The 889241-nt window shown below is 60.9% G+C and carries 750 protein-coding genes, 9 tRNA genes, 7 rRNA genes, 22 pseudogenes and 1 riboswitch (1 of these 789 running past the window's edge); of the genes and pseudogenes, 377 read left to right on the top strand and 411 right to left on the bottom strand.

Going from position 1 to position 889241, the window contains the following annotated elements; all coding sequences use genetic code 11:
* The first annotated feature begins 19 nt into the window (after positions 1-19).
* From JFV30_RS32940 to JFV30_RS32755, 3 genes are all read left to right on the top strand, one after another.
* Positions 20-349: a hypothetical protein gene (locus JFV30_RS32940; protein WP_207201803.1), complete on the top strand. Its 330-nt coding sequence runs from the start codon at positions 20-22 to the stop codon at positions 347-349.
* Positions 350-440: 91 nt separating this feature from the next.
* Positions 441-1409, top strand: a complete 969-nt coding sequence (locus JFV30_RS32760; protein ID WP_201121450.1) for a DUF932 domain-containing protein — start codon at positions 441-443, stop codon at positions 1407-1409.
* Positions 1410-1476: 67 nt separating this feature from the next.
* Positions 1477-1668 (top strand): hypothetical protein, encoded by a 192-nt coding sequence (locus tag JFV30_RS32755; RefSeq protein ID WP_155584205.1) that lies wholly within the window; start codon positions 1477-1479, stop codon positions 1666-1668.
* A gap of 29 nt (positions 1669-1697) precedes the next feature.
* On the opposite strand, the gene JFV30_RS32750 is transcribed toward JFV30_RS32755, so the two are convergent.
* On the bottom strand, positions 1698-2006 hold the full coding sequence (locus JFV30_RS32750) for a helix-turn-helix domain-containing protein (RefSeq protein ID WP_201121451.1): 309 nt from the start codon (positions 2004-2006) through the stop codon (positions 1698-1700).
* 121 nt (positions 2007-2127) lie between these two features.
* On the opposite strand from JFV30_RS32750, the gene JFV30_RS32745 reads away from it, so the two are divergent.
* Both JFV30_RS32745 and JFV30_RS32740 read left to right on the top strand, forming a co-directional pair.
* Positions 2128-2745, top strand: coding sequence for a hypothetical protein (locus JFV30_RS32745; protein WP_201126118.1), 618 nt, complete (start codon positions 2128-2130; stop codon positions 2743-2745).
* A gap of 853 nt (positions 2746-3598) precedes the next feature.
* Entirely contained in the window at positions 3599-4237 is a 639-nt protein-coding gene (locus JFV30_RS32740) for an EAL domain-containing protein (protein WP_342215161.1), read from the top strand.
* A 9-nt stretch (positions 4238-4246) separates the two neighbouring features.
* On the opposite strand, the gene JFV30_RS32735 is transcribed toward JFV30_RS32740, so the two are convergent.
* From JFV30_RS32735 to JFV30_RS32680, 15 genes and pseudogenes are all read right to left on the bottom strand, one after another.
* On the bottom strand, positions 4247-4687 hold the full coding sequence (locus tag JFV30_RS32735; protein ID WP_446739843.1) for a response regulator: 441 nt from the start codon (positions 4685-4687) through the stop codon (positions 4247-4249).
* A gap of 14 nt (positions 4688-4701) precedes the next feature.
* The gene (locus JFV30_RS32730; RefSeq protein ID WP_201121454.1) at positions 4702-5823 is read right to left on the bottom strand and encodes a fimbrial protein; all 1122 of its coding nucleotides are present in this window, start codon (positions 5821-5823) and stop codon (positions 4702-4704) included.
* Positions 5820-6110: a FimD/PapC C-terminal domain-containing protein gene (locus JFV30_RS33365; protein WP_342215160.1), complete on the bottom strand. Its 291-nt coding sequence runs from the start codon at positions 6108-6110 to the stop codon at positions 5820-5822. The genes JFV30_RS32730 and JFV30_RS33365 overlap by 4 nt, the downstream gene beginning before the upstream one ends.
* 96 nt (positions 6111-6206) lie before the next feature.
* A pseudogene (locus JFV30_RS32725) lies at positions 6207-8278 on the bottom strand (fimbria/pilus outer membrane usher protein); the annotation flags it as partial.
* Positions 8279-8448: 170 nt separating this feature from the next.
* Positions 8449-9195 (bottom strand): fimbrial biogenesis chaperone, encoded by a 747-nt coding sequence (locus tag JFV30_RS32720; protein WP_201121455.1) that lies wholly within the window; start codon positions 9193-9195, stop codon positions 8449-8451.
* Positions 9196-9267: 72 nt separating this feature from the next.
* Entirely contained in the window at positions 9268-9816 is a 549-nt protein-coding gene (locus JFV30_RS32715) for a fimbrial protein (protein ID WP_201121456.1), read from the bottom strand.
* Between the two features lie 289 nt (positions 9817-10105).
* On the bottom strand, positions 10106-10705 hold the full coding sequence (locus tag JFV30_RS33360; protein ID WP_342215018.1) for a response regulator: 600 nt from the start codon (positions 10703-10705) through the stop codon (positions 10106-10108).
* A gap of 5 nt (positions 10706-10710) precedes the next feature.
* Positions 10711-12411, bottom strand: coding sequence for an ATP-binding protein (locus JFV30_RS32710; RefSeq protein ID WP_242486999.1), 1701 nt, complete (start codon positions 12409-12411; stop codon positions 10711-10713).
* Positions 12408-13823 carry an ATP-binding protein gene (locus JFV30_RS33355; protein ID WP_242487020.1) on the bottom strand — a complete coding sequence of 472 codons (1416 nt, stop codon included), beginning with the start codon at positions 13821-13823 and terminating at the stop codon, positions 12408-12410. Before JFV30_RS33355 ends, JFV30_RS32710 begins: the two co-directional genes overlap by 4 nt.
* Positions 13820-14797, bottom strand: coding sequence for a transporter substrate-binding domain-containing protein (locus JFV30_RS33350; RefSeq protein ID WP_242487019.1), 978 nt, complete (start codon positions 14795-14797; stop codon positions 13820-13822). Before JFV30_RS33350 ends, JFV30_RS33355 begins: the two co-directional genes overlap by 4 nt.
* The gene (locus tag JFV30_RS32700; RefSeq protein ID WP_201121458.1) at positions 14794-15459 is read right to left on the bottom strand and encodes a response regulator transcription factor; all 666 of its coding nucleotides are present in this window, start codon (positions 15457-15459) and stop codon (positions 14794-14796) included. Before JFV30_RS32700 ends, JFV30_RS33350 begins: the two co-directional genes overlap by 4 nt.
* A gap of 150 nt (positions 15460-15609) precedes the next feature.
* On the bottom strand, positions 15610-16275 hold the full coding sequence (locus JFV30_RS32695) for a response regulator transcription factor (RefSeq protein WP_201121459.1): 666 nt from the start codon (positions 16273-16275) through the stop codon (positions 15610-15612).
* A gap of 241 nt (positions 16276-16516) precedes the next feature.
* Positions 16517-17989: an EAL domain-containing protein gene (locus JFV30_RS32690; RefSeq protein ID WP_201121460.1), complete on the bottom strand. Its 1473-nt coding sequence runs from the start codon at positions 17987-17989 to the stop codon at positions 16517-16519.
* A 262-nt stretch (positions 17990-18251) separates the two neighbouring features.
* Positions 18252-18803, bottom strand: a complete 552-nt coding sequence (locus JFV30_RS32685; RefSeq protein ID WP_342215167.1) for an inovirus Gp2 family protein — start codon at positions 18801-18803, stop codon at positions 18252-18254.
* 547 nt (positions 18804-19350) lie between these two features.
* Positions 19351-19539, bottom strand: a complete 189-nt coding sequence (locus tag JFV30_RS32680) for a helix-turn-helix transcriptional regulator (protein ID WP_133836645.1) — start codon at positions 19537-19539, stop codon at positions 19351-19353.
* A 383-nt stretch (positions 19540-19922) separates the two neighbouring features.
* Here JFV30_RS32680 and JFV30_RS32675 point away from each other — a divergent pair, with 383 nt between their 5' ends.
* The 5 genes from JFV30_RS32675 to JFV30_RS32655 all read left to right on the top strand — a co-directional run bounded on the left by JFV30_RS32675 (position 19923) and on the right by JFV30_RS32655 (position 24333).
* Entirely contained in the window at positions 19923-20795 is an 873-nt protein-coding gene (locus tag JFV30_RS32675; protein WP_201126116.1) for a hypothetical protein, read from the top strand.
* Between the two features lie 516 nt (positions 20796-21311).
* The gene (locus JFV30_RS32670; protein ID WP_201126115.1) at positions 21312-21599 is read left to right on the top strand and encodes a DUF6124 family protein; all 288 of its coding nucleotides are present in this window, start codon (positions 21312-21314) and stop codon (positions 21597-21599) included.
* 110 nt (positions 21600-21709) lie between these two features.
* On the top strand, positions 21710-22219 hold the full coding sequence (locus tag JFV30_RS32665) for a hypothetical protein (protein WP_201126114.1): 510 nt from the start codon (positions 21710-21712) through the stop codon (positions 22217-22219).
* On the top strand, positions 22216-22764 hold the full coding sequence (locus tag JFV30_RS32660; RefSeq protein WP_201126113.1) for a nucleotidyltransferase family protein: 549 nt from the start codon (positions 22216-22218) through the stop codon (positions 22762-22764). The genes JFV30_RS32665 and JFV30_RS32660 overlap by 4 nt, the downstream gene beginning before the upstream one ends.
* Positions 22765-22875: 111 nt before the next feature.
* Positions 22876-24333 (top strand): ArnT family glycosyltransferase, encoded by a 1458-nt coding sequence (locus JFV30_RS32655; RefSeq protein WP_201126112.1) that lies wholly within the window; start codon positions 22876-22878, stop codon positions 24331-24333.
* Positions 24334-24339: 6 nt separating this feature from the next.
* Here the strand turns inward: JFV30_RS32655 and JFV30_RS32650 are convergent, their stop codons facing one another.
* Entirely contained in the window at positions 24340-25563 is a 1224-nt protein-coding gene (locus JFV30_RS32650; RefSeq protein ID WP_201126111.1) for an OprD family porin, read from the bottom strand.
* Positions 25564-25735: 172 nt separating this feature from the next.
* Here JFV30_RS32650 and JFV30_RS32645 point away from each other — a divergent pair, with 172 nt between their 5' ends.
* The 6 genes and pseudogenes from JFV30_RS32645 to JFV30_RS33795 all read left to right on the top strand — a co-directional run bounded on the left by JFV30_RS32645 (position 25736) and on the right by JFV30_RS33795 (position 37842).
* On the top strand, positions 25736-26632 hold the full coding sequence (locus JFV30_RS32645) for a LysR family transcriptional regulator (RefSeq protein WP_010174236.1): 897 nt from the start codon (positions 25736-25738) through the stop codon (positions 26630-26632).
* A gap of 108 nt (positions 26633-26740) precedes the next feature.
* The gene (locus tag JFV30_RS32640; RefSeq protein ID WP_010174235.1) at positions 26741-28180 is read left to right on the top strand and encodes a YfcC family protein; all 1440 of its coding nucleotides are present in this window, start codon (positions 26741-26743) and stop codon (positions 28178-28180) included.
* Between the two features lie 19 nt (positions 28181-28199).
* On the top strand, positions 28200-30023 hold the full coding sequence (locus JFV30_RS32635) for a CocE/NonD family hydrolase (protein WP_201126270.1): 1824 nt from the start codon (positions 28200-28202) through the stop codon (positions 30021-30023).
* Positions 30024-30346: 323 nt separating this feature from the next.
* Positions 30347-35728, top strand: a complete 5382-nt coding sequence (locus tag JFV30_RS32630; RefSeq protein WP_242487127.1) for a membrane-targeted effector domain-containing toxin — start codon at positions 30347-30349, stop codon at positions 35726-35728.
* Positions 35729-35922: 194 nt separating this feature from the next.
* Positions 35923-36984, top strand: a pseudogene (locus JFV30_RS33800) (methyl-accepting chemotaxis protein); the annotation flags it as partial.
* The gene (locus JFV30_RS33795; RefSeq protein WP_442962335.1) at positions 36979-37842 is read left to right on the top strand and encodes a methyl-accepting chemotaxis protein; all 864 of its coding nucleotides are present in this window, start codon (positions 36979-36981) and stop codon (positions 37840-37842) included. The pseudogene JFV30_RS33800 and the gene JFV30_RS33795, both read left to right, overlap by 6 nt.
* Before the next feature lie 651 nt (positions 37843-38493).
* Here the strand turns inward: JFV30_RS33795 and JFV30_RS32620 are convergent.
* Genes JFV30_RS32620 through JFV30_RS32605 form a run of 4 tightly spaced genes read right to left on the bottom strand, consistent with a single transcriptional unit; the run spans position 38494 to position 42636 of the window.
* Complete coding sequence (locus JFV30_RS32620) at positions 38494-38862, bottom strand: glyoxalase superfamily protein (protein WP_201126109.1); 369 nt, start codon at positions 38860-38862, stop codon at positions 38494-38496.
* 29 nt (positions 38863-38891) lie between these two features.
* Positions 38892-40355: an N-acyl-D-amino-acid deacylase family protein gene (locus JFV30_RS32615; RefSeq protein ID WP_201126108.1), complete on the bottom strand. Its 1464-nt coding sequence runs from the start codon at positions 40353-40355 to the stop codon at positions 38892-38894.
* Position 40356: 1 nt separating this feature from the next.
* Positions 40357-41217 (bottom strand): MurR/RpiR family transcriptional regulator, encoded by an 861-nt coding sequence (locus JFV30_RS32610; protein WP_201126107.1) that lies wholly within the window; start codon positions 41215-41217, stop codon positions 40357-40359.
* 15 nt (positions 41218-41232) lie between these two features.
* A complete protein-coding gene (locus tag JFV30_RS32605) occupies positions 41233-42636 on the bottom strand; it encodes a GntT/GntP/DsdX family permease (protein ID WP_029616051.1) in 1404 nt (467 codons plus the stop codon).
* A 193-nt stretch (positions 42637-42829) separates the two neighbouring features.
* On the opposite strand from JFV30_RS32605, the gene JFV30_RS32600 reads away from it, so the two are divergent.
* Positions 42830-43222, top strand: a complete 393-nt coding sequence (locus JFV30_RS32600; protein ID WP_201126106.1) for a lysozyme inhibitor LprI family protein — start codon at positions 42830-42832, stop codon at positions 43220-43222.
* A 2-nt stretch (positions 43223-43224) separates the two neighbouring features.
* On the opposite strand, the gene JFV30_RS32595 is transcribed toward JFV30_RS32600, so the two are convergent.
* From JFV30_RS32595 to JFV30_RS32575, 5 genes are all read right to left on the bottom strand, one after another.
* The gene (locus JFV30_RS32595) at positions 43225-44670 is read right to left on the bottom strand and encodes a SulP family inorganic anion transporter (RefSeq protein ID WP_201126105.1); all 1446 of its coding nucleotides are present in this window, start codon (positions 44668-44670) and stop codon (positions 43225-43227) included.
* Positions 44671-44878: 208 nt separating this feature from the next.
* Positions 44879-45772, bottom strand: a complete 894-nt coding sequence (locus JFV30_RS32590) for an NAD-dependent epimerase/dehydratase family protein (protein ID WP_201126104.1) — start codon at positions 45770-45772, stop codon at positions 44879-44881.
* A 104-nt stretch (positions 45773-45876) separates the two neighbouring features.
* Positions 45877-46773 (bottom strand): LysR family transcriptional regulator, encoded by an 897-nt coding sequence (locus tag JFV30_RS32585; protein ID WP_201126103.1) that lies wholly within the window; start codon positions 46771-46773, stop codon positions 45877-45879.
* A 41-nt stretch (positions 46774-46814) separates the two neighbouring features.
* Complete coding sequence (locus JFV30_RS32580; protein ID WP_201126102.1) at positions 46815-47405, bottom strand: NAD(P)H-dependent oxidoreductase; 591 nt, start codon at positions 47403-47405, stop codon at positions 46815-46817.
* Between the two features lie 116 nt (positions 47406-47521).
* The gene (locus JFV30_RS32575; RefSeq protein WP_201126101.1) at positions 47522-48286 is read right to left on the bottom strand and encodes a sulfite exporter TauE/SafE family protein; all 765 of its coding nucleotides are present in this window, start codon (positions 48284-48286) and stop codon (positions 47522-47524) included.
* Positions 48287-48465: 179 nt separating this feature from the next.
* Between JFV30_RS32575 and JFV30_RS32570 the strand changes: the two genes are divergently transcribed.
* On the top strand, positions 48466-49362 hold the full coding sequence (locus tag JFV30_RS32570) for a LysR substrate-binding domain-containing protein (RefSeq protein ID WP_201126100.1): 897 nt from the start codon (positions 48466-48468) through the stop codon (positions 49360-49362).
* Here JFV30_RS32570 and JFV30_RS32565 read toward each other — a convergent pair.
* Both JFV30_RS32565 and kynU read right to left on the bottom strand, forming a co-directional pair.
* The gene (locus JFV30_RS32565) at positions 49308-50714 is read right to left on the bottom strand and encodes an amino acid permease (RefSeq protein ID WP_201126099.1); all 1407 of its coding nucleotides are present in this window, start codon (positions 50712-50714) and stop codon (positions 49308-49310) included. The two genes, JFV30_RS32570 and JFV30_RS32565, sit on opposite strands and share 55 nt — an antisense overlap.
* Before the next feature lie 157 nt (positions 50715-50871).
* Positions 50872-52122, bottom strand: a complete 1251-nt coding sequence (gene kynU / locus JFV30_RS32560; RefSeq protein WP_201126098.1) for a kynureninase — start codon at positions 52120-52122, stop codon at positions 50872-50874.
* A gap of 142 nt (positions 52123-52264) precedes the next feature.
* Between kynU and JFV30_RS32555 the strand changes: the two genes are divergently transcribed.
* Positions 52265-52738: an Lrp/AsnC family transcriptional regulator gene (locus tag JFV30_RS32555; protein WP_177129985.1), complete on the top strand. Its 474-nt coding sequence runs from the start codon at positions 52265-52267 to the stop codon at positions 52736-52738.
* Between the two features lie 157 nt (positions 52739-52895).
* On the opposite strand, the gene catA is transcribed toward JFV30_RS32555, so the two are convergent.
* From catA to JFV30_RS32540, 3 genes are read right to left on the bottom strand one after another with little or no spacing between them, the layout of a single operon-like run.
* Positions 52896-53825 (bottom strand): catechol 1,2-dioxygenase, encoded by a 930-nt coding sequence (gene catA / locus JFV30_RS32550; protein WP_201126097.1) that lies wholly within the window; start codon positions 53823-53825, stop codon positions 52896-52898.
* A gap of 42 nt (positions 53826-53867) precedes the next feature.
* The gene (gene catC, locus JFV30_RS32545; RefSeq protein WP_201126096.1) at positions 53868-54158 is read right to left on the bottom strand and encodes a muconolactone Delta-isomerase; all 291 of its coding nucleotides are present in this window, start codon (positions 54156-54158) and stop codon (positions 53868-53870) included.
* Positions 54159-54174: 16 nt separating this feature from the next.
* A complete protein-coding gene (locus JFV30_RS32540) occupies positions 54175-55299 on the bottom strand; it encodes a muconate cycloisomerase family protein (protein ID WP_201126095.1) in 1125 nt (374 codons plus the stop codon).
* 114 nt (positions 55300-55413) lie between these two features.
* On the opposite strand from JFV30_RS32540, the gene JFV30_RS32535 reads away from it, so the two are divergent.
* The gene (locus tag JFV30_RS32535; RefSeq protein WP_201126094.1) at positions 55414-56289 is read left to right on the top strand and encodes a LysR family transcriptional regulator; all 876 of its coding nucleotides are present in this window, start codon (positions 55414-55416) and stop codon (positions 56287-56289) included.
* A gap of 144 nt (positions 56290-56433) precedes the next feature.
* On the opposite strand, the gene JFV30_RS32530 is transcribed toward JFV30_RS32535, so the two are convergent.
* Positions 56434-57432 (bottom strand): AraC family transcriptional regulator, encoded by a 999-nt coding sequence (locus JFV30_RS32530; protein ID WP_008436676.1) that lies wholly within the window; start codon positions 57430-57432, stop codon positions 56434-56436.
* A 312-nt stretch (positions 57433-57744) separates the two neighbouring features.
* Here JFV30_RS32530 and antA point away from each other — a divergent pair, with 312 nt between their 5' ends.
* The 4 genes from antA (at position 57745) to JFV30_RS32510 (ending at position 62215) form a co-directional block, all read left to right on the top strand.
* Entirely contained in the window at positions 57745-59136 is a 1392-nt protein-coding gene (gene antA / locus JFV30_RS32525; protein WP_010174190.1) for an anthranilate 1,2-dioxygenase large subunit, read from the top strand.
* Positions 59136-59627: an anthranilate 1,2-dioxygenase small subunit gene (antB, locus tag JFV30_RS32520; protein ID WP_201126093.1), complete on the top strand. Its 492-nt coding sequence runs from the start codon at positions 59136-59138 to the stop codon at positions 59625-59627. Before antA ends, antB begins: the two co-directional genes overlap by 1 nt.
* A 105-nt stretch (positions 59628-59732) precedes the next feature.
* Positions 59733-60740 (top strand): anthranilate 1,2-dioxygenase electron transfer component AntC, encoded by a 1008-nt coding sequence (antC, locus tag JFV30_RS32515; protein WP_201126092.1) that lies wholly within the window; start codon positions 59733-59735, stop codon positions 60738-60740.
* A gap of 71 nt (positions 60741-60811) precedes the next feature.
* A complete protein-coding gene (locus tag JFV30_RS32510) occupies positions 60812-62215 on the top strand; it encodes an amino acid permease (RefSeq protein WP_010174183.1) in 1404 nt (467 codons plus the stop codon).
* Between the two features lie 155 nt (positions 62216-62370).
* Here JFV30_RS32510 and kynA read toward each other — a convergent pair whose 3' ends face one another.
* The gene (kynA, locus tag JFV30_RS32505; protein WP_201126091.1) at positions 62371-63228 is read right to left on the bottom strand and encodes a tryptophan 2,3-dioxygenase; all 858 of its coding nucleotides are present in this window, start codon (positions 63226-63228) and stop codon (positions 62371-62373) included.
* The gene (kynB, locus tag JFV30_RS32500) at positions 63225-63875 is read right to left on the bottom strand and encodes an arylformamidase (RefSeq protein WP_201126090.1); all 651 of its coding nucleotides are present in this window, start codon (positions 63873-63875) and stop codon (positions 63225-63227) included. Before kynB ends, kynA begins: the two co-directional genes overlap by 4 nt.
* Before the next feature lie 389 nt (positions 63876-64264).
* Between kynB and JFV30_RS32495 the strand changes: the two genes are divergently transcribed.
* A complete protein-coding gene (locus JFV30_RS32495) occupies positions 64265-64609 on the top strand; it encodes a cupin domain-containing protein (protein WP_003212331.1) in 345 nt (114 codons plus the stop codon).
* Positions 64610-64653: 44 nt separating this feature from the next.
* On the opposite strand, the gene mmsB is transcribed toward JFV30_RS32495, so the two are convergent.
* Together mmsB and JFV30_RS32485 are read right to left on the bottom strand one after the other, a co-directional pair.
* Positions 64654-65541 carry a 3-hydroxyisobutyrate dehydrogenase gene (mmsB, locus tag JFV30_RS32490; protein WP_201126089.1) on the bottom strand — a complete coding sequence of 296 codons (888 nt, stop codon included), beginning with the start codon at positions 65539-65541 and terminating at the stop codon, positions 64654-64656.
* A 14-nt stretch (positions 65542-65555) separates the two neighbouring features.
* The gene (locus tag JFV30_RS32485) at positions 65556-67073 is read right to left on the bottom strand and encodes a CoA-acylating methylmalonate-semialdehyde dehydrogenase (RefSeq protein WP_010174165.1); all 1518 of its coding nucleotides are present in this window, start codon (positions 67071-67073) and stop codon (positions 65556-65558) included.
* A gap of 131 nt (positions 67074-67204) precedes the next feature.
* Between JFV30_RS32485 and JFV30_RS32480 the strand changes: the two genes are divergently transcribed.
* Entirely contained in the window at positions 67205-68152 is a 948-nt protein-coding gene (locus JFV30_RS32480; protein ID WP_010174163.1) for a LysR family transcriptional regulator, read from the top strand.
* Between the two features lie 155 nt (positions 68153-68307).
* On the opposite strand, the gene JFV30_RS32475 is transcribed toward JFV30_RS32480, so the two are convergent.
* From JFV30_RS32475 to JFV30_RS32415, 13 genes are all read right to left on the bottom strand, one after another.
* Positions 68308-68799, bottom strand: a complete 492-nt coding sequence (locus JFV30_RS32475) for an OmpA family protein (protein ID WP_010174161.1) — start codon at positions 68797-68799, stop codon at positions 68308-68310.
* Positions 68800-68803: 4 nt separating this feature from the next.
* On the bottom strand, positions 68804-70072 hold the full coding sequence (locus JFV30_RS32470) for a diguanylate cyclase domain-containing protein (protein ID WP_010174158.1): 1269 nt from the start codon (positions 70070-70072) through the stop codon (positions 68804-68806).
* Positions 70069-70638: a YfiR family protein gene (locus JFV30_RS32465; RefSeq protein WP_029616047.1), complete on the bottom strand. Its 570-nt coding sequence runs from the start codon at positions 70636-70638 to the stop codon at positions 70069-70071. Before JFV30_RS32465 ends, JFV30_RS32470 begins: the two co-directional genes overlap by 4 nt.
* Before the next feature lie 161 nt (positions 70639-70799).
* Entirely contained in the window at positions 70800-72851 is a 2052-nt protein-coding gene (recD, locus tag JFV30_RS32460; RefSeq protein WP_201126088.1) for an exodeoxyribonuclease V subunit alpha, read from the bottom strand.
* Positions 72848-76525 carry an exodeoxyribonuclease V subunit beta gene (gene recB / locus JFV30_RS32455; protein ID WP_201126087.1) on the bottom strand — a complete coding sequence of 1226 codons (3678 nt, stop codon included), beginning with the start codon at positions 76523-76525 and terminating at the stop codon, positions 72848-72850. Before recB ends, recD begins: the two co-directional genes overlap by 4 nt.
* Positions 76522-79971, bottom strand: a complete 3450-nt coding sequence (gene recC / locus JFV30_RS32450) for an exodeoxyribonuclease V subunit gamma (RefSeq protein ID WP_201126086.1) — start codon at positions 79969-79971, stop codon at positions 76522-76524. Before recC ends, recB begins: the two co-directional genes overlap by 4 nt.
* Before the next feature lie 159 nt (positions 79972-80130).
* Positions 80131-80246 (bottom strand): 5S ribosomal RNA (rrf, locus tag JFV30_RS32445).
* A 156-nt stretch (positions 80247-80402) separates the two neighbouring features.
* Positions 80403-83296 (bottom strand): 23S ribosomal RNA (locus JFV30_RS32440).
* 247 nt (positions 83297-83543) lie between these two features.
* Positions 83544-83619: transfer RNA gene (locus JFV30_RS32435), tRNA-Ala, on the bottom strand.
* Between the two features lie 30 nt (positions 83620-83649).
* Positions 83650-83726: transfer RNA gene (locus JFV30_RS32430), tRNA-Ile, on the bottom strand.
* Positions 83727-83809: 83 nt separating this feature from the next.
* A 16S ribosomal RNA gene (locus JFV30_RS32425) occupies positions 83810-85346 on the bottom strand.
* The 16S, 23S and 5S rRNA genes sit together here with 2 tRNA genes alongside, the layout of an rRNA operon.
* 625 nt (positions 85347-85971) lie before the next feature.
* Complete coding sequence (locus tag JFV30_RS32420; RefSeq protein ID WP_201126085.1) at positions 85972-87465, bottom strand: CoA-acylating methylmalonate-semialdehyde dehydrogenase; 1494 nt, start codon at positions 87463-87465, stop codon at positions 85972-85974.
* A 39-nt stretch (positions 87466-87504) separates the two neighbouring features.
* On the bottom strand, positions 87505-88854 hold the full coding sequence (locus JFV30_RS32415; protein ID WP_010174133.1) for an aspartate aminotransferase family protein: 1350 nt from the start codon (positions 88852-88854) through the stop codon (positions 87505-87507).
* Between the two features lie 126 nt (positions 88855-88980).
* Between JFV30_RS32415 and JFV30_RS32410 the strand changes: the two genes are divergently transcribed.
* The 4 genes from JFV30_RS32410 (at position 88981) to JFV30_RS32395 (ending at position 92724) form a co-directional block, all read left to right on the top strand.
* Positions 88981-89901, top strand: a complete 921-nt coding sequence (locus tag JFV30_RS32410) for a LysR family transcriptional regulator (RefSeq protein WP_201126084.1) — start codon at positions 88981-88983, stop codon at positions 89899-89901.
* Between the two features lie 87 nt (positions 89902-89988).
* Positions 89989-91383 carry a uracil-xanthine permease family protein gene (locus tag JFV30_RS32405; RefSeq protein WP_201126269.1) on the top strand — a complete coding sequence of 465 codons (1395 nt, stop codon included), beginning with the start codon at positions 89989-89991 and terminating at the stop codon, positions 91381-91383.
* Between the two features lie 87 nt (positions 91384-91470).
* A complete protein-coding gene (locus JFV30_RS32400; RefSeq protein WP_201126083.1) occupies positions 91471-92130 on the top strand; it encodes a TetR/AcrR family transcriptional regulator in 660 nt (219 codons plus the stop codon).
* Between the two features lie 12 nt (positions 92131-92142).
* Positions 92143-92724 (top strand): IMPACT family protein, encoded by a 582-nt coding sequence (locus JFV30_RS32395; protein ID WP_010174125.1) that lies wholly within the window; start codon positions 92143-92145, stop codon positions 92722-92724.
* A gap of 302 nt (positions 92725-93026) precedes the next feature.
* On the opposite strand, the gene JFV30_RS32390 is transcribed toward JFV30_RS32395, so the two are convergent.
* Entirely contained in the window at positions 93027-93419 is a 393-nt protein-coding gene (locus tag JFV30_RS32390) for a hypothetical protein (protein WP_201126082.1), read from the bottom strand.
* 83 nt (positions 93420-93502) lie between these two features.
* On the opposite strand from JFV30_RS32390, the gene JFV30_RS32385 reads away from it, so the two are divergent.
* The 3 genes from JFV30_RS32385 to JFV30_RS32375 all read left to right on the top strand — a co-directional run bounded on the left by JFV30_RS32385 (position 93503) and on the right by JFV30_RS32375 (position 96071).
* On the top strand, positions 93503-93853 hold the full coding sequence (locus JFV30_RS32385) for a MerR family transcriptional regulator (RefSeq protein WP_201126081.1): 351 nt from the start codon (positions 93503-93505) through the stop codon (positions 93851-93853).
* 26 nt (positions 93854-93879) lie between these two features.
* Positions 93880-94566, top strand: coding sequence for an SDR family oxidoreductase (locus JFV30_RS32380; RefSeq protein WP_201126080.1), 687 nt, complete (start codon positions 93880-93882; stop codon positions 94564-94566).
* Between the two features lie 146 nt (positions 94567-94712).
* Entirely contained in the window at positions 94713-96071 is a 1359-nt protein-coding gene (locus JFV30_RS32375; RefSeq protein ID WP_201126079.1) for an 8-oxoguanine deaminase, read from the top strand.
* A 132-nt stretch (positions 96072-96203) separates the two neighbouring features.
* Here JFV30_RS32375 and JFV30_RS32370 read toward each other — a convergent pair whose 3' ends face one another.
* Entirely contained in the window at positions 96204-97292 is a 1089-nt protein-coding gene (locus JFV30_RS32370; protein ID WP_010174114.1) for a calcium:proton antiporter, read from the bottom strand.
* A gap of 194 nt (positions 97293-97486) precedes the next feature.
* Here JFV30_RS32370 and JFV30_RS32365 point away from each other — a divergent pair, with 194 nt between their 5' ends.
* The gene (locus tag JFV30_RS32365) at positions 97487-98440 is read left to right on the top strand and encodes an adenosine deaminase (protein ID WP_201126078.1); all 954 of its coding nucleotides are present in this window, start codon (positions 97487-97489) and stop codon (positions 98438-98440) included.
* On the opposite strand, the gene JFV30_RS32360 is transcribed toward JFV30_RS32365, so the two are convergent.
* Together JFV30_RS32360 and JFV30_RS32355 are read right to left on the bottom strand one after the other, a co-directional pair.
* The gene (locus JFV30_RS32360) at positions 98437-99129 is read right to left on the bottom strand and encodes an ArsR/SmtB family transcription factor (RefSeq protein WP_201126077.1); all 693 of its coding nucleotides are present in this window, start codon (positions 99127-99129) and stop codon (positions 98437-98439) included. The genes JFV30_RS32365 and JFV30_RS32360 overlap by 4 nt on opposite strands.
* Before the next feature lie 138 nt (positions 99130-99267).
* Complete coding sequence (locus JFV30_RS32355; protein WP_010174108.1) at positions 99268-100197, bottom strand: LysR family transcriptional regulator; 930 nt, start codon at positions 100195-100197, stop codon at positions 99268-99270.
* A 115-nt stretch (positions 100198-100312) separates the two neighbouring features.
* On the opposite strand from JFV30_RS32355, the gene JFV30_RS32350 reads away from it, so the two are divergent.
* The 3 genes from JFV30_RS32350 (at position 100313) to JFV30_RS32340 (ending at position 101975) form a co-directional block, all read left to right on the top strand.
* Entirely contained in the window at positions 100313-100606 is a 294-nt protein-coding gene (locus JFV30_RS32350; protein WP_010174107.1) for a putative quinol monooxygenase, read from the top strand.
* Positions 100607-100634: 28 nt separating this feature from the next.
* Positions 100635-101648: a zinc-binding alcohol dehydrogenase family protein gene (locus JFV30_RS32345; RefSeq protein WP_169386446.1), complete on the top strand. Its 1014-nt coding sequence runs from the start codon at positions 100635-100637 to the stop codon at positions 101646-101648.
* A gap of 147 nt (positions 101649-101795) precedes the next feature.
* Entirely contained in the window at positions 101796-101975 is a 180-nt protein-coding gene (locus JFV30_RS32340; RefSeq protein ID WP_010174105.1) for a hypothetical protein, read from the top strand.
* Positions 101976-101980: 5 nt separating this feature from the next.
* Here the strand turns inward: JFV30_RS32340 and JFV30_RS32335 are convergent, their stop codons facing one another.
* Positions 101981-103174: a multidrug effflux MFS transporter gene (locus JFV30_RS32335; RefSeq protein WP_201126076.1), complete on the bottom strand. Its 1194-nt coding sequence runs from the start codon at positions 103172-103174 to the stop codon at positions 101981-101983.
* A gap of 86 nt (positions 103175-103260) precedes the next feature.
* The gene (locus JFV30_RS32330; RefSeq protein ID WP_063033291.1) at positions 103261-103461 is read right to left on the bottom strand and encodes a heavy-metal-associated domain-containing protein; all 201 of its coding nucleotides are present in this window, start codon (positions 103459-103461) and stop codon (positions 103261-103263) included.
* Positions 103462-103608: 147 nt separating this feature from the next.
* Here JFV30_RS32330 and JFV30_RS32325 point away from each other — a divergent pair, with 147 nt between their 5' ends.
* The 3 genes from JFV30_RS32325 (at position 103609) to cueR (ending at position 106665) form a co-directional block, all read left to right on the top strand.
* Positions 103609-103989, top strand: a complete 381-nt coding sequence (locus tag JFV30_RS32325; protein ID WP_003211148.1) for a hypothetical protein — start codon at positions 103609-103611, stop codon at positions 103987-103989.
* Positions 103990-104065: 76 nt separating this feature from the next.
* A complete protein-coding gene (locus tag JFV30_RS32320; protein ID WP_201126075.1) occupies positions 104066-106267 on the top strand; it encodes a heavy metal translocating P-type ATPase in 2202 nt (733 codons plus the stop codon).
* Entirely contained in the window at positions 106264-106665 is a 402-nt protein-coding gene (cueR, locus tag JFV30_RS32315; protein ID WP_076017943.1) for a Cu(I)-responsive transcriptional regulator, read from the top strand. Before JFV30_RS32320 ends, cueR begins: the two co-directional genes overlap by 4 nt.
* Before the next feature lie 142 nt (positions 106666-106807).
* Here the strand turns inward: cueR and JFV30_RS32310 are convergent, their stop codons facing one another.
* Entirely contained in the window at positions 106808-107707 is a 900-nt protein-coding gene (locus JFV30_RS32310) for a PA4780 family RIO1-like protein kinase (protein WP_201126074.1), read from the bottom strand.
* Between the two features lie 151 nt (positions 107708-107858).
* Positions 107859-109136, bottom strand: coding sequence for an acetyl-CoA C-acetyltransferase (locus tag JFV30_RS32305; protein ID WP_010174096.1), 1278 nt, complete (start codon positions 109134-109136; stop codon positions 107859-107861).
* 114 nt (positions 109137-109250) lie between these two features.
* Here JFV30_RS32305 and JFV30_RS32300 point away from each other — a divergent pair.
* From JFV30_RS32300 to JFV30_RS32285, 4 genes and pseudogenes are all read left to right on the top strand, one after another.
* Positions 109251-110602, top strand: a pseudogene (locus tag JFV30_RS32300) (3-oxoacyl-ACP reductase).
* A gap of 2 nt (positions 110603-110604) precedes the next feature.
* Positions 110605-111453 (top strand): MaoC family dehydratase, encoded by an 849-nt coding sequence (locus tag JFV30_RS32295; RefSeq protein ID WP_201126073.1) that lies wholly within the window; start codon positions 110605-110607, stop codon positions 111451-111453.
* Between the two features lie 292 nt (positions 111454-111745).
* Positions 111746-113395, top strand: a complete 1650-nt coding sequence (locus tag JFV30_RS32290; RefSeq protein WP_201126072.1) for a collagen-like triple helix repeat-containing protein — start codon at positions 111746-111748, stop codon at positions 113393-113395.
* A 175-nt stretch (positions 113396-113570) separates the two neighbouring features.
* On the top strand, positions 113571-115256 hold the full coding sequence (locus JFV30_RS32285; RefSeq protein WP_201126071.1) for a ShlB/FhaC/HecB family hemolysin secretion/activation protein: 1686 nt from the start codon (positions 113571-113573) through the stop codon (positions 115254-115256).
* 30 nt (positions 115257-115286) lie between these two features.
* Here JFV30_RS32285 and JFV30_RS32280 read toward each other — a convergent pair whose 3' ends face one another.
* Both JFV30_RS32280 and JFV30_RS32275 read right to left on the bottom strand, forming a co-directional pair.
* Complete coding sequence (locus JFV30_RS32280; RefSeq protein ID WP_010174083.1) at positions 115287-115694, bottom strand: response regulator; 408 nt, start codon at positions 115692-115694, stop codon at positions 115287-115289.
* 66 nt (positions 115695-115760) lie between these two features.
* Positions 115761-115952: a Flp family type IVb pilin gene (locus JFV30_RS32275; protein WP_201126070.1), complete on the bottom strand. Its 192-nt coding sequence runs from the start codon at positions 115950-115952 to the stop codon at positions 115761-115763.
* Positions 115953-116266: 314 nt separating this feature from the next.
* Here JFV30_RS32275 and cpaB point away from each other — a divergent pair, with 314 nt between their 5' ends.
* The 8 genes and pseudogenes from cpaB (at position 116267) to JFV30_RS32235 (ending at position 123716) form a co-directional block, all read left to right on the top strand.
* Entirely contained in the window at positions 116267-117205 is a 939-nt protein-coding gene (gene cpaB, locus JFV30_RS32270) for a Flp pilus assembly protein CpaB (RefSeq protein ID WP_201126069.1), read from the top strand.
* Between the two features lie 20 nt (positions 117206-117225).
* Positions 117226-118449 (top strand): type II and III secretion system protein family protein, encoded by a 1224-nt coding sequence (locus JFV30_RS32265; protein WP_201126068.1) that lies wholly within the window; start codon positions 117226-117228, stop codon positions 118447-118449.
* Positions 118446-119636 (top strand): pilus assembly protein, encoded by a 1191-nt coding sequence (locus JFV30_RS32260; protein WP_169386458.1) that lies wholly within the window; start codon positions 118446-118448, stop codon positions 119634-119636. The genes JFV30_RS32265 and JFV30_RS32260 overlap by 4 nt, the downstream gene beginning before the upstream one ends.
* A pseudogene (locus tag JFV30_RS32255) lies at positions 119633-120902 on the top strand (CpaF family protein). Before JFV30_RS32260 ends, JFV30_RS32255 begins: the two are co-directional and overlap by 4 nt.
* Positions 120903-120913: 11 nt before the next feature.
* A complete protein-coding gene (locus JFV30_RS32250; RefSeq protein ID WP_201126067.1) occupies positions 120914-121798 on the top strand; it encodes a type II secretion system F family protein in 885 nt (294 codons plus the stop codon).
* 1 nt (position 121799) lies between these two features.
* A complete protein-coding gene (locus JFV30_RS32245; RefSeq protein ID WP_201126066.1) occupies positions 121800-122684 on the top strand; it encodes a type II secretion system F family protein in 885 nt (294 codons plus the stop codon).
* An 11-nt stretch (positions 122685-122695) separates the two neighbouring features.
* Positions 122696-123418, top strand: coding sequence for a tetratricopeptide repeat protein (locus JFV30_RS32240; protein WP_201126065.1), 723 nt, complete (start codon positions 122696-122698; stop codon positions 123416-123418).
* 22 nt (positions 123419-123440) lie between these two features.
* On the top strand, positions 123441-123716 hold the full coding sequence (locus JFV30_RS32235; RefSeq protein ID WP_201126064.1) for a DUF3613 domain-containing protein: 276 nt from the start codon (positions 123441-123443) through the stop codon (positions 123714-123716).
* On the opposite strand, the gene JFV30_RS32230 is transcribed toward JFV30_RS32235, so the two are convergent.
* Both JFV30_RS32230 and JFV30_RS32225 read right to left on the bottom strand, forming a co-directional pair.
* Entirely contained in the window at positions 123713-124501 is a 789-nt protein-coding gene (locus JFV30_RS32230; RefSeq protein ID WP_201126063.1) for a response regulator, read from the bottom strand. The two genes, JFV30_RS32235 and JFV30_RS32230, sit on opposite strands and share 4 nt — an antisense overlap.
* Before the next feature lie 113 nt (positions 124502-124614).
* Positions 124615-125100, bottom strand: coding sequence for a prepilin peptidase (locus JFV30_RS32225; RefSeq protein WP_201126062.1), 486 nt, complete (start codon positions 125098-125100; stop codon positions 124615-124617).
* 71 nt (positions 125101-125171) lie between these two features.
* On the opposite strand from JFV30_RS32225, the gene JFV30_RS32220 reads away from it, so the two are divergent.
* Positions 125172-125612: a TadE/TadG family type IV pilus assembly protein gene (locus JFV30_RS32220; protein ID WP_029616044.1), complete on the top strand. Its 441-nt coding sequence runs from the start codon at positions 125172-125174 to the stop codon at positions 125610-125612.
* Positions 125609-128356 carry a PAS domain-containing sensor histidine kinase gene (locus JFV30_RS32215; protein ID WP_201126061.1) on the top strand — a complete coding sequence of 916 codons (2748 nt, stop codon included), beginning with the start codon at positions 125609-125611 and terminating at the stop codon, positions 128354-128356. The genes JFV30_RS32220 and JFV30_RS32215 overlap by 4 nt, the downstream gene beginning before the upstream one ends.
* Here JFV30_RS32215 and JFV30_RS32210 read toward each other — a convergent pair.
* From JFV30_RS32210 to JFV30_RS32190, 5 genes are all read right to left on the bottom strand, one after another.
* Positions 128353-130374: a pilus assembly protein TadG-related protein gene (locus JFV30_RS32210; RefSeq protein ID WP_242487126.1), complete on the bottom strand. Its 2022-nt coding sequence runs from the start codon at positions 130372-130374 to the stop codon at positions 128353-128355. The genes JFV30_RS32215 and JFV30_RS32210 overlap by 4 nt on opposite strands.
* 129 nt (positions 130375-130503) lie before the next feature.
* Entirely contained in the window at positions 130504-131061 is a 558-nt protein-coding gene (locus tag JFV30_RS32205; RefSeq protein WP_010174054.1) for a DUF4136 domain-containing protein, read from the bottom strand.
* A gap of 45 nt (positions 131062-131106) precedes the next feature.
* On the bottom strand, positions 131107-131712 hold the full coding sequence (locus JFV30_RS32200) for a DUF4136 domain-containing protein (protein WP_010174052.1): 606 nt from the start codon (positions 131710-131712) through the stop codon (positions 131107-131109).
* 24 nt (positions 131713-131736) lie between these two features.
* The gene (locus JFV30_RS32195; protein ID WP_010174050.1) at positions 131737-132486 is read right to left on the bottom strand and encodes a methyltransferase domain-containing protein; all 750 of its coding nucleotides are present in this window, start codon (positions 132484-132486) and stop codon (positions 131737-131739) included.
* Positions 132483-132788 carry a MazG-like family protein gene (locus JFV30_RS32190; RefSeq protein ID WP_010174048.1) on the bottom strand — a complete coding sequence of 102 codons (306 nt, stop codon included), beginning with the start codon at positions 132786-132788 and terminating at the stop codon, positions 132483-132485. Before JFV30_RS32190 ends, JFV30_RS32195 begins: the two co-directional genes overlap by 4 nt.
* A 162-nt stretch (positions 132789-132950) precedes the next feature.
* Here JFV30_RS32190 and JFV30_RS32185 point away from each other — a divergent pair, with 162 nt between their 5' ends.
* From JFV30_RS32185 to JFV30_RS32175, 3 genes are all read left to right on the top strand, one after another.
* The gene (locus JFV30_RS32185; RefSeq protein ID WP_169386467.1) at positions 132951-133241 is read left to right on the top strand and encodes a hypothetical protein; all 291 of its coding nucleotides are present in this window, start codon (positions 132951-132953) and stop codon (positions 133239-133241) included.
* 301 nt (positions 133242-133542) lie between these two features.
* Complete coding sequence (locus JFV30_RS32180; RefSeq protein ID WP_201126060.1) at positions 133543-133845, top strand: DUF6124 family protein; 303 nt, start codon at positions 133543-133545, stop codon at positions 133843-133845.
* A 155-nt stretch (positions 133846-134000) separates the two neighbouring features.
* A complete protein-coding gene (locus tag JFV30_RS32175) occupies positions 134001-135347 on the top strand; it encodes an MATE family efflux transporter (RefSeq protein WP_201126059.1) in 1347 nt (448 codons plus the stop codon).
* On the opposite strand, the gene JFV30_RS32170 is transcribed toward JFV30_RS32175, so the two are convergent.
* The 5 genes from JFV30_RS32170 to JFV30_RS32150 all read right to left on the bottom strand — a co-directional run bounded on the left by JFV30_RS32170 (position 135331) and on the right by JFV30_RS32150 (position 140573).
* The gene (locus JFV30_RS32170) at positions 135331-136194 is read right to left on the bottom strand and encodes an alpha/beta hydrolase (protein ID WP_201126058.1); all 864 of its coding nucleotides are present in this window, start codon (positions 136192-136194) and stop codon (positions 135331-135333) included. The genes JFV30_RS32175 and JFV30_RS32170 overlap by 17 nt on opposite strands.
* Before the next feature lie 101 nt (positions 136195-136295).
* Positions 136296-138209: an arginine decarboxylase gene (gene speA, locus JFV30_RS32165; RefSeq protein WP_201126057.1), complete on the bottom strand. Its 1914-nt coding sequence runs from the start codon at positions 138207-138209 to the stop codon at positions 136296-136298.
* A gap of 212 nt (positions 138210-138421) precedes the next feature.
* Entirely contained in the window at positions 138422-138793 is a 372-nt protein-coding gene (locus JFV30_RS32160; protein ID WP_010174042.1) for a translation initiation factor Sui1, read from the bottom strand.
* 173 nt (positions 138794-138966) lie between these two features.
* Complete coding sequence (locus tag JFV30_RS32155; RefSeq protein ID WP_010174041.1) at positions 138967-139503, bottom strand: NUDIX hydrolase; 537 nt, start codon at positions 139501-139503, stop codon at positions 138967-138969.
* 2 nt (positions 139504-139505) lie between these two features.
* A complete protein-coding gene (locus tag JFV30_RS32150) occupies positions 139506-140573 on the bottom strand; it encodes a DUF2333 family protein (protein ID WP_088424722.1) in 1068 nt (355 codons plus the stop codon).
* Between the two features lie 275 nt (positions 140574-140848).
* Here JFV30_RS32150 and JFV30_RS32145 point away from each other — a divergent pair, with 275 nt between their 5' ends.
* The 13 genes and pseudogenes from JFV30_RS32145 to JFV30_RS32085 all read left to right on the top strand — a co-directional run bounded on the left by JFV30_RS32145 (position 140849) and on the right by JFV30_RS32085 (position 157647).
* Entirely contained in the window at positions 140849-142519 is a 1671-nt protein-coding gene (locus JFV30_RS32145) for a response regulator (protein WP_010174038.1), read from the top strand.
* A 1519-nt stretch (positions 142520-144038) separates the two neighbouring features.
* A pseudogene (locus JFV30_RS33790) lies at positions 144039-144533 on the top strand (methyl-accepting chemotaxis protein); the annotation flags it as partial.
* Positions 144534-144772: 239 nt separating this feature from the next.
* Entirely contained in the window at positions 144773-145228 is a 456-nt protein-coding gene (gene aroQ, locus JFV30_RS32135) for a type II 3-dehydroquinate dehydratase (protein ID WP_003217307.1), read from the top strand.
* 25 nt (positions 145229-145253) lie between these two features.
* Complete coding sequence (gene accB / locus JFV30_RS32130) at positions 145254-145715, top strand: acetyl-CoA carboxylase biotin carboxyl carrier protein (RefSeq protein ID WP_003217309.1); 462 nt, start codon at positions 145254-145256, stop codon at positions 145713-145715.
* Positions 145716-145732: 17 nt separating this feature from the next.
* Positions 145733-147094 (top strand): acetyl-CoA carboxylase biotin carboxylase subunit, encoded by a 1362-nt coding sequence (gene accC, locus JFV30_RS32125; protein ID WP_010174033.1) that lies wholly within the window; start codon positions 145733-145735, stop codon positions 147092-147094.
* 275 nt (positions 147095-147369) lie between these two features.
* Entirely contained in the window at positions 147370-148248 is an 879-nt protein-coding gene (prmA, locus tag JFV30_RS32120) for a 50S ribosomal protein L11 methyltransferase (protein ID WP_010174030.1), read from the top strand.
* A gap of 30 nt (positions 148249-148278) precedes the next feature.
* Positions 148279-149520 (top strand): DUF3426 domain-containing protein, encoded by a 1242-nt coding sequence (locus JFV30_RS32115; protein WP_201126055.1) that lies wholly within the window; start codon positions 148279-148281, stop codon positions 149518-149520.
* A 185-nt stretch (positions 149521-149705) separates the two neighbouring features.
* The gene (gene dusB, locus JFV30_RS32110) at positions 149706-150719 is read left to right on the top strand and encodes a tRNA dihydrouridine synthase DusB (RefSeq protein ID WP_010174025.1); all 1014 of its coding nucleotides are present in this window, start codon (positions 149706-149708) and stop codon (positions 150717-150719) included.
* Positions 150716-151036 (top strand): DNA-binding transcriptional regulator Fis, encoded by a 321-nt coding sequence (gene fis / locus JFV30_RS32105; protein ID WP_003186237.1) that lies wholly within the window; start codon positions 150716-150718, stop codon positions 151034-151036. Before dusB ends, fis begins: the two co-directional genes overlap by 4 nt.
* Before the next feature lie 81 nt (positions 151037-151117).
* On the top strand, positions 151118-152725 hold the full coding sequence (gene purH, locus JFV30_RS32100) for a bifunctional phosphoribosylaminoimidazolecarboxamide formyltransferase/IMP cyclohydrolase (RefSeq protein ID WP_010174016.1): 1608 nt from the start codon (positions 151118-151120) through the stop codon (positions 152723-152725).
* A gap of 20 nt (positions 152726-152745) precedes the next feature.
* Complete coding sequence (gene purD, locus JFV30_RS32095) at positions 152746-154038, top strand: phosphoribosylamine--glycine ligase (protein ID WP_201126054.1); 1293 nt, start codon at positions 152746-152748, stop codon at positions 154036-154038.
* A gap of 102 nt (positions 154039-154140) precedes the next feature.
* Positions 154141-156915 (top strand): hybrid sensor histidine kinase/response regulator, encoded by a 2775-nt coding sequence (locus JFV30_RS32090; RefSeq protein ID WP_201126053.1) that lies wholly within the window; start codon positions 154141-154143, stop codon positions 156913-156915.
* A 135-nt stretch (positions 156916-157050) separates the two neighbouring features.
* Positions 157051-157647, top strand: a complete 597-nt coding sequence (locus JFV30_RS32085) for a MarC family protein (protein ID WP_003217330.1) — start codon at positions 157051-157053, stop codon at positions 157645-157647.
* 1 nt (position 157648) lies between these two features.
* On the opposite strand, the gene JFV30_RS32080 is transcribed toward JFV30_RS32085, so the two are convergent.
* From JFV30_RS32080 to cobG, 5 genes are all read right to left on the bottom strand, one after another.
* A complete protein-coding gene (locus JFV30_RS32080; protein ID WP_201126052.1) occupies positions 157649-158440 on the bottom strand; it encodes a hypothetical protein in 792 nt (263 codons plus the stop codon).
* 300 nt (positions 158441-158740) lie between these two features.
* Positions 158741-160381, bottom strand: a complete 1641-nt coding sequence (gene cobJ, locus JFV30_RS32075) for a precorrin-3B C(17)-methyltransferase (protein WP_201126051.1) — start codon at positions 160379-160381, stop codon at positions 158741-158743.
* Positions 160381-161112 (bottom strand): precorrin-2 C(20)-methyltransferase, encoded by a 732-nt coding sequence (locus JFV30_RS32070; protein ID WP_201126050.1) that lies wholly within the window; start codon positions 161110-161112, stop codon positions 160381-160383. The genes cobJ and JFV30_RS32070 overlap by 1 nt, the downstream gene beginning before the upstream one ends.
* Positions 161112-161738 carry a precorrin-8X methylmutase gene (locus tag JFV30_RS32065; RefSeq protein ID WP_169386478.1) on the bottom strand — a complete coding sequence of 209 codons (627 nt, stop codon included), beginning with the start codon at positions 161736-161738 and terminating at the stop codon, positions 161112-161114. The genes JFV30_RS32070 and JFV30_RS32065 overlap by 1 nt, the downstream gene beginning before the upstream one ends.
* The gene (gene cobG / locus JFV30_RS32060; protein ID WP_201126049.1) at positions 161731-163032 is read right to left on the bottom strand and encodes a precorrin-3B synthase; all 1302 of its coding nucleotides are present in this window, start codon (positions 163030-163032) and stop codon (positions 161731-161733) included. The genes JFV30_RS32065 and cobG overlap by 8 nt, the downstream gene beginning before the upstream one ends.
* Before the next feature lie 95 nt (positions 163033-163127).
* On the opposite strand from cobG, the gene cbiE reads away from it, so the two are divergent.
* The 13 genes and pseudogenes from cbiE (at position 163128) to JFV30_RS31995 (ending at position 175912) form a co-directional block, all read left to right on the top strand.
* Positions 163128-164333 carry a precorrin-6y C5,15-methyltransferase (decarboxylating) subunit CbiE gene (cbiE, locus tag JFV30_RS32055; RefSeq protein WP_201126048.1) on the top strand — a complete coding sequence of 402 codons (1206 nt, stop codon included), beginning with the start codon at positions 163128-163130 and terminating at the stop codon, positions 164331-164333.
* Positions 164330-165055 (top strand): cobalt-precorrin-6A reductase, encoded by a 726-nt coding sequence (locus JFV30_RS32050; protein ID WP_201126047.1) that lies wholly within the window; start codon positions 164330-164332, stop codon positions 165053-165055. Before cbiE ends, JFV30_RS32050 begins: the two co-directional genes overlap by 4 nt.
* A gap of 56 nt (positions 165056-165111) precedes the next feature.
* Positions 165112-165444: a type II toxin-antitoxin system RelE/ParE family toxin gene (locus JFV30_RS32045; RefSeq protein ID WP_201126046.1), complete on the top strand. Its 333-nt coding sequence runs from the start codon at positions 165112-165114 to the stop codon at positions 165442-165444.
* Positions 165445-165449: 5 nt separating this feature from the next.
* Positions 165450-165773 (top strand): helix-turn-helix domain-containing transcriptional regulator, encoded by a 324-nt coding sequence (locus JFV30_RS32040; protein ID WP_046485680.1) that lies wholly within the window; start codon positions 165450-165452, stop codon positions 165771-165773.
* Between the two features lie 102 nt (positions 165774-165875).
* On the top strand, positions 165876-166271 hold the full coding sequence (locus JFV30_RS32035; protein WP_010173990.1) for a DUF2946 domain-containing protein: 396 nt from the start codon (positions 165876-165878) through the stop codon (positions 166269-166271).
* Positions 166272-166317: 46 nt separating this feature from the next.
* The gene (locus tag JFV30_RS32030; RefSeq protein WP_010173988.1) at positions 166318-166800 is read left to right on the top strand and encodes a copper chaperone PCu(A)C; all 483 of its coding nucleotides are present in this window, start codon (positions 166318-166320) and stop codon (positions 166798-166800) included.
* Positions 166801-166864: 64 nt separating this feature from the next.
* The gene (locus JFV30_RS32025; RefSeq protein ID WP_201126045.1) at positions 166865-167236 is read left to right on the top strand and encodes a DUF2946 domain-containing protein; all 372 of its coding nucleotides are present in this window, start codon (positions 166865-166867) and stop codon (positions 167234-167236) included.
* A 78-nt stretch (positions 167237-167314) separates the two neighbouring features.
* Positions 167315-169401: pseudogene (locus JFV30_RS32020) on the top strand (TonB-dependent copper receptor).
* Between the two features lie 117 nt (positions 169402-169518).
* The gene (locus JFV30_RS32015; RefSeq protein ID WP_010173981.1) at positions 169519-170901 is read left to right on the top strand and encodes a PepSY-associated TM helix domain-containing protein; all 1383 of its coding nucleotides are present in this window, start codon (positions 169519-169521) and stop codon (positions 170899-170901) included.
* Positions 170902-171053: 152 nt separating this feature from the next.
* A complete protein-coding gene (locus JFV30_RS32010; RefSeq protein ID WP_201126044.1) occupies positions 171054-173162 on the top strand; it encodes a TonB-dependent receptor in 2109 nt (702 codons plus the stop codon).
* Positions 173163-173172: 10 nt separating this feature from the next.
* Positions 173173-173961, top strand: a complete 789-nt coding sequence (locus JFV30_RS32005; RefSeq protein WP_010173977.1) for an ABC transporter ATP-binding protein — start codon at positions 173173-173175, stop codon at positions 173959-173961.
* Positions 173958-174905, top strand: a complete 948-nt coding sequence (locus JFV30_RS32000; protein WP_201126043.1) for an ABC transporter substrate-binding protein — start codon at positions 173958-173960, stop codon at positions 174903-174905. The genes JFV30_RS32005 and JFV30_RS32000 overlap by 4 nt, the downstream gene beginning before the upstream one ends.
* Positions 174902-175912, top strand: a complete 1011-nt coding sequence (locus JFV30_RS31995; RefSeq protein WP_010173972.1) for a FecCD family ABC transporter permease — start codon at positions 174902-174904, stop codon at positions 175910-175912. Before JFV30_RS32000 ends, JFV30_RS31995 begins: the two co-directional genes overlap by 4 nt.
* A gap of 15 nt (positions 175913-175927) precedes the next feature.
* On the opposite strand, the gene JFV30_RS31990 is transcribed toward JFV30_RS31995, so the two are convergent.
* Positions 175928-180631 (bottom strand): DUF4329 domain-containing protein, encoded by a 4704-nt coding sequence (locus JFV30_RS31990; RefSeq protein WP_242487125.1) that lies wholly within the window; start codon positions 180629-180631, stop codon positions 175928-175930.
* 136 nt (positions 180632-180767) lie between these two features.
* Between JFV30_RS31990 and urtA the strand changes: the two genes are divergently transcribed.
* The 11 genes from urtA (at position 180768) to ureC (ending at position 190988) form a co-directional block, all read left to right on the top strand.
* Positions 180768-182033, top strand: coding sequence for an urea ABC transporter substrate-binding protein (gene urtA, locus JFV30_RS31985; protein WP_201126042.1), 1266 nt, complete (start codon positions 180768-180770; stop codon positions 182031-182033).
* Between the two features lie 141 nt (positions 182034-182174).
* On the top strand, positions 182175-183677 hold the full coding sequence (gene urtB / locus JFV30_RS31980; protein ID WP_010173967.1) for an urea ABC transporter permease subunit UrtB: 1503 nt from the start codon (positions 182175-182177) through the stop codon (positions 183675-183677).
* A complete protein-coding gene (gene urtC, locus JFV30_RS31975; protein WP_201126041.1) occupies positions 183677-184756 on the top strand; it encodes an urea ABC transporter permease subunit UrtC in 1080 nt (359 codons plus the stop codon). The genes urtB and urtC overlap by 1 nt, the downstream gene beginning before the upstream one ends.
* Positions 184753-185613, top strand: a complete 861-nt coding sequence (gene urtD, locus JFV30_RS31970) for an urea ABC transporter ATP-binding protein UrtD (RefSeq protein ID WP_446739870.1) — start codon at positions 184753-184755, stop codon at positions 185611-185613. Before urtC ends, urtD begins: the two co-directional genes overlap by 4 nt.
* Before the next feature lie 116 nt (positions 185614-185729).
* Positions 185730-186428, top strand: coding sequence for an urea ABC transporter ATP-binding subunit UrtE (gene urtE / locus JFV30_RS31965; RefSeq protein ID WP_010173963.1), 699 nt, complete (start codon positions 185730-185732; stop codon positions 186426-186428).
* Between the two features lie 30 nt (positions 186429-186458).
* Positions 186459-187298 carry an urease accessory protein UreD gene (locus JFV30_RS31960; protein WP_201126040.1) on the top strand — a complete coding sequence of 280 codons (840 nt, stop codon included), beginning with the start codon at positions 186459-186461 and terminating at the stop codon, positions 187296-187298.
* Between the two features lie 178 nt (positions 187299-187476).
* Positions 187477-187779 (top strand): urease subunit gamma, encoded by a 303-nt coding sequence (ureA, locus tag JFV30_RS31955; protein WP_003217383.1) that lies wholly within the window; start codon positions 187477-187479, stop codon positions 187777-187779.
* A gap of 8 nt (positions 187780-187787) precedes the next feature.
* Positions 187788-188309: a GNAT family N-acetyltransferase gene (locus tag JFV30_RS31950; protein ID WP_010173958.1), complete on the top strand. Its 522-nt coding sequence runs from the start codon at positions 187788-187790 to the stop codon at positions 188307-188309.
* A 5-nt stretch (positions 188310-188314) separates the two neighbouring features.
* The gene (locus JFV30_RS31945; RefSeq protein ID WP_010173956.1) at positions 188315-188845 is read left to right on the top strand and encodes a GNAT family N-acetyltransferase; all 531 of its coding nucleotides are present in this window, start codon (positions 188315-188317) and stop codon (positions 188843-188845) included.
* Positions 188842-189147, top strand: coding sequence for an urease subunit beta (locus tag JFV30_RS31940; protein WP_010173954.1), 306 nt, complete (start codon positions 188842-188844; stop codon positions 189145-189147). Before JFV30_RS31945 ends, JFV30_RS31940 begins: the two co-directional genes overlap by 4 nt.
* Positions 189148-189287: 140 nt before the next feature.
* Positions 189288-190988 carry an urease subunit alpha gene (ureC, locus tag JFV30_RS31935; RefSeq protein WP_201126039.1) on the top strand — a complete coding sequence of 567 codons (1701 nt, stop codon included), beginning with the start codon at positions 189288-189290 and terminating at the stop codon, positions 190986-190988.
* 44 nt (positions 190989-191032) lie between these two features.
* On the opposite strand, the gene JFV30_RS31930 is transcribed toward ureC, so the two are convergent.
* From JFV30_RS31930 to JFV30_RS31920, 3 genes are all read right to left on the bottom strand, one after another.
* Complete coding sequence (locus JFV30_RS31930) at positions 191033-196942, bottom strand: NEL-type E3 ubiquitin ligase domain-containing protein (RefSeq protein ID WP_201126038.1); 5910 nt, start codon at positions 196940-196942, stop codon at positions 191033-191035.
* A gap of 212 nt (positions 196943-197154) precedes the next feature.
* Complete coding sequence (locus tag JFV30_RS31925; RefSeq protein WP_010173951.1) at positions 197155-197460, bottom strand: chaperone modulator CbpM; 306 nt, start codon at positions 197458-197460, stop codon at positions 197155-197157.
* 2 nt (positions 197461-197462) lie between these two features.
* Positions 197463-198410 carry a DnaJ C-terminal domain-containing protein gene (locus JFV30_RS31920; protein ID WP_010173950.1) on the bottom strand — a complete coding sequence of 316 codons (948 nt, stop codon included), beginning with the start codon at positions 198408-198410 and terminating at the stop codon, positions 197463-197465.
* A 289-nt stretch (positions 198411-198699) separates the two neighbouring features.
* Between JFV30_RS31920 and JFV30_RS31915 the strand changes: the two genes are divergently transcribed.
* Entirely contained in the window at positions 198700-199968 is a 1269-nt protein-coding gene (locus JFV30_RS31915) for an Hsp70 family protein (protein WP_093202293.1), read from the top strand.
* Positions 199969-200166: 198 nt separating this feature from the next.
* Here the strand turns inward: JFV30_RS31915 and JFV30_RS31910 are convergent, their stop codons facing one another.
* The 3 genes from JFV30_RS31910 to JFV30_RS31900 all read right to left on the bottom strand — a co-directional run bounded on the left by JFV30_RS31910 (position 200167) and on the right by JFV30_RS31900 (position 202456).
* Positions 200167-201180 (bottom strand): AI-2E family transporter, encoded by a 1014-nt coding sequence (locus tag JFV30_RS31910; RefSeq protein ID WP_003217402.1) that lies wholly within the window; start codon positions 201178-201180, stop codon positions 200167-200169.
* Between the two features lie 103 nt (positions 201181-201283).
* Positions 201284-201598 carry a PsiF family protein gene (locus tag JFV30_RS31905; protein ID WP_010173948.1) on the bottom strand — a complete coding sequence of 105 codons (315 nt, stop codon included), beginning with the start codon at positions 201596-201598 and terminating at the stop codon, positions 201284-201286.
* Positions 201599-201661: 63 nt separating this feature from the next.
* Positions 201662-202456, bottom strand: coding sequence for an AraC family transcriptional regulator (locus JFV30_RS31900; protein WP_201126037.1), 795 nt, complete (start codon positions 202454-202456; stop codon positions 201662-201664).
* Positions 202457-202553: 97 nt separating this feature from the next.
* Between JFV30_RS31900 and JFV30_RS31895 the strand changes: the two genes are divergently transcribed.
* Positions 202554-203429 carry a DMT family transporter gene (locus JFV30_RS31895; RefSeq protein WP_010173945.1) on the top strand — a complete coding sequence of 292 codons (876 nt, stop codon included), beginning with the start codon at positions 202554-202556 and terminating at the stop codon, positions 203427-203429.
* Here JFV30_RS31895 and JFV30_RS31890 read toward each other — a convergent pair.
* The 3 genes and pseudogenes from JFV30_RS31890 to JFV30_RS31880 all read right to left on the bottom strand — a co-directional run bounded on the left by JFV30_RS31890 (position 203426) and on the right by JFV30_RS31880 (position 205334).
* Positions 203426-204316 (bottom strand): annotated as a pseudogene (locus tag JFV30_RS31890) (esterase/lipase family protein). The gene JFV30_RS31895 and the pseudogene JFV30_RS31890 sit on opposite strands and share 4 nt — an antisense overlap.
* 69 nt (positions 204317-204385) lie before the next feature.
* Positions 204386-204691, bottom strand: coding sequence for a DMT family transporter (locus JFV30_RS31885; protein WP_010173940.1), 306 nt, complete (start codon positions 204689-204691; stop codon positions 204386-204388).
* A 1-nt stretch (position 204692) separates the two neighbouring features.
* Positions 204693-205334 (bottom strand): FMN-dependent NADH-azoreductase, encoded by a 642-nt coding sequence (locus JFV30_RS31880; protein WP_201126036.1) that lies wholly within the window; start codon positions 205332-205334, stop codon positions 204693-204695.
* Positions 205335-205458: 124 nt separating this feature from the next.
* On the opposite strand from JFV30_RS31880, the gene JFV30_RS31875 reads away from it, so the two are divergent.
* Both JFV30_RS31875 and JFV30_RS31870 read left to right on the top strand, forming a co-directional pair.
* Positions 205459-206370, top strand: a complete 912-nt coding sequence (locus JFV30_RS31875) for a LysR substrate-binding domain-containing protein (protein WP_201126035.1) — start codon at positions 205459-205461, stop codon at positions 206368-206370.
* A 98-nt stretch (positions 206371-206468) separates the two neighbouring features.
* Positions 206469-206999 carry a ferritin-like domain-containing protein gene (locus JFV30_RS31870; RefSeq protein WP_010173935.1) on the top strand — a complete coding sequence of 177 codons (531 nt, stop codon included), beginning with the start codon at positions 206469-206471 and terminating at the stop codon, positions 206997-206999.
* A 45-nt stretch (positions 207000-207044) separates the two neighbouring features.
* Here the strand turns inward: JFV30_RS31870 and JFV30_RS31865 are convergent, their stop codons facing one another.
* Positions 207045-209114 carry an AsmA family protein gene (locus JFV30_RS31865; protein ID WP_201126034.1) on the bottom strand — a complete coding sequence of 690 codons (2070 nt, stop codon included), beginning with the start codon at positions 209112-209114 and terminating at the stop codon, positions 207045-207047.
* 368 nt (positions 209115-209482) lie between these two features.
* Here JFV30_RS31865 and JFV30_RS31860 point away from each other — a divergent pair, with 368 nt between their 5' ends.
* Both JFV30_RS31860 and JFV30_RS31855 read left to right on the top strand, forming a co-directional pair.
* A complete protein-coding gene (locus tag JFV30_RS31860) occupies positions 209483-209932 on the top strand; it encodes a hypothetical protein (RefSeq protein ID WP_201126033.1) in 450 nt (149 codons plus the stop codon).
* Positions 209933-210083: 151 nt separating this feature from the next.
* A complete protein-coding gene (locus tag JFV30_RS31855) occupies positions 210084-210716 on the top strand; it encodes a TetR family transcriptional regulator (protein WP_010173930.1) in 633 nt (210 codons plus the stop codon).
* 1 nt (position 210717) lies between these two features.
* On the opposite strand, the gene JFV30_RS31850 is transcribed toward JFV30_RS31855, so the two are convergent.
* The gene (locus JFV30_RS31850) at positions 210718-211206 is read right to left on the bottom strand and encodes a C40 family peptidase (RefSeq protein ID WP_201126032.1); all 489 of its coding nucleotides are present in this window, start codon (positions 211204-211206) and stop codon (positions 210718-210720) included.
* A gap of 337 nt (positions 211207-211543) precedes the next feature.
* Here JFV30_RS31850 and ureE point away from each other — a divergent pair, with 337 nt between their 5' ends.
* The 5 genes and pseudogenes from ureE (at position 211544) to JFV30_RS31825 (ending at position 215248) form a co-directional block, all read left to right on the top strand.
* Positions 211544-212044: an urease accessory protein UreE gene (ureE, locus tag JFV30_RS31845; RefSeq protein WP_010173926.1), complete on the top strand. Its 501-nt coding sequence runs from the start codon at positions 211544-211546 to the stop codon at positions 212042-212044.
* Positions 212041-212715 (top strand): urease accessory protein UreF, encoded by a 675-nt coding sequence (locus tag JFV30_RS31840; protein ID WP_201126031.1) that lies wholly within the window; start codon positions 212041-212043, stop codon positions 212713-212715. Before ureE ends, JFV30_RS31840 begins: the two co-directional genes overlap by 4 nt.
* Positions 212716-212724: 9 nt before the next feature.
* Positions 212725-213339: an urease accessory protein UreG gene (gene ureG, locus JFV30_RS31835; RefSeq protein ID WP_010173923.1), complete on the top strand. Its 615-nt coding sequence runs from the start codon at positions 212725-212727 to the stop codon at positions 213337-213339.
* Positions 213340-213363: 24 nt separating this feature from the next.
* Positions 213364-213935 (top strand): annotated as a pseudogene (locus JFV30_RS31830) (HupE/UreJ family protein).
* Between the two features lie 182 nt (positions 213936-214117).
* Entirely contained in the window at positions 214118-215248 is a 1131-nt protein-coding gene (locus JFV30_RS31825; RefSeq protein ID WP_201126030.1) for an AGE family epimerase/isomerase, read from the top strand.
* Here JFV30_RS31825 and JFV30_RS31820 read toward each other — a convergent pair.
* The 9 genes from JFV30_RS31820 to amaB all read right to left on the bottom strand — a co-directional run bounded on the left by JFV30_RS31820 (position 215220) and on the right by amaB (position 226172).
* The gene (locus JFV30_RS31820) at positions 215220-216125 is read right to left on the bottom strand and encodes a cation diffusion facilitator family transporter (protein ID WP_010173916.1); all 906 of its coding nucleotides are present in this window, start codon (positions 216123-216125) and stop codon (positions 215220-215222) included. The two genes, JFV30_RS31825 and JFV30_RS31820, sit on opposite strands and share 29 nt — an antisense overlap.
* Before the next feature lie 125 nt (positions 216126-216250).
* Positions 216251-217018, bottom strand: coding sequence for an SDR family oxidoreductase (locus JFV30_RS31815; protein WP_010173913.1), 768 nt, complete (start codon positions 217016-217018; stop codon positions 216251-216253).
* 733 nt (positions 217019-217751) lie between these two features.
* On the bottom strand, positions 217752-218468 hold the full coding sequence (locus JFV30_RS31810) for an ABC transporter ATP-binding protein (RefSeq protein ID WP_010173912.1): 717 nt from the start codon (positions 218466-218468) through the stop codon (positions 217752-217754).
* Positions 218465-219340: an ABC transporter ATP-binding protein gene (locus tag JFV30_RS31805; RefSeq protein ID WP_010173909.1), complete on the bottom strand. Its 876-nt coding sequence runs from the start codon at positions 219338-219340 to the stop codon at positions 218465-218467. The genes JFV30_RS31810 and JFV30_RS31805 overlap by 4 nt, the downstream gene beginning before the upstream one ends.
* Positions 219337-220614, bottom strand: coding sequence for a high-affinity branched-chain amino acid ABC transporter permease LivM (gene livM, locus JFV30_RS31800; RefSeq protein WP_010173907.1), 1278 nt, complete (start codon positions 220612-220614; stop codon positions 219337-219339). Before livM ends, JFV30_RS31805 begins: the two co-directional genes overlap by 4 nt.
* A gap of 2 nt (positions 220615-220616) precedes the next feature.
* On the bottom strand, positions 220617-221531 hold the full coding sequence (locus JFV30_RS31795) for an ABC transporter permease subunit (RefSeq protein ID WP_201126029.1): 915 nt from the start codon (positions 221529-221531) through the stop codon (positions 220617-220619).
* A 253-nt stretch (positions 221532-221784) separates the two neighbouring features.
* On the bottom strand, positions 221785-222921 hold the full coding sequence (locus JFV30_RS31790) for a branched-chain amino acid ABC transporter substrate-binding protein (RefSeq protein ID WP_201126028.1): 1137 nt from the start codon (positions 222919-222921) through the stop codon (positions 221785-221787).
* A gap of 376 nt (positions 222922-223297) precedes the next feature.
* Positions 223298-224581, bottom strand: coding sequence for an L-pipecolate oxidase (gene amaA, locus JFV30_RS31785; RefSeq protein WP_201126027.1), 1284 nt, complete (start codon positions 224579-224581; stop codon positions 223298-223300).
* A gap of 100 nt (positions 224582-224681) precedes the next feature.
* Complete coding sequence (amaB, locus tag JFV30_RS31780) at positions 224682-226172, bottom strand: L-piperidine-6-carboxylate dehydrogenase (protein ID WP_010173900.1); 1491 nt, start codon at positions 226170-226172, stop codon at positions 224682-224684.
* Positions 226173-226327: 155 nt separating this feature from the next.
* On the opposite strand from amaB, the gene JFV30_RS31775 reads away from it, so the two are divergent.
* The 3 genes from JFV30_RS31775 to nadE all read left to right on the top strand — a co-directional run bounded on the left by JFV30_RS31775 (position 226328) and on the right by nadE (position 229483).
* Positions 226328-227224 (top strand): LysR family transcriptional regulator, encoded by an 897-nt coding sequence (locus JFV30_RS31775; protein WP_201126026.1) that lies wholly within the window; start codon positions 226328-226330, stop codon positions 227222-227224.
* 213 nt (positions 227225-227437) lie between these two features.
* On the top strand, positions 227438-228652 hold the full coding sequence (pncB, locus tag JFV30_RS31770) for a nicotinate phosphoribosyltransferase (RefSeq protein WP_010173896.1): 1215 nt from the start codon (positions 227438-227440) through the stop codon (positions 228650-228652).
* Positions 228653-228655: 3 nt separating this feature from the next.
* Positions 228656-229483, top strand: coding sequence for an ammonia-dependent NAD(+) synthetase (gene nadE, locus JFV30_RS31765; RefSeq protein WP_201126025.1), 828 nt, complete (start codon positions 228656-228658; stop codon positions 229481-229483).
* A gap of 79 nt (positions 229484-229562) precedes the next feature.
* Here nadE and azu read toward each other — a convergent pair whose 3' ends face one another.
* The gene (azu, locus tag JFV30_RS31760; protein WP_010173890.1) at positions 229563-230009 is read right to left on the bottom strand and encodes an azurin; all 447 of its coding nucleotides are present in this window, start codon (positions 230007-230009) and stop codon (positions 229563-229565) included.
* A 337-nt stretch (positions 230010-230346) separates the two neighbouring features.
* Here azu and JFV30_RS31755 point away from each other — a divergent pair, with 337 nt between their 5' ends.
* Positions 230347-230934, top strand: coding sequence for an LOG family protein (locus JFV30_RS31755; RefSeq protein ID WP_010173888.1), 588 nt, complete (start codon positions 230347-230349; stop codon positions 230932-230934).
* Positions 230935-231002: 68 nt separating this feature from the next.
* Positions 231003-231191 (top strand): hypothetical protein, encoded by a 189-nt coding sequence (locus tag JFV30_RS31750; protein WP_010173886.1) that lies wholly within the window; start codon positions 231003-231005, stop codon positions 231189-231191.
* Between the two features lie 109 nt (positions 231192-231300).
* Here the strand turns inward: JFV30_RS31750 and JFV30_RS31745 are convergent, their stop codons facing one another.
* From JFV30_RS31745 to rnr, 13 genes are all read right to left on the bottom strand, one after another.
* Positions 231301-232191 (bottom strand): transglutaminase family protein, encoded by an 891-nt coding sequence (locus JFV30_RS31745; protein WP_201126024.1) that lies wholly within the window; start codon positions 232189-232191, stop codon positions 231301-231303.
* Complete coding sequence (locus JFV30_RS31740; RefSeq protein ID WP_010173882.1) at positions 232191-234677, bottom strand: circularly permuted type 2 ATP-grasp protein; 2487 nt, start codon at positions 234675-234677, stop codon at positions 232191-232193. The genes JFV30_RS31745 and JFV30_RS31740 overlap by 1 nt, the downstream gene beginning before the upstream one ends.
* Positions 234678-234830: 153 nt before the next feature.
* Positions 234831-238124, bottom strand: a complete 3294-nt coding sequence (locus JFV30_RS31735) for a transglutaminase family protein (protein ID WP_201126023.1) — start codon at positions 238122-238124, stop codon at positions 234831-234833.
* Between the two features lie 187 nt (positions 238125-238311).
* The gene (locus tag JFV30_RS31730) at positions 238312-238749 is read right to left on the bottom strand and encodes a hypothetical protein (protein WP_201126022.1); all 438 of its coding nucleotides are present in this window, start codon (positions 238747-238749) and stop codon (positions 238312-238314) included.
* Entirely contained in the window at positions 238749-239675 is a 927-nt protein-coding gene (locus tag JFV30_RS31725) for an NAD synthetase (protein WP_201126021.1), read from the bottom strand. The genes JFV30_RS31730 and JFV30_RS31725 overlap by 1 nt, the downstream gene beginning before the upstream one ends.
* A gap of 205 nt (positions 239676-239880) precedes the next feature.
* Complete coding sequence (locus tag JFV30_RS31720) at positions 239881-242184, bottom strand: YgiQ family radical SAM protein (protein WP_169386502.1); 2304 nt, start codon at positions 242182-242184, stop codon at positions 239881-239883.
* A gap of 99 nt (positions 242185-242283) precedes the next feature.
* Positions 242284-243678 carry a replicative DNA helicase gene (gene dnaB / locus JFV30_RS31715; RefSeq protein WP_003217484.1) on the bottom strand — a complete coding sequence of 465 codons (1395 nt, stop codon included), beginning with the start codon at positions 243676-243678 and terminating at the stop codon, positions 242284-242286.
* Between the two features lie 120 nt (positions 243679-243798).
* Positions 243799-244245 (bottom strand): 50S ribosomal protein L9, encoded by a 447-nt coding sequence (rplI, locus tag JFV30_RS31710; RefSeq protein ID WP_003171376.1) that lies wholly within the window; start codon positions 244243-244245, stop codon positions 243799-243801.
* 18 nt (positions 244246-244263) lie between these two features.
* Entirely contained in the window at positions 244264-245151 is an 888-nt protein-coding gene (locus JFV30_RS31705) for a hypothetical protein (RefSeq protein WP_010173874.1), read from the bottom strand.
* Between the two features lie 36 nt (positions 245152-245187).
* Positions 245188-245418, bottom strand: a complete 231-nt coding sequence (gene rpsR, locus JFV30_RS31700; RefSeq protein ID WP_002551829.1) for a 30S ribosomal protein S18 — start codon at positions 245416-245418, stop codon at positions 245188-245190.
* 28 nt (positions 245419-245446) lie between these two features.
* Complete coding sequence (rpsF, locus tag JFV30_RS31695; protein WP_003217491.1) at positions 245447-245869, bottom strand: 30S ribosomal protein S6; 423 nt, start codon at positions 245867-245869, stop codon at positions 245447-245449.
* 309 nt (positions 245870-246178) lie between these two features.
* Positions 246179-246934: a 23S rRNA (guanosine(2251)-2'-O)-methyltransferase RlmB gene (gene rlmB / locus JFV30_RS31690; RefSeq protein ID WP_003217493.1), complete on the bottom strand. Its 756-nt coding sequence runs from the start codon at positions 246932-246934 to the stop codon at positions 246179-246181.
* Complete coding sequence (gene rnr / locus JFV30_RS31685; RefSeq protein ID WP_201126020.1) at positions 246931-249564, bottom strand: ribonuclease R; 2634 nt, start codon at positions 249562-249564, stop codon at positions 246931-246933. The genes rlmB and rnr overlap by 4 nt, the downstream gene beginning before the upstream one ends.
* A gap of 224 nt (positions 249565-249788) precedes the next feature.
* Here rnr and JFV30_RS31680 point away from each other — a divergent pair.
* From JFV30_RS31680 to JFV30_RS31665, 4 genes are all read left to right on the top strand, one after another.
* Positions 249789-249875 (top strand) — tRNA-Leu (locus JFV30_RS31680).
* 173 nt (positions 249876-250048) lie between these two features.
* Positions 250049-250135: transfer RNA gene (locus tag JFV30_RS31675), tRNA-Leu, on the top strand.
* A 145-nt stretch (positions 250136-250280) separates the two neighbouring features.
* Complete coding sequence (locus JFV30_RS31670) at positions 250281-251306, top strand: extracellular solute-binding protein (protein WP_201126019.1); 1026 nt, start codon at positions 250281-250283, stop codon at positions 251304-251306.
* Positions 251306-252871, top strand: coding sequence for an ABC transporter permease (locus tag JFV30_RS31665; protein WP_201126018.1), 1566 nt, complete (start codon positions 251306-251308; stop codon positions 252869-252871). The genes JFV30_RS31670 and JFV30_RS31665 overlap by 1 nt, the downstream gene beginning before the upstream one ends.
* Positions 252872-252979: 108 nt before the next feature.
* On the opposite strand, the gene JFV30_RS31660 is transcribed toward JFV30_RS31665, so the two are convergent.
* The 12 genes from JFV30_RS31660 to JFV30_RS31605 all read right to left on the bottom strand — a co-directional run bounded on the left by JFV30_RS31660 (position 252980) and on the right by JFV30_RS31605 (position 267336).
* Positions 252980-254914, bottom strand: a complete 1935-nt coding sequence (locus tag JFV30_RS31660) for a methyl-accepting chemotaxis protein (RefSeq protein ID WP_201126017.1) — start codon at positions 254912-254914, stop codon at positions 252980-252982.
* A 139-nt stretch (positions 254915-255053) separates the two neighbouring features.
* Complete coding sequence (locus JFV30_RS31655) at positions 255054-256343, bottom strand: adenylosuccinate synthase (RefSeq protein ID WP_078469554.1); 1290 nt, start codon at positions 256341-256343, stop codon at positions 255054-255056.
* A gap of 54 nt (positions 256344-256397) precedes the next feature.
* Positions 256398-257585: an ATP phosphoribosyltransferase regulatory subunit gene (locus JFV30_RS31650; protein ID WP_201126016.1), complete on the bottom strand. Its 1188-nt coding sequence runs from the start codon at positions 257583-257585 to the stop codon at positions 256398-256400.
* A gap of 301 nt (positions 257586-257886) precedes the next feature.
* The gene (hflC, locus tag JFV30_RS31645) at positions 257887-258753 is read right to left on the bottom strand and encodes a protease modulator HflC (RefSeq protein ID WP_003217510.1); all 867 of its coding nucleotides are present in this window, start codon (positions 258751-258753) and stop codon (positions 257887-257889) included.
* Positions 258753-259928 carry an FtsH protease activity modulator HflK gene (gene hflK / locus JFV30_RS31640; RefSeq protein ID WP_201126015.1) on the bottom strand — a complete coding sequence of 392 codons (1176 nt, stop codon included), beginning with the start codon at positions 259926-259928 and terminating at the stop codon, positions 258753-258755. The genes hflC and hflK overlap by 1 nt, the downstream gene beginning before the upstream one ends.
* A 96-nt stretch (positions 259929-260024) precedes the next feature.
* Entirely contained in the window at positions 260025-261326 is a 1302-nt protein-coding gene (gene hflX, locus JFV30_RS31635; RefSeq protein WP_003217514.1) for a ribosome rescue GTPase HflX, read from the bottom strand.
* A 12-nt stretch (positions 261327-261338) separates the two neighbouring features.
* Positions 261339-261602, bottom strand: coding sequence for an RNA chaperone Hfq (gene hfq / locus JFV30_RS31630; RefSeq protein ID WP_003217515.1), 264 nt, complete (start codon positions 261600-261602; stop codon positions 261339-261341).
* Between the two features lie 94 nt (positions 261603-261696).
* Positions 261697-262668 carry a tRNA (adenosine(37)-N6)-dimethylallyltransferase MiaA gene (gene miaA / locus JFV30_RS31625; RefSeq protein WP_010173796.1) on the bottom strand — a complete coding sequence of 324 codons (972 nt, stop codon included), beginning with the start codon at positions 262666-262668 and terminating at the stop codon, positions 261697-261699.
* Entirely contained in the window at positions 262668-264566 is a 1899-nt protein-coding gene (mutL, locus tag JFV30_RS31620) for a DNA mismatch repair endonuclease MutL (RefSeq protein ID WP_201126265.1), read from the bottom strand. The genes miaA and mutL overlap by 1 nt, the downstream gene beginning before the upstream one ends.
* A gap of 14 nt (positions 264567-264580) precedes the next feature.
* Positions 264581-266014, bottom strand: a complete 1434-nt coding sequence (locus JFV30_RS31615; protein WP_201126014.1) for an N-acetylmuramoyl-L-alanine amidase — start codon at positions 266012-266014, stop codon at positions 264581-264583.
* 3 nt (positions 266015-266017) lie between these two features.
* Positions 266018-266488 carry a tRNA (adenosine(37)-N6)-threonylcarbamoyltransferase complex ATPase subunit type 1 TsaE gene (tsaE, locus tag JFV30_RS31610; protein WP_010173790.1) on the bottom strand — a complete coding sequence of 157 codons (471 nt, stop codon included), beginning with the start codon at positions 266486-266488 and terminating at the stop codon, positions 266018-266020.
* Positions 266476-267336: an NAD(P)H-hydrate dehydratase gene (locus tag JFV30_RS31605; RefSeq protein ID WP_201126013.1), complete on the bottom strand. Its 861-nt coding sequence runs from the start codon at positions 267334-267336 to the stop codon at positions 266476-266478. The genes tsaE and JFV30_RS31605 overlap by 13 nt, the downstream gene beginning before the upstream one ends.
* A 62-nt stretch (positions 267337-267398) precedes the next feature.
* Between JFV30_RS31605 and queG the strand changes: the two genes are divergently transcribed.
* Positions 267399-268481 (top strand): tRNA epoxyqueuosine(34) reductase QueG, encoded by a 1083-nt coding sequence (gene queG / locus JFV30_RS31600; protein ID WP_201126012.1) that lies wholly within the window; start codon positions 267399-267401, stop codon positions 268479-268481.
* Here the strand turns inward: queG and JFV30_RS31595 are convergent.
* Both JFV30_RS31595 and orn read right to left on the bottom strand, forming a co-directional pair.
* A complete protein-coding gene (locus tag JFV30_RS31595) occupies positions 268460-269077 on the bottom strand; it encodes a trimeric intracellular cation channel family protein (RefSeq protein WP_176159752.1) in 618 nt (205 codons plus the stop codon). The genes queG and JFV30_RS31595 overlap by 22 nt on opposite strands.
* A gap of 159 nt (positions 269078-269236) precedes the next feature.
* Positions 269237-269779 (bottom strand): oligoribonuclease, encoded by a 543-nt coding sequence (gene orn, locus JFV30_RS31590; protein WP_003217529.1) that lies wholly within the window; start codon positions 269777-269779, stop codon positions 269237-269239.
* 106 nt (positions 269780-269885) lie between these two features.
* Between orn and rsgA the strand changes: the two are divergent.
* A pseudogene (gene rsgA / locus JFV30_RS31585) lies at positions 269886-270919 on the top strand (small ribosomal subunit biogenesis GTPase RsgA).
* A 300-nt stretch (positions 270920-271219) separates the two neighbouring features.
* A complete protein-coding gene (locus tag JFV30_RS31580) occupies positions 271220-271615 on the top strand; it encodes a type II toxin-antitoxin system PemK/MazF family toxin (RefSeq protein WP_201126011.1) in 396 nt (131 codons plus the stop codon).
* A gap of 77 nt (positions 271616-271692) precedes the next feature.
* Here JFV30_RS31580 and motB read toward each other — a convergent pair whose 3' ends face one another.
* A complete protein-coding gene (motB, locus tag JFV30_RS31575) occupies positions 271693-272715 on the bottom strand; it encodes a flagellar motor protein MotB (protein WP_010173776.1) in 1023 nt (340 codons plus the stop codon).
* A 3-nt stretch (positions 272716-272718) separates the two neighbouring features.
* Positions 272719-273570, bottom strand: coding sequence for a flagellar motor stator protein MotA (gene motA / locus JFV30_RS31570; protein WP_003217532.1), 852 nt, complete (start codon positions 273568-273570; stop codon positions 272719-272721).
* Positions 273571-273736: 166 nt separating this feature from the next.
* Here motA and JFV30_RS31565 point away from each other — a divergent pair, with 166 nt between their 5' ends.
* From JFV30_RS31565 to asd, 3 genes are read left to right on the top strand one after another with little or no spacing between them, the layout of a single operon-like run.
* Complete coding sequence (locus JFV30_RS31565; RefSeq protein WP_010173774.1) at positions 273737-275272, top strand: HDOD domain-containing protein; 1536 nt, start codon at positions 273737-273739, stop codon at positions 275270-275272.
* Positions 275273-275330: 58 nt separating this feature from the next.
* Positions 275331-276146, top strand: coding sequence for a rhodanese-like domain-containing protein (locus tag JFV30_RS31560; RefSeq protein WP_201126010.1), 816 nt, complete (start codon positions 275331-275333; stop codon positions 276144-276146).
* A 16-nt stretch (positions 276147-276162) separates the two neighbouring features.
* Positions 276163-277023, top strand: a complete 861-nt coding sequence (gene asd, locus JFV30_RS31555; RefSeq protein ID WP_010173770.1) for an archaetidylserine decarboxylase — start codon at positions 276163-276165, stop codon at positions 277021-277023.
* A gap of 88 nt (positions 277024-277111) precedes the next feature.
* On the opposite strand, the gene serB is transcribed toward asd, so the two are convergent.
* On the bottom strand, positions 277112-278326 hold the full coding sequence (gene serB, locus JFV30_RS31550; RefSeq protein WP_003217536.1) for a phosphoserine phosphatase SerB: 1215 nt from the start codon (positions 278324-278326) through the stop codon (positions 277112-277114).
* Between the two features lie 134 nt (positions 278327-278460).
* Between serB and JFV30_RS31545 the strand changes: the two genes are divergently transcribed.
* Positions 278461-279996, top strand: a complete 1536-nt coding sequence (locus tag JFV30_RS31545; protein ID WP_010173767.1) for an AhpA/YtjB family protein — start codon at positions 278461-278463, stop codon at positions 279994-279996.
* Positions 279997-280095: 99 nt separating this feature from the next.
* On the opposite strand, the gene JFV30_RS31540 is transcribed toward JFV30_RS31545, so the two are convergent.
* The 9 genes from JFV30_RS31540 to JFV30_RS31500 form a co-directional block, all read right to left on the bottom strand.
* Complete coding sequence (locus JFV30_RS31540) at positions 280096-280803, bottom strand: PqiC family protein (protein WP_029616037.1); 708 nt, start codon at positions 280801-280803, stop codon at positions 280096-280098.
* Positions 280804-280980: 177 nt separating this feature from the next.
* Positions 280981-283245, bottom strand: a complete 2265-nt coding sequence (gene parC / locus JFV30_RS31535; RefSeq protein WP_169386512.1) for a DNA topoisomerase IV subunit A — start codon at positions 283243-283245, stop codon at positions 280981-280983.
* 10 nt (positions 283246-283255) lie between these two features.
* Positions 283256-283777: a retropepsin-like aspartic protease family protein gene (locus JFV30_RS31530; RefSeq protein WP_201126009.1), complete on the bottom strand. Its 522-nt coding sequence runs from the start codon at positions 283775-283777 to the stop codon at positions 283256-283258.
* A complete protein-coding gene (locus JFV30_RS31525) occupies positions 283774-284769 on the bottom strand; it encodes an esterase-like activity of phytase family protein (protein ID WP_201126008.1) in 996 nt (331 codons plus the stop codon). Before JFV30_RS31525 ends, JFV30_RS31530 begins: the two co-directional genes overlap by 4 nt.
* Complete coding sequence (gene parE / locus JFV30_RS31520) at positions 284769-286673, bottom strand: DNA topoisomerase IV subunit B (protein WP_003209518.1); 1905 nt, start codon at positions 286671-286673, stop codon at positions 284769-284771. The genes JFV30_RS31525 and parE overlap by 1 nt, the downstream gene beginning before the upstream one ends.
* 44 nt (positions 286674-286717) lie before the next feature.
* Complete coding sequence (locus tag JFV30_RS31515; protein WP_010173754.1) at positions 286718-287326, bottom strand: YqiA/YcfP family alpha/beta fold hydrolase; 609 nt, start codon at positions 287324-287326, stop codon at positions 286718-286720.
* A gap of 608 nt (positions 287327-287934) precedes the next feature.
* On the bottom strand, positions 287935-288750 hold the full coding sequence (gene cpdA, locus JFV30_RS31510; RefSeq protein WP_201126007.1) for a 3',5'-cyclic-AMP phosphodiesterase: 816 nt from the start codon (positions 288748-288750) through the stop codon (positions 287935-287937).
* Positions 288751-288849: 99 nt separating this feature from the next.
* Positions 288850-289299: a DUF1249 domain-containing protein gene (locus JFV30_RS31505; RefSeq protein ID WP_003209507.1), complete on the bottom strand. Its 450-nt coding sequence runs from the start codon at positions 289297-289299 to the stop codon at positions 288850-288852.
* Entirely contained in the window at positions 289290-289907 is a 618-nt protein-coding gene (locus JFV30_RS31500) for an NUDIX domain-containing protein (RefSeq protein ID WP_003209505.1), read from the bottom strand. The genes JFV30_RS31505 and JFV30_RS31500 overlap by 10 nt, the downstream gene beginning before the upstream one ends.
* A gap of 211 nt (positions 289908-290118) precedes the next feature.
* On the opposite strand from JFV30_RS31500, the gene JFV30_RS31495 reads away from it, so the two are divergent.
* Positions 290119-290865, top strand: coding sequence for an RsiV family protein (locus JFV30_RS31495; RefSeq protein WP_201126006.1), 747 nt, complete (start codon positions 290119-290121; stop codon positions 290863-290865).
* On the opposite strand, the gene cytX is transcribed toward JFV30_RS31495, so the two are convergent.
* Together cytX and thiC are read right to left on the bottom strand one after the other, a co-directional pair.
* Entirely contained in the window at positions 290834-292123 is a 1290-nt protein-coding gene (cytX, locus tag JFV30_RS31490) for a putative hydroxymethylpyrimidine transporter CytX (RefSeq protein ID WP_201126005.1), read from the bottom strand. The genes JFV30_RS31495 and cytX overlap by 32 nt on opposite strands.
* A 188-nt stretch (positions 292124-292311) precedes the next feature.
* Positions 292312-294201, bottom strand: a complete 1890-nt coding sequence (thiC, locus tag JFV30_RS31485) for a phosphomethylpyrimidine synthase ThiC (RefSeq protein WP_010169330.1) — start codon at positions 294199-294201, stop codon at positions 292312-292314.
* A gap of 146 nt (positions 294202-294347) precedes the next feature.
* A riboswitch (TPP riboswitch) is annotated at positions 294348-294453 on the bottom strand.
* A 195-nt stretch (positions 294454-294648) separates the two neighbouring features.
* On the opposite strand from thiC, the gene JFV30_RS31480 reads away from it, so the two are divergent.
* Positions 294649-296088: a TolC family outer membrane protein gene (locus JFV30_RS31480; protein WP_010169328.1), complete on the top strand. Its 1440-nt coding sequence runs from the start codon at positions 294649-294651 to the stop codon at positions 296086-296088.
* Between the two features lie 117 nt (positions 296089-296205).
* Here the strand turns inward: JFV30_RS31480 and waaA are convergent, their stop codons facing one another.
* A complete protein-coding gene (waaA, locus tag JFV30_RS31475) occupies positions 296206-297483 on the bottom strand; it encodes a lipid IV(A) 3-deoxy-D-manno-octulosonic acid transferase (protein ID WP_201126004.1) in 1278 nt (425 codons plus the stop codon).
* Positions 297484-297506: 23 nt separating this feature from the next.
* Positions 297507-298397 carry a LysR family transcriptional regulator gene (locus tag JFV30_RS31470; protein ID WP_010169325.1) on the bottom strand — a complete coding sequence of 297 codons (891 nt, stop codon included), beginning with the start codon at positions 298395-298397 and terminating at the stop codon, positions 297507-297509.
* 103 nt (positions 298398-298500) lie between these two features.
* On the opposite strand from JFV30_RS31470, the gene JFV30_RS31465 reads away from it, so the two are divergent.
* The 4 genes from JFV30_RS31465 to JFV30_RS31450 all read left to right on the top strand — a co-directional run bounded on the left by JFV30_RS31465 (position 298501) and on the right by JFV30_RS31450 (position 301897).
* On the top strand, positions 298501-298836 hold the full coding sequence (locus tag JFV30_RS31465; protein ID WP_169386520.1) for a DMT family transporter: 336 nt from the start codon (positions 298501-298503) through the stop codon (positions 298834-298836).
* A 69-nt stretch (positions 298837-298905) separates the two neighbouring features.
* Entirely contained in the window at positions 298906-300081 is a 1176-nt protein-coding gene (locus JFV30_RS31460) for an NAD(P)/FAD-dependent oxidoreductase (RefSeq protein ID WP_201126003.1), read from the top strand.
* The gene (locus tag JFV30_RS31455) at positions 300078-300890 is read left to right on the top strand and encodes an aldo/keto reductase (RefSeq protein ID WP_010169318.1); all 813 of its coding nucleotides are present in this window, start codon (positions 300078-300080) and stop codon (positions 300888-300890) included. The genes JFV30_RS31460 and JFV30_RS31455 overlap by 4 nt, the downstream gene beginning before the upstream one ends.
* Positions 300891-300931: 41 nt before the next feature.
* Positions 300932-301897 carry a hypothetical protein gene (locus JFV30_RS31450; protein WP_010169317.1) on the top strand — a complete coding sequence of 322 codons (966 nt, stop codon included), beginning with the start codon at positions 300932-300934 and terminating at the stop codon, positions 301895-301897.
* A 37-nt stretch (positions 301898-301934) separates the two neighbouring features.
* On the opposite strand, the gene hldE is transcribed toward JFV30_RS31450, so the two are convergent.
* Together hldE and msbA are read right to left on the bottom strand one after the other, a co-directional pair.
* Positions 301935-303356, bottom strand: a complete 1422-nt coding sequence (hldE, locus tag JFV30_RS31445; protein WP_169386522.1) for a bifunctional D-glycero-beta-D-manno-heptose-7-phosphate kinase/D-glycero-beta-D-manno-heptose 1-phosphate adenylyltransferase HldE — start codon at positions 303354-303356, stop codon at positions 301935-301937.
* A 156-nt stretch (positions 303357-303512) separates the two neighbouring features.
* Positions 303513-305318: a lipid A export permease/ATP-binding protein MsbA gene (msbA, locus tag JFV30_RS31440; protein WP_201126002.1), complete on the bottom strand. Its 1806-nt coding sequence runs from the start codon at positions 305316-305318 to the stop codon at positions 303513-303515.
* A 159-nt stretch (positions 305319-305477) separates the two neighbouring features.
* Here msbA and JFV30_RS31435 point away from each other — a divergent pair, with 159 nt between their 5' ends.
* Complete coding sequence (locus JFV30_RS31435; RefSeq protein ID WP_201126001.1) at positions 305478-307361, top strand: bifunctional O-antigen ligase/aminoglycoside phosphotransferase family protein; 1884 nt, start codon at positions 305478-305480, stop codon at positions 307359-307361.
* A 69-nt stretch (positions 307362-307430) separates the two neighbouring features.
* Here the strand turns inward: JFV30_RS31435 and JFV30_RS31430 are convergent, their stop codons facing one another.
* From JFV30_RS31430 to JFV30_RS31400, 7 genes are all read right to left on the bottom strand, one after another.
* On the bottom strand, positions 307431-308315 hold the full coding sequence (locus JFV30_RS31430; RefSeq protein WP_201126000.1) for a glycosyltransferase: 885 nt from the start codon (positions 308313-308315) through the stop codon (positions 307431-307433).
* Positions 308312-309460, bottom strand: coding sequence for a glycosyltransferase family 4 protein (locus JFV30_RS31425; protein WP_201125999.1), 1149 nt, complete (start codon positions 309458-309460; stop codon positions 308312-308314). The genes JFV30_RS31430 and JFV30_RS31425 overlap by 4 nt, the downstream gene beginning before the upstream one ends.
* 86 nt (positions 309461-309546) lie before the next feature.
* On the bottom strand, positions 309547-310953 hold the full coding sequence (locus JFV30_RS31420; RefSeq protein ID WP_201125998.1) for a PIG-L deacetylase family protein: 1407 nt from the start codon (positions 310951-310953) through the stop codon (positions 309547-309549).
* Positions 310950-311846: a GNAT family N-acetyltransferase gene (locus tag JFV30_RS31415; protein WP_010169297.1), complete on the bottom strand. Its 897-nt coding sequence runs from the start codon at positions 311844-311846 to the stop codon at positions 310950-310952. The genes JFV30_RS31420 and JFV30_RS31415 overlap by 4 nt, the downstream gene beginning before the upstream one ends.
* Complete coding sequence (locus JFV30_RS31410; RefSeq protein WP_201125997.1) at positions 311847-313604, bottom strand: carbamoyltransferase family protein; 1758 nt, start codon at positions 313602-313604, stop codon at positions 311847-311849. It abuts the gene before it with no gap.
* Between the two features lie 154 nt (positions 313605-313758).
* Positions 313759-314100, bottom strand: a complete 342-nt coding sequence (locus tag JFV30_RS31405) for a YceK/YidQ family lipoprotein (protein ID WP_446739869.1) — start codon at positions 314098-314100, stop codon at positions 313759-313761.
* 64 nt (positions 314101-314164) lie between these two features.
* Positions 314165-314497: a YceK/YidQ family lipoprotein gene (locus JFV30_RS31400; RefSeq protein ID WP_201125995.1), complete on the bottom strand. Its 333-nt coding sequence runs from the start codon at positions 314495-314497 to the stop codon at positions 314165-314167.
* 157 nt (positions 314498-314654) lie between these two features.
* On the opposite strand from JFV30_RS31400, the gene JFV30_RS31395 reads away from it, so the two are divergent.
* Positions 314655-316745, top strand: coding sequence for a TonB-dependent receptor family protein (locus tag JFV30_RS31395; protein WP_201125994.1), 2091 nt, complete (start codon positions 314655-314657; stop codon positions 316743-316745).
* 65 nt (positions 316746-316810) lie between these two features.
* On the opposite strand, the gene JFV30_RS31390 is transcribed toward JFV30_RS31395, so the two are convergent.
* The 8 genes from JFV30_RS31390 to glnE are packed head-to-tail and all read right to left on the bottom strand — an operon-like array spanning position 316811 to position 326754.
* Entirely contained in the window at positions 316811-318253 is a 1443-nt protein-coding gene (locus tag JFV30_RS31390) for a lipopolysaccharide kinase InaA family protein (protein WP_201125993.1), read from the bottom strand.
* Positions 318253-319005, bottom strand: coding sequence for a lipopolysaccharide kinase InaA family protein (locus tag JFV30_RS31385; RefSeq protein ID WP_010169287.1), 753 nt, complete (start codon positions 319003-319005; stop codon positions 318253-318255). Before JFV30_RS31385 ends, JFV30_RS31390 begins: the two co-directional genes overlap by 1 nt.
* Positions 319002-319736: a lipopolysaccharide kinase InaA family protein gene (locus JFV30_RS31380; protein ID WP_010169285.1), complete on the bottom strand. Its 735-nt coding sequence runs from the start codon at positions 319734-319736 to the stop codon at positions 319002-319004. The genes JFV30_RS31385 and JFV30_RS31380 overlap by 4 nt, the downstream gene beginning before the upstream one ends.
* A complete protein-coding gene (gene rfaP, locus JFV30_RS31375; protein ID WP_177129847.1) occupies positions 319736-320542 on the bottom strand; it encodes a lipopolysaccharide core heptose(I) kinase RfaP in 807 nt (268 codons plus the stop codon). The genes JFV30_RS31380 and rfaP overlap by 1 nt, the downstream gene beginning before the upstream one ends.
* Positions 320539-321663, bottom strand: coding sequence for a glycosyltransferase family 4 protein (locus JFV30_RS31370; protein WP_010169281.1), 1125 nt, complete (start codon positions 321661-321663; stop codon positions 320539-320541). Before JFV30_RS31370 ends, rfaP begins: the two co-directional genes overlap by 4 nt.
* A complete protein-coding gene (gene waaC, locus JFV30_RS31365) occupies positions 321663-322721 on the bottom strand; it encodes a lipopolysaccharide heptosyltransferase I (RefSeq protein WP_169386533.1) in 1059 nt (352 codons plus the stop codon). Before waaC ends, JFV30_RS31370 begins: the two co-directional genes overlap by 1 nt.
* A gap of 1 nt (position 322722) precedes the next feature.
* Positions 322723-323757, bottom strand: a complete 1035-nt coding sequence (gene waaF, locus JFV30_RS31360; RefSeq protein ID WP_010169279.1) for a lipopolysaccharide heptosyltransferase II — start codon at positions 323755-323757, stop codon at positions 322723-322725.
* Between the two features lie 57 nt (positions 323758-323814).
* The gene (gene glnE / locus JFV30_RS31355; RefSeq protein WP_201125992.1) at positions 323815-326754 is read right to left on the bottom strand and encodes a bifunctional [glutamate--ammonia ligase]-adenylyl-L-tyrosine phosphorylase/[glutamate--ammonia-ligase] adenylyltransferase; all 2940 of its coding nucleotides are present in this window, start codon (positions 326752-326754) and stop codon (positions 323815-323817) included.
* Positions 326755-327137: 383 nt separating this feature from the next.
* Here glnE and aceE point away from each other — a divergent pair, with 383 nt between their 5' ends.
* The 4 genes and pseudogenes from aceE to msrA all read left to right on the top strand — a co-directional run bounded on the left by aceE (position 327138) and on the right by msrA (position 335174).
* Entirely contained in the window at positions 327138-329783 is a 2646-nt protein-coding gene (aceE, locus tag JFV30_RS31350; protein ID WP_010169277.1) for a pyruvate dehydrogenase (acetyl-transferring), homodimeric type, read from the top strand.
* A gap of 11 nt (positions 329784-329794) precedes the next feature.
* Positions 329795-331447 carry a dihydrolipoyllysine-residue acetyltransferase gene (gene aceF / locus JFV30_RS31345; protein WP_201125991.1) on the top strand — a complete coding sequence of 551 codons (1653 nt, stop codon included), beginning with the start codon at positions 329795-329797 and terminating at the stop codon, positions 331445-331447.
* Between the two features lie 315 nt (positions 331448-331762).
* Positions 331763-334452 (top strand): annotated as a pseudogene (locus JFV30_RS31340) (putative bifunctional diguanylate cyclase/phosphodiesterase).
* 74 nt (positions 334453-334526) lie between these two features.
* Entirely contained in the window at positions 334527-335174 is a 648-nt protein-coding gene (gene msrA, locus JFV30_RS31335) for a peptide-methionine (S)-S-oxide reductase MsrA (RefSeq protein ID WP_010169273.1), read from the top strand.
* Between the two features lie 135 nt (positions 335175-335309).
* On the opposite strand, the gene JFV30_RS31330 is transcribed toward msrA, so the two are convergent.
* The gene (locus JFV30_RS31330; protein ID WP_076015494.1) at positions 335310-336146 is read right to left on the bottom strand and encodes a 23S rRNA (adenine(2030)-N(6))-methyltransferase RlmJ; all 837 of its coding nucleotides are present in this window, start codon (positions 336144-336146) and stop codon (positions 335310-335312) included.
* Positions 336147-336338: 192 nt separating this feature from the next.
* Here JFV30_RS31330 and JFV30_RS33345 point away from each other — a divergent pair.
* Positions 336339-336488, top strand: a pseudogene (locus tag JFV30_RS33345) (bifunctional O-acetylhomoserine aminocarboxypropyltransferase/cysteine synthase); the annotation flags it as partial.
* Between the two features lie 36 nt (positions 336489-336524).
* On the opposite strand, the gene JFV30_RS31325 reads toward JFV30_RS33345, so the two are convergent.
* Positions 336525-337238: a DUF4123 domain-containing protein gene (locus JFV30_RS31325; protein WP_201125990.1), complete on the bottom strand. Its 714-nt coding sequence runs from the start codon at positions 337236-337238 to the stop codon at positions 336525-336527.
* The gene (locus JFV30_RS31320; protein ID WP_201125989.1) at positions 337235-339256 is read right to left on the bottom strand and encodes a type VI secretion system Vgr family protein; all 2022 of its coding nucleotides are present in this window, start codon (positions 339254-339256) and stop codon (positions 337235-337237) included. Before JFV30_RS31320 ends, JFV30_RS31325 begins: the two co-directional genes overlap by 4 nt.
* A gap of 188 nt (positions 339257-339444) precedes the next feature.
* Here JFV30_RS31320 and JFV30_RS31315 point away from each other — a divergent pair, with 188 nt between their 5' ends.
* The gene (locus JFV30_RS31315) at positions 339445-339939 is read left to right on the top strand and encodes a DUF2165 family protein (protein WP_201125988.1); all 495 of its coding nucleotides are present in this window, start codon (positions 339445-339447) and stop codon (positions 339937-339939) included.
* A gap of 70 nt (positions 339940-340009) precedes the next feature.
* On the opposite strand, the gene putP is transcribed toward JFV30_RS31315, so the two are convergent.
* Both putP and JFV30_RS31305 read right to left on the bottom strand, forming a co-directional pair.
* A complete protein-coding gene (gene putP, locus JFV30_RS31310; protein ID WP_010169263.1) occupies positions 340010-341494 on the bottom strand; it encodes a sodium/proline symporter PutP in 1485 nt (494 codons plus the stop codon).
* A gap of 94 nt (positions 341495-341588) precedes the next feature.
* On the bottom strand, positions 341589-341924 hold the full coding sequence (locus JFV30_RS31305; protein WP_201125987.1) for a hypothetical protein: 336 nt from the start codon (positions 341922-341924) through the stop codon (positions 341589-341591).
* 29 nt (positions 341925-341953) lie between these two features.
* Between JFV30_RS31305 and putA the strand changes: the two genes are divergently transcribed.
* Both putA and JFV30_RS31295 read left to right on the top strand, forming a co-directional pair.
* Complete coding sequence (gene putA, locus JFV30_RS31300; protein ID WP_201125986.1) at positions 341954-345907, top strand: trifunctional transcriptional regulator/proline dehydrogenase/L-glutamate gamma-semialdehyde dehydrogenase; 3954 nt, start codon at positions 341954-341956, stop codon at positions 345905-345907.
* A gap of 252 nt (positions 345908-346159) precedes the next feature.
* Positions 346160-347962, top strand: coding sequence for an acyl-CoA dehydrogenase (locus JFV30_RS31295; protein ID WP_201125985.1), 1803 nt, complete (start codon positions 346160-346162; stop codon positions 347960-347962).
* On the opposite strand, the gene JFV30_RS31290 is transcribed toward JFV30_RS31295, so the two are convergent.
* Positions 347959-348252 carry a cell division protein ZapA gene (locus JFV30_RS31290; protein ID WP_003209415.1) on the bottom strand — a complete coding sequence of 98 codons (294 nt, stop codon included), beginning with the start codon at positions 348250-348252 and terminating at the stop codon, positions 347959-347961. The genes JFV30_RS31295 and JFV30_RS31290 overlap by 4 nt on opposite strands.
* Complete coding sequence (locus tag JFV30_RS31285; RefSeq protein WP_201125984.1) at positions 348249-348479, bottom strand: hypothetical protein; 231 nt, start codon at positions 348477-348479, stop codon at positions 348249-348251. The genes JFV30_RS31290 and JFV30_RS31285 overlap by 4 nt, the downstream gene beginning before the upstream one ends.
* A gap of 223 nt (positions 348480-348702) precedes the next feature.
* On the opposite strand from JFV30_RS31285, the pseudogene JFV30_RS33785 reads away from it, so the two are divergent.
* The 6 genes and pseudogenes from JFV30_RS33785 to trxC all read left to right on the top strand — a co-directional run.
* A pseudogene (locus tag JFV30_RS33785) lies at positions 348703-349476 on the top strand (MCP four helix bundle domain-containing protein); the annotation flags it as partial.
* A gap of 33 nt (positions 349477-349509) precedes the next feature.
* Positions 349510-350382: a methyl-accepting chemotaxis protein gene (locus JFV30_RS33780; protein WP_405046157.1), complete on the top strand. Its 873-nt coding sequence runs from the start codon at positions 349510-349512 to the stop codon at positions 350380-350382.
* Positions 350383-350614: 232 nt separating this feature from the next.
* The gene (locus JFV30_RS31275; RefSeq protein ID WP_008439183.1) at positions 350615-352357 is read left to right on the top strand and encodes a potassium/proton antiporter; all 1743 of its coding nucleotides are present in this window, start codon (positions 350615-350617) and stop codon (positions 352355-352357) included.
* 55 nt (positions 352358-352412) lie between these two features.
* Positions 352413-355762: pseudogene (mscK, locus tag JFV30_RS31270) on the top strand (mechanosensitive channel MscK).
* Positions 355763-355812: 50 nt separating this feature from the next.
* On the top strand, positions 355813-357276 hold the full coding sequence (selO, locus tag JFV30_RS31265) for a protein adenylyltransferase SelO (protein ID WP_201125983.1): 1464 nt from the start codon (positions 355813-355815) through the stop codon (positions 357274-357276).
* Positions 357277-357476: 200 nt separating this feature from the next.
* Positions 357477-357911: a thioredoxin TrxC gene (gene trxC, locus JFV30_RS31260; RefSeq protein ID WP_201125982.1), complete on the top strand. Its 435-nt coding sequence runs from the start codon at positions 357477-357479 to the stop codon at positions 357909-357911.
* On the opposite strand, the gene JFV30_RS31255 is transcribed toward trxC, so the two are convergent.
* On the bottom strand, positions 357899-358135 hold the full coding sequence (locus JFV30_RS31255) for a DUF6124 family protein (protein ID WP_201125981.1): 237 nt from the start codon (positions 358133-358135) through the stop codon (positions 357899-357901). The genes trxC and JFV30_RS31255 overlap by 13 nt on opposite strands.
* Before the next feature lie 303 nt (positions 358136-358438).
* Positions 358439-359209, bottom strand: coding sequence for a ParA family protein (locus JFV30_RS31250; protein WP_003209397.1), 771 nt, complete (start codon positions 359207-359209; stop codon positions 358439-358441).
* A 346-nt stretch (positions 359210-359555) separates the two neighbouring features.
* On the opposite strand from JFV30_RS31250, the gene JFV30_RS31245 reads away from it, so the two are divergent.
* The 19 genes from JFV30_RS31245 (at position 359556) to JFV30_RS31155 (ending at position 375716) form a co-directional block, all read left to right on the top strand.
* Positions 359556-360278 (top strand): beta-ketoacyl synthase chain length factor, encoded by a 723-nt coding sequence (locus JFV30_RS31245; protein ID WP_201125980.1) that lies wholly within the window; start codon positions 359556-359558, stop codon positions 360276-360278.
* Entirely contained in the window at positions 360254-361066 is an 813-nt protein-coding gene (locus tag JFV30_RS31240) for a lysophospholipid acyltransferase family protein (protein WP_201125979.1), read from the top strand. The genes JFV30_RS31245 and JFV30_RS31240 overlap by 25 nt, the downstream gene beginning before the upstream one ends.
* A complete protein-coding gene (locus JFV30_RS31235) occupies positions 361044-361313 on the top strand; it encodes a phosphopantetheine-binding protein (protein WP_008439197.1) in 270 nt (89 codons plus the stop codon). The genes JFV30_RS31240 and JFV30_RS31235 overlap by 23 nt, the downstream gene beginning before the upstream one ends.
* Before the next feature lie 9 nt (positions 361314-361322).
* Entirely contained in the window at positions 361323-361577 is a 255-nt protein-coding gene (locus JFV30_RS31230; protein ID WP_003209389.1) for an acyl carrier protein, read from the top strand.
* Positions 361574-362119, top strand: coding sequence for a COG4648 family protein (locus JFV30_RS31225; RefSeq protein WP_010169241.1), 546 nt, complete (start codon positions 361574-361576; stop codon positions 362117-362119). The genes JFV30_RS31230 and JFV30_RS31225 overlap by 4 nt, the downstream gene beginning before the upstream one ends.
* A complete protein-coding gene (locus JFV30_RS31220; RefSeq protein ID WP_201125978.1) occupies positions 362116-363786 on the top strand; it encodes an acyl-CoA synthetase family protein in 1671 nt (556 codons plus the stop codon). The genes JFV30_RS31225 and JFV30_RS31220 overlap by 4 nt, the downstream gene beginning before the upstream one ends.
* A 167-nt stretch (positions 363787-363953) precedes the next feature.
* Entirely contained in the window at positions 363954-364688 is a 735-nt protein-coding gene (locus tag JFV30_RS31215) for a glycosyltransferase family 2 protein (RefSeq protein WP_201125977.1), read from the top strand.
* Entirely contained in the window at positions 364685-365620 is a 936-nt protein-coding gene (locus JFV30_RS31210; protein WP_010169238.1) for an LpxL/LpxP family acyltransferase, read from the top strand. Before JFV30_RS31215 ends, JFV30_RS31210 begins: the two co-directional genes overlap by 4 nt.
* Complete coding sequence (locus JFV30_RS31205; protein WP_169386547.1) at positions 365604-367145, top strand: HAL/PAL/TAL family ammonia-lyase; 1542 nt, start codon at positions 365604-365606, stop codon at positions 367143-367145. Before JFV30_RS31210 ends, JFV30_RS31205 begins: the two co-directional genes overlap by 17 nt.
* Complete coding sequence (locus JFV30_RS31200; protein ID WP_201125976.1) at positions 367138-367563, top strand: acyl-CoA thioesterase; 426 nt, start codon at positions 367138-367140, stop codon at positions 367561-367563. Before JFV30_RS31205 ends, JFV30_RS31200 begins: the two co-directional genes overlap by 8 nt.
* Positions 367560-368150: a LolA family protein gene (locus JFV30_RS31195; protein ID WP_201125975.1), complete on the top strand. Its 591-nt coding sequence runs from the start codon at positions 367560-367562 to the stop codon at positions 368148-368150. The genes JFV30_RS31200 and JFV30_RS31195 overlap by 4 nt, the downstream gene beginning before the upstream one ends.
* The gene (locus JFV30_RS31190) at positions 368140-370458 is read left to right on the top strand and encodes an MMPL family transporter (protein ID WP_201125974.1); all 2319 of its coding nucleotides are present in this window, start codon (positions 368140-368142) and stop codon (positions 370456-370458) included. Before JFV30_RS31195 ends, JFV30_RS31190 begins: the two co-directional genes overlap by 11 nt.
* Positions 370455-371189 carry a class I SAM-dependent methyltransferase gene (locus tag JFV30_RS31185; RefSeq protein ID WP_201125973.1) on the top strand — a complete coding sequence of 245 codons (735 nt, stop codon included), beginning with the start codon at positions 370455-370457 and terminating at the stop codon, positions 371187-371189. The genes JFV30_RS31190 and JFV30_RS31185 overlap by 4 nt, the downstream gene beginning before the upstream one ends.
* Positions 371186-371668, top strand: coding sequence for a hypothetical protein (locus JFV30_RS31180; protein ID WP_201125972.1), 483 nt, complete (start codon positions 371186-371188; stop codon positions 371666-371668). Before JFV30_RS31185 ends, JFV30_RS31180 begins: the two co-directional genes overlap by 4 nt.
* Complete coding sequence (locus JFV30_RS31175; RefSeq protein ID WP_201125971.1) at positions 371665-372831, top strand: beta-ketoacyl-[acyl-carrier-protein] synthase family protein; 1167 nt, start codon at positions 371665-371667, stop codon at positions 372829-372831. The genes JFV30_RS31180 and JFV30_RS31175 overlap by 4 nt, the downstream gene beginning before the upstream one ends.
* On the top strand, positions 372828-373289 hold the full coding sequence (locus JFV30_RS31170; protein WP_201125970.1) for a hotdog family protein: 462 nt from the start codon (positions 372828-372830) through the stop codon (positions 373287-373289). The genes JFV30_RS31175 and JFV30_RS31170 overlap by 4 nt, the downstream gene beginning before the upstream one ends.
* The gene (fabG, locus tag JFV30_RS31165; protein WP_076015466.1) at positions 373286-374014 is read left to right on the top strand and encodes a 3-oxoacyl-ACP reductase FabG; all 729 of its coding nucleotides are present in this window, start codon (positions 373286-373288) and stop codon (positions 374012-374014) included. The genes JFV30_RS31170 and fabG overlap by 4 nt, the downstream gene beginning before the upstream one ends.
* Positions 374014-375240 carry a beta-ketoacyl-ACP synthase gene (locus JFV30_RS31160; RefSeq protein WP_010169219.1) on the top strand — a complete coding sequence of 409 codons (1227 nt, stop codon included), beginning with the start codon at positions 374014-374016 and terminating at the stop codon, positions 375238-375240. Before fabG ends, JFV30_RS31160 begins: the two co-directional genes overlap by 1 nt.
* 26 nt (positions 375241-375266) lie before the next feature.
* Complete coding sequence (locus JFV30_RS31155) at positions 375267-375716, top strand: hypothetical protein (protein ID WP_201125969.1); 450 nt, start codon at positions 375267-375269, stop codon at positions 375714-375716.
* Positions 375717-375819: 103 nt separating this feature from the next.
* On the opposite strand, the gene JFV30_RS31150 is transcribed toward JFV30_RS31155, so the two are convergent.
* Positions 375820-376719 (bottom strand): LysR family transcriptional regulator, encoded by a 900-nt coding sequence (locus JFV30_RS31150; RefSeq protein WP_201125968.1) that lies wholly within the window; start codon positions 376717-376719, stop codon positions 375820-375822.
* Positions 376720-376900: 181 nt separating this feature from the next.
* On the opposite strand from JFV30_RS31150, the gene JFV30_RS31145 reads away from it, so the two are divergent.
* Positions 376901-378118, top strand: coding sequence for an MFS transporter (locus tag JFV30_RS31145; protein WP_446739884.1), 1218 nt, complete (start codon positions 376901-376903; stop codon positions 378116-378118).
* Positions 378119-378146: 28 nt separating this feature from the next.
* Here JFV30_RS31145 and JFV30_RS31140 read toward each other — a convergent pair whose 3' ends face one another.
* The 12 genes from JFV30_RS31140 to pilM form a co-directional block, all read right to left on the bottom strand.
* Positions 378147-379418: a type II toxin-antitoxin system HipA family toxin gene (locus tag JFV30_RS31140; protein WP_201125966.1), complete on the bottom strand. Its 1272-nt coding sequence runs from the start codon at positions 379416-379418 to the stop codon at positions 378147-378149.
* Entirely contained in the window at positions 379411-379662 is a 252-nt protein-coding gene (locus tag JFV30_RS31135; protein WP_169386556.1) for a helix-turn-helix transcriptional regulator, read from the bottom strand. Before JFV30_RS31135 ends, JFV30_RS31140 begins: the two co-directional genes overlap by 8 nt.
* Before the next feature lie 151 nt (positions 379663-379813).
* Positions 379814-380881 carry a uroporphyrinogen decarboxylase gene (gene hemE / locus JFV30_RS31130; RefSeq protein ID WP_003209355.1) on the bottom strand — a complete coding sequence of 356 codons (1068 nt, stop codon included), beginning with the start codon at positions 380879-380881 and terminating at the stop codon, positions 379814-379816.
* Between the two features lie 239 nt (positions 380882-381120).
* Positions 381121-382539 carry an FAD-dependent oxidoreductase gene (locus JFV30_RS31125; RefSeq protein WP_003209353.1) on the bottom strand — a complete coding sequence of 473 codons (1419 nt, stop codon included), beginning with the start codon at positions 382537-382539 and terminating at the stop codon, positions 381121-381123.
* A gap of 32 nt (positions 382540-382571) precedes the next feature.
* Positions 382572-387017: a glutamate synthase large subunit gene (gltB, locus tag JFV30_RS31120; RefSeq protein ID WP_201125965.1), complete on the bottom strand. Its 4446-nt coding sequence runs from the start codon at positions 387015-387017 to the stop codon at positions 382572-382574.
* Positions 387018-387367: 350 nt separating this feature from the next.
* Positions 387368-388921 (bottom strand): SPOR domain-containing protein, encoded by a 1554-nt coding sequence (locus JFV30_RS31115; protein WP_201125964.1) that lies wholly within the window; start codon positions 388919-388921, stop codon positions 387368-387370.
* A gap of 10 nt (positions 388922-388931) precedes the next feature.
* Positions 388932-390032, bottom strand: a complete 1101-nt coding sequence (aroB, locus tag JFV30_RS31110; protein ID WP_169386558.1) for a 3-dehydroquinate synthase — start codon at positions 390030-390032, stop codon at positions 388932-388934.
* Positions 390033-390179: 147 nt separating this feature from the next.
* Positions 390180-390698 (bottom strand): shikimate kinase AroK, encoded by a 519-nt coding sequence (aroK, locus tag JFV30_RS31105; RefSeq protein ID WP_003209345.1) that lies wholly within the window; start codon positions 390696-390698, stop codon positions 390180-390182.
* A gap of 4 nt (positions 390699-390702) precedes the next feature.
* Entirely contained in the window at positions 390703-392040 is a 1338-nt protein-coding gene (locus JFV30_RS31100; protein ID WP_201126264.1) for a type IV pilus secretin PilQ, read from the bottom strand.
* Positions 392041-392109: 69 nt separating this feature from the next.
* Positions 392110-393126: a pilus assembly protein PilP gene (locus JFV30_RS31095; RefSeq protein WP_201125963.1), complete on the bottom strand. Its 1017-nt coding sequence runs from the start codon at positions 393124-393126 to the stop codon at positions 392110-392112.
* The gene (locus tag JFV30_RS31090) at positions 393123-393674 is read right to left on the bottom strand and encodes a PilN domain-containing protein (RefSeq protein WP_201125962.1); all 552 of its coding nucleotides are present in this window, start codon (positions 393672-393674) and stop codon (positions 393123-393125) included. Before JFV30_RS31090 ends, JFV30_RS31095 begins: the two co-directional genes overlap by 4 nt.
* Positions 393674-394327 carry a type IV pilus biogenesis protein PilM gene (gene pilM / locus JFV30_RS31085; RefSeq protein WP_201125961.1) on the bottom strand — a complete coding sequence of 218 codons (654 nt, stop codon included), beginning with the start codon at positions 394325-394327 and terminating at the stop codon, positions 393674-393676. The genes JFV30_RS31090 and pilM overlap by 1 nt, the downstream gene beginning before the upstream one ends.
* Before the next feature lie 220 nt (positions 394328-394547).
* On the opposite strand from pilM, the gene JFV30_RS31080 reads away from it, so the two are divergent.
* Positions 394548-397004, top strand: a complete 2457-nt coding sequence (locus JFV30_RS31080) for a penicillin-binding protein 1A (protein ID WP_446739883.1) — start codon at positions 394548-394550, stop codon at positions 397002-397004.
* Between the two features lie 71 nt (positions 397005-397075).
* Here JFV30_RS31080 and JFV30_RS31075 read toward each other — a convergent pair whose 3' ends face one another.
* The 3 genes from JFV30_RS31075 to rpmE form a co-directional block, all read right to left on the bottom strand.
* Entirely contained in the window at positions 397076-398344 is a 1269-nt protein-coding gene (locus JFV30_RS31075; protein WP_010169201.1) for a malic enzyme-like NAD(P)-binding protein, read from the bottom strand.
* A gap of 182 nt (positions 398345-398526) precedes the next feature.
* A complete protein-coding gene (locus JFV30_RS31070; protein WP_201126263.1) occupies positions 398527-399315 on the bottom strand; it encodes a thermonuclease family protein in 789 nt (262 codons plus the stop codon).
* Between the two features lie 41 nt (positions 399316-399356).
* The gene (gene rpmE, locus JFV30_RS31065) at positions 399357-399587 is read right to left on the bottom strand and encodes a 50S ribosomal protein L31 (RefSeq protein WP_003209330.1); all 231 of its coding nucleotides are present in this window, start codon (positions 399585-399587) and stop codon (positions 399357-399359) included.
* Between the two features lie 297 nt (positions 399588-399884).
* Between rpmE and JFV30_RS31060 the strand changes: the two genes are divergently transcribed.
* The 10 genes from JFV30_RS31060 (at position 399885) to JFV30_RS31015 (ending at position 412681) form a co-directional block, all read left to right on the top strand.
* Positions 399885-402104: a primosomal protein N' gene (locus JFV30_RS31060; protein WP_201125959.1), complete on the top strand. Its 2220-nt coding sequence runs from the start codon at positions 399885-399887 to the stop codon at positions 402102-402104.
* A 234-nt stretch (positions 402105-402338) separates the two neighbouring features.
* Positions 402339-404075: an arginine--tRNA ligase gene (gene argS / locus JFV30_RS31055; RefSeq protein ID WP_201125958.1), complete on the top strand. Its 1737-nt coding sequence runs from the start codon at positions 402339-402341 to the stop codon at positions 404073-404075.
* A 1-nt stretch (position 404076) separates the two neighbouring features.
* Complete coding sequence (locus JFV30_RS31050) at positions 404077-404781, top strand: SPOR domain-containing protein (RefSeq protein ID WP_010169192.1); 705 nt, start codon at positions 404077-404079, stop codon at positions 404779-404781.
* A gap of 153 nt (positions 404782-404934) precedes the next feature.
* A complete protein-coding gene (gene hslV / locus JFV30_RS31045; RefSeq protein WP_003209323.1) occupies positions 404935-405465 on the top strand; it encodes an ATP-dependent protease subunit HslV in 531 nt (176 codons plus the stop codon).
* A gap of 38 nt (positions 405466-405503) precedes the next feature.
* Positions 405504-406841, top strand: coding sequence for an ATP-dependent protease ATPase subunit HslU (gene hslU / locus JFV30_RS31040; protein WP_010169189.1), 1338 nt, complete (start codon positions 405504-405506; stop codon positions 406839-406841).
* 103 nt (positions 406842-406944) lie between these two features.
* Positions 406945-407322 (top strand): gamma-butyrobetaine hydroxylase-like domain-containing protein, encoded by a 378-nt coding sequence (locus JFV30_RS31035; RefSeq protein ID WP_003209319.1) that lies wholly within the window; start codon positions 406945-406947, stop codon positions 407320-407322.
* A 249-nt stretch (positions 407323-407571) separates the two neighbouring features.
* Entirely contained in the window at positions 407572-409251 is a 1680-nt protein-coding gene (gene phaC, locus JFV30_RS31030) for a class II poly(R)-hydroxyalkanoic acid synthase (protein ID WP_201125957.1), read from the top strand.
* A gap of 152 nt (positions 409252-409403) precedes the next feature.
* Complete coding sequence (phaZ, locus tag JFV30_RS31025) at positions 409404-410249, top strand: poly(3-hydroxyalkanoate) depolymerase (RefSeq protein ID WP_010169185.1); 846 nt, start codon at positions 409404-409406, stop codon at positions 410247-410249.
* A 101-nt stretch (positions 410250-410350) separates the two neighbouring features.
* Positions 410351-412033 (top strand): class II poly(R)-hydroxyalkanoic acid synthase, encoded by a 1683-nt coding sequence (phaC, locus tag JFV30_RS31020; RefSeq protein WP_201125956.1) that lies wholly within the window; start codon positions 410351-410353, stop codon positions 412031-412033.
* Between the two features lie 27 nt (positions 412034-412060).
* Entirely contained in the window at positions 412061-412681 is a 621-nt protein-coding gene (locus tag JFV30_RS31015) for a TetR/AcrR family transcriptional regulator (RefSeq protein ID WP_010169183.1), read from the top strand.
* Positions 412682-412911: 230 nt separating this feature from the next.
* On the opposite strand, the pseudogene JFV30_RS31010 reads toward JFV30_RS31015, so the two are convergent.
* From JFV30_RS31010 to JFV30_RS31000, 3 genes and pseudogenes are all read right to left on the bottom strand, one after another.
* Positions 412912-413799: pseudogene (locus tag JFV30_RS31010) on the bottom strand (phasin family protein); the annotation flags it as partial.
* 12 nt (positions 413800-413811) lie between these two features.
* Complete coding sequence (locus JFV30_RS31005) at positions 413812-414234, bottom strand: phasin family protein (RefSeq protein WP_010169181.1); 423 nt, start codon at positions 414232-414234, stop codon at positions 413812-413814.
* 104 nt (positions 414235-414338) lie between these two features.
* Positions 414339-414614 (bottom strand): polyhydroxyalkanoic acid system family protein, encoded by a 276-nt coding sequence (locus JFV30_RS31000; RefSeq protein ID WP_008439272.1) that lies wholly within the window; start codon positions 414612-414614, stop codon positions 414339-414341.
* A 143-nt stretch (positions 414615-414757) separates the two neighbouring features.
* On the opposite strand from JFV30_RS31000, the gene ubiE reads away from it, so the two are divergent.
* The 12 genes and pseudogenes from ubiE to JFV30_RS30945 all read left to right on the top strand — a co-directional run bounded on the left by ubiE (position 414758) and on the right by JFV30_RS30945 (position 424866).
* Positions 414758-415528, top strand: coding sequence for a bifunctional demethylmenaquinone methyltransferase/2-methoxy-6-polyprenyl-1,4-benzoquinol methylase UbiE (gene ubiE, locus JFV30_RS30995; protein ID WP_003209306.1), 771 nt, complete (start codon positions 414758-414760; stop codon positions 415526-415528).
* Positions 415528-416151: a ubiquinone biosynthesis accessory factor UbiJ gene (locus JFV30_RS30990; RefSeq protein WP_169386566.1), complete on the top strand. Its 624-nt coding sequence runs from the start codon at positions 415528-415530 to the stop codon at positions 416149-416151. The genes ubiE and JFV30_RS30990 overlap by 1 nt, the downstream gene beginning before the upstream one ends.
* The gene (gene ubiB / locus JFV30_RS30985; protein WP_010169175.1) at positions 416148-417752 is read left to right on the top strand and encodes a ubiquinone biosynthesis regulatory protein kinase UbiB; all 1605 of its coding nucleotides are present in this window, start codon (positions 416148-416150) and stop codon (positions 417750-417752) included. The genes JFV30_RS30990 and ubiB overlap by 4 nt, the downstream gene beginning before the upstream one ends.
* Before the next feature lie 41 nt (positions 417753-417793).
* The gene (hisI, locus tag JFV30_RS30980) at positions 417794-418186 is read left to right on the top strand and encodes a phosphoribosyl-AMP cyclohydrolase (protein WP_201125955.1); all 393 of its coding nucleotides are present in this window, start codon (positions 417794-417796) and stop codon (positions 418184-418186) included.
* 2 nt (positions 418187-418188) lie between these two features.
* A complete protein-coding gene (locus tag JFV30_RS30975) occupies positions 418189-418521 on the top strand; it encodes a phosphoribosyl-ATP diphosphatase (protein WP_003209299.1) in 333 nt (110 codons plus the stop codon).
* Between the two features lie 25 nt (positions 418522-418546).
* Positions 418547-418825 (top strand): twin-arginine translocase TatA/TatE family subunit, encoded by a 279-nt coding sequence (locus JFV30_RS30970; protein WP_003209298.1) that lies wholly within the window; start codon positions 418547-418549, stop codon positions 418823-418825.
* Positions 418826-418835: 10 nt separating this feature from the next.
* Positions 418836-419282 carry a Sec-independent protein translocase protein TatB gene (tatB, locus tag JFV30_RS30965; RefSeq protein WP_201125954.1) on the top strand — a complete coding sequence of 149 codons (447 nt, stop codon included), beginning with the start codon at positions 418836-418838 and terminating at the stop codon, positions 419280-419282.
* The gene (gene tatC, locus JFV30_RS30960; RefSeq protein WP_003209295.1) at positions 419279-420070 is read left to right on the top strand and encodes a twin-arginine translocase subunit TatC; all 792 of its coding nucleotides are present in this window, start codon (positions 419279-419281) and stop codon (positions 420068-420070) included. Before tatB ends, tatC begins: the two co-directional genes overlap by 4 nt.
* Entirely contained in the window at positions 420067-420774 is a 708-nt protein-coding gene (locus tag JFV30_RS30955; RefSeq protein ID WP_201125953.1) for a 16S rRNA (uracil(1498)-N(3))-methyltransferase, read from the top strand. Before tatC ends, JFV30_RS30955 begins: the two co-directional genes overlap by 4 nt.
* Positions 420775-420869: 95 nt before the next feature.
* A pseudogene (locus tag JFV30_RS33775) lies at positions 420870-421928 on the top strand (methyl-accepting chemotaxis protein); the annotation flags it as partial.
* The gene (locus tag JFV30_RS33770; RefSeq protein ID WP_371317246.1) at positions 421914-422786 is read left to right on the top strand and encodes a methyl-accepting chemotaxis protein; all 873 of its coding nucleotides are present in this window, start codon (positions 421914-421916) and stop codon (positions 422784-422786) included. The pseudogene JFV30_RS33775 and the gene JFV30_RS33770, both read left to right, overlap by 15 nt.
* A gap of 172 nt (positions 422787-422958) precedes the next feature.
* Positions 422959-424866: a methyl-accepting chemotaxis protein gene (locus JFV30_RS30945; protein WP_201125951.1), complete on the top strand. Its 1908-nt coding sequence runs from the start codon at positions 422959-422961 to the stop codon at positions 424864-424866.
* Between the two features lie 126 nt (positions 424867-424992).
* Here JFV30_RS30945 and JFV30_RS30940 read toward each other — a convergent pair whose 3' ends face one another.
* From JFV30_RS30940 to hutC, 22 genes and pseudogenes are all read right to left on the bottom strand, one after another.
* The gene (locus tag JFV30_RS30940) at positions 424993-425727 is read right to left on the bottom strand and encodes an amino acid ABC transporter ATP-binding protein (protein WP_088423043.1); all 735 of its coding nucleotides are present in this window, start codon (positions 425725-425727) and stop codon (positions 424993-424995) included.
* Positions 425720-426679 carry an amino acid ABC transporter permease gene (locus JFV30_RS30935; RefSeq protein WP_201125950.1) on the bottom strand — a complete coding sequence of 320 codons (960 nt, stop codon included), beginning with the start codon at positions 426677-426679 and terminating at the stop codon, positions 425720-425722. Before JFV30_RS30935 ends, JFV30_RS30940 begins: the two co-directional genes overlap by 8 nt.
* Positions 426680-426807: 128 nt before the next feature.
* The gene (locus JFV30_RS30930; protein WP_010169158.1) at positions 426808-427605 is read right to left on the bottom strand and encodes a transporter substrate-binding domain-containing protein; all 798 of its coding nucleotides are present in this window, start codon (positions 427603-427605) and stop codon (positions 426808-426810) included.
* Between the two features lie 222 nt (positions 427606-427827).
* Positions 427828-428628, bottom strand: coding sequence for a transporter substrate-binding domain-containing protein (locus JFV30_RS30925; RefSeq protein ID WP_201125949.1), 801 nt, complete (start codon positions 428626-428628; stop codon positions 427828-427830).
* 235 nt (positions 428629-428863) lie between these two features.
* Positions 428864-431436 (bottom strand): annotated as a pseudogene (mdoH, locus tag JFV30_RS30920) (glucans biosynthesis glucosyltransferase MdoH); the annotation flags it as partial.
* Entirely contained in the window at positions 431429-433180 is a 1752-nt protein-coding gene (locus JFV30_RS30915; protein WP_342215156.1) for a glucan biosynthesis protein G, read from the bottom strand. The gene JFV30_RS30915 and the pseudogene mdoH, both read right to left, overlap by 8 nt.
* Positions 433181-433447: 267 nt before the next feature.
* The gene (gene dtd, locus JFV30_RS30910) at positions 433448-433885 is read right to left on the bottom strand and encodes a D-aminoacyl-tRNA deacylase (protein WP_169386573.1); all 438 of its coding nucleotides are present in this window, start codon (positions 433883-433885) and stop codon (positions 433448-433450) included.
* On the bottom strand, positions 433882-434853 hold the full coding sequence (pip, locus tag JFV30_RS30905) for a prolyl aminopeptidase (RefSeq protein WP_088423039.1): 972 nt from the start codon (positions 434851-434853) through the stop codon (positions 433882-433884). The genes dtd and pip overlap by 4 nt, the downstream gene beginning before the upstream one ends.
* A gap of 103 nt (positions 434854-434956) precedes the next feature.
* A complete protein-coding gene (locus tag JFV30_RS30900; RefSeq protein ID WP_201125947.1) occupies positions 434957-435892 on the bottom strand; it encodes an alpha/beta hydrolase in 936 nt (311 codons plus the stop codon).
* Positions 435893-436065: 173 nt separating this feature from the next.
* Positions 436066-437013, bottom strand: coding sequence for a choline ABC transporter substrate-binding protein (locus JFV30_RS30895; protein ID WP_201125946.1), 948 nt, complete (start codon positions 437011-437013; stop codon positions 436066-436068).
* A gap of 249 nt (positions 437014-437262) precedes the next feature.
* A complete protein-coding gene (gene hutG, locus JFV30_RS30890) occupies positions 437263-438063 on the bottom strand; it encodes an N-formylglutamate deformylase (RefSeq protein ID WP_010169145.1) in 801 nt (266 codons plus the stop codon).
* Positions 438064-438074: 11 nt separating this feature from the next.
* Positions 438075-439280: an imidazolonepropionase gene (hutI, locus tag JFV30_RS30885; protein WP_201125945.1), complete on the bottom strand. Its 1206-nt coding sequence runs from the start codon at positions 439278-439280 to the stop codon at positions 438075-438077.
* Positions 439281-439296: 16 nt separating this feature from the next.
* Positions 439297-440703 carry an amino acid permease gene (locus tag JFV30_RS30880; protein WP_201125944.1) on the bottom strand — a complete coding sequence of 469 codons (1407 nt, stop codon included), beginning with the start codon at positions 440701-440703 and terminating at the stop codon, positions 439297-439299.
* 182 nt (positions 440704-440885) lie between these two features.
* Positions 440886-442424, bottom strand: a complete 1539-nt coding sequence (hutH, locus tag JFV30_RS30875) for a histidine ammonia-lyase (RefSeq protein ID WP_085984627.1) — start codon at positions 442422-442424, stop codon at positions 440886-440888.
* Between the two features lie 114 nt (positions 442425-442538).
* On the bottom strand, positions 442539-444062 hold the full coding sequence (locus JFV30_RS30870) for an HAL/PAL/TAL family ammonia-lyase (protein ID WP_201125943.1): 1524 nt from the start codon (positions 444060-444062) through the stop codon (positions 442539-442541).
* 136 nt (positions 444063-444198) lie between these two features.
* Positions 444199-445023, bottom strand: a complete 825-nt coding sequence (locus JFV30_RS30865) for a quaternary amine ABC transporter ATP-binding protein (protein ID WP_177041058.1) — start codon at positions 445021-445023, stop codon at positions 444199-444201.
* Positions 445020-445871 carry an ABC transporter permease gene (locus tag JFV30_RS30860; RefSeq protein ID WP_017478193.1) on the bottom strand — a complete coding sequence of 284 codons (852 nt, stop codon included), beginning with the start codon at positions 445869-445871 and terminating at the stop codon, positions 445020-445022. Before JFV30_RS30860 ends, JFV30_RS30865 begins: the two co-directional genes overlap by 4 nt.
* Before the next feature lie 71 nt (positions 445872-445942).
* Positions 445943-446908, bottom strand: a complete 966-nt coding sequence (locus JFV30_RS30855; protein WP_201125942.1) for an ABC transporter substrate-binding protein — start codon at positions 446906-446908, stop codon at positions 445943-445945.
* A 69-nt stretch (positions 446909-446977) separates the two neighbouring features.
* On the bottom strand, positions 446978-448435 hold the full coding sequence (locus tag JFV30_RS30850) for a purine-cytosine permease family protein (protein ID WP_201125941.1): 1458 nt from the start codon (positions 448433-448435) through the stop codon (positions 446978-446980).
* A gap of 43 nt (positions 448436-448478) precedes the next feature.
* Complete coding sequence (hutU, locus tag JFV30_RS30845; protein ID WP_201125940.1) at positions 448479-450149, bottom strand: urocanate hydratase; 1671 nt, start codon at positions 450147-450149, stop codon at positions 448479-448481.
* A 323-nt stretch (positions 450150-450472) separates the two neighbouring features.
* A complete protein-coding gene (locus tag JFV30_RS30840; RefSeq protein WP_201125939.1) occupies positions 450473-451033 on the bottom strand; it encodes a HutD/Ves family protein in 561 nt (186 codons plus the stop codon).
* A complete protein-coding gene (gene hutC / locus JFV30_RS30835; protein WP_256579770.1) occupies positions 451030-451740 on the bottom strand; it encodes a histidine utilization repressor in 711 nt (236 codons plus the stop codon). Before hutC ends, JFV30_RS30840 begins: the two co-directional genes overlap by 4 nt.
* A gap of 147 nt (positions 451741-451887) precedes the next feature.
* Here hutC and JFV30_RS30830 point away from each other — a divergent pair, with 147 nt between their 5' ends.
* Positions 451888-453252, top strand: coding sequence for a formimidoylglutamate deiminase (locus tag JFV30_RS30830; protein WP_201125937.1), 1365 nt, complete (start codon positions 451888-451890; stop codon positions 453250-453252).
* Positions 453253-453365: 113 nt separating this feature from the next.
* Here the strand turns inward: JFV30_RS30830 and JFV30_RS30825 are convergent, their stop codons facing one another.
* The 6 genes from JFV30_RS30825 to JFV30_RS30800 form a co-directional block, all read right to left on the bottom strand.
* A complete protein-coding gene (locus JFV30_RS30825) occupies positions 453366-453935 on the bottom strand; it encodes a lipocalin family protein (protein ID WP_003217984.1) in 570 nt (189 codons plus the stop codon).
* A 32-nt stretch (positions 453936-453967) separates the two neighbouring features.
* Positions 453968-454222, bottom strand: coding sequence for a hypothetical protein (locus tag JFV30_RS30820; RefSeq protein WP_010169120.1), 255 nt, complete (start codon positions 454220-454222; stop codon positions 453968-453970).
* Positions 454223-454485: 263 nt separating this feature from the next.
* Positions 454486-455496: a class 1 fructose-bisphosphatase gene (locus JFV30_RS30815; protein ID WP_010169114.1), complete on the bottom strand. Its 1011-nt coding sequence runs from the start codon at positions 455494-455496 to the stop codon at positions 454486-454488.
* Between the two features lie 107 nt (positions 455497-455603).
* On the bottom strand, positions 455604-456959 hold the full coding sequence (locus JFV30_RS30810) for a DUF3999 domain-containing protein (RefSeq protein ID WP_201125936.1): 1356 nt from the start codon (positions 456957-456959) through the stop codon (positions 455604-455606).
* On the bottom strand, positions 456959-460495 hold the full coding sequence (locus JFV30_RS30805; protein ID WP_201125935.1) for a DUF2339 domain-containing protein: 3537 nt from the start codon (positions 460493-460495) through the stop codon (positions 456959-456961). The genes JFV30_RS30810 and JFV30_RS30805 overlap by 1 nt, the downstream gene beginning before the upstream one ends.
* Before the next feature lie 131 nt (positions 460496-460626).
* A complete protein-coding gene (locus tag JFV30_RS30800) occupies positions 460627-463077 on the bottom strand; it encodes a glycogen/starch/alpha-glucan phosphorylase (RefSeq protein WP_201125934.1) in 2451 nt (816 codons plus the stop codon).
* Positions 463078-463312: 235 nt separating this feature from the next.
* Here JFV30_RS30800 and JFV30_RS30795 point away from each other — a divergent pair, with 235 nt between their 5' ends.
* Positions 463313-463747: a YkgJ family cysteine cluster protein gene (locus JFV30_RS30795; protein ID WP_017478181.1), complete on the top strand. Its 435-nt coding sequence runs from the start codon at positions 463313-463315 to the stop codon at positions 463745-463747.
* A 194-nt stretch (positions 463748-463941) separates the two neighbouring features.
* On the opposite strand, the gene typA is transcribed toward JFV30_RS30795, so the two are convergent.
* On the bottom strand, positions 463942-465762 hold the full coding sequence (gene typA, locus JFV30_RS30790) for a translational GTPase TypA (RefSeq protein WP_003217997.1): 1821 nt from the start codon (positions 465760-465762) through the stop codon (positions 463942-463944).
* A gap of 139 nt (positions 465763-465901) precedes the next feature.
* Positions 465902-467356 carry a tRNA uracil 4-sulfurtransferase ThiI gene (thiI, locus tag JFV30_RS30785; protein ID WP_201125933.1) on the bottom strand — a complete coding sequence of 485 codons (1455 nt, stop codon included), beginning with the start codon at positions 467354-467356 and terminating at the stop codon, positions 465902-465904.
* A 334-nt stretch (positions 467357-467690) separates the two neighbouring features.
* On the opposite strand from thiI, the gene glnA reads away from it, so the two are divergent.
* The 4 genes from glnA to ntrC all read left to right on the top strand — a co-directional run bounded on the left by glnA (position 467691) and on the right by ntrC (position 472603).
* Positions 467691-469097, top strand: a complete 1407-nt coding sequence (gene glnA, locus JFV30_RS30780; RefSeq protein ID WP_003217999.1) for a glutamate--ammonia ligase — start codon at positions 467691-467693, stop codon at positions 469095-469097.
* Between the two features lie 189 nt (positions 469098-469286).
* The gene (locus JFV30_RS30775; protein ID WP_201125932.1) at positions 469287-469823 is read left to right on the top strand and encodes a chorismate mutase; all 537 of its coding nucleotides are present in this window, start codon (positions 469287-469289) and stop codon (positions 469821-469823) included.
* 261 nt (positions 469824-470084) lie between these two features.
* Positions 470085-471170 (top strand): nitrogen regulation protein NR(II), encoded by a 1086-nt coding sequence (gene glnL / locus JFV30_RS30770; protein WP_003218001.1) that lies wholly within the window; start codon positions 470085-470087, stop codon positions 471168-471170.
* Positions 471167-472603, top strand: a complete 1437-nt coding sequence (gene ntrC, locus JFV30_RS30765; RefSeq protein ID WP_003218003.1) for a nitrogen regulation protein NR(I) — start codon at positions 471167-471169, stop codon at positions 472601-472603. The genes glnL and ntrC overlap by 4 nt, the downstream gene beginning before the upstream one ends.
* Before the next feature lie 480 nt (positions 472604-473083).
* On the opposite strand, the gene JFV30_RS30760 is transcribed toward ntrC, so the two are convergent.
* Positions 473084-473524: a hypothetical protein gene (locus tag JFV30_RS30760; protein ID WP_010169104.1), complete on the bottom strand. Its 441-nt coding sequence runs from the start codon at positions 473522-473524 to the stop codon at positions 473084-473086.
* Between JFV30_RS30760 and JFV30_RS30755 the strand changes: the two genes are divergently transcribed.
* A complete protein-coding gene (locus tag JFV30_RS30755; RefSeq protein WP_169386586.1) occupies positions 473523-473978 on the top strand; it encodes a tRNA (cytidine(34)-2'-O)-methyltransferase in 456 nt (151 codons plus the stop codon). The two genes, JFV30_RS30760 and JFV30_RS30755, sit on opposite strands and share 2 nt — an antisense overlap.
* Positions 473979-474135: 157 nt before the next feature.
* On the opposite strand, the gene secB is transcribed toward JFV30_RS30755, so the two are convergent.
* From secB to JFV30_RS30740, 3 genes are read right to left on the bottom strand one after another with little or no spacing between them, the layout of a single operon-like run.
* A complete protein-coding gene (gene secB, locus JFV30_RS30750) occupies positions 474136-474621 on the bottom strand; it encodes a protein-export chaperone SecB (protein ID WP_003218009.1) in 486 nt (161 codons plus the stop codon).
* A gap of 42 nt (positions 474622-474663) precedes the next feature.
* The gene (grxC, locus tag JFV30_RS30745) at positions 474664-474918 is read right to left on the bottom strand and encodes a glutaredoxin 3 (RefSeq protein WP_010169095.1); all 255 of its coding nucleotides are present in this window, start codon (positions 474916-474918) and stop codon (positions 474664-474666) included.
* 1 nt (position 474919) lies between these two features.
* Positions 474920-475333, bottom strand: coding sequence for a rhodanese-like domain-containing protein (locus tag JFV30_RS30740; protein WP_010169093.1), 414 nt, complete (start codon positions 475331-475333; stop codon positions 474920-474922).
* A gap of 151 nt (positions 475334-475484) precedes the next feature.
* Here JFV30_RS30740 and gpmI point away from each other — a divergent pair, with 151 nt between their 5' ends.
* The 5 genes from gpmI to JFV30_RS30715 all read left to right on the top strand — a co-directional run bounded on the left by gpmI (position 475485) and on the right by JFV30_RS30715 (position 482002).
* Positions 475485-477011: a 2,3-bisphosphoglycerate-independent phosphoglycerate mutase gene (gene gpmI, locus JFV30_RS30735; protein WP_010169091.1), complete on the top strand. Its 1527-nt coding sequence runs from the start codon at positions 475485-475487 to the stop codon at positions 477009-477011.
* Between the two features lie 137 nt (positions 477012-477148).
* The gene (locus tag JFV30_RS30730) at positions 477149-478444 is read left to right on the top strand and encodes a murein hydrolase activator EnvC family protein (protein WP_010169090.1); all 1296 of its coding nucleotides are present in this window, start codon (positions 477149-477151) and stop codon (positions 478442-478444) included.
* A gap of 31 nt (positions 478445-478475) precedes the next feature.
* Entirely contained in the window at positions 478476-479783 is a 1308-nt protein-coding gene (locus JFV30_RS30725) for a S41 family peptidase (RefSeq protein WP_201125931.1), read from the top strand.
* Position 479784: 1 nt separating this feature from the next.
* Positions 479785-480567, top strand: a complete 783-nt coding sequence (locus JFV30_RS30720) for a divergent polysaccharide deacetylase family protein (RefSeq protein WP_201125930.1) — start codon at positions 479785-479787, stop codon at positions 480565-480567.
* Between the two features lie 133 nt (positions 480568-480700).
* A complete protein-coding gene (locus JFV30_RS30715) occupies positions 480701-482002 on the top strand; it encodes a Vps62-related protein (protein ID WP_201125929.1) in 1302 nt (433 codons plus the stop codon).
* Here the strand turns inward: JFV30_RS30715 and JFV30_RS30710 are convergent.
* The 7 genes from JFV30_RS30710 to JFV30_RS30680 all read right to left on the bottom strand — a co-directional run bounded on the left by JFV30_RS30710 (position 481955) and on the right by JFV30_RS30680 (position 487742).
* Entirely contained in the window at positions 481955-482713 is a 759-nt protein-coding gene (locus JFV30_RS30710) for a substrate-binding periplasmic protein (protein WP_201125928.1), read from the bottom strand. The two genes, JFV30_RS30715 and JFV30_RS30710, sit on opposite strands and share 48 nt — an antisense overlap.
* Positions 482714-482779: 66 nt before the next feature.
* Positions 482780-483550, bottom strand: a complete 771-nt coding sequence (hisF, locus tag JFV30_RS30705; RefSeq protein WP_003218030.1) for an imidazole glycerol phosphate synthase subunit HisF — start codon at positions 483548-483550, stop codon at positions 482780-482782.
* A 9-nt stretch (positions 483551-483559) separates the two neighbouring features.
* On the bottom strand, positions 483560-484297 hold the full coding sequence (gene hisA / locus JFV30_RS30700; RefSeq protein WP_010169075.1) for a 1-(5-phosphoribosyl)-5-[(5-phosphoribosylamino)methylideneamino]imidazole-4-carboxamide isomerase: 738 nt from the start codon (positions 484295-484297) through the stop codon (positions 483560-483562).
* A gap of 39 nt (positions 484298-484336) precedes the next feature.
* Positions 484337-484594 carry a DUF2164 domain-containing protein gene (locus JFV30_RS30695; RefSeq protein ID WP_003218033.1) on the bottom strand — a complete coding sequence of 86 codons (258 nt, stop codon included), beginning with the start codon at positions 484592-484594 and terminating at the stop codon, positions 484337-484339.
* Positions 484594-485232 (bottom strand): imidazole glycerol phosphate synthase subunit HisH, encoded by a 639-nt coding sequence (gene hisH, locus JFV30_RS30690; RefSeq protein WP_003218034.1) that lies wholly within the window; start codon positions 485230-485232, stop codon positions 484594-484596. Before hisH ends, JFV30_RS30695 begins: the two co-directional genes overlap by 1 nt.
* Positions 485232-485825: an imidazoleglycerol-phosphate dehydratase HisB gene (hisB, locus tag JFV30_RS30685; RefSeq protein ID WP_003218037.1), complete on the bottom strand. Its 594-nt coding sequence runs from the start codon at positions 485823-485825 to the stop codon at positions 485232-485234. Before hisB ends, hisH begins: the two co-directional genes overlap by 1 nt.
* A 255-nt stretch (positions 485826-486080) precedes the next feature.
* Positions 486081-487742, bottom strand: a complete 1662-nt coding sequence (locus JFV30_RS30680; protein WP_010169062.1) for an OFA family MFS transporter — start codon at positions 487740-487742, stop codon at positions 486081-486083.
* A gap of 323 nt (positions 487743-488065) precedes the next feature.
* Between JFV30_RS30680 and JFV30_RS30675 the strand changes: the two genes are divergently transcribed.
* The 4 genes from JFV30_RS30675 (at position 488066) to JFV30_RS30660 (ending at position 491794) form a co-directional block, all read left to right on the top strand.
* On the top strand, positions 488066-490282 hold the full coding sequence (locus JFV30_RS30675; protein ID WP_201125927.1) for an AsmA family protein: 2217 nt from the start codon (positions 488066-488068) through the stop codon (positions 490280-490282).
* A complete protein-coding gene (gene mutY / locus JFV30_RS30670) occupies positions 490279-491346 on the top strand; it encodes an A/G-specific adenine glycosylase (protein ID WP_201125926.1) in 1068 nt (355 codons plus the stop codon). Before JFV30_RS30675 ends, mutY begins: the two co-directional genes overlap by 4 nt.
* On the top strand, positions 491343-491615 hold the full coding sequence (locus JFV30_RS30665) for an oxidative damage protection protein (protein ID WP_010169058.1): 273 nt from the start codon (positions 491343-491345) through the stop codon (positions 491613-491615). The genes mutY and JFV30_RS30665 overlap by 4 nt, the downstream gene beginning before the upstream one ends.
* A 103-nt stretch (positions 491616-491718) precedes the next feature.
* Positions 491719-491794, top strand: a tRNA-Phe gene (locus tag JFV30_RS30660).
* A 96-nt stretch (positions 491795-491890) separates the two neighbouring features.
* Here the strand turns inward: JFV30_RS30660 and JFV30_RS30655 are convergent.
* From JFV30_RS30655 to JFV30_RS30645, 3 genes are all read right to left on the bottom strand, one after another.
* Positions 491891-492160: a hypothetical protein gene (locus tag JFV30_RS30655; RefSeq protein ID WP_201125925.1), complete on the bottom strand. Its 270-nt coding sequence runs from the start codon at positions 492158-492160 to the stop codon at positions 491891-491893.
* 363 nt (positions 492161-492523) lie between these two features.
* Complete coding sequence (locus JFV30_RS30650) at positions 492524-494164, bottom strand: ArnT family glycosyltransferase (protein WP_201125924.1); 1641 nt, start codon at positions 494162-494164, stop codon at positions 492524-492526.
* A gap of 87 nt (positions 494165-494251) precedes the next feature.
* A complete protein-coding gene (locus JFV30_RS30645; RefSeq protein WP_201125923.1) occupies positions 494252-495217 on the bottom strand; it encodes an arsenic resistance protein in 966 nt (321 codons plus the stop codon).
* Between the two features lie 211 nt (positions 495218-495428).
* Here JFV30_RS30645 and JFV30_RS30640 point away from each other — a divergent pair, with 211 nt between their 5' ends.
* The 5 genes from JFV30_RS30640 (at position 495429) to JFV30_RS30620 (ending at position 499830) form a co-directional block, all read left to right on the top strand.
* Complete coding sequence (locus JFV30_RS30640; protein WP_010169054.1) at positions 495429-495806, top strand: hypothetical protein; 378 nt, start codon at positions 495429-495431, stop codon at positions 495804-495806.
* Positions 495803-497260: an ATPase domain-containing protein gene (locus tag JFV30_RS30635; protein WP_201125922.1), complete on the top strand. Its 1458-nt coding sequence runs from the start codon at positions 495803-495805 to the stop codon at positions 497258-497260. The genes JFV30_RS30640 and JFV30_RS30635 overlap by 4 nt, the downstream gene beginning before the upstream one ends.
* Positions 497261-497269: 9 nt before the next feature.
* The gene (locus JFV30_RS30630) at positions 497270-498289 is read left to right on the top strand and encodes a sensor histidine kinase (protein WP_201125921.1); all 1020 of its coding nucleotides are present in this window, start codon (positions 497270-497272) and stop codon (positions 498287-498289) included.
* A 133-nt stretch (positions 498290-498422) separates the two neighbouring features.
* A complete protein-coding gene (locus tag JFV30_RS30625; RefSeq protein WP_201125920.1) occupies positions 498423-499343 on the top strand; it encodes an alpha/beta fold hydrolase in 921 nt (306 codons plus the stop codon).
* Between the two features lie 73 nt (positions 499344-499416).
* Positions 499417-499830, top strand: a complete 414-nt coding sequence (locus JFV30_RS30620) for a hypothetical protein (protein WP_010169047.1) — start codon at positions 499417-499419, stop codon at positions 499828-499830.
* A gap of 48 nt (positions 499831-499878) precedes the next feature.
* On the opposite strand, the gene gabP is transcribed toward JFV30_RS30620, so the two are convergent.
* Positions 499879-501270 carry a GABA permease gene (gene gabP, locus JFV30_RS30615; protein WP_169386599.1) on the bottom strand — a complete coding sequence of 464 codons (1392 nt, stop codon included), beginning with the start codon at positions 501268-501270 and terminating at the stop codon, positions 499879-499881.
* Between the two features lie 554 nt (positions 501271-501824).
* On the opposite strand from gabP, the gene JFV30_RS30610 reads away from it, so the two are divergent.
* The 5 genes from JFV30_RS30610 to JFV30_RS30590 all read left to right on the top strand — a co-directional run bounded on the left by JFV30_RS30610 (position 501825) and on the right by JFV30_RS30590 (position 506053).
* The gene (locus JFV30_RS30610; protein ID WP_169386600.1) at positions 501825-502598 is read left to right on the top strand and encodes an ABC transporter ATP-binding protein; all 774 of its coding nucleotides are present in this window, start codon (positions 501825-501827) and stop codon (positions 502596-502598) included.
* A 13-nt stretch (positions 502599-502611) separates the two neighbouring features.
* Complete coding sequence (locus JFV30_RS30605) at positions 502612-503361, top strand: ABC transporter substrate-binding protein (RefSeq protein WP_010169040.1); 750 nt, start codon at positions 502612-502614, stop codon at positions 503359-503361.
* 73 nt (positions 503362-503434) lie between these two features.
* Entirely contained in the window at positions 503435-504130 is a 696-nt protein-coding gene (locus tag JFV30_RS30600) for an ABC transporter permease (protein WP_010169038.1), read from the top strand.
* A 38-nt stretch (positions 504131-504168) separates the two neighbouring features.
* Positions 504169-504858 (top strand): ABC transporter permease, encoded by a 690-nt coding sequence (locus JFV30_RS30595; RefSeq protein WP_029615812.1) that lies wholly within the window; start codon positions 504169-504171, stop codon positions 504856-504858.
* Positions 504839-506053, top strand: coding sequence for a methyltransferase (locus tag JFV30_RS30590; protein ID WP_201125919.1), 1215 nt, complete (start codon positions 504839-504841; stop codon positions 506051-506053). The genes JFV30_RS30595 and JFV30_RS30590 overlap by 20 nt, the downstream gene beginning before the upstream one ends.
* A gap of 242 nt (positions 506054-506295) precedes the next feature.
* Here JFV30_RS30590 and bcsQ (JFV30_RS30585) read toward each other — a convergent pair whose 3' ends face one another.
* The 10 genes from bcsQ (JFV30_RS30585) to bcsQ (JFV30_RS30540) form a co-directional block, all read right to left on the bottom strand.
* Positions 506296-507237 (bottom strand): cellulose biosynthesis protein BcsQ, encoded by a 942-nt coding sequence (gene bcsQ, locus JFV30_RS30585; RefSeq protein ID WP_201125918.1) that lies wholly within the window; start codon positions 507235-507237, stop codon positions 506296-506298.
* A 172-nt stretch (positions 507238-507409) separates the two neighbouring features.
* Entirely contained in the window at positions 507410-508537 is a 1128-nt protein-coding gene (locus JFV30_RS30580; protein WP_201125917.1) for an alginate O-acetyltransferase AlgX-related protein, read from the bottom strand.
* A gap of 12 nt (positions 508538-508549) precedes the next feature.
* Positions 508550-509965, bottom strand: coding sequence for an MBOAT family O-acyltransferase (locus JFV30_RS30575; protein WP_010169029.1), 1416 nt, complete (start codon positions 509963-509965; stop codon positions 508550-508552).
* Between the two features lie 17 nt (positions 509966-509982).
* Positions 509983-510648, bottom strand: a complete 666-nt coding sequence (locus tag JFV30_RS30570) for an alginate O-acetyltransferase AlgF (RefSeq protein ID WP_010169027.1) — start codon at positions 510646-510648, stop codon at positions 509983-509985.
* Positions 510648-511319, bottom strand: coding sequence for an SGNH/GDSL hydrolase family protein (locus JFV30_RS30565; RefSeq protein ID WP_010169025.1), 672 nt, complete (start codon positions 511317-511319; stop codon positions 510648-510650). The genes JFV30_RS30570 and JFV30_RS30565 overlap by 1 nt, the downstream gene beginning before the upstream one ends.
* A gap of 16 nt (positions 511320-511335) precedes the next feature.
* Complete coding sequence (locus tag JFV30_RS30560) at positions 511336-515187, bottom strand: cellulose biosynthesis protein BcsC (protein WP_201125916.1); 3852 nt, start codon at positions 515185-515187, stop codon at positions 511336-511338.
* A complete protein-coding gene (bcsZ, locus tag JFV30_RS30555; RefSeq protein ID WP_201125915.1) occupies positions 515169-516365 on the bottom strand; it encodes a cellulose synthase complex periplasmic endoglucanase BcsZ in 1197 nt (398 codons plus the stop codon). The genes JFV30_RS30560 and bcsZ overlap by 19 nt, the downstream gene beginning before the upstream one ends.
* Entirely contained in the window at positions 516362-518620 is a 2259-nt protein-coding gene (gene bcsB, locus JFV30_RS30550) for a cellulose biosynthesis cyclic di-GMP-binding regulatory protein BcsB (protein ID WP_201125914.1), read from the bottom strand. Before bcsB ends, bcsZ begins: the two co-directional genes overlap by 4 nt.
* A complete protein-coding gene (gene bcsA, locus JFV30_RS30545) occupies positions 518617-520836 on the bottom strand; it encodes a UDP-forming cellulose synthase catalytic subunit (RefSeq protein WP_201125913.1) in 2220 nt (739 codons plus the stop codon). The genes bcsB and bcsA overlap by 4 nt, the downstream gene beginning before the upstream one ends.
* A complete protein-coding gene (gene bcsQ / locus JFV30_RS30540) occupies positions 520833-521816 on the bottom strand; it encodes a cellulose biosynthesis protein BcsQ (protein ID WP_201126261.1) in 984 nt (327 codons plus the stop codon). The genes bcsA and bcsQ (JFV30_RS30540) overlap by 4 nt, the downstream gene beginning before the upstream one ends.
* Before the next feature lie 690 nt (positions 521817-522506).
* Here bcsQ (JFV30_RS30540) and JFV30_RS30535 point away from each other — a divergent pair.
* Positions 522507-522743 carry a DUF2790 domain-containing protein gene (locus JFV30_RS30535; RefSeq protein WP_201125912.1) on the top strand — a complete coding sequence of 79 codons (237 nt, stop codon included), beginning with the start codon at positions 522507-522509 and terminating at the stop codon, positions 522741-522743.
* 117 nt (positions 522744-522860) lie between these two features.
* Here the strand turns inward: JFV30_RS30535 and JFV30_RS30530 are convergent, their stop codons facing one another.
* Positions 522861-523271, bottom strand: coding sequence for a hypothetical protein (locus JFV30_RS30530; protein WP_169386610.1), 411 nt, complete (start codon positions 523269-523271; stop codon positions 522861-522863).
* A gap of 279 nt (positions 523272-523550) precedes the next feature.
* On the opposite strand from JFV30_RS30530, the gene JFV30_RS30525 reads away from it, so the two are divergent.
* A tRNA-Thr gene (locus JFV30_RS30525) sits at positions 523551-523626 on the top strand.
* 465 nt (positions 523627-524091) lie between these two features.
* On the opposite strand, the gene JFV30_RS30520 is transcribed toward JFV30_RS30525, so the two are convergent.
* Together JFV30_RS30520 and JFV30_RS30515 are read right to left on the bottom strand one after the other, a co-directional pair.
* Positions 524092-524310, bottom strand: coding sequence for a hypothetical protein (locus tag JFV30_RS30520; RefSeq protein ID WP_122757694.1), 219 nt, complete (start codon positions 524308-524310; stop codon positions 524092-524094).
* Positions 524297-524560, bottom strand: coding sequence for a hypothetical protein (locus tag JFV30_RS30515; protein WP_010169014.1), 264 nt, complete (start codon positions 524558-524560; stop codon positions 524297-524299). Before JFV30_RS30515 ends, JFV30_RS30520 begins: the two co-directional genes overlap by 14 nt.
* A 478-nt stretch (positions 524561-525038) precedes the next feature.
* Here JFV30_RS30515 and JFV30_RS30510 point away from each other — a divergent pair, with 478 nt between their 5' ends.
* From JFV30_RS30510 to JFV30_RS30500, 4 genes are all read left to right on the top strand, one after another.
* Positions 525039-525395 carry a hypothetical protein gene (locus JFV30_RS30510; protein WP_201125911.1) on the top strand — a complete coding sequence of 119 codons (357 nt, stop codon included), beginning with the start codon at positions 525039-525041 and terminating at the stop codon, positions 525393-525395.
* Between the two features lie 503 nt (positions 525396-525898).
* Positions 525899-526138, top strand: a complete 240-nt coding sequence (locus JFV30_RS30505; RefSeq protein ID WP_201125910.1) for a hypothetical protein — start codon at positions 525899-525901, stop codon at positions 526136-526138.
* A gap of 11 nt (positions 526139-526149) precedes the next feature.
* Entirely contained in the window at positions 526150-526446 is a 297-nt protein-coding gene (locus JFV30_RS33340; RefSeq protein ID WP_242487124.1) for a hypothetical protein, read from the top strand.
* 71 nt (positions 526447-526517) lie between these two features.
* Positions 526518-527444 (top strand): hypothetical protein, encoded by a 927-nt coding sequence (locus tag JFV30_RS30500; RefSeq protein ID WP_201125909.1) that lies wholly within the window; start codon positions 526518-526520, stop codon positions 527442-527444.
* A gap of 50 nt (positions 527445-527494) precedes the next feature.
* Here JFV30_RS30500 and JFV30_RS30495 read toward each other — a convergent pair whose 3' ends face one another.
* The 3 genes and pseudogenes from JFV30_RS30495 to JFV30_RS30485 form a co-directional block, all read right to left on the bottom strand.
* Complete coding sequence (locus tag JFV30_RS30495; protein WP_201125908.1) at positions 527495-528325, bottom strand: hypothetical protein; 831 nt, start codon at positions 528323-528325, stop codon at positions 527495-527497.
* A gap of 98 nt (positions 528326-528423) precedes the next feature.
* Positions 528424-529395 (bottom strand): phage baseplate assembly protein V, encoded by a 972-nt coding sequence (locus tag JFV30_RS30490; protein WP_201125907.1) that lies wholly within the window; start codon positions 529393-529395, stop codon positions 528424-528426.
* Positions 529368-529685 (bottom strand): annotated as a pseudogene (locus JFV30_RS30485) (hypothetical protein); the annotation flags it as partial. The pseudogene JFV30_RS30485 and the gene JFV30_RS30490, both read right to left, overlap by 28 nt.
* Before the next feature lie 669 nt (positions 529686-530354).
* Here JFV30_RS30485 and JFV30_RS30480 point away from each other — a divergent pair.
* Positions 530355-530636, top strand: coding sequence for a DUF3077 domain-containing protein (locus tag JFV30_RS30480; protein WP_201125906.1), 282 nt, complete (start codon positions 530355-530357; stop codon positions 530634-530636).
* 167 nt (positions 530637-530803) lie between these two features.
* On the opposite strand, the gene JFV30_RS30475 is transcribed toward JFV30_RS30480, so the two are convergent.
* The 3 genes from JFV30_RS30475 to JFV30_RS30465 are packed head-to-tail and all read right to left on the bottom strand — an operon-like array spanning position 530804 to position 532408.
* Positions 530804-531514: an SDR family NAD(P)-dependent oxidoreductase gene (locus tag JFV30_RS30475; protein ID WP_003218108.1), complete on the bottom strand. Its 711-nt coding sequence runs from the start codon at positions 531512-531514 to the stop codon at positions 530804-530806.
* Between the two features lie 31 nt (positions 531515-531545).
* A complete protein-coding gene (locus JFV30_RS30470; RefSeq protein WP_201125905.1) occupies positions 531546-532196 on the bottom strand; it encodes a DsbA family oxidoreductase in 651 nt (216 codons plus the stop codon).
* Positions 532193-532408, bottom strand: a complete 216-nt coding sequence (locus JFV30_RS30465) for a tautomerase family protein (protein WP_003218111.1) — start codon at positions 532406-532408, stop codon at positions 532193-532195. Before JFV30_RS30465 ends, JFV30_RS30470 begins: the two co-directional genes overlap by 4 nt.
* A 258-nt stretch (positions 532409-532666) precedes the next feature.
* On the opposite strand from JFV30_RS30465, the gene JFV30_RS30460 reads away from it, so the two are divergent.
* Positions 532667-533440: an alpha/beta fold hydrolase gene (locus JFV30_RS30460; RefSeq protein WP_177028481.1), complete on the top strand. Its 774-nt coding sequence runs from the start codon at positions 532667-532669 to the stop codon at positions 533438-533440.
* A 72-nt stretch (positions 533441-533512) separates the two neighbouring features.
* Here JFV30_RS30460 and JFV30_RS30455 read toward each other — a convergent pair whose 3' ends face one another.
* Positions 533513-534799, bottom strand: a complete 1287-nt coding sequence (locus tag JFV30_RS30455; RefSeq protein WP_010169002.1) for an OprD family porin — start codon at positions 534797-534799, stop codon at positions 533513-533515.
* A 270-nt stretch (positions 534800-535069) separates the two neighbouring features.
* Positions 535070-535780, bottom strand: a complete 711-nt coding sequence (locus JFV30_RS30450) for a DsbA family protein (RefSeq protein ID WP_201125904.1) — start codon at positions 535778-535780, stop codon at positions 535070-535072.
* Between the two features lie 227 nt (positions 535781-536007).
* On the opposite strand from JFV30_RS30450, the gene JFV30_RS30445 reads away from it, so the two are divergent.
* Positions 536008-538080, top strand: a complete 2073-nt coding sequence (locus JFV30_RS30445; RefSeq protein ID WP_201125903.1) for a TonB-dependent receptor — start codon at positions 536008-536010, stop codon at positions 538078-538080.
* A gap of 170 nt (positions 538081-538250) precedes the next feature.
* On the opposite strand, the gene JFV30_RS30440 is transcribed toward JFV30_RS30445, so the two are convergent.
* From JFV30_RS30440 to JFV30_RS30425, 4 genes are all read right to left on the bottom strand, one after another.
* A complete protein-coding gene (locus tag JFV30_RS30440; RefSeq protein WP_010168987.1) occupies positions 538251-538463 on the bottom strand; it encodes a hypothetical protein in 213 nt (70 codons plus the stop codon).
* Between the two features lie 242 nt (positions 538464-538705).
* Positions 538706-539812: an agmatine deiminase gene (gene aguA / locus JFV30_RS30435; RefSeq protein WP_169386619.1), complete on the bottom strand. Its 1107-nt coding sequence runs from the start codon at positions 539810-539812 to the stop codon at positions 538706-538708.
* 6 nt (positions 539813-539818) lie between these two features.
* On the bottom strand, positions 539819-540697 hold the full coding sequence (gene aguB / locus JFV30_RS30430) for an N-carbamoylputrescine amidase (protein ID WP_010168983.1): 879 nt from the start codon (positions 540695-540697) through the stop codon (positions 539819-539821).
* 125 nt (positions 540698-540822) lie between these two features.
* The gene (locus JFV30_RS30425; protein WP_201125902.1) at positions 540823-543732 is read right to left on the bottom strand and encodes an aminotransferase; all 2910 of its coding nucleotides are present in this window, start codon (positions 543730-543732) and stop codon (positions 540823-540825) included.
* 179 nt (positions 543733-543911) lie between these two features.
* Here JFV30_RS30425 and rfbB point away from each other — a divergent pair, with 179 nt between their 5' ends.
* The 7 genes from rfbB to JFV30_RS30390 are packed head-to-tail and all read left to right on the top strand — an operon-like array spanning position 543912 to position 550996.
* Positions 543912-544994, top strand: coding sequence for a dTDP-glucose 4,6-dehydratase (gene rfbB / locus JFV30_RS30420; protein WP_201125901.1), 1083 nt, complete (start codon positions 543912-543914; stop codon positions 544992-544994).
* The gene (rfbA, locus tag JFV30_RS30415; RefSeq protein WP_201125900.1) at positions 544991-545866 is read left to right on the top strand and encodes a glucose-1-phosphate thymidylyltransferase RfbA; all 876 of its coding nucleotides are present in this window, start codon (positions 544991-544993) and stop codon (positions 545864-545866) included. The genes rfbB and rfbA overlap by 4 nt, the downstream gene beginning before the upstream one ends.
* Entirely contained in the window at positions 545863-546408 is a 546-nt protein-coding gene (gene rfbC / locus JFV30_RS30410; protein WP_201125899.1) for a dTDP-4-dehydrorhamnose 3,5-epimerase, read from the top strand. The genes rfbA and rfbC overlap by 4 nt, the downstream gene beginning before the upstream one ends.
* Complete coding sequence (gene rfbD / locus JFV30_RS30405) at positions 546405-547286, top strand: dTDP-4-dehydrorhamnose reductase (protein WP_201125898.1); 882 nt, start codon at positions 546405-546407, stop codon at positions 547284-547286. The genes rfbC and rfbD overlap by 4 nt, the downstream gene beginning before the upstream one ends.
* Positions 547287-547322: 36 nt before the next feature.
* Positions 547323-549131 (top strand): sensor histidine kinase, encoded by a 1809-nt coding sequence (locus JFV30_RS30400; RefSeq protein WP_029615810.1) that lies wholly within the window; start codon positions 547323-547325, stop codon positions 549129-549131.
* Positions 549128-550513 (top strand): sigma-54-dependent transcriptional regulator, encoded by a 1386-nt coding sequence (locus JFV30_RS30395; protein ID WP_201125897.1) that lies wholly within the window; start codon positions 549128-549130, stop codon positions 550511-550513. The genes JFV30_RS30400 and JFV30_RS30395 overlap by 4 nt, the downstream gene beginning before the upstream one ends.
* Positions 550514-550540: 27 nt before the next feature.
* Complete coding sequence (locus JFV30_RS30390; RefSeq protein ID WP_177075932.1) at positions 550541-550996, top strand: YiiD C-terminal domain-containing protein; 456 nt, start codon at positions 550541-550543, stop codon at positions 550994-550996.
* Positions 550997-551123: 127 nt separating this feature from the next.
* Here JFV30_RS30390 and cysQ read toward each other — a convergent pair whose 3' ends face one another.
* Positions 551124-551960: a 3'(2'),5'-bisphosphate nucleotidase CysQ gene (gene cysQ, locus JFV30_RS30385; protein ID WP_201125896.1), complete on the bottom strand. Its 837-nt coding sequence runs from the start codon at positions 551958-551960 to the stop codon at positions 551124-551126.
* Positions 551957-552523 (bottom strand): ADP compounds hydrolase NudE, encoded by a 567-nt coding sequence (gene nudE / locus JFV30_RS30380; protein WP_201125895.1) that lies wholly within the window; start codon positions 552521-552523, stop codon positions 551957-551959. The genes cysQ and nudE overlap by 4 nt, the downstream gene beginning before the upstream one ends.
* An 87-nt stretch (positions 552524-552610) precedes the next feature.
* On the opposite strand from nudE, the gene yrfG reads away from it, so the two are divergent.
* Entirely contained in the window at positions 552611-553273 is a 663-nt protein-coding gene (gene yrfG, locus JFV30_RS30375; RefSeq protein WP_010168969.1) for a GMP/IMP nucleotidase, read from the top strand.
* 58 nt (positions 553274-553331) lie between these two features.
* Here yrfG and lysM read toward each other — a convergent pair whose 3' ends face one another.
* Positions 553332-553772 carry a peptidoglycan-binding protein LysM gene (lysM, locus tag JFV30_RS30370; RefSeq protein ID WP_010168967.1) on the bottom strand — a complete coding sequence of 147 codons (441 nt, stop codon included), beginning with the start codon at positions 553770-553772 and terminating at the stop codon, positions 553332-553334.
* Between the two features lie 159 nt (positions 553773-553931).
* On the opposite strand from lysM, the gene JFV30_RS30365 reads away from it, so the two are divergent.
* The 4 genes from JFV30_RS30365 (at position 553932) to JFV30_RS30350 (ending at position 558810) form a co-directional block, all read left to right on the top strand.
* On the top strand, positions 553932-554819 hold the full coding sequence (locus JFV30_RS30365; protein WP_201125894.1) for a LysR family transcriptional regulator: 888 nt from the start codon (positions 553932-553934) through the stop codon (positions 554817-554819).
* Between the two features lie 95 nt (positions 554820-554914).
* Complete coding sequence (gene fdhD / locus JFV30_RS30360) at positions 554915-555754, top strand: formate dehydrogenase accessory sulfurtransferase FdhD (RefSeq protein ID WP_201125893.1); 840 nt, start codon at positions 554915-554917, stop codon at positions 555752-555754.
* Positions 555751-558099 carry an FdhF/YdeP family oxidoreductase gene (locus tag JFV30_RS30355; RefSeq protein ID WP_010168960.1) on the top strand — a complete coding sequence of 783 codons (2349 nt, stop codon included), beginning with the start codon at positions 555751-555753 and terminating at the stop codon, positions 558097-558099. Before fdhD ends, JFV30_RS30355 begins: the two co-directional genes overlap by 4 nt.
* A gap of 231 nt (positions 558100-558330) precedes the next feature.
* Positions 558331-558810, top strand: a complete 480-nt coding sequence (locus tag JFV30_RS30350) for a glycine zipper domain-containing protein (RefSeq protein ID WP_010168957.1) — start codon at positions 558331-558333, stop codon at positions 558808-558810.
* A 132-nt stretch (positions 558811-558942) separates the two neighbouring features.
* Here JFV30_RS30350 and JFV30_RS30345 read toward each other — a convergent pair whose 3' ends face one another.
* Positions 558943-559374: an acyl-CoA thioesterase gene (locus tag JFV30_RS30345; protein WP_201125892.1), complete on the bottom strand. Its 432-nt coding sequence runs from the start codon at positions 559372-559374 to the stop codon at positions 558943-558945.
* 23 nt (positions 559375-559397) lie between these two features.
* Positions 559398-561335 carry a RecQ family ATP-dependent DNA helicase gene (locus JFV30_RS30340; RefSeq protein WP_201125891.1) on the bottom strand — a complete coding sequence of 646 codons (1938 nt, stop codon included), beginning with the start codon at positions 561333-561335 and terminating at the stop codon, positions 559398-559400.
* A 209-nt stretch (positions 561336-561544) separates the two neighbouring features.
* On the opposite strand from JFV30_RS30340, the gene JFV30_RS30335 reads away from it, so the two are divergent.
* From JFV30_RS30335 to JFV30_RS30315, 5 genes are all read left to right on the top strand, one after another.
* Positions 561545-561715 carry a YhfG family protein gene (locus tag JFV30_RS30335; protein WP_003213201.1) on the top strand — a complete coding sequence of 57 codons (171 nt, stop codon included), beginning with the start codon at positions 561545-561547 and terminating at the stop codon, positions 561713-561715.
* On the top strand, positions 561715-562308 hold the full coding sequence (locus tag JFV30_RS30330) for a putative adenosine monophosphate-protein transferase Fic (protein WP_010168949.1): 594 nt from the start codon (positions 561715-561717) through the stop codon (positions 562306-562308). Before JFV30_RS30335 ends, JFV30_RS30330 begins: the two co-directional genes overlap by 1 nt.
* Before the next feature lie 217 nt (positions 562309-562525).
* Positions 562526-563008, top strand: a complete 483-nt coding sequence (locus JFV30_RS30325; RefSeq protein WP_201125890.1) for a hypothetical protein — start codon at positions 562526-562528, stop codon at positions 563006-563008.
* 171 nt (positions 563009-563179) lie between these two features.
* Positions 563180-563500 (top strand): DUF1493 family protein, encoded by a 321-nt coding sequence (locus JFV30_RS30320; protein ID WP_201125889.1) that lies wholly within the window; start codon positions 563180-563182, stop codon positions 563498-563500.
* 110 nt (positions 563501-563610) lie between these two features.
* The gene (locus JFV30_RS30315; RefSeq protein WP_201126260.1) at positions 563611-564462 is read left to right on the top strand and encodes a DMT family transporter; all 852 of its coding nucleotides are present in this window, start codon (positions 563611-563613) and stop codon (positions 564460-564462) included.
* A gap of 57 nt (positions 564463-564519) precedes the next feature.
* Here JFV30_RS30315 and JFV30_RS30310 read toward each other — a convergent pair whose 3' ends face one another.
* Both JFV30_RS30310 and hslO read right to left on the bottom strand, forming a co-directional pair.
* On the bottom strand, positions 564520-566061 hold the full coding sequence (locus JFV30_RS30310; RefSeq protein WP_201125888.1) for a phosphoenolpyruvate carboxykinase: 1542 nt from the start codon (positions 566059-566061) through the stop codon (positions 564520-564522).
* Positions 566062-566240: 179 nt separating this feature from the next.
* Positions 566241-567143, bottom strand: a complete 903-nt coding sequence (gene hslO, locus JFV30_RS30305; RefSeq protein ID WP_010168945.1) for an Hsp33 family molecular chaperone HslO — start codon at positions 567141-567143, stop codon at positions 566241-566243.
* A 126-nt stretch (positions 567144-567269) separates the two neighbouring features.
* Between hslO and JFV30_RS30300 the strand changes: the two genes are divergently transcribed.
* Complete coding sequence (locus tag JFV30_RS30300; protein ID WP_201125887.1) at positions 567270-568070, top strand: phosphatase PAP2 family protein; 801 nt, start codon at positions 567270-567272, stop codon at positions 568068-568070.
* A 42-nt stretch (positions 568071-568112) separates the two neighbouring features.
* Here JFV30_RS30300 and JFV30_RS30295 read toward each other — a convergent pair whose 3' ends face one another.
* On the bottom strand, positions 568113-568520 hold the full coding sequence (locus tag JFV30_RS30295) for an RNA-binding S4 domain-containing protein (RefSeq protein WP_003213184.1): 408 nt from the start codon (positions 568518-568520) through the stop codon (positions 568113-568115).
* Between the two features lie 116 nt (positions 568521-568636).
* Here JFV30_RS30295 and rimA point away from each other — a divergent pair, with 116 nt between their 5' ends.
* Genes rimA through rimK form a run of 3 tightly spaced genes read left to right on the top strand, consistent with a single transcriptional unit; the run spans position 568637 to position 570817 of the window.
* Entirely contained in the window at positions 568637-569416 is a 780-nt protein-coding gene (rimA, locus tag JFV30_RS30290; RefSeq protein WP_010168940.1) for a S6 modification regulatory phosphodiesterase RimA, read from the top strand.
* Positions 569417-569432: 16 nt separating this feature from the next.
* Positions 569433-569915 (top strand): retropepsin-like aspartic endopeptidase RimB, encoded by a 483-nt coding sequence (gene rimB / locus JFV30_RS30285; RefSeq protein ID WP_010168938.1) that lies wholly within the window; start codon positions 569433-569435, stop codon positions 569913-569915.
* Complete coding sequence (rimK, locus tag JFV30_RS30280; protein WP_003187674.1) at positions 569912-570817, top strand: 30S ribosomal protein S6--L-glutamate ligase; 906 nt, start codon at positions 569912-569914, stop codon at positions 570815-570817. The genes rimB and rimK overlap by 4 nt, the downstream gene beginning before the upstream one ends.
* Before the next feature lie 128 nt (positions 570818-570945).
* Here rimK and JFV30_RS30275 read toward each other — a convergent pair whose 3' ends face one another.
* Together JFV30_RS30275 and ompR are read right to left on the bottom strand one after the other, a co-directional pair.
* Positions 570946-572259 (bottom strand): ATP-binding protein, encoded by a 1314-nt coding sequence (locus tag JFV30_RS30275; protein ID WP_003213176.1) that lies wholly within the window; start codon positions 572257-572259, stop codon positions 570946-570948.
* A gap of 116 nt (positions 572260-572375) precedes the next feature.
* Entirely contained in the window at positions 572376-573116 is a 741-nt protein-coding gene (gene ompR, locus JFV30_RS30270) for an osmolarity response regulator transcription factor OmpR (RefSeq protein WP_003213175.1), read from the bottom strand.
* Positions 573117-573473: 357 nt separating this feature from the next.
* Here ompR and JFV30_RS30265 point away from each other — a divergent pair, with 357 nt between their 5' ends.
* The 7 genes from JFV30_RS30265 to tauD all read left to right on the top strand — a co-directional run bounded on the left by JFV30_RS30265 (position 573474) and on the right by tauD (position 581651).
* Entirely contained in the window at positions 573474-575798 is a 2325-nt protein-coding gene (locus JFV30_RS30265; protein WP_010168933.1) for a Tex family protein, read from the top strand.
* A complete protein-coding gene (locus JFV30_RS30260) occupies positions 575798-576181 on the top strand; it encodes a PaaI family thioesterase (protein ID WP_008435797.1) in 384 nt (127 codons plus the stop codon). Before JFV30_RS30265 ends, JFV30_RS30260 begins: the two co-directional genes overlap by 1 nt.
* A 213-nt stretch (positions 576182-576394) precedes the next feature.
* A complete protein-coding gene (gene gshA, locus JFV30_RS30255) occupies positions 576395-577978 on the top strand; it encodes a glutamate--cysteine ligase (RefSeq protein WP_201125886.1) in 1584 nt (527 codons plus the stop codon).
* Between the two features lie 205 nt (positions 577979-578183).
* Entirely contained in the window at positions 578184-579161 is a 978-nt protein-coding gene (tauA, locus tag JFV30_RS30250) for a taurine ABC transporter substrate-binding protein (protein ID WP_003213167.1), read from the top strand.
* Positions 579162-579179: 18 nt separating this feature from the next.
* Entirely contained in the window at positions 579180-579959 is a 780-nt protein-coding gene (gene tauB, locus JFV30_RS30245) for a taurine ABC transporter ATP-binding subunit (protein WP_201125885.1), read from the top strand.
* On the top strand, positions 579956-580792 hold the full coding sequence (gene tauC / locus JFV30_RS30240) for a taurine ABC transporter permease TauC (RefSeq protein WP_201125884.1): 837 nt from the start codon (positions 579956-579958) through the stop codon (positions 580790-580792). Before tauB ends, tauC begins: the two co-directional genes overlap by 4 nt.
* Before the next feature lie 22 nt (positions 580793-580814).
* On the top strand, positions 580815-581651 hold the full coding sequence (gene tauD / locus JFV30_RS30235) for a taurine dioxygenase (RefSeq protein WP_201126259.1): 837 nt from the start codon (positions 580815-580817) through the stop codon (positions 581649-581651).
* 146 nt (positions 581652-581797) lie between these two features.
* Here tauD and mgrA read toward each other — a convergent pair whose 3' ends face one another.
* The 3 genes from mgrA to JFV30_RS30220 all read right to left on the bottom strand — a co-directional run bounded on the left by mgrA (position 581798) and on the right by JFV30_RS30220 (position 585325).
* Positions 581798-582835, bottom strand: a complete 1038-nt coding sequence (gene mgrA, locus JFV30_RS30230; RefSeq protein ID WP_003211877.1) for an L-glyceraldehyde 3-phosphate reductase — start codon at positions 582833-582835, stop codon at positions 581798-581800.
* 109 nt (positions 582836-582944) lie between these two features.
* The gene (locus tag JFV30_RS30225) at positions 582945-584273 is read right to left on the bottom strand and encodes an OprD family outer membrane porin (RefSeq protein ID WP_010168921.1); all 1329 of its coding nucleotides are present in this window, start codon (positions 584271-584273) and stop codon (positions 582945-582947) included.
* Positions 584274-584434: 161 nt separating this feature from the next.
* A complete protein-coding gene (locus JFV30_RS30220; RefSeq protein WP_201125883.1) occupies positions 584435-585325 on the bottom strand; it encodes a LysR substrate-binding domain-containing protein in 891 nt (296 codons plus the stop codon).
* Between the two features lie 118 nt (positions 585326-585443).
* On the opposite strand from JFV30_RS30220, the gene JFV30_RS30215 reads away from it, so the two are divergent.
* Positions 585444-586175 (top strand): SDR family oxidoreductase, encoded by a 732-nt coding sequence (locus JFV30_RS30215; RefSeq protein WP_201125882.1) that lies wholly within the window; start codon positions 585444-585446, stop codon positions 586173-586175.
* Between the two features lie 176 nt (positions 586176-586351).
* On the top strand, positions 586352-586600 hold the full coding sequence (locus JFV30_RS30210; protein WP_201125881.1) for a hypothetical protein: 249 nt from the start codon (positions 586352-586354) through the stop codon (positions 586598-586600).
* Between the two features lie 3 nt (positions 586601-586603).
* On the opposite strand, the gene betT is transcribed toward JFV30_RS30210, so the two are convergent.
* Together betT and epsC are read right to left on the bottom strand one after the other, a co-directional pair.
* On the bottom strand, positions 586604-588565 hold the full coding sequence (gene betT / locus JFV30_RS30205; protein ID WP_201126258.1) for a choline transporter BetT: 1962 nt from the start codon (positions 588563-588565) through the stop codon (positions 586604-586606).
* A gap of 426 nt (positions 588566-588991) precedes the next feature.
* Positions 588992-589918, bottom strand: a complete 927-nt coding sequence (epsC, locus tag JFV30_RS30200) for a serine O-acetyltransferase EpsC (RefSeq protein ID WP_201125880.1) — start codon at positions 589916-589918, stop codon at positions 588992-588994.
* A 166-nt stretch (positions 589919-590084) separates the two neighbouring features.
* On the opposite strand from epsC, the pseudogene JFV30_RS30195 reads away from it, so the two are divergent.
* From JFV30_RS30195 to JFV30_RS30140, 12 genes and pseudogenes are all read left to right on the top strand, one after another.
* Positions 590085-591076: pseudogene (locus tag JFV30_RS30195) on the top strand (D-cysteine desulfhydrase).
* A 160-nt stretch (positions 591077-591236) separates the two neighbouring features.
* Positions 591237-592031: a cystine ABC transporter substrate-binding protein gene (tcyJ, locus tag JFV30_RS30190; protein ID WP_010168911.1), complete on the top strand. Its 795-nt coding sequence runs from the start codon at positions 591237-591239 to the stop codon at positions 592029-592031.
* Positions 592031-592696 carry a cystine ABC transporter permease gene (gene tcyL, locus JFV30_RS30185; RefSeq protein ID WP_010168909.1) on the top strand — a complete coding sequence of 222 codons (666 nt, stop codon included), beginning with the start codon at positions 592031-592033 and terminating at the stop codon, positions 592694-592696. The genes tcyJ and tcyL overlap by 1 nt, the downstream gene beginning before the upstream one ends.
* 3 nt (positions 592697-592699) lie before the next feature.
* The gene (gene tcyN / locus JFV30_RS30180; protein WP_010168907.1) at positions 592700-593446 is read left to right on the top strand and encodes an L-cystine ABC transporter ATP-binding protein TcyN; all 747 of its coding nucleotides are present in this window, start codon (positions 592700-592702) and stop codon (positions 593444-593446) included.
* 337 nt (positions 593447-593783) lie between these two features.
* Complete coding sequence (locus tag JFV30_RS30175; RefSeq protein ID WP_201125879.1) at positions 593784-594569, top strand: hypothetical protein; 786 nt, start codon at positions 593784-593786, stop codon at positions 594567-594569.
* A gap of 183 nt (positions 594570-594752) precedes the next feature.
* Positions 594753-595994 (top strand): SfnB family sulfur acquisition oxidoreductase, encoded by a 1242-nt coding sequence (locus JFV30_RS30170; RefSeq protein WP_201125878.1) that lies wholly within the window; start codon positions 594753-594755, stop codon positions 595992-595994.
* Positions 595995-596019: 25 nt separating this feature from the next.
* Positions 596020-597213 (top strand): SfnB family sulfur acquisition oxidoreductase, encoded by a 1194-nt coding sequence (locus JFV30_RS30165; protein ID WP_003211848.1) that lies wholly within the window; start codon positions 596020-596022, stop codon positions 597211-597213.
* A complete protein-coding gene (locus tag JFV30_RS30160) occupies positions 597213-598565 on the top strand; it encodes an LLM class flavin-dependent oxidoreductase (RefSeq protein ID WP_201125877.1) in 1353 nt (450 codons plus the stop codon). Before JFV30_RS30165 ends, JFV30_RS30160 begins: the two co-directional genes overlap by 1 nt.
* Before the next feature lie 81 nt (positions 598566-598646).
* Positions 598647-599462 carry a MetQ/NlpA family ABC transporter substrate-binding protein gene (locus JFV30_RS30155; protein ID WP_010168897.1) on the top strand — a complete coding sequence of 272 codons (816 nt, stop codon included), beginning with the start codon at positions 598647-598649 and terminating at the stop codon, positions 599460-599462.
* Complete coding sequence (locus JFV30_RS30150) at positions 599459-600577, top strand: methionine ABC transporter ATP-binding protein (protein ID WP_201125876.1); 1119 nt, start codon at positions 599459-599461, stop codon at positions 600575-600577. Before JFV30_RS30155 ends, JFV30_RS30150 begins: the two co-directional genes overlap by 4 nt.
* Entirely contained in the window at positions 600567-601211 is a 645-nt protein-coding gene (locus JFV30_RS30145; RefSeq protein WP_003211840.1) for a methionine ABC transporter permease, read from the top strand. Before JFV30_RS30150 ends, JFV30_RS30145 begins: the two co-directional genes overlap by 11 nt.
* Positions 601212-601250: 39 nt before the next feature.
* Positions 601251-601877, top strand: coding sequence for a class I SAM-dependent methyltransferase (locus JFV30_RS30140; protein ID WP_201125875.1), 627 nt, complete (start codon positions 601251-601253; stop codon positions 601875-601877).
* A gap of 111 nt (positions 601878-601988) precedes the next feature.
* Here the strand turns inward: JFV30_RS30140 and JFV30_RS30135 are convergent, their stop codons facing one another.
* From JFV30_RS30135 to JFV30_RS30120, 4 genes are read right to left on the bottom strand one after another with little or no spacing between them, the layout of a single operon-like run.
* Positions 601989-604184, bottom strand: coding sequence for a glycoside hydrolase (locus JFV30_RS30135; RefSeq protein WP_201126257.1), 2196 nt, complete (start codon positions 604182-604184; stop codon positions 601989-601991).
* A gap of 2 nt (positions 604185-604186) precedes the next feature.
* The gene (locus tag JFV30_RS30130; protein ID WP_201125874.1) at positions 604187-607240 is read right to left on the bottom strand and encodes an efflux RND transporter permease subunit; all 3054 of its coding nucleotides are present in this window, start codon (positions 607238-607240) and stop codon (positions 604187-604189) included.
* Positions 607237-608307, bottom strand: coding sequence for an efflux RND transporter periplasmic adaptor subunit (locus tag JFV30_RS30125; RefSeq protein ID WP_201125873.1), 1071 nt, complete (start codon positions 608305-608307; stop codon positions 607237-607239). The genes JFV30_RS30130 and JFV30_RS30125 overlap by 4 nt, the downstream gene beginning before the upstream one ends.
* Entirely contained in the window at positions 608304-609407 is a 1104-nt protein-coding gene (locus JFV30_RS30120) for an efflux RND transporter periplasmic adaptor subunit (protein WP_201125872.1), read from the bottom strand. The genes JFV30_RS30125 and JFV30_RS30120 overlap by 4 nt, the downstream gene beginning before the upstream one ends.
* Positions 609408-609529: 122 nt before the next feature.
* Between JFV30_RS30120 and JFV30_RS30115 the strand changes: the two genes are divergently transcribed.
* Complete coding sequence (locus JFV30_RS30115) at positions 609530-610690, top strand: AAA family ATPase (protein ID WP_201125871.1); 1161 nt, start codon at positions 609530-609532, stop codon at positions 610688-610690.
* Positions 610691-610787: 97 nt separating this feature from the next.
* Here JFV30_RS30115 and JFV30_RS30110 read toward each other — a convergent pair whose 3' ends face one another.
* From JFV30_RS30110 to JFV30_RS30060, 11 genes are all read right to left on the bottom strand, one after another.
* Positions 610788-611663 (bottom strand): transporter substrate-binding domain-containing protein, encoded by an 876-nt coding sequence (locus tag JFV30_RS30110; RefSeq protein ID WP_201125870.1) that lies wholly within the window; start codon positions 611661-611663, stop codon positions 610788-610790.
* The gene (locus tag JFV30_RS30105) at positions 611660-612436 is read right to left on the bottom strand and encodes an amino acid ABC transporter ATP-binding protein (protein ID WP_010168881.1); all 777 of its coding nucleotides are present in this window, start codon (positions 612434-612436) and stop codon (positions 611660-611662) included. Before JFV30_RS30105 ends, JFV30_RS30110 begins: the two co-directional genes overlap by 4 nt.
* Complete coding sequence (locus JFV30_RS30100) at positions 612433-613092, bottom strand: amino acid ABC transporter permease (RefSeq protein ID WP_010168880.1); 660 nt, start codon at positions 613090-613092, stop codon at positions 612433-612435. The genes JFV30_RS30105 and JFV30_RS30100 overlap by 4 nt, the downstream gene beginning before the upstream one ends.
* Positions 613073-613738 carry an amino acid ABC transporter permease gene (locus JFV30_RS30095; protein WP_003211825.1) on the bottom strand — a complete coding sequence of 222 codons (666 nt, stop codon included), beginning with the start codon at positions 613736-613738 and terminating at the stop codon, positions 613073-613075. Before JFV30_RS30095 ends, JFV30_RS30100 begins: the two co-directional genes overlap by 20 nt.
* Before the next feature lie 647 nt (positions 613739-614385).
* A complete protein-coding gene (locus JFV30_RS30090; RefSeq protein WP_010168878.1) occupies positions 614386-615168 on the bottom strand; it encodes a MetQ/NlpA family ABC transporter substrate-binding protein in 783 nt (260 codons plus the stop codon).
* Between the two features lie 148 nt (positions 615169-615316).
* Positions 615317-616243: a sigma 54-interacting transcriptional regulator gene (locus JFV30_RS30085; protein ID WP_201125869.1), complete on the bottom strand. Its 927-nt coding sequence runs from the start codon at positions 616241-616243 to the stop codon at positions 615317-615319.
* Between the two features lie 48 nt (positions 616244-616291).
* Positions 616292-616873 (bottom strand): alpha/beta hydrolase, encoded by a 582-nt coding sequence (locus JFV30_RS30080; RefSeq protein ID WP_010168877.1) that lies wholly within the window; start codon positions 616871-616873, stop codon positions 616292-616294.
* A gap of 1038 nt (positions 616874-617911) precedes the next feature.
* Complete coding sequence (locus JFV30_RS30075) at positions 617912-618313, bottom strand: ExbD/TolR family protein (protein ID WP_003218118.1); 402 nt, start codon at positions 618311-618313, stop codon at positions 617912-617914.
* A 1-nt stretch (position 618314) separates the two neighbouring features.
* Entirely contained in the window at positions 618315-619043 is a 729-nt protein-coding gene (locus JFV30_RS30070) for a MotA/TolQ/ExbB proton channel family protein (protein WP_177120271.1), read from the bottom strand.
* A gap of 51 nt (positions 619044-619094) precedes the next feature.
* The gene (locus JFV30_RS30065) at positions 619095-619904 is read right to left on the bottom strand and encodes an energy transducer TonB (RefSeq protein ID WP_063033616.1); all 810 of its coding nucleotides are present in this window, start codon (positions 619902-619904) and stop codon (positions 619095-619097) included.
* A 240-nt stretch (positions 619905-620144) separates the two neighbouring features.
* A complete protein-coding gene (locus JFV30_RS30060) occupies positions 620145-620996 on the bottom strand; it encodes a LysR family transcriptional regulator (protein ID WP_169386655.1) in 852 nt (283 codons plus the stop codon).
* 105 nt (positions 620997-621101) lie between these two features.
* Here JFV30_RS30060 and JFV30_RS30055 point away from each other — a divergent pair, with 105 nt between their 5' ends.
* A complete protein-coding gene (locus tag JFV30_RS30055; protein WP_201125868.1) occupies positions 621102-621563 on the top strand; it encodes a nucleoside deaminase in 462 nt (153 codons plus the stop codon).
* Positions 621550-622733 (top strand): annotated as a pseudogene (locus JFV30_RS30050) (CynX/NimT family MFS transporter). Before JFV30_RS30055 ends, JFV30_RS30050 begins: the two are co-directional and overlap by 14 nt.
* Here the strand turns inward: JFV30_RS30050 and JFV30_RS30045 are convergent.
* On the bottom strand, positions 622730-625078 hold the full coding sequence (locus tag JFV30_RS30045) for a TonB-dependent receptor (RefSeq protein ID WP_201125867.1): 2349 nt from the start codon (positions 625076-625078) through the stop codon (positions 622730-622732). The pseudogene JFV30_RS30050 and the gene JFV30_RS30045 overlap by 4 nt on opposite strands.
* Positions 625079-625233: 155 nt before the next feature.
* Here JFV30_RS30045 and JFV30_RS30040 point away from each other — a divergent pair, with 155 nt between their 5' ends.
* On the top strand, positions 625234-626178 hold the full coding sequence (locus JFV30_RS30040; protein ID WP_010168858.1) for a LysR family transcriptional regulator: 945 nt from the start codon (positions 625234-625236) through the stop codon (positions 626176-626178).
* Between the two features lie 190 nt (positions 626179-626368).
* Complete coding sequence (locus tag JFV30_RS30035) at positions 626369-627982, top strand: alkaline phosphatase family protein (RefSeq protein ID WP_201125866.1); 1614 nt, start codon at positions 626369-626371, stop codon at positions 627980-627982.
* A 184-nt stretch (positions 627983-628166) separates the two neighbouring features.
* On the opposite strand, the gene JFV30_RS30030 is transcribed toward JFV30_RS30035, so the two are convergent.
* Entirely contained in the window at positions 628167-629072 is a 906-nt protein-coding gene (locus JFV30_RS30030) for a TauD/TfdA dioxygenase family protein (RefSeq protein ID WP_169386661.1), read from the bottom strand.
* Positions 629073-629255: 183 nt separating this feature from the next.
* Here JFV30_RS30030 and JFV30_RS30025 point away from each other — a divergent pair, with 183 nt between their 5' ends.
* Positions 629256-630176 (top strand): LysR family transcriptional regulator, encoded by a 921-nt coding sequence (locus JFV30_RS30025; protein WP_201125865.1) that lies wholly within the window; start codon positions 629256-629258, stop codon positions 630174-630176.
* A gap of 16 nt (positions 630177-630192) precedes the next feature.
* Here JFV30_RS30025 and JFV30_RS30020 read toward each other — a convergent pair whose 3' ends face one another.
* Complete coding sequence (locus tag JFV30_RS30020) at positions 630193-631194, bottom strand: ABC transporter substrate-binding protein (RefSeq protein ID WP_010168850.1); 1002 nt, start codon at positions 631192-631194, stop codon at positions 630193-630195.
* A gap of 286 nt (positions 631195-631480) precedes the next feature.
* Between JFV30_RS30020 and JFV30_RS30015 the strand changes: the two genes are divergently transcribed.
* The 3 genes and pseudogenes from JFV30_RS30015 (at position 631481) to JFV30_RS30005 (ending at position 635515) form a co-directional block, all read left to right on the top strand.
* On the top strand, positions 631481-633079 hold the full coding sequence (locus tag JFV30_RS30015) for an ABC transporter permease (protein WP_201125864.1): 1599 nt from the start codon (positions 631481-631483) through the stop codon (positions 633077-633079).
* Positions 633076-633890 (top strand): annotated as a pseudogene (locus JFV30_RS30010) (ABC transporter ATP-binding protein). The gene JFV30_RS30015 and the pseudogene JFV30_RS30010 overlap by 4 nt, the downstream one beginning before the upstream one ends.
* Positions 633891-633904: 14 nt before the next feature.
* On the top strand, positions 633905-635515 hold the full coding sequence (locus JFV30_RS30005; RefSeq protein WP_169386663.1) for an arylsulfatase: 1611 nt from the start codon (positions 633905-633907) through the stop codon (positions 635513-635515).
* Here JFV30_RS30005 and JFV30_RS30000 read toward each other — a convergent pair.
* The gene (locus JFV30_RS30000) at positions 635487-636566 is read right to left on the bottom strand and encodes a fatty acid desaturase (protein WP_201125863.1); all 1080 of its coding nucleotides are present in this window, start codon (positions 636564-636566) and stop codon (positions 635487-635489) included. The two genes, JFV30_RS30005 and JFV30_RS30000, sit on opposite strands and share 29 nt — an antisense overlap.
* Before the next feature lie 101 nt (positions 636567-636667).
* Here JFV30_RS30000 and JFV30_RS29995 point away from each other — a divergent pair, with 101 nt between their 5' ends.
* Positions 636668-637672 carry an AraC family transcriptional regulator gene (locus JFV30_RS29995; RefSeq protein WP_201125862.1) on the top strand — a complete coding sequence of 335 codons (1005 nt, stop codon included), beginning with the start codon at positions 636668-636670 and terminating at the stop codon, positions 637670-637672.
* A 147-nt stretch (positions 637673-637819) separates the two neighbouring features.
* Here the strand turns inward: JFV30_RS29995 and JFV30_RS29990 are convergent, their stop codons facing one another.
* Positions 637820-638185, bottom strand: a complete 366-nt coding sequence (locus JFV30_RS29990; RefSeq protein ID WP_003218132.1) for a response regulator — start codon at positions 638183-638185, stop codon at positions 637820-637822.
* 38 nt (positions 638186-638223) lie between these two features.
* Complete coding sequence (locus JFV30_RS29985; RefSeq protein ID WP_010168842.1) at positions 638224-638910, bottom strand: Crp/Fnr family transcriptional regulator; 687 nt, start codon at positions 638908-638910, stop codon at positions 638224-638226.
* Between the two features lie 83 nt (positions 638911-638993).
* Here JFV30_RS29985 and JFV30_RS29980 point away from each other — a divergent pair, with 83 nt between their 5' ends.
* Positions 638994-639518 carry an Mpo1 family 2-hydroxy fatty acid dioxygenase gene (locus tag JFV30_RS29980; RefSeq protein WP_010168840.1) on the top strand — a complete coding sequence of 175 codons (525 nt, stop codon included), beginning with the start codon at positions 638994-638996 and terminating at the stop codon, positions 639516-639518.
* A gap of 152 nt (positions 639519-639670) precedes the next feature.
* On the opposite strand, the gene JFV30_RS29975 is transcribed toward JFV30_RS29980, so the two are convergent.
* The 6 genes from JFV30_RS29975 to dibA all read right to left on the bottom strand — a co-directional run bounded on the left by JFV30_RS29975 (position 639671) and on the right by dibA (position 646009).
* Entirely contained in the window at positions 639671-640651 is a 981-nt protein-coding gene (locus JFV30_RS29975; RefSeq protein WP_010168838.1) for a sulfate/molybdate ABC transporter ATP-binding protein, read from the bottom strand.
* 3 nt (positions 640652-640654) lie between these two features.
* Positions 640655-641527 carry a sulfate ABC transporter permease subunit CysW gene (gene cysW / locus JFV30_RS29970; RefSeq protein WP_010168836.1) on the bottom strand — a complete coding sequence of 291 codons (873 nt, stop codon included), beginning with the start codon at positions 641525-641527 and terminating at the stop codon, positions 640655-640657.
* A 13-nt stretch (positions 641528-641540) separates the two neighbouring features.
* Positions 641541-642359 carry a sulfate ABC transporter permease subunit CysT gene (cysT, locus tag JFV30_RS29965; protein WP_010168834.1) on the bottom strand — a complete coding sequence of 273 codons (819 nt, stop codon included), beginning with the start codon at positions 642357-642359 and terminating at the stop codon, positions 641541-641543.
* A 164-nt stretch (positions 642360-642523) separates the two neighbouring features.
* The gene (locus tag JFV30_RS29960; RefSeq protein WP_010168832.1) at positions 642524-643534 is read right to left on the bottom strand and encodes a sulfate ABC transporter substrate-binding protein; all 1011 of its coding nucleotides are present in this window, start codon (positions 643532-643534) and stop codon (positions 642524-642526) included.
* Positions 643535-643610: 76 nt separating this feature from the next.
* The gene (gene oscA, locus JFV30_RS29955; RefSeq protein ID WP_003170956.1) at positions 643611-643793 is read right to left on the bottom strand and encodes a sulfur starvation response protein OscA; all 183 of its coding nucleotides are present in this window, start codon (positions 643791-643793) and stop codon (positions 643611-643613) included.
* Positions 643794-644098: 305 nt separating this feature from the next.
* Positions 644099-646009 carry a phosphodiesterase DibA gene (gene dibA, locus JFV30_RS29950; protein ID WP_201125861.1) on the bottom strand — a complete coding sequence of 637 codons (1911 nt, stop codon included), beginning with the start codon at positions 646007-646009 and terminating at the stop codon, positions 644099-644101.
* Between the two features lie 166 nt (positions 646010-646175).
* Between dibA and desA the strand changes: the two genes are divergently transcribed.
* Both desA and JFV30_RS29940 read left to right on the top strand, forming a co-directional pair.
* Positions 646176-647360: a delta-9 fatty acid desaturase DesA gene (gene desA / locus JFV30_RS29945; protein ID WP_010168824.1), complete on the top strand. Its 1185-nt coding sequence runs from the start codon at positions 646176-646178 to the stop codon at positions 647358-647360.
* Positions 647361-647716: 356 nt separating this feature from the next.
* Entirely contained in the window at positions 647717-648715 is a 999-nt protein-coding gene (locus tag JFV30_RS29940) for a GGDEF domain-containing protein (RefSeq protein ID WP_201125860.1), read from the top strand.
* A gap of 136 nt (positions 648716-648851) precedes the next feature.
* Here the strand turns inward: JFV30_RS29940 and JFV30_RS29935 are convergent, their stop codons facing one another.
* The 3 genes from JFV30_RS29935 to gabD all read right to left on the bottom strand — a co-directional run bounded on the left by JFV30_RS29935 (position 648852) and on the right by gabD (position 653100).
* Positions 648852-650060, bottom strand: a complete 1209-nt coding sequence (locus tag JFV30_RS29935) for an HDOD domain-containing protein (protein WP_201125859.1) — start codon at positions 650058-650060, stop codon at positions 648852-648854.
* Positions 650061-650197: 137 nt separating this feature from the next.
* Positions 650198-651475: a 4-aminobutyrate--2-oxoglutarate transaminase gene (gene gabT, locus JFV30_RS29930; protein ID WP_010168817.1), complete on the bottom strand. Its 1278-nt coding sequence runs from the start codon at positions 651473-651475 to the stop codon at positions 650198-650200.
* A gap of 182 nt (positions 651476-651657) precedes the next feature.
* Positions 651658-653100 (bottom strand): NADP-dependent succinate-semialdehyde dehydrogenase, encoded by a 1443-nt coding sequence (gene gabD / locus JFV30_RS29925; RefSeq protein WP_010168815.1) that lies wholly within the window; start codon positions 653098-653100, stop codon positions 651658-651660.
* 395 nt (positions 653101-653495) lie between these two features.
* On the opposite strand from gabD, the gene JFV30_RS29920 reads away from it, so the two are divergent.
* The 9 genes from JFV30_RS29920 (at position 653496) to JFV30_RS29880 (ending at position 661743) form a co-directional block, all read left to right on the top strand.
* Positions 653496-653572: transfer RNA gene (locus JFV30_RS29920), tRNA-Arg, on the top strand.
* Positions 653573-653739: 167 nt separating this feature from the next.
* Complete coding sequence (locus tag JFV30_RS29915) at positions 653740-654975, top strand: tyrosine-type recombinase/integrase (RefSeq protein ID WP_012721617.1); 1236 nt, start codon at positions 653740-653742, stop codon at positions 654973-654975.
* A 283-nt stretch (positions 654976-655258) separates the two neighbouring features.
* Positions 655259-656098 (top strand): hypothetical protein, encoded by an 840-nt coding sequence (locus JFV30_RS33335; RefSeq protein WP_242487123.1) that lies wholly within the window; start codon positions 655259-655261, stop codon positions 656096-656098.
* Positions 656099-656198: 100 nt separating this feature from the next.
* On the top strand, positions 656199-656519 hold the full coding sequence (locus JFV30_RS29905) for a helix-turn-helix transcriptional regulator (protein ID WP_201125858.1): 321 nt from the start codon (positions 656199-656201) through the stop codon (positions 656517-656519).
* Entirely contained in the window at positions 656516-656821 is a 306-nt protein-coding gene (locus JFV30_RS29900) for a hypothetical protein (RefSeq protein WP_201125857.1), read from the top strand. Before JFV30_RS29905 ends, JFV30_RS29900 begins: the two co-directional genes overlap by 4 nt.
* A 532-nt stretch (positions 656822-657353) precedes the next feature.
* Positions 657354-657638: a hypothetical protein gene (locus JFV30_RS29895; RefSeq protein WP_201125856.1), complete on the top strand. Its 285-nt coding sequence runs from the start codon at positions 657354-657356 to the stop codon at positions 657636-657638.
* Positions 657635-657907 carry a DUF3077 domain-containing protein gene (locus JFV30_RS29890; protein ID WP_017478646.1) on the top strand — a complete coding sequence of 91 codons (273 nt, stop codon included), beginning with the start codon at positions 657635-657637 and terminating at the stop codon, positions 657905-657907. The genes JFV30_RS29895 and JFV30_RS29890 overlap by 4 nt, the downstream gene beginning before the upstream one ends.
* Positions 657904-660792: a DUF927 domain-containing protein gene (locus JFV30_RS29885; RefSeq protein WP_201125855.1), complete on the top strand. Its 2889-nt coding sequence runs from the start codon at positions 657904-657906 to the stop codon at positions 660790-660792. Before JFV30_RS29890 ends, JFV30_RS29885 begins: the two co-directional genes overlap by 4 nt.
* Before the next feature lie 93 nt (positions 660793-660885).
* Complete coding sequence (locus tag JFV30_RS29880; protein WP_201125854.1) at positions 660886-661743, top strand: hypothetical protein; 858 nt, start codon at positions 660886-660888, stop codon at positions 661741-661743.
* 247 nt (positions 661744-661990) lie between these two features.
* On the opposite strand, the gene JFV30_RS29875 is transcribed toward JFV30_RS29880, so the two are convergent.
* The 4 genes from JFV30_RS29875 to JFV30_RS29860 all read right to left on the bottom strand — a co-directional run bounded on the left by JFV30_RS29875 (position 661991) and on the right by JFV30_RS29860 (position 666716).
* Entirely contained in the window at positions 661991-662749 is a 759-nt protein-coding gene (locus tag JFV30_RS29875; RefSeq protein WP_201125853.1) for a hypothetical protein, read from the bottom strand.
* The gene (locus JFV30_RS29870; RefSeq protein WP_201125852.1) at positions 662719-663933 is read right to left on the bottom strand and encodes an ATP-binding protein; all 1215 of its coding nucleotides are present in this window, start codon (positions 663931-663933) and stop codon (positions 662719-662721) included. The genes JFV30_RS29875 and JFV30_RS29870 overlap by 31 nt, the downstream gene beginning before the upstream one ends.
* Before the next feature lie 71 nt (positions 663934-664004).
* Positions 664005-665612 (bottom strand): hypothetical protein, encoded by a 1608-nt coding sequence (locus JFV30_RS29865; RefSeq protein WP_201125851.1) that lies wholly within the window; start codon positions 665610-665612, stop codon positions 664005-664007.
* A gap of 27 nt (positions 665613-665639) precedes the next feature.
* A complete protein-coding gene (locus JFV30_RS29860) occupies positions 665640-666716 on the bottom strand; it encodes a nucleoid-associated protein (RefSeq protein WP_201125850.1) in 1077 nt (358 codons plus the stop codon).
* Positions 666717-668370: 1654 nt separating this feature from the next.
* Between JFV30_RS29860 and JFV30_RS29855 the strand changes: the two genes are divergently transcribed.
* Both JFV30_RS29855 and JFV30_RS29850 read left to right on the top strand, forming a co-directional pair.
* A complete protein-coding gene (locus JFV30_RS29855) occupies positions 668371-669135 on the top strand; it encodes a hypothetical protein (RefSeq protein ID WP_201125849.1) in 765 nt (254 codons plus the stop codon).
* Positions 669136-669587: 452 nt separating this feature from the next.
* On the top strand, positions 669588-669809 hold the full coding sequence (locus JFV30_RS29850; protein ID WP_201125848.1) for a hypothetical protein: 222 nt from the start codon (positions 669588-669590) through the stop codon (positions 669807-669809).
* 235 nt (positions 669810-670044) lie between these two features.
* Here JFV30_RS29850 and JFV30_RS29845 read toward each other — a convergent pair whose 3' ends face one another.
* The 23 genes from JFV30_RS29845 to JFV30_RS29735 form a co-directional block, all read right to left on the bottom strand.
* Positions 670045-670644 carry a hypothetical protein gene (locus JFV30_RS29845; protein ID WP_201125847.1) on the bottom strand — a complete coding sequence of 200 codons (600 nt, stop codon included), beginning with the start codon at positions 670642-670644 and terminating at the stop codon, positions 670045-670047.
* On the bottom strand, positions 670641-671201 hold the full coding sequence (locus JFV30_RS29840) for an RNA polymerase sigma factor (RefSeq protein ID WP_088423997.1): 561 nt from the start codon (positions 671199-671201) through the stop codon (positions 670641-670643). Before JFV30_RS29840 ends, JFV30_RS29845 begins: the two co-directional genes overlap by 4 nt.
* A gap of 26 nt (positions 671202-671227) precedes the next feature.
* Positions 671228-672877: a vWA domain-containing protein gene (locus tag JFV30_RS29835; RefSeq protein WP_201125846.1), complete on the bottom strand. Its 1650-nt coding sequence runs from the start codon at positions 672875-672877 to the stop codon at positions 671228-671230.
* Positions 672878-672951: 74 nt separating this feature from the next.
* Positions 672952-673533, bottom strand: coding sequence for a hypothetical protein (locus tag JFV30_RS29830; RefSeq protein WP_201125845.1), 582 nt, complete (start codon positions 673531-673533; stop codon positions 672952-672954).
* A 102-nt stretch (positions 673534-673635) separates the two neighbouring features.
* Complete coding sequence (locus JFV30_RS29825) at positions 673636-674271, bottom strand: amidase (protein WP_201125844.1); 636 nt, start codon at positions 674269-674271, stop codon at positions 673636-673638.
* Between the two features lie 70 nt (positions 674272-674341).
* Positions 674342-674782, bottom strand: coding sequence for a hypothetical protein (locus JFV30_RS29820; RefSeq protein ID WP_242487122.1), 441 nt, complete (start codon positions 674780-674782; stop codon positions 674342-674344).
* Positions 674779-675360 (bottom strand): hypothetical protein, encoded by a 582-nt coding sequence (locus JFV30_RS29815; RefSeq protein WP_201126254.1) that lies wholly within the window; start codon positions 675358-675360, stop codon positions 674779-674781. The genes JFV30_RS29820 and JFV30_RS29815 overlap by 4 nt, the downstream gene beginning before the upstream one ends.
* A 2-nt stretch (positions 675361-675362) precedes the next feature.
* Complete coding sequence (locus JFV30_RS29810) at positions 675363-676229, bottom strand: hypothetical protein (protein ID WP_201125843.1); 867 nt, start codon at positions 676227-676229, stop codon at positions 675363-675365.
* 31 nt (positions 676230-676260) lie between these two features.
* Positions 676261-685011 carry a hemagglutinin repeat-containing protein gene (locus JFV30_RS29805; RefSeq protein ID WP_201125842.1) on the bottom strand — a complete coding sequence of 2917 codons (8751 nt, stop codon included), beginning with the start codon at positions 685009-685011 and terminating at the stop codon, positions 676261-676263.
* Positions 685012-685041: 30 nt separating this feature from the next.
* Entirely contained in the window at positions 685042-686730 is a 1689-nt protein-coding gene (locus JFV30_RS29800; RefSeq protein WP_342215149.1) for a ShlB/FhaC/HecB family hemolysin secretion/activation protein, read from the bottom strand.
* Positions 686731-687064: 334 nt separating this feature from the next.
* A complete protein-coding gene (gene pgaD / locus JFV30_RS29795) occupies positions 687065-687553 on the bottom strand; it encodes a poly-beta-1,6-N-acetyl-D-glucosamine biosynthesis protein PgaD (RefSeq protein WP_201125841.1) in 489 nt (162 codons plus the stop codon).
* Positions 687550-688896, bottom strand: coding sequence for a poly-beta-1,6-N-acetyl-D-glucosamine synthase (pgaC, locus tag JFV30_RS29790; RefSeq protein ID WP_010168780.1), 1347 nt, complete (start codon positions 688894-688896; stop codon positions 687550-687552). The genes pgaD and pgaC overlap by 4 nt, the downstream gene beginning before the upstream one ends.
* Before the next feature lie 3 nt (positions 688897-688899).
* A complete protein-coding gene (gene pgaB / locus JFV30_RS29785; protein WP_201125840.1) occupies positions 688900-690897 on the bottom strand; it encodes a poly-beta-1,6-N-acetyl-D-glucosamine N-deacetylase PgaB in 1998 nt (665 codons plus the stop codon).
* 12 nt (positions 690898-690909) lie between these two features.
* Positions 690910-693363 (bottom strand): poly-beta-1,6 N-acetyl-D-glucosamine export porin PgaA, encoded by a 2454-nt coding sequence (gene pgaA / locus JFV30_RS29780; RefSeq protein WP_201125839.1) that lies wholly within the window; start codon positions 693361-693363, stop codon positions 690910-690912.
* 181 nt (positions 693364-693544) lie between these two features.
* Complete coding sequence (locus JFV30_RS29775; RefSeq protein WP_201125838.1) at positions 693545-695041, bottom strand: YdgA family protein; 1497 nt, start codon at positions 695039-695041, stop codon at positions 693545-693547.
* A 122-nt stretch (positions 695042-695163) separates the two neighbouring features.
* Entirely contained in the window at positions 695164-695796 is a 633-nt protein-coding gene (locus JFV30_RS29770; RefSeq protein WP_201125837.1) for an NADH:ubiquinone oxidoreductase subunit N, read from the bottom strand.
* An 81-nt stretch (positions 695797-695877) separates the two neighbouring features.
* Positions 695878-697320: an efflux transporter outer membrane subunit gene (locus tag JFV30_RS29765; RefSeq protein ID WP_169386682.1), complete on the bottom strand. Its 1443-nt coding sequence runs from the start codon at positions 697318-697320 to the stop codon at positions 695878-695880.
* Positions 697317-698207, bottom strand: coding sequence for an efflux RND transporter periplasmic adaptor subunit (locus JFV30_RS29760; protein ID WP_010168764.1), 891 nt, complete (start codon positions 698205-698207; stop codon positions 697317-697319). Before JFV30_RS29760 ends, JFV30_RS29765 begins: the two co-directional genes overlap by 4 nt.
* Complete coding sequence (locus JFV30_RS29755; RefSeq protein ID WP_003218193.1) at positions 698204-698413, bottom strand: DUF1656 domain-containing protein; 210 nt, start codon at positions 698411-698413, stop codon at positions 698204-698206. Before JFV30_RS29755 ends, JFV30_RS29760 begins: the two co-directional genes overlap by 4 nt.
* Entirely contained in the window at positions 698410-700488 is a 2079-nt protein-coding gene (locus tag JFV30_RS29750; protein ID WP_201125836.1) for an FUSC family protein, read from the bottom strand. Before JFV30_RS29750 ends, JFV30_RS29755 begins: the two co-directional genes overlap by 4 nt.
* A complete protein-coding gene (locus tag JFV30_RS29745; protein ID WP_010168758.1) occupies positions 700485-700916 on the bottom strand; it encodes a MarR family winged helix-turn-helix transcriptional regulator in 432 nt (143 codons plus the stop codon). Before JFV30_RS29745 ends, JFV30_RS29750 begins: the two co-directional genes overlap by 4 nt.
* A 154-nt stretch (positions 700917-701070) precedes the next feature.
* Entirely contained in the window at positions 701071-701316 is a 246-nt protein-coding gene (locus JFV30_RS29740) for a DUF2789 domain-containing protein (protein WP_076015581.1), read from the bottom strand.
* Between the two features lie 75 nt (positions 701317-701391).
* Positions 701392-702999 carry a glycosyltransferase family 39 protein gene (locus JFV30_RS29735; protein ID WP_446739868.1) on the bottom strand — a complete coding sequence of 536 codons (1608 nt, stop codon included), beginning with the start codon at positions 702997-702999 and terminating at the stop codon, positions 701392-701394.
* Positions 703000-703208: 209 nt separating this feature from the next.
* Between JFV30_RS29735 and JFV30_RS29730 the strand changes: the two genes are divergently transcribed.
* Together JFV30_RS29730 and JFV30_RS29725 are read left to right on the top strand one after the other, a co-directional pair.
* The gene (locus tag JFV30_RS29730) at positions 703209-705371 is read left to right on the top strand and encodes an outer membrane assembly lipoprotein YfiO (protein WP_201125835.1); all 2163 of its coding nucleotides are present in this window, start codon (positions 703209-703211) and stop codon (positions 705369-705371) included.
* A gap of 3 nt (positions 705372-705374) precedes the next feature.
* The gene (locus JFV30_RS29725) at positions 705375-706079 is read left to right on the top strand and encodes a DUF3142 domain-containing protein (protein ID WP_201125834.1); all 705 of its coding nucleotides are present in this window, start codon (positions 705375-705377) and stop codon (positions 706077-706079) included.
* Positions 706080-706111: 32 nt separating this feature from the next.
* Here the strand turns inward: JFV30_RS29725 and JFV30_RS29720 are convergent, their stop codons facing one another.
* The 9 genes from JFV30_RS29720 to JFV30_RS29680 all read right to left on the bottom strand — a co-directional run bounded on the left by JFV30_RS29720 (position 706112) and on the right by JFV30_RS29680 (position 715802).
* Positions 706112-706687 (bottom strand): hypothetical protein, encoded by a 576-nt coding sequence (locus JFV30_RS29720; protein ID WP_201125833.1) that lies wholly within the window; start codon positions 706685-706687, stop codon positions 706112-706114.
* Positions 706688-706746: 59 nt separating this feature from the next.
* Positions 706747-708189 (bottom strand): efflux transporter outer membrane subunit, encoded by a 1443-nt coding sequence (locus JFV30_RS29715; RefSeq protein WP_201125832.1) that lies wholly within the window; start codon positions 708187-708189, stop codon positions 706747-706749.
* The gene (locus JFV30_RS29710; protein ID WP_201125831.1) at positions 708186-709244 is read right to left on the bottom strand and encodes an HlyD family secretion protein; all 1059 of its coding nucleotides are present in this window, start codon (positions 709242-709244) and stop codon (positions 708186-708188) included. The genes JFV30_RS29715 and JFV30_RS29710 overlap by 4 nt, the downstream gene beginning before the upstream one ends.
* 26 nt (positions 709245-709270) lie before the next feature.
* A complete protein-coding gene (locus JFV30_RS29705; protein ID WP_201125830.1) occupies positions 709271-710806 on the bottom strand; it encodes an MFS transporter in 1536 nt (511 codons plus the stop codon).
* 229 nt (positions 710807-711035) lie between these two features.
* A complete protein-coding gene (locus tag JFV30_RS29700; RefSeq protein ID WP_010168740.1) occupies positions 711036-711956 on the bottom strand; it encodes a LysR family transcriptional regulator in 921 nt (306 codons plus the stop codon).
* Positions 711957-712154: 198 nt separating this feature from the next.
* A complete protein-coding gene (locus JFV30_RS29695) occupies positions 712155-713003 on the bottom strand; it encodes an ABC transporter permease (RefSeq protein WP_003218225.1) in 849 nt (282 codons plus the stop codon).
* 12 nt (positions 713004-713015) lie between these two features.
* Positions 713016-713867, bottom strand: coding sequence for an ABC transporter ATP-binding protein (locus JFV30_RS29690; protein ID WP_201125829.1), 852 nt, complete (start codon positions 713865-713867; stop codon positions 713016-713018).
* Position 713868: 1 nt separating this feature from the next.
* On the bottom strand, positions 713869-714894 hold the full coding sequence (locus JFV30_RS29685; RefSeq protein WP_169386693.1) for an ABC transporter substrate-binding protein: 1026 nt from the start codon (positions 714892-714894) through the stop codon (positions 713869-713871).
* A 14-nt stretch (positions 714895-714908) separates the two neighbouring features.
* Positions 714909-715802, bottom strand: coding sequence for a TauD/TfdA dioxygenase family protein (locus JFV30_RS29680; RefSeq protein ID WP_169386694.1), 894 nt, complete (start codon positions 715800-715802; stop codon positions 714909-714911).
* Positions 715803-716100: 298 nt separating this feature from the next.
* Between JFV30_RS29680 and JFV30_RS29675 the strand changes: the two genes are divergently transcribed.
* From JFV30_RS29675 to JFV30_RS29655, 5 genes are all read left to right on the top strand, one after another.
* Positions 716101-716811 carry an FCD domain-containing protein gene (locus JFV30_RS29675; protein WP_201125828.1) on the top strand — a complete coding sequence of 237 codons (711 nt, stop codon included), beginning with the start codon at positions 716101-716103 and terminating at the stop codon, positions 716809-716811.
* A gap of 383 nt (positions 716812-717194) precedes the next feature.
* Positions 717195-717959 carry a DUF3050 domain-containing protein gene (locus JFV30_RS29670; protein WP_201125827.1) on the top strand — a complete coding sequence of 255 codons (765 nt, stop codon included), beginning with the start codon at positions 717195-717197 and terminating at the stop codon, positions 717957-717959.
* On the top strand, positions 717956-718903 hold the full coding sequence (locus JFV30_RS29665; protein ID WP_201125826.1) for a diiron oxygenase: 948 nt from the start codon (positions 717956-717958) through the stop codon (positions 718901-718903). The genes JFV30_RS29670 and JFV30_RS29665 overlap by 4 nt, the downstream gene beginning before the upstream one ends.
* The gene (locus JFV30_RS29660; RefSeq protein ID WP_201125825.1) at positions 718900-722280 is read left to right on the top strand and encodes an amino acid adenylation domain-containing protein; all 3381 of its coding nucleotides are present in this window, start codon (positions 718900-718902) and stop codon (positions 722278-722280) included. Before JFV30_RS29665 ends, JFV30_RS29660 begins: the two co-directional genes overlap by 4 nt.
* A 27-nt stretch (positions 722281-722307) precedes the next feature.
* A complete protein-coding gene (locus JFV30_RS29655; protein ID WP_201125824.1) occupies positions 722308-722757 on the top strand; it encodes an SRPBCC family protein in 450 nt (149 codons plus the stop codon).
* Positions 722758-722873: 116 nt separating this feature from the next.
* On the opposite strand, the gene JFV30_RS29650 is transcribed toward JFV30_RS29655, so the two are convergent.
* Entirely contained in the window at positions 722874-724754 is a 1881-nt protein-coding gene (locus JFV30_RS29650; protein ID WP_169386699.1) for a methyl-accepting chemotaxis protein, read from the bottom strand.
* A gap of 278 nt (positions 724755-725032) precedes the next feature.
* Between JFV30_RS29650 and JFV30_RS29645 the strand changes: the two genes are divergently transcribed.
* The 4 genes from JFV30_RS29645 (at position 725033) to JFV30_RS29630 (ending at position 730358) form a co-directional block, all read left to right on the top strand.
* The gene (locus JFV30_RS29645; protein ID WP_169386700.1) at positions 725033-725533 is read left to right on the top strand and encodes a sigma-70 family RNA polymerase sigma factor; all 501 of its coding nucleotides are present in this window, start codon (positions 725033-725035) and stop codon (positions 725531-725533) included.
* Positions 725530-726513 (top strand): FecR domain-containing protein, encoded by a 984-nt coding sequence (locus tag JFV30_RS29640; protein WP_274610285.1) that lies wholly within the window; start codon positions 725530-725532, stop codon positions 726511-726513. Before JFV30_RS29645 ends, JFV30_RS29640 begins: the two co-directional genes overlap by 4 nt.
* 105 nt (positions 726514-726618) lie before the next feature.
* Positions 726619-729111, top strand: a complete 2493-nt coding sequence (locus tag JFV30_RS29635) for a TonB-dependent siderophore receptor (RefSeq protein WP_201125822.1) — start codon at positions 726619-726621, stop codon at positions 729109-729111.
* Between the two features lie 71 nt (positions 729112-729182).
* On the top strand, positions 729183-730358 hold the full coding sequence (locus JFV30_RS29630; RefSeq protein WP_201125821.1) for a PepSY-associated TM helix domain-containing protein: 1176 nt from the start codon (positions 729183-729185) through the stop codon (positions 730356-730358).
* 78 nt (positions 730359-730436) lie between these two features.
* On the opposite strand, the gene rrf (JFV30_RS29625) is transcribed toward JFV30_RS29630, so the two are convergent.
* The 8 genes from rrf (JFV30_RS29625) to JFV30_RS29590 form a co-directional block, all read right to left on the bottom strand.
* Positions 730437-730552, bottom strand: a 5S ribosomal RNA gene (gene rrf, locus JFV30_RS29625).
* Between the two features lie 109 nt (positions 730553-730661).
* Positions 730662-730777 (bottom strand): 5S ribosomal RNA (gene rrf / locus JFV30_RS29620).
* A gap of 156 nt (positions 730778-730933) precedes the next feature.
* Positions 730934-733826: ribosomal RNA gene (locus JFV30_RS29615) — 23S ribosomal RNA — on the bottom strand.
* Positions 733827-734073: 247 nt separating this feature from the next.
* Positions 734074-734149: transfer RNA gene (locus JFV30_RS29610), tRNA-Ala, on the bottom strand.
* A 30-nt stretch (positions 734150-734179) separates the two neighbouring features.
* A tRNA-Ile gene (locus tag JFV30_RS29605) sits at positions 734180-734256 on the bottom strand.
* A gap of 83 nt (positions 734257-734339) precedes the next feature.
* Positions 734340-735876: ribosomal RNA gene (locus tag JFV30_RS29600) — 16S ribosomal RNA — on the bottom strand.
* 639 nt (positions 735877-736515) lie between these two features.
* Positions 736516-737736, bottom strand: coding sequence for a CaiB/BaiF CoA transferase family protein (locus JFV30_RS29595; protein WP_010168708.1), 1221 nt, complete (start codon positions 737734-737736; stop codon positions 736516-736518).
* A 13-nt stretch (positions 737737-737749) separates the two neighbouring features.
* Complete coding sequence (locus JFV30_RS29590) at positions 737750-738931, bottom strand: acyl-CoA dehydrogenase (RefSeq protein WP_010168706.1); 1182 nt, start codon at positions 738929-738931, stop codon at positions 737750-737752.
* A 157-nt stretch (positions 738932-739088) separates the two neighbouring features.
* On the opposite strand from JFV30_RS29590, the gene JFV30_RS29585 reads away from it, so the two are divergent.
* The 11 genes from JFV30_RS29585 to JFV30_RS29535 all read left to right on the top strand — a co-directional run bounded on the left by JFV30_RS29585 (position 739089) and on the right by JFV30_RS29535 (position 749189).
* Entirely contained in the window at positions 739089-739988 is a 900-nt protein-coding gene (locus tag JFV30_RS29585) for a LysR family transcriptional regulator (RefSeq protein WP_201125820.1), read from the top strand.
* Positions 739989-740434: 446 nt separating this feature from the next.
* Entirely contained in the window at positions 740435-741556 is a 1122-nt protein-coding gene (locus tag JFV30_RS29580) for a Re/Si-specific NAD(P)(+) transhydrogenase subunit alpha (RefSeq protein ID WP_010168702.1), read from the top strand.
* 15 nt (positions 741557-741571) lie between these two features.
* A complete protein-coding gene (locus JFV30_RS29575) occupies positions 741572-741892 on the top strand; it encodes an NAD(P) transhydrogenase subunit alpha (RefSeq protein ID WP_003220416.1) in 321 nt (106 codons plus the stop codon).
* A complete protein-coding gene (locus JFV30_RS29570) occupies positions 741892-743328 on the top strand; it encodes an NAD(P)(+) transhydrogenase (Re/Si-specific) subunit beta (RefSeq protein WP_010168698.1) in 1437 nt (478 codons plus the stop codon). The genes JFV30_RS29575 and JFV30_RS29570 overlap by 1 nt, the downstream gene beginning before the upstream one ends.
* Positions 743329-743508: 180 nt before the next feature.
* Entirely contained in the window at positions 743509-745002 is a 1494-nt protein-coding gene (locus JFV30_RS29565) for an acetyl-CoA hydrolase/transferase family protein (protein WP_177084578.1), read from the top strand.
* Positions 745003-745320: 318 nt separating this feature from the next.
* Entirely contained in the window at positions 745321-745536 is a 216-nt protein-coding gene (locus JFV30_RS29560) for a DUF1127 domain-containing protein (protein WP_010168694.1), read from the top strand.
* A gap of 263 nt (positions 745537-745799) precedes the next feature.
* Entirely contained in the window at positions 745800-745994 is a 195-nt protein-coding gene (locus JFV30_RS29555) for a DUF1127 domain-containing protein (RefSeq protein WP_201125819.1), read from the top strand.
* Between the two features lie 154 nt (positions 745995-746148).
* Entirely contained in the window at positions 746149-746469 is a 321-nt protein-coding gene (locus JFV30_RS29550) for a DUF2388 domain-containing protein (RefSeq protein ID WP_010168690.1), read from the top strand.
* Between the two features lie 106 nt (positions 746470-746575).
* Positions 746576-746884 carry a DUF2388 domain-containing protein gene (locus tag JFV30_RS29545; RefSeq protein WP_201125818.1) on the top strand — a complete coding sequence of 103 codons (309 nt, stop codon included), beginning with the start codon at positions 746576-746578 and terminating at the stop codon, positions 746882-746884.
* 26 nt (positions 746885-746910) lie between these two features.
* Positions 746911-747231: a DUF2388 domain-containing protein gene (locus JFV30_RS29540; protein WP_010168687.1), complete on the top strand. Its 321-nt coding sequence runs from the start codon at positions 746911-746913 to the stop codon at positions 747229-747231.
* Positions 747228-749189, top strand: a complete 1962-nt coding sequence (locus JFV30_RS29535) for a DUF7844 domain-containing protein (protein WP_201125817.1) — start codon at positions 747228-747230, stop codon at positions 749187-749189. Before JFV30_RS29540 ends, JFV30_RS29535 begins: the two co-directional genes overlap by 4 nt.
* Here JFV30_RS29535 and JFV30_RS29530 read toward each other — a convergent pair.
* Complete coding sequence (locus tag JFV30_RS29530) at positions 749186-749587, bottom strand: GFA family protein (protein ID WP_201125816.1); 402 nt, start codon at positions 749585-749587, stop codon at positions 749186-749188. The two genes, JFV30_RS29535 and JFV30_RS29530, sit on opposite strands and share 4 nt — an antisense overlap.
* Before the next feature lie 272 nt (positions 749588-749859).
* Here JFV30_RS29530 and JFV30_RS29525 point away from each other — a divergent pair, with 272 nt between their 5' ends.
* From JFV30_RS29525 to JFV30_RS29485, 9 genes are all read left to right on the top strand, one after another.
* Positions 749860-751167, top strand: a complete 1308-nt coding sequence (locus JFV30_RS29525; protein WP_010168681.1) for a CitMHS family transporter — start codon at positions 749860-749862, stop codon at positions 751165-751167.
* Positions 751168-751232: 65 nt separating this feature from the next.
* A complete protein-coding gene (locus JFV30_RS29520; protein WP_010168680.1) occupies positions 751233-752000 on the top strand; it encodes a TerC family protein in 768 nt (255 codons plus the stop codon).
* A gap of 211 nt (positions 752001-752211) precedes the next feature.
* Positions 752212-753870 (top strand): Na/Pi cotransporter family protein, encoded by a 1659-nt coding sequence (locus tag JFV30_RS29515; RefSeq protein WP_169386708.1) that lies wholly within the window; start codon positions 752212-752214, stop codon positions 753868-753870.
* 57 nt (positions 753871-753927) lie between these two features.
* A complete protein-coding gene (locus JFV30_RS29510) occupies positions 753928-755310 on the top strand; it encodes a M16 family metallopeptidase (RefSeq protein ID WP_201125815.1) in 1383 nt (460 codons plus the stop codon).
* 71 nt (positions 755311-755381) lie between these two features.
* Positions 755382-756425 carry a DUF5924 family protein gene (locus JFV30_RS29505; RefSeq protein WP_201125814.1) on the top strand — a complete coding sequence of 348 codons (1044 nt, stop codon included), beginning with the start codon at positions 755382-755384 and terminating at the stop codon, positions 756423-756425.
* A 55-nt stretch (positions 756426-756480) separates the two neighbouring features.
* The gene (locus tag JFV30_RS29500; RefSeq protein ID WP_010168671.1) at positions 756481-757629 is read left to right on the top strand and encodes an ABC transporter permease; all 1149 of its coding nucleotides are present in this window, start codon (positions 756481-756483) and stop codon (positions 757627-757629) included.
* The gene (locus JFV30_RS29495; protein WP_010168669.1) at positions 757626-758429 is read left to right on the top strand and encodes an ABC transporter ATP-binding protein; all 804 of its coding nucleotides are present in this window, start codon (positions 757626-757628) and stop codon (positions 758427-758429) included. The genes JFV30_RS29500 and JFV30_RS29495 overlap by 4 nt, the downstream gene beginning before the upstream one ends.
* Before the next feature lies 1 nt (position 758430).
* Positions 758431-759369, top strand: coding sequence for an MlaD family protein (locus tag JFV30_RS29490; RefSeq protein WP_201125813.1), 939 nt, complete (start codon positions 758431-758433; stop codon positions 759367-759369).
* The gene (locus JFV30_RS29485; protein WP_201125812.1) at positions 759366-760025 is read left to right on the top strand and encodes an ABC-type transport auxiliary lipoprotein family protein; all 660 of its coding nucleotides are present in this window, start codon (positions 759366-759368) and stop codon (positions 760023-760025) included. Before JFV30_RS29490 ends, JFV30_RS29485 begins: the two co-directional genes overlap by 4 nt.
* 86 nt (positions 760026-760111) lie before the next feature.
* On the opposite strand, the gene JFV30_RS29480 is transcribed toward JFV30_RS29485, so the two are convergent.
* The 5 genes from JFV30_RS29480 to JFV30_RS29460 all read right to left on the bottom strand — a co-directional run bounded on the left by JFV30_RS29480 (position 760112) and on the right by JFV30_RS29460 (position 764498).
* Positions 760112-761341 carry a nucleoside recognition domain-containing protein gene (locus JFV30_RS29480; protein WP_201125811.1) on the bottom strand — a complete coding sequence of 410 codons (1230 nt, stop codon included), beginning with the start codon at positions 761339-761341 and terminating at the stop codon, positions 760112-760114.
* 99 nt (positions 761342-761440) lie between these two features.
* Positions 761441-762772, bottom strand: a complete 1332-nt coding sequence (gene gltP, locus JFV30_RS29475; protein ID WP_010168665.1) for a glutamate/aspartate:proton symporter GltP — start codon at positions 762770-762772, stop codon at positions 761441-761443.
* 729 nt (positions 762773-763501) lie between these two features.
* Positions 763502-763969: an inhibitor of vertebrate lysozyme family protein gene (locus tag JFV30_RS29470; RefSeq protein ID WP_010168664.1), complete on the bottom strand. Its 468-nt coding sequence runs from the start codon at positions 763967-763969 to the stop codon at positions 763502-763504.
* Positions 763970-763971: 2 nt separating this feature from the next.
* The gene (locus tag JFV30_RS29465; RefSeq protein WP_003170804.1) at positions 763972-764136 is read right to left on the bottom strand and encodes a DUF1328 domain-containing protein; all 165 of its coding nucleotides are present in this window, start codon (positions 764134-764136) and stop codon (positions 763972-763974) included.
* A gap of 77 nt (positions 764137-764213) precedes the next feature.
* The gene (locus JFV30_RS29460) at positions 764214-764498 is read right to left on the bottom strand and encodes a hypothetical protein (protein ID WP_201125810.1); all 285 of its coding nucleotides are present in this window, start codon (positions 764496-764498) and stop codon (positions 764214-764216) included.
* Positions 764499-764889: 391 nt separating this feature from the next.
* On the opposite strand from JFV30_RS29460, the gene algB reads away from it, so the two are divergent.
* Together algB and JFV30_RS29450 are read left to right on the top strand one after the other, a co-directional pair.
* Positions 764890-766236 carry a sigma-54-dependent response regulator transcription factor AlgB gene (algB, locus tag JFV30_RS29455; protein WP_010168658.1) on the top strand — a complete coding sequence of 449 codons (1347 nt, stop codon included), beginning with the start codon at positions 764890-764892 and terminating at the stop codon, positions 766234-766236.
* A 10-nt stretch (positions 766237-766246) separates the two neighbouring features.
* A complete protein-coding gene (locus JFV30_RS29450) occupies positions 766247-768034 on the top strand; it encodes a KinB sensor domain-containing domain (RefSeq protein ID WP_010168657.1) in 1788 nt (595 codons plus the stop codon).
* Between the two features lie 52 nt (positions 768035-768086).
* Here JFV30_RS29450 and JFV30_RS29445 read toward each other — a convergent pair whose 3' ends face one another.
* The 6 genes from JFV30_RS29445 to JFV30_RS29420 form a co-directional block, all read right to left on the bottom strand.
* Positions 768087-768863 (bottom strand): N-acetylmuramoyl-L-alanine amidase, encoded by a 777-nt coding sequence (locus tag JFV30_RS29445; RefSeq protein WP_010168656.1) that lies wholly within the window; start codon positions 768861-768863, stop codon positions 768087-768089.
* A 98-nt stretch (positions 768864-768961) separates the two neighbouring features.
* Entirely contained in the window at positions 768962-771070 is a 2109-nt protein-coding gene (locus JFV30_RS29440) for a GGDEF domain-containing protein (RefSeq protein ID WP_201125809.1), read from the bottom strand.
* A complete protein-coding gene (locus tag JFV30_RS29435) occupies positions 771067-771945 on the bottom strand; it encodes an endonuclease/exonuclease/phosphatase family protein (RefSeq protein WP_010168652.1) in 879 nt (292 codons plus the stop codon). The genes JFV30_RS29440 and JFV30_RS29435 overlap by 4 nt, the downstream gene beginning before the upstream one ends.
* 10 nt (positions 771946-771955) lie before the next feature.
* The gene (locus tag JFV30_RS29430; protein WP_010168650.1) at positions 771956-772591 is read right to left on the bottom strand and encodes a thiol:disulfide interchange protein DsbA/DsbL; all 636 of its coding nucleotides are present in this window, start codon (positions 772589-772591) and stop codon (positions 771956-771958) included.
* 169 nt (positions 772592-772760) lie between these two features.
* Positions 772761-773366 (bottom strand): c-type cytochrome, encoded by a 606-nt coding sequence (locus JFV30_RS29425; RefSeq protein WP_010168648.1) that lies wholly within the window; start codon positions 773364-773366, stop codon positions 772761-772763.
* Positions 773367-773399: 33 nt separating this feature from the next.
* On the bottom strand, positions 773400-773702 hold the full coding sequence (locus tag JFV30_RS29420; RefSeq protein ID WP_010168645.1) for a c-type cytochrome: 303 nt from the start codon (positions 773700-773702) through the stop codon (positions 773400-773402).
* A 192-nt stretch (positions 773703-773894) separates the two neighbouring features.
* Here JFV30_RS29420 and yihA point away from each other — a divergent pair, with 192 nt between their 5' ends.
* Complete coding sequence (gene yihA, locus JFV30_RS29415) at positions 773895-774536, top strand: ribosome biogenesis GTP-binding protein YihA/YsxC (RefSeq protein WP_010168644.1); 642 nt, start codon at positions 773895-773897, stop codon at positions 774534-774536.
* A 266-nt stretch (positions 774537-774802) separates the two neighbouring features.
* Here yihA and polA read toward each other — a convergent pair whose 3' ends face one another.
* Positions 774803-777595, bottom strand: a complete 2793-nt coding sequence (gene polA, locus JFV30_RS29410; RefSeq protein ID WP_201125808.1) for a DNA polymerase I — start codon at positions 777593-777595, stop codon at positions 774803-774805.
* 74 nt (positions 777596-777669) lie between these two features.
* On the opposite strand from polA, the gene JFV30_RS29405 reads away from it, so the two are divergent.
* Both JFV30_RS29405 and JFV30_RS29400 read left to right on the top strand, forming a co-directional pair.
* Entirely contained in the window at positions 777670-777960 is a 291-nt protein-coding gene (locus JFV30_RS29405; protein ID WP_010168640.1) for a DUF2782 domain-containing protein, read from the top strand.
* Positions 777961-778016: 56 nt separating this feature from the next.
* Positions 778017-778970 carry a homoserine kinase gene (locus tag JFV30_RS29400; protein ID WP_201125807.1) on the top strand — a complete coding sequence of 318 codons (954 nt, stop codon included), beginning with the start codon at positions 778017-778019 and terminating at the stop codon, positions 778968-778970.
* A 118-nt stretch (positions 778971-779088) separates the two neighbouring features.
* On the opposite strand, the gene JFV30_RS29395 is transcribed toward JFV30_RS29400, so the two are convergent.
* A complete protein-coding gene (locus JFV30_RS29395) occupies positions 779089-780018 on the bottom strand; it encodes a zinc ABC transporter substrate-binding protein (protein ID WP_169386718.1) in 930 nt (309 codons plus the stop codon).
* Between the two features lie 58 nt (positions 780019-780076).
* On the opposite strand from JFV30_RS29395, the gene JFV30_RS29390 reads away from it, so the two are divergent.
* The 4 genes from JFV30_RS29390 to JFV30_RS29375 are packed head-to-tail and all read left to right on the top strand — an operon-like array spanning position 780077 to position 782882.
* Complete coding sequence (locus JFV30_RS29390; protein WP_003214819.1) at positions 780077-780559, top strand: Fur family transcriptional regulator; 483 nt, start codon at positions 780077-780079, stop codon at positions 780557-780559.
* A complete protein-coding gene (gene znuC, locus JFV30_RS29385; protein ID WP_010168633.1) occupies positions 780559-781344 on the top strand; it encodes a zinc ABC transporter ATP-binding protein ZnuC in 786 nt (261 codons plus the stop codon). Before JFV30_RS29390 ends, znuC begins: the two co-directional genes overlap by 1 nt.
* Positions 781337-782125, top strand: coding sequence for a zinc ABC transporter permease subunit ZnuB (gene znuB / locus JFV30_RS29380; protein WP_010168631.1), 789 nt, complete (start codon positions 781337-781339; stop codon positions 782123-782125). The genes znuC and znuB overlap by 8 nt, the downstream gene beginning before the upstream one ends.
* A 37-nt stretch (positions 782126-782162) precedes the next feature.
* Entirely contained in the window at positions 782163-782882 is a 720-nt protein-coding gene (locus tag JFV30_RS29375) for a PA5502 family lipoprotein (RefSeq protein WP_010168629.1), read from the top strand.
* 100 nt (positions 782883-782982) lie between these two features.
* Here the strand turns inward: JFV30_RS29375 and katE are convergent, their stop codons facing one another.
* On the bottom strand, positions 782983-785124 hold the full coding sequence (katE, locus tag JFV30_RS29370; protein ID WP_201125806.1) for a catalase HPII: 2142 nt from the start codon (positions 785122-785124) through the stop codon (positions 782983-782985).
* 268 nt (positions 785125-785392) lie between these two features.
* On the opposite strand from katE, the gene JFV30_RS29365 reads away from it, so the two are divergent.
* Genes JFV30_RS29365 through JFV30_RS29355 form a run of 3 tightly spaced genes read left to right on the top strand, consistent with a single transcriptional unit; the run spans position 785393 to position 787899 of the window.
* Positions 785393-786400 carry an ATP-binding cassette domain-containing protein gene (locus JFV30_RS29365; protein ID WP_201125805.1) on the top strand — a complete coding sequence of 336 codons (1008 nt, stop codon included), beginning with the start codon at positions 785393-785395 and terminating at the stop codon, positions 786398-786400.
* The gene (locus JFV30_RS29360; RefSeq protein WP_010168623.1) at positions 786400-787074 is read left to right on the top strand and encodes a methionine ABC transporter permease; all 675 of its coding nucleotides are present in this window, start codon (positions 786400-786402) and stop codon (positions 787072-787074) included. The genes JFV30_RS29365 and JFV30_RS29360 overlap by 1 nt, the downstream gene beginning before the upstream one ends.
* A 51-nt stretch (positions 787075-787125) precedes the next feature.
* On the top strand, positions 787126-787899 hold the full coding sequence (locus JFV30_RS29355; protein WP_177043559.1) for a MetQ/NlpA family ABC transporter substrate-binding protein: 774 nt from the start codon (positions 787126-787128) through the stop codon (positions 787897-787899).
* A gap of 139 nt (positions 787900-788038) precedes the next feature.
* Here JFV30_RS29355 and JFV30_RS29350 read toward each other — a convergent pair whose 3' ends face one another.
* The 6 genes from JFV30_RS29350 to JFV30_RS29325 form a co-directional block, all read right to left on the bottom strand.
* A complete protein-coding gene (locus tag JFV30_RS29350; protein ID WP_201125804.1) occupies positions 788039-788500 on the bottom strand; it encodes a BRO-N domain-containing protein in 462 nt (153 codons plus the stop codon).
* A gap of 502 nt (positions 788501-789002) precedes the next feature.
* Positions 789003-789638, bottom strand: coding sequence for an SCO family protein (locus JFV30_RS29345; RefSeq protein ID WP_201125803.1), 636 nt, complete (start codon positions 789636-789638; stop codon positions 789003-789005).
* Positions 789635-790534 carry a heme o synthase gene (gene cyoE, locus JFV30_RS29340; RefSeq protein ID WP_201125802.1) on the bottom strand — a complete coding sequence of 300 codons (900 nt, stop codon included), beginning with the start codon at positions 790532-790534 and terminating at the stop codon, positions 789635-789637. The genes JFV30_RS29345 and cyoE overlap by 4 nt, the downstream gene beginning before the upstream one ends.
* Positions 790522-791601, bottom strand: coding sequence for a COX15/CtaA family protein (locus tag JFV30_RS29335; protein ID WP_201125801.1), 1080 nt, complete (start codon positions 791599-791601; stop codon positions 790522-790524). The genes cyoE and JFV30_RS29335 overlap by 13 nt, the downstream gene beginning before the upstream one ends.
* 10 nt (positions 791602-791611) lie before the next feature.
* Positions 791612-792211, bottom strand: a complete 600-nt coding sequence (locus JFV30_RS29330; protein ID WP_201125800.1) for a hypothetical protein — start codon at positions 792209-792211, stop codon at positions 791612-791614.
* Positions 792177-792920 carry an SURF1 family protein gene (locus JFV30_RS29325; RefSeq protein ID WP_201125799.1) on the bottom strand — a complete coding sequence of 248 codons (744 nt, stop codon included), beginning with the start codon at positions 792918-792920 and terminating at the stop codon, positions 792177-792179. The genes JFV30_RS29330 and JFV30_RS29325 overlap by 35 nt, the downstream gene beginning before the upstream one ends.
* A gap of 84 nt (positions 792921-793004) precedes the next feature.
* On the opposite strand from JFV30_RS29325, the gene JFV30_RS29320 reads away from it, so the two are divergent.
* Complete coding sequence (locus tag JFV30_RS29320; RefSeq protein ID WP_010168612.1) at positions 793005-793208, top strand: twin transmembrane helix small protein; 204 nt, start codon at positions 793005-793007, stop codon at positions 793206-793208.
* Between the two features lie 6 nt (positions 793209-793214).
* Here the strand turns inward: JFV30_RS29320 and JFV30_RS29315 are convergent, their stop codons facing one another.
* From JFV30_RS29315 to coxB, 4 genes are all read right to left on the bottom strand, one after another.
* Positions 793215-794102, bottom strand: coding sequence for a cytochrome c oxidase subunit 3 (locus JFV30_RS29315; RefSeq protein ID WP_201125798.1), 888 nt, complete (start codon positions 794100-794102; stop codon positions 793215-793217).
* A 35-nt stretch (positions 794103-794137) separates the two neighbouring features.
* On the bottom strand, positions 794138-794689 hold the full coding sequence (locus JFV30_RS29310) for a cytochrome c oxidase assembly protein (RefSeq protein WP_008439615.1): 552 nt from the start codon (positions 794687-794689) through the stop codon (positions 794138-794140).
* A gap of 141 nt (positions 794690-794830) precedes the next feature.
* Positions 794831-796420 carry a cytochrome c oxidase subunit I gene (ctaD, locus tag JFV30_RS29305; RefSeq protein WP_063033712.1) on the bottom strand — a complete coding sequence of 530 codons (1590 nt, stop codon included), beginning with the start codon at positions 796418-796420 and terminating at the stop codon, positions 794831-794833.
* Between the two features lie 58 nt (positions 796421-796478).
* The gene (gene coxB / locus JFV30_RS29300; protein WP_010168606.1) at positions 796479-797606 is read right to left on the bottom strand and encodes a cytochrome c oxidase subunit II; all 1128 of its coding nucleotides are present in this window, start codon (positions 797604-797606) and stop codon (positions 796479-796481) included.
* Between the two features lie 368 nt (positions 797607-797974).
* Between coxB and JFV30_RS29295 the strand changes: the two genes are divergently transcribed.
* The gene (locus JFV30_RS29295) at positions 797975-798622 is read left to right on the top strand and encodes a hypothetical protein (protein ID WP_010168604.1); all 648 of its coding nucleotides are present in this window, start codon (positions 797975-797977) and stop codon (positions 798620-798622) included.
* 68 nt (positions 798623-798690) lie between these two features.
* Here the strand turns inward: JFV30_RS29295 and JFV30_RS29290 are convergent, their stop codons facing one another.
* The 6 genes from JFV30_RS29290 to JFV30_RS29265 all read right to left on the bottom strand — a co-directional run bounded on the left by JFV30_RS29290 (position 798691) and on the right by JFV30_RS29265 (position 806231).
* A complete protein-coding gene (locus tag JFV30_RS29290) occupies positions 798691-800238 on the bottom strand; it encodes a SulP family inorganic anion transporter (protein WP_201125797.1) in 1548 nt (515 codons plus the stop codon).
* Between the two features lie 85 nt (positions 800239-800323).
* Positions 800324-801055 (bottom strand): carbonic anhydrase, encoded by a 732-nt coding sequence (locus JFV30_RS29285; protein ID WP_003214859.1) that lies wholly within the window; start codon positions 801053-801055, stop codon positions 800324-800326.
* 197 nt (positions 801056-801252) lie between these two features.
* The gene (locus JFV30_RS29280) at positions 801253-802311 is read right to left on the bottom strand and encodes a PA0069 family radical SAM protein (RefSeq protein ID WP_169386729.1); all 1059 of its coding nucleotides are present in this window, start codon (positions 802309-802311) and stop codon (positions 801253-801255) included.
* A gap of 81 nt (positions 802312-802392) precedes the next feature.
* Entirely contained in the window at positions 802393-803691 is a 1299-nt protein-coding gene (locus JFV30_RS29275) for a cytochrome c (protein ID WP_010168598.1), read from the bottom strand.
* 12 nt (positions 803692-803703) lie between these two features.
* Positions 803704-805488, bottom strand: a complete 1785-nt coding sequence (locus tag JFV30_RS29270) for a GMC family oxidoreductase (RefSeq protein WP_201125796.1) — start codon at positions 805486-805488, stop codon at positions 803704-803706.
* Between the two features lie 2 nt (positions 805489-805490).
* Entirely contained in the window at positions 805491-806231 is a 741-nt protein-coding gene (locus JFV30_RS29265) for a gluconate 2-dehydrogenase subunit 3 family protein (protein WP_201125795.1), read from the bottom strand.
* 275 nt (positions 806232-806506) lie between these two features.
* Between JFV30_RS29265 and JFV30_RS29260 the strand changes: the two genes are divergently transcribed.
* Positions 806507-807193 carry a dual specificity protein phosphatase family protein gene (locus JFV30_RS29260; protein WP_201126251.1) on the top strand — a complete coding sequence of 229 codons (687 nt, stop codon included), beginning with the start codon at positions 806507-806509 and terminating at the stop codon, positions 807191-807193.
* 27 nt (positions 807194-807220) lie between these two features.
* Here the strand turns inward: JFV30_RS29260 and JFV30_RS29255 are convergent, their stop codons facing one another.
* Together JFV30_RS29255 and prlC are read right to left on the bottom strand one after the other, a co-directional pair.
* Positions 807221-807493 (bottom strand): YheV family putative zinc ribbon protein, encoded by a 273-nt coding sequence (locus tag JFV30_RS29255; protein WP_201125794.1) that lies wholly within the window; start codon positions 807491-807493, stop codon positions 807221-807223.
* Positions 807490-809589: an oligopeptidase A gene (prlC, locus tag JFV30_RS29250; protein WP_201125793.1), complete on the bottom strand. Its 2100-nt coding sequence runs from the start codon at positions 809587-809589 to the stop codon at positions 807490-807492. Before prlC ends, JFV30_RS29255 begins: the two co-directional genes overlap by 4 nt.
* Positions 809590-809643: 54 nt before the next feature.
* On the opposite strand from prlC, the pseudogene JFV30_RS29245 reads away from it, so the two are divergent.
* Together JFV30_RS29245 and JFV30_RS29240 are read left to right on the top strand one after the other, a co-directional pair.
* Positions 809644-810185 (top strand): annotated as a pseudogene (locus tag JFV30_RS29245) (gamma carbonic anhydrase family protein).
* 11 nt (positions 810186-810196) lie between these two features.
* Positions 810197-810847, top strand: a complete 651-nt coding sequence (locus tag JFV30_RS29240) for an HAD family hydrolase (protein ID WP_201125792.1) — start codon at positions 810197-810199, stop codon at positions 810845-810847.
* A 3-nt stretch (positions 810848-810850) separates the two neighbouring features.
* Here JFV30_RS29240 and JFV30_RS29235 read toward each other — a convergent pair whose 3' ends face one another.
* Complete coding sequence (locus JFV30_RS29235) at positions 810851-811897, bottom strand: aminopeptidase (protein ID WP_201125791.1); 1047 nt, start codon at positions 811895-811897, stop codon at positions 810851-810853.
* A gap of 142 nt (positions 811898-812039) precedes the next feature.
* Between JFV30_RS29235 and JFV30_RS29230 the strand changes: the two genes are divergently transcribed.
* Positions 812040-812462, top strand: a complete 423-nt coding sequence (locus tag JFV30_RS29230; RefSeq protein ID WP_010168582.1) for a PA0061/PA0062 family lipoprotein — start codon at positions 812040-812042, stop codon at positions 812460-812462.
* Here the strand turns inward: JFV30_RS29230 and JFV30_RS29225 are convergent, their stop codons facing one another.
* A complete protein-coding gene (locus JFV30_RS29225) occupies positions 812463-812702 on the bottom strand; it encodes a DUF1161 domain-containing protein (protein WP_010168581.1) in 240 nt (79 codons plus the stop codon).
* 113 nt (positions 812703-812815) lie between these two features.
* On the bottom strand, positions 812816-813247 hold the full coding sequence (locus tag JFV30_RS29220; RefSeq protein WP_010168580.1) for an OsmC family protein: 432 nt from the start codon (positions 813245-813247) through the stop codon (positions 812816-812818).
* A 217-nt stretch (positions 813248-813464) separates the two neighbouring features.
* Between JFV30_RS29220 and JFV30_RS29215 the strand changes: the two genes are divergently transcribed.
* On the top strand, positions 813465-814466 hold the full coding sequence (locus tag JFV30_RS29215; RefSeq protein ID WP_010168579.1) for an LLM class flavin-dependent oxidoreductase: 1002 nt from the start codon (positions 813465-813467) through the stop codon (positions 814464-814466).
* A 59-nt stretch (positions 814467-814525) separates the two neighbouring features.
* Here the strand turns inward: JFV30_RS29215 and JFV30_RS29210 are convergent, their stop codons facing one another.
* Together JFV30_RS29210 and JFV30_RS29205 are read right to left on the bottom strand one after the other, a co-directional pair.
* On the bottom strand, positions 814526-814753 hold the full coding sequence (locus tag JFV30_RS29210) for a DUF1161 domain-containing protein (RefSeq protein WP_003214893.1): 228 nt from the start codon (positions 814751-814753) through the stop codon (positions 814526-814528).
* 118 nt (positions 814754-814871) lie between these two features.
* Positions 814872-815087 carry a dodecin gene (locus tag JFV30_RS29205; protein WP_005783406.1) on the bottom strand — a complete coding sequence of 72 codons (216 nt, stop codon included), beginning with the start codon at positions 815085-815087 and terminating at the stop codon, positions 814872-814874.
* A 156-nt stretch (positions 815088-815243) separates the two neighbouring features.
* Between JFV30_RS29205 and JFV30_RS29200 the strand changes: the two genes are divergently transcribed.
* Positions 815244-815570, top strand: coding sequence for a DUF883 family protein (locus JFV30_RS29200; RefSeq protein ID WP_003170746.1), 327 nt, complete (start codon positions 815244-815246; stop codon positions 815568-815570).
* Here JFV30_RS29200 and JFV30_RS29195 read toward each other — a convergent pair.
* Positions 815567-816463, bottom strand: coding sequence for a LysR family transcriptional regulator (locus JFV30_RS29195; RefSeq protein ID WP_010168560.1), 897 nt, complete (start codon positions 816461-816463; stop codon positions 815567-815569). The two genes, JFV30_RS29200 and JFV30_RS29195, sit on opposite strands and share 4 nt — an antisense overlap.
* Before the next feature lie 109 nt (positions 816464-816572).
* Here JFV30_RS29195 and trpB point away from each other — a divergent pair, with 109 nt between their 5' ends.
* From trpB to JFV30_RS29180, 3 genes are all read left to right on the top strand, one after another.
* Positions 816573-817799, top strand: coding sequence for a tryptophan synthase subunit beta (trpB, locus tag JFV30_RS29190; RefSeq protein WP_010168558.1), 1227 nt, complete (start codon positions 816573-816575; stop codon positions 817797-817799).
* Entirely contained in the window at positions 817800-818609 is an 810-nt protein-coding gene (trpA, locus tag JFV30_RS29185; RefSeq protein ID WP_010168557.1) for a tryptophan synthase subunit alpha, read from the top strand.
* Between the two features lie 140 nt (positions 818610-818749).
* The gene (locus JFV30_RS29180; RefSeq protein WP_010168555.1) at positions 818750-819196 is read left to right on the top strand and encodes an anti-virulence regulator CigR family protein; all 447 of its coding nucleotides are present in this window, start codon (positions 818750-818752) and stop codon (positions 819194-819196) included.
* Positions 819197-819342: 146 nt separating this feature from the next.
* Here JFV30_RS29180 and JFV30_RS29175 read toward each other — a convergent pair whose 3' ends face one another.
* The 6 genes from JFV30_RS29175 to JFV30_RS29150 all read right to left on the bottom strand — a co-directional run bounded on the left by JFV30_RS29175 (position 819343) and on the right by JFV30_RS29150 (position 825015).
* Entirely contained in the window at positions 819343-820647 is a 1305-nt protein-coding gene (locus tag JFV30_RS29175) for an MFS transporter (protein ID WP_169386736.1), read from the bottom strand.
* A 172-nt stretch (positions 820648-820819) separates the two neighbouring features.
* Positions 820820-821968, bottom strand: coding sequence for a galactonate dehydratase (gene dgoD, locus JFV30_RS29170; RefSeq protein WP_003213645.1), 1149 nt, complete (start codon positions 821966-821968; stop codon positions 820820-820822).
* Positions 821969-822001: 33 nt separating this feature from the next.
* Positions 822002-822622: a 2-dehydro-3-deoxy-6-phosphogalactonate aldolase gene (locus JFV30_RS29165; protein ID WP_201125790.1), complete on the bottom strand. Its 621-nt coding sequence runs from the start codon at positions 822620-822622 to the stop codon at positions 822002-822004.
* 13 nt (positions 822623-822635) lie between these two features.
* Complete coding sequence (locus JFV30_RS29160) at positions 822636-823604, bottom strand: 2-dehydro-3-deoxygalactonokinase (protein WP_201125789.1); 969 nt, start codon at positions 823602-823604, stop codon at positions 822636-822638.
* A 102-nt stretch (positions 823605-823706) separates the two neighbouring features.
* Positions 823707-824033 carry a DOPA 4,5-dioxygenase family protein gene (locus tag JFV30_RS29155; RefSeq protein WP_010168549.1) on the bottom strand — a complete coding sequence of 109 codons (327 nt, stop codon included), beginning with the start codon at positions 824031-824033 and terminating at the stop codon, positions 823707-823709.
* Positions 824034-824064: 31 nt separating this feature from the next.
* Positions 824065-825015: a choline sulfate utilization transcriptional regulator gene (locus JFV30_RS29150; protein WP_201125788.1), complete on the bottom strand. Its 951-nt coding sequence runs from the start codon at positions 825013-825015 to the stop codon at positions 824065-824067.
* A 103-nt stretch (positions 825016-825118) separates the two neighbouring features.
* Between JFV30_RS29150 and betC the strand changes: the two genes are divergently transcribed.
* The 3 genes from betC to JFV30_RS29135 all read left to right on the top strand — a co-directional run bounded on the left by betC (position 825119) and on the right by JFV30_RS29135 (position 829314).
* Positions 825119-826633 (top strand): choline-sulfatase, encoded by a 1515-nt coding sequence (betC, locus tag JFV30_RS29145; protein WP_201125787.1) that lies wholly within the window; start codon positions 825119-825121, stop codon positions 826631-826633.
* A gap of 16 nt (positions 826634-826649) precedes the next feature.
* A complete protein-coding gene (gene choX, locus JFV30_RS29140; RefSeq protein WP_201125786.1) occupies positions 826650-827570 on the top strand; it encodes a choline ABC transporter substrate-binding protein in 921 nt (306 codons plus the stop codon).
* 175 nt (positions 827571-827745) lie between these two features.
* Complete coding sequence (locus JFV30_RS29135; protein ID WP_201125785.1) at positions 827746-829314, top strand: SulP family inorganic anion transporter; 1569 nt, start codon at positions 827746-827748, stop codon at positions 829312-829314.
* 113 nt (positions 829315-829427) lie between these two features.
* Here the strand turns inward: JFV30_RS29135 and aroE are convergent, their stop codons facing one another.
* Together aroE and hemF are read right to left on the bottom strand one after the other, a co-directional pair.
* On the bottom strand, positions 829428-830246 hold the full coding sequence (aroE, locus tag JFV30_RS29130; RefSeq protein ID WP_010168542.1) for a shikimate dehydrogenase: 819 nt from the start codon (positions 830244-830246) through the stop codon (positions 829428-829430).
* On the bottom strand, positions 830246-831175 hold the full coding sequence (hemF, locus tag JFV30_RS29125) for an oxygen-dependent coproporphyrinogen oxidase (protein WP_010168540.1): 930 nt from the start codon (positions 831173-831175) through the stop codon (positions 830246-830248). Before hemF ends, aroE begins: the two co-directional genes overlap by 1 nt.
* Before the next feature lie 316 nt (positions 831176-831491).
* Here hemF and JFV30_RS29120 point away from each other — a divergent pair, with 316 nt between their 5' ends.
* Positions 831492-832469: an NADPH:quinone reductase gene (locus tag JFV30_RS29120; protein ID WP_201125784.1), complete on the top strand. Its 978-nt coding sequence runs from the start codon at positions 831492-831494 to the stop codon at positions 832467-832469.
* Positions 832470-832609: 140 nt separating this feature from the next.
* Here JFV30_RS29120 and JFV30_RS29115 read toward each other — a convergent pair whose 3' ends face one another.
* From JFV30_RS29115 to JFV30_RS29105, 3 genes are all read right to left on the bottom strand, one after another.
* Complete coding sequence (locus JFV30_RS29115; protein ID WP_003213622.1) at positions 832610-833167, bottom strand: L-threonylcarbamoyladenylate synthase; 558 nt, start codon at positions 833165-833167, stop codon at positions 832610-832612.
* A gap of 54 nt (positions 833168-833221) precedes the next feature.
* The gene (gene dprA / locus JFV30_RS29110; RefSeq protein WP_201125783.1) at positions 833222-834316 is read right to left on the bottom strand and encodes a DNA-processing protein DprA; all 1095 of its coding nucleotides are present in this window, start codon (positions 834314-834316) and stop codon (positions 833222-833224) included.
* 63 nt (positions 834317-834379) lie between these two features.
* The gene (locus JFV30_RS29105) at positions 834380-835168 is read right to left on the bottom strand and encodes a peptidoglycan-binding protein (RefSeq protein ID WP_201125782.1); all 789 of its coding nucleotides are present in this window, start codon (positions 835166-835168) and stop codon (positions 834380-834382) included.
* Positions 835169-835318: 150 nt separating this feature from the next.
* Here JFV30_RS29105 and def point away from each other — a divergent pair, with 150 nt between their 5' ends.
* The 5 genes from def to JFV30_RS29080 are packed head-to-tail and all read left to right on the top strand — an operon-like array spanning position 835319 to position 839872.
* Entirely contained in the window at positions 835319-835825 is a 507-nt protein-coding gene (gene def, locus JFV30_RS29100) for a peptide deformylase (protein WP_010168531.1), read from the top strand.
* A 57-nt stretch (positions 835826-835882) separates the two neighbouring features.
* On the top strand, positions 835883-836842 hold the full coding sequence (gene fmt, locus JFV30_RS29095) for a methionyl-tRNA formyltransferase (protein ID WP_169386743.1): 960 nt from the start codon (positions 835883-835885) through the stop codon (positions 836840-836842).
* Complete coding sequence (gene rsmB, locus JFV30_RS29090; RefSeq protein WP_201125781.1) at positions 836839-838149, top strand: 16S rRNA (cytosine(967)-C(5))-methyltransferase RsmB; 1311 nt, start codon at positions 836839-836841, stop codon at positions 838147-838149. The genes fmt and rsmB overlap by 4 nt, the downstream gene beginning before the upstream one ends.
* Before the next feature lie 22 nt (positions 838150-838171).
* Positions 838172-839545, top strand: coding sequence for a Trk system potassium transporter TrkA (gene trkA / locus JFV30_RS29085; RefSeq protein WP_003213611.1), 1374 nt, complete (start codon positions 838172-838174; stop codon positions 839543-839545).
* Between the two features lie 18 nt (positions 839546-839563).
* On the top strand, positions 839564-839872 hold the full coding sequence (locus JFV30_RS29080; RefSeq protein ID WP_201125780.1) for a tetratricopeptide repeat protein: 309 nt from the start codon (positions 839564-839566) through the stop codon (positions 839870-839872).
* 80 nt (positions 839873-839952) lie between these two features.
* Here JFV30_RS29080 and JFV30_RS29075 read toward each other — a convergent pair whose 3' ends face one another.
* Both JFV30_RS29075 and JFV30_RS29070 read right to left on the bottom strand, forming a co-directional pair.
* Positions 839953-840840 (bottom strand): lysophospholipid acyltransferase, encoded by an 888-nt coding sequence (locus JFV30_RS29075; protein WP_201125779.1) that lies wholly within the window; start codon positions 840838-840840, stop codon positions 839953-839955.
* Between the two features lie 40 nt (positions 840841-840880).
* Entirely contained in the window at positions 840881-841438 is a 558-nt protein-coding gene (locus JFV30_RS29070) for a DNA-3-methyladenine glycosylase I (RefSeq protein WP_101265050.1), read from the bottom strand.
* Positions 841439-841519: 81 nt separating this feature from the next.
* Between JFV30_RS29070 and glyQ the strand changes: the two genes are divergently transcribed.
* The 4 genes from glyQ (at position 841520) to JFV30_RS29050 (ending at position 845918) form a co-directional block, all read left to right on the top strand.
* On the top strand, positions 841520-842473 hold the full coding sequence (gene glyQ, locus JFV30_RS29065; protein WP_003213601.1) for a glycine--tRNA ligase subunit alpha: 954 nt from the start codon (positions 841520-841522) through the stop codon (positions 842471-842473).
* A complete protein-coding gene (gene glyS / locus JFV30_RS29060) occupies positions 842470-844524 on the top strand; it encodes a glycine--tRNA ligase subunit beta (protein WP_201125778.1) in 2055 nt (684 codons plus the stop codon). Before glyQ ends, glyS begins: the two co-directional genes overlap by 4 nt.
* Complete coding sequence (gene gmhB / locus JFV30_RS29055; protein ID WP_177043878.1) at positions 844524-845063, top strand: D-glycero-beta-D-manno-heptose 1,7-bisphosphate 7-phosphatase; 540 nt, start codon at positions 844524-844526, stop codon at positions 845061-845063. Before glyS ends, gmhB begins: the two co-directional genes overlap by 1 nt.
* A gap of 84 nt (positions 845064-845147) precedes the next feature.
* On the top strand, positions 845148-845918 hold the full coding sequence (locus JFV30_RS29050) for a lysophospholipid acyltransferase family protein (RefSeq protein ID WP_003213596.1): 771 nt from the start codon (positions 845148-845150) through the stop codon (positions 845916-845918).
* A gap of 180 nt (positions 845919-846098) precedes the next feature.
* Here the strand turns inward: JFV30_RS29050 and JFV30_RS29045 are convergent, their stop codons facing one another.
* The 3 genes from JFV30_RS29045 to JFV30_RS29035 form a co-directional block, all read right to left on the bottom strand.
* The gene (locus tag JFV30_RS29045) at positions 846099-848390 is read right to left on the bottom strand and encodes a CHASE2 domain-containing protein (protein ID WP_201125777.1); all 2292 of its coding nucleotides are present in this window, start codon (positions 848388-848390) and stop codon (positions 846099-846101) included.
* Positions 848391-848408: 18 nt separating this feature from the next.
* Positions 848409-849395, bottom strand: coding sequence for a FecR family protein (locus tag JFV30_RS29040; protein WP_446739882.1), 987 nt, complete (start codon positions 849393-849395; stop codon positions 848409-848411).
* Positions 849396-849672: 277 nt separating this feature from the next.
* The gene (locus JFV30_RS29035; RefSeq protein ID WP_201125775.1) at positions 849673-849924 is read right to left on the bottom strand and encodes a hypothetical protein; all 252 of its coding nucleotides are present in this window, start codon (positions 849922-849924) and stop codon (positions 849673-849675) included.
* Between the two features lie 172 nt (positions 849925-850096).
* Here JFV30_RS29035 and JFV30_RS29030 point away from each other — a divergent pair, with 172 nt between their 5' ends.
* Positions 850097-850819, top strand: a complete 723-nt coding sequence (locus tag JFV30_RS29030; RefSeq protein ID WP_010168499.1) for a response regulator transcription factor — start codon at positions 850097-850099, stop codon at positions 850817-850819.
* 96 nt (positions 850820-850915) lie between these two features.
* Here JFV30_RS29030 and gyrB read toward each other — a convergent pair whose 3' ends face one another.
* The 4 genes from gyrB to dnaA are packed head-to-tail and all read right to left on the bottom strand — an operon-like array spanning position 850916 to position 857131.
* A complete protein-coding gene (gene gyrB / locus JFV30_RS29025) occupies positions 850916-853339 on the bottom strand; it encodes a DNA topoisomerase (ATP-hydrolyzing) subunit B (protein WP_201125774.1) in 2424 nt (807 codons plus the stop codon).
* A gap of 4 nt (positions 853340-853343) precedes the next feature.
* Entirely contained in the window at positions 853344-854447 is a 1104-nt protein-coding gene (recF, locus tag JFV30_RS29020) for a DNA replication/repair protein RecF (RefSeq protein ID WP_003213585.1), read from the bottom strand.
* A gap of 20 nt (positions 854448-854467) precedes the next feature.
* Positions 854468-855571, bottom strand: a complete 1104-nt coding sequence (gene dnaN, locus JFV30_RS29015; RefSeq protein ID WP_003213582.1) for a DNA polymerase III subunit beta — start codon at positions 855569-855571, stop codon at positions 854468-854470.
* Between the two features lie 39 nt (positions 855572-855610).
* Positions 855611-857131, bottom strand: coding sequence for a chromosomal replication initiator protein DnaA (gene dnaA, locus JFV30_RS29010; protein WP_201125773.1), 1521 nt, complete (start codon positions 857129-857131; stop codon positions 855611-855613).
* A 585-nt stretch (positions 857132-857716) separates the two neighbouring features.
* On the opposite strand from dnaA, the gene rpmH reads away from it, so the two are divergent.
* From rpmH to mnmE, 5 genes are all read left to right on the top strand, one after another.
* Positions 857717-857851 (top strand): 50S ribosomal protein L34, encoded by a 135-nt coding sequence (rpmH, locus tag JFV30_RS29005; RefSeq protein WP_003213577.1) that lies wholly within the window; start codon positions 857717-857719, stop codon positions 857849-857851.
* A gap of 16 nt (positions 857852-857867) precedes the next feature.
* A complete protein-coding gene (rnpA, locus tag JFV30_RS29000; RefSeq protein WP_010168490.1) occupies positions 857868-858272 on the top strand; it encodes a ribonuclease P protein component in 405 nt (134 codons plus the stop codon).
* A complete protein-coding gene (gene yidD / locus JFV30_RS28995; RefSeq protein WP_003213574.1) occupies positions 858265-858510 on the top strand; it encodes a membrane protein insertion efficiency factor YidD in 246 nt (81 codons plus the stop codon). The genes rnpA and yidD overlap by 8 nt, the downstream gene beginning before the upstream one ends.
* A gap of 2 nt (positions 858511-858512) precedes the next feature.
* Positions 858513-860195: a membrane protein insertase YidC gene (yidC, locus tag JFV30_RS28990; RefSeq protein ID WP_010168487.1), complete on the top strand. Its 1683-nt coding sequence runs from the start codon at positions 858513-858515 to the stop codon at positions 860193-860195.
* A gap of 80 nt (positions 860196-860275) precedes the next feature.
* Positions 860276-861646, top strand: coding sequence for a tRNA uridine-5-carboxymethylaminomethyl(34) synthesis GTPase MnmE (gene mnmE, locus JFV30_RS28985; protein ID WP_201125772.1), 1371 nt, complete (start codon positions 860276-860278; stop codon positions 861644-861646).
* Positions 861647-861669: 23 nt separating this feature from the next.
* Here mnmE and JFV30_RS28980 read toward each other — a convergent pair whose 3' ends face one another.
* The 3 genes from JFV30_RS28980 to JFV30_RS28970 all read right to left on the bottom strand — a co-directional run bounded on the left by JFV30_RS28980 (position 861670) and on the right by JFV30_RS28970 (position 865655).
* Positions 861670-864111: a TonB-dependent siderophore receptor gene (locus tag JFV30_RS28980; RefSeq protein WP_201125771.1), complete on the bottom strand. Its 2442-nt coding sequence runs from the start codon at positions 864109-864111 to the stop codon at positions 861670-861672.
* A 93-nt stretch (positions 864112-864204) separates the two neighbouring features.
* Positions 864205-865149 carry a FecR domain-containing protein gene (locus JFV30_RS28975; RefSeq protein ID WP_201125770.1) on the bottom strand — a complete coding sequence of 315 codons (945 nt, stop codon included), beginning with the start codon at positions 865147-865149 and terminating at the stop codon, positions 864205-864207.
* Positions 865149-865655, bottom strand: a complete 507-nt coding sequence (locus tag JFV30_RS28970; RefSeq protein ID WP_010168479.1) for a sigma-70 family RNA polymerase sigma factor — start codon at positions 865653-865655, stop codon at positions 865149-865151. Before JFV30_RS28970 ends, JFV30_RS28975 begins: the two co-directional genes overlap by 1 nt.
* A 586-nt stretch (positions 865656-866241) precedes the next feature.
* On the opposite strand from JFV30_RS28970, the gene mnmG reads away from it, so the two are divergent.
* From mnmG to JFV30_RS28885, 17 genes and pseudogenes are all read left to right on the top strand, one after another.
* Positions 866242-868134: a tRNA uridine-5-carboxymethylaminomethyl(34) synthesis enzyme MnmG gene (gene mnmG, locus JFV30_RS28965; protein WP_010168477.1), complete on the top strand. Its 1893-nt coding sequence runs from the start codon at positions 866242-866244 to the stop codon at positions 868132-868134.
* On the top strand, positions 868131-868775 hold the full coding sequence (gene rsmG, locus JFV30_RS28960; protein WP_201125769.1) for a 16S rRNA (guanine(527)-N(7))-methyltransferase RsmG: 645 nt from the start codon (positions 868131-868133) through the stop codon (positions 868773-868775). Before mnmG ends, rsmG begins: the two co-directional genes overlap by 4 nt.
* Positions 868776-868793: 18 nt before the next feature.
* Positions 868794-869591 (top strand): ParA family protein, encoded by a 798-nt coding sequence (locus JFV30_RS28955; protein WP_003213559.1) that lies wholly within the window; start codon positions 868794-868796, stop codon positions 869589-869591.
* Between the two features lie 9 nt (positions 869592-869600).
* Positions 869601-870473, top strand: coding sequence for a ParB/RepB/Spo0J family partition protein (locus tag JFV30_RS28950; protein ID WP_063033750.1), 873 nt, complete (start codon positions 869601-869603; stop codon positions 870471-870473).
* Between the two features lie 148 nt (positions 870474-870621).
* Positions 870622-871029: a F0F1 ATP synthase subunit I gene (locus JFV30_RS28945; RefSeq protein ID WP_010168472.1), complete on the top strand. Its 408-nt coding sequence runs from the start codon at positions 870622-870624 to the stop codon at positions 871027-871029.
* Between the two features lie 16 nt (positions 871030-871045).
* Entirely contained in the window at positions 871046-871915 is an 870-nt protein-coding gene (gene atpB, locus JFV30_RS28940) for a F0F1 ATP synthase subunit A (RefSeq protein ID WP_010168470.1), read from the top strand.
* 133 nt (positions 871916-872048) lie between these two features.
* Complete coding sequence (gene atpE, locus JFV30_RS28935) at positions 872049-872306, top strand: F0F1 ATP synthase subunit C (protein ID WP_002555987.1); 258 nt, start codon at positions 872049-872051, stop codon at positions 872304-872306.
* 56 nt (positions 872307-872362) lie between these two features.
* Entirely contained in the window at positions 872363-872833 is a 471-nt protein-coding gene (locus tag JFV30_RS28930; protein WP_008439543.1) for a F0F1 ATP synthase subunit B, read from the top strand.
* A 12-nt stretch (positions 872834-872845) separates the two neighbouring features.
* Complete coding sequence (locus tag JFV30_RS28925; RefSeq protein WP_003213551.1) at positions 872846-873382, top strand: F0F1 ATP synthase subunit delta; 537 nt, start codon at positions 872846-872848, stop codon at positions 873380-873382.
* 21 nt (positions 873383-873403) lie between these two features.
* The gene (gene atpA, locus JFV30_RS28920) at positions 873404-874948 is read left to right on the top strand and encodes a F0F1 ATP synthase subunit alpha (RefSeq protein ID WP_003213549.1); all 1545 of its coding nucleotides are present in this window, start codon (positions 873404-873406) and stop codon (positions 874946-874948) included.
* Positions 874949-874998: 50 nt separating this feature from the next.
* Complete coding sequence (gene atpG / locus JFV30_RS28915) at positions 874999-875859, top strand: F0F1 ATP synthase subunit gamma (RefSeq protein WP_003213547.1); 861 nt, start codon at positions 874999-875001, stop codon at positions 875857-875859.
* A gap of 27 nt (positions 875860-875886) precedes the next feature.
* Positions 875887-877266 (top strand): F0F1 ATP synthase subunit beta, encoded by a 1380-nt coding sequence (gene atpD, locus JFV30_RS28910; protein ID WP_003213545.1) that lies wholly within the window; start codon positions 875887-875889, stop codon positions 877264-877266.
* Positions 877267-877310: 44 nt separating this feature from the next.
* On the top strand, positions 877311-877736 hold the full coding sequence (locus JFV30_RS28905) for a F0F1 ATP synthase subunit epsilon (RefSeq protein ID WP_008439541.1): 426 nt from the start codon (positions 877311-877313) through the stop codon (positions 877734-877736).
* A 115-nt stretch (positions 877737-877851) separates the two neighbouring features.
* Entirely contained in the window at positions 877852-879219 is a 1368-nt protein-coding gene (gene glmU / locus JFV30_RS28900) for a bifunctional UDP-N-acetylglucosamine diphosphorylase/glucosamine-1-phosphate N-acetyltransferase GlmU (RefSeq protein WP_201125768.1), read from the top strand.
* Positions 879220-879357: 138 nt separating this feature from the next.
* The gene (locus JFV30_RS28895; RefSeq protein WP_177043617.1) at positions 879358-880125 is read left to right on the top strand and encodes a DeoR/GlpR family DNA-binding transcription regulator; all 768 of its coding nucleotides are present in this window, start codon (positions 879358-879360) and stop codon (positions 880123-880125) included.
* 10 nt (positions 880126-880135) lie between these two features.
* Positions 880136-881968 (top strand): glutamine--fructose-6-phosphate transaminase (isomerizing), encoded by a 1833-nt coding sequence (glmS, locus tag JFV30_RS28890; protein WP_201125767.1) that lies wholly within the window; start codon positions 880136-880138, stop codon positions 881966-881968.
* Between the two features lie 244 nt (positions 881969-882212).
* Positions 882213-882656: pseudogene (locus tag JFV30_RS28885) on the top strand (TnsA endonuclease N-terminal domain-containing protein); the annotation flags it as partial.
* A gap of 10 nt (positions 882657-882666) precedes the next feature.
* Here JFV30_RS28885 and JFV30_RS28880 read toward each other — a convergent pair.
* The 3 genes from JFV30_RS28880 to JFV30_RS28870 form a co-directional block, all read right to left on the bottom strand.
* A protein-coding gene (locus JFV30_RS28880; protein ID WP_201125766.1) for an IS3 family transposase occupies positions 882667-883829 on the bottom strand; the annotation gives its coding sequence in 2 pieces (ribosomal slippage) (positions 882667-883574 and positions 883574-883829; 1164 coding nt in all).
* Between the two features lie 65 nt (positions 883830-883894).
* Positions 883895-885511 carry an NERD domain-containing protein gene (locus tag JFV30_RS28875; protein WP_201125765.1) on the bottom strand — a complete coding sequence of 539 codons (1617 nt, stop codon included), beginning with the start codon at positions 885509-885511 and terminating at the stop codon, positions 883895-883897.
* An 11-nt stretch (positions 885512-885522) separates the two neighbouring features.
* Positions 885523-889241, bottom strand: partial view of a DEAD/DEAH box helicase gene (locus JFV30_RS28870; protein ID WP_201125764.1) — the 3' portion only. The gene runs 2551 nt beyond the window's last position; 3719 of the gene's 6270 nt are visible here — the last part of the coding sequence; the start codon falls outside the window, past its right edge — the gene reads right to left on this strand; the stop codon is at positions 885523-885525.

Below are 889241 nucleotides of genomic sequence, written 5' to 3'. Positions count from 1 at the left end.
CACCATGGAGCTTCGAACCATGTCATTGCAGTGCCCTCGCTGTCATTCCCTAAAAGTCGCTTCTTTCCATCACGCAATGAAAATTGGCGCTACCATTGGCACTCTAGGCGGCGCTGCTCGTGGCGCCAGCGCCGCACTTGCTGGCAGTCAGGCAGGGGCGCTCGTCGGAGCTATTACCGGCCCGCTGGGAGTTACCCTCGGAGCCGTTTCTGGCGCGATCCTCGGTGGGCTTGTTGGCGGCGCTGGCGGCTGTGCATTAGGCGCTCAACTCGGCGACAAGCTTGACCGACATGTACTCGCCCACAACCTCTGCCTGATCTGTGGGCATCGTTTCAACCTCCCTGCTTAAACCGTTTCCCACTTCTCTCTTTTAATACGTCCGGACGGGGCCACGCGATGCGTGGCCTTTATGCCGGCTCGCACCCTAAGGAATCGTAATCATGGCTCATCAAATCGAACAAATGGCTTACGTTGGTGCAACTCCGTGGCATGGCCTCGGCAGTCAGCTGACTCAAAAACAACCTATCGAGATCTGGCAGCGTGAAGCCGGTATGGACTGGCAGATCCAGGAAAGCCCCGTCCACTTCAAAGCCGACGCTATTGGCCATATGGGCAGTATTCACTCATTCCCAGAGCAAAAGGTACTGTACCGTTCCGACACCAAGGCTCCGCTGTCCGTGGTATCCAACCGCTACCAAATTGTCCAGCCGCGTGAGGTTATGGAGTTTTACCGTGACCTGACTGAAGTGTCCGGCTATGAGCTGGAAACGGCAGGTGTTCTGAAGGGAGGGCGTAAGTTCTGGGCATTAGCGCGAACTGGGCAAAACGCCACTTTGAAGGGCAACGATCAGGTTAATGGCTACTTGTTGCTGGCGACCTCGTGTGACGGCACCCTCGCGACCACAGCCACGCCGACCACCGTTCGCGTGGTTTGCAACAACACGTTGAGCATTGCCTTGAATTGTATCCCCCATGCAATCAAGGTCCCACATAACACGCGATTCAATCCGCAGACTGTGAAAAAGCAACTCGGTATTGCCGTCTCGCAATGGGACGAATTCATGTACCGGATGCGCGTGCTCTCCGAACGCAAAGTTCAGTGGCCTGAGGCGATGAGCTTTTTTATGGAGGTGCTATGTGAGACCTACGCCCAAGATCCCATTCCCGACGTACTACCCAACAAACGAGCGCTGGAGAAGGTGCAAAGCCTATACGAAGGCAAAGGGCGTGGATCAGGCATGGAGTCCACTCGCGGCACCGCATGGGGCCTGCTAAACGCAGTAACTGAGTATGTCGATCACGAGCGTCGTGCCAGGAGTTCAGAATACCGGATGGACTCAGCTTGGTTCGGGCAGGGAGCGCAAATCAAGCAACGCGCACTCGACTCGGCTCTTCGACTAGTTGCATAAAATTGTTTTCGACCAACATGCCTGAGCGATCACCGCTCAGGCATTTTTCCGCCTGAAGGAAAATACGATGAATTTCATACGCTTTGTCGGTCTGCTTTTCATGTTTTTCGGCATTCTGGCCAGCTGCCTGTTGGCAGTAGCGCTTGCTGTTCTCATGGCTCGCTCCTGGCCAATCCTGATTGCAGTGCTGCTGGCGGGTTTGCTATTCGAGTTGATCACGACAGAAGCCGGGGTCGAAGTATCTTTGAACCCATGCTGAAGGTAGACCAAAGGCGCATTGCTGAGTTGCTATTGAGATTCCAGCAGCAGGTCCAGGTGTTGCATAAGCTGCACGCGCTCGTCTGCACCCAGCTTACTAAACTTGATAAGCAGCTCAGCTTCGTCATCTTCGACCGCGTAAAAATACGCCGCAGGAACACTGAGCACCTCGCTCAGACGCTCGACCAAATCCGGTGCAGGAACACGCTTCCCCAACTCGTACCGGTTCATACGGGTGCTTGCAGACATCTCGTCTAAGCCGGCATCCAGTCCTAGTCGTTCTTGCGACAACCCCGCCCGAATACGCGCCTGCTTTATCCGCTTTGCCAGTACTGACATGCACACACCCAATTTCCAAAGGGGCATCGTGCATGCGCAGCTTTTTCCAAATACTACCGTTTTGGTAGTATTCGAATATCATACGAACTCAATCCAACCATCGACAAAACCGAGCACTCAGATGAAAGTCAAAATCTCGCTGATCAATGCAATGCTTTTTGCCGCTTTACAGGCAGGTGTGTCCCTGACAGCTACCGCAGACCCGAACGTACGTGTATGCGATACGACCCCCACTCCAATGCCTATCCTTGCGATCAAACACATCGACTGCTCTATCCCCAACTCTCCGTCTTCAGTAAATAGGGCCTACGTCGATCAGAACGGCAACAAAACTTTGCAGCGTGTTGATGGAAGGCGAATCGTCAACTGCGACAGCGCAGGGACCTGCGCGCACCGTGGTGAATTCATGGGCAATGCTCCTGAAGGGATCTACGGGATCACAACCGGATGGTATCTGGGCACAGATACGTCGGGGGCCGTTGTGGCTTACAAGGAAGGTACAGGTCCAGGCTACGGAGGAAAGCGTTACGAACGACAGGCAACGAAAAGCCCATCATCAAGCCCGATAGACGTAAGCAAACTTGAAGTTGTGTGCATGGCAACGGCGGTTTTCAACTGTTCGATCAATGGGCAAGACATCGAAGATGAGGATTTACCTAAATATCTTCCGTTGGTGGATAAAAAGGATGTAAAGACAACAAGGTGGAAACTGCGACTCAGTACCACTTTGCTACGATAAGAACATGATGCTCCTGGGTCTCAACAAAGACCTATTTTAAAACTTGCGAACTAGCACAAGCGAATGGAGACAAAATGGACATCAGTGTTTATTCAGCCAGCAAAATATCTAACGAGGAAATTTCCTCAATGATCGCAGAAAAAAGTCTTTCAAAATAAAAGAAATCGAGTCTGATTTTTTTGGTGACACTGTGGAGACCATAGAAAAGCTAATTGAGTCTACAAGGACTACACGTGCAGAGTATATACCGCTGGCCGCATAGCAGCCCTCGGAGTCGGAGCACTTACTATCGTTGGTGGAATAGCAGCCGGACTTACAATTGCAGCTCACAACATTGCAACCTACAACCCAGACTACGAAATAGCCAAATTTTATCCGACAACGCTAGCCGTCATCTACAAGAAATAGAAACCCCTACCCAGCATAAATCAACCTTACGCCTTCCTTAGCAAAGCTGAGGAAGGCGTAATGATCAAAAGTTTTATTTTTGGGTAGCAGCTGAATCATGACTCCACTCGTACTTTTCCTAATTCAATTTAAATAAACTGAGAAGTGTTTATTAGCCGACCACTATTTCGACAGCATCTCGCATAGCTCTCTCCCTCATAACTATTAAAGAAAAGAGGTACCAGCCGTATGCCGTGTAATTTAGGGCATCTGGGAGGAGTCGACCACACTGACCTTTAGCCACAACATCAGTCCCTAAAGCTTTTGCATTTCAGCATGCCCAATAGCGGCCCTTCAATTTCCGAATCGCTCCGAATTATCCAGGCTTAAAGGCTATGCGTCGATACGCCAAGACAGGCCGCGTCATCAGCGACAGAGAGTTTCTTTTCGTTCACTTGATTGACAAATTGTATTTCGAACTCTTCGAGACAACGCTGGTTGCTCGTGGCACCTCCTAATTGGCCTCAGTTTAAGGCAAAGAGGTGTCTACGAAACCCGGGGCGATTCATCTAGAGCAGGGCCAACTCATAGGCATGGCATTCAACCTGTCCCTTGGGCATTGATGAGCGAAACACTTGTCGAGCGCTTGGAGACTCGGTTGCGCCAGCACCCTCTGCCACTTTCATCACTAACCATCGAAATCACCGAGGACGGTCCTAGCGGTGCTTGCGCTAGCAGCGTTGAAAAGCTTAATCGCCTGCGCCTATTGGGCATACGCCTATCGATTGATGACTTCGGCACGGGCTGTTCGTCACTTTTACGACTATGCCAGGTACCGTTTAGTGAAATAAAACTGGCGAAAGAGTTCATCCAATTTATCGACGGCCCCGGCCACTGCCGTGCAGTCATTCGCAATACACTGGTTCTGGCCGGCAATTTGGGCATGCAACTGGTGGTGGAAGGTATCGAAACCGCAGCTCAGCAGGATCATTTGTATGAGATGGGGGTGCAGATTGGTCAGGGCTTTTTGTATGCTAAACCGATGGCGATCGATGTATTTGAAAGGTGGATACAAGAACCGATGACAGAAGCCTGTTTCCAATAACGGTTTTCATTAGGCACCGACTTCTCCGTTTCGCTCCTGCGCAACAGGACAGGTCTCGACCTTTGCCATCAGGTGGGTGAGGGTTTCGAAGTCCGGCAATGGCAAAGCGCTGATCAGCACCTTGTCTTGACGGCATACCAGAAGCGAGGGTACGCCCCGTTGCTGATCATCGTAAATCAATGCATAACGAATATGCGGGTTGTCCATGCAGAAAGAAAACAGATCAAATTTCACCCCCTTCACCAATGAGGCGTTGATAATCAACAGGTCCAGAGGCTCGCGGTCGTACTCCACCGCACTAAATACCTGCACCAGTTGATGCAAGGGCGCAATTCGGTAATAACCCAAATGGTTCAGGTCCCGTTCAATCCTCAACCGGTAAAAGTGTTGTTCATCTGCGATCAGAATTCGTAGCGCTTTATTCGGCCTTATTCGCATCCTCGCGATCACTCTCAAGTTTTCCATCACTGATAAATAATCGTAAACGTCGCCGACGCATTGGCCGGCCCCGGCGTGACCTTGGCCTGTGTTTGCAAATAGCGGGCACGCAGCCGGATTGAATAGCTGCCCTCAGTCGTTCGCAGGGTCAGGCCACTGTTTTGATTGGTAGACAAAGGCAAGCCGCTGCCGTTAGGCGTCCCGACCTGCACACCTACGCCGGTGGCGGCGGGTGAACTGCCGGCAGTCGTAGGGTCCAGGCTTAGCACACCAGTACCGGCGTTGATCGCCGTCCTTGCCGGGTCAACGCGGTATTGCAGGGTGTTGTTGACCAGGGTGCCACTGGTGCCCGTACCGGAGGGTGAATTACCGCTCTGGGAGCTCCAGCCTGGTCCTGTGGTGCTAAAGGTTCCTGTAAACGCCGGGCAATCATTCAATTGAATGGCAAAATCAACCCAGCCGCTGGCCGTGTTTATTCCGGTAAATGTCTTGGTCTGATGCGTGCCCATAGGGACTGTCACATCCGGCGTACTGCAGGTGCGCGAGACAATCTGGATACTGCCGGAGATGCCCATCTTGAACCCCAACATTCTGACATCGCCAAAATTGCCAAACAGGCTCACGGTCGGCAACGTGCTGCCCATTAACACTCCCGGTGAAATATCGCCTATCTTGATGAGGATCAATTCATAATTGGATGGACCATCAAAAGGAACCAGGCACCTCCAGCCCGCCGAACACGTGGTCCATGATGGGCTACTTTGCCTTGGTAGCGGGCCGCCCGTGCTGTTAAAGGCGACCCCGAGCCCCGGAATCCTGGTTCTGTAGACTTTGTTGGCGTAGGTTCCGCTGGACCAACTGGCCAGTGAATTGTTCTCAAGAGTCATCTCCATCCATTGTTGAAACGGGGCATACAGGCACTCTAGCTTCACTGCCTGGCCCGCCGCCATGCTGAACTTCTGTCGATACACCTCAGTGCCCACCGGCACATCGCGCCCAACGCTGATGGAGGATATCTGCAACGGCATGTCGCCCACCGCCGGCTGAATACCGTTCATGTAGGTACAGGTGACTGCCATGGCCGTGTTGGCAGCGGCCCACAGCGCCATGACGGCCAATCCCGATTTGATCAAAGCCCTGATGCTCATAACGGTACCTTTTGCGTAGTGTTGGGCCGCACGCTGTTCGCGACTTGTTTGCCTGCCGCACACACGGCGTCCAGCTGTTGCAACTGCTGCCCCTCACCTGGGCCCGGCGGAATGGCCAACGCGCACTGCTGATGGGCTTTGCTGCCCCAGTTGATCAGCAATTGACGGGTGTCCGGCTTGATCCGCGCATAGAGCTGGCCACCCTGCCCGACCATGCCCACCGTGGCGCCTTCGCCATCCGTTACGCCGGCGCCGAACGGCAAGCTGCTGCCATCGTCCAAGCGCACATTGAGCAGCACCGCACGGCCTTGGTTGGTGGTGTATTTAAGGTGCACCACGGCACCGGCACGTGGTGCGACTTGCTGGCTGGTTTCGCTGAATTCGACGTCCAGGGAGCTGCCGGCCGGGTCAATGGCCACTTCATTCAACTCATATGGGCGCAAGTACGGCACCACGGCATTGCCACTCCCGTCGAGCCTTAGGCCTGGGTAACCGGAAACTTTGGCGCCCTGCGCACCGGGCGCACTGATCACGGCCATGGTTTCGCCGCGATAAGGCGACAACGTCACACCTTCGGAGTGAGCCACCACCGTGCCGCTGGCGCCCAGGGACGTGCTGGTATACCCATCGCCATAGCCCAATGCGGCATTGAGCATGGCCCGGGCGCCGGTGTACTGCCCGTTGAACGCAGCGCTCTTGCTGCTACTGCCGCCATCGTGCCCGAAGGTAGCGCCGTAGCCATACTGGCGGTCTTCGCCGGCAGTACCACTGATACCGGCCTGCTCGCTGTAGTTGCCGCGGGTGTCACGGCCAACCTGGGCGGTCATCTGCGGGCCATAACCTGAGCCGCCGAATTCCAGGGGCATGCTCATGGTCAGCAGAAAACTGTTCTCCATGTCGCCCATGCCCACACGGCTGCGGTTGGCATTCACACTGAAACTCACGCGGTTGAATTGCTTGCTATAGCTGAACTGGTATTGCACGTCGCTGCCCGGCTGGTTCCAGTAGTTCTGGGCATAGCCGCTGATAGTCACTTGGCCCCAAGGCCCGAGCGTCTGGTCGGCGGTGATGGACAGGCGGCTACGCGGGCGCCCAAATAAGCGGGTATCCCAGCCATTTTTCTCGGCATCCAGCAGTTGCACTGCATTACTGAAATCCAGGTAGTCACCGGTAGAAAACCGATAAGCCGCCACCGAAAAGTTACTGCCGGTGCTGAGTACGTTCTTGCTGTAGGACACGCGCATGCTCTGCCCTTTGGCGGTACCGCCAGCCAGCTCGGTCTGAGCATGAGTCACGTCGACCGCCATGGCACCGATGGGCGTACCGAACGCCACGCCCGTGAGTAACGCCGTGTAGTGGTCGCTCGATTGCATACCACCAAACCCGGTGAACGTGTTGTTCAGGCCGTATTGCAAAGTACCTTGCAGCAGGCGTACCTGTTGGTCGACATAGTTGTTGCGGGTTTCACCGGCGGTAAGGCTGAAACGCGCGGTTCCTGGGCGCAGCAACTGGCTGACCGAGGCATAGGGCACGATAAAGTTCTGTTCCGTGCCGTCTGCCTCGGCAACGCTCACATTGAGGTCGCCGCCGTAGCCGGTGGAGTACAGGTCGTCGATCACAAAGGCACCGGGCGCTACAGTGGTTTCCAGCAATACGTTGCCGGCCTGGCGGATGGTGACCCGCGCGTTGGTGCGCGCAATGCCACGGATAACCGGGGCATAACCGCGCATGGAGTCGGGCAGCATGCGGTCGTCGCTGGCCAACTGCACGCCGCGAAAGGACAATGTGTCGAAGATCTCGCCGCTGGTGTTGGACTCCCCGCCGTGAACTGGCTTTTCAGCGCAGTGATATCGCGCTGTACGTAAGTGTCCAGGGCTTGGTATTTGTTGCCCTGGCGCGACTGCCAGCTCATCGACGCGTTGTGGCGCAGGCGCCAGTCACCCAGATTGAGGCCGGCGTTGAGGCCCATGAAAGCCGAGTCATAGTTACCGGAGCGGGTGCGGTTCCGATTAGCGTTAAAGTTGTAACTGAGCATGCCTGCCGTAACCCCGCGGTCCCACAGTTCAGGGCTGACATAGCCCCGGGAATTACGCTTCAAGGCCGCTTGGGGAATGCTGAGGTCGAGCGCCTGGTTCTCGGGCGAAAAGTTCGCGCTGGCGCCTTGGATCAAACTGCCCAATGCCACGCAGCCCTGACTACCGAGCGCCTGACTGGCCTCGGGTGGCAACTTGGACATTTCCACGCCCTGGCGCTCAAGCAACCCATGATCCATGCACACCACCGGCTTGCTGCCGTCGGGCTGGGCCTCAATGCGGATGTCCTGGCGGCTGTTCAACTGGCCATTGAGCAAAACGTCGGCGCGGTACTGTCCTGGCGTCACCGGGTTACCGGCCTGGTATTTACCGAGGTCAAGATTGCGTGAATCCTCAGGCAAAAACGCGTCGTTGAATTGCACCTCTTGCGCCAACGCGCCTTGCACCCCAATGCACCAGGAGTAACGGCCAATACCCTGAGTATCAAGGTCGTAAGCGGATTCAAGGCAAAGCGAGGCTGCGCCCTCAGGGCAAGCCTGGAGCTGGAAGAGGTTGGCATAATTGACTCGCGGGTAAAAACGTCAGGGATTGATCAGGGCTTGAGTGCTTTCCGAGTCGGGATCAGCGCGCCGTAATCATTGATGGCACTGAACTCCACTTGGGCATCGGCGGCAGGTCGAGTCTTGAGGGTTGGCAGCGGGAACTGCCGGGTTTCGCCCGGGGCAACCATCCCATCCTCACTGCGAGCGCGCGTAGCACCTTGCACCAGGTCCAATTCGACCATCGACACGTAGAACGCCGACGGGTTGAACGCTTGCAACGCCAGGCCCACGCCATCAGGGGTCGACACCACTTGCCATTGCACCTGTTCAATCGCTTCAGTGGCGGTTCCAGGCAACCCGGTGGGGCGGTAGAACAGCTTGATACGCGAGCGGAATGCCATTTGCAGGGTGTTGAGGTCTGCGCCGGCTTCGGGCTTTGGCGGAATCTCCAACACGTTGAGCCAGAATATTGATTCTTTGCCTGGGGCAAGTGCAGCGCCCGTGAACATTACCCGCAGGCTTTGGCCTTTGGCCGGGTCGATACGCGCCACCGGTGGCGAAAGCAGAAACGGCGCCTTGGAACTGGTGGGGGTGGAGGTCACACTGCCGGTGTCGATCCACGCCTGCATCAGCGCAGGTTGCGTGCCGTTGTTGTTGAGTTTTACGGTGACTTCCTTCTGGCCTGCCGGGTAGATCACCCGAGTGCCGGTGATCACCACACCTGCATTGGCCTGAAAACTTGCCAGCACCATGAGGCTTGCCAGCAGTAACTGTTTGAATGGAAGTTTGTAATACATGACGTTGTCCCATCGCTGCCAGAAAACACGCCCTTCACATACCAATCAGGGCGTGTGCTCATTGCGCGCGGCTTACTGATAGTTGATAGAGTACGTAACGTTACTGATAACAGTACCTGGCGTAGTTGCTGCCTGTGCGTAGTACTGAACGGAGTACGGCAGGTCTGCACTTAGGGTGGTCGAATTGATGCTGATACGGCTGGTAGAAGCAACTTGCCCGGTATCGCCGGCCTTGATCGGTTTGCCATTAGAGGCGTCAACTAGTTGCAGTTGAGCCTTGGTGGCAGTGCCGCTCAAGTTCTTCAAATTGCCGCTGGCCGGGTCAACTGAAGCGCCGGCTTCAAAGAACGCAGAAGCGGTTTTCAGTGCAGCAGAGCACTTGCTCAGTTGAATGCTGAAACCGGTCTGGCCTGCCACTTGGCCGAGCGAGGCAAGCGAAGCGGTGGAGATCGTCGGCAACGTAACAGTGCTGCCCGCGGAGCCGGCAGCACCATTGACCGCAACCTGGCAGGTTTCAGCTTTCAGTTCGCCGTTGAAATTGATGGTGCCGTCCGACGCCATGGCGGCGGAGGTGGCGGTGGCTGCGACCAGTACAGCGAGGGCGCGGGCTTTGTAATCCATGAGGTAACTCCGAAAGAGCAAGGGTCTAAGTAAGTATTGGAGTTTCCTTTTGCAGGATAACTCCCTGTGCTGTTGCGGGGTTAAGTTTAAGGCGCCGACTGAGCCATCCAAATAGGACTGCTCCGAAAAAAACAACTAGCCAGCGTAGATTTCCAACAATTAACTATTCGCGCCCCACGCCTAAAAAACCACAAGTATCGGTTATTGTTTTTATTGATCACGCCGACACTTCGTCAATAGGAGCACTCCTAAAAAACTTGTGCCACCAGAGAGCAATTTGCAGCAAAACTCAAGAACTTAGTCCCACCCACTGTTCAACCAAACAACTGAGATGGCCCGCAATAACCACAGTGGGCCAGCGCCCTTCAGCCTGTAGCTCAGGCTCGAGCATTTTGGCTGTGGCCGCGAGATCCGCCCAACCCACCGCTAACGCAACCGCATGCAGGCGCCGCACGGCCTGCAGCGCCAGGCTGCGATCACGCAGGGCCACCGCCTCAAGCAAACTACTCAGGTGCTTGCGCAACGTCTCAGGCCCTGGGGCATTGGGTGACTGATCGGGCTGCGCCAAGATGACTTCGCACCACAGCTCAATGGTTTGTTGCAATGGCGCCTGGTGAATAGGCTTGCTCAGTGCACCATCCATACCGGCATCAAAGCAACGTGCGAGATGTTCATTGCCAGCAAACTGCGAGACCCCGATGATCGGGCAATACGTCCGCTGCTGTTGGCGCTCAAGTTCACGAAACTCGCCGGCCAGGTTATATCCATCGGCCTCTGGCAGATCACAGTCCATCAACACCAGATCAACTTCGTGTGCGCTGAAGAGGCTCAAGCCTTGGGTAATATCAGCCGCTGACAACGGCTCACAACCCAAGTCATGCAGTTGCACCTCCACTACGTGTTGATCGACTTTCGTGCCCCCACTACCAAAACCCGCAACCCCACAGATTCGGGCGCTATCGCTAGCGCCGGCGAATCGAGCGGTTCAGCCCATTCGATGGGCAACATCACCCCGACTTGGGTCCCTTTGCCCAGCGTGCTACTGAGCGTGAGCTCGCCCTGCATCAACTTCACCAACCGCCGACAGACCACCAACCCGAGCCCAGTGCCGCCCTTGCGCTTGTAAGCGTCCTTGTCCCGGACATAGGGCCGAAACAATGAACCTTGCGCCTGTTCAGACAAGCCGATGCTGCTGTCAACTACCCGAATCATCAGTTGCCGATCCCCCTCAAGCACTTGAAGCTGAACCTCTACCCGACCGACGTCGGTGAACTTGATGGCATTGAAGATCAGGTTGCGCAAAATCTGGGCCACGCGCAGCTCATCGAGTAACAAAGGGGCGACAGGTCGCTCACTCGTCACTGTCAGTTCAAGACCTTTTTCCTCGGCATACGGACGCTGGCTGTCCACCACGCGCCGGGCCAGTACACCGAGGTCCACGGCTTCCACGTTGAGCTTTAATTGCCCGGCCTCCATCTTGGAGATATCCAGCACATCGTCCACTAACCGCAACAAGGCGTTAGCGCCATTGTTAGCGAGATACGCGAAGTGGCGTTGATGTTCATCGAGCGCGGTATGCTCCAACAATTCGACAGCGGCCAGTACCGCGTTCATGGGCGAGCGAATTTCATGGCTCATCACCGCCAGGAACATCGCCTTCTCTCGCTCGTTATGGGTGGCGCGTCGACGCTGCACGCGACTTTGCCAAACGAGTGTGACGAGTATCAGCACAACGCCCAGCAGCAACCACAACTCACTTTCGTAATGATCGGTGATGGCCTCGATGGTCGGTATATCCAAGTTCATGTCTGCGAACCAGGCATCGTAGATCGCCTTGCGCTCATCCCCGGTGATGGAGGCCAGCGCCTTGTCCAGAATCGACAACAGGATCACATCGTCATCGCGTACCGCCATGCTCACCCCGGTATGCTGCTGGGGCACCACTCCGGAAACCTGCAACACGCCGTGGTACTGGCGAGACAGGTACGGAATCAGTAACCATTCTGAAGCAATGGCTGCATCTGCCTTGCCGTCCTTGACCATTGCCATCATGTCTACTGCGTTCTGGGCCGAAATGATCGTGATACCAGGCACCTTTTCCTTCAAAAATGCCGAATAGCCTTCACGTCCCAACATCACCAGCCGCTTGCCGGCGAGTTGCTCAAGATCGGCAAAAGGTTCACCGTCAAAACGACTGACAAGGATGGTCGAACTGGTGTTGTAAGGCTGGGTATAGAGGATCCCGCGATCCTCAGCGGGGTCATCGGAGCGACGCCGAGTAGGCAAGATATCGACCTCACCGCTGATCAGCATGTCTTTGCGGGCACTGCGTGTAGTGGTCGGCACAGACGTGAAATGCAACCCCGTACGGCGTGTGATCAATCCCAGGTACTTGGCCGACAGCCCTCGCAGCTCGCCACCGCTGATGTACTCGAAGGGCAACAGATTTTCGAACACACCTACGCGCAAGACCGGGTTAGCCGCAACCCAGTCGAGTTCCTGTTGCGTCAAAGTCAGTGGCGGCGGGTTCGCCTGTGCACCCACCAGGCCAGCGCAGCCCACCAGGACCAGTACCAGTAAAAGACGCCACATCATAGTTGCATCCGATGTGCCCGGATTGCCGGCAGCGCATCGAGCTGCGTATCGCCGTCCAAATCATTCCATTGCTGGAGCAATGCTCGCAGGGCTTGCGTGTAAAACGGGTTATCCCACTCCGCCTGCGTGCGCAGCAGGTTCTCCACATGCTCCGTCGCCCGGCCCATTGCTGGCCACTCCATGATCAGCGCTGCACCGTGCAAGCGATGAGCCACGTGCAGGGCGGACGGGCGATCACACAGGGCTATCGCCTTGATCAGGTTCCCCAGGTCAGCGGCCACTTCCCGGTTGATCCCGGCCTGGTCGAGCACGGGAGCCATCAAACTCACCGCGGGATCTGCCAGTGTGACGTCGCACCAACGCTCAATGACCTCGCGCAATTGGCCCAGGCCAATGGGCTTGCTCAATGCGGCGTCCATCCCGGCTTCCAGACAACGCTGAAGGTGCTGCCCACCGGTCAAGGCAGAGATAGCGATGATCGGGCAACGCGTGCGGCCCAGTTGCTGCTCGAATGCGCGCAACCTACGGGCTAGGCCATAACCATCCTCGTCCGGTAGATCGCAGTCCACCAGGATCAAGTCGTACGCGGCTTGCGCAAACAGGGCGCGGGCTTGGGCAGCATCGGCGGCCACCACGGGCCGACCACCGTAGCTGCTGATTTGTGCACGCAACACCTCTTGATTTGCCAGGGTGTCCTCCACCACCAGGATCTGCAATCCGCTGGAGGCCGGCAGCGCTGACGTGGCTTCTACTTGTGGCAGTTCAACAGGTGACGGTGCGGCCGCTACGGGCAAGCAGATAGTGATTGTGGTGCCTGCACCCAGCTCGCTCCTGAGTGTCAACGTGCCGCTCATCAAGTTGACCAATTGCTGGCAAATCACCAATCCTAATCCGGTTCCCCCTGAACGTTTGTATGACTGGCTGTCTTGTGCATACGCCCGGAACAGCGACGCCTGCACTGCGGCTGAAATCCCGATCCCGGTGTCACGCACCTCAATCTGCAATTGCCCGGCGTGGTCGGTAAGCCCCACCACCCGCACGTCGATATCGATACCGCCTGCATCGGTGAACTTGATGGCATTGGAAAGCAGATTATGAAAAATCTGCGTCAGGCGGGTGCTGTCGAGCAGCACCAAGGGTAACTGCGCTTGGATGTGGGAATTCAGCACCAGATGTTTTTCTCTGGCGCGCAAGCGGTGTAGGCCGACGACGCCTTGCACCAACGCCGTCACATCGGTCGATTCAACTGTCAGCTGTATGGGCTTCACCGTCGACCTCGACGTCTCCAAAATGTCATCCAGTAAACGCACCAACGTGTTGGCGCCACTGTTCGCCAAATGAGCAAAATGACGTTGTTGCAGGTTGAGCTGGGTGTGCCCCAGCAGCTCCAACGCCGCCAGCACGGCATTCATGGGGAGCGTATTTCATGGTTCATGACCGCCAGGAATCTCGATTTTTCCTGCTCATTGCGTAGCGCGCGGCGCCGCAACCGATGACTGCGGTAGACCAGCGCGCACAGGCCGGCCAACGCCAGTGCACCAATCGTGAGGACATGCATGTAGTGGTTGGCGATACTCAACAGGGACGGAGCGTCTACATCCAGGTCGTGATACCAGTTCTCATAGATGGCATTGCGTTGATCCGCCGTAATGGACCCGAGAACTTTTTCAAGTATGGAACGCAGCATGACCTGGTCTGCGCGGACCGCCATGCTCACCTCCAGCACCTGGTGCCCAACCACACCCGACGTTTCCAGAACGCCCTGGAACTGTCGATACAGATAGGGCATCAGAAAGGTTTCTGAGGCGACCACCGCATCGGCCCTGCCCTCCTTGACCATGGTCAACATCTCCATGGCCGATGTGCTTCTGATGAGATGGGCCTTGGTCGCCTTTCCCCGGAATATCTCCTCGTAGTGCTCCACATCGGGAATCATCACGGTTTTGCCCTGCAGCTGTTCCAGGTCAAAAATCCCGGGACTGTCGACACGCGTGACAATAATGGGCGAGGTGGTGTGGTAGACCAACGCGACCAGCCCCTGAGTCGCGGGCTCGGACCTGAAGTGCAGGTAAGAGGACAGCAGATCCACCTGGCCTTCCAGTAGCATCTCTTCACGCGCGGCCAGGGTCTTGCCAGGTACATAAGTGAATTGAAGGCCCGTAGCGGCCGTCACAAACTGCAAGTACTGCATTGATCGACCGCGCAGTCCCCCGTCGCTCATGTACTCGAAGGGAATCAGGCTCTCCACCACCCCAACACGAAGTACCGGGTGTAGGGTTATCCAGTGCAATTGCTCTTCGCTCAGCTCAACAGAACCAGCCCAGATAAGCGGCGACCCCAGCATCAACAACACGAGAAGCCCAACACTCCACAACCTGGCTTTCATGACGTGCCGATGATCCTATTAAGCTTGAACAGTTCGTTGTTCGACGTCACGCCCAATTTGCGAAACGCTGAGGTTTTCTGGGTGCTGATGGTCTTGATACTGCGATTGAATTTCTCGGCAATTTCACTCACGGTCATACCCGCGAGATAACAGCGAATGACTTCCTGTTCTCGACTGGTCAGCTCCGCCTGGAATAACGCATCCTGCGCATTGCCCTGGCCTTCGCGGGTATCGCTGGTGACCGTTTCCGCCAAGCGGTAGGTCATGTCGGTGCTTAGGTACGCCGCACCCGCGGCGACCTTGCGAATGGCCTTGACCAGTTGGTCCATGTCTTCACCCTTGCCGACAAAACCACGGGCGCCGACCCGCATGGCCAGGCTAACTGTCGCCGGGTCGTGATGCGTGGACAAGACGAGGATATGACAGAGGGGAAACTTGACCCGCAAGGCCCGAATCAGTGATACCCCGTCCAGTTCGTCGGGATTCAGGGAGAAGTCCAGCAAGAGTAAATCCGCAGGAGACGTGGCGAGACCCGCGATAAGGTCACGGCTGCGTGCGTAAACGCCAACCACTTCAAAGTTCGCCTCACACGCCAGGGTGTTGGCGAGTCCATGCCGTACAACCGCGTGATCATCCAACAACGCAATGCGTACAGGTTTCATCGTGATCGACCCCACTCTGCGGACCGCACACAGTGCGATCGGAACACAGGAATAGCCTACCGATACAACGTTCAGCCCGTAGTTGAGTATATCCAGTGATCGGTAAATCACATCCCACTCGTGCTTTTTTCCGAGCAGTGCGTAGTTGAATCAAATACCCTCAATAATGTGCTTGATTCTGAATAACTCATTGTTCGATACCACACCCAATTTGCGAAATGCCGCGGCTTTTTGTGAGCTGATAGTCTTGATGCTACGACTAAATTTTTCGGCGATTTCCGTAATGGTCATGCCCGCCAGGTAACAACGGATCACGTCCTGCTCACGTGCTGAAAGGCTCACAAAACGCAAAGCTTCATCCCGGTTACTTTCTTCACCGTGACTATTCACGGCCGTGGCTTCCGCTACCCGATAAGCCATGTCGGGACTCAGGTAGACCTCGCCCGATGCCACCAACCGGACAGCGCTGATCAACTGATTGATGTCTTCACTCTTACCCAGAAAGCCGCGCGCGCCGACACGCAAGGCGAGAATCACAGTCGCAGCGTCGTGGTGGGTGGAAAATATCAGGAGGCGGCACTGCGGGTGCTTTACCCTCAATGCACGAATCAACAAGATGCCGTCTAACTCACTCGGCCCGAGCACAAAATCCAGCAACAATACCTCCGCCGGCGCCACCGCAAGCCCAGCCATGGCGTCACGGCTGCGGGCATAGACACCGACCACTTCAAAATCAGGTTCCTGCTGCAATCGATTGACCAACCCATGTCGTACGATTGCATGATCATCCAGCAAAGCAATTTTCAAGCGTTTCATAAATCAGAAGGCACTCTTTATAACGAGCAAAAGGATGAGATATACAGTGCCCTCATCTTTAGTAAGTTCTCGTCATCTCAGACGAACCTATAAAATCAATGACATCCGTGCTATTGACCAATCGCACATAACTACACAAGCGAACGAAAAGAGCGGCAAATAACCCAGAAAGCCAGAGGCCATAAAAGCTAATGTGATCGCGCCAGAATAAACATCAGAAAACTCTTAAAAGCGGTCAGTGCTATAGATTATTTTCCCGTTGAATAACGAAACTCAAGAAAGCATCAATTTCCATCGGGCGTGCCAACGCGTAACCCTGCCCTACCCGGCAACCCAATCGGTACAACAGCGGAATAGTCGACTCATCCTCGATCCCTTCTGCCACCAAATTCAAACTGAGCAGGCGTGCCCAGTTGACGATTCCGGCGATGACTTTACGTGACGACGAATGCAGCTCCACACCACGGACGAACGACCCATCAATTTTCATCTCATCAAACGACAGGTTCGCCAACAGGTTCAACGTAGCGGCACCCGTACCAAAATCATCCATCGACACTTGGAAGCCCTTGGCTCGAATAGCCGTCAACGAGGCCGATAAGTAGAGTTCGTCGGGCTCGGGTACATCCTCGGTGAGTTCAATTTTGAGCAGTCGACTCGGCAGGTCAGCCTGACGCATACGTGCCGCCAGCCGGTCAGAAAAGTTAGGCGTACAAATGGTCTTTGCCGACGCATTCACCGCAATGGGAATCTCGATATTTTCGCGTTTTAGCGCAAGCATGACCTTGATCGTCCACATCTCCACCAGGCTGAAAAGCAGCAAGTCCAGGCCCAACCTGTTGACCAATGGCATCAATACAGAAGGCGGTATTTCCCCAAAACGTGGGTGCTTCCAACGCACCAGCGCCTCAGCCCCCACAACGCGTCGGCTCCGCAACTCAAATTGCGGCTGGAACACAAAGCGCAGGCCCTCCCCCGTCGTCAGCGCATTGATCACCTCATCTTCGGCCAACGAATCGAACGTATTCATTCGCAACGTGGCGTCCGGTTGCGCACGCGTCAGTACCGCCGCTCGCAAGGCGTCGCCCAGGGCCAGGGTGGCACCTTCGCGCAGGATTTCCACCGAAATGCCTGCCGTCCGTGCCAATCGGGCATGGGACTCCAAAGCACTGACGGCAACCCCACCCATGTACTTGATCCAGAGCGGACTGGTCGGCGTTTTGTGGCACAGCGAGTGCCCCCCTTCAACGACACTGGAGGGTGCATCCAAGGCAGCCTCCCCGGTCCAGAAGATACTGGGGAACTGGGTCAGTGTGCCCACCTCATGCATCCCCCTGAGGAGGCTCGGCAACATCAGCCCGTCGCCACACTCAGGACGGAGCTCACAGACAATAACGTCGACTGGATATTCGCCCAACCAGGCCTCAACGCCACTCAAGGATTCGAGGTTGACGATTGGAGTCACCCCCATTCCACTCAAGGCAGAAGCCAGCCGGTGTGCACATACAGCATCGGACGCCAACGTGATGACACGTAATGCGCTGAACTCGCTGGGCACGGCGGCATTCAAGATCATGATAAAAATTTCCTGAGACTGTTTCAGGAAAAAGCTTATCAGCGCAAAAAAGAAGCAAATAGGACTGGGACTAAAAGTACACCCGCGCAGCTCAGGACAACTGATGCCCCACCCAAGCGGGTGTTGGGTTTCCCACATAAAAGCGTCGTTCTAACACGCTGTCAGAAATAGGTAGCTACCGGTAATCCGTAGAGTGTTGAACCGGGCTTTGATTTTCCTCCCTGCATCTCCTTTCTCATCAGCTGACCTACTCGCCTACATCAGCGACAGACAGTTTCATTTCCGGGCACTTAATTGACCGCTTGGCTTTTTTGAATCTTCGGGGCAGCGTAGGTTGCTCATGGCGCCTCCTGATTCGCCTCAGTTAAGGCATGGAGGTGTCTACGGAATGAGGGGCGATTCACCCTCTACTGCAACCGAACCCATGCTGACTGCTTCCGTAGACCTTGGTAGCCGATTTGCAGAGGTAGCTAGCCCTTCTGAAAAGCGAACCAAGCTCATCGTCACCAAATCCCCTCGCAGATTTTCCCCTGGCTACTCGGTAGGTCGCGTTATCTGGAATTTCTACCAGTCCTACAACTAGATCGGCGGGGATCCCCAGCGCGCTCGCCCACGCCTCGTTCAAGCGACTGAACATGTTGGTTCGGTCTGAGGCGATTTTGCCTACGGTGTAAAAGGCGTCTCGGTTTAGCAAAATCAGCAGATGGTAGTGCGGCCTTCCACGCCACCCTTGCTCTCGTGCCCACACATACCGAACTTTGCAGCTATGAGCGTGCTGGTACCGCCGTGAAGCCATTTCGCGGTTATGCTTCACCTTTGATTTGAATGAGGCAAAAAACCTACTAATGACCTCGTTGGAATCTATGTAATCGTCCAGTTCAATGTCACAGGGAAGCCGTAGGTCCACCCTGAATGCGAGCACCCTTGAGTATTGGTCAAAGGTCAAATCCATGGTTCGCTTTAAATCAGCCAGGTACTCGCGGATGAATGGGCCTTTCTCCACCATCACTGGCAGCCCTTCGAAGGTGTCGTCGTAGTGGAAGTGAAGATTTCGGTTATCGGGGTGACGAAGCATGATTACTACTCTTGGAGTGGAGGTCATAACCTCTGCACCCTGAGTAGTTTTTAACCCTGCCTCCTTCCTGCCCCAGATGCATTCGCCTTCAGGGTGTGCCCCTTCTGTACAGGTCTATAAAGCATATTACCCGCACCGAGAAAGTGACCTCCGAAAGGTGCGAAGGCACATCACTGAAATCCCAATGAGACGTTGATTTTTTGATAATCCCTGCACTCTGGAAAAAAGCATCTCCCATGCATGGGCCTCCTCACACTGTCGCGAATCACGCTATCAGCAATAGTGATCAACTCAACTTCGACGTAGTCCATGACTCACTGAAGCGACCGCAATGACCCGCACACCCTCCGGCATAAGCGCCATGGTCGGAGATGATCCGACCATGGCGCTTATGCCGGTTAGTCAACACCCTTCACGCAACAAATTATTCGGCCGTGTCGCGCTCTTCGATCCGAGCCAAAATCCACTCGTGTACCTCCTCCTCCACCCAACCAACACTGCGCTCTCCCAGTGAGACCGGCTTGGGGAAGGCTCCTTCGGCGATGTACTTATAGATGGTAGAGCGACCCAGACCGGTTGAGTCGATGACGTCTTTCAGGCGAATGATCCTCATGAACGGGGCTCCTCTGTTCGTTCAGAGGATTGGCAGAACGGGTAAAAAACTACGGCCCTCACTCTTCTATCTATCAGCAACGTCTATAGCACCGCACGAGCCGACTCAACGGCCCCAGTTCCACATGAACTAGGGCTTATCTAGGTCCAATCATAGCGTCCACCAGCCCCTCACCATCGCGGAACAAATGCTGCGCAGCACAATTAAGCATGAAAAAAACCTAAAAAAAGCCGTAGAGACCCAGTGAATACTGCAATCTAGGTTAAATAAAATTCATAGAATACTAATAGATTCACAATAGAACTCTTATAGAGCATCCATAGATTTCTTATAGATTTGACATAGAATGCTAATAGTAAAACCACCCATGAAAGGAACTCTCGATGGCACTGACGATTGATAGCAGAGAGGCGGATGAGCTGAGCCGATTGCTCAACGATCCACGTTATGACGCTCGTCACGACATCTGGCTATGGCTATGGCTGAATAAATACCACGATGCCCATTTCGACTCTGTCACGTGCAACGGTATTACGATGAGAGAAACCCTCGCCAGCTACCTGAGCGAAAGATCTGGCATCCTCGAGAGTGTTAACTCAGAAAAGGACCAATTTTTGGTGCCCGATAGCTGTTTGAGATGGATTGATGGTAATGAGCGACAGTCTCAATGGCTCCTGAGACAGATTGAGCCGGTCACCGACCAGGGACCCGCAGAAGGGTTTCCGCGAGGGCTGGTCCGCCTCACCGGGAAGAACCGTTTAATCGCCATGTTTGACCTCTGGAAGCTCGATGTCGCCGAGAAAGTCATCGCAATCGGCCATCTGCGCGCCGATTGGCTCGAGCATGAAGCGCGAGATCGCGATTTTGAGTGGTTCAAAGATAAGAAAGAAACCACTGAACGCTGCAAATGTGCTTGGGAGTGGCTGGAAAAGAATGATAAGTCCATATTCAAAGGACGGGCCGCTATCACCAGCTACGACGATTTGCTCATTTACTTCGATAAAGTAGGGCACGGCCCCCAGGAACGAAAATACATCGTTCAGAAGATCAAGAACCGATGGAGTCGCAAACAGTTCGACCAGCGTGCAGCGGACAAAAAGCAGTGCAACGTCATGCTCTCCAAAAAAGTCATCCATCTACTGGATGAGCTAAGCGAGAAGCACAGCTTGAAACGAGCTCAGGTGTTGGAGCGACTAGTCACGGCAGAAGCAGAATCTGGGGACTACCTGGCTGAAAACTTGAAATCTAGCCGTTAGACACACTTTTCCCTCCACACTGCTATAAACGGTATTCCAAAAGGTATTCCAGAGAAATTTTATAGATTTAAAAAATGATTAAAATCAATAACTTAAAATATCAGTTCAGATTACCCCGGCGCACCAAATACAAAGCACCACCAAAACCCGCCTTGTGCGGGTTTTGTTGTTTCTGGGCTCCTGGAAACACACCGCTGAATAGCCCTTCGGATTTTTCCCGCAACACATCGCGCCCTTGGTGAACTGGTGCTCATCAATCGACACGACTAGCCTTGAAACGTCGCTGCAAAATCAGCGACCGGGTTTAGCAGCTCGGTTAATATCAAGGCATGCAATGCCACCATCCGTTCAAGCGAAGCATCTAGCGTCCGCTTGTTCACGTTATGGCGGCTGTGCGTGGGGCACTTTCGAGTGCGCTGGGTTCCTTGATTCCTGGTCTGCTAACCCGCGTACAGTCGCCACCCTTTTCGTTTAGCAGCGATGTCTGGCGACTCCACCAATCAAGGAGTTGCAGTCATGAAAAAGCACAGCCCCAACCCTCCACACCCGAGCCAATCCGGCACGGATATCTTCTGTATCGCCCAAAACATCGACCCCGAAACCCTGCTGGTACAAGCCTGCGAAACCCTCGCCTCACTGAACGCGCTCACTACCGACCTGGCTTTCGAGCTTGATGGCGCCTTTCGCCATAAACTTCTGGCCACCCAGCAATTGAGCGTCCTGGGTGAGTTGCTGGTGACGCGCGCACTGGACATTCTTGTGCCAACGGCAGATTCAGAAGCTGCGGAGAGGGCCGTTTCCTGACAGGGAACATAGCGATCCGCTTGAGTACCCCAACAGTAAGAAAAAGGTGAGGGTCTATTTTCTTTTAAGATAAACCCCACCTTTGTTGAAACATAAGGATGTGTGCCGCAGTGAACAAGAATTCCTACGCCTACCTGATACCTGTCGTGCTGGGCGTACAGCTTCTGTTGGCCCTGCTCTTTATATGGCAGTTCAGCATTTCGCCCGCCATCCACTTCAAGCCGATCGCGGGGAAAGCCTGTTTATCCGTATCGCTCGTCCTGACCCTGGCTGCGACCGTGATTGTCTGGCGTGTAAGAAAACCTCAGCTGCGGCTCGAAAAAAAATGGACCCTGCTTAAGGCGTTTGCCGGGTTGTTCATCCTATGCACGCTGTTATCGGTGACGCTGTTTTCGTTGGCCATTTTATGTTCAGGCGGCACCCGCAGCAGCTATACGGCTCCCTACGAATATTCGTCGGGCGGAAGTAAAAGCTGCAGCGGAATCAAGGTCTTCGATGCTGAACTGGATAAGACGATTAAAATCTGCCGCCCCACGTGGATCGGTCATCGCGATGAAGTAAGAGTGGTGAAAGTCAGTAATGAACTCGGAATCGTTGTAAAAGAGGCCGTAATCCTTTGAGCGAGAAAGCCCTCCAGACACTGATCAGCAGCGATGTCCAACGCTGGCACCTACTCGCCGTCGTCCGCTCCCTCGCCCTCCCCGACTGCTGGATCGGCGCCGGCTTCGTACGCAACGCCGTGTGGGATCACCTGCACGGTCGCCCCCTGTCACCACTGACCGGCGATGTCGACGTATTGTGGTTCGACGCCACCTGCACCAACCCCGACGAAGACCGCCACCTCGAAGCCCTGTTACGCGCAACAGAACCCTCCATCGACTGGTCAGTCAAAAACCAGGCCCGCATGCACCTGCGCAACGGCGACGCGCCCTACTGCAACGCCAGCGACGCCATGCGCTTCTGGCCAGAGACGGCCACCGCCGTAGCCGTCAGAAGAACCGCAGAAGACCTGTGCGAAGTTTCAGCACCACTTGGCCTGGATGACCTGTTCAACCTCCAACTCAACCCCACACACCGCTTCACCCAAGAAAAACACGCCATTTACCAACAACGCATCGCCTCCAAACGCTGGCTAACCCGCTGGCCGCTGCTGAAACAACCCTGACCCTGCAAAAACCTCACATTCATTCACGAATTATTAAGAATCGCCCTCGTATACTCACCGATCGCCCGGACTGTTCCCCCGAACGGTCCCCTGCCCCGGTAGCCAGAATCCATGACGCGTTCCGCTCCTCTGCTGCTCCTGCTTGCTGCGCTGTTGTTTTTCTTTGCCCTTGGCAATCACGAGTTGCAAGGCTCGACCGAGGCCCGTGTGGCCGGGATTGCCATGGCCATGCATCTGGATAACGACTGGGTGGTGCCGCGATTGTTTCGTGAACCGTTCCTGGAGAAACCGCCGCTGAGCCTGTGGCTCGACGCCGGGGCGATTCGCCTGTTTGGCGGCACCACCTGGGCGGTGCGCCTGGCGTCGGCGTTTGCCGGGCTGTTCAGTGTGATGCTGCTGTACGGGATGCTGCGCAAGTTTGGCCGGCCCAAGACCCTGGCGTTTGTCGCGGCGTTGATGCTGGCGACCATGGCCAGTTACTGGAGCAACGTGCGCGGCGTGGGTGAAGACTCGCTGCTCACCCTCGGAGTCACCACGGCCCTGCTGGCGTTCTATCAGGCCAACCGCCCCGAGTCGGAGCGCGACAGTTCCAACCTGGGCACCTGGTTGCTGTTCAGCCTGGGCATGGTGATCGCTACGTTGAGCAAAGGTGTGCTGGGCCTGGCCATGCCGGGCATCGTGATCTTTGTTTATCTGGTCAGCACCAGCCTGATGGACAAACGATTCAAGCTGGGCGACTGGATCAAACCCGGGCTGTTCACGCTGCTGGCGCTGGTGCCGCTGATGATCTGGCTGGGTTTCCTGTACCAGCGCGACGGGCTGCAAGCGGTACGTGAAGTGCTGCTGACCAACAGCGTCGGGCGTTTCAGCGGCTCGTTTGTCGAAGCCGGTCACTACGAGCCGTTCTATTACTACATCGTCAAGTTGCCCGAAGCGTTTTTGCCGTGGAACATCCTGGTCTACCTGGGGCTGTGGCACTTCCGCAAAAGCCTGGTGCGTAACCGCTACCGGCTGTTTTTCTGCGTGTGGCTGGTGGCGCAATTCACCTTGCTGACGCTGGCCTCCAGCAAGCGCACGGTCTACCTGATGGCGTTGACACCCGCCGCTGCGGTGCTGGCCGCCGAGTATGGCGGCGTGCTGCTGGGCTGGCTGAAAAGTCGCGGACAGGTTTCCCACGTCGCCGAACATGTTTATGAACATCGCCGTGGCCTGGTGGGTGGCTTTTTCGTTGTGGTGATTGCCTGCTACCTGATCGCTGCTTTCTGGTACGCGCCGAAAGCCGATAAGCGCCAGTCGTTTGTGCCGGTGATCAGCCAGATCCAGGCGATGCAGGCGCAAGGCAAGGAAGTGGTGCTGTATCAAGCCAACGAGCGAATCGCCGGCGCCGGGGTGTTCTACATGCAGGCCTATTTGACGATTCTGCAGACGCCGGAGGAGCTCAAAAGCTACCTCGCGGCCAAGCCCGGTAACGTGGCCTTGGTAGACAATACTGACCGGCTGAATGTACCGGTGACGGTGGTCAAGGAGATGGCGATCAACCGTCAGCCGTACTATTTCGTCGAGCAGTGAGGCCGGTTACCACAGTGCCAGGTCGTACGTGAGGTAAACCCGGTAGTTGTCACGATCGCTCGCATAAGTCGAGCGATACGTGGCCTTGCGCAGCTCGATGCCCAGGCCTTTGAAGGTGCTGTCCTGGATCACGTAGCGCAGGTTGGTGTCCGACTCCCACTCACGGGCTTCGCGGCCCTTGAAATCACCGTTCTGGCCCTTGTAGTAACGGGTCATGAAGGTCAGGCCCGGCAGCACGGCGACCAAGTCGTAGTCATAACGCAGCATCCAGGTTTGCTCACCGGCCTGGATGAATTTGCCGACGCCGGCGTTGCTGAAGGAATACACGGTCGACACGCTGGCATAGGGCAAGGCGGTATCGCCGGTGACTTTCTGATAACCCACGCCCAACGCTTGCGGCCCCAGCCGGTAGGTGAACAGCCCGCTGAACATGTCGCTGTCGACCTTGCCGTTGCGTGCCTCGCCCGCTTCGTTGCTGATGAAGTAACGCAAATCGCTGGTCAGGCTGCCGGCACCCACTGGCTGCTTGTGCACCAGGCCGACGAATTGCTGGCGATAGAATTCGCGCATTTCGCCGTAGTACCAGGTGCCGCTCAGCTTGGGGGTGAAGGCGTAGGTGGCGCCGGCGAAATCAAAGTCGCTGCCCTTTTTGCCACTGTAGCCCTGGGGATAAATGTCCACGCTGTCGGTCGAGTTTCGCAGCTTGAACTTGTCCAGATGCCCGGCGTGCACGTACAGGTTACGGATGCCGCTGTACTCGACTTGAGTGCCCTGGAACGTTTGCGGCAACAGCCGGCCATCGTTGTACACCAGCACCGGAATTTTCGGCAGCAGCGTGCCGGTTTTCACCACGGCTTCACCGATGCGCATCTTCGCGGTGACGCCCAGGCTTGAGAATTCACTGGCCGCGCGGCCATCATCGTGCACCGGCAATAACCCGGTGCCGGCATGGGCGCGACTGGAGTCGAGCTTGATCCCCGACAACCCCAATGCATCCAGGCCGAAGCCCACTGTGCCCTCGGTATAGCCCGATTGCAGGTTGAGCAAAAAGCCCTGGGCCCACTCTTTGCGGTCTTCGCCGCCGTCACGGTAACCGTCGTTGAAATAGTAATTGCGCAAGGTCAGCTTGCCGTGGGAATCCTCCCAGAAACCCTGGGCCATCAACGCCGGTGACAGGCTCGCCAACAAGCCTGCAGACACCACTCCTCCCCTCGTGAAAAGCTCACGCATAACCGTCTCCCGAATGCCGTATTGTGGTTTTTTATGGGCAGTTGCTGCCTGCGACAGGCTGGACGGCGTGTCGCATTGCGGCGGACACTAACGGCTGATCGAACGCCCGGCAACGTTATGCGAGAAGCGCATCAGGCTATGCGCAAAGCCCTCAAACCACAGGAACATCACGGTGAATCTCAAGCAGCTCGAAGCCTTCAAGGCGATCATGTCCACCGGTTCGACCATCGGTGCGGCGACCCGCATGGGCCTGTCGCAATCGGCGGTCAGCCGGTTGTTGAGCCAGTTGGAAGAGGCCTTGGGTTTCGCGTTGTTCCTGCGCAAAAAGGGCCGCTTGATGGCGACCCCGGAGGCTGAAGAACTGCTCACCGAAGTGGCCGGACTGGTGGACGGCATGCAGCGTATCCAGCGCCTGGCGGATGAGATGCGCGTGGGCCGTTCGCGCAAGAGCCTGATCAAGGTCGGGGTGCCCACCAGCATGACGCAAGAGTTGCTGCCACGGATCGTCGCCGAGTTTCTCAAGGGCCGTGAAGACATCGTCGTCGAGTTGCTGACCGGTTCCTACGACATGATCGAACGGGCCGTGCTCGACCGCTCCGCCGACCTCGGTTTTGTGCGTTTGCCCACCGAGATTCCCGACTTCGAGATTGAACCGGTGCTGGAAACCGAAGGCGTGTGCGTGATGCCGGCGGACCATCCGTTGACCCGTCACGCCTGCATTGAGGTGCAACACCTGCGGGACGTGCCGCTGGTGATGCTGGGCCGGCAACGGGCGCTGCGGGCCGAGTTGAATCAGGTGTTTCGCGCGGCTAACCTGACGCCGCAGGTGCGGGTCGAAGTGCACTCGGTGGGCGCCGCGTGCAGCTTTGTCGCCGAGGGGCTCGGGGTGTCGATCGTCAATGGTTTGCTGGCCAGCCACTTCATGCATTTGCCGATTGTGGTCCGCCCGTTTCGACCGGCATTGCCCTATGCGTTCGGCCTGGCGTTTCGCGCGAATGAACCCAGGTCCAAGGTGGTGACGGCGTTTGCCGAGCACCTCAAGCACCGGCTGGCCGCACAAAACGCATAGCCCAACCCAGCCCGCGCATAACGTTGTCGCCGCTAAAACTTTGCCCTAGTGTCCGCTCCACAAGTGTCACCCGACACAACAATAACAGCGCACACCGGGGCAACCAGCATGACCGAACCGCAGATCGTCCGTACCCACTCGCCCACTGAAACGCCGGTGGAAAAACCCGCGCAGCGCAAGCAGATCAACCCGGCCATCATCCTGTTGAGCATCGTGCTGCTGGCCGTCGCCTTCACCTACGCGGTGAACTCGGGCAAGTTCCAACGCCAGAATGGCCTGGTGGTGCCGGGCTCCTATCAGGTGCTGGAAAAACACGATTCCTTCGGCCAACTGTTCTCCCTCGAACCGCGCAAGGCCGGCGATACCATCGCCCGGCCGGTGTCCCTGGTGGAGGGTTTCATGGCCATTCCACAAGGCATCGAAAAACGCGCCGCGCTGATTTTCATGGTGCTGTTCATCGGTGGCATGTTCGGCGTACTGAACAAGGCCGGGGTGATCGACGCCGGCCTTGAGCGCCTGCTGGGGCTGACCCGGGGCAATATCTACGTGCTGGTGCCCAGCCTGATGCTGGTGTTCTCCGCCGGCAGTACCTTCATGGGCCTGGCCAAGGAATTCATCCTGATCGTGCCGCTGATGGTGGCCATGGCCAACCGCCTGGGGCTGTCGAACCTGATCGGGCTGGCCATCGTGACCATCTCGGTGAAGATCGGCTACCTGGCCTCCATCTCCAACCCGGTGGCGTTGTCCGTGGCACAACCGATGGTGGGGCTGCCGATTTTCAGCGGCTTGAGCATGCGCGTCCTGGCCTACTGCACGTTCCTGCTGGTGGGCATCGCATTCGTGTTGTGGAGCATCCGCAAGCACGGCTTCGATGCCAGCGCGCAGATCACCTTCGAACGCAAGCCGCTGCCCCTGCGCCACCTGCTGAACCTGATCGTACTCGGCGCCGGCATTGGTTTCCTGGTGTACGCCTCCAACCGCTGGGAGTGGAAATACCACGAGCTGTCGGCGTTCTACCTGCTGCTGACCGTGGCCTTCACGGTGATCGCCGGGCTTGGCGCCAGCACCGCTGCCAGCGCTTTTGTCGATGGGATGAAAAAGGTGCTGATTGCCGGTGTGCTGATCGGCCTGGCAACCGCCGTGGAAATCATCCTCAGCACCGGCCAGGTGCTCGACACCATCGTCAACAGCCTGGCCAACCTGGTGGGCGATCACGGCCCGGTGGTCTCGGCCTACGGCATGTTCTTCGCGCAACTGGGGCTGGATGTGCTGATCCCGTCCACCTCGGGCCAGGCGGCCGTGACCATGCCGATCTTCGGGCCGTTGGGGCAACTCTCCGGTGTCAGTCCGCAAACCACGGTGTTCGCGTTTTTGATGGGCAACGGCCTGACCAACATGATCACCCCGACCTCCAGCGGCCTGCTGGTGCTGCTGGCCACCGCCAACGTCGGCTGGGGCCAGTGGGCGCGCTACATCCTGCCACTGTTTCTGATCTATGCCGTGCTGGCGATGGTGCTGTTGGCCATTGCCGTTGGGACCGGATATTGAACCCATGAGTGTTTTTTCCATGCAGACGCTGCACAACCAGATGATCGCCATGCGCGACGGCATCCACCTGGCCACCGACATCTACTTGCCGCCCGGTCCAGGCCCGTTTCCGGTGGTGATCGAACGTACGCCCTACGACAAAAGCAAACCGTCGCGCTCGGAAATACAGCTCGACGGCCAGCACATCTCCCGCGAGCAGATGGCCGCGCGGTTCACGGCCCAGGGCTTTGTCGCGATCTTCCAGGATTGCCGCGGGCGCTACGCCTCCGAAGGTGTGTTCATCAAATACACCGCCGAGGGCGAAGACGGGTTCGACACCCTGGCCTGGATCGTCGAGCAGCCCTGGTGCAACGGAAAGATCGGCGGCATGGGCCTGTCCTACGCCGCCCACACCCAACTGGCGATGGCCTGCCTGCATCCGCCCGGCCTGAGCAGCATGGTCCTGGACAGCGGCGGCTTCGCCAATGCCTACCAATGCGGGATCCGCCAGGGCGGCGCATTCGAGCTCAAGCAAGCCACCTGGGCCTGGCGCCAGGCCAAGGAAAGTCCGGCGGTGCTGGCAAACCCGGCGATCCTTGAGGCGCTGGAACAGGAAGATCTCCACCAGTGGTTCACCCGCATGCCGTGGCAGGCCGGGCAGTCGCCGCTGCGCCATGTGCCGGAATACGAAACCTATTTGCTGGAGCAGTGGGCACAGGGTGATTTCGGGCCGTACTGGCAGTCACCGGGAATCTACGCCGAGGGCCACTATCAGGATTTGCCGGATATCCCGGTGCTGTTCATGTCCAGCTGGTACGACGCCTACGTGAGTTCGACCCTGGCCAATTACTCGGCGTTTTGCGCGGGGACACAGGCGCGGCACCAACTGATCATGGGCCCGTGGCTGCACGGCGATCGCAACATCACTCACAGCGGCGAAGTTGAATTCGGCGCCTTGGGCGCCTTCGATGGCCAGGTCGCCAGGGACTGGCTGAGCTGTCGCCTGGACTGGTTCGAGCGTGCCCTCAAGGACGCCTCACTGCCGGCTCCGGCGCCCGTGAAGGTGTTTTTGATGGGCGGCGGCACCGGCGCGCGGGACGAACAGGGCCGCCTGCAACACGGTGGCCGCTGGCTCGAAAGCCGCCAATGGCCGCTGCACGGCAGCCAAGCGTTGACCCTCTATTTACAGGAAGACCGCCGGCTGACAGACACCTGCCCACGTAACGATGAGGGGCAACTGAGTTACCACGCCGACCCCGCCAACCCCGTGCCGACCCTCGGTGGCGCACTGACCTCGGGTAGCCCGGTGTTCGTCGGCGGCGCGTTCGACCAACGCGAGCGCGCTGATTTTTTCGGCACGCGGGGTGATAACCGCCCGCTGAACGAGCGCGAGGACATTCTGAGTTTTCAGACGCCGCCCCTTGCCGAAGACCTGGTCGTCGCCGGCCCGTTGCAGATCGAGCTGTGGATCGACAGCGACGCGCCGGATACCGACTTCACCGCAAAACTGGTAGACGTCTATCCCGACGGCTATGCCATGAACATCACCGACGGAATCCGCCGCGCCCGCTACCGCGACTCTTGGGAACAGCCGACACTGCTCACACCCGGTGAGCGGGTCAAGGTCGTGATCGAGCCCTTCGCCACCTGCAACCTGTTCAAGCGCGGCCATCGCCTGCGCCTGGACATTGCCAGCAGCAACTTCCCGCACTTTGACGTCAACCCCAACAGCGGCGAGGCTCAGGGCCAGGCGCAGCACCCGCGGGTGGCCCGCAACACCGTGCATATGAGCCGCGACCATGCCTCGCGCCTGATCCTCACCGTGCTGCCCGCCCAGGCTTTGCCGACGCCGGCAGCGGATTAACTAAGTACCCCCAGCCGGGTGCTCAAACCCCGCAACCTCGGGTTTTATCCAACACCCGAGGTTTACCCCGTGAGCACCCTACCCTCCGATTCCCCCAGCCAGTCACTCGACCAGCTACCGGCGACAAAGCCCTCTGCGCTGTTCCAGGCCATGGAGCAGCTCAACACCCAACTGACCGACGAAGCGCAGCGCCTGCTCCAGCAGGCCAAAGTGCCCTACACCCTGCCTGCCAAGTGGGTCCTCGATGGCGACCAAGGCCTGTTGAACCGCAACCGCATCAATCTCGCCGTGCGTAAAAACTCGAGGCACTGGAGACGGAACGTGTGCCCGACGGCCGAGTACTCAAGCGCTGGATACTCGATCAACATCAGGCCGCGCTGGAAGCCGAGGCCCACCTCAAGGTGGAGGACCAACTGCTATTGCCCAGCGACCGTGACCTGGTGCTGAACATTCCCGGCAGCCCACCCTTGCGTCCCGCGATGTATGCGCTGAGCTTCAGCCACCGCGAACGCACCATCGAGTTTGCCGGGGCGTTTGTCCTGACCGCCTTGCACACACCCGTCACCCTACTGACGGGAGACACCCACGTCGGCAGCGTGCTGCTGTTCACGCCGTCCCGTGGCCTGGAGGCCTTCGCCTCGCTCAACCTGCTGGACCGCGCCCTGCGCGAGCGCATGGACCATCCCGACTGGCGCCAGGAATTGCTGCAACACCTGCCCCGCCGCGACCAGCATCTGCGCGCAGCGGGCCTCTGGCCTTTGCAACTGAACGTCATCGACTCCATGCCCCTGGCCGAACACACCTACAACGCCCTGCAGGCCAAACAGCGCCTGGACATCGACTTTGCGCTGGGCTTGAACGGCAACCCGCCGCCACACAGCGTGGCCCAACTCACCGCCGAAATGGACCAGGCGATCTGCTGCACACTCTGGAACCTCGATACACGCCTGGAACTGCGTGCGCAGCAGCTGCTGGACAAGCTGCTGCACGCTGCCGCACCGGACTGGTTTCGCCGCGCCACCCACGCGCAACACCAGACCCTGGTGCGACATACGCAGGCCTACGAACAGGCGCGCGAGGACCTGGTGGCGCTGCTGGGGCCGGCGGCGTCCCCCGAGCACCTGGCGCGGGCGCAGTTGCTCGAACGCCTCGATCAGGAGCTGGACATTCAGGCGCTGGTGCCCGAGCAGTTGCTGATCAGCACCGAACGGCCGTTGATGTCCGGCAACTCCTATCAACAACAGCACACCCTGACGGCACTGGCAGTGCGTGGCCTGCATGTCGGCGATACGCTGCCAGGCTCAGCGTTCTTCAAGCACACCCGGCTGACCTACGCCGGCCAGCCGCTGCCGCCCGAGTTCAGCGCCGTCACCCCGCAGTACTTGGCCGAACTGCTCGACACCCTGCAACCACGCTTTGACTTTGCCGACGAGCAGGCCCGCGCCCTCGGTTCCACAGTGGTCAAGCGCGCGATGCAAGACATGGTCGACACTCGGCTACAGGCGCTGGCCTACAGTGCCCTGCTGCAAAACTATATCAGCCCCACGGATTACCAGCTGTTTGAAAGCCTCAAGGCAACCCCGTCCGCCACCCTGAAGGCCAGTTGCGTAGCGCTGCACGAAGCGCCGCTCAAGGACCTGTGGGTGATGCGTCACCTTGACGAACAGGGCGCCACCCAACGCTTGCTGTTGTGTACACCCCAGGCGCCGCGCGCCGAGCAGTTCCAGGCCTTTGGCAGCGAGCGGGAATTACAGGCGCACATTCTGGGCTGGAGCCAGGAGGTGCCGTCGCCCACCCGGCCGGTGACGATGAAGACGTACCTGCTTGAACAACTGGTCAGCCGCATCCGCCCCACCTACAACCTCATGCTATCGACCCTGGGCTTCAGGCCGGACACCCTGGAGCATCAGATGATCATCCTCAGCCCGGCCTCCAGCTATCAGGATTGTTTGCTGGAAATGAGCGAGAACCTGCTGGCCATGCAAGCGGATGAACACCTGCACCGCACCCCGGACTGGTTGAGCCGCGCGCCGAAAATTGATCGCCAGACACTCGCCGACCTCGATGAAGACGCCGCCGGCGCGGCCCAGGCCTATAGCGCCAGCCCTGGCAGCCCGGAGCAATTTCCGGACTTCGACAGCTACCTGTATGAAGCGGCGCACAAGGCGCTCAACACGTTGCTCGGCAACCCCACACCGGCAGTCGATCCCAATCAGGTACAAGTCATCACGCCCCGCGAGCATGTCTCCTACACCATCCTTTACCGCAACGGTTATGACTACAGCCTTGGCTTCCTCAACCCTGCCGCCGACACCATGGCGCAGTTCAAGGGCCCCCCAGGCGTAGACCTGAGCCGGCTGAACGCGGAGGCCGTGAGCAAATCCGTCAGAGGTACCTGGATCGGGTCGCGCTACATCATGCAGGTGGAAAAAACCCTGCTGGATCCCCTGGCGCCTCACTACCCGTGGCGCCGCAACCTGGCACTGGAATTGACGCAATTGCGCATGAAAAAGGCCGCCTGGGTCAGCTGCCTGCAAGGTCATCTTGCGCGCAGCGACCTGGCCTGGCTGAGCAGGAGCATCGACAGCCTGGGGGACAGCCGTCTTGCCACGCGCGCGCTGTACCCGGTGTATCCGCTGGAGCTGTGCGGGCAGGTCATCGACGGCTGCTACCGCTTCCATCACCTGGATGACGTGCCGTTGCTGTACACCCCGCAATCACCGGACGGCATCGATTTTCGCGCGCAAAAAGAATTCAACGAGCGCCTGAAAAACGTCGACGGCATGGCCAGCTACTACACCAGGCGCGTGGCAAGCCTTGAGCGCAGGGCATTCGAGTCAACCTTGCGCGACCTGCTGAACCGCCTGGAGCCCCAACGGCGCGGCGTTTACTCCAAACCGGTCTTCGACGTACCCCGCCCCTTCGAACCCCTGCGTGACCTGCGTTTCTACGTATACGACAAGCCGCTGCGGCACGTGCTCGACGACGTCAGGAGCACCACCACCAGCCGGCTCGAAATGATCATGGAGCTGGTTATCCTGATCGCCGAACTGACCATAGCCATCGCCACGATTCCGTTTCCGGTCCTGAGCCTGGCGCTGGGTACGCTGCTGGTTTTCAAGGACGCCATGCTGGCCCTGCATGCCTACAATCGCGGCGACACCCAAGCGGCCCTGAACCACTATCTGAGTGCGCTGCTCAACGCGGGCGGCGCGGTCCTGACCGACCTTAGGCCGGTGCTGTTGTCGGCCAGCAAGCTCGCCAACAAACCCTTGCGCCATATCGCCCGCCTGCCCCGGGAGCAACAGGCGATGGCACTGATCCAACAGTTGCCGCCCGAACCAACAGCGCTGCGCGGCATGCAGCCGGTGGCGTTTGGCGGCGATGCGTTGTGGGCCGCGCAAACGCCCGACAGCCTTGGGCGGTTCCTGCTGTTTCGGTATGACGCCGTCCAGGACCAACTGCGCTCCACCGGCAAACTGGTGAGCAAAAAGGCCGACGGGCAATGGCTGCGCGCCGGGGTCGCCGGCGGTGCGCCCAAGTATGAAAAACTCCGCACACCCTACGAGCTACCGGAAAAACTGGGGGAGAACGTCGCCGGCGTCCTGGCGTCCGAAGACCGCACGGCGATGTTCCTCCTGGCACAAAACCTGGACGACTCGATGAATACCCACATGATCTGGTCAATGCGGCGCGAGTTGCATCCCGCCCTCGAATCGCACCTGAACCAGGTACAGCTGTTGACCCGTGATGCCGATGATTTTTTTGCAAAACTGCCGCCCCTGGTCAAGCGGGTCGAGACCCTGGACCTGGCACAAGACATTCTCCCCGCCGACCTCCTGCGACGGCTGCTCGACGATGCGCAGAGCCTGGTGATTGGCGAAACGTACTTTTCCATCGCCAGCAAACAGCTGCTGATCGAACACATGCCGCTGCTCAAGGAGTTGCAAGTCAAGGCGATCTACATCGAACACCTGTGGCGCGACGTGCATCATCTGCAAACCCACTCGCGGTTTTCCAAAGGCATTTCCAAACAGGCCAAAAAACATCTCAAGTCCACCGACCGAGCCCACTTCATGGACCCTGAGAGTGAGCATGGCTATTGGAAGTTGGTGGAGGCCGCAATGCAGAACGGCATCGAGATCAGGTCGCTGAATGCCTCCAGCTGCTACGACCTGGAAAACGTCCTCGGCCTGATCGACTCGCGGCCCGCTGCGACGCGTCCCGTATCGTTGATGAATTACTACTCCCACACCGTGCTCAACGCCGATATCGAAAAGGCTCCCGGTGCGCGCTGGATCGCGCTGGTGGAACACAAACGCATGAGCACCTTCCGGGGCACGCCGGGTATGGCCGACCTGCAAAAAAGCATTGCGTTGCGGGTCGATGACGCCTTCGGTCAGCCCACGCGATTGGTCACCGACGTGGCCGGCGCCATTCCCGGAGACCCGTTGGCCAAGGGTGATCTGAAACTGTCGCTACGCACCTCCGTGCAAGCACTGGAACCGCCGTCGCCGCGCCCCGGGCCGGCGGCGGAGCACAGCCATTTCAATCGCTTTGACTTGCCCGAGGAACACCTCCCACTGTTTGCCCAAGAGATCACACTGCCACTGGGCAGCAAGGAAGCGATGTTCAATACCGCCTATCCCGAACTCGCCGCCGTACGTCGAAACGCACAGAGGACCTTCGAAACCACCCGCAAAAAACTGCGGGACGACGCACAGCAGTTCTTCAGCGAGCACACCCCGCCTGCCCGCGTCGCCCTGCCCGAGATCGCCGAAACCCTCGACGAAAAAGCCTTTATTGATCAGGTACTGGAGAGCGCCGACGGCCTGGTGGTGGGTGAGTCCCACGGTGCGACATCGAGCAAAGCGTTCCTGAGCAATCACATGGAGCACATGACGGGCCAACGCAACGTCAAGACGCTGTACCTGGAGCAACTCACCACCGAGCTGCATCAGGCCGACCTGGATATTGCCCACAGCACCGGGATCCTGACGAACGAGCTGAGGGCCTATCTGCACGCACTGGACACCGGCCACGGCGTGCCCGCCAGCAGCCCTCATAACTTCTCCAGCCTGGTGCAAGTGGCCATCAAGCACAAAGTACGCATCCGCGCCCTGGACTGCATCGCCAGTTTGCGGGTGGACGGGGTGCGCCCGACTCGAACCTCAATGTTCAACTACTTTGCGACGCAAGTGATCAAAGCCGATCAGTTGCGCGCCGGCCCGCACAAGTGGCTGGCGCTGGTGGGCGAGACACACCTTCACACCTACCACGGTGTGCCGGGGGTCGCTGACCTCAACAAAGGCATCAGCCTGCTGCTTGCGGATGTACCGCCTGGCTCAGGCAAAGGGTTTGCGCTGGAGCCCGCCAACGTCGCGACATTACCGCCCGAGCAGAAGTGGCCGCTGGTGCGCTATGACTTCAGGAAAACGGTCGAAGCCGGCGCAGCAGCCACCCCGCTGAGCGGCTTGCAACAGCGCCTGAGGCGCCCTGGCGATTACCTGATACAGGGCGCCACGGACGACGCGAAGGAGATCGTCCACATGGACCGCAACCGCGTATTGATCCACACCCCGCTACGCCGCGACGTCAAAGGGTATTACGTCAATCGCTGGCATTTCGACAACTTGCGCTTCGCCACCCAGGAACACCTGATGACCTTTATCGAAACCCACAAACAAATGCGAAAAATCGACTGACGCTCCTCGGGCGCCCCTTCCCTGGAGGGGGTGCCCTCGTGGAAAAAATGACCGTCCGTCAGCCACGATCAGTGAATCCTGCCTCCACGAAAAAACCGTTTCAGCTCTCGCCCGGGCTGCCGATACACCCGTACTAACCCATCGCTGGGCGCTCTTCCAGCACACACACGCAAATCTGTTCCTGGAGGAATTCGATGAATAGTTGGTTCGGCAATATCAGCGTCAATATGAAACTGGGCCTGGGCTTCGGCCTGGTGCTGGTGCTCACCGGAATCCTCGCGCTCACCGGCTGGACCAGCCTGGGCGGCCTGATCGACCGCAGCAACTGGATGAGCGACATCACCCAGCTCAACGCGTCGCTGACCAAATTGCGGATCGTGCGCCTGCAATACATGCTGGCCAACGGTGACGAAGCCGTAGCGCAAAACGTACAGACCAACCTCGACAGTTTTGCGGCCCAGCAACAGAAGCTGCTGGACAGCTTCAAGAGCCCGGACAACCTCAAGCTGCTCAACGAGCAAAAGGCGATCATCACCGCCTACCAGCAGTCCTTGAACAAAATGCGCGAGGCTTATCGCAACGGCAACGCCTCACGCCAAGTCATGGGTGACAAGGCCGACATCGCCAACGCGCAGATCAGCGCCCTGGACGCCAGCGTGCGCCAGATGTCCGACAGCGCCGAACGCTTCGCCCAGTTCGAGGCGGTGGCCACCGCCAAGGAACAGTTCCAGTTGGCCCGCTACGAAGTGCGCGGCTACACCGGCAACGTCAATGCCGAAACCGAAGCCCGCGCGGCGGCGCAGATCGAGAAAGCCATCGACGGTTTGAAAGGCCTGCATGCCGTATTCGGCGCCAGCCAACAGACCGCCCTCGGTTCACTGGAAACCGCCCTCGGCGCTTATCGCAGTGCGGTACAGAACTACAAGGCGGCCAACGCCAACATCGTCTCGGCCCGGGCAGAAATGACCACCCAGGGCGCCGATATCGTCACCATCAGCGACAAGCTGTACGACATCCAGCTGCAACGCCGTGACGCCGAGAGCGCCCAGGCCCGCAGCCTGCAACTGATCAGCACGTTGCTGGCGTTGCTGGTGGGCATCGTGGCCGCCGTGATCATCACCCGCCAGATCACCCGCCCATTGCGCGAGACCTTGGCCGTGGTGGAGCGTATCGCTTCCGGCGACCTGAGCCACAACCTGCAGGTTACCCGCCGTGATGAACTGGGCGTGCTGCAACAAGGCATCCAGCGGATGGGCGTGACCCTGCGCGAACTGATCACCGGCATCCGTGACGGCGTGACCCAGATCGCCAGCGCCGCCGAAGAGTTGTCGGCCGTGACCGAACAGACCAGCGCCGGGGTCAACAGCCAGAAGATCGAGACCGATCAAGTGGCCACCGCCATGCACGAAATGACGGCCACCGTGCAGGAAGTCGCACGCAACGCCGAACAAGCCTCCCAGGCCGCCTCGGCCGCCGACGGCGAAGCCCGCGCCGGTGACAAGGTGGTGGCCGAAGCCATCGCCCAGATCGAACGTCTGGCTGCCGAAGTGGCGCGCTCCACCGACGCCATGACGCACCTGCAACAAGAGAGCAACAAGATCGGCAGCGTGATGGACGTGATCAAGGCCGTGGCCGAGCAGACCAACCTGCTGGCACTCAACGCCGCCATCGAAGCCGCCCGCGCCGGTGAAGCCGGTCGCGGTTTTGCGGTGGTTGCCGATGAAGTCCGGGGCCTGGCCCAGCGCACCCAGAAATCCACCGAAGAAATCGAAGGCCTGGTGGCCGGTTTGCAGAACGGCACCCAGCAAGTGGCCGCCGTGATGAACAACAGCCGCAGCCTCACCGACAGCAGCGTCGAACTGACCCGCAAGGCCGGTGTATCACTGGAAAACATCACCCGTACGGTGTCGAACATCCAGTCGATGAACCAGCAGATTGCCGCCGCCGCCGAACAGCAGAGTGCCGTGGCCGAAGAGATCAGCCGCAGCATTGTGAACGTGCGGGACGTGTCGGAACAGACGGCAGCGGCCAGCGATGAGACGGCCAAGTCGAGTGTGGAACTGGCGCGCCTGGGCGGGCAATTGCAGCAGATGGTCAGCCATTTCCGGGTTTAAATCCCAGGCACAAAAAAGCCGCCCCGGTCGAAACCGGGGCGGCCCGCTTCTCAGGCCTTAGCGGTCATCGAAGCTGTCTCGCAGGAATTTCCACACGTGATAAACACGCAGGGAATTCACTACGAGGTCCCACGTACGTCGTGCAAACTTGGACATACTCGGCCCTCCTTGAGTTGGGCCTTACCTCCAGCACACTTACCGGAACACGTGAGCCTTCGGATGCAGGTCAATGCTTCCAGTGAGGCGGCCGGGCTTTGGGTCCTCCCGCATGAATCCGGCACGGATTACTAGCCCGTGGCGTTCGGTCCATAAATTCGCGCGCGTACCCAGCCCACCTACAAACGACATACACAGAACGGGGGCGATACTAACCAACATCCCGCTCAAAGGTGTGACCAGGGAGGCTCAATCCATCGGTAACGCGCCGGGAATTTATTGCCAATTTTTGCAGTCGTCTTTTGATAGTGCATATCTCAAAAAACTGAGAATGCCGAGCGTCGCCAAGCCTTGCGTGATGCCCAAACCGACAGTAGTATCCGGCTGGCAGGTCAATGCTTCCGGTGAAGCGCAACCCCAGCCACTAACTGGGTTTGCAAAAAAAACCGCCCTACCCGGGCGGTTTTTTATTGCCTGCGATGTGTGCACGCAGCCTCAGCCACTGACGTCCTCAACAAACACCAACCGGTTCCCCGACGGGTCGCTGATGCTCATTTCGCGACTGCCCCACGGCGTGTCTTCAATCCCGGGCTTGGCGTTGCGGTAGTTTTTGGCCAGCAACTGCTGCTGGTACGCCTCCAGGCCCTGGGCTTGAATCCGCACCGCCGCACCTGGCGTGCAATCGCCATGGTGCTCGGACAGGTGCAGCACGCATTCCCCCAGCGACACCTGCAGGTACAGCGGGAAATTGTCTTCGAACCGGTGCTGCCAATCGACCTTGAACCCCAGGAAGTCGACGTAGAACTCCAGCGTCCTGGCCTCGTCGAAACTGCGCAGAATGGGGGTGACTTTTCCTAAGTGCATGGTGATTGCTCCGTGTTTGAGAGCGGCCACTATAAAGCCGCGAACCCTTTACGCAAATCCCCGCTGCGCGCCAGGAATCGTCCGGGCCGCTGGCCGTTGGGCTGGCCGTCGCTGTAGCTCAACACGCCGTTGACCCACACCCCGTCAATCCCTTCCGCCGCGCGCTGGGGCGCCTTGAAGTCCGCCACATCCCGCACCCGCAACGGGTCGAACAACACCAGGTCCGCCCAGTGCCCTTCGCGAATTTCGCCGCGCTCGGCCAAGCCAAAGCGCGCCGCCGACAAGCCGGTCATCTTGTGCACCGCGGTGTGCAGCGGGAACAAACCAAGGTCCCGGCTGAAATGCCCCAGCACCCGTGGAAACGCGCCCCACAACCGTGGATGCGGGAACGGATCTTCCGGCAAACCATCCGAACCGATCATCGACAACGGATGCGCCAAAATACGCTGCACATCGGTCTCATCCATCCCGTAATACACCGCGCCGGCAGGTTGCAGGCGACGGGCCGCGTCCATCAGCGGCACTGCCCACTCGGCGGCAATGTCCTGCAGGTCCCGCCCGCCCATTTCCGGGTGCGGCGTCGACCAGGTGATGGTGATGCGAAACGCATCGGTGACTTGCTTGAGGTCCAGGGTCGAAGAGCTGGCCGCATAGGGATAGCAATCGCAGCCCACCGGATGAGTCTTCGCTGCGTGTTCCAGTGAAGCCAACAATTGCGGGCTACGCCCCCAGTTACCGGCACCCGCGCACTTGAGGTGGGAAATAATCACCGGTGCCCTGGCGTGACGACCAATCTGAAACGCCTCGTCCATGGCCTCCAGCACCGGCTCGAATTCGCTGCGCAAATGGGTGGTGTACACCGCGCCGAACGCCGTGAGCTCTTCACTCAGCTGCAGCACTTCATCGGTCTCGGCGTTGAACGCGCTGGCGTACGCAAGGCCGGTGGACAAACCCAGGGCACCGTCCGCAAGACTCTCCTGCAACTGCACGCGCATGGCGGCGATTTCGCCGGGCGTGGCGGTGCGGTGCAGGTCGTCCATATGGTTGCTGCGCAGCGCCGTGTGGCCGATCAGCGCCGCCACGTTCACCGCCGGGTGGGCGTTTTCCACCGCCGCTCGGTAATCGGCAAAACGCGGATAGGCGAAGGCCTCACGCTTGCCCAACAGGTTCATCGGGTCCGGCGGATCGGCCCGCAGGCTCACCGGCGAAGCGCTGATGCCGCAATTGCCGACGATCACCGTGGTCACGCCCTGGCTGAGCTTGGGCAGCATCTGCGGGTGACGAATCACCACGGTGTCATCGTGGGTGTGCACGTCGATAAACCCCGGCGCCAGCACGCGCCCGGTGGCGTCGATTTCATGCTCGGCGCTGTCCCGGGACAGGTCGCCGATTTTCTCGATACGCCCTTCGCGCAACGCCACATCGGCGACATAGCCGGGGGTGTTGCTGCCATCAATGATCAAAGCCTGGCGGATCAGCGTGTGGTATTTCATCTCAATCTCCAAGCGGCAGGCTGTCGGGGCCGCCGCGATAATCGTCCAGGGCCAGCTTGATCCGTCGCAGGCGTTCCTGGTTGTCGTCCGGCATGGCCAGGGCCAGCTCGGTGGCGAGCACGTCGATGGCCAACAGCATTCCGTAGCGCGCCGCCGTTGGCTTGTAGATAAAACTGGTTTCCGCCGGTTGCAGCGGCAGCAACACATCGGCCAGCTGCGCCAGCGGGGAGTCCGGCAGGGTGATGGCGATGATTTTTGCGCCGTAGTTACGCGCCAGCGCCACCACGCCCAATACCTCCGGGGTGATGCCGGTCAGCGAGCAGACGATCAGCGCATGCTCCGGGCCCAAGGTGGCGGCCGTCACGCGCATCATCACCGGGTCGTGGCAGGCGGCGATCGAGTAGCCCAGGCGCACCAGGCGCACTTGCAACTCGTCGCTGCACAGGCTCGACGGCCCGCCCATGCCGAACGCGTGGATCATCCGCGCATGGCCCAGCAGGCTCACGGCGTCGACAAAACTGCGCTGGTTGAAACCGGACAGGTGCCGGCGCAACGTCGCCTCGATATCGCTGAGAATCTGCCGGTGAAACGCCGACTGCTCCGGCAGGCCCGCCGGGTCAAGAAAACGGCTACCGACGCCGCTGGCCTGGGCCAGTTGCAGGCGCAGGTCACGCAGGTCGCGGCACCCGACGCTGCGGGCGAAACGCGACAAGGTCGCGGTGCTGACCTCGGCCCGCTGGGACAACGCCTCCAGGCTGGCGGACGCTGCAAAGCCGACATCATCCAGCATCAGCTTGGCGATACGCCCTTCGCCAGCGCTGAAGGAATCCTGGCGGGCGCGGATCTGGTAGAGGATGTCCATCGGTTCGGCTCCGGGTTACAAGATGCAGGACAGGCCATAAGTCAGACCGAAGGCGACCACCGAAATCAGGGTCTCCAGCACGGTCCAGGTCTTGAAGGTCTGGATCACCGTCATATTGAAGTATTCCTTGATCAGCCAGAAGCCGCCGTCGTTCACGTGGGAAAAGATGACCGACCCCGCACCGGTGGCCAGCACCAGCAATTCCGGATGGGGATAACCCAGGCCCATCGCCACCGGCGCAACCACGCCCGAGGCGGTGGTCATGGCCACCGTAGCCGAGCCGGTGGCGATGCGCATCAACGCGGCGAACAGCCAACCCATCACCAGCGGCGACAAGTTGAAGGCATGCGCCAGGCCAAGGATTTCATTGGTGACACCAGCGTCCACCAAAATCCGGTTCAAGCCGCCGCCCGCGCCCACCAGCAAGGTGATGCTGGCCGTCGGTGCCAGGCATTCGTTGGTGAACTTGAGGATCGATTCACGGTTGAAGCCCTGGGCCAGGCCCAGGGTCCAGAAGCTCACTAAAGTGGCCACCAGCAGCGCGATCACCGAGTTGCCGATAAACAACAGGAACTGGTTGAACGCGGTGCCCGGCGTGGAAATCAGGTTGGCCCAGCCGCCGATCATCATCAGCACCACCGGCAACAGGATGGTGCCCATGGTCAGGGCGAAACTCGGCAAACGGGTGCGCGGTTCGCGGTCGATGAACTGGCGTTCCAGCGGGTTTTCCGCCGGCAGGTGAATGTGCGGCACGATGAACCTGGCGTACAGGGGGCCGGCAATGATCGCCGTCGGGATACCCACCAGAATCGCATACAGCACGGTTTGCCCGACCGACGCGTTATAGGCCAGCACCGCCATCATGGCCGCCGGATGGGGCGGCACCAGCGCATGCACCACCGACAAGCCCGCCACCATCGGCAAACCGACCATCAGGATCGACACGCCCACTCGCCTTGCCACGGTAAAGGCGATCGGCACCAGCAACACAAAACCGACCTCGAAAAACAGCGGCAGCCCCACCAGGAAGGCAATGCACACCATTGCCCAGTGGGCATTACGCTCGCCGAAGCGGTTGATCAGCGTGCGCGCCACCTGCTCGGCGCCGCCGGATTCGGCCATCATCTTGCCGAGCATCGTCCCCAGCGCGACCACCAGCGCAATATGCCCCAGCGTCTTGCCGACGCCCGCCTCGTAGGAGCCCATGATCGTATCCGCCGGCATCCCGGCCAACAGGGCCAGGCCGATGGACACCAGGGTGATGACGATAAACGGGTTGAGCCGGTAACGCGCGATCAATACGATCAATGCAATGATGGCGATGGCGGCGTAGATCAACAGCCAATACCCCGGTGATGCGGCCATGCGGTACTCCTCGGAAAGGGTCACGTCGAATAGGTTGTGAAAGTCATAAATCATTACCGAGGTGGATTTTCAATTTTTATGAAAGTAATTTTCGCCCACGGATAAGCCCTGTCGCGCAGGGATATGCCCAGGGTCAGTGGATGAAAATTCGGGGGGCGTTCTTACATGAAGATTGCCGGGGCTGGAAACTCAACTGCGCAGGCCGAGTCTTAGACTGCACACCGACTCATGACCAGGAAAACCCAGAATGAATCGTCAACACCTGCTTGTTCCCTTCGCCGCCGGCGCACTGCTGCTGGCCCTGTGCGGCACGGCCTCGGCCGACGAGAACCCGGCGCTGAAAAAATGCATGGACGGCGCCAACACCACCGCCGACATGGTCGATTGCAACGCCAAGGAAACCAAGGTGCAGGACGCGCGCCTGAATACCGCCTACAAAACCGCGATGACGGCGATGGAAGGCAACCGCAAGCAGCAATTGCAGGATGTGCAACGCCAGTGGATCAAGTTTCGCGATGCCAATTGCGGCTTCATCGGCTCGGCCACCGGCGGCACCATCGACCAGGTCAACGGCTCCGGCTGCGTGCTGGACATGACCCAGACCCGCGCCCAGGAATTGGAAAACCTGGTCGGGCCGTGATACTAGTCGTGCTGTACCCGGGCGCGCTTGAGCAGTTTGCGGCAGCGTTCGGACAGGTGCAGCACCCGCAGATGCTTGCCGGCCTTGGTGTACCGCTCCCGCAGGGTCATCAAGGCGGCAATCGCTGAATAGTCGACAAAGCTCAAGTGACGGCAATCCAGCGTCACCTGGGCCGGGTCGTTGGCCGGATCGAACCGATTCAGGAACGGCGTGGTCGAGGCAAAGAACAGCGTGCCGTGCACCCGATAGAGTTTGCTGCCGTCCGGCTCCATATGCTCATCGGCATACAGCTCACGCGCTTGCTGCCAGGCGAAGTTCAGCGCCGCAATCACAATCCCGCAGAGCACCGCCGTCGCCAGGTCGGTGAACACGGTAATCACCGTCACCGCCATGATCACCAGCACGTCGTTGAGCGGCACCTTGTTGATCACCCGCAACGAAGCCCAGGCAAACGTCTGCTGGGACACCACGAACATCACGCCCACCAACGCCGCCAGCGGAATGCGCTCGATCAGCGGTGACAGAAACAGAATGAACAACAGGATCATCACCCCGGCAAATACCCCGGAGAAGCGCCCGCGTCCGCCGGAGCTGAGGTTGATCACGGTTTGCCCGATCATCGCGCAGCCGCCCATGCCGCCGAACAGGCCCGAGACCATATTCGCCGCGCCCAGGGCCACGCTTTCGCGGTCGGGGTAGCCACGGGTTTCGGTGATTTCGTCGGTGAGGTTGAGGGTCAGCAGGGTTTCCAGCAGGCCGACCATGGCCATCAGGATCGCGTAGGGCGCGATGATGTGCAGGGTTTCGAGGGTCCAGGGAATCTGCGGCAGCGCGAAGGTCGGCAGGCCGCCGGCGATGTGGGCCATGTCGCCCAGGGTGCGGGTCGGCAGGCCGAGCAGATACACCGCCAGGCCCACGCCGAGGATCGCCACCAGGGCCGGCGGCACGGCGCGGGTCAGGCGCGGCAGCAGGTAGACAATGGCCATGGTTGCCGCAACCAGCCCGGTCATCACGTACAGCGGCGTGCCGCTGAGCCAGGTGTCACCGCTCTTGAAGTGCTCCAACTGCGCCAGGGCAATGATGATCGCCAGGCCGTTAACGAACCCGAGCATTACCGAGTGCGGCACCATGCGCACCAGCTTGCCCAGGCGCAACAGGCCGAAGGCAACCATGATCAACCCGCCCAGCAGCACCGTGGCCAGCAGGTACTGCACACCGTGCTGCACCACCAGTGCAACGATCACCACCGCCATCGAGCCGGCGGCACCGGAGACCATGCCCGGCCGGCCGCCGAACAGCGCGGTGAGGGTGCAGATGATGAACGCGCCGTAAAGGCCCATCAGCGGGTTGAGGTGGGCGACCAGGGCGAAGGCGATGCATTCGGGCAGCAAGGCAAAAGACGTGGTGAGTCCGGCCAGGGTGTCGGCGCGCAGACGGGTGAGGTTCATTGAAGTACCGGGGAGTCGCGGGGGATAAGGCTGGGGATGGTACGGAATTGGGCGAGGTGGGGCTAGTGTTGGGTAAGACAATGGGACCGAGTCGCCCCTTTCGCGAGCAAGCCCGCTCCCACACTTAACCGAGTTCCAACTTTGGAATGCGATCAAATGTGGGAGCCGGGCTTGCCCGCGATGGGCTCAACTCGGTTTCAAGCGAACATCACACCATCTCGTTGCGAATCCACTCGACTACAGAGGTCCGCTTCGGCGCCCACCCGAGCAATTCCCGCGCATGCTTGCCACGCACCCGGCTGTTGGAGCCCAGGCCATAGTTGGCCATTTCATAGCCCCACTCGGCCTCGGCATCCGCCAATGGCCAATCCTGTGGCTTGCCCAGTTTCAGCGCTTCGGCAATCGCGGTGGTCATGTCGACAAACGCCGCTTCGCCACTCTCCACAAAGTAGAACGTACCCGGCACATTCTTTTCCAGCGCCAGCAGGTACAGCGCCACCACGTCTTCGATGTGCACGTTGGACCAGATGTTCTGGCCAGTGCCCACATGACGCACTACGCCGCTCTTGCGCGCCTGCTTGAGCAAGCGCGGCAATTGCACGCTGTCGCGCTTCACGCCCAGGCTGTGGCCGTAGATCAGGGTGTTGCAGATCACCGCCGAGTTCACGCCGTCTTGGGCGGCAGCCAGGATCAGATTGTCGATGGCCACGCGGGCGGCCTTGTCGACGGTCGGCTCGGGCAGGTTGTCTTCGACGTAGATGACGTCGCTCGACTTACCGCCGGACGCATCACCGACGATGCTCGAACCGCTGGTGTGCAGGAACGGCTTGTTGGAACCGCGCAAGGCGGCCAGCAAGGTTTCCACAGCACCGCGATGGTCGCTGCTGGCGGCGTTGATGACCGCGTCAGCCTTCTTCGCTTGCTCGGTCAGCAGCGCGCTGTCATCCAGCGTGCCGGTCACCGGCGTGATGCCCAATGCAGTCATTTCGGCAGCTTGCTCGGCGCTGCGCACCAACCCGGTGACTTTATGGCCGGCCTTGACCAGGCCCGTGGCGATGGAGCCGCCGATAAAACCGGCAGCGCCGGTAATGAATACGTTCATGGAGGTGTCTCCCTGCGTGAGTAATTGATGGCGTCAGTATTGCGGACCTATCCATGCGGAATAAGTCCGTATTGCCCAATTCAATCTTGCGCTGGGGTCACGAATCAGCTGGCGTAGCTGGCCAGTTTGCCCTGGATAAAGTCCAGGAAGCACTGGATGCGCAAGGCCAATTGCGAGTTGCGGTAGTACACGGCGTTGATCGGCTGGCGATAGCCGCTGTTGAACTCGGCCAGCACCGGTATCAGGCGCCCGGTCTTGATGTCCTGGGCGGTCATGAAGTCCGACAGACAGGTGATGCCCTGCCCTTCCAGCGCCAGCTGGCGCAAGGTTTCGCCGCTGGAGGCGGCGACGCCCGGCTGGATCTGCCAGCGATCCCCGTGCACATGGCGCAATGGCCAGTGGTTGAGGGTTTCGGTCTGGGTGAAGCCGAGCAAGGTGTGTTCGGCCAGTTCGGCAACGGTGCCGGGGGTGCCGTGCTGTTCCAGGTAAGCCGGGCTGGCGAGGATATGCAGCGGGCTGCAACCCAGTGAGCGGGCGTGCAGGGTCGAGTCGGCCAGGGCACCGATGCGAATCGCGATGTCGGTGCTCTGCTCCAGCAGGTCGATGATCAGGTCGTTGCTGTTCAGCTCCAGCTGGATATCCGGGTACAGGCCACGAAACTCGGCGATGTAAGGCACGATCGCGTGCAGCATGAACGGCGACGCCGCGTTGATCCGCAGGCGCCCCGACGGGGTTTGCTGGCGCGACGACAGGCGCTCTTCGAGGTCGTCCATCTGTTCGAGGATCACCTTGGCCCGCTCGAAGAAATACTTGCCCTCTTCGGTCAGGTCCATGCGCCGGGTGGTGCGGTTGATCAAGGTGGTGTCGAGCTTGGCTTCCAGGCGCGACAAGGTGCGGCTGACCGCCGAAGGCGTCTGCCCGACCTGTTCGGCTGCGGCGGAAATCGACCCGCATTCAATCACGCAGACGAAGATCTGTAGCTCATCGGATCGGGCTTTCAACGTGAATCCTCTTTATAGCGGCTGCACGGATACTAGCTGCATTACAGACTCAGGTTAAACACCTGCGCCAGATGCTGCTCATAACGTGCCACGTCGGCTTCGATGGCCGGGCGCTTCATCACGTCCACGCAGAGGAAGGTCGGCAGGCCGGTCATGCCGAGGAATTCGTTGGCCTTGTGGAACGGGAAATACACCGCGTCCACGCCCTTGGCTTCGAAGAAGTCGGTAGGGTCGTCGAAGGCTTGCTGCGGGGCGTTCCAGGTCAGGGACAACATGTATTGCTTGCCCTGGATCAGGCCGCCGCTGCCGTATTTCTGCGAAGAGTCGGAGCGGGTGCGGCCGTCGCTGGCGTACAGGCTGCCGTGGCCTTCGGTGAAGACTTCGTCGATGTACTTTTTGACGATCCACGGGGCGCCCATCCACCAGCCGGGCATCTGGTAAATGATCACGTCGGCCCAGAGGAACTTGGCGACTTCTTCGGCCACGTCGTAGCCGGCGTCGATGTGGGTTTCCTTGACGTCGACGCCGCCACGGTCCAGCACGGCCAGGGCGGCTTCATGCAGGGTGCTGTTGTAGCGACCGTCGGAATGAGCGAACTTCTTGCCGCCGTTGAGCAGGAGAACTTTCTTCATGGGGGTGCCTAAAGATTAAAAATGTCTGAAGGCAGGGTAAAGAGGTCGGGGCTTTGGAATAAGCGCCGGGCAGGCAAAATACATTTGACCGGAAAGCACGAATCAACAATAGATTCTTAACCACTGATCAGCAGATGCCCACCCAACGCGGCCATGCCGATAAAAAATACGCGCTTGAACAACACCGCGCTGATGCGCTGGCGCAGGGCCTGGCCCAGCCACATGCCGAGCAGCGCGGGTACCAGCGCCAATAGCGAGGCATTCAACTCGCCGCCGCCCAGGCTACCGCGCCAGAACAGTCCGGCCGCCAGCGCCAGGGTCGATACGGTGAACGAAAGCCCCAGCGCCTGCACCAGTTGGTCGCGGTTCAAGCCCAACGCTTGCAGATACGGTACCGCCGGGATCACAAACACCCCGGTGGCCGAGGTGATGACCCCGGTCAGCACCCCGCACAGCGGCCCCAGCCAGCGCTCGGTGGCCGGGCTCACGTTGAACGTCGGCAGCAACAGCCCGCTCAAGGCATACACCAGCAACGCCCCGCCCAACGCCCGCACCACCCAATGCCCGCCGTCCATGCCCAGCCACAACGAGCCCAGCCCGGTGCCGAGGAAAATCAGCAGGAGCATCGGCCACAGGCGTTTGATCAAGGCGCTCAGGTGGCCGCCGAAGGCCAGTTGCCAGAGGTTAGTGACGGTGGACGGAATGATCAGTAGCGCGGCAGCCTGCGCCGGCAACATAGCCAGGCCGAGCATGCCCATGGCGACGGTGGGCAGGCCCAGGCCGATCACGCCCTTGACCGTGCCGGCCAGCATAAACGTGCCGATCACCAGTAATGTCAGGGCCGGACCGAGGTTTTGGTAGAACGCGAGAAAAGTATTCATGGGTTGATTTTGCGGGCTTGGGTGTTGCTTGAAAATTCGCCATATACTGAGGCAGCCTCTTGTTTTGCATGAGGCTGATGGCCTCATCGCAGGCAAGCCAGCTCCCACAGTGATCGCATTCCAAAGTGGGAGCGGGCTTGCCCGCGATGAGGCCGGCACAGCCACCCTGGAAACTCGCCATGCACTTTGACCTGATCGACCTGCGCCTGTACCTGCACATCCTCGACACCGGCAATATCACCGCCGGCGCCGGCCGCAGCCATTTGTCCCTGGCTGCCGCCAGCGCGCGGATTCGGGCGATGGAAGCTTCACTGGGCATTGAGTTCCTGGAGCGTGGCCGCCGAGGCGTCACCCCGACACCGGCAGGCAAAGCCCTGGCCCGTCACGCCCGCCTGCTGTTGCAGCAAGCCGAGCACCTGCAGCAAGACCTCGCGGAATACGCCAACGGCGTCAAAGGCCAGGTGCGCCTGCTGTGCAACACCACCGCCCTGAGCGAATACCTGCCGGAACTGCTGGCGGATTTTCTGCACGAGCACCCCAACCTCGACATCGACCTGCAGGAACTGCCGAGCCTGCGCATCACCCAAGCCTTGCGCCAGGGCACAGCAGACCTCGGAATTATTTCCGATGCGGTGGACACCCACGGCCTGCAAACCCTGCCCTTTCGCGACGACCCTCTGGTGCTGATCATGCCGCTGGATCATCCCTTGGCCGAACGCACCGTGAGTTTCATCGACAGCTTGCAGCACGACTACGTGGGCCTGGCCGCCGGCAGCGCGCTGGCGGTGTACCTGGAAGAACAGGCGCTGCACGCCGGCTTTCGCTTGCAGACACGCATCCGCGCGGACGGCTTTGACGGGTTGATTCGCATGGTCGCCCGGGGGGCCGGGCTGGGGATCGTGCCCCAGGCGGCGCTGGAACGCTGGCCGTTGGAGCGGCGCTTCAAGGCCCAACCCCTGACCGAGGAGTGGGCCTGTCGCAAGCTGCTGTTATGTGCCCGCGAGTTCGAGCGATTGCCGGGTTACGCCAGGGCCTTGTTCGACGCCCTGGCCGCGCCCTTGCGGAAAAATACGTAGTACACCAGCGACAGAATCAGCAGGAACGGCACCCCGAACACCAGCGTCATCTTGAACGCGTCGGTGAAGAACGTGGTGATCATCACCGCCCCCATCAACACCAGGCCCAGCAGGGTGCTGTAGGGAAACAGCGCCAGCTGGAACGACAGCTTCGCCCCGCCATGGCGCTGGCGGTAGCGGCGGAAAAACAGGTGCGTAAGGAAGATCATGAACCAGGTGAAGATCGCGCCAAACATCGAGATCGCCATCATCAGGGTGAACGAGCTTTCCGGGTACACCACGTTCAGCAGCGTCGCCAGGGCGATGCCCGAACTGGACAGCAGCAAGGCGTTCAACGGGATGCTGCTCTTGCTCAAGGCGCCCATGGACTTGGGCGCAAAGCCGGCGCGGGACAGGCTGAACATCATGCGGGTGGTGATGTAGAGCTGGCTGTTCATCGCCGACAAGGCGGCGATCAGGATCACGAAGTTCATCACCCCAGTGGCGCCAGGAATGCCGATGGTCTGCATCACTGTGACGAACGGGCTCTGGGCATGCCCGGCCTGGTTCCACGGCACGATGGCCAACATCAGCGCCAGGGTCAGCAGGTAGAACACCACCAGCCGCACGATGGTCGCGCGGAAGGCTTTCTTCACCGCCTGCTCCGGATCGGCTGCTTCACCGGCGGCCACCGCGATCATTTCCACGCTCAGGTAGCTGAAGATCGAGACGATCACCGCGATCCACATGCCGCTCAACCCATTCGGGAAAAAGCCGCCGTGGGCGGTGTAATGCTGCACACCGTAATCCGGGTTGCCGGAGCCGAACACCACATACACCGCGAGGATGATGAAGCCGACGATGGCGCTGATCTTGATCGTGGAGAACCAGTACTCGAAGTTGCCGAAGGTCTTGACGCTGATAGCGTTGAGCACGATCAGCACGCTGGAAAACGACACGATCCACACCCACTCCGGCACGTTGGCGAACCAGTACTTCATGTACATCGCCACCGCCGTGACCTCGGCGCCCACCGCCAGCACAATCGCCGCCCAGTACGCATACCGCACCAGGAAGCCCGCCAGCGGGCTGACGTAAAACTCGGCATACGCGCCGAACGAGCCCGAGGTGGAATGCGCCACGGTCATCTCCGCCAGGCAGCCCATCAACAGCAAGGTGATCAGCGCACCAATGGCATAGCTGACCAGCACGCTGGGCCCGGCATAGCCGATGGCGTAGGCGCTGCCCATGAACAGCCCGGTGCCGATGGCGCCACCGATGGCGATCATGCTCATCTGGCCGGAAGTGAGCTGGCGCCTGAGGCCCAACTCGCGATTGGTAATTTCGGCAAAGCCTTGGTCTGGCGTGGTCACGTGGCGTGCCCCTTTATTATTGTGATTGCACTGTTTGTTGCTTGCCCCGAACCTTGTGGGAGCTGGCTTGCCTGCGATGCAGACACCTCGGTATGTCAGTTAAACCAAAGTGATGCCATCGCAGGCAAGCCAGCTCCCACAAGGGTTTTGTGTTGTATCAGGTAACGCTATGGCGCACTTTGAATTGCGGCTGGTCCCAGGTTTTCTGGTCGAGAATTTCGCCGAGGATTTCCACCGCATCCCACACCTCAACAAAGCTGGTGTACAACGGGGTAAACCCGAACCGCATGATGCGCGGCTCGCGATAATCACCAATCACGCCACGGGCGATCAAGGCCTGGATAACCGCATAGCCTTGCGGGTGTTCAAAGCTGACGTGGCTGCCGCGCCGGGCATGTTCACGCGGAGTGATCAGGGTCAATTCGTGGGCGGCGCAACGGGACTCTACCAACGCGATAAACAGGTCAGTCAACGCCAGGGATTTAGTGCGCAGGCTGGCCATGTCGGTCTGGGCAAAAATATCCAGGCCACACTCCACCATCGCCAGCGAGGTTATCGGCTGGGTGCCGCACAGGTAGCGCGCAATGCCCTGGCTCGGCGCATAACGCGATTCCATGGCGAACTGCCGGGTATGCCCGAACCAGCCCGACAGCGGCTGCGTGACCACATCCACCAGCGCCGGGTTGACCCACACAAACGCCTGGGAGCCGGGCCCGCCGTTGAGGTATTTGTAAGTGCAGCCAATCGCATAATCGGCTGCGGCCTGATGCAGGTCGATCGGCACCGCGCCCGCCGAATGCGCCAGGTCCCAGATCGCCAGCGCGCCACATTCATGGCTCAACGCGGTCTGGGCCTGCATGTCGTACATGTAGCCGGTCTTGTAGTTGACGTGGGTAAGCATCACCACGGCGGTGTCCTGGTCGATGGCCTGGGGCAGTTCGTCCGGGCTGTTGACCAGGCGCAGGGAGTAGCCCTGTTGCAGCAGTTCGGTCAGGCCTTCGGCGATGTACAGGTCGGTGGGGAAATTGCTCGCTTCGCTGACGATCACCTTGCGGCTTGGCGCCCGCTCGCGCTGCACGGTCAACGCGGCGCTGAGCACTTTGAACAGGTTGATGGAGGTGGTATCGGTGATCACCAGTTCACCGTCGCGGGCCCCGATCAGCGGCGCCAGGCGATTGCCCAGGCGCTGGGACAAATCGGCCCAGCCGGCGCTGTTCCAGCTACGAATCAGCCCGTTGCCCCACTCCTCGGCGATCACCGCGTGCGCCCGCTCCAGCGCTGCTACCGGGCGCGCGCCGAGGGAGTTGCCGTCGAGGTAGATCACCCCGGCTGGCAAGGCGAATTGGTTGCGCAGTGGCGCCAGCGGATCCTGGGCGTCGAGGGTCAGGCAATGGGTGCGGGTGGTCATGGTCAGTCCTGTTCTTGTAGTAACAATGAGCCAAATAATGAACGAAGCTTTAGAGAATTTTCGTGCAAAGTGGTGGGCAACAGGCTAATTAAGCTGTAGGAAATTCGAATTTAACCTCCAAACACGCGGATTTATTCTAACCATGATGCTCGACGCTACCGACCTGCGCCTTCTGCATTTCCTGCAACAGGATGGCCGTATCAGCAACCAGGAACTGGCGGAGAAAGTCGCCCTGTCGCCGTCGGCCTGCCTGCGGCGTTTGCGCCTGCTGGAGAGCGAGGGCATCATCAGTGGGTATCGGGCGGTGTTGAACGCGGAGCAACTGGGGATCGAGCTGGAGGCGATCGTCCACCTGTCATTGCGCCAGGATGTGGAGGATTGGCACGAGACGTTTATCAAGAAGGTGCAGGGTTGGCCGGAGGTGGCCAGTGCGTATGTGATTACCGGGGCGAGCAACTATGTGTTGCGGGTGCAGGCGCGCAACCTCAAGCACTTTTCGGACTTTATCGTGAACCACCTGAACCGCACGGCGGGGGTGATGGATATTCGCTCGGAGATCGTGTTGCAGAAGATCAAGGATCGGGATGATTTGCTGGATCTGGTTGTTCGCAAATAGGCCAAACGATGCAGATTCAAATGTGGGAGCGGGCTTGCTGTGGCGAGCGGGCTTGCCCCGCGTTGGGCTGCGAAGCAGCCCCTTCAATCTGTAGTGAACCCGACGGGGGACAAGCCCCCTCACCACAGCAAGCCCGCTCCCACATTTTTTACCGCGCTCAGTCTTCGAGCGCGCGAACTCGTTGCATACGTTTCTGTTCGACAGGCGCCGCCGCCGACTGCAACTCAAAATCAAAATCAATCTGTGCAAACTGCCCTTCCACGCCAAATTCCTTCGCCAGGTTCGCGTCCTCGCTGAAGCGAATTTCGGCGATCAACTCATCCCGCGTCGCATAGGCAAAATCATCATGCAGGTATGGATCGTCCGACAGGTTGATCTGCGTGGTCAGGTGCCGGTGGCCCGGTGCCGAGATGAAGAAGTGGATATGCGCCGGCCGCTGCCCGTGGCGCCCCAACTGGTCGAGCAATTGCTGAGTCGGACCGGTCGGCGGGCAGCCGTACCCGGACGGCACGATGCTGCGAAAACGATAGTTGCCCTGGGCATCGGTCTCGATCCGACGGCGCAGGTTGAACTCCGACTGCGTGCCGTCAAACCACGAATACGTGCCGCCCGTGTTGGCCTGCCACACATCGACAATCGCCCCCGCCAGCGGCTTGCCGTGGGTGTCGCGCACCTGGCCCTGCATGAACAGCGGCACACCCGGATCCAGCCCGTCATCCAGCCGCGCCTCGTATTTGGACAGCGGCGCGCCGGCCACATACAGCGGGCCTTCGATGGTGCGCGGGGTGCCGCCGGATTTGCCGGCTTCCTCGTCCGCCGCGTCCATCAGCATGTCCAGGTAATGCTCCAGGCCCAGGCCCGCCGCGAGCAACCCGGCCTCCTGGTTCTTGCCCAGTTCGTTGAGGTAGTTGACCGCCTTCCAGAACTCTTCCGGGGTCACTTCCAGGTCTTCGATGATGTTCACCGTGTCCCGCAGGATCCGGTAGATCAGCGCCTTGGCCCGTGGGTCGCCGCCGTCGTTAAGGTTGCCGCTGGCTTCTTCGAGAAACTGTTGGGCGTGAGCAGTCTGGGAAAGTCGGATGGACATGGTGCAATCCTCATCTTGTAATTATTAGGTGAAAAAACAGACTCAGCGATCATCCTCACGGATCGACGACGGATGCCGGCACAGGGCATTCACTTCGATGGCCATGTAAGGATAAAGCGGCAGTTGCATCAGCAGGTCATGCAGTTCCTGCACGCTGTCGACATCGAACACGCTGTAGTTGGCATACAGCCCGGCGATGCGCCACAGGTGGCGCCATTTGCCCTGATCTTGCAGCCGCTGCGAGAAGGCTTTTTCTTCAGCCTTGAGGGCAGCAGCGCGCTCGGGGTTCATGTCGACGGGCAGGTTCACGGTCATTTTTACGTGGAACAACATCGCAGGTGTCCTCTTGTTATTGGTCGCGACGGAAGAACGCCAGGCGCTCTTCATCGATGGCCAGGCCCAGGCCCGGAGCGGTGGAGACATGCAGGTGGAAATCGCGGTACACCAGCGGCTCGGTCAGGATGTCTTCGGTGAGCAGCAGTGGGCCGAACAGCTCGGTGTCCCACGCCAGTTTGTTCAAGGTGAGAAAGGCATGGGCCGAGGCCAGGGTGCCGATACCGCCTTCGAGCATGGTGCCGCCGTACAGGCCGATGCCCGCCGCCTCGGCAATCGCAGCGGTGCGCAACACCGCACGCGGGCCGCCGTTTTTGGCGATCTTCAGGGCGAACACCGAGGCCGCGCCTTCGCGGGCCAGGTTGAAGGCGTCTTCCACGCATTCAATCGACTCGTCGGCCATGATCGGCGCCGGGCTCGACAGGTTGAGCCGCACCATGCCGCCACGGTTGTTGCGCGAAATCGGTTGTTCGATCAGGTCGATACCGTTGTCGCCCAGCACCTTGCAGGCGCGCAGGGCCACGGCTTCGTCCCAGGCCTGGTTGACGTCGACCCGCACGCTGGCGCGGTCGCCCAGGGCTTTTTTGATCGCGATGACGTGCGCCAGGTCCTGGCTGACTTCAGCGGCGCCGATCTTCAATTTGAAGATGCGGTGGCGGCGCAGGTCGAGCATCTTCTCGGCTTCGGCGATGTCTTTTTCGGTGTTGCCGCTGGCCAGGGTCCAGGCCACCGGCAGGGCGTCCCGCACACGGCCGCCGAGCAATTCGCTGACCGGCAGATTCAGGCGCTTGCCGAGGGCATCAAGCAAGGCGCTTTCGATACCCGACTTGGCAAAGGTGTTGCCCCGAATGCTGCGCTCCAGGCGCAACATGGCAGCGTTGATATTGCTCGCGTCCTGGCCTAGCAGTAGCGGCGCGAAATGCCGGTCGATGTTGATTTTGATGCTGTCGGGGCTTTCATTGCCGTAGCTCAGGCCGCCGATGGTGGTGGATTCACCAATGCCTTCGATGCCGTCGGCGCAGCGCACGCGGATGATCACCAGGGTTTGGTTCTGCATCGTGTGCATCGCCAGCTTGTGCGGGCGGATGGTAGGAAGGTCGACGATGATGGTCTCGATCGACTCGATGGCACAAATCGGCATGGCAATACCCGTTGGGTTCTTTATAGATTTGGCCTGATTCTGTTCCGGATCTCTGCTGGCTTCCAATATAGAATGGGTCTCGAACAATACCCTTAAGGTATGAATGGAGTCTTTATGGAACTGCGCCATCTGCGTTACTTCCAGGTGCTGGGTGAAACCCTCAACTTCACCCGCGCCGCCGAGCGCCTGCACATTGCCCAGCCGCCGTTGAGTCGGCAGATCCAGCAACTGGAGGACGAACTGGGCGTGGTCCTGCTGGAGCGCGGGCGGCCGTTGCGCCTGACCGAGGCTGGGCGGTTTTTCTATGAGCACGCCAATGTGCTGCTCGAACAACTGGGCAAGGTGTGCGACAACACCCGGCGCATCGGCCTTGGCCAAAAGACCTGGCTGGGCATCGGTTTTGCGCCGTCGACGCTGTATGGCGTGCTGCCCGAACTGATTCGCCGGCTGCGCAGCCACGATGGCCTGGAGCTGGAGTTGGGGCTTTCCGAGATGACCACCCTGCAACAAGTCGAAGCCCTCAAGGCCGGGCGGATTGACGTGGGCTTCGGGCGGATTCGCATCGACGACCCGGCCATCGTGCAGCGGGTGTTGGTGGAGGACCGGCTGGTGGCGGTGCTGCCGGCCGGGCATCCCTTGCTGGGTGCTCCGGCCACCCTGGCGCAGTTGGCCGCAGAGCCCTTCGTGCTGTACCCCGGCAACCCGCGCCCCAGCTACGCCGACCATGTGATCGCGTTGTTCGACGCCCACGGCTTGAGCCTCAAGGTTGCGCAATGGACCAACGAATTGCAGACCGCCATCGGCCTGGTCGGTGCGGGCATGGGCGTGACGCTGGTGCCAGCCTCGGTGCAGGTGCTGCACCGCGCCGACATCGGCTACACGCCGGTGGTGGAAGCCACCGCGACGTCGCCGATCATTCTCAGCCGGCGGATCAATGACCAGTCGCCGGGGCTCAGTCATTGCCTGCAACTGGTCGAAGAGTTGATCTGAGATCTCACAACCACCACAAATCCCCTGTGGGAGCTGGCTTGCCTGCGATGGCGGTGATTCAGAAAAGAAAATGCAAGCTGATCCACCGCTATCGCAGGCAAGCCAGCTCCTACAGTTGATCTCCATCGTTTTTGAGTAATGTGTTCAGCCACGCATGCGCCGGGCATCGTTGCGCTGAAGGGTCTGGCTGGGAGACTCGTCGAACAGCTTGCGGTACTCGGCCGAGAATCGCCCCAGATGGGTAAAGCCCCAGCCCAGGGCGATCTCGGAGATGGTGCGGGTTGAGCCGTGTTCGAGGATTTGCTGGCGCACGGCACCCAGGCGGTATTTCTTCAGATAAGCCATAGGCGACAAAGCAAAGTATTTGCGGAAGGCATCGAACAGCTTGAACCGCGACACGCCTGCCGCCGCCTCCAAGTCCTCCAGGTGCACCGCTTCCCGGGCGTTGTCGTGGATGTACTGCCGGGCACGGATCAGATAGTGCGGCAGCTTCACCCCCAGTACGTCCCGCAGTTCTTCGGAATAGTTGTTCGGCTGGGCCAGGATCAGGCCCTTGATCAGCGAACTTTCCAGGTCCCGGGTAAACGCCACCTGGTCATACAGCTCGCTGCTGCGTTCCAGCTCGGCGATGAAATACCGCGCCATGCGCCACCACGACGCAGAGGCGCCGTCCACCGCGTCCATCGCCGACTCAAAGCGCAGCGGCGCTTCAATCGGCCGCTGCAGCAAGCCTTCCAGGGATTCGCTCATGGCCGCCCGGGTGATCACCACTTGCAGCTTGCGGCAGTCACCCGAGATCTCCAGTACTTGATGCTCGTTGGGCGAGATGATTACGCCCTGGTCGCGGTTGGAGCTGAGCCGCACGCCGTTTTTGCTCAGCTCCTGCTCGCCCACCAGAGGCAGGGTCAGGCTGTAGCTGCTGAAGTGCTCGGCGTCTTCGATATCGATGGTGACGTCGGTGCCGTACTCGATAATCCCCAGAGTCGTGGCGCGGGACTTGAACACATTGGCACTGTGGTGAAAACGGATGCGCTCCGGCGTCGCGGTTTGCAGCCGGTGCGGCCCGCAAATGCCGGACATCCAGCTGCAGGCGCCTTCAAGGTCGAAGCGCTCGATACGTATATCGCGTGTATTGCTACTCATCACGGGGCACCCACGGCAATTGTGGCCGGCGCGCTCTGACGGCGCGTCCTGGTAGAGCAACAGCAAGTTTTGCGCCACGCCAGCGGGATCGCCACTGGGTGGATAGCAACCGTCGACTAAGTGGATAACAAGCAGACTTTTCCGACAATCACCTCGCAAGACAGTAGCGCATTCCGCCACCACCCTGCACCGCCGTGGGTATTTCGTGCCCAACTAAGTGGCCCACCTTCCCCCATTAACCGGATAGCCCGCCGCCCCGCCGCAGCCTCTTAATGGCCTACCCGTTTAGCCATTATCCAAAAGGTGCCTCCCATGAGTGGTGCAAGAAGCGTCGAGCAGTGGAAAAGTTTTATCGAAGGCTGCCTGGACTTTCGTCCGGTGGATGAGGTGTTCCGCATCGCCCGGGACATGTTCACCGAGCCGGAACTGTTTGATCTGGAAATGGAGCTGATCTTCGAAAAGAACTGGATCTACGCCTGTCACGAAAGCGAATTGGCCAACAAGCATGACTTCGTGACGATGCGTGCCGGGCGCCAGCCGATGATCATCACCCGCGACGGCGAAGGCCAGCTCAACGCACTGATCAACGCCTGCCAGCATCGCGGCACCACCCTGACGCGGGTCGGCAAGGGCAACCAGTCCACCTTCACCTGCCCGTTCCACGCCTGGTGCTACAAGAGCGACGGCCGGCTGGTGAAGGTCAAGGCGCCGGGGGAATACCCGGAAGGCTTCGACAAGGCCACTCGCGGCCTGAAAAAGGCGCGGATCGAGAGCTACAAGGGCTTCGTGTTCATCAGCCTGGACGTGAACGGCACTAACCGCCTGGAAGACTTCCTGGGCGACGCCAAAGTGTTCTTCGACATGATGGTCGCCCAGTCGGCCACCGGTGAGCTGGAAGTACTGCCGGGCAAATCCGCCTACACCTACGACGGCAACTGGAAACTGCAAAACGAAAACGGCCTGGACGGTTATCACGTCAGCACCGTGCACTACAACTACGTGGCCACGGTGCAGCACCGCCAGCAGGTCAACACCGAGAACGGCACAGGTTCCGGCACGACCCTGGACTACAGCAAGCTCGGCGCCGGCGATGCCAACACCGACGACGGCTGGTTCGCCTTCAACAATGGCCACAGCCTGTTGTTCAGCGACATGCCCAACCCCACCGTGCGTTCGGGCTACGCCACCATCATGCCGCGCCTGGTCGAAGAACACGGCCAGCAAAAAGCCGAGTGGATGATGCACCGCCTGCGCAACCTGAACATCTACCCAAGCCTGTTCTTTCTCGACCAGATCAGCTCCCAGTTGCGGATCATCCGCCCTATCGCCTGGAACAAGACCGAGATCATCAGCCAGTGCCTGGGGGTGAAGGGCGAGTCTGACGCCGACCGTGAAAACCGCATTCGCCAGTTCGAGGATTTCTTCAACGTCTCGGGCATGGGCACGCCGGATGACCTGGTGGAGTTTCGCGAAGCCCAGCGCGGCTTCCAGGGCCGCCTGGAGCGCTGGAGCGATATCTCCCGGGGCAGCCATCGCTGGGAAACCGGGCCGACGCCCAACAGCGAAGCCATCGGCATCCAGCCGGCAATGACCGGCACCGAATTCACCCACGAAGGGTTGTACGTCAACCAGCATCGCAACTGGCAGAAGTTCCTGCTGGACGGGCTTGATGCCCAAGCCCTGAAACTGCGGGAGGTGGAATGATGAATGCGCAATTGCAGTACCGGATCGAGCAGTTTTTTTACCGTAAATCCGAGCTGTGCGACGCCCAGGATTGGGACGCCTACGTGCAGCTGTTCGACCCGCAGAGTGAACTCCACCTGCCGCAATGGGACTCGGAACATGTCTACACCCGCGACCCCAAGCGCGAGATGTCGCTGATCTACTACGCCAATCGTTCCGGGCTGGAGGATCGGGTGTTTCGCCTGCGCACGGGCAAGGCGGCGTCGGCCACGCCGATGCCGAGAACCCTGCATTTGATCAATAACGTGCGGATTGCCGAGCAGGCAGACGGGCTGCTGGAAGTGAAGCTGAACTGGCACACGCTGTTCTATCGGCTGGCGATGTCGGAGCAGTTCTACGGCAGCGCCACTTACAGCCTCAAGCCCGATGGCGACAGTTGGCTGATCACCCGCAAGCATGCGCTGCTGCTCAACGACACCATCAATTCGGTGCTGGATTTCTATCACCTGTGACAACGCGCTTTTGTGGCGAGCGCGATCCTGTGGTGAGGGGGCTTGTCCCCTCACCACAAAAGCTTGCTCGTCAGGCATAACAATCAAACTCGCGGAGCATGGCGAATGAATCACAAAGTGGCCTTCAGTTTTGCCGACGGCAAGACCCTGTTTTTCCCGGTGGGCGCCAATGAGATCCTGCTGGACGCGGCGTTGCGCAACGGCATCAAGATCCCGCTCGACTGCCGCGAAGGTGTGTGTGGCACTTGCCAGGGCCGGTGCGAGTCGGGCGAGTTCACTCAGGACTACGTGGACGAGGAAGCCCTCTCCAGCCTCGACCTGCAACAACGCAAAATGCTCAGTTGCCAGACCCGGGTCCAATCCGACGCGGCGTTTTATTTCGACTTCGATTCCAGCCTCTGCAACGCACCGGGGCCGGTGCAGATCCGCAGCACCGTGAGCCAGGTGCAGCAGGTCTCGGCCAGCACGGCAATCCTGCACCTGCAGCTTGAAGCTCCGTTGGACTTCCTGCCCGGCCAGTACGCCCGCCTGTCGATTCCCGGCACCGACAGTTGGCGCTCCTACTCCTTCGCCAACCGCCCGGGCAACCGGTTGCAGTTCCTGATCCGCCTGCTGCCCGATGGCGTCATGAGCAACTACATCCGCGAACGCTGCCAGGTCGGCGATGAGCTGCTGCTGGAAGCGCCACTCGGCGCTTTTTACCTGCGGCACGTCACCCAACCGCTGGTGCTGGTGGCTGGCGGCACCGGACTGTCGGCGCTGCTGGGCATGCTCGATGAGCTGGCCGCCAACGGTTGCCAGCAGCCGGTGCACCTGTATTACGGCGTACGCGGTGCGGCAGATTTATGTGAGGCCGCACGCATAAAAGCCTACGCCGAAAAAATCCCGGGGTTTCGCTACACCGAAGTCCTCAGCGACCCGCCCTCCGACTGGCCCGGCAAACGCGGCTACCTCACTGAGCATTTCGACCTGGCCGAATTGCGGGATCAATCGGCAGATATGTACGTGTGCGGGCCGCCGCCGATGGTCGAATCCATCAAACAATGGCTGCTGGATCAGGCACTTGATGACGTTCAGCTGTATTACGAAAAGTTTACCGAGAGTAATATCTGACCCCTCAGCGGTATGAGGGGCTGGTTCGGTGTGCGATCAACCCTGAAAAAAACAAGTAGAAGGGAATGTTAATGGCGGATGACATGGTTAACCCGGTGGGCCTCAAGCGTGGCCTGAAGAACCGGCATATTCAGCTGATTGCCTTGGGAGGGGCGATCGGGACCGGGCTGTTCCTCGGCTCGGCGGGCGTGCTCAAGTCGGCTGGCCCCTCGATGATCCTGGGCTATGCGGTAGCCGGTTTCATCGCATTCCTGATCATGCGCCAGCTGGGCGAGATGATCGTCGAGGAACCGGTGGCCGGCTCCTTCAGCCACTTCGCTCACAAATACTGGGGCGGTTACGCAGGCTTCCTTGCCGGCTGGAACTACTGGGTACTCTATGTGCTGGTGGGCATGGCCGAACTGACGGCGGTGGGCAAGTACATCCAGTTCTGGTGGCCGGAGATTCCGACCTGGGTCAGCGCGGTGGTGTTCTTTGTGCTGGTCAACCTGATCAACACCCTCAACGTGAAGTTCTTCGGTGAGACCGAGTTCTGGTTTGCGATCATCAAGGTGGTGGCGATTGTCGGCATGATCGTGCTCGGCTGCTACCTGCTGTTCAGCGGCACCGGCGGCCCGCAAGCCTCGGTGAGCAACCTGTGGAGCCACGGCGGGTTCTTCCCCAATGGCGGCATGGGGCTGTTGATGTCCATGGCGTTCATCATGTTCTCGTTCGGCGGCCTGGAGCTGGTGGGCATTACCGCCGCTGAAGCCAGCGAGCCACGCAAGGTGATCCCGAAGGCGATCAACCAGGTGGTGTACCGGATCCTGATTTTCTACGTCGGCGCCCTCACCGTGCTGCTGTCGCTGTACCCATGGGACCAACTGCTGCAAACCCTCGGCGCGTCGGGAGATGCCTACAGCGGCAGCCCGTTTGTGCAGATCTTTTCCTTGATCGGTAACGACACCGCCGCCCACATCCTCAACTTCGTGGTATTGACCGCGGCGCTGTCGGTGTACAACAGCGGCGTGTACTGCAACAGCCGCATGCTGTTCGGCCTGGCCGAGCAAGGCGATGCGCCCAAAGCGCTGATGAAGTTGAACAAGCAAGGCGTGCCCCTGCGTGCCCTGGGCATTTCGGCCCTGGTGACGCTGCTGTGCGTGGTGATCAACTACGTCGCGCCGCATGACGCGCTGGAGCTGTTGTTCGCGCTGGTGGTTGCTTCGCTGATGATCAACTGGGCGCTGATCAGCCTGACCCACATCAAGTTCCGCAAGGCCATGGGCGAGCAAGGCGTGGTGCCGTCGTTCAAGACCTTCTGGTTCCCGTTCAGCAACTACCTGTGCCTGGCGTTCATGCTGATGATCATCTGCGTGATGCTGGCGATTCCGGGTGTGCGGGCGTCGGTGTATGCGATTCCGGTTTGGGTCGGGATTATCTATGTGGCGTACCGGTTGCGGTTGAGCAAGGGTAAAGCCTTGGCCGCCGCACGCTAACCCTTGTAGGAGCCGGCTTGCCGGCGATGAGGACCGTAGCCTTGCGCTAGCCTCAAGGCCGCTATCGCCGGCAAGCCGGCTCCTACAGGTGGCGTATTTGAGCTGTAAAAAGCCCCGGCACTCGATGAGTACCGGGGCTTTTTGCTGGGCCTTGATTACAGCGTTGAACGCACTCGCCACAGCTCGGGGAACAGCACGGTGTCGAGCATCTTGCGCAGGTAACCCACGCCTTCGGTGCCGCCGGTGCCCGGCTGGAAGCCGATAATCCGCTCCACGGTAGTGACATGGCGGAAGCGCCACTGACGGAAGGAATCTTCCAGGTCGATAAACTTTTCGGCCAGTTGGTACAGGTCCCAATACCGGCTCGGGTCGCGATAAACCTCACGCCACGCTGCCTCCACGGAGTCATCGTGAACCGTCGGCGCCGCGGGGTCGCGTTCAGCGCGCTGCGGGTCGATCGCCAACCCGGCCTTGGCCATCAGGTTGACCGCCTCGTCGTACAGCGACGGCGTGGCAATCGCCACTTTCAACTCGTTCAATAACTCCGGGCGATGGGCGTGAGGCCGCAACAGCGCCGCGCTTTTGTTGCCGAGGATGAATTCGATTTCCCGGTACTGGAACGACTGGAAGCCTGACGACTGGCCCAGGTACGGACGAATCGACTTGTACTCCGACGGCGTCATGGTCGCCAGCACCGCCCAGGCGTGCACCAGCTGGTCAAAGATCCGCGACACCCGCGCCAGCATCTTGAACGCTGGCGGCAACTCACCCAGGCGCACGTGTTCGCGGGCGGCCTTGAGCTCGTGGAGCATCAGCTTCATCCACAGCTCCGAGGTCTGGTGCTGGATGATGAACAGCATCTCGTTGTGGTCCGGCGACAGCGGGTGCTGGGCGCTGAGCACTTTGCCCAGGTCCAGGTAGTCGCCATAGCTCATGGACTCGGAAAAATTCAGCTCGGCGTTATGCCATTCTTCCGGCGGCTGGTAATCGGGGGAGAAAGGACACTGGCTCATCGCGTGGGCTCCTTGAGCGGGCGGAGAATGGCTCGTACCGGGCTGGCATCGAGGTTGGCAAACCGCAGCGGCAGCGCGATCAACTCATAATCGCCCTCCGGCACGTCGTCGAGGACGATGCCTTCGAGAATCGCCATGCCATGCCGGGCGACGGCATTGTGGGAGTCCATGGTCTTGGACTGTTGCGGGTCGAGGGACGGCGTGTCGATACCGATCAGGCGCACACCGAGGCTGGCCAGCAGTTCGACGGTTTGCGGGGCGACGGCGGTGAAATTCGAATCCCAGGTTTCCAGCGGTGCCTGTTGATAAGTGCGCAACAGCACCCGCTCAGGCAGGTTTTCCAGGCGGCCTTCCAACTGATGCGGTTGCACCAGCGCGCCGCTGCCCAGGCAGTGCAGCACCCGGCACGGGCCCATGTACACCTCCAGGGACACTTCGCCGATCGGCGCACCGTCCGCGCTGTAGTGCAACGGCGCGTCCACATGGGCGCCGGTGTGGGGCGACAGGGTGATGCGCCCGACATTCACCGGGCACTCGGGGCCGAACTGCCAGACGCGCTCTTCCTGAAACGGCGTATCACCCGGCCAGGTCGGGGTCGCGGTGCTCAAGGGCGGGCTGATGTCCCACCACGTTTTTATTGGATTCATTTCAAGGCTCTCGGTCGTTACTGGGGTGAATGATACGAGGGCCAGCTGTAAATATTCTTGCGAATTCCAGCGCAAAGCGGGAAATCTTTCGCACTTACTGCGAGGAAATGGCTGATTGGCGCACAGATATTTCGTACTGACTCATTCCTTCAAACAACAAATATTCCCTGTGGGAGCCGGGCTTGCCCGCGATGAGGCCGGCACAGCTTCCCCTTCCATCGCCTGACACTCCGCCATCGCGGGCAAGCCCGGCTCCCACAGGGGTTAGCGGTGACTCACGGATGTGCAAATGACTGCGCTTCCTGGCATCCCGATGTCGAGTTCAGACCATTGGCGGGCGGCCCAAGGCGATAGGGTTCGGACTTCCCTTCCTCTGCCTCGGAATCATCATGTCCAAGCCAATCACCGTACTGCGCGACACCCACCCACTGCCGGTGCTGGACGCCTGCAAATGGGAAAAACTCGAAGGCGACCCGCACACCGTCAACCTCAACGCCTACACCAGCGAAGACGGCAGCAAGATCATGGGCACCTGGATCTGCACCCCGGGCAAATGGCGGGTGGAGTATGTGAAGTGGGAATACTGCCACTTCCAGGAAGGCTACTGCGTGATCACCCCGGATGGCCTGGAGCCGATCCATTTGCGGGCTGGGGATATCTTTGTGGTGGAGCCGGGGATGAAGGGGACGTGGGAAGTGGTCGAGACGGTGCGTAAGTATTTTGTGTTTGCCTGACAGCCGTTGTGGTGAGGGGGCTTGTCCCCCCCGCCACAAACGCCCTATTTGGGCTTGCGATAGCTGTTGATGATCGCCGAGAAGTCCTTGCCCCCTTCCCCACGCTGGCTCATCGATTGATACAACTGCTGCGCCACTGCACCGAGGATCACCGGTTGGTGCGCCTGGCGTGCGGCTTCAGTGGCCAGCCCCAGATCCTTGAGCATCAGTTCCGCACCAAACCCGCCGGTATAACCCCGGGACGACGGTGCCGTTTCGATAATCCCGGGCCACGGGTTGTAGGTGTCCGAACTCCAGCAGCGCCCGGTGGAGCTGTTGATAATCCCCGCCAACACGTGGGTGTCGATGCCCAGCGCATCACCCAGGGCCATGGCTTCGCTGACGCCGACCATGGTGATGCCCAGCAGCAGGTTGTTGCAGATCTTGGCGATTTGCCCGGTGCCGACTTCGCCGCAATGCACGATGTTGCGGCCCATCTGCGCCAGTACCGGTTGCAGGGTGGCGAACAGTTCCGGGGTGGCGCCGACCATGAAGGTCAGTGTCCCGGCCTGGGCGCCGCCGGTGCCGCCGGACACCGGGGCATCGGCCATCACCACGCCTTGTTTTGCTGCCGCCGCTGCTACATCGCGGGCGGTCTGCGGGTCGATGGTGCTGCAATCCACCGCCGGCACGCCTTTGCCGATGCCAGCCAGCACGCCGTCTTCACCCAGCCATACGCTGCGCACATGGGCTGCAGCCGGAAGCATGGTCACCACCAACTCGGCGCCTTCTGCTGCCGCGCGCGGCGAGGCGCTGATGGTGCCGCCCAGCTCGGCCAGTTCCTGGAGCACGGTCTGGTTCAGGTCAAACAGGTTCAGCGCATGGCCCGCCTTGATCAGGTTGCGCGCCATCGGCGCGCCCATGTTGCCCAGGCCAATAAATGCAATCTTCATGGTCGTCTCCTTGATCAGCGCAAGTTGATGGTGGTGTTGACGCCATCGTTGACGCTGTCGTCGTCGAACCAGCGGCTGGTGACGGTTTTGGTCTGGGTGTAGAACTGCACCACTTGCTTGCCGTACGGGCCCAGGTCGCCGAGTTTCGAGCCGCGCGAACCGGTGAAGCTGAAGAACGGCACCGGCACCGGGATCGGGATGTTGATACCGACCTGGCCCACATCGATTTCGCTCTGGAATTTACGCGCCGCCGCACCGCTCTGGGTGAACAGGCCGGTGCCGTTGCCGAACGGGTTGGCGTTGACCAGCGCGATGGCCTGATCGAGGGTATCGACTTCCAGCACCACCAGCACAGGGCCGAAGATTTCCTGGGTGTAGATCTGCATGTCGGTGGTCACACCGGAGAACAGGGTTGGGCCGACGAAGTTGCCGTCTTCAAAACCCGGCACCTTGATGCCACGGCCATCCAGTTCCAGCTTGGCGCCTTCTTTTACGCCGCTTTCGATCAGGTCGAGGATGCGTGCCTTGGCACGCTTGGAGATCACCGGCCCCACATCGGTGCCCGCTTCGCTGCCGGCGTTCACCTTGAGTTTTTGCGCCAGGGCCTTGAGGTCCGGCAGCCATTGCTTGGCCGCGCCCACCAGCACCACCACGGAAGTCGCCATGCAACGCTGGCCGGCCGCGCCGAAACCGGCACCTACCAGGGCGTTCAGGGTTTGTTCGCGGTTGGCGTCCGGCAGCACCACGGCGTGGTTCTTGGCGCCCATCATCGATTGCACGCGCTTGCCGTGTTTGCCGGCCAGGTCGTAGACGTGGGTACCGACAGCGGTCGAACCGACGAAGGACACGGCCTTGATGTCTTTGTGGGTGCACAGCGCATCCACCACATCCTTGCCGCCGTGAACCACGTTCAACACACCGGCTGGCACGCCGGCTTCCAGCGCCAGCTCAACCAGCAGCACGGTCGACAGCGGATCCTGCTCCGACGGCTTGAGTACGAAGGTGTTACCGCAGGCGATGGCCATCGGGAACATCCACAGCGGAATCATCGCCGGGAAGTTGAACGGGGTAATGCCGGCGCACACGCCGATCGGCTGGCGCAGGGTGTAGGTATCGACGCCGCCGGCGACGTTTTCAGCGAATTCGCCCATCTGCAAAGTGCCGATGGAGCACGCATGCTCGACCACTTCCAGGCCACGGAAAATGTCGCCTTCAGCGTCGGCAATCGTCTTGCCCTGCTCGGCGCTGAGCACTACGGCGATGCGCTTGGAGTGCTCGCGGATCAAGGCTTGCAGCTTGAGCATGATGCGCATGCGCGCACCGATCGGCGTCAGCTTCCAGGTCTGGAAGGCGCGATGGGCGGCGTCGATGGCCGCATTGACTTCTTCGGGGGTGGAAAACGGTACGCGGGCCAACACCTGCTGGGTGGCCGGGTTGACGATGTCTTGCCATTCGGTGGTCTTGGATTCGACCCACTCGCCGTTGATCAGCAGCTTGACCTGTTGCACGGAAATATCGGCAGATGCGTTCATGTGGTCTCCAATTCTTATAGGTATGCAGAGAACCAAGGCGTTGAATCGCCTTGATGATGAGGCGTTCGGACTGTTTTTGGAGTATAGATGTGCAAACTTCTAATAAGAACGCACATAAAAGCCGGTCCAATATGCAAAAAAACATCACGTCGCTAGGCTCCCTGAACTGGGATGACCTGAAGTTTTTCCTCGAAGTTGCCCGCACCCGCAAGGCCAGCGTCGCCGCCAAGCGCCTGGCGGTGGACTACACCACCGTGTCGCGGCGCATCAGTTCGCTTGAAGGATCGTTGGGCACCCTGCTGTTTGAAAAGTCCCGGACCAACGGCTTCGTTCTGACCACCGAAGGCCAGCGTTTGCTGGGTTACGCCGAGTCGATAGAAAGCACCCTGCACATGGCCTGCGAACAGGTCTCGGGCTCTGGAGTGGCGCTGTCCGGCCACGTGCGCATGGGCTGCACCGAAGGGTTCGGCAGCTTCTTCGTCACCCCGCAACTGAGCCACTTTGTCGACACCTACCCGGCGATCTCGGTAGACATCCTGCCCCTGCCCCACTTCATCAGCCTGTCCAAGCGCGAGGCGGATATCGTCATCGCCCTGGAGCGCCCGGAACACGGGCCGTACGTGTGCTGCAAACTGTGCGACTACAAGCTGCAGCTTTACGCGACCCAGGAGTATCTGGACCAGCACCCGCCTATTCGCCGGGCAGCGGACTTGGCCGAACATCCGTTTATCAGTTACGTGGACGACCTGGCGTTCAGCTCAGAGTTGCTGTACCTGGCCAACGTGGTGCCCGGCGCCAGCGCCAGCCTGCGCAGCACCAGCGTGATCGCGCAGTACGTGGCGGCGCAGCAAGGGCGATCGCTGGCGATTCTGCCGTGCTTTTTGGCGGCGCAGGACCCGCGATTGCTGCCGGTGCTGGGCAAGGAGATCAACATTACGCGGCAGTTCTGGATGTACTGCCGCGAGGACCTGAGGAAGTTGAAACGGATCACCCTGCTGTGGGATTACATCCGTGAGGTGACGGAGCAGAATCAGCCGTTGTTGATGGGGGAAACCCGCGACATGAGGTTTGCGGATTAAGCGATCAAACACACCCCAAATAAAATGTGGGAGCCGGGCTTGCCCGCGATAGCAGTGTGTCAGTCGCCGAATTTATCAACTGATCCACCGCCTTCGCGAGCAAGCCCGCTCCCACATTTTTGAACGCATTCCATAGAGCGAACGAGGGCGCCGGCTTAGTCGGCAATCACCACAATCGACACCCGACGATTCTCGGTGCGCCCCGCCGCTGTCGCGTTGGAGGCCACCGGCTCGCTGCTGCCCAGCCCGCGCAGTTGCACGTTTTCTTCTTTCATACCGATGCTGGTCAGCACCTTGGCCACGCTTTTTGCGCGGCGCAGGGACAGTTGCTGGTTGTAGGTTTCCTTGCCCGAGGCGTCGGTGTGACCGTCGACCCGCACGCGCTCAATGCCCACGCCCAACAGCGCCTTGCCGATGCGCTGGACGATCTCGGTGCTGGGCCCATTCAGGCTTTCGACGTCGCTGCCAAACAGCACCTTGCCCGACAGGCCGAAGGCCCAGCCCTCGTCTGTCAGTTCAAAACCCTGTTGTTTGAGCACGGCAATTTGCGCGGGCGTCAGGCCTTTGGGCGGCGGGGTCTGGCAGCCCGTCAGGGCAAGCAAGGCCACGAGCAAGGTGATAAACAAAACGCGTGCGGTCGAAAACAAGGGATCAACTCCTGTGTTGAATGTTGACGGCGAGGGACTCCGACTCCGCCGTTTGCTGGCCACCTTGGGAAAGCCGTTTGGCCTGGTACATCGCCGCGTCGGCGGCGTTGAGCAGGGTGCCCGGGGTGGCGCCATGATCAGGGTAGACGGCGATGCCGATACTGAGTGAGGTCAATACCTGGGTGTCGCCGGGCAGAGGAATCGGTGCATCCATGCTGGCGATGATTTTGTCGGCGATGCGCTGGGCGTCCTCCAGCTTGTGCAGGGGCGACAGCAGGATCGCAAATTCATCGCCCCCCAGGCGGGCCACCAGATCGTCTTCGCGCAACTGCGCACGCACGCGCGCCGCCACGGCCACTAATACCGCGTCGCCGGCGGCGTGCCCGAAGTTGTCGTTGATGTCTTTGAAGCGGTCGCTGTCGAGGAACAGCACCGCCACTTTCTCGTTGAGTTTGGCGGCGCTGCGCAGGGCCCGGATCAATCTTCCTTCGAAGAACGCGCGGTTGGGCAACCCGGTCAGGCTGTCGTGGCTGGCCTGGTGGGCGAGGGTTTCGTTTTCACTTTGCAGGTGGGTTTGCCAGGCTTCCATCTCATCGAGCAAGGCGTTGAAGTCGTTACCCAGGCTGTCGAGCTCGGCGATTTGCGCCGGTGGCACGCGCCGGTCAAACGCCCGCTCGCTGCGGGCGGCGTGGGCCACCGAGGCCAGGCTGTGCAATGGCCCGGTGATGCCGCGCAACAGCCGTCGCGCCAGGAACAACGCGACCCAGGCGCTGAGTGCGGTGCACACCAGGATCCCGGCCAGCCCGCTGAGCAGAAAACGCAGCAGGCTGCCGCCGTGGCCGGTCAGGTGCACGCTGCCGATGACCTGGCCCTGGTGCAAAATCGGCTGGCTGATGGGTTGTTCAAGCAGGGCGTGCGCCAGGTGCAGCTCAATCATGGACAGCATCCCGGTTTCCGGGCGCTCCCAATGCGCCAACTGCTTGCCTTCAATGTTGAAGACTTCTGCCTCGGCCACTTCTTCCTCCGAGGCAATCACGGCCAAGGCTTCAGTCGCCGCGGCACTGTCGTTGAACACCACGGCCGCTTCCACGGTGTAGTTGATGGAACGGGCGATCAGGTGCAGGTTGTGGTCGGCATACACCCGCAGCGCCAGCACGCCAAGCAGCGTCAGGGAGATACTGGCCATGCTGACCGCCATCAGTGCCAGGCTCAGGTGCCCGCGACCGATCACCGAACGCAAGGTTGGGCGCACCGGCGCTTTACCGAACCTCATGACCCTGACGCTCGACGGCGGGACAGCTGCAGTACGCTCGGATGAATGCGCACACCGCTGCGAGCAACAGAGTCGAGGTTGACCTCGAACGACACCTGCTCATCGGCCACCCGCAAACAGAACAGGCTGCCCACAGTGCATTGGTCGCCGCCTTCGCTGATGCTGAGCACCGGATGGCCGATCAGTGACGCGAACAGGCGGCTGCGCTCATCGCTGGTCAATTGGCCGATGTACACGGCGTCACAGGCATTGGCGATGTCCGGGTGGTCGGCCAGCAACCGTTGCACCACCACCGGACGGCCGGTGGCCTGAGTCGTGCCTTTGACCAGGTCATCGGTGTATTGGGTCGGCCCGACAATGCACAGGCGCAGTTGCGCGGGTTCTACCGGCCAACGGGCGTAACTGAGAATACCGAGGACGACCTGAGTGACGGACTTGGCCCGTTGATCAGCGATGCCGGCAGGCGGCTGGGCAAAAGCGAGAGGCGTGCATACCCACAGAAGCGCCAACAGCAGCATTCGTCTCCAGCTCAAACTTCGCTCTGTGGGCGAGACAGCCACGTTCATGCAGCGATTCTCTTTGATCTTCTCGGGATGATGCCGCAACGATAGCACAACGGCGGAAAACCCCCGAGGCGACACCTGGGAGGATTCCGACATTTTATTAAGAAAAATCACACATTTGGATCAGAAAACTTAGATAACCCATCGGTCAGCTTATTCAGCGATCAAGTGCCCAGTTCCAGCATCAGCCCACTCAAGCGCTTCACCTTGCGGCGCACCGCCTCTTCGAACACCCCGCCCCGGGGCTCGATCAGGCTGAACCAGTCCTTGGCGCGGGTGATGCCGGTGTAGATCAGCTCTTTGGTCAGCACCGGGTTCAAGGCATCCGGCAGGATCAGTGCAGTGTGGGTGAACTCCGAACCCTGGGACTTGTGTACCGTCATCGCGTACACGGTTTCCACATCGTTGAGCCGGCTGGGCAGCACAAAGCGCACACCGCCCTGGCCATCGTTGCGCGGGAATGCCACGCGCAGTACCTGCGGCCCGCCGTCGCTTTCCGGCAGTTTCAGGGCAATCCCGATATCGCCGTTCATCAGGCCCAGGCCGTAGTCGTTGCGGGTCATCAACACCGGGCGGCCTTCGTACCACTGCTGGTCGCTGTCGATCAGCCGGGCCCTGAGCAGCGCGGCGGTGATGCGCTGGTTCAAGCCCTCCACACCCCAAGGCCCCTTGCGTACGGCGCAGAGCAACTGGAACGCATCAAAGGCTTTCAGCAGCTTTTGCGCCCAGAGGGTCCAGGCTTCGTGGTCGCGGGGCGTGTCGAGGGACGGGCGCGCGGTCTGCAGCAGCTTCAGGTAATAGCGATAACCGTGGGCACCCTCGCCGTGCCCGTCCAGCACCAGGCGCTCCAGGGCATGGTCGTGCTCGCCCTTGAGGCTGACGCAAAACAGGTCGGCGTGGCTACGGGCGGCCAGCAGTTTGCGGGCCTGCTCGGCGTTTTGCTGGTTGACCCAGCGGGCCAGTTGGCCAATGCCGCTGCCTTCGCCAAACCGTCGCGAGTAACGCAGCATCACTACTTGTTGCGCCAAGGGGTGGCTACCGTCCAGGTCTTCCTGCAGCCCGCTGGAGCCTAGGTCTTCGCCGCTGACCTGTTGCAGCCACTGGCGGGTTTGCGGGCTGTAGAAACCAGCTTCGGCGTCGCGGCATAAATCACCCAGCACCGCACCGGCCTCAACCGAGGCCAACTGGTCCTTGTCACCCAGCAGCACCAAACGGGCATGGGGCGGCAAGGCGTCCAGCAGGTTGGCCATCATTTCCAGGTCGATCATTGAGGCTTCGTCCACTACCAGTACATCCAGGGGTAACGGATTGCCAATGTGATGCCGAAAGTGTCGGGTTCCGGGCCGGCTGCCGAGTAAACGGTGAACAGTGGTGACTTGGGTCGGGATCTTGTCCTTCACCGCATCAGGCACTTTCAGCGACAGCACTTGCTGGCTGATGGACTCGGTCAGGCGCGCGGCCGCCTTGCCGGTGGGCGCGGCCAGACGAATACGCAATGCGCTGCCCGCTTCCACCGCTGGCGCCTGCAACAGCGCGAGCAAGCGCACCACCGTCGTGGTCTTGCCGGTGCCCGGGCCGCCAGTGACGATGCTGAATGCACCGCGCGTCGCCAAGGCGCAGGCGAGTTTCTGCCAGTCGACAACACCGTCCGGCGGGGCCTGGTCGAACAGGCGATTCAGGCGTTCGGGCAGATCATCGGCGACGCTTTCGCGGGTGGCGAGTCGCAGACGCAGTGCGGTATCGATGCGCCGTTCGTAAGTCCAGTAACGGCGCAAGTACAGGCGTTTGCCCGACAGCACCAGTGGCCGGCTTTGCGCGTCTTCGCTGCCATCGACGGCCAGTGCCACCAGGCGGCTCGCGGCCAGGGCGTGGCACCAGTGGGCGCCGTCCAGGCCATCGAGCAACTGCGAGGGCAGCAGCATGGCGCCGGTGTGTGCATCGCCTTCGGGCGGCAGCGACAAGGCGAAATCCGGAGCCTTGAGGGTTTCGAACAGGTCAAGACACACATGGCCGTGACCGAGTTGGTGGCTGGTCAGGGCAGCGGCCAGCAACACCAAGGGATCGGCCTGCGGATCGAGTTCGTGGAGGAAGCCGACAAACGCCTTGTCCAGTGCCCGCAGCCAGCCACGCTGCACCCAGAGATCGAGCAATTGCACCAGGTCGGCGGCGCGGCTCAGAGGCGTAAGTTCCTCTAGCGGTAACGGCGACAGGCTCATAGCAGCACTCCTTGTTCCCAGGCGGGCTCGGCCTTGGGTGGTAGCGGTTTGCCCTGGAACAGCAGGTCCAGGCTTTCGATCAATTCCCGGGGTGGCCGGGTGAAATACGCGCCCTGGCTCGCGGAATGGGTGCCGCGCAGGAACAGGTACAACGCCCCGCCGACGTGGCGGTCGTAGTCGTAGTCCGGCAGCCGTGCCTTGAGCTGACGATGCAGGGCCAGCAGGTAAAGCACGTATTGCAGGTCGTAACGATGATCGAGGATCGACAGCTCCATGGCCTGTTGTGTGTAGGCCGAATCATCGGGGCCGAGCCAGTTGGATTTGTAGTCGGCCACGTAGTAGCGGCCCTCGTGTTCGAACGTCAGGTCGATAAAGCCTTTGAACAAGCCGTTGAGCAGCACCGGCTCGGCGGCCACCCGCGACACACCATTGTGCGTGTGCTGGCACACCTGTTTGTCGAGCGCGAGGACATCGACCTTGTGGCTGGCGAACCAGAACTCCATTTCGATCTGGTACTGCTGCAATTCGCTGAGGGCCATCTGCCCGTTGCCCAGGGGCAGCCGCGCCTGCAACAGGTGCCCAAGCCAACCGGACAGCGTGCCGATCCAGCCTTCCCAACCACGTCGGTTGCAGCGACGGGCGACCGAATCTTCGATGGCTTCGGGGGTGACGTTGAAGCCTTCACCGCCCGCCCACTCCAGCAGGCCATGGAGGAAGGTGCCGGGGTTCGGTCCGCGTGGGAAACGGTGAATATCACCACCGGAAGCCGGCACTTCACGCGGAGCATCCGGGTCGAGGCGTTCGTCGTCAAACAGCTTCTGCGCTTGTGGGCTTTCCGGCGCTTCGAGACTGGCCGCGCTCATGCTTTCGCCGATACGCAGGGCGCTGTAGGACGCGATCCACCAGTTTTCCGCCGCCTTGCGTTTGGGCATCAGGGGCGCAAGCAAGGTGGCTTCGTTGCGCGGCGGGTGGAATACCACCGCTTCGGCTTCGGGCATTTGTGCGTAATGCAGTGCCGGGCAACCTTCCTGCAAGTCGAGCAGCCAGCGCGCCAAGCCAGCGGACTCGCCCAGTGAAGCACCGCCGCCGAGCAAGTAGCCCAGGGCCGACAGATGCAACACCGAGCTGTTGTTATTGCCGCGCTTCAGGTCGGCGATGCCTAGCCAGCAAGCGTGTTTGGCGCGGGTCAGCGCCACGTAGAACAGGCGCAGGTCTTCGGCCAGGCGCTCGTCGTCGGCTTGGGCGATCAGCTCGGCGGTGGGCCTGAGGCTGACCTGGGATTTACCGTTTGCGTCGTGGTAATGCAACGGCAAGCGGCTGCCATCCACCGGTTTTGCCGAGCAGATAAACGGCAGGAAGACCAGGTCGTATTCCAGGCCCTTGGACTTGTGGATCGTCACCACCTTGACCAATTGCTCATCGCTTTCCAGCCGCAGTATCTGCTCTTCACCGGCCTGCCCGGAGAGCGCAAGATGTTCGGCCAGGTGGCGAATCAGCGCCTGTTCACCGTCCAGTTCCGCGGCCGCTTGTTGCAGCAATTCGCAGAGGTGCAGCAGGTTGGTCAGTACCCGTTCGCCATCGCTGCGGGTGATCAGGGTTTGCGGCAATTTGAAGTCGTGCAGCAGGCGCCGCAGCATCGGCAGCACGCCTTGAGTGCGCCAGATCGTGCGGTAGTCGCGGAACTGCATTACGCGCTTTTCCCACGCCAGTTCGTCCTGGTTCAGACGCTCCAGTTCCGGCAGCGACAGGTTCAAGGTGACGCAGGCCAGGGCGGCGCGCAGCGGGCGCTCGACGTCCGGCTCGGCGCAGGCCTTGAGCCAGGCCAGCAGGTCGTGGGCTTCCTGGGCGGCGAACACCGAGTCTTTATCCGACAAGTACACGCTGCGCACACCACGGGCCGCCAGCTCACCGCGCACGGCTTGGGCTTCCTTGCCGTCGCGCACGAGGATGGCGATGTCTGACGGCAGTACGCCTTTGAAGCTACCGTCTTTGCTCAGGAATCCGGCAGTCCCCTGCTGTCCGCCATTAAGCAATGCAACGATTTGACTGGCGCAGGAAGCGGCCAGCTGTTGGCGGTAGAGCACGCCGGATATGGGCTGGTCGGTGGGCAGGTGCCAGAGGTTCAGCGCTGGCAACGTCTGACCGTTGACCTGCAATTGTTCCTTGCGGCCCTGGGACAATACCGACTGGAACGGCACCGGATTTGTCCCGTCCGGTTCACGGAACAGGAATGCGCCACGGCCTTTTTCTGCGCGCTGGAACACATGGTTTACCGCCTCGACCATGGCGTGGCTCGAACGGAAGTTGGTGCCCAGGGTGTGATGGCGGCCGGTAGTGGATTGCCGTGCACGCAGGTAGGTATAGATGTCGGCGCCACGGAACGCGTAGATCGCCTGCTTCGGATCGCCGATCAGGAACAGGCCGCTGTCGAGGTGGTTTTCTTCGATGCGGTAGATGCTGTCGAAGATGCTGTATTGCACCGGGTCGGTGTCCTGGAATTCGTCGATCAAGGCGACCGGGAATTGCTCGCGGATCACGCTCGCCAGACGCTCGCCGCCGTCGGCCTGGAGCGCAGCGTTGAGGCGGATCAACATGTCGTCGAAACCCATTTCGGCGCGTCGGCGTTTTTCTTCTTCGAAGCGTTTTCCTACCCAGCCGGCGGCGTGTTGCAGTACGGCAGCATCGGGCGTGGGCAAGGCGTCGAGGCTGGCCTTGAGGCCAACCATCGCGTCGATACCGGGATGGTGCGGTGGCTCGCCTTTCCAGGCTTCGGCCATGCCGTCGGGGGTCAGACGGGTGAAGCCGGTGCCGATGTCCAGTTGTTCGAGGGACTCGTCAGCGGCCCAGGCGCTGATTTTTTCGAACCAGGGCTCGAAGTAACGGGCTTGCATCTTGCGACCATCGACGGCTTTAGCCGCGACCGCTTGCAGGCAAATAGTGCGCAACTCTTCTGCCCATTGCTGCCAGGGGGCCTTGAGCGCGACAAGAGCTTGGCGGCGTTCCTGCAGGCATTCGTTGATCAGCTCGGCGGGGTCACGAGTTTCATCCGTGGGCCGCTCACTGCCGAACAGCGCGCGTACCCGTGGCATCAGGGCTGCCGGGCCGCCCCAATTGTTGCGCACCCAATTCAACGCATCGTCATGCATCGGGTAACAGAACAGTCGCCAGTAGTCGCGCAGCACTTCGCCGAGCAGGTCGCTGTGGTCGGTTTCCAGGGTTTGGGTGAACAAACTGCCGCTGTCGAACGCGTGTTCGCGCAGCATGCGCTGGCACCAACTGTGGATAGTCGAAACGGCGGCCTCATCCATCCATTGGGCGGCGATGTCCAGGCGATTCGCGCAACCTGGCCATTGCTCGGGGCCGTATTGGTCGCGCAGTTCGGCGATCAGTGCGTCGGGCTCTTCGATTTCTTCGCGGAAAAAACGCGCGGCTTCTGCCAGGCGGATACGGATACGTTCACGCAGCTCTTTGGTGGCCGCGTCGGTGAACGTCACCACAAGGATTTGCGGCGGCAGCAACTCGCGGCCGAAGCCCGCTTCGTCCCCGCCGTGGCCGAGCACCAGGCGTAGGTAAAGCGCCGAGATAGTGAACGTCTTGCCCGTGCCAGCACTGGCTTCGATCAGTTGGCTGCCCTTGAGCGGGAATGCCAGGGCCAGGGGTTTTGTGCTGCTCATGCGCCGGCCTCCGCGCTGGTGAGTGATCGCCAGGAGGCGTTGACCAACGGTCGATACAGGGTTTCACACCAGCCTTCGAACTCTTCGCTGGCCATCAGCGCGGCGTAGTCGGGAAACTGGCGGGTGAGCGCGGGGCTTTCACGGCGCTCGCCGTCGGTGGTTTGGCCGTCGCCTTCGTAGGCTTTGCTGGCGGCAGCGTGGGCTTTGACCGGGTCGGTTTGAGAGAGCCAGGCGAACGCCGTTTTAACAGCAATTGGCAGTGGTTCACTCATGCCGGTTTTCCACGCGAGCAGCAGGTTACCGAGGAGTTCCTGGGCGGTGGCTTGCTCCAGCGGGCCCAATAGCAGGGTGTCGTCGCTGGCGACCAGGCCGGTGCTTAACGGCAGCCCGCAAGCACAGGCCACCAGGTGGTTCACCCACGGGCGAATCAGGCGGTGCCACTTGCGGGTCTTGATCGAGCCAATGCTGTTGGGGATGGCGGTGACACTTAGAAAGCCGCCGTCGCTACGTTGATGCAGGCCGCTGATCCAACCTTCCAACTGAATGCCGTGATGCTCAAAACTGATCGGCTCAGCACTGGCATAGGGCGTGGGCCAGAGCGCCAGGAGTTGCTGGTAACGCTGCAGCAGATCTGGCAACGGCTCGATGAGTTCTTTGCGCAGGCATTCGCCGAAACCGACCATTGGCAACAAGCCGCTGCCTTGCAGGCGCAGGGCTTGGGCGTTGAGGGCTTCGTCGGGATTGTCAGGCCGGGTCAGCGCGGCGGCGAGCAGGCTATCGCTCAGGCTATAGCGCTGCAGTGCGTCGAGGACGAAGGGTTCTTCATCTTCCAACGGGACTTCAGCGGCTTCGAAAAATACTTTCAGGCGCTGACTGAAGAAGTGTTTGACCGGGTTGCGCAGGAAGTCCTGCAACTGGCCGAGGCTCAGCGGTTCTTCCTGGGTGTAGGGTGCCAGGCTGCCGGTATCGGGGAAGCTGTCCGGGGTTGCGTGGAGCAACTGCCATTCGCGGGCGTAGCTGAACAGCTCGTCACCTTCATGAAAGTAGCGGGCGCTGAAGGGTTGGAGCGGGTGTTCCTGGGTGGTGGCTTCCAGGAGCGGCTCACCGTTTGTGGCGTGCCAGCCGCTGGCGATGTGGTCACGCAGTTGGCCGATCAGGACGGACGCCGGGCGATCACTGTTGTCGCGGATACTGCGGCCGACCCAACTGATGTAGAGCTGGTCGCGAGCCGAAAGCAGGGCTTCAAGCAACAGGTAGCGGTCGTCTTCGCGGCGTGAACGATCGCCTGGACGGTAGTCGCTGCCCATCAGGTCGAAGTCCAGCGGCGGTTGAGCGCGCGGGTAGTCGCCGTCATTCATGCCCAGCAGGCACACCAGCTTGAACGGGATCGCGCGCATGGGCATCAGGGTGCAAAAATTGACAGCCCCTGCAAGGAAGCGTTGGGATAACCGGCCCTGGTCGAGACCGGCCAGCCAGGCCTCGCGGACTACGGTGAGGGGTAACTCGTCGTGCAGGCCGACGGACTCGCAGGTCTCCAGCCAGGTTTCTCTCAGTTGCTCAAGCTGACCCAGCAGGTAGTCGTCATGTTCGTTGCTCGGGAGGAAGAACAGCTGCATGAGGTTTTGCAGGCGCTCGCCCCACTCACTCGGCGCGGCGGGTTGTGACAGAGCCTGGTGGGCGTCGTGCAGTGCGTCGAGCAGTGCAACCAGCGGGCCGATCAGTGCCGCGTCGAGGCCGCCGATTTCATCGTAGGGCTCAATGCCGTCGCAGGCAGCACCGGTGCCGACGGCGTAACCCAAGAGCATGCGGCGCAGGCCGAAACGCCAGCTGTTTTGCTCCAGCTCATTGGGCAAGCCAAGGCCGGCGCGCTGTTCGGCATTGAGGCCCCAGCGGATGCCGGCGCCTTCGATCCAGCGGTGCAGGGTCGGCAGGTCACGCTCCTTGATGGCGAAGCGTTCTCGCAGCGCCGGGACGTCGAGCAGGTCGAGGATTTCACTGACCGGGAAGCGGCTGTCGGGAAGCTTGAGCAGGTGCTCGACGGCAATCAGCAAGGGGTCACGGCCGCGCTGGCCTTGGTCTGTCAGCGTGAAGGGGATGAAGCGTAGGTCGCTTCTTTCAAGCTGGCCGAATACGGCGCGAATGTGCGGCGCGTAGCTATCGACGTCGGGGACCATGACGATGATGTCCCGCGGGCGCAGCGTAGGGTCGGCGCTGAAGCGCTGGAGCAGTTGGTCGTGGAGGATTTCCACTTCGCGTTGGGCGCTGTGGGCAATGTGGAAGCGGATGGAGGTGTCGCGCTTCAGGTCGACGCCTGGCCAGCGTTCGCGGGTTTCGTTGAGCGGGCGCAGTTCGAGGATGTCGTCCTGGAGTTGGTTGAGCAAGGTGGTGGGCTCGCTCTCACTGAACAGGTCGATGCGACCGTCGCGGAATGCCGAGCGGTAACTGTTGGGGTCGTCGTAGCTGTCCAGCAGGTTGATGTAGTCGCGACCTTGTTTGCCCCAGGCAGCGAGCAGGGGATGGGCGTGCTGGTGCAGGGTCTGCGGGTCGATAGTGACGGGCATTCCGGCTTTGCGGGCCTGGCGCTTGTATTCGTTTCGGAGCAGGTCTTTGTCGGCAACGATGTCGGACCAATGGTGGCGACATGGGTTGTGCACGCACAGCAGGACTTGGCTGAAACGGGCGAGGCCGGCGAGTGCTTCCAGGGCTTGGGCTGGCAAGGAAGAGATGCCAAAAACGATTACTCGGGAAGGCAGGCCAGCGGGTGCTTGTTCAAGGGTGTTGATGCGCTCGATAAAGCGCTGGTGAACACCCGCGCGACTCTGGGCCATGCCCTCCTCCCCGACATCCAGCAGCAGCGCCCGCCATAGTTCGGCTTGCCAGCAGTTGGCCGGGCTCAGGGGTTTGGATTCTCCTCGGCCATTGCGCAATTGATGGCGGCCCGCGGCCCAGTCTTCCAGCCAGTCAGCGCGGTAAACCTGGTATTGGTCGAACAGGTCAGCCAGACGTTCCGCCAGTTGGTAGCGTTTGCGCAGATCAGTGTCATCAGTCAGGAAACGCTGCAGGGGCTCGAAGTGCGGCTGGTCGATCAGCTCGGGAAGCAGGCGCATGAGGCGCCAGGTCAGTGGGGCTTTATCGAGCAGGGACTTGGGGGGAATCTCATCTTTGCCCAGGACCATGCGATAGAGCTGCCACATGAAGCTGCCAGGAAGTTGCACATCAATCGCCGCTGCGATGCCACAGCCGCCCATGTCGTCATCTTCAGGGTCTTCGGCCAGCGCCAGTTTGAGCCATTGGGCAATGCCATTGCTTTGTACCAGGGCGATTTCGTTTTCCAGGGGAGCCAGCGGATAACGGCGCATCCAACTGACGACCAGGCTGCGCAGTTCATCCAGGCGGTTGCCGTGAACCACCATGAATCCAGCACTGAGGGACGTCGCATCCGGCATAACGGCTTCCTTGGGAAAAGCAAAATCGAGGGATGGACTTTAGCATTGAAGGCAATCGTAGGCTGCAAGTGAGGAGCACCTGGGGCCGCTTGCCATGCTTTTCGACCGCCCAAAACAAAACCCCTGATCGCGTTAGCAATCAGGGGTTCTGGAATTTAATCTTGACGATGACCTACTCTCACATGGGGAAACCCCACACTACCATCGGCGATGCATCGTTTCACTGCTGAGTTCGGGATGGGATCAGGTGGTTCCAATGCTCTATGGTCGTCAAGAAATTCGGGTACTGAGTCGTGGCCAGCTGGCCTCGCTTCAGCAAATTGGGTATGTGATAGCTTTCGGTGTTTGCAAGAATCGAACTTTCGGTTCATTTCGTCTTCACACACCGCAATCTGGTGCCTTTTCAGGTCAGCAAATTGCTTGGGTGTTATATGGTCAAGCCTCACGGGCAATTAGTATTGGTTAGCTCAACGCCTCACAGCGCTTACACACCCAACCTATCAACGTCGTAGTCTTCGACGGCCCTTCAGGGAACTCAAGGTTCCAGTGAGATCTCATCTTGAGGCTAGTTTCCCGCTTAGATGCTTTCAGCGGTTATCTATTCCGAACATAGCTACCCGGCAATGCCACTGGCGTGACAACCGGAACACCAGAGGTTCGTCCACTCCGGTCCTCTCGTACTAGGAGCAGCCCCTCTCAAATCTCAAACGTCCACGGCAGATAGGGACCGAACTGTCTCACGACGTTCTAAACCCAGCTCGCGTACCACTTTAAATGGCGAACAGCCATACCCTTGGGACCGGCTTCAGCCCCAGGATGTGATGAGCCGACATCGAGGTGCCAAACACCGCCGTCGATATGAACTCTTGGGCGGTATCAGCCTGTTATCCCCGGAGTACCTTTTATCCGTTGAGCGATGGCCCTTCCATACAGAACCACCGGATCACTAAGACCTACTTTCGTACCTGCTCGACGTGTCTGTCTCGCAGTCAAGCGCGCTTTTGCCTTTATACTCTACGACCGATTTCCGACCGGTCTGAGCGCACCTTCGTACTCCTCCGTTACTCTTTAGGAGGAGACCGCCCCAGTCAAACTACCCACCATACACTGTCCTCGATCCGGATAACGGACCTGAGTTAGAACCTCAAAGTTGCCAGGGTGGTATTTCAAGGTTGGCTCCACGCGAACTGGCGTCCACGCTTCAAAGCCTCCCACCTATCCTACACAAGCAAATTCAAAGTCCAGTGCAAAGCTATAGTAAAGGTTCACGGGGTCTTTCCGTCTAGCCGCGGATACACTGCATCTTCACAGCGATTTCAATTTCACTGAGTCTCGGGTGGAGACAGCGCCGCCATCGTTACGCCATTCGTGCAGGTCGGAACTTACCCGACAAGGAATTTCGCTACCTTAGGACCGTTATAGTTACGGCCGCCGTTTACCGGGGCTTCGATCAAGAGCTTCGCGTTAGCTAACCCCATCAATTAACCTTCCGGCACCGGGCAGGCGTCACACCCTATACGTCCACTTTCGTGTTTGCAGAGTGCTGTGTTTTTAATAAACAGTCGCAGCGGCCTGGTATCTTCGACCGGCATGAGCTTACGGAGCAAGTCCTTCACCCTCACCGGCGCACCTTCTCCCGAAGTTACGGTGCCATTTTGCCTAGTTCCTTCACCCGAGTTCTCTCAAGCGCCTTGGTATTCTCTACCCAACCACCTGTGTCGGTTTGGGGTACGGTTCCTGGTTACCTGAAGCTTAGAAGCTTTTCTTGGAAGCATGGCATCAACCACTTCGCTAACTAAAAGTTAGCTCGTCATCAGCTCTCGGCCTTAGAATCCCGGATTTACCTAAGATTCCAGCCTACCACCTTAAACTTGGACAACCAACGCCAAGCTGGCCTAGCCTTCTCCGTCCCTCCATCGCAATAACCAGAAGTACAGGAATATTAACCTGTTTTCCATCGACTACGCTTTTCAGCCTCGCCTTAGGGACCGACTAACCCTGCGTCGATTAACGTTGCGCAGGAAACCTTGGTCTTTCGGCGTGGGTGTTTTTCACACCCATTATCGTTACTCATGTCAGCATTCGCACTTCTGATACCTCCAGCAAGCTTCTCAACTCACCTTCACAGGCTTACAGAACGCTCCTCTACCGCATCATCCGAAGATGATACCCGTAGCTTCGGTGTATGGTTTGAGCCCCGTTACATCTTCCGCGCAGGCCGACTCGACTAGTGAGCTATTACGCTTTCTTTAAAGGGTGGCTGCTTCTAAGCCAACCTCCTAGCTGTCTAAGCCTTCCCACATCGTTTCCCACTTAACCATAACTTTGGGACCTTAGCTGACGGTCTGGGTTGTTTCCCTTTTCACGACGGACGTTAGCACCCGCCGTGTGTCTCCCATGCTCGGCACTTGTAGGTATTCGGAGTTTGCATCGGTTTGGTAAGTCGGGATGACCCCCTAGCCGAAACAGTGCTCTACCCCCTACAGTGATACATGAGGCGCTACCTAAATAGCTTTCGAGGAGAACCAGCTATCTCCGAGCTTGATTAGCCTTTCACTCCGATCCACAGGTCATCCGCTAACTTTTCAACGGTAGTCGGTTCGGTCCTCCAGTTAGTGTTACCCAACCTTCAACCTGCCCATGGATAGATCGCCCGGTTTCGGGTCTATTCCCAGCGACTAGACGCCCTATTAAGACTCGCTTTCGCTACGCCTCCCCTATTCGGTTAAGCTCGCCACTGAAAATAAGTCGCTGACCCATTATACAAAAGGTACGCAGTCACAGAACAAAGTCTGCTCCCACTGCTTGTACGCATACGGTTTCAGGATCTATTTCACTCCCCTCTCCGGGGTTCTTTTCGCCTTTCCCTCACGGTACTAGTTCACTATCGGTCAGTCAGTAGTATTTAGCCTTGGAGGATGGTCCCCCCATATTCAGACAAAGTTTCTCGTGCTCCGTCCTACTCGATTTCATGACTAAGAGATTTTCGCGTACAGGGCTATCACCCACTATGGCCGCACTTTCCAGAGCGTTCCGCTAATCTCAAAGCCACTTAAGGGCTAGTCCCCGTTCGCTCGCCACTACTAAGGGAATCTCGGTTGATTTCTTTTCCTCAGGGTACTTAGATGTTTCAGTTCCCCTGGTTCGCTCCATACACCTATGTATTCAGTGTAAGGTAACCATCTTATGATGGTTGGGTTCCCCCATTCAGACATCTCCGGATCAAAGTCTGTTTGCCGACTCCCCGAAGCTTTTCGCAGGCTACCACGTCTTTCATCGCCTCTGACTGCCAAGGCATCCACCGTATGCGCTTCTTCACTTGACCATATAACCCCAAGCAATCTGGTTATACTGTGAAGACGACATTCGCCGAAAATTCGAATTTCTCAACTAAGAGAACTCACAAATTTTACCTTAGCCTGATCCGTTACCAGTGAAAGTAACGTTCAGTCTATCTTTCTATCACATACCCAAATTTTTAAAGAACGATCTAATCAAAGACTAGAAATCAACATTCACCATCACAATGATGGAATGCTCATTTCTAAGCTTTCAACTTTCAGAAGCAGTAGTGGTGGAGCCAAACGGGATCGAACCGTTGACCTCCTGCGTGCAAGGCAGGCGCTCTCCCAGCTGAGCTATGGCCCCGTATTTCTACAGGCGTTTCCCACACAAAATTGGTGGGTCTGGGCAGATTCGAACTGCCGACCTCACCCTTATCAGGGGTGCGCTCTAACCAACTGAGCTACAGACCCAATTTCGGGCTGCTTCTTTATCGTCTTCTTCAATGAATCAAGCAATTCGTGTGGGAACTTATGGAGCAGCTGATGTCGTCGATTAAGGAGGTGATCCAGCCGCAGGTTCCCCTACGGCTACCTTGTTACGACTTCACCCCAGTCATGAATCACACCGTGGTAACCGTCCTCCCGAAGGTTAGACTAGCTACTTCTGGTGCAACCCACTCCCATGGTGTGACGGGCGGTGTGTACAAGGCCCGGGAACGTATTCACCGCGACATTCTGATTCGCGATTACTAGCGATTCCGACTTCACGCAGTCGAGTTGCAGACTGCGATCCGGACTACGATCGGTTTTCTGGGATTAGCTCCACCTCGCGGCTTGGCAACCCTCTGTACCGACCATTGTAGCACGTGTGTAGCCCAGGCCGTAAGGGCCATGATGACTTGACGTCATCCCCACCTTCCTCCGGTTTGTCACCGGCAGTCTCCTTAGAGTGCCCACCATAACGTGCTGGTAACTAAGGACAAGGGTTGCGCTCGTTACGGGACTTAACCCAACATCTCACGACACGAGCTGACGACAGCCATGCAGCACCTGTCTCAATGTTCCCGAAGGCACCAATCTATCTCTAGAAAGTTCATTGGATGTCAAGGCCTGGTAAGGTTCTTCGCGTTGCTTCGAATTAAACCACATGCTCCACCGCTTGTGCGGGCCCCCGTCAATTCATTTGAGTTTTAACCTTGCGGCCGTACTCCCCAGGCGGTCAACTTAATGCGTTAGCTGCGCCACTAAGAGCTCAAGGCTCCCAACGGCTAGTTGACATCGTTTACGGCGTGGACTACCAGGGTATCTAATCCTGTTTGCTCCCCACGCTTTCGCACCTCAGTGTCAGTATCAGTCCAGGTGGTCGCCTTCGCCACTGGTGTTCCTTCCTATATCTACGCATTTCACCGCTACACAGGAAATTCCACCACCCTCTACCATACTCTAGCTCGTCAGTTTTGAATGCAGTTCCCAGGTTGAGCCCGGGGATTTCACATCCAACTTAACGAACCACCTACGCGCGCTTTACGCCCAGTAATTCCGATTAACGCTTGCACCCTCTGTATTACCGCGGCTGCTGGCACAGAGTTAGCCGGTGCTTATTCTGTCGGTAACGTCAAAACAGCAAAGTATTAATTTACTGCCCTTCCTCCCAACTTAAAGTGCTTTACAATCCGAAGACCTTCTTCACACACGCGGCATGGCTGGATCAGGCTTTCGCCCATTGTCCAATATTCCCCACTGCTGCCTCCCGTAGGAGTCTGGACCGTGTCTCAGTTCCAGTGTGACTGATCATCCTCTCAGACCAGTTACGGATCGTCGCCTTGGTGAGCCATTACCCCACCAACTAGCTAATCCGACCTAGGCTCATCTGATAGCGCAAGGCCCGAAGGTCCCCTGCTTTCTCCCGTAGGACGTATGCGGTATTAGCGTCCGTTTCCGGACGTTATCCCCCACTACCAGGCAGATTCCTAGGCATTACTCACCCGTCCGCCGCTCTCAAGAGAAGCAAGCTTCTCTCTACCGCTCGACTTGCATGTGTTAGGCCTGCCGCCAGCGTTCAATCTGAGCCATGATCAAACTCTTCAGTTCAAACATCTTTGGGTTTTTAAGAAACCCTAAACTTGGCTCAGCAATCGTTGGTTACATCTTTGATTTCTCGCGGAGTAACTTGTGATGCTGATAATCTTGTTGACTATCAGTCTGACTCCACAAGCACCCACACGAATTGCTTGATTCAGTTGTTAAAGAGCGGTTGGTTAAGATCTTTCGTCTCAACCGAGGCGCGCATTCTACAGCAGCCTCATTTGCTGTCAAGTGATTATTTTCAGAAGCTTTCAAAGTTTCCTTTGTAACTTCAACCACTTGCGCTTCCGATCTCTCGTTAGCGGGAGGCGAATTCTACAGCGTTACACGCTGCTGTCAACACCTCTTTTTCTCCGCTTTCGACCGAGAAGATCGAACCGTTAACAGAGCTAAACTACACCGCTCTATCAACTTCTTCCAGGCTTCGATATCTGAAGCAGCTCACTGTCGAAACCTACATAACTCTTTGTTTACCAAGGAGTTTTCCGTTTCGAGTGCGCCGGAAGTGGGGCGAATTATAGACTTCCAGAATCTGCCGTCAACACCTTTTTTCACAATACTGTCATATCGGTCAAAAAAGCCCGGAAAAGCAAAGGCCGGCCCCAAGGGGCCGGCCTTCTATTACGCGAACTTACAAGCTGGGAAAGGCAAACTGCGACGCTTCATGGCTGGCCCGCTGCGGCCAACGCTGGGTAATCGCCTTGCGACGGGTGTAGAAACGCACCCCATCCGGCCCATAAGCGTGCAAGTCGCCAAACAGCGAACGCTTCCAGCCACCAAAGCTGTGATACGCCACCGGCACCGGCAGCGGCACGTTGACACCCACCATGCCCACTTCAATCTCGTCACAGAACAACCGCGCCGCTTCACCGTCACGAGTGAAGATGCAAGTACCGTTGCCGTATTCGTGATCATTGATCAGTTGCATGGCGGCTTCCAGGCTGTTCACCCGCACCACACACAGCACCGGCCCAAAGATCTCTTCTTTATAGATGCGCATCTCCGGCGTCACACGATCGAACAAACTGCCGCCCAGGAAGAAACCTTCTTCGTGACCGGCAATACTCAGACCGCGACCGTCGACCACCAGCTCAGCGCCCGAAGCCACACCCTCTTCTATGTAGCCACTGACTTTATCCCGCGCCTGGCCAGTCACCAGCGGCCCCATGTCCAACCCGCAGGAAGTGCCCGCACCAATCTTCAGCGCCTTGACCTGCGGCACCAGCTTGGCGATCAACGCATCCGCCACCTGGTCGCCGACACACACGGCAACAGAGATCGCCATGCAACGCTCACCACACGAACCATACGCCGCGCCCATCAAGGCACTGACCGCGTTGTCCAAGTCCGCATCCGGCATCAGCACCGCATGGTTCTTCGCCCCGCCCAATGCCTGTACGCGCTTGCCGCGTTTGGTGGCTTCGGAATAGATGTACTCGGCAATCGGCGTCGAGCCCACGAAGCTCAACGCTTTGACTTCCGGCGCTTCGATCAGTGCATCCACGGCGCCTTTGTCGCCGTGCACCACACTCAACACGCCTTTAGGCAAGCCAGCTTCCTGCAACAATTGTGCAATCAGCAATGTCGAGCTTGGATCACGCTCCGACGGCTTGAGGATGAAGCAGTTGCCGCAGACGATCGCCAGCGGGTACATCCACAACGGCACCATGGCAGGGAAGTTGAACGGTGTGATGCCGGCCACCACACCCAGCGGTTGGAAATCAGACCAGGCGTCGATGTTCGGGCCGACGTTACGGCTGTACTCGCCCTTGAGGATTTCCGGTGCCGAGCACGCGTACTCCACATTCTCGATCCCGCGCTTCAACTCACCGGCCGCATCTTCCAGCGTCTTGCCGTGCTCTTCGCTGATCAGCTGGGAGATGCGCGCTTCGTTCTGTTCCAGCAATTGCTTGAAACGAAACATCACCTGGGCACGCTTGGCCGGCGGCGTGTTGCGCCACGCCGGGAACGCCGCCTTGGCCGAGTCGATGGCACTTTGAATGGTTTCACGGCTGGCCAACGGCACCTGGTGAATCACCTGGCCAGTCGACGGGTTGTACACGTCAGCCGTGCGACCGTTCTCGGTCACCAGTTGGCCGTTGATCAAATGCTGGATGAGGCTCATGCAGGGCTCCTGAAAAGTTGTTCTATATAGAAGGAGAAATCAGTCGATCTTGTTCAGCACTTCGCCGACCGCATCGAACAAGCGATCCAGGTCCTGCGGCTTGCTGTTGAAGGTTGGCCCGAATTGCAGGGTGTCGCCACCAAAGCGCACGTAGAAGCCGGCTTTCCACAAGGCCATGCCGGCCTCGAATGGACGCACGATCGCATCACCATCACGCGGCGCAATCTGGATCGCACCGGCCAGGCCATAGTTACGAATATCGATCACGTTCTTGCTGCCCTTCAGCCCGTGCAACGCATTCTCGAAATGCGGTGCGACTTCGGCCACGCTCTGCACGAGGTTTTCCTTCTGCAGCAGGTCGAGTGCCGCCAGGCCAGCCGCGCAGGCCACCGGGTGAGCCGAGTAGGTGTAACCGTGTGGGAATTCCACCGCGTACTCTGGCGTCGCCTGGTTCATGAATGTCTGATAAATCTCGGTGCTGGCAATCACCGCGCCCATCGGGATCGCGCCGTTGGTGACTTGCTTGGCGATGCACATCAGGTCCGGAGTCACGCCAAAGCTGTCGGCGCCAAACATCGAACCGGTACGACCGAAGCCGGTGATCACTTCGTCGAACACCAACAGGATGTTGTGTTGATCGCAGATCTCACGCAGACGCTTCAGGTAACCCTGCGGCGGCACCAACACGCCAGCGGAACCCGCCATCGGCTCAACAAACACCGCAGCGATGTTCGACGCATCGTGCAACTCGATCAGCTTGAGCAACTCATCCGCCAGGGCAATACCGCCCAGCTCCGGCATGCCACGGGAGAAGGCATTGCTCGCCAACAGGGTGTGAGGCAGATGGTCAACATCCATCAGGCCCTGGCCAAAAATCTTACGGTTGCCGTTAACGCCGCCCAGACTGGTACCGGCGATGTTCACACCGTGATAACCACGGGCACGGCCAATCATCTTGGTCTTGGTCGCCTGGCCCTTCAGGCGCCAATAGGCACGCACCATCTTCACCGCAGTGTCGGCGCACTCGGAGCCGGAGTCAGTGAAGAACACATGGTTCAGGTTGCCCGGGGTCAGGTCGGTAATCTTTTCTGCCAGCTGGAACGACAAAGGATGACCGTATTGGAAGCCCGGCGAGTAGTCCAATGTGCCCAGTTGCTTGGCCACCGCTTCCTGGATTTCCTTGCGGGTGTGCCCGGCGCCGCAGGTCCACAGACCCGACAGCGAGTCATACACCTTGCGCCCCTTGTCATCGGTCAACCAGCTGCCTTCGGCCGCCACGATCAGGCGCGGGTCACGATGGAAGTTACGGTTGGCGGTGTACGGCATCCAGTGGGCGTCCAGCTTCAATTGGCTGGCCAGGGTGGACGGAGCGTTTTCGGGCATGTTCATGAGCAAAACCTCGCAAGGCAAAAGGCAGCGTAGGGATTTGAAAAGCGTTGTTGCAGCTAAATTGCCACGGGGATAAAGTCGGTGAAATTCAACTCTTCTAACCTTCAGTCAGGCCTTCACTAAACTATGAGCAGCCGTCGACCCGACCCACTGGCCCAAGTCAGCGACTTCGATATCCGCTTGTTGCGCATCTTTCGCAGCGTGGTGGAGTGCGGTGGCTTCTCGGCGGCGGAAACCGTACTGGGGATTGGACGCTCGGCCATCAGCCAGCAGATGAGTGACTTGGAGCAGCGCCTTGGCCTACGCCTGTGCCAGCGTGGGCGTGCGGGTTTTTCCCTGACCGAGGAAGGACGCGAGGTGTATCAGTCAGCGCTTCAGTTACTCAGCGCACTGGAAAGTTTCCGCACCGAGGTCAACGGATTGCACCAGCATTTGCGCGGCGAACTGATCATCGGCCTGACCGACAACCTGGTCACCCTGCCCCACATGCGCATTACCCACGCCCTGGCGCAGTTGAAGGAGCGGGGGCCGGACGTGCAAATCCAGATCCGCATGATCGCCCCCAATGAAGTGGAACAAGGTGTGCTCGACGGCCGCCTGCATGTCGGCGTAGTCCCCCAGGCAAGCGCCTTGTCGGGCCTCGAATACCAGCCGCTGTACAGCGAACGCTCGCTACTTTACTGCGCGGTCGGCCACCCGCTGTTTTATGCCGACGACAAGCAACTGGAAGACGAGCGCATCAACAGCCAGGACGCCATCGCCCCGACCTTCCGCTTGCCGGCCGATATCCAGGCTCACTACCAGGCACTCAATTGCACCGCCAGCGCCTCGGACCGCGAAGGCATGGCCTTCCTGATCCTGACCGGCCGCTACATCGGCTACCTGCCCGATCACTACGCCAGCCTTTGGGTACAACAAGGCCGACTGCGCGCGCTGAAACCGGCCACGCGTTTTTACGATTTGAGCCTCGCTTCGGTCACGCGCAAGGGCCGTCGCCCTCATTTGGTGCTGGAAAGCTTCCTCGAAAGTTTGGCCGCGACGCGCTAGCACGGGCCTCACATAAAAACCTGAGCAACTGGACAGCTTTTTGCAAGGCATGGTGACCTAGAACCGTCAGCCATGAGTTACCACGCCATGCCGCCAGAATCCTCCAGCCCCAGCGACCTGATCTACGGCCTCAACGACCGCCCCAAACCACTGCCCGCCTTGCTTGCTGCATTGCAGCATGTGTTGGCTGCCTTTGTCGGCATCATCACCCCGCCGCTGATCATCGGCTCCACCCTGGGCCTGACCGCCCACCTACCCTACCTGATCAGCATGGCATTGATGGTTTCCGGTGTAGGCACCTTCATCCAGGCACGTAGGCCGTTCGGGATTGGCGCCGGGATGATCTGCCTGCAAGGCACCAGCTTCGCGTTTCTCGGCGCGGTGTTGTCGGCGGGGTTTCTGGTCAAGCAACGGGGCGGCAGCCCGGAAGACATCCTGGCGATGATTTTCGGCATTTGCTTCTTCGGCGCAGCGGTGCAGGTGGTGTTGAGCCGCTTTATCGGCCAACTGAGAAGAGTGATCACGCCACTGGTCACCGGCATCGTCATCACCCTGATTGGTATCAGCCTGATCAAGGTCGGCATCACTGACTTGGGCGGCGGCTTCAACGCGCCGGACTTCGGTGCCCCGACCAACCTGGCGCTCGGCCTGTTCGTGGTATTGACGATCATCCTGCTCAACCGCTCGAACACGCCGTGGGTTCGCCTCAGCGCGATCATCATCGGCCTGGCGTTAGGCAGCCTCGCCGCATGGCTCAGCGGCAAACTCGTCCCACAAGCCCTGCCTGACTTGCCATTGATCAGCCTGCCTACACCGTTCCACTTTGGTTTCAACTTCGACTGGAGCGCTTTCCTGCCGGTGGCGCTGATTTATCTGATCAGCACCATCGAAACCGTCGGCGACCTCACCGCCAACTGCATGATCGCCCGCCAGCCCATCAGCGGCCCTTCCTATATAAGCCGGCTCAAGGGTGGCGTGCTGGGGGATGGCATCAGTTGCATGATCGCCGCCACCTTCAGTGCCTTTCCCAATACGACGTTCGCCCAGAACAACGGTGTGATCCAACTGACCGGGGTCGCCAGCCGTTACGTCGGCCTGTACATCGGCGTGGTGCTGTTTTGTCTCGGAATGTTTCCGTTGATTGGCGCGGTGCTGCAACAAATTCCCAAGCCGGTGCTGGGCGGCGCGACCCTGGTGATGTTCGGCAGCGTGGCCGCCGCCGGCGTGCGCATCCTCGCGCAGGCACCGCTGGATCGACGCAGCATGCTGATCATCGCCACTTCGTTCGGCGTGGGCCTGGGGATCGCCGCCCAGCCAAACCTGCTGCACCTGATGCCCACCCTGGTGCAGAACCTGTTCGACTCGGCCATCACCAGCGGCGGCCTGACCGCCATTGTGTTGTGCCTGTTGCTGCCTGAACCCAAGGCCACCGCGGATGCCGCAAACCGGGCATTGGAAAGCGACACTCTGGAACCGCTTTGACGGTTTTATCGTATCGGGACTTGTCTGGGGCTTGAGGGTGGGTTATCTGTGCACACGTCGTCTTCATCGATCTGCACGGAAACCTCCATGAGCCTCGAAGTTCCTGCCCACAGCAACCACGCCGGAAAACCTGCAAGCCGCATTCGCCAAAAGAACGAACAAGCGATTTTGCAGGCCGCCGAAGACGAGTTCGCCCGTCATGGCTACAAAGGCACCAGCATGAACACCATCGCGGCGAGTGCCGGGTTGCCGAAAGCCAACTTGCACTACTACTTCACCAACAAGCTGGGGCTGTACATTGCCGTGCTCAGCAACATCCTCGAATTGTGGGACAGCACGTTCAACACGCTGACCGCCGAGGATGACCCGGCCGCCGCCCTGACCCGCTACATCCGCACCAAGATGGAATTCTCGCGGCGCCAGCCACAGGCCTCGCGCATCTTCGCGATGGAGATCATCAGCGGCGGTGAATGCCTGACCGAATATTTCAGCCAGGACTACCGCGCCTGGTTCAGCGGCCGTGCGGCGGTGTTCCAGGCCTGGATCGACGCCGGCAAGATGGACCCCGTCGACCCGGTACACCTGATCTTCCTGCTGTGGGGCAGCACCCAGCATTACGCCGACTTTGCCACGCAAATCTGCCGCGTGACCGGGCGCACCAAGCTGACCAAGCAAGACATGGAAGAGGCCGGCACCAACCTTATCCACATCATTCTCAAAGGCTGTGGCATCAAGCCCGCCCTCTAAACGAAGTTACCCATGCCTTTCACGCTTACCGGCTTTTGCGAATTTCGCGAAGAAATTCGCAAAAGCCGCTTCATTACCCTCGCCGCCCCCATCGCCAGCCCACAGGACGCCCAGGCCTTCATCGACCAGCACAGCGACCTGAACGCCACGCACAACTGCTGGGCCTGGAAACTCGGCGATCAATACCGCAGCAACGATGATGGCGAACCCGGCGGCACGGCCGGGCGACCGATCCTGGCCGCGATCGAAGCGCAGGATTGCGACCAGGTCGTGGTGTTGGTGATCCGCTGGTACGGTGGCATTCAACTGGGTACCGGCGGCCTGGCCCGCGCCTATGGCGGCGGCGCCAACAAATGCCTGCAGGCAGCCGAGCGCGTCGAACTGATCAAACGCGTGCCGCTGAGTTGTTCCTGTGGTTTTGCCGAACTGCCCTTGGTGAAGTTACGGGTGGCCGAGTTGGGCGGGCTGGTGACAGAAGAAATCTTCACCGCCAATGGCGTCGACCTGCAATTGGCTCTCGGCGAAGCACACATCGACACGCTGCAAACCCAACTCGCCGACCTGAGCCGCGGACGCATTCTGCTGCAGCGCTGAAACTGCCCACATCTACTGTGCACCTGCCTGTGGATAACCTGAGCACACCCGCCTGTAACCCTTCTGTCACAAGGGTTTCAGGCGGTTGTTCAGTTTTTGCTCAGCCGGCCACACTAAAGTATTAATCCGGCTCAAAAACAGTCAGTTAGCCGGGTTATGTCCTTTAGAACAAAGGGCCGCAGCGCTTATATCCACCGATCACGCTTGCGCACAATTCCTGTGGAGCAACCTGTGGATAACCCGTGCAAGAGTGACCCGGCGGCAGAGCCCGCAACGCCCCGGCACAACTGATCATTTTTTAATCAACTCGCTGCCCTACGCACCGGCATTAATTGCGCTATCGCCCACAGCACTTCAAACACCACGACGATCACCAACACCGTACTGGCACCGTGGGCGAGCGCGTAAATCTGCCAGGTAGCAAACAGCACGCGGCCAGCTGCGTCATAGCGACCAAAAATCGCCTGGGGATCGCGGATTCGCAGCACCGACCACACGCAGACAATCGAGCCCATCAGGTTGGCCATCAACCTATGCACAGGCGCGAACGGCGGCAGCTCGCCGGGCAGGTTCAGCGCCACCAGGGCGTTATGCAGCAGGTCAAACGTCCAGGGTGTGACCAGCGCGGCGGTGACGATCAAGTCATACCAGCCGCTGGCCCGGACCAGTCGACGGTATTGGTGTGCAGTCCACATAGCAGCAAGCTCCTTCAATTCAAGAAGCCAGCAGGCTAAAGCCTGGAGTATGCTCAAGGGTCAAGCCCACCAGAGCTCTCTACATGCGTATCGGCGAATTAGCCCAGGCCAGCCAGGTCAGCCGCGACACCCTGCGCTTCTACGAGCAGCGCGGGTTGATTGCCGCGCAACGCAGCGCCAACGGTTACCGCGACTACCCCGCCGACATGGTGCAGTTGGTGCTGTACATCAAGACCGCCCAGCGCCTGGGCTTCAGCCTCAGTGAAATTGGCAACAGTGTCGGCGCATTGTGGCAAGCTCCAGACCCCGACAGCGCCGTCACCCAACTGCTGCAAGACAAGCTCAACCTGATCGAAACCCGCATTACTGAACTCGAACAACTGCGCCAGGAGTTGCAACAACGACTCGGGCAACGTTGCCCACTGAACCCGTGAACCTCCACCGTCAAAGGAAGCCATTCATGTCTACGTCAAAAACCGCACTGATTATCGGCGCCTCCCGGGGCCTCGGCCTTGGCCTGGTCAAGCAACTGCTGGCGGACGGCTGGGAGGTGACCGCTACCGTACGCGACCCGCAAAAGGCCGATGCGTTGAAGGCCCTGGGCCCGGTGCAGATCGAAAAGCTCGACATGGATGATCAACAGGCCGTGATCGCCCTGAGCCAGCGTCTCAAGGAGAAAACCTTCGACCTATTGTTCGTCAACGCCGGGGTCAAAGGTCCCGCCAATCAGGAGCCGGGCCACGCCACACTGGCTGAAGTCGGCCAACTGTTTTTCACCAACGCCGTGGCGCCGATCAACCTGGCCCAGCGTTTTGTCGGGCAGATCCGCCCGGACACCGGCGTGCTGGCCTTCATGAGTTCGATTCTGGGCAGCGTCACCATCCCCGACGGCTCGGACCTGGCCCTGTACAAAGCCAGCAAGGCCGCCCTCAACTCCATGACCAACAGTTTTGTCACCCAGTTGGGCGACCAGAAACTGACCGTGCTGTCGTTGCACCCGGGCTGGGTGAAAACCGACATGGGCGGCGAAAACGCGCACATCGACGTACCTACCAGCGTCCGCGGCCTGGTCGACCAGGTGAATGCCTACACCGGCAAGGGCGGCCATCACTTTGTGGACTACAAGGGCGACACCATCGCCTGGTAAAAACACCAGGATCGTTATCGGCGGATTGCCGTCGATAACGATCCACACGTAAACTGCGCACCTCGCCCTCCCCGGCGACCCTGGATCAGCAGACAGGGCAACACTGAGCTGGCAAACCTGAACCCATCATTCAGAGGAGCCGGCCAATGCCTGCGACCCGTATCTGGTTAAAAAACCCCCTCGCGATTTTCACTGCCAATGGCCTCGATGCCCGTGGCGGCCTGGTGCTGCAAGACGGTGTGATCACCGAAGTGCTGGGCTGGGGCCGAGAACCCGCCGTGCCCTGTGGGCAAGTGTTCGATGCCCGTGAGCATGTGGTGCTTCCGGGGCTGATCAACACCCACCATCACTTCTACCAAACCCTGACCCGCGCCTGGGCGCCGGTGGTCAACCAGCCGCTGTTTCCCTGGTTGAAAACCCTGTACCCGGTGTGGGCCCGCCTCACCCCGGAAAAACTCGCGCTCGCCTCCAAAGTCGCCCTCGCTGAATTGCTGCTCTCGGGCTGCACCACCGCGGCAGACCACCACTACCTGTTCCCTGACGGCCTTGAACAGGCGATCGACGTGCAAGTCGACAGCGTGCGGGAACTGGGCATGCGCGCCATGCTCACCCGCGGCTCCATGAGCCTCGGCGAAGCCGATGGCGGGCTGCCACCGCAGCAAACGGTGCAACAGGGCGAAGTGATTCTGGAAGACAGCCGCCGCCTGATCCGCCAGTACCACGAGCGCGGCGATGGCGCGCAAATCCAGATTGCCCTGGCGCCCTGCTCCCCGTTTTCCGTCACCCCGGAAATCATGGAAGCCAGCGCCGAACTGGCGAATAACCTCGACGTGCGCCTGCACACGCACCTGGCGGAAACCCTCGACGAAGAAGACTTCTGCCTGCAGCGTTTCGGCCTGCGCACCGTGGATTACCTCGACAGCGTCGGCTGGCTCGGCCCACGCACGTGGCTGGCCCATGGCATTCACTTCAACCCCGAAGAAATCGCACGCCTTGGTGCCGCCGGAACCGGGATATGCCATTGCCCGAGCTCCAACATGCGCCTGGCTTCCGGCATATGCCCGACCCTCGACCTGCTCGCCGCCGGCGCACCGATTGGCCTGGGCGTGGACGGTTCGGCGTCCAACGATGCGTCGAACATGATCCTGGAAACGCGCCAGGCCCTGTACATCCAGCGCCTGCGTTACGGGGCCGAGAAGATCACCCCGGAACTGGTGCTGGGCTGGGCCACCAAAGGCTCGGCTCAGTTACTCGGCCGCAGCGACATCGGCGAACTGGCCGTCGGCAAACAAGCCGACCTGGCGCTGTTCAAACTCGATGAGCTGCGCTTCTCCGGCAGCCACGACCCGATCTCGGCGCTGCTGCTGTGCGGCGCCGACCGGGCGGACCGGGTGATGGTCGGCGGCAAATGGCGGGTGATCGACGGACAGGTCGAGGGCCTGGATCTGAAGGGCTTGATTGCCGATCACAGCCAGGCGGCGCGGGCGCTGATCAGCGGGATCTAAGCCAGGCACAGATCAAATGTGGGAGCCGGGCTTGCCCGCGATGCAGGCACCTCGGTCTTTCAGTTGCACCGAGGTGATGCTATCGCAGGCAAGCCAGCTCCCACATTTGATCAGCGGTGTACTCAGGAAAGGTTACAACCCCAGTAGCGACAACATGATAAACGTCGCAAACAACACAAAGTGGGTCATCCCTTCGATGGCGTTGGTTTCGCCATCGTTGAGGTTGATCGCGCTGACGATCAGCGTGATAAACACCATCACGGTCTGCACCGGCGTCATCGCCATTTGAAACGGCTGGCCGGTGTACAAGGCCATGGCTTCCATCACCGGCACCGTCAAAATCACCGTCGACAGCGACGCCCCCAGCGCGATGTTCACCACCGACTGCATGCGGTTGGCCAACGCTGCGCGCAATGCGGTCAAAATCTCCGGGGCGGCGGAAATCGCGGCCACGATGATCGCCGTAATCACCGGTGGAGCGCCCGTGCCCTCCAGGCCCAGGTCGAGGGTCTTGGACATCACCTCGGCCAACGCGCCAATCACAATCACGCCAAACACCAGGGTCCCGATGGAGAACGCCAGGTTGATCGGCGGCGACTCGTCTTCCGGCTGTTTCTTGCGGCGTTTTTCCGGGTAGCTGTAGCTGAAGAAATAACTGTGGGGCCCCACCTGCATCCGCAGGAACAGGGTGTAGAGCACCACCATCGCGCCGATGGTGAAGGCCGAGTAAATTTTCCAGTCGGCCTCGGGGATAAACTCCGGCACCACCATCGACACGCCCATGGCGGTAAGGATCATCACGCTGTAGGTCCGAGCCGAATCGTCGTTGTAGGACTGTTCGCCATGCTTGATCCCACCCATCAGCGCCGCCAGGCCAAGGATGCCATTGATGTCGAGCATCACCGCCGAATAGATGGTGTCGCGCACCAGGGTCGGAGACGGCTCGTTGCTCATCATGATCGCCAGAATCACCACCTCCACCAGCACGGCGGCGAGGGTCAGGATCATGGTGCCGTAGGGATCGCCGACCTTTTCCGCCAGTTGCTCGGCGTGGTGAGCCACGCGCATCGAGGCCACGACGATAAAGCCGATCAGCGCCACGCCGCCCAGCAGCGCCACCATCTGCCCGCTGTGCAGCATCCAGTGCTCCAGCGGGTAGGCGGCGATGGCGGCAATCAGCGCCAGCAACATGAATTTTTCTTGCTTGATTGATGTGAGCATTACAGGCCTTTTATACGCGGCGAATCCGTCATTGATGGGGTACAGACTGCACCGCGCCGCTAACGTTTCGTTACACCTTAGTTCACGCACCGCTTGCACGACGCCCGCGGATGCTCACCGCTTGGTCAGGTTTTACCGATTATTTCGGCGTGCGCCTGTAGAATGCCGCCATTGCACCTGATGAGAATTTATAAATGTACGATTGGCTCAACGCCCTGCCCAAGGCTGAATTGCACCTGCACCTGGAAGGCTCGCTGGAGCCTGAGCTGCTGTTCGCCCTGGCCGAACGCAACAAGATCGCGCTGCCGTGGGACGACGTCGAAACCCTGCGCAAGGCCTACGCCTTCAACAACCTGCAAGAGTTTCTCGACCTCTATTACAAGGGCGCCGATGTACTGCGCACCTCCCAGGACTTCTACGACCTGACCTGGGCCTACCTGCTGCGCTGCAAGGCCCAGAACGTGATCCACACCGAACCGTTCTTCGACCCGCAGACCCACACCGACCGTGGCGTGCCCTTCGAAGTAGTGCTCAATGGCATCGCCGCCGCATTGAAAGACGGCGAGCAGCAACTGGGCATCACCAGCGGTTTGATCCTCAGCTTCCTGCGCCACTTGAGCGAAGAGGAGGCCGAGAAAACCCTCGACCAGGCGCTGCCATTCCGTGACGCGTTCGTGGCCGTGGGCCTGGACAGTTCGGAAATGGGTCACCCTCCGAGCAAGTTCCAGCGTGTGTTCGACCGTGCCCGTCACGAAGGTTTCCTGACCGTCGCCCACGCCGGTGAAGAAGGGCCGCCGGAATACATCTGGGAAGCCATCGACCTGCTGAAGATCCAGCGTATCGACCATGGCGTACGCGCCATTGAAGACGAGCGCCTGATGCAGCGGATCATCGATGAGCAGATCCCGCTGACGGTGTGCCCGCTGTCCAACACCAAGCTGTGCGTGTTCGACGACATGTCCCAACACAACATTCTCGACATGCTTGAGCGTGGGGTGAAGGTCACGGTGAACTCGGATGACCCGGCGTACTTCGGCGGTTATGTCACCGAGAATTTCCATGCGTTGTACACCTCCCTGGGCATGACCCAGGACCAGGCCAAACGCCTGGCGCAAAACAGCCTGGATGCGCGGTTGGTCAAGCCTTAACGACCGACCGATGCGGCAAGCCGGGCAATTTCCAGTTGCCCGGCTTCACTGACCTGCAACGCCTGGGACTCATTGATCACACTGACCCAGCTCGACTGCATGCACAGTTGCAACAGCGCGGCCCCCAACGCACCGCCCAGGTGCGGCTGCCGTTCGCTCCAATCAAAACACTCACACACGATCGGCTGCACCAGCGCCTGGGTGAAAATCCCCAGCCCTGCCAGTTTGCGCGCCCCCAAGGGCGTTACGTCCGTGCGCTGCTCAGCACGCTCGATCCAGCCGGCCGCCATCATCCGTTGATACACACCCGCTGCCAGTTCGCCACCTAAATGGCCTTGGCAAAGCCTGGCCCGCCGTAACGCAGCAGGCGCGATCAGTGACCGGGTATGAGTCGGCGTATTGCGGGCGACGCTGGCCATGGTGGTACAGGCCAGTGCATCCACGGCGGCCCCCACATCGGCTGCTGCCACACGAAAGAAGCGTTTGCCGCTCCGGGCTTCGACGCGCAACAGGCCGCCGGCCGTCAATCGCGTCAAATGGGCATTGGCTGATGCCGGGGACAGCCCCGCAAGTAGAGCCAATTCATCGGAGGGTTTGGCCGAGCCGTCCATCAACGCCCACACCATCGCGGTACGTTTGGGGTCGGCCAATAATGTTGCGATCTGACTGATGCAAGGTGCCCGTTCCATGTGCTCATTCACTCCCTGTTAAAGCATTCGTCTGCTGCGGTTCGCGCAAAAGTATAAGCGTGAAAACGCCGGGTTCCGTGCCGTCTTACAGCACAACCAACGACAGAGGCTGAAGGAAACTTCCCGATATTCCCGGGTTTATGGTGTAGAAGCCGACCGCTCCGGCAACTGCGCAGTCAATGTCGCACAACGGGCAACGAGCATTTCCCGCAGAAGATTGATCGGCTTGCTCAGTTGCGCGCGATGGGCGCACAACAGGTTGAGGGGCGTACGCTCGCCCCGCAGCTCCGGCAGGATCAGGCGCAGGCGCCCGGCCAGCACATCGCTGCTCACATCCAGCCAGGACTTATAAGCAATACCGACCCCGGCCACCGCCCAGCGCCGCACCACATCGGCGTCATCACTGAAGCGGTCGCCGGTTACGGTCAGGCTGACGTCGCGTTTGCCATCGTTGAAACCCCAATGGTCGTGCACCCGGCTGCCGAGCATATACAGCAGGCAATTGTGCTGTGTCAGTTGCTCCAGATGCCGAGGCTCTCCGTGTCGCGCCAGGTAGCTGGGCGCGGCGCAGAGCACGCGGTAGTTGTCCGGGGCGATGGGCAGCGCGATCAGGCTGGAGTCTTCCGGCTCGCCATAGCGCAGGGCGATATCCACCGGCTGACGGAACAGGTCGGCAATCCGGTCGCCCAACAGCAGGCGCACGCTCAGCTCGGGGTACTCGCGCTGAAACTCATCCAGCCAGGGCAGCAGCTGGTTACGCCCGAAGTCCGACGGCGCCGACAGTTGCAGCACCCCGCTGACCTGGTCCTGGCCGCTGGCCAATAAACGCCGGCCTTCATCCAGGCTGCTCAAGGCCGCCCGGGCGTACTCCAGAAAGCCCTCGCCCTCAGCCGTCAGGCGCAGGCTGCGGGTAGAGCGCGCCAGCAACCGCGCGCCCAGTTGCTGCTCGATGCGCTTCAACGCCGCGCTGGCCACCGCCGCCGACATGTCCATGACCCGCGCTGCAGCCGAGAGGCTGCCCAGGTCTGCGGCGCGCACAAACAACTGCAAATCGTCGAAACGCAGCATCCCGGCCCCATTATCAAAAAAACATTGAAAGAGACTGCTCTTTTAGCGGGTTTTATCTTCGAGAGAAATAGCCAATCATCTGTCCATCCCGTTCATCACGTGTCAGGAGTCGAATATGTCCGCTGCCTTTAACGTCATCGCCACGCTGATCGCCAAACCCGGCCAACAGGCCACCCTGGAAACCCTGCTGCGCGAGCTGCTGGAACCGACGCGCGTCGAAGCCGGCTGCCAGCAGTACGACCTGCACCAGGATCTGCAACACCCCGAGACCTTCTACATGCTCGAACGCTGGAGCGACGACGCCGCGCTGGCCGACCACGACCAGAGCGCCCATATCCAGAATTTCCGCGCCAAGGCCGCCGACGTACTCGAGCATTTCGAACTCAAGCGCCTGAAGTTTCTTGCCTGATCAACCGACCCCTTTTTTGGAAACCCTCATGAAAGCCATCGCCTACTACGCCGCACTGCCCATCAACGATCCAAAATCCCTGCAAGACATCGAACTGCCAGAACCGGTCGCCGGCCCGCGTGACCTGCTGGTGGAAGTCAAAGCCATCTCGGTCAACCCGGTGGACACCAAGGTGCGCCAGAACGTCGCCCCGGAAAATGGCGCCGCCAAAGTCCTGGGCTGGGACGTGGCCGGTGTGGTCAAGGCCGTGGGCAGCGAAGTGAGCCTGTTCAAGGTCGGTGACAAGGTGTTCTACGCCGGCTCTCTGGTGCGCCCCGGCGGCAACAGCGAACTGCACACCGTAGACGAGCGCATTGTCGGCCATATGCCAAAAACCCTGGGTTTCGCCGATGCTGCAGCCCTGCCGCTGACCGCCATCACTGCCTGGGAATTACTCTTCGAGCGCCTGCAAGTGCGCGAAGGCAAGGCCGATGAAGGCCAGAGCCTGCTGATCGTCGGTGCGTCCGGTGGTGTGGGATCGATCCTGACTCAACTGGCGAAACAACTTACTGGCCTGAAAGTTATCGGCACCGCCTCCCGCCCGGAAACCCAAGCGTGGGCCAAGGACCTGGGCGCCGACCTGGTGATCGACCACAGCAAACCCTTGAGCGAAGAGCTGAAAAACGCCGGCCATCCGCAGGTGAACTACGTCGCCAGCCTGACCCAGACCGACCAGCACCTGGACCAACTGGTGGAAGCGCTGATTCCCCAGGGCAAACTGGCGCTGATTGATGACCCCAAGGCGCTGGACGTGAGCAAACTCAAGCGCAAGAGCCTGTCGCTGCATTGGGAGTTCATGTACACCCGCTCGATGTTCGAGACCGCCGACATGATCGAGCAACACAACCTGCTCAACCGCGTGGCCGAACTGATCGACGCCGGTACCCTGAAAACCACGGTGGGCGAGCACTTTGGCGTGATCAACGCGGCCAACCTGCGCCGCGCCCACGAACTGCTGGAAAGCGGCAAGGCCAAGGGCAAAATCGTGCTTGAAGGGTTCTAACCAAACGTTCTGTCAGTGTCGTCTGTTATTCACCTGAGTAATGGACGACACCGCTAGTCAGAGACTTGATCCTTGTCACATTTGTGGACGTATTCAGGTTTATATTGGCCGCCTTTGCCACGATTCTTTTACGCGAGGAAGTCAGCAATGAAGATCCTGATAAAAGCGTTAGCAAAATCCCACGGCAACAAATGGCAGGTTCGTCTCGACCAGAACGCCTTCACCTTCCGCAGTGAGGCCGAAGCCCGCGCGTTTGCCGACACCCTGCAAACCCGTATCCAGGCACCTCACCGATTCCCCGAAAGCCAGCAGCGTTCTGCTGGCTGACCTGCTCATTCCGCCGCTTGCAGTGCCCGTTGGCGCTGCAGGCGTCGGGTCAGCATCGCGAACGTCACGGCCAATACGCCACACAAGCTGATGACCATTGCCATCGGCATCGCCGTGCCGTCGTGCAACACCCCGACCAACGATGCCGCGCCGGCGGCCACACCAAACTGAATGCAACCGAGCAACGCCGATGCGCTGCCCGCCCGTGCACCCTGCCCGCTCATGGCGCAGGCCGAGGTGTTGGGCAAAATGCAGCCCAGGCTGGCGATGCAGATGAACAGCGGCACCAGCAGTGGCCACAAGGCGTCAGTGCGCAAAGCCGTAATGGCCAGCAACGACAGACCCGCCGCCAGGTACACCCACACGGTGCGCGACAACAGAAACGCCGGGCCGCGCGAGGCCAGCAGGCGCGCATTCACCTGTGCAACCAGGATAAAGCCGGCGGCGTTGGAGCCAAAGACCCAGCCATAGTGCTCGGCAGGCACGCCATAGAGTTTGATAAAGACGAAAGGCGAACCCGCGATGTAGGCAAACATGCCGGCAATCGAGATGCCACCGGTCAAGGCGTAGCCCAGGTACACCCGGTCCGACAGCAACCGGCCGTACTGGCGCAGGGCACCCGACAGGGGCTGACGCGGTTGATGGGCGGGAAAACTTTCCGGCAATCCGACTGCCACCGCGAGGGCCGCCATCACACTGAACGCCGTCAGCGCGATGAAGATCGACTGCCAGCCCCACACACCAACCATCACTCCACCCGCCAGCGGCGCAAGGATCGGCGCCAGCCCGGTGACCAGCATCAGTTGGGAAAACACCTTGGCCGAGCCCACCGCGTCGCATTTGTCACTGACCACCGCCCGGGAGATCACCATGCCCGCACAACCGCCCAGGGCCTGGACGAAGCGCGCGCCGATCAGCCATTCCAGCGAAGGTGCGTATGCACAGGCGAACGACGCCAGGGTAAACAGAGTGACGCCGCTGAGCAGCGGCCCACGCCGGCCAAAACGGTCCGCCAGCGGCCCATAGATCAACTGGCCGATCGCCAGGCCCGTGAAGTACACGGCCAAGGTCAGCTGAATATGTTTTTCGTCGGTGCCGAATGCCACGGCCATGGCCGGGAAACCCGGCAGGTAGAAGTCGATGGCCAACGGCGCGAACGCGCTCAAGGCCCCCAAAATCAGGATTATACGAAGGTTCATCAGGCACCCAGGTGAGTCGGCAGCCCAACAGTCTAGCCGGGCTCGGGTGCCTTGAACATTAAGTTAGCTCGCTAACTATCAGAAAGTCAGGCGAGTTTGACGCTGTAGCCTTCTTCGCTGATCAGGTTGATCACCTCCGCCGGGGACAGCAGGCTGCTTTCCACGCCGACTTCCTTTGCCGCGAGGTCGACCCGCACGCTGGCCGCCGGATCCTTATCCTGCACCGCCTGGGTGACCGAGCGAACGCAGTGGCCGCAGGTCATTCCTTCAACGCTGAATACTTGCATGACATGACTCCTTTGATGAGGTTGCCCGCAGTGTTGACCTTGCCACGATGGCAAGGTCAAGTTCTGAAAACATCGGCCGGGCTGGCATTCATTCGCGCCCTCGGCCAAGCTGCACCTATCCACGATGTGAACCTCGGAGAATTCGCCATGCGCTGGTCGTTTTTTGGCCTTGTCAGCCTGATGGGCTTGTTTGCCGCTGTGCCACCGGCCAGCGCGGATGAAGATTATGCGGTGCTGATCATTTCCCGGGAGCGCCTGGAAGTGCCGACCAACTGCGAGATTGGTTTGTATATTCAGGACCAGTTGGCCGGGCGGCTGTTCCAGGAGCAGGCCACGTCCTTCAACTTGCCGGCCGGGAATGTGTCACTGCGCCTGAAGTTACTGCCGGGGCAATCCCAGGGCTGCTTGCCGGGCATGCTCGCGCCGCCGGCGCAAAACATCACATTGAAGGCGGGCGACGTGCGCAAGTTGCGTATCGCGCAAGGGCCGGACGGCATGTATCTGAAGCCGGCGGCATTGGAATATTGAAACATTGATCTGAAGCCTTGACCTTCCCCACAGGTCAAGGTTGATCCTAGGGGCAATCTCTCCTGGAGTACTGCCCATGAACGGATCCACCACCTTCGACCTGCCCATCAGTGGCATGACCTGCGCCAGCTGCGCCGGGCGGGTTGAACGGGCACTGCGCAAAGTGCCCGGGGTGCAAAGCGTCAGCGTCAACCTGGCCAACGAACGCGCCCATATTGAAGTGCTCGGCCAAATGGACCCCGGCGTCCTGATCGCCGCCGTCGACAAGGCCGGCTACACCGCCACCCTGCCCCAAAGCGAAACCGCCACCCAAGCCAGCCAGGAACAACGGTTGAGCCATGAACGCTGGTCGCTGCTGCTGGCAATTTTGCTCGCTGCGCCGTTGGTGTTGCCGATGCTGGTGCAACCGTTCGGCCTGCACTGGATGTTGCCGGCCTGGGTCCAGTTCGCCCTGGCCACCCCGGTGCAATTCATCTTCGGTGCGCGCTTCTATATCGCGGCCTGGAAAGCCGTGCGCGCCGGGGCCGGCAACATGGACCTGCTGGTGGCCATCGGTACCAGCGCCGGTTACGGCCTGAGTATCTATGAGTGGCTCACGGCAACCGCGGGCACAATGCCGCATCTTTACTTCGAAGCCTCAGCGGTGGTGATCGCCCTGGTGCTGCTGGGCAAATACCTGGAAAGCCGCGCCAAACGCCAGACCGCCAGCGCCATCCGCGCCCTGGAAGCCTTGCGCCCGGAGCGGGCGATTCAAGTGATCGATGGCCGCGAGCACGACGTCGCCATCACCGCCCTCAAGCTCAATGACCTGGTGCTGGTCAAACCCGGCGAACGCTTCCCGGTGGATGGCGAAGTGGTCGACGGCCAAAGCCACGCCGACGAAGCACTGATCAGCGGTGAAAGCCTGCCAGTGCCAAAACAACCCGGAGACGCCGTGACAGGCGGCGCGATCAACGGCGAAGGCCGACTGCTGGTGCGCACCCTGGCCCTTGGCGCAGAAAGCGTGCTGGCGCGGATCATCCGCCTGGTGGAAGACGCCCAGGCGGCCAAGGCACCCATCCAGAAACTGGTGGATAAAGTCAGCCAGGTGTTCGTGCCGGTGGTGCTGGTGCTGGCCCTGGCCACGCTGATCGGCTGGTGGTTGTATGGCGCTCCGCTGGAGGTCGCGCTGATCAATGCCGTCACCGTGTTGGTGATCGCCTGCCCTTGCGCCCTCGGCCTGGCCACCCCCACCGCCATCATGGCCGGTACCGGCGTCGCCGCCCGCCACGGGATTCTGATCAAGGACGCCGAAGCCCTGGAGCGTGCCCACGAAGTCAGCGCCGTGGTGTTCGACAAGACCGGCACCCTGACCTCCGGCGCACCAAAAGTCGCGCACCTGGTTGCTGTCGATGGCAATGAAGCGGCACTGCTGCAACAGGCCGGCGCACTGCAGCGCGGCAGTGAACACCCGTTGGCCAAGGCGGTGCTGGATGCTTGCGCCGAACGTGGCTTGAATGTGGCCGATGTCAGCGCCAGCCAGTCCCTGACCGGGCGTGGCATTGCCGGCACCCTCGACGGACGGCAGCTGGCGTTGGGCAACCGTCGCCTGCTGGACGAAACCGGCTTGAGCACCGGCGGCCTCGCCGATTCGGCCAGCGCCTGGGAGGCCGAGGGCCGCACCCTGTCCTGGCTGATCGAGCAAGGCCCGCAGCCGCGCGTGCTGGGCCTGTTTGCCTTTGGCGACACCCTCAAACCGGGCGCCCTGCAAGCGATACAACAACTCAAGGCCCGGCAAATCAGCAGCCACCTGCTGACCGGCGATAACCGAGGCAGCGCCCGCGTGGTCGCCGAAGCCTTGGGCATCGACGACGTGCACGCCGAAGTGCTGCCCGCCGACAAGGCCGCCACCGTCGCCGAGCTGAAAAAGACCGGCGTGGTGGCGATGGTCGGCGACGGCATCAACGACGCGCCCGCCCTGGCCGCAGCCGATATCGGCATCGCCATGGGCGGTGGCACCGACGTGGCCATGCACGCGGCGGGCATTACCCTGATGCGCGGCGACCCACGGCTGGTGCCTGCCGCGCTGGAAATCAGCCGCAAGACCTACGCTAAAATTCGACAGAACCTGTTCTGGGCCTTTGTGTATAACTTGATCGGCATTCCGCTGGCCGCATTCGGCCTGCTTAACCCCGTCATGGCCGGCGCGGCCATGGCCCTGTCCAGCGTCAGCGTGGTGAGTAACGCGCTGCTGCTGAAAACCTGGAAACCCAAGGACCTGGAGGACGAGCGTCCATGAACATCGGCCAAGCAGCACGCCAAAGCGGCCTGAGCGCGAAGATGATTCGTTACTACGAGTCTATCGGTTTGTTGAAAGCGGCCCATCGCACCGACAGCGGCTACCGTATTTATGGCGCCGATGACCTGCACACCCTGGCGTTTATCAAGCGTTCGCGGGACCTGGGGTTTTCCCTGGAGGAAGTCGGCAAGCTGCTGACGCTGTGGCAGGACCGCGGGCGCGCGAGTGCCGACGTCAAGGCGCTGGCCCGCCAGCACATCGATGAGCTGAACCAGAAGATCCGCGAGTTGGGGCAACTGCGCGATACGTTGCAGGACCTGGTGGAACACTGCCAGGGTGACCACCGGCCGGATTGCCCGATCCTCAAGGAACTGGCGTCGGGCAGCTGTTGCGCCTGACGATTTAACTGACTGCACAAAAAACAAATGTGGGAGCGGGCTTGCTCGCGAAAGCGGTGGATCAGTCAACTGATGTATTGACTGACACTACGCATTCGCGAGCAAGCCCGCTCCCACATTTGGATATCCACCAGCCGTTGGATCATTGCATCCAGGGCGGCGGTGGAGGCTCCTCCGAGGCTTTGCTCGGTGGCGCATCGTCTGCCGCGCGAATCGCCTGGCGACGCTCTTCATCGAGCCGCGCCGCTTCGATCTCGCGAATAACCCCGCCCACGTCAACCAACTCTTCCGGCTCGTCGAACTCGCCAGTCAACACGCTGGCCGGGTGCAGGGTGCCGGCTTCGTACAGCGCCCACATCTCCTTGGCGTACTTGGTCTTCTTCAATTCCGGGGCAAAACGCCCGAAGTAGGAAGCCATGTTGCCCACATCCCGCTCCAGCATGCTGAATGCGTGGTTGTTGCCTGCTGCATCCACCGCCTGAGGCAGGTCGATGATCACAGGGCCGGTCGGCGTCAGCAGCACGTTGAACTCGGAAAGGTCACCGTGCACCAGGCCGGTACACAACATCAGCACGATCTGGGTAATCAGGAAGGCGTGGTACTCGCGGGCCTGGTCCGGGTCCAGCGTCACGTCATTCAAACGTGGCGCAGCGTCACCGTACTCATCGGCCACCAGTTCCATCAGCAGCACGCCTTCGAGGAAGTCGTACGGCTTGGGTACGCGCACGCCCGCACCGGCCAGACGAAACAGCGCCGCTACCTCGGCGTTCTGCCAGGCGTCTTCGGTTTCTTTCTTGCCGAACTTGGAGCCCTTGGCCATGGCCCGGGCCTGCCGGCTGTTGCGGACCTTGCGGCCTTCCTGGTATTCGGACGCCTGACGAAAACTTCGTTTATTCGCCTCCTTGTAGACCTTGGCGCAACGTAACTCGTTGCCGCAGCGCACCACGTAAACAGCTGCTTCTTTACCACTCATGAGTGGGCGCAGCACCTCGTCGACCAGACCGTCCTCGATCAGGGGTTCAATGCGTTTAGGAGTCTTCATCAGCTTTTATTGTGGGTCCTTTATTACCAAACACGCGTATGGCACTCGTTATACGGCAATCCTCTCGCCGCGGGGAGAGGGTACCGACCTTTGACCGCTTAAGAATGCATCCAATATGCCAGATTAACCGGCGGCCCGATCATAGCCGAGATCAGCGCTCAATAATCGCCGTGACGCCCTGGCCCCCGGCGGCGCAGATCGAGATCAGGCCCCGGCCCTTGCCGGCGGCGTCCAGCAGCTTGGCCAGGTTGGCGACGATGCGCCCGCCGGTGGCTGCAAACGGATGGCCGGCGGCCAATGAACTGCCCTTGACGTTCAACCGGCTGCGGTCGATGGAACCCAGCGGCGCGTCCAGCCCCAGGCGAGTCTTGCAGTATTCCGGGTCTTCCCAGGCCTTCAGCGTGCACAACACTTGGGCAGCGAACGCTTCGTGGATCTCGTAGTAATCGAAGTCCTGCAGCGTCAGGCCGTTCCTCGCCAGCAAACGTGGCACGGCATACACCGGCGCCATCAGCAGGCCTTCGGCGCCGTTGACGAAATCCACTGCCGCCGCTTCGCCATCACGCAGGTAAGCGAGGATCGGCAAACCCCGCTCCTGGGCCCAGGCTTCACTGCCCAGCAGCACCAACGAAGCACCGTCGGTCAGTGGCGTCGAATTGCCGGCGGTGAGAGTGCCCTTTTCGCTGCGCTCAAAGGCGGGTTTGAGGCTGGCGAGTTTTTCCAGGGTCAGGTCGGGGCGCAGGTTGTTGTCGCGGGTCAGGCCGAGAAAGGGTGTGAGCAGATCGTTTTGCCAGCCTTCGGCATAGGACGCCGCCATTTTCTGGTGGCTTTCCAGCGCCAACTGATCCTGCTCGGCGCGGGGAATCTGCCAGGTCTGCGCCATCAACTCGCAATGCTGGCCCATGGACAAACCGGTGCGCGGTTCGCCATTGCGCGGCAGTTCCGGCTTGAGGTGATGGGGACGAAGTTGTAACAGGACTTTTAATTTATCCGCCGTGGATTTGCTGCGATTGGCTTGCAGCAGGATCTTGCGCAGGCCCTCGTTCACCCCGATCGGCGCGTCGGACGTGGTGTCGACGCCACCGGCGATCCCGGACTCGATCTGCCCCAGCGCAATCTTGTTCGCCACCAGCAATGCCGCTTCGAGGCCGGTGCCGCAGGCCTGCTGAATATCGTAGGCCGGGGTCTGCGGCGACAGGCGCGAGCCCAGCACGCATTCGCGGGTCAGGTTGAAGTCCCGGGAATGCTTGAGCACCGCCCCGGCGGCCACCTCGCCAATGCGCAGGCCGTGCAGGTTGTAGCGTTCGATCAAGCCTTCCAGGGCGGCGGTCAACATCGCCTGGTTACTCGCCGTGGCATAAGGGCCGTTGGAGCGGGCGAAGGGGATGCGGTTACCGCCAATGATCGCTACCCGGCGCAATTGAGTCATGGAAAGCTCCCTGAAGGTTGTGGGGTGAGTCTTTGAGACTAGCCTAGGCTCAATCGAACGACTTTCACCTATTGATGGTCCACCGTTTGAACCCCAGCACTCGGAGAGCGTTCCATGTCTGACCGTTATATCGACTTCGCCAACTCCAGCCTCGGCCATCGCCTGGTTGCCGCCATTGGCCTGCCGTCGCCGGTACGCCTGGAACGCTGGCAGGCCGGGCGTCTGCGTCCGGTGGAGGGTGCGCTGCTGATCGGCGGCGGCCCGCTGGCGACAAAAATACTGCCGTTCGCCAACAAGCTGACCGACGCCATCTATAGCTACGGCAGCGAACCGTCGACGGCCACCCCTGGATTCCCGGCCACGGGCCCAAGCTCAAGGCTGTAGTGTTCGATGCCAGCCAACTGCAGCACACCGACCAACTCAAACAGCTGCGGGAATTCTTTCAGCCGCTGCTGAAAAATCTCGATCACAGCGCGCATCTGGTGATCCTGGGCCGCGCGCCGGAAAGCCTCAGCGACCCGTTTGCCGCCAGTGCCCAGCGCGCCCTGGAAGGTTTCAGCCGGTCGCTGGCCAAAGAGCTGCGCAGCGGCGGCGTCCTGCAATTGCTGTACGTGGGCGACGGGGCCGAAGACCAGTTGGAAGGTGCGTTGCGGTTTTTCCTCTCGCCCAAAAGTGCCTACATCTCCGGCCAGGTGATTCGCCTGAACGCCTGCGCGACCCAGGTCGAAGATTGGACCCGCCCTCTCGCCGGGCGCAAGGCATTGGTAACCGGCGCCGCCCGTGGCATCGGCGCCTCGATCGCCGAAACCCTGGCCCGTGACGGTGCCGAAGTGGTCCTGCTGGACGTGCCACAAGCCAAGGCTGACCTCGATGCCCTGGCCGCGCGCCTGGGTGCCCGCAGCATCGCCCTGGATATCTGCGCCGAAGACGCCGCCACGCAGTTGATCGAACACCTGCCGGACGGCATCGACATCGTGGTGCACAACGCCGGCATCACCCGCGATAAAACCCTGGCCAACATGACGCCGGAATACTGGGACGCGGTATTGGCGGTCAACCTCAACGCGCCGCAAGTGCTGACCAAGGCGCTGCTGGACAGCGGCACCTTGCACGACAACGGCCGCGTGGTGCTGCTGGCGTCCATCAGCGGCATTGCCGGCAATCGCGGGCAAACCAATTACGCCGCGAGCAAAGCCGGGCTGATCGGCCTGGCCCAGGCCTGGGCGCCGCTGCTGGGCGAGCGCGGGATCAGCATCAACGCAGTGGCCCCGGGTTTTATCGAAACCCAGATGACCGCGCATATTCCCTTCGCCTTGCGTGAGGCCGGGCGCCGTATGAGTTCCCTGGGCCAGGGCGGCTTGCCCCAGGACGTCGCCGAAGCCGTGGCCTGGCTCGGCCAGCCGGGCTCCGGCGCAGTCAGCGGGCAGGCAGTGCGGGTGTGTGGGCAAAGTCTATTGGGAGCGTAAGCATGGAGTGGCACACCTTAGGCAGTACCCCGTTCCTGCCGCCGCTGTATTGGCGCGCGGCGCTCAAGCGCAAGATCACCGGCACCACGTTGCCCGAACAAGGGTTGCGCTGCCGGGTCAGCGTGAACGCCAACGATGTGGCGGCTTATCGCAAGGTCTGCGGGTTTGCCGACAGCCCGGTGTTGCCGGCGACCTATCCGCACATCCTCGCCTTCGGCCTGCAGATGCAATTGCTCACCGGCAAGGCATTTCCGTTCCCGCTGTTGGGGTTGATCCACCTGAGCAACCGTATCCGCATCCTGCGCCCGTTGGGCGGTGTGAGTGACCTTACGGTGGGCGTCTACGCGCAGAACTTGCAGCCCCACGCCAAGGGGGCAACGTTCGATATCGTCACCACGGTCGAGGATTCACTGGGGCTGCTGTGGGAAGCCGAAAGCCGGATGCTCTGTCGCGGCGTGAAGCTTGACGGCGTTGCAGCGGATCACAGCCTGCAAGCTCCCGCCAGCGTCAGTGAGTTGACCCGCTGGAAAGCCCCCGCCGATATCGGCCGCCGCTACGCTCGGGTGTCCGGCGACTACAACCCGATTCACTTGAGTGCCCTCACCGCCAGGTTGTTCGGCTTCCCCCAGGCGATCGCCCACGGGCTGTGGAACAAGGCACGCACACTGGCCGCCCTGAGTGAGCATTTGCCGGCGGCCAATATCGAGATAGACGTCGAGTTTAAAAAACCGGTGCGCTTGCCCAGTGAAGTCATCTTGTTGGCAAGTGCCGCCGGCTCCAGCGGTGAGTTGCAACTAAAAGGCGCCGGGGACATTGAGCATATGGTGGGGCGCTGGCGGCCGATCGCGTGATTAATTGTATATATACACCCTAAGTTATAGCGGGCTATCGATAGCCCGCTAAGTTTATTAACACCCTGATTTTAAAGACCTAGCCACTTTTAACCCTTCCCCCTATATACCCTTGGTATTAGTCGCTAAGCGGCCCAATCCTGCGTGTATATAAATCGTTAATACCAAGTTGAGCGTTGCGAGAAAAAGTACCCGGGACTGTTATAGCCATAACGGACGAATGTATCGCTGTCCCTAGAAACAGCGAACTTCGATAACAACAAAGGCTGTACCAGGTGCAAGGATCTCAATCATGAAAACTCAAGTCGTGTTGTGGAAAGCAAGTACCGCGCTGGCCCTGATTCTGGCAGTAAGCCTCGGAGGCTGCAGCAGCGGTGGTGGCGGTCATCACAGTAGCGTCGCAGCTTCGTCTCCGGATGCTGGCGGCGGAACAGGTGGTGGAACTGGCGGTGGTACCGGCGGCGGCACAGATGGTGGTGGTACTGGCGGAGGCACGGGTGGCGGTACCGGTGGTGGCACTGGCGGCGGCACCGGTGGAGGTACAGGTGGTGGCACAGGTGGTGGTACCGGTGGAGGCACAGGCGGCGGCACAGGTGGTGGTACCGGTGGAGGCACAGGCGGCGGTACCGGTGGCGGCACCGGTTCGACCACGCCTCTGGTCACTGGCCAGGTAGTGGGCGCCGTCGGCGGTGTCGTCGGTAATGTCGGCACCGCAGTGGGTGACCTGGGTACAACCCTGACCACCATCCCGATTGTAGGCACGACCGCTGGCGGGCTGGTCACCGCGACGGGCACTGCCGTCAACAGCATCGGCAGCGGCCTGACCAACGGGCTGGGAACATTGGGCACCAATAGCAATGCCTTGGGCACCACCGTTGCCGGTGTGGCTGATGGCGTTGCCGACCTGGGCACCGGCGTGTCCAACACCGGCAAAACCCTGGGCACCACACTGGGCGGCATTCCTGTCGTCGGCGGTTTAACCGGCGGCGTGGGCGGTGCGGCAGGTGGCCTGGTCGATAAGGTCGGCCAAACCGTGACCATGCTCGGCGACACCTTGAGCACGGCCAGCACCACCGGGCCACTGGGCAACGTGACCAATACCGTCGGCAAGAGCGTGCTGGTCCCTGTCGTCTCCCTGCTGGAAAACACCACCGGCAACCTCGGGAATAAAACCGGCCTGGGCAACCCGGTCGGTGGCGTACTGGATAAAGTCGGCTCCACTGTCACCGGCCTTGGCGGCCAGGTGGCCAGTGCCGGCGGCGCAGGCAACCCTCTCGGGACCATCGTGGGCGGCGTGCTGACGGGCGTTGGCACCACCCTTGATAAGTCGAGCGGCTACGTCAATCCAGCCACCACAACCCCGCAATCGGGCCTGCCTGAACTCGTCGGCGGTCTGGTCGCCAACGTTGGCAACGGCTTGAATATCGGTAATACCAACGGCACTGTCAGTGCAGCAGGCATCACCGGCGGCGCTGTGGGTAACACTGTCGCGTCTCTCGGTACGCTGATTGGCGGCAACGGCGTGGCCAACACAGGCGCCACGGCTCCGGTCGCCGGCCTGGCAACGAATGTCGGCGCAGCCCTGAACCCAGTGACGTCGGGCGTTGCCGGCCTGACTCAAAACATCGGCACCAGCACCGGTATCGGCGCCCCTGTCAACGGTCTGGTCACTCAGGTCGGTGGCGCAGTCAGCGGCCTGGGTGCCAACCTGACAGCCGCCAATGCCAACCCGGTCACTAACGCCTTGGGCGGTACCCTGAATGCCGTAGGCGGCACTGTCGGCTCGGTGGGCGGCTTGGTCACCGGTGGCACCAGCGGTAGCGGTGGCGGCCTGCTCGGTGGTTTGAATGTGGGTGCCAGCGCTTCTGCCGGCGGCACTGCAAACGCAAACACAGGCGGTGGTCTGGGAGGCTTGCTCGGCGGGCTGACCGGTAAAAAATAGAATTGCACCTGGCCATTAGACGGCCTCCCCTCCAGCGCCTACGCTTGGTTGAGACGAGAGATTCCAATGAGTCTCTCGTCTTTTTTATTGGCCAGTGAAAGGCCCTCCCGAACCGAGCCCCAGAACCCGGCGGGAATCCGCGAAACGCTGCTGCAGTTTGACCATGGAGTGTCCTATGCGCGCCTTGACACCGTTGTTTCTGCTCACCCTCATTGCCTCCAGTGTCCACGCCGAGACCCTGCCCAGTTTTCTCAACAGCAACGACACCATTCGCAACCTGCCGGTGCCCAACCTCCCCGCCGACGCCTATCGCCCGGTCACACCCCAGACCCAGTTGCCCGAGCCGGCGGCGGCCCAGGGCCAGCCGTTGTTGATGGACACCAAAGTGACCATCCGCAAGCTGCAAATCGACGGGGGGACGATCTATCCGCTCCAGGACGTGGCGAAGGTTTTCGAGCCGCTGATTGGCCATGAAACCACCGTCGCACAATTGATCGAAGCCACCCGCGGCATCACCCGCCGCTACCAGCAGGACGGCTACCTGTTGTCCTACGCCTACTTGCCCGACCAGCGCTTCGAAAACGGTCTGGTGCACGTGATCCTGGTGGAGGGCTACATCAAGGACTACAACGTGCAGGGCGACATCGGTTCAGTCTCGGCCTACGTCGACAAGCTGGCTGCCAAGCTGCTGGCCGAACGCCCGCTGACCCGCAAGACCTTCGAACGCTACACCACGTTGATGGGCCGTATACCGGGGGTGACGCTGCAGGCGCAAGTACCGCCGCCGGGCACCACCGATGGCGGCACGCGCATGCAGATCCAGGCCTCGCGCAAACCCTTCACCAGCAGCATGAGCATGACGGACGACAGCCGTGGCGGCCTGCAAGCCCTGATCACCGGCACCAGCAATTCCCAGACCTCCATGGGCGAGCAGTTGAGCGTCAGCGGCCTGTTCCCGCCCGGCGAGGACAAGGAGCACTACTACCGCCTGGGCTACAGCCAGTTCGTGAATGCCGAGGGTACCCAACTGGTGGTCAACGCCGAGCGCTACCGCGCCGACCCGCGCAGCAATGTGCAACTGGACGGCGGGTTTGAACTCAAGCCCCACCAGGAGATTGACCGTTACTCCGTCGGCCTCAGCCATCCGCTGATCGCCTCCCCCACCGAGTCGTTGACCCTGGGCACGCGGTTGTATGCCGTGGACCAGACCACCCGTTATAAACTGGTGGGTTTCCCCCAACGTTTCGACCTGGAAACCAACCTGCGCGCCCTGGCGTTTGAAGGTGACTGGCGCAAGTCCGACACGCGCCAACTGCGCATCCTCAGCGCCGGCCTGTACCAGGGCATCGACGGCCTGGGCGCCAAGACCCGCAGTGACTTCGAGGGCATAAAGCCCGACATCGACTTCTTCCGCCTGCGCGTCTCGGGCGTACAAAGCGACAAGTTCTTCGACAACTGGCAAGGCGTGGCATCGGCGGCCTTTTACTGGAGCGACGACACCTTGCCCGACAGCGAACGCGCGACGTTCGGCGGGCAGAATTTCGGGCGCGGTTACCCGGATGACCAGGGCTCGGGTGACAAGGGTTGGGGCGTGGCGTATGAGGTCAACTACAGCTTCAACCGCAGCGGCGAGTGGGTAAAAATCCTGCAGCCTTACGTGGTACTGGACAAAGCCAAGACCTGGTTCAACGAGTTGCCGGTCAAGGGCAACAACATGTCATCGGCGGCCGTGGGCCTGCGCTTCGGCGATAACAAGTACTACAACATCGCATTGGAAGCCGCCAAGCCAATGTCAGACATTGCCCTGGACAGCTTCAATCGGCGGCCACGGTATACGCTGAGTTTCAGCTACCAACTCTGAACCCTGCTGCAGGAGCGAGCGTGCTCGCGCCTACATCAGTCTGATTTTGGGGATGGGGAAAAGGTTGTTGAGGGTGTCGATCAACCGCACCAGGTAGATCGGCTTGCGAAACAGGTCCAGCACCTGCAAGCGCAGCATGTCACTGACATCGTCCATCTCGGCATGGCCAGACATGACGATCACCGGCAGGTGCTGACGCGAGGTGTGTTCACGCAGGCGCTTGATCAAGGAGATACCGCTTTCCTCGGGCATGCGCAGGTCGGTGATCACCAGGGCAATATCGGGATGCAGGGTCAACTCCTGCAACGCGAAGGTCACCGAGGTGGCGGTAAAACAGACAAAGCCCTCATTCTCCAGCGACTCGGCCAGTTCAATGAGGGCGTCCTCTTCGTCATCCACCAAAAGGATTTGTTGCCGCGGAGACAAAGAGGAATTCATGGAGAAATGCCTGATGCGCAATAGATCATTCAGCGGAACCTGCACGTGTTTGCGCGAGTACCCGCGTCAAGTATGAATGGCGGCCTGTATCGAAGTGAAGACGTTTGTCACCGCAGTCTTGATGGGCGTAATAAAGGCAGCCAGCGCCACAGCAACCATCGCCGCAACCAGCGCGTACTCAATACCCGACGCTCCCTCTCTGGAGTAGAAAAAAATCTGGACTTTGATGAAACCCATGCGAATAAGATCAAGGAACATAATGACTTCTCCTTTGCGCCCATGGCGCTGGTACCGCGGCATCACAAAATGATTCCGGTGTGCCACTAGAGCATTGTCAACAAACCCCATACCAACAACTGTAAGAACTGATTAATCACAAAGTATTAGTCGGCCCGCTGGCGCCAAAAATCCAACTTTTCCAGAGAATCCGGAGATATTTTTTGCCCGGTAATGGCATTTTGTCCTAGCTGAACTACCTTCAAATAGCGAAATAGTTAGATGTTGGAAGCGATCCGAATACGCAGGTATTAGTAGGAAAGAGCAGTGGATGCAGCAGGAAAAGGAGAGCCTTCATGAACAGTCGCATTAGCTTGATCCTCGCCGGACTGCTATTGGTGGGTGCGCTGATTGCAGGCTACTGGGGCCTGGTACTCAGCCGCCCTACCCCTGTCGCACCGCCCGTGACCCCATCACCTGAAGTGGTGCAACCCGTCGCCGAAGACCAGACACGCCAACCCGTGGTGGTCCTGGCCCACGATGTTGCACCCTTTGTTGCCCTCACTGCCGCCGACCTGACCCTGGAAAGATTGCGCACGGTCCCCGCCGGCAGCCTGACCAGCCTCGACCAGGCCGTGGGCAAGGTCCCTTGGCGGCCGCTGTCGGCCGGTACCTGGCTGACCGAGGAGAGCTTCAACTCCGGCGGCACCCTGGCGCGGATGATCCGCCCCAACGAGCGCGCCCTGGCCGTCGCCGTGGATGAAGTGATCGGTGCCAGCGGGCAACTGGCCCCGGGGGACTATGTGGACGTCCTGCTCTTCCTGCGCCAGGAAGCCAGCAACCCGCAGCAGTCGGCACAAGTGGTGGTGCCCGCCTTGCGCCTGCTGGGCGTCGGCGACCAATTGGGGCTGACCAACGATGGCAAGCCCGGCTCTGTACCACCGACCACCCCGGACGAAAAACTCAAGGCACAGCAGAGTCGCGCCAGCGCACGAACGGTACTCCTCGCCGTGCCGGAGGAACTGCTGAGCCGGCTGATGCTCGCGGCCCAATCCGGCGTGCTGCGCCTGGCCGTACGCAGTGCCGACGAACAACTGCTGAGCCAATACTGGGCCGGTGAAACGGAGTCCGCGATCAACCTGGAAAACGCCAAGCGCGATCTCTACCAGTTCAACCAACTGTCCTTCAGCCAGGCTCCCGCCAACAGCTTCGGCCCGGCCACGGCCAATGGTGCTTCAAAACGCTCGGGGGTCGAGGTGATACGCGGCAACCAGGTGACTCAACAAACGCCCTGAAAGCGCTAAGGATGCCTTGAATGAGCAGTCGTTCCGGTTGGTTTTTTTCACGAGTATTCGGGGCTCTTTTCACCCTGAGCCTGCCCGTCGGGGCGGCACTGGCAGCGTCAGGCAACTGCGCTGGCCTGGGCCAGCTTCCGGCGGTGCTGCAGGTGGGCGAAGGCACTCAACAGGCCATTCAATCGCCGGTGCCGATTACGCGGCTGGCCATTGGCGATCCGAAAGTGGCCGATGTGCAGGTCAATGGCAACCAGGCATTCCTGCTCACCGGCATCGCCTCTGGCACCACCAGCCTGATGGTCTGGACGGCCTGTTCCAGCAGCCCGCGCCAGAGCATGGTGTTTGTTCAAGGCAAGGCCACCTCGGCCCTGACCAGCCTGGCCCTGTCGCCGTCCGATGACCCGACGCTGCCCAGCCAGGTGCAAACCGACATTCGCTTTGTGGAAGTGAGCCGCACCAAGCTCAAGGAGGCCAGTACCTCGATCTTTGGCCGGGGCGGCAACTTTCTGTTTGGCGCCCCCAACAACGTCGCCAACGCAGCGGCCACGGGATTTCGCGGGCTCCCGGTGAACAACGACACCTTCAACATCGGCTTTGGCGGCGGGCGTGTCTCGGCCATGATCAACGCCCTGGAAAGCAGCGGTTTTGCCTACACCCTCGCCCGCCCGAGCCTGGTGGCGCTCAGCGGGCAAAGTGCGACCTTCCTCGCCGGTGGCGAAGTACCGATCCCGGTGCCCAGCAGCGGCAGCAACACCATTTCCATCGAGTACAAGGAGTTCGGCATCCGCCTGACCCTGACCCCGACCGTAATCGACCATGGGCGAATTTCCCTGAAAGTCGCGCCTGAGGTCAGTGAGCTGGACTACAGCAACGCGGTCACCATCCAGGGTATCTCGGTGCCCGCGCTGACGATCCGTCGCACCGACACCAGCATCTCCCTGGCCGACGGTGAAAGCTTCGTGATCAGCGGCCTGATCAGCACCAACAACACCTCCAGCGTCAGCAAGTTTCCGGGCCTGGGCGACATCCCGATCCTGGGTGCGTTCTTTCGCGACTCCAGCGTCAGCCGTCAGGAAAAAGAGTTGCTGATGATTGTTACCCCGCACCTCGTTCAGCCGCTGGCCGCCAATGCTCAACTGCCCTCGTTGCCTGGGGAAAAACTGCGCAATTACGACCCTAACTGGTACCGCCTGTATTTCCTCGAAAACGGCAATTTCGACCGCCGCAGTGGACTGTCCGAATGAGCGAGAGCCTGAGCCAGACGTTTTTGGCAATTACCCGCAACACCACGGATCTGGAATGGCTCCAGGGTGCACTCGCGCCTCTGGGCCAAGTGGTCAGCGCCGGCGCCGGCAGCCTCGACGAACTGTTGGCGCTGGTGGACGTGACATTCGCTAACCTGGTGTTTATCGGCCTGGACCGTGAACACGTGACCACCCAGTGCGCCCTGATCGAAGGCGCGCTGGAAGCCAAGCCCATGCTTGCCATCGTGGCCTTGGGCGATGGCATGGACAACCAGCTGGTGTTGAATGCAATGCGCGCCGGCGCGCGGGATTTCGTGGCCTATGGCTCACGCTCCAGTGAAGTCGCCGGCCTGGTTCGCCGCCTGAGTAAACGCTTGCCGGCGGTTACCCCCAACGCCCATCTGGGCGGGCTGACCGTGCTCTACGGCACCCAGGGCAATGCCGACGGCGCGCTGATCGCCAGCCACCTGGCGCTGGTGGTGCAAAAAAGCGGGCAACAAACGTTGTTGCTCGACCTCGGCCTGCCGCTCGCGGACAGCCTGGCGCTGCTGGGGCTGGAAAGCTCATTTCATTTCGGCGATGCCCTGCGCCACTTGCGGCGCCTGGACTCAACGCTGATCAACAGCGCGTTCACCTCGGCCGAAGCCGGCCTGCGCATCCTCGCCTACCACAACAATGACGAGCCCCTGGAGCGTACCAGTGCGGCCGAGCTGTACATGTTGCTCAGCGCCCTGCGCCAGCACTTCCAGCACATTGTGGTGAACCTGACCGGGCAGCCCGACAGTGAAGCCCTGCGCACCTTTGTCAGCCATTGCGACAAGCTGCTGTGGTGCACCGACCAAAGCGTGCCGGACTGCCGCCGTAACCTGGCGGTGCTCAACCTGTGGCGCGAAAAAGGCATGAAACTGGAGCATGCCCGCCTGTTGGTAGACCGCTATCTGAAAGGCGCCGCCCCGGACTCGGAAGCGCTGGGCAAAAGCTTCGGGCTGGAAGTGATCGCCGTATTGCCCTGGAGCCCGGAGGTGCGCCTGAGTGCGAAAAACCAGGCCCAGACCCTGTTCTCCCTGGCGCCTCGGGAAGCCCTGACGCAAGCGTTGCGCGCCTTGGGCGAGCGCCTGGCAAAACGCTCCGAAGGCCTGGAAAAACCTTCCACCAACTGGCTTAACCGCCTGCTGAGGACCAAATGAGCGGCGAGAAGCTGTTTGGTGTTCCCCGCGCGGCAGCGTCGGCAACACCGATCACGACGGCCTGAAACTGGTGCTGCATCGCTACATCATCGATGCCATCGAAGAGTCGGGGAAAAACCTGCTGGAAGGCACCCGCCAGTCCCTGGCGCAATTTGTGATCGACAAGGTCGCCGAATACATCACGCGGATGCACCTGGCGATTTCCCGCTATGAGATGGAACGCCTGGCCGAAGAGATCGTCGATGAGCTGACCGGTTTTGGCCCGCTGGAAGTGCTGCTGCGCGATCCGACCGTCACCGAGATTCTGGTCAACGGCCCGCATCGGGTGTTCGTCGAGCGCGACGGCCTGCTGCAGCAGAGTGATTTGCGCTTCATTGACGACCACCATGTGGAGCGGGTCATGCAGCGCATCCTCGCGCCCCTGGGACGGCGGCTGGATGAGTCGTCGCCAATGGTCGATGCGCGCCTGCCCGATGGCAGCCGGGTCAATGCGATCATCCCGCCGATTGCCCTCGACGGGCCCTGCCTGTCGATTCGGAAGTTTCGCAAGGACATGCTCAAAAGCAGCGACCTGGTGGCCATGCAAACCATCGACCAGGCGATTTTCGAGTTCTTCCAGGACGCCGTCGGCAAACGCTGCAATATCCTGATCAGCGGCGGTACCGGCACCGGTAAAACCACACTGCTGAACATTCTCAGCCAACTGATCAACCCTCGCGAACGCCTGGTCACCATTGAAGACGTGGCCGAGTTGCAACTGGGCCATCCTCACGTCGTGCGCCTGGAAACCCGCCCGCCCAATGCCGAGGGGCATGGCGAGGTGAAAGCCAGTGACTTGATCCGCAACGCCCTGCGGATGCGGCCCGACCGGATCATCCTCGGCGAAATTCGGGGCGTGGAAGTCATCGATGTGTTGACCGCCATGAACACCGGCCACGACGGTTCGATGAGTACCGTGCACGCCAACAACGCCCAGGACGCCCTGCTGCGCCTGGAAACCCTGGTAGGCCTGACCGGCCGGGTCGTGGCGGAAAAACCCTGCGGCAAATGATCTGTGCGGCGCTGGATGTAGTGATCCAGCTGACGCGCCTGCCCGACGGCCGCCGCTGCGTCAGCGAGGTGGTGGAAGTGGTGGGCATACGCGAGGACGTGTACGTCACCAACACCCTGTTCCGCCACGACAAGCGCACCGGCTTCGGCTTCCTGCGGGAAGCCGTCAATCCTGCGGGCGACAAGTTGCGCCACGAAGGCCACCTGCCGGTGTAGGAGGCAACCCGATGATCGGTCCGATGCTGCTCGCCCTGCTTGCCCTGGTCCTTCTGGTGCTCGGCGTGGGCCTGATGCGCAACGGTTTGCGCAAGGCCCAGACCGACCGGGTGTTGGAACGCCTGGCCGAAGGGCAGCCTCAGTCCATGAAAGACAACGCGGTAGCCACCAGCCTGGAACGCAGCTTTATCCGTGCAGGCCTTGGCAGGCCGACCGAACGCCTGGGCCTGTGGCTGACCCTGTGGGCCGTTGGCGCCCTGCTGGGAGGGCTCCTGGGCCAGTGGATAGGCCTGTTCGTGATGGTGGTGGCACCGCCCTTGGCGTTACGCCTGTACATCGCCGTACGCTACCGGCGCCGGCTGCGCCGAATGATCGAGCAATTGCCGCAGTTGCTCGACCACGCCGTACGCAGCCTCAAATCCGGACGTACCCTGGCGGATGCGATCCTGAGCGGCATCGATGCCAGCGACGACCCGCTGAAAAAATCCATGGGCCGTATCAAGCGCAATGTGCAACTGGGTGTCAGCCTGCCCGACGCGGCTCAAGACTATGCCGAGTTTTATGAACAGGATGAACTGCGCCTGTTTGCCCTGGGCCTCAAGGTCAACCATCGCTACGGAGGCAATGCCAGTGAGCTGTTGGAAAACCTGATCAAGATGATTCGCGAGCGCGACCAGGGCGCACGGCAATTACGCGCCATGACAGGTGAAACCCGGGTGACCGCACTGGTACTCGCGGTGCTGCCGGTGAGTGTCGCGGGCTACTTCCTGATCGTTAACCCGGTGTACCTGATGGCCATGTGGGATGACCACAGTGGCCAACGCCTGATGCTCGGTGCATTCGCCTTGCAAATCACCGGCTGCGTGGCGCTGTGGCGCATGTTGCGGAGTATTTGAGATGGCGATACTGATCAGTGCCGTATTGTTTCTTGCCGCGCTATCGCTACTGCTGGCCAATATCCTGAGCAGTCGTCGTCAACAACGCCTGGTCACCCAACGGCTGCAAGGCGAGCCAGGCCGCAACGACAAGATGAGTGAGTGGTTGCACCAGTTGGGCAGTACTCGAATCGGCCAGCGCACCGTCAGCCTCGACAACGAAACCCAAACCCTGCTCAATCGCATGGGCTGGAGAAAGGCCAGCCAGCGTTCGATGTTCGCTGCCTGTCAAATCGGGTCGCCGATACTTCTGCTGGGCCTGACCGCGCTGGCACTGGAGCTGTTTTTTCCCGACATGGAGCATGGTTCTGTGATCGCCTTGCTGGGCCTGATCATCGGTTACCTGCTGCCCAAGCGAATCCTGGTTGCACTCGCCAAAAAGCGCCAGGAACGCATCGCCCGGGAAGTGTCGACCTTCATTCCCCTGGTGCGCATCCTGTTTGAGTCCGGCATGGCCGTAGAGCAGGCGCTTCGGGTCATGGCCTACGACGCACAGAAACTGTTGCCGGTGCTGACCGCCGAACTGCGCCTGGTGCTGGCGCGCGTCGATTCCGGGCTGGAGTTGGGTGAAGAGTTGAACAAGACCAGCCAGCTACTGGCCGTCGATGAACTCACCGACACCTGCCTGATCCTTCAGCAGCTTCTGCATCAGGGCGGTGGTGCGATGAAGTCGCTGCAATCGCTCAAGCAACTGCTGGATGACCGGCGCCTGACCCGCTTGCAGGAATACATTTCCAAGATGTCCGCGAAGATGTCCGTGGTGATGATGCTGTTCCTGTTTCCCGCATTACTGATCGTATTGGCCGGCCCTGGCTTTATCGCCATCGCCAAAGCCTTCACGCCTTGAGAGGACATGCAATGAAGACCGTGATGATCGCCTGCAGCCTGTTGTTACTCGGTGGTTGTGCCAGTAACGGACAGCTGCCATGGGCGGGTTTCAGCGCTCAGGGCAGTTGTGCCAAGCCCAATTCCAATCAGGAGTTGTCGTTGAACCTGGCCGACGACATGGCCAACGAGGGCAAGCTGCACGCCAGCCTGGCCAACCTGCAAAACCTGCCGGACAACCTGCCCCAGGTACGCCAGCGTCAGGCCAAGGTGTACCGCCTGCTGGGGCGCAGCGAAGCCGAACCGTTGTACCGCAGCCTGCTCGGCACCTGCCTGGCCGCCGAAGGCGAGCACGGCCTGGGCCAACTGGCCGCCGCCCGGGGTGACAACGGCCAAGCCATGGCGCACTTGCAGCGCGCGGCCAGGATGTCGCCCACCGACGAGAAAATCCGCAATGACCTGGGCGTCGTGTACCTCAATCAACGGCGCGTGGAAGACGCACGCTTCGAATTCCTCACGGCGATGGAGCTCAAGCAAAGTGATCAACTGGCGGCGATCAATCTGGTCACGCTGATGATCTATCAGGACAACTGGGAGCAAGCCGCACAAGTGGCCAGCCGCATGGGCCTGAGCCCCGAACAAGTGACACAGGCCCAAGCCCGGGCGCAGCAACTGAAAGCCCCCGTATCCATGGCGACCGCGCCAAAAGATCAGGTCGCCGCCGCCAGCAACGCGGCGCAGGCGCCGGTCAAATAGATCCAAGAAGGGAGTACCCACGATGAAACTCACACTGCTCGCCACGCTGTTGTTAGCCGGCCTGCCAATAACGGCTCTGGCGATTGAACCCGGGCCTTCTTCGCCACAACAAAAACAGACCGAGGGCTGGCTGCAGTTGCAGGTCAGCGGCGAACGGGCCTCCGCCAACGTGCAAAAGGCCACGCCCGCTGAGCGCGACCAGGCCACGCAGCGTTGGCTGGACAGTTACAAACACTCTATTCCCGAGTACTACGACCAGAAACAGGGTGGCGCCGCTCCCGGCGGCGGCAGCAACTAGTGGGCAGTGACGCGCTGGCGTGCTGCCGAGTTACTCGGCGATAACGCCAGCGCCAGCTGGGTGCGGTTGTGCATATGGGTCAGGCGCAGCACCTGGGACACGTAGAGTTTCACCGTGTTTTCGGTGATACCCAGCTCACAGGCGATTTGATAGTTGGTCTGGCCCTTGCCTACCAGCCTGGCGACATCCAGCTGGCGTGGAGACAGCTGATTGAAGATCGCCGGTATTTCAACGCGGTCAGCGTCGCTGACGTCGCCGTCGGCTTCTGTCGACAAGTTGGATTGCGGGCTGCTGCGCACCTTGTCGAGGTCATGATAAAGATCGTCGATGGACGCCGAGAGAAACTGCAGCTTCTGGTTCAGATGCCCCAGGTCGAGGTTTTTCTGCCGGTCTTGCAACGCCACGACTTGGCGCTGCAACCCTTCGAGCAGCTCGCCGAGGTTGATCGGCTTCTGGTAGTAATCGGCAATCCCGGCACGCAGGGCCTTGATCACGTCCTGCTTGTCTGCACGCCCCGTCAACATGATGGCCTCAAACACCCGCTGCTTGCCGGCCAGGCGTTGCAGGGCCTGGACCAGCTCGATCCCGTCCATCTCCGGCATATGCAGATCGCACAGCACCAGACCGATTTCGGCATCGTCGCGAAAGCGCTCGATGGCCTGCTGGCTGGAGTGGCAAGGGACGCAGCGGTAACCGCTGCTTTCAAGAAATTCGCAAAGCTCTTCCACGATCAGGGGCTGATCATCGACAACGAGCACTTTCACTTCAGAGGTAAGCTTGTTCACGCGCTACTCCATGCCTGGGCAAGCCAAAGACCGACCGATCCATTCCGACCACTTTCCTATACAACCTACCCATAAACGTAGACGTACTTTCCTACTATGTACATAGCGATAGCCTACGTGGCGACTAATGGGATCCAAAGCCAGGCCAGGCAAAAACCGACCAGTAAAAACGGCACGAACGGCTGCTTGGTCGGGCGTGCCGGATCAAGGTATTGCAAAGTATTCCTAAGCCCTTGATTCATCAGCGGCCACAGCCTGGGGGCCAGCAGCAGCCACGCCGCGCTGGCAAGGCCGGCACCGATAAACGTGCCCAGTACGTAGAAGGAGTTGGTCGCCAGCCCCAATGCCACGATCAATTTCACGTCACCGGCGCCAAGACGGCCCAGTGCGTAACCGGGCACAGTGAACAGCAGGGCCAGGACAAACGCCAAGCCGCCCTCGGCAGCGGGTGCGCCGAGCCAGGTGGTGCCAGTCCAAAGGAGGTAAACCAGCGCCAGCAGGCCCGCGCCGAGGGTCAAGCGGTTGGAGATCTCACGTCGACGGATATCTTGCACAGCGCACAGCGCCAGCCAAACAAGTAGGACGAGGCCTTGAATCACGTAAAAAAAATCCCTTTTTGCTGAATGATTCTATGCTGATATCAGGTAGTTGTAGTCAGGGTAGACGAGTCATGAAAAAAGGCCTCCCTAGAAAGCAAAAAGGTGCCGCCGCGCTGGAGTTCGCGATGGTCTTCATGATTTTTTTTGCCGTATTTTATGGCTTGGTCAGCTATAGCCTGCCGTTGCTGCTGATGCAGTCCTTTACCCAGGCCGCCGCCGAAGGCGTAAGGCGTAGCGTCGCGCTGGACCCGGCCACGGCAAACTACCCAACGGCCCTGCCCAACCAGGCCATCGCGGCAGCCCAGGCGCAACTGTCTTGGCTCCCTCCCCAGTTCAAATTCCTTCCCACGTACGTCACGGCAACCTACACCCCGGCGGGGCTGTTGACGGTGAACATCAACTACCCGACGTCCAGCCTCCAAAGTGTGTTGCCGTTCCTGGTGTTGCCGGGCTTTGGTACCGTCCCCGCGCTGCCTCCCACGCTTTCCGCCCAATCGAGCATGCAGTTTTGACCTCAGGGGACAAACTGTTCGGCCGCCTGCTCGGACGCAGCAATCACCTGGCCACCGACGCGCCGACAGCGATGCCAGGCACCGCCGCGTTGCTGTTCTACCTGGATGCTCAGGGCCGGGTGGTGGACGTCCGTGGCTCGCTGCGTCACCGGCTGGAACACCCCGCCGCACAACAGCCACAGCCAACACCGCTGCTCGACTACCTCACGCCGATGAGCAGCCTGGCGATCGAAGGCGCGCCCGGCGACTGGCAAGGACAAAGCCTGGACCTGGACTTCAAGGGGCTTGCCGGGCAAACCCTGCATACCCGCGGCTGGGTTCAGCCCGACGGCAAAGGTTGGCTGCTGCAACTGCTGGACATTGGCGACCTGATTGCCCAGCGCCAACTCACTCAGGTGCGCGAACACCAGCAGCGCGTGAGCGATCAGATCAGCGAGCAACTGCGGGTATGCAGCCTGACGCGCCTGCCCGAGGTACTGCACGACACACTCCAGAGCCTTTCCCAGCACTGGCGTATCCCCTGCGTCGCCATCGCCTTGCTGGATGAGCAGGGCCAGGAATGGCGCATCCAGGGCTGCTACACCGCCCACGACGCTCCGGCGCTCTGGAGCAACGGCCAGGCCTTGGGCTCCAGTCTCGACAGCCTGGGCGGTACGGCGCCGATGAGCCTGGAGGTGCACCGTGGCCACAGCGACCACCCGCGCCTGCAAGGCCTGTTTGGCAATGCCGATGGTTTTCTGGTGCCTTACCGGGACGGCAACGGCGTAGGCGCATGGCTGCTGTGCGGTTTCTATAGCCGCCAGGAACACACCAGCGACCGTGACTGGTTGCAACTGACCGCCGCCCTCGCCATGCCGTTGCTCAGCCGCCTGCGCGAACAGCGCCATCAGCAGCAGTTGGATCGCGTCGACGCGCTGCAGGGACTGCTCGGTACCGGCTGGTGGGAGCTGCCTCCCCACAGTGAGGACATTGAACTCGCCCCGCAGTTGCTGCACACCCTCAGCCAGGGTGAGACCACCACACGGCTGTCGCTGCCGATGTGGCTCAACCTGATTCACCCTGCCGACCGCGAAGAACTCGCCAGCCGCCTGCAAGACCTCAAGCACCTGGGCAAGCCACTCTCCACCAGCGTTCGCCTGCAACGCAGCGACCCGGCGCAAAACCCCATCTGGTACCGCGTGCAAGGGCAAGCGCTGGGGGCGGGCGAGCAGCGTCGGCTGGTGGGTTTCATGCTCGACATCAGCGACATCAAAAACCAGCAACAACAGGCCGCCGCCGCCCACGCCCGCCTGGATAACCTGATCGCCAGTTCCCCGGCCGTGATCTACGTGCAGCGCTACGTCGAGGGCACGCTGCAACCGGTGTTCTTCAGTGACAGCCTGCTGCCGCTGCTGGGCCGCAGCCTGGCCGACTTCACCCCGGCGGCGCTGAACGAATGGATTCACCCCGACGACCGCGACCTCTACTTCGACCGTACCCGCCAACTGCTGCGCGAAGGCCACGTGAGCTGCCGCTACCGGGTGCGCGATCAGCAGGGCGATTACCACTGGCTGCTGGATGAAGCCCGGCTGCTGCGCGACGACTTGGGGTTGCCCGTGGAGGCCGTGGGCCTGTGGCTGGATGTCACCGAGGCAACCCTGGCAGCGCAACGGGTCAAGGAGAGCGAGGAGCGCTACCGGATCCTGGTGGAAGACTCCCCCGCCATGATCTGCCGCTACCGCCCGGACCTGACCCTGACCTTCGGCAATACCCCCCTGGCCAATTACATGGAGTGCCTGCCCGAGCAACTGCCGGGCATGAACCTCAGCCAGTGGCTGTCCGAAGAACAGCGCGAGGCCTTTGTGCTGCGCATCCGGCAGTTGACCCCGGAGTTCCCCGTGAGCACCGCCGAAATCAGCCTGCAACTGCCGGGGCGTACACACGCCTGGTGGGTATGGTCGGACCGCGGCGTATTCGACGAAGAGGGCCAGTTGCAGGAAGTGCAGGCCGTGGGCCGGGACAACACCGAAGTGCGCCGCTCCCAGCAGCAACTGACCCAGAGCGCGAAAATGGCCACCCTCGGCGAAATGGCCACCGGCCTGGCCCACGAGATCAACCAGCCGCTGAACGTGATGCGCATGGCCATCGTCAACGTGCTCAAGCGCTTGAGCAACGGCGATGCGCAGATCGACTACTTGACGGAAAAACTCCAGCGCATCGACGCCCAGGTTCAGCGGGCGGCCCGGGTAGTGGACCATATGCGCGTGTTCGGCCGCCGCTCGGAAGTCGAACAGCAACCCTTCAACCCGGCGCAGGCGGTGGAAGGCACCCTGTCCTTGCTCAGTGAAGGCATGCGCGGCAAAGGCGTGGACCTGCGCGTGACGCAGGCGGACGTTGCGGTGCAGGTCAAAGGCTATGTCGACCAGTTGGAGCAGGTGCTGATCAACCTGATGGTCAACGCCCGTGATGCCCTGCTGAGCAAGCGCGAGCACGACCGCGATTTGCAACCGTGGATCTCGGTGCAGATCGAGCACGACAGCCGCCATGTACGCATCTGGGTGGAGGACAACGGCGGCGGGATCGACCCACGGCTGCTGGAGCGGATTTTCGAACCGTTCTTCACCACCAAGCCCATTGGCGTGGGCACCGGCCTGGGGTTGTCGGTGAGCTATGGCATTGTCGAAAACATGGGCGGCCGGTTGAGCGTCGCCAACAGTGAGCACGGGGCGAAGTTTTGTGTGGAGCTGCCGGTGGTCGAAGCCTAGTTCACCAGCGCCGCTTGCCCGTGAGGCCGGCAACTGAGGTTGGCCCCCACTTCCACCGCATTCAGGTTCACCCCAAGGTTCGACAGCAAGGTGTTCACCAATGGATCGAGGATCGGGCTGAGCACTCCACCGATAATCGTGCCCAGGGAACTGTTGAGCCCGTTGAGCAGCGTGCCTGTCGTCGCCAGTAATCCTCCCAGCAGATTGAACCCCGTCGGCTTGTAGACCTGGAACTGAATCCCCGTTAACGCGTTGCTGATCGCGCTGAGAAGACTGGTTGTCGATGACGCGTAATACTGCGGCGGCTGGTTGATTTCCGGTGGTTGGAGGTACGTGTAGGGAGGCATAGCACTCGTCGCAGCGCCCACCGAACTATTGATGCTGAGGCCAATACCACCACCGTAAAAAGGCTTGCGGGTCGCGGGGTCGCACGTCGTCGGGCCGAGCCCCAGCAAGGGTCTGAAACAGGTAATGGCCCCGATATCCACCACTGGTAAAGGCGGAATCGGATTGAGCGTGGTGTTGCTGTTAAACGCGTTGATCAGCTGCGGACTCTGGCCAACTTGTACGGTAACGATCGAGGCGTTGGTTTGAGTGGTCAGGGTCTTGGTCGCGTCGCTCACACACGTAAACCCGGTGACGTAGCTCTCCGCCGAGCCCAGCTGAAGCACCACATCTATTCTGGCCGCTGGCGGATTTGAGGAAGACGACAGCACCTGCAGGTTCGTCATCTGGCAATAGCCGCCCAGCAGGCACAGCACCGAATTGATGGTCCCTCCCAAGTTCAAGCTCAACAGGTTGTTCAACACGTCTGAAAGTGGCCCGACCAAGCCGTTCAAGGCGACGTCCACCACGGGCAAGTCCAGTACCGGCAAGCCCAGAGTCAGGCCGACGCTCATTTGAGCCGTTCTTACATATATTCGCGTCGCCGGGGTTTTATCTTTGGCATAGGTAGGGTCACCGATCGCTGACAACTGCGGTGGCTGAATCACCTTTACCTGCACCCCCGCATTCACCAGTCCCGGGATATTTACCGGGATAGTCGCCACCACCCCGTTCTTGGTATTGGCCAATTGCACAAAAGCTTCGGCCAGCTGGAACACATTCAAACTGGTATTCAGCCCCGCCGACACCGCCCCCGTTTGCAGCTGCAACAGGCTGCCCAGGGTGACATCAAGATTGCCGATTATCGCGTTGATACTGGTGAGGCCACTGACCGCCACGCTGGCCGTACTGCCTCCGGCATTGAGCACCGTAATCGCCGCATCGAGCAGTTGGCTGATCTTGAGGTTCTTGGTCAACAGTTGATCGTAGGCACCCGCCGTCACCCCCACGTTCAACGCCAACTGGTTAAGGTAGCTGAGCAGGTTGATATTGGTGTCTACCAAGCCTTGCCAGCCGGCGACGCTCAGGTTCAATGAGCCGCCCAACAGTTGGCCGAACAACAGGTTCAACGCGGCTGACTTGGTCGAGTCCACGGTGACCAGTGTTGATTTGATCGTCAGTTGTGCTTGAGGCGGCAGGATCTTCGGCGCCGCCACGGCGACGGCAGACAGTTGGGTGTTCAAGTTGTAGCCGCCACCATTGGCCATTGCCCAGAGGCCCCCGGCAACACTGGTCATTACCGGTCGCGAGGCTATCACCTGGATGGCATCGGTCTTGGTCGAGTCTGCGGAGAACACTCGCTGGTTGGTGGCCCCGGTTGCCAGTACTCCGCATTTCACTATCAGGGCGCTTCCCGGCGGGATGACATAACCGTTGCGCACTGCACTGGCACCGGCATAGGTGGGCGCAGTGTTGGTGGCGGGCAGGCAATCACCCTTGCGCTGCACCGCTTCCAGTGCCGCCATGTCGGCGATGGACTGCAATTTGCGCTTTTCCACGTACAGACGACTGCTGTCGATCACCAGCAACAGGAACACCAAGGCCGTGCCCAAGGTCACGGCCGCTATCAAGCCAATGGCACCACGCTGCCTTGCGTACCCGGCCAGGCGGCCGGAACGAGGTCGAAGAGACATCGAGCACTCCTTTGCCGGCACACTGCCGAGCGCTTACTCTCCTGTGTTGCTTGGGAGTGTAGACAACCGCAGCGGGGGCTGCCGGCCAGTCGCCATACCTCGGCGACTGGCGGGGTGCTGATTACAGAATCAGTGTGGCGGGTAGTTGGAAAGCACCTTGGTCACCGTCGCGCGAATAGCGGCGCTGCGGTCCTGTGGCTCGGGGGAACTGGCGAGCATTTGCTCATCGCTGCCACGCCACACCAGCTTGCCGTCCTTGCCGTCGAGCAAATCGATCTGGATGGTCGCGACCTTGTAGGTGATGTTGCGGGTTTCGTTGTACATCGGCGCGCCCCAGTAACCATTCCACGGCCCGCCCCAGGCGCCGCCGTAATTGGTGGTGACTTGTTGCTGGCGGTCCTCAACGATCAGGTAAGTCTGCACATTCAGGTCAGCCTTGGTGCCCGGCGCCGCAGGGCGCAAGCCACGCTGGTCAAGTTGTTCGCCCACGGCCTGGCGGATGCGCTGTTCGGTGAGGTCACTCTTGATCCGCGGGTCATCCGGACGGTATTGCAACGCAGGCTCTTTCCAGCTCCAGCTGCGGTACGCGCCAAAGTCCCGGCTGGCGTCAAAATCGTGGTTGACCTGGCTGCTCTGGCAACCGCTCAGCAACACAACAACAGCAAGTGCAGCGATACGACGAAGCATGGTTTTTCTCCAAAAGACGAACTGAGCCTGAAATGAGAATAGCTGCTAACTGGGAGGATAAGCGGTCATTGCTTTCTGCATCGCCTCACGCAACGCATCGGCGCGCTCGCCGAGGCTGCCCTGGCTTGCGGTTTCAGCGCTGGTGCTCCACACCGGCTGACGGGTGCGGGCATCGAACAGGCTGATGCGCGCCACGGCCACCGTCACCTCATAGGTGCGTACCACCGGCACCGTGTTGTACATGCCGTAACCGTTGCCGTAGCGGTTATAGCCGCCGTAACCGTAGCCATAATCGTCCTGGACCTGGCGCAGGCGTTTTTCCAGGCGCACATCGGCGCTCACCAACAGGTCGGGGGCGCGGTTGTCATGCAAGGGGCGCAGGCCTCGCTGGTCGAGGGCGCCGCTGACGGCCTCGGCAATCTGCGCCGAATCGGCCCAGGCCGAGCCCGCCGGCAGTTGATTGTTGAGCCAGGCCCAACTGCGGTAGGCGCCATAGTCGCGCACCGGCGCCGGGTAAGCGCTGGCGTCAAAGGTGTTGGCCGCCTGGGCAGGCGCCGGCGGCATCGGGGCAGATGCCGCCACATACGGGTTGGGGCTTTGGCAACCCGCCAGGCCCAGGCCCAGCAGGATCAGTCCAAGACAGCGCTTCATTTCGACCTCCGCAGACTGGGCCGCTTAAACCGGACGGCAGATCCAGTGCAAATAACGCCCAAGTCCGGCAAAGCTTGGGTGACGACGGTGTGCGAGCTCCATCTCCAACAAATCCTGCAACTCGGCGCGGGCCTGGAATTCCACCGGCATATAGTCGTGGAACACCCGCACGCCACTCTGGGTTTCGACCTGCCACAGGCCCTCTAGTTGCGTCGCCAACTCCCGTGGGTCGAGGGGTTGTTGCGGCGTGAGGCTCTGTTTTTCACCGGCCATGTCGTTCTTGCGCATTTTGCGGAAGTGGCCTTTGAGCAGGTTGCGGTAAATCAAGGCGTCCCGGTTGTAAAAGGCCAGAGACAGCCAGCCGCCGGGCGCGGTCAACTGGTGCAGCACCGGCAGGATTGCGTGGGGCTCGGCCAGCCATTCCAGTACGGCGTGGCACAGCACCAGGTCGTAGGGCTGGGTGAGTTGGCCGAGCAAGTCCTGCCAGGGCGCTTGAATGAAGGTCGCCGTCTGCCCGGCTTCAGCGAAACGCTGGCGGGCGCCTTCAAGCATCGGCTCGGCGGGTTCGGCCAGGGTCACGTCATGGCCGCGCTCGGCCAGCCACAACGACATATGGCCCAGGCCCGCGCCGATATCCAGCACCCGCAGCGGGCGGTCCGGCAGCGCCTCAATCAGGTCGGCTTGCAGCACGGCCAGGCGAATCGCGCCCTTGGCACCGCCGTAGATCTTCTCGGCGAAACGGGTGGCCAACTGGTCGAAATGACGGTCGCTCATTTGGCAAACCGCCGTTCGCTGTCGGCCAGTTTGGCGCGAACCACTTGATCCATGTCCAACCCCAACTCGCTGCACAACAGCAGCAGATACAGCACGATGTCACCGACTTCCTGGCCTGCGTGGGCGAGTTTGTCGGCGGGCAACTGGCGCGACTGGTCTTCGCTCAGCCACTGGAAAATCTCCACCAGCTCGGCCATTTCAACGCTGGCGGCCATCGCCAGGTTCTTGGGGCTGTGGAACTGCTTCCAGTCATTGGTATCGCGGATGCGGTGCAGGCGTTCGGTGAGGTGTTCGAGGTTCATGGGGGGCTCCTGAAGGTGTATAGCTTCGGGCGCAAGCCGCGCGAAGGCAAGTGAATCCCTGCGGCCCGTAAACCTCTATGCTAGAAGGGAACTAGCTTGGGCCAATAACGACCAAAGGCTCAGGTTCGGCAGCTACGCCCACCGTCTTATCAGGACACACACATGCAAACAGACTTTTTCGGATGGCTGGGCCTAAAAATCGGCCAGATCATCCACTTCATCGTCGAGTTGTTCAGCGGGCTGTTCAACACCCTGTCCCACGCGGGTGGCGACTTTGTCGACGGGCTGGCCAAATCCTTAGGGATGGACACCTCAATCATCAGCATCCTCATGCTGATTATCGGGTTGATGCTGCTGTACTCGGCGGTGCGCGCGTTTATGCGGGCCTCGATCATCATGGGGATTATCTGGTTGATGCTCGGGCTCTGGGTGCTCAGCTGGGTGGTGCATTAATAAAGGGCCAGCAGGGTAAATCCCTTTAACTTGAGGGACGTTTCCGAGACAATCTTTCGGCCTTGTGCCTGCTGGGATGGGTGGCTAGTCTTCGGCCCTTCACTGCATATCAGTGATCGGGTTTAGTCGCCCGAGTTCAGACAGGCGCATGTCTCCCATGAGGTTTTATGGTGGCTGTGCGCAGGGCACCTTCGGGTGCGCCGGAGTTTTCCTGTCTGACCGGTCGACTAACCTGCGTATAGCCGCCACCCTTCGTTTAGTCGCGACAGGGCCGGCTCCTTCTGCAGACAGGAGCTACACGATGAATAAGCTTGTCCCCGATCCACCCAGCGACCTCCTCAAAGACCGCGCCGCCTTCAACCGCGCCCTCGAACACTACCTGCCGTCCCAGGGCTTCCACACCATCAACGAAGACCTGAGCTTCGAAGACTCCCTGCTCTACACCGCCAGCCTGCTGAGCAGCGCCTCGGCCACTGCGCTCGATTGCGGCGAGCTGCTGGAAAGCCCGCAGCGAGCGAAGATCCTGGCGGTCTGGCACTTGCTGGAAATTGCCAAGACCACCGTCGACCGCTCCATCGAATGCCTGCATCCGCGTAAGACTTAAGCCTTCATTGCCTGGCCGTCAGCTATCGCAGGCAAGCCAGCTCCCACAGGGGAATGCATTCCAAGTGTGGGAGCCGGGCTTGCCCGCGATAGCGATCGCCCAGGCAACAGATATGCGTACAGCCAGTTACACTACCGCTCCCCAAAGGAGCCCGCATGACTTCCCTGCTGACCGACTGGCGCGACCGCCCCACCCATCGCCGCGTGTGGGCCCTCGCCGCGCCGATGATTTTGTCGAACATCTCCGTGCCGCTGGTGGCGCTGGTGGACAGCATGGTCATCGGCCACCTGCCCCACGCCCATCAACTCGGCGCCGTGGCCGTGGGGGCCAGCCTGTACACCTTCCTGGCCTGGGCCATGGGTTTCCTGCGCATGGGCTCCACCGGCTTTGCCGCCCAGGCCGCCGGGCGCGGTGATGGTGCGGCGCTGAGGCAGATTCTGTTGCAGGGGCTGCTGCTGGCGCTGGGCCTGGCGATGTTGCTCGGCAGCATCGGCATTCCGTTAAGCGGCCTGGTGCTGGACTGGATGCAGCCCTCACCCGAGCTGAACCAACTGACCCGGGAATTCTTCCACACCCGCCTCTTCGGCCTGCCTGCGGCCCTGGCCAGCTACGCGCTGGTCGGCTGGTTCCTCGGCACCCAGAACGCCCGCGCGCCGCTGGCGATTCTGCTCACCACCAACCTCGTCAATATCGCCCTCAACCTGTGGTTCGTCCTGGGTCTGGATTGGGGCGTGCTCGGCTCGGCTCGCGCCTCGGTGATCGCCGAATGGACCGGCGCCCTGCTCGGCCTGGCCCTCACCCAAAAAGCCCTGCGCGCCTACCCCGGCCATATCGCCTGGGCCGCCCTCAAGCTGTGGCAAAGCTGGCGCCCGCTGCTGGCGGTAAACCGCGATATCTTCATCCGCAGCCTGGCCCTGCAATCGGTGTTTTTCATGATCACGGTGCAAGGCGCCCGCTTGGGCGATGCGACGGTGGCGGCAAACGCGCTGCTGCTTAACGGATTACTGCTGACGGCTCACGCCCTGGACGGGCTGGCCCATGCCGTGGAAGCCTTGTGCGGCCACGCCATCGGTGCCCACGACCGCCAGGCCTTGCGCCGTTCGCTGGTGGTAGCCTGCGGTTGGTCGCTGCTGGCCAGCATCGGCTTCGCGATCCTGTTCGCCGTGTTCGGCCACCTGTTTATCGCCATGCAAACCGACATCCCGAGCGTGCGCGAAACCGCAGACATCTACCTGCCCTACCTCGCCGTGCTGCCATTGATTGCCGTGTGGAGCTACCTGCTGGACGGCCTGTTCATCGGCGCCACCCGCGCCCGGGAAATGCGTAACGGCATGCTGCTGACGGTGGTGATTGTGCTGCCATTCGCCTGGGCCTTGCAGGGCCTCGGTAACCACGGGCTGTGGATAACCTTCCTGCTGTTCATGGCCTTGCGCAGCCTCACGCTATGGGCAATTGCCTGGCGCCTGAACAAACAGGACCACTGGCTTACTGGCCCGGCGTGAACTTGATAAACGCGGTCACCCGGTCCAGCACCGGCGCCAGCCAGCGCAGCGGCCGGGCCATGGACGCTACCAATGTCGCGTGGCTGGTCTTGGTGAAGTAGAACGCCTCCACCGGCACACCCGCCGCCCGCAGCTTGTTCGCCAGGCCGCCGGTGTTGCGCTTGGGGTTGACCAGATTGTCGTCCACCGACGCAATCAACAGGCTTGGTGGTGCGCTTGCACTCACGTGGTTGATGGGCTGGGAATCGGGCGGTGAATCCGGATAGAAGAACACCGGGCGCACATCTCGGTTTTCAATCGGCAGGAAATCATACGGCCCGGCGAGGCCGATCCAGCCCTTGAAGATTGACGGCGACAATCCAACCCCGACCAACCATTGTGGATCCAGCGCCAGCATCGCAGCGTTATAGGCACCGGAGCTGTGGCCCATGACGTACAGCTTGCCGGGATCGGCGCCGTACTCGGCAATATGCTGGTGCGTCCAGGCAACCGCTTGGGCGCCGTCCTGCAAGAACAGTGGGTAACGCACTTGCGGGTAAAGCCGGTAATCGGCGATCACCACCACGATGCCACGCGAGGCCAGGGCTTCGCCGACGAAACCGTAGTCATCCCTGGAGCCGCTGTTCCAGCTGCCGCCATAGAAAAACACCACCACCGGCGCATTGGGCAAGGCAGTGACGGGACGGTAGATATCGAGTTTCTGGCGGGGGTCATCGCCGTAGGCGATGGAGGAGGTTTTGGTGAAGGTGCTGGAAGGTGTGAGTGCGTTGAGGACTTTGATGGGGGAGCAGGCTGCGAGCAGCGCGGCTATTGCCAGGGTGAACACTTGCAGAAGTTTGCTCGACATCGCCTAGCCCCTCTTTGCGTAAACCCTGGCCTTTGTGGTGAGCGGGCTTGCCCCGCGCGAGGCAAGCTCGCTCACCACAAAAAGCTGCGCCGTACCCCGTATCAGGAGGACAGGTAAGACGAGCGCGTCAGCCCCAGACGCAACGCATCCAGGAACTGGGTCCGCTCCGCCGCGGTGATCTTCGCGCTGGCGCACTTGTCACGGTAGTGAGTCATCAACTCCTCCGGCGACAAGTGCACGTAGCGCAGCATGTCTTCGATGGTGTCGTGGGTCTCGATCCCGGCGCTGTACACCGAACCGTCTTCACGCTGGTAGATGTTCACCGAGTCGGTGTCACCGAACAGGTTGTGCATGTCACCGAGGATTTCCTGGTAGGCGCCCACCAGGAAAATCCCCAGCAGGTAATCCTCACCTTCGTTCACCGCGTGCACTGGCAGGCTGGTCTCGATGCTTTGCTCGTCGACGTACTGCTTGATCTTGCCATCGGAGTCGCAGGTCAAATCCTGCAGCACCGCACGGCGCAGCGGTTCTTCGTCGAGGCGATGCAGCGGCAGAATCGGCAGCACCTGGCCGATGGCCCAAGTGTCCGGCAGGCTCTGGAACACCGAGAAGTTGCAGATGTATTTGTCGGCCAGCTTGTCGTTGAGTTCGTCCAGCACCTGGCGGTGCGAGCGCTGGCGGGCTTTCAGCGAGTTGTGCAGGCGGCGGCACACGGCGAAGTAGCACTGTTCGGCCAGGGCCTTTTCGGCGAGGGTCATTTTGCCGTCAGCGTACTGGGTGGCCACGTCGCTCATGTAGTGGGTGGCGCGCCAGTAGGTTTCGGTGACCATTTCAATGTCGGTCGGGCCCAGCAGGTCCACCAGCCATTGCACGGTTTCCGGCAGGCTTTCCTTGTTCTCGATCAGCGGCACGTCGTCGTTGTGCTTCTCGACGTCGGTGACTTGCACCACCAGCATCGCGTGGTGGGCGGTCAGGGAGCGGCCGCTCTCGGAGAAGATGTGCGGGTGCGGCAGGCTCTGCGCGTCGCAGAATTCCTTGAGCATGCCCACGACCACGCCAGCGTAGTCGTCCATGTCGTAGTTGATCGAGCTGGCGTTACGCGAGTGGGTACCGTCGTAGTCCACGCCCAGGCCGCCGCCCACGTCGATGTGGTCCACCGGCAGGCCGAGGTTGCGCAGTTCGCCGTAGTAACGAATGGCTTCCTTGAACCCGTGCTGGTAGTCGGCCAGGTTGGCGATCTGCGAGCCCATGTGGAAGTGCAGCAGGCGAATGCCCTGGTCCAGGCCCGCCGCGCGGAAACGCTCGACCACCGACAGCAGTTGCGCCGCCGACAGACCGAATTTGGATTTCTCGCCGCCGGTGTCTGCCCACTTGCTCGACGCCAAAGACGACAGGCGCACCCGCAGGCCCACCTGAGGCTTGACCTTGAGGTTGGCGGCTTCTTCGATTACCAGGCCGACTTCGGATTCTTTCTCGATCACGATGAAGACGTTGTGGCCCAGCTTCTGGCCCATCAGCGCGAGGCGGATGAACTCACGGTCTTTGTAACCGTTGCAGACGATGGTGCCGCCTTTCGGGGCCAGGGCCAGCACGGCCAGCAGCTCCGGCTTGGAGCCGGCTTCCAGGCCGATGGACACATCCTGGGTGGCGATGATGTTCTCGATCACCGCTTCCTGCTGGTTCACCTTGATCGGGTACAGCGCGGTGTATTTGCTCTGGTATTCCAGGCGCTCGATATTCGCGTCGAAGGCGCCGGTCAACTGGCGTACGCGGTCTTGCAGGATGTCGGGGAAGCGCACCAGCAACGGCAAGGACAGGCCGCTTTTGCGCAGCTCGTCTACTTGCTCGTACAGGTCGACGGGCGTGCTGTTCGGGCCGTTCGGACGGACTTCAACGCGACCGGCATCATTGATCGCGAAATACCCGGCCCCCCAATGGCGAATCCCGTAAACACTGCGGCTGTCCGCAACTGTCCATTGGCTGCCATCGTCTTTGCGTGTGCGTCGTACGGACATCGAAGTCCCCTATAAATGAAGTCGAAGTGCACCGGCCTGATCAGAGGATGGCGCAGTCTAAAGAATGAAAATGACGATTTGCCTGTGAGAGGGGTAGACCCCACTTGCAGGACAGAGTTTAGACACCGGTCAGGAACAGGCTCTGTGAAAACCATGGAGACGACAGTTCGCGTTCAGCGAGCAGGCCATCGGGGTGGTTTTCACAGAGGCTGCTAGCCGCCGGATTTCTTCGCCTTGTAACCCAGCTTGATCAGCTCGGCCAACAGCAACTCGACGTGGTCGCCCTGGATCTCGATCACGCCGTCTTTCAGGGCGCCACCGGTGCCGCAACGCTTTTTCAGCGTGGTGGCCAGCTCCTTCAGCGCATCTTCGGCCAGGGGCACGCCGGTGATGGTGGTCACCGTCTTGCCGCCACGGCCCTTGCTCTCGCGACGTACGCGGGCAATACCGTCGCCTTCGGGAATCAGGGTTGTTTTGCAGGTGCATGAATCCACGGGCTGGCGACAGTCCGGGCAATGTCGACCTGCGTCGGTGGAAAATACCAGGCCACCAAGGGCGGCGAAGGATGCGGCTTTTTTGGCCACCGGCAATCCTCTTGGGAGGACAAAGACTGATCGATGGGGTCACCGACCGCGAAGCCCCACTCAGGCAGGGGCAGCGCTACTGAACCGCGAGAGCGGTTCAGCCTGAAAAGTCGCGCAGTGTAACGGCAAAAAGGCCCCTTGCTAAGAGCCAAATGGCGCCAATTTATGCAACTTTAGCGACGCAGGGCCAAATATCGACGCAACCCTTCCTGTGCATCCGGGCAATAAGGCTTTTCTTCGGCCTCCTGCAACACCGTCGCCAGCGGCAGAAAGCGCGCTTCCATGACTTCTTCCGGCTGGATCCGCAGCGGCCCGTCCCACACAGCCGAGAACGACGTGCACCAGAGCCGGCTATCACCGTCTTCGAAGTAGAAGTGATCGTGAGCGGTCAGTTCGACGCCGCTGACCCCCAGCTCCTCCTCCAGCTCCCGGGCCGCCGACTCGGCGTAGGACTCGTGGGCCGCCACCATCCCGCCCGCCGCCGTGTCCCAGAACCCCGGGTACATGGCTTTGCTCAGGGTGCGCCGGTGCACACACAGCTCACCGGCCGAGTTGAACAGGAAGATAAAGGTGCAGCGCCCGATCAGCCCGCGCTGGCGCAAATCGGAACGCACCCGGGAGCCGAGCAGGTTGTCCTGCTCGTCGACCCAGGCAATCAGTTCGGCGTCGGAGGCGGCGCGGTGCGCCGCCTCCCGGGTGGAAGCGTCCATCATCAACCCTGGTTCAGGAGCTGACGCAAGTCGATCACTGCCGCGTTGGCCCGGGAAATATAGTTGGCCATGACCAGCGAGTGGTTGGCCAGGATGCCAAAACCACTGCCGTTGAGAATCATCGGGCTCCACACCGGTTCCTGCGAAGCTTCCAGCTCACGAATGATCTGGCGCACGCTGACGGTGGCGTTCTTCTTGGCCAGCACGTCGGCGAAGTCGACTTCAATGGCGCGCAGCAGATGGGACAAGGCCCAGGCCTGGCCGCGGGCTTCGTAGAACACGTTGTCGATCTGCATCCATGGGGTTTCCACCACTTCTTCGTCGACTTGCGGCACTTCACCCGGCGCCAGCGCTTCGGTTTTCAGCGCGGTGTTGAGCTTGACCCGGCCCACACTGGCCGACAGCCGTTGCGACAGCGAACCCAGACGGGTCGCCACATCACCCAGCCAGTTGTTCAGGTTGTCGGCACGCGCATAGAACAGCGCGCCGCGCTGATTCGGGTCAGACAAACGGGCTTCGTAGCGGCTCAGGGAATTGATGCCTTCCTGGTATTCCGACTCACTGGACGGCAACACCCAGCTCTTGTTGTCGAAGTTGAAGCGCGGCTCGGCCTTGGCCAGGTCCGCGTCTTCCGCCGACTGCGACTGCGAGCGGGCGAAGTCTTTGCGCAGGGCACGGGTCAGGTCACGCACCTGCACCAGCACGCCGTATTCCCAGCTGGGCATGTTGTCCATCCACAGGCCTGGCGGGAAGCGGTCGTTGGAAATGTAGCCACCCGGCTTGTTCAGCAAGGTGCCCACTACGGTCTTGAGGGTTTCGACGGTGGTGAAACCCACCACCATCTGCTTGCCTTCCTTCTCGGCGGCAATCTGCGCGTTCTGCTGCACCGGGAACAACGCAGGCTCTTCGCTCCAGTACCAGCCCAGGGCACCGGTGACCAACAGATACAACGCGACCAGCGAGAGCAGCGCACGGCTCATCAGCAGGTTACGAAAATAGCTGCGGGGGGCCGACTTGGTCTCGGGGGCCGGGCCCTTTGCACTGCCTGCGCGGTTTTTCCAGTCCAGCATGGCGATATCCTTTCAATCACTTGAGTTCAATAGCTACGACCACAAACCTACCCCATCGTGCCGAGCATCGGGCCGCTTTTAGTCGGGGGTGGCGCATATGCGCGGCTCGACTATAAAGGATGCACGCTTTTTACGCCCGCGCGACTGCAGGGTCGACAAATGAATATCCAGGACCTCGCAGTTAATTGACGTATGACACTCGTGCAAAGGAAAAGAGGTGCTAGCATAGAGCCATCAGTTCGACCTCAGCATGCAGCCTAACTAGTAGTCAGGATATGACCGAGCCAGAAGACCCCAGCCGTGAGCGCCTCAAGCACCATTTTGCCCAGCGGGTAATTCATCAGGCACGTCAAATTCTTGAGATCTGGCAGCGCCTGCAACGCAGCGAATGGTCGACCACTGACTTGTCCGAGCTCAGTGAGGCCAACCTGCGCCTGCTGCGTTTTGCCGAACGCTTCGAGCAGCCGGAACACGGCCAGCTGGCGCACCTGATCAGCGATTCACTCAAGGCCGTGGACGACAACCGCGGTCGCCTCAGCAGCCACCTGATCACCGAACTCAACCGTTTGATGCAGCGTTTGTCCCGCACCGGCCTGCGCCAGGGCGACCAGCTGGAACAAACCTTACTGCCGCCCATGCGCAAGCCGATCTACGTGATGCTGGCCGATCACGACCGCGCCGAGCGCCTGGCCAAGCAACTGGAATTCTTCGGTTTGAGTGCCCAGTCCCTCGACAGCGTGGCGGCATTTCGCGCCTCGATGGCCGAGCGCTTGCCCGCCGCTATCGTTATGGACGTGGATTTCTGCGGCGCCGGCCTCGGCCTCAAGCTTGCCGCCGAAGCCCAGGAAGGCCTTGAGCAAAAACTCCCGCTGCTGTTTTTCAGCCTGCACGAAACCGACACGCCCACCCGCCTGGCCGCCGTGCGCGCCGGTGGCCAGGAGTTCCTCACCGGAACCCTGGAAGCTTCGAGCCTGCTGGAAAAAATCGAAGTGCTGACCTGCGTTGCCCAGTACGAACCTTACAAAGTGCTGATCATCGACGACTCGCGGGCCCAGGCGATGCACACCGAGCGCCTGCTCAACAGCGCCGGCATCGTCACCCGCACCCTGATCGAACCGATCCAGGCCATGGCCGAGCTGGCGGACTTCCAGCCCGACCTGATCATCCTCGACATGTATATGCCAGCCTGTACCGGTACCGAACTGGCCAAGGTGATCCGCCACAATGACCGATACGTCAGCGTGCCGATCATCTACCTCTCGGCCGAAGACGACCTGGACAAGCAACTGGACGCCATGAGCGAAGGCGGCGACGACTTTCTCACCAAGCCGATCAAGCCCCGGCACCTGATCACCACCGTGCGCAACCGCGCGGCACGGGCGCGCAACCTCAAGGCGCGGATGGTGCGCGACAGCCTCACCGGGCTGTACAACCACACGCACATCCTGCAACTGCTGGAAGACTGCAGCTTCCGTGCACGCCGTGAAAACAAGCCGCTGAGCTTTGCGATGCTCGACATCGACCACTTCAAGCGGGTCAACGACAGCCACGGCCACCCCATGGGCGACCGGGTGATCAAGAGCCTCGCGCTGTTTCTCAAGCAGCGCCTGCGCAAGACCGACTATATAGGCCGTTACGGCGGCGAAGAATTTGCCATCGTGATGCCCGACACCGACCTCGACAGGGCTTGCCAGGTACTGGACGAAATTCGCGGGCGCTTCGCCGAGATTCACTATCCCGCCCAGCCTCAGGATTTGTGGTGCACGTTCAGTGCCGGCGTGGTGGAGCTCTGCGACGGCTCCGACAGCCTGATGATGGCCGCCCAGGCCGACGAGGCGTTGTACCGCGCCAAGGATGCAGGCCGTAACCGGGTGATGTCCGCACGCGCATCAAAGCAAAGTGCCACCTTTTCACCGGAATCCACCGAATCCGTCATAACTCTGTAATAGAAACGCAATAACTTCAGGCACTTACTTCTGCTGTCGGTTGAAACCACGCATGCGCCTGAAGCTGCTGACGAATCTGAACACCCTCCTTCTGGTCGCCGTTTGCCTGGCCCTGGGCGCAACGCTCTGGTGGTCGCAACGCGCCCTGGAACGGCCTTATCTGCTGATGGAGCGCTACCTCGGCCTGTCGCAGACCTTTCAGAACCAGGCCGCACGCAATATCGACGATTACCTCGCCAGCGGCGACGCCCTGCGCCTGAGCAGCGCCAGCCAGAGCCTGGAGAACCTGCTGCAGCACCTGGATGAGTTGCCGGCCGACCTGGCGCACAACCTGCGCCCCAGCCTGGTCGACCTGGATACCTTCAGCAAAACCGACCTGCTGGCCGCCGGCAAACTGGCCGGCGACCCGCAAGCCCTGCTGCTGCAAGCCGAACGCGAACTGGGTGCGAACCTGGAGCAACTGAATCAGTACGCCAGCGGTGTGAATTCGCCGGAGTCTGCGCGTTATTTGCCGCCTTTATTGGCCGCGTCCCAGCACCTGGCCAAATTGTCCCTGGCCCGGGACAAACTGGTGAGCAGCGGACGCAGCGAACTGGCCGACGATGTAGAGCGTGAAGTCAGCAACATCCGCAGCCAGGCTGACGCGCTGGGGCAATTGCCCTTGTTGGGCGTGACGGCCAGCAGCGAGTCCAATACCGACGATTTCTCGGCCATGATGGGCCTGGAAAATACCGAAAAAACCGTGGCCCAGGACACCGGTGTCGACCTCAAGCGCGAGCTCAACAGCCTGCTGACTCGCTACCCCGCCGAGCTGAAACGGACCCGCGAGCAAATCCAGCAACGCACCGAACTGGCCACCGCCACCCACCTGAAAATCAACGCCGTGCAGCAAGCCATCGCTGCGCTGGAGCCCGTGGTGCGGGCCCAGCACGCGCAGATCCAGGGCGAAGTGCGGCTGATGCAAGGCGTGATGATCGGCCTGATTTTGCTGATCGCACTGTTGATCGACACCTTGCAACGGCGCCTGGCGCGGGTGCTGACCAACCTGGCTCCGGCCTTGTCCACATGGGCCGAGGGCGACTTCAGCCAGCCCATTGCCTTGGGCAAGACCAACCGTGAGCTGCACGATATCGAAGAGTCCCTGAACCGCTTGCGCGCCTACCTGGTAGACCTGGTGGGCACCATCAGAGGCAACGCAGAGCAAGTGGCCGGCAGCAGCAGCGCGCTGGCGGAACTGAGCAGCGGCATGCATGACGGTGCCGAACGCCAGGCCGGTGATACGGCGCAGATTCGCGATTCCCTTGGCGAACTGGAAGCGACTATCCAGCAGGTAGCCGGCGATGCCAGCCAGGCCGCCGCCGCCAGCCGCAGTGCGGGCCAGGCCGTGGAACAGGGCCAGCGCGTGATCGGCTTGAGCCTGACCGGCCTGCACGCATTGGTCGGCGAAGTGCAGATCAATGCGCAGATGATCGAGAAACTTGCCGAAGAATCCGCAACCATCGGCGGCGTGCTCACGGTGATTCGCTCGATTGCCGACCAGACCAACCTGCTGGCACTGAACGCTGCCATCGAAGCCGCCCGGGCCGGTGAGGCCGGCCGCGGGTTCGCGGTGGTCGCCGACGAGGTACGTTCCCTGGCCCAGCGCACCGCCGGCGCCACCGCCGAAATCCAGCACCTGATCGCCGGCCTGCAAACCGCCGCCCGGCAATCGGTGGAAGGCATGCGCGCCCAGGTCGAACACGCCGAAGCCACCGCCGAACAAGCCCAGGCGGCCGACGGCGCGCTGGATGAAATCGTCGGGGCGATCCAGACCATTTCCGACACCGCCGTGCGGATTGCCGATGTGACGGCCCAACAAAGTGGCGCCGTGAGTGAAATCCGCGATAACAGTGAGCGAATTCACCAGTTGGGCGAGGACAACTTGCTGCGAATCGGCCAGGGGCGCAGCCAGGGCGAGCACTTGCTGGTGCTGGGCGGGCAACTCAACACCGCCGTGCAGGCATTTCGCGTCTAATGCACATCCTGTAGGAGCCGGCTTGCCCGCGATGAGTCCCGAACTCTCACCGCAGCACTCACAGACGCCATCGCCGGCAAGCCGGCTCCTACAAGTGACCGAATCTGACACCTCGGTCACATATTTTGCGCAATCCTCGCTAATCGTGCTGCCTACTGCATAGAACTGGACAGTCACAAAGCCTTTGCGGCATAGTCGCCGGGTTCTACCGTGCCCACATCAATAACAAGGAACAGCCGATGGCGACCTTACTGGTTCTTCACGGACCCAACCTGAACCTGCTCGGCACCCGCGAACCGGGCGTCTACGGGGCAGTGACCCTCGAACAGATCAACCTCGATCTGGAACGACGGGCACGTGATGCCGGCCACCATCTGCTCTACCTGCAAAGCAATGCCGAGTACGAACTGATTGATCGCATCCATGCCGCGCGCAGCGAAGGCGTGGACTTTATCCTGATCAATCCCGCCGCTTTTACGCACACAAGCGTTGCATTACGTGACGCGCTGCTGGCGGTGAGCATCCCATTCATCGAAGTGCATTTATCGAACGTGCACAAACGCGAACCTTTCCGCCATCACTCTTACTTCTCCGACGTTGCGGTAGGAGTGATCTGCGGCCTTGGCGCCAGCGGTTACCGACTGGCCCTGGAGGCCGCCCTGGAACAGCTTGAAGACACGGCCAAGCGCCCCTGACCGACCCTTTGGGAGTTGATGATTCATGGATATCCGTAAAGTTAAGAAACTGATCGAACTGCTGGAAGAATCCGGTATCGACGAGCTGGAGATCAAGGAAGGCGAGGAATCCGTACGGATCAGCCGTCACAGCAAGACCCCGGCCCAACAGTTCTACGCTCCACAGATGCAAGCGCCGGCCCCTGCCGCTGCGCCAGTGGCTGCTGCTCCGGTTGCGGCCGCTGCCGAAGCCCCTGCTGCACCTAAACTGAACGGTTTTGTGGTCAAGTCGCCAATGGTCGGTACCTTCTACCGCACCCCGGCGCCTACTTCGCCAGCCTTTGTTGAAGTCGGCGCCACCGTGAAAGTGGGCGACACCATCTGCATCGTTGAAGCGATGAAGATGATGAACCACATCACGGCTGAAAAAGCCGGCGTCATCGAATCCATCCTGGTAGAAAACGGTCAGCCGGTTGAGTACGACCAGCCGCTGTTCACCATCGTTTGAACCGCGGAGCGCCTTCGATGTTGAAACCTGCGAAGAAACTGCAAAAAGTCCTGATCGCCAACCGCGGCGAGATCGCGCTGCGTATCCTGCGCGCCTGTAAGGAAGAGGGCATCAAGACCGTCGCTGTTTACTCGACGGCCGATACCGAATTGATGCACGTGAAACTGGCGGACGAAAGCATCTGCATCGGCCCGCCACTGGCCACGAACTCGTACCTGAAAGTCTCGAACATCATCGCTGCAGCTGAAGTCACCGGCGCGGATGGTATTCACCCGGGCTACGGCTTCCTCGCGGAAAACGCCGATTTCGCCGAACAGGTTGAGAAATCCGGGTTTGCCTTCATCGGCCCGAAAGCCGAAACCATTCGCCTGATGGGCGACAAGGTCTCGGCCAAGGACGCCATGATCGCTGCCGGCGTACCTACCGTTCCAGGTTCCGACGGCCCGCTGCCTGAAGACGAGGCCACCGCCCTGCGCATTGGTCGCGAAGTCGGTTACCCGGTGATCATCAAGGCCGCCGGTGGCGGCGGTGGTCGCGGCATGCGCGTGGTACACAAGGAAGAAGACCTGATCGAAGCCGCCAAGCAGACTCGCTCCGAAGCGGGCGCCTGGTTCGGCAACCCGATGGTCTACCTGGAAAAGTACCTGACCAACCCACGTCACGTGGAAGTGCAGGTACTGTCCGACGGCCAGGGCCACGCCATCCACCTGGGCGACCGCGACTGCTCGCTGCAACGTCGTCACCAGAAGGTACTGGAAGAAGCTCCGGCACCGGGCCTGGACGAGACCGCTCGCCAGGAAGTACTGGCTCGCTGCGTCAAGGCGTGCATCGACATCAACTACCGTGGCGCGGGCACTTTCGAGTTCCTGTACGAGAACGGTCGCTTCTACTTCATCGAGATGAACACTCGTGTGCAGGTAGAGCACCCGGTTTCGGAAATGGTCACCGGTATCGACATCGTCAAGGAGATGCTGAGCATCGCCGCTGGCAACAAGCTGTCGTTTACCCAGGATGATGTGAAGATCCACGGCCACTCCCTGGAGTGCCGGATCAACGCCGAAGACCCGAAAACCTTTATCCCAAGCCCTGGCCTGGTCAAGCATTTCCACGCGCCCGGCGGCAACGGCGTACGTGTGGATTCGCACCTGTACAGCGGCTACAAGGTTCCATCCAACTACGACTCGCTGATCGGCAAGCTGATCACCTGGGGCGCCACCCGCGACGAGGCCATGGCCCGTATGCGTAACGCCCTGGACGAAATCGTGGTAGACGGCATCAAGACCAACATCCCGTTGCATCGGGATCTGGTTCGCGATGAAGGCTTCTGCGAAGGTGGTGTGAACATTCACTACCTGGAACACAAGCTGGCTAATCAGTAAGCGAAGTGATCCACCCAACAAAGCCGCCTTCGGGCGGCTTTGTTGTTTGTGGGATACAAAAAACACCTTAAAACCCTGTGGGAGCTGGCTTGCCTGCGATAGCGGTGGATCAGTGAGGTAATACTCCGCTGACACTGCGCTATCGCAGGCAAGCCAGCTCCCACATTTGGGCTGCGTGCAGTCAGTGGTGTCGTCTTCTGCCCGCCGCTCGCGTAAACTGGCGCGCTTTCGCAGCCCTACCCCGCTGCACACTCATTTTTTCAAAGGTGCCCGCCATGCCTTGGCTGCAAGTCCGTCTCGCCATCAGCCCAGAACAAGCCGAAACCTACGAAGACGCGTTCCTCGAAGTGGGCGCCGTGTCGGTGACCTTCATGGACGCCGAAGACCAGCCGATTTTCGAGCCCGAGCTCAACACCACCCCGCTGTGGTCCCACACCCATCTGCTGGCCCTGTTCGAAGACGGCACCGATGCCGCCAGCGTCCTGGCCCACATGGAACTGCTCACCGGTGGCCCGCTGCCGGAGCATCACAGCGAAATCATCGAAGACCAGGACTGGGAACGCAGCTGGATGGACAACTTCCAGCCGATGCGCTTTGGCCAGCGCCTGTGGATCGTGCCGAGCTGGCACGCCGCCCCCGAGCCTGATGCGGTGAACCTGCTGCTGGACCCGGGCCTGGCGTTCGGCACCGGCACTCACCCGACGACCGCCCTGTGCCTGGAATGGCTCGACGGCCAGGACCTGCAAGACTGCAACGTGCTGGACTTCGGCTGCGGCTCGGGGATCCTGGCAATCGCCGCCCTGCTCCTGGGCGCCAAGGAAGCCGTCGGTACCGACATCGACGTGCAAGCCCTGGAAGCCTCCCGCGATAACGCCGGGCGCAATAACATCGCCGAAGAAAAATTCCCGCTGTACCTGCCGGAGCAATTGCCCCAGGTGAAGGCTGACGTGCTGGTGGCCAATATCCTGGCCGGGCCACTGGTTTCCCTGGCGCCGCAGCTGTCGAGCCTGGTCAAGCCAGGCGGGCGCCTGGCGCTGTCGGGCATCCTCGCCGAACAGGGCGAAGACGTTGCCGCCGCCTACGCCCAGGATTTCGAGCTGGACCCGATCGCCAACCGCGACGGCTGGGTACGCATCAGCGGTCGTCGGCGCTAGAATGAGCGCCTGCATGAATCGGATGGCCGCATGACCGACAGTTTCGTCACCCAGTGCCCACATTGCCAAGCGCGCTTTCGCGTCAGCCATGCTCAATTGAGCGTGGCCCGTGGCGTGGTGCGCTGTGGCTCGTGCCTGCAAGTGTTCAATGCCGCGCGCCAACTGCTGGAGCAGCGCGCCAGCGCGCCCGCGTCCCAGGCACCGGCAGCAACTGAACCGCCACCCGAAGCACCGCGGGCCATCAGCCAGAAGCAATGGACCGCCGAAGAGCTGGACCTGGATAACCTGGACCTCGACGAAGAACTGGCCAAGCTGGAACGTCGCGAGATTCAACACACCCAACCCGTGGGTGCAGACCGTCGCCAACACGGTTCCGACCGTCGGCAAAAGGAAGATTCCCTCAGCGCCAGCCGCGATACGGCCAAAGCCGAGGAAGAGCAATGGGCCGCCAGCCTGTTCAGCGAGCCGCGGGACGATCGGGCGCAAGCCCCGCAACCGGACGATGAACCTCAACCGGCCAAGGCCACCCCCGGCAAACCCAAGCGCACCGAGCCTTCGATGTCGCTTGAAGCGGTCGAGCCGGACGACGAGCCGCCGCTGCACGCAGGCATCACCGATGAAGCACTCGACCCGCCGGTAACCGCCGAACCCGTCGAGCCGGAACCCGAACACCCCGAACGCCCGCAGCCCAAGCGCAAGCGCCCTCGCCCCGGGGCCAGCGCCCACGACGACATGCTGCAGGACCTGGAAGACGACCCACTGCACCTGTATTCCCAGAAGCGCTCCTCCGGCTGGGGCCGCCGCCTGTTCTGGGGCCTGTTGGTGCTATTGGCCGCCGCCGGCCTGGCGGGACAATACGTCGCCTACCAATTCGACGACCTGGCACGCCAGGACGCCTATCGCCCGTGGTTCCAGGAACTGTGCCCGAAACTGGGCTGCACCGTGCCATCACGGGTCGATATCGCCCACATCAAGAGCAGCAACCTGGTGGTGCGCAGCCACCCGGAGTTCGCCGGCGCCCTGGTGGTAGACGCGATCATCTATAACCGCGCGACATTTTCCCAACCGTTCCCGTTGCTGGAGCTACGCTTTGCCGACATGAACGGGAATATGATCGCCAGTCGTCGTTTCAAACCCGCCGAGTACCTCAGCGGTGAGCTGGCAGGCCAGACCGAGATGCCCTCCCAGACGCCGATCCACATTGCCCTGGACATTCTCGACCCGGGCAACAAAGCGGTGAATTACAGCCTGAGCTTCCACTCTCCCGAGTGATCCGGCTCATGGGCCGGGGTTTGACGGCAGATTATTGACTGCACCGCGTTTGACCAAACCGGTGGCGATAAGAAAATAACTGCTCAGATTTTATCCAATTCAGCCTTTATCCAGTCATCGAGAGCGGGTATCATGCCAACCCTTTTTCGAACTCTAATGATCCGGCCCCACAACAGGGAAGTCCTATGTCGGCGGTACGCATCGGCCCATACACATTGCACAACGGCTTGATCCTCGCCCCGATGGCAGGGGTCACCGACCAGCCCTTTCGTCAGCTTTGCAAGCGTTTGGGCGCAGGGCTTGTAGTCTCGGAAATGGTCACCAGCGACATGAGCTTGTGGAACACCCGCAAATCGCGGATGCGCATGATCCACGAAGGTGATCCCGAGCCCCGCTCGGTACAGATCGCCGGCGGTGATGCGCAAATGCTGGCGGATGCGGCCCGGGCCAACGTGGAGTTGGGGGCGCAGATTATTGATATCAACATGGGTTGCCCGGCCAAGAAGGTCTGCAACAAGGCCGCAGGCTCTGCCCTGTTGAAGGATGAGCAGTTGGTGAGCGAGATCCTGCATGCCGTTGTCGCTGCAGTGGATGTGCCGGTCACCCTGAAGATCCGCACCGGTTGGGACCGGGACAACAAGAATGGCCTGACGGTGGCGAAGATCGCCGAGCAGGCGGGCATTACAGCGCTGGCGGTGCATGGCCGCACCCGCGCCGACCTTTACACCGGTGAAGCCGAGTACGACACCATTGCCGCGATCAAGCAGGCGGTGTCGATTCCCGTCTTTGCCAATGGCGATATCGATTCAGCCGAGAAAGCCCGGCGCGTGTTGCACGCGACCGGTGCCGATGGCCTGTTGATTGGCCGGGCTGCCCAGGGGCGGCCGTGGATTTTTCGTGAGATCGAGCATTTTCTGCGTACCGGCGAAGTGTTGCCGGCACCGGAGTTGATCGAGGTGGAACGTATTCTGCTAGAGCATCTGGCCGCCCTGCACGCCTTCTATGGAGACGTGATGGGAGTACGCATTGCTCGCAAGCATGTGGGCTGGTATCTCGCAACCTTGCCGGGCGCCAGGGAGTTTCGCGCCCACTTCAATCGTTTGGATGATACGGAAGCACAGTGCGCCAACGTTCGTGAGTTCTTCTGCGAGCGTTACAAGAGCCTGGTGACAGGGGACGGAGAAGGGGTGGCCGCATGACGATGATGACCGAGACTTTAGTGAGTGGAACAACACCCGTGAGCGACAACGTCAATTTGAAACAGCACCTCAACACGCCGAGCGAAGAAGGCCAGACCCTTCGCGGGAGTGTCGAGAAGGCGCTGCACAATTATTTCGCCCACCTTGAGGGCGCTGCCGTCACGGACGTGTACAACCTGGTGCTCTCCGAAGTCGAGGCGCCGTTGCTCGAAAGCGTAATGAACTACGTCAAGGGCAACCAGACCAAGGCCAGTGAGCTGCTCGGTCTGAACCGTGGCACGCTGCGCAAGAAACTCAAGCAGTACGATTTGCTGTAAGCATTCAATCAAACCAGAAAGGCGCCCGCGTAAAAACGGTCGCCTTTTTTGCTGACTCCTTTGCTTTTGATGGAAATTGAAATGACCGACCAGACTACCCGCCTGCCGATCCGCCGTGCCTTGATCAGTGTCTCCGACAAGACCGGGATCCTCGAATTTGCCCGGGAGCTGGAAGCCCTGGGTGTGGAGATTCTCTCCACCGGCGGGACCTTCAAACTGCTGCAGGACAACGGCGTGGCCGCAGTGGAAGTGGCGGACTACACCGGTTTCGCAGAAATGATGGACGGTCGGGTCAAGACCCTGCACCCGAAAATCCACGGCGGGATCCTCGGTCGTCGCGGTATCGACGACGCCATCATGACCGAGCACGGCATCAAGCCGATCGACCTGGTGGCCGTTAACCTCTACCCGTTCGAAGCCACCATCAACAAGCCAGGCTGCGACCTGCCGACCGCCATCGAAAACATCGATATCGGCGGCCCGACCATGGTTCGCTCCGCAGCAAAAAACCACAAAGACGTGGCCATCGTGGTGAACGCCAGCGATTACGCCAACGTGCTGGAAAGCCTGAAAGCCGGCGGCCTGACCTACGCCCAGCGCTTCGACCTGATGCTCAAGGCCTTCGAACACACCGCTGCCTACGACGGCATGATCGCCAACTACATGGGCACCGTGAACCAGGCGGCTGAAACCCTCAGCACTGAAGGTCGCAGCCAGTTCCCGCGCACCTTCAACAGCCAGTTCATCAAGGCCCAGGAAATGCGCTACGGCGAGAACCCGCACCAGAGTGCGGCGTTCTACGTGGAAGCCAAGCCTGCCGAAGTCGGCATCGCCACTGCAACCCAACTGCAAGGCAAAGAGCTTTCCTACAACAACGTGGCCGACACCGACGCCGCGCTGGAATGTGTGAAGAGCTTCGTCAAGCCAGCCTGCGTGATCGTCAAGCACGCCAACCCGTGCGGCGTGGCCGTGAGCCCGGACGCTGAAGGCGGCATCCGCCAGGCGTACGAACTGGCCTACGCCACCGACACCGAGTCGGCCTTCGGCGGCATCATCGCCTTCAACCGTGAGCTGGACGCCGAGACCGCCAAGGCGATCGTTGAGCGTCAGTTCGTTGAAGTGATCATTGCCCCGTCCGTGAGCGACGAAGCCCGCGCCATCGTTGCTGCCAAGGCCAATGTGCGCCTGCTGGCCTGCGGCGAGTGGTCGGCCGAGCGTGCTGCTGCCTGGGACTACAAGCGCGTCAACGGCGGCTTGCTGGTACAGAGCCGCGACATCGGCATGATCGGCAGTGCCGACCTGAAAGTGGTGACCAAGCGCGCCCCGACCGAACAGGAAATCAACGACCTGATCTTCGCCTGGAAAGTCGCCAAGTACGTTAAATCCAACGCCATCGTCTACGCCAAGAACCGCCAGACCATCGGTGTCGGCGCCGGCCAGATGAGCCGTGTGAACTCGGCGCGTATCGCTGCGATCAAGGCCGAACATGCCGGCCTGCAAGTGCAGGGCTCGGTGATGGCGTCCGACGCTTTCTTCCCGTTCCGTGATGGCCTCGACAACGCCGCAAAAGCTGGCGTGACTGCAGTAATCCAGCCAGGCGGTTCGATGCGTGACGCAGAAGTGATTGCAGCGGCTGATGAAGCCGGCATCGCCATGGTGTTTACCGGCATGCGCCACTTCCGCCACTAACAGAATTCGAGGTTTTTGAAATGAATGTTTTGATCATTGGCAGCGGTGGCCGTGAACACGCCCTGGCCTGGAAAGTTGCCCAGGACCCGCGCGTCCAGAAAGTGTTCGTTGCACCCGGCAACGCCGGCACCGCCATTGAAGCCAAGTGCGAAAACGTCGCCATCGACGTGTTGGCCCTTGAGCAACTGGCAGACTTTGCCGAGAAAAACGTTTCCCTGACCATCGTCGGTCCGGAAGTGCCGCTGGTGGCCGGCGTTGTGGACCTGTTCCGCAGCCGCGGCCTGGACTGCTTCGGCCCTACCGCCGGCGCTGCCCAGCTCGAAGGCTCGAAAGCCTTCACCAAGGATTTCCTGGCGCGCCACAAGATCCCGACCGCCGACTACCAGAACTTCACCGAGATCGAGCCGGCCCTGGCTTATCTGCGTGAGGTCGGTGCACCGATCGTGATCAAGGCCGACGGCCTGGCCGCCGGTAAAGGCGTGATCGTCGCAATGACCCTGGCCGAAGCCGAAGACGCCGTACGCGACATGCTCGCCGGCAATGCTTTCGGTGAAGCCGGTTCGCGCGTCGTCATCGAAGAGTTCCTCGACGGCGAAGAAGCCAGCTTCATCGTGATGGTCGACGGCAAGAACGTGCTGCCGATGGCCACCAGCCAGGACCACAAACGCGTGGGCGACGGCGACAGCGGCCCGAACACCGGCGGCATGGGTGCCTACTCCCCGGCCCCAGTGGTCACCGCCGACGTGCACAAACGCGTGATGGACCTGGTGATCTGGCCCACCGTGCGCGGCATGGCGGACGAAGGCAACGTGTACACCGGCTTCCTGTACGCCGGCTTGATGATCGACAAGGCCGGCAACCCGAAAGTCATCGAGTTCAACTGCCGCTTCGGCGACCCGGAAACCCAACCGGTGATGCTGCGCCTGCAGTCGAGCCTGGTGTTGCTGGTGGAAGCTGCGCTGGCCCAGGCCCTGGACAAGGTCGAAGCCCAATGGGACCCGCGCCCAAGCGTCGGCATCGTGATGGCCGCCGGCGGCTACCCGGCCGACTACGCCAAGGGCGATGTGATTGAAGGTCTGGACGCGGCTGCTACGCTGGAAGGCAAGGTGTTCCACGCGGGCACCGCGCTCAAGGATGGCAAGGTGGTCACCGCCGGTGGTCGCGTATTGTGCGCAACCGCCATGGGCAGCAGCGTAGATGCCGCCCAGCAACAGGCTTACAAGCTGGCGGCAAAGATCGACTGGAAGGGCTGCTTCTACCGCACCGACATTGGCTACCGCGCCATTGCCCGTGAGCGTGGCGAAAGTCAGTAAACAGCTATCCGTTCGGTTAGGCAGGGGCCCTTGGCCCTTGCCCTACTCTTGTGGCCCCGCGCATAGTTATACCCATGCATCAACCTACGAAGGGATTTCGCCGTGCGCTGGCTCAGGATCGCCATAGGTTTCACTGTCAGTCTGCTGACCTTGCTCTGCTTGCTTCCGGCCCAGGCCGCCGCACAAGGCAGTGGCTGGGCGGTATTGCTTGATGAACAGGCCGATCTGCAACTGAGCGATATCCGCTCGCCCCGCTACATCAATCAATTCAGCCCCATCGAACTGGACCGGATTACCGCCGCGCAACCGGACGGTGCGTTGTGGGTGCGCTTCAGGCTGCAACCCGGCAAGCACGAGCAAGTGCTGCGGGTATTCGCCCCCGACCTGTCTCACCTGAACCTGTACGTGCTCGACGGCGATACCCTGGTGGAGCAGCAAGCCACCGGCACCCGCCAGCCCCAGGCCGAGCGCCCGCTGCCCAGCAGCGACTTCATGCTGCCGATGCCCCAAAGCCAGAAGCCGCTGGACGTGTACCTGCGCATGGTCTCGGAACACGAACTGCGCCCCTACATCACCCTGGAGCCCGCCGTACTGGCCGCGGCCAACCAGAACCAGACACTCATCTACGGGCTGCTGTTCGGCTGCCTGGTGATGCTGATCCTGCACAACCTGACCCGCTACGCATACCATCGCTCCCGCAGCAGCCTGTGGCTCGCCGCCTGCGAAGTGCTGTTGATGCTCAGCCTGGCGCTGTTGCTCAACGTGGTGGGGCCGTGGCTGCCGAACTGGCACGCGGTACAAACCCCCGGCGCCTACCTCGCCCTGCTGCTGACGGCACCGTGCGGGCTGATGTTCGCCTACCGTTTTTTTGCCCCCCTGGGCCCGCACCCGCTGAACAAGCTGTTGATGGCCGACATCCTGCTGATCGTCCTGGTCGGGCTGTTGCTGCTGTTCGTCAATACGCTGCCCCTGAACATCATCACCTACGCCCTGGTGGCGCTGGCCGGCCTGAGCATGCTGTTCGTCTCGGCCTATCACTGGCAAAAAGGTTATCGCCCGGCGCGGCTGTTCATGGTGGCGATGGTGATCTTCAACATCGGCACGCTGATCATCCTGCCCGCGTTGCTGGGCCTGACACTGGTGGCGCCCCAAGGCTTGATCGTCACCCTGCTCGGCTTTATCTGCCTCAGCGGCCTGTTGATGAGCCTGGCATTGGGCGAACGCCAGCGCGCAATCACCGAAGACAACTTCAGCCTCAGCCGCGACCTGGCGGCCAGCAATGCCGAAATCGCCGCCAAGGCCGAGTTCCTGGCGAAGATCAGCCACGAAATCCGCACCCCCATGAACGGTGTGCTGGGCATGACCGAACTGCTGCTGGGCACGCCGCTGTCGGTCAAGCAGCGGGACTATGTGCAAACCATTCATAGCGCCGGCAATGAACTGCTCACCCTGATCAACGAGATTCTCGACATCTCCAAGCTGGAGTCCGGGCAGATCGAACTGGACGACGTGCAATTCGACCTCAATGCGTTGATCGAAGACTGCCTGAGTATTTTCCGCGCCAAGGCCGAACAGCAGAACGTCGAGCTGATCAGCTTTATCCAGCCACAAGTGCCACGGGTGATCAGCGGTGACCCGACACGCCTGCGCCAGGCGCTGTTGAGCCTGCTGGAAAACGCCCTGCAAAAAACCGACGAAGGCGAAGTGCTGATCGTCGTGGCACTGGACGAGCGCAGCAGCAAACCGCGCCTGCGCATCGCCGTGCAAGACAGCGGCCTGCCGATGGAACCCGCCGAGCGCGACGCCCTGCTGCACAGCGAGTTGCACAGCAAGAACTTCCTGTCCGCCACCCGCTTGAGCGGCCATCTGGGCCTGGTCATCGCCCGCCAGTTGATCCTGTTGATGAACGGCGAGTTCGGCATCAAGAGTGGCAGCCAACAGGGCAGCACGCTGTGGCTGACCTTGCCGCTGGACCCGGAACGCCTGGAGCATCCGACCTCCGACCTCGACGGCCCGCTCAAGGGTGCACGCGTGCTGGTGGTGGACGACAACGACACCTGCCGCAAAGTGCTGGTGCAACAATGCACGGCCTGGGGCCTGAACGTGAGCGCCGTGCCGTCGGGCAAGGAAGCCTTGGCGCTGCTGCGCACCAAGGCGCACCTGCGGGACTATTTCGACGTGGTGCTGCTGGACCAGAACATGCCTGGCATGACCGGCATGCAACTGGCGGCGAAGATCAAGGAAGACCCGAGCCTGAACCACGACATCTTGCTGATCATGCTCACCGGCATCAGCAATGCGCCGAGCAAGATCATCGCGCGCAACTGCGGGATCAAACGCATCCTCGCCAAGCCCGTGGCCGGTTATACCCTCAAGACCACGCTCGCCGACGAACTGACCCAACGCAGCAAGGGCGCCGTGCAGCCTCGCCAGCCGGCGATCAGCGCCCCCGTTCCCGTGACGGTGCCGAGTGATTTCAAGATCCTGGTGGCGGAAGACAACAGCATCTCCACCAAGGTGATTCGCGGCATGCTCGGCAAGCTCAACCTGCAGCCCGACACCGCGAGCAACGGCGAAGAAGCCCTGCAGGCGATGAAGGCCCAGCGCTACGACCTGGTGTTGATGGACTGTGAAATGCCGATCCTCGATGGCTTCTCCGCCACCCAGCAACTGCGGGCATGGGAAGTCAGCAACCAGCGGATTCGTACGCCGATCGTGGCGCTGACAGCGCACATTCTTTCAGAGCATAAAGAGCGTGCACGCCAGGCCGGGATGGACGGGCACATGGCCAAGCCGGTGGAGTTGTCGCAGTTGCGTGAGCTGGTGGAGTATTGGGTTGCGCAGCGCCAACAGCGACCGGAACACGCACCTACCTGACCCAGGCATGACGCAGATCCAAATGTGGGAGCGGGCAAGCCCGCTCCCACATTGGATTGATGTCGCTTCACAGATAGCGCTCAGCCACAGGCCTGATAAACTCCCGCTCGCCCTCCTTCGCTGTGAGCTCCCACCATGCTCCATGTGCTATTCAGCGTTTACCTGAAGATGCTGGTGCTCTACAGCCCCTTCTTCGTGCTCTCCTGCTTTATCAGCCTGACTCGCGGTTACTCCAGCAAGGAGCGGCGGCGCCTGGCCTGGAAAGTGGCCCTCGCCACCCTGGTCTCGAGCGTGTTGCTCTACCTGTTCGGCCGGGTGATCTTCAGCGTATTCGGCATCACCGTCGACGCCTTCCGCATCGGCGCCGGCAGTGTGCTGTTTATCTCGGCCCTGGGCATGGCCCAAGGCAAGTCGGCGGTGCAGACCGACAACGTACAGCAGGACGTGACCATCGTGCCGCTGACCATCCCCCTGACCGTCGGCCCCGGCACCATCGGTGCGCTGCTGGTGATGGGCGTCAGCCAGCCGCATTGGGACGACAAGATCACTGCCATCCTCAGCATTGCCCTGGCCAGCCTGACGGTAGGCGTGGTGCTGTACCTGTCCAACCGAATCGAACGCATCCTCGGCGACCAGGGCTTGCAAATTGTCAGCCGGTTGATGGGGCTGTTTGTGTGCGCCCTGGCCGCGCAAATCATCTTTACCGGCGTACGCGGTTACCTGGTGCCGTAGATCAAATCCTGTATTTGGCGATAGCCAGCCGGACCTTGTCCCCTGCGCTGTCCCGCAGCAGTTGAAGCGTGGCTTCGTTGACCACCGAGCTGTTCAGCACCAGGCAGGTACGACCACTGAAGGCTTCAACGGAGCCACTGTCCCATTCCAGAAACGGCACGCCCACCTGCTTGCTGACACCGTGGGAACTGTAGGTCACCAACACCATCGAGACTTCCCCCGCCGTTTCCGAGCAGGACGCCAAGCCGAAATCACCACCGTCGTGGGTCGTGGTATTTCGTTTGAACAACTCGAATGAGGCCGGGAGCTGCTTCAAGGCCTCCACTGCATCACCCACCCGCTTGGACAGTGCGCTGATCAACGGCCCCGACAAGAACGTCGAAGCCACCGTGGCCGCCACCAGATTCAGCGCCGCCAACTGCACCGACAACCCTTTGCGGGTCGTGTACACCCGCTCAAAACTGCTCCTGACCGGGATCCAGCCCAGGCTGATCATCACCTTGATAAATTCGTCGTACCAGGCCTCCGTGCCCCGTGCGATGCGCAACACATCGCTGACGTAGCTGCTGGCCAGCAGATAACTCTTGCGGGTGTATTCCTTGTTGAGGTTCGTCATGCCGTCCACAAACGACATGACACTGTTGTTCACCACCGCCGCATTCAACCCATCATCGCCCTCGGGCCTCACCGGCGGGACCCACCCGGACGACAGGCCGGACGCACCCGGAAGCCGGTAAGCGGCAATCAGCTTCCTGCGTTTTGCACTGTTGATCCGTCTGTTATTTCGCTCCATAGCCATTCTCCATAACCCCCAACATGGGGCTTAACGCCAACACTAGTCGAGTTGCCGGGGATTTTGAGTTACTGGAAATGGACGACAAAACGCGCTGCAGCACGCGGGAAAAACCACCCCGGGCGGCGGCGCTGAGTAAACGTTGGGGATGAACCGGCGGCGTGGAAAGGCGTCGTGTTTTTCTTCAGCCGGTAGAGAAAGGTACGACTCGACCCGATGCAAAAAACACTCGGCAAGCAGACCTTTCTTCCATCACCTGAGAGCTTTTTCAAGGCGGCCCCATGGCGGGGCCACCGTTTTTCAGGAGGCCGGTTTCTCGCCGTACCAACGTGGCGTGTACACCCACTCGCCACCACCGGCCCGGGGGAATACACAGGTGGTGGACGAGCCGATCAGCACCATGGTGCGCATGTCCACTTGCTCCGGGGTCAGTTGCCCCAGGGTCGTGACGCGCAGGGTCTGGCCCGGGCGGCCAATATCGCGGCCCAACACCACTGGCGTCTCGGCCGTGCGGTGCTGAGCGACGATCTCCAGGGCGCGCCCCAACTGCCAGGGCCGCGCACGGGAAATCGGGTTGTAGAACGCCAACGCCAGGTCGGCCTGGGACGCCAGGTCCAGGCGCTTCTCGATGATCGCCCAGGGCTTGAGGTTGTCCGACAGCGACATCACGCAGAAGTCATGCCCCAACGGCGCACCCGCCTGGGCCGCCGTGGCGAGGGATGCCGACACGCCCGGCAGGATCTCCAGGTCGACCTGATGCCAGGCCGGGTCGCCGGATTCGTGCAGGGCTTCGATCACCGCTGCGGCCATGGCGAATACGCCCGGGTCACCCGAAGACACCACCACCACCGAACGCCCTTGCGCCGCCAGCTCAAAGGCGTGACGAGCGCGCTGCATTTCTTCGCGGTTATCGGTGCAATGCTGGATCTGGTCCGGGCGGAATGGCCCGGCCATGCGCACGTAGGTTTCGTAACCCAGCACATCGGTGCAGCGGGCCAGCTCGGCCTTCACGGCGGGCACCATCAGTTCGGCAGCGCCGGGGCCCAGGCCGATGACCGCCAAGCGACCACGGGGGCGACCGATCTGGGACAGGTCCAGAGGTGCCTCGGACAACGTGATCGCAATGTCCGCTGGCGTCTCCAAACCGGCGAAGCGCAATGGCACGCCCAACTCCAATGCCGCTTCATGCAACGACGAATCGGCCATCTCGGTTTCAGCTGCCAGCAAACACGCCAGGGACTGCACGGCGAGCCCTGCGTCCTGCAACGCCGCACGAATGCGGCCGGCCAATTGCGGCCCCGGCTGGCAGCTGACCAACACGTTCTTCGGGTAAATCAGCAGTTCATTAGCCGCAGGCGTGCGCTCGGCGCTGCCCACATGAATCGCCAGACGCGCTTGCTGATCCTGCGGCAAGTTGGCTTGGTCCAGCCACGGTGCCGCGCCTTCGATGCGCACCGATTCGCCCGCCAGCAAATCCGACACAAAGCGCTTGCCCAGTTCCAAGTCCCCCAACTGATAACCGCTGGGCGGATTAAGCAGGCAGGTGCCAAAACGCAGCTCGCCACTGGTGGTGATCGCAGCGGCAACGCCCAAGGCGGCGGCAATTTCCCGCGCCAGTACGTTCACGCCACCGAGGCCGCCGAGCAGCGGCACCACGGCGCTGCCGTCTTCGGCGACCGCCAGCACGGCAGGCTCCACGCCTTTCTCCAACAGCAGCGGCGCCAGCGTGCGGATCACTATCCCGGCGGCGCACAACGCAATGATCGGCGTGCCCTGTTGATACAACTGGCGCACGGCAGCGCCGAATTCGGTGTAGGGCTGGTCTGCGCCCTCGACCCGTCCGGCCAGGCCGTGGATCAACGCGTCGGGATACACCTGCTGGATAGCCCGGGCCGTGGCGAGGCTGCCCTGCCCCAGGATGACAATCGCGGGAGCCGTCATCAGCCTTGCCACCTTTCGCCGGGAACAATGATCAGCGAGAAGTACGGCGAGGACGTTGGATCGACCTGGTCCAGGGCGACGATTTTCTGATTGGCCATGGTCGCGCGCTCGACGTACAACGCCCGGCTCGCCAACCCCAAATCTTCCAATACCTGGCGCACCTTGGTGAAGTTGCGCCCCAGCTTCATGATCACCGCCGCATCGGCATCCGCCAGGCGACGCTTGAGTTCGTCATGGGGCAATACGCCGGAAAGCACCGACAGGCTCTGGTTGCGGTACACCAACGGCGCGCCCAGCACAGAGGCGCCACCGAGCATCGAGCACACGCCCGGGATCACCTGGGCTTCGTAACGCTCGGCCAGGCGGTCGTGCAAATACATGTAGGAACCGTAGAAGAACGGGTCGCCTTCGCAGATCACTGCCACGTCGCGCCCGGCATCCAGGTGCGCCGCCACGTCGACACTGGCGGTGTCGTAGAAATCGCTGATCACTTGCTCGTAGGACAACGGCGCCGGCAACACTTCCGTGGTCACCGGGTACACCAGCGGCATCAGGGTTTGCTGGGGCACCAGATGGTCTTCGATGATGCCGAAGGCGTTGCCCTTCTTGCCTTTGGCCACGAAGTACGCCACCACCGGCGATTCGCGCAGCAGGCGCAGGGCTTTCAGGGTAATCAGTTCCGGATCACCGGGGCCTACGCCCAGGCCAATCAAACGTCCGCGTGCCGGCATTATTCGACCTCCGTGGCCAAGGCGTTCACCGCGGCGGCGGCCATCGCACTGCCGCCCAGGCGGCCCTGCATGATCACGAATGGTACGCCACGGCTGTCTGCAGCCAGCATGGCCTTGGATTCGGCGGCGCCGACAAAACCCACCGGGAACCCGAGGATCAGCGCGGGTTTTGGCGCGCCGGCGTCGAGCATTTCCAGCAGGTAGAACAAGGCAGTCGGCGCATTGCCGATCACCACCACGCTGCCTTCCAGGTGCGGGCGCCACAGCTCCAGGGCGGCGGCGGAACGGGTGTTGCCCAGCTCGCGGGCCAACTCCGGCACGCTGTCATCGCGCAGGGTGCAGATCACTGGGTTGTTGGCCGGCAGGCGCGTACGGGTCACGCCTTCGGAGACCATCCGCGCATCACACAGGATCGGCGCGCCAGCGGCCAGGGCTTCGCGCCCGGCCTTGCCGGCACCTTCGGAAAATTGCAGGCCGTCGATGGCGTCGACCATGCCGCAGGCATGAATCACCCGCACGGCGAGTTTTTCCAGGTCGGCAGGAATGCGATCCAGCTTGGCTTCTGCGCGAATGATCGCGAAGGAGTTGCGATAGATCTCCTGACCGTCGCGGATGTAATCAATCATCGGTGTTGCTCCGTGGGTGGGCGCGCAACACGGCGCCCGCCGCTTCAATAGAAAGAGTGCGCGCGTGCAGGCGGCCGAAACCGGGCAGGCCTGCGTCGCGAAAATAGAGGTCGTAGTGGCCGGGGCTCACGGCCAGCAAGGTGACCGGCGCGGTGTGTGCGGCGGCGCAGGAACGGGGGCAGCCGGACACATGCACGCTGTGGCCTGGGGCAAGCGTCGCCAGTTGCAGGGCGTCGGCCTTGGTGTCGGACAGGCCTTTGGCGCAACCGCTGGAACCGGTGCAGGCAATCAGGCGCGCCAGGGGTTGGTCCACTGAACACAGAAAGCCAAGCTGTTCTAGGCGTTCGGTCACAGCCGCCGCATCCCGGATATTGGGCAGTAGCAGGCCTTGCCAGGGCGTGACGCGCAGGGTGGCGTCGCCATGGTCGACGGCCAGTTGCGCGGCGCCCCTGAGCATCGCCGAATCCAGGCGGCCCAAAGGGGCGACGGCGGCGACGTAGCGCCGATTTTTTTGGCGCTGTGGATAACTTCCCAGGTGCAGCGGCGCGGGGTTTTCGCGGCGTGAGAAGCCGTCGACAGGCTGCAACGCCAGGTTCATTTGCCCCAGAAAGTTATCCACAGACGTTTCGGCCAACAGGTGCCGCATGCGGGTGTGGTCGGGCCGGGCCAGCTCAAGGAACAATTCCAGCACCGCCACCACCAGTGCATGTCCCTGCGCCAAAGGCACCGCCGCCAGGGGCGCGTCCTGTGCAGGGCAGCCTGCCAGGCCGAACGCCAATAGCGTCTGGCCATTGGCGTTGAAGGCCGACAACCAGAGGTCGTGGTGGTGTTCGAGCATCGCCAGGGCCTCACCGCCGTCCAGCTGCACGGCAAACTTGGCCGACAACCCATGGAAACGCGGGTGGGTTTCCAGGGTGGCAAGGATCTCGTCTGCCAACGGCCGGGTATCGAACAGCATGTCGCGGTCGATGCCGGCGCTGGGGCTGAGCATCAGGTTGCGCACATCGTCCCCGGCGGCGCTCCTGGGGCCCAGGTCGGCGGCCAGCAGGGCGGCGATCAATGCGTCCGGTTCGGCGCCGATCCCGCGAACCTGCAGGTTGGCGCGGTTGGTCGCCTCGATCACCCCGCCGGCATAGGCCTGGGCCGCGTCGGCCACGGCAAACGCCTGCTCGGCGCGGATCGAACCGCCCGCCAGTTTGATCCGGCAAATCCCGCCATCCAACGCCTGGACAATACGCAGCAACCCCGGACAAGCCGAGGGGCGCAAGGTATTGGACAGTGGTGGTGGTTTCACAGGGCTACCGGTTCACGGGTAAAGGCGCGGTATTATGCCTGCTTTGTCCGGCGGCATGAAAAGCCTGCCCGTCGGATGTCGTTCAAGGAATTCATATGTCGCCCTGGCTGACGGTAGTAGGCATCGGTGAAGACGGCTTCAAGGGCCTGGGCAGAAACGCCCGGCATGCCCTGTTGCGCGCCTCGATAATTGTAGGCGGCCAACGTCAGTTGGACCTGTTGCCGGTGTGTATCCGTGGCGAGCGCGAGTTGTGGCCCAGCCCGTTTTCCCTGGAGCCGGTGCTGGCGCGCCGAGGTGAGGCGGTGTGCGTGCTGGCCAGCGGCGACCCCATGTTCTATGGCGTGGGCGCGAGCCTGGCTCGGCAGATTCCGGCCAACGAGCTACTGATTTTGCCGGCGCCCTCTTCTGTGTCCCTGGCGGCAGCGCGGTTGGGCTGGCCGTTGCAGGACGTAGTGACGCTGTCGGTGGTTGCCCGGCCATTGGCGGCGCTGAATGCTCACCTCGCTACCGGCGTGCGTTTGCTGGTGCTGAGCAATGACGGCCAGAGCCCGGCGGCTATCGCGGCGCAATTGGCCGAGCGCGGGTTTGGCGAAAGTCGCCTGAGCGTGTTTGAACACCTCGGCGGGCCGGATGAGCGGCGCATCGATAGCATCGCCCGGGATTGGCCTGACGAGCCGATTGCCGCGTTGAATCTGGTGGCCATCGACTGCGTGGCCGACGCCAATACACCGCGCCTGTCACGCCTGGCAGGGCTGCCGGACTCGGCCTTCAAGCACGACGGCCAACTGACCAAGCGCGACGTGCGCGCCATGACCCTCGCCCGCCTCGCGCCAATGCCCGGCGAACTGCTGTGGGACGTGGGCGCAGGCAGCGGCTCCATCGGGATCGAATGGATGCGTGCTCATCCCGGTTGCCGCGCGCTGGCCATCGAGGCCGACGAAGGCCGGCAAGTGCTGATCGAACACAACCGTGATGCCCTTGGCGTCCCCGGCCTGCAACTGATTCGCGGCACCGCGCCCCATGCACTCGCGGGCCTGGAAGCGCCGAACGCGATCTTCATCGGCGGCGGCGTGACCCGCGACGGCGTGCTCGACACCTGCTGGCACCACCTGCGCCCCGGCGGCCGGCTGGTGGCCAACGCCGTGACCCTGCAAAGCGAAATGACCCTGATGGCCTGGCGCGAACAACACGGCGGCGAGCTGACCCGCATTCATGTGGCCCAGGCCCAGCCGCTGGGGGATTTCGATACCTGGCGCCAGGCACTGCCGATCACCTTGCTGGAAGTGATCAAGCCGCTATGAAACGCATCCTGCTGTTGGGCGGCGTGACGGAAGCCCTGGCCATCGCCCGCACGTTGGGCCCAGAGCATATCTATAGCCTGGCGGGTGTGGGGCGGGTGCCTACCGATCTCACCTGTCAGGTGCGGGTTGGCGGGTACGGCGGTGCTGAAGGCCTGGCGCAGTTCATTCGCGATGAAGGCATCGAACTGGTGCTGGACGCGACCCATCCGTATGCCGCGCAGATCAGCGCCAATGCTGCCCGCGCCGCTGGTTTGTGCGGCGTAGCCTGCTGGGCCCTGCGCCGCCCGGCATGGCAGCCACAGGCCGGTGATGACTGGCGCGAGGTGAGTGACTGGGCCGAGCTGATCGAAGCCCTCAAGCCCTTCAAGCGACCGCTGTTCACGCTGGGCCGGGAGCCGCTGCAACACCTGCACGAAATCCCCGCTGAACAGTTCTGGACGCTGCGCGCACTGGACGTGTACCCCGGCAATCAACGCTGCGAAGTGATTGGCGCCCGTGGGCCGTTTTTGATCGAGGATGAGCGGGCGTTGTTTGAGCGGCGGCAGATTGATGTGCTGATCAGCAAGAACAGCGGCAGCACGGCTACCGAGCCGAAGCTGGAAGTGGCACGGGAGCGGGGGGTGCCGGTGTTGGTTTTGAGGCGGCCGGTGTTGGCGGCGGTGGACCGGGAACTCTTGTCGCTCAAGGAAACACTCATGGCGTTGGCAAATTTCATTCGATAAGTCAGGATCGCTCGCTTGCTTGATTAGTAACCTATTTGTTACCTTCAGGACGGCCAATGATTGAGATTGAAGAATATCGACGCGATAACCAAATCAGCCCGTTCGATGAGTGGTTTTCATCCTTGAATGTAGCGGCAGCAACCAAAGTTTCAACTGCGCTGGTGCGGCTTGAACGGGGTAACACCAGCAACATCAAATGGTTCGAGGGATTCGGCGAATACCGTATTAACTGGGGGCCAGGCCTTCGAATCTATCTGATACAAGAAGGCCACCGATTAATCATACTGTTCGGCGGTGGCGATAAATCGAGTCAAAAACGCGATATCAAAGTAGTGAAATCGCTGATCAATGAGCATCAGCGTGGCAAGAAATCGGAACAAAAGAGGTAGTCAGCATGGCGCTAACCCGCAGTTACAAACACACCATTGCCGAACGTGCTCAACGCGACCCTGAATTTGCCCAAGCACTCCTGGATGAGGCTGCTACGCTGTTTCTCAATGGCGAACCGGAAATCTCACGCGTAATTCTCCGTGACTTGGTCAATGCGACAGTGGGCTTTGAAGGGCTCGCGAAAGAGACAGCAAAACCTAGTAAAAGCCTGCATCGAATGCTGTCAGCCAGTGGTAACCCCAGTATGGATAACCTGGCTGCAATATTCGCAGTGATTCGGAAAGCGCTAGGTGTCGATATGCAGGTCCACGGCGTCCCTACGGCATAACGTGATCGCACTGCGACACCAAACCACACCGCCCCTTTTTACTTATCCCCCCCGATCAGGCTAAATACCCACCTGATCGTTTAACCCTACGGATTGTCCGCCATGGCCCGTCAACGCTTTGCAATTGCCTGGATAGCCTGCCTTGCAGTGCTGTTCAATGCGTTTGCCATGCCGCTGGCGAGTGCGATGCAGCAGGCGGACGACCCGGTCAAGCAATTGCTGTGGGGCAGTTTCTGCTCCTCCAATGCCACCAAGCTGACGGCCATTGCCCTGGGCAAGCTGGAAATTCCGGCACCGCAGCAGGACGATCACTCCACCATGCAGCATTGCTGGTGCTGCTCGGGCTCGGCGCCGTTGGTGGCGCTGCCGGGGCATTCGCCCACGCTGTATTTCGCACGATTCGACGCGGTGCAAGACCTGCCGCCGCCGTCATTGCAATCCCCTGCCCCGCGCCAGCAATGGCCGAGCCTTAACCCCCGTGCCTCTCCAACGGTCTGATTTCTTCGCAAGTGAACTGCGTTTAGAACCGTTCTGGAGAACTGCCATGCTTAAATCTTCCCTGCTTCTGGCTGCGTTGTTGCTGCCGGTGTGTGCTGCTGCCAATGCCGAAGACTTCAAGGTCGGCGAACTGGTGGTCAGCGAACCCTGGTCCCAGGAGCTGCCGCCCAACGCGCCGACCGTCGCGGCGTATTTCGTGATTCATAACCAGGGCGAGCATGCGGATCGCCTGCTCAGCGTCGACACGCCCGTGGCCGCCAAGGCCGAGCTGCATGAGCATGTGATGCAGGGCGATCTGATGAAGATGCAGCAGGTGGCCAGCGTCGCGGTGCCGGCCAAAGGTGACCTGACGTTCGCGCCCATGGCCTACCACGTGATGCTGCTGGACCTGAAGGACCGCAGCGTATTGCGCGACGGCCAGCATTTCCCGCTGACCCTGAACTTCGAGAAAGCAGGACCCGTGAAGGTGGAAGTGTCAGTGCAGAAGCAACCGCCCATGGCCAGTCACGAGCACATGCACGCCCAGTAGATAAACCTTCGTGGGCGCCCCACGCGCCAGGTTGTCCCCACACCGCCGTAAGCCAATGAGCCTTATGCGCGGCAGCTGGATCAGCCTGTTCGCCATGCTGATGATCTTTATCGGTCCGCTGATTTCCCAAGCGATGCCGATGGATCATCACGCCGGTATGTCGATGGCAATGTCCATGGACGCCCCGAGCTGCCATGGCGACGCCAAGCCTGCCACCGACCACCACAAGGCCCCCGACGAGCACCCTGTGCTTTGGGAAAAGTGCGGCTATTGCAGCCTGCTTTTCAGTTGCCCGGCGTTGCCTGGCAGCGTGTCGTTTGTCACCCTCGGCAGCCCGCCGCCCGCCAATGCCCTCACCCCCGCCCCACGCTTGGGCCATGCCCGGCAAACCGTGTTCCCCGGCGCCCGCAGCCGCGCCCCGCCCATCATCGCGTAAGCCCTTCACACCGTTACTTCACCCCGGCCGACTTTAGACAGACAGCCGCAGGCTGCTGGCCGTGTTGTTTACGAATGAATGATGGAATTTTTCATGTCCAGGTTTTCTGCTGACACCCGTTTGGGATGCACTCCCGTGTTCGCCGTTCTATGCGGCGCGCTGCTGGTTCCACAGGCCCATGCCGAGGAGCACGCCGACCACAATGAACTGAGCCCGACGGTGATCACTGCGATCGCCCCCAGCTCCCCCTGACCGTCGTCACCAACCCCAAGGACCCGCGCCAACCAGTGCCCGCCAGCGACGGCGGCGACTACCTCAAGACCATCCCCGGCTTCGCCCTGGTGCGCAACGGCGGCACCAATGGCGACCCGGTGCTGCGGGGCATGTTCGGCTCGCGCCTGAATATCCTTACCAACGGCAGCATGATGCTCGGCGCCTGCCCGGGGCGGATGGACGCGCCCACCTCCTACATCTCGCCGGAAACCTACGACAAGCTGACGGTGATCAAGGGCCCGCAAACCGTGCTCTGGGGCCCGGGCGCTTCGGCGGGCACGATCCTGTTCGAGCGCGAGCCCGAGCAGTTCGGTGAGCTGGGTACGCGGGTCAACGCGAGCATCCTGGCGGGCTCCAACGGGCGCTTCGATAAAGTCGTCGATGCGGCCGCAGGCGGGCCGTTGGGGTATGTGCGGGTAATCGGCAACCAGGCCCACGCCGATGACTACAAGGACGGCAACAACGACACCGTCGCCTCGCGCTACGACAAGTGGAACGGCGACGTGGCCGTGGGCTGGACCCCGGACGCCGACACCCTGCTGGAACTCACCGCTGGCCGTGGCGATGGCGAAGCCCGCTACGCCGGGCGTGGCATGGACGGTTCGCAGTTCTTGCGCGAAAGCCTCGGCCTGCGCTTCGAGAAATCCAACATCGGCGAGGTGCTGGACAAGGTCGAGGCGCAGATCTACTACAACTACGCCGACCACGTGATGGACAACTACACCCTGCGCGTCCCGTCGGGCACCGGGATGATGGCCGGGCCCATGGCGGCCAACGTCGACCGCCGCACCCTCGGCGCCCGCATCAAGGCCACCTGGCGCTGGGCCGATGTGCAGTTGATCAGCGGCCTGGATGCGCAAACCAACGAGCACCGCGAACGCAGCGCCATGGGCATCGACACCTACAAGGACCTGCCCCGCAGCAAGGACGCCAACTTCCACAACTACGGCGTGTTCGGCGAACTAACCTGGTACGCCGCCGACCGCGACCGCCTGATCACCGGCGCCCGCGTCGACCGCGCCTCGGCCAAGGATTTCCGGCAAACCATTGGCTCCGGGATGATGAGCAGCCCCAACCCCACTGCCGGCAACACCCGCGCCGATACGCTGCCATCGGGCTTTGTGCGCTATGAGCACGACCTGGCCGACAGCCCCACTACCCTGTACGCAGGGCTTGGGCACTCGGAGCGTTTCCCGGATTACTGGGAACTGTTTTCCCCCGACACCGGGGCAGCCGGAGCGGTGAATGCCTTCGACGGCGTGAAGCCCGAGAAAACCACCCAGCTGGATTTCGGCCTGCAATACAAGTCCGCCGACCTCGACGCCTGGGCCTCGGGCTACGTCGGCCAGGTGCGGGACTTCATCCTGTTCGACTACCAGCCGGGAATGATGGGCACCACCTCCCAGGCGCGCAATGTGGATGGGCGAATCATGGGCGGTGAGTTGGGTGCAGCGTACAAGCTGACCTCACACTGGAAAGCCGACGCCACCTTCGCCTACGCCTGGGGCAAGAACACCAGCGACGGCAAACCGCTGCCGCAAATCCCGCCACTGGATGCACGCTTCGGGCTCACCTACAGCCAGGACGACTGGAGCGCCGGGGCCTTGTGGCGGGTGGTCGCGGCGCAAAACCGCATCGACCAGAACAAGGGCAACGTGGTCGGCAAGGACTTCGACAAGAGCTCGGGGTTTGGCGTGTTCTCGCTGAACGCGGCGTATCGCATCAACAAAAACTTCAAGGTCAGCACGGGCGTCGACAACCTGTTCGGCAAGGCGTACGCCGAGCACTTGAACCTGGCCGGCAATGCCGGGTTCGGCTACCCGGCCAATGACCCGCAAGCCATCAAGGAACCGGGGCGCACGCTCTGGACCAAGGTGGACATGAGCTTCTAAAAGCATCGCAGGCAAGCCGGCTCCCACCGTTGAAATGCATTCCCCTGTGGGAGCGGGCTTGCCCGCGATGGCGGCCTCGATAACACAAAATTCCAAGCCTTTGCGGAGCACACCCTGATGAACCCACCAAAGATTTCCTTCTACAACCTGGCCTGGCGCTGGCATTTCTACGCCGGGCTGTTTGTCGCGCCGTTCATGGTGCTGCTGGCCCTGACCGGCATCATCTACCTGTTCAAACCCCAGCTCGACCCGCTGATGTACGGCCACCTGCTGACCGTGCAAAGCGCCGAGCACGCATTGAGTGCGGACGAGCAACTGCAACGCGCCCAGGCCGCCTACCCACAAGGCAAGATCAGCAAATACCTGCCGCCTGCCGACGCCACCAGCAGCGCGCAATTCGTGATGCGCAACGACGGGCATGAGGTGACCGTATTCGTCGACCCGTATCGCGGCACCGTACTCGGTGAGCAAGACGCGAAGAACAATCTGCAAGCCATAGCCCGCGCGCTGCATGGCGAATTGATGATCGGCACCGTCGGCGATCGCCTGGTGGAACTCGCCGCCGGCTGGGGCGTGATGCTGGTGATTTCGGGGCTGTATCTGTGGTGGCCGCGAGGCACGTCGGCGGCGGGCATTCTGTGGCCCCGGCTGGGCAGTCGCGGCCGTTTGTTCTGGCGCGATTTGCACGCGGTCGCGGGCTTCTGGGGCGCGGCCTTTCTGCTGGTGATGCTGCTCAGCGGCATGACCTGGACCGGCTTCTGGGGCAAGCAATACGCCGAGCTGTGGAATAAATTTCCGGCGGCGATGTGGAACAACGTTCCGCAGTCCGACCAACAGGCCCGCAGCCTCAACACGGCGAGCCAACAGACCGTGCCCTGGGCCATGGAAAACACGCCGATGCCGATGTCCGGCGACCACGCCGAGCACATGAACCACGCCGGCATGAGCCACGGCCCCGCCGCCCCGGGCATCCGCCTGCAACAGGTGGTAGACCTCGCTCAGTCGCGCAAGGTCGAGCCCGGCTACAGCATCACCTTCCCCACCACCGCCGAAGGCGTATTCACTGTCGCGGTGTTCGCCAACGACCCGCGCAACGACGCCACCCTGCATGTGGATCAATACACCGGCAAGGTCCTCGCCGATGTGCGCTGGGAGCAGTACAACGGTGTGGCCCGCGCCACCGAAATGGGCGTGATGCTGCATGAAGGCAAGATGTTCGGGCCGGTCAACCAGATCATCGTGCTGCTGATTTGCCTGATGATCCTGCTCAGCGCCGTCAGCGGTGTGGTGATCTGGTGGAAGCGTCGTCCACAGGGCGGGCTGGGCGTTCCGCCGTTGCGTCACGACCTGCCGAAATGGAAAACCGCGATGGTGATCATGCTCGGGCTGGCGATTGTCTTTCCGCTGGTGGGCGCCTCGTTGATCGTGGTCTGGGCGTTGGACCGGCTGGTGCTTTCACGCGTGTTTGGCCAACGTGAATCTGCCTCAGGTTCAGCATGAAGCAGGCGAGATGCCCTGCTTAGAGGCGTTATGTAGTCTTGCGCGGGCTTTCGCCCACGCCATGCGAAGTGTTATGTTGTAACACTTAGTGTATTTCCCGACTCGCCGCGCCCTGCGGCGAGTACCGCCTCGAAGAAGCGATTTATCGTCCGATGAACAAGTACCTTGCGTCCGGCCTGTGCCTGCTCGCCCTGCAAAACAGCGCCCAGGCCCTGACTCTTCCCGCCAGTGCCGTCTCCGCGCCGGCGGTCGATGACGAGCGCGTCGACCTGAACACCCCGACCACCGCAGGTTCGCGCCTGAACCTTACAGCCCTGCAAACCCCTGGCAGCGTTGAAAGCCAGACCGGCGAGCAAATCCGCGCACGGGGCGATGCCACGGTGCAGGACGCTATTTCCCGCGCCACCGGCATCAGCCGCACCGGCACCCCGGGCGACGGCGGCACCTCATTGGCGGCGCGCGGTTTTACCGGCCAGAGTTCAGTGCTGCAACTGTACGACGGCGCCCGCATGTTCGATGGCGCGGGCACGTCCACCTTCCCGGTCGACACCTGGTCCGTGGAGCGTGTGGACGTGCTGCGCGGCCCGGCCTCGGTGATGTACGGCCAGGGCGCCACTGGTGCGGTGATCAACACGATCCCGAAGAAGCCCTTCGAAGGCGAGATCGAAAACCATATCCGCCTGGGCTACGGTTCTTATGATCGCCAGCAACAAGCCCTCGACAGCGGCGGCTCGCTGACCGACACCCTGAGCTACCGCCTGAACATCAACCGCCTGCGCAGCAACGGTTTCATCGACCGTGGCGAGTCCGGCAGCGACTTCGTCAGCGGCGCCCTGCGCTGGCAGGCAGCCGACAACCTGAGCTTCACCCTGGCCACTGACTACGGCGACCAGACCCCGCAAAACGACTACGGCACGCCATTGATCAACGGCCAGTTGCACAAGGGCCTGCGGGACAAGAACTACAACGTCAGCAACGATATCCAGCACTACAACGACCAGTGGACGCGCCTGACCAGCGAGTGGCAGATCAACGATAACGTCACGGCCACCAACGAACTGTCGTACCTGAAAAACCAGCGCCGCTGGCAGAACGCCGAGAGCTACAACGCTGTCGACGGCGGGCTGGTGCGCCAGAGCTACCTGGGCATCAAGCACAATCAGGAACAGGTCGGCGACCGCCAGACCTTTACCTTCAAACACACCCTGTTCGGCCTCGACAGCCAGACGGTGACGGGCGTCGAGTACAACCGCATTCGCTTCCGCCTGGCCAGCAACTCGCCGTTCGATGACGTCACGAATGCCGGCCAGCCGGTGGACATCCTGCACCCGGTGCCGCTGCCGTTTGAAAGTGCCGACCCGTTCATTCCGCAGTCCGTGAGCACCACCAGGCAGTTGGCGGCCTTCGCCGAAAACCGCCTGCAACTGACCGACAAGCTGTCGCTGATCACCGGTGTGCGCCGCGATTACCTGCACATTGATCGTGAAGACCTGACACAGGACCACAACGACTCCAACAAAACCCTCACCGGCAACAACTGGAAAGCCGGCCTGGTCTACGCCATCACCCCGGACACCTCGGTGTACGGCCAGTACGCCACCAGCACCGACGGCGTCGGCAGCCTGATCACCCTGAGCCCGAGCCAGCAGAATTTCGGCCTGTCCACCGCCAAACAGACCGAGATCGGCCTCAAGCAAGCGTTCTGGGACTCGCGCGGCGAATGGACCCTGGCGGCCTACCACATCGTCAAAAAGAAACTGTTGGTCAGCATTCCCGGCACCGACTTGAAAGAACAAGTGGGCCAGCAATCCTCCAACGGCCTGGAAGCCAGCCTCGACCTGCAACTGCCAAACGCCTGGCAGTTGCAAGCCAACGCCGCCATCGTGCGGGCGCAGTACGACGACTTCTCCGAAGTGGTCAACGGCCAGGCCGTGTCCCGCGACGGCAACCGCCCCACCGACGTGCCGCGCCGCACCGCCAACCTGTGGCTGAGCAAAGCGGTGACCGACGACATCCGCGCGGGTGCCGGCGTGCGTTATGTCGACGCGCGTTTCGCCAACACCGCCAACACCAGCGAAGTGCCGAGCTACACCGTGGTGGACGCCACCGTGTCATGGAAAGCCATGCGCAACACGACATTGGGCCTGCAATTGAATAACCTGTTCGACCGCACCTACGCCGTCAGCCAATACAATGACGGCCAGCAATGGATTCTTGGCGAGCCCAGGTCGTTCTTTGTGACGGCGGACTACACCTTCTAATGAGAACGGCATGACCTCACTCAATCTCACCGACCTCGCCTGGACCCCACCAGGCCACGAGCACTGTCATCACCAGTTCCAACTGCGTGACGCCAGCCTGCACGTGAGCGCCGGTGAATTTGTCGGGCTGATCGGCCCCAACGGCAGCGGCAAGACCAGCCTGCTGCGTTGCGCCTATCGGTTCAGCAAACCGGCCGAGGGTGAGGTGCTGCTGGAACACCAGAACGTGTGGAAGCAATCCTCGAAGTGGTGCGCGCAACGTATCGCCGTGGTGCTCCAGGAGTTTCCCGACGCGTTCGGCCTGCGGGTGGATGAAGTGGTCGCCATGGGCCGCACACCTCACAAGGGCCTGTTCGACAGCGACACGGTTGAAGACCGCAACCTGATCCGCCAGGCCTTGGATAACGTCGGCCTGCTGGGCTTTGAAGACCACGCCTTCGCCACCCTCTCGGGCGGTGAAAAGCAGCGGGTGATCCTCGCCCGCGCCCTGGCCCAGCAACCGCAACTGCTGATCCTCGACGAACCGACCAACCACCTCGACCCGCGCTACCAGTTGCAATTGCTGCAACTGGTCAAGCGCCTGAACATCGGCACCCTCGCCAGCATCCACGACCTGAACCTGGCCGCCGCGTTCTGTGATCGCCTGTACGTGATAAACCACGGGCGCATCGTCGCCAGCGGTACGCCTCACGCAGTGCTGACCGCCGAACTGCTGCGCGAGGTGTTCGGCGTTGAAGCATTGATCGACACCCATCCCTTGTCCGGCTACCCCCGAATTACCTGGATAACCCAACCATGATCCTGCGCTCCCTGCTGTCTCTCGTTTTGCTGCTCGGCACTTCCCAGGCGTTCGCCGAAGCGACCCGTTACCCGCTGAAAATCCAGAGCTGCAACCGCGAAGTGAGCTTCGCCGAAGCGCCGAAACACGCGGTCAGCCACGACATCAACATGACCCAGATGATGCTCGCCCTGGGCCTCAAGTCGCACATGGCCGGCTACAGCGGCGTCACCGGCTGGAAGTCGGTAACCCCGGAAATGGCGCAGATCCTCGACGGCCTGCCGGAACTGGCGAGCAAATACCCGTCGGTGGAAACCCTGCTGAATGCCAACGTCGACTTCTTCTTCGCCGGCTGGGACTACGGCATGCGCGTCGGTGGCGACCTCACCCCGCAAACCCTGCAACCGCTGGGCATCAACGTCTATGAGCTGACCGAGTCCTGCGCCTTTGTGATGAAGCGCCCGGCCGCCACCCTGGAAGACACCTATAACGACCTGCGCAACCTGGGCAAGATCTTCGACGTGCAGGATCGCGCCAACGCGCTGATCGCGCAGATGCAGGCGCAGGTCGCCGACGTGCAGAAAACCCTGCCGGCCGAAAAGCCTCGGGTATTCCTCTACGACAGCGGTGAAGACCGCGCCATGACCTCCGGCCGCCTGGGCATGCCCCAGGCGCTGATCGACGCCGCCGGTGGGCGCAATATCCTCGACGACGTGGACGCCAGCTGGACCCGCGTCAACTGGGAAACCGTGGTGGAGCGCAACCCGCAGGTCATCGTGATCGTCGACTACAGCGAAATCACCGCGGACCAAAAAGAGCAGTTCCTGCTCAACAACCCGGCACTGCAATCGGTGGACGCCATCAAGAACCAACGCTTTATCGTGATTCCCTACGTGCAGGCCACGCCGGGCATCGACAACGTGCTGGCGGTTGAAACCCTGGCCAAGGGGTTCCACGGCGAATGATCACCCGTCGCTACGCCCTGCTGCTGAGTGCCCTTGGCGCGTTGTTGCTGATCTCGTGCGTGGTCTCGCTGGGGTTCGGCTCGGCGCGGGTGCCGGTGGACGTGGTGTGGCGAATTTTGCTGCACAAAGCCTTCGGCCTTGGCGAGGTGGACTGGAGCGCAGGGCAGGAACACATCGTGTGGCTGATCCGCGTGCCGCGCATGTTGCTCGGGGCCTTGGTGGGCGCAGGGCTGGCGTTGATTGGTGCGGTGTTGCAGGCCGTCACACGCAACCCGCTGGCGGACCCGCACCTGCTCGGCGTGACCTCCGGCGCCACCCTGGGCGCGGTGATTGTGGTGCTGCATGTGGGCGAAGTGATCGGTTTGCTCACCCTGCCTATCGCGGCGTTTATCGGTGCCTTGTTGAGCATGATCGTGGTGCTGGCGGTGGCCAGTCGCAACGGTCGGCTGGAGAGCGACCGGTTGCTGCTGTGCGGCGTGGCGGTGTCGTTCGTGATGATGGCGGTGGCCAACTTGCTGCTGTTCATGGGTGACCATCGTGCGGCGTCGGCGGTGATGTTCTGGATGCTCGGCGGCCTCGGCCTGGCGCGCTGGGAGTTGCTGGCAATTCCCTTCGCCACGGTGTTGCTGGGGCTGGTGTTGCTGCTGGGCATGGCGCGTCCGTTGAACGCGCTGATGGCCGGTGAACAGACTGCCGTTACCCTGGGCCTGAACGCGCGCAACGTGCGGCTCAAGGTGTTTTTGATCGCCTCGCTGATGACCGGTGTGCTGGTGTCCATCAGCGGCTCCATCGGCTTTGTCGGGCTGATGGTGCCGCACATTGCCCGGCGTCTTGTGGGCGCCGAGCATCGCCGATTACTGCCGGTGTGCGTACTGCTGGGCAGCGTGTTCCTGGTGTGGGTCGATGTGGCCGCCCGCACGATGATCGCCCCCGAAGACCTGCCCATCGGTGTGGCCACGGCGGCCATCGGCGGGCTGTTTTTTATCGGCTTGATGCGCAAGCGTTAAACACCGGCGCAGCCTTCAAAGCTCATCTCGATCCCGCCCAAACTCCATGTCATCGTCGCCCGAGCCTTGCAGCTCGTCGGCTTGCCACTCCTCACCCACCGCGCCACGGTGGGTCCAGAACGCGTCGGTGTCGAGCACGGAGAGGTTGCCGAACACCCTCAGGCGCCCGACCAACTCGCTGGGAGACGGCTGCAAGCTGGGGCTAAGCAGCGCAATCTCCTGGGTCGAAAAGCTCGGGACGTATTTGAGCAACGCGCCTCCCCGGCATGTCAGATAGCAACTTTCGCCCCCCGGCGAATTACGCTGCAGCACCGCTACATAGCGTCGCAAATCCTGAACGGCGACGAAATTGTCCAGCAGGCTCTGGTCGATTGCCGCTTTGCTTGATGTCGACGGAATGACTTTGTAGAACGCCTGCACTGCGGCGATCACGTACGGATGAAGCGAATGCGAGGGGGGCAGGTACAGCCCTCCGTGATCGGACCAGAACAACATGTCCAGGGTCGTGCGGTTCTCGTCGACTACATTCACGTCTTGCACCGGGTCGAGCGCGACATAGCCTGGTGTCAGGGGAGGCACCAGAACGGCGCCCAGATAGTCTTTCCCCGAGAAAGGTCCCACGCGATCCCGGGCAGACCGGGCGGCATCATCGGCATGGGTAAACAGCGGGCCGCAAAATGAATGGAGATGCGGATTGTCGCTGATGCTGTGTGGTTTCCTCTCGGAACGCCATTGCGCGGTGACCGGTTCCTGGCGACCCCAAATCCGGCTCGTCAACCGGATATACAGGTCGCCCTTGGTGGCCAGGTCGAGAACGTAGTCCTGCACGCGCATGGAACCTTCGAGCAGCCGCGTACTGACGCTGTGCGCCTCATTGACCAAACCATATACCGCATCCGTTGCCGTCAGCTGATAGCTGAGCAATGCACCGTCGGCGCAGAGCAGATACAGCGGGGGCACACGCCCGTTGGCCGAGCTCTTGACGAAGTTCAGTGCATTGGCGATCTCCTGCGGCCCGAAGAAGCTGTAGACCATGTCATCACCAGGTTCGCTGATCGCCTCGTTGTGGGCGCACAAGTACAAACCCTCGATCCGGTACCCCTGGGGCAACTGGCCGCCGACAAACACTTGTGCAAGCCGGGCGTAACTGTCCCTCACCAGTGGCAAAGTGGCCATGTACAACGGCTGCTTGATAGCCTTGAGTACGTAACCAAACGCCAGTTGGGCAGTCGGTTTGTACAGCAGTTGAACATGACGCACCGCATCGAAGGCACGGGTAAATATCGGGCTGCAGGGCGGGTCGGCCTGGGTTGCACGGATCAACAGGGGGGGCGTGGGGAAGATATTGGCTATGAATTCATCCCTGACCGGACGTGCAGGCCCCCACAACACACTGCCCTCAATCACGCGCAAACTGCCCGCCTTCGCGACCTGAGTCACAAAGTCCAACGGCCGCAGTGTGCCTTCACGAATCTGCTGTTCGATTTGGTTGTCTGCGCAGTCCCCCCGGACCAGGTTGCGCGCCGCCAGCTTGTTTTTGAGGGCCTCTTCAAGGACGGAATTCGACAGCTGGTAACTGAGGATAGAACCGTGAAAACCCAAGACATATTCACGCTTGATGTGCGCCTCGCGGTGCAACAGGGTCGACAACACCGCCGTGGGGATCATGCCGGTGTAGATGGCTTTTTCGGTGGCTGACAACAGGATCGGCACCTCCTGCTCCACCAGCGATGAGTATCGCGCGACGATCGTACTGCCCGTCGGATAAAGGCCCTTGGCAACGATTTGCCCAGGGTAAATCCAGTCGATGGTGAAGCCCCGTGGAGGCACCGCCAACGGCTCGGTCGCCGCAAACAGACCATTGCGCAACCTGAGGACCACCCCGCCATAGATACGACGACGGCCATCACCGACCAGCGCCGCGACATGGCGCACGGCGTCATCGGGGCTGGCAAACTCCGGGCTCAAACGCCGTCGCGTAATGTTCTCGTAGCCCGACCAGGTACCACTCACCGCACCCAATTTGTCCCAACATGGGCTGGTGCGCACCACATGAAGTTGCCCGCGTTGCGCCCAGGTTCTGACAAAGTCCAGTGCCTGTGTCTGACCGGACGCCAGCAATGCCTCGCTCTCTTCAAATTCGGCGTCCACCGGCCCACCAATGCCGATGGTAATAGGTGACGGTACGTACCGCAGCAGCGCGCCCTCAAGGTTGGAAAAGTACACCGGCAGGTTGCTGCCGTTGTTGTATTTGCGCCCCCTGCGCACCGAGTCGTAGAGCGCGACGTACAGCACATTCGGCCTCACGAAATAAGCCGTCAGCCAGTCGATTGCCGTGTTCAAGCCCGTTGGCTTCCATTGTTGCGAGCGAAACAGGCTGTGCAGCACAAAGCCATTGGGAAACCGGTAGTCACCGCCGCCGGTCGCGGCAAACAGACTATTGAGTTTGAACAGGGTGTTAACCCCATCAATACACACCACCTCAGTGGCAATGAACTGCTGCTTGTCCTGGTGTTTGAGCACAAACGCAAAACAGTCCTGTAACGCCAGGTTGCGCCCATGCACCCGCGCATGCAGATTTCGCGCAGCCAGATCGGCCGTGGTAAATACCGCCCCGTAAGTGGTGTAGTCGGGCGGGCCGAATCGGCGGGCGTAGTTGAAATGTGGCACCCAATTGCGCTGAACTTTCGCACGTGGCCCCCATAAAGGGTTGCCGTCGATCACTCTCAAATCGCCGCTTTCAGCCAGCCGGGCAACCCACTGGGCAGGCTTGAGCGCGTCGATGGCGAACGGCTCAATTCTGGAGGTGCTGCCGGGTGTATAGGACAACAACACGTCTTGCCCACCCGACAGATATGCCGTTTGCTGCGATGCGATGACCGAGCGTGCTTCCTCGGGGGAAAACACCTGCAGATTGATCAACGCCTCTTCTCGCGACCAGCGACGCTGCTCGACCCAGGCAGGGTCTACCATCGACAGCGCTGGATGGGAGCCGTAACGCCCGTGCAACTCATAGTTCGGCGGAGGAATCAGCGGGCCCTGGGCATCCACCGGGAAAAACAGTGTGCCGTCAAACGGATTGGTCGGGCTTTCCACTGGCCGGGTGGCGATAAAACGCCCGTCTTCACCCTTGAGAATATAACCGCCGTAGTAACGGTCCCGACGATTGCCGATCTGTTCATGGGCGTACACCGCCGCATCGGTGGCAGAGAGAAATGAGCCGTTCCAACTCATCGCGTGCAACGAGGTCAGCAACGCGGAGCTTGTATCCACCGGCCCCACATCGCGCCACAGCGCGCCTGGCTGCACCACTGACAACTCGGTGGCGGCAATTACTCGGCGCACATAGTCCCTCGGGCTCAGGGTACCGTCCGCCAGCGCCGCTTGGGCGCCATTGTCGTCGAGTACGCCGTCAGGACTCTGGTTGACCAGGTCACCCGCCGCACTGGCGTGTGGCACCTTGATCTTGAGCAGTGCGCCATCCGCGACCTGCGCGTAAAGCCCCAGCCCAAGGCCCGGCTCCTGATTGATCCGGGTCGCACGCGCCTGGTTGATGGCGGACATCATCTGCGCCGGGGTCACAAAGGTGGAATACAACCAGCCTTCCCTGGCGCTGACTTCGGTTTCCGAAGGGGAGGCACGAACGTAGATGGCCTCAATGGCATGGTTGGCGGGTAACGCCCACTCGTTGTCGGCCTTCTTCGGAAAAACCCCAGTGGGTGAGAACAACGGCTGGCTCCGTGCGCAGGGAAAGGTCGCGACGTAGCGCTCCTCACCTGCCTGCTTGAGGACAAAACCAAATGAGTTCACCGCCGATTCAACCTGTGCGGCCTTCACCGCGTCTTCAGCACGGGTGAATATCGAGGTGCAGAGCGGTGGCGTCAGCGCCTTGGAGATGAAGGGTTCGAACACCACCCAGTCCGCCGGCACCTTGCCTGCGTCGCCGCCCCACAAGGCGGTCGGCACGATCAGGCTGAGTTCGCCCAGCGTGGAGATTTTTTTCACCAGTTGATCGAATGAGCCGTATACCCCGACGGGATCATCCGGTCTTTTTCCGCCCCGGATCCACAGGGCGAAGCGGTGCTCTTGATACGAACCGCTGGGCGCGTAGCGAATCAGCGAGCCATCGGGGCCGGAGAGATACGCGGCCGGGAAGAACTCCCTATCATCAACGTCATGAGTAAAATCCGAGCCCGAGAAAAACCCCAGGAAAGCTTTCACCATCCGTGCATCAAATGAAGGATTCCGCGCCTGGATGAGGGCATGTTGCGCCGGGTGCGAATGGTAGCTGGCCACACAGGTGTAGCCCTTGGGCTGCTGGTAGTAACCTTCGGCGCTGAGCGCCAGGACCTTGAGCAAATTGAACTGCATGTCGTCGCCGGGCAGCGGTTCGGTGGCAAAGTACTTGCCCGTCGCATCCCGAAGGATCACACCGCCGTACTCGCGCTCCCGGCGCGTGCCGATTTGCAGGTGAGCCCAGTAAGCCGCGTCCTTTTCCTTTAAAAATGCCGGGCTCACTGGAGGCAGGCGTGTGGCGCTCCGGTTTGAAGCGGCCGCACGTTGTTGCCGCGATAGTCTGATAGCCATGAAAAACTCCTTGTCAGGCGGATGTGTCTTTTCAGTTGGCTGGCATTCTCGCCACACCCGCCTGTGCCCAAGCGGTAGGTAATTAGCGTGCAGCACCGTTAAGGTGCGCCGTCGTGCACGACCGCTGCCCAAGGCTTCGACTTGGTGCGCCGCCCCACAAAGTGGCGCCCAAAACCCTCATAAACAGGCGATCTCCCTCCTCGGCACAGCCTTTGCAAAAGCCTGTGCAACGCCCTCATAACAACATTGAGTTCCTGGAGATCGCACCATGAAGCGTCGCAGCTTGATCAAGGCTTTCACACTGTCGGCATCCATCGCCGCGATGGGCTTGACCTGGACCGTACAGGCCGCCGAGACCATCAAGGTCGGCATCCTGCACTCGCTGTCCGGGACCATGGCGATCTCCGAGACCTCGCTGAAAGACATGGCGCTGATGACCATCGACGAGATCAACGCCAAGGGTGGTGTGAACGGCAAGATGCTCGAACCGGTGGTGGTCGACCCGGCTTCCAACTGGCCGCTGTTCGCTGAAAAAGGCCGGCAGTTGCTGACCCAGGACAAGGTCGCCGTGGTGTTCGGTTGCTGGACCTCGGTGTCGCGCAAATCAGTACTGCCGGTGTTCGAAGAGCTCAACGGTTTGCTGTTCTACCCGGTGCAATACGAAGGCGAAGAGATGTCGCCCAACGTGTTCTATACCGGTGCGGCGCCGAACCAGCAGGCGATCCCGGCCGTGGAATACCTGATGAGCGAAGAAGGCGGCGGCGCCAAGCGTTTCTTCCTGCTGGGCACCGACTACGTGTACCCGCGCACCACCAACAAGATTTTGCGTTCGTTCCTGCACTCCAAAGGCGTAGCGGATAAAGACATCGAAGAGGTCTACACCCCGTTCGGCCACAGCGATTACCAGACCATCGTGGCCAACATCAAAAAATTCTCGGCCGGCGGCAAGACCGCGGTGATCTCCACCGTGAACGGCGACTCCAACGTACCGTTCTATAAAGAACTGGCCAACCAGGGCCTGAAAGCCACCGACGTGCCGGTCGTCGCCTTCTCCGTGGGCGAAGAAGAACTGCGCGGCATCGACACCAAGCCACTGGTGGGCAACCTCGCGGCCTGGAACTACTTCCAGTCGGTGGAGAACCCGGTGAACAAGAAATTCGTGGCCGACTGGAAAGCCTACGCCAAGGCCCACAACCTGCCGGGCGCGGACAAAGCCGTGACCAACGACCCGATGGAAGCCACCTACGTGGGCATCCATATGTGGGCGCAGGCGGTGGAGAAAGCCAAGTCCACCGACGTCGACAAAGTGCGTGAAGCCATGGCCGGGCAGACCTTTGCCGCGCCGTCGGGTTTCACCCTGACCATGGACAAGACCAACCACCACCTGCACAAGCCGGTGATGATCGGTGAGATCCAGTCCGACGGGCAGTTCTCGGTGGTGTGGCAGACCCAGGAGCCGATCCGTGCCCAGCCGTGGAGCCCGTATATCCCTGGCAATGACAAGAAGCCGGATTACGCCGTCAAGAGCAACTGAACCAAGGGGTGTCGGCACCTGAGAGCTGACACAAACCCTGTGGGAGCTGGCTTGCCTGCGATGCGGACACCTCGGTATGTCTGATGCACCGCTATCGCAGGCAAGCCAGCTCCCACATTTGTTCGAGCAAGGCCCAAGAATATGCCCACTGCCCTCCACCGCTTCATCCTCGCCGTCCTGCTATTGCTGCCTTTCGCCGCACACGCCAGCGACGCCGAAGACTTCCTTGCCGCCAACCCGATGCAACAAGCCAAGCTGCTCCAGGACTGGGCCGCCCAGCCCGACCCAGCACGCATCGAGCTGGTGGACGCCCTGCAACAAGGCCAGATCACCGTCAACGGTGAAGCCAAAACCGTACGCCTGAACAACCGCCTGCGCGGCCTGATCGACAACGTACAAGCGAGCCAGGCACTGCTCGCCGCCGACCCCAAGGTGCGCCTCGCCGCCGCGCAAACCCTGCAAAAAAGCGCTACACCTGCGCAGCTGAAATTCCTCGACCAGCAACTCGCCGGCGAAACCAACGACGACGTGCACGTGGCCCTGAGCCTCGCCCTGGCCAACCTGCAATTGGTGGACGCCGACCCGGCCGTGCGCCTCGCCGCTGTGCGCTTGCTCGGCGGTACCGGCGACCCGCTGGCCCGCACTCGCCTGGAGGCCTTGCTCGCCCCCGGTGTCGAAGCCGACGCCGCCGTGCACACCGCCGCCGAAACCAGCCTGGCCCAGGTCAAGCGCAAGCTGATGGTGGGCGAGATCCTCGGCCAGGCCTTCAGCGGCATGTCCCTGGGTTCGATCCTGCTGCTGGCGGCGCTCGGCCTGGCGATCACGTTCGGCCTGCTCGGGGTGATCAACATGGCCCACGGCGAAATGCTGATGCTCGGCGCCTACTCCACCTACGTGGTGCAGTTGCTGATGCAGCGCTACGTGCCCCAGGCCATCGAGTTCTATCCGCTGATCGCGCTGCCGGTGGCGTTTTTTGTCACCGCTGCCATCGGCATGGCCCTGGAGCGCACGGTGATTCGTCACCTCTACGGTCGCCCTCTGGAAACCCTGCTCGCCACCTGGGGCATCAGCCTGATGCTGATCCAGCTGGTGCGCCTGGTGTTCGGTGCGCAGAACGTTGAAGTGGCCAACCCGGAGTGGCTCTCCGGCGGGATTCAGGTGTTGCCCAACCTGGTGCTGCCGTACAACCGCATCGTGATCATCGCCTTCGCGCTGTTCGTGGTGGTGCTGACCTGGCTGCTGCTGAACAAGACACGCCTGGGCCTGAACGTACGGGCCGTGACCCAGAACCGCAACATGGCGGCCTGCTGCGGCGTGCCCACCGGGCGCGTGGACATGCTCGCCTTTGGCCTCGGCTCCGGCATCGCAGGCTTGGGCGGCGTAGCCCTGAGCCAGATCGGCAACGTCGGCCCGGACCTCGGCCAGAGCTACATCATCGACTCGTTCCTGGTGGTGGTGCTCGGCGGTGTCGGCCAGTTGGCCGGCAGCGTCATGGCGGCCTTTGGCTTGGGTATCGCCAACAAGATTCTCGAACCGCAGATCGGTGCCGTGCTCGGCAAGATCCTGATCCTCGCGCTGATCATTCTGTTTATCCAGAAACGCCCGCAGGGACTCTTCGCACTGAAAGGACGGGTGATCGACTGATGAACCAGCCATTGATGCTCACAGCCTCGCAAAAGGCCGGCCCCAAGGTGACCGTCGCGGTCGGTGCAGGGGTGCTGATCCTGCTGCTGGCGTTGCCATTGTTCTCGCTGCTGTCACCGGAAAATCCGCTGCACGTTTCCGCCTACACCCTGACGCTGGTGGGCAAGATCCTGTGTTACGCCATCGTCGCCCTGGCGCTGGATTTGGTGTGGGGTTATGCCGGGATGTTGTCCCTCGGCCACGGCCTGTTCTTTGCGCTGGGCGGTTACGCGATGGGCATGTACCTGATGCGCCAGGCCTCCGGTGATGAATTGCCGGCGTTCATGACGTTTTTGTCGTGGACCGAACTGCCGTGGTACTGGACCGGCACCAGCCACTTCCTCTGGGCCATGTGCCTGGTGGTGTTGGCGCCGGGATTGCTGGCGCTGGTGTTCGGTTTCTTCGCCTTTCGCTCGCGGATCAAGGGCGTGTATTTCTCGATCATGACCCAGGCCCTGACGTTTGCCGGGATGCTGTTGTTCTTTCGCAACGAGACCGGGTTTGGCGGCAATAACGGCTTTACCAATTTCCGCAGCATCCTCGGGTTTGGCATCACCGAACCGGGCACCCGGGCGGCGTTGTTTGTGGCCACCGTGGCGCTGTTGGTGGCGAGCCTGTACATCGGCTGGCGCCTGGCCCAGAGCAAGTTCGGCCGGGTGCTGACCGCGCTGCGGGATGCGGAAAACCGCCTGATGTTCTGCGGTTACGACCCACGCGGCTTCAAGCTGTTTGTGTGGGTGTTGAGCGCGGTGTTGTGCGGTTTGGCGGGGGCGTTGTATGTGCCGCAAGTGGGCATCATCAACCCCAGCGAGATGTCGCCAACCAACTCCATCGAAGCCGCTGTGTGGGTGGCCCTCGGTGGTCGCGGAACATTGATCGGCCCGTTGCTGGGCGCCGGTGTGGTCAACGGCATGAAGAGCTGGTTCACCGTGGCCTTTCCTGAGTACTGGCTGTTCTTCCTCGGGGCGCTGTTCATCATCGTCACCCTGTATTTGCCCAAGGGCGTGATCGGCCTGCTGAAGAAAAGGGGCGACCAATGAGAATCACAGCGACGGCCGAATTCATGCTCGAACCCATCCTCGAACCGAACAAAGACCAGGGCAGTGCCCGCGATGCCATCGGCCTCGGCCAGGCGGCAGGCAAAGGCCTGAACACCCGCCACGGCACGATCCTGACCCTGGAAGACATTAGCGTCAGCTTCGACGGCTTCAAAGCGTTGAACGACCTGAACCTGTACATCGGTGTCGGCGAATTGCGCTGCATCATCGGCCCCAACGGCGCGGGCAAGACCACGCTGATGGACGTGATCACCGGCAAGACCTGGCCCAGCCACGGCAAGGCCTGGTTCGGCGAAACCCTGGACCTGACCAGCATGAGCGAAGTGCAGATCGCCCAGGCCGGCATCGGGCGCAAGTTCCAGAAACCCACGGTGTTCGAAGCCTTGAGCGTGTTCGAGAACCTCGAGCTGGCGCAGAAGACCGACAAGTCCGTATGGGCCAGCCTGCGGGCGCGCCTGAGCGGTGAACAGAAAGACCGCATCAGCGAAGTCCTCGAGACCATCCGCCTGACGGCCTCAGTCAATCGCCCCGCCGGCTTGCTGTCCCACGGCCAGAAGCAGTTCCTGGAAATCGGCATGCTGCTGATGCAGGACCCGCAACTGTTGCTGCTGGACGAACCGGTGGCGGGCATGACCGACGCCGAAACCGAATTCACCGCCGAGCTGTTCAAGCGCCTGGCAGGCAAGCATTCGCTGATGGTGGTGGAGCACGACATGGGGTTTGTCGGTTCGATTGCCGACCACGTGACGGTGTTGCACCAGGGCAGCGTGCTGGCGGAAGGGTCGCTGGAACAGGTGCAGGAAAATGAGCGGGTGATCGAGGTTTACCTCGGTCGCTGATGCTTTATGTGGGAGCTGGCCTGCCTGCGATGGCATCGACACGGTGCAACTGATACACCGAGTCGCCTGTATCGCAGGCAAGCCAGCTCCCACAAGGAATTGAGGAGACTTTGAACATGCTGCAAGTCGACAAGCTGCACCAGTACTACGGCGGTAGCCACATCCTGCGCGGGCTTTCCTTTGAGGTGAAAGTCGGCGAAGTCACCTGCCTGCTGGGCCGCAACGGCGTGGGCAAGACTACCTTGCTCAAGTGCCTGATGGGTTTGCTGCCGGCCAAGGAAGGTGCGGTGAACTGGGAAGGCAAAGCCATTACCGGTTTCAAACCGCACCAGCGGGTACACGCCGGGATCGCCTATGTGCCTCAGGGCCGGGAGATTTTTGGCCGGCTGACGGTGGAAGAAAACCTGCTGATGGGCCTGTCCCGTTTCCCCGGCGCCGAGGCCAGGGAAGTGCCGGCGTTCATCTACGAGCTGTTCCCGGTGCTGCTGCAAATGAAGCAGCGCCGTGGCGGTGATTTGTCCGGCGGCCAACAACAGCAGCTGGCGATCGGCCGGGCCCTGGCCAGCCGCCCGCGCCTGTTGATCCTCGACGAACCCACCGAAGGCATCCAGCCGTCGGTGATCAAGGAGATCGGTGCGGTGATCAAAAAACTCGCCGCACGCGGTGACATGGCAATTCTGCTGGTGGAGCAGTTCTACGACTTTGCCGCTGAACTGGCCGACCAGTACCTGGTGATGTCCCGGGGCGAAATCGTCCAGCAGGGGCGTGGAGAAAATATGGAAAGCGAGGGTGTGCGCGGGCTCGTTACGATCTAATCTGTAGCGTCCTAACGATAAGCACTGACCATGACCCTACCAGCCCCCACCGCGCTGTTCACCCCCAGCTGGCATGCCGAGCTGGAACTCGGCTACGCGCGTTTCGGCGACACCACACGCCCGGTGATGCGCCGCCACCTCGGCCCGCTGCGGGTGCAAAAGCACCTGTACGCCGAAGGCCCCGAGGTGTGCCAGCACATCATCGTGCACCCGCCGGGCGGGATTGCCGGCGGTGATCGCCTCGATATCACGGCCCATGTCGCCGAAGGTGCCTGGGCGCAATTGACCAGCCCCGGCGCGGCCAAGTGGTACCGCGCCGGCGGCCCGGCCTACCAGAAGCTGGAGCTGACGGTTGAGGCCGGCGCCACCCTGGAATGGCTGCCGCAGGAGACCATCGTGTTCAGCGCCGCCCAGGCCGAACTCACCACCCGCATCGACCTGCAAGGCGATGCCCGGCTGTTTTACTGGGACGTGGTCGCCCTCGGACGCCCCGCCAGCGGCGAGCGTTTCGACCTCGGGCACTTCCAGTCGCACCTGGATATCCGCCGCGACGGCCAGTTGATTTGGCATGAGCGCCAGCGCATTGTGGGCGCCGACGGTTTGCTCGAATCGCCCATCGGGCTGGACGGGCAACCGGTGTTCGCGACCTTGCTGGTGACCGGTGAAATCGACAGTGAAGTACTCGAACATTGCCGCTCCCTGCCCCACGCGGTACGCGGCGACCTGACCCAACTGCCCGGCCTGCTGGTGGCCCGCTGCCTGGCCAGTGAAGCGCTGCTGGCCCGCGGCTGGCTGATCGCGCTGTGGCGCCTGCTGCGCCCGGCCGTGCTGGGCCGAGAAGCGGTATCACCGAGAATCTGGAGCACATGAAGATCAAACGTTGACCCTGTTCCCTGTGGGAGCCGGGCTTGCCCGCGATGGCATCACCTCGGTGCATCAGCCCTACCGAGTCGCCAGCATCGCAGGCAAGCCAGCTCCCACAGAAAGCAGCTTTCACATTGGATCTCCGGTGTTTTTTACGAATGTATTTCATAGTGGACCTTGAACGATGGACCTGACCCCACGGGAAAAAGACAAACTGCTGATCTTCACCGCCGGCCTGGTGGCCGAGCGGCGGTTGGCGCGCGGTGTGAAGCTCAACTACCCGGAAACCATCGCCTACATCTCTGCCGCGCTGATGGAAGGCGCCCGTGATGGCCGCACCGTCGCCGAGCTGATGCACTTCGGCACCACCCTGCTCACCCGCGAACAGGTGATGGAAGGCATTCCGGAAATGATCCCGGACATCCAGGTGGAAGCGACCTTTCCCGACGGCACCAAGCTGGTCACCGTCCACCAACCCATCGCCTGAGGCCTGCCATGTCCTTTTTGATACGTGATGCGGTGCACGCCGATTTGCCGGCCATTCGCGATATCTACAACGACGCCGTGCTGAACACCACGGCGATCTGGAACGAACAACCGGTGGACCTGGGTAACCGCCAGGCCTGGTTCAGCGCCCGTCAGTCGCAGTTCTACCCCATCCTGGTGTCCGTCGAAGACGAGCAGGTCACAGGCTATGCCTCGTTCGGCGACTGGCGGCCCTTTGAGGGCTTTCGCCACACCGTCGAACACTCGGTGTACGTGCGCAGCGACCAACGCGGCAAAGGCCTCGGCCCCCATCTGATGACCGCGCTGGTGGAGCGGGCGAAAGCCTGCAACAAACACGTGATGGTCGCCGCCATCGAGAGCGGCAACCAGGCCTCGATCCGCCTGCATGAGCGCCTGGGCTTTGTCACCACCGGGCAGATGCCCCAGGTCGGCACCAAGTTCGGTCGCTGGCTGGACCTGACCTTCATGCAACTGACACTCAACCCTGGCGCCGAACCGCCCAAGGAGTGACACCGATGAACGCCCAACTGCGTCGAGTCAATGCCGAGAGTTTTGCCCATTACCGCCAGGGTTTGGTTGAGCTATTGCTGGACGCCGTAAAGCACGGCGCTTCGGTAGGCTTCATGGCCGACTTCGACGAAACCCAGGCCCGCAGCTACCTCAGCGGCGTGCAGGCGAGTATCGAAGACGGCAGCCTGCTGCTGTGGGTGGTGGTGCGCGATGAAGTCGTGGTGGCCAGCGTGCAATTGGCGCTGTGCCTGAAAGCCAACGGCCTGAATCGTGCCGAAGTGCAAAAGCTGCTGGTGCACAGCGAGGCCCGGCGCCGAGGTCTCGGCCAACAACTGATGGCCGCCCTGGAGCTGAGCGCCCGCCAGTACAAACGCGGGCTGTTGTACCTGGACACCGAAGCCGGCTCCGGCGCCGAAGCCTTCTACCAGTCGCTGCGCTATACCAAGATCGGTGAACTGCCCAACTACTGCCAAAGCCCGGACGGGCGCTACACCCCGACCGCCATCTACTTCAAGACCCTGGGACAACCTGCATGATTCCTGGCGAATTTCAGATCCAGCCTGGCGACATCGAACTCAACGTGGGCCGGCGCACCGCCACCCTGAGCGTGGCCAACAGCGGCGACCGGCCGATTCAGGTCGGCTCCCATTACCATTTTTTCGAAACCAACGACGCGCTGACATTCGACCGCGCCGCCAGCCGTGGCATGCGCCTGAACATCCCGGCGGGCACGGCCGTGCGCTTTGAGCCGGGGCAGAGTCGCGACGTGGAACTGGTGGAATTGAGCGGCAAGCGCCGGGTGTTCGGGTTTGCCGGACGCATCATGGGCGACCTGTAGTTTTTCTGGTGTCTGCTCGGGCCTCATCGCAGGCAAGCCAGCTCCCACAGGGGAATGCGTTCCAAATGTGGGAGCGGGCTTGCCCGCGATAGAGAGCGAAGCGAACGATTTCAAACTTTCCTGAATCTCAAGGCATGCACATGAAGATTTCCAGACAAGCCTACGCCGACATGTACGGCCCCACCGTCGGTGACAAGGTCCGCCTGGCCGACACCGAGCTGTTCGTCGAAGTCGAACAGGACTTCACCGTCTACGGCGAAGAAGTGAAATTCGGCGGCGGCAAGGTGATCCGCGACGGCCAGGGCCAGAGCCAACTGCTCGCCCATGAGGTGGTCGACACCCTGATCACCAACGCGCTGATCATCGATCACTGGGGCATTGTGAAGGCCGACGTCGGCCTGAAAAACGGCCGAATCGCCGCCATCGGCAAAGCCGGCAACCCGGACATCCAGCCCGGCGTGACCATCTGCGTCGGCGCCAGCACCGAAGTGATTGCCGGTGAGGGCATGATCCTCACCGCCGGCGGCATCGACACCCACATCCACTTCATTTGCCCACAGCAAATCGAAGAGGCGCTGACCAGCGGCGTCACCACCATGATCGGCGGCGGCACGGGACCGGCCACCGGCACCAACGCCACCACCTGCACCTCCGGCCCGTGGCATCTGGCACGCATGCTCCAGGCCTCCGACTCGTTCCCGATGAACATCGGCTTCACCGGCAAGGGCAACGCCAGCCTGCCGGGGCCGCTGATCGAACAGGTCAAGGCCGGCGCCATTGGCCTCAAGCTGCACGAAGACTGGGGCACCACGCCGGCAAGCATCGACAACTGCCTGAGCGTCGCCGACGAGTACGACGTGCAGGTGGCGATCCACAGTGACACCCTCAACGAATCCGGCTTCGTCGAAACCACCCTCGCCGCGTTCAAGGGCCGCACCATCCACACCTACCACACCGAAGGTGCCGGTGGCGGTCATGCGCCGGACATCATCAAGGCCTGTGGTTTCCCCAACGTGCTGCCCAGCTCCACCAACCCGACCCGGCCGTTTACCCGCAACACCATCGACGAACACCTGGACATGTTGATGGTCTGCCATCACCTGGACCCGAGTATTGCCGAAGACGTGGCCTTCGCCGAAAGCCGCATCCGTCGCGAGACGATTGCCGCCGAAGACATCCTGCACGACCTCGGCGCGTTCTCGATGATCAGCTCCGACAGCCAGGCCATGGGCCGGGTCGGTGAAGTGATCACGCGCACCTGGCAGACCGCCGACAAGATGAAAAAGCAGCGCGGCCCGTTGCCGGGTGACGGCGAAGGCAACGACAACTTCCGCGCCAAACGCTACATCGCCAAGTACACCATCAACCCGGCGATCACCCACGGCATCAGCCATGAAGTGGGCTCCATCGAAGTGGGCAAGTGGGCCGACCTGGTGCTGTGGCGCCCGGCATTCTTTGGCATCAAGCCGACCCTGATCCTCAAGGGCGGCGCGATTGCCTCAAGCCTGATGGGCGACGCCAACGCCTCGATCCCGACGCCGCAGCCGGTGCATTACCGCCCGATGTTCGCCAGCTTCGGCAGTTCGCTGCACGCCACCAGCCTGACCTTTATCAGCCAGGCGGCCTTGGCGGCGGGCTTGCCCGAACAGTTGGGGTTGAAGAAGCAGATTGCGGTGGTCAAGGGTTGCCGGACAGTGCAGAAAACCGACCTGATCCACAACGATTACCTGCCCGACATCGAAGTCGACCCGCAGACCTACCAAGTGAAGGCCGACGGTGTGTTGCTATGGTGTGAACCGGCGGATGTGCTGCCGATGGCCCAGCGTTACTTCCTGTTCTAGGCAGCCGAAAAGGCCTGGGTCGTTGAACGCCCAGGCCTTGATCTTCAGAGCGGATGCTCAGCCAACAGTTGTCGACTTAACCTCTCGATCAATCCGGCCTCCTCAATCTGCAACTGCCCCTCCAGGTCATCGGATTGTTGCGTGTAGGCCTCCTGCGTCAACGCCCCGGACTCAAAGCGCTGATGCAGGCTGGCCTGGCGTTCCTCGAAGGGCGCGCGCTGCGCCTCGAATTGCGCGCGGTAGGTGTTGGTCACGTAGTCTTTCCAGAAGTCCCGAGCCAGCAGTGCGTGAAACTCCGCCGGCGAGTTGTTCATGGACACGATGCTGGTGTACACCTGATCCAGCGTTTGCTGGGAGACATCGGCCATCCGGGTAAACCGGACCTGGCTCGGCTGGGCCGGCAGCGCCAGACGGTCCTTGAGGCCGTAGCGGTAAGCCAGCCGGATCTCGACGTCTTCCAGGCGTTCGATGCGCGCGGCTTTTTCCAGGGACGTCAGTCCAGGCGTGTGGTGGATGGCCGCCGTGCGACGCTCAATGTCCGCCAAGGCGATTCGCTCCACATGATCGAGACGAAACAACCCACGGGCCAGCTTCAACAATGCCGCCGCTCGTTGCCCTTCGCCTGCCTGGGTCTCGGCCCGGTAGACCAGCGACATGATTTCCAGGTTACTGAATGACAACGCCGCACGGTCACAGCAAGCCGGCCTGCCCGCCCACTCGAACATCTGCTCGCGCAGGGCGGCGGATTTCGGGGTGTCTTCAGTGATGCTATCGATAACCGCCCAAACGCGCCGCTGCATATCCCCATGGGCAGCACCTGCCTCCTCAAGGTCATTGAGCACGCGAAAGAACCCTGCAGCGCCCTCTTGCGCAGCCAGGCCACTCCACTGCGACTGCCGCGTCGCCATATCCACTGCCGACAAGTCCCGCACCCAGCGCTGCAGCTCCGTGCGCGCCTGCGGGTTCAGGCTCCCGGCCCCTGCACGAACATGCGTGGGCGGTTCATCCTCAATCGGCTGGTATTCGAATGCATACCGGCTTCTTTCCCGCACCAGTACCGGTTGCTCGCGCTCCAGGCGCGCCCAGTAGTCGACCAACTGCTGCTGGGCAACGTCAGACAACGGGTTGCCCCCCAGGAAGGTCACGTTGTTCAAACGAGCCCTCTGCACCAGATGCTCGGCGGCCGGTGCGACCACCTCCTGCGCAATCGTGGTAATCCGGTTGCCGGTCAGGTCGATACGGTCCACCAACGGTTGGTCCGCCAACCCCACGGGCCAGGTTTCAAGCTGCGTGTTGTTCAAGAACAGCGAGCGAATGTCGCTGATTCGGGTGAAGTCCGGGCTGATGCCCAGCGGGTTGTCCGTCAGCACCAATGAGCGCAGCGTGGTGCGTTCAGACAGTATCCGGGCGGTTTCAGGCGTCAGGCGGATGCGATTGTATTGCAAGTGCAGGCGGGTCAAACCGTGCATGTCAGCGAGTGCCGGAGGCAATTCAGTCAGCTGGTTACGCGACAAATCCAGCCAACGCACGCGCTGATAACGCCGCAGGAAACCCTCCGGCGAGGCACTCAGGTTCATGCGTGACAGGTTCAGCGCGCCCACATGGCTGAAGTCTGCATCCAGGTCAGGCAGGCTGGGCAAGGTCAGCCCACTGAGGTTCAGCTCCAGGCCGATAGGGGTGCCGTCATTGGCCCGCATTTGCGGGGTCTCCCGTCGCCAGCAGCGCCGGATACGCTCCATTGCCTGGTAACGGTCGCCCCGGTTGGCCGTGGCTTGCGCCACGCGATTGACCCGCACATATCCCTGCGACTCACCTCCGCCGGAGAACGCCCAGGACGACAGTTGACTGTTCAACACCTCAAGCTCGCGCTCCAGCCCGGTCAGCTTCGCCTCGGCCTGATCCAGCGGCTGCAGGAGAGCCTGGATTTGATCATCGGTAAAGTCGGGGTACAGCGCGCGTGCCCTGGCGGCCAACGGATCAGCGATTGCGAATGCGCCATCCAGCCCGCCCACCAACAGTTCCGGCCGGGTTTGCGCGAGCCGCTCCCGATACGCCTTGAGGTGCTGAAAGTCGTCGTAGGACAGCCGATTGCCGCGTAACAGGGTCACCCGATTGGCCCTGGCCTGGGCCTCCAGATGCTCTGGCGCAGGGTTGTGGATGGCCGAGGGCACCTCACGCAACTGGTTGTCGCGCAGGTCCACCAGGCGCAACCCGGTTAGATCCCGCAACCCGACAGGCCATTGGTTGATATCGGTGGCCCGCAGGTTGAGCCGCTGCAAACCGGTCAGGGTGCTGAAGTCCGGCAAGCGGCCCAGCAGGTTGTTTTGCAGGTCCAGGGTTTGCAGGGTGTTCATGCGCTCCAGAATCGCTACCCCGCGCTCGTCCAGGCGGATCATGCAGCCACTCAGGTCCAGGTCAACCAGGTCTGGCATCTGCGCGACCGTCTCGGGTATACGGCTGACGGAGAGGGACTTGAGGCGCAGCCGCCTGAGCCGGGTAAAGTTCTTGAGGAAGGCATCGGCGCTGCCGTCAAAACTGCTACTGGTGATCACCAGTTCCTGAACGTGGTTAAAGCTGGCATTTAACGGCGGTAAATCCCTCACCCGCTCCAGGCTCAGCATGGAGCCGCTCTGGCGCTGCCAGCTACGGTTGATGGTCTGCGCGACGGCACGCCTTCGCGCAATGTTGATCTGGTCGGGCGTGCCGTCTGCCGTGAGTGGCTCTTTGGCCCACACGAACAGCGCCTGCTTCAGGCTCAGGTGCTCGGCCTCCAGTCGAGTCAGTTCGCTGCCGGCTGTGTCACCCAGGGACTGCAGAAACGTGTCGGCTTCAGCCTCAGTGAAATCGGGGTACAACTTAAGCACCCGGCCGCGACGGGTGCGAAAAATACTCGCCAGCTGCTGACGCAGCGGCATCCCCCCCAATAACCGTGAGCCCGGTTCCAGGCCGGGCCTGAGCACACGCTGGCCTTGCAGCACAGCCCTGAACTCGTCACGCGGTAACGGTGCCTGTTGCACCGCCTGCTTCAGCCCTTCGGCATTTTCCAGGGAGAACCCCAGCACCTGGCGTTCGCCTGTGGTCAGGGCGGCCAGCACCGCGGTGTACAGGCTCGACGTTCCCTCCTGGCCAAACCCGCAGGCTTCGTTGAACACCAACGCAGCGCGCAACGGTGACTGCGGCGCGCCGAGGGTGTCCACCAAGCGCCCCTGGGAGCCGCCCTCCCGCAGTTCGAAGCGCGCCTGCGCCGGCCAGCCGGGCAGCGTTTCAAGGCTGCGCAAGGCCAGCCGCTCACTGTCGACGCTGGCAGAGATATCCAGATGCAGTCCTTCATAAGCCCTGGCCAGTCGCAACTCCTGCTGACACCACTGCGCCAGTTCATCAATGCGCGGCGGCAGCGGCCCGGGACGCCCCAGCGCTTCCAGGTCCTGCTCGGTGGCGGCCTCCAGCAGTTGCTCCACCACCGCGTCCGGCAGATGCCGGTAACGGGACTGCACTCGTTTGACCATCGGGTCGGGGCTGGCGGGCCGTGCGTCGTAGAGGGATTCGAACAGCATCAGCCGGTTGTGACGGGCGTCGGCGGCGATGGCCTTGCGCAGTTCGATGGCACGCTGAGCAACGGTCAGGTCCGGCGCGCCCGGCACATTGCGAAGATCGATCCTTTCGCTCTTGAGCACGTTCAGCAGGGCAGGCAGCAACGTGCCGTTGACGCGGGTGTCTTCAGTGATCACTACGGTCAACCTGCGCGACGGGGCATCGGGTGTAACGGCATCCTCCCAGATCAACCGCCCCTGAGCGTCCACCACCCGGATGGCGGGCTTCGGCGGCAACAAGCCCTGGCTGCGCATCACCTTGAACTGCAGGCGCAGGTCGGCCCTGCCAAATTCCTGCGGGTCTGCGCTGCTGATCTGTCGCGCAAAAACCTCCAGGTCATGCTCGATGCGAAAACGCGCCAGGGTATCGTCCAGCAGGGCCGAAGGCCGGTCCTGCTCAACGTACACGCGGCGCAATGCGTCGTAATCGGTCCCGCTGGCCATGCGGACACGCTCAAGCTGTGCATCGCTAAGACCCTGGGCGCGAAACCCCAGGCGCCGCATCAGCGCCGGGCCATCCCAGGCCATGGGCTCCTCGCCGCCATGGGTCCAGAGGCCGGCACCGTTGTGCTCCAGCGGTACCGAATAGCCCTCGGGCCGGGTCGGATGGGGGATTCGGTGCCGCCCGCTCGCCGGATCCTCCTCGACCACATAGTGCCCGCCGTCCAGCGGCAAAATGTCCTGGCCGTCATGGCGATACAGGCCCAGTTCGTTGGGCGTTGATTCGGCGGGCAGGCTCACATTGCTGCGATAGGGGGCAAGGTCGGGCTTCCACAGGCGTCGCTCGCCGCCGGGCAACGTCACCGGCTTGAGCCCATCGATCACTGCGGGTGTCTGGACGGAGGGCAGCTTTGCCAGGCCCTTGCCGGCGCCCGCCATCAAAGCCATCAAGGCCAGGTTTTGTGCCACGTCGATCAGGTGCTGCCGGGCGGCTTCGCGGTCACCCTGGCTCCAGTCCATCACGCCTTCGAAGGTCTCGGCCAACAGTTGCTCGACCATCACCGCCAGCATGATTTCCCCCAGCACCGGCACGAACATCGACACCAGGCCAACCACCGCAAACCCGCCCTCCCACAGGTGGGCGATTTTCTGCGCGCGCACCCTGGCATCCACATCGGCGGTCGGCACCGCTTGATGGCGGGCGTCGGCAATAATCTTGTCGCGGTTGCTCTCGTAAAGGTCGGCCCATAGATCCACGTTGGGCGACCACAGGCCATACCGGGCGACGACCATGGGTTTGAGATCAGGCGCTTGGGCGGTTTCCCGCGCCGACGCTTTTTCCGGCGGCAGCTCTTGAGGTTTCAACAGTGCCGTGAGCAGCGGAGCGGCAAACTCGAACACCGACTGGAAGATAGGCGAGCGCACCACGGCGTTGAGGTTCGACTGCGAACTCGACACGGGCTGGGTAAAACGACTGAAGTAATACGGACGCCTGGCGCCATCGACAAACTGGCTGAAAAACCGCTGGTAGCGCGTCGGGTTCGGCCCGTCGGTGAAGGCGGCCTGATCTGCATCCGGCGCGAGCAATTGGCGGGTCAGTTCTGTTTTCAGGTCAGCAAACGTGTTGTAGCGCTTAAGCGGATGCTCGGGGTCATGGGGCACATAGACAATCGAGGCGTCGCCGTAGCGGTATTTTTCCACCGGCTCGAACACCACGCAGCCCTTGAGCTTGAGCCCCATCACGCTCAGGGCACAGAACCACACGGGCTTGCCACCAAGGGTGGGGTTACGCTCACCGGCGATCACGTCCAGCACCATGGTGTAGTCGGCGGGCTCGATGTCTTTCCTGACCAGGGCCAGGTAAGCCGCCGCCTTCAAGGCGTCCTTCTGGCTGGCGATGACCGCCTCCCGCAAGGTGGCTTCATCCTCGGGATGCAAAAAGCCCTTGAGGTAGGTTTGATAATGCGCGCCGATGTCCAGGCTGCGGCAAAGGGTGATGAACTGCGGGACGGTCAGCGAGGTGCTGACCGGCTTGGCGTCTTGAGTGATGAACCCCGACACCGGGTCAAAGGCGTCGGACTCAGCTTCATCGGCTTCAAAATTATGCAGCGCCCCGTGCAACAGCGAGACTTTCAACACGTTGAAGGCCCCGGCCTCAATGCCCAGCACACCCAATGTCAGGGTTTTATCGAGGTAGATAAACGTGTGCTCGACGTCCAGCTCAACCTTGAACTGGTCCTTGAGTGCCTGGGATAAAAGCGCCTTGGCAAACACCTCGACGCTCTGCAACCCGGCCAGACGTTCGTCCACCACCTGCTGTGATTGCAGGCTGGTCTGGGTGTACGCCTTCAAGGTCGTGCGTTGTTGAAGCGTCAGTGCCTGGAACCAGAGCAGGTGCTCGAAGTCGTTCAACTTGAGTTGCATGCGCCGTTGCGCTGACGCCTTGATGAGCCATTCGGGGAGGCTGTTGTTTATAAAGTCCCCATGGATACTGCTGCTTCCTGGCTGTGCTGAGACCTTGGCGGGGAGGTCGGCTGCTTGAGGGTCTGGCATACGCAAATACCTTGGAATCGGAGAGGGGCGATTACCTTAATCAGCCCGGTTCCAAGGTCGGATGTAAGTATGTAGAGCAGCCGTTATTCGACGACCAGACGCCCCAGACGCTGCTTGAGCATCTGGTTCTCGGCACGCAGTTGCTGCACTTCTTCCAGCAGGTCCAGCGCCAGGGCGACGCCTTCCCATTCCAGCTCCAGGTCTTTTTGCAGCGCCGACGCACGCTTGGCCAGGGCCAGTTCGTAATCGGTAAACCGCCAGGACTCAGGGCTTTGCCCCGCCGGTTCAAGAATGCCGTGCTCGACGATTTCGATCACGTAGGCCACCGACAGGTCGGTGGCCTCACAAAATTCTGCCATGTTCACTTGAACCACACGGGGACTGCTCATCGTTAGCTACTCCATGTTTCTCTCGGATCGAAAGCGGCCTTTTCAGCCAATGCCTGCCACAACGCCTTGACCTCGTCGTCGGTGTTTTTCGGCATGACCGCCTTGAGTTGCACAAACAGGTAACCGCGCTGCCCGGCCTTGTTCAACAGGCCGTGGCCCTTGGCGCGCATGCGCTGGCCGTTCTGGCTGCCGGCCGGCACCTTGAGGTTGATCTTGCCGGTGAGGGTCGGCACGGCTACCTCAGTACCCAGCGCCAGCTCCCACGGGGCCAGCGGCAGAGTGATGATCAGGTTCTCGCCTTCCACATCGAACTTGGGGTGTGGCGCAAACTTGATGATCAAGTACAGATCACCGTTGGCACCGCCGCCAATCCCCGGCGCGCCCTGGCCCTTGAGGCGGATGCGTTCACCGTCGGCCACACCGGCCGGGATCTTCACGTTCAGGCTCTTGGTGGTGTTGCTGACGTGCTGGCCGGCGGCGTTGTACTGCGGCACCTGGAAGGTGACCGGCTTGGACTCGTTGGACAGGGTCTCTTCGAGGAAGACCGGCAGTTCCATTTCCACATCTTGCCCTCGACGCCCGGCACTACGGCCCTGGGCACCACCAAAACCATTGCCGCGCGAACCGAAGATCGAGCTGAAGAAGTCCGAGAAGTCACCAGTGTCCTGGCCACCGCCGCCGTAGCCACCACGGCTCTGCCAGCCTGGCGGGCCCTGGAAAGGTTGGCCGTGCTGGCCGTATTTGCGCAAATCGTCGTATTCAGCGCGCTTGTCGGCGCTTTTCAGCGCTTCATAGGCTTCGGACGCGTCCTTGAACTTGGCTTCGGCGTCCTTTTCCTTGCTCACGTCCGGGTGATATTTGCGCGCCAGCTTGCGATAGGCGGCCTTGATCGTCTTGTCGTCGGCAGTCGGCTCGACGCCGAGAATCTTGTAATAGTCTTTGAAGTCCATCGGGAGTATCACCGTCCGTTATCGATATCGCACTGCCAGCGTCACAGCATGCGCCTGTTTGCGGCGTCTGGATTGACCGATCTCAATCTTGTGACCCGGGGGTGCGTCAGAAGTTTATCGGCGCTGCGGGCAGAAACTTGCAGCCACCAACCGTATGGGGAGGATTTGGGGGCAAAGGCCGGGCTTTCAAGGTAACAAGTGTGCTGTATTTAGCGGATAGTCGGGCCTACGCATCTGCACGCGGGTGGCATACACTGCGCGGCCGTTTTTCAACCGGAACCCGATTGACATGAAAAACCCATCCCCAGCCCGTGCCTGCGGTATCGACTTCGGCACGTCCAACTCCACCGTCGGCTGGATTCGTCCCGGCATGGAAACGCTTATCGCGCTGGAGGACGACAAGATCACGCTGCCGTCGGTGGTGTTCTTCAACTTCGAAGAGCGTCGCCCGGTGTACGGTCGCCTGGCCCTGCACGAATACCTGGAAAACTACGAAGGCCGGCTGATGCGCTCGCTCAAGAGCCTGCTGGGTTCCAAGCTGATCAAGCACGACACCAGCGTATTGGGCACGGCCATGCCGTTCACCGACCTGCTGGCGCTGTTTATCGGCCAGCTCAAGAGCCGCGCCGAGACCACCGCCGGGCGTGAGTTCGACGAAGTAGTACTGGGCCGCCCGGTGTTCTTCGTGGATGACGACCCGATGGCCGACCAGGAAGCCGAGAACACCCTGGTGGACGTGGCCCGCAAGATCGGCTTCAAGGACATCTCGTTCCAGTACGAACCGATCGCCGCAGCCTTCGACTATGAGTCCACCATTGAAAAAGAAGAGCTGGTGCTGATCGTCGACATCGGCGGTGGTACGTCCGACTTCTCCCTGGTGCGCCTGTCGCCCGAGCGTCGCCAGATCGACAACCGCCACGACGACATCCTCGCCACCGGCGGCGTGCACATCGGCGGTACCGACTTTGACAAGCAACTCTCGCTGGCCGGCATGATGCCGCTGTTCGGCTACGGCAGCCGCATGAAGAGCGGCGCCTACATGCCCACCAGCCACCACATGAACCTGGCGACCTGGCACACCATCAACTCGGTGTACTCGCAGAAATCCAAGCTGGCGCTGGGCAGCATGCGCTACGACATCGAGGACACCGGCGGCATCGACCGCCTGTTCAACCTGATCGAACAGCGTGCCGGGCACTGGCTGGCGATGGAAGTGGAAGAAACCAAGATCCAGCTGACGCAGCAGGACAGCCGCCATGTGCTGCTGGACCGGGTTGAGCCGGGGCTGAGCGTGGAGTTGAGCCGGGCGTTGTTCGAATCGGCCATTGATGGCTTGCTGGAGCGGGTGCGCAACAGCGTGACCCAGTTGCTCAACGACGCCTCGGTGGACGTGGCCCAGGTGGACACGGTGTTCTTTACCGGGGGTTCCAGCGGCATCCCGGCACTGCGCCACAGCATCTCGGCGATGCTGCCGAATGCGCAGCATGTGGAAGGGAATATCTTTGGCAGTATCGGCAGTGGTCTGGCGATTGAGGCCAGCAAGCGCTACGGCTACTGAGTGACAAACCCCACTCCTTTTGCTGAAGGAGCTTGTTGTGGCGAGGGGCTTGTCCCCGTTGGGCTGCGAAGCAGCCCCATCAAGGTAAACGCATTTTTTCAGATTAAACGCGTTGCTCTGGTTTGGGGCCGCTTCGCAGCCCAACGGGGACAAGCCCTCGCCACAACAGCCCTCCCGCCAAAGTGCCGGTGCTGGCTGTTAAACCATCCCCGCCAGCTTCAACTCGCTCTTCAAGTACGCATAATAAATCGGCCCCGCCACCACCCCCGGCAGGCCGAAGGCGGCTTCGAACACCAGCATCGCCAACAACAATTCCCACGATTTGGCACTGATCTGCCCACCGACGATGCGCGCGTTGAGGAAGTACTCGACCTTGTGGATGACGATCAGGTAACCCAACGCCGCCACCGCCACCCAGATCGACAGCGACAAGGCCACGATGGTGATCAGGGTGTTGGACATCAGGTTGCCGATCACCGGCAACAGGCCCAGCAGGAACGTCAGCACGATCAGGGTCTTGGTCAACGGCAGGTGGATCCCGCACAGCGGCAGCACCACGGCGAGGAAGATCGCGGTGAAGGCGGTGTTCAGTGCGGCGATCTTGATCTGGGCGAAGACGATGTTGCGAAAGGCCTGAACCAGCAGGTGCAGGCGATCAAACAGCGCGGCGGCCAGGGGTTTGCGCTTGGTGAGGTCTGGCACGCGTTGCAGGGCGATGATCGCACCCAGCACCATGCCGATCAGCAAGGTCACGAACATGTGCGCGGCGTCTTTGCCCACCAGCTGCAATTCGCTGAGGTGCTTGCTCAGCCATTCGCCGATGGCCACGCGGAACTCGGCGGCGCTGGCCGGCAGGTAGGCGTCGAGAAACGGCGGCAACTGGCCGCGCGCACGGTCAACCACGCCCATGAATTTATCGAGGGAAGCCCCCGGGTTTTCCGCTTCGTGCAACAGGAAGCTGATGGCCCCGGCAAAGATCAGGGTCAGGATGCTGACGATCAAAGTCCCCAGCAACGCCACCGCCAACCAGCGCGCACGCCGGCCTTCGATCAACCGCTGCAACTGTGGGGTGAGCATGTTGACCAGCTCATACACCAGCAATCCGGCCAGCAGGCTCGGCAGCAACTTCAACGGCAAAACCAGCAGCAGCCCGCCAAAAATAAGCACGCAACTGACCAACAACAACACGTGACGCTGAGAAAACGTTGGCATACAGCCTCAAAACGAACGGCGTTAAAGGATGCGCAGGAACGAGCATGCTCGCTCCTGCAGAGGGCTGTGTGCGAGTGTCGCAGCCTTCTATGGCACCCGGCTATTATTTCTTCAGGCAGGTGCTCATAAAGGTTTTACGCGCATCACCGGTCAGCGCCTGGGTTTTCGCCGTGGCGTTGCAGTCTTTCATCTTCTGCTGCTGTGGCGTGAGGGTCTTGGCGTCGTTGGCGGCCGGAGCGGCCTTGAGGCAAGTACTCATGAACGCCTTGCGCTCATCACCGGTTTTGCCACTGGTCTTGGCTTCGGCGTTGCACGTGGTCATTTTTTGTTGCTGAGCCGTCTGTGCGGCAGTCGCGGCAAAGCCTTGGGAACACAGCAGCAGGCCCATCATCAACAGCGGAATACGCAGCATCTTCATGGAGTTTTCTCCCTGTTACCGTGCCGAGGGGCACGGCCTCCCCAGCAGTGTAGTCAAACCCTGTTACACCTTCCTACTGCGTATATTCGTTCGGCGGTACTGCTCCGGGGTACAGCCGGCCTGGCGCTGAAACATCGCGATAAACGCCGAGGCGGTGCTGTAGCCCAGGTCAAACGCCACTTCCTGCACGCTGCGGGGGCTGTCCAGCGCCTCGATGGCCGCCAGGAATCGCAGGCGCTGGCGCCATTCGCCGAAGCTCATCCCCAGGTCACGTGCAAATTGCCGGGCCAGGGTGCGTTCGCTGACATGCACCTGCTCCGCCCATTGGGCCAGCGCGCGGTTATCGCCGGGATCGGCTTGCATGCCCTCGAGCACACTGAGCAACCCGGGGCGGCTGGCGTACGGCAGGAAACAATCATGCACCGGCGCCTGCCTGAGCTGGTCGACCAACACTTGGGCCAGCCGTACATCGGCTTCACTCTCGGGAATATTGACGTCACGGTCGGCGAAATCACTGAGGATCGCCTTGAGGATATCGCTGATGGCCAGGGTGCACGGCTGCGGCGGCAATTGCTCGCACAGCGCCGGCCCCAGGTACACCGAGCGGTAGACAATCGCCTGGGCGTTGTAGGAACTGTGTTGGGTGTTCGGGGGGATCCACACCGCGTATTGCGGCGGCGACATGAAGCGACTCCCGGCCACTTCAAAGCGCATCACGCCGCGGGCCGAGTAGTCCAGGGAACCCCAGGCATGCTGGTGCGCGCTGGCGTGGGTGTCAGCCTCGAACTCCGAATAACGGAAGTACACCGGGGACGGCAACTGGTCGAAATCGGGTAGGTTGATGTACTTCTTGAGCATGTTGTCTGGATACAAAGGTCGGATGGCTGGATCGAAGTATAGGCTTCGATCCAGACAAAGGATAATTGCCCCTCATAGACGCAACTGGTTCTTCTCGATGCAATACGCTTATCCGTTATTGGCCATTTTTATCTGGGCCGGCAATACCGTGGTCAACAAACTGGCGGTGGGGACGATTTTCCCCGCCGAGATCGGCTTTTATCGCTGGCTGTTGGCCGGTCTGCTGTTTACCCCGTTCATGCTCAAGCCCGTCATCGCCAATTGGCCGCTGATTCGCCCAAACCTGGGCAAGATTTTCATCCTTGGCGTACTGGGCATGGCGGTGTATCAGAGCCTGGCGTATTACGCCGCGAACCTGACCTCGGCCACCAACATGGGCATCATCCTCTCGTTGATGCCGCTGATGGCCCTCACCGCCGCAATCATCAGCCTCGGCCAGCGCCTGACCTTCGGTGCCCTCACCGGTGCCGTGCTGTCGTTCGCCGGTGTGGTGGTCGTCGTGTCGGCCGGCAGCCTCAGCGCCCTGCTGCAACACGGCCTGAACCTGGGTGACGCGATGATGCTGGTGGCCACCCTTGCCTATGCGGTCTACAGCACCCTGCTGAAAAAATGGCAGCTGCGGTTGCCGCCGCTGGTATTGCTGTATTTGCAGGTGCTGGTGGCGGTCGTGGTGCTGTTTCCGCTGTTCCTGTTCTCCGACAAGGCCGGCCTTGGCTGGTCGAACATCCCGCTGGTGCTGTATGCCTGCCTGTTGGCCTCGATGCTGGCGCCGTTGGCATGGATGCATTCGGTGAAGACCCTGGGCCCGAGCCGCACCACGCTGTTTTTCAACCTGCTGCCGCTGATCACGGCGCTGATTGCGGCGGTGGTGCTGAAGGAGCAGTTGGCGATGTATCACCTGGTGGGTGGACTGCTGACGCTGGGCGGGGTGATTTTGTCGGAGCGTTGGACAACCCCGGTCAGGCCAGGCTAAACCCCGGCCTCCTTCAGGCGCCGGGCATGCTCGACAAACAGCCGGATCGGCTCGGCGCCCTTGCCCACCAGTCCCAGGGACTGGTTGACGATGTCGAAGTGGTCCAGGGCGTAGTCATCGCCAATCACTGTGCCCAGGTGCGAGCTGCAACGGCCGACCATGCCGTCGCACTGGCCCTTCTCCCGCACAAAGGTTCTGGCGAACAACCGACAACTGCGATTCGTCCCGTCCAGCAGGTTGCGCCCACGGTCCGTCTTGCCCGGTTGCAAGGTGCCGGATCAGGAGTAATAGCGCACACCATTGACCTCCCCGGCGCCCTGCCCGCCCCAGGTGTCCGGGATGCCCTGGGGATACTGGCGATTGAACAAGGCCACGCCTTCGCTCGTCAGTGACTGGTGGGACGCATGAATGTCCGCCGCAAAACGCGGGCCGCGGTAGCCGGTTTCCAGCAGGCCCATCAGCACGCCGACCAGCCGCAGCAACACACTCAGGATACGCCCCCTGGCGCTGTGCGCCGGGTAATGGGTGTGGAAGTAATCCGCCAGTTCCGAGCCATGGTTGGGCCCGGCCACCGAGGTCACCGACGCCACCCAGTCCGGGCGTTTGGCCGCCGCATACCGCGCCGTCAGCGAGCCCTGGCTATGGCCGATCAGGTTGACCTTGTCGGCTCCGGTTTCCCGGCGAATCGTCTCGATCTGCGCCAGCAGCTGTTCGCCCCGCACCTCATTGGAATTGAGCGGAGCCACCTGTACCGCAAACACCTGCGCCCCGCCGGCACGCAGCGCCGGGACGATGCCGTACCAATACGGGTACAGCACCAGGCGCACAAACCCCAACATCCCCGGCACCAGCACCAGCGGATAACGTGTAGCCAATGACTGCGGCATGGAGCGAACGTCCTTGAAAGCGAGGCGATGGGCCCATCCTAGACCAGCCTCCGTGACCAAGCCATGACGCTACTTGAGGCCCACCACGCCAGCGACGATCAGCCCCACCGACACCAGCTTGATCAGCGTCAGGCTCTCCCCCAGCAACGCAAACCCGAGAAACACCGTGCCCAGCGAGCCGATGGCGGTCCAGATCGGGTAGGCGACGCTCACCGGCAACTCACGCATGGCCAGGGTCAGGAAGTAGATCCCGCCCACGGCCGCGATGACGGTGATCAGCGATGGCCACAGCCGGGTGAAACCGTCGGCGTATTTCATGCTCATGGCAAAGGTCACCTCGAACCCGGCCGCAATCAGCAGGAAGAGCCAGGACACGTCAGAAGCTCCCTGCCAGGTCCCGCAACTGACCTTCGACCGCATCGCAGGAGCGGCGGAAAACGCTGGGGTCGGACTCTTCACCTTCAGCGGCAATCACCGTGACGTCTTCGATGCCGATAAACCCCAGGGCCGTTCGCAGGTGCGGGTCGGCGTGATTCATCGCCTCGTTTTCACCGCCCGGGCCAAAGCCGCTGCCGCCGCGACTGGTGATGATCAATGCCTTTTTGCCCAACAGCAAAGGCTTGTACTGGGCGATGCCCTGGCTGTCCTGGGTGATATCCACCGTCAGCCCCATACGCACGATCTGGTCGATCCAGGCCTTGAGGCCGCTGGGAATCCCGAAGTTGTACATCGGCACGGAAATCACCAGCAGTTCATGCTCGACCAACTCGCTGACCAGCTCATTGCTCAGTTGCAGATCCGCGTGCATGGCCAGGGGCATGGACTGGGGTTCGGGGTGGAAGCTGGCGGCAATAAACGCTTCGCTGACATGGGGAATCGACGCACGGCCGACTTCGCGGCGGGTCAGGTGCGCGTCCGGGTTGGCGGTGTGCCAGGCGGCCAGAAACACCTCCGCCAGGCGCCGGGAATGGGAACGTTCGCCACGGGGACTGGAATGGATCGCAAGCATTTTTTTCATCTGTAAGCCTTCACGCGCTAGACTCGGGCAACCTGAATGGCTGCCTCTCTTGCGCACAAATCTAGAGCCGGGCCGCCGGCCTCACAAATGAGCAATAGTTGCTTTGGATGAAATAATTTCATCCATGGAGCCCCACATGTTTGCCTCGCTGCCCCTGACCGCCCTGCGTGCCTTTGAATCAGCCTCGCGCCTGCTGAGCTTCAAGGCTGCCGCCCAGGAGTTGTCGGTGACGCCCACGGCGGTGTCCCACCAGATTCGCTCCCTGGAAACCTGGCTCGGCGTGCCATTGTTCGAACGCCTGCCGCGCCAGGTCCGCCTGACGGAGTGTGGCGAGCGATTGTTCCACAGCCTGCATGGCGCACTGCTGGACGTAGCGCAAAGCATCGACACCCTGCGACCGCAGCGCAGCGCCGGCCATCTCACCTTGTCCACCACGCCCGCGTTCGCCGCCTTGTGGCTGGTGCCGCGACTGGGACGCTTCTATGCCGCCCACCCGAACATCAACCTGCGCCTGGACACCAACTGCGCCGTCGTGGACTTGCAGCAAGATGCCAGCGTCGATTTGGTAATCCGCTACAGCCTGGACGACTACGCGAACCTGCATGGCTTGTGTCTGTTCGACGAGTGTTTTGCGGTGTACGGCTCTCCCGAACAGGTCGCCCTGGCCAGCCAGCGCACCCCGACCTTGATCAGCGTGCGCTGGCACAACTCCAGGCTCTACGCCCTGGGCTGGCAGGCCTGGTGCGAAAAGGCAGGGGAACACTGGCTGCAATCCGCCTCGCCATTGCGCGAATACGATGAAGAACACTATGCCCTGCAAGCGGCGATTGCCGGCCAGGGCCTGGTGTTGGCGAGCAATATCCTGGTCTCGGAAACACTCGCCAGTGGGCTGCTGGTGCCCTACCGGCCAGAGATCCGCGTCGACGGCGCCGGCTACAGCGCCCTGTGCGTACCGGGCCGTGAACGGCACCCGCCGGTCCGGGCGTTTTTTGAGTGGCTACAGGAGGAAGCACGGCTGTCGGGGCACGCGTTGTAAAATCCGATAAAACTTTTTGCGTTGCCTGGGACTCACAACTTGGAGCGATCACGCCGGCAGAGTGTGGCGCAAAACCGGATTAGTACCAGGAGAATGAGATGACTGACTCACATTTGTCTGACGTAGCCACCTTACGTGAGCGCGCCCGCAAGAACGTCGAAAACGGTGCCGTAACCGAAGGCTATGACGCCGACCGCCAGGAAATCCTGCGCTTGCTCAACGAATCGCTGGCCACCGAGCTGGTGTGCGTGCTGCGCTACAAACGCCACTATTTCATGGCCAATGGCGTCAAGGCGCATGTCGCCGCCGAGGAATTCCTCGAACACGCCACCCAGGAAGCGGAACACGCCGACAAGCTGGCCGAGCGCATCGTGCAGCTGGGCGGCGAGCCGGAGTTCAACCCCGACCTGCTGTCGAAGAACTCCCACGCCCAGTACGTGGCCGGCAATACGCTGAAGGAAATGGTCTACGAAGACCTGGTCGCCGAGCGCATTGCGGTAGACAGCTATCGCGAGATCATTCAGTACATCGGCGATAAAGACCCGACCACCCGCCGGATCTTCGAAGACATCCTGGCCCAGGAAGAAGAACACGCCGACGACATGGCGGATATTCTGCAAGACCTGTAAGCAACCGCCGCACAAAAAAATGGGAGCCAAATGGCTCCCCTTTTTTTAGCCTTTCACCGTCTTCGGTGCCTTGCCTTCCCTCATCTGTTGCAGCAACGGCGCACACTGGTTCGGCTCATCGCCGCTCGGTGCTACCAGCGCCAGCAAGCCCGCCGCCGGCCCGGCAATAACCCCCAGCGCAACCATGCCCGCGCCACGCAACATCAACGGCACGGCTTTCACCCCGGCATTGGGCTTGATAAACGGCCCGTTGACGTACAACGGCGAGCGCAGGGAGAACAGGCGGAAGCCCTTGGACTCTGGCGTGATGGTCAGGTCCAACTGCTCGCTGGCCATGTTCGCCGTGCCATCGATGTAGATGATGGCGTTCTCGGTATCGAACACAAACAGGCGAGTCGTCGCCAGGCCGGACTTGATGCCAAAGTCCGCGGCCGCGCAGTTGATCTTCACTTCCTTGTCGCCAAACAGGCGGCCGACCACGTAGTTGCCGACGTTAAGCCCGGCGATTTCCATCAGGCCACGGCTGATGGCGCCGTCGTTGATCAACATCTTCAGATCGCCATTCGACGTTCCGAGCAACGCCGCTACAGAGTTGCCGCGCCCGGAAATGTCCGCGTCACCGTTGAGTTCACCAAAGCTGGTTTTCATCGGTTCGAAGGTTGGGAACAACTGCTTGAGCTTGAAGTTGCGCGCGGTGAGTTTGGCCTGGCCTTCCATCGGCGTGGTACGCCCGTTGAGGCGAATCTGCGCGTCTAGCTTGCCGCCCGCCACGCCGAAACGCAGGGGTTCGAGGCTCAACTGACCATCGTTCAGCACCAGGTGGGTGTAGAGGTCAGTGAACGGCAACTCGGCACTGTGGACGATGCGCTTGCCGGTGAATTCAACATCGGCATCCATGTCGCGCCAGCGCTCGGTGCGGAACTCTTCCACCGGCAGCACTTTGGTTGCCGGCTGCTTGCTTTCGCCGCCACGGGCTTTTTGCTTGGCGTTGGAATCGGCACCAATCAATGGCGCGAGGTCAGTCATCAGCAGTTGGTTGGAGACCAACGCGCCCGTGAGCTTGGGCCGTGGCTGGCTGGCGACGTAACCGAGGTTGCCGTGGATATCACTGTTGCCGATCTTGCCGTTGAAGTTTTCATACTGGAACGACGCGCCGCTGGCTTCGTGCAGCTTGGCGATCAGGTGGCCGTCGGTGGAATAGGCCGGCGAATCCGGCAGCGTCACGCCGGTGAGCGGATACAGGTTGCCCAGGCTGCTGCCCGAGAGTTTGAGGCGCAGGTCGAGGGCGCCGAGGTTCATTGGGTCGGTCAGGGTGCCGGCCAGCGCGATGCTGGTGTCGCCGATCCTGGCCTGGGCTTGCAGCGGGAACGGCTTGGCCGCGTCCTGCAATGCCAGCAGGCCACCGATCTTGCCAGTGCCATCGAGTTTCTGGCCGTGGTATTGGCCTTTGACCTTGAGCCCGAACGCGTAGTCCTGCGGCGCCGAGCCTTTTTCCAATGCTTTCTTGGCATCAGCATCGCCGACGATTTCGCCGAAGGGAATCGGCTTGCCGAGCAAATCGATCACCACGTCGAGTTGGGTCTTGAGGGTTTGATCGTCGAGGGTCACGTGGCCTTTGTCGAAGCCGATCGCGCCGATGTCCACCACCCAGCTGGACGGTTCGGCGTCGGGGTCCTTGGGGTCGAACTTGAAGGTCCAGTTGGCGCGGCCGTTGGCCAGGCGCTGCAACTGTGCACTCGGCTCGGTGAGGTCGATCCGCGGAATCACCACGCGCTGGGCCAGCAACGCCAGGGGCGAAATGCGCAGCTCCACGCGTTTGAGGGTGACCATCTGCGGGGCTTTCGACCAGTCGGGGTTGCCCAGGGTCAGGTCTTCGGCAATCACATGGGGCCACGGAACCCAGGCGCGCCAGCCGCCTTCATCGGGCTCGCGCTGCCACACCACCGCCAGGTTGCCGTTGATGGCAAAGGCGCGGTGCAGCTCTTCGGAGACCTTGGCATTGAGCGGCGGCTTGATCCGGTTCCAGTCAAAGAACACCAGGACCAACACCACGATGGCGATTAACAAAACGAAGCTGGCGCAGCTCCAGGCGAGAATTTTACGAGTGCGCGTCATTGCACAGGACTCCAGGTTACGACTGAGCGGGCGCCTTGCGGCGCACGTTTTGACTACAGCTTATATGGCTACGACTGACAAACGGCGCGGGGGTTTAACCCCATTGAAGAATTACCCGTAAAAACCGCGTTTCCTGACCAACTCGACAGTTTCTATCATCGACGGCGCACCGTTGTTACCCACGATCGTGTCGAAAATACCCATCACAGTGCAAAAGCGCGGGCTTGAGACCTGCGAGATAGAGCCCTCGCCGAGAACAATCAATTCTGTTGATTATTACCATTGTGTTTATGAACTTTTATATCGACTTATCAAGAGTAGCATTAGCCCTGTACCCAATTTATCGCCCTCCCAAGGAGCAACCCATCATGAAACGCCAATTACTCGCAAGCTTTGTACTTTCCGTCCTGGCCACCAGCGCATTTGCCCTGCCAGCTGCTGAACAGGCCACCCCACAAGTGAAAGCCGATGCCTCCCACGTTAGCCAAACCCTGGCTCGCAGCGGTGCCTCGGACAAGAACAACACCGATTACAACGGCAGCATCACTGAAAACGGTTCGGACAACGCCAACAAACGTGCCTACACCGAAGGCGTTGTAGAAAACGGCCGTAACCGCCTGGAACAGAAAGGCCTGGTTGAAGGTGGCGCTGATCGCCTGTTGGAACGCAACGCTGTTGCCGAAGGTGGCCGTGATCGCCTGGAACAGAAAGGTCTGGTTGAAGACGGTTCGAGCCGTGCCAACAAACGCGCCTATGCTGACGGCGTAGCGGAAGGCGGTGCTGACCGTCTGCAAGAACTGCATCAAGCACAGAGCTAAGCCCGTGCTGGCCCTGGAAAAAAGCCCGATCACCCGATCGGGCTTTGACTTTGTGTGAACCGCAACGCCCTTCTCCCTTTTGAAGTTCGACGCTGGCAAAGCTGATTTGCTAGAGTGCGTCGCTGTCCTTGTCCACAAAGCCCGCCTGCCAATGCTGCCCCGTGCCGAACAGAAGCAACAGACCCGACTCGCCCTGATGGACGCAGCCCGCCATCTGATGGAGTGTGGCCGTGGGTTCGGCAGCCTGAGCCTGCGTGAAGTGGCCAAGACCGCCGGCATCGTGCCCACCGGTTTCTACCGTCACTTTGCCGATATGGATCAACTGGGCCTGGTATTGGTCAGTGAAGTCGGCCAGACCTTTCGCGCGACGATCCGCCTGGTGCGCCACAATGAATTCGTGATGGGCGGCATCATCGATGCCTCGGTGCGGATTTTCCTCGATGTGGTCGCCGCCAACCGTTCGCAATTCCTGTTCCTGGCCCGTGAGCAATACGGTGGCAGCCTTGCCGTTCGCCAGGCCATCGGCGCCTTGCGCGAAGACATCGCCAGCGACCTCGCCGCCGACCTGACCTTGATGCCCAAGCTCCAGCACCTGGATGCCGACGGCTTGCACGTGATGGCCGATCTGATCGTCAAGAGTGTGTTCGCCACCCTGCCCGACATCATTGACCCGCCCGCCGAAGCGCTGCCGTCCCATCTCACGCCCCAGGCCAAGATCACCCAGCAACTGCGCTTCATCTTTATCGGCCTCAAGCATTGGCAAGGCCTGGGCAGCACCGAATAACTCAGCGCACGGCGTGAAACCGCTTGGCGGTGGTGTAGTTCCTGTTCCAGTAAACGTTGGCCAGCGAATCGATGCGCACACTTTTACCCGTACGTGGCGAGTGGATGAACTTGCCTTCGCCTATATAAAGGCCGACGTGGCTGACCTGGCCACGCCCATTACCCCTGAAAAACACCGCATCACCCGGTTGCAGTGCATCGCGCTTGACCGTGGCTGCCGTTGAGCGGTGCATCGCAGCGGTGGTGCGGGGCAGATGAATATTGGCTTCGGTCTTGAACAGGTACACCAGGAAACTGCTGCAATCGAAACCCTGAGCCACTGACGTCCCGCCCATCCTGTAAGGGGTGCCCAACAGAGAATGGGCGCGATCAATCACGCTGGTGATGGAAGGTGAAGCCTCCAGTGAGATCGGGCGCTGGAGGTTGGCCGAGGCGGATGAAATGGCCAACGACAGGCTGACAATCAATAAACAGAAAAATGACTTGTACATGGTGGAAACCGCTGTGGATTAAATACGGAGCGGAATCCTAATGAAGCAGCACGTAATCCAATGAACTCCGAATCCTTTAACTTCGTGGGAAAAATCCGAAACAATTCGATTTCCCTAAAGATGAAAGAAATTTCACGCGCCGCTTACTGCAATTCAACGCCGAACGCCCGAATCCAGTGCTATAAATCCCGCCACGCACCAAAATGAAACATTTTGGAATAATTTCCTGCGCCATCAGGTGGCACAAGCCGCCTGCCTACAGGGAATTCCCACTCCCCGCGTGGTTGGCAAGACCCTTGCTCTAGCTTGCTTATCGCTCATAGCTGGAAGCTTTCTGATGCTGGTGATCCACCGCCGAATCGCCCCCGAACCCGTCTGGGCCGCTGAGTTGCTGCTGAACTTCGAAGCCCGCAGCAAAAGCCGCCTGCGCTGTTTCAGTGCCGACGGAGAAGATGTCGGCCTGTTTCTGGAGCGCGGCCAACCGCCGCTGCACGACGGTGAATTCCTACAGGCCGAAGACGGACGTGTCGTACGTGTATGTGCCCGCCCTGAACACCTGCTGCACGTCACCTGCAGCAGTGCCTTCGAACTGACCCGCGCCGCCTATCACCTGGGCAACCGCCACGTGGCCCTGCAAGTGGGTGACGGCTGGCTGCGCCTGCTCGATGACTACGTGCTCAAGGCCATGCTCGAGCAGTTGGGTGCGACGACTGAAACCATCGAAGCGCCGTTCCAGCCGGAACACGGCGCCTATGGCGGCGGCCATCATCATTCCCGCCATGGCGACGAAGACTTCAACTACCCGCCCAAGCTGCACCAGTTCGGCGTACGTCTATGAACCCAGCCTGGGCGCTGTTGCGTCTGGCCAGTCCGCAGCTGCCGATTGGTGGCTACAGCTATTCCCAGGGCCTGGAAATGGCCGTGGAGCAAGCGCGTGTGACCGACCCGGCGAGTGCCGGGCGCTGGATCAGCGATCAACTGCTGTTCAATTTGTCGCGCTTCGAGGCGCCGCTGATGCTCGCCCACTGCAAGGCCGCAGCCGAAGAAGACTGGCCGCGCCTCGCGCAGTTGTGTGAAGAGCACCGCGCCAGCCGCGAAACCCGCGAGCTGTATCAGGAAAGCCGGCAGATGGGTTATTCCCTGGCGCAACTGCTCAACGGCTTGCCGGAGCTGGACGCCGCCGCTCGAGATTTTCTGGCGCAACGCGGCGAACCTCATCTCGCACTCGGCTGGGCGCTGGCCGCCCGCGCCTGGCAGATCAGCCCCGACGACGCCCTGGCCGCCTGGCTGTGGAGCTGGCTGGAAAACCAGTTGGCGGTGCTGATGAAAACCCTGCCCCTGGGCCAGCAAGCCGCCCAGCGCCTGACCAGTGAACTGCTGCCGCTGCTGCAACAGGCCCAGCAGGATGCCAGCCAACTCGACCCCAATCACTACGGCAGCGCCGCGTTCGGCCTGTCCCTGGCGTGCATGGCCCATGAGCGCCAGTACAGCCGCCTGTTCCGTTCCTAGGAGAAGCATATGAACACACAACCCCTGCGCGTCGGCATCGGCGGCCCGGTCGGCTCCGGCAAGACCGCCCTGACCCTGGCCCTGTGCCTGGCCCTGCGCGACCGCTACAACCTGGCGGTGGTCACCAACGACATTTATACCCGCGAAGACGCCGACTTCCTGGTGCGCAACCAGGCCCTGGCGCCCGAGCGCATCATCGGCGTGGAAACCGGCGGCTGCCCGCACACCGCAATTCGCGAAGACGCCTCGATCAACCTCGAGGCGGTAGACCAACTCAACCGGCGCTTTCCCGGCCTGGACCTGATCCTGGTGGAATCCGGCGGCGACAACCTGTCGGCCACCTTCAGCCCGGAACTGTCGGACCTGACCATCTACGTGATCGACGTGTCCGCCGGCGACAAACTGCCACGCAAGGGCGGCCCGGGAATCTGCAAATCCGACCTGCTGGTGATCAACAAGATCGACCTGGCACCGCTGGTGGGCGCGTCCCTGGAGCTGATGAACAGCGACACCCAGCGCATGCGCGCAGGCAAACCCTTTGTCTTCAGCAATCAGAAAACCGGCGTCGGCCTGGAAGAAATCGTCGCCTTCATCGAACGCCAGGGCTTGCTGACCGCAGCCTGACCACCCCCAACAAGGAGCTTGTCCATGCGCCTCAATACACTTCTCGCTGCCGCAGCGTTGCTGCTCACCCCGGCCCTCGCCTTCGCCCACCCCGGCCATGGCGACAACGGCCTGGTGGCCGGTATCAGCCACCCGCTGGGCGGCATTGACCACTTGCTGGCGATGGTCGCCGTGGGCCTGTGGGCCGCCCAGCAAAAGGCGCGGCGCGCTGGGCGCTGCCGTGCACCTTTGTCGGCACCATGTTGATCGGCGGAATGCTGGGTTTTGAAGGCCTGGCATTGCCGGCGCTGGAAAGCGGGATTGCCGCGTCGGTGCTGGCGCTGGGCCTGGCGGTGGCGCTGGCGGTGCGTCCGCCGTTGTTCGTGGCGGTCGCAGCGACGGCGTTGTTTGCGCTGTTCCATGGCGTCGCTCACGGTTTGGAGCTGCCGGACATGTCCAGCCCTTGGGCATATGCGGTCGGGTTCGTCGGTGCGACGGCGGTTCTGCATGCGGCGGGTTATGCCGTGGTGCGCTTCCTGCCGGCGGCCGCAGCGCCGCTGGTGCGGGTGGCCGGGGCGGCTTCGGCGGCGACTGGGGTTTGGTTGCTCGCTGCCTGATTGTCGGCGCGACTGAAGGCCTCTTCGCGAGCAAGCCCGCTCCCACATTTGACCGAGTTCCCTCTTTGGAATGCAGTCGAATGTGGGAGCGGGCTTGCTCGCGAAGGCGGCAGTAAAGACAACACCGATCCCAAGCCTGATACCATGTCGCGCAAACACCCCTGCCGTGACGACGCCAGCCGATGCCCATCGCTCCAAGCTCCGCCCTCAAGCCTCAATTGACCGCTGTGTTGACGCACTTCCACGACCTGATCGTGCCGCTCTGGCAAGGCCCGGGCTGGAATGCCGACCTGGCGCTGCCCTATGAAGCCCTGGACGCCGACCACCGGCCTTTGCCGCCGCAACGCTATCGCGCCATGGCCTGCGCACGGCAGTTGTACCTGTTCGCCAGCCTGATCGGCGAGCCCGGCGCAGCCTTTGCCGAGGAGCGCGCCGCCGCGCTGTTCCGGTCCCTGCAACGGCACTTCCACGACGCCGAACACGGCGGCTGGTTCTACAGCATCGACGCCCACGGCAAGCCGCTGGATAAACGCAAAGACCTCTACACCCACGCCTTCATCATCTTCGCCTGTGCCCACTATTGGGCCAAGGTGCGCGAGTCCTTGGTGGAGTCGGTACTCGATGCGGCCCTGGAAGTGGTAGCCGAACGCTTCGCCACCGGCGACGGCCTGTACGAAGCGGTGCTGGAGCGTAACTGGTCATCCCTCAAGTCCGGCCCGCTGCAAAACCCGCTGATGCACCTCGCCGAAGGCTTCCTCGCAACGCTGGCCGTGCGTGAAGACGCCGTGACGCAAGACGCATTGCTGGACCTGGCCAACGCCATGCAGAAGCGCTTCATCGACCGCCAGCACGGCGTGATGATGGAAAAACCCCTGGGCGCTGTGGATAACTGGTTTGAGCCGGGGCACCAGTTCGAATGGTTCTTCCTGCTGGAGTCTTCAGACTTGCTGCGCGGTACGCCGCTGCACGCCTCTCTGAACAAGGCGTTCACCTATGCCGAGCAGAAGGGTGTGGACAACGCGACGGGCGCGGTCAGCGGCATGCTGGCCCTGGACGGCAGCGTACGCGACGGCACCCAGCGTATCTGGGCCCAGGCCGAATACCTGCGGGCGCTGACCTTGCGGCCCAACAGTGAAGCCGTGCTGCAACGCCAATTGCTGGCGCTGCAACAGCGCTTCCTGCACGACAAAGGCTGGAATGAATGCCTGGATGCCAAGGGGCAAGTCAGCCGACGGGACATGCCGTCGACCACGCCCTACCACTTGGCCACGTGTTACCTGGGCCTTACGCAATCCATTTGCGGTCCCCGGTAAAGCTGATCGTCAGCCAGCGCGCCGCGTCAGGCTTGCCAAGCCCTGTGGATATCTCTTCGCGCAGCCCGTCCAGGGTGGCGACGTTATCCACCGGGTAATCCGCCGGCAACACCACATGAATCTCGATAAACCGCGCCCGCCCGTGCTTCTGCACGTAGGACACGTAGTCGTCGAAACCATGTTTGGCCTGGGCCGCGTCCATCACTTCGCGCACTGTGCCGTCCAGTTGGTCCGGCACAATCCCCAGCACGTCCCGTAGCGCCGGGCGCAGGATCTTGAAGGCCGGCGCCAGCATGCTCAACGCCAGCAGGATCAGGATCAACGGGTCGACATACACCGCCCACTGCCCATAGCCCTGGGACTTGAGCAACAGCGCCGCCAGGAAGCTCACCAGCAGCCCCACCGACAGCATCGCGTCCACCAGCCAGCTGATGTTGTCGAACTGGATCAGCGACGATTTGAGCGTGCGGTTGCGATAGCGCACATAGAAGAAATAGGCGAACTCGACCACGGTAAACACCGCCGCGTAGATGATCACCAGGCCCAGCTCGATATCGCGACCGCCATTGATAATGCCGAACACACCGTTGAGAAACGCGTAGATGGCGATCAACAGCAAAAAGCTGCCTTCGATCAGCAGCACCATGGGTTCCAGGTGCCAGTAGCCGAACTGGAAGCGTTCGTTGCTTTTCTTGGCGATCAGCTTGGCCGTGATCAGCATCAACACCTTGATGGCGGTGGCGATCAGCGAGAAAAAGCCGTCGAATAAAATCGATTGGGCGCCCGACACCACACCCGTGACAATCCCGGCGATCGCGACCGCGAACATCAGAATCGTCGATTGTTTGAGCAGCGACTGCTCACCTCGGTTACTCACATATCCTCCTGTCAAAACCTTAAAACCGCACAACGCGGCGGGGTTTTCAGGGGTGGAGTGTACCTTATGTCCTGTTTTGGCCGATTTGGCATCCTTGCCGGCGGGCCGGCAAGGGGATTTTCACCTCAGCCCTTGGCGCCACGCTCAATCGCAAACCCGGCCCAGGTCTGGCTCACCGGCATCAGCTCCAGGCGATTGATGTTCACGTGCGCCGGGGTGTTCAGCACCCAGAAGATCGTGTCCGCAATGTCCTGCGGCTGGATCGGCTCGGCACCGGCATAGGTCGCGTCATAACGCGCCTGGTCACCGGCAAAGCGCACCAGGGAGAACTCGCTTTCGCACAGGCCCGGCTCGATGTTGGTCACACGCACGCCGGTGCCTTGCAGGTCGCACCGCAGGTTCAGCGAGAACTGTTTGACGAAGGCCTTGGTGCCGCCATACACGTGGCTGCCCGGGTACGGGTAGCTGCCGGCGATGGAACCGAGGTTGATGATGCCGGCGCCACGGCCGTGGGCGATCAGGCGCGGCAACAGCAGGCTGGTGGTGGTCAGCAGGCCCTTGATGTTGGTATCGACCATGGTTTCCCAATCGTCGAGGCTGCACTTGGGTGCAGGGTCAGTGCCCACTGCCAGGCCGGCGTTGTTGATCAGCCCGCGCAGCGTGGCGAAGGACGGCGGCAGGTTGGCGATCGCCTCTTCCATGGCCTTGCGGTCACGTACGTCCACCACCAGGCCGTGCACTTCGGTCTGCTTGGAAAGCTCGGCGCACAGGGCGTTCAGACGCTCTGCGCGGCGGCCGGTGAGCACCAGTTTCCAACCGGCTTCGGCAAAACGCCGGGCACAGGCTTCGCCAAAACCTGAGGTCGCGCCAGTAATAAACAGCGTATTGGACATGGTGTTCTCCTTGCAGGGCTACGAGGTAAAAAATCAGCCAGCAGAATGCCCGGCTGCCGGGCTGGCGGCAACTGATACACGCTGTGGGGAGAGGTGAACGCCTCTCATGTTGTACGAAATTCAACCAATCACTTGAAACCCATACGGGCCGTGGCGTGCAGCCATGTGCGCGCACCTTATCCACAGCCCCGTCCACAGTCTTTGGGGGCAAGTGCAAAAGCTGAAAGCCGCGGTATACAAGGCTTTCAGCGCGATTCAAAAAGTTTTTTGCTTGACCTGAGCCAAGCCCTATGTAGCCCGGTTCAAAACAGTGCAACCAGGACGATGGCTCCAGGCCAGTCATTCCGGCCCCTGCGGCAGTCTTTCCAGAGTTTAGTCACAGACTTATCCACAGGATGGAATGACATATTCCGGTCATATACCTGTGTCTTTAAACAGGTTGACAAACCCTTCGGGTGGTCGCGAAAAAACCGCTGATCAAAAAACAATCACCACGCTGCAAGCCACGAAAACAAAGGCCTCCAGCCAGCTACTCCCACGTTACCCACAGCCGGTTCCACAGTGGTTGGGGACAAGTCAAAACTGTGACAAAACAGGGATTTGCGGCGGCTATATGTCGCGCTTTGACAGGTGCCTGGATTTGTTGTCCACAATTTCGGGAAAGCACTGTGGATAGCCAAAAACAAGTGTGGGAGCCGAAGCTCCCACACAGGTATTACCGCTGGATCAGCAATCAATGCCCGCCTAGATAAGCGTTACGCACCTCCTCATTCACCAGCAGCTCCTTGCCGGTGCCTGTGAGGCGAATCTCGCCGTTGACCATCACGTACGCCCGGTCCGACAAGCGCAACGCATGGTTGGCGTTCTGCTCCACCAGGAAGATGGTCATGCCGGTGGACGCCAGCTCCCGCAACGTGGCAAAGATCTGCTTCACCACAATCGGCGCCAGCCCCAGGCTCGGCTCGTCCAGCAGCAACAGCTTGGGCCGGCTCATCAGCGCACGGGCGATGGCGAGCATCTGCTGTTCACCACCGGACATGGTCATCGCCCGCTGGTTACGCCGCTCCTTGAGCCGCGGGAACAGCTCGAACATGCGCTGCATGTCCTCGGTGGCGAACTTGTCGCCAATCGGGATGGTGCCCATCAACAGGTTTTCCTCGACGGTCATGTCGGGGAACACCCGCCGGCCTTCCGGCGACTGCGCGATACCGTTGGAGGCGATGTAGTGGGACGACTTGTGGGTAATGTCCACGCCGCGGTAGATGATCTGCCCCGACTCGGCCCGTGGCTGGCCGAAGATCGACATCAGCAGCGTGGATTTACCCGCGCCGTTGGAGCCGATCAGGCTGACGGTTTCGCCTTCGTTGATGTGCAGCGAGACTTTCTTCAAGGCCTGGATCGGGCCGTAGAACACGTCCAGGTCTTTCAGTTCGAGGATTGGTTCACTCATACCAGCTCCTCTTCATCAGCGCCCAGGTAAGCCGCGATCACTTTAGGGTCATTACGGATCGCTTCCGGGCCGCCTTCCGCAATGACGTTGCCGTGGTCCAGCACCACGATGTGGTCGGAAATACTCATCACCATGCCCATGTCGTGTTCGATCAGCACCACCGTCAGGTCGTGTTCGTCCCGCAGCAGGCGAATCATCGCGCTGAGGGCTTCGGTTTCCTGGGGGTTGAGGCCGGCAGCCGGTTCGTCGAGGCAGATGATCTGCGGCCGGGTACACATGGCGCGGGCGATTTCCAGGCGGCGTTGTTGGCCGTAGGACAGCTCGCCGGCCAGGCGGTTGGCGCAGTCCACCAGGTCCACCACTTCCAGCCAGTAGAACGCATGGTCGAGGGCGTCGCTTTCAGCCTTGCGGTAGCCCTTGGTGTTGAGGATGCCCGCGAGCATGTTGCGGTTGACCCACATGTGCTGGGCCACCAGCAGGTTCTCCACCACCGACATTTCCTTGAACAGGCGAATGTTCTGGAAGGTACGCGCCAGGCCTGCACGGTTCACCAGGTGGGTGCCGCCGAACATCTTGTAGAACACCCGGCTGAAGAAGCTTTTCGGTGAGACAAAATCGGTGGCCTTGAAGCGCTCGCCGAGTAACTGAATCACGTTGGTCTGCTTGCCGCGCACATTGAGTTCGATCTTGCCGCCGGAGGCTTTGTAAAAACCGGTCAGGCAGTTGAACACCGTGGTCTTGCCGGCACCGTTGGGGCCGATCAGGGCGAAGATCGAGTTGCGCTCGACCTTGAGGCTCACATCGCTCAAGGCCTTGATGCCACCGAAGTGCATCATCAGGTGTTCAACGGAAAGGACGACTTCCTTGCTCATGGCGCCACTCCTTTACGTGGGACGACACCGGTACGGCTGATGCGAATCAGGCCTCGTGGTCGCCAGATCATCATTACCACCATCAACACGCCAAACAGCAGCACACGGTATTCAGAGAAGCTGCGCAGCAACTCGGGCGCCACGGTCAACACGAACGCGGCAATCACCACGCCGACGGTGGAGCCCATGCCACCCAATACGACAATGGCGAGGATCAGCGCCGACTCGAAGAAAGTGAACGACGACGGGTTGACGAAGCCCTGGTAGCTGGCGAAAAACACCCCGGCCAGACCGGCAGTGGAAGCGCCAATGGTGAACGCCGAGAGCTTCACCAGCACGTGGTTGAGGCCCATGGAACGGCAGGCGATTTCATCCTCGCGCAAGGCTTCCCAGGCGCGGCCCACCGGCATGCGGGTCAGGCGGTGCTTGATGTACAGCACCAGCAGCACCACCAGGAACAGCACGATGTAGATGAACAGGAATTTGAAGTTGGCGTTGTAGTCGATGCCGAAGAACTCGTGGAACGGCACCCCGCCATCCTTCGCCTTGCGCACAAACTCCAGGCCGAAAAACGTCGGCGACGGCACCGGCATGCCGTTCGGGCCACCGGTAAACGACAGCCAGTTGTTCAGCACCAGGCGGATGATTTCACCGAAGCCCAGGGTCACGATCGCCAGGTAATCGCCGTGCATTCGCAGCACCGGGAACCCGAGTATGCACCCCGCCAGCGCGGCACAGATGGCCGCCAACGGCAGCACCGACCAGAAGCCCAGACCGAGGTATTGATAACCCAGCGCCAGCCCATAGGCACCAATGGCGTAGAACGCCACGTAGCCCAGGTCGAGCAGCCCGGCCAGGCCTACCACGATGTTCAGGCCCAGGCCCAGCAACACGTAGATCAGCCCGAGGATCACCACCGTCAGCAGGTATTTGTTGGCGAAGAACGGGAAGACGATGGCAATCACGATCAACGCCGGAATGATCCAGCGCAGGCGCGATTTGTAGTCCGGCTTGAGCACGTGCACACCGGAACCGGTGCTCTCAAATCCCTGCAGAATCCGCAGGCCCTTGGGGGTTTGCAGGAACAGGCTCATGGCGAATCGGCCGACCATCACAATGGCCACCAGGATGCCGACACGCGCCGGTTCCAGGTTGAAGCTGTAGCCGTCGAGGACCACGCCGACGATCGGACCGAACACGATCAGCGAAATCAGCCCGGCGAGTACCGCATCGACGACACTTTTCTTGATATCGATAGAGTAGGCAGCAGACATAGTTATACCTTCGCCACGAGTGGGCGACCGAGCAGGCCCTGGGGACGGAAAATCAGAATCACCACCAGCAGGGAGAAACTGAACACGTCTTTGTAGTCAGAGTTGATCAACCCCGAGAACAGCGACTCGGAAATACCCAGGATGATCCCGCCGAGCATGGCCCCAGGCAGGGAACCGATGCCGCCGAGTACCGCTGCGGTAAATGCCTTGATGCCGATGATGAAGCCGGCATAGAAGTCGAACGTGCCGTAGTTCAGGGTGATCAGCACACCGGCCAACGCGGCCATGGCGGCACCAATCACGAATACGTAGGAGATGACCCGGTCGGTGTTGATGCCGAGGATCGACGCCATCTTGCGGTCTTGCTGGGTAGCGCGGCACATGCGGCCGAGCTTGGTGTTCTTGATGATGTAGGTCAGCAGGCCCATGCCGACGAACGCGGCCACCAGGATAAACACCTTGGTGTAGGTCAACTGCACGAACCCGGTGCCGATGTCGACTCTCCAGGCGCCGGCCAGCAGCGTCGGGATGCCTTGTTGCTTGGCGCCCTGGGCGATCTGCGCGTAGTTCTGCAGGATCAGCGAGATACCGATGGCGCTGATCAGCGGTGCCAGTCGGGTGGAGTTGCGCAGCGGTTTGTAGGCGACACGCTCAATGACCCAACCGTAAACGCCAGTGACGACGACGGTGAAGATCAGGGTGCCAAGAATGAGCAGCGGGAAGGATTCGATGCCGAAGTAAGCCAGCAGTGCCAGACTGATCGCCGCGAGGTAAGCGGAAATCATATAAACCTCGCCGTGGGCGAAGTTGATCATGCCAATGATGCCATAGACCATTGTGTAGCCGATGGCGATCAAGCCATAGACCGACCCGAGGGTCAGCCCATTGACCAGTTGCTGCAGGAATATACCATCCATAACGCAATCTCACGCAGTGAGAGCCTGCACACCTGTGGGTGTGCGGATCTTCTAGGAGGAAAAAACAGACACAAAAGGGGCTGGCAACCAAGTCCCCGTGTGGGAGCTGGCTTGTGTGGGAGCCGGGCTTGCCCGCGATGCAGACACCTCGCAATGTCAGTCAAACCGAGGTGACGCTATCGCAGGCAAGCCAGCTCCCACAAAAGCCCGGCTCCTACAGGGTCAAGTGGCGTCTAACCAATCGCGCTAACTATTACTTCTGCTTTTCCAGCTGGTGATACTTGCCGTCCTTGTCCCACTGGTAAACCACATAGTCGGAGACTTTCAGGTCGCCCTTGGCGTCCCAATTCTTCTCGCCCATGACGGTTTTGACCGGGTGGGCTTTGAGCCACTTGGCCGCGTCTTCGCCTTTGTTGGACTTGGCGCCATTGAAGCCGGCGGCCAGGGCCTGGATCGAAGCGTAGGCGTACAGGGTGTAGCCTTCAGGCTCGGTACCGGCCTTGCGGAACTGTTCCACGACGGCCTTGCTGTCTGGCAGCAGGCGCGGGTCGGCGCCGAAGGTCATGTACACGCCATCCACGTACTGCGCACCACCGGCGGTCGCAACCAGCTCATCGGTGACCACACCGTCATCGGACATGAACTTGACGTCTTTCAGGCCGGCTTCACGAATCTGGCGAACCAGTGGACCGGCTTCCGGGTGCAGGCCGCCGAAGTACACGACATCAGCACCGGTGGAGCGGATCTTGGTGACCAGGGCGCTGAAATCTTTCTCGCCACGGGTCAGGCCTTCTTCCAGCACCGGCTTCACGCCGCGCTTGGTCAACTGCTGTGCAGTGGCGTCCGCCAGGCCTTTGCCGTAGGTGTCCTTGTCGTTGATAACGGCAACTTTCTTGCCCTTGAGCACGTCGACGATGTAGTCGCCGGCCACGATGCCTTGCTGGTCGTCACGACCACACATACGGAACACCGCCGACAGGCCGCGCTCGGTGACCTGCGGGTTGGTAGAGCCCGGGGTGATCATGATGATGCCCGCTTCGTCGTAAACCTCGGACGCCGGGATAGTGTTGGACGAGCAGAAGTGCCCGACCACGCCGATCACTTTTTCCTGGTCTGCCAGACGGTTGGCCACGGCCACAGCCTGCTTGGGTTCGCAGGCGTCGTCGCCGGCCACCAGTTTGATCTGCTCGCCGTTGATGCCGCCGGCCTTGTTGATGACATCGGCTGCCGCCTGGGCACCTTTCATGTACTGCTCACCAAATGCCGCGTTGGCGCCGGTCATCGGCCCCGCTACGCCAATCTTCACATCAGCTTGAGCAAACGCAGAAACACCCAGCGCAGCAGCAACTGCGAGGGCTAGAAAACCTTTCTTGTAAAACGTCTGGGACATGAGTGGTGCTCCGAGGTTTTTGTTGAATTGGCACTGCAGCTTCACTTCAAAAACTTTCAGCGAAAGCCCAGAGCAAGCGGCGTGCCATTACGTTTTTATTATTCAAAAAGACACGGTGTCATTGTTATTGCAGGTTTTTGGGCGCCTTTTGATTGGACGTGCAACCGTCTATCTCAATCGGGTGCAACCATTGGATCCATAAAGTGCAACCTGATGGATCCAACACTGCAACCCGGCCATTAAAGGGCCACCCTTGAACCTGTAACAGCGTGCGTAACGGAAGTGCACATTTACAGTGCGTTACTGCTACGACTCGCACCAATACAGATTAGTAGCCGGCTAAGAAAATGCAGGCTTCTGAGCGGTATTTCGTTGATCAGATCACGATCCGCAGGCATTGGCCCGCGTGATACAGCGAGAAGCCCGCCTCATACAGACAGCTGCGCAGGCCCACGCCCGCCAAGGGCTGCATCGGTGCGAACGGGATCGGCAGCGCCTGTGGATCCTGGTGACACAGGTAATCGGCAAACGCCTTGCCCACCACACTGCCAGTAGTCACCCCACGCCCGTTGTAACCGGTGACCGCCACCAGCCCGGGCGCCGGCTCGAACAAACGCATCAAGTGGTCCGGGGTGAAAGCGATACAGCCGGTCCAGGTGCATTCCCACTGCACCGGTTTGAGGTACGGGAAGTAGTGCTGTTGCACCCGATCGGCCCAGGCCTTGAGGAACCACGCGGGTTTCTGGTTGCCATTGCCCAGGCTGCCGAGCAACAGGCGGCCTTCGGCGTCGCGGCGAACGCTGCTGAGTACCTGGCGGGTGTCCCAGGAGCCCTGCCCGCCGGGGAGGATTTGTTGCGCGGCGTCGTCGGTCAGCGGGGCCGACGCCACCTGGTAGTAATAACCGGGGAAAAAATTGCGGCGCAGCTCGGTCCATTCGCCCTCGGTGTAGGCGTTGGAGGCGATCACCACTTGTTCGGCCTGCACCGAGCCCTGGGCAGTTTGCACAGACCAGTGCTGGCCCTGGCGTTCCAGTTGAGTGACCGGGGAATGGTCGAACAACTGCCCGCCCAGCCCGACAGCGGCATTGGCCAAACCGCTGGTGTAGGCCATCGGGTTCAGGGTACCCGCACGCCGGTCCAGCAAGGCGGCGGCGATCTTTTTGGTACCGGTGGCTTGCTCGCATGCTGCACCGGTCAACAGCTCCACCGGGGCGCCGCGACGCTTCCACTGTTCTTCACGACTGCGCAAATCCGCCTCGCCACGGGCGTTGTGCGCCATGTGCAAGGTGCCCTCGCGGCGCAGTTGGCAGTCGATGCTGTATTTGTCGATCAGGCTGAACACCAGGGACGGTGCCGCGCCGAGCATGCGATTGAGCTGGCTGCCCACCGCCGTGCCAAAACCGGCCTCGATCTCGTCCGGCGGAATCCACATCCCGGCATTCACCAGGCCTACGTTGCGCCCCGAACCACCGTGGCCGGTGCGGTGGGCTTCGAGGACGGCGACGCTTTTACCTTGTTCCAGCAAGTGAATGGCTGCCGACAAACCGGTGATACCGGCACCGATCACGCAGACATCCACGTTGACCTCGCCCTTGAGCGCAGCACGATCCGGCCGGCCAGGGGTGAGCTGTTCCCACAAACATGCTTCGCGTAATGCCATTGCCAGACTCCGATGAGACCTAACAAACCACTATTTTGATGTGCGAACCCGATCAACTGTGGGAGCCAGCTCCCACATTGACCTCACTTCGAGCAGAGACTCAGTCGAAGGTGATGCCCTGGGCCAGCGGCAACTCCAGCGAGTAGTTCACGGTGTTGGTCTGGCGACGCATGTAGCCGCGCCATGCATCCGAACCCGACTCACGCCCGCCACCGGTCTCTTTCTCACCGCCAAACGCGCCACCAATCTCCGCGCCACTCGGGCCGATGTTGACGTTGGCAATCCCGCAGTCGCTGCCCACGGCCGACATGAACTGCTCGGCTTCACGCACGTCGGTGGTAAAGATGCACGACGACAGGCCTTGAGGCACGGCGTTGTTGAGGCGCAGCGCTTCAGCGAAATCGGTGTAGCCCACCACGTACAGAATCGGCGCGAAAGTCTCGGTGCACACCACGTCACTCTGCTCCGGCATTTCCACGATCGCCGGCGACACGTAGTAAGCGTTGGGGAATTTGTCCTCCAACTGACGCTTGCCGCCAAACACCCGGCCGCCTTCGCTCAAGGCCTGTTCCAGGGCGTCCTGCATGTTTTCGAAGCTGTGTTTGTCGATCAGCGGGCCGATCAGGTTGCCTTCCAGTGGATGGCCGATGCGCACCTTGGCATACGCGGCCTTGAGGCGGGTGACGATTTCCTCTTTCACCGACTCATGGGCGATCAACCGGCGCAGGCTGGTGCAGCGCTGCCCGGCAGTGCCGACGGCGCTGAACAGGATGGCGCGCACGGCCATGTCCAGGTCGGCGCTTGGGCCGAGGATCATGGCGTTGTTGCCGCCCAATTCGAGAATGCTGCGGGCAAAACGCGCGGCGACTTTCGGCGCCACTTCGCGGCCCATGCGGGTGCTGCCAGTGGCGCTGATCAGCGCCACACGCGGGTCATCCACCAGTGCGGCACCGGCGTCACGGCCACCGATGATCACTTGGCTCAGGTACTCGGGGGCGCCGTCGAATTTCTTCAGCACGCGCTCGAACAACGCTTGGCAGGCCAAGGCGGTGAGCGGGGTTTTTTCCGAGGGTTTCCAGATCACCGCGTTGCCGCACACCAGTGCCAGCGCGGTGTTCCACGCCCACACCGCCACCGGGAAGTTGAACGCACTGATCACGCCGACCACGCCCAGCGGGTGCCAGGTTTCACGCATGTGGTGGCCCGGGCGCTCGGAGGCGATGGTCAAGCCATACAGTTGGCGCGACAGGCCGACGGCGAAGTCGCAGATGTCGATCATTTCCTGCACTTCACCCAGGCCTTCCTGGGTGATCTTGCCGGCTTCCCACGACACCAGCTCACCGAGGTCGGCTTTGTACTCGCGCAACACGTCGCCGAACTGGCGCACCAGCTCACCACGGCGGGGTGCCGGCACCTTGCGCCAGGCGTCGAATGCATGCTCGGCGCGACTGACCTGCTGCTCCACCTCGGCGGCACCTTCCCAGTGCACACTGGCAATCCGGCTGCCATCGATGGGCGAATGCACGGGCTGTTTGCCCGACTGGTACAGCGCCGGGTTTACCCCGAGACGATCAAGCAATGCGGCAACCATGGGTCACTCCTTCAATCTACAAACAGAAATTTGCGCCGCCAGCTGTCGCGGCGATCCAGACCTTATTTGTAGCTGGCCCAAGACTTGCCAACAAACGACGATTAGGCGAGATATCATTCCGTTTATTCATGCTAAGAACAAAAAAGAGGCGTGCCGTGCTGAATAAAAGACATTTGCCCTCGATTACCGCCTTGCAGTGTTTCGAAGCGGTTACCCGCCACCTGAGTTTTACCCGCGCCGCCGAGGAGCTGAACCTCACCCAGAGCGCCGTCAGCAAACAGGTCGCGCAGCTGGAAGAACTGCTGCAGCACCTGCTGTTTCGCCGTGTACGCCGCCGCTTGCAGATGACCCCGGCAGGCGATTTGTACCTGGTGGAGGTGCGCAAGATCCTCACCCAGGTGGAGATGTCCACCCACTACCTGCGTTCCTACGGCGGCGAGACTGAAGTGCTGCGGGTGTCCACGCCCTACACCTTCGGCGCTCGCTGGCTGGTGCCGCGCCTCAAGGGCTGGCGGCTGCGCCATCCGCAGATTCACCTGGACCTGTGCAACGAACAGGAACCGGACGAGTTGCTGCAAGGCAAGGCCGACCTGGCCTTCTATTTCGGCCAGGGCTCACGGCCCGGCACCGAGAGCCTCAAGCTGTTCAGTGAAGAACTGGTGCCCGTGTGCTCGCCCGACAGCCTGCCCGCACAACCCTTTACCGACCCCACGCAGCTCAGTGAACTGGTGCTGCTGCAAAACGCCTCGCGCCCCCAAGGCTGGCACGACTGGTTCGCGGCCCAGGGCTTTCACACCGAGCACAGCTACCACGGGCCGCGCTTCGAGACCTTTTATATGTGCATCCGCGCCGCGCAAGTGGGCTGTGGTGTGGCGCTGCTGCCACGGTTCCTGGTGGAAGAAGAATTGGCCGAAGGCAAGCTGGTGATCCCCTGGCAGCACGCGATGCCGAGCCAGGATGCGTATTACCTGGCTTACCCGGAGCACTCGGCGGAAGTGCCCAAGGTGCGGGATTTTGTGAAGTGGATGATGGAGCAAGTCGAGTCAGTTTGATTTTTTTGGCCTGCAATACCGCTATCGCAGGCAAGCCAGCTCCCACCTTTTGGAATGCATTCACCTGTGGGAGCGGGCTTGCCTGCGATGGCGTCAGTGGCCCCACCGAAAAAACTGCTGGCAAAACAGCACAGGTCTATGCGCCACTAGCGCCATTCCTTAATTGTGCGTAAAGGTCGGCGCCCATCGCCGACCCGTCTGGAGATTCCCGTTATGAGCGAGAGTGTGTTTGCCGATCGCATCGTGCAGAACCTGCTCGACACCGACTTCTACAAGCTGACCATGATGCAGGCGGTGCTGCACAACTACCCGAACGTGGAAGTTGAATGGGAGTTTCGTTGCCGTAACAGTGAAGACCTGCGCCCGTACCTGGCGGAGATCCGCTACCAGATCGAGCGCCTGGCCGAGCTGAGCCTGAGCCCCGACCAACTGGGCTTCCTGGAACGCATCAGCTTCATGAAGCCGGATTTCCTGCGGTTCCTCGGGCTGTTTCGCTTCAACCTGCGCTACGTGCACACCGGCATCGAAAACGGCGAGTTGTTTATCCGCCTGCGCGGGCCGTGGCTGCATGTGATCCTGTTTGAAGTGCCGATGCTGGCGATCGTCAGCGAGGTGCGTAACCGTTATCGCTACCAGACCGTCATCCTCGAACAGGCCCGCGAGCAGCTGTATCGCAAGTTCGACTGGCTGACGGCCAACGCCAGCGTCGAAGAACTGTCCGAATTGCAGGTGGCGGATTTCGGCACGCGCCGGCGCTTCTCCTACCGTGTGCAGGAAGAAGTGGTGACGGTGCTCAAGCACGACTTCCCCGGGCGGTTTGTCGGCACCAGCAACGTGCACCTGGCCCGCGAGCTGGACATGAAGCCCCTGGGCACCATGGCCCACGAGTGGATCATGGCCCACCAGCAACTCGGCCCGCGCCTGATCGACAGCCAGATCGCCGCCCTCGACTGCTGGGTTCGCGAGTACCGTGGCCTGCTGGGCATCGCCTTGACCGATTGCATCACCACCGACGCGTTCCTCGGCGATTTCGACCTGTACTTCGCCAAGCTGTTCGACGGCCTGCGCCACGACTCCGGCGACCCGGTGCAGTGGGCCGAAAAGGCCATCGCCCACTATCACAAGCTGGGCATCGAGCCGATGAGCAAGACCCTGGTGTTCTCCGACAGCCTGTCGCTGCCCAAGGCATTGGAGATTTTCCGCGCGCTGCGGGGTCGGATCAATGTGAGCTTTGGCATCGGCACCAACCTGACCTGTGATATTCCAGGTGTGGAACCGATGAGCATCGTGCTTAAAATGACCGCCTGTAATGGCCAGCCCGTCGCGAAGATTTCCGATGAAGCGGGCAAGACCCACTGCACCGATCCGAATTTCGTCGCCTATTTGCGCCACGTTTTCAAAGTACCTGCCCTACCCAGCAAGGAGTGAATCATGCAAGCCGTACAGCGCGAGATTGCTGAACAGCTCAAGGTCCAACCGCCCTTTAAGGACCAGGCCGCCCTTGAGGCGGAGGTCGCCCGGCGCGTTACCTTTATCCAGGACTGCCTGCTCAATTCAGGCCTCAAGACGTTGGTGCTGGGCATCAGCGGCGGCGTCGACTCCCTGACCGCCGGCCTGCTGGCCCAACGCGCGATGGAAGAGTTGCGGGCCGCCAAGGGTGACGAGGCCTACCGCTTTATCGCGGTGCGCCTGCCCTACGAAACCCAGTTCGACGAACACGACGCCCAGGCGTCCGTGGACTTTATCGAGCCCGACGAGCGTCACACGGTGAACATCGGCCCGGCGGTGAAATCCCTGGCCAATGAAGTGGCCGCGTTTGAAGGCAAGGCCGCGGTCTCCCGGGACTTCGTGCTGGGCAATACCAAGGCGCGCATGCGCATGGTGGCGCAGTACACCATCGCCGGTGCGGCCGGCGGCCTGGTGATCGGTACCGACCACGCGGCGGAAGCCGTGATGGGCTTTTTCACCAAATTCGGCGATGGCGCCTGCGACCTGGCGCCGCTGAGCGGGCTGGTGAAAAACCAGGTGCGCGCGATTGCCCGACACTTTGGTGCCCCGGAATCGCTGGTGGAGAAAATCCCGACGGCCGACCTCGAAGACCTGTCCCCGGGCAAGCCGGATGAAGCGTCCCACGGCGTGACCTACGCCGAGATCGACGCGTTCCTGCACGGCGAGCCGGTGCGCGAGGAAGCGTTCCGGATCATCTGCGATACCTATCGCAAGACCGAGCACAAACGGGTGATGCCGTTTGCACCATAAGCCGACGCGCAGCTCATTGTGGCAAAAGCAGCTCAAAAAAAAGCGCCCCGAAGGGCGCTTTTTTTTGCCTGAAGAATGATTACTTCAGGGTCACAGTGCCTTTCATCATAGAGATGTGGCCTGGGAAGGAGCAGAAGAACGAGTAGTCAGTACCTGCCGCCAGCTTCGACACATCGAAGGTCACGGAGTCTTTCTCGCCGGCACCGATGATCTTGGTGTGGGCAATGATGCGGGCGTCGCCGTCTTTCAGGTAGTTCTTGTCGATACCGGCAGCCATGCCGTCGCTGGCGATGCCAGGCATGTCGGCGGTGGAACTCAGCACCCAGTTATGGCCCATGACGTTTTTCGGCAAGCTGCCGGAGTGGGTCAACTCTACGGTGAACGTCTTGCAGCTCTTGTCGATTTCGACGGCCTTGGTGTTGAAGGACATCTGGTCAGTGGAGTCGACAGTGACCTTGCACTCTGCAGCAAGCAACTGGCCGCTAGCCAGAGTCAGCAGGGAAACAGCAACGAGTTTGGCAAACATGTGAATCTCCAGGGCAGGGTTTAAAAAACGCATATTGCGACAAGGGTGCCTGAGTCAGGCAGGACTTCATATGATCTGTATCAACAGATTGTATACAACTTTAGGCTATCAGACTCATCGAAACAATCTACCGGCCAAACTCGCACCGCCGGCCTATGATCGGCTCATCTTCCTTCTGGAGTCCGAGCCATGCACCTCAATAGCCTGTTCCGCAGCCTGCTTGCCGCCTATGCCTGTGGCGCCAGCGGCACCTACGAAACACCTCAACGCGAGGTTTAATCCTTTGAGAGACGCAAGCCAGCCTTTACTCTTTAGCCACAACTGAGTGGAGTCAGGTATGTCCTTGAAGTCTGTTTGTGTATTTTGCGGTGCCAGCAGCGGCACCAACCCGGCCTACCGCGAAGCGGCCGTTGCCCTCGGGCGTGCGCTGGCCGAGCGCAAGCTCACCCTGGTGTATGGCGGCGGCGCCGTGGGCCTGATGGGTATCGTCGCGGATGCGGCCCTGGAAGCCGGTGGCGAGGTGATCGGGATTATTCCCGAAAGCCTGAAAGTCCTGGAAATCGGTCACAAAGGCCTGACCCGCCTGGAAGTGGTCGACGGCATGCACGCCCGCAAGGCGCGCATGGCCGAGCTGAGCGACGCGTTCATTGCGCTGCCGGGCGGCCTGGGCACCCTGGAAGAACTGTTCGAAGTCTGGACCTGGGGCCAGCTCGGCTACCACGGCAAACCGCTGGGTTTGCTCGAAGTGAACGGTTTTTACCGCAAGTTGACCGATTTTCTTGATCATATCGTCGGCGAAGGTTTCGTCCGCGCACCGCATCGTGCCATGCTGCAAATGAGCGAATCGCCGGCTGAGCTGCTTGACGCATTGGATGCCTGGCAACCGCTGGTCCTGCCCAAATGGGTGGATCAAAAACCCGATTAACCCTTGGGACGCGATTAAAGGCAGAATACGCGCCGCTCAACCTCACCTTCGACCCCAGAGGATCGCCCATGGCAAAACCTAATTACTCCTTCGCCAAACGTCAGAGAGACTTGGCCAAAGAGCAGAAGAAAGAGGAAAAGCTGCAGCGCAAGAAATTGGCAGCCGACGAAGAAGCCGGTGCACTGAACCCGGATGCTGAAGGTACAGTGGCTACAGACGAAACCGAAGCACCGAAAGATCAGGCGCCGGACGCCTGAGAACCACTGGATTTATGTAGGAGCCGGCTTGCCGGCGATCGGGCCGAATGATCACCAGAGATCTCAAGGTCGCCATCGCCGGCAAGCCGGCTCCTACAGTGGATCTGCACTATTCCAGCGGCATCACCGTCACCCGCACTTCCGGGTCATGGCTCCCTCCTCCCAGAATCACCCCCCGCAACGGCGAAACATCGGAAAAATCCCGGCCCCAGGCCAGGGTGATGTGTTCCAGCGCCGGCTGCACATTGTTGGTCGGATCAAAATCCACCCAACCCGACACCGGGCAAAACACCGACACCCACGCGTGGGACGCATCCGCGCCGATCAACCGTGGCTGGCCGGGCGGTGGCTGGGTCAGCAGGTAACCGCTGATATACCGCGCCGCCAGGCCCCGGGAGCGCAGGCACGCGAGCATCAGGTGGGCGAAGTCCTGGCACACGCCGCGCCGGCGCTCCAGCACTTCCACCAGCGGCGTGGCAACCTGGGTGGCTTCGGCATCGAAGGTGAACTCGCTGAAGATCTTTTGCATCAGCGCCTGCACACCCAACAGCAATGGGCGACCGGCCGGGAAACAGTCTTCAGAGAACTCGACGAAGCTTTTTTTCAAATGCACGTAGGGCGATTCAAACCGATAGCGACACGCCTCGATCACCTCGGCGGATAACGGCTGGCTGCTGTAGGTCATGCCGTTGCGGGTCTGGTCCCAGGCCGGCGACAGGCTGAAATCCAGCACCGGGCGCGCCAGCACTTCCACCGTCAGCCCGGCGTTCACCAGCAGCTCATCGTGGGGCCGCTCGAACGCCAGCCGGGTGATCGGGTTACCAAACACATCAAGCTCGTCCCGGCGCGAGGTCGGCTCGGGGCTGATCTCCAGTTGCTGCGAGCTGCAGCGCTGCCAGGCACACGGCCGCGGCCACAGGTGCGCCAGCTGCTGGGCCAGGGACACCGGGCTGTCGTAGTGGTAATGGGTATCGTGGAAAATCTGGTAGCGGGCACTCATCACACAGACACCGTTTGCTGGCTGACATCGTCCACATGGGCAAAATGGCGCAAGGCCAGGCGGTCGGAGACTTGCCCGCTTTCATCGGCCACCGCTTGCAGCAGGTCGGCCAGGCCGTCCAGCGCGGCACGCACGCTGGACTCGCCGAACAGCGGGTTCTCCAGGCAACCCAGGTCAAAGCGCGCCAGGCGCTCCACCAACGGCGCGAGCCCGGTTTCCCGGGGCACGCCAAAATCATCATTCAGCCGACGCAGGGTGCGGCTCACCAGTTTCAGCTGGAACAGCACCGCGTGGGGGTTTTGCTCATCCAGCAGCAACAGGTCCAGCACCGGGATCAATTGCGGCACCGCGAGGTAGCGCGAGCGATAGGTGATGCTGCTGTTGCCCAGTTCCAGCAACCACTCCAGCCCGGCCTGATCGAATACCGCCACGCCACGCAGGAAGGCCGCCAGGCTGCTGCTGAGGAACTGCAGGCGCTCGATGCGCCGGCCCATCATCAGGAAGCGCCAGCCTTCGTCGCGGGTCATGTCGTCGAGGGCAAAACCCGACAGCGCCGCCAGGGACATCACCAGGCGGTTGAGGAAGTCGAGCAGTTCGCCAAAGTCCGGCTCTTCGCTTTCCAGCTCCAGGGCTTCGCGTTGCAATTCCACCAGCGCTTGCCAGTTTTCACGGGACAGCTTGCCGCGCACCTGGGACGCCGCCCACTGCAAACGCTGCAGGTTGGCCCGCAGGCTCGACGGCCAGTCATCACCGAGCAAGGCCGCCTGAAGCCGCTCAGGCAATTCGCCCTCCTCCGGCAACAGTCGCAGGTTCTCGCCCAGCTCGACCGCCGCCTGCAACGCCAGGGGGTCGTCTCCATCGACATAGCGGGCGAGGACGATCCGCAGCCAGCGCGCACTGTCATCACAGCGCTCGCAATAGCGGCCAAACCAGAACAGGTTCTCCACCACCCGCGACGGCAGGTACGGGTCACGCCGCACCAGGTCGTGGGCGCCGATTGCCCGTTGGGCGCGCCACTGTTCGGTGCCGTGGGCACGCTCGCCGAGCACCCAGGTGTCCTTGCTTGCACCGCCGCGTTGCATCGACACCACTTCGGCATCGGCTTCGGCGGCCACGCGGGTCAGGCCGCCGGGCAGTACCCGGTAACCGTCGGCGCTGGCCACGGCGTAAACGCGCATGCCGATGGCACGGTGTTGCAGGTGATCGTCGACGGTGTGCCAGACCGGCGCTTGCGACAACTGCGCGAGTTCCTGGGCGACGTAGGCGTAGGGTCGCGCCTGCATGCGCTCGGCCAGGGCCTGTCGTTGCTCGTCGTTCAAATCGCGGCCAAACACCGGGGTGAAGCTTTGCGACGGAAAGGCCGGCTTGATCAGCAGCTCCGGGAGTTTTTCCAGGGCTTCGGCCAGCACCGGCGCCTCACCGCACCACCAGGTGGCGATGGACGGCAGGATCAGTTCTTCGCCAAACAGGAATTGATTGATCTTCGGCAAAAAGCCCAGCAAACCCGGGGACTCCAGCACGCCACTGCCCAAGGCGTTGGCCACCAGCACATTGCCCTGGCGTACGGCGTCCAGCAGGCCGGGCACGCCCAGGGCCGAGTCGGTGCGCAGCTCCAGCGGGTCGCAGAAGTCATCGTCCAGGCGGCGCATGATCGCGTGCACCCGGCGCAGCCCGCTGAGGGTTTTGAGGTACACCGTGGCGTCGCGCACGGTCAGGTCGCCGCCCTCCACCAGCGGGTAGCCGAGTTGGCGGGCGAGGTATAGGTGCTCAAAATAGCTTTCGTTGAAACGGCCCGGGGTCAGCAGCACGATCAGCGGCGGCTGGTCGTCGCTCGGCGCCTGGCGGGCCAGGGTTTCCTGCAAGGTGCGGAAGAAACCGGTGAGGTGCTGCACCTGCAAGTCGCGGTACAGGTCCGGGAATGCACGGGACACGATGGTGCGATTTTCCAGGGCATAACCGGCACCGGACGGAGCCTGGGTACGGTCGGCGGTCACCCACCAGCGGCCATCCGGCGTGCGCGCCAGGTCCACCGCGTACAGGTGCAGAAAGGCGCCGTCGGGCGGCTGGATGCCCTGGCACGGCCACAGGAAATTGTTATGGCCAAACACCAGCTCTGCCGGCAGCAAGCCTTCGGCAATCAAGCGCTGCGGGCCGTAGAGGTCGGCCAGTACCGCATTCAGCAGGCGCGCACGCTGGGCGATGCCGGCGGAAAGCTGCTTCCATTCATCGGCGGCCAGCACGTGGGGCAACAGGTCCAGCTCCCACGGGCGATCGGCGCCCTTGGGGTCGGCGTAGACGTTATAGGTCACGCCGTTTTCCTGGATCTGCCGGGTCAGCAAGGCCTGGCGCTGGGCCAGTTGCGCCGGGGTACTGCGTTGCAGGTGATCGAGCAGGCGCTGCCAATGGGCGCGCACCGCGCCGCTGTCGTCCAGCAGTTCGTGATAAGTGCCCGCGGTCAGCGGGTAACGGTCGAGCAAGTCGGGCATGGAACGCTCGGCAGGGGCAAGGGAAGTCAGTATGTAGGAGCCGGGCTTGCCCGCGATGCAGGCACCTCGGTGCATCTGGTGTACCGAGGTGATGCTATCGCAGGCAAGCCAGCTCCCACATTAGAGATTTGTCGCTTTCGGGATTATGTACATTCAATCCTCTGTTCTTTTTGCAAAGCGCCGCAAATCCAGGGTCATCGGCAATTCATCATTGATCACCACACTCGGCACCGGCAATTTCCCCGGGCTGTGCCCCAGGCGGAAAAACCGCGCCATCCGCCGGCTTTCAGCTTCGTTGGCATTCACCGGCAGGCTGTCATAATTACGCCCGCCCGGATGGGCGACATGGTACTGGCAACCACCCAGCGAGCGCTGCATCCACGTGTCCAAAAGATCAAATACCAGCGGCGCATGCACCGGGATGGTCGGCTGCAAACAGTTGGCCGGTTGCCAGGCGCGATAGCGCACACCGGCGACAAACTCGCCGACGCGTCCGGTGGGTTGCAGCGGCACCGGGATGCCGTTGCAGGTCAGCAGGTAACGCTGGGGCGGCAGGCCGCTCAACTTGACCTGCAAGCGCTCCAGGGACGAATCCACGTAACGCACCGTGCCGCCCACGGCGCCCTCTTCACCCAGCACATGCCAGGGCTCCAGGGCCTGGCGCAGTTCCAGTTCGATACCGCTGACGGCGTAGTCGCCGACCTTGGGAAAACGGAATTCCAGGTGCGCGGCAAACCATTCGGCCCGCAGCGGATAGCCGGCAGCGTTCAACTCGACGATCACGTCGGCAAAATCCTGCTCGATAAAGTGCGGCAGCAGGAAACGGTCGTGCAGCTCCGTGCCCCAGCGCGCCAGCTTCGCCGGCGCATAGGGTTCACGCCAGAAACGCGCCACCAGCGCCCGCAGCAGCAGTTGCTGGGTCAGGCTCATGCGCGCGTGGGGAGGCATCTCAAAGGCGCGCAATTCCAGCAGGCCGAGGCGCCCGGTGGCACCGTCGGGCGAGTAGAGCTTGTCGATGCAGAACTCGGCGCGGTGGGTGTTACCGGTGACGTCGATCAGCAGGTTGCGCAGCAGGCGGTCCACCAACCATGGCGGGCATTCCTCGCCCACGTCGGGCATCTGGGCGAAGGCGATTTCCAGTTCGTACAACGCATCGTTGCGCGCTTCGTCGACCCGTGGCGCCTGGGAAGTCGGGCCGATGAACAGGCCGGAAAACAGGTAGGACAGCGACGGGTGGTTATGCCAGTAGCTGATCAGGCTGCGCAGCAGATCGGGGCGCCGCAGGAACGGCGAGTCCTTGGGCGTAGCACCGCCAAGCACAAAGTGGTTACCGCCGCCGGTGCCGGTGTGGCGGCCGTCGATCATGAATTTTTCAGTGGTGAGGCGGGTTTGCCGGGCTTCTTCGTAGAGAAACTCAGTGCGCTCCACCAACTCGTCCCAGGTGGCGGACGGCTGCACGTTGACCTCGATCACACCCGGGTCCGGCGTCACCCGGAAGTTGCTCAGGCGCGGGTCGCTCGGCGGCTCGTAGCCTTCCAGCAGCACCGGGCAATGCAGTTCTTCGGCGGTGGCTTCGATGGCGGCCACCAGTTCCAGATAATCCTCGACCCGCTCCAGCGGCGGCATGAACAGGTACAACCGGCCTTCCCGCGCTTCGGCGCACAGGGCGGTGCGGGTCAGCCAGTCGGCAGACTCGTCGATCTTCGGGACCCGGTCTGGGCCGGTGGCCGCCTCGCCATGGCTTTGCAGTTGTGAGGTGGTCGGCAGCTCAGCCAAATCCTGGTTGGGATCGACGGGATGCACGAACGGATAATCCGCCGCCGTCACCCACGGCTGCGAGGCGAGTGGCAGGCGATAACCCAGGGGAGAATCACCCGGCACCAGGCGGCAGTGGTTGTCCCGCAGGTACCAGCGGCCGCTCTGCCAGCGGTCATTGGCCGCCGTGCGTGCCAGCGGCAGCACCTGGCCGATGACTTTATCCAGGCCCTGACTGAAGACCTTGCGCAGGCGGTCGCGCTCAAGTTTGTCGTCCAGGCGCGGATCTTCGGCGCTGACGTTTTGCGGCAAGGCGCCTTCGCGCCACAGGTAATAGAAATTGTCTTCGTAGGCCGGGAATACAAAATGCGTAGGCAGCTTCAGGCGTTCGGCGACGCTGGCCAGAAACCGCCCGGCCATCACGCCGTCGGCGCCGTAGCTTTCCTGCTCATCGGCGATCAGCGCGCTGTTGTGCCAGATCGGCACCCCGTCGCGGCGCCAGTAGCAGTTGAGGGACCAGCGCGGCAGTTGCTCGCCCGGGTACCACTTGCCCTGGCCGAAGTGCACCAGCCCCTTGGGCGCGTAGTGCTTGCGCATGCGCTGGAACAGCTCGGCGGACAATCGGCGTTTGTCCGGGCCCAGGGCGGCGGTGTTCCATTCGGCGCCGTCAGGGTCGTCGATGGAGACAAAAGTCGGTTCGCCGCCCATGGTCAGGCGTACGTCGTCCTTGAGCAGGTCGCCATCAATCTGCCGGCCCAGCGCCTGAATCGCCAGCCATTGCTCTTCGGTGTAGGGCTTGGTAACCCGTGGGGCTTCCCAAATCCGTTCTACGGACATCTCGTGGGTAAATTCGCACTCGCACGGCTCCACCAGACCACTGATGGGCGCCGCGGAAGACGGATCAGGACTGCAGGCCAACGGGATGTGGCCTTCACCGGCGAACAAGCCGGAGGTGGCATCGAGGCCGATCCAGCCGGCGCCGGGCAAATACACTTCGCACCAGGCGTGCAGGTCGGTGAAGTCCACTTCGGTGCCGGACGGGCCGTCGAGGGCTTTGACGTCGGCGGTCAGCTGGATCAGATAGCCGGACACAAACCGCGCCGCCAGCCCCAGGTTACGCAGCAGTTGCACCAGCAGCCACGCCGAGTCGCGGCACGAGCCGGAGGCATTTTCCAGGGTGAATTCCGGGGTTTGCACGCCCGGCTCCATGCGGATCAGGTAGCCAATATCCGCCGCCAGACGCTGATTGAGCCCTACGAGGAAATCCACGGCCGGCAATGGCGTACGGTCGATACCCGCCAGATACGCGGCAAATCTCGGGGTCAGCGGCAAGGTTTCCAGGTACGGCGCCAGCTCGCGCTGCTCATCGGCGGCATAGCTGAAGGGGATTTTTTCGGCGTAGGGCTCAAGGAAAAAATCGAACGGGTTGAACACCGCCATCTCGGCGACCAGGTCGACCTCGATGCGCAACTCGTCGGTCTTTTCCGGGAATACCAGACGCGCCAGGTAATTGCCCTGGGGGTCTTGCTGCCAATTGATGAAGTGCTGCTCCGGCAGCACTTTCAGCGCGTAGGACAAAATCCGCGTGCGGCTATGGGCCGCCGGACGCAGACGAACAATCTGTGGGCCGAGTTCGACCGCGCGGTCGTAGCGGTAATGCGTAACGTGGTGCAACGCGACATGAATCGACACGGCGGCCTCCTGCGAGCCAGGGCATGGAAACAAAGCGCGCAAGACTTATGCCAGAGCAGCGGTCATTGCGCTTTATCGTGAGACCCGGTGCAGTACAGCACCAAAACGGCGCGATGGCCGCCGTCGTGGTGCGAGGGTTGCACATATTTGTGGCGGGAGTGTGAGGATGGGTGGTGAATCTACCCAGTCAGGCCGCTTTAGCCGCTTCACGCAGCCGCCGCACTTCAGCCAGTTTCCTCACCATCGACCGATAGCCCTTGCTGTTGATCAGCAACAACCCGAGCAATGGCCAGAACAGGCATTCGCTGTAGATAAACCAGTGCGGACGGTATTGCAGCGTCGGCAATACCACCAGCAGGCACACCACAAAAAACACCACCATGCCCCACACAGCCCACGTGTGCCCGCGCACAACCAGAAAGTTGCTGTTGGTCACGAACAGCGCAGCGAACAACACCACGAACCAGGACACGGTTGCATTGGTGGCCATGGGGACGTCGGCAAAATAGGTGCTCGCCGCCAGGGAAATTGCGCCGGAACCGCCGAGGCAGCCGGCGAGAATCACACCGATGAACGACGGGAAATGTTCAAGCAAAAACGGCTTTAACGATGGGACGCCACTCATCACTCGGTTTCCTCGTACAAGCCAATCGCAAAAGTTTTGGCCTGCTTGTAGTTGTCTGAGCGCTTCAGCCCCCAAACGCCTAACCCGGCACTGAAAGCATCGCCGATCTGAACGATGGTGGCGTGCTTGAGCTGGGTCGGAGTGAAGCGCTTGGGCAACTCACCACTCAGTTGCAAGAGCTTGCGCATCTTGGTCGACATCTGCGGGTCGGCGATTTTCAGCAGTTCTTTGGTCAATTTTTCCCGTTCATGACCATTGAGACCTTTAAGCACCTGGCGCAGGCTTTTGCCGGTGGCTGCACGGGTCACATTGATCAGTTTTACAGTGGTCAGGGTCGATGCCCCCACGCCCACCAAAGCGGCGCCATCCATGATTTTTGTGGCGTACTGGTACCACTCTTCGTTATCCAGATAGTCATTCATGCCCGGGTTGACGATTTCATTGCGGGTACGAAACGCGCCTACCAGGCAGGATGCGGTACTGGCAGTGGCGCTGGCATAGCCGATGACGGTCATGACCGAACTCGCACCCGCAGTAAACGGCACGGCAATGGTGCCGCTCAATACAACCAACCAGCCAATGATCGCGCCACCGCAGGACAGGGTGGTGTTGATGGCTTCGCCAATCAGTCGCCCTTCTCGCGGGTTGTTTATGACCTGGTCGGCGAACTGGGCCGGGGCGATGTATCGCTGCGCCTCGCGCACAATGATCCGCTTAGGTTGGAGGCTGCAGATCGGCTTGAATTCGCGCAGGGTGATGACGTTGAAATCCGCGTCGATATACACCACGCCCGCGCCAACAATGCCAGGGTCGGCGTCAATGGCGGCAAATATCCGGGGCAGGTTGATTTCACTTTCGATGCGCTGGCGCGCCATGAACTGGGAGCGGTTGGAGTCCATGCCGATGCCAAGCAGGGGGCTGCTCATGGGGGTGTTCTTCCTTGAGATGATGCTGAGCTGACTGACCCCATCGCGGGCAAGCCCGGCTCCCACATTTGGAATGCATTCTCCTGTGGGAGCCGGGCTTGCCCGCGATGGCGATTTGATGGGCGCCACCTTAACAAACAGGCTACCCACCCGCTAGAAAGCAAAACGCCAGCACGAGGCTGGCGTTTTGCGATTCAGGCGGCGATCAACGCGGCACGACCGGCTTGCGGGCTGGCTTCTTGCCTTTGCCCTTGGCCGCGTCGGTGCGTTCCTTGGCGGCCTGCTTGTTGCGCGCCATGGCCGCGGCCTTGGCTTGCTCGCGCTTGTCCCACGGGTTGCTGCCGTCACTGCCACGCGGCGGCAAGCCGGTGTGCTGGGTGAGGATCTTGGTGGTGGTTTCCTTCGCCACCTTGTGGCTGCCAGCCGGCGTCGAGTTCTTGCGACGGGCGCTCTGGTAGCTGTCGGTGGACGGTTGGTGCAACGGAATCAGTTGCTCCTTGCCCGGCCCGATCAGGTCGGCCCGGCCCATGCGGGTCAAGGCTTCACGCAGCATCGGCCAGCCTTTCGGGTCGTGGTAGCGCAGGAAGGCCTTGTGCAGACGGCGCTGTTCTTCGCTCTTGACGATGGTCACCGCGTCGCTCTTGTAGGTGACCTTGCGCAGCGGGTTCTTGCCCGAGTGGTACATCGCCGTGGCGGTGGCCATTGGCGAGGGGTAGAACGCCTGCACCTGGTCGGCGCGGAAGCCGTTGCCCTTGAGCCACAGGGCCAGGTTCATCATGTCTTCATCAGTGGTGCCCGGGTGGGCGGCGATGAAGTAAGGAATCAGGTACTGCTCCTTGCCCGCTTCCTTGGTGTACTTCTCGAACATGCGCTTGAACTTGTCATAGCTGCCAATGCCCGGCTTCATCATCTGGTTGAGCGGACCTTCCTCGGTGTGTTCCGGGGCGATCTTCAGGTAGCCACCAACGTGGTGGGTCACCAGCTCTTTGACGTACTCCGGCGACTCGACCGCGAGGTCGTAGCGCAAGCCGGAAGCGATCAGAATCTTCTTTACGCCCGGCAATGCACGGGCGCTGCGGTACAGCTGAATCAGCGACGAGTGGTCGGTGTTCAGGTTCGGGCAGATACCCGGGAACACGCAGGATGGCTTGCGGCACGCAGATTCGATTTCCGGGCTCTTGCAGGCAATGCGGTACATGTTCGCGGTCGGGCCGCCGAGGTCGGAGATGACGCCGGTGAAGCCGGGCACCTTGTCGCGGATCTCTTCGATTTCGCGAATGATCGACTCTTCGGAACGGTTCTGGATGATCCGGCCTTCATGCTCGGTGATCGAGCAGAAGGTGCAGCCGCCAAAGCAGCCACGCATGATGTTCACCGAGAAACGGATCATGTCGTAGGCCGGGATCTTTTCCTTGCCGTACGCCGGGTGCGGAATACGGGCGTAAGGCATGCCGAACACGTAGTCCATTTCTTCGGTGGTCATGGGAATGGGCGGCGGGTTGAACCACACGTCCACTTCACCATGCTTCTGCACCAGGGCGCGGGCGTTGCCCGGGTTGGTTTCCAGGTGCAACACGCGGTTCGCGTGAGCGTACAAAACCGAGTCACCACGGACTTTTTCCACGGACGGCAGACGGATAACCGTCTTGTCGCGGGTCATGCGCGGGCTGGCCAGGATCTGTACGACCTTGGCTTCTTCCGGGTCTTCCACCGGGCCCTTTTCCTGCTCGATGGCGCAGGCCTGGGTGTCCTGGGTGTTCACGTACGGGTTGATGATCTTGTCGATCTTGCCCGGGCGGTCGATACGGGTGGAGTCCACTTCGTACCAGCCTTCAGGCGTGTCACGGCGAATGAACGCGGTGCCGCGCACGTCGGTGATGTCTTCAATCTTGTGGCCCCACGACAGGCGCTGGGCAACTTCGACGATGGCCCGCTCGGCGTTGCCGTACAGCAGGATGTCGGCGCAGGCGTCGATCAGGATCGAGTTGCGTACACGGTCCTGCCAGTAGTCGTAGTGGGCGATGCGGCGCAGGGAGGCCTCGATGCCGCCGAGTACGATCGGCACATGCTTGTAGGCTTCCTTGCAGCGCTGGCTGTAGACCAGGCTGGCGCGGTCCGGACGTTTGCCGGCCATGCCACCTGGGGTGTAGGCGTCATCGGAGCGGATTTTCTTGTCGGCGGTGTAGCGGTTGATCATCGAGTCCATGTTGCCGGCCGCGACGCCGAAGAACAGGTTCGGCTCGCCGAGCTTCATGAAGTCGTCTTTGGACTGCCAGTTGGGCTGGGCAATGATCCCGACGCGAAAGCCCTGGGACTCCAGCAGCCGGCCGATGATTGCCATGCCGAACGACGGATGGTCCACATACGCGTCACCGGTGACGATGATGATGTCGCATGAATCCCAGCCAAGCTGATCCATCTCCTCCCTGCTCATCGGCAGGAATGGCGCAGGACCGAAACATTCGGCCCAGTACTTGGGATAGTCAAATAACGGCTTGGCTGTTTGCATGACGGTGACCGGTGTTGAGATGAAAAATCGCGGGCGCGGAATATAGCACAAAATTTGACCAATTCCGACCTTTGCAGTCGGAATTGGTGGGACGACTATTTACTCGTCTTCGAAGTTATAGCTGCCCGGCGCCAGGTTTTCGAAGCGGGTGTATTTACCGATAAAGGCCAGGCGCGTGGTGCCGATCGGGCCGTTACGCTGCTTGCCGATAATGATTTCGGCGATGCCTTTATGCTCGGTTTCCGGGTGGTACACCTCGTCCCGGTAAACGAACATGATCACGTCAGCATCCTGCTCGATCGCTCCGGATTCCCGCAAGTCGGAGTTGATCGGGCGCTTGTTGGGACGTTGCTCCAGGGACCGGTTGAGCTGCGACAGGGCAACCACCGGGCAGTTGAATTCCTTGGCCAGGGCCTTCAACGAGCGGGAAATCTCGGAAATCTCGTTGGTCCGGCTGTCACCGCTGGAGCCCGGGATCTGCATCAGCTGCAGGTAGTCGATCATGATCAGGGCGATGTCGCCGTGCTCACGCACCAGGCGTCGGGTACGTGCGCGCATTTCCGACGGGCTGATGCCCGCGGTGTCATCGATGAACAGCTTGCGGTCGTTGAGCAGGTTGACCGCCGAGGTCAGGCGCGGCCAATCGTCGTCTTCCAGGCGACCGGCACGCACCTTGGTCTGGTCGATGCGGCCCAGGGACGACAACATACGCATGATCAGCGATTCACCTGGCATCTCCAGGGAATAAACCAGTACGGCCTTGTCGCTGCGCAACACGGCGTTTTCCACCAGGTTCATGGCGAAGGTGGTTTTACCCATGGACGGACGGCCAGCGACGATGATCAAGTCCGCGGGCTGCAAGCCGCTGGTCATGCCATCCAGGTCGGTGTAGCCGGTGGACAGGCCGGTGATGGCGTTGTCGGTGTTGAACAGGGTATCGATACGGTCGATCGCCTTGGTCAGCAGGTCGTTGACGCTGACCGGGCCGCCGGTTTTCGGCCGGGCTTCGGCGATCTGGAAGATCTGCCGTTCGGCCTCGTCGAGGATCTCTTCAGCGGTGCGGCCTTCGGGGTTGAAGGCGCTGTCGGCGATCTCGGTGGCGATGCCGATCAACTGGCGCAACGTGGCCCGCGCACGGACGATCTGCGCATAGGCCTTGATGTTGGCGACCGATGGCGTGTTCTTCGCCAGTTCACCCAGGTAACCCAGGCCGCCCACTTGGGACGTCTGGCCTTCCTTGTCCAGTTGCTCGGCCAGGGTCACCACGTCGATCGGTGAGTTCTGGTCAGCCAGCTTGGCAATGGCGCGGAAGATCAGGCGGTGGTCATGACGGTAGAAATCGCCGTCCGAGACTTGATCCAGCACGCGCTCCCAGGCGTTGTTGTCCAGCATCAAGCCACCGAGCACGGCCTGTTCGGCCTCGATGGAATGCGGCGGCACCTTCAGGGCAGCGGTTTGCAGATCATATTGCTCAGGAGCGGAGATATCGTTCATGGCCACTTGGAATAGTTGGAGAATCAGGGGCTACAGAAAAACAAAAGGCACGACCTGTAAACAGGATCGTGCCCGATGTTAACCGCCCGGCACGCGAGGTGCCAGTCAGTTAGGTACTGCTTAAGCAGCTACCACAACAACGCGTACGGTTGCTTCGACTTCAGCGTGCAGGTGCACGGCTACATCGAATTCGCCAACGTTGCGGATGGTGCCGTTCGGCAGACGAACTTCGCTCTTCTGCACTTCAACGCCGGAGGCGGTCAGTGCATCAGCGATGTCGTGGGTGCCGATCGAACCGAACAGCTTGCCTTCGTCACCGGCGGTGGCAGTGATAGTCACTTCCAGCTCAGCCAGTTGGGCAGCGCGAGTTTCGGCCGAAGCTTTTTTGTCTGCTGCTGCTTTTTCCAGCTCGGCACGACGCTCTTCAAACGCAGCCAGGTTGGCAGCGGTTGCAGCGGTGGCTTTGCCGTATGGCAGCAGGTAGTTACGACCGTAGCCGGCCTTAACGTTCACTTTGTCGCCCAGGTTGCCCAGGTTGGCGACTTTTTCCAGAAGGATCAGTTGCATGTGAAAATCCTCTAACTTTTAACCTTCACCGTTCGCGTTATCGGCGTCTTTCGGCGCCAGACGACCGCGAAAATCAATCAGGCCGTCGACAATGGCCAAGACCACGAGTAACGGATAGATCAGCTGCATGAACAGCAACAGCGTTACGTACAACCCCACCAGCCAGAATCTGCCCAGTCGCTTTTGCGCCACCAGCCCATGAATCAGGGACAGGCCGGCGAATACCAGCGGTACGCTGCACAACGGCACCAACAGCGCCAGGCCAAACGTCGGCCCGACCACCATGAACGCCAGCAGCAACATCGCGGGTCCTGCGGGGATTCTGATACTGCGAAACTCGCGACCAAAACCGCCCGGGTTATACAACAACGCCTGCCAGTAACGCCCAAGAATCAGGCTCAGCACGCTGACGATCTGCAACAAGGCCGCAATCAGGCCGGTAAGCATCGGTGCAATCACTGACGCGAGACGCGCTCGCTCCTCTACCGATAACTGCTGGTAGAGATCCCCGAGGGCCAGCGGCAGGATCTTTATGATCTCCTGCGCCAGCGCCTCGATTTGCGGGCGGAAAGCCGCGCCAAGCGCCAGTGAATACACCAACCCCAATGCCACGCTGACCAGCAGCGTACGGACCCAGGACTCACTTGCGCGTAAAACCAACGCAAGGGTCGATGAACCGAGCAGTACCAGAAGTACCCGTGGATCATCGAATTTCAACCACCAGACCAAGGCCGGCAGTATTCCCAGGGCAAGAACGCCAAGGGCGTCCTTCAAACCGCGCCGCAGGAGCACAAGGCAACCTGCAGCAGCACCCAACCAATACAACAACGGCAATGCTGCACATCCAGCCACTACCAGAGTGGCCTGCACACGACCGCGCATGATGAACTCAGCTAAGGCGCGCATGCATTCAATCCCTTACTACTTGTCGACTGCCCGGTCTCAGCGGCCGTGGCTGTCGGTGTAGGCCAGCAGGGCCAGGAAGCGGGCGCGCTTGATAGCGGTGGCCAGCTGACGCTGATAACGAGCTTTAGTACCGGTGATGCGGCTTGGAACAATTTTGCCGGTCTCGGATACGTAGGCTTTCAGAGTGTTGAGATCTTTGTAATCGATCTCCTTCACGTCTTCAGCGGTGAAGCGGCAGAATTTACGACGACGGAAGAAACGTGCCATTTGATAGGCTCCTTAAAAGGTCCGTGGATTACTCGTCAGCGTTATCGCTGTTGTCGCTGTCATCACTGTCAGCGCTTTCAGCGCCTTCGTGCTCAGGACGGTCGCGACGCTCACGGCGCTCACTGCGGTTTTCTTCAGCCTTGAGCATCTCGGATTGGCCGGTAACGGCTTCTTCGCGACGGATGACCAGGTTACGGATCACTGCATCGTTGTAGCGGAAGTTGTCTTCCAGCTCGGCCAGGGCCTTGCCAGTGCACTCAACGTTCAGCATCACGTAGTGAGCCTTGTGAACATTGTTGATTGCGTAGGCCAGTTGACGACGGCCCCAATCTTCCAGACGGTGGATTTTGCCGCCGTCTTCTTCGATCAGCTTGGTGTAACGCTCTACCATGCCGCCGACTTGCTCGCTTTGATCCGGGTGGACCAAAAAGATGATTTCGTAATGACGCATGAATGCTCCTTACGGGTTGTAGCCTGCCGCTCAAAAACGGTCAGACAAGGAGTGAATGACACTTATGGATCTTGCCGAAGGGAGGCACATGCGTGCCTGCCATGAAGGCAAGGGGCGCAATTGTAGAGAAGGGGGAGAAAGGGCGCAAGGTGATTGGTGATTATTTGAACAGTCACCCCACCCCACAAAAACAAATGTGGGAGCTGGCCTGCCTGCGATGACAATGGCACAGGCAACATCTCTGCTGACTGACACACCGCCATCGCGGGCAAGCCCGGCTCCCACAGGGTCCTGCGTCGTTCTTAAGCCTTATTTCTTGGCTTTGGCCTTGGCGCCACGCTGGCGCTGGGCTTCGAACAGGCAGACGCCCGTTGCGACTGAAACGTTGAGGCTGCTGACGCTACCGGCCATCGGCAGGTGCACCAGGTAGTCGCAATGTTCACGGGTCAGGCGACGCATGCCTTTGCCTTCGGCGCCCATGATCAGGATGGTCGGGCCGGTGAGGTCCTGGTCATAAATGCTGACCTCGGCCTCTCCCGCCGTACCCACGACCCACAAGCCGCGCTGCTGGAGTTTCTCCAGGGTACGCGCCAGGTTGGTCACCGCCACCAGCGGAATCACTTCTGCCGCACCGCAGGCGACTTTACGCACCACCGGCGTCAAGGTGGCCGACTTGTCTTTAGGCACGATCACCGCCAGTGCGCCGGCAGCATCGGCCGAACGCAGGCAGGCACCCAGGTTGTGCGGATCGGTCACGCCGTCGAGCACCAGCAGCAGCGGCGCGCCTTCGGTGCGATCGAGCAGCTCGTCGAGCATCGCCTCGCCCCAGACCTGGCTCGGACTTACGTCCGCGACCACGCCCTGGTGAACGCCTTCGACCCAGACGTCCATTTCACGACGCTCGGCCTGGCCGATAGCAACCTTGTTTTGATTGGCCAACTCGACCAGCGCTTGTACACGCGGCTCACTACGGCCTTCTGCCAACCACACCTGCTTGACGCGTTTCGGGTGGTGACGCAGCAACGCTTCTACGGCGTGAACGCCGTAGATTTTTTCCAGACTCATGACTTGGCCTTAGGTTTGCGCGACCCGCCGCTTTTCGCGGGGGCCGAACCCGCTTTTGGCGGGCCTTTACGGTGTTTACTCGGCTTGCTCGACGGCTTTTCCGCCTCGCGGGACTTTCCCCCAGACGCCGCTTTACCACCGCTTTTGGCTTCGTTGAGCAACTGCTGCTTCAACTCGCGGCTCTTGCGCAGCTCGGCGTTTTTCGCCGCGGCATCGCTAGGGCGGTAGGCTTCGGGGGCCTTGTCCTTGGCAGACGAGCGACGAGCAGGCTTGGCTGGCGCAGGCTCGGCGACCGCTGCTTTCGCAGGACCCCCTTTGCCTTTGGCGGCCGGCGTTGCAGTTTCGCTGCCACGTTTTTTACGGCCCGTCGGTTCGACAGGCTTGTCTGGCATGCCGAAGTCGATCTTGCGCTCGTCGAGGTCGACGCGCATGACCTGCACTTCCACGGTGTCACCCAAACGGAAGCTGCGACCGGTGCGCTCGCCCGCCAGGCGGTGATGCACAGGGTCGAAGTGGTAGTAGTCACCCGGCAAGGCGGTGACGTGCACCAGGCCCTCGACGTAGATATCGGTCAGCTCGACGAACAGGCCAAAACCGGTCACCGCGGTGATCACACCCGGGAACGACTCGCCCACGCGGTCTTTCATGAACTCGCACTTGAGCCAGTTCACCACGTCGCGGGTGGCTTCGTCAGCACGGCGCTCGCTCATGGAGCACTGCTCGCCCAGCTGTTCCAGGGCCGCTTCGTCGTACGGATAGATCCGTGCCTTCGGAATGGTCATGGCACCGGCGCGCTTGACGTGCGGGGTGTTCTGCTTGGAATGGATCACGCTGCGGATCGCCCGGTGCGTGAGCAAGTCCGGGTAACGGCGAATCGGCGAGGTGAAGTGGGTGTACGCCTCATAATTCAGGCCGAAGTGGCCCTGGTTATCAGCGCTGTACACCGCCTGGCTCAGGGAGCGCAGCATGACGGTCTGGATCACGTGGTAATCCGGACGGTCCTTGATGCTCGCGAGCAGAGCCTGGTAGTCCTTCGGCGTCGGGCCGTCCTTGCCTTTGTGCAGGGACAGGCCGAGCTCACCGAGGAACGCGCGCAACTTCTCCAGACGCTCCGGCGGCGGGCCGTCGTGCACCCGGTACAACGCAGGAATCTCGTGCTTCTTCAGGAATTCTGCGGTGGCCACGTTGGCGGCCAGCATGCATTCCTCGATCAGCTTGTGAGCATCGTTACGCGTGGTCGGAGTGATCGCGGCGATCTTGCGCTCGGAACCGAAGACAATCCGGGTCTCCTGGGTTTCGAAGTCGATCGCGCCACGCACGTGACGAGCGCCCAGCAACACCTTGTACAGCGCATAGAGCTGCTTGAGGTGCGGCACGACATGGCCGTACTCACCGCGCAAGGCTTTGGCTTCGCTGGTTTTCGGCTGTTCCAGGATGGTGCTGACCTTGTTGTAGGTCAGGCGGGCCTGGGAGTGGATCACCGCTTCGTAGAACTGGTAGTCGGTCATTTCGCCGGTTTTCGAGATGGTCATCTCGCACACCATGGCCAAACGGTCGACTTTCGGGTTCAGGGAGCACAAACCGTTCGACAGCTGCTCAGGCAGCATCGGGATCACGCGCTCGGGGAAGTACACCGAGTTGCCGCGCACCTGGGCTTCGTTGTCCAGGGCCGAACCGATCTTCACGTAGCTGGACACGTCGGCAATCGCGACGAACAACTTCCAGCCGCCGGAGAACAGGCGCAGTTTGCCGGGCTTGGCTTCGCAGTAGACCGCATCGTCGAAGTCGCGGGCATCTTCGCCGTCAATGGTGACGAACGGCAGATGGCGCAGGTCGATGCGTTTCTCTTTGTCTTTTTCTTCAACTTCAGGCTTGAGCTTGGAGGCTTCTTTCAGCACCGCCTCAGGCCAGACGTGGGGGATATCGTAGGTGCGCAGCGCAACATCGATTTCCATGCCCGGCGCCATGTAGTTGCCGACTACTTCAACGATATCGCCCTGTGGCTGGAAGCGCGCAGTTGGCCAGTGGGTGATTTTCACCTCGACGAACTGACCGACCTTGGCGGCGCCATTGCGGCCCGGGGTGATCAGCACTTCCTGCTGGACCTTCGGGTTATCCGGCACGACAAAGCCGATGCCGCCTTCTTCGAAGTAACGGCCAACGATGGACTCGTGAGCACGGGACACCACTTCGACGATCACGCCTTCGCGGCGACCGCGACGGTCGAGGCCGGAAACGCGCGCCAGGGCACGGTCGCCATCGAACACCAGGCGCATTTGCGCCGGGCTCATGAACAGGTCGTCGCTGCCATCATCCGGGATCAGGAAGCCGAAACCGTCACGGTGACCGGCGATGCGACCGAGGATCAGGTCGAGCTTGTCCACAGGCGCGTACGTGCCACGGCGGGTGTAGATCAACTGGGCATCGCGCTCCATGGCGCGCAGGCGGCGACGCAGGGCTTCGAGTTGGTCTTCGGTGGTCAGACCGAATTCTTCAACCAGCTGCTCGCGGCTAGCAGGCGAACCCCGATCGGCGAGGTGCGCCAGGATCAGTTCGCGGCTAGGAATAGGGTTTTCATATTTTTCCGCTTCACGAGCGGCCTCGGGATCGAGGGACTGCCAATCGGCCATTAGAGAGTTTTCACCTTGTCTATATGCGGGTTAGTTTGGCATACGCGTATTGAAACGGGAAATTTCAGGTGTCAACAAGCCCGTAAAAGCACTTTGTAGCCCTTGGAATGCACCTTGCGCGACCGCCCACGAAATATTCCAGACTTTTTTCATGGCAGGGCTTTACAGCAGAAAATAGCCTCCGTATAGTGCGCGCCATCGACGACGGCAACGTTGTTGATGCTGCCCAGGTGGTGAAATTGGTAGACACGCCAGCTTCAGGTGCTGGTGATCGCAAGGTCGTGGAAGTTCGAGTCTTCTCCTGGGCACCAATTTCAAACTCAAGGTTCTTCCTCGAGTCTCCAAAAACCCGCGAAAGCGGGTTTTTGCGTTTCAGGCCTTTGATTTTTAACGAGAATCTTGATTTATATTTTTGAATCAGGGGTTTACAGATCAAAAAGCCCTCCGTATAGTTCGCTCCATCAACAGCGCAAGCGTTGATAATGCCCAGGTGGTGAAATTGGTAGACACGCCAGCTTCAGGTGCTGGTGATCGCAAGGTCGTGGAAGTTCGAGTCTTCTCCTGGGCACCAAATTCAGATCAAACCCGCGAAAGCGGGTTTTTTCGTTTCCGAGGTTTGAAAACCTGCCCGCTGATTTCCCCCCTCGCCCGCACTTGAGAAGTTTTATCGTTTATCCTTGTAAGGATTTGTTGCACTCAAGTGAGGAAAACCCCGGATGATGATCCGCGATACCCGTCTCAAGACATCCCTTCTGCGTGGCCTGACCATCACTCTGCTCGGCCTGACCCTGCTCTCGCCCGCCGCCTATCCTGCCGACAACGTCGCCCTGACCCTGTACAACGGCCAACACAAGGAGGTCGGCGATGAACTTGCCAAGGCCTTCGAAGCCAAGACCGGCATCCACGTCAATGTGCGCAAAGGCAGCAGCAACCAGCTGGCCAGCCAGGTCGTCGAAGAAGGCGACCGCTCCCCTGCCGACGTGATCTATACCGAAGAATCGCCGCCGCTGAATAAACTCGGCGAGCAAGGCCTGCTCGCGACCATTGACGCCAGCACCCTCGATGTTTTGCCCAAGGAATATGTAGCCGCCAACGGCGCCTGGATGGGCGTGACCGCACGCACCCGCGTCGTGGCGTTCAACCCGAAACTGATCGCCGAAAAAGACCTGCCCAAGTCGGTACTGGATTTCGCCGGTCCTGAATGGCAAGGCAAGGTCGGTTTCGTACCGACCAGCGGCGCGTTCCAGGAACAGGCCGTAGCGATCATCAAGCTGCACGGTCGCGAAGCGGCTGAAGAATGGCTGACCGGCCTGCGGGCGTTCGGCAAGGTCTACAGCAACAACATGGTTGCGCTCAAAGCCGTGGAAAATGGCGAAGTAGCCACCGTACTGGTGAACAACTACTACTGGTTCGCCCTGAAGAAAGAAAAAACCAATCTGGATTCCCAACTGCACTACTTCACCAACGGTGATGCGGGCGGCCTGATCACCGTGTCTGCCGCAGCTGCACTGAAATCCAGCAAGCACCCAAAAGAAGCCCAGCAACTGTTGGCTTTCATGGCCAGCGAAGAAGGCCAACGGGTCATCACCAACACCTCTGCCGAATACCCGCTGCGCAAGGGCATGGAATCCAACCGTGGCCTCAAGCCTTTCAGCGAGCTGCAACCGCCGAAAGTCACCCCTGCCGACCTGGGCAACGCCGAAGAAGCCCTGGAAATGGAACGTGACGTTGGCTTGAACTGATGAACCCATCGCTCCCCACCCCCGCTTTGCGCGGGGGTTTTACGCCAAGACGCAAGCGCCCTTCGATCGGGTTGCTGCTGCCGGTCCTGCTGCTGGTGGGGCTGAGCCTGTTGCCGCTGGTGTATGTCGGCCTCAAGGCCTGGCAAGCGGGCTGGGCCGAGGCCGTGCACTTGCTGTGGCGGCCCTATGTGTTCGGGTTGCTGCGCAACACCTTGGCGTTGATGGTCGGCGTGACCGTGGCCTGCGGCGTGATCGGCCTGTCGCTGGCCTGGCTGCTGGAACGCAGCAACCTGCCGGGCCGGCGTATCTGGGGAGTGATTCTGTGCCTACCGTTTGCGGTGCCGGCGTTTGTCAGCAGCTTTACCTGGGTTTCGTTAAGCGCCAACTTTGAAGGGTTGGGCGGAGCGATCCTGGTGATGACCCTTTCTAAATACCCACTGGTGTTTCTGCCGGTGGCGGCAACTCTGCGCAATCTTGATCCATCCCTGGAAGAATCGGCCCGCACCCTTGGCCTGAATCGCTGGAGTGTGTTCTTTCGCATCACCTTGCCTTTACTGTGGCCATCACTGCTGGCCGGGGCACTGTTGATTGCCCTGCATATGCTGGTGGAGTTCGGCGCACTGTCGATCATCGGCTTGCAGACATTTACCACCGCGATCTATCAGCAATTCGAGCTGGAGTTCAGCAATGCCAATGCGGCGATGCTGTCGGCCGTTCTGCTGGTGATGTGCCTGACGCTGCTTTGGCTGGAACTGCGGGTGCGCGGCAAAGGCCGGCATGTGCGCACCGGGCAGGGCGCGGCACGACACGCCGAACAGGTTCGACTCGGTAAATGGGCGCCTCTGGGGCAGCTGTATTGCCTGCTCCTGGCGATTATTGGGAGCGGCATTCCACTGGGCATGCTCGGTTATTGGCTGGCCGTGGGCAGCTCAGCGGCGTTTCCGGTCGCCGAGATCAGCGAGGCACTGCTTTCCTCATTGGCACTCTCCCTAGGTGGCGCCGCGCTGTGCCTGTTGTTTGCAGTACCGGTGGGCCTGCTGGTGGTGCGCTACAAGGGCCAGCTCGCCCTGTGGGCCGAACGCCTGCCGTACTTGCTGCACGCCCTGCCCGGCCTGGTGATTGCGCTGACGCTGGTGTATTTCGCACTGCATTACGTGCCGGCGCTGTATCAGACGTCGGCGTTGTTGCTGATTGCTTATGCATTGCTGTTTTTGCCGCTGGCCCAGGCGCCGATCCGCACGGCGCTGAACAAGGCGGCACCGCAGCTGGAAGAGGCGGCGAGAACCCTGGGCGCGTCGTCGTTCAGTGCGTTTTGCCGGGTGACGTTGCCGATTATTTTCCCGGCACTGGGTGCGGCGTTTGCGCTGGTATTCCTGGATGCGATGAAGGAATTGACGGCGACGTTACTGCTTAGTCCTACCGGGCTGAACACCTTGGCGACTGCCGTGTGGGCGCACACCTCGAATGTGGAATTCGCGGCAGCGGCGCCCTATGCAGCATTGTTGATTTTGGTGTCGGGGCTGCCGGTGTATTTGCTTACGACGCGGATGTATCTGAGCCGCTGAAGCCGCCATCGCAGGCAAGCCAGCTCCCACACTTGACCGTATTCCAAAACCTGAATTCGATCGAGTGTGGGAGCTGGCTTGCCTGCGATGAGGCCGAAACAGGCGACATCAAGCCCGGAACTGCCCCAGGCTCGCCTTCAACTGCGCCGCCAGCCCATCCAACACCTTGCCACTGGCGGTAGTCTCCACCACGGCCTGAGCGGCCCGCTCTGCCTGGGCATGGATGATTTCCACCCGCCCACGCACCGCATGCGCGCCTTGCGCCTGATGCTCAGCCGCACGGGTCGCCAGGCCAATCGCCGCATGCACCTGCTCTACCGAGGCCTGCACCGACTGTTGCAGGCGCACGCTGTCGCGCAACACCAGCAAACCTTCGCTGGCCTGGCGCCCGGCCTTGCCGATGGTCTCCACCGCCTCACGGGCGCCTTGCTGCAACGCCACGATGTGGGCCTGGATATCACCGGTAGAACTCTGGGTTTTACTGGCCAGGGCACGTACCTCGTCCGCCACCACCGCAAAACCGCGACCGGTCTCACCAGCCCGGGCCGCTTCGATCGCCGCATTGAGCGCCAGCAGGTTGGTTTGCTCGGCAATCCCGTGGATCACCGTCAAGACCACCTCGATCTGCTCGCTCTGCTGAGCCAGCCGTTCGATCACCCTGGACCCAGCCTGCACCTGCCCCGCCAACGCCTCGATCAGGCTGCCGACTTCGGCAGAAGTACGTGAGTTCTCATCAGTCGCCTGGCGAATATCCACCACCTGCTGCAACGCCGCCTGCATCGCATGGCTTTCCGCCTGGGCCTCATCCGCCATTTGCGACAGCGCCCGCAGGCTCTCCGCAACTTCATCACGCTGCAAGCCGGCGGCCGCGTCGGCACCGGCATTGCGCAAGGTCATCGCACCGATTTCCACGCCGGTACGCTGGGCCACATCGCCCGCCTCACGCACGATCGGCTGCAACTTATCCACAAAGCGATTGACCGCCGAGGCCATGTCGCCGATTTCGTCCTGGCTGTTGATCTGCACGCGCTTGGTCAGGTCGCCCTCTCCCGCGGCCAGATCGTCCATCGCTGCAATCAACAACTTCAGGCGATTGACCACGCGACGCCCGAGCACCACGGCAATCAGCAGCAGCACGCCAAAGCCGACCACCGCCAGGCCCATGCCGATGCGCCAGCGCAACGTGCCCGCCGCTTCTTGCACGGTATGGGTGGTATTGGCGGTCATCTGGGTGGCAGTGGCTTGCGCCGACTGCAAGCGCGCGCCCATGGCCGAAGCGCTGTCAGCTGCGGCCCCCTTGAGGCTGTCGCCCACCAGTTGATCACTGCTGGCAATCAGCGCGGCAAAACGCTTATCCAGTGCGGCCAGGTCGACGTCCACCGAAGCAGTTGAAACCCCCATGATGACCTTGCCGATCTCCACGCCGTTGGGGCTGATGGACGCCTCAAGGTAGTAAACCGACGGATCGTTTTTCGCCGCATCCAGCACCTTGTCCAAAGCACGCTCGCCCTGCCCTTTCTCCAGCAGCGCCGCATTAATCGGGTTTTCCCGGTTCAGGTAGCGGGTGAGATGCTGGCCAGTGGCGTCGTCGTAGACCACGAACAACACATTGGGATTGCGCTGGGCACGCCGGGCGAATTCCGACAGGGTCGGCACGTCGCTGTCCCACATGGCGCGGGGCGCCACGGAAGCCAGCAGCTGCGCCATATCATTGGCGGAGTCCTTCAGGTCTTTTTCCAGGGTCGCACGCAGCTGCTTCTGCTCGTCCTGCAGACGCGTGGAAAGCCCTGCCGTCAGACGCTGGCGGGTGCTGGAGGACAGGCTATCCAGACTGGAGGTGACTTCCTTGCCAGCCTGGGCCAGTTCGCCGGAGAGTTTCTGACTGTCGACACCCAGGCGATTGCCTAAATCAGCTTCCAGCGCGGTGACCGTGCTCCGAGTCAGCGCGACCGCCACCAGCACTTGCACCAAAAGAGCGATACCTAGGGTAACGAACACCGGCCGCAACAGTCGGCTTTGTAACAATGAGAGAACGGCAGACATCGTGAATCCCTCCACCTGGGGTGCCATTAAATTGATAGCACCACGAAAGAGAGAAACACAGCAAGGGTCGTGCCGTATAGCAAACAGAAACGACAAAGGGCCCCCGAAGGGACCCTTTGTGTTTTACATCAACAGCTTATTAAGCGAACGGGTGACGCAGAACGATGGTCTCGTTGCGGTCCGGGCCCGTCGAAATAATGTCGATTGGCGCACCGATCAACTCTTCAACACGCTTGATGTAAGCGCGGGCGTTGGCCGGCAGCTCTTCCAGGGTCTTGGCGCCCACGGTCGACTCGGTCCAGCCCGGCACTTCTTCGTACACAGGCTGCAGGCCCACGTAGCTGTCAGCGTCGGTTGGGGCAACGTCCTTGCCTTGCGCATCTTTGTAGCCGATGCAGATGTTGATGGTTTCCAGGCCGTCGAGTACGTCCAGCTTGGTCAGGCAGATGCCCGAGATGCTGTTCACATCGATAGCGCGACGCAGGATAACGGCGTCAAACCAGCCACAACGACGGGCACGACCGGTAGTGGCGCCGAACTCGTGACCTTGTTTGGCCAGGTGCGCACCGACGTCGTCGAACAGCTCAGTCGGGAAGGGCCCCGAACCTACGCGCGTGGTGTAGGCCTTGGTGATGCCGAGGATGTAGTCCAGGAACATCGGGCCGACGCCCGAACCCGTCGCAACGCCGCCAGCGGTGGTGTTGGAACTGGTGACGTACGGGTAAGTGCCGTGGTCGATGTCCAGCAACGAACCCTGGGCGCCTTCGAACATGATGTCTTTGCCAGCGCGACGCAGGTCGTGCAGCTCGGCAGTCACGTCCAGCATCAGCGGCTTGAGCAGCTCAGCGTATTCCTTGCACTCGGCCAGGGTCTTTTCAAATTCGATGGCCGGCTCTTTGTAGTAACCCACCAGCATGAAGTTGTGGTAATCCACCAGTTCACGCAGCTTGTCTTCAAAGCGCGGCATGTTGAGCAGGTCGCCCACACGCAGGCCACGACGTGCAACCTTGTCTTCGTAGGCCGGGCCGATGCCACGACCGGTCGTACCGATCTTCAGCTCGCCACGGGCCTTTTCACGGGCCTGGTCCAGCGCAACGTGGAAGGACAGGATCAGCGGGCAGGAGGGGCTGATACGCAGGCGCTCACGCACAGGTACGCCTTTCTCTTCCAGCTTGGTGATCTCGCGCAGCAGGGCGTCAGGTGCAACCACCACGCCGTTGCCGATCAGGCACTGTACGCCTTCGCGCAACACACCCGACGGGATCAGGTGCAAGACGGTTTTTTCGCCATCGATGACCAGGGTGTGGCCAGCGTTGTGGCCACCTTGGTAGCGCACTACGGCGGCAGCATGTTCGGTCAGCAGATCAACGATCTTGCCTTTGCCCTCATCACCCCATTGGGTGCCCAGGACTACGACATTCTTACCCATAACACTTGTCCTCATTCGCGCAAACTTGGTGCCGGCAGTGGCCGGCAGGAAAACTCAAGAAGCCAGTGGCGATACTTGCCAAAGCCCGTTCTGCAGAATCAATTGCCGGTCGCAGTCCGCTTCACGGGCGGCGGCCAATGGCTGCCCAGGCAAGGCCTGGACCACACGTTGACCCTCACTGCGCAACTGGCAAACCTGCTGCCAGAGTGCTGCGTCCGTACTGTCGGGCATCCAGATACCGCCAGACGGCAGCTCGACCTCAGCACGCCCCAGGGTCACCAGGGTTTTCAAATCGGTGGAAAAACCGGTCGCCGGACGGGCACGACCGAAGTCGGCGCCGATATCGTCATAACGACCGCCCTGGGCGATGGCCTGGCCAACACCCGGGACAAACACCGCGAACACCACACCGGTGTGGTAGTGGTAGCCGCGCAACTCACCCAAATCAAAATACAGCGGCAACTGCGGGAAGCGCGCCGACAACTGCTCGGCAATCGCCAGCACGTCGTCCAGGGCTGACAAAACGTCAGCCGGCGCATTCGCCAGGCGATCACGGGCGGCGGTCAATACTTCACGGCCGCCACACAGGTCTACCAGCGCACGCAGCATGCCGGCCAGGTCGGCAGGCACGCCCGCCGTCAGGGCGATCACTTCATCGATGGCCTTGCGTTGCAGGGCATCGAACAACTGTTGTTCCACTTCACCCGACAAGCCGGCCGCACGGGCCAGGCCGCGGTAGATGCCGACATGCCCGAGGTCCATGTGCACATCCGGCACATCGGCCAGTTGCAGCATGGCCAGCATCAGGCTGATGACTTCCACGTCGCTGCTCGGGCTGGCATCGCCATACAACTCGGCGCCCAGCTGGATCGGGCTACGGGAAGACGACAAGGCACGCGGTTGAGCATGCAGCACGCTGCCGGCGTAGCACAGGCGGCTTGGCCCTTCGCGACGCAGGGTGTGCGCATCAATGCGCGCCACTTGCGGCGTGATGTCGGCACGAAAGCCCATTTGCCGGCCCGATTGCGGGTCGATGACCTTGAAGGTGCGCAGATCCAGGTCCTGGCCCGCGCCGGTCAGCAGGGATTCCAGGTACTCGATATGGGGGGTCACGACAAACTCGTAACCCCAGCTCTGGAACAGATCCAACACCTGGCGGCGCGCGATTTCAATGCGCGCAGCTTCTGGTGGCAGTACTTCTTCGATGCCATCTGGCAGCAGCCAGCGGTCTACCGTTGCCATTACGCCATTCCCCTATGATCCGGGCGGCCAGCCCTCGGGCGAGCCTTGAGTGAAGCAGAAAATACCCGGCCCCTGCATAAACCACGCGCAAGAGCGACGTGACGAACGACCAACAATCGGCCTCGTCGGGCACTTTCCTCGAAAAACCTGTGGCGTCTGCGGCGCAAAACCACAATCAAACATGCAGACGCAAAAAAGCCGGGAATTTCCCGGCTGCCGCATCATACACCCGTTTTCTGAAAGGATCACCCCGCCCGGCATTTTAGCCGCCCGACGGAGTGATTATCAGACTACATGGGGGTTACTTGGACTTTTCCAGGTAGCGGAAGAAATCGCTACTTGGGTCCAGCACCATGACGTCGGTTTTGTTCGCAAAGCTTTCACGGTAGGCACGCAGGCTACGGTAGAACGCGTAGAACTCCTGGTCCTGGCCGTACGCCTTGGCGTAGATCGAAGCGGCCTGAGCATCACCATCACCACGGGCCTCTTCAGACTCGCGATAGGCTTCAGCCAACAGTACGCGACGCTGACGGTCGGCATCCGCACGGATCCCTTCTGCCAGTTCGTTACCCTTGGCGCGGTGCTCACGAGCCTCGCGCTCACGCTCGGTGCTCATACGCTCGAACACGCTGCGGTTCACTTCCTTCGGAAGGTCGATGGCCTTGACCCGAACATCGATCACTTCGATGCCCAGCTCTTTTTCCGCCATCGCGTTCAACGAACGCGTGATGTCCGCCATCAGCGCGTCACGTTCACCGGATACCACCTCGTGCAGGGTGCGCTTACCAAACTGGTCACGCAGGCCCGATTCCAGACGGCGCGACAAACGCTCGTCAGCAATCTGCTTGAGGCCGGAAGTCGCGGTGTAGAAGCGCTCGGCATCCTTGACGCGCCACTTGGCGTAGGCGTCAACCATCACAGCTTTCTTTTCCAGGGTCAGGAAGCGTTGTGTCGGTGCATCCAGGGTCATCAGGCGGCCGTCGAACTTGCGCACCTGGTTGACGTAGGGGACTTTCACATGCAGGCCCGGCTGGACATCCGCCTGGACCACGCGACCGAATTGCAGCAACACCGCGCGCTCGGTCTGAGACACGATATAGAAGCAGTTCCAGGCAGCGATGACCACGACGACGCCCACAATCAGGGCGGTCAGCGATTTATTGCTCATCAACGACTCTCCCTGGTACGTGTTTGCTGTTGCAGCAAGTCAGCGGCCGCACGGGCACTGGCTTCATTGGCAGCAGCATTGGAACCGGTGGACGGTGCGCTGGTGCTGCTACGACCACCTTCGATCATCTTGTCCAGCGGCAGGTACAGCAGATTGTTCTGCCCGCCCTTGCTGCCGGTCACGAGAACCTTGCTGGTGTTGCTGAAGACTTCCTGCATGGTGTCCAGGTACAGACGCTCACGGGTGACTTCCGGTGCCTTGCGGTACTCGGCCACCAGCTTGGTGAAGCGATCCGCCTCACCCTTGGCGCGGGAAACCACTTCGTCACGGTAACCGTTGGCATCTTCAAGGATGCGCTGGGCCTGACCACGGGCTTCCGGCACGACGCCGTTGGCGTAGGTTTCAGCCTGGTTGCGCGAACGCTGCTCGTCTTCACGGGCGCGGATCACGTCATCGAAGGCTTCCTGCACTTCACGCGGTGCCGCTGCGCTCTGTACGTTGACCTGGGTCACGGTGATACCGGTGCGATAGGTGTCGAGGAACCGTTGCAGGCGCTCCTTGATTTCGCTGGCCATCAATTCACGACCTTCGGTCAGCACCTGGTCCATTGCGGTGGAACCCACCACGTGGCGCAGGGCGCTTTCGGTCGCATGTTGCAGGCTGATTTCCGGCTGATCGACGTTCAGCACGAAGTCCTGCAGGTTGCTGATCTTGTACTGCACGGTCAGCGGCACTTCGACGATGTTCTCGTCTTCGGTCAGCATCTGGCCCTGCTTGGTGTAGGCACGCTCACGCGTGACGTTTTCCATGTACTTTTTATCGATCGGCGGGAAGTAGATGTTCAGGCCCGGGCCAACGGTCTCGTAGTACTTGCCGAAGCGCAGCACCACGGCTTGCTCCTGCTCGTCCACCACATAGACCGCGCTGTACAGCCAAACAGCCGCCAGCACGACGAGGCCGATGCCGAGCAGGCCGTAACCACCGCCCTTGCTCGTACGACCGCCTTCGTCACCACCACGTTTTTTCCCACCACCGAACAACCCATTCAGGCTTTCCTGCAGCTTTCGGAAGGCCTCGTCGAGATCTGGTGGCCCCTTGCGGTCGCCATTATTGCGGCGTTTACCACCCCAAGGATCCTGATTATTCGAGTTGCCACCCGGCTCATTCCAAGCCATAGCGCTCTCCATCTGATAAAGCAAAGACGCACCCACGGCGCGCCGACCAATGCTACAGAATGCCTGTCACAGCGGCACAACCGCTTTCTCAGGCTTTTATTGCAAAGTGTGTTGTTCGATGAACTCCGTCGGCACAACGCCTTCACGGCTGACCAGCCGATTCAGCTCCGAGCGCGGCAATCGAACGGCCAGCAAGCTGACGCCTTCTTCGTCGTGTTCTTCTTTCTGTACCGCGCCCAGCTCGAAAAACTGTGCACGCAGTCGAGCAAAACGCTGAGGCAAGCGCAAGGTGCCGACAAACAAATCGCTGCCCAACAACTCGGCAATGGCCTGTTCAAGCAATTCCAGGCCACTGCCATCACGCGCCGACAGCCAGACCCGCTGGGGCTTGCCGTTCTCGTCGCGCTGGATTTGTGGCTCAACGCCTTCAAGCAAATCGAGTTTGTTATAGACCTCGAGGATCGGCAAGTCCTGGGCACCAATCTCGCCCAGCACCACCATGACCTGTTCAATCTGCAACATGCGATCCGGTTCGGCCGCATCGATCACGTGCAACAGCAGGTCGGAATTGCTCGACTCTTCGAGCGTAGACCGAAATGCCTCGACCAGCTTGTGGGGCAGGTGACGAATGAAACCCACGGTATCGGCCAGGACAATCGGCCCCAGGTCGTCCAGTTCCAGACGGCGCAAGGTCGGGTCGAGGGTCGCAAACAGTTGGTCGGCCGCGTACACGTCCGATTTCGTCACGTTGTTGAAGAGCGTGGATTTGCCGGCGTTGGTATAGCCCACCAGGGAAACGGTAGGGATATCCGCACGCATGCGGCCACGGCGCGATTGTTCGCGCTGGCTGCGCACCTTTTCCAGGCGGCCCTTGATCTGTCGCAGGCGCACCCGCAGCAGGCGCCGGTCGGTTTCCAGCTGGGTTTCACCCGGGCCACGCATGCCGATACCGCCACCCTGACGCTCAAGGTGAGTCCAGCCACGAACCAGCCGGGTGCTCATGTGGTCAAGCTGGGCCAGTTCTACCTGGAGCTTGCCTTCATGGGTGCGGGCGCGTTGGGCAAAAATATCGAGAATCAGACCCGTGCGGTCGATCACGCGACACTCGAAGACACGTTCGAGGTTACGTTCCTGACTGGGCGTGAGGATGTGATTGAAAATCACCAGATCGGCCTTCTCGGCATGAACCAGGTCGCGCAATTCCTCGACCTTGCCGCTGCCAATCAGGAATTTGGCGGTTGGCCGATGACGCGGCACGTTAAAAAACGCGACGGTCTCGGCGCCGGCCGAATTTGCCAACTCCTGAAACTCCTGCGGATCTTCGCGCGCCTCAGGGTCCTGTCCATCCAAGTGAACGAGGATTACTCGCTCACCACCACCGTGGCGCTCAAAGAACAAAGGAGACTCCTATCAGGCGTTACCCGGTGCAGGCTCGGCGTCACCCTGTTCTTCGGTTGCGCTAGGCAGACGAATTGGACGAACCGGCACTACGGTCGAGATAGCGTGCTTGTAAACCATTTGGCTTACGGTGTTTTTCAGCAGGATGACGAACTGGTCGAACGACTCGATCGTACCTTGCAGCTTGATACCGTTGACCAGATAGATGGAAACCCCAACTTTCTCTTTACGTAAAGTATTCAAGTAAGGGTCTTGTAGCGAATGCCCTTTTGACATGTGCCGCACTCCTTTAAGGATCAATAATAAAAAATCGGAAAATAGATAGCTTATGGCCGTCACACCCCCAAGGATAGACGGCAATTGCAAGGACTCAGCTCAATATGGAGACCGTTCCCAAGTATTTCAAGGCGCGTGACAGATTGTCGCAATCCAGACTGTCCAGCCAGTGCAAATCAGTCCAGCTGCGCAGCCATGTGAACTGGCGCTTCGCCAATTGGCGCGTGGCAATGATGCCGCGCTCCTGCATTTCGGCTGACGTCAGCTTGCCATCCAGATGATCCCAGACTTGGCGGTAGCCTACAGCACGTATCGAAGGCAGCCCGGGATGCAGGTCACCTCTTGAACGCAGTGCTACGACCTCGTCCACAAACCCCTGTTCCAACATAATTGTGAATCTTTGTGCAATTCGTTCATGCAGCACCTGGCGATCCGCCGGAGCGATGGCCAGATTCGCCACAGTATAGGGCAATTGTGACTGTCCCGAAGCGCCTGCTTCAGTACTTTGCGCAGTTTGTTTCAGCCTGTGTTCAGTCATGGTCTGGCCGCTGACCCGCCAGACTTCCAGGGCCCGTGTCAGGCGCTGGGGGTCATTGGGGTGAATCCGCGCGGCGGAAACTGGATCCACAACCGCCAGTTGGTCGTGCAAGGCTTGCCAGCCAAGGCGTGCAGCCTCTTCTTCAAGTTCGGCGCGCACTTGCGGGTCGGCGGGCGGCATGTCGGCCAGGCCTTCCTGCAACGCCTTGTAGTAGAGCATCGTGCCGCCCACCAGCAGCGGAATCTTGCCCCGCGCGGTGATATCGGCCATGGCCGCCAGGGCATCGGTGCGAAAATCCGCCGCCGAATAGCTCTCGCTGGGATCGATAATGTCGATCAACCGGTGCGGATACTGGGCCAACAGCTCTTTTGAAGGTTTGGCGGTGCCGATGTCCATGTCCCGGTAAACCAGTGCAGAGTCGACACTGATCAGCTCGCACGGCAATACCTTGGTCAGCTCGATGGCCAGGTCGGTCTTGCCGGCGGCCGTCGGGCCCATCAGGAAAATGGCGGGGGGCAAGGCACTCATCAACGGCCGCGCAAGAACAGTTTGTCCAGGTCGTCCAGGCCCATTTGGGTCCAGGTCGGTCGGCCATGGTTGCACTGGCCGCTGCGTTCGGTGTTTTCCATGTCCCGCAGCAGGCCATTCATTTCCGGCAGGGCCAGGCGGCGGTTGGCGCGGATGGCGCCGTGGCAGGCCATGGTGCCGAGCAGTTCGTTGATGTGCGCCTGGATGCGGTCGCTGGTGCCATATTCCATCAGGTCCGCCAGCACATCGGCCACCAGCCGGTTGGCCTCGGCCTGCTTGAGCAAGGCCGGAATCTGCCGGATAGCCAGGGTTTCCGGGCCCAGGCGCTGCAGCTCAAAGCCCAGCTTCTGGAACACGCTGAGGTGCTCTTCGGCGCAATCGGCCTCGCGCTGGCTGACCGCCAGGGACTCCGGCACCAGCAGCGGCTGGCCGCTCAAGCCTTCGCTGGCCATGGCGATTTTCAGGCGCTCGTACATGATCCGCTCGTGAGCGGCGTGCATGTCCACCAGCACCAGGCCATGGGCATTTTCAGCAAGGATGTAGATGCCCTTGAGCTGGGCCAATGCGTAACCCAACGGCGGCACATCGCCCTGGCCTTCCGGCAAGGCCGCAGCACCCGACTCGGCACCGGGCAGCGGCGCAAAAAACTCGCGATAGGCTGCCTGCGCCTCGGCCACCGGCACCGCCGATTGCGGGCGCGGTGTGTATTGGTACTGATAACCGGCGCCAGCTCCTGAGCCAGGTGCGGTATAGCTCGGCTGGGCTTGCGGCGATTGCAGCAGGTTGGCTGCCAGGCTCATTTCGCCCTGAGGCCCGAACTCACCGGCTTCCGGCCCCGTAGGCCGGACAATCGCCGTGACAATCGGCGCCGACAGTTGATCATCCGGGCGCACATCGCCCAGGGCGCGGTGCAGGGTGCCGTAGAGGAAGTCGTGAACCATGCGCCCATCACGGAAGCGCACTTCGTGCTTGGTCGGGTGCACGTTGACGTCGACCACCGATGGGTCCACTTCAAAAAACAGCACAAATGTCGGGTGCCGCCCGTTGAACAGCACGTCGCGATACGCCTGGCGCACCGCGTGGGCCACCAGCTTGTCGCGCACCGCCCGGCCATTCACAAAGAAATACTGCAAGTCAGCCTGGCTGCGGGAAAAGGTCGGCAACCCTACCCAACCCCACAGGCGCAAGCCATTGCGCTCAATCTCGATCGGCAGCGCCTGTTCCAGGAACCCGCCGCCGCAGATGGCCGAGACACGCCGTGCACGGGCCGCATCATCATGGGCCTCGTGCAGGCTGAGGATGTTCTTGCCGTTGTGACGCAGATGAAAAGCCACATCAAAGCGGGCCAGCGCCAGACGCTTGATGACTTCCTGCAGGTGATCGAATTCGGTTTTTTCGGCCTTGAGGAATTTACGCCGGGCCGGGGTGTTGAAGAACAGGTCGCGCACTTCCACCGAAGTGCCTACCGGGTGCGCAGCCGGCTGGACCCGGGGCGCCATGTCGCGGCCTTCGGTTTCCACCTGCCAGGCCTGGTCGGCGTCGCGGGTGCGAGACGTCAGGGTCAGACGGGCCACGGAGCTGATGGACGCCAGGGCCTCACCGCGAAACCCGAGGCTCATCACCCGCTCCAGGTCTTCCAGGTCGCGAATCTTGCTGGTGGCGTGACGGGCCAAGGCCAGCGGCAGGTCGTCGGAGGAGATCCCGCTGCCGTCGTCGCGTACCCGCAGCAGCTTGACGCCGCCCTGTTCCACGTCGACATCGATGCGCTTGGCGCCGGAGTCGATGCTGTTTTCCAGCAACTCCTTGATCACCGAAGCCGGCCGCTCGACCACCTCGCCCGCCGCAATCTGGTTCGCCAGGCGCGGGCTTAGCAGTTCAATGCGCGAGGTGTTGCTCAAGACTGTTTCGCTCATTATTGCGCCGCCAGTTCAGTGCCAGGGATGGTCAACACCTGGCCGACCTTCAGTTCATCGGTCTTCAGGTTGTTGGCACTGCGCAAGGTCGCCGCAGACACCTGGAAGCGCACCGCCAGCATCGCCAGGGTGTCGCCGGGCTGGACGCGATGGTCACGCGGGCCCTGGGCGATCTTGCCGGAGTCACGCAGCCAGGCGATATAAGTGCCCGGCGGCGGGTTCTGCTGGAAGAACTGGCGAACACCGGCGCTGATGGACCGCGCCAGCGCCTGTTGGTGGCTGGCGGAGGCCAGTTTCGAGGCTTCATTGGAGTTGGAGATAAACCCGGTTTCCACCAGGATCGACGGAATGTCCGGCGACTTGAGCACCATAAACCCGGCCTGCTCCACGCGCTGTTTGTGCAGCGAGGTGACACGGCCAATGTTGCTCAGGACTTTTTGCCCGACGTTCAGGCTGGAGGTCAGCGAGGCGGTCATCGACAAGTCGAGCAATACGCCAGCGAGCATCTTGTCCTTGTCATCAAGGGACACGTTGCCGGCCCCGCCGATCAAGTCGGAACGGTTTTCACTGTCCGCCAGCCAACGGGCGGTCTCGGACGTAGCACCGCGATCAGACAGGGCAAACACCGAGGCACCAAACGCAGCCGCCGAAGGCGCGGCGTCGGCGTGGATCGAGACGAACAGGTCGGCGCCCTTCTTGCGGGCGATTTCGGTACGGCCACGCAGCGGGATGAAGTAGTCACCGGTACGGGTCAGCTCGGCGCGATAGCCTTTCATGCCATTGATCTGGCGCTGCAGTTCGCGGGCGATGGCCAGTACCACGTCTTTTTCATGCTGGCCGCGCGAACCGGAGGCGCCCGGGTCTTCCCCGCCGTGACCGGCATCGATGACCACGATGATGTCGCGTTTGCCCGCCGGTGCAGGTGGCGGCGGCGGCAATTTGACCTGGGGTTGCGACTGGGTGACCGGCACCGCCGGTATCGTCGCGACGCTTGGGGTTGGCGCAGGCGGCGGCGCAGCATCGGCGGCGTTGTCGAACAGGTCGACCACCAGCCGGTTGCCATATTGCGCGTTAGGCGCCAGTACAAAACTTTTCGGGGTTACGGCCTTTTTCAGGTCGATGACCACTCGCAGGTCGGTCGGCGTACGTTGAGCCGAGCGCATCGCGGTAATCGGGGTATTGGCCATGGCGACTTTCAACGGCGCGGCGAGGGTCGCACCGTTGATATCAATCACCAGGCGATCGGGCGCCGTGAGGGTGAAGACGCTGTGCTGAACCGGGCCAGACAGGTCGAATACCAGTCGCGTGTTATCCGGTGCCCGCCACAGGCGAACACTTTTCACCTGTGAGGCCGCCAGTGCATTGAAAGTCATTGCCGCAAGCAACACCCCTACGACAGTAACCAACGCGCGAAAGCGCATACCTAACCCCATCAATTATTTGAATTCCAATGCCAAGGCGGCGCACCACGACTCGCCGCGCGCGCTCTGGGACAACAACTTCAGCTGACGTCCTTGCTTATGCGGGGTAATGGTAATGGTCAGGTCCGGCTTTGGCAAAAAGCCTGTGCCTTTATCTGGCCACTCGATCAGGCACAACGCGTCTTCATCGAAGTAATCGCGGATGCCCATGTATTCCAACTCTTCCGGGTCCACCAGCCGATACAGATCGAAATGGAAGGCCCGCACCGAGCCAATCTCGTAGGGCTCCACCAGGGTAAACGTAGGACTCTTCACAGCACCTTCATGCCCCAACCCGCGAATGATGCCCCGGGACAAGGTGGTTTTTCCGGCCCCCAAATCACCCTCCAGAAAGATCAGGCCCGAGCCTTGCGTCGCCTTGGCAATACGATTGCCAAGCGCAACCATGGCGTCTTCATCGGCCAGGAAAAGAATTACTTCAGACACGGTGATTGCTCCTCCAGCAACTGACGAATGGCGGGAATCAAGTCGCTGGCGGCCAGCCCGCGACCGAAGGTGCCCTGCCGGTCGCCGGCAGTGGCATGTAACCAGACGGCCAGGCAGGCGGCGTCGAATGTCGGCATGCCTTGGGCCAGTAAAGCACCGACCAGGCCAGCCAACACGTCACCCAGGCCGGCTGTCGCCATCGCCGGGTGGCCCTGGTCACAGCGGGCAACGCGACCGTCCGGGCTGGCGATCAAACTGCCGGCGCCCTTGAGGATCGCCACCGCGTTGAATTTCTGACTCAACGCGCGCGCCACGTTAAGGCGATCGGCCTGAACCTCGGCTGTCGAAATCCCCATCAAACGAGCCGCTTCGCCAGGATGCGGGGTGATCACGCAATTGTCGGGCAGGCTGACCTTGCCCGCGGCCAGCAGGTTCAAGGCATCGGCGTCCCAGACTTGCGGCTGCGTGGCATTGGCCGCCACCGACAACAGACTTTTGCCCCAGGAAGCCTCGCCCAGGCCCGGGCCGATGACGATCACGGAAATCTTTTCCAGCAGGCCCATCAATTGATTGGCCGAGTGCACGCCTACCGTCATCACCTCCGGCAACCGGGCCAGCGCCGCCGCTACGTGCTCGCTGCGGGTCGCGAGGGAAACCATGCCGGCACCGCTGCGCAGGGCGCTTTCGGCGCTGAGCAAGGCCGCGCCGCCAAAACCCCGGTCGCCACCGATCAGCAATACATGGCCGAACTGGCCTTTATGGGCGTCCGGGGAACGCGCAGCGAGTTGCGGCAATTGGCCGGGCAACAGGTGCTGAACGTCGGGTATTTCGTGTTTTGTCTGCGGCATGCGTCTTCAAGCTCCGATGTCTGGCAGAATTATACGCATCTAACCTGCGGTTTCTCTTGTTCATGCCTGCTATTACCTACGACCTGCCCGCCCTCGCCCAATCGATCAAAGACTGGGGCCGCGAGCTGGGCTTTCAACAAGTGGGCATCAGCGGCCTCGACCTCGCCGAGCATGAACAGCACCTGCAACGCTGGCTCGACGCCGGCTACCACGGCGAAATGGACTACATGGGCGCCCACGGCAGCAAGCGCTCACACCCGGAAGAGCTGGTGCCCGGCACCTTGCGCGTGGTGTCCCTGCGCATGGATTACCTGCCCGGCGACACCCAAATGGCCCTACTGCTGGCCAAACCCGAAAAAGCCTACATCTCCCGTTATGCCCTGGGCCGCGACTACCACAAGCTGATCCGCAAACGCGTGCAGCAACTGGCCGACCGGATTCAGGCACAGATCGGCCCGTTCGGCTTTCGTGCCTTTGTCGACAGCGCCCCGGTGCTGGAAAAAGCCATCGCCGAAAAAGCCGGGCTGGGCTGGATCGGCAAGAACACCCTGGTACTCAATCGCAAGGCGGGCAGCTACTTTTTCCTCAGCGAGTTGTTTGTCGACCTGCCGCTGCCGGTCGACCCACCCCACACCACCGAACACTGTGGCCGCTGCACCGCCTGCCTGGACATCTGTCCTACCAACGCTTTCGTCGGGCCTTACGTACTGGACGCCCGGCGCTGCATTTCCTACCTGACCATCGAACTGAAAAGCGCGATTCCGGAGGAGCTGCGTCCATTGATCGGTAACCGGGTATTCGGCTGCGATGACTGTCAGATCGTTTGCCCGTGGAATCGTTTCGCCCGGCCTACCACCGAAAGCGATTTCAAGCCCCGGCACAATCTGGATAACGCCGAGCTGGCCGAATTATTCATGTGGGACGAGGACAAGTTCCTCAGCAGCACCGAAGGCTCGCCGCTACGCCGCGCGGGCTATGAGCGCTGGCTGCGCAACCTGGCCGTGGGCCTGGGCAACGCGCCGTCGAGCATTCCGGTGTTGGAAGCGTTGAAGGCGCGCCGGGAGTATCCGTCGGAGCTGGTGCGCGAACACGTGGAGTGGGCGCTGAACCAGCACGCCGAGCGTCAGTGCACGTCGTCGTTGTAGACGAACTTGGGCATTTCCCAGTGAAAGCGGATCGCCAACAGGCGCAGTAGAAAGCCGCTGAACAGTGTGAGCAGGATGGATTGCTCGCTGGGCAGTTCAAGGTAGAGGCACAGCATGTAGAACCAGGCGGCGAGGAACGACACGCTGGCGTACAGCTCGCGGCGGAAGATCAGCGGGATGTCGTTGCAGAAGATGTCTCGCAGGATGCCGCCGAACACCCCGGTGATCACACCACTGACCGACGCCACCAGCATGCCATGCCCCATTTCCAGGGCGGTCATGCAGCCGATCAAGGTAAAGGCCACCAGGCCCACGGCGTCCAGCGCGAGGAACAGCGAGCGCAGATGGCGCATCAGTGGCGCGATGAAGATCGTCACCAGGGCCGCGATGGAGGTCAGCACCAGGTATTCCGGATGCTTGACCCAGGTCAGCGGGTAGTGGCCGAGCAACACGTCACGCACCGAACCGCCACCCAGCGCCGTCACGCAGGCGATCAGCACCACACCAAACCAATCCATCCCACGCCGCCCGGCGGACAAGGCGCCAGTCATGGCTTCGGCGGTGATGGCGATGAGGTAGAGCATCAACAGCATGATGGCGATCCTTGCAAAGTTGTGGCGAGGGGGCTTGTCCCCCGTTGGGGTGCGAAGCAGCCCCTTTTAAAGGCAACGGAGTTTTTCAGGTAGGCCGGGGTGCCAGATTTTAGGGCCGCTTCGCAGCCCAGCGGGGGACAAGCCCCCTCACCACGACTCAAGTCAGAACTTGATGAAATGCTTGCGGTAATGCTGCAGCTCGGCAATCGATTCGCGAATATCGTCCAGCGCCAGGTGGGTGCTGCCCTTGTGGAAGCTGTCTTTGACTTCCGGCGCCCAGCGTGCGGCCAGCTCTTTCAAGGTCGACACATCCAGGTTGCGGTAGTGGAAGTAGCTTTCCAGCGCCTTCATGTGGGTATAAAGAAAGCGGCGGTCCTGGCAAATGCTGTTGCCGCAGATCGGCGACTTGCCCTTGGGCACCCACTTTTCCAGGAAGGCGATGGTTTCAGCTTCAGCCTCGGCCATGCTCACGCGGCTGTCACGCACGCGCTGGGTCAGGCCCGAGTTGCCGTGGGTGCGGGTGTTCCACTCGTCCATGGTGGCCAGCACCGCGTCGCTGTGGTGAATGGCGATCACCGGACCTTCGGCCAAGGTGTTGAGGTTGCTGTCGGTGACAATGGTGGCCATCTCGATGATGACGTCGGTGTCAGGGTTCAGACCGGTCATTTCCAGATCGATCCAAATCAGGTTCTGTGGGTTTTGCATGTCGTGGTTCCTTGGCACCTTGGCGTAGCTGCGCAGTTTAGCAGGCAGGGCGTGCTAGACTCGCGACCGTTTTACCTAACCTTTGCATTATCGACACGGAACACCAATGGCCAAACGCCAGCTCAACCGTCGCCAAAACTGGCGCATCGAAAAGATTCAGGGTGAACGCGCTGCCCGCGCCGCCAAACGTGAATCCTCCGCCGTGGAAGCGCTTGAGGGCGGCGACCTGGGCCCCGAGCAAACCGGCCTGGTGATCGCGCACTTCGGTGTGCAGGTCGAGGTCGAGGCCACAGAAGGCGACTCCGCAGGCCAGGTGTTCCGTTGCCACTTGCGCGCCAACCTGCCTGCGCTGGTCACCGGCGACCGGGTGGTGTGGCGTGCCGGCAACCAGGGCATCGGCGTCATCGTCGCCCAGTTGCCGCGCACCACCGAACTGCGGCGGCCCGACAGCCGTGGCCAGCTCAAGCCGGTGGCGGCCAACGTCGACATGATCGTCATCGTCTTCGCGCCGCTGCCCGAGCCCCATGCCAACCTGATCGACCGCTACTGCTGGTAGCGGCCGAGCACGCCGGCATTCGCCCGCTGTTGCTGCTGAACAAGTTCGACCTGATCGACGAGCAGAACGCTCCGGCGCTCAACGCGCTGCTGGCGGTGTACCGCACCCTCGGCTATCCGGTGCTGGAAGTCTCGGCACATCACGGCAACGGCATGGAGCAGTTGCAGACCGAGCTCGACGGACGCATCAGCGTGTTCGTCGGCCAGTCGGGCGTGGGCAAGTCGTCCCTGGTCAACAGCCTGTTGCCGGAAGTCGAAACCCGTGTGGGGCCATTGTCGGAGCTGTCCGGCCAGGGCACCCACACCACCACCACCGCCCGGTTGTTCCACTTCCCGGGCGGCGGTGAACTGATCGACTCCCCCGGGATTCGTGAATTCGGCCTGGGCCACGTGAGCCGCGCCGATGTTGAAGCGGGCTTTATCGAGTTCAACGACTTGATCGGCACCTGCCGCTTCCGCGACTGCAAACATGACCGCGAGCCGGGTTGCGCCCTGCTCAAGGCCCTGGAAGACGGCCGCGTGCAGCAGCAGCGGATGAACAGCTATCGCTCGATCATCGCCAGCTTGCCCGAGACCAGTTACTAAGCAGCGAATCGGTGCCGTGCCATGCCTTGAAACACATAAGGCAGGGCACGGAACCCCCAACCCCATTGATTAAATCGGGTCAGCCATCAAGAATCCGCTGCAACTGGGCGGCCCATGATGCAAGCCAGCTTGAATTCGATTTTCCCTATGCTCATAATCGCTCCGTCACCAGCGCAAGCTGGCAGGAGTCTGGATCCTTTTCGGGGTTGATCCAGCGGCGCAGAAGGGGCGAAGCAAGCTCCACTGCGTGTCGAATGAAGCCGCCTTCGGGCGGCTTTGCTTTTTCCGGGGAATCGACGATTGCCTCTCTACTACCATCCCAAACAAGGCGATGTACTTCTATGCGACTTCACGCGGGGCTTTGTGGCACCTGAAATGTTGAAGATCCGCAAAGTCGTCGTCATATCACCTACTGCCACACACAATCGAAAACTGTGCACAGTGGTCCCGATCTCCTCCACTGCCCCTGACATTCAGCACGATTGGCACCATTTATTGCGGGCCAATCCACTGCACACCGATGGCTATAAAGCGCTATGGGTGAAATGCGACATGATCTACACCGTCAGTTTCGAGCGACTGGATAAATTGCACAGAAAGACCAGGACCACAGGGCGAGAGTATTTCGTGCCGCGCCTGGGCACAGAGGATATGCGGGGCGTGATTGATGGCGTGAAAGCCTATCTCCCCCTCTGATACATCAATCAAAAAAAATGCCCCGAGAGTTCGGGGCATTTTTTAATCGTCCAAGCAACGGCTTGAGTCTGCCTGACTTACGAGCCAGTCGCGGGCTGAGTCGGGTCCTTCACCCCGCCATCGTCAAACAAGTTCAGCTTCTGCCGTAGCTCGTGAGCCGGCAACGGCTCCTGCCCGGGCGGCAGTGCATTCGGGTCCGCCGGCACTTCACCCGGCGCGCCCTCACCCTGGGTCGGTACCGGTGGCGTTGCGGGCGGGTCACCTTCAATCGCACGCTGGGCCTTTTTGGTCAGCACGACGATATCGATGCGTCGGTTGATCGGGTTGAACGGATCCTTGGGATCAAACAGCTGCGAGGAAGCAAACCCCACCACCCGCGCCACTTGCGGGTCCGGGTAGCTGCCGGCGACCAGTGCACGACGCGCGGCATTGGCCCGGTTGGCCGAGAGTTCCCAGTTGCCGAAATCGCCCTGGCCCGCATACGGCTTGGCATCGGTGTGGCCGCTGATGCTGATCTTGTTCGGCACCGCCTTGATGGTGTCGGCCATGGCCAGCAGGATGTCTTCAAAGTATGGCTTCAACCGCGCACTGCCCGAGTCGAACATCGGCCGGTTGGCCGCGTCCGTGATCTGAATGCGCAGGCCATCCGGGGTGATCTCGAAGGAAATCTGGTCCTTGAACTTCAGCAGTTGCGGGTTTTCCTCAACCTTGGTTTGCAGTTCCTGCAGCAACAGCTCCAGGCGCTCCTGCTCGACCTGCTCAGCCATGGCCTCGACGGTATCGCGCTCGATCGGAATTTTTTCCTGGGGCGAGTCGGTCTTGATTTCCGGGTTGATGGTGCGCTCGGGCGCCAGCTGCGGCGAACCACCGAGGTCGATCACAAAAGGCGTACCGCTCTCGGAAAACCCGATGGGGTCCTTGAAGTAACCGGCAATGGCGATCTTCTGTTCCGGCGTGGCGGTGGACATCAGCCACAGCACCAGGAAGAACGCCATCATCGCCGTCGCAAAGTCGGCGAAGGCGATTTTCCAGGCGCCGCCATGGTGCCCCGCAGCGAAGCGCTTGACGCGCTTGATGATGATCGGCTGGTTGTTTTCCATGGCTTAGCGACCGCGAACCGCTTGTTCCAGCTCAGCGAAGCTTGGACGGTGCTTCGGATACAGAACCTTGCGCCCGAACTCCACCGCCAGCGACGGCGGCATACCGGAAGCCGAAGCCACCAGGCAGGCCTTGATGGCTTCGTACAAATTCACTTCTTCCTTGGCGTCGTGGGCCAGGGAGGTGGCCAGCGGACCAAAGAAACCGTAGGCCGCGAGAATACCGAAGAAGGTACCTACCAGTGCCGCACCTACGTGCATGCCGATCGCCTTCTGGTCGCCTTCACCGAGGGAAGCCATGGTGACCACGATCCCGAGAACCGCAGCCACAATACCGAAACCGGGCATACCGTCGGCGATGCCGGTCACCGCGTGAGAAGGGTGTTCCAGCTCTTCCTTGAGGCTGAACAGTTCCATGTCGAACAGGCCTTCCAGCTCATGGGGTGCCATGTTGCCGGACGACATGATGCGCAGGTAATCGCAGATGTAGGCGGTCATGCGTTCGTCTTTGAGCACCGCCGGGTACTTGGCGAAAATCGGGCTCGCCGCAGCGTCCTCGATATCACCTTCAATAGCCATCATGCCTTCGCGACGGCTCTTGTTGAGGATCTCGTAGATCAGCCCCAGCACTTCCAGATAGAAGGTGTGGGAGAAGCGCGAGCTGAACATGCCCAGCGACTTCTTGATCACGTGCATGGTCATGTAGCCGGGGTTGGCTTGCAGGAATGCGCCGAACGCTGCACCGCCGATAATCAGCACTTCGAAGGGCTGGATCAGCGCTGCAATCTTGCCGTGGGACAAGACGTATCCGCCGAGCACGCTCGCGATGACGACGATGATGCCGATAATTTTAGCCATAGGGGATGGGTACTTGCGCCGTCGGGTTCAGGGTCATATTCGCAAGAGTTGAAAACTCTTGTTCTACTTATCGGCAAATCTGCGCCAGACTATAGCCCGTTATGGCGAAAAACCAGTTCGGCCCGTCCCGGGCGTGTTGACCGCAAGTGATGATCGCGCCCCAATCATGGCAAATGAAACGACAGTCCCAACTCAAAAACCGACCACACTGGCCGCCTGGATAAAGCGTCTGGACGACGTGCTATTGCCCGTTCCACAGGCGAGCCACGACCGGGTCTGCAAGGCCATCAGCGACAACCGCAGTTCGTTGCGGGATATTGCAGAGTTGATGCAGAACAGCCCGGCGTTGGTGCTCAGCGTGATGCGCGAGGCCAACGACCAGGCCCACGGCAGCCTCGCAGAGCCCGCGGAAAACCTCGAAGTGGCGATCAATCGCCTCGGCCTCAAGCGTACCGAGGAATTACTGGCGCGCCTGCCTTCAGTGCCACTGAATGAAATCCCCGTGGCCCTGCGCCAATTGCAGATGATCAGCCAGCACGCGTCGCAACAGGCCAGCGGGCTGTTCGCCAGCCGCCTGGCGCGGCTGTGGCAGGACATTCACTGGGGCAGCCTGCTGTTCCTCTCGCCGCTGTGGCCGATGGCGATTGCCTATCCCAAGCTGCTGGAGGAATGGGAACTGCGGGTGATTCACAAGGGCGAATCAGCGCATACGGTCGAGCAGGAAGTGTTCGGCGTGCGCCTGCTGGACCTGTGCCTGGGATTGACCGAGGCCTGGCGCCTGCCGATCTGGGTATCCCAGGGTTATACCTTGCTGCTGACAGAGCAGCGTTTGCTGGTCAAGGCACTGCGCATTGCCCGTGAAGACGAGCCCTTGCGCCAACAGCAGTTGCTGGATGCCGACCCGAACCTGCGCCGCTGGTTGAACCAGCCGGCCAATACCGTGTTGCTGGCCAACGGCCTGGCACTGGCGGCGCAGGAGTCCTGGACCTGCCCCCACACCCAGCGCTGGCAGTACCTGACGGCGCTTTACCTGCAACAACCGCTGGCCGAGGTGCAACAACAGTCTCACCAACACGCGGCGATCAGCGCCCGCAATACCCTGATGCGTGACCTGTGGCACCCGGCGTTGTCGCTGATCTGGCCCTGGGACGTACAACGGGTGCATCACGGCTTGCTGCCGGCACCACCGCCCACCGCCGAAGCCCTGGCGATCTGGCGCAAGCGTTGCACCGAATTGCTGGTGGAGCCCAGCCGCTTTGCCAACGCCATGCACCTGACCACCTGCGCCAAGGAGGCCCTGGTGGCCTGCGGCATGCAGCGGGTGATGTTGCTGATGGCGGACAAAACCCTGAGCACCTTGCGCGTGCATCAAGTTGACGGCCTGCCCAAGGACGCCGACCACCTGAGCCTCGACGCCACGCAAAGTACGCTGCTGCAACGCCTACTGACCAAGTCTGCCCAGGTACGCCTCACGCCCGACAACCACGCCCAGTTCTCGGCATTGCTGCCACCGGAACTGCGCCGCCTGTTCAAGGGCGAACACCTGCTTCTGCGCTCCCTGAGCTGCAATGGCCGAGTGGTGATGCTGATGGTGGCGGATCAGGGCGGCGGGCCGTTCTCGGAAACCACCGTGCAGGCCTTCGGCAAAACCGCTCAATGCATCGAAAAAGCCCTGCACAGCTTTACCAACCGCAGCGCCTGATGCTTGCGCTACAATCGCCCTCCTTTAGCGCCCAACTTTTATGCCCAGGAGACCTCACATGCCTGACTTCTCTGGCTTGCCGCTGGTCATCGAGGCCAGTGACCTGCTCGGTCGCCTCGATGCCGAACATCTGATTCTGGTGGACCTCACCAGCGCCGCGCGTTACGCCGAGGGGCATATCCCCGGTGCACGTTTCGTCGACCCCAAGCGCACCCAACTGGGGCAGGCGCCGGCACCGGGCCTGCTACCGAACAAAGCCGATCTTGAAAAGCTGTTCGGCGAACTGGGCCACACCCCGGATGCCACCTACGTGGTGTACGACGACGAAGGCGGTGGCTGGGCCGGTCGATTCATCTGGATGCTTGATGTGATCGGCCACAAGAAATACCACTACCTCGACGGCGGCCAGCTGGCGTGGCTGGAAGAACAACACCCCGTGTCCACCGAGGTCCCGGCCAGCGCCGGCGGCCCGGTCAGCCTGACGCTGCATGAAGAACCCACCGCGACCCGCGAGTACCTGCAAAGCCGCCTCGGCGCTGCCGACCTGGGTATCTGGGACGCCCGCGGCCCGCTGGAATACTCCGGGGAGAAAGTCCTCGCGGCCAAGGGTGGACACATCCCCGGCGCGGTGAACTTCGAATGGACTGCCGGCATGGACAAGGCACGCCAACTGCGTATTCGCCGCGACATGCCGAAGATCCTCGAAGACCTGGGGCTGACCCGCGACAAAGAAATCATCACCCACTGCCAGACTCACCACCGTTCTGGCTTCACCTACCTGGTGGCCAAGGCGCTCGGTTATCCGCGAGTCAAAGGTTATGCCGGTTCCTGGGGCGAATGGGGCAACCACCCCGACACCCCCGTCGAGATTTAAGGTTTAAGGACAGTTAATGAAAAAGCAGTTGTTCATCCTCAGCCAGTACTTGCTGCCCCACCACCTGCTGTCGCGGTTGGCCGGCTGCATTGCCGAATGCCGCGTGCGCTGGTTCAAGAACGCCTTCACCACCTGGTTCGCCAAGCGTTATCAAGTGGACATGTCCCAGGCCCTGGTTGAAGACGTGACGGCTTACGAGCACTTCAACGCCTTCTTCACCCGCGCCCTGAAAGATGGGGCCCGGCCGCTGGACCAAACCCCGGGTGCAGTGTTGAGCCCGGCCGATGGCGCCGTCAGCCAGTTGGGCCCGATTGAGCACGGCCGGGTGTTCCAGGCCAAGGGTCACAGCTTCAGCGTACTGGAATTGCTCGGCGGTGATTCGGCGGTGGCTGCGCCGTTCATGGGCGGTGATTTCGCCACCATCTACCTGTCGCCAAAGGACTACCACCGGGTGCACATGCCACTGGCCGGTACCCTGCGGGAAATGGTCTACATCCCGGGCCGCATCTTCTCGGTAAACCAGACCACAGCCGAAAACGTGCCGGAGTTGTTTGCACGTAACGAACGTGTTGCCTGCATTTTCGATACTGAACGCGGCCCGATGGCCGTGGTACTGGTGGGCGCGATGATCGTGGCGTCGATCGAGACGGTCTGGGCTGGCCTGGTAACGCCGCCGAAGCGCGAGCTGAAAACCTTCCGCTACGACGAAGCCGCCCGTGGCCCGATCCACCTGGAAAAAGGTGCGGAACTGGGGCGCTTCAAGCTGGGTTCGACGGCGATCGTGCTGTTTGGGCCGGACCAGGTGAAATGGTCGGAAGAACTGCTGGCGGGCACGCCGGTGCAGATGGGCCAGGGCATGGGATTACCGAAAGCCTGACGACGACCTCTGTAGGAGCCGGCTTGCCGGCGATGCGATCTTGAGGACGCCATCGCCGGCAAGCCGGCTCCTACAAAGTGTGTGTGTACTAGAGCTGACCGTCGCGGTCGCGGAAGCCCAACAGGTACAACACCCCATCCAGCCCCAGGGTCGAAATCGCCTGCTTGGCCGATTGCTTGACCAGAGGCTTGGCGCGAAACGCCACACCCAACCCGGCAATCGCCAGCATCGGCAAGTCATTCGCCCCGTCGCCGACCGCAATGGTCTGCTCCAGACGCAACCCCTCCTTGTGTGCCAATTCCCGCAGCAAATCAGCTTTACGCTGCGCATCGACAATCGGCTCAACGGCGACGCCCGTCACCTTGCCGTCCACCACTTCCAGCTCATTGGCGAACACATAGTCGATACCCAGCTTGGCCTGCAATTGCTTGGCGAAGTAGGTGAAACCACCCGACAGAATCGCGGTTTTGTAGCCCAGGCGCTTGAGTTCGGCGAACAGGGTTTCGGCGCCTTCGGTCAGGCGCAGCGAGGCGCCGATGGAGTCCAGCACGCTCACATCCAGGCCTTTGAGCAAGGCCAGGCGCTCCTTGAAGCTCGCCCGGAAATCCAGCTCGCCCGCCATGGCCCGCTCGGTGATTTCCGAGACTTGCTCACCCACGCCGGCAGCCTTGGCCAATTCGTCGATGACTTCGGCCTCGATCAGCGTCGAGTCCATGTCGAACACCGCCAGGCGGCGATTACGGCGGAACAACGAATCTTCCTGGAAGGCGATATCGACGTTCAGCTCCTGGGCAACGCTCAGGAATTCGGCGCGCAACGCCTGGGGATCAGCTGGCTCGCCGCGCACGGAGAACTCGATGCAGCCCTTGCCCTTGTCCGCGGGGGTGTCCAGCGGCATACGACCCGACAGACGGTCAATATGGTCGATATTCAAACCGTACTGGGCGGTAATCGAACTGACACGCTGCAATTGTTCCGCCGTCACCTTGCGGGTCAACAGCGTCACGATGTGGCGTTTTTTGCCCTGGCCGGCGACCCAGCTCTGGTAATCCTCTTCGGACACCGGGGTGAAACGCACCTGCTGATCCAGCTTATACGCCGTAAACAGGATGTCCTTGAGCACGGACGAGGCTTGCTCGGTGCTTGGAATTTCCACCAGGATGCCGAACGACAGCGTGTCGTGAATCACCGCCTGGCCGATGTCGAGAATGTTCACACCACCCTGGGCCAGAACACCGGTAATGGCTGCGGTAAGGCCCGGACGGTCCTCACCGGTGATGTTAATCAGGACAATTTCGCGCAAAGCGCACCCCCGAGCTGGAAAAAAACCGCATTCTACCCACTTTCAGTGACCATCGGGCACAGCCAGCGCTTTGCCGGTCTTGGGCCTGTCGCTATACTGCGCGTCAACTTCACGGACTAAAGAGCCGAGCTTAAGTGAACCGGCCCACGCCAGTAAAAACCGATAACTTCTTCCTGCTGATCTTCCGGGCACTGCGCCACCGCCGTGTACCGATCGCATTACGCATCGCCAGCCATAACGTGATCCTGGTCGCTCTGGCCCTGGTCATCTACGCCTGCGTGATGGGTTTGCAGTTCAAACAGGCCATGCACGAGCAAGCCGACGCCCTGGGCGAGAGCCTGACCACCCAGACCGCCACCTCGGCGACTGAGTTGTTGGTGTCCAACGACATCCTCAGCCTCAACGTGCTGCTCAACAACCTGACCAAGAACCCGCTGGTGGCCCACGCCGCTATCTATAGCGTGGACAACCGGATCATGGCCGAAGCCGGGCAACGCCCGAAAAACGGCCTGCTGGGTGAAGCCGAAGGTCTGTACCAGAGCAATATCACGTTCCAGGACGTGAAAGCCGGCCAACTGCGCATCAGCCTGGACATGCAACAGTTCCAGCAGCCGATGACCATCAGCCTGCAAAGCATGGGCATCCTGAGTGCGATCCTGCTGGCGCTGTCGCTGGCCTTGAGCCTGCGCCTGGGTCGGCATATCTCCACGCCACTGATGCAACTGCGCATCTGGCTGCGGGATATCGACGAACACACCCCGGCCACCGACCGCCAGGATGAAATCGGCGACCTCGCCCGCCAGTTGCACACCAGCTTTGCTCCGGAGCCCGTGGTGCCCGAGGTTGAACCCGAGCCCGAGTTCGACGACACCGAGTACGAAGACGACGAACCCGAGTTTGAAGTGCGCAACCTGCGCGACCCGAGCTTCGATGAGTCTGCGCCGGTGGCAGGCCTCAAGCCGGCCACCCGGCAGGTGATCAAGGCAGAAGAAGACGAACTGGACGAAGAAGACCCGTTCGCCGACCTTCGCGACAACTCCGCGCCAACTGCTACCGCTGCGCCGCAGCCGGCTCCAGTGCGAAATACCCAGCCCCAGCACAGCGCTGTATTGGCTGTGCAGCTGGGCGCACAGGATCAGTTGCGCCGCTTGCCGCGCGCACGCCTGACCGAGTTGCTGGAACGTTATCGTGATTGCCTCGACCAGGCGGCCTCGCTGTATCAGAGCGAACTGCACACCCTGAACGATGGCAGCACGTTGATGCTGTTCCACAGCGAAGACAGCGGCGAAGACTACCTGACCAACGCCATCTGCTGCGGTGAGTTGCTGCGGGCCCTCGGCCATGCGCTGCAAATCGAAGTGGCTGACAGCGGCATCACGCTGCAACTGCAACTGGGCCTGACGGTGGGCGACGATCTGTATGGCATGAGCCAGATTGATCTGCTGCTGACCGAGATTGCCCAGGACGCCCTCGCCTTGTCGCAACACAGCCGCAACCTGCTGCTGGTGGAACGCAAGATCAGTGACGACGTGCTGATTCGCCAACGTGCGCGGATCCGCCCGATTGCCAGCCCTGAAGGTGCGTGCTGTGTAGAGCGGTTGATGGAGCCTTACCCGTCGATGCTGGAGCGCCAACTCGCGCGGATGCATGAGACGCGGGCAAAGAACTAAAGAACAACGCTCCCACATTTGATCTAGGCAACGACTCACATCCCGCACAAACAAAAGGCCCGCTCATCAGCGGGCCTTTTTTGTGGGGCTGTATTCAGGTCAGAACCTGAACACTTCCATGTCGGTACGAATCGGCACGGCCATCGGCATCTTCGGCTTCTCCGGTGCGGCCGGCTTGGCAGCGGCCGGAGCCTGTTTACGTGGAGCCTCAGCAACCGCCGGCTGATTGGCCAATGGCTTGAGCGCCACGGACAACTGCTGTGCCAGGTTCTGCAACAGCACGCCCTGGGCCTGAACCTGGGACGCCGTGGTACCGGAGTGTTGTTCCTGCAAATGCACGATGCGGTTATCCCGCACCTGGCCGCGACGGTCGATCAGGCGCCACTGGGCATCCAGGATCGCCGGCTGGGAAACACCGGAGTCCAGCCGCGTGATGGTCAGCAACACCTGCACGTCCGGGGTGAAACCCGTCGGTGCCGGCGCCAGTACCACACGCTGGCTGTCCAGATGGCCAGCCACCTGGCGCAACATCAACTGATTGATGTCGGACGACAGGCTACCGGCCCAGCGACCATCGGTGGAACCTTGCAGGCTGCCGTCGTTCTGACGTTGCAGCAGGGTTTCGCGTTGCAGGTAGTCGGCCACCACCACCGGGCCAAGCAATACGGCCATGCCGGCACTTTGTGCAGGCTGAGCCGGACTTCCACTGTCCAGCTGATACAGCGACACAGGTTGATGTGTGCTGCAACCCGCCAGGCCCAAAAGGCCAGCGAGCAACAAAAATAAAGGAAGGCGCGGAGCAGTCATCATCCCATCCAGGTGGCTGCCACAAGGCGAACCACAATGTAATACTCAAAAATAACCTGTACGCGCTCAGCCACGCCGGCGCTGGAAAGGCCATATCATCCGTGAATATGCGCCGTGACTCCAGCGCGAAAGCGTCGATCTACGGGTTAAATCGTAGATCGGGCGCTCTATATCGCGTTAAACGGGCGTTTCCACCAGTAATGCGTCCACTCGCTGGAAGCCGCGCGGCAGTTTGTTGCCGCGACGACCCCGCTCACCCTTGTAGTGCTCGAGGTCGTCAGGGCGCAGCGACAACGTGCGCTTGCCGGCCTGCAGCACCAGGGTCGAGCCTTCCGGGATCACTGCGATGTCGGTCACGTACTCTTCGCGACTGGCCACCCGCTCCCCGGGAATACCAATAATCTTGTTGCCCTTGCCTTTGCCCAACTGCGGCAAGTCACTGATCTTGAACACCAACAGACGACCTTCAGTGGTCACCGATGCAAGCCAATTGCCTTCACGGTCTTCCACCGTACGCGGCAGGATCACCTTGGCGTTGTTCGGCAGGCTCAGCAACGCCTTGCCCGCCTTGTTCTTGGCCTGCAGGTCTTCACCCTTGACCACGAACCCGTAGCCGGCATCGGAGGCGATGACGTACAGCGAATCATCGTCCGGCAGCAGCACGCATTCAAAATTCGCCCCCGGTGGCGGTGTCAGGCGCCCGGTCAACGGTTCGCCCTGCCCCCGTGCCGACGGCAAGGTGTGCGCCGGTACCGAATAGCTGCGACCGGTGGAGTCGATAAACACTGCAAACTGGTTGGAGCGCCCGGCCGCGGAGGTTTTAAAACCATCGCCGGCCTTGTACGACAAGCCAGTGGCGTCAATATCATGCCCTTTGGCTGAGCGAACCCAACCCTTTTCCGACAGAACGACGGTAATTTTCTCGTTGGGCAGCAGCTCGGTTTCGGTCAGGGCCTTGGCTTCGGCGCGCTCGACAATCGGCGAACGGCGGTCGTCGCCATAGGTTTCGGCGTCCTTGATCAGTTCGGTGCGTACCAGCTTCTTCAGCTTGGCCTCGCTGCCCAGCAGGGCCTGGAGCTTGGCTTGCTCTTTCAGCAGCGCGTCCTGTTCGTCGCGCAGCTTCATTTCTTCCAGTCGCGCCAACTGACGCAGACGGGTGTCGAGGATGTAGTCAGCCTGGATTTCGCTGAGCTCAAAGCGCGCGATAAGCTCGGCCTTCGGGTGCTCGGCGGTACGGATGATATGGATCACTTCATCCAGATTGAGGTAGGCAATCAGCAAACCGTCCAACAGGTGCAGGCGGCGCTCGACCTTGTCCAGGCGAAATTGCAGGCGGCGGCGCACGGTCTGCACCCGGAACTCCAGCCATTCCACCAGCAATGCGCGCAGGTTCTTCAACTGCGGCTTGCCGTCCAGGCCAATGATGTTGATGTTGACCCGATAGCTGGATTCCAGCTCGGTGCTGGCGAACAAGTGCTGCATCAGCACTTCATGGTCGACCCGGCTGTTGGTCGGGATGATCACGATGCGGCATGGGTTCTCGTGGTCAGACTCGTCACGCAGGTCGGCCACTTGCGGCAGCTTCGACGGCTTGGCCTGCATCAGCGCGGCAATCTGCTCCAGCACCTTGGCACCGGACACCTGGTGCGGCAGCGCGGTGACGATGATGTCGCCGTCTTCGATGTGGTACACGGCGCGCATGCGCACCGAGCCTTTACCGGTCTGGTAGATTTTCAGCAGGTCGGCACGAGGCGTGATGATTTCCGCCTCGGTCGGGTAATCCGGGCCCTGGATATGCTCGCACAACTGCTCGACCGTCGCCTTCGGCTCGTCCAGCAAACGTACGCACGCAGTGGCCACTTCCCGCAGGTTGTGAGGCGGTACGTCAGTGGCCATGCCCACGGCGATGCCGGTGGTGCCATTGAGCAGGATGTTCGGCAAACGTGCCGGCAACACCAGCGGTTCGTCGAGGGTGCCGTCGAAGTTCGGCCCCCAGTTAGCCGTGCCCTGGCCCAGCTCACTGAGCAGTACTTCCGAATACCGCGACAGGCGCGCTTCGGTGTAACGCATGGCGGCGAAGGACTTGGGATCATCCGGCGCACCCCAGTTACCCTGGCCGTCCACCAGCGTGTAGCGGTAGCTGAACGGCTGGGCCATCAGCACCATGGCTTCGTAGCACGCCGAGTCGCCATGGGGGTGGAACTTGCCGAGCACGTCACCGACGGTACGTGCCGACTTCTTGTGCTTGGAGTCAGCGTCCAGGCCCAACTCACTCATCGCATAGATAATGCGCCGCTGTACGGGTTTCAGGCCGTCGCCGATATGCGGCAAGGCACGGTCCATGATCACGTACATGGAGTAGTTGAGGTAGGCATTTTCGGTGAAGTCAGCCAGCGACCGGCGTTCAACGCCGTCTAAGCTGTCTGCAAGGATGTCACTCATGCGGGCCTCATCATTGTTTGGTCTGGCGCAGCAGCAAGGTGCCGCTGCGCTGGGTAAATTCAAGTTGTTTCAATGCACTCATGCCCAGCAATACCTGGTCATCGCCCAGCCCCGGTACCACCAGGGCACGCACGTCCTGCAGGACGATATCGCCCAGTTGCAGGCGGCCCAGTTCGGTCCGAAAACCCTGGGTTCGCCCGTTGGCAGTGCTCACGCCAACCGGCATGCCGCGCTTAAGCCCGAGGCGGTCAGCCAATTCGGCCGGAACCGCCACGTCGGTGGCCCCGGTGTCGAGCATGAACTCCACCGGCTGACCGTTGATCTGGCCAGTGGCTACAAAATGCCCTTGGCCGTTGCCCAGCAGTTTTACTTCGATATAACCCTCGTGTTGCTCCGAGGTCACCACGGCATTGGGGTTTTCCTGATGCTTTTCCCACTGCCCAAAAAACCGTGTCGCCAAAAACAATCCGGCGCCCCAGGCCACGAACATCAACACACGCCCGGCGCGCTTGCCGGGTGCCTGGCTGCTCATGGCTTGGCACTCCAGCCGCCCGCGGGGGCGGCGAAACGATAGACTATCGGCCGTTTTTCGCCATCGGCGCGGGCGCCGAAGTTATTGTCCAGGCCGATCCACGCGCCATCGGCCTCCATCACCAACGCTTCCGCCAGGCCGTAGGGCTGGTTGTATTGGCGTTGCGGCGCGAGCATTTCATCGGCGTAGGACCAGCATTGTTCGACCTTCGCCGTCACGGGGTCACGACGGCACAACTGAAACTGGCTGCTTTCGAGGGTAAACAGCTTGCCCTCGAACAGCGCGACGTCAGAGAAATTGCGCGAAACCGCCTTGGCCTTGGGCATATGGGCCGGCTGCATCTCGGTGCCCGCCTCGCTCAACAACACACAAGGACCGTCGCAATCCCAGAGGGTTTGCGGGCGCTTGATGGAAATCAACCCACGCCGCTCGCGCTCGGCGGCCAGCCAGATCTGATTGCCCTCGGGGTTCACCGCCAAACCTTCAAACAACGCATTGAAATGCAGCAGCAGGCCACTGGCCCGGGCTTCACGAACCATGCCCGGGGCGATCTTCAACCACTCGGGCTCACCCGTCACCGGCACCTGCAGCACCGCCGCGTGGGCTTCACTGACGATGTAGCGGTTGCCCGCCGCGTCGCAGCTGATGCCTTCAAAATCCAGGTCACCACCCCGAATCAACGAAGCCGCCTTGGTGCGCGAACGCAAACCAAAGGGCAGCCCGGACTCCGGTACCGGCGGCACATTGATCTTCACCGTTTCGGCCTGCCAGGTATCGGCACTGATATCGAGCCGATAGATCTGGTCGTCGTCGCGATCGGAAACCGTCCACAACTCTTTGCCACACAGGGCCAGGCCCGACAGGTTGCCGCCACGCATGCCGTCAACCGGGTGTTCAGAGATCAATTTGAGTTCAGCCGCAGGCGCCGCGACCACCGAGGTGGCCGCCAACCCGCTCAACAACAGAATCGCCAGGGCGAAACCGCTGCGCATCAGCCCAGAACCTCGGCCAGGTTGCCCTTGGACTCCAGCCAGTTCTTGCGGTCCGGCGCACGCTTCTTCGCCAGCAACATGTCCATCATTTCCGACGTGGCGGCGAAATCTTCCAGGGTCAACTGCACCAGGCGCCGGGTGTTCGGGTCCATGGTGGTTTCCCGCAGCTGCGGCGGATTCATCTCACCCAGGCCTTTGAATCGGGTGACCTGAGGCTTGCCGCGTTTCTTCTCGGCCACCAGGCGGTCGAGAATGCCATCGCGCTCGGCTTCGTCCAGGGCGTAGAAAATCTCTTTGCCGAGGTCGATACGGTACAGCGGCGGCATGGCGACGTAGACGTGACCGGCATCCACCAACGGGCGGAAGTGCTGGACGAACAGTGCGCAAAGCAAGGTCGCAATGTGCAAGCCGTCGGAGTCGGCGTCGGCGAGGATGCAGATCTTGCCGTAGCGCAGCTGGCTCATGTCGGCCGCGCCCGGGTCGACACCGATGGCCACGGCAATGTTGTGCACTTCCTGGCTCGCCAGCACTTCGCTGCCGTCGACTTCCCAGGTGTTGAGGATCTTGCCGCGCAGCGGCAGGATCGCTTGGAACTCCTTGTCCCGCGCTTGCTTGGCGGAACCGCCGGCGGAATCACCTTCCACCAGGAACAGCTCGGAACGCATCGGGTCTTGCCCGGCGCAGTCCGCCAGCTTGCCCGGCAGCGCCGGGCCCTGGGTGATGCGCTTGCGCTCGACTTTCTTGCTGGCCTTCAGGCGGCGGCCGGCGTTGTTGATTGCCAGCTCTGCCAGGGCCAGGCCCAATTCAGGGTGCTCGTTGAGCCACAGGCTGAAGGCATCCTTGACCACACCGGAGACAAACGCAGCGGCCTCACGGGACGACAGGCGTTCCTTGGTCTGGCCGGAGAATTGCGGCTCCTGCATCTTCATCGACAGGACGAAAGCAATGCGTTCCCAGACGTCTTCCGGCGCCAGCTTCACGCCGCGCGGCAGCAGGCTGCGGTATTCGCAGAACTCGCGCATGGCATCCAGCAAGCCCTGGCGCAAACCGTTGACGTGGGTACCGCCCTGGGCAGTCGGGATCAGGTTGACGTAGCTTTCCTGAACGCTGTCGCCGCCTTCCGGCAACCACAGCAAGGCCCAGTCCACGGCTTCTTTATTACCGGCCAGGCTGCCGCAGAACGGCTCGTTGGGCAGACGCTCGAATTCGCTGACGGAGTCTTCCAGGTAGGAGCGCAGGCCGTCTTCGTAGTGCCACTCGACCTTCTCGCCGGTGCCTTTGTCTTCAAAACTGACCAGCAGGCCCGGGCACAGCACAGCCTTGGCCTTGAGCACGTGCTTGAGGCGGCTGATGGAGAATTTGGGTGAATCGAAATATTTCGGGTCCGGCGCGAAATACACGCTGGTACCGGTGTTGCGCTTGCCGACGGTGCCGATCACTTCCAGGTCGGTGGCCTTGTAGCCATCGGCGAAGGTCATCTGGTACTCGTTGCCGTCACGCTTGACCTTGACCCGCACGTGGTTCGACAAGGCGTTGACCACGGAAATACCCACACCGTGCAAGCCACCGGAGAACTGGTAGTTCTTGTTGGAGAACTTGCCGCCGGCGTGCAGCTTGGTGAGGATCAGCTCGACGCCCGACACACCCTCTTCCGGGTGAATGTCCACCGGCATGCCGCGACCGTCGTCGGACACTTCCAGGGAATGGTCGGCGTGAAGGATGACTTGTACCGACTTGGCGTGCCCGGCCAAGGCTTCGTCGACGCTGTTGTCGATGACTTCCTGGGCAAGGTGGTTCGGCCGACTGGTGTCGGTGTACATGCCGGGGCGTTTGCGCACCGGGTCGAGGCCCGAGAGGACTTCGATGGCGTCGGCGTTATAAGAGCTAGCGCTGGGAGTGGCCATGGGGTCTCGTCGTGAGTCGTTCGATTAAAAAGTAACCTGCGGTTTCACAATGCTGCGAAATCGAAGGATTGGTACTGATCTGCGCCAATGCCGGCAAAACTCAACAGCGCCGGTAACTGTTGGGCGAACCCCTGGTAACCATGGTCGCCACCGGCCTGGATACGCAAGGCACAGGCTCGGTAATACTGCTGGGCGAGCCGATAATCCAGTGTTTCGTCACCGGTCTGCAACCACACCTGATAACGCTGGGCGTCCTGGGGCGCCGGCACTTCCAGCTCGGCCAGGGCCGCGACGTGGTCGTGGGTCAATTCCCAGGTCTCATCGGTGTAGAGGTTCTTCTGGGTGCCCAGGTAACCGTCGAACATCCGATGAGGGCTGACCGCCGGGTTGACCAGCAAGGCGTTGAGGCCATGGCGTTCGGCAAGATGGGTTGCATAGTAGCCGCCGAGTGAGCTGCCTACCAGCAGTGGCCTTCCGAGGTCACGGATCGCCGCCTCCAACTGGGGGATCGCCTGCCGGGGATGGTGATGCAGGGCCGGCACGCGCAGTTGGTCGGCCAGACCGAGGCTGTCCATCACGGTGATCAGTTGGCTGGCCTTGTTGGAGGCGGGCGCGCTGTTGAAACCGTGGATATACAAGATCGATGCGGACATTCCGGGTCCTCTGGGGGCGGCTTAAAGAGGGGCAGTTTACAGGGAACTGGGGGGCTAGGCTCTAGCCGGGTTTCTGTGTGTATATCCGTTGCTTCGGTAACGGCGGCTTAGGGTTCCGCTCTTACAGCGGGCCGCCTAAGATCAAGATCAAAAGCAGATCAACAGCACAGCGGCCTACAGGCCGGCTTGAGTGGTGTGAAGCAAAGGCAAGATCAAAATCTAAAGCGGGCACGGTCGAAATGTGGGAGCGGGCTTGCTCGCGAAGGCGGTGTGTCAGTCACCGAATGCATCAACTGAAAGATTGCATTCGCGAGCAAGCCCGCTCCCACATTTTTGACCGCGTTTGCCCTTGCTCTTGCTTCTACCACTCGAGCCGGCCGGTAGGCCGCTGTGCTCTGGCTTTTGATCTTAGGCGCCCCGTTAACCACGATGGCCGTGCCGGAGTGCGGGCATGCCGAGCCTAGGCGAGGCACCGAGTGGTGGGGCAAGAGCCCTTTTGGTTACTTTTGGCTGGGCCGGCATTCCGGGCTCCTTTCCAAAAGTGACCCGTTGTAAGAGCGGAACCCTAAGTCGCCGTTACCTAAATAACGGATATACCCCCAAAGCCGTCAGTACCCGCTACTACCGTAATCCACCTGAAACGCAAAGCCCTGCACCCGCTCCACGCCGGTTTCCAACCGTCCGTCGGCATGCAGGCGCAGCCAGCGATAACCGGGCGCCTCCTCGCTCACCTTGAAGTCCTCGCTGCCGGGGGCGAACTGGATGCAGGTGGACGGCGACGCCAGCAGTCGCACGCCGTTGCGTTCGCGGTCGATTTCCTGGTGCACATGGCCCCAGAGCACCGCGCGCACCTGCGGGAACCGATCCAGCACCGCAAACAACGCCTCGGGGTTGCGCAGGCCGATGGGCTCCATCCACGCGCAACCGATGGACACCGGATGATGGTGGAAACACACCAGATGATGACGAGTCGGCGCTTCGCTCAAGGATTGCGCCAGCAGTTGCAGCTGCTGGTCCTGCAAATAACCCGGCACCGAGCCCGGCACGGCCGAGTCCAGCAGGGTGATACGCCAGTTGCCCACATCCACCACCGGCTCCAGCAACGCGCTGTTGATCGCGGCTTGCAGCATCACCTGCGGTTCATCGTGGTTCCCCGGGATCCAGCGCGCCGGCGCCTGAATCTGCCGGGTCATGTCGCGAAAGGCCTGATAGGACTCCAGTGTGCCGTCCTGGGACAAATCCCCGGTAGCCAGCATCAGGTCAATCTGCGGCTGCTGCGCCAGCACCGTTTCGATGACCCGTTGCAGGCTGTCGCGGGTTTTCATACCCAGCAGCCCGCCGTCCGCCTCGGCAAACAGATGGCTGTCGGACAACTGCACCAGCAACGCCGAAGCGTCAGGATTCAAGGCGGATACGCTCGACAAGGCGTTCTCCCGGGGCGTGATCACAGGAATGGACATTTGAGGCGATTATGCTGGGGCAGGACACAAAGAGGAAACCCGTGAAGCGGACGCAGTTCACATCTATCGAACGACTTCGAACTCGTGGCCCAGGGCCAGGCAGTGGCTCAACCATTCGCCGAGGAACACATTGAGCTGTGCTTTCTCATCCGGCTGGTGCATGAACACGTTGGGGTAAGGGTAGATGCTGCGAAAGCGTCGCGCATGTTCGGCGCTGATCACTTCGGCCATGCGCGCGTCGTGGTACACCTGCACTTCCAGCTGCGGTACCGGCAGCCACGGCAGGCTGTGTTCCTGGCGCACCCGCAGGGTGGTGGTGTACGGGCAATTCACGATCACTTCCAGGGTCAGCACGCCGAGCATCTGGTCTCCGTGGGTCACGGCGATACGCCGCGCCTCGGGGGTGTGGCGCATGTCCGGCAGCAGCCGCATCAGCCGTGCATAGTTGGCCTCGCAGGCTGCTTGCAGCCCGATCAGGTCAACCCGATATCGCTCCCGTGCCTTTACTGCCATAACCCCCTCACTTCCGCGCGATTAAGCGCAAGCCATTGCAGGGCAATAATGCTCGCTGCGTTGGAAATTTTACCGTCACGTACCGCTTGCAGGGCGTCTTCAAAGGCCCAGACGGTGACGCGGATATCTTCGGCTTCCTCTTCCAGTCCATGGACGCCACCGGCCCCGGCGCTTTCGCAACGGCCCAGGAACAAGTGGACAAATTCGGTGCTGCCACCCGGCGACGGAAAGTACTTGGTGATCGGCCAGAGTGCGGAGAATGTAAGGCCAGCTTCCTCTTCGGCTTCGCGGTGTGCAACCTCCTCCGGTTGCTCATCCTTGTCGATCAGGCCGGCGACCATTTCGATCAGCCACGGGTTGTCGGTACGGCCCATGGCGCCTACGCGAAACTGCTCGATCAGCACCACTTCATCGCGCTGCGGGTCGTAGGGCAGCACGCACACGGCGTCATGACGAACAAAGACTTCGCGATTGAGCTCACGGCTCATGCCGCCATCAAACTTCTCGTGCCGCAGCTTCAGCCGATCCAGTTTGTAGAAGCCCTTGTAGGCATTGTCGCGCTGAACAATCTCAACCTTGCTCGGCGTCGATTTCGCTGTGTCCGTCATATCAACCCTCGTTTATTGCCTTGCGGTGTCGAGGCAGCCTCGACATCGCGCCATCCTAACGCGCTCGCGCCCCTTGATGCAGCCCCTTTCCGGTTGCCGGGATAGACGGCGGGCGTCAAACTCACTCTAATCAGCTTAGTGGCGAACTGACTGCCCTGTCGGGAGTCGAAGCTCCACATTTTCACCTTTCCTCGATTTATGAAGGACACACATGTCGCTTTTAAAAATCGCCTCCATGGCCTGTATCGCCCTGACCCTTGGCGCTTGCCAGAGCCTGTTCCAACCCAGCTACCTCAAGCCGCTGGACACCACCGCCGACGCCTCGGAGCAGATCAAACCCGGCTGCAGCAGCCCGGATTGCCCGCTGGTCAACATCGACACGGTGCACTTCCCGTCCGAGCCGCAACTGGACCAGATCGTCGAAAAACGCCTGCTGGAGATGGCCCGCACCTCGCCTGGCCAGGCCATGCCCGCCACCCTGAACGCCTACCGCGACAAATTCTTGCGTGAGTCGCCTGACCGCAACAGCATGTACTTGCAAGCCAAGGTACGTGAGCAGCATGACGGACTGGTGATCATTGAAGTCTCCAGCTACCTGGACACCGGCACCGCCCACGGCGAGCCGGGCCGCGGCTTTATCAACTATTCACGCCTGCTGCACAAAGAGCTGAGCCTGACCGACATGCTGCTGCCGGGCCAGGAAGAGGCGTTCTGGAAGACTGCGAAAGTCGCCCACAACAACTGGCTGATCAACTCGCAGATGGACCGCGACCCGGATTTCGTGAAGAACTGGCCGTTCCAGAAAACCCCGAATGTGGCGCTGACCAGCAATGGCGTGGTGCTCAAGTACAACGTGACCACCATCGCGCCGTACGCATTGGGGCTGATCGAAATGACCATCCCCTATGCGCGCCTGACCGGCGTGATCAAGCCTGAACTGGTGCCCGCGCGCCACTGAAGGCCCGGCCCAGAATGAAGTGCAACAGCCCTGCCAGCACCAGCGCCGGCAGGGTCGCACCGACGTCCGGGTACAGATTCGCCAGCACGTGATAGGTGCTGATGCCACCCAGCCAGGCCAGCAGTGCCGGCCAACGCAGGCTGGCAGCAACCCCATGGCCACGGCGGCGCAGGATGAAGTGATCCACCAGCACCACACCGAACAGCGGCGCGAACACCGAGCCGATCAGCAGCAGGAAGTTCTGGTACTGCGCCAACGGTGCAAAGCAGGCGATCAGCGTGCAGATGACGCCGATGGCCAACGCCAGGTGCTCGACCTTCAGGCGCAACAGAATCCCGCTGGACACGGCCGCCGAGTGAATGTCGGCGAAGGCGTTTTCTGATTCATCCAGCAGGATCAGCAGCAGCGGAATCCCCAGGCCGGCCCCGGCCAATGCCAGCAGCAAGGCGTTCACTTCACCGCTCGGCGCGAAGGCCAGGGTGTACGCCACGCCCAGGCTCATCAGCCAGAAGTTACCGATAAAGAAACCCAGCGCGGTGCCGCCGAACACGCTTTTGGCGCGCTTGCCGAAACGTGAGTAGTCGGCAATCAGTGGCAGCCAGGACAGCGGCATGGCAATGGCGATATCAAAACCCACCGCAAATGGCATCGAGCCGTCACCGGCCTGGGCCCAGAGTGCGGCCAGGTCGGCCTTGGCGAACAGGTTCCAGGTCAGCCACAGGCAGGCGGCGAGCAGCAGCCAGATGCCCCACTTGCGCAGGATCTGCCGCACAAAAGTCAACGGGCCGCTGACGGCGAGCAAGGTCGCGAGGGCGCCGAATACCAGGGTCCAGAACAACGGGCTGGCCAGCAGGCTGCCTTCGCTGAACGCGCGGGTACCCAACAGGCTGGCAGCATCGCGCATCACGATGATTTCGAACGAGCCCCAGCCGATCAACTGCAGCAGGTTCAACAGCGCCGGCAGGCTGGCGCCTTTGGTGCCGAGGCTGAGTTTGAGGGCGGCCATGGCGGACAGGCCGGTGTCGCTGCCGATCACGCCGACGGCGGCCAGCAGCAGGACGCCGACCAAAGTGCCGAGGAAAATCGCCAGTAAGGAGCCGGAGAGGCCCAGGCCCGGCGCCAACAGCGCGCCGGTTTGCAGGACCATCAGGCCGATGCCCAGGGAGAACCACAGGGAAAAGAGATCGCGGGCGCCGAAGACGCGTTTGTCCAAGGACACCGCGATGTCTGGGGAATAGGTGCTGGGTTGAATGCTCAAGGGTGTTATCTCAGAGGGACACTATTATGTGAAGTAGGAGGTACCCCTGTGGCGAGGAGCTTGCTCCCGCTGGGTGGCGAAGCCGCCCCAAAACCTGCAACTGATGAGTGTCAGTTAAAACACCCATCCAGGTTTTGGGAGCGCTACGCACTCCAGCGGGAGCAAGCTCCCTCGCCACAAGTTCGGGGTCAGACCTTTTTGTACAGCTGGCTGCCTTCCTGCTTGAACCGCTCCGCCTGCTCCGCCAGTCCCTTGGCCACGTCCACATCCACCGTTTCAATGCGCTGGTTGGCCGCGTACTCACGTACTTCCTGGGTGATTTTCATCGAGCAGAATTTCGGCCCGCACATCGAACAGAAATGCGCGACCTTGGCCGAGTCCTTCGGCAAGGTTTCATCGTGGTACGACCGCGCCGTGTCCGGGTCCAGGCCCAGGTTGAACTGGTCTTCCCAACGGAACTCAAAGCGCGCCTTGCTCAACGCGTTGTCACGAATCTGCGCGCCCGGATGCCCCTTGGCCAAGTCCGCCGCATGCGCCGCAATCTTGTAGGTGATGATCCCGGTCTTCACGTCATCCTTGTTCGGCAGGCCCAAGTGCTCTTTCGGCGTGACGTAGCAGAGCATCGCGCAACCGAACCAGCCGATCATCGCCGCACCGATACCGGAGGTGATGTGGTCGTAGCCCGGCGCGATATCGGTGGTCAGCGGGCCGAGGGTGTAAAACGGCGCCTCGTCGCAGCATTCCAGCTGCTTGTCCATGTTCTCCTTGATCAGCTGCATCGGCACGTGGCCCGGGCCTTCGATCATGGTCTGCACGTCGTGCTTCCAGGCGATCTTGGTCAGCTCGCCGAGGGTTTCCAGCTCGCCGAATTGCGCGGCATCGTTGGCGTCGGCAATCGAACCCGGGCGCAGGCCATCTCCCAGGGAGAAGCTGACGTCGTAGGCCTTCATGATTTCGCAGATTTCGTCGAAATGGGTGTAGGTGAAGTTCTCTTTGTGGTGCGCCAGGCACCACTTGGCCATGATCGAACCGCCACGGGACACGATGCCGGTGACGCGCTTGGCGGTCAGCGGTACGTAGCGCAGCAATACGCCGGCGTGGATGGTGAAGTAGTCGACGCCCTGCTCGGCCTGTTCGATCAGGGTGTCGCGGAACAGCTCCCAGGTCAGGTCTTCGGCGGCGCCGCCGACTTTTTCCAGGGCCTGGTAGATCGGCACGGTACCGATCGGCACCGGCGAGTTGCGGATGATCCACTCGCGGGTTTCGTGGATGTGCTTGCCGGTGGACAGGTCCATCACTGTGTCCGAACCCCAGCGAATGCCCCAGGTCAGTTTCGCCACTTCTTCTTCGATGGACGAACCCAGGGCGCTGTTGCCGATGTTGCCGTTGATCTTCACCAGGAAGTTACGGCCGATGATCATCGGTTCCAGTTCGGTGTGGTTGATGTTGGCCGGGATGATCGCGCGGCCACGGGCAATTTCTTCGCGGACAAATTCCGGGGTGATGATTTTCGGCACGCTGGCGCCGAAGCTGTGGCCGGCGTGCTGCTGGTCCAGCAGGCCGGCGGCACGGGCTTCTTCCAGCTTCATGTTTTCGCGGATGGCGACGTATTCCATCTCGGCGGTGATGATGCCTTTGCGGGCGTAGTGCATTTGGGTGACGTTGGCCCCGGCCTTGGCGCGGCGCGGGTTTTTCACGTGGGCGAAACGCAGCGCGGTCAGCTCGGCATCGCTCAGGCGCTGTTGACCGAAGTGCGAACTCAAGCCCGACAGGCGCTCGGTGTCGCCACGGGATTCGATCCACGGCGAGCGCACATCGCCCAGGCCTTTGCGCACGTCGATGATCACATTCGGGTCGGTGTACGGGCCGGAGGTGTCGTAGACCACCACGGGCGCGTTGATTTCGCCGCCGAAGTCGGTAGGGGTCACGTCGAGGCTGACTTCGCGCATCGGCACACGAATGTCCGGGCGGGTGCCTTGCACATAGATTTTCTGCGAGCGGGTAAACGGCTGCACGGAACCGGAGTCGACCTTGGCCGATTCACTTAAATGCACGGTGTTTTTTAGTTTTGTAGTCATCACGGGCTCTCCAACTATCCAGGCGGTGGATTTTTGTCGGAGCGAACCTGTGACGGATGGACGCACTGAAACCAGTGCTGTGCTTGGCGCACGGGCTGTTCGATTGTCGAACAACATCCCGGACGAAGCACAAGAGGACTCGCCGGGTGACGAGAAATCTTGTTCCCTACGCAGGCGTTAACCTGATCAGGTTCAACGGGATCCGGTATTTACCGATCTCAGCCTTCCAACAAGGCACCCCGACAAGAACGCGGCCAGTCTAGACCATGGAGCAGGCAAATTGCCAATGACGGTGCATTCATCGTGATGAATGGCGTAATTACAGGATTGTTGTGCCGTGATAGCGCCACTACACTCGGTGACTGCTTGAGGCCTTGACGCCAGGAATGGGCCGCCTTAGCCTTGGGCACCAAATTATCGCCGTAATATTATTCTAGGGATCGCCTCATGCTGCGCAAACTCTCACTGGCTCTTGCCGTGTCTTGTGCGACCAACGGAATGGTCTGGGCAGCTGAAGCGCCCCTGACGACCAAAACCGACCTGGTCAGCGTCTACCAGGAAGCGGTGGACAACAACGCCGACCTGGCCGCCGCCCGCGCCCAGTATGGCGCGCAGAAAGAAGTGGTGCCCCAGGCCCGCGCAGGCTTGCTGCCGAACCTGTCGGCCGGTGCCGATATCAACAATGTGCGCACCCAGCTGGATCAGCCCGCCGCCACGGTCAATCGCGACGCCCATTCCTGGCGCGCGACCTTGAGCCAGCCGCTGTTCCGCGCCGATCGCTGGTTCCAGTTGCAGGCCGCCGAAGCGGTCAACGAACAGGCCGCGCTGCAGCTCTCGGCCACCGAACAGAACCTGATCCTGCAAAGTGCCGAAAACTACTTCGCCGTGCTGCGGGCCCAGGACAACCTGGCCTCCACCAAGGCCGAAGAAGCCGCCTTCAAACGCCAACTGGACCAGTCCAACGAACGCTTTGACGTCGGCCTGTCGGACAAGACCGACGTGCTGCAATCCCAGGCCAGCTACGACACCGCACGCGCCAACCGGATCCTGGCCCAGCGCCAGGTGGACGACGCCTTCGAAGCGCTGATCACCCTGACCAACCGCCAATACAACTCGATCCAGGGCATCGTCCACACGCTGCCGGTGCTGCCACCGGCACCGAACGACGCCAAGGCCTGGGTCGAAACCGCCGGCCGCCAGAACCTGAATCTGCTGGCCAGCAACTACGCCGTCACTGCTGCCGAAGAAACCCTGAAGCAACGCAAGGCCGGCCACGCGCCGACCCTGGATGCCGTGGCACAGTACGAAAAAGGTGACAACGACGCTCTGGGTTTCAGCAACCCCAGCGCCTTTGGCCAGCCGTATCACGGTGACGTGTCGCAACGCACCGTAGGCTTGCAGTTGAGGATTCCGCTGTACAGCGGCGGCCTCACCAGCTCGCAAGTGCGCGAGTCCTATTCCCGCCTGGGCCAGACCGAGCAGCAACGCGAAGGCCTGCGCCGCCAGGTGGTGGAAAACACCCGCAATCTGCACCGCGCGGTCAACACCGACGTGGAGCAGGTACAGGCACGCCGCCAGTCGATCATCTCCAACCAGAGCGCGGTGGAAGCCACGGAAATCGGTTACCAGGTGGGCACGCGCAATATCGTCGATGTGCTGGACGCCCAGCGCCAGCTGTACACCTCGGTGCGCAACTACAACAACAGCCGCTACGACTACATCCTCGACAACCTGCGCTTGAAACAGGCCGCCGGGACCTTGAACCCGGGGGATTTGCAGGATCTGGCGCGGTACCTGAAGGCCGACTACAACCCCGACAAGGACTTCCTGCCACCGGACCTGGCCAAGGCCGCTGCGGCGCAGTTGAAGGCTAACCCCGGTTACTAAAGACAACACAAAACCATGTGGGAGCTGGCTTGCCTGCGATTGCATCACCTCGGTTTGACTGATGTACCGAGGCGTCTGTATCGCAGGCAAGCCAGCTCCCACATTTGATGTGTGTTGTCAGTGGTTGAGCAGTCTGCCCAACCCATCCAGCAAACGCTTCAACGCGCCCTGATTGGCGCGCATCACCGCCAGCCCCGCCTGGCCCATCTTCTGCGCGTCCTGCGGCAGCTCGAACAAGCGCTGCACCGCCACCGCCAAACCCTCGGCATCGTCCACTTCCTGCAACGCACCGGCGTCGCGCATCATTGCGCTGATCTCAAGGAAGTTGAACACATGAGGCCCGCAAATGACCGGCTTGGCCAAGGCCGCCGGCTCCAGCGGGTTATGCCCGCCGGTGGCCACCAGGCTGCCGCCGACAAACGCGCTGTCGGCCAACGCATACAAAAACAGCAGCTCGCCCATGGTGTCGCCCAGCAACACCGAGGTTTGCGCCGTTACTGCTTCGCCGCTGGACCGACGCACGGTGGCGAAACCCTGTTGCTGGCACAACTCGAACATCGGGTTGAAGCGCTCTTGGTGTCGGGGCACCAGAATCAGCAGGGCATTCGGATAGCTGGCGAGCAACTGCCGATGGGCGGCGAGCACGACTTCATCTTCGCCTTCGTGGGTGCTGGCGGCGATCCACACCGGGCGTTCGCTGGCGTGCCATTGCTCGCGCAAGGCGGCGGCGCTTACCAGCAGTTGCGGGTCGATGGTCAGGTCGAACTTGATCGATCCGGTGACCTCGACGGTTTCCGGCCGTGCACCCAGGCTGCGAAAACGCTCGGCTTCGGTTTCAGTCTGAACGGCAAACAGGCTCATTTCCGCCAGCATCGGTGCAGTCAGTTTGGCGAAACGTCCGTAGCCCTTGGCCGAACGGGCCGACAGCCGCGCATTGGCCAATGCCACGGGAATCCCGCGTTTGGCGCACTGGTGAATATGGTTGGGCCACAGTTCGGTTTCCATGATCACCGCCAGTTTCGGCTGCACACGATCAAGAAAACGCTTGGCCGCACAGGGCAAATCATACGGCAGGTAGCAGTGCTGGATCCGCGGCTCGCTGGCAAACAACGCCTGGATTCGCTCAGAACCGGTGGGCGTCATGCAGGTGACGGTGATCGGCAACTGTGGATAACGTTCCAGCAGACCGCGAATCATCGGCGCGGCGGCGATGCTTTCGCCCACCGACACCGCGTGCACCCAGATTCCGCCGGGCTGCATCGCCGGCAAGCCCCAGGAAAAGCGCTCACCCACGCGCTTGGCGTAGGCCGGCGCCTTGCGGGCCCGCAGCCACAGACGTAAAGCCACCAACGGCAGCGCCAGGTAAAACAGACAGCTGTAGAGAGTTCTATTCATGGCGGCGGAGTTTATCGGCTTTTTCAGTCGATCGCCTGCAAGCACTCGGCAAAACGTTCGGCGAGGAAACGCGCGGCCGGGCCAAGCGGCTCATCGCGACGCCACACCAATTCCACCACCAGTGCCGGCGGGGTCCATTCACTGTTCAGTTCGACCATCTGGTTCTGATAGGCCGGGTACTGCACCACATGCCGTGGCAGCCAGGCCCAACCCAACCCACGTGCCAGCCATTCGGCCAGCACGTAGAAGCTGTCAGCGCGCCACACTTGCGGGCTGGCGGCCTCGCTCCCGGGATACACGCTGGTCTGGGTCGCCATCAGCAACTGGCGAAACTGTGCCAGGCGCTGGCAATCCACAAACTTTTCCCTGGCCATGGGATGACTGATACCGCATACGGTCACCATCTCCACGCTGCCCAGCACCCGGCGCTCCAACGCTTCGGGGATTTGATCGTGGTAGAACAGCAGGCCCAGATCCGCCTTGCGCTCCACCAGTTTGCGCGCGACATCGCCCTGGGCGGCGCTGGACAACTGCACCTCCAGGCTGGGAAATTTCCCCGCCAGCGATTCGAGGCTGTCGAGCACCGGCTGATAGAGCATGGCCTCATCCTGGGCCAGGCGCAGGCGGGCTTCTTCCCCCCGCATCAACGACAAGGCACGGCCATTCAGGCGCTCACACTGGCGCAAGACTTCCCGCGCCTCTTCGAGCAACGCGGTGCCGGCCTCGGTCAAGCGGGGCTGGCGGCCGCTGCTGCGATCAAACAGGCACACGCCCAGGTCCGCCTCCAACAGGGCAATCCCATTGCTGACTGCCGACTGTGCCCGGCGCTGGTCCCGCGCCACCGCCGAAAATGAACGCTGCTCGGCGACGCTGACAAACAGGCGCATTTGCTCAAGACTCCACTGCACGCTCATGGCTCAACCCATCTTTTATTCGGATAGGTAATGACTTTACCGCATCTGGCAAATCTCTAAAATGCCAACCTTATCAAGCGACCCTGTACCGAGGATTTACCCCATGAACGCCGCCTACTATTACCTGGCCATTGCCATTTGCTCGGAAGTGATCGCCACCGTTTCCATGAAAGCGATCAAGGGTTTCAGCACGCCGATCCCGCTGTTGCTGGTGATCGTCGGTTACGGCGTGGCCTTCTGGATGCTCACGCTGGTGGTGCGCACCGTGCCGGTGGGCGTCGCGTATGCGGTGTGGGCCGGGATGGGCATCGTGATGGTCAGCATCGCCGCGCTGTTTATCTACGGGCAGAAACTGGATATCCCGGCGATGCTGGGGATGGCCCTGATTGTGCTCGGGGTGGTGGTGATTCAGTTGTTCTCGAAAACCGCCGGGCACTGATCACCGACAAATCGCCGCGCCTCTGTGCCTGTATACTGCGCCTCTTGTCTTGAACACTGAGGTCGCTGCATGCCATCCGTTATTTCCACCGACGTTCTGATTGTCGGCGCCGGGGTTGCCGGCCTCTGGCTCAATGCGCGCCTGCGTCGCCAGGGCTTTTCCACAGTGCTGGTGGAAAGCGCCACCCTCGGTGGCGGGCAGAGCGTGAAGTCCCAGGGGATCATCCACGGCGGTGCGAAATACGCACTGCACGGCGCCCTCACCGGCGCCTCGGAAGCCATCGCCGACATGCCCCGCCGCTGGCGCGAAGCCCTGGCGGGCAACGGCGAACTGGACCTTTCGGGCGTGCGCCTGCTGTCCGAGGCCCACTATCTGTGGTCGCCGGGCACTATCGCCGGCAACCTCACCAGTTTCTTCGCCAGCAAGGCCGTGCGTGGCCGCGTCGACCAGGTAAAGGGCGACGACCTGCCACCGGCCCTGCAAGACCGCCGCTTCAAGGGCAAGGTCTATCGCCTGGCCGAGTTGGTGATCGACGTCCCGAGCCTGATCGAACGCCTGGCGCAACTGGCCGGCGACGGCCTGCTGGCCGGTGAACAGATCGAACCGTTGCTGGAAGACGGCACACTGGTCGGCCTGAAGGTCGATGGCCGCGAGATCCGCGCCCAGCGTATCGTGCTCAGCGCCGGCGGTGGCACCGCTGAATTGCTCAGTGCCCTGGGCCTGAGCCAGCCCGCCATGCAACGCCGACCGCTGCACATGATCATCGCCAAGGGCCCCGGCCTGAAGCCGCTGTACGCCCACTGCCTGGGCGGCGGCACCAAACCGCGCATCACCGTGACCACGCACCCCGCCGCCGATGGCAACTGGGTGTGGTACCTGGGCGGCGATATTGCCGAGGCCGAAGGTGTGGCCCGTACCCCGGAGCAACAGATCGCCACCGCCCAAAAAGAACTGGCCCAACTGCTGCCCTGGATCGACATGAGCCAGACCCGGTGGGCCACCCTGCGCGTGGACCGTGCCGAGCCGTTGCAGTCGGGGCTGACCCGCCCGGACAACGCCTTCCTCGCCGAACAGGACCGCCTTCTGGTGGGCTGGCCGACCAAGCTGGCACTGGCACCGGACTTCGCCGACCGGGTGATCCATGCTCTGGAACGTGACGGCATCACGCCAGGCACCCCGGAAAAACTGCCCGAACTGCCAAAACCCACGATCGCCCAACCCGCCTGGGAGCAACTGCTGCCATGACCTTGCCGACCCTGCACGACCTTCACCGCCCGCTGGGCAGCACCGGCCTGCTGGTCTCGCCGCTGGGCCTGGGCACCGTCAAGCTGGGCCGCGACCAAGGGGTGAAGTACCCCAACGGTTTCCAGATTCCCGATGACGACGCCGCGCGGATGCTGCTGCGCCAGGCCCGTCAGCTGGGCATCAACCTGATCGACACTGCGCCCGCCTATGGCCGCAGCGAAGAACGCCTGGGCCCGCTGTTGCGCGGCCAGCGCCAGGACTGGGTGATTGTCAGCAAGGTGGGCGAAGAATTTGCCGAGGGCGTGTCCCATCACGATTTCAGCGCGGCCCATACCCGACTTTCTGTGGAGCGCAGCCTGAAACGACTTGAAACGGATTTTATCGACCTGGTGCTGGTGCACTCCGACGGCAACGACCTGCATATCCTCAACGATTGCGAGGTTTACCAGACCCTGGCGGACCTCAAGCGCGAGGGCAAGATTCGCGGTTTCGGCTTCTCCGGCAAAACCGTCGAGGGCGGCGTAAAGGCTCTGGAACAAGGCGATTGCGCCATGGTCACCTACAATCTGAACGAACAGGCCGAGAAAGCCGTCATTGATTATGCGGCCGCGCACGGCAAAGGCATCCTGGTGAAAAAAGCACTGGCCAGTGGCCACGTCTGCCTGGAATCCGGAGTGGATCCAATTCACGCCAGTTTCATGTTGTTGTTTGCGCAAACTGGCGTCGCCAGTGCTATTGTCGGGACCATTAATCCGCTGCACCTCGCCCACAACGTAGCGACCGCTGCCAAGGTCATTCGCCAACTCTGATGCCGCCGACGCGGCCGACCCCGACGCAAGAAGGAGCCGACATGGCGCGAACGCTCATTAGAAAAAACCCGAGTAACTTTAAAACACTGCCGCTGCATGTCGAAGCCACGCCCGAAGGCTTGAGTTACCAGAGCGTCGGCATGCCGCTCAACTTCGCCCAGACCCTGCAGCGGCGCAAGCCGGTGGAGGTGAAAGACACCGAGCGTTTCGTGCTGGAACTGGCCAACCTTGGTGTTTCGGTGCGCCTGACGCTGCATTGGCAGAACCGCGATTACTGGGTGCTGGTACGCCAGCGCCGACAAGACCGCGGCGATGTGGTGCTCAAGCTGATCTCCGGTTATGTGCCGGCCCACGAACTGAACCTGCCACTGCACACCGCCATTCAGGAAATTGCCGAGGAATGCCTGCTGGAAACCCCGGAAGGCTGGCTGGGCGGGCGCTTCAACGACACGTGGCTGCCGGCCCCCTACTCATCCGCCCTGCACTACCGCGAAGCATTGCCGTTTCGGCTCTCGCCGCTGTCCGGCGCCGCACGCCCGGTGCGCTGCGCCACCACGCAATTGATTGAGCGCCCACGAGCCTATGTGCACCTGCCGACGGCTTCGCTGCAACTGATCTATGACCTGCGCCTGGAAGTCCCCAAGGAGGCCAAGTCCCTGAGCCTGTTTCATGTGGACGAGCGCCTGGAAGGTGATCAGTTGGTCGCGCGCCTGGACCGCCAGCGTCCGGACTTGTACCTGATGCCGCTGAAAGACGGCCAGCCGTGTGCGGAGCTGTACACCTTGAAGAAGGATCAGCTGTATCCGGCGAGTACGCGAGGGTTGTATCTGGCAGAAAGCTTTGCCCAGCAGGAAGGCTGGATCGTGCGTGACGAGCGAATCCGCTGGAAGGACTGGCTGCGGCAACAGGGGCTGAGCGCGCCCGAGAAAGAGTCGAAATTGAAGCGGCTGACCGGTAGAGCCAAGCTGCTGTTGAAGAAAATCGTCCCGCGCAAGCGCAGCCGGTAACCTGCGGCAAGGGAGCAAGCTCCCCTGCCGCGTTCGGTCAGTTGCTGCGGATTTTTTCCACAATCGCCGTGGTCGAGCTGTTTTCCACCAGCCCCAGCACTTTGACCTTGCCGCCATAGGCACTGACGATATCAGCGCCGACTACCTGGTCGACCGAATAATCCCCACCCTTGACCAACACGTCCGGCTTGACTTGGGCCAGCAGGTTTTCCGGGGTCGCCTCGGCAAAGCTGATCACCCAGTCCACGGCCCCCAAACCCGCCAGCACCGCCATGCGACGGTCGACACTGTTGATCGGCCGCCCCGGCCCTTTCAACCGGCTGACCGATGCATCATCGTTGACCGCCACGATCAAACGATCACCTTGGGCCCGCGCCTGCTCCAGGTACGTCACGTGACCGGCGTGCAGAATGTCGAAGCAACCGTTGGTGAAGACAATGCTCTCGTTATGCGCCCGGGCATCGTCAATCGCCAGCAGCAATTGCTCGATACTCAACACGCCGCGCTCCGAGCCTTCGGAACGCTGGATGGCACGGCGCAGCTCAGGTGCGCTGATGGCCGCCGTACCCAGTTTGCCGACCACAATGCCCGCCGCGAGATTGGCCAGGGCCACTGCGTGAGGCAGCTCTTCACCCGCGGCAATGGAAGCCGCCAGGGTGGAGATCACCGTGTCACCGGCACCGGTCACGTCGAACACTTCACGAGCCCGCGCGGGCAAGTGCATGGCCGGGTGGTCAGGGCGCAACAGGGTCATGCCGTGTTCACCACGGGTCACCAGCAAGGCGCCCAGGTCGAGGTCGGCCATGAGCTTCGCGCCCTTGGTTACCAGCTCGTGCTCATCGACGCAGCCGCCGACGATGGTTTCAAATTCGCTGAGGTTCGGCGTGATCAGGCTGGCACCCCGATAAATCGAGAAGTCCTTGCCCTTGGGATCAGCCAGCACCGGAATGCCCCGGGCCTTGGCGGCCTGGATCAGCATCTGGTGATTTTTCAGGGCGCCTTTGCCGTAGTCGGACAACACCAGCACCTTGATGCCTTCGAGCAACTCGTCGACCTGGGCACTGAGGGCCAGGGCGTCGGTGGCGAAGGGTTCTTCAAAGTCGATACGCAGCAGTTGCTGGTGACGGCTCATCACCCGCAGCTTGACGATGGTCGGCTGATGGGGAATGCGCTGGAACAGCGCACGCACGCCAGCACCACGCAGGCTGTTGGCCAGGCTGTCGGCGGCTTCGTCGTCGCCGGTCACACCCACCAGGGAGGCCGGGGCGCCGAGGGCGGCAATATTGAGGGCAACGTTGGCAGCGCCACCTGGACGGTCTTCGATTTGCTCGACCTTGACTACCGGTACCGGTGCCTCAGGGGAAATCCGTGAGGTACCGCCATGCCAGTAACGGTCGAGCATGACATCGCCGACCACCAAGACAGGGGCTTGATCGAATCGCGGCATGGACAACTTCATGGAGCAACCCACATACAAAATGAACAGGGGCGCGATATTAACACAGGGTTGTCAAAGGCTTGTGCAATGTAGGAGCCGGCTTGCCGGCGATGCGTTCACTGCGGTTTTTCAGTGCAACCGCGGTAAGGCCATCGCCGGCAAGCCGGCTCCTACGGATCAGGTGATGTCGGCCGAGACCGGTGCGTCCAGGCCCATGGCGTGCAAGCGGGCGTAATAACCGTTTTGTGCCAGCAGTTCGCCGTGAGTACCACGCTCGACAATCCGGCCATCGTCCATCACCAGGATCAGGTCGGCTTTCTCGATAGTCGACAGGCGGTGGGCGATGACCAGCGTCGTACGGCCTTGCATGACCTTGTCCAGGGCCGCCTGGATATGGCGCTCCGACTCGGTGTCCAGCGCCGAAGTCGCCTCGTCGAGGATCAGCAATGGTGCGTTCTTGAGCAGGGCACGGGCAATTGCCAGGCGCTGGCGCTGGCCGCCGGACAGCAGCACACCGTTTTCGCCGACCTGGGTATCGAAGCCTTTGGGCAGTTGATCGATGAAGTCCTTGGCATAGGCATCGGCCGCCGCCGCCTCGACATCGGCCCGCGGTGCGCCGGCCAGGTCACCGTAGGCGATGTTATTCGTCACGGTGTCGCTGAACAGGGTCACATGCTGGGTCACCTGGGCGATATGCCGGCGCAGGTTGAGCAGGCGATAGTCTTCGATCTCGACGCCATCGAGCAGAATCTCGCCGCTCTCGTGGTGGTAGAAACGCGGGATCAGGCTGGCCAGGGTGGACTTGCCACTGCCCGAACGCCCTACCAAAGCAACCATCTGCCCGGGCTCTGCGGTGAACGTGATGTCCTTGAGCACATGGCGCTCGGTGCCTGGGTAGGTGAAGTTCAGGTTGCGCACTTCCAGGCGACCGCTGACCTTCTCGCGCTCGATGGTGCCGCGATCGATTTCCACGTCTTCGTCCAACTGCTCGAAAATGCTTTCGGCACCGGCCACGCCTTTCTGGATGGTCGAGCTGACTTCAGACAGCTGGCGAATCGGCTTGGGCAGCAGGCCGGCCAACGTGATGTAGGCCACCATGTCGCCCGCCGACGCATCACCGCGAAGGTACAGCACCAGGAACATCAACACCGCCATGGCGCTGTAGATCACCAGTTGCAGCGCCGGCGTGTAGATCGCGCCGGTGCGGGTCATGCGCAGTTGCTTGTTGGTGTTGCTCAGGCTGGCCTTGAGGAAGCGCTTCTGCTCATACACCTCACCGCCGAAGCTGCGCACCACGCGGTAGCCCTGGATGGTTTCCGAGGCGACGTGGGTCACGTCACCCATGGCGACCTGGATCTTCTTGCTCTGCTTGCGGAATTTCTTGCTCGCGGTGCTGACCATCACGGCAATCAACGGCAGGATGGCGATCATCACCAGGGTCAGCCGCCAGTTCATGAACAGCAGCGAGGCGAACAGGAAGATCACCGTCATGCCTTCGCGAATCACCACCTTGATGGCATCTGTCGCAGCACCGGTGACCATGGTCACGTTGAAGGTGATGCGGGAAATCAGGTGCCCGGAGTTGTGATTGTCGAAGTAGCGGTTCGGCAGGGTCAGCAGGTTGTTGAACAGTTGCACCCGCAGGTCGTGGACCAGGCCCAGGGAAACCTTGGCCAACAGGTAGTTGCCCAGGAACGAGCCGAGGCCCTGCCAGGCGGCGATCAGAATGATCAGCAGCGGCACGGCCTGCAGCAATTGCAGGTCACGCAGGAAAGGCACACTGGGGAACAGCACCGCTTCAGGGTTGGACAGGCCATCGACAAAGTACTTGAGGATGTACCCCAGCATCGGCTGGGTCGAAGCGAAAATCAGAAAGCCGACAATACTCAGCGCGAACAAGCCGGCATAGGGCTTAACGTAGCTGAGCAGGCGGAAGTATATTTTCAAGCTCGAAGGGCTTGCGCTCGGACTGGAGTCGGTCATATCACGCGGCGGTTTTGAAAAAGGAGGCTGACTTTAGCACAGCTTCTCTGTTGTACTTGCACCCGGCACAAGGGCGACCCCGTTGGACCCAGCGGGCGACATTATATAGCCACTACTTTAGTATGTTCGGCTTTCTTTATTCAGGAACGGCTTTTCCGTATGCACTCAAAACGCATCACCTATGGCTCAAATCGCGTATTCGACTTCCTGTGCCTATGGATTCTACCGATCGGCCTGTTGCTCCTCTTGAGCGCACTGTTCTTCGTCTCCAACCGAAATGTACTGCACAAGTTCTATTACGGCCTGTTCAGCGCCCCCACTTTGATCCTGCTGTGCCTGCGCCCCAGGGAGCTGAAAGAGGTTCTGCGCGAGCCGCTCGCCATCGCGTTCCTGTTGTTTTCAGCCTGGGCGCTGACAAGCCTGTTCTGGAGTCCGGAGCACCATCCGGACACCGACCTGTTCAAGCGACCGCTGCACACGTTCATGCTGTTCGCCGGATGTGGCTTGCTGCTGCACTACCGCAACGACCTGTTCAAGCCTATCTTCTTTAGCGCCGCAGTCATCGCCACGGTCGTCTGCGCGATCAACCTGGTGTTTTTTGTTTCTGGGTTCGAGCCCGGGATGCGCATGATCGGCGGCCGTGGAGCCCTCGACAATCCGCTGCTCAGCTCTCATATATTCGGCTTTTTCTGCGTGTACTGGCTGTATGTCTGTGTCGCCACCAAACGCTTGCACGCGCTGTGGCTGAGCATCCCGGCGCTGGCGATCATGACGGCGGCCGTCCTGGCTACCGGCTCCAGAACACCGTTGGTGGCACTGGTCATGGCCGTTTTCTGGATGAGTTTCCTCAGCCGAAATCGCCGCTCTGCACTGATGGTTGCCGGCCTGGTACTGGCGGCGGCGGCGCTATTGCTGTTTTACCCGCAACTGATTACCGAGCGCGGCAGCTCATCGCGCTTCGAAATATGGGAGATTGTCCTGGGACGTATCGCCGATCACCCATGGATCGGCCACAGCTACGACTCCGAACTTTATGTGCAACCCCCGAGCTACACCTACGAACCGCTTCGCGAACCCCACAGCTTCGCCTTGGGCGTGCTTTATTACGTCGGCATCATCGGCTTTATTCCGTGGGCCTTCATGCTCGGCTGGGGCCTGTACAAAAGCCTCAAGGCCCGCGCACAACCGCTGTTCATCCTGGCCTCGTCATTGCTGGCCTACGGCATCGGCGCCGGCCTGACCGAAGGCGGTGGCATCCTCTCGCGACCAAAAGAACACTGGTTCCTGTTGTGGATACCTCTGGCACTGATCGCCGGCCTGAGCATCGCCCAGCGTCGCCGCAGCCTGTTACGCATGCCTGTGCAAAGCCTCAAACCGCTGGCTTTTGAACAGCTGTGCAGCAACGCTCACGTCATCGAAGCCGACGGCCTCGGCCCCAAGGTCCTGCGCCTGGAAGACGGCAGCTTCCTGAAATTGTTCCGTGCCCGGAACTGGTACACCTCCGGCAGCTTCAATCCGTACTCCCAACGTTTTGCCAGCAACAGCGAGCAATTGCGTGAACGCGGCGTTCCCTCACCCTCGATCCTCGGGCTCTACGAATTGCAGGACCACAGCAGCGCCGTGCAGTACCAGCCGTTGCCCGGGCTGACCTTGCGCCAGGCCCTGCAAAGCCTGGACAGCAGCCTGCGGGAATCGCTGATTGAGCGTTTCGGCGGGTTCATGGCCCAGCTTCACGAGCGCGGGATCTACTTCCGCTCCCTGCACCTGGGCAACGTACTGTTGATGGATGACGGCGAGTTCGGCCTGATCGACGTGGCCGACATGCGCATCTACCCGTCAGCCCTGCGCAACGCCCTGCGCCAGCGCAACCTGCGGCACATGCAACGTTATCCACAAGACCGTAATTGGCTGTTCGAAACCCATTTCGAGCAATTGGCCAAGGGCTATGCCTCGGTGGCCTCGCCAAGTGCCACGGCGAAGATCCGTGAGCAGGTGCTGAAGCTCAATCGTCCGGTCGCGCAGGCAGCCAGCCCGGCCAAGTGAGGGTTTGAACCGCTGAGGTTCAAACTCCCTTGCGGCCATTGCGGTGTACGCAATGGCCTGGCACAGGCGTTATGAGCTGCGCTGCGGCGCCAGGTACAGCCGCACCAGCCCACGCAGGGTCTTGCGACCCCAGAACTTCAACGGAATCTGCTTGAGGATCTCCCGCGCCAGTGGGCGGTCACGGTCGGCCGTCTTGAGAAACATCGAGTTCAGGAAGTTGTAGCGAACCTGATCGTAGGCAGGATGATCGCTGAACAGCCCGTAGGTCTTGAGGATGTTCTGGATCATGTAGCGATGATTCTTGTAGGTGTTGGTCGCATGCTGGCGATAGCGCGCCATCACTACGTTCAACACGTCGATGGTGTAGCCGGCATGGGTGATCTTCAATTCAATCAGCAAGTCTTCCAGCGGAATCAGCGGATCGAAACCACCGACCTCTTCCAGCGCCTGCTGGCGAATCATAAGGGTCGGGGCCGGGGGAAAGGGCTTGCGATCCATGAACAGATCATCGAAATCCAGGCTGCGAAACGGCAGATCGCGGCGCTGCTTCTTCTCCGGGTACGGCTTGCCGTCACCGTCAATCAACTCGATATTGCCGGCACAGATGCCCACCTTCGGCTTGCCTTCCATGTAGGCAACCTGGGTGGCAATGCGCTCGGGCAGCATGATGTCATCGGAGCCGAATGGCGCGATCAGGCTGCCTTTGGCACGGGCGATGGCGCCATTCAGGGTATTGGTCAGGCCCTGGTTCTGCTGGACCTGAAAGTCAAACCCGTGCTCGGCCTGCAAGCGCTGGATGCGCTCCACGCTGTCATCCTTGGAGCCATCGTCCACCACCAGCAACTCAATGTTGGGGTAGGTCTGGCCGAGCACACTGAGGATGCTCTGCTCGATGTACGGGCCGTGGTTGTAAGACGCAATGATCACAGTGACCAGGGGTTGCTGCAGACTCATGCTCTACCTACTTCACGCAGACCGGTTTCGATCAGGTTCAAATACTTGCGCCGGAACTCGTCCAGGGTGTGGTTTTCTTCCAGGTAGCGGAACACTTGTTCGCCCTTGGCGCGCAGCTCTTCGTCGCTCAGCGCCAGGTACGTGTCCAGCGCCGCCGCCAGTTGCTCGACATTGCCCGGGTCATGGGACAGGCCGCCCGCCCCCTGCACCAACGGCAACATCGCCGGGCCGTTGGAGGCGATGACCGGCAGATGCCCGCTCATGCCTTCCAGCAACGCCAGGCCCAGGCCTTCGAACAGCGACGGCATGGTCCAGATATCAAAACCACGCACGTACTTCATGCCATCTTCACGGAAGCCCAGCAGGTGCGCACGGCCGGTCAGCCCCAGGCGCTCGATGTCGGCAAGCAGGTCTGCTTCGGCGCGGCCGGAGCCGATAATGCCCACCTGGGCCTCAGGGTATTTGTCCTTGAGGGTCGCGAAGGCTTGCAGCAAATGGGTATGGCCCTTGATTGGCACCAGTCGGCCCAGGGCGCCAATCATCCGTGCATCCAGCGGCAAGCCCAGAGCCTTGCGCGCTTCATCGCGAGGCAATTGCAAGGCTTCGGCCTGGGGAATGTCGATGGCGTTGGTGACATACGTGGTGTTTTCACGGGTGAACCCGCAGTTGAGGTCCACCAGGTAATCCTTGACCGCCTCTGATACGCCGACGAACCGCCACGCCGGGCTGACCCACTTCTGGGTCTGGCGGCGGCGGTAGCCACGGGCGTACTCGCCAAAACCGTGGGAGATACCGATGCACAGGGGGATCTTCAACCAACGGTTGAGGGAGAGCATCATGTTGACCGACTTGAAGCGGTTACAGATGACCACGTCGAATTTCTGCTCGCGGCAATACTTGTAGATCTGCCACATGGCGCCGAAACGAATGCCCTTGAGGGATTTTTCCGGCAGCTCGAAATAATGGGAGTGTTCAGCCACGCTCAGGGGCTGGCCGGGCAGCGGGCGGCCGCTGAGGAACCCGGATGTGACCTCGAAACGTTCAGCCGGCAAGGCCTTGACGATCTGCTCGCCGAGGTCGGCAAAGTCATGGGTCTTGACGTTATAGTCCGGCTGTAACTGCAAAACCTTGAAACGAGGCTTCATAACTCTCCATGCTGCAATCTGGCTGCGGGCACGCAGCCCGGTGAAAAAGGGGCGGCAGGCACTGCAAGCCTGCCTTCAATAAGGTCTCAATCCTGCTTCAACACCCAGAGCAACTCATGACGGCGCACCGCCTTGCGGAAGAATTCATTCTCTCCATAAGGCGATGGACTGCGGCCCGCCAGTAATTGCTGCAACCACCTGCGCACGCGACGCTTGAAGGGCGCCCGCGGCTGCAAGTCATGCATCATGCCCAGGGCCATGGCCTTGTCCTGCTGCTGGCTCAGCGTCAGCGGCAAGCTGCACGGCACCAGCTCAAGCGTGGCTTCAAAACGCGGCGGCAACGCCACGCCAGCGCCCGAGTCGCCCATGGGCCAGCGGTCGTTATCATGCAGGTGATTGGCGTAACCGAGCAATGTACCCGGTTGCCACTCCAGGCCTTGCAGGGCTTCGAGAATCGCGGCGTGCGCACAGATATGATCCGGGTGCGGGTCCAGCAGCGGCGTCGGCAACACGATCACCTGGGGGCGCGCCTTGAGCAGCAAGGCCCGCAGGTCGGCAATCAGGTTGTTCCAGGTCGGCGCGCCGTCTACATCCCCGGGCAAGGCCAGGGTATTGAACTGGCGAAACAGCCGCGTATCGTCCAAACCGGCTTCCCGGGAGGCCTGGGGCTGGTCCGGCGCAGCCTGCATGGCCGGCAATTGCATGCAGAAGTAACCCAACTGCACGCACTGCGCCTCGGGAACGCCCGCCCAGCGTGGCACGGTAACGCTGTCCCAGGCACGCAGGCGGCCTTTGAGCCGTGCGGCATCCGCCTTGGGCATGCCCATTTGTTGATAGTGATCGGCTTCGATTTCGCCCGCCGTGAGGGTGACGATCCAGCTCTCATCAGCCTGGCTGTAAAGGCTGAAGGCAGCCAGTTCGGCATCGTCGGCATGGGGCGCGATCACCATGACCCGCTGGCGACGGTAATCCGGCTGGCGGAACCGCCACAGCGTTGGCTGCCCCTTGATCCGGCAGAAGCGCCCGCGCAAACGCAGCTTGCCGGCGGCCAGTGCTTCGCCCGCGCCGGTCAGGTTGAGGTAACGCCGACCCGCGACGCCACGCTCGAAGACTTGCCGGTCCGGCGCATCAAGGCCCAGCAACTCTACGGCGGGGTCGAGAAAACGTCCGAGCCAGGCGCTTTTGAGCTCAACACCGACGATCAGGGTTTCATCGCCCACCAAGGGCGTGTCCAACACCAGCCGCCCCGCCTCAAGACGCAGCCCCGCGCACTCGCTCCCCTCGGGAAACGCGTACTCATAGTCGTCTTTAGGCGAATAGAACAGGTGATCGGCAAACCAGGCTTCATGGGCGCCCCACAGCACCACCGCCAGCACCGCCGGCAACCACCAGGCCACCAGCACACCGACCGCCACCAGCAGCAACAGGCCAACCAACAGCGCGATGCGCTTGTTGCGCCGATGCTGCTTGAGGAGTTGCTGCTTGCGGCTCATACGCTGAACACCGGCACCGGGTTGCACCAGCGCTCCTTGTATTCACGATCGGAACGCCCAAAGGAGAAACGCAGCGGCTTGTCGCTCGCCCGCGCCTGTTCCCAGGCACTTTGGGTGTTGAGGAAACTCAGCACGCTACCGGGGCTGAACGCCTTGGTTTCAGGGTCGACACCGCCGTTGACGTACTCGGCACTGACCCATGCCGGCGCCTGCACCTGATACACCAGTTGCACGGCAATCGCGGCGTCATTGAGAAACAGCACCGAGCCGAACAGAAATTCCTTGAGCAACTCCAGCACTTCGGCCAGACGCTCGGCACCCGCTGCCGGGAAACCCCAGCGTCGCTGGAACAGGTCGCAGTAAATCGCCGCCAGCTCACTGCTGGAAAACTCGCTGACCGCCCGCACCACGCCGCCCGCCTCTTCCAGCAAGCGCAATTCACGACGCTGGTTGTAGCGAAACTTTTTCGACAGTTCTTCCGGTGTGCGCGCCATGGCCAACTGCTCGGCCTGGGGCTTGAGGGTGCTCACGCGCCCTTCATTCAGCGCCGACAGATAACGCGCGCGATGGCGCAACGGCAGCTGCGCATCGGCGGCAATCGGCAGGATGATCTCGGCGTTACCCAGATCGAACAGGCCTTTTTTGCCTTTGCGCTTGAGCACGTCCTTGGACAGGGCCAGGTCGCGCCCCCAGGTGGCAATCGCGCCTTTCAGCTCGCCATCCTGCTCCCAGCCCAGGTAACGCACGGGAATCTGTGCCAGGTGCGCCAGCCGCTCGATAATCTGCGGATGAGTCGCCACGCTGCCGCCAAAACGCTGCCAGGCCTGGGCGTAAACCTCGGCCTCGACAGGCGTCCAGCCACGTTCACGCCAGCCCTGGAAGCGGTTCAGCATTTAAACCACAGCGTCATAAGGGTCTACGCCGTCCTTGACCACCAGGATGTCTTCCATGATCAGGTACTGCAGGTCGGAGCCAAAGAACATGTTCAGCGCGTCGGTCGGCGAGCAGATCATCGCTTCGCCACGACGGTTCAGCGAGGTGTTCAGCGACACGCCGTTGCCGGTCAGTACTTCCAGCTCTTTCATCATGTCGTAGTAGCGCGGGTTGTACTCGCGCTTGAGCACCTGGGCGCGGGAGGTGCCATCTTCATGGACCACTTCCGGCACGCGGGTTTTCCACTCTTCCGACACTTCAAAGGTGAAGGTCATGAACGGCGCCGGGTGATCGACCTTGATCATCTGTGGCGCGACAGTGTCGAGCATCGACGGGCAGAAAGGCCTCCAGCGCTCGCGGAACTTGATCTGGTGGTTGATCCGGTCAGCCACGCCGGTCGCGCTCGGGCAACCGATGATCGAACGCCCGCCCAAGGCGCGCGGGCCAAACTCCATGCGGCCCTGGAACCAGGCCACCGGGTTGCCGTCAACCATGATCCTGGCGATGCGCTTGGGCATGTTTTCGATCTTGCGCCAGACCGGCTTGCTCTCGTGCCTGGCGCACGCGGCGATCACGTCTTCGTTGCTGTAGGACGGGCCGAGATAGACGTGTTCCATCTTCTCTACCGGTACGCCACGGGCGTGGGACACGTAGGCTGCCGCACCGACCGCGGTGCCGGCATCGCCGGACGCCGGCTGCACGAACAGCTCCTTGACGTCGTCACGGGCAATGATCTTCTGGTTCAGCTTGACGTTCAACGCACAGCCGCCAGCGAACGCCAGCTTGCCGGTGTCTTTGAGGATGTCGCCCAGGTAATGGTCGATCATCTGCAACGCCAGCTTCTCGAACAGTGCCTGCATGCTGGCCGCGTAGTGGATGTACGGCTCGTCGGCAATGTCGCCTTCGCGCTTGGGACCCAGCCACTCGATCAGTTTCGGCGAGAAGTAGAACCCCTTGCCCTTCTCTTTGTAGCGGCGCAGGCCGATGACGTTGGCGTAGTCGGTGTTGATCACCAGCTCGCCGTTTTCAAAGGAGGCCAGGCGCGAGAAATCGTACTTGCTGGCATCGCCATACGGCGCCATGCCCATGACCTTGAACTCACCGTCGAGCATCTCGAAACCGAGGAACTCGGTGATCGCGCCGTACAGGCCGCCGAGGGAGTCCGGATCGTAGAATTCCTTGATCTTGTGGATCTTGCCGTTTTCGCCGTAGCCGAAGAAGGTCGTGGCGTACTCGCCCTTGCCATCGATCCCGAGGATCGCGGTCTTCTCCTGGAAGCCCGAGCAGTGATAGGCGCTGGAGGCATGGGCCAGGTGGTGTTCAACCGGTTCGATCTTGATTTTCTTCGGATCGAAGCCCAGTTGCTCCAGGCACCAGACGATCTTGTTGCGATAGCGCTTGTAGCGACGGTTGCCCATCAGGATCGCGTCGAGGGCGCGGTCCGGGGCGTACCAATAACGCTTGGCATAGTGCCAGCGGGCCTCGCCGAACAGGCTGATGGGGGCGAATGGAATCGCGACCACATCAACGTCGGAAGGCTTGATACCGGCCTGTTCCAGGCAGAACTTTGCCGATTCGTAGGGCATGCGGTTCTTTGCATGTTTGTCGCGTACGAAACGCTCTTCTTCGGCGGCCGCGATCAGCTTGCCGTCGATATACAAGGCTGCGGAAGGATCATGGCTAAGGGCGCCGGACAGGCCAAGAATCGTCAATGCCACAGGGGTCTAGCCTCTTTTAGTCTGCATGCAGGCGCGTCACGCCTGAAAAAAGTGTGCTCCCCGCCTGGGCGAGAAACAGCTAAAGGGCGGGATTATAGCGTAAACCCGTCCCGTGATGATCTAGGGATTGTGGCGACCGGTTGTCACTGCGGGCCTAGCGGAAAATCTCGATGCTGCCGTCCCTGTTCTGACGGTAGACCGTGTAGGGCAGCACGAGGGTGTCGAGCAAGCCGGAGGCCACAAGCTCCGCAGCGAAGATCGGCAAGGAGCCAGAGGCATCGCGCGTGTGCTCTTTGGTGGTGTCGGGTGCGCCGTTCAATGTGCAAAAACCGTAGATCACCCCACTGTAGATACGCGGCACGTTTTCACAATAACTGCGCGATTCCTTGAGGTTCTGGCTGGCGACGGCGTCTGGGCGAAACACCGTGTTAATGGTGCCGCAACCGGTGGTGGATACCAGTACAGCGGAGAGAAGGAATCGGGTTGCAGGACTCATGGACAACTCCATTTGGCATAAGTATGGGCATTCACCCCTGGCCCTACGACCCCACTGAATCCGTTTATGAACCCGGGCGCCAATAGATGCTGAGGTTGCCATCGGTACCTTGCTTGTAGACCGTATAGGGCAGGACCACTGTATCAACAATGCCCGAGACCGTTAAATCCAATAGTACAAACGGCATCATTACTCCCGTAAGGTCCGGCGCGGCATGCAGCAGACAGAAATCAAAGGCAACACCGCTGTAGACACGGGGAATGGACTGGCAATAGGTTTTTTGCTTCCTGAGCTCACGTGCCGCTGCCGCGTCTTCGCGCAACACCGTATTGGCTGTTCCACAGCCGCTCAACATAAGGAGTCCAACGCTTAGCGCCGCAGTCAGTTTCAATGTCATGGCCAGCCCTCTGAATGGTCAGCAACGCTAACATCGGCCCTGTTGGCGCCCCAGACCCCAGGCGCCGCCGCGTCATGTAGGTGTATTCCGAAATGGTAAAAGCTGGCTGAATCGTTAAACTCGCGCATTTTTGTGCGTCATGGATGCTGGTTTACTCATGAAAGTTGTTGCCCCCAAACGTTTCGCCCTGCTGCTTCCCGGTCTTCTTGGACTGTGCAACGGCGCCCAGGCCGACGAAGCGCCGCTGGTCCTCGACCCCAGCGTGGTCACCGGCTCGCGCAGCGCCAGCCCGTCGTTTGACCTGCCCTATTCAGTGGACAGCATCAGCCGTGAGCAGATCAGCGACGGCCAACTGGGCATCAATGCCTCGGAAGCCCTGTCCCGCGTGCCCGGCCTGGTGGTGCAAAATCGCCAGAACTATGCCCAGGACTTGCAGATTTCTTCCCGCGGCTTCGGTGCCCGCTCAGCGTTTGGCGTACGCGGCATCAAACTGATCGCTGACGGCATCCCCGCCAGCACCCCGGATGGCCAGGGCCAGGCCGCCACGTTCAACCTCGACACCGCCGAGCGCATCGAAGTCCTGCGCGGCCCGGCCGCTACGCTGTACGGCAGCAATGCAGGCGGTGTGATCCAGATGTTTTCCCGCAACGGCGAAGGCCCGCCGCGCATCGGCGCCGAAACGCTGGTGGGCAGTGACGGCCTGAGCAAGAACCACCTGACCGCCGAAGGCGCAGCAGACGGCGCAGGCTTCGTGCTCGATGCTTCGCGCATGGACACCGACGGCTACCGCGATCACAGCAGCGCCCGCCGCGACCAGACCTTCGCCAAGCTGAATTTCGAGCCGGATGAGGACAGCAAACTGGCGCTGATCTACAGCAGCCTCGAGCAGAACGGTACGCAGGATCCGCTGGGGCAGACGTGGGATGCCTACAAGGCTGACCCGCGCTCCGTCAGCAGCGCGGCCGAGCTGTACAACACCCGCAAAAGCATCGACCACCAGCAATTGGGGATGAACTACGAGCGGTACTTTGGCGATGCGACCCTGCAGGTGAATGCCTACACCGGACGCCGAAGCGTGATTCAGTATCTGTCGATCCCCAAAGGCACGCCCGCCAATGAGCGCGGCGGCGGCGTGGTGCAGTTCGACCGCAAGTTTTACGGCGGCTCCGTGCGCTGGATGCAGCCGATCGACAGCGTGCCCGGCGAGTTGATGATCATCACCGGCGTGGATTTCGACCAGAGCGAAGACAGTCGCCACGGCTATCAGAACTACAGCGGCAACACCCTGGGCGTAAAAGGCCAGCTACGCCGGGACGAAATCGATACGGCCCGCAGTCTCGATCCGTACATCCAGGCCAACTGGACCATCGACCGCTGGACCCTGCAAGCCGGGGTGCGCCACAGCACCATGGAACTGGACGTCGATGACCAGTTCCTGAGCAACGGCGACTCCAGCGGCAACAAGACTTACCAGAAGAACACCCCGTCCGTGAGCGTGATGTACGCCTTCACGCCTGAGTTGCACGGTTATGTCAGCGCCGGCAAGGGTTTCGAAACCCCCACCCAGGCGGAACTGGCGTATGCGCCGGGCAATATCGAAGGGTTCAACTTCGGCCTGAAGCCCTCCGAAAGCACTCAATATGAAGTGGGCCTGAAAGCACAGCTGAATGACACACGGGTCAACGCCGCCGTCTTCCAGATCACCACCGAGGATGAGCTGGTGGTGGACCAGTCCATCGGCGGCCGTACCAGCTACCAGAACGCCGGCCGCACCCTGCGCCGGGGCTTCGAGCTGGGCATCGAAAGCCAGCTCAGCGAGCAGTGGAGCACCAACATCGCCTACACCCGCCTGCAAGCCACCTACGACAGCGACTTCGTGGGCGGCGGCAAACCCGTGGACAAAGGCAACTACCTCCCCGGGGTGCCGCAAACCACGCTATTCGCCGAACTGAACTGGAAACCCCGGGACTGGGTCAGCACCGCCCTGGAAGGCATGTACCGCAGCAAGGTCTACGTCGAAGACACCAACCAGCAACACGCAGCGCCGGGCTACAGCGTATTCAACTGGCGCGCGCGCTTTGAGCAGAAGGTGGAACACTGGACGTTTCACCAAACCCTGCGCCTGGATAACCTGCTGGATCGCCAATACGTAGGGTCGGTGATTGTCGGGGACGGCAACGGCCGCTATTACGAAGCGGCGCCGGGCCGCTCGTGGTACGCAGGCGCAGGTGCCGAGTACACCTTTTAGCAACTGACAGCGGACTTGTGATGAGGGAGCTTGCTCCCGTTGGGCCGCGCAGCGGCCCTAAAACCCTAACCCACTTCTTTCGGCAACCGCTGATCAATCACCCGATACAACGCACTGCTCTCAGGCCAGTTGCGCATAAACCGCGCCCGATCCCTGGCATAGGCCGGAGCAAAGCTGCTCAAGGAGCCATGCTGGCACATCGAATCCAGATCGATCAGCGCCCAGCGATCCTCATGCCAGAACAGGTTATGCCCCTTGAAATCCCCATGGCTTATGCGTTCGCGGATCAGCTCTGCGAACAGGTAATCAAGGGCCACCAACTCAGCCTCCGGCGCCTCGCCACGTTCAACGTACGGCGCGAACCGCTCGATGATGTCCGGCCCGGGCAGGTACTCGGTCACCAGGTAAGCCCGGCTGCGCAGCCACAGGAAACGCTTTTCCAGCAACGCCAGCGGCTTGGGCGTGGCAATACCGAGGAACGCCAGGCGATTGCCCTCGCGCCAGGAATGCCAGGCCCGGCTCGGGCGCCAGAAGCGCTTGAGCCAATGGGCAAAACCCTTGATGTTGTAGCGTTTGATCACCAGCGGCCGACCGGCCACCTCGACCTTGGCGACACTGGCCGCACCGCCGGTTTTATACAGGTGGCCCTGGTCAAGCAGCGCATCGGCCTGCTCCAGCACCGGCAGCATCGCCGCCTCTTCCTCGCGCCGAATCGCGCGCAGGGCAAACGGCCCGCGCATCACGCTGAACAGCGTGCACTCACGACCCACTTTGCCCAGGAAGTCCTTCAAGCGCCAGGCACTGACTTTGCGCACCTGCTTCTGCAACGCTTCCAGCGGCAACGCGTGTTCGCCATTGCTGAGCAGGTAATACACCAGCAACTCTTCGGTAAACGGCTCGAGGTTTTTCGGCAATTGCGCGAAAAACACCCCGAGGTTTTCCAGCACCCGGCTGCGGGACAGCGGCTTGCCCGCCTCTTCGGCGCGGATCCCGGCACCGTCGATCAAATACAGTTTTCCACCCTGGCGCAGCAGGTTGTCCAGGTGCAGGTCTTCCTGCCACAGGCCCTTGGCGTGCATTTGTGCTATCGCACCCAACGCCTCGGCCAGCACCGCCTGTTGCTCGTCGGCCAATGGCGGCAAACTTTCAACGGCGTGCCAGGCATCAGCCAGGCTGTCGGCGCCTTCCAGAAACTCAAACAGCAGCCAACCGCCCTCGCCCTCCTGCAGGCCATCGGCCAACAACAGCGGCGTGGTCAGGCCTTGGTCGGCCAGCAGCCGCACACCCTTGAGTTCGCGCTGAAAATGCCGTGCCGCCTTGCTGCCCACCAGCAGCTTGGCCAGCACCGGGCGCCCGCGCCACACGGCTGCGCCGACATAGCGCTGACCCGGCAATACCCGCAGCAGGCTGAGCAGTTGCAACTGACCAGGGCCAGCGGCGTCCGCCAGCTCAATGCTCATGGGCAGACTGGGCGCGCGGCCGGCACTTTTCAGTTCGGACAAACGCATCAGCGGTTCTCCTTGTGACTGCGCCGGGCCGCCAGCCGTTGGTGCCACGTTGCGACCAACGCACTGTCCTCAGGCTGATCCAGATATGCCGCCAATAGCTGGCGAACCTGATCGTCGGACCACTGCGGCGCACGGCGCAACAGTGGCTCCAGGTCCTTGACCCGGTCACGCCAGCCGAACAACAACGGGCGGGTTTTCTCCAGGTCGATCAACTGCGCCGCATAACCGTCGCCGGCGGCCTGCAGGAAAATATGCTTGGGATAAAAACAGCCATGCACCTGGCCCACGCTGTGCAGCCGGCGCGCCAACTGACCGCAGGCCAACAGGATCGCGCGTTGTTGCGCGCCGCTCAATTCAGCCCATTGCTCCAGCAATGAGTCCAGGTCATTCCAGCCATCCAGCGCCCGGGTCAGCAACATCGCCCGATGCTCGCCCGCCACTTTGCGCTCACCGAAAAACGCCGCCTGCAACGCGGGAATACCCAGCTTTTGATAGCGGCTGATATTACGAAACTCACGGGCAAAGCTCGGCTCGCCAAACGGCCGGTGCAAGGTGCGCGTCAAGTAGTTGCTCTGGCGCTTGAGGTAATAACCCTGGCCTTCGAGTTCGAGGCGAAACACGCTGCTCCAACCGCCGCGGCTGGTATTGGGCTCGTCCACGGCATCCAGTTGCTTGGCCCACAGCGCGTCAAAAGTGCCGAGGCCGTTGCGCTCAAGCAATGCTCGGTCTTCGGCCGCCAGGAAATCGCTCATTCTCGCCCCTCGAAAAACTTCACCACGTGGCGAATTCGCTGTTTATCCGACGCACTCAAGTGCTTGCGCTGACGGTACTGCATGTAGAAGCGCAGGCGCTGGGTGGCCGACAAGTGATACTTGGCGACCTTGTCCAGGCAAGCCAGGTCCTTGGTGATGCGGTATTTGAGCCAGAACCCGCGCCAGAAATCGCCGTTGGGGCAATCGATCAAGTACAGGGTTTGCTGGTCGTCGACCAACAGGTTGCGCCACTTCAAATCGTTGTGGGTAAACCGGTTGTCGTGCATGGTCCGCGTGTATTCAGCGAGCTGGCGACTAATGTTATTGACCCACACCGGGTCAGACAGTCGCGGGTCTTTGCGCTCGGCCAATGCCGACAGGTCTTCGGTCTTCGGCAGTTCGCGGGTGATCATCGCGCCACGGTGATAAGCCAGGCCTTTACGCTCCAGGCCCCAGGCAATCACGTCGGCGGTAGGAATGCCCCACTTGGCGAAACGCTTGAGGTTCTGCCATTCGGACTTGACCCGCGGCTTGCCCAGGTAGCGGCGCAAACCCTTGCCCGCGCCGACGTAGCGCTTGACGTAATAGTTGACCCCGCCGCGCTCCACGCGAATCACTTCGGACAACGGATCGCGGGTCAGGCGCTCCCCTTGCAAGGCGAACACCGCCTCCAGGCTACCAAAGTCATCCGCCAGGGCGGCGTAAGCAGGTTCCAGGTTCCAACCCGCCATCAGAGCGCATCCCCGTATCGTTGCTTGCGTGCGTAAAGCTTGGCGGCCATGCGTTCCAGCGCCGCCAGCAGCGCGCTTTGCTCGCCCAGGATCTGGCGCAAAGGCTGCTGGAAGTACGCCTTGAGAAACCGCAATTTGTCGCGCCGGGTCAAACCAATCTCCAGGGCGGAGTAATAAAGCCCCGCCAGGTCCTTGTCACGCCAGCGCCGTGGAATCTTCGAACGCACCTGGGCACGGTGCAGGTCGATCACCGAGAGCTTGATGTTGTGCACGGTAACCGGTTGGTCGGTGTGCAACAGGAAGTGGCACAGGTAGCAATCACGATGGTTCACGCCACCCCGGTGCATCGTGCCCAGGGTGCGTGCAAGCTCAACGGTCAAGGCATGCCGAATCGCCGGCACGGGCGGCTGCTTGACCCAGTCCATGGTCAGGTCTTCAAGGCTGACGATAGGCGCCAGCTCTTCAGTGACGATGAACGAGTGCTGATCGGCCGGGTTGCTGCCCTTTTCACCAAAGGCCACGCCGGTCATGGTGGGCACGCCGAGTTCCTGCAGACGCTGGATCGCGTCCCACTCCTGGCCTGCACCCAAGACGGGCAACTTGGCCGTGATCAGGTTCTTGAGGATTTCACCCCAGCCAATTCCCCGGTGGATTTTCACAAAATAATGGCGGCCGTCCACTTCCGTACGCAGGGTACGGCGCGCGGCCAGCTCACGAAACACCTGGCCGTCCAGCTTCTCGACTTCAGCGAACGCATCGCGTCCGGCCCACAGGGTCTTGAACGGTTCGGCAAGAATCAACTTCATCGGTTTGGCTCCGCCAGAATCAGGTCCGCAGCGTACTGCGGCATGCTATAGAGGTCGGCCGTCTCAGCGAAGGCCAGACCATTGCGGCTCCAGGCCGCGCGCGCTTCTTGGTCGTCGAGCATATCCACCAGGTACTGATTGAGCTGGGCCTGCTCGAACGGCTCGTCCAACACCCGGCCACTTTGGGCCTCGTCGATGTAAAACGCGTAGCCGCACACCTTGCTCACCAGCACCGGAAGGCCGGCGACGACCGCTTCGATCAGCACATTGCCGGCCGCCTCGTTGTAGGCCGGGTGAATCAACAAGTCGGCCCCCAGCAGGAAACGCGGGATATCGCTGCGGCCCTGGAAGAACTGCACCTGATCGCCCAGGCCCAGCGCGGCACTCTGCAACTGGAATACTTTGGGGTCGTCCTGGCCGATTACAAATAGCCGGGTGCGCTTCTTCAAGTTCGATGGCAGTGCGGCAACGGCCTTCAAGCTGCGATCAACGCCCTTGGTCTTGAAGCCCGAGCCGATCTGCACCAGCAGCAAATCATCGTCCGCCAGGCCGAATTCGCGACGAAACTCGGCACGGATCTCGGCAGCGTTGGGCGGCGCGCGGCGGTCGCGGGCAATGCCCGGCGGCAGCAAATGAAAGCGCTCAGGCTCGGTGCCGTAATACCGGGTGAACAACGGCTGCTGTTGCCGGGAGATCGTCAGGATCTTGGTCTTGGTGCCCTTGTCGAACACCGCGCGCTCGTACTCGGCAAAGTGCCGGTAACGACCGAACCAGCGGTACATCGGGTTGCGCAGGTTTTGTGCCTTGTCTTCGAACACACCGTCGGCGGCAAAGTACACATCCAGCCCCGGCATCTTGTTGAAGCCCACCACACGGTCAACCGGGCGCTTGGCCAGGTCGGCCTGGATCCAGGCGTAGAGCTTTTCGTTGCGCCGATGATTGAACAGCGCCTTGACCGGCGCCACCAACACTTCAAAGCCCGGTGGAACATCGCCTTCCCAGATCAGCGTGTAGACGCGAATTTGATGGCCGCGCTGCTGGCACTCCAGGGCGATGCGCATGAAGTCGCGCTGCAGGCCACCAAAGGGGAAATATTTGTAGAGGACAAAAGCCAGTTGCATCAGTGTTCCTCAGCCAATAACAACGTGCTTAATCGCGTTGCGACACGCTCAGGGTTCAGGCGAGTGAAGCACAGTGGCCACTCGCGCTTGATATCAAACCGACGCTGGTCTTCGGCGGTCGGTTGATAGGTGCATTTCTTTTGCAGGCACGGCGCACACGGGAAGTCGCTCGCCAGGTGGATCTGCGCCTTGCCGTAGGCGCCGGTCAGGCCGGGATTGGTCGGACCGAACAGGGAAATCGTCGGCACATCCAGCGCGGCGGCGAGGTGGCCGAGGCCGGTGTCTACCGCGACACACGCCTTGGCACCCGCCAGCACACGGGCAACGCCCGCCAGGTTCAGCTTGGGCAGCACTTCGGCGTTTTTCAGGCCTTTGGCCAACCGTTCGGCACGGGCTTTTTCGACGGCATTGCCCCACGGCAATTTCACGTCCACGCCAAAACGGTCCATGCGCTCGGCCAGGTCGCGCCAGTAGGCTTCCGGCCAGTGCTTGGTGTCCCACGTGGTGCCGTGCAGCAGCAGTACAAACGGTTTTTTCGGCGGCAGGCCCAGCAGTTTTTCGACGCTGAGGCCGTAGTCGCCCAGGCCTTTTGGCAGGTCATAACCGAGGGCCACGGCAAACAGCTGGCGCAATCGCTCCACCGCATGCTGCCCACGGGCCACGGCCAATCGCCGGGAATAGAAATGCGCCGCCAACGGCTCACGCGCCGACTGCTTGTCGAAGCCGGCCACCGGGGCACGCACGTAGCGGGTCAGCCAGGCACTTTTCAGCAAGCCCTGAGCGTCGATCACCAAGTCGTATTTGGTCGACTGCACGCTCTTTTTGAAGCGCCGCCACTCGCCACTCTTGAAGGTCTGCCAGAGGTTCTTGCGCCAGCGGCGGATCGCCACCGGGATCACCTTGTCCACTGCCGGGTGCCAGGTGGGAATCTCGGCAAAGCCTTCTTCCACCACCCAGTCAAACCGGATGCCGGGGATCGCTCGCGCCGCGTCGGTCAACGCCGGCAAGGCATGAATTACGTCGCCCAGGGATGAGGTCTTGATTACCAGAACCCGCAACTTAACGAACCTCGACCACGGAGCCCTGCAACCGCTGCAAGGCGTCGCTGACGGGTTGCGGCAGCAACTGGCGCAGGCAGTTGTAGTGGCCGAAACGGCAGGTGCGGTCGAAACACGGGCTGCAATCCAGGCCCAGGCGCACCACTTCGACCTGGTCGGCCAACGGCGGGGTAAACCCTGGCGACGTCGAGCCGTACACCGCCACCAGCGGGCGATTCAGCGCCGCGGCCACGTGCATCAGGCCGGAGTCGTTGGACACCACCGAGTCAGCGCAGGACAGCAGGTCGATGGCCTCGGCCAGGGACGTGTCGCCACTGAGGTTGACCGCCTCTTCACGCAGGCCCGGGATCAGGCGCTGGCGAATATCCTCGCCCACCGAATGATCGTTTTTCGAGCCAAACAACCAAACTTGCCAGCCCTCGCGAATCTTCATCTCCGCGACTTTGGCGTAATGCTCCGACGGCCAGCGCTTGGACTCGCCAAACTCGGCACCAGGGCACAGCGCCAGCACCGGACGGTCCAGCTCCAGGCCGAACTTGGCCAGGGCGGCGTCGCGGGTAACCGGGTCGATTTGCAGGCTCGGGCGCGGATAAGGCGTCGGCAGTTCGGCACCCGGCGCGTAGGCCAGGGCCATGAAGCGCTCGATCATCAACGGGTAGCGGGCTTTATCGAGCTTGCGCACGTCGTTGAGCAGGCCATAGCGAAACTCGCCACGCCAGCCGGTGCGCTTGGGAATTCCGGCGAAGAACGGCACGAGTGCCGACTTCATCGAGTTGGGCAACAGGATCGCCTGATCGTACTGACCGGCCAGGGACTTGCCGATACGTCGACGGGTCGCCAGTTCCAGCGCGCCGTGGCCGAGCGGGAAGCTCAAGGCCTGACGCACTTCGGGCATGCGCTCAAGAATCGGCCGGCTCCACTCGGGGGCGAGCACGTCGATTTGGCAGTCGGGATGGCGCTGTTTGAGGCACTGGAACAGTGTCTGTGCCATCACCATGTCACCGACCCAACTGGGCCCAACGATCAGAATATTCATGTAGTTTCCACAAACGATACGGGGAGGCTCATGCCTCCCCGCCTTATTTATAGTGTTTCAGCTTAACCCCAGTTCATGCCAGATACGCTGCACCTGGCGCCGTTCGTCAGCGAACTGGTCCCCGGCCACCGTACCGGCCTCGTTCTGCAAGGCCTGGCGGTGTGCGGCGGAACGGTAGGCTTTATACACCTCGCGCAGCAAATGGGCATCGGCGGCGGGCATCAGCCCGACCTGCTCCAGCCCTTCCAGAATGCGGATATTGTCGGTGTAGCGCAGCAACGATGGATGTTGCGCAGACCACGCCAAAGCCGCGTATTGCACCATAAATTCAATATCGACGATACCTCCGGCGTCCTGCTTGAGGTCGAAGGCCACCGTGGGTTCGAAGGCATTCGCCGCCGTTCCCGCCGCCGTGGACTTGGTGCCGAGGTTGTCGCGCATCTTCGCGCGCATCTCGCTGACCTCCTGGCGCAGCTTGTCCAGATCCTGCGCGCGGCCCAACACCTGCGCCCGTACTTGCTCGAAAGCACGGCCGACATCCTGGCTGCCCACCAGCACCCGCGCACGCACCAGCGCCTGGTGTTCCCAGGTCCAGGCTTCGTTTTCCTGATAACGCGCAAACGCGCCCAGGGAACTCACCAGCAACCCGGACGCGCCCGAGGGCCGCAGGCGCATGTCCACTTCATACAGCTGCCCGGAGTTGGTCTGGGTGGTCAGCAGGTGAATGATCCGCTGGCCCAACCGGGTAAAGAACTGCGCGCCGTCGATTGGCTTGACGCCGTCGGTCTCGGCTTGCGGGTCGCCGTCGTGGATGAACACCAGGTCCAAGTCTGAACCATGCCCCAATTCGATGCCGCCGACTTTCCCATAACCGACAATGATGAAGCCGGGATCGCACAAGGTGCCGTCCACACGCTGTGGCGAACCATGGCGGGCAACCGTCTGGCGCCAGGCCAGGGCCAGCACTTGTTCGAGGATGGCTTCGGCGAGCCAGGTCAGGTAGTCGCTGACTTTCATCAGCGGCAGGCTGCCGGCGATTTCCGAGGCGGCCACCCGCAGGCGGTGAGCCAGTTTGAAGTGACGCAGGGCTTCCATCTGTTGCTCAAGGTCATCCTCGGGGATGCGTGTCAGGCGTTCGCGCAACTCCGCCGCCAGTTCTGGCGCCAATGGCGGCTTGAACAGGCGACCTTCGTTGAGCAATTCGTCCAGCAACAGTGGGAAGCGGGTGATCTGCTCGGCAATCCACGGGCTGGCGGCGCACAGGGTCAAAAGGCGGCGCAGGGCGTCGGGGTTTTCCGTCAGCAGTACCAGATACGCGGAACGTCGGGCGACGGCCTCCACCAGCGGCAATACGCGTTCAAGTACCAGGTCCGGGTTGGCGTGCTCGACGGCCTGGGCCAGCAGGCGCGGGATAAACGCATCCAGACGCTCGCGGCCCAGGCGCTGCATGGCGCGCAATTGCGGGCTGCTGCGCAGGCCAGCCAAGGTTTTCAAGGCTTTGGGCGCGTCGGTAAAGCCGCCTTCCTGCAACTGCCGGCAAGCGGCCTCTTCGTCCTGGGACTCTTCCCACAGCGGCAACCACTCACCGCCCACCACCAACTCGCTTTCTTCGCCCTCTTCTTCATCCGGGTCGGCGATCACCTGGCGGAAGTGCCAGTCCACCCGGCCACGCCAGTACATCAGGCGCTCATGGAACGCGGTCCAGTCCGGGAAGCCCATCATGAAGGCAATCCGCGCCTGGTCTTCGGTGCCGTCCGGGAGCATTTGGGTCTGGCGATCGGCAATCGCCTGGATCGCGTGCTCGGTGTAGCGCAGGAATTCGTAGCCATCGCGCAGCTCGGCGATCACCGCCGGCGGCAGGTAGCCCTGGCCCTCCAGCGTGCCCAGCACTTTTAGCAGCGGGCGCTGTTGCAGGCTCAGGTCGCGGCCACCGTGAATCAGCTGGAACGCCTGGGCGATAAATTCGACTTCACGGATGCCGCCCGAGCCCAGCTTGATGTTCTCGGCCATGCCCTTGCGCCGCACTTCCTGCTGGATCAGCTGCTTCATGGTGCGCAGCGCTTCGATGGCGGAGAAATCCAGGTAACGCCGGTAGACAAACGGTCGCAGCATGTCGAGCAATTGCGCGCCGGCCACCTGGTCACCGGCCACCACCCGCGCCTTGATCATCGCGTAGCGTTCCCAGTCGCGACCCTGGTCCTGGTAGTACTGCTCCAGCGCGTTGAAGCTGAGCACCAGCGCCCCGGCTGAACCGTAGGGCCGCAGGCGCATATCGACGCGAAATACAAAACCGTCGACGGTCATCGGGTCCAGGGCCTTGATCAGTTTTTGACCAAGACGGATGAAGAACTCCTGGTTATCCAGCGACCGCTTGACGCCCACGGTGTCGCCGCCTTCGGGGTAGGCGAAGATCAGGTCAATGTCGGACGACAGGTTCAACTCCACGGCGCCGAGCTTGCCCATGCCGAGGATGACCATGTGCTGCGGCTCACCGCTGCGACGGCCGGTGGGCGTGCCGAACAGGACGCAGTGACGCTGGTACAACCACTGGTAAGCCTGGTCGATGCTGGCGTCGGCCATGTCCGACAGGTCACGACAGGTTTGCACCAGGTCGGCCTGTCGGGTCAGGTCGCGCCAGATGATCCGCACTTGCTGGCGGGTGCGCTGACGGCGCAGCACGCGGCCCAGTTCGTCTTCTGTTTCAGCTTGTTGCACCGCAACCGCAATCTGGCCGCACAGCTCGCCGGGGGCAAAGCTGCGGTCCAGTTCGCCCCAGGCCACCAGTTCGAGCAACATCAAAGGGTCACGAACACTCTGTTCAATGACGAAATCACTGGCGGCGCACACACGGGCAAAGTCAGCCCAACGTTGCGGCGTCCACTCAGAAAGGCCATTATCGCCGTCCAATCCGGCCACGGCGTCACGAAATGACTGCTCGGCCCGCTTGGCAAATGGAAGCAGGATGGCCGGCAATTCGGCCTGCACTGGAAGGCTCATGGTCTATCCTTGATCGGCGCGTAAATGGCTTGTTGCTGTGAACGCAAGAACCACGCTCGGTGAAGGACTGTCGAACAAAGGTTATAAATAGCTGAAATTAAATTTATTTTGGCAGGCAACATCAAGATTTCACCTTTTCTTGTTCGCAAATGACCAACAATAACGATTATGCTCGCCAGCTAGACCGAGCAATCCGCTCAGTCTTGTGTAGTTTTACTACTCGTATATACATTCGAAAGGCTGAAATGGCCGACGATTTGTAGTAAAACTACAGGACGCCGAAGCAACCTTCGGCCATCCAAGAATTTATGTCGTCTGCCCACAAGGCCAGTCGCAAACTTCAGGCAACCGATTCTGGTAGCCTTTCCGCCCTGGAGCAAGCCATGCAAGACCTCGATCCCGTCGAAACCCAGGAATGGCTGGACGCCCTGGAATCGGTTCTCGACAAAGAAGGCGAAGACCGTGCTCACTACCTGATGACCCGTATGGGCGAACTCGCGACCCGCAGCGGCTCGCAACTGCCCTACGCCATCACCACGCCATACCGCAACACCATCCCAGTTACCCACGAAGCACGCATGCCTGGCGACCTGTTCATGGAACGCCGCATTCGCTCGCTGGTACGCTGGAACGCCATGGCGATGGTAATGCGCACGAACTTGAAAGATTCTGACCTGGGCGGTCACATCTCCAGCTTCGCTTCCAGCGCAACCCTGTATGACATCGGCTTCAACTACTTCTTCCAGGCCCCGACCGACGAGCACGGCGGCGACCTGATCTACTTCCAGGGCCACACTTCGCCAGGCGTCTACGCCCGCGCGTTCATGGAAGGCCGCATCACCGAAGAACAAATGAACAACTTCCGCCAGGAAGTCGACGGCCAGGGCCTCTCGTCCTATCCGCACCCTTGGCTGATGCCTGATTTCTGGCAGTTCCCGACAGTATCCATGGGCCTTGGCCCGATCCAGGCGATCTACCAGGCACGCTTCATGAAGTACCTGGAAGCCCGCGGCTTCATCCCTGAAGGCAAGCAGAAAGTCTGGTGCTTCCTGGGCGACGGCGAGTGTGACGAGCCGGAATCCCTGGGCGCCATCTCCCTGGCTGGCCGCGAGAAGCTGGACAACCTGATCTTCGTCATCAACTGCAACCTGCAGCGCCTCGACGGCCCGGTTCGCGGCAACGGCAAGATCATCCAGGAACTCGAAGGTGTGTTCCGTGGTGCTCAGTGGAACGTGACCAAAGTCATCTGGGGCCGTTTCTGGGACCCACTGCTGGCCAAAGACGTCGACGGCATCCTGCAACGTCGCATGGACGAAGTCATCGACGGCGAGTACCAGAACTACAAAGCCAAAGACGGCGCGTTCGTACGTGAACACTTCTTCAACACGCCTGAACTCAAGGCAATGGTTGCAGACCTGTCCGACGACGAGATCTGGAAACTCAACCGTGGCGGCCACGACCCGTACAAGGTCTACGCGGCGTACCACGAAGCGGTCAACCACAAAGAACAACCGACCGTCATCCTGGCCAAGACCATCAAGGGTTATGGCACCGGTGCCGGCGAAGCGAAAAACACTGCGCACAACACCAAGAAAGTCGACGTCGACAGCCTGAAGTTGTTCCGCGACCGCTTCGACATCCCGGTCAAGGACGAAGAGCTGGAGAACCTGCCGTTCTTCAAGCCAGAGCCAAACAGCGCCGAAGCCCGCTACCTCAGCGAGCGTCGCACTGCACTGGGCGGTTTCGTGCCGCAGCGCCGCGCCAAGTCTTTCGACATCCCTACACCGCCACTGGATACCCTCAAGGCTATCCTGGACGGCTCGGGCGACCGTGAAATCTCCACCACCATGGCCTTCGTGCGGATCCTCGCGCAGCTGGTCAAGGACAAGGAAATCGGTTCGCGTATCGTGCCGATCATCCCGGACGAAGCCCGTACCTTTGGTATGGAAGGCATGTTCCGTCAGCTGGGCATCTACTCCTCCGTCGGCCAGCTCTACGAGCCAGTCGATAAAGACCAGGTGATGTTCTACAAGGAAGACAAGAAGGGCCAGATCCTCGAAGAAGGTATCAACGAAGCGGGCGCCATGAGCTCCTTCATCGCTGCCGGTACTTCGTACTCCAGCCACAACCAGCCGATGCTGCCGTTCTACATCTTCTACTCGATGTTCGGTTTCCAGCGTATTGGCGACCTGGCTTGGGCAGCAGGCGACAGCCGTACCCGTGGCTTCCTGATCGGCGGTACTGCCGGCCGGACCACGCTGAACGGCGAAGGCCTGCAACACGAAGACGGCCACAGCCACATCCTGGCGGGCACCATCCCGAACTGCCGCACCTTTGATCCAACCTACGGCTATGAGCTGGCGGTGATCATCCAGGACGGCATGAAGAAGATGACCGAAGAGCAGCAGGACGTTTTCTACTACATCACCGTGATGAACGAGTCCTACCAGCAGCCAGCCATGCCGGCCGGTGTCGAGGAAGGCATCATCAAGGGCATGTACCTGCTCGAAGAAGACACCAAGGAAGCCGCTCACCACGTGCAACTGATGGGCTCCGGCACCATCCTGCGCGAAGTGCGTGAAGCTGCGAAGATCCTGCGTGAAGAGTTCAACGTCGGCGCTGACGTATGGAGCGTTACCAGCTTCAACGAACTGCGTCGCGACGGCCTGGCCGTAGAACGCAGCAACCGTCTGCACCCGGGCCAGAAGCCTGCGCGCACCTACGTTGAAGAGTGCCTGGCTGGCCGTAAAGGTCCGGTGATCGCCTCTACCGACTACATGAAACTGTTTGCTGAACAAATTCGTCAGTGGGTACCGTCCAAGGAATTCAAAGTCCTGGGCACCGACGGTTTCGGCCGTAGTGACAGCCGCAAGAAGCTGCGTCACTTCTTCGAAGTCGACCGTCATTTCGTGGTGTTGGCAGCCCTGGAAGCCTTGGCTGACCGTGGTGAAATCGAACCTAAGGTGGTAGCAGACGCTATCGTCAAGTTCGGGATCAACCCGGAAAAACGCAACCCACTGGACTGCTGAGGAGACTTTCTGTGAGCGAACTCATTCGCGTACCTGACATCGGCAGCGGTGAAGGTGAAGTAATTGAACTGTTTGTGAAGGTCGGCGACACCGTCGAAGCCGACCAGAGCATCCTGACCCTGGAATCGGACAAGGCGAGCATGGAAATCCCTGCTCCCAAGGCCGGCGTGGTCAAAAGCCTGAAAGTGAAGCTGGGCGACCGCCTGAAAGAAGGCGACGAACTGCTTGAGCTGGAAATCGAAGGCGCCGCTGATGCGGCCCCTGCGGCGGCCGCTCCTGCTGCTGCCCCGGCAGCCGCCGAGAAGCCTGCCGCTGCTGCCGAGGCCCCAGCGGCCCCGGCTGCTGCACCTGCTCCAGGTGCCGCCGCTACCGTCCAGGACATTCATGTTCCGGACATCGGTTCGTCGGGCAAGGCCAAGATCATCGAGCTGCTGGTTAAAGTCGGCGACACCGTCGAAGCCGACCAGTCGCTGATCACCCTGGAGTCCGACAAGGCCTCGATGGAAATCCCTTCGCCGGCTGCCGGTGTGGTGGAAAGCATTGCCGTGAAGCTGGAAGACGAAGTCGGTACTGGTGACTTCATCCTCAAGCTGAAAGTGGCGGGCGCTGCTGCGCCTGCTGCTGCCGCTCCAGCCGCCGCTGCCCCGGCCGCCAAGGCTGAAGCCGCACCGGCTGCCGCCGCCCCTGCGCCTGCTGCAAAAGCCGAGGCTGCTCCAGCCCCGGCGGCTGCACCTGCGCCAAGCGGTGCCAAGGTTCATGCCGGCCCTGCCGTGCGCCAACTGGCCCGTGAATTCGGCGTCGAGCTGAGCGCGGTCACTGCCAGCGGTCCTCACGGGCGCGTGCTGAAGGAAGACGTGCAGGTTTACGTCAAATCCATGATGCAGAAGGCCAAGGAAGCTCCGGCTGCCGGCGCTGCTACCGGTGGCTCGGGCATTCCGCCGATCCGCACCGTCGACTTCAGCCGCTTCGGCGAAATCGAAGAAGTGCCGATGACCCGCCTGATGCAAATCGGCGCGGCCGGCCTGCACGCCAGCTGGCTGAACATCCCGCACGTGACTCAGTTCGACCAGGCCGACATTACCGACCTGGAAGCTTTCCGCGTTGCGCAGAAAGCCGTCGCCGAGAAGGCTGGCGTGAAACTGACCGTGCTGCCACTGCTGCTCAAGGCTTGCGCGCACCTGCTCAAGGAACTGCCAGACTTCAACAGCTCGCTGGCGCCTAGCGGCAAGGCGATCATTCGCAAGAAGTACGTGCACATCGGCTTTGCCGTCGACACGCCGGATGGCCTGCTGGTACCGGTCATCAAGAACGTCGACCAGAAGAGCCTGTTGCAGCTTGCCGCTGAGGCTGCCGCACTGGCTGCCAAGGCCCGCGACAAGAAGCTCACCCCGGACGACATGCAAGGCGCTTGCTTCACCATCTCCAGCCTCGGGCACATTGGCGGTACTGGCTTCACGCCAATCGTCAACGCGCCGGAAGTGGCGATCCTCGGTGTTTCCAAGGCCACCATCCAGCCTGTATGGGACGGTAAAGCGTTCCAGCCGAAGCTGATGCTGCCACTGTCGCTGTCCTACGATCACCGTGTGATCAACGGCGCCGCTGCTGCACGCTTCACTCAGCGCCTGAGCCAGTTGCTGAACGACATCCGCACCATCCTGCTTTAAGCCTCAACAGGTCTTCTGCCCGCGCAGAAGACCTGGCTTCACCGATTTCCGAGCGCCACGCTCGTACCTCAACCCCGCCAACTGGCGGGGCTTTTTTTGCCTGCTTTTCGCACAAAAGCTGGACACGAAATTTGAGGTTGTACACCGCCCATCACCCCGGTTGCAGAAAACCGCTCGCTGGCCGATAACACACTTATAGCACTTAGCCTTCATCCTCTCTTGTCAGCCCGTGCTGCATGATGCAACCTTGCCGCAGGCAACAGTAAAGAGGGCGTGAGCCCGGCGCGATGCGCATTTTTCCAAGCGAGTTTCCCCATGAAAAGCCAACCCGATGTCGCCCGTACGGCGGCCGAGGTAGTGACGCAATTACCGGTGCCTTCGCGCCTCGGTATGCTGCGTTTCGAGCGGCTTAATGAGGCAAGCTGGGCCCTGCTGTACCTCGACCCCAATTGCGAACGCCAGTTCGGCCTGCCCGCGGTGGAACTGTGCGCCCTGATCGGCTCGCCGTACGCCAGCCTGATGGAGCCCCAGGCACGCTATCAGCTGCATGATGCGATTCAGGAACAGCTGACCGTCAGCCCGCATTACCTGGTGCGCTACACCTTGCACACCAATGACGGCCCCCTGAGCCTGCTGGAACTGGGCGAGGCCTACAAACAACACAACCGCCACCTGCTGCGCGGCTACCTGATGGTGGTCGACGGCCTGTTCAGCGATATCCCGGTGGCCCCGGCGGCAGATCTGGAAAGCCAGAACAGCCGCCTGCAGATCGCCCTGGAGCTCAACCAGCGCGCCCAGCAGGAACAACTGCAACACCTTGAGCGGGTGCGCGCCCAGCAGGAGCTGATCCTGCTGCTGGCCCGCCAGCGCTACAGCACCAACAATTCGCTGCAAGAAGCCGCCGAACTGATTACCCGCAGTGCCTGCGATATCTACCAGATTGACTGCGCCAGCATCTGGAACCTCGAAAACCAGCACCTGGTGCCGATTTCCGCCTACCACCGCGACGATCAGAAACACCACTTACCCGAGACTATCGACGCCAGCGGCTTCCCGGATTACCTGAAGCCCTGCAAACCAGCCGCGCCATCGACGCCACGAACGCGATGCGTGACCCGCGCACCCGGGAGATGGCCGAGAGCCTGCGCCCCCGGGACATCCACGCCATGCTCGATGCGAGCATTCGCGTCGATGGCAACGTGGTCGGCGTGTTGTGCCTGGAGCAAAGCGGCAGCACTCGCGCCTGGCAGTCCGATGAGATCGCGTTTGCCGGCGAGTTGGCCGACCAGTTCGCCCAGGTCATCAACAACCACAACCGCCGCACTGCCACCAGCGCCCTGCACTTGTTCCAGAGGGCCGTGGAGCAAAGCGCCAACGCATTCCTGCTAGTCAATTGCGACGGTGTGGTGGAGTACGTCAACCCCAGCTTTACCGCGATCACCCAGTACAGCACCGAAGAAGTCCACGGCCACCTGCTGTCGGAACTGCCGGCGCTGGAGAACCTGAGTGAGCTGTTGTTCGACGCACCTTCAAGCCTGGCCAAGAGCAACAGCTGGCAAGGTGAATTCAAGAGCCGGCGCAAAAACCTGGAACCCTACTGGGGCCAGCTCTCGATCTCCAAGGTCTATGGCGACAACCGTGAGCTGACGCATTACATCGGCATCTACGAAGACATCACCCAGACCAAGCTGGCCCAGCAACGCATCGAACGTCTGGCCTACACCGACAACCTGACCAACCTGGGCAACCGGCCTGCATTCATCCGCAACCTGGACGAACGTTTTGCCCGGGACAGCGACAGCCCCATCAGCCTGCTGCTGGTAGACATCGACAACTTCAAGCGGATCAACGACAGCCTTGGCCACCAGACCGGTGACAAGCTGCTGATCAGCCTGGCCCGGCGCCTGCGCAACAGCCTGAGCGCCAGCGGCAGCCTGGCGCGGTTTGCCAGTAACGAATTTGCCGTGTTGCTGGACGATACGGACCTTGAGAGTGGCCAGCAGGTCGCCAGCCAGTTGCTGGCCACCCTCGACAAGCCCATGTTCGTCGACAACCAGTTGATCAGCGTCACCGGCTCCGTGGGCCTGGCCTGCGCGCCCCTGCATGGCCGCGACCCGCAAACCCTGATGCGTAACGCAGGCCTGGCGCTGCACAAGGCCAAGGCCAACGGCAAACACCAGGTTCAGGTGTTTACCGAGGCACTGAACGCCGAAGCCAGCTACAAGCTGTTCGTGGAAAACAACCTGCGTCGCGCCCTGACCCAGAACGAGCTGGACGTGTTCTATCAGCCCAAGCTGTGCCTGCGCAGCGGCCGCCTGCTGGGCATGGAAGCGCTGTTGCGCTGGAACCACCCGGAAAAGGGCATGATCCGCCCTGATCAATTCATCAGCGTGGCTGAAGAGACCGGATTGATCATCCCCATCGGCAAATGGATCGCCCGCCAGGCCTGCCGCATGAGCCGGCAACTGACCTCCGCCGGCATGGGCAACTTGCAGGTGGCGATCAACCTGTCGCCCAAGCAGTTTTCCGACCCGGACCTGGTGGCCTCGATTGCCGCGATCCTCAAGGAAGAACAGTTGCCGGCCAACCTGCTGGAGCTGGAGCTGACCGAAGGCCTGTTGCTGGAAGCCACCGAAGACACGCGCCTGCAGCTGGACCAACTGAAGAGCTTTGGCTTGACCCTGGCCATGGATGACTTCGGCACCGGTTACTCGTCGCTGAGCTACCTGAAGAAATTCCCGATCGACATCATCAAGATTGATCGCAGCTTTATCCATGAAATCCCGGACAACCAGGACGACATGGAAATCACCTCGGCGGTGATCGCCATGGCCCACAACCTCAAGCTCAAGGTCGTGGCCGAAGGCATCGAGACCGCCGAACAGCTGGCGTTCCTGCGCCGCCACCGTTGCGACGTCGGCCAGGGCTACCTGTTCGACCGGCCAATCCCGGGGTCCGAGTTGTTGAAGATGCTTAAACGCTATCCTCGCGGGCCAATCGCCTGACAGCGCTGTAACACTCGGGCACACTGGCAGTCTGAATTCTTATCTGTAACTCAATCTGACTGAGAGGACTGATCATGGTCTTGCGCTCGGAAATTCTGGTGAACAAAAACGTGCTCCCCACTCAAGATCAAGCTTTGCCTGGCCGTGAAACCCCAATGTCCCTGCCCGAGACGCACTTCGTCAACGGCAACCCGCTGCTCGGCCCGTTTGTCGACAACGTAGAGTTTGCAATCTTCGGCCTGGGTTGCTTCTGGGGCGCAGAGCGGCGCTTCTGGCAGCGTGACGGCGTGGTCAGCACGGTGGTGGGTTATGCCGGCGGCTACACGCCGAACCCGACGTACGAAGAAGTCTGCTCGGGCCTGACCGGCCACAGCGAAGTGGTGTTGGTGGTGTTTGACCAGGACAAGATCAGCTACGAAGAGCTGCTGAAAATGTTCTGGGAACTGCACAACCCGACCCAGGGCATGCGCCAGGGCAATGACATCGGCAGCCAGTACCGCTCGGTGATCTATGCGGTCAAGCCGGAGCACCTGGAGGCAGCGAAGGCCAGTGCACAGGCGTATCAGAATGAACTGACCAAGGCGGGCCTGGGCACCATCACCACGGAAATCGAAGAAGCGCCGACCGTGTACTTCGCCGAGGCGTACCACCAGCAGTACCTGGCGAAAAATCCCCAGGGCTACTGCGGGATTGGCGGCACAGGCGTGACCTGCCCGATCTAAGAGCGACACCAATAAAAATGTGGGAGCGGGCTTGCTCGCGAATGCGGAGTGTCAGTCACTGAATGTGCTTCTGATACACCGCATTCGCGAGCAAGCCCGCTCCCACATTGGGTCATCACTGACCTTGAGAGTGGGTTACTCAGCTATGAGCCAATCCATCTGCCACCCACCCTGGGTTTGCCCAAGCTGCTTGGACAACCATGGCAGCAGCTCACGCAATTCTTCCTCCAGCCCCCACGGCGGATTGGCAATCGCCAAACCCGAGCCCGTCAGGGTGTTCGGCGTGTCCAGCGGATGCACCAGCAATTCCACTCGCAGCAACTTCGGCGCACCGGTGCCGGCCAGGTCCTGGTAGAAGCGACGCAGCATGCGCTGGTCTTTCACCGGGTACCAGATCGCGGCCACTGTCTGGCGCATCCGGCTCACGGCTTCTTTGAGGGACGCGGCGCAGCGCTGCATCTCGTCAAGCTTTTCGAACGGCGGGTCAATCAGCATCAGCGCGCGTTTTTCCGGCACCGGCAGCAGCGCCCGTGGCACGTGCCAGCCTTCGCCAAGGTGGACTTTCACCCGACGGTCGCCCTTCATGTTGTCCTTGAGCAGCAGGCCGTCTTCCGGGTGCTTCTCGTTGAGCAACACACGGTCCTGAGGCCGGGTCAGGCGCCGTGCCAGCTCCGGCGAGCCCGGGTAGTAGCGCAACTCGCCATCCGGGTTCATCTCGTGCAGCACACGCATGTAATCGGCGGTCAGCGGCGGCAGGTCGGCCTGGCCCCACAGGCGCGCGATGCCTTCCAGGTACTCACCGGTGCGGTTTGCCTGGTCACCCTGCAGGTCGTACAGACCAATGCCGGCGTGGGTGTCGAGATAGGCAAACGGCTGCTCCTTGCGCGACATCAGGGCGATGAGGCGGGTCAAGGTCAGGTGTTTGAAGACATCGGCGTGGTTGCCGGCGTGAAAGGCGTGACGATAATTCATGGTTGCTCCTGCGCAGGGGGCGAAGTTTACCTTTTACACGGGCAAAGGTGCAGGGCTGTGGTGAGCGGGCTTGCCCCGCGCTGGGCTGCGAAGCAGCCCCAATAATGGCAAACGGCGTTATTTCAGACAGAATGCAGTGGGCGACTTGGGGCCGCTACGCAGCCCAGCGCGGGGCAAGCCCGCTCACCACAGGGCCATGGCAACTCGCTGAGTGGCGTGATCGTCGACAGTGGCACCCTCCCCTGGACGCAATACCCGGAGAAATTCCACGGCCTCAACCAGCCCGAGCCGGCCTATCACGGCGTGGTCTACATCGAGAAATTCGGCCCTGTAGAGGCCATTGAAGACCTGATCGAGGACTTGCAGCAGTCCCTGGCTTCAACCCAACTCCGAGACCAGCCACGCGGCCAGCGCCTGATGGCTGACATCCGGCCGGCGTACAAAGCGAGCGACCTTGTGTTTCAAGGTCGCCAGCGCAAAAGCGCTGTGCAGGTCCGGGCGCTGCTCTTCCAGCCATTGCAGCAGGTTGCCCACCCGCGTGACGCTCGATTGCTCACTCAGGTACTGGAGAACCTGCGGCGGTACTTGCCACCACGGGCTGGGCTTTGCCGCTCCGGGCGTCGTGACCGCAACCTCATGCTGGCAACCATTGATCCAGTAGCGGCTGAATACAGGGAGCAACTCCCGCGCCCCAGGCCCGAGCGCCTGCAAAACACGCAGCGTGTAGGCACCATCCCAAAAGCGAAAAAACACCGCCTGCCCATCCGGCAACAGCACCTTGGTCAGGCTGCGCAAATGCTCGGCAACGGTTTGCAGAGAACAGGACGACACCGCCAGCCAACCCCAATCGGTACCTTCACATTCGGTAGCCCACTCCAGAAAAGCACTGTCAGCGGCAACCACCGCAACGTAGGGCATGACCTCTTCCCACGCCGCATACTCGCTACCCGCCCAGATCGGACTGAGCGCGCGCCCATCGGAACGACGCCACGCTTCAAGCGGCTTGCAGTCACTGGCATTGCCCAATACCGCAAACATCTGCTCACCCGCCTGCAACGGCGCAGACTCAAGCCACTGCCCAGGAGAAATCATGGTGCACCTCCAGCCAACGATGCACTGCGATGCAGAGGCGTATTGCACACGCCATTCCGGCAACGCTCGCACTCCTCACAAAAGGGCGCACCGCGTTTCAAGCTGAGCACTTGCACGGCACTCAGGGGTGCCGGAATTACCGCCAGCAGTTTTTCCTGTAGCCCTGGCATCAGCGGCGACCCCGCCGGTGCTGGCGCCCCGCCCAGTTGGATCGGAACGCTGCTGAAAATCCCGCCCGCCGACACGTTGATCCACTGCCCTCCGGCCTGCAGCGTCACGCTGGCGCCCGCGTCGATAACGACGCTTTGTCCCGCGCCAATGTTAATCGTCAGACCGGCACGCAGCTGCTGCGAGCCGGCGATCATCAGGTGATCGTCCTGCTTGAGTTCGGTCAGGCGGTTGCCGTGGGTCGTGCGCTGTTCTTCACCCTGAAGCTCGTGACGATCGAGGCCTTTGACGATCACGTTGCGCTGGTTATCGACCTGCACGTGCTGGTCGTGGAGTACGTGCTGGGTCCAGTTGCGTTGGGCGCGCAGGTAGATTTCCTCGGCGCCCTTGCGATCCTCGATGCGCAGCTCGTTGTAGCCACCGCCGCCGGGGCTGGTCTGGCTACGGAAGATGCTGCGGGTCTTGTCGGCCGGCAGGTCCAGCGGCACCGGCGTCGCCGCATTGGCCAGGCAGCCGACCACCAACGGCGTATCGGCGTCACCGTCAACGAAACCCACCAGCACTTCCATGCCCACTCGCGGGATCAACACCGCACCGTAATGCTCGTGGGCCCAGCCGCTGGCTACCCGCAACCAGCAACTGGAATGTTCGTTGTGCTCCCCGGCGCGATCCCAGGCCAGTTGCACCTTGACCCGGCCGTATTCGTCGCAATGGATTTCACTGCCTTCCGGCCCGGTGACCACAGCGTTCTGGTAGCCGGATATCGGTGTACGTGGCGGCGGTAGCGTGGGTCGAAACACAGTGTCCCAAGGTGTGGCGACGAAGGTGTTGCCATAGCCCTGGAGCCCCCCATCGCCCACAGACTCTTCGAGCACTTGCGGCTGCTTGCCGGTATGGGTGACATGCGTCACCAGCCACAGGTCATTCCATTCATCACGCGGATGCGCTGCCAGCTTGAAAAACTGACCACTGACCAACGCCGGTTGATCGCCACTGCCATGGGCCTGGCGATAATCGCGGCGGTGCCGCTCAAGGGTCCGTTGGGCCAAGTGTTTGCCATGGGGGCGGTCAGTAAAATGTCCGGGATAATCGTGATCTTCCAGGGAAGGAAGCTGCTCACCCAGCACTTCGCTTTCCAGCTGCAGACGCGGTTTGCGAAAGTCGTAATCGCGCAGGTTTACGCCTGTCGTACGTGTCTCCAGGCGCACCGAAAAACGCTTGATCACCGGCGTGTCGGCGACCATTCCGGAGCCCGGTGCATAGTCGGTTGGCTGCTCGCCCTGGGCGAACACCGCCTGGTCATCACCAAACACCAACAGGTGACCGTCGGGACTGTGCTGAAAATGGTAGTGAATCCCCTGCTCGGCACACAGCCGCTGGATAAACCCCAAATCGCTTTCACCGAACTGCACGCAGTACTCGCGCACGGGATACACACCGCCCAACCGGAACTCGAAAGCATCCCCGTGGATGCCCTGCCCCTCCAACACCTGCTTGATGATCTGCGGCACGCTCAGGTGCTGGAACATTCGCTGGTGACTGCTGTGTTGCAGGTATGCCAAGCGGGGCACCAGGCTGATCTGGTAACGCGTTAGCCGCCTGCCGGAATCACCTTGGGCAACGCGGTAGATTTGGCCGTGAACGCCATGCCCCTGGGCATCAAAGCCCAGGAAAGCCTGACGGTGCAGCAGGCTCTCAAGGTCAAGGTCCGGCTGCTCGCTGACCAGTTCAAGGTCAAAGCAATAAGGCTCGCTGATGGCTTCGCTGCCCGTGAACTCAAAAACCTTGAGATCACTGGGCATACCGTCGAGGGTCAGGGTAAAGGCACTTTGATTGGCAGGAGCGAACATCCGGTGTTTCTCTGCAAGTAGTGGGCGACCGATTCTGCACCAGCTTTTTGCCGAGCTGAGTGCGCTGCAGGCAAATCAGTAAATCCCTACATCGCAAGCGCTTTAATCTTCATGTATCCGGCGTCGAAGCCCTACCACCAGCGTGCTAGCGTATTCATCCCCCATCGCCCCATGACAATGGAAAAAACATGGCCACCCGTTACGCAAAAATCGTCCTGACCCTTGCCCTGGCAGCCTTCGCCACACTCGTCGCCTTCAGCAACATCACCGACTACGGCTCCAACTTTGCCTTCGTCAAACATGTGCTGAGCATGGACACCACCTTCCCCGGCAACGCCGCAATGTATCGCGCCATCACCACCCCATGGCTATGGCACGGTGCGTATTGGCTGATCATTGCGGGTGAAGCACTGACGGCCGTGTTGCTGGCACGAGGCGCGCTGGCGTTGTGGCGAGTTCGTCGTGCCACCGGCACCGAATTCAACCGCGCAAAGAAATGCGCAGTCGCGGGCCTGAGCCTCGGTTTTGTCGTGTGGTTTTTCGGCTTTATGGTGATCGGCGGCGAGTGGTTCCTGATGTGGCAATCCCATCAGTGGAACGGCCAGGAAGCGGCATTCAAGTTTTACATGGCGATCCTGGGCGTGTTGATTTTCCTGAATCAGCCGGACGCAGACCGCGACTGAATCACGCCCATAAAAAAACGGCCCGCAGGCGGGCCGTTTTCAGTTCAGCGGGCCTTCAGGCCCCCGCCGATTACTTGTTGAGGTTGTAATCCGCCTCGGCTGCATCAAAACGCTGAACCATGCCGGCAGTCGGCGCGCCCAGCTTGCTCACGAAGTAGATCGCCAGGCTCGCGAAGATGAAGCCCGGGATGATTTCGTACAGGCCCAGCAGGCTGAAGTGCTTCCACACGATCACGGTGATCGCACCTACCAGGATGCCGGCCAGCGCGCCATTGCGCGTCATGCCTTTCCACAGTACGGAGATCAGCACCACCGGACCGAACGCAGCGCCAAAGCCCGCCCAGGCGTAGCTCACCAGGCCCAGTACGCGGTTTTCCGGGTTGGCGGCCATGGCGATGGCGATCAGCGCCACCAGCAGCACCATGGCACGACCGACCCACACCAGTTCAACCTGGGAGGCGTTCTTACGCAGGAAGGTTTTGTAGAAGTCTTCGGTCAGGGCGCTCGAGCACACCAGCAACTGGCAGCTCAAAGTACTCATTACCGCGGCCAGAATGGCCGACAGCAACACACCGGCAATCCACGGATTGAACAGCAGCTTGGCCAGCTCGATGAACACACGCTCGTGGTTCTCGGTCACGGGACCGGCGACTTCCGGGTGCGCCGAGAAGTAGGCGATACCGAAGAAGCCCACGGCCACGGTGCCGCCCAGGCACAGGATCATCCAGGTCATGGAGATGCGGCGCGCATTGGCAATCGACTTCACCGAATCCGCCGCCATGAAGCGCGCAAGGATGTGCGGCTGGCCGAAGTAGCCCAGGCCCCAGCCCATCAGCGAAATGATGCCGATGAAGGTGGTGTTTTTCAGCATGTTGAAGTTGTCAGGGTTCTGCGCTTCGATCGCCAGGAATGTGGTGTCGACGCCGCCGGTGGCCAGCAGCACGATGATCGGCGTGAGCAGCAGGGCGAAGATCATCAGCGTGGCTTGCACGGTGTCGGTCCAGCTCACCGCCAGGAAACCACCGACGAAGGTGTAGGCAATAGTCGCGGCAGCACCGGCCCACAGCGCGGTCTCGTAGGACATGCCGAAGGTGCTTTCAAACAGGCGGGCACCGGCCACGATGCCGGAAGCGCAGTAAATGGTGAAGAACACCAGGATCACCACCGCAGAGATGATCCGCAGCAGGCCGCTTTTATCTTCGAAGCGGCTGGAGAAGTAATCCGGCAGGGTCAGGGCGTCGCCGTTGTGCTCGGTCTGCACCCGCAGGCGGCCGGCTACAAACAGCCAGTTCAGGTAGGCACCGACGATCAGGCCGATAGCGATCCAGCTTTCCGACAGGCCAGACATGTAGATCGCGCCGGGCAAGCCCATCAGCAACCAGCCGCTCATGTCCGAGGCGCCGGCCGAGAGCGCGGTGACCACGCTGCCGAGGCTGCGACCGCCCAGAATGTAGTCGGAAAGGTTGTTGGTGGAGCGATAGGCCATAAAGCCGATCAGCACCATGGCAGCGATATAGATCACAAATGTGATCAGGGTAGGATTACTTACGCTCATTGAGTTACGCCCTGGCATTGTTTTTATGTAGCGGCGGTCTGTCAGGACGGCCACCCACTCAGCAAGTGGATAGACGAAACCCGGCGCCGCGCATTTATGACTGACGTTTCCCCAGGAAAGCCATCAGCCGATGAACCTTCCGTAAGACGGTTGCACCTTGGGCGCGAATGCTATTCAACAAAGTAAATAAGGTGCAACCAGTTTCTGGAGAATAAGTTGCACCTTGATGTGTTTTCCGCAAAACGCCCTGTTTTTGCTCCTTTTCGGAGCAAGCGCAGCCAAAGTCAGAACCAATTGCACCAAGGCGCAGCCGATTCGGCTGCGGTGATAATTTTTCCCGATCAGCATCAAAAAAATCATGGATAAAAAGGGTTGCACCCGGTTGCACCTCTCTCGGCGCAAAGCTAATCTTGCCGCCAGCTGATGCCACGCGGTAGTGGCACCCATGAGGATAAAAAGATGGCTACGACCACCCTTGGGGTCAAACTTGACGACCCGACCCGCGAGCGCCTGAAGGCCGCCGCGACCTCCATTGATCGCACGCCGCACTGGCTGATCAAGCAGGCGATTTTCAATTACCTGGAGAAACTCGAGGGTGGTGCAACCCTGGCCGAGCTCAACGGCTTGGGCAGCAAGGACGCAGAAGAAGCCGGCGAGGTCCAGACCGACCACGCCCACCAGTGCTTCCTCGAGTTCGCCGAGAGCATCCTGCCGCAATCCGTACTGCGTGCTTCGATCACCGCCGCTTACCGCCGCCCGGAACCGGAAGTGGTGCCGATGCTGATCGAGCAGGCTCGCCTGCCGGCGGCTATGGCCGAGGCCACCAACAAGCTCGCGTCGTCGATCGCCGAAAAACTGCGCAATCAGAAAAGCGCCGGCGGCCGTGCAGGCATCGTCCAGGGCTTGCTGCAAGAATTCTCTCTTTCGTCCCAGGAAGGTGTAGCGCTGATGTGCCTCGCCGAAGCGCTGCTGCGCATCCCGGACAAAGGCACCCGCGACGCACTGATCCGCGACAAGATCAGCACCGGCAACTGGCACCCGCACTTGGGCAACAGCCCGTCGCTGTTCGTCAACGCCGCCACTTGGGGCCTGCTGCTGACCGGCAAACTGGTCGCCACCCATAATGAGGCCGGCCTGACGTCGTCCCTGAGCCGCATCATCGGCAAGAGCGGCGAGCCGATGATCCGCAAGGGCGTCGACATGGCCATGCGCCTGATGGGCGAGCAGTTCGTCACCGGCGAAACCATCGCCGAAGCCCTGGCCAATGCGAGCAAGTTCGAAGCCAAGGGCTTCCGCTATTCCTACGACATGCTCGGTGAAGCCGCACTCACCGAACACGACGCCCAGAAGTACCTGGCCTCGTACGAACAAGCCATCCACTCGATCGGCAAAGCGTCCCACGGCCGTGGGATATATGAAGGCCCGGGCATTTCCATCAAGCTTTCTGCCCTGCACCCGCGTTACAGCCGTGCGCAGTATGAGCGTGTGATGGACGAGTTGTACCCGCGCCTGCTGTCCCTGACGCTGCTGGCCAAGCAATACGACATCGGCTTGAACATCGACGCCGAAGAGGCCGACCGCCTGGAGCTGTCCCTCGACCTGCTGGAACGCCTGTGCTTCGAGCCGCAACTGACCGGCTGGAACGGCATCGGCTTCGTGATCCAGGCTTACCAGAAGCGTTGCCCGTATGTGATCGACTACGTGATCGACCTGGCGCGCCGCAGCCGCCATCGCCTGATGATCCGCCTGGTAAAAGGCGCGTACTGGGACAGCGAAATCAAGCGCGCCCAGGTCGAAGGCCTGGAAGGCTACCCGGTGTACACCCGCAAGGTGTACACCGACGTTTCCTACATTGCCTGCGCACGCAAACTGCTCTCGGTACCGGAAGTTATCTACCCGCAGTTCGCGACCCACAACGCCCACACGCTGTCGGCGATCTACCACATCGCCGGTCAGAACTATTACCCCGGCCAGTACGAGTTCCAGTGCCTGCACGGCATGGGCGAACCGCTGTACGAGCAGGTTGTAGGCAAGGTCTCCGAAGGCAAGCTGAACCGTCCGTGCCGCGTGTACGCACCGGTCGGCACCCACGAAACATTGCTGGCCTACCTGGTGCGTCGCCTGCTGGAAAACGGCGCCAACACCTCGTTCGTCAACCGCATCGCCGACCAATCCATCTCGATCCAGGAGCTGGTGGCCGATCCAGTGGCCAGCATCGAGCAGATGGCGACGCTGGAAGGCGGCTTCGGCCTGCCGCACCCGCGTATCCCGCTGCCCCGCGACCTGTATGGTGCCGAGCGCGCCAACTCGGCCGGCATCGACCTGGCCAACGAACATCGTTTGGCGTCGCTGTCCTGCGCCCTGCTGGCGACCGCGCATAACAACTGGAAAGCCGCACCGATGCTCGGTTGCGCCTCCAGCAATGAAGCCGCTACGCCGGTGCTGAACCCGTCCGACCTGCGTGACGTGGTCGGCCACGTACAGGAAGCCACCGTCGACGACGTCGACAACGCTATCCAGTGCGCCTTGAAAGCCGCGCCCATCTGGCAGGCCACCCCGCCCGCCGAACGCGCCGCGATCCTGGAACGTGCCGCCGACTTGATGGAAGGCGAGATCCAGCCGCTGATGGGCCTGTTGGCCCGCGAAGCTGGCAAGACCTTCGCCAACGCCATCGCCGAAGTGCGTGAAGCCGTGGACTTCCTGCGTTACTACGCAGTGCAGGCCCGTAACGATTTCACCAACGACGCCCACCGCCCACTGGGTCCGGTGGTGTGCATCAGCCCGTGGAACTTCCCGCTGGCAATCTTCAGTGGCCAGGTCGCCGCTGCACTGGCCGCCGGTAACCCGGTACTGGCCAAGCCTGCCGAGCAAACGCCGCTGGTAGCCGCACAAGCCGTGCGCCTGCTGCTGGAAGCCGGGATTCCGGAAGGCGTGCTGCAACTGCTGCCGGGCCAGGGCGAAACCGTCGGTGCGCGCCTGGTGGGCGATGATCGCGTCAAGGGCGTGATGTTCACCGGCTCCACCGAAGTGGCGCGCCTGCTGCAACGCAACGTCGCCGGCCGCCTGGACGCACAAGGTCGCCCGATTCCGCTGATCGCCGAGACCGGTGGCCAGAACGCGATGATCGTCGATTCCTCGGCGCTGACCGAACAAGTGGTCATCGACGTGGTGTCCTCGGCCTTCGACAGTGCCGGCCAGCGCTGCTCGGCCCTGCGCGTCCTGTGCTTGCAGGAAGATTCTGCTGATCGCGTGATCGAGATGCTGAAAGGGGCAATGGCTGAGTGCCGCCTCGGTAACCCGGAACGCCTGTCGGTGGATATCGGCCCGGTGATCGACGCCGAAGCCAAGGCTGGCATCGAGAAACACATCCAGGCCATGCGCGACAAAGGCCGCAACGTTTACCAGGTTGCCATTGCCGACAGCGAAGAGGTCAAGCGCGGCACCTTCGTGATGCCAACCCTGATCGAGCTGGAAAGCTTCGACGAACTGCAGCGGGAGATCTTCGGCCCGGTGCTGCACGTGGTGCGCTACAAGCGTAAAGAGATCGACCAGCTTATCGGCCAGATCAACGCTTCCGGCTACGGCCTGACCCTGGGCGTGCACACCCGTATCGACGAGACCATCGCCAAGGTGATCGACAACGTCCATGCCGGTAACGTCTACGTGAACCGCAACATCGTGGGTGCCGTGGTCGGCGTGCAGCCGTTCGGCGGCGAAGGTTTGTCGGGGACTGGCCCGAAAGCTGGCGGCCCGTTGTATCTGTACCGCCTGCTGTCGACCCGTCCTACGGATGCCATCGAGCAATCTTTCGTTCGCGGTGATGCACTGGCCGCACCGGATGTTCGCCTGCGGGACGCCATGAGCAAGCCGCTGACCGCCCTGCAAGCCTGGGCCGACAGCAACAAGCTCAGCGACTTGAGCGCCCTGTGCGTACAGTTCGCCGCGCAATCCCAAAGCGGTATCACCCGCCAACTGGCCGGCCCGACCGGCGAGCGCAACAGCTACGCCATCCTGCCCCGCGAGCACGTGTTGTGCCTGGCGGAAGTGGAAGGCGATCTGCTGACGCAACTGGCTGCCGTACTGGCAGTCGGCAGCTCGGCGGTATGGCCGGACACTGAATTGACCAAGGCCGTGTTCCCACGCTTGCCGAAGGATATTCAGGCGAAGATCACGCGAGTGGCTGACTGGACCAAGGATGAAACCGTGTTTGATGCCGTACTGCATCACGGCGATTCCGACCAACTGCGCGGGGTTTGCCAGCAAGTGGCCAAGCGTGGCGGGGCGATTGTCGGGGTTCATGGCTTGTCTTCGGGCGAAACCGGGATTGCCCTGGAGCGCCTGGTGATCGAACGCGCGCTGAGCGTCAACACCGCTGCGGCGGGTGGTAACGCCAGCCTGATGACGATCGGCTAACTGACGGAACGCGGTCAAAATGTGGGAGCGGGCTTATGTGGGAGCTGGCTTGCCTGCGATGGCATCACCTCGGTGTATCTGACACATCGAGGTGCCTGCATCGCGGGCAAGCCCGGCTCCCACAAAAGCTCCCATATTGACCGCGTCCCAGCTTCCTCCCTGTTTGGCCCCTCCATCACCCAGATCAATCTTGCTATCCAGCCTCTATTTGCGCACTTAGACTCAGGCCCATTCCCACACAGGTAAGCCGCCATGTCCGAGACGCTGCTCAGTTCCCGCAATCTGGCTTTCGAGCTGTACGAAGTCCTCGATGCCGAGGGCCTGACGCAGCGCGAGCGGTTTGCCGAACACAACCGCGAAACCTTCGACGCCGCCATCGGCACCGCCCGCAGCATTGCCGAGAAGTTCTTCGCCCCGCATAACCGCAAGGGCGACGAGAACGAGCCACGCTACGAGAACGGTCAGGCGATTCTGATTCCTGAAGTGAAACCGGCCGTGGATGCTTTCCTTGAAGCCGGCTTCCTTAACGCCGCCCGCAGTTTCGAAGCCGGTGGCATGCAGCTGCCAACCCTGCTCTCCCAAGCCTGTTTCGCGCACTTCCAGTCAGCCAACGCCGCGTCTACGTCCTACCCGTTCCTGACCATGGGCGCCGCCAACCTGATCGAAAGCTTCGGCACCGAAGAACAGAAACAACGCTTCCTGCAACCGATGATCGAAGGGCGGTTCTTCGGCACCATGGCCCTGACCGAGCCCCATGCAGGCTCCTCACTGTCGGATATTCGTACCCGCGCAGAGCCGGCGGCTGACGGCAGCTATCGCCTCAAGGGCAACAAGATCTTCATTTCCGGCGGCGATCACCCGCTGTCGGAGAACATCGTGCACATGGTGCTGGCCAAGCTGCCGGACGCACCCGCCGGGGTGAAGGGCATTTCGCTGTTTATCGTGCCCAAATTCCTGGTCAACGACGACGGCAGCCTGGGCAAACGCAACGATGTACTGCTGGCCGGGCTGTTTCACAAGATGGGCTGGCGCGGCACCACCTCGACCGCGCTGAATTTCGGCGATAACGGTGACTGCGTCGGCTATCTGGTGGGTAAGCCGCACCAGGGCCTGAGCTGCATGTTCCAGATGATGAACGAAGCGCGGATCGGCGTCGGCATGGGCGCGGTGATGCTCGGTTACGCGGGCTACCTGTATTCCCTGGAGTACGCCCGCGAACGTCCGCAAGGCCGCCTGCCCGACAGCAAGGACCCGAACACCGCGCCGGTGTCGATCATCCAGCACGCCGATATCAAGCGCATGCTGTTGACGCAAAAAGCCTACGTGGAAGGCGCCTTTGACCTCGGCCTGTACGCTGCTCGCCTGTTCGACGACACCACCACGCTGGAAACCGAAGCGGCGCGCAAACAGGCGCACGAACTGCTGGACCTGCTGACGCCGATCGTCAAATCCTGGCCGTCGGAGTTTTGCCTCAAGGCCAACGAACTGGCGATCCAGATCCTCGGCGGTCACGGCTACACCCGCGAGTACCCGGTGGAGCAGTACTACCGCGACAACCGCCTGAACCCGATCCATGAAGGCACCCACGGCATCCAATCGCTGGATCTATTGGGTCGCAAACTGGCGCAGAACGGCGGCGCGGGTTTGAAACAACTGATTCGCCTGATCGCCGAGACCGGCGCGCGGGCACAGGAATACCCGTCGCTGACCGCGTTGCGGGAACCGCTGGAACAGTTGGTGGCACGCCTGCAAAGCGTCACCCTCGGCCTGCTGACGGATCTCGCCCAGGGCAAGGTCAACAGCAGCCTGGCGAATTCGGCGCTGTACCTGAAAGTGTTTGGGCATACGGTGATTGGCTGGCGCTGGCTGGAGCAGGCGATTCGCGCCGAGGAAGGGCTGGCCAACGGCAACGCTGCCGATGTCGCCTTCTATAAGGGCAAGCTCCAGGCCGCCCGGTACTTCCTGACGTGGGAAATACCGGGCTGCCATCATGAACTGGCGATTCTCGAGGCACGCGATGACACGTGCCTGGGGATGCAGGATGAGTGGTTCTAAGGCGTTCCGATCGCCTTGGAAATCACCTCGACCGTGGCGCTGACTTGCTCTTGGTAACGGTCGAGTTCCTGCTGGTGATGCTTTTGCATTTCGATCTGCTCGGCGCACAGGTTCAGCGCCGCCAGCACCAATAGCTTGTCACCGATCAGCGTCGGGTACTTTTTCTTGGTGGTGGCCAGGGATGCCTTGAGCATCGTCACGGCGCTCATCAGGGTGTTGTCTTCCCCTTCCGGCGCCTTGATCGAGTAATCCTCACCGAGAATCGAAACGACCTTTATCCCTTCATTCATGCGCCGACAGGACCTGCGCTCACACGCTCAACCAACGCCTGGATACGGGCAGCGGTAGCGCCCTGCTTTTCTTCCTGTTCCATCAGGTTCAGCTGCAAGCTGTCGTTTTCATCCTTGGCGCGAGCCAGTTCGGCCTTGAGGGATTCGTTGGTGCCCAGTAGATCCTGGTTCTGCTGTACCAGGTCGCTGACCAGTTGTTCCAATTGGCTGAGGCATGCTTCTAACATTTTGATTTCTCGGGCTTTTTCAAAGGGCGGTGACGATAAAGAAAATTCACCTCGGATGCCAGGGTTATCCCTGGCGCGGGGCCTTGATTTCATGGGGCAGGCCACGCTTTCGAGCCTTAGTGACTGCATTTATGGCATCTGGTTCCTGAATCCCGTCGGGCCGCCCCACTCTGCGACAAAAGCGCGCACCCCCTCAAGACTTTAGTCGTATGACCGATAGGTCATGGACACCCCGCCCAAACCCCGCATGGATCGCGCTTCTCCCCAGGATCACAGCATGTCTCTTCGTAATATGAATATCGCGCCGCGGGCCTTCCTCGGCTTCGCGTTGATTGGTGCGCTGATGTTGTTTCTCGGCGTGTTCGCGCTGAACCAGATGAGCAAGATTCGCGCGGCGACGGAAGACATCACCCTGAGCAGCGTGCCAAGCATTCGCGCCCTGGACGAATTCACCCAGTTGACCCTGCGCCTGCGGGTACTGTCCTATCGCCTGCTGACCAACCGCGAGCCCGACGTCCAGCAAAAAACCCTTGAGTCGTTTGACGTGCGCAATCAGCAGATTCGTACGGCCCAGGCGGTCTACGAGAAGCTGATCGACAGCAGCGAGGAACGTGCAGCCTACGACGAATACGTGCGTCTGCTGGCCCAGTACCACCAGATCGAAGAGCGCATGAAGAGCCTGTCCCGGGCCAACCAGGTGGAAGAGCTGCGCACGCTGCTGAACACCGAGTTGCTGAACAACTCGGATCAGGTCAATGCCGTCTTGAACCGCCTGCTGGACATCAACAACAAGATGGCCCTCGCCACCAACCAGCAAGCTGCCGACCAGTACGACCTGGCGTTTGAGCTGGTGGTGATCCTGCTGATCCTGGCCACTGCGTTGACCATGCTGTTCGCCTGGCTGCTGACCCGCAGCATCACCCAGCCGATCGCCCAGGCCCTGGACGCCGCCGAGGAAATCGCCGAAGGCAACCTGACCCGCCCGATCAAGGTGGAAGGCAACGACGAAGCCGGCCGGCTGCTGTTGGCGATGGCCAAGATGCAGGACAAATTGAAGGACACCTTGCAGCGCATTTCCGGCTCGGCCACCCAACTGGCCTCCGCCGCGGAAGAGCTGAACGCCGTGACCGACGAAAGCGCCCGTGGCCTGACCCAGCAAAACAACGAAATCGAACAGGCCGCCACGGCGGTGAACGAGATGACCAGCGCGGTTGAAGAAGTGGCCCGCAATGCGGTCAGCACTTCCGAAGCCTCGAAGAACGCCACTTCGTCTGCAGGCGATGGCCGTGATCTGGTGCAGGAAACCGTCAGCGCCATCGAACGCATGAGCAGCGACGTGCAAGCCACTGCCACCCTGATCGGCAACCTGGCGGAAGAATCCCGGGACATCGGCAAGGTGCTGGACGTGATTCGCGGCCTGGCGGACCAGACCAACCTGCTGGCCTTGAACGCGGCGATTGAAGCGGCGCGCGCCGGTGAAGCCGGGCGTGGTTTTGCGGTGGTGGCGGATGAAGTGCGGGCCCTGGCCCATCGCACCCAGCAGTCCACCAGCGAAATCGAGCGGATGATCGGCAGCATTCAGGCCGGCACCGAGCATGCGGTGGATTCGATGCGCAACAGCACGGAGCGGGCGGAGTCGACGTTGAACATCGCCAAGGGCGCGGGGATGTCGCTGGATACGATCAATACCGCCATCGTTGAAATCAACGAGCGCAACCTGGTGATCGCCAGTGCCGCTGAAGAGCAGGCACAAGTGGCGCGGGAAGTGGATCGCAACCTGGTGAACATTCGTGATTTGTCGGTGCAATCGGCCACCGGCGCCAGCCAGACCAGTGCGGCGAGCAGCGAGCTGTCGCGGTTGGCGGTGGATCTGAACGGGATGGTGGGGCGGTTCAGGCTCTAACTGACACCGGCGATCCCTTGTGGGAGCTGGCTTGCCTGCGATAGCAATCTGACAGCCACGATCTCCAGTGACTGACACACCGCAATCGCAGGCAAGCCAGCTCCCACATTTGACCCGTGTACATCCCCAACACCTTTTTTGACAGCACAGCAATTCAACAGGTTAGAATCGCTGGCACGCAGACTGCATGGTCAGTTTGCGCCTCGTCTTTCCTGCTCATGGAGTACTGCCTTTGAATGCGACGACCATCAACAGCCTGTTCTTGATCGGCGCGTTGCTGGTAGGTGCGAGCATTCTGGTGAGTTCTCTTTCGTCCCGCCTGGGGATTCCGATCCTGGTGATCATCCTGGCCGTGGGCATGATCGCCGGCGTCGACGGCGGCGGCATCATCTTCGATAACTACCCCACCGCCTACCTCGTGGGCAACCTCGCACTGGCCGTGATCCTGCTCGATGGCGGCTTGCGAACGCGGGTGGCGAGTTTTCGCGTGGCGCTCTGGCCCGCGTTGTCCCTGGCGACGGTCGGCGTACTGATCACCACCGGCCTCACCGGCATGGCGGCCGCCTGGCTGTTCAACCTCAATATCATTCAAGGCCTGCTGATCGGCGCCATCGTCGGCTCCACGGACGCCGCCGCCGTGTTCTCGCTGCTGGGTGGCAAAGGCTTGAACGAACGGGTCACCGCCAGCCTGGAAATCGAATCCGGCAGTAACGATCCGATGGCCGTGTTCCTGACTGTCACCCTGATCGACATGCTCGCCAGCGGCCAGACCGGCCTGCACTGGAGCCTGCTGGGCCACCTGATCCGCGAGTTCGGCATCGGCGGCATCATCGGCCTGGGCGGCGGCTGGTTGATGCTGCAGATGGTCAACCGGATCAACCTGGCCAACGGCCTGTACCCGATCCTGGTGATTTCCGGCGGCCTGGTGGTGTTCGCCCTGACCAACGCCTTGCACGGCAGCGGCTTCCTCGCGGTGTACCTGTGCGGCCTGGTGATCGGCAACCGACCGGTGCGCAGCCGTCATGGCATTTTGCATATGCTCGACGGCATGGCCTGGCTGGCACAGATCGGGATGTTCCTGGTGCTGGGCCTGCTGGTCACGCCCCATGATCTGCTGCCCATCGCGCTGCCGGCCCTGGGCCTGGCGCTGTGGATGATCCTCTTCGCACGGCCGCTGTCGGTGATCGTCGGCCTGCTGCCGTTCAAAGCCTTCCATGGTCGAGAAAAAGCCTTTATCGCCTGGGTGGGCCTGCGCGGCGCGGTACCGATCATCCTGGCGGTGTTCCCGCTGATGGCCGGCCTGCCCCATGCACAGCTGTACTTCAACCTGGCGTTCTTTATCGTGCTGGTGTCGTTGCTGGTGCAGGGCACGAGCCTGCCGTGGGTCGCCAAATTGTTGAAAGTGACGGTACCGCCCGAGCCTGCGCCGATTTCCCGGGCGGCCCTGGAAGTGCACGTCACCAGCGAGTGGGAGCTGTTCGTCTACCGCCTGGGCGCCGAGAAATGGTGCATCGGCGCGGCCTTGCGCGAGCTGAAAATGCCCGAAGGAACGCGGATCGCCGCGCTGTTTCGTGGCCAGCAACTGCTCCATCCGTCGGGTAGTACCGTGCTCGAAGTCGACGATCTGCTCTGCGTAATCGGCCATGAACACAACCTGCCGGCCCTCGGCAAACTGTTCAGCCAGGCACCACAACGCGGCCTCGACCTGCGTTTCTTCGGCGACTTCGTGCTGGAAGGCGACGCTCAGCTGGGCGCGGTTTCGGCGCTGTACGGGCTCAAGCTCGAAGGCATCGACCCGGACATGCCGCTGAGCCGTTTCATCACCCAGAAAGTCGGCGGTGCGCCAGTGGTCGGCGACCAGGTGGAATGGAACAACACCATCTGGACCGTCGCGGTCATGGACGGGAACAAGATCGGCAAAGTCGGCGTCAGATTCCCCGAAGGAAGTCGCCCGGGCCCCGGACTCTTCCTCTAAACTGCGGGGCGACGGCGCCCGCCCCCCTATTTATCACCTTGCTCGACCGGTCTCTATGACAACCCTGCGCACTTTTCTCGCCACTGCCCTGCTGGGCCTGACTCTCTGCGTCGGCACCGTACACGCGGCTGACCCGCCCAGCATCGACTCCGTCCAGCAAACCCTGGACAAGCTGCCGGACCGCAAGCTGCCCGACGCCGACATGAAGGCGCTGCAATCCATCCTGCAGCAGACCCTCACCTTCCTCGGCAACCAGCAGGACTACCAGCAGCGCCTGACGGACCTCAAGCGCCAGCTGGAAGACGCGCCGCGCCAGACCGTCGACAACCAGCGCGAACTGACCCGGCTCAAGGCCACCAAGGTCATTCCGGTCGCCCAGCGCTACGCCACCTTGCCGGTGCCGCAACTTGAACAACTGCTGGTGCAACGCACTACCCAGCAAGGTGACCTGCAAAAAGAGCTGGCCGACGCCAACAGCCTGACCATTGCGGCCCAGACCCGCCCGGAACGCGCCCAGACCGAAATCAGCAGCAGCCAGACGCGTATCCAGCAGATCAACTCGACCCTCAAGGCCGGTAAAGACAACGGCAAGACCCTCAGCGGTGACCAGCGCAACCAGCTGAACGCCGAGTTGGCCGCCCTCAACGCGCTGATTCCTTTGCGCCGCCAGGAACTGGCCGGCAACAGCCAGCTGCAAGACCTGGGCAACAGCCAGCACGACCTGGTGCTGGAAAAACCGCCCGCCTGGAGCAGGAAATCCAGGACCTGCAAACCCTGATCAACCAGAAGCGCCTGGCCCAATCCCAGGAAACCGTAACCCAGCAATCCATCGAAGCCCAAAAGGCCGGTGGCAGCAGCCTGTTGGCCACGGAAAGCGCGGCCAACCTGAAACTGTCCGACTACCTGCTCAAAAGCACCGACCGGCTCAACGAACTGACCCAGAAAAACCTGCAAACCAAGCAGCAACTGGACAGCGTGACCCAAAGCGACTCGGCGCTGGACGAGCAAATCAACGTACTCAAGGGCAGCCTGTTGCTGTCCAAGATCCTCTACAAACAGAAGCAGGCCTTGCCGCGCCTGACCGTCGACCGCGACCTGGCGGACGACATCGCCAACATTCGCCTGTACCAGTTCGAGGTCAACCAACAGCGCGAACTGATCAGCACCCCGAGTACCTACGTCGACAGCCTGCTGGCCAACCAGCCGGCCGATCAGGTGACGCCACAACTGCGGCGCACCCTGCTGGAGCTGGCGATCACCCGCAGCGACCTGCTGGAACGCCTGAGCCGGGAACTGAGCGCGCTGCTCAACGAATCCATTACCCTGCAACTGAACCAGAAACAACTGCTGAGCACCGCCACCACGTTGCGGGCGACCCTCGACGAGCAGATGTTCTGGATTCCCAGCAACAAGCCGCTGGACACCGAATGGCTGGAAACCGTACCGGCGCACCTGAGCAAGCAGGTCACAACCCTGCCGTGGGCGTCCAGCGTCAGCGAACTGTATGACGGCCTGACCCAGCGCCCGCTGCTGTTCCTGCCCCTGCTGCTGTTGATTGGTGCACTGCTGTGGCGCCGCAACGCCCTGTATGCCCGGCTGAAAAAAATCCACCAGGACATCGGCCACTTCAAGCGCGACAGCCAGTGGCATACGCCGGTGGCGATTCTGGTGAATATCGCGCTGGCAATGCCGGTGGCGCTGGGCCTGGCGCTGTGCGGCTATGCGCTGCAGATCGACGCCCGCGGGCAAAACGCCAACCTCGGCGCGGCCCTGCTACAGATCGCCCAGGCATGGCTGGTGTTCTACACCGCCTACCGAATCCTTGCGCCCGGCGGTGTGGCGGAGCTGCATTTCCGCTGGGAAAAACCCCAGGTCGAATTCCTCCAGGGCTGGATACGCAAGCTCGGGCTGGTGGTGCTGGCGCTGGTGGCCGTGGTGGCTGTCGCCGAACACCAGCCAGAGGCCCTGGCAAACGACGTGCTGGGCATCGGTGTGGTACTGACCTGCTACGCCTTGATGGCGTGGCTGCTCGGGCGCCTGCTGCTCAATAGCCCGACCCACGAAAAAGCCTCGCTGTTTCGCAAAGCCGTCGGCCTGGTGTTTACCGCGCTGCCGGTCGCGCTGTTTATTGCCGTGTGTTTTGGCTATTACTACACCGCCCTCAAACTCAGCGACCGGTTGATCAACACCCTGTACCTGCTGATGTTCTGGCTGGTGATTGAAGCCACCTTCGTGCGCGGCCTCGGGGTTGCCGCACGACGCCTGGCCTATGCGCGGGCCCTGGCCAAACGCCAGGCCGCCAAGGAAGCGGGTGATGGCGAAGCGGTGATCGAAGAGCCGACCCTGGACATCGAACAGGTCAACGAACAGTCGATGCGACTGATTCGCCTGGCCTTGCTCGGCGGCTTTATCGCCGCACTGTATTGGGTGTGGTCTGACTTGATCTCGGTATTTTCCTACCTGGACAACGTCACCCTCTACGAATACACCAGCGGCACCGGCGCCAATATCAGCATGGTGCCCATCAGCATCGGCGACTTGCTCGGCGCCCTGATCATCGTCGGCATCACCTTCGCCCTGGCGCGCAACCTGCCCGGCCTGCTGGAGGTGTTGGTGCTGTCCAAGCTCGACCTGGCCCAGGGCAGCGCCTACGCCACCACCACGCTGCTGTCGTACGTGATTGCCGGCGTCGGTTTTGTCTCCACCCTGTCGACCCTCGGCGTGAGCTGGGACAAGTTGCAGTGGCTGGTGGCTGCGCTGTCGGTGGGGTTGGGCTTCGGGATGCAGGAGATCTTCGCCAACTTTATCTCCGGCATCATGATCCTGTTCGAGCGTCCGGTACGGATCGGCGACACCATCACCATCGGCAACCTGTCGGGCACGGTGAGCAAGATCCGCATCCGCGCCACCACCATCACCGACTTCGACCGCAAGGACATCATTGTCCCGAACAAAACGTTCATCACCGGGCAACTGATCAACTGGTCGCTGACCGACACCATCACCCGGGTCACCCTGAAACTGGGCGTGGACTACGGCTCGGACCTGGACCTGGTGAAGGAATTGCTGCTCAAGGCCGCCGCCGAAAACCCGCGAGTCCTGAAGGACCCGGCGCCCCACGTGTACTTCCTCAACTTCGGCGAAAGCACCCTCGACCACGAACTGCGCATGCATGTACGGGATCTTGGTGACCGCAACCCGGTGATCGATGAAGTCAACCGCTTCATCAACCGCGAGTTCAAGAACCACCACATCAACATCTCGTTCCGGCAGATGGAGGTTTACCTGAAAAACCTGCACGGCCAGGAATACAAGCTGGTGCCGGTAGAAGAAGAAAACCGGACCATCCTGCCGCCCGCCCAGGACCAGGACCTGCCCGAGCCGCCGCCCGCCAAACTCGACTAAACGCGCTATCCCCAGCAGAATGGTCGGACATTCTGCTCAGGAGATGGCCGTTGAAAGCCCTCGACGAACTGACCTTCGACAACCGCTTCGCCCGCCTGGGCGACGGTTTCTCAACCCACGTACTGCCCGAGCCCATCGACGAACCGCGTTTGGTGGTGGCGAGCGAGGCGGCCATGGCGTTGCTGGACCTCGACCCCGCCGTGGCCGAGACACCGGTATTCGCCGAGCTGTTCGGCGGGCACAAGCTGTGGGCCGAGGCCGAGCCGCGGGCGATGATCTATTCCGGGCATCAGTTTGGCTCGTACAACCCACAACTGGGTGATGGCCGCGGGTTGTTGCTGGGTGAGGTATATAACCAGGCGGGCGAGCATTGGGACCTGCACCTCAAGGGTGCCGGGCAAACCCCGTACTCGCGCATGGGCGATGGGCGCGCGGTGCTGCGCTCGTCGATTCGGGAATTTCTGGCGTCGGAAGCGTTGCATGCACTGGACATTCCCAGCAGTCGGGCACTGTGTGTGATCGGCTCTGACACTCCGGTGTGGCGCGAGAAACAGGAGCGCGCCGCCATGGTACTGCGCCTGGCCCACAGCCATGTGCGCTTTGGGCATTTCGAATATTTCTACTACACCAAGAAGCCCGAGTTGCAGAAGGCGTTGGCGGAGCACGTGTTGTCGTTGCACTTCCCGGAGTGCCTGGAACAGCCCGAGCCGTACCTGGCGATGTTCCGCGAAATCGTCGAACGCAATGCCGAGCTGATCGCCAAATGGCAGGCCTATGGGTTCTGCCACGGCGTGATGAACACCGACAACATGTCGATCCTTGGCATCACCTTCGACTTTGGACCGTTTGCGTTCCTCGATGATTTTGACGCGCAGTTCATCTGCAACCACTCGGATCATGAAGGGCGTTATTCCTTCAGTAATCAGGTGCCGATCGGGCAGTGGAATTTGAGCGCGCTGGCGCAGGCGTTGACGCCGTTCATCACTGTTGAAGCGCTGCGGGAAACCCTCGGGCTGTATCTGCCGTTGTTCCAGGCGCACTACCTGGACCTGATGCGCCGCCGCTTGGGCCTCACCACCGCCGAAGATGACGATCAAAAGCTGGTGGAACGCCTGCTGCAACTGATGCAGAACAGCGGCGTCGACTACACCCTGTTCTTCCGCCGACTGGGGGATGAATCAGCCGCGCTGGCTGTGGCGCGACTGCGCGACGACTTTGTCGACCTCAAGGGATTTGATGAGTGGGCGGATCTGTACAAGGCCCGCGTGGAGCGCGAAGCCAGCGGCACAGAAGAGCAGCGACGTGAGCGGATGCATGCGGTGAACCCGCTTTATATCCTGCGCAATTACCTGGCGCAGAACGCTATCCAGGCGGCGGAGCTTGGGGATTACAGCGAAGTGCGCCGGCTGCATGAAGTGCTGAGCAAGCCGTTTGAAGAGCAGCCGGGGATGGAGCAATACGCCCAGCGGCCGCCGGACTGGGGGAAGCATTTGGAGATTAGTTGTTCATCGTAGGAGTGAGCCAATGTGGCGAGGGAGCTTGCTCCCGTTGGACCGGGCTGGCGCTCCAGTGCGCAGCGCTCCCGATTTTTTGGGGCCGCTTCGCAGCCCAGCGGGAGCAAGCTCCCTCGCCACAATAGGTGCCTTAGCGCTCCTTGATAAACCTCGGAACAGGCTCCAAATAGAACCCATTGGCCACTTTCACGGAGCCCACCATGTCCGACTCTCTCGTCATCCCCTGCCCCCACTGCAACGGTCTTAACCGTATCCCCAATGAACGCCTGGGCGATGCGCCGAAGTGCGGGCGCTGCAAGCAGCCGGTGCTGTTGAGCAAATCCTTTGAGCTGAAACAGGGCGATTACGCCAGCCAGATCAAGGGCGACCTGCCGTTGCTGGTGGATGTGTGGGCCGAATGGTGCGGGCCGTGCAAATCGTTTGCGCCGGTGTTTGAGCAAGCCGCCGGGCAGTTAGCCGGGAAATGCCGGTTGGCCAAGCTCGATAGCGAGGCCAATCAGCAGTTATCCGCTCAGTTGGGCATTCGCTCGATTCCCAGCCTGATCCTGTTCAAGAATGGCCGGGAAGTGGCGCGTCAGAGCGGAGCGTTTCCGTTGCCGCAGTTGATGAGCTGGCTGCGCAGTCAGGGCATTTGAGGTAGCGGAACGCCCCGGTCCATCACTTGCCCCATCAGCAATACGCCCAATTCGCTCAGTTGGTGAATGGCCAACGCGACATCGCGCTGCTTGCCGGTGAGGTCGTCGGAAAGGTCGAGCAAGAGGGTGGTGACTGAGGAGAAGGTTTCGTAGGTGTTGAGGATCAGGGTTTCGGTGGTTTGGCCGGGCGTAACTGTGAAAAGGCTGGGGGTAGTTCTAAGCATAATCGACGCTCCTGGATTGAACGACGCCTCTCACAGGCTACTAAACCCGATCACCGAGAATTCAGCGACCGGGCAACCTTAGAGACGCCCATCCAGACGCACAAGCCGGCGGATTCCGGTGTAACTGTAGGCAACGGCGCAAGACGACGATTTCTCTGTAGGAACAGAGACCAATGTGGGAGCTGGCTTGCCTGCGATAGCATCACCTCGGTGTAACTGACAAACCGAGTTGACTGCATCGCGGGCAAGCCCGGCTCCCACACAAGCAGGCTCCCACATGGGTGATATGTATTGCCTGCTAAATCACGCGTTCTCCAGCAGGTTATGCAACTCCACAAACTGCTGCGTCAGCTTGTGCCGTGGGTCCAGGTGGATCAGCGGCATGTTGGCCTGGTGCGATTCACGCATGCGCACCGAGCTGGTCAGGTACACCGGCAGCACCGGCAACCCTTCGGCTATCAGTTCATCCAGCATCTGCTGCGGCAGGCTCGCCCGGGCCTGGAACTGGTTGACCACGATGCCTTCCACTTCCAGCCCTTCGTTGTGGTCTTCCTTCAATTCTTCAATTTCTGCCAGCAGGCCATACAACGCCTGGCGGGAGAAGCTGTCGCAATCGAACGGGATCAGTACGCGATCAGCGGCAATCAACGCTGAAACCGCATAAAAATTCAACGCCGGCGGCGTATCCAGGTAAATCCGGTCGTAGTCCTCGCTCAACTCATCCAGCAGCTTTCGCAGCTTGTTGATCTTGTGCTTGGCCTCAAGCTTGGGCTGCAAGTCCGCCAGTTCCGCCGTGGCGGTGATGACGTGCAGGTTGTCGAACGGGGTTTCGTAGATATCCACCTGGTTTTTCTTCGAAAACGGCCCGGAAGACAGGGTTTGCTTGAAGAAATCGGCGATGCCCATGGGGATGTCATCGCCGGTCAGCCCGGTGAGGTACTGGGTTGAGTTGGCCTGGGCATCGAGGTCCACCAACAGGGTTCGATAGCCTTCGCTGGCGCTGACCGCCGCCAGGTTGCAGGCAATGCTGGACTTGCCAACACCGCCTTTTTGGTTGAACACCACGCGCCGCATGGAAAAACCTCCGTGTATCAATGAATGACCGAGTGTAGAGGGCAAAAGCGCCGGTTAGCTACCTTGTTCATCCATGTACTACAGCATCACAGGCTCAATCCCGCACATCTCTAGTACATCGAAGCCATTAAAAAGGAAATGCCTGACAAGCCAGCGCCGAGCCGCTGATCGACAATCTGTAATTCTTTACAACCAATTTGTAATCAGTCGTGAACAATTCTTTACCAAAGTTTGCTAGAACCCCACGGCACCGGGATAATGCGCCCCACTCGGCCATTGCTCCCCGTCCCCGAATCCGGGGCCAAAGGCCGCACAAGGAAGCCCGCAGGGGCGGGATAACTTCTCAGTGATCAATTTCAACATTGCCCAATGGCGCGCCTGGGCCCCCGGGCTCGAAAGCGCGGACGACTGGCGCGCCTGGTGCCGGCAGCCGACGTTGCTTGCCAGCAGCGACGCGGCCCCCGATGTGTCGTTCCTGCCGGCCATGCAGCGCCGGCGCCTGAGCCGCCTGGCGCGCATGGCCTTCAGTGTGGGCTGGCCACTGGCCGAAGGCCCGCAACCGCTGCCCTTGGTGTTTGTTTCCCGTCACGGCGAAACCCCGCGCACCCTCGATATTCTCAGCGACCTGGCCAACGACGAGCCCCTGTCGCCGACCCAGTTCAGCCTGTCGGTGCATAACGCGGTGATTGGCCTGTGGTCGATCCTGCGCAATGAAACCAGCGAAATGACCGCCCTCGCCGCCGCCGGTGATGGCCTGGAGCACGGCATGCTCGAAGCCGCCGCCCTGCTCAATGAAGGCGCACCGGCTGTGTTGCTGATCATTACCGAGGAGCAGCCGCCAGAAACCTACGCCCGCTGGATCGACGACGTGCCCTTCCCCTATGCCCTCGGCCTGTTGCTGACGCCGGGCGACGAGTGGCAGCTGGAACTGAATACGGCCGCTGTCCAACCCACCACCAAAGCCCAGTGGCCCCACGCCCTGAACCTGCTGCGCACCCTGCTGAACGAACAGGGCGCCTGCCAACATGCCTGGAAGAACCGAGTATGGAACTGGCAACGCAAGCCCTGACCGAAAAGCCTCGGCAGGCCTATTACTGGCGCCTGTTCGCCACCGCTGCCGCCTTCGCCCTGTTTGGCATCGGCGGCCTGTGCCTGCGCGTGCTGGTGTTTCCGCTGCTCAGTTGCCTGCCGGGAGACGCCAAACGGCATCAGCGGCGCGCCCGCCACACCATCAGCTGCCTGTTCTGGCTGTTTATCCGCATGATGACGCGCCTGGGCATTCTGACCTACAGCGTCGAAGGCGCCGAAAAGCTCGGCCGTCCCGGCCAGATGATCATCGCCAACCACCCGTCGCTGGTGGACGTGGTGTTCCTGATCGCCCTGATGCGCCAGACCAACTGCGTGGTCAAGCAGAGCCTGTGGCAAAACCCGTTCACCCGCGGGCCGGTGCGCGACGCCGGCTACATCAGCAACGACGGCAGCGCCGACATGCTCGACGCTGCCGCCGACGCCCTGCGGGACGGCCAGACCCTGATCATTTTCCCCGAGGGCACCCGCACTTCGCCGGGCCAGGCACCGACCTTTCATCGCGGCGCTGCCGCCATTGCCTTGCGAGGTGCGAGCATCATTACTCCGGTGGTGATCAAGGTCAGCCCCACCACCCTGACCAAGGCAGAACCCTGGTATCGCATCCCCAATCGCCGTTTTCACTTCAGTTTGCGCGTGGGTGCCGATATAGAACCACAGGCGTTTGCCGCACAAGGGCCCGCGCCCCAGGCTTCACGCAAGCTTAACGATTACCTGCACCAGTATTTTATTAAGGAGCTCGCCGAAGATGAGCGACCAACACCGCCTTGAGCACGACATAAAAACGCTGATCATCGAGGCCCTGGGCCTGGAAGACATCAGCGAGAGCGACATCGGCAACGAGCAAACCCTGTTCGGCGAAGGCCTTGGCCTGGATTCAGTCGACGCCCTGGAATTGGGCCTGGCGATCCAGAAAAAGTACGGCATCAAGATCGATGCCGACGCCAAGGACACCCGCAATCACTTCACCAACGTGGCCAGCCTCGCGGCGTTCGTCACGGCCCGACAGGCAGCTTGAGACCGTACCATGCAAACTCGTGACGATATTTTCAACACCTTGCGCGACGCCCTGGTGGAACTGTTTGAACTGGAACCTGAACGCGTCACCCTCGACGCCAACCTGTACCAGGACCTGGAAATCGACAGCATTGACGCAGTGGACCTGATCGACCACATCAAGCGCCAGACCGGCAAGAAAATCGCCGCCGAAGAGTTCAAGGCCGTGCGCACCGTGAACGACGTGGTCGAGGCGGTCTACCGTCTGGTTCAACCGGCCGCATGAGCCGGCTGATCGGCCTTGGCCTGTTGCTGGCGGGGCTGCTGTACCCTTTTGCGGTGTATTACGGCACGGAGCATTTTGCCCCGTGGCAGTTTGGCCTGCTGTTGGGCAGCCTGTGGCTGTTGCGTGCCCTGACCGGCGCCAGGCGCCCGGGCAGCCGCTGGATGGCGGCGGCGATCATCGTCTTTTGCCTGCTACTCGCCTGGTTCGACAACCCGCAAATGCTGCGTTGGTACCCGAGCCTGGTCAGTGCGTTCATGCTGGCGCTGTTCGGCCTGAGCCTGAAATACGGGCCGCCGATGGTCGAACGCCTGGCACGCATGACCGAGCCGCAACTGCCCGAGAAAGCGGTGGTGTATACCCGCCAGGTCACCGTGGTGTGGAGTGCGTTTTTTCTGTGTAACGGCCTGCTCGCCGCCGCCCTCACCCTGTGGGCGCCGCTGAGCTGGTGGACGTTGTACAACGGCATGATCGCCTACGGGTTGATGGGGCTGTTGTTTGCCGTGGAATGGCTGGTACGACAAAGGGTTCGAGGCCGCGTATGAATTGGTTGAATCTTGAGCACTTGTTGCTTGAGCCTGTAGGTCAGCGTTGGGTCACCACCGAACCTGCCCTGGATCACCCACAGTTATGGGAGAAATCCCTGAGCCTGGCCGCCGGGTTGCAAGCCCGGGGCATCCAGCGCCTGGCGGTGCACCTGGAAGATGCCGGCTTGCTGGCGATCGCCCTGCTGGGTGCATGGCGGGCCGGGGTGAACGTGTTGTTGCCCGCCGACCTGCAACCTCAAACGCGCCAACGCTGGGACGACGCCGTCGACGCCTGGCTGACCGAGGCCAGCGAGCTGGAAGCGCTCTATCAAGCGCCATTGAGCGCCGCGGCCCTGGACCTGGACGCCTGCTGCCTGAGCCTGTGCACCTCCGGTTCCAGTGGCGAGCCCAAGCGCATCGACAAAACCCTGCGCCAGATGGCCAATGAGGTCCGGGCGCTGGAAACCCTGTGGGGCGCCGACCTCGGTGAGGCCTGCATCATCGGCAGCGTCGCCACCCAGCATATCTATGGTTTGCTGTTCCGGGTGCTGTGGCCGCTGTGTGCCGGGCGTACGTTTGTGCGTCAGCAACTGGCGTTCCCCGAAGATTTACAGCGCGCCAGCCGCGAACACCCGCAGTTCGCCTGGGTCGCCAGCCCGGCGCTGCTCAAACGCATGGGCGACAACCTCGACTGGCCGGCCCTCACACCGGTCAAGCGAGTGTTTTCCTCCGGCGGCGCGCTGCCTTTCGACGCCGCCCGCAGCCTGCATCAGCGCCTGCAACAGTGGCCCACAGAAATCCTCGGCAGCTCGGAAACCGGAGGCATCGCCTGGCGCCAGGGCGACCAACCCTGGCAGCCGTTTGCCGAGGTGCAACTGACCCAGGATGCCGACGGTGCCTTGCGCATTGCCTCGCCGTACCTGCCCGCGGGGCATATCGAGCACACCGCCGACGCCGCGAACATCCACGCCGACGGCCGCTTCGAATTGCTGGGCCGCCTGGACCGCATCGTCAAGCTGGAAGAGAAACGCATCTCCCTGCCGATGCTCGAACAAGCGCTGACGGACCATGCCTGGGTCGCCGAAACCCGCCTTGGCGTGGTGCAGGAGAACCGCGCGTCCCTCGGTGCCCTCGTGGTGCTCAGCGCTGAAGGCTTGCATGCCCTGCGCAATCAGGGTCGGCGCGCCGTCACCCAAACCCTGCGCCAGCACCTGAGCCAACACTGCGAAGCCCTGGCCCTGCCCCGCCGCTGGCGCCTGTTGCGCCAGTTGCCGTTGAACAGCCAAGGCAAGTTGCCCCAGGCTGACGTCGAAGCCCTGCTGCTGGCGCCCCGCCCGAAAGCGCCGGAAGTGCTGGAACAAACCGAAGTCAACGGTGAATGGACCCTGCAACTGGCGATCCCGCCGGACCTCGCCTACTTCAGCGGCCACTTCCCGCAAACCCCAGTGCTGCCGGGTGTGGTACAGGTGGATTGGGCCCTGAACCTGGGCCAGCAACTGCTCAACCTGCCGGGGCAATTCGCCGGGATGGAAGTGCTCAAGTTCCAGCAACTGGTGCGCCCGGACGACCGGATCGAACTGCACCTGCGGTTCGATCAGGAGCGCGGCAAGCTGTACTTCGCCTACCGCAATGAGACGGCGGCCTGCTCCAGTGGGCGTATCGTGCTGGAGAGGGTCAGTGATTAAGCTTTTGTGGCGAGGGAGCTTGCTCCCGCTGGAGTGCGCAGCACTCCCAACCCAGGCACTGCGGTTTATCTGGCAGGTCTCGGCCGCCTGTATTGGGGCCGCTTCGCAGCCCAGCGGGAGCAAGCTCCCTCGCCACACCAAGTGCTTGTGCCAATGGGGTACCTGTTATGCATAACCCCTGCGCCCTGATCCCGGTCTACAACCACGAGGCCGCCGTGCCCGCCGTGGCCCGCACCGTGCTGGACAGCGGCCTGCCGTGCCTGCTGGTAGACGACGGCAGCAGCGCCACCTGCGCCGCCGTGCTGGCGCAACTAGCAAGCCTCGACAACGTCTTCCTGCTGACCCTGCCCACCAACCAGGGCAAGGGCGCCGCCGTGATGGCCGGCTTTCGCGAAGCCGCGCGCCTGGGCTTCACCCATGCCCTGCAAGTGGACGCCGATGGCCAACACGACCTGCGGGAAGTCGGCACCTTCCTCGACGCCTCGCGCACCCACCCGAATGCGGTGATCTGCGGCTACCCGGAATACGACGACAGCGTGCCCAAGGGCCGCCTTTACGCGCGCTACCTGACCCACGTGTGGGTGTGGATCAACACATTGTCGCTGCAAATCCGCGACTCAATGTGCGGCTTTCGCGTGTATCCCTTGCCACCGGTATTGGCGCTGATGGACTCGGCCAACATCGGCAAACGCATGGATTTCGACTCCGACATTCTGGTGCGCCTGGCATGGCGCAACCAGCCGATGCGCTGGCTGCCGACCAAGGTGCACTACCCCGCCGACGGTCTGTCGCACTTTCGCCTGTTCCACGACAACGCCCTGATTTCCTCGATGCACACCCGGCTGTTCTTCGGCATGTTGGTACGCGCCCCGATGATCCTCTGGCACCGGTGGAAAGCATGACCCAGGACACTAAACACTGGGCCGACCGCGAAGAACGCGGCAGTTTCTGGCTGATGAAATTCACCGCCTTCGCCGCCAAAGTCCTCGGGCGCCGGCTGTTGAGCCCGCTGCTGTACGGCATCGTTTTCTACTTCTTCCTGTTCGGCCGCACCGCGCGCCAAAGCGCCTGGCAGTACCAGCAGCGGCTGGCCGACTGGAGCCAGCGCGACGACCTGCGCCCCACCCACAGACGGGTCTTCGGGCAGTTCATGGCCTTCGCCGATGCGTTGCTGGACAAGCTCGACGTGTGGAACGGCAAGCTGCGCCTGGACCAGATCGAAATCATCGACTCGGCCCAACTGCGCGGCCAACTGCGCAGCGAGCGCGGCCAGATGCTGGTGGGCGCCCACCTGGGCAATCTTGAAGTGTGCCGCGCCCTCGCCGAACTGGGCGAAAAGGTCACCATGAACGTGCTGGTGCACACCAAGCACGCCGAACGCTTCAACCGGATCCTGGGCGAAGCCGGGGCGACCCATTTGCGCCTGATCCAGGTCAGCGAACTCGACCCTGCGGTAATGATGATGCTCAGCCAGCGCTTGGACGACGGCGAGTGGCTGGCGATTGCCGGCGACCGCGTGCCGCTGCATGGCGGGCGCACGGTGCGGGTGGATTTCCTCGGCCATGACGCCGCCTTTCCCCAGGGCCCGTGGCTGCTGGCCGGCCTGCTGAAATGCCCGGTCAACCTGCTGATGTGCTTGAAGCATCAAGGCCGTTACCGCCTGATCATCGAGCCGTTCGCCCGCCTGATCGAATGGAAACGCAGCGACCGCCAGCAGGTGATCGCCCAATGGACCGCCCGCTACGCCGAGCGCCTGGGCCAGTTCTGCCTGGAAGCGCCCCAACAATGGTTCAACTTTTACCCTTTCTGGAAGACCGATGACGACGCATCTTGAGCCGGTAACCTTCGGCGAACTCCCCCTGCGCATCGAAGACGTGCTGGCCCTGGCCAACCGTCAGGCGCCGACTCAACTGCAAGCCGATGCCGCGTATCGCCAGCGTATCGCCAAGGGCGCGCAGTTCCTCGATTCGTTGCTGGACAAGGAAGGCGTGATCTACGGTGTGACCACCGGCTACGGCGACTCATGCGTGGTGGCGGTGCCGTTGCAGCACGTCGAAGCGCTGCCCCGCCACCTTTACACCTTCCACGGCTGCGGCCTGGGCAAGTTGCTGGACGCGCAAGCCACACGCGCCGTGCTGGCCGCGCGGTTGCAGTCGCTGTGCCACGGCGTGTCCGGGGTACGCGTGGAGTTGCTGGAACGCCTGCACGCGTTCCTCGAATTCGATGTGCTGCCGCTGATTCCGGAAGAAGGCTCGGTGGGCGCCAGCGGTGATTTGACGCCGCTGTCCTACGTGGCTGCGACCTTGTCCGGCGAGCGCGAGGTGATGTTCCGTGGCGAACGTCGCCAGGCCGCCGACGTGCACCGCGAGCTGGGCTGGGACCCGCTGGTGCTGCGCCCGAAAGAAGCCCTGGCCTTGATGAACGGCACCGCGGTGATGACCGGCCTCGCCTGCCTGGCTTTCGCCCGCGCCGACTACCTGCTGCAACTGGCCACGCGCATCACCGCGCTGAACGTAGTGGCGCTGCAAGGCAACCCGGAGCATTTCGACGAGCGCCTGTTTGCCGCCAAGCCGCACCCGGGGCAGATGCAAGTTGCCGCCTGGCTGCGTAAGGACCTGGCGATTGACGCACCCACCGCGCCGCTGCATCGCCTGCAAGATCGTTACTCGCTGCGCTGCGCGCCCCACGTGTTGGGCGTGCTGGCAGACAGCCTGAACTGGCTGCGCTCGTTCATCGAGATCGAACTCAACAGCGCCAACGACAACCCGATCATCGACGCCGAAGAAGAACGCGTGCTGCACGGCGGCCACTTCTACGGCGGCCATATCGCGTTTGCCATGGACAGCCTCAAGACCCTGGTGGCCAACGTCGCCGACCTGCTGGACCGCCAGCTCGCCCTGCTGGTGGACGTGCGTTACAACCACGGCCTGCCGAGCAATCTGTCGGGCGCGCCAGCCGAGCGGGCGATGATCAACCACGGCTTCAAGGCCGTGCAGATCGGCACCAGCGCCTGGACCGCCGAGGCGCTGAAAAACACGATGCCGGCCAGCGTGTTCTCGCGCTCCACCGAGTGCCACAACCAGGACAAGGTGAGCATGGGCACCATCGCCGCCCGCGACGCCATTCGCGTGCTGGAGCTGACCGAACAAGTCGCCGCCGCCACCTTGCTGGCCGCCAACCAGGGCGTTTGGCTGCGGGCCCAGGCTGAAGACGCCCGCCCGCTGCCGCCGGCGCTGGCCGCCATGCACGAAGAATTGGCCAAGGACTTCCCGCCGGTCATCGAAGACCGCGCCCTGGAAGGCGAACTGCGCCTGTGCCTGAAACGCATCGCCGAGCAACACTGGAGGCTGCATGCGTAGCCAGGGCGTGTTGCACTGCGACACTGAAATCCTCGTGCCGTTTTTCGACATCGACACCATGAACGTGGTGTGGCACGGGCACTACGTGAAGTACCTGGAAGTCGCCCGTTGCGCCTTGCTGGACAAGCTCGGCCACAACTACACCACGATGCTGGAGTCGGGCTACGCCTGGCCGGTGATCGATATGCAGCTGCGGTATGTGCGCGGCGCCACCTTCGGCCAGACCATCACTGTGCGTGCCAGCCTGGTGGAGTGGGAGAACCGCTTGAAGGTCAATTACCTGATCAGCGACAAGGCCACCGGCGAGCGTCTGACCCGCGCCAGCACCGTGCAAGTGGCGGTGGAGATTGCCAGCCGCGAGATGCAACTGGCGTCGCCGAAGATGTTTGTCGAAGCGGTCGAGAGGGCGTTGGCATGAAAGCGTTAATCGTTCTGGCGGGCTGGCTGCTGAGCCTCAGCGCCCATGCCTTCGACCTGCAACAGCTCAGCGACCAGTTGGCAAAGCCGTCGGTGATCCACGGCAACTTCATCCAGGAAAAACACCTGCGCGCCCTGCCGCAGCCACTGACCAGCAAGGGCACCTTCGTGCTGGCCAAGTATCACGGCCTGTTGTGGCTGCTGAAAACCCCGCTGCAACAGGACTACCGCATCAGCGCCAACGGCATCGCCCGGCGTGACGCCAATGGCTGGCAACTGCTGCCGAACAAGAGCGCCGGTGCCGAGCAGAACCGTTTGTTCCTCGCGGTGTTGCAGGGCGACAGTAGCGGCTTGCAACGTGACTTCGAGCTGCAACTGCAAGGCGACGCCCAGCAGTGGAAACTCACGCTGATCCCACGCTCGCTCCTGCTCAAGCAGGTGTTCACCCGGATCAATATCGACGGCGGCGAGCTGGTGCAAAAAATCGAGCTGCTGGAAACCCAAGGCGACAGCACCGTACTGCGCATGCAGGACAGCACCAGCAGCCAACCCTTGAGCGACGCGGAGCAACACGACTTTGCCGAGTGAACGCTGGTTGCCGCGCCTGTTCCTGATCCTGCTGGTGGCCGTGTTGGCCCTGGCGGGTTGGCAATGGCGCCATGGCGCGCCGCTGTCGGCGAACCTGATGGAGTTGGTGCCCGGCACCGCGCCGGACGCCTTGGAGCTGCGCGCCGAACAACGCATGCAGGAACCGCTGAACCGCGAAATGCTGGTGCTGGTGGGGCATGCCGACCGGCAAAAAGCCGTGGCCCTGGCCCAGCAATTGGGCGAGCGCTGGCAAGCCAGCGGCCTGTTTGAAAAGGTCCAGTGGAACCTGCAAGCCGACCTCCCGGCCCTGCGTCAGCAGTTGCTGCAAGGCCGGCTGGTAATGCTCTCGGCCAAAGACCGCGAGCAGTTGATCGACGAGCCCCAGGCGTTTATCCAGCAACGCGTTCAGGCGCTGTTCGACCCGTTCACCGGTTTCAGCCTGGTGCCAAGCCAGGACGACTGGCTGGGCCTCACCGGGCGCATCCAGAACAGCCAGCCGCAGCACGGTTCGGTGCAACTGGATATTGGCAGCGGCGCGTTGATCGCCGATGCCGACGGCAAAAGCTGGGTGCTGCTGCGGGCGCGCACCACCGGCAATGCCTTCGACATGAAACTGCCGCTGCAAGTGGCCGAATTACTCAAGGCCAGCCGCGAGCAGGCCGACCAGCAAGGCGCGCAATTGCTCGCGGCCAGCGGCCTGTTGTATGCGGCCACCGGTCAGCAGCAGGCGACACGGGAAATCACCTGGGTTGGCGGCGGCGCGACAGTCGGGATTCTGTTGCTGTTGCTGCTGGCTTTCCGGCGCTGGCGGGTGTTGCTGGCGTTTGTGCCGGTGCTGGCGGGCATGTTGTTTGGTGCGGTGGCGTGTGTGGCGCTGTTCGGGCATATGCATGTCATCACGCTGGTGCTGGGCTCAAGCCTGATCGGCGTGGCGGTGGATTACCCGCTGCATTACCTGTCCAAGAGCTGGAGCATGAGCCCGTGGCGCAGCTGGCCGGCGTTGCGCCTGACCTTGCCGGGCCTGAGCCTGAGCCTGGCCACCAGTTGCATCGGTTACCTGGCGCTGGCCTGGACACCGTTCCCGGCGCTGACGCAAATCGCGGTGTTCTCGGCAGCGGGCCTGGTGGGCGCTTACCTGTCGGCCGTGTGCCTGCTGCCGGCCCTGCTCAAGGGCGTCGACCTGCGCCCGGCCCAATGGCCGCTGCGCATTGCCGAGTTCCTGCTGAGCGTGCGCGAGTCGCTGCTCAAGCGCCTGCCCAGCCCGGTGTTGCTGGTACTGGTGCTGGTGTTTTGCGCCGGCGGCCTGTGGCACCTGAACAGCAAAAACGATATCCGCCAATGGATCGGTGCCCCGCCGCAGCTGCTGCAGGAAGCCCAGGCCGTTGCACGCATTACCGGGTTCCAACCCACCAGCCAGTTCTTCCTGGTGCGGGCAGACAATCAGCCGCAGCTGCTGGAACGTCAGGCCGCCCTGAGCCAGCGTCTGGATCAGTTGGTGAACATGGACAAGCTCCAGGGTTACCTGGCACTCAACCAGTTGGTCAGCGCGCCGGCCGAGCAACAGCAACTGCGTGACGCCCTGAACACGTTGCCGCAGTACTGGCAGCCATTGCTCGACCTTGGCGTGCCTGCCAGCGCGTTGCAAGTCGAGCTGGCCCAGTTGCAAGCCCTGCCCACCGAAGACATCGACGCCGCCTTGGTTGGCCCGTTGGCTGAGCCGTGGCGCACGCTGTGGCTGGGCAACGTCGACGGCGGCGTGGCGGCCATGGTGAGCCTGCAAGGCTTGAACAACCCGGCCCTGCTGCGGGTGCAGGCCCTGGATTTGCCTGGCGTGCAGTTGGTGGACCGCCTGGGCGACTTGAACCAGGTGTTTGCCGCCACGCAGATCAGCGCGGCCGAATTGAAGTTGATGTCGTGCGTGTTGATCGTGCTGTTGCTGATCCTGCCGTTCGGCTTCGGCGGTGCCCTGCGTATCGTCGCCCTGCCGCTGCTGGCGGCGCTGTGCAGCCTGGCCAGCCTCGGTTGGCTGGGGCAGCCACTGACGTTGTTCAGCCTGTTTGGCCTGCTGCTGGTGACCGCCATCAGCGTCGACTACGCGATCCTGATGCGTGAACAAATTGGCGGCGCCGCCGTGAGCCTGTTGGGCACACTGTTGGCCGCCGTGACTACTTGGCTATCGTTCGGCCTGCTGGCTATTTCCAGCACACCGGCGGTGAGTAATTTTGGGCTGTCGGTGAGCCTGGGGCTGGCGTTCAGCTTCATGCTGGCGCCGTGGGCCGCCCCGTCCGGGACAAGGAAGAAAAGATGAGCAGCCAGTATTTAAGTAAGAACTACGTTGAGGAAACCAAATTCGGCTTCTGGTTCCTGCGCAGCCACACCTGGCAGCACCATGTGCTGCGTGTGGCAATCAATGACCTGCGCAGCCTGTTCAGCGATCCGCTGCCGGTGGCGCCGGTGCTGCTGGACGCCGGCTGCGGCCAGGGCAAATCGTTCCAGTACCTGCAGCAGGTGTTCGCCCCCGAACGCCTGATCGGCCTGGACGCAGACCCGCTCAGTCTCGATCTGAGCCGCGCGGAAGCCGCGCGCCAGGGCTTGTCCATCGAGTTGATCGGCAGCGACTGCGCGACCCTCGATGTGCCCGACGCCAGTGTCGATGTGCTGTTCTGTCACCAGACTTTCCATCACCTGGTGGAACAACATCGCGCCCTGAAAGAGTTCTACCGGGTGCTCAAGCCGGGCGGCTATTTGCTGTTCGCCGAGTCCACCGAAGCCTACATCGACACCTGGGTGATTCGCTGGCTGTTCCGTCACCCGATGCATGTGCAAAAAAGCGCAGAAGAGTACCTTGAGATGCTCCGCGAGCAGGGCTTCGAGTTCGGCCCGCAGAACGTCTCATACCCCTACCTGTGGTGGAGCCGCGCCACCGATTTCGGCCTGCTTGAGCGCTGGGGCCTGCGCCAGCCGCCGCCGGCCGGCCAGCGCGAAGAAACCCTGGTCAACGTGGTCGCCCGCAAACCTTTAGCGAGCCCTGAAACATGATCCGAATGCTGTTGATCGGCTGCCTGTTGCTGCTGAGTGCGTGCGCCAGCCAGCCACCGCTGCCGTCGAAAAGCCCGGTGCTGAGCCTGCCGCTGCAACTGCACGTGCAGCGTGAACAGGACGGCCAGCGCCAGGACTGGTTGCTGGTGATGCAGCGCGAAGGCGGCGGGATCCGCTGGTCGATGATGGACCCGCTGGGCATTCCCCAGGCCCGTCAGAAGTTGATCAACGGCGCCTGGCAGGCTGACGGCTTGCTGCCGCCCAATCCACAGGCGCGGGAGCTGTTCGCCGCGCTGTTGTTCGCCCTGACCTCGGCGGATGAAGTCTCCGCGTTGTACCCCGGCACCCAGGAAATGGACCTGACGCGTACCCTGCCGTCCCACTGGAAGATCACCTATCACTCCTCCCTGGTGTTTCGCGTGGACGTGATCGGGCAACACCTGACCTACCGCGTCTCGCCCCTTGAGGCCGCCCGATGACCGCCTACCTCAATGCCCTTGGCATGATTTGCGCCCTGGGCCGTGACAAGCGCGAAGTCAGCCGCGGCCTGTTTGCCGGCGACTGCTCCGGCATGCGCGCCGAAAGCGGCTGGGTGCCGGAGCGTGTGTTGCCGGTGGCCGGCGTACACGGTGAGCTGGCGGCAATCCCGCCCGGGCTGGAGTCCCATCGCAGCCGCAACAACCAGCTGTTGCTGGAAGCGGCGTTGCAGATTGACGGCGAGATCCGCCATGCAATCCAGACGTTCGGTGCATCGCGTATCGGCATCGTGCTCGGCACCAGCACCTCGGGCATCGATGAGGCCAGCCGCGGTATCGCCCACTACCTGCGGGAGAAGCAGTTCCCCGGCGACTACGACTACCAGCAACAGGAGCTCGGCGCCCCGGCCAATTTCCTCGCCGAATGGCTGCAACTGAGAGGCCCGGCCTATGTGATTTCTACTGCCTGCACCTCCAGCGCCCGGGCGCTGATGAGTGCCCAGCGCCTGTTGGATCTGGGCGTGTGCGATGCGGTGATCTGCGGTGGCGTCGACACGCTGTGCAAGCTGACCCTCAATGGTTTCTCGTCGCTGGAAGCGGTGTCGGCACAGCGCTGCAACCCGTTCTCGGCGAACCGTAACGGGATCAATATCGGCGAAGCGGCGGTGCTGTTCCTGATGAGCAAGACCCCGGCGCCGGTCGCGCTGTTGGGCAGTGGCGCCAGTTGCGACGCCCACCATATTTCCGCCCCCGAACCCACCGGCAAGGGCGCGCTGCAGGCGATGCGCAAAGCCCTGGCCAGCGCAAAACTGGCGCCCGGGCAGATCGGCTACCTGAACCTGCACGGCACCGCCACGCAGCATAACGACGCCATGGAAGCCCTGGCGGTCGCGGCCCTGTTCCCGGACGGCGTGGCCTGTTCGTCGACCAAGCCCATGAGCGGCCACACCCTGGGCGCCGCCGGCGCGCTGGAAGCGGCATTCTGCTGGCTGAGCCTGGCGCAAGGGGTGGTGCCGCCGCATGTCTGGGATGGCCAGGCAGACCCCGAGTTGCCCGTACTGAAGTGGGCGTCGCCCGGCGACACCCTGGAAAAACGCTGCCTGATGAGCAACTCGTTTGCCTTCGGCGGCAACAACGTCAGCCTGATTATCGGAGACGCCCCATGATCAATTGGCCGCTCGCCGACCTGCTGCCCCACGCCGGTGACATGATCCTGATCGATCAGATCCTGAGCTTTGATGAAGAACAGATCCGCACCCGCCTGACGGTCAGGCCCGGCGGTCTTTTCAACCGTGCCGACGGCAGCCTGCCCGCGTGGGTCGGCGTTGAGTTGATGGCGCAAAGCGTCGCCGCCTACGCCGGTTGCCGTGCGCGCCAGAAAGGCGAGGCCGTGGAATTGGGTTTCCTGCTGGGCACGCGCAAATTCGAGTGCAACGTCGAGCACTTTCCCGCCGGCACCGAGCTGACCATCCACGGCCTGCGCTCCCTGGAAGACGACAACGGCATGGGTGTGTTCGAATGCCACCTCACCGGTGACGGTATCCGGGCGAGTGCACGCTTGAACGTATTTCGACCGCCCCAGGCGGCCAACTATTTAGATGAATCGAAGGACACCACGCCATGACTGAATCCGTATTGGTGACCGGCTCCAGCCGTGGCATCGGCCGCGCTATCGCTTTGCGCCTGGCCCAGGCCGGGCACGACATCGTGCTGCATTGCCGCAGCGGGCGTGCCGAGGCGGATGCAGTGCAGGTCGAAATCGAAGCCTTGGGACGCAAGGCCCGGGTGTTGCAATTCGACGTGGCGGACCGCGCCAGTTGCAAAGAGATCCTTGAAGCCGACGTGGAAGCCCATGGCGCGTATTACGGCGTGGTCCTCAACGCCGGGCTGACCCGCGATGGCGCGTTCCCGGCGCTCTCGGAAGACGACTGGGACGTGGTGATGCGCACCAACCTCGACGGGTTCTACAACGTGCTGCACCCGGTAATGATGCCGATGATTCGTCGTCGCGCGGCGGGCCGCATCGTGTGCATCACCTCGGTGTCCGGTCTCATCGGCAACCGTGGCCAGGTCAACTACAGTGCGTCCAAGGCCGGCTTGATCGGCGCCGCCAAGGCCCTGGCCATCGAGCTGGGCAAGCGCAAGATCACCGTCAACTGCGTGGCCCCCGGGCTGATCGACACGGCGATGCTGGATGAAAATGTGCCGGTGGAAGAGCTGATGAAAATGATCCCGGCCCAACGCATGGGCACTCCGGAAGAAGTGGCCGGGGCGGTGAATTTCCTGATGTCGGCGGAAGCCGGCTACATCACCCGCCAGGTACTGGCCGTGAATGGAGGCCTGTGCTGATGAAACGCGTGGTGGTCACCGGCATGGCCGGCATTACGTCCCTGGGCAGCGATTGGGCAACCATCGCCGCCAACTTCCGCGCCAACCGCAGTGGTATTCGGCGCATGGACGAGTGGGATCGCTTCACCGAGCTGAACACGCGATTGGCCGGGCCGATCGATGATTTCGTGGTGCCCGCCCACTGGACCCGCAAGCAACTGCGCAGCATGGGCCGGGTTTCCCGCCTGGCGGTATGGGCGGCGGAACAGGCGCTGAAAGACGCGGGTTTGCTGGGCGACGAGTCGATCAAGGACGGACGCATGGGCGTGGCCTGCGGCTCGTCCACCGGCAGCACCGACGAGATCAAGGCCTTCGGCAACATGCTGCTGAACTCGGTGGCCGAGGGCCTGAACGCCAACTCTTACGTGCGGATGATGCCCCACACCACGGCGGCGAATATCAGCATCTTCTTTGGCCTCACCGGCCGGCTGATCCCGACGTCCAGCGCGTGCACCAGTGGCAGCCAGGGCATCGGCTACGCCTATGAAGCCATCAAGTTTGGCCGCTTGCCACTGATGCTGGCGGGTGGCGCGGAAGAGCTGTGCCCCACTGAAGCCATGGTCTTCGATGCCTTGTACGCCACCAGCCTGAAAAACGATGCACCGCAAACCAGCCCGCGCCCCTACGACAGTGGGCGCGACGGCCTGGTGATTGGCGAAGGCGGCGGCATCCTGGTGCTCGAAGAGCTGGAACATGCATTGGCCCGTGGTGCGCATATCCACGCCGAAATCGTCGGCTTCGGCAGCAACGCCGACGGCCAGCACACCACGCGTCCGGAACAGGCCACCATGCGCCGTGCCATGGAACTGGCCCTGGAAGATGCCGGGCTGCAGCCCGACGCCATCGGCTACGTGAACGGCCATGGCACCGCCACCGACCAGGGCGACATCGCCGAAACCCTGGCCACCAGCAGCCTGTTCGGCAGCCGCATGCCCATCAGTTCGCAGAAGAGTTTCCTCGGGCATACCCTGGGCGCGTGCGGTGCGCTGGAGTCGTGGTTCAGCATCGAGATGATGAACCGCGACCAGTACGTGCACACCTTCAACCTCGACGACATCGACCCGCGCTGCGGCGAACTGGACTACCTGCAAGGTGAGTTCCGCGAGCTGCACAGCGACTACGTGATGAACAACAATTTTGCCTTTGGCGGCGTCAACACCTCGCTGATTTTCCGCCGCTGGGCGTAAGTTTTTTTACTGACTGGAGAAATGGAATGTCTTCCCTGCTACGCGCAACACTGGTCGCTTTGGCCCTGCTCACCACCGCTGGCTGCACCAACAAACCGGTGCTCAACACCCAGCACGACTTGCCGGCGAACCCGCAGATCAACGAAGAAAAAATGAAGCAGACCATCGTGGCTGCCCTGAACAAGCGCGAATGGGTGGTGCAGCGCCTGAGCCCGCAACTGGTCCAGGCCGAGATCAACGTGCGCAACCAGTTCCACGCTGAAATCGACATCCGCTACACCGCGACCAGCTACGCCATCACCTACCGCGACAGCCGCGACCTGGGCTACAAGGACGGCAAGATTCATCGCAACTACAACCGCTGGGTGAGCATGCTGGACAAGGACATCCTGGCGGCGCTGCGCACCAATGGGGTGAGTGACACCGGGTCGGCAGCGCAGTTGTTCCAGCAGACCGGGACTTCGAAGCAGAACTGATGTATTTGCGCCCATGTGGCAGGCGCTTGTCCTGTGGCGAGGGGGCTTGTCCCCCGTTGGGCTGCACAGCAGCCCTAATAACTGATTGAGGTTGCTTCGCAGCCTAACGGGGGACAAGCCCCCTCGCCACAAGTAACTCGACAAACGCTTTCGCCATCGGCGTCTGCTGGCCCTTGCGCTGCACCAGCCACACCGCCGTCACCGCTTCCTGGTCCAGCAAGGTGCGGTAAACCACGCCATCAATGCGGATCCGCTGATACGACGCCGGCAGCACCGAGACCCCCAACCCCGCCGCCACCAGACCAATGATCGTCATCGCCTCCCCGGCCTCCTGGGCGAAGTGCGGGCTGAACCCTGCATCACGCGCCAGGTTCAGCAACTGGGCATACAGGCCGCTGCCGTAAGTCCGCGGGAAAAACACAAACGGCTCTTCAGCCAATTGCGCCAGGTGCAAACCGCGCTCGCTGCCTTCCACCAACGGATGCCCAGCGTTCAGCACGGCCACCAAGGGTTCGCGCATCAGTTCCACGACGCTCAGGGAATCAGGCAACGGCAACGGCCGCATCAACCCCACCTGTATCGACTCATCCACCAGCGACTCGGCCACTTCCGTACTGCTCATCTCCTGCAGATTCAAATGCACCGCCGGGAATGCCTGGCGAAACGCGAAGATCGCCTGCGGGATGCTGGAGTTGAACGGCGCAGAAGACGTGAAGCCAATCTTCAGCTCACCCAGTTCTCCCAGCTGCGCCCGACGCGCCACGTCCGCGGCTTTATCCACCTGCGCCAGCACCAGACGCGCCTCTTGCAGGAACAACCGGCCCGCCTCGCTCAGCTCGACCCGACGATTGGTACGCTCAAACAACCGCGCACCAATCTCCTGCTCCAGCGCCTGGATCTGCTGGCTCAGGGGCGGCTGGGAGATCCCCAGCACCTGCGCGGCGCGGCCAAAATGCAGCTCTTCAGCCACGGCGATGAAGTAACGCAGGTGGCGCAATTCCATGAAAACCTCATTAGGTCGCAAAAGCTCTTAAACAGGTCGAACAATATATTGGAAAGAATCATTAGGGAGCTATATTCTTTTTTGCATTGCCAGCCCTGGCAGTCTTTCCTCCCCGAGGTCCCGCGTGAAATCTGCTGTCGCTCCGCTCGCTCAAGAAGTACCGCCCACCGCCCTCGATGACGTGGTGGCACAGCTCAACGAGCAGTTCATCGAAAAAGGCACCCCTATGTTCATGCGCACGGTGCTGGCGCTGTTTTCCGGCGGTTTCGCCACCTTCGCCCTGCTCTACTGCGTGCAGCCGATGATGCCGGCGCTGTCCCACGAATTTTCCATCAATGCCGCGCAAAGCAGCCTGATTCTCTCGGTCGCCACCGGCATGCTCGCCATTGGCCTGCTGATCACCGGGCCGATTTCCGACACCCTGGGACGAAAGCCGGTGATGGTTGCCGCGCTGTTCTGCGCCGCGCTGTGCACCATCGCCAGCGGCCTGATGCCGAGCTGGGAAGGCATCCTGCTGATGCGCGCACTGGTGGGCCTGTCCCTCAGCGGCCTGGCAGCGGTGGCCATGACCTACCTGAGCGAAGAAATTCACCCACAACACATCGGCCTGGCCATGGGCCTGTACATCGGCGGTAACGCCATTGGCGGGATGAGCGGGCGCTTGATCATCGGCGTGCTGATCGACTTCGTCAGCTGGCACACCGCGATGCTGATCATCGGCGCCCTGGCGCTGATCGCGGCCACGGTGTTCTGGAAAATCCTCCCCGAATCGCGCAACTTCCGCGCCAGCACCCTGCACCCGCGCAGCCTGATCGACGGCTTCACCATGCACTTCAAGGATGCCGGCCTGCCGTGGCTGTTCCTCGAAGCCTTCGTGCTGATGGGCGCCTTTGTGACGATGTTCAACTACATCGGCTACCGCTTGCTGGCTGCCCCGTACGATTTGAGCCAGGCGGTGGTAGGCCTGCTGTCTCTGGTGTACCTCTCGGGTATCTACAGCTCGGCGAAAATCGGCTCCCTGGCCGACCGCCTCGGCCGCCGTCGTGTGCTGTGGGGGACGATCGTGCTGATGCTGGGCGGCATCGCCCTGACCCTGTTCACCCCGCTGTGGCTGGTGGTTCCGGGCATGTTGATCTTCACCTTCGGCTTCTTCGGCGCCCACTCGGTGGCCAGCAGCTGGATCGGCCGCCGCGCACTGAAAGCCAAGGGGCAGGCATCGTCGCTGTACCTGTTCAGTTATTACGTCGGGTCGAGTATTGCGGGAACAGCGGGCGGATTTTTCTGGCACTACGGCGGGTGGAACGGGATTGGCGGGTTTATCGTCGCGCTGTTGATCGTCGCGCTGCTGGTGGCGTTGAAGCTGGCGAAGTTGCCGCCGTTGCAGGAAGCCAAGGCTTAGTTAAACCGTGCCCCATAAAAAAGCCGCGTCACTGCGGCTTTTTCACGACAGGCTTTCGCTTCATGCCCGGCGTTACTGAGTCATGAAGTGCCATGGCACGCCCTGCATCCCATTCCGCCTGCATTGCCGAAAACAGCTCCGCATCGATGCGTGCTTGATGCGTGGCCAACGCCTGCGACATCGCCTGCGCGACGCGCTCAATGATTAACGCCGGTTTGTCCACCACACAGTGCTTACGCCCGAATTCAATCAGTTGCTGACGATCAGGATAAGCCTTCACCTTGTTCATCTTGATTGCCAATGTCCGATCAACCAGTGAGCGGCCAGACTTAGGGTTGTAGTTCTCATACACCGTCGTTGTGGTGACATCGAACACCGGTGCCAGCTTCACCGTTTCACGGGCCTCTGGATGGGTGTAAGTCACCCCGAAATTTTTCAGGTGAGCATCACCATTACGCACCATGACCGACAGGCAGACGGAAGAGAAAAACCGTTCAAGCTCGCGCAACGGGTCCCCATGTCGACAGACCTCATTGATCACCGCCGCAAGGGTTTCGTAACTTTGGGAGTACTTGTAATTGTCATGCGGGTCTTTGTTGAGGCTCAGCAGAACGGCCATGTCTTCGAAGCCCAACCTGCCGCTCGGGGTCAGGTCAAAACGCTCCATGACAAATAGATCACCCCTTTCGGAAAGCCAGAAAGGAGGCGTCTCCAGACCTGCCATCCGGGCCGCCTCGAGGCAAAGGAACTCATTCTGTGCCAAGTGGGCATACTCGTCAGCACCGGACTTTACGATAAGGTCGGAGCTGAGCATGGTTTTGCGGCTGCCGGTCAGCTTGTCCAGATCCGGGACCAGCACCTTAGGCTGCACGCCCGAAATTCCTGACTCGAAATAGGTATCCACCAGAAACTCGAAAACACCTCGGGAGGTATCTGCCGAGAGAATTTCATGGAGTCCCACCTGTGCACGAACAGCCACTGATACCTCAGCGGGATTCTGGTAGGTGAGGCGCCCAATCTGATTGCCACCGATGACCGATAACAGGCGCATTTCATCCACCTGCATATGCTTGGCCATCCGCCGTTTGATCTGATCGGCCAGAAACCCTTCCGGCACGTTCATATCGAAAATCGGATGCAGCACGTTACTGACCGAGGGCGTCGGGTCATAGGGCATGACCAATGACACTTCCCGCGCGGCCTCGGCAGAGTCGTAAGAAAACGCGAACTGCGAACCTTTCGACAATTCGCCGGAATGCCCTTGCGGGGTCGTCACATTGAGCAACTTGACCCTACTCATCAAGCTCTACCAGGTCGGCAAGGGATTTGAGGTCGATGCGTTTATCCACCACTTCCAAAGCCATTCCCAATGCCGCGATAACCCGGAATACCGAATACATCGCTACATTTTCGCCCGCCTCAAGGCCAATGATGGTCTTGCGATTGCACTTGGCCTTGGTCGCAAGCTGTTCTTGGCTATAGTCCTTGGCGCGACGCAACTGGCGTATTCTTTCGCCTAGAGCGGTTGGATTCGCGATGAGCATAATGTTACCTATAACGGACATTTTTAACTGATACGTCGATTATGTCCTTCATTACGGACATTTCAACCACCATACGACTGCCGGTGCTCTCGCAAAAAATATCACCCACAAAAAAGCCCGGCACATGCCGGGCTTTTTCATTGCCGCATTATCACTCGTGATACTGCGCCGACAATTCATGCACCGCCCGCAGGAACGCGCCTGCGTGCTCCGGATCGACTTCCGGGGTGATGCCGTGGCCAAGGTTGAACACGTGACCGCTGCCTTTGCCGTAGCTGGCGAGGATACGCCCGACTTCAGCGCGGATGGCTTCCGGCTTGGCGTACAGCACGGTCGGGTCCATGTTGCCTTGCAGCGCCACTTTGTTGCCTACACGGCGACGGGCTTCGCCGAGGTCGCAGGTCCAGTCCAGGCCCAGCGCGTCGGCGCCGGCGTCGGCAATGCTTTCCAGCCACAGGCCACCGCCCTTGGTGAACATGATGACCGGCACTTTGCGGCCTTCGTGCTCACGGATCAGGCCGCTGACGATTTTGCGCATGTAGGCCAGGGAGAACTCCTGGTACGCCGCCGCCGACAGGTTACCGCCCCAGGTGTCGAAGATCTGCACCGCCTGGGCGCCGGCCATGATCTGGCCGTTGAGGTAGGAAGTGACCGACTGCGCCAGCTTGTCCAGCAGCAGGTGCATGGCTTGCGGGTTGTCGTAGAGCATGGCCTTGGTCTTGCGGAAGTCTTTCGACGAGCCGCCTTCGACCATGTAGGTGGCCAGCGTCCAAGGGCTGCCGGAGAAGCCGATCAGCGGCACGCGGCCGTTCAGCTCGCGGCGGATGGTGCTGACGGCGTCCATCACGTAGCCCAGGTCCTTGTGCGGATCAGGGATCGGCAGGGCTTCGATGTCGGCCAGGGTGCTGACGACTTTCTTGAAACGCGGGCCTTCGCCGGTTTCGAAGTACAGGCCTTGGCCCATGGCGTCGGGGATGGTCAGGATATCGGAGAAGAGGATGGCCGCATCCAGCTGTGGATAGCGGTCCAGCGGTTGCATCGTGACTTCGCAGGCGAACTCCGGGTTCATGCACAGGCTCATGAAGTCGCCGGCGTGGGCGCGACTGGCGCGGTATTCCGGCAGGTAGCGACCGGCCTGGCGCATCATCCACACAGGGGTGACGTCCACGGGTTGCTTGAGCAGGGCACGAAGGAAACGGTCGTTCTTGAGGGCAGTCATGTCGGCATCCGCAAAAAAAGTGCGGGCATTTTCTCAGAGCGCGACGCAAAAGGCACGGAGTGAGCCGTGCCTTTTGTCTATCGGGTCAATTTGTCGCAATGACTGGCATCACAAACCCCACTATGGAATGGGGTTTGTGTGGGAGCTGGCTTGCCTGCGATGGCGGTGGTGAATTCAACATCGTTATCGCAAGCAAGCCAGCTCTCACATTTTGATCCCATTTCAACTCGAGATCAGGATCAGACCTGCAGGTAATCCAGGATCCCTTCGGCGGCATTGCGCCCTTCGAAGATCGCGGTTACCACCAGGTCAGAACCGCGAACCATGTCGCCACCGGCGAAGATTTTCGGGTTGCTGGTCTGGTGTTTGTACTGGCCTTGTTCCGGGGCGACGACGCGGCCCTGGCTGTCGGTCTGGATCTCGAACTGCTCGAACCACGGCGCCGGGCTTGGGCGGAAACCGAAGGCGATGACCACGGCGTCAGCCGGGATGATCTCTTCGGAACCCGGGATCGGCTCAGGGCTGCGACGGCCACGGGCGTCCGGTTCGCCGAGACGGGTCTCGACCACTTTCACGCCTTCGACACGGTCCTCGCCGACAATGGCGATCGGCTGGCGGTTGTAGAGGAATTTCACGCCTTCTTCCTTGGCGTTCTTCACCTCTTTGCGCGAGCCCGGCATGTTGGCTTCGTCACGACGGTACGCACAGGTCACCGACTTGGCGCCCTGGCGAATCGACGTACGGTTGCAGTCCATCGCGGTGTCACCACCGCCCAACACCACGACCTTCTTGCCTTTCATGTCGACGAAATCTTCCGGCGACTTTTCAAAGCCCAGGTTGCGGTTGACGTTGGCGATCAGGAAATCCAGGGCGTCGTACACGCCCGGCAGGTCCTCACCGGCAAAGCCGCCCTTCATGTAGGTGTAGGTGCCCATGCCCATGAACACGGCATCGTATTCTTCGAGCAGTTGCTCCATGGTCACGTCTTTGCCGATTTCGGTATTGAGGCGGAACTCGATACCCATGCCGGTGAAGACTTCGCGACGATGGCTCAGTACGGTTTTTTCCAGCTTGAACTCGGGGATGCCGAAGGTCAGCAGGCCACCGATTTCCGGGTTCTTGTCGAACACCACCGGGGTCACGCCGCCACGCACCAGCACGTCAGCACAGCCCAAGCCCGCCGGGCCTGCGCCGATGATCGCCACGCGCTTGCCGGTCGGCTTGACCTTGGACATGTCCGGACGCCAGCCCATGGCGAACGCGGTGTCGGTGATGTACTTCTCCACCGAACCGATGGTCACCGCGCCGAAGCCGTCGTTGAGGGTGCACGCACCCTCGCACAGACGATCCTGCGGGCACACCCGGCCGCAGACTTCCGGCAGGGTGTTGGTCTGGTGCGACAGCTCGGCGGCGGCGAGGATGTTGCCCTCGGCCACCAATTTCAACCAGTTGGGAATGAAGTTGTGCACCGGGCACTTCCATTCGCAATACGGGTTACCGCACCCCAGGCAGCGGTGGGCCTGGTCGGCCGAGTGCTGGGGTTTGAAGGGCTCGTAGATTTCCACGAACTCTTTCTTGCGTTGACGCAACAGTTTCTTCTTCGGATCTTTGCGCCCGACATCGATGAACTGGAAGTCGTTATTCAGACGTTCAGCCATGTTAAAACCTCATCAAACTCTTCAGGCGCATATCACTGCGGGTTGGCACGGATGCTGGAAAGCAACGATTTCAGGTTGGCAGCCTTGGGCTTGACCAGCCAGAAACGGCGCAGGTAGTCATCGAGGTTTTCAGCGAGGTTACGACCCCATTCGCTGTTGGTTTCCTCGACATATTCGTCCAGCACATGCTGCAAGTGGTTGCGATAGGATTCCATCGCTTCGCCGCTGATCCGCTGGATCTCCACCAACTCGTGGTTCACCTTGTCGACGAAGGTGTTGTCCTGGTCGAGCACGTAGGCGAAACCGCCGGTCATGCCCGAACCGAAGTTGTAGCCGGTCTTGCCCAGCACCGCGACAAAGCCACCGGTCATGTACTCGCAGCAGTGATCGCCGGTGCCTTCAACCACGGTGTGGGCACCGGAGTTACGCACCGCGAAACGCTCACCCGCCGTACCGGCTGCAAACAGCTTGCCGCCGGTTGCGCCGTACAGGCAGGTGTTGCCGATGATCGCACTGTCTTGAGTCTTGTAGACGCTGCCCGCAGGCGGAACGATCACCAGCTTGCCGCCGGTCATGCCCTTGCCCACGTAGTCGTTGGCGTCGCCTTCGAGGTACATGTTCAGGCCACCGGCGTTCCATACGCCGAAGCTCTGGCCAGCGGTGCCCTTGAAGCGGAAGGTGATCGGCGCCTTGGCCATGCCCTGGTTGCCGTGCTTGCGTGCGATTTCGCCGGAGATGCGTGCGCCGATGGAACGGTCGCAGTTGCAGATATCCAGGGCGAATTCGCCGCCGCTCGCGTCGTTGATCGACGAACTGGCCATCTCGACCATCTTCTCGGCCAGCAGGCCCTTGTCGAACGGCGGGTTGCGGTCAACCTGGCAGAACTGTGGTTTGTCGGCCGGGATGTGATCGCTGCCCAACAGCGGCGTCAGGTCCAGGTGCTGTTGCTTGGCGGTCTGGCCTTCGAGGATGTCCAGCAGGTCGGTACGGCCGATCAGCTCTTCCAGGGAGCGCACGCCCAGCTTGGCCAGCCACTCACGGGTTTCTTCGGCGACGTAGGTGAAGAAGTTCACCACCATGTCGACGGTACCGATGTAGTGGTCCTTGCGCAGCTTCTCGTTCTGAGTGGCCACGCCGGTGGCGCAGTTGTTCAGGTGGCAGATGCGCAGGTATTTGCAGCCCAGGGCGATCATCGGTGCGGTGCCGAAGCCGAAGCTTTCGGCGCCGAGGATCGCAGCCTTGATCACGTCGAGGCCGGTTTTCAGGCCACCGTCGGTCTGCACCCGGACCTTGCCGCGCAGGTCGTTGCCGCGCAGGGTCTGGTGAGTTTCCGCCAGGCCCAGTTCCCACGGCGCGCCAGCGTACTTGATGGAGGTCAGCGGCGAAGCGCCGGTGCCGCCGTCGTAGCCCGAGATGGTGATCAGGTCGGCATAGGCCTTGGCCACACCGGCGGCGATGGTGCCCACGCCGGCTTCCGCGACCAGTTTCACCGAGACCAGCGCCTGCGGGTTGACTTGTTTCAGGTCGAAAATCAGCTGCGACAAATCCTCGATGGAGTAGATGTCGTGGTGCGGCGGCGGCGAAATCAGGGTCACGCCCGGCACTGCGTAACGCAGTTTGGCGATCAGGCCGTTGACCTTGCCGCCTGGCAGTTGTCCGCCTTCACCCGGCTTGGCGCCCTGGGCCACCTTGATCTGCAGCACTTCGGCGTTGACCAGGTATTCCGGGGTCACGCCGAAACGGCCCGTGGCAACCTGCTTGATTTTCGAGCTCTTGATGGTGCCGTAACGCGCCGGGTCTTCACCGCCTTCGCCGGAGTTGGAACGCGCACCCAGGCGGTTCATGGCTTCGGCCAGGGCTTCGTGAGCCTCAGGCGACAACGCGCCCAGGGAAATACCGGCGGAGTCGAAACGCTTGAGGATCGACTCCAGTGGTTCGATCTCGCTGATGGCCAGCGGCGTGTCCAGGGTTTTCACCTTGAACAGGTCGCGGATCATCGACACCGGGCGGTTATCCACCAGCGCGGTGTATTCCTTGAACTTGGCGTAGTCGCCCTGCTGTACGGCAGCTTGCAGGGTGTTGACCACGTCCGGGTTGTAGGCGTGGTATTCGCCACCGTGCACGAACTTCAGCAGGCCGCCTTGCTGGATCGGCTTGCGCGCGCTCCAGGCTTCGGCTGCCAGGGCTTTCTGTTCGGCTTCGATGTCGACGAAACGTGCGCCCTTGATGCGGCTCGGCACACCACGGAAGCTCATCTCGCAGACTTCTTCCGACAGGCCGATGGCTTCGAACAATTGAGCGCCGCGGTAGGACGTGACGGTGGAGATGCCCATCTTCGACAGGATCTTCAGCAGGCCCTTGGTGATGCCTTTACGGTAGTTCTTGAACACCTCGTAGAGGTCGCCCAGGACTTCACCGGTGCGGATCAGGTCGCCGAGTACTTCGTACGCCAGGAACGGGTACACCGCGGAGGCGCCGAAGCCGATCAACACCGCAAAGTGATGCGGGTCGCGGGCGGTGGCGGTTTCAACCAGGATGTTGGAGTCGCAACGCAGGCCTTTTTCGGTCAGGCGGTGGTGCACCGCGCCGGTAGCCAGGGATGCGTGGATCGGCAGCTTGCCCGGGGCAATGTGGCGGTCAGTCAGGACGATCTGGGTACGACCGGCGCGTACGGCTTCTTCAGCCTGATCGGCAACGTTGCGCACAGCGGCTTCCAGGCCGAGGCTCTCGTCGTAGTTCAGGTCGATGATCTGCCGGTCGAAGCCTGGACGATCCAGGGTCATCAACGAACGCCACTTGGCCGGGGAAATGACCGGCGAGCTGAGGATCACGCGGGAAGCGTGCTCAGGCGATTCCTGGAAGATGTTGCGCTCGGCACCGAGGCACACTTCCAGCGACATCACGATGGCTTCACGCAGCGGGTCGATCGGCGGGTTGGTCACCTGGGCGAACTGCTGGCGGAAATAGTCGTACGGCGTACGCACGCGCTGGGACAGCACGGCCATTGGCGTGTCATCGCCCATGGAGCCGACGGCCTCGTAGCCTTGCTCGCCCAATGGACGCAGCACCTGGTCACGTTCTTCGAAAGTGACCTGGTACATCTTCATGTACTGCTTGAGCTGGTCGACGTCGTAGAAAGCCGAACCGTGGTCGTTGTCTTCCATGGTCGCCTGGATGCGCAGGGCGTTCTTGCGCAGCCATTGCTTGTACGGGTGACGGGACTTCAGGCGATTGTCGATCGCATCGGTGTCGAGGATCTGACCGGTTTCGGTGTCCACGGCGAGGATCTGGCCCGGGCCGACGCGGCCCTTGGCGATCACGTCTTCCGGCTGGTAGTTCCACACGCCGATTTCCGACGCCAGGGTGATGAAGCCGTTGGTGGTGGTCACCCAACGCGCCGGGCGCAGGCCGTTACGGTCGAGCAGGCACACGGCGTAGCGACCGTCGGTCATTACCACGCCGGCCGGGCCGTCCCACGGTTCCATGTGCATCGAGTTGTACTCATAGAACGCCCGCAGGTCGGGGTCCATGGTCTCGACGTTCTGCCACGCAGGCGGAATGATCATGCGCACGCCACGGAACAGGTCGATGCCGCCGGTGACCATCAGCTCGAGCATGTTGTCCATGCTGGAGGAGTCGGAACCCACGCGGTTGACCAGCGGGCCGAGCTCTTCCAGGTCCATCAGGTCGTTGGCGAACTTGGTGCGACGGGCCACAGCCCAGTTGCGGTTGCCGGTGATGGTGTTGATCTCGCCATTGTGGGCGAGGAAGCGGAATGGCTGGGCCAGCGGCCATTTCGGCAGGGTGTTGGTGGAGAAGCGCTGGTGGAACACGCAGATTGCGGTTTGCAGGCGCTCATCGCTCAGGTCTGGATAGAAGGCGGTCAAATCCGCCGGCATCATCAGGCCTTTATAAATGATGGTCTTGTGGGAAAAGCTGCAGATGTAGTGGTCGGTGTCGGCAGCGTTGGCCACGGACGAGCGACGACGGGACGTGAACAGCTTGATCGCCATGTCCTGGTCGCTCAGGCCGTCGCCGGCGATGAACACTTGTTCGATCTGCGGCAGGCGCTCCAGGGCCAGGCGGCCGAGTACACTGGTGTCGATTGGCACTTTGCGCCAGCCGACGAGCTGCAGGCCGGCGGCCAGGATCTCGCGGTTCATGTTCTCGCGAGCGGCTTCGGCTTTTACCGGGTCCTGGTTGAAGAACACCATGCCCACGGCGTACTGCTTGGGCAAATCGGTGCCGAAATGCTCCTTGGCGACAGCGCGCAGGAACTGGTCGGGCTTTTGAATCAGCAAGCCGCAACCGTCACCGGTCTTGCCGTCGGCGTTGATCCCACCGCGGTGGGTCATGCAGGTCAGGGCCTCGATGGCCGTTTGCAAAAGGGTATGACTGGGCTCGCCCTGCATATGGGCTATCAGGCCGAAACCGCAGTTATCCTTGAATTCATCGGGTTGGTACAGACCTGCTTTCATAGACACTTTCTCACCAGGCTGCCTCTTATTTCGAGGCAAATTTCTTTTCAATTCAACCGGTTACCTTCCACGCCGAACGTACGCCGGCTTAGCGGGGGCAAAAGGGAGGTCATTGTACACACCGACACAGACGCTCACAAATTTAGCGACGAAATGTCGCAAATCTATGTCGCATTTATGAAAGGTTTAAAGCGATATGCTGTGCTAGTCAAAACTTTTTTAATTCTGACCGCTACGACTCAAAAGCTACTGTGACGCAGACACCACAAAGCGCGCGGCCTTCAGGGCTGCACGCTGTGTTGTTTTTTTTGAGGTGCCGAGAGGGCGGCCTGGGTAAGGCCGCCGGATCTTCAGCGAGTTGTTGCCAGTTCTTGTTGAACGCTGGCGACAGTGCGAGGCCAAGGTTTACCAGCCTGAACCTTCGCTGGCAAGGCCTTGATAGCGGATTCCGCTGCGGTACGGCTGGAGAAGTTGCCGTAAGTGATCACGTAGAGAGGCTTGCCGTTGAGTACTTTCTTGAAATAACGGTACTCGCCGCCCTGCTCTTTCACGAACGCCTGGGCGTTGGCTTCGGAGCTGGTGCCGAGGATCTGCACCACGAAGTTACCGGTAGGCTGGCTGCTGTACCAGCTGCTGCCGGTGGCGCCGGCCTTGGCCACGGTCACAGGTTTTTCAGCAGGCTTGGCGGCTGGAGCCGGTTTGGCCACCGGCGCCGGGGCTACAGGCTTGGCAACCGGCGCCGGCTTGGCGGTGGCAACCTGGGCCGGTGCAGGCGCAGGCTTGGCAGCCGGCTGACCCGCTGGCACGCCAGCCGGTGGTGCAGTGGTGGTGACGGTCGGTGGCGTGGCGCTGGAGCCTTCAACCGGCACGCCGTCATCCCCTTCGCTGATACCGCCCGCAGCCTCGGCCAGCGGGCCACGCATCACAGGCTGGCCAACCATTGGCAGGTTGGTGGGTTGGCCGGAGTTGGCAAATTCAACGTTCGGTGTTGGCTTGCCCAGTGGCAACTGCGCCTGTTCGGTTGGCGCGCCAGCGGTGGTCGGGGCCTTGTTGCGACCTGGAATCAACCAGGCGGCGGCGACAGCGACCACGACAACGGCAGAAATTGCCAATACGTGCTTCTTCGGCATAGTAAACCCCATCTTTGGACGCTTAACCGCTGAGCGGCTGGCAATCATGGCTTCGATCATTGCATCCCGGGCAACCTGGTTGATGGTGCCAGGCCAGCCGTCGGAGCTTTCGTGAATATCAGAGATCTGCGAAGCAGAGAAAAGTTCGATGCCCTTCCCTGCGCCTTCCAGCCGTTGGGCCAGGTATTCGCGGGTTTCTTCCTCTTCGTAAGGCTGCAGTTCGATGACGTGGAACAGCTCCTGCTCGCCGCTGATCTGCTCCAGCTCGGCAATCAGCGAAGACTCGCCAAACAGGAACACATGGGGGCGACCTTCAGGCGTACCGGCCGCCAGGGCCAGCAAGGCCTCCAGGGCGGATTCGTCGAGCTGCTCGGCGTCGTCCACCAGCAGGTAGACTTCCTGGCCCGTCAGGCCCAGTTGCACCACTTGCTTGAGGATTGCGTTCGGCTCGGCAGTGGACACGTCCAGGGCCTGGGCTACCTGACGCAACACACCTGCCGCATCACCGGCGCCACGGGCGGAAACCACCACGCTCTGCACCGATTGCTTGTTGGTGCTGGCAACCAGCGCCTGGCGCAGCAAGGTCTTGCCGCTGCCCAACGGGCCGGTGACCACCAGCAACAGCTGGCTGTAGCGCGCCAGGTGGTGCAATTGCCCCAGCACCGGCTTGCGTTGTGCAGGGAAAAATTTGAAACCAGGCACCCGCGGAGCAAAAGGGTCGTGGCTTAACTGGTAATGGCCGAGGAACGCCTCGTCGGCATGCAAACTAGTCATCGGGATCTTATTAACCTTTAAGCTGGGCCAGGGCGCGGTAATCCGCTCCCAGCGTGGCCTGTAAAATCTCTTTCGGATAATCGTCGGTCACTACCGCTTCGCCCATTCGGCGCAACAGCACCAGTCGCAGTCGACCGTCGATCACTTTCTTGTCTATTGCCATGTGTTCGAGAAAATCTGCCTCGGTCATCTCCTCGGGAGGAATGACCGGCAACCCGGCGCGCTGGAACAGGCGGATCCCGCGATCACGCTCCTGGGCGCTGATCCAGCCCAGGCGCTGCGACATCTCAAGTGCCATTACCGTGCCAGCCGCTACAGCCTCTCCATGCAACCACACACCATAGCCCATGTGGGTCTCGATCGCATGGCCGAAGGTGTGGCCGAGGTTCAAGGTAGCGCGTACGCCGGACTCACGCTCGTCAGCATTCACCACCAGTGCCTTGGCGGCGCAGGAGCGGGAAATCGCTTCGGTCAGTGCCACCTGGTCCAGGGCGCGCAGGGCGTCGACATGCTCTTCAAGCCAGGTCAGGAACGGCTCGTCGCAGATCAGCCCGTACTTGATGACTTCCGCCAGGCCTGCGGACAACTCGCGAGGCGGCAGGGTATTGAGGGTCGCGGTGTCGATCAGCACCACATTCGGCTGATAGAACGCGCCGACCATGTTCTTGCCCAGCGGGTGGTTGATGCCGGTCTTGCCACCCACCGACGAATCGACCTGGGACAGCAAGGTGGTCGGCACCTGGATAAAATCCACGCCGCGCTGATAGCAGGCGGCCGCAAAGCCGGCCATGTCGCCGATCACCCCACCGCCCAGCGCCACCACGGTGGTGCGCCGGTCATGACGGGCCGTCAGCAGGCCATCGAAGATCAGTTGCAGGGTTTCCCAGGTCTTGAAGGCCTCGCCGTCAGGCAACACCACCGAGATCACCGAGTACGCCGCCAGGCTGCGGCTCAGACGCTCAAGATACAGCGGCGCGACCGTTTCGTTGGAGATGATCGCCACTTGCCGCCCGGCAATATGCGGTGCGAGCAACTCGGGCAGGTCCAACAAACCTTCGCCAATGTGGATCGGGTAGCTGCGCTCGCCAAGATCGACCTTAAGTGTCTGCATGTGTCCCCGCGTTGAAGATGAAAGCAGGCGTATTGCCCTACATTAACGTTGTCGGCAACGTCGGGATCTGACGCCGCCTGATGGCTCTACGCCACAACTCGGACGGTCATGACGCGCCGCCGAGAATAGCGCATTTCGGCTCTGGCTTTAACGGGGTGGCAACTGCGCCAGGCGCTCAAGAATGTCGAGAACGACCATTCGTGGCGGCCGCTCATCGGTTTCCACCACCAGATCGGCGATTTCCCGATAAAGCGGGTCGCGCAGCGTCAGCAGGTCCCGCAGGGTTTTCGCCGGGTCGGCGGTGCGCAACAACGGGCGATTGCGATCGCGAGCGGTGCGGCCCACCTGCTGCTCGACAGAGGCATGCAGGTAAACCACGCGACCGCCGGCGTGCAGCGCCCGGCGATTCTCATCGCGCATCACCGCGCCGCCGCCGGTGGCCAATACCACGCCATCGCAGCCGCACAGCTCGGCAATCATCGCCTGCTCGCGGTCGCGAAAGCCCAGTTCGCCTTCCTTATCGAAGATCCACGGGATATTGGCGCCCGTGCGCAATTCAATTTCCTTGTCGGAATCTTTGAATGGCAGGCGCAGCTCTTTGGCCAGCAAACGGCCGATGGTGCTTTTTCCAGCCCCCATCGGTCCAACAAGAATCAAATTTCGCACAGAATCAACGACTCACAGCAATCGCCTGGTTATTCATAATACGCGGAGTCAGGAATACCAGCAGCTCGGATTTTTTCTCCGAAACCACATCCCGCCGGAAAAGGCGGCCAAGATACGGCACATCGCCCAAAAATGGCACTTTATCTACCACTTTGCTTTGAGTATTGGAGAAAACCCCGCCAATCACGATGGTCTCCCCATCCTTGACCAACACCTTGGCGTTGACCTCGTTTTTCTTGATCGGCGGCACGTCGTTGAGTTTGTTCAGGTAGTCGGGCTCATCCTTGGTGACCTTGACCTCCATGATCACCCAGCCATCCGGGGTGATTTGCGGGGTCACTTCCAGCGACAGCGAGGCCTCCTTGAATGACACCGAGGTGGCCCCGGTAGAACTGGACTCCTGATAGGGAATCTCGGTGCCCTTTAGGATTCGCGCGGTTTCCTTGTCGGAGGTGACCACCTTGGGCTGCGAGACAATTTCCCCGTTGCCGGTTTTTTCCATGGCAGTCAGTTCCAGGTCCAGCAGCAGGTTGTCGGTGATGAAGGCGACACCCAGGCCGGCGCTGCCGTTGACCGTACCCAGATCGACAAACGGTGAGCTGGGCGGACTTTCGGGCGGCTCGGCTCCGTCCGCCAGCGGGGTTCTGATCCCGCCAGCGCCCCAGTTCCCCCGGTTGGCCTGTCCGCCCCAGCGCACGCCGAGACTTTTGTCGTAATCCACATTGGCCTCGACAATCCGCGCCTCGATCATCACCTGCCGCACCGGTATATCCAGCTGCGCGACGATCCGGCGCAGCTCCTCCAGGCGCTCCTGGGTCTGGTAGGCGATGATGTTGTTGGTGCGGTCATCCACCGCCACCGAGCCGCGCTCATCGGTTGCACCTTCCAGGCCCACGGCCGACTGGAACAGCTTGGCCAGGTCCGCCGCCCTGGCATAGTTGACCTGCAACAACTCGCGGCGCAGCGGCGCCAACTCAGTCATTTGCTTGCGCGACTCCAGCACCAGCAACTCCCGAGCGGCCAACTCCTCCGCCGGCGCGACCAGCAGCACGTTGGCCGTCACACGCTTATCCAACCCCTTGGTTTGCAGCACCAGGTCCAGGGCCTGGTCCCATGGCACGTCCTTGAGCCGCAAGGTGATCGAACCCTGCACCTCATCGCTGGCCACCAGATTGAGGCCGGCAACATCGGCAATCTGCTGCAGCACCGCACGCAGTTCTATGTTCTGGAAATTGAGGGACAGCTTGTCGCCAGTAAATGCAACCCGTGCGGTGCTCAGGGGCACGTTGCCAGGTGGCGGCAGGTGAATCAGGTCGATTCGATTGGGCACAGCCAGGACCATCGGTGCCGTGAACGCTATCCATAGCGCCACACCGAAGGACGAAAAAGTCCTTTTCATTGTTTGTTTCCGTTATGAGTTTACGTTCAGGGCAAGGGTTTGCGAGCGTTCCAGCCAAGCGCCCTGGCCATCCGGGAAAAGCTCGGCCAGCTCGACATGGGAGTCATGAATCGCAGTGATGCGCCCGTGGTCCGGGCCCAGGTAATCGCCGATTGCCAGGCGATGGATAGACGCGGCTCCACGCAGCAGCGCGAAGGTTTGCGTCCCCAGGGACAAGGTGCCGACCATCTCGAACTGCTCCACGGCGAGGCTTTCGAGCACGCCTCGGGGCCTGGCGAGATCGGGGCCCGTCGCCGGTCGCCCAACGGGCCGCACACGCTGGCGAGAGGGCGACTGGAAAGGATCACGCAAGGACGCAAAATCGTAGGCAATTGGCGGCGGCGGACGGGATTCGGCCAAAGCCTGCGATGACTCGCGCAAGTCATCACCCGCCTGCTGGTGGTAGCGATAAGTCTTGGCCACCAGGCTGAGGCGCAACAACGAGGGATTTGCGTGGCTGAACGCCAAGTCATGCACCGTAACAATCCGAGGCAAACCGGCCACGCCGTTGATGAACGCCGCCAGATCAGGAAAAGCCCCGGTGACGCCAATCTGCATGGGCAGCTCGATGTAGAGGGGCCGAGGCTGCTCACCCAGAAGTTCGATGCTCTCCAGTACCAGGCCATTGGCGGCACCCAGGCGGCTGATATCTTCAAGCAGGCCGGGCACTTCGGTATCGGCTGGCAACTGCCGCAACAGGTTGGCGAAACGGCCTTGCATCGTTTCCAGTGCGCGGGCCTGAGATTCCAGACCCGCTGCCTGGCTGGTCTTCAGCGCTACCTGCTGCTCAAGTACCCCTTCCTGCACCTCTAGCTGGTGCAATTGCGCCCGTGACCCGCTCAAGTAGAAGGTGCTGCCCGCTATCCACAGCAGGCAAACAACCGCGCCACCCAGCAACGCCTTGGCAGGCAGGGGCCAGTTGGCGGCGTTTCGGTAGAGCTGGGCAATTTCAAGTTCCGTCAGCCTTGGCAGGCCTGACGCCCCTCTCATTGGCGCACCTCATCCGAATGACCATGGCGCACCGTCAGTTGAAAGCCGTTGTCATCGCCGCCCTGCGCACCCCGAACCCGTTGAAGCCTTGGCGCCTGCAAGTCATCCGCGGCCTCAAGGCCACGCATCAACTGAGCAATGTCCTGGTTCGACTCGGCAGTGCCGCTGATCGAAACAGAACCACCGTCCACGCTCACCTCTCGCAACTGCACGCCGTCCGGCACGGCACGGGCCAACTGGTCCAGCAACTGGGCACCCTTCGAACGGTCGTCCTGCAAACCCTGCACGACCTTCATCCGCTCCATCAACTGCTGGCGCTGTTCATGCAACTCGTCGATGGCCTTGATCCGGGAGTCGAGCCCGGTGACACCCTGGCTCAACTGGCTGTTGCGAGCCATTTGCCGGTCAATCGCGCGATCGATCACCTGGTCTGCCAGCCATACCGCAGCCAGGGCCACAGCCGCAGCCCCCAGCAAGAACACCAGGAAGTATTTGCGCCGCCGCTCATTCCGTTCTGCGCGCCACGGCAGCAGGTTGATTCGTGTCATCAGTCGAAACTCCTCAGGGCCAACCCACAGGCCACTCCCATTCCCTGGGCATCCACGGCCCATCGCGCGCCATCGACACGACGGCCCGGCGTGATGCTGCCCGAAGCCTGCCTGCCCGCGCGAGCCAATGCAAATGCTTCGACATCCACTATCCGCGTCGCCAGCCCGGCCAGGGCCAAAACCGCCTCACGGGCCTCCACCTGCTCCTTGAGGCAGGCAACCAGCAGCACCTCGATTCGCTGTGGATCATGGGCCGACGGGCCCTGCACCTGAAAGTCGATGGCCACATCTTCCAACGGATAAGGAATGTACTGGTCTGCTTCCACGTGGATTCGACGCGTCATTTCAGCCTCGGTGAGCCCCACCTCCATCTCGATCACCCGGGTAATCACCGAAGGCCCGGCCACGGCCACGGCGGCCTGCCTGAGTGATGTATGGGCCTGTGCCAGCGCCCGGGAAAGGGCCTGCGCGACGGCATCAAAATCGACCACGCTGCTGTCGACCACCGCATGGGCCGGCAACTGCTGCATGCCATAGGCCCGGACGCTGTAGCCGCCGCCTGAAACCTCCAGCTCCACCAACTTGACACCGGCGTCATTGATATCAACACCGAGGACGGCATCGGCTTTTCGCCTGAAAAATCCCTTTCGCATAAAACTCCCCAAAACTTTCCCTGTCTTACGGACTGATTGTTGCCAGGCTTCATGCATTCGGTCGGCTTGTACGAGCGGCGCGAATGACGCCCGAAGCCGAAAAATGCTTTAATGCCCAGCGTTTTTTCCCGCGTTTATCTGCTGGCCGGGTCGATCCACCGCTTGCCGTGCATGCCCCGACGCCTAACCCATTCTTTTCCTTGGAAATCCAAAAGCCTTGATTCGTCTGCTGAAGTTTTTCGGGTACTCCATTGTCGCGATCGTCTGCGGGCTGATGCTCGTGCTCAGCGGGGCCTATCTCTACCTTAGTCCGGGTTTGCCCTCCGTAGAGGCCCTGAGAAGTATCCAGTTGCAGATTCCTTTGCGGGTCTACAGCAGCGATGAAAAACTGATCGCGGAGTTCGGCGAAATGCGCCGCACCCCGATCCGTTTCGCCGACATTCCACCCAATTTCATCAACGCCCTGCTGTCGGCTGAAGACGATAACTTCGCCAATCACTATGGCGTCGACCCAAGCAGCCTGGTGCGGGCCGCCACGCAGTTGGTAAAAAGCGGACACATTCAGTCCGGTGGCAGCACCATCACCATGCAGGTGGCGAAGAACTTCTTCCTGACCAGCGAACGCAGCTTTTCCCGCAAGGCCACGGAAATCCTCCTGGCGTTGCAGATCGAACGTCAGCTGACCAAGGACGAGATCCTTGAGCTGTACGTCAACAAGATCTACCTCGGCAACCGTGCCTACGGCATCGAGGCGGCTTCCCAGGTTTACTACGGCAAGTCGATTCGTGACGCCAGCCTGGCGCAGATGGCGATGATTGCCGGCCTGCCAAAGGCGCCTTCACGCTTCAACCCGCTGGCCAACCCGGCGCGCAGTAAAGAGCGTCGCGACTGGATCCTGGGCCGCATGTACAAACTGGGCAAGATCGACCAGGCCGCGTACGAAAGTGCCGTGGCCGAGCCGTTGAACGCCAGCTACCACGTACCAACGCCGGAAGTGAATGCTCCGTATATCGCCGAAATGGCCCGTGCCGAGATGGTCGGCCGTTACGGCAGCGAGGCGTACACCGAAGGTTTCCGCGTGACCACGACGATTCCGAGCAACCTGCAGGAAATCGCCAACAAGTCGGTGCACGATGGCCTGGTCGCCTACGATCAGCGCCACGGCTACCGCGGCCCCGAATCGCGCCTGCCGGGCAAGACCCTGAGCGCCTGGACCGTCGAGCTGGGCAAACAGCGCCCGATCAGCGGCCTTGAGCCCGCCATCGTCACCCAGGTGAAGAAAGATGGCGTGCAGGTACTGACCCGCACCGGCGAAGAGCATGTGTCGTGGGACAGCATGAAATGGGCTCGCCCGTTCCTGAACACCAACAGCATGGGCGCGATGCCCAAGCAGCCGTCGGACGTGGCGCAGGTTGGTGACCTGATCCGCGTGCAGCGCCAGAAAGACGACAGCCTGAAATTCAGCCAGGTGCCGGTGGCACAGGGCGCACTGGTATCGCTTGACCCGCAGAACGGTGCAATCCGTGCCCTGGTCGGCGGCTTTGCCTTCGAGCAGAGCAACTACAACCGCGCCACCCAAGCCAAGCGCCAGCCGGGTTCGAGCTTCAAGCCGTTCATCTACAGCGCCGCCCTGGACAGCGGCTACACCGCCGCCAGCCTGGTCAACGATGCACCGATCGTGTTTGTCGACGAGTACCTGGACAAGGTCTGGCGCCCGAAGAACGACACCAACACCTTCCTTGGCCCGATCCGCATCCGCGAGGCGCTGTACAAGTCGCGTAACCTGGTGTCGATCCGCCTGCTGCAAGCGATGGGTGTAGGCAAGACCATCGACTACATCACCCGCTTCGGCTTCAACAAGTCGGACCTGCCGCCCAACCTGTCCCTGGCACTGGGTACGGCCACGCTGACGCCGATGGAAATCGCCACCGGCTGGAGCACCTTTGCCAACGGCGGCTACAAGATCACGCCGTACCTGATCGACAAGATCGAAAGCCGTAGCGGCGAAACCCTGTTCACCGCCAACCCGCCGCGGGTTCCGGGCGACGTGGTCAATGGCGTCGCAGCCACTGACGGCCAGGCAGCACCGACCAACGGCGGTATCACCATCGAGCCGACGCCAGGCGAAGCCCCGGCAGCCGGTGCACCCGCCGCGCCACAAGCGCCGGCCGTGGCTGAGCGTGTGGTGGATGGCCGTACCACATACATCCTCAACAGCATCCTGGAAGACGTGATCAAGAAGGGTACTGGCCGTCGCGCACTGGCCCTGGGCCGCGCTGACATCGCCGGTAAAACCGGTACCACCAACGACTCCAAGGATGCATGGTTCTCGGGCTACAACGCCGATTACGTGACCACCGTATGGACCGGTTACGACCAGCCGGAAAGCCTCGGGCGCCGCGAGTTCGGCGGTACTGTCGCACTGCCGATCTGGATGAGCTACATGGGTGCCGCGCTCAAGGATATGCCGCTGCATACCCAGCCTGAGCCGGAAGGCATTCTCAGCCTGCGGATCGACCCGGTCAGCGGTCGTGCGGCAGCACCGAGCACGCCAAATGCGTACTTCGAGCTGTTCAAGAGCGAAGACACGCCACCGTCGGTCAACGAACTGGGCAACGGTGTTGCACCGGGCAGCCCGCTGCCGGCGGATGAGGCGGCGCCGATCGACTTGTTCTGACGTAATCGCCAGCCACAAAAAAAGCCCCGACTCGCAAGAGCCGGGGCTTTTTGTTGGTGCGCTACAACGGCTTAGCCGTTGAACACATCATCCACGCTTTGCAGCGGGTAGTGCTTCGGATACGGCAGGGTGGCCACACCGGTCTCGATCGCGGCTTTGGCCACGGCATCGGAGATCAGGGTGATCAGGCGCTTATCCATTGGTTTCGGGATGATGTATTCACGACCGAATTCCAGCTTGATGCCGCCGTAGGCGTCGCACACTTCCTGAGGCACCGGCAGCTTGGCCAGTTCACGCAGGGCATTGGCGGCAGCCACTTTCATCTCTTCGTTGATGCGCTTGGCGCGAACGTCCAGGGCACCACGGAAGATGAACGGGAAGCCCAGTACGTTGTTGACCTGGTTCGGGTAGTCCGAACGGCCGGTGGCCATGATCACGTCGCTACGGGTGGCGTGGGCCAGTTCCGGGGAGATCTCCGGGTCCGGGTTGGAGCACGCGAACACGATCGGGTTGGCCGCCATGGACTTGAGGCCTTCGGCGCTCAGCAGGTTCGGGCCGGACAGGCCAACGAACACGTCTGCACCGTCGAGGGCGTCAGCCAGGGTACGCTTGGAGGACGGATGCGCGAACATCGCCTTGTACTGGTTCAGGTCGGTACGCTCGGACTGAACAACGCCCTTGCTGTCGACCATGTAGATGTTTTCCAGCTTGGCGCCCATGCTCACCAGCAACTTCATGCAGGAGATGGCTGCAGCGCCGGCGCCCAGGCACACGATCTTGGCTTCGCCGAGGGTTTTGCCAGCGATTTCCAGGGCGTTGATCATGCCGGCCGCAGTAACGATTGCGGTGCCGTGCTGGTCATCGTGGAAAACCGGAATGTCGCACTGTTCGATCAGGGCCTTTTCGATCTCGAAGCACTCAGGTGCCTTGATGTCTTCCAGGTTGATGCCACCGAACGTAATGGAGATACGTTTTACGGTGTCGATGAAAGCCTGTGGGCTCTCGGAGTCGACTTCGATGTCGAATACGTCAATGCCGGCGAAGCGCTTGAACAGCACGCCTTTACCTTCCATGACTGGCTTGGAAGCCAATGGGCCGAGGTTACCCAGGCCCAGGATCGCGGTGCCATCAGAGATCACTGCAACCAGGTTGCCTTTGCCGGTGTACTTGTAAGCCAGTTCAGGATCGCGGGCGATTTCACGTACGGGCTCGGCAACGCCAGGGCTGTAGGCCAGCGACAGGTCGCGGGCGGTGGCAGTGGCTTTGGTGAGCTCTACACTCAGCTTTCCTGGACGAGGATGGGCATGATATTCGAGAGCGGCAGTTTTCAAATCAGACATATCGGCATTCCGCTTTTACTGTTGGTCGACGGACCGCCGAGGATACGCGTGTCGCAAAGTCCCCACAAGACTGGGCAGTCACAGGTGTCAAGGGCCCTGCGCTACGACTTTTGGCCAAGAGCCACGGGATACAAGGGCTCAACTGTTCACAATCACACGAAAAAATGTCTACAATTTTTTTCTTACGGCATCCGCTGAAGCATGCCGGGATCGGTCAGTGGCAACAGCCAGCGCGCCTGGCCATTTTTCAGGCCGCCGTGTCGGGAACGGTCCAGCACCCAGCCTCGGGCTTCGATGGACTGGCCCTGCAAACCGTTTAACAGCGCGCTCTCGAACTGGTTCACAAGATTGGGTGCAATGCGTAATACCAGTGAGCCCTGCAACTCAATCCAGATTCCGCCGCGATTGCGCTCGATGTTGCTCACCTGGCCACTGACCACGGCAAAGCCCGAGCGCTGGATCTTCGCCGCATCGACCACCGGTGATTGGCGCCACACCCCTAAACGGGCCTGCCGGGCGCTGCGCTCGGCGGCCTGCTGGCAGGTAACCAGCTCCACATTCGGCGCGACCGCCACCAGGAAACCGAGGCCTTCGGCAAGCAACTGCGCCTCCAGATTCGCCCCGTTGGCGCCGTAGAGATGGGCCAGGGTGCGCCCGTACCGGTCCTTGCTCTCCCGGCCGGGCACCACGCCGACTCGCCCGTTGCTCGCATCCACCAGGCTTTGCAAACGCTCGCGAGCAGCCACGGCGAAAGGCTCGTCAGTGCGGCCCTTCTTGCCGGTTTCCGGGGCATTGACGCCGATCATGCGCACGCTGCGGCCGTCCTTGAGGCGCACGGTGTCGCCATCCACCACCCGTTGCACCTCGAACGTGGCCAAGGTCGAGGGCGCCGGGCAGAACACCTCGGCCTGGGCGGGCGCGAGCCAAATCGCAGACACAAAAAAGGCGCCCACCAGGGACGCCTTTTTCATCAGCGAGGACAAGCCATACAGGCCATCCAAGCGAACCAGCCTTACTCGGCTTTAGGAGCAGCTTTAGCGCCGAAAGCACCGAAGCGGGTCTTGAAGCGATCAACACGGCCGCCAACATCCAGAGTCTTCTGCTTGCCGGTGTAGAACGGGTGGCACTCGTTGCACACGTCGATTGGCAGAGCTTTGCCGAAAGTCGAACGGGTTTCGAACTTGTTACCGCAGCTGCAGGTAACGTCGATGGCAACATAGTTTGGATGGATATCGGCTTTCATGGTGTATTCCTCAGGCTAGCGTGCCGCCAATCAACACTATTGTTGAATACCGCACGTAATTAGGCCGCGGATTCTACCAGACCTTTTTAAACGCGCAAGAAGCACTACGGTCCCTTTCATCAGAAAAGCGCGGCATACACAAGGTCCTGTGGGAGCCGGGCTTGCTCGCGATGCAGGCGCCGCCGTGTCTCAGGCGCACCGTGTCGATACTGTCGCGGGCAAGCCCGGCTCCCACATCCACCGCTGGTCTGCTAGGCTCCCGCCCTTCTTCGCCGCCCGTCATATGAGAACCCCCGCGTGCCCGACGCCATTTTGCGCCTCGCCCTGCCCTCGCCCCTGCGCCGCCTGTTCGATTACCGGGCACCTGCCGGCGTATTGCGGTCGCAGTTGCAGCCCGGCATGCGCGTGCGGGTGCCGTTTGGCCGCCGGGAGATGATCGGCATCCTGGTAGAGGTCGCCGATCACAGCGAAGTGCCCGCCGAGAAGCTCAAGCCCGCCGTGGCCATCCTCGACACCACGCCCCCGCTGCCGCCCGCGCTGTTCAAGCTGTGCCTGTGGACCTCGCAGTATTACCAGCACAGCCTCGGCGACACCTTGAGCTGGGCGCTGCCGGTGCTGTTGCGCCAGGGCGAACTGGCCGAGGCGCGCCAGGAGCGTTTCTGGTCGATGGTGCCGGGCGCGCGCATGGACGACCCGCGCATCGCCCGCGCCCCGCGCCAGCGAGAAGCCCTGGCGACGCTGGCCCAGCACCCCCACGGCGTCGCCCATCAGCTATTAAGCAAGCTGATGCTGAGCAAGGACAGCCTGGATTTGCTGCTGGCCAAGGGTATGGTGCAAGTGGAGATCCGCAAGCACGCGCCCGGTGAGCGCCACGAACACTGGCTGGCCCAGCCGGAGCTGCCGCTCAACCCGGAACAACGCGCCGCCTGCGAGGCGATTCGCGCCGGTTTCGACAGCTTCCACGCGTTCCTGCTAGCCGGCGTGACCGGCAGCGGCAAGACCGAAGTGTATTTGCAGTTGATCCGCGAAACCCTCGAAGCCGGCAAACAGGCGCTGGTGCTGATCCCCGAGATCAACCTCGGCCCGCAAACCCTGGCGCGTTTCGAACAGCGCTTCAACGCGCGCATCGCCCTGGTGCACTCGGCGGTCAACGACCGCGAGCGCCTGGAATCCTGGCTCGCCGCCCGGGACGGCGAGGCCGACATTATTATCGGCACGCGTTCGGCGCTGTTCACCCCGATGAAAAATCCCGGGCTGATCATCATCGACGAAGAACACGACGGCTCCTATAAACAGCAGGAAGGCCTGCGCTACCACGCCCGCGACCTCGCGCTGGTGCGCGCCCGCCAGGAAAACATCCCGATTGTGCTGGGTTCGGCCACGCCCTCCCTGGAAAGCCTGCACAACGCCTACACCGGCCGCTACGGCCTGTTGCGCCTCAACGAGCGGGCCGGCGGTGCCAAGCAGCCACGCTTCCTGCGCCTGGATGTAAAAAGTCGCCCGCTGGACAGCGGCATTTCCGGGCCGATGCAACAAGCCATCGGGCAAACCCTCGCGGCGGGCCAGCAAGTGCTGGTGTTCCTCAACCGCCGGGGTTTTGCGCCGACGCTGCTGTGCCATGACTGTGGCTGGATGTCCGAGTGCAACCGCTGCGATGCGCGGATGACCGTGCACCAGCGCTCCGGCGAGCTGCGCTGCCATCACTGCGGCCATGTGGAGCGGGTGCCGCGTCACTGCCCGCAGTGCGGCAAAGTGGACTTGCGGCCGGTGGGCGCCGGCACCGAGCGGGCCGAGGAGCGCTTGGGCATTCTGTTCCCGGATTACCCGGTATTGCGGGTTGACCGTGACAGCACCTCGCGCAAGGACGCGATGAATCAGCTGTTCGCCACGATCCAGAAAGGCCAGCCGTGCATCCTGGTGGGCACCCAGATGCTTGCCAAGGGGCATCACTTCCCACGGGTGACCCTGGTGTCGATCCTGGATGCCGACGGCGGGTTGTTCTCCGGAGATTTTCGCGCCAGCGAGCGCATGGCCCAGCTGATCGTGCAGGTCGCAGGCCGGGCCGGGCGGGCCGAAGAGCCGGGCAAGGTGATCATCCAGACGCACCTGGCCGACCATCCATTGCTGATTCAACTGACAGAACAAGGCTACTTTGCCTTCGCCGAACAAGCCTTGAGCGAACGCCGCTCTGCCGGTTTGCCGCCGTTTGCGCACCTGGCGCTGCTGCGGGCCGAGGCGCACAAACCCGGGCAGGCCGAAGGTTTCCTCGATGAAGCGTGCAGCGAGGCTGAACGTTTACTGGGGGAACTGGGTCTGACCGGCATCGAGCTGCTGGGCCCCGTGCCCGCTCCGATGGAACGCCGCGCCGGCCGCTACCGCGCCCAGCTACTCTTGCAAGCCAGTGCCCGTGCCCCGCTGCATCGTTTATTAAGCAGCTGGTTACTTGCCCTGGAGCAAATGCCGAGCGGTCGCCAGGTGAGATGGTCGTTGGACGTAGACCCGGTAGATTTGTACTAACCCCCTGTGGCGAGGGAGCTTGCTCCCGCTGGGCTGCGTAGCAGCCCCAAAAAAGCCGGGAGCGCTACGCACTCCAGCGGGAGCAAGCTCCCTCGCCACAGCAAGCTCCCTCGCCACAGGTTAATCGTCCGTCAAGGTCCAGCGAAGGTTGGCAAGCCCGCCCGCGCCACGGATAATGCCCAGTTTTTCCACCTGCGCATCGCGCGCCACCGCTTGCGGTCGAAAGAGAACACGATGAAAGACACCATTCGCCAGCTGATCCAACAAGCCCTCACCCAACTCGTCAACGAAGGTGTGTTGCCTGAAGGCCTGACGCCGGCGATCCAGGTGGAAAATACCCGTGACAAGACCCACGGTGATTTCGCCAGCAACATTGCGATGATGCTGGCCAAGCCCGCCGGCCTGAAGCCACGCGACCTCGCGGAAAAAATCATCGCCGCGCTGCCGGCCGACCCGCAGGTCACCAAGGCGGAAATCGCCGGCCCTGGCTTTATCAACTTCTTCCAGAACACCCAGGCCCTGGCTTCGCGCCTGGACGGGGCCCTGGCCGACGCCAAAATCGGCGTGCGCAAGGCCGGCCCGGCACAGCGCGTAGCCATCGACCTGTCGGCACCGAACCTGGCCAAGGAAATGCACGTGGGCCACTTGCGCTCCACCATCATCGGCGACGGCGTGGCACGGGTCCTGGAGTTCCTCGGCGACGACGTGATCCGCCAGAACCACGTGGGCGACTGGGGCACCCAGTTCGGCATGTTGATGGCGTACCTGCAGGAAAACCCGATCACCAGCAACGAGCTGTCGGACCTGGAGAATTTCTACCGCGCCGCCAAGAAGCGTTTCGACGAATCCGAAGAGTTCGCCGACCGCGCCCGTGGCCTGGTGGTCAAGCTGCAAGCCGGCGATGCCGAATGCCTGGAGCTGTGGGGCCGCTTCCGCGAGATCTCGCTGTCCCACTGCCAGGAAATCTACGAGCTGCTCAACGTCAAACTGACCATGGCCGACGTGATGGGCGAAAGCGCCTACAACGACGACCTGATCAACGTGGTCAACGACCTCAAGGCCAAGGGCCTGCTGGTTGAGAGCAACGGCGCCCAGTGCGTGTTCCTCGAAGAATTCAAGACCGCCGACGGCGACCCGCTGCCGGTGATCATCGTCAAGGCCGACGGCGGCTATCTCTACGCCACCACCGACCTGGCCGCCGTGCGCTACCGCAGCGGCGTGCTGAAAGCCGACCGCGCCCTGTATTTCGTTGACCAGCGCCAGGCCCTGCACTTCCAGCAAGTGTTCGAAGTGGCGCGCCGCGCCGGTTTCGTGACCCACCCGATGCAGATGGAGCACATGGGCTTCGGCACCATGAACGGCGCCGATGGCCGCCCGTTCAAGACCCGTGACGGCGGCACCGTGAAGCTGATCGACCTGCTGACCGAAGCCCAGGACCGCGCCTACAACCTGGTGAAGGAAAAGAACCCGGAGCTGGCCGAAGCCGACCTGCGCAATATCGCCCGCGTGGTGGGGATTGGCGCGGTGAAATATGCCGACCTGTCCAAGCACCGCACCAGCGACTACAGCTTCAACTTCGAATTGATGCTCAACTTCGAAGGCAACACCGCGCCCTACCTGCTGTATGCCTACACCCGTGTGGCCGGCGTGTTCCGCAAGCTGGGCAAGGACTTCAGCGAAGTGGAAGGCCAGATCAACCTTGAAGCGCCGCACGAGCAGGAGCTGGCCGCCAAGCTGGCGCAATTCGGCGAAGTGCTGAACAGCGTCGGCGAAAAAGGCACGCCGCACATTCTTTGCACCTATTTGTACGAAGTCGCCGGTTTGTTCTCCAGCTTCTACGAGAACTGCCCGATCCTGACCGCAGACGACGAAGCCCAAAAGCAGAGCCGCCTGCGCCTCGCCGCACTGGCAGGACGGACCCTCAAGCAAGGCCTGGAGCTGTTGGGCCTGGAAACTCTGGAGCGTATGTAAGTTGGCTGCCAAGAAAAAACCTGCACCCAAGCGCGGCGCCAGCCGCTACCAGGCACCGGCGAAGAAACCTATCCCGGGCTGGATGTGGCTGGCGATTGGCCTGACGGTCGGCGCGTTTGTGGTATTCCTGATGAAACTGGACCCGGGCAAGGGCGATGACGTCAAACGGGTCAAGCAAGAGCAGCAGAAGGCCACGAAAATGGCCGAGGCGAACAAGACCGTCCCTAGCCCGACAGCGCCGGTGAAGCCGAAGTACGACTTCTACACGCTGCTGCCGGAATCGGAAGTGATCGTGCCGCCGGATGCCGTGCCGGAGAAAACCCTGCCGACGCCGCAGCCTGTGCCAACCACACCAGTGACGCCGGCGGAAGCGGCGAAAATCGACACTGCCCGGGCCCAGGCTGCGTTGGCCGGGATTACCCCGCCACCACCGCCGCCGGTTGCCACCACCAAGGCGGCGCCGGTGACCAAGTTCTTCCTGCAGGCGGGCTCGTTCCCGAAACAGGCAGATGCGGACCGTGTACGTGCGCAGATTATTCTGCTGGGGCAGGCGGTGACGGTTGAATCGGGCACCGTGAAGGATGCGACCTGGTATCGCGTGCTGGTGGGGCCGTTCAGCAACCGTGAACAGCTGACCGTGGCCCAGAAGCAACTGGCGGGCGCAGGGTTTAGCAACCTGTTGTTACAACAACGCCAAAGCCGCTGATTCCGGAAACAGCATCGGGTTAATGTGGGAGCGGGCTTGCTGTGGTGAGCGGGCTTGCCCCGCTCACCACACGTCCTACAGTTGAAATCCCCCCGCCACCCCCATATGAGTTCCATCAGGGCATTTTCGCCCCGCAGCGTGGAGACTCTCCCCTTGACCACCATCGTTTCAGTTCGCCGCCACGGCAAAGTCGTCATGGGCGGCGACGGCCAGGTTTCACTTGGCAATACCGTGATGAAAGGCAACGCGAAAAAAGTCCGTCGCCTGTACCACGGCCAGGTCCTCGCCGGTTTTGCCGGCGCCACCGCTGACGCCTTTACCCTGTTCGAGCGCTTTGAAGGCCAACTTGAGAAGCACCAGGGCCACCTGGTCCGTGCCGCCGTCGAACTCGCCAAAGAATGGCGCACCGACCGCTCCCTCAGCCGCCTGGAAGCCATGTTGGCCGTTGCCAACAAAGACGCCTCCCTGATCATCACCGGCAACGGCGACGTGGTTGAACCCGAAGAAGGCTTGATCGCCATGGGTTCCGGCGGTGGTTATGCCCAGGCCGCAGCCAGCGCACTGCTGAAGAAAACCGACCTGTCGGCCCGGGAAATCGTCGAGACTGCCCTGGGTATCGCTGGCGACATCTGTGTCTTCACCAACCACAACCTGACCATTGAGGAGCAGGACCTCGCCGAATAAGCCGCAGGCTTATTCCCGCTTGAGGACCGCCAATTACTATGTCCATGACTCCCCGCGAAATCGTCCATGAACTCAATCGCCATATCATCGGCCAGGACGATGCCAAGCGCGCCGTTGCCATCGCCCTGCGTAACCGCTGGCGCCGGATGCAACTGCCCGAAGAATTGCGCGTTGAAGTAACTCCCAAGAACATCCTGATGATCGGCCCGACCGGTGTCGGTAAAACCGAAATCGCCCGACGCCTGGCCAAGCTGGCCAACGCGCCGTTCATCAAGGTCGAAGCCACCAAGTTCACCGAAGTCGGCTATGTAGGCCGTGACGTCGAGTCGATCATTCGTGACCTGGCCGATGCCGCCCTGAAACTGCTGCGCGAACAGGAAATGACCAAGGTCAGCCATCGCGCCGAAGACGCTGCCGAAGAACGCATCCTCGACGCCCTGCTGCCACCGGCACGCATGGGCTTCAACGAAGACGCCGCGCCGAGCTCGGATTCCAACACCCGTCAGTTGTTCCGCAAGCGCCTGCGTGAAGGCCAGCTGGACGACAAGGAAATCGAGATCGAAGTCGCCGAAGTGTCCGGTGTCGATATCTCCGCACCGCCTGGCATGGAAGAAATGACCAGCCAGTTGCAGAACCTGTTCGCCAACATGGGCAAGGGCAAGAAGAAAAGCCGCAAGCTCAAGGTCAAGGACGCGCTGAAACTGGTGCGTGACGAAGAGGCTGGGCGCCTGGTCAATGAGGAAGAACTCAAGGCCAAGGCCCTGGAAGCGGTCGAGCAACACGGCATCGTGTTTATCGACGAGATCGACAAGGTCGCCAAGCGCGGTAACTCCGGCGGCGTCGATGTGTCCCGCGAGGGCGTACAGCGCGACCTGCTGCCGCTGATCGAAGGCTGCACGGTGAACACCAAGCTGGGCATGGTCAAGACCGACCACATCCTGTTTATCGCCTCCGGTGCGTTCCACCTGAGCAAGCCAAGCGACCTGGTGCCGGAGCTGCAAGGCCGTCTGCCGATTCGGGTTGAGCTGAAAGCACTGACGCCGGGCGATTTCGAACGCATCCTCAGCGAGCCGCATGCGTCGCTGACCGAGCAATACCGCGAGCTGCTGAAAACCGAAGGCCTGGGGATAGAGTTCCTGCCGGACGGTATCAAGCGTCTGGCGGAGATTGCCTGGCAGGTCAACGAGAAGACCGAAAACATCGGCGCCCGCCGCCTGCACACCCTGCTTGAGCGCCTGCTGGAGGAAGTGTCCTTCAGTGCCGGCGACATGGCGGGCGCGCAGAACGGCGAGGCGATCAAGATCGACGCCGACTACGTCAACAGCCACTTGGGCGAATTGGCGCAGAACGAAGATCTGTCTCGTTATATCCTGTAGGTCATGTGAACCCCCTGTAGGAGCCCGGCTTGCCGGTGATGGCGACCTTGAAATCGCCATCGCCGGCAAGCCGGGCTCCTACAGGATCTGCTCGGATCCCGTCATGACCAAACTACCTACCGCCATCAACCTGCACAAAGCCTCCAGGACCCTGGGCCTTACCTACGGTCCCGACGAGGTCTATCAGCTGCCCGCCGAATTCCTGCGGGTGCACTCCCCTTCCGCCGAGGTCCAGGGCCATGGCAAACCGATCCTGCAATTCGGCAAGCTCAATGTCGGTTTGACCAAGATCGAACCCGCCGGCCAATACGCACTGAAATTGACCTTCGACGACGGCCATGACAGCGGATTGTTCACCTGGGACTACCTCTATCAACTAGCCGTGCGTCAGGACGCGCTGTGGGCTGACTATCTTGCCGAGCTGAAAGCCGCCGGAAAAACCCGCGACCCGAGCCAGTCGGTCGTGCGGCTGATGCTCTAGCTCAGGCCTTTTGCTCATTAGTGGGCATTTTCTAATTCCATCTGCTTGAATGCCCCTCTGTCGTGGCCAACGATTGGCCCGCTTGCGAAAAAAATTAAACTCGGGTAACCAATGGAACTGGCAAGTTCCCTGCATTTGACGATGCGGTATTAACGGTCACCCGAGCAGTAGTACCAGGCTGTGCTGTGTGGCAAGTAGTGGTACACAGCGGTACCCGGTACTCGTCTGTCGGACAATGGAGCGTCGTAGATGAGTAACAAGAACAACGATGACTTGAAACGCCAGGCCTCGGAAAACACCCTGGGGCTGAACCCGATCATCGCGTTACGGAAAAAGGATTTACTGGCATCCGCTCGGATGGTGCTGACCCAGGCCATCAAACAACCGTTGCACAGCGTCAAGCACGTCGCGCATTTTGGCGTCGAATTGAAGAACGTGGTGTTCGGCAAATCACAGCTGACACCGGAGAGCGACGACCGTCGTTTCAACGACCCGGCGTGGACCCAGAACCCGCTCTACAAACGTTACCTGCAAACCTACCTGGCGTGGCGCAAGGAGCTGCACGACTGGATCGCCGACAGCAACCTGTCGGAACACGACATCAGCCGCGGCCACTTCGTCATCAACCTGATGACCGAAGCCATGGCGCCCACCAACAGCGCGGCCAACCCGGCGGCGGTCAAACGCTTCTTCGAGACCGGTGGCAAAAGCCTGCTGGATGGCCTGTCACACCTGGCCAAAGACATGGTGCACAACGGCGGCATGCCGAGCCAGGTCAACATGGGCGCCTTTGAAGTGGGCAAAAGCCTGGGCACCACCGAAGGCGCCGTGGTGTTTCGCAACGACGTGCTGGAGCTGATCCAGTACCGGCCGATCACCGAGCAGGTGCACGAACGCCCGTTGCTGGTGGTGCCGCCGCAGATCAACAAGTTCTATGTATTCGACCTGAGCCCGGACAAGAGCCTGGCGCGCTTCTGCCTGCGCAATAACCAGCAGACGTTTATCGTCAGCTGGCGCAACCCGACCAAGGCCCAGCGCGAGTGGGGCCTGTCGACTTATATCGAGGCGCTCAAAGAAGCGGTGGATGTGGTGACGGCGATCACCGGCAGTAAAGACATCAACATGCTCGGCGCCTGCTCCGGCGGCATCACCTGCACCGCGCTGCTGGGCCACTACGCGGCGCTGGGCGAGAAGAAGGTCAACGCCCTGACCCTGCTGGTAAGCGTGCTGGACACCACCCTGGACACCCAGGTGGCGCTGTTCGTCGACGAGCAGACCCTGGAGGCGGCCAAGCGCCACTCCTACCAGGCCGGCGTGCTGGAAGGCCGCGACATGGCCAAGGTGTTTGCCTGGATGCGCCCCAATGACCTGATCTGGAATTACTGGGTCAACAACTACCTGCTGGGCAACGAGCCGCCGGTGTTCGACATCCTGTTCTGGAACAACGACACCACCCGCCTGCCCGCCGCATTCCATGGCGACCTGATCGAGCTGTTCAAGAACAACCCGCTGGTGCGCGCCAATGCCCTGGAAGTGTGCGGCACGCCGATCGACCTGAAGCAGGTGACCGCCGATATCTACTCCCTGGCCGGTACCAACGACCACATCACGCCGTGGCAGTCCTGCTACAAGTCGGCGCAGCTGTTTGGTGGCAAGGTGGAGTTCGTGCTGTCCAGCAGCGGGCATATCCAGAGCATCCTGAATCCGCCGGGCAACCCCAAGTCGCGCTACCAGACCAGCGATACGATGCCGGGCAAAGCGCTGGACTGGCAGGAAAATGCCACCAAGCACACTGATTCATGGTGGCTGCACTGGCAGGCGTGGCAGGCGCAGCGGTCGGGCAAGCTGAAAAAAGCGCCGACCGCACTGGGCAATAAAGCGTACGCAGCAGCTGAAGCGGCGCCGGGCACTTACGTACACGAAAGGTAGGCTGGAACGGGATCTACTGTAGGAGCTGGCTTGCCTGCGATGGCATCAACTCGGTGTGCCAGATACACCGCGGTGTCTGCATCGCAGGCAAGCCAGCTCCCACACTGACCGTTTTCCGGCAGGGAAATAGCGCCATTTCACAGGGTACGAGCATGCCGCAACCGTTCATCTTCCGTACCATCGACCTGGATGGCCAAGCCATCCGCACGGCGGTACGCCCGGGCAAGCCTCACTTGACGCCGCTGCTGATTTTCAACGGCATCGGCGCCAACCTTGAGCTGGTGTTTCCGTTCGTCCAGGCCCTGGACCCGGACCTGGAAGTGATTGCCTTTGATGTACCGGGGGTCGGCGGTTCGTCGACGCCCAGCCGGCCTTATCGTTTCCCTGGCCTGGCCAAGCTCACCGCACGCATGCTCGATTACCTGGACTATGGCCAGGTCAACGCGGTGGGAGTTTCCTGGGGCGGGGCACTGGCGCAGCAGTTTGCGTATGACTACCCGGAGCGCTGCAAGAAGCTGATTCTCGCCGCCACCGCCGCCGGTGCCTTCATGGTGCCGGGCAAACCCAAAGTCTTGTGGTTGATGGCCAGCCCCCGGCGCTATATCCAGCCGTCCCATGTGGTGCGCATTGCGCCGATGATCTACGGCGGCTCCTTCCGCCGGGATTCGAAACTGGCCGCCGAACACGCCAGCAAAGTGCGTTCGGCGGGCAAGCTGGGTTACTACTGGCAACTGTTCGCCGGGCTTGGCTGGACCAGCATCCACTGGCTGCACAAGATCAAGCAGCCGACCCTGGTGCTGGCCGGCGATGACGACCCGCTGATCCCGCTGGTCAACATGCGCATGCTGGCCTGGCGCATTCCCAACGCCCAACTGCACATCATCGACGACGGTCATCTGTTCCTGATTACCCGGGCCGAGGCCGTGGCGCCGATCATCATGAAGTTTCTGCAGGAGGAACGCCTGCGGGCGGTGATTCACCCGCAACCCGCGCTTTAGACGGTGGCGGTCAGGACGACCGCACCGCGCAACTTGGCCAGAACCGACTATGGTTCTGAATTGGCGTGCTTGTTGATGGCTTGACGAAGGAGTGTTGGCGCATGCGAGAAAGACCCGTATCGAACCCGGTGCCCACACCCGCCGCGTTCATCAATATTGAAAGTGCGATCACCGGCCTGCGCGGCCGGGATCTGCTGTCGACCCTGCGCAGCGTCGCCGCACACGGCCTGCGCAACCCGGTGCACACCGCCCGTCACGCCCTTAAGCTGGGCGGGCAATTGGGCCGCGTGTTGCTGGGGGAAACGGTGCACGAGCCGAACCCGGCCGACAGCCGCTTCGCCGACCCGACCTGGCAGCTCAACCCGTTTTATCGGCGCAGCCTGCAAGCCTACTTGAGCTGGCAAAAACAAACCCGCCACTGGATCGACGACAGCAACCTCAGCCCCGACGACCGGGCACGGGCGCACTTTGCCTTTGCCCTGCTCAACGATGCGGTGTCGCCGTCCAACACGTTGCTCAATCCGCTGGCAATCAAGGAGCTCCTCAACTCCGGCGGCAACAGCGTGGTGCGTGGCGTCAGCAACCTGTTCGACGACCTGCTGCACAACAATGGCCTGCCGCGTCAGGTCACCAAGCAGGCCTTTGAAGTGGGCAAGACGGTAGCCACCACGCCCGGCTCGGTGGTGTTTCGCAATGAGCTGCTGGAGTTGATCCAGTACAAGCCCATGAGCGAAAAACAGTACGCCAAGCCGCTGCTGGTGGTGCCGCCGCAAATCAACAAGTACTACATTTTCGACCTGAGCCCGAACAACAGCTTCGTCCAGTTCGCCCTGAAAAATGGCCTGCAGGTGTTTATGGTCAGCTGGCGCAACCCGGACGTACGGCATCGGGAGTGGGGCCTCTCCACCTACGTCGCCGCCCTGGAAGAAGCGCTGAACGTGTGCCGCGCAATCACCGGCGCCCGCGAGGTCAACCTGATGGGCGCCTGCGCCGGAGGCCTGACCATCGCCGCGCTGCAAGGCCATCTACAGGCCAAGCGCCAGCTGCGCCGCGTCTCCAGCGCCAGCTACCTGGTGAGCCTGCTGGACAGCCAGATCGACAGCCCCGCCACCCTGTTCGCTGATGAGCAGACCCTGGAAGCCGCCAAGCGCCGCTCGTACCAACAAGGCGTACTCGACGGCCGGGACATGGCCAAAGTGTTCGCCTGGATGCGCCCCAATGACCTGATCTGGAATTACTGGATCAACAACTACCTGCTGGGCAAGGAACCGCCGGCGTTCGACATCCTGTACTGGAACAACGACAACACCCGCCTGCCCGCTGCGCTGCATGGCGACTTGCTGGACTTCTTCAAACACAACCCGCTGAGCCACCCCGGTGGCCTGGAAGTCTGCGGCACGCCTGTCGACTTGCAGAAGGTCACGGTGGACAGCTTCAGCGTGGGCGGGATCAACGACCACATCACGCCGTGGGATGCGGTGTACCGCTCCACCCAACTGCTGGGCGGCGACAAGCGCTTCATTCTGTCCAACAGCGGGCATATCCAGAGCATCCTCAACCCGCCGGGCAACCCCAAGGCCAACTACGTCGAAAACCTCAAGCTGAGCAGCGACCCGCGCGCCTGGTACTACGACGCCAATCACGTCGAAGGCAGCTGGTGGCCCAATTGGCTGGCGTGGGTCCAGCAACGCTCCGGGGTGCAGCGCGAAACCCTGACCGCCCTGGGCAACCAGAATTACCCACCGATGGAAGCGGCGCCGGGCACGTATGTGCGGGTCCGCTGAGCCCAACGACGATTTTAAGAAGACTGGATGAAGACCCGCGACCGTATCCTTGAATGTGCCTTGCAGTTGTTCAACCACAAGGGCGAGCCGAACGTGTCGACCATGGAGGTGGCCAATGAAATGGGGATCAGCCCGGGCAATCTCTATTACCACTTCCATGGCAAGGAGCCGCTGGTGCTCGGGCTGTTCGAGCGTTTCCAGGCCGAGTTGGCGCCGTTGCTCGACCCGCCTGAGGACGCTCAACTGGCGGCCGAGGATTACTGGCTGTTCCTGCACCTGATCGTGGAGCGCATGGCGCACTATCGGTTTCTGTTCCAGGACTTGTCGAACCTGGCGGGACGCTTGCCGAAACTGGCCAAGGGCATTCGCAACCTGCTGACGGCGCTCAAGCGCACGCTGGCCTCGTTGCTGGCCCGGCTGAAGACGGACGGGCAATTGGTCAGTGATACCCAGGCATTGGGGCAGTTGGTGGAACAGATCACCATGACCCTGCTGTTTTCCCTGGACTACCAACGGATTCTCGACCGTGAAGGTGAGGTGCGAGTGGTGGTGTACCAGATCATGATGCTGGTGGCGCCGCACTTGCTGATGCCGGCGAGGCAGGCAACGGAGCGTTTGGCGCTGCGTTACCTGGACGACGCGGACTAAATGGCTATGTGTCGCTCTGTAGACCCCATCAATAAAAAAGCCCGACCTTCGCAGGCCGGGCTTTTTTGTGTCCCGTAAAAATCAGGACTGACTGGTAGGCGTCGGGGTTGCCGGCGTTGCAGTCGGGGTTGCAGCAGCAGGCGTCGGTGGAGTGACCGAGTTGGTCGCCGGTGCCGGGGTTGCAGGCTTGGCCGCGACCGCTGGCTTTGGCGCTGCTGGTTTTTGGCTACGGCAGGCTTCTTCGCCGCGGCCGGTTTTGCAGCAGGCTTGGCCGCTACAGGTTTTGCAGCCGCAGGTTTGGCAGCGGGTTTGGCAGCAACCGGCTTGGCTGCAGGTTTCGCAGCAGCTGGCTTGGCAGCAGGCTTCGCTGCAGCAGGTTTAGCGGCTGCAGTTTTCGCCGCGGGCTTGGCGGCCGGTTTGGCTGCTGCTTTTGCTGCCGGCTTGGCTGCGGGTTTTGCCGCAGGTTTTGCAGCTGCTTTAGCGGCCACTGGTTTAGCGGCAGGCTTGGCGGCCGGTTTAGCCGCTGCGGTTTTAGCCGCTGGCTTGGCCGCCGGTTTTGCGGCAGCTTTGGCAGGCGCTTTGGCCGCTGGCTTGGCGGCCGGTTTGGCGGCGGCCTTGACCAGAGGTTTGGCGGCGGTTTTTGCAGCAGGCTTGGCAGCAGCCGTTTTCGCGGCTGGCTTGGCAGCCGGTTTGGCCGCTGCAGTTTTAGCCGCAACGGGCGCCGCTTTAACGCCGGTGAGTTTTTCGATTTGCCGGGTCAATGTATCGACCTTGCTGTGCAGCGCTTTCACTTCAGTACGGCTAGGCACGCCCAGTCGCGAAATGGCACTGTTCAGGCGCTTGTCAAAAGCCCCTTCCAGTTCGCCCCACTTGTCGCTGATACGTGATTTGGCAGAACCGGCGGAAGCCTTTGCCGCATCGACTTGTTTACCCACTGTGCTCTTGGTCAACTTCTCGGCCTTCTCGCCGTCTTTAACCAAAGTCTCGAAGTATTTGCCGCCGTCACTGCTCACCTTCGAGTACACGCCTAAACCAGCCAGCCAGATCTTGCGGGAGTATTTTTCAACTTCCCCGATCCACGAGCTGCCTTCTTTATCAGTAGTCTTTTTAACAGCCATCCCGTTGTCTCCTTAGTGTTTACGCGCGACACGTTCGAGCAATGCCGTCAGCTCATCGAGCTTAGCAGAGAGTGTCTCCACGTCATGTTTAGACGGAATGCCGATCCGATTCAAGGCACTTCCAACACGACTATCAAAAGCTCTTTCAACTTTATCCAGTTGCACTTCGACTCGACCTTTGACGCCGAAGACTTCGCTCTTGACTTGATCAATCTGACTGTTGGCCGCATCAAGTTGTTCAATCACAACTTTTTTGCCTTTACTTTCAATATGTTGACCGGTCTTAACGAGTTCCTTGAAGTACTCGGCGCCCTCGCTGCCGACCTTGGCATAAGCCCCCAAACCGGCCAGCCAGATCTTGCGGGCATAGGATTTAACGTCGATCAGGGCGTTAGTTCCGGTAGCAATTTTTTTCTTCAAAATAACTTTGGCCATGGTGCACCTCACGCATAAAGGGGGAGGAACTGCCCACAGAAGTTGAGGGCTTGGGCACAAAGTAGGCAGAAAAATTAGAATCGGCACCCTAAGAAGACCGGAAATCAGGCCAGGGCTTTATCCAGCGCCTTCTCGATTTCGGACTTGATGGTGCCACTCATGGCCGACATCAACAGTCCCAGTTCGACTTCGATGCGCAGGGAATCTTCAGCCACTTTCACGGTGCCTTTTACCCCCGAACGTTTGAGGTTCAGTGTGTCGCCGGCCCACGAAGACTCCAGGCCATATTGCTCCTTGAGTTTGCTCGCCAACTTGTCGGCTTTTTCGCGGGCAGCGTCTTTGCCCAGTGTGTGGGCACGTTCAACCTGTATGCGGGCCATTTGAATGACTCCTCGTTATAGGGACTTGTCGACCCGCCATGCGGCAAAAGGTCTCGGTGGCCACCTATCTTACCTTCAGCCTTGCCAAGACAAAGCATGCCTTGGGGATTAGAATGCCCCCATTCTCTTTTGGTGACAGCGATATGACTGATCAGCGCAAAGGCAGCGATGCCGAACCCACCACTCACTTCGGCTTCAAGAACGTCCCGGAAAGCCAGAAAGCCGAAAAAGTCGCCGAGGTGTTCCACTCGGTAGCCGCCAAGTACGACTTGATGAACGACGTGCTGTCCGGCGGCATGCACCGCCTGTGGAAGCGCTTCACCATCGAGTTGTCGGGCGTACGTACCGGCAACCGCGTGCTGGATATTGCCGGCGGCACGGGCGACCTGGCCGCCAAGTTCTCCAAGCTGGTGGGCCCGACCGGCCAGGTGGTATTGGCCGACATCAACGGTTCGATGCTCAAGGTCGGTCGCGATCGCCTGCTGGACAAAGGCGTGGCGGGCAACATCGAGTTCGTCCAGGCCGATGCTGAAAAGCTGCCGTTCCCGGACAACCATTTCGACTGCGTGACCATCGCCTTCGGCCTGCGTAACGTGACCCACAAGGAAGACGCGCTGCGCTCCATGTTGCGCGTACTCAAGCCTGGCGGTCGCCTGCTGGTGCTGGAGTTCTCCAAGCCGACCAATGCGCTGATGTCCAAGGTCTACGACACCTACTCGTTCGCCTTCATGCCGTTGATGGGCAAGCTGATCACCAATGACGCCGAAAGCTACCGTTACCTGGCTGAATCGATCCGCATGCACCCCAACCAGGAAACCCTGAAGTCGATGATGGTGGAAGCCGGTTTCGACCGCGTGACCTACCACAACATGACCTCGGGCATCGTCGCCCTGCACCGCGGCATCAAGCCCTGATGTTGTTCGCAGGCCTTCTCGCCAGCGTTGAACACGGCCTCAACCGTGTTTTGCGCCTGGACAGCACCGCCCTGGCGCGGCTGGCACACCTGAACGGCAAGATCATCGCCGTGGATTGCACCAGCCCGGCCTTGCAGCTGTTTATCCTGCCCAGCGATGAAGGCCTGTTGCTCGCGACCCACTGGGCCGCCGACGCCGACTGCACCCTGCGTGCTTCCGGCTCCAGCCTGCTGCGCCTGGCCCTGAGCCGGGACAAAACAGCGATCCTCCACGGCCCGGACGTTACGCTCACAGGCGACAGCACGGTGCTGATGGACCTGGCGGCGGTGCTGCAAGACCTGGAACTGGATTGGGAATATGAGCTGTCCCGTTGGCTCGGCCCGGTGGCCACCCAACTGATCAGCGGTCACCTGCGCAGCCGGACGCGCTGGTACCAGCAGGGCTTCGCCAGCCTGAACCAGAACCTCGCCGAATACCTGAGCGAAGAATCGCGCACCCTGGTCGGACAACGGGAAGCGGAAGCGCGCTTTCGTGAACTCGACCAGGCCAAACTCGACCTGGAACGACTTGAGGCGCGCTTCGAGCGCCTGAGCCGCTCCCTGAATTCAAGCGATAACGCATGAAGCTGCTCGCCGTCCGCCGTTTGTTTCGTATCCAGCGCGTCGTAATCCGCTACCGCCTCGATGACCTGCTGTTCGCCCTGCCGCTGCCGTGGTTTCTGCTGGCGGTGCGCTATGTGCTGCCGTGGCGCTGGTTCCCGCGCAAAACCCTCGACCTGAGCCGTGGCGCCCGCTTGCGCCTGGCATTGCAGGACCTGGGGCCGATCTTCATCAAGTTCGGGCAGATCCTCTCCACCCGCCGCGACCTGTTGCCCGAAGACATCGCCGACGAACTGATGCTGTTGCAGGACCGCGTCCCGCCGTTTGACTCGCAACTGGCGGTCACGCTGATTGAAGAGCAGCTCGGCAAGAAGATCAGTGAAGTCTTCAGCCGCTTCGACATTGCGCCACTGGCCTCGGCCTCGGTGGCCCAGGTGCATGCCGCGCAGCTCAAAAGCGGCGAAGAAGTGGTGGTGAAGGTCATCCGCCCGGGCCTCAAGCCGATCATCGGCCAGGACCTGGCGTGGCTGTTCATCCTCGCCCGCGCCGCCGAGCGTTTCTCGGCCGATGCGCGCCTGCTGCACCCGGTGGACGTGGTGCTGGACTACGAAAAAACCATCTACGACGAACTCGACCTGCTGCGCGAAGCGGCCAACGCCAGCCAGCTCAAGCGCAACTTCGAAGGCTCGCCGTTGCTGTATGTGCCGCAAGTCTATTGGGACTGGTGCCGCCCGAAAGTGCTGGTGATGGAGCGCATCTATGGCGTACAGGTCACCGACCTCGCGACCCTGGCCGACCAGCGCACCGACATGAAAATGCTCGCCGAGCGCGGTGTGGAAATCTTCTTCACCCAGGTGTTCCGCGACAGCTTCTTCCACGCCGACATGCACCCCGGCAATATCTTCGTCAGCACCGTGAACCCGTGGAGCCCGCAGTACATTGCGATCGACTGCGGCATCGTCGGCAGCCTGACCCCCGAAGACCAGGACTACCTGGCGCGCAACCTGTTCGCCTTCTTCAAGCGTGACTATCGCCGCGTGGCACAGTTGCACATCGATTCGGGCTGGGTGCCGGCAGAAACCAAACTCAACGAATTCGAAGCGGCGATCCGCACCGTGTGCGAACCGATCTTTGAAAAACCGTTAAAAGATATTTCCTTCGGTCAGGTACTGATGCGCCTGTTCCAGACGGCGCGGCGCTTCAATATGGAAGTGCAGCCACAATTAGTGCTGTTGCAAAAGACCCTGCTGAACATCGAAGGCCTGGGCCGCCAGCTCTACCCGGACCTCGACCTGTGGAACACCGCCCAGCCATTCCTTGAGCGCTGGATGCGTGAACGCGTCAGCCCGAAAACCCTGCTGGGCAACCTGCAAAGCCAGGTCGAGCAACTGCCGCACCTGGCCAATATGACCCGCGACCTGCTGGAGCGCATGTCCCAGCCCCACGCCAAGGACCCGGCGCCACCATGGCACAAGCGCAAGGACGACTGGTTCCTGCGCCTGCTGGGCGCCGCGCACCTGGTGGGCGGCACGATACTGGCCGCCGGCGGGCCGCTGAATGAACTGGGCCATTGGCCGGCCGGCATTATGGTCGCCGTGGGCGTGTATCTGATCGTGCGTCGATAGCCAATCCGGTTATACACTGTCGCAAATTGCCGGAGCCGAAAATGAAAGACTGGCTGGACGAGATCAAGTGGGACAGTGACGGCATGGTGCCGGCCATTGCCCAGGACTACAAGACCGGGCGCGTGCTGATGATGGCCTGGATGAACCGCGAGGCCCTGAGCCTGACCGCCGCCGAGAACCGCGCCATTTACTGGTCACGTTCCCGTGGCAAACTGTGGCGCAAGGGCGAAGAGTCCGGGCACGTGCAAACCCTGCATGAGATGCGCATCGACTGCGACGCCGATGTGGTCATCCTCAAGGTCGAACAGATCGGCGATATCGCCTGTCACACCGGCCGTCACAGCTGCTTCTACCGCGTGTTCGAAAACGGCGAGTGGAAGACCGTCGAGCCCGTGCTCAAAGACCCGCACGCCATTTACTCGGCAGGACACTGAACATGAGCGATACCCTCAACCGTGTGGCCCAGGTGCTGGAAGACCGCAAAGGCGCGGACGCCGACAGCTCCTATGTCGCCAGCCTGTACCACAAGGGTCTGAACAAGATTCTGGAAAAACTCGGCGAAGAATCCGTCGAGACGATCATTGCTGCCAAGGACGCGCAAATCAGCGGCGACTGCAGCGACGTGATCTACGAAACTGCCGACTTGTGGTTCCACAGTCTGGTCATGCTCGCCCAACTGGGGCAGCATCCACAGGCAGTGCTTGATGAACTGGACCGTCGCTTCGGCCTGTCCGGGCATGCCGAAAAGGCCTCGCGCCCGTCCGCCTGACCAACTATTACAGAGGAATTGCAGCATGGGCATTTTTGACTGGAAACACTGGATCGTCATTCTTGTGGTCGTTGTGCTGGTGTTCGGCACCAAGAAACTGAAAAACCTCGGCACCGACGTCGGTGAATCGATCAAGGGCTTTCGCAAGGCCATGAACGACGACGAGAAGCCTGCCGACCCTGCCGTCAACCCGGTGCCACCGGCGCAGCCTGTACACCCGCAGGCCACTCAGCCGATCACTGAACGTCGCACCTTCGACGTACAGGCCGAGCACGTCAAAGAGCAGAACCAAAAAGACTCGTGAGTACTGAATAATGTTTGGTATCAGCTTCTCTGAACTGCTGCTCGTCGGCCTCGTGGCCCTGCTGGTACTGGGGCCGGAACGCCTGCCCGGTGCCGCGCGCACGGCCGGCCTGTGGATCGGGCGCCTGAAACGCAGTTTCAACGCCATCAAACAGGAAGTTGAACGGGAAATAGGCGCCGACGAAATTCGCCGGCAACTGCACAACGAACACATTCTGTCGTTGGAGCAGGAGGCACGGAAGATTCTCTCGCCTGTGCAGGAAACGCCCAAGCCGGTTGAACCTGTGGCCGAGCACTCGATTGCACCGCCTGCCACGCCCGCGCCTGCACCGGTCGCTGAACCCGTGCACCCCGCCGAGCCTGCGCCCGCCGCGCCCGTGACCCCGACCGAACCCGCGCCGACGCCTGCCGTGTCGCCCGCTCCCCACGACCCTACATTGCCGCCGCGAGCCCCATGAGCGCTGATAAACCGGAAACCGACCAGCACATGCCACTGGTCTCGCACCTCACCGAGTTGCGCACCCGCCTGCTGCGTTGTGTCGCGGCGATCTTCATCATCTTTGCCGGGCTGTTTGCCTTCACCCAGCAGATCTACACCTTCGTCTCCACGCCGCTGCGCAACTACTTGCCGGCCGGCGCGACGATGATCGCCACCGACGTGTCGTCACCCTTCCTCACGCCGTTGAAACTGACGATGATGGTCTCGCTGTTCCTGGCGATCCCGGTGATCCTGCACCAGATCTGGGGCTTTATCGCGCCGGGCCTGTACAAGCATGAGAAACGCATCGCCGTGCCGCTGCTGGTGTCGAGCATCCTGCTGTTCTACACCGGCATGGCCTTCGCCTACTTCCTGGTGTTCCCGCTGATCTTCAAATTCTTCGCCGCTGCCACCCCGGCCGGCGTGGAGATGATGACCGACATCACCAGCTACCTCGACTTCGTGATGACGCTGTTCTTCGCCTTTGGCGTAGCGTTCGAAATCCCGGTGGCCGTGGTGCTGCTGGTGTGGATCGGCGTGGTCGACGTCAAATACCTGAAGAAGATCCGCCCGTACGTGATCATCGGCTGCTTCGTGGTCGGCATGATCCTGACCCCGCCGGACATCTTCTCGCAGACGTTGCTGGCCGTGCCGATGTGGATGCTGTTCGAAATTGGCATCCTGTTTGGCAGCCTGGTGAGCAAGCGTGGTGATCACCCGGATGACCAGCCCGCCGACGACGACCAGCCGCCAGCGACCCAGCCGTGAACCTGCTGCTGCTTGAGGAGGCCGACTTTGTCGCGGCCGACCGGGTGGTGCTGCGTGACCGGCGCCTGGTGCATATGCAGGAAGTCCACCGTGCCGCGGTAGGCGACAGCCTGCGGGTCGGGCGTCTTGGCGGCTTGATGGGCAACGCTCGGTTGCTGCGCCTGGAAGCTCGGGAAGCCGAGCTCGAAGTGACCTTCGACCAGCCTCCGCCGGCCAAACTGCCCCTGACCCTGCTGCTGGCCCTGCCCCGCCCGAAGATGCTGCGCCGGGTGCTGCAGACGGTGGCGTCCATGGGTGTGCCACGGGTGGTGCTGGTGAACAGCTATCGCGTGGAAAAGAGTTTCTGGCAGACGCCCTTCCTGGAGCCGGAAGCGATTCGCGAGCAGTTGATCCTCGGTCTGGAACAGGCCCGGGACACGGTGCTTCCCGAGATCGTGATCGAAAAGCGCTTCAAGCCGTTCGTCGAAGACCGCCTGCCTGCCCTGGCGCAAGGCACCCTCGGCCTGGTCGGCCACCCGGGTGACTACCCGCCCTGCCCTCGTGGCCTGGATGAGCCGGTCACGCTGGCCATCGGGCCGGAAGGCGGCTGGATTCCCTACGAGGTGGATCTGCTGGCCAAGGCCGGTTTGCAGCCGGTGCAACTCGGCGCGCGCATCCTGAGAGTCGAAACTGCCGTCACCGCGCTGCTCTCAAGACTCTTCTAAATCCCTCGCCACAAAAACACCCGTCCTACAGAAACATCCGAACCTGCCGATAGCTTCTGAATAAGTCCAAGCCTTGTTCCAGGGGAGTTCGCAGCATGTATCGTTGGTTAGCCGAGAAACTGGGGAATGTAAGCGTCAACCGCAAGCTGGGCATAGGCTTTGGCCTGGTATTGATACTGACCCTGCTGATCACCTTTACCGGCTGGACGGGCCTGAGTGGCGTGATCAGCCGCGGCGACAAGCTGGGCTATATTTCGAGCCTCAACGGGTTGTCCAAGGACTTGCGCCTGGCGCGCCTGGACTTCGAAATGCGGCGGGGCGAACAAGGTACGGGCGCCGTCAACGACCTGATCACACAACTGGACAGTGGCCTGAAAACCGCCGCAGAACTGATCGAGCAACCCGACGACAAGCTCGTCGTGGAACAACAACAGGACGCCCTGAACCAGTACAAGAAAGCCTTTGGCTCCATGGTGCAGGCCGGTCTCAAGCGTGAAGGCGCCCGCAGCAAACTCGGGGACACCGCCGACAACGCCGTGGCAAAAATCAACGAAGTGGAAAAATCCCTGCTGCAAGGCGACAGCGTCACCCTGTTCAACAGCGTGGTCGACTTGAGCAAGCTGATCCAGCAGGCGCGCTTCCAGGTGCGCGGCTACACCTACAGTGGCAAGGTCGAAGCCGAACAGCCGGCCCTGGACGCCATCGACAACGCCCTGAAAAAAATCACCGAGCTCAACGACACGTTGCCTGAGCAATACCGGGCCAACCTGCAAGAGGCCAGCGTTTCGCTGCAGGCCTACCGTGCCGCCGTGAGCCAGTACCGCGATTCCCAGGTGGCCAGCGCTGCCGCGACGAAAATCATGGCGGAGCAAGGCGATATCCTGCTCGACCGCAGCAACAAACTTACCACCTCGCAAACCGTGGTGCGTGACACCGACACCGCCCACGCCAAGAACCTGTTGCTGCTGGCCACGGCCCTGGCACTGGCCTTCGGCATCCTCGCCGCCTGGGCCATCACCCGGCAGATTGTCATCCCCCTGAACCAGACCCTCAAAGTCGCCGAGCGCGTGGCGTCCGGCGACCTGAGCCACAACCTGATCTCCCAGCGCCAGGACGAACTGGGCCAGTTGCAGCGGTCCATGCAGAGCATGACCGTAGGCCTGCGGGAGCTGATCGGCGGTATCAGCGACGGCGTCACCCAGATCGCCAGCGCTGCCGAGCAACTGTCGGCCGTCACCGAGCAGACCAGCGCCGGGGTCAACAGCCAGAAGGTCGAGACCGACCAGGTGGCCACCGCCATGAACGAAATGGCCGCCACCGTGCAGGAAGTCGCCCGTAATGCCGAAGAAGCCTCCGAGGCCGCCGTAGCCGCCGACCAGCAGGCCCGTGAAGGCGACAAGGTGGTGGGTGAGGCCATCGCCCAGATCGAGCGCCTGGCCAGCGAGGTAGGCAACTCCACCGAGGCCATGGGCCACCTCAAGCGCGAAAGCGACAAGATTGGCAGTGTGCTGGACGTGATCAAGTCCGTGGCCCAGCAAACCAACCTGCTGGCCCTCAACGCAGCGATTGAAGCGGCGCGTGCCGGTGAAGCCGGGCGCGGTTTTGCGGTGGTCGCCGACGAAGTACGCAGCCTGGCCCAGCGCACGCAAAAGTCCACCGAGGAAATCGAAGAGCTGATCGTCGGCCTGCAAAGCGGCACCCAGCAGGTGGCGACCATCATGGACAACAGCCGCAACCTCACCGACAGCAGCGTCGAGCTGACCCGCCGGGCCGGCAACGCCCTGGAGAACATCACCCGCACCGTTTCGACGATCCAGGCGATGAACCAGCAGATCGCCACCGCGGCCGAACAACAAAGTGCCGTGGCCGAAGAGATCAACCGCAGCGTGCTCAACGTGCGGGACGTTTCCGAACAAACCTCGGCGGCCAGCGAAGAGACCGCCGCTTCCAGCGCGGAACTGGCCCGGCTGGGGATTTACCTGCAAACCCTGGTGGGCCGCTTCAAGGTCTGACCCTGTCGCGGCGGCCATCAGGGCCGCCGCCATGACAACTTGTGAAATTTCCTACGCGCTTTTCAGGTCGTGAATGACACACCTGGCGCCGAATAAAAGTAGCGTTTCAATTCCCCTGGCCGTTATCAGCCGGACGCTTGAGACGCTCCTTTTGATTCGTTGGAGGTTCACCATGTTTCGTCCACTGACCCGTGCATTAGGCAACATCAGTGTCACCCTCAAACTCTTCCTGGGCTTCGGCCTGGTGCTGCTGCTCAGCCTGGCCATCGCCCTGACAGGCTGGCAGGCATTGAACGCCTCGCTGTTTCGCTCGCAGTCACTGACCGTGCTCTCGCAACTGGCGGTGGTAGGCGAAGAACTGCGGGCCGACCGCATCGTGTACCGCACCCTGAACGACCCGAACAGCCTGACCCGGATCGACCTGCACATAGAGAAAATCGACCGCTACCTGGCCGAGTTGGCGGCACGCCTGGTGCACCCGGCCAGCCTTCAACAAGTGCAAGACTCGAACCGCATAACCGCCAGCTTCAAAACCGCCCTGGGCGGGCTGGCCAACCTGATAGAGCAGCGCGAAAGCGCCCGTGAGCGGCTCAAGAAAAGCTCGGTCCAGGCCAGCGACACCCTCGCACAATTGGCCAGCGACCTGCCCAATCAGGACGATGAAAAGGCCCTGGACGCTGTAGAACAACTGCGCCAGGCCATGGAGAAAGCCGAGGACAGCGCCCAGACCGCCGCCTGGGCGGCCGCTTCACTGGAAGCCTACGGCCAGGCCGTCGCCGATGCATTGCACACCCTCGACAGCGCTCAGACCGCCGTGGCTACGCTGCCCGTGGACGGGACGGCCCTGAAAAGCGCCCTGCTCGACTACCGCAACCAGCTGACGCGCCTCAAGGACGCCCAGCTCACCACTGAAACCACCCAAAACCAACTGGAACAGTGGCTGGATCAGTTACTCAAGCAAAGCGACCAGTTGAGCCAATACCAGACCGAACAGCGTGATCGCGAAGCCGACCAGGCCCGCACCCTGCTGCTCAGTGTCACCGGCGCAGCGCTACTGCTGGGAGCCCTGGCGGCGTGGCTGATCGCCGGCCAAATCGTCACGCCGTTACGTCAGGCGCTGGTCGTCGCAAACCGGATTGCCGAGGGCGACTTGAGCCACGACATCCAGGCCACCCGCGAGGATGAAGTGGGGCAGTTGCAGCGCAGCATCGGGCAGATGACCGTCAACCTGCGGGGTTTGATCGGTGGCATCGGCGACAGCGCCCGGCAGATCGCCAGCGCCGCCGAGCAACTGTCTGCCGTCACCGAACAGACCCGCGCCGGGGTCGATGGCCAGAAACAGGAAACCGAACAGGTCGCCACCGCCATGAATGAAATGCTCGCCACCTCCCAGGAAGTCGCGCGCCATGCCGAGCAAGCCTCACTGGCCGCCACCGAGGCTGACCGGCAGGCGAGCCAGGGTGATCAGGTGGTGGCCGAGGCGATTGTTCACATCGAGCACCTGGCCCAGGAAATGACGCGTTCGAGCCAGGCCATGCAAGGGCTGCAGCAGGAAAGCCGGAAGATCGGCAGCGTGCTGGAGGTGATCAAATCCGTATCGGAACAAACCAATTTACTGGCCCTCAACGCAGCGATCGAGGCGGCCCGAGCCGGTGAGGCCGGCAGAGGTTTTGCCGTGGTCGCCGATGAAGTGCGCAGCCTGGCGCAACGCACCCAGCAATCGGCCGAGGAAATCGAGGAACTGATCAGTGGCTTGCACCGGGGCACGCAGCAGGTCGCAGACATCATGGACAACAGCCGCAGCCTCACCGACAACAGCGTGCAACTGACCCGCCGCGCGGGTGAGGCCTTGGCCGGCATCACTCGGACGGTGTCGGTTATCCAGGAGATGAACCCGCAGATTGCCGCCGCTGCCGAGGAACAAACGGCAGTAGCGGAGGAGATCAATCGCAGTGTGCTGAAGGTCAAGGATGTGTCGGAGCAAACCTCGGCCGCGAGTCAGGAAACTGCGGCGGCCAGCGTCGAACTGGCGCGCCTGGGCACGGATTTGCAGGTGTGGGTGGGCAAGTTCAAGGTCTGAAAAAACCCACGACCAACGCTAACCTGTGGCGAGGGAGCTTGCTCCCGTTGGAGTGCGTAGCGCTCCTATCTTTTTGGGGCCGCTACGCGGCCCAGCGGAGCAAGCTCCCTCGCCACAAGAAGCGTTTTATAGAACCTGGCGCAGAAAGGCTTGGGCCCGGGGATCCTTCGGCGCATCGAAGAATTGCGCCGGGGCGGCATCCTCCAGCAGTTTGCCGTGATCGAAGAACAGCACCCGATCGGCCACTTCCCGGGCGAAGCCCATCTCATGGGTGACGCAGACCATGGTCATGCCTTCCAGGGCCAGGGTCTTCATTACATCGAGCACTTCGCCGACCATTTCAGGGTCCAGTGCCGAGGTGGGCTCGTCAAAGAGCATCACTTTGGGCTCCATCGCCAGCGCGCGGGCAATCGCCACGCGTTGCTGCTGGCCGCCGGAAAGCCGCGACGGAAATTCGTTGGCTTTCTGGGCGATGCCGACTTTTTCCAGGAGCGCCAGGGCCTTGGCCTCGCGCTCCTTCTTGCCGCGCTTGCGCACGACTTTCTGCGCCAGGCAGAGGTTTTCCAGCACGGTCATGTGGGGGAACAGGTTGAAATGCTGGAACACCATGCCGACTTCACGGCGGTAGGCGTTCACGTCGGTTTTCGGGTCTGCCAGTTGCAGGCCGTCGATGCTCACCGAGCCGGAATCAAATTCTTCCAGGCCGTTGAGGCAACGCAGGAACGTCGACTTGCCGGAACCGGACGGGCCGATCACCACCAGCACTTCGCCCTTGGCCACCTGGGTGGTCACGTTATCCACCGCGCGGACTACGTGGCCCCGGGTGTCGAAGACTTTTACCAGATCGCGGACTTCAATCACTTTGCGCGAGCCTCCGCTCAAGCCGGCTGGCGATTTTCGACAGCGGCAGGTTGATCAGCAGGTACAGGCCTGCGACGCAGAACAGGATTTCGAACGGCGAAAACGAGGTAGTGATGACTTCACGGCCGCTTTTCAGCAGTTCGGTAATGGCGATCACCGACACCAGGGAAGTGTCCTTGACCAGGCTGATAAATTGCCCGGCCAGCGGCGGCAACACCCGCTTGAAGGCCTGCGGCAACACCACATGGCGCATCGACTGGCCAGCACTGAGCCCCAGGGAGCGGGCTGCTTCATTTTGCCCACGGGCAATCGACTGCACGCCGGCGCGAATGATTTCCGCCACATAGGCGCCGGTGAACAGCGACAGTGCCGCGATCCCGGCGAATTCCCGGGACAGGTTGAGCACGGTGCCGATAAAGAAATAGAAAATGAAGATCTGCACCAATAGCGGCGTCCCGCGTACCAGTTCGACGTAGATCGTCGAAAGATCGCGCAGGGTCGGGTTATTCGACAGACGACACAACCCGGTCGCCAGGCCGATCAACAACCCGAGCACCCCGGACACCACCGACAACCACAACGTGGTCCACAAGCCCCACAACAACGGGCCAGCGGCCCAATGCCGGGTGACGCCGACCACGTCGCCCTCGGCCACGTCATCGCCCTGAGCCACTTGCAGGCTGTTCCCGGCGACGGTCAGGTGCTGTTCGTTGCCCTCGCCATTACGCAGGGTGACTTCAGCCACATCGCCCTTGCGCACCAACTCGCTGACGGTGGAAATGTCCGACGCCCGCTGGGACTCTTCAGCCTGGTAGACGAAGTACTGCGGCACACGGTTCCAGCGCCATTCGTAGGACATCAGCGAGGTGGCGTAATACAACGCGCCGGCCAGGCCGACCAGCACCAGCACCGTCAGCAGGTGCCAGGGCCATTGGGCTTTTTTCTGTTTCATTTCAGGTTCCGGGATGTGTATCGCCTGGCAAGCCCTATTCGCGAGCAAGCCCGCTCCCACATTAGATCGCGGTCAAAATGTGGGAGCGGGCTTGCTCGCGAAGGGCTCGACTCGGTATTAAGCCAACCTTATTCCATGTCCTTGAGCCACTCGGAGCTCTTGAACCACTTGTCATGGATGCGATCGTAGGTGCCGTCGTTGCGGATCTGGTGCAGGAAGTTGTTGATGAAGTTGATGCTGTCGTAGTCGCCCTTCTTCAGGCCGAACGCCAGGGGCTCAAAGGTGAACGGCTGGTCGAGGAATACCAGCTTGCCGTTGCCGACCTTGTTCACCGCCACCACGTTGTAAGGCGCGTCATACACAAAGGCGTCGGCCTTGCCGTTGACCACGTCGAGCACGGCTTCCTGCTCGTTGTCGTAGCCGTGGTACTTGGCCTTGGAGATCAGCTTCTTGGCCACCATCTCGCCGGTGGTGCCGAGCTTGGAGGTCAGGCGGTACTTCTCGTCGTTCAGGTCTTTGTAGGACTTGATGGTGCCTTCCAGTTCCTTGCGGATCAGCAGGGTCTGGCCGACCACGATGAACGGTTCGCTGAAGTTCAGGCGCAGGTTGCGTTCCTGGGTCAGGGTCATGCCGCTGCCGATCATGTCGAACTTGTTGGTCAGCAGGGCCGGGATGATGCCGTCGTAGCCGGTGGAGATCGGCTCGAACTTGACGCCCATGGACTTGGCCATGGCCTTGAGGATGTCGACTTCAAAGCCGATGATTTCACCGCGCTTGTTGGTCATCTGGAACGGCATGTAGGTCGGGTCCATGCCGACTTTCAGCGTGCCGCGCTTGACCGCATCATCGATGGCGCCGGCGTGGGCCGCATTGACAGCCACCAGTGCGGTGACGCCTAGCAGCAGCATCGAAAGATACTTTTTCATCATCAAGTCCCCTGAACTCATTTTCTTGTGAGGTCGGCGCGCAAAAGGGCTGCACCATTTCGGGGTGCGATCCTAACTCACTCCCCGCCCGGTACAAAGGTTTCACCGGGATTTGTTGCCAAGGTATGACAGAAAAGCCCCACAACCGTGCAGAGAAGGTCACGGCTAGACACCTCGACCCACAGGCCCGCCAATTGCTTGATGTGTAAGCAGTTATGACTATCAGTCCATCTCCCCCATCCAGTCCGAGTCCTTGAACCACTTGTCATGCAGCCGATCGTAGGTGCCGTCCTGGGCCACTTGGTTGAGGAAATGATTGATCCAGTTGAGGCTGTCGTAATCGCCTTTTTTCAGCCCGAACGCCAGGGGCTCATAGGTAAAGGGTTGCTCCAGTGCCAACAACCCACTGTTCTGGGGTTTGGCGATTGCGATCAGGTTATACGGCGCATCGTGGATAAAAGCGTCGGCCTTGCCCTCCACCACCTGGCGCACGCCTTCTTCCGGCGTAGGAAAACTGCGCAGCCGGGCCACACCGAGAAACCTTTTCGCCGCAGCCTCGCCCGTGGTGCCCTCGGCAGCCACGATGCGGTAACCGGCTTCGTTCAAGTCTTCGATGCTGTGGACCTGGTTGGCCAACCGCGGATGCAGCAGCACGGTCTGGCCGACGATGATGAACGAGTCGCTGAAGTTGAGTGTCAGGTTGCGCTCCTGCGTGACCGTCATGCCGCTGCCGATCAGGTCGAACCGACTGGCCAGCAGGCCGGGGATCAGGTCGGTATAGGGCACCGAAACCAGCTCCAGCTTCACCCCCAGCGCCTTGCTCATCTCCCGCAACAGGTCAATTTCAAACCCGATGATGCGGCCCTTTTTGTCGGTCATCTCGAAGGGCACGTAGGTCGGATTGGTACCGACTTTCAGCACACCCCGCTGCACGGCTTCGTCTATGGCCCCGGCGTGTGCCAGGTAACCGCAGGAAAATGTGACGATGCCGAGCCACAGCATCGATAAATACCTTTTGATCATGAAACGCCCCTGTTCCGTTAAACACTCCCACACCCAGCCACGCACAAGTTCGCGTAAACCAGGGGCTTCGAGTCAGATTTCGGGGGCGATGCTAACCCACTCGCAGGCACGGCAATACGCCTCGGAGAAGGGTCTTTTGTTTCGAAATAACAAGGAGTTAGCGTAATGAAGCAGAAGGGAAAAACGACGTAGGACGGTTGCCGAACACGCCCCCGAGGCAATACCTCGGGGGCGTCGGAATCAGGCTGGCTGAGCCTGGGACGACAGTGGTTTCAATGGCAGCAACGGCGCATGCGGATCGGCCTTGACCGATTCCCGCCAGGCATTGAGCCACTCGGCGTGGCCGTCGCTCCAGACCTGCTCATGCAAGCGTGCCAGGGCGACAGGGTCGCTGAGCAAGGCCAGGCGTTCGCTGTTGTTGAGGCCGGCAGGGCCGACTTTCAACGCATGGCGAACACGCTCGACACGCAGCCATTCAATCGGCTCCGCCTGCCCGTGACGGGAAGTCGCCAAGGCGCAAGCGAGGGCGTTCTGCTGTGGATCGACCACCGACCGCACAAAACCGTCATTGAGCGCATGCCAACGGTTTTCGTGGGTGTACTTGTCGGTCGACAACAGCGCCTGGGGCGGGTTGTATTCCTCGGGGATCAAAAACAGGCTCTCGTCGCGGGACTTGAGGCCCAGCTTGACCCGGCTGGAAATCACCGACACCGGGATCGACAGCATCAGCGAACCGACGATTGGCACCAGCCACCACAGGAAGCTTGGGTTCAGCCACACCACCAGCAGTGCCCAGAAGAAACCGAGCAAGGTCTGCGGACCGTGGCGCTTGACCGCCTCGCTCCAGGGCGTGGAGTCATCGTCACGCTGTGGCGAGTTCCAGGTCGCGGCCCAGCCGAGGAACGCGGCCAGTACGAAACGGGTGTGGAAGATCATCCGCACCGGCGCCAGCAACATGGAGAACAGCATCTCCAGCAGCATCGACAAGGTCACCTTGAACTTGCCGCCGAACTCTTTCGCGCCCTTGGCCCAGATCAGGATGATGCTCAGCAGTTTAGGCAGGAACAGCAGCACGATGGTGGTGGAGAACAGCGCCACCGCCTTGTCCGGGTGCCATTGCGGCCACAGCGGGTACAACTGGCGTGGCGCCATGAAGTACTGCGGCTCCATCAGCGTGTTGACCGCCAGCAGGGCCGTCGACAGCACCAGGAAGAAGAACCACAACGGTGCCGACAGGTAAGACATCACGCCGGTCAGGAACACCGCACGGTGCACCGGGTGCATGCCCTTTACCAGGAACAGGCGGAAGTTCATCAGGTTGCCGTGGCACCAGCGACGGTCACGCTTGAGTTCGTCCAGCAGGTTCGGCGGCAGTTCTTCGTAGCTGCCCGGCAAGTCGTAGGCAATCCACACGCCCCAGCCGGCACGGCGCATCAGCGCTGCTTCAACGAAGTCGTGGGAGAGGATCGCACCGGCAAACGCGCCTTTACCCGGCAACGGCGCCAGGGCGCAGTGCTCGATGAACGGCTTCATGCGGATGATCGCGTTGTGGCCCCAGTAGTGGGATTCACCCAGCTGCCAGAAGTGCAGGCCGGCGGTAAACAGCGGGCCGTACACGCGGGTGGCGAACTGCTGCATGCGCGCATACAGGGTGTCCATGCCCGACGCACGCGGCGCGGTCTGGATAATCCCGGCATCCGGCGTGGCTTCCATCAGGCGTACCAGGCTGGTCAGGCATTCGCCGCTCATCACGCTGTCGGCGTCGAGGACCACCATGTACTTGTAGTCACCGCCCCAGCGACGGCAGAAGTCGTCGAGGTTGCCGCTCTTGCGTTTGACGCGACGGCGACGACGGCGATAGAAGATCTTGCCGAAGCCACCGGCTTCGCGGCACACGTCGAGCCAGGCTTGCTGCTCGGCGATGCAGATGTCGGCCTCGTTACTGTCGCTGAGGACGAAGAAGTCGAAACGGTCCAGGTCACCGGTGGCGGCAACCGATTCGAACGTTGCGCGCAGGCCGGCAAATACCCGGGGCACGTCTTCGTTGCAGATCGGCATTACCAGCGCGGTGCGGGCGTCTTTCGGAATCGGCTCGTCACCGGCACTTTTACCGGAGATACGGTATTTATCGTGACCGGTCAGCAGTTCCAGGAAGCCCATCAGCGCGGTCCAGAAACCGGCCGAGACCCAGCAGAACAGAATCCCGAACAGCACCAGGATGCTGGTTTGCAGGGCGTAAGGCAGTACCTGGGTAGCGGTTTGCAGCAGGGTCTGGTTGCGGATCTCGTCAAAGTCGACGAAGGACCAGCCCTGGTACGGCATGATGCCTTTCATGTACCAGCCGGCGACGATCGTCTGGCCGAGCATCAGCACCAGCAGGATATAGCGACGGATCGAACCGACGGTGCGCCAGCGCGCAGCCGGCAACACGCGTTCATCCTTCGGCGGTGCCGGAGGGTTGGTACGACCGGTCAGGCGACGCCAGCCACGCACCAGGATATTGGTGCGCCATGGCTCAGGCACGACCTTGGTCCGACGGATCGGCGGCGTGGCCTTGAGGCAAACCCGGCCGCTGGCGTCGAGCGCCAGCATTTCGGCGTCTTGCAGCTCTTCGGCGGTGTTGAGGGTCAGCCGGGCGCCCACCGACGCCTGGGCGTCGGCAGGTGCGTCGAACGTGGACGATGACAGGCGCTTGTGCAATTCACTGAAGGAATCGCAGCCCGCCAGTTCGGCGCGCTGCTCATCGGTCATCGGTAGATGCGCCAGGTACTCGGCAAGAGTCTCTGGCTGGACTTGAGAATTACTCATCGGCAGGCAACTGATAGCTCCAGGTTTCGGTCAGGACTTGCTCTGTCTTGGCCTGATCCTGGGTAGGGAGTGGTGTGGCTGGGGCCGCAGCTTCCGGCTGCTTGGCGTCCTTGTCCTTGGCGTCTTTCTTGGCCGCTTTCTCATGCTGTTTGGCCAGCACTTTGTCGGCTTTCAGCACTTGAGTCGAAACCTTCTCCGGCTCAGGCGTCACGATGTCCTGGACCAGGGCGGCACGCATTTCAGTCGGCTTGCCTGCGTCCTTGATCTTCATGCGCAGGGTCAGGCGCCAGCCTTGGGTGTGCGGGTTGTAGCGCACGCTGTTTTCAACGATTTCGGCGTTGTCGCCCACGCTGACCTGGCTGCGAACCGGTGCGTCAGCTGGCAGTTTCTTCAGGGACGGGCCCTCGAAGTCCACCAGGTAAGCCACGCTGCCGTCTGGCTGACGGATCAGGTTGGACTGCTTGACGTCGCCGGTGGAACGCAGGGTCTGCTTGACCCAGGCGCTTTCAGGCGAATGGAACTCGGCGTCTTTCAGTGTCCAGTGCAGACGGTAAGCAACGTCCAGCGGCTTGCCGGGCTCCGGCAGTTTTTCCGGGCTCCAGAAGGCAACGATGTTGTCGTTGGTCTCATCGGCGGTCGGAATCTCTACCAGGTCGACGGAGCCCTTGCCCCAGTCGCCATCAGGCTCGATCCAGGCGCTTGGGCGCTTGTCGTAGTTGTCGTCGAGGTCTTCGTAGTGGCTGAAGTTGCGACCGCGTTGCAGCAGGCCGAAACCACGCGGATTTTCCACGGTGAAGTTGCTGACCGACAGGTGTTTGGGGTTGTTCAGTGGGCGCCAGATCCACTCGCCGTTGCCGGCATGGATCGACAAACCGCTGGAATCGTGCAGCTCGCGACGGTAATTGAGGACCTTGGACGGCTGGTTGGCGCCGAACAGGAACATGCTGGTCAGCGGGGCGATGCCCAGCTTGGTGACCTTGTCACGCAGGTACATCTGGGATTTGACGTCGACGATGGTGTCGGTGCCAGGGCGCAGGATCAGGCGATAAGCGCCCGTCGCCCGTGGCGAATCCAGCAGGGCGTAGATCACCAGCTGTTTCTCGCCCGGCTTTGGACGCTCGATCCAGAACTCGGTGAAACGCGGGAATTCTTCGCCGGACGGCAACGCAGTATCGATCGCCATACCGCGGGCAGACAGGCCGTAGACCTGGTCTTTACCCACGACGCGGAAATAGCTCGCGCCGAGCATGGTCATGATTTCGTCTTGCTTGTCGCCCTTGTTGATCGGGTACAGCACACGGAAACCGGCATAACCCAGCTGTTCGGTGGCTTTAGGATCAAACTTGACGTCGCCGAAATCGAAACGAGCCGGGTCGTACTTGATTTCCTGGACGCTGTCGGCGGTGACTTCGTTGATTTTCACCGGTGTATCGAAGTGCATACCCTGGTGATAGAAGGACAGCTTGAACGGGGTGTTCTGATCGGCCCACTCGGCTTTTTCGTTGCGGAAACGAATTTTCTGGTAATCAGCGAATTTCATTTCGCGGAATTCGTTCGGCAAATTGCTGCGCGGAGCTTCGTATTTCTGCCCGGCCAGCTCTTTTGCCTTGGCCGACACATCATCCAGACTGAATGCCCACAGTTGACCCGCGCCGAACAGGCAAAACAGGGCAGAGCCCGTTACCAGTGCGTTTCGTAACCGTTTGGCAGACAATTTTGGTGCATTACAGGGACTAACAATCACGAGCAACCCTCGCCGAAAACAGATCAAAAAACCAACGGCCAGCTATCTATATGCCAGGTTGGCGAGCATTGTTCCGACTCCCATGGGGCTAAATGATTCCCCAATAGCTATCGGACAAGTCTCTACCTAAGTCAAAAATGGACCAATTAACGCTGATCCCCGTAGCGCGCGATTATCTAGTAGCCCGCGAGACAACGCATCAGGGTCAGCGAAGTATTTGTAGCGAAAACCCGGTTTTTTGGGCATCACAAGTCGTTTTCAGTACATTCACGTCTGTAACAGGAAGGTGACCGGCCCGTCATTGACCAAATGCACCTGCATATCCGCGCCAAAACGCCCTGCCGCTACCGTGCCATGCAATTGTTGCGCTTGTAACAGCAGGTAGTCGAAAAGTGCCTCGCCCAACGCCGGCGGTGCCGCCGTGGAGAAGCTGGGACGCAAGCCGCTCTTGGTATCTGCCGCCAGGGTGAACTGCGACACCAGCAGCAAACCGCCGCCAATGTCTTTCAAGGACAGGTTCATCTTGCCCTCGTCGTCGCTGAACACCCGATAGTTAAGCAGCTTATGCAGCAGCTTGTCGGCGCAGGCTGGGGTATCTGACGGCTCGACGGCCACCAGCACCAGCAAACCCTGGTCTATCGCACCGACCACCTGCCCTTCTACCTCGACCCGGGCGCCGCGCACCCGTTGCAAAAGCCCCTTCATGCTTCTTCAGGCGGCAAATCAAGCAGGCGCCGTGCCATTTCACTCGCCGCACGCACCAGCGCATCGGTGATTCCGGGCTCGGAAGCCGCATGGCCGGCCTCGCGAATGATCTGCAGCTCACTGTTGGGCCACGCCTGATGCAGCTCCCAGGCGTTGTCCAGCGGGCAGATCATATCGTAGCGGCCATGCACGATTACGCCAGGCAGATGGGCGATCTTGTGCATGTCGCGAATCAGCTGGTTGGGTTCAAGGAATGAATTGTTGGTGAAGTAGTGGCATTCGATACGGGCGATCGACAACGCGCGCTGAGGTTCGGAGAAGCGCTCGATCAATTGCGGGTTCGGGCACAGGCCCAGCATGCGGCCTTCCCACGTGGACCAGGCCTTGGCGGCGTGCATCTGGGCGATCTGGTCATTGCCGGTCAGGCGCTTGTGGTAGGCGCTGAGCAGGTCGTGGCGCTCCTCCGCAGGGATCGGCGCAAGGTAATCCTGCCAGTAATCCGGGAACAGGCGGCTGGCGCCGGCCTGGTAGAACCATTGGATATCCTGGGGACGGGCCAGGAAGATGCCCCGCACGATCAGGCCATGCACCCGTTCCGGGTGGGTTTGCGCGTAGGCCAGGGCCAGGGTCGAACCCCAGGAACCGCCGAACAGCACCCACTTTTCGATGCCCAGGTGCTCGCGAATCCGCTCAAGGTCGGCCACCAGGTCCCAGGTGGTGTTGTTTTCCAGGCTGGCCCGTGGGGTGGAGCGCCCGCAGCCGCGCTGATCAAAAGTAACAATTCGGTACAGATTCGGATCGAAATAGCAGCGGCTATTGGCGTCACACCCGGCGCCAGGGCCGCCGTGGATGAATACGACGGGCAAGCCTTCCGGGGAACCACTTTCGTCGACGTACAGTACGTGGGTTTCATCGACGGCCAGATCGTGCCGGGCGTAGGGTTTGATCTGCGGGTACAAAGTCTGCATTGCGCGCTCCGTAAGGGGTCGAGTTCATCCCTGGGGGGACGTCTATTATTTTGCCGTCTGGCATCATAAACCCGAATTGTGCAATGAGCATGTCCTGACGGACTTAGACCTGTGTCAGCAGAACTCCACGCAGGTAATCCAGCAGATAAGCGTACAGCCGGTCGACCTCCGGCACCTGGCCCCGGGCCCGCAGGCAGCCGTGAACCAGGCCTTTGCCGGGATACAGCAGGGCCGCCACGCCGGCGGCTTGCAGGCGCTCGGCGTAGAGCATGCCGTCGTCCCGCAGCGGGTCGAACTGGGCGACGGCGATCAAAGCCTGCGGCAACCCGCTGAAATCCGCAGCCAGCAGTGGCATGGCGTAGGGCGACGGTTTGCCCGGCCCCCGCAGGTAGAGCGCCAGGTAGCACTCGGTGTCGGCAGCGCTGAGCAGCGGCGCGTCGACGCAGTCGCGGCGGGACGGCAAGTCGGCGGGGCCGCCCAGGCCCGGGTAGATCAGGATTTGTGCCAGGGGCTGCGGTTGGTGGTCGTCCCGCAGGCCCAGGCACAAGGCGGCAGCGAGGTTACCGCCGGCGCTGTCACCGGCCACCACCAGACGTTGAAGGTTGATGTGGCAAGGCGCTTCACCCGCCTGGATCGCCCGCCAGACCGCACGGCAATCGTCGAAAGCCGCCGGAAACGGGTGTTCGGGTGCCAGCCGGTAATCGATGGCGATCACCAGCACCTGCAGAGCGTCGGCCAGCTCACAGCAGATAAAGTCGTGGGAATCCAGGCCACCCACCACCCAGCCGCCACCGTGCATATAAAGGATGCATGGCCAGCCGCCATCAGGTGTCGGCGTCACCGGTTGATAACTGCGTACGCCCACGCCGCCCAGGGAAACGTCCGACACCTGCAACCCTCCCGGCCGCGCCGGGGTGAACGCCTGGCACATGCGGTCATAGCTCCGGCGCAACCCAGCCAGCGAGGTGTCGTCGCTGGTGAAAGATTCGGTTTTGTCGACAAAGGCGCACATCGGCGCGGAAATCGGGTAGTGGGACATGAAGGTGATCGTCCTGATATGAAGACTCAAAGCACACCACAAGACAAATGTGGGAGCTGGCTTGCCTGCGATAGCGGTGTTTCAACCAACGCCATCGTCGACTGATACACCGCTATCGCGGGCAAGCCCGGCTCCCACATTGGCTCTCTGTTGTTTGATCTATCGTGTTCGCATCAAGGTTTGAGGCTGGCCTGCACCGCCGCCACGCCGTCCTTGCCATCCAGGGTTGTCACACCCGCCAGCCAGCGCTGCAAGTCCTCGGGATTGTCACGCAACCACTGTTTGGCCACCTCCTGCGGCGTCTTGCGGTCCATGATCGGCACCATCAACTGGCTTTCCTGGGCGGCGGTGTAGGTCAGGTTCTCCAGCAGCCGGGTCACGTTGGGGCAACGCTCGGTATAATCCGGCGCCGTCACCGTGGAGACTGTGGCCATGCCCTCGTTGGCACCGAACACATCTTCGCTGCCAGTCAGGTAAGCCATTTTCATGTTGATGTTCATCGGGTGCGGCGTCCAGCCGACAAACACCACGAACTCCTTGCGGTTCACCGCCCGCTGCACTGCGGCCAGCATGCCCGCTTCACCGGACGCCACCAGCTTGAAGCCGCCCAAGCCAAAGCGGTTGCTGTCGATCATTTTCTGGATGTCGGTATTGGCACCACTGCCCGGCTCGATGCCGTAGATCTTGCCGCCCAGCTTGTCCTTGAAGCGGGCAATGTCGGCAAAGGTTTTCAGGCCCGCATCGGCGACGTACTGCGGCACTGCCAGGGTAGCCTGGGCGTCGGACAGGCTTGGCTTGTCGAACACCTTGACTTGCTTGGCAGCGAGAAACGGCGCGATGTTGTTGTCCATTGCCGGCTTCCAGTAGCCCAGGAAGATATCCAGGCGTTTGTCGCGGATACCGGCAAAGATGATTTGCTGCACGGCGCTGGTTTGCTTGCTGTCATAGCCCAGGCCGTTGAGCAGCACATCGGCCATGCCACTGGTGGCGATCACGTCGGTCCAGCTGACCACGCCCATGCGTACGACCTTGCACGAGGCCGGGTCGGCGGCCATCGCGTTGGCGCTCAGAAGGGCGGCGCCGGTGAGAATCAACAGACAACGGTTGAACAGTCTTTTCATCGATGCGGTCTCACTCGGCAGTTTTTATTGTGGGGATGGCGTCTTACGCGCCGTGCCCAACACCTTACCCAGCGAGAACTCGATCAAAGCGACCTGTGGCGACTGTGAGTTGCACTCAGGCGACTTGAGAGGTGTGTGGCTGTTGAGGGCCTCATCGCAGGCAAGCCAGCTCCCACATTTGAATATGTTTGCCATTCAAAAGGTGGGAGCCGGGCTTGCCCGCGATGGCTATCTCAACTGCGCAACCGATCACCGATAGTGCTTTTGCCCCCAGGCCAGGAACCCTTCCAGCAATTCCTTCAACACCACCCGCGTCGGCTCGGCCAGGTCGGCGCGATAACGGAACGGCTCAAACTCTTCCATGTAGGTGCACTGCCCCAGCTCCAGCTGCACCGCGTGGATGTTCTCGGCCGGGTTGCCGTAGTGCCGGGTGATATGCCCGCCCTTGAAACGCCCGTTGAGCACATGACTGTACTGCGGATGCCCGGCGCAGATGGCTTCCAGCTGGCTGGCCAGTTGTGGGTCGCAGGCGGCGCCATTGAAGGTGCCGAGGTTGAAGTCCGGCAGCTTGCCTTCGAACAGGTGCGGGATCACCGAACGGATCGAGTGTGCATCAAACAGCAGTGCATAACCGAACTCGGCCTTGAGCCGGGCCAGCTCGTTTTGCAGGGTGCGGTGATACGGCGTCCACACCTGCTCCAGGTACGTGGCGCGTTCAGCCTTGGACGGTTCCAGGCCTTCGCGGAACAGCGGCACACCGTCGAACAACGTTGCCGGGTACAGGCCGGTGGTGGCGCCGACGTACAGCGGCTTGTCGTCTGATGGCCGGTTCAGGTCGATGACAAAGCGCGAATACTCGGCGGCCAGGGTGCTGGCGCCCAGCGCTTCGGCGAAGTCATACAGCGTGGGGATGTGCCAGTCGGTGTCCGGCAGGCTTTGCGCCTCGGGGATCAGCCCGGCTTGCACCGCCGGCGTCAGGCGCAGGCCCGCGTGGGGCATGCTGATCAGCAGCGGTACGCGGCCTTGTTTGAAATTCAGAACCTTATCCACAGCGCTACTCCTCAAACGGTGACATCGGCGCCATGGCGCACGACGCGTTTATCCAGCTCGCCGCCCAGCCAGTAGGCCAGGTCGGCAGGGCGATCGATCTGCCAGGCCACAAAGTCCGCGACCTTGCCCACTTCCAGCGAGCCGTGGCTGTCACCCAGGCCCAGGGCGGTGGCCGCGTGCTGCGTGGCGCCGGCCAGGGCTTCTTCCGGGGTCATGCGGAACAGGGTGCAGGCCATGTTCAGCATCAGGCGCACCGACAACGCCGGCGAGGTGCCCGGGTTGAGGTCGCTGGCAATGGCGATCTTCACGCCGTGCTTGCGCAGGGCGTCCATCGGCGGCAACTGGGTTTCCCGCAGGAAGTAGAATGCCCCCGGCAGCAACACCGCGACGGTGCCGGAAGCGGCCATGGCGATGGCGTCTTCTTCGGTCATGAATTCCAGATGGTCCGCCGACAGCGCCTGGTAACGCGCCGCCAGGCTGGAGCCATGCAGGGACGACAATTGTTCGGCATGCAGCTTTACCGGCAAACCGAGTTTTTGGGCGGCGATGAACACACGCTCCACCTGCTCCGGCGAAAACGCCAGGTATTCACAGAAGGCGTCGACCGCATCCACCAGGCCTTCCGCCGCCAGTGCCGGCAGCATCTCGGCGCAGATGTGGTCGATGTAGGCGTCGGCGCGGTCCACGTACTCCGGCGGCAACGCGTGGGCCGCCAGGCAGGTGCTGCGCACACTGACGGGCAGCTCGGCGCCGAGGCGGCGGATCACCCGCAGAATCTTGCGCTCGCTGGCCAGGTCCAGGCCGTAGCCGGACTTGATCTCGACGGTGGTCACGCCGTCGCGCAGCAAACTGCGCAGGCGCTTGTGGCCGCTGGCAAACAGCTCATCTTCGGACGCCGCGCGCGTGGCGCGCACGGTGCTGGCAATACCGCCACCAGCGGCTGCGATCTCGGCGTAGCTCACGCCTTGCAACCGCTGCTCGAACTCACCGCTGCGATTGCCACCGAACACCGTGTGGGTGTGGCAGTCGATAAGACCGGGCGTGACCCACGCCCCCTGCAAGTCATGGGTGGTCGCGTAGTCCGCCTTCGGCAGATCGACGCGCGGGCCGATCCACTCGATGAGCGTGCCCGAGGTAACGATGGCGGCATCCTCGATGATCGAGTAGTTGCCCTGGGCCATGGTTGCAACGTGGCAGTGTTGCCAAAGCGTTTTCATCAACGCCTCCGTTAGGTTATCGATGAGACAAAGCCGGGTCGTAGCGGACCTTGGCCGTTTGCCCGGCGGCGGGCTTGACCCACAGCAGATAGGCAACGATCAGCAGGACGATCCATACGGCGCCGACCATAAGGGCAGCCTGGGTGTCCGGGAAGTAACCCAGCACGCCGAAGATAAACAGCATGAACACGATGGCGGCCGCTGGCGCATAGGGCCAGAACGGCACCGGGAATTTCAGCTCGGCAATCTGCTCCCTGGTCATCGCGCGACGCATCGCGACCTGAGTCACCAGGATCATCAGCCACACCCACACCGTGGCGAAGGTCGCGATCGAGGCGATCACCAGGAACACGTTTTCCGGGATCAGGTAGTTGAGCACCACGCCGCCCAGCAACGCGGCGCCCATCACCACCACAGTCATCCATGGCACGCCCTGTTTCGACAGCTGGGCAAAGCCCTTGGGCGCCTGACCTTGCTGGGCCAGGCCGTACATCATGCGGCCGGCGCCGAAGATGTCGCTGTTGATGGCCGAGACGGCAGCGGAGATCACCACGATGTTGAGGATGGTCGCCGCCGAGCCTATCCCCAGGTTGCTGAAGATCTGCACGAACGGGCTGCCCTGGCTGCCGATCTGCGGCCACGGGTAGATCGCCATCAGCACAAACAACGTCAGCACGTAGAACAGCAGGATACGCAGCGGCACCGCGTTGATCGCCTTGGGGATCACGCGTTGTGGGTCCTTGGCTTCGCCCGCGGTGATGCCGATGATTTCGATGCCACCAAAGGCGAACATCACCACCGCGAAGGACGCAATCAGGCCGCCCACGCCGTTAGGCATGAAACCGCCGTGGGCCCACAGGTTGCTGAGGCCGGTGGCCGGTGCTTCGCCCGCCGAGTGAATGCCGAACAGCATGATGCCGAAGCCACCGAGGATCATCGCGACGATGGCACCGACCTTGAGCAGCGACAGCCAGAACTCCATTTCGCCAAAGACTTTGACGTTGCACAGGTTCAAGCCGCCGATCAGCAACACGATGCCCAGCACCCAGACCCAGCGCGCGACTTCGGGAAACCAGAAGCCCATGTAAATGCCAAAGGCGGTGACGTCGGCGAGGCAGACGATGATCATTTCAAAGGCGTAGGTCCAGCCGAGGATAAAGCCGGCCATCGGGCCCAGGTAGGTGCTGGCGTACTGGCCGAAGGAGCCGGACACCGGGTTGTGCACAGCCATTTCGCCCAGGGCGCGCATCACCATGAACACGGCGGCGCCGCCGATCAGGTAGGCCAGGAGTACGGCAGGACCGGCCATCTGGATCGCGGAGGCAGAGCCGTAAAAGAGCCCGGTGCCGATCGCGGAACCGAGCGCCATGAAGCGAATATGTCGGGCGGAGAGCCCGCGTTTCAAACCTTTTTCCGGGTGCATTTCTCGTCCTTAATTATTTTTATCCTGAGAAAATTCGAATCTGTAGAAGATCAAATGTGGGAGCTGTCGAGCCCCAGCGAGGCTGCGATAGCGGTGGGTCAGGCTACGAAAATGTTGTCTGTTCCGACGCCATCGCAGCCTCGCCGGGGCTCGACAGCTCCCACACTGGATCGGTGTCGCTCTTACAAGCTCGGCAACAACTTCGCCGGCACCAGCTCGTTCAGGCAACGCGTCGCCAACAGTTCACTGGCGGCATTGATGTCTGGCGCAAAGAACCGGTCCTTCTCATAAAACGCCACTTTGCTGCGCAGGATCCCCCGCGCCTTTTCCAGCGCAGGCGAGGTTTTCAAGCCGTTGCGCAGGTCCAGGCCCTGGCACGCGGCCAACCATTCCACCGCCAACACACCGCGGGTGTTCTCGGCCATTTCCCACAGGCGTTTGCCCGCAGCCGGCGCCATCGACACGTGGTCTTCCTGGTTCGCCGACGTTGGCAGGCTGTCGACGCTATGGGGATGGGCCAGTGCCTTGTTCTCGCTGGCCAGTGCCGCCGCCGTCACCTGGGCGATCATGAAGCCGGAGTTCACACCGCCATTGCCCACCAGGAAGGGCGGCAGTTGCGACATGTGCTTGTCCATCATCAGCGAGATGCGGCGTTCGCTCAGGGAGCCGATTTCCGCGATGGCCAGCGCCATGTTGTCCGCCGCCATGGCCACCGGTTCAGCGTGGAAGTTGCCGCCGGAAATCACGTCACCTTCTGCCGCAAACACCAGCGGGTTATCCGACACGGCGTTGGCTTCCACCACCAGCACTTCGGCCGCCTGGCGGAACTGGGTCAGGCAGGCGCCCATGACTTGTGGCTGGCAGCGCAGGGAGTACGGGTCCTGAACCTTGTCGCAGTTTTCGTGGGACTGGGACACTTCACTGCTTTCACCCAGCAGGGCGCGATACGCGGCGGCGGAGTCGATCTGGCCACGCTGGCCACGGGCCGCGTGGATACGCGCGTCGAACGGCGAGCGCGAACCCAGCACGGCTTCCACCGTCAGGGCGCCACACGCCAGGGCACCGGCGAACAGGTCTTCGCCTTCGAACAGGCCACGCAGCGCGTAAGCAGTGGAGACCTGAGTGCCGTTGAGCAGCGCCAGGCCTTCCTTGGCCGCCAGGGTCAGCGGCGTCAGGCCGGCGACTTTCAGCGCTTCGGTGGCTTCCAGCCATTCGCCCTTGTAGCGGGCCTTGCCTTCGCCCAGCAGCACCAGCGACATGTGGGCCAATGGCGCCAGGTCACCGGAGGCACCCACCGAACCTTTCAGCGGAATATGCGGGTAAACCTCGGCGTTGATCAGGGCGATCAGCGCGTCGATCACCTGCCGGCGAATCCCGGAAAAACCACGGCTCAGGCTGTTGACCTTGAGCACCATGACCAGCCGCACCAGCGCATCGCTGATGGGCTCACCGACGCCGGCGGCGTGGGACAGCACCAGGGAACGCTGGAGGTTTTCCAGGTCTTCGCTGGCGATGCGGGTCGAGGCCAGCAGGCCGAAACCGGTGTTGATGCCGTAGGCGGTGCGGTTCTCGGCGAGAATCTGCTCCACGCAGGCGACACTGGCTTCGATCTGGGCCGAGGCGCTGTCATCCAGACTGAGGGTTACCGGCTGCTGGTAGATGGCCCGCAGTTGGGCAAGGCTCAGTTGGCCTGGAATCAGGTTTAGCGCAGTCACATTCATGCTCCTTTTGAGAGTGTTGTTAACTACCAGTCGCTCCGGATGCTTCCGTTATCCGCCGCTGTGCTCTTTTAGAGGATCAGCCGGCTTGGCACGCTGGTTATTGTTGGAAAAAGGTCAGTGCAAATTCGGTAACGTGTGTTGCAGCAAGTCGGTGTCTTTGAGCAGCGCGGCAGTGGCCGCGATGTCCGGCGCCAGCCAGCGGTCCTGGTCGTAGGCCGGGACATGTTCGCGCAGCAACCGCCAGGCGGTGTTGGTGCCGGCACCGAAGCGCTGTTCCTGGAGGAACTCGAACGCCTGGGCCGCCAGCAGGTACTCGATGGCGAGGATCTGGGTGACGTTTTCCAGCACCGAATGCAGCTTCAACGCGGCGTTGGTGCCCATGCTCAGGTGATCTTCCTGCAGGCCGGAGGTGACAAAGTTGTCGAGCACCGCCGGCTGCGCCAACTGGCGGTTTTGCCCGCACAGCGAAGCGGCGACGTACTGCACGATCATCATCCCGGAGTTGACCCCGGGGTTGCTCACCAGGAACGCCGGCAGGCCACTGACGTGGGGGTTGATCAGGCGGTCCAGGCGGCGCTCGGCGATGGAGCCGATTTCAGCCATGGCGATGGCCAGCATATCTGCCGCCAGGGCCACGGACTGCCCGTGCGGGTTGGCCTGGGAGACCACGCGGTAGTTGTCTGGCGTACCGAGCACCAGCGGGTTATCGCTGGTGCCATTGAGTTCGGTTTCGATCTGCCGGGTGGCGTGCTCCAGTTGATCGCGAGCGGCACCGTGCACCTGGGGAATCGAACGGATGCTGAGGGCGTCCTGGGTACGAATGCCTTTGCTGCTGGCGATCACTTCACTGCCATCGAGCAGCGCGCGCAGGTTGATACCCACCTGCTGCATGCCCGGGTGCGGCTTGAGGGCGATGATCTCTTCGTCGAAAGCGTCGATCTGACCGCGCTGGCCTTCGAAGCTCATGGCGCCAATCACATCGGCCCACTGCAGCAAACGGTGCGCATCGGCCAGGGCCAGACAGCTGAGGCCGGTCATGCACGGCGTGCCGTTGACCAGGCACAGGCCATCCTTTGCACCCAGCACCACCGCCTGCAAACCTTCTTCGGCGAGGGCCTGGTGCGCCGGGACGATGCGGCCCCGGTAGCTCACATTGCCAACGCCGAGCAAGGCAATGCTGATGTGGGCCATGTGGGTCAAATAGCCCACCGAGCCTTGGGACGGTACTTGCGGTGTGATGCCGTGGTTCAGCAATGCCAGCAACGAGTGCACCACCTGCGGGTGCAGGCCGGATTTGCCGTGGCTGTAGTTGATGATGGCGCAGCAGATGATCGCGCGGGTCTGTTCATCGCTCAGCGCCGGGCCGACGCCGCAGGCGTGGCTGAGCAGGGTGTTGCGCGACAGCCGGCTGAGTTGCTCGCCCTTGAGCGATACGTTGCACAAGGCGCCCAGCCCGGTGTTGACGCCATAGGCGCGCTCACCGCTGGTGACGATGCGCTGGACGATCGCCTGGGCATTGTCGATTCGCGCCCAGGCCTGGCCCGAGAGTTCGAGGACGGCGCCGTGGCGAGCCACGGCGACCACGTCCTGCCAACGCATCGGGGCGTCGGCGATGATGATTTTTTCAGCCTGGGACATCTTTGTACCTTCTCCAATTCTTGTGCAGCTTCACCGGCCGCATCGCAGGCAAGCCAGCTCCTACAGGGGAATGCATTGCAAATGTGGGAGCTGGCTTGCCTGCGATAGCGCCAGCCGGCTCACCACACGATGCGGGTCAGACCACAGCAGCCCGCCGCTGAACAAACCGGTCCACATATTCATCCGCCGGCGAATGCAGGATTTCCCGGGGCGTGCCGACCTGGATCAGCTTGCCGTCCTTGAGAATCGCAATGCGGTTGCCGATGCGCACGGCCTCGTCGAGGTCGTGGGTGATGAAGACGATGGTCTTGTGCAGGGTCTTTTGCAGCTCCAGCAACTGGTCCTGCATCTCGGCGCGAATCAGCGGGTCGAGGGCGCTGAACGCTTCGTCCATCAGGATGATGTCGGTGTCGGCCGCCAGGGCGCGAGCCAGGCCCACCCGTTGGCGCATGCCGCCGGACAGCTGGTGCGGGTATTTGTTTTCGTAGCCTTTGAGGCCTACGGTTTCGATCCAGTGCAGCGCACGCTCGGTGCACACTTGCTTGGTTTCGCCGCGCACTTTCAGGCCGTAGGCAACGTTGTCCACCACGCTTTTGTGGGGCAGCAGGCCGAAGCTCTGGAACACCATGCTGATCTTGTGCCGGCGGAATTGGCGCAGGGCTTCCATGTCCAGTTGCAGGATGTCTTCGCCGTCCACCAGGATCGCGCCGCTGGTGGGGTCGATCAGGCGGTTGAAGTGGCGCACCAGGGTCGACTTGCCGGAACCCGACAGGCCCATGATCACGAAGATCTCGCCCGTGCCGATGCTCAGGGACAGGTCGTTCACACCCACCACGCAACCGGTGTCGGCCAGCACCTGGTCCTTGGTCTTGCCCTGGCCGATCAGCGCCAGTGCTTCCTTGGAACGGTTGCCGAAGATCTTGAATACGTTTTTGACTTCAATCTTGCTGACGGTAGTCATTTGCTCGCCTCATGCCGTGGACGACCATAGGCCTGGGTAATGCGGTCGATGACCACTGCGAGAATCACAATCGCCAGGCCGGCTTCAAGGCCACGCCCGACGTTAAGCGTCTGGATGCCGACGAGTACGTCTTCACCCAGGCCACGGGCACCGATCATCGAGGCGATCACCACCATCGACAGGGCCATCATGGTGGTCTGGTTGATCCCGGCCATGATGCTCGGCAGGGCCAGCGGCAGTTGCACACCAAACAGTTGCTGCCAGCGGTTGGCACCGAAGGCGTTGATCGCTTCCATGACTTCACCGTCCACCTGGCGAATGCCCAGGTCGGTCAGGCGAATCAGCGGCGGCGCGGCGTAGATCACCGTGGCGAAAATCGCCGGCACCTTGCCCAGGCCGAACAGCATCAACACCGGGATCAGGTACACGAAGCTGGGCATGGTTTGCATGATGTCCAGCAGCGGCATCAATACCGAGCGCAGGCGGTTGCTGCGGGCCGACAGAATCCCCAGGGGAATGCCGATCAGCACCGAGATCACCGTGGCCACCATCATCAGCGCGAGGGTTTGCATCAGCTTGTCCCACAGGCCAACGGCGCCCACCAGGAACAGCAAACCGACGATCACCGCCGTGGTGACCACCTTGCGCGTGGCGTGCCAGGCAATGCCGCCGACAATCGCCAGCATCAACCACCAGGGCGCTGCGCGCAGCACGCCTTCCAGGTTGACGATGGCCCACAACAAGGTGTCGGAGATGTGCCGGAACACATCACCGTAGTTGGTCACCAGCGAATCAACCCAACTGTTGACCCAATCGGCGATGGAAAACGTAAAACTCTCAGGAAACATAGTGTGCTCTCGATCCAGTGGATTGTGGCCGGGCGTCCGGTTGCCTGTGAGGGCAACCGGAAACGCTCAACCTACAAGGCCGCGTCGATTTTCTTGGCTGCGTCGTCGCTCACCCATGCGTGCCAGACTTCAGGATGTTCCTTGAGGAAAATTTTCGCCAGTTTTGGTGATTCAATTCGCTCTTTGGTCATGCGTGCCAGGTTCTGGTTCAGCAGGTCGATTGGCAGGTTGACCTTCTCCAATACGGCCACCAGTTCCGGGGCTTGTTCGTGGAACGCCTTGGACAGCCCGACCTTGATGGTCACGCTTTTATCCACACCGGGCTTCTCTTCGAGCTTCACCAGGTCGACCTGGCCCATCAACGGCGTTGGCGACCAGTAGTAGAACAGGATCGGCTCGCCGCGCTTGTAGCTCGACAACACCGCCGCATCCAGCGCGGGGCCGGTGCCTGGGCGGAAGTTGGTGTAGGTGCTTTCCAGGCCATAGCTTTTCAGCATTTCGCTGTTGTCCAGCTCACAGGTCCAGCCGGCCGGGCAGTTGTAGAAACGGCCCTTGGATGGCTCTTCCTGGTCCTTGAACACCGCAGCGTATTTGGCCAGGTCGGCGATGTTTTTCAGGTCCGGCGCCTTGGGTTCCAGCTTGCGCTTGGCATCGCCTTCGATCACGTAACGCGGCACGTACCAGCCTTCGATGGCACCCACGACTGGAGCCCCGACACCAACGACTTTGCCGGCCTTCTCGGCCTTGTTCCAGACTTCGCTGCGGCCAACCCACTCCTCGGCGAATACCTGGATGTCATTGCTGCTCAGGGCGTTTTCCATGGTGATGGAGTTGCCCGGCAGGCTGTCGGTTTTGCAGTCGTAGCCTTTTTCCAGAACGGTTTGCAGGATGTCGGTGAGCAACATGCCGCTTTCCCAGTTCAGGCCGGCGAATTTCACCGGTTTGCCGGATTCGCACCAACCCGCCGCCTGAGCGCCAGCAGAAGCCAGCAAGCCTGCAGAGAACAAAGTGGCCAGCAGGGTCTTATTCATTTTCATTGTTGTGACGCTCCCAATCTTGAAATGGATTACGGCAGTCAGTAGGCATCCTGCCCTGTCCACGTCCCATCAGGCCTGTGCAGCCAGCCCGTTTGTCGTTGGTGCAGCGCCCTGCTCTACCGGCAGGATCAGTCGTTCAGGTATTGCGCTGTGCCACTTTTTCGCGGCCCAGTAGTAAAGCGCAGCCGGCACCACCAGGCCGATGATCCAGGAGATATCGGTGTCGCCGAGGCTGGCAACCAGTGGTCCGGTGTAGAAGTGCGTCGAGATGAACGGCATCTGGATCAGCACGCCAAACACGTAGATGCTGATGCCCATCACGTTCCAGCGACCGTAGCGGCCGTCGGGGTTGGACAGTGCCGGGATGTCGTAGCGTTCTTTGGTGATGCAGTAGAAATCCACCAGGTTGATCGCACTCCAGGGCGTGAAAAACGCCAGCAGGAACAGGATGAACGCAGAGAAATCCTTGAGGAACGAGTCCTTGCCCAGCAACGCCAGCGCGGCGGCAATCGACACCATCACGAAGATGTACAACAGGCGCGTGCCACTGCCGATATGGCGGCTGCCACGGAAGCCACTGATGATCGTCGCGATCGACATGAAGCTGCCGTAGGCATTCAGGGTGGTGACGGTGACCTTGCCGAAGGCGATGCTGAAATACAGCAGCGCCGCGACGATCCCGGTGCCGCCCAGGCCGACGATGAATGACACTTCGTGATGAGCGAATTGCGAGCCGGCCAGGGCCGCCGCAAACACGCCGAACACCATCGACGCCTGCGCACCGATCACCGAGCCCAGGCCCACGGCCCAGAAGGTTTTCGACGCCTTGGTGCTGCGCGGCAAGTAACGCGAGTAATCCGCCACATACGGGCCAAACGCAATCTGCCAGGACGCCGACAGGGAAATCGCCAGCAGGAAACTGCTGAGGGAAAAATGCTTGTTGCCCAGCAACGCACCGATGTCGTTACCGGCCAGCAATTTGTAGAACAGGTAGACGAAAGCCACCACCCCCAGCACGCTGGCAACCCGGCCGATGCCGTGGATGACCCGGTAGCCGAAGATTGTGAAGACCATGATCAGCCCCGCGAACAGCACGATGCCCACCCAGTCTTCAACGTGGAGCAACTGCGCCACGGCCTGCCCCGCCAGCAACGAACCGCTGGCGGAAAAACCGATGTACATCAGGCACACCAGCACCAGCGGGATCACCGCGCCATACACGCCAAACTGCACGCGGCTGGAGATCATCTGCGGCAAGCCCAGTTGCGGGCCTTGCGCAGCATGCAGCGCCATGACGCCGCCGCCCAGCAGTTGACCGATCAACAGACCGACCAACGACCAGAACACATCACCGCCCAGCACCACGGCCAGGGCCCCGGTGACAATCGCGGTGATTTGCAGGTTGGCACCCAACCACAGGGTGAACTGACTCAATAGACGGCCGTGTCTTTCCGCTTCCGGGATGTAGTCGATCGAACGCCTTTCGATCAACGGGGTGGTGCTTGCACGAACGTCATTTACAGCCATTGTTGTTCAACCTCTGATGGATTGTTTTTTGGGTGATGCTGGCTTACTTGATCATCGGCAGGTTCAGGCCCTGCTCTTTGGCGCAGTCGATCGCGATCTGGTAGCCGGCATCGGCATGACGCATCACGCCGGTGGCCGGGTCGTTGTGCAGCACGCGAGCGATACGCTCGGCAGCTTCGTCGGTACCGTCGCAGACAATCACCATGCCCGAGTGCTGGGAGAAGCCCATGCCGACGCCGCCGCCGTGGTGCAACGAAACCCAGGTCGCGCCGCTGGCGGTGTTGAGCAAGGCGTTGAGCAGTGGCCAGTCGGACACGGCATCGGAACCGTCCTGCATCGATTCGGTTTCACGGTTGGGGCTGGCCACCGAGCCGGAGTCCAGGTGGTCGCGGCCGATCACGACCGGTGCCGACAGCTCGCCGCTGCGCACCATTTCGTTGAACGCCAGGCCCAGCTTGGCGCGCTGGCCCAGGCCAACCCAGCAGATACGCGCCGGCAGCCCCTGGAAGCTGATGCGCTCGCGGGCCATGTCCAGCCAGTTGTGCAGGTGGGCGTCGTCCGGGATCAGCTCTTTGACTTTGGCGTCGGTCTTGTAAATATCTTGCGGGTCGCCCGACAGTGCAGCCCAACGGAACGGGCCGATGCCACGGCAGAACAGCGGACGGATGTAGGCCGGTACGAAACCCGGGAAGTCGAAGGCGTTTTCCACGCCCTCTTCCTGGGCCATCTGGCGGATGTTGTTGCCGTAGTCGAAAGTCGGGATGCCTTGCTTCTGGAACTCAAGCATGGCTTTGACGTGCACGGCCATGGACTGTTTGGCGGCCTTGATCACGGCGGCCGGCTCAGTCTTGGCGCGGGCGCGGTATTCGTCCCAGGTCCAGCCGGCGGGCAGGTAACCGTTCAGCGGGTCGTGGGCGCTGGTCTGGTCGGTGACCATGTCCGGGCGCACGCCACGCTTGACCAGTTCCGGCAGGATTTCCGCCGCGTTGCCCAGCAGGGCGATGGAGATCGCGCGGCCTTCCTTGGTGTATTTGGCGATGCGCGCCAGGGCGTCGTCGAGGTCTGTGGCTTGCTCGTCGACATAACGGCTGTTCAAGCGGAAGTCGATGCTGACCTGCTGGCATTCGATGTTCAGCGAGCAGGCACCGGCCAGGGTCGCGGCCAGTGGCTGGGCGCCGCCCATGCCGCCGAGGCCGGCAGTCAGGACCCAACGGCCCTTGAGGTCATCGTTGTAATGCTGGCGACCGGCTTCGACGAAGGTTTCGTAGGTGCCCTGGACGATGCCCTGGCTGCCGATGTAGATCCAGCTGCCGGCGGTCATCTGGCCGTACATGGCCAGGCCCTTGGCATCCAGTTCGTTGAAGTGTTCCCAGCTCGCCCAGTGCGGCACCAGGTTGGAGTTGGCGATCAGCACGCGCGGGGCGTTGCTGTGGGTCTTGAACACGCCCACGGGTTTGCCGGATTGCACCAGCAGGGTTTCGTCGTCATTGAGGTGGGTCAGGCTTTCGACGATCTGGTCGTAGCATTCCCAGTTGCGCGCGGCGCGGCCAATGCCGCCGTACACCACCAGCTCTTTCGGGTTTTCGGCAACCTGTGGGTCGAGGTTGTTCATCAGCATGCGCAGCGGCGCTTCAGTCAGCCAGCTTTTGGCGGTCAGCGTGTTGCCGCGTGCGGCACGGATTTCAACGTCACGGTACTTGGTAGGCTTGGTCACAAAAAATTCCTCAACGATCAATGCGCGAACATGATTGGTGCGAAGAGGATGTCCATGGACTCTTACGCACACATCTTTACTTGTACATACAAGCATATGCAATCAAGCGGCCAACTTTGCGCGCAAGGTTTGAAGATTTTTCCGGGATGAGGGTGAAAGCCTTGGAAAATAAGGCTTCGCTGCTTGATGAATTTTCTTACAGAGGATTTTTACAACGCGGGAGACTTGTCACCGAGGCAGGGCTTTGCGCCATGCTGGGGCGTTCGGTAACAAGTTGGTGCGGGAAGAGGGAAACAACATGTGGGGGAAGAACCCCCACCTGTTCAAGCGGCTGCAGTCAGTTCGATGACACAGCAACGGCCGGTGACGCTGACGTCCAGCAGCCCGGTGTTACCGTCCACTTGCAGGCAGTCGTGACGGTTCAGCCGCTCACCGAGCACCTTCACCTCATCGGCCACACTGAATACCAGCACGGTGTGCGCGGCACTGAAGAAGCGCTGCGTACCGTCCATCCACTGCAACCGCGCCTGATAGCGCTGCGGTGAATAGATCAGGTTGAAATCGCGGATCGGGCCGCCGATCAATCGGCAGGACACCTGGCTGTCACCCTTGAACGGGAACGGCTGCAGCGGTAACAACCCGCGCTGTTCCTCGCCATCCACCGTCAGCACCATGCCTGAACCTTGCAGCACAGTGATGATGCGCTGGTACCCGGCGAAGGTAGAGAACCCGCCCGACTCGGCAATATCGGCAATCGACAGGCGCCAGCCAAAACCGTCCAGGCCCTCACCTGCATCACGGGTGATTTCTTCAGTGCTGCCGCCGCCGTTTTTCCATGGCATACGGACGTAATCGGTGGCGCGCCAGACTTTCATCGAACTCATTTACTGAAACGTCCTTCCAGGCTATGACGGGAACCGGGGTGGATCAAACGCGCGGCCGTTACCGGCTGGCGGCCCGACCAGGTGCGGCGGCGAATCAACAGGCACGGCTCGCTGGTTTCGATTTGCAGCAGCTTGCACTCATGGGCATCGGCGAGGATCGCTTCCACCACGTGCTCGCCTTCGGTCAGCGGCGCCACCTGATTGAGGTAGGCATAAGGGGTTTGCTGGGTGAAATCCTGCTGCAGGTATTCCGGCGCTACCAGGGCGTTGACGAAACGGTCTTCGATTTGCACCGGAATGTCGTTTTCGTAGTGCACGATCAGCGAGTGGAACACCCGTCCGCCTTCGCGCATTTCCAGGGCGACGGCGCGCTCGGAACCGGCCGCTTCCTCACCGAGGGTGATGACTTTGCACGTATGGCGATGACCGCGGGAGGCGATCTCATCGGCAATGTTGTGCACCTCAAACAGGGCCGACTGGCTCTTGGGCTCGGCGACAAATGTGCCCACGCCCTGCATGCGTACCAGCAGGCCTTCGGCCGTCAACTCGCGCAGGGCGCGGTTGATGGTCATGCGGCTGAAGCCCAGTTGGTTGACCAGCTCGCTTTCCGACGGCACGCGGTAGTGCGGCGGCCAGTTGCCGTTGAGAATCTGCTGGCTGATCATCTGTTTGACGCGGGCATACAAGGGCGCCGGACTTTCGTCCATGTGGGCAGCCAGTGAAGACTTGGCGGGCGGAGTCGGCACAGGAAATCCTTGCAGGTGAAAAAGAAGCATAGCTTGCCGGAGTTTACCGAGCAGGCAAACGTCTGTATATGTATATACAAATAAACACACGACCGGGGTGCCTTAATCATGTCCGCTTTCTTTGCCGAACGCGCGCTGCTGCCTAATGGATGGGCCAATGATGTACGTCTTGAAGTCAGCGCCGACGGCCTGCTGACCCAGGTGGAGCCCAACGCCAGTGCAGACGGTGCCGAACGGCTGAGAGGCCCGGTGTTGGCGGGCATGCCGAACCTGCATTCCCATGCGTTCCAGCGGGCAATGGCCGGACTGGCGGAAGTGGCCGGCAACCCGAATGACAGCTTCTGGACCTGGCGCGACTTGATGTATCGCATGGTGGGCAAGATCAGCCCCGACCAACTGCAGGTCATTGCGCGCCAGCTGTATATCGAGATGCTCAAGGCCGGCTACACCTCGGTGGCCGAATTTCACTACGTGCACCACGACGTCAGCGGCCAGCCCTATGCCGACCCTGCAGAGTTGTCGCGACAAATCAGCCAGGCGGCCGCCAGCAGCGGTATCGGCCTGACGTTGTTGCCGGTGCTGTACAGCCATTCCGGTTTCGGCGGCCAGGCACCCAATGAAGGCCAGCGGCGCTTTATCAACAGCACCGAGCACTACCTGAACCTGCAGGCACGCCTGCAACCGATTCTGGCCGCGCAACCGGCGCAGCAGCTGGGCCTGTGCTTCCACTCGCTGCGCGCCGTCACGCCTCAACAGATCAGCGAAGTGCTGGCCTCCAGCGACAAGGCCTGCCCGGTGCACATCCATATCGCCGAGCAGCAAAAGGAAGTCGACGACTGCCTGGCCTGGAGCGGCAAGCGTCCGCTGCAATGGCTGTATGACAATGTTGAAGTGGATCGGCGCTGGTGCCTGGTGCACGCCACCCATGCCAATCCGGAAGAAGTGACGTTGATGGCCAAGAGCCGGGCGATCGCCGGGCTGTGCCTGACCACTGAGGCCAACCTGGGCGACGGGATTTTCCCGGCGGTGGATTTCCTGGCCCAAGGCGGGCGCATGGGGATTGGTTCCGACAGCCACGTATCACTGAGCGTGGTGGAAGAACTGCGCTGGCTGGAATATGGGCAGCGCCTGCGGGACCAGCGGCGCAACCGGCTGTATCGCAGCGATCAGCCCATGGTCGGCCGTACGCTGTTCGATGCCGCGCTGGACGGCGGGGCCGAAGCGCTGGGGCAACCGATTGGGCGCCTGGAAGTGGGCAAGCGTGCCGATTGGCTGGTACTGGATGGCAACGATCCGTACCTGGCGACGGCGAACGAAGACGGGATTCTCAATCGCTGGCTGTTTGCCGGTGGTGATCGCCAGGTGCGGGACGTGCTGGTCAACGGGACGTGGGTGATTCGCGACGGGCATCACGCGGCTGAAGAAGACAGCAGCCGGGCGTTTACCCAGGTCTTGCGGGATTTGTTGGGCTAACAGACAACGCATAACAAAATGTGGGAGCTGGCTTGCCTGCGATAGCCGTTGTGAATCCAACACCGCTATCGCAGGCAAGCCAGCTCCCACATTGGAAGGGTAGCGCTCTTCAGTTACTGCGAAGTCTTTGCCATCTGCTTGTCCGACGTCCGCCAGATCAACCGGGTAGTGTCATACCCCTGTTGCCGCGCCCTGCTCAGCAGGTCTTCGCGGGTGTCGGCGCTGACGGTCGGCGTGCGGGACAACAACCACATGTAGCGCCGGCTCGGGCTGCCGACAATGGCGGTCTTGTAGTCATCGCTGACGTACAGCACCCAGTAATCGCCCTTGGCCACGCCCGGCAACAGCGAGGTGAACCAGTTATTGAATTCGACCCACAGTTTGTCAGTCTTGCCGGCGACCTGCGGCGTTGCTGTGCCCTTGGCTTCCTGCCACTTCCATTCAGGCGTCAGGCAGCGGTTGAACACCGACATGTTGCCATCGGGCAACAACGTGTAGCGGGCTTCGGACTGCGCACAATTGCGCTGGAAGTACATCGGCAGACGGGCCAACTCATACCAGGTGCCCTGGTAACGCTTGAGGTTCACGCTGCCAACCGTCTTGGGTTGCAGATCATCGCCAGAATGGCTGGCGCAGCCCGCCAAAAACAGGCTGGCGCAGAGGTATAAAACGAAACGCATCATGTTGTTTTTCTCCCGCAGGCTTTCGCCCCGGTTTACTTCAGGCCTTGCCCGGAAAAAATCAGTACTTTGTCACCGGCGTATTGCACGCTGATAAAGCTGTTTTTATCGCCCCAGGTGCAACTGGACATACCCAGCGCGCCAGAACAATCAGTCGGCTTACCCAGCAACGACTCAACCTCGGCCTTGGCCATGCCGGCCGACAGTTTTGCGTAATTTTCTTGAGTGACCTTGCTGCAAGCGGCCAGAAGCACGCAAAACGACAACAGGGCGAGACGGCGTAACGACATGGAAAAACTCCTGGAGAGACGAAGCAGCTTGGGGGTCTGCCAGAAGCTTAGAAGGGAAAAGAGGTGTCTGGTTCCCGACGAGCGAAAACAAAAAAAGCCCCTTGTGGTGAGCGGGCTTGCCCCGCGCTGGGCTGCGAAGCAGCCCCCGATAAAGGGCATTGCCTCGTGTCAGAAAAAACGAAGATTCGGGGTTTAGGGGTGCTACGCACCCCAACGCGGGACAAGCCCGCTTACCACACAGAGCAGATGCTTACCGCAGGGCTTTACGCCTTGTGGTAACCAGTCACACGCTCAACTTCTTCCTTCGAACCCAGGAACACCGCCACCCGCTGGTGCAGGCCTTCAGGCTGGATGTCGAGGATGCGCTGGTGGCCGTCGGTGGACGCACCGCCCGCCTGCTCAACCAGGAACGACATCGGGTTGGCTTCGTACATCAGGCGCAGTTTGCCCGGCTTGGACGGCTCGCGGCTGTCACGTGGGTACATGAACAGGCCACCACGGGTCAGGATGCGGTGCACGTCGGCAACCATCGCAGCCACCCAGCGCATGTTGAAGTTCTTCTTCAACGGGCCTTCTTCGCCTTCCATCAACTCGTTCACGTAGCGCTGTACCGGCGCTTCCCAGTGACGCTGGTTGGACATGTTGATGGCGAATTCCTGGGTGCTCGCCGGGATGGAGATGTCTTCGTGGGTCAGCACGAAGCTGCCCATTTCACGGTCCAGGGTGAAGCCCTTGACGCCGTCGCCCAGGGTCAGCACCAGCATGGTTTGCGGGCCGTAGATCGCATAACCGGCAGCGACCTGCTCGGTGCCTGGCTGCAGGAAGGCCTTTTCGTTCAGGGCTTCGTTCTGGCTCAGGTATTCGCTCGGGCAACGCAGTACCGAGAAGATGGTGCCGACCGGTGCGTTGATGTCGATGTTCGACGAACCGTCCAGCGGGTCGAATACCAGCAGGTACGCGCCTTTCGGGTACTTGCCCGGGATCTGGTAGGCATTGTCCATTTCTTCGGACGCCATGCCGGCCAGGTGGCCGCCCCATTCGTTGGCTTCGAGGAGGATTTCGTTGGAAATCACGTCGAGCTTCTTCTGCACTTCGCCTTGTACGTTTTCAGTGCCCATGCTGCCCAGGACACCGCCCAGCGCGCCTTTGGAGACGGCGTGGCTGATTTCCTTGCAAGCACGCGCCACCACTTCGATAAGGAAGCGCAGATCGGCAGGCGTGTTGTTGCTGCGGGTCTGCTCGATCAAATAGCGACTCAGGGTAACGCGGGACATGGAAGGCTCCGGAAATGGGGGGCTAAAAACCCGCGCAGTTTAACGCGAGTCGGGGCGTATTTCCTCATATGAGAGGATTTAAACCCAATAGAGTTCATGGACTTTATTTAACGTGCCACCGGCGGCTTGCGCAGCAAACTGTAGGCCATGGCGCCCAACGCCGCCACACCGAGCAACAGCACGGCCCAAAGACCGAGCTTTTTCCAGTTCGGCCCGGCATCAATAGGCGCCGCAACCGCGGGCGATGTCACCACCACCGCCCCCGCCGCCTTGGCCTGCCCAAGCCCTGCGAGGCGTTCGACGCTGTAATCCGGGATCAACGTCGACAGCGGCAAGTTCGCCCCCTTCACCGACGGGTTGCCCAAGGCCAGGGTGAACGGCGGCTCGCCCCGTGCCAGGAACACCAACTGCGTGGCGCGCACTGCAAAGCTCAAGGTCGGCGCCTCCACTCCCAGGCCACCGCCGCGCTCGTCCACGTCGAGCTTGAGTTGCGCAACGGCCTGGCCCGGCAGCTGCAATTCGTTCTGTAAAACGTCCTGGCCATTTTGCGTCAGCCGGTAGAGCAAACCGCTGCTCAAGGGCTGCCAGGCCTGATTGCTTTCCCGGCGACCCGACAAGGTGACTGGCGCGAGGCTGTTGGGTTGGCTCAAGTCGATGCGCAAACGTTCGACGTTCAGCGCATTGGGCAACTGCCAGCTGTATTCGCCGGCCTTGAGACGGGTACCCGACAGTGGCTGCGACCACACCAGCGGCAACGGCAAGCTATGGGCACTGACGCTCTCCAACTGCGCCGATGTCAGCGCCGGTGCGGCCTGGCCTTTCCACAGCAGGCGCAGATAACGCGCCGATTGCCCTGGCAAACTCACTTCATGCTGCTCGACGCGCTCATCGGCAAACGACAGCCGCGCCACCTGCCCTTCGCCCCACGAGCGCCAGTGCTGCAAGTCGTCGCTGGCTTCGATGCTGAAGCGCTGGAAGCCGTCGCGCTCGCTGGTCCAGTCGAGGATCAGCTGCTGCAACGGCGCCTTGATCCCGCTGGCATCGAGCAACCAGCCGCGCAGCACTTCTTCGCCCGCTTCCAGCTGGCTCGGCGGCTGCACCTGCACCAACGTGCCGGTGGAAGTGGATTGCACACGCACACTGGGCACGGCTTCAGCGGAATCGGCCGCAGCGTACAGCGGGAACCACTTCACGTTGGACAGGCTGCGGCTTTCGGTGCTTTGCGCCGACTGCCGCGCCAGCGCGTAGGCCTGGGGCTCGCCGGCGGCGTTGAACACCCGCACGTCACTCAGGTCGGCCTGGCGGGCGCTCAATTGCACCGCCAGCGGCAGCTCCAGGCGGTACCACGGGCCTTCGCCGCTGACTGTCAGCGGCACCCGCGTGGTGAAATCGGCCGGGGTTTCCTGGGCCAAGGCCGAACACGTTGTGCACAACCCCAACAGCACCACACTCAGCTTGCCCATCAAGAGGCCACTCCTTCAGATTCAACCACCGGTTCGGCACGCTTGGGTGGCAACGGGGCGAAATAGCCCACCACCAGCAACAGCCCGCCCACACCGATAAACGATACGATCCGCGCCAGCCCGCCACGGTTGCTCAGCTCGACGAAGAACAATTTGGCGACCACCACTGCAATCAACACCGCACCGATCAGCCACACCTCACGCCGATGGCGCAGATGCCCACCGATCATCAGGCTCAGGGCAATCAGGGTCCAGATAATCGACAGCCCGGCCTGCACCAGCATCGACTCCAGCAACGCATCCAGATGGAACGGCACGCCGCCCCAATGGTGAGCCGTACGCATCACCAGGGCGGTGAAGAAGGCGAACAACGACACACCGGCGACCGCCTGGGCGATCAGCTCGGCGCGTGGCCCGCGCTGGGGTGCGGCGCTGCGGGACCACAGGTACACCCCCAGCAGCGCGAACAGCAATCCAATATCCAGCGGGTTAAGCAGCGGCATATACGGCAGCGGCTCGGCGGTGCCGTCGCTGAAGATATTTGCCAGCCAGAACCAGCCCAGCATCAACACCGCCAGAGGCAACGCGGCATACAACCGGTACTCGCGCGGGTACGCCGACACCGGCCACGGCCAACTGCGCGGCACAGCGGCCAGTACCAGGTACAGGCTCGGCAGAATCGCCCACCCCAGCCAGCGCCAAGCGTTGTATTCCTCGGACAGCAGCAACAGGCCGTAGCGCAGCTCCAGCGCCAGCACGCCGATCAGCAGCCAGCAGCCGAGCACGTGCGCGGCGCTCAAAGCTTTCTCCGGGATGACCAAGGCCAGGCGCCGCAGTGACACGAAGTGCACCGCAAATACCGCCACCCACGCCAGCCACGCGAAATTCGCCGCCGGGTGATAACGCGAGCCCCACGAGCCCAGCAACACCACGCCCGCCGCCGGCATCAACAGCGTGCACAACAAGCCCAGCGACGCCCATTGCAGGCGCAGGGCCAACACCGCCCAGATCGCCACACTCACGGCCGCCACCGCCAGCAGCCAGGTGCCTTGCAGCATCGGTGGCGCAAAACGCAGCACTTCGCTGACCAAAGCCAAGGTCCACCAGGCCGCGCCCCACACCAGCAGCACGTCGGACAGCCGCTGCAAACTCAACGCCTCGAACACTGGCGCATGAGGCCGGCGCTGCAAACGCCAGGCACCGACCAGCGCCGCCAGCCCGAGCACCATCGGCGTCCAGAAACCGCTATGACCCAAAGGACGCAAGCCTTCGCGGGCCAGTGGCCCGAGCAAGTCCGGCACCGCGATCAGGAACGAAGCGCCACCGATGATTTGCAGCAACAACCCGAAGACAAAACTGACCCGCTGCTGCAGGTAGAGGCTCAGCCAGATAATCAACAAACCACTGGCCGCCCACACGCCACTGGCGGTCTCCCACGGCAGCACGAACAGCACCGCGAGGTTGATCAGCACCAACCCGGCCAACAGCACCACCGACAGGCCGCGCAACAACCGCACATCGCTACGCACCATGCTGTCCCGCGCCGCCAGCAGCATGCCGCCGATCAAGGCCAGGCCAATCAGCGATGCAGTGAGCAGCCCGCTCCAGCCGGCACTGAACACGGCGCCGGAATCAGCGCCCGCCTGAAGGCGCAACAGGAACAGCGCGCCACCGAGCAATTGCACGGCAAACGCAGTAAAGAGGAACGTGCGCGAGCCGATGCGCAGGCCGACCAGCAAGGTTGCAAGGCCGGCAATTGCCCAACTGATGGCCGTGCCTTGGGTCAACAGCAGCAACGGCGCCAGCAGGTACAGGAAGCCCAGGCCGACACAGGCCAATACCGGCAAACCACGCCGCTCCCACTGCGCCGACTGCTCGGCCGGAGCCTTGCGCAGTTGGTGGAAACTGAACAGCAACGCCACGCCCAGCAGCAGAGCGCCCAGCGGTGCGCCATCCAATAGACGGGTGTCGCCAACCCGCAACTCGCTGAGGAACGCGAGCGCCGAGCCGACCTGCAACAGCAAGCCAAACGCCCGCGCCAAAGGTCGCTGCTGGCGCAAGCCGAGCCAGAAAATCCCGGCGCCTTCCACGGCCCAGGCCGCCGCCGTCCAGCGTGCGTCGAGGCCCAGGGGAATCGCCAGGCTGGCGAAGATCACACCCAATGCCAGGCAGGTTTCCGCCAGCAGCAAGGCGCGCCCGCCACTCAGCAAACGGGCCAGGCCCATGTAAATAATGCCCAGGCCCAGCGCGCTGAACGCCGCGGCAAATTCCAGGTGCTGCACCAGCGCAAACTGCAACCCGAAGCCCACCAGCGGCGGACCGAACAGCATGCTGCCGTCGACGTAATCGCCCTTGGCCGCTGACCAGCGCAACAGTGCGCCACGGCTGTCATCGTCCGGCGCGTCGCTCATCTCCAACAGCTTGCGCCGGGCGAACAACAGGCCAATGCCGAGGTACATCAGGAAAAACAGAATCAGGAAAGGCTCGGTGCTCCACAGCAGTTCCGGCGTGTAGGAGCGCATGCCCCAGGCGAAGCCGATGCCGAAGGTGCCGACGAAACCGATCAGGTTGAGCAGGCGCCAGGCCTTGAACCAGGCGATGGCGAGGATGCCCGCGTTCAGCAGCGCGAAATAGCTGAACAGCGCCACATGGTTGCCGGCGCCGGTGGACGTGAGGATCGGTGCCGCAAAACCGCCGAGGGCAGCGGCGCAAGCCAGGCCGAGGGCGTCCTGGGTAATTGCCAGAATCGCCGAAAACACCGTGACCGCCACCAGCAACCCCAGTGCGGCGCCGGGATCGAGCAGCGGGTGCAGGCGCATGGCAGCGAACACAGTCAGGTAGAGCACGGCGATGCCGGTGCCTTGCAGCATCAACCCGTAATTGCTGTTGCGCAGCCGCAGCCACCACCCCAGGCCCAGCAAGGCCAGCGCACAACCGGCAACGCCCGCATAACGCAGCTCGATCGGCACTACCATGCCTTCAGTGGCATAGCGCAGCAGGAAGGCCAGGCCAAGGAACAGCAGCACCACGCCGACCCGCAGCACGGTGTTGCCGCCGAACAGCCAGTTGCGCGCGCCGCTGATGGCGCGCTCGATGAAGTTGGGGCCACGAGGTACCGCAGGCGCGGCAGGTTGCTCAGGAATGCGTTCGCTCGGCTCAGCCCGCCAGACGTCAGCCGGCAATGGCTGGCTGGGCTCGGCCGCTACCGTTGCGTACGCAGGTTCCAATTCGGCGGGTAATTCCCAGACGAGTTCGGGCGACGTCGTTACCGGCGGCGGCGCTTCGACAAGGATCGGTTCGGGGGTTTCAACGGCAGCCGGCCTTTCCAGCAAGGCCAGGCGTTGCTCGACGACTTCCAGGGCGTTGCGGGCAGACTCCAGCTGACGGCCTTGCTCCTCCGTACGCGAGGCCAGCATCGACAGGCGGATCGCCTGGCCAATGCCCAAGCCGAGCAGCGCACCAATGCCCGCATCACTGAACGACTCGTCGAGCGTCCAGCCGAGCACCAGGCCAATCAGCATGAAAATCCATTGCATGGTCGATATCCCTAAGCAAACCGAGACCTAGTATATCGACACGGGCCCCATGTGGCAGCGGGACTTGCTGTGGCGAGCGGGCTTGCCCTCTCACCACAGCAAGCCCGCTCCCACATTTTGTATTGCGGTGTCTAATCCAACGCTTTCCAGATCTCCGTCGCGTATTCGCGGATGGTCCGGTCCGACGAGAACCAGCCCATGCGCGCGGTGTTGAGCACCGCCGAGCGCCACCATTCCTTGGAATCGTGCCAGTGCGCCTCGACCCGCGCTTGGGCATCCCAGTAGGAATCGAAGTCGGCACAGACCAGGAAGCGGTCGTAGTCGATCAGCGAGTCCACCAACCCGGCATAACGGCCCGGATCATCCGGCGAGAACACCCCGCCGCGAATCGCTTGCAGCACATCGTTCAAGCGATGGGACGCGGCGATTTCCGGCCCGGCATTGAACTCACCGGCGTGTTTGCGCGCTTCTACCTGCTGGGCGCTGAGGCCGAAGATGAACATGTGGTCGGCACCCACGCGCTCGTGCATCTCGACGTTGGCACCGTCCATGGTGCCGATAGTCAGCGCGCCGTTAAGGCCGAATTTCATGTTGCTGGTGCCGGACGCTTCAAACCCGGCGGTGGAAATCTGCTCCGACAGGTCGGCCGCCGGAATGATGCTTTCCGCCAGGCTGACGTTGTAGTTGGGCAGGAACACCACCTTGAGCAACCCGCGCACCGTCGGGTCGTTGTTGACGGTACGGGCGATGTCGTTGGTCAGCTTGATGATCAGCTTGGCCTGGTGATAACTGGCCGCCGCCTTGCCGGCAAAAATCTTCACCCGAGGGACCCAGTCGGTGCCCGGCTCGGCACGGATCGCCTGGTACAGCGCGACGGTGTGCAGCAGGTTCAACAGCTGGCGCTTGTACTCGTGGATCCGCTTGACCTGCACATCAAACATCGCCGCCGGGTTGACCGAAATCCCCAGGCGCTCGTGAATGATGTCGGCCAGTGCCCGTTTACTGTGCAGGCGCTGTTCGGCGAAGGCCTTGCGGAAGGCTTGCTTCTCGGCAAACGGTTCCAGGTCCACCAGGCGCTGCTCCGGGTTATCCAGTACGTCCGGCCCCAGGGCTTCCACCAGCATCGCGGTGAGTTTGGGGTTGGCCTGGTACAGCCAGCGGCGGAAGGTAATGCCGTTGGTTTTGTTATTGATGCGGTCCGGGTAGAGCTTGTGCAGTTCGGAGAACACTGTGCTGCGCATCAGTTGGGTATGCAGGCCGGACACGCCGTTCACGCTGTGGGAACCGAGGAACGCCAGGTTGCCCATGCGCACGCGGCGGCCGTTGTCTTCCTCGATCAGCGACACGGCGCGCAGCACGTCGAAGTCGTGGATGCCCTTGGACCGCAGCGAGTCGATATGTTGAGCGTTGATCAGGTAGATGATCTGCATGTGCCGCGGCAGCATGCGTTCCATCAAGCCCACCGGCCAGGTCTCCAACGCCTCGGGCAGCAAGGTATGGTTGGTGTACGACAGGGTCTCGACGGTGACATCCCAGGCGGCATCCCACGGGATATCGTGCAGGTCCACCAACTGGCGCATCAACTCGGCCACCGCGATCGACGGGTGCGTGTCGTTGAGCTGGATGGCCGCGTGTTCGCCCAGGCTCAGGACCGAGCCGTGCATGTTTTTGTGGCGACGCAGCAGGTCCTGCAGCGAGGCGGAGACGAAAAAGTATTCCTGGCGCAGGCGCAGTTCCTGCCCTGCTTCGGTGCTGTCGGCCGGGTAAAGCACCCGGGAGATGCTTTCGGCACGGGCTACCTCGGCCACTGCGCCCAGGTGATCACCGGCGTTGAAGCGCTCCAGGTGCAGGTCTTCCACGGCCCGGGCACGCCACAGGCGCAGGGTGTTGACGCTGGCGCCGCGCCAGCCGACCACCGGGGTGTCGTAGGCTACCGCACGCACGGTTTCATTCGGCGACCAGACCTGGATCGACTTGCCGGACGCGTCCAGCAGGGTTTCCACGCCGCCGCCAAAGCCGATCGGGTAGATCACTTCGGCGCGCTCGAACTCCCACGGGTTGCCGAAATCCAGCCAGCGCTCGGTTTGCTCCTGCTGCCAGCCATCGACAATCGCCTGGCGGAACAGCCCGTGTTCATAACGAATGCCATAACCGTGGCCGGCAATGCCCAGGGTCGACATGCTTTCCATAAAGCATGCAGCCAGGCGGCCAAGGCCACCGTTGCCCAGGGCCGCGTCGGGCTCCAGCAGGCGAATGCGCTCCATGTCCACACCCAACTCGCTCATGGCCTCACGGGCCACGTCCAGCAGGCCGAGGTTGCTCAGGCTGTCGTAGAGCAGACGACCGATCAGGAATTCCAGCGAGAGGTAGTAAACCCGCTTCTGCCCCTTGCGATAGATGTGCCGCGTGTGGTCCATCCAGTGGTCGACCATATGGTCGCGGGCGGCCAGTGCAATGGCTTCGAACCAGTCGTGGTCGAAGGCGTGATCGGGGTCCTTGCCCACCGCATAGGTAAGTTTGGTCAAGACGGCATCGCGAAATGCGGCTACCTCTGCTTCTCGTACAAGCGGTTCCTGAGACATCGATGCGACCTCGGGCGAGATAGAAGGAGTTGCTAGAGCCTAGACGGTCTGACAGACCGTAGACGCTCTGGTTCGGCAGTTTTTTAACTCATTCACCTTTGCGGGAATTTGATGCAGGGGCCGTGCCCGTTTGTTGCCCGACACTGCCTTTGAGCTGAAACCCGGAAGATATTGTTCAAAAAAACACCAATTCCGGTATGATCCCGCGCCGGATAACACCCCTCTTGGAAACCTGATGAAGCCTCAACTGATCGCCGCCGCGGAACTCGACCGTCTCGAGACCTGGCAGAAATACTCAAGCCACATGTGTGGCGGCTGTGTGTCGAGCTGCTGCACCCTGCCGGTTGAGGTGAAGATCAAGGACCTGATCCGTATCGGCATCGTCGATGAGTTCGAGCGTGGCGACCCGCCGAAGAACATCGCCAAGCGCTTGCAGAAAGAAGGCATCGTCGAGCGCTTCAACGCCAAATCCGAGATCTTTACCCTGCAGCGCATGAGCAACAACGATTGCCTGTACCTGGATCGTAAGAGCCGCTTCTGCACTATTTATGACAAGCGCCCGGATACTTGCCGCAATCACCCGAAAATCGGACCGCGTCCTGGGTATTGCGCGTACAAGCCGAAGGAAGTGGTGCGCGAGACCAAGTTCAAGACCCTCGACAAGTTCTGATCCAGATTTTTGTGGGGCCTTGAGGGCCCTATCGCAGGCAAGCCAGCTCCCACAGTTGAATGTGTTCACATATCAAAATGTGGGAGCCGGGCTTGCCCGCGATGAGGCCGTCGCAGTCGCTACAGCTATTGCAGGCATAAAAAAACGCCCCCGGCCTTTCGACCGGGGGCGTTTTTCATTCAACCTGAGCTAACTCAGTTCTTGGCTTTCTTGGCAGCGCGGGTACGCTCGCCTTCGTCCAGGATCTTCTTACGCAGGCGGATCGACTTAGGCGTAACTTCGCACAGCTCGTCGTCCTGGATGAATTCCAGGGCCTGTTCCAGGGTGAAGCGAACAGGTGGAACCAGAGCGATGGTTTCGTCTTTGCCCGAAGCACGCATGTTGTCAAGCTTCTTGCCTTTGGTTGGGTTGACGCCCATGTCGTTGTCACGGCTGTTCAGACCAACGATCTGACCGTTGTAGATCTCTTGACCGTGTTCAACGAACAGCTTGCCACGCGCCTGGAGGGTTTCCAGGGAGTAGGTCAGCGCCTTGCCGGTTTCTACCGATACCAGAACACCGTTCTGACGACCGGACATGTCGCCGGACTTCATGGTGTCGTAGCGATCGAAGATCGAGGTCAGGATGCCAGCGCCGTTGGTCAGGGTCAGGAACTGGTTACGGAAACCGATCAGACCACGAGCAGGGATGTTGTATTCCAGACGCACACGGCCTTTGCCATCCGGCACCATGTTGGTCAGGTCGCCCTTACGCAGGCCCATCTCTTCCATGACCTTGCCCTGGGATTCTTCAGGGGTGTCGATGGTGACGTTTTCAAACGGTTCCTGCTTCACGCCGTCAACCTGACGGATGATCACTTCAGGACGACCAACGCCCATTTCGAAGCCTTCGCGACGCATGGTTTCGATCAGTACCGAGAGGTGCAGCTCACCACGGCCGGAAACCTTGAACTTGTCAGCCGAGTCGCCTTCTTCAACGCGCAGAGCAACGTTGTACAGCAGCTCTTTGTCCAGACGTTCCTTGATGTTACGGGAAGTCACGAACTTGCCTTCTTTACCGCAGAAAGGCGAGTCGTTTACCTGGAAGGTCATGGAAACGGTTGGCTCGTCAACGGTCAGAGGCTTCATCGCCTCGACGTTGTCCGGCTGGCACAGGGTGTCGGAGATGAACAGCGAGTCCATACCGCTCACGCACACGATGTCACCGGCAAACGCTTCTTCAACGTCGATACGGTGCAGACCGTGGTGACCCATCAGCTTCAGGATACGGCCGTTGCGTTTCTTGCCGTCGGCGCCGATGGCGACAACCGGAGTGTTCGGCTTGACGCTGCCACGAGCGATACGGCCAACACCGATAACACCCAGGAAGCTGTTGTAGTCCAGTGCCGAGATTTGCATCTGGAACGGGCCTTCACGGTCAACTTTCGGCGCAGGTACGTTGTCGACGATCGACTGGTACAGCGGGGTCATGTCTTCAGCCATGTCGGTGTGTTCCAGACCGGCAATGCCGTTCAGGGCCGAGGCGTAGACGACTTTGAAGTCCAGCTGTTCTTCGGTGGCACCCAGGTTGTCGAACAGGTCGAAGATCTGGTCCAGAACCCAGTCCGGACGCGCGCCTGGACGGTCAACCTTGTTGATGCACACGATCGGACGCAGGCCGGCTTCGAAAGCCTTCTTGGTCACGAAACGGGTTTGCGGCATAGGGCCGTCTTGGGCGTCAACCAGCAGCAGAACGGAGTCAACCATCGACATTACGCGTTCAACTTCGCCGCCGAAGTCGGCGTGGCCCGGGGTGTCCACGATGTTGATGTGGTAGCCGTTCCAGTTGATGGCGGTGTTTTTCGCCAGAATGGTAATACCGCGCTCTTTCTCCTGGTCGTTGGAGTCCATCACGCGCTCGTCGTTGAGCTCGTTGCGCTCCAGGGTGCCGGATTGACGCAAGAGTTTGTCTACCAGGGTGGTCTTACCATGGTCAACGTGGGCAATGATGGCGATGTTGCGTAGATTTTCGATCACTTGTGTATCTCGATCAGAGGATTCGGTGTGCTGACAGGTCGTGGCAGCGATTAACAGTAGAGTCAGGCCTTGCCGTTACAGCTTGACGGCAGAGTCGGGGGGCCGGTGACGCAGGCCACAGGCAAACAGCCCCGGGCTCTTAGCTCGGTCGATAAACGCGCACATTGGCATGCCCCTCACTGAGCAAATGGTGGGCATGCAGGCGACTCATCACGCCTTTGTCGCAATACAACAGGTACTGACGGCTGTCATCCAGTTCCTTGAAACGCGCATTCAATGCATAGAACGGCAGCGTTTGTACGTCGATGCCAGCAATGTCCAGCGGCTCGTCTTCAGCGGCATCCGGGTGACGGATGTCGATGATGATCTGACCGGCCAGAGCCTCGCTGACTTCTTCGATCTGCAAATCCTGGCCCAATTCGTCGATAACCCGATCGATCGGCACCAGCTTGGCGTTCTCCAGCGCACGCTCGAGAACCGCCATGTCGAACTGTTGTTCTTCGTACTCCACGCGGTTGCGCTTGGCGTGGGTCTTGGGGTTCACCGAGATGACCCCGCAATATTCCGGCATGTGCTTGGCGAAATCCGCCGTGCCGATCTGGGTCGCCAGGTCGATGATGTCTTGCTTGTGACTGGCGATCAGCGGGCGCAATACCAGCTTCTCGGTCACAGAGTCGATCAACGACAGGTTCGGCAGGGTCTGGCTGGACACCTGGGAAATCGCTTCACCGGTCACCAGTGCGTCGATTTCCAGCCGATCCGCGATTCGGGACGCAGCGCGCAACATCATACGCTTCAATACTACGCCCATATGACTGTTATCGACTTTCCCGAGAATTTCTCCCAGGACTTCCTCGAACGGTACGCTGACAAACAGCACCCGTTGCGAGCTGCCGTACTTCTTCCAGATGTAATGCGCGACTTCCATCACGCCCAATTCGTGTGCACGCCCGCCCAGGTTAAAGAAGCAGAAGTGGCTCATCAGCCCGCGGCGCATGATCTGGTAGGCCGCAACGGTGGAATCGAAACCGCCGGACATCAATACCAGGGTCTGTTCCAGGGCACCCAGCGGGTAGCCGCCGATGCTGTCGTGCTGGCTGTGGATCACAAACAACCGTTGGTCGCGAATTTCCATCCGCACTTCAATTTGCGGCTCTTTCAGGGAAATTCCGGCTGCGCCGCACTCGCGACGCAGCTTGCTGCCAACGTATTTCTCGACATCCATGGAGCTGAACGGGTGCTTGCCGGCACGTTTGCAACGCACCGAAAACACCTTGCCCGCCAGCACATCGCCGTAGTGCTGTTTGCACTTTTCGGTGATGTCGTCGAAGTCGCCCAGCGGGTACTCGTCGACCTGCAGGAAATGCGCGATGCCCGGCACGCAGCTCAGGCGCTCGGTCATGTCCTTCAAGGCCTTGGGGTCGGTCAGGCGGGTTTCCAGCTCGAGATTGTCCCACACACCGTTCACCACCACAGCCGGGTCCAGATCGCGGAGCACGGCACGGATGTTCTTGGCCAATTGACGGATGAAACGCATCCGTACCGGTCGGCTCTTGATGGTGATCTCGGGGAAGACTTTAACGATTAATTTCATGAAAACAGCGCGCGCAGGCCCAGCCGAAAAAGGGGGGCGCGGATTATAGCGGAAATCGCTCAAGGTTTAACCAGTTAATATGCAATCGACCTTTCGCGCACCAAAACGGGTCATTAATGAAAAATCACGCCACATTGCGGTGCGCAATTTATTCCGTTTCAGCGGATTGCACCTTTATAGGGGCGTTTTTGTGGCAAAAAACCCATGTCGGGGCACTGGCATGCAATTTGCTCTCTTGTGAGGCAGGTTGCCTTGGTCGAGTATTCGCGCCGGCATCACCCACATTCTAAGGGCTAACTCCACTACCCCAGCCCGAAGCCACCCGGAGGACACTATGTCGAAGTCGGTTCAACTCATCAAAGATCATGACGTCAAATGGATTGATCTGCGCTTCACGGACACAAAAGGCACTCAGCACCACGTGACCATGCCGGCTCGCGACGCGCTGGATGACGCCTTCTTCGAAGAAGGCAAAATGTTCGACGGCTCCTCCATTGCCGGCTGGAAAGGCATCGAAGCTTCCGACATGATCCTGATGCCGGACGACAGCACCGCCGTACTCGACCCGTTCACCGAAGACCCAACGCTGATCATCGTCTGCGACGTGATCGAGCCTTCGACCATGCAAGGCTACGACCGTGACCCACGTGCGATCGCCAAGCGTGCCGAGGAATACCTGAAGTCGACCGGTATCGGCGACACCGTATTCGTAGGTCCGGAACCAGAATTCTTCATCTTTGATTCGGTCAAGTTCAAGTCCGACATCTCCGGTTCCATGTTCAAAATCTTCTCCGAACAAGGTTCGTGGATGTCCGACCAGGACGTGGAAGGCGGCAACAAAGGCCACCGTCCAGGTATCAAAGGCGGCTACTTCCCGGTTCCTCCGTTCGACCACGACCACGAAATCCGTACCTCCATGTGCAACGCCATGGAAGAAATGGGCCTGGTCATCGAAGTTCACCACCACGAAGTGGCGACTGCCGGCCAGAACGAAATCGGTGTGAAGTTCAACACCCTGGTGGCCAAGGCTGACGAAGTTCAGACCCTGAAGTACTGCGTACACAACGTGGCTGATGCCTACGGCCGTACCGCTACCTTCATGCCTAAGCCTCTGTACGGCGATAACGGCTCGGGTATGCACGTTCACCTGTCCATCGCCAAAGAAGGCAAGAACACCTTCGCTGGCGAAGGTTATGCCGGCCTGTCCGACACTGCCCTGTACTTCATCGGCGGTATCATCAAGCACGGTAAGGCCCTGAACGGCTTCACCAACCCGTCGACCAACTCCTACAAGCGTCTGGTCCCAGGTTTCGAAGCTCCGGTAATGCTGGCCTACTCCGCTCGCAACCGTTCCGCTTCGATCCGTATTCCTTACGTGTCCAGCCCTCGCGCTCGCCGTATCGAAGCACGCTTCCCGGATCCGGCAGCCAACCCGTACCTGGCCTTCGCTGCCCTGGTAATGGCCGGCCTGGACGGTATCCAGAACAAGATCCACCCTGGCGACGCCGCCGACAAAAACTTGTACGACCTGCCGCCTGAAGAGGCCAAAGAGATCCCACAAGTGTGCGGCAGCCTGAAAGAAGCCCTGGAAGAGCTGGACAAGGGCCGTGCGTTCCTGACCAAAGGCGGCGTGTTCAGCGACGACTTTATCGATGCCTACATCGCCCTGAAAAGCGAAGAAGAAATCAAGGTCCGCACCTTCGTACACCCACTGGAATACGAGCTGTACTACAGCTGCTGATCCGGTAGCGCCGCTTAACGCGGCGTGATGAAAAAGGCCTCCTTCGGGAGGTCTTTTTTTTGCCCGCAAAACCCTGTGGGAGCGGGCTTGCCCGCGAAAAACTCAAGGACGCCGTATTTCTTCAATATTTACGGGTTATCGTTAACGACCATCGCGAGCAAGCTCGCTCCTACAGAAGAGGGATCTGCCTTGAAACTCAAACTTGGGTTCATCTTGCTGGCTATCAGCGCCAATGTATTGGCCGCACCACCCACCCTCGCCCCGCTACTCGACAGCATCGCCGAACGCCTGGCGATCGCCGACCAGGTGGCCCTGAGCAAATGGGACAGCCACAAGCCGGTTGAGGACCGTGCGCGGGAACAGGACGTGATCGCCAGCGTCGTCGCCCAGGCGCCGGGTTACAAACTGGCACCGGCGCAAGCCGAGCAGTTTTTCTCGGCCCAGATCGAGGCGAACAAACTGGTGCAATACGCCCACTTGTCCGACTGGCAACTGCAAGGCAAGGCGCCTGACGACCCGCGCCCTGATTTGGTCGGCCAGATCCGCCCTGAACTGGACCTGCTGCAAAAACGCCTGCTGCAACAGCTGGCGGACTTCACCCCCGAGCGCACCAACCCGCAGTGTCCGCAATGGCTGGCCCAGGCTAATCACGCGCCGGCACATGACCCGCTGCACCAACTGGCGATGATGCGCGCCACCGCCGAGCTGTGCCTCTACAAAGGCTGAACACCAGGAAAGCCTTTTGGCTTTCCTGAACAGACCTTTCAAAACCGCACTATATTGGTGCGATACGCTGCACCCTTCCCACTTACGCAACCCATTTTGGTTCGAAACTTCCCGCTGAAGCTGGCAGAACGCCACAGTTTCGCGCCTTAAGCCCCCATTTCAGGGCTTTAACGCTTCTTTTCGGAGCTTTGGTTTGGTTTTTGCATTTTCCTTGTATCAGCGTGTGCCTCAAGCCCGCGCCTTGCTCCAAAAGAGGTCCTAATGACCATCAGCGACGCACTGCACCGCCTGCTACTCGACAACCTGACCACCGCGACCATTCTGCTCAATGACGAACTGCGCCTTGAGTACATGAACCCGGCGGCGGAGATGCTGCTGGCCATCAGCGGACAGCGCAGCCATGGGCAATTCATCAGCGAACTGTTCACCGAGTCGGCTGAAGCCTTGAGTTCGTTGCGCCAGGCCGTGGAGCAGGCGCACCCGTTCACCAAACGCGAAGCGATGCTCACCGCCCTCACCGGCCAGACCCTGACCGTCGACTACGCGGTCACTCCGATCCTGAGCCACGGCGCCACCTTGCTGCTGCTGGAGGTGCATCCCCGGGATCGCCTGCTGCGCATCACCAAGGAAGAAGCGCAACTGTCCAAGCAGGAAACCAGCAAGATGCTGGTGCGCGGCCTGGCCCATGAGATCAAGAACCCGCTGGGCGGGATTCGCGGCGCCGCACAGTTGCTGGCCCGCGAGCTGCCGGATGAGAACCTCAAGGACTACACCAACGTCATCATTGAGGAAGCCGACCGCCTGCGTAACCTGGTAGACCGCATGCTCGGCTCCAACAAACTTCCGTCGCTGGCGATGACCAACGTGCATGAAGTGCTGGAGCGCGTTTGCCAGTTGGTAGAGGCCGAAAGCCAGGGCTGCATCACCTTGGTGCGCGACTACGACCCAAGCATTCCCGATGTATTGATCGACCGCGAGCAGATGATCCAGGCGGTGCTCAATATCGTGCGCAACGCCATGCAGGCCATCAGCAGCCAGAACGAACTGCGCCTGGGCCGCATCAGCCTGCGCACCCGCGCGTTGCGCCAGTTCACCATCGGCCACGTGCGCCATCGCCTGGTGACCAAGGTCGAGATCATCGACAACGGCCCGGGTATCCCGGCCGAACTGCAGGAAACCATCTTTTTCCCAATGGTCAGCGGCCGCCCGGACGGTACCGGGCTGGGCCTGGCCATTACCCAGAACATCATCAGCCAGCACCAGGGTTTGATCGAGTGTGAGAGCCATCCCGGCCACACCACCTTCTCGATCTTTCTGCCACTGGAACAAGGAGCCCCATCGACATGAGCCGTAGTGAAACTGTCTGGATCGTCGATGACGACCGTTCTATCCGCTGGGTCCTGGAGAAAGCCTTGCAACAGGAAGGCATGACCACCCAGAGCTTCGACAGCGCCGACGGGGTGATGAGCCGCCTGGCTCGCCAGCAGCCCGATGTGATCATCTCCGACATCCGCATGCCCGGCGCCAGTGGCCTGGACTTGCTGGCGCGGATACGCGAGCAGCACCCGCGCTTGCCGGTGATCATCATGACCGCGCACTCGGACCTGGACAGCGCTGTCGCGTCCTATCAGGGTGGCGCCTTTGAATACCTGCCGAAACCGTTCGACGTGGACGAAGCGGTGGCCCTGGTAAAACGCGCCAACCAGCACGCCCAGGAACAACAAAACCAGGAAGCCCCGCCGGCCCTGACCCGTACCCCGGAAATCATCGGCGAAGCCCCGGCGATGCAGGAAGTGTTTCGCGCCATCGGGCGCTTGAGCCACTCCAACATCACCGTGCTGATCAACGGCGAGTCGGGTACCGGTAAAGAGCTGGTGGCCCACGCCCTGCACCGTCACAGCCCACGGGCGGCGTCGCCGTTTATCGCGCTGAACATGGCGGCGATTCCGAAGGACTTGATGGAGTCGGAACTGTTCGGCCATGAAAAAGGCGCGTTCACCGGCGCGGCCAACCTGCGCCGGGGCCGTTTTGAACAGGCCGATGGCGGCACGCTGTTCCTCGATGAAATCGGCGACATGCCGGCCGACACCCAGACGCGCCTGCTGCGGGTACTGGCAGACGGCGAGTTTTATCGCGTAGGCGGGCATACGCCGGTCAAGGTCGACGTACGCATCATCGCGGCGACCCACCAGAACCTGGAAACCCTGGTGCATGCCGGGAAATTCCGTGAAGACTTGTTCCACCGCCTGAACGTGATCCGCATCCACATCCCACGGATGTCGGACCGCCGCGAAGACATCCCGACCCTCGCGCGTCACTTCCTCAGCCGCGCCGCCCAGGAGCTGGCCGTCGAGCCGAAGCTGCTGAAAAGCGAGACCGAGGAATACCTGAAGAACCTGCCATGGCCGGGCAACGTGCGTCAGTTGGAGAACACCTGCCGCTGGATCACGGTGATGGCTTCGGGGCGCGAAGTGCACATCAGCGACCTGCCGCCGGAGCTGCTGAGCCTGCCTCAGGATTCGGCGCCGGTGACCAACTGGGAGCAGGCCCTGCGCCAGTGGGCCGACCAGGCGTTGGCACGTGGCCAGTCGAACCTGCTGGACAGCGCTGTGCCGGCCTTCGAGCGGATCATGATCGAAACCGCCCTCAAGCATACCGCCGGTCGTCGTCGCGACGCCGCCGTGCTGCTGGGCTGGGGCCGCAACACTCTGACTCGCAAGATCAAGGAGCTGGGGATGAAGGTCGACGGCGGCGATGATGATGAGGGCGATGAGGGCTGAACGTGCACCGCTTCAATGCACCACGAACCGGCATCGCGCACGGATGCAACGCCTGAAACACATGCCTTGTTAAATAAATATTAAAAGCTGAAAACGCCAAAGCCCCGTATTCCGGGGCTTTGCGCTTTCTGAAGATTTTTTTTTGGCACAACTTCACAACTCTGGCACGCGCCCTGCAATAACCCTGTTACTACCCAGTTTCGGGGACCTTGGTACAGGCAGGCCGAGAATCCCCTCTTTACACCCGGGGTGCTTGATGCGGATCGCGTCGCGCCCCACACCCGTTTCGGGAACCTCGGTACAGGCAGGCCGGGGATTCCCTCTTTAACACCGAAGCCTTTGGCTTCACCCCGTTTTGGGAGCCCTGGTACAGGCAGGCCGGGAACTCCCTTCTTTACACCCGGGGCTTATGAGGCAATGCGCCCATAGCCCCAGCCCGTTTTGGGAACCTTGGTACAGGCAGGCCGGGGATTCCCTCTTTTATTCCTCCCGGAGATGGATCTCCAGCCGCCAGCGTCCCTCGACCTTCTCCCCCGACCACTCCCCGCGCAATGGCCGAGCCGCCACCAGGTTCAGCAGCAAGCCGCCATCGGTCTTGCGCACGCGCCAGTTCACATCCTTGTCATTGACCTTCAGTTGCCCGCCCTGAGCCTTGCCCAGCGCGTCGAACAGCAGCGCCACCGTGCCGTCGATATGTTCGCCGTGCAGCTTGGGTTCGCTGTTGAACCACACCACCAGGCCATCAGCGGCAGGCTCCACCTGCTGCAGCTCAACCGGGTCGGGCGTGGTCAGCCGGCCGATCATCAGGCCCACCATCAAGCCGACAATCGCCAACGAGCCTAAAACCCGTGGCAGAAGCTTCGGTCGCGGGTCGTCTTCAGGGGTAGAATGCAGCGCATCTTTGCCTTCGGAGCCGTGCATGTTTCACGTCATCCTTTTTCAACCAGAAATTCCGCCGAATACCGGCAACGTTATCAGGCTGTGCGCCAACAGTGGCTGCCACCTGCATTTGATCGAACCGTTGGGCTTCGACATGGACGACAAGCGCCTGCGCCGCGCCGGGCTCGACTACCACGAGTACGCCACCCTGCAGCGCCACGCCGACCTCGCCAGTTGCCTGGAAAGCCTGAACCACCCACGGTTGTTCGCGTTTACCACCAAGGGCTCGCGGCCGTTCCATGATGCCAGCTTTGCCGAAGGCGACGCCTTCCTGTTCGGCCCGGAAAGCCGGGGCCTGCCGGCAGAGGTGCTCGACGCCCTGCCCGACGGCCACCGCCTGCGCCTGCCGATGCGCGAAGGCTGCCGCAGCCTGAATCTGTCCAACACCGTGGCCGTCGCGGTTTACGAAGGTTGGCGGCAACTCGGTTTCAAGTAACGCATATAACAAATGTGGGAGCGGGCTTGTGTGGGAGCCGGGCTTGCCCGCGATACAAACACCTCGGTGTGTCAGTCACACCGCGGTGATGCTATCGCAGGCAAGCCAGCTCCCACACAAGCCCGCTCCCACATTTAGTCCTGCGTCGGGTTCGAAATTACTGAACCGTTGGCGAACCTTCCTGTTGCATGCGCTGCAGCTCTTGCGCATACAGGGCATCGAAGTTCACCGGAGCCAGCATCAGCGCCGGGAACGAGCCACGGGTGACCAGGCTATCCAGGGTCTCACGGGCATACGGGAACAGGATGTTCGGGCAGAACGCGCCCAGGGTGTGGCTCATGGACGCTTCGTCCAGGCCCTGGATCAGGAAGATGCCGGCCTGTTGCACTTCAGCGATGAAGGCCACTTCTTCGCCGTTCTTGACGGTCACCGACAAGGTCAGCACGACCTCGTGGAAGTCGCCTTCCAGGGCCTTTTGACGGGTGTTCAGGTCCAGTGCGACGCTCGGGGTCCATTCCTGACGGAAGATGGCCGGGCTTTTTGGCGCTTCGAACGACAAGTCGCGTACGTAAATACGCTGCAGGGAAAATTGTGGGCCTTGAGCCTCTTCTGCTGCCGCTTCGGTGTTCTGTTGGTCAGTCATCGCAGATCCTTCGTGATCTTGGGGTCTTTTAGGGGTTGTGAGTCAGACGTGAAGCAGCGCATCCAGTTTACCGGCGCGCTCGAGTGCGAACAGGTCATCGCATCCACCGACATGCTTGTCACCGATCCAGATCTGCGGCACGGACGTGCGTCCCGCTTTCTTGGTCATCTCGGCGCGCACCTGGGGCTTGCCATCAACCTTGATCTCTTCGAAGGCAATGCCCTTTTTCTCAAGCAGGGCCTTGGCCCGCATGCAATAAGGGCAATAATCGCTGGAATAAACGACAACCTGGCTCATATCACTTCACCAGCGGCAGGTTATCGCCACGCCAGCTGGAGATACCACCCGACAGTTTGGCCGCGTTGAAACCGGATTTCAGCATCTCGCGGGCGTGGGTGCCGGAGTGCTGGCCTTGGGCGTCGACCAGGATGATGGTCTTGGCCTTGTGCTTTTCCAGCTCGGCCAGGCGCGAAATCAGCTTGTCCTGGGGAATGTTCAGCGCGCCGACAATATGACCGGCGGCGAAATCCTTGGCGGGACGAATGTCCACCACTACAGCCTCATCCTTGTTGACCAGAGCGGTCAGCTCGGACGTGCTGAGGCTGCGGCCACCGCGGCTCATTTCGTGAGCGATCAGCAGCGCCAGCAGTACGACGAACGCACCAGCGAGCAAATAGTGGGTAGTGGCAAATGCAATCAGGTGATCAACCATCAAGGAGGTTCCAGGGCGTTAAAATGGCGGTAAGTATACACAGCCGTCATGGTCGGCCAACCCCCGTAAAGCGGTGACGTGGTCGGAACTTCGCTTTAAACTGCCACTCCCTTTTCAATTGCCTTCATTCATTACCGCCGCGAGAGGATCTATGACTACTACGCCTAAACCTTTGGTCCTGATAATTCTCGATGGCTTCGGACACAGTGAAAGCCACCATGACAACGCTGTGTACTCGGCCAGGAAGCCAGTACTGGACCGTCTGAGCGCTACCGTACCGAACGGCCTGATCTCCGGGTCGGGCATGGATGTTGGCCTGCCGGACGGCCAGATGGGCAACTCGGAAGTCGGGCACATGAACCTCGGTGCCGGACGAGTGGTCTATCAAGACTTCACCCGGGTGACCAAAGCGATCCGCGACGGCGAATTTTTCGAGAACCCGACCATCTGCGCGGCGGTGGACAAAGCGGTCAAGGCCGGCAAGGCCGTGCACTTCATGGGCCTGCTGTCGGACGGCGGCGTCCACAGTCACCAGGACCACCTGATCGCCATGGCCGAACTGGCCTTCAAGCGCGGTGCCGAGAAAATCTACCTGCACGCCTTCCTCGACGGTCGCGACACCCCGCCGAAAAGCGCCCAGTCCTCCATCGAACTGCTGGACGAAACCTTCAAGACCCTCGGCAAAGGCCGTATCGCCAGCCTGGTGGGCCGTTACTTCGCGATGGACCGTGACAACCGCTGGGACCGCGTGGCACAAGCCTACAACCTGATCGTCGACGGCCAGGCCGAATTCAACGCCGCCACCGCCCAGGAAGGCCTGGAAGCCGCTTACGCCCGTGGCGAGAGCGACGAATTCGTCAAGGCCACCACTATCGGTGAGCCGGTCAAGGTCGAAGACGGCGACGCCGTGGTGTTCATGAACTTCCGCGCCGACCGTGCCCGCGAGCTGAGCCATGTGTTTGTCGATGACGGCTTCAAGGACTTCGAGCGCGCCCGCCAGCCGAAAGTCGAATTCGTGATGCTGACCCAATACGCCGCCAACATCCCGGCCCCGTCGGCATTCGCCCCGGGCAGCCTGGAAAACGTGCTGGGCGATTACCTGGCGAAAAACGGCAAGACCCAACTGCGCATTGCCGAAACCGAGAAATACGCCCACGTGACCTTCTTCTTCTCCGGCGGTCGCGAAGAACCGTTCCCGGGTGAAGAACGCATCCTGATCCCGTCGCCAAAAGTCGCCACCTACGACCTGCAGCCGGAAATGAGTGCCCCGGAAGTCACGGACAAAATCGTCGACGCCATCGAGCACCAGCGTTATGACGTGATCGTGGTCAACTACGCCAACGGTGACATGGTGGGCCACAGCGGCAACCTGGAAGCGGCGGTGAAAGCCGTGGAATGCCTGGACCTGTGCGTCGGCCGCATCGTCGACGCCCTGGACAAGGTGGGCGGCGAAGCGCTGATCACCGCCGACCACGGCAACTGTGAGCAAATGTCCGACGAATCCACCGGCCAGGCCCACACCGCCCACACCACCGAGCCGGTGCCGTTCATCTACGTTGGCAAGCGCGACCTGAAAGTGCGTGACGGCGGTGTGCTGGCCGACGTGGCACCGACCATGCTGATGCTGATGGGGCTGGAGAAGCCGAAAGAGATGACTGGCACTTCGATATTGGTTTAATAGCAAAACCGCCCGATTAAATCGCCCGAAACGGCTTTTTATGACGAACGCCTCAAAGCAGTTGGCTTTGAGGCGTTTTTTTTGCAGCGCTTGGCGGGCATACTAGGCCGTCCCTTTCCCTGGTGTCGCCCGCCTCTATGCTTCGCGCCTTGATTACCCTCGCTCTTGTCTGCCTGCTCCAACCGGCGTTTGCCGATGAGCGCGCACAAACCCAACAACAGTTGGACGCTACGCGTCAGGACATTACCGAGCTGAAGAAACTGCTCGGAAAGCTCCAGGAAGAGAAATCCGGCGTGCAGAAAGACCTGCGCGGCACGGAAACCGAGATGGGCAAGCTCGAGAAGCAGGTCCAGGAGCTGCAAAAAGAACTAAAGAAGAGCGAGTCGGAACTGGAGCGACTCGACGGTGAGAAAAAAAAACTCCAGAGCGCCCGCGTTGAACAGCAACGCCTGATCGCAATCCAGGCCCGCGCCGCCTACCAGAATGGCCGCCAGGAATACCTCAAGCTGCTGCTCAACCAGCAGAACCCGGAAAAATTCGCCCGCACCCTCACCTACTACGACTACCTGAGCAAGGCCCGTATGGAGCAATTGAAAAGCTTCAACGAGACCCTGCGCCAGTTGGCCAATGTCGAAACAGAAATCGCCAACCAGCAGTCGCAGTTGCTCGACCAGAAAAGCAGCCTCGACAGCCAGCGCGACGAGCTGGACAAGGTTCGCAAGGAGCGCCAGCAAGCACTGGCCAAGCTGAATGACGACGTAAAGGCCCGCGATGCCAAGCTCAAGAATCGCGAGCAAGACCAGGCCGACCTGGCCAAAGTCCTGAAAACCATCGAGGAAACCCTGGCTCGCCAGGCTCGCGAGGCCGAAGAAGCGCGGCAAAAAGCGCTGATCGCCCAGCAGGAAGCCGAAAAAAAGCGCGAGCGTGAGGCCGCCGAGGCCCTGGCCACTGATGCCCCGGCCCCGCGCAAACCGGCGCGTGCAGCGCCTGGCCCGCTGGTTTCCAGCGCCGGCGAATCCTTCGGCGGACCTTTTGCTTCAGCCCGGGGCAAACTTCCATGGCCAGTTGATGGTCGATTACTGGCACGCTTTGGTGAAACCCGTGGCGATGACACCCGCGCCAAGTGGGACGGTGTGATGATCAGTGCCGGTGCCGGCACCCAGGTCCACGCCATCCACGGCGGCCGTGTGGTGTTCGCCGATTGGCTGCGTGGCGCAGGTTTGTTGGTGATTCTTGACCACGGTAATGGCTATTTGAGCCTTTACGGCCACAATCAAACTTTGCTTAAAGCGGCAGGTGATGTTGTAAAAGCCGGTGAATCCATCTCCACTGTCGGTAACAGTGGTGGCCAGGACACTCCGGCGCTGTACTTCGCTATTCGTCAGCAGGGCCGCCCGAGCGACCCAGCACAATGGTGCCGCACCCAAGGATAAGGGTCGCATCTACATTAGGAGTTCGTTCGACATGCTGCATTTGTCCCGCCTCACATCGCTGGCCCTGACGATCGCCCTGGTGATCGGCGCGCCTTTGGCATTCGCCGACCAGACCGCCCAGTCAGCTACGGCCGCGACCACCAAGGCCCCGCTGCCGCTGGACGAGTTGCGCACCTTTGCCGAGGTCATGGACCGGATCAAGGCTGCCTATGTCGAGCCGGTGGACGACAAGACCCTGCTGGAAAATGCCATCAAGGGCATGCTCAGCAACCTTGACCCGCACTCCGCCTACCTGGGCCCGGAAGATTTCGCCGAGCTGCAGGAAAGCACCAGCGGTGAATTCGGTGGCCTGGGCATTGAAGTCGGCGCCGAAGACGGCCAGATCAAAGTGGTCTCGCCAATTGATGACACGCCAGCGTCCAAGGCCGGGATCCAGGCAGGCGACCTGATCGTCAAGATCAACGGCCAGCCGACCCGCGGCCAGACCATGACCGAAGCCGTCGACAAGATGCGCGGCAAGATCGGCCAGAAAATCACCCTGACCCTGGTGCGCGACGGCGGCAACCCGTTTGACGTGACCCTGGCGCGCGCGACCATCACGGTCAAGAGCGTGAAAAGCCAGCTGCTGGAGTCGGGCTACGGTTACATCCGTATCACCCAGTTCCAGGTCAAGACCGGCGACGAAGTGGCCAAGGCCCTGGCCAAGCTGCGTAAAGACAACGGCAAGAAACTCAGCGGCATCGTGCTCGACCTGCGCAACAACCCGGGCGGGGTGTTGCAGGCGGCGGTGGAAGTGGTCGACCACTTCATCACCAAGGGCCTGATCGTCTACACCAAGGGCCGTATCGCCAACTCCGAACTGCGCTTCTCGGCCACCGGCAACGACCTCAGCGAAGGCGTGCCAATGGTTGTGCTGATCAACGGCGGCAGCGCCTCGGCTTCGGAAATCGTCGCCGGCGCCCTGCAAGACCAGAAACGCGGCGTGCTGATGGGCACCACCAGCTTCGGCAAAGGCTCGGTGCAAAACGTGCTGCCGCTGAACAACGAGCGCGCCTTGAAGATCACCACCGCGTTGTACTACACGCCGAATGGCCGCTCGATCCAGGCCCAGGGCATCGTGCCGGACATCGAAGTGCGCAAGGCCAAGATCACCAACGAGGCCGACAGCGAGTTCTACAAGGAAGCGGACCTGCAAGGTCACCTGGGCAACGGCAACGGCGGCGCCGACCAGCCTACCGGCAGCGGCTCGAAAGCCAAGCCGATGCCACAGGACGACGATTACCAGTTGGCCCAGGCACTGAGCCTGCTCAAGGGCCTGAGCATTACGCGCAGCCGTTGATATGCGTCGCGGCCTGATCATCGCTTTGCTGTGCTGTCTGGCGGGAGTTGCCCAAGGCAACCCCGCCAGTACCGCCCCCGCTGAACACAAAGCCTACCTGACCCTGATCATCGACGACCTCGGGCAAAACCTGCCCCGGGATCGTCGCGTGCTCGCCCTGCCCGGCCCTGTGACCACGGCGATCATGCCCGACACACCCCACGCCGCCGAATTCGCCCGCGAAGCCCACAAGGCCGGCAAGATCGTCATCCTGCACATGCCCATGGACCCGGCCACCGGCCCATTCGCGTGGCACCCTGACCTGCCCATCGAAGAGCTGGGCAAACGCCTGGACGCCGCCTTCAAGGCGGTGCCCTACACCGCCGGCATCAACAACCACATGGGCAGCCGCATGACAGCGCAGCCCGAGGCCATGGCCTGGTTGATGGGTGAATTGCAGCGGCGCCACAAGTTCTTCGTCGACAGCCGCACCAGCGCCAAGACCGTGGCGGCCGCCGAAGCGCAGAAGATCGGCCTGGCCAGCGTTTCGCGGGATGTGTTCCTCGATGACGAACGCACCGAAGCGGCCATCACCACCCAGCTGCAAACCGCGATCAAGCTGGCCCACAAACAGGGGTCGGCCGTGATGATCGGCCACCCTTATCCACAGACGCTGGCGGTGCTGGAACGCGAGCTGCCCAAGCTCAAGGCCCAGGGCATCGAGTGGATCGATATCAAGTTGATGATCAGCCTGCGCAGCAATCGCGCGATGGCTGGGCACGGCAAAGACGGTACGTATCGCTGACCCCGTGATGCGGGGCCACCGCTCTATATAGCTACCGCTTTGCGCCTCCCGTTTTATTCAATAGTTGCAGCGCAGCCAAACAGGCCATGCCGACGCAGACCTGCAACTTTTTATGAAATTGGGAAGATAAACCATGCAACCCATACGCTTTAAAGACCTGCTGATCAATTTCACCACAGAGTTCGATCTGCTCTGGAGCGCCAAAGACTCAGGCGCCGATAACGCCGCCACGTTTTGGCGCCCCAACACAACGGCCGACTCGCTGAACAGCTTTTCTTCACTGGGTGACGTCGTCGCCAGCGACTATCGCACGATCAATAACCGAAAATTCGTTGCCGTGGTCAGCGAGTCAGACCCCGTGAACGGGACTGCCCTTCGGGCGCCGGTGGGTTTTACTTTGATCTGGAAAAATTCCGGCAAGAAGACCCGCTCCGAGGTTTCCGTATGGAAACCGGTGCCCCCCGAAGGGTATGTAGCCATGGGAATGGTCTGCTGCATCGGTTACGACAAACCCACACTGAATGCGGTGCGCTGCGTCAGGGCGGATCTGGCGGTCGATGCCTATATCGGCAACCCGATATGGAACGACAAGGGCAGCGGCGCTCGCATGGACTTCAGCGCGTGGGACGTTCACACCCCCGACGCCGAGCCCGAGACAGCCTACATCGCCACCGGCACCTTTTACGGGACTGACGGATGGACCAGGCCGTCTTTCGGTGCCAGGCCCTACGCCCTGCGCATGGAACTGGCCAGCCAGGAAAGCGCTCTGCCTGCGCCACCCGCGCCGTTTGCTTCAGTGGAAACGGAGCCGTCTCCCGCGGTCTGCGAGCTGCCATGGTTCGCCGTAAAGGACAGCAACCTCACGCCGCTTGAACAACTGCATCACTCGCCACGCTATCGACTGGAAAGAACCGACCGGTATCTCTCTGTCGGCCTTGGGCAGAACACAACGCCCCAGGGCAAAACGTTCAACTGGACGGCACACAGGGGCGAGGCCGGTGACAACTCCATCGACTTTACAGCGGTGACGGGCATTCAGCTGGCGTATGAATGGTCATCGACGTCCCGCCCGGTGATGTTTTCTGCGCACTTGAGCAAACCCTTCACCCACACCACGCAATCGGCCAAGGGCTGGGGCACTTCGACGCCGCTGGAAGTCGCGGCCTATGTGCCGGCAAACCAGACCATCGCCGCCTACGTCATCCGCAGCGAATACACGTTGTATCGACAGGACGGCAGCCAGTTGGCGGGCACCGTCAGCTACACCAACGGCGACACTGTGTACTTCAGCGAATCATCTGCATCGATACCTGAGAGCAACGAACAGGCGCCCGTCCTGACCCTGCCCGTTGAGCCAGTGCCTGCGCTGCCTTCAGACGAACCGGCGTTAGAGATAACGCCCCATGATGTCATCGACAACGCCCTCTTCCCGTAACTGATCCAGTGCCTTCTGAAGCTTGGCCACCACTTCATCCGGCACATTTTTGTTCAGTGCCAGGTACAGCTCGGCGCTATTGAAACGCAGCACGGTCTTGAGCCCCGTCACCCCGACCTGGCGCGCCAGGTAACGGCCCGCCGGGTCACCGGTGGCCCACAGGTCGATCTGGCCCTCCAGCAGTTTTTGCGCGTTGTCCTGGTCGCGCAGCACGATCAACGGTTTGAGGCCTTGCTTTTCAAGGGTCTCGGCAATGGCATCGCCCTTGTAGGCGCCGATTTTGTAGCGACGGGCCTGCTCAAGGTCGGTCAACTGGATCTTGCTGTCAGCCTTGGCCAGCAGCACCCAATCATCCGGGCCGATGGGGCCGACCCATTTGAACAGTGCCTCACGGTCCGGCAGGCGCGCCATCACGAACACGCCGTAGCCGGGTTTTTCCAGGGCGAGTTTGTAGATCCGCTCCCAGGGGAAGCGCAGGGTCAGGTTGTAGGAGATGCCGGCACGCTGGAAGGTCTCGCGGACGATGTCCACGGCGATGCCTTCGATGTTCTCTTCCTTGGCGAAGTTCTTGCCGTTTTTCGCCATGTTGTACGGCGGGAAGTTCTCCGTCAGCAACACCAGGGAAGCACTGTCAGATGGTTCGTCGGCGTGGGCTGAGCCCGCCAAAATAATGGAGGTACTGGCGAGGGCGAGCAGCAGGTCTTTGAACATGAAAGTTACCGGAATCCATGGCAAGCCCAGAGAGTGCCGCGAGCCTGCCATGGTGTCCAGTGACGTTTAGCGTACGACGATACCGCGCGCCGCCATGTAGGCCTTGGCCTCGGGAACGGTGTATTCGCCGAAGTGGAAAATACTCGCCGCCAGCACCGCGCTGGCGTGGCCTTCGATCACGCCGTCGGCCAGGTGCTGCAGGTTGCCGACGCCACCGGAAGCGATTACCGGGATGCCCAGGGCATCGCTGATGGCGCGGGTCACGCCCAGGTCGAAGCCGTTTTTCATGCCGTCCTGGTCCATGCTGGTCAGCAGGATTTCACCGGCGCCCAGGGCTTCCATCTTCATCGCCCACTGCACCGCATCCAGCCCGGTTGGCTTGCGCCCGCCGTGGGTGAAGATCTCCCAGCGCGGGGTTTCGCCCGGACCGGAGACTTTCTTGGCGTCGATGGCCACCACGATGCATTGCGAGCCGAAGTGCTGCGCGGCTTCGCCGACAAACTCCGGGTTGAACACAGCGGCAGTGTTGATCGAGACCTTGTCTGCACCGGCGTTCAGCAGGTTGCGGATGTCCTGCACGGTGCGCACGCCGCCGCCTACGGTCAGCGGGATAAACACCTGGCTGGCCATGCGCTCGACGGTATGCAGCGTGGTGTCGCGACCGTCGACGCTGGCGGTGATGTCGAGAAAGGTAATCTCGTCAGCACCCTGTTCGTCGTAGCGACGGGCGATCTCAACCGGGTCGCCGGCGTCACGGATGTTCTCGAACTTGACGCCCTTGACCACGCGACCGTTGTCGACGTCCAGGCAAGGGATGATGCGTTTGGCCAGCGCCATGGTCAGTCCTCAGCCTTTGTAGGCGTCGCAGTAAGCCTGGGCTTCAGCAACGTCCAGGGTGCCTTCATAGATCGCGCGGCCGGTGATGGCGCCGATGATCCCTGGCGCCTTCGCGTCCAGCAGCGACTTGATGTCGCCCAGGTTGTGGATACCGCCGGAAGCGATCACCGGGATCTTCGTGGCGGCAGCCAACGCAGCGGTGAACGGTACGTTGCAGCCCTGCATCATGCCGTCTTTGGCGATGTCGGTATAAACGATGGCGGAGACGCCGTCGGCTTCAAACTGCTTGGCCAGGTCAATCACTTGAACGGTGCTGATCTCGGCCCAGCCATCGGTGGCGACGAAACCGTCTTTGGCGTCCAGGCCCACGATCACCTTGCCGGGGAACGCACGGCAGGCTTCGGCAACGAAGGCCGGGTCTTTGACCGCCTTGGTGCCGATGATCACGTAGCTCACGCCCGCTTTCACGTAGTGCTCGATGGTTTCCAGGGAACGGATGCCGCCGCCGATCTGGATCGGCAGGTTCGGGTAGCGCTTGGCGATCGCAGTGACGACTTCACCGTTGACCGGCTGGCCTTCGAACGCACCGTTCAGGTCCACCAGATGCAGGCGACGGCAACCGCCTTCTACCCACTTGGCAGCCATGCTCACCGGGTCATCGGAGAACACCGTGGAATCTTCCATGCGGCCCTGGCGCAGACGTACGCAGGCACCGTCCTTGAGATCGATAGCGGGAATAATCAGCATCTGGCAAACCTTATTCGATATTCAGCGTTGCTCGGGAAATCAGGGTTTCTCGAGCGCCCACAAGTCGCTTTCGATGCTTTCGAACCTTTCTTTAAGGTGCGTCTGCACATCGAAAATCGCCCTGTTGTAATAGTGCGGAGCAATTTCAGTGGTGAACAGTTCGAGGATTTCTGCAACCTCGAACGAGCCGAGCTTGAGCTCGAAGCGGTCTTCCATGAAACGCTTGATCTTGTCGGTGGCCTCACTCTCCTGCTGGGGAGTGAGGTTCAAGATCGGCGGCTTGACCTTCTTGGCCATTACCAGCGCCCGTCCCACGCGGCGAAGTTCTGCAGCAATTGCAGGCCATGGGTATGGCTTTTCTCCGGGTGGAACTGCACGGCAAAGCGCGAACCGTCGGCCAGGGCCGCGGCGAAGTCGACGCCATAGTGCCCGCCACCCACCACCTGGCGCGGGTTACCGGCGGCGATGTAGTAGCTGTGCACGAAGTAGAAACGCGCCAGGTCCGGCACTTCGTGCCACAGCGGGTGATCCACGGTCTGGCGCACTTCGTTCCAGCCCATGTGCGGCACCTTCAGGTGCTCGCCGTCTTCGTGCAGGTCCTTGCCGAAAAACTTCACCTGACCCGGGAACAGACCGATGCAGTCGACGCCGTCATTCTCTTCACTGCTGTCGAGCAAGGCTTGCATGCCCACGCAGATGCCGAGGAACGGCCGGTCCTGGCTGACTTCACGCACCAGGCTGTCGAAGCCCAGGCGGCGAATCTCGGCCATGCAGTCGCGAATCGCGCCAACACCCGGGAAAACCACCCGGTCGGCTTCGCGAATCACGTCGGCATCGCTGGTGATCAGCACCTTCCCGGCACCTACGTGTTCGAGGGCCTTGGCCACCGAGTGCAGGTTACCCATGCCGTAATCGATAACCGCGACCGTCTGCATTACAGAACGCCCTTGGTCGACGGCATTTGCCCGGCCATGCGGTCATCCAGCTCCACAGCCATGCGCAGGGCGCGACCGAAGGCTTTGAACACGGTCTCGATCTGGTGGTGGGTATTGGTGCCACGCAGGTTGTCGATGTGCAGGCTGACCAGGGCGTGGTTGACGAAGCCCTGGAAGAATTCCTGGAACAGGTCGACGTCAAAGCCGCCGACGGTGGCGCGGGTGTACGGCACGTGCATCTGCAGGCCCGGACGGCCGGAGAAGTCGATGACCACACGCGACAGTGCCTCATCCAGCGGGACGTAGGCGTGGCCGTAGCGACGGATGCCTTTCTTGTCGCCGATGGCTTTGGCAAATGCCTGGCCCAACGTGATACCGACGTCTTCCACCGTGTGGTGGTCGTCGATATGCAGGTCGCCCTTGCTGACGATATCCAGGTCGATCAGCCCGTGACGGGCGATCTGGTCCAGCATGTGCTCAAGAAAAGGTACACCGATATCAAATCGGGCCTTTCCGGTGCCATCCAGGTTAATCGAGGCTTTGATCTGGGTTTCCAGAGTGTCGCGCTCGACGGACGCCTTACGTTCGGCCATCACCAGCTCCGCAAAATCATTGGGCGAAAAAGGCAGCCATTATAGGGGCGCGGGCGCTAAACAGAAACATCGGAGGGGATAAGACTGATGGAGTGTCGAGGATAGACATGTCAGTACAAGTGTGGGAGCAGCTTTGTGTGGGAGCGGGCTTGCTCGCGAAAGCGGTGTGTCAGCCAAACATGGGCTGACTGATCCATCGCATTCGCGAGCAAGCCCGCTCCCACACAAGCCCGCTCCCACAAGGGTTACGCGGTGTTAGTGGAACAGTACTGCGGTTTTCTGCAGGGTGACCCACACGCCCCACGCCAGGGGAATACCCACCACCAGCCAGGCGGCCACCGCCAGCGGCACGCTGCCGGAGGAGGCTTTCCATTCCAGCACGGTGCTGGAATCGGCGCCCTTGTCGTGGCCCAGCGCCTGTTCGGCAGCCAGTTCCGCGTCGGTCATGAAGTACTTGTCTGCCACCGGCCGTACCAGCAGGTTGCAGATAAAGCCCAGCACCAGCAGGCCGGCGAGGATGTACAAGGTGATGTCGTAGGCGGCAGCGCGTTCAACGCCGATGCTCAACTGATACTCACGCAGGTAGTTCACCAGCACCGGACCCAACACGCCCGCCGCTGCCCATGCCGTCAGCAGACGACCGTGGATCGCACCCACCATTTGCGTACCGAACAGGTCCGCCAGGTAAGCCGGTACCGTCGCAAAACCACCGCCGTACATCGACAGGATGATGCAGAACGCGGCCACGAACAGCGCGACGTTGCCCAGGTGACCGAGGTTCGGGATCAGCGCGTACAGGGCAAACCCCAGGGCAAAGAACACGAAATAGGTGTTTTTACGGCCCAGGTAGTCGGAGAACGACGCCCAGAAGAACCGGCCACCGATGTTGAACAGGCTCAACAGACCGGTAAAGCCGGCGGCGATGGCCGCGATGGAAGCCAGTTGACCGGCATCCAGCTGGCCAAACGTCAGGCCGTTACCCAGCAACTTGCCGCCGAACACTTCCTGCAGCAGCGGCGAAGCCATGCCGAGGATGCCGATACCGGCCGACACGTTCAGGCACAGCACCAGCCACACCAGGCGAAATTGCGGGGTTTTCCAGGCCACGTTCACGTGCACGTGACGGTGGGTGATCATCGCGTTGCTGGCTTTCTTCGCCGGGGCAGTCCAGCCCTCGGGCTTCCAGCCGGTCGGCGGAACGCGGTAGGACAAGGCGCCGCCAATCATGAACACGAAGTAGATCACCGCCATGACCACGAAGCTCTGCCACACGCCAACGCTGGTCGGCGAGGCAAAGTGACCCATCAGCGCGGCTGCCAACGGGGCGCCAACCATCGCGCCGCCGCCGAAGCCCATGATCGCCATGCCGGTAGCCATGCCGCGCTTGTCCGGGAACCACTTGATCAGGGTCGACACCGGCGAGATGTAGCCCAGGCCCAGGCCGATACCGCCAATGACCCCGGAGCCGATCCACATCAGCCAGATCTGGTGGGTATAAATCCCCAATGCCGAGATCAGCAGGCCGCCACACCAGCACAAGGCCGACACGACGCCAGCCTTACGTGGCCCGGCATGTTCCAGCCAGCCGCCCCAGATCGCTGCCGAGCAGCCCAGGAAGATGAAGAACAGGGTGTAGATCCAGCCCAGCATGGAGATGGGCCAGTCGCATTGGGACGAGAAGACCTGGCTGATAAAGCTCATGTCCGGCGCGCAGGCGACCGGTGCGGTGATGCCCAGCGCCTTGGACAGTGGCAACCAGAACACCGAGAAGCCATAAGCCATGCCGATGCACAAGTGGATGGCCAGGGCGGCCGGTGGTACCAGCCAACGGTTGAACCCGGGCTTGGCGATAATGCGCTCCTTGGACAGGAACGCAGGCTGTGCGGCGGTATGGCCTGCCGCAGTGCTAGTGCTCATTGGTGTTTCCCCCAGTTATTAGTATGTGTCCGTCGGGCACTCTCTCCCTCGGCCTTACACGCAAGGCGTGGCCGTTTTGTTGAGTAAAGCTCCTTTTGACGCGACGTTTAGCCGCAGAAGGCGGACGAACAGGCGAAGATTAGCATCTGTGGATGACAGAAAAACCAAACTGATATCACCTTTTTCGGGATATCTGATTTGTCTGGCGCCAAAATTCCGTTTTCCGGCCTCTAGATACAATGTAACTATCCGCGAACTGACGTAAGCCTTCGGGCGTTATACTCTGCGGCTAAATTTTGAAATCGACATACAAGGACTCGCCCATGAAAGCGTTCGGCAAAATCCTGGGTCTGGTACTTCTCGGGCTGTTGCTGATCATTGTGGCTCTAGGCTTTGCCCTGACCCATCTCTTCGATCCCAACGACTACAAAGACGAGATTCGCCAGATTGCCCGCGACAAGGCCCACATCGAGCTGACGCTCAATGGCGACATCGGGTGGAGCCTGTTCCCCTGGCTCGGCCTTGAATTACACGAGGCCAGCGTTGCGACCCTGACCAACCCGACCCAACCGTTTGCCGATTTGCAGATGCTCGGCCTGTCGGTGCGTGTACTGCCGCTGCTGCGCCGTGAAGTGCAGATGAGCGATGTGCGTGTCGAAGGCCTGAACCTGCGCCTGAACAAAGATGTGCATGGCCATGGCAACTGGGAAGACATCGGCAAGAATGTGCCGGACCCGAGCACGCCCGCCAGCACGCCTGCCGTCGCTGAAGTTGCCACACCACCCAAGCCCGAAAAGCCGCCGCAGCCGATCCGCCTGGACATCGACAGCCTGACCATCAACAACGCCCGCGTCGAATACAACGACGAGCAGACCGGCAAGCAGTTCAGCGCCGAAAGCATCCAGTTGAGTGCCGGCGCCGTGCATGAAGGCGCAAGCATTCCGGTGAAACTCACCGCATTCTTCGGCACCAACCAGCCGCTGATGCGCGTCAAGACCGAGGTCAACGGCAACCTGCGCATTCAGCGCGCCCTCAAGCGCTATCAGTTCGAAGACATGAAAGTCACTGGTGAAGCCACCGGCGAGCCGCTGCAAGGCAAGACCGTGACCTTTTCGACCCAAGGCCAATTGCTGCTGGACCAGTCTGCCAACATTGCCGAATGGACCAACATGAAGCTGTCGCTGAACCAGCTGCGCGCCCTGGGCGAGCTGAAGGTCAACGACCTGGACAAGACCCCGCAACTCAGCGGCGCCCTGTCGATTGCCCAGTTTGACCTGGCCAAGTTCCTCGACAGCGTCGGCAACCCGCTGCCACCGATGGCCGCAGGCAGCCTGAGCAAGGTCGAACTGGTCAGCCGCCTCAAGGGCACGCCCACCAGCCTGGCGTTTGAAGACATCAACCTGAAACTCGACGAGAGCACCTTCACCGGTCGCGTGGCCGTGGATGATTTCGCCAAGCAGTCGCTGCGGGTACAGCTCAAGGCCGACACGTTCAATGCCGACAACTACCTGCCAGCCAAATCCGACGCTGCCAAAGGTGCAACGGCCGCACGCCAGGCTGAAGTGCAAAGCAGCGAAGCCGGCGCCATGGCGGCCGGTGGCACCACACCACTGCCGGACGCCCCGACCAAGGGCGCGTGGAGCACCGACAAACTGCTGCCGTTGACCCGCCTGCGCACCCTGGACGTGAATGCCGACCTGTCCTTCGGCCAACTGACCCTGAGCAAGCTGCCGATCCAGAACGCCGCGCTGAAAGCCTCCGGCCTCGATGGCCAGCTCAAGCTCGACACCTTGAGCGGCGGTCTCTACAACGGCACCTTCCAGGCCAACGGCAACCTTGACGTGCGCCAGGACATCCCGGTGCTGGCGCTGCAAACCCGCATCAAGCAAGTACCGATCGAACGCATCCTGCAAGCCCAGGGGCAGAACCCGCCGGTGAAGGGCCAGCTCACCCTCGACAGCAACCTCAATGGCCGTGGCAATAGCCAGAAGGCCCTGATCGACAGCCTCAACGGCACTGCCAGCTTCGCGATCAACAACGGTGTGCTGCTCAACGCCAACCTTGAGCAACAGCTGTGCACCGGCATCGCCCTGCTCAACCGCAAGACCCTCAGCGGCGAACAGCGCGGCAAGGACACGCCGTTCCAGGAGCTCAAGGGCAACCTGACCTTCCGTAACGGCGTGGCCAGCAATCCGGACCTGAAAGTGCGCATCCCGGGCCTGACCGTCAACGGCAACGGTGACATCGACCTGCGTGTGCTGGGCATGGACTACCGCGTCGGCATCATCGTCGAAGGCGACCAGCGCGAGGTGCCGGACCCGGCCTGCGAGGTGGGTTCCAACTTCCAGAACATCGAAGTCCCGCTGCGCTGCCGTGGCCCGCTGGAACTGGGCGCCAAGGCTTGCCGCCTGGACAAGGACGGCCTGAGCCAGGTCGCTATCAAGGCGGCAGGCAACAAACTCAGCGAGAAGCTTGAACAGAAGCTCGACAAGGTAAATCCACAGTTGAAAGATGCTCTGAAAGGCCTGTTCAAACGATGAGAAGCGAGCAATTTTCAACGGCGGTGCTCGACTGGTACGACCGCCACGGTCGCCATGACCTGCCCTGGCAACAGGGCATCACGCCTTACCGGGTGTGGGTCTCGGAGATCATGTTGCAGCAGACCCAGGTCAGCACCGTGCTGAACTACTTCGACCGTTTCATGGCCTCACTGCCAACGGTCGAAGCCCTGGCCGCCGCACCGGAAGACGAAGTGCTGCACCTGTGGACCGGGCTGGGTTACTACACCCGGGCGCGCAACCTGCAAAAGACCGCGAAGATCGTCGTGGCCGAATACGACGGGGAGTTTCCCCGTGACGTCGAAAAGCTCACCGAGTTGCCGGGCATCGGCCTGTCCACCGCCGGCGCGATTGCCAGCCTGAGCATGGGCCTGCGGGCGCCGATCCTGGATGGCAACGTCAAGCGCGTGCTGGCGCGCTTTACCGCACAAGAGGGTTACCCGGGCGAACCGAAGGTCGCCAAACAGCTGTGGGCCACTGCAGAGCGCTTCACGCCCCACGATCGGGTCAACGCCTACACCCAGGCGATGATGGACATGGGCGCCACCCTCTGCACCCGCAGCAAGCCCAGTTGCCTGCTGTGCCCGCTGGAAAAGGGCTGCGAAGCCCACATGCTCGGCCTGGAAACCCGCTACCCGATCCCCAAGCCGCGCAAGACCGTGCCCCAGAAGCGCACGCTGATGCCGCTGCTGGCCAATGGCGAAGGCGCGATCCTGCTTTACCGTCGCCCGTCCACGGGCCTGTGGGGCGGTTTGTGGAGTTTGCCGGAGCTGGATGACCTGAGCGACCTGGAACACCTGGCCAACCAGCACTCGCTGGCGTTGGGCGAACACCAGGAACTGCCCGGCCTGATTCACACCTTCAGCCACTTCCAACTGGCTATCGAACCCTGGCTGGTCCAGGTCCAGGAGTCTGCCCACCACGTGGCCGAGGCTGACTGGCTCTGGTATAACCTCGCCACCCCGCCGCGCCTGGGCCTTGCTGCCCCGGTAAAAAAACTGCTGAAGCGCGCGGCTGAAGTATTGAACGCAGGAGTTCCGTCATGACCCGCACCATCATCTGCCGCAAGTACCACGAAGAACTGCCCGCCCTGGAGCGCGCCCCGTTCCCTGGCGCCAAGGGCCAGGACATCTTCGACAACGTCTCCGCCAAAGCCTGGGCCGACTGGCAAAAACACCAGACCCTGCTGATCAACGAAAAACGCCTGAACATGATGAACGCCGAAGACCGCAAATACCTGCAGGGCGAGATGGACAAGTTCTTTTCCGGCGAAGATTACGCCAAGGCCGACGGCTACGTGCCACCTGCTGAATAATTGATCAAATCTGGGGGTTGGCCCGTAAGCGACGGTAATAATTAAATATTTTTTGAAAACTTGCTTGACGACCCCCTGAAAAACCCGTTTAATGCGCCCCGTTGCCCAGATAGCTCAGTCGGTAGAGCAGGGGATTGAAAATCCCCGTGTCGGCGGTTCGATTCCGTCTCTGGGCACCACTATTCAGTTTCAGGTGGTGCAAACGTCATCTGAAACACACAAAAAACCCGCCTGGTGCGGGTTTTTTGTTGTCTGGAATTTGTGGACCCTCAGCGTCAACCCCGCATCAACGTCAACACCGCCATCCGCTCCTGATCGGAAATGTGAAAACCACTCGCCTCCACCCGATCAATCCAGCCCTGAGCCGAAAGCGACTCGCCAAAGCGCACCAGGCGTCCGTAGCGCCTGAACACAGCCTCCAGCACGCTGATCATCGAGGGGTAGCTGCAACCTCCGTCAAAACAAATGCTCAGGCCTCCAAGCCAGGAACGGCCGATCATATGACCACTGCCAGCGCTCTCTGCCCCTGCGGACTCAAAATCCATTTTTACTGCTTCCATGTCACACCCGAAATCATCACTGCGAAAGTATCAAAGCCTAGCAGGCGCCCGCGTTTCGGCAGGCTGCAAAGCGCGTTATCAGACCCGCCGGTCATTTAAGCCGCGACCCTACAGCAAGACGAACCAAACTCTCGGCGATCAACATCGCCTTATGACTCCCTTGATCTGTCCTTAATTCCCCAGTGATCGCCACTCGACCTACTGCGGATCAGGGAAAAAGCCCTGACCCGCGCGCAAGGCGCACTCAACGCCGAGCCTCACGGGCTGCCCTGGCTGCTCCTGGGTAGTGAAGGCGATGCCGCATCCGGCGCACCTGAATGCAGCGCCACGATGAGTACGGCGACTGATTCACTTCACCAGGAACACCAGTAGCGGGTTGTCGTTCAACCGCCCGTTGAACACTGGCGCCATATGCTCCAGCGGCGTGCCATTGAGCAACGCGGTTTGCTTGCGCTCCACAATCACCCAGGCCGGACGCGGCAGCGAGTCCACCCGCAAGGGTTCGTTGCGCCCGATGAACAGCGGCTGCTCGTCGTGATCCAGGTTCATGATGTAGCGAATCGCCCAGGTGTCCCTGGCCAGGTCCACAAAGACCAGGGTCCCGGGATTATCGGCACGCAGCTTCTCCACCGCGCCAACGAAGTTCCGGGTGTCGAATTGCAGATCCTTCGCCGGCTCCACCACCTTCACCAGCACCAGCCATTGGGTCGCCAACGCAATCAGGCTGAGCACCACCAACCGCTGGCCGAGATTGCCCTGCAAACGCCGCCAGGCGATCACGGCGGCCAGTTGCAGCACGATCAGCACACCCACCAGCCCCGGCACTGAAACATCCGGCCAATAACCGTGCTTGTGCCACAGGTGTCGACAGACGAACACCACCACGACGCCCAGCACCGGCAAGGCCGCCACCAGCCACTCATAGCCACGCCGCACGCCAAGCAGCCAGCCATGCGCCTGGAGCAAGCCATAGGCGGCCACCGCGGCAAACATCGGGACCATGGGCACGATGTAATAGGCGCGCTTGAAGTGCGGAATGGACAAGCCCAGCAAAATCATCAGCCCGCAGGCGGCCAGGCGCAGCATCAACTGCACGTCGGCATCCTCGTCACGCACCGACCATTTGTGGCGCAGGGCGATCAACGTCGCCAGCGCCAGCGGCACCACCGGGAAATAGCGGTACAGGCTCAATTTGAAGTAGAAATAGAACGGCTCGCCGGTTTCGTCGAGGCGCCCGGCAAACTGCATCCGCAGTACATCATCGACGAAGCTGTCGCCACCGCTGATCCGCGCCAGCTTCAGCAGCACCCACCAACAGCCGGCCAGCAGGACCAGGCCGATCACGCCGTGGGCAATCACCTTTTTAAGCAGCGCAATGCGCTCTTCCCGCGTACGAGCCGTGCCGAGCGCCCAGTAGACACAGGCCACTCCACAGACCTCGATCAACCCCAGCGGCCCGCGAATGGCAAACGCCACCACGAACAACGGAAATATCGCGTATTGCCGCAGCCGCGATCCCAAGCGCTCGCCGGTATGCAACAGGTAGAAACACCCCAGGCACAGCAGCGAGATCATCTGGTCCAGGCACACCGAGCGCGACTTCTCCAGCAACTGCGCGGTCAATGCGGTGAGCAGCACCGTCAGCAGCGCCCACGCGCGGCCAGACGGCACCAGCAAGCGATAGATCAGCGCCATCACCCCGGCAGACGCCAGGGCGGTGGGCATCACGTTAGCCAGGTCGTTGGGCGCGCCGAACAGGCGGGCAAAGAGGTAGCTCAGGTAGGTCGCGGTGCCCGGGTAGTCCGGGTAAGGCTCGCCATAGGTGGTAGGAAAGAGGCTCGCCCCGTGGCGAAACATCTCTTGCATGAACACCGCCCAGCGGCCGTCAAAGCCTTGTGGCTGCTGGTCCCAGATGCCCAGGGTAAACAGCAGCAAGGCGATAAAAAAGATACCCAGCGATTCCATTCGAAAGCGGTTGTGTTGATCCATTATTCAGCCTGTCAGGTGGGGTAAACCGGCTCATGTTGCCGACCATCACCCTGAATGCCCCCTGAACGGAATCAAACATTCATCAGCCTAACGACGAGCGGGCCAGATCAGCAGCGGCATCAGCCGGATGTAGAGTAGCTCCCCCACCAGTTCCACCAGGGTTTGCGTGATCACGGCGGCGGCAGCGAGGCCTCGGATCTCATCAGGCAACGCCAGCGCCAGCGGCAACACCACCAGGGAGTTGCGCGTGGACGCGCTGAAGGTGACCGCCCGCGCGGTGGTCGATGGCAGCTTGAACAGCCACGACGCCAGTGCGCCCACCAGCGGCGCCAGCAACAGAAAGCCGATGTACACCGGGATCACCGGCGCCAGCAGGCCGATATCGCGGACCACGGCGGTGACTTGCGAGCCGATCACCACCATCAGCACCAGTGCCATGGCCGGCACGGGCAACCAGGCCCAGGCCTCGCTCCAGGCACTGATGACACTCGATCGCCGGGACAGGGAAGTCGTCAGCACCGCCAGAATCATGGGGGCAACGATCAGCAGCAGGAAGGCCTCGACAAACGGCCCCACCGAAACCACCACCTGCGACTGCGCCCCGAGGATCAACCCCAGGTACACCGGCAACAGCAGCAGTTGCAGCAGCAACAGAATCGGGGTCGCCGCCAGCATCAATCGCGAGTCGCCCTTGCCGATATGGGTGAACACCACCACGTAGTCGATGCACGGCGTCAACAGCACCAGCAACGCCCCCACCAGGATCGCCGGGTGTTCCACCAGACCACGGGTCAGCGCCCACACCAGCAGTGGAATCAGGAGGAAATTGGCCAGCAGCAACGCGGACATGAAGCGCTGGTTGCCCAAGCCCTCGCGCAGGTCCAGAAAGGGTATTTGCAGGAACATCGCGTACATCAGCACAGCGATGGCGGGCGTGACCCACCCACTCAGTTCCCGTGCCAGCGAGGGCGCCAACAGCCCGGCGACCGCCGCCACGATCACTGCACAGAAGTAGATCGGTATCTGATTGTGCTCAAGTGCATCGCGGCTCATTCACGCTCCCATCCTGGCTAAAAGGTCGCAAGCCTAGCATCGGCGGGCATCCCATCGAAGTGGATGGAGTGATATAGGGGCATATGGGCAAATGAATCTCTGTGCCCGTATACGAAGGTGTACCATCAAGGCTGCATTCCACCACAATCAGTCAGCCATGCCCCCGGTAAGCGAAGAGAGTAGCCAGATAGTCGCCTCTCTGGCGCAGCGGATGGACGGTAACCCCGGCCCGTCACGGGCAGCTGATGCAATTATTGCCACCCTGCAGGACATCGACAGCGCCCTCACCCCGATTATCGGCCAGCACGGCGTTGCCGCCCTGTACCGGCGCAGCCTGCTGTTGTGCGCCGCCAGCCATCCGCGTCTGGCCGGCAGCTTTGACAACCTGCCCGCCCGCGACATGACGGCCCTCAAAACCCTACTGCTTGAGCAAAGCGAAGCCGACAGCCTGTTTTTCGGCGAAACGCTGCTCAAGACACTTTATGAGTTGCTGACCACACTGATCGGGCCCTCGCTCACCGCACGCTTGCTGCGCGCCGTGTGGGAAAACTCTTTGAGCGGCAACCCTGCGCAGGATACTTCGCCATGAGCACCAAAGTGACAATCAACCGCCTGGCCACCGGCGTGCCAGGACTGGACGAAGTGCTTGGCGGAGGTTTGCCGGAGTTTTCGTTCAACCTGATCGCCGGTCCTCCGGGTTGCGGCAAGACCACCCTGGCCCATCAGATGATGTTCGCCCTGGCCACGCCTGAACGCCCGGCGCTGTTTTTCACCGTGCTGGGCGAGCCACCGCTGAAGATGCTGCGCTACCAGCAGCAGTTCGATTTTTTCGACAGCGAGGCCATCAACCATTCGATTCGCTATATCAACCTGGCCGACGACACCTTGGCCGGCGACCTTGACGAAGTGCTGCGGCGCATCGTCGTCGCCGTCGAAACCCATGCCCCCGCGCTGGTGTTTGTCGACTCGTTCCGCTCGGTGGTGCTGGCCAGCCAGACCCAGGACAACCCCAACAACAACCTGCCGCAGTTCGTCCAGCAACTGGGCATGTTGATGACCACGTGGCAGGCCACGACCTTCCTGATTGGCGAGTACTTCACCGAAACCGACACCAACCCGATTTTCACCGTGGCCGACGGCCTGATCTGGCTGCGCCAGAGCGTGCAACGCAATTCCATGGTACGCAAAATGGAAATCATGAAGATGCGCGGCCAGCCGACCTTGCCGGGGCTGCACACCTTCCGCATTGCGACATCGGGCATCAAGGTTTTCCCGCCGGCTGCCGCCAATATTCCCGCACCACTGGCGCTAGGCTCACAACGTTTGAAAATGGGCGTTCCGCGCCTGGATGAAATGCTCGGCGGCGGCCTGCCCCGGGGTTACTCGTTGCTGGTGGCCGGCCCTTCCGGCTCAGGTAAAAGCATCCTCGCGTCATCGTTCCTGGCCGAAGGTGCTCGCAACGGCGAAACCGGCGTGATCGCGGCGTTTGAACAGCGCCCTAACCACCTGCAGAACGCGGTGCTCGCACAACTGATTGAACGCGGCCAGGTGGGCCTGGTGGACAGCCGTGCGCCCGACCTGTCCATCGATGAAGTGGTGCATTTGCTGCTCAACGAAATCACCCGCCTGAAGGCCACCCGCGTGGTCATCGATTCGTTGTCGGGCTTCGAGCTGGCCCTGGCGCCGACCTTTCGCGATGATTTCCGTGAATCACTGTCGCGCATGGTCACCGCCCTGACCGGCGCCGGCGTCAGCGTGCTGATGACCTCCGAGCTGGAAGACCGCTACACCGACCTGCGCTTCAGCCCCTACGGCACCGCGTTCCTCACCGACGCGATCATCGTGCAGCGCTATATCGAAGTGCAAAGCCGCCTGTTGCGCATCATGGCCGTGGTCAAGGTACGCGCCAGCGCGCACTCCGATGAACTGCGCCAGTACCACATCGATGACGACGGCCTGCAAATCGGCGAACGCCTGCCCGACCAGGAAGGGCTGCTCGGCGGCCGCCCTACCCGACAGCACCCCGGTGCTGTCAATGTGTGAGCCACTCCCATGAGCAAGGCCGATGACAAGAACAAGGACGCCGTGGCCAGTGCCGCGCGCGAACTGTTCCTGCTCGGCCAGAAAACCGTCGAGGCCCGCGCCGTGCTCGCGGCCCTGCAACAAGAGCTGACCGACGCGAAAAACCGCTTGGGCGACACCCAGCAGATCGAGCATCTGGTGGAGGCCAATCAACAACTGGTGCTCGCCATTCTGCTCGCCCAATCCGATGCCGCCCCGCCCCGGCAGAGCGAGCAACAGCAGCTGTCCCAGGAAATGCGCGAGGCCAACGCCCAACTGGTGATTGCCGCCCTCAGCGCCCAGGAGCTGCAAGCCGCTGCCGAGCGCGCGCTGATTCAACAAAAGAACATCCTGGCGCTCGTGGCCCACGAACTGCGCAACCCGCTGACGCCCATCAGCATGATCGCCGGCCGCCTCGCCCGCGTCCCCAGCGCCGAACTGCCGCGCATGCAATCGCTGATCGAAGGCCAGGTGCAGCACATGTCGCGCCTGGTGGAAGACCTGCTGGACGTGTCCCGCGCCAGCACCGGCAAACTGCGGCTGGACTGCGAGGTGCTGGACATCGTGCCGATCATTGAGCGGGCCATCGAAGTCTGCACACCGTCGATGATCACCCAGAAGCTGCACTTCACGTCCCAAGTGCCGCAAGAACCATTAATGGTCAACGGCGACGCGATTCGCCTCACACAAATCCTCGGCAACATCCTGGGCAACGCCATCAAATACACGCCCGCCGGCGGCATTGTGCGACTCTCGGTGACACTGGAACGCAAAGTGCTGCTACTGAGCGTGATCGACACCGGCATCGGCATCTCGGCCCAGGCGTTGCCGTTTATCTTTGATCCGTTTGTCCAGGACGTGCACGCCGTCGGCTTCAACGGCGCCGGCCTGGGCATTGGCCTGACGGTGGTGCGCGAGCTGGTGGAAGCCCATGGCGGCACGGTGATCGCACTCAGCGACGGTGACGGGCTGGGCAGTGAGTTTGTGGTGACCCTGCCGTTGGTGCGATAGGCCGGCAAACGCCAAAACCCCGGGGAGAAATCCCTGGGGTTTTTTATTACGCGAAATTTGATAGCTTCGACGTCTTATAAAACTGCGCACGGGCCTTGATGCCCCATCGAAAGCGCAAGCACCGAGCCCGCTCATGAACCTGCCAACCCGACCACCCGCCGAAGCATTCCGCGAGCCCGCCGCCGACGGTTATCCCATTGGCGGTTTTACCTGGCGCCACATCAGGACTGACATCGAACGCCCCGTGGTGATCATCAACGCTGCGACCTCGGTGCGCTGCCGGCATTACTCGCGTTTTGCCGACTACCTGTTTGCCAATGGCTTCGACGTCATCACCTACGACTACCGTGGCATCGGCGAGTCCCGCAGTGGCCCGCTGAAGGGGTTCAAGGCCTCGTGGTCGGATTGGGGCGTGCTGGATTTCGAAGCGATGCTGCAGCGGGCTCAGCGGGAGTTTCCGGGGCAGCCGATTGATGTGGTCGGGCACAGTTTCGGTGGCTGCGCGGCGGGACTCGGAGCGTCCGGGGCGGCGATTCGGCGACTGGTCACCGTGGGCGCACAGTTTGCCTACTGGCGCGACTATGAGGCGAGCACGCGTTGGCGGATGTTTGCCAAATGGCACGTGGTGATGCCGTTGGTGACCGCTGTGTTTGGCTACTTTCCGGGCAAGCGTATGGGCTGGCTGGAGGATACCCCGACGGGCGTGGTGCGCGACTGGAGTACGCCGACGCCGGGTTATGAAAAACGACCGAGCGGCAGGGCCTTGGGTGAGTTGCCGTTTTCCCGGGTGAAGGCACAGGTATTGGCGATCAGCATTACTGATGATCCGTTTGGCACGGTGGCGGCGATCGAGCGCCTTTTGGGTTATTTCGAAAGCAGCGAACGCACGCATCTGCGAATCGCCCCTGAAGATATCGGCGAAAAGGAGGTCGGACACTTCGCGTTCTTTCGCAGCCAGTATCAGGATCGGTTGTGGCCGATTGCGTTGGCGTGGTTGCAGCGAGGGGAGTTGGACCAAGCCGCTCCGGGACACCAAGTGACGGGTCGCACTTAGAAACCCTTGGGATTTCCCCCGACCTGCGCTTCAATACGCCATCCCCAGATCCTGACACCAAGGACGTGAGCCCATGGCCTCGCCGAACAAGCAGCAAAAACGCGCCCACCGGGCAAAAGCCAAGGCCAAGCAGAACCGCACTCAACGCGCCGTCGCCACCAAGCCGGACGCCTTTGCCGGCGATGACAGCCGCATTGACCTTGAGTCAGTGGATTTGACCGAGCTGTTCCTGGAGATGCGCACTGCGGGCGAAACCAGCCAACAGGCGCTGTGTGCGGTGTTCCTCGCGCACCCGCTGCTGGCGGTCGTGCTGGAGCAGGAAGGCGAAGAGGAAGCGACTGACTTTATCCTTGCGGCGCTGATCGAGTATCGCCAGTGGGCCACGGATACCGAGGATGAAGCAGCGGCCCTGGCGTGGATTGAATCGCCAGAGTTCCAGGCTGATTACGTCGCAGCGTCACAGGCGCTGGTCAGCTCAGAGAGCTGATCAGAAAAATGGGAGCCCGAAGGCTCCCATTTTTTGCCGCGCGCTACATCAATTCAGCACCGCAGCCCCTACCTTCAGGCTCTTGCGCCGACGCGACACAATCAGCCCCGCCGCAATCACCAGCAAGCTCAGGATTCCGGTGGCGATGATCTCCACCTGGTGCGCTTCCTGGAACAGCATGATGGTCAGCACGCCGACGATGAACACAATCACCGCGTACGTCAGGCCCGGGAACAGCCACATCTTGAAGGCAATCTTCTCGCCCGCTTCCGTGCGCTTCTGGCGCATGCGCAGTTGCGACACGGCGATCACCAGGTACACCAATAACGCGATGGCGCCGGAGCTGGCCAGCAGGAATTCAAACACCGCCGCCGGGGCCACGTAGTTGGCGAATACCGCCAGGAACGCCGCGCCGGTAGACAGCAACACCGCCCAGTAAGGCGTGCCGCTCTTGTTGGTGATCTTGGACACCGCTGGCGCATCACCGCGACGGCCCAGGGAGAACATCATGCGCGAAGCGGTGTACAACGCCGAGTTCAGGCAACTGGTCACCGCCACCAACACCACCAGGTCAACGATCAGCTTGGCATTCGGGATGCCCATGCGTTCCAGCACGGTCTGGTAGGAACCGACCGCCGCCAGCGCTGGATCATTCCACGGCACCAGGGCCACCACGATAAAGATCGATACCAGATAGAACAAGCCGATCCGCCAGATCACCGAGTTGGTGGCCTTGGAAATTTGCTGCCCAGGGTTCTTCGATTCAGCGGCCGCGATCGTCACGATCTCGGTGCCCATGAACGAGAACATGGTGGTCAGGATTGCCGCCAACACCGCGCCCATACCGTTGGGCAGGAAGCCCTGGGTGTCGAACAGGTGCGACACGCCGCTGACCTGGCTGCCCGGCAGGAAGCCAAAAATCGCCAGGATGCCGAGGATCACAAACCCGATGATCGCCACCACCTTGATCAGCGCAAACCAGAACTCGAACTCGCCGTAGTTCTTCACGCTGAACAGGTTGGTCGCCGTCAGCAGCAAAGTGATGATCAGGGTGAAGGCCCAGATCGCCACGTTGGGGAACCAGGCGTGAAGGATGGTCGCGGCGGCGTTGGCCTCCAGCGGGATCACCAACACCCAGAACCACCAGTACAACCAGCCGATGGTGAAACCGGCCCAGTGCCCGATCGCACGGTCGGCATAAGTAGAGAACGAACCCGTGTCCGGAGACGCTACGGCCATTTCGGCCAGCATGCGCATCACCAACACCACCAGGGTACCGGCGGCGGCGTACGCCAGCAGTACGGCAGGCCCTGCCGCCGCAATCGCGTGGCCGGAGCCGACAAACAACCCGGCACCAATAACGCCGGCAATCGACAGCATGGTGACGTGACGCGGTTTGAGCCCCTGTTCGAGGTCATTGGAGCTTTGCGTACTACTCATTGACACACCTTTGCGAGGAATTGCGAATACGGTCCACCCGGTCTGGCGTCTCTCTCGTGAAAAGAAACCAACGGGGCGTTCTTTATTTTTTACGCAAGATTTGCGCCAAAATGTTACAGAGCCGTGATTGACGCGGGCTGTAGGGAAACTCAACGGCTCTCGTAAGTCACTGACACTAATGGCATTCCGCTATAGCGTTACTGTGCGACCCACTTGAAAGACGAACAGGCGCACCAAAAACACACACAAATTGTGCGTGACGCCCTATTAAAGGGCTGATATGGACCGTTCACCCGTTTAACCCTTCCAACACCCGGCCAAAGCTGGCACCATCGCGCCCTTTTTTACGCAAAACCTGCAGTAATCCTGGTTCAAACGGCTGTTCGGTTGTTGATGGCGCGACACACTGCTGTGCCGATGCGACACCCTGCCGCACACCGTCTGTTTACCGTCCGCAGGGCTGTTGGCTGTCATCCAAACGCTATGCTAGCTTGGCGCCTCGCCAGGAAGGCGGCCCAACAGCAGGAGCGCAATGAACACAATGAGGACCCCACATGGCTGAGGCCACGCCCGCGCTTGAAATCCGCAACTTGCATAAACGCTATGGTGAGCTGGAGGTGCTTAAAGGCATCTCGCTGACCGCCCGCGACGGCGATGTGATCTCGATCCTGGGTTCCTCCGGTTCCGGCAAGTCCACGTTCCTGCGCTGCATCAACCTGCTGGAAAACCCGCACCAGGGGCAAATCCTGGTGGCCGGTGAAGAGCTCAAGCTCAAGGCCGCGAAAAACGGTGAGCTGGTGGCCGCCGACGGCAAACAGATCAACCGCCTGCGCAGCGAGATCGGTTTTGTGTTTCAAAACTTTAACCTGTGGCCGCACATGAGCATCCTCGACAACATCATCGAGGCTCCGCGTCGGGTGCTGGGCCAAAGCAAAGCCGAAGCCATCGAAGTCGCCGAAGCCTTGCTGGCCAAGGTCGGCATCAGTGACAAGCGCCACGCCTACCCCGCCCAATTGTCCGGCGGCCAGCAGCAACGCGCGGCCATCGCCCGCACCCTCGCCATGCAGCCCAAGGTCATCCTGTTCGACGAGCCGACATCGGCCCTTGACCCGGAAATGGTTCAGGAAGTACTTAATGTGATCCGCGCACTGGCCGAAGAAGGCCGCACCATGCTGCTGGTCACCCATGAAATGGGCTTCGCCCGTCAGGTGTCCAGTGAAGTGGTTTTCCTGCACCAGGGCCTGGTCGAAGAGCAAGGATCGCCACAGCAGGTATTTGAAAACCCGCTTTCGGCGCGCTGCAAACAATTCATGTCCAGCAACCGCTAACGGAGCAACATGCATGCAGAACTATAAAAAATTCCTCCTGGCTGCCGCCGTTTCGATGGCATTCAGCGCCTCGGCGATGGCCGAGACCTTGACCATGGGGATCGAAGCGGCCTACCCGCCCTTCAACAATAAAGACGCCAGCGGCAACGTAGTGGGCTTTGACAAAGACATCGGCGACGCCCTGTGCGCCAAGATGAAAGTCGAGTGCAAGGTGTACGTCTCCGATTGGGACGGCATCATTCCGGCCCTGAACGCCAAGAAGTTCGACTTCCTGGTCTCCTCGCTGTCCATCACCGATGAACGCAAGCAGGCCGTCGACTTCACCGACCCGTACTATTCCAACAAGCTGCAGTTCATCGCGCCGAAAGCCACCAAGGACTTCAAGACCGACGCCGGTTACCTGAAGGGCAAGATCATCGGCGCACAACGCGCGACGCTGGCCGGTACCTACCTGGAAGACAAGCTGCCGGACACCACCGCCAAGCTCTATGACACCCAGGAAAACGCCTACCTCGACCTGACCTCCGGCCGACTGGACGGGATGCTGGCCGACAAGTACGTGCAGTACGAGTGGCTGAAAAGCAAAGACGGTTCCGCCTACGAATTCAAAGGCGACCCGGTGGTTGAGAGCGACAAGATCGGTATCGCCGTGCGTAAAGGCGATGCACTGCGCGAGCGCTTGAACACCGCACTGGCCGAAATCAAGGCCGACGGCACCTACAAGAAGATCAACGACAAGTACTTCCCTTTCAGCATCGAGTGATCCTGAATGGCCTGCCCGGCGCGCTCGCTTGAGTGCGCCGGTCCTGAGCTTTGCCTTGCGAAACGACTAAACCATGAATTTCGACCTCTACGGATTCGGCCCGGCGCTCGCCGCTGGCGCGCTGATGACCGTCAAGCTGGCGCTCACGGCCCTGTGCCTTGGGCTGGTGCTCGGCCTGGCCGGTGCCTTGGCCAAGACTTCCCCGTACAAGCCCCTGCAATGGCTTGGCGGCGCCTACTCCACCCTGGTTCGCGGCATCCCCGAACTGCTGTGGGTACTGCTGATTTACTTCGGCACGGTCAACCTGATGCGTTCCCTCGGGGAATTCTTCGGCAACCCCGACCTGTCCCTCAGCGCCTTCGCCGCCGGGGTTATCGCCCTGGGACTGTGCTTTGGTGCCTACGCCACGGAAGTCTTCCGCGGCGCGATCCTGGCAATCCCCAAGGGCCACCGTGAAGCCGGTGTCGCACTGGGCTTGTCGAAGTTCCGGATCTTCACCCGGTTGATCATGCCGCAGATGTGGCGCATCGCCCTGCCGGGCCTGGGCAACCTGTTCATGATTCTGATGAAGGACACCGCGCTGGTCTCGGTGATCGGCCTGGAAGAAATCATGCGCCACGCGCAAATCGGCGTGACCGTCACCAAGCAGCCCTTCACCTTCTTTATGGTCGCGGCCTTCATGTACCTGGGCCTCACCGTCCTGGCGATGACCGGCATGCACTTCCTGGAAAAACGTGCCGCGCGCGGCTTTGCGAGGAGCACGCAATGAGTGGCGACTACAGCTGGCTGGCGCATTTCGACCTCGGCCTGAACTGGGCCGTGATCATCAAGTGGCTGCCAAGACTGGCCCAGGGCGCGACCCTGACCCTGGAGCTGGTGGCCATCGCGGTGATCGCCGGCCTGCTGCTGGCAATCCCGCTGGGCATCGCACGTTCTTCGCGCCTGTGGTACGTGCGCACCCTGCCCTATTGCTACATTTTCTTCTTCCGGGGCACGCCACTGCTGGTGCAGTTGTTCCTGGTGTATTACGGCCTGGCGCAGTTCGACGCCGTGCGTGAAAGCGCCATGTGGCCCTACCTGCGGGACCCGTTCTGGTGCGCTACCGCCACCATGACCCTGCACACCGCCGCCTACATCGCCGAGATTTTGCGTGGCGCGATCCAGGCCATCCCGCCGGGCGAAATCGAAGCGGCGCGGGCGCTGGGCATGTCCAAACCCAAGGCGCTGTTCTACATCATCCTGCCGCGTGCCGCGCGCATCGGCCTGCCGGCCTACAGCAACGAAGTGATCCTGATGCTCAAGGCCAGCGCCCTGGCCAGCACCGTGACGTTGCTGGAACTGACCGGCATGGCCCGCACGATCATTGCCCGCACTTACCTGCCGGTGGAGATCTTCTTCGCCGCGGGCTTGTTCTACCTGCTGATGTCCTACGTGCTGGTGCGCTTCTTCAAGCTGCTGGAACGCTGGTTGCGGGTCGATGCCTGCCAGGGCCGCTGACGCCTCGTTGACGGGTGAGCAATTGCTCACCCGCTTCCAGGCGCTGGACGCGTTTCTCACCGAGCATCAAGGGCTGTGGCGACCACGGCCCTTTACCCATCTGCAATTGCCGTGGGAAACCCGGCACCCCGAGCTGGCCCACTGGCTGCGACAGCGCTCGCTGGCAGACGCGGAAAGCAGCCATAACCAACCTCACACCCTGCCGGCACCCGCGCCCTTTCCCGAGCTGGCCATGCAGTCGCTGAATCTCAGTGCTGTGGATAACTTACCGTCCAGTGCGCTACCAACCGCCCGTCACCGCCTGAATGTTGATGTGCCCGGCCGCAAATGGCAGCAGATCGAAGCCTTCGGCGCGGCCCTGCAATTTTCCAGGACACCCCGACACTGGCTCGACTGGTGCGCCGGCAAGGGCCACCTCGGCCGCCGCCTGCTGCAACCCGGGCAGCAACTGACGTGTCTGGAATACGACCCGGCCCTGATTGCCTCAGGGCAGTCGCTCAGCGAACACCATCAATTACCCGTCGCCCATCGCCTGCAAGACGTGATGGCCGACATGCAGATCAGCCCCGAGCAAACCCCGGTCGCCCTGCATGCCTGCGGCGACCTGCATGTGCGTCTGCTCCAGCTGGCCAGCGCCGCCGGCTGCCGGCAACTGGCCGTGGCACCGTGCTGCTATAACCGCATCCGCGCCGAGCAGTACCCGCCACTGTCGATGACCGCCCAGGCTTCATCCCTGCGTTTATCGGTGGAAGACCTCGGCCTGCCGCTGAGCGAAACCGTTACCGCTGGGGCGCGAGTGCGCCAGCAGCGCGACACCTCGATGGCCAGGCGCCTGGGCTTCGATGGTCTGCAACGGCAACTGCGCGGCAGTGACGAGTACCTGCCCACGCCATCGCTGCCCGCGAGTTGGCTGGCCAAGCCCTTCGCCGACTACTGCCGCGAACTGGCGGCGCTCAAGGGATTATCCACCGGTGAACAGGATTGGCTGGCGCTGGAGGCCCAAGGCTGGCGGCGCCTGGCCGAGGTGAGAAACCTGGAATTGCTGCGTGGCCTGTTTCGGCGCCCGCTGGAAATGTGGCTGGTGCTGGATCGCGCGTTGTTTCTCACGGAAAACGGCTACACGGTGCACGTCGGCAGCTTCTGCGAAACACCGCTGACCCCGCGCAACCTGATGCTGCTGGCCGAGCGCAATTAAGGGGCATTTTGTCGCAGCGTGCCCTGTGGATAACTCTGTTGATGGAATTCTTGCGGAGGCCGTAGCAGCAAGCTTTACAGGGCAAAATGCTGACTGGTCATTTTTTGTTCATAAAATAAAACGCACGCAAAACAGGCAGTTGCAGCCTGATGAGAACCGCTCCGCAAAATTGCGGTTTCATGACATGTCGAACCAACCGATTGTGCATAAGCATCTGGCGTTAGCGGCATAACCCGGACTTTTCAGCGGGCAATCAACAGGCGGCAAAGCTCGTTGATATCGTCACAGGCCATGCTCGTCGCTTCGTTATCCAGCGGGTCGCTGCCAAAAGCCAGGGCCTCGCTGATCGCCGGGTCCCGGTGCACCACCTCCAGCAGGTTGTCACCCAGGCGCTTCCTGAACACCTCGACCATGTCCAGGCTGAAGCCGGAAGTCTCGTCGAGCTGGTTGATCACGAAGTGGCAACGTAGCGCCGGCTGGCGATCAAGGTGCGGCACCAGCAACTGCTCCATCTGCTCCAGGGTGCCCAGGGAGGCGGCATCCGCCTGGGCGATGACCAGCACCACATCGGCCACGTTCAGCGCCTGGTGCAGGTAGACGTTATTGCCCGCCGGCGTGTCGATGATCACCGTGTCCTGCTCACTCAAATCCAGGGCCGACAGGTGCTGCGCCAGCCAATCCGGTTCCTGTTTCAGCCAGCGCTGGAGGTCTTCCTGCTGGCGGATATCGGTTTCACCAAAGGTGATCACCTGGCAACCGGCGAAGCCTGAATGAAGGATGTGGCTCCAGCGCTCGTTCTGCAGGCTGGTGCGCCCGATGCCGGGCAAGGCGTGGCTCAAGCCGAAGTGGTGATAGAGGGCATTTTGCGGGTCCAGGTCCAGCGCCACCACCGGCCGGCCCGCGCGCTGCAAACCACTGCTCAGCGCCGTGGCCAGGGTGCTGCGTCCGACCCCGCCATTGACGGACACCAGCGCCACCACGTTCGCACGGATGGTCGCGGCGTCGCGTGGCTGCTCGTTGGCACAAGGGGAATGTCGGGAGAACGACGCGCCGCTGCCCATGTTGAGGCTGGCGCTGTCATCGACGGGGATGTCTTCGAAGAATTGCAGCATCGAATCCATTCCCTGGACATCACTGGCAGTTGTCTTATCAAACAACTCAAAAAGATCATCGGTTCGGCTCATCGCCAACACTCCTCACGACGCATCGTAAAGACGTGAAAGGTCAGCTGTACTGATGCTTACCGCAGGTCTTTTTGTGGGCGCCTTTGTGTACGCATTCTGTGACAAAGGATCGAGAGTGTCATTATTTTGGTGTTTCTGAAGAAATCTTTAAGACGAGCGGTAAATGGTCAATTTACTGACTAATCTTTATCGGATCGTAAGGCGTCTGCAAATCACGCTCGGGGATCTCCCAGATCAGCAGCTTGGGCGGCGTCTGCTTGAACGCCGGGCTGTCGAAATACGCCTTGGCGGCGCCAGAGAATTCGCCACCGTCCTTGCTGAAATTACCCACCGGTGCATTCAAGGCTTGTTGCAGGAAACCCACGAAGTTTGAATTGCGCGAGAACGAGGTGCCGATCAGCGCCACGTTCGGCAGCCCGGCGTCGCCGAACAAATCGTCAGGGTTGCTGGACGCCGCCGGACCCTTCTCATGGGCCGTACTGGCCGCAACCTGCTCGCCCACTGGCTGCAACTTCGGCGGCAACCAGTCGAGACCGGCCAGCCGTACCAGGTCACCCGGACGCGGTGCGAGCGGCGCCTGGGTGATGTCGAAGGCTTGCTCCGGCGTGGCCTGGATACCGCGCTGCTGGATGCGCTGAGCCACGGCACGGGCACCGGCGTTCGAGCCGATTTCACTCCAGTGGGTGTCGGTGCGCAGGAATGCATCCGGGCCCAGGGGTTTCAGGGTGTCGGTCAGGTCCAGTGCTTCAACGCCCGCCGCTTGCAACAGCGTGGTCCATTGCTGGACCCGGCCCTCCAGCACGGCCGGGCGATACACGCCGCAGCGTTGTGCGGCCGCGATGCGGGTTTTGTCCGGCACCACCACCACTTGCAGATCAATGCCGCGTTGGCCGAGCTGTTTTTTCAGGTCGATCACCGCGTCCGCCTTGGTGCGCGCATTGTCTTCGGCGTGGCGGTTGAGCTTCAGTTCATCGCTGATAAACAGCCAGCCCGGGCAACCCTGGCGGACTCGCGGCCCGGTGTCACTGAACACCAGCCAGCTGGCGCCGCGCTCCAGGTTCGCCGCCTCGATGGCCATCGGCGCCTTGGACAGCTCCTTGGCAAACCGGTGAGTCACGTCGCCATGCAACAGCATGTCGCTGTCGACCTTGGGCGGCAGGAAACTCACCGGGCCCTTGACCATCAGCCAGACGCAAGACAACAACCCCGCCGCCAGGAAAGGCACCAGCACCCAGCCCGCCAGGGGGCTGGTGCGAATGGCCAATTCACTCGGTGGGGTCGGCGCGGTAGGGGCGGGCATCGTCAGGCTTCCTTAGAACTGAAAGTACAGAAACGGTACGGCATCGCGGCTGGCAATCAGCGCGAAGGACAACACAAACCCGGCCACCGGCCACAGGGACGCGGCCACCACAAACCAGGGCTGCGTACCAAAACGCTGCTCGCAGCGGGTCTGCCAGATCGGCGCGATGATGCACACCAGACCGAGCAACGCGGCCATGCCATGGGCCGGGCGCATGGCCACGGCCAACGCATCACCCAGTGCAATGCCGTGCATGCCGAATTGCCCGGCGTACATGGCCAGTGCCGAATGGAAGTCCGGCGCGCGGAATAGCGTCCAGGCCAGGCACACAAACAACAGCGTCAAGATGTGCGACAGCACCGGCGGAATGCTCGGCAGGCTCGAGCGCGACCACGCCCGGTCGATGCACAAGGCGATACCGTGGGCCGAACCCCACAATAGGTAGTTCCAGCTGTCACCGCCGTGCCACAACCCGGCAATCGCCATGGTCAGGAACAGGTTGCGGTAGGTGCGCCATACGCCATCGCGGTTACCGCCGAGGGCGATGTACAGGTAGTCCCGCAGCCAGCTGGACAACGACAAATGCCAACGCCGCCAGAAGTCCTGGATGCTGCTGGCCAGGTACGGCCGGTTGAAGTTTTCCGGGAAGTGAAAGCCCAGCATCAAGCCCAGGCCGATGGCCATGGCGCTGTAGCCGGCGAAGTCGAAAAACAGTTGCAGCGAGTACGCCAGGCAGCCGATCCAGGCATCCACCAGGCTCGGGTTTTCCAGGTGGAAGGCAATGTCCACCAGCGGCGACAAGGTGTCGGCCACCAGCACTTTCATGCCCATGCCGATCATGAAGCGCCGGGCGCCGAGGCTGAAATTCGGCCAGTTGAAATAGCGCTGGTTCAGCTCGCGCCGCACCCAGTCATAACGAATGATCGGACCGGCAATCGAGTGGCCGAACATCGAGATATAGGTCGCGTAATTAATGAAGCTGCGCTCCACCGGAACGGTATGCCGATGCACGTCCACCAGGTACGAGATCGCCTGCAACACGATAAACGACAACCCCGCCGGCAACGCCACGCGCTGCCACTCCAGCGGCATGGCGCCGTACCAGGTGATCACCTCACTCACGGTGCCCGCGACGATGTTGGCGTACTTGTACCAACACAGCACGGCGGTGTTGAACACGATCAACGCGATCAACAACCGCACCCGGCCTTTGCCGTCTTCACGGGAACGGTCCACCAGCAAGCCGCCGACCCACGCCACCACGGTCAACACCATGTGCAGGAACAGGAACAGCGGGCTCAGCCAGCCGTAGAACAGCCAGCTGCCGATCAACAGGATGACATTGCGCCAGCCCGGACGGGCCAGCGCATAAATCAACAGGAAGGCCGGCAGGAACAGCGTGAGGAATTCCAGTGAGGCAAAGACCATGGTGGTGTCGGGCCCGATCAGTTAGCGAGCGTGTCGGAGGTAAACAGCAACCTCGAACCGGCAGCCGATGGCAGGGCCAGCACGCTGTAGCGCTCGCCGGCCTTGAGGGTGAAGGTCAGCGGTTGGCCGACCGGTGCATTGGCGCACTTGAGCTGCACCGACAGTTCCACCGGGTTGATCATGCGGCGCGAAATCGAACCTTCGGCGACCTTCTTGAACAGCTCGGCTTTTTGCGCCACGGCTTCCAGGCTTGCGTCAGCGCAGGCAGCGTCGGCGTTGATAAAGGCCAGCGAGGCCTTCAAGGCGTTGAAGTCGTCCGGTTGTTCGTGGATCACCAACTGGCGCGTGCCGCCCTTGGCATCCGGTACGGCGACCACGGTGGCGAATTCGCCCGGTGCGACGGTCACGGCCAGCTCGGAATCCTTGCCGCCCTGGCTCAACACACCCTTGATCGGGGTCTTGCCGCCCGACACCGGCAGGTAGTCGGAAACGAGTTTGTCGCCGCCCAATACCAGGCTCGCCTTGGAACCCTGGGGCAGCAATTTCAGCTCGCCGTCGGTGCCGTTGGCCAGGCGCAGGAATGCCGAATCCTTCTCCGGGCCGGTGGGGTACAGCGGGATATCGGCGCTGTAGGCGCTGACGCTGGCGAGCAAGGTCACCAGGCCCAGGGTGGTCCGTTTCATTATTGCGCTCCCTTGGTCACAGCGGCCGGTGGCAACTTCGCCAGGGACTCGCCGATAGCCTTGGCCCACTTCTGGTAGCCGTCGATGGTGAAGTGCTGGCCGTCGGTGGTGATCCACTGGCCCGGCTTGGAGAAGGTCAGCGAGTCGACGTAGGTGCACGGCGCCACGTTGGTGGCGAGGAACTGCGACATCACCTTGGTACGCGCGTCATCCTTCTTGTACTGCGAACCGACCTTGCCCCACGCCGGCCCGACCCACACGCACTTGGTGCCGGTTTCGGTGATGGCTTTGGTCAGGGAGGTCACGCTTTTCCAGGCCCAGACTTTCGGGAACTGCGGCTCCGGGTACGAGGCCATGGTGTCGGCGATGATGATCACCACCAGGTCCGGCTTGTCCTTGGCGATCAGGTCTTTGATCGGCGTGGTGCTCATGCCGTTCTTGCCGAAAATCTCGGCCTTGCCGCCGGGCAGTCGCTCGGCGCCGCACTCGACTTTCTTCGGCACGATCCAGTCGGCCGCGCCGGCGCCGCATGCGCCGATGGAGTGAACCTTGGCGCCCTGGGCGGTCAGGTTGTCCTGCAGCGGGTTGAGCAGCGAATCAGGAAAGCTCATGTGACTTTCGCCCAATACCAGCAGGGTCAGGCCGGCAATAGCAGAAGCGGAAACAGGCATGGATGACTCCTATCAATCAATTCGAATAAGGGGAACGGTACGGACTGACCGGCAAGGGCATAGGCCCGCTCAGGTCTTCAAACAGGTAGCGCAGGTAGGCGTTGCCGACGTACTGGCGATAGTCCTGGGCGTTGTCGAGACCGACTTCGCCACCCAGGTAAAAGCGCGAGCTGAGGCGGTATTCGGCGGCGGCGTTGAAGCTGTAGCCGATGCCGGTTTTTGTATCTTGGGCATAGTTCGGATTGCCACGGGCACGTTGGAGCTGGTCATGCCCCGGGAAATAATCGACTGCATCTTGCTCGATACGCTGGAGGCCCACCGAACTTTTTATCTGGTAGCTGAAGCGATCAAAGCTCTGCGCCCAACGCACTGGTACACCCAGGGAGTAGAAGCCCTGTGGGCTGAAGTAGCCGCCCTGGCCATAGGTGTAGTAACCCTGGTTCTCCTTGAAGCGCATGTACGAACCGCTGAGACCAAGGGTCAGGGTGTCGGTCGGGGTATTGCGCAGGTACCAGTAGATGCCACTGCCCAGCTCCAGGCGGGTGTTGTCTTCGACGTTATTGCCCAGCATCTCGTGCAACGACGCGTAGCCATACACACCAAGTTTCTGGTTGTCGTAGCTCAGGTCGCCACGCCCGCCGTTGGCGGTCACGCCGCCCCATTTTTCGCCGGTGCGCTTGTCTTCGGAACCGGCAAAGGACGTCACGCTGTCGGTGACCGGACGCCGCGAAACGTTGACGCCGTAACGGAAGTTGGAGCCCTGGGAAAACGGCCGCGAGACGCTGGCGCCACCGATGATGGTGTCGTACAGGAAGCCCAGCGGGCTGACGCCGATATCGGCCTTGAGGCCTTCATCCGGGTTCTCCACGGCAACGGCGAAACCGACACCCGTGTCGCTCTGCGAGCCCGCCGGGTTGGTCGTGCCACCGCCAAACCGGGTGGCGGATTCGCTTTTCACACTGCCGGAACTCAAGTGCACCGGGGTCACACGTGCGGCAACGTTGAGGTCACCCACTGGAATCCGCACCTCGAACGGCGCCTCAACGTCAGTGATTTTGCTCAACCCGCTCTCACCGTTGTTGCTGCGAACGCTCAAACCCTGCACCACATAACCCGTGCGATCCCGCAGGATCGTATCCAGCGCACGACGTGCCGGGCTCAGGTTGGCGGTGTCGAGGGAGGCAATTTTCGACGGCGGCTCAAACGGCTCATTCCAGTTGTTCGACGCCGGACGCCCGGAGGCGGCCAAGGCGTTTTCCGGCACGACATTCGTCGGTGCATCAATCGGCGGCGGTACCGGACCGGCGACGGTCAGGTCAGTGACCTGGCGACGCTGGCCCGGCAAGCCGACGAAGGGGTTGTAAGGCACGCCCTGGGAACCGGCCTGGGCCAGTTGCGTCTGGCTCTTCTGACTGTTCTCAATCGCCAGCGCCTTGCGCAGCAGCGCAGCGGCTTCGTTGTTTTTGCCCAGGCCTTGATAGATGCGCGCCGCCGAGGTGAGGATCTCGGGGTTACCCGGCTCCAGGGACAGCGCCTTTTCACTGGCGCTTTCCGCCAGGCCACGGTCACGGCCTTGCAGCGCGATGTCCGCCAGGCCCAATTGCAGGCGGGCGTTGTTCGGGTTCTGCTGGATCAGCGGCGCATAAAGCTCCATGGCCTTTTTGCTGTTGCCACTGGCTGCGTACATCCGCGCCAATGCACCGACTGCCATCGCGTCGTTGGGACGCTGGGCCAGGGCTGGCGACAGCATGTCGTAGGCCGCGACCAGGTCGTTTTTCTCGCGCAAGGCATCGGCCTGTTTGACCCGGTACAGGTAGATCAAATCGTCGTAACGCTGGCGGCCGGTTTCACTCAATGGCTGGCCCTGCACTTCACGCAGGATGTCGCCGGCCTCGGTGTAGTGGTTGGCCTTGAGCAGCACGTTGGCGTACAGCAGCTTCTGGTCGATGGTCGGGTTCGGATTGTTATCCAGAACCTTCTGCATGATGTCCAGGCCCTGCTGTGTCGCGCCGACTTCCACATAAGCGGCAGCCAGAATCGCCAGGCGCTCGGGCTTCTGCCGGGTCATGGCTTCACTGCGGCCCAGCAGCGCGAGGGCTTCAGGGCGTTGACCACGGCGGGCGGTTTCGATGGCAATGTCGGTCTGCTTGTGCAGGGCGATATCGATGCCCAGCTCGTTCATGTCCGCAGTGCGTTGCCCGGCCGGGATGCGCGCCAGGGTCTCTTCGGCTTTCTTCCATTCGCCCAACTCGGCCGACAACAACGTGCTGGTGTACAGCGCGTCCGGCTGGTTCGGTTGCTTGGCCAGCAAGCCGTCGATCAAGGCACGGGCGTTGCGAATCTGGCCGTCGCGCAGGTAGATGCGGGCCAGGGCGAAGCGCGTCCACGGGTTTTCCGGGTCGGCATCGAGGGCTTGTTTGTAGGCGGCTTGCGCGGCTTTCAAATCGCCCCGTTGCTCGGCCAGCTTGCCGACCTGGGTGGCGCGCAACGCGGTGATTTTCACGCTCGGCGCAAACTTGGCGCGCTCGGCGGGCGAGACCGAATCGATCAGCTTCAAGGCTTCTTCCGGCTGCCCGGATTGGGACAGCACGTTGATCAAACCGCTCAGCGCATCCGGGTCGCCCGGATGACGGGCCAGCACTTTGCGGTAGCCGGCTTCAGCGGCGTCGAACTGATTGTCCTGAGCCTGGAAACCCGCCAGCGCCACAGCAGCGCCGGGCTGGCCAGGGTTCAGGCGTTCGGCCTGGGCCACCAGGTCACGGGCCTGGCTGGTACGACCGCCACGCTGAGCGTCACGGGCCTGGTTGAGCAGGTTCCAGTAGCGCACATCATTGAGCGCCGACTGCCACGCCGCGCCACCCGGTAAACGGGTGGCCTGCACCAGGTAGCTTTCGGCCTCGGTGAAGCGTTGCTGCTGTTGACGCAGCACGCCCATGCCGCCAAGGGCATCGACGTCGTTGGATTTTTCGCTGAGGCGCGCAGCCAGCAGCGGTTCGGCGGTTTTCAGATCGCCGTCATCGAGCGCCTTGAACGCCTTGGTCATCTGCGGATCACGCTGCCAACCGGCACCGCTCTTGCCCTGGGCGATGCCCTTGTTCATCAGCGCGCGGATCTCGGTGTCGTCCGGGTGCGCCGCAAGGAACTGCTGGAACAACGGCACCTGGTCGCTCTTCGGCGGGCCGAGCCAGATCAGCGCAAAGCGCCAGGTTTCATCGGCGTTGCCGCCCACGTCGTTATTCGGCGCCAGCTTGGCCAGGGCGCGAATGCCCTCGGCACGGGTGGCCGGGTTACGCGCCAGATGCTTGGCCAGAAACAGCGCCACAATCGGGTCATTCGGCCGCTCGCGGGACAAGCGCTGCAAGCCGGCGATGGCTTCATTCGTGCCCTTGGGGGTGAAACCCAGGGTGTTGTAATACTCGCGGGCGACCAGGCCCTGAGGCTGGCGCCCCTGGAAGATCTGGCGATACAACGCAACGGCTTGTTCGCGCTCTTCGTCAGGCTCGCCCAGTTCGCGCGCCTGCTCCAGCAACTTGGCGTTGGCCGGAATATTCAGGGTGATGTCCTGCTCCAGCAGCAGGGCCTGGCGCGGAACCGGGCTCAACGCCTGCAGGCGGGCCAGGTACTTTTGCGCTTCAGCCGGGCGCTGTTGCTGCACCGAAATCAGGCCGATGCCGTACAGCGCATCCGGTTGCTCGGGGCTCAGGCGCAGCAGTTTCTGCCAGGTTTCGAGCGCGCGCTCCGGGTTCTTTTTCGACTGCCAGTAATAGCCCTGCTCGATCAGCAGGCTTTGCGGGTCAGTGGTTTCGGCAAAGCTGGCGGTAGAAGCCAGGGCGGCCAGAATCGCAACGGCTAGCGTGTGACGGCGCATGCTGACTCCCAGGATAATTTCACCGTGCCGTCTTGTTCGAAACGGTACTTTTGATCAGCGAAGCCCTGGCCGAACAGGCTGAGCATGTAGTCGTAATAAATCGGCTGCGCACTGTCCGCCGCCGATGGGGCAAGGGCCTTGGCGAGGGCATCGTCGACCTTCTGTTTTTGCAGTTGCGCCAGGGCGGTTTCGCCCCGGGCCTGGAAGAAGGCCAGGGTGGAGGCCGAGAAACCTGTTGGCGTGTAGCCGTTGTTTTTCTCGACTTCACCGGTCAGCACGTGGACTTTCTCCGGCGGCAAACCGGTGACCGACGAAGCGGTCGCCCGGGAGATACCGCCCAACGCCTTGAGCATCGGCGCGGCCAGCGGGTCGCTCTTGGCGGTCATGCCGGCCCAGAGGTACGTGCGGATTGCGTCGTAGCTGCCCAGGTCATCGGAAAACGGATCGACGATAAACAGCCCGGTGTTCGCGCTGGTGGCGCGATAGCCGACCCAGTTGGCCGCCAGGCCGTGGGGGTTGCTCGGCAGGTCGGCGAGCATCTTCGCGTTGCTCTCGGCCACTTCGTTCCAGCCGGCGTTCGGGCGTTCTTTTGCAAAGCGGCGCAGTTGCGGCAACACCTGATAGCTCGGGTTGAAGCGCCACAGGCCACCGGGGTGCGCATAACCCACCGGCCCCGGCAACAGCATCTTGCCCAGGCCCGGCACGCGCACGATCAGGTTGCGTTCAACGTTGGCCAGCACCAGCTGGGCGTCGCTGCGGTACTGCGGTGCATTCCACACACGCGCCGCTTCGAGCAAGGCGTAAGCCATCCACAAGTCCGCATCGCTGGCGGAGTTGGTGTCGATCGCGCCCCACTTGCCGTCGTCGCGCTTGCCCCACAACCAGGCCGGCAGGTTCTGGCCGATGTCGGCGCCCGCCATGTTGGCCTTGGTCCAGGTCCAGAGCTTGTCGAAGGTCGCCCGGTCGTTGCCGACCAAGGCAAAGAACATCGCGTACGACTGCCCTTCCGAGCTGCTTTCCGTCGGCTTCATGGACGAGTTCAACACCCGACCATCGTCCTGGATGAAACGCTTGGCGTAGTTCTGCCACAGCGGCCAGTCACAGGTCTGCGCCTGGGCGGCACCGGCAAACATTGCCGTACCGATCACCGTCAAAATCGCGCTACGCAACGGGCTCATGCCAACCGCCGTTTAGCACGGGCACGCAGTGCCAGGTAGATCAGGCAGGTCAGTACCAACAAGCCAAGGAAGGTAATCGCCAACATCCAGCCCAGGTTCTGGGACAGCTGCCACTGCATGAATTTGAAGTAGTTCAGGTTGCCGACGTAGTACTGCTGGTCGGCGACCAGCGAACTGATCTGCGTGCCCTGCACCACCGCCAGGCTGCCCTGGATCGAGTCTTTGTAGTCGTCACCGCCAATCAGCGCCGAGGTCGCTTCAAGCAGGCCCTGAGGCTGGTTGCTGGCGATCAGCACCACACTGCGCCCGGCCTTGAGCGGCGATTGGAAACCGGCGAACCAGGTGCTGTTGCTCAGGCCGCTGAAGGTGATGCCGGCGTTGGCAGGATGCTGGTTGGCGGCGGCGTCCGGGCTGATCCAGCTGCGCACATAACGGGGCAGGTCAGACAGCAGGAAGTGATGCTGCGGGCCGTCACTGGTGGCCGGCAGGTACTGCAGCCATTGCTGCAACAGCGGCTGGTTGCCGCCGGTGGCGAGCACCAGCAGGTCTTTGTCGGCAACGCTTTGCACGTCCTTGGCCTGCACCACTTTGACAGCGGTGGCCGGGTAGCCGGTGGACTCGCCGAAGCGGCCCATCACGGTCAGGTAGGCGCTCAGCTCGTCGGTGCCGACGTTGTCCGGCATCACCACCGCCGACTCCGAAAGGTCAGCCAGGCGGGTGAACGGGAAGCCCGAGTCGTTGAACACGCCGAGGTTCGGCATGGCAATAAAGTGCTGGTAGCTGCTCAGGTCCAGGCTCGAGTCCGGGTCAATCGCGCCGCGCATGTTGTCGACGATGATGTCCCGGCATTCGCCTTCCTTGATGTAGTCGTACATGAAGCGCAGTTGCAGCTTGGACTTGGGCGAAGCCGAGCTGATCGGCAACAGGGTTGTCACTTCACGGGGCAGGGTTTCGTCTTTCTTCAACTGGTCCAGCAGGCTCTGGCCGCCGCCCAGGTGGGTCACCGACGGCAACGCGACAGACTTCATGAACTGGTCATTCAAGCCAATCAGCAAGGAGGAATTGGTGGACACCTGCTGTGGCGTGTAGCGGTATTTGACGTTGAGCGGCACGCCCTCTTCACGCCAGTTGAACAGGTCGGGCGGCAGGCGCAGGTCGACGCTGATCAGGCCCGGGTTGTAGCCGGAGACGTTGAGCTTTTTCAGCTCCACCAGCTCGCCAAGGCGTACCGGGCGATTACTGGGCAACCAGTTCGGCGCGTCGTACGGCGTGCGGGGGGCCAGGGTGTCGAGCTTGGTGATGACCACGCTGTTGCCGGTCAACACCGGGTTGCCCAGCACCACGGCGGTGGCGGCGCGCTTGAGTTCAGCGCCGTCACGGCCGGAGACGATCAGCAGCTTGCCATTCGGGTCGTTAGGGTTGGCGATCAGGGTCAGGGTCGGCCCTTTAGGCTCGGGAACCGCCACACCGTGTACGTCGACGGCCTGGGTGCTCTGCACCAGCACAATGGCGTTGCCCTTGGCCGGGATCTCCCCGAGGGTGGTCGGGAACGTCGCACCACGGTAGCTGGCCATGCCGCCAACCCACGACGACAGTGCACCGGCGGCTTCCAGCGCGGCGTTGTCTGGCGCGGTGGCAAACACGAACGGCAGGCTGACCTGGCGGGCATCACGTTTGTCGAAGAACGGCAGCGGCAGCACCGACAGGTCGTCTTTCAAAACGATCGGCTGCACCTGCACTTTCAGCTCACTGCTGTTGCTGATCTTGGCCCACAGGCTGCTGTGCAGCGGGTCTTCACAGGACATGGTGTAGTGGCCGATGAACTGCAGGCTCAAGCGGTTGAATTCGGTGATCAGGTGCGCCGGAATCTGCACCAGCTTTTCCTGCTGGACGCCCGCGCCTTCTTTAGGCAGCGGCAGGCTGGCGGCGACTTCGTCGTTGACCAGCACGTTGATCTGCGACAGGTCCGCGAGCAGCGCCGGCGAGTAGCTGTACTTGAGCAGCAGTTGCGCGCCCTTCACCACTTCATCGGCACGGATGTCGAAGTTGACGCTGTCGGACGCTTCCACGCCTTGCAGGTTCATGGTGTCGCGGCGGCCCAACTGCTTGAGGGTCAGGCTGTAGCCGTCATCAGTGCTCTGCACCGCAACGGCGGGTGCAGCGGCCTGCGCCTGCGAGCCCAGGCCCAGCAGCGAAGCGATCATCAGCGCGAGCACACCGCGCGACTGCGGGCGGGCAAATAGTGTGGAAGTCATGGCTTGTCCATCAGCGTATCGAGCGGTTGTGAGGGAGTGCGGCGCAAGGCCAGACGCAATTCGTGCAGCGTGGCGCGGCCCAGGGTAAACAGGCCGCCGATGCCGATGGCACCGACTTCACGCAGGGCAGACAACGGTGTATCGGGCTGGCCGGCGCCCCAACTGGCGGCCCAGGTGTCGGCGCGGGAAAACGTCAGGCGGACCAGTTCGCTTTGCTGGCGCAGGGACAGTGCATCGAATTGCGCGCCAATTTGCGCGCCCTTGCTGAACACCACCCGCGCCTGGAACAGGCTGTCCTGGCCATTGCGCGACAGCACCAACTGCACCGCTTCGCCCTGGGCAATCTGGTGCCCGTCGGCGAGGATCAAGCCGAAGCCGTTCTGCGAAAAATCCTGGGTGGTGCCCTTGAGCACACGGCCGTCGGCGCAGATCACGCTGACCGGCAATTTCGCGCTGACCCGCGGCTCGGAACGCACTTGCCGCGCCTCCGAAGCCACCGCCACTGCCGCACTGGTGATGATCAGGTTATAGAGGGTCCAGGTCAGGTTGATCGCCACGGTGACCGCGGTGGACTCATCGCCCCAGATCAATTGATAGAGCCCGAAGCACAGCCCGACCAGGTTCACCGCCAGCAGCACGAGGTACGGCCGGGCGAGTTTCCAGTCGAAGAACTGCTTGTCGATGATCCCGCCCTTGTCGGTGACGTTGAAGCCACCGGCCTTCGGGTTGACCAGCGCGACCAATACCGGCGGCAGGATGTACCAGGCCAGTACGGTCTCGTAGACCTCGTTCCAGAACGAGTGGCGGAAGCGCCCCTGGATCCGCGAGTTGGTCAGGCTCGAATGCACGAGGTGGGGCAACACGTAGGCGACGATCATCAGCGCCGAGGCGTGGAAAATCTGCGCGCCGAAAATCAGGTAGGCCAACGGCGCGGTCAGGAACACCAGCCGCGGCAAGCCATAGAAGAAGTGCAGCATGGCATTGGCATAGCAGATGCGCTGGCCCCACTTCAGGCCCTTGCCCAGCAGCGGGTTGTCGGTGCGGAAAATCTGCGCCATGCCCCGCGCCCAGCGAATGCGCTGGTTGATGTGGCGCGACAGGCTTTCAGTGGCCAGGCCCGCTGCTTGCGGGATTGCCAGGTAAGCGGTGTTGTAGCCCAGGCGGTTGAGCTTGAGCGCGGTGTGGGCGTCTTCGGTCACGGTCTCGACGGCCACGCCGCCGATTTCCAGCAACGGCTTACGGCGGATCACCGCACATGAGCCGCAGAAGAACGTCGCGTTCCACAGGTCGTTGCCGTCCTGCACCAGGCCGTAGAACAGCTCGCCCTCGTTGGGCACGGCGCGGAAGGTGTCGAGGTTCTTTTCAAACGGGTCGGGCGAAAAGAAGAAGTGCGGCGTTTGCAGCATCGCCAGCTTGGGGTCCTTGAGAAACCAGCCGAGGCTGACCTGCAAAAACGAACGGGTGGGCACATGGTCGGCGTCGAACAGCGCGATGTATTCGCCGTCGGTGACCTTCAACGCTTCATTGAGGTTGCCGGCCTTGGCGTGGAAGTTGTTGTCGCGACGGATGTAGTTCACGCCGATCTTGCGGCAGAACTCGCGGAAGTCGTCGCGACGGCCATCGTCGAGCACGTGGACGCGCAGCTTGTCCTTGGGCCAGTCCATCGCCTGGGCGGCGAAGATGGTCAGTTTGACGATGCTCAACGCCTCGTTATAGGTCGGGATGAACACGTCGACGGTGGGCCACTCCGACGGTTCGGTCTTGAGCCACACCGGCTCGCGGCGCAGCGGCCAGGCGGTTTGCACGTAGCCGAAGATCAGCACCACCAGCGCGTACAGCTCGGCGAGCACCAGGCCGTAGCCGAAGAGCATGTCGAGCCCGGTTTCAAACCCGAGGGTGGAAGTCAGCCGCCAGTACATGTAGCGCAGCGACGCCACCAGCGACAACACCACCAGCGCGAGGATCGCCATGCGCCCGGGAATCTTGCGCAGCACCAGCACCGCGAGGAAGCACACGGCGGCAAACAGGCATTGGCTGTAGAGGTCCAGCGGGGCGCTGACGATGCTCACCAACAGCAAGGTGCCGACCACGCAACTGATCACCACCAGCACTTTGCGCAGCGCGTCGGGCCAGCGGTTGAAGCGCGAAATCGCGGCGTCCAGGCGCTGTTCAGTGCGCCCCGGGGTGTGGGGCGTAGAGGACGTAGTGTCGGTCATGGAAGGTCCGAATCGATGCGTTCGAGCAGCGTGCGGCACAGGGCATGAATGTCCTGGCAGCCGAGACTGTTGACGGTAGGGTCGAGGGGATCGCGGCCGTAGGCCTGGGCTTCGCTGAACGCCGGGTCACGGTGGACCGTGCCGAGCAGTGCATCGCCCAGGCGAGCCTTGAACACTTCGGCCATGTCCAGGCTGAAGCGGTGGGCGCCGTCGAGTTGGTTGATCACGTAGTAACGCTGTGGCGGTTTTTCGCGCTCAAGGTACGGCGCCAGCACGCTGTCCATCTGGGCCAGGGTACTGAACGAAGAAACATCCGCCTGCACCGCCACCAACACCAGATCGGCCAAAGCCATGGCCTGATGCAGGTACACCGTGTTGCCGGCCGGCACGTCGATGACCAGCGTGTCCTGGCCGTTCAGGCGCAGGCCGGCCAGGTGCTTGGGCAGCCACCGGGCTTCCTCGCCCAGCCAGCGATTGAGGTTCTGCTGCTGCTCGTTGTTGGTCTCGCCGAACGCCACCAGCCGGCAACCGGCAAAGCCGCGCTCAGCCAGGCCTTCCCAGGACTCATTGTTCAAGCTCGCCGCGCCGATGCCAGGCACATTCAGGCCCAGGCACAAGTGATGACGCAGGGCGTTTTGCGGGTCCAGGTCCAGCGCCAGGGCCGGCCGACCCTGACGCTGCAAGCCGCTGGCGATAGCGGCGGTCAGCGTGCTGCGACCGACACCACCTTTGAGCGAGACCACCACAATCACCTTGGGTGAGGACTGCTCCGAGTACACCTCACCGGTCGGCCCTTCCACCACTTCGGGCGGCTGCAGGTGATCGGCTTCGCCCTGGGTCAGCTCTTCAAGCAAGCGCAGCAACGACGCCGACGGTGGCTCATCCAGCACAACCGGGGACGCTGCCTTGACGGCGATGGGCAAGGCGTCGAAACGCTCTACTACCACGTCGTCCTCAAGATAATCGTGGACGGCCTGCAACTCCCGGTAGCCATTTGGATTAGCGCCCAGCTTATTGAATAGTTTGGAAATATCATCTGCACGACTCACCCACGGCCCTCCCCGATTAATACGCTTTAAAGGCGATAAAAAGGTCAGCGCATAAGGCTGACCTTGGTATTTCTAGTTATGTGTTGGCAGGCGGCATTCTGTGATATCAGATTGATGGTGTCAGTATTTTGATGCTTTTGGATTAATTCTTTCCGACGAGTGGCGTTGTGTCGATTTTTTGACTTATTTTTGGGTTTTTTGTCATTGCCATTTAGATCAGGAGCTTGCAGTGCTTTACCTGCTTATTTTTGGCTACCTGGTCAGGAAAAATGGTTTGGCTGAAGAATCAAATTACAACTAAGTAATTGACCGTCAGCGCTCCGTCAAAGGAGTTAAACGATTCCGCTATTAATCTGACGCTTAATATTTCGAAACAGAATACGGAAAGACTCGCCGTATTCAAGGGAAAAGCGATGGCCGTTATGCCGAAAACATCTAAGTAAAAGCCCCGACCGACTAATCCCTCTAATGGCTGGGTTTATGTATCAAGTTGTATGCAATTCCCCCCTCAATACATACCGAGGCAAAACGCCGGGGTGCACGACACAGGCCGGATACCTCCCGGGCGCTCAATAGGCTCCAACGAAACAACCTACCTATTGAACCCCAGAGGACACCCCCATGAACCGCACCACCTTCATCGCCAGCAGCCTGTTTGCCTTGCTCAACATTGCCGCCTTTTCCGCCCATGCCCAGGCCAGCCCCAAGCTGGATATTCAGCAAGTGCTGTCGACCGTGGACGATGGTGGCGCGGCGTGCGGCGTGGTGAATGCGCGGATGACCTACCTGGATTCCCACGGGCAGAAGCGGGTGTTTGAGTACAAGAAATTTGCGGATTCGTGCAATGAAGGCAGCTGACACGGTGAACAGCAAAACCTGTGGTGAGGGAGCTTGCTCCCGCTGTTTTGGGCCTGCTGCGCAGCCCAGCGGGAGCAAGCTCCCTCGCCACAAAATCTCATCTGAAGCTAAATCGCGTTAACCACGAATACGGTGCTCGGTGAATTCATAATCTTCCTGGCAATCGCCAGTCGGGTCCGCCGCCACACTCACGTAATGCACCGTGTCGGTGTCGACCATCTTGTAGGTGTAGATATCCGGCGTACGCACGCCATCCGTTCGCAACTCATTCTTGCCGTTGGCCGCAGACCAGGTGCCGTTCTCGGTTTGAATCGGCTGGGTTTGCTGCGCATCGCGGAAAAACGTGATGGTGAAGCGGCCGTCGGGCTTGAGGTTGTTGTTCCAGGACAGGAACTGGCACTTGCCGCTTTCTGCACGCAGGCCTTTCCATTGGCCGACGAGGGCCGGGTCGTTGGTGGGCTTGTGGGCGGCGCAGCCACCGAGGGTAGCGGCCAGGGCGATGAGAGCCAGGGAGATATTCCGTTTCACGTGGTGCTTCCTTCTATAAGTACATTCGTCGCGCGAACGCGCTCAGGATTGATCCTGATAGATGCCGATGGTTCGTTTGGTTTTGTACGCGTGGGGGGTGGAAATGGATGGCATGCTGCCACTACTCGATAGCCTTTTCCAGTGATCCAGCGTATGGGATTTGCAGGGTTTGGGTAGTGGAAACGAGGTAGCGGAGAGAAAACCCGGGCGGTTGCAAAAATAGTCAGAATTCAGGGGTTTACAGAAGCTTGCCAATCGCTATAATCGTCGCCCTAACACGCCGGTATAGCTCAGTTGGTAGAGCAACTGACTTGTAATCAGTAGGTCCCGGGTTCGACTCCTGGTGCCGGCACCATTTAAAAACAAAGGCTTGCAGCGATGCAGGCCTTTGTTTTTTGTGCGAAACGTAACAAGACACGTAACAAGCCGCTTATCTAGGCGACCTCCGTGGGCGCTCAGCTCCAATTTGAGGGCTGCTTCTATGTCAACGACTCCCACCGACCCCCCTGAAATAGCTCGCCTGATGCAAACGCATGGCGACCTTTTCGATAAGCATTTCTCGCATAAGCTGGATGAACAGTCCGCCGTACTGAAAGCTCACCTCCTGATAGAGGAGTCATCCGTGACTTCAACTACCGCTCAGTTCAGAACCCAGAGCATCTGCGGGGAATACGGCTCACCTTTCAGCAAGTAGTCGGCATAGCTCGATCGCTCATGCTTATTAAAGGGTCAGGGAGCAACAGTCTCTGGGACATGACAAACCAGCTCAATAAGGCCGGTTCAGGGGGCCGGGGGACCCTCAGCCCCCTGGATCAAGGAATCAACGAACATTAAAAAACCACAGAACAAGACCCATGACAAAGCCTGCCCCTGCCATTTGCAGATAGAACGGCAGAAATGCTTTTAACAGCGCGACAATGTCATCTCCACCACTTAACCAATACCCGGCAATGTGAAAGAACGCACACATAAGCACAAGGGCCAACGCACAAGCACAAGGAAGATAAACAGCGACCCACCAGGGTTCATTTTTTCTCATTGCCGTCTCTTTTCTTCAAGTAGAAATCAGCGCCACCGTTGAACGCCCCTGACGATTCAGAATCGCCCAAATTACCGAATATGGAGGGAACGGGACTTTGCGGGGCGGGCTTGGTAATCGTCCACATCCCCGTCGGTACCCACTCATACTGCTTCGACACCGGGTTAAGCAGTTTATCCAAGGGGCCCTTGACCGCGTTACCAAAGGCGAACCCCACGGACGCGCCCGCTTTACTTAACAAAGCGCCCATAAACGGATCATCGCCACCCTCTAATTCTGGGCGTCACGGGGATAAGCAACGCATGGGTGTCACGTATCCTATACACGGGAATTTTTTTTCCGGTGCACCCATCAAAAGTGCGTAAGAAGTGTAAGTGAGATTTTTTATCTATCTCTATCCCTTACATTTCAATAGCTTAGAATGATTTCTAAACCGTAAGTAGACTGTCAGACCAGTGTCGGCGCCGAACAGTTCGTGACTGTAATTGAGGGATTCCACAACCTACTGTTTTTAAGGGGTTTTTTAAGTCTCTTTCCTGACTTACACTTTTTGACGACGTGACTGTAAGTGACGCCCCCCAATGAATCCGGGGCTTTTCAGGCGTTTCTCGACCCGCTGACGCCACTTACGTGTCAGGAGGGGGTGTACCTGGAAAAAGTTTTCAGCAGCCGTTCAGGCACGCCACACCAGACTGCTCTCGCCTCGTGACTTTAATCCGGGGAACACCATGACAAAGCCCAGCTCCGTCGCTCCCATTCCAAAAATTGAAGTCATCAAGAAAGGCGCCCTGTGGGAGGTCCATTGGGACTACCAGGAAGGACCGGCCAGCCTGATTCTGTTCAACCGCGCTGACTATCTGCGGGGTTATATAGATGGTGCGCTGGACATCCTTGGGATTGATCCCGATTGCGTGTGCTGCGCCAGCGGCGTGACCGGCACGGTAAAACGACTGACTCAACATCAGGCCGACACACTTTATGGCGCATTGAACCAGTTGCTGGTCCCGTTGGTAGAAGCGGAATTCGCCCGCCTGGGACGCCTCGCCGCCCTTCCTCATGTACGCGGCGCCGCTGCAAAAGTTTGAAACCCCTCTCCCCCACGTGATCGGCCTGCCAGGCCCAGCCGGCGGGCAACTCCCCGCATAACCTGAGACACGCCCTGTATCTGCATTGACTGCACTTTCGACCGGTTGCGATTCTGAAAACCGCCTGTTTCGAATGTTTTAAAATTTTCGACCCAATGAAACCGTGGCCTCCAGCCCTGCCCCGTTCGCGGTCGTCTGCCGCACCCTTGTGCAACCGCACTGCACTTATCTTCAAAACTTTGCAATCTGTGAAACTGCCAGTCGCCCGCAGAGCGCCCCAGCCCGCCTGGGCTGCCGGTTCGTTTGCACTACATCCGGGTTTGCACAAAAAAAGGACGTAAACCCCGTCGGCGGGAGGGGGATAAGTGCTTTTTCAGCCGATTTTTTCTTCACGCCAGAGTTTCACCCGACAGGCCGACCAGCACGTCGTCGGATCCCCTCCCCTGCGCGATAGGACGTCAATATACTGTTCATATATACAGTACATAGTGCAGGTATCGGTAATGAGCCCAAGTAACCTTGTTGAGGCGTGGACGATTCAGACCTGGATGTCATTCCTGCAGGACAAGCAAGCACTACTCAGGCATCCAGGTGCCCACCATAAGGTGCTGGTGGATGAGGCTCACGCGCTACACAGAGCAAATCTGATCGACCGAGATGGGCTAAGCGATCTTCTTGAGCAAGCGGATGGTGCTTTGGCTTATGCCGTGGAAGCGCTTCTGGATGAACCAGGCGAGGAATAGGCGGACTTCTTATGCATATGCTGATCACCCCCATGCGGAGCAAAGGCGTGGCTCTGAGCCCGCTAGAAAGAAGGCGCTACCCAGCGATTAGGGGAAACGTTCTTGTTAACGCACAACTATCGCCAGAGCTGGGACGTAGCTCAAACGTAGCGAGAGTGTCCAAAGGAATGCCGCTCGAACCAGACCCCCTCCCTTTACTGCAGGACGCGACACTGTCGGGAATGGCGCCGACCGGTTTTGTGTTGAGCGGTATTGAGTACATAGACGGATGTGCGTACGCACAGTCCTGGTGGTGCCGCTTGGCATAAAAATCACCGTGCACCCTGAATTTCTGTTTCAATTCTTGAGAATCAACTGACTAAAATTCTGAGTATCCAGCATGGACGTTGAAGCAAAGTATTATCTTGGATCTGTAACTCTCGACAAAAATAAAACGTTAGTTCTTGAGTGGAGCGAGTACGCACTTCTAATTAAAGCCCGGCGCATATTAAGCGACGCACTAAATATAGAAGAAAAGTACGATGTCGCACTATGCAATTACATGGAGTTCGAAAAAGAACAATTAACAATAACATTAGATAACTTAGTTAATAGCATTCACTATGACTACAATCGCACCTATGAGGTCCTATCAACTCTAAATCGCAGACTGGTGAATTTTTTATCAACTGGAAGAAAATACACCGAACTAGTAGCTGGCCTCGCGGCGAAGTGTTCCAGCAATAGCTCTGAGACAGAGGCTTCAATTGGCGCGCTGCTAAGTAAGCATTATGATGAATGCTTAGACTATCGAGCTATGGAAATTCTCAGAAACCATGTCAACCATAGTGGCTTAGCTGTACACACCGTTAGTGCACCTAGCAGCTGGACCATAGACGACAATAAAAAAGCAGATCAGCTAGTTTTCAATCTAGAAATTTATGCAGAAAAGAAAATTTTAGCGGAAAACCCGAAATTCAAAAAAGCTGTACTTAACGAACTTCCCGAAAAATTCGACCTAAAAAAAGGTGCACGATCATACATTGGCGCCATTAGTCACGTACATGAAGAAGTACGAAAAACCATACGCGAAAACGTAGACGGCGCAAGAAACACAATAGAAGAATATTTAAAAAAGCATAGTGACCTGAACGACGGAGCATCATTCCCTATTGGCGCTTTCATAGAAAGGCCCAATACTCCAGTCGAAACACCGACAATGATCATTTTGGACTGGGATAACGTGAGGGTTGGGCTATCCAAAAAGAATTTATCTATTTCCAATATGACTCGACGGCATATCAGCAGTGCTTTAGCGAAAAAATAAATCTCTTCTAAACTGAGCCAGCAATTGAGCTGGCTCAGTTACATCCCAGCTTAAATGCCTTGTGAATTTGCTTGATCGACGGCTTCGGATACAGTTTCCCACTGTCGCTCCATATGAGCCATCATCCGGACCTCATCTGTTTCAATTCCAAAGTCCCGCCGTATAGCAATCACCACTTTTGCTTGAAGTACTGCTAAAGGCTTCATATCTGCCATTAGCTCATGATTATATTTTGCACACAGCGAATAGAATTCATTAGTTGCCACGTGTCTCTTTCGGGAGGAATCAGCGGCCTGTTCACTCAAAAAGTCAAAGCTGTCCCTCAATCCAAGCATAACATTTTCATCTGGACAGCCACCCTCCCTAAGATTATTCATCGCACCAATTACTCGTTTGACGTCAATCATTGCCTGGTCGTACATACCTCCATGGAGATTCATTTCTGCTTTTAATGTTTGCATTGGCGAAAGCGCAATAATCACTTTATGTGTAAGCTTCCAATACTCCATACCGAGGCTGTCAACTGCTTCTTGTGTTCCTGGCGGGGCAACCAACGACAGCTTGGCCGCTGCAACATATAAACCCTCAAGTCCAGCAGCAACATTCTGATTGCTAGGGTCTTCGTGCGGAAGCTTTCCAAAATAACTACTGGCCTTAGTCATTTCTGCGACAGCCGACAGATAGATCTCTCGGCGAAGATTATTCATCCGGTCAATATTTTTTTCTTTCGCATCATGCGCAAGCTGTAGAGATAGCCGTTTGTTATTGCCAAAGTTAGCGACCAAGTTAGTAATCGATGTAAGCGTAGCACCCGCTACAGCACCAATAACCCCCCACACCGGTCCAGGAATAGATTCGAATATGCTGACTGTGCTGCTCATGATTGTCCCTAATTTTGACCATGTGTTTTGGATCCGCTTTCAACATCGTACGGTACGCGCCCCTCCACTTACCACCGACTCATCTCCTCGGAGTAGCGTCAGAGAGTGATCGACTTAGTTCGACTGGACAAAATCATCGCTTTACCCGAGTTCTCCGTAAACGCAGCAGCGTTACCAGGTGCCGGTGTAGGCCCATGAGTATGACTCGCCAGTTGAATGTTCATCTGCTGCACCAGGTCGAGCAAATCACACAGCACCTGCAGCACGTTCACTCCCTCGGATCCCAACCATGTCTTGGGCGCGCCCAGTCGCTGGCTGACCTCCGCAACGCTCTGGCGCAATCCCTGAATCCTTTCCTCCATGTCGCCACCCACCGTGGCGTTGTGCTTCTGCCCCACCACCAGGTTCAAGTCCCGCCCAGTCGCCTGATGCAAGTCATCCACCGCCGCCAGGCTTGCAGATCCGCCCGACAGCAGCTTGAGCGCGCCCAGGGCCTCAAGTGTCTTGATACCCCTAACCGACTCAGTTGAATGATCGTCCACAGTCCTGGTGTGGCTCTGGTACCGCTCGGTGCTGCCCATCGCCTCCACTTCCCGCTCGATCGCCTTGTCCAGGATCTTGCCGTCAGTCTGGCGCAGCCAGTTGCCGTCAGCGTCGACACGCTGCTGACAGGCTTCACTGTGCTGCCACACCTGGTCACCCTTCGGGACGCAGGGCATACTCAGGCCGTGGGGAAGAATGGTTTGAATATAGGGTTTGTTCGGCAGGCCGTAGGCAAAGCACACCACAACCTGGGTACCTTCCTCGGGGAACGCATAGATGCCCCTTTCCTCGCCACCGGTGGGCAGCGGCAACGGCACACCGGCCAGGATCGGCAGCTTGGCGTCTGGCTCGCCGTCGGGTCCCATGACCTCGATGTCGACCGCGTAGCGTGGCCGAAAGTCGTCACAGATCCCGACCCTGGCGGGCGCGTCGGCCACGGCGACAACCCGGGCAAAGCGTGGCGGGTGGTAACCACCGGTGAGTTCGGGGAGTTGTCGTCCTACGCTGCGGCGGTTTGCGTCGTCCATCGGATGGCCGTCTGGTTGTCGATGAGCGCCACACTGGTGATGCGCTCGCCGTGATTGATCGTTGCACCTGGTCGCAACCCGGGAAGGGCTGCAATCATCGCACTCTGGTTGCCCTGGTAGTCCTCGAACAGTTCCACCGGCAGCCGCAGCGGCGAGCGAACGTCAAAGAAGCTGTCGGCCCAACTGCCCACGAACACTTCCCCGCCATCCTGTTGCTGCCAGATGAAGTCGGGGATGTTGAAAACCCGGGCCAGGCTGTCCATCGCTTGATAGCCGGCAGCCAGGCTGTAGACGGCGCCTTGACGCTGGCATACGGCTATTCCGGGACGCGAAGGCTCAAAGCGGTGTTGCTGGCCGATCTTGACCAAGGTGGCGCGCAGGTGGACGTAGCTAACGTTCCAGATCGCCGGTTTTCCTAGTGTCTTCCTCTAAACCTTGAAAAGGTCCATTTCCCATCCCGAAAATTCACCTTCCGACTTTATGCCAAATTATGGGTGGCCAATAATTATGGCGTATCCATAAAACGGCATAACTGCATGAGCGCGATGGTTTTGCCTCCTGAACTTGCCGCATAAATGGCAAACCTGCTCTTCAAGCTCAGCATCCTGAGAAAACACGACAGACTCACATTCCCGTACCCAGAACCGAACGCTGCAGCAGCAACGAAACAACTATTTCCTCAGTTGCGCCCACCCCACCACCACGCTACCCTCCCCCTCGTCGCTGCCAATTCAGCGACCGGGCCTGATAACCCGGCAAGATGCAGGCGCAACAGCGCCCCACAACCACGATGTGCAGGCGTTTTTTACGCCCACCATTTCGTGCAATGGCGGCTGTGCGTGGGAGACCCTCGGGTCTGCCGGGTTCCTGTATCTCCGGTTTATCAGCCTGCGCACAGCTGCCACCCATTCGCCTGATAACGAACGTGGTAGCTCTCACTTGATACGGGAGTTTTACCGATGAGCGCTCCAAATCCGTCTGGCCTCACTACCCTCGGCGTTACCCCTTTTTCCTTTCATTCCGACCAGCCTTTGTTTCGCGTCAACAGCGGGGTTTCCCTGCCTGAAGCGCTGTCTCACGCCTCCAATTTGCTGCATGTCGCCAAGCTGCTGGCAGAGGACGCGGCGATGATTCGGGATACGGACCGCTACGCCTGGGCTTCGCACTATCTGCAAGAGATGAGCAAGGCAGTCATTGATGATGTGGTGAAGGTGTTGGAGTCGCCGGGCCATAATCTGTAGGTGTGTCAGGTTGTGGATGTGTTGGCTGGGCCATCGCCATCGCGGGCAAGCCCGGCTCCCACATTTGATCTTTGTTGTTTGTTTTAGAGTGCCTGGCTTGAAGCCGCCACCCAAAAAAACGCCCCGGGCCATCACGGCTCGGGGCGTTTTTCGTTCAGCCGTATCGCTTAGTGCCCAGCACTCTGCCCACCGTCCACGTGCAGAATTTCCCCGGTCACAAACCCAGCCGATTCCAGGTACACAATTGCCTGCGCAATATCCCGCGCTTCACCCATGTGCCCAACCGGATGCAGGCTGCCCAACGCCGCATGCGTCTCTTCGCCATGCATCGGGGTCTTGATAATCCCTGGGCTCACCGCGTTCACCCGAATCCCGCGCTTGGCGTATTCAATCGCCAGCGATTTGGTCGCTGAGTTCAGCCCGCCTTTGGTCAGCGACGCCAGCACCGACGGCACGCCGTCGATCGCGTGGTCCACCAGGCTGGTGGTGATGTTGACGATGTGCCCGGCGCCCTGTTTGAGCATTTCGGTAATCGCCAGTTGGGTGATGTAGAAGAACCCGTTCAGGTTCACGGCCAACACGTTCACGTAGTCTTCGTGGGTGTAGCTGGTGAACGGTTTGGCGACGAAGATCCCGGCGTTGTTGATCAGGCTGTCGATGCGGCCAAACCGCGCCACGCCTTCGCGGATGACGCGCTCGGCGGTGGCCGGGTCGGCGATGTCGCCGGCTACGGTAAGGATGTCTGGATCGGTCGACGGTTTGATCGACCGGGAGGTGGCAACCACACGGTAATCCAGCTCGCGGTAAGCCTTCACTGCAGCAGCGCCGAGGCCTTGGGATGCGCCGGTGATCACAACGACTTTTTTCGAATTGCTCATGATGAAACCTCTATATGAAAAATGGGATGGTTCAAGCAGCCGCGGCGGACATTTCCCGCAGCATCTGTTCGTAGTAACTGACTGATTGCGACCCGGAGACCAGCTGGCGGCCGTTGAGGACCATGGCCGGCACGGAGTTGATGCCGTGCTCGCGGTAGAACACTTCAAGCTCGCGCACTTCGTTGGCGTAGGCGGTAGAGCCCAGCACCTTGCGTGCGCCTTCAATGTCCAGCCCGGCCTCGGCGGCCAGACGCGCCAGGGTTTCGTGGTCGCTGACGTTCTGGCCATCGCTGAAATACCCACGCAACAGCGTCTTTTTCAGCTCGATCTGGCGCCCTTGCTGCAACGCCCAAAACAGCAACCGATGTGCGTCGAAGGTGTTGTAGAAGTGGCTGCGTTTTTCCAGGTCGAAGGTGAAGCCGATGGCCTCGCCGCGCTCCATCAGCATCCTTTTGCCGCTGGCGACTTCCTCGGCGCTGCGCCCGTATTTGCGCATCATGTGGGCGACGGCGTTTTCGCCTTCGGCCGGCATGTCGGGGTTGAGTTCGAAGGGTTTGAAGGTCAGCTCTACCTTCACTTCGCCCGCCAGGTTGTCGATGGCTTGCTCCAGGGCGGTGGCGCCCAGGGCGCACCACGGGCACACCACGTCGGAGATGAAGTCGACGGTGACGGGCGCGCTCATGACGGGTTTTCCGCGAGCTGTTTGCGGTACTGGGTGGTGGTGATGCCGGCATAACCCCAGTTATCGGTGTCGACTTCTTCGATGACGATGTGGGTCAGGTCGGGGCGTTTGTTGAGGACGCGCTCGAGGGTTTCGGTGATTTCGGCAATGACCTGGGCTTTCTGCTCCGAGGTAACGCCGTCGCGGGTTATACGTACGCTGACAAATGGCATGACAAGGCTCCAGTGACGTGCCCATCGGCATGATGGGCAGGCAGTGAGGCCAATTTATGAGGTTGCTTGAGGTGGATAAAGGTAGGGCGGAGTACTTCATTAGTGATGCTATGTAATCAATCGAGACGTCCGGTGCTGCGTTTTTTTACTGCTCCCTGGAATAACCGCCCTCCCCGCGCGTCTTGCCTACATGCTTAAGGCAGGCTGCAAACGCCTTGAGTGCTGGCCGATAACCCCTCACTTACGGACGTGCCCCACATGCTTAAATCCACATTCAAAACCCTGTTGCTGCCTACGCTGATGGCCGCCGCGATGCTCACCGGCCAGGCCTATGCCGCCACCCCGGCGCTGTCGGACACCACCGTGGTGCTGGTGCACGGCGCCTTTGCCGATGGCTCCAGCTGGAACAAGGTGATTCCGTTGTTGCAGGCCAAAGGCTTGAAGGTGGTGGCGGTGCAAAACCCGCTGACGTCCCTGGCCGATGATGTGGCCGCCGCCCAGCGGGTGATTGATGCCCAGAGTGGGCGAGTGGTTCTGGTGGGCCATTCGTGGGCCGGCAGTGTGATCACACAGGGCGGCACCAGCGACAAGGTCAAGGCACTGGTTTATGTGGCCGCGTTCGCGCCGTCCGAGGGCCAGAGTTCTGCCGAGTCCGAGAAAGGCTACCCAACCCCGCCGGGTATCGAGACCATCAGTGCCGACGCTTCCGGCTACCTGTATTTGCCCGCCGCGTCCGTGGCGAAAAACTTCGCCCAGGACTTGCCTGCCGACCAGGCCAACCTGATTGCCGTGACGCAGGGGCCGATTCTGGGCAAGGCGTTCGACGATAAAATCACGGTCGCCGCCTGGAAAACCAAACCCAACTATTACATCGTCGCCGCCAAGGACCGCATGATCGACCCGGGCCTGGAGCAGGCCTATGCGAAGAAAATCAATGCCACCACCACTGTGGTGCAAACCAGCCATGTGCCGATGCTGTCCCAGCCGCAAAAGGTCGCAGACGTGATCATCGCAGCCGCCAGCAAGCGCTGATCGCAGGCATAAAAAAACCCCGAACCAGTCGGGGTTTTTTATCGCCTGGAATCAGGCGCGACGCCGAATCAATTAGAAAACGTTGATCGGGTAGTCGGCGAACAGGCGGATTTCGTTACCGCCGACGTTGTAGTTGCTGGCGTTGTTGGAAACGCGCAACCACGACGCACGGGCACGCAGGCTCAGGTCTTTGGCCGGGCCGCTCTGTACCACGTATTTGAACTGGTTGAAGATTTCACGCTCGGTGCCACTGCCGCGGTTGGAACCGTCGTCAATGTTGGTGCCGCGCACGTAGGCGATGTTGTAGGTCAGGCCAGGCACGCCGAAGGCGCTGAAGTCCAGGCCGTAGCCTGCTTGCCAGGAGCGCTCGTCCTTGCCGTTGAAGTCAGACCAGTAGGAGTTGGCCAGCAGGATGGTGTTGCCACCGTCGCCGATGCCGCCTGCGTTGCGGTAGCCGCCGTACAGGTAACCGGTGTCACCGGTGCTGCGCTGGTGGGCCAGGGTGAAGCTGTGCGGGCCAACGGCCCATGTGGCGCCCAGGCTCCAGATTTTGTTGTCGCGAGCGTCGGCGTCACCTTGGTTTTCCAGGGCGAAGCTACGGTCGAGCTTGGTTTTGTAGCCGTTGAAGTCGAAGGTCAACGATTGTTTCTCTGGCAGGGCCAGCACGTAGTTGACGTTGACGTATTGCTTCTTCAGCACGTCCTGCATATTGGAAGCGTAGAGCGCTGCCGACAGGCTTTCGGTGAATTTGTAGCTACCGCCGATGTAGTCGATGCTTTTCAGCGCGCCACTGTCGGAACCCTCGGCGCTCTTGCGAGCTTCCTTGGTGAAGTGACCAGCGTCCAGTTGCAGGCCGGCGATTTCTTTGGAAACGATCGAAGTACCTTCGTAGGTTTCCGACAACAGACGGGAATTGTCGTACTGCAGGACCGGCACGGCTGGCATCTGCTGACCGTATTTGATTACGGTGTTGGAGATGCGTGCCTTGACGGCTGCGCCGCCCTTGGCCAGGTCATCGGCTGCTGCGCCGCTGTCGCCTTGCTTGAAGAAGTCGATACCGCCGGCGCCGCTGCGACCTTTACCACCATCCAGGCGAATGGCGTACTGGCCGATCACGTCCACACCCACACCGACGGTGCCTTGGGTGAAGCCGGATTCGAACTTGCCGATGAAGCCCTGGCCCCATTCGGCTTTGTCTTGCTTGCCGTTTTTGTAGTCGCGGCTGATGTACGCGTTGCGCGCCGCGATGTTCAGGTGGCTGTCTTCAACAAAACCCTTTGATTGGGATTGGTCGTCAGCCATTGCTTGCGTAGCGCTCAAAATCCCCAGAGCGATCAGCCCCATCCGTTGTTTCAACATTTTCTTATATTCCTTATTACTGGTTGAGTACGCGCTGTGACACCAGGCTCCGTGTTGCCTTTTCTGGTGTCGACTTTCCCAGATAAAAAAAGGCCCGCGGACGACGTGATATGCCGCGGGCCTTTTTTTATTGGGGAAGTCATGGCGGTTAGCCACAGGCGTTGGGGCGAATCCTATCCGCGCCCTTTACTGTGTGTCAATTTCGTGAATCTTCTGTATTTAGGCTAAAAAAGTCTAAGAAACATTAGATAGCCATCATCGTGCGAGGCTCTATCCAGCACTTCTCGGATCGTCACACCCTTGCAAGCCACACATTGGTGCACTCGATTGGGTGGTTTGAATCGAAATTGCGACTGTTTGTCTCAGCCAAACCGCGAAGGCTTCAGGCTTGCCCAACCAGGGGCTGATATCGAGCAACTGCAACTGGCCGTCCTGCTCCAGGGCCAACGTAGGAAAGCCCTGGCCGCCGATTTTTGCCAACCATTGGCGGCTGTCCTTGATGTGAGCGAGCGTTTCTGCACCCAGGGTTTCATCGAAAGCGGCCTCAAACGCCTGGGGATCCAAACCGATAGATTCGGCCAGACTCACCAGCACGTCGTTATCGGCGATTCGGCGACCTTCGACGTAGTGCGCCGTTTGCAAACGCGCCAGCAACTCCAGGCCGCGACCGGCGATTTTTTCGGCGGCAAGTACGGCGCTGATCGGCGGGGCCGAGTCGAACACCGCGCTATGGTCACGTAACAGGCCCTCGAAATACGCCTCGCCAAACGGTTGCCCGGTGTATTCGGCGATGCGCCGGTCGTGCGGCATTACGTAATCACGCAACTGCGGCGAGACGGATTGGCGATTGGCCCCGGTCATCATGCCGCCGCCATGCAACTGGATCGGCACTACAGCCTGGGCAGCGTTAAGCAGCGGCTCGGCGCCGTAACACCAGCCGCACAGCGGGTCGTAAATGTAGTGAAGCGTGGCTGCCGACATGACGGGCTCCGATGGACGTTGATGCCCGGCAGATTAGTCTTACCCACAATTGGGAAAAACCCCGGATCAGCTTTCAGACTGTTTCGGGAATCGGTCGAATACCCCTGAAAAACATACGCCGTAACAGTTTTCAGAAAGGTAGGTTTAGGAATAGATAACCTGCGCAAATAGTAAGCATTACCATTAGCGCACTTTTATCCTCCCAACCTTTTTGGATACACACCCCGATGCCTGCCCTGCGCCTGACGCCCATAACCCTTGGGCTTTCTGTACTGCTGTCTGCCGGTTTTGCCTGCGCGGCCACCGTTCTGCCGGAAACGTCCGTGAGCGCCGAAGCGGACGAAGACGACCCGCGCGTCAAGGAAACCAGCACCGCTACCCGCACGGCCACGCCCGTGCGCTATGTGCCCCAGGCCATCGACTCGGTGAAAACCGACAGCCTGCGTTCCTACGGCACCAATGACCTGGGCCAGGCCTTGAGCGGCGTGCCCAACGTCAGCAGCGGCGCCGACACGCGGTTCGACAGCCTGCGCATTCGCGGTTTCGACGCCAGCAACGACTTCTATCTGGACGGCATCCGCGACGACAGCCAATACGTGCGCGACCTGCACAACATCGAACGCATCGACGTGCTCAAAGGCCCGGCGGCCGTGTTGTACGGGCGCGGCGGCCAGGGCGGCATCGTCAACCGGGTAAGCAAGCTGCCCCAGGCCGGTCGCGCCTCCAGCATCGAGGCCCAGGGCGGCAGCAATGATTTGCGCAGCCTGTATGCCGACCTCAGCACCGACCCCACCGACAACATCAGCCTGCGCCTGAACATGGGCAACCAGGACAACAACAGCTTCCGTGACGGCGTCAGCGGCAATCGCCAACTGTTTGCGCCGTCCATGAGCTGGCAACTGACCCCTGACCTGAACTGGCTGGTGCAATACGAATACAGCCGCTACAACCGCACGCCGGACCGTGGCATTCCCGGGGTCAACGGGCGCCCGGCGGATGTCAGCCGCAGCACCACTTATGGTGACAAGCGCGATTACATCGACGACAAGTCCCAGTCCCTGCGCTCCCGGCTTGCCTATGAGTTGAACGACAGTTGGCAACTGCGCCATACGCTGGGCGTGTTCACCCTCGACAGCGACTTCGATAACACCTACGCCGTCAGCTACGACCCCAAAACCAACAAGGTCGGGCGCCAGCGCTGGCAGCAGGACTTGACCACACGCAACATCCTCAACAACGTCGAACTGGAAGGCGGCTTCAGCACTTTTGGCCTGGAGCATCGCTTGCTGACCGGAGTGGAGTTGGGCAACCAGCGCCGTGACCCGAAACTCTATCGAGCTCCGCTCGCCGCTGTGCCAAGCGTGGATGTGTACAACCCCAACCCGGGCTTGCGCCACTACGGTCGCCTGCCGGCATTCAGCAGCAGTCACACCGAAGTGCAAAGCCAGGGCGTGTATGTGCAGGACCAATTGCGCCTGAACGATCAATGGCAACTGCTCGCCGGTTTGCGCTATGACCGCTTTGATGTCGAGTCCACCAACCAACTGACCAACGCCTCGGAACAGGTCGTGAGCCACAGCACCAGCCCGCGCGTGGGCCTGGTCTGGACGCCGCTGGAACACCATTCGTTCTATGCCTCGTGGAGCAAGACCTTCTCCCCGACCGGCGGCGGCCTGATCGGCATCACGCCCAACGCGGCGGGCAACGCCAACGACCTGAGCCCGGAGCTGACCAAACAGAAGGAAATCGGGGTCAAGAGCGACTGGCTCGACGACCGCCTGAGCACCACGCTGGCGGTGTACGAACTGGAACTCTACAACCGCCGCACCCGTGACCCGCTGGACCCGACCATCACCTTGCTCAGCGGCGAGCAGCGCTCCCGTGGCGTGGAGTTGACCGCTGCCGGCAAGATCGTCGGCAACTGGTATGTACGCGGTGGCGTCGGCCTGCAGGACGCCACGGTGGTGAAGGACAACAATGGTTTTGAGGGCAAGCGCATCAGCGATGTGGCCAAGCGCAATGCGAGCCTGTTCGTCACCTGGAAACCGGAGATGGGCTGGTACGCGGAAACCGGGTTGACGCTGGTGGGTGATCGTTATGCGGATAACGCCAACACCGTGGTGTTACCGGGTTATGGCCGCTGGGATGCACTGGCCGGGTTCCGGCAGAAGGAATGGGATGTAAGGGCGGCGCTGAACAATATCAACGACAAGACGTACTACGCGTCAGCGACGAGTGCAGCGCAGATTCAGTTCGGCGACCCCCGCACTCTGGTAGTGACCGGAACCTACAGTTTCTAACAAGCTTCCGTGGCGAGGGAGCTTGCTCCCGCTGGGGTGCGAAGCGCCCCCAAAATAGGCGACTGTGTTTTTTCAGATAGAACTCGATGATCTGTTTTGGGGCTGCTGCGCACCCCAACGGGAGCAAGCTCCCTCGCCACAAGGTCCAGTGCAACATTGAAAAACAACCGTCAGTCTTTCATCAACTCACACAACGCCTGCACCTCATCCTCGCTGAACAGCCCCGCCGGGTACCGTTCGCTCATCACCCGGCGCGGGTCGGGCGTCCTGATCTGCCTCGAACCGTTTGCCTTCAACCAGAGCGCCAGCGCATGGATCGCGTCACCGTTCACCCGCAAAGGGTGGAACGTACGCGTGTACATCAGGTTGATATCGGCATTCATTTCAGCGCTCTCTCCGACGGCTTGAGCGGCTAACTTACTCAAGGTTTATGACAGAACCGCTTAGTCATACACCCTGCTCTGTGTCCCAACAGCGATACAAGAGCTATGCCAATGTGCCCGGTTTGTCGGCACATGGTCACAAAAAGCCCACGAACCTGACGGGCCGTGGGCTTGCTGTGAGCGCCCAAACTGCGGCGCGCCCGATTGCCGCTCAACCGGGCATCAGGCTGTTACAAGTGCACTCAGTTTTTGTGCGGTGCCGGCTGTTGCTGGGTCAGGCAGTGGATGTTGCCGCCCCCCAGTAACAGTTCGCGGCCAGGCACCATCACCACTTCGTGCTGCGGGAACAGGTTCTGCAGAATCTCCTTGGCGCGGCTGTCCAGCGGGTCGTCGAAGCTCGGCGCGATGATGCCACCGTTGACGATCAGAAAGTTGACGTAGGAACCGGCCAACCGCACGGTGGGGTTGCGCTCCTGGGTGCCGTCGACCGGATCCACGCCGGCGCATTCTTCCTCGGTGGCGTACAGCGGCCCCGGGATCGGCATTTTATGCACTGTGAACGAGCGGCCCTGGGCGTCGGTGCTGCTTTGCAGTACGTCCATGGCGGCATGGCAGCGTGCGTAGTTCGGGTCTTGCGGGTCATCGGTCCAGGCCAGCAGTACTTCACCCGGGCGCACGTAGCAGCAGAAGTTATCCACATGCCCGTCGGTTTCGTCGTTGAACAGGCCGTCCGGCAGCCAGATGATCTTATCCACAGCCAGATTGGCACTGAGCACCGCTTCGATTTCCTCGCGGCCGAGGTGCGGATTGCGATTGCGGTTGAGCAGGCATTCTTCGGTGGTGATCAGGGTGCCTTCGCCGTCGACGTGAATCGAGCCGCCTTCCAGCACAAACCCTTCGGTGCGATAACGCGGGCTGCGCTCGATCTCAAGGATCTTGCCGCCCACCTGGGAATCGCGATTCCACGGCGAATACAGGCCACCATCAAAGCCGCCCCAGGCGTTGAAGTCCCAGTTCACGCCACGCACTTCGCCGCTGTTGTTGATCACGAAGGTCGGCCCGGTGTCGCGCACCCAGGCGTCGTCGCTGGACATTTCCACCAGGCGGATATTCGGCACGTCGAGGCGCGCGCGGGCGTTCTCATACTGGCCGGCCGATACCGCCACGGTCACCGGTTCAAAACGTGCGATGGCCTTGGCCACCGCCACGTGAGCGGCCTGCGCCGGCTTACCGCCCAGGCGCCAGTTGTCCGGGCGCTCGGGCCAGATCATCCAGGTTTGGGTCTGTGGCGCCCATTCGGCAGGCATGTAGAAGCCGTCGGCGCGGGGGGTGCTGTGCAAAGTGGTCATGGCGATTCAGGACTCCAGGGAACCGTCGAGGGTTTTAAGCGCACCATACAGGTTCGGACGGCGGTCGCGGAACGAACCCCAGGCGCTGCGGATGTGTTCAAGTTCATCAAGGTCGAAGCGGTGCACCAGGATGCCCTCTTCGGTTTCGTTGAGCTCTTCTACTTTCTCGCCGTATTGGTTGGCGATGAAGGACGAGCCATAGAAGGTGATGTCGTAGCCGTCCTGCGCTTCGTTGCCGATGCGATTGCTGGCGACCAGCGGCATCAGGTTGGCACCGGCATGGCCTTGTTGCACTCGCTGCCAGTGGTCGCGGGACGAAATGCTCTTGTCGTGGGGCTCGCTGCCGATGGCGGTCGGGTAGAACAGGATTTGCGCGCCTTGCAGCGCCATGCTGCGGGCGGCTTCCGGGAACCACTGGTCCCAACAGATGCCCACGCCGATCTTCGCGTAGCGGGTATTCCATACCTTGAAGCCGGTATCACCGGGGTTGAAGTAATACTTTTCATGGTAGCCCGGGCCGTCCGGGATGTGGCTTTTCCGATAAATCCCGAGGTTGGAGCCGTCGGCGTCGATGATCGCGATGCTATTGAAACGCGCGCGGCCCGCCCGTTCGTAGAAGCTGATGGGCAGCACCACTTGCAGTTCCCGGGCTATGTTCTGGAAGTGCTTGATCGCAACGTTGTCTTCAACCGTGGTCGCCAGTTGCAGGTAGTCCGGGTTCGGCTTCTGGCAGAAGTACGGGGCCTCGAACAGCTCCTGGATCAGGATGATCTGCGCGCCCCTGGCAGCCGCCTCGCGCACCAGCCTTTCAGCGGTTTCAAGATTGGCTTCAAGATCCCAGGAACAGGCCATCTGGGTCGCGGCAACGGTAACGATACGGCTCATGAATCATCTCCTCGGCGGCGGGCAAGTGGGTGCCTTTATAACGGATAAAAATCGGCTTTTGAAGCTAATAGTTATCCGCCAATCGAAAAATGATCATATTTTACCGATAACAATCGAGTTTATTGTTACAGCCCTTCCTCCAACACCTTCGCCAGCATGTCGACGAAGAAATCCACGCTGCGCCGGGAAGTGACCATCGGCGGCTTGATCTTGAGGATGTTCAGATAGTCGCCGGTGGGTTGCATGAAGACTCCCAGTTCCCGCAGCCGATCGCACAGCCGCGCGGTCTCCTCAGTGGCCGGCTCCAGGGTCTGCCGGTCGCGGACCAGTTCCAGCCCCAGATAGAACCCGGAACCATGCACCGCGCCCACCAATGGATACTGTTCGACCAGCGCTTCCAACCGTGCCTTGAAGTGCCCGCCCACCACCTGGGCGTTTTCCCACAGCTTTTCTTCCTCCATCACGTCCAGCACCGCCATGCCGATGCGGCAACTCACGGGGCTGCCGCCGGACGACGAAAAGAAGTAACCCTCGGCCTCCAGCGCCTCGGCAATTTCCCGGCGGGTGATCACCGCGCCCAACGGCTGGCCGTTGCCCATGCCCTTGGCCATGGTGATGATGTCCGGCACTACGCCCTGCTCTTCAAAGCCCCAGAAGAAATGGCCCATGCGGCCGTAACCCACCTGCACTTCATCGGCGATGCACACGCCACCCCGCTCCCGAACCAGGGCGTACACCTGCTGCAAATAGCCCGGCGGTAAGGAAATCCCGCCGGCATTGCCGTACACCGGCTCACAAATGAAGCCCGCCAACTGGCGGTTCTGCGCGGCGATTTTCGCCAGGTTGTGTTCCACGCTGCGTACATAGTCGGGCGCACTGTCCTGCCCGCGGAACTCGCCACGATAGGTGTTCGGCGCGGTCACCGGGTGCACCCAGTCCGGGCGACTGCTCAGGGCCTGAGGGTTGTCGGCGATCGAGGTCGACACCGCATCCGCCGCCACCGACCAGCCGTGGTAGGCCTCCAGCACGCTGAGCATGTCGCGCCCGCCGCTGTAGGCCCAGGCCAGGCGGATTGCCAGGTCATTGGCTTCGGTGCCGCTGTTGACCAGGAACACCCGGTCCATGGAATCCGGCGCCAGCGCCAGCAGACGCTCGGAAAATTCGGCAATCGCCGCATAGTGAAAGCGCGAGTTGGTGTTGAGCAACGACCATTGCCGCGCTGCCACCTGGGCCATGCGCGGGTGACCGTGGCCGAGCACCGCGACGTTGTTGAGCATGTCGAGGTAGGAACGGCCCTGCATGTCGATCAGGTGATTGCGCCAGCCGCGCTCGATGCGCGGCGGGTCGACGTAATAGTGCTTCTGCGAACGGGCGAAACTGGCGTCGCGGCGGGCCAGCAGGTCCTCGGGGTCCAACTCCGGCTCGGCGTCGCAGGCCAGCCCCAGCAGGGTGGCCGGGGACGGGCACAACGCTTGCCAGGCCGGCGCCCGGGACGGCGTGCAGAACAACGGCGGCTCAAGCTCGGCGCGGCACAGTTGCACCGTCAGCGGGCCGACAACCTCGCCGAGCACTTGGCCCTTTACCACCGCCGCGCCGTGCTGCAACAAGGCGTTCACTCCCCACAACCGAACGCTCAACTGCGCACTGTGCAGGCACAGCAGGCCGTCGGCGGCGTAACGCAAGGTGCCGGCAAACGGTGCCTCCACCGTGGCGCCCAAGGGCATGTGCAGCTCTACGTGAAGCGGGAAGGTGTCCGGTTCGACGTCGCTGTCCGGCTGGGTGCGGGACAGCCGATATTGGCCATAACGACTCGCGGCCAGCCCATGCACCAGGGCCGCCTCCTCTAGAAGCCGTCGATCAATACCTTCCTGCTGCCAATTCCCCGCCTCGAAATGCGGGCTGAGCACGCCCAGGTCGATCAGCGCGAACTCACGTCCAACCAGCCCCGGCAGCAACGGCGCAAACCCTTCGCCGACAATCGGCGGCAACTGGGCACCGACACTCCTCAGGATCGCCGCCTCCATCAGCTCAAAGGGCACCGATGTCGCCACGTCGAAAATTTCCCACTCATGCTCGGCGTTCTTCAGCAGGTAGGCGTTATCCGGGTCCAGGCCCTGCTGCTGTTCACTGCTCAGCACCAACACCGCAGCCCGCGCGACGATCAGCGGCCACAGCGCCTGCAGCTCTTCGTGCTGCAACGGGGTAATCGCGTGGCATGCCTGGATCGCCGGCAGGATGGCGAACGGATCACCCTCGGCATGGTGCAGCAGTGCCGCACAGGTCACCGACAGGTCGGCAATGCGCCAGGTGCGCACCAGGTCGCCGAAATCGATCACACCCTGCACCTGCCAATGCCGCTGGGCGTCGCGCTGCCAGACCACGTTGTCATCGGTGATGTCCATGTGCACGGCCTGCCACGGCAGGTGATCGGCCAAAGGCCGCACACGGCGTTCCACCTGCTCGGCCACTTGCTCCAGCGCAGCCCGCTGGGGGAGGTTCTCGAGGGTCGAGAGCAGATGGTTGATCAGCTCAAGGGCATGACGCGGGTCCCATTGCAGGGTGCGTTCCAGGCCCGGATGCTCGAAACCGGCCAGCGCCAGGCTCATCCGCCCGCACAGTTCACCGAAACCTGCGATCACCTCGCGGCCCAGATGAGGCAGGTGAGTGAGCGGCTGGCCGTCGATGTAGTCCAGTAACCGCAGGTGCACGGTGTGCCCCGCGACGGTTTCGGTCAGCAGTTCTTCGCCGTTAAGGGACGTGATCACCTTGGGGACCCGCACGTCCGAATGTTCCTGCAAGTGCTTGAGGGCGGCGTGCTGGGCCTGCAACTCGACGGCGGCATAGTCGCCCCGGCAGATTTTCAGCACAAAGCGGCCTCGGTCACTGTCGATGCGGTAATTGAGGTCTTGCTGGCTGCCGAGGGACTGCAACGCCCCGCCGAGGCCGTAATGCTGCTCCAGTAGTTGCGCCGCAGGCTCCGGCCCTACTTGCGGGCATGGCAGACTGGCGCGATGAATCAACGTGGCGAGCAACATGTGACGACCCCTGGTGTTTTTATCAGGCGCTTATATCGCCATTGTTGACGGGGGTTACGCAACCCCTGCGAATGCAGTGTTTCGGCACGCAAATTGCCCTCGCCCCTTGCACCACCTCGCTCCACAACTCAAGCTATGCTCCATTTGCTTAATGTCCGACTAAGGAAAAGGCCTCCGACATGCGCATTCTTATTACCGGCGGCGCCGGATTTATCGGCTCCGCCCTGGTCCGGCACCTGATTCAAAACACCGGGCACGAAGTGCTCAACCTCGACAAACTGACGTACGCCGGCAACCTTGAGTCGCTGACCAGCATCGCGACCAATAGCCGCTATGAGTTCGTCCAGGCCGACATCATCGACCAGGCCACCGTCAGTGCCGTGCTGGCGCGCTTTGAGCCGCACGCGATCATGCACCTGGCGGCCGAGTCCCACGTGGACCGGTCCATCGACGGCCCGTCGGATTTTATCCAGACCAATATCGTCGGCACCTACAGCCTGCTGGAGGCCGCACGCGCCTATTGGCAGACGCTCGAAGAGCCGGCCAAAAGCGCCTTCCGCTTCCACCACATTTCCACCGATGAAGTGTACGGCGACCTGCACGGCGTCGATGACCTGTTCACCGAAACCACACCTTACGCGCCGAGCTCGCCGTACTCCGCCAGCAAGGCCGCGTCCGATCATCTGGTGCGCGCATGGCAGCGCACTTATGGCCTGCCGGTGCTGCTGACCAACTGCTCGAACAACTACGGGCCGTTCCACTTCCCAGAGAAGCTGATCCCGCTGGTGATCCTCAACGCACTGGCGGGTAAACCCCTGCCGGTGTATGGCGATGGCCTGCAAGTGCGCGACTGGCTGTTCGTCGAAGACCACGCCCGCGCGCTGTTCAAAGTGGTGACTGAAGGTGTGGTGGGCGAGACCTACAACATCGGCGGCCACAACGAGCAGAAGAATATCGACGTGGTGCGCAGCATCTGCGGCCTGCTGGAAGAGCTGGCGCCACAGCGCCCGGCGGGCGTCGAAAAATTCACCGACCTGATCACCTTCGTCAAGGATCGCCCGGGCCACGACCAGCGCTACGCGATCGATGCCAGCAAGATCGAGCGCGAACTGGGCTGGGTGCCCGAGGAAACCTTTGAAACCGGCCTGCGCAAAACCGTGCAGTGGTACCTCGATAACCTGGAATGGTGCCGCAGGGTGCAGGACGGCAGTTATCAGGGCGAACGACTGGGCAACACTGACATGAAGGATCTGATCGCATGATGAAGGGAATCGTATTGGCCGGTGGCTCCGGCACCCGTTTGCACCCCATTACCCTGGGCGTCTCCAAGCAATTGTTGCCGGTGTATGACAAACCGATGATCTACTACCCGATCTCGGTGTTGATGCTGGCCGGAATCAAGGAAATCCTGGTGATCTCCACGCCGGTGGATTTGCCGCAGTACCGCAATCTGCTGGGTGATGGCAGCCAGTTTGGCGTGCGCTTCACCTATGCCGAACAACCGTCGCCGGATGGTTTGGCACAAGCGTTTTTGATTGGTGAAGAGTTCATCGGTGATGATCCGGTGTGCCTGATCCTGGGCGACAACATCTTCCACGGCCAACACTTCGGCGACCAACTGCGTACGGCCGCTGAGCGCCCATCCGGTGCCACCGTCTTCGGCTACTGGGTCAAGGACCCGGAGCGTTTCGGCGTGATCGATTTCGACGCTCAAGGCCGAGCCTTGTCCATCGAAGAAAAACCGGCCAAGCCAAAATCCAGCTATGCGGTGACCGGCCTGTATTTCTACGACAACGACGTGATCAAGATCGCCAAGGCGGTCAAGCCATCACCACGTGGCGAACTGGAGATCACCGACGTCAACAACGCCTACCTCAAGCGTGGCGACCTGCATGTGGAACGTTTTGGCCGGGGTTTCGCCTGGCTCGACACCGGTACCCACGACAGCCTGCTGGAAGCCTCGACGTACGTGCAGACCATCGAGCACCGCCAGGGGTTGAAAGTGGCGTGCCTGGAAGAAATCGCCTACGAAAACGGCTGGATTGACCGCGACCATTTGCTGGAACGGGCCAAATACTTTGGCAAAACCGGCTATGGTCAATACTTGTTCACTCTCGCTGGGGAAACTAAATGAATGTAATCGCCACTGAGCTTCCCGGTGTCTTGATCATCGAACCGAAGGTTTTTGGCGATGAACGCGGTTTTTTTTATGAGAGTTTCAACGCCCGGGATTTCGCCCAGGCGACCGGCTTGCAACAAGATTTTGTGCAGGACAACCACTCGCGCTCGCAAAAAGGTGTGCTGCGTGGCCTGCACTATCAGGTACAGCACGCCCAGGGCAAACTGGTGCGTGTAACCGCCGGTGAAGTGCTGGACGTGGCGGTGGATATCCGCCACAGCTCACCGCACTTCGGCAAATGGGCGAGCGTGCGCTTGTCTGCCGAGAATCATCGCCAGTTGTGGATTCCACCGGGATTTGCCCATGGTTTTGTGGTGCTCAGCGACTACGCCGAATTCCTCTATAAAACCACCGACTACTACACACCCTCAGCCGAACGATGCATTCGCTGGGACGATTCAGAGCTCAACATCGACTGGCAACTGACCGGCACGCCAACCTTGTCCGCCAAGGACCAAAACGGTAAAAGCCTGAAAGAAGCCGACCTGTTCCCATGAGCGCCCCGTTGAAGATCCTCATCAGCGGCCAGCACGGCCAGGTCTCCCGGGAGCTGCAACAGCGCCTCCAGGGCCTGGGCGAGTTGATCGTGCTGGGCCGCGATCAGCTTGACCTGACGCATCCCGAGCAAATCCGCCAGCAAGTGCGCGCCCATAGCCCGGGCTTGATCATCAACGCCGCCGCCCACACCGCCGTCGATCAAGCCGAGAGCGAGCCGGACGTGGCCTTCGCCATCAACGCCACGGCCCCCGGCGTCTTCGCCGAGGAAGCCACGGCGCTGGGCATTCCGTTGATCCACTACTCCACCGACTACGTGTTCGACGGCAGCAAGGCCGCACCCTACAACGAGGACGATGCCACCCACCCGCTGGGCGTCTACGGTGCGAGCAAGCTGGCAGGCGAACAGGCGATCGCAGCCGTCGGCGGTGAGCACCTGATTCTGCGCACCAGTTGGGTCTACTCGACCCACGGCAAGAACTTCCTGCTGACCATGCAACGCCTGCTGCAGGAAAAACCGCAGATGCGCATCGTTGCCGACCAGATCGGTGCACCGACCTGGGCCGGCACCATCGCCAACAGTACACGCGCGCTGATCGAACACTGGCAAGCGGGCCAGGCCGGGGCTTGGGGCATCTACCACCTGACCGCCCAGGGCGAGACCTCCTGGTTCGGCTTTGCCCAGGCCATTGGTGAGCAATTGCGCATCGAAGGCAAGGCGTGCGCCGAACTGGAGGCGATCCCTTCCAGCGCCTATCCAACGCCCGCCAAGCGCCCGCTGAACTCGCGCCTGGATTGCAGCCGCCTGCAACAACAGTGGCACGTCTCGCAGCCGCAATGGCACGACGCATTGCGCGAGTGTCTTGCCGAGCAGGCGTAGGCATAATGCGCCTGTACCCACAGGCGCACGACTCCCATGACTCCACCCCTTCCGCGAAGACCCCGCTGGCGCAGCCTGGCCTTGCTGGCGCTTTGCCTGGCACCGCTGTTGTGGCCTCTGGAGCACTTGGCCGAGCGTTATTACCGCAGCGAACTGGCCGGGCAGAACCGCCAGACGCTGGACCTCTACGTCGCCAACCTGCTGGGCACCCTGCATCGCTACGAAGTGTTGCCGCAGATCCTCGGCGACCTGCCGGCCCTGCGCACCGCCATCGACGCACCTCACGTCAGCACCAACCTGGTCAACGCCAACCACCTGCTCAAGGACGTCGCCGCCCAGGCCGGGGTGGAAGTGATGTACCTGATGGACACCACCGGCAAGACCCTCGCCGCGTCCAATTGGGACAAACAGGACAGCTTCGTCGGGCGTAATTTTTCCTTCCGTCCCTACTTCAGCGAAGCCATGGCCGGGCGCCTGGGGCGATTCTTCGGGTTGGGCACCACCTCGGCCAAGCGCGGCTACTTCTTCGCAGCCGCCGTGCGCGATGGCGACACGATCATCGGCGTGCTGGTGGTCAAGGTCGACCTGGACCACACCGAAAGCCTGTGGGGCAATACACCCGAACAACTGCTGGTGACCGACCACAACGGCGTGGTGATCCTCACGTCGCGCCCGCAATGGCGATTCCGCGCCACTCGGCCGCTGACCGACGAAGAACGCCGCGCCATCATCGCCATCCAGCCTTACCCGACCCGCGACCCGCAGCCGCTGAACCTCAGCTCCACTGCCTGGGTGCGCCAGTCCACCGACATCGCCGAAACCGGCTGGAAGGTCGAAATTCTCGCCCCACGCACGTTAATCAGCCGCCCGGTGCGTACCGTGGTTGCGGTAGGGGGCGCCACCTTGCTGGTGCTGATGCTGTTGCTCGGCCTGATGATGCAGCGCCGTCGTCACTACCTGGAGCGCATTGCCTTCGAAGCCAAGGCCCGTCGCGAGCTGGAAATGCGCGTGATCGAACGGACCAGCGACCTCGAAGGCCTCAACCGACGCCTGAAACAGGAAGTGCTGGAGCGTGAACATGCCCAGCAGGAACTGGTGCGCGCCCAGGATGATTTGGTACAGGCCGGCAAGTTATCGGCGCTGGGCACCATGTCGGCGAGCATCAGCCACGAGCTTAACCAGCCGCTGGCCGCGATTCGCAGCTACGCGGAAAACGCCGGGATTTTGCTCGACCACGAGCGCACCGACGACGCCCGTGGCAACCTCAAGCTGATCAGCGAATTGACCGGACGCATGGCCTCGATCATCGCCCACTTGCGCGCCTTCGCCCGGCGCGACCGGCACGCGCCGGAGAGCGTGGCCCTGCAACCGGCGCTGGACGATGCGCTGGCGCTGCTGGCCAAACGGCGGCGGGCGATGGAAGTGGAGCTGATCCGCGACCTGCCCGAGGCAACCTTGTGGGTGGCCGCCGGGGAAACCCGCCTGCGCCAGGTGCTGGGCAACCTGTTGGCCAATGCCCTGGACGCCCTGACCGAAAAAGGCCCGCCGCGAAAACTCTGGTTGAGTGCCCAGACCACCGAACAGGGCGTCAACCTGTACATTCGCGACAACGGCCCGGGGTTCTGCATGGAAGCCCTCGGCCGCGCCAGCGAGCCCTTCTACACCACCAAGACCCGCACCCAGGGCCTGGGGCTGGGCCTGGCGATCTGCGACACCCTGATGCGCGCCTTTGGCGGTGAACTGTTGTTCGCCAATCACAAGGAAGGTGGCGCGCTGTTAACCTTGAAACTGCGCGCCGGAGCACCGGGTGTCAGTCTGCAACCGTCCGAGGACCGCAGTGTATGAGTATCGATAACCAGATTCAGGTGGTGTTGATCGACGATGATCCACACCTGCGTCAGGCCCTGTGCCAGACCCTGGACCTGGCCGGGCTGAAGGTCCTGACCCTCGGCGAAGCCCAGGGCCTGACGTCGCGCCTGTCCCGGGATTGGCCAGGGGTGGTGGTGAGCGACATTCGCATGCCCGGCATGGACGGCCTGGAACTGTTGAGGGAGCTTCATGCCCAGGACCCGGAGCTGCCGGTGCTGCTGATCACCGGCCACGGCGACGTGCCGCTGGCGGTGCAAGCCATGCGGACCGGCGCCTATGATTTCCTGGAAAAACCCTTCGCCAGCGACGCCCTGCTCGACAGCGTGCGCCGCGCCCTGGCCCTGCGCCGCCTGGTGCTGGACAACCGCAGCCTGCGCCTGGCCCTCAGTGACCGCCAGCAATTGAGCACGCGCCTGGTGGGGCACTCACCGCAGATGCTGCGCCTGCGCGAGCAGATCGGCGCGCTGGCGGCGACCAAGGCAGATGTGCTGATTCTCGGCGAGACCGGCGCTGGCAAAGAGGTGGTGGCGCGTGCGCTGCACGACCTGTCGAACCGCCGCAGCGGCCCGTTCGTGGCGATCAACGCCGGGGCGTTGGCCGAGTCGGTGGTGGAAAGCGAGTTGTTCGGGCATGAGCCGGGAGCCTTTACCGGCGCCCAGAAGCGGCGCATCGGCAAGTTCGAATTCGCCAACGGCGGCACGCTGTTTCTGGATGAAATCGAAAGCATGAGCCTGGATGTGCAGGTCAAACTGCTACGGCTGTTGCAGGAGCGCGTGGTGGAACGTCTGGGGGGCAATCAGTTGATCCCGCTGGATATCCGCATCATCGCCGCCACCAAGGAAGACCTGCGCCAGTCCGCCGACCAGGGGCGCTTCCGGGCCGACTTGTATTACCGCCTCAACGTCGCGCCGCTGCGCATTCCGCCACTGCGCGAGCGGGGCGAGGATGCGCTGATGCTGTTCCAGCACTTTGCCGACGAAGCCAGCACCCGCCACGGGCTACCCATGAAAGAGCTGCAACCGGGGCAACGCGCGCTGCTGTTGCGTCACAGCTGGCCGGGCAATGTGCGCGAGCTGCAAAACGCCGCAGAGCGTTTCGCCCTGGGCCTTGAGTTGGCGCTGGACAGCACCCCGGACAACCCTTCGGCCGGCGTCCTGACCAGCACGCCCGGCGGGTTGAGCGAACAGGTCGAGCAGTTTGAAAAAAGCCTGATCGCCGCCGAACTGGCACGCAGCCACAACTCCATGCGCAGCCTCGCCGAAGCCCTGGGCGTACCGCGCAAGACTCTGCACGACAAACTGCGCAAGCACGGGCTGAATTTCGCCGACAGCGGCAACAGTCACGCTGACGACGAATGACCCTTTTCCCCCTGCCACGAGGCCACCATGAGTCGCGATAGCCGTTACCTGGAATCGATCCTTCACCACGACATTCCCCTGACCCGGGAAATGGGCCTCAAGGTGCTCGACTGGCAGGACCGGCAACTGCAACTGCGCTTGCCGCTGGACGCCAACATCAACCACAAGAGCACCATGTTTGGCGGCAGCCTGTATTGCGGCGCCGTACTGGCGGGCTGGGGTTGGCTGCATTTGCAGTTGCGCGAGGAAGGAATCGAAGACGGGCACATCGTGATTCAGGAAGGGCAGATCAGTTATCCGCTGCCGGTGACCACGGATGCGACGGCGGTGTGCCAGGCACCTGATGAAAAGGTGTGGAAGCGGTTTTTGGCCACCTACAAGCGTTACGGCCGGGCGCGCTTGGCGTTGGAGACGTGGATCGTCAACGAGGGCAGTGAAGAGCGGGCCGTGGCCTTTACCGGGCAGTACGTCCTGCACCGCTAGAAGCCATTACCCATAACCACTGTGGGAGCTGGCTTGCCTGCGATAACGTACTGTCAGTCGATATTTTTGTTGGCTGGCCCACCGCTATCGCAGGCAAGCCAGCTCCCACAATTGATCGGTGTTTGGTTTAAGACTGGGCCAGGGTCAGCAACCGCTCACGCCACTCGGCCTTGGCTGGCAACGCCAGGAAAAACGGATTCAACAGCGACTCCCGCGCCGGGTAACTGAACGGCTGCCCATCCAGTTCAAGCACTTCACCGCCCGCCCCTTCCAGCACGCCTTGTGCCGCAGCGGTATCCCACTGCGAGGTCGGCGCCAGGCGCGGGTAGCAGTCGGCGCTGCCTTCGGCCAGCAGGCAAAACTTCAACGAACTGCCGATATTTGCCAGCTTCAATTCGCCCAATCCCACGCTCAAACCGGCCAGTAAACGCTCCTGCTCGGGGCTGCTGTGCCGACGGCTGGCAACCACGGTAAACGCCTCACCCGCTGCGGGCGTCTGGCGCACCTGAATCTGTTTGGGCGGCTCACTCACATCGGAGCGCCAGGCGCCCAGGCCGGCACCACCGAAGTAGCACCGACCACTGGTAGGCATCGATACCACGCCGAACACCACGCGGCCCTGTTCGATCAAGGCGATGTTGACGGTGAACTCCTCGCTGCCGGAGATGAACTCCTTGGTGCCATCCAGCGGGTCCACCAGCCACCAGCGCTGCCAGCCAGCGCGCACACTTTGGTCGATATCGGCGTCTTCTTCCGACAGCACCGGAATGCTCGGGTCCAGGGCCGTAAGCCCGGCGAGGATCAGATGGTGGGCGGCGAGGTCAGCGGCGGTGACCGGTGAATCATCGGTCTTGGTGGTCACGGCCACGTCGGCACGCCAATACGGCAGGATGACCTCGCCGGCCTGGCGGGCCAATTCAATCACGGGGGCAATAAACGGGTGACCCAGGAACAGTTCGCTCATGGCTGGAACGCTCCACGCTGGGTCAACAGGTCGCGTACCAGATACAGCGCCGCCAAGGCGCGGCCCTCGCTGAACTGCTCGTTCTGCGCCAACTGCGAAAGCTCCCGCAGGTTCACCCGGTCAACGCGCATCGGCTCCGGCTCATCGCCTTCCAGGCGCTCTTCGTACAGTTCGGTGGCCAGTACCACCTGGATTTTCTGGCTCATGTAGCCGGGGGACAGCGACAGTTCGGTGATGTGTTCCAACTGGCGGGCGCCAAAACCGGCTTCTTCCTTGAGCTCCCGGTCTGCCGCTGCCAACACGTCTTCACCCGGCTCGATCAGGCCCTTGGGCAATGACAGTTCGTACTCGTCGGTGCCGCCGCAATACTCTTCGATCAACAGCGCATGGTCCGAGTCGATCATCGCCACGATCATGACCGCGCCATAACCGGCTCCCCTGCCCACCAGGCGTTCGTAGGTCCGCTCCACGCCATTGGAAAAGCGCAATTGCAACTCCTCCACGCGGAACAAACGGCTACTGGCGACTATTTCGCGGGCGAGGACGGTGGGTTTCTGGCGCATAAGCGGCTCCTTGGCGTGATCGGGTTACTATACCGTGGCTTTTCCGATTGTCTGTGTCGGATATCTTTTCTTACATGAGTGTTCTTTATGCCTCCACTGCCCTGGCACGCCATCGACACCGTCCTGCTGGACATGGACGGCACCTTGCTCGACCTGCACTTCGACAACCACTTCTGGATGGAGCACCTGCCCCAGCGCTACGCCGAACTGCATGGCGTGAGCCGGGCCATGGCCGAAATGGAGTTGCAGCCGCTGTTTGAGCGTAACGCCGGACAGTTGCAATGGTATTGCCTGGATTTCTGGAGCGCCGAACTCAAGATCCCGGTACGTGAACTCAAGTTGGAAACCGCTCACCTGATCGCCTTGCGCCCGGACGCCGATACCTTCCTGGCGGCAATCAAACAGGCCGGCAAGCGGGTGATCCTGATCACCAATGCCCATCGGGATTCGCTGTCGTTAAAGTTGGAGCGCATCGAACTGGCGCCTTATTTCGAGCGGTTGATCAGTTCCCATGACTACGGTTTCGCCAAGGAAAACCCGCAGTTCTGGGACGCCCTGCACGCCGACATCGCCTTCGACCCGGCCCGTAGCCTGTTTATCGATGACACCTTGCCGATCCTGCGCAGTGCCCGGGATTTTGGCGTAGGGCATTTGCTGGCCGTGAAAGAACCGGACAGCCGGAAGGGGCCTAAGGACACGGCGGAGTTTGCAGCAGTTGGGGATTACCGGGAATTGATCGTAGGTTTGTAATAACGCTGAAGATCCAATGTGGGAGCGGGCTTGCTCGCTCCCACATTTGGTCCGCGTATTACTCAGGAATACGCAGCGTCTGCCCTGGGTAGATTTTGTCCGGATGGGACAGCAGCGGCTTGTTGGCCTCGAAGATTTTGTTGTACTGGTTGGCGTTGCCATACACCGCCAGCGAAATCGCACTCAGGGTGTCGCCCTTTTTCACCACTACAAAGCGGGCTGCAGCGACAACTGGACCGGACACGGTGATCTGGTCATCAACACTCGCAACGCCAGCGATGTTGCCCAGCGCCAACAGGATTTTCTCTTTCTCTTCCTGGCTGGCGACTTCACCAGTCACGGTCACCTTGTCACCGTCAACGGTGGTTTGCACATTGGGGTTACCCAACCCGACCTTGGCCACGTGATCTTTCAACTGCTCGCTCGCGTTGGCATTACCCGGCGTCAACAGATCAATCAACTTCTCGCCTGCTTCCTTAACAAAACTGAAAATACTCATGGTGCGCTCTCCTTGGGATATGAATTCCAGATGCCAAAGACTAGACCAGTCCTACAGAATTGGGTTCCTGCCTGACCAAAGACCGGATAACTCCTACCGCTCCTGACCACAGACCCAAACGCGCTAGAATCCCCACTTGGACAACGCACTGGAGCGAAGATGGACATCAAGCAGCTGAAATTCCTCATCGCCCTCGACGAAACCCGTCACTTCGGCCAGGCCGCTGCACGCTGCCATATCACCCAGCCGACCCTGTCGATGCGCCTGCGCAGCCTGGAAGAAGAGCTTGATCTTCCGCTGGTCAATCGTGGCCAGCGCTTCGAAGGCTTTACCGCTCCGGGTGAACGCGTGTTGGCCTGGGCACGCACGGTGCTGGCGGCGTACGACGGTCTGCAGGCCGAAGCGGCGGCCTGTCGCGGCAACCTGGTGGGTACGTTGCGCCTGGGTGTGGTGCCGTTGTCGAGCTTCGATCCGCTGGCATTGATGCAGAAACTGCATAAAGAGCACCCGAGCCTGCGCTTCGAGTTGTCAGCCCTGAGTTCCGAGCAAATCCTCGAACAACTGGCGAGCAACCGCCTGGACCTCGGCGTGTCGTACCTCGAACGCCTGGACGCCGAGCGTTTCGACTCCCTGGCCCTGGGCGAAACCCGCATGGGTCTGCTGTACGACCAACGGTTCTTCAGCTTCGGTGACAAGCCCCTGAGCTGGGAAGCGCTGATCGAACTGCCCTTGGGCATGCTCACCAGCGGCATGCACTTTCGCCAGTCCATCGACCACAATTTCCACAGCCGCGGCCTCAACCCGCAGCCGCTGTTGCAGACCGATGCCGTCCATCAATTGTTACAAGCCGTGCACGGCGGCCTGTGCTGCGCGGTGATGCCGCTGCACGGCGGCCTCGATGCGCTCACCGAGCACCTGCGCCTGCAACCCATTGAAGACGCTCACACTCTGGCCCGCCTGGGGCTGATCATGCGTCGCAGCGCACCGCGTTCTGCGTTGGCAGAAGCCTGTTTTGCGCTGTATCAGAAATCGCTGCCGGCGCCTTGATCGACGTCATCTATCGGTAGATCAGTACTGACGATTAGACGCGACCCTTTGTCGCGCCTAGTCTTACAGCTGAATACTCCCGGTGGTAATGCCCAATGAACGCCCAGCGCCCAGTTTGCGCGGCGCCCGCCCTCGAAACGCCCGCGCCCGCCGCCAGCCAGAGCTACCAGTTTTGTAATCTCGAACACACCGAATCGGCCAGCACCGCGCTCGCCGAAGAAGTGGCGTTGGCGATTGCCTACAACGACATCAGCCAGGCGGTGATGCTGGTGACGCCGACCGACCTTGAAGATTTTATTGTCGGCTTCAGCGTCGGTAGCGGCATTATCGAAGACGTTAGCGACATTTATGACCTGAAAATCAGCGGGTCGGGCTCGACCCAATACGCGCAGGTGCAGATCTCCAGCCGTGCCTTCTGGAACATGAAACAGCAGCGCCGGCAATTGGCGGGCACCAGCGGCTGTGGCCTGTGCGGCGTAGAAGCGGTGGAACAGGCGCTGCCCAACCTCAAGGTGCTGCCCGGCGCGCCCCTGCCGCCCGCCGAATGGCTGGAGGGCCTGCGCCAGCGCATCAGCGCGTTCCAGCCCTTGGGCCAATACAGCGGCGCGGTGCATGCGGCGGTGTTCATGAACAACCAGGGTGAATTGCTGCTGGGCCGCGAAGACATCGGCCGGCATAACGCCCTCGATAAACTGATCGGCGCGCTGATCCGCCAAAAGATTCCGACCGACGGCGGCCTGGCGATTGTCACCAGTCGCTGCAGCCTCGAACTGATCCAGAAAGTATTGCGCGCAGGCATCCAGACCCTGGTCAGCCTTTCGTCGCCCACCGGCCTGGCCCTGCAATGGGCCCGCCGGCACAACCTCAATCTCATCCACCTGCCGCAGAAAAGTGCGCCGCGGGTCTATAGCCCTGCGATGGAGAATCAAGCGTGAGCACTCATCATCAAGCCGACGACAAACCCACCCCGCGCTACAAGCCCTACAAAGGCCCGGCCGGTGGCTGGGGCGCACTGATCAGCGTGGCGCAAGCCTGGCTGACCAGTGACAACGCGCTGAAAAACATCCGCATGATGCTCAAGACCAACCAGAACGGCGGCTTCGACTGCCCGGGCTGCGCCTGGGGCGACTCGCCGGAAAGCGGCATGGTCAAGTTCTGCGAGAACGGCGCCAAGGCGGTCAACTGGGAAGCCACCAAGCGTCGGGTCGACGCGGCATTCTTCGCCAAGCACAGCGTCAGCGCGCTGCTGGAGCAGAGCGACTATTGGCTTGAGTATCAGGGCCGCCTGACCGAGCCAATGAGCTACGACGCCGAAACCGACCGTTACAAGCCCATCAGTTGGGAGTCGGCGTTCGACCTGATCGGCAAGCACCTCAATGCACTGCCAAATCCGGACATGGCCGAGTTCTATACCTCGGGCCGGGCCAGCAACGAGGCGGCTTATCTGTATCAACTGTTCGTGCGCTCCTACGGCACCAACAACTTCCCGGACTGCTCGAACATGTGCCACGAAGCCAGCGGCGTGGCCCTGGCGCAAAGCGTCGGCGTGGGCAAAGGCACCGTGACCTTCGATGACTTCGAACATGCGGACGCGATTTTTGTCTGGGGCCAGAACCCGGGCACCAACCACCCACGGATGCTCGAACCGCTGCGCGAAGCGGTAAAACGTGGCGCCCAGGTGGTGTGCATCAACCCGCTGAAAGAGCGTGGGCTGGAGCGCTTCCAGCACCCGCAACACCCGCTGGAAATGCTCACCAACGGCGACAAGCCGACCAACACCGCCTACTTCCGCCCGGCACTGGGTGGCGACATGGCCATTCTGCGCGGCATGGCGAAATTCCTGCTGCTGTGGGAACGCCAGGCCCAGGCCGAAGGCAAAGAGGCCGTGTTCGACCACGACTTCCTCAATGAACACACCGCCAACGTGCTGGATTACCTGGGCAAGATCGACGACACCTCCTGGGATGAAATCGTCGAACAGTCCGGCCTGACCCTGGTGGAGATCGAGCAAGCGGCGCGCATGTACGCCAAAGGCAAGAACGTGATCATGTGCTGGGCGATGGGCATCACCCAGCACCGCCACTCGGTGCCGACCATCCAGGAAATCGCCAACCTGATGCTGCTGCGCGGCAATATCGGACGCCCAGGCGCCGGCCTGTGCCCGGTGCGTGGCCACAGTAACGTGCAGGGCGACCGCACCATGGGCATCAACGAACGGCCACCGGTGGCGTTCCTTGATTCCCTGGAGCGTCGCTTCCAGTTCCAGGTACCGCGAGACAACGGTCATAACGTGGTGGAAGCAATCCACGCCATGCTCGAAGGCCGCTCCAAAGTGTTTATCGGCCTGGGCGGCAACTTCGCCCAAGCCACGCCGGACAGCCCGCGCACCTTTGAAGCGCTGCGCAATTGCGACCTGACCGTGCAGATCAGCACCAAGCTCAACCGCAGCCACCTGATGCACGGCAAAGACGCATTGATCCTGCCGTGCCTGGGCCGTACCGACATCGACATACAGGCCGAAGGCCCGCAAGCGGTGACCGTGGAAGACTCGTTCAGCATGGTCCACGCCTCCAATGGGCAACTGCAGCCGCTGTCGAAGCAGATGAAATCCGAGCCTGCGATTCTCGCTGGCATTGCCGCCGCAACCCTGGGCAGCAAGCCGGTGGACTGGAACTGGCTGGTGGCCGATTACGACCGCATTCGCGACCTGATCGCCGACACCATTCCGGGCTTCAAGGACTTCAACGAACGCCTGAAAAACCCGGGCGGTTTCTACCTGGGCAACTCCGCCGGCGCACGTCGCTGGAATACCCCGTCGGGCCGCGCCAACTTCCGCCCGAACATCCTGCCCAAGGATCTGGTGCACGAACGCACCCGCAACACCGGGCAACTGCCGGATCTGATCATGCAGTCGATGCGCTCCCACGATCAGTACAACACCACCATCTATGGCCTGGACGACCGCTATCGCGGGGTCAAGGGCCAACGGGATGTGTTGTTCGTCAATGAAGCCGACATCATCCGCCTGGGCTTCAAGCCGGGGCAGAAGGCCGACATCGTGTCGATCTGGGATGACGGCCGTGAGCGTCGGGTGAAGGGCTTTACCTTGCTGGCGTTTGATATTCCGGCCGGGCAAGCTGCGGCGTATTACCCGGAAGTGAACCCGCTGGTGCCGCTGGAAAGCACCGGGGATGGCAGCCATACCCCAACGTCGAAATTCGTGGCGATTCGCCTGGAAGCAGCGAGTGCGACCGGCTTGATCATGGCGAAATCGGCCTAAGCGACACCTCGCCACAGGCAGCACCCGAGTTTTTCACGGGCACAAAAAAGGCCGCTTTTGCATAAAAGCGGCCGTTCCGAAGTAACTAAAGACTCGCAAAAACGACTTAAGTTCCCGATAAAAAACAACAACTTATAGAATTGTATACAACCCATACCACTGGTCGGGTTTCGATTGTTTCCGCCTCGATACAACCTCAGGATCGCGCCGTCATCCTCTTGAGGTTCCTCTATGAAGTTCTCCTCGATTCTCTTGTTGTCCCTTGGCCTGGTCAGTGGCGCAGCCATGGCCGGTGGCACCACCGAAGCCGGTGTGGGCGGCGCATTGGGCGGGGTTTTAGGTTCGGTCGTAGGTCAGCAGTTGGGCGGTAACACCGGTTCGGCCATCGGTGCAGCCCTCGGCGGCGCCGGCGGCAGTGCGGTCGGCGCAGACAAGCGCAGCCGTGGCGAAGCGGCCATTGGCGGCGCATTGGGCGCGGCCGGCGGCAACGTGGTGGGCCGCAGTGTCGGCGGCAGCACCGGCAGCCTGATCGGCGCAGCAGCCGGCGGCGGCGCCGGTGGCGCGCTGGGCAACTACATGGGCAACAAGAGCGATGACGACGACCGTCGTTACCGCGGGCGCGACGACCGCCGCTATGATCGCGATGACCATCGCGGGCGCGGGCATGCTTATGGGCATCGCAAGAACAAGCATCACTATCGCCACCGCTAAGACTGGAAATACCTTCCGGATAACGCAGCAAAATAGTGTGGGAGCTGGCTAGCCTGCGATGCAGTCGCCTCGGTGTATCAGCCAAATCGCGGCGATGCTATCGCAGGCAAGCCAGCTCCCACATAAGCGGCGTTAAGCCACCAAGCGCTGCAAGGCACCTCGCAGCGCTTCTGGAATCGTTACCGGCTGGTTCGACGCCCGGTCCACGAACACATGCACAAACCTCCCCGCAGCACAGGCGTCCTCTTCGCCAGCCTTGAACACCGCCAGCTCATACTGCACCGAACTGTTGCCCAACTTGCCCACCCGCAGGCCGATCTCGATGCGGTCCGGAAAGGCAATCGACGCGAAGTAATCGCACGCCGAACTCACCACAAAACCCACCACCTCGCCGTCATGAATATCCAATCCGCCCTCCTCGATCAGGTAGGTATTTACCGCCGTGTCGAAGAAGCTGTAGTAGGTGACGTTATTCACATGGCCATACACATCGTTGTCGTGCCAGCGCGTGATGATCGGCTGGAAGTGACGGTAGTCGGCGCGCTGCGGCATTGAGTCAGACATGGGCAAATCTCGGGTCAGTGAATTTACAAGTCGTCCAAATGAGCTTCAGCCCATTCCCGCACTTCGGCATAGGGATATTCCTCAAGCGCAGCGAAGCCTGGAATGCTCTTCGCCTTGAGCTTGGTAAACAACGGCACGCTGATCCCGCCCAGGAACCGTGTCAAGCGCTCCGCGCCCGGCAAGTGGCCGTTGTACTCATGATGCCTGTGGATAAATTCACCGCACAGCGCCTGGAAGTTTTTATCCACAAGCGGCGGCAAGCTCGGCGGCGCTGGCAAGTGTGCAACGTTACCGTGGCACACCGAACAATGCCCGCATTGCCGGGGCGCGTTTTCATCGCCGAAATAGTGCGCCAGGCGGTAACCCAGGCACTCCTCTGTGGCGAACAGATCCAGCATGGCGTGAATCCGCGCCACCTCTGTCACCTCGTGCTGCTTGAAGCCTGTGTATAACTCCGTGCTCAGCGCGTGTGGATCGAAGTCGGTATTCAGCAGGCCGTAAACCTCGGTCATCTGCTTGCTTTCCATCTCGATCAGGCCCTGTTCCTGGAAGTAATCCAGGGCCTTCACCACCCGATTGCGCTCGGCCTGATGCTGCTGATAAAGCGCGTCGAAATCCACCGTCGCCCAGGTTTTTGCCCGTTTGCAGACCTGGATAATTGCCGCGACAAACTGCTGCCGCTCGCCGGAAAAACGTGCCAGCAGTGCTTCAGGCTCAATCAGGTACTTGAAGCGGTATTCGGCGTAAAACGCATAGCGCGGCGCGATCACGCCCTTGAGCTCAAGCTGCACCAGCAAGGTCTTCAGCGGCAGCTCGCGGATGTTGCTGTGGTCCGAAAGAGAGCGGAGTAGAAACTCCCACTGCCCTTCAGCACGGGCCGCCTGTATCTCCTCAAGGACGCGGCGAATGCCTTCCTGCTCCGGCGTGTCGCCGTACACAAAGTTTTCCAGGATATTGAGGCTGTCACGGTTAGCCAAGACCAGACAATCAGACGGCTGCCCATCACGTCCGGCACGACCGATTTCCTGGCTGTAATTCTCGATGGATTTGGGCAGGTCGAAGTGCACCACGTTGCGAATGTCGCTTTTGTCGATGCCCATGCCAAAGGCAATCGTGGCGACAATGCAATTGGACTGGCCGCCCATGAATCGCCGCTGAATGCCCTCACGCTTATCGTTGGGCAACCCTGCGTGGTAAGCCTCGGCCTGGATGCCGTTGCGATTCAGATGCTCGGCAATCTGTTCGGCGGTTTTCTGCAGGGTGACGTAGACGATACTCGGCTGATTGGCCCGCTCTTTCATCCAGGCCACCAGGCGTCGACGCTTGTCCTGGCCGGCGACGGGCTCTACCAGCAGGTTGAGGTTGGCGCGGTAAAAGCCCGTGGTGATCACATCGTCCGGCGCAATGGCGAACTTGGCCTGCATGTCGGCGATCACCTTGGGCGTGGCCGTGGCGGTCAACAGCAGCGCCTGGGGGATGCGGAACTGGCGTTGGTAGTCCGGCAGCTTCAGGTAATCCGGGCGAAAGTTGTGGCCCCATTCGGAAATACAGTGAGCCTCGTCCACCACCAGCAGCGAGATCGGCACGCTTTGCAGGAAATTGCGGAAGCGCTCGTTCTTCAAGCGCTCCACGGAAACCATCAGGATCTTCAGCTCGCCCGAACGCGCCCGGGCCATGACGTCATTGGCGTCATCCCGGCTCTGGGCCGAATCGATGCTGCCAGCAGAAATACCGTGGCGCTGCAAGAAACCCAACTGGTCCTGCATCAACGCCAGCAACGGCGACACCACCAGCGTCAGATGCGGCAGCAACACAGCGGAAAGTTGATAGCACAGGGACTTGCCGGAACCGGTGGGGAAAATCGCCGCCGCCGAACGGCCGGCCAGCACGGCGCTGATCGCCGCCTCCTGACCCAAACGAAACTGTGGATAACCAAAGACCTGTTGGAGGGTGTTGTGCATAAGCTGTCACTCCATTGACCGCTGAACGAGCCCAAAACATAGACCAGCGCATTCAGCGAATCGAGAAAGGTCGCAAGTTAAAAAGAGTCAGGATGATACACAGCCTGGGCAATGGAGTAGGCACCAGTAGGAAACGTTCCAACCTCGCGCAGGACGCATCTCGAAACCCATTGCGCTACAATCAAGCTTCGCACCGAGAGGACGCTGGCATGGCCGAACTGACGTTTGAGCAAAAACAGGATCACTACGACAAGATCCGCCGATCCAACTACCTGGCCAGCCTGCGCCTGGAAGGGTTCGACACCCAGCCCGCCGACGTCGACAAGCCCCTGCCGACCCGCGAAGCCGTCCTCGCCAAGTACCGCAATACCCCACGCTGATGCTCGACAAATACGGCGTGGGCCAGGACCCGTACTGCTACCCCGGTAGCAGCGTCCTGCGTAACCGCCTGGATTTGTTCGACGAAGAGCGCCTGCACCAGGCCGAGCGGGAACTGTCTGAAATTGCCGTAGGCAGCCTGCCACTGTTTCCCCCACCCTACGACCTTGAACGCCTGCAACACATCCACCGCACCCTGTTCGGAGACATCTACGACTGGGCCGGCGAACTGCGTACGGTCAACATCCAGAAAGGCGACACACTGTTCTGCACACCAGAGCGTATCCCGCCCGAAGCCGCAAAGATCATCCAGCACATGGCGCAGGCCAACTGGTTTGTCGGCGTTACCCAGGCCGAGTTGGTGACACAGATCGCCGAGGCTTATGGCGACCTCAACGTGATCCACCCGTTTCGCGAAGGGAACGGCCGGGCGCAGCGGATTCTGTTCGAGCAGATCATCGTGAATGCCGGGTTTTCAGTGAACTGGTGGCTGGTGAAGAACGCAGCGTGGATACCAGCGAACATTGATGCGGTGGCGTGTGATTACCGGGGGTTGGAGGCGATTTTCGAACGGTGCATCAGCACCCCGCGCTAACATCGATCGCTTCCTACGCTCCGCATGGGAACGATCAGTTGACCTGTCTCGCCCATGACGTCGCGACATTCCAGAAATGCAGGCAGCATCCGTAAGAAATCCCCTCACACCCCGCGCTACTCTTCCCAAAATGCTTTCGACCAATCTCTCGCATCTCGTAGACCCACCACCGCCTGACCGAAACTAGCCTCTCTCCAACTGGCTCGGCAGAACCCTCTTGAACCTCGAAAGGACTCAACACATCGGCCACTACGGCGTCACCTTCACGGTGGTCCGCTTCAGCGTAGTACCTGGTAATCGACACACCTTGGCCAACATATGCCTGTCAGACGCGGGAGACTTCGCGAATGACGTTCACTACCGACTGACGGAGCTCTACGAAAAGATGCTGGCCGGCGACCTGCCTTGCAAGATGACAATAGCGATTTCCAAGCCGCTGACACGACCGCACGCTGATTTGCTCAATGAGCGCGGTAGCATCATTGCCTTGTTGATCGGTGGGGCTCTCGCTGCCCCCATCCATCCTTTTTCCAGATCAGCAGCTCGCATGATTGGGACCGCAGTGGGCCTGATCACAAACAGTGTCGATCGAAGCTATCACGCTGGCGACGTGGTCATTGGAATGGATGCCCAGGTCGAAGGCGGGATTGGCCCTCAGCACTCACTGTCTGCCATGGTCATACCGTTCCAAGGAGGGTGACCCTATGATCGACTATCTCCAATGGGTCGTCCTTCCCATTGCCTTGTTCTTGATAGCCCTGGCACTGTTCATCACACGAAATAAATTCCGCCTGAAACGTAACCATCCACCTCACCCACTCCGACGTGCCCCCACCATGAACCTGGCCCCCACTTCCCCGAAGACACCGCCATGCAGCAACTCCTGCAACTGCTGCACGACGAAATCGGCTTGCCCAACCACAAAACCATCCGCCTCGAAACCTCAATCAACCTGGACCTGGGCTGCGACGGCACCGAGGCCAAGCAATTCATGGAGGCGCTGGAACAGGATTTCGCCGTCGACTTGAACGACTACGACGCTTATCGTTACTTCCAGCCTCCGGTCTTCGATGTGTTCCTGAAACGCCGAGCCAAAGGTCGTGGCGATAAAATCCCGCTGACCATCGGTATGCTCTACCTGGCTATCAAGACTCAGCGCTGGGACACCCAAACCCTGGAAAATCTCAGCTGAAGAGTGGGAGCCGGGCTTGCCCGCGATGTGGCCAGGACAGCCGACACACCTATAAGCCGATACACCGCAGCCCTAAAAAAAAATAACAAGGACCTTACATGGACGTACTAATGGGCCTGCTGGCCGCCCTGCTCTGGGGCGGCACGGACTTCCTCGTGGGCCTCAACGCCCGAGCCGTCGGCGTAAAACGCGCGGTGTACTTCGGCCAGGCCTTGGGCTTCCTGATCATGACCCTGCTGCTGCTCATATTCCCGACCTTCCTCGTCAAATCCCTCGCGGCGCCTTTGAGTGTGTGGCTCCTGGGCGCCGCAGCAGCCCTGCTGACCGTCTCCGGCGCCCTTGCGCTGTCCAAGGCTTTCTCGCTGGGCAAAGCGGCCATTGTCGCGCCGCTGGTGACGTCCTACGGCGTGGTGACTACTTTGCTGTCATGGGCCAGCGGCGAACATATCAGTCTGATCCAACTCGGCTGCATCGCCCTCTGCGTGATTGGCGTGATCCTGTCCAGCATTCACAAGGACAATGGCGTCCCTCACAACAGCTCCAGCCGCTCAATCGCCTACGCAATGCTCGCAGCGTTGCTCTACGGCACAAGCTTTTGGGTACAAGGCCGCTACACCCTGCCGACGCTTGGCCCGGTCACGATGCTTTGGCTGGGCTATCTGGTAGGCCTGTGCGTGCTGGTGTTGATGGTGCTCAAAATCAAAGACGGCCTGAAAATCCCGCCGCTTAAAAACTGCGCAACGCTGACCGGCGCGAGCCTGATGAACCTCGGCGGGTTCTCGGCATTCTCTTGGGGGACGATGGCGGGGTCGGTTTCCGTGGTGACGGTGATCAGTACCTTATCGGGCGGGATCGCGGCGATTCTGGGGTTTGTGTTTTTCAAGGAGCGACTGTCAGCGGTGCAAGTAACCGGGGTCGTGCTGGTGTTGGTCGGAGCCGTGGTTTTGCACCTCGTCGACTGATTCTTCGCCTACAAAAAAGCCGCCCACAAGGGGCGGCTTTTTCACAACGGCCGAATCTTACAGCTTCGGACCCGCAGCCTTGATCGCATCGCTCACTTCAAACTTCTTGAAGTTCTCGATGAACAGGCCCGCCAGCGCTTTCGCGGCTTCGTCGTAAGCAGCCTTGTCAGCCCAGGTGTTACGTGGGTTCAACAGGCCAGTCTCGACGCCCGGTACTGCCAACGGCACGTCCAGGTTGATGGTGTCCAGGTGCTCGGTCTCGGCACCGATCAACGCGCCGCTCTGGATCGCTGCAATCACGCCACGGGTGGTCGGGATGTTGAAGCGCTTGCCAACGCCGTAGCCGCCGCCGGTCCAGCCGGTGTTGACCAGGTAGACCTTGGAGCCGAAGCCGCGCACGCGCTTGATCAGCAGTTCTGCGTATTCACCGGCCGGACGCGGGAAGAATGGCGCGCCGAAGCAGGTGGAAAAGGTCGACTTGATGCCGCCGCCCGAGCCCATTTCGGTCGAGCCCACCAGTGCGGTGTAACCGGACAGGAAGTGGTAGGCCGCTTGTTCTTCGCTGAGGATCGACACGGGCGGCAGTACGCCGGTCAGGTCGCAGGTCAGGAAGATCACAGCGTTTGGCTCGCCACCGAGGTTTTTCTCGGAGCGCTTGGCCACGTGCTCCAGCGGGTAGGCGGCGCGGCTGTTCTGGGTCAGGCTGACGTTGGTGTAGTCGGCGTGCTTGGTATCGTCGATCACCACGTTTTCGAGCACGGTGCCGTGCTTGATGGCTTTCCAGATAACCGGCTCGTTCTTCTCGGACAGGTCGATGCACTTGGCATAGCAACCGCCTTCGATGTTGAACACCACGCCCTCGCCCCAACCGTGTTCGTCGTCACCGATCAGGTAACGGCTTTCGTCGGCGGACAGGGTGGTTTTACCGGTGCCCGACAGGCCGAAGAACAGGGTCACGTCGCCAGCTTCGCCGATGTTGGCGGCGCAGTGCATCGGCAGTACGTCGGAAGCCGGCAGCAGGAAGTTCTGCACCGAGAACATGGCTTTTTTCATTTCACCGGCGTAACGCATGCCGGCGATCAGGACTTTTTTCTGGGCGAAATTGAGGATCACGCAACCGTCGGAGTTGGTGCCGTCACGCTCTGGCACGCATTCGAAGTTGGCCACGTTGAGCACTTGCCACTCTTCACGACCGGCCGGGTTGTACTGGGCCGGGTTGATGAACAGGCAACGACCGAACAGGTTCTGCCAGGCAGTCTGGGTGGTCATTTTCACGGCCAGGTAGTGGTCTTCTGCAGCCCCTACGTGAACGTGGGAAACGAAATGCTCTTGCGCGTTGTTGAATGCCTCGACGCGAGCCCACAGGGCATCGAACTTGTCGGCCGGGAACTTGCGGTTGATCGGGCCCCAGGCAATGGCAGCCTGGGTGGAAGGCTCTTCAACGATGAAGCGGTCGACTGGCGAACGGCCGGTACGATGACCGGTTTCTACGACCAGCGCTCCAGTATCGGCAAGCACGCCTTCACCGCGCTGCAGGGCTTCTTTGACCAGATCGTCAACACTCAGGTCAGTGTATACGGCGTTATTGGCTTGCGTCATGAGGTTCCCCGTCGGCCTATGGCCGAGTGCTCCAAACGTTTTGTAGTAGAAAGTTGCGCACTACTACCGCGAAAAAAGTGGGCCGGATTATGCCAGAAAAGCCCAAAAAGAGTAGGGCCCTCCGGTCAGAACGGCGGAAATCCGGCGTTTGTCAGGTGATTTACCTGTGCTTAAACGTTTTAGTGGCGGGTGCCTGAAGGGGTGTCTACGCCTGCGCCGGCGAATAATTGAGCAATATCGGCGGCGTCGAACAGGTAGCGCTGGTTGCAGAACTGGCAGTCGATCTCGATGTTGCCACCGTGTTCTACCACCAGGTCCTGCGCATCTTCCAGGCCCAGGCTGACCAGGGCAGTGGCCGAGCGCTCGCGGGAGCAGCTGCAATGGAAGCGCAGGGATTGCACGTCGAACAGGCGCACGGCCTCTTCGTGGTAAAGGCGGTGCAGGATGGTTTCGTTGTCCAGGCCCAACAGCTCTTCGGCTTTCAAGGTGCCGGCCAGGGCGGTGATGTGTGCCCAGCTGTCGGCGCGGTCTTCTTCATCCTTGATGCGGTCGGCCGGCAGTTGTTGCAGCAGCAGGCCACGGGCGCGATGGCCGTCGGCGTTGAGCCAGAAGCGGGTGCCCACTTGCTGGGACATCACGAAATAGTTGGTGAAGCAGTCGGACAGGGTTTCGCCGTCGAGGTCGACGATGCCCTGGTAACGCTGGCCTACGGTCGGGTCGACGGTCAACGCCAGCACGCCGTCCGGCATCAGGTCGGCCAGGGTCGCGTCAGGGGCAATGCGGTCGGCGTCGTAACGGGCCAGGCCACGGATTTCGCGCTCGCTGGAGCACTCGATCATCAGCAGCGGGATCGGGCCTTCGGAGCGCGCTTGCAGGATCAGCAGGCCATCGAACTTCAGGGTGCCCACCAGCAGCGAGGCAGCCGCCATCAGCTCGCCGAGCAATTGCGCGACCGGCTCCGGATAGGGGTGCTTGGCAAGGACTTCGGCATAGCTGCGCTCCAGCGCGACCAGTTCGCCGCGGGCGTCGCTGTCGTCGAAGATGAAGCGTTGGGTGAAGTCGGTATCCGGTAGATCAGTCATAGGTCTGGGTATCTGAATTGATGACAAAAAGATGACAACGTTTATAGAATTACACGCTTTAGCACCATTTTGGTGCGGCCTTCTACGGGAAAACGAAGCGCTTTTAAAGCAAAGAGGAAACAGTTTATGAACAATCCGGGTTTGTTCCAAGCCAAGTGGAACCTCGGGCGATTGGCCCTGTGCAATTTACTCGCTCTGGGGCTGTTGTGTTTCTGGCTCTGGCCGGCGGGCCAAGCGCTGTGTGTGGTTTTCGACGAGTGGCTGTTTCATCTGCTCAACGACCCCTTGGCGAGCAGCCCGACGTGGCTGCATGTGTGGGCGGTGGCCAGTTTGCGGCCGTTTGACGCGGTGGTCGGGGTGATTCTGCTGACGCTGCTGATCCGCGGCGATTGGGTATTCAAGGCGATCGAAGTACGCCAGGCGTTTTTCGGGTTCCTGGGTACTCTGCTGCTGTTGCTGTTTATCCGCATGCTGTTTTCCAAGCTGGCGGCGCAGATGGGCTGGCAACACCATAGCCCGTCGATGGTGATCAGCGGGGCGATCCAGATGAGTGACTATTTCCCCGGCCTTGAAAAAACCTGGGAACTGAAGGACCGCTCCAGCCAGAGCTTCCCGGGGGATCATGCGTCAGTGTTGTTGATCTGGGGGATGTTCATGACCGTGTTTGCCAAGCGATTCGGGCAGGTCCTGGTGATCTGGGGGCTGGCATTGCTGTTCATGATGCCGCGGCTGGTAGCCGGCGCGCATTGGGGGCAAGACGATTACATCGGGGGCGTGTTGCTGGCGCTGTTGGCGTTGGGCTGGGGTTACTACACGCCGTTTGCGGCGAGGGTTTCGGGGTTTCTGTTGCGGGTGACGAGACCCGTGTTCGAGTGGTTTCAGCGGGTGCCGCTGGTTAATCGCTTGAGCGTCATTCGCAGCGCTTGACGGGATGTGGCAGGAGCCGGCCCGGCTCCTGCGGTTCGCCCGTTAATCATCATTGCCACTGCCGCGAAACTTGAACAGGTCACGTCGTTGTTTCTTGCTGGGCTTGCCATCGGTGGTCATGCCCAGGGAGCCCGCCTTGCGCATCGCCGCTGCGTTTTCGCGCTTGGCAATGCTGGCTTCGGTTTCGGTATACAACGCCTGCGCCTCGGGAGCGCCCCTGCGCACAATCGAGAGTGCCTGGACCACGACGGTTCGCTCATCAAAACCGGCACGAATCTGGAATTCGTCGCCAATGCGCGGCTCCTTGCCCGGCTTGCAACGCTCGCCGCGCCAATGCACCTTGCCACTTTCGATAGCCGCCTTGGCCAAGGCGCGCGTCTTGAAGAAGCGCGCCGCCCACAGCCACTTGTCCAAACGGACTTTTTCTTCCTCTTCCTGCTTCTGAGCCACTTGAATTCCTCGCTCTGAAAAATGTCGCAACTTTACCGTTGAAAGCCTTCAACGCATAAACCCTTGAGCTCACCTAAGATACGCCAGGTAGCATCCTGTTTTCGCGAGGTTAACGTGTGACCGACTTTCCCCTTTCACTCACCTCGCCCAAACAAGGCTGTGCGGGTTGCCAGCAAAGTGAACCGCTGGGCTTTGAGTTTGCCTTTGCGTATCAGCCTATCGTGGACCTGCGCGACCAGTCGGTCTTTGCCCATGAAGCCCTGGTGCGCGGCGTCAATGGCGAGGGCGCGCTGTCGGTGCTGGATCAGGTCAACGACAGCAATCGCTACCGTTTCGACCAGCAATGCCGCACCAAGGCGATCGCCACCGCCGCGACACTCAACATGCAGACGCACCTTTCAATCAACTTCATGCCCAATGCGGTCTATCGACCAGAACTGTGCATCCGAAGCACCCTGGAGGCGGCGCGCGCGCATAATTTTCCGTTGGATCGCCTGATTTTCGAGACACTGGAAAGCGAGCACGTAGATAACTATCGCCATTTGACGAATATTCTGCGTGAATACCGCGAATTCGGCTTCAAGACCGCCATCGACGATTTCGGGGCGGGCTATTCGGGGCTGAATCTGCTGGCCGATTTCCAACCTGACTTGATCAAACTCGACATGGCGCTGATCCGCGATGTCGACCGTGATCGTGTCCGTCAGGTGATCGTCCGGGGGATTGTCACAATCTGTGAGCAGTTGGGCGTTACTGTCATCGCCGAAGGCATCGAAAGTGCTGGCGAACGAGACTTTCTCGCCGACTGTGGAATATTTCTGATGCAGGGCTACTGGTTCGCCAAGCCTGCATTCAAAGCCTTGGCCAAGGTATCACCCGACGCCTGGGCGAATTAATTGCTGGTTATTCATATTGAAGACATTTGACCATTTGACCGTTGTGGGTCTGCGTGAGTGGGTGGCACTTCCCGACCTGGGAGTGGCCGGCCTGCGCGCAAAGATCGACACCGGCGCCAGTACCTCAAGCCTGCATGCCACCGAGATCGAGCCGTTTGAGCGCGACGGTGAAAAGTGGGTGCGCTTCACCGCGCACCTGGGCAGCGTGGTGCAACTGCGTCACCGGCGCTGTGAAGCGCCGCTGGTGGCGATGAAAACCATTAAAAGCTCCAACGGCCAGGCCCAGGTGCGGTATGTGATCAGCACCACCCTGGCCCTGGGCGATCGGGTGTGGCGTGTGGAATTCACCCTCGCCTGCCGCAAAGCCATGCGTTACCGCCTGTTGCTGGGTTCCAAGGCTCTGATTGACGGCCAGCTGGTGGTCAACCCCGGCCTCAAATACGTTCAAGACAAGCCGGTGTTCCCGGTCTCTACTACCTCTGCCACAGGTGTTGCATGAAGATCGCTGTGCTGTCGCGTAACCCGCGTCTGTATTCCACCCGTCGGCTGGTTGAGGCCGGCACCGAACGTGGCCATGAGATGGTGGTGATCGATACGTTGCGCGCCTATATGAACATTGCCAGTCATAAGCCGCAGATCCACTACCGGGGCAAACCGCTGGAAGGCTTCGATGCGGTGATCCCGCGCATCGGCGCTTCGGTGACGTTCTACGGCTGCGCAGTGTTGCGCCAGTTTGAAATGATGGGCGTTTTCCCCCTGAATGAGTCGGTGGCCATTGCCCGTTCGCGGGACAAGCTGCGCTCGTTGCAACTGCTGTCGCGCCGGGGTATTGGTTTGCCGGTGACCGGCTTCGCCCACTCACCGGACGACATTCCCGACCTGATCGAAATGGTCAACGGCGCACCGCTGGTGATCAAGGTGCTGGAAGGCACCCAGGGCATCGGCGTGGTGCTGTGCGAGACGGCGACGGCCGCCGAGTCGGTGATCGAGGCGTTCATGGGCCTCAAGCAGAACATCATGGTGCAGGAGTACATCAAGGAAGCCGGCGGTGCGGATATCCGCTGCTTCGTGGTGGGCGACAAGGTGATCGCCGCGATGAAGCGCCAGGCCAAGCCGGGAGAGTTTCGTTCCAACCTGCACCGTGGCGGTAGCGCCAGCCTGATCAAGATCACTCCGGAAGAACGCATGACGGCCCTGCGGGCAGCCAAGGTCATGGGGTTGAGTGTGGCGGGTGTGGATATCCTGCGCTCCAACCACGGGCCGCTGGTGATGGAGGTGAACTCGTCACCGGGCCTGGAAGGGATTGAGACCACCACCGGCAAGGATGTGGCGGGGATCATCATTCAGCATCTGGAGAAGAATGGTGGGCCGAATATGACGCGCACCAAAGGCAAGGGTTAAACCCCCTGTAGGAGCTGGCTTGCCTGCGCTACAGGCACCTCGGTTTTTCTGGCGAACCGTGGTGATGCCATCGCGGGCAAGCCCGGCTCCCACACAAGCCCGCTCCCACATATGCTTTTCGTTGCTGGCTAGACCGCGTCTCTAGGCAACATCAGCCCCAACGGCAAACGCACTCGTGCCTCCAGTCCGCCGTCCGGCCGGTTGCGCAACTCAACATTGCCGCCATGCATCGAAGCAATCCGCCGCACAATCGCCAGCCCCAGGCCGGTGCCCTTGCCACCCCGGGCACGGTCGCCACGGGTGAACGGGTTGAATATGCCCTCCAGCTCCGCCGGGTCAATACCGGCGCCCCGGTCCATCACACTCAGCACCACGTAAGGCGCGCTGGTATCCCCGGAAACATACGCCGCCACTTCCACATCGGAACCGGCGTGATGCAGGGCGTTGCCAATCAGGTTGTTCAGCAACCGCTTCATCGATACCCGGCGCAACGCAAACGGCTGGATCGGCTCCAACCGCATGCGAACCTGCTCGCCGTTCTGGTTGTAGGGCGCCACCACCTCACGGACCAGGTCCGTCAGGTCGACCTCTTCCACCACCTCGTCCCGACCGTCACGGATAAACGCCAGGAACTGGTCGAGGATCGCGTCCATGTCTTCGATATCGCGAACCATGTCGTCGGTCAGGTCGGTGTGGTTGCCCATCAATTCCAGCGACAGCCGCAAGCGCGTCAGCGGCGTGCGCAGGTCATGGGACACCCCTGCCAGCATCAGCTCGCGCTCGCGCCCCGCCTGTTCGACATCCTCGGCCATCTGGTTGAAGGCGCTGTACACCTCGGTCATTTCACTCGGCGTGTCGCTGATGGGTAGCCGCACACTGCGGCCCTGACCCAGCTGACGTGCAGCAAACACGAGGCGTTTGAGTGGTTGGTTGAGCTGGCGCACGAAAATCCAGGCGGACGCCGTTGAAAGCAGACCAATCGCCAGGAACCAGCCCAGCACGTTCCAGATCTTCTGCCCCCGCAAAGGATGCGGATACAGCGGCACCTTCAGCCAGTCCTCGCCCAGGCTCGGCGCCCGCACCCACAGCGCTGGCGACACATGCATGCGCAGCCGCACCTCGGTGTCTTCACCCAGTTCGGCCTGCATCTGGCGCTGATAGATTTCGCTGTAGGGCCAATGTTGCTCACCCTCGGGCACGCCTGCGCCCGCGACCCTAACCAGGGTGGCGGCCTTGGCGATCTTCTCGCGGTTCTCGGGGTCTGCGGCCCAATAGGCGCGCAAGGTCAAGGCGACACCGTGGCTGTACTGCCGGTCCACTAGCACGTCTTCGTTCATCAACAGATAAACCAGTGTCAGGGCCTTGGAAAACAGTACGACGATGAGCACCAGCCAAAGGGTGCGTGAGAAGAAACTCTGCGGGAACCACAACGGGGTTTTCATAAAAGACAGCTAGACACCTGGCAGGAGCGAGCGAGGCTCGCAGAATTGCAAACGCCGGGCAACCGGCTGACTCTTATCGAATCATCACCGGCAGGCCCGCTTCTGCAAATCATTGGTCACTTGGTTGCAGTGCCATCCGGCACAAACACGTAACCCACACCCCACACCGTCTGGATATAACGCGGCTTGGATGGATCAGGCTCGATCATCCGGCGCAGACGGGAAATCTGCACGTCGATGGAGCGCTCCAGGGCGTCCCACTCGCGGCCACGGGCCAGGTTCATCAGCTTGTCGCGGGTCAGCGGCTGGCGGGCGTTCATCACCAGTGCCTTGAGCACGGCGAATTCGCCGGTGGTCAGCATGTGCACTTCATCGCCACGCTTGAGCTCACGGGTGGCCAGCGACAGCTCGTAGTCACCGAAGGTCACGCTTTCGTCTTCGCTGCCGGGTGCGCCCGGTACCGGGGCGGCCTGGCGACGCAGTACGGCCTTGACCCGCGCCATCAGCTCATCCGGGTTGAACGGCTTGGCCAGGTAATCGTCGGCGCCCAGTTCCAGGCCCTTGATGCGGCTCAGCTCATCGCCCTTGGCGGTCAGCATGATGATCGGGATCTGATTGTTGGCGCCGCGCAGGCGTTTGCAGGCGGTCAGGCCGTCTTCGCCGGGCAGCATCAGGTCCAGGACCACCAGGTTAAAGACTTCACGTCCCAACAGGCGGTCCATCTGTTCGGTGTTTGGCACCGCGCGGGCACGATAGCCCTTGGAGTTGAAGAAGCGCTCCAGCAGGCTGCTCAGCCCCGGATCGTCATCAACGATGAGAATTTTTTCGCCTTCAGCAGTTTGTGCAGTGCTGCTCATTAGATGCTCCTCTTATCTCGGCGCGCATTATGGCGTAGCTGCCGTTATACGCACCGTGTGCATTGTTAGCAGATTTTTCCTCTACCGCCAGCGAACCCGCGCCTTACAACCTTGGCCGCAATCCCCCCAACGGCGGATCGCTGGTTATAATGCGGCGCCTTTGTGCAGGGCAACGTCCGTTCGTTACCGTTTACTGCCAGGGGATTTTTTTCACCCGCTTGTAGTGATTTTTTCGATTTCGAGGGTCAATAGGCTGCCTCTTGACCCAGGCAGCGGCGCCAGTCGGGCCGCTCAACCAGCCTCGCACGCCTTGTTTTCCGGGCCTGCGAGCCTGCTTTCAGAATTTCAGGTGGTTTTATGGACAGCATCAACAGCCGCATCGCCGAGGAACTCGGTGTACGCCCACAACAGGTCGAAGCGGCCGTCGCTCTACTGGATGAAGGCTCCACGGTGCCCTTCATCGCCCGTTACCGTAAAGAAGTCACCGGCAGCCTCGATGATATCCAGTTGCGGCATCTGGAAGAGCGCCTGCGCTACCTGCGAGAACTCGACGAACGGCGTATCAGCATCCTCGCCAGCATCGAAGAGCAAGGCAAGCTGACCCCGCAGCTGGAACGCGACATCAAGCTCGCCGACACCAAGACCCGCCTCGAAGACTTGTACCTGCCGTACAAGCAGAAGCGCCGCACCAAGGGCCAGATCGCCCTGGAAGCCGGCCTCGGCGAGCTGGCCGACGGCCTGTTCAACGACCCGTCCCTGGCTCCGGAAAGCGAAGCCGCGCGCTTTGTCGATGCCGAAAAGGGCGTCGCCGACGTCAAGGCAGCCCTCGAAGGCGCCAAGTACATCCTCATGGAGCGCTTCGCCGAAGACGCCAACCTGCTGGAAAAACTGCGCAACTACCTGAAACAGGAAGCCACCCTCAGTGCCCGCGTGATCGCCGGCAAGGAAGAGGAAGGCGCCAAGTTCCGCGATTACTTCGAACACGACGAGCCGCTGAAAAGCATGCCGTCCCACCGCGCACTCGCGATTTTCCGCGGTCGCAACGAAGGTATTCTGAGCTCCGCGCTGAAAGTCGGCGACGAGCTGCCGGGCACCATGCACCCGTGCGAAGGCATGATCGGTCAACAATTCGGCATCCAGAATCAGAATCGTCCTGCGGACAAGTGGCTCAGTGAAGTCGTGCGCTGGACCTGGAAGGTCAAGCTCTACACCCACCTGGAAACCGACCTGCTGGGCGAACTGCGCGACGGCGCCGAAACCGAAGCCATCAGCGTGTTCGCCCACAACCTGCATGACCTGCTGCTGGCCGCACCCGCCGGCCCGCGTGCAACCCTGGGCCTCGACCCGGGCCTGCGTACCGGTTGCAAGGTTGCCGTGGTCGACGCCACCGGCAAGCTGCTCGACCACGCCACGGTTTACCCCCACGTGCCGCACAACAAGTGGGACCAGACGATCGCGATCCTGGCCGCCCTGTGCGCCAAGCACTCGGTGGACCTGATCGCCATCGGCAACGGCACCGCCAGCCGTGAAACCGACAAGCTGGCCGCCGAGCTGATCAAAAAATACCCAGGCATGCAGATGACCAAAGTGATGGTCTCCGAGGCCGGCGCTTCGGTGTACTCCGCGTCTGAGCTGGCCTCCAAGGAATTCCCGGACCTCGACGTATCGATCCGTGGCGCCGTGTCCATTGCTCGCCGCCTGCAGGATCCACTGGCCGAACTGGTGAAGATCGATCCGAAATCCATCGGCGTCGGCCAGTACCAGCACGACGTGTCGCAGCTGAAACTGGCGCGTGGCCTGGACGCGGTGGTTGAAGACTGCGTGAACGCCGTCGGCGTGGACGTGAACACCGCCTCCGTTGCGCTGCTGGCCCGTATCTCCGGGCTCAACGCCACCCTGGCGCAGAACATCGTGACCCACCGCGACGAAAACGGCGCCTTCAAGACCCGTGCAGCGCTGAAAAAAGTCGCGCGTCTTGGCGAAAAAACCTTCGAACAGGCCGCCGGCTTCCTGCGCGTCATGAATGGCGACAACCCGCTGGACTCCTCGGCCGTCCACCCGGAAGCCTACCCGCTGGTACAACGCATTGCCGCTGAAACCGACCGCGACATCCGCTCGCTGATCGGCGATGCCGCGTTCCTCAAGCGCCTGGACCCGAAAAAGTACACCGACGAAACCTTCGGCGTGCCGACCATCACCGACATCCTGCAAGAGCTGGAGAAACCTGGCCGCGACCCGCGTCCCGAGTTCAAGACCGCCGAGTTCCAGGAAGGCGTCGAAGACCTCAAGGACCTGCAACTGGGGATGATCCTCGAAGGCGTGGTCACCAACGTGACCAACTTCGGCGCGTTTGTGGATATCGGCGTGCATCAGGACGGTTTGGTGCACATCTCTGCGCTTTCGGAGAAGTTCATCAAGGACCCGCGTGAGGCGGTAAAAGCCGGTGACGTGGTCAAGGTGAAAGTCATGGAAGTCGACATCCCGCGCAAACGCGTCGGCCTGTCGATGCGCATGAGCGACACCCCCGGCGAGAAAATCGACGGTGCCCGCGGCGCACGCCCAGGCTCGGCGCCACGCCAGTCCCAAGGCAGCGCACCCCGCAAGGAAACCACTGCGCCAGCCCCGGCCAATAACGCCATGGCTTCGCTGTTCGCCAACGCCAAACAACTGAAGAAACGTTAATGGAACTGCCAGCCGGCTTGACCCACAGTGCTTTCAGCGAACTCATTGGCTGCCGCCTGCAACGCCTGGAAACCGGCGTTGCCGAGGTGGCCATGACCCTGGAACCGCAGTTGCGCAACCGCGCTGGCAAGCTCCATGGCGGGGCGATCTTCAGCCTGGTGGACATTGCCATGGGGCTGGCCTGTTCCAGCTCCCATGGTTTCGACCAGCAGAGCGCGACCATCGAATGCAAAATCAACTACATCCGCGCCGTTTCCGACGGTGATGTGCTGTGCACCGCCCGGGTCATCCACCCGGGCCGGCGCACGCTGGTGGTCGAGGCTGACGTGTACCAGGACGAAAAACTGGTCGCAAAAGCACAAGGCACCTTCGCTGTCCTATAGCTCCCTGTCATCGATTTGAGTTAATTTCGGCGCTGCGAAAGTTGCGCCGAACTTTTCTTCGTGCGCGATAGCCAGATTCAAGGATGAAGCGGCACTTTCCGAGTGGGTCAATCCGGCTCGAAAACCAGGCGATAACGCCAGTTTCCACTTCACCCTTGTAGACCGTCCTGCCCACCCCCATATTGGGGCGACTGACGCGTGAAGGAATCCAACTTGAGCGAACTTCTCAACCGCCGCCTGGCATTGCTCGGCAAGCACGAACACCTCTCTTTGCTCGAGCAGTGCCTGCACGGCATCGAGCGCGAATGCCTGCGCGTCACCGGTGAGGGTCGGCTGGCACAAACGCCGCATCCCGAGGCCCTGGGCGCTGCACTGACCCACGAACAGATCACCACCGACTATTCCGAGTCGCTGCTGGAATTCATCACGCCGGCCCTGCCCAACCCGGCCGACACCCTGAGCAGCCTCGACAAGATCCACCGGTTTGCCTACAGCAAGCTCGGCAACGAGTACCTGTGGAGTCCATCGATGCCGTGCCCGTTGCCGGCCGAGGAAGATATTCCGATTGCCTACTACGGCACCTCCAATATCGGACAGCTCAAGTACGTGTATCGCAAGGGCCTGGCCCTGCGTTACGGCAAGACCATGCAATGCATCGCCGGGATCCACTACAACTTTTCCCTGCCGGAAGACCTCTGGCCGCTGCTCAAGGAAGCCGAAGGCTTTGTGGGCACCGACCGGGACTACCAGTCCACGGCCTATATCGCGCTGATCCGTAACTTCCGCCGCTACAGCTGGCTGCTGATGTACCTGTTCGGCGCCTCGCCGGCCCTGGACGCCGGCTTCCTGCGCGGTCGCTCGCACCAGCTCGAAGTACTGGATGCCGACACCCTGTACCTGCCGTACGCCACCAGCCTGCGCATGAGCGACCTGGGTTACCAGAGCAACGCCCAGGCCGGCCTGACGCCGTGCTACAACGACCTGGCGAGCTACACCGACAGCCTGCGCGAAGCGGTGGCAACGCCCTACGCTCCGTACGTCGAAGTCGGCACCCATAAGGACGGTGAGTGGGTACAGCTCAACACCAACATCCTGCAGATCGAAAACGAGTACTACTCCAACATCCGCCCCAAGCGCGTGACCTACACCGGCGAACGGCCGATCCAGGCGCTGATGGCCCGTGGTATTCAGTACATCGAAGTGCGCTGCCTGGACATCAACCCGTTCCTGCCAATGGGCATCGACTTGCAGGAGTCGCGCTTCCTCGACGCGTTCCTGCTGTATTGCGCGCTCAACGACAGCCCGCTGTTCGCCGACAACGAGTGCGGCAACGCCACCTCCAACTTCCTCAGTGTGGTCAAGGAAGGTCGCCGTCCGGGCCTGCAACTGCGGCGCCGTGGCGAATCCGTGGACATGAAGGAATGGGCCGCCGAGTTGCTGGAGCAGATCGCTCCATTGGCAGCCTTGCTGGACCAGAGCCAGGGCATCACTGAACACAGCCAGGCGCTGGACGCCCAGCTGGCGAAGGTCAAGGATTCGTCCCTGACCCCGTCGGCCCAGGTGTTGGCGGCCATGAGCGAGCGTAAAGAGAGCTTTGCGCAGTTCTCGCTGCATCAGAGCCAGGTGCATGCGGAGCACTTTCGCAGCGAGCCGTTGAAGGCTGAGGAACAGGCACGCTTTGAGGAACTGGCGCGTAATTCGCTGGCGCAGCAGGCGGAGCTGGAGCAGAACGAAGTGGGCGACTTTGACGTGTTTGTCGGCTCGTACCAGGCGAGCATCCTCGCCATCAGCAACTGACACGCCCCTGTAGGAGCCGGCTTGCCGGCGATGGCGACCTCAAGAACGCCATCGCCGCAAGCCGGCTCCTACACTGTTCATGCATCGACGCAGCGACCGCGTTTCCCCTCATAAGCTAATTCGAAAATGTTATTTATTTTCGGATTCTTAGATCATTTAGTCTTCTCACACGCCGACCTCCGGCCGCCTGATGAGGACTCCTCCCTTGAAACTGCACTTCCCCCTTCGCCTACTGGCGGCCTTGTCCCTGGCCGGCGCCAGCCTGTTTGCCCAGGCCGCCGACGTGACCATCGCTTACCAGACCACCGTTGACCCGGCGAAAGTCGCCCAGGCCGACGGCGCGTATGAAAAAGCCACCAACGCCAAGATCGACTGGCGCAAATTCGACAACGGTGCCGACATCATCGCCGCCATCGCTTCCGGCGACGTGCAGATCGGCTACCTCGGTTCCAGCCCGCTGACCGCTGCGGTTACCCGCAAGGTCCCGGTGGAAACCTTCCTGATCGCGACCCAGATCGGCGGTGCCGAAGCCCTGGTGGCGCGCAACGGTTCCGGGATCAACAGCCCGCAGGACCTGATCGGCAAGAAAGTCGCCGTGCCGTTTGTTTCCACCGGCCACTACAGCCTGCTGGCCGCGTTGAAGCACTGGAACATCGACCCTTCGAAAGTGACCATCCTCAACCTCGCCCCGCCGGCCATCATCGCCGCCTGGAAGCGTGGTGATATCGACGCCACCTACGTGTGGGACCCGGCCCTGGGCGTCGCCAAGGAAAACGGCAAGGTACTGATCACCTCCGGCGAATTGGCCAAGTTCGGCGCGCCGACCTTCGATGCCTGGATCGTGCGTAAGGATTTCGCCGAGAAGCACCCGGAAATCGTCACGGCTTTTGCCAAGGTCACCCTGGATGCCTACGCCGCTTACCGCAAAGACCCACAAGCCTGGCTGGCTGACAAAGGCAACGTCGACAAACTGGTGAAGCTCTCCGGGGCCAAGGCCAGCGACATTCCGCTGCTGCTGCAAGGCAACGTCTACCCGCTGGCGGCTGACCAGGTCACCCTGCTCGGCGCACCGACCACCAAGGCCGTCACCGACACCGCCGCGTTCCTCAAGGAACAAGGCAAGGTCGACGCCGTACTGCCGGACTACGCCCCGTACGTCAGCCCGAAGTTCATCACTAACTGATACCAGGAGTTAACCGCGATGGCCTTGCTACAACTGGAGCGCATCAGCGCACAGTACCCAGGCAGCCCGGAGCCAGTACTGGCAGATATTTCCCTGAGCCTTGGGCCCCAGCAATTGCTGGTGGCCCTCGGCCCTTCCGGCAGTGGCAAGACTTCGCTGTTGAACCTGATTGCCGGTTTTGTCGAACCCAGTGCCGGGCGCATCACCCTTGACGGTGTGCCGGTAAAAGGCCCCAGCGCCGAGCGTGGCGTGGTGTTCGAGGACGACGCCCTGCTGCCCTGGCAGGACGTGCTGGCCAACGTCGGCTTCGGCCTGGAACTGGCGGGCGTGCCCAAGGCCCAGCGCGAGATCCGCGCCCGGGAAATGCTTGCCCTGGTGGACCTCGCCGGTTTCGACAGCCGTCGTATCTGGCAACTCTCCGGTGGCCAGAAGCAACGTGTCGGCCTGGCCCGCGCATTGGCCGCCGACCCACGCGTATTGCTGATGGACGAACCCTTCGGCGCTCTCGATGCCTTCACCCGCGAGCAAATGCAGGAGCTGTTGCTGCAAGTCTGGCGGCGTACGGCCAAACCCGTATTCCTGATTACCCACGACATCGAAGAAGCGGTGTTCCTCGCCACGGACCTGATTCTGCTGGCGCCCAACCCCGGGCAGATCGTCGAGCGCCTGAGCCTGGATTTCGGCCAGCGTTATGCCGCCGGTGAGTCGGCACGGGCGATCAAATCCGATCCGCGCTTTATCGAAACCCGCGAACACGTGCTGGGCAAGGTGTTCTCCCAACGGCAGGTGTCCGCATGAGCAGTTACGAATTACCGGCCACGGCCGCCAAACCGGTAACCAAACCCGTGGTCCCTATACGCCGCAGCCTGAGCACTCGCTGGATCAGCGTGCTGACCCTGGTGACGCTGGTTGCCATCTGGTGGACCGTGACCGCCAGCGGGCTGATCGAACCGCTGTTCCTGCCACCGCCTTCTGCCGTGCTGCAAAAAGGCTGGCTGCTGGCAACTACCGGCTACATGGACTCCACCCTGTGGCAGCATCTGGGCGCGAGCCTCAAGCGTATCGGCCTGGGCCTCGGTTTTGCCGTGCTGACCGCCGTGCCGGTGGGCATTGCCATCGGCTCCAATCGCATCGCCCGGGGCATTCTGGACCCGCTGATCGAGTTCTACCGGCCGATTCCACCCCTGGCTTATCTGCCGCTGATCGTGATCTGGTGCGGCATCGGCGAGCTGTCCAAGGTGCTGCTGATCTACCTGGCGATTTTTGCGCCAATCGCCATCGCTACCGCCACCGGCGTGCGCACGGTCGACCCGGCCAAGTTGCGCGCCGCGCAGTCGTTGGGCGCCACCCGTGCCCAGTTGATTCGCCATGTGATCCTGCCGAGCGCACTGCCCGACATCCTCACCGGCGTGCGGATTGGCCTCGGTGTGGGTTGGTCGACGTTGGTCGCCGCCGAGCTGATCGCCGCCACCAGCGGCCTGGGCTTCATGGTGCAATCCGCCGCGCAGTTCCTGGTCACCGATGTGGTGGTGCTGGGGATTCTGGTGATCGCACTGATCGCCTTCGCCATGGAAATGGGCTTGCGTGCCCTGCAGCGCAAACTGGTGCCTTGGCATGGCCAGGCACACTAAGCACATCTTCGACGAGAACCCCATGAGCAGCCTGACCGTAACGCCTCTCAGCACCGCCCTTGGCGCCCAGATCAGTGGCGTCGACATCACCCAACCGCTGACCATCGAACAGCGCGACGCCATCGAACAGGCGCTGCTCAAGCATTCGGTGCTGTTCTTCCGCAACCAGCCGATCAACCCGCAGCAACAGGCGCGGTTCGCGGCACATTTCGGCGACCTGCACATTCACCCGATCTACCCCAACGTGCCGGAACAGCCTGAAGTGCTGATCCTCGACACCGCCGTGACCGACGTGCGCGACAACGCCATCTGGCACACCGACGTGACCTTCCTGCCCACCCCCGCCCTCGGTGCAGTACTCAGCGCCAAGCTGCTGCCGGAGTTCGGCGGCGACACGTTGTGGGCCAGCGGGATTGCCGCGTATGAGGCGTTGTCCGAGCCGTTCAAAAAACTGCTGGACGGCTTGACCGCGACCCACGATTTCACGCGCTCCTTCCCGCTGGAACGCTACGGCAACACGCCGGAAGACCTGGCGCGCTGGGAAGAAGCCCGGCGCAAGAACCCGCCACTGTCCCATCCGGTGATTCGTACGCACCCGGTGAGCGGGCGCAAATCGCTGTTCGTCAGTGAAGGGTTCACCAGCAAGATCAACGAACTGGAGCCGGCGGAAAGCGAAGCGGTGCTGAAGCTGTTGTTCGCCCATGCCACCCGGCCGGAGTTCACCATTCGCTGGCGCTGGCAGGAAAATGACGTGGCGTTTTGGGATAACCGTGTGACCCAGCATTACGCCGTGGATGACTACCGGCCGCAACGGCGGGTGATGCACCGGGCGACGATTCTTGGAGATGTGCCGTTTTAACAGGCACACCACGCATCAAATGTGGGAGCGGGCTTGCTCGCGAATGCGGTGGATCAGTAATAAATTCGGTGACTGACACCCCGCATTCGCGAGCAAGCCCGCTCCCACATTGGATTGGTGTTGATGCAGGAGTCGGGCTCTGCCGCTTATTCCGCCGTAGACGGCTTCTCCCACAAGTTAATCCCGCCTTCCTGGGCAAACCGGTCAATCTCCGCCAGCTCTTGCGCACTGAAGCTCAGGTTCTGCAACGCGCCGACGTTTTCAATGATCTGCTCCGGCCGGCTCGCACCGATCAGGGCGCTGGTGACGCGGGGATCACGCAATGTCCACGCCAACGCCATCTGCGCCAGGCTCTGGCCACGGCGCTTGGCGATTTCATTCAACGCACGCGCGTGGGCAATGTTGGCCTCGGACAAGTGCTTGGCCTGCAATGAACCACCACCCGGACGATTCACCCGCGCATCCGCCGGTACACCGTTGAGGTATTTGTCGGTCAGCAAACCCTGGGCCAACGGTGTGAACGCAATCACCCCGGCGCCGAGTTCTTCGGTGACGTCCAGCAGGTCTTTTTCCACCCAGCGGTTGAGCAGGTTGTAGGCCGGCTGGTGGATCAGCAGCGGAACTTTCCACTCCTGAAGCAGCGCTGCGATTTCGCGGGTTTTTACCCCGGAATAGGACGAGATCCCAATGTACAACGCCTTGCCCTGTTGCACGGCAGTGGCCAGTGCACTGGCGGTTTCTTCCAGTGGGGTGTCGGCATCAAAACGGTGGGAATAGAAAATGTCCACGTAGTCGACGCCCAGGCGTTGCAGGCTCTGGTCGAGGCTCGCCAGTACGTATTTGCGCGAACCGCCGCCCTGGCCATAAGGGCCCGGCCACATGTCCCAGCCGGCCTTGCTGGAGATGATCAGTTCATCACGGTAGTGCTTGAAGTCTTCGCGCAGCAAACGGCCAAAGTTGATCTCGGCGCTGCCGTACGGAGGGCCGTAGTTGTTGGCCAGGTCGAAGTGGTTGATACCCAGGTCGAACGCGGTGCGCAGCAAGGCGCGCTGGGTGTCGATGGGGGTGCTGTCGCCAAAGTTGTGCCACAGCCCCAGGGACAGTGCCGGCAGCACCAGTCCGCTGCGACCTACGCGGCGGTAAGGAATAGATTCATAGCGGTTTTCGGCAGCAATGTAAGTCATCGAATCCTCTCTGGTCTTATGAGCAAATAAGGCCTGGGAATAAGGATATTCCCAAGCCTTTTAAGCAGCTGAATCGCTTAAGTGTGCTTGCTCTTTGTACAGCAATTTCCTACCAGAGTGGAACGACGTAGCTCACATAGAAGCGGTTTTCATCTTGCACAGTGGCACCGGTGATATCCGGGCTGGCGTGGGCATTTCGCCAGGTTACGCCGAGGCCTTTGAGGGTGCCGGTGGGTACTTGGTATGCCACGGTGACGTTACGTTCCCATTCGCTGGTGGTGCCTTGGGTGGTGCGGATGTCATCACCGTGTGCGTAGGACGTGGCGAAGGTCAGGCCATTGAGACCGAGCTTGCCGAAGTCATATTTGTACTGGGCCAACCAAGTGCGCTCGCCGGCGTGCTGGAACTTGTTCAGTTGCATGTTGGTGAGTGCCGGGGTGTCGGCACCCGAACCCGGGCCCTGGTTGCTGGCACCGCTGTTCAGGCCGGAATCCAGGTACGGGAAGTCGCTGTCGCCGCTGTTTTTCTGAATGCCCAGGCCGACGGTATGGCCGTCCAGGCTGTAGCTTTCCAGCAGGCTGACGGTGGACTGGTTGATGCGGCCCTTGGAGGTGCCGTCACCGTAGAGGCCGGCAGCGGAATAGTCTTTGTCGCCGGCGGCGTTTTCCCCCACACCCAGGCTGCGGTACAGGCGCACGTCGGTGTCGATCGCGCCGACAGGCAAGGCGTCATGGCGCTTGGCACCGAGGAAGAACTGTTGGTAGTAATCCTCAAGGTTCGAGTACCACAGGCTGACAGTAGTGTCCGGCAAGCCTTTGTAGTCCGCACCGCCGTAGAGGAAGCGATCACTCTCTTTGGTGCCGCCGGCGGTGATCATGCCCTGGTCGCCGGTTTCGTTGCGGATCTTGGTCTTGAGGATGTCACCGGCGGTAAAGGTGAAGTCGGTCAAGTCTTTGGAAACCAACTGCACGCCCGTGTTCGTCTGCTGGTACAGGCGGCCGTCGGTGTTGGCCAGGACCGGGTTGTTGCCGTAGAGCGTACCGACGCGCAATTCATCCTGGGCAAAACGCATCTTGAAGGTCGGACTGAGCACGCCGAACTGGTCGGCGGACTTGCCGTCATCCAGCGGGAACATACTGCCGGGGTAGCGGCCCTGGTGATCCTTGTCGTTGAGGTCGCCACCGGAGTCCAGTTTCAAACCGTAGAACGCCTGCAGGTCCAGACCAAAACCTACGGTGCCTTCGGTGTAGCCCGACTTGAAGTTGAATTCAAAACCCTGGCCCCAGTCACGGATGCTGTGGGCCTTGTTATTGCTGTTCACCACATCGCGCCCCTGCTGATTGAGGTAGCGGTTGAGCAGGGTCACGTCGGCGTGGCTGTCATCGATAAAATCGGCGTGGGCGGACAGCATAAAGCTCGCCATGGCGGCACCCACCATGGGGCTTAATAACGTCTTCATTGGTACCGGTCTCCGTCACTGTTCTGAAATGAAAGCGTCAAACGCTTCACACAATTAGGCGATGGCCATGTGACAGTTCGGAGTCAAAACACCCTTTACCCGGATGAAATTAAATTTAAGAAACCCAGTAAGTACGCGGGTTAGCGGGCAGTGGCGAAGATTTCGGCGAGCCAATCGACGAACACTCGCACCCTCGGCGACATGTGTCGGTTCTGCGGGTAAAGCACCGACACCGGCATCAAGGGCGGCGGTGTATCGGTGAGGATTTCCTGCATCACGCCCTGGGAAATCAGCTCGGCCATGCGGTAGTGCGGGCACTGGATAATGCCCAGTCCGGCCACCGCGCTGGCGGAATAAATCTCTGCGCCGAACACCGACAGCGCCCCCTCGATCGTGACTTCCTGCACGTGGCCGTCGACCATGAATTCGAACGGAAACAGCTTGGCGGTGGTGCGCGAAACGTAGTTCACCGCCCGGTGCTCACCCAGGTCGGCGAGGCTTTTCGGCTCGCCGTATTTGCGCAGGTACGCCGGGCTCGCGCAGGTCACCTGGCGCAGCGTCGCGACACGCCTGCCGATCAACGCCGAATCCCCCAGGGTGCCTGCGCGCAGCACGCAATCCACGCCTTCGGCGATCAAGTCGACGAAGCGGTCCGCCTCGCTGATGGACAGTTCGATTTCCGGGTAGCGCGCCATGAATTGCGGGAGTGCCGGGATCACGAAGTACTTGGCCAGGGTGCCATGCAAATCCACGCGCAGGCGGCCCTTGGGCGCCACCGAACGGAACGCCAGTTCCGCCTCTTCCAGCTCGGCCAGCAGCTGCACACAACGCAGGTAATAGGCCTCGCCATCCAGCGTGGGGCGTACGCGGCGGGTACTGCGCTCCAGCAACCGCGTGCCCAACCACGCTTCGAACTGGTTGAGGGTGTGGGTCAGGGTCGCGCGCGGCAGGTTCAGGTCATCCGCAGCGAGCGTGAAGCTGCTGCGCTCGTAGATTCGTACGAACACCTTCATCGCTTTGACCTGGTCCACGTTGCGTCTCCATTGTTGGCGATTTTTGAACAGTCAAGGCAACTCTGGCGCATTTATCGGCTTGGGTAAACATGTGAATCTGCTTCCACACCCAGCCACTCCCCAAGGAAATCTGATCATGACCACTCAAGTTGCTATCGTTACCGGCGCCTCCCGTGGCATCGGCGCCGTGATTGCCAAACAACTGGCCGCCGACGGTTATGCCGTCGCGATCAACTACGCCAACAGCGCCACTGAAGCGTCGAAACTGGTGGTGGAGTTGCGCCAGGCCGGGCACCAAGCCATAGCGATCCAGGGCGACGTGGCCAGCGCCGCCGACGTCAAGCGCCTGTTCGACGAGACCGAAGCCCAACTGGGCAAGGTCGATGTGCTGATCAACAACGCCGGGATTCTCAAGGTACTGCCGCTGGCCCAGCACAGCGATGAGCTCTACAACCAGAACTTCGATATCCACACCCGCGGCACCTTCAATGCCCTGCGTGAAGCGGCGACCCGACTGAACGACGGCGGGCGCATCGTCAACTTTTCCAGCAGCACCGTCGGCCTCAACTTCCCCGGTTACGCGGTGTACATCGCCAGCAAGGCAGCCGTGGAATCCCTGACCCAAGTGTTCGCCAAGGAAATGCGCGGCCGTCGCATCACCGTCAACGCCGTGGCCCCGGGTCCGGTGGCTACCGAGCTGTTCCTGCATGGCAAAAGCGAAGAGCAGATCCAGGGCCTGGCCAAGATGGCGCCACTGGAACGCCTTGGCCAACCGGAAGATATCGCCCGCGTCGTGTCGTTCCTGGTGAGCCCGGCCGGTGCCTGGGTAAACGGGCAAATCCTGCGGGCCAATGGCGGCCTGGTCTGAAACCACACAACCACTCACTCTACGACGCACTAATATTGTGGCGAGGGAGCTTGCTCCCGCTGGAGTGCGTAGCGCTCCCAAGATTTTGGGGCCGCTTCGCAGCCCAACGGGAGCAAGCTCCCTCGCCACAGGTTTGGTGTTCACTGTGAATCAGCGGGTATCAGGAGACTTCAGCCATGCACACCGCACTCGTCATCACCTCCGGCCTGATCCTGCTCGGGTTGATGCTGTTTATCGGCCAAAAGCTTGGCGTCAGCCGGCACATTCTGGCCTACAGCTTTGTCGGGATCTGGCTGGTGGTGGCGGTGGTAAACGGCGCGGTAGGCGTAGTCACTGCCGGCCAGCCCCTGGTCTCGGAGCTGGTGATCGGCAGTTTGGTGTTTGGTGCGCCGTTGGTGGCACTGGCCCTGTTTATCAGGGCCTGAGCCTCAGCGAACCAGGTGCAGGAACTGCATGTGCCGTTCGTACTGGTCGAGGATGTCGTTGATGATCTGCTCCTTGGTGTAGCCCACCAGGTCGTAGTCCTGGCTACCCTCACTCAAGTGGACTTCCGCGCGGTAGTAGCGACGGTTGTTGAGTTGCTTGGAACCCATGCCGCCCCGTGCGAATGACGGTGTGAAATAGCCGCGCATCTGCACCTGGTACACGAACGGATGCTGTTCACCATGACCGATTTCCAGGCTGACGCTGTCGTTGGACGGGTCGGGCTGGGTGACCACACTCAGGCCCTTTTCGACAAACACCGCCGTCACTTCTTCGATCGCCGGACGCACCGTGGTCTCAAGGAAGCGATACACCTCATCCCGTGACGGGAAATGCACCGCCTGGCTCAAGCGCTGGCGCCAACCGCCCGTGCCTTTACGCGAGCCCGACACCGGTGCAAGGGAATGCATCTGCGCGATCTGCTTCTGCGACTCAAGGTAGAACGCCTTGTGCAGCCCCCACATCATCAGCAGCAAAATCATCGAGAACGGCAGCGAGGTCAGTACCACGGCCGACTTGAGCGAGTCGATACTGCCGGCAAACAGCAGCGCACTGGTGACCAACGCCGTCATCGCGCCCCAGAACACCCGCAGCCACTTCGGCCCGTCTTCATCGGCGTTGCCGCCTTTGGCCGACAAGGTCGAGAGCACCACGGTGCCGGAGTCGGCCGAGGTGACGAAGAACACGAAGCTGATAAACACCGTGACCGCGATGACCGTCTTGCTCCACGGGTAGGTTTCCAGCACCAGGTACAGGCTCATCGATGGGTCATCAATGGCCGACTGCCCCAGCGCCGTGAGGCCGTGGTTGAGCACCTGGTCGATGGCACTGTTGCCGAAGATCGACATCCACGCCAGGGTGAAACCCAACGGGATCAACAGCACGCCAAAGACGAATTCGCGGATGGTACGACCGCGGGAAATACGCGCGATAAACAGGCCCACGAACGGTGACCATGCGATCCACCAGGCCCAATAGAACACGGTCCAGCCGCCCAGCCAGTCGCTGGGTTTGTCGTAGGCGTAGAGGTCGAAACTCTTGGTCGGCAACGCGCCCAGGTAGTCGCCAATGTTTTGGATCAGGGTGTTCAGCAAGTGCTGGGTGGGCCCGGCGAACAACACGAACAGCAGCAGCGCACAGGCCAGCAGCATGTTGATGTCGGACATCACCCGCACACCCTTGTCGACGCCGGAGACGGCCACCAGGATCGCTGCGCCCATCATCAAGGTGATGAGGCCGACCTGGATCCACTGGGTGTGGGCCACGCCGAACAGGTAGTCGAGCCCGGAGTTGAGGTGCAACACACCGAAGCCCATGTCGGCGCCGAGGCCGAACACCGTGGCGATGATGCCGAAGCCGTCCACCGCGTAGCCGATGGGGCCATTGATGCGCTTGCCGATCAGCGGGTACAGCGCCGAGCGCAACGCCAGCGGCAGGTTGTGCCGGTAGGCGAAATACGCCAGGGCCATGCCGACGAAGGCGAACACGCCCCAGCCATGCAGGCCCCAATGCAGAAACAGGATCTGCATGGCCTGGCGCGCAGCGTCACCGTTCAAGGCTTCGCCCTGGGGCGGTTGCACCAGGTGCGTCAATGGCTCGGAAACGCAGAAGAAAAACAGCGTGATGCTGATGCCGGCGGCGAACAGCATGCCGGCCCAGGACAGGTAACTGAATTCGGGCTCGTCGTGGTCGGCACCGAGTTTGATCTTGCCGTAGCCCGATAACGCGGTGACCACCACGAAGACCAGATACAGGGTCATCGCCAGCATGTAGTACCAGCCGACCGTATTGGCCGCCCAGTTTTGTGCCGCCAGCAGCCAGGCGCCGGCTTGTTCGGGAATCGCGATGACGGTCAGGCCGAACAGCAGGATGAAGCTCGCGGCGAAGTAAAACACCGGCGGGTTCATGCGGACCAGACCGCTGGAAGGTGTGGACGATGCACTCATGTAGGGTGCACCTCAAGGGTGTGGGATGTGGCTGTGAAAAACAGACTCAGCAAAGGTAAGCCTCCTGTTGTGAGCGGGCAGCGAACCACCGATTTAACTTGAACGAACAGTCAAGTTAAACATGGATAGGGGTTTGAGGACTAATCTCAGGGCCGAGTGGTAGGTGTTTCCTACACTAGCTCAAGGAAAGGTATGACGTGTGGGGATGACAAAACGTTCAGCGATTGCTGAGTGAAATACTGGCCGAGACTGGAATGCGATCCATTGTGGGAGCTGGCTTGCCTGCGATTGCGGTGGGTCAGCCATACATCTGTTGCTGATACACCGCTATCGCAGGCAAGCCAGCTCCCACATTTGATCTGTGTGATCGTTAGAGAGAGCAGTGTTTTACTTCTGCGTCCCGTCATCATGCTGCAGGTTCGCCTGGGTCAGGTTCGCCCCCGCCGGCACGCTGCGCGTCAGCCACACGTTGCCGCCAATGGTCGACCCCTTGCCAATCGTGATCCGCCCCAGGATCGTCGCCCCGGCGTAGATCACCACATCATCCTCAACAATCGGGTGCCGCGGATGGCCCTTCTGCAACTGCCCGTCTTCATCCGCCGGGAAGCGCTTGGCGCCCAGGGTCACGGCCTGGTAGATCCGCACCCGCTCGCCGATGATCGCGGTCTCGCCAATCACCACACCCGTCCCGTGGTCGATAAAGAAGCTCGGGCCGATCTGCGCGCCGGGGTGAATATCAATCCCGGTCGCCGAATGCGCGATTTCCGCACTGATGCGCGCCAGCAACGGCAAGCCCGCACGGTACAGGTGGTGAGCCAGCCGATGGTGAATCACCGCCAGGATGCCCGGGTAGCACAACAGCACTTCATCCACGCTGCGGGCCGCCGGGTCGCCGTGGTAGGCGGCGAGTACGTCGGTATCCAGCAGGCTGCGCAAGGAAGGCAACGCCAAGGCGAAATCCTGGATCAAGTGGATCGCATGGGCGTCCACCTCGCTGTCATCCTGGCCACCTTGTCGCGCGGCGTAACGCAACTCCAGCCGCGCCTGGGCGAGCAACGCATTCAGCGCCACATCCAGGGTGTGGCCGACGTAGAAGTCTTCACTCTCTTCACGCAAATCCACCGGCCCCAGACGCATGGGGAACAGCGCACCGCACAACGCCTCGAGAATCTGCGCCACGGCTTCCCGTGAAGGCAGCTCGCGCCCGCCCTGCTCGCCGCTGACCCGGCCGTTGCGGGTGCGCCACTGGTCCCGGGCGCTGCGCAGCTGGCTGACGATGGTCTGTAATTGCCAATGACTGGAACGCTCACTCACGGTCTTCACTCCTGACGAAATGCCCATCACTTTACGGCAAGGCACCTGAGCGCCCTTAAGAACCAATAGTGCAATGCTAATAACCCATCGACATAAGTGATTGGCGGTTGCCCACTGAAAAGTGCCTGCCTATAGTCGGTGCATCTCTGACCACCCGTGCGTAGCCATGATCAAACAACAGCTCGACCGCTTTAACCGTCTGGACCTGCTGGGCGGCGCCACCGCCCTGGAAAAACTCGAGCGGCTGTCGGCCTGGCTGGGACGTGATATCTACGTCAAACGCGACGACACCACGCCGCTGGCCCTGGGCGGCAACAAGCTGCGCAAACTCGAATACCTTGCCGCCGATGCGATTGCCCAAGGCGCCGACACCCTGGTGACCGCCGGCGCGATCCAGTCCAACCACGTACGCCAAACCGCCGCACTGGCGGCCAAGCTCGGCCTGGGCTGCGTCGCACTGCTGGAAAACCCGACAGGCACCGAAGACCCCAACTACCTGGCCAACGGCAACCGCCTGTTGCTGGAACTGTTCGACGCCAAGGTCGAGTTGGTGGAAAACCTGGACGACGTCGACGCCCAACTCAACGCCCTCGCCGACCGCCTGCGCAGCAACGGCAAGAAGCCGTACCTCGTGCCCATCGGCGGCTCCAACGCCCTCGGCGCCCTGGGTTATGTACGCGCCGGGCTGGAGCTGGCCGGGCAGATCGAAGACAGCGGTATCAAGTTCTCCACCGTGGTGCTGGCTTCCGGCAGCGCCGGCACCCACAGCGGCCTGGCATTGGCGCTGAGCGAAGTACTGCCGGACCTGCAAGTGATTGGCGTCACCGTGTCCCGTACCGACGAAGCCCAGCGCCCCAAGGTGCAAGGCCTGGCCGAGCGTACGGCCGAATTGCTCGGCGTGCCGGTACCGGACGCGTTCAAGGTGATCCTGTGGGATGAGTACTTCGCCCCCGTTATGGCGAGCCAAGTGCCGGCACGCTGGCGGCGATCAAGCTGGTGGCCAGTCAGGAAGGCCTGCTGCTGGACCCGGTCTACACTGGCAAGGCCATGGCCGGCTTGCTGGATGGCATTGGTCGCCAGCGCTTTGAAGAGGGGCCGATCATCTTCCTGCATACCGGCGGTGCACCGGCGTTGTTTGCGTATGATTCAAGCTTTTGATATTCCATAAAAGAATATCAATCTGATTTTATATTATTTTCAAGTCTTAAAAACCGGCTTTATAGTCGCGCCGTAGGCGAAGACGCGCATCTCGCTTTAAGGCAGGATACGACTACCGCGTCACCTGCATCGCTCAACATAAAAAACACAGGGGCTCTTCATGACTATTTCTGTATTCCGTCGCACGTTACTGGTTGGCACGTTGGGGCTGGCGCTAGGCGCCGGGTGGCTCGGTCAGGCAGTGGCCGGCGAGCAGTTGGATAACATCAAGAAAGCCGGCGAAATCAAGATTGGCCTGGAAGGCACCTACCCGCCGTTCAGCTTCGTCGATGAAAGCGGCAAGCTCAGCGGTTTCGAGGTCGAACTGTCTGAAGCCCTGGCCAAGAAGCTGGGCGTCAAGGTCAAGCTGCAAGCCACTCCGTGGGATGGCATTCTCGCCGCCCTGGAATCCAAGCGCCTGGACGCGGTCGTCAACCAGGTGACCATCTCCGACGCGCGCAAGGCAAAGTATGATTTCTCCACGCCGTACACCGTCTCCGGTATTCAGGCGCTGACCCTGGCGAAGAACGTCGACACCATCAAGACCGCCGACGACCTGGCCGGCAAGAAAATCGGTGTGGGCCTGGGCACCAACTACGAACAATGGCTCAAGGAAAACCAACCGAAAGCCATCGTCAAAACCTACAACGATGACCCAACCAAGTTCCAGGACCTGCGCATCGGCCGTGTCGACGCCATCCTGATCGACCGCCTGGCCGCGCTGGAATACGCCAAGAAAGCCAAGGACACCGCCGCTGCAGGCGCTGCCTTCTCCCGCCAGGAAGCCGGCATTGCCCTGCGCAAAGGCGAGCCGGAACTGCTGGCTGCGGTGAACAAGGCCCTCGACGAACTGCGTGCCGACGGTACCTTGAAGAAGCTGTCCGAGAAGTACTTCAACGCTGACGTTACTCAATAATGGAAGCAGGTTTCCAACTCGCGCTGGACTCCGCGCCCTTTCTGCTCAAGGGCGCGTATTTCACGGTAATTCTTAGCCTTGGCGGGATGTTTTTCGGCTTGCTGCTGGGCTTTGGCCTGGCCTTGATGCGCCTGTCGCGCTTCAAGTTGTTGAGCTGGATCGCCCGGGTCTATGTGTCGTTCTTTCGCGGCACGCCCTTGCTGGTACAGCTGTTCCTGATCTACTACGGCTTGCCGCAAGTGGGCATCGAGCTGGATCCGATCCCGGCGGCCATGATCGGCTTCTCGCTGAACATGGCCGCTTATGCCTGTGAAATCCTGCGTGCCGCCATCGGCTCCATCGAGCGCGGCCAGTGGGAAGCTGCGGCCAGTATCGGCATGACCCGTGCGCAGACCCTGCGCCGGGCCATCCTGCCACAGGCCATGCGCACGGCCTTGCCGCCGTTGGGCAACAGCTTTATTTCCCTGGTCAAGGACACCGCCCTGGCCGCCACCATCCAGGTGCCGGAGCTGTTCCGCCAGGCGCAACTGGTCTCGGCCCGTACCTTCGAAATTTTCACCATGTATCTGTCCGCCGCCTTGATCTACTGGATTCTTGCCAGCGTTCTGGCGCACGTGCAAAACCGCCTGGAAGCACGAGTCAACCGGCATGACCTGGAGTCTTGAAGCATGATCGTGGTTGAAAAACTGACCAAACAATTCAAGGGTCAGGTGGTGCTTAACGGGATCGACCTTGAGGTCAAGGAAGGCGAAGTCGTCGCCATCATCGGCCCCAGCGGTTCCGGCAAGACCACCTTGCTGCGCTGCCTGAATTTCCTCGAAGAACCCACCAGTGGCCGGATCAAGGTCGGTGACATCGAGATCGACAGCAGCCGCCCGCTCAACCAGCAGCAAAACCTGGTGCGGCGCCTGCGCCAGCACGTGGGTTTTGTGTTCCAGAACTTCAACCTGTTCCCCCACCGCACCGCCCTCGAGAACGTCATCGAAGGCCCGATCGTGGTCAAGAAGATGCCCCGGGCCGCCGCAGATGCCCTCGGCCGCAAGCTATTGGCCAGGGTTGGCCTGGCGGGCAAGGAAGACGCCTACCCACGGCGCCTGTCCGGCGGGCAGCAGCAACGGGTAGCGATTGCCCGGGCATTGGCGATGGAACCCGAGGTGATCCTGTTCGATGAACCGACCTCGGCCCTGGACCCGGAGCTGGTAGGCGAAGTGCTGGCGACCATTCGTAGCCTCGCTGAAGAAAACCGCACCATGGTCATCGTGACCCACGAGATGAGTTTTGCGCGGGACGTGGCCAACCGGGTGATCTTCTTCGACAAGGGGGTAATCGTTGAACAGGGCGAAGCCAAGGCACTGTTCGCCAACCCGAAAGAAGAACGTACCCGGCAATTTCTCAGCAAGTTCATCAACAACTAACGTGCGCCCATCACTTGTAAGAAACTTCGCTTTATAGAGTTGCCGAAAGGCAACTCGCCTCTTTAGTGTTTTTTGGGAAAAGCCCTTTATTCACTGGGTAAAAGTCACCTCGAAACACGCACTTGCAGCGCCCCGCCAGTCAGACCCTTCTGAATAATCCATAACCCCCTGTTTGCCCCGCCCAGCCTCTTGACGCCAACTAACCGAGCCTCTTATCTAACGCCCAGAGGATTGGATCCATTCTGGTTTTTCATTAAATCGTTCCTTTCGGACTACGTCGCCCGCCCGCGCTTAATGTCCGGAACGATTGCTGCTGGCTGCATCAAGGAGATTATTTATGACGCGTATTTCCCCCCCCGCGCTGCTCACTGCCCCGACCTTGCCTGAGGCCCATCGAGAGGGCATCAATGCCCTCGCCGCCACCCACCTGCAGGTCGATATCGCGCCTTACGATGGCATGGACGAGGGCGACCTGATCGAGTTGTTCTGGAACAACTGCTTTGCGGCTTCCCGACGCATCACCGCCGGCAAAATCGGCATGCCCACCCGCCTGCGGGTGCCGGAAAGCTTTGTGCTGGATGGCGAGGCACGGATTCATTACCGGCTCATGCAAGTCGGTCACGGCCCGGCGCGTTCGGCGACCACCCGGGTGCAGGTCAAGACTGATTATCCCGGCGGTCACCCTTCTGCATTGAGTAACGACGAAAACCAGAACCTGGCCGCCGTCGGCCTGCCCGAGACCATTCGCCGCCACGGCGTCAACAGCAGCCAGATCCGTCGTGGCGTACCGTTGACCATCGAGCCGTACCTGAACATGGCGACCGATGACGAAATCACCCTGCGCTGGGGTGACGTGCGCCTGGACCTGCCGAAGATCCAGGCCGGCGATGTGGGCAAGGCGGTGCAGGTGTGGGTGCCGTCGGCGATCATCATCGAGGCCGGAGATGACCATCGCCTCGAAGTGACCTACTGCATTCTCGACCGGGTCGGCAACAATTCGCGCTGGGCGCCCACCCGCACCCTGCGCATCGCTGCGCTCGTTCCCCAGGCCCCGACCAGCCCCGCCAAGGCCCCGCTGGTCTACCAACCCCGCCGCCCCGGCTCGCCTTGTGAACCCGGGTGACAGACCTTCTATGCATATTCCTAAAAGTTAGTTTATTAAAAAATTTAACACGCTTAGGGTATATGCACCGGACCACCGGACATTCCTGATTTTTTATCTTTTCAACGGATGTGAGGTAGGTATGGTCAAAATTACCCCGGTGCGTAACGCCAGGGCATTGCGTGCAGCCAAGGAGCGGCGCTGATGTCTAACTTGGCACAAACACCCCCCCAGAGTGATCTGGACGTCGCCCCGCTGTTGTTGCCCGCCAAGGTGCTGCGCAACGACGCCGAGGCCCTGAGCGCTGCTCATGAGCTGGCACAGGCTGCACGCCTGCAAGCGGCCAGGCGCGATCAGCAACGCAAACTGCCCTGGGCTGAAATCGAGCATTTCACCCGCAGCGGCCTGGGCAGCATTTCCATTCCCCGTGAGTACGGCGGCCCGCAAGTGTCCTTCGTGACCCTGGCCGAGGTGTTCGCGATCATCAGCGCGGCCGACCCGGCGCTGGGGCAAATCCCGCAGAACCATTTCGGCATCCTGCACGTGCTGCAAGGGGCGGCCAGCGAGCGCCAGAAAAAGCAGCTGTTCCAGAGCGTGCTGGACGGCTGGCGCATCGGCAACGGCGGCCCGGAACGCGGTACTAAAAACACCCTGGACCTCAAGTCACGCATCACCGTCGAAGGTGACGGCTACGTCGTCAGTGGCCAGAAGTTCTACTCCACCGGTGCGCTGTTCGCCCACTGGGTGGCGGTCAAGGCGTTGAACGATGACGGCAAAGTCGTCATGGCGTTCGTGCGGCGTGGCACCGAAGGCCTGCGCATCGTTGATGACTGGTCGGGCTTTGGCCAACGCACCACCGCCAGCGGCACGGTGCTGCTGGATCAGGTGGCGGTGGACGCCGAACTGGTGGTGGAGACCTGGCGCCTCGGCGAATCGCCGGGTATCCAGGGCGCGGTGTCGCAATTGATCCAGGCGGCCATCGACGCCGGCATTGCCCGTGGCGCGATCGACGACACCATCAGCTTTGTACGCGAACGCTCGCGGCCCTGGATCGACGCCAAGGTCGAACGGGCCAGCGATGACCTGTATGTGATCGCCGATATCGGCAAGCTGAAAATCGAACTGCACGCGGCCGAAGCGCTGTTGCGCAAGGCGGGCCAGGTGCTGGACCAAGTCAGTGCCGCGCCGATCACCGCGCAGTCCGCGGCTCGTGCCTCGATTGCCGTGGCCGAAGCCAAGGTGCTGACCACCGAGATTTCATTGCTCGCGAGCGAGAAATTATTCGAACTGGCCGGCAGCCGCGCGACCCTCGCCGAATTCAACCTCGACCGCCACTGGCGCAACGCCCGGGTGCACACCCTGCACGACCCGGTGCGCTGGAAGTATCACGCGGTGGGCGCTTACCACCTCAACGGCACTTTACCTGCCCGACATTCCTGGATTTAACCGACCAGACCTCTGGAGAATACGCATGACCCTTTCTCATCACGTCGCGGTTATTACCAGCGATGAACAAGCCCTTATTGTCGCCAGTGACCTGGCCGAAGACTTCCGCCGCGACAGCGCCTTGCGTGACCGTGAACGCCGCCTGCCCTTGCCTGAACTGGACGTGTTTTCGCGCTCCGGCCTGTGGGGCATCAGCGTACCCAAGGAGTTCGGTGGTGCCGGCGTTTCCAACGTCACCCTGGCCAAGGTCACGGCACTGATTGCCCAGGCGGATGCGTCCCTGGGGCAGATCCCGCAGAACCACTTTTATGCCCTCGAAGTGCTGCGCGTTAACGGCAGCCCGGCGCAGCAAAAACGCCTGTACGCCGAAGTGCTCGCCGGCCAACGCTTCGGCAATGCCCTGGCAGAACTGGGCACCAAGACCGCCCACGACCGCATCACCAAGATCACCCGCGACGGTGACGGTTTCCGTATCACCGGCCGCAAGTTCTACTCGACCGGCGCGATCTACGCCCAACGTATTCCCACTTCCGTGGTGGACGAAAACGGTGTGCAGCAACTGGCCTTTGTCACCCGTGACAGCGAGGGCCTGAGCGTGATCGACGACTGGAGCGGCTTCGGCCAGCGCACCACCGGCAGCGGTTCGGTGGTGTTCGATAACGTGTGGGTTGCGGCCCAGGACGTCATCCCGTTCCAGAGCGCCTTCGAACGCCCGACCACCGTCGGCCCGCTGGCGCAGATCCTTCACGCCGCCATCGACACCGGCATCGCCCGCGCCGCCTATGAAGATGCCCTGCACTTCGTGCGCACCAAAACCCGGCCATGGATCGACGCCACCAGCGACAAGGCAACGGAAGACCCACTGACCCTGAAAAGCTTCGGCCACCTGAGCATCCGCCTGCATGCCACCGAGGCATTGCTGGAACGCTCAGGTGAGTTCCTCGACCGCGCCCAGGCCGACAGCAATGCCGACACCGTCGCCGCCGCATCCATCGCGGTCGCAGAAGTGCGCGCCCTGAGCACGGAGATTTCCCTGGCCGCCGGCAGCACCCTGTTCGAACTCGCCGGCAGCCAGGCGACCCTCGCCGAACACGGCCTGGACCGCCACTGGCGCAACGCCCGGGTGCACACCCTGCACGACCCGGTGCGCTGGAAATACCACGCGGTAGGCAACTACTACCTCAACGATGAAAACCCGCCACTGCGGGGGACTATCTGATGGCGAAGAAAAAGATCCTGCTCAATGCCTTCAACATGAACTGCATCGGGCATATCAACCACGGCCTGTGGACCCATCCACGGGACAACTCGACCCAGTACAAAACCATCGAGTACTGGACCGAACTGGCGCAGTTGCTGGAACGCGGGCTGTTTGACGGCCTGTTCATCGCCGACATCGTCGGGGTGTATGACGTCTACCAGAACTCGGTGGACGTGCCGCTCAAAGAGTCGATCCAGCTGCCGGTCAACGACCCGTTGCTGCTGGTCTCGGCCATGGCCGCCGTCACCAAAAACCTCGGCTTCGGCCTCACCGCCAACCTGACCTACGAACCGCCGTATCTGTTCGCCCGGCGCATGTCCACGCTCGATCACCTGAGCCGTGGCCGGGTGGGCTGGAACATCGTCACCGGCTACCTCGACAGCGCCGCCAAGGCCATGGGCCTCACCGAGCAGGTCGAGCATGACCGGCGCTACGACCAGGCCGACGAATACCTGGAAGTGCTCTACAAACTCTGGGAAGGCAGTTGGGAAAACGACGCGGTGATCAACGACCCGCACGCGCGGGTGTATGCCCAGCCAGAGAAGGTGCACAAGGTCGAGCACAAGGGCGAGTTCTATCAGGTGGAGGGTTATCACCTGTGCGAGCCGTCGCCGCAGCGTACGCCGGTGCTGTTCCAGGCGGGCAGTTCGGACCGTGGCTTGCTGTTCGCCGGGCGCCATGCCGAGTGCGTGTTCATCAGCGGGCAGAACAAGGCCTCGACCAAGATCCAAGTGGACAAGGTGCGCGCCAGCGCCGTGGAAGCCGGGCGCAATCCGGAGGACATCAAGGTGTTCATGGGGCTCAACGTGATCGTCGGCGCCACCGAAGAAGCGGCGTGGGCCAAGCACGCCGAGTACCTGAGCCATGCCAGCGCGGAAGCCGGCGTGGCGCATTTCTCGGCCTCCACCGCGATTGATTTTTCCCAATACGAACTGGATGAGCCGATCCAGTACGTGAAGAGCAACGCCATCCAGTCGGCGACCAAGAACCTGCAAAACAACGACTGGACCCGACGCAAATTGCTTGAGCAACACGCCCTCGGCGGCCGCTACATCACCCTGGTGGGTTCGCCTGCGCAGGTGGCTGACGAGCTGGAGTCATGGATCAGCGAAACCGGCCTGGATGGCTTCAACCTGACGCGCATCGTCACCCCGGAAAGCTACGTCGACTTCATCGAACTGGTGGTGCCGGAACTGCAGCGCCGGGGCTCGTACAAGACCGCGTATGAGACCGGGACGTTGCGGGAAAAAGTCTTCCACAGCTCAGCGCACTTACCTGAACAACACACCGGTTCCACCTACCGCCACTGAACCAAAATGTGGGAGCTGGCTTGCCTGCTCCCACAGCTGACCGAGTTGCTCACACAAATACCTTATGACTGGAAATCCACTATGAAAAAAACATTGCTCAGCCATCCAGTCAAAGCACTGGCTCTCGCCCTCGGATTGTTCAGCTCGGCGGTATTTGCCGCTGACGCTCCCTTGAAAGTCGGCACCACCGCCGCGTTCGCCATTCCCCTGGAGGCCGCCGTCGAAGAGGCCGGCAAACAGGGTTTGAAAGTCGAACTGGTGGAATTCACCGACTGGATCGCACCCAACGTCAGCCTGGCAGCCGGCGATATCGACGTGAACTACTTCCAGCACATCCCGTTTTTGGAAAACGCCAAGGCCGCTGCAGGCTTTGACCTGGTGCCGTACGCGCCGGGCATCATCAACAACGTCGGGCTGTATTCGAAGAAGTACAAGAGCATCAACGACCTGCCCCAGGGCGCCAGCGTGGCGATTGCCAACGACCCGATCAACAGCGGTCGCGGCTTGCAACTGCTGGCCAAGGCCGGCTTGATCACGCTCAAGCCGGGCGTGGGCTACAAGGCCACCGAAGAAGACATCGTCACCAACCCGAAGAAGATCAAGATCCTGCAAGTCGAAGCCGTGCAACTGGTACGCGCCTATGACGACGCCGACCTGGTGCAGGGCTACCCGGCGTATATCCGCCTGTCCAAGACCTTCGATGCCGAGTCGGCGCTGCTGTTCGACGGCCTCGACCACCCGGAATACGTGATCCAGTTCGTGATCCAGCCCAAGAGCAAAACCGACCCGCGTGTGATCAAGTTCGTCGACATCTACCAGCACTCGCCGGTGGTGCGCGCCGCGTTGGATAAATCCCTTGGCAAGCTCTACCAAGTGGGCTGGGAAGATAAAAAATGACCGCCGCCCACTCTCAACTGCGCGACCTGGGCCTGCCACCCAGGGACGCCGAGCAGACAGAACTGCACCCGGATCTGAACCGCGCGCACGTGCGCTTTATCAACCTGGGCAAGACCTATGACGGCCAATCCGTGCCCGCCCTGCAAGGCATCGACCTGGCGATCCAGCGCGGCGAAGTCTTCGGCATCATCGGCCGCAGCGGCGCCGGCAAGTCGTCGCTGATCCGCACCATCAACCGCCTGGAACAACCGAGCAGCGGCCGGGTGTTGATTGACCAGGTGGACATCGGTGACTTCGACGAAGACCGCCTGGTCGCGTTGCGCCGGCGCATCGGCATGATCTTCCAGCACTTCAACCTGATGTCGGCCAAGACCGTGTGGCAGAACGTCGAACTGCCGTTGAAAGTCGCAGGCGTGCCCAAGGAGCAGCGCGAGAAGAAGGTTCGTGAACTGCTGGAATTGGTCGGCTTGCAGGATAAGCACAAGGCTTACCCGGCGCAGCTGTCCGGCGGGCAGAAACAGCGGGTGGGCATCGCCCGCTCACTGGTGCATGACCCACAGATTCTGTTGTGCGATGAAGCCACGTCGGCGCTCGACCCTGAGACCACGCAATCCATCCTCGGCCTGCTGCGGGAGATCAACAAACGCCTGGGCCTGACCATTGTGCTGATCACCCACGAAATGGCCGTTATTCGCGAAATCTGCGACCGCGTGGTGGTGCTGGAACACGGCCATGTGGTCGAGCAAGGTCCGGTGTGGGAAGTGTTCGGCAACCCGCAGCATGAGGTCAGTAAAACCCTGCTGGCGCCGCTGCAACATGGCCTGCCTGAAGAGTTGCAAAGCCGCCTGCAGGCCAATCCGGCCTCAAAGGACGCCGCCGTGGTGCTGCGCTTGCAACTGACTGGCAGTGCCGAAGACGAACCCGATCTTGCTGCGTTGTTCAGCGCCCTCGGCGGGCGCGTGCGCTTGCTGCAAGGCGGTGTGGAACGCATCCAGGGCCACGCCTTGGGGCAATTGCTGCTGGCGGTGAGCGGCTCGGCCCTGACCGCCGAAGAACTGCGCACCCGCGCCGGGCGCTGGGCACAACAGGTGGAGGTGCTGGGCTATGTGGTTTGATCGTTTATTGCAGGGCGCCATCGACACCCTGTTGATGGTGGGTGTGTCGTCGTTGATCGCGTTGCTGGTGGGAATTCCCCTGGCGGTGTTCCTGGTGACCAGCGACAAGGGCGGCATCTATCAGGCGCCCGCGTTGAATCGGGTGCTGGGGGCGTTCGTTAACCTGTTCCGCTCGATTCCGTTTTTGATTTTGATGGTGGCGCTGATTCCGTTCACCCGGCTGATCGTCGGCACCACCTATGGCGTGTGGGCGGCGGTAGTGCCGCTGACCATCGCGGCCACGCCGTTCTTTGCGCGGATCGCCGAAGTCAGCTTGCGCGAAGTCGACCATGGGTTGATCGAGGCGGCGCAAGCCATGGGGTGCCGGCGCTGGCATATCGTCTGGCACGTGCTGTTGCCGGAGGCGCTGCCGGGGATTGTCGGCGGGTTCACGATTACCCTGGTGACGATGATCAACTCCTCGGCCATGGCCGGGGCGATTGGTGCCGGTGGGCTGGGGGATATTGCCTATCGCTATGGGTATCAGCGCTTTGATACCCAGATCATGCTCACCGTGATCGTGCTGCTGGTGATCCTGGTGGCGGTGATTCAATTGGGCGGCGATCGGTTGGCCAGGGTTCTGAACAAGAGGTGAGGTATAGTCGGGCAATCTCAGCGCCCGGTATGACCCGCCATGAAACTCGCCCCCGACGACCTCCACCAGATCACCGCCACCACCCTCGGCCACTACAACAAGGTGGCCGAGGATTTTCGTGAAGGCACCCGCGATCACGACGTGAGCCAGAACATCGATGCGTTGCTGCGGCATATCCACGGCGACGCGCCGTTTACCGTGCTGGATTTCGGCTGCGGCCCGGGGCGGGATTTGCAGACGTTTACCCGCATGGGCCATATCGCGGTGGGGCTTGATGGCTCGGAGCGCTTTGCGCAAATGGCCCGGGAAGACAGCGGCTGTGAAGTGCTGCAGCAGGACTTTCTGAAGCTGGATTTGCCCGCCGGCCGTTTTGACGGGATCTTCGCCAATGCGGTGCTGTTTCATATTCCCAAGCAGGAGTTGCCGCGCATTCTTGGGCAGTTGCATGGGGCGTTGAAGGTGGGTGGCGTGTTGTTCAGTTCGAACCCTCGGGGTGAAAACCAGGAAGGTTGGAACGGGCCGCGGTATGGCTCGTACCACGACTTGCAGGCGTGGCAGGAACTGCTGACGGCGGCAGGGTTTGTGGAGTTGGAGCATTACTTCCGACCGGCGGGGTTGCCTCGGGAACAGCAGCCGTGGTTGGCGAGTGTGTGGAAGAAAGTTTAGAGCTGCATTGCCTGAACTGGCCTCATCGCGGGCAAGCCCGGCTCCCACATTTGATCGGTGCAAGCGCTGGCAACGCGGTCAAATGTGGGAGCTGGCTTGCCTGCGATGGATTCACAAGCCCCCCTGATCCACCTGATACACCACCGCCTGCGCACCCGGCACAAACGCCGTAATACGCCCCTCAGCAAAATTCGCCACCAACCGCGTCCCATCGGCAAACGTGGTCTGCTGCACCTGCCTGTCTGCCGTCAACCAGCGGAAATCCGTCATGGCCTGAGTCGCCAACCGTTCATGCAGCGGACGGAAAAATTCGTCCTGGCGCTGAATCACCGGCAAGCGCTGCTTCATCGTCGCCGCACTCAGGTGATACAGCGGCGGCACGTTATAGAGCAGTTGCGTCAGCTCGTTCTCGGCCCGCACGTTGCTCAGTTTCAGGCTGTCGAACAGCCAATGGTGCGTGGTGATCACCGAGCCATGGAACACCGATTGGTACAGCGGCAGGCGCATCGTCGGGTCAAAGTAGACCGTGCGAAACGGCGCCTTCAACGGCACCGGCTTGAAGAACACCGCCGGCTGTTCCGGCGGGTACCAGGCGCCCACGTAATAGGGCGACTGCTTATCCTGGGTCATCTCCTTGTCTCCCCAGCCCAGCACCGGCGTTTGCATGCCGTGGGCAAACAGAATGCCTTGGGCGGTAATCGCGTTGCCATCCTCGGACCCTGCCGGCAGCTTGAGCACGGTGCTGATCCAGCGGGACGCGTCGATATTGCCTTCGGCATTCTGTGCCTGGGTCATGCTCGCGCCGGTGCGATAGCTGTCGAACAGCATGCTGGTGGCGTAGGCGTCGAGGAACCAGGCGTTGAACCCGGACCTGGCTTGCACCGCCTTGATCCGCGCCTCCAGCAATGGCCGCACGCAACGCGGATCGGTGTAGTGGCCGGACTTCTGGAAGCCGGTCTTGAACTCGCCGCCCTTCAACACGATCGCGCATTCGCGCCAGGCTTTGCTGCCCAGGTGAGCGGTGGTCCAGTCGGGGTTTTCGGTGGCGGACAAGGCGGTTTCATAAGAGTCGTAAGGCGCCATCAGGTAACCGGCGTCGACCCCGGCCTTGACCGCTTCAGGGTGCCAGAGCCCGCCTTCCCAGCCTTCGCCCTGGGTCACCAGCAGGCGTTTGAGACCCGCGCCTTTCAGCGCGTGGGTGACCGACAAGGTGTTGCCCCAGGTCTCGGGCGTAGCGCTCAAGGCCCCGGCAAAGGCCACCGCCAATTCGCGACGCAGCGCGCCATAACCCTCAGCGAGTTGGGTCATGTCCGGCTCGGTGGAGGGCTGCCAATTCTGCCGGGCTTTCTGGTTGATGGCCGCGTTCAAGCCCCGCAGGAGCACGGCCTGCTCATACGGCTGCTTGACCTGTCGAACCTGCGCCGATTCTTTATCGAGCAAACCATTCAATTCAGCCGCCAAGCCTTTGCCGCTGCGCAGCAGCTTGAGCAGTTGCGGCCAGTCGCGCACATCACCCGGGCCCAGCAGGTCATTGCCCCACAGGTAGATATGGCTGGCACCCAGCAGTTTTTCCGCTTCCGGGGTTTGCCGCAGTTTGTCTGCCAACGGCTCATAACGGCCCTGCTCCACCAGCCACTGGCGATAACGCTTGGCGCCCGCGAGCGGGTCGCTCTCGCCGAGGTGCAGCAGCAGCGTCATCGGCGTCGCGGGATGCAGCGTTGTGAATTCATGGGAGGCCGATAACGCAAGTCCCTTACCGTCGGCCTGCCAGTGCAAGCGGTTGTTGTAGGGATTGGTCATCAGCCAGTTGAGGGTGAACGCACCGTGGTCCACACCCCACAACGGCAGGCTGAGGTCTTGGGTGGTGTTGACGTCGCCCTGTTCCAGCAGGAATTTTTGCCACACGGCATTGCCCGCCGGCACGTAGTGCCCTTCGGCCAGGGGCCAGATCAGGCCGTTGCCGATGGCACTGGCGGGTTGCCGCAGGATCGCCAACTCACCGGCATCACGGGCAGTAATCGTCAGCGCGAGATCACGTTGATCGAGGGTGGCGCTCAAGCGGTAGGCGCCGTTGTCCCAGTGCCAACTGGCCTGTTTGGGACTCTCCGTCAGTTGGCTGACCGTGTGCGCGTCGACACCGCTGGAGGCTTGAACTGCGTCGCGGTCGACCGGTGTGACCCGAACCGCCAAGGTGGCCGGGTCGAGTTCGACGCGCCACAGGTGGTTTTCCAGCACGGTCGTGGCGACGGCAAGGGGCGATAACATCAGGCTGCCCAGCAGCAGCCCGTGGCGCAGCCAGTGAATCATGCTCAAGCCTGTTCTTTCTTCGGCTCGCGAATCTTGTACCAGGCCACATACAGCGCCGGCAAAAACAGCAGCGTGAGCAAGGTGGCGATGATGATCCCGCCAATCATCGCGTAAGCCATTGGCCCCCAGAACACTTCCCGGGCGATGGGGATCATGCCCAGGCTGGCCGCCGCTGCGGTCAGCAGAATTGGCCGGCGCCGGTGCTCGGTGGCTTCCACCACCGCGTCCCACGGCGTGTAGCCGTCGCGTTCGTAGGCGTCGATCTGCGTCACCAGGATCACCGAGTTACGGATGATGATACCGATCAACGCAAGGATCCCGAGGATCGCCACAAAGCCCATGGGCGTGCCCGTGGGAATCAGCGCCAGCACCACGCCAATCAACCCCAGCGGCGCAACGCTGGCCACCAGGAACATCTTCTGCACGCTGTGCAGCTGGATCATCAGGAAGGTCGCCATCAAGAACAGCATCAGCGGCACCACCTTGGCAATCGGGCCCTGGGCCTTGCCGCTTTCTTCCACGGTACCGCCGGTAGCAACCTTATAGCCCACCGGCAACGCGGCGCTGAACGTGTCGATTTCCGGCTTGAGCTGTTTCACCAGGTCGGTCGGCTGCATGTCATCGCGCACCGCCGCCTTGATCGTAATGGTCGGCTTGCGGTCCCGTCGCCACACCAGCGGCTGCTCAAGTTCATAGCGCACGGTGGCAAACGCCAGCAGCGGAATCGAGGTGCCGTTGGGCGTGACGATCTGCAGGTTCTGCAAGGTCTCCGGTGTACCGCGCTCGGCGTCTTCGGCGCGGCCGACCACGTTGATCAGGTAGATATCGTCGTGCACCTGGGTCACCGACGCACCGCTGACCACGCTGTTCATCAACTGCGCCACGTCTTCCGACGACAGCCCCAGTTGCCGCGCCTTGTCCTGGGCGATGTCCACCCGCAGGACTTTGCCCGGCTCGTTCCAGTCGTAGATGATCTCGCCCATGTGGGTATTTTTATCGAGCATGGTCGCCAGTTCGATCGCATGTTTGCGCACCTGGTCGATGTCCTTGCCAGACACCCGGTACTGGATCGGACGCCCCACCGGCGGGCCCATTTCCAACGGCTGCACAAAGCTGCCCACGCCGACAAAATCTTCCCGCAGGCGTTTTTGCAGGCGGGCAATCAGCGCGCCGCGCTCTTCCAGGCCCTTGCTCACAATCACCAACTGCGCGTAGTACGGGTTCTCCAGTTGCTGGTCCAGCGGCAGGTAGAAACGGATCGCGCCCTGGCCGATGTAGGTGCTCCAGCGGGCGATGTCCGGGTCGTCCTTGATGATGGCTTCAAGGCGGTCGACGGCCTTGCGGGTTTCATTGATCGAGGCGTTTTGCGGCAGGTTGAGGTCGACGAGAATTTCCGGACGGTCCGAGGACGGGAAAAACTGGTTCTGCACGAACTGCATGGAAAACACCGACGCCACAAACAACAGCACGGTGATGCCGATGGCCCACCAGCGATTGCGCATGGCCCACAGCATGCCGCCGTTGAACGCCCGGCCCACCCGGCCCGGCTCGGCGTTATGGGGTTTTACCTTGCTACTGAGGATATGCACGCCCAGCACCGGCGCGAACAACACCGCGACCACCCACGACACCAGCATCGCCACCGCAATCACCGCGAACAAGGTGAAGGTGTACTCGCCCGCCGAACTGGCGTTGAGGCCGATCGGCACAAACCCGGCGACGGTCACCAGGGTGCCGGTCAACATCGGGAACGCGGTGGAGGTGTAGGCAAAGGTTGCCGCCTGCTCCTTGGTTTCGCCTTTTTCCAGGCGCGTGATCATCATCTCCACGGTAATCATCGCATCGTCCACCAACAGGCCGAGGGCGATGATCAAGGCGCCCAGCGACACCCGCTGCATGGTGATGCCGCTGTATTCCATGAACACAAACACCAGTGCCAGCACCAGCGGAATCGAACAGGCCACCACCAACCCGGCGCGCACGCCAAGGCTGATAAAACTCACCACCAGCACGATGATCACCGCTTCAAACAGTGCACTGGTGAAGCCACCGACGGCCTCCTCCACCACTTCTGCCTGGTCGGAAACCTTGTGCACGCCCACCCCCACCGGCAGGTCCGCCGTCAGGTCATCCATGCGCTGGTGCAGGGCCTTGCCGAAGTCCTGGATGTTGCCGCCCTTCTGCATGGCGATGGCCAAACCGATGGCGGGCTTGCCGTTGAAGCGGAACATCGGCGTCGACGGGTCGACGTAGCCACGGGTGATTTCCGCCACGTCGGCCAGGCGATAGAACCGGTCATTGAGCCGCAGGTTGACGTTGGCCAGGTCCTTCTCCGAAGCGAACTGCCCGGAGGTGCGCACCGAAATCCGCTCGGGCCCGGCCTCGATCACCCCGGCCGGGGTCACCGCGTTCTGCGATTGCAGGCTCTGCACCACCTGGCGCTGGTCAATCCCCAGGGCCGCGAGTTTGCGGGTGGAGAAATTCAGGTAAATCACTTCGTCCTGCTGGCCGATCATCTCGACCTTGCCCAGCCCCGGCACCGAGCGAATTTCGGCGCGCACCTGCTCCACGTAATCGCGCAGTTGGCGCATCGACAGGCCATCGGCGGTAAACGCGTACACCGAGCCGAATACATCACCGAACTCGTCGTTGAACGCCGGCCCCTGCAAGCCCTGGGGGAAACTGCCGCGAATGTCGTCGATCTTCTTGCGGACCTGGTACCAGATCTCCGGGATGTCCTTGGCGCTGGTGGTGTCCCGCAGGAACACAAACACCGTGGATTCCCCGGGCCGGGTGTAGCTTTTCACGTAGTCGAGGGAGTCCAGCTCTTCGAGTTTTTTCTCGATGCGGTCAGTGACCTGCTTGAGGGTTTCTTCCTGGGTCGCGCCCGGCCAGCGGGTCTGGATCACCATGGTCTTGATGGTGAACGACGGGTCTTCCTCACGGCCCAGGTTCATGTACGAGAACACGCCCATCAGCAGCGCGACGAACATCAGGTACCACACGAAGGACTGATGCTTGAGGGCCCAGTCGGATAAGTTGAAGCTCCCTTTCATCGCGGGCTGTCCTCGTCGATTTTGACTTTTTGCCCGGGCTTCAGGCTGTTCACGCCGGCACTCACCACGCGTTCGCCGGGTTTGACGCCGGCGTTGAGCAAGGCGCTGTCGGCGTCACGGCTGACGATGGTGACGTCACGGGGCTGCACGGTCTGACTTTGGGTGTCGATCACCCAGATGCGGGTCTTGCCGTCAGCCTCCTGCACGGCGCTGAGGGGCAGTTCGATGCGCGGGGCGATGGCGGAGCTGAGGGTTACGCTGATGGCGGTGCCAAGGCGAAATGCGGGCGGCGTTTCGGCCAGGGTCAGGCGCGCACGACGGGTGCGAGTGGCGCTTTGGGCCTGGGGTTCGATCTCGCGTACGGTGGCGGTGGTGCTGACGCTCGGGTCCATCTGCCCGGCCACCAGGAACACCACGTCCGGCGGCAGCCGCTCGGCAAGGCCGGCGGGCAAGTCGATGACGGCCTCCTTGATGTCGGGACGCGCCAGGGTCACCACTTGCTGCCCGGCGCTGACCACCTGGCCGGCCTCGGCATTCCAGGCGGTGACGATGCCCGCGTGGTCGGTGCGCAGTTCGGCGTAGTTGAGCTGGTCCTTGGCCTGGTTGACCGAGGCCCTGGCCTGGTCAAGGGAAGCCTGGGTGGTTTTCAGGTCAGTCTGGGCGATGTCCAGTTGGGCCTGGGCGCCGACGCCACGATTGAACAATTCCTGCTGGCGACGTGCGTTGGCCTGGGCGTTGATCCACTGCGCCTGGACGCGGGCCAGGTCGCCCTGGGCAGCACGAAGCTGGTTCTGCTGATCGGTGGGGTCGAGCACGGCCAGCAACGCGCCCTGCTCCACCTCAGCGCCTACGTCGACCGCGCGCCGGGCGATGCGGCCGGGCACACGGAAACCGAGATTGCTCTCGTAGCGGGCCTGGATCGTACCGGCAAAGCGGCCGAGGTTTTCCTGGTCTTCGGATTTCACTTCAATCGACAACACCGGGCGCACCGGTTCCGGCGCCGGTTCTTCCTTGGAGCACGCCACCAACAGCAGGCTGGCGGCGAGTAATACCGTCAGTTGCTTCATGGCTGCACTCCCTGGGCCTGGGCCTGATCCGGCGGCTGGGCGATTTCCACGATCATGCCGGGATGCAGCAATTGCCCGCCGGCCACCACGACTTTTTCGCCGCCCTTGAGGCCGTCGCTGATGATCACCTTGCCGGTGAGGTAGCGCGCGACCGTGACCCTGTGCAACTGCGCCTTGCCGTCGTCGTCAATCAGCCAGACCGCCGGCGCGCTGAGGTCTTTGGTCAGGGCGGCCCATGGCAACTCGATGCTGGCCTTGGCCGGCCCGTTGGCGGTGGCGCTGACCACCGAGCCCAACTGCATGCCCTTGGGCAGCGCGTCGAGGGCGATTTTGACTTGCACGGTGCCGGTATTCGCAGCCACCGCCGGGGTGACTTCGCGGACCTTGCCCACGGCAGTAATCTGCGGGTTTTCCAGCAGGCTGACGGTAATCGGTTTGTCCGGTGGCGGCTCCACCAGCAACGATTCATAGACGTTGAACACCGCGTCGCGCTCGCCGTCCCGGGCCAGGCTGAAAATCGGCACGGTGGCTTGCACCACCTGGCCCACCTCGGCCTGGCGCGCGGTGATGATGCCCGGCGCGTCGGCGATCAGCGAGGTGTAGCCCAACTGCTCGCGGGCGTTGGCCAACTGCGCCTGGGCGGCGGTCAGTGCGCTCTGGCTGCTGCGTAGCGCGGCCTGGGCGGAGTCGTATTCGCTGCGACTGGTGTAGCCCTTGGGCAGGAGTTTTTCCTGGCGCACAAACGCGGCAGCGGTCTGTTTGACCCGCGCCTGCTCGGCGACCACCTGGGCCTGGGCGGAGTCGACGTTGGTCTGCAAGTCTTTCGGGTCGAGCTTGGCCAGCACTTGTTTGGCGCTGACCCGGTCACCGACATCCACCATGCGCTGGATGATCTTGCCGCCGACGCGGAACGACAGATCGGTCTGCACTCGCGCCTGGATATCGCCGGTCAAGGTGACGGCGGCGGCAAAGTCGGTGGACTTCACAGTCTGCACAAACACCCGGGAATGTTCCTTGGGTTCGGCTTTTTCCTGGCCGCAACCGCTCAACAGCGCCAGCAGGCCAAGGCCGAAGATAAATGTCGAGGTGGGACCGCCCATGCAGGCTCCTTTTGCGTGATGCCGCCGTGCCAGTGTCTATGCGACTGTGAGCTTAGAACAGGGTTCCTTATCTGCATGGAGAATCCCATACTCCGGGGGTTCCCACGCCGATAATTTTTCTCATGCTCAAGACCCTCGCGGTGGCCAATTACCGCTCGATCAACAAATTGGTGGTGCCGCTGGATCGGTTGAACCTGATCACCGGCCCCAATGGCAGCGGCAAGTCCAACCTGTACCGCGCCCTGCGGCTGCTGGCGGAGACGGCCCAGGGCGGGGTGATCAACGCACTGGCCCGCGAGGGCGGGCTGGACTCGACCTTCTGGGCCGGCCCGGAAAACATCAGCCGGCGCATGCTCAACGGCGAAGTCGCGGTGGAGCCCGTCGTGCGCCAGGGCGCCAAGCGCCTGCGCCTGGGGTTTGCCGCCGAGGACTTCAGCTACGCGATCTCCCTGGGCTTGCCTGAGCCAAGCCAGTCGTATTTCTCCCTGGACCCTGAGATCAAGAAAGAATGCATCTGGGCCGGCCACGTGTACCGCCCGGCGAGCCTGCTGGTGCAGCGTTCGGGCCCGATGGTGCGCGCCCGGGACGGCCGCGCCTGGGATGTATTGGCCCAGCACACGCCGAACTACAACAGCCTGTTCGATCAGGTCGGCAGCCTGCGGGGTTCGCCGGAGGTGCTGCTGTTACGCGAAAGCATTCGCGGGTGGCGCTTTTATGACCACTTTCGCAGCGACATCGACGCCCCGGTACGCCAGCCACAACTGGGCACGCGTACGCCGGTGCTGCATCACGACGGTCGGGATTTGGCGGCGGCGTTGCAGACCATCCGCGAGATCGGCGACCCCGAGGCTTTGCAGCGGGCGATCAGCGATGCGTTTCCCGGGGCGCGGTTGAATATCGAGCCGTTGCAGGGCGGTCGTTTTGCCATCGAGTTTTATCAGGACGGGTTGCTGCGGCCCTTGTCGGCGGCGGAGTTGTCGGACGGGACCTTGCGTTATTTGTTGCTGGTGGCGGCGCTGCTGACACCGAGGCCGCCGACGATGATGGTGCTGAACGAGCCGGAAACCAGTTTGCACCCAGACCTGTTGCCGGCGCTGGCGCGGTTGATTATCCAGGTGTCGCAGCAGTGCCAGGTATGGGTGGTGTCCCATGCCAGCCGCTTGATTGCGGCGTTGCAGCAGGATGAAGGGTGTAATTCGATTGTGCTGGAGAAGGTGATGGGGCAGACGCAGGTGGTGGGGCAGCGGGTGCTGGATGAGCCGGCGTGGCATTGGCCCAGCTAGGCGGTGCCTGACAGGGCCAATCGCCGGCAAGCCGGCTCCTACAGTTGATCGTATTCCTCTGTAGGAGCCGGCTTGCCGGCGATCGCGGTCTACCTGATCAGCCCTGCCACTTCCCGCCCTCAACAATCACGCTTTCCGGCTTGGTGTCATCGCTCAGTTCCTTGCGAACATACTGGTCATACAGCTTGAGCAAATATTTCTCCTCGCCCAGCTTGGCCAGTTCGGCATTCACCCAATCGCGCAGTTCGATGTTGCCCTTCTTCACCGCCGGCGCAATCGGCGCTTCATCGCCCAGCTTCTGCTCCAGCACACGGTAGCCCGGGTTCTGCTTGGCCCAGCTGAACAGCACCAGGTTGTCCTGCGCGTACGCATCACCACGGCCTGCCGACAACGCTTGCAGCGACTCGGAGTTTTTCTCGAACTTCAGCAGTTTCCAGTCCGGGTGGTTCTTGGTCAGCCAGATATCAGCGGTAGTGCCGGTGGTGACGATCGTGGTGCGGGTCGCCAGGTCGTCCAGGCTTTTCACCGGGCTGCCGTTGGCCACCAGCGCCTGCACCGCCACTTTCAGGTTTGGGTTGGTGAAGTCCACCGCTTCCTTGCGCTCAGGGGTCACGGTCATGTTGGCGAGGATCAGGTCCACCTTGTCGCTTTGCAGGAACGGAATGCGGCTCGCCGGTTCCACGGCGACGAATTCGACCTTGTTCTCGTCGCCCAGCAGGTCCTTGGCGAAGCGGCGGCCAATGTCGGTATCGAAGCCGACGTAGCGACCGGACTCATCCACAAAACCAAACGGTGGCTTGTCGGTGAATACGCCGACGATCAGCTTGTCTCGCGCCTTGATCTTGTCGATGTAGCTCGCCGCCGCCGGTGCCGGGGTGGCCGCAGCCGCCGTCTTGGCGGGCTCTTCGGATTTATTGCAGCCGGCCAGCAGCGCGAGGCCGAACAGGGGGAATAACAACTTGGCAGTTTTCATAACAGCTCCAGTTCCTTGGTTCTTTTGGGCAGTGTTGAAACGAAGGAGAACTTCTCCAGGAACTGCTGCGCGCGTGCGGTTTGCGGGTTCGTAAAGAATGCCTCGGGGGTGTTTTGTTCGAGGATGCGGCCGGCCTCCATAAACACCACACGGTCGGCGACCGCGCGGGCGAAGGCCATTTCATGGGTGACGATCAGCAGGGTCATGCCATCCCGGGCCAGGCCCTGGATCACTTCGAGCACTTCCTTGACCATTTCCGGGTCGAGAGCGGCGGTGACTTCATCAAACAGCATCACCTGCGGGTTCATGCACAACGAACGCACGATGGCGATGCGTTGTTGCTGGCCACCCGAGAGTTGGCGCGGGTAGGCGTCGCGTTTATCCGCCAGGCCCACCCGTTCCAGCAGTTTTTCAGCCTGGGCGCGGGCTTCGCGGGGGTCGCGTTTTTGCACTTTCAGCGGGCCGAGCAAGATGTTATCGAGCACGCTCATGTGCGGGAACAGGTGGTAACTCTGGAACACCATGCCCACGTCCTGGCGCACCTGGCGCCAGTCGGTGGCCTTGTCCAGCAGCTCCTTGCCGGCAAACCGCAGGCTGCCGCTGTGGGCCACTTCCAGGCCATTGAGGCACCGCAGCAGCGTGCTTTTGCCGCAACCGCTGGGGCCGAGGATCACCACCACTTCGCCGCTTTCGACGCTCAGGTCGATGCCCTTGAGCACCTGCTGCTCGCCGAAGTATTTGTTGAAACCCTGGAACTCGATCAATGCGCTCATGCTTGGGCCCAGCGCCGTTCCAGCACCTTGGAGGCGGCCGACAACGGGTAGCAGATAAAGAAGAAAAACAGGAACAGCGCGCCGTAGATCAACACCGACTCGTAGGTGCGCTCGATGATTTGCTGGCCGACCTTGATCACGTCCACCACGCCGATCAGCACCGCGAGGGAGCTGGTCTTGATGATGCGGGTATAGACGTTGATGGTCGGCGGGGTCATGCGTTTCAGGGCCTGGGGCAGCAACACGTAGCCGTACAGCTGCGGGTCTGACAGGCCAATCGACAGACCGGCTTCGCGCTGGCCGCGGGGCAACGAATGCAAGGCACCGCGCACCACTTCGCCGACTTCACTGGCGCCCCACAGCGACAAGACCAGCACCGCGCACCAGAAGCTCGGGATGCTCAGGCCAAAGAAAATCGGCAGGCCGAAGAACAGCAAATACAGCCACACCAGCACCGGGATCGCGCGAAACAGCTCCAGGTAAACCCGCAGCACCAGGTTGATCGCTTTCGAATTCAGGGTGCGCAGCACGCCATACAACACACCGCCGACCGTGCTGAAGGCGATGCTCAAGAATGAGATCGACAGGGTTTGCGCAGCGCCCTTGCCCAGTTGCGGCAACGACACCCAGAGTAATTCAAGACCCGAACTGGCCATGCTGGAGCCTCCTTTCAAGGCGGCTGAGCAGCAGCGACAGCGGCAGGAATAACAGCACGCAGATCAGTGTGAGCACCGCGAGCATTTCGTAGGTTTTGTAGTAGAGGGCGATATAGCTTTTGGTGGTGTAGAGAATCTCCGGCACCGCCACCGCCGAAACGATGGTGGTTTCCTTGAGCAGGAAAATGAAGTTCGCAAACAGCGCCGGCAGACTGAGGATCCCGGCCTGGGGCAGGATCACATGGCGCAGCAGTTGCCAGTGGGACAGGCCGATGGACTTGCCCGACTCGATCTGTGCCAGCGGTACCGCCTCCACACCCGCGCGCAGCACTTCGGTCAGGTAAGCGCCGCCCAGAAAAGTCATGGTGATGATCGCCGCCCAGAACCCGGAGATGTTCAGCCCCAGGGCCGGCAACGCGAAGTAGACGAAAAACAGTTGGATCAGCAGCGGTGTGTTGCGCGCCAGCTCGACGTACAGCGCCACCAGGCGCCACACGTAAGGGGTGCGAAATACCAGCAGCGCGGCGTTGATCAAGGCCACCAGCATGGAGGTGCCGATGGCGATCAGGCCGACTTGCAAGGTCACGCCCACGGCCTTGAGAAACGCCGGCAGCGTGCTGAGGATAAATGCGTAATCGAAGGTCATCTGAAATCCCTGACGCCGCAGGGGTAATGCGGCGTTGGTGCGGTCCGGTTCAGCGTGGGTAACGCTAAGTAGCGCCGACTTTAAAGGTATAAAAAGTAAAATTTAAATACCGAAATAGCATATTGATATCACCCAAATAGATAACCTGCGGATTCGCGGTGCAGGCGGATGACAGCTACTGTTCCCGTGGAAGTAGGAAGGGTCTTTTTATCGGCGCTGCACTTCAGGGATAGGCAGCGCCTGGCCAGACTGATGGCCCATCAACAGGCGAGGGAATGAGCGATGAACGAGGCAAAACCGATTGACCCGCAGGAACTGGTGAAGTGGCTGGTGGCGTTGCGCAGGGCCATTAACAGCCGGAATGTCTGACCTGACGCAGTACCAAATGTGGGAGCTGGCTTGCTGTGGTAAGCGGGCTTGCTGTGGTGAGGGGGCTTGCTGTGGTGAGCTGGCTTGCTGTGGTGAGCGGGCTTGCCCCGCGTTGGGCTGCGAAGCAGCCCCATCAATCGGTGGTGAACCCGACGGGGGACAAGCCCCCTCACCACAGCAAGCCCGCTCCCACATTTCGATTGTGTTCCAGCAATAAAAAACGCCGACGCTATAAAAGCCGTCGGCGTTTAAACCTTGAAGGAGGTTTTGGGGCTCGATCAGAACGCCGGCACAACAGCGCCGTTGTATTTCTTCTCGATGAAGGCTTTCACTTCAGGGCTGGTCAGGGCTTTGGCCAGCTTCTGGATCGCATCGCTGTCCTTGTTGTCCGGGCGGGCAACCAGGAAGTTCACGTACGGCGACTTGGCGTCTTCGATGATCAGCGCGTCCTTGGCCGGGTTCAGGCCGGCTTCCAGGGCGTAGTTGGTGTTGATCAGGTCCAGGTCAACCTGGTCCAGAACGCGTGGCAGCAGGGCCGATTCCAGCTCTTTGAATTTCAGGTTTTTCGGGTTGCTGGCGATGTCTTTCGGCGTGGCCAGGGCGTTGGTCGGGTCTTTCAGGGTGATCACGCCAGCCTTTTGCAGCAGCAGCAGGGCACGGCCGGAGTTGCTGCCTTCGTTCGGGATGGCCACGGTGGCGCCATCTTTGAGCTCAGAGATGTTTTTGATCTTTTTCGAGTAACCGCCGAAAGGTTCGACGTGCACACCGATCACGGTGACCAGGTTGGTGCCTTTACCCTTGTTGAAGTTTTCCAGGTACGGCAGGGTCTGGAAGTAGTTGGCGTCCAGACGCTTCTCGGCCACCTGTACGTTCGGCTGTACGTAGTCGGTGAAGACTTTGATTTCCAGGTCCACGCCTTCTTTGGCCAGGGTCGGTTTGACCAGCTCAAGGATCTCGGCGTGGGGGATCGGGGTAGCGGCAACCACCAGTTTCTCGTTGGCCTGGGCGAAGCTTGCAGTCAGGGCAGCCGCCAGTGCGGTAAACAACAGAACCTTTTTCATGCAGTGTCCTTATCGAAAATCCGGGTCGTCTGTGACGGCCGCTTTTTTAGTGGATGCCAGCGAAGTGCTATCGCGGCGTGGAGCGGACAATACCGAGGTTTTTTATTCCAGAACAATACTTTTTATTCACTTTGATATTCCATTTCGTTCATACAGACGCCAACCCTTCCAGTAGACGCTTCAGCGCACTGCGCTCGGCCTCGGTGCCGCTGCTGAGGATCTGCCGCGCCTGATGTTCGATCTGCGCCACCGAGGGCAGCGGCAGGTTCAAATGCTCAGGCAGAATCTCGTCGCCACTGCTGACCAGCAGGGCAAAGTGAATCACGTTCTCCAACTCCCGGGTGTTGCCGGGCCAGCTGTGATGCTCCAGCACGCGCTGGGCTTCGTCGCTGATCAGCGGCACCGGCAGGTCGAGACGCTGGCTGTAGATGCCGAGGAAATACTCTGCCAGTGACAGGATGTCGCCCACCCGCTCGCGCAGTGCCGGCAACTCCAACTGGCCTTCGCTGAGGTAATGGAACAAGCGCTCGTGGAACTTGCCGGCCGCCACGGCCTGGGCGAGGTCGATGCTGGTGGCCGCCACCAGGCGCACATCCACCGGGCTTGGCTGATGGGCACCGACGCGGGTGACTTCGTGGTTTTCCAGCGCCGCCAGCAACTTGACCTGGATCGGCAACGGCAAGTCGCCGATTTCATCCAGGTACAAGGTGCCGCCGTTGGCCGAGCCAAACCAACCGGCCCGGCTGCTGGCCGCGCCGCTGTGGCTGCCGGCGGCATAGCCGAACAATTCGGCGTCGGCGTACGTCGGGCTGATGGCGCCGCAATTGACCGAGACAAACAAACCGGTGCGGTCGCTGCCACGGTGGATGTGGCGCGCGAGTAATTCCTTGCCGCTGCCGGTTTCACCGCGGATCAGTACGGGCAAGGCACGGGGGGCGAGGTTTTCGAGGTCTTCACGCAATTGACGCGAACGCGGGTCGACAAACACCAGCGCCTTGGCCCGGATGCTCAGGGGGCTTTTTTCGGCGTCGGGGAAGGTCAGCAGTGGCTGACCGAAGGTTTCATGCAGGCTCATGGCAGACTCCCGCCCCATCCACGAAGGGGAAGGGGCGTTTAAAAAATTTTATGCACGGCGCCGGGAGTGATGTTCCAGGCGATTTTGCAGGCGATAGAGGTAGGCGAAGCCCTGTTCCCAGCGTTGATGGCCGGACTTCACATTGATGTGCCCGGCGCCCGCGAGGATCCCCGCTTCGGCGCCCCAGTTACGCGCCAGTTCAAGGGCGCGGGTGGCGCTGACGGCGCTGTCGTTGTCGGAGCTGACGACCTGGCTGGGAAACGGCAACAGGTCACTGGGGATTGGCGCAAAGTTACGCAGGGCGGGTGCGCAGGCGGGACGTTCGACATCGGCCGGGGCCACCAGCAGGGCGCCGCGTACCTGACGCAGAAACTGCACCGGTGCGGTGGCCGCCCAATGGGCAACGGTGATGCAGCCCAGGCTGTGGGCAATCAGAATCACCGGGGTGCTGTCGGCGGCAATGGCTTCGGCCAGTGCTGCCACCCAGTCTTCGCGGCGCGGGGTGAGCCAGTCGGCCTGCTCCACGCGTGCGCTGTTGGGCAGGCTGTTCTGCCAATGACTTTGCCAATGATCTTCTGGCGATCCTTGCCAGCCCGGCACGATCAGATAACGAATCGACTCGCTGTGCATGGGTGTGCCCTCCTGCAGCGTTTAACGTTGTGGGTCAGTATAGGCACGAGGTATATATTCGTTAAGGAATAAGAAGCTATTTATTAATAACCAAAATGTTGGTTTGAGGGTGGTGTGGGGGTTTAGGGGTTGAGGGTACATATCCGTTTCTTTGGTAACGGCTGCCTATGGTTTCGCTCTTACAGCGACTCACTTTGGAAAAGCCCCAAAGTAAGCAAAGGGCTCTGCCCCGCCTGTCGGCACCTCGCTAAGGCTCGGTGTTCCCTCACTCCGGCATTGCTCCGCGGGCCGCCGCGACGGGGCGTCCCTGCCCCGTCGCGGCTAAACCGGCGTCCTGCCGGTTTACCCGCTCCTCAATCCCTGCGTTCGGCCTCGGGCTGAATGGGGCAGTCAGATCAAGATCAAAATCTACAGCACAGCGGCCTACAGGCCGGCTTGAGTGGTAGAAGCCAGATCAAAAGCCAAAGCCAAAGCCAAATCTGAAACTGCTGCAGCTCTGCTTTTCTGTGGGAGCTGGCTTGCCTGCGATGCAGACACCTCGGTTTTTCAGATGCACCGAGGCGATGCTATCGCAGGCAAGCCAGCTCCCACATTTGACCGTGCTCGCTGTAGATTTTGATCTTGATGTTGCCTTTGCTTCACACCACTCAAGCCGGCCTGTAGGCCGCTGTGCCGTTGATCTGCTTTTGATCTTGATCTTAGGCGCCCCGTTAAACCACGCTGGCCGAACGCAGGCTTTGGAGCGTGGGTAACCCGGCAGGACGCCGGGTTAGCCGCGCTGGGCCAAGGATGGCCCATCGCGGCGGCCCACGGTCCAAAGCCGGAGTGAGGGCACACCGAGCCCAAGCGAGGTGCCGAGTGGTGGGGCAAGAGCGTTTTGCTTACTTTTGCGCTGTTCAAAAGTGAGCCGCTGTAAGAGCGGAACCAATAGCCGCCATTACCTAAATAACGGATATACACACCACCCCAAACCAAAGGCAAAAAAAAGGCCGCACCCTGCCAAGGAGACGGCCAAAAAAATTGTCGAGGCATTTGAAACTAACGTGCAGTAATCACCGACAGCTTGGTAATCCCTGCGCGCTCGATAGACGCCATGGCTCGCGCCACTTCGCCATAGTTCACTCCATCATCAGCCTGCAGTTGCACCCGAACGTCCGGGTCCTTGGCCTTGGCCGACTGCAGGTTGAATTCCAGCAGGTCCGGCTGGATTTCATCCTTGTTGATAAACAGTTTGCCGGCCGCATCAATGCTCACCACCAGCGGATCTTTCTGCTCCACCGGGGCCACCGCCTCGGTCTTGGGCAGGTTGATCGGAATCGCGTTGGTCAATAGCGGCGCGGTGACGATAAACACCACCAGCAGCACCAGCATCACGTCCACCAGCGGGGTGACGTTGATCTCGCTCAGCACCTCATCACTGTCTTGCGTGGAGAAGGCCATCTCAGGACGCCTCCTTCACTTTTTGCGCGCCGCCCTGGGCACCACCAGCCTTGCTCAGCGTCGGGTGCAGCAGCACGCGGAAGGAGTTCTTCTGCGCCAGGCTGTAGAAGTCGTGGGCGAAGTCATCCAGATCGGCGGCGGTGAGTTTCAGGCGACGCAGGAAGTAGTTGTAGACCAGCACCGCCGGCACCGCGACGGCGATACCCACGCCGGTGGCAACCAGCGCCGCACCGATCGGGCCGGCCACGGTTTCGAGGCTGGCGGAACCGGCGGCGCTGATGCCTTTCAAGGCTTCCATGATGCCCCACACGGTGCCGAACAGGCCGATGAACGGCGAGGTGCTGCCGATACTCGCGACCACGGCCAGACCGGTTTCCAGGGAGCGGCGCTCACGTACGATTTGTTGGCGCAGGGCACGTTCGAGGCGGTCCTGATGGTTGATCGCCTGGCTCAAGTCCGCGGCGTGTGGCGCGTCACCGACCTGGATCGCGGCGTAACCGGCCTGGGCCACGCGGGCAGCGGCGCCGGGTTTGGTTTCGGCGAGTTCTGCGGCCGAATCAAGACTCGATGCCGCCCAGAACTGTTTGTGGAATTTGCGATCCTGGGACTTGAGGCGGCCGAACTGGACGCCCTTGAGCAGGGCCAGGCCCCAGGTGGCGACCGAAAAGACCACCAGCAGCCAGATAACCGCGCTTTCGATGGATTCAGTTGGAGATGCTAATGCCATGATGTTTTCCCTCTGTGCAGGTCGCGATGTGTCCAACACACCGCATCCCAATAATTAATGAATCTTGAAATCGATCGGTACGCTGACCCAGCCGTCCTGGGCCACATCGCCCTGCTTGGCCGGTACAAAACTCCAGCGCTTCACGGCAGCCAGTGCGGCTTCGTCGAGTTGCTGGCGACCACTGCTCTTCTGGATCTGGATCTCACCCGGTTTGCCGGTGGCCAGTACATGCACCCGCAACAACACCGTGCCTTCCCAACCCCGGCGCTGGGCCAGTGACGGGTATTCGGGCGCCGGGTTCTTCAGGTACGCGGCGTTGGCCGAGGCCGGCGTTACCGGCGCTGGCGCAGGCGGTGCCGGGGCTGGAGCCGGTGGCGCAGGTACGGGCGGCGCGGGCGGTTGCTCCGCCACCGGTTTCGGTGCGGGCTTGGGCACGGGCTTTGGTACCGGCTTGGGTTTCGGAATCTTTTTCGGCGCCGGCTTGGCGGCCAGCTCATCGACCACCGGTGGCGGTGGCTCGACGACCGGTGGCGGCGGCGGTGGCGGCACTGGCGGTGGCGGCTCCACAACCGGCGGCGCCGGCTGGGAAAATTCGATCGTCATCGGCGGAATTTCCGGCGGCACAATCGGCAGCACCGGGGTTGGCTTCTGGCTGACCCAATAGATCACCGCGCCATGCAAGGCCAGCGCGAGAATCCCCAACAGGATCGCTTCACGCCGACTCAACACACCCTTGGGGGTTTTCTGCGTACGCAACTGCCCCAACGGCGCGCGATGCGGCCGGCCAAGGTCGACCAACTCACCACCCGGTGCGTGGCGCCACTGCGCCTCTTGTGCACTGGCGGCGGTCTGGACATTGCCCATTGATTAACTCCCCTGCGGTCTTAAGCAAAAAAACCGACGGGCCTGCCTTGGCGGCCGTCGAGGGGTGAATCATCGGGGGCAGACGCTTATCTCTTAAAGTAATCTTTAAAGTTATGGATAGATCCAAAGTGAATAACCGAAACATCCGGATACGCCGAAGCCACGGCCTGCGCGGCCTGGCGCCGAGGGGCTAAATCTGAATGCTTTTGAGGCATACAAAATATTCCCTAAAGGCATGGCTCAGCGCGGGTTACTGGCACATAAATCCAGCAGTTGGCTCAACAATGCCTGCCCCGCCGCACCCAGGCCGTTACGGCCATACAGCGCCAGCCGCACGCCCTGCACGGCCGGCAAACCGCTGTCCGCGCCCAACACCACATGCCCGGGCTGCACCACCCGCACCGGCAGCAGGCTGATCCCCAGCCCCGCCGCCACCGCCGAGCACACGCTGGCCAGGCTCGCGCTGGAATAACCGATGCGCCAGCGCCAGCCGCCCACCTCCAGGTGATGCAGCATTTCATTGCGGTACAGACCGCCTGCGGGAAATGCCACCAGCGGCAGCGGATCACGCCCCAGGGACGGCGCACTGCGGCTGTCGACCCAGCACAACGGCTCCGGCCAGGACGCCAGGCAGTCATCGCTGTCGCCCATTTGCTTGACCAGCAGCACGTCAAATTCACCGCCGCGATAAGCCCGCAGCAACTCGGGCCCCAAGCCGCTGGTGACCTCCAGCCGCACCCGTGGATAAGCCTGCACAAACGCCGACAACAACGGCATCAGACGCTCGGCCGCAAAATCCTCGGGCACCGCCAGGCGCAGCACACCGTCGCTCTGCTGGTTGATCAGCACGTCGGCCGCCTCTTCGTGCAGCGCCAGGATGCGCCGCGCATACGCCAGCAACCGCTCGCCTTCCACCGTGGCCACCACGCGGCGCTGATCCCGGTCGAGCACCTGGCTGCCCAACGCCTCTTCCAGGCGGCGGATCTGTTGGCTGACCGTGGACTGGGTCAAATGCAGGCGCTCGGCCGCGCGGGTGAAATTGCCGCAATCAACCACGGCGACAAAACTGCGCAATAACACGGGATCGAACATGGGCTCACCATTCCATTTGCCACTGATTGGCATGGTTATATTTAATTTCAGAATACCCCTACGGCTGCCCATACTTCACGCCTCAATGCGCACGAGGGGTTTTGCATGACTGACGATCAACGGCACCTGCACCACGCCGTGCAACTGGCCCAGGCCAACGTAGCCGCCGGTGGCCGCCCGTTTGGCGCCGTACTGGTGCGCGACGGCGAGGTGCTGGTGGAAGCGGTCAACGAAATCCACTTGACCCAGGACCCCACCGCCCACGCCGAGATGCTCGCCATCCGCGCCGCCAGCCGACAACTCGGCCCGCGCCTGGAAGGCTGCGTGATCTACGCCAGCGGCCAGCCCTGCCCGATGTGCCTGAGTGCGATGTACCTGTGCGGGGTATCCCGCGTGGTATTCGCCGCCAGCAACGAAGTGGCGGCGCCGTTTGGCCTGTCCACAACCGCGATCTACCAGCAACTGTCGCTGCCGCTGGCGGAGCAAAAGTTGCCCGTACAGCACCTGCCGCAGGCGGCGATGCAGGCCCTTTACGCGCAATGGAAGGCCCTGCGTGACGCTGAATAATTCGGTCGCCGGCAAACTCGCCGGCTGGGGCTTGCTGGTGGTGCTGGGGCTGAACCTGCGACCCATCCTCAGCTCCATCAGCCCGTTGCTGGGGGAAATCCGCCTGGCCACCGGCCTGAGTTTCCAGAGCAGCGCCCTGCTCACCAGCCTGCCGGTGATCTGCATGGGCCTGGTGGCATTGGTGGGTGTGCGCCTGGAGGCCAAGCTGGGGGAACGTCGCGGGATTGCCCTCGGCCTGATGATGATTCTGCTGGCGTGCCTGGCGCGCTGGCTGTTTGGCCAGGCGCCGGCACTGCTGGCCACGGCGCTGTTCGGCGGTGCGGGTGTGGCGCTGATCCAGGCATTGGTGCCGGCGATGATCAAGCGCCAGTTTCACCAGCGCGTGCCATTGGCGATGGGGGTTTACTCGGCGTCGCTGATGGGCGGCGGTGGGTTGGCGGCGCTGCTCAGCCCGCTCGTGGCGGGGCACTTCCAGCAGTGGCAGGCGGGGCTTGGGATCTGGTTGCTACCGGCGCTGGGCGCGTTGTTGCTGTGGGCCTGGCTGCCATTGGGCGCGGCAAAAAACCGCAGGTGACCGCGCCGTTCCAGGGCCTGCGCAACCGTCGCGCATGGCTGCTGGCGCTGTATTTCGGCTTGGTGAATTGCGGCTACATGAGCATGGTCGCGTGGTTGCCGGCCTACTACCAGCAACTGGGTTGGGACGTATTGCCCAGTGGCTCGCTGCTGGCGTTCATGACGATCTTCCAGGTGATCGCCGCGCTGTTGATGCCCGCATTGGCGCAACGCGGCATTGATCGTCGACCGCTGCTGAGCATCAGCCTGCTGGCCCAGACCGTGGGCTATATCGGCTTGCTGACGGCGCCGCTGCAATTCCCGCACCTGTGGGTGGCGCTGATCGGCTTCGGCCTGGGGGCGTGTTTTGCCCTGAGCCTGCTGCTGACCCTGGATCACCGCCGCGATCCCCGAGAAGCCGGCCAGCTGGCTGCGTTCGTCCAGGGCGTGGGCTTTTTGATCAACGCCATTTCGCCGTGGCTGACCGGCTGGCTGCGGGAACTGACCGGCAGTTTCGTCAGCGCCTGGATGGTGCTGACGCTGACGGTGGTGGCGATGCTGATACTCACCCGGGTGTTCAGCCCGGCGACTTATCGCACCGCACCGGCTGTGGCCTAGAAGTCGTAGCGACCGGTCACCCCAAGCGTGCGCGGGGTGCCCAGCAGCCCTTCATACCCACCGTTACCACCGGTCCACAAGGTGGTGTAGTAGGTCTTGTCGAAGGCGTTCTTCAGCCACAGCGACACGTCCCACTGCCCTTGCTGGTAGTTGCCCCGCAGGCCGGTGGACAGGTTGACCACCGCGTAGGCCGGGATCTGCCCGTAATCGGAATCTTCCACCGTGCCCACCGCCTTGGAGCGGAACGCATAGCTGGCGGTTACGTAGGGTTCGAAGCCGTTATCGAGGTTCCACTTGTATTCGCCATTGGCGTTGGCAATCCACTTCGAAGCCCCCACCACCTGGTGACCACTCAGGTCGCATGAAGCCGGCGCACCTGGCCGCAGGCTGACTTCCGGCGGGCACGGCGCATCCTTATACGAGAGGTATTGCACGTCGTTGTACGAGCCGTTGAGGTTGAGCGTGAGGCCCTTGATCGGGATCAGCGTGCTCTCCACTTCCACGCCCCGTGAGCGCACCGAGCCGGCGTTGGTCAGGTACTGCACGCGGTTGTTGTCGTCGTAGGCATTGGTCTGGTAGCCGTTGACCTGGGTCCAGAACAGGTTGGCGTTGAGTTGCAGGCGGCGGTCCCACAAGGTGCTCTTGAACCCCAACTCGGCGTTGTTGGCGCGCTCGGTGCCGATCAACAGCGAGTCCGGCCCGGCCGTGGGCGCGGAGCCTACCGCCAGGTTGACCCCACCGGATTTCTCGCCATGGGACAAGGTGGCGTAGCCCAACACGTTGTCGTTGAAGCGATAGCTCAGGTTCAACAAGCCGGACGGGCTGGTGCTGTATTGGTTGAGGTCGCCGGAGTCGTAAGCCCCTGCTCGCCCGCGTCGTGCAGTGGCCGCCGCACCGGTGACTGCGTCGCCGCCAATGGGCGCGTTACGGGTTACCCAGGCGCTTTTCTGTTCATAGGTGCCACGCAGGCCGGCGGTGAAATCCAGGCGTTCGGTGAGGTGCCAGGTGCCTTGGGCGAACAGCGCAAAACTGTCGGTGCGGATATGCCCGTTGCCCACGCTGCTGACGTTGTTCAGGGCGCCCGTGGGCGTGCCGTTCCAGATGTCGGCCTTGGGCCCGTAATAGGCGAAGGATTTGTTGTCCAGGTCGGAGCCGAAGTAGTAGGCGCCGAGCACGTAATCGAAAAAGCCGCCGGTGGGCGAGGCCAGGCGAAATTCCTGGGACCACTGCTTGTCTTCCACCGACACGCCGGCGTTGTAGGACGCCGGTACGTTGAGGCCGTCGTCGTTGCGCGGGGTGAAATTCCACCAGCGGTAGGAACTGACCGAGGTCAGGGTGAAGTCACTGGGCAGGGTCCAGTTGGCTTCCAGCGAGGTGCCGCCCTGGAACACGGTGACATGCTGGTCGCTGTCGAGGTTGACCTTGCGGTGTGTGCCGTCGACCAGGGTCGCCCCCGCCGCTGCGGCCCGCGATTGATACAGGTTGGTGCCGTTGATGGTCGGCCCGGTGCTGTACAGCACGCGGGTGCCGGCGCTGGAGTCTTCTTCGTTGTAGTCGCCGATCCAGCGCAGGTTGAACGTATCGCTGGGCTTGTACAGCAGTTGCCCTCGAAAGCCCTGGCGTGAGCCGCCGTTGAGGTCGTGGCCGTTGTACTCGTTCTTGATGTCGCCGTCGCTGCGGGTGCGATACGCGGAAAACCGTCCCGCCAGGTCCTCGGTCAGCGGGCCGGAAATCGTGCCCTTGGTCTGGAAATAACCGTCCTCGCCCAGTGACGTTTCAATGCTGCGCTCCGGGGTAAAACTCGGCGCGCGGGTGCTGATATTGATCACCCCGGCAGTGGTGTTCTTGCCGAACAGCGTGCCTTGGGGACCGCGCAAAACTTCAAGCTGCTCGATGTCCATGAGGTCGAACACGGCCATCCCCGGCCGGCCCAGATACACGTTGTCGATGTACAGCCCCACGCTGCCTTCCAGGCCGTCACTGGCCGGGTTATTCCCCAGCCCGCGAATCGACACGCTGGACTGGCGCGCATGCATGTACGCGACGTTGACGCTGGGCACCAGTTGCTGCAAATCCTGAATCCGGTAGACCCGCTGGCTCTCCAGGGCCTGGCCGCCGATCACGCTCATGGGCGTGGGCACGTCCTGGGCACTTTCGGTACGCCGCCGCGCCGTCACCGTGACCGTTTCCAACTGGCCACTGGCGCTCTCACCCTTGGGCGCAGGCGCGGGCTCCTCGGCCGCCTGGCTGCTGGACCAACTGGCACTTCCCGCCAGTAACAGCGCCACGGGCAAGCGTTTCAGCCGCCAGGAAGAGGGAGGGACAGCGCGATTCAACAGGCTCATAAGCGGCTCCAGTGTCAGGAAATACGCTGGATCGCATATTCCTAAAGGCTATTTATTTATGTTTTTACAAACATTTACTGCATAAGAGATAGCCTTTATAAGGAGTCGACCTAATGCATAGCCAATGCATTTCCCCGATATTTTCAATGTGAAAAATGCATATCGACCTGCGCCAACTTCGCCACTTCATCGCCCTTGCCGAGCAACGCAGTTTTGTCGCGGCGGCGGTGACCGTGAACCTGTCGCAATCGGCCTTCAGCCGCAGCATCCAGGCGCTGGAACTCAGCGCCGGGTGCCAGTTGGTGGACCGTGGCCGCAAGGACCTGGCGCCGACCAAACAAGGCCAGGTGCTGCTCGAACATGCACGGCGGCTGGTCAGTGGCGCCCAGCAACTGGCCAATGAAATCAGCCAATTCAACGGGCTGGAGGCCGGAGAGTTACGTTTCGGTTGCGGCCCGGCGCCCGCTGCCGGGCTGATCCCGAAAGCCATCGGCAGTTTCATCGGGCGCTATCCCAAGGCCCGGGTGCAGTTCCAGGTGGACGACTGGCAAAGCCTGAGCAAGCGCCTGCTCAGCGAAGAGTTCGAATTTTTCGTCGCCGACACCCGGCACTTTGAAGCCAACCCGGACTACCAGACCCACCGGCTGCGCCCGCGCAAATGGTACTTCTGCTGCCGTGCCGGGCATCCGTTGGCAACCCGGGAAAGCGTGACCGGCGCAGAATTGATGAGTTATCCGCTGGCGGTGACCATCCGCCCGCCGAACCTGCGCAAGGTCATCGTCGACCTCAGTGGCCGGCCCGACTACACGCCCAACGTCGAATGCGAAAACGGCTATAGCCTGCTGGGCGTGGTGCTGCGTTCGGACGCCATCGGCATCGTCAGCGCCAACAGCGACGTGCTGCACATGGCCCGTGGCGAACTGGTGTGCCTGCGCATTGAAGGCCTGGCCGAAGACCTGGAGGAGCGCTACACCCGCTACGGGATTGTCAGCCGCGCAGGGTATCGCCTGTCACCGCTGGCCGAGGCGATGATCGAGCAGATCAAGGTGATCGATGAGCAGGATGAAGAGGTGTGTGCGCTGGAGAATTTTGCTGTCTGAGCGACCGCTATCGCAGGCAAGCCAGCTCCCACAGGGGAATGCATTTCAAAGGTGGGAGCTGGCTTGCCTGCGATAGCACCGGTCGCCACACCCATGCGCCCACTGCATGAAACCCATTCCCCGAATGCACTTGCTTCAACGCCTGCCAAGCGGCGAAATCGTTCGCCTGTCCTCCGTTCGGTGAAGTCTCATGTCCCACCCCAAACCTGTGCGCAACGTGCTCTACATCATGTGCGACCAACTGCGCCGCGATTACCTCTCGTGCTATGGCCACGCCCATTTGCACACCCCCCATATCGACCGCCTGGCCGCCGCCGGCGTGCGCTTCAGCCGGGCCTACACCCAAGGCACGATTTGCGGCCCGTCGCGGATGTCGGCCTACACCGGGCGTTACGTCAGCAGCCACCAGGTAGCCTGGAACGCGGTGCCGCTGCCCCTGGAAGAACTGACGATCGGCGACTACCTGCGGCCCCACGGCATCCGTACCGCGCTGGTGGGCAAGACCCACGCCACGCCCAATCTCGAGGCCTTGCAACGCCTGGAGATCGACCCCGACAGTGCCCAGGCACAACCGCTGAACGAAGTGGGCTTCGAGGCGTATTTCCGGCACGACGGAATCTTCCCCGACAGCCCGCTGTTCACCGAAAAACGCGAGTCCGCGCCCTACACCCACTACTTGCGCGAGCAGGGCTACGACAGCGCCAACCCGTGGCACGAATGGGCGAATGCGGCGGCCGGCGAATCCGGAGAGATCCTCAGCGGCTGGCACATGCGTAACGCTCACCTGCCGGCGCGGGTGGACGAGCAGCACTCGGAAACCGTCTACACCACCGATCGCGCCATCGACTTCATCACCGAGCAGGGCGAGCAGCCGTGGTGCCTGCACCTGTCGTACATCAAGCCACACTGGCCCTACATCGCCCCGGCGCCGTACCACGCGCTGTACACCGCCGAGCAGGTGCAGGCACCGATCCGAGCCGCCTCCGGAAAGGCCAGCGATCACCCGGTGTACCAGGCCTTCCGGCAGCACCAGGAGAGCCTGAATTTCTCCCGGGACGCAGTGCGGCTTAACGTGATTCCGACCTACATGGGCCTGATCAAGCAGGTGGACGATCAACTCGGCCGGCTGTTTGATTTCCTCGAAAGCAATGGCCGCTGGGACGACACGCTGATCGTGTTTACCAGCGACCACGGTGACTTCCTCGGTGATCATTTCCTGGGTGAAAAGGAATTCCTGCTGGAGCCGGCGGTAGGCATTCCACTGATCGTGCGCGACCCGCGTGCCGCCGCCGATATCAGCCGAGGCACGGTGGATGAGCGCCTGGTGGAAACCATCGATGCCTTGCCGACGTTCCTGCAAGCCTTGGGATTACCGGGTGCCGAACATCGCCTTGAGGGCCGCTCGTTGATTCCGCTGCTGCACGGCGAAGACATCGACTGGCGCCGCTACGCCATCGCCGAATACGACTATGCGTTCCAGGCCCCGGCCCGCGAACGCCTGGAGCAGCCCATCGACCGCTGCCGCATGACCATGGTGCGCAGCGAGCGCTGGAAATACCTGGCCTACGACGGTTACCGCGCGCAGTTGTTCGACTTGCAGAATGACCCGCAGGAACTGCATGACCTGGGCACCGACCCGGCGCATGCCGATGTGCGCGAGGCGCATCGGGGTTATCTGTTCGAATGGCTGCGGGGCTTGAAGCGGCGCACCACCATCAGCCACGCCGAGATTGATCTGCGTGGCCAACGGTTTCGGTATGGCGAGCCGGAGGCAGAGAAGGTGGTGCAGATCGGCGTTTGGTGACGCCGAAACCCGCTTTTGTGGCGAGGGGGCTTGTCCCCCGTTGGGCTGCGAAGCAGCCCCAATAAGGTACATGCGGTCTGCCAGATACAATGACGTTGGCAGTTCCTGGGGCCGCTTCGCAGCCCAACGGGGGACAAGCCCCCTCGCCACAGCAAGCCCCCTAGCCACGAATATTGCGGTGGTTTTATAGGCCGCGGGTGGTCTGGCTGCGCTGCCCCTGCACGCTCACCGGCACATCGCCCTTGAGCGTCACCCGGCGCACGATGCGCTCCTGGGTGCCGTAGTCATCCACCGCGTAATGCTGGGTGGCGCGGTTGTCCCAGATCGCCACGTCGCCGGTGTTCCAGCGCCAGCGCACGGTGTTTTCCAGGCGCGTGACGTAGCTTTGCAGCAGGTTGAACAGGTGCGCCGAATCCACCTGTGAATAGCCCTTCAGGCGTTTGACGAAGTGCCCCAGCAGCAAGGTTTTTTCGCCACTGACCGGGTGCACGCGCACCACCGGGTGTTCGGTCTCGTAGACCGTCGAGGTGAAGACCTTGCGGTACTCCTCGAGCTTCTCCGGCGATACGTCCGGCTTGCGCGCGGCGTAGTCGTATTCATTGCTGTGCACGGCCCAAAGCTTGTCCGCCAGCTCACGCAGTTCGGCATTCAGGTCGTTGTAGGCGGCAGCGGTGTTGGCCCAGACGGTGTCACCGCCCGAAGCCGGCGCCAGCACCGAACGCAGGATCGAGGCTTTCGGGTAGGCATCGACGAAGGTCACGTCGGTGTGCCACGAGTTGGCGCGCTGGCCACGGGCGCCGTCCAGTTCCAGCAGGAACCGTGTGCCGTCGCGCACCGGTACGGTGGGGTGGGCAATCGGCTCGCCGAGCAGATGGGCGAAAGCTTCCTGGCTCTGGTCATCAAGGTGGGTCTGCTCGCGGAAGAAGATCACCTTGTACTGCACCAGCGCCTGCTGGATGGCTTCGACCGTGGCGGCATCCAGCCCGCCGGATAACGTGATGCCACGGATCTCGGCGCCAATGCGTCCGGCTACCGGGTGGATATCCAGCGCCAGGGCGACGGGTTGAACAGCTAGTGCGGCGTTGCTCATGGTGATGACCCTCATGTGCCAGCTTTCGGTTGGGAGTAGCGTGCAACAACGCTCTATTCATATGCATTTTAGGTCTAGCAAATGAACACATGCTTCGTTGACGGAATAAGAGCTTGCATTTAAAACCTCAGCTCCCCCGGTCGCAAATGCCTTCGACCTATTTTTCAGATGCCAGGAAAGCATATGGATCTTCGCCAACTGCGCTACTTCATTGCCCTCAACGAACACCGCAGTTTTGTGCGTGCCGCCGACGCCATGGGCATCACCCAACCGGCGTTCAGCCGCAGCATCCAGGGGCTGGAGCAGGAGTTCGGCTGCGTACTGGTAGACCGTGGCAACAAGGACCTGCGCCCCACACCCGAAGGCCAGGTGGTGCTGCAGCACGCCCTGACCCTGGTGCACGGCGCCGCGTTGCTGAGCAGCGAAGTCACGCGCATGACCAAGCTCGATGCCGGCGAACTGCGCTTCGGTTGCGGCCCGGCGCCGGCGGTGAAACTGGTGCCGGACGCGGTGGCGCGCTTTATCACCGCCCACCCGAAAATCCGCACCAGCTTCCAGGTGGATAACTGGGAAAAACTCAGCCGCAGCCTGAGCCGCGAAGAGATCGAATTCTTTATCGCCGACATCCGCCAGTTCGAGTCCGACCCGAACTTTCAGACCCGGCCACTGACGCCCAAGCGCGGGGTGTTTTTCTGCCGACCGGGGCACCCGCTGTTGGCCAAGGACAGCCTGTCCACCAACGACATGTTCGATTACCCGTTGGCCGCGCCGCTGATTTCCCAGGGCATTCGCAAACTGCTGGCGAACCTCAGCGGGCGCATGGATTTTTCCCCGAGCATTCACACCGAGCACTTCCCGGCCTTGGTGAAGATCGTGTTGCAGTCCAACTCCATTGGCGTGGGCACCGAGGAAGCGTTCGCCGAGGACGTTGCCAAAGGTGAGCTGGTGCTGCTGCACTGGCGCAACCTGCCGCAGAACCTGGAGAGCCTGAATGCGCGTTGCGGGATCGTCAGCCGCACCGGTTTTCGCTTGTCGCCGGCGGCGAAGGCGATGATCGAGACGCTGGTGGCGGTGGATCAACAGGAGGTGAGTGTGGCGGTTTGAGAACCGCCCCCTCGCTTCAGATTCCGGCTGCTGCCAGCTTCGGCGCTACCCAATCACTCACCTGGAACGGCTTGCGGATCAACCGCTGCTGGGACGCCAGGTCCACCTTGTCCTGCAATTTGGCGAGGAACACCGGGTCGAGGGTCGACGGGAAAATCTCGCTGAGTTTCTGGTCTTTCAAGTCGTTGGTCAAGATCACCGGTGGATAACTCGCCAGCCCCGACACCAGTTGGATGTAGGCCTGTTTGTTGTTGTCATCGGTCAACCATTGCACCGCCTGCTGCTGTGCCTTGAGCAGTGTGGCCACGGCTTCAGGGTGCTCATCGACAAACGTGCCACTGCCCACCAGCACACCCTGGATACTGCCGGCATCGCCCAAATCCTTGGTGCTCAGCGGTATCTCGGCCAGGCCCTTGGCTTGCAGCGCACTCAGGCCCGAGCTGCCCCAGGTCGCGTCAATCTGCTTGGCAGCCAGTGCGGCGACGGCGGCGTTGAAGTCCAGGTTGATGACTTTCAGATCCTTCTCACTCAAGCCCTGGCTGGCCAATGCGCTGTCGAACGACAGCTGGCTGGCGGTGCCACGGAACACCGCAACGCGCTTGCCCTTGAGGTCTTGCAAGGTCTTGATGCTCGAACCGGGCACCACTCCCAGATAATGTTTCACGCCTCGGGCACTGGCACTCAACAAGCGCGTGTCGAGGCCGTTGGACTTGCCGATGATCGCTGCCAGGTCGCCCAGGTAGGCAAGGTCCACCTGGCCATTGGCAAAGGCTTCGTTGATCACCGGGCCTGCGCCCTTGAAGAAATTCCACTGGATCTTGATGCCCTGCTCGGCGAAGGCCTTTTCGAAGATCTGCTGTTCGCGCAGCACGTCCACCACCCCGCCGCCGCTGTGCTGGGTACCGGCGCTGAGGTCGGGCACGGCAATCCTGATCTCCTTGAGGTCGGCAGCCTGCACCAGCCCGGCCAACGCCGTACCGGCGACCAATGTGATCAAGCGTTTGAAGGGCAGCTTCATGGGTGTTGCTCCTGTGGGCGGCGGTTGCCTGGGGAGCAGAAAGTAGGCACAAGCGGGTCAAAACTTTAAATACTATAAATTCACAATTTAATAGCTTTCGGGTCTATAGGCGGCCAAACGCAGGCTCCAGAGGGTTATGCATCAACAGCATGGAAAATATTCTTCAAATGCATTGGATGCGTGTCGGGTGGCGGCTTTAAATGGTTTTTCTTATCCCTCAATCGTCTTGATTGTTTGTTTATAAGATCAAAAAAACATAACGCCCACCGGACAACGGAGGTCATCCATGGCCCGAATCTCGCTGTTGAGCCTGCCACTGGCGGCCCCTGCCCAAGGGCGGCAGCCACGTTTGCCGCACCTGGGCGAGCGCCTGTTGCCCTGGCTGCTGCCGCTGGCATTGTTTGCCCTGTGGTGGCTGGCCAGCCGCAATCACTGGATGAGCGAACAGATTCTGCCCGCGCCGTCGCTGGTGTGGAGCAGCGCCGTGGAACTGGCGGGCGGCGAGTTGTGGAGCCACTTGGCGATCAGCCTGCGACGACTGTTCTGGGGCTTGTTGGCGGGCGTCAGTGCCGGCGCCGTGCTGGGCGCCCTTTTGGGTTTCAGTCCCCGGGCCGAGCGCCTGGTGTTCCCGACCTTCAGCGCGCTGTCACAGGTCCCGACGCTGGCGTGGATCCCGTTGTTCATGGTGTTTTTCGGGATTGGCGAAACCTTGAAACTGGTGGTGCTGGTCAAGGCCATTGTGGTGCCGGTCACCCTGCATACGCTGGTGGGCGTGCGCGATGCCCAGCCCGGCCTGCGTGAAGCCGCACGGGTGCTGCGCCTGCCGTCTCACCTGTTGATCCGGCGCCTGATTCTGCCGGCCGCACTGCCGGCGTTCATGGCCGGTGTGCGCCTGGCCCTGGCCGCCGGCTGGACCTCGTTGCTGGCGGTGGAACTGCTGGCCTCCAGCGAAGGCATCGGCTACCTGATGGTGTGGGCGCGGCAGCTGTTCATGCTGGATATCGTCTTCGTGTGCATCGTGGTGATCGGCGTGCTGGGGGTGGTCATGGACCGTGGGGTCGGCTGGCTGGACCGCAAGTGGGTGCACTGGCCGCACCCGGCCACCGCGCAGATTCGCCGTGGCCCGCGCTACCAGGGCTGGCAACGCTTGCAGCCGTGGCTGCTGCCGCTGGGTTTGTTGGCACTGTGGCAACTGGCAACGCAGCAGGCCTGGGTGGATCCGAACATCCTGGTCAGCCCATGGGCCGTGCTGCAAACCACAGCCGCTGGCGTGCTGGATTTGAGCCTGGTCAGCGCGCTGGCTCTGAGCCTCGGGCGCACCTTGGGCGGCTTGGTGCTGGGCGGCGGCCTGGGCTTCCTCGTGGGCTTGCTGCTGGGCCTGTCGCGCACCAGTGAACGCGTGCTCGGCCCGACCCTCGCCGCCCTGCGCCAGATCGCGATTTTCGCCTGGGTGCCGCTGCTCACCGCCTGGTTCGGCCTCGGTGAATTGGCCAAGTGGGTATTCATCGCCCTTGCGGCGTTTTTCCCGCTGTTTATCGCCACCCAACGCAGCGTGCTGAACCTGTCACCCCAACTGAACGAAGCCGCCCAGGTCCTGCGCTTGAGCCTCGGCCAGCGCCTGCGACGGCTGGTGCTGCCGGGTGCGGCAGCCGGGATTTTCGCCGGCCTGCGCCTGAGCCTGATCTACGCCTGGCTGGGCACCATCGGCGCCGAATATTTCATGCCGTCCAACGGCGGCATCGGCAGCCTGATGATCGGCGCCCAGCAGTTGCTGCGCATGGACCTGATCATGAGCGGCATGCTCCTGGTGGGCCTTACCGGCGCCACTCTCAACCTGATCGGCCAACGTATCGAAACCCGCGCCACCCGCTGGAGACACGCATGAACGCACCTATCGTCAGCTTCACCCATGTGGGCAAATCCTTTGATGTCGACGGCTTCGAACTGGAGGCCATCCGCGAATTCAACCTGGACATCGCCGAAGGTGAATTCGTCGCGATTGTCGGCTCCAGCGGCTGTGGCAAATCCACCCTGCTGCGCTTGCTGGTGGGCCTGGATACGCAGTTTCGCGGCCAGATCAGCGTAGATGGCAAGGCGGTCAGTGGCATCGGGGGCGAACGCGGCATCGTGTTCAGGAGCACCGTCTGTTCCCCTGGCTGACGGTGGAAGAAAACATCGGCCTGGGGCTGGTCAACGAGCCCCTGAGCGCCGCCGAAAAGCAGCAGCGCGTCGGCGATTTCATCGAACTGGTAGGCCTGACCGACTTCACCCGCGCCTACCCGCACCAGCTGTCTGGCGGCATGGCGCAACGGGTGGCAATCGCCCGTGGCCTGGTGGCCAGCCCGCGCATCCTGCTGCTGGACGAACCCTTCGGCGCCCTCGACGCCCTGACCCGCCAGCAAATGCAGGACGAGCTGTTGGCTATCCGCGCGCGGGCCAGAATTACCACGATCCTGGTGACCCACGACGTGGAAGAAGCGATTTTTCTCGCCGACCGCGTGGTGGTGATGGAACCCCGCCCGGGGCGGATCAAGCAGGTGGTGGATATCGCCCTGCCCCATCCACGCCAGCGCAGCAGTTTCGACTTTCATCAGTTGCGTGAAGAACTGCTGCACGAACTGATCAGCGATGACCACTACCAGCCACCGGTGCGCGAACAGATCCGCGACCTGCCCCTGGCCTTTATTGCCTGCTGACGAGGAGCGTATTGATGCCGCAACGTCCCAACTTTTTAGTGATTCTGGCCGATGACATGGGTTTCTCCGACCTGGGCGCCTTCGGTGGCGAAATTGCCACGCCGCACCTCGACGCCCTGGCACTCAACGGCCTGCGCCTGACCGACTTCCACACCGCGCCCACCTGCTCGCCAACCCGCTCGATGCTGCTCACCGGCACCGACCATCACATCGCCGGGATCGGCACCATGGCCGAGGCGCTCACCCCGGAGCTGATCGGCAAGCCGGGCTACGAGGGTTACCTCAACGACAAAGTGGTCGCCCTGCCGGAACTGCTGCGCGACGCCGGTTACCAGACCCTGATGAGCGGCAAATGGCACCTGGGCCTGACCGCCGAACTGGCGCCCCACGCCCGGGGTTTCGAGCGTTCGTTCTCGCTGTTGCCGGGGGCGGCCAACCACTATGGTTTCGAGCCGACCTACGACGACACCACGCCGGGCCTGCTCAAATCCACCCCGGCGCTGTACATCGAAGACGACACTTTCGTCGAACAGTTGCCGGAGGATTTCTACTCCTCGGACGCCTTCGGCGACAAGCTGCTGCAGTACCTCAAGGAGCGGGACCAGAGCCGGCCCTTCTTCGCCTACCTGCCGTTTTCCGCCCCGCACTGGCCGTTACAGGCGCCGGCGGAGATCGTCGAAAAATACCGCGGCCGCTACGATGCCGGCCCCGAAGTGCTGCGCCTGGAACGCCTGGAAAAACTCAAGGCGCTGGGGCTGATCGATGCGGATGTGGAGCCCCATCCGTTGATCGAATTGAACACCCAATGGGCGGCCTTGAGCGAGGAGCAACGCCAGGTCTCGGCGCGAGCCATGGAGGTGTATGCGGCGATGGTCGAGCGCATGGACTGGAACATCGGGCGGGTGGTCGAGTACCTGCGCCGACAGGGGCAACTGGACAACACCTTCATCCTGTTCATGTCGGATAACGGCGCCGAAGGTGCCCTGCTGGAAGCGTTCCCCAAGTTCGGCCCGGAGCTTCTGACCTACCTCAACCAGCACTACGACAACCGCCTGGAGAACATCGGCCGCGCCAATTCCTATGTGTGGTACGGCCCGGCCTGGGCCCAGGTGGCGACCGCCCCGTCACGGCTGTTCAAGGCGTTTACCACCGAAGGCGGGATCCGCGTGCCGGCGCTGGTGCATTACCCACAGCTGTCCCTCAAGGGGCGGATCAGCCATGGTTTCGGCACGGTGATGGACATCACGCCGACCATTCTCGACCTCGCCGGCGTGCGCCATCCGGGCAAGCAGTGGCGCGGCAAGCCGGTGGCGCCGTTGCGTGGCAAGTCGTGGTTGGGGTTCCTGTCCGGCGAAACCGAACAGGTGCATGACGAACACACCGTCACCGGCTGGGAGCTGTTTGGCCGCCGGGCGATTCGCCAGGGCCAGTGGAAAGCCGTGTACATCCCGGGGCCCGTGGGGCCCGCCACCTGGCAGCTGTACGACCTGGGCCAGGACCCCGGCGAAATCCATGACCTTGCTCAGAGCCACCCACAAAAACTGGCGACCCTGATCGGCCACTGGCAGCAATACGTCGAAGAAACCGGGGTGATCCTCAGCGCGTCGCCGTTTCAGCCGGATTGATCGCCACCGACGGATGGGTGGCGCGCTCGAACCGATTGGCCCGCGCAAACGTGCCGAAATCGTTGAAGCGCACGCCCATTTCGGCCATCACCTTGTGCGCCGTTTTCACCGTCATCTGGCGGATGTAGAACGGCTCCTTGACCACGAAATGATGAATCCCGTGGGTGCTGCCGAAGTTGAAGCAGAACGCCTGCAACGGCCATAGCCACCAAGGGTTGAGCACCTGGGTTTGCTGGATCACATTGCCCGGCTCGATGTCGCCGTAGTAGTGCATGTTGGAGCTGACAAAGTGCAGGCAGAAGGTGCGCAGCACGTTGGGGCCGATGATCACCACGGCGGCGATGTCGATCACGTGCATCACCGCCAGCGTGTTGGCCGACCAGTCGATCGGCGCGCCCAGCAGGCTGGCGATGCCATTGGCCGCATGGAAGCCGAGGAATACATACCACGCGCCCCAATGCAGCAGCGCCAGCGGTGCGTAAACCAATGCCGTGCGCTTGAGAATACCCAGCTTATGCTTCCAGGACGGAGCCCGAAACACCCGGATCAGCGCCGACATGATGTTGTCGCCGACCATCAGCAACCGCGCCAGGCCCCAGGGTTCACCGTTGGTGATTGCCCGCTCTTCGATGTCGGTTTCGCTGCCGGACACCTTGTGGTGATTGAGGTGGAGATGGCGCCGCACCCAAGGGTTGATGGTGCTCGGCCGCGCCAGCCACACCAGGCCCATCATCAGGTTGTGGGGCAGGCGTTGCTTGCGAAAGTACATGCTGTGGATCAGGTCGTGTTCCAGCTCGTGGGTCAGTGACGCCAGGAACGCGTTGAGCAACAGGCACACCCACCACGCCATATGCCCGGTGATGTACAGCGCCGCGGAACCCAGCATGCCCACCAGGGCAAAGGCCAGGATGCCCGCGCCCAACGCGTCCTGATGCAGCAGCCACGGATGGCGCTGGCGCAATAACTGCCCCTCGGCCAGCACCACTTCACGGATATGCGCTGAACGCTGTTGCGCGTTCATCTGCCGGGGGCTTGCAGAAGTACCGTCCATGCTTCCATCCTCTGTCTTATTGATGCGTACATCCTGCCCTATGCGATCTGGCGGGACGCTAGCCCCACACGCCAACCTGTTGACCGCAAGCGCCAATCAACATGACCGAACCGACCTCCCTCGCCAGCTGGACCCGCGCCCTGCGCAAGCAGCTCGACGCCCTGGACCTCGACAGCGCCGCGCTGTGCGCCCAGGCCGGGCTCGACCCGCAGTTGATGGACGATCCCAATGCACGCTATCCGCTATCGGCCACCACGCGCCTGTGGGAACTGGCGGTGCAGGCCAGCGGCGACCCGGCGATTGGCTTGCGGGTGTCGCGGTTTGTCAGCCCCACCACCTTTCATGCCCTGGGTTATGCGCTGGTGGCCAGCGGCAGCCTGCGGGAAGTGTTCGAGCGGATCGTGCGCTATCACCAGGTGGTCAGCGACGCCCTGAGCCTGGAGCTTAGCCGGGAGGGCGAACGTTACCGCTTTCGCCTGCAACAGCCCACCGGCACGCCCGCGCCGGCGTTTGAGGCAATTGATGCGTTCGCGGCGATCTACGTGCGCACCTGCCGCAATCGCCTGGGCCGCGAGTATGCGCCGCTGGCGGTGTACCTGCGGCGGCCCGAGCCGGCCGACCCCAAACCGTGGCACACGGTGTTTCGCGCGCCGGTGTTTTTTGCCGCCGAGGAAGACCGGCTGGAATTCGCCGCCCGGGACTTCGACAGCCACCTGGACGATGCCAATCCGGAGTTGGCCGAACACAATGAAACCGTGCTCAAGCGCACCCTGGCGCAACTGCGCCCGCTGACCTGGGAGCGCAAAGTGCGTTCGGCCATCGAAGCGCAACTGCCCGACGGTGAGCCGAGCGCCGAGCGGATCGCCCAGGCGTTGCATTTGAGTTTGCGCAGCCTGCAGCGGCACCTGGCGGACGAGGGTTGCCGGTTCGATGCGCTGCTGAATGAGTGCCGGGAGAACCTCGCGCTCCTGCATTTGCGGGATCCCGAGTGTTCACTGGCGGAAATCAGTCATTTGTTGGGGTTTGCCGATACCAGCAGCTTTAACCGGGCGTTCAAGCGCTGGACCGGGATCACGCCGGGGCAGTTTAGGGATGGGTTAAGGTAGTGAGTATTGCGGTGGTTGTGAGGGCCCCATCGCGGGCAAGCCCGGCTCCCACAGTTGACCGAGTGGTCTTGGGCAACAGTGTCCAAATGTGGGAGCCGGGCTTGCCCGCGATAGCGATGGTTCAGCCACTACAAAAGCCAAAGGCAGTCAGCGCCCCCGGTCCCGCCGCAACACCTTCTTCACCCGCGCCACCAACGCCCGGGCTTCAAACGGCTTGAGCAAATAATCATCCTCGTGCAGTTCCAGCCCACGCAGCCGATCTTCAATCCCGTCCGGCGTGGTCAGAAACAACATCGGCGTCTCGCCTTTCAACCGAATCGCCTGTTGCAGCTTCCAGGCATTCAGCCCCGGCAGCATCACATCCAGGATCACCAGATCGTATTCAGTGCTTTCCACAAAGCGCAGGGCCGCCATGCCATTGGCCGCCACCTCCACCGTGTAGCTGGCCTCCTCAAGACTGCGGCCCATCGCCTCGGCCGCCTCTGACTCATGTTCCACTAGCAGGACGCGCATAACACACCTCGAATAATCGTGAACGCAGGCTAACACCCTCAGGCGTGCGCCGCCTCGCGCAAACGCTGCGGGTCGAGGATTTCGATCTCGCCATAGCCCAGGCGCACGATGCCCTGGCCTTGCAGGTCCTTGAGCAACGCATTGGTGGTCTGGCGTGACAGGCTCAGCATCGCGGCCAGGTCTTCCTGGGGCAGTTGCAACACCTGTCGCGCCTGTTCGATGTCGCCGTAGCCTTCGGCGATCATCAGCAGGCGGTGCGCCACCCGCACCGAAGCCGGCATCAGGCTCAGTTGCTCGATGTTGATAAAGGTCAAGCGCAACTTCTGGCTCATCAACAGGGCCATGTCGCGCCAATAACGCGGTGCCTCTTCAAGGATTTGCAGCAACGCCGGCTGCGGCACCTGCAACAGCGTGCAAGGCCCGACGGCGCAGGCGTCATGGGTGCGGGGCAGCCCGTCGAACAGGGAAATCTCGCCGAACCAGTACGGCAATTCCGCCAGGCTCAACACGGCTTCCTTGCCCTGCTCGTTCACCGCGCTGATGCGCAGGGAGCCTTCCAGCACCGCGTACAACCCGCACGGTGGGTCGCCGCGCTTGAACAGGTACTGCCCCGCCGTCAGCTGCCGCAGCCGGGCGCTGGCCAGCAAGCTATTCTGTAAATCAGCAGGCAGATGGCTGTACCAGTGACCGGTGGCCAGCCGCGGGTGCCATTTCTCTGCATCCATGAGAACTCCGAAGATTGTCGGCCAGCTGACAGTGTGTCGCAGGCCTACAGGGCATGATCAAACATCCTACAGGAGGAACAACAATGAAAAGCCTCGTCGACCATCTCAGTCAATACGCTGCCTACCACCGTGACCCGCGCAATATCGCCAGCCACTTTATCGGCATCCCGCTGATTGTGGTGGCCGTGGCCGTGTTGCTGTCACGCCCCGAATGGACGGTGGCCGGGCTCTGGCTCTCGCCGGCCGTGGTGGTGGCGCTGCTCTCGGCGTGGTTCTACCTGCGCCTGGAATTTGCACTCGGTGTGCTGATGACGGTGCTGATGGGCCTGTCGGTGTGGGCCGGGCATGTACTGGCAGCGCAAAGCACGCTGGTGTGGCTGAGCAGCGGCATCGGCATGTTCGTGGTGGGCTGGGTGATCCAGTTTGTCGGGCATTACTACGAGGGCAAAAAACCGGCGTTTGTCGATGACGTGTCCGGGCTGATCGTAGGGCCGTTGTTTGTGGTGGCGGAGTTGGCGTTTCTGGTGGGGCTGCGGCATGACCTGAAGCAGCAGATTGAAGAGCGTTCGGGGCCGGTGGCCGTGCGGCACAAGAACGCCACGGCCTGAGCAACACTGGAGATCCAAATGTGGGAGCGGGCTTGCTGTGGTGAGGGGGCTTGTCCCCCGCCGAGTTCACCGCAGATTGATGGGGCTGCTCCGCAGCCCAGCGCGGGGCAAGCCCGCTCACTACATAGCCTCACATTGGGTTTGCGGCGCTTTTAGGCTTTTTGCCAGACCTTGGGCTTGAAGAACAGCGTCTCGCCCCGCGCCAAACCGGTCAGGCTGTCGTGGTCTTTCACCACTTCAGCTTCGATCAGTTCGCTCTGGCCTTCGACCTTCAGGGTCACCCGAGTGGTCGCGCCCAGTGGGCGAATGTCACGTACTTCAGCCGCGTGATGGTCTTCCAGCTCATGGCGCGACAGCGACACTTCATGCGGGCGGAACAGCACGTGCTTGTCCTCACCCAAGTGCAGGCGGTTGGAGTCACCGAGGAAGTGATAAACGAAATCGCTGGCCGGGTTTTCGTAGACTTCGCCCGGTGAGCCGATCTGCTCGATCACGCCCTTGTTCATCACCACGATGCGGTCCGCCACTTCCATGGCTTCTTCCTGGTCGTGGGTCACGAACACCGAGGTCAGGTTGATGTCTTCGTGCAGGCGCGCCAGCCAGCGGCGCAGCTCTTTACGGACCTTGGCATCCAGGGCGCCGAACGGTTCATCCAGCAGCAGCACTTTAGGTTCTACCGCCAACGCGCGAGCCAGGGCGATACGCTGGCGCTGGCCGCCGGAGAGTTGTTCCGGGTAGCGATCGGACAACCAGTCGAGTTGCACCATGTTCAGCAGCTCGTGGACTTTGACCGCGATCTGGCTTTCGGTCGGGCGCTGGTTTTTCGGTTTCATGCGCAGGCCGAACGCGACGTTGTCGAATACGGTCATGTGGCGGAACAGCGCGTAGTGCTGGAACACAAAGCCGACGTTGCGATCACGCACGTCGTGGCCGGAAACGTCTTCACCGTGGAACACGATGCTGCCGTTATCCGGGGTTTCCAGGCCGGCGATGATGCGCAGCAAGGTGGTCTTGCCGCAGCCGGACGGGCCCAGCAACGCCACCAGCTCGCCACTCTGGATGTCCAGATTGATGCTGTTCAGGGCCTTGAAGGCGTTGAAGTTCTTGCTGACATTACGGACTTCGATCGACATGACTTATTCCTCACCAGCGCTTTTGCGCAGGCGGTTGATACGGTTCTCGCTCCACTGCTTGAGCAGCAGGATGAAGAGCGCCAGGATCAGCAACAGGCTCGCGACGGCAAACGCGGCGACGTGGTTGTATTCGTTGTAGAGGATCTCGACGTGCAGCGGCAAGGTGTTGGTCACGCCGCGAATGTGGCCGGACACCACCGACACCGCGCCGAACTCACCCATCGCCCGCGCCGTACACAGCACCACGCCGTAGATCAGGCCCCACTTGATGTTCGGCACGGTGACATGCCAGAACATCTGCCAGCCGTTGGCGCCCAGCAGGCGCGCGGCCTCTTCTTCCTGGGTGCCTTGTTCCTGCATCAACGGGATCAGCTCACGGGCCACGAACGGCACGGTGACGAAGATCGTCGCCAGCACGATGCCCGGCAAGGCGAACACGATCTGGATGTCATGGTCTTGCAGCCAGGGGCCAAAGAAGCCCTGGGCGCCGAACATCAACACGTACACCAGACCGGCGATCACCGGCGATACCGAGAACGGCAGGTCGATCAGCGTCACCAGGATACTTTTGCCACGGAACGAGTACTTGCTCACGCACCAGGCGGCGCTGACGCCGAACACCACGTTGAGCGGCACCGAGATCACCACGGCGATCACCGTGAGTTTCAACGCCGACAGCGCGTCCGGCTCGAGAATCGCGGTGAAGAACGCCCCCAGGCCATTTTTCAGGCCCTGGGACACCACGATAAACAGCGGCAGCAGCAGAAACAGCGCGAAGATCAACCAGCCGAGGCTGATCAGGATGCGTCGGGACACCGCGCTGCCGCGACGGGCAGCGTTGGCCGAGGACGCGGCGGAAATAGACGATTGGGACATGTTCCGCGCCTCCTTATGGGTGTTCGATGCGCCGCTGCAGCAAGTTGATCAGCAGCAGCAGGACAAAGGAAACCACCAGCATCATCACGCCGATGGCCGTGGCGCCGGTGTAGTCGTATTGGTCGAGCTTGACCATGATCAGCAGCGGCAGAATCTCGGTTTTCATCGGCATGTTGCCGGCGATGAAGATCACCGAACCGTACTCACCCACGCCTCGGGCGAACGCCAATGCGAAGCCGGTCAACCAGGCAGGCAACAGCGCCGGCACCAGGATGTAGCGGAACACTTGCAGTGGCTTGGCACCCAGGCAGGCGGCGGCTTCTTCGATTTCCCGAGGGATATCGGCCAGCACCGGCTGCACGGTACGCACCACGAATGGCAGCGTGACGAAGGTCAGCGCCAGGGTAATACCCAAGGGGGTGTAGGCGATCTTGAAACCCAGGTCGGCGGCGAACTGCCCGACCAGACCTGTCGGCGTGTACAGCGCAGTGAGCGCAATACCGGCGACGGCGGTGGGCAAGGCAAACGGCAGGTCGATCATCGCATCGATGATCTTGCGACCCGGGAAGGTATAACGCACCAGTACCCAGGCCAGCAGGGTGCCGATAACGCCGTTGATGATCGCTGCGCAAAACGCGGTGCCGAAGCTCAGTTTCAACGCCGCCAGCACGCGTGGTGCGGTGATGATGTTCCAGAACTGATCCCAGGTGAGTTGAGCGGCATGTACAAACATCGCCGCCAGCGGGATGAGTACGATCAGGCTGAGGTACACCACGGTGTAGCCCAGCGTCAGCCCGAAGCCGGGTATGACGGGGGAGATACGACGCGACATAAGAGTCCTTGGTTAGCGGGTAGATACCACTGTAGGAGCGAGCGTCTGTGGGAGCCGGGCTTGCCTGCGATGCCGGCACCTCGGTGTATCAGTTACACCGAGGTGATGCTATCGCGGGCAAGCCCGGCTCCCACAGAAAGCTGGCTCCTACAGTTTGATTTTGCTTACTGCGCCGAGTAAATCTGGTCGAACACGCCACCGTCATTGAAGAATTTCGGTTGGGCAGTTTTCCAGCCGCCGAAGTCTTTGTCGATAGTCACCAGGTCCAGTTTCGGGAACTGCTGGGCGTATTTGGCGGCGACTTTCTCATCGCGTGGGCGGTAGAAGTTCTTCGCCGCAATCTCCTGGCCAGCCGGGCTGTACAGGTGCTTGAGGTAGGCGGTGGCGATTTCGGTGTTGCCCTTTTTCTCGGCGTTCTTGTCGACCACAGCCACGGGAGGCTCGGCGAGGATCGACAGCGAAGGCACAACGATGTCGAACTTGTCGGCGCCGCCGTCTTCTTTCAGGGCCAGGAAGGCTTCGTTTTCCCAGGCCAGCAACACGTCACCCTGACCGTTGTTGACGAAGGTGATGGTCGAACCGCGAGCGCCGGTGTCGAGGATCGGCACGTGCTTGAACAGCTCTTTCACGTATTCCTGGGCCTTGGCTTCGCTGCCACCGGCTTTCAGGCCGTAGGCCCACGCGGCGAGGAAGTTCCAGCGGGCGCCGCCGGAGGTTTTCGGGTTCGGGGTAATCACGGAAACGTCTTTCTTGATCAGGTCGCCCCAATCCTTGATGCCTTTAGGGTTGCCCTTGCGCACCAGGAACACGATGGTCGAGGTGTACGGGGTGCTGGCGTCCGGCAGGCGGGTTTGCCAGTTTTCCGGCAGGGTCTTGCCCAGTTTTGCGATTTCGTCGATGTCGCCGGCCAGGGCCAGGGTCACGACGTCGGCACGCAGGCCGTCGATCACCGCGCGGCCTTGCTTGCCCGAACCACCGTGGGACTGCTGGATCTTGACGTTGTCGCCCGGGTGCTCTTTCTTCCAGAAGCTGGTGAATTCAGCGTTGTAGTCCTGGTAGAGCTCGCGGGTCGGGTCGTAAGACACGTTGAGCAGTTCGTAATCCTTGGCAACAGCGGAACCGGCAAACACGGCACTGGCCAGTGCTGCCAGGGCATAACGGCGAATCGACGACATAGAAGGCTCCTGAAATTCTTGGGTGTTGGCTTTTTTCTTATAGTTGCGGGTCTTGCAATCGAATCGCCGATCTTGCTCAGCTCGGTTTGTTGCCCGGGTTCTGCAAACGGAATTTCTCTTTGCGTTCGATTTGTACTACCTGGGCGTTGTGCACAGTGATTTCCACCGCACCAAACCGCAGGTCGCGCAGGGCGCTCTGGATCTCGCGCAAAATGGCTGCTTCGTCCTGGCCGTCAACGCTACGTAGAGATGCGCTCATGGTCGTGCTCCTGAAATGAGAAGTGCCTCGCAGTGGCGGCACTGCTTGCGGCGTGAGGGCGATAGTAGATAAGCGCGGATATTCTTAAAAATACTATTTAAGAATGTTTATATAACCAGAAAGAATTTTCTGGTGGGACGTGGGGTTGCGCGGGGTTTGGGGGCTGAAAATACCGAAGCAAGAACGAGTGCTGTATTTGTGGCGAGGGAGCTTGCTCCCGCTGGACTGCGTAGCAGTCCCATTTTGGGGGGGCGCTGCGCACCCCAGCGGGAGCAAGCTCCCTCGCCACAAAACCCACATGATGTTCAGCGAATGATCGGCGCTCTCGCCCAATCCAGCTCACTGGCCGGCATCGGCCGACCAAACCAGTACCCCTGGCCCAGGTCACACCGCTGCTCCAACAGAAACCGCGCCTGCTCGACCTGCTCGATACCCTCGGCGTGCACCTGCATGCCCATGCTCTGCGCCAACGCGATCACCACCCGCACGATCGCCGCGTCGTCTTCATCCCACGGCAACCCGGCGACAAAGCCCTGATCAATCTTGAGCTTCTGCACCGGCAACCGCTTGAGCCGCAGCAGCGATGAGTAACCGGTGCCAAAGTCGTCAATGGCCAGGCGCAAGCCCAACTCCCGCAGGCGGTGCATTTGTTCAAGGGCGACTTCCGGGTCTTCCATTACCGCGCTTTCGGTGACTTCCAATTCCAGGAATGCCGGATCCAGCCCCGTGTCGTGCAGCACCTTGGCCACTTGCTCATACAGCTCGCGCCGGGCAAACAGGCGGCTGGACACGTTCACCGCGAGGAACGTAAGCGGTGCGCCGCCGGCCAGCCACTGGCACATCTGGCGGCAGGCCTGGTCCATGACCCAGGCGTCGATATCGGCAATCAGCCCGGTACGCTCGGCAATCGGGATGAACTCCCCCGGCGGCACCAGCCCGCGCTCCGGGTGCTGCCAGCGCACCAGGGCTTCGACCCCGATCAGGCGGCTGTTCTGCAGGTCGTGCACCGGTTGGTAGTAAACCCGCAGCTCTTGCTGGTCCAGGGCGCGGCGCAGTTCGCCGGCCATTTCGACACGGTGCTGGGCGTGGGCGGTGAGTTCTTCGGTGTACAAGGCGTAGCCTTCGCGGCCGGCGCTCTTGGCCTTGAACAGCGCCGAATCGGCGTTGCGCAGCAGTTGCTCGGCGCTCAGGGCATCGCTGGGGAACAGGCTGATGCCAATGCTGGCGCTGATAAACAGCTGATGGTCGTCGAAGATGAACGGTTCTTTCATCCCATCGAGAATACGTTGCGCCAGGGCGGCCGCCTGGACCACCTGTGGACAACTTTCCGCCAGCACCGCGAACTCGTCGCCCCCCAGGCGCGCCAGGGTCACGCCGGGGCCGAACAGGCCTTGCAGGCGTTCGCCGACGGCCTTGAGCAACTGGTCGCCGACGTTGTGGCCAAGGCTGTCGTTGATGATCTTGAAGTGGTCCAGGTCCAGCAACAGCAAGGCGCAACCGCGTTTATGGATCTGCGCCGAGGCCAGGGCCTGTTCGGCGCGGTCGGTGAACAGCAGGCGGTTGGGCAGGTCGGTCAGCGGGTCGTGGTGGGCCAGGTGCGCCAGTTCGTGCTCGGAGTGCTTGATGGCACTGATGTCGGAGAACACCGCGACGTAGTGGCTGATGTTGCACTGCTCATCGCGGATGACGCGGATGGTCTGCCACTGTGGATAAATTTCGCCGCTTTTACGGCGGTTCCAGATTTCGCCGCTCCATTCGCCGTCACGCTCCAGGGTCTGGAACATCTGTTGATAGAAGCTCGCGGAGTGGCGCCCGGACTTGAACAGGCTCGGCTGGCGGCCCAACACGTCTTCGCCCTGGTAGCCGGTGATTTCAATGAAGGCACGGTTGACGTGCACGATCAGCCCCTGCGCATCGGTAACCAGCACGCCTTCGCGGGTGCAATCGAACACAGCGGCGGCCTGGCGCAGCCGCTCGCGGTTTTCCTTGAGGGGCTGCTGGATCAGGTTTGCCCGGGCAAAACGGGCGCAAAGCAGATAAATCACCAGGGCGCTGAGGCCAATCCAGATATAGCCCCGCAGCGCCAGCCAATGGATCACTTGCGCCGGTTCGTCGGAAAGTTTGATCAACAGGTGCTGGCTGAGCTGTATCCACACAATGGAAACCAGCAGGTACAACAGCCCCGCACGCAGGGCACCTCGGTATGAAAACAGCATATGGTCAGTAATCCTTACTAAAAAACCAGAATCGCCCTACAAAGGGTCAGGATTATAGAATAGGAAACACCTTGTAAGTCTTATCTGAAACGGTGACTGGTTTTATCCGCAAAGGGAGTGATAATGCGGATGCTGTTTTTTTCTTTATCTGAGGGCCATACAGCCTATGTGGTACAACGGTTTTCTTGACTTGTCGGCCTGGCAACTGGTGGCAGTCACTCTGTTGATGACCCACGTGACCATTGTCGGGGTCACGGTCTATCTGCACCGCTATTCAGCCCACCGCTCCCTGGAGCTCAATGCTGGCCTGAAACACTTCTTCCGCTTCTGGCTGTGGCTCACCACGGCGCAGAACACCCGCGAGTGGACCGCTATCCACCGTAAACACCACGCCAAGTGCGAAACCGTCGACGATCCCCACAGCCCGGTGATCAAAGGCCTGTCCACCGTCCTGCGCAAAGGTGCCGAGCTGTACCGCGCCGAGGCCGAAAACCCCGAGACCCTGCGTATCTACGGCAAGAACTGCCCGGAAGACTGGATCGAACGCAAGCTCTACACCCCGTACCCGCTGCTGGGCGTGGCAATCATGGGCGTGATCGACCTGCTGCTGTTCGGCACCATCGGCATCACCATCTGGGCCATCCAGATGATGTGGATTCCGTTCTGGGCCGCCGGCGTGATCAACGGCCTGGGCCATGCCATCGGCTACCGCAATTTCGAATGCCGCGACGCGGCGACCAACCTGATTCCCTGGGGCATCATCGTTGGCGGCGAAGAGCTGCATAACAACCACCACACCTACCCCAACTCCGCCAAGCTGTCGGTGAAAAAGTGGGAATTCGACCTGGGCTGGGCCTGGATCAAAGTGTTCAGCTTCCTGCGCCTGGCCAAGGTGCAACGGGTCGCGCCGATCGCCCACCGGGTCGAAGGCAAGGGCCACCTGGACATGGACACCGCCATGGCGATCCTCAACAACCGTTTCCAGATCATGGCCCAGTACCGCAAGTTGGTGATTGGCCCGCTGGTCAAGCAGGAACTGGAGAAGGTCGATCACTCGGTGCGCCACCAGTTCCATCGCGCCAAGCGCCTGCTGTCGCGGGAAACCAGCCTGCTGGATGACCGTCACCACGTGCGCATCCAAAGCATGCTGGAACACAGCCAGGCCCTGAAAGTGATCTACGAAAAGCGCCTGGCGCTGCAACAGATCTGGCTGAAAACCAGCACCAACGGGCATGACATGCTGGCGGCGATCAAGGAATGGGTACACGAGGCCGAGGCCAGCGGGATTCAATCCCTGCGAGACTTTGCCCACCAGTTGAAAACCTATTCGCTGCGGCCTGCCGCGGTCTGACACGGCTGTAGCGAGCCGATTTTTTGTGGCCAGGGAGCTGCTGTAGCGAGGGAGCTTGCTGTGGCGAGGGAGCTTGCTCCCGCTGGAGTGCGCAGCGCTCCCAGGATTTTGGGGCCGCTACGCAGCCCAGCGGGAGCAAGCTCCCTCGCCACAGCAGCTCCCTCGCCACAGCAAGCCCCTCACCCCAACAGGCTCGCTCCTACAGGTTTCTGGCGCCATTTCTTGGTCGCCTCAAATCGACGCTGATAACGGAACTTCGCTGCAAATTCCCCCTCTCAAACAACACTTCGCCATCCCGGCGGCCCTTGTTGTGACCGCTGCCCAACCCCGCGGCATGCCCAGAGAGAGTTGTGCCGATGGTCCCCGAACAGACCTTCACCGACCCACCCGTCCTCGACCAGCCACGACCGGCCGCCGCCGCTACGTTGCTGGAGCTGATGCATGCCCAGGGCGAAGTGGAGCGCTTGAGTGAACGCGAGCAACTGCTGAGTTCGCTGCTGGTCAGCGTGAACGCCGTGCTCTGGGCCATCGAGTGGGACACCCGCCGCGTGCTGTATGTCAGCCCGGCCTATGAGCGGGTTTTCGGACGTACGGCAGGCATGTTGCTCGCCGACTATCAGGAATGGCGCAACAGCATTCACCCCGAAGACATCGACTACGCCGAACACAGCCTGGCCCAGGTGCTGCACAGCGGCGCCGTGGAAGACCGCGAGTACCGCATCATCACCGCCGACGGGCAGATCCGCTGGCTCAGCGACAAGTGCTACATCAACCAGCAGGCCGAGCCTGGCCAGCCGGTGATCGTGGTGGGCATGGCCGAGGACATCACTGAAAAGAAGCACCTGGAACTGGAGCTGCACCGCCTGGCCACCACCGACGTGCTGACCCGCAGCAGCAACCGCCGGCACTTCTTCGAGTGCGCCCACCACGAGTTCGAACGCGCCTGCCTGCAAGGCACGCCCCTGGCGTTCCTGCTGCTGGACATCGATGACTTCAAGGTGGTCAACGACACCTACGGCCACCTGGAGGGCGATCAGGTGCTGCAGCGTATCGCCGAGAGCGGTCGGGGGGTTCTGCGCCGTGGCGACCTGTTCGGGCGCATTGGCGGCGAAGAATTCGCCGCCGTGCTGCCCGGCTGCGCCCCGGAGATGGCGATGCAAGTGGCCGAACGCCTGGGCCACGAGATTGCGCAACTGAGTTTCAGCCATGACGGTGAGGGCTTCGCGGTCACGGTCAGCCAGGGCCTGGCCAGCCTGACCGCCGAGGACGCCAACGTAGACAGCCTGTTCGCCCGTGCCGACGCCGCAATGTATGAGGCCAAGCGCCAGGGCAAAAACCGCGTGCTCACGGGCTGACGCACCACGATTCCCTGTGGGAGCTGGCTTGCCTGCGATAGCATCACCTCGGTGCAACTGACACACCGAGGTGCCTGCATCGCGGGCAAGCCCGGCTCCTACAAAAGCCAGCTCCCACACTGGCCCGCATCGCCTGCTAGGTTTTGCGCATACGCGCCAATTCCGGCAAACCCACCTTGAGCAAGCGTGCGGTCTTGCTTTTCGCCAGCGCTTCAACGCCTTCATGCTCGGTCAGCCGTGCGAGTTGCGCCGCCAGGTTCATCACCAGCGCTTCCCGGGAATACACCCCGCCTTCCAGCGAATAAATCGCCGCGATCAACTGGCGCAACTCCAGCGGCAAGCGCCAACGGGTGCGCAACGCCGAGCCGTAGGCCGCACCGAAGGTGTAAAGGGACTCGCCTATCGCTTCGTTATCCAGTTCGCCGCCGCCCTGCAACCAGTCTTGCAGGCACCGCAGCAAGGCCAGGTCGCCGAGGCGATGGAGGATGCCGGCGCTGTAGCAGCGCTCGTGATCCAGGTCGAGCATGCGCGCCAGGCTGCGGGCGTAGTCGGCGGTGCGTTGGGACAGTTGCCAGTGACGCTCGGCGTAATCCACAAGGCTTGGGTCGCTCAGCACCACGTTGTGCTTGAGGGCGAGCCCCAGGATCAGGTTCATGCTCTGCCCGGCCGCCAGCTTGTGCAGGGCCATGGACAGGGTTTGCACCGGCGAACCGTGATGGCCGGCGCTGTTGGCGGCAGCGATCAGCACCGCAGTGATTTGCGGGTCCATGCGCACCTGCTCTTCCAGGCGCTTGAGGTCCAGGCCTTCCGGCTCCAGGCTGTGCTGCACCGCGGCCTGCACGTCGACCCGCAGCGGCGCGCCATCGGAGGCTTCGCGGCGCCGTTCCAGAAACACCGGCAAGGTCATGCCCGGCGCCAGGGCCGGGACTTCGCAGTACACCGTCTCGCCTTCATTCAGCAGCAGGTCTTGCAGGCGCTGGGTCAGGCCTTCCATGTTCAGGGGTTTGGTCAGGTACGCCGTCGGCGCCAGGGGCAAGGCTTCGCGCACGCTGGCGCTGTCGTTGCGGGTGCTCAGCAGGATAAACGGCAGCAGCGGCGAACGCCGTTGCTGGCGCACGCTGCGCAACAGGCTCAGGCCATCGACGCCGGGCAGCTCCCAGTCGGCGATGATCAGGTCATAGGGTTTCTCTCGCAGCAGCTCGGCGGCCCGCTGGCCATCGGCACACACATCCAGCCGTGCGTCACAGCGCACATTCAGCAACACCTGCTTGAGCAAATCCCGGGACCAGGGTTCGGCCTCGGCAATCAACACACGGGGTACAGCCGGTAAATCAACAGCAGTCATCCAGCACGCTCCATCGGCAATACCAGCACCTTAGACAAAGGAGCCGCCTGCGTACAATGAACAACGGCTGAATACCGTTCATCGGGCACAAAAAAACCCGCCTGAGCGGGTTTTTTGTCGATCAGGTCAACTTTTGATCACAGCTCGGAGAAGCACTCTTCGATGATCGCCAGGCCTTTGTCCAGTTGCTCGTCCGGCGAGGTCAGCGGAACCAGCACGCGCAACACGTTGCCGTAGGTGCCGCAGGACAGCAGGATCAAGCCCTTGTCGCGAGCCTTGGCCACCACGGAAGCAACGGCAGCGGCGTTCGGCTTGTGGCTGTCGCCACCTTCGAACAGCTCGACCGCAATCATCGCGCCCAGGGCACGCACTTCGCCGATCACCGGGTACTTGGCCTGGATAGCTTTCAGGCCGGTGACCAGGCGCTCGCCGACAGCCTTGCAGCGGTCCAGCAGGTGCTCTTCTTCGAACACTTCCATCACGGCCAGGGCCGCGGCGCAAGCAATCGGGCTACCGGCGTAGGTGCCGCCCAGGCCGCCTGGAGCAATGGCGTCCATGTATTCAGCCTTGCCGCACACACCGGCCAGCGGGAAGCCGCCTGCGATGGATTTGGCGAAGGTGGTCAGGTCGGCAGCAACGCCCATCTGTTCCATGGCGAAGAAGGTACCGGTGCGGCCGGCGCCGGTTTGCACTTCGTCGGCGATCAGCAGGATGCCGTGCTTGTCGCACAGTTCACGCAGGCGCTTCATGAAGGATTTAGGCGCGACGTAGAAACCGCCTTCGCCCTGCACCGGCTCGATGATGATGGCAGCGATATCACGCGGCTCGGCATCGTTCTTGAAGATGCGTTCGATGCTGGCGATGGAGTCGTCGTCGCTCACACCGTGCAGTTCGTTCGGGAACAGCGCGCGGAACACGCCGCCTGGCATCAGGCCCATGCCGGCCGAGTACGGCACGACTTTGCCGGTCAGGCCCAGGGTCATCATGGTGCGACCGTGGTAGGCGCCCGTGAACGCGATCACGCCGGCACGGCCAGTGGCGGCACGCGCAATTTTCACGGCGTTTTCTACCGCTTCGGAACCGGTGGTGACCAGCAGGGTTTTCTTGGCGAAATCACCCGGGACCTTGGCGTTAACTTTTTCGCACAGCTCAACGTACGGCTCGTAGGCCAGTACCTGGAAGCAGGTATGAGTCAGCTTGTTCAGTTGCTCGGTCACGGCCGCGATGATTTTCGGGTGCACGTGGCCGGTGTTCAACACGGCGATACCGCCGGCGAAGTCGATGAACTCGCGACCTTCAACGTCGGTCACGGTGGCGTTCTTCGCCGACTCGGCGAAGATCGGGTGAATCTGGCCAACACCGCGGGGTACAGCGGCTTCGCGGCGTTTCATCAGGGATGCGTTGGTCTTGCTCATAAAGTCCTCATTCGCCACTCATCGGGTGGCGTGGTCCAAGGAATACGTGGCGGGGAGGCAACTACGGCAGCATGCGATGATCGACTGCCACAGCTTTCCCGGCCACTACGAATAACGGTGTGAAACACGCAAAGGGACAGCGCTCTCGTGCCCTCTGCGTTTACTGCAATCTCGCGCCGGGCTTAGATGCCCAAGCAGAGGTATTTGATTTCCAGGTAATCCTCGATCCCGTACTTGGAGCCTTCACGGCCCAGGCCCGAAGCCTTGATGCCGCCGAACGGCGCCACTTCGTTGGAGATCAACCCGGTGTTGACGCCGACCATGCCGTATTCCAGGGCTTCCGCCACACGGAACACACGGCCCAGGTCACGGGCATAGAAGTAGGAAGCCAGGCCGAACTCGGTGTCGTTGGACATCGCGATCACTTCGGCTTCGTCTTTGAAGCGGAACAGCGGCGCCAATGGGCCGAAGGTTTCTTCCTTGGCCACGGCAGCGTCTTTCGGCACGTTGACCAGGATGGTCGGCTCGAAGAAGTTGCCATCGATGACCTTACCGCCGGCCAGCAGGGTGGCGCCTTTGCTCAGGGCATCAGCAATGTGCTCCTGAACCTTGGCCACGGCCTTCTCGTCGATCAGCGGGCCAGTGGTGGTGCCTTCTTCCAGACCGTTGCCGATCTTCAGCTTGGCCACGGCCACTTTCAGTTTCTCGGCGAACGCGTCGTACACCGAATCCTGAATGTACAGGCGGTTGGCGCAGACGCAGGTCTGGCCGTTGTTGCGGTACTTGGAAATGATCGCGCCTTCGACGGCCTTATCCAGGTCTGCGTCGTCGAACACGATAAACGGCGCGTTGCCGCCCAGTTCCAGGGAGACTTTCTTGATGTCCTTGGCGCATTCGGCCATCAACTGGCGACCGATTTCGGTGGAGCCGGTGAAGGACAATTTACGCACGATCGGGTTGCTGGTCAGCTCGCTGCCGATATCGCCGGCGCTGCCGGAGACCACGCTGAACACGCCTTTCGGAATGCCGGCACGCTGGGCCAGCTCAGCCAGGGCGAACGCGGAGAACGGGGTTTGCGACGCAGGCTTGAGCACCATGGTGCAACCGGCGGCCAGGGCCGGGCCGGCTTTACGGGTGATCATCGCGGCCGGGAAGTTCCACGGCGTGATGGCGGCGGTAACGCCGATCGGCTGCTTGATCACGATCAGGCGCTTGTCCGGCTGGTGGCCGGGGATGACGTCACCGTAGACACGCTTGGCTTCTTCGGCGAACCACTCGATGAACGAGGCAGCGTAGACGATTTCGCCCTTGGCTTCGGCCAGTGGCTTGCCCTGTTCCAGGGTCATCAGGCGGGCCAGGTCGTCCTGGTTCTCGATGATCAGTTCGAACCAGCGACGCAGCTTGTTGGCGCGGTCCTTGGCGGTGAGTGCACGCCAGGCCGGCAGGGCCTTGTCAGCGGCTTCAATAGCGCGACGGGTTTCGGCGGCGCCCATTTTGGGCACGGTACCGAGGATTTCGCCGGTAGCGGGGTTGTTGACCTTGATCGTTTGACCGTTGTCCGCATCGACCCAAGCGCCATCAATGAAGGCTTGCTGGCGGAACAACTGGGTGTCTTTGAGCTGCATGTCGGCTTTCCTTAACAGCACCGCGCACGCGCGGAGCGAATTAGAGTTGTTGAAAGGCGCCTTGAGGGCTGCCGTCAGGGAAATCATTCACTGGGCTGAAGCACGTAAATAGCGCACGAAAGGACAAATGTGCGGTTCAGCACCCAGACAAGAGCGTTTGAAATCTCAAACGAATCCTAGGATCAATGGGGGTACAGGGCAATAGTCTGTTCGAAAAAAAGAACGAAAACGGCGCATTTGCTCCATTTTTCTGATCAGCGTATTTCAGGCGAGTTCCACCTCAATCCGTCGAAACGCCCGGCACAGGGCATCAGCGACGCGTAATCCTACGGGAAGGCGGCCAAAAAGCGGCATGGACGCCCAAGGTCGACATGGGTATGATGTCGCCCGCACAAGCATCCGTAGCTCAGCTGGATAGAGTACTGCCCTCCGAAGGCAGGGGTCGTGGGTTCGAATCCCGCCGGGTGCACCATATAGCAGTCTCGGGCTGTCTCAGACAGTCTCCGAAACACCCCAAGAAGCCCGCCCCGTGCGGGCTTTCTTGTTTCTGGCTATCCATCCCTGTCTACCCCTATAACTTCCCGCCGTGTATGCCCACGTGTATGCTTTGAGATTCCTATAACTGGAGGCATACAGGAAGTGAAGCGCACTGAAATCAAACGCCGCCCCTTAGCAGACACCACACTTGCAGGCCTGGAGCCGGAGAACGCTACGTATCGTGAGCAGGACGGGAATGGCCTGTACTTCCGGGTGAAACCTAACGGGCAAAAATCGTGGGAGCTACGCTACAAAAAGCCAGACGGGAAATGGTCGTGGCTGGGTCTCGGCGGCTACCCGGATATCAGTGGCTCATTGGCGAGACAGAAAGCAGCTCAACTGCGGGAAGACGCATCGACCGGCAAAAATCCATTGGTGAGCAAGCAAGCTCGCAAGGTTGCCGACCAGGTTGCTGCCAACAATACGTTTGAAGCGTTAGGCCGTGAGTGGTTTGAAGCCAGACGCACAAGCTGGGAAGCAGGCACGTCCCGACGAGTGCTGGGAGCACTGGAGCTTCATGTATTCCCTGTCTTCGGCAAGCGCGTGTACACAGAAATATTGCCCCTGGAATGGATGGAGTTTCTACGCGGCATGGAGCAGAAGGGGATCATTGAACAAATGGGTCGAGTCCGTGCCTTTTGCAAAGAGATCTATGACCTGGCCCGCGTAACAGGACGAGCCGTCCACAACCCCCTTGAAGGTCTCAGCAAATTCCTGCAATCACGTAGCGCCGAAAACTACGCACACGTTTCGATTGAAGAACTACCTGCACTACTTCGAGCGATCAACTCCTACCCTCATGCAAAGGATGTTCGTATAGGGCTTCGTTTGCTTTCACTATTAGCATCGCGCCCGAGCGAGATTCGAGAAGCACGCTGGTCAGAAATCGATCTCTCCAAAAAGTTATGGACGATCCCTGCCGAACGAATGAAGCGTCGACGCGAACATGTTGTGCCTCTCTCTCGACAGGCAATCGAAGCGCTCACCGAGTTACGAACACTGACAGGTGCGTACCCTCTCCTATTTCCAGGCAGGAAAGACAGGACAATTCCCCGTAGCAACACCGTCTTTCTAATGGCGCTACGCAGACTGGGGTATGCAGGTCGGCAAACAGGCCACGGCTTTCGTCACATCGCGAGCACCATACTCAATGAGCAGGGTTTCGATGAGAATCACATTGAGGCCCAGCTCTCTCATGCAAAGGAGGGGATTGCCGGGGTCTATAACAAAGCGGTGTACCTCCCTCAGCGCAGAGTGATGATGCAGTGGTACGCCGATCATCTTGATGCGCTAGTGAGTGGAAATGTCGTGCAGGGGCAATTTGGAAAGGCAGTATGAGAGCATATACCCAACCCCCCGCTAAAACCGGTGTAACGGGTGTTACTCGTGTAACGCCCATCGCCAAAAGCCCGGTTTCATTGGGTTTCACGTACGTTACACAGTTGAGCAGCTTAGCGTTCATCCGATGTAACACTGCCCGTGCGTGTAACGCCAAAATCAGCGCATGGCTGCTGCGGGCAGGCGTTCTTGCACCTCTGCCTACAAAGCGGCTTTCGCTGGTTACCCGCTTTGAATCCAGGGCGTGGGACTCTACGCTACACGTGACCGATTACACTTCGCGATGACTGATCACCAACCCATCTTGCACTTGGCGTTAAGCCGGGGCCTGCTCAGTTATCTCTCCGCGCAACCGCTCTATGACCTCTGCCGTGAGCAGGTCGCTGACGCCTGCCGCTTGATCGACCAATGCTGTCTGCGCCTTCATGGTGACGAGATCAACAAAGATCTCGCCAGCATGTGCATTCAGACGAAGATCCATGAGGAGACGATTTTTCAATACGCCTCCACCGATACCAAAGCACGCCTCGCGCATTGGGTCCGCATGTATAGCAATTGCTACTCGGCGTCAGATCGCGATGCTCATGCGGGCTACATCATGGCTTGTGCAGTAAAAGCGCTAGAGACGTTAGCCAACTGGATGCAGGCAGCCGATCAAAAGGCTTGGCCTCACGTTACAGAACCTCCTGCTGACTTGCCGTGGGACCTCCACTGCGAGCTCGTAGAGATGCAAGTCGATCCGGATGAGCGCATTCAGACACTTGATGATTACGCCTTCTATCTTGAACCCATCACATACCTACCCTGCCTTGCCGACGATGAACTAAGACCCATCGCCGACCGAGCGATTAAGAATGCCATCCGCAAAAAAGGCGGCATCATCAGCGGCATGCACCGTAACGAGGAGATCAGCGTTCGAGACGCCGCGATAGTTAAACAGGGTCGTCACTACCGCGCAGCCGGGATGTCCAAACGTAACGTCGCGACGAAGGTGCATGCTTGGCTACAGCGTGAGGTCGCCAAACCTCCAAAACAACGGCATGAGTGGATTGCACTTGAGACCGAAAAAACCCTAACTCGTAAAAGCGTTGAGGCCATTCTCAAACGCAACTTGGTGCTGTAGCTAAAATTTCAATTGATTTCAATTGGAAGTGAACTGCTCACCGAAGCCCTATATCTAGACCATTGCTCTCGCCAGTCCAAACCAATCGAGAGCAATACCAATGACAAAGAACATCACCCGCACGTCCGCTCCAATCCTCCCAAATTTTGCCAGCCCCCTCGACTCCACCTCCGTAGTACCAGACTTAGCAACTCCATTTGACCCCGCCACCACCCTCATCCGAATGCCGCGTCTTGAGATCGTTACAGGATTCAAGCGCTCGACGATCTACAAACTTATGCAGTGCCCCGATAGTGGTTTCCCACAGCCGGTCAAATTGAGCAACAGCACCGCGCGCGGTGCACCGGTTGCCTGGGTCCTTTCCGAAGTTCAAAGCTGGGTTAAAAGCCGCATCGAAGCACGCGACCGGGTGGCAGCATGAAAAATCGAGTCGCCAATAGAGCCATTTTGCAGCCCTTTTCTGTACTCAGAACAGTCGGATTTACGCCTCGATGGATGCAACGCTTCGAACGCTATCGCAAAGAGCAAAAACGCCTGAACCGGGACGTGATGGTGATGCGATGGGCAGACGGCATCTGGTGCGCACTATCAGTTCCCTGCCAAGCCCCCCAAGCAATCATCGTCGACGAAGGCCAACAAATCGACGCCTACGAGGATGCACGCACCTGCCTAGATAGCGACTTCTTGCCCTTTGTTTCCCTGAGCTGGGAAGTCCATGCCTGAAATGAAAACGCCCCCGGCGGCAACCGGAGGCGTTGAGGTAAATCTACATGCCTGATCAATTTATGCCGCATCAAAAAAATCCGCAAGCTGTGACCACAGTTGCACTTTCAAAAAACGGACGTTACTCTTCGGTCGTCGCTGCAAATTCAGCGACCGGGTTTTGCAGCCCGAACATCGTTAGGCGCATAAGCGCCACCGTTCCGAAAGCAGGCGCTTTTTTTATGCCTGCAACTTCGCTTTATGGTGGCTGTGCGTGGGGCGCTCTCGAGCGCGCCGGGTGCCTAACGTCCCGGTCTGCAAACCTGCGTACAGCCGCCACCCAATCTTGTTTTGCAGCGAGTAGTGGCGGTTCCTCAACGTTAGGAGCCTCACGCATGACACACGCCCTCAATCCGTCCAAAATTCGCGCCGCCGCTCATCGAGCTATGGCTCTCGCCGCTTTACACGCCAACTCCAGCCTCGCTACACGCCTTTCCCGTTACAACGTCCATATGTCCAAGGCGAGAGCCTTGGAAGCCGCAGGGGGTGCCCAATGAGCATGCTCCCAGGCTTTACACTACCCGAGGATCTCCTCTGCGTCAGCCAGGACGCCGAAGCTGGTCTGCCCATCGACGCGATCACCTGTGCGCTCGACCGTGCCGATTCAGTTCTCATGCTGCTGGAAGATCACTTAGACGGCGATAAACCCCTGCTGTCCAACCGCGTGCTGTCGTCTGTTATTTGGGACGTGCGCGGCACCTTGGGTTTGATCAAAACACTCACCATGTACGGTGATGCATCTTCTGTGCCGATGGGCCAGAAAGGCGGTGCGCTATGACCCACTCCAGCACGCGTGGACGCTCCGAGTTTTCCCCTGCCAACGGTAACGGCCAAAACCTGTTTCGGGTAAATGCCGGTATCCCGTTGGAGGACGCACTTGAAGCCGTCTCCCAGATTCTGCACCACGCCAATCAACTGATCCTCGATGCCGCCATCAGCGATGCGGGCGAGCGTTTTAGCTGGCCTGCGTTCTACCTCGGCGAGATGGCCAAGGCGCTGATCGACGACGTGAACGAGGCACTGCTTGAGTCGAGGACCGCACCATGACTCAGCGCACCGGCAACACCTCAAAACGTCCGAGCTTTGCCGACGTAAAAAGTGCCGCACTGAAGAACATCGACCGTGTGCTTTCTCACTGGCTGCAGAACGGCAAACGCGTTGATGGCGGCAAGGAATACACCGCACCTAATCCGACGCGTTCAGACAAGCGCGCTGGCTCGCTCAAGATCAATTTGAGCAAAGGAACCTGGGCGGATTTTGCCACCGGCGATAAGGGCGGCGACCTGATTGACTTGGTGCGTTACATCGACGGCGGCACGGACGTTGAGGCCTGTAAAAAACTGGCAGATTTGCTCAGCGTTTCCGCAGGATCTGCGACCACCAAAAGCACACCAGCCAAGAGCGCAACGCCGGAGTGGATTGCGATTCAACCGATCCCGGCCGAGGCCATGAACAAGTGCCCTGTCAAACACCGGCAACACGGTGTTCCGTCCAAGGTTTGGATCTATCGTGATGCCCAGGGCCAGCCGGTCATGGCGCTGTATCGCTTTGACCTGGACCCAGATGAAGACGGCAAGCCGCGAAAGGTCTTTGCGCCGTTGACCTGGTGCAAGCGCTCCGATGGGCAAACCACACAATGGCGCTGGCAAGGGTTGCCGGAGCCTCGGCCATTGCTGCGCCTGGATGAACTGGCACAGCGGGCCGATGCGCCAGTGGTGTTGTGTGAAGGCGAAAAGGCCGCTGACGCCGCTGCTGAACTCATGCCCGAACACGTGGCCACCTGCTGGCCGAACGGTTCCAACTCTTGGCACAAGGCCGACCTGACGCCACTCAAAGGGCGCATGGTGGTGCTGTGGCCGGATAACGATGCGAGCGGCAAGACCTGCATGGACGCCATCGAACTCAAGGTGATTGAGCTGGGCGCCGCGTCAGTCCAACGAATTGCGCTCGACGTGTTCAAGTTCAAGCCCAGCAGCAAAGGCGGAAAGCCCACGCTCATCAAGGGTGGAAAATGGGCAGACGGCGACGATGCAGCGGATGCGTTAGCCAAAGGCTGGACCGCTGCCCACGTCGCCGAGCTGGTGCGCAGCGGTGAGTTTTTCGGCAGTGCCGCTGAGCCAACTGAACCTCAAGAACAGAAGGCCAAGGCGGCCGCCAAACGCCCTGCGAAATCGAAAAATGATCTATTGCCGGGCGGCTTTCGCCTGACGTCTGAAGGGGTGTTTTATTCCGGCGATGATGGCGAGGCGCGTCCTGTGTGTTCGCCTCTCGAAATCATCGCCCGTACTCGCGACGACAAGGGCCACAACTGGGGCTTGTTGGTCGAGTTCGACGACCCGGACGGCGCCAAAAAACGCTGGAACATTCCGGCACGAACCATGACCGGCGACTTCGGCAAGGATGTACTCGGGCCGCTGGTCGACATGGGCCTACGCCTCGCGGGAAGCCGGTCTGGACGTAACGCACGCAATGATCTGCAGAGTTATCTCGGCGGCTTCGACAGCGCCCAGCGCGCACGTCTGGTAACGCGCTTGGGTTGGCACGACAAGGCCTTCCTTTTGCCCGAACAGCAAATCGGCTCGCACGCCGAACACCTGCATTTTTACGAAGCCGGTGCCCAGCTACCACCGATCAGCGAGGCGGGCTCTCTGGAGCAATGGCAGCAGCAAATCGGCGCGCTGTGCGTTGGCAACCACCGCTTGGCATTTGTCGTTTCTGTGGCCTTTGCAGGCCCGTTGCTGAACCTGCTCGGACATGAGTCGGGCGGTTTCCACCTGTACGGCGACAGCTCCGGCGGCAAGACCACTCACCTGCAAGTCGCTGCCTCGGTTTATGGCGGGCCGCGCCTGGTGCGTTCGTGGCGCTCGACAGATAACGCCCTGGAGTCCATCGCCGCCGCACACTCAGACGGCCTCCTGGTGCTGGATGAAATTGGCATGTGTGATCCACGCATTATCGGCGAGACGGTCTACATGCTCGGTAACGGCACCGGCAAAGCCCGGGCGAATGATCGAGGACAAGCGGGCCGACAGGTGCAGGAGTGGCGCTTGCTGTTTCTCTCGACCGGCGAGAAGACGTTGGCGCAACACATGGCGGACGCAAACAAGGAATTGAAAGCGGGCATGGAGGTTCGCATGCTAGCCGTGCCTGCGGATGCGAGCAAAGGACTTGGCATGTTCGATGTGCTGAACGGCTTTGAGGATGCAGCCGCCCTTTCCGACGCGCTCAAGGCTCGTGTAGCCAAATACTACGGCACCCCCCTCACCGCCTTCCTGCAAGCATTGTGTGCGCCTGGAGAAATGCTCAGGTGGTCGGTGATCGTTCGCCGCACGGTGGAGCAGTTCATCACCCAAAACCTGCCCACCTCGGCCAGTGGTCAAGCCCAGCGTGCCGCCCTTCGCTTCGGGCTCGCAGCAGCGGCCGGTGAGTTGGCCACCGCCTTCGGCGTCACCGGATGGCCGGACGGCACAGCCACGACCGCCGCACGGGTGTGCCTGCACGCGTGGCTAGCCGAGCGTGGCGGCGCCGGTAATTTCGAGGGCGATGCGATTTTGGCGCGACTGAGACAGGTCATCGAGCGCTTTGGTGAAAGCCGCTTTACCCGCTGGGAGTCTGCCGCCGCCAAGATCGATGAGCACGGCCCACGCACGATTGATCGACTGGGCTTTCGCAAGACGATGGAACATGGCATGGGCGATGCCCTGCACACCACCAACACCTACTACGTGCTGCCGGAAGCATGGCGCTCAGAAATCTTCCGAGGCATGAACCTGAGTGCGGTTAACAAAGAGCTCCTGCGACGAGGCGTTTTAGAGCCTGGAAAGGATGGCAAAGCTTCGACCGCAGTGCGACTACCGGGGCTGGGCTTGCAGCGCTGCTATGTGGTTGTAGCAGTGCCAGAACAAGGTGATCACGGCGCCCAGGCAGCGTAATAACGGCCGCTCCATGAGGAATGCAGGCTCACCTTGGCCTGGCCCGCCAACGAAAAAAAAAATCAATCAACCTTTCGCCTTTAGGAACGCAACATGAACCAGCTAAAACAGCAACAAACCGCATTGATTCAAGAACTGGAAACACTGGAAGAAAGCCTGCCACAACTAGAGACCGAATGGCGCAACGCACCCAGCGGATTCAGCGCGAATGGCAACGTAATTGGAAGCCCTGAAAGCCGCGAGGCTATGGAAAAATTATCAAGCGTCAAAGCCCGCATAGATGCGATTCCCGGTGAGCTGGCATCAATTGATCGCAAGTTTCAACACCTGGAGAGGCTGGAAAAAATTGATCAGATCAAAGCTGACGCGATTCAAGCAATGACCGATACAACCGCTGAAGTCGAAGCGCTGGAACGTAAAAAAGCGCACTTGAGTGAGCGGTTTCAGACAATTCAGTCAGAAGCCGATCAAGCCCTGGAAAAGGCGCAAAAAGCTGAGCACGACGCTGCAACGTCCTATGCCAAAAACCTCGCAAGCGGTGATGCGGAAGGCGAAAAATCAGCAACCAGCGAGATACAAAAGGCTGCTAAGCAACTGGCAACAACGAACGAGCAGGTCAGAAGGCAAGACCTCATCCTCGGTGCTCTGCAAGTCGAGCTTGATACTCTTGAGGCTCAAATTACGAATGCCCGCCAACGTTGCGAGGAAGCCAAGGCGACAGCATTGAGTGCCGTCGGATATGCGCTGGGTGAGGAGTGGAACGCGGCAACCGAGCAGCTGCTCGCTGTGGGCGCCCGGATAATTGCCGTAAGCTACCTAAAAGGCGGAACAGGCGATGCCTTGTCTGGACTTGAGGTGCCTCGCTTCGGCCCCTTCCATTCTAGGCTTGATCGTTCGGACCTTACAGCAGCAGCAAGCGATGTTTCGTTTGCCGATCTGCTCGCAGGTTGAACCCGAACCAGCCCGCGCAAGCGGGCTGGTTAATCACGTCACAGATGTACATAAAAACTAGCGACCTAATCGTAATGAAAACTAATGATACCCAAAATCAAGCAAAGCTTATTTCGCATTCCGAGTACATCAACAACAGTGACATCGCTAAAACTCAAAAGTAAAAATCCGCTAAAATATTATCCAAACCTTTATTTCGACCGCACGCGAAATCCCATAAAACTTAGTGAGTCGTGTCAGAACAGCATTATACATCCCTGCCTGTTAGAGCGCGATCGATGATAAATTTTGCAATCTTTTCTAGCTTTACTTCAAACCCCCACCTCATACTACCAATCGAAAGCTTCTGATAACCAAGTGCCATCCTTGTCATTTCAACCTTATTGCTAGCGCCCCATTGAGTGCGCCCTAAGGCTGCCGGCTTACTACTCTCACCCGCAACACTCGTCTGATCGACTACGCCGTGATCCACCAGGTAAGTATTGATAGCCTCATGAAAAGCGTCGTATCTTCCCAACTTAAATGGGGTGCCGGATAACGTATCGCTGTGTTTAACCGCTCCTTTCCAGCATTGCGTAACAGCATGCCATATCGCATCATCCGGGAAGTAGTTCTCAACTTCTCGCCCTCCTGTATAGCAGAATAACGCTGCGCCAGCTCGTTCCTCGTTAAGCCTTAACACTTGATCATATATTTTTTTTGCAGATGGCTTCAGCGCAGTTAGCTCCTTCCCTTTCTCTGGCTCAACTCTGAAATCGCTATCAACAATTATAACCGGATGCCGGCAGAGACTTAGAAGGTCATATAGTGCTGACACCCTCAATAAATCTTGATCATCTACCACATCCAAATAGGAAATAAGACCACCTCCGTAATGCATTATCGTGTAGTGAAAGCCCTCTTCAATTTCCGGAGATTGCCTGGCAAAATATTGTGCCAACCAATGACGATAAAAAATCAGTTCAGTTGGACCCTCTACCCATACAATGACATTTGCCGTAAACAAAGTCCTCGCGGGCTGAACACCCAAAGCTTCCAACAGACGAAAGGCATCTCCGCGCGTTGTAACTTTATTGATAGACAGCGAAGGAGCGGCAGCATCTTCGGAATATTCATAATCACAGCGAAAAACACGGCCCTTATCATAAAATAGCGGAGCAAACTCAAGGGCGTGAGTTGCAAGAAAAAAGTACGCTTGTCATTTTTTATTAAATCAAGAATACGTATTCTACGAGTGGGATGAAGACCATTTTCCGGTTCATCCCAGATTACAACGGCGGCATCCGACAACGCGCCTGTCAAACCAAAATAAGCAAGAGATACTTGAGTCCCTGACGATGCCAAACGATAATCAACGCCATTGACAATTAAGTGCTTTTTGGTTTCTTCCTCAAAAAAATCAACCTTGTGTTGCAGTAAATACTGGAGATCACTTTCCGCTTGTCTAAATTTTTTATTTTGAGCTGTTCGCCCAGACTTCAAAGTGCACAAATTGTTTATAAGATCAGGAATAGAATCCTCAATTGCTTTAGTTGGATTCACAAAGAAGACTTCCAGTAATTTTAATCCACCTAGGAAGCTATCAACCTCGGATCGAGAAATTTGACTACTCCCGTCAGCGAGAATTAACTCCACAATAGACGCCTCATCAAACTTAGCCTTAGCAAGATTGATATTTTCTGAAACACCAGAAATCAAACTGTGTATTCTTTGCCGAGAGTTGGCATCGCTCACACCATTCAGGCGGGCTTGGGTATCCGACAGTTCTTTCTCTCCTGCAGTAATAGAGTTAAATATAATATCCAGCTCATGCTTCGTTGACGGGGTGGAGAACCTAACCCTATCACCATAAGTTATAGAGTCGATCAGAAACACGCCGTCACTGCAAGTAATCACAAACTCAAGAATATTACTTTGTCCGGCAAAGAATACTGAGCTAGGGACGTCATCATCCGTAACACTGAAAGTCAGAGTGGCACGCGAAAAGACTTCCCAAGCAGGGAGCTCGGAAGAAATATTGTCTTTTATTGTTCGACAACTCAAAATTTTTAAAGCAAAAGATAACACTCGAAGAGCTGTGGTTTTTCCTGTTCCATTTGGCCCCACGAGGACATTGACCTTCCCAAGGTCTTCAAAGTTAAATGTTTGATAACCCGGCAAACCTTCGCAGTTAATGCTTAACAGTTTCATTGACCGTCTCAAATTATTGACTTTACTCACCAATTGCATAATTGGCATCAGCGGCAGACATAGTAAAAAAGTTACGGAGCAGTATTTTTTCTCATATCAACACGCCGGTTTAGAGCACTATCTAAAACCGGATCCGTCAAAGGGTTAGGGCTAACAGTCACACTAACTGGCTTCGACTCTAGATTAACTGGAGGGCCGATAGCTTGAGTGCTAGGCGGCTCATTTTGAACTACAACGGAAGCCTTACCCGACTCCAGATATAAATTCCCCCCTACAAAACCTGTAATCAATAGCGAAACAATCAACAACCAGACCCGTGCATAATATGCAGAAAGCCTACTCAAATAGTCCCGATTACTGATTCTAATTGGATTTAGCGCCGAATCGATCTCAGCCTCCGCTATCACACCTAAATAATTCCTCTTTAGCAATTGTTCAATAGACTCATACGCCTTATCAAACTGCCTTAAAGAACTTACTCTCGCGCCAAACACCCAAACACTCATCAAAACAGACAATACTACTACTACCCATATATACGTCATGGAAAAAATTGCGCTGGCACTAGTATCTTTAAGCCCATTAACCACTACAACGGTCAACACAAACGTCAACAATACAAAGATTCCGTTCTTTAAAGAATCCACAAATGAATCCACGAGGTCGTGCGTTTTTTTAACGGCATCGACCAATACATCCGTTATTTTCCCCTTGACCTCCAAGTAACTCTCTACATTTTCCTTAAGGTATATTTGGTAGTTAGAGTTAATTGCATTGAACACTTCCGAATGCTGAGAAAGCTCATCCAAGCCGGAGATATACAGCGACAAAACATTACGTGCCAGACCAATCTTATCGGAGCTCCCCCCCCCTGTATAAGCCCAATCCACGATTTTATACATCAGGTCTGACGCATCCGCCAAGCCGTCTAGCGAAGTAACTCCGGTTACATTTCTGTAACCGCACAACCGATACTCTAAAATATTGGCCTCATCCAGTTCGGCCGAGTTAACCAAGTAAATAGCCGAAACCAGAGTACGGGCCTTCTTAAAAAAAAGGTCGACGTCTGGAACTCCTATCTCTTTCACAAAATTAAAATCATGGGGAATAAAAGAGCCCGGCAAACTTCTACTAAATGAGTTATCCTTAAACACTTCAAACATCGACCGCCTAATTCTTTTACCGTCTTCGCCATTAGAGTTATCGTCGCTAATCCCTACAGACTGAAAACTAATGCTAGAGCTCCCCCCGCGCTCGATCGGCGATGCGCTTTCAAAAACAAGTTTATTATCAAACCTCACACTTAAAACAGTTAGAACCTGCAAAATCGGAGTCGTTGCCAAATAGTTTCCAAATAGCTTTGGCTCGTACAAAGAAATTCGTTGATCTATTACATTTTTGTGTACGATAAGTTCGAGAAAGAAACGAGCGTTGTCTTCGTCGTCACTCAACGAAAGAAGTTCGTGAACATCTTGGAGTTTGGAGTCAGAAAGCTCGTTAAACGAAAGCGACTCACCGTCGTAGCCTAAAGTCAGAGCGACTCTATCACGAGGTATTATGAACTTCCGCCACATTGAGAAAGTATCATCTACCAGCTGGCGAGCTTCACCTATGTTACACGAACATTCGGCACACAGACGGTATTGATCGAACCGCTCCTCTGCCAAGGTAACGGTCATACGAGATGCTAGATCACCGCACAGCATTCAAGTTAGGCTCCAAGGCTTCTCGACAAATCCCCCCGAGCCGTTGGGGGAATCCAATACTAGTACTGATTGCCCCGTTGGAGTCCGCGAATACCATATTTTATCGGACAGATCCGGAATATCTTCGTCGTAGGCTACGCTCACTTTTTCAGAGACTTTTATGGTTTGTCGACGAAAAGGTACGGCCGCAGGGATCAAGGTAAATTGACCATCGAATTTTTTCTTTTCCGGAAGCGCTCGCAATTTCGCCACTAAGCTTGGAAGGACCTGCGTTAATGCATCGCTATGGGGAACGTAGTTGGAAAATGTATTTGTTACGAAATCGTCAAAATTAAGAGTTTCTGTTTTTTTGAACGCCGCAATTGTTGCATTTCGTAGGATCGTGTAATCGGCACGGGATACATCTTTAACTTTATCTAGAGCCCTAACAACCGATTTAACAGCAGTTTCTGTATTCAGCGCATCACTGCGTAGCTGTGTAAGCTCCAGCACATCCTTCCACCAATAAGTTGATGGTCGAGTGTGGGTATCGAAGACAAACACCTGGCCGGATGCCGCGCCAGTACTCAAACTAACTTTACAAGCCTTATAGATCTTATTTGATTCGCCGAGGCCTATCTTCTGTTTGAGATCAGTTTCGTCAATAAACCGCTGATGCTCAATCTTGACGCCAAGATATGAAAGACCACCACCATCTAGGTAAAGAAATTGTAGAAAGCTTCCTTTATTTAGAAGGCCTTGACCTGACTTGTCTAAATGGCCGTAGCGATCTTCAGTGTTAATCTCGATACGTAGCAAACGAGCCGCCATCGCTTCAGTCTCGGGTGAGGCGATCAAATCTCGACTGGCGACAAAGGCATTCAGAGAGGTCGCGAATTCTGTCGTAGGGCTGGCAAGCGCGTAAGAACGGCTCTGGGGACGTTCCTGGATTTCGAGCAATAATGCACTTAGGTATGATTCAAGATCGGCCTTATCGACAGGTATAGGAACTGATCTACAGGTTTGGGCTGAGATGTCAATATGATGTAAGCTTGTGCTTAGAATTTTCTCATCAATACCCAAAGCTATACCGTTCATATTCCTTCCTCCTGAAGGTTGAGAGAGCCAATTTACGGACTGATATTAACGTTTTCTTCTCCTCCAAGCGATTTCATTTTGCCATCTCTTGCATCCAGATCGCTCAATTCCGTGACGCCATATCGTTGGGGGAACCGATTCAGGATTACGAGACTGCGCGTGTTACATCAACTGAATTTGCTAAAGCATGTGTACGCGGGAAGCACGAACTGTATAACGCACATAATATCTATAAAAATCATATGCTTGCACAACGAGTTACACAAATTACACCTGTTACACGCTTTTTTGCGGGATCAATACTACCCCACTCCCCGTTATCTTGTTGCCCCACCAGCGACAGCGGTCGAGACGTCTTTTTCCTCGTCAAATCCATTGGGTCTCAATCACTCGGAGGTGTGGAGGCAGTTGTAGTTTTCACGCTTGAGTACAGCGGTCTACACCAATGTAGAACAGACAGCTAACCGTCTTCGTCATGAGCTAGCTAAACTGGTGAAGAACAAGCGGTTGGATAGAGCTGCGAGTGAGGTATGCGCACTGCAGGACAATCCCAAAGCTCTTTTGGACGCGGGCACCATTAGCTATTTAGAGCGGGCCTGGCCGGAATTTGACTTTTGCCGTCACCCGATCTTGAGTTCTAAGGTGCGGAGCCCCTGTGTGCTTTGTAGTCACACGGGTTAGGAAACCCACGTGATGGTGTCAGCGGAAAGGTGCCTAGCTTAGTGAACTGCTGTTAACCAGTGCACTTGCACTATGAGTCGGAACCTCGCTGAGGGCCGACATTTCTGTAAGAAACGGGGCAAAGAACCCACGCGATCCTGTTAGCGGCTGTATTTTTGAAGCTGGTTGAAAGGTGACGGAGTTGACTCGTTTAACGAGTACCGGACGTGAATTATCTAGGACACAAAAGGGCATCTTTACCAACCCGGTAACGATGCCCTTTTTTCTTCAAGATCCTTTCAATTTCAACGTTGAAATTTCAGTAAGCTGGTACGACTGCCGCTAACGCGATCCCGCGGGTTTCATGCCCCGTGTGAAGCTAAAGCTCTCAGGGTCCCCAGCGGGATTTCCTCTCATCGAAAGGCGGAGCCAGCGAAATTCGCTGGGTAGGCTCGAGCGCAAAGCGCCTGCCCACAACACCCGAATGCTGACTTTAGCGTTACACGCAGGGGCAGCGTTACATCGGGGGTACTCTATGTCGCTCAACTGTGTAACAGGCATGAAAGCCAATGAAACCGGGCGTTTGGTGAACGGCGTTACACCCGTAACACCGGTTACACCAGTTTTGGAGGGGGGCTGGATATGTGCTCTGATGCTGCCTTTCCAAATTGGCCCTACACCACATTGTTGGCATCTAGGGTGGGTAATTGCACTCCACCTGCCCCCCCATTTGCATTGCACTTGCCCACTCATTTGCTCGACTTGGCCAATCGTTCGCATCGGATTTGACCAGCACACTTGGTGGCCCTGATTGGCAGAAGTCGACCCATAGCGTCCCTTCGTGAAGGGCAGAAACCGGCCAAAATCGGACAGTGATGGAAAAATAAATCTGTCGCCTTTCGATCGTCTTTCTTGGCTGTGGGTTGTCAGCAGTGGCAATTGCGGGCAACGTTGTACCGCTCGGTTACCACGACTTTAAAAATAAGGATAGGTCATGAAACTCAAGGAATGGGCTCAACTCGAGGCCCTTTATAAAATCAGTCGTAAACAACCCAATAAACACATATTCAAACTCCACAATGCTCGCAAGTTATGGCCAATGTGGTCAGCTGTAGGGTCAACCGCATTGCTTTTTGTGTTCGCAATGTTCGGCATCAAGATCCCTACGCTAATTCCTTACACCTACATGGCACTGGCTCCTTGGGCTCTTGTGCTCTATGTCACGCGCCTTAAGGCATTGCGCATGGTTTACCCGCAGCAATTTGCAGATCACGCGATTGACCAGCAGCCGAGCCTGGAACGGGAAAACACCCTTTGTTATGCCTTCTTTCTGGAGGGATTGCGCAAGGAGGGCTACACGGTAGAGAAACTACGCGAGTTGTCAGCTTATGCGGGCCTGACCGGAAAACCCGCCAGGCCTGCTCTATCCCAGAACCTAAGTTTCGCCTCTCTGATCGCCCTGATGATCGCGTTGTGCACGGAAATTATTAAAGCCACGCCTTTGTTCACATGGGGCAAGGGCTCGGTGATCGTGGTGCTAGGTATGGGCGCACTGTTCTTGAACTGGCTGGTACTGGACGGTATTCGCAGCGTTTCCTATGAGCGGATGTGCATAAAACGCTATGTCGAAATGGCCGTTTTCGACTTGGGTGAACTTCTTGAGAAGACCGACGAGGTAACTGTGGAGCAGCAGCTACCTGTGGTGTTGAGAATCGCAGAACGAGACAGTAGCGTCAGCCCTGTCGCTGATTTGTCCTAGCTTTTTGGCTGCGAGGTAGATGCAGACCTTTCAAGGTATTTAGGTAGAACAGGCAATAAGTAACCTGTGGCGAGCGGGCTTGTCCCGCGTTGGGTTGCGAAGCAGCCCAAAACCAGCAGTCGAAGAGTGCCTGAGTCACCGCATTCTTTCTTTTGGGGTCGCTTCGCAACCCAACGAAAAGGGGACCCGAAAAAGGGACAGATTTATTTACCGCTCCTCAGTCCGCTTCTGGCCGTTTTTTGCCGATCAAGGCCAACCAAAGCGCTGGTCAAATCCGATGCAAACGACTGGTCAAGTCGAATGCAAATGGGTGGTCAAGTCCATGCAACTTCGCATCTAGGGAATCAAGATGACCAGCGTGATTTCCGATCACCAGGTGGTGTGGACAGCTGATGTGCAATGCGACTGGCTCGAGGTAGATTGACTACCTGACAATACGGCGGGAGAACATCATGGAAGACACCCCTTTGCTTGCGTCATTACTCAAGCGCATGAATGAAAACCAACTGGCCCTGGGGGCAGCTATCGAGGAGCTGTCAAACAGGGTTGAGCAAAGAGGATCTGCAGAAGTGGCACAGAACATTCGAGGGGCACTGGATACCCTGGATGGAAATGCAGGATTTATCACCCTTGCGCTTGCCTCACTTGCGGCAGAAGGTCGAACGAAGAAGTAACTAATCAGCTGGATGGCAACACATCAGCAACCATTTGGTGTTGCTTTACCTAACTCAAAAAAGTGGCCAGAAGGAAGCACCGTGTATGCCCACGTGTATGCCTAACCGAAGAACCACCAAATATACCCAATGAATACGGGCTTTTTACTGTCCGGTTCAAACGACGCCGGGGCACCAGATACAGACGAAAAAGCCCCAGGTCGAAAGACCTGGGGCTTTTTTTGTGGGCGCCGATTCAGGGTTTCTGCAACGCCTCCAACCGCGCCGGCAAATCCTCCTTGGGAAAGCGCTTATGCAACTCCAGCAGTTTCTCATCCGCCGCCTTGGCCTCTCCCGCCTGCCGCAACCGCAGGATTTCCTGCAGCCCTTGCTCCAGCGGCGGCAGCACAACAGCCGCGCGTTTGCTCATCTTCGCCACCGACTCATCCGCCAGCACACCGGCGACTTCGGCCTGCACCTGCGGCGCACTGTCGGCCTGCGGAGCCACTGAGAATCGAGCCATCGGCGCCGCTGCCGGGGCCGGACGGGCCAGCTCTTGCGGGGCGGCCGCGTAAGTCCCTGTGGATAACTCCGGCGGCGGCACCGGCGAACGCATCACCACACCAATCATCAGTGCCACACCGGCCACGGTGGCAAACGCCATCTGCCAGCGCGGCCGTTGGCAGGCCTGTAACCAGCGCTGCCAAAGATTGGGCTGGCGCACCGGGGCTTCGCGGTGGGCGGTGGCCAGGATGAAGACGTCCAGGGAAGCCGGCGGCTCGCCGCGGGTGTGTTGACGGAAATGCTCGATCAGCACGTCGTCGTTTGAATCCGGGGTCTGTCGGGAGTCAGTCATGCGGGTACCTCCTCGGCCAGCAGTCGGCGCAGTTTCTGCTGGGCGTAACGCAAGCGGCTTTTTACCGTTTCCAGTGGGGCGCCGGTGAGCGCGGCAATTTGTGGCACTTCCAGGTCGCCGTGCAGGCGCAGCAGGAACACTTCGCGCTGGTCTTCGGGCAAGCCTTGCAGTGCGGTGTCCAGGCGGGCCTGATCGCGGCTCAGGCTCAGCAGTTGCTCGGGCCCGGCGCTGTCGTCGGGCTGGCCGTGCAGCTGTTCATCGTAGCTGTCGTGCAGCGGGTTGTGGATGCCGTGCTTGCGCCAGTGGTCGATCAGGCGGTTGCGGGCAATCTGGAACAGCCAGGTACGAAAACTCGCCCGGCCCTGTGGCTCGCTGGTGCTGCGGATCAGGCTGAGCCAGGTGTCCTGGAACACTTCCTCGGCCAGCTCGGCCTTGTTGCTCAAGGACACGAGGAAACGGTAAAGGCCCTGTCGATGCCGCGCATACAGGGCCTCGAACGCCGCACCATCGCCGCTGCGGTAGCGGGACAGCAGGGCTTCGTCGCTGGGTGAATCCATCAGGTGGCGCACTCCTTTGAGGTGGATCAGTGTTTGGCCGGGGCCTGGAGGCTCTGGGCCAATTCAACCAGTTGCACAAACTCGCCGCGCAACCCGAAGGGGTCGTCACCCCGGGCGGAGCGGGCCAGTGCGGCCGTGTCCTTGAAGCTCATGCTGCCAGTGTAGCGGCCATCACCCTTGAGTTGCTGGGCGAAGGCGGCCACGGCGGCAGAGAAGCGCAGGTCGTCGCTGGGTTTGGCGTTCTGCTCGTTGCTGATCGGGTGTTCGATCAGTCGGCTACTGCCACCTTCAGCCGGCTTGTAGCGTACTCGCAGCATGGCCAATTCGGAGGTTTTACCGTCAGCGTTGGGTGGCGATGCGTAGCGCAGTGGCTCCAGCCAGCCCTGTGCGCCCTTCGGGACAATTTCATACAACGCGGTCACCGTGTGCCCTGCACCGATCTCTCCGGCATCGACCTTGTCGTTGTTGAAATCCTCTCGCTTCAAGGCACGGTTTTCATAGCCCAGCAGTCGGTATTCACTGACCTGCGCCGGGTTGAATTCCACTTGCAGTTTCACATCCCGGGCCACCACCGCGAGGGTCGAGCTGAGTTGTTCCACCAGCACCTTGCGGGCTTCGCGCAGGTTGTCGATGTAGGCGTAGTTACCGTCACCGGCGTCGGCCAGTTGTTCCATCAGGTGTTCGTTGTAGTTATCCACACCAAAGCCGAGGGTGGTCAGGGACACGCCGCTTTTGCGCTGGTCCACGGCCACTTGCTTGAGGCTGTCGAAGTCACGGACACCCACATTGAAGTCGCCGTCGGTGGCGAGCAGGATGCGGTTGATGCCTTTGTCGATAAACCCTTCGCGGGCCATTTGGTAGGCCATTTCGATACCCGAGGCGCCTGCGGTGGAGCCGCCGGCGGTCAACTGGTCGATGGCGTTGCGGATCGTGGTTTTGTCCCGACCCGACGTAGGCTTGAGCACCACGCGCGATTCACCGGCGTAGACCACCAGCGACACGCGGTCCTGGTCACGCAGTTGGTCCACCAGCAATTTCAGGGTGCTCTTGACCAGCGGCAGGCCTTCGCGCCGGTTCATCGAGCCGGACACGTCCACCAGGAACACCAGGTTGGCCGGTGCCAGGTCCGCCACGGCGCGGTCCGAGGCCTTGATGCCGATGCGCAGCAATCGGGTGTGGGGGTTCCACGGGGACGGTGCCACTTCGGTGGTCACGCCAAAGGGCGTGCCGTCGGTGGGCAGCGCGTAGTCGTAGGGGAAGTAATTGACCATCTCCTCCAGTCGCACGGCACCTTCGGGCGGCAGACTGCCTTGATTGAGGAAACGTCGCACGTTGGCATAGCTGCCGGTATCGACGTCGACGCTGAAGGTGGAGACCGGCGTTTCGGCAACGCTGCGGATCGGGTTGTCCGGGAGGTTCTGATATTGCTCCCGGTACTCCATGGCGGCCGAGTCACGCATCACAAACTGCGACGCCATCGGTGCCGGCGCAACCATCCGCTTGACCATGGCACCCTCAGCGCGGACGGGTTCGCTTTGCAGCTTCGCAACGGGTGCAGATTCAGCCGGCTTGGCCACATCACGGGATGAAGAAAGCCCACACCCGGCAAGCGCCACCAGCAGGGTCACGGTGAAGCCTTGGGCGGCAGGGCGCAACAGCAGAAGAGGACGGGACATGGGCTGAACCTCGTGAATGAATGATCCGTTCACAAGGTCAGACGCAAGGGACTGGCGATTCGGGTTAACGCACTTTAGCGCGAAGGAATATCGCGCAAGTCATCGACGATAAAGCGGCTCAGCACGCCCGTATAAAACGGCTCGACGCTGGAGTTGCCGGTATTGCTGACGATCCCGCCGATCGTCTTGTATTGCTGCCATTGACCAAACAAGCCCGCGGGAACCAGGCCGTCACGGTCCTTGGCAAAGTGCAATACCTCACCACCGGCCTTCTTGACCTTGACCAGGTAGTTGAAATCCACACTGGTCAGGACCGTGTTGTCGTCAACGAGCACGGTAGCGATCCCGCCCCTCGAATCCTGGAAATGACGGGCATAGACGACCTTCACATCCAACAGATAGTCAGCGCTTTCCTTACTGGTGGCGTAGCGCTTGGCCTTGAGCAGGCGGTTGACCAGGTCGACGCCCAGTTGCTCGCGGACTTTTTCATCCGGCAGGAAGCGCTCGTTCTTGCCCACTACGTCAACGTCGAAGGTGTCGAGCCAATAGGTGGCGGTCTTGGGGATCTGAACCGGAGCGGGGGAAATGTAGTAAGCCGGCTTGGAGGCGCAGCCCGCCAGAACGGTGAGGGCCAGGAGTAAAGCAAAAGCGCGCATGTCTGAGTTCTTCCCTGAGTGATGTCATATTGCCATTTTCGCAGCATTTTACGGGGTTTAGAGCGGTACTCAAGTTGTTTTGCTACACGTCACGCTGCGTCTCTAACGGCTTGGGCAGGGCTGGCTTGAGGGCTGCGTCGAGGCCAGCGGGATCGGTATCGAGTGACCTGAAGCGTGCAGCTCATACACCAGGAAGGGACATCTGCGCTGCACACTGCCGTCCTCGGCCGTGCGGTACAGCATGCCGGTATACGCCTCGTAGCTCTTGCCCTTTTCAAAGGTGTAGACCTGCGATACAGCCGGGCACTTGAAGTAGCGTCGACCGTCGATACCGATGGTCATCTCCTCGCTTACCAACAAAAACGGCGTACCGGCCGGTACCGGGTATTCGGCGACGATCTCGGTGTATGCGCCTTCGGCCATGCTGATCACACCCAGGTATTGAGGCAAGGTCGGCATCGTGCGTGCAGGCATGCTTATCTGGCGCGGCACCTGAGGTGATTGCGGGTAGTTGATGGCCGGCTCGCCGTCACTGCTGAAGCGTCCCGCTTTGGCCAGGCCTTGCTCATTGCCCACACAACCGACATAGCTGCCACCACGCACCTCGCCGTTGGTGATCACCCGCAGCTTGGCGGTGTCGGTGCCCGGCGCCGGCTCCACGTAGGGAACCCAAGGCTGCCGGTTGCAGGCGGTGAGCAGCAGGAGGGTGCCGAACAAGGCGAGTTTCTTCAGGTCCATTGAACAGTTTCCGTGGTGTTGAATGCTTGTGCGGGGGCGCGACTTTACTACCCCGTTCGATTGAATGTATTTACCTCGTGCCCGATTCGCGCAGGCGCTGCGCTTCACAAATCTCTTCCCAACCCTTTTGAATGCGGCCGGTGTACTTGCCACACGAGGCACCTTCCAGCTGTGCGTCGATAAAGTCGCGCTCGGGATCAACCCAAATAATGCCGACAAGAAAAGCGGCGCCCGTCGCAAGGATGAGCACCGCCATTAAGCGAGTCGCCGTGAAGCGCAAGATTGCCCTGGATGACCGGGATTGCTCGAATACATAAGCGATCACCAGCCCGATGCAGCTCCACACAAACCCGCCGATCACAATCCCGAAGGGCACTGAGTCAAGATAACCCAAGTACCCCACCATGAAGGCGGTCGCAAAGCCGAACATCACTAACAGGCAAACCCACTTCAACATCAGCCAGCCGGCCTTGAACGTCCTGGCAATCCGCCCATCGTATCGGCCGATCATGCTGGATCTGCAGTCGTCACCGGAATACGTTCGCTGGGCGTAGTCACGTCATACACATGCTGCTCGCACCCCGCGCCGATAATCACGAACTCCACCAGGTAAACCTTTTGCTTTTCCGGCTTGAAGGTCGAACTCTTGGGGCCGCAGGCATAGACGATTTTTTCGGCGTAGCGATAGTAGTTGGAGTCGTAGACCCGTGACTCTCCGATCACTTCAAAAGCCTGCCCCGGGTCAGCCTGGACTTCCAGCTGAGGGAAACGTTTGACCGCAGCGCTATTGGCGACCTCGTTCATTTTGGCGATCCAGCCGAACACCTTGCCGCGACCGGAATCCACTACCGTCCCGAGGATTTCCGGGCGTTGGTCCACATCGGCACTGCGGCGTACGGAGAACTGCACCGGGTAGGTGAAACCGGTGGCCTTCATGATGACTTTGGCGTGCTCGGGATCTACCTCGACCTTATTCTGCTGCAACTGGACGCCGTCCTTGAGCAAGCTCGGGGACGAGTCACGCGCATTGGAATGGCACCCGGCGATAGCTACGGCAAGGATCAACAGCGGGACTTTGACTCTGTTCATGTTCAACCGAAAAAACTCCTGTAAGCGGTTTCAACCCTGACGACCACCTCGTCAGGTGAGAAATCCAAGTGGTTCAATACTGACGTTCCCATTGAAAACAGCGGGTTTGTCACAGTAGGTGATGACAGCCCAAGCTGTTGGCGCACTCGGTAAATCGCGCCGACTTCCACCAACAACACATCAAACGGCGGGCTTTTGAATTCGGGTTTCCAGGCGCCGCCATTGTCCTCGGCATTAGCCAAGTGATACCGACCAAGCTCCTCCAGCACCACCGCCAACTGCTGCTCGTCAGCCCAGTTGTCGATCACCGACTGATAAACCCCCAGGTTCATCGAACCGATCTGCGCGACGGCTTCCTCCTGCGAATAAACGGAGTAAAGCCACAACATGAACGGCTCGAAGTGGCGCCCTTTCAAAAAGCGCGCATCAACGGCGCCCGGCACAGACAGCATCCCGGCCAACACATCGGCCGTCGATGACGCCAGGTCACGCCGGTCCGCCGCCATGAAGGCCGCGAGCAAACACGCGGCATGGCTCAGATGATTGCTCAGGTCAGGCACCGTCTTGATGCCTTGGAGAAAACGCGTGTTGGAGAAGGACTTGGCTCTCAACATCAGTGCCCAGTAGCGGTACATCATCGAACGGGCGACGTCCTTCCAGCCGGTTTCGTCGCCGTCGAAAATGGCCACTTCGCCTCGAATGCCGTAATGGACCGCAAGCATCCCCAGGGAGTCCGAAACGTTGTCAAATCCCAGCAACGAGTCACTGGCCAGGTCCTCGTCCAGGAACTCAAGCTCTTGAGCAACCATGACAGGCGAGCGGGTCAGCCAATGCCGATGTTTTTCAAGAATGCTGTTTACTTTTTTCAATCTCGTTTTCCTCTTGAATCCCAGCCAATCATTACCGCGCCCAAGGCGACACGCGTAAGACTTGCCCCTTTAAATCGACACCGATCAAGTTGCCACTGACACTTTCAGGCGATTTCCTGAACTCCCTGAGCATCAGACGAGCGCGTTGCTGATCCAGAATATCAATGTTCTTGTAACGCCCTTCGCCGGCAGCGGCCTGTCCCAGCACATCCTCGATGAACATCGTCATATTTTGCTGACGGTCGGAAAGATCGCCAATATTGCCTGTGCGCGAGGTTTTCACTTCGGTAAATGCAAGACGACCGTCCGGTGTACGGCTCACGATATCAATACCGTTGCCACTGCTGTTCTGCACGGAAAAGATGTCGGTATGCTTATTGTCACGCAGGAAAGTTTTGGAAATGTCCTCGCCCAAGTCACCCACCTGCAAGTTGCTCAGCGCTGTCAGGTCCTTGCCCCGGGATGCAGCAAACAGGTCCAATGCACCTGTCGGACTACTTGGCAACAAGCTGCTGAAGTCCCAGGTTTTTTCTACGACTTTCCCGTTGAACGTGGTCGCGGCAGGTGGGTAATCGCCGGGCAGTTTGCCGCTGAAAATACCTTCCGTGCTGGTCCAGGCGGGTACGCTGGCGGCACCTTCTTTTGCGACAACAACGGCTTCGGCTTCCAGGCCACCCAAGGCTTTTCGGGCGGCCATCCGTTCCAGAAGCGCCTCAACCACGGTCTTCGCAACTTTTGCACCTGGCATCAGCAGCGCCGCGGCATCCAGTTCCGGCGAGACGTTCAAAAGCCCTTTCCCGGCAACATGGGACAACCGCTCAGCCGCTGATTCTACCGTGGGCTGATAGCTCGACAACTGGGAAATCTCATTCGAATGCTCGGCTGTCTGCTGCTGACCGTACTGGCGCCATTGCGAATAAACCGCTCCGGGGCCATACACGCCGGCTGCGTTGAACAGCGTTAAATCATTGAATTGTTTTTCGGTAGCGCCGAATGCATAGACCTTATCGCCATTCGCGACAATCTGGCTTCCGTTGCTCCACGTCAGCGGGATTTTCTGTGCGGCCAGTTCAGCAACGATGCTTTTAGCGAGACTCAAGTCCTCGGCAAAATGCTGAGACTGCGGGTCATTGCCTGAAGACTGCAGGACCAATTTGTTCAATCGCACTTCGTCAGCCGCATCAACGGCGCCACCGGCTGCGATCATCAACAAATCTATCCAACGTGTACTGGACTCCGGTTTGCCCCGGGTCTTCTCCAGCTCCTCGGCTTTTTTCTCCAAGACCGGGATTTCTTGCTGCAAATGCAGTTGGCGGTTAAATGCCTCAACCCCATTGGCCGTGCCACCGGCAACCACCGCGCCCGTTATCCCGTTGCCCGACCCTACCGCGCTCCCGACACCGGCCGCAATCAGCGAAGCAACCGCATTCTGATCCGCTTCCGTCATCCCGCTGCCCTTGAGGGCGTTGGCAATGGAAGGCATCACGGCGGCAGAAGCACCGGCACCCAATGCCCCACTCTGCGCACTGCCACTGGACAAGCCTATCGCCGCCCCCGCCAACGCATGCAACAGGATCCGTGCGGCACCACCCTCTGCCCACGCAGCTTTAGTCGCGCTATCAATGCCTTCGCGATTTTTCTGAGCGTCGGCAAACGACCCGATTTTATTGAAAATGTCACTGGATGTCGTATTGGCAACAATCCCGACCGCCGTGCCGCCGGTTGCGCCACCCAGACCTGCCGCAATCAGGCCCGAGGCAATGTCCGCCATCAGTTTCTTGTCACCACCGACCTTCCAGCGCTGAGCTTCGGCATAGGCGGTGCTTGCCGCGAGAAGTGTCTCGCCAGCCTCCGGTGAGCCCGCAGCTGCCTGTGCTTTCGCCTGGTCGCCGAGCTTCTTGGCCTCATCCGACTTGGCCTTCGCTACCGTGCTGATAACGCCACTGGCCAACTGGGCCGAGCCCTGAATCAGGTCGATACGTTCCTGCATGGCCTTTTCGTCTGGCCGGTCCAGGCGCTGGTTAGCGTTGGCCGTGTCGCGATTGAGCCCCACCAGGTCGTTGGCGCCCTCAGGGTTACGCACGATGATCGTGCCATCGCTGACCGCACTGCGCGTGTGACTGCGATCGTCCTCCTTGAGCGCCACCGGAATGCTGCCGCCTAATGAGGTACCGCCACCGCTGCTGAACGACACACCGATGCCGGCCGACTGGCTCTGGATCTCACTGGTGTTCTTGATGTCGCTGACCACCAAACGATCGGTGTTGAGACGGTTTTTGTCGGCCGACGCGTCGCTGGCAATCACGGCGCCCTGCAAGTTCGTGGTCTTGCCGACATTGATGTCGTAGCCTCCCGCGCCGGCAAACAACCCGCTCTGGTCGGTCACGGCCTGATAGTCGCTGTTCATCTTGGCGGCGGCAATATTGGCCGAGCCCGCGACGGTGGAGCCATAGCAGAACGGCGGAATACAGATACTGGCGCCGAACCCGGCACTGCTCTGCTTGCTCTTCGACGACTCAGTGTCCTGACGGGAAACAATATTCAGGTCACGGCCAATCGAGGCCTTGATGGTGTCTGCCCGCACCTGCGCCCCGGCGAGGGTGGCGTCGCGGCCGGTTTGCAACAACAGCGAGCCGGTGTCCAGTGTCGTGTTGACCTGAGTGACAGAGTTGCCGTTACCCATGTTTTTGGCGCCCTGTGCGCCCAGATCAAGGGTGAAGCCGTTCTGCTCGCCGATGTTGAAGCTGGCGCCAATCGCCGTTCGGTTGTTCGAGCCGTCATTCTTGCGGTCGACGGTGTCTTGCGCGCTTTGCAACAGCACGTCATTTTTTGCCAGCAACGAGGTGCTGCCAGCCTTCATGCTGCTACCGGTGATCTGGATATCACCCAGCGTATCTGCCGCCTCGCCCGTGGCAACAATCGCCAGTTCCTGCCCGGCATTCAGGGTGCTTTGCCTGGCTGTCTGGCTGTTGTACTCGCTGCTGCTTTTACTGCGATTGTTGGCCAGTTCGGTGCCGATCTTGATCAGCGAGCCGTTGCTCGGGCTACCGCCTTGTTTGTCTTTGAAGCCGGTACTCTGGCCGTTGGCGTCCGAGGCCTGGCCACCCATGTTGTAAAACGCCAGGGCAGCCTGGGCTATTTTCACCGCTTTGAGGCGTGGGTCATCGGCATTTTTGGCGGCCTTGGACGCGTCGCGAATAGTGCGGGCCGAGTCGGCGATAGCCCCGCCTATCACCCGGCCCACCGCCAGGCTTCTGGCGCTGTCTTCGCTGGTTTGCCTGGCGGTTTCGGTACCGGCGGTAATGCTCACGTTAGAGCCGGTGAGCGCCATGTTTTGGGTACTCACCAAATCACTGGCCACCACGCTCAACTCACGCCCGGCGGTCAACGTCACGTTGCCGGCGCTGGAGCCCACGGTGCTGCCGGTCAGGGTGGTTTCATTCGCCGTGCCGTTGTGTTTCTGGCTGTTGATATACAGGTGCTGGTTGCCGGTCAGGTCGTCCAGGCCCAGCTTGTTGCCGGTCAAGACACCGGTCAGGTCGCGATTTTTTTCCTTGTGCATGTCGGTGCGCGAGAAAGTGTTCTGCGCCGCATCGATGGTCAGGTCACGCCCGGCTTGCACCACCAGGTCGCCCGTACTGACCAGAGCCGAGCCGGTGACCTGAGCATCACGCTTGGCCGTCACCGTCACGGTGTCGCCAGAGACCATACTGCCCACTGCGGTGGTACGATTTTCGTCGACCTTGTCCTGAACCTTGCTCGACTTGAGGCCACCCCAGCTGCTTTTGCTTTCCTTGCGCTCATGGCGGGCGCTGTCGGAATCGCTGACAGCGAGAATGCTCACATCCTGCCCCGCCGCCAATCGTGCGGCACCCTTTTCTGCCGTGATGGCACTGCCGGCCAGCAACAGGTTTTCACCGGCCACCAGAGTGCTGTTGCCGCCCGCGCTGACCAGACTGCCGACATTGTTAACGGTGCCTGTTTCATCAAGACGAAATTTCTTGCCCTGGGACGTCTTCTTGGTCTTGCTGAAGAAGCTGTAGTCCTGATCCTGCGCGGTTTGCAGCGTGAGGTTTTTTCCAGCGACCAGGTAGGCCTCATTTGCGGCATTCACCTGGCTGCCCACCAGTTGCAGATCCTGCCCCGCACTCAAGGTCGCATCCCCCCCGGCCTTCAGTACGGTGGAGACCTGGCTCACATGGTCTTCAACGCTCTTGACCTTCTTGGAGTTGAACGCCGAATGCTGCTCATTGGCAGCCGCCACCAGGTTCAGATTGCCCGTAGCGCCCACCCCGATATCGCGCTTGGCCTCGATCTGGCTGCCAGCCGCGCTGACGTCACGCCCGGCGACCACATGGAAGTCGCGCCCGGCATCCACCACAGAGCCCTGCTGGGTGATGGTCTCAACGTGTGAGGTGTTGCCGATGGCGCCATTGCTCAGCGTCTGCGCGGAGACCAGGTTGACGTCGCGAACCGCCTGAACCGTCGTATCGCCACCGCTTTTCAGCGCCCCGCCGACGTTATTGATATCACCACCGGCGTTCAGCAACAGGCTACCGGCGGACTCGATCCGCGCCGCGCTGTCGATGAAATCAGTGCGCTCCACACGGTAATCACTGGCGCTCTCATGCGTGGTGACACTGCGTGCATTCAGCAAATCGCCGCCCGCCGACAGTTCGACATCACGCCCGGCAATAATGCCGCCGGCACGGTTGCTCAGGTTGTTGCTGGTGAGCAAATCAAGGCGGTTACCGGCTTCCATCAGGCCGCTGTTGCTCAGGTTGCCAGCGCTGGCCAGCAGGTTGTTGGTGGCGCGCAGGGTGCCGACGTTGTTCAGGTCCGCGCCGGCCATCAAGTTCAGGTCACTGCCTGAAATCAACGCACCGTTGGGTGCCAGGCGGTTGCTGGCCTGGGCCAGGTACAGCACCGGCACCAGGACTTTTTCGCCGGCGACGGTGGCGTTTTCCAGCCAGACAATATCGTGGGTCAGCGCCGCCACTTGCTCGGCGGTGAGGCTCACGCCCACGGCGAGGTTGAGGGCTTGCTTGCTGCTGACGGCGCTGTCCATCAGGTACTTGAATACGCCGGCATCGCTGGTCTGGCCGTCGATGAAACGCTGGCCGGTGCGGGCGATCACAGCTTGCTGGATCAACCGCTGTTCGTAGAACCCGTCACCCAGGCGACGCTGGGCGGTATCCGGGTCGTAGCCCAGTTTGGACAGCATGTAATCCGAGCTCATGAACTGACGCATATCGGTGAGCAGCGGATTAGTCTCGATCAGGTACTTCTGCGGGTTGGTCGCGAATTGGCTGTTGGGCAGCCCCTTCACGCCGCTGCCGTCGTTGAGGTGAAACAGGCCGTTCTGCCCGGTAGGCAAATCGAAGCCCGGCAGGCCGAGGGGGTTGACCTGTTGCTGGGCGATGTCCGGCGGCAGTTGCGGGTTGAGAGAGACCTGGGTGGAGTAGCCTGGCACGTGGGTATTCGCGCCGCTGCCAACGTAGGTGTAGCCGCCACGGACTACGTTGTTGTCGATACCGGCCTGGGCCTTGATGTCCACGACGCCGCCCGCCTGGATCACGGCCGAATAGCGTTGGTCCGAGGGCGCCAGTTCGGTGGTTTTGACGGGCACCCATTCTTTTTCCATGGTGCCGATGAAGGCCGCCATGGCCGCTTCAAGCCCACCCAGGTCTTTCGGGTTGTACTTGGCGCCGCCTTGCGAATAGCGCTCGGTGAATTCGGCGGCAGGCCGGCTCCAGATTCCCTGGTTGCGATCACGCTCGGAGGCGAATATCCGCTCACTCAACGTGTCATGGGTCACGACGCCGACGTTGGTCAATTGGGTGACACGGGCGGTCAGGTTGCCGCCGGCAGCGATGCTACTGCTGCTGTTGAGCAACTCCCCGCCGGTCAGCAGCATGGAGCCGCCGGAAGTGATGCTCGACGCCGCACTGGCGCCGGTGACGATCAAGCGTTCGCGCTGGGAGATGAGGAACGGCCAGTTTTCCTTGCCGCCATCACAGTCACCACCGGTCACGTTGAAGATGCACGCAGTCGGTGTGATCGAAGCGCTGTAGATCCCCGACTCAGTGGTCAGCAGCGTACGGATATTCTGGATCGTGCTGGCCGCCAGGCTCAGGGCCCCGTCGCTCTGGACCGTGGCGGAGCTGTTGATGATGCTGCTGGCGAGGCCACCCTGGCCGTCACGGTCGATGCGCAAATCGCCCATCGAATAGACCGTCGCATCGAGGTTTTTCAGGGTGTTGACCTGCAGGCCCATGTTGGCGCCGCTGAAGATCAAGCCGTGGTCGTTGACCAGGTTGTCAACGACCAGGTCGACGCTGCCGGGGCTGGCGAGGGTGCCCTGGACCAGCCAGTCCTGCCCTTTGCCGACCAAGGACGACGTGCCCAGCAATCGGCCGGTGGACGTTTGAGTCAGGTTGCCGACATTCACCGTCAGGCGCCCGGCCTGGATTACGCTGCTGTTGGTCCAGGCCGCCTTGTCGAGGGTCAGGTCGCCATGGGTGACAAAGCTGCCGCCGACGTTGTCAAGATTGAGACCGGCGATGTCGAACACGCCATTGCCCACGTGCAGCACGCTGCCGCCCTGGTTCTGGAAGCTGCCGGCGCCCAGGGTCAGGTTGGTGTTGGCGGCCTCCAGGGTGCCGCCGTGGTTGTCCAGCAGGCCGCCGATGGCGAAGCGGGTTTTGCCGGTAGTGCCCAGGGCTCGCAGTTGGCCACTATTGCTCACACTGGCCGTGGCGACATCGAGGATCGTCGCACTCTCGATCAGGCCACGGTTGTTGAGGGCGCCGCTGAGGCTGAGGTCAATCTGCTCACCGGCAATCTGCCCGCCGTTATCCACATTCCCACCGTTCAGGCGGATGCGATTACGGGCGAACAGGTTGCCGTCGCCGTTATTGAAATCCTGCGCGGTGATCACCGCGTCGCCGGCTTTTGCGGCAATCCGCCCGCCGCCGTTTTCCAGGGTGCCGGCGGTGATCGTCAGGCCGGCATTTTCACTGTGGACCAGGCCACCGCCGCTGTTTTGCAGCAGGCCTGTGGCGTTGATGTTCAATACATCGTTGCCGGCCACAGTGCCTTGATTGCGGTTATCAAGGCTGTTGGCGAACAGCGTCAGCAAGGTCTGGCTGGTGAGCTTGCCGCCCTGGTTATCGAGGTGACCGGCACGCTGGATCAGCACCGGCCCGGCGCTGGCGAGCTTGCCGCTGCGGTTGATCAGGTCGCCGAGCAGATCGACGGTCAACGCACCGGTGCTGGTCAAATTACCGGCGCTGTTGTCCAGGGTCTTGCCGTGCAGGTCGAGCACCGCGCCACTGTCGATGGAGCCGTCCTGGCTGTTGTCCAGCAACTCGCTGACGTTTAGGGTTTGCGCGCCGGTGCTGGAGATCACGCCCTTGTGACGGTTATCAAGGTGGGTGCTGGTGATGTCCAGGGTATTACCGCTGAGCACGCGACCGTTGTTCTGGTTGTCGAGGGTACCCGCGGTGACTTTCAGCGCTTGCCGGGCGCTCAGCCCGCCACCCTGGTTGTTCAGGGTTTGCGTAGCCTTGGCGGTGACATTGCGGCTGGCGATCACGTTGCCGGTGTTGGTGATGTTCTGGCTCTCGAGGCTGACATCACCGGTTTTGTTGCGGGTGTTATCGTCGTTGACGCCGGCTTCGATGATGCCGTTGTTGGTCAATTGGCCGTTGCTGGCCAGGGTGACGGTATCCCGCGCAGCGAGGGACTTGCGACTCTTCAGTTCACCCGTGGTGTTCACCTTGAGGGTAGTACCGGCATACACCGGACCCTGGGCATCGAGGCTCGCCGCCTTGACGTCTACTGCACCGCTGGCAGCGGCCTGGGCCATGCTCAAATGGCCATTGGCATCGAGCTGGATATCGCCGCCGCTGGCCGCCAGCGTGCCGTCGAGCTTCACGCCCACACCGGCTTCGGTGCCCACCAGTTTGATCGCACCGGCGTACATGCCGCCCAACGCCGAAGAGTCGATCGCCAATTCCGGCTTGGCGCTGCCATCGTCGGCACGCGCGGTGGCTTTCAGGGTTTGGGCATCGACGTCGTTGCGACCGGCGATCACCGTCAGTTGTCGCGCATTGATCTGCGCGTTGATCTTCGCTGAACGGGTGATAATTTCGAAGCGGTCGACATTGCTCGCATTCAAACCCTTGCCGTCGATGGTCACGGCGCCGCCATCCACCTGGTAACGGTCCACACGGCCGTTATTGATGATCGGTTTGCCGGTGGTCAGGGTAACGTTGGGGGTGTTGATAAAACCGCAACCGCTGCAACTGATGCCGTAGGGGTTGGCGACGATGACCTTGGCCGACTGACCCGCCACTTCGGTGTAGCCGCGCAGCTGGCTGGGGCTGCCACCGTTGACTTCGTTGAGGATGACATTGGCCGCGCCGCCCCGCAGGTTCGGGTTGCCGACAATGATGCCGCCCAGTTGGGTGCTCTGCAGCGCGCTGTTGGCGTTGTTGAGGATCACGCCGTTGGGGCCGACGTTATAGTCCTTGAATTGGTTGTGGGACAAGCCACTGCCGTTGGGCGTGGCGATGTTCACCACAGGCACGCCATTGCCCGCCTGGCCCACCGTGGTGCCCGGCCCGCTGACCACGATGCCATCGGCATTGGCCAGCAGCGGCTGCCAGAACAGCAGGTTGGCCAGGATCAGCACCAGCCCGCGCTTGGGCAAGCCGAGAAACGAGTCTTGCGCCTTCATGGCAGAGGAAGGCTGGCGGGCATATTGGCGAACATCCATTTCAAACTCTCGATGCAACTAGGCGGTGAATTACAGGAAGAAGTCCATACGGAAGTAGATCGGCGCTTCGCGCTCGCTGAGCGCGGCCGGTCGTTCCAGGGAGTGGGCGAACGTCACGCTGGTGCTCACGTACTTGCCACGGGCAAACAGCTCCAGGGAGTTGCTCGACACCCGGCCATGATTGGTTCCGTTGTAGCGGTCGTTGCGGATCACACCCTGGTCGTAGCCGACACTGGCGCCGTATTCGGCAAACGCCGGGCGCATCCAGTTCCAGGTCACCGGCCGCGCCCAGCGCAGGTCGTTGCGCCAGTAACCGCCGCTGTCACCCGTCAGTTGCTGATCCTTGATGCCGCGTATCGACGATGAACCACCGAGGCTGATGCGCTGGGGGGCGTACAGCACGTCTTCACTGCGCTGCCCGGTGGCCAGGCTGGTGAAACTGAATGACTCGCCCCACCACGTGAACGGCTGCAGGTAGCTGACGGTGGCGGTGTATTTGCGATAGTCCGGGGTGGGCGTGAGATTGCCGTAGGGGTCGCGGTACTGCTGGTTACTTTGGGCATCGAAAGCGCCGATGCCGTTTTGCATGCCGAGGTCGACGTTGATGAAGGCACTGCCGATCCGCCGCCCGTGGTTGATGCCCAGTTGCAACTCGCTGAGGCGGTTGCTGCTGACACCCAGGCGTTCACCGAGGGCGTAGTTGTTGGTGCGCAAATGCGATACGCCGACGTTGACCGAGGTCTTGCTCAAGTCGTCGCGGTGGATGACGCGTTCGGCGCGCAACTGGTGGTTCTGGCTGTCGCCCGACTGCTTGAACTTATACCCGTCGGAATCACCCAAAGCGCGGTAATCACTCTGGTTGTAGGTATACGTGAAGTTCCACCAGCCCCAGGGTACGTTGTAATACAGCATGCTGTTTTTCGAGGTTTTCTGGTGATCGCTGATGGCATCATGGCCGCCGCGCAGCACCAGCTGATCGGCCAGGCCCAGCGGGCTGTCCCACTCAAGGCCGGCGCCCCACTGCTGTTCGCCAGTGCTTTTCTGCCCGTCGTTGTTGCGTGAAAGCATCGCGCGCCAGGGCTTTTGCGGGACGTTCTTCACCAGCACTTCGCTGCCGCCTACCTCGGTGCCAGGGGCCAGTTCCATCTGCGACTGTTTCGACGGCAGGCGGCTCAACTGGTCCACCAACTGCTCGATTTCCCGCAGGTTGAGTTGCTCGCCGACCTTGCCGGGAAACGCCATGGCCAGCTCGCGTTGGGACAGGTTGCTGCCGTCGGCGCCCTTCAGGCCTTCGAGTTTGCCCTCCACCACCAGCACGCTCAGGTGGCCGCTGGACAGGTCCTGTTGTGGCAGGTAGGCGCGACTGGTGACCATGCCTTTGTCGATGTAGTAATCGGTGATTGCCTTGAGCAATTCATTGAGCTGGGAAACCCCCAGGCACTGGCCGTTGTAAGGCTTGAGCAAGCGCGCACGGTCAGTGTCGGAGAGGCTGTCGGCGCCCTTGATCTGAATGTCTTTGATCGGGAAGCAACGGGTGTCGGCCGGGGTGGCAGGCGCCTGGGGTTTGGCTTCTTTGCCGGGCAGGTCCTTGAGTTCTTCAAGGCGCCGCTGCTGTTCTTCCAACAGGCGGTTTTGACGGTCGCGAATCAGGTCCTGATCACCAGGCGTGGGTGCTGCGGCCGCGCTGTTTAGAAAAAACAGGCAAGCGAGGCAATACACAGCAAATACCGAGTCCGTGGCAATAACATGTTCGATCCGTCGATAAACAAGGGGCGGCAAACTAACATCGAACTCCGCAACGGCCAAAACCGCGGCTTAGTTGGAAATTCAAAATAATTAGTTCGTAAGCTGCTGATTAACAACAACTAAAAAATTTATCAGTGAATGCAGTTATATGTCCTGAACAATTATTCCGACAAACGGCAATTCTTTTGATACTCACCCGACACAGACTTCAACAAATGCCACTAATTAGCCATCAAGCTTGTGCCGAGTTAAGTTAGTAACTGTAATACGAGAAAAGTTCGGGTTAATTTTGTGAATTGGATCCCATTTATCGGCCTGAAGCCTCTTTGACCCGCTCATGCCCCGGCACCAGCTTCAATCCTGCCCGCTCGACATGCCGCGACACGTGCGCGGTCACCTCCTGCACCCCGCCTTCGTGGTCGTTATGAATCACCAGCACACCCGGGCGACGCAGTTGCTCCAGGTCGCCTTCGCCCAGGCTGAAGCTATGGCTCAGGCGTTGGTCGCTCAAGGCTTTGGCCGCCGAGCGCCGCTGGGCAAACCGTTTGCCGCGTCGCTGCTGGTAACGTGCCCAACTGATCAGCACCACCGCGTTGAATACGGCGATCCACAGGTAGATCTGCAAGGTTTCCATCGCCGCAAAAATCGGTGCTTCGACCCGGGGGCCGCCGTGGCTGTCGAGCATCGGTAGCAGCCCGCGCACCAGCAGGATGATCAGGCCGGCCCAGGCCAGCAGGGTCAGAAATACGTCGATTGCCCACATCACCGGGCGCTGTTGGGTACGGATCAGGTTCATGGTTGCAGTTCCTTGGTGGGGGCTTTGATACCGCGATCCGGGCTGACCCAGCGCGCGCGTTTCTGGTGTTGGCGGAACAGCACTTTGGGGAAGCTGACCAGCGTGGTGAACAGGCTCACCAGCCAGAACACCAGCGGGTACCAGACGGTCCAGAACAGGGTTTTCCACAGGCCCTTTTCATAGCGCCGGTCGATCATGATGCTCACCGCGAACTGCACCAGGCACACCACCGCCAGGAGCAGGCCGGTAAAGGCCGGCGGCATCAGCGAGTCGACGGCAATGGCGGCGGGCAGCGTCACGACTTTGCCCACGGCCCAGAAAATCACCGAGAGCAAAAAGGTGAAGGCCCAGCCGGTGGACAGGCAGTACTCGAACAGCAGTGGCCACAGGTAGCGATGGCGCCATTGCCAGATGCCCCGGATGTTCTTGAACAGCACTTCGGCGCCGCCCTGGGCCCAGCGCAGGCGCTGCTTCCACAGGCCGCCGAGGGTTTCCGGCATCAGGATCCAGCACAAAGCGCGGGGCTCGTAGAAGATGCTCCAGTGGTCCAGCTGCAGCTTCCAGCTCACGTCGATGTCTTCGGTGATCATGTCGGTGCTCCAGTAATCGACCCGGTCCAGGGCCGCCCGCCGAAACGCCACCACCACGCCGGAGACGGTGAAGATCCGCCCGAATACCCGTTGGGTGCGCTTGATCAAACCGATGATCGAAGAGAACTCGCCCACCTGCACCCGGCCGATCAAGGTCGAACGCGTACGAATCCGCGGGTTGCCGGTGACGGCCCCCAGGCGCGGGTTGTCGAGCATCGGCGCCACCAGGTACGCCGCCGTGTTCGGCGCGAGCAACGCGTCGCCGTCGATGCACACCAGATATTCACTGCGCGCCGCCACCGCGCCCATGCGCAGGGCCACGGCCTTACCCTGGTTCTGCGCCAGGTGCAGCACCCGCAGGCGCGGTTCTTTCAGGGCCAATGCATCGAGCACGGCGGCGGTGTTGTCGCTGGAGCCGTCGTTGATCGCGATCACTTCGATGTTGCGGTACTGCTGGGCCAACGCGGCGCCGATGGTCTCGGCGGCGTTGTCGCCTTCGTTGTAGCAAGGGATCAGGATCGAGATCAGCGGTTCGCCGGCCAATACCGGCGCCGGGGTATCGTCAGCCCACGGCCAATGGCGCTCCCAGTGCAGCCAGAAGTACAGGCCGCCGGCGATCCACAAGCCGGACATGAACAGTGGATAGAAGAACACGAAGTCCATCAGGAACTGCCCGGTGACCAGAAAGATCAGGCCCAGGGGCACACCCAATACCAACGACAAGACAATAAGCGCGAGGATTCTGTCGAACATGAGTCAAGGATTCCACTGGTTGGAAAGGGCCGGACGCACGGTTTTCAGATCCGGCGAATTCTCCAGGAAGTTGTCGGGGTAGTAGCCAAAACTGGTCACGCCCTGACGCTTGAGTACGCCCATCCACTCGGCCATTTGTGCGCCGGAAAGGTCCGGGGCGGCCGGGGTGCGCCAGTCCTTGGCTTGCAACTCGAAGACGGTGCGGTGCAGTGCACCGGGGCGGGCCTTGACGGTGGCCACAAGCTTTTCCAGCCAGGCGTTGGAGCCCTTCAGGTCCTGGCCTTCCATCAACGGCATGGCCATCGGCGCGGTCCAGTCGTAGCTGGTGAGGAAGTCGTCGAGGTTCTGCGCGAACCAGGCTTCGCTGCCGGGGTTGAGCATCGGCTCGGCGAAGATATTGCGTGCGGTCTGCACTTGCGGGCCGCGCAGCGTGCGGACCTTGGCCGTCAGCTCATGGGTGAAGTCGATGAGGTAGCGGCTCTTGAACCGGGTCCAGCGCTGCATCACCGCAGGGTCGGCGCGCAGGGCTTCGATGGTGTCGGGCAGGCCGTTGGCGGCGTAGGCCTTGAGCGCCAGCGGGCTGGCATCTTCAAAGTCCGACAGCACCGCGTCGTCGTGGAACAGCACGCCGTCGATGGCACTGGTGCGGGCCAGGTCTTCGTAGATCTCACCGATGACCTGCCGCACTTTCGGATCAAACGGCGACAGGCGCTGGTACTGGTCCGGGTCGATGGCGACCTTGCCGGTTTCCGGGTCCCAGCGGGTGACGCGGGGCAGCTTCGAATCGAGGGCGAAACTGAGCACCGGCATCCAGGCAAACACATTCACATGAGCCCGGGTGCGCAGTTGCCAGGTGACGCGGTTGAACAGGTCGGCGCGCACCGGCAAATGGCGGTTGGGGAAGTACAGCGAACGCACCAGGCCGTCGCCCTTGGGGTCGGCGAAGGCTTGCAGGAACACGGTGCTGGCGCCCATGTCGACCACGCGCTGGATCAGCTTGTCGAGGTTGCGCACCTGTTGTTCCGGGTCCGGGTCGTAGACGTTGTCCAGGTCCACATGCAGCACCCGCAGCGGCGCTTCGGCCTGGGTCGCGACGATGGCGTTGGCATAGTGCTCGCCGTCCGGGTCGGAGGCCACGAGGAAACGCGGGCTGCTCATCAGGTTGCCGAGGCTGTCGAGGCCGTCTTCCAGGGTCAGGGCCATCTGGTAGCCCTGCTCGCCCACCACGGCCAATGAGGTACCGTCGGCAGCGCCATACGGCCACACCCAGACACGCGGGGCCTTGCCGGTGACGGCGCGGATCTTGTTGGAGATCGCCGTGACGTCGGTGCGCATCCGCGCCTGGAACTGGGCTTCGGTTTCGTAGCGGTTGGTCTTTGGATCAAAGCGTCGCGTGGTAGCGGCCGGTTGCAGGTTGCCCTGGGGGTTAGCGAGCACGCCCTTGTGATTGGCGTCGGTGTGGGCGGCGATTTCCACCAGGCCGGACTGGGCGATTTCGCGCACCTGCTGCCAGGTCAGGAAGTCCGAACGCGGCCGTGGCGTTCCGGCGAAATCCACCGGTTGGTTCAGCGGCGTATCCACCCACGAACCCACCGGCGCCAGCAGCGCGTGCCAGTTATAGCTGCGCAGGATCGGCATCACACGGGTGTAGAAGCTCGCGTAGCCGTCATCGAAGCTGAGCATGATCGCCTTCGCCGGCAGCGCCGGACCACCGCTGCGGGCCGCCAGGATTTGGTCAACGGTGACCGGCTGGTAGCCGTTCTCCCGCAGCCACGCCAACTGCTCGATCAAGCGTTCGGTGCGCACCGCCACCACTGCCTGATCGGGGTCGCGGTCCTCAATGTCGTGGTAGGCAATACCGAGAAAATGATTCTTCGGCCACGGCGCTTCGCTGGCAGGCTTTAGCCGCTCGGCGGGTGGAGTGAAAGGCGCGGGTTGCTGGGCGCAGGCGCTGCTCAGCATTAACCCCAGGGCCAACAGGCAACGGGACAAGACAGGCATGATCGGACTCTTCTAGAAGCGGTAGGTGAGGTCGACGATCAGGCGCAGGTCGCTTTCGCGCTCACCGTCATAAGGTCGGCTGATCCAGCTGAGGTTGGCACCGGTTTCGAGCACGTCGTTCCAGCGGAAACGCTGGCCGTAGCCCACCAATGCAACGCCGCCGGTGCCGTAATCGCGCTGGCTGTAAGTGCCCGCACCCACCTGGAACTGCTGGTTCCATTGGGTCTCGTAGCGGTGGTAGAGCACGTGGTTGACGGTGGCCGTGGGCAGCACGCTGAAGTCCGAGCGCGGGTTGAAGTACGGCGTGTCTTCCTTGGTGTTGCGGCTGGCGCCGACTTCCAGGCCGAGGTCGACCTGCACCCCCGGCGAGCTGTACACGCCCTGCCGACCGGTGAGCAGCGCTTCGAGGCGGTTGTTGCCGTCGCTGAAATGGGACGGGCTCAGGGCCAGTTTCCATTCGCGGCTTTCATTGGCGCGCCAGCGGATAAAACCGCTGCCGCCGTTGGCGGTGATGTCGGCGTTCAGCGCCCGCAACGGGGTGCTGGCGGAGAGGTAGTCGAGGCTACCGCCGTACTGCCATTGGTCATTGATGTCCCGGGCAATCGCGACCCGCGCGCCCTGCTTGGAGCCAAAGCCGTAGGAGTGATTGGACACCTCGGCTTCCAGGGTCATGTCGCGGGTGCGCCGCTCTACGCCGAGCCGCTGCCAGCGGTGCTGGCCGGTGCCTTCTTCGAAATCGGCGGTGGCGTAGCCGGCACCGCCGAACACCCGCCAGTCTTCATCGATGGGCGGGCTGTAGAGCAAGGTTTCGATACCGAAGTCGCGACTGCCGGATACCGCGCCCGCGCCGTTATCACCGCCACCATTGCTTTTGCCGGTGTAGGCCTCGACGCGCAATTCGGCCATGTCGTGCACATCCCGCAGGCGGCTGAGGCGCTGTACCTGGCGGTTGTCCGGCGCGCGGTCAACCACGTCGTCGGTGAGTGCGTCGAGCTGGCGCCACTCCTGCAAATCGAGGGCAGTGTGGCCTTGGGAAACCTCCAGGCCGATGTCGCGCGGGGCCTGGGCTTCGGTTTCCTTGAGGGTGTTTTCGGCGCGCCGAGGCCAGTCACGGGCACGGTACATGTCGGCCTGGGCCAGGCGCAGGCCGATATTGCCGGGAGCCTGTTGCACCAGGGCTTCCAGGCCTTTTTCGCTGGCGGGCAAGTCGGCGCCATAGGTACCGGCCTGCGCCGCTAATTGTTGGGCGTCCATCCACGCGTCGTTGGGGTTGCCGATGGGCAAGCCCTTGAGTTCGACCCGGGGTTTCTGGGTGCTCGCCAGGTTGTCGGCGACTTCGCGGGCTTGCGCCACTTGATCGTTTTCGAGCAAGGCGTAGAACAGCGCGGTGCTGTCTTCGACGTGATCGCCGGCGTCCGCGTCGCTCGCCGCCAGGGCCTGGCGATACAGAGGCGCGGCCTTTTCCGGCTGGCGCTGGTCGAGGTAGGCGGCAGCGACCCAGCGCAGGGCGTAGGTCGGCAGTTGTACGCCTTCGCTCTTGAGCACTTCGTAATCGCGGATCACCTCGGCGGTGCGCGCCCGGGCTTTCAACGCGCCCAGGCGGTCGATGCGCCAGCGCACCACGTCGTCATGGGCGCTGGCCTGCGGCGTCCAGGTGGCGAGCAGTTGGTGGTAATCCTTGAGGGCGCGGTCAGCAATCACGTAGCGCTCTTTTTCACTGCGGGTCGCGAACTCGGCCATGCGCACGCGTTCGGCCGCCAGGTCGCCTTCGAGGCGGCGCTGGGTGACCGGGTCCAGCAGGCCCGGGCGTTTGGCAGCCAGGCGCAGGGCCGGCTCCGGCAGGCGTGCGCGTTGCAGGGCGACGATGTATTCGCGGGCGACTTCGGGTGTGTTGCCGGCACGGATGAAGGCCTGGTCGAATTCGAACAGTGCGTCGTAGGTAAAACCTGCGCGGGTCAGTGCGTAGCCCAATGCCATGCGGCGGTCGGCGTCGTCGGGCTTGGCGGCCACCAGGGCGCGGGTGCGCTGCACGGCTTCGGCGGTCTGGCCGGCATCCGCCTGGGTCAGGGCCAGGCCCAGTTGCAGGTCCGGGTTATTCGGTTCGCGTTGCAGCGCCTGGCGGTACACGGCAAGCGCCGGTTCCCAACGCTGCTGGTTGCGATAGGTGCGGGCAACGGTGGCCAGCGCTTGGGTGGTGAGGGTGCGAGTGCGGCCCTGGGCCTCGTAGACCGTCAGCACCTCGGCGTCCTGGCGCGCCCAGCTGGCGATCAGCAGATGATCGCTGACCTGCCCGGGCGTCTGGCGCTCGGCGGGCAATTGGCGCAACAGGTTGAGGGCCGGACCGTAGTTGCCGCTGCGGGCCTGGTTGATCAGCGAATCATAGGCCGCATCGGCCGAGGCCACGACGGGCCACAGCAACTGGCCGCACAGGGCCAGGCGGATAAAGGGATGAACATTACGCGACATGTCGTCAGCTTCCTCACCTGGGAAAGCCGGAGCGATAAATTCACCTGCACGACACACCAGGCGGCCGACATCTGATGACGCGGCCAAGCTTTCCTGGGGCGCAATATCCTTGAGAGGGGTATAAAAAAGGCCAATTCAGAACAATTGTTCAGAATTGGCCTACATCACTTTGAGCCGAGTCTTATTGAGCGCCGCTGACCGCGCCGAACTTGCCCAGTACAAAACCAATGAATTGCTCGACGGTCATTTTCTGCCCGTTGAAAGTCACTTCATTGTTGGCGTAGTGCAGCTTGGAAACGATATCGGTGCCCACCAGGGTCGCCAGTTGAGTGCCCACGGCCATGCCGCCGATCATCTCGCTGGCCGCCTGGGATTGCTGCTCGATGGCTTTCGGGTCGGTCACACCACCGATCTGCGCTTGCAGGCCGGCAACGTCCTGGATCATCGGCTTGGACAGGGTCAGGTTGGCGTCCAGCAGGGCAACGATTTGCTTGCCCAGTTCAACCGGCGGCAAGTCCATGCTCGACGGCTTGGCCAGGTCTACCACCAGGTTGAAGCGGCTTTCGCCATTGGTGGTTTTCAGCGACAGGTTTTCTACCGCCACTTGCGGCTTGGCAGCCAACAGTTGGTCGACGTTGGACTGGGCCAGGGCTTGCTCGGCGTCAGTCAGTTGCAACTCAGGCACGGGCTGGCCGGCAGCGGCAGCGGCTTGGGCCGGTTGGACCTTTTCCTGGTAGAGCTTGGTCAGTACCAGCATCGACGGGATGTCGACGTTCTTCATGCTGACCGCCATGGCCGCCGAACCCACTGGCTTGCCCTGGTAACCGATCTCGTCGATCTTGTAGTCGACACGGCCGGCCAGGTTGTTGTCCTTGGTTTCGCTGCTGTCTTTCTGCTCAAAGTTCTTGAGGGTCAGCACCGCTTGTTGCGGGCCGAAGGTGACCTTGGTGTTGGTCAGTTCGACGGTGTTTTGCCCGGTGTAGAAACCAAAGGTGGTTTTTTCCAGGTTGCTGGCAATGGTCAGGCCGCTCAACTCGGCATCCAGCTTGGCGTTGTTGGCGTCGGTGACCGAGACCTTGAGGCTGTCCATGTAGCCGCTGGCCTTGACCTTCTTGCCTTCGGCGGTGGAGTCGAAGTCCAGGTTGGCACCGGAGAAGCTCACGGCCGACTTGTCGTCCTTGAGTTCCAGGGGCAGCAGTTCAACGTTGCCGCTCACCGAGCGGTTGTAGCCGATGTTGGCCACGCCTTTGAGTGGCGACACGTCTTTGCTGGCGGCAAACCATTTTTCGGTGGTCGGGTTTTTCTCAAGCTCATAGTGACTGGTGGCCATGACGGGCAGCCACTTCAGCGACACCAGGCGCGAGAACGGCAGCGGGCCGTGTTCGATATGGTCGACGAACAGCAGTTCGGTATCCTGGTGGTTTTCGCCGAACACCGCGCCCTGGGCCTTGAGGCGATAGTGGGCGGTGCTGCTGAACAGCTGGCGGTCGAGGGAGACCAGTTCGAGGGTCACCGTGCCGTCGACGCCGGCCATGGAGGTCTGCAGTTCCTTGTTGGCGTCCTGGATGGCGGTTTGCAGCACCGGCTCCAGTTGCTTGCCGGTGTACCAGGCACCGCCTGCGCTGATTGCACCAATGGCGACGACGATACCCAAGAGAACGACTGCTGGCTTATTCATGTAGTGACCTGATCAAATCCTGTGAAGTGGGCTGTCTTCCCTGAACCCCGAAGGGTGTCGGCTCAAGCCCGCCGAAATCCGGGGAAGATTAGCATAGGCACCCAATCACAGTGGAAGGTCCCTCAGGAATACTCGGTTTCGATCTCATCGAGTTGATGATCGAAGCTCTTCAGCCGCGCCGTCCACGTATACACCAGCACTTCAAACTCACGGTGAATCACCGCATTGCCCGGTGTATCGGACTTGGGATCGTAAAAATCCAGCTGGTACCGCTCCCGCGCCATGGCGGTGGCCACGTCGGATAATTCCCGCGCGTTATTCAGCCAATGCCGTCCGTCGGCGACCTGCCGGTCGAGCATCACGCATTGTTTTTTCAGGGCTTCGAGGCTTTTTTCCAGCGGCGTGCCGGTCAGCTCACCCATGACTTCCTGGAACGTACGCCCCGGCTGCCAGTAACTGCCCCAGAAGTAGCGGTCGAACACGGTCTCGACCCGGCGCAGGGCAACCTTGGTGTCCCAGATCGCCACGCGGGTCTTGCCTTGTTCCAGAAGTCTTCGCTTGATGCACTGGCCCTGGTAGGAGGCCCAGGCCACCACGCCAATGGACAACACCGCGATCAGCGCGCTGGCGCTGTCGAGGAACACCATGGCCTTGTCGATCTGATGGGCCAGCATGATGCCGTAGAAGTAAGTCGCCGATAGCAACACCAGTGCGAAGAACACGCACCAGAAAGCGGGAGCATAAGGGTTTTTCATTATTGGAATCCCCATGAGCAAACGCGAGCAGTGACCAGCAGGCCATCACGGCGGCCTGCTGTTCAAAGCATAGCAATCAGCTCAGGGTTTGCTGGCTTGTGTGGCTTGCGTTCGTCCACTTTCCCAACCGCCGCCCAGGGCCAGGAACAAATCGATCTGGCTCATGGCAACCTGGGTATTCGCCGCTGCCAGCTGCGCCCGCACGTCGGTGTAGGTGCGGGTGGCTTGCAGGTCGGCCAGGAACGAGGCGCGGCCGGCCTGGAAGAAGCGGTGCGTCTGCTCCGCCGCCTCTTTGGCCGACGCGCCGGCATCGGCCAGGGCATCACGGCGTTGCAGTTGGGCGGTGTACTGCGCGAGGCCCGTCTGGGTTTCGCGGATGGCATTGAGCACCACGCCGTCGAAGTGCGCCAGGGCGCCCTGGGTCGCGGCTTCGGCCTCGTGGATGCGCGCACGGGCGCCGTTGGTCGGCAGTGTCCAGCTGATCAGCGGGCCAAAGCCCCAGCGGTTGGTGGCTGGCGTGCCCAGGTCATCCAGGATACCGACGGTGCCCACGGTGGCGCCGATGCTGATATCCGGGTACAGCGCGCCGGTGGCCACACCGATTCGCGCGGTGGCCGCCGCCAGTTGGCGTTCAGCCTGGCGCACGTCAGGGCGACGCTTGAGCAGCGTGGCGCCATCACCTACCGGCAGCAATTGCGCGATATGCGGCAGCTCGGCGCATTGGGCGGTGCCGGCCGGCAGTTGATTCAGCGGCTTGGCCAGCAACATCGACAGGCGGAACAGCCCGGCCTGGCGCAGTGCTTCATAGCGCGGCATTTCGGCGCGCAAGGATTTGTATTGGGTTTGCGAACGGGTGACCTGGGTTTCATCACCGCGACCGGCGTCCCGCAGGCGCTGGGTCAGGTGTGTGCTCTGGGCTTGAAGGTCCAGGGACTCGTTGGCGATCGCCAGCTCTTCATTGGCCGCGCACACCTGGGTGTAGGAACGCACCACGTCCGCCACCAGGGTGATACGGGCGATATCGGCCGCCGCCTGGGCCGCATCGGCACTGGCCTGGGAGCTTTCAATGCCGCGCTGCAGGGTGCCGAACAAATCGAATTGGTAGGAGGTGCTGATGCTGGCACTGCCGATGTTGGCCACCGGGACTTTTTCCGTCAGCAGATAGGCTTCGCCGGACTCTTGCAGGCGCTGGGCTTCAGCCTTGGCGCCGGCACTCCAGCCGCCGGCAGACTCGGCTTGCTGCACCTGATAGCGCGAGCGCTGCAAGTTGGCCGCGGCCACCCGCAGGTCGGTGTTGGAGGCCATGGCCTGCTCCACCAGCTTATCCAGGCGCGGGTCCTGGTAGAGCTTCCACCAGTCCGCCGGCACCGGCGCCGACACCACATTGTTGCCCTCCCCGGCCAACTGGCCCTGAAGGTCACCGCGGTTCACGGCCGCCTTGTCCGGCAGCTTGTAATCGGGCCCCACCACTTGGCAGGCCGACAGCAACAACCCCAGCCCGGCGGTTGCTAAGAGCCGTTTCATGGTTTTTCCCCCGACTCGGGTTTGTCGCCGATGATCGACACGGTGGCGGTGCGCCCGGCGATCATGCGGAAGTCTGCCGGCACATCGTCAAACGCGATGCGCACGGGGATCCGCTGGGCCAGGCGCACCCAACTGAACGCCGGGTTGACGTTGGGCAGCAGGTTGGAGCCGCTGGTGCGGTCACGGTCTTCGATGCCGGCGACGATGCTCTGCACATGCCCGCGCAGGCGGGCGTTGTCGCCGATCACGCGGATGTCGACGCTCTGGCCAACGTGGATGCCGTCGAGCTTGGTCTCTTCAAAATAGCCGTCGATGTGGAAGGAATTGCTGTCCACCACCGACAACACCGGCCGCCCGGCGGTCACGAACTCCTGGTTACGCGGCGCACGGTCATTGATGTAGCCGTCCACCGGGCTGCGAATCACCGAGCGGTCCAGGTTGAGTTGCGCGGCATCCACCGCCACTTGCGACTCGGCCAGGGCCGATTGGGCACGGGCAACGCGGGACTGGCTTTCTTCCAGTTGTTCGCTGGCCACCAGGTTGCCCAGGCCACGGTTACGCTTGTTCTCGCGTACGGCCTGGGCCAGGGTTTCCTGGCGGTCGGCCACGGCGGCCTGGGCTTGGCGCAAGGCCAGCTTGAAGCGGTCCTGGTCGACGGAGAACAGCACTTGGCCGCGTACCACCAACTGGTTATCGCGCACGTCCACCTGCTGGATCAGCCCGGACACGTCCGGGGCGATCTGCACAATGTCGGCACGGATGTGGCCGTCACGGGTCCACGGCGCAAACATGTAGTACATCACCATGCGCCACACCACGACGCAGGCGAAGGTCACCACCAATAACGTCAGGACTACACGGCCGATGGTCAAAAAAGGTTTTTTCATGTCATGAGGTATCGACTGAGTGAATCCACTGCGCCCAGCAACAGAGCGTAGAGACCCACATTGAACAATGCCCGGTGCCAGACCAGGCGATAGAAGTGGACGCGGGTCAACAGCCCGTGCACCACCAGGTACAGCACATACGTAATGCCCATCAGCACCAGCAGCGTGGGCAGGAACACCCCGCTGATATCCAGATCACCGATCATAAAGGCGCTCCATCGGGTAACGGCGCTTCCATTTCTGTGCCGCCGAGAAACTCCACGCCCGGCAACAGCGACAGGCGCAGGCCGCTCAGGGCGTGCAGCAAGTGCAGGCGGGTTTCGTCTTCGCCTTGCAGGCCCTGGCCGTTGAGGGCGCGGCGGGTACGGTCGAGGGTCATCAGCAGACCGCTGGGGGCCGGCAGACGTTCACCGGCTTTCAGGCAGGCCTTGAAGTAACCGCCGACGCCTTCCACCACCTGGTTAAGCAGCACCCGCGGCACTCCGAGGATGCGTGGCGAGTAGGCCAGCAGGTCCAGCAGGTTCAGCGCCACGCGCACTTCGCGCAGGGCGATGCCGGTGTCCTGGCCGGTCATGGCCAGGCGCGGCAGGTGTTGCATCAGGCGGTCGAGCATTTGCACGCCCATCTTGCGGTGTTCGGCCAGGGTCGCAGGCTCCGTAAGGGTGACGATGTCGCGCCAGCTGAAACGGGTCAGGCGCTTGGCCGCCAGCTCGGCGCCGAACGGCCGTGCGATCAATGTCCAGACGAACGCGAACAACAAGCCCACCGGGCCGGCCAGGTTGGAGTTGGCGAAGGCCAGGAAGTCCGCGTCGTAGGCGCCCTGGATGCTGATGAACGACGAGGTGTTGACCAGCGTCAGCAGCATGCCCAAGTAGAAGCGCGGCTGTACCGTGAGCGTGCCGATGCAGATAAAGGGCACCGAAAACGCCAGGACCAGCATCGGGAAATCGTGCAGGTTGGGCAGCACCAGAAACAGGTACAGGCTGGCGAACAGCACCGACATCGCCGTCCAGAAAAAGAACCGGTAGATCTGCGGCGCGGGGTCATCCATGGAGGCAAAGAAGCTGCACGCGACTGCCGCCAGGATCACTGCGCTGCCGCCGTCGGTCCAGCCCAGCAGGATCCACAGCACCGAGGCGACGATGATCGCGGTGACGGTGGAAAACGCCGAGTAAAACATCAGGCCCCGGTCGAGGAACGGCGTCAGCCGGCCCAACCGCCAGTGGCGGTAGACCGCGCGCCAGTTGTCCTGGCTTTCGCACTGGATGGCGGCTTGCAGGCTGCGGCAGTCTTGCCATAAATCTACCCACTCGCCCAGGCGAAACAGGGCGTTGGAGAACAGCAACTGGTGGCGATCATCCAGGGCTTCGGCGTCGGGTTGCAGGGCTTCGATCTGGTCACGCAGCGCCCGCCAGCGTTCGAGGGGCGCGTCCTTTTGCGTGCTGTCCAGCCACTCGGTGGCGGCGCTCAGCAGCGGCGTGAAGCGGTCGAGCAACTCCGGGGCGCGGTGTTCCAGGGCATACACGGCGTCGTCGAGGGCGTCGATCACCGGCAGCAGGTGGATCATCCGCCCACGCAGCTCCTTGGTGTTACGCACCGTTTGCGGCCGGGACCCCTCGTGGGGCAGTTGGCCGATCATCAATTCCAGGGTGTTGAAGGTGGCGACCATGCCACCGCGCAAGGTGCTGATTTCTTCGGGTTGCACGTTGCGGCTGAGGAAGCGCTGGCTGTAGACCTGCGCGTCGGCAAACCACTTGCTCACCGCATCATCAAACACCGGCGCCAGCCGTCGCGGCCAGAACATCGCCCCCACGACTGCCGCCACGGCGATGCCGAGGAAAATTTCTTCGGTTCGCGCTTCCGCCACGTCCCACACCGCCAGCGGGTTATCCACTACTGGCAGGGCGATCAGCGGCAAGGTGTAGCCGGCCAGCATCAACGCATAGCTGTTGGCGGTGCGCAGGTGCAGGGACAGGAACAGCAGAATCCCGGTCCACAGCGCGATCACCACCACCAGCACGTAAGGCGTCTGCACAAACATCGGCACAAAAAACACCGCGGCGGCGGCGCCCATGAAGGTGCCGACCGCCCGGTACAGCGCCTTGGAGCTGGTAGGGCCGACAAACGGGCTGGAAACGATATACACCGTGGCCATCGCCCAATACGGACGCGGCATTTGCATCAGCATGGCGATGTACAACGCGATCATTGAAGCGGCGAATGTCCTGACGCCATAGAACCAATCCCTGGCCGGCGGCATGCCGGTAAAAAATCCGTTCAAGAACTCACAACCATGGGATGTTGATTGGCGCCTTCGAAGGCCCGCAGCACACGCAGGGCAGCTTCCAGGTCATCGGGATCGATCGTCGCCAGCACCTCGCGGCGCAGGCGCACCAGTTGTTCCTCCACCGCCTGCACCAGCTCGCGGCCACGCTCGGTAAGGCTCAAGGCCTTGGCGCGGCGGTCGTGGATGTCTTCGGTGCGGCACACGTAGCCGGAGCTGCACAGCTGGTCCAACAGGCGCACCAGGGACGGGCTTTCCATCCCGGCGGCCTGGGCTACCTTCACCTGGTGCACACCGTCGCCGAGGCGGCCGATCATCAGCAGCGGCACGGCGCAGGCTTCGGAGATGCCATAGCTGACAAGCGTGGTCTGGCAGATTTTGCGCCAGGTCCTGGCACCTACCACCATGCTGCTGCTGATGTTCATCTGGAGTTGTTCGAGGGTCTGGGACACTGGACTATTCGCATACAGTTAGTTTGCTAACTATCAATATGGTCGATGGATCCAAAGCCGTCAAGTTTTGATACAAATTTTGGGATGGATGGTGGCGGCGCGAAGATGTGGGTCAGTAAAGCGGGTTTTAAACCCCGCGCCCCTCTCTCAACCGCAAATTCAACTCATCCACCACCTCCGCCCAATCCGCGTCCTCCAAAATCTCTTCACGCAAAAACGCGCGCTGGCCTGGCGTCCAGAAAAACGCATCCGCCAGATGCAGTTCGGGTTTGAGTGGGGAGTGGACAGCGATGAACCGCTCGATACTGACCGGGTCATCCGGCAAGCCGAGCTGTTTGAACAAGGATGGCAAGCTGTGGACCGGGGATTCCATGATGTGTTCCTGAAAAGAGGGTTCACCTGAGTCTAGCCCCCCAGGCGAACATAAACCTCTCAGGTGTTGCGCAGATTAGTCGCAGCCTTCGCGGTGCACACCCGCCGGCGCGTTACACAGCACGAAGAGCCGGGCGCGAGCGCCGCCGCCATCCTGCTGGCTGAGCTGGCGCCAGCCTGCCGGCAACGGGGCAAAATCATCCGGGCCGTCAGCGGCGCTGATCAGCCACACACGCTGGATGTCTGCCGGCAACGCCGACAAGCGATCGAGGTAGATGCGCCCGCCATCCTGGTCCACCAACGTGCCAAAACCATAGGCATTCGGCCGGGTCGATTTGCCGGCGGCGGTCGGTGGCGTGAAGAGCTGCAACTGGGCATCGGTCTCGTCGTAATAGACGTAGGGCAGGTACCAGAGCATGTCGCTGATGACGATGCGGTCATCTTCCTGATAGTTGCGGTTAACGAATTCCACCGCGACATTGAATTGATCATGCTCATCAACGGTGGCGTTGGTCTTCACGCCCACCAGCTCGATCCCGACAAACAGCACGAACAATGCGGCGCCCGCCAGCGTCAGGCGCGGCGACAGACGGTCGACAGCCAGCGCCACGATGATCGGCAAACTCATCGCGTACGCGGTGAGGTACCGCTCGATAAACACCGGGGAAATAAACGAAACCCCATAGACCAGCAGCACCGGCAGCATGAAAAAAAGCCCCAGCAGCCAGCCGAAGCGATAGCGGCTTTGATCGCGCCAGGCGGTCACGCCGACCAGCGCCACCAGCAATAACGGAAACACGACAAAGAGTGGCCGCCACAGGTGGTCGCCCGGGTCCTGAATCAGGAACTGCCACACCATCGACGGCACCGAATACAGGTTGACCGGGTCTTCCCAGCCAATATCCCCGCCCACCTTGAGCTCTTCGGTGTGCTGCACCAGGCCCAGCAGATTCGGCAGCCAGGACAAGTACAGCAACACAATGGCAACGTTGGCCAGCCACCAGCCCGGACGTGTGACAAGGCGCAGGCCGCCGGCCCGTGGCAGGCGCAGCAATACCAGCCATGCCCAGTGCACAAGTACGCACAAGGCGGTGAAGTAGTGGGTATAGAACGCCGCCGTCATTAACAGCGCATAGGCCACCAGGTACCGCTTGCGCTCAGGCTGGCGAACCCAATACACCAATGCCAGGGTCGCAGCCAGCAGCCACACACCCAGCAGCGAGTACATTCGCACTTCCTGGCTGTAGCGCACCGCCGTGGGCAGCAACGCCAGCAGAATCCCCGCCAGCACCGCCGCGCGGCGGGTCGCGATCAGCCGCGTCAGCCAGATGCCCAGGCCGACCGCGACCACGCCGGGGATCGCACTCATGCTGCGCAGGGAGAAAATACTGTCGCCAAACACCTCGATCCAGCCACGCAGCATGACGAAATACAGCGGCGGGTGAACGTCATGGGCGGCGTGAAACCACAGGTCTTCCAGGGAATACTCGGCAAGCAGCAGGCTTGAACCTTCATCGCCCCAGATCGCGGAGGCGGTCAAACCGTAGAAGCGCACGGCCACGGCCAACGCCAAAAGCGGCACCCACCACAATCGAGCGAGCCAGCCGGCGTTCTCCCACAGGCCAGGATTGAGCACGGGAAATGCCCCGGCCTTGTTGTCTTGTTCCGCCACAGAGCGTCGCACCTCTACTTCCTCACCTACTACTGAACTACGCTTGCGCGAACACCCGCCACTCTAGGTCAAAAGGCCTCGATTCGCCTGCTGTTTTGCGCGCATTTGAACAGCGATCCGCCAATCGGACAAATCTGAATTTTGCGCAGGGCTTCTCCGACGCTTTGGTGGGTTCACGCTATGATTGCCACCTTCCATGGATTCAGGATCAAGGACACTTCATGCGTATCGGTCTTCTGTCACCCCTGGCACTGACAGTGCTCGCCACCCTTCCCCTCCAGGCCCACGCCAGTGGCGATGATTCCTGCTACCCGGATTGGCGGGTGTCGCGTAACAGCCTGGACGTGTGCAGCAACCTGCCCTTCCTGAGCCCGGGCAATGACAGCCGGGTCAACCTGCGCCTGTTGCTGGCAGACAAGAACGTCATGCCGCTGGCGCCGAATGCCCTGGGCGAGCAGGACTTTTCCGAAGGCTTTGGCCAGGTGCCATTCCCGGTGTATCGGCTTACACCCGCCGCGGATGAGCCCGACAACACGCCCGACGACTCGCGCACCGCCGAACTGGACCAACTGCTGAGCCCGCTGGGCATCAAGCGCGATGACTACAAGACTGCGGGCGAGGCCTTCCTTTCCGGCGAAGGCAGCCGTTGCCGCAGTAACGCCGATGACAGCGCCACGGCGTTTATCAGCCAAGTGGTGAAAGCCGATGTACCGCAGGCCGAACGCCAATTGCTGGCCAAACTGCGGTTGCAGATGCTCGGCAGTTGCTCCTCCGACGGCGTAGCGGCAGGCGAGGCCGATCAAATTAAATCGACAGACGGCCAGGCATTGCTCGCCTACCTGCAAGCCGCCGGCGATTTTTACAGCGGGCGCTTCAGCGACGCACAAAAAGGCTTCGCGGCGCTGACGAGCAGCGCGCTGCCCTGGCTCAAGGAAACGGCGCTGTACATGACCGCCCGCACCGCGCTGAACGACGCCCAGCAAAATGCCTTCGACGAATACGGCACGCCGTCCCTTGAGCATGTGGATAAGTCCGCGCTGCAACGGGCCGAGAGTGGCTTCGACGACTACCTGAAAACTTATCCACAGGGCGACTACGCCGCCTCCGCCCGTGGCCTGCTGCGCCGGGTGCACTGGCTGGCGCCCAACCCCGACAAGCTGGCCAATGACTTTGCCTGGCAACTGACCCAGGCCACCGATGCCCAGCGCAACGTGTCGCTGGATGAACTGGTGCAGGAAGCTGACACCAAGCTGCTGACCAGCACCACCGCACCGGTGGGCAACCCGTTGATCCTGGCCCTCAACGACCTGATGTGGATGCGCGCTGGCGAGCCGCCGAAACTCACTCGCGAAGCCCTTGACGGGCAAAAGTCGATATTTGCCCAGGAGCCGGCGCTGTATGCCTATGTGCAGGCGGCGTTCGCGCTGTACGTCGAGCATCAACCCGACCGTGCCTTGAAGCTGTTGCCACAAGACGTACCGGCCAGTCTCGATTACTTCGCCTTCAGCCAACAGACCCTGCGCGGCCTGGCGCTGGAAGCCAAGGACGAATGGAAAGCCGCCGAGGCGTTGTGGCTGCAACTGCTGCCGCTGGCCAAGCAACCGCTGCAACGGGACCAGCTTGAGCTGGCGTTGGCCATGAACTACGAACGCAGCGGCCAACTGGCCAAGGTGTTCGCGGCCGACTCACCGATCAGCGCCAAGCAGGTGCGTTATATCCTGCTGCGCAATGTCGCCGGCCCTGAGCTGCTGCGCCAGCAGCTTGCCAATGCGGGCGACCCGGTAGAGCGCCAGACCGCGCAATTCACGCTGCTTTATAAAGACCTGTTGCGCGGCCAGTTCGAGACCTTTGCCGAGGACTTGAAACAGCTCCCCGCCTCGCCTCCCGACGACAAGCTCGGCACCAGCCTGGGCTACGTCTACAGCGGTGGCCAGTCGTTGAAACTGTTCCGCTGGAACGGCGACAAGGCCGAATCCGGCTACACCTGCCCGAGCATCGCGCAAATCGCCAGCACCCTGCAGGCCGACCCGAAAAACCCCCAGGGCCTGAATTGCCTGGGTGAATTCGTCCTGCGTAACGGCCTGGACGGCATGCCCCTGGAACAAGCGCGCTCCGCCGGCAGCCTGGGCAGTACGGCCTCGCCTTTCAAAGGTGAAACCTTTTCGCGGCTCGAAGGCTACAAGCGGGTGATCGGCAATCCCAAGGCACCGCATAACGACAAGGCCTACGCGCTGTTTCGCGCCATCAACTGCTACGGGCCTTCGGGCTACAACAGCTGTGGTGGCGAAGACGTCGACAAGGCCGTGCGCAAAGGCTGGTTCCGCCAGTTGAAAACCGGATTTGCCGATACCCAGTGGGGCAAGTCGCTGCAGTACTACTGGTAAGGCGTGAAGCACTTCTGGCTGGCCCTGCTCCTGCTGGCAAGCCCGGCCTTCGGCGCGGTGAACGCCGGCGACCATGATGCATTCTGGCTGTGGAGCGGCGTCGCCCCGCAGCCGGTGCTCAAGCAGGCGAAAACCCTGTACATCCTCCAGGGCCAGATCAACTCAACCCGCCGCGCGCCCTCGCGTGGCGTGCAGTTCATCGCCCAGGGCATGAGTGTGCCGCGCATCACCCAGGGTGAAATCTGGGTGGTGTACCGCGCCCACACCCTGCACTGGCCCGAGTCGGTCTACCGCCAGATGCTCGGCCAGGTGCAACGCTGGCGGGACGCGGGCAATCCGGTGGTGGGTATCCAGATCGACTTCGACGCCCGCACGCAATACCTCAACGAATACGCCGACTTCCTGCGCGACCTGCGCCAGCGCCTGCCCAAGGACTTGCGCCTGAGCATCACCGGGCTGATGGACTGGAGCAGCAATGCCGACCCGGCGGCCATCGCGCAACTCAAGGGCGTGATTGATGAAGTGGTGGTGCAAACCTATCAGGGCCGCCACAGCATTCCGGATTACGCGGCGTATTTGCCACGGATGAATCGGCTGGGCGTGCCATTCAAGATTGGGTTGATTCAGGGTGGAGAGTGGGAGGAGCCGGGGTATTTGAAGGGCAGTGAGTGGTTTCGAGGGTATGTGGTGTTTTTGCAGAATCCCTAAGTGCCCACGGTCCGTGGGCACTGGTTTTGAATTCAGGAGACCACAGGCGGTCGCAGGGCTGAAACGATCGTAAACGCGTACATACACAACCCGATAACGATCCAGAGACCGTTGACCCAGGTCAGGCGCTTGTTTGCTTCACCTTGGGGGTCGTTTTCCAGAGCATTCACGGCCCCCTGCACCTGCGTCATCAGGTAAATGCTCACCAGCGTCAAACACATACTGATCTCGAATGAAGTCAGCGGCGTGAGTACCCACATATAGCACCATGGCAAGCAGCCTATAACGATCAGCGCCAGAGCAACGCTGCGTGGCGACCACTGATACGTCGACCCGGCCAACTCAGCCTGCTGGCGGATTTTCATCATCATCTGGTACAGGAAAATCAGCGAAAAAAATGCCCGCGCCACTGGCCAGATCCGGGCGCCGGTTGCCTGTCGATAGCATGCCCATTGTTTGTAAACCCAATAGATCGAGTAAAACCCCTGGGTCAGAAACGTCATGATCACCAGTTTGCGGGGCGCAACCACAAAGAAGGTAGATGGGCGGGCGAGTGGTTCGCTCAGATTGGCCTGCGGCGGCGCGTAGGGGTTGTCGATCACTGACACGGGGAAGCTCCTGGAAGTTATTTGGCTGGAAAAGGTTAACGGCCAAATGCTCCAAAAGTTTACTGCCCGGCCGTTTGCAGCGGATACACCGACTCCCAACCCCCGCCCAGCGCCTTGTACAACCCGACCATGGCCAGGGAAACGCCGGTGGAGCTTTCCACCCACTGCTCCTGAGTCGCCAGCAACGCACTTTGCACCGTCAGCACGTTGACGAAATCCACCACGCCTTCGACGTACTGGTGTTGCGCCGTGGTGAGGGCAATCTGGTTCTGCCGTACCGCTTCGGCAAGGCTGTCGCGGCGCAGTTGGCTGGCGTTGTAGCGGGTCAACTGGTCGTCGATTTCATGCCAGGCCCGCAGTACCGTTTGCTGGTAGGCCAGGGCCGCTTCCTGTTGCTGGGCTTCGCGCAAATCGAGCATGCCTTGCAGCCGGCCACCGTTGAAAATCGGCAAGCTCAGTTGCGGGCCGAACGCGAATGCACGCGAACTCCACGAGCCGAAATCCGCCAGCTGCAACGCTTGGGAACCCACGCTGCCGGACAAGGTGATACGCGGGTAGAAGTCGCCCTTGGCCACACCGATGGAGGCGGTGGCGGCATGCAAACGCGCTTCGGCCTGGCGAATGTCGGGGCGGCGCTCAGCCAATTGCGACGGCAGGCCGATAGCGACCTGGCGTTGGGTTTGCGGTACGGCGGCGTCCTTGGACAGCTCGGCATACAAGGCTTGCGGCGGTTCACCCATCAGCAGGCTCAGGGCGTTGATCAACTGGTCCTGGCGTTGCTGCAAGTCTGGCAGGCGCGCCTCGATGGCGGCGACTTGAGCGGCGGCTTCGGCTACATCGAGGTCAGTGGCCACCCCATCGGCCAGACGCAGCTGCGACAGCTTCAAACTGTGGCGGGCCACGTCGAGGTTTTGCTCGGTGACGGCCCGGGTGTTCTGCACGCCGCGAAGCTGGATGTAGTCCTGGGCGGTTTCCGCCAACACTGATAACAGCACGGCGCGGCGGTCGTTTTCGGCGACTTGCAGGGTGGCGTCGGCGGCTTCGGTTTCGCGTTTTACCCGGCCCCAGAAATCCAGTTCCCAGGCAGCGGAGAAACCCATGTCCCACTGGTTGTAAGCCGCGCGGCCGTTCTTGCCCGAGGCGTCGCTCAAGCCATCGGCACTGTTGCGCTGGCGCAGATAATCGCCGGTGGCGTTGACGGTCGGGTAGCGCTCGGCGGTGATCACCTGGCGCGCCGCGCGGCTTTGTTGCAGGCGGCTGCTGGCGAGTTTCAGGTCGAGGTTATCGGTGAGTGCACGACGTGTGAGCGCAGTGAGTTGCGCATCGTGGAACACTTCCCACCAGCGCTCCTCCAGCGGGTCGTTGACCGCGTGGCTGGCGGCTTGCTGGCCATGCGGCTCGGTCCATTGGCCGACGGGATTTTGCGGGCGCTGAAAGTCCGGGCCGACGGTGCAGGCACTCAGGCTGAGCAGGCTTAAGGTAAACCAGGCGAGGTGTCTCATTGCTGCGCCACCTCACGTGGCTGGGCGGCGGCGTGGGTGTTGACGCTGGCTTCCACCGACATGCCGACCCGCAGGCGTTCGGTCAGTGCCTGGCCGGGTTCCAGGATGATTTTCACCGGAATGCGCTGCACCACCTTGGTGAAGTTGCCGGTGGCGTTGTCGGGCTTGACCGAGGCGAACGTCACCCCGGTGGCCGGCGCCAGGCTTTCGAGGTGCCCCTTGAGCACTTCGCCGTCGAGGCTGTCGACCTTCACGTCCACCGTTTGGCCTGCGTGCATGTGGGACAACTGGGTCTCCTGGAAATTGGCTACCACGTAGGCCTCGGCCAGGGGTACCACGGCGAGGATCTTGCTGCCCGGCGTCACATAGGCGCCGACCCGCACCGCCCGCTCGCCGACCATGCCGTCTACCGGCGCGACGATGCGGGTGTACGACAGTTGAAAGCTGGCCATTTCCAGCGCCGCCTGGGCGCGTTTCAGGCCACCTTCTGCCGCATCACGCTGGGCGCTGAGGATTTCCACTTGCTTGCGTTCGGCCGCCAGCACCGCCCTGGCGTTGGCCAGGCGCGCGGTGGCCTGTTCGATGCGGGTCTTGGCTTGCTGGGCGTTTTGTACGGTACCGGCGCCTACGCCCGCGAGGTGGTTGTAACGGTTCAGTTCATGTTCGGCAAACGCCACTTCGGCGCGATCCGCCGCCACGGTGGCCTGGGCCTGGGCGATCACCGAGCTCTGCCGTTCCAGGGTCGCCGTGGCATTTTTCAGCTGCGCCTGAGCTACCAGCGTATCGGCATCGGCCGCCTGGGCAGCGGCGCGGAAGTCACGGTCATCGATCAGCGCCAGCAACTGCCCGGCCTTGACTCGCTGGTTGTCGTCCACCAGCACTTCCTTGATGAAGCCGGCCACACGCGGCGCCACCAGGGTGTAGTCAGCGGCGACGAAGGCATCGTTGGTGCTCTGGCGCTTGTTGCCGAACATGCCCGGCGCCAGCAGGTAAACCAGCACCCCCACGGCAAACACAGTGATGACGGTTACAGCGATTTTGTCTTTGCGTTTCATAGCAATCCTTTTGGCTCAGTGAGCAATCAAGTCGGTGCGCGGGGCGGATAAATCCGCGTCGGCATCCAGAAAATCAGCAGGATCAACACCGCCGCGACACCGGCCATGACGTAGTAGAGATCCGAAGAAGTGAGCACCACGGCCTGCTCGTGCAGCCGATGGGCGAGGCCGGCGGCATCGCTGTCGGCCAGGGGCGAGTTGCCCAGGCTGTCCACCAACATGGTCGAGTGGAAATGCAGGCGGTGGGTGGTCAGGGCGTCGAGCACGCCGGTGGCGACCACGGCAGCCAGGCCTTTGACGGTGTTGAACCAGGCCGAGGCGAACGGCCCGTCCTGGGGTGTGATGCTGCCGGTGGAGAGCATCAGCAGCGGCAGCACCGCCATCGGTTGCCCGAAGATTTGCAGCAGTTGCAGCACGTAGAAATCATCGCGGATCCAGGCCGACGTCAACTGCGCGCCGCCCACGCACGACAGGATCAACATGCTCAACCCGATGCCCAATACCCAACGGCAATCGACCCAGCGCAGGTTGCACAACGCCGCCACCAACGGCAGCGCGATCAACTGCGGCAGCGCCATGATCAGCATCACCGGGGCGGTTTGCAGCGGGCGGTAGCCTTGCACCTGAGCCAGGTAGCTGGACGGAATGATGGTCACCGCCAGCAGCACAATCAGCACCCCGGCCAGTACGATCAGGGCGAATGACAGGTTACGAATGCCGAGCATCTGCAGCTTGAAAAACGGCATCGGGTGCGACCACTCGTTGATCATGAACAGCACCAACAGCACCAGGCCGCCGATCAACAATGAGGTAATCAACGGCGACTCGAACCAGTCCAGCCGATTGCCCTGCAACAGGCCGATCACCAGCATGCAGATCGCCGGAAAACCCAGCAGCAAGCCACGCCAGTTGAACTGCTTGAAGCGCTCAAGGCGCAGCGGGTCCTGAGGCAAGCCGTAGGCCACGGCCGCCATGGCCAGCAGGCACGGCCCGACGATCTGCCAGAACGCCCATTGCCAGCCGACGTATTCAGTCCACATTGCCGCCAGCGGTGTGCCGAGGCTGGGGCCGAACGTCGCCGTCAGGGCGTAACCCGCCAAGCCGTAGAGTTTGACGTTGGCCGGCAGGAAGCGCAGGGCCACGGTCATCAGCATTGGCGGCAAGGTGCCGCCGGCCAGGCCTTGCACGGTGCGCAACACCAACAGGCTTTCGTAGTTCGGTGCGAACGGGCACAGCACGCCGAGCACGGTGAACAGGCCGATGGCACAGAGGGTGAAGCGGCGCAGGGAAAAGGTCACCGAGCACCACGGCGCGAACGCCATGGCCGAGACGGAGGTGGCGGTGTAGGCGGCTACCAGCCAGGTGCCTTCGTCGAAGCCGATGTACATCGCACCGCGAATATCGGCGAGGGCGACTTTGGTCACCATCTCGTTGAGGCCGGACACCAGTACCGCGAGCAATACGCCCACCAGGCCGATGATGATGCGTGGACCGAAAACGGGCGGGGCGATGGCGGTCGGCTTGGCTGCGGCCAGGGGTGCGGGAGCAGCGAGGGACGTCATGAACTACAACTCGGAATAGGAAATACCCGAGCAGTTTAATAAGGCTTAGACATGACAAAAAGTGACTTATAGGAAGCTTATAAGTGCACCAGACGCAACGGTCAAAAGGTATGCGATCTCTGTGGGAGCCGGGCTTGCCCGCGATGGCATCACCTCGCTATTCCTGAAAAACCGGGTCGCCCGCATCGCAGGCAAGCCAGCTCCCACATTGACCGAGCTCACTTCCGACTCACGTGGGTTGCGCTTCTTGCCACGTCGCCTCGCAGCATTCGCGCATAGTCTCGCGCAGCCACTTATGGGCCGGGTCTTTGTCGAAGCGCGGGTGCCAGGCCTGGGTCAGCACCAGGGTCGGCAGGGAGATGGGCAGGGTAAACGCCCGCAGCGGCAGCTTCAGGCGATTGGCGCTGTAGAGCGCTTCCTTGGGTACCGGCAGGATCAGGTCGGAGTCGGGCAGCATGAACATCGCGCCGTGAAACCCCGGGGCGATCATAGCGACCCGGCGTTCCAGGCCCTGGGCATTCAGGGCGGTGTCGATCGGCCCGCGGGCGATGCCGCGCCGGGAGATGCTGATGTGGGAATAGCTGGCGAACCGTGCGGCGGTAATCTCTCCATCGAACAATGGGTGCCCTTCCCGCGCCAGCCCGACAAAGGTGGTGGTGAACAGGTTCTGTACCTTCACTTCCGGGGTGATCGGCATGGTGTTGCCCACCCGCAGGTCAAGCCGGCCTTCACGCAGGGCTTCATCGTCGGTGTCGCCCTCGGGCACAAAGCGCAGTTCGCACAGCGGTGCCATGCGCTCCATGGTGTCGAACAACCGACCGCCATACACCCCGACAAAAAAGTCATTGGCCCGCACGCTGAACCGCCGGCGCAGGGTGCGCAGGTCTACGTCGTCCGCCGAGCGAAACAGCAGCGCCGCCTGTTCCACCACGTTACGCACCTGGCCTTGCAACTCCAGGGCCTTGGGCGTCGGCACCAGGCCGCGACCGGCGCGCACCAGGATCGGGTCGCCCACCGCCTCACGGATGCGTGTGAGGGTGCGGCTCATGGCGGCCGGGCTCAAGTTCATCCGCCGCGCGGCGCCCACCACACTGCCCTCGTCGAGCAGCGCGTCGAGGGCGACCAGCAGGTTCATGTCGGGTAATTGCATGCCAAGCACTCGTGATCGGTTGGGAGTGAACTTGGCGCAATCGTAGCAGACTGCGGCGAGGGAGCTTGCTCCCGTTGGGCTGCGAAGCAGCCCCAGAATTTGCAATCGAGATTTTTCTGAAAGAACGCGGTGATTCTATTGGGGACGCTTCGCGGCCCAACGGGAGCAAGCTCCCTCGCCACAGGATGGGTGTTTCAGTCAGCGCTGCATGCCCCAGCGCTTCACGGTGACGCGCTCCAGGGTGTCAAACACCAGGTTCTCCACCAGCAGCCCGATCAGGATCACCACCGCCAACCCGGCAAATACCTTGTCGGTGTACAGCTCGTTGCGGTTCTGGAAGATGTACCAGCCCAGCCCGCCCTTGCCGCTGGTGGCGCCGAATACCAGTTCGGCGGCAATCAACGTGCGCCAGGCAAACGCCCAGCCGATTTTCAGCCCGGCGAGGATCGACGGCAGCGCGGCCGGGATCAGGATGAACAACACGAAGCGCATGCCTTTGAGGCCATAATTGCGGCCGGCCATGCGCAGGGTTTCCGAGACACCGAGGAACCCGGAATAGGTATTCAGCGCCAGCGCCCACAGCACCGAATGCACCAGCACGAAGATCAGGCTGTTCTGCCCCAGGCCAAACCACAGCAGCGCCAGCGGCAGCAGGGCAATCGCCGGCAACGGGTTGAACATCGAGGTCAGGGTGCTCAACAGGTCGCGGCCCAGTTGGGTCGATACCGCCAGCGTCGTCAGGGCGAACGCCAGCACAATGCCGATCAAATAGCCTTTGATCAGCACCACCAGCGAGATACTGACCTTGCTCAACAGCTCGCCGCTGGCCATGCCGTCGTAGAACGCGCTCAGCGTCTGCAGGAAGCTCGGCAGCAGCAGGTCGTTGTTCTGATAACGGGCGGCCGCCTCCCACAGGATCGCGAGCACGATCAGGATCAGGCTTTTACGCAGCCAGCCTTGTTGCCACAGGCGCTGACGCCACGGCAATTCGCGTTCAACGCGAACACCGGGCAACGGTTCGAGAGTGATTTCATATTCCTGGCGCATGGTGAAAACCCTTCAATAAGCGATGCGGATATCGGCGAAACCCAGCTCGGTTTCCGCCTCGGGCGCTTCATCAAACAACAGCCGATGAATGCGCCGCGCCGAAGCCTGGAACGCCACACCGCCGAGGCTGTGAAGGTCGTATTGATGGCTGTGGATTTCCGCCCGCACCCGGCCCGGATGCGGCGACAGCAACAGGATGCGGTTGCCCACCACCAGCGCTTCTTCGATGGAGTGGGTGACGAACAACAGGGTGAAACGCACCTCTTCCCAGAGCAGCAGCAGCTCTTCCTGCATCTTGCGGCGGGTCAATGCGTCGAGGGCGGCGAAGGGCTCGTCCATCAGCAGGATTTTCGGCTGCATGGCCAACGCCCGGGCGATCGCCACGCGGGCTTTCATGCCGCCGGACAGGGTGTGCGGGTAGGCGTCGGCGAACGCCGTCAGGCCGACTTTTTCCAGGTAGTACAGCGCCCGCTCTTCGGCCTCGCGACGCTTGAGGGTCTTGGAGGCGAGCAGCGGAAACATGACGTTCTGCTTGACGGTTTTCCACGGCGGCAGTTGGTCGAATTCCTGGAACACCACGATGCGATCCGGGCCCGGTTGCTCGACTTTTTGCCCGAGCAGACGGATCTCGCCTTCGCACGGTTTGATAAAGCCGGCGATGGATTTCAGCAGCGTGGATTTGCCGCAGCCCGAAGGCCCCAGCAGTACAAAGCGGTCGGCCGGGTCGATTTCGAAACTGACCTGGTGGGTGGCCCGCACGACCCGTTCAGGCGTGCGGTATTCAAGGCTGACTTTATCCACCGCAAGCAGGGCTTCGGTAGCCGTCGGGTTGCTGGCCGTGTGGCCTTGCAAGGGCGCGTTCATGTCAGCTCCCTTGCAGCGGTTTGGCGTCCTGGAAGAAGTAATCCTTCCACGATTCGGGTTTGTTTTTGATCGCGCCGACGCGGTAGAGGAATTCCGCCAGCGGGTAGGTATTTTTCGGGGTGACACTGAATTCGAACTGCGGGTTCTCGATGATTTTCAGCAACTCGGCACGGTCGATCTTGGCCTTGGTCACGCGGATGTAGGTGTCGGCGGCGGCGCCTTTGTCGTTCTGGGCGAATTGTGCCGCTTCGGTCAGTGCCTCGACGAACGCCTTGTAGGTTTTCGGATTGTCGTTGCGGAATTTCTCGGTGGCGAACAGCACCGTCGGCGAGTTCGGCCCGAGGATGTCGTAGGAGTTGAGCACCACGTGCACGTTGGGGTTGGTCAGGGCCTGTTCCTGGAACGGCGGGTTGGAGAAATGCCCGGTCAGTTCGGTACCACCGGCAATCAGCGCAGCGGTCGCATCCGGGTGCGGAACGGCGACGGTGTACTTGTCGAGGCGATTGAATTCCTTGTCGCCCCATTGCTTGGCGGCGGCGTATTGCAGGAAACGCGACTGCACGGAGACACCCACCGCGGGCACGGCAATGCGGTCTTTTTCGGTGAAGTCCGCGATGGTCTTGACCTTGGGATTGTTGCTTACCAGGTAGTACGGGAAGTTGCCCAGGGAGGCGACGGCTTTCACGTTCTGTTTGCCGTGGGTGCGGTCCCAGATGGTCAGCAGCGGGCCAACGCCAGCACCGGCGATGTCGATGGAGCCGGAGAGCAAGGCGTCGTTGACGGCTGCACCACCGGACAGTTGGGTCCAGTCGACCTTGATGTCGATGCCTTCCTGCTTGCCGTACTTCTCGATCAGGTTCTGGTCGCGCACCACGTTGAGCAACAGGTAGACGATGCCGAACTGCTCGGCGATGCGAATCTCGCCTTCGGCCTGGGCGGCGGCAGGTGCAACCAGGCTGCCGGCCAGCAGGCTGATGCCCAGGCCAACCGTGGCGGCCAGGCGCGCAAATGGAATTTTCTTGGACATGGTCATGCTCCGGATCAGAAAGGCGCGTCGCCCTGGATGGTGGTGCGGTACAACTTGCGCCGCAGGTGGCTCGGGCAGCCGGCCGCCAGGTGGATCAGCGAACGGTTGTCCCAGAACACCATGTCGTGGGGCTGCCACTGGTGGCGGTAGATGTTTTCCGGCAGCACGCTGTGGGCGTAGAGCTGGGCCAGCAGGTCGCGGCTTTCGTCTTCCGGCAGGCCGACGATGCGGGTGGTGAAGCCCTCACTGACGAACAGCGCCTTGCGGCCGTTTTCCGGGTGGGTACGCACGATCGGGTGCACCACTTCCGCCACTTGAGCCAGTTGCTCGGGGGTGAGGGTTGGGCGCCAATTGCCTTCGAATTTGGTTTCGCTATAGCGTGCGGTGTACGAATGCGCAGCACTGCGGCCTTCTACGGCCTTGCGCAGGGGCTCGGGCAGGTTGTCCCAGGCTTTGTGCATGTCGGCGAACAACGTGTCGCCACCCTCGGACGGCAGCTCCTGGGCATGGAGCATCGAGCCCAGGCTCGGCAACTCTTTATAGGAAAGGTCCGAGTGCCAGAATTTGCCGGCATCTCCCAGGCCGATGGATTGGCCGTTTTCGATGATGTTGGAGACGATCAGGATTTCCGGGTGGTTGGCCAGCAGGAACTGTTTGAGCACATGGATTTGCAGCACACCGAAGCGGCGGCTGAAGGCGATCTGTTGTTCGGGGGTGATGCGTTGGTCGCGGAAGACCACGACGTGATGGTCCAGATGCGCGCGGTGAATACGCGCGAAGTCCTGGTCGCTGACCGGGCGGGTCAGGTCCAGGCCAATGATCTCGGCACCGACGCTGCCGGGAAATGGACGGATCTCGAAGGTTTGTGTGGTGTCGGTCGCTGTTGGAACAGTAGAGGTGGCAGACATGAGTTCACTCCCGGGCGGTCAGGAGAGTGACTTTATAGTCATAAGAACGGCATTTTAAATACCGTTAGTGAATATCGATATGCAGCAATACCGCTGTAGCCGCGACTTTCGGGAATAAAGTGTGTCTCACAGACGTTAAGCCTGTAAGACCTGACAAAAGGGCGTCGTGGGCCGGTGGAACGCGCTGTTGAGTCGCTTACAAGCCGAAACCTTGCCCGTTTGACAAGCTTGTGGACAATCTCTAGTGTGCATTGGATCCAATTAGCCACCTCACCCTGAAAAGGAGGATAGCGTAGTCGTGACGCAGAAGCCGAACCCTTTGAGCAGCATCCAGATCAGCGGGCCTATCCCCGCCCATCTCGCCCGCTCCGTGATTGAAGAAACATTGCGCAACGCCATCCTGGATGGTCGCTTGCCCTGCGGCACCGCCATGCGCCAACAGGAGTTGGCCAGCTTGTTCGGGGTCAGCCGGATGCCGGTGCGCGAGGCATTGCGTCAACTGGAAGCGCAGTCGCTGCTGCATGTGGTTACCCACAAAGGGGCGGTGGTGGCGCCGCTGATTGAAGACCATTCGGCGGAAACTTACGCCCTGCGCATCCTCCTGGAATCCGAAGCGCTGCGCTTGTCGATTCCCCTGCTCACGCCCGATGACATTACTCAGGCTGGCGCCTTCATTGATGCGCTGGAGCGGGAAACCGATTACACCGAAATTGGCCGGCTCAACCGCCTGTTCCACATGGCGCTGTATGGTAAAGCGGGCAATCAGCGGTTGCTCAAGCTGGTTGAACACGGCTTGAACGAAGAAGAGCGTTTCCTGCGCTTCAACCTTGAGGCCATGGGCCTGGGCAAGACGTCCCAGGAAGACCACCGCGAACTGCTCGACCTGGTGGCGAAAAAGAAGGTCGAGGAAAGCATCCTGACCTTGCGTAACCACCTCACCCGCGGCATGGAGGTGATTACCGGTTATCTCAAAAGTCTTGAAGAGACTGAAGAGAACGCCCCGCTGTAAATTCTCCGTGGAACCGAGACGCCTCCTTCGACCACAAAGCGCTGCGCAGCGACCTTGGCCGATGGAGGTGAACTCACAACATTCACGCCCGTTAAAAGATTAATCCGAAAAACACTTCCTACACTTCACAGAGCCATTCAACTACCGCAATATCTTTATTCGTAACAACTAATAAAACCAAAAGCGCCTGAATACCTAATCAGACTATTACAACCTCCAAACTCTCCCCAATCGACAGCGTGAACCCTGCTCGGGCGTCACTGCGCGTGGCGTTCCTTTAAATAAAGCTTTGGTGTTTTTGTCATAGCGTGCTGCTTGTTAATCAATAACAGCACGTGGCTGCTTGTTATCAGGGAAGAAACAACGACTTATAGGCATCAATCATGCTCCAGCACTCACACCTGCTTAAACAAAAAAAGCAGAAGTTACACAGCCATCCATTATTTACACAAATAAACACACTTCCAAAGTTGCGATACTTTATGGAAAACCATGTGTTCGCTGTTTGGGACTTCATGACGCTGACCAAACGCCTGCAACATGACCTGACGGGTATGCGCCTGCCGTGGTTGCCGCCACCGGACCCGCAAGCGGCACGCCTGATCAATGAGATCGTGTTGGGCGAAGAGTCGGACGCCCGTCCCGGTCACGGCCACGGCAGCCACTTCGAGTTGTACCTGGAAGCCATGCGTGAAGTCGGCGCCAGCACCACGGCCATCGAAAAATTCATCACCCTGCAACACGACGGCAGCGATGCAGAAACGGCCCTGCAAAGCGTCGATGCCCATCCTGCCGTGGCCCATTTCGTCACAAGCACCTTGCAGGTTGCCCTGAACGCACCGACCCACTGTGTGGCGGCCGCCTTTCTCCACGGCCGCGAGAGCGTCATACCGGCGATGTTCAAGCGTGTCCTGGAGGGGTGCGAGAAGCTCCACCGCCAAGCCCCGACCTTCTGCTACTACCTCAAGCGCCACATGGAGGTTGACGCAGAGGAGCATGGCCCGGCGGCGGAGCAACTGCTGCAACGCCTCACACTGGCCGACCCGAGCCGCGAGCAGCAGGCCAACAGTGCCGCCCTGAGCGCCGTGGAAAGCCGCCTGGCCTTATGGGACGGGTTGCGCCTATGCCTGCCGGAGGTACGCGTATGAACCCTGTCGACTACCGCTCATGTGCCGACGACTGGGAACGCCGCGCGACCATCCGTACCCGCCCGCGCCGCTTGCTGGAAAACGATCAAAAGCTGATCTATCCCTTGAGCCGACAACCCTTGGTGCTGAGTGCGACCTTTGTCGATCAATGCCCACAGTGCCGCGATGTTGTCTTGCTGCAGACGTTCTACAAGTTCATCAACGACGTGGTGATCTTTGAAACCGAAATCGTCGATAAGACCGCACGCCGCATTGCCAAGAATCGCTTTTCGGTGCCCTTCCCGCTCGCCTGTCGCTACGATGCCATGACCGTGGTGGTGGACGAGGATTACCACGCCCTCGTCGCCCTCGACTTCATGCAACAGGCCGTCGAGATGACGGGCATCGCGCCCCTTGAACTGCCCGGGCAAATCGAACTGAGCCGCGCCTTGCCTGCCGCGCTGGCGCTGGCTCCCGAACACCTGCGCGATGCCGTGGAACTGATTGCCGTGGCCATCGCCGAGAACACCGTGACCCATGACGTGGCGGCGTTTTCCAAGGACGACAGCGTCAAGCAATCCATCCGTGGATTGATGGCCGACCACTTGTTTGACGAGGGCCGTCATGGGGTTTTCTGGACGCGACTGGTACGGATCTATTGGCAGTCTGCGAGCGCCGAAGACCGCGACTGCATCGCCCGGATCCTGCCGGTATTCCTCCAGCAATACCTGACCCACGACCTGCAAAAAAACTTCGACCTGCAACTGATCGAGCACCTGGACATCAGCGCCAGCACTCGCGCGGCGTTGCGTGCCGAGGTGCACGCGATGGACTTTCCCATCACCCGCCAGCACCCGTTGCTCGGCAATATCAAGGCGTTCCTGAATCACAGCGGCCTGCTGCAAACGCCGAGCGTGGTCCAGGCCCTGGACGCCTTTCTTCCGACGCCAGGAGTTCACCCATGAGGCGCCTGAAGATTGGGTTGGTGGGCGTCAGCGCGGCGTTGGATGAAGTGGGGCAGACACTGGAGCAATACGGTCATGCCCTTATGCAAGCGAGCGATGCAAGGGACGTCGACCTGCTGATTGATGACGGTAGCGAGGAAATCCCGCCGGGCCTGGCCTACACGGCCTTGATGAGCTTGCGCCTGGGCCTCGGAACGCAGACTGACGGTGGGCTGCCGACCCTGCAATTCAGGTGCTACGCCAGCGCACACCGACTCCTGGCGGTCCTGAACGTTGACGCAGAACCCAGCGGCAACGGCCAATGGTTGCGGCACCAGGCAGTTACTCGCCTGGTGGAATGGGTGGCCCAACACGTCAGCGGTTTCTCCCGGGACGCGGGCTATTTCGCGCAAACCGCGATCGCCTCCGATGCTCCCGAACACAGCCTGCAAGCGCTCGCATCGTTGGCGTACCTGCATCGCTTTAACCAGACCGCCGACTCGGCGCTGCAGCAACAAGCCCAAGTGCCCATGATCGAACGACTGGAGATCAGTCTTCAAACCTTCGCCGAACGACCGGCGCTGAACATCGCCGGGAACGTGCTGAGTTATCGACAGTTGCATCGCAAGAGCCTGGCTATCCAGCAGCATCTTTGGCCTTTGCTTGAGGCCGGCGACACACCGCAGGTAATTGGCGTTTGCCTGGGCAAGTCCCTTGAGCTGTACGCCAGCATCCTCGCGGTGCTGGGCTGCGGCGCGGTGTACCTGCCACTGGAGCCGGGCCACCCGCCACAACGCCAACAAACCATGCTGGAAAACGCCGGCGTCTCGGTGCTGCTGGAGGACGGCCGGCATCCACTGCGAGGCCGTTTTACCGCCCTGAATGTCAGCCCCCTCGACACTCACGCCACCCCGCCGCTACTGCGCCAGCGCCCGGCGATGGACGCCCCTTGCATGCTGCTCCACACCTCGGGCACCACCGGCCAGCCCAAAGGCGCGCTGCTGAGTCAGTACAACCTGGCCCACTTCACCGCCTGGTTCGGCGGCCATGTGCAACTGAGCGAGCACAGCCGGGTGTTGCAGTTCTCGCCGTTGAGCTTCGACTCTTCGCTGATTGATATTTTCGCCCCCCTGATCGCCGGCGCCGAGCTGATCGTGCCCGGTGAAGACGCGCGGCGCGACCCGCAACAACTGGTGGAGCTGATCCGGCACCAGCGCGTGACCCATGCCTTCCTGCCGCCGGCACTGCTGAGCATCCTCCCGCTGGATCAACCCTTGGGCCTGGCGCACCTGATAACCGGAGGTGATGTCTGCGAGCCCTGCGTCATCGAGCAACTGGCGGGACAGTGCTCCTTGCACAACTTCTATGGGCCGACGGAAGCCACCGTGCTGGTGACCCACCGCGCGCTGCAGCCGGGCGACAGCAATCGCAACGTGGGGACGCCCATCGCCAACAGCCGGGTACTGATCCTCGACGAGCAACATCAACCGGTGGATGAACAGGTGATGGGCGAGCTGTACATTGTCGGTCCCGGTGTCAGCCTGGGTTACCTCAATCAGCCGCAGAACACCGCCGAGCATTTCGTACACCTGACGTTGCCAGACGGCCAGACCTTGCGTGCCTACCGCAGCGGCGATCTGGCGAAGTGGACGGAAGATGGCATTGAGCTGGGCGGGCGCCGGGATCAGCAGGTGAAGATCCGTGGCTTTCGGGTCGAGCCCCAAGAGATCGAAAACTGCCTGCGCAGCAGCCAGCTGTTTCGCCAGGTGGCGGTGGTGATCGACCGTGATCAGCGGATCCTGGCGTTTGTCGCGCAACCGGAGGCCCAGGGCACCCTGGCTGCACTCCAGCAACATGCCCGGCAAACACTGCCCGACTATCTGCAACCAGCCCTGTGCACGGAGCTTGGAAGCATGCCGTGTACGCCCCATGGCAAGGTCGACCGCCAGGCCTTGCTGGCGCTGCCGATTCAACCGGTGCCCGCCATCAACCGCTGCTCGCCGCAGACAGCGGTGCAGGCGCAGCTGCTGAAGCTATGGAGCGAGTTGCTCGGCGTGCCCGTTGCACAGCTGTCGACGCAGGACAGCTTCTTCGAGCTCGGCGGCCATTCCATCCTGTTGTCGACGATGTTGCTGCGTATCCGCGAGCAGTTCGGTCGCAGCCTCTCCCTTAACCGTTTTTTCGAAACGCCCACCGTCCGTACCCTGGCGGCGCTGATGGGTGACGGCGCGGCCCCTGAGGCACCGGCCGGCCAGGCGACACGGGATGCGCTGCGTGAACTGGACATGCAAATATTGCCGGCGGAGCAGGCGGGTGAACCCCGCAAGGTGATCGTGACCGGGGCCAACAGTTTTCTCGGGGTGCATATTGTCGAGGCGTTACTGGCCGAGGGCGCACTTGAGGTGGCGTGCCTGGTGCGTGAGCGCCCCGGGCATTCAGCCACTGTGAGGTTCGCCGAGGCGCTGCGCGACTACCGCCTGGAACACCTGGACCTGAGTCGGGTACGGGTATACGCCGCCGACATCAGTCAGCCGCGCCTTGGCCTGGCCAGCGAGGTGTATGAGTACCTCGCCGGGGAGTTCGGCGTGCTGGTGCACAACGCCGCCCACGTCAATCATGTGATGGATTACGCCACGCTGGCCAAGGACAACGTCGAGCCCGTGCTGGAATGCCTGCGCCTGTGTGAAACCCGGCGCAAGAAGGTGTTCAATTTCATCTCGACACTGTCGGCGGCCAGCAGCATCGACGCACAAGGCCAGGTACTCGAAACGCCCGCTGCCACCACACCGCCGCTGTATATCCAGAATGGCTACAACCTGTCCAAGTGGGTCGCGGAACGCCTGCTGGGGCGTGCCGTTGAGCAAGGCGCCTGGGTCAATATCCACCGTCCCGGCAACATCAGTTTCAACTGCCGCAATGGTGTCTGCGAGCCACAGAAAAATCGCCTGATGTTAATGCTCAAGGGCTCACTGCAACTGGGCCTGATGCCCCGCCTGGGATTGAATTTTGACCTGATGCCGGTGGACTTTCTCGCGCGGTTTGTTGCGTTCCACAGCGGGCGCTGCAGTGCCGGGGGAAATGTGTTCAACCTGCACAATCCGCAACCCTTGAGCTGGGAATCCTACGTCGATGCGTTTCGCCAGGCCGGCCATGGGTTCGAGTGGGTGAGCGTGGCCCACTGGCAACATCACCTGCACACGGTGGATAGCCGCAATGCGCTGTTCGGCGTGTTGGGTTTTTATCTCAATGGTGTGGAGGAGGACATCGGCGACACCTCGATGATCCGCCATGACAACGCCCGGCGTGGTGTCGAGCAGATGAGGGCGCACTACCCCGAGAAAAGTCCGGCACTGTTGCGCAAGGGCTGCGAGCACCTCAAGAGCATCGGCTTCCTGTAATCAGGTGCTTAATCGAAGGAAAATCTAATGAAACCCGATACGTTGATTCGCAACCCATGCGCCAGGCCAGTGGTGTCTTCAGTGGTGATTGCCCGTGATGCCGCCCGCGTGTGGGCGGTGGTGGGTGACTTTGCAGGGTTTGACAGATTCATCCCCGCGCTGTCGCACATCGAGATGACCGGCGCGGGCATGGGGTCGCTGCGCAAGAAATTCTTCCACGACGGAAACCTGGTAGTGGAGCAACTCAACAGCCGCGACGAACAGGCCATGCAGATGACCTGGACAACGATTTACAACACCCTTGGTGTGGCCCGGCTATGGGCAGCGATACGTGTGGAGGCGTTGGGGGAGTGCAGTTCGAAAGTGACCTGGACGATCATTGCCGAGCCGGTTGAGCACGGTAAGGAGGGGTTTGAAGCATTTGTGCAGGCGTTCGCCGACAGCGCGCTGGAGAATGTGCGGCAGATGTTTGGCTGACCTTACTGTAGGAGCGAGCTTGCTCGCGAAAAACGAGAAGGCAACACGGGCTATCTGATAGCGCTGCGTTATCGTTGACGCTCTTCGCGAGCAAGCTCGCTCCTACAGGGTCATCGTCAGATTTTGAAACTGTCGACCAACTGCTTCAGCCGGTTGGCCTGTTGAGACAACGCGTCGCAATCCTTCAAGGTTTCGTTGAGGTTGGCCACGCCTTGCTGGTTCAACAGGTTGATCTGGTTGATGTCCACATTGAGGGTTTCCACCACCGCGGTCTGCTCCTCGGTAGCGGCCGCTACCGACTGGTTCATCCCGTCGATCTCGACGATCCGCTGAGTCACGCTGACCAGGCGCTCGCCGGCCTGGTTGGCGACCTCGACGCTTTCTTCGCTGGAGGTCTGGCTGGCGTTCATTGTGGTGACCGCCTCACGCGAGCCAATCTGCAGCGACGTGATCATTTTGTGGATCTCTTCCGCCGATTCCTGGGTACGGTGCGCGAGGTTGCGCACCTCATCCGCCACCACCGCAAACCCACGACCCGCTTCACCGGCACGCGCGGCTTCAATCGCGGCGTTGAGAGCCAGCAGATTGGTTTGCTGGGAGATGCCTTTGATCACATCCAGGATGTGCCCGATGTTGTCGGTGCTGGCGTTCAGGGTTTCAATCTGCGTGCAGGACAGGCTGATTTTCTGCGACAGTTCTGACATCGCCAGGATGGTTTTCTCCACCACTTTGCGACCGTCATCGGCCTGCTCACTGGCACCGCTGGCGTGCTGCGAAGCGTCGGCGGCGTTGCGCGCGATTTCCTGAGTGGCGGCCCCCAGTTCGTTGATCGCTGCAGCCACGCTGTTGGTGCGGGCGCTTTGTTCGTCAGAGCCGATGATCGACGCGTTGGACGAAGCCATTACCCGCTGGGACAGGTCGTGCACTTGGCGGGTGGCCGAGGACACTTCGGAAATTGACGCATGAATACGCTCGACGAACTGGTTGAAAGCACTGCCCAGGTCACCGAATTCATCTTTGCTTTCCACGGTCAGGCGGCGAGTCAAATCACCCTCGCCCTGGGCGATGTCCTGCATGGCGCGCCCCATGGTGGTCAGGGGACGCATCAAGACCTGGATCAGCAGGCTCAGGAACACCGCAATGGCGGCGACCGCGATGAACATGGCGATCAATGCCGAGGTGCGGAACTTGCCCAATGGTGCGTAGGCTTTGTCCTTGTCGATCGACAGGCCGATGTACCAGTCTGCATTCGGCAATCCGCTGATCGGGGTGAAGGACAGAATCCGTTCCTGACCATTGAGAACCACTTCCTGATTGAGCTTCTCGATGCGCACATTGCTGCCCGGGTAGATGTCCTTGAGGTTTTTCATCACCTGGTCCTGGTCCGGGCTGACGATCACCTGGCCGTCACCGCTGACCAGGAACGCATGGCCGATACCACCGAAATCCACCGAGTTGATGATCTTCACCAGGGTTTGCAGGCTCAGGTCACCACCGACCACGCCGAGCAATTCGCCGTTCTTTTTCACCGGCATCGCAATGGTCACGATCAGCCCACCCACCGCTGCCATGTAGGGCGGCGTGAGCATGGTCTTGTCGGCCGCAACGGCTTGCTTGTACCAGGGGCGCTGACGCGGGTCGTAGCCATCAGGCATTTTGGCGTCGGGCCGTTGGGTGAATACACCGTTGGTTGAACCGACGTAGGTGAACTGGAAGTTGGAGGTAAATGCCGACTGGTCGACCAACCCCGGAAGGTCGGCAGCACTGCCTTGATGGGCCACGTTTTGCGCCAGGCTTTCCAGTACCAGTACCCGGCCACTGAGCCAGTTCTGCACACTGCTGGCCGTGAGTTCACCGGATTGCTGAATGGACGACTCCAGGTTTTGCCGGATGGTGTTGCGCTGCAGGTAGTCGTTGTAGAACGTGAATAACGCGAAGGCCAGAACCACTACGCCTGACGCGGCCAACAGAATTTTATGACTGAACTTGAGATTCATTTCATTGACTTCTTTTTGCCAAAAGGGGGTGAGCGTGCCGGATGCAACATTCCATGTAACGGTATAGGCAGACTCTGCGACTGCTCTATTTCGGTGCACGCATGGCTCGTCAGGCTTTCGGCCACTCCAGGATAAATCTTAGGAATTTGTGAGAAGCATCCTCTTTTAGCGTCAGAAGCCGACCGGCGGTAGCCATCTGATGGAAGAGTTGCAAAATTTTTCAGCCTTGCCGACAATGCGACTAATTATCATTTGTGACGCTTCGCCAGGCCGTGTGAATGCCCTCTCCCGAGTACGCAGTACAGACGCTTTACAGCAACCATCACGGCTGGCTCAACACCTGGCTGCGCAGCCGCCTGGGTAACGCCGCGGATGCTGCGGACCTGGCCCAGGACACCTTCGTGCGCCTGCTGCAAAAAACCGAACGCTTCGAACTCAAGGCCCCTCGCGCCTTTCTGCGCACCATCGCCCGGGGCTTGGTGATTGATCACTGGCGTCGCGAAGAAATCGAACGGGCTTATCTGGAATCCATCGCACACTTGCCCGAAGCCGTGGCACCGAGCGCTGAGGAGCGTGCGTTGATTCTGGAATTGCTGGAGTCCATCGCCCGGCTTCTGGACGGGCTCAAGCCCAAGGTACGTAAGGCGTTTTTACTGGCTCAGTGCGACGGCCTGACCTACAAGCAGATTGCGCAGCAGATGGGCGTGTCGTTGCGCTCGGTGGAGCGGTATGTCGCCGAGGCGCTGTATCACTGTTATGTGCTGCGGTATGAGGCATGACCTCGATGGATAACACTGCACGCGCAGTAATCGATCCGCAGGTGGTGAAACAGGCGATCAGCTGGATGCTGCGCTTGCGTAACAATCGCGCCAATATCCGCCTGAAGGCGCAATGCGAGCACTGGCGCGAGGCTCATCATGAACACGAGCTGGCCTGGCAACGCGTGCAAGCACTCCAACATGAACTGAGCAGCCAACTGGCGGCAATTCCCGGGGCCCATGTGACGCTGGAGAACAGCGCCCAGCGCCTCGGGCGCCGGCAAGCGTTGAAGGTGTTGTCGGGTGTGCTGTTGATCGGTTCGACGGCCTGGGTCAGCAGAGACCTTACCGGCTGGCAACGCTGGACCTCGGATTTGGCCACCGCCACCGGCGAACGCCGCAGCGTGCAATTGCCGGATGGCACACGCCTGCAACTCAATACCGACAGCGCGGTGGACCTGGACTTCAACCCGCAGCAACGCTTGATCACGCTGGTACGCGGGGAAATCCTGGTGACCTGCGGCGCTGCTGCGACGGCACCGCTGCTGGTTCGCACGCGTCATGGTTTGTTCGCAGGCATCGACGGGCGGTTCGTGGTGCGCCAGGACAGCGATTGCACTCGCTTGAGTGTGGCGTCAGGCAATGTGGCGATTCATTCACCCCATACAGCGGACGGCCTGTTCACTCAGGTGCATGCAGGAGAAAGCTACCTGGTTCGTCAGAACGAGGCCATTCTGGCGCCGCCTTTGGATATGGATGCCGGGGCCTGGGCGGATGGATTGATCGTCACCCGCAACATGCGCCTTGCCGACTTCCTGGCAGAGGTGGGGCGCTATCGTCATGGTTACCTGGGCTGCTCAAGCGATATCGCAGACTTGCGCCTGTCCGGCGTTTTTCGGTTGGAAGACACCGAGAAACTGTTGGCGATCCTTCCGCAGACGTTGCCTGTGCGCCTGCGCTATCGCACCCGCTGGTGGGTGAGCCTGGAGCGTCAGGCCTGACTATTGTTGTCGCGCCCGATTTATTTTTGGCGGCTTTTTTCCGTGAGTCCGGCTTAGACAGTAAGCATTTCAATCTGCCTTCAGCGACCTCTACGGACCTCGATAATGACTGTGCGTTTTTTCAGTAACTCACCCTCTTCCTACCCTTTGCTCGGTAAAGCCGTACGGGCAGCGCTGCTGTCGACCACGATGGGCATCAGCTTGTTGCCGGTGGCCGGGGTCGCAGCGGATAGCGGGGTCGAGCGCATCAGCCAGCGCTATGACATCCCTGCCGGGCCGCTGAGCGATGTGCTCAACCAGTTTGCCCGTCAGGCAGGCATCACCCTTTCCAGCACGCCTGCGCAGACTCAGGGCCGCCAGTCTGCCGGGCTGCACGGTGAATATTCCGCGGAGCAGGGCCTGAGCCAGCTGCTCAATGGATCCGGCTTGCAGGCACAGCCACAGGACGACGTGAGTTTCGTGTTGCAGGCCCAGCCCGAAAGTGAAGCGCTGACCTTGCCGACTACCGACATCAAAGGCTTCGCCCTGGGTAACGCCCTGGGCAGCATGGACGGCTACAACGCAACCCACAGCCAGATCGCCACCAAGACCAGTACTGCGCTGCTGGAAACATCACAGACAGTTTCGGTGGTGACCCGTGAGCAGATGGACGACCAGGGCTCGCAAACCGTTGCCCAGGCCATGCGTTACACCCCAGGCGTGCTGACCAACCCGTACGGTGCCACTCACCGTTATGACTACGTGGCGATGCGTGGTTTCAACGACGGTTCGGTGGATAACATCTACCTCGACGGCTTGAAGTCCATGGGGGACAGCGGGACCTATAGCACCATGCAAGTGGACCCCTATTTCCTCGAGCGGGTGGATATTCTCAAGGGCCCGTCGTCGGTGTTGTACGGGCGCAGCTCGCCGGGTGGGCTGGTGGCGCTGACCAGCAAGAAGCCGTTGTTTGAGCCTTACCATCAGGTGCAGGCCACCGTGGGATCGCAAGGGCAGCGAGGCATGGGATTCGACTTCAGCGGCCCGGTGGATGACGACAAGCGTATTGCTTACCGACTGACCGGGCTTGCGGATAAGTCCGACACGCAGTTCGACCACGCCAAGGAAAAACGCTACGCGCTGGCGCCGACCTTGAGCATCGACTTTACCGATGACACGTCGCTCACGCTCCAGGCCTATCTGCAACACGATCCCGACGGTGGCTACCACGGAGGCATGCCGGCAGATGGGGCGTTGCATCAGCGCAATGGCCAGCGGATCTCCAATCACTTCTTCGAGGGTGAGCCGGGCATTGATGGGTACAAGCGTGATCAGCAGTCGTTCGGCTATCAGTTTGAGCACCGCTTCAACGATGTTTTCACGGCGCGGCAAAACTTTCGTTACCTGGACTCCAAGGTCCGCCTGGATCAGGTGTACGCCTATGGATGGACTACGCCCACCAGTAATGAGCTGAATCGCTACTACTCAGGCGGTGATGAGAAGTTGCATGCGTTCATCATCGACAACATGCTGCAGGCCGAATTTTTTACCGGCGCGACCAAACACACCGTGCTGATGGGGGCGGACTATCAGCGGCGCAAAACCGTGGTGGATTGGAGCAGCGGATCGCTGGCCCCCATCAATGCATTCAATCCGGTGTACGGCAATTCCGAGATCAGTTATTACAGCCCTACCAGCTATCTGCGTCGGCTTGAGCAGACCGGCGTTTACCTGCAAGACCTGATTGAAATGGACAAGTGGCGGTTCTCCCTCGGGCTGCGTCAGGACTGGGTCGAGACCTCTGATGAGAATCGCATTGCTGAGGTTGGCCGGCCCCTGGGCACGGAGATCAGTGATAAACGCACCAAGCTGACCGGACGTGCAGGGGCGCTTTACCTGTTCGATAACGGCGTTGCGCCCTACGTCAGTTATTCCGAGTCCTTCAACCCGAACTCCTATTCGGACAGCGCTGGTAATCCTTTGGCGCCTACCGACGGCACCCAGTGGGAAGTGGGCTTGAAATATCAGCCGCCAGGTACCGACAACCTGTTCACCGCCTCGCTGTTCCGCATCGATCAGGAGAACCTGGCGACCAAGCTGCCGCAGGAAAACTTCTATCGCGCGGTCGGTGCTGTGCGCTCCCAAGGCCTGGAGCTGGAGGCGCATATGCAGTTGACCGACAACCTCAAGTTGTTGGGCAGCTATACCTTCACCGACATCGAGTATTCGAAGTCGATGGTCAGCACGTTGAGCACGGCGGACAACGTGATCGAGAACAAGGGTAATTCGCCAACCCAGGCGCCACGTCATATGGCTTCGGTGTGGGCAGACTACAAATTCGACAGCGGCGCCCTGGACGGCCTGCGTCTCGGTGGCGGTGTTCGTTATGTCGGCTACAGCTGGGCAGATGCGGAGAACACCATGAAGGTACCTGCCTACACGTTGTTTGATGCCTCGATGGGTTATGACTTGGGCAAGGTGGGGTTGAAGGGTGTGGATGTGCGCCTGAATGCCAACAACCTGACGAACGAGTCCTACGTGGCGTCGTGTGCCAGCCTGAATTTCTGTTACCTGGGTGAAGAGCGCAACGTGAGTGCCACGGTGAGCTACCAGTTCTAATCCGACTCGATTCATACAAAGCCAGTTCCTGATTCCAGGCGCTGGCTTTGTCGTTTTTGCAGGAGATTTTTATGCGCGCATTGATGGTTTTACTTCATCGCTACATCGGACTGGCAACGGCGTTGTTTTTGATGATGGCGGGGATTACGGGCAGTCTTTTGGCGTTCAACCATGAGCTGGATGAATGGCTTAATCCCGGCTTCTACGACGCAACGGCCAAGGGCTCGGCATTGCCGCCAGGTGACCTGGTGGAAAGGTTGCAGAGGCAACATCCAACGCTGCAAGTCTGGTACATGGAGTACCCACAAGAGGCAGGACATACCGCTCTGCTGGCGGCGGTAGCGAGAAACGACCCGGCGACTGGCAAGCCCTTTGACGAACCTAACCAGGTTTTTTATCTCGATCCGGTCACCGGCGAAGAAATGGGGCGGCGTTTTTGGGGCGCGTGCTGCTTTCAGCGTGAGAACTTCATACCGTTCATTCTGGAGTTTCACTACAACCTGACACTGCCGGGTAACTGGGGGTTGTGGCTGATGGGGCTGGTGGCGATTGCCTGGGTATTCGATTGCTTTATCGCGCTGTGGTTGACCCTGCCAAGGGGCAAACCCTTCTGGAAGAAGTGGTCAACGGCGTGGAAGATCAAGGGCGGTCATGCTTACCGCTTGAACTTCGATCTGCATCGCGCAGGCGGGTTGTGGCTTTGGTTGTTGTTGCTGCCGATCGCGGTCAGCAGCGTGGCGATGAATTTGCCGAGCCAGGTATTCAAGCCGGTTGTCTCGCTGTTTTCACCGGCCGAGGCCAGTGTCTATGAGGCCCGTGGCAGACTGCCGATTGGGCAATTGGGCGTGACGCAACTGAGTTATCAACAAGCCTATGAGCGGGCCCTGGAGGAAGGCAAACGGCTTGGGCTGACGGCGGCGATTGGAGAGCTGTACTACAGCTTTGAGTACAACTTTTATGGGGCTGGTTTTGGGCAACATGATACCGAGGCCCATGGGAAATCCTGGTTGTTTTTCCACGGGACGGATGGGCGTTTACTGGGGCAGGAAATAGCAGGGCAAGGTACGTTGGGGGAGCGCTTTTATCGGCTGCAGTTACCGATCCATGGGGGCAGGATCATCGGGGTGACGGGGCAAGTGTTGATTGCGCTGCTGGGGATTGTGATCGCGATGTTGTCTGTTACCGGGATCTACATCTGGTGGCGCAAGCTACTGGCCAGGCGAAGCAGTAAGGCACGCAAAGGATGAGTCGGTTCTAGTTCTTTGGCCAGCGCTTAAACGACAAAACCCCTGTCTGCGCTAGCAGACAGGGGTTTCGGAATTCAATCTTGACGATGACCTACTCTCACATGGGGAAACCCCACACTACCATCGGCGATGCATCGTTTCACTGCTGAGTTCGGGATGGGATCAGGTGGTTCCAATGCTCTATGGTCGTCAAGAAATTCTGTGTACCAGACCGTTGCGCTTGCAACGTGCCGGTGAAAATCATGGACTTCTACAAAAACAAAACCCCTGATTGCGTTAGCAATCAGGGGTTCTGGAATTTAATCTTGACGATGACCTACTCTCACATGGGGAAACCCCACACTACCATCGGCGATGCATCGTTTCACTGCTGAGTTCGGGATGGGATCAGGTGGTTCCAATGCTCTATGGTCGTCAAGAAATTCGGGTACTGAGTCGTGGCCAGCTGGCCTCGCTTCAGCAAATTGGGTATGTGATAGCTTTCGGTGTTTGCAAGAATCGAACTTTCGGTTCATTTCGTCTTCACACACCGCAATCTGGTGCCTTTTCAGGTCAGCAAATTGCTTGGGTGTTATATGGTCAAGCCTCACGGGCAATTAGTATTGGTTAGCTCAACGCCTCACAGCGCTTACACACCCAACCTATCAACGTCGTAGTCTTCGACGGCCCTTCAGGGAACTCAAGGTTCCAGTGAGATCTCATCTTGAGGCTAGTTTCCCGCTTAGATGCTTTCAGCGGTTATCTATTCCGAACATAGCTACCCGGCAATGCCACTGGCGTGACAACCGGAACACCAGAGGTTCGTCCACTCCGGTCCTCTCGTACTAGGAGCAGCCCCTCTCAAATCTCAAACGTCCACGGCAGATAGGGACCGAACTGTCTCACGACGTTCTAAACCCAGCTCGCGTACCACTTTAAATGGCGAACAGCCATACCCTTGGGACCGGCTTCAGCCCCAGGATGTGATGAGCCGACATCGAGGTGCCAAACACCGCCGTCGATATGAACTCTTGGGCGGTATCAGCCTGTTATCCCCGGAGTACCTTTTATCCGTTGAGCGATGGCCCTTCCATACAGAACCACCGGATCACTAAGACCTACTTTCGTACCTGCTCGACGTGTCTGTCTCGCAGTCAAGCGCGCTTTTGCCTTTATACTCTACGACCGATTTCCGACCGGTCTGAGCGCACCTTCGTACTCCTCCGTTACTCTTTAGGAGGAGACCGCCCCAGTCAAACTACCCACCATACACTGTCCTCGATCCGGATAACGGACCTGAGTTAGAACCTCAAAGTTGCCAGGGTGGTATTTCAAGGTTGGCTCCACGCGAACTGGCGTCCACGCTTCAAAGCCTCCCACCTATCCTACACAAGCAAATTCAAAGTCCAGTGCAAAGCTATAGTAAAGGTTCACGGGGTCTTTCCGTCTAGCCGCGGATACACTGCATCTTCACAGCGATTTCAATTTCACTGAGTCTCGGGTGGAGACAGCGCCGCCATCGTTACGCCATTCGTGCAGGTCGGAACTTACCCGACAAGGAATTTCGCTACCTTAGGACCGTTATAGTTACGGCCGCCGTTTACCGGGGCTTCGATCAAGAGCTTCGCGTTAGCTAACCCCATCAATTAACCTTCCGGCACCGGGCAGGCGTCACACCCTATACGTCCACTTTCGTGTTTGCAGAGTGCTGTGTTTTTAATAAACAGTCGCAGCGGCCTGGTATCTTCGACCGGCATGAGCTTACGGAGCAAGTCCTTCACCCTCACCGGCGCACCTTCTCCCGAAGTTACGGTGCCATTTTGCCTAGTTCCTTCACCCGAGTTCTCTCAAGCGCCTTGGTATTCTCTACCCAACCACCTGTGTCGGTTTGGGGTACGGTTCCTGGTTACCTGAAGCTTAGAAGCTTTTCTTGGAAGCATGGCATCAACCACTTCGCTAACTAAAAGTTAGCTCGTCATCAGCTCTCGGCCTTAGAATCCCGGATTTACCTAAGATTCCAGCCTACCACCTTAAACTTGGACAACCAACGCCAAGCTGGCCTAGCCTTCTCCGTCCCTCCATCGCAATAACCAGAAGTACAGGAATATTAACCTGTTTTCCATCGACTACGCTTTTCAGCCTCGCCTTAGGGACCGACTAACCCTGCGTCGATTAACGTTGCGCAGGAAACCTTGGTCTTTCGGCGTGGGTGTTTTTCACACCCATTATCGTTACTCATGTCAGCATTCGCACTTCTGATACCTCCAGCAAGCTTCTCAACTCACCTTCACAGGCTTACAGAACGCTCCTCTACCGCATCATCCGAAGATGATACCCGTAGCTTCGGTGTATGGTTTGAGCCCCGTTACATCTTCCGCGCAGGCCGACTCGACTAGTGAGCTATTACGCTTTCTTTAAAGGGTGGCTGCTTCTAAGCCAACCTCCTAGCTGTCTAAGCCTTCCCACATCGTTTCCCACTTAACCATAACTTTGGGACCTTAGCTGACGGTCTGGGTTGTTTCCCTTTTCACGACGGACGTTAGCACCCGCCGTGTGTCTCCCATGCTCGGCACTTGTAGGTATTCGGAGTTTGCATCGGTTTGGTAAGTCGGGATGACCCCCTAGCCGAAACAGTGCTCTACCCCCTACAGTGATACATGAGGCGCTACCTAAATAGCTTTCGAGGAGAACCAGCTATCTCCGAGCTTGATTAGCCTTTCACTCCGATCCACAGGTCATCCGCTAACTTTTCAACGGTAGTCGGTTCGGTCCTCCAGTTAGTGTTACCCAACCTTCAACCTGCCCATGGATAGATCGCCCGGTTTCGGGTCTATTCCCAGCGACTAGACGCCCTATTAAGACTCGCTTTCGCTACGCCTCCCCTATTCGGTTAAGCTCGCCACTGAAAATAAGTCGCTGACCCATTATACAAAAGGTACGCAGTCACAGAACAAAGTCTGCTCCCACTGCTTGTACGCATACGGTTTCAGGATCTATTTCACTCCCCTCTCCGGGGTTCTTTTCGCCTTTCCCTCACGGTACTAGTTCACTATCGGTCAGTCAGTAGTATTTAGCCTTGGAGGATGGTCCCCCCATATTCAGACAAAGTTTCTCGTGCTCCGTCCTACTCGATTTCATGACTAAGAGATTTTCGCGTACAGGGCTATCACCCACTATGGCCGCACTTTCCAGAGCGTTCCGCTAATCTCAAAGCCACTTAAGGGCTAGTCCCCGTTCGCTCGCCACTACTAAGGGAATCTCGGTTGATTTCTTTTCCTCAGGGTACTTAGATGTTTCAGTTCCCCTGGTTCGCTCCATACACCTATGTATTCAGTGTAAGGTAACCATCTTATGATGGTTGGGTTCCCCATTCAGACATCTCCGGATCAAAGTCTGTTTGCCGACTCCCCGAAGCTTTTCGCAGGCTACCACGTCTTTCATCGCCTCTGACTGCCAAGGCATCCACCGTATGCGCTTCTTCACTTGACCATATAACCCCAAGCAATCTGGTTATACTGTGAAGACGACATTCGCCGAAAATTCGAATTTCTCAACTAAGAGAACTCACAAATTTTACCTTAGCCTGATCCGTTACCAGTGAAAGTAACGTTCAGTCTATCTTTCTATCACATACCCAAATTTTTAAAGAACGATCTAATCAAAGACTAGAAATCAACATTCACCATCACAATGATGGAATGCTCATTTCTAAGCTTTCAACTTTCAGAAGCAGTAGTGGTGGAGCCAAACGGGATCGAACCGTTGACCTCCTGCGTGCAAGGCAGGCGCTCTCCCAGCTGAGCTATGGCCCCGTATTTCTACAGGCGTTTCCCACACAAAATTGGTGGGTCTGGGCAGATTCGAACTGCCGACCTCACCCTTATCAGGGGTGCGCTCTAACCAACTGAGCTACAGACCCAATTTCGGGCTGCTTCTTTATCGTCTTCTTCAATGAATCAAGCAATTCGTGTGGGAACTTATGGAGCAGCTGATGTCGTCGATTAAGGAGGTGATCCAGCCGCAGGTTCCCCTACGGCTACCTTGTTACGACTTCACCCCAGTCATGAATCACACCGTGGTAACCGTCCTCCCGAAGGTTAGACTAGCTACTTCTGGTGCAACCCACTCCCATGGTGTGACGGGCGGTGTGTACAAGGCCCGGGAACGTATTCACCGCGACATTCTGATTCGCGATTACTAGCGATTCCGACTTCACGCAGTCGAGTTGCAGACTGCGATCCGGACTACGATCGGTTTTCTGGGATTAGCTCCACCTCGCGGCTTGGCAACCCTCTGTACCGACCATTGTAGCACGTGTGTAGCCCAGGCCGTAAGGGCCATGATGACTTGACGTCATCCCCACCTTCCTCCGGTTTGTCACCGGCAGTCTCCTTAGAGTGCCCACCATAACGTGCTGGTAACTAAGGACAAGGGTTGCGCTCGTTACGGGACTTAACCCAACATCTCACGACACGAGCTGACGACAGCCATGCAGCACCTGTCTCAATGTTCCCGAAGGCACCAATCTATCTCTAGAAAGTTCATTGGATGTCAAGGCCTGGTAAGGTTCTTCGCGTTGCTTCGAATTAAACCACATGCTCCACCGCTTGTGCGGGCCCCCGTCAATTCATTTGAGTTTTAACCTTGCGGCCGTACTCCCCAGGCGGTCAACTTAATGCGTTAGCTGCGCCACTAAGAGCTCAAGGCTCCCAACGGCTAGTTGACATCGTTTACGGCGTGGACTACCAGGGTATCTAATCCTGTTTGCTCCCCACGCTTTCGCACCTCAGTGTCAGTATCAGTCCAGGTGGTCGCCTTCGCCACTGGTGTTCCTTCCTATATCTACGCATTTCACCGCTACACAGGAAATTCCACCACCCTCTACCATACTCTAGCTCGTCAGTTTTGAATGCAGTTCCCAGGTTGAGCCCGGGGATTTCACATCCAACTTAACGAACCACCTACGCGCGCTTTACGCCCAGTAATTCCGATTAACGCTTGCACCCTCTGTATTACCGCGGCTGCTGGCACAGAGTTAGCCGGTGCTTATTCTGTCGGTAACGTCAAAACAGCAAAGTATTAATTTACTGCCCTTCCTCCCAACTTAAAGTGCTTTACAATCCGAAGACCTTCTTCACACACGCGGCATGGCTGGATCAGGCTTTCGCCCATTGTCCAATATTCCCCACTGCTGCCTCCCGTAGGAGTCTGGACCGTGTCTCAGTTCCAGTGTGACTGATCATCCTCTCAGACCAGTTACGGATCGTCGCCTTGGTGAGCCATTACCCCACCAACTAGCTAATCCGACCTAGGCTCATCTGATAGCGCAAGGCCCGAAGGTCCCCTGCTTTCTCCCGTAGGACGTATGCGGTATTAGCGTCCGTTTCCGGACGTTATCCCCCACTACCAGGCAGATTCCTAGGCATTACTCACCCGTCCGCCGCTCTCAAGAGAAGCAAGCTTCTCTCTACCGCTCGACTTGCATGTGTTAGGCCTGCCGCCAGCGTTCAATCTGAGCCATGATCAAACTCTTCAGTTCAAACATCTTTGGGTTTTTAAGAAACCCTAAACTTGGCTCAGCAATCGTTGGTTACATCTTTGATTTCTCGCGGAGTAACTTGTGATGCTGATAATCTTGTTGACTATCAGTCTGACTCCACAAGCACCCACACGAATTGCTTGATTCAGTTGTTAAAGAGCGGTTGGTTAAGATCTTTCGTCTCAACCGAGGCGCGCATTCTACAGCAGCCTCATTTGCTGTCAAGTGATTATTTTCAGAAGCTTTCAAAGTTTCCTTTGTAACTTCAACCACTTGCGCTTCCGATCTCTCGTTAGCGGGAGGCGAATTCTACAGCGTTACACGCTGCTGTCAACACCTCTTTTTCTCCGCTTTCGACCGAGAAGATCGAACCGTTAACAGAGCTAAACTACACCGCTCTATCAACTTCTTCCAGGCTTCGATATCTGAAGCAGCTCACTGTCGAAACCTACATAACTCTTTGTTTACCAAGGAGTTTTCCGTTTCGAGTGCGCCGGAAGTGGGGCGAATTATAGACTTCCAGAATCTGCCGTCAACCCTTAATTCAGGATTTCTATCAAATAGACATTCCTGGCTAAAAATCAACCAACTCCCCTCTATATAGAGAACTTAAACAGCCCTCTATATAGAAGGGAAGCCTCAGATGACCCCGGCATCCCTTAACGCCGACACACTCGCCGGCGTTAAACCCAGCACCTGCTGCAGGACCTGATGAGTATGCTCACCCAACAGGGGAGGCGCACTGCGGTATTCAACAGGCGTCTTGGACAGTCGCATAGGGCTCGCTACCTGGGGCACCATCCCCGCCAACGCATGAGGCAACTCCATCGCCAGCCCGCGCGCCTTTACCTGCGGGTCGGCAAACACCTGCGCCAAGTCATTGATAGGCCCGCAAGGCACGCCCACCCGCTCCAACTGAGCCACCCATTCAGCAGTTGTCTTGAATACGGTCGCCTGGCGAATCAACGGTATCAGCGCTGCTCTGTTGGCCACCCGCAGCTTATTAGTCGCAAACCGCGGATCATCCGCCCACTGCGGATGCCCGGCCACCTCGGCAAACTTGCGAAACTGTCCATCGTTGCCCACGGTGAGAATGAAGTCGCCATCTGCCGTAGGAAAATCCTGATACGGCACGATATTCGGATGAGCATTGCCCAAGCGCTTGGGAGGAACGCCCGTCGTCAGGTAGTTCATCGCCTGGTTAGCCAGACAAGCCACCTGCACATCCAGCAGCGCCATATCGATATGCTGACCACCACCATCATGATCCCGGTGGGCCATGGCGGCCAGAATCGCCACTGTCGAATAGAGCCCCGTCAGGATATCCGTCAGCGCCACGCCTACCTTGACTGGGCCAGCACCGTCTTCCCCCTCGGGACGGCCCGTCAGACTCATTAACCCGCCAAGCCCCTGGATCATGAAGTCGTAGCCCGCCCGAGCGGCATAGGGCCCAGTCTGGCCAAACCCGGTAATCGAACAGTAGATCAACTCCGGATTGATCTCTTTGAGCGACTCATAGTCCAGCCCATAGGCCGCCAAGCCACCCACCTTGAAGTTCTCGATCAGAATGTCGGACTTCGCCGCCAGGTCACGTACCAGCTTCTGCCCCTCCGGCCGCGTGAAGTCGATGGTTACCGACTCCTTGTTACGGTTGGCCGACAGGTAATACGCCGCCTCTGTGGTGTTCTCCCCATACGCATCCTTGAGGAAGGGTGGCCCCCAGGCTCGAGTGTCGTCTCCATTACCAGGCCGCTCGACCTTGATCACTTCAGCGCCAAGGTCCGCAAGTATCTGCCCGGCCCAGGGGCCCGCCAGCACTCGCGACAAATCCAGTACCCGCAGGTGCGATAGCGCGCCCATGGTCGCTCTCCTATTAATAGAACGCCTGAATACCGGTTTGCGCACGCCCCAGGATCAGCGCATGCACGTCGTGGGTACCCTCATAGGTGTTCACCACCTCAAGGTTGACCAGGTGACGGGCAATGCCAAACTCATCGGAGATACCGTTGCCACCGAGCATGTCACGTGCCATCCGCGCAATATCAAGAGACTTGCCACAGGAGTTGCGCTTCATGATCGAGGTAATCTCCACCGCCGCTGTACCTTCATCCTTCATGCGACCCAACCGCAGGCAACCTTGCAGGGCGAGGGTGATCTCGGTCTGCATGTCTGCAAGCTTCTTCTGGATCAATTGGGTTGCCGCCAGTGGACGCCCGAACTGCTGACGATCAAGGGTGTATTGGCGCGCGGTATGCCAGCAGAACTCCGCAGCCCCCAATGCACCCCACGAGATCCCGTAGCGCGCCGAGTTAAGGCAAGTGAAGGGACCTTTCAAGCCACGCACATCCGGGAAGATGTTTTCTTCAGGCACAAACACGTTATCCATGACGATTTCACCGGTGATCGAGGCGCGCAGCCCGACCTTGCCGTGGATCGCCGGAGCACTCAGGCCTTTCCAGCCCTTCTCCAATACAAAGCCACGAATGTCGCCCGCATCGTCCTTGCCCCACACCACGAAGACATCGGCAATCGGGCTGTTGGTGATCCACATCTTGCTGCCGGTGAGGCTGTAGCCGCCATCTACCTTGCGTGCACGGGTAATCATCGCGCCCGGGTCCGAGCCATGGTTAGGCTCGGTCAGACCAAAGCAGCCAATCCATTCGCCAGAAGCCAGCTTCGGCAGGTATTTCTGCTTTTGCGCTTCGGTACCGAATTCATTGATAGGCACCATTACCAGCGATGACTGCACACTCATCATCGAGCGATAGCCAGAGTCCACGCGCTCGACTTCGCGAGCGATCAGGCCGTAGCTGACGTAGTTCAAACCGCTGCCACCGTACTGCTCGGGAATCATTGCACCCAGCAGACCGGTCTCGCCCATTTCGCGGAAGATCGCAGGGTCGGTCTTTTCATGGCGAAAGGCTTCGAGCACACGCGGCGCCAGCTTGTCCTGGGCGAACTGCTCGGCGCTGTCGCGCACCATGCGTTCTTCTTCAGTGAGCTGTGAATCCAGCAGCAGTGGATCGATCCAGTTGAAGCTTGCCTTACCGCCCATGAGTGAGTCCTCGCGAAGTAAATCAAAAGTCGTGCATGGAGCCTAGGCCGGGCAGGCGAGGAGGGCAAACGAGGTTTTTGCATAGCCTTGTGCTAATTTCTCACTCCGAAACATAAAAAATCGCCATAGATGCTAGTTACTTGTGAGGCTACGGTACATGCGCAGAAAGATTCCCAGCACCACGGCCCTGGTCAGTTTTGAGGCGGCGGCCCGCCACGAAAGCTTTACCAAGGCTGCGCAGGAGCTTTCGATCACCCAAGGCGCAATCTGCCGACAGATCGCCAGCCTCGAAGAGTTTTTGAGTGTCGAGCTGTTTCGACGCTCACGCCGAGGCGTGAAGCTGACAGAAGCCGGGCTTTCCTACAGCCGCCGGGTAGCCACACAACTGGACGCGGTCGAGCGCGACACCTTGTCGGTGATGGGCCAGCAGGGCACCAACGTTATCGAACTGGCGGTAGTCCCCACCTTCGGTACCCAGTGGCTGATCCCGCGCCTCAAGGACTTTCAGCATCAGCACCCGGAGGTCACCGTCAACCTGACCAACCGCACGCGGCCGTTCCTGTTTGCCGACACCGAATTCGACGCGGCAATCTACTTTGGCGACGCCGACTGGTCCGGTACCGAATCCCACAAACTAATGGGAGAAAACCCGCTCCCTGTGTGCAGCCCGCGCTTGCTGGGTGAACGTACGCACTTCAGCGCGAAGGAAATTGCCGAACTGCCGCTGCTGCAGCAAACCACTCGACCCTACGCCTGGCGCCAGTGGTTCAACGCGCAACAGCTAGACATACCCCGCGACATGACAGGCCCGCGTTACGAGCTATTCTCCATGTTGTCCCAGGCAGCCATGCACGACATGGGCATTGCACTGATCCCGCCGTTCCTCATTCAAAGGGAATTGAACGAAGGGCACCTGGTGATCGCAAGCCCCCAGGTACTGGCGAGTTCAAAGGCGTATTACTTGATGATTCCCGAGAGAAAAGTCGAATCGGCTTCTCTTCACGCGTTCAGAGACTGGCTGATCGATCAGTCACTGCGCTACAACCCCAATAGCTAAAGGCGAACGCTGGCTTATTGACTCTGTAGTCAGCAAATTAAAATACCTACATATGTATATATATGTCGCAATTTAGAAGACCGCATCTTTTGGCGGTAAATCGGTCTTAAAGCCATACGTATATTGGCCTGTAGCCATAATGTGACAGCGATAGACAGCCATTCACATCAACCATGACGACAAGCCAATATTTTAGCTAAACCCCTTTAAATACCTGTATTTGAAAGAGTTATACCCATGCATTGCGACAATCAGTCACAGGGTGACTTGTAGTTAATTTTTCGTCACCCGTCATAATCTCTTGAAGGCCGTAAAGTTCGCCTGCAAAATGCCGCGCCCCGCTGTATTTCAGCGGGATCGTGCTGATCGGCCGCCCAGATGCACCTCTTGCGGTGCACTGGCCTTTTACAAAAATCAAAGCAAAAAGATCATGCAGGAGATTTGACGTGCACATTGGTGTTCCTCTCGAAACCCAGACCGGTGAAACGCGGGTGGCTGCCACCCCGGAAACCATCAAGAAGCTGATCGGCCAGGGCCACAAGGTCACTGTGCAAAGCGGGGCAGGCATCAATGCCAGTGTCGTCGACAGTGCCTATGAAGCGGCAGGCGCAACCATTGGCAACGCCAGCGAGGCATTCGGTGCCGAACTGATTCTCAAGGTCGTAGCCCCGAATGACAGCGAACTGACGCTGATCAAACGCGGCGCGGTGTTGGTGGGCATGCTCAATCCGTTCAGCAACGAAACCATCACCCGACTGGCCGAGCATGGCATCACGGCCTTTGCCCTTGAGGCCGCACCGCGCACCTCCCGCGCGCAAAGCCTGGATGTGCTGTCTTCCCAAGCGAACATTGCCGGTTATAAGGCCGTGTTGCTCGCCGCCCATCACTACCCACGCTTCATGCCAATGTTGATGACCGCCGCAGGCACGGTGAAAGCCGCTCGCGTGCTGATCCTCGGCGCGGGCGTAGCAGGGCTGCAGGCGATTGCTACCGCGAAACGTCTGGGCGCCGTCATCGAAGCGTCCGACGTGCGGCCGGCCGTAAAGGAACAGATCGAGTCCCTGGGCGCCAAGTTCGTCGACGTGCCCTACGAAACCGATGAAGAGCGCGAATGCGCCGTCGGTGTTGGCGGCTACGCACGTCCGATGCCCACCAGCTGGATGCAGCGTCAGGCCCTGGCCGTGCACGAGCGCGCCAAGCAAGCCGACATCGTCATCACCACCGCATTGATCCCGGGCCGCAAGGCGCCAACCCTGCTCAGCGCCGAGACCGTCGCACAAATGAAGCCAGGTTCGGTGGTCATCGACCTCGCGGCAGCCCAGGGCGGCAACTGCCCACTGACCGTGGCAGACCAGGTGGTCGTGGAAAACGGCGTGACCATCTGCGGCCCGACCAACCTGGCAGGCGCCGTCGCAGCCGATGCCTCGGCGCTGTACGCGCGCAACCTGCTGGACTTCCTGAAGCTGGTCTTCACCAAGGAAGGGCAGTTTGAAATCAACCTCGAAGACGACATCGTCGCCGCGTGCCTGATGTGCCGCGACGGCCAAGTCATCCGCAAAAACGCCTAAGCAGGGATTCAGACGATGGAAGAGCTTATCTCCCCCGGTATCTACAACCTGATCATCTTTGTGCTGGCAATTTATGTCGGTTACCACGTGGTCTGGAACGTCACCCCGGCCTTGCACACCCCGCTGATGGCCGTGACCAACGCAATTTCGGCGATCGTAATCGTCGGCGCCATGCTGGCGGCCGCACTCACCGTGACGCCGCTGGGCAAGACCATGGGCACCCTGGCCGTGGCCCTGGCTGCGGTCAATGTATTCGGCGGCTTCCTGGTTACCCGCAGGATGCTTGAGATGTTCAAGAAGAAAGCCCCGAAAGCAAAAGAAGAGGCGCCGAAGTAATGAGCATGAATCTGGTTACGACGCTCTACCTGATCGCGTCGATCTGCTTTATCCAGGCCCTCAAAGGCTTGTCACACCCAACCACTTCGCGGCGCGGCAACCTGTTCGGCATGCTCGGCATGGCGCTGGCAGTGCTCACCACCGTGGGCCTCATCTATAAGCTCGGCGCGGAGCTGGCGACTGCCGGCATCGGGTACGTGATCGTTGGCCTGCTGGTCGGCGGCACCGCCGGCTCGATCATGGCCAAGCGCGTAGAAATGACCAAGATGCCGGAACTGGTGGCGTTCATGCACAGCATGATCGGCCTCGCTGCGGTGTTTATTGCCATTGCCGCAGTCGTGGAGCCGCAATCCCTGGGCATCGTCAAACACCTGGGGGATTCGATCCCTGCCGGTAACCGCTTGGAACTGTTCCTTGGTGCTGCCATCGGCGCGATTACGTTCTCCGGCTCCGTCATTGCCTTCGGCAAGCTGTCGGGCAAGTACAAGTTCCGCCTGTTCCAGGGCGCACCGGTACAGTTCGGCGGTCAGCACAAGCTGAATCTGGTGCTGGGCCTGCTGACCCTGGGCCTGGGCCTGGCCTTCATGCTCACCGGAAACCTCAGCGCATTCGCATTGATGCTGGCCCTGGCGTTCGTACTGGGCGTGCTGATCATCATCCCGATTGGTGGCGCCGACATGCCAGTGGTCGTCTCGATGCTGAACAGCTACTCCGGCTGGGCGGCGGCGGGTATCGGTTTCTCGCTGAACAACTCGATGCTGATCATCGCCGGCTCCCTGGTGGGTTCAAGCGGCGCGATCCTCTCGTACATCATGTGCAAGGCGATGAACCGTTCCTTCTTTAATGTGCTGCTCGGCGGTTTCGGCAACACAGCAGACGCCGCGGGCCCCGCGGGCTCTAAAGAAGCTCGCCCGGTGAAGTCCGGTTCGGCTGATGACGCAACCTTCCTGTTGACCAACGCGGACACCGTGATCATTGTCCCGGGGTATGGCCTGGCGGTGGCACGGGCGCAACATGCGCTGAAAGAGCTGACCGAGAAGCTGACCCATCGCGGCGTGACCGTGAAGTACGCGATCCACCCGGTTGCCGGCCGCATGCCCGGCCACATGAACGTACTGCTGGCCGAGGCAGAAGTGCCTTACGACCAGGTGTTCGAGATGGAAGACATCAACTCCGAGTTCGGCCAGGCCGACGTGGTGTTGGTGCTCGGCGCCAACGACGTGGTCAACCCGGCTGCCAAGAATGATCCCAAGTCGCCAATCGCGGGGATGCCGATTCTCGAAGCGTTCAAAGCCAAGACCATCATCGTCAACAAGCGCTCCATGGCCAGCGGCTATGCCGGCCTGGACAACGAACTGTTCTACCTGGACAAGACCATGATGGTCTTCGGAGACGCCAAGAAGGTCATCGAAGACATGGTCAAAGCCGTCGAATAAAAACTGCGCCAGCGCAATACCCAAAACCCTGGCCTTTAGTAGGCTGGGGTTTTTTATTGCCGGTAAAAAACCGACAGAAGGCTCTAAATCGCTGCCTGGCATTCGACCATGGTAGCGGGACGAAATTTTTTGAAATCACTAGACTGCGCATCTTGCTTCCGTAGCCCGAGATAACAATCCATGTACCGTGATCGTATCCGCTTGCCTTCGTTGTTGAACAAGGTCATGAGCGCGGCTGACGCTGCCGCACTGATCCAGGACGGCATGACCGTCGGCATGAGCGGCTTCACCCGCGCCGGTGAAGCCAAGGCCGTGCCCCACGCCTTGGCCGAACGCGCCAAGACCTCGCCGCTGAAAATCACCCTGATGACCGGTGCCAGCCTGGGCAATGACCTGGACAAGCAACTGACCGAAGCCGGCGTACTGTCGCGACGCATGCCATTCCAGGTAGACAGCACTCTGCGCAAGGCGATCAACGCCGGCGAAGTGATGTTTATCGACCAGCACCTGTCGGAGACCGTCGAGCAGCTGCGTAACAATCAGCTCAAGCTGCCGGACATCGCGGTAATCGAAGCCGTGGCCATTACCGAGCAAGGCCATATTGTGCCGACCACGTCCGTGGGCAACTCTGCCAGTTTCGCGATTTTCGCCAAGCACGTGATCGTCGAGATCAACATGGCGCATAACCCGAACCTGGAAGGCCTGCACGACATCTATATCCCGAGCTATCGCCCGACCCGCACACCGATTCCGTTGGTGGCCGTGGACGACCGCATCGGCAGCACCGCAATTCCGATCCCACCGGAGAAGATCGTCGCCATCGTCATCACCAATCAGGCCGACTCGGCCTCCACCGTGACGCCGCCCGACAGCGACACCCAATCGATCGCCAACCACCTGATCAACTTCCTTAAAGAAGAAGTCGACGCCGGGCGCATGACCAATAAGCTCGGCCCGCTGCAGGCCGGCATCGGCAACATTGCCAACGCGGTGATGTGCGGCTTGATCGAGTCGCCGTTCGAAGACCTGACAATGTATTCGGAAGTACTCCAGGACTCGACGTTCGACCTGATCGACGCCGGCAAGCTGAGCTTCGCCTCGGGCAGCTCGATCACCTTGTCGGAACGGCGCAACGCCGACGTGTTCGGCAACCTGGAGCGCTATAAAGACAAATTGGTGCTGCGGCCCCAGGAAATCTCCAACCACCCGGAAGTGGTACGGCGCCTGGGCATTATCGGCATCAACACTGCGCTGGAGTTCGACATCTACGGCAACGTCAACTCCACCCACGTCTGCGGCACGCGGATGATGAACGGGATTGGCGGCTCGGGTGACTTTGCACGCAACGCGCACCTGGCGATCTTTGTCACCAAGTCGATCGCCAAGGCCGGGGCAATCTCCAGCGTCGTGCCGATGGTCAGCCATGTGGACCATACCGAGCATGATGTCGACATCCTCGTGACCGAGGTCGGCCTGGCAGACCTTCGCGGCCTGGCGCCGCGTGAGCGGGCTCGGGTCATCATCGACAACTGCGTGCACCCGGCATACCGCGACGCCCTGAACACGTACTTCACCCAAGCCTGCGCGCTGGGCGGTCACACCCCGCACATCCTGCGAGAAGCACTGAGTTGGCACATCAACCTGGAAGAAACCGGGCATATGCTGAAAGCGTAATTGATACAGATTCGGACTGATGCAAACACAGTTTCATCAGTCCGGGTTTGCAAACCCATCTTTTAGAAAAAACTGTACTGCTGTACCGGTCGTTTCCTACCGAAATATCCCACACCTTTCTCTAAAAATGCCTAAAACGCACCATAAAAGTGCCGACAGGTACAGTTGCCCCAATTTCGTACAGTACAGCCCCTATAAACAGTTAACTGGCCCCTCACAATACAGGTGAACTGTATCTAGAGAGTCTTGCGCCGGAAGAGGATCATTGGCATCAGTTAAACCACTACCTAATCCCGCCACAAGCGGAAGGATGTCATCATGGAACGTACACTCAGTTCCGATCTGTTCTTCGAAGAAAAAGCTGTAAACACCCAGGCTTCCCTGCCTCTGCGCGTTATCGCCAACCTGATGTTGTGGCAGCGCCGCATCTCCAGCCGCCATCAACTGGCTCGTCTGGATTCGCGTCTGCTGGCTGACGCCGGTATCAGCGAAGCACAACGCTACGAAGAGCTGAGCAAGCCGTTCTGGCGCTAATTAGCGTCCGCTGGCCCTGACCCACCGGGTCCACAGCCAGCACTCAGAATTGATCAAGCAAAACCCGCCCCGGGTAACCGGAGGCGGGTTTTGTTGTTTCTGGGGTTTGGATTTCTAAGAGCAAAAACAATAGGCTTTCATATCAACAGGTACAGTTTAAAAAACATAACAATTAAGCAGTACAATTTAGCCTTGGTGTATCTGTACCGGTAAAACCTTCGCGCCCAACATGGAGTTTCAGAACCTCATAAAAGGCGCTCGCCATGAACACCCAAGCCCAGCAACGCCCTCTATTGATAAGGCTACTGCAACGCACGGCCTCGGCACTCGCCCGCTGGGAGCAACGTGCCCGTACACGCAGGTTGCTGGCTCAACTGGACCCGCGGGAGTTATCTGACGCGGGCATCAGCCACGGCGACCGAGCAGCCGAACTGTCCAAGTCGTTCTGGAGCGAGTAATCACCACGGGTGACTATCCGAACGGATAAACGGCGGCTTAATATCCGATTACCACGTGGCGAACCCTGTAGAACGGGCGTCTGATGCCCATGGTCCCGCTGATCAAGTAGCGGCTTTGTGCCACTTTTATTCGTTCATTTACAGGAGTCACCCCATGTCCCGTCTTCGCCTGCTGAGCGCTGCAGCCCTGCTGGCCCTGGCTGCCAATGCCAACGCCTCCAGTCTGATCGTGACCACGGATTCGATCGTCGGCGCTCTGAAAGCCACCTCGGATGCGACCTCCGATGCCACGTCCTCCCTGCGTGACAACAAGGTCGTACGTGCCGCCCGCGACGACGCCGCCAGCTTTGTGGCCAGCGACGGCGCCATCCGGGGCGTGAAACTGGAAAGCGCCCTGGCCCAGATCCGCCAACAGGCTCCACAACTGAATACCGCGACTGACGCTCAACTGGCCCAGGCGATCCTGGCCATCTGACCGCAGGTGGGGAAGACGGGAGCGCCAGGCGCTCCCTGATCCTGCGCGCTGGCTCTCGCCCGGGCATTGCGCTAGCCTTGGCGCTCGTTTTCAGTTGTCGAGTCCCATGGCTTTTTCATACCGCCTGTTGATCGCTCCCGTAGTGTTTTGCACCTGCTGGTCCACCCAAGCTCCGGCCTTTGACCTGTCAACCCAGAGCCTGGTTGTCAGTGCGTATGCCACCAGCAAAGTGACCTCCGCACCGTTCGACCATAAACTGATACTGGCCGCCCAGGATGACGCTGCCGCTTTCATTGCCACTGACGGCGAATGGCGGGGAGCCCGACTGGAATCAGCGCTGGATTATCTGCGCCACACCCAGCCAAAACTTAACGCCAGTGACCTTGAACTGGCGCAAGCAATTCTCGTCCAATAATCATCTTTGTATTTCGGAGTCATTCCATGCGTAGCCCGCTGATCGCCGCCGCTCTCGGCCTGCTGTTGTTGGCCGGTGTTGCCCAGGCGCAAACCCTGAAGGCCACCAGTAACATCATCGTCCGTGCCTCGGCCCGTACCATTGATTTCACCTCGGACACCACCACGTCCATCCGCGACTCCAAAGTCGTGCGCGAAGCCCACGACGATGCTGCCAGTTTCGTCGCCAGCAATGGCGAGATTCGCGGCGCTCAGCTGGAAGCCGCGTTCGATACCCTGCGAACCCGCGTGCCAGAAGCCCGCGACGCCAGCGACCAGGTCCTCGCCGAAGCTATCCTCGCACTGTGAGGCGAGTTGCCGCCTGGCTACTGGCCGGCACGCTGCTGCTCGGCGCCAGCGCGGCTCAGGCCGCCCTGCAACTGCGGCTCAAGACTGACGGCTTGAGCCCGGCCCAGCAGCAGGCAAGCCAGGCATTGCTGGATGAGGCGATGCAGGCGTTGCCGCCGCGCTTCATCGAGCAATTGGACCGGACCATCGACGTCGGCTGGACCGACAAGATGCCCGAAAACGCCTACGGCCAGGCGTCACTGGTGTCCGAACTGGACCTCAACAGCAACCTGCTGGAAAGCCTCACCGACGGCAGCGCCGCGACACAAAAAACCAACCGCCCCCATGGCACCGTGCGCCGGGAAATGCTCGCCACCGTGTTGCATGAACTGACCCACATCTACGACCGCGCCCGGCTGTGGTCCAGCGCCGACCGCACGCTGATCCAGCGTTGCAGCCGCCAGAACAACATCACCGGCCTGATCGGCCTGCCTGATCAATGCCGTGGCCAGAACGATCGCCGCTTTACCCTCAGCGATGACCCACGCCTGCTGGACCTTGCCGGCTGGCCGCAATACGTCGGGCGTCGCGGCGAACGTGAACAGAACAACCACCAGGTCGCCCGCAGCCCGGACATCTACGAAACCACCAGCCCGCTGGAATTCGTCGCGGTCAACATGGAGTACTTCCTCCTCGACCCGAGCTACGCCTGCCGCCGGCCTTCGTTGTACCGCTATTACAAGGAACACTTTGGCTGGGCGCCGCCAGCCAAGGACACCTGCGCCAAGACCTACGACTTCCTCAACGCCGGCAACGACTTCGCCAAGACCCCGCTGGGTCAGGTCGACCCCGAGAGAGTCTACGAAATCGACTACCTGCTGGCCGAGGCCAACCAGAACCTGGTAAGCCGCTGGGGCCATAGCATGTTGCGCCTGGTGATCTGCGCCCCAGGCCGGCCACGGGGCCCGGATTGCCGGCTGGACCTGGACCAGCACCTGGTTCTGTCCTACCGCGCATTCGTCGGAGACGTACAACTGTCGAGCTGGGACGGCCTGATCGGCAAATACCCGTCACGGCTGTTCGTGCTGCCGCTGTCACAAGTCATCGACGAGTACACCAAGACCGAACTGCGTGGCCTGGCGTCGGTGCCGCTGAAACTGACCCGCCAAGAGATCAACGACACTGTCGAACACGCCGCCGAAATGCACTGGAGCTACGACGGCAATTACTTCTTCATCTCCAACAACTGCGCAGTGGAGAGCCTGAAACTGTTACGCAGCGGCAGCGCCAACCCGCAGCTGACCGGCCTGGACAACATCACGCCCAATGGTCTGCTGGAAGTCCTCAAGGGCCGGGGGCTGGCCGATACCAGCGTGCTGGATGACAAAAAACGCGCGCTGCGCCTGGGCTATCACTTCGATTCTTTCCGCGAGCGGTACCAGGCGATGTTCGAGGTGCTGAAAAAGCGCCTGCCAATCAAGCAGGCCGAGGTAGAGGACTGGCTCTCACTGAGCGCCGAAGAGCGGCGCCCATGGTTCGCCGAGGCCGACCTGCGCGCCAGCGCGGCCTTGTTGCTGCTGGAGCAGGCAAGCTTTCGCAAGCAACTCATGCTGGCCCAGGATGAAGTCAAACAACGCTACCTCGGTGCCCGCGAGCTGAAGAACGGCGGTATGGAGAAGGCCAACGCGACCTTACAGCAGATCCTCGCCAACAGCGGCTTCCTCAGTCGTCCGGCAGAGCTGTTGGGCACCAGCGGTTACGGCCTGCCCCAGCCGACCGAATCCCAACGCCTGGAATCTGAAAGCGCCGCGCGCCAGAAACAGTTGCAGTCGCTGACCGGCGACCTGGACAAGGAGGTGAGGGCGCTGCTGGAGCCGTCCCGCGCAGCGGAAATTGCCGCGTGTGAAGCCAACCTCAAGCAATTGGGCGAGCACTTGCGAGCGCTGCACAAGGCCTCCGGCGGGTTCGAGTTGCCCTAGAGCGTTTCCCCATCCTCTTGCGGCAACTGTTCATCCAGGCGCAGCCACGGCAATCGGCTCTCTACCCAGATGTGCCGTTCTGCCGGGGCCTGTTCCGGATGATCCAGGGTCGCGATGGTCACATCGATACTCTGGGGACTCAGGCGAGTTTCCAACGCCAGGTGCGCCCCACAGTTCGAACAGAAATACCTCACGCACGTCGATGACGATTCGTACTGCGCCGGCGTTCCCGCCACCCACGCAAACGCGGGACGGGGCAGGGTGATCCAGGTGGTCACCAACCCACCGCTGACCCGCCGGCAAACCGAACAGTGGCAGTGGGCAATGTCCACCAACGCCCCGCTGAACTGATAACGCACCCGCCCGCAATGGCAGCCGCCTTGGTGTTGCTCATGCATGCCCCGTCTCCCACATCCTTATTTCATATAAGACCAGTCGTCACTCAACGTAGCCTGTTTCTTAAGCGAAAGCTGGCTGAAAGCTTCCGGGACTAGGATCGCCCACCACTACCGGCAACAGACCGGTTGTTAACAACAACAATGGTGATTCCCGATGTCCGCTCGTACCCGCCTGTTTGCCCCAACTCCACCCGTACGCCTCGTGCTGTTCGTTCTGCGCTGACCCCAACCGGTTCGCCATTCCCTAGCCGCGCTACGCCTGGAGTATTCCTATGCTGACTTTCCTTGGCTTTGCCATGGTCATCACGTTCATGTACCTGATCATGACCAAGCGCCTGTCTGCGCTGATCGCCTTGATCATCGTGCCAATTCTGTTCGCGCTGTTCGGCGGCTTTGCACCGAAGATCGGCCCGATGATGCTCGAAGGCATCACCAAGCTCGCGCCGACCGGCGTGATGCTGATGTTCGCCATCCTCTATTTCGCCTTGATGATCGACTCCGGCCTGTTCGACCCGGCCGTGCGCAAGATCCTCAAGCTGGTCAAGGGCGACCCGCTGAAGGTCTCGGTCGGCACTGCCGTACTGGCCCTGGTGGTCTCACTGGACGGTGACGGCGCCACCACTTACATGATCTGCGTGGCCGCCATGCTGCCGTTGTACAAGCGCATCGGCATGAGCCCGCGGATCATGGCCGGCCTGATCATCCTGGCCGGCGGCGTGATGAACATGACGCCATGGGGCGGCCCGACCGCCCGTGCGGCCAGTGCGCTGCATGTAGACCCATCGGACATTTTCGTACCGATGATCCCGGCGATGCTCGCCGGCGTGGTTGCCATCCTGGTGATTGCCTACATGTACGGCAAGCGCGAACGTGCGCGTCTCGGTGAACTGCACCTGCACGGTGACGAAATTGACCACAGCGAAATCAGCGTTTCGCAGTACCCGGACGCCCGCCGTCCGAAGCTGATCTGGTTCAACGGCGCCCTGACGCTAGCCCTGATGTGCACCCTGATTGCCGGCCTGCTGCCGCTGCCCGTGCTGTTCATGGTGGCCTTCAGTATCGCGATGATCGTCAACTACCCGTGCCTGCAAATGCAGAAAGACCGCGTCGCCGCCCACGCCGGCAGCGTATTGGCGGTGGTCGGGTTGATCTTCGCCGCCGGTATCTTCACCGGCATCCTGTCCGGCACCGGCATGGTCGACGCCATGTCCAAGAGCCTGCTGGCGGTCATCCCCGACGCCCTCGGCCCTTACCTGGCCGTGATCACCGCACTGGTGAGCATGCCGTTCACGTTCTTCATGTCCAACGACGCGTTCTACTACGGTGTACTGCCCGTATTGGCCGAAGCCGCCAGTCACTACGGCATCACCGCCGTGGAAATGGCTCGCGCCTCGATCGTTGGCCAACCCGTGCACTTGTTGAGCCCACTGGTTCCATCCACTTACCTGTTGGTGGCCCTGGCGGGTATCGAATTTGGCGATCACCAGCGCTTCACCCTCAAGTGGGCGGTACTGGTGTGCCTGTGCATAATGGTCGCCGCATTGCTGATGGGGATTTTTCCGCTGTTCAGCACTCTATAATCGTACAACTCACTGCACCGGCGCTTAAAGCCGGCGCGGTCTAACACTCGTTCAAAGGAATACACATGGAATGGCTGACCAATCCGGAAATCTGGATTGCTTTCTTCACCCTGACGGCCCTCGAGATCGTCCTGGGCATCGATAACATCATCATGATTTCGATCCTGGTCAGCCGCATGCCCAAGCACATGCAGGCGCGTACCCGGATCTTCGGCCTGGCCCTGGCGATGGTCACGCGGATCCTGTTGCTGCTGTCGATCACATGGGTGATGCGCCTCACCGACGACCTGTTCGTGGTGTTCGGCCAAGGCATTTCCGGTCGCGACCTGATCCTGTTCTTCGGTGGCCTGTTCCTGCTGTGGAAAAGCTCCCAGGAGATGTACCACGCCCTGGAAGGTGAGGACGAAACCCACGACGAGCCAAAAGGCGCCGGTGGCAAGTTCATCTACACCATCATCCAGATCGCGATCATCGACATCGTATTCTCCCTGGACTCGGTGATTACCGCAGTCGGTATGGTTTCCCACGTACCGGTGATGGTGGCTGCGATTATCGTCGCCGTACTGGTGATGATGCTGGCCGCTGGCACCATCAGCGAATTCATCGACAAACACCCGTCGCTGAAGATGCTGGCGCTGTCGTTCCTGCTGGTGGTGGGTACCGTTCTGATCGCTGAAGCCTTCGATGTTCACGTGCCAAAAGGCTACGTTTACTTCGCCATGGCGTTCTCCCTGGCGGTGGAAGCGGTGAACATCAAGATGCGTACCGCCATCGCGAAAAAGAAAAAACAGCAGGACCCTGTGAAACTGCGCAAGGACATTCCGGGTCAGTAACCTTGATCCGCTGCTGAAAAAGGGGCTCTCGAGCCCCTTTTTTTCATCTGCAAAAAACTGATTTCATGACAGTTTTGTTTCAATCCCGACTTTAGCTATGCGATGCTGGCGCAGAGCCCATTCGCCAACTACAGCTTAAGTACAAGACGTAGAACGGCACGCGGCAATTCTTATTTGCTCTTTTTGAGCTAACCCACACGGGGGGCCGAGCATGCTGACCTTGCTCAATCTGCTTTCCGCCGTGACCCTGCTTATCTGGGGCACGCACATCGTCCGTACCGGCATCCTGCGGGTCTACGGTTCCAACTTGCGCCAGGTCATCGGGCAGAACATGTCCAAGCGCTGGCTGGCGTTTATCGCCGGCATCCTGGTGACAGCCATGGTGCAAAGCAGCAACGCCACGGCGATGCTGGTGACCTCGTTTGTCGGCCAAGGCCTGATGGGCCTGATGCCCGCCCTGGCGACCATGCTCGGTGCCGATGTCGGTACGGCATTAATGGCCCGGGTGCTGACCTTTGACCTGTCGTGGCTGTCGCCGCTGCTGATTTTTCTCGGGGTGATTTTCTTCCTGTCGCGCAAACAGACGCGCGCCGGGCAGATGGGCCGTGTCGGTATTGGCTTGGGGCTGATCATTCTTGCGCTGCAATTGATCGTCGAAGCCGCAGGCCCGATTACCCACGCGCAGGGCGTGAAGGTCCTGTTCGCCTCGCTGACCGGCGATATCTTGCTCGATGCCTTGGTCGGCGCACTGTTCGCGATGATTTCCTACTCCAGCCTGGCCGCCGTCCTGCTGACCGCGACCCTGGCCGGCGCCGGCGTGATCGGCCTGCACGTGGCAATCGGCCTGGTGATCGGCGCCAACATCGGCAGCGGCGTGCTGGCCTTCCTCAGCACCAGCATGCAGAACGCCGCCGGTCGCCAGGTGGCCCTGGGCAGCCTGCTCTACAAGCTGATCGGCCTGCTGCTGATCATCCCGGCCCTCGACCCGCTGGCGCTGTGGATGGACACCCTGGACTACAGCGCCCAAGGCATGGTGATCACCTTTCACCTGCTCTATAACGTCATCCGCTGCCTGATCCTGTTGCCGACTATTGGCCCGATGTCCCGCTTGTGCGCCTGGTTGCTGCCGGAGCGTGAAGAGGTCAACGGCCTGGCCAAGCCCCGTCACCTGGACCTGGCGGCGCTCGCCACGCCAAGCCTGGCGCTGGCCAACGCCGCCCGCGAAACCCTGCGCCTGGGTGACTTGATCGACAATATGTTGACCTCGATGCTGGAAGTGCTGCGGGGCAAGCAGACCGCCATCACCCAGGAAATGCGCAGCCTGAGCGACGACGTTGAAGCGCTCTACAGCGCGATCAAACTCTACCTCGCGCAAATGCCCCGCGAAGACCTCAGCGAGCACGACAGCCGACGCTGGGCCGAAATCATTGAGCTGTCGATCAACCTGAAGCTGGCCGGTGACCTGATCGAACGCATGCTGCGCAAGGTCCAGCAGCAAAAAACCTCCCAGCGCCGCTCGTTCTCCGAAGTCGGCCTGGAAGAGCTGGCCGGTCTGCAAACGCAGTTGATCGCCAACCTGCGCCTGGGCCTGTCGGTGTTCCTCAGCGCCGACCCGGAAAGCGCCCGGCAATTGCTGCGGGAGAAGCGTCGTTTTCGCGCCCAGGAGCGTCGCCTGGCCCACGCTCACGTCAGCCGCTTGCAACGTAAAATCGTACAGAGCCTGGAGACCAGTTCCCTGCACCTGGAGCTGATTGCCGACATGAAGCGCCTCAACTCGCTGTTCTGCAGCAGCGCGTATGTGGTGCTGGAAACCACCGACACCGGCGCCCTTTCGGCGGACGATATTGCCGACATCACCCATTCGCCCTGAACGTAAGGTGGCGAGTGAAGTCAGTTAACAAGGACCTCACTCGCCAGGAAGCTTGTTATGCGTCGCCTGTTATTCGCCTGCCTGCTTATGGGCTCGGCACACACCTTTGCCTTTGACCGCTTGCAAGTCGAGGGCTACACACTGCCCAACGGCCTGCAACTGCTGCTCAAGCCGGGCACCGAGCGCGGCCACGTGGCCATTCGCCTGGTCGTAGGCGTCGGTCTGGACGACTTCAGTTGCGAAGACAAAGAGCTGCCGCATCTGCTGGAACACCTGCTGTTCAGCGGAATCGACGGTGGCGGCGAAGGTGATCTGGAAGAGCGCATGCAAGCCCTCGGCGGCGACTGGAACGCCTATACCAGCAACGCCGACACCACTTTCGTCATCGAGGCGCCGGCGCAAAACCAGCGCAAGGTGCTCGACCTGCTGCTGGCCATCATCACCCGTACCGAACTGACCGACGCCAACATCAATGCCGCCAAACAGGTGGTGGAACGCGAAGACGGCGGCCATTACTCGCACCTGCAACGCCTGCTGGACCGCCAGGACCTCGGCCACAAGGCCAGCAGTCAGCTTGCGGTGGAACTGGGGCTCAAATGCGCCGAACGTGCCGACGTCGACCACCTGACCCGCGACCAATTGGAAAAACTGCGCAAGGCCTGGTACGCCCCCAACAACATGACCCTGATCATCGTCGGCGACCTGGACAAGCTGTTGCCGGCCTACCTCGAACGCACCTACGGCGAGCTGGATCCGGTTGACCCCACGGAACATCGTGCACTGCCGGAGATTCAACACGCCGCCGCGATTCGCCGTGACCTGATCCATGGCTGGGTGGGTGACAACGCCAAGCTGCACTGGTTGTTCCCCGAGCCAGTGCTGGACGACCAGTACGATGAAACCTTCGACCTGCTCAAGGACTATCTGGACTGGGCGTTGTATCGCCAATTGCGGCTGCAGCACGGCTTGTCCTACGGCCCATGGAGCGAACGCGAAGTGCTCGGCGGCGTCGGCTTCATGAGCCTCAACGCCGACCTCGAGCGCGAAGACTTGCCCGAAGCCGAACAGGTGCTGGAAACCCTCAAGGCCCAACTGCTTCAGGACGGCCTCGACCCCGCCACCTTCGCCCGCCTGCAACAAGCCGCCATCGCCCGCCAGGCGTGGGCGGTTCAGGGCAACAGTGCGTTGGCCGACTATTACTGGAGCGCCTCGGGCGACTACGCCAAGGGGCGTTTCAGCGACCCGGCCAAGCGCATCAAGGCCGTCAGCCTGGAGCAAACCAACCAGGCCATGCGCGAGCTGTTCAAGCAGAACGGCTACTGGCGCATCGAGAAACCGCTGTTCAGCTACGACACCCTCAACTGGATCGCCGCCGGCGCGCTGGGGCTGATCGCGATTGTGTTGCTCGGCGTGTGGCGTTATCGCAAAGGGATTGCGTAATGAGGCCCCGGGAAAACGGCTAAAACGTTATTCTGTCTGGGATTTTTCCTACAAAGACTGTGAACTGCCGAATGCCTATCCTGACCCAGACCATCCAGCGCGTCCTCGAACTGATGAAGCGCTACCCAGGGGTGATTGCACTCGGCGGTTTCATCTCCGGTGTGGGCAGCTTCATCCTGGTGGATCGCCAGCAAGGCATGGCCAGCTGGATCGCGATCATCATGCTGGTGAGCTGGTTATGGCTGATGCTGGAAAACAGCTTCACCCAGCTGTTCAGCAAAGTCTTCAAACGGGAAATCCCCGAGCCGCTGCTGCGCTACGCCACGCAGATGATCCACCAGGAAAGCCTGTTTTTTGTGCTGCCGTTCTTTTTTGTCACCACCACCTGGAACAGCGGCCAGTCGATCTTTACCGGCCTGTTGGGCGCGGCGGCGCTGGTCTCGATCACCGACCCGCTGTACTACAAGTGGCTGGCGCCCAAGCGTTCGCTGTTCCTGGCGCTGCACACCCTGACCCTGTTTGCGGCCCTGCTGACCGCGCTGCCGATCATCCTGCACCTGACCACCGCCGAGAGTTACAAACTGGCCCTCGGCGTGGCGATGCTGCTTTCGATCCCGAGCCTGGCGGTGAGCCTGCCGCTGCGCAGTATCAAAGGCTGGGCGATGCTGCTGGGGGTTACGGCAGCGATTGGTTGCGCCGGCTGGTTCCTGCGCAGTTGGGTGCCGCCCGCGACGTTGTGGATGACCGAAGTGGCCATCAGCACTCAATTGCAGGACCGCACGCCCGGCGATGACTTGAAAGAAGTCAGCGCCGCCCAACTGCGCAACAGCGGGTTGTATGCCTATACCGCGATCAACGCACCGCGCGGGCTGGATGAGCGCATCTACCATGTGTGGAAATTCAACGGCAAGGAAGTCGACCGCATCGCCCTGGACATTCACGGCGGGCGCAAGGAAGGCTATCGGGCCTGGACCCACAAACAGAACTTCCCCCCCGACTCGGTGGGCCGCTGGCAGGTACGGGTGCTGACCGAAGATGGCCAAGTGATCGGCGTGCTGCGCTTCAAGGTGACTGACCCCGGTCAGGCCCCAGCAACGCCGGACGCGCCAAAGTAGGCAGGATCGTGCTATTACGTAGGAATTCTGGAATAGCCAAACAAGCTCGGAGCTTATGACCAGTAGCACAACGGCCGGTGCAGCCCATCTGGACACGTCCACCCAACCTCCACAGCTGAGGATTACGGGGGATTGGACGCTTGCCCACTATGCCAACCTGAAGAAGCTGTCGGAAAAGCTCGACGGCCAGTACGACGCGGGCACCCGCATCGACCTTAACGGCCTGGGCGCCCTGGACACGGCCGGCGCTTCGCTGCTGGTGGAGCTGCTCGGCCCCGAGCGCATCGAACAATCCGCCGAACACACTGACTGCAGCCTCTCGACCGCCGACCGCGCGCTGCTGAAAACGGTCTACCGCTCCCTGAACGACTTCTGCGTGCCGGTCAAGGAGCCGGAAGAGGCCGCCGGCATTATGTTGCTGGCACGCATCGGCAGCGCGGTGTACACCGTCTGGCAAGACGGCATGAAGTTGCTCGGCTTTATCGGCCTGATCCTCGAAACCTTCGCCCGTGGCGTGTTCCGGCCCAAGCGCTGGCGCGTGACGCCGATGGTTGCGCATATCGAACAGACCGGCCTCGATGCGGCGCCCATCGTTGCCTTGCTGACCTTTCTGGTGGGCGCGGTGGTGGCGTTTCTCGGCGCCACTGTGCTGGCCAGTTTTGGCGCGAGCATTTTTACCGTCGATTTGGTGGCGTTCTCGTTCCTGCGGGAATTTGGCGTATTGCTCACCGCGATCCTGATGGCCGGCCGCACCGCCAGTGCCTTCACTGCACAAATTGGCTCGATGAAGGCCAACGAAGAAATCGACGCGATCCGCACCCTGGGCCTGGACCCGATGGAGTTGCTGGTGTTGCCCCGGGTGCTGGCGTTGCTGGTGGCGCTGCCGATGCTGACGTTCCTGGCGATGATCTCGGGGATTATCGGCGGCGGCGTGGTGTGCGCCGTGGCCCTGGATATTTCGCCGGCGATGTTCCTCTCGCTGCTGCAATCGGACATCGGCGTGCAGCATTTCCTGGTCGGCATGGTCAAGGCGCCGATCTTCGCCTTTTTGATCGCCGCCATCGGCTGCCTCGAAGGCTTCAAGGTCAGCGGCAGCGCCGAGTCGGTCGGCGCCCACACCACCTCCAGCGTGGTGCAATCGATTTTCGTGGTGATCGTGCTGGATGCGGTCGCAGCGCTGTTCTTCATGGAGATGGGCTGGTGAGTCGCTTACGCCGTGCGCCCACCGAGGCGGTGATTGAAGTCCGTGGCCTGTGTAACCGCTTTGGTCCGCAAAGCGTGCACGAGAACCTCGACCTGGATTTGTACAAGGGCGAGATCCTCGCGGTGGTCGGCGGGTCGGGCAGCGGCAAGTCGGTGCTGCTGCGCAGCATCATTGGCCTGCGCCAGCCGAGCGAAGGGCAGGTGCGGGTGTTCGGGCAGAACTTGCCGAGCTTGTCGGAGCATGAGCGTTCGATGGTGGAACGGCGCTTCGGCGTGCTGTTCCAGAAGGGCGCGCTGTTTTCCTCGCTGACGGTCACGGAAAACGTCGCCTTGCCGCTGATCGAGCATGCCGGCCTCAGCCGTCCCGACGCCGAACACCTGGCGGCAGTGAAACTGGCGTTGGCCGGGCTGCCGTTGTCGGCCGCCGACAAATACCCATCGTCACTTTCCGGCGGCATGATCAAGCGCGCGGCCCTGGCCCGCGCCCTGGCGCTGGACCCGGACATCCTGTTTCTCGACGAACCCACCGCCGGCCTCGACCCGATCGGCGCCGCCGCCTTCGACCAACTGATCCTGACCCTGCGCGATGCGCTGGGCCTGAGCGTGTTCCTGGTCACCCACGACCTCGACACGCTGTACACCATCACCGACCGCGTGGCGGTGCTGGCACAGAAAAAGGTACTGGTGGCGGACGCCATCGATGTCGTCTCGGAAACGGACGACGCCTGGATTCACGAATACTTCCATGGCCCACGGGGCCGCGCGGCATTGGATGCCGCTCAACTGCTCAACGAGGTATGACATGGAAACCCGAGCCCATCATGTGATGATCGGTCTGTTCAGCGTGATCGTCGTGGTCGGTGCCATGCTGTTTGGCCTGTGGCTGGCCAAATCCAGCGTCGACAGCGCGTTTCAGGATTACGAAGTGATCTTCAACGAGGCCGTCAGTGGCCTGTCCCAAGGCAGCGCGGTGCAGTACAGCGGGATCAAGGTCGGCGATGTCACCAGCCTGCGCCTCGACCCGAAAGACCCGCGCCGGGTGCTGGCGCGCATCCGCCTGGCCGGGCAAACGCCGATCAAGGAAGACACCCAGGCCAAGCTGGCCCTGACCGGCATCACCGGCACGTCGATCATCCAGCTCAGCGGCGGCACACCCCAAAGCCCGGAACTCAAGGGCAAGGACGGCGAACTGCCGCAAATCATCGCCTCTCCATCGCCTATCGCGCGCCTGCTGAACAACAGCAATGACTTGATGACCAGCATCAACCTGCTGCTGCACAACGCCAATCATATGTTCTCCCGAGAGAACGTCGACCGCCTCAGCAATACCCTGGATAACCTGCAACAGACCACTGGCGCGATTGCCGATCAACGCGGCGACATCAAAGTGGTGATGCAGCAATTGATGCAGATGAGCAAACAGGCCAGTGCCACGCTGGAGCAGACCACCGCGCTGATGCGCAACGCCAACGGTTTGCTCAACGACCAGGGCAAGCAGATGTTTGGCAGCGCCGAGAAGGCCATGCAGTCCCTTCAACAAAGCACAGCCACCATCGACACCTTGCTGACCAACAACAAGGATTCCCTGAACAGCGGCATGCAGGGCCTCAACGAACTGGCGCCTGCGGTACGCGAGCTGCGGGAAACCCTGGGCTCGTTACGCGCGATTTCCCGCCGCCTGGAAGCCAACCCCAGCGGTTACCTGCTGGGCAGCGACAAGAACAAGGAGTTCACGCCATGAAGCGTGCTTACCAAATGATCGTCCCCGTTGCGCTGGCATTGGTCAGTGCGTGCTCGATCTTGCCCAAGGCAGATCCTTCGGACGTGTACCGGTTGCCATCGGCGCAGACCACCGCACAGGCCAGCCCTGTGGCGTGGTCGCTGCGGGTGGCCAAGCCGCAGACCAGCGAATTCCTCGACAGCCCGCGGATTGCCGTGGTGCCTAACGGTGACCTGATCAGCAGCTACGCGAACTCACGCTGGAGCGATCCGGCGCCGGTGCTGTTGCGCAACCGGTTGCTGGACGGTTTTCAGCGGGATGGACGTGTGACGTTGCTCAGTACCGACGAGACCAATCTGCAGGCGGACTTTGAGCTGGGAGGGCAGTTGCAGGCGTTTCAGAGTGAGTACCGCGGCAGCGCGGTTGAGGTGGTGATACGCCTGGATGCGCGGCTGGTACGCGGGAGTGATCAGCGGATTATTGCCAGCAAGCGGTTTGAGGTGAGGCAGCCGGTAGGGGATACCAAGGTGCCTGCCGTAGTCGCAGGATTTGGTCAGGCCGGGGATGCGCTGAACAAGCAGGTGGTGGATTGGGTGGTGGGGCTGGGAAGCCGCGCTTTTGTGGCGAGGGAGCTTGCTCCCGTTGGGCTGCGCAGCAGCCCCAAAACCAGTCAATGAGCTTTGACTGACACACCTGCGATAACTTACTGGGGCCGCTTCGCGGCCCAACGGGAGCAAGCTCCCTCGCCACAGGGATTCAGGTCTTAGCCGAAGAACCAGTAGCAGACGGCAATCGCCGCCACTACACCAGCAAGCTCTGCCAACAACGCACACCCCACCGCATGCCGCGCCCGCTGGATGCCCACCGAGCCGAAGTACACCGCCAGCACATAAAAGGTGGTTTCGGTACTGCCCTGGATCGTCGCCGCCACCAACGCCGGGAAGCTGTCCACGCCCTGGGTCTGCATCGTCTCAATCAGCATCGCCCGCGCCGCACTGCCAGAGAACGGCTTGACCATCGCCGTCGGCAACGCATCGACAAAGCGCGTGTCCATGCCGGTCCAGGCCACCAGATGGCGAATGCCTTCCAGGCCGAAATCCAGCGCACCGGACGCGCGCAACACGCCTACCGCACACAGCATCGCCACCAGATACGGCAGCAGGTTCTTGGCGACGTCGAAGCCTTCTTTGGCGCCTTCGACAAACGCCTCGTAGACCTTGACCTTGCGCAACGCGCCAATCACCAGGAACAGCATGATCAGCCCGAACAGCGTCAGATTGCCGAGGATCGAAGACAGCCCCGCCAGCGCAGTGGCTGAGAGCGTCGCCAACAAGGCCATGAAGCCACCCAGTACCAGCGCACCCGGAACCAGATACGCAAGCACCACCGGGTCCCACAGCCGCAGGCGTTGCATCACCGCCACCGACAGCAGGCCCACCAGGGTCGAAGCGCTGGTGGCCAGCAGGATCGGCAGGAACACCAGCGTCGGGTCAGCCGCACCTTGCTGGGCGCGGTACATGAAGATCGTCACCGGCAGCAGGGTCAGGGAAGACGCGTTGAGCACCAGGAACAGGATTTGCGCGTTACTGGCCGTATTGGGAATCGGGTTGAGCTCTTGCAGCGCCTTCATGGCCTTGAGGCCGATGGGCGTGGCGGCGTTGTCGAGGCCCAGGCCGTTGGCGGCGAAGTTGAGGGTGATCAAGCCGATGGCCGGGTGGCCGGCGGGCACTTCCGGCATCAGGCGGCGGAACAGCGGCCCCAGCGCCTTGGCCAGCCAGTCGACGATCCCGGCTTTCTCGGCGATGCGCAGGAAGCCCAGCCATAAGGTCAGGGTGCCGAACAGCAGCACCATCACCTCGACCGACAACTTGGCCATGGCGAAGATGCTTTCCACCATCGCTGCAAAGATGCCGGCGTTGCCGCCGATCAGCCATTGCGCCAGCGCGGACACCATCGCCACGATAAAAAAGCCAAGCCACAGGCCATTGAGCATCAGTTGAATCCCCCGAAAGATGGGGCGAATGATAGCGGGGCTGGCAGAAACGACAAACCCCGGATTTTCCGGGGTTTGTGTAGGAGGCAGTCCTGGCGATCAGCCGCGCGTGGTCTCGCCGGCCGGCAGTGCTTCCTTGGTGCGCCAGTGTGGCAGGGAGTTCCAGTAGCGCTCGCCCTTGGCGTCGTCGTACATGCCTTCCCAGCGGGAGATGACCAGTACGGCCAAGGCGTTGCCGATCACGTTCAGTGCGGTACGGGCCATGTCCATGATGCGGTCGACACCGGCGATAAATGCCAGGCCTTCCAGCGGAATGCCCACGCTGCCCAGGGTCGCCAGCAGCACCACGAAGGACACGCCCGGCACGCCGGCGATACCTTTGGAGGTGACCATCAGGGTCAGTACCAGCATCAGTTGCTGGCCAATCGACAAGTCGATGCCATACAGCTGAGCGATAAAGATCGCCGCGATGCTCTGGTACAGGGTCGAACCGTCGAGGTTGAACGAGTAGCCGGTGGGTACCACGAAGCTGCAGATCGCTTTCGGCGCGCCGTAGGCTTCCATCTTCTCGATCACACGCGGCAGCACGGTTTCGGAACTGGCGGTGGAGTAGGCCAGTACCAGCTCATCCTTGAAGATGCGCATCAGCTTGATCACCGAGAAACCGAACAGGCGAGCGATCAGGCCCAGCACCACAAAAGCAAAGAACAGGATCGCGACGTAAACCAGAATTACCAGCTTGGCCAGCGGCAGCAGCGAGGCGAAACCGAAGTTGGCGACGGTCACCGCAATCAGGGCAAATACACCGATCGGGGCGTACTTCATGATCATGTGGGTGACTTTGAACATGCTCTCGGACACGCCCTGGAACATGGTCACCAGGGGCTCGCGCAGTTCAGGCTTGAGGCTCGACAAGCCGAGGCCGAACAACACCGAGAAGAAGATGATCGGCAGCATGTCGCCACGGGCCACGGCGGCGAAGATGTTCGACGGGATCAGGTTGAGGATCGTCTCGATGAACGCGTGCTCGTGCTGAACCTCGGCGGCGGTGGCGGTGTATTTGGAGATGTCGACGGTACCCAGGGTACTCATGTCGATGCCGGTACCCGGATGGAACAGGTTGGCCAGCAGCAGGCCGACCACAATGGCGATGGTGGTGACCACTTCGAAGTAAAGGATGGTTTTCACGCCGATCCGACCGAGCTTTTTCGCATCCCCAACGCCGGCGATTCCCACAATCAGCGACGAAATCACGATCGGGATAACGATCATCTTGATCAGGCGGATAAAGATATCGCCAGCAGGCTGCAACACGTTGCTGATCCACCAGGCCTTTTCAGCACTGAAATGGTTAAGCACCGCACCGATTGCAATCCCCAGCACCAGACCGATGAGGATCTGCCAGGCGAGGCTTAGCTTTGCCTTCTTCATGTCATTACCCTTACTTCAAGTGGACTCAGGCAGATGCGCCAGCAGCTGGAACGCTCGAGAGCGAAAAAGTGTGTGCATCTGCCCCCGTAGAAGGTCACCGCAGTTGGCCGATATGGCTCACTGGCAGGCGAAAAAAGGCGCAACTATTCCGATGCAAGGAGGCGACGTCTAATGCCGTAAACGCCTACCCTATGCCGAATCGGCATGAGATTTTTTGAGTTTTTCTGTCTGACCGGTCAGTTCGAATACGACATTTCGGCAGGCATAAATGCCGCGAACCGGCCATTTCAGGCTCGCGCAGGGTTTTTTGAAAATCTACGGCCTCAGCTGAAAACCCCTGAAAATTCCTACGCATACCACCGAAAAACCCGTCTGGCAGGAGACAAACTTTCTCGATAGATGGTCACGTGGAAACACCAGGAAATGGTTGTGGCGATGCAAAAAGGAAAATTGCCGCTATGGGCGGCATGACGGAAGCGGGGATAAGAGCCATAAGCCCGTCGCAAGTTCCACAAGCCATCGGCTTGCGAACTTGCGTCGCAGCTTTTCACCTGACCCGGCCCTTGCGCAGGCACTCCCTGTCCCCGTAGGTCACGCCGACCCTATCGATCAGAGCAACCCGGCCCCCTGGTCATGCACCGCCCTTGTCGGGCCGTGCAGACAGAAAGAAGCGTGGCGCTCCTTTCTATGGACGATAAGCCGGTAGACGACAGCGTCGTCAGACCAAACCTAGTACCAATTCGGATCTTTCTTGAGCTGTTCCATCAACAGCTTCTGCATGCCTTCGTCCGGCTTGCCAAGAAAACGGTAGTCGGCGTGCCGTGTTGGCGATTTGTCCGACGGCAGGCCGGCCGGAACTTCCACCAACATTGCATAGGCATCTTCCTTGTCAAAGCTGAAGGCGACGATCAGGCGCTTGTTCAGGCACGTGTCTGCGGTTTCGCAGAGTGGCCCTACCAAGTACTTGTCACCATCCTCTTCAACGGCGTTCATTTGTTCAGCGCTGCCCGACAGGTTCATCACCCATTCCGGCAGACGCTCTTCCTTCTTGACCACGCTCTGCCAGGTTTCGCGGTACTGCGGGTCCGCACTCAGCAGTTCGTTGGCCCGGGACTGGCCGTCATTGGCGGCCAGTGCCAGACCGCTGCCGCCCAACAACAGGGCGGCAGCCAGGGCTTTAAGGGACGAATTGAACATGTTTAGCCTCGGCCACGACGGCCAAAGAAGAAGGAAGCGATGAACATCACCAGGAAGACCACAAACAGAATCTTGGCGATACCCGTGGCGGTGCCCGCGATACCACCGAAGCCCAGGACTGCAGCCACAATGGCGATGATCAGAAATGTGATTGCCCAACTCAACATGGTGATTCTCCTTACGCTTCTTTTAGGGGTAACAGCGGTGATGCGTGCGGTCGCTCGATTGAAGGACCGTGTCTTGCCTAGAACACCCAGCGTTCCTGATAAGGCAGGTCGCCGAGGGTGGAATCCTGTTCAACCGCCGTCAGTTGCGGGGTTGTCACGTCGGCGGCGGAACCACCGACGGAACGGAAATGGGTCTGGGTCATCATCGGGCGTTCAAAATGCGCGGCTTGCGGCTGACTCTGCTGCCAATGCGCCAATTGCTGACCACCGATCAAGGTCACCATCAGGGCCAGGCTGGCAAACAACCCCTGTTGCAGACGCAGTGGCGATACACGCAGTTGGGTGAGTCTTTGGCGAGTCATGCTGTATCTCTCCCGCATTCTGATTATTCGTTGATGAAGCTCGTATGAGGTGTATTGCAGCCTGCGTGCCAGTTTTTTAACAAAATAAAACTCAATAAAATCAATTAGTTAAAAACAAAAGCGCTTTGACACCACGAGCATCCTGCACGATGCCCCTATCCATACCGTGCGAAATGCACGATGGTCACTGGTCGGATCGGGGGATAGGAACGCAACGTTCGGCTGCCGAAGTGGCTAGAGGGAGATAAAAACGCCTTGAATCGGCGTCTCTGTAAGAAGAAGCGCAGATAGCTGCACGATGACGGCTTTAATCAATCAGAATAAACCATGCAACTTGCCCGATTATTCCGGGACTAAACAACATCATTCATTCTTAAGGAGCGCGGGACAGATGGAATCAGCCAAGGAACTTCAAGGCCGCATTCTTTTAGTGGATGACGAATCCGCGATCCTTCGCACCTTCCGTTACTGCCTGGAAGATGAAGGCTACACCGTAGCCACCGCCAACAGCGCCGCCCAGGCCGATGCCTTGTTGCAACGCCAGGTGTTTGACCTGTGCTTCCTGGACCTGCGCCTGGGCGAAGACAACGGCCTCGACGTCCTGGCGCAAATGCGCATTCAGGCGCCCTGGATGCGCGTGGTGATTGTCACCGCCCATTCGGCCGTCGACACCGCCGTGGATGCGATCCAGGCCGGCGCTGCCGACTACCTGGTCAAACCGTGCAGCCCCGACCAATTGCGTCTGGCCACGGCCAAGCAGCTGGAGGTGCGCCAGCTCTCTGCGCGCCTGGAAGCCCTGGAAGGCGAAGTGCGCCAGCCCAAGGACGGCCTCGACTCCCACAGCCCGGCAATGATGGTGGTGCTGGAAACCGCACGCCAAGTGGCGGGCACTGACGCCAACATCCTGATTCTTGGCGAATCCGGCACCGGTAAAGGGGAGCTGGCCCGGGCCATCCACGGCTGGAGCAAGCGGGCGAAGAAGTCCTGCGTCACCATCAACTGCCCATCGCTGACCGCAGAATTGATGGAAAGTGAACTGTTTGGCCACAGTCGCGGCGCGTTTACCGGCGCCAGCGAAAGCACCCTCGGCCGCGTCAACCAGGCAGACGGCGGCACGCTGTTTCTCGACGAGATCGGCGATTTTCCGCTGACCTTGCAACCCAAGTTGCTGCGTTTCATCCAGGACAAGGAATACGAGCGCGTCGGCGACCCGGTGACTCGCCGTGCCGACGTGCGAATCCTTGCCGCCACCAACCTGAACCTGGAAGACATGGTCCGCGACGGCCGTTTCCGTGAAGACCTGCTGTATCGCCTGAATGTCATCACGTTGCACCTGCCGCCCCTGCGCGAACGCAGCGAAGACATCCTGACCCTGGCCGACCGCTTCCTTGCGCGCTTCGTGAAGGAATATGCCCGACCGGCTCGAGGATTCAGCGATGAAGCCCGTGAGGCACTGCTCAACTACCGCTGGCCGGGGAACATCCGTGAACTGCGCAACGTGGTGGAGCGGGCCAGCATCATCTGCCCACAGGAAAAGGTCGAAATCAGCCACCTCGGCATGGCCGAACAGCCAACCAACAACGCCCCGCGTATTGGCGCGGCGCTCAGCCTGGATGAATTGGAAAAAGCCCATATCGGCGCAGTGCTGGCCACCAGTGACACCCTGGACCAGGCAGCCCGGACCCTTGGCATTGATGCGTCGACGCTGTACCGCAAACGCAAACAATACAACCTGTGAGCTGTAACTTATGAAGCTTGCGATGAAGCTGCGCACTCGGCTGTTCCTGAGCATTTCTGCGCTGATCACCGTTGCCCTGTTGGGATTGCTGCTGGGGCTGGTGAGTGTCATGCAAATGGCCAAGACCCAGGAATCGTTGATTCGCAGCAACTTCATCACCCTGGACCTGGGGCTCAAGCTTCGGCAAACCCTCGGCGATCAGTTGATGATCATGCTCAACGAGCAGCCCAATCGTGCCGCCCTTGAGGACTCCAAGCAGCGCTATTTCAGCCTGTTGCAGCAAGGCATCGATCACGAGCACAAGGATGCCGCAACCAGCGGCTTTACCCAGGCGAAAACCAACTACCTGAGCTTTCTCGAGGCATTCGACAAAAATGAAAATGCCCCGCCGGCACTGCGCAACAACGACGAGCTGACCGAGCGCTTCAACATCTTGCGTAACGGCCTGATCGCCGAGCACAAGAAGGCCCTGGACAACATCAACGACACCGAACACAAGTCCCGGGAACGCGCGCTGTTGATTGCCGGTCTGTTGGGCCTGGTCGGACTGGCAGTGCTGATCATTGGCTTCGTGACGGCTCACGGTATCGCGCGGCGCTTTGGCGGGCCAATCGAAGCCCTGGCCAAGGCCGCCGACAAGATCGGCCAGGGTAACTTCGAAGTCACCCTGCCCATTTCCTCGGCCGCCGAGATGAACCTGCTGACCCGCCGCTTCGGCATCATGGCCGAAGCCTTGCGCCAGCATCAGGCAACCAATGTCGATGAACTGCTCGCCGGGCAGCAACGCCTGCAGGCGGTGCTCGACAGCATCGACGATGGCCTGCTGATGATCGACCGCCAAGGCCGCCTTGAGCACCTTAACCCGGTGGCACAGCGCCAACTGGGCTGGGACGAGGAGCGCCTGGGCCAGGGCCTTGGTGATGCATTGGACCGACCGGAACTGGATGAACAACTGCACCTGGTGCTGCGCGGCGGCAACCTGGAGCGCGCACCCGAAGACCTGGAAGTGGAGGTCGAAGGCGAGTTGCGCCTGCTGACGTACAGCCTGACGCCGGTCAGCCATACCCAAGGGCATATTCTGGGAGCGGTGATGGTGCTGCACGACGTCACCGAACAACGCGCCTTTGAACGGGTGCGCAGTGAGTTTGTATTACGCGCATCCCATGAGTTGCGCACGCCGGTAACGGGCATGCACATGGCATTCGGCTTGTTCCGTGAACGGGCGAAGTTTCCTGCGGAGTCTCGCGAAGCGGACTTGCTGGATACGGTCAACGAAGAAATGCAGCGCCTGATGCAGTTGATCAACGACTTGCTCAACTTCTCGCGTTACCAGAATGGCTTGCAGAAGCTCACCCTGGGCCCGTGCGACATCAGCGACCTGCTCGAACATGCCCGCGCCCGCTTCGCCGAGCAGGCGAATGCGCAAAACATCGAATTGCTGGTTGAGGAACAGTCCCCGCTGCCGAGGTTGCATGCCGATCGGGCGCAGTTGGAGCGGGTGCTCGACAACTTGCTGGGCAATGCCCTGCGACACACGGCCGACGGTGGTCAGATCCGCCTGCAGGCGCGTCGCCATGGCGAACGAGTGATTGTCAGCGTCGAAGACAACGGTGAAGGCATTGCCTACGGCCAGCAGGGACGGATCTTCGAACCGTTTGTGCAGGTAGGCCGCAAGAAAGGCGGCGCCGGCCTGGGCCTGGCGCTGTGCAAGGAAATCGTGCAGTTGCACGGTGGGCGCATGGGGGTTTATTCACGGCCCGGGCAGGGGACGCAGTTCTACATGGCGCTGCCTTTGTAGAAGCCCGGCTTGCCGGCAATGGCGATGCTGAGGAGACCATCGCCGGCAACAGTTACTGGTGATTCAACGCCCGCAGGATCGCAGCACTTTCGGCATCCGGCGTCCCGTCAAACAGCGACGCCCGGAAGTGCATCTGGAACGCGGCCATCACATGCCGCGTCGCCACATCCAGCTCGCCGGTCTGCGGCGTCGGATAGCCCAACTTCGCCAACTCTTCCTGGAACCAGGTAATGCTCGGCAAATCGCTGGCGTACTGCACCTGGTAACGGGCAACCGCCTTGGCGTCCGGCCACATGCCCAGCCCTTCATCCGCCAGGCGCTTCCAGGGGAACAGCGGGCCCGGGTCCAGCTTGCGCAGCGGGGCAATGTCGCTGTGGCCGATGATGTTTCGCGGGTCGATGCCGTTGCGCTTGCTGATGTCCTTGAGCAGCACCACCAGCGACTGCACCTGCGCCTCGGTGTACGGGTACCAGACGCGGCCCGTCGGCAAATCGCGGTACCCCGGGTTCACGATCTCGATCCCGATGGAGCTGGAGTTGAGCCACGTGCGCCCCATCCACTCACTTTCTCCGGCATGCCAGGCGCGCTGGCTTTCATCCACCAGCTTGTAGATGGTGCCTGAAGCATCGTCGCCGATCAGGTAATGGCTGCTGACCTGGCCGTGGGTCAACAGCGCGAGGGAACGCTCAAGGGACGCCGAGGTGTAGTGCACGATGACGAACTGCACACGGTTGTCGTGGTTCGACGACGGGTGGCTGGTGTCCAGGCGAGGGCCGCTCGCGCAACCGGCGAGCAGGAGAAGCAGAAAGGCAGAACACAGAAATTTCATGGCAGCAGACAATACGCTTAAGACGATAATGCAACAGTGTAACGTACCGTTTGCTGCCCAGCGGCCAAATGCGACGTTTTAAACAAAATGGAACATTTTCAGGCAGCCTGCACCTGATTACGCCCCGCTGCCTTGGCGCGATACAACGCCTCGTCGGCGCGCTTGAGGGCCAGGTCACTGCGTTCGCCCGGCTGAAACTGCGCCATGCCCATGGACACCGTAATCGTCACCGGCTCGCCCTTGAAGTGAAACGGGCAGGCTTCGATGGCGGCCCGCAAGGTTTCACCCACGGCCAAGGCATCGGACAGCGATGAGTTGGGCATCAGCAGCACAAACTCTTCACCGCCAAAGCGCGCAATGAAGTCGTTGGGGCGCAGGCGCTTTCGAAGCACCGTGGCGATGATTTTCAGCACCTTGTCGCCCGCCAAGTGACCATAACCGTCGTTGATGCGTTTGAAATGGTCGAGGTCCAGCATCGCCAGCGACAGGCTATTGCCACGCTGGTGCCAGGCGTTGACCTCGTGCTCCAGGCGCTCGCTCCAGGCGGCGCGGTTGGGCAAGCCGGTGAGCGGGTCGATCAAGGCTTTCTGGCGCTGAACCTCCAGGTGCTCACGGTAGCCTTGAGCCTCTTGCTCCATATTGGCCACTCGTTCGGCGAGGCCTTTCAGGCGCGCGGCGACTTCCTGTTCGCGCTGGTCACGCTGGTGCTGGTGTTCGTCCATGGTGCCCAGCAAACCCTCGAGATGGCTCTCCAGTACGTGCTTGAGGCTGTCGAGGTCGGCGGCGTCCTGGACGCTGGTTTGCAAGCCATCCACCTGTTCACGGATCTGGGTATCCAGTTCTCTGGCGGCCGAGCGACTGTCCGCGTGGCCATCACTGGCCACCTGCAAGTGCCCCTGGAATGCTTCGAGGCGCTCGTTAAGCTGCTTGAGGTAGGCCTCAAACTCGTGCTGGCCACTGTCGGTGATTGCCAGCATCAACACCGCCAGGTCATCGAGGATCGGCAGCAGTTCGTACCAGTTCAACCCATGGGCCAGACGTTCACGCATGGCTTCGGCCTGGGGCCGATGGCGCTCTGGCAGCGACAGGTCTTCCAGCAAGCCGATCAGGGTGTCTTCAATGTGTTTGGCCACCGAGCTGTAAGACGGCTCGGGGGTGTCGGGCAAGGCGTAGGCCTGATCCGCTTGCAGCTCGTCGGGGTTCAGCTCTGCGGGCTCGGGCGATTCTTGCGGCTCGTCAGCCATGACCGGTGGCAAGGAGAGACTGCCGATCTCCGTCTGCTCCGGCTCCCGGACCTGCACCTCTGGCGCTTCGACCATGGCGGCGAGCGCGCTCTCAACGGCAGGTTCAACGTCCGTTTCGACCGGTTGTTCGGGCTCCAGCGGTTCGATCATCTCTGGAGGCACTTCGATGACGGGCGCGACGGCCACGACGACCGGAGCCACCGGCGGCGCTTCGCTGACAACCTCGGCAGCTTTTACTTGCGGTACACGCTCAGGCGGTGGTTCAACGGAAGCCGGGGCTTTCGGCTGCGGCGCAAAAGCCCGCAGCGCTTGAGTCAACTCCGCCGATTGCGCTGGCACTTCAACCTCATCCGCAGGCTTAGGCGCAGCAGGCGCGTGAACCACAGGACGGGATGGCGCGGGGGCCTCCACCTCCGGAGCTTCGGCCGCGGCGTCCCTGGCGCCAAACAGACGCTGTAACAGCCCCGGGCTCGAACGGCTGGTTTCGCCCTCTGGCTCCAGGTTACTCAATGCCTGGCCCTGAAGGCCGCTCAACTCACTCAGTAATAGCGGGATCTCCCGCGCCTGACCGACCCGACCGTCCAGCTGTTTGGCAAACGCCTTCAGCGGGCGACTCACCTCACGCGGCAAGGGCAGTTTCTGCAACTGGGTGACCAGGGCCGTCAACGCCGTGCCGATCTGGTCGACCCGGGTTTCACGGCGCTGTTCCGAATCCAGTACGGCCTTTTCCAGGCGCGGCAGCAATGCGGCGAGGGCGGCGTCCATGTCGTCCGTGCGGACAACATCGCGCATTTCCTTCATGCATTGATCAACCGCACGGTCGGTGCCTTCAGCTGCCAGGGTGCTGCGCACCAGCCCGCGGCGCAGCAGGTCGAGGCGGGCGGCCCAGCGGCGTTCGAGCTTTTCTTGTTGCTCGATGCTTTTAAGGTATTTTTCTTTCCAGCGCTGGGCGTCGTCGCTCATGCAAGGGGTCCGCGAGGGCCGGGGCTCAACGCGGGCAATGCATCAGCCGTGAGCGAACCCGGCAGACGAATCTCTACCGCGACCGGCAGGTGATCGGAGATGGGCTGCGCCAGTACCTGCACACTTTCGAGTGTCAGGGTCGGGCTGAGCAGGATGTGATCAAGACAACGTTGCGGGCGCCAGCTGGGAAAGGTGGCTTCGACTTGCGGCGCCAGCAAACCAAGGTCACGCAACGGGGAATTCTGTAGCAGGTCTGTGGCATGGGTGTTCATGTCACCCATCAGCACCTGGTGTTTGTAGTTGCCAATCAACTCACGGATATAGGCCAACTGCAGGGTGCGGGTTCGAGCCCCCAGCGCGAGGTGCATCATGACCACCACCAACGCTTCCGGCCCTTCGCCGAACCGCACGAGAATCGCCCCGCGGCCTTTCGGGCCGGGTAACGGGTGATCCTCGATCGCCCACGGCTTGAGACGGCTGAGCACACCATTGCTGTGCTGGCCGAGCTTGCCGAGGTTGCGATTGAGTTGTTGATACCAGTAGGGAAAGGCCCCGAGCTGGGCCAGGTGCTCGACCTGGTTGATGTAGCCGGAGCGCAGGCTGCCACCGTCGGCCTCCTGCAGGGCTACCAGGTCGAAGTCGCCCAGCAGGTCACCGATCTTTTGCAGATTGCCGGCACGCCCGTTGTGGGGGAGCAGGTGCTGCCAGCCACGGGTCAGGTAGTGCCGGTATTTCTCGGTACTGATGCCCACCTGGATGTTGAAACTGAGCAGGCGCAACCGGCTGTCTGCCGGCAGGCCCGTGGATTCCAGGTGGTGTTCGTTGACCTTCGGGTCATGCAGGCCAACGACACGTTCAGTACCCCAGCGACGCATGACGGGCCCCTTACTTGGCTGCGCGCTCTTTGGCGATCAACTGGTCAGCCACGTTCAGCGCTTGCTCTTCGCCACCGGCGCTGCCGATGTCAAAACGGTATTTGCCGTTGACGATCAGGGTCGGTACGCCTTGCACGCCGTACTTCTGGGCGAGTGCCTTGTATTGGGCCATCTTGCCCTTCACGGCGAACGAGTTGAATGTTTCAACAAACTTGGCTTTATCGACGCCCTGAGTGGCGACGAAATCAGCCATGTCCTCAGGCTTGAGCAGGCGCTTGCCTTCTTTCTGGATGGCGTTGAACACGGCGGCGTGAACCTTGTGCTCTACACCCATGGTGTCCAGGGTGATGAAGAGTTGGCCATGGGCATCCCATGGGCCACCGAACAGGGCCGGGATACGCACGAAATTGACATCCGCAGGCAGTTTCTCGATCCACGGATTAATCACCGGCTCAAACGCGTAGCAATGCGGGCAACCGTACCAGAACAGCTCCACCACTTCGATCTTGCCCGGCACGGAAACCGGTACAGGCGTCTCCAACTGAACATAGGTTTTACCGGCTTCAAGCGGCACGTCGGCAGCTTGTGCGGTCATGCCGAAAAGGCTGGCAGTGACGAGAGCGGCGCTGAGGATCAGATTACGCATGCTTTACTCCTGGACAAATAAAGTCGCCTCACGCGACCTTTGTTGTGACAGGTCTACGCGGACATGAGTTCGTTAGTGTAACGGCACCGGCCACAAAAAAGGGCGGCCTAGGCCACCCTTTTTATGCTTGCATCGACGGATTAATCGAGCGTTAACGTAGCCAGGGCGCTTAGTGCAGGCCCTGGATGTATTGGGACACGGCTTCGATGTCCTTGTTGCTGAGTTTCCCGGCGATGCTCTGCATGATTTTGGTATCGCCGTCGTTGGTACGATTACCTTCGCGGAAGTCGGTCAGCTGTTTGCCGATGTACTGGGCATGCTGGCCGCTCAAGTGCGGGAAGCCAGCAGCCGCGAGGCCTGCGCCGTTAGGCGAGTGGCAACCGATGCACGAAGGCATGCCTTTTTCCAGGTTGCCGCCACGGAACAGTTCTTCACCGTGGGCCACCAGTTTCGGATCAGCAGCCCCCACGCTGCCCTTTTGGCTGGCAAAATACGCCGCGATGTCTGCCAGGTCCTGATCGCTGAGGTTGGTCAACAAGCCGGTCATTTCCAGGACCGTACGCTTGCCGTCCTTGATGTCGTGCATCTGCTTGGTCAGGTAACGCTCACCCTGGCCGGCCAGTTTTGGAAAGTTTGGCGCCGGGCTATTACCGTCCGGTCCATGGCAAGCACCACATACGGCGGCTTTCGCCTGGCCGGCAGTGGCGTCGCCTGCGGCATGGGCAACACCGGTGATGCCCAAGGTCAACAGCAGACTCACGATCAGTTTGTTCATCAGCTAATCCAACTACGGCTAAGGGTTAAAGAGTTATGGACCGGGTTTACTCACCATCAACTGAATGACGGCCTGGTAATCCTCGGTACTGCAGTCCATGCACAAACCACGCGGCGGCATCGCCTTGAAACCCTGGGTCACGTGTTGCACCAGCGTGTCCATACCTTGAGCCAATCTTGGCTTCCAGGCTGCCTGGTCACCCCGTTTCGGGGCGTTGGGCAACTGTCCGGCATGGCAGGCCCCGCAAACGCGGTTGTACACAGCCTCCGGATCCTGTGTAGCCTGCGCACTGTAAAGTGGCATCAAGACACCGAAAGCCAGCAGCCACTTGGTCATACATCGACCTTTTCAGGGTTTGAGAGCGTTTTGCGTTCTAATGCGCAATAAAGGTCTATCGCTCCCGTGAACTTCATCCTTCGCTGGGACAAAGCACACACAAAATCTGCGGCATTATATACTGGCGCTACTGAAACGGAAACGACACCGCTTGCCGCACCCATTCCCGGCACCGCCCACATCGGAAAACTCATGCAACTCAAGAATCCCATCCTCGGCCTGTGCCAACAGTCCACCTTCATGCTCAGCGCCGCCAAAGTCGACCAATGCCCCGATGACGAAGGCTTCGAAGTCGCATTCGCCGGCCGTTCCAACGCCGGTAAATCCAGCGCGCTGAACACCCTGACCCACGCCAGCCTGGCTCGCACCTCGAAAACCCCGGGGCGCACACAACTCCTCAACTTCTTCAAGCTAGACGATGATCGGCGTCTGGTCGACCTTCCGGGCTACGGTTACGCAAAAGTACCTATCCCGCTGAAGCTGCACTGGCAGCGTCACCTGGAAGCCTATCTGGGTGGCCGGGAGAGTTTGAAGGGTTTGATTCTGATGATGGACATCCGTCATCCAATGACCGACTTCGACCTGTTGATGCTCGACTGGGCCGTCGCCAGCGGCATGCCGATGCACATCCTGCTGACCAAGGCCGACAAACTCACCTACGGCGCAGCGAAAAACACCCTGCTCAAAGTGCAGGCCGAAATCCGTAAAGGTTGGGGCGATGCGGTGACCATCCAGCTGTTTTCGGCGCCAAAACGCCTGGGTCTGGAAGACGCCTACACTGTTCTGGCAGGCTGGATGGAACTGGCTGACAAGGGTTCGGAGGTCGCCGAGTAAAAACTCGGGGCAAAAAAAACCCCGGACTTCGTATGGGGAGGGGAAGTTCGGGGTCCAAGTTCCGGACCGCTAGGGCGGGGTCCAGATATCTGCCAACACTTAACACAACATAGGAGCATTGAAGGGCTTCACCACCCATTCAGTAACTCTGAGTAGCAATTCACGGGTTAAGTTCCGGCACGCTCCAAAAACTATTGGAAATAACTCGCCGCGCTTTCCGATCTAAAGCGCGGCCGCGGCATGATGCCGCGGCCCAAGCCCTGCGCTTAGTGCGCCTCGTCCCAGTTGTTGCCCACGCCGACGTCCACCACCAGCGGCACATCCAGCTTCGCCGCCTCGCTCATGTGCTCACGAATCTTCGCGCTGACTTCAGCCACCAGGTCCTCACGCACCTCCAGCACCAATTCATCGTGCACCTGAAGGATAACCTTGGCGTCCAGGCCAGAGTCCGTCAGCCAGTTGTCGACCTTCACCATCGCCTTCTTGATGATATCGGCTGCGGTGCCCTGCATCGGCGCGTTGATCGCCGTACGCTCGGCGCCAGCGCGCTCCTGAGGCTTGTTGGAGTTGATATCCGGCAAGTACAGGCGGCGTCCGAACAGGGTTTCCACGTAACCCTGGTCAGCTGCCTGGGCACGGGTGCGGTCCATGTACTCGCGAACCCCCGGGTAACGGGCGAAGTAGATGTCGATGTAAGCCTTGGCGGTCTTGGTGTCGACACCGATGTCCTTGCCCAGCTTCTGGGCCCCCATGCCGTAGATCAGGCCAAAGTTGATCGCCTTGGCGCTGCGACGCTGATTGGACGTGACCTCAGCCAGTTCAACCTTGAACACCTCGGCCGCCGTCGCGGTGTGCACGTCGAGGTCGTCGCGGAATGCGTTCAGCAAGCCTTCGTCCTTGGACAAATGCGCCATGATGCGCAACTCGATCTGCGAATAGTCCGCCGCCAGCAGCTTGTAGCCCTTGGGCGCGACAAATGCCTGCCGAATCCGACGGCCTTCAGCGGTACGCACCGGAATGTTCTGCAGGTTCGGATCGCTGGAAGACAGACGCCCGGTCGCCGCGACGGCCTGGTGATAGGACGTGTGAACGCGCCCGGTACGCGGGTTGATCTGTTCCGGCAGGCGGTCGGTGTACGTACTTTTCAACTTGCTCATGCTGCGGTACTGCATCAGCACTTTCGGCAACGGATAGTCGTCTTCGGCCAACTTGGCCAAGACTTCCTCGGCCGTCGAAGCCTGGCCCTTGCCGGTCTTCTTCAGCACGGGCAGCCCGAGCTTCTCGTAGAGGATCGCCCCCAACTGCTTGGGCGAACCCAGGTTGAACTCCTCGCCTGCGATTTCGTACGCCTGGCGCTCCAGATCCACCATCTTGTTGCCCAGCTCGATACTCTGGATGCCCAGTAGGGCCGCATCCACCAGGGCACCCTGGCGCTCAATGCGCGCCAGTACCGGCACCAACGGCATCTCGATGTCAGACACTACGCTGGCGAGGGTAGGGATAGCCGCAAGCTGTTTATGCAGTTCCTGATGCAAGCGCAGGGTTACATCGGCATCTTCCGCCGCGTAAGGCCCGGCCTGCTCCAGGGCAATCTGATCAAAGGTCAGCTGCTTGGCGCCCTTGCCGGCAATGTCCTGGAAGCTGACGGTGTCGTAATCCAGGTACTTCTTCGCCAGGCTGTCCATGTCGTGGCGGGTCGCCACGGAGTTCAGCACGTAGGACTCAAGCATGGTGTCGAAGGCGATGCCGCGCACGGTGATGCCATGCGCCGGGTCGCCACCGATGGCGCAGTTGGCCAGGATGTTCATGTCGAACTTGGCGTGCTGGCCGACCTTGAGTTTTTCCGGGTCTTCGAGCAACGGCTTCAGGGCCAGCAGCACGGTGTCCCGATCCAGCTGTTCGGGCGCGCCGATGTAGGAATGGGTCAGCGGAATGTAGGCTGCTTCGTGGGCTTTTACGGCAAAGGACACACCCACCAACTGGGCTTGCTGGGCATCGACACCGGTGGTTTCGGTATCAAAGGCGAACAGCTTGGCGTCGTTGAGCTTCTTCAGCCAGGCATCGAATTGAGCCTGGGTAAGGATGGTTTCATACACCGGCTCCACAGAAACCGGGGCGACCGTCTCACCCGCTTCTTCAGGGGCAGCGGCCGAGGGCGCCGCGCTCAACTCGACACGCTTGGCGTCACGCTGAATCTCGTCAATCCAGCTCTTGAACTCCAGCAGCGTGTACAGCTCCAGAAGCTTCTCGCGATCCGGCTCGATCAGGTGCAAATCGTCCAGGCCCACATCCAGCGGCACGTCGATCTTGATCGTCGCCAACTGGTAGGAAAGGAATGCACTTTCCTTGTGCTCTTCGAGCTTGGCGACCAGGGTCTTGGCGCCACGAATCGGCAGGGTCGGCACGATATCGAGCTGCTCGTAGAGCTCCTTCAAACCGCCGTTGACGCCGACCAGCAAGCCGGAAGCCGTCTTTGGACCAATGCCCGGAACCCCCGGGATGTTGTCGGACGAGTCGCCCATCAGCGCCAGATAATCGATGATCTGCTCGGGAGCGACACCGAATTTCTCCTTCACGCCCTCAACGTCCATGGCGCTACCGGTCATGGTGTTGACCAAGGTAATGTGCCCGTCCACCAACTGCGCCATGTCCTTGTCACCGGTGGAAATCACCACCGGCCGGTCGGCGGCCGCGCTGCTGCGGGCCAGGGTGCCGATCACGTCGTCCGCTTCAACGCCTTCGACGCACAGCAGCGGGAAACCCAGGGCGATCACGCTTTGGTGCAGCGGCTCGATCTGCACGCGCATGTCATCCGGCATGCTCGCGCGGTTGGCCTTGTATTCGGCGTACAACTCATCGCGAAATGTCCCGCCCTTGGCGTCGAACACCACCGCGAACGGGCTGTTCGGGTACTGCTTGCGCAGGCTTTTGAGCATGTTCAGCACGCCCTTGACCGCGCCGGTGGGCAGGCCTTTGGAGGTGGTGAGCGGGGGCAGCGCGTGAAAGGCGCGGTACAGGTAAGAAGAACCGTCCACCAGGACGAGGGGGGCTTGGCTCATGAGCAGGATCAACCTTTTCGGCGGGTCAGGCGCTAGAATAGCCGGACCAATGACGACAAAGGGACAAGGTTATCATGCGTACAGTAAATCGCCTGTTGTTGACCGGCTTGATTGCACTTACTCCGATGGCAGCCATGGCGGCAGATACTGCCCCTTCGGGCGACCCGGAAGTCACCATTCGCACGGAGGGCGACAAGACCATTCAGGAATACCGCCAAAATGGTTTCCTGTACGCGATCAAGGTGACCCAGAAAGGCTTTCCGCCGTATTTCCTGGTGCGCGCGGACGGAACCGATGCGAACTTCATCCGCTCTGACCAGCCGGATATGCTGATCCCGTCATGGAAGATCTTCGAATGGAAATGATTTCTTAACTTTAATCGGCGCTGCTCCCCGCAGCGCCCGTAACGGCAGTTTTAACCATGTCTGTGTTCACCCCCCTGGCTCGGCCCGAGCTGGAAACCTTTCTTGCCCCTTACGGGCTCGGCCGCCTGCTTGATTTCCAGGGGATTGCCGCTGGTAGTGAAAACACCAATTTCTTCATCAGCCTGGAACAGGGCGAATTCGTCCTGACCCTGGTTGAACGCGGCCCCGTGCAGGAAATGCCGTTCTTCATCGAGCTGCTGGACGTACTCCACGACGCCGACCTGCCGGTGCCTTACGCTCTGCGCACCACCGATGGCGTGGCCTTGCGCGAGTTGGCCGGCAAACCGGCGCTCCTGCAACCGCGCCTGGCGGGCAAGCACATCAAGGACGCCAACGCCCAGCATTGCGTGCAAGTGGGCGAATTGCTCGGCCACCTGCACCTGGCCACCCAAGGCGAGAAGGTGCTGGAACGCAAGACCGATCGCGGGCTGGACTGGATGCTCAGCGAAGGCGCGCAACTGATTTCGCACCTCGACGCCGAACAACAAGGCCTGCTGCAAGCCGCGCTGGACGAGATCGAGGCGCATAAGGCAGAGATCCTCGCGCTGCCCCGGGCGAATATCCACGCCGACCTGTTTCGCGACAACGCAATGTTCGAAGGCACGCACCTGACCGGGCTGATCGATTTCTACAACGCCTGCTCGGGGCCGATGCTGTACGACGTGGCGATTGCCCTGAATGACTGGTGCTCGGACGCCGACGGCGTGATCGACGGCCAGCGGGCACGGGCATTGTTGGGAGCGTATGCGGGCTTGCGACCGTTTACCGCCAAGGAAGCGGAGCTGTGGCCGGCCATGTTGCGCGTAGCGTGCGTGCGGTTCTGGCTGTCACGCCTGATTGCCGCGGAATCGTTTGCCGGGCAGGACGTGCTGATTCACGACCCGCGAGAGTTTCAAGTGCGCCTGGCGCAACGCCAGCAGGTCAAGACTCCGCTGCCGTTCGCGTTGTAGCACACGGTCAGTGTGGGAGCTGGCTTGCCTGCGATAGCGGTGGGTCAGTTACATTTGAGTCAGCTGGCCCACCGCTATCGCAGGCAAGCCAGCTCCCACATTTGATCTTCGTTGTGGCTTATAAAGACTCCAGGCACCCTGCCAGGTCATTCCCCAGCTTCTCCAGCACCTGCTCATACCCCTGAGCCGTGGCCGGCGTATAGCCGCCCAACGCATCCAGTTCCGCCAGCTTCACCGGCAGACCGGCTACCAGCGTTTCCGCCAGACGCGGGCGCAGCGGTGGCTCGCTGAACACGCAGGTCTTGCCCACTTCCTGCAAACGCGTGCGCATCGCCGCCACATGCTGGGCGCCCGGCTGTACTTCTGCGGCCACGCTGAATACGCCGGTGTGCTTGAGGCCATAGGCATCTTCGAAGTAATCGAACGCCTCATGGAACACGAAGTACGGCTTGCCGGCGACATCCGCCATGCGCGCCTTCAAGCGCGCATCCAGTGCGTCCATACGGCCATCAAACGCCTTCACGTTGCTTTGATAACGCTCGGCATTCGCCGGGTCGGCAGTGCTGAGGTCTGCCGCCATGCGGTTGGCGATCACCCGGGCGTTGACCGTCGACAACCACAAATGCGCATCCAGGCTGCCAGGGCGATGATCGTGATCGTGTTCGTCAGCCTCTTCGGCGTGGGAGTGGCTATCTTCGGCGAACCGGCGCAGTTTCATCCCCGGAAGGTCCTGCACCGCCACCGTCGGCAAGCTGCGGCCTTTCAACACTCGTGGCAGAAAGCTCTCCATATCCGGGCCAATCCAATACAGCAGGTCCACCGACTGCACGCGCCGTACGTCGGAAGGCCGCAGCGCATAGTTATGCGGCGACGCGCCCGGCGGCAGCAATACCTCGGGAATCGCCACGCCGTCCTGCACGGCGGCGGCAATCAGCTGTAACGGTTTGATGCTGGTCAGCACCCGAACCTCCGCCTGAGCGGCACCGGCAAGGAACAAACTGGTGACAAATACGACAAAAACGGGAAAAAGTCTGGACACGATGACCACTCAAGGAGGCAGGAACAGGTAACATAATAACGTCTCTCACAAATATCTGTCGCCGCTCATGCCTAAAACACCGCTTGCCAGCCGTCCCCATGACCACTCTCACTGCGTGCACAGCGCACTGTCAGAGGCCGACGCCTTGTGCGCGCGCCAAGGCCTGCGCCTGACCGCCCTGCGTCGCCGGGTGCTGGAGCTGGTGTGGCAAAGCCACAAGCCGCTGGGTGCCTACGACATCCTCGGCGTGCTCAGCGAGCAAGATGGCCGCCGCGCCGCCCCACCCACGGTGTACCGCGCGCTGGACTTCCTGCTGGACAACGGCCTGGTGCACCGCATCTCCTCGCTCAACGCCTTTGTCGGCTGCAACCACCCGGAACACGCGCACCAGGGCCAGTTCCTGATTTGCCGCGAATGCCATGCCGCCATCGAGCTTGAGCAAAAAAGCATCAGCGACAGCATCATCAAGAGCGCCGGCGACGTCGGCTTCAAGGTCGAAGGGCAAACCGTCGAAGTCGTCGGTGTGTGCTCGGGCTGCCAGGGGGCTTGATGAGCACTGCGTTAATCCGCCTGGAGCAGGTCGGGGTCACGTTCGCCGGGCAAAACGTGCTGGACAACATCGCCCTGAGCGTCGAGCCGGGGCAGATCGTCACGCTGATCGGCCCCAACGGCGCTGGCAAGACCACCCTGGTGCGCGCCGTACTCGGCCTGCTCAAGCCCGACAGCGGCAGCGTGTGGCGCAAGCCCAAGCTGCGTGTCGGGTATATGCCGCAAAAGCTGCACGTGGACCCAACGTTGCCCCTGTCGGTGCTGCGCTTCCTGCGCCTGGTGCCCGGCGTGGACCGTGCCCGCGCACAGTCGGCCCTGAAGGAAGTCGGCGCCGAACAGGTGATCGACAGCCCGGTGCAAAGCATCTCCGGCGGCGAAATGCAGCGCGTGCTGCTGGCCCGCGCCTTGTTGCGCGAGCCGGAACTGCTGGTGCTGGATGAACCCGTGCAAGGCGTCGACGTAGCAGGACAAGCCGAGCTGTACAGCCTGATCACCCGTCTGCGCGACCGCCACGGCTGCGGCGTGCTGATGGTTTCCCACGACTTGCACTTGGTGATGAGCACCACCGACCAGGTGGTGTGCCTCAATCGCCACGTGTGCTGCTCCGGCCACCCGGAACAGGTCAGCGGCGACCCGGCTTTCGTCGAGCTGTTCGGCAAGAACGCCCAGAGCCTGGCGATTTATCACCACCATCACGACCACGCCCATGACTTGCATGGCGCCGTCGTGGACGACCCCGCCACACCTCACACCCACGTTCACGGAGATAGCTGCAAGCATGGCTGATTTTCTGCTCTACGCCCTGCTGGCAGGCTTGGCTTTGGCGCTGGTGGCGGGCCCACTGGGCTCGTTCGTGGTCTGGCGGCGCATGGCCTATTTTGGCGACACCTTGTCCCACGCCGCGCTGCTGGGCGTGGCCATGGGCTTTCTGCTGGACGTCAGCCCGACCATCGCCGTAACCGTCGGCTGCCTGCTGCTGGCGGTGCTGCTGGTGACCCTGCAACAGCGCCAGCCGCTGGCCTCCGATACGTTGCTCGGCATCCTGGCGCCGAGCACGTTGTCGCTGGGCCTGGTCGTGCTGAGCTTCATGCACGAAGTGCGCATCGACCTGATGGCCTATCTGTTCGGCGACCTGCTGGCGATCAGCCCCACCGACCTGGCCTGGATTCTCGGCGGCAGCGCGGCGGTGCTGGTGTTGCTGGTAACGCTGTGGCGCCCGCTGCTGGCAATCACCGTCCACGAAGAACTGGCCACCGTCGAAGGTTTGCCCGTGGCCGCGTTGCGCATGACCCTGATGTTGCTGATCGCCGTGGTGATTGCTGTCGCGATGAAGATTGTCGGCGTATTGTTGATCACATCGCTGCTGATCATCCCGGCCGCTGCGGCCCAGCGCCACGCCCGATCACCGGAGCAAATGGCGGTCGGCGCCAGCCTGTTGGGGATGCTTGCGGTGTGTGGTGGCCTGGCGCTGTCCTGGTTCAAGGACACCCCGGCCGGGCCGTCGATTGTGGTCACGGCGGCCGCCCTGTTTCTGCTGAGTTTTGTCCTGCCCCGTCGTGGGGTGTAGACTTGCTCGCTTTTTGCGCAATTAGAGAGTCGCAGGAATGAAGTTGTTCAACTCCCGTTATCTGCTCCTTGCCGCATTTTCCTTGCTGCTGGGCGCCTGCCAAAGCACCCCGCCCGCCGCCCCTGAGGCCCCGGACGCGCGCGCTGCGGCGATCGCACAGCTGGAGCAAAACCTCGCCAGCAGTGAACTGGCCACCGCCGAAGACGAACTTGCCGCGTTGCAGGCCCAGTCGCCCAACGACCCCGCGCTGGAGCCTTATCAGCGCCAACTGGCCGAAGCCTACCTGCAGCGCAGCCAGATCGTGCTGCAAAAAGGTGACGTCAACGCTGCCGCCACGGCCCTGAGCCGTGCACGGGCACTGATGCCCAAGGCGCCAGCGCTGACCGGTGGCGTCAACAGTGCAATCGCCCACGCCCGCAAAGCCGAGCTGGATAAAGCCGAGGCCGCCCTGAAAGCCGCCGAAGCCAAGCCGCCCGCCAGGGTCATCGACCCCGCAGCTGAAAGCACAACCGTTGCACTGAACCTCACCGATATTGAAGCGCTGCGCCACCAACTGGATGAGATCGCCACCGATGTGGTGAATTACCAGTGTGATGTGAGCATCCAGGCGCCGCGCACGGAAGATTACCCATGGCTGGCCACGTTGCTGACCAAACGGGTAAAACGCATCGATTCGGGGTATGACCTGAAGATTCACCGGCAGATTCTGAAGAAGGTCCCGGCGCAGGTTGTGCTGATTCCGCGCAAGACTGAATAAAGCATCGCCGGCAAGCCAGCTCCCACACTTGAATGTATTCACAATTCAAAATGTGGGAGCTGGCTTGCCGGCGATAGCGGTCTAACAAACAACCAATAGCTTAAGCCGGAACAGCTTTGGCCTTAGGCTCCCGATCCCAGACCCGATGCTGGGCAATCGCGGCAAAAAACGCCTTCAACGCCTTCGCATCACCGCCCACGATCAACCCCGCATCCGCCTCAAGCTTCAGCACATCCAGCAACTGCTTCGCCTCACCGGCCAAGGCGATCGCCTTCAGGTGCTTGTACGCTTCAAGCAGGTAATGCAACGCCACACCATCACCGCTCAACGCCTGCACCGACTTCGCGCCGCCCGGCACAAACACCGCGTCGAACGCCACCGACGGCAAGCCTTCCATGGACGCATCCACCGGCAGGCTCTTGCCATCCGCCGTGGTCACCGGTGCCGACGTAGGCCCCAGCAGCTTCGCATGTGCTCCCGCAGCCTCAAGGGCCTTTTTCAACGCATCAATCGCAGCACCATCAACACCGTTCGCCGCCAGAATCGCTACTTTCCGAGTCTTGATATCACCCGACAGCAAGTTGGCCTGGCTCAAGGCTGGCGAACGTTCCGGAGACGTCTTGCGCTCCGGCACGGTGCCCTTCTTCGGCGCCGGCAAGCCCAGGTTCTGCGCCACGCGCTTGGCCAGCTCCAGGTCGATGTTGGCGAGGATCTCATTCACCTGGCGAGCGCGGATAAACTCACGCTCCACCTTGCCCAGCTCGAAGCTGTAGGCGGCGATGATGTGCTCCTGCTCGTGCTTGCTCATGCTGCGGAAAAACAGCCGCGCCTGGGAGAAGTGATCGCCGAACGACTCGCTCCGCTCACGGATCTTGTGGGCATCGATACGCTCTGGATAGGTCTCAAAACCACCGTCCTGCGCCGCAGGCGGGGTCTCTTTCGGCCAGCCACCGTCAATCGAATTCGGCTCGTATGCCGCGCGGCCCTTGTCGATGGTGGTGCGGTGCATGGCATCCCGCTGGCCGTTGTGGAACGGCGCTACCGGACGGTTGATCGGCAGCTCGTGAAAGTTCGGCCCGCCCAGTCGGCTGATCTGCGTGTCGGTGTAGGAAAACAGCCGACCTTGCAGCAGCGGGTCATTGGAGAAGTCGATGCCCGGTACGATATGCCCCGGGCAGAACGCCACTTGCTCGGTCTCGGCGAAGTAGTTGTCCGGGTTGCGGTTGAGCACCATCTTGCCCAGCGGCGTAATCGGTACCAGCTCTTCGGGGATCAGCTTGGTCGGGTCGAGGATGTCGAAGTCGAACTTGTGCTCGTCTTCTTCAGCGATGATCTGCACACCCAATTCCCATTCCGGGTAATCGCCGCCTTCGATGGATTCCCACAGGTCGCGACGGTGGAAGTCGGTGTCTTTACCCGCAAGCTTCTGCGCCTCGTCCCACACCAGGGAACAGGTGCCGACGGTAGGCCGCCAGTGGAATTTGACGAAGTTGGATTTGCCCTCGGCATTCACCAGGCGGAACGTGTGCACACCAAAACCCTGCATGGTCCGCAGGCTTTTTGGAATCGCGCGGTCAGACATGGCCCAAATCACCATGTGCGCCGACTCCGGCTGCAGCGAGACAAAATCCCAGAACGTATCGTGAGCCGAGCCGCCGGTAGGAATCTCGTTGTGGGGCTCAGGTTTTACCGCATGCACGAAGTCAGGAAACTTGATCGCGTCCTGAATGAAAAATACCGGCATGTTGTTGCCCACCAGGTCGAAGTTGCCTTCGTCGGTGAAGAACTTCACGGCAAAACCACGCACGTCACGCACGGTATCGCCGGAACCGCGAGGGCCCTGCACCGTGGAGAACCGCGCAAATACCGGGGTTTTATGCTCAGGGTTACGCAGGAAGCCGGCCTTGGTCAGCGCCGAATGGTTTTCATAGGTCTGGAAATAACCATGGGCGCCGGTACCGCGGGCATGGACGATGCGCTCCGGGATGCGCTCATGGTCAAAGTGCGTGATTTTCTCACGCATGATGAAGTCTTCCAGCAGCGAGGGGCCACGGGAGCCGACCTTCAAGCTGTTCTGGTTATCGGAAACCTTCACGCCCTGGTTGGTGCGCAGCGCCTGGCCGGTCGCGTCGGAGCGGAATGTTTCCAGGCTTTGCAGCTTGGCGTTGGTGTTGCCACGGTCCAGCGTGTCGGTACCCGCAAGTTCGCTCTTGGGCGGGGTGACTGGCTTTTTAGTGCTCATCAGACAAAAACTCCTCGTTTGCGTAGGCCAGAGCGATCCCCGGCTCTTCTTGAGCAAAACCCCAGGCACGGCACCCGGGAATTTCGAGTTGCTTAAGTAGTGACTGACACGGTTTTGGACCGTTCCTTTTTTATGACCTTTGATCGCGTTATTGCCAAATCGCTGGTCAGATGAGAAATAAATGCTAAGAAACACTATACGGACAGGCTAAAATGCGCGCCCGGCTAACCGCTGATCCCTTTTTAATGCGCCCCACAAGGTTCGCTACGTGATCGAGTTTCATAACGTCCATAAAACCTACCGGGTCGCCGGTAAGGATATCCCCGCGCTGCATCCCACCAACCTGCGCGTCGAAAATGGCCAGGTGTTTGGTCTGATCGGCCATTCCGGTGCGGGAAAAAGTACCCTGCTGCGTCTGATCAACCGCCTGGAGCAGCCCAGCGGCGGCCAGATCAAGGTCGATGACGAAGAAGTCACCGCCCTGGATGCCAACGGCCTGCGCCGTTTCCGGCAACAGGTCGGGATGATCTTCCAGCACTTCAACCTGCTGGCGTCCAAGACCGTCTCTGACAACGTGGCACTGCCGCTGACCCTCGCCGGCGAACTTTCCCGCAAGGAAATCGACCTGCGGGTGGCCGAACTGCTGGCCCGGGTCGGCCTGTCTGACCACGCCAGGAAATACCCGGCGCAGTTGTCCGGCGGCCAGAAGCAGCGCGTCGGCATCGCCCGCGCCCTGGCTACCAAGCCAAAGATCCTGCTGTGCGACGAAGCCACCAGCGCCCTCGACCCGCAAACCACGGCCTCGGTCCTGCAACTGCTGGCCGAGATCAACCGCGAGTTGAAGCTGACCATCGTGCTGATCACCCATGAAATGGACGTGATCCGCCGAGTCTGCGACCACGTGGCCGTGATGGATGCCGGTGTGATCGTCGAGCAAGGCACCGTCGCCGACGTATTCCTGCACCCCAAGCACCCGACCACCAAGCGTTTCGTGCAAGAGTCCGAGCAGGTTGATGAAGGCGAGCAGCGCGATGACTTCGCCCACGTCCCGGGCCGCATCGTGCGCCTGACGTTCCAGGGCGAAGCGACCTACGCGCCGCTGCTGGGTACCGTCGCCCGCGACACGGGTGTGGACTACAGCATCCTCGCCGGTCGTATCGACCGCATCAAAGACATTCCCTACGGGCAACTGACCCTGGCCGTCACCGGTGGTGACATGGAGGCCGCGTTCGCCGCCTTCACCGCGGCAGACGTCCATATGGAGGTGCTGCGCTAATGGAAATCCTGTTGAGCTTTTTCTCGAACATCGACTGGTCGGAAATCCTGCTGGCCACCGGCGACACCATGACCATGCTGTTCGGCTCGCTGCTGTTCACCGTGCTGCTGGGCTTGCCGCTGGGCGTGTTGCTGTTCCTGTGCAGCCCGCGCCAGTTGTTTGAACAGAAGAACCTGTACGCCTTGCTGTCGCTGATCGTGAACATCCTGCGTTCGCTGCCATTCATCATTCTGTTGATCGTGATGATTCCGTTCACGGTGCTGATCACCGGCACCTCGCTGGGGGTGGCCGGTGCCATTCCGCCGCTGGTGGTAGGCGCCACGCCGTTCTTTGCGCGCCTGGTGGAAACCGCGTTGCGTGAAGTGGACCGCGGGATTATCGAAGCGACCCAGGCCATGGGCGCCACGACCCGGCAGATCATCACCAACGCCTTGTTGCCCGAAGCCCGCCCCGGCATCTTCGCGGCGATTACGGTGACGGCGATTACACTGGTGTCCTACACGGCCATGGCCGGTGTGGTCGGTGCCGGTGGCCTGGGTGACCTGGCGATCCGTTTCGGTTATCAACGCTTCCAGACCGACGTGATGGTGGTCACCGTGGTGCTGCTGTTGATCCTGGTGCAAATTCTGCAAACCGTCGGCGACAAGCTGGTGGTGCACTTTTCTCGAAAATAACGGCTATTGCCGGCGCGAAGCCGGCCAATACCCGAACAAGGAGCTTGTTGAATGAAAAAACTACTGGTTGCTTTCGCCGCCGTTGCCGCGTTTTCCGCCCACGCCGCCGAAACCCTGACCGTGGCTGCGTCCCCGGTGCCTCACGCTGAAATCCTCGAATTCGTGAAGCCGGCACTGGCCAAAGAAGGCGTGGACCTGCAAGTGAAAGTCTTCACCGACTACGTTCAGCCAAACGTACAGGTGGCCGAAAAGCGCCTGGACGCCAACTTCTTCCAACACCAGCCGTACCTGGATGAATTCAACAAAGCCAAGGGCACTCACCTGGTGAGCGTTGGCGCTGTGCACCTTGAGCCTCTGGGCGCTTACTCCAGCAAGTACAAAAAGCTGGAAGAGCTGCCAAGCGGCGCCAACGTCGTGATCCCGAACGACGCCACCAACGGTGGCCGTGCGCTGTTGCTGCTGGCCAAGCACAACCTGATCACCCTGAAGGACCCGACCAACATCCTGTCGACCATCAAGGACATCACCGGTAACCCGAAAAACCTGAAATTCCGCGAACTGGAAGCCGCCACCCTGCCGCGCGTGCTGACCCAGGTCGACCTGGCGCTGATCAACACCAACTACGCGCTGGAAGCCAAGCTGGATCCGTCCAAGGACGCCCTGGTGATCGAAGGCAATGACTCGCCTTACGTGAACATCCTGGTGACCCGCGAAGACAACAAGGACTCGGATGCAGTGAAGAAGCTGGTTGCAGCCCTGCACACCCCGGAAGTGAAAGCCTTCATTCTTGAGAAGTACAAAGGCGCGATCCTGCCGGCGTTCTGATCCAGAGCTGAAACCCCGATCTTCCAAACACTGGAGATCAAATGTGGGAGCTGGCTTGCCTGCGATGGCATCGCTGCGGTGTATCAGTAACACCGCGCCGCCTGTATCGCAGGCAAGCCAGCTCCCACACTTTTAATCGCTACACGCCCGGCAACACCTTGGGCATATCGCGCAGCCGGATCCACGGCTCATTGCGCCACCGCAGCACACTCAAACTCACCGTCGACCAGGCCAACCAACTCAGGGCCGGGCTTTCGCTTGCCTGCTGTTTGTCGCGCAGGGCGGGCACCACTTCGTGAGTCAGCCATTGGCGCAGGGCGCGGTTTTCGGGGCAGTAGTGATAGATCAACATCGCGTAAACCCCGGATTCGCTGAGCATCAACGTCGGCGCAGCCCGGCGGTGGGTGGTCGCGGTCAGTGTTTGTTGTTGGTCAGGATCGAGCTTGCGCAGCAAGGCTTCATTGAGATGCAGGCCCATCAGATGGCCGATGTCCCGGGCACTGAACCAGGCTTGGGCGTCAATGAGGATGGCGTGCAGTTGCTGGTGATGGCGGGTGAATACTTCGGGGGTGCAGGGTGGGTCGGGGGTAAGCATTTTCATTTCGACAACTCCGGGTATGCATGGGAGCTGCCAACGGCCTTCCTACGGGCTTGGGTGGCAGCCATACGCGGGGTAGGAACCGAGTACCCAGGGATCTCGGCCACGTCGAAACGTGCCCGCGCATAGCCGCCGCGACTGATACTACGGGCGCAAAAAAAACGCCGCAATCAGACGATGGCGCTATTACGCCGAGGGTACATAAAAGGGTTCCTACGCCCTGTCACTGAATTTGCAGCGACAGGGCAAAGACTAGTCAGTCGACGCACGCCAAACAAGTTCGCGCCGACCGCTACACGTTGCGGGAAAAGTCCGACGACATGACTTTAATGCCGTGCACATAACCAATGTGGAGCGGGCTTACTGTGGTGAGCGGGCTTGCCCCGCGCTGGGCTGCGAAGCAGCCCCATCGATCTGTGGTGAATCCGACGGGGGACAAGCCCCCTCACCACAGCAAGCCAGCTCCCACAGTTGCGCCATGGTGCCAGCACGACAAGTGACAGGCTTATTTACGCTGCAACAACCCCGGGAACTGCGCCACCAGCTTCTGGTTGTTCAATGGCGCACGAATAAACCCGCGCTGCGTCCCATCCGGTCCGATCAGCGCCAGGTTGCCGCTGTGGTCGACGGTGTAGTTGGGCTTGCTGGTGTCCGCCGGAATAAACGGAATGCTCACCGCGTTCGAAACCTTCTGCACATCGTCCACATTCGCGCCGGTCAGCCCTTCGAACTGCGGATCGAAGTAGCCCAGGTACTGTTTAAGCTGCGCCGGCGTATCACGATTCGGGTCAACGCTGACCAAAATCACCTGCAACTTATCCACAACGTCTTTAGGCAGTTCGCTCTTGATCTGGCGCAACTGGGCGAGGGTGGTCGGGCAGATGTCCGGGCAGAAGGTGTAGCCGAAGAACAACAGGCTCCATTTGCCCTTCAGCTCATTGACCACCACCGGCTGGCCGTCCTGGTTGGTCATGGTCACGGGCGGCAGCTGGCGGCTTTGCGGCAGCAGGATGATGCCCGCGTCGATCAAGGCCGTCGGGTCGCCCTGGCCTTTGCCGCTCAGTACTTTGTTGACGGTCAGGCCCATGATCAACGCGACGATGGCCACCAGAATGAAGACAGTTTTTTGAGTTCGAGTCATAGGTTCAACAATAGGTAATGGTCTACGAGCAGGGCGATAAACAGCATGAACAGGTACCCAATAGAGTACTTGAAGGTGTTGATCGCCGCGTGCGGCCGACTGCCACGGTACAGCACCCAGGCCCATTGCAGAAAGCGCCCGCCCAGAACCAGCGCACACACCAGGTACAGCACGCCGCTCATGTGGATGACATAGGGCATCAGGCTGACCGCCAGCAGGGCGAAGGTGTAGAGCAGGATATGCACCTTGGTGTAGTGCTCGCCGTGAGTCACGGGCAGCATCGGGATGTCGGCCTTGGCGTATTCCTCCTTGCGGTGAATCGCCAGGGCCCAGAAGTGCGGAGGCGTCCAGGCGAAGATGATCAGCACCAGCAGCAACGGCTCGGCACTGACGTGGCCGGTGACAGCGACCCAACCCAGCAACGGCGGCGCGGCGCCGGCAAGGCCACCGATGACGATGTTCTGCGGCGTGGCACGCTTGAGGAAGCCGGTGTAGATCACCGCGTAGCCCAACAGCGAAGCCAGGGTCAGCCACGCGGCCAGCGGGTTGGTAAACGCCAGCAGCAGCGCCAGCCCGGCCACCGCCAGCACCATCGCGAAAACAAGCGCCGCCACAGGCGATACGCGCCCTTCCGCCAGCGGGCGTTTATGGGTGCGCGCCATCAGCGCATCGATGCGCCGGTCCACCACATGGTTGACCGCCGCCGCGCCACCGGCACACAGGGCAATGCCCAGATTGCCGAAAATCAGCACCGGCCACGGCACCCCGGCGCGGGTGGCGAGGAACATGCCCACCAGCGAGGTGATAAGCATCAGCACCACTACTTTTGGCTTGGTCAGCTCCAGGTAGTCACGCCAGATCGCCTGGCTGTGACGCTCGCCGATCAAGGTCGCCATGGCATCTCTCCTTTTATTGTTATGAGGCCCGACACGTGTTTACGCGGGCTGAAGCGCCAGCCGAACGGCAACTGATGCCGCACCCGGACCAGGCTGGTACGGGCGTGGTAATTGACCAGCACCAGCGTCAGCAGCAACGCTGCGCCGCCGGCGTTATGGGCGACTGCAACCGGCAGCGGCAGGTGGAAATACACGTTGCTCAGCCCCAGGCATATTTGCGCCGCCAGGGCGATCAGCAACAGGCCAGCCAGGCGGGTCATACCGACCACCTTGAGCTGCCAGGCCAGGCCCAGCAGCACGACGGTGACCAGCAGCGCGCCAATCCGGTGGGTCAGGTGAATTGCCGTGCGCGCGTCACTGTCCAGTTGGCCGCCGAGGTAATTAGGGCCTATGTGCTGGGTCAAGTGGAAACCATTGGCGAAATCCGCCGCCGGCCACCATTGGCCGTGACAGGTCGGCAGGTCGATACAGGCCACCGCCGCGTAGTTGGAGCTGACCCATCCACCCAGGGCAATCTGGCCGATCACCAGCACCAGCCCGGCCGTGGCCCAGTACTGCAAACGCCTTGGCACGATCAGCGCCGGCAACACGCCGGACAGGCGCAGTGTCAGCAAGAACAGCAGGCTCAACGTCGCAAACCCGCCCAATAAATGCCCGGTGACCACCTGCGGCCAGAGCTTCAGCGTCACCGTCCACATCCCGAACGCCGCCTGGGCAAACACCACCGCCAGCAGGAACAACGGCAGCTTCAACGGCTGCCCCGGATGATACCGATGGGTCCAGGCGCGCGCTGCCAGCAGGACGATCAGCAACCCGAGGGTGCCGGCGAAATAGCGGTGGGTCATCTCGTTCCAACCCTTGTCCGCCTCTACCGGCGCGTCCGGGTAATGCAGTTCGGCATGGGCCAACTGGGCTTCGCTCTTCGGCACGCTGATAAAGCCGTAGCACCCCGGCCAGTCCGGGCAACCGAGGCCTGCGTGGGTCAGGCGGGTATAGGCACCCAGCAGCACTACGATCAGCGCCAGCAGGGTGGCAAACAACGCGAGGCGAAATCCAGGTTTGGCCATGACGGTGTCCTTATCCGATGTTCGACAGCTTCAGCAGCAGGCGCAGGTCGTTGAGCAGGTCCTTGCCCTTGACCCGGGCGTCGTAGCGCAGCACCAGGTTGCCGTGGGGGTCGACGATCCACAGCTGGGCATCGCCGCTGCCTTGAGCGGCGGCGTCTTTGTTGAAGGTCGAGAGGTCCAGGGAGTAGCGCTGCAGTTGCGGGTATTCGGCCTTGAGCCTGGCGTCGTAGTCGGTGCTCACCGGCTGCGCGCTGGCCAGGGCGTGGCTGGCGCGGGAAGCATCACGGCCCAGGCCGATTTGCAGCTGGCGCGCCAGGTACACCAATTGCTGGCAGTCAGCTGCGCAGGCAGTGGGCGCCGTGACCAGCAGTTGCCAGCGGTCTTCGTCGGCCTGTACGCCAATGTCGGCACGGGTCTGGCCATTGCCGATCATCTCGCCGTGGTAGCTGCGGCTGTCCGGCACCCAGAACTGCAACTTGTACATGAAGGTGGCGAGCACCATTGGGCCGACCACCATCAGCAGGATCAGGATCAGTTGCCAGCGCCCCTTGCGCCGGTTGGGCGCTGCCGGCGCGTCAGACATGTTGAGTGGATTCATGGCCGCTCCCATGGCGCTTCTCCTTTTTTGTGTTGTGCCATCCGAGGTAGAGGTAAAGACCGAACAGCGCCACCGCCATGGCGAACCACTGCACGGCATAGCCCAGGTGTTTTTCCGGGCCCATGGCGACCACGGGCCAGTTGGTTTCGTAGGTGGCCGTGCCCGCTTCAGCACGCACTTCATAGGCGAATCCGCTGCGATCCAACTCGGCCCACAACGCTTCGGGATGCAGTGCAGTCAGCAATCGCGGCCACTTTGCGCCCGCCGGATCGGCGTGCAGCTGGAAGGTCTCGCCCGGGGCCACATAGACCCAGGCGTCGACATTCAGCGGTTGTTCGGGGGTAGTGAACACGGGCGGCGTGCGCCGGTCCGGCCAGGGCAGCCAGCCGCGGTTGAGAAGCAGCCACTGGCCGCTGGCCTGATCATGGAACGGTTGCAGCAACTCGACACCGACCTTGCCGTCCCGAAAGCGGTTGTCCAGCAATACGCTGTGCTCGGCGTCGAACTGCCCGCGCAAGTGCACGCGGCGGAAGGCCGGGTCTTCGGTGGCCTGCAGTTGCGTACTGCTCATGGGCTCGGCGGCGCGACGCTCGGCGTAGGTTTCCAGCAACGCCTGTTTTTTATGGCCGCGCGACAGCTGCCAAAATCCGAGGGACACCAACAGTGGCAGCAGCACAAGCACCACCAGCGTCGGCGCGATACCGGGGCGAAAGGGTTTCATGGCATTGCCGCAGAGGTCGGTGCTGCGCTGGCTATACTGAATCTCATTGCTCGCCCCCTCCAAAAAAGAGCCCCGGAGCCCACCATGCTCAAAGCAGCCATTGCCCTGATGCTGATTGCTACCGTCGTGAGCCTGTTCAGTGGCTTGTTCTTTCTGGTCAAGGACGAGGGCAACTCCAACCGCCTCGTCACTGCCTTGACCGTGCGTGTGGTGCTGGCCGTGATCACCCTGGGGTTGATCACCTGGGGGTTCTTCAGCGGCCAGCTGGTGTCTCATGCGCCTTGGTGAAACACCTCAAAGCACGTAAACGAAGAAAAACAGCCCGATCCACACCACGTCCACAAAGTGCCAATACCAACTGGCCGCCTCGAACCCGAACTGGTGTTCGTTGTTGAAATGCCCTTTCAGGATGCGCATCAGCATCACAAACAAAATGATGGTGCCGATGGTCACGTGAGCACCGTGGAAGCCGGTGAGCATGAAGAAGGTCGCGCCGTACACACCGGAGCCCAGGGTCAGGCCCAGCTCCTTATAGGCATGGATGTATTCCTCGGCCTGGAAGCCGAGAAACGCCCACCCCAGCAGCACGGTGATCGCCAGCCAGATCTTCAATGCGCCGCGATGGCCTTTGCGCAAGGCATGGTGGGCGATGGTGATGGTCACGCTGGAGCTGACCAGCAAGATCGTATTGACCAGCGGCAAGCCCCACGGGCTGATGGTGCCCTTGGGTGCGGGAAACAGTTTCGGGTCAGGATTGTTCAACAGCGGCCAGGCAAATTCGAAGTTCGGCCACAGCATGTGTGCGATGCCCTTGTGGCCTTCGCCCGCCAGCCACGGCGCTGACATATGCCGCACATAAAACAGCGCACCGAAGAACGCGACGAAAAACATCACTTCGGAAAAGATGAACCAGGTCATGCCCCAGCGAAAGGAGCGGTCCATCTGCGAACTGTACAAACCGGCGCGGCTTTCCTTGATCACGGCGCCGAACCAGCCAAACATCATGTAGGCCAACAGCAGGCCGCCGACGAAAAAGATCAGCGGGCCGTGGGACTCCGGGCGTGCGGCCTTCAGATCGTTGAACCAGGTAGCCAGCCCGAACACCGTAATCAGCATGCCCAACGTGGCAATTATTGGCCATTTGCTTTGCGCTGGTACGTAGTACGTATCATTAGTCGACATGTATTCGTTCTCCTAATCGAGCCCGCAAGCAACGCCTAGCCGCCGGTATGGACAGCCACGGGCGGTTGGCGCGCGGTGATATCGAACAGCGTGTACGCCAGTGTCAAATGCTTCACATCCTTCGGCATGTCGCGGTCGACAATGAAGCGCACCGGCATCTCTATGCGCTGACCTGGCTGTAGCACTTGCTGGGTGAAGCAAAAACACTCGGTCTTGTGGAAGTACATCGCCGCCTCGGCGGGCGAAATGCTCGGCACCGCCTGCGCCGTCATCGGCTTGTCGGTGGGGTTGTAGGCCACGAACAGCATCTCGGTGACCGCGCCAGGATTGACCACCACCTCGTCGGCCTTGGAGTGGAACTCCCAGACCATGTCGATGGCGTTGGTGGACAGGAATTGCACCCGCACCTGGCGCGTCGGGTCTACCACCTGCTCGCCTTCGTACTGTCCGGCGGTCTTGCCGTTGATGCCGAACGCCTTGCACATCACGTCGTAGATCGGCACCAGGGCAAAGCCGAAGGCGAACATCGCCACCACCAGGATCAGCAGCCGCGTGACCAGGCGCTTGATAGGCACGGACTCAAGCATGGCGGCCACCTGCGAACGAATGTTCTGTGAATGGCTTTTCTGTGGGAGCTGGCTTGCCTGCGATGCTGGCAACTCGGTCTTTCAGGTACACCGAGGTGATGCCATCGCAGGCAAGCCAGCTCCCACAGGATAGGGAGGTGTTCATTTGACCTCCGGCGGCGTGGTGAAGGTGTGGTACGGCGCAGGCGAAGGGATGCTCCACTCCAGCCCTTCGGCGCCATCCCACGGCTTGGCCGGCGCAGGCTTGCCGCCACGGATGCACTTGATGACGATGAACAGGAAGAAGATTTGCGTCGCGCCAAAGGTGAAGGCACCGATGGAGGAGACCATGTTGAAATCGGCGAACTGCAAGTTGTAGTCCGGCACCCGACGCGGCATGCCGGCCAGTCCTACAAAGTGCATCGGGAAGAACGCCATGTTCATCCCCACGAACGACAGCCAGAAGTGCAGCTTGCCCAGGGTTTCGTCGTACATGTGGCCGGTCCATTTCGGCAGCCAGTAGTAGGCTGAGGCGAAGATCCCGAAGATCGCGCCGGGCACCAGTACGTAATGGAAGTGCGCCACCACAAAATAGGTGTCGTGGTACTGGAAATCCGCCGGGGCGATGGCCAGCATCAGGCCGGAGAACCCGCCGATGGTGAACAAAATCACGAAGGCCACGGCGAACAGCATCGGCGTCTCGAAGGTCAGCGAGCCTTGCCACATGGTGCTCACCCAGTTGAACACCTTCACCCCCGTGGGCACCGCGATCAGCAGGGTGGCGTACATGAAGAACAGCTCGCCCACCAGCGGGATACCCACCACGAACATGTGGTGCGCCCACACGATGAACGACAGGAACGCGATGCTCGCCGTGGCGTACACCATCGAGGTGTAGCCGAACAGTGGCTTGCGCGAGAAGGTCGGGATGATCGAGCTGACGGCACCGAAGGCCGGGAGGATCATGATGTACACCTCGGGATGCCCGAAGAACCAGAACACATGCTGGAACAACACCGGGTCACCGCCACCGGCGGCACTGAAGAAGCTGGTGCCGAAGTGGATGTCCATCAGCATCATGGTCACGCACCCGGCCAGCACCGGCATCACCGCGATCAGCAGGAAGGCGGTGATCAGCCAGGTCCAGACGAACAGCGGCATTTTCATCAGGGTCATGCCGGGGGCGCGCAGGTTGAGGATGGTGGCGATGACGTTGATCGCGCCCATGATCGAGCTGATGCCCATCAGGTGGATGGCGAAGATGAAGAACGTCACGCTTTCCGGCGCGTAGGTGGTGGAGAGCGGGGCGTAGAAGGTCCAGCCGAAGTTCGGCCCGCCGCCAGGCATGAACAGGGTGGACACCAGCATCAGGAACGCCGCCGGCAACAGCCAGAAGCTGAAGTTGTTCATGCGCGGCAGGGCCATGTCGGGCGCACCGATCATCAACGGGATCATCCAGTTGGCCAGGCCGACAAACGCCGGCATCACCGCACCGAACACCATCACCAGGCCATGCATGGTGGTCATCTGGTTGAAGAACGCCGGCTCCACGATCTGCAGGCCCGGCTGGAACAGCTCCGCACGGATCACCATGGCGAACGACCCGCCGAGCAGGAACATGGCGAAGCTGAACCACAGGTACATGGTCCCGATGTCTTTGTGGTTGGTGGTCAGCACCCAGCGCATCAGGCCCTTGGCGGGGCCGTGAGCGTGGTCACCGGCATGACCGTGGTCATCGATCACAGCGCTCATGGCTTTTCTCCTGCGAACGAGTGGGCGGGACGGTTCAGGGAAGACGCAATGAAGGAAGTCATTTGCTTTCCGCCTGTTTCAAAGCCAGCACGTCTTTAGGGGTGACCATGTCGCCTTTGTTGTTGCCCCAGGCGTTACGTTCGTAGGTCACGACCGCCGCGATATCGACTTCCGACAGTTGCTTGCCGAACGCCGCCATGGCGGTGCCGGGCTTGCCGAAGTACACGCGGTGCAGGTGGTCTTCCTTGGGTCCCGTGGCAATCGGCGAGCCTTTGAGCGCCGGGAACATCGGCGGCAGGCCCTGGCCTTCCGCCTGGTGACAGGCGACGCAGGTGGTGTGATAAACCTTGTCGCCACGGGCCACCAGTTCATCCAGGGTCCATTCCTTGGAGGTCAGCTCCTTGAGCTTGGCCGCCTCTTCCTTGCGCTCGCCGAGCCAGGTGTCGTAGTCGGCCTTGGACTTGACCTCCACCACGATCGGCATGAACCCGTGGTCCTTGCCGCACAATTCGGCGCACTGGCCGCGGTAGATGCCGGGCTTTTCAACCCGGGTCCAGGCCTCGTTGACGAAGCCGGGAATCGCATCACGCTTGACCGCAAACGCCGGCACCCACCACGAGTGGATCACGTCGGCGGCCGTCACCAGGAAGCGCACCTTGGCGCCCACCGGCAACACCAACGGCTGGTCGACTTCCAACAGGTAATGCTCGCCTTTGACGGCCTGGTTATGGATCTGCTCGGCGGGCGTGGCCAGGTTGCTGAAGAATTCGACGTCCTGACCCAGGTATTTGTAGTGCCACTTCCACTGGTAGCCGGTGACCTGGATGTCGATGTCCGACTCAGTGCTGTCGTAGATGTTGATCAACGTCTTGGTGGCCGGAATGGCCATCGCCACCAGGATCAGCAAAGGCACCACGGTCCAGAGAATCTCCACCGTCGTACTCTCGTGGAACTTGGCCGCCACTTGGCCCGTGGAGCGCCGATGGATGATCATCGACCAGAACATCGCGCCAAACACGACGATGCCAATCGCCACACAAATCCAGAAAATGGTCATGTGCAGGTCAAACACGGCGTGACTGACTTCAGTGGCCCCTGGCGCCATATTCGTTGTCCAGGCGGCTTGCGCCTGGCCGAATACTGACCACAACAGTAGGCCCATCCAAACATGTGGATGTCGCGTCATTGCGGGTTCCCCTTATCATTCTTGTTATCCCGCCGGTTTGCACCTGCGGCCAAGGGAGCGGCTTCCATACTGCTTACAACCGCCAAGCCTTGCCTGCTCATGCAGTCGGGCGTCATCAGCTAATTGCGTACAAAACCGAGTATAGACAGCGACCGCCACCCCGCAATGTGATCGGGCAAATGAACGAAAATGGACGAACCGACCACACAACAGGACCGATGGCGCGCGTTATCCGACGAACGATGGCGATTTGATATAACAGCAGTGCATAACCATGAAATAATTATGACAAATGCGTCTTAGGCTCTCGTATAAACGAGCTACCTTATGCTCTCCCTATTTCCTACGCCTGCATCACTGGAGCTTTCATGAACACCGCCGCATTGCGCGAGCAGATTTCCCGTGCCCATCAACACGAAACCAGCACTGGCCAGCTTGCTCAGCAGCTGGAAGTCCAGTTACCGCACCTGCACCCGGCTATCTCCCTGCCGGATGTCGACGCCAAAGGCGTGATGACGCGTTTTGTCAGCGCCTACATCGACCAGGTCCCGGATCTGCTGGACGCGGCCAACGATGTCGCCCGCGAAGCCGGTATTGAGAGCCAGATCAAACCGGTGCTGAAAATCGCCGAGCATTTCTTCCTGCAGCCTCCGGCGATCCTGGCCGGGCATGAAGGCCTGGACGGCTTGCTGGACGAGGCCTACCTGGCGCATCGCCTGGTGGAAGAGGTCAACGATCTGTATATCAAGCACTTCGGCCAGCCGTTGATTCCGCTGGATACCACCGTGGCGAACGTGATTGCTCACCAATTGATCGGCGAGACCTTTGCCAATCAGCTGGATGAAGCGGTGCACCACGCCGTGGACGAGATGCTCAACGAAGAGAGTTTTGCGCTGGAGTCGGTCGAAGCGTACCGCGACAAGCTCAAGAGCCCGGACACGGAAGCCGCCTGGAAGCGCTGGCCGTGCCTGTCGCGGCAGTTGGGCGTGGGGCTTGAGCTGGATCAGCCGGCGTAAATCTCCTGACTGACATAGATCCAATGTGGGAGCGGGCAAGCCCGCTCCCACATTTTGATCCGGTTTTGTCAGCCAATGGACGGCGCCGAACCTATCCCGGTCGTCGTCCTGACTCTGCCTTCCAACCTGCGTTTCAACCCCCGCGCCTCGATCACCAACGTCGAGCCCTTGGCCGCATTGGCGCGCCCCCATTCCTCCAGCAGCTCAAGGCAGGAATGGTCGATATAACTCAGGTTACTGAGGGGCACATGCACCGTGGTGCCGGCGGGCACCGTCGACAGCACCTGGGTCAATGCCGGCACCTTGAGAAAGGTCGCCGCGCCCGTCAAGCGCAACTCCATCTCGCCCTCCGGCGGCAGGTCGATCAGGCTTATTTTCAGGCGCGAAGCCTTGAACGCCAGCTTGACCAGCGTCAGCCCGAAGCCCACCAGCACGCCCGTCAGCAAGTCGGTAAAGATGATCGCCAGGGCCGTCGCGGCATAGGTAAACATCGGCATCCGGCCGTAACGCGCCAGGCCACGAAACACCTTCATATCCACCAACTTGATCCCGGTGTACACCAACACGCCCGCCAGGCTTGCCACCGGAATGCTTTGCAGCACACTGGACAGCAACAGCACGAACGCCAGCAGCCATAAGCCGTGGAACATCGCCGATAGCCGCGTGGTAGCGCCGGCCTGGACGTTGGCCGAACTGCGCACGATCACGCCGGTCATCGGCAGGGCGCCCACCAGGCCACACAGCATGTTGCCCACGCCTTGTGCCGACAATTCCTTGTCGAAATCGGAACGTTGCCCGGCGTGCATACGGTCGACAGCCGCCGCCGACAGCAATGTTTCGGCGCTGGCGATAAACGCCACGGCGAACGCAGCGATCAACAGGTTGGGGTCCGCCAGGTTCAGCAAGTCGCTGGGGCGCAGCCAGTCGATGGCGTCCGTCAGGTTTTCCGGCACCTCCACACGCTTGACCTGCAGCGCCAGTACCAGGCTGGTAACCGTCGCCAAGCCCACGCCGAGCAGGGCGCCCGGCACGAAGCGCAGCTTTTGTGGACGGAATTTGTCCCACAGCCACATCACCAGAATCGTCGACAGCCCGAGCAAACCGGCCTGCCAACCCAGGCCCCCGCCGAGGGTCGGAATCGCCTGGACCAACGCCGCCGGAAAGCCGGCGAGGTTATCCAGCCCGGAAGGTTTGGGTGCACCGTCGAGCATCACGTGGACTTGCGACAGGACAATCAGCACCCCGATACCCGCCAGCATCCCGTACACCACCGCAGGCGCAGTGACGCGAAACCAGCAACCCAGACGCAAGCGCCCGGCCACCAGTTGCAGGAAGCCCGCCAGCAACAGAATGGGCCCGAGCATGGCCATGCCATGCTGGCGCACCAACTCGAACACCAACACCGCCAAACCCGCCGCAGGCCCGCTGACTTGCAGCGGCGACCCCGCCAACCAACCCACGACAAGACCACCGATGATCCCGGTGATCAGGCCTTTGGCTGGCGGCATCCCTGATGCGATCGCGATCCCCATGCACAGCGGCAGGGCAACCAGAAACACAACCACGGAGGCCAGCAGCTCCCGTGGCAGCACAGCTTTTAATTGAGCAGCACGCATGATGACTCTCCCGAGGCATTCGCCGGGCGTGGCAAGGCCTGGCTGCTCGAATGGCAGCCATCGCTTTACCCGACAAGGGATTGTTTTAGAAGCGCGCTTTAGGCGTCGCGGATGGGATCGGTTGGGTACCGTTCAGGGGCAGGAACGCTGCCTGATCCGCATCGTAGGCCCTGATTTCACTGGTCTCGATGTCGTAGACCCAGCCATGGATAAACAGATGCCCGTTGGCCATGCGCGAAGCCACCGACGGGTGAGTGCGCAGGTGCTGCAACTGGGCAATCACGTTTTCCTCGGTGAGTACGTGCATGCTTTCGTGTTCGTTGGCGCAGTCACAGTTGTCCTGGACCATGGTCTTGGCGACCTCGGCGTGGCGCAGCCAGGCCTTTACCGTGGGCATTTTTTCCAGGCTTTGGGGGTTGAGCACTGCGCGCATGGCGCCGCAGTCGGAGTGGCCGCAAATAATGATGTGCTGCACGCCCAGGGCCAGTACCGCGTACTCGATGGCCGTGGAAACGCCGCCGTTCATCTGCCCATAAGGCGGCACGACGTTGCCGACGTTACGGGTCACGAACAAATCCCCCGGGGAGCTGTGGGTGATCAGTTCGGGAACGATGCGCGAGTCGGCGCAAGTAATGAACATCGCCCGTGGGCTCTGGGCCGTGGCGAGTTTTTTGAAGAGTTCTTCCTGCTGCGGAAAGATCTCGTTATGGAAATGCAAAAAGCCTTCAACGATGTGCTGCAGCGCTGCATCGGCGGATTCCGCCTCGTGAGGGGCTGAAGCCGACGCAGCCAACGGCTGTTTATCCTTGTCACTCATGATTCATCCTCTTGGTTGGAGCAGGGGAGTTTTCCAGTGCGGTTGGCGCCCAAACCGGAGCACCGACTCATTAGTCACTCGATGAACAAGGTACCCGCCGAAACTTAACTGAAACTGAATGAACCGCTCTAGATCGGGGCTTTCAGTGATATCAAAACGCAACTATTCCGACAGGAAAAGTACGCTTGCCCAGCAGTTTACAATAATGCCATCTGCCTGCCCGGCGGACAAAACGCCGTGCAATCCAGATTAAACCCTTCCCGGCGGTTGAGCCCCAATCGTTTGATCGCCTTGGCGAACCGTTGCGCCAACAGATCGGCAAACGGCCCTTCGCCGCGCATGCGTACACCGAAGCGGCTGTCGTAGACCTCACCGCCGCGCACCTGCCGCACCAGGCTCATCACATGGGCTGCCCGCTGCGGATAATGGGCCGCCAGCCATTCCTCGAACAGCGGCGCCACTTCCAGGGGCAGGCGCAGCATCATGTACGCCGCGCTTTGTGCACCAGCGGCATGGGCTTCGGCCAGCAGGCTTTCCAGCTCGCTGTCGTTGATCATCGGGATCATCGGCGAACACAACACGCCGACCGGGATTCCCGCCTCGCGCATCACCCGAATCGCCCGCAGCCGGGCCTTGGGCGCAGCCGTGCGCGGCTCCAGGATACGCTTGAGCTCATCGTCCAGGCTGGTGAGGCTGATCATCACCGCCACCAGCCGTTGCTGCGCCAGCTCGGTCAGCAGGTCGAGGTCCCGCAGGATCAGCGAGCCCTTGGTAATGATCGTCACCGGATGGCGATAGCGCAGCAGCACTTCCAGGGTCTGCCGGGTGATCTTGTACTCGCGCTCGATAGGCTGGTACGGGTCGGTATTGGAGCCCAGGTTGATCGGCGCGCAGCTGTAGCCCGGCTTCGACAGTTGCTGCTCCAGCACGTCGGCGGCGTTGGTCTTGGCGATCAGCTTGGTTTCGAAGTCCAGCCCCGGCGACAGGTCCCAATACGCGTGACTGGGCCGCGCATAGCAGTAGATACAACCATGCTCGCAGCCGCGATACGGGTTGATCGCCCGATCAAACGGGATATCCGGCGAGCTGTTGCGGGTGATGATGGTTTTCGCGGTTTCGATACGGACTTCGGTGCCCTGGGTCTGTGGCACTTCCTGATACCAGCCGTCGTCTTCCGCCACGCTGACAGTGGGCGCGAAACGATTGTGCAGGTTGGTGGCCGTGCCGCGCCCGCGAGGCGGCAGAGGAGTGGACATGAAAGCGCCTCTATACTGTTTTTTTATACAGTATAGAGGCGCAGCGTTTCTGACCAGTGCCGTTGGGCGGTCGATGCCCAATCAGTGCTTGGAGGTCACCTGGCCAAGGTCATCGCCGGAGGTCGTCTGCATGTCATTCTTGCGCAGGTTCGCCACGTCGCTGGCTTTCACCGGCGCGCCTTTATTACCCCAACTGCCCCGAACGAAACTGACGACATCCGCCACCTCCTGGTCCGACAACCGCCAGGCAAACGCCGGCATGGTGAAGGTCGAAGGCGCTGTGTGAGTCGCCGGCAACGTGCCGCCGTTCAACACGATGTTGATCAACGAGGTGGCATCCGCCGTCTGTAGCACCGGGTTGCCCGCCAGCGCCGGGAATACCCGGGTGTAGCCATGGCCGTCGGTACGGTGGCACGCCGCGCAGTTGTCGATATACACCGAAGCCCCCGGCTTGCTGTCATCGCCCTTCCACAGCGCGTCGGCGACTTGTTTGTCGTACTGATGCGGCTGGTCCTTCGGATCCACCGCCGGCAGGCTCTTGAGGTAACGGGCGATAGCCGTCAGGTCCTCTTCCGACATGTACTGCATGCTGTGTACTACAACGTCGCTCATGCCACCAAACACCGCACTGCGATCACTGCGCCCGGTCTTGAGGAATTGCACCAGTTGCTCCTCGCTCCAGCTACCCAGGCCGTCCTTGTGGTCGCCCCGCAGGCTCTTGGCAATCCAGCCTTCCAGCGGCGCACTGCCGGACAGGAAAGCGCTGCCATCCGACGCACTCAAGGATTTTTCCTGCATGGTCAGGGCCCGTGGTGTGTGGCAAGCGCCGCAGTGGCCGAGGCCTTCCACCAGATACGCGCCACGGCTGATCACCGGGTCGGCGCCCGCCTGGGCCTTGTAGTCCTCGACCTTGGGCGCAAACATCCAGCGCCATCCGGCCAACGGCCAGCGCATGCTCAACGGCCAGGGAATGTCGCTGTCCTTGTTCACCTGCGCCACTGGCTCCACGCCCTTCATGAAGTACGCATACAGCGCCTGCATGTCGCTTTCGCTGACCCGCGCATAAGACGGGTAGGGCATCGCCGGGTAAAGGGTACTACCGTTCTTGGCGACGCCATGGCGCACGGCCTGGTCGAAGTCTTCGAAGCTGTAGTCGCCCAGGCCGGTTTTGTCCGGGGTGATGTTGGTGGAGTAGATAGTGCCGATCGGGGTTTCCATCGGCAGGCCACCGGCGAACGGCTTGCCACCCTTGGCGGTGTGGCAGGCCACGCAGTCACCGGCGCGAGCCAGGTATTCACCCTGTTTGACCAGATCGGTTTCAGCCGCACTCACCGAGCAGCTGCTGAACAAGGCCAGGGACGCGATAACAAATGCTTTCATGGTCATCGCTCCTTATGCCTGAACCAGTGGGCCGGGGTTTTTCAGGTATTGCTCGCGAATCGCCCGCGCCGACCAGTAGGTCAGCGCCGCCACCAGGCCCGTTGGGTTGTAGCCCAAGCCTTGTGGGAACGCGGAAGCGCCCGGGACAAACACGTTGTGCACGTCCCAGCACTGCAAGTAGCGGTTCAAGGCACTGGTTTTCGGGTCAGTGCCCATGATCGCGCCACCGTTGAGGTGGGTGGTCTGGTAGGCCGCGGTGTTGAAGTGCTCACCGACTTTTTTGCCCAACAAGGCGATCGCCTTGGGGTTCATCGCTTCGGCAATCTTGCTCATTTTGTCGACCATGAAGCGGTTCATCTTGATGTCATTTTCCTGCCAGTCGAAGGTCATGCGCAGCAGCGGCAGGCCGTAGGCATCGCGGTAAACCGGGTCCAGATCGAGGTAGTTGCCACGGTAGGATTGATGAGCGCCGTGGGCATCCATTGACACCTGGTGAGTGTAGTAATCGGCGGTGGCGCGCTTCCAGGCACTGCCCCACGCCGGCGTGCCCGGCGGGTTGGACGTACCGGCAATCGGCCGGCTGCCCGCCTGGTTGACCCACATCGGCGAGCCGCCCACAAAGCCGTGAGGCCCGTGGTCGAAGTTGTCGGCGTTGAAGTCATCGATCGCCACACCGTTGCCGCCGGCGCCGATGAAGTTGTTGGTGTGCACGTCCTTGTCGAAGAACGCCTTGATGGTGGCCATGTTCTGGTAGGCGAAGTTCCGGCCCACCACGCCCTCGCCGGAGATCGGGTCGTAGGGCTTGCCGATGCCCGACAGCAGCATCAGGCGCACGTTGTTGAACTGGAAGGACCCGAGGATCACCAAGTCTGCCGGCTGCTCGCACTCGCGGCCTTGGGCGTCGACGTACGTCACGCCAGTGGCCTTGCGCTTGGTACTGTCGAGGTTGACCTTCAGCACGTGGGAATTGGGCCGCAGTTCGAACTTGGGCTCCTGGCGCAAGGCCGGCAGGATGTTCACGTTCGGCGAAGCCTTGGAATACATGTAGCAGACATAGCCGCTGCAGAAACCACAGAAGTTGCACGGGCCCATTTGCGCGCCGTAGGGGTTGGTGTACGGCCCCGACGTATTCGCGGAAGGCAAGTTGTAAGGCTTGTAACCCACGGCGGTGGCGGCCTTCTGGAACAACTGTGCGGAGACGGTGTTCTTCTGCGACTCCAGCGGGAAATGATTCGAGCGATCCGGCGCGTAAGGGTTGCCCCCCTTGCCTTCGCCCACCAGCTGGCCTTTCACCGTCCAGGCTTGACCGGAGGTGCCGAAGACTTTCTCGGCATAGTCGAAGAACGGCTCCAGTTCTTCATAGCTGACGCCGAAATCCTGGATGGTCATGTCCTTGGGAATGAAGTTTTTCCCGTAGCGCTCTTCGTAATGGCTGCGCATGCGCAACTCGATCGGGTCCACCCGAAAGTGCACGCCCGACCAATGCAGGCCGGCACCACCCACGCCGTTGCCGGGCAGGAAAGCGCCCAGTTGGCGGTTGGGCATCGCCACATCATTCACGCTATGGCGAATGGTCACGGTTTCCTTGGAGATGTCCTGGAAGAGTTTTTTACGCACGCTGTAGGTCAGTTCGTCGATGACCTGGGGATAGTTGCCGTCGGGGTAGGTGTCCTGCATCGGGCCGCGCTCCAGCGCTACCACGTTGAGGCCCGCTTCCGTCAGCTCCTTGGCCATGATCGCGCCGGTCCAGCCGAAGCCGACAATCACTGCATCCACTTTCTTCATGATGGTCGCCACGTTTATGCCCTCTCGCCACGGATGGAAACAGCCGGGAAGGGGTATTGCTCGTTGCGTTCAACCCAATCCATGAAATCGGCGCGGGCGCCGGGGAAGCCGATCATGGTCCAGCCGACCATGCCTTTGTTGCCACCGTGGACCGGGTCGCAGAAGAAGCCTTCCTTGGTGTTTTGCAGCAACAGGTTGAAGAAAATCTTCGGCGGAACACTGTCGAACTGCGCGTCGCCGGCCTCCAGACGCTGCAGCAATTTTTCCTGGGTAGCGCTGTCTTGCTCGGCAAATAGCTTACCGTTCATCGCTTTCGACCAGGCATCCGTGGCAGCGATGCCGAGGCGATAGATCTCCTTGGGCACCAGTTTGCTCTGCCAACCCATTTCAGGCGGCGCATCGGCGTTGAACGGGCCTTGCATGAACCACAGGGCACCCGCCGCGTACGGCGTGTTCATCTGGCGGTCGATGTATTCCGGCGCACCGGCTTCCAGGGCGCCCGGGCCTTGGTCATCCGCCGGGATCAAGCGGGCCACGGCCGCGTTGATAAAAGCCCATTCCTCGGCAGTGAAATAGCTCGGCTCATACGCCTGGGTGCTGACAGGCGCCTTTTCGGGGTTGGCTTGAACCGGCTCGGGAACGGCCATCAGCATCGAACCGCCCAGGCCCGTGCTGGCGACAGTGACCACGGGGATCAAGGTCAAGGATTTGCGCAAAAACTCACGCCGGGGGTTGTCTTGATCTTGATCAGACATGGTGGCACCTCATCATGTGGTCACGGATTTATCAGCCGCTTCATGGAGCGACTTATTAGTTTTGGCAGCAAATGGGATCCAAAGGATCCCAAAGGGATAGAACACAGCAGCAATCAATAGTTACAAAGGATAGCAGGCTAAGGATCGAGGAGAATCGATTCAGCCGGAAAAAACAGCATGCGTTCACGATTCTTTGACGAGAGCCTCACGCGGCATTGACCCCCCTTGGGCGAATCTGGGCCCCATCAGCCCTTTCCTATTCGGTTACATCGCCCATGTTCAACCATCAATTGCTGCCCGCCCTCAGCCTGGCGTTCATGGCGCTGTTTACTACCGTCCACGCCCAGGCCGAAGAGCTCACGCCCATCCGGTCAGCGGAATGGGCCCAGCCGGTGGGCAACCAATACAACCTGTATCAAATGTCGCCCACCCTCTATCGCAGCGCACTGCCGGATAGCAGCGCGGTTCCGGTCCTGGAAAAGCTGAAGATCGGTACGGTGATCAATTTCCTGCCCGAATCCGACAGCAAGTGGCTGAAATCCACAGGCATCAAACAAGTCCAACTGACCTATCGCACCAATCATGTCGACGACAGCGACGTGCTGGCCGCGCTGCGCGCCATTCAGGACGCCGAAGGCAATGGCCCCGTGCTGATGCACTGCAAACACGGCTCCGATCGCACCGGCCTGATGGCGGCGATGTATCGGGTGGTGGTTCAGGGGTGGAGCAAGGAGGAGGCGCTGAGCGAAATGACCTTGGGGGGCTTTGGTGCAAGCAGCGGCTTTAAAGACGGCGTTCGCTACATGATGAAGGCCGATGTCGACAAGTTACGCACGGCACTGGCCAACGGTGAATGCAGCACCAGCGCGTTTGCACTGTGCTCGATGAAAAGCTGGCTGAATACCGCAGACACCGCCAAGGACGCGGCAGCCGAAAAAACAGCCTTAGTGATCACCCCCTGAGCCATCCGCTCAGGGGGCGTAGACCCGTCAGTCTTTTTTCAACTTCGGATTCGGGAAAAACTGCACCGCCTGCACCTTGGGATCCGGTGCTTTCAGTGCCGATGTATTCACCCGTGTGCCCAATTCCTTGGGCACTGACAGACCTTGCTCATTGAGCGTGTCGGAATATCCGCAAGCCACGCATTCGCGGTGCGGCACGTAGTCCTCGCTCCACATCATCAACTTGTCCGGCTCGCTGCACGCCGGGCAGACCGCCCCGGCGATAAAGCGTTTTTTGGTTTTCACAGGTGCTTCACTCATGCTGCCGCGTCCTCACTCAGGCCGCTGTGGCGCAAGAGTGCGTCAATCGACGGCGCACGTCCGCGGAAATCGACGAACAGCACCATCGGCGCCTGGGAGCCACCACGGGCCAGAATCGCCTCGCGGAACGCCCGGCCTGTCTCGGCGTTGAGCACGCCGTCTTCTTCGAACTTGGAGAAGGCATCGGCCGACAGCACTTCCGCCCACTTGTAGCTGTAGTAACCCGCCGCGTAACCGCCGGCAAAGATGTGCGCAAAGCTGTTGGGGAAGCGGTTGTAGGCCGGTGGGCGCATCACCGACACCTCGTCACGCACGCCTTCCAGCACCTGCAACACGCTGCGGCCATCGCCGTGGGTGGCGTGCAGCTCAAAGTCGAACAGCGAGAATTCCAACTGGCGCACCATCATCAGGCCGGACTGGAAGTTCTTCGCCGCGAGCATTTTTTCCAGCAGGTCCTGGGGCAGCGGCTCACCGGTTTCGTAGTGACCGGAGATCAGCGCCAGGCCTTCAGGCTCCCAGCACCAGTTCTCCATGAACTGGCTCGGCAACTCCACCGCATCCCAGGCCACGCCGTTGATGCCAGACACGCCAGCGTGTTCAACGCGGGTCAACAGGTGGTGCAGGCCGTGGCCGAATTCGTGGAACAGCGTGGTCACTTCATCGTGGGTCAGCAGGGCAGGTTTGCCGCTGTCCGCCGGGGTGAAGTTGCACACCAGGTTGGCCACCGGGCTTTGCAGCACGCCATTGAGGGTGCGGCGGCGGTCACGGGCACCGTCCATCCAGGCACCGCCACGCTTGTTGGCGCGGGCGTACAGGTCAAAGAAGAAGCGGCCGACGTGTTGGCCGTTTTCCTTGATTTCGAACAGGCGAACGTCCGGGTGCCAGGTGTCGAAGCCTTTCTGTTCGGCGATCTCGATGCCGTACAGGCGCTGCACGATGGCGAACAGGCCGCTGAGCACCTTGTCGATCGGGAAGTAGGCGCGCAGGGCTTCCTGGGCCACGCTGTAGCGTTGTTCACGCAGCTTTTCGCCGTAGAAACCGCTGTCCCAGCTTTGCAGGTCCGGGCAGCCTTGTTCGGCGGCGTAGGCCTTGAGCTGTTGCAGGTCCTGGGTGGCAAACGGTTTGCTGCGCTTGGCCAGGTCCCGCAGGAAGCTCAACACCTGGTCGCTGGACTCGGCCATTTTGGTGGCCAGGCTCAGTTCGGAGAACGAGGCGAAGCCCAGCAGCTGTGCCAGCTCCTGACGCAGGTCGAGGATCTGTTCCATGACCGGGCCGTTATCGTTCTGGCCGGCATTCGGGCCCTGGTCCGACGCACGGGTGCAGTAGGCCGCGTAGATTTCTTCACGCAGGGCGCGGTCGTGGGCGTAGGTCATCACCGCGTAGTAGCTCGGGAATTCCAGGGTGATCAGCCAGCCGTCGAGGCCCTTGGCCTGGGCGGCGGCGGCCATTTGTGCCTTGGCCGAATCAGTCAGGCCGGCGAGGGTCGCTTCGTCAGTGACGTGTTTGGTCCAGGCCTGGGTGGCGTCGAGCAATTGGTTGGAGAACTTGCTGCCCAGCTCGGAGAGTTTGCTCTGCACTTCGGCATAACGTTTTTGCTGCTCAGGCGGCAAATCGATACCCGACAGGCGGAAGTCCCGCAGCGAGTGTTCCAGAATGGTTTTTTGCGCCACGTCGAAGCCGGCGGCTTCCGGGCTGTTGGCCAAAGCTTCGAAGGCCTGGAACAGCTCGCGGTTCTGGCCCATCTCGGTGGAGTAGGCGCTCAGTGCCGGCAGGCACGCCTCGTAGGCTTCGCGCAGTTCGGTGCTGTTGCACACGGCATTCAGGTGGCTGACCGGGCTCCAGGCGGCGCCCAGGCGGTCATTGAGTTCGTCCATGGCCAGGACCAGCCCGGCCCAGGTCGGATTTTTACCCTGGCTTTGCAGGATGCCTTCGATTGCGACGCGGTTGTCGGCGAGGATCTGTTCAATGGCCGGCTGTACGTGCTCGGCACGGATCGCCGAGAACGGCGGCAGGTCGTAGGACTGCAGAAGAGGGTTGTTCGCGCTCACGGTTGGCACCTTGGCTGAAGAAACATGTAAGAACAAAGATGGGGCCATCTTAATTACAATCAACGCCCACCGCAGCTATCAGCAGAAGAGAGAGAGCCTATCGTGACCCTTCGCACCTACCAGAATCACACGCCGGCCTTGGCCGCCGGGGCTTTCGTCGATGCATCGGCGGTGGTGATCGGCGACGTCGAAATCGGCGCCGACAGCTCGGTATGGCCGCTGACGGTGATCCGCGGCGATATGCACCGCATCCGCATCGGTGCGCGCACCAGCGTGCAGGACGGCTGCGTGCTGCACATTACTCACGCAGGGCCCTTCAATCCTGATGGCTTCCCGCTGCTGATCGGTGACGACGTGACCATCGCCCACAAGGTCATGTTGCATGGCTGCACGGTGGGCAGCCGGATCCTGATCGGCATGGGCAGCATTGTGATGGACGGCGCCGTGGTGGAAGACGACGTCATCATCGGTGCCGGCAGCCTGGTGCCGCCGGGCAAGAAACTCGAAAGCGGTTTTTGTATGTGGGCAGCCCGGTTAAACAAATCCGCCCGCTGACTGACAAGGAGCGGGCGTTCTTCACCTACAGCGCCGCGAACTACGTGAAGCTCAAAGACCTGCACCTGGCCGAAGGCTTCGACCAATGACAAGGACCCCCATGCATTACCAAACCGTTTTGTTCGACCTGGACGGCACCCTCACCGACCCGCGCGAAGGCATCACCCGTTCGATCCAGTACGCCCTCGCCAAACTGGGCATTGATGAGCCGGACCTGACCAAACTCGAACACTTCATCGGCCCGCCGCTGTTGCAAGCCTTCATGCAGTTCTACGGCTTCGACGAGGCCAAGGCCTGGGAAGCGGTGAATTTTTACCGCGAGCGCTTCAAAGTCACCGGCCTGTACGAAAACCGCGTGTTTGACGGCGTGATGCCGCTGCTGGAGGCACTGAACGGCCAGGGTCGCCAGCTGTATGTGGCCACGTCCAAGCCTTGGGTGTTTGCCCGTGAAATCGCCCGGCACTTTGATTTTGCCCGGCATTTCAAGGTGATCTACGGCAGCGAGCTGGACGGCACCCGCACCAACAAGGTTGAGCTGATCGCCCACCTGATGGCTGAAGAAGGCCTGGACGCGGCCAGCACCTTGATGATTGGCGACCGCAAGCACGACCTGATCGGCGCCCGCAGCAATGGGCTGGACTCGGCGGCGGTAGGTTATGGGTTTGGCAGCCATGAAGAGCTGAGCGCCGAGGCGCCGACCTGGAATTTCGAAACATTGGCTGAGATGCATCAGGCGTTTTTGCAACGCTGATGCCTAGGGCTTCTGCGCGGCCTCCAGCCGCGCAAGGGCCGCCTTGCGCTGATCCCCCGGCAACCCGCCCAGCTTCTCCACCGCGACAAAAAACTTCGCCCAATCCCCGCCTTCCTGCCGGAACAATGCGGCGAACGCCGGCACCCACTGGTCATACAGGCCAAACGGCAACAACCTTGCGTTGTTCATCGGCAAGTTCATCCAGGCGTCGTAGCGCTTGTCACCCCCCCACTGGCTATCACGCATTTGCCGATAGTCCCTGCGCAGGCGCTCGAATTCGGCCGCCTTGGCCTGGCGCATCGCATCGGCCGCCAGTGGCTGCGCATACAGTTGCTCCAGGCGCTTGCGGGTGTCGAGCACCAGCCGGGTGAACTGGTCGCGCTGTTTCAACGCCGACTCGCTGGCCGGCGGCAAACCCCGTGCTGCACGCCATTGGCGAGTGCCTTCCTGCTCCACAAAGGTGGCATACGACTCGTTGAACTCGGTGTCGTCCTTCACATAAAACCGCTGGTGCGCCAGCTCATGGAAAATCAGCGTGGCCAGGCGCTCATCGCCCCAGTTCATCATCGAATTCATGATCGGATCATTGAACCAGCCGAGGGTGGAATAGGCCTCGACGCCGCCAATCGACACGTCCATGCCTTGCTGCTTCAGCAACGCCGCCTGGCCGCGCGCGGCGCCCTGGTTGTAATAACCGCGATAGGCCACGCAGCCGGCAATCGGGAAGCAGTGGGTCTGGGGCGAGAGGGAAAATTCAGGCGTGGCGAAGACGTTCCAGACTACGTACTGGCGGCCGATATCGGCATACAAGCGGTAACTCTGGTTATCCGGCAGGTGCAGGTGCTCGCTCGCGAACGTGCGGGCTTTCTGCGACTGCGCCAGATGCTCACGCAGCACCTGCGGGCGGGACGGGTCGGCGATGACCGTGGAGACCGGCTCCCGGGCCCGCAGCAATTGCCATTGGCCGTCCGCCAGTTGGCTGTAATAGCTGACGCTGGAACAGCCGCTGAGCCACAACAGCATCAACCCGGGAAGTAAACGCCTGACCATTCAAACCTCTCACCGGTAATCATCCCGCCAGACTATCTCGCCTGTGGGGAATTTTTCCATGGCGTGGCGTGTTTATACTCATAGGGAGTCTGCTGCCGAATGCAGCCGCTCGAAAAATCATTCCTACAGTTGAGTGCTTAACATGCGTCAGCTACTGCTTCCCGTCGCCGCGATTTTTCTCAGTGCCTGCGCGTCGACGCCGCTCCCTGCGGTTGACCCGCAACAAGCCTGGGTCGACTTCGCCACCCCGACACCCGGTGCCAAGCTGGTGATGGCGCAACGCCTGGACGGGAAGAACCTGAACGACGGGCGCTTCTTCCAGGTGCCGCCAGGCAGCCATGAATTGATGGTGCGCTTTGATTTCGAGGTGCCTACCGGCGGCAGCTTCGGCGGGTTTGGCCAAACCACTGACCGCACCTGCTTCATGACCCTGCAATACGAACGTTTCGAGGCAGGCCAGCGTTATCGCCTGGAAGGGCGCTCACTGGGCTACAACCCGAATATCCGGCTGTACAACAAAGCGGGTCAGTTGCTGGCGGAAGAACGTAGCGTCAACTGCATCTGATCAGTCGTTGTTCTTCTGGTAGAGGATGCGCTTGGTTCCGTTCTCACAAGAGCCGACGATCATGGCGCTGTCATGATTTTTGGCCTCTTCGGCGGTAATGATTTCCAGGGTGTAGGACGGAATGGCTTTGGCCTGGATGTTTACCTCGATCTCTTTCCTCAGCTCTTCACAGTCTTTCGGCGCGGCCAGGGCTGATGTGGCCAGCGCACCGCAGATAACCGCCAAGGCAATACGTTTCATGTGTGAAGCTCCCTGAATGCACGCGCACGGGTGTGCGCTAAGTCTGCAATCGGCTATTCGACCACACTTGTACCTGCAGGGGCGAGCAAGCTCACCCCTGCAAGGGGGCTGGATCAACTAACGAGGGTACCATCCAGGGTGATGGTTGCATTCAACACCTTGGACACCGGGCATCCTTCCTTGGCCTTTTTGCTCAGTTCATCGAACTGCGCCTGGCTGGCGCCCGGGATCTTCGCCTTGAGGATCAAGTGCACCGCAGTGATCGCAAAGCCGCCGTCCACCTGGTCCAGGGTCACTTCGGCCTGGGTGTCGATGCTGTCGGCCTTGAGCCCGGCGTCGCCCAGAATCATGGAAAAGGCCATGGAGAAACAGCCGGCATGGGCCGCGCCGATCAGTTCTTCAGGGTTGGTACCCTTGCCGCCTTCGAAACGAGCCTTGAAGCCGTAGGGCGCTTCGCGCAGCACGCCGGTCTCCGTGGAGATGGAACCCAGGCCAGTCTTCAGGTCGCCTTCCCAATGCGCGGATGCTTTTTTAACGATACTCATAGCGGTCTCCTCGAACGGTGGTTTTGCGTCAGTAAGGGTTCTGAGGATAGACGCCCCGGCAAAGTTCATCTTGTCGGAGAAACCTAGCGATTAAGTAGGAAATTTCACAGTCGCTATTGAATCTCGGGTATATGCCCTCATTGCATAGAACATGCACATGAAGCGGCAGGTTTTGGTTCGTCTAAGAAGCCTGCGCCCCCATTGGAGAAGCAGGCTTATGAAACCGCTGTCCGACGTTAAATTCTCGACCCTCGACCTCGTGCCCGTACGCGCCAACGGCAGTCCGGCACAGTCGCTGCGCAATTCCCTGGACTTGGCCCAGCACGTGGAAAAATTTGGCTACAACCGTTTCTGGGTGGCCGAACACCACAATATGGACGGCATCGCCAGTTCGGCGACCTCGGTGTTGCTGGGTTACCTGGCCGGCGGCACCTCGACGATCCGCGTTGGTTCCGGCGGCGTGATGCTGCCCAACCATGCGCCGCTGGTGATCGCCGAGCAGTTCGGCACCCTCGAAAGCCTGTACCCGGGCCGCATCGACCTGGGCCTTGGCCGCGCACCAGGCTCCGACCAGATGACCGCCCGCGCGCTGCGCCGTGAACGCTCCGGCAGCGCTGATGATTTCCCGGAAGACGTGGCAGAACTGATGGCCTACCTCGGCCCGCGCACCCCGGACCAGCGTGTGATCGCCGTACCCGGCACCGGCACCAATGTGCCTGTGTGGCTGCTGGGCTCGAGCCTGTTCAGTGCGCAACTGGCGGGCGAGCGCGGTTTGCCTTACGCCTTTGCCTCACATTTCGCACCGCGCCTGATGCATGAGGCGATTCGCGTCTATCGCAACCACTTCAAGCCTTCAGCCGTGCTGGACAAGCCCTACGTGATGCTCGGCATCCCGCTGGTGGCCGCCGACACCGATGAGCAAGCCGATTACCTGGCCACCTCGGTGTACCAGCGAATCCTCGCGCTGATGCGTGGGCAAAGCCTGGTGCAGCGTCCGCCGGTTAAAACCATGGACGGCCTGTGGCTGCCGCACGAGAAAGACGCCGTAGGCAGTTTCCTTGGCCTGGCGATGGTGGGCAGCCCGCAGAAAATCCGCGCCAAACTGGAAGTACTGGTGGAGCAGACCGGCGCTGATGAGCTGATCTTTACCTGCGACCTGTACGAGCACGCCGACCGGATTCATTCCTACGAGCTGCTGGCGCAGGTCATGAAGGGCTAAACCGCAGGCATAAAAAAACCGACGCACTTGCGTCGGTTTTTTACGTCTGCAACACGGGATCACCCGCGCTTGTAGGCGATTTCCTTGGTACCGGCTTCACAGCTGCCGACAACCGTGTGGTCACTAGGTGCAGCACCTTTGTCCACGATTTCCAGGGAGTAGCCCGAAGCGCCTTTAGCGTCGATTTTCGCCGCAATCTCGCTTTTCAGCTCTTCACAAGGCTTGCCCGCCGCCAGGGCTGTGCCCGCAATACTCAACAAACCTACCGCCAACAAAAAGTTCTTCATCCGTCACTTTCCTTGGGTTGATCGAAAGGAAGCATGCCGACGCTCGTCACGTCGGCATGCCTAAAGGTTGTAGCGGAGTTTATGGCAATCGGCCAGCGCGCAAGTTCAACCGGCGGGATCAACTACTGGCAATTCGGAACCCCACCTTGAGGGTGACCTGGAAGTGCGCGGCCTTGCCGTCCTTGATGTGGCCACGGGTTTCGGTCACTTCAAACCACTCCAAGTGCTTGATGCTCTTGTTGGCTTCAGCCAGGGCGTTATTGATGGCGTCCTCGATGCTGGTCGTGGAAGAGCCCACCAGTTCGACTTTCTTGTAGGTGTGATGATCACTCATAAGGTTTTTCTCCTGGATGGTTTATGAAGCCTAGCAGTGAATTCTCGTACTGCTTCTGGCGACCATTCCCACGCGAAAGTTCAGATTTACTGCACTTTCTGAAACCGCCGCAGTCGGAAACAACACACGCCACTCAATCACTCCAGGAGAGCCCACATGGCCAACACCTCTTTACGCAAAGCGTCATTGGAAAGCATGGAAGCCGAGATTTCGAGCCTGCTCAAATCTCTGGAAAGCCTCAAGGACGATGCGTCTGACGAGTCGCGCAAAACCCTGAAGGCCCTGAAAAGCAATGCCGAGAATGCCCTCAAGCATTCCCGTCACCTGATCAGCGATGCTTACGAAGAAAGCAAAGTCAAAATCCGCGAAACCGGTGTTGCAACACGGGACTACGCGCAAGAGCACCCATGGACTACCGCTGGCGTCGCCGTCGGTGCGCTGGGCCTGCTGGCTGCTTACTTGCTGTGCAAACGCGGTGACTAAACGTCCTGGCGCCCAAGCTCAGCCTTGAGCCACTGCGCCAGTTGCCGGGCGCGCCCATCCGCGGCGCGCTTGGGTAGCCACAACGCCAGTTGCGCCGGGGTTTCACTGAAACCCCACGGCGCAACCAGGCGGCCCGCTCGCAGGTCCTCTGCCACCAGCGGCTGCGGCGCAATCGCCACTCCCAGCCCTGCCACCGCCGCTTCCAGCAAATAATACAAATGCTCAAAACCCTGGCCGTACTTCAACGCGCCGGCGTCGATCCCGTGGTGTTGCGCCCAGCTGGGCCAGGCTTGAGGGCGTGAGGTGGTGTGCAACAAGGCTTCATTCTGCAGCGCCTCGGCAGGCGCGTGGCGCAACCGTTCGTAGTGGGCAAAACGCGGGCTCATGACCGGGCCGATGCGCTCGCTGGCCAATTCGTACACCTGCATGTCCGCCGGCCACGGCGGCTCGGCGAACACCAACAGCGCATCCAGCCCCGGGCGGCGCGGGTCGAGGTCGCCTTCGCCCGCCGACAGGTGCAGGCGCAAATCCGGCAGCTCGGCATTCAGGCGGCCCAAGCGGGGAATAAACCAGCGCGCCAGCAGACTCCCGGAGCAGCCGAGCACAAACGGCGCGTCGGCGCTGCTTTGCGTGAGTTCTGCGCAGGTATCCCGCAAACGTTCGAAGGCCTCGAAGCTGGCGTCCCGCAGGCGGACACCGGCATCTGTGAGTTTGAGGCCGCGCCCGTCCTTGACGAACAGGCTGACGCCCAAGTGCTCTTCCAGCACCTTGAGCTGCCGGCTGACCGCGCCATGGGTGACGTGCAGTTGCTCGGCAGCCTGGCTGACGCTGTTCAAGCGTGCCGTCGCCTCGAAAGCGCGCAAGGCATTCAGTGGGGGAAGGTCTCGACTCATCTGTGAGTTTTCCTGACAGGTTGTGGCGATCTTATCGGTTTTCACCTTGAAGCGTCAGGGGTAGAGTGACCGTCATTGCCTCTTACACATTTTCTACCTGGAGCGTCCCATGACTCAGACCCAGACCGATTTACGCAACGGCCCAGATGCCAATGGCCTGTTTGGTTCGTTCGGCGGCCGCTACGTGGCGGAAACCCTGATGCCGTTGATCCTGGATCTGGCCCGCGAATACGAAGCGGCCAAGATCGATCCGGCCTTCAACGAAGAACTGGCCTACTTCCAGCGCGACTACGTCGGACGTCCAAGCCCGCTGTATTTTGCCGAACGCCTGACCGAGTTCTGCGGCGGCGCCAAGATCTACCTCAAGCGCGAAGAGCTGAACCACACCGGCGCGCACAAGATCAACAACTGCATCGGCCAGATCCTGCTGGCACGGCGCATGGGCAAAAAACGCATCATCGCCGAGACCGGCGCCGGCATGCACGGTGTGGCCACGGCCACCGTCGCCGCGCGGTTTGGCCTGCAATGCGTGATCTACATGGGCACCACCGACATCGAGCGCCAGCAGGCCAACGTGTTCCGCATGAAGCTGCTGGGCGCCGAAGTGATTCCGGTCGTTGCCGGCACCGGCACCCTGAAAGACGCGATGAACGAAGCCCTGCGTGACTGGGTGACCAACGTCGACAGCACCTTCTACCTGATCGGCACCGTGGCCGGCCCGCACCCGTACCCGGCGATGGTCCGCGACTTCCAGGCCGTGATCGGCAAGGAAACCCGTACCCAGCTGCAAGCCCAGGAAGGCCGTCTGCCCGACAGCCTGGTGGCGTGCATCGGCGGCGGCTCCAACGCCATGGGCCTGTTCCACCCGTTCCTGGATGACACCAGCGTCGAAATCATCGGCGTTGAAGCGGCCGGCTACGGCATCGAAACCGGCAAGCACGCGGCCAGCCTCAACGGCGGCGTACCGGGTGTACTGCACGGCAACCGCACGTTCCTGCTGCAGGACGACGACGGCCAGATCATCGACGCCCACTCGATTTCCGCCGGCCTCGACTACCCGGGCATCGGTCCTGAACACGCCTGGTTGCATGACATCGGCCGCGTTCAGTACACCTCGGTGACCGACGACGAAGCCCTCGACGCGTTCCACAAATGCTGCCGCCTGGAAGGGATTATTCCTGCACTGGAAAGCGCCCACGCCCTGGCCGAAGTGTTCAAACGCGCACCGACCCTGCCGAAAGATCACCTGATGGTGGTGAACCTGTCCGGCCGTGGCGACAAAGACATGCAGACCGTGATGCACCATATGGAACAGTCTCAGCAGGAGAAACACTAAATGAGCCGCCTGCAAACACGTTTTGCGCAACTGAAAGAACAAAACCGCGCCGCCCTGGTGACTTTCGTCACCGCCGGCGACCCGGGTTATGACACTTCGCTGGCGATCCTCAAGGGCTTGCCGGCGGCCGGCGCCGATGTGATCGAGTTGGGCATGCCCTTCACCGACCCGATGGCCGACGGCCCGGCCATTCAACTGGCCAACATCCGCGCACTGACCGCCAAGCAGAACCTCACGAAAACCCTGCAGATGGTGCGTGAGTTCCGCAAGGACAACAGCGACACGCCGCTGGTGCTGATGGGTTACTTCAACCCGATCCACATGTACGGCGTGCCACGCTTCATCAGCGACGCGAAAGAAGCCGGCGTCGACGGCCTGATCGTGGTCGACATGCCGCCCGAGCATAACGGCGAACTGTGCGACCCGGCCCAGGCTGCCGGTATCGACTTTATCCGCCTGACCACGCCGACCACCGACGACGTACGCCTGCCGACCGTGCTCAACGGCAGCTCCGGGTTTGTGTACTACGTGTCGGTGGCCGGTGTGACCGGTGCCGGTGCCGCGACCCTGGAACACGTCGAAGAAGCCGTGACCCGTCTGCGTCGCCATACCGACCTGCCGATCAGCATCGGTTTTGGTATCCGTACCCCGGAGCAGGCCGCTGCAATCGCCCGCCTGGCAGACGGTGTGGTGGTGGGTTCGGCGCTGATCGATCACATCGCCAACGCCAGCAACGATCAGCAGGCCATCGACGGTGTATTGACCCTGTGTTCGGCGCTGTCGGAAGGTGTGCGCAACGCCCGTAAGTAAGCGGCTCGTAAGCGATAGGTAAAGTTCCTGATACAGAGGAATCATGCTGGCAAATCAGTACCTAAGCTAACAAGACCAAGGGATTTCGAACATGGTTCGAAATCCCTTTTTTGTTCGTGCAGTACTGAGGAAGCAGCCCCATGAAAATCCCCAAACGCTTGATCGCAGGTGTAGGCGTGCTGGTGCTCGGCGCCAGTGCCCTGGTGCAAGCGGCACCGTATGACCAAGGTGGCGGTCCTGACCGTGGCGGCCCCCAGGGCCAACAAAACGATCACCGTGGCGATGACCGTCGCGGGCCGCAGGACAACCACCGTGGCGGGCCTCCTCAGGACTTCGGCCCGGTACGGCAAGTGATCCGCGATAACCACGGCGACTTCCGCCGTGGCGCGCCGCCGCCTCCGGGTATCCATCTGGTGCGCGGCCAGCGCCTGCCGCCGAACTACTATGGTGAGCGTCTGGACCCAAGGGCGCTGGGCCATCTGCCGCAATACCCGGGTTACGAATGGCGCCGTTCGGGCGGGGACATCGTGTTGATCGCGGTGGGCACCAGCATCGTCTATCAGATTCTGGATGGCGCGCTGTACTAGAGCCGGACTGGGTGCTTTTGTGGCGAGGGAGCTTGCTCCCGCTGGGCTGCGCAGCGGCCCCAAAATCATGGGAGCGCTGCGCACTCCAGCGGGAGCAAGCTCCCTCGCCACAGCAAGCTCCCTCGCCACAGATACTTATCAGTCGTCTAAAGTTCGATACGCTCGACCTTGCCCACCAGCAAGATGTACGAAAGCGCCCCCAGCAACGCCAGCACCGCGATATACGTGATCGCCGGCGCAAACGAATCCCCGGTGGCCAGAAAGCCAATCACAATCGGTGTGGTAATCGCCGACAGATTGCCGATGAAATTGAACACCCCGCCCGTCAGCCCCAGCAGCCTTGCCGGCGCCAGGGTCGACACCAGCGACCAGGTGATCGACGCCAGCCCATTGCCGAAAAACGCCACCGCCAGAAAGGCAATGACCCACGCCGTGGAGTCAACAAAGTTGGCGCCAATGATCGCCGTGGAAATCAACAACCCGCCAATGATCGGCAACTTGCGCGCGAAGCCCACCGACGTTCCCCGGCGAATCAGCCAGTCAGAAAACAACCCCGAACACAGCACGCCGACAAACGCCGCGAGAAACGGCAGCGACGCCAGCAGGCCGGACTTGATGAAGTCCATGCCGCGATATTTCACCAGGTAGGTCGGGAACCACGTCAGGAAAAACCATAGCGTGGAGTTCAGGCAGAACTGCCCCAGGTAGATCCCCCACAGCTTGCGCTTGCTCAGCACGATGCCGAGGTCGACCCAACTGAACGGGGCCTTGGCCGCCTGCGCTTGAATGTCCACCAACCCGCCGCCTGCGCGAATCAGCTCGATTTCCGCCGCATTGGCGCCCTTGAAATCCCGTGGCTCGCGGTACACCGCGTACCAGATCAACGCCCACACAATGCCCACGCCGCCGGTGGCGACAAACACCATGTGCCAGCCAAAGGTGTGTTGCAGCCAGGCCAGCACCGGCGTGAGAAACGCCAGCCCGACAAACTGCCCGGAGGTGTAGACCCCAATCGCCGTGGCCCGCTCACGCTCGGGAAACCAGGTGGTGACCACGCGGCTGTTGATCGGGTAAGCCGGGGCTTCGAGGGCGCCCACCGCCATGCGCAATACGAACAGCGCGATAAAGCTGGCGGCAAAGCCGAGCATCACCGTGGCGATTGACCACAGCAGCAGGGCAACGCTGTAGAGAATACGCGGCGGCACCCGGTCCACCAGCCAGCCACCGGGGATTTGCATGGCAGCGTAGGTCCAGCCGAACGCGGAGAAAATCAGCCCGACATGCACCGGGTCGATCCCCAGCTCGCTGGTCAGGGCCGGGGCGGCAATCGACAGGTTGCTGCGGTCCAGGTAGTTGATCACTACCGTGATGAACAGTAGCACCATGATGAAGAAACGCTTTCGGCTGGGCGTGACTAAAGAAGCCTGCCCGGTGAAGGACTCGGATTGCATGGGGGTTGCCTCTTCTTATGGTTATTGAGGACAGGTCTTACTGAAGAAACGCGATCCCTGTAGGAGCTGGCTTGCCTGCGATAGCGGAGTGTCAGTGCCGCAGATGCAAGCTGACTCACCGCTATCGCAGGCAAGCCAGCTCCCACACTGACGGTGTTTCTTCAGGAGGAAATCACCACTCCGCAAAACTGCCATCGGCATGGCGCCAGATCGGGTTGCGCCAGCGGTGCCCGATGGCCGCGCGCTCAATCACGTATTCCTCGTTGATCTCGATGCCCAGGCCCGGCCCGTTGGGGATCTTCACAAAGCCCTGGTCATAGTCGAAAACGCCCGGATCGCGCACGTAATCCAGCAGGTCGTTGCTCTCGTTGTAGTGAATGCCCAGGCTCTGCTCCTGGATGAACGCGTTGTAGCAAACCGCGTCCAGCTGCAGGCACGCCGCCAGGGCAATCGGGCCGAGCGGGCAGTGCAGGGCGAGGGCCACGTCGTAGGCTTCGGCCATGTTGGCGATCTTGCGGGTTTCGGTGATACCGCCGGCGTGGGAAGCATCCGGCTGGATGATGTCGACGTAGCCTTCGCTGAGCACGCGCTTGAAGTCCCAGCGCGAGAACAATCGCTCGCCGAGGGCAATCGGGGTGCTGGTGAGCGGCGCCAGCTCTTTCAGCGCTTCGTAGTTTTCGCTGAGCACCGGCTCTTCGATAAACATCAGTTTGTAGGGGTCGAGTTCCTTCATCAGCACCTTGGCCATGGGCTTGTGCACCCGGCCATGGAAGTCGACGCCGATGCCCACGTTCGGGCCTACCGCATCACGCACGGCGGCCACGTTGGCCAGGGCCTGGTCGACCTTTTCGAAGCTGTCGAGAAATTGCAGTTCTTCGGTGCCGTTCATTTTGACGGCGGTAAAACCACGGGCCACGGCTTCCTTGGCGGCGCGGGCGGTGTCTGCCGGGCGGTCGCCACCGATCCACGAGTACACGCGGATCTTGTCGCGCACCTGGCCACCCAGCAGGTCGCTGACCGACACACCAAGAGCCTTGCCCTTGATGTCCCACAGCGCCTGGTCGATACCGGCGAGGGCGCTCATATGGATCGCGCCGCCCCGGTAGAAGCCGCCGCGGTAGAGCACGGTCCAGATGTCTTCGATATTGCGTGGGTCTTTGCCGATCAAGTAGTCGGAAAGCTCTTCGACGGCGGCCGCCACGGTGTGGGCGCGGCCCTCGACCACAGGCTCGCCCCAACCGGTCACGCCCTGGTCGGTTTCAACCTTGAGGAAGCACCAGCGCGGCGGGACGATGAAGGTGGTCAGTTTGGTGATTTTCATCTTCTTATCTCTCTTGTAGATGGAGAACGCTGGTCAGCCCAGGGCATTCCAGGCTGCGACGTAGGCCTGGGCGTTACTGGCAACCTGGTCGACGCTCATGCCCGGCTTGAATAACCCGGAGCCCAGGCCGAAGCCTTTGACGCCCGCGTCGAAAAATACCTGCATGTTGTCCGGGGTGATGCCGCCCACCGGCAGCAGCACCGTGCCCGCGGGCAGTACCGCGAGCCAGGCCTTGACCACCGCCGGGCCCATTTGCTCGGCCGGGAACAGCTTCAGCACGTCGGCGCCTTCAGCCAGCGCGGCAAACGCTTCGGTCGGGGTGGCCACACCTGGCGACAGGTACAGGCCCGCGGCCTTGGCAGCCCGCAGCACCTTGGCGTCACTGTGGGGCATGACGATCACTTGGCCGCCGGCGGCTTTGACTTGATGGACCTGCTCCGGGGTCAGCACGGTGCCGGCGCCGATCAGGCAATCGGCGGGCAGGCTGTCCCGCAGGATACGGATGCTGGTGTAGGGATCCGGCGAGTTGAGCGGTACTTCGATGACCCTGAAGCCCGCCTTGTACAACACCTCGCCGATCGCCAATGCCTCGTCCGGTCGCAGGCCGCGCAGGATCGCGATCAAACCGTTGTGTGTCAGTGCTTGCTTGAGCATGTCGGGCCTCTCGTCAGGTTGCAGGCAGCAGCCCCGCCGCCATGGCCAGTTGCCAAAGGCCACGTTCGGTAGCCTCCTGCGCCAGGGTCACGTGGGGGAAGCCGCAGAGTTGGAGTGCACGCTGGTAGCGGGTGCAGAGTTGGGTTGCGCCCACCAGGACGATGTCGCGCTGTCGGGAAGGCTGGCGGGTACGCAGGCCCATGAGTTCGTGGCCGATCAGCAGGCCGGACAAATAGTCCGGCTGCTCGTCCGGCGCCAGCTCGCCGGTCAGGCCCAGGGTGCGGGCGCTGAACAAGCTCGATAACAGGCCGGCCTGGCCATCTGCCGACTGCGCCACCTGGACGCCGCGATCAAAAGCCGCCGCCTGGAACTCTTCGGAAGGGCGTTGGGTTCGCCCCAAAATGCTGTGTTGGCTGAGCACGGCGAACAGCTCGCCGGTCATGAAGGTGTCGAAGTGGGTGATGCAGCCTTCCACCACGTCCACCCACTTGGAATGGCTGCCCGGCAGGCCGATCAAGACGTCGCGCCCGTTCGTCGCAGGCAGGCTTTGCAACACGCCGAGCACCTGGGTTTCTTCGCCGCGCATCACGTTGGGCAACGCGCCACGTTGAATCACGCCAGGCACGATGTGCACCAGAGCGCCGCGCAAGCTGCGCACACCCTGCAGCGCCTGGCCGAGGGTGGAAACATCCGCCGGGGTGTCGCGGTAAGCCGCCTCGCTCCAGCCCTGGGCGCTGCCGACCATGCCGCAGGCGATGACGGGGAGGCCGGGCTGGGCGTCGAGCCAGTCACCGCAGGCCGCGTCGAATGCCAACTCGAAGCCGTTACTGCTGCGAACACCGGCAATGTCCCGGGGTTCGGTGGGCAAGTGCATGATCCCCGACGCCAGGGCACGTCGTTCGATCACGACGCCTGCCGGGCCGAGCTTATAAGCACGAAGGGAACTGGTTCCCCAATCGAGCGCGATCAATTGCGCCTGCATCGCTTCACCTGAGTGTTCTGAGCGGATGAGGCGAATATAAACCCAAGACCGTTAAAGTCTCAATATATAAATATCAATCCCATATATAGGGAATACGAGCACTCAGAATATCGACAAGTCCAGCGTGCGCATCGCCCCCATCCAGATCGCGTGTTCGGTGTGGTCCTTGAGGTCATCGCCGGTGGTGGGGTGCAGGAACACCACCAGGCCGTTGCGGTTGAGTGCCAGCCACGGCAACACGACGCCGATGTATTCCGGGTCGAACGCCAACTGGCAGCTCCAGTCCGGGTGTGGGCCCACCGGACGCTCATGCACCCGGCCCATGCGCAGCGGGAACATTTGCGCGGCGTCTTCGCAGAGTTTGCGCGCCTGATCGATCGTGTTGGCGTCAAAGTAGATGTGGGCGTGGTAGCCCTTGATACGTTGCATGACAGGCTCCGGGCTCAATGATCGGCAAATCCTAGACCGCAATGGACGGCAGGGCCAGACCGGTCAGCGATTGTGCGCTGCTGGCCTGCTCGGCCATCAGCCAGTCGACGAAACGCTCGATCAACTGGCTGCGACGTTTGCGCTGAGGCAGCACCACGTAATAGCCGAAACGCGAGATCACCGTGTCGCCAATAGGCCGGCACAGCCACTTTTGCTCCAGCAAGTTATCCACAAGGTGGCGCCAGCCGATGGCCACGCCCTGGCCGGCAATCGCCGCCTGGATCAACAAGGTGTAGTTGTCGAAACGCAGTTGGCCCGGAGTGGGCGCCGTGGTGATGCCCAGTTCGCGGAACACGCCGTTCCAGTCGAACCACTGGTTATTGTTTTGCTGGCGCAGGTGCAGCAAGGGAAACTCCAGCAGGCTTTGCACCGGCAGCGGCGCGTCGCGGCCCTGAATGAGCTGCGGGCTGCACACCGGGAACACTTCCTCGTTGAACAGCCAATGACTGTCGCCCTGTTTGAAGCGGCCATCACCGAACAGCACCGCCACATCAATATCGCTGCGCAACGTGGCGTGATTGCGTTCGCTGGTGACCAGGCTCACGTCCACCTGCGGGTTGGCTTCATGGAAGCGGTGCAGGCGTGGCATCAGCCAATACGCGGCGAAGGCAAAGTCTGTCGCCACCTGCAGGACTTCGTGCTGGTCCTGCTCGGCAATCGCACTCAGGCCCTGGTTGATGCTCTGTAGACCAGACTGCACCTGCTCGAACAACAGGGCGCCCGCGTCGGTCAACTCGATGCCCCGGTAAATGCGATCAAACAGCCGCACCTTCAGCTGCTCTTCCAAACGCTTGATCTGCTGGCTGATGGCCGGCTGGGTGGTGCCCAACTCCATGGCCGCCGCCGTAAAGCTGCGTTGGCGCGCAGCGGCTTCAAACGCGCGCAGCAGATCGAGGGACAGGTGACCAAGGGATTCATACATAAGCTGGGCTTATCCTAGACATTGCTTCTCATGGGCTTTACCACGATTTCCATGGCCTGCATGCTCATTCGCATAAACATTGACTATGGAATGCCGCGAAACCATGAAGCGCAAGAACATTCTTTTCATCATGGCCGATCAAATGGCCGCGCCGATGCTTCCGTTCTACGGTCCTTCGCCTATCAAGCTGCCGAACTTGAGCCGCCTCGCCGCTGAAGGTGTGGTGTTCGACGCCGCCTACTGCAACAGCCCGCTGTGCGCGCCCTCGCGCTTTACCCTGGTGAGCGGCCAGTTGCCGAGCAAGATCGGCGCCTACGACAACGCAGCCGATTTCCCCGCCGACGTGCCGACCTATGCCCACTACCTGCGTCGCCTCGGCTACCGCACGGCGCTGTCGGGCAAGATGCACTTTTGCGGCCCCGACCAACTCCACGGTTATGAAGAGCGCCTGACCAGCGATATCTACCCGGCCGACTATGGCTGGGCAGTGAACTGGGATGAACCGGACGTGCGTCCCACCTGGTACCACAACATGGCGTCGGTGCTGCAAGCCGGGCCGTGCGTGCGTACCAACCAGCTGGATTTCGACGAAGAGGTGGTGTTCAAGGCCCAGCAATACCTGTTCGACCATATCCGCGAGGACGGCGAGCAGCCGTTCTGCCTGACCGTCTCCATGACGCACCCACACGACCCGTACACCATTCCCAAGCCGTTCTGGGACCTGTACGACGACAACGACATTCCGTTGCCCACAACCCCGCCACAGGCAGACCTGGACCCCCACTCCCAGCGCCTGCTCAAGGTCTACGACCTTTGGGACAAGCCGCTGCCGGTGAACAAGATCCGCGATGCGCGCCGCGCCTACTTCGGCGCGTGCAGCTACATCGACAGCAACGTCGGCAAGCTCCTGCAAACCCTGGAAGACACGGGCCTGGCCGACGACACCATCATCATCTTCTCCGGTGACCACGGCGACATGCTCGGCGAGCGCGGGCTCTGGTACAAAATGCACTGGTTTGAAATGGCCGCCCGGGTGCCGCTGCTGATCAGCGCGCCGGGGCAGTTTGCCGCCGGCCGCGTGACCGCCGCCGTGTCCACCGCCGACCTGCTGCCGACCCTGGTGGAGCTGGCCGGCGGCGAACTCGACGCCAACCTGCCGCTGGACGGCCGCTCGCTGGTCTCGCACTTGCAAGGGCAGGGCGGGCACGACGAGGTGTTCGGCGAATACATGGCCGAGGGCACCATCAGCCCGCTGATGATGATCCGCCGTGGCGCCTACAAGTTCATCTACAGCGAGGACGATCCTTGCCTGTTGTTCGATGTACCCAACGACCCGCACGAGCGGGAAGACCTCAGCCAGTCACCGGAACACCGGCCACTGTTCGAGGCGTTTTTGAGTGAGGCGCGGGCCAAATGGGACATCCCGGCGATCCACCAGCAGGTGCTCGCCAGCCAACGCCGTCGCCGCCTGGTGTTCGAGGCGCTGACCCAAGGCAAGCTGAAGAGCTGGGACCACCAGCCACTGGTAGACGCCAGTCAGCAATACATGCGCAACCACATCGACCTCGACGATCTGGAGCGCAAGGCACGTTTTCCACAACCCTGCCAAAACCAATAAAACTGAGGGGAAGGCCATGCAAAAGTTATCCACCGTGGTGAGCGTTGCGCTGCTGGCATTGAGCAGTGCCGGCGCCTACGCGGACACAAGCTGCGACACCGTGAAGATGGCCGATCCGGGCTGGAGCGATATCGCCGCCACCAATGCCATTACCGGTTTTTTGCTGAACGGCATGGGCTACAAGGCCAAGGTCGACACCCTCGCGGTGCCGATCACATTTGGCGGGCTCAAGGACGGCCAGGTGGATGTGTTCCTGGGTAACTGGATGCCGGCGCAGCAGGGCTTCTACGACAAGTTCGTGGCCAATGGCGATGTGGTGCAACTGGCGAAAAACCTCGACGGCACCGAGTTCACCCTCGCCGTGCCGGACTACGTGTGGGACGCCGGGGTGCATGACTTTGCCGACCTGAACACGTTTGCCGACAAGTTCGACAAGAAGATCTATGGCATCGGTTCAGGTGCGCCGGCGAATATCTCGCTGCAGGAAATCATCAAGAAGAACGACTTTGACCTGGGCCAGTGGAAGCTGATCGAGTCCAGCGAACAGGCGATGCTGGCGGAAGTGTCGCGAGCGGTTAAGAAGCAGAAGTTCGTGACCTTCCTCGGCTGGACGCCGCACCCGATGAACGTGCAGCTGAAGATGCATTACCTCAAGGGCGGGGAAAAGTACTTCGGTGACACCGGCAGCGTGTATACGTTGACCCGCAAGGGCTATGCGCAGGCGTGCCCGAACGTGGGCAAATTGCTGACCAACCTGAGCTTCACCCAGGAGATGGAGAACGCCATCATGGCTGAGGTGGTGAACAAGAAGGTCAGTAATGCCGAGGCGGCGAAGGCGTGGATCAAGGCGAATCCGGCAGTGCTGGACAAGTGGCTCGATGGGGTTAAAACCGTCGATGGGCAGGAGGCGCTGGCCGCTGTAAAAGCCAAGCTCTAACGGCTGACGCCGCACCCTGTGGGAGCTGGGCTTGCCCGCGATAGCATCACCGCGGTGTCCCTGTAGGACCGAGGCGCCTGCATCGCGGGCAAGCCCGGCTCCCACAGTCAGCGGACTCCCACAGTCCGGCGTTTGTCCTGATACCCTGATTCAAACCTATCAATCCGAGCCCCAAATGCCCTGGCCCAACCGCCATACACTCTTCCCCTTCCTCAACTGGCTCCCGCGCCAAACCCGCGCCAGCGTCGGGCGAGACGCGATCGTCGGCCTGAGCGGTGCAGTCCTGGCGTTACCGCAATCCATTGCCTACGCGCTGATCGCCGGGCTCCCACCGGAATACGGCCTGTACGCTGCAATCATCCCCGTACTGATCGCCTGCTTGTGGGGCTCCTCCTGGCACCTGATCTGCGGCCCCACGGCGGCGATTTCCATCGTGCTCTACGCCAGCGTCAGCCCGCTGGCCGTGCCCGGCTCCCAGGACTACATCACGCTGATCCTGTTGCTGACCTTCCTGGCCGGCGTCTTCCAATGGCTACTGGGCATGCTGCGCTTCGGCGCCCTGGTGAATTTCGTCTCGCATTCGGTTGTGCTCGGCTTCACCCTTGGCGCCGCAGTAGTGATCGCCCTGGGCCAACTGCCCAACTTGCTGGGGCTGGACCTTCCGAGCCAGGCCACGGCGATCAACAGCCTGCTGGCGCTGATCAACCATGCAGGGGAGTGGAATCATCCTTCCCTGGCGCTCGGGCTCGGAACCTTGCTGGCAGGAATACTGCTCAAGCTCTGGGTACCGCGCTGGCCCACGCTATTGATCGCATTAGCCCTGGGCAGCCTCGTGCCGTGGCTGTGGCCGGCGATGTTCGGGCAGGTGGCGCTGGTCAGTTCATTTGTTGGCAAGCTGCCGCCGTTCAGCCCGCTGCCGATGGACCTGGACATGGTCCTGCGACTGCTGCCAAGCGCAGTGGCCGTGGGCATGCTGGGGCTGGTGACCAGCCTGTCGATTGCGCGCTCGTTGTCGGCTCGCTCCCAGCAATTGCTCGATGCGAATCAGGAAGTGCGCGCCCAGGGTTTATCCAACATCGTTGGCGGATTTTTCTCCGGGTACTTGTCGGCGGGTTCCTTCACACGGTCGGGCCTGAGTTACGAGGCGGGCGCCTGTTCGCCACTGGCCGGGGTGTTCTCCGCGCTGTGGGTGGCGCTGTTTGCGCTGTTCGGCGCAGCATTGATCGCGCATATTCCGATCCCGAGCATGGCCGCGAGCATCCTGCTGATTTGCTGGGGGTTGGTGGACCATCGTGGTATTCGGGCGTTGTTCCGGGTCAGCCGTGCGGAGTTCGTGGTGATGAGCCTGACCTGCATCGCCACGCTGTTGCTGGAGCTGCAAACGGCGATTTACGCCGGGGTGCTGGCGTCGTTGTTTTTCTACCTCAAGCGCACCTCGCAGCCGCGGGTCCAGCAATGGCGGGACGGTGAGGACGATGTGCTGCGAGTCGGCGGGTCGATCTTTTTCGGCGCAAGCCATTACCTGCAAGTGCGGCTGCAAAGCCTCCACGGCCAGCGCGTGGTGATCGAGGCGCAGCAGATCAACTTTATCGACTATTCCGGGGTGGAGATGCTGCACCAGGAGGCGCGCCGATTGAACGGATTGGGGCGCAGCCTGGCATTGCGCAAGGCCCGGCCACAGGTGGTGGATGAGTTGAAGAAACTGGAAGGGGCCGACCAATGCCCCATCCATTTCGAAGACTGAGCACGGTTAAAACTGTAGGAGCTGGCTTGCCTGCGATAGCGGTGTATCAGTGCCAAGTGTGTAGCTGACCCACCGCTATCGCAGGCAAGCCAGCTCCCACATTTGGATTTGCGTCAGGCCAGTTGCCTGCGCAGCTCAGCTAAAACCGGCGCCGAATCCGGGCGCACACCGCGCCACAGGAAGAACGCTTCCGCCGCCTGTTCCACCAGCATCCCCAGCCCATCCATCGCCACCGCTGCGCCCTGCTCACTGGCCCAGCGGCAGAACGCCGTAGGCTCTTTGCCGTACATCATGTCGTAGCAAAAAGTCTTTCCGGGTTCGATCAGGCTGCCTGCAATCGGCGGTACATCGCCTGACAGGCTGGCGGACGTGGCGTTGATGATCAGGTCCACCGGCTCACGCAGCCAGTCGAAACCGCTCGCAGACACCGGGCCGAGGTCGTCGAACAGCTCGGCGAGCAATTCGGCCTTTTCCACGGTGCGGTTGGCGATGATCAGCGACGCCGGTTGCTCGGCCAGCAACGGCTCCAGGGCTCCGCGCACGGCGCCACCGGCCCCTAGCAGCAGGATGCGTTTACCTTGCAGGCTGAACCCGGCATTCACCGTCAAATCCCGCACCAGGCCGGCGCCGTCGGTGTTGTCTCCCAACAGGCTGCCATCGGCGAGCTTGCTCAAGGTATTCACCGCGCCGGCGCGCTGGGCGCGTTCGGTCAGGGTGTTGGCCAGGCGATAAGCCTCTTCCTTGAACGGCACGGTGACGTTGGCGCCACGGCCTTGCTGGAAAAACTCACGGGCGCAGCCGGTGAAATCCTCCAGCGGCGCGAGCAAGGTGCTGTAGTCCAGTTGCTCACCGGTCTGTTCGGCGAACAGGCGATGAATCAGCGGTGACTTGCTGTGGCCAATGGGGTTGCCGAAGACGACATAACGATCCATCAGACTGCCGCCTTGGGCAGCACGCCCAGCCAGTCGCGGTCTTGCAGGAAGTAGTCGGTGAGGCGCGCTTCTTCGCTGTCGGGTGCGGCTTTCCAGTCATAGCTCCAGCGCACTTGCGGTGGCAACGACATCAGGATCGACTCGGTGCGCCCGCCCGATTGCAGGCCGAACAGCGTGCCACGGTCGTAGACCAGGTTGAACTCGACGTAGCGGCCACGGCGGAATTCCTGGAATTCGCGCTGCTGCTCGGTATAGGCCATGGCTTTGCGGCGCTGGACGATCGGCAGGTAGGCGTCGATGTAGGCATCGCCGATGGCACGCATGAAGGCGAAGCTGGTGTCGAAGTCCCACTCGTTCAAGTCATCGAAGAACAAACCGCCGATGCCGCGCGGTTCGTTGCGGTGCTTGATGTGGAAGTAGGTGTCGCACCAGGCCTTGTAGCGCGAATACACGTCGGGGCCAAACGGCGCACAGGCCTGTTCGGCCACGCGGTGCCAGTGGATGCAGTCTTCTTCGTTGCCGTAGTAGGGCGTCAGGTCGAAGCCGCCACCGAACCACCACACCGGCTCTTCGCCGTCTTTTTCGGCGATGAAAAACCGCACGTTGGCGTGGGAAGTCGGCACATGCGGGTTGTGCGGGTGAATCACCAGCGACACGCCGAGGGCTTCAAAACCGCGACCGGCCAATTCCGGGCGATGCGCACTGGCGGACGGTGGGAGGCCGCTGCCAAACACGTGGGAAAAGTTAACGCCGCCTTTCTCGATCACCGAGCCGTTTTCGATCACACGGGTGCGACCGCCGCCGCCGGCAGGCCGGGTCCAGGCGTCTTCGATAAAGCGAGTGTCCGTCTCGAAGGTTTCCAGGGCGCTGCAAATGCGGTCTTGCAGGTCAAGCAGGTAGGCTTTGACAGCCTCGGTGCGGGTAGTCATGACATCACCTTGAATCGGGCAAAGCTACGCGAGGCCATTGGGCGTCGGCGGCAAATGGGCGCACAGGATACCACTGCACCCCCTGCTGCCGCAGTTGACGAAGATCAAGCTTAGGAGTCCGATAGAAAAGTGCCCTGTCCCACCAATGCTGTTCCTTTTGGGCGGCGTCTGTTGCCGTCATACTGCGTTGCCGCTCCTCCCCATAGCACGCTATGAGTCGTCGCGGCGCCTTGTCTGACGACAACAGCCACTCGCCCAAAAGGAACGCATTGGCGAGACAGGGCACTATCGCGAAATTGACTTGAGGAGAGTGCAGATGGCCAAACGTATCCAGTTCAGTGCCCATGGCGGCCCCGAAGTACTTGAGTATGTGGACTACACCCCGGCAGAGCCCGGCCCGCAGCAGGTTCGCGTGCAGAACAAGGCCATCGGCCTGAACTTCATCGACACGTATTTCCGCAGCGGCCTGTATGCGCCACCGGCGTTGCCGTCGGGCCTGGGCGCCGAAGGCGCGGGTGTGGTGGACGCGGTAGGCAGTGAAGTCACCCAATTCAAGGTGGGCGATCGCGTGGCCTACGGCAGCGGCCCATTGGGTGCCTACAGCGAATTGCATGTGCTGCCGGCCGCCAACCTGGTGCACCTTCCCGCCGACATCAGCTTCGAACAAGCCGCCGGCGCCATGCTCAAGGGCCTGACCGTGCAGTACCTGCTGCGCCAGACCTATGAGCTGAAGGGCGGCGAAACCATTCTGTTCCACGCCGCCGCAGGTGGCGTGGGTTCGCTGGCTTGCCAATGGGCCAAGGCGTTGGGCGTGAAGTTGATCGGTACCGTCAGCTCGCCGGAAAAGGCCGCGTTGGCCAAATCCCTCGGCGCCTGGGAAACCATCGACTACAGCAAGGAAAACGTCGCACAACGCGTATTGGAACTGACTGACGGCAAGAAATGCCCCGTGGTGTACGACGGCGTAGGCAAGGACACCTGGCTCACCTCGCTGGACAGCGTGGCGCCACGCGGGCTGGTGGTGAGTTTTGGGAATGCTTCGGGTGCTGTGGATGGGGTCAACCTGGGGATTCTGGCGGCCAAGGGCTCGCTGTATGTCACCCGGCCGACTTTGGCGACCTATGCCAACAACCCGGAAAACCTGCAGGCGATGGCAGATGATCTGTTTTCGATGATCATCAGTGGAAAGCTGCAGATTGATATCAATCAGCGGTTTTCGCTGGGGGATGCGGCGAAGGCGCAGGAAGAGTTGTCGGCGCGGCGCACGACTGGATCGACCATTCTGTTGCCTTAGGGCTTTAGGTCTCTGGGGCCTGTAAGGGCCTCATCGCGGGCAAGCCCGGCTCCCACTGGAGTCTGCGGTGAACATAAATTTTGTGTTCGCTGCAGAACCCTGTGGGAGCCGGGCTTGCCCGCGATGGCCGCGACTCGGCCTTAAGACGGCCGCACAACCTCACCCGTCGCCAGATCCCGAATCAGACTCGGGTTCTTGCGCCCCCCAAGATTCCCGCCCAACACCAGATCCACTTGCCCACGGAAATACTGCTCCACACGAATCCGCGTGCGCGCCGCCGGGCGGCCCTGTGGGTTGGCCGAGGTGGAAATCAATGGCCCGACCAGCGAGCACAGATCCCGCACTTGCGGATGATCGGTCACCCGCAACGCCACCGTGTCATGCACCCCGGTGATCCACTCGGGCAACAAGTCCTGATGGGGCACCAGCCACGTATTCGGGCCAGGCCAGGTACTGGCCATGCGGTCCATCCACTCATCGGGAAAGTCTTCGAAGAGAAAATCGAACTGACGGATATTGTCGGCAATCAGGATCAGCCCCTTATCCACAGACCGGCCTTTGATCGCCAGCAACCGATCCACCGCTTCCTCGTTCCAAGGGTCACAGCCCAGGCCCCAGACCGCCTCGGTTGGATAGGCAATCACTGCGCCTGCGCGAATTTCTCGTGCGGCTTCTCGCACACGCCACCTGTTGACCATTGCTCACTCTCCGGACTAAAGCTCTGCGCAGTTTACCGATCTTCGTTACAAAACCTAGCCGCGCGCAAGCCAGCGTCCGCTTTCGCAGATCACCCGGCCCTCCAGTTCCAGCTCCGTGAGGCTGGCCAGCACCTCGGACAAGGCCCGTCCGCTGGCAATCGCCAAGGCTTCACTGGTGTGGGGCGCGGCGTGCAACAGCGCCACCAGCGGGTGAGTGACCGCGATCGGCGCCGGGCGGGATAACGCCTGCCAGCCGCGCAGGTTCTCGAGAATGTGTTCGATGGTTTCCACCAGCACGGCGCCATCGCGAATCAGCTGATGGCAACCTTTGGCGCCAGGGTGATGGATGGAGCCCGGGATGGCGTATACCTCGCGCCCTTGCTCCGCCGCCAACCGCGCAGTGATCAGCGAACCGCTGGCCATGCTGGCCTCCACCACCAGCACGCCCAGGGAAAGGCCACTGATAATGCGGTTGCGCCGTGGAAAATTGCCGGCCTGGGGCGGGGCGTCCAACGGAAACTCGGAAACCACGGCGCTGCCTTGGGCAATCATCGCCTCGGCCAGGCGACGGTGGCGCTGTGGATAAAAGTTTTCGAGCCCGGTGCCCAACACGCCGATTGTATGTCCACCAACATCCAAAGCCGCCTGATGAGCCGCGCCGTCGATACCCAGGGCAAGACCACTGGTGATGACAAAACCGGCACTCGCCAGGCTGCGGGAAAACGCGGCGGCGGTGTCCATTCCTGGCCGGGAGGCACGGCGGCTGCCGACCATCGCCAGCTGCGGCTTTTCCAGAATCGCCGGGGTGCCGGCGACGAATAACAGCGGGGGCGCGTCATCCAGTTCGGCGAGCAACGCGGGGTAGTCGGGTTGGTCCCACATCAGCAAATGCTGGGCCGGACGCTCCAACCAGGCCAGTGCCGCGCTGGCGCCATCGCGTACTTCTTCGCTGCGACGGGCATCGGCGCTGATCATCTTGAGGCCCAGGGAGCGCCAGGCACTGGCCGGTGCACTGATGGCTTTTGACGCAGAACCAAACGCCTCGATGAGTTTTTGAAAGCCCTTGGGACCCAGTTCCGGCAGCCTGTGCAAGCGTAGTCGAGCTTCCAGTTCTGCCGGGGAAATTTCACGGTTATTCGTCGGTAACATTTGATCGTCCTTGATCGGAACAAGCTGTGGATAACTCTGTTGGTAACTTATTTAGCAACCTAATTATTGCCTTCGTTCAGGCACCTCGAAACGGTCCATTACGGCCAGGGACCGCGACGCGTCGAGGACCAAGGCATAACTGAGCTTTTCGTAAGTGCGAAACACCAACAGCGTCCCGGCAGGCTCATCGGGAATCTTCACCGGAGCGCCGGTTACCCTGTCCCGAACGGTTTCTCCGGCTTTCACCACGGCCAGCAAATGACCTTCCATCAGGCCGTCACGCCGGCCTTTGTTCAACGTGACCGCGTCCAGTACGCCGATCTGCGTCACGCCCCGGGGCACGTCGATGATGCGTCCGGCGATGGCGCGGGCAGGCCACTGCATCACCAGGCTCGCCAGGTCCGTCGGCGTTGGCGGGCGAAGTAATCGGTCGCCGGGGCGCACCTCCTGGGTGACCCGCTGCACACCCAGCGTGCTGACATCGCCTGCGGTCACAAAGCGTGCAGTGCCGATGTCGTCAGCGTTGATGCCCAGCAATTCCTGGCTTTGCGGGTCGGTGTAGACCTTGCCCCGGCGAAAGATCCCGTAGCTTTGGACGGCAGGGTCCAGTGTGCCCCGCGCATAAACACGCTCGCCATTGGCGCCCAGTACCCGGCCGGCATCTGCTGCAACAATATAGGGTGCGTGGTCCAGTTCCTGGGGCGAATCGAGCACGTGGTTGTGCAGTAAAAAGCGCTGGATGGCTTGCTGCGTATGAAGCGCCAGCGGCTGACCGGCCTGTGGAAAGCTCGCAGGAACCTGGGCAACAACGGCCTGGGCCCACAGCAGCAAGACGAGTAGCGATTTCCTCATGGGGTGAATCTCCTTTATTATGTGCATTCGCGTGAAACGCCTTGGCCTTCGCGGCTCTCGGACGTTTTCCCACGGCACTTACACCGGTACAGCAGGGGTCCATCCCCGGCGCCGACTTGCCTTTACCTCACATGTGCAGCAATTACGCTTATGGCTATTTTGAACATCCTCGAATTTCCGGACTCACGCCTGCGCACCATCGCCAAGCCAGTGGCCGTAGTGGACGCCAAGGTTCGTCAGTTGGTCGATGACATGTTTGAAACAATGTATGAAGCCCCGGGTATCGGCCTCGCCGCGACCCAGGTCAACGTGCATCAGCGCGTCGTGGTCATGGACCTGTCCGAAGACCGCAGCGAGCCCCTGGTGTTTATCAACCCTGAGTTCGAAACCCTGACCGACGAGATGGGCCAGTACCAGGAAGGCTGCCTGTCGGTGCCGGACTTCTACGAGAACGTCGACCGTCCCCAGCGCGTCAAGATCAAGGCCCTGGACCGTGACGGCAAGCCGTTCGAAATGATTGCCGAAGGCCTGCTGGCGGTGTGCATCCAACACGAATGCGACCACCTCAACGGCAAGCTGTTTGTCGATTACCTGTCCACGCTTAAACGCGACCGGATCAAGAAGAAACTGGAAAAGAAGCATCGCCAGCAAGCTTGATTCCCTTCTTTCAAAGGCTTGCTCCGGCAAGCCTTTTTCTTTTGTGAGACGTTTCCCATGACCGAGCCACTGCGCATCGTTTTTGCCGGCACCCCCGAATTCGCCGCCGAACACCTCAAGGCCCTGCTCGCCAGCCCTTATGAAATCGTGGCGGTCTACACCCAGCCCGATCGCCCGGCCGGTCGTGGGCAAAAACTGATGCCCAGCCCGGTCAAGCAGCTTGCACTTGAGAACAACATTGCGGTGTTGCAGCCGCCGACGCTGCGCAATGCCGATGCACAGGCTGAACTGGCGGCGCTGAAACCGGACCTGCTGGTGGTGGTGGCCTACGGCTTGATCCTGCCCCAGGCCGTGCTGGATATCCCGCGTCTGGGCTGCATCAACAGCCATGCCTCATTGCTGCCGCGCTGGCGCGGTGCGGCGCCGATCCAACGCGCGGTCGAAGCCGGTGACGCCGAAAGCGGCGTGACCGTGATGCGCATGGAGGCCGGCCTGGACACCGGCCCGATGCTGTTGAAAGTCACCACCCCGATCACGGGTGAAGACACCGGCGGCAGCCTGCACGATCGCCTCGCCGAAATGGGCCCACCAGCTGTAGTCCAGGCCATCGCCGGCCTGGCCGCCGGCACCCTGGAAGGCGAAGTGCAGGACGACAGCCTCGCCACCTACGCCCACAAATTGAACAAGGATGAAGCCCGCATCGACTGGAGCCGCCCGGCCGTGGAGCTGGAGCGCCTGGTGCGTGCCTTCAACCCGTGGCCGATCTGCCACAGCACCCTCAATGGCGAAGCCTTGAAAGTCCTGGCCGCTACCCTGGCCGACGGCAAGGGCGCCCCCGGCGAAATCATCGGCGCCAGCAAGGACGGTCTGCTGGTGGCCTGCGGTGAACAGGCGCTGTGCCTGACCCGTCTGCAATTGCCCGGCGGCAAGGCGCTGAACTTCAGCGATTTGTTCAACAGCCGCCGTGAGAAATTTGCCGTGGGTATCGTCCTCGGCCAAGCGGTGGACGCTCAATGAACCCACGTCTGGCCGCCGCCAAGGCCCTGGCCGCCGTACTCAACGGCAAGGCTTCCCTCAACAGTTCGTTGCCGACCCAACTGGATAAAGTCGAGGACCGTGACCGCGGCTTTACCCAGGACCTGGCCTTCGGCACCGCCCGGTGGCAGCCACGATTGTCGGCGCTGGCGGCCAAGCTGCTGCAGAAACCATTCAAGGCAGCGGACGCCGATGTGGAAGCGTTGCTGCTGGTGGGCCTGTACCAACTGCTCTACACCCGCGTGCCAGCCCACGCCGCCATCGGCGAAACCGTCGGTTGCGCCGACAAGCTGAAAAAGCCCTGGGCCAAGGCCCTACTTAACGCCGTGCTGCGCCGTGCCCAGCGCGAAAGCGAAGCGCTGCTGGCCGAGCTGGAACATGACCCGGTGGTGCGCACCGCCCACCCGCGCTGGCTGCAAAAATCCCTGAAAGCGTTCTGGCCCGAGCAATGGGAAGCCATCTGCGCCGCCAACAACGCCCACCCGCCAATGATTTTGCGGGTCAATCGCCGGCATCACACCCGCGACGCTTATCTCTCTTTGCTGAGCGAAGCCGGTGTAGCGGCCACGGCCTGTGTCTACAGCCAGGACGGTATCGTTCTTACAGAGCCAGGCGATGTGCGTAACCTGCCAGGCTTCGCCGAAGGCTGGATCAGCGTGCAGGACGAAGCGGCACAACTCGCCGCTGACCTGCTGGACCTGGCCCCGGGCCAACGGGTGCTGGACGCCTGCTGCGCCCCCGGCGGCAAGACCTGCCACATCATGGAAGTGCAGGCGGACCTGGCCGGCGTCGTCGCCGTGGACCTGGAAGCCAAGCGCCTGGTGCGTGTGCGGGAAAACCTCGCCCGCCTGGGCCTGAGCGCCGAGCTGATCGCCGCCGATGGCCGCGACACCGCCACCTGGTGGGACGGCAAGCCGTTCCAGCGCATCCTGCTGGACGCGCCGTGTTCCGCCACCGGCGTGATCCGCCGCCACCCGGACATCAAGCTGACCCGCCAACCTGACGACATCGCAGCGCTTGCCGTGCTGCAAGGTGAGTTGCTGGACGCGCTGTGGCCAACCCTGGAAGTCGGCGGCATCCTGCTGTACGCCACCTGCTCGACACTGCCGACCGAAAACACCGAGGTCATCGAAGCTTTCCTCGCCCGCACCAGCGGCGCACGGGAACTGGACCTCGACATCCAGGCCGGGATCAAGCAGCCTCATGGCCGCCAGTTGCTGGCCCAGGAAGGCGGCCACGACGGGTTCTATTACGCCAAGCTGATCAAGATTGCCGCCGCTCGCGGCTGAATGGTTTTAAGGGAGTGACCGGATGAAAATCATCATCCTCGGCGCAGGGCAGGTTGGCGGTACGCTGGCCGAGCATTTGGCCAGCGAAGCCAACGACATCACCGTGGTCGACACCGACGCCGAGCGTCTGCGGGATTTGGGCGACCGCCTGGACATCCGTACCGTACAAGGCCGCGCCTCGTTTCCTACGGTGCTGCGCCAGGCCGGCGCCGACGATGCCGACATGCTGGTGGCAGTCACCAACAGTGACGAGACCAACATGGTCGCCTGTCAGGTCGCCCATACCCTGTTCCACACCCCGACCAAAATCGCCCGGGTGCGTGAGGCGGCTTACCTGACCCGCGCCGGACTGTTCGACAACGACGCGATCCCGGTCGACGTGCTGATCAGCCCGGAACAAGTGGTCACCCACTACATCAAGCGACTGATCGAACACCCGGGCGCCTTGCAGGTGATCGACTTCGCCGAAGGCAAGGCGCAACTGGTGGCGGTCAAGGCCTACTACGGCGGGCCGTTGGTGGGCCAGCAACTGCGCCAGTTGCGCGAGCACATGCCCAACGTCGAGACGCGGGTGGCGGCGATCTTCCGTCGCGACCGGCCGATTTTGCCCCAGGGCGATACGGTGATCGAGGCTGACGATGAGGTGTTTTTCATCGCCGCCAAAGCGAATATTCGCGCGGTGATGAGCGAAATGCGCCGGCTCGACGAGACCTACAAACGCATCGTCATCGCCGGCGGCGGGCAGATCGGTGAGCGCTTGGCCGAGGCCATCGAAAGCCGCTATCAGGTGAAGATCATCGAGATGAATCCGGCACGCTGCCGGTATTTGTCCGACACCCTCGACAGCACCGTGGTCCTGCAAGGCAGCGCCTCGGACCGTGACCTGCTGCTGGAAGAAAACATCGCCGACGCCGACATTTTCCTGGCCCTGACCAACGATGACGAAGCCAACATCATGTCGTCGTTGCTGGCCAAGCGGCTGGGGGCGAAGAAGGTGATGACCATCATCAATAACCCGGCCTATGTCGACCTGATCCAGGGCGGCGACATCGACATCGCCATCAGCCCGCAACTGGCGACCATCGGCACCTTGCTGGCCCACGTGCGGCGCGGCGATATCGTCAGCGTGCACTCGTTACGCCGGGGCGCGGCGGAAGCCATCGAGGCGATCGCCCACGGTGACTCGAAGTCGAGCAAGGTGATCGGCAAGGCGATCCGCGATATCGGCCTGCCGCCGGGCACCACCATTGGTGCAATCATTCGCGATGAAGAAGTGATCATCGCCCACGACGACACGGTGATCGCCACCGGCGACCACGTGATTTTGTTCCTTGTGGATAAAAAACATATCCGCGATGTGGAGAAGCTGTTCCACGTGGGCCTGAGCTTTTTCTGATCAGACGGAGTGACCGACATGCTCGAATCCCTGGAAAAAATGCTCGCCAAGGGTGTGGATAACTCACTGCTGCGGTTTGGCTTGGGCAAGGGTTACCTCGACCTGAAGGACAACGCCAAGGCGGCGGAGCATTTGCAGAAATGTGTCGAGTTCGATCCGAAGTATTCGGCGGCGTGGAAGCTGTTGGGTAAAGCGCAGTTGGGGCAGGGTGAAAACGCCGCCGCACGGCTGGCATGGGAGAAGGGCATAGAAGCGGCCCAGGCGCATGGCGACAAACAGGCCGAAAAAGAAATGACGGTGTTCTTGAAGAAACTCGATCGCGTATAGGCACTGGCTTTTGTAGTGAGCGAGCTTGCCTCGCGCGGGGCAAGCCCGCTCACCACAAAAACATCAGAACAGCTTCAACATCAGTACCACCGCGCCTCACCCGGCGGGCGTTTCTTGAAGCGCTTCATGCTCCACATGTACTGGCTCGGGTAAGCGCCCACATACCGCTCCACCACCTTGCTCATCGCCGCGCATGACGTCGCGGTATCCGTGCTGTACATGTCTTCCGGCGCCGCTTCCAGAATCACTTTGTAGCCCGAGCCATCCGGCAGCCGCAAAGCATGCAGGAACACCCCGACCGCCTTGTGCCCCGCCAACATGTTCGGCACGAACTTGCTGGTCAGCGCCTGGGTAGCAAAGAACGGCACGAATATCCCGGCCGATTCCGCAGGCTCCGGATCGGCAGGAATGCCCACCTGGCCGCCTTTGCGCACTTCCTTGATCACACTGAGGATGCCTTCCTTGGTGGACGCCGCCACGCGGTTGCCCAGTTGCACCCGTTGCTTGCGCAGCAAGTCATCCACCGCCTTGAGCTTGGGCGGGCGGTAGAAAATGATCGGTTTGCACTGGCTGCAATAGAAGTGGTTCAACACTTCCCAGTTGCCCAGGTGGCTGGTGATGCCCACTACGCCTTTGCCCGAGGCCAGGGCTTCGTGCAGCACTTCCAGGCCTTCGACTTCGCGTACCAGGTCAATGGAGCGCTGGGCCGGCCAGATCCAGGCGCAGGCGCTTTCGGTCAGGGACTTGCCGATGTCCATCAGGCTTCGCCCCACCAGGCGCTCGCGCTCGACCGGGTCCATGTCCGGGAAGCATTTGGACAGGTTGATCCGCACCGTCTCGCGGGAGCGGTTAGGGGTTTTCCACATGATCCAGCCAATTGCCGAACCGACCGCTTGCACCGCGCGCCAAGGCAGCAGGGCAAACAACCGAAGAGCGCCTACCAGCAAGGCGCCTTTAAACTTTTCCACAGGTCACTCCTGATCGTGTGTGGTGCGCAAAGCCGCCATTCTAACCGGCGTTGGCGAGGTCCGCGTAACGGTCGCAATCCTGGGTGTGGTCCATGACCATCCCCGAGGCCTGCATGAACGCGTAACAGATGGTCGGCCCGACGAACGTGAAGCCGGCTTTTTTCAAGGCTTTGCTCATGGCCTCAGCCTCCGGTGTAATCGCCGGGACCTGGCTGCGATCCTTGAAATGATTGACCTTGGGCACACCGCCGACAAACGACCAGAGCAACCCTACCGGATCCTCCAGCGCCAGCCAGGCAGCCGCATTACGCCGGGTGGCATTGAGTTTCAGGCGGTTACGCACGATGCCTGGATCGAGCATCAGCGCTTCGATCTCGGCGTCGCTCAGTCGGGCCAGACGCTGCGCATCAAAACCGAACAAGACCTTTCGATAATGCTCGCGTTTGCGTAAAACGGTGATCCAGGACAGGCCCGCCTGGAACCCTTCGAGCAAAAGCAACTCGAACAGTCCCTGCGCATCGCGCAGCGGCGTTCCCCACTCCTGATCGTGATAAGCCATGTACAGCGGATCTTCAGAACACCAAAAGCAGCGTGGCATAAGGCTCCAGGGGATGGTGGCGCGGCCGAATCGGGTATACTCCCGCTCTTTAAATCGCAGCCCAAGTAACAGGTGAATTTCGTGAGCCAGCCTACGCCAGCCGTGCGTACCTTCCAAGACTTGATCCTCGCCCTCCAGCAATACTGGGCCGAGCAAGGTTGTGTGGTACTTCAGCCCTACGATATGGAAGTAGGCGCCGGCACTTTCCACACCGCTACCTTCCTGCGGGCCATCGGCCCGGAAACCTGGAACGCCGCTTATGTGCAGCCCAGTCGTCGCCCGACTGACGGCCGCTACGGCGAAAACCCGAACCGCCTGCAGCACTACTACCAGTTCCAGGTGGTGTTGAAGCCGAACCCGGACAACTTCCAGGAGCTGTACCTCGGCTCGCTGAAACACGTCGGCCTGGACCCGCTGGTCCACGACATCCGTTTCGTCGAAGACAACTGGGAATCGCCAACCCTCGGCGCCTGGGGCCTGGGCTGGGAAGTCTGGCTCAACGGCATGGAAGTGACGCAGTTCACTTACTTCCAGCAAGCCGGCGGCATCGAGTGCTACCCGGTAACCGGCGAGATCACCTACGGTCTCGAGCGCCTGGCCATGTACCTGCAAGGCGTGGATTCGGTCTACGACCTGGTGTGGGCTGACGGCCCGTTCGGCAAGGTCACCTATGGCGACGTGTTCCACCAGAACGAAGTGGAGCAGTCCACCTACAACTTCGAACACGCCAACGTCGAGAAGCTGTTCGAACTGTTCGACTTCTATGAAAGCGAAGCCAAGCGCCTGATCGAACTGGATCAGCCGCTGCCGTTGCCGAGCTATGAAATGGTGTTGAAGGCATCCCACACCTTCAACCTGCTGGACGCCCGCCGTGCCATTTCGGTGACCGCGCGCCAGCAATACATCCTGCGTGTACGCACCCTGGCGCGTTCCGTCGCCCAAGCCTATCTGCTGGCGCGCGCCAAGCTGGGCTTCCCGATGGCAACCCCGGACCTGCGTGATGAAGTGTTGGCTAAGCTGGAGGCTGCACAATGAGTGCTCAAGATTTCCTGGTTGAACTGGGCACCGAAGAGCTGCCACCCAAGGCACTCAACACCCTGGCCGACGCATTCCTGGCCGGTATCGAAAAAGGCCTGCAAACCGCTGGCCTGAAGTTCGCCGCAAAGAAGGTCTACGCCGCGCCGCGTCGCCTGGCGGTGTTGCTCACCGCGCTGGAAACCCAGCAGCCGGACCGCAGCATCAACCTCGACGGCCCGCCACGCCAGGCCGCCTTCGACGCTGAAGGCAACCCGACTCAAGCGGCCCTTGGTTTCGCCAAGAAGTGTGGCGTCGAGCTGAGCGAGATCGACCAGAGCGGCCCGAAACTGCGTTTCAGCCAGGTGATCACCGGCAAACCGACTGCCAGCCTGTTGCCGACCATCGTCGAAGATTCCCTGAACGACCTGCCTATTCCCAAGCGCATGCGCTGGGGTGCGCGCAAGGAAGAGTTCGTGCGTCCGACCCAATGGCTGGTGATGCTGCTCGGTGACCAGGTCATCGACTGCACCATCCTCGCCCAGAAGGCCGGCCGTGATTCCCGTGGCCACCGCTTCCACCATCCTGAAGCCGTGCGCATCACCTCGCCCGCCAACTACCTCAATGACCTGCGCGCAGCCTACGTGCTGGCAGATGCCAATGAGCGTCGCGAGCTGATCAGCAAGCGCACCGAAGAGCTGGCCCGCCTGCAGGAAGGCACCGCCATCGTGCCGCCAAGCCTGCTGGACGAAGTGACTGCCTTGGTTGAGTGGCCAGTGCCGCTGGTGTGCTCGTTCGAAGAGCGTTTCCTCGACGTGCCGCAAGAAGCGCTGATTACCACCATGCAGGACAACCAGAAGTATTTCTGCCTGCTGGACGTGGACGGCAAGTTGCTGCCGCGCTTCATCACCGTGGCCAACATCGAAAGCAAGGACCCGCAGCAGATCATCGCCGGTAACGAGAAAGTCGTTCGCCCGCGCCTGACTGACGCCGAGTTCTTCTTCAAGCAAGACAAGAAGCAGAAGCTCGAAGACTTCAACCTGCGCCTGCAAAACGTGGTGTTCCAGGAAAAACTCGGCAGCGTCTACGACAAGGCTGTGCGGGTTTCCAAGCTGGCGGCCTACATCGCGCCACGCATTGGTGGCGACGCTGCCTGGGCTGCGCGTGCCGGTCTGCTGTCCAAGTGCGACCTGGCCACCGAGATGGTCGGCGAGTTCCCGGAAATGCAAGGCGTTGCCGGTTACTACTACGCCCTCAATGATGGCGAGCCGCAAGACGTTGCCCTGGCGCTGAACGAGCAGTACATGCCGCGCGGTGCTGGCGCCGAGTTGCCGACCACCCTCACCGGTGCGGCCGTGGCCATCGCGGACAAGCTGGATACCCTCGTCGGTATCTTCGGTATCGGCATGTTGCCTACCGGCAGCAAAGACCCGTATGCCCTGCGCCGTGCGGCCCTGGGCGTGCTGCGCATCCTGATCGACAAGAAGCTCGACCTCGACCTGACCCAGGCCGTGGTGTTTGCTGTCGGCCAGTTCGGTGCCAAGGTCAAGCAAGCGGGCCTGGCCGAGCAGGTACTGGAGTTCGTGTTCGATCGCCTGCGTGCGCGTTACGAAGACGAAGGCGTGGACGTGTCGGTGTACCTGTCGGTGCGTGCCCTGCAACCGGGTTCGGCGCTGGACTTCGACCAACGCGTACAGGCCGTTCAAGCCTTCCGCAAGCTGCCGGAAGCCGATGCACTGGCCGCCGTGAACAAGCGTGTGTCGAACCTGCTGAGCAAGGCCGACAACCTCGGCAATGCCGAAGTCGACCCGGGCCTGTTCGCCGATGCCAAGGAGTTCTCGCTGAACTCGGCCATCGCCAAGGCAGAAAACGCAGTGAAGCCGCTGATCGCCGAACGCAACTACGCCGAAGCACTGGCGCGCCTGGCCACCTTGCGTGAGCCGGTGGATGGGTTCTTCGAAGCGGTGATGATCAATGCCGAAGACGCGGGCGTGCGGAAAAACCGCTACGCCATGCTGGCGCGTCTGCGTGGCCTGTTCATCAATATCGCTGACATTTCCGTACTGGGCTGATCATGTTGAAACTGCTGATTCTCGATCGGGACGGAGTGATCAATTACGACTCCGACGCTTACATCAAATCGGTGGCGGAATGGATTCCACTGCCCGGCTCGATCGAGGCCATCGCGCAGTTGAGCAAAGCGGGCTGGACGGTGGCCATCGCCACCAACCAGTCCGGCATCGCCCGCGGCTACTACGACATCGCCACCCTCGACGCCATGCACGCGCGCCTGCGCACGCTGGTGGCCGAGCAGGGCGGTGAAGTAGGGCTGGTGGTGTATTGCCCCCACGGCCCGGATGAAGGCTGCGATTGCCGCAAGCCCAAACCGGGTATGCTTAAAACTATTGCTGAACATTACAACGTGCCATTGGCTGGGCTATGGTTTGTCGGGGACAGCCTCGGTGACCTGGAGGCCGCCAAAGCCGTCGACTCTCAGCCAGTTTTGGTAAAAACCGGGAAAGGCGAAAAGACCCAGGCTAAAACCCTGCCGGTAGGCACCTTGATTTTTGACGATCTGGCGGCGGTTGCCGCAGAACTTATCAACAACTAGCAGCCCTTCTGACTTCCTGACCAAGGACTGTTCGGGAGCGCGCTTTTAACAGGCGGGCGTTGTCCCGCAACGGTAAATGCCGCCATGTCGATTTTGCAGGCCATCAGAACCTTCTTCTTTTACCTGCTGCTGGGCACCAGTTCTTTTCTCTGGTGCACCCTGAGCTTTTTTATCGCGCCTTTTCTGCCGTTCAAGGCGCGCTATCGTTTCATCAACGTCTTTTGGTGTAACTGCGCGTTGTGGTTGACCAAGGTGTTCCTGAACATTCGCTTCGAGATTAAGGGCGCCGAAAACGTCCCGGACCAGCCTTGCGTGATTCTGTCGAACCACCAGAGCACCTGGGAGACCTTCTTCCTGTCTGCGTACTTCTCGCCCCTGAGCCAGGTGCTCAAGCGTGAGCTGCTGTACGTGCCGTTCTTTGGCTGGGCCATGGCCATGCTGCGACCGATCGCCATCGACCGCGACAACCCCAAGGCTGCGCTCAAGCATGTGGCGAAGAAAGGCGACGAACTGCTCAAGGATGGCGTCTGGGTGCTGATCTTCCCGGAAGGTACGCGGGTGCCCTACGGCACTGTGGGCAAGTTCTCACGCGGCGGTACGGCCTTGGCGGTGAACGCCGGATTGCCGGTGCTGCCGATTGCCCACAACGCCGGCAAGTTTTGGCCAAAGACGGGCTGGGCCAAGCGGGAAGGCACCATCACCGTGATCATTGGCGAACCGATGTATGCCGAAGGCGAAGGCCCACGCGCCATTGCAGCGCTGAACGACCGTGCCCAGGCATGGAATGAAGCGCAACAACGGGCCATGGGTTCACTGCCGCCAGAGCCGGTTGTGGTCGACACGCCGGTGATTTGAGTTTCTGTGGATAACCTGTGTACGGTTTGTTGGCGAATTACGCTTTTTAGCTCATAGGCTTCTGATTTACTTACATATTTCCCAAGCTCATAAAACACCGGAAAAGGTGCATAAGTTTTTTCCGCATTAAAAAACCGGTCCTTGAGACCGGTTTTTTATGCACAGGTAAAAAGCCGCGGTTCACTCGCTCCACAACGGCAGTTGAAGGATGAAGGTCGTACCTTTGTCCACCACACTTTCGCAGCCAATCCGCCCACCATGGCGATCCACGACGGCCTTGACCATGGTCAGCCCCAATCCCAATCCCTCACTACCCTGAGCTGACGCGAAGCGCCGATATTGGCCAAAGAGTTCGGGCAGGTCCTGCGGCGCGATGCCTCGACCCTGGTCGCTGATACGGCATTCCAACCGGTCGTCACTGCGGGTCAGGCTCAATCTGACGGTGGTACCCGAGGGGCTGTATTTGACCGCGTTTTCCAACAGGTTGAACAAGGCACGGGTGAGCAGCGATTGATCCGCCCAGACCATCTCGTCGCCGTCTTCATCCAGGTCGTGGACCAGTTGTATGCCTTTCAACTGGGCGTGCACCGCCACTTGATCAAAGGCATCCAGCACCAGCATGGCAAACAGGCTGGGTTGAAATTGGTAGCCATCAGACTCGGCTTTCGCCAGTTGCACGAAGGATTCGGTGAGGTTCAAGGCACGACGGACTTGTTGCTCGATCTGGGTAAATATTGGCGCGGCGCTGTCCTGGACATCCAACAAGGCGAGGATCGCCGAATGCGGCGCACGCAGGTCATGGGACAGAAAGCGCAGCAGGGTTTCCCGTTGCTGCTGTGCGTCGCGCTCGATGCTCAGGTCTGTGAGGCTTAGCAGCCAGCCCAGAGCCACGTCACCGTCTGCCGGTAGCAGTGGGGCCAGGTCGAGGCGCAAGCTGCGATTCAGGGTGTCACGAAACTCGACGATTTCCAGGGCCGACAGGGCAGGGCGAGCACCGTCCTGCAGCGGTGGATAACCCAATGCCGCAAGCTGCTCCAACAGGTTTTCAGCCACCAGTTCGTTGCCGAACACCCCACGGGCAATCCGGTTGGCCAGCAGCACATTGCCCTTGGGGTCGGTAATCAGGGTCGCTACCGGCAAGCACTCCAGACCATCCGCCATAAAGCGCCGGGTGTCCCGGGTACGGCTGACCGCCTGTTCCAGGGCAAAGATCCGTCCCTGCAATACATCGCCCTGGCTGGCGGGCGCTCTACGGCGCTCCGGGAGCACTTTGGGTTCGTTGTCCAGGCGTGCCAGCTCCCAGCCGAAGTAGGCCAGGATCACGCTCAGGCGCCGCCAGTTCCAGATCAGGTAACTGAGCAGCATGCCGATCAGGCACGCCGCCGGTGACCACCAATGGCCCAGGCGCAGCAGGCCCCATGAACCGAGGAGTGCGGCCCCCATGCAACCGAGGGTCAGCCACAGGGCATAACGCGGGCGAAACAACAGCAAGCCCAATAGCAGCGCGACCATCGCAGTGGCCAGCAGCGTCGCCGTCCACGCGGGCAGGTCAACGATGCTGCGCCCTTGCAGCAAGCCGTTGAGGATATTGGCCTGGATTTCCACACCCGGCGTGGTGCCGACGCTGGCCGACAGCGGCGTGACGTAACGGTCGCCCATGCCCGGCGCAGTGGCGCCGATCAGGATCAAGCGGTTGCGCAGCAACTCCGGCGGCACGTCACCGCGTAATACGCTGATATACGGCACGCTGGGAAAACCGGCATGGCTCGCGATGAAAGGTATTCGAATGGCATTTTCCCGCTGCCAGTAGGTGCTGTCCGACGGACCAGGCGCCCCTGGCATTACGGATTGCTGGCCGCTCAATTCAAACGCCAACCAGGCCAGTTGTGGTGCCATATTGCCGGGCGGGCCTTCACGCAAATACAGGCTTCGAACGATACCGTCGCTGTCTGCTTCAACGTTGATATGGCCAACACTCCTGGCGCAGTCACGCAGGGGTAGCACGGGCAGTATTTGTGCAACCGGTTGGCCGTAGCGGGGCGTGCCTTCGCGAATCAAGGGCAGCAGGACAGTGCCAGAGTTGCACATGGCCTCGGCCAGCCTTAAGTCATTGGCCGGTTCCCGGGCGGGCTCACTGAAGATCACATCGAACAGAATGCCCGCAGGCTTGGCGGCACTTAGCCGATCCAGCAGGTCGGCATGTACGCGCCGGGACCATGGCCATTGGCCGAGTTCTTTCAGGCTCCGGTCATCGATCGTCACCAGCAGGATGCGTGGATCCACCGGCAACGGTGCCAGGCGCCGAAGGCTGTCATACAGCAGATTATTGAGGGCAAGGCCCGGGCTCAGTGACAGAAACGCTGTGATGGGCAGCAGCAACAGGCTGACCCAAAGCCATTCGCGTACCAGGCCATTGAACAGCCGCTGCGCCTGAGTCGGTTGGCGCTTTTCAGCCCTGCGCCACAGCCTCACCAGTGCGCTTCCGAAGCGCTACTGCACACGCGTCGCGGGTGGGTAATAGAAGATGTCATAGACGCCGGTTTCTCCCTCCAGCCCATGTTCATCATAGGCCGACAAACGTACGTGATAGAACGATGCTTTCAGCCCAGTGAAGCGCATTTGTGGCGTGTCGGAGAAGTTTTCCTGCTTGATGTTCAGGAACTCCTTATCGGTCGCGACCTGGGCCCTGTAACGCTGGGCACCGGCCAAGGGACGCAGGAACAGGGTCCATACCGGCGCATCGCCCTTCTGGCCGTCCTGGCCGACCAACCGTGGTGCATCAAGCAGTTCCACGGGTTTGAGTTCGCCTTGTTTCTTGAACGCCAGCCCCTGTCGCGCGCTGACTTTTACTTCGCCAGCAACCGGCCCGGTAATCGGCTTCTTCTTGATGGGCCGCGGGGTCGGCGGAGCGTCATCACGATTGACCGCCACTTGCCCATTGAGCACTTCCACCAGCGATTGTTCGCCATCGTTGCGCACACGGAAATGCGTGCCGCGCACACCCAGGACGCCCACCGGGGTCATGATCTGGAAACGGTCATAGTCGCTGGCACGCTTGATCACGTAAGCCTCGACCTGACCTTCTTCAAGAATCACCTGGGGAATGGACTTTTCTTCAACCAGGTGCAATCGGACCTGAGAGCTGGACGGCAAGACGATCCGCGAACCGTCCCCCAGCAACAGGCTGACAAACGCGCCCGGTGAGGTTTTCACGCTCTCTTGTTCATCAATGAGCATGCCTTCTTCCAGGGCCGTGGACACACCCTTCGCATCCAGTTTCCAGGCTTCGCCGGTCAGGTGCTGCACCGCCGCCGGCAGAGGCTGCGCGCGACACATCTGATTGTCATCGATATAGGGGGCGCGGGGAGGGGCGGGGCGTGCCAAGGCCGACAGACTCACTACGCCAAGCGTAACGATCAAGCCAGAACCCAACAGGGTAGAAACGGCAAAACGGAATCGGCAGGGGAAAAAGGTCATGGCGCTCATCAAGATTCTAGTTCTAATGGGGCATCAGAAAGCACGTTCAGGAAGCGTCTTGCAGCGGGAAGACCTTGAGTACCGTCTACGATACTCGATGAAGTATCGCCGTCGATAGCCGAAATGTCTGGGGAGTGGGATCCATGCTGAAGATGACACGTCCCTGTGTCGGAGCAATTCCATCGCTCCAATCCGTGTGTCATCCAGCGAGAGCGAATTTACCTACAACAGCGGTGCATCGCATCGATTCGCAACATTTGTTCAGATTTGGCGGTACTTAAAAAACCCAGCGTTGGGTCTGCTGCTGTTCGCTGAGTTGCTGAAACGGCGAGCTGGCGAACCCCATACCATCACCGGGCTCACTCAGGGTTTGACGCTCATCGAACGGCATCGGAACCACCGGCTTGGATGCACCGACCGTTTCCGTCCCCAGGGTTGCCGCCATGACCACCAACACCATCCGGCCCCATACATTAACCTTCTCCAGAACACTCACTCGTCTCGAAACAGCATAAAACCAGATTGCCATTGATCCTTTTCCTGAAGGTCTCGAGCCGGTATCTTCCCAGCTTGGGTATTGACGATTTCCAATGGCTTACGGCCATTTGATATCAGCGTACCGAGAGATTCATAGGGCCTGAGAATCTGGCCATAATTGTTCAGATTCAAGCCCGCATTCTTCAACAAGAAAGGACCCTGCCATGCGTGTCGCAATACTGGATGACGAACCTGCTGAACTGCGGCGGGTGGAACAGACACTGCGACAAATCCCCAGCGCTGCGGATCAGCCATGGACCCTGCACTGCTTTGAGCGTGGAGAAGACTTGCTGCGCCAGCTACGCCGGGAAACCTTTGACCTGCTGATCCTCGACTGGCAACTGCCCGACCTCAGCGGCCTGGCGTTGCTACGCTGGACCCGCGAGCACATGGAAGTACCACCTGCCGCCATCATGCTCACCAGCCGCGATGCCGAGAGCGATATCGTCCAGGCGTTGAACAGTGGCGCGGATGATTACGTCAGCAAGCCGTTTCGTCCCAATGAACTGAAGGCACGAGTCAATGCCGTGCTGCGCCGTCACGGACTGCAAAAGTCCGCGGCCAGTGAAGTGCTGACCTTCAACGACCTGACCTTTGACGATGCTGAACTCACGGTGAGCAGGGCAGGGAAACCCATCAGCCTGACGGAACGTGAATACCGCCTGGCTCGGTGCCTGTTCGAGAACCTGGCACGGCCGCTGTCTCGGGAATATCTGTATGAGCGGTTCTGGACCCATGAAGAAATGGTGTCATCACGGCCGCTGGATACGCATATTTATCGGCTGCGAAACAAGCTGGGACTGACGGCGGATCGGGGTTGGCAGTTACTGACAATCTATGGGTATGGGTATCGATTGGAGAGTGTGACAGCAGCCTCCGATGAGTGAGATGTTCCACGTGGAGCATTTATAAAACTCCATATTCCACCCAATAAAAAAGGCCAACGCTAAGCGTTGGCCTTTTTGTTTTGAGCTACAACCTGATCAGAAGTCCAGGTTGGACACCGCCAGGGCGTTGCTCTCGATGAAGTCACGACGAGGCTCGACCGCATCACCCATCAGGGTGTTGAAGATCTGGTCCGCGCCAATGGCGTCTTCGATGGTCACACGCAGCATGCGACGCTGCGCTGGGTCCATGGTGGTTTCCCACAGCTGATCCGGGTTCATTTCGCCCAGACCTTTGTATCGCTGAATGGTGTGACGCTTGGTGCTTTCAGCCATCAACCAGTCCAGGGCTTCCTTGAACTCTTTGACTGCTTTCTTGCGTTCGCCACGCTGAATGTAAGCACCGTCATCCAGCAGGGTGCTCAGTTGCGCGCCGAGGGTCACAACCGTCTTGTAGTCGTTGCTGCCGAAGAAGTCGCGGTTGAAGGTGACGTAGTTCGACAGGCCGTGGGAGATCAGTTCGACCTCTGGCAGCCAGACGTTACGTTCACGGTCTTCACGCAGGCTGGCTTTGTAGACCAACCCGGATTTTTCGACAGTACGCAGACGGACTTCGTACTGGGCCAACCAATTCTGCATGTGAGCGTGATCGCCCAACTGCTCCAGGCTGACGGCTGGCAGGTAGATGAAGTGCTCGGTCAGCTCCTGAGGGTACAGGCGCGACAAACGCTTGAGGGTCTTCATCACCATGCGGAAGTCGTTTACCAGGCGCTCCAACGCTTCACCGGAGATCCCCGGGGCTTCGTCGTTCAAGTGCAGGCTTGCATCTTCCAGGGCCGACTGCGTCATGTACTCTTCCATGGCGTCGTCGTCTTTGATGTATTGCTCTTGCTTGCCCTTTTTCACTTTGTACAACGGCGGCTGGGCGATGTAGATGTAGCCACGCTCGATCAGCTCCGGCAATTGACGGAAGAAGAACGTCAGCAGCAGGGTACGGATGTGCGAACCGTCGACGTCAGCATCGGTCATGATGATGATGTTGTGGTAGCGCAGCTTGTCGATGTTGTACTCATCGCGGCCGATGCCACAGCCCAGGGCGGTGATCAAGGTGCCGACTTCCTGCGAGGAAATCATCTTGTCGAAACGGGCCTTCTCGACGTTGAGGATCTTACCCTTCAACGGCAGGATGGCCTGGGTGCGACGGTTACGACCCTGCTTGGCGGAACCGCCAGCAGAGTCACCTTCCACCAGGTACAGTTCGGAGAGGGCAGGGTCTTTCTCCTGGCAGTCAGCCAGTTTGCCCGGCAAGCCCGCGATATCCAGCGCGCCTTTCCGACGGGTCATCTCACGGGCTTTACGCGCCGCTTCACGAGCCCGCGCCGCGTCGATCATCTTGCCGACGACCAGCTTGGCTTCGTTCGGGTTTTCCAACAGGAAGTCGGAGAAGTATTTGCCCATTTCCTGTTCAACTGCGGTCTTCACTTCGGAAGACACCAGCTTGTCTTTGGTCTGGGAACTGAACTTCGGATCCGGAACCTTGACCGAAATAATGGCGGTCAGGCCTTCACGGGCATCATCACCGGTAGTGGCGACTTTGTGCTTCTTCGCCAGGCCTTCCGCTTCGATGTAGGTGTTCAGGTTACGCGTCAGTGCAGAACGGAAACCCACCAGGTGAGTACCGCCATCGCGCTGAGGAATGTTGTTGGTGAAGCACAACAGGTTCTCGTTGAAGCTGTCGTTCCACTGCAGGGCGATTTCCACGCCGATGCCGTCTTCACGCTGGATGTTGAAGTGGAACACCTGGTTGACCGCAGTCTTGTTGGTGTTCAGGTATTCAACGAACGCACGCAGGCCACCTTCGTACTTGAACAGCTCTTCCTTACCGCTGCGCTCGTCCTTGAGGACGATACCCACACCGGAGTTGAGGAAAGACAGCTCACGAATCCGCTTGGCCAGGATGTCCCAGCTGAAGTGGATGTTCTTGAAGGTTTCAGCCGAAGGCTTGAAGTGAATCTGCGTACCGGTGCTTTCGCTGTCACCGACAATTTTCATCGGTTCCTGTGGAACACCGTGGACATACGTCTGTTCCCAGATTTTGCCGCTACGGCGTACCGTCAGGATAAGCTCTTCGGACAGGGCGTTTACTACCGAAACACCTACACCGTGCAAACCGCCGGATACTTTATAGGAGTTGTCGTCGAACTTACCGCCGGCGTGGAGCACGGTCATGATGACCTCTGCCGCCGAAACGCCTTCTTCTTTATGCACATCGACCGGAATGCCGCGACCGTTGTCGCGTACGGTGATGGATTCGTCCGGGTGGATGATGATGCTGATGTCGTCGCAGTGACCGGCCAAAGCTTCGTCGATCGAGTTATCGACCACCTCGAACACCATGTGGTGCAGACCGCTGCCATCATCGGTATCACCGATGTACATACCGGGACGTTTGCGTACGGCATCCAAACCTTTAAGCACTTTAATGCTGGTCGAGTCGTACGTATTCGTATTTTCTTCGCTCATGCCTTCACTCCCGATGGTCGTGGGTCTGGGTGATACGGCCTTGTTCCACGTGGAACAAAGCGACTGGCGTTTCCGTCTGCCAGCCTTCCCTCAATAATTCGTGGTCTACACAGGTGATAAACACCTGGCAGCGTAAGTCTTCCAACAAGCGGCATAACGCGCGGCGATGCTGCTCGTCCAGTTCGGACGGCAAGTCATCCACCAGATAAATACATTGCCCGCGCCGGGCCTGGCTAACCAGATGCCCCTGGGCGATACGCAGGGCGCAGACCACCAACTTCTGCTGACCGCGGGACAAGATGTCCGCGGCATTATGTGCGCCCAATCTAAGGCGCAAATCAGCCCGTTGTGGTCCGGCCTGGGTGTGACCAATTTGCTGATCCCGTTGCAAGGACGTCGCGAGCACTGCACTCAGTTCCCGGTCTTTGTCCCAACCACGGTAGTAGCTCAACGTCAGCCCCTCGAGTTCAAGCAACTCGCTCAAGGTCTGCTCAAAGACTGGTTTCAAGGCTTTGATATAGGCGCGGCGGTATTCATCTATTTCAGCGCTGGCCAGGCACAGTTCCCGGTCCCAAGCAGCTTGAGAAGCGGCGTCAAGTGTACCATGCCGCAGCCATGAGTTCCGCTGCCGCAGGGCCTTCTGCAGGCGCTGCCAAGTGGCCATGAAACGCGGTTCCACGTGGAACACTCCCCAATCGAGGAACTGCCTGCGGATTTTTGGAGCGCCTTCCAGCAGCCGGAAGCTGTCTGGGTTGATCAGTTGCAGTGGCAGGATCTCCGCCAATTGGGCAGCACTGCGAGCATTTTGCCCGTCGATGCGAATTTGAAACTCTCCCTGCCGGTCTCGAGATATCCCCAGGCTGCTATGACCACCTTCCGCCAATTCGACTTGGCCAAATACCGTGCACGCCAGTTGTTCGTACTGAATCACCGGTAACAAGCGGGCACTGCGAAAGGAACGGGCGAGCCCCAGCAGGTGAATGGCTTCCAGCACGCTGGTTTTGCCACTGCCGTTGGCGCCATGGAGGATGTTGATGCGGGGGGAGGGGGAGAAGGTCACCGGGTGCAAATTGCGCACCGCGGTGACCGAGACGCGACTGAGGGACATCTAGCTTCTGCTGAACATGGTTACAGGCGCATCGGCATGACAACGTAAGCCGAGTCATCGTTGTCGGATTCTTGTACCAGGGCGCTGCTGTTGGAGTCGGACAGGATCAAACGAACCTGTTCGGTGGTCATTACGCCCAGCACGTCCAGCAAGTAGCTGACGTTGAAGCCGATTTCCAGGTTGCCGCCGTTGTAGTCGACGCCGACTTCTTCTTCCGCTTCTTCCTGCTCCGGGTTGTTCGCCTGGATTTTTAGTTGGCCGTTGGCCAATTGCAGGCGAATACCGCGGTATTTCTCGTTGGAAAGAATGGCGGTACGGCTGAACGCTTCGCGCAGGGCCTGACGATCACCGATCACCAGCTTGTCGCCGCCTTTAGGCAGTACGCGCTCGTAATCCGGGAATTTGCCGTCAACCAGCTTTGACGTGAAGGTGAACTCGCCAGTGGTCGCGCGGATGTGGTGCTGGCCCAATACGATACTGACATTGCCGTCCGGCTCGGTCAGCAGACGCGCCAGTTCCAGAATACCTTTACGCGGCACGATGACCTGGTGGCGATCAGGCTGACCGATATCGGCCTTCATCGAGCACATGGCCAGACGGTGACCGTCGGTGGCTACAGCGCGGATGATGCCCTCGGAGACTTCCAGCAGCATGCCGTTCAAGTAGTAACGCACGTCCTGCTGGGCCATGGCGAAGCTGGTGCGCTCGATCAAACGGCGCAGCCGGCTTTGTTCCAGGCTGCAGGTGAGCGAGCCAGGACCTTCTTCCACGGTCGGGAAGTCGTTGGCGGGCAAGGTCGACAGAGTGAAACGGCTGCGACCGGCCTTGACCACCAGCTTCTGCTCATCAACCTTGATGTCGATCAGCGCGTCGTTGGGCAGGCTTTTGCAGATATCCATCAGCTTGCGCGCCGGCACGGTGATCTCGCCGGGCTCGGCGGGCTCTTCCAGCTGGACACGACCGACCAGTTCGACTTCCAGGTCGGTACCGGTCAAGGACAATTGCTGGCCTTCTACAACCAGCAATACGTTGGAAAGCACCGGCAAGGTCTGTCGGCGCTCGACGACGCCTGCGACCAGTTGCAGGGGTTTCAACAGGGCTTCGCGTTGAATGGTGAAATGCATGGTCTAGTCCCTTGCCTTAATAAGCTGCGCTGGTGTTCATCAAGTAGTCAGTGTACGCAGCAGGTTCTTGTAGTCCTCGCGAATATCCGCGTCGGATTCCTTAAGTTCGTTGATCTTGCGGCACGCGTGCAAGACCGTGGTGTGGTCGCGACCGCCAAACACATCACCAATTTCCGGCAGGCTATGGTTGGTCAGCTCTTTGGAGAGCGCCATCGCCACCTGACGAGGACGTGCTACCGAACGCGAACGGCGCTTGGACAGCAGGTCGGAAATCTTGATCTTGTAGTACTCGGCCACGGTGCGCTGGATGTTATCCACACTCACCAGCTTGTCTTGCAACGCCAGCAGGTCTTTCAGGGATTCGCGAATCAGCTCGATGGTGATGTCGCGGCCCATGAAGTGCGAGTGAGCGATGACGCGCTTGAGCGCGCCTTCCAGCTCACGCACGTTGGAACGAATGCGCTGTGCGATGAAGAATGCCGCGTCGTGAGGCAGATCGACTTTAGCCTGGTCGGCCTTCTTCATCAGAATCGCGACGCGGGTTTCCAGCTCAGGCGGCTCTACCGCAACGGTCAGGCCCCAGCCAAAGCGCGACTTCAGACGCTCTTCCAGGCCTTCGATTTCCTTCGGGTAACGGTCACTGGTCAAGATGACCTGTTGGCCACCTTCGAGCAACGCGTTGAACGTGTGGAAAAACTCTTCCTGGGAACGTTCCTTGCGGGCGAAGAATTGAATGTCATCGATCAGCAAGGCATCAACAGAACGGTAGAACCGTTTGAACTCGTTGATCGCGTTGAGCTGCAGCGCCTTGACCATGTCGGCCACGAAGCGCTCCGAATGCAGGTACACGACCTTGGCATTCGGGTTCTTCTTTAATAGGTGGTTACCCACAGCGTGCATCAAGTGAGTTTTACCCAAGCCAACGCCTCCATAAAGGAAGAGCGGGTTGTAACCGTGCTTGGGGTTGTCGGCGACCTGCCAGGCAGCCGCGCGGGCCAGCTGGTTGGATTTACCCTCGACAAAGTTCTCAAAAGTGAACGTGCGGTTCAGGTAACTGGTGTGCTTGAGCGCACCTTCTACCTGGACGGTGCGCTGTTCAGCACGAACCGGGGCCTGTTGGGAGCTGGCGCCGGCCATTGGGTCAAAGCTGTCGCGGGACGGCTCTTCATTTATAGGCGCGTTTTTCTGCGAAGAAGATTTCGAAGGCGTCTGGGCAACCGGTGCTGGCGCGTTATTAACAGGTGCCGCCGCGGCCTGAGCCTGCGAAGCACTCGCTGCCAACGGCGCATTCGGCGCAGCACGGGGTGCCGAGCTGCGTTTGCTGCCTATTAATAAGGAGAGCACCGGAGCAAGCCCGTTGCCATGTTCGTCGAGCAATTCGAGAACGCGGCTCAGGTATTTCTCGTTGACCCAGTCGAGAACAAAACGATTGGGTGCGTAGACACGCAACTCGTCGCCTTCGGCTTCGACCTGTAGCGGACGGATCCAGGTGTTGAATTGCTGGGCAGGCAGCTCATCGCGCAAAAGCTCCACGCACTGCTGCCAAAGTTCCACTGACACGGATATCCCCTAAGTTGAAAGCCGGTGAGGCAAAAACAGCCGCCATTGTAGCGGCCAGCCGTCCACTTATCCACATGTAGGTTGCTCACAGAGCGCCAAGAATCAATGCCTTAACTGTAAAAAAGGCGACAAATGGTCTGTGCATAAGCTCTGTGGATAAGCGACCTTAAGCCCGTTGTACAAGTGGGGTCGAAAGTCTGTGGGTAACTGGCCTGTGGATAAGTAGCCATTCCACACACAGCTTATCCGATAGCGCAGCACAGGCAGAGCACCGCTTCTCCCCCGTGTTTTCATTCTCTGTACACCACGTGGAATATGGCCTCAAGGCAGTTATCCACAGAAGATCGCCTGCCTAGCTTTTATAAGCTTTACAGAAAAGCTTTAAATAACTTCCTTCTTTATTTTTATATCTATGGCATTGCTCGTGAAAGCCCAATCGCCCGGAATCGTTCCAAATGCCTCCAGAGATCTAATTAAAGGAAAAGCTGGTTGGAAATTGACCTAGAGGCTTGCTTTCTCTAGAATCGCCGGTCTCTTAAAACGGGGGCCATTCCGGCCCGTTGTGGACGAACCAGGTAACACGCCATGAAACGTACTTTCCAACCAAGCACCATCAAACGCGCCCGTACTCACGGCTTCCGTGCTCGCATGGCCACCAAGAACGGCCGTGCTGTCCTGTCGCGTCGCCGCGCCAAAGGTCGTGCGCGTCTGGCAGTTTGATAATCCGGTACTGGTGGTGAGTCAGGACTTCAGTCGGGAAAAGCGTCTGCTAACCCCCCGGCATTTCAAGGCAGTCTTTGACTCCCCCACCGGCAAGGTTCCGGGGAAAAATCTCCTGCTCCTTGCGCGTAACAACGATCTGGATCACCCCCGTCTCGGGTTGGTGATCGGCAAGAAGAGCGTAAAGCTCTCCGTTGAGCGCAATCGCCTCAAGCGTCTGATGCGCGAATCGTTTCGCCTCCACCAGGAGACTCTGGTTGGTTGGGATATTGTTATCGTCGCGCGCAAAGGCTTGGGGGACGTAGAAAACCCCGAATTGATTCAGCATTTCGGCAAGCTCTGGAAACGTTTGGCTCGTACCAACAAGCCAGCACCAGCTGTCAGCACCGAAACTGTAGGGGTAGACAGTACTGATGCGTAAACTGGCGCTCGTTCCGATCCAGTTTTACCGCTATGCCATTAGTCCCCTGATGGCAAACCACTGTCGTTTCTACCCCAGTTGTTCCTGCTACGCGTTGGAAGCCATAGAAAATCATGGCCTTCTGCGCGGTGGCTGGCTGACCTTTCGTCGTTTAGGTCGCTGTCATCCGTGGAATCCCGGTGGTTATGACCCGGTTCCACCTATCCCTACCTCCCGTTCTTCTTCGATGGCCGAGTAATCATGGATATTAAACGCACGATCCTGATCGTCGCCCTGGCAATCGTGTCCTACTCTATGGTTCTTAAGTGGAACCAGGATTATGGCCAAGCTGCCCTGCCGACTCAGAATGTTGCTACCAATCAGTCGGCGCCGGCTATTCCGGATACGCCACTGGGTAACAATGCTGCCGCCAGTGCCGATGTACCCAGCGCGAATGCCGATACCAGCACCCCGGTAGAAACCCCGGTCGTCACCAATAAAGACCTCATCCATGTAAAAACGGATGTACTGGACCTGGCTATCGATCCACAAGGTGGTGATATTGCCCAGCTGAAGCTGCCGCTGTATCCACGTCGCCAAGACCATCCGGATGTTCCGTTCCAGCTGTTCGATAACGGCGGCGAACGTGTATATCTGGCGCAAAGTGGCCTGACCGGTACTGACGGTCCGGATGCTCGTGCTACCGGTCGTCCGGTTTATTCGACCGAACAGAAGACTTATCAACTGGCTGATGGCCAGAATCAGTTGAACGTCGACCTGAAATTCAGTCACGACGGCGTCAACTACATCAAGCGTTTCAGCTTCACCCGCGGTTTGTACGATCTGAAAGTCACCTACCTGATCGACAACGAAAGCGCGAAGCCGTGGACTGGCAACCTGTTTGCCCAGCTCAAGCGTGACAACAGCGCCGATCCTTCTTCCAGCACCGCCACCGGCACCGCGACTTACCTGGGCGCCGCCCTGTGGACAAGTAACGAGCCGTACAAAAAAGTGTCGATGAAAGATATCGACAAAGGCGCGCTGAAAGAAACCGTTCAAGGTGGCTGGGTTGCCTGGTTGCAGCACTACTTCGTGACCGCATGGATCCCGAACAAAGGTGATGCCAACCTCGTTCAAACCCGCAAAGACAGCCAGGGCAACTACATCATTGGCTTCACTGGCCCGACGTTGACCGTCGCCCCGGGTGCCAAGGCTGAAGCCAGCGCTACGCTGTATGCCGGTCCGAAAAGCCAGGCGGTCCTCAAAGAGTTATCCCCAGGTCTGGAACTGACTGTGGATTACGGCATTTTGTGGTTCATTGCCCAGCCGATCTTCTGGCTGCTGCAACATATCCACAGCATTGTGGGTAACTGGGGCTTCTCGATCATCCTGCTGACCATGCTGATCAAGGGGATCTTCTTCCCACTGTCGGCTGCCAGCTACAAGTCGATGGCGCGTATGCGTGCCGTGGCCCCGAAACTGGCCGCGCTGAAAGAACAACATGGCGATGACCGGCAGAAAATGTCGCAGGCCATGATGGAGCTGTACAAGAAAGAGAAGATCAACCCGCTTGGTGGATGCTTGCCGATTCTTGTGCAGATGCCGGTGTTCCTGTCGCTGTACTGGGTGCTCCTGGAAAGCGTGGAAATGCGCCAGGCACCGTTCATGCTGTGGATAACTGACCTGTCGATCAAAGACCCGTTCTTTATCCTGCCGATCATCATGGGCGCGACCATGTTCATCCAGCAGCGTCTGAACCCGACGCCTCCGGACCCGATGCAGGCCAAGGTCATGAAAATGATGCCAATCATCTTCACCTTCTTCTTCCTGTGGTTCCCGGCTGGTCTGGTGCTGTACTGGGTGGTCAACAACTGCCTGTCGATCTCCCAACAGTGGTACATCACACGTAAAATCGAAGCGGCTACCAAAAAAGCCGAGGCGTAATTTACTCTGTGGATAACACCACTCAAGACGCCCCCTAGTGGGGCGTTTTGCTTTCCGTCACTTTTATCCGGGTACCCGCCATGAGTGCTCCTCGTGAAACCATCGCCGCTGTCGCCACCGCTCAAGGTCGTGGTGGTGTCGGTATCGTACGTATTTCCGGGCCGCTCGCCGGCGTGGCAGCCCAGGCCGTCATTGGGCGGGAGCTGAAGCCTCGGTATGCGCATTACGGGCCTTTTCTGGGGGCCGATGAAGGAGTGCTCGATGAAGGTATTGCCCTTTATTTCCCGGGTCCGAACTCATTTACCGGCGAGGACGTCCTGGAACTCCAGGGCCACGGTGGCCCGATCGTTCTGGATATGCTGCTGCAGCGTTGCCTGCAATTGGGATGCCGCCTGGCACGCCCGGGCGAATTCAGTGAACGTGCGTTTCTCAACGACAAGCTCGACCTGGCGCAGGCCGAGGCGATTGCCGACCTGATCGAAGCCAGTTCTGCACAAGCGGCGCGCAATGCCTTGCGTTCGCTGCAGGGCGCTTTTTCCCTGCGTGTGCATAACCTCACCGAGCAGTTGATCGGCTTGCGCATCTACGTTGAGGCTGCAATTGATTTCCCGGAGGAAGAAATCGACTTCCTCGCCGATGGCCATGTCCTGGCGATGCTGGACAAAGTCCGTGACGAGTTATCCACAGTACTGCGTGAAGCGGGGCAAGGTGCCTTGCTGCGTGACGGTATGACCGTGGTGATTGCCGGCCGGCCCAACGCCGGCAAGTCGAGCCTTCTGAACGCGTTGGCCGGGCGAGAAGCAGCCATCGTCACCGAGATCGCCGGCACTACGCGGGATATTTTGCGCGAACATATCCACATCGATGGCATGCCACTGCATGTGGTAGACACGGCTGGGCTGCGTGACACCGATGACCAGGTGGAAAAGATCGGCGTGGAACGCGCTTTGAAGGCGATCACAGAGGCCGATCGTGTGCTGCTGGTAGTGGATGCCACCGCGCCAGAGGCAGCAGATCCGTTTGCGCTGTGGCCGGAATTTCTCGAACAACGGCCAGACCCGGCCAAGGTTACGCTGATTCGAAACAAGGCCGACCTGACGGGCGAGGCGATCGCCCTGGAAGTCAGTGAGGACGGCCACGTGACTATCAGCTTAAGTGCCAAGTCTGCGGGAGAGGGGCTGGAACTGCTGCGCGATCATCTGAAAGCGTGCATGGGCTACGAGCAGACCTCGGAAAGCAGCTTCAGCGCTCGTCGCAGGCACTTGGAGGCGCTACGGCATGCCAGCGCCGCCCTCGAGCATGGCCGCGCGCAGCTGACGCTGGCAGGAGCCGGTGAGCTGCTGGCTGAAGATTTACGTCAAGCGCAGCAGCTGTTGGGTGAGATCACCGGCGCATTCAGCTCCGATGATTTGTTGGGGCGAATTTTTTCAAGCTTCTGTATCGGGAAATAGCCGGGTTATCCACAGCTGACACGTCACCAGTTGTACGAAACCGTTCCGAGTAGCGTCCGGCTTTCACCCCAATAGCAGCGGCCCGCATCGTTGCAGCCGGACACATACTCCTTGTCGAACAGGTTCTTCGCGTTCACGTCCACCGACCAGTGCTTGTCAATCTGGTAACCGATGGCGGCATCCACCAAGGTTACGCTTCCAGCATCCAGCTTCCCGTAAAGGGAAGGCGCGGTGTAAGCGAAAGTGCTGTCGAAGTAGCGGATGCCGCCGCCCACGGACAAGCCCTTAAGTTGGCCATCAAGAAAGCGGTACTTGCCCCAGACCGAAGCCTGATTACGTGGGACACCGGTCATTTGGTGACCTTCCACGAGCGACGTTGCCGAATCCTTGGTAATTCGAGCATCGGTGTAGGTGTAGGCCGCAGTCACGTTCAAATTAGGTGTGAGGTTGCTGTTGACCTCAACTTCCACGCCCTTGGCCCGACTTTCGCCAACCTGGCGGTAGGTATTGGTAGTGGCGTCGAGGTACGTGTCGTCCTGCTTGCGCAGGTCATATACCGACAACGTCATCGCCGTGTCCCAGCCGATCGGCTCGTACTTGAGGCCTACTTCGTATTGACTGCTGGTGATCGGGTCCAGCGGTGTGCCGGCATTGGAGATCTGCTGTACAGGGACGAACGCAGTCGAGTAGCTGACATACGGCGTCAGGCCGTTGTCGAACTGGTACATGATCCCGCCCTGATAGGTGAATTTGCGGTCTTCAGAGCTGATATTGCCGGCCTTGGCCACCTTGTCGCGAAAATCACTGTCGACCCAGTCCTGGCGCCCGCCGAGCAAGAATAACCAGTGGTCATACTTGCTCTGGACCTGTGCATAAACGCCTTTCATCTGCTGTTCGAGCAACGTGTTTTGCACCGCGAGAGGCGTCAATGGGTCCTTCAGGTACACCGGGTTATACACATTGATCGTGCCTGCAAATCCGGCATTCCAATCCTGGCTGAACGAGGTACGGTCATAGCTGGCACCAAACAGCACGGTATTTTCCAGGCCACCCACCTGGAATTTGCCTTCCAACTGGTTATCCAGCGAGTAGACCATCGATTTGTTGTAGCGGTCGTAGGCATTCATGTTCAGCTGGGTGCCGAACCCCGCATTATTCAGGTTGCCTGGCCAGGTTTCATGGCGGGTGATTCGCGACTGCATGTAGCGCGAGTTCTGCCGAAACTGCCAGTCATCGTTGAAGCTGTGGCTGAACTCGTAGCCGGTGCTCCAGGTTTCCCGTTCGAAGGTGTTCCAGTCCGGGTCACCGAGCATGGTGTGCTTGGAGAGCTTCCCGTTGGGGTTGGTCAGTAACGTGCCGGCGGCAGGTAGGCCAAGTTCAAGATTAGTGTGGTCTTTCTGGTAGTTGGCCAGCAGCGTCAGGGTGTTGTAGTCGTCGAAATTGAGGGTCAGGGATGGTGCGATATACAGGCGGTCATCGGGAACGTGATCGGTCTGGGTGTCGGACTTCCTGCCGAGCATCACCACGCGTCCAAGAATATTGTCGTTGTCGTTCAACGGACCGGAGATATCCACACCCACCTGGCGGCGATTATTCGAACCGTAGGTCAGCTGAACTTCGCCTTGTGGCGTAGCTGTCGGGTGTTTACTCACCAGGTTGACCAGACCACCGGGTGCATTTTCGCCGTAGAGCAGGGAAGAAGGGCCACGGAATATTTCTACCCGTTCCAGCCCATAAGGTTCGCTGGTGGTGTCATACCGGTTGCCTTGTACTCGCAAGCCATCGCGCAGCAGGCCGTAGCCATAATCCGTGGCGTTGAAGCCGCGAATGAAGAACAGGTCACCGGCCAGGCCGTCGCCCGCAGCAAAGGGAGGGGCAAAGATTCCCGGCACATAGCCCAGCACTTCGGTGAGCGTCTGGGATTTTTGATCCTTGATGCGCTGGCCGGTCACCACTGACACCGAGCGCGGAGTTTCCGACAACGGTGTGCTGGTCTTGGTACCGATTCGGCTGTTTTGCGCCTTGTAACCTACGTCCCCGGCAATCTCCTGATTGAAACCGGCCTGTTGATAAGCGCTGACAGTAGTCGGGGCCAACATGAGTTGTTCCCCGCTCGTGGCCGGCTGCAGCGCATAGCTGCCGGGGCCTTGAGCCGCCGCCTGCAATCCCGAGTTCTGCAGCAATAACGCAAACCCTTGTTCCACCGAGTAGTCACCTTCCAGCCCAGGACTTTGCAAGCGCGCCGTCTGCTGCGGCGAGAATGACAAAATCACATTGGCCTTCGCCGCGAACTGGCTCAAGGCATTGTCGAGTGGCCCGGGGGCGATCACGTAATGTTGCACCGAGCTGGCAGCAATCGCCTGGGTGCATGACAAGGTGCTGGCAGTCGCTGCCGTGGTCAGCAGCAAGCCATACGTGATGCCGTGATAGGAGAGACGCTGGCGAAATTTTGTAGGAAGGCGCATGTGTGAGTAAGCCCTGAAGGTAGCATCGTGATTACCTGTAGGGCCGCGCCAGGTAAAAAAAAGATAACCCCTGCTGAGAGTATTTTTTCGGGATTAACCTGTAAGCGTAACGGCGACCCAGTAGCGGGTGAAATACTTCACCTGGATCGGCAACGTGACCTGCAGGTTTGCCAGTACGGCGTCGGTGGAATCGAGGCGGAAGGTGCCGGACACCCGCAGCCGGGCTGATGCGGCGTCGCACTGCATGACGCCCGGCCGATAGCGCGCGAGTTCGTCGATGACATCCCCCAGTCGCGCGTCCAGAACGATCAGTTGCCCGTCAACCCATGCGGCTTGGTTCCTGCGATAGATATGGCTGGGGCCTACGTCTAGCGTGCCGAAATCGGCAGTCTCACCGGGGCCGAGCAGTCGGCCATGACCCGGTTGGTCGACGGGTTGCACGCTGACCCGGTCATCCAACACGCCAACCCGGGTTGACCCCTGCAATTGGCGAACAGTGAACCGCGTGCCTAAAGCTTGAATACGGCCTTCACGGGTTTCGACATAAAACGGTGTTTGCCGCCCCGACTTGCCGGTGTGGATAAGTACTTCCCCCTCACGCAAACGGACCAGTCGCTGCTGCCCATCGAAAAGTACGTCGATAGCAGTATGGGTATTGAGGTCAATTTGAGTACCGTCGGCCAACTCGATTCGCCGTCGTTCGCCGACCTTGGTTCGATAGTCAGCCCAAAGGTTGCCCAGGGACGTGTGTTGTTGAACGTTCCACCCCAAGTACCCGGCGGCGCCGAGCATCAACATCAGCTTGAGCACTTGGCGCCGCTGTTGACTGGTCGAGAGCGCGCGACGGGTGAAATCCTTGGGTAGCACACCGAGGCCACGTTGCAACTGTTCCATCTGGTTCCAGGCCGCCTGATGGGAAGGATCGCCGTTGAGCCATTGCTGCCAGGCACTGTGTTCCGCAGGTGTCGGTGGTTGCGATTGAAATTGCACGTACCAACTGGCGGCGGCTTCGAACGTCTTGCGATCCGGGGCGGCCATTACGCGCCCGCCATGATCAGGGCGCATTCTGTCAGGGCGCGGACCATATGTTTCTTGACGGTGGTCAGCGAGACCCGCAGCTGATCGGCGATCTGTTGATAAGTCAGGCCTTCGACCTGGGATAGCATGAAAATTCGCCGAGCCCGCTCACCCAGCCCATGCAAGGCTTTATCTACAGCCACGAGGGTTTCAATGATGATCGCCTTGTCTTCTTCACTGATTGCGGTTGCTTCTGGCCGGTCTGCGAGGGTTTGCAGATAGGCTTGTTCAATGGCGCGGCGGCGATAGCGGTCAATCACCAGTCCCCTGGCGACAGTGGCCAGATAATCCCGGGGCTCAAGGATCTGCGCCGCATTGCGGCCACCCAGGATCCGCACGAACGTATCGTGTGCCACATCGGCTGCATCGCAGGCGTTATGCAACTTTCCCTTGAGCCAGCTGTGCAACCACGAATGGTGCTGCTCATAGATGTGCTGGACTGCGATGGTATGCGGGGGGAGGGCCATGAGAGGTGACGAGGTAGGTTAATGATAATAACTATTATTAACTGCCGTGACGCTTTCTCACAATAGGCCTGCCATCAACCCGTTTCACAAATGCAAACGAAGCGTTTCCTGCCTATCCGAAGATTCTTGGAGGCCGCCGTGTGCCTGAAACTTATCGTAATCCGTATTTTCTGTGGATTAAGCCCTGTGAATAACCGCCCCTGTGCCCAGTTGATAACAGGGCCTAAAACCTGAGTAAAAACCCCTCTGTGGATAACCACCTGTTTAATCCACAGGCTTAGACCACTTATCCAAGGGCCTCCTTGGCACCTAACCACAGACTTTTGAATCTCTGTACATAAGGTAAATAAAGGCCTGTAGAGATCTATCCACAGAAACAGGCCTCAGTAGAAATAAACATAAAAACAAAGATTTAATAAATTTCTCTCTTTTAATTTCTATTGTCCGTGACTCATCCACAGCTGGTTAAATTTTGTGCAAAGGGTTCTTTAGGAAGGGCGAAGTCCCTATACTTGCCGACTCGTTCGAAAACCTGATCTCGAACGCTCATTCCTAATTACCTACAGAAGCAGGCACGAGGTGCGTGGTGGATTTCCCTTCCCGTTTTGAAGTGATCGTCATCGGCGGCGGTCATGCCGGTACCGAGGCAGCACTGGCGTCAGCACGCATGGGGGCAAAAACCCTGTTGCTGACGCATAACGTGGAAACCCTCGGCGCCATGAGCTGCAACCCCGCGATTGGCGGGATTGGCAAAAGCCACCTGGTCAAGGAAATCGATGCCCTGGGCGGCGCGATGGCCATGGCTACCGACAAAGGTGGTATTCAATTTCGCGTATTGAACAGCCGCAAAGGCCCGGCCGTGCGAGCGACTCGTGCTCAAGCCGACCGGATCCTTTACAAGGCCGCTGTTCGCGAAACCCTGGAAAACCAGCCGAACCTGTGGATATTTCAGCAGGCAGCCGATGACCTGATCGTTGAGCAGGACCAGGTACGCGGTGTTGTCACGCAAATGGGCCTGCGTTTCTTCGCAGAATCCGTGGTGTTGACCACCGGTACGTTCCTCGGCGGACTTATCCACATCGGTATGCAGAACTATTCCGGTGGTCGCGCCGGTGATCCGCCGTCAATCGCCCTGGCTCAGCGCCTTCGCGAACTCCCGCTGCGTGTCGGTCGTTTGAAAACCGGTACGCCGCCGCGTATCGATGGCCGTTCGGTGGATTTTTCGGTAATGACCGAGCAAGCCGGCGATACACCGATCCCGGTCATGTCGTTCATGGGCTCCAAGGAACAGCATCCGAAGCAGGTCAGTTGCTGGATTACCCACACCAATGCCCGTACCCACGAAATCATTGCCGCGAACCTCGACCGTTCGCCAATGTATTCCGGGGTGATCGAAGGTATTGGCCCACGCTATTGCCCGTCGATCGAAGACAAGATCCACCGCTTTGCCGACAAGGAAAGCCACCAGGTCTTCATCGAGCCGGAAGGTTTGACCACCCACGAGCTGTATCCGAACGGGATTTCCACTTCCCTGCCGTTCGACGTGCAAATCCAGATCGTGCAGTCGATTCGCGGTATGGAAAACGCTCATATCGTGCGACCTGGCTACGCCATCGAGTACGACTACTTCGACCCACGTGACTTGAAATACAGCCTGGAAACCAAGGTGATCGGCGGTTTGTTCTTTGCTGGCCAAATCAACGGCACCACCGGTTACGAAGAAGCCGGTGCCCAGGGTTTGCTGGCCGGAGCCAACGCCGCACTGCGTGCACAGGGCAAAGACAGCTGGTGCCCGCGTCGCGATGAGGCGTACATCGGCGTGTTGGTCGACGACCTGATCACCCTCGGAACCCAGGAACCGTACCGGATGTTTACGTCCCGGGCCGAATATCGCCTGATCCTGCGGGAAGACAACGCCGACCTGCGCCTGACCGAGAAAGGTCGCGAGCTGGGTTTGGTCGACGACGTGCGCTGGGCTGCCTTCTGCAAAAAACGCGAAAGCATCGAACTGGAAGAGCAACGCCTGAAAAGTACCTGGGTTCGTCCGGGCACCGAGCAAGGCGATGCGATTGCCGAAAAATTCGGCACGCCGCTGACTCACGAGTACAACTTGCTGAATCTGCTGTCCCGTCCGGAAATCGACTACGCTGGTCTGATCTCGGTTACCGGCGGTGGTGCAGAAGATCCACAGGTCGCCGAGCAGGTCGAAATCAAGACCAAATACGCCGGTTACATTGACCGCCAGCAGGATGAGATCGCTCGTCTGCGGGCCAGCGAAGACACCAGGCTGCCTGTGGATATCGATTACACAAATATTTCCGGTCTGTCGAAAGAGATTCAAAGCAAGCTGGGGATAACTCGACCTGAGACCCTGGGCCAGGCGTCCCGTATCCCGGGTGTCACGCCGGCAGCCATTTCGCTGTTGATGATTCATTTGAAAAAACGCGGCGCGGGCCGTCAGTTGGAGCAAAGCGCTTGAGTTCGTTGGTCACCTCGCAACACGCCGAAGAGTTATCCACAGGTGCTCGCCAGCTTGGCGTCGACCTGACCGAAGCCCAGCACGAGTTGCTGCTGGGTTATCTGGCCCTGTTGATCAAATGGAACAAGGCTTACAACCTCACTGCGGTGCGTGATCCGGACGAAATGGTTTCTCGCCATTTGCTCGACAGCCTCAGCGTGATGCCGTTTATCGAAAACGGCCGTTGGCTCGACGTTGGCAGCGGCGGCGGCATGCCCGGCATCCCGTTGGCGATCCTATTTCCCGAGTCGCAGGTGAGGTGCCTGGACAGCAACGGCAAGAAAACCCGCTTCCTGACCCAGGTCAAACTCGAACTCAAGTTGGATAACCTGCAAGTTATCCACAGTCGCGTCGAAGCCTTCACGCCTGAACAGCCCTTCAACGGAATTGTTTCCCGGGCCTTCAGCAGCATGGAGAACTTCAGCAACTGGACCCGCCACCTTGGCGACCGCGATACCCGTTGGCTGGCAATGAAGGGCGTTCATCCAAGCGACGAGCTGTTAGCATTGCCGGCAGACTTCCACCTCGATAGCGAACACGCCTTGGCCGTACCCGGTTGCCAAGGCCAACGCCATCTGCTGATACTGCGCCGCACGGCATGATTGGGAACACAAGCAAGAATGGCTAAGGTATTCGCGATAGCGAACCAGAAAGGTGGCGTGGGCAAAACCACCACCTGCATCAACCTCGCAGCATCCCTGGTCGCTACCAAGCGTCGGGTGCTGTTGATCGATCTCGATCCACAGGGCAACGCCACCATGGGTAGCGGTGTGGATAAACACGGCCTGGAAAACTCGGTCTACGACTTGCTGATTGGCGAGTGTGATCTGGCCCAGGCCATGCATTTTTCCGAGCACGGCGGTTATCAACTGCTGCCGGCCAACCGCGATTTGACCGCGGCGGAAGTGGTGCTGCTGGAAATGCAGATGAAAGAAAGCCGTCTGCGCAGCGCGTTGGCGCCGATCCGCGAGAATTACGACTACATTTTGATCGACTGCCCGCCGTCGCTGTCGATGCTGACGTTGAACGCATTGGTCGCCGCCGACGGGGTGATTATCCCCATGCAGTGCGAGTACTTCGCGCTGGAAGGGCTGAGCGACCTTGTGGATAACATCAAGCGTATCGCCGAGTTGCTCAACCCGAACCTGCAAATCGAAGGCCTGCTGCGGACCATGTATGACCCGCGCCTGAGCCTGATGAACGATGTGTCGGCACAGCTCAAGGAACACTTCGGCGATCAGCTCTATGACACCGTGATTCCACGCAACATCCGCCTGGCCGAAGCGCCAAGCTATGGCATGCCCGCGCTGGCGTACGACAAGTCATCCCGCGGCGCCATTGCCTATCTGGCTCTGGCCGGCGAGATGGTTCGTCGTCAACGCCGCAATTCACGCACCGCTGCAGCCCAGCCAACTTAAGGAATCCCCATGGCCGTCAAGAAACGAGGTCTCGGACGTGGACTGGATGCACTGCTGAGTGGTCCGACTGTCACTTCGCTCGAAGAACAAGCGGTGCAGGCTGACGAGCGTGAGCTGCAGCACCTGCCGCTGGACCTGATCCAGCGCGGCAAATACCAGCCGCGCCGGGACATGGACCCCCAGGCGCTGGAAGAGTTGGCGAATTCGATCAAGGCCCAGGGTGTGATGCAGCCGATCGTGGTGCGCCCGATTGGTGCGGGCCGCTTTGAAATCATCGCCGGCGAACGCCGCTGGCGCGCGAGCCAACAGGCTGGCAAGGAAACCATCCCGGCGATGGTGCGCGATGTGCCGGATGAAACCGCCATCGCCATGGCGCTGATCGAGAACATCCAGCGCGAAGACCTCAATCCGATCGAGGAAGCGATCGCCCTGCAGCGTTTGCAGCAGGAATTCAAACTGACTCAGCAGGAAGTCGCGGATGCGGTGGGCAAGTCACGGGTTACCGTGTCCAACCTGCTGCGGCTGATCGCGCTGCCGGAAGTCATCAAAACCATGCTTTCCCATGGCGACCTGGAAATGGGTCATGCCCGTGCTTTGCTCGGTTTGCCGGAAAATCAACAGGTTGAGGGGGCGCGACACGTTGTCGCACGAGGCCTCACCGTTCGTCAGACCGAGGCCCTGGTTCGCCAGTGGCTCAGTGGCAAACCTGCACCGGTCGAAACCGCCAAACCTGATCCGGATATTGCACGACTGGAGCAGCGCCTGGCCGAACGCCTAGGCTCTGCGGTGCAAATTCGCCACGGCAAGAAAGGCAAAGGCCAATTGGTCATCGGATATAACTCATTGGATGAGCTTCAGGGCGTCCTTGCCCACATCCGCTGAAACAATTGCTTCTGTAGCGCGCAGTCGGAAATCACTACCCGGCAGTTGAATAGGGGCAGAACCGCCCCTATACTCTGCGCGCATTTTGTCGGCACAAATTATGCCAAGTTATTGATTTCCGGCAGCCGACCATTGAGGAGCAAGAGTGATGGAAACCCGCACGCCAAACACGTTGCCGTTCCATCGCTTGGCCGTTTTCCCGGTTTTATTGGCTCAATTTGTCATTTTACTGATCGCCTCTTTGGCGCTCTGGTATTGGTATGGAGTCGTAGCCGGATACTCAGGACTCTGCGGAGGCCTGATAGCCTTGCTGCCCAATATGTATTTTGCTCACAGGGCCTTTCGGTTTTCCGGCGCCCGAGCAGCCCAGGCTATCGTCCGGTCTTTTTATGCCGGCGAGGCAGGGAAACTGATTTTGACGGCAGTGCTGTTTGCACTGACCTTTGCAGGTGTGAAGCCATTGGCGCCGCTGGCTGTATTCGGCGTCTTCGTGTTGACCCAACTGGTCAGCTGGTTCGCTCCCCTGCTAATGAAAACAAGACTTTCGAAACCTTAGGGCGTTTGAGGCAACCATGGCAGAAACAACCGCTTCGGGCTATATCCAGCACCACTTGCAGAACCTGACCTTCGGTCAGCTTCCCAACGGCGGCTGGGGCTTTGCCCACTCCGCAGCAGAAGCCAAAGAAATGGGCTTCTGGGCATTCCACCTGGATACACTGGGCTGGTCTGTCGCATTGGGTCTGATCTTCGTCCTGATTTTCCGCATGGCGGCAAAGAAGGCGACTTCCGGTCAGCCAGGTGCTTTGCAGAACTTCGTTGAAGTATTGGTCGAATTCGTCGATGGCAGCGTGCGGGACAGCTTCCATGGTCGTAGCGCGGTGATTGCACCGTTGGCACTGACCATCTTCGTCTGGGTGTTCCTGATGAACGCCGTCGACCTGATCCCGGTCGACTGGATTCCTCAGCTGGCCATCCTGATCTCCGGCGATCAGCACATTCCATTCCGTGCGGTTTCGACCACGGACCCTAACGCCACCCTGGGCATGGCCCTGTCGGTGTTTGCGTTGATCATTTTCTACAGCATCAAGATCAAGGGCATCGGCGGCTTCATCGGCGAACTGACCCTGCACCCGTTCGGCAGCAAGAACATCTTCGTTCAAGCCCTGCTGATCCCGGTGAACTTCCTGCTGGAATTCGTGACCCTGGTTGCCAAGCCGATTTCCCTGGCCTTGCGACTGTTCGGCAACATGTATGCCGGCGAGCTGGTGTTCATTCTGATCGCTGTGATGTTCGGCAGTGGTCTGCTCTGGCTTAGCGGCCTGGGCATTGTTCTGCAGTGGGCGTGGGCTGTGTTCCACATCCTGATCATCACCCTGCAGGCGTTTATCTTCATGATGCTGACCATCGTCTACCTGTCGATGGCGCACGAAGAGAACCATTAAGACCAGTCTCGACTAGTCTGATGTCCCTCCCGGTCAAACGGGAGGGTAGCCCTGAAGGGCTATGAAACGATTTGTTTTACCGCTTTAAAATCTAAAAAACCTAAACCATACGACGTAAAAGTCGGGAGGAAAGATGGAAACTGTAGTTGGTCTAACCGCTATCGCTGTTGCACTGTTGATCGGCCTGGGCGCCCTGGGTACTGCCATTGGTTTCGGCCTGCTGGGCGGCAAGTTCCTGGAAGGCGCAGCGCGTCAGCCAGAAATGGTTCCAATGCTGCAAGTTAAAATGTTCATCGTCGCCGGCCTGCTCGACGCCGTGACCATGATCGGTGTTGGTATCGCTCTGTTCTTCACCTTCGCGAACCCCTTCGTTGGTCAACTCGCCGGTTAATCACTCGTTTTTTCGAGTGATTGGTGTGTTGTGCAACGAACGAGCGAGGTATTGGCGTGAACATTAATGCAACCATTATTGGTCAGTCCTTAGCGTTCTTGATTTTTGTAGTTTTCTGCATGAAGTTCGTATGGCCTCCGGTCATCGCGGCTTTGCACGAACGTCAGAAGAAGATCGCAGACGGACTGGACGCTGCCGCACGAGCAGCTCGCGACCTGGAGTTGGCCCAAGATAAAGCGGGTCAGCAACTGCGCGAAGCGAAAGCTCAGGCAGCTGAAATCATTGAGCAAGCCAAGAAACGCGGTAACCAGATCGTTGAAGAGGCTGTTGAAAAAGCCCGTATCGACGCTGACCGTGTGAAGGTTCAGGCTCAAGCCGAGATCGAGCAGGAACTGAACGGTGTCAAAGATGCGCTGCGTGCCCAACTGGGTGCTCTGGCCGTCGGCGGTGCTGAGAAGATCCTGGGTGCCACAATCGATCAAAACGCGCACGCGGAGCTGGTAAACAAACTGGCTGCTGAAATTTAAGCGAGGGCGATCATGGCAGAATTGACCACGTTGGCCCGACCTTACGCTAAGGCAGCCTTCGAGCACGCCCAGGCCCACCAGCAGCTGGCCTCTTGGTCAGCCATGCTCGGCCTGGCTGCAGCAGTGTCGCAAGACGACACCATGCAGCGCGTGCTCAAGGCCCCGCGACTGACGAGCGCAGACAAGGCCGCCACGTTTATTGACGTGTGCGGCGACAAGTTTGATGTAAAAGTGCAGAACTTCATCCACGTCGTTGCCGAAAACGACCGTCTCCCGCTTCTGCCGGAGATCGCCGCTCTGTTTGACCTGTACAAGGCCGAACAAGAGAAATCGGTAGATGTTGAAGTGACCAGTGCTTTTGCATTGAACCAAGAACAGCAAGACAAACTCGCCAAGGTTCTCAGTGCACGACTCGACCGGGAAGTGCGCCTGCAAGTTGCGGAGGATGCCACACTGATTGGTGGTGTCATCATTCGCGCCGGCGACCTGGTTATCGATGGCTCGATTCGCGGCAAACTCGCGAATCTTGCCGAAGCATTGAAATCTTGAGTTTGAAGGGGCAGCAGAGCAATGCAGCAACTCAATCCTTCCGAAATAAGTGAAATTATCAAGGGCCGCATCGACAAGCTCGATGTGACCTCCCAAGCCCGTAACGAAGGCACTGTCGTCAGCGTATCTGACGGCATCGTGCGGATTCACGGTCTGGCCGACGTAATGTACGGCGAGATGATCGAGTTTCCGGGCGGCGTCTACGGTATGGCCCTCAACCTGGAGCAAGACTCTGTAGGTGCCGTTGTATTGGGCTCCTACCAGACTCTGGCTGAAGGCATGAGCGCCAAGTGCACAGGCCGCATCCTGGAAGTTCCGGTGGGTAAGGAACTGCTGGGTCGCGTTGTCGACGCACTGGGTAACCCAGTTGACGGCAAAGGTCCGCTGAACAACACCGAGACCGATGCGGTCGAGAAAGTTGCTCCAGGCGTGATCTGGCGTAAGTCGGTAGACCAGCCTGTACAGACTGGCTACAAGGCTGTCGATGCCATGATTCCTGTCGGCCGTGGCCAGCGTGAGCTGATCATCGGTGACCGTCAGATCGGTAAAACCGCTCTGGCGATCGACGCGATCATCAACCAGAAAGACAGCGGGATTTTCTGCGTCTACGTAGCTATCGGTCAGAAACAATCGACCATCGCCAACGTGGTTCGCAAGCTGGAAGAAAACGGCGCCCTGGCTAACACCATCGTCGTGGCCGCCAGTGCTTCCGAATCCGCTGCACTTCAGTTCCTGGCACCGTACTCCGGTTGCACCATGGGCGAATACTTCCGCGACCGCGGTGAAGACGCGCTGATCGTTTATGACGATCTGTCCAAGCAAGCAGTGGCTTACCGCCAGATTTCCCTGCTGCTGCGCCGTCCACCAGGCCGTGAAGCTTACCCAGGCGACGTGTTCTATCTCCACTCCCGTCTGCTGGAGCGCGCATCCCGCGTTTCGGAAGAATACGTAGAGAAGTTCACCAACGGCGCAGTGACCGGCAAAACCGGTTCCCTGACCGCACTGCCGATCATCGAAACCCAGGCTGGCGACGTTTCCGCGTTCGTTCCGACCAACGTGATTTCCATCACCGACGGTCAGATCTTCCTGGAATCGGCCATGTTCAACTCCGGGATCCGTCCTGCAGTGAACGCCGGTGTTTCGGTATCCCGTGTGGGTGGTGCCGCTCAGACCAAGATCATCAAGAAGCTCTCCGGTGGTATCCGTACCGCTCTGGCTCAGTACCGTGAACTGGCGGCATTCGCCCAGTTCGCTTCTGACCTGGACGAAGCGACCCGTAAGCAACTTGAGCATGGTCAGCGCGTTACCGAGCTGATGAAGCAGAAGCAATACGCACCAATGTCGATCGCTGACATGGCGCTGTCGCTGTATGCCGCTGAGCGTGGGTTCCTGACCGACGTTGAAATCACCAAGGTCGGCAGCTTCGAACAAGCGCTGATTGCTTACTTCAACCGCGATCACGCCGAATTGATGGCGAAGATCAACGTGAAGGGTGACTTCAATGACGACATCGACGCTGGCATCAAAGCCGGTATCGAGAAGTTCAAGGCCACCCAAACCTGGTAAGCCGCAGCGGGGGCCGCGAGGCTCCCGCTTGCTAACCTGATAGGTGTTACATGGCAGGCGCAAAAGAGATTCGCAGTAAGATTGCGAGCATCAAAAGCACGCAAAAGATCACCAGCGCCATGGAAAAAGTGGCGGTCAGCAAAATGCGCAAGGCACAAATGCGCATGGCTGCTAGCCGTCCCTACGCGGAGCGTATCCGCCAGGTTATTGGTCATCTGGCCAACGCCAACCCGGAATATCGCCACCCGTTCATGATCGATCGCGAAGTAAAGCGCGTCGGTTATGTCGTGGTGAGCAGTGACCGTGGTTTGTGCGGTGGTTTGAATACCAACCTGTTCAAGGCCCTGGTCAAGGACATGGCGGTAAACCGCGAAAAAGGCGTCGAGATCGATCTGTGTGTGGTCGGTAGCAAGGGTGCGGCCTTTTTCCGCAACTTCGGCGGTAACGTCGTTGCAGCTATCAGCCACCTGGGTGAAGAACCGTCGATCAATGATTTGATCGGCAGCGTCAAAGTGATGCTGGATGCATACCTGGAAGGCCGGATTGACCGCCTGTCCGTGGTATCCAACAAGTTCATCAACACCATGACGCAACAGCCTACCGTGGAGCAGTTGATTCCATTGGTGGCCGCCCCGGAACAAGAACTCAAGCACCACTGGGACTACCTCTACGAACCAGACGCCAAAGAGCTGCTTGACGGCTTGATGGTGCGCTACGTGGAGTCGCAGGTGTACCAGGCGGTGGTCGAGAACAACGCGGCTGAACAAGCTGCGCGGATGATCGCGATGAAGAACGCTACCGACAACGCCGGTGATTTGATCAGCGATTTGCAGCTGATCTACAACAAGGCGCGTCAGGCTGCGATCACCCAAGAGATCTCGGAAATCGTCGGCGGCGCTGCCGCGGTTTAACGGTTCAAATATTCAGAGGATCCAGCTATGAGTAGCGGACGTATCGTTCAAATCATCGGCGCCGTTATCGACGTGGAATTCCCACGCGACAGCGTACCGAGCATCTACAACGCTTTGAAAGTCAAAAGCGATGCAGGCACCACCCTGGAAGTTCAGCAGCAGCTGGGCGACGGCGTGGTTCGTACCATTGCAATGGGTTCCACCGAAGGCTTGAAGCGCGGTCTGGAAGTCACTGACTCTGGCGCAGCCATCTCCGTACCCGTCGGTAAAGCGACCCTGGGCCGGATCATGGACGTCCTCGGTAACCCGATCGACGAAGCCGGTCCAATCGACACCGAAGAGCGCTGGGGCATTCACCGTCCTGCGCCTTCCTTCGCGGAACAAGCGGGCGGCAACGACCTGCTGGAAACCGGCATCAAGGTTATCGACCTGGTTTGCCCGTTCGCCAAGGGCGGTAAAGTCGGTCTGTTCGGTGGTGCCGGTGTAGGCAAAACCGTAAACATGATGGAACTGATCCGTAACATCGCCATCGAGCACAGCGGTTATTCCGTGTTCGCCGGTGTGGGTGAGCGTACTCGTGAGGGTAACGACTTCTACCACGAGATGAAGGATTCCAACGTTCTGGACAAAGTGGCACTGGTTTACGGTCAGATGAACGAGCCGCCGGGTAACCGTCTGCGCGTAGCACTGACCGGCCTGACCATGGCCGAGAAGTTCCGTGACGAAGGTAACGACGTTCTGCTGTTCGTCGACAACATCTATCGTTACACCCTGGCCGGTACTGAAGTATCCGCACTGCTGGGCCGTATGCCTTCCGCAGTAGGTTACCAGCCGACCCTGGCCGAAGAGATGGGTACTCTGCAAGAGCGTATCACTTCGACCAAAAACGGTTCGATCACCTCGATCCAAGCGGTATACGTACCTGCGGATGACTTGACTGACCCGTCGCCAGCGACCACGTTCGCCCACTTGGACGCCACCGTCGTACTGTCCCGTGACATCGCTTCCCTGGGTATCTACCCAGCGGTCGATCCACTGGACTCGACTTCGCGCCAGCTGGACCCGAACGTCATCGGCCAGGAACACTACGACACCGCTCGCGGCGTCCAGTACGTTCTGCAGCGTTACAAAGAACTGAAGGACATCATTGCGATCCTGGGTATGGACGAGCTGTCGGAAACCGACAAGCAGTTGGTATCCCGCGCTCGTAAGATCCAGCGCTTCTTGTCGCAGCCGTTCTTCGTGGCTGAAGTCTTCACCGGTGCCTCGGGTAAATACGTTTCCCTGAAAGACACCATTGCTGGCTTCAAAGGCATCCTCAACGGTGACTACGACCACCTGCCAGAACAAGCGTTCTACATGGTCGGCGGCATCGAAGAAGCGATCGAGAAAGCCAAGAAACTGTAATTCCGGCGCCCGGTAACGGGCGCTAATCAGGTTGAGGCAAGCAGATGGCTATGACATTCCATTGCGATATCGTCAGCGCGGAAGGGGAAATCTTCTCCGGTCAGATCGAGAGTGTGATTGCACACGGCGAACTGGGCGACCTGGGTATTAACTTTGGCCACGCGCCATTGATTACATCCTTGAAGCCTGGTCCGATCACTCTGACCAAGCTGGGCGGGGAAAGGGAGGTGTTTTACATCTCCGGTGGTTTCCTCGAGGTTCAGCCGAACATGGTCAAGGTACTTGCCGACACCGTGCAACGTGCTGCCGACCTGGATGAAGCCTCCGCTCAGGAAGCCGTCAAGGCTGCCGAGAAGGCCCTGAACGAAAAAGGCGCAGATTTCGACTACGGTTCTGCTGCTGCACGTCTGGCCGAGGCCGCAGCTCAGCTGCGCACCGTCCAGCAGATCCGCAAGAAGTTTGGCGGCTAAGCCGTCAAGCCTCATGTGTGATTGATTGAAAAGGGTAGCCTCGGCTACCCTTTTTCTTTTTTTGCGAAACACTTCTTTGGTCTGAAGTCTGACCGCCCAGGATTGGTAGCCATTCATGTCTCTCGAAATCGTAATTCTTGCCGCAGGCCAGGGCACCCGCATGCGCTCGGCCCTGCCCAAGGTGCTGCACCCGGTTGCCGGCAACTCGATGCTTGGCCATGTTATCCACAGCGCCCGGCAGCTTGATCCACAGCGCATTCATGTGGTGATTGGCCACGGAGCCGACGTGGTGCGTGAGCGGCTGGCGGCGGACGACTTGAATTTCGTATTGCAGGACAAGCAATTGGGTACCGGCCACGCCACTGCGCAAGCCGTGCCGTTCATCCAGGCCGAAACCGTGCTGATCCTCTACGGTGACGTGCCGCTGATCGAAGTGGAAACCTTGCAGCGCCTGCTCAAACACGTCGTGCCTGGCCAGATGGGCCTGCTCACTGTTGAGCTGGACGACCCGACCGGCTACGGCCGCATCGTGCGCAACGCTGACGGCAAGGTCGCCGCCATCGTCGAGCATAAGGATGCCAGCGAAGCCCAGCGTGCCATCACCGAAGGCAACACCGGGATCCTAGCCGTGCCGGCCGATCGCCTGGCTGACTGGATGAGCCGCCTGTCCAACAACAACGCCCAGGGCGAGTACTACCTGACCGACGTCATCGAGATGGCCGTGAGCGATGGCCTCGTGGTCGCCACCGAGCAGCCCCACGACCCGATGGAAGTGCAGGGCGCCAACGACCGCAAGCAACTGGCCGAGCTGGAGCGCCACTATCAACTGCGTGAAGGCCGCCGCCTGATGGCGTTGGGCGTGACGCTTCGTGATCCGGCACGTTTCGACGTGCGGGGTGATGTCACTGTGGGCCGCGACGTGCTGATCGATATCAACGTGATCCTCGAAGGCCGTGTGGTCATTGAAGATGGCGTGGTCATCGGTCCGAACTGCGTGATCAAGGACAGCACCCTGCGCAAAGGCGTGGTGATCAAGGCCAACAGCCATATCGACGGCGCAGTGATGGGCGAGGGCAGTGACGCGGGTCCATTCGCGCGTCTGCGTCCGGGCAGCGTGCTGGGGGCTCGGGCCCATGTGGGTAACTTTGTAGAACTGAAGAACGCACAGATGGGCGATGACGCCAAGGCCGGGCACCTGGCCTACCTCGGTGATGCGGTGATTGGTGCGCGCACCAACATCGGCGCCGGCGCTATTACCTGTAACTACGATGGCGCCAACAAGTACCAGACGACCATTGGCGAAGACGTGTTTATCGGCTCCAACAACTCGTTGATTGCACCCGTCACCATTGGTGATGGTTCAAACACAGCGGCAGGCTCCACCATCAACCAGGATGTGGATAAGTCCCAACTGGCGGTGGCCCGCGCCCGTCAGCGCAACATCGACGGCTGGAAGCGCCCGGTCAAAATCAAAAAGACTTGAGTTATCCACAGCCTCAATAAACCTGTTGGTGCCATCCATGCGGCCCCAACAGGTTTTTTTACGTCCCCCGCTTGACGATCCTCAGCCAATAGGTTTTGATTGCCTTCGTTATCTTTCGAAACGAAACTTATCATCACCATGTCGAAACGAAATACACCCCAACGTCGCCACAACATCCTCGCCATGCTCACCGAGCAAGGTGAAGTCAGTGTGGACGAACTGGCCAAGCGTTTCGAAACCTCGGAAGTGACCATCCGCAAGGACTTGGCGGCCCTCGAAAGTAACGGCCTGTTGCTGCGTCGCTATGGCGGCGCCATCACCATGCCCCAGGAACTGGTTGGTGACCCGGCCCAGCCCATTTCGGTCTACAAGCGCGCTATCGCCCGTGCGGCCGTCCGGCGTTTGCGCGAACACGCCCGCATCATCATCGACAGCGGCAGCACCACCGCCGCCATGATCCCCGAACTGGGCCATCAGCCCGGCCTGGTGGTGATGACCAACTCCCTGCACGTGGCCAGCGCGTTGAGCGAACTGGAACACGAGCCGGTACTGTTGATGACCGGCGGCACCTGGGACCCGCATTCGGACTCGTTCCAGGGCCAGGTTGCCGAGCAAGTGCTGCGTTCCTACGATTTCGATCAGCTCTTCATTGGCGCCGATGGCATCGACCTGGAGCGCGGTACCACCACCTTCAACGAATTGCTGGGGCTGAGCCGCGTCATGGCCGAGGTCGCCCGCGAAGTGGTGGTGATGGTCGAGTCCGACAAGATTGGCCGCAAGATCCCCAACCTGGAACTGCCCTGGAGCAGCGTCCATACCCTTATTACCGATGATCGCCTGCCGCTTGAGGCCCGCGACCAGATTCAAGCCCGCGGCATCACGCTGATTTGCGCGGCAGTCATCTAGGAGAGAAACCATGTGTGGAATTGTTGGCGCAGTCGCTGAACGAAACGTCACCGCCATTTTGCTCGAAGGCCTCAAACGCCTGGAATACCGCGGCTACGACAGCGCCGGTGTGGCGCTCTTCACCAACGCCGGCAAGCTGGAGCGCGTACGTCGCCCGGGCAAGGTCAGCGAGCTGGAACAAGCGCTGGCCGGTGAGCCGCTGATCGGCCGCCTGGGTATCGCCCACACCCGTTGGGCCACCCACGGTGCACCGTGCGAACGCAACGCTCACCCACACTTCTCCGGTGACCTGGCTGTTGTCCACAACGGCATCATCGAAAACCACGAAGTGCTGCGCGATCAACTGAAAGGCCTGGGCTACGTCTTCACTTCGGACACCGACACCGAAGTCATCGCCCACCTGCTGAACCACAAGCTCAAGGACCTCGGCGACCTGACCAACGCCCTCAAGGCCACGGTCAAGGAACTGCACGGCGCCTACGGCCTGGCCGTGATCAGCGCGAGCCAGCCTGACCGCCTGGTCGCCGCCCGCAGTGGCAGCCCATTGGTGATCGGCCTGGGCCTGGGCGAGAACTTCCTGGCCTCCGACCAACTGGCCCTGCGCCAGGTGACTGACCGCTTCATGTACCTGGAAGAAGGCGACATCGCCGAGATCCGCCGCGAAAGCGTGTCGATCTGGGACGTCAACGGCAAGTCCGTTGAACGTGAAGCCGTGCAGTACCGCGACGGTGCCGAAGCTGCCGACAAGGGCGAATTCCGCCACTTCATGCTCAAGGAAATCCACGAGCAACCGGCCGTGGTGCAACGCACCCTGGAAGGTCGCCTGAGCCAGAACCAGGTATTGGTGCAAGCCTTCGGCCCGCAAGCCGCCGAGCTGTTCGCCAAAGTGCGCAACGTGCAAATCGTCGCCTGCGGCACCAGCTACCACGCCGGCATGGTCGCCCGTTACTGGCTCGAAGAACTGGCCGGCATCCCGTGCCAGGTCGAAGTCGCCAGCGAATTCCGCTACCGCAAGGTGGTGGTGCAGCCCGACACCCTGTTCGTGACCATCTCTCAGTCCGGCGAAACCGCCGACACCCTGGCCGCCCTGCGCAATGCCAAGGAACTGGGCTTCCTCGGCAGCCTGGCAATCTGCAACGTCGGCATCAGTTCCCTGGTGCGCGAGTCCGACCTGACTCTGCTGACTCAGGCCGGCCGCGAAATCGGCGTGGCGTCCACCAAAGCCTTCACCACCCAGTTGGTGGGCCTGTTGCTGCTGACCCTGTCCCTGGGCCAGGTGCGCGGCACGCTGGAAGACGGCGTCGAAGCCAAGCTGGTAGAAGAACTGCGCCGCCTGCCGGCCCGCCTGGGCGAAGCGCTGGCCATGGACAGCACCGTGGAAAAAGTCGCCGAGTTGTTCGCCGACAAACACCACACCCTGTTCCTCGGCCGTGGCGCGCAATACCCGGTGGCGATGGAAGGATCCCTCAAGCTCAAGGAAATCTCCTACATCCACGCCGAAGCCTACCCGGCCGGTGAGCTCAAGCACGGCCCGTTGGCCCTGGTGGATGACGACATGCCAGTCGTTACCGTCGCGCCGAACAACGAACTGCTGGAGAAGCTCAAGTCCAACCTGCAGGAAGTGCGCGCCCGTGGCGGCCAATTGATCGTGTTCGCCGATGAAAAGGCCGGCATGACCAATGGCGAAGGCACCCACGTCATCAACATGCCGCACATCCACGACACCCTGTCGCCGATCCTCTACACCATCCCGCTGCAGTTGCTGTCGTACTATGTGGCGGTGCTGAAGGGCACCGACGTTGACCAGCCGCGCAACCTGGCGAAGTCGGTGACGGTGGAGTAAGCCTTACCGGAACCAGCAAAACCTGTTTCCAAAGAATAAATATTGTCACAAAAGAATAAAGGTTGTCACAAGGCTCTACCCCGGCGATTTCGCCGGGGTAGTAGCAGGCTGCGGAATATTGGATCACTATCTACTGCGCCACTGTGACTGCTGTCCTGGCTGAACCCGCTCCTGAATTCCCACGCCACACCCCTCCTGTGCCGTTCTAATCGAGTGGGTCGCCTAAAGATGAGCGACTCGTGAAATGACATCTGCGCCCGCCGCACCAAGAAAACCTGCTGCCTCCAGACTGGTGACCCAGCAAAAAATCGATAGAAAAATCAAATCAGGTCGTGGATCAGGCGTTAGGGAATCCTATGAACCCTGGATCAAGATTTGGGATATACAATCGAGGGGCGTTTCCCACCTTGTTCCGGGAGTGAAGTGCCATCGCAGCCATCATCTGCTTTCCAATGCTGAGCGTGACTATCACCTGATCCTTGAGCAAGATTCCTCCATCATCGACGTTCGCGAGCAGTTTCCGTTATTAACACAAGCTGAAACCCAGGCGATCGCTTCGAGCCTGAACTACCGTCATCCTGTGTACCCTGGTACTCAGGTCCCTGTTGTAATGACCACAGACTTCCTTATCACTTTCATAGATTCTGCGGGCAGAGAGAGGCTGGCAGCGCGTTCTTTAAAGTATCGAAATGTAGTGGTCAACTAATCCCGGACACGACGCTAAGTTTTTGTTCGGCGCGAGCTGGCGCCAGTCCGCCGTTGAATTGATGGGGTCGAACCCAGTTGTACCGATGCATCAAGAACTGGCTGATATCGCGCTGAGCCTCTTGAGTCGTTCTGTAACCCGTGGTCGGTATCCATTCCGTTTTCAAGCTGCGGAACACGCGCTCCATTGGTGCGTTATCCCAGCAATTCCCCCGGCGACTCATGCTCTGGCGAATGCGATAACGCCACAATCGCTGACGGAATAAACGACTTGCATACTGCGACCCTTGATCTGAGTGAAACAGCAGGCCCTGAGGTCTTCCTCGTTGCTCGTAAGCCATATCCAGCGCCTTGATAACCAGATCGGCGTCCGGCTTTTCCGACAACGCCCAGCCCACCACCCGGCGCGTGCAAAGATCCAGCACGACAGCCAGGTAATGCCATTTCCCCTGGGCCCAAATGTAGGTGATGTCGCCGCACCACACCTGGTTGGGGGCCGGCACATCGAACTCCCGATTCAAGATGTTCGGGATATCGAGTCGCTCCACCGTCGCTCGTTTGTAGGCATGTGATCCGGGTTGTTTACTGACTAAATCAAGCTCGCGCATCAAGCTACGCACTTTGAACCGGCCGAGCTGCTCACCGTCTTCAAGCATCAGAGACAAGATGCTGCGGCTGCCGGCAGCGCTACGACTTTGCGTGAACAACTCGCTCACCCGGCTGCGCAACCGAAACCGTTCAACATCGGGCGTACGGCGCCTAAGGCGCTGGGGGTAGTAGCACGAACGAGTGACTTCAAACACCTTGCACAGCCAATCAACCGGCTCATGGACGCTCAGCTGATTGATCAGCGCGTACGCTCGTGATCTTCCGACATCAAGAGCGCGGTAGCCTTTTTTAATATCGATTTTTCCCGTTCGAGGCGGGCGATCCGGGCTTCCAGCTCCTGGATTTTCTGCTGTTCTGGGGTCAGCGCTTTGCTCTGCGGAGTGACGCCTTGGCGCTCCTGCTGAACCTGATCGACCCAGCGGCGCAGGGCCGACTCGCCGACGCCGAGTGAACGGCTGGCTTCGATGTAGCTGTAGTTTTGCTTGAGCACGAGGTCGGCAGCCTCGCGTTTGAATTCAGCAGAAAAGGAACGGCGTTGTTTGGTCATCTGACACCTCGATCTGGCGAGTATTCTCGCCTAAAAGGGTGTCCGGTTTCATTAGACCACTACAGTCAATTATTATAATAATTGACTACTTCTTTCTTCGAAGAAAGAAGGGCCAGCCTTGTGGTTGCGCGTGTACAAGCGACATAGAGGTCTTCATCTGTGAACGCAATATGCTCACCTGGGATGCCTACGTCAACAACAATGACTGATGTGGCCTCGATACCCTTGAATGATTTGATAGTAGAGAAGAAAACTGTATCCTTCTTTCCTAGATCTTCAATATCTGTACTTAGACTAAGTCCGTGCCCAGACTTCTGGCCTTTCATAGCGGAATTTTCAAGCTTGAATGGACTCAGTATCGCCACTGGGCCTTCTCCACTCCATTGTTTCGCAATCTCCCAAGCGCGTTTCACCTGATCGCTAGTCGATTCGACCATTGGCGAAACACCAACCGGCATGCCGGTCATTGATTCAACTTTTGTATTTAAGTAGCGATTTGATGCGTCGTTGATCTTCACCGTATTCCGGCAATTGTAGTGGAGATGGAAAATCACTTCTGCGCCGATCGGGACACCTTTTCCGGCACTGTACAAATCCTGTTTCCAGTCGGCGAAGAATGCCCATCCTCCTTCGTTAGAAAGGAGCTCGAGTAGTGCGATGATCTGTTCTTCCGAGAAGTCTTGGCCTTCATCAACGATGATGGCATCGTATTTGACTACTTCATCCGATCTGTCCATGACCAGGCTCGGCAGAACCTCCCGATGGAAATCGTCTTGGCCAAACCTGTGGCGCGAATCCGGGCAAAGTTCAAGGAACAACCGATCAACGTTCCAGATGAACTCGGTGTGGTCTGGATTGCGAAGACGCAAGATGTTGGCGAGCGTGCGGTTATAGCAAACGTATATACACCGTAGACCTTGTTCGACTAAAGCGTGCAGTCTCCACATAGCCAGAACAGTTTTCCCTGACCCCGCAGGGCCTATAACTGCAACGCTTGGAAGCTGGAATAAGCCTTTCAGGCTAGCGAACTGCTGTCGAGTCAGTTGCTCGATTTTCCCCATGTCGCTGACAACGTCCTCGTCCGTATCCACTTTCTGGATCTGGAATTGTCTGTTCTTGAGGTCATTGATCACAGACTCAACGACTTGTGGAGTGAACTGCGCGGCACGTCCCGTCCCTCCACGCTTTTCCAGTGAATTTCGAAGCCGGGACACTAACTGGCTCATATGACGGCGAGTTCCGATGGTGGACTCATCGAACATAGCCGGAAGGCTGCGTGCCTCTCCTTGGGGATACACAACGATGTAGGAGAATCGTCCCGGAAACTCCTTCCATTTGTTTCTTTCCAACAGGACACCAAGCAGATCGTGCATATTCCGCATGGCTTGTTCGGGTGGGGATTCCTTTAGCAAGACCCACGTCTCATCGTCTTGCTTTCGCTTCCACTTCCCATCCTCGTCCACCTTGAACTCCTTGGAACCCTTCACCTCAAGGACAACAAGACCTGAGTCTGGTGCGAGAACGACGAAGTCTGCTTCTCCATCACGGACGTAGCCGTTCTTCGCAAGCGTCCATTTAACACTAGGCATGACGACCCAATTGTCTGGTAACTGGCTCTTGAGTGCTTTTAGCACTTCGTTCTCCCAGCGGTCTGCTGGAAGATTTCCAATGATCCTTGGCATCGGTTTCCGTCCTAAGAATTGGTAAGCAGCGCAACAAACCGAAATTTTTCGGCTTCTTCGCTCCGGATGAAACCGTCGCGGGTGCGGAGCCTTGGGGTAGCCATACTCCGTTTGAAGTACGCGGTGACAGGCAAGAGTTCCCCCCCATGAGTAACTGCTAGCCATTCCTCGCCATCACTGAGCTGGCTGATCTTGCGCGGGCCAACTTTCCGCCAGTTTCTGCCGGCAAAAGAAAAAGTGGTGTCATCCGGAAGGCTGGTAAGAGCCTTCGCAGTTACATCGTACTGCGAGCTTAGTTGCGTCTTGCTCAGTGCTCCCGGCGTGGAATTGGGATCAACGTCTTCGACGACAAACATCTGGTCGTTTTGTAGGTTAGCGCGGACCCAGATCATGCGACGGGACAAGTTGAAGGAATCGATGCGCCGGATCCGGCCAAGGCCTTGTTTGGCAGCGAGATGATGTGCGTCACCAATCGCGTTTCGTTCGCTGGCATAGCCATCCCACAGAGGATGGACGACTACGTTGAGAACTCCATCAGTTGCCCATCCATGAACGTTACCATCGTGGATGATAGATTCTGCAGGAAATCCATTCTTAGTCCATGCATCGACAAGCCTAGCTGCGCGAACGTCCCATTTGCCCTCTGTTCCAATGGGCAGGACCTTGTTGGCAGCCACGGTATCTAACCCAGGTTTGTAGTTAGCATCTAGCATGGAGGCCAACAAGTCGATGCCTAGCTCCCAATCAAGAAGACCATGAACTTGACGGTTACGGAAACCCCGGAGTAGGAGGTCCGGGCTGCGCCACTCGTTGCCTTTCGTTTTTGAGAGATCAATCTCTTCACGGATCATATTGCCCATTCGCGGGGTGTCACCCTCCCCAAACAAGCTCCCTCGTAGGATGGATTCCCATTGAGACATTGCCGAATCTACGATTCCCGCACCGTTCGGATGGGCGTCGGCAAGGTACATCTCCCCACCGCCAAGGTCGGTGACCGCGTGGACAGATGCGATCTCTACATCCATCGAATCAACATCTAATTCTAGAGCGATGGCACGCTGCAAGATGGTCGCGGCAGAATACCAAGCGGCGCGGCGTCTTGTTAGGCTAGCCTCGTCCTTGCTTTCGAAGTATTTCAAGCCATTACCATCGAGCATGCGTATTGCAAGGATATCCGTGGTCTTGGGTGAAGTAAGTGCAACCTTAAAATCCGGGTTTTCGTCTTCTGATCGCCAGATGGATTCGCCCTCAGCATGAATCCATTTACTCCCGCCTTCCTGAATACTACCAACCTCTTTAAAGCCAAAGTATTCACTACGGTTGGTATTGGTACGAAATACGGGAGCTTGCCGCTCTAGCTTGACCTGTGTATTGCAGACTTGTTTGAAACCCTCAGCGCTGAGTCGGGGGCTGGAGATGTCTGTTGAGCCCGAACGCCCCCTATTCTCGCCGCCTCCAAGAGCTGGCTTAGTAGTATCCATGTCAGTTGCAAATGCACGCGGAGCTACGGCCATGTAAGGCTTCGCGTCTTGTGCCCCACAATTTGGGCAAATAACGCTCAGAGGAGGGTTCTGAAGCCAGCTTGGATTCCACAACCCTGATTCACTTGCGTGAGTCCTCATGGCGGTTATAGAAATGCGCTCTACATGAAGTTGCCTACATGCTCCGCAGCGTATGTGCACATACGCCGCTCCTATGGGGGCCCCTGAGGCTTTCCAGCGACCAACACGAGGATCATTGAACAGTGGTCCTGTAACGTACAGTGGGGTTAGCCGTCGCTTGTCCCATGTGCGCTCCGAGCCTGGAGCGAAGTCCGCGATGGCTTGGTCTGCAGGCCTGTCGAGAGACTTTGCATCGCGCTCCGCGTCACCTTTTCCAGAGGGAAGTTTGAAGTAGAGCTCTCGGACGCTCGTTGGCATGCCGAACATTGGCAAAATACCCGCCTCAGCGAGGCGGTGAGCCAGTGTGGATGCCACGAACTCATTTCCTTCAACGGCATCCTTCATTTTTTCGGGCAGGTGTGACACATACTCTATGAGGGTCTCGGTGGATACATTAGAGCCTGAGGTTATGGTTCGTGCCACGTTCTTGATGGCTTCTCCATTCACAGCAATCCAATTCCTGACCAACGCAATATTTGCTTCGGCATTGGCAAGGGTGCCCATCTCACCGTGTGTATCAGGATCTTGGCTAGTTGCAACCCATGAAATGCCTGCAGCACGAAAAGCTTGTCTCAAAATGTCCTTGGCGATGAGGCGCTCGGCTAATATGCGTTGATCGTCGCCCATGGCAAGTCGTGGCTGCGGGGGCACGCCCCCTGTCATTTCGCTGGGGTGTTCGAAGTGAATGCGGTCATGAGTTTGTCCGCGACAAAAGGTGAAGGCCACTGAAAAAGCCTGTCCCTTACGACCAGCTCGCCCTACACGCTGCTGGTAATTAAAGCGCTCCGGGGGCATGTTCGCTTGCATCACAGCCTGCAACGAACCGATGTCCACACCAACTTCCATCGTTGTCGTGACCGACAGGAAATCGATGGAATCTACATTCCTCAATACATTGCGCGTACCGATATCTTCAATCGTTTCTTCATCGAAAAAGATGTCGCGAAAGTGCCTTTGGCGTTGGGCTTGGTCTTGAGTTTGGCCGGTTAGCTCCTCAGCATGAATGCGAAATGCAGACGACTTATCATTCGCCTCGTGGGCATAGTAGTGCTCATCTTCGATTTCCTTGGCCGTGGCCTTCCCATTGGGCTGTGTCTCGAGCTTGCCTAGGCAGCGTGAACACACGCCCGCAGATGCATGCCAATGAACCCGCCCGCAGTTCGAGCATACCCATGGATAGTCTTCAGGACCGACAACACGGGTCCACAGTTTTTCCAGCCGGACCACGCCCCAAAGGTCCCCCTGTACATGCCCCACCAACTTGAAGGCATTAACCATGGAGTCATGCAGTGCGTCACGGTTAATTCTATGGGCCGCAGCCACTTTCGTCAGATAGCCATGGACGCGCTTCTTCGCAGCTCCTTCGTTTGCCGCGCCAGTGGGCTGGTCGTGTCTCCAGCCATCGGTTGGCCTGTTCCATGGATTGGGATCCAGCCGGTTTTCCTCAGCGAGGATACGGAGGATGCTATCGCATGCGAGGCGGAAGACTTCTGAAGGCATGCCAATTGGCGACTGAAGAGCCTTGTCTGGCGGAAAAGCTAGGTGACCTATCCCTTGCGCCTCAAGGTCATACAAGAGGCGCCCGGCTAGAGTTCGCCACGAAACCTTTCTCAGCGACTCGGAAATTGACTCAATATCATGCAGGTTGGCCTCATCTTCTAATTTGGCGACCAGGTTTCCGTCAGATGTCTTGAAGATAGACGTCCAATCTTTCCCTTTGTGTCCAACCTTTCGTTTATCGACGGATGCACCGCCAGGGTTAATTCCCTTCTCGATGAAATCTCGCCAAAGAGGGCTTAACTGTCTATCGGGGCCTGGCTTTGCAATGATGTCATCGACACGCACATACCCATGCTTATGGGCGCGTATTCTTTTTACTTGGTCTACTTGCTCGTCTGTAGCGCCTTCCTTGTCTTCGACCACCGCCCTTGCGGCTTGCACGAACAAATTGAATCTTTGTAGCGATCCATCTGTTTGACCAAATAGATTCTTGACCCTTTCACGAATGCCTTGGACTTTTTCTACCTCTACAGATTCAATAGCATGCAGAGCGTCCTTCATCAACACAT

The sequence above is a fragment of the Pseudomonas sp. TH32 genome (assembly GCF_016650855.1).
Classification (GTDB): Bacteria; Pseudomonadota; Gammaproteobacteria; order Pseudomonadales; family Pseudomonadaceae; genus Aquipseudomonas.
This window is presented reverse-complemented; position numbering and strand designations above follow the sequence as displayed.

Coding starts and splice junctions, on each gene's coding strand:
- ubiB (WP_010169175.1), top strand. CDS start 416,148: ATGAAGCTGCTCGCCGTCCGCCGTTTGTTTCGTATCCAGCGCGTCGTA.
- JFV30_RS31945 (WP_010173956.1), top strand. CDS start 188,315: ATGAACGCCCAACTGCGTCGAGTCAATGCCGAGAGTTTTGCCCATTAC.
- JFV30_RS30610 (WP_169386600.1), top strand. CDS start 501,825: ATGGCTGAGGCCACGCCCGCGCTTGAAATCCGCAACTTGCATAAACGC.
- recC (WP_201126086.1), bottom strand. CDS start 79,971: ATGCCGGATGCGACGTCCCTCAGTGCTGGATTCATGGTGGTTCACGGC.
- JFV30_RS29105 (WP_201125782.1), bottom strand. CDS start 835,168: ATGAGGAAATCGCTACTCGTCTTGCTGCTGTGGGCCCAGGCCGTTGTT.
- JFV30_RS32050 (WP_201126047.1), top strand. CDS start 164,330: ATGAAACGCATCCTGCTGTTGGGCGGCGTGACGGAAGCCCTGGCCATC.
- aroB (WP_169386558.1), bottom strand. CDS start 390,032: ATGCAGACACTTAAGGTCGATCTTGGCGAGCGCAGCTACCCGATCCAC.
- cbiE (WP_201126048.1), top strand. CDS start 163,128: ATGTCGCCCTGGCTGACGGTAGTAGGCATCGGTGAAGACGGCTTCAAG.
- JFV30_RS32235 (WP_201126064.1), top strand. CDS start 123,441: ATGAAACTCACACTGCTCGCCACGCTGTTGTTAGCCGGCCTGCCAATA.
- msrA (WP_010169273.1), top strand. CDS start 334,527: ATGGTCTTGCGCTCGGAAATTCTGGTGAACAAAAACGTGCTCCCCACT.
- mutY (WP_201125926.1), top strand. CDS start 490,279: ATGAGAAGCGAGCAATTTTCAACGGCGGTGCTCGACTGGTACGACCGC.
- JFV30_RS29665 (WP_201125826.1), top strand. CDS start 717,956: ATGAACCCTGTCGACTACCGCTCATGTGCCGACGACTGGGAACGCCGC.
- JFV30_RS32185 (WP_169386467.1), top strand. CDS start 132,951: ATGCAAACAGACTTTTTCGGATGGCTGGGCCTAAAAATCGGCCAGATC.
- urtC (WP_201126041.1), top strand. CDS start 183,677: ATGAACCAGCCATTGATGCTCACAGCCTCGCAAAAGGCCGGCCCCAAG.
- JFV30_RS30810 (WP_201125936.1), bottom strand. CDS start 456,959: ATGGGCAAGCTGAGTGTGGTGCTGTTGGGGTTGTGCACAACGTGTTCG.
- JFV30_RS30535 (WP_201125912.1), top strand. CDS start 522,507: ATGAACCGCACCACCTTCATCGCCAGCAGCCTGTTTGCCTTGCTCAAC.
- JFV30_RS30350 (WP_010168957.1), top strand. CDS start 558,331: ATGAAGTTCTCCTCGATTCTCTTGTTGTCCCTTGGCCTGGTCAGTGGC.
- JFV30_RS32670 (WP_201126115.1), top strand. CDS start 21,312: ATGAAAAAGCACAGCCCCAACCCTCCACACCCGAGCCAATCCGGCACG.
- JFV30_RS30565 (WP_010169025.1), bottom strand. CDS start 511,319: ATGCCTGTTTCCGCTTCTGCTATTGCCGGCCTGACCCTGCTGGTATTG.
- rpsR (WP_002551829.1), bottom strand. CDS start 245,418: ATGGCACGTTTCTTCCGTCGTCGTAAATTCTGCCGCTTCACCGCTGAA.
- JFV30_RS31230 (WP_003209389.1), top strand. CDS start 361,323: ATGCAAACTCGTGACGATATTTTCAACACCTTGCGCGACGCCCTGGTG.
- JFV30_RS29225 (WP_010168581.1), bottom strand. CDS start 812,702: ATGAAACGTATTGCCTTGGCGGTTATCTGCGGTGCGCTGGCCACATCA.
- JFV30_RS30015 (WP_201125864.1), top strand. CDS start 631,481: ATGGCCCGAATCTCGCTGTTGAGCCTGCCACTGGCGGCCCCTGCCCAA.
- JFV30_RS33780 (WP_405046157.1), top strand. CDS start 349,510: ATGGCCAAGATGCAGGACAAATTGAAGGACACCTTGCAGCGCATTTCC.
- JFV30_RS32590 (WP_201126104.1), bottom strand. CDS start 45,772: ATGAACGTATTCATTACCGGCGCTGCCGGTTTTATCGGCGGCTCCATC.
- JFV30_RS32245 (WP_201126066.1), top strand. CDS start 121,800: ATGGCGATACTGATCAGTGCCGTATTGTTTCTTGCCGCGCTATCGCTA.
- gabD (WP_010168815.1), bottom strand. CDS start 653,100: ATGCAGCTCAAAGACACCCAGTTGTTCCGCCAGCAAGCCTTCATTGAT.
- JFV30_RS30475 (WP_003218108.1), bottom strand. CDS start 531,514: ATGAGCAATTCGAAAAAAGTCGTTGTGATCACCGGCGCATCCCAAGGC.
- JFV30_RS30500 (WP_201125909.1), top strand. CDS start 526,518: ATGGACGTTGAAGCAAAGTATTATCTTGGATCTGTAACTCTCGACAAA.
- thiI (WP_201125933.1), bottom strand. CDS start 467,356: ATGAAATTAATCGTTAAAGTCTTCCCCGAGATCACCATCAAGAGCCGA.
- JFV30_RS32325 (WP_003211148.1), top strand. CDS start 103,609: ATGCGCTGGTCGTTTTTTGGCCTTGTCAGCCTGATGGGCTTGTTTGCC.
- betT (WP_201126258.1), bottom strand. CDS start 588,565: ATGAACCCGCCGGTGTTTTACTTCGCCGCGAGCTTCATCCTGCTGTTC.
- prlC (WP_201125793.1), bottom strand. CDS start 809,589: ATGGCCCCATCTTTGTTCTTACATGTTTCTTCAGCCAAGGTGCCAACC.
- atpD (WP_003213545.1), top strand. CDS start 875,887: ATGAGTAGCGGACGTATCGTTCAAATCATCGGCGCCGTTATCGACGTG.
- JFV30_RS32395 (WP_010174125.1), top strand. CDS start 92,143: ATGCCTTTCACGCTTACCGGCTTTTGCGAATTTCGCGAAGAAATTCGC.
- rpmE (WP_003209330.1), bottom strand. CDS start 399,587: ATGAAAGCCGATATCCATCCAAACTATGTTGCCATCGACGTTACCTGC.
- JFV30_RS30045 (WP_201125867.1), bottom strand. CDS start 625,078: ATGAGCCTGTTGAATCGCGCTGTCCCTCCCTCTTCCTGGCGGCTGAAA.
- JFV30_RS29755 (WP_003218193.1), bottom strand. CDS start 698,413: ATGATCGGTGATCTGGATATCAGCGGGGTGTTCCTGCCCACGCTGCTG.
- dgoD (WP_003213645.1), bottom strand. CDS start 821,968: ATGAAAATCACCAAACTGACCACCTTCATCGTCCCGCCGCGCTGGTGC.
- JFV30_RS31325 (WP_201125990.1), bottom strand. CDS start 337,238: ATGATTTCTCCTGGGCAGTGGCTTGAGTCTGCGCCGTTGCAGGCGGGT.
- pncB (WP_010173896.1), top strand. CDS start 227,438: ATGAGCGAGAGTGTGTTTGCCGATCGCATCGTGCAGAACCTGCTCGAC.
- JFV30_RS31000 (WP_008439272.1), bottom strand. CDS start 414,614: ATGGCCCGCATACAGGTTGAACGTGCCCACACACTGGGCAAAGACGCT.
- JFV30_RS31195 (WP_201125975.1), top strand. CDS start 367,560: ATGAAAGCGTTAATCGTTCTGGCGGGCTGGCTGCTGAGCCTCAGCGCC.
- JFV30_RS31225 (WP_010169241.1), top strand. CDS start 361,574: ATGAGCCGGCTGATCGGCCTTGGCCTGTTGCTGGCGGGGCTGCTGTAC.
- cysQ (WP_201125896.1), bottom strand. CDS start 551,960: ATGAGCGAACTGTTCCTGGGTCACCCGTTTATTGCCCCCGTGATTGAA.
- JFV30_RS29210 (WP_003214893.1), bottom strand. CDS start 814,753: ATGAAGAACTTTTTGTTGGCGGTAGGTTTGTTGAGTATTGCGGGCACA.
- JFV30_RS31925 (WP_010173951.1), bottom strand. CDS start 197,460: ATGAGCAGTCCCCGTGTGGTTCAAGTGAACATGGCAGAATTTTGTGAG.
- JFV30_RS31855 (WP_010173930.1), top strand. CDS start 210,084: ATGCTGCCCCGTGCCGAACAGAAGCAACAGACCCGACTCGCCCTGATG.
- JFV30_RS32485 (WP_010174165.1), bottom strand. CDS start 67,073: ATGAACGCATCTGCCGATATTTCCGTGCAACAGGTCAAGCTGCTGATC.
- JFV30_RS31385 (WP_010169287.1), bottom strand. CDS start 319,005: ATGAGCGATTTCCTGGCGGCCGAAGACCGAGCATTGCTTGAGCGCAAC.
- urtA (WP_201126042.1), top strand. CDS start 180,768: ATGAAGCGTCGCAGCTTGATCAAGGCTTTCACACTGTCGGCATCCATC.
- JFV30_RS29555 (WP_201125819.1), top strand. CDS start 745,800: ATGAACACCCAAGCCCAGCAACGCCCTCTATTGATAAGGCTACTGCAA.
- JFV30_RS30925 (WP_201125949.1), bottom strand. CDS start 428,628: ATGATCAAAAGGTATTTATCGATGCTGTGGCTCGGCATCGTCACATTT.
- JFV30_RS29180 (WP_010168555.1), top strand. CDS start 818,750: ATGAAAATCCCCAAACGCTTGATCGCAGGTGTAGGCGTGCTGGTGCTC.
- JFV30_RS30480 (WP_201125906.1), top strand. CDS start 530,355: ATGAGCGCTCCAAATCCGTCTGGCCTCACTACCCTCGGCGTTACCCCT.
- hutI (WP_201125945.1), bottom strand. CDS start 439,280: ATGAAAACGCTTTGGCAACACTGCCACGTTGCAACCATGGCCCAGGGC.
- orn (WP_003217529.1), bottom strand. CDS start 269,779: ATGCAAAACCCACAGAACCTGATTTGGATCGATCTGGAAATGACCGGT.
- hisF (WP_003218030.1), bottom strand. CDS start 483,550: ATGGCGCTGGCCAAACGCATCATCCCTTGCCTGGACGTCGACAACGGT.
- JFV30_RS32305 (WP_010174096.1), bottom strand. CDS start 109,136: ATGACTCAATTGCGCCGGGTAGCGATCATTGGCGGTAACCGCATCCCC.
- dprA (WP_201125783.1), bottom strand. CDS start 834,316: ATGTTACCGACGAATAACCGTGAAATTTCCCCGGCAGAACTGGAAGCT.
- trpA (WP_010168557.1), top strand. CDS start 817,800: ATGAGCCGCCTGCAAACACGTTTTGCGCAACTGAAAGAACAAAACCGC.
- JFV30_RS30025 (WP_201125865.1), top strand. CDS start 629,256: ATGGATCTTCGCCAACTGCGCTACTTCATTGCCCTCAACGAACACCGC.
- fdhD (WP_201125893.1), top strand. CDS start 554,915: ATGAACGCCCAGCGCCCAGTTTGCGCGGCGCCCGCCCTCGAAACGCCC.
- JFV30_RS29515 (WP_169386708.1), top strand. CDS start 752,212: ATGCTGACCTTGCTCAATCTGCTTTCCGCCGTGACCCTGCTTATCTGG.
- JFV30_RS30825 (WP_003217984.1), bottom strand. CDS start 453,935: ATGATGCGTTTCGTTTTATACCTCTGCGCCAGCCTGTTTTTGGCGGGC.
- JFV30_RS30730 (WP_010169090.1), top strand. CDS start 477,149: ATGCTTCGCGCCTTGATTACCCTCGCTCTTGTCTGCCTGCTCCAACCG.
- JFV30_RS30300 (WP_201125887.1), top strand. CDS start 567,270: ATGAACAATCCGGGTTTGTTCCAAGCCAAGTGGAACCTCGGGCGATTG.
- JFV30_RS29310 (WP_008439615.1), bottom strand. CDS start 794,689: ATGCTTGAGTCCGTGCCTATCAAGCGCCTGGTCACGCGGCTGCTGATC.
- JFV30_RS32340 (WP_010174105.1), top strand. CDS start 101,796: ATGAAGATCCTGATAAAAGCGTTAGCAAAATCCCACGGCAACAAATGG.
- JFV30_RS29040 (WP_446739882.1), bottom strand. CDS start 849,395: ATGACCTTTTTCCCCTGCCGATTCCGTTTTGCCGTTTCTACCCTGTTG.
- JFV30_RS29205 (WP_005783406.1), bottom strand. CDS start 815,087: ATGAGTGATCATCACACCTACAAGAAAGTCGAACTGGTGGGCTCTTCC.
- fabG (WP_076015466.1), top strand. CDS start 373,286: ATGACTGAATCCGTATTGGTGACCGGCTCCAGCCGTGGCATCGGCCGC.
- dnaN (WP_003213582.1), bottom strand. CDS start 855,571: ATGCATTTCACCATTCAACGCGAAGCCCTGTTGAAACCCCTGCAACTG.
- JFV30_RS30465 (WP_003218111.1), bottom strand. CDS start 532,408: ATGCCATTTGTCAGCGTACGTATAACCCGCGACGGCGTTACCTCGGAG.
- JFV30_RS32360 (WP_201126077.1), bottom strand. CDS start 99,129: ATGGAACGGGCACCTTGCATCAGTCAGATCGCAACATTATTGGCCGAC.
- kynB (WP_201126090.1), bottom strand. CDS start 63,875: ATGAATCCAATAAAAACGTGGTGGGACATCAGCCCGCCCTTGAGCACC.
- JFV30_RS30140 (WP_201125875.1), top strand. CDS start 601,251: ATGAAACTCGCCCCCGACGACCTCCACCAGATCACCGCCACCACCCTC.
- desA (WP_010168824.1), top strand. CDS start 646,176: ATGTGGTACAACGGTTTTCTTGACTTGTCGGCCTGGCAACTGGTGGCA.
- JFV30_RS33355 (WP_242487020.1), bottom strand. CDS start 13,823: ATGAATGCCGTGCTGGCGGCGTTGGAGCTGCTGGGGCACACCCAGCTC.
- JFV30_RS31910 (WP_003217402.1), bottom strand. CDS start 201,180: ATGCCAACGTTTTCTCAGCGTCACGTGTTGTTGTTGGTCAGTTGCGTG.
- JFV30_RS31455 (WP_010169318.1), top strand. CDS start 300,078: ATGACCTTGCCGACCCTGCACGACCTTCACCGCCCGCTGGGCAGCACC.
- JFV30_RS31870 (WP_010173935.1), top strand. CDS start 206,469: ATGACTGACTCACATTTGTCTGACGTAGCCACCTTACGTGAGCGCGCC.
- JFV30_RS31840 (WP_201126031.1), top strand. CDS start 212,041: ATGAACCCAGCCTGGGCGCTGTTGCGTCTGGCCAGTCCGCAGCTGCCG.
- JFV30_RS32620 (WP_201126109.1), bottom strand. CDS start 38,862: ATGCACTTAGGAAAAGTCACCCCCATTCTGCGCAGTTTCGACGAGGCC.
- JFV30_RS29480 (WP_201125811.1), bottom strand. CDS start 761,341: ATGCTCAATGGCCTGTGGCTTGGCTTTTTTATCGTGGCGATGGTGTCC.
- JFV30_RS29835 (WP_201125846.1), bottom strand. CDS start 672,877: ATGTCCCGTCCTCTTCTGCTGTTGCGCCCTGCCGCCCAAGGCTTCACC.
- JFV30_RS31525 (WP_201126008.1), bottom strand. CDS start 284,769: ATGCGCAGCGGTTTCGCCCTGGCGATTCTGTTGTTGAGCGGGTTGGCG.
- JFV30_RS30575 (WP_010169029.1), bottom strand. CDS start 509,965: ATGGTCTTTGCCTCACTGGAATTCCTCACGCTGTTCCTGCCGGCCTTC.
- JFV30_RS31185 (WP_201125973.1), top strand. CDS start 370,455: ATGAGCAGCCAGTATTTAAGTAAGAACTACGTTGAGGAAACCAAATTC.
- JFV30_RS30880 (WP_201125944.1), bottom strand. CDS start 440,703: ATGCACCCGGAAAAAGGTTTGAAACGCGGGCTCTCCGCCCGACATATT.
- JFV30_RS29975 (WP_010168838.1), bottom strand. CDS start 640,651: ATGTCGATCGAAGTCCGTAATGTCAGCAAGAACTTCAACGCCTTCAAG.
- livM (WP_010173907.1), bottom strand. CDS start 220,614: ATGTCTGCTGCCTACTCTATCGATATCAAGAAAAGTGTCGTCGATGCG.
- JFV30_RS29575 (WP_003220416.1), top strand. CDS start 741,572: ATGGAAGAGCTTATCTCCCCCGGTATCTACAACCTGATCATCTTTGTG.
- JFV30_RS31860 (WP_201126033.1), top strand. CDS start 209,483: ATGAAACGCCAATTACTCGCAAGCTTTGTACTTTCCGTCCTGGCCACC.
- JFV30_RS29850 (WP_201125848.1), top strand. CDS start 669,588: ATGGAAGACACCCCTTTGCTTGCGTCATTACTCAAGCGCATGAATGAA.
- JFV30_RS32690 (WP_201121460.1), bottom strand. CDS start 17,989: ATGTGGGAAACCCAACACCCGCTTGGGTGGGGCATCAGTTGTCCTGAG.
- parE (WP_003209518.1), bottom strand. CDS start 286,673: ATGGCCACTCCCAGCGCTAGCTCTTATAACGCCGACGCCATCGAAGTC.
- rfbA (WP_201125900.1), top strand. CDS start 544,991: ATGATGAAGGGAATCGTATTGGCCGGTGGCTCCGGCACCCGTTTGCAC.
- JFV30_RS29360 (WP_010168623.1), top strand. CDS start 786,400: ATGGAAATCCTGTTGAGCTTTTTCTCGAACATCGACTGGTCGGAAATC.
- bcsA (WP_201125913.1), bottom strand. CDS start 520,836: ATGACCGACACTACGTCCTCTACGCCCCACACCCCGGGGCGCACTGAA.
- JFV30_RS31420 (WP_201125998.1), bottom strand. CDS start 310,953: ATGAGCCGCAAGCAGCAACTCCTCAAGCAGCATCGGCGCAACAAGCGC.
- antB (WP_201126093.1), top strand. CDS start 59,136: ATGAATGCGCAATTGCAGTACCGGATCGAGCAGTTTTTTTACCGTAAA.
- JFV30_RS31240 (WP_201125979.1), top strand. CDS start 360,254: ATGGAACTGGCAACGCAAGCCCTGACCGAAAAGCCTCGGCAGGCCTAT.
- JFV30_RS31505 (WP_003209507.1), bottom strand. CDS start 289,299: ATGGCAGTAAAGGCACGGGAGCGATATCGGGTTGACCTGATCGGGCTG.
- JFV30_RS29710 (WP_201125831.1), bottom strand. CDS start 709,244: ATGAAACGCAAAGACAAAATCGCTGTAACCGTCATCACTGTGTTTGCC.
- glmU (WP_201125768.1), top strand. CDS start 877,852: ATGTCTCTCGAAATCGTAATTCTTGCCGCAGGCCAGGGCACCCGCATG.
- phaZ (WP_010169185.1), top strand. CDS start 409,404: ATGCCGCAACCGTTCATCTTCCGTACCATCGACCTGGATGGCCAAGCC.
- JFV30_RS31915 (WP_093202293.1), top strand. CDS start 198,700: ATGAAAAACCCATCCCCAGCCCGTGCCTGCGGTATCGACTTCGGCACG.
- JFV30_RS30345 (WP_201125892.1), bottom strand. CDS start 559,374: ATGTCTGACTCAATGCCGCAGCGCGCCGACTACCGTCACTTCCAGCCG.
- JFV30_RS30895 (WP_201125946.1), bottom strand. CDS start 437,013: ATGAAAAGACTGTTCAACCGTTGTCTGTTGATTCTCACCGGCGCCGCC.
- lysM (WP_010168967.1), bottom strand. CDS start 553,772: ATGAGTATTTTCAGTTTTGTTAAGGAAGCAGGCGAGAAGTTGATTGAT.
- JFV30_RS30820 (WP_010169120.1), bottom strand. CDS start 454,222: ATGTCGTTACGCCGTCTCGCCCTGTTGTCGTTTTGCGTGCTTCTGGCC.
- JFV30_RS32260 (WP_169386458.1), top strand. CDS start 118,446: ATGAGCGAGAGCCTGAGCCAGACGTTTTTGGCAATTACCCGCAACACC.
- JFV30_RS32370 (WP_010174114.1), bottom strand. CDS start 97,292: ATGCTCACATCAATCAAGCAAGAAAAATTCATGTTGCTGGCGCTGATT.
- JFV30_RS30040 (WP_010168858.1), top strand. CDS start 625,234: ATGCATATCGACCTGCGCCAACTTCGCCACTTCATCGCCCTTGCCGAG.
- coxB (WP_010168606.1), bottom strand. CDS start 797,606: ATGACGCGACATCCACATGTTTGGATGGGCCTACTGTTGTGGTCAGTA.
- JFV30_RS32595 (WP_201126105.1), bottom strand. CDS start 44,670: ATGAACCTCACCCGTCTGCGCGCCGACACCCTGGCCGGACTCACCACG.
- JFV30_RS29985 (WP_010168842.1), bottom strand. CDS start 638,910: ATGGATGCAGAGAAATGGCACCCGCGGCTGGCCACCGGTCACTGGTAC.
- JFV30_RS30225 (WP_010168921.1), bottom strand. CDS start 584,273: ATGGTGGGTGCCGCCATGGCGAGCTTTATGCTGTCCGCCCACGCCGAT.
- JFV30_RS29655 (WP_201125824.1), top strand. CDS start 722,308: ATGAAACCCGATACGTTGATTCGCAACCCATGCGCCAGGCCAGTGGTG.
- JFV30_RS30620 (WP_010169047.1), top strand. CDS start 499,417: ATGGCCTCGCCGAACAAGCAGCAAAAACGCGCCCACCGGGCAAAAGCC.
- JFV30_RS30135 (WP_201126257.1), bottom strand. CDS start 604,184: ATGATTCACTGGCTGCGCCACGGGCTGCTGCTGGGCAGCCTGATGTTA.
- JFV30_RS32080 (WP_201126052.1), bottom strand. CDS start 158,440: ATGGAGCGAAATAACAGACGGATCAACAGTGCAAAACGCAGGAAGCTG.
- JFV30_RS31450 (WP_010169317.1), top strand. CDS start 300,932: ATGGCGCGAACGCTCATTAGAAAAAACCCGAGTAACTTTAAAACACTG.
- JFV30_RS30155 (WP_010168897.1), top strand. CDS start 598,647: ATGAAAAAAACATTGCTCAGCCATCCAGTCAAAGCACTGGCTCTCGCC.
- kynA (WP_201126091.1), bottom strand. CDS start 63,228: ATGAGCCAGTGTCCTTTCTCCCCCGATTACCAGCCGCCGGAAGAATGG.
- JFV30_RS29865 (WP_201125851.1), bottom strand. CDS start 665,612: ATGACCGTTACCTTGGCAGAGGAGCGGTTCGATCAATACCGTCTGTGT.
- JFV30_RS32200 (WP_010174052.1), bottom strand. CDS start 131,712: ATGAAGCGCTGTCTTGGACTGATCCTGCTGGGCCTGGGCCTGGCGGGT.
- JFV30_RS31415 (WP_010169297.1), bottom strand. CDS start 311,846: ATGCTGAACCGCTTCCAGGGCTGGCGTGAACGTGGCTGGACGCCTGTC.
- JFV30_RS29765 (WP_169386682.1), bottom strand. CDS start 697,320: ATGAAACGGCTCTTAGCAACCGCCGGGCTGGGGTTGTTGCTGTCGGCC.
- JFV30_RS32575 (WP_201126101.1), bottom strand. CDS start 48,286: ATGAATACTTTTCTCGCGTTCTACCAAAACCTCGGTCCGGCCCTGACA.
- JFV30_RS29825 (WP_201125844.1), bottom strand. CDS start 674,271: ATGGACCTGAAGAAACTCGCCTTGTTCGGCACCCTCCTGCTGCTCACC.
- JFV30_RS29900 (WP_201125857.1), top strand. CDS start 656,516: ATGAAAAATCGAGTCGCCAATAGAGCCATTTTGCAGCCCTTTTCTGTA.
- rnr (WP_201126020.1), bottom strand. CDS start 249,564: ATGGCCGATTGGCAGTCCCTCGATCCCGAGGCCGCTCGTGAAGCGGAA.
- JFV30_RS32355 (WP_010174108.1), bottom strand. CDS start 100,197: ATGCTGCGTTTCGACGATTTGCAGTTGTTTGTGCGCGCCGCAGACCTG.
- JFV30_RS32710 (WP_242486999.1), bottom strand. CDS start 12,411: ATGATGTGGCGTCTTTTACTGGTACTGGTCCTGGTGGGCTGCGCTGGC.
- JFV30_RS32220 (WP_029616044.1), top strand. CDS start 125,172: ATGAAAAAAGGCCTCCCTAGAAAGCAAAAAGGTGCCGCCGCGCTGGAG.
- JFV30_RS30450 (WP_201125904.1), bottom strand. CDS start 535,780: ATGTCGGCAGCCACGCTTCACTACATTTACGACCCGCTGTGCGGCTGG.
- pgaD (WP_201125841.1), bottom strand. CDS start 687,553: ATGAACCTGATCCGTACCCAACAGCGCCCGGTGATGTGGGCAATCGAC.
- JFV30_RS32180 (WP_201126060.1), top strand. CDS start 133,543: ATGAATAAGCTTGTCCCCGATCCACCCAGCGACCTCCTCAAAGACCGC.
- gabP (WP_169386599.1), bottom strand. CDS start 501,270: ATGAGTAGTACGCAAAGCTCCAATGACCTCGAACAGGGGCTCAAACCG.
- JFV30_RS32250 (WP_201126067.1), top strand. CDS start 120,914: ATGATCGGTCCGATGCTGCTCGCCCTGCTTGCCCTGGTCCTTCTGGTG.
- bcsB (WP_201125914.1), bottom strand. CDS start 518,620: ATGACTTCCACACTATTTGCCCGCCCGCAGTCGCGCGGTGTGCTCGCG.
- JFV30_RS29320 (WP_010168612.1), top strand. CDS start 793,005: ATGCTCAAAGCAGCCATTGCCCTGATGCTGATTGCTACCGTCGTGAGC.
- JFV30_RS30100 (WP_010168880.1), bottom strand. CDS start 613,092: ATGGCCAGTTCGGGTCTTGAATTACTCTGGGTGTCGTTGCCGCAACTG.
- JFV30_RS29990 (WP_003218132.1), bottom strand. CDS start 638,185: ATGCGCGTCCTGCTAGTGGAACATGAGTCAGAGGCGGCCGAGGCGATG.
- JFV30_RS32410 (WP_201126084.1), top strand. CDS start 88,981: ATGAGCAGCCGTCGACCCGACCCACTGGCCCAAGTCAGCGACTTCGAT.
- nudE (WP_201125895.1), bottom strand. CDS start 552,523: ATGCGCCAGAAACCCACCGTCCTCGCCCGCGAAATAGTCGCCAGTAGC.
- JFV30_RS30275 (WP_003213176.1), bottom strand. CDS start 572,259: ATGAAAACCCCGTTGTGGTTCCCGCAGAGTTTCTTCTCACGCACCCTT.
- JFV30_RS30470 (WP_201125905.1), bottom strand. CDS start 532,196: ATGAGCGCGCCCGTCACCGTCGACTTCATCTCCGACGTGGTGTGCCCG.
- JFV30_RS32570 (WP_201126100.1), top strand. CDS start 48,466: ATGCACTTTGACCTGATCGACCTGCGCCTGTACCTGCACATCCTCGAC.
- JFV30_RS30400 (WP_029615810.1), top strand. CDS start 547,323: ATGACTCCACCCCTTCCGCGAAGACCCCGCTGGCGCAGCCTGGCCTTG.
- cysW (WP_010168836.1), bottom strand. CDS start 641,527: ATGTCCCAATCGTCTATTTCCGCCGCGTCCTCGGCCAACGCTGCCCGT.
- JFV30_RS31330 (WP_076015494.1), bottom strand. CDS start 336,146: ATGAATTATCGTCACGCCTTTCACGCCGGCAACCACGCCGATGTCTTC.
- JFV30_RS30930 (WP_010169158.1), bottom strand. CDS start 427,605: ATGAAAAAGTATCTTTCGATGCTGCTGCTAGGCGTCACCGCACTGGTG.
- JFV30_RS29545 (WP_201125818.1), top strand. CDS start 746,576: ATGGCTTTTTCATACCGCCTGTTGATCGCTCCCGTAGTGTTTTGCACC.
- recD (WP_201126088.1), bottom strand. CDS start 72,851: ATGAGCCTGTCGCCGTTACCGCTAGAGGAACTTACGCCTCTGAGCCGC.
- JFV30_RS31205 (WP_169386547.1), top strand. CDS start 365,604: ATGACGACGCATCTTGAGCCGGTAACCTTCGGCGAACTCCCCCTGCGC.
- JFV30_RS31565 (WP_010173774.1), top strand. CDS start 273,737: ATGGCAAATGAAACGACAGTCCCAACTCAAAAACCGACCACACTGGCC.
- accB (WP_003217309.1), top strand. CDS start 145,254: ATGGATATCCGTAAAGTTAAGAAACTGATCGAACTGCTGGAAGAATCC.
- JFV30_RS32380 (WP_201126080.1), top strand. CDS start 93,880: ATGTCTACGTCAAAAACCGCACTGATTATCGGCGCCTCCCGGGGCCTC.
- JFV30_RS32720 (WP_201121455.1), bottom strand. CDS start 9,195: ATGTATTACAAACTTCCATTCAAACAGTTACTGCTGGCAAGCCTCATG.
- JFV30_RS30260 (WP_008435797.1), top strand. CDS start 575,798: ATGGAACTGCCAGCCGGCTTGACCCACAGTGCTTTCAGCGAACTCATT.
- JFV30_RS32035 (WP_010173990.1), top strand. CDS start 165,876: ATGGCCCGTCAACGCTTTGCAATTGCCTGGATAGCCTGCCTTGCAGTG.
- JFV30_RS32070 (WP_201126050.1), bottom strand. CDS start 161,112: ATGCCGGCACGCGGACGTTTGATTGGCCTGGGCGTAGGCCCCGGTGAT.
- JFV30_RS32605 (WP_029616051.1), bottom strand. CDS start 42,636: ATGATTTATGACTTTCACAACCTATTCGACGTGACCCTTTCCGAGGAG.
- rfbC (WP_201125899.1), top strand. CDS start 545,863: ATGAATGTAATCGCCACTGAGCTTCCCGGTGTCTTGATCATCGAACCG.
- JFV30_RS30675 (WP_201125927.1), top strand. CDS start 488,066: ATGAAAGCGTTCGGCAAAATCCTGGGTCTGGTACTTCTCGGGCTGTTG.
- JFV30_RS29705 (WP_201125830.1), bottom strand. CDS start 710,806: ATGACGTCCCTCGCTGCTCCCGCACCCCTGGCCGCAGCCAAGCCGACC.
- JFV30_RS32280 (WP_010174083.1), bottom strand. CDS start 115,694: ATGAATTCCTCTTTGTCTCCGCGGCAACAAATCCTTTTGGTGGATGAC.
- hisH (WP_003218034.1), bottom strand. CDS start 485,232: ATGCAGACGGTCGCGGTTATCGATTACGGCATGGGTAACCTGCACTCG.
- JFV30_RS31515 (WP_010173754.1), bottom strand. CDS start 287,326: ATGTCCGCATCGATCTTGTATATCCACGGTTTCAACAGCGCGCCCGCC.
- JFV30_RS31705 (WP_010173874.1), bottom strand. CDS start 245,151: ATGCGCGCCTTAGCTGAGTTCATCATGCGCGGTCGTGTGCAGGCCACT.
- JFV30_RS32650 (WP_201126111.1), bottom strand. CDS start 25,563: ATGCGTGAGCTTTTCACGAGGGGAGGAGTGGTGTCTGCAGGCTTGTTG.
- katE (WP_201125806.1), bottom strand. CDS start 785,124: ATGAGCACTAAAAAGCCAGTCACCCCGCCCAAGAGCGAACTTGCGGGT.
- JFV30_RS31795 (WP_201126029.1), bottom strand. CDS start 221,531: ATGGATGGTATATTCCTGCAGCAACTGGTCAATGGGCTGACCCTCGGG.
- JFV30_RS32390 (WP_201126082.1), bottom strand. CDS start 93,419: ATGTGGACTGCACACCAATACCGTCGACTGGTCCGGGCCAGCGGCTGG.
- JFV30_RS32345 (WP_169386446.1), top strand. CDS start 100,635: ATGAAAGCCATCGCCTACTACGCCGCACTGCCCATCAACGATCCAAAA.
- JFV30_RS31480 (WP_010169328.1), top strand. CDS start 294,649: ATGCTGCGCAAACTCTCACTGGCTCTTGCCGTGTCTTGTGCGACCAAC.
- JFV30_RS30090 (WP_010168878.1), bottom strand. CDS start 615,168: ATGAAAAAGGTTCTGTTGTTTACCGCACTGGCGGCTGCCCTGACTGCA.
- glmS (WP_201125767.1), top strand. CDS start 880,136: ATGTGTGGAATTGTTGGCGCAGTCGCTGAACGAAACGTCACCGCCATT.
- JFV30_RS30460 (WP_177028481.1), top strand. CDS start 532,667: ATGCTTAAATCCACATTCAAAACCCTGTTGCTGCCTACGCTGATGGCC.
- JFV30_RS32115 (WP_201126055.1), top strand. CDS start 148,279: ATGACCGACAGTTTCGTCACCCAGTGCCCACATTGCCAAGCGCGCTTT.
- rpsF (WP_003217491.1), bottom strand. CDS start 245,869: ATGCGTCATTACGAAATCATCTTTTTGGTCCACCCGGATCAAAGCGAG.
- JFV30_RS31070 (WP_201126263.1), bottom strand. CDS start 399,315: ATGAAAAAGGCGTCCCTGGTGGGCGCCTTTTTTGTGTCTGCGATTTGG.
- JFV30_RS30060 (WP_169386655.1), bottom strand. CDS start 620,996: ATGTTCGATCCCGTGTTATTGCGCAGTTTTGTCGCCGTGGTTGATTGC.
- JFV30_RS29775 (WP_201125838.1), bottom strand. CDS start 695,041: ATGAATAAGCCAGCAGTCGTTCTCTTGGGTATCGTCGTCGCCATTGGT.
- pgaC (WP_010168780.1), bottom strand. CDS start 688,896: ATGTTCGACAGAATCCTCGCGCTTATTGTCTTGTCGTTGGTATTGGGT.
- JFV30_RS32385 (WP_201126081.1), top strand. CDS start 93,503: ATGCGTATCGGCGAATTAGCCCAGGCCAGCCAGGTCAGCCGCGACACC.
- JFV30_RS31250 (WP_003209397.1), bottom strand. CDS start 359,209: ATGCGGCGCGTGGTGTTCAACCAAAAAGGCGGTGTTGGCAAGTCCAGC.
- ctaD (WP_063033712.1), bottom strand. CDS start 796,420: ATGAGCGCTGTGATCGATGACCACGGTCATGCCGGTGACCACGCTCAC.
- JFV30_RS30075 (WP_003218118.1), bottom strand. CDS start 618,313: ATGGCCTTCTCCACGCAAGACAGTGATGAGGTGCTGAGCGAGATCAAC.
- atpG (WP_003213547.1), top strand. CDS start 874,999: ATGGCAGGCGCAAAAGAGATTCGCAGTAAGATTGCGAGCATCAAAAGC.
- JFV30_RS32330 (WP_063033291.1), bottom strand. CDS start 103,461: ATGCAAGTATTCAGCGTTGAAGGAATGACCTGCGGCCACTGCGTTCGC.
- JFV30_RS30680 (WP_010169062.1), bottom strand. CDS start 487,742: ATGAGCACTAGCACTGCGGCAGGCCATACCGCCGCACAGCCTGCGTTC.
- JFV30_RS30805 (WP_201125935.1), bottom strand. CDS start 460,495: ATGCAATGGATTTTCATGCTGATTGGCCTGGTGCTCGGCTGGACGCTC.
- JFV30_RS30755 (WP_169386586.1), top strand. CDS start 473,523: ATGTTTCACGTCATCCTTTTTCAACCAGAAATTCCGCCGAATACCGGC.
- JFV30_RS29510 (WP_201125815.1), top strand. CDS start 753,928: ATGCGTCGCCTGTTATTCGCCTGCCTGCTTATGGGCTCGGCACACACC.
- JFV30_RS30120 (WP_201125872.1), bottom strand. CDS start 609,407: ATGGGCGGTCCCACCTCGACATTTATCTTCGGCCTTGGCCTGCTGGCG.
- JFV30_RS31650 (WP_201126016.1), bottom strand. CDS start 257,585: ATGGCAACGGTAGACCGCTGGCTGCTGCCAGATGGCATCGAAGAAGTA.
- JFV30_RS30625 (WP_201125920.1), top strand. CDS start 498,423: ATGAACCTGCCAACCCGACCACCCGCCGAAGCATTCCGCGAGCCCGCC.
- JFV30_RS29715 (WP_201125832.1), bottom strand. CDS start 708,189: ATGAGACACCTCGCCTGGTTTACCTTAAGCCTGCTCAGCCTGAGTGCC.
- JFV30_RS29460 (WP_201125810.1), bottom strand. CDS start 764,498: ATGACTCGCCAAAGACTCACCCAACTGCGTGTATCGCCACTGCGTCTG.
- JFV30_RS29165 (WP_201125790.1), bottom strand. CDS start 822,622: ATGCTCAAGCAAGCACTGACACACAACGGTTTGATCGCGATCCTGCGC.
- JFV30_RS29960 (WP_010168832.1), bottom strand. CDS start 643,534: ATGTCGTCGATTCGCCGTTATGCCCTGGCAGCACTGGCCAGTGCCGTG.
- JFV30_RS32420 (WP_201126085.1), bottom strand. CDS start 87,465: ATGAGCCTCATCCAGCATTTGATCAACGGCCAACTGGTGACCGAGAAC.
- JFV30_RS31540 (WP_029616037.1), bottom strand. CDS start 280,803: ATGACTGCTCCGCGCCTTCCTTTATTTTTGTTGCTCGCTGGCCTTTTG.
- antC (WP_201126092.1), top strand. CDS start 59,733: ATGAATCACAAAGTGGCCTTCAGTTTTGCCGACGGCAAGACCCTGTTT.
- JFV30_RS31725 (WP_201126021.1), bottom strand. CDS start 239,675: ATGAGCAGCCCCCTGCTTGGCATCGGCATGGACTCCAACCGCTCCCAG.
- JFV30_RS32495 (WP_003212331.1), top strand. CDS start 64,265: ATGTCCAAGCCAATCACCGTACTGCGCGACACCCACCCACTGCCGGTG.
- purH (WP_010174016.1), top strand. CDS start 151,118: ATGACCGACCAGACTACCCGCCTGCCGATCCGCCGTGCCTTGATCAGT.
- JFV30_RS30760 (WP_010169104.1), bottom strand. CDS start 473,524: ATGCACGGCTCCGAAGGCAAAGATGCGCTGCATTCTACCCCTGAAGAC.
- JFV30_RS32715 (WP_201121456.1), bottom strand. CDS start 9,816: ATGGATTACAAAGCCCGCGCCCTCGCTGTACTGGTCGCAGCCACCGCC.
- JFV30_RS30945 (WP_201125951.1), top strand. CDS start 422,959: ATGTTTCGTCCACTGACCCGTGCATTAGGCAACATCAGTGTCACCCTC.
- dnaB (WP_003217484.1), bottom strand. CDS start 243,678: ATGAACGATATCTCCGCTCCTGAGCAATATGATCTGCAAACCGCTGCC.
- JFV30_RS29635 (WP_201125822.1), top strand. CDS start 726,619: ATGACTGTGCGTTTTTTCAGTAACTCACCCTCTTCCTACCCTTTGCTC.
- JFV30_RS31805 (WP_010173909.1), bottom strand. CDS start 219,340: ATGAGCAAGGAAGTCGTCCTTTCCGTTGAACACCTGATGATGCACTTC.
- glnE (WP_201125992.1), bottom strand. CDS start 326,754: ATGAGCCTTCCAGTGCAGGCCGAATTGCCGGCCATCCTGCTTCCATTT.
- JFV30_RS31465 (WP_169386520.1), top strand. CDS start 298,501: ATGAACGCCGCCTACTATTACCTGGCCATTGCCATTTGCTCGGAAGTG.
- JFV30_RS29445 (WP_010168656.1), bottom strand. CDS start 768,863: ATGAAATTTCTGTGTTCTGCCTTTCTGCTTCTCCTGCTCGCCGGTTGC.
- miaA (WP_010173796.1), bottom strand. CDS start 262,668: ATGAGTGCCTTGCCCCCCGCCATTTTCCTGATGGGCCCGACGGCCGCC.
- JFV30_RS31005 (WP_010169181.1), bottom strand. CDS start 414,234: ATGGCCAAAGTTATTTTGAAGAAAAAAATTGCTACCGGAACTAACGCC.
- JFV30_RS31175 (WP_201125971.1), top strand. CDS start 371,665: ATGACCGCCTACCTCAATGCCCTTGGCATGATTTGCGCCCTGGGCCGT.
- JFV30_RS31125 (WP_003209353.1), bottom strand. CDS start 382,539: ATGGCTGAACGTCTGAATAACGACTTCCAGTTCATCGATGTCGGGCGC.
- JFV30_RS29520 (WP_010168680.1), top strand. CDS start 751,233: ATGGAATGGCTGACCAATCCGGAAATCTGGATTGCTTTCTTCACCCTG.
- JFV30_RS30855 (WP_201125942.1), bottom strand. CDS start 446,908: ATGAAAATGAATAAGACCCTGCTGGCCACTTTGTTCTCTGCAGGCTTG.
- JFV30_RS31530 (WP_201126009.1), bottom strand. CDS start 283,777: ATGAGCAGCCAGGCACCCGGCAAGCGCGCCGGGCGTGTGTTGATGTTC.
- JFV30_RS29855 (WP_201125849.1), top strand. CDS start 668,371: ATGAAACTCAAGGAATGGGCTCAACTCGAGGCCCTTTATAAAATCAGT.
- tcyJ (WP_010168911.1), top strand. CDS start 591,237: ATGACTATTTCTGTATTCCGTCGCACGTTACTGGTTGGCACGTTGGGG.
- JFV30_RS30145 (WP_003211840.1), top strand. CDS start 600,567: ATGTGGTTTGATCGTTTATTGCAGGGCGCCATCGACACCCTGTTGATG.
- urtE (WP_010173963.1), top strand. CDS start 185,730: ATGCTGCAAGTCGACAAGCTGCACCAGTACTACGGCGGTAGCCACATC.
- JFV30_RS29315 (WP_201125798.1), bottom strand. CDS start 794,102: ATGTCGACTAATGATACGTACTACGTACCAGCGCAAAGCAAATGGCCA.
- JFV30_RS31290 (WP_003209415.1), bottom strand. CDS start 348,252: ATGAATGAAGGGATAAAGGTCGTTTCGATTCTCGGTGAGGATTACTCG.
- gpmI (WP_010169091.1), top strand. CDS start 475,485: ATGACTACTACGCCTAAACCTTTGGTCCTGATAATTCTCGATGGCTTC.
- JFV30_RS32290 (WP_201126072.1), top strand. CDS start 111,746: ATGAAAACTCAAGTCGTGTTGTGGAAAGCAAGTACCGCGCTGGCCCTG.
- JFV30_RS30265 (WP_010168933.1), top strand. CDS start 573,474: ATGGACAGCATCAACAGCCGCATCGCCGAGGAACTCGGTGTACGCCCA.
- JFV30_RS32030 (WP_010173988.1), top strand. CDS start 166,318: ATGCTTAAATCTTCCCTGCTTCTGGCTGCGTTGTTGCTGCCGGTGTGT.
- aceE (WP_010169277.1), top strand. CDS start 327,138: ATGCAAGACCTCGATCCCGTCGAAACCCAGGAATGGCTGGACGCCCTG.
- cobJ (WP_201126051.1), bottom strand. CDS start 160,381: ATGACGGCTCCCGCGATTGTCATCCTGGGGCAGGGCAGCCTCGCCACG.
- JFV30_RS29265 (WP_201125795.1), bottom strand. CDS start 806,231: ATGTCTGATCAAGATCAAGACAACCCCCGGCGTGAGTTTTTGCGCAAA.
- aroQ (WP_003217307.1), top strand. CDS start 144,773: ATGGCGACCTTACTGGTTCTTCACGGACCCAACCTGAACCTGCTCGGC.
- JFV30_RS31825 (WP_201126030.1), top strand. CDS start 214,118: ATGCCCATCGCTCCAAGCTCCGCCCTCAAGCCTCAATTGACCGCTGTG.
- pip (WP_088423039.1), bottom strand. CDS start 434,853: ATGCAGACTTTGTACCCGCAGATCAAACCCTACGCCCGGCACGATCTG.
- JFV30_RS33340 (WP_242487124.1), top strand. CDS start 526,150: ATGCATATGCTGATCACCCCCATGCGGAGCAAAGGCGTGGCTCTGAGC.
- JFV30_RS29465 (WP_003170804.1), bottom strand. CDS start 764,136: ATGTTGAGTTGGGCAATCACATTTCTGATCATCGCCATTGTGGCTGCA.
- JFV30_RS30115 (WP_201125871.1), top strand. CDS start 609,530: ATGCTCAAGACCCTCGCGGTGGCCAATTACCGCTCGATCAACAAATTG.
- JFV30_RS28980 (WP_201125771.1), bottom strand. CDS start 864,111: ATGCGCCTTCCTACAAAATTTCGCCAGCGTCTCTCCTATCACGGCATC.
- JFV30_RS32640 (WP_010174235.1), top strand. CDS start 26,741: ATGACCGAACCGCAGATCGTCCGTACCCACTCGCCCACTGAAACGCCG.
- pgaB (WP_201125840.1), bottom strand. CDS start 690,897: ATGCCTGTCTTGTCCCGTTGCCTGTTGGCCCTGGGGTTAATGCTGAGC.
- JFV30_RS30655 (WP_201125925.1), bottom strand. CDS start 492,160: ATGGATTTTGAGTCCGCAGGGGCAGAGAGCGCTGGCAGTGGTCATATG.
- JFV30_RS30315 (WP_201126260.1), top strand. CDS start 563,611: ATGGGCCTGCTGGCCGCCCTGCTCTGGGGCGGCACGGACTTCCTCGTG.
- thiC (WP_010169330.1), bottom strand. CDS start 294,201: ATGACTACAAAACTAAAAAACACCGTGCATTTAAGTGAATCGGCCAAG.
- JFV30_RS29285 (WP_003214859.1), bottom strand. CDS start 801,055: ATGAGTGACAAGGATAAACAGCCGTTGGCTGCGTCGGCTTCAGCCCCT.
- hisI (WP_201125955.1), top strand. CDS start 417,794: ATGAAAGACTGGCTGGACGAGATCAAGTGGGACAGTGACGGCATGGTG.
- JFV30_RS31395 (WP_201125994.1), top strand. CDS start 314,655: ATGAAAGTTGTTGCCCCCAAACGTTTCGCCCTGCTGCTTCCCGGTCTT.
- motB (WP_010173776.1), bottom strand. CDS start 272,715: ATGGAAAACAACCAGCCGATCATCATCAAGCGCGTCAAGCGCTTCGCT.
- JFV30_RS32685 (WP_342215167.1), bottom strand. CDS start 18,803: ATGGATTTGACCTTTGACCAATACTCAAGGGTGCTCGCATTCAGGGTG.
- JFV30_RS29335 (WP_201125801.1), bottom strand. CDS start 791,601: ATGGCCAAACCTGGATTTCGCCTCGCGTTGTTTGCCACCCTGCTGGCG.
- pgaA (WP_201125839.1), bottom strand. CDS start 693,363: ATGTCGCGTAATGTTCATCCCTTTATCCGCCTGGCCCTGTGCGGCCAG.
- JFV30_RS31755 (WP_010173888.1), top strand. CDS start 230,347: ATGTCCTTGAAGTCTGTTTGTGTATTTTGCGGTGCCAGCAGCGGCACC.
- JFV30_RS29195 (WP_010168560.1), bottom strand. CDS start 816,463: ATGAGTCGAGACCTTCCCCCACTGAATGCCTTGCGCGCTTTCGAGGCG.
- JFV30_RS32510 (WP_010174183.1), top strand. CDS start 60,812: ATGGCGGATGACATGGTTAACCCGGTGGGCCTCAAGCGTGGCCTGAAG.
- JFV30_RS29220 (WP_010168580.1), bottom strand. CDS start 813,247: ATGAGTATCGTTAAAAAAGCATCCGCGCATTGGGAAGGCGACCTGAAG.
- JFV30_RS31380 (WP_010169285.1), bottom strand. CDS start 319,736: ATGGCGGGTTGGAACCTGGAACCTGCTTACGCCGCCCTGGCGGATGAC.
- JFV30_RS31660 (WP_201126017.1), bottom strand. CDS start 254,914: ATGTCTGCCGTTCTCTCATTGTTACAAAGCCGACTGTTGCGGCCGGTG.
- JFV30_RS29820 (WP_242487122.1), bottom strand. CDS start 674,782: ATGATCGGCCGATACGATGGGCGGATTGCCAGGACGTTCAAGGCCGGC.
- JFV30_RS30095 (WP_003211825.1), bottom strand. CDS start 613,738: ATGACCTTCGATTACGCATTTATCCTCAGCACGCTGCCGGCGTTTCTC.
- JFV30_RS33350 (WP_242487019.1), bottom strand. CDS start 14,797: ATGAAAGCCAGGTTGTGGAGTGTTGGGCTTCTCGTGTTGTTGATGCTG.
- JFV30_RS31215 (WP_201125977.1), top strand. CDS start 363,954: ATGCATAACCCCTGCGCCCTGATCCCGGTCTACAACCACGAGGCCGCC.
- JFV30_RS29160 (WP_201125789.1), bottom strand. CDS start 823,604: ATGCAGGCGCAATTGATCGCGCTCGATTGGGGAACCAGTTCCCTTCGT.
- JFV30_RS30000 (WP_201125863.1), bottom strand. CDS start 636,566: ATGGACGGTACTTCTGCAAGCCCCCGGCAGATGAACGCGCAACAGCGT.
- JFV30_RS30720 (WP_201125930.1), top strand. CDS start 479,785: ATGCGTCGCGGCCTGATCATCGCTTTGCTGTGCTGTCTGGCGGGAGTT.
- JFV30_RS29730 (WP_201125835.1), top strand. CDS start 703,209: ATGCGTATCGGTCTTCTGTCACCCCTGGCACTGACAGTGCTCGCCACC.
- JFV30_RS32000 (WP_201126043.1), top strand. CDS start 173,958: ATGATCCTGCGCTCCCTGCTGTCTCTCGTTTTGCTGCTCGGCACTTCC.
- JFV30_RS31075 (WP_010169201.1), bottom strand. CDS start 398,344: ATGTCTGATTTGAAAACTGCCGCTCTCGAATATCATGCCCATCCTCGT.
- aguB (WP_010168983.1), bottom strand. CDS start 540,697: ATGAGCCGTATCGTTACCGTTGCCGCGACCCAGATGGCCTGTTCCTGG.
- JFV30_RS29670 (WP_201125827.1), top strand. CDS start 717,195: ATGCTCCAGCACTCACACCTGCTTAAACAAAAAAAGCAGAAGTTACAC.
- JFV30_RS30005 (WP_169386663.1), top strand. CDS start 633,905: ATGCCGCAACGTCCCAACTTTTTAGTGATTCTGGCCGATGACATGGGT.
- JFV30_RS29440 (WP_201125809.1), bottom strand. CDS start 771,070: ATGAGCGACGACGCCCAGCGCTGGAAAGAAAAATACCTTAAAAGCATC.
- JFV30_RS30990 (WP_169386566.1), top strand. CDS start 415,528: ATGTTGTTCGCAGGCCTTCTCGCCAGCGTTGAACACGGCCTCAACCGT.
- msbA (WP_201126002.1), bottom strand. CDS start 305,318: ATGACCGACTCCAGTCCGAGCGCAAGCCCTTCGAGCTTGAAAATATAC.
- JFV30_RS29490 (WP_201125813.1), top strand. CDS start 758,431: ATGGAAACCCGAGCCCATCATGTGATGATCGGTCTGTTCAGCGTGATC.
- trxC (WP_201125982.1), top strand. CDS start 357,477: ATGTCCGACTCTCTCGTCATCCCCTGCCCCCACTGCAACGGTCTTAAC.
- JFV30_RS30850 (WP_201125941.1), bottom strand. CDS start 448,435: ATGGCTGTAAATGACGTTCGTGCAAGCACCACCCCGTTGATCGAAAGG.
- JFV30_RS29895 (WP_201125856.1), top strand. CDS start 657,354: ATGAGCATGCTCCCAGGCTTTACACTACCCGAGGATCTCCTCTGCGTC.
- JFV30_RS29770 (WP_201125837.1), bottom strand. CDS start 695,796: ATGAAAAACCCTTATGCTCCCGCTTTCTGGTGCGTGTTCTTCGCACTG.
- JFV30_RS32555 (WP_177129985.1), top strand. CDS start 52,265: ATGATGCTCGACGCTACCGACCTGCGCCTTCTGCATTTCCTGCAACAG.
- JFV30_RS31815 (WP_010173913.1), bottom strand. CDS start 217,018: ATGTCCAATACGCTGTTTATTACTGGCGCGACCTCAGGTTTTGGCGAA.
- JFV30_RS29135 (WP_201125785.1), top strand. CDS start 827,746: ATGCCCTGGCCCAACCGCCATACACTCTTCCCCTTCCTCAACTGGCTC.
- mmsB (WP_201126089.1), bottom strand. CDS start 65,541: ATGAAGATTGCATTTATTGGCCTGGGCAACATGGGCGCGCCGATGGCG.
- JFV30_RS31295 (WP_201125985.1), top strand. CDS start 346,160: ATGTCCGAGACGCTGCTCAGTTCCCGCAATCTGGCTTTCGAGCTGTAC.
- JFV30_RS31210 (WP_010169238.1), top strand. CDS start 364,685: ATGACCCAGGACACTAAACACTGGGCCGACCGCGAAGAACGCGGCAGT.
- JFV30_RS31220 (WP_201125978.1), top strand. CDS start 362,116: ATGAATTGGTTGAATCTTGAGCACTTGTTGCTTGAGCCTGTAGGTCAG.
- JFV30_RS30515 (WP_010169014.1), bottom strand. CDS start 524,560: ATGGGCGCTTTGTTAAGTAAAGCGGGCGCGTCCGTGGGGTTCGCCTTT.
- rplI (WP_003171376.1), bottom strand. CDS start 244,245: ATGCAACTGATCCTTCTGGAAAAAGTCGCCAACCTGGGCAACCTGGGC.
- JFV30_RS29550 (WP_010168690.1), top strand. CDS start 746,149: ATGTCCCGTCTTCGCCTGCTGAGCGCTGCAGCCCTGCTGGCCCTGGCT.
- JFV30_RS31740 (WP_010173882.1), bottom strand. CDS start 234,677: ATGCCCGACTTGCTCGACCGTTACCCGCTGACCGCGGGCACTTATCAC.
- JFV30_RS29115 (WP_003213622.1), bottom strand. CDS start 833,167: ATGGTCAACAGGTGGCGTGTGCGAGAAGCCGCACGAGAAATTCGCGCA.
- JFV30_RS32600 (WP_201126106.1), top strand. CDS start 42,830: ATGAATCGTCAACACCTGCTTGTTCCCTTCGCCGCCGGCGCACTGCTG.
- JFV30_RS32400 (WP_201126083.1), top strand. CDS start 91,471: ATGAGCCTCGAAGTTCCTGCCCACAGCAACCACGCCGGAAAACCTGCA.
- JFV30_RS30570 (WP_010169027.1), bottom strand. CDS start 510,648: ATGAAACGGACCACCCTGGGCCTGGTGACCTTGCTCGCCAGCGTCAGC.
- JFV30_RS32150 (WP_088424722.1), bottom strand. CDS start 140,573: ATGCTGGACTGGAAAAACCGCGCAGGCAGTGCAAAGGGCCCGGCCCCC.
- JFV30_RS32015 (WP_010173981.1), top strand. CDS start 169,519: ATGAACCCACCAAAGATTTCCTTCTACAACCTGGCCTGGCGCTGGCAT.
- JFV30_RS28875 (WP_201125765.1), bottom strand. CDS start 885,511: ATGCCAAGGATCATTGGAAATCTTCCAGCAGACCGCTGGGAGAACGAA.
- hutH (WP_085984627.1), bottom strand. CDS start 442,424: ATGAATGTGACTGCGCTAAACCTGATTCCAGGCCAACTGAGCCTTGCC.
- JFV30_RS31160 (WP_010169219.1), top strand. CDS start 374,014: ATGAAACGCGTGGTGGTCACCGGCATGGCCGGCATTACGTCCCTGGGC.
- JFV30_RS31430 (WP_201126000.1), bottom strand. CDS start 308,315: ATGAGTCTGCAGCAACCCCTGGTCACTGTGATCATTGCGTCTTACAAC.
- JFV30_RS32540 (WP_201126095.1), bottom strand. CDS start 55,299: ATGCCGATTTGTGCCATCGAGTCGATCGAGACCATCATCGTCGACCTT.
- JFV30_RS32010 (WP_201126044.1), top strand. CDS start 171,054: ATGAACAAGTACCTTGCGTCCGGCCTGTGCCTGCTCGCCCTGCAAAAC.
- JFV30_RS32335 (WP_201126076.1), bottom strand. CDS start 103,174: ATGAACCTTCGTATAATCCTGATTTTGGGGGCCTTGAGCGCGTTCGCG.
- JFV30_RS32065 (WP_169386478.1), bottom strand. CDS start 161,738: ATGATTGATTACATCCGCGACGGTCAGGAGATCTATCGCAACTCCTTC.
- JFV30_RS30795 (WP_017478181.1), top strand. CDS start 463,313: ATGAAGCCTCAACTGATCGCCGCCGCGGAACTCGACCGTCTCGAGACC.
- JFV30_RS32240 (WP_201126065.1), top strand. CDS start 122,696: ATGAAGACCGTGATGATCGCCTGCAGCCTGTTGTTACTCGGTGGTTGT.
- JFV30_RS29890 (WP_017478646.1), top strand. CDS start 657,635: ATGACCCACTCCAGCACGCGTGGACGCTCCGAGTTTTCCCCTGCCAAC.
- pilM (WP_201125961.1), bottom strand. CDS start 394,327: ATGCGAAAGGGATTTTTCAGGCGAAAAGCCGATGCCGTCCTCGGTGTT.
- JFV30_RS30510 (WP_201125911.1), top strand. CDS start 525,039: ATGACAAAGCCCAGCTCCGTCGCTCCCATTCCAAAAATTGAAGTCATC.
- JFV30_RS31875 (WP_201126035.1), top strand. CDS start 205,459: ATGGAGCCCCACATGTTTGCCTCGCTGCCCCTGACCGCCCTGCGTGCC.
- JFV30_RS30160 (WP_201125877.1), top strand. CDS start 597,213: ATGGCGAAGAAAAAGATCCTGCTCAATGCCTTCAACATGAACTGCATC.
- oscA (WP_003170956.1), bottom strand. CDS start 643,793: ATGAGCGCATCTCTACGTAGCGTTGACGGCCAGGACGAAGCAGCCATT.
- JFV30_RS29745 (WP_010168758.1), bottom strand. CDS start 700,916: ATGAACATCAGCAGCAGCATGGTGGTAGGTGCCAGGACCTGGCGCAAA.
- prmA (WP_010174030.1), top strand. CDS start 147,370: ATGCCTTGGCTGCAAGTCCGTCTCGCCATCAGCCCAGAACAAGCCGAA.
- yidC (WP_010168487.1), top strand. CDS start 858,513: ATGGATATTAAACGCACGATCCTGATCGTCGCCCTGGCAATCGTGTCC.
- algB (WP_010168658.1), top strand. CDS start 764,890: ATGGAATCAGCCAAGGAACTTCAAGGCCGCATTCTTTTAGTGGATGAC.
- JFV30_RS32045 (WP_201126046.1), top strand. CDS start 165,112: ATGATTGAGATTGAAGAATATCGACGCGATAACCAAATCAGCCCGTTC.
- rfaP (WP_177129847.1), bottom strand. CDS start 320,542: ATGAAGTTGATTCTTGCCGAACCGTTCAAGACCCTGTGGGCCGGACGC.
- fis (WP_003186237.1), top strand. CDS start 150,716: ATGACGATGATGACCGAGACTTTAGTGAGTGGAACAACACCCGTGAGC.
- catA (WP_201126097.1), bottom strand. CDS start 53,825: ATGTCCATCCGACTTTCCCAGACTGCTCACGCCCAACAGTTTCTCGAA.
- JFV30_RS31155 (WP_201125969.1), top strand. CDS start 375,267: ATGTCTTCCCTGCTACGCGCAACACTGGTCGCTTTGGCCCTGCTCACC.
- JFV30_RS30210 (WP_201125881.1), top strand. CDS start 586,352: ATGCACACCGCACTCGTCATCACCTCCGGCCTGATCCTGCTCGGGTTG.
- nadE (WP_201126025.1), top strand. CDS start 228,656: ATGCAAGCCGTACAGCGCGAGATTGCTGAACAGCTCAAGGTCCAACCG.
- JFV30_RS31320 (WP_201125989.1), bottom strand. CDS start 339,256: ATGTTCGCTCCTGCCAATCAAAGTGCCTTTACCCTGACCCTCGACGGT.
- JFV30_RS29390 (WP_003214819.1), top strand. CDS start 780,077: ATGCCTAAAACACCGCTTGCCAGCCGTCCCCATGACCACTCTCACTGC.
- cysT (WP_010168834.1), bottom strand. CDS start 642,359: ATGTCGCGTCGTATCTCCCCCGTCATACCCGGCTTCGGGCTGACGCTG.
- JFV30_RS29995 (WP_201125862.1), top strand. CDS start 636,668: ATGACCGAACCGACCTCCCTCGCCAGCTGGACCCGCGCCCTGCGCAAG.
- JFV30_RS31665 (WP_201126018.1), top strand. CDS start 251,306: ATGAACCCATCGCTCCCCACCCCCGCTTTGCGCGGGGGTTTTACGCCA.
- choX (WP_201125786.1), top strand. CDS start 826,650: ATGCAAAAGTTATCCACCGTGGTGAGCGTTGCGCTGCTGGCATTGAGC.
- JFV30_RS31745 (WP_201126024.1), bottom strand. CDS start 232,191: ATGAGTGCCCGCTACCAGATTTTCCACGATACCCATTACCACTACGAC.
- JFV30_RS30865 (WP_177041058.1), bottom strand. CDS start 445,023: ATGACTACCGTCAGCAAGATTGAAGTCAAAAACGTATTCAAGATCTTC.
- JFV30_RS29905 (WP_201125858.1), top strand. CDS start 656,199: ATGACAAAGAACATCACCCGCACGTCCGCTCCAATCCTCCCAAATTTT.
- JFV30_RS30395 (WP_201125897.1), top strand. CDS start 549,128: ATGAGTATCGATAACCAGATTCAGGTGGTGTTGATCGACGATGATCCA.
- JFV30_RS29660 (WP_201125825.1), top strand. CDS start 718,900: ATGAGGCGCCTGAAGATTGGGTTGGTGGGCGTCAGCGCGGCGTTGGAT.
- JFV30_RS31015 (WP_010169183.1), top strand. CDS start 412,061: ATGAAGACCCGCGACCGTATCCTTGAATGTGCCTTGCAGTTGTTCAAC.
- JFV30_RS29330 (WP_201125800.1), bottom strand. CDS start 792,211: ATGGGAGCGGCCATGAATCCACTCAACATGTCTGACGCGCCGGCAGCG.
- JFV30_RS31035 (WP_003209319.1), top strand. CDS start 406,945: ATGACCAAACTACCTACCGCCATCAACCTGCACAAAGCCTCCAGGACC.
- tauC (WP_201125884.1), top strand. CDS start 579,956: ATGAGCAGTTACGAATTACCGGCCACGGCCGCCAAACCGGTAACCAAA.
- JFV30_RS28895 (WP_177043617.1), top strand. CDS start 879,358: ATGTCGAAACGAAATACACCCCAACGTCGCCACAACATCCTCGCCATG.
- atpE (WP_002555987.1), top strand. CDS start 872,049: ATGGAAACTGTAGTTGGTCTAACCGCTATCGCTGTTGCACTGTTGATC.
- JFV30_RS29070 (WP_101265050.1), bottom strand. CDS start 841,438: ATGCCACGCTGCTTTTGGTGTTCTGAAGATCCGCTGTACATGGCTTAT.
- JFV30_RS32695 (WP_201121459.1), bottom strand. CDS start 16,275: ATGAAACGCTTGAAAATTGCTTTGCTGGATGATCATGCAATCGTACGA.
- JFV30_RS31865 (WP_201126034.1), bottom strand. CDS start 209,114: ATGACGCGCACTCGTAAAATTCTCGCCTGGAGCTGCGCCAGCTTCGTT.
- JFV30_RS30840 (WP_201125939.1), bottom strand. CDS start 451,033: ATGAGTTCGATGAAAGTCTGGCGCGCCACCGATTACGTCCGTATGCCA.
- JFV30_RS31095 (WP_201125963.1), bottom strand. CDS start 393,126: ATGAGAGGGGCGTCAGGCCTGCCAAGGCTGACGGAACTTGAAATTGCC.
- rimK (WP_003187674.1), top strand. CDS start 569,912: ATGAAGATCGCTGTGCTGTCGCGTAACCCGCGTCTGTATTCCACCCGT.
- JFV30_RS31460 (WP_201126003.1), top strand. CDS start 298,906: ATGCCATCCGTTATTTCCACCGACGTTCTGATTGTCGGCGCCGGGGTT.
- JFV30_RS29345 (WP_201125803.1), bottom strand. CDS start 789,638: ATGACTCGAACTCAAAAAACTGTCTTCATTCTGGTGGCCATCGTCGCG.
- JFV30_RS32205 (WP_010174054.1), bottom strand. CDS start 131,061: ATGCTTCGTCGTATCGCTGCACTTGCTGTTGTTGTGTTGCTGAGCGGT.
- JFV30_RS32375 (WP_201126079.1), top strand. CDS start 94,713: ATGCCTGCGACCCGTATCTGGTTAAAAAACCCCCTCGCGATTTTCACT.
- JFV30_RS30630 (WP_201125921.1), top strand. CDS start 497,270: ATGAGCAAGGCCGATGACAAGAACAAGGACGCCGTGGCCAGTGCCGCG.
- JFV30_RS29230 (WP_010168582.1), top strand. CDS start 812,040: ATGCGTCAGCTACTGCTTCCCGTCGCCGCGATTTTTCTCAGTGCCTGC.
- parC (WP_169386512.1), bottom strand. CDS start 283,245: ATGAGTGACATCCTTGCAGACAGCTTAGACGGCGTTGAACGCCGGTCG.
- JFV30_RS31100 (WP_201126264.1), bottom strand. CDS start 392,040: ATGGTCCTGGCTGTGCCCAATCGAATCGACCTGATTCACCTGCCGCCA.
- JFV30_RS32040 (WP_046485680.1), top strand. CDS start 165,450: ATGGCGCTAACCCGCAGTTACAAACACACCATTGCCGAACGTGCTCAA.
- JFV30_RS29450 (WP_010168657.1), top strand. CDS start 766,247: ATGAAGCTTGCGATGAAGCTGCGCACTCGGCTGTTCCTGAGCATTTCT.
- JFV30_RS31750 (WP_010173886.1), top strand. CDS start 231,003: ATGGCAAAACCTAATTACTCCTTCGCCAAACGTCAGAGAGACTTGGCC.
- JFV30_RS29740 (WP_076015581.1), bottom strand. CDS start 701,316: ATGGAATCCCCGGTCCACAGCTTGCCATCCTTGTTCAAACAGCTCGGC.
- JFV30_RS29470 (WP_010168664.1), bottom strand. CDS start 763,969: ATGTTCAATTCGTCCCTTAAAGCCCTGGCTGCCGCCCTGTTGTTGGGC.
- bcsZ (WP_201125915.1), bottom strand. CDS start 516,365: ATGAGCCCGTTGCGTAGCGCGATTTTGACGGTGATCGGTACGGCAATG.
- JFV30_RS29815 (WP_201126254.1), bottom strand. CDS start 675,360: ATGAACAGAGTCAAAGTCCCGCTGTTGATCCTTGCCGTAGCTATCGCC.
- JFV30_RS32285 (WP_201126071.1), top strand. CDS start 113,571: ATGCGCGCCTTGACACCGTTGTTTCTGCTCACCCTCATTGCCTCCAGT.
- JFV30_RS29650 (WP_169386699.1), bottom strand. CDS start 724,754: ATGAATCTCAAGTTCAGTCATAAAATTCTGTTGGCCGCGTCAGGCGTA.
- JFV30_RS29080 (WP_201125780.1), top strand. CDS start 839,564: ATGCTCGAATCCCTGGAAAAAATGCTCGCCAAGGGTGTGGATAACTCA.
- JFV30_RS31285 (WP_201125984.1), bottom strand. CDS start 348,479: ATGTTAGAAGCATGCCTCAGCCAATTGGAACAACTGGTCAGCGACCTG.
- JFV30_RS30425 (WP_201125902.1), bottom strand. CDS start 543,732: ATGTTGCTCGCCACGTTGATTCATCGCGCCAGTCTGCCATGCCCGCAA.
- JFV30_RS30175 (WP_201125879.1), top strand. CDS start 593,784: ATGACGCGTATTTCCCCCCCCGCGCTGCTCACTGCCCCGACCTTGCCT.
- JFV30_RS32085 (WP_003217330.1), top strand. CDS start 157,051: ATGCTCCATGTGCTATTCAGCGTTTACCTGAAGATGCTGGTGCTCTAC.
- putP (WP_010169263.1), bottom strand. CDS start 341,494: ATGAGCGTAAGTAATCCTACCCTGATCACATTTGTGATCTATATCGCT.
- JFV30_RS31495 (WP_201126006.1), top strand. CDS start 290,119: ATGTCGCTTTTAAAAATCGCCTCCATGGCCTGTATCGCCCTGACCCTT.
- JFV30_RS31180 (WP_201125972.1), top strand. CDS start 371,186: ATGATCCGAATGCTGTTGATCGGCTGCCTGTTGCTGCTGAGTGCGTGC.
- JFV30_RS32190 (WP_010174048.1), bottom strand. CDS start 132,788: ATGAACCTCGAACACCTCACCGAACGCCTGCACCGCATCCGCGATACC.
- JFV30_RS28955 (WP_003213559.1), top strand. CDS start 868,794: ATGGCTAAGGTATTCGCGATAGCGAACCAGAAAGGTGGCGTGGGCAAA.
- JFV30_RS30970 (WP_003209298.1), top strand. CDS start 418,547: ATGGGCATTTTTGACTGGAAACACTGGATCGTCATTCTTGTGGTCGTT.
- urtB (WP_010173967.1), top strand. CDS start 182,175: ATGCCCACTGCCCTCCACCGCTTCATCCTCGCCGTCCTGCTATTGCTG.
- JFV30_RS29505 (WP_201125814.1), top strand. CDS start 755,382: ATGCCTATCCTGACCCAGACCATCCAGCGCGTCCTCGAACTGATGAAG.
- amaA (WP_201126027.1), bottom strand. CDS start 224,581: ATGGCATTACGCGAAGCATGTTTGTGGGAACAGCTCACCCCTGGCCGG.
- JFV30_RS30605 (WP_010169040.1), top strand. CDS start 502,612: ATGCAGAACTATAAAAAATTCCTCCTGGCTGCCGCCGTTTCGATGGCA.
- JFV30_RS31730 (WP_201126022.1), bottom strand. CDS start 238,749: ATGAGTGGCGTCCCATCGTTAAAGCCGTTTTTGCTTGAACATTTCCCG.
- cueR (WP_076017943.1), top strand. CDS start 106,264: ATGAACATCGGCCAAGCAGCACGCCAAAGCGGCCTGAGCGCGAAGATG.
- tatC (WP_003209295.1), top strand. CDS start 419,279: ATGAGCGCTGATAAACCGGAAACCGACCAGCACATGCCACTGGTCTCG.
- JFV30_RS30455 (WP_010169002.1), bottom strand. CDS start 534,799: ATGTTGAAACAACGGATGGGGCTGATCGCTCTGGGGATTTTGAGCGCT.
- JFV30_RS30440 (WP_010168987.1), bottom strand. CDS start 538,463: ATGAATGCCGATATCAACCTGATGTACACGCGTACGTTCCACCCTTTG.
- JFV30_RS29175 (WP_169386736.1), bottom strand. CDS start 820,647: ATGCAATCCGAGTCCTTCACCGGGCAGGCTTCTTTAGTCACGCCCAGC.
- JFV30_RS31090 (WP_201125962.1), bottom strand. CDS start 393,674: ATGACACGAATCAACCTGCTGCCGTGGCGCGCAGAACGGAATGAGCGG.
- speA (WP_201126057.1), bottom strand. CDS start 138,209: ATGTCCGTACGACGCACACGCAAAGACGATGGCAGCCAATGGACAGTT.
- JFV30_RS29760 (WP_010168764.1), bottom strand. CDS start 698,207: ATGAAAAAACCTTTTTTGACCATCGGCCGTGTAGTCCTGACGTTATTG.
- trpB (WP_010168558.1), top strand. CDS start 816,573: ATGACTCAGACCCAGACCGATTTACGCAACGGCCCAGATGCCAATGGC.
- hisB (WP_003218037.1), bottom strand. CDS start 485,825: ATGGCCGAACGTAAGGCGTCCGTCGAGCGCGACACTCTGGAAACCCAG.
- JFV30_RS30085 (WP_201125869.1), bottom strand. CDS start 616,243: ATGAGCCTGCATGAAACCTTCGGTCAGCCACTGCTGACCTTCCCCGAC.
- hemE (WP_003209355.1), bottom strand. CDS start 380,881: ATGACTGCCCTCAAGAACGACCGTTTCCTTCGTGCCCTGCTCAAGCAA.
- JFV30_RS30635 (WP_201125922.1), top strand. CDS start 495,803: ATGAGCACCAAAGTGACAATCAACCGCCTGGCCACCGGCGTGCCAGGA.
- JFV30_RS30650 (WP_201125924.1), bottom strand. CDS start 494,164: ATGGATCAACACAACCGCTTTCGAATGGAATCGCTGGGTATCTTTTTT.
- JFV30_RS29845 (WP_201125847.1), bottom strand. CDS start 670,644: ATGACTGACTCCCGACAGACCCCGGATTCAAACGACGACGTGCTGATC.
- JFV30_RS30130 (WP_201125874.1), bottom strand. CDS start 607,240: ATGAAAGGGAGCTTCAACTTATCCGACTGGGCCCTCAAGCATCAGTCC.
- JFV30_RS29590 (WP_010168706.1), bottom strand. CDS start 738,931: ATGGGCGGTAAGGCAAGCTTCAACTGGATCGATCCACTGCTGCTGGAT.
- JFV30_RS32760 (WP_201121450.1), top strand. CDS start 441: ATGGCTCATCAAATCGAACAAATGGCTTACGTTGGTGCAACTCCGTGG.
- JFV30_RS31880 (WP_201126036.1), bottom strand. CDS start 205,334: ATGAAAAAAATGCTTGCGATCCATTCCAGTCCCCGTGGCGAACGTTCC.
- phaC (WP_201125957.1), top strand. CDS start 407,572: ATGAGTAACAAGAACAACGATGACTTGAAACGCCAGGCCTCGGAAAAC.
- JFV30_RS32940 (WP_207201803.1), top strand. CDS start 20: ATGTCATTGCAGTGCCCTCGCTGTCATTCCCTAAAAGTCGCTTCTTTC.
- JFV30_RS31135 (WP_169386556.1), bottom strand. CDS start 379,662: ATGCTCATCGCGAATCCAACCGCTCTAGGCGAAAGAATACGCCAGTTG.
- accC (WP_010174033.1), top strand. CDS start 145,733: ATGTTGAAACCTGCGAAGAAACTGCAAAAAGTCCTGATCGCCAACCGC.
- JFV30_RS31950 (WP_010173958.1), top strand. CDS start 187,788: ATGTCCTTTTTGATACGTGATGCGGTGCACGCCGATTTGCCGGCCATT.
- JFV30_RS31900 (WP_201126037.1), bottom strand. CDS start 202,456: ATGCTCAAGAAGTACATCAACCTACCCGATTTCGACCAGTTGCCGTCC.
- hflK (WP_201126015.1), bottom strand. CDS start 259,928: ATGGCTTGGAATGAGCCGGGTGGCAACTCGAATAATCAGGATCCTTGG.
- ureG (WP_010173923.1), top strand. CDS start 212,725: ATGAACACACAACCCCTGCGCGTCGGCATCGGCGGCCCGGTCGGCTCC.
- tauB (WP_201125885.1), top strand. CDS start 579,180: ATGGCCTTGCTACAACTGGAGCGCATCAGCGCACAGTACCCAGGCAGC.
- JFV30_RS29560 (WP_010168694.1), top strand. CDS start 745,321: ATGGAACGTACACTCAGTTCCGATCTGTTCTTCGAAGAAAAAGCTGTA.
- JFV30_RS32025 (WP_201126045.1), top strand. CDS start 166,865: ATGCGCGGCAGCTGGATCAGCCTGTTCGCCATGCTGATGATCTTTATC.
- JFV30_RS32755 (WP_155584205.1), top strand. CDS start 1,477: ATGAATTTCATACGCTTTGTCGGTCTGCTTTTCATGTTTTTCGGCATT.
- JFV30_RS29240 (WP_201125792.1), top strand. CDS start 810,197: ATGCATTACCAAACCGTTTTGTTCGACCTGGACGGCACCCTCACCGAC.
- tauD (WP_201126259.1), top strand. CDS start 580,815: ATGAGCAGCCTGACCGTAACGCCTCTCAGCACCGCCCTTGGCGCCCAG.
- trkA (WP_003213611.1), top strand. CDS start 838,172: ATGAAAATCATCATCCTCGGCGCAGGGCAGGTTGGCGGTACGCTGGCC.
- JFV30_RS29325 (WP_201125799.1), bottom strand. CDS start 792,920: ATGAAACCCTTTCGCCCCGGTATCGCGCCGACGCTGGTGGTGCTTGTG.
- JFV30_RS32480 (WP_010174163.1), top strand. CDS start 67,205: ATGCAAAAAAACATCACGTCGCTAGGCTCCCTGAACTGGGATGACCTG.
- JFV30_RS32170 (WP_201126058.1), bottom strand. CDS start 136,194: ATGTCGAGCAAACTTCTGCAAGTGTTCACCCTGGCAATAGCCGCGCTG.
- JFV30_RS32750 (WP_201121451.1), bottom strand. CDS start 2,006: ATGTCAGTACTGGCAAAGCGGATAAAGCAGGCGCGTATTCGGGCGGGG.
- atpA (WP_003213549.1), top strand. CDS start 873,404: ATGCAGCAACTCAATCCTTCCGAAATAAGTGAAATTATCAAGGGCCGC.
- JFV30_RS30110 (WP_201125870.1), bottom strand. CDS start 611,663: ATGAAAACTGCCAAGTTGTTATTCCCCCTGTTCGGCCTCGCGCTGCTG.
- JFV30_RS31405 (WP_446739869.1), bottom strand. CDS start 314,100: ATGAGTCCTGCAACCCGATTCCTTCTCTCCGCTGTACTGGTATCCACC.
- recF (WP_003213585.1), bottom strand. CDS start 854,447: ATGTCCCTCAGTCGCGTCTCGGTCACCGCGGTGCGCAATTTGCACCCG.
- JFV30_RS29700 (WP_010168740.1), bottom strand. CDS start 711,956: ATGCAATTACCCGACATGAACCTGCTGGTCGCCCTCGACGCGCTGCTC.
- JFV30_RS30035 (WP_201125866.1), top strand. CDS start 626,369: ATGTCCCACCCCAAACCTGTGCGCAACGTGCTCTACATCATGTGCGAC.
- JFV30_RS30590 (WP_201125919.1), top strand. CDS start 504,839: ATGCCTGCCAGGGCCGCTGACGCCTCGTTGACGGGTGAGCAATTGCTC.
- JFV30_RS30600 (WP_010169038.1), top strand. CDS start 503,435: ATGAATTTCGACCTCTACGGATTCGGCCCGGCGCTCGCCGCTGGCGCG.
- JFV30_RS29050 (WP_003213596.1), top strand. CDS start 845,148: ATGTCGATTTTGCAGGCCATCAGAACCTTCTTCTTTTACCTGCTGCTG.
- JFV30_RS30445 (WP_201125903.1), top strand. CDS start 536,008: ATGCCTGCCCTGCGCCTGACGCCCATAACCCTTGGGCTTTCTGTACTG.
- JFV30_RS30490 (WP_201125907.1), bottom strand. CDS start 529,395: ATGGACGACGCAAACCGCCGCAGCGTAGGACGACAACTCCCCGAACTC.
- JFV30_RS32210 (WP_242487126.1), bottom strand. CDS start 130,374: ATGTCTCTTCGACCTCGTTCCGGCCGCCTGGCCGGGTACGCAAGGCAG.
- JFV30_RS30740 (WP_010169093.1), bottom strand. CDS start 475,333: ATGGTTGATCACCTGATTGCATTTGCCACTACCCACTATTTGCTCGCT.
- betC (WP_201125787.1), top strand. CDS start 825,119: ATGAAGCGCAAGAACATTCTTTTCATCATGGCCGATCAAATGGCCGCG.
- polA (WP_201125808.1), bottom strand. CDS start 777,595: ATGAGCCAAGCCCCCCTCGTCCTGGTGGACGGTTCTTCTTACCTGTAC.
- JFV30_RS28970 (WP_010168479.1), bottom strand. CDS start 865,655: ATGGCCCTCCCCCCGCATACCATCGCAGTCCAGCACATCTATGAGCAG.
- recB (WP_201126087.1), bottom strand. CDS start 76,525: ATGAGCAGCACAAAACCCCTGGCCCTGGCATTCCCGCTCAAGGGCAGC.
- JFV30_RS32465 (WP_029616047.1), bottom strand. CDS start 70,638: ATGAACGTGGCTGTCTCGCCCACAGAGCGAAGTTTGAGCTGGAGACGA.
- JFV30_RS30495 (WP_201125908.1), bottom strand. CDS start 528,325: ATGAGCAGCACAGTCAGCATATTCGAATCTATTCCTGGACCGGTGTGG.
- JFV30_RS29860 (WP_201125850.1), bottom strand. CDS start 666,716: ATGAACGGTATAGCTTTGGGTATTGATGAGAAAATTCTAAGCACAAGC.
- JFV30_RS29565 (WP_177084578.1), top strand. CDS start 743,509: ATGTACCGTGATCGTATCCGCTTGCCTTCGTTGTTGAACAAGGTCATG.
- JFV30_RS32320 (WP_201126075.1), top strand. CDS start 104,066: ATGAACGGATCCACCACCTTCGACCTGCCCATCAGTGGCATGACCTGC.
- JFV30_RS31995 (WP_010173972.1), top strand. CDS start 174,902: ATGATCACCCGTCGCTACGCCCTGCTGCTGAGTGCCCTTGGCGCGTTG.
- ntrC (WP_003218003.1), top strand. CDS start 471,167: ATGAGCCGTAGTGAAACTGTCTGGATCGTCGATGACGACCGTTCTATC.
- JFV30_RS29530 (WP_201125816.1), bottom strand. CDS start 749,587: ATGCATGAGCAACACCAAGGCGGCTGCCATTGCGGGCGGGTGCGTTAT.
- JFV30_RS31200 (WP_201125976.1), top strand. CDS start 367,138: ATGCGTAGCCAGGGCGTGTTGCACTGCGACACTGAAATCCTCGTGCCG.
- def (WP_010168531.1), top strand. CDS start 835,319: ATGGCTATTTTGAACATCCTCGAATTTCCGGACTCACGCCTGCGCACC.
- JFV30_RS31315 (WP_201125988.1), top strand. CDS start 339,445: ATGGCCACCCGTTACGCAAAAATCGTCCTGACCCTTGCCCTGGCAGCC.
- JFV30_RS33335 (WP_242487123.1), top strand. CDS start 655,259: ATGACTGATCACCAACCCATCTTGCACTTGGCGTTAAGCCGGGGCCTG.
- JFV30_RS30815 (WP_010169114.1), bottom strand. CDS start 455,496: ATGTCCCGCGTTACCCTGAGTCGCTATTTGATCGAGCAGACCCGCAGC.
- queG (WP_201126012.1), top strand. CDS start 267,399: ATGCCTGCTATTACCTACGACCTGCCCGCCCTCGCCCAATCGATCAAA.
- asd (WP_010173770.1), top strand. CDS start 276,163: ATGAAAAAGCAGTTGTTCATCCTCAGCCAGTACTTGCTGCCCCACCAC.
- mgrA (WP_003211877.1), bottom strand. CDS start 582,835: ATGACTTACATTGCTGCCGAAAACCGCTATGAATCTATTCCTTACCGC.
- JFV30_RS30320 (WP_201125889.1), top strand. CDS start 563,180: ATGCAGCAACTCCTGCAACTGCTGCACGACGAAATCGGCTTGCCCAAC.
- JFV30_RS29260 (WP_201126251.1), top strand. CDS start 806,507: ATGTTCAACCATCAATTGCTGCCCGCCCTCAGCCTGGCGTTCATGGCG.
- atpB (WP_010168470.1), top strand. CDS start 871,046: ATGGCAGAAACAACCGCTTCGGGCTATATCCAGCACCACTTGCAGAAC.
- JFV30_RS32265 (WP_201126068.1), top strand. CDS start 117,226: ATGAGCAGTCGTTCCGGTTGGTTTTTTTCACGAGTATTCGGGGCTCTT.
- JFV30_RS32610 (WP_201126107.1), bottom strand. CDS start 41,217: ATGGACATCCTCTACCAGATCCGCGCCCGCCAGGATTCCTTCAGCGCT.
- JFV30_RS29980 (WP_010168840.1), top strand. CDS start 638,994: ATGAAAAGCCTCGTCGACCATCTCAGTCAATACGCTGCCTACCACCGT.
- JFV30_RS29120 (WP_201125784.1), top strand. CDS start 831,492: ATGGCCAAACGTATCCAGTTCAGTGCCCATGGCGGCCCCGAAGTACTT.
- JFV30_RS30580 (WP_201125917.1), bottom strand. CDS start 508,537: ATGCCCGCCCCTACCGCGCCGACCCCACCGAGTGAATTGGCCATTCGC.
- rfbB (WP_201125901.1), top strand. CDS start 543,912: ATGCGCATTCTTATTACCGGCGGCGCCGGATTTATCGGCTCCGCCCTG.
- JFV30_RS29150 (WP_201125788.1), bottom strand. CDS start 825,015: ATGTATGAATCCCTTGGTCACCTGTCCCTCGATCTGCTGCGCGCGTTT.
- JFV30_RS29200 (WP_003170746.1), top strand. CDS start 815,244: ATGGCCAACACCTCTTTACGCAAAGCGTCATTGGAAAGCATGGAAGCC.
- JFV30_RS29375 (WP_010168629.1), top strand. CDS start 782,163: ATGAAGTTGTTCAACTCCCGTTATCTGCTCCTTGCCGCATTTTCCTTG.
- JFV30_RS32580 (WP_201126102.1), bottom strand. CDS start 47,405: ATGAAGAAAGTTCTCCTGCTCAACGGCGGCAAGAAGTTCGCTCATTCC.
- JFV30_RS30665 (WP_010169058.1), top strand. CDS start 491,343: ATGACCCGCACCATCATCTGCCGCAAGTACCACGAAGAACTGCCCGCC.
- JFV30_RS32310 (WP_201126074.1), bottom strand. CDS start 107,707: ATGAAGACTCCTAAACGCATTGAACCCCTGATCGAGGACGGTCTGGTC.
- JFV30_RS30150 (WP_201125876.1), top strand. CDS start 599,459: ATGACCGCCGCCCACTCTCAACTGCGCGACCTGGGCCTGCCACCCAGG.
- yihA (WP_010168644.1), top strand. CDS start 773,895: ATGCAACTCAAGAATCCCATCCTCGGCCTGTGCCAACAGTCCACCTTC.
- JFV30_RS31905 (WP_010173948.1), bottom strand. CDS start 201,598: ATGAAGATGCTGCGTATTCCGCTGTTGATGATGGGCCTGCTGCTGTGT.
- JFV30_RS33795 (WP_442962335.1), top strand. CDS start 36,979: ATGGGCGTGACCCTGCGCGAACTGATCACCGGCATCCGTGACGGCGTG.
- JFV30_RS30365 (WP_201125894.1), top strand. CDS start 553,932: ATGGACATCAAGCAGCTGAAATTCCTCATCGCCCTCGACGAAACCCGT.
- JFV30_RS31810 (WP_010173912.1), bottom strand. CDS start 218,468: ATGAGTGAACCAATCCTCGAACTGAAAGACCTGGACGTGTTCTACGGC.
- phaC (WP_201125956.1), top strand. CDS start 410,351: ATGCGAGAAAGACCCGTATCGAACCCGGTGCCCACACCCGCCGCGTTC.
- JFV30_RS31390 (WP_201125993.1), bottom strand. CDS start 318,253: ATGCGTTTGTCCGAACTGAAAAGTGCCGGCCGCGCGCCCAGTCTGCCC.
- rlmB (WP_003217493.1), bottom strand. CDS start 246,934: ATGAGTCTGGAAAAAATCTACGGCGTTCACGCCGTAGAAGCGTTGCTG.
- JFV30_RS29350 (WP_201125804.1), bottom strand. CDS start 788,500: ATGAAAATGCTTACCCCCGACCCACCCTGCACCCCCGAAGTATTCACC.
- JFV30_RS29805 (WP_201125842.1), bottom strand. CDS start 685,011: ATGGATGTTCGCCAATATGCCCGCCAGCCTTCCTCTGCCATGAAGGCG.
- JFV30_RS30520 (WP_122757694.1), bottom strand. CDS start 524,310: ATGAGAAAAAATGAACCCTGGTGGGTCGCTGTTTATCTTCCTTGTGCT.
- znuB (WP_010168631.1), top strand. CDS start 781,337: ATGGCTGATTTTCTGCTCTACGCCCTGCTGGCAGGCTTGGCTTTGGCG.
- JFV30_RS32365 (WP_201126078.1), top strand. CDS start 97,487: ATGTACGATTGGCTCAACGCCCTGCCCAAGGCTGAATTGCACCTGCAC.
- purD (WP_201126054.1), top strand. CDS start 152,746: ATGAATGTTTTGATCATTGGCAGCGGTGGCCGTGAACACGCCCTGGCC.
- JFV30_RS29275 (WP_010168598.1), bottom strand. CDS start 803,691: ATGAAAGCATTTGTTATCGCGTCCCTGGCCTTGTTCAGCAGCTGCTCG.
- yrfG (WP_010168969.1), top strand. CDS start 552,611: ATGCCTCCACTGCCCTGGCACGCCATCGACACCGTCCTGCTGGACATG.
- JFV30_RS32615 (WP_201126108.1), bottom strand. CDS start 40,355: ATGAAATACCACACGCTGATCCGCCAGGCTTTGATCATTGATGGCAGC.
- JFV30_RS29215 (WP_010168579.1), top strand. CDS start 813,465: ATGAAACCGCTGTCCGACGTTAAATTCTCGACCCTCGACCTCGTGCCC.
- hslO (WP_010168945.1), bottom strand. CDS start 567,143: ATGACTGATCTACCGGATACCGACTTCACCCAACGCTTCATCTTCGAC.
- JFV30_RS32195 (WP_010174050.1), bottom strand. CDS start 132,486: ATGAGCGACCGTCATTTCGACCAGTTGGCCACCCGTTTCGCCGAGAAG.
- JFV30_RS29030 (WP_010168499.1), top strand. CDS start 850,097: ATGCGTGTCGCAATACTGGATGACGAACCTGCTGAACTGCGGCGGGTG.
- JFV30_RS29155 (WP_010168549.1), bottom strand. CDS start 824,033: ATGCAACGTATCAAGGGCTACCACGCCCACATCTACTTTGACGCCAAC.
- cpaB (WP_201126069.1), top strand. CDS start 116,267: ATGAACAGTCGCATTAGCTTGATCCTCGCCGGACTGCTATTGGTGGGT.
- JFV30_RS32145 (WP_010174038.1), top strand. CDS start 140,849: ATGACCGAGCCAGAAGACCCCAGCCGTGAGCGCCTCAAGCACCATTTT.
- JFV30_RS31425 (WP_201125999.1), bottom strand. CDS start 309,460: ATGAAGCCTCGTTTCAAGGTTTTGCAGTTACAGCCGGACTATAACGTC.
- JFV30_RS28975 (WP_201125770.1), bottom strand. CDS start 865,149: ATGGCCGCCCCGGATCGCAAGACGTTCGAAGCCGCCGCCAGTTGGTAC.
- JFV30_RS31615 (WP_201126014.1), bottom strand. CDS start 266,014: ATGGGGTTAGGTATGCGCTTTCGCGCGTTGGTTACTGTCGTAGGGGTG.
- JFV30_RS32745 (WP_201126118.1), top strand. CDS start 2,128: ATGAAAGTCAAAATCTCGCTGATCAATGCAATGCTTTTTGCCGCTTTA.
- JFV30_RS31960 (WP_201126040.1), top strand. CDS start 186,459: ATGACCCTACCAGCCCCCACCGCGCTGTTCACCCCCAGCTGGCATGCC.
- glyS (WP_201125778.1), top strand. CDS start 842,470: ATGAGTGCTCAAGATTTCCTGGTTGAACTGGGCACCGAAGAGCTGCCA.
- gltP (WP_010168665.1), bottom strand. CDS start 762,772: ATGAAGAAGGCAAAGCTAAGCCTCGCCTGGCAGATCCTCATCGGTCTG.
- JFV30_RS29645 (WP_169386700.1), top strand. CDS start 725,033: ATGCCCTCTCCCGAGTACGCAGTACAGACGCTTTACAGCAACCATCAC.
- glnA (WP_003217999.1), top strand. CDS start 467,691: ATGTCGAAGTCGGTTCAACTCATCAAAGATCATGACGTCAAATGGATT.
- JFV30_RS29595 (WP_010168708.1), bottom strand. CDS start 737,736: ATGGGCGCGCTATCGCACCTGCGGGTACTGGATTTGTCGCGAGTGCTG.
- JFV30_RS29290 (WP_201125797.1), bottom strand. CDS start 800,238: ATGCGTGCTGCTCAATTAAAAGCTGTGCTGCCACGGGAGCTGCTGGCC.
- JFV30_RS31655 (WP_078469554.1), bottom strand. CDS start 256,343: ATGGGTAAGAATGTCGTAGTCCTGGGCACCCAATGGGGTGATGAGGGC.
- JFV30_RS30030 (WP_169386661.1), bottom strand. CDS start 629,072: ATGAGCAACGCCGCACTAGCTGTTCAACCCGTCGCCCTGGCGCTGGAT.
- dusB (WP_010174025.1), top strand. CDS start 149,706: ATGTCGGCGGTACGCATCGGCCCATACACATTGCACAACGGCTTGATC.
- JFV30_RS31850 (WP_201126032.1), bottom strand. CDS start 211,206: ATGTACAAGTCATTTTTCTGTTTATTGATTGTCAGCCTGTCGTTGGCC.
- ubiE (WP_003209306.1), top strand. CDS start 414,758: ATGACTGATCAGCGCAAAGGCAGCGATGCCGAACCCACCACTCACTTC.
- JFV30_RS29500 (WP_010168671.1), top strand. CDS start 756,481: ATGACCAGTAGCACAACGGCCGGTGCAGCCCATCTGGACACGTCCACC.
- JFV30_RS29935 (WP_201125859.1), bottom strand. CDS start 650,060: ATGACTGCTGTTGATTTACCGGCTGTACCCCGTGTGTTGATTGCCGAG.
- rpmH (WP_003213577.1), top strand. CDS start 857,717: ATGAAACGTACTTTCCAACCAAGCACCATCAAACGCGCCCGTACTCAC.
- JFV30_RS29035 (WP_201125775.1), bottom strand. CDS start 849,924: ATGGCAATCTGGTTTTATGCTGTTTCGAGACGAGTGAGTGTTCTGGAG.
- JFV30_RS29830 (WP_201125845.1), bottom strand. CDS start 673,533: ATGCGCGCTTTTGCTTTACTCCTGGCCCTCACCGTTCTGGCGGGCTGC.
- JFV30_RS32655 (WP_201126112.1), top strand. CDS start 22,876: ATGACGCGTTCCGCTCCTCTGCTGCTCCTGCTTGCTGCGCTGTTGTTT.
- JFV30_RS30170 (WP_201125878.1), top strand. CDS start 594,753: ATGTCTAACTTGGCACAAACACCCCCCCAGAGTGATCTGGACGTCGCC.
- JFV30_RS29695 (WP_003218225.1), bottom strand. CDS start 713,003: ATGCGCCAGGAATATGAAATCACTCTCGAACCGTTGCCCGGTGTTCGC.
- JFV30_RS28905 (WP_008439541.1), top strand. CDS start 877,311: ATGGCTATGACATTCCATTGCGATATCGTCAGCGCGGAAGGGGAAATC.
- tcyL (WP_010168909.1), top strand. CDS start 592,031: ATGGAAGCAGGTTTCCAACTCGCGCTGGACTCCGCGCCCTTTCTGCTC.
- JFV30_RS30125 (WP_201125873.1), bottom strand. CDS start 608,307: ATGAAGCAACTGACGGTATTACTCGCCGCCAGCCTGCTGTTGGTGGCG.
- JFV30_RS30900 (WP_201125947.1), bottom strand. CDS start 435,892: ATGTCCCACTACCCGATTTCCGCGCCGATGTGCGCCTTTGTCGACAAA.
- JFV30_RS32155 (WP_010174041.1), bottom strand. CDS start 139,503: ATGGACGCTTCCACCCGGGAGGCGGCGCACCGCGCCGCCTCCGACGCC.
- JFV30_RS31940 (WP_010173954.1), top strand. CDS start 188,842: ATGATTCCTGGCGAATTTCAGATCCAGCCTGGCGACATCGAACTCAAC.
- gltB (WP_201125965.1), bottom strand. CDS start 387,017: ATGAAAGCAGGTCTGTACCAACCCGATGAATTCAAGGATAACTGCGGT.
- JFV30_RS31895 (WP_010173945.1), top strand. CDS start 202,554: ATGCAATACGCTTATCCGTTATTGGCCATTTTTATCTGGGCCGGCAAT.
- JFV30_RS32535 (WP_201126094.1), top strand. CDS start 55,414: ATGGAACTGCGCCATCTGCGTTACTTCCAGGTGCTGGGTGAAACCCTC.
- JFV30_RS29640 (WP_274610285.1), top strand. CDS start 725,530: ATGACCTCGATGGATAACACTGCACGCGCAGTAATCGATCCGCAGGTG.
- JFV30_RS29690 (WP_201125829.1), bottom strand. CDS start 713,867: ATGAACGCGCCCTTGCAAGGCCACACGGCCAGCAACCCGACGGCTACC.
- JFV30_RS31255 (WP_201125981.1), bottom strand. CDS start 358,135: ATGCTTAGAACTACCCCCAGCCTTTTCACAGTTACGCCCGGCCAAACC.
- znuC (WP_010168633.1), top strand. CDS start 780,559: ATGAGCACTGCGTTAATCCGCCTGGAGCAGGTCGGGGTCACGTTCGCC.
- bcsQ (WP_201125918.1), bottom strand. CDS start 507,237: ATGAGCCGAACCGATGATCTTTTTGAGTTGTTTGATAAGACAACTGCC.
- JFV30_RS32275 (WP_201126070.1), bottom strand. CDS start 115,952: ATGTTCCTTGATCTTATTCGCATGGGTTTCATCAAAGTCCAGATTTTT.
- JFV30_RS31470 (WP_010169325.1), bottom strand. CDS start 298,397: ATGAGCGTGCAGTGGAGTCTTGAGCAAATGCGCCTGTTTGTCAGCGTC.
- grxC (WP_010169095.1), bottom strand. CDS start 474,918: ATGAGCCAGGTTGTCGTTTATTCCAGCGATTATTGCCCTTATTGCATG.
- JFV30_RS32405 (WP_201126269.1), top strand. CDS start 89,989: ATGCCGCCAGAATCCTCCAGCCCCAGCGACCTGATCTACGGCCTCAAC.
- JFV30_RS30215 (WP_201125882.1), top strand. CDS start 585,444: ATGACCACTCAAGTTGCTATCGTTACCGGCGCCTCCCGTGGCATCGGC.
- JFV30_RS30310 (WP_201125888.1), bottom strand. CDS start 566,061: ATGACGCAAGCCAATAACGCCGTATACACTGACCTGAGTGTTGACGAT.
- cyoE (WP_201125802.1), bottom strand. CDS start 790,534: ATGGCGACCTTGATCGGCGAGCGTCACAGCCAGGCGATCTGGCGTGAC.
- JFV30_RS30390 (WP_177075932.1), top strand. CDS start 550,541: ATGAGTCGCGATAGCCGTTACCTGGAATCGATCCTTCACCACGACATT.
- JFV30_RS30105 (WP_010168881.1), bottom strand. CDS start 612,436: ATGAGCGCATTGATCGAGTTCCAGGGTTTCAACAAATACTTCGGCGAG.
- JFV30_RS30800 (WP_201125934.1), bottom strand. CDS start 463,077: ATGTCTCAGGAACCGCTTGTACGAGAAGCAGAGGTAGCCGCATTTCGC.
- hslU (WP_010169189.1), top strand. CDS start 405,504: ATGTCCATGACTCCCCGCGAAATCGTCCATGAACTCAATCGCCATATC.
- argS (WP_201125958.1), top strand. CDS start 402,339: ATGAAAGACACCATTCGCCAGCTGATCCAACAAGCCCTCACCCAACTC.
- JFV30_RS30975 (WP_003209299.1), top strand. CDS start 418,189: ATGAGCGATACCCTCAACCGTGTGGCCCAGGTGCTGGAAGACCGCAAA.
- JFV30_RS29840 (WP_088423997.1), bottom strand. CDS start 671,201: ATGGATTCACCCAGCGACGAAGCCCTGCTGTCCCGCTACCGCAGCGGC.
- JFV30_RS29685 (WP_169386693.1), bottom strand. CDS start 714,894: ATGTCCAAGAAAATTCCATTTGCGCGCCTGGCCGCCACGGTTGGCCTG.
- ompR (WP_003213175.1), bottom strand. CDS start 573,116: ATGAGCAGCACTGCACAAACTGCTGAAGGCGAAAAAATTCTCATCGTT.
- ureA (WP_003217383.1), top strand. CDS start 187,477: ATGGACCTGACCCCACGGGAAAAAGACAAACTGCTGATCTTCACCGCC.
- JFV30_RS32175 (WP_201126059.1), top strand. CDS start 134,001: ATGACTTCCCTGCTGACCGACTGGCGCGACCGCCCCACCCATCGCCGC.
- JFV30_RS29355 (WP_177043559.1), top strand. CDS start 787,126: ATGAAAAAACTACTGGTTGCTTTCGCCGCCGTTGCCGCGTTTTCCGCC.
- dtd (WP_169386573.1), bottom strand. CDS start 433,885: ATGAAGGGGCTTTTGCAACGGGTGCGCGGCGCCCGGGTCGAGGTAGAA.
- JFV30_RS30715 (WP_201125929.1), top strand. CDS start 480,701: ATGCAACCCATACGCTTTAAAGACCTGCTGATCAATTTCACCACAGAG.
- JFV30_RS29570 (WP_010168698.1), top strand. CDS start 741,892: ATGAGCATGAATCTGGTTACGACGCTCTACCTGATCGCGTCGATCTGC.
- kynU (WP_201126098.1), bottom strand. CDS start 52,122: ATGACCACCCGCACCCATTGCCTGACCCTCGACGCCCAGGATCCGCTG.
- mnmE (WP_201125772.1), top strand. CDS start 860,276: ATGAGTGCTCCTCGTGAAACCATCGCCGCTGTCGCCACCGCTCAAGGT.
- JFV30_RS30055 (WP_201125868.1), top strand. CDS start 621,102: ATGACTGACGATCAACGGCACCTGCACCACGCCGTGCAACTGGCCCAG.
- hflC (WP_003217510.1), bottom strand. CDS start 258,753: ATGAGCAATAAATCGCTGACCGCCCTGATTGTGGGCGTCGTCGTGGTC.
- JFV30_RS30330 (WP_010168949.1), top strand. CDS start 561,715: ATGCTCGACAAATACGGCGTGGGCCAGGACCCGTACTGCTACCCCGGT.
- JFV30_RS30165 (WP_003211848.1), top strand. CDS start 596,020: ATGACCCTTTCTCATCACGTCGCGGTTATTACCAGCGATGAACAAGCC.
- JFV30_RS30725 (WP_201125931.1), top strand. CDS start 478,476: ATGCTGCATTTGTCCCGCCTCACATCGCTGGCCCTGACGATCGCCCTG.
- JFV30_RS32635 (WP_201126270.1), top strand. CDS start 28,200: ATGCAGACGCTGCACAACCAGATGATCGCCATGCGCGACGGCATCCAC.
- JFV30_RS31150 (WP_201125968.1), bottom strand. CDS start 376,719: ATGGAATTGCGCCACCTGCGTTACTTCATCGCCGTGGCTGAAGAGCTG.
- secB (WP_003218009.1), bottom strand. CDS start 474,621: ATGACTGACCAACAGAACACCGAAGCGGCAGCAGAAGAGGCTCAAGGC.
- gabT (WP_010168817.1), bottom strand. CDS start 651,475: ATGAGCAAGACCAACGCATCCCTGATGAAACGCCGCGAAGCCGCTGTA.
- fmt (WP_169386743.1), top strand. CDS start 835,883: ATGACCGAGCCACTGCGCATCGTTTTTGCCGGCACCCCCGAATTCGCC.
- JFV30_RS29420 (WP_010168645.1), bottom strand. CDS start 773,702: ATGACCAAGTGGCTGCTGGCTTTCGGTGTCTTGATGCCACTTTACAGT.
- JFV30_RS29630 (WP_201125821.1), top strand. CDS start 729,183: ATGCGCGCATTGATGGTTTTACTTCATCGCTACATCGGACTGGCAACG.
- JFV30_RS30335 (WP_003213201.1), top strand. CDS start 561,545: ATGGCCGAACTGACGTTTGAGCAAAAACAGGATCACTACGACAAGATC.
- waaF (WP_010169279.1), bottom strand. CDS start 323,757: ATGAATATTCTGATCGTTGGGCCCAGTTGGGTCGGTGACATGGTGATG.
- JFV30_RS30020 (WP_010168850.1), bottom strand. CDS start 631,194: ATGAAGCTGCCCTTCAAACGCTTGATCACATTGGTCGCCGGTACGGCG.
- JFV30_RS31370 (WP_010169281.1), bottom strand. CDS start 321,663: ATGCAACTGGCTTTTGTCCTCTACAAATATTTCCCCTTTGGTGGCCTG.
- JFV30_RS28950 (WP_063033750.1), top strand. CDS start 869,601: ATGGCCGTCAAGAAACGAGGTCTCGGACGTGGACTGGATGCACTGCTG.
- JFV30_RS29295 (WP_010168604.1), top strand. CDS start 797,975: ATGAACACCGCCGCATTGCGCGAGCAGATTTCCCGTGCCCATCAACAC.
- glnL (WP_003218001.1), top strand. CDS start 470,085: ATGACCATCAGCGACGCACTGCACCGCCTGCTACTCGACAACCTGACC.
- JFV30_RS30645 (WP_201125923.1), bottom strand. CDS start 495,217: ATGAGCCGCGATGCACTTGAGCACAATCAGATACCGATCTACTTCTGT.
- JFV30_RS30560 (WP_201125916.1), bottom strand. CDS start 515,187: ATGCGCCGTCACACGCTAGCCGTTGCGATTCTGGCCGCCCTGGCTTCT.
- JFV30_RS32350 (WP_010174107.1), top strand. CDS start 100,313: ATGTCCGCTGCCTTTAACGTCATCGCCACGCTGATCGCCAAACCCGGC.
- JFV30_RS32700 (WP_201121458.1), bottom strand. CDS start 15,459: ATGAAACCTGTACGCATTGCGTTGTTGGATGATCACGCGGTTGTACGG.
- JFV30_RS31400 (WP_201125995.1), bottom strand. CDS start 314,497: ATGACATTGAAACTGACTGCGGCGCTAAGCGTTGGACTCCTTATGTTG.
- JFV30_RS28945 (WP_010168472.1), top strand. CDS start 870,622: ATGGAAACCCGCACGCCAAACACGTTGCCGTTCCATCGCTTGGCCGTT.
- antA (WP_010174190.1), top strand. CDS start 57,745: ATGAGTGGTGCAAGAAGCGTCGAGCAGTGGAAAAGTTTTATCGAAGGC.
- ureE (WP_010173926.1), top strand. CDS start 211,544: ATGCTGGTGATCCACCGCCGAATCGCCCCCGAACCCGTCTGGGCCGCT.
- catC (WP_201126096.1), bottom strand. CDS start 54,158: ATGTTGTTCCACGTAAAAATGACCGTGAACCTGCCCGTCGACATGAAC.
- hisA (WP_010169075.1), bottom strand. CDS start 484,297: ATGCTGATTATTCCCGCTATCGATCTCAAGGACGGTGCCTGCGTACGT.
- JFV30_RS30710 (WP_201125928.1), bottom strand. CDS start 482,713: ATGTTCAAAGACCTGCTGCTCGCCCTCGCCAGTACCTCCATTATTTTG.
- JFV30_RS32530 (WP_008436676.1), bottom strand. CDS start 57,432: ATGAGTAGCAATACACGCGATATACGTATCGAGCGCTTCGACCTTGAA.
- JFV30_RS29680 (WP_169386694.1), bottom strand. CDS start 715,802: ATGTCTGCCACCTCTACTGTTCCAACAGCGACCGACACCACACAAACC.
- JFV30_RS29235 (WP_201125791.1), bottom strand. CDS start 811,897: ATGGTCAGGCGTTTACTTCCCGGGTTGATGCTGTTGTGGCTCAGCGGC.
- azu (WP_010173890.1), bottom strand. CDS start 230,009: ATGTTTGCCAAACTCGTTGCTGTTTCCCTGCTGACTCTGGCTAGCGGC.
- JFV30_RS29425 (WP_010168648.1), bottom strand. CDS start 773,366: ATGAACAAACTGATCGTGAGTCTGCTGTTGACCTTGGGCATCACCGGT.
- waaA (WP_201126004.1), bottom strand. CDS start 297,483: ATGAATAGAACTCTCTACAGCTGTCTGTTTTACCTGGCGCTGCCGTTG.
- hutC (WP_256579770.1), bottom strand. CDS start 451,740: ATGGACGAAAGTCCGGCGCCCTTGTATGCCCGCGTCAAACAGATGATC.
- JFV30_RS29485 (WP_201125812.1), top strand. CDS start 759,366: ATGAAGCGTGCTTACCAAATGATCGTCCCCGTTGCGCTGGCATTGGTC.
- JFV30_RS30860 (WP_017478193.1), bottom strand. CDS start 445,871: ATGTTTCCTGAGAGTTTTACGTTTTCCATCGCCGATTGGGTCAACAGT.
- JFV30_RS31115 (WP_201125964.1), bottom strand. CDS start 388,921: ATGACTAGTTTGCATGCCGACGAGGCGTTCCTCGGCCATTACCAGTTA.
- JFV30_RS29405 (WP_010168640.1), top strand. CDS start 777,670: ATGCGTACAGTAAATCGCCTGTTGTTGACCGGCTTGATTGCACTTACT.
- motA (WP_003217532.1), bottom strand. CDS start 273,570: ATGGCTAAAATTATCGGCATCATCGTCGTCATCGCGAGCGTGCTCGGC.
- JFV30_RS31605 (WP_201126013.1), bottom strand. CDS start 267,336: ATGCCGCAGACAAAACACGAAATACCCGACGTTCAGCACCTGTTGCCC.
- JFV30_RS32295 (WP_201126073.1), top strand. CDS start 110,605: ATGGAGTGGCACACCTTAGGCAGTACCCCGTTCCTGCCGCCGCTGTAT.
- JFV30_RS29540 (WP_010168687.1), top strand. CDS start 746,911: ATGCGTAGCCCGCTGATCGCCGCCGCTCTCGGCCTGCTGTTGTTGGCC.
- aguA (WP_169386619.1), bottom strand. CDS start 539,812: ATGACCACTTTGCACAGCACCCCCCGCGCCGACGGCTTCTACATGCCT.
- JFV30_RS29430 (WP_010168650.1), bottom strand. CDS start 772,591: ATGCGTAATCTGATCCTCAGCGCCGCTCTCGTCACTGCCAGCCTTTTC.
- JFV30_RS31670 (WP_201126019.1), top strand. CDS start 250,281: ATGATGATCCGCGATACCCGTCTCAAGACATCCCTTCTGCGTGGCCTG.
- rsmB (WP_201125781.1), top strand. CDS start 836,839: ATGAACCCACGTCTGGCCGCCGCCAAGGCCCTGGCCGCCGTACTCAAC.
- JFV30_RS28925 (WP_003213551.1), top strand. CDS start 872,846: ATGGCAGAATTGACCACGTTGGCCCGACCTTACGCTAAGGCAGCCTTC.
- urtD (WP_446739870.1), top strand. CDS start 184,753: ATGAGAATCACAGCGACGGCCGAATTCATGCTCGAACCCATCCTCGAA.
- aroE (WP_010168542.1), bottom strand. CDS start 830,246: ATGGATCGTTATGTCGTCTTCGGCAACCCCATTGGCCACAGCAAGTCA.
- JFV30_RS29940 (WP_201125860.1), top strand. CDS start 647,717: ATGGTCCCCGAACAGACCTTCACCGACCCACCCGTCCTCGACCAGCCA.
- ureC (WP_201126039.1), top strand. CDS start 189,288: ATGAAGATTTCCAGACAAGCCTACGCCGACATGTACGGCCCCACCGTC.
- amaB (WP_010173900.1), bottom strand. CDS start 226,172: ATGGTTGCCGCATTGCTTGATCGTCTCGGGGTAAACCCGGCGCTGTAC.
- JFV30_RS29280 (WP_169386729.1), bottom strand. CDS start 802,311: ATGTCCACTCCTCTGCCGCCTCGCGGGCGCGGCACGGCCACCAACCTG.
- yidD (WP_003213574.1), top strand. CDS start 858,265: ATGCGTAAACTGGCGCTCGTTCCGATCCAGTTTTACCGCTATGCCATT.
- rfbD (WP_201125898.1), top strand. CDS start 546,405: ATGAGCGCCCCGTTGAAGATCCTCATCAGCGGCCAGCACGGCCAGGTC.
- JFV30_RS31140 (WP_201125966.1), bottom strand. CDS start 379,418: ATGAGTAGGGTCAAGTTGCTCAATGTGACGACCCCGCAAGGGCATTCC.
- JFV30_RS30640 (WP_010169054.1), top strand. CDS start 495,429: ATGGACGGTAACCCCGGCCCGTCACGGGCAGCTGATGCAATTATTGCC.
- JFV30_RS31920 (WP_010173950.1), bottom strand. CDS start 198,410: ATGGACTTCAAAGACTATTACAAGATTCTCGGCGTCGAGCCGACTGCC.
- JFV30_RS29880 (WP_201125854.1), top strand. CDS start 660,886: ATGAACCAGCTAAAACAGCAACAAACCGCATTGATTCAAGAACTGGAA.
- JFV30_RS31435 (WP_201126001.1), top strand. CDS start 305,478: ATGCACTCAAAACGCATCACCTATGGCTCAAATCGCGTATTCGACTTC.
- JFV30_RS29435 (WP_010168652.1), bottom strand. CDS start 771,945: ATGCGTCGCTGGGGTACTGAACGTGTCGTTGGCCTGCATGACCCGAAG.
- JFV30_RS32415 (WP_010174133.1), bottom strand. CDS start 88,854: ATGAACATGCCCGAAAACGCTCCGTCCACCCTGGCCAGCCAATTGAAG.
- tcyN (WP_010168907.1), top strand. CDS start 592,700: ATGATCGTGGTTGAAAAACTGACCAAACAATTCAAGGGTCAGGTGGTG.
- JFV30_RS31235 (WP_008439197.1), top strand. CDS start 361,044: ATGAGCGACCAACACCGCCTTGAGCACGACATAAAAACGCTGATCATC.
- JFV30_RS30080 (WP_010168877.1), bottom strand. CDS start 616,873: ATGCACAGCGAGTCGATTCGTTATCTGATCGTGCCGGGCTGGCAAGGA.
- tatB (WP_201125954.1), top strand. CDS start 418,836: ATGTTTGGTATCAGCTTCTCTGAACTGCTGCTCGTCGGCCTCGTGGCC.
- dibA (WP_201125861.1), bottom strand. CDS start 646,009: ATGCTGTTTTCATACCGAGGTGCCCTGCGTGCGGGGCTGTTGTACCTG.
- JFV30_RS32470 (WP_010174158.1), bottom strand. CDS start 70,072: ATGAGGTTCGGTAAAGCGCCGGTGCGCCCAACCTTGCGTTCGGTGATC.
- JFV30_RS29870 (WP_201125852.1), bottom strand. CDS start 663,933: ATGAAACTGTTAAGCATTAACTGCGAAGGTTTGCCGGGTTATCAAACA.
- gyrB (WP_201125774.1), bottom strand. CDS start 853,339: ATGAGCGAAGAAAATACGAATACGTACGACTCGACCAGCATTAAAGTG.
- hldE (WP_169386522.1), bottom strand. CDS start 303,356: ATGAAGTTGTCCATGCCGCGATTCGATCAAGCCCCTGTCTTGGTGGTC.
- hfq (WP_003217515.1), bottom strand. CDS start 261,602: ATGTCAAAAGGGCATTCGCTACAAGACCCTTACTTGAATACTTTACGT.
- JFV30_RS31500 (WP_003209505.1), bottom strand. CDS start 289,907: ATGACGGACACAGCGAAATCGACGCCGAGCAAGGTTGAGATTGTTCAG.
- JFV30_RS29525 (WP_010168681.1), top strand. CDS start 749,860: ATGCTGACTTTCCTTGGCTTTGCCATGGTCATCACGTTCATGTACCTG.
- JFV30_RS33770 (WP_371317246.1), top strand. CDS start 421,914: ATGCAGAGCATGACCGTAGGCCTGCGGGAGCTGATCGGCGGTATCAGC.
- JFV30_RS29885 (WP_201125855.1), top strand. CDS start 657,904: ATGACTCAGCGCACCGGCAACACCTCAAAACGTCCGAGCTTTGCCGAC.
- JFV30_RS30830 (WP_201125937.1), top strand. CDS start 451,888: ATGTCCGCTTTCTTTGCCGAACGCGCGCTGCTGCCTAATGGATGGGCC.
- JFV30_RS29400 (WP_201125807.1), top strand. CDS start 778,017: ATGTCTGTGTTCACCCCCCTGGCTCGGCCCGAGCTGGAAACCTTTCTT.
- JFV30_RS32675 (WP_201126116.1), top strand. CDS start 19,923: ATGGCACTGACGATTGATAGCAGAGAGGCGGATGAGCTGAGCCGATTG.
- JFV30_RS30340 (WP_201125891.1), bottom strand. CDS start 561,335: ATGCACAACACCCTCCAACAGGTCTTTGGTTATCCACAGTTTCGTTTG.
- JFV30_RS32730 (WP_201121454.1), bottom strand. CDS start 5,823: ATGAGCATCAGGGCTTTGATCAAATCGGGATTGGCCGTCATGGCGCTG.
- JFV30_RS29255 (WP_201125794.1), bottom strand. CDS start 807,493: ATGAGTGAAGCACCTGTGAAAACCAAAAAACGCTTTATCGCCGGGGCG.
- JFV30_RS30505 (WP_201125910.1), top strand. CDS start 525,899: ATGAGCCCAAGTAACCTTGTTGAGGCGTGGACGATTCAGACCTGGATG.
- putA (WP_201125986.1), top strand. CDS start 341,954: ATGGCTACGACCACCCTTGGGGTCAAACTTGACGACCCGACCCGCGAG.
- JFV30_RS30870 (WP_201125943.1), bottom strand. CDS start 444,062: ATGTCCCAGGCTGAAAAAATCATCATCGCCGACGCCCCGATGCGTTGG.
- hemF (WP_010168540.1), bottom strand. CDS start 831,175: ATGACTACCCGCACCGAGGCTGTCAAAGCCTACCTGCTTGACCTGCAA.
- JFV30_RS32005 (WP_010173977.1), top strand. CDS start 173,173: ATGACCTCACTCAATCTCACCGACCTCGCCTGGACCCCACCAGGCCAC.
- JFV30_RS29585 (WP_201125820.1), top strand. CDS start 739,089: ATGCGCAGAAAGATTCCCAGCACCACGGCCCTGGTCAGTTTTGAGGCG.
- JFV30_RS31930 (WP_201126038.1), bottom strand. CDS start 196,942: ATGCAACTCAAGTTGAACGACTTCGAGCACCTGCTCTGGTTCCAGGCA.
- JFV30_RS30695 (WP_003218033.1), bottom strand. CDS start 484,594: ATGGCCAAGAAGGTCAAGCCGCCGATCTTGAACCTCACTCCCCAGCAG.
- JFV30_RS31560 (WP_201126010.1), top strand. CDS start 275,331: ATGCCTGACTTCTCTGGCTTGCCGCTGGTCATCGAGGCCAGTGACCTG.
- JFV30_RS31720 (WP_169386502.1), bottom strand. CDS start 242,184: ATGCAAACAGCCAAGCCGTTATTTGACTATCCCAAGTACTGGGCCGAA.
- JFV30_RS31170 (WP_201125970.1), top strand. CDS start 372,828: ATGATCAATTGGCCGCTCGCCGACCTGCTGCCCCACGCCGGTGACATG.
- JFV30_RS30065 (WP_063033616.1), bottom strand. CDS start 619,904: ATGGGCAATGTCCAGACCGCCGCCAGTGCACAAGAGGCGCAGTGGCGC.
- JFV30_RS30935 (WP_201125950.1), bottom strand. CDS start 426,679: ATGAAACAGAAAAAAGCCCAATGGCCCTGGCACCTGCTGACGGTGCTG.
- JFV30_RS32680 (WP_133836645.1), bottom strand. CDS start 19,539: ATGAGGATCATTCGCCTGAAAGACGTCATCGACTCAACCGGTCTGGGT.
- JFV30_RS31790 (WP_201126028.1), bottom strand. CDS start 222,921: ATGTCCCAGACGTTTTACAAGAAAGGTTTTCTAGCCCTCGCAGTTGCT.